Origin of the sequence: Methylopila capsulata (assembly GCF_016907975.1) — a bacterium.
Taxonomy (GTDB): Bacteria; Pseudomonadota; Alphaproteobacteria; order Rhizobiales; family Methylopilaceae; genus Methylopila; species Methylopila capsulata.
The window spans coordinates 225,446-1,120,426 of sequence record NZ_JAFBCY010000001.1 but is presented as its reverse complement, the minus strand read 5'-3'; the positions used below and the strand labels follow the sequence as shown (position 1 = coordinate 1,120,426).

Below are 894,981 nucleotides of genomic sequence, written 5' to 3'. Positions count from 1 at the left end.
CCCAAGGCCCCCTTCAGCCCCACTTCGCCGGAGCCTCTCCGGAACTCCCTGGCGGCCTGTTGCGCCCACGGGCACACACTTCACCTGCCGGCCCCGGAACGCCGCGTACGGGCTCCCCTGAGTCACCGCGGGGCCTTCCTGCAAATCATCATCCCCACAGAAGTCCGCGACGCCCGCGAAGAGCGCCTTCACGCGCCTTTAGGGCCACCTCGCCGCACACAGAGAAAGCCATGAGCACCGCTCCGCCCCGACGTTACGTTGGCTCCTACGTGGACGCCGCAGGCCGCGACATCACCGAAGTCGAACTCGCCAACGGCCCGCGCTGTCGCCTCCTGACGGAGGACTTTCGCCGGCTCGAAGAGCTTGGCATCCGTCCCCACTGGACCCTGAACGACAACGGCGGGGGGCGGGGCTACGTCACGGCCACGAAGCGCAGGGTCCGGTCCGGTCATGGCCTTGTCCGCATCGCCCGTATAATCGCTCGGGCTGAAGCGGGGCAGATCGTCCGATACCGCGACCGCAGCCCGCTCAACCTGATCAGCGACAACCTTATCGTGGCCCGCGGCGACGCGAACGGCCGCGAGGCTGTCCTGTGGTCCGAGCCACGAGCCTGATCCAGCCTAAACGGATCACATGAAGGTCTCGACCTTCCTCGTCTTCCCCGAATTCCGCCCGCGGTGAGCCGCGCCGGATGACCTGAACCCAACCCAACAACCGAGCCGGCCTGACCTCGTGGACCTCCACGGGGATCGCCGACGCATGTCTGAGGACATCCCGAAATGACCGACACCACCACGCCCCGCTTCTACCGGGACAGCCAAAGCCGCGAGATCGCCGTCGTTCCTGTAGGCCACGGCAAGCACTGCACGCTGCTCAAGCCCGATTATGAGCGCCTCCGCGCCCTCGGCGTTTCCGAGACCTGGGGCCTGAGCGGCGACGGCAAGGGCCGCTTCTACGTTTCGGCCTACCACACGCGAGCATATTCCTCGGCCGGCCGAGTGAGCGTCGCGCGTCTCATCCTCGACCTGCGGGGCGGCGAGCGCTGCTTCTATCGCTCCCGCGACCGGCTGGACCTTCGGCCTGAGAATCTTGCGGCCGACAGCGGCTTTGCGAAGGGCCGTGGCGAAGCCGCCGTCTTCCAGGTCGCCGCCTGAACCACTGCTCACGACGACCCTGCGGCCGGCTCACGTCGGCTGTGGGGGCGCGTTCGCTCCCACCTCACGCCACATAAGGTCCGCCATGAACACGACGTCCACGCCTTCCGAGGGCTCACCCGAGACGCCCGCCGAACTCCTCTCCCGCCTCGCGTGGGACCGCTTCCCGAACTGTCCCGGCCTCACGAACGCCTCCGAGCGGCGCGACGAGATCAGGCGTCGAGCCGCCGCCCTGATCGAAGGTGGCGCGGACGCAGAAGACGCGCTCGACGAGGCGCAGACGGCCTACGATCGTGAGCATGTCGTCGTGAACGGCTGGCATGTGCCGACCTACGGACGCGCTCTCCCGTCCGACTTCGGCGTCCTGGCCCTCCGGGCGATCGAAGAGCACTGCGCGGGGCCGCAAGCGTGGGGCCTTTCGCCGGACGAAGTCACTCTCGCCCCTCTTGCCAGCCCTGCGCATGACCGTTGGATGATGGTGAAGAAGCGCGACGGGTTGCCCGCGGACGTCTGGCCGCGCGGTCACGTGACGCTTGCGGGGCTCCTGAAGCTGCGCGTTCGGAAGCGTGAGAACGCGCTCGTTAGGCCCGCGTAGAACGGCATTCACGCTGATCCTGATCACATTGCGGGGCATTTCGGCGCGTGCTTTGAAAGCGTAGCCGAGCCAAATCTGAGAGAAACTGATGCGCACAGAGATCGTTGAAATATTCTCGGACCAGACGAACGCTGCCATTATGCGCCATCCTGGTCGAGCGTTTCCCGGTGTTCTCGTGCAAGGTGATAGTCTTCACGCGCTCTGCCATCGTGCAGATTTGGCCTGTGAACAATTATCTCGCAAATCGCCCGGCTACGAAGAGCTCAATGAACTTCGGAATGCGCTGTGGTCATACCTGAATCATTACAAAGCCACGCTGCAGGCGCATGGCATCGCATTGCCATTCTCCGAAAACAGGTCGTTCTAAGCGGCGACTTGTAACAAGTCGGAAGCGTCCGCCCCAAGGTGCTCTGAAAGTTTCTGCCAACGCCAGCCCGCGTCTCGGATCACCTCCGGGCGCGGGTTTTTCTTTGTCTCGGAGCCATCGGGCTCCTTCACCACCACATCGGAGCGCCGAATGGCCCTCGTTCCTGGCCTCAGGCCGATCACTGAAGACCGCCCCGACGTCGAGCGCAGCCGGCGTAACGCCCGCGTCGAGTCCCCTGAACTCCGCCGTGAAGCCCAGCTTCGGCCCACCGCGAACCCCGTGGACACCTTCGTCCGCGCCCCAGCGCCCCCGCAGGACAACCAATTCCTCGCCCTGGCGCGGGGCCTCGGCGCGCTGAACCCGGCGCTCAACCGCTTCCTCGACAGCTACGCCGACTCGGCGCGCCCTGAGGCGGAGGCTGCGGCCACCCGCAAGCTCGGGGGCATGACCTTCGAGGAAGCCCGCGACGCCATGAAGAAGGGCGAGATCACGGAGCTGCAAAACCCGTGGTTCCGCGCGGGGTGGATGAAGCAGTTCGGCCAGCGTATGGCCTCGTGGCGCGCTGAGCAGAACGCGACCGCCTACGAGAACGACTTCGACAAGGACAACGACAGCGCCGATCGCCTCGCGGCGGACGGCATGAAGGAAGACCTGGAGGCGTTCGGAGACGACAAGCACTTCGTCGCCGGCTACACGCCCACGGCCTCGGCCGCCGCCGGCAAGCTCCGCTCCGCGCAGGCACAATACAAGTCCGAGCGGCTGAACTCGGACACCCGAGACAACGTCTATTCCGACTTCCTCACGACCGTGAAGGCGGCCAAGGAGGACGGCAAGTCCCCCGAGGAAATCCAGGCGCTCATCCGGGGCAAGTACAAGGGCAACCGCGAGCTTCTGAACGTCCCGAACAAGGACCAGGACCGCGAGGTGCTCCGCGTCGCCTCGTCGCTAGCCGATGAAGGCGACTTCGCGACCGCCAAGGCGCTCCTTGAGAGCGACCGAACGGGGGATGACGGGACCAAGCTCGGGGCTCTGAAGGACAACCGGGAGTTCGCTGCGGATGCCCTGAGGGTGCTCGCTCTGGCGGAGCGCGAGCGGGACAAGCGCGCCCATGACGGTGGCTTGGACACCCGCATGAGCTTTCTCGATCAGGCGAAGGCCGGCAAGCTCGACGCCAAGAAGCTCGTCGAGTTCCACAAGGCGAACCCCGGCGTGCTGGAGGAAAGCGACGTCACCGGCTACATCACCCGGAATGAAATGACGCTCGAACACCTCCGAAAGGAGCGCGAGAAGGCCCGTCTGGAAGGCAGGGCGGCAGTGTCCACGAGCCGCCTCCTCTCGAACGATCTCATCCTCGGTGAGGACGGCCGCCTCCCGTTCCTTGGGGACGGCTATGTCCTGAACAAGCAGGGTGAGAGGGTCGCCGTGTCGGGCGAAAAACGCCGCGAACAGGCCATTTCGACGAAGATGGAGCTGGAGGACGCAGAAGCCGCACGGCAGATGAAGGCGGCCGAGAAGGCCCCCGACGCGGACGCCAAGCGGGGCCAGATCGCCCTACAGACGTTCAACCGCAAGGTGGATTGGCTCAGCCGCAACGGCGCGGTGAACCCGCAATGGAAGAACGTCATGGAAGCGGGAGCAGCTGGCGCGTCGATCGTGACGACATCTGGGGCCGACCTCCCGCCCTCCGTGGCCTCGGGTTTCGAGACCTACAAGCAGCTCCACGCGAAGAGCCCGCGGCTCCTGGGCGCTCACCTGAAGGACGGCAAGGCGATCGAGTTCTACGAAGCCGCGCGGGTGGCTGAGCAGTACCTTGGGCAGGACCAGAAGGAGGCCCTTCAGACGGCGGTGACAGCCACCCGAGGGGACTTTACGGGGGACCAGTCTCAGGCGCTCCGTCTGCGCCAAGACGATCTCCGATCGAAGGCGCGGGGCACCTCGGAGTGGTTCGGCCGGAACAAGCCGGCCAATGAGAGCTACGCAATGGCCGAGATCGAGAAGCTCGGCGGGCTTTACCTCCGCCTCGGCCTCTCGACCGACAACGCCCTCACGGAAGCCGCGAAGGTCTACAAGTCCCGCACCGTGCAGGTGAACGGGACCGACCTCTATCTCGGCGACCGCAACGCACCGCCGGACTTCGCCGCGGTCGTGGAGCAATCCATCCGGGACTTCGTCGAAGACAACCCTGACGAGGGGCTGGAGGCGGATGATATCGTGGTCGCGCCGGGGACCGGAACGGGCGTCTGGAGCCTGATCGACAGGACGAACGGGCGACCGATCCGGCTTAACGGCAAGGCGGCGTTCACCTTCGAGGACCTTACGAGAGCTAGCGCCGAGCGGCTGGCGAAGAAAGCTGCCGCAGAGGCCGAGCGGCCCGCCATGGTGGCAGGTCGGCGCGCCGCCGCAGCGAAGACCGCGAGAGACTTCACGGGCAAACTCGGGGCGAAAGAGATGTTCCGCGAAGGCTCGCCGACCCGGTGGCTGCTCGACCAATTCGACGCCACGGCCGAGCCGACGATCCCCAACCAAGCGCCGTAAGGGCTGGACAGGGGCGGGACCTTCCGAGGCGTTGGGACTAGAATTGCAGACGGGCAGGGCGGCTACGGCTGCTCTGTCTGTTTTTTTCGGTTGAGAGGAGGGAGCAATTTGGCCGAATGCGATCCAGGCCCCTGTACAATCCTGCTGCGGCTGAGCCGATCAGAGGGGTTGGTCCTCTTTGAGACACTTACGCGCTGGCAAGAAGCGGGAGCCCTGCATGGACTGCCCCCAAGCCCAGCTCGCGCCTTTGAATGCGCTGCTGAAGCGGTCGTCTTCCAAGGCGTGCTAGCCCTGCTGGAAAAGGAACTCGCGGAGCCATTCACGGCCAGCTATGCCCAGCGGCTTGCTGAAGCGAGGCGCGATATCGGCGGAGAAGACGCTTAAACGGCCTATCATTGACAAGCGCTGCGGCTGAGCATCAGCGATGCCCATTACCCTGTAAGCTTTCCGTTCAATGGTGCACCTCGAACAGGATCAGGCGTTCGCCATCTCTCCCCGCCCATTGGGATGCGACGAGCGCTCTGCCATCCGCGAAGTCGTCTAGCGAAAATCCTTCAGGATCGGCGATATGGTCCTGCACGCTCCGCCAGAGGGCGAAGCATCCGGCCTGTTCGGTCCACCTCAGCGCCGCCCCTATTTCCGCCTCTACGAAGCGCATCGGACCGGCTTTGAGTAGCCCGCGGATTTCCGTTGCCTTCAAATGGCGTTCGCGGGTCCCGAACGTACCGTGATCGTCCCATAGCTCTTCTAAAGGGATGAACGCGACGATCATCTCTTATCCGATTGCCCCCGATCTTGGATTAAGAGCGCCACGGCCCGTGAAGAACCGTGGCGCTCGCTCTTGCTCCCCTCTAGCAGGACGGCCTTGCGGGGTCCGGGGAGCCGTTAGGTTATCCCGCCGCCTTAGGTCTGCAAGCTTGGGCTTAAACGGGAAGGAAAATGTGCGCGAAACCGGTCCCACTGGCGTGTACGATAAACGTGTACGACAGATAGTTTCTCACTCAGACTAAGTTATTGAGAAGACTGGATTTTACAGAATTGGCTGGGGCGGGAGGATTCGAACCTCCGCATGGGGGAATCAAAATCCCCTGCCTTACCGCTTGGCGACGCCCCACCGTTCGCGTTAAGCGCCGGGATGGGCGATGGATAGCCGGGGCGCGCGCGGTCCGCAACCGCCGTCGGCGCCCGCGGTTCGTCGGCGGAGGAGCACCATGAGCGACGATCTGGCGTTCGACCGTTCCGCCGACGCGCCGGCCGGCGTCGTGCGCGAGGCGGCGCCGCTGGTGCGCCGGGTGATCGCGCCGAACCCCTCCGCCTTCACCTTCACCGGCACCGCGACCTACCTCGTCGGCCGCGGCCGCGTCGCCGTGATCGATCCGGGACCGGACGACCCCGTCCATACGGCGGCCCTGCTCGCGGCGCTTGACGGCGAGACGGTCGAGGCGATCGTCGTGACCCACAGCCATCGCGATCACTCCGCCGGCGTCGCGGCGCTGAAGGCCGCGACCGGGGCGCCCGTCGTGGGGGCCGGGCCGCACCGCGCCTTCCGCGCGCTCCACGCCGGGGAGGCGCGGGGGCTGGAGGCGGGCGTCGACGGCTCCTACGCGCCGGACCGCGCGCTCGCCGAGGGGGAGGGGATCACGGGCCCCGGCTGGTCGCTGGTCGCGGTGGAGACGCCCGGCCACACCGCGAACCACCTCGCCTTCGCGTTGCCTGAGAGCGCGCTTCTGTTCTCCGGCGACCACGTGATGGCCTGGTCGACCTCGATCGTCGCGCCTCCGGACGGCGCGATGGGCGCCTATGTCGCCTCGCTCCGCAAGCTGATCGAACGACCGGAGGAGCTCTACCTTCCCGGACACGGCCCGGCGGTGCGGGGGGCGCGGCGGTTCTCCCGCCAGCTGCTCGGCCACCGGCTCATGCGGGAGACCGCGATCCGCGCCCGGCTGGCGGAGGGGCCGCGGACGATCCCGCAGCTGGTCACGGAGCTCTACCGCGGGCTCGATCCGAAGCTCGTGTTCGCGGCGGGCCTGTCGGTCTTCGCCCATCTCGAGGACCTGGTGGCGCAAGGCGAGGCCGCGACCGACGGGCCGCCGACCCTCGACGGCCTCTACCGCGCGCCGTGATCAGGCCCGGCGCGACAGCAGCGCCTTGGCGTCCGCGAGGTCCGGCGCGTCGATCCGGCGGTAGCGGGCCTGGACCAGGCCGAAGAAGCCGAAGGCGAACAGCCCGGCGGCGGTCACGAACAGCAGCGCCCAGCCGTAGGGCTGGCCGCGCAGCGCCTGCAGCGCGCCGCCGAGGCCGCGCACCTCGTCGCTGTCGGCGTGCAGCGCCGCCGTCACCACGAAGCCGCCGATGATCACGAAGGTCAGCGCGCGCGCCGCGTAGCCGGCGCGGCCGACGTGGCGCACCCAGTCGGTCGCGCCGGGCGGCGGGGCAAGACGGCGCATGACGTCGCCCTTCCAGGCCTTCCAGCCGTAGGCGAGGCCGCCCGCGATGAGGCCGAGGCCGATCGCCCCCACGAGCCAGGCGCCGGCCGGCTGCGTCATCAGCCATTCCGTCCAGTCCTGCGCGGCCTGGTCCTCCGCGCCGCCGCCGCCGCGGCCGAGGGCGAGATTGGCGGCGGTGGCGGCGAGGCCGAGATAGACGACGCCGCTCGCCGCCTGCAGGGCGCGGGTGGCGCGCGCCTTGGCCGAACGGCCCCGACCGTCGGCGTCGAACGCCGCGCCGATCACGCGCCATGCGGCGAAGCACACGAGGCCGGCTGCGATCGCGAGCAGGAGGACGGCGCCGAAGGGCTGCTCCAGAAGGCTCCGCAGCGCGCTTTTGCTGCCGCCGACCCCGCCTCCCGAGCCGATGGCCGCAAGGGCGGCCAAGGCGCCGACGAGGCAATAGACGACGCCCCGCGCGGCGAAGCCGATGCGGGCGAGAAGTTCCAGGCGGCGAACGGGGGGATGCGTCATCACCCGATCATCGGGCGCGGCGGGGCGTCTTCAAGGATCTCTCAGAAAAGGATCTTTAGCGCTTGCAGCGACTCAGAACCGTCCCCATCCTTTGACCTGTCGTTAACAACCGAAAGGAGGTGATCCGGTGTCTCATCGTCTTGATCAGCGCTCGGAGAGCGCCGCGACCTCGATTCCGGCTTCGGCTGGGCATCGCGCCTGACGTTCGGGTGGTCGCGGGTCTCTCGACCGCGATTGGAGATGGGAGGGGTCGTCCTGCGAGGGACGGCCCCTCCGCTCGTTCAGGCCGCTCTTTGCTTGGCGGGCGGCGCGGGCAGCCGGACCTCGGGCAGGCGTTCGAAGCCGGGCTTGGCGAGCAGATAGCCCTGCACCAGCCGTATCCCGATCGTCCGCACCACGGCGAGCTCCGCCTCCGTCTCGACGCCTTCGGCGACGACCGCCATTCCGAGCGTGTCGGCGAGGCGCGCGACGCTCGCGACGATCGCCTGCCGCGGCTGGCTGACGTCGATCCCGCGGATCAGGTCCATGTCCAGCTTGATCACGTCGGGCTGGAACTCGGCCAGAAGGTTGAGGCCGGAATGCCCGGCGCCGAAATCGTCGATTGCCGTCGCCATGCCCTGCCGGCGGTACTCCGCCATGATGTGGGTGAGGTGGACGCGGTCGTCGACGCGCTCGCCCTCCGTCACCTCGAACATGATGCGCTCGACCGGAAAACCGTGCCGCTTCGCTGCGGCCAGCGTCGTGCCGAGGCAGACGTCGGGCTTATAGACGGCGTTCGGCATGAAGTTGATCGACAGCCGGGCCTCGATCCGCAGCCGCGCGGCGAACTCCACAGCGGTGCGCCGGCACAACTGGTCGAAAGCGAACCTGTTGTCCGGGGTCACGTCCGCGAGCACCGAGGCGGCGCCCGCGCCGTCCACGCCTCGGACGAGCGCCTCGAAGGCGAAGATCGAGCCGTCCGTCACGTCGACGATCGGTTGGAACGCCATGGTGATCGCACGGGGGAACGGCGTGCGGCAGCCGGCGCAGCCGGCCGCCTGCAGCAGATCGCGGGATTCTTGGCCGGCGCCCATGCGGTCTCCAGATTTTAGGCGAGCGTAACTTCGAAAGTCTGGCGGTAAAATATTACATTTTGGTTAGGGCCCGAGCGGCGCCGATGGCGCCAGGCCTGACGTCGATCACGACGGCGACGGGGTCCGGGATCGGCGGGCGCGTGACGCTCGAGGCGTCCGGACTCGTGGCGATGAGCCGGAGAAGCGGGTAACTCTTAATCCCAGCACAAGCGGCCGCGAAGCGCCGCGTACGGAGGGCTCCCATGTCGGCATCGTATCGCGACCTCTACGCCGCGTCGCTCGACGATCGCGAGGCGTTCTGGCTGGACGCCGCCGGGGCGATCGACTGGTTCGAGCGGCCGACCCGCGCCTTCGATCCCGCGCTCGGCGCCTATGGACGCTGGTTCCCGGACGGGGTCGTCAACGCCTGCCACAACGCGCTCGACCGGCATGTGGCCGCGGGCCGGGGCGAGCAGGCGGCGCTGATCTACGACAGCCCCGTCACGGGGGCCAAACGCACGTACACCTACGCCGAGCTTCTGGCCGAGGTGGCGCGCTTCGCCGCGGTGCTGCAGGACTTCGGCGTCGGGCCGGGCGACCGCGTCGTCGTCTACATGCCGATGATCCCGGAAGCGGTGATCGCGACCTACGCCTGCGCGCGGCTCGGGGCGATCCATTCCGTGGTGTTCGGCGGCTTCGCGGCGAACGAACTCGCCAAGCGCATCGACGACGCCACGCCGAAGGTGGTGCTGGCGGCGTCCTGCGGGATCGAGCCGACCCGCGTCGTGCCCTACAAACCGCTGCTCGACGCGGCGCTGGCGGGCGCGGCGCATGCGCCGGAGGCGGTCGTCCTGCTGCAGCGCCCGCAGCTGGACGCCGAGATGGTCGCCGGCCGCGACCACGACTGGGCTGATCTGGTCGCGGCCGCCGAGGGCCGCACGACCGCCTGCGCCCGCATGAGGGCGACCGACCCGCTCTACATCCTCTACACCTCCGGCACGACGGGCACGCCGAAGGGCGTGGTGCGCGACACCGGCGGCTATCTCGTCGCCCTCGCCTGGACCATGAAGGGGCTCTATGGGATCGCGCCCGGCGAGGTGTTCTGGTGCGCCTCCGACATCGGCTGGGTGGTCGGGCACTCCTACATCGTCTATGGCCCGCTGCTCCATGGCGCGACCACGGTGCTCTACGAGGGCAAGCCGGTGGGCACGCCCGACGCCGGCGCCTTCTGGCGGGTGATCGCCGAGCACAAGGCGGTCGCGCTGTTCACCGCGCCGACCGCGCTGCGGGCCATCAAGAAGGAAGACTCAAAGGGCGATCTGTTCCGCCAGCACCACCTTGGCGGTTTCCGCGCGCTGTTCCTCGCGGGCGAGCGGGCGGATCCGCCGACGGTGCAATGGGCGGAGGACCTGCTGAAGGTTCCCGTGATCGACCATTGCTGGCAGACCGAGACCGGCTGGGCGATCGTCGGCAACCCGCTCGGGATCGAGCCGCTGCCCGTGAAGCACGGCTCGCCGACCGTGCCGATGCCCGGCTACGACGTGAAGGTGCTGGACGACGCCGGCCATGAGGCGGCGCCGGGGACGCTCGGCAACATCGTCATCAAGCTGCCGCTGCCGCCGGGATGCCTGCCGACGCTGTGGAACGCCGACGACCGTTTCCGCTCGGCCTACCTCGAGGGCTTTCCCGGCTACTACCAGACCTCGGACGCCGGCTTCATCGACGAGGACGGCTACGTCTTCTTCATGGCCCGCACCGACGACATCATCAACGTCGCGGGCCACCGGCTCTCCACCGGCGGCATGGAGGAGGTGATCGCGAGCCACCCCGACGTCGCGGAATGCGCCGTGGTCGGCGTGGCCGACGCTCTCAAGGGCCAGTCCCCGACCGGCTTCGTGGTGCTGAAGGCCGGCGTGTCGCGGCCGTTCGCGGACATCGAGCGCGAGATCGTGGCGCTGGTGCGCGACCGCATCGGCCCGGTGGCGGCCTTCAAGACCGCGCTGACGGTGCAGCGCCTGCCAAAGACCCGCTCCGGCAAGATCCTGCGCGGCACCATCCAGAAGATCGCCGACGGCGAGGACTGGACCATGCCCGCGACCATCGAGGACCCGGCGACGCTCGACGAGATCGGCGCGGCGCTGGCGGGCCGGCGGTGAGCGTGGAGAGCCCCGGCGACGGGCTGTCCCCGGAGCTGACGCTGTGGGGCCGGCGGAACTCGTTGAACGTGCAGAAGGCGCTCTGGCTGCTGGGCGAGCTCGGGCTGCCCCATCGCCACGTTCCGGCCGGCGGCTCCTTCGGCCGGCTCGATGAGCTGAGGGCGCGCGGGCTGAACCCCCATGGCCGGGTCCCCGTGCTGGAGGACGGCGACGGCGTGGCGGTCTGGGAGTCGCATGCGATCCTGCGCTATCTCGCGGCCCGCTACGGCGGCGGGGCGTTCTGGCCGGCGGCCCCGGAAGCGCGGGCGCAGATCGACGGCTGGATGGACTGGGCGCAGACCGCCCTGCAGCCGGCCTTCCTGGGGGGCGTGTTCTGGGGCTTCTACCGGACCCCGGACGAGCGCCGCGACTGGGCCGCGATCAACGCCAGTCTGGCGAGATGCGCGGCCCTGTTCGGTCTCCTCGACGAGGTGCTGGCCGACCGGCCGTTTCTGGCGGGCGATCGGCTGTCCCTCGCCGACATCGCGGCCGGGACCACGCTCTACCGGTACTTCAGCCTGGAGATCGAGCGGCCGCCGCTGCCCCGCGTCGAAGCCTGGCGCGACCGGCTCTACCAGCGCCCGGCCTACCGCGAGCACGTGATGCTGCCGTTCGACGAACTGCGCGGCCGTCTGGAGTATTAAGCGCGGCGCCGTGAGCGGGCCGCGCCGCCCGTGTGGCGGAACCCGTTGTCCGACAGTCATGTCGGAGCCCGCGGGGGAGGCGGCGCGGTGTCCTTCAGATGATCGTGCTCCTCCCCGAGCTGCCGCGCGATCAGCAGCCAGATCTGGCGGAGCCGGTGCACATGCAGGTCGTCGACCATGATCCGGACGTGGTGCGCGACCGCGTTCGCGGGCCATGCCGTCGACGCCGCCGGGCTCGGCAGCCCGAAGGCCTTGCGGCACGCCTGGTCGCGCGCGCAGTCCTCCGCCAGGATGACGCCGACGGCGTTCTTCAGCTCGTCGACGCCGAATTCCGAGAGCGTCGCGCGCTCGAGGTCGAAGATCGTGCGGATGTTCAGCATCTTCAGATGCAGGAAGCGCTCCGGCCCCACCACCGTGCAGAGCTGCGCCTGCGCGACCCAGTCGATCGTCTGGTAGATGCCGAATGGCGACTCGATGTGCAGCATGATGGGATTGAGCGTCGCGAGGTTCTGCACCTCGAAGACGTTGGATTCCTCGAGCCGGAACGCGGTCGGCGAGTCGACGCCGTCGAGGATCGTGACCGGGATCGTCCGGGCGTGGGTCTCGACCTCGTCGTAACGCGCCTTGAACCGGAAACCCGCCTTCTGCAGCGCGTACTGGATCGCGGCCTCGGGAACGAAGCCGAGCGCGAACGACAGGATGAGCCAGAACGACTTGACGCCGCCGGCGGCGTCCGGGACGGCCGTCGCCGCGTCGACGGTCCCGCCCGAGAGCGCCTGGTAGAACTCCCGGGCGGTCGCCGTCACGCCCTCCGCGGAGGGAAACACGCGGTAGATCACGACCGCGAGCGTCGTCGCCATCACCATGTGCGCGAAGGCGCGCAGGAAGGTCACCGGCGACAGGTCGAACGACGCCACCGCCCGGAGCAGCAGGCGGAGGCAGTAGAAATAGGCGCCGGCGAAGGCGACCGACGCCACCGTCAGGACGTTGAGGTGCTGCGCGGCGGCGCCCGCGGCGTTCGCGATCGTGGCGCTCGGGAGGCCGCCCAGCGCCAGCATGCTCGGCCAGAGCCACGCGTTTATGGAGCCGCCCGGCGTCAGGATGGCCGCCGCGGGGGCGAACAGGATGAACACCCCGAACGCCGAAAAGCCCATGAACGGCAACGCGCACAGCAACAGCATCCAGTCCGCGTGCAGCATCATCGGGAAGCGCGGCAGGTCCTCAAGCTTCGGCTCCTCGCCGCCCTTCAGGTCGAGGTCGACGTAGTACTTCCCTTTGACGAACTCGAAGGAGACGTTGGTCTTCGGATCGGTCAGGTCCGGAGCCGCGGCGCCGTCCAGGGGAAGCAGCGGCCTGGTGCTGAGGCCGAAGGTCTTCGCGAAGATGTCGATCAGCTTGATCCGGGACAGCCGGACCTGATGCCGGACCGCGATCACCGTCATCGGCGTCACCACCGCCAGGAACAGGCTGGCGCAGATCGGGAAGATCAGCGGCGTGTTCGACCCGAGGCCCCAGAAGGCCGCCACCCCCAGCACGACGGCGAAGCCGACGAACACGCAGACGCCGACGACGCCGACGACCGAACCTCTCAGTTTCTCCGAAAAAGCGCCCATGGCCTCGTCCCCCAAGGTCGACCGACGCCTGCACCCCCGTGCGCGCGAGCGACCTCATGGAGCATTACCATAGGTTGTAATATTGGGCAGAGATATTTGTAGGGTTGCGGCGCGCCGCGGCCGTCACGCGGTCCGCAGAGCCCTGAAACCGCGAAGGCCGCGCACCCCTCGTGGGATGCGCGGCCTTCGGCGGAGACGATCGGCGACGGCGGCTGCGCGCCGCCGGGCGAAGGTCAGCGGCGGTCGTCGTCGTCCTCGTCGGCGTCGTCGCGCTTGAGCTGCTTGAGCTTGGCGAAGACGCTCTCCACGTCGAGCTCGCGCTCGGGCGCGTCTTCGGCGGTAGTGACATCGGCGGAGAGCAGGGTCTCCGGCTCCTCCTCCTTGCGCAGCACCGCGTCCGGGTTCGCCTTGGCGGCCTTGGCCACCTCGAAGTCCAGGTCGATCTGCGAGCAGAGGCCGAGCGTCACGGGATCGGCCGGCGTCAGGTTCTGCGCGTTCCAGTGCGTCCGGTCGCGGATCGCCGCGATCGTGGTCTTCGTCGTGCCGACGAGACGCATGATCTGGCTGTCCTTCAGCTCGGGATGGTTGCGCACCAGCCAGAGAATGGCGTTCGGGCGGTCCTGGCGGCGGGAGACCGGCGTGTAGCGCGGCCCCTTGCGCGGCTTCACCGGCGGCAGGCGGACCTTGGAGACCGCAAGCTGCAGCTGGTGGTTCGGGTTCTTCTGGGCGCGCTCGATCTCTTCGCGGGTCAGCTGGCCCGAGGTGATCGGGTCCTGGCCCTTGATGCCCTGGGCGGCCTCGCCGTCGGCGACCGCCTTCACCTCGAGTTCGTGCAGCTTGCAGAAGTCGGCGATCTGGGAAAACGACAGCGAGGTGTTCTCGACAAGCCAGACAGCCGTAGCCTTCGGCATCAGCGGCGCGTTTGACATGGGTGCAATGCTCCTCTCGCTCCGGCCGCCGGGGTGCGGCGGAGCCCTGATCGAGTTCTCGATGACGGGGGTTTCGCCGTGTATAAGCCGTCACGAGGACGCAGGCAACGCGTCTCGCAGATCCGGAGAGCTCAGATCGCGGCGGCGCCGAGGCCGCGCAGCAGCGCGACGATCTCGCGATCGAGCGCGGTCGCGACGTCGTTCGCCTCCACCGCGACCGCAAGATCGAACGCGAGGTTTTCGAGCGCGCGGGCGCGGGCGTAGGCGTTGTCGTCTATGCTGTTGAGCATGCGATGGATTTCGGTCTGGCCGATCTCGATGGCGGCGGCGTGGCCCGAGCGCGCAAGGGCGCAGCAGATCGAGAAGCACTGCTCCATCGGCGTCATGCCGGCCTCCCTCGCGTGGACCGTCTTACGAGCGGATGTTAAGTGACGCTCGACCGCACAGTCCGAAGGGCTATCCCGTTTGACGTGCGCCGGCACCTTCGTGCGACTGCTTAGGTGAGTCTCTCTGCGGCACGCTGTGTCGATCTGGAACGAACCGAGGGAGGTCTGGATGTCTCTTTTCGACGACGGCGCCGCGGCGCGGCCGCAGACGGGCCACGTGATCGGGCAGGACCTGGGGGCGGTGTCGATCGACGAGCTTCAGCTGCGGATCGCGACGCTGCAGGCGGAGATCGCGCGGCTCGAGGCCGAGGTCGCGGCGAAAACCGCGCAGCGCAGCGCCGCCGACCAGCTGTTCCGGCGCTGATCGGGTTCGCCGATCGGTTGAATCCTCACGGGCCCGCTCGGATTAACCGCCGGTTAACCTTCTTCGTTCATTAATGGCTGCGTCCAGTTTTCTGGATCGCGAGTGGTTCCTGTCCACTCTGTTTTACGCCTCCCTGTCATCACACTTTCAGGCCGCCGTCTTGGCGGCCTTTTTTTCGCGTCATGTTTCGTTAACCTCTTCGGGACGAGGGCGAGGGACAACTCGCCGTCTGGTCCACGATTTGCGGAGCGCTCTGCGTTGATGCTGCGGGCCTTGGGCGGTATGCCCTTAGCCTGTCGGCGGGCGTTTGAGAGAGGGTGCGAAATGATCGACCGAGAGCGTTCCGATGCCGAGGCCGGCGCCGTGTCCTTCGGCATGCGTCTGGTCGGCTCCGCCTCCTTCATGTCCCTGTTCCGCGAAGGCATGGGCCTCGTCGAGGAGACGGCGGCCTATCTCGACGGCGAGGGCCGGGGCGAGTCGCGGGAGCTCGGCCGGACCGAGTCGATCGCCTACGCCACCGAGAGCATGCGCCTGACCACGCGCCTGATGCAGATCGCCTCCTGGCTGCTGGTGCAGCGCGCGGTGAACGAGGGCGAGATGTCCTACGATCAGGCGCGCGAGGAGAAGCAGAAGGTGCGGCTGTCGCCGATCGGCTCCACGCTGCCGGGCGACGTGCTGGCGCGCCTGCCGGAGCGCCTGCGCGATCTTGTGGACCGCACCTCCCGCCTGCAGGAGCGGGTCCAGCTGCTCGATCGCCAGCTCGCCTCGCCCGCGGAGGCCGACGAACAGGCTCCCCACCCGCTGCACGGCCAGATGGAGCGGCTGCGCCAGGCGTTCGGCGGCTAAGGCCTCCGGCCGAGCGGGCGGGCGGCTCAGGCGCCGCCGATCAGCACCCCCGCCGCGAACACCAGCGCGCCGCCGACCACCACCTGCACGATCGCCCGCATCATCGGCGTCTCCATGAAGCGGTTCTGGATCCAAGCGATCGCCCACAGCTCCACGACGACGACCAGCGCTGCGATCGCGGTCGCGGTCCAGAAATCGCCGATCAGATAGGGCAGGGCGTGGCCGAGGCCTCCGACGGCGGTCATGACGCCGGACGCGAGGCCGCGCTTCAACGGCGAGCCGCGGCCGGAGATCACCCCGTCGTCGTGCGCGGCCTCCGTGAACCCCATCGAAATGCCGGCGCCGATCGCGGCGGCGAGGCCCACGAGCAGGGTGGTGTGCGAATTCTGAGTGGCGAAGGCGGTGGCGAAGATCGGCGCCAGCGTCGAGACCGAACCGTCCATCAGGCCGGCGAGGCCCGGCTGAACCCAGGTCAGGATCAGCTTCCGGCGCGCGGTGTCGGCCTCCGCGGTCCGGGCGGCCGAGCCGAGATTGGCGTCCGCCAGATGATCGGCGGTCGCCTGGTGGCCGCGTTCCTGCTGGGCGAGGTCGCCGAGCAGCTTCCGCGTGTCGGCGTCGCTCGTGCGCTTGGCGGCCAGTTCGTAGAACCGAGCCGCGTCCTCCTCCATGCGCTCCGCCTCGGCGCGGATGCGCTCGATGCCGAGCTGGTCGACGAGCCACGTCGGGCGACGCGCGTAATAGCCCGCGACATGCTCGCGGCGGATCAGGGGCACGTGCGGGCCGAACCGCCGCACGAACAGGTCGAGCAGGCGGCTGCGGTGGCGGTCCTCCTCCTCCGCCATGCCGCGGAAGACGGTCGCGGAGGCGGGGTAGTCGGCGTCGAGCCGCGCGGCGTAGTCCGCATAGATCCGCGCGTCGTCCTCTTCAGAGGAGATCGCGAGCGCGAGAATCTCGCGCTCGGACAGGTCGTCGAAGCGTCTTCGACCGCCCAGCAGGGACAACATGCGCCAATCCTTGTTTAGATGTCTTCTAAACTAAGAACGCGGAGGCCCCCGATCAAGCGCCCCGGGCGCGACAAACGAAAAACCCCGGCCGCGCTGGGCGCGGCCGGGGTTTTTCATTGGCCCGTGAAGAGCGGGCGAATCAGTTGGTCTTCGAGATGCCGAAGTTGGCGAAGCGCTTGTTGAAGCGCGACAGACGGCCGCCGCGGTCGGTCAGCTGCGCCGAGCCGCCGGTCCACGCCGGATGGGTCCGGGGGTCGATGTCGAGCTGCAGCGTGTCGCCGGACTTGCCGTAGGTCGAACGGGTCTCGTACTCGGTCCCGTCGGTCATCAGGACCTTGATCGCGTGGTAGTCGGGGTGGATATCGGCCTTCATGACGCGTCTCTGTTCAGCTGCTCGGGCGCGCTCGAAAGGCGCCTCGTCGGAAGCGGGTGATCTCTTAAGGCGGCAGCCTATAACCCAAGACGCGACCGGGAACAACCGCGGCCGTGCGATTGCGCCGCGCCAAGGTGGGGTTGGCGCCGGGGCCCAAGAAACGGCATAACCCTCGGCCATGTCGTCTGGAACGATCCCAAAGAAGGTCCGTCATGGCGCGCAGATCTCGCTCAGCTGACGTCGGGGAGGCGTCGGCGTCCGCGGCGCGGTCCCGCTCCCTCAGGCCCCTCGCAGCCCTCAGCCCGTTTGCGCTCCGTCACAAGGGGCGCATCGCCGGCGCCTTCGTGGCCCTGGTCGCGGCCTCGGCCGCCACGCTCGCGATTCCCGTCGCGGTGCGGCGGCTGATCGACTTCGGCTTCTCGAACGACCATCCCGGCATGGTCGACCAGTATTTCGGCACCATGCTGATCGTGGTCGGCGTGCTCGCGCTGGCCAGCGCCTCGCGCTACTGGTTCGTGACGACGCTCGGCGAGCGCGTGGTGGCGGACTTGCGCTCGGCCGTCTTCGCCCATCTGACCAAGCTCTCGCCCTCCTTCTACGACAGCGCCCGCTCCGGCGAGATCGTGTCGCGGCTCACCGCCGACACCACGCAGATCAAGGCCGCCTTCGGCGCCTCGGCGTCCGTCGCGCTGCGCAACCTGTTCCTGTTCTTCGGCGCGGCCGCGATGATGGTGGTGACGAGCCCGAAGCTCTCCGCCCTCGTGCTCGGCGCCATCCCGCTGATCGTGCTGCCGCTGGTCGCCTTCGGCCGCTCCGTGCGCCGCCGCTCCCGCGCGGCGCAGGACACGCTGGCCGACGCCTCGGCCGTCGCGGGCGAGGCGGTCGGCGCGATGCGCACCGTCCAGGCCTACAACGCCGAAGCCCGCGTCGCCGGCCGCTTCTCCTTCGCGGTGGAAGAGGCCTATTCCGCCGCCCAGTCCTCCATCACGGCGCGGGCGATCCTGACCGCGATCGCGATCTTCCTGATCTTCGCGAGCGTGGTCGGCGTGCTGTGGTACGGCGCGACCGACGTGCTGTCGGGCGCGATGTCGCCCGGCACGCTCGGCCAGTTCGTGCTCTACGCCGTGTTCGCGGCCGGCGCGATTGGCGAGCTCTCCAACGTCTGGGGGGAGATTTCGCAGGCGGCCGGATCCGCGGAGCGGCTTGGCGAGATCCTCGCGACCCGCCTGGGCATCGAGAACCCGGCGGCGCCCACGCCGCTGCCGGCGCCCGCGCGCGGGGCGCTCGCCTTCGAGTCCGTGCGCTTCGCCTACGCCGCGGCGGCCGAGGGTGGCGTGCTCGACGGCGTGTCCTTCGCCGCGAAGCCCGGCGAGACGCTGGCGATCGTCGGCCCCTCGGGCGCCGGCAAGAGCACGCTGTTCCACCTCGCGCTGCGCTTCTACGACCCGCTTGCCGGCCGCGTCACGCTCGACGGCGTCGACTTGCGCGACGCCGACCTCGCGGACCTGCGCGCCCGAATCGCGCTCGTGCCGCAGGATCCCGTCGTGTTCGCGCTGTCGGCGCGCGAGAACATCCGGCTCGGCCGGGCCGACGCGACCGACGCCGAGGTCGAGCAGGCGGCCCGGCTCGCGGGCGCGGACCGCTTCCTGACCGCACTGCCGCAGGGCTACGACACGCCGCTCGGCGAGCGCGGAGTGACGCTCTCCGGCGGCCAGCGCCAGCGGGTCGCGCTCGCCCGCGCCTTCCTCAAGGACGCCTCGCTGCTGCTGCTGGACGAGGCGACCTCCGCGCTCGACAGCGAAAGCGAGACGCTGGTGCAGGAGGCGCTCGCCGCGAGCCGCAAGGACCGCACCACGCTGGTCATCGCCCATCGCCTCGCCACCGTGCTCGCCGCCGACCGCATCCTCGTGCTCGACGGCGGCCGCGTGGTGGAGGAGGGGACCCACGCCGAGCTGGTCGCCCGCCGCGGCCTCTACGCCCGCCTCGCCGACCTGCAGTTCGGCCAGATGGACGTGGACGCCAACGCCCGTCGCGCCGTCGCGGGATGACGCCGGACGTCGTCGTCACGGACGCAGGCCAGCCGTCCGACCGCGATGTCATCCTCCGGGAGCTGGTCGCCTACAACGACGCGGTCGTCGGCCCCTCCGGCGCGCGGCCGCTCGCGGTTCTGCTGCGCGATCCGGAGACGGCCGAGACCCTCGGCGGCCTCTGGGGCCGCACCACCTTCGACTGGCTTTATGTGGAGCTGCTGGTGGTTCCCGAGGCCCTGCGCGGCCAGGGGCTGGGCGGCGCGGTGCTGGCGCAAGCCGAAACCGAAGCCCGCGCGCGCGGCTGCGCCGGGATCTGGCTCGACACCTTCGACTTCCAGGCCCGCGGCTTCTACGAGACGCGCGGCTTCGAGGTCTTCGGCTCGATCCCCGGCCATCCGCGGGGCCGCGAGCGATTCTTTCTCAGGAAGACGTTCTGAGGGCAGGGCGCCTCTGCCCTTCTCCCCTTGCGGGAGAAGGTGGCGCGTAAGCGCCGGATGAGGGGTCGTCCGGGGCATCCTGAACGCTGACGAGGGCGTCCCGGACGACCCCTCACCCCAACCCTCTCCCGCAAGGGGAGAGGGGGACCCTGACGTCGAGCTTCGAGCGCCAACCACTGCGGCTCGCCAAACGCGCACCCGGTCAGCGCTCGGATCCAGGCCGTCATGGTCCGGCTTGACCGGACCATCCGTGTCAGGCGTAGAGCTCGACGTCGAAGATGGGTCCTCCGGTCAAGCCGGAGGACGACGGCGTGCTTGGGAGTTCGCGGGAGCGCGTTCAGCGACGCTCCTAAACGCCCTACCGCTCCGTCAGCTTGAGCTCGATCCGGCGGTTGCGGCGGTAGGCGTCTTCGGTCTGGGCCGTGTCGAGCGGCTGGAACTCGCCGAAGCCGGCGGCGAGCAGGCGCTGGGGCGGCACGCCCTTCGAGACGAGATACTCCACGACGGCGATGGCGCGCGCGGCCGACAGCGACCAGTTCGACGGAAACGCGCCGCGGGTCGGGCGGATGTCGGTGTGGCCGTCGACGCGCATGACCCAGTTGATGTCGGACGGGATCTCGCCGTTCAGCTGCACCAGCGCCTGGGCGATCTTGTCGAGCTCGGGCTTCGCCGCCTCGCTGAGCTGGCCCTGGCCGACGTCGAACAGCACCTCGGACTGGAACACGAACCGGTCGCCCACCACCCGCACGTCCGGCCGGTCGGCGAGGATCTGGCGCAGCCGCCCGAAGAAGTCCGAGCGGTAGCGGTTGAGCTCCTGCACGCGCTGGGCGAGCGCCACGTTCAGCCGGGAGCCGAGATCGGCGAGCTTCGCCTGGCTCTCGCGGTCGCGGTTCTCGGAGGCGTTCAGCGCGTCCTCGAGCGCGGCCATCTGCCGGCGGAGCGCGGCGATCTGCTGGTTCAGCAGCTCGATCTGGCTCTGGGCGCGGGCGGAGAGGTCGCGCTCGCGGTCGAGCTGGCCCTGCAGCGCGGAGGCCTGGCCGCCGGCGGCGTCGGCCCGGCTCGCGCCGGCCTCGGCCGCCGCCTTCAGCCGGTCGCGCTCGCTCTGGACCGCCTGCAGGCTCGCGCTCAGCGAGGAGATGTCGTCCTTGGCGGAGCGCACGCTCGACCGCTCGAGCGCCAGCAGGTCGGTCAGCTCCGCGATCTGCGCGTTGAGGCGCTGCAGCGCGGTGTCCTTGCCCGAGACCTCGCGGCCGAGCAGGAACTGCGCGACCATGAACACGGTGAGCAGGAAGATGATGACCAGCAGCAGGGTCGACAGCGCGTCGACGAAGCCGGGCCAGTAGTCGACCGGCTGGTAGCGCCGCCGCGAGCTCAGCGCCATGGGGCCGCCCTCCGGGGCGCAAGGTCCCCCTCCCCGCAAGGGGGAGGGGGGAAGAGCGCGGCGCGCAGCGTTGAAGCGGAGGGGATCACGACGTCCGCTCGGTCTCGTTCGCGAGCTTCTCCAGCAGGCCGCGGATGGCCTCCTGCTGGCGGGCCTGCGCCTCCACCCAGTCGCGGATCAGCTGCTGCTCCGAGCGCATGTGCTTGACGAGGCCCTGGATGCCTTCCGCGAGATGCGCGGTGGCCTGGGCCGCGGCCTTGCCGGAGGTCTGCTCGGACATGGTCTTGCCCAGCCGGTCGAGCGCGGCCGCGACGTCCGGGGATCCGACGTGCGGCGCGACGCCGGCGTTGGTCACGAGCGGTGCGTCGGAGGCGCCGGCGTCGTTGGCGGCGACCGCAGCCGCCAGCCAGTCCTCGAGCTCGTTGTGGAACCGGTTCTGGGCCTGGCCGGCCTGCAGGTCGAGGAAGCCGAGCACCAGCGAGCCAGCGAGGCCGAACAGCGAGGCGGAGAACGAGGTGCCCATGCCGGCGAGCGGCCCGGCGAGGCCGTTCTTCAGCTCCTCGAACAGCACGGTGGTGTCCTGCGTGCCGCCGCCGCCGAGCGAGGAGATCACGCCGGAGATCGAGCCGACGGTCTCGAGCAGGCCCCAGAAGGTGCCGAGCAGGCCGAGGAAGACCAGCAGGCCGGTGAGGTAGCGGCCGATCTCGCGGGCCTCGTCGAGCCGGGTGCCGATCGAATCGAGGATCGAGCGCATCAGCGTGGTGCCGATCGGCGCATGGCCGAAGCGGTCGCCGAGCAGCGAGGCCATCGGCGCCAGCAGCTTCGGCTGCTCGCGCAGCGCGAGGCCCGGATCCGACATGCGGAAGGCGTTCACCCAGCGCACCTCGGGGAACAGCCGCACCACCTGCCGGAAGGCGAGCAGGATGCCGATCACCAGCACCGCGAAGATCAGGGCGTTGAGGCCCGCGTTGGCGAGGAAGGCGCGGGCGATCTGTTCGTGCAGGATCAGGCCGACGAAGCCGACCAGCGCGAGAAAGATCACCATGCGCAGCAGGAACACCCGCGGCGAGGAGAGCTTGTAAGGGTCGAGTTCGGTCAGGGACATCGACAAACCGCAGGTTCGCGTGCGTTCGGACCCGACCGTTACATCACGCTTCCTCGCCCGGAGAAAGGGCGCGGAAAGCTCAATTGCGCCGGATCTTTGCTTGGCGCCGGAGAGGGAAAGAGACGCCTGCCCCGGCGGGGCGGGCGTTCGGCGCTAAGACGAGGCGCGACGTCGTGGTCCCGCCTCTCTCCTTGCGGAGAGGGTAGATGCGAGGGGTCGTCCGGGACGACCTCCGTCAATGTTCAGGATGTCCCGGACGACCCCAGCGCTGCGCGCCGCCTTCTCCGCAAGGGGAAAAGGGAAGGGCGCCGTCACGCCAGTTCGGCGTCGATCTCGTCGCGGCTCGGCACCATCACCTGGGCCTCGCCGTCCAGCACCACCTTGTCGCCCACCGAGCAGGTGCAGAAGAAGGTCGCCCGCTGCCGGCCGGGATCGAGCGCGGTGATCTCGACCTGCGCGACCACCTCGTCGCCGATGCGCACGGGCGCGCGGAACTTGATGGTCTGCGAGAGATAGACCGCGCCGGGCCCGGGCAGGCGCGTGCCGAGCACCGCCGAAATCAGGCTCGCGGTGTAGAGCCCGTGGGCGATGCGGCCCCCGAAGCGGGTGTTGGCGGCGTAGGCTTCCGAGAGATGGATCGGGTTGGTGTCGCCGGTGAGCGCCGCGAAGGTCTTGACGCCGTCCTCCGACACCTCGTGCCGGATTTCGGCGGTCTGGCCGATGACGAGATCCTCGAACGCGATCTGGTCGACCGGCTCGGCGGGCGAAGCGTCCCTGGGCTGCAGCACGGCGGTCATGGCGTCACGGTCGGTCGTTGCAAAAAGGCCCGGGACCCCGAGCGGCCGGCACTGTGCGTCCCGTCTCGCTGCGGTGCAACGCGCCTTTCGGATGACGGAACGGCCGCAATCGTCACGACGCAGCTAAACCGAAAATCAACCAGCGTGCCGCACCATCGTCGTCTCAGGCGCGCCAGGCCGCGCCGGCCGCAGACGTCGCTCAAGGGGCTCAGGACGACGCCCCTCTCGAAAAAGGATTTTTCGGATGGCCATCGACCACACGATGCCGGTGCTCATCGTCGACGATTACAAGACGATGCTCCGGATCATTCGCAATCTTCTGAAGCAGATCGGCTTCGAAGACGTGGACGAGGCGGCCGACGGGTCGGAAGCGCTCGGCAAGATGCGCGACAAGCGCTACGGCCTGGTCATCTCCGACTGGAACATGGAGCCCATGACCGGCATCGAGCTGCTGCGCGAGGTCCGCGCCGACGACAAGCTCAACCGCACGCCGTTCATCATGGTCACCGCGGAATCGAAGACCGAAAACGTCATCGCGGCCAAGAAGGCCGGCGTCAACAACTACATCGTGAAGCCGTTCAACGCCCAGACCTTGAAGGCGAAGATCGACGCGGTGTTTGGAGAATAGGCATGCCCGCCAAACGCGTTGATCGCGCTCTGACCGAACCGTTCGACCGTGTGAGAGCCTACGTCGACGCCAAGAGCGCCACCGAGGCCTCTTTCAGCGACGTGGTCTCTCTCGCCGAGATCACCGCGGATTCGATGCAGGCGTTCTTCGCCTCGATCGACCGCTCGATCTACCGCGAACTGCGCGACATCGCGGACTACATCACCCGCATGCGCGACGAGATCGCGGCCCTGCGGGCCGGGGAGCTCAAGTCGGGCAAGATCGCGACCGCGGGCGAGCATCTCGGCGCGATCGTGACCGCGACCGAGCAGGCCACGAACACGATCATGGAATGCGCCGAGGCGATGATGAACGCCGAAGGCGAGGACGAGGCGACCTTCAAGGCGCTGGTCAACGAGAAGGTCATGGAGATCTTCGAGGCGTGCTCGTTCCAGGATCTCACGGGCCAGCGCATCGCCCGCGTGATCGAGACGCTTGAGAACATCGAGCAGCGCGTCGGCCGCTTCGCCGCCGCGGTGAAGACCGACGGCGACGACCAGGCCGGGCCGGAGACGGACCGGGAAAAGCGCGCCCGCGAGCTGCTGCTTCACGGGCCGCAGGACGCCAACGTCGCGATCGCCCAGGACGACATCGACGCCTTGATGCGCGGCTGAGATTCCGCCGCCATTTGCCCGGCGGCTCCGGCTCGCCTATATCCCCGGCTGCACCCTGAGCCGGGGATCCCGATGAACCGCTACGAACGCCCGCCGTCGTCCGGCGAAGCCGAGGTCCGTTACCTCGACGCCGATTTTCGCGTGCTGAAGCCCGGCGCCTATGTGCTGTGCGCCGTCACGGGCGAAAAGATCGCGCTGGACGAGCTGCGCTACTGGAGCGTCGCCCGCCAGGAGCCCTACGCCGGCCCTGGCGAAGCGCTCGCGCGGGAGCTGGGCAAGGCCTGACGCCCTGATCCCTTTGAAGTGACGACCCCGGCCGGCGCGCGCCTTCGCGCGCGATCCGACAGGCAAACTCCCGCTCGTGTACCGGACTTGATCCAGGACCAGAGCCGCGGAGGTGTCCGCGCAAAACGCGACGGCGCGCCTCATGTCTCGGGCCTGAGGGCGTCTGGGTCGCGGATCAAGTCCGGGACACGAGCGCGGCCCTCGCGTTCCGAGAGTTGGCCGTCGCCCCATCTCATCCTCCCGCCGTCGAGCTGGTTCTGAACCGGCGGAGGTATGGGTTCCGGGTCAAGGCCGGAACGACGGCGGAGCGTGAGGCGCCGTCGCGTTCGCCTGACGCGAAGCCTCTCTAGCTCCCGCGCGCCTCTGCGATCGCGGCGCGGAGGCGCGCCAGAAGGCCATCCTCGTCCTCGACGACCAGCCGCACCGGCAGGGCGACGGCGATCTCCGCCAGCTCCGGCCGACGCTCCCGCCACTTCACGAAGTCCTTCTCCGTCGTGACGACCAGCGCGTCGGCGGCGCGGGCGGCGTCGGCGATGGCGCGCGCCTGCGGCTCGCTCGGAAGCGCGTGGTCGCCGAGCGCGACGAAGCGCTCCGTTTGCGCGCCGATGGCGGCCAAGGTGTCGAGCAGCTTTTCCGGCCGGCCGAGCCCCGCGACCGCGATCACGCGACGTCCGCGCAGACGTTCGGCGTCCTGCGGAGTAGGGACCAGAGCGCCGTGATGGACGGTGACGCCGCGGCGCCGCGCCTCGACGGCCAGCGCCGCGCCCGGCGCGCCGGGGCCGATGACGAGCGCCATGTCCGTCCGGGCGAACTGCGCCGCCAGCGGCGCGCGCAACGGGCCTGCCGGCAGGCAGCGGCCGTTGCCGACGCCACGCGCGCCGTCCACGACGGCGAGCGTGACGGTCTTGGCGAGCGCGGGATTCTGGAGACCGTCGTCGAGGATGATCACGCCGGCCCCGCGATCGGCCGCGAAGCGGGCGCCGGCGGGTCGGTCCCGCGCAACGACCGTCGGAGCGACGGCTGCGAGCAGCAGGGGCTCGTCGCCGACCTCGGAGGCGAGGTGCGTCCGGCTGTCGACCAGCGCCGGGCCGTCGAGGCTGCCGCCATAGCCGCGCGAGAGCAGGAACGGGCGCTCCCCGGCGGCCGCGAGCCGTTCGGCGAGGAAGATCGCGGTCGGGGTCTTGCCGGCGCCGCCGGCGACGAAGTTGCCGACGCAGACAACGGGCGCGGAGACGGTCTCGCCGGCCCGCGCCATGCGCCGCGCCGCACCCGCGCCGTAGAGCGCGCCCAGCGGCGCGAGGGCCGCCGCGGCGAGGCCCGGCTCCCGCCACCAGAAACCGGGCGCGCGCATCAGCCCACGCCGAGCCGGAGCTGGATGAGATAGGGCTCGATCGCCTGGAGCGTGCGGTTCAGCGCGCCGCCGAGCCGGGCGCAGGTCGCCTCCGCCGCGGCGCCCATGGCCGCGCGGGCGTGCGGATCGGCGAGCATGTCGCCCGCTGCGGCCCCGAGGGCGTCGGGGCCGTCGATCTCCGCCGCGCCGTGGGCGGCGTCGAGCGCGCCATAGATGTCGGCGAAGTTGCGCACGTGCGGCCCGTGCAGGACCGGCGCGCCGAGCTTGGCGGGCTCGATCGGGTTCTGCCCGCCATGGGGCGCCAGCGACCCGCCCATGAAGACGACGTCGGCGATCCGGTAGAACAGGCCGAGCTCGCCGATGGTGTCGGCGATGTAGAACTCGCTCTCGCGGTCCGGCTCCGCTCCCGAGGACCGGATCTGCGCCACGACGCCCTGCAGGCTCGCGGCCTCGACCGCCGCGGCGCCCGCGGCGGGATGGCGCGGGGCGAGGATCGTGAGCAGGTCCGGCGCGCGCACCCGGGCCACGGCGTGGGCGCGGGCGACGGCCGCGTCCTCGCCGGGATGGGTGCTCGCCGCCACGAAGACCGGGCGGCCGCGGACGAGGCGGCGGAGCGCCGTCAGCGTCGCCGGATCGGCGGGCGGCGGCGGGGAATCGAACTTCAGGTTGCCGACGTCGACCACATGGCGCGCGCCAAGCTCGGCGAAGCGGGCGGCGTCGCCGGCGGACTGGGCGAGGCAGAGGTCGAAATGCCCGAGCAGCGCGCCGATGGTCCGGGGCGCCCGCCGCCAGCGCGCGAACGAGCGCTGCGACATCCGCGCGTTGACGAGGCCGATCGGAGCGCCGAGCCGGCGGGCGCGGCGGAGCAGGTTCGGCCAGAGCTCGCTCTCCGCGATCAGCACGAGATCGGGCTTCCAGTGATCGAGGAAGCGGTCGGCGTAGGCCGGCACGTCGAGCGGCAGGAACTGGTGGATGGCGCCCTCGGGCAGCCGTTCCGCCGCCACCGCCGCCGAGGTCACGGTGCCGGTGGTGACCAGCGCCCAGAAGCCGCGCCGCGTCAGGCTCTCGATCAGCGGCAGCAGCGACACCAGCTCGCCGACGCTCGCGCCGTGCAGCCATACGAGCGGACCATCGGGCCGCGCGACGCCGGCGCGCCCGCGCCGCTCGCCGAGCCGTTCGACGCTCTCCTTGCCCGCGCCGGCCCGGCGGCGCAGCAGCGCGCCGGCGAACGGCCGCGCGACCTTGAGGCCCTCGCGGTAGAGCGCGAGCGGCGCGGTGACGCGGAGGCGGATGCGGTCGGCCATGGAACGCTGCCGGGACGAGAGGACGTCGGTCATGTCGGCGGCCAGACATGGGCGCCGTTTGTGTCCGCCTCAGGGCCGGCGTGCGGCCGTCCCCAGCGGCGTCCGACGAGAGCGTAGGCGCGCGCGTGGGCGCGGTCGAGACCGTCGCCGACGGCCCGCCGCGCGGCCTCCAGCGCCTCGGCGTCGGCGTCGGGCGCGACATGGATCGGCTCGCCCAGCACCACCGCGCCGCGGCCGAACGGCAGGTTGAGTTCCGCCTTGTCCCACGTGGACAGCGTCTTCGACCGGCTGGTCGCGACCGCGAAGGGGAAGATCGGCCGCCCCGAGAGCTTGGCGAGCAGCGCCACGCCTTCGCCCGCGACGCCTGCGACCTTCGGCACGTCGGCGGTGAACACCATGCTGTCGCCGGCCTTGAGCGCCTCCAGCATCTCGCGCAGCGCCCGCGCGCCGCCGCGCTTCAGCGCCTTGCGGCCTTCGCCGCCGGAGCCGCGCACCGCGCCGATGCCGAAGGCGGCGCAGGCGATGGCATTGATCCCGCCGTCGACGTGCCGCGAGGCCAGCGTCCGCGCCGGCATGTCGTCGCGCTTCATGGCGGGCACCATGAGGTGCTGGCCGTGCCAGAGCGCGACGATCGCGGGAAGATGCGGGACGAGCTGGTCCTGGAAGTCGGCGGGCTCGAAGGTCCAGCGGTTCGTGGCGCGCACCAGCCGGATGTAGCCCGCGAGCAGCCGGCCCGCCGCTCCCTGCGCGGCGGCGGAGCGTCCCAGCGACTTCAGCATGGCGACGACGTCGGCATCGGGGGACGCGCCGGGGCGTCGTCGCCTACTTCGGCGCGTCCGGCTCGAGCAGCCTGTGGAGATGCACGACGAAGTAGCGCATGTGCGCGTCGTCGACGGTCGCCTGCGCCTTGGCCTTCCAGGCGGCCCGGGCGCTCTCGTAGTCCGGGAACACGCCGACGATGTCGAGCTTGGACAGGTCGCTGAACTTGACGCCGGACACGTCCTCGAGCTCCCCGCCGAACACGAGGTGGAGGAGCTGCTTGGGCTGCACGGCGTCGGTCATCGGGTCCATTCCTTGGCGGCGGTGAGGGTCGGGTCGTTCGCGATCGCGGCGAGCAGCACGCCGTGTCGCTCCGGCGCGGCGGCGACGAGCGCGCCGTGGCGGGTGGTTTCGCGGTTGTAGGAGGGCAGGGCGCCGTCGAAGTCGGTGAGCTTCGCGCCGGCCTCCTCCAGGATCAGGTGCGCGGCCGCGATGTCCCAGTCGTGGGCGGCGGGGCGGGCGAGCGCCGCGTCCAGCGCGCCGTCGGCGACCTTCACCAGCCGGTTCGCGAGGGCGTAGATCCACGCCCCTTCCTGCACGCCGCGGGGGCGCAGGGGGGCGATCAGCGACTTCGTCCCGCCGACGCGCGCGCCGTCGAGCGAGGCCGCGTCGACGACGCCGAGCACGCGCCCGTTCAGGGTCGCGCCGCCGCCGCGGATCGCCGCGTGGGTGACGTTCTTGACCGGGTTGTGGACGATGCCGACGATCGGCTTGCCGTCTTCCACCAGCGCGACCGAGACCACCCACTCGGGCACGCCGTCCACGAAGGCGCGGGTGCCGTCGATCGGGTCGACCACCCAGACGTGGCGGCGGCCAAGGCGGTCGGGGGTGTCGGCGGTCTCCTCGGAGAGCCAGCCGGAGCCGGGCGCGAGCGGCGGCAGCCGTTCGGCGAGGTAGCGGTCGACGGCGAGGTCGGCCTCGGTGACCGGGCTGTCGTCGGCCTTGGTCCATTTCTGGGCGCCGCCCTTGGCGAACAGCGCCGCCGCGATCGCGCCTGCGGCCGTGACCACCTCCGCGAGACGGCCGGCGAGGCGTTCGAGATCGATCGGCGCGGCGGAGGACTGCACGGTCGGGGGACGCCTTCTAAGTCGGGGTGAGCCAGGGACGGCGCCGGAGACGCGACCGGTTTCGATCGGCTGCGCCATCGGAAACGAGCGCGCCTTAAGCGCCCCCGCAAAGTGTCGGGATGAAGGCGCGCGCGCAAGTCCGCGGGCGGTCGCAGGGCGGGTCGCATTCGCGCCTTTTCGTTTAAGGCGCGCTTACCCTGTCCGGAAAGCTCCTCTTCAGCATGGCGACAAGGTCAGAAAGGATTCACCAGCTCCGTTAAGCCGATGTGGGTCGGTCCCAAGTCATCGTCAGTAACAGACGAAGAGCTCGAACAAATGAGCCTTCAGGGAGACTGAACAGTGGGACGTCAAACCGAGGCCGGCGCGCAGGCGCGCGTCGGAACGGGGTCGGCCGACCGGCTCGATCCCTTCGCGCTTCCTGTCCGTTTCGCGGCGCCCGACGCCGCGGCGGATGGGGGCGAACGGCGCGTGACGCTCGAAGCCGGGCGCGTCGTGGTGGACAGGATGGTTCGGAGCGTATCGATGCGGATCGCGGTGCCCCTCAATTGCTTCTCCGGCGTCGCCGTGCGCGTGGCGCCGGGCGAGAAGCCGGAGTGCGACCGGGTCGAGGTGGTCCTCGCCCACCGCGACCGCGCGCTCGACGTGCCGCTCCACGAGAGCGCGCCGGGCGGCGACGGACTGGCGGAGTGGAAGAGCTGGGGGCGGGCGCTCAGGCTGCCCCTGCTGGTCGAGGAGCTCGACGGCCGCCGCTCGACCCCGGCGAAGCTGCTCGGGCTGGTCGAAGTCGGCCGCCCGCGTCCGCGACGCCGCCACAGCCTGCTCGCCGGCCGCCGCCCGCGCTTCCTCGTGAAGCGCCGGACCGGCAAGCTCACGGCCGAGACGAAGGTCAACCGCGGCGAACGCGAGATCATCGCGCGGAACTGAAGGCTCGGACCTCGGAGAATAGGGCGCTTCCCCCTCCCCCATGCGGGGAGGGGGACCGACGCCGTCGCGTTATGGACAGCGGCGGCGGGTCATGAAAAAGCGGCGGGGCGCCATGCGCTCCGCCGCTTTTCGTTCGAGGGGTCGTCGACGGCCTCAGGCGCCGTTGGCCTTCCGCACGCAGGCGTTCTCGTGGCGGATCATCGCGGCGATGGTGCCGACGCAGACGGCGAGCGCCAGCGCGCTGATGACCATCAGCACGCCTGGCTGGTCGGCGAAGGTGAAGTAGGCCTTGGCCCCTTCCCAGGTTGTGATCGGAGCGGAGTTCATCGCGTATCTCCTGGAACGATGGATGGGATGCGCGGGCGGGCCGCCCGCGCGCGGGGATCAGGACGTTACTCGGCGGGGCTCAGCGCCTCGCCGGTGAAGGCCGGGATGGTGGAGGCTTCCGGATAGGCCTTGACCGGCACTTCCGAGATGTCGAGGCCGGCGAGCTCGATCTTGGGGTCCGTGCGCAGCAGGCCGAGCATCTTCAGCACGTAGGACGCCGCGAAACCGGGCGCGAAGCCGAGGATCGCGAACACCACGACGCTCATCAGCTGGCCGCTGAAGGAGACGGCGGGGCCGCTGACGTTGGGGTAGCCGGAGGCGAAGATGCCGGCGGCCAGCAGGCCCCAGACGCCGCCGAAGCCGTGGACGGCGACCGCACCCACCGCGTCGTCGATCTTGAAGCGCACCAGCAGCATGTCCGCGAGCTTCGGGATGACGCAGCCGCCGACGAAGCTGATCAGGAAGGCGAGCGCCGGGAAGTAGACGTCGAGGCCGGGCGCCGAGGAGATCACGCCGATCAGCGCGCCGGACATCATCCAGAACGGATCGCGGGTGACGAGGTAGGAGCCGATCATGCCGCCGGCGACGCCCATCAGGGTGTTGAAGGCGAAGGCGGAGAGGGTGGTCGGCGTGTTGTAGATCGTCATCCACGTGCCGCCGTTGTAGATGATGCAGCCGCCGAGGAAGCCGAAGAAGCCCATCACGATGATCATCAGGCCGATGAGCGACATCGGCATGTTGTGGCCGGCGATGTGGTTGACCGTGCCGTCGGCGTTGAAGCGCCCGATCCGCGGTCCGAGGTTGATCAGCACGCCGAGGGTGAAGAAGCCCGCGATCATGTGCACGCAGCCGGCGGCGCCGATGTCGTGCAGGCCCCAGCTGGTGGTGAGCCAGCCTTCCGGGTGCCAGCCCCACGAGGCTCCCAGGATCCAGACGAAGCCGCCGAGCAGGATGGCGAGGATGGTGAAGGCCGACATGCGGATGCGCTCGATCACGGCGCCCGACATGATGGAGGCGGTGGTGGCGGCGAACAGCGTGAAGGCCGCCCAGAAGATGCCGGAGGCGTTGTCGCCGAGGTTCGGCCCCATGGACTCGCCCCAGGCGACGCCGGCGGAGGACGCCTCGGACACGGTGAAGCCCGTGGGGAAGGCGAGATAGATCCACCAGCCGAAGAAGTAGAAGGTCGGCACCAGGAAGGCGAAGGCCAGGAGGTTCTTGAGGCCCGAGGCCAGCGCGTTCTTCGCGCGCGAGGCGCCCATCTCGTAGGCGAGGAAGCCTGCGTGGATGGCGATCATCAGGGCGGTGCACCACCAGTAGAACACCTCGGCGTTGACCGTCTTGGTCAAGGCCACGGAGGCCTCGAGCGCCTCTATTTTCGCGAGCAGTGCGGCGTTTTCCATGTCTGGCCCCCATTGGACAGGTCGCGCGCCGCCGGATGGCGGCCGAGCCTCCAGAGGCAGCGGCCGTGCCAGACGGACGCTTGGCAAGATCAAGAAATGGTGAAGCGTGCGAACGCTTTGGCGGTTCCGCGTCTTGCGGCGCTCGGCCTAGGGGCAGCGAGGTCCGAAGCCTCAGGCTTTCGGCCGGTACTCCAGCCGTCCGGAGCGCCGGGGCCGGCTCGACAGGTCGCGCTTCGCCGCGCGCAGCTCGGCGTTCGCCTGGCGCAGGACGACCGCCGCGCCCTGCAGCGCGAGCGCCGCCATGATCCCGGCGACGATGACGTCGGGCCAGCCGGTGCCCGTGCCGAACACGCCGAGGGCTGCGAGCATCACCGCGACGTTGCCGACCACGTCGTTGCGGGTGCAGATCCAGGCCGACCGCATGTTGGCGTCGCCGTCGCGATAGGCCCAGAGCAGGGCGAAGGAGGCGGCGTTCGCGGCGAGGGCGAGCGCGCCGACGACGCCCATCGTTCCGGCGGCCGGCAGCGTGCCGTGAAGCCCGTGCCACGCCGCGGCGCCGATGACCCACAGCCCGAAGGCGGCCATCGTGAGGCCCTTGAGCTGCGCGGCGCGGGCGCGGAGCCCGATCGCGAGGCCGACGACCGCGAGGCTCACGCCGTAGTTCGCGGCGTCTCCCAGGAAGTCCAGAGCGTCGGCCTGCAGCGAGGCGGATCCCGCCGCGAGCCCGGCCGCGACCTCGACCACGAACATGGCGGCGTTGATCGCCAGCGCCGCCCAAAGGACGCGGCGCTGCGCGGGTCCGCCGGGGCCGGCGTCTGGCGAAGGGCAATGGCTGCAGCAGCTCATGCCGCGACCGTACTGAAGACGGCCGACGTTACGCTAGAACGCCGCCGCCGCCGCTTGGGTCGAGGCCACGGAGGCCTCGAGCGCCTCCATTTTCGAAAGCAGCGCGGCGTTCCGCCCCGCAAACGCCTGAGCTGATGACTGCGTGTCCTGGTCGTCAGGACGTCTCGCGAAGCGTTCGCGCCATGCGGCTGGAGTCGCCCCAGGTCGATAGCCAGATCAGGCTTTCGGTCACCATGCGGACGCCGGCGCGGAGGCTTCGCTCGAAGGCGTCCGGCGTTGCACCCTCAAGATGCGCCTCCGCATGCCGAAGGTGCTCCAGCTCTTCGGCGCGAATGCCGAGAATGACGGCGTGCAACTCGGGGTCGCGACCCTCCAGGAACCGCAGTTGGTCATCGAGATGGCGATGGACTGTTTCCTCCACGGCCGCCGTGCAGATCCAGATCGTGCGTCGGCCCGCCAAGGCCGTGGCGACGCCAAGAACGACGCCGCCCAGGCTCCAGAGCTGCATGATGCGGCAGGGCCGCGAATTCCGGGCGGGCATTGCGGCGAAGAACTTCGCGCAGTGGTCGATCTCGTCGGCGCGCATCTGTCGAAGCGCTGGCGCAATATCGGGGAACAGCTGTCGCGCCACGGCGATCTGCGCCGCATAGATGCGGATCGCGCCGTACTCGCCCGCATGGTTCACCCGCACGATCCGCTTGATGGCGAGCGCGTCCCGCAGGCTGAGGTCAGTCATCGCGGCGAGCGCCGACGCGCGGACATGATCAGAGGCGGGTGAACAGCCAGACGCCGAGGGCGACGACGACCGCCGCCGCGATCCAAAGGCGCAGGCCGGCCTGCCGCAGAACGAAGCGCTTGTGCTCCGGGGGGAGGGGGTCCTTCACGACGGGATCGGTCATGTGGTCCTCACGTCCTGAGAAGGGCGTCGACCAGAAGCCCCAGAAAGATCAGGGCGCCGGCGTCGCGGTTCGACTTGAAGAGTTTGAGGCACAGCGTCGGGTCGGCGATGTCGAGCGCCTTCACCTGCCAGCCGCAGTGCGCGGCGAAGGCTGCGACGCCGAGGTAGGCGACGGCGCCGCCCCCCGCGGCGTGGACTGCGAGGGCCAGGAGGGCGACCGCGCCGGCGTAGAGGCCGGCGAGGATGGGCCGGGTGCGGTCGCCGAACAGCAGGGCCGTGGAGCCGACGCCGACGAGGGCGTCGTCCTCCTTGTCCTGGTGGGCGTAGATCGTGTCGTAGCCGATGATCCAGACGAACGCCGCGCCATGCAGCAGCAGCGGAGCGGCGCCGAGGCTTTCAAAGGCGGCGGCCCAGCCCATCAGCGCGCCCCAGCCGAAGCACACCCCCAGCATCGCCTGCGGCCACCAGGTGATGCGCTTCATGAAGGGGTAGAGCGCGACCGGCAGCACCGAGCAGACGCCGACGAGGATCGCGAACGGCGGCAGCGCGACCAGCACGAGCAGGCCGACGAGGAGCTGGGCCGCGAGGAACAGCGCGGCGCCCTTCGCCGTCACTTGGCCGGAGGGCAGGGGCCGGGAGCGGGTGCGGGCGACCTTGGCGTCGATGTCGCGGTCCACGAGGTCGTTGTAGGTGCAGCCGGCGCCGCGCATCGCCACCGAGCCGACGGCGAACAGCGCGAGGTGCAGAAGGTTCGACGCGCTCCAGCCTGCGGCTGCGGCGGCGAGCCCGACCGACCAGGCGCAGGGCCAGAACAGCAGCCAGGCCCCGATCGGCCGATCGGCCCGCGCGAGCCGCAGGAACGGCCGCCAGCTCGCGGGGGCGGTCGTGTCCACCCAGTTCGCGGGCGCGGCGTCGGCGACGGCGCCGGATGAGGTCCGATCGATCATGGCGGGAAGCGTCACGACATCGGCGCGGTTCGGTCAAGCGGCTTGAAGGCGACAACGGGGCGCGTCAGAACGGCGCTTCCCCCGCGCGCCGGCCGAGCGCGCCAGCCCGCGGAACGCAGCAAAGCCATGGCCGACTATGATTTCTCCACCACGCGGCTCCATGTCGAGGCGGATCTGGCCGAGGGCGCCGAGGTCGCGCTCGAGGGCGCGCAGGCGAACTACCTCCGCAACGTGCTGCGGATGGCGGCGGGCGACGGGCTGCTGCTGTTCAACGGCCGCGACGGCGAATGGGGCGGGCGGATCGCGGCGGCCGAGAAGAAGCGCGTCACGGTCGCCTGCGAGCGGCTGCTGCGGCCCCAGACGCCCGCGAACGATCTTGTCTACCTGTTCGCCCCGCTGAAGCACGCCCGGCTCGACTACATGGTGCAGAAGGCGGTGGAGATGGGGGCGGGGCGGCTCACCCCAGTCATCACCCGCCGCACCGAGGCGCGCCGGGTCAATCTGGAGCGCATGCGCGCCAACGTCGTCGAAGCCGCGGAACAGTGCGGCGTGCTCTCCGTCCCCAAGATCGACGACCCCGTGGGTTTCGATCCGCTGCTCGACGGCTGGGACGCCGGCCGGACGCTGGTGTTCTGCGACGAGGCGGCGGAGATCGCCGATCCGGTGGCGGCGCTGGCGCCCCATGCGGGACGGCCGCTCGCCGTCCTGATCGGCCCGGAGGGCGGCTTCGATCCGGTTGAGCGGGAGCGGCTGGTCCGTCTCGCCGCGACCGTCCGGATCTCGCTCGGGCCGCGGATCTTGCGCGCCGACACCGCGGCGGTCGCCGCGCTTGCGCTGGTGCAGGCGGCGGCGGGGGACGGGCGGGGGTGAACGCGTCCGATCGCGATTGCGGCCGGAGGCGAGCGGTCCGTTACCCCGGGCGCACCCCAATGTTGACCTCGCGTTAACCATAGTCGTCGAGAGTTCACCTCGCGCTCGGAGGGCGGCGAGAGAGCGGCGCGGATCGCGTTGCCGAAAAGCCGCAGTCCGGAGCCATCGCGGCTGGGTCGCGAACTCGGCATGCCGTCCGTGCGTAGACGGGCGTATAGGCGTCATGGAGCCGTCGGCTTGCGACGGCATGGTCAGCTTTGAGTCGCGCGAAGAACACCGCCCATGTCCACTGCTTCTAAATCGACTTCGGCTTCGGCCGCGCGCTGGACACGGCGCGGGGCGCTCGCCCTGCTGCCGCTGGCGCTGGCCGCTTGCGCCCAGTCGCGTCCGCTTCCGGCCGTCGACCCGATGCCGTTCGCGGCGACCCCGGCGCCGGTCGCGCCGGTGACGATGTCGCCGCTGCCGAACTTCGGCTCCGGCCCGTCGAACGAGGCGCGCTACGGCGCGAACGGCGTCGCCGACGAGCCGTTCCCGGTGAAGCCGGTGAGCCTCAACCGGCTTGACCAGAAGTTCCTCAAGCAGACCGTTCCGAACGATACGGGCGAGGGTCCGGGCACGATCGTGATCGATCCGCACGCCCGGTTCCTCTACCTCGTCCAGGATGACGGCACCGCGATCCGCTACGGCGTCGGCGTCGGACGCGAGGGCTTCGCCTGGAACGGCCAGGCGTACATCCGCCGCAAGCTCGAGTGGCCCGACTGGCATCCGCCGGCAGAGATGGTGGCGCGCGATCCGCACGCCCGTCCCTACAAGGACGGCATGCCGGGCGGCCCCGGCAACCCGCTCGGCGCCCGCTCCATGGCGCTGTGGCAGGGCGACAAGGACACGCTGTTCCGCATCCACGGCACGGTGGAGCCCTACTCGATCGGCAAGGCCGTCTCGTCGGGCTGCATCCGGATGCTCAATCAGGACGTGATCGATCTCTACTCGCGCGTGCCGCTCGGCACCAAGGTCGTGGTCCGCTCTTGATCTCCTGGCGCGCGGGCTCGGCGTCGCGCGCCGCACCGTCTGACTTCTCCCCCGCTCAGGGCGGCGCCTCCGGCTGAAGGCGCGGCCTATGCTTCACGAACGGACTGCATGCCATGTCGCGTAACGACGTCCTCGCCGCGCCCGGAAAACTGACCCGCCGCGGCTTCGTCGCTCTGCTGCCGCTGGGCCTCGCCGCCTGCGCCAGCAACCCGCTCAGCGACGTGCGCGCGTTCATCGATCCCGAAGGCGCGAACTACGACGAAGTCTACGGCGCGAAGCCGGACGAGAAGTTCCCGCTGCCGGCGATCAACTGGCGCATGCTGCATCCGGCCGTGCTTCGCCGGAACATCTCCGATCCGACGGGCGAAGCGCCGGGCACCATCGTCGTCGACCCCGAAGCGCGCCTGCTCTACCTGGTGCTCGAGAACGGCCGCGCGATGCGCTACGGCGTCGGCGTCGGCAAGCAGGGCATGGAGTGGAACGGCCGCGCCACGATCCAGCGCAAGGGCGTGTGGCCGACCTGGACGCCGACCTCCGACATGATCTCGCGCGATCCCGAGCTCAATTCGCGCTGGGCCGGCGGCATGCCGGGCGGCCTCGACAACCCGCTCGGCGCGCGCGCGCTCTACCTCTACCAGGGCGGCCGCGACACCATGTACCGCATCCACGGCACCAACGCGCCGCGCTCGATCGGCCGCGCCATGTCGTCGGGCTGCGTGCGCATGCTGAACCAGGACATCATCGACCTCTATGAGCGCGTGCCCACCGGCACGCAGGTCGTCGTGCTCCCGGCGAGCCGCACGCTCGGCGTCTCCTGACGCCGCGGCGTCCGGCCTTTACGCCCGAACCGTGACGCCTTACCTGTCTGCGGCCTTCCTCCGCTGAAAGCCGCACATGGCACGCGACCAGATCGATCCGACCTTCATCACGTCGCGAGACGAGCTCGTCGCGTGGTTCGAGGCGGGCTCCAAGCCCGCCGAGAGCTTCCGGATCGGCACCGAGCACGAGAAGTTTCCGTTCCGCCGCGCAGATCTCTCGCCTGTTCCCTATGAGGGGACGGACGGCATCCGCGCGCTGCTCGAAGGCATGCAGCTTCTGCTCGGCTGGGAGCCGATCATGGAGGACGGCCGTATCATCGGCCTGTTCGACGTCACCGGCGGCGGCGCCATCAGCCTGGAGCCGGGTGGCCAGTTCGAGCTGTCGGGCGCGCCGCTCGAGACCATCCACCAGACCTGTTCGGAGCTCCACGCGCATCTCGCGCAGGTGAGGCAGGTGGCGGAGCCGCTGGGCCTCGGCTTCCTCGGCCTCGGGATGAGCCCGAAGTGGACGCTGGCGGAGACGCCGGTCATGCCCAAGGGCCGCTACGACATCATGACCCGCTACATGCCGAAGGTCGGTTCGCGCGGCCTCGACATGATGTACCGGACCTCGACGGTGCAAGTGAACCTCGACTTCTCCAGCGAAGCCGACATGGTCCACAAGCTCCGGGTGAGCCTAGCGCTGCAGCCGATCGCGACCGCGCTGTTCGCGAACTCGCCCTTCACCGAAGGCAAGCCGAACGGCTTCGTCTCGGCCCGCTCCGAGATCTGGCGCGACACCGACAACGACCGCGCTGGCATGCTGCCGTGGGCGTTCGACGCCGGCATGGGCTTCGAGCGCTACGTCGACTACGCGCTCGACGTGCCGATGTACTTCGTGAAGCGCGGCGACCATTACCACGACGTGGCGGGCGCTTCCTTCCGCGACCTGCTGGCGGGAACCCTGCCGCAACTTCCGGGCGAGCGCGCGACCGTCGCTGATTGGTCGAACCACCTCACCACCATTTTCCCCGAGGTGCGGCTCAAGCGGTACCTCGAGATGCGCGGCGCGGACTCCGGCCCCACCGGCCGCATCTGCGCGCTGCCGTCGTTCTGGGTCGGCCTGCTCTACGACCAGCAGAGCCTCGACGCCGCCTGGGAGCTCGTGAAAGACTGGACCGCCGAGGAGCGGCAGAGCCTGCGCGACGACGTTCCGCGCGAGGGGCTGAAGGCGCGGATCCGCAATCGTTCGGCGCTCGACGTCGCCCGCGACGCGTTGGCGCTCGCCGACGACGGGCTTGCCCGGCGCGCGAAGGTGAACCTGTTCGGCGACGACGAGCGCATCCATCTCGCGCCGCTGCTGCGGGTCGTCGAGGACGAGGCCACCCTCGCCGACGCGCTGCTCGCGAAGTTCCACGGCCCCTGGGGCGGCCGCGTGGATCCGGTGTTCTCCGAGTTCGCCTACTGACGCCTCACGCCGCGACCCTCGGATGGTCGCGGCACAGGTTCACCTCGATGGTGACGTGGCTCAGCGCCGCGAGGTCGGCGAGCCGGGCCTTGTAGGAGGCGGGCTCCTCGGGGCGGTGCGTGACCACAGCGACGATCGCCGCCATGTGGCCCGGCCCCACGCGCCAGAGGTGGAGGTCCGACACGCGGACGTCCCCCGTCTCGAGCCTTTCGCGGATCGTCTCCGCCAGATCGTCGTTCGAGGTCGCGTCCAGCAGGACCCGCCCGCTGTCGCGCGCGAGGCCGATCGACCAGGCGGCGATCACCACGGCGCCCACGACGCCGATCGCCGGATCGACCCAGCTCCATCCGAAGCTCCAGCCGGCGAGCAGGCCCGCGATCGCGAGCACCGAGGTCAGCGCGTCCGCCAGCACATGCAGGTAGGCGCCGCGCATGTTGTGGTCGGCGTGTCCGTGGTGCGCGTGGTCATGCCCATGGTCGTGACGCCGACGATCGCGGTGGTCGTGGCTGTGGCCGTGATCGTGGCCATGACCGAGCAGCAGCGCGCACACAACGTTCACGGCGAGCCCGATCACCGCCACCACGCTCGCCTCGAGATAGGCGACGGGCTGGGGCGAGGCCAGGCGAAGCAGCGATTCGTACCCGATCCCGAGGGCGACGACGCCCAGGATGATGGCGCTCGCAAAGCCCGCGAGATCGCCGACCTTGCCCGCGCCGAAGGCGAACCGCGGATCCGCCGCGTGGCTCGAGGCGAAGCGGTAGGCCAGCGCCGCCACGCCGATCGCGCCCGCGTGGGTCGCCATGTGCCAGCCGTCGGCGGTCAGGGCCATCGATCCGTAGGCCCAGCCGGCGACAATCTCGACCACCATCATCGTCGCGGTGACCGCGACCACCGCGACGGTTCGGCGCTCGTTGCGCGCATGGTCCTGGCCCAGGAAGAGATGCTCGTGAACATGGACCGGGGCGATGCGGCCGTTTTCGGCGACGTGCATGGCGGTTCTCCTCAGACGCGGGGCGCGATGGTCGGAGGTTGGCCTGACCTTCGTCTCCGTCAAGCCGGCCATCACGCATCGCGATGGCGAACATCACGGATCCGCGCTGTCGCCGTCACGCGTTCCGGTCTAACCGGGACGCTCAGCGACCGCCGCCGGACGGATGCATGTCGAAAGTCCTACCCGCCCAGACCGCTACGCCGACCTCGCCAGACGCGCTGGGGCGTACGGACCTTGGCCTCTACGTGGTGCTCGTCACCGTGTGGGGCACGAGCTGGATCGCGCTCCATCACCAGCTCGGCGTCGTGGCGCCCGTCGTGTCGCTGGTCTGGCGCTTCGGGCTCTCCGCCGCGATCTGCGTCGTGATCGCCTTGGCGCGTCGGGAGCGGCTGCGGTTCCCGCTGCGGACGCACGTCAGGTTCGCGCTCGCGGGCGTGCTCATGTATTCCACGAACTTCCTCTTGTTCTATCATGCCGGCGCCCACGTGCCCTCGGGTCTGCTCGCGGTCGTGTTCGCGCTCGCCTCGCCGATCAACCTCGCGCTCGGCGCCCTGTTTTTCGGACGGGCCATCGAAATCCGCGTGCTTGTGGGCGCGGCGTTGGGCGTCGCGGGCGTGGGCCTGCTCTACCTGCCGCAGATCGCTTCAACCGGCTTCAACGCGGCGGCCCTCGGCGGGCTCGCGCTGTGCGTCGCCGGCACGCTCTGCTTCTGCCTCGGCAACATGATCTCGAGCGTGATCCAGCGCGATGTCCCGGATCTCGCGGCGACCGCCTGGGGCATGATCTACGGAACGCTCTGGTTGCTGATTGCGGCGCTTGCCTCCGGCGCCGCGTTCGATTTCGAGCCGAGCTGGTCCTACGGCCTGTCGCTGCTGTGGCTCGCCGCCGGCTCGTCGGTCGCGGCGTTCCTGGCCTATCTCGCGCTGATCAAGCGCATCGGTCCGGCGCGCGCCGGGTTCGCGACGGTGCTGTTCCCGGTGGTCGCCCTCGCGATCTCCAGCGTGTTCGAAAGCTATGCCTGGACCGCGTCCGCCCTCGTCGGCGTGGCGCTCGTGGCGCTTGGAAACGTCGTCGTGCTTGGGCTTGCGCGTCGCCGAACCTGATCGATCGATTACTCAGGCGCGCGTGCAACCTGCAACCATCCGTTATGCTTTTTGCACCACACTCTTTGATGTACCGAGAAGCGCCTGTTCGTTGCGTCTCCGGGGGAGGGGTGAATGGACGAGCTGCTGCGCGACTTTCTGACCGAAACTGCGGAAAACCTTGATTTCGTCGATGTCGAGCTTGTTCGTTTCGAGCAGGAGCCGACAAACGCCAGCATTCTCGGAAACATCTTCCGGCTGGTCCACACGGTTAAGGGCACCTGCGGATTCCTCGGATTGTCACGGCTCGAAGCGCTGGCCCACGCCGCCGAGACCCTGATGGGCGAATTTCGGAACGGCGCCATGCCGACCCCGGACGCGGTCACGCTGATCCTCGCGGCGATCGACAGAATCAAGGAGATCCTGGCCGACCTCGAGCGCACCGGCGCCGAACCCGCCGGTGACGACCACGACATCATCCACGAGCTGGAGCGGAAGGCGCTCGAGGCGGCGAGCACGCCGGCGCCCAAGATCGACCCCACGCTCGGCCGCGAACTGCGCGTCGGCGAGGTTTCGCTCGACGAACTGGAGCGCGCTTTCCGCGAGACCCCGGGTCCCGAGCTCACTGCACAGCCGGTTCCGGTCGCCGAGGCGCCGGTGAAGACCACGCCGGTTCTGAAGGCGATCGACGGCGGCGGCGACGACGCCCGCGCCGAGAGCGCGCTCGCCGGCCAGACCATCCGCGTCGGCGTCGACACGCTCGACCGCCTGATGACCATGGTCTCCGAGCTGGTGCTCACCCGCAACCAGCTGACCGACATCGTCCGCCGCCACGGGGAGAAGGATTTCGGCGCTTCGCTGCAGCGCCTGAGCCACGTCACCGCCCAGCTGCAGGAAGGGGTCATGAAGACCCGCATGCAGCCGATCGGCGCGGCCTGGCGCGCCATGCCGCGCATCGTGCGCGACCTCTCGTCCGATCTCGGGAAGAAGATCGAGCTCGTCACCGAAGGCGCCGAGACCGAACTCGACCGTCAGGTGCTGGACCTCATCAAGGATCCGCTGACGCACATGGTCCGCAACTGCGCGGACCATGGGCTCGAGACGCCCGCCGAGCGCGTGGCTGCAGGCAAGCCCGAAACGGGGACGATCAAACTCGCGGCCTACCATCAGGGCGGCCACATCATCGTGGAGATCGGCGACGACGGCCGCGGCCTCGACACCGACCGCATCCGGAAGAAGGCCATCGCGAACGGCCTCGCGACCGAAGCCGACGTCGAGAAGATGTCGGACGCCCAGATCCACCGCTTCATCTTCGCGCCGGGCTTCTCGACCGCGGCGGCGATCACCAGCGTCTCCGGCCGCGGCGTCGGCATGGACGTGGTGCGCTCCAACATCGAGCTGATCGGCGGCGCAGTCGACCTGCGCTCGACCCAGGGCAAGGGCTCCGCGGTCATCATCCGCATCCCGCTGACCCTCGCCATCGTCTCCGCGCTGATGGTCACCTCCGCCGGCGAGACCTTCGCGATCCCGCAGGTCGCGGTCACCGAACTGGTGCGCGCGCGCCCCGGCAGCGAGCACCGCATCGAGCGGATCGGCGACGCCTCGCTGCTGCGCCTGCGCGACCGCCTGCTGCCGCTGGTGCGCCTGCGCGGCCTGCTCGGCCTCGCGACGGCCGTCGAAGAGACCGCCGACGACGCCTTCGTCGTGATCTCGCAGGTGGGCGAGAACGTCTTCGGCATCGTGGTCGACGACGTGCTTCACACCGAGGAGATCGTCGTCAAGCCGATGGCCTCGCGGCTGAACCACATCGGCCTGTTCTCGGGCACCACCATCCTGGGGGACGGGTCGGTGATCCTGATCCTCGACCCGAACGGCCTCGCCTCGGCGGTCGGCCCTACGGACGCGCACGAGAGTCTGCAGGCGAAGGAGCCCGCGGCCGCAGTCGACCAGGGCCTCGTCATGTCGCTGCTGCTGTTCCGGGCCGGCGGCATGGCGCCCAAGGCGGTGCCGCTCGCTCTCGTGACCCGCCTCGAGATGATCGACGCGGCCACCATCGAAGTCACCGACGGTCGACCGATCGTGCAGTACCGCGGCGGCCTGATGCCGCTGATCCCGGTCGGCGACGGCATGATGTCGGGCGAGGGCCAGCAGGCGCTGCTGGTCTTCACCGACGAGGATCGCTCGGTCGGCCTCATGGTCGACGAGATCCTCGACATCGTCGAGCAGGCAGTCGAAATCAGCGCGGCGTCGATCGTGCCCGGCATCCTCGGCACCTCGGTGCTGGCGGGCAAGGCCACCGAGATCATCGACATCGCGCACTACCTGACGCTCGCCTTCGAGGACTGGATGACCCGCAAGGAGCGTCCGCACGAGCGCAGGACCCAGCCGAGCGTGCTGCTGGTCGACGACAGCGCGTTCTTCCTCAACATGCTGACGCCGGTCCTGTCGGCGGCGGGCTACCGCGTCGCCGCGGCGGGGAGCGGGGCGGACGCTCTCGCGCTCGTGCAGCGCGGCCGGAGCTTCGACGCCGTGATCGCCGATCTCGACATGCCCGAGATGGACGGCTTCGCGCTCGCCGCGGCTCTCCGCGCCGAGCCTCACGCCGCCCACGCGCCGCTGCTCGCGCTGACCTCGACCGGCTCCGCCGCCGAGTACGAGAAGGCCGCGGCCGCCGGCTTCAGCGACTGCGTGTCGAAGTTCGACCGGCCGACGCTGCTCGCCATACTCGAAACCCTTGCTCCCCGCTGGAGGATCGCCGCGTGAGCGCCGCCATGGATGACGCCACCACCTATGTCACGGTGTCGATCGCCGACCAGATCTTCGGGATCGAGATCGGCCGCGTCCGCGAGGTGTTCACGCTCGAGAAGCTGACCACCGTGCCGCTGTCGCCCCCCGAGGTCGCGGGCGTGCTCAACCTGCGCGGCCGCATCGTGACTGCGATCGACATGCGCACGCGCCTCGGCCTGCCGCCGTGTGCGGATCTCTCGCAGGCGATGGCGGTCGGCATCGAGCACAAGGGCGAGGCTCTCGCGCTGATCGTCGACCGCGTCGGCGACGTTATGCCGCTCGCCGACGCCAAGCGCGAGACCAAGCCGGTGACCCTCGACCCCCGCTGGGCGAGCGTCGCGGAGGGCGTCCACCGCCTCGACGGGGGGCTGCTCCTGATCCTCGACGTGGACCACGCGCTCGAACCGTCCATCTCGGCGCTCGCCGCCTGAGCAAACCGCAGGACACGATCCCATGAAACACTGCCTCGTCGTCGACGACTCGAGCGTGATCCGCAAGGTCGCCCGGCGCATTCTCGAGGGCTTCGACCTCAAGATCTCCGAGGCCGAGAACGGCCAGAGCGCGCTCGCGCTCTGCAAGCAGGCGATGCCGGACGGCATCCTGCTCGACTGGAACATGCCCGTCATGGACGGCTACGAGTTTCTGGTCGAGCTGCGCTCGCTGCCCGGCGGGGACGCGCCGAAGGTGGTGTTCTGCACCACCGAGAACGACGTCTCCTACATCACCCGGGCCCTGCGCGCGGGCGCGGACGAGTACGTCATGAAGCCGTTCGACAAGGACATCATCGGCTCCAAATTCGCCGAAGTCGGCCTGCTGTAACCCGACATTCCAGCATAGCAGGCCCAGCATGATGACCGCCGCCGTCACGCCCGTCGAGAAGGTGCGCGTCATGATCGTCGACGACAGCGCGGTGGTCCGCGGACTCGTCACGCGCTGGCTCGGCGAACAGCCGGGCTTCGAGGTTGTGGCGTCCTGCCGGACCGGACGCTCGGCGCTCGCCGAGCTGGCGACAGCGGAGCCGCACGTCGTCGTGCTCGACATCGAAATGCCCGACATGGACGGCCTCACGGCGCTGCCGCTGATGCTGAAGGCGAAGCCGGACCTGGCCGTCGTGATGGCGTCCACGCTGACCCGCCGCAACGCCGACGTCTCGCTGCGCTGCCTCGCCCTCGGCGCCGCCGATTTTCTGGCGAAGCCCGGCGCCGCGATCGCGCAGGACGACTACCGCCGCGACCTCGTCGCGAAGATCAAGGTGCTCGGCGAGATCGCCCGCCGCCGTTCGGCGCCCCGGGCGGCCGACCCCCGCGCCGCCGCGCTCCACACCATCGCCCAGGCCGCCAGCGGCCGGTTCCTGCGGCCCGGGCCGACGCCGCCCGGCGCGCCCGCGCCCGGCTTCGCGCTGAAACCCTTCTCCTCGGCGCCCGTGCGCGCCTTGGCGATCGGCTCCTCCACCGGCGGCCCGACGGCGCTCGCCGCGGTGCTGAAGGCGATCGGCGTCGACGCGCTCTCGCGGGTGCCGATTCTCGTCACCCAGCACATGCCGGCGACGTTCACGGCGGCGCTCGCCGAGCATCTCGGCGCCGTCTCCGGTCGCCCTGCGCGCGAAGCGACCCACGGCGAGCCGATCGAGCGCGGCGTGATCTACGTGGCGCCCGGCGGAAAGCACTTCTCCGTGGTCCAGTCGGGCGCGGCGCTGCAGGCCTCCATCGACAACGGGCCGCCGGAGAACTTCTGCAAGCCGTCGGTCGAGCCGATGTTCCGCAGCGCCAGCAAGGTCTACGGCTCCTCGCTTCTCGCGGTGGTGCTCACCGGGATGGGCGCCGACGGCGCGGCGGGCGTGCGGATGATCTCAGGCGCCGGCGGCTCCGTGATGGCCCAGGACGAAGCCACAAGCGTCGTCTGGGGCATGCCGGGCGCCGCCGCGGCCACCGGGTGCTGCTCGGCGGTGCTCCCTCTGCCCCAGATCGGTCCAAAGATCGTTCGCCTGCTTTCAGGAGACCGCGCGTGACGCCGGCCGATCTCTCGTTCCTCGCCCGCTTCCTGAAGGAGCGTTCCGGTCTGATCATCGGGGAGGACAAGCGTTACCTCGTCGACAGCCGGCTCGGGCCTGTCGCCCGCAAGGCGGGCATCGCGTCGATCGGCGAGCTCATCGGCAAGCTGATGCGCGGCGGCGACACCGCTCTCGCCCAGTCGGTCGTCGAAGCCATGACGACGAACGAATCGTTCTTCTTCCGGGACGGAACGCCGTTCACGCAGTTCACGGACGTGGTGCTGCCGCAGCTCATCGCCGCCCGCGCGATCCAGCGGAAGATCCGGATCTGGTGCGCCGCGTGCTCGACGGGCCAGGAGCCGTACTCGCTCGCCATGCTGCTCGAACAGAAGGCAGCTCTGCTCGCGGGTTGGACGGTGGAGATCGTCGCGACCGACCTTGCGTCCGACGTCCTCGAGCGCGCCCGCAACGGCCTCTTCACGCAGTTCGAGGTCCAGCGCGGTCTGCCCGTCCGGATGCTCGTCGAGCATTTCACGCAGGAGGGCGACCAGTGGCGGATCTCGCCGAAGCTGCGGAACCGGGTCCAGTTCCGCACGCTGAACCTGCTGCGCGATTTCTCGCCGATGGGCGCGTTCGACGTCGTCTTCTGTCGCAACGTGCTGATCTATTTCGACGAAGCGACCAAGGGCGATGTGGTTCGCCGCATCGCGAAGCAGATGCCCGCGGACGGCTACCTCGTGCTGGGGGCGGCCGAGACGGTGATGGGGGCGACCGCGCCGGTCCGGAGCCATCCGAACCACCGCGGCCTGTTCATGCGGACCGACGCTCCCGCACCCGCCGCAGCGCGTCCGGCCCTGGGGACCGGCGCCGCCCACGGCGCGACGTTGGCGACGCCGCCAGCCACGTCGCTGCAGTCCAAGATCGCCGCGTTCCGCCGTTGAGGCTGAAGGCTCTCTGGACCTGCGTCAAAGCCCGCTTCGCGCGGGCTTTTTCATGTCGCGTCGACATCGCCAGCGCCTGAAGGCGCAGCCCTCAGCGGCGTGCGACCCCGCTTGAGACGAGGAAAGCCCCGCGCTTGCGGCGCGGGGCTTTCGACGGATCAATGCGACCAGGTTCAGAAGCGTCAGGCGATCGCGCGGGCTTCGTCTTCGTTCGGCTCGCGCAGCACGTAGCCGCGGCCCCAAACCGTCTCGATGTAGTTCTTGCCGCTGGTGGCGTTCGCGAGCTTTTTCCGGAGCTTGCAGATGAATACGTCGATGATCTTCAGCTCCGGCTCGTCCATGCCGCCGTAGAGATGGTTCAGGAACATCTCCTTGGTGAGCGTCGAGCCCTTACGCAGGCTCAAGAGCTCCAGCATCTGGTATTCCTTGCCCGTCAGATGGACCCGGGCGCCGCCGACTTCGACCGTCTTGGTGTCGAGGTTGACGATGAGATCCCCGGTCGTGATGACCGACTGAGCGTGCCCCTTCGAGCGACGGACGATCGCGTGAATGCGCGCGACCATTTCGTCCTTGTGGAAGGGCTTCGTCATGTAGTCGTCGGCGCCGACGCCAAGGCCGCGGACCTTGTCCTCGATCCCGGCGAGGCCGGAAAGGATCAGGATCGGCGTCTTGATCTTCGCGACCCGGAGCGCCCGGAGAACCTCATATCCCGACATGTCGGGCAGGTTCAGGTCGAGAAGAATGATATCGTAATCGTAGAGCTTGCCGAGGTCGATACCCTCTTCGCCAAGCTCCGTCGTGTAGACGTTAAAGTTCTCTGACTTGAGCATCAACTCGATGCTCTGCGCCGTGGCGCTATCGTCTTCAATCAGAAGAACGCGCATGCGACTCCTCCACCGATGCCCGCATGGCCTGCCCCGGAGTACCCGGCGCCCGGCACGGTGAACCGATCGTTTCCAGTCCGATTCAAGCTTAACGACCAATAGTTAACAGATGGTGATTCTCGGCCGCAAGCTCGTTCTCAAAACTCTCTTGAATCGCCTTAAATTCCTCAGAAACCTGAGGAAAAATCGACAATGAGAGTTCAACTTAAACCTTAAGGAAGAGGGCTAACCGACTCTTGCGACTCAGACATTCGAGCCGCCGTTACGGTTTCCCGCTCCTTAAGCGTTGGGGCCATGATTGGGCGTGGCGGTAAACGAAGCGTTACGCTTGGGCGTCGGCGGTCATGATTCGCTAGGAATGTTTGGAGACGGGCGAATGCGTGGGCTCGTGGAGGCGGTCGAGGCGGTGCCGGACCGCGAGGTCTATGGCCGCGTCGTGGGCGTTCGGGGGCTGCTGGTCGAGGTCGCCGGGCCGCTCGGCGCGATGGCGATCGGCGGCCGCGTTTCGATCGAGGCCGCCGGCGGGCGCGAGACGCCGTGCGAGGTCGTGGGGTTTCAGGGCGATCGCGCCTTGCTGATGCCCTTCGCGCCGCTCGAGGGCGTGCGGCGCGGCTGCCGGGCGATCGTCGGCGCGGCGGAGCCGGGCGTGCGGCCGAGCCGCGCCTGGCTCGGCCGGGTGGTCGACGCCATGGGCGACCCGATCGACGGCAAGGGGCCGCCGAAGGAGGGGCCGCTGCTCTATCCCTTCCGCCGCTCGCCGCCGCCGGCCCACGCCCGCAAGCGGCTCGGCGCGCCGCTCGATCTCGGCGTGCGCGCGCTGAACACCTTCGTGACCTGCTGCGCAGGCCAGCGCATCGGCATCTTCGCCGGCTCGGGCGTCGGCAAGTCGGTGCTGCTCGCCATGCTCGCCCGCAACACCGCCTGCGACGTCGCCGTGATCGGCCTCGTCGGCGAACGCGGCCGCGAGGTGCAGGAGTTCCTGCAGGACGACCTCGGCGAGGCGGGCCTCGCCCGCTCCGTGGTCGTGGTCGCGACCTCCGACGAGCCCGCCCTCAAGCGCCGGCAGGCCGCCTATCTCACGCTCGCGCTGGCCGAGGCCTTCAGGGACGAGGGCGCCTCGGTGCTCTGCATGATGGATTCGGTCACGCGGTTCGCCATGGCGCAGCGCGAGATCGGCCTGTCCACAGGCGAGCCCCCGACGGCGAAGGGCTACACGCCGACCGTGTTCGCGGAGCTTCCCCGATTGCTGGAGCGGGCGGGCCCGGGCGTCGGCGCCGGAACGGTCACCGGCATCTTCACGGTGCTGGTCGACGGCGACGACCACAACGAGCCGGTGGCGGACGCCGTGCGCGGCATTCTGGACGGGCACATCGTGATGGAGCGTTCGATCGCGGAACGGGGGCGCTACCCCGCGATCAACATTCTGAAGTCCGTCTCGCGGACCATGCCGAAATCCACGCCGGAAGAGCGCCGGCCGCTGATCTCGAAGGCGCGCCGGACGATGGCCACCTACGCCGACATGGAGGAACTGATCCGGCTCGGGGCCTATCGTCCCGGTTCGAGCCCAGAGGTGGACGAAGCCATCGCTTTAAACGGGCCGTTCGAGCGCTTTTTGGGTCAGGGTAAGGAAGAAGCAACGCGTCTCGGAGAAGGCTACGCTCAACTCGCTTCGATCTTAGGCGTTTCGGAAACCTGACGCTAACCCGCGTGTGCGTTCATGGCTGACATGAAATCCAGAGACACCCTGCTGAAACTCAAGCGCTTCCAGGTCGACGACAAACGTCGGCAGGTCGCGCAGATCGAGACCATGATCGCCGAGTTCGAGCGCATGGCCGTCGATCTCGATCGTGAAATCCTGGCGGAACAGGAGAAGGCGGGCATCCACGACGTCGCCCACTACGCCTATCCGACCTACGCCAAGGCCGCGAAGGTGCGTCGCGACAATCTCGCGCGCTCCGCCGACGAACTCCGGGGGCAGCTCGCCGACGCGCAGGCCGCGCTGGCGGAGGCGTTCGAGGAGCTCAAGAAGATCGAGATTCTCGAGGAGCGCGACGGCGCGCGGGAGCGTCTCGCCGAAGCTGCGCGCGATCAGGCCGAGATGGACCGCATCGGTCTTGGTCGGAGCGAACTCCGCGCGGGCTGACGCTCGCGCCTCAGCGCGTGTTCAACGCGTCCCTGAGGCGGGAGATCTCGTCGCGTAGCCGGGCGATGTCGTCCGGATCCGCTCCCGCGAACGCGCCCGAGATCGCTTGGGGGACGCCCTTGGCGCGCACTTTCAGCGCGCGCCCTGCGTCGGTCAGCTGAATGCGCACCTGGCGCTCGTCCGCCGGGTCGCGCCGGCGTGTGACGAGGCCCGCGCTTTCCAGGCGCTTGAGCAGCGGCGTCAGCGTGTTCGACTCCAGGAACAGCCGATCGCCGAGCGCTCCCACCGTGACGTCGTCCTGCGTCCACAGGGCGACCATCGTCACATACTGAGGGTAGGTCAGCCCCAGGGCGTCCAGCGCCGGCTTGTAGGCGCGGTTAAACGCGCCGTTCGCGGAATAGATCGCGAAACAGACAAAAGCGTCGAGATCGAGCGGGACGTCGGCCATCTCTCAAAGATGGCGTAAGCTAATCGATCGCGCACGATTTAATTGCCTGCGATTTTGCAAATCAGCCGCCACGCAAAATCATATCGCCATCGATTGTATCGTGTGCGAGATAAATGGCGTCGGCGATTTCGGTCGAGCCGGCGACAGCGAGAGGAGCGAGATATGAAGACGATCTATTCCACCCAGGCCCAGGCCACCGGCGGAGGCCGCGAGGGCAAGTCCGCGACGCTCGACGGCAATCTGGCGGTCACGCTCAGCACGCCGAAGCAGATGGGCGGCGCCGGAGGCGAGGGCACAAACCCCGAGCAGCTCTTCGCGGTGGGCTACGCCGCCTGCTTTCTGGGCGCGGTTCGTTTTGTCGGCGGGCGCGAGAAGGTGGCGGTGCCTGCGGACGCGTCTGTGACCTCGACTGTTGGTTTCGGCCCACGCGACGACGGGAAGGGGTTTGGAATCGAGGTCGCGCTGGAGATCGCGCTGCCGGGTCTGGAGCAGGCCGCAGCAGAAGACCTCGTCCAGAAGGCGCACGTGGTCTGCCCCTATTCCGAGGCGACGCGCGGCAATCTCGACGTCAAGCTGACCGTGAAGGTCTGAGGCGAGTGGCTACTTCGGCCCGCGGTAGCGGCGCGGCTCCGGCCGCGCTGCGGCCGCAGCAGGGGCGGGCTCGATCGAACCGGTGGCGATCGAAGGCTCGCGCATCGGCGGCAAAGGCACGCCGGGCTGCGCCAGAGCGGCCGTCTTCACGACGGGCGCTGCGGCGGCGCTCGCCGCCGGCGCTTTCGCCGAAGCTGCGGCCGCCGTGGCGACCGCGGGGCCGGGGCGGCCAACGGGCGGAAGCGGGATGACGGCCGGCATGGGCCGCGAAGGCCCGCGCATCTCAACCAGCGCGGCGGGAGCGCCGATCGCACGGGCTTCGGCGAAGGCCTGCGCGTCCCGCACAGGCGCCGCGGGAGCGGCCGACGCCACGCGACCGAAGCCGCCGACCGCGTCTCCCGCTGCGGCGATGCGGGCGTTAACGGCGGCGCCGTCCGCCTGCGGCCTTGTCGGAGCCGCCGCTGGCGCCGCGGCCGTCGCGGCGACCGGCGTCATGGCGGCGAGAACGGGCTGCGTGTTGGTCGCGATCACGCGCGTCGGAGCGGCGGGCGCGCTTGCCGCAGACGGTGCGGTCGAGGCGACGGTCGGGAAGGGCTTCGCGTTTCGGCCGAGACCGACCTGCGCGAGCAGTCCCTGGCGCTTGGCGTCGTAGTAGTAGCCGCTGGCGTAAAAGCGCACGGCGCGGTTGTGGTCGCCGCGGGCCACCTTGTAGGCGCCGGCCAGGTAGCGGACGCCGTAGGTCAGGTTGGTCTCGGCGTCGAGCAGCCCCTGGGGCGAGCCGTGGTAGCCCATCGCCCGGGCCGTCTGATGCTTGATCTGCATCAGGCCGTAGTGGCCGCGGTTGTAGGCGGCGGGATTGTACTTGCTTTCGCGGACGACCACCCGGCGTACGAGCGCCTCGGGCACACCGTTCGCCGCGGCGTGGCGCGCGATCATCGCGTCGAAGGCGACCGGCGCGGCGCGCTCGGCGGCGATCGCGCTCGGCGCGCACAGAGCGACCAGCGCCAGTCCCGCAATAGCCGATTTCACATTCCTGTCCCCGCGCCGTCGCAGAAGGGTCTTTGGTGACCCTCAAATGCGGCCGAACCGTGACTCGCCCAAATTTACGCCATATTCGGAGGCCGCTCAGACACTTAGGAAATCGTCCTCGCGGTTCAGCCACAGATTGAGGCTGGGGGGATGAACATCCATCAGCTTCCGGACCGTGCTCCGAAGCCAGAGGTGGCCGGGATCGCGGTCGAACGACGAGTGCCACAGCATCGACACCTGGACGTCCGGAAGGATCACCGGCGCGGGGCTGACGGCGAGCTCGAGCGCCTCGGCGAAGAACCGAGCGACCTTGGAATGCATGGTCGCGATGACCGGCGCCTGCTTCACCACGAAGGGCACCGCGGTGAAGCGCGGCGAGGTCAGCGCGATGGTGCGCGCGCGGCCGATCTTGGCGAGCGCGTCGTCGACCACGCCGTGGGCGCTCTCGACCAGACTGGTGAGCACGTGCGGCAGGCGGACGTAATCCTCGATCGTGATCGGCGGCTCGACGCCGACGAGCGCGGCGTTGAAGATGCAGAGATAGCTTTCCTTGTGGAGCAGCCGCCGTTTGTGGTGGGTCTGGCCTTCCTCGAACAGCCCGATCCCGAGTTCGATGCGGCCGTCGTCGACGTCCTGGAGGATGCGAAGGCGGTCGATCGACCGCAACAGCAGCTTCACTCCGGGGGCGGTCGCCTGCAGATGCGCCATCAGGGCGGGAACCAGCAGCACCTCGGTGCTGTCCGGCATGCCGATGACGAAGGTGCGGTCCGAGGTGGCGGGGTCGAAGGCGTCGTCCCGCAGCGTCAGTTCGGCGATCTGCGCGAGGGCGCCCCGTACCGGCAGGATCAGCGCCGTCGCCCGCGGCGTCGGCCGCATGCCGTCGGGGCCGCGCGTCAGGAGTTCGTCGCCGAACATGGTTCGGAGCCGTGCGAGCGCGTGGCTCATCGCCGACTGGCCGAGCCCGACGCGCGTCGCCGCCCGCGTGACGCTGCGCTCCGTCATCAGGGCGTCGAACGCCACGAGAAGGTTCAGATCGAGTTTCGACAGATTGACGTGGTCGAGGCTCAACGGCGGACCCGATCGGCTGGCGTCACGACGCCGCGACCATAAGGCAGCGGCGGCCGGCTCGCCATTGCGCCGGATGGGAAGAAACGGACGCCCCGCCGGGGGCGGACGGGGCGCCCGCCGTCACGACGGCCTCGTCAGCCGTCGACCGCCCCGCGCAAAGCCGCGAGACGGCCGACATACGCGACGGTCGCGGGAGCGGTTCACGCGCCGATCGGCGAACGACCAGACTCACCCGCGAAGCGGCACATGCGGCGCGGCGTGGCGCGGAAGCAGGCCGGTGAGCCGGGGGTCGTCGCTGATCTCGATCTTCTGGGCGTAGGCGCGAAACCCCATGCGATCGTAGAAGGCGAGGGCGCCGGGGGCGTCGAAGTTGCAGGTGTGCAGCCAGACGCGGCCGACGCCTGGCCGGAACGCCGCGACGAGCGCCGCGCGCATCAGCGCCCGACCGAGCCCGGCGCCGCCGGCCTCTTTCACCAGGCCGAAATAGACGATCTCGACCGACGCCTCGGACGGCGGCTCGAGCTCGGCGAAACCGATCTCTTCTTCCCCGCGCGTCATCAGCAGCAGCCGGCGCTCCGGCTGGTCGAGAAGCTCCTGAAGCGCCGCGTCCGTGAGCCGGAGGCGGTCGAACCACAGCCAGTCGTCGCCCACGCAGCGGAAGAGAGCGCGGTACCAGTCCGCTCGCGGACGTTCGACCGCGGAGATCGCTACTCCCGCCGGCAGCGCCGCCGGCGGCTCGTCGAGAGGGGCGGTCCGCTCGAGATAGGTGATGATGGCGGGGAGCCGATCGAAGGGGATGTCGTAGAGGCCGTTCGTGAGCGCGTTCATGCGGCTCGCCTTGAACGCTGGCGCGCAGGGCGTCAAGAGCCGCGCGGTCGCGTCAGGCTGACGGAGGCCGGAGCGCCGAACGTGGCGCGGAAATCGTGGGCGAAGTGCGCCTGGTCGGCGAAGCCCGCGGCGTGGGCGGCGGTGGTGAAGTTCGCGCCCGTCACGATCTCGGCGATCGCTCGCCGCATGCGCGTCCAGCTGCGGTAGCGGCGGAGCGGCACGCCGATCTCCGCCTTGAACAGATGCTGAAGCCGCGACGGCGACAGCCGGGCGGCGCGCGCGACCGCTCCAAGCGTGGGCGCCTCCTCCGCAGCGAGCGCGGCGACCGCCGCGGCGACGCGGGGATCGACCTCCCGGCGCGCACGGCCGCGGCCAAAGCCCAGCAGATCGTCGAGCGCCTCGGCCGCCCAGGCGACGCTGTCGGCGCGCTCGTAGAGCGCGCGGGCGAGCGATGTCGCCGTGGAGCGCCCCACGACCGCGCCGTCGCGCTCCTCGGCGTCGGTCACGAGGCTCGCGAGAGCGGTCGGGCCGCCTGCGTCCGGTTCGGCGTAGAGCACCATCACCGGTTCGCCGTCGAGCCGCAGCTCGTGGCTGAGCCCGGCGGGGACCATGGCGGAGCCGCAGGCGAGCCAGTCGCCGCCCTTGAGGCGCAGGCCGAAGGGGCCGCCGAGGCTCGACAGGAACACCGGCGCGCCGTGCTGGTGGGGGGCGTTGTAGACCAGCGGCCCGACGAACAGCGTCCGCCCGGCGTCGAGCCGCCACAGCGGCCCGAGGCGGCGGCTCGGAGGCGCGCCCGCAGCAGGTTCGTACAAGCGCGATCCCTCCCGACGGCCGTATCACTCGGCCTTGTCCGCAATCACCATCGAACCGGGGCGCGCCATGTTCAAGCCAGTCGAAGGCATCACCCGCCGCCGCGCCCTCGGGGCGGCCGGCGGCCTCGTCGCCATGCCCGCCCTGCTGCGCGCCGCGCCGGCGGAGGCGGCGCGGCCGCGCCTCGGATCGAGCGAGCCGCCGTTCCGCCGCTTCCAGCTCGGCGAGTTCGAGATCACGGTCGTCTCCGACGGCGCCGCCATGGTCGACGGCCCCTGGCCGATCGTCGGCGAGGACCGTCCGCGGGAGGAGGTCGAAGCGCTGATGCGCGCCAACCTCCTACCCCCAAGCCGGTTCCAGCCGGGCTTCAGCCCGATCGTCGTCAACACCGGCCGCGAGCTGGTGCTGATCGATACGGGCAACGGCTCCGAGGGCTTCATCCCGCGCCCTGCCGGCGGCCGCCTGGTCGAAAACCTCAAGGCGGCCGGTTTCGCGCCGGAGGACATCGACGTGGTGGCGCTGACCCACTGCCACGTGGACCACATCGGCGGGCTGATGGACGGCGGCGGCCCGACGTTTCCGAAGGCGCGCTATGTCGTCGGCGCGCTCGAGTACGATTTCTGGACCAAGGACGACCGCCTGAAGGCGCCGGAAGGCGGAAACGAGCTCAAGTCGGCGAAGCTGTTCCGCAAGACGATGCCGCCGCTCGCCGCGCGTACGACCTTCCTCAAGCCCGGCGAGGACGTCGTCGGCGGCGTCACCGCGCTCCCGGCCTACGGCCACACCCCCGGCCACTTCGCCTACCATCTCGAAAGCGCCGGCAAGCGCCTGCTCGCCTGGGGCGACTGCGCCCATCACGAGGTCGCTTCGCTCGCCCATCCGGAGTGGAGCGCGCTGTTCGACATGGACAAGGAGCAGGGGAAGGCGACCCGGGCGCGGGTCTACGACATGGCCGCGACGGAGAAGCTGCCCGTGCTCGGCTACCACACCTCTTTCCCTTCGCTCGGCTTTGTCGAACGCGCAGGGACGGCGTACCGCTGGCTTCCCGTCACCTACCAGTTCGCGGAGTGATTGCGCCCGGCGGTTGACGGGACGGCGGCGGCGTCGCCTGATCGCGGGATGCGCTACGTCCTGTTGGTTCTCCTCAGCTTCAACGCCGGCTATGTGGACGCCGCGGGCTTCCTAGCGCTGCACGGCTTGTTCACGACGCACGTCACTGGCAACTTCGTCACGCTCGGCGCCTCCGTCGCGATGGGCGCGACCGGGGTGCTCGCGAAGCTGCTCGCGCTGCCGCTGTTCTGCGTGGTGGTTCTGGTCGCGCGCCTCGCCGGTATCGGCATGGAGCGGCGCGGGTGGCCCGTGACGCGGGCCATGCTCGCGCTTCAGGCGCTGCTTCTCGCCGGCGCCGCAGCGCTCGCCGCGCGGCTCGGGCCCTTCCCGGACGGCGACGCCTGGCCGGCGCTCGCCACCGGAGGCGCGCTGGTCGCCGCCATGGCGATCCAGAACGCGGTGCACCGGGTCCGGCTCGCCAGCCTGCCGCCGTCGACGATCATGACCGGCACGACGACGCAGGTCATGGTCGACCTCGGCGACCTGATGCGGCCGATCCGCCCCGAGGCCCGCGCCGCCGCAAAGAAGCGCCTGGGACCCATGGCGCTCAGCCTTCTCGCGTTCGCGGTCGGCTGCGGCGCCGGTGCGCTGGTCTATGTCGCGATTCCGATCTGGTGCTTCGTTCCGCCGCCAATCGTCGCTCTGTTGACCATTGGATTTGCGGGCGAGAGCGCGACGGAGGCTCGATCCGCGGCAGCAAAGCCGTAGAGCGACAAGGCATGCGCCTTTGGTCGAATAAATAATTATCCGTGTCGATATTGAGTATGAATGCAACCGGTTTGTTTCATGCTGCGGTGCACCGCATATTGCGCTCCAGAGACGGCGGGGTTGGTCCCGCCGACACATTCATCAGGACGCAAGCCATGACCCGCATCGCCTCCGTCGCCGCCGTTCTGGCGACCCTCATCTCCACCTCCGCCTTCGCCGGCGAGCTCTCCTCGATCGTCGACGCTCCCAAGGCGCCGGTCCGCGCGAGCGCGGCCAACGCCGCGGCCGTCCAGAGCCCCGGCACCGTGGGCGCCATGCACCTCGCTGCCGACGGCGTCGCCACCAGCGGCGCGGACGTTCGCCGCGACAGCCGCGGCCTCCTGACGGCCGCCAACGCCTCGTGGCGCGCCGTTCCGGTCGTGACCGTCGACGCTCTGGTCACGAAGCCCGGCACGTAAGTTTCCGGATCTAGGACGAACTGAAAACGGCGGCGCGTCCTTGGACGCGCCGCCGTTTCTTTTTGCGCCGCGCCGTGACGCTCAGATGCTTGCGATGGTCTTCAGCCGCGCCCGCGGGTGGATCTCGTTCTGCGACATCACCGAGGTCTGGTTGCGGAAGCGCTCGACGATCGAGCGCACGAACGGCCGCACCGCCGCCGAGGTCAGCAGGACGGGGGACTCGCCGAGCTTGGCGGCGTCCTCGAAACGGTCGCGCACGAGGCCGATGAACTCCTGCAGCTTCGACGGCGCCATCGCGAGCGTCTTCTCCTCGCCCGTGCCCACGATCGATTCCGCGAAGGCCTGCTCCCAGACGGGCGACAGCGTGACGAGGGGCACGTAGCCGCCGTAGGACTGGTGCTGGGCGCAGAGCTGACGCCCGAGCCGCATGCGCACGTGCTCCACGATCTGCGCCGGGGCGCGGGTGAACGACACCGCTTCGGCGATGCCCTCGAGGATGGTTCCGAGGTCGCGGATCGAGACCCGCTCGTTGAGCAGCAACTGCAGCACGCGCTGAATGCCTGTGGTCGAGATCTGGCTCGGGACGATGTCGTCGACCAGCTTGCCCTGCTCCTTCGGCAGGTCCTTCAAAAGCTTGCTGACCTCGCCGTAGGACAGCAGGTCCGGCATGTTGCCCTTGATGATCTCGTTGAGATGGGTCGAGAGCACCGTGGTGGCGTCGACCACCGTGTAGCCGAGGATGGTCGCCTCCTCGCGGAGCGACGCGTCCACCCAGGTCGCGGGCAGGCCGAAGGTGGGCTCCACCGTGTGCACGCCCGGCAGGCTCACTTGGCGGCCGTTCGGGTCCATCACCATGAACTGGCTGGGATAGACGGAGCCGGTCCCGGCCTCGACCTCCTTCACCTTCATCGAGTAGGCGTTTGGCTGGAGCTGCATGTTGTCGAGCAGGCGCACCTGCGGCATCAGGAAGCCCATCTCGCCGGCGATCGAGCGGCGGAGCGCCTTGATCTGCTCGGTGAGCTTGTCGGGCGCGCCGTCCTTGGATTCGACAAGCGGCAGCAGCGCGAAGCCGAGCTCGATCTTGACCTCGTCCATCTTGAGCGCGGCCGAGACCGGCTCCTCCTCGGCGCCCGCGGTCGAGCCCGCCCCCGAGCCCGGCTTGCCCTCGTTCGCCATCGTCGCGATGCGCTTCAACTCCTCCACGGCGTTGCTCTTGGAGGCGCGATACGCCAGCCATCCGGCGCCGCCGGCGAGGCCCATGAAGGGAATGAGGGGGATGCCCGGCAGCAGCGCCATGACCGCCATGACGGCGGCCGCGATGCCGAGCGCCTTCGGATAGCCGGACAGCTGCTTGACCAGCGCGCGGTCGGCGGAGCCCGAGACGCCGGCCTTGGAGACGAGCATGCCGGCGGCGGTCGAGACGATCAGCGCCGGAATCTGGCTGACGAGGCCGTCGCCGACGGAGAGCAGCGTGTAGGAATGCGCGGCGTCCGCGAAGCCGAGGCCGTTCTGGCCGACGCCGATGATGATGCCGCCGATCACGTTGATGAAGGTGATCAGCAGGGCTGCGATCGCGTCGCCGCGCACGAACTTCGACGCGCCGTCCATGGCGCCGAAGAAGGTCGATTCGTCCTCGAGCTCCTTGCGGCGGGTCTTGGCGGTCGCTTCGTCGATCAGGCCGGCGGAGAGGTCGGCGTCGATCGCCATCTGCTTGCCGGGCATGGCGTCGAGGGTGAAGCGCGCGGCGACCTCGGCGATGCGGCCCGAACCCTTTGTGATGACGACGAAGTTCACGATGATCAGGATCGCGAACACGATGATGCCGATGACGAAATTGCCGCCCATCACGAAGTTGCCAAAGGCTTCGATGACGTGGCCGGCGGCGTCCGTGCCCTCGTGTCCGTGGCCGAGGATCAGCCGCGTCGAGGCGAGGTTGAGCGCCAGCCGCAGCATGGTCGCGACCAGCAGAATCGTGGGGAACGCCGAGAATTCCAGCGGCTTCTCGATGAACAGCGCGGTCATCAGGATCAGCACCGACAGGATGATCGAGACCGCAAGCAGCAGGTCGAGGATCAGCGGCGGCAGCGGGACGATCAGCACGCACAGGATGACGAGGACGCCGAGCGCGAGCCCCATGTCTCCGGTGCGCAGGAATCCCCAGGCTTTCGAAAGGCTTGGGGGCAGGGCGAAGCCGTTTCCGACGGCGACCGGGGGCGCCCCCCGATCCGCCGCCACCGTCACGTCCGACATGCTTCGCCCCGCAATTCTCGCATTCCGCTCGGCAGAAAATGCCGCCCCTATGGTTGACGAGAGGTTAACGCGGGGTTGCCGCGCGGGTTACAGCATTCCGGACACGACCCCGACGCTGATCGCGATGATGACGGTGTTGAAAACGAAGGACACGATCCCGTGGACCAGCGTCAGCCGTCGCATCGCGGTCGAGCGGGTCGCGCAGTCCGAGACCTGGAAGGTCATGCCGATGACGAAGGCGTAATAGGCGAAGTCGTCGAACACCGGAGGCTCGTCTCCGGGGAAGTCGATCGCCGGCGCGTCGGGCCCGGCGGCGTAGCAGGCGTGGGCGTAGTGCGCGGCGAACACGGTGTGCACCAGCCCCCAGGAGCAGAGGATGGTGACCGCGGCGAGCGCCAGCACCGCGCCCGAGCTCTTGTCCGTCACCATATCGAAGATCGAGAGCACGCTGACGGCCGACGCCGCGGTGAGGATCAGCGTGATCGCCGTCCGGCCCTCGTCCTCCTCGGCGGACCACGCCTTGAAGGTCTCCGCCGGGACCGCCCGAAGCCGCAGCCAGACGCCGGCCGCGTAGGCGAGCGCGCCCGCGTCCCAGCCGAGCGCGGTGGCGATCGCCGGCGGCGCGAGGAGCGCCGCGGTAAGGCCGACGACGAGCCCGACCGCGCAGGCGGTCGCGATCCGCAGTCCGTGTCCGCGCCAGCCTGTCATGTCCGCCGTCTCCGCCCGCGTCGCTCAAAGCCCAAGATGGCGCGGCCGGGCCGGATGTCGCTAGCGACGGCCGATGGAGGACCTCAAGGTATGGGGCGCCGAGCCCTTACGCCGCCGCGACGCCGCCCTGGGGCGGCGGGATGGCGAAGCCCTCGTCGTCGTACTGGTTGAGCTTGTTGCGCAGGGTCCGGATCGAGATGCCGAGGATGTTGGCCGCGTGCGTGCGGTTGCCCTGGGTGTGGCCGAGCGTGTCGATGATGAGCTCGCGCTCCATGTCCGCCACCGTGCGGCCGACGAAGCTGCGCGTCACGCTCTCCGCCGTCTCCAGCGCGCGCGCCGCGAGGCCGGTCTCGCGGCCGGGGGCCGGCGCGCCGTCGGGGCTCAGGATCGCCTCCGCGCCGATCTCCGGTCCGGTCGCGAGCAGCACCGCGCGGTGGATGGTGTTCTCGAGTTCGCGCACGTTGCCGGGGAAGCGCGAGCGCATCAGGCTCACCCGCGCCTCCGCCGAGATCGGCCGCAGCGGCAGGCCGTTCGCCGCGGCGTACTTCTTGGCGAAGTGCGTCGCGAGCGCGGCGACGTCGGTCGGGCGCTCCCGCAGCGGCGGGATCTTCAGCGTGACCACGTTCAGCCGGTAGAGCAGGTCCTCGCGGAACGTGCCTTTGCGCACCTCGTCGGCGAGGTTGCGGTTCGAGGTCGCGATCACGCGAATGTCGACCGGCACCGGCTTCGCGCCGCCAACGCGGTCGATCACCCGCTCCTGCAGCGCGCGCAGCAGCTTGGCCTGCAGGCGGATGTCCATCTCGGAGATCTCGTCCAGCAGCAGCGTGCCGCCCGAGGCCTCCTCGAACTTGCCGATGCGGCGCGCGGAGGCGCCGGTGAAGGCGCCCTTCTCATGGCCGAACAGCTCGCTCTCGAGCAACTGCTCCGGGATCGCAGCGCAGTTGACCGAGACGAAGGCCTTGCCGGCGCGCGGCGACTTCTGGTGGACGTGGCGGGCGAGCATCTCCTTGCCCGAGCCGCTTTCGCCGGCGATCAGCACGCTGGCCGAGGAGGCCGCGATCTGGGTCGCAAGCTGGACCACGGCGACCATGGCCGGGTCGCGGAACACGAAGTCGCGGTTGTCGTCGGAGACCGCCGCCAGCACCGCCGCGATCAGCTCCGGATCGGGGGGGAGGGGGATGTACTCCTTCGCGCCCGCCCGGATCGCGGCGACGGCGGCGCTCGCGTCGTTGTCCACGCCGCAGGCGACCACGGGCACGTGGAAGCGCTCGGCTTCGAGCTGGGTCATCAGGTCGCGCACGTCGAGCGCGACGTCGACCATGATCAGGTCGGCGCCGCGGCCGGCGCGCAGCGTCCGCATCGCCTGGTCGACGCTTTCGGCGTGGGTGACGGCGGCGCCGCGGTTCATGGCGATCCGCGTGGCGGCGGTGAGTTGGCCCTTCAGTTGGCCGACGATGGTGAGGCGCATGGCGTGTCCTCCGCTCAGGTCCGGTCGGGCTTGATGATTTCGGTCATGGTCACGCCGAGCCGCTCGTCGACCAGCACCACCTCGCCGCGAGCGACCAGGCGGTCGTTGACGAAGATGTCGATGGCCTCGCCGACCTTGCGGTCGAGCTCCAGCACGGCGCCGGGCTTCAGGCGCAGCATCGAGCCGACGTCGATCCGTGCGCGTCCGAGCACGGCGGAGACCGAGACCGGCACGTCGAACACCGCCTCGAGGTCGGCGGCGCCGCGGGTCTCGTGCGATTCGTCGTCCTTGCGCTTGGCCGGCGTCGAGAAGTCGACATCGTTGTCGAGCTCGGGCAGCGGGATGTCCTTGCCGGCGCTCATGGCGTCGCTCCTTCGATGTCGTCGGCGCCGCCCTCGGCGGCGAAGTGCTGCGCGATCGCGTCGTCGATCGCGCGGGCGACCGCCTCGGAATCGCGCACGACGCCGCCGTCCGCCCATTCCAGGCGCACGTCGCCCTTAGCGACCTCGGGGTCGCCGAGGACGATCAGCCGGCCGGCGAAGCCGCGCTCATGCGCCATGGACGCAAGCTGCTCGCGCACCTGCTCGACGACGTCGGGCGTAACGCGCACGGCGACGTGGGGCGCCTGGCGAAGCTCCAGGAAGCACGCCTCGGCGGCGGCCTCGATCTCGGCCATCGGCGCGCGGGCGACAGCGGCGCCGGCGATCTTCCGGGCGAGGGCGAGCGCGAGCGCCACCCCCTCGCGCTCGGCGACGCGCGCGCGCGCGTCCGCCTGGGCCAGGGCCTCCGCGAGCCGCGCCCCGAGGCTCTCCACCGCGGCGGTCAGGCGGGCGGAATCGGCGTCGCGCGCCGCCTTGCGGCCGTCGGCCTCGCCGCGGCGGAACGCCGAGGTCTCGGCCTTCTTGAGAGCCGCCTCGTGGTCCTCCAGCGAGACCATCGCAGGGCCCTGGGGGGCGGCCGGCGCTTTCGGGGCCGGCGGCGCGCCGAAGTCCTGGTTGAACAGGAAGCGCGCCGGGCGCGGGCGCCCGTCGTCGCGCGGGGAGGGGAGGTCAGTAGACAAAGTCGTCCTCCTCCTTGTTCTTCGAGATCACGATCTCGCCCGAGGCCGCCAGATCCTTGGCGACGCCGACCAGGATCGCCTGGGCCTCGTCGACGTCCTTCAGGCGAACGGGGCCGAGCGCCTCCATGTCGTCCGACATCATCTTCGCGGCCCGGCTCGACATGTTCCCCATGAAGAAGTCGCGCATGGCCTGGCTCGCGCCCTTGAGCGCGACGGCGAGCTTGTCGCGCGGGGCGTCGCGCAGCAGGGTCTGGACGCCGGCCGCGTTCAGCTTGGCGAGGTCGTCGAAGGTGAACATCAACTGCTTGATGCGGTCCGCGCTCTCCTTCGCCTCCTCGTCGAGCTTCGTCAGGAAGCGCGTCTCGGTCTGGCGGTCGAAGGAGTTGAAGATCTCGGCGACCTGCTCATGCGGGTCGCGCCGCGAGGTCTGGGACAGGTTCGACATCAGCTCGGAGCGGAGCGTCTGCTCGACGCGCTCGAGGATGTCCTTCTGCACGTTCTCCATGGCGAGCATGCGCTTGACCACGTCGAGCGCGAAGTCTTCCGGCAGGATCGACAGCACGCGGCCGGCCTGTTCGGCGCGGATCTTCGACAGCACCACGGCGACGGTCTGCGGATACTCGTTCTTGAGGTAATTCGCGAGCACCGCCTCCTGCATGTTGGAGAGCTTCTCCCACATGGTGCGCCCCGCCGGACCCCGGATCTCCTCCATGATGGTGCCGACGCGGTCCTTCGGCAGGAAGCGCGCGAGCAGGCGCTCGGTCGAGTCGAAGTTGCCCATCAGCGCGCCCGCGGCCGAGAGCTGCCCGACGAAATCCACCAGCAGGGTCTCGACCTTCGCCATCTCGATCGACCCGAGGCTCGCCATGGCCGAGGAGACCTCGCGGATCTCGTCGTCCTCGAGCAGCTTCCAGATCGGCGCGCCGTGCTCGTCGCCGAGCGCGAGCATCAGCACCGCCGCGCGCTCGACGCCCGTCAGCGAACGGTCGGTCGTGGCGACCGCGGTGGAGCGGGCGGGAACGCGGGCCATCTCAGGCGGGCTCCTGCAGCCACTGGCGGATGATGGCGACCGTCTCGTTCGGATTGTTCTGCACCAGCTCGCCGATGCGCTGGACCGACTGCGACTGCACGCGGCCGGACAGCTCGGCGATCGCGATCCGCTGGGCCGCCTCCGCGTCCGTCCCGGCGGGGAGCCCCGCGACCGAGCCGTCGGGCGAGGCGAGGGCGGGGGTCCCGCCGGCCGTCAGCTGGACGACGCCGCCCGCGCCGCCGGCGTCGCCGGCGCCAACAATGCTGACGCCGCCGGCGCCGTTGGCGACGAGCATGACCCGGTCGGGCGACAGCGCCTTGCGCACCAGCGGGCGGACCACGACGAGAAGGACCAGCACGGTGAGCAGCGCGAGCACCCCGAGCTCGGCCCAGCGCATCAGGTCGTCGCGGCTGAAATCGAACATGCCCGGCGCGTCGCCCGCGCTCTGCGAGGCGGGCATGGTGGCGAAGCGGAGGTTGACCACCTCGAGCACGTCGCCGCGGGCCTGGTCGAAGCCGACGGCGGAGCGCACCAGCGCGCCGATGCGGTCGAGCTCCTCCTGGCTGCGGGGGGCGTAGGCGGCGTCGCCGTTGGCGCTTTGCGTGTAGACGCCATCGACGAGCACCGCGACCGAGATCCGCTTCAACCGGCCCGCGTCCTTCACCTCGGTGCGGGTGGTGCGGGAGATCTCGTAGTTCACAACCTCTTCGGTCTTGTTGGAGGCGTCCTTCGGCCCGGTCGCGGCCGGAGCCTGGGCCTGAGCGGCGGCGCCGTTCGGGATCTGGTTCCCGACCGACACCGTCTGGTCGACGGGCTGGCTCGACTGCGAGCTCTCCTCCCGCGTCTGCGTAGAACGCACCACGCGGCTTTCGGGATCGAAGGTGTCGGCGGTGACGGTGGACTTTGTATTGTCCATCTCGGCCCGCACCTCGACGCGGGCGCGGTCCGGTCCGACGATGCGGCCGAGAATCGCCTCCGCGCGCTCGCGCAGGCGGCGCTCGAGCGTCACGGTGCGCTCCTCCGCCGCCGCCGTCCCGCCGTCCTCGCCCTCGGCGCCGTCCGCGAGCAGGCGTCCGCCCTCGTCGACCAGCGAGATCTTCTCCGGCTTCAGGCCCTGCACGGCCGAGGCGACCAGATGGCGGATGGCGCGCACCTCGCCGCCGTCGAGATCGCCGCGGACCCGCACCACGATCGAGGCGGAGGGCTGCGGCGCGTCGCGCGTGAACAGCGGCTTCTCGGGAATCACCAGATGGACGCGCGCGGCGTCCACCCGGTTGAGCGAGCTGATGGAGCGGGCGAGCTCGCCTTCGAGCGCGCGCAGGTGATTGACGTTCTGAACGAAGCTCGTCGCGGAGAAGCCGTCGCCCTTGTCGAAGATCTCCCAGCCGACGCCGCCGCCGGAGGGCAGGCGCTTTTCGGCGAGGCCCATCCGGAGCTTCGCCGCGTTCTCCTTCGGCACCAGGATGCCCGCGCCCTCGTTGCGGAGCTCGTAGGGCACGTTCTGCTGCTCGAGCTCCTTGATGATGGCCGCCGAGTCGGTCATCGACAGATCGGTGAACAACGCCACCATCTGCGGCTGGGAGAAGCGCACGATCGTAAAGGCGAAGAAGCCGACGAGCGCGAGGGCGACGGCGAGCATCGCGGCGATGCGGCCGGCCCCAAAGGAACGCAAGAATCCGACGAACCCGTTCACTGCCGTCTCCCGGCGCGCCGCCGCTGGTCGGTCACGCGCCACCCGGCAAGATTTGCCTGCCGTATGGTAAACGGGTCGTTAACGGCCGCCCGCCGGGGCGGGGCGCAAACGAAAACGCCGGCGCGAGGCGCCGGCGTTGGTCACGTTCTGATCTTGAGGAGATCAGGCCCGATACTGCTGGATCCGCGTGGTGCGCAGGCCCGCAAGGCCGTGTCGGTCGATCGAGGCCTGCCATGACAGGAACTCCTCGACCGTGAGGGTGTAGCGCTGGCAGGCCTCCTCCAGGCTCAGAAGCCCGCCGCGCACTGCGGCGACGACTTCGGCCTTGCGGCGGATGACCCAGCGTTTCGTGTCGGAAGGGGGCAAATCGGCGATCGTCAGCGGACTACCGTCCGGTCCGATCACATATTTGGTCCGCCCGCGATGCAATTCCGTCATCGGTACTCTCACACGCGACTTTCCCGTCTTCGATGACGTTACGTCGGTGGATTTAACATTTACCTAAGCGGAAAAGCCGATTTCGACCGGTCTCCAAAGGTTAAAAACTAGTAATTCAAACTTTAACGAATTATGATCTTTGCGTTCTGCTAGTCGACGGCCGGCGGAGGCAAAATTTTCCTACCCCGGCAGAAATCGCCGGGCGTGAGGTCGGCCAAAGCCCTCATTTTCCAAGCGCTTTCGATGGCATGCCGATTGCGACCTGTGGGGCGTCCGCGTCCTGGTCCCGCTCATGCCGCATCCCGTCTCGTCCAGCTCAAGCGTCCAGGCACCGGTTCCGCCGGCCCCGTCGGCGCGCGCCGCGCAGGCCGACGACGACTTCGCGCGGGCGCTCGATGCAGCGAATTCCGCCGCGACGGACGAATTTGGAGCCGGCGATTCTTTCGCAAGCCCGCGAGCCCCGTCCAACCCGCGCACGCGCGCCGTGGACGACAGGGAATCCGCGGAGCAGGACATAAGCGAGACCGAACGGCGCTCGGCGCGCCGCGGCGAAGCCTCGCCGGACGTGGTGCTCGCCCTGGCGCTTCCGCCTCTCGCAATCCCCGCGACGCCGGCGGAAGGCGCGGCCGTTGCGGCGTCGACCGGCGATGTCCCCGCGACGCCGACCGCGACGGACCCGCACGCGCCCGCTCGCGCGCAACAGAAGATCGTCGCGAATCCGACCGCGCAGGCCTCCGGCGAGCCAAACGCGACGGGGGAGGGGATCGTGTCGCTGGTCGGGACGACCGATCCGGACCCCGCGGGCGAGACAGACTCCGCAAATCCATCCAAGGCCTCGGCCGACGCCGGTGATACGGCGGCCAAGCCTGCCGTCGGTCCGTCGGTGGCGACCGCGCATCAGGCCGCGGTCGCGGCGGGCGTCGCCGCGACGCCTGCGACGCAGGGCGCCTCCTCGGACCCGCTGGCGCCGACCGCCTCCGACCCCGCCGTCGCGGCCCCGGACCCGACCGCGCCGTCCCTCGGCGACGGCGCCTCAACGGATGCGGGCGGCGGCGACGGCCAGCAGGGCGCCGGCGGCCAGACCCACGGCTCCAAGGCGACCGAGGCTCAGGCCCCTGCGACGCTCCAGAACAACGGCGCCGCGACGTTCTCCTCTTCTTCTTCCGCCGTCCCGTCGATCGATCCCGGGGCGGCGCGGCCGACGCAAAGCGTTGCGGCAGCCGCCCAGACCGCGCCGCAGGCGACGGCCGCGCTGGCGTCAGCCGTCGTGTCGAACGCTGTCGCGGCGGCCAGCGCCGGCCTGCGGCGCACCCGCTTCGAGGTGCAGCTTGATGGCGCCGACCTCGGCCGCATCGACGTCCGGCTCGACATCGGCCGCGGCGGCCGCGTCGGCGCGAAGCTCACCGTCGACAGCGCCGAAGCGCGCGACCTTCTGCAGAACGACGCCCGCGCGCTCCAGCGCACGCTCGAGCAGGCCGGCTTCCGGCTGCCCGAGGGAGGCTTCACCGTCGAGGTGCGCTCGGGCGGCGCGGACGCCGGCGACCGGCAGGCGCGGCGCGAGCCGGCCGGCGGCCTCCCGGACGGGAACGAGACCGACACCCCCATCGGGCGCGACGCCGCCCCCATCGCCTATCGCCCGCTCCGCGCCGCGGCGTCGGCGCTGGACGTCCGCGTCTGAGCCGAAGGATCTCCTGATGTCGATCACCGCGACCTCCACCTCGACCTCCGCTTCCGCGAGCACCTCGGTCGCAAGCTCGACGCTCGCGAGCAACTTCGACACCTTCCTGACGCTGCTGACCACGCAGTTGCAGAACCAGAACCCGCTGGACCCGCTGGACACCAACCAGTTCACCCAGCAGCTTGTGCAGTTCGCCGGCGTCGAGCAGCAGCTGCAGTCGAACACGACCCTCAGCGCGATCCTGAGCGCCACGCAGACGGCGGGCTCCGACACCGCCGTGGGCCTCGTCGGCAAGACCGTGACGGCCGCCGGCGACACCGCGACGCTCACGAACAACAAGGCGAGCTGGAGCCTGACCTCGGCCGAGGACGACGTCACGGCGACGGTGAAGATCCGGAACGCCGACGGCGACCTGGTGGCCACCAAGACGGTGGCGCTCGACAAGGGCACGGCGACCTTCACCTGGGACGGCAAGCAGACCGACGGCTCCGCCGCCAAGGCCGGCGACTACACCGTCACCGTCAGCGGCGTGGACAGCGCCGGAAACGGCTCCGAGGTCAGCACCGAAGTGACGGGGGTCGTCGACGGCGTCGACTTCAGCGGCGACATCCCGGTCCTGCTGATCGGCAGCCTCACCGTGCCGCTGAGCGCGGTCACCAAGGTGAAGGCGACGACCGCGTCCAGCTCCTGAGCGACCGCGCCACGACCATCTCAAACGACGGCTCCGCTCGCCGCGACGCCCGCTCGAGGCGGTGACGCCCCGGGACGCGTTCGCGCCCGCGCTTTCGCTCCTGCATGCGCGATCCAGAAAACGCTGATTGATCGGGACGAAAGTATCGATAGGTCGTAGATGCCCTCTCGCTGTTACTGTGCACGCACAAGATCTGAAACGTCGCAGATGTAGCATTCAGGGGGCTGTGATGCTTGATGTTTTTGGCGGCCTGTTGCGCAGGCGAACGCCCGCGGTCGTGCTCGGCGTGGTCGCATCGGTCGCGGTCGGAGGGCTGGCGGTCGCCGTGACCAGTGACAGTTTTGTCGACGCGGACGTGCAGACGGGCTTTTTTTCGATCGCGCCGCATGCCTTAGCGCCGGTCGTCACCAGCGGTTTTGGGCAATACGGCTGGTTCCCGAGCTTGGTTCGCGTGAATCCCAACTACGCTCAGGGAAACGTGTGCGTGTCGGCAGGCGTTCATCTGCCCGACGAAGCGGTCATGACGAGCATGAACGTCTTTTACTCGTCGCCATCCACGCTTGGAGCAATGAGCGTCGTGCTGCAGAGGGTCAACTTGCAGATTGGTGAGGTCACGACGATTTTCGACCTCGCTCGGATGCCCACGACGGCCGACGCGCGGACGGCGATCGTCATACCCATCAAAGAACGGTACCGGCTCGTGAAGAACAATCTATACGCCTATGGCTTGGTGAGCTGTATGGGCCCACGCGACGCCTTCAGCGCGGCGCGGATCGCCTACCGATCTCGAAAAGCCGGTAGCTGACGCTACGGATCGAGCGCTGGGACGCGGCAGGCGCAGGACCGACGACGACCGATGGCGAACAAGCTGAAGGGGGCGGCGCTCGCCTTCTATCACTCGACCTACGAACCGGCGCTCGCGTTGGCGCTCGGCCGGCGGCGCGTCGCCGGCTTCGAGTGCGCGGCGGTCGGCGGCCCGCCCGAGATCGCGATCCACCCCCATCGCGTCGCGGGCTGCGGCCCGGACTGCGGCTTCGATGGGGGCGAGCGCCGCCGCGTGGTCGCGCGCTATGCGGTGAAGGCGCGCGGGGAGGGCGCCTGGGACCAGACGCTCGGGCGCATCGCGCGGCGTCTGTCGCTGACGCCAATGGCGATCGACCTCGACCGGTTCGTCTCCGCCGCCGCTTTCGACGCGGCGGTGAAGCGCCGCTCGTCGCGCACCCTTCCGAAGATCCGCAAGGCGGCGAAGATGGGCTACGTGGCCGAGCGCTTCTCCGTGCACGCCCATGTCTACGACATCCACGCCGTGCGCACGTCGATGCGCTCCCGCGCCGCGGGCCCCGTGCTCGACTACTGGTTCCTGAAGCCGGAGGACGTCGCGAAGCCGGCAGGCCGGCCCGCGACCTGGCGCATGCCGAAGTGCCCGCGGCACTGGACGCTGTGGTGGGGCGTGTTCCTGCCCGAGCCCGGACACGTTCAGGGCGCGGTGAAGGTCGATCGCCGGCTCGTCGCCTACATGAAGCTGATGCGCATCGGCGACGTGCTGCACTACACCGACCTGATGGGCCACGGCGAGCATCTCGGCCACGGCGTCATGAACCTGCTGCACGACGCCGTTATCCGCTGGCTGATCGAGAGCGGGGAGCCGCTCGCCGAAGGCGTGCGCGTCGTGCTCTACGGCGCGGCCGAGCATGGCGGGGAGGGGCTTCTGACATGGAAGAAGCGGGCCGGTTTCGAGCCGATCCGACTGATCCTCGCGCCGGCGCCGGACAGATAAGCGGCCGCCCCGCTTTCGCGAGGCCGCCGCGCGCGGTAAAGACCTGCCGCAACGCATCATGGCTGGACACGCCTTGACCCCGACCGTCGATCTCGATCTGCCCGGCGCGCCCGCCGACACGCGCGTCGTGGTCGCCATGTCCGGCGGCGTCGATTCCTCCGTCGTGGCGGGGCTGCTGGCGCGCGCGGGCTATGACGTCGTCGGCGTCACGCTGCAGCTCTACGACCATGGCGCCGCGACCGCCCGCAAGGGCGCCTGCTGCGCCGGCCAGGACATCCACGACGCCCGGCGCGTCGGGGAGACGCTCGGCATCCCGCATTACGTGCTCGACTACGAGCAGCGGTTTCGCGAGGCGGTGATCGACCCCTTCGCCGCGAGCTACCTCGCCGGCGAGACGCCGATTCCCTGCGTCGCCTGCAACCAGACCGTCAAGTTCGTCGACCTGCTGCAGACCGCTCGGGATCTCGGCGCCGCAGCCCTCGCCACCGGCCATTACGTCGCGTCGCGCGCGCTGCCGGGCGGCGGCCGCGGACTCTACCGCCCCGTCGACGCCGACCGCGACCAGACCTACTTTCTCTACGGCACGACGCCGGACCAGCTGTCGCTGCTGCGTTTCCCGCTCGGCGGCCTGCCGAAGCCCGCGGTGCGCGAGGTCGCGCGCGAACTGGGGCTGATCGTGGCTGACAAGCCCGACAGCCAGGACATCTGCTTCGTGCCGAACGGCCGCTACGCCGACATGATCGAGAAGCTGAAGCCCGGCGCCGCCGAGCCGGGGCCGGTCGTGCACATCGACGGCCGCCGGCTCGGGACCCACGACGGCGTGCTGCGCTACACCGTCGGCCAGCGTCGCGGCCTGAACCTCTCTGTCGGCGAGCCGCTCTATGTCGTGCGCATCGACGCCGGCGCGAAGACGCTGGTCGTCGGCCCGCGCGAGGCGCTGGAGACGCGGACGATCCGCCTGCGCAACATGAACTGGCTCGGCGACGGCGCCTTCGAGGACGTCGCGGGGCTCGCCGTGCGCGCCCGCGTGCGCTCGACGCGGCCGGCGGTTCCCGCGCGGCTCACGGCGCTCGGGCCGGCCGAGGCCGAGGTGGAGCTGCTCGACGGCGAGAGCGGCGTCGCGCCGGGGCAGGCGTGCGTGGTCTACGACGAGGCGACAGGCGAGCGGGTGCTCGGCGGCGGGATCGTTCGGCCTCAGCCGCGCGTTCCCGCGGCAAATGAAGCGGCGAGCGAGGCCATGCGGTGAGCGTCCAGTACGATCTGGAAGGACAGAAGAAGGCCTACGAGATCTGGGCCAAGTTCTACGACAAGGTCTATGTGCGGTTTCTGGCCGACGGCCAGAAGAAGGCCGCGGCCGCCGCCGCCGCCTGTGGTCCGGACATCCTCGAGGTCGGCGTCGGCACCGGCCTCGTGCTGCGCTACTACCCGTCGACCTCGCGCGTCGTCGGCGTCGATCTCTCCGAGCACATGCTGGCGAAGGCGCGCGAGAAGGTGGTGGCGCAGGGCCTCACCCAGGTCCGCGGGCTCTCCGTCATGGACGCCTGCAACCTCGGCCTGCCCGACGCCGCGTTCGACGCCGTCACCGTGCCCTTCGTCATCACGCTGGTGCCGAACCCGGAAGCCGCTCTCTCCGAGATGCGCCGGGTGCTGAAACCCGGCGGCGAGATCATCGTGGCGTCCAAGATGGGCGCCGAGGACGGGCTGCTCATGAAGGTCGAAGCGGCGCTCGCGCCTGTGGTGAAGACCGTCGGCTGGTCCACCGACTTCAAGGTCTCGCGCCTCGCCGCCTGGGCCGCCACCACGCCCGACATGAGCGTCGTCGAGGTCGTCTCGATCTTCCCCGCGCCGTTCTTCAAGATGATCCGGATCAAGCGGGCGGGGTGACCGCGGGCCGCGGTCATTCGCGCTGGCGGCTCCAGATCTCCTTGTCGATCCTGCCCTCGAGCTCGGGCATCGAACTTGCGAGGAAGGTTGGGGTCTTTCCCGCGCGCCGCTGCGCGAAATAGTCCTTGGTCAGCCTCGACACGAGGCCGGACAGCAGGCAGATCGCGATCAGGTTCACTGTCGCCATGAGGCCCATGGAGGCGTCCGCTGCATTGAAGACCGTCGCGACCGACTCGTAGGCGCCCCAGACCACCATCAGCATCACCGCGATCCGCAGGATCGTCTTGCCGGCTTTACTGTCGATCCCGAGAAACACGAGCGCATTCTCGGCGTAGGAGTAATTGCCGATGATCGACGTGAACGCGAAGAAGAAGATCGCGATGGCGACGAAGTAGGGGCCCGCCCAGCCGATGTGGTGCTCCATGGCGGTCTGCGTCAGCTGCGTGCCGGTGAGGCCGGAGCCCGGAGCGAGCGCGCCGGACAGCAGGATCAGCAGCGCGGTCGCGGTGCAGATGAGGATCGTGTCGATGTACACGCCGAGCGCCTGCACGAAACCCTGGCTGACGGGGTGGTGCGGGTCCGGCGTCGCGACGGCTGCGATGTTGGGCGCCGAACCCATGCCGGCTTCGTTCGAGAACAGCCCGCGTTTGACGCCGTTCAGCATCGCGGCGGCGACCGAACCTGCGACGCCGCCCGCTGCAGGACCGAAGCCGAACGCGCTTTTGACGATGAGGGCGATCAGCGCCGGAACCTCGGAAATGTTCACGGCGACGGCGTAGAGCGCGACGCCGAGGTAGCCGACGGCCATGAACGGCACCACGATTTCCGCCACGCGCGCGATCATCGGGATGCCGCCGAAGATGATGAGGGCGGACAGAAGCGCCAGCACGACGCCGGTCGTGAGCTTGGGCGCGCCGAAGGCGCCCTCCATGGCGTCGGCGATCGAGTTCGCCTGCACCGCGTTGAACACCAGGCCGAAGGACAGGATCAGGCAGATCGAGAACACCGCGCCGGCCCAAGGCGCCTTCAGGCCCTTGGCGATGTAGAACGCGGGGCCGCCGCGGTATCGGCCTTCCGAGTCCTTGACCTTGTAGAGCTGGGCGAGAGTGCTTTCGGCGAAGGCTGTGGCCATGCCGAGCGTCGCGACCACCCACATCCAGAAAATCGCGCCGGGGCCGCCGAGATAGAGCGCCACCGCGACGCCCGCGATGTTGCCGGTGCCGACCCGAGAGGCGAGGCTTGTGCAGAGCGCCTGGAACGGCGTGATGCCTGCATGGTCCGAAGCGCTCGATCCGGTGACCGCGCGGATCATCTCGGGAAAGTGGACGATCTGCAGCGCTTTCAGGCGCACCGTGAAATACACGCCGACGGCGAGCAGGCCGTAGATCAGCACGTAGCCCCAGAAGATCGTGTTCAGAAAATCGATGACCGAGTCCATGGTCGCCCTTCGCCCGCTCCGCCGCCGACGTCCACGCCCAAATTTCGGCGTGTTTCCGCCTCGATCTCGCCCTCGAGTTTAACGCGTGTTGATAAACGGACAACCTTGTTGCGGGAGCGCCCCGCAGGGCCGCCGGCGTTGCGCGGACGGCCATGGTTTTGCGGCGCATTCGCGCTAGAACCACCGTCATGGCACCCAGCGACATCGATCACGAACGCAACCGTTTCACGGCCCGCGCCTCGCGCTATGCGCGGGTCGGCGTCAACGTCGGCGGGGTGGCGGCGCGGATCGCGGGCTCGCAGCTTCTTGGACGCGCGACCGGCCGGGCCGACCGGGCCGCGGACCTGCGCGCCGCGCTCGGCGGGCTTAAGGGCCCGATCATGAAGGTGGCGCAGTTGCTCGCCACCATCCCCGACGCGCTGCCCCCGGAGTACGCCGAGGAGCTGTCGCAGCTCCAGTCCGACGCCCCGCCGATGGGCTACGCCTTCGTGAAACGCCGGATGGCGGCGGAGCTCGGGCCGGACTGGCAGGCGAAGTTTGGATCGTTTGAGAAGGAGCCGGCGGCGGCGGCCTCGCTTGGCCAGGTCCATCGCGCGACGGCGCAGGACGGCGCGCTGCTGGCGGTGAAGCTGCAGTATCCCGACATGGCGTCGGCGGTCGAGGCGGACCTCGGGCAGCTGTCGCTGCTGTTCGACCTGCGCCGCCGCTTCGACAGCGCGATCGACACCTCCGAAATCGTCGAGGAGATCGGCGCGCGCATCCGCGAGGAGCTCGACTACCGCCGCGAGGCCAAGCACGCCGCGCTCTACGGCGTCATGCTGAGAGACACGCCCGAGGTGCGCGTGCCCGGCGTCTGGAACGAGCTTTCGACGGGGCGCCTCCTGACGCTCGACTGGCTGGAGGGCCGGCGGTTGCTGGTCCACAAGGAGGCCCCGCTCGAGATCCGCAACCGGCTGGCCGTCGCCATGTTCAAGGCGTGGTGGCGTCCGTTCTCGCGCCACGGCGTGATCCACGGCGACCCGCACCTCGGCAACTACGCGGCCTTCGACGAGGGCGGCGAGCCGCAGGGCGTGAACCTGCTGGACTACGGCTGCATCCGCATCTTCCCGCCCGCTTTCGTCGGCGGCGTGGTCGACCTCTACGAGGGTCTGCGCGACGGCGACGACGCGCGGGTGGTGCACGCCTACGAGACCTGGGGGTTCCGCGGCCTGAAGCGCGAGCTGATCGACGTCCTCAACATCTGGGCGCGCTTCATCTACGGCCCGCTGCTCGACGACCGGGTGCGGACCATCGCCGACGGGGTGTCGCCCGGCGCCTATGGCCGCGCCGAGGCCTTCCGCGTCCATCAGGAACTGAAGCGCAAGGGCCCGATCCGCATCCCGCGCGAGTTCGTCTTCATGGACCGCGCCGCGATCGGGCTCGGCGGCGTGTTCCTGCACCTGCAGGCCGAGCTGAACTTCCGCCGCCTGTTCGAGGAGGCGATCGCGGATTTCACCGTCGAGCGCGTCGGAGCCCGGCAAGCCGAAGCCATGGCGACGGCGGGCCTCAACGCCTGAGCCGGCCATCGTGGGCGCCCCGTTCAGACGGTTCAGCGCGCGGTTTTCGGACCGCGCCCATCCTCGCCGTCGACGCCCTGTCCGGAGCCCCTGCGACGCTGCGGGCAGCCGCGCGTCCTACGAGGGAGGCCGATCGCGCGCCTCGCTGCGATGTCGTCGCACCGCCTGCGTTCTCAGGGATTTAGCTGGGCTGAAAGTTACTGGTATTTGGCATGCCAGAAGCTGAAAGGGAATTGCCTCCCCCCCGCGTTTCCGCTAAAGCCGAAAGTCCAAGCGCCGATTAGAACGCACAAAGGGACTTTATCATGGCCGGAACCACGGAATTCGCGACCGCGACGGGCAACGACTACGCGGAGCACGAGCGGACTTACGCCGCGGTCATGAAAATGTCCAAGGTCGGCACGGCGATGATCGTGCTGGTCGTGATCTCGCTGGCGATCGGCGGCGTCACCGGTCCGTGGTGGCTGTGCGGTCTCGGCATCGTGCTCTCGATCATCGGCGGCGTGATCGGGGCGGTATCGGAGAAGGGCACCATCATCCCGATGGCGGTCGCGGCCCTCGCGGTCGTCGCGCTCTGGTACGTCGTCTGAACCGATGAAAATCGCAGTCGCGAAAGAAACCGACGCGGCGGAGCCGCGGGTCGCGCTGACGCCTGACGTCGTCAAGAAGCTGAAGGGCCTCGGGGCCGACATCAGCGTTGAGACCGGCGCGGGCGTCGCCTCCGGCGTCACCGACGCCGCCTACGAAGAGGCCGGCGCCACAATCGCCGCCTCGCGCGCCGACGCCCTCGCCGGCGCCGACGTGCTGCTCACCGTCCGTCGGCCGTCCCCCGAGAGCCTGGCGGGGCTGAAGCCCGGCGCGCTCGTCATCGGCACCATGGATCCTTATGGCCAGGCCGACGCGATCGCGGCGCTCGCCACCGCCAACGTCTCCGCCTTCGCGATGGAGCTGATGCCCCGCATCACCCGCGCGCAGGTGATGGACGTGCTGTCCTCCCAGGCAAACCTCGCGGGCTACCGCGCGGTGATCGACGCCGCGGCTGAGTTCGGCCGCGCCATGCCGCAGATGATGACCGCGGCCGGCACCGTTCCGCCGGCGCGAGCCTTCGTCATGGGCGCGGGCGTCGCGGGCCTGCAGGCCATCGCCACCGCGCGCCGCCTCGGCGCCGTGGTCTCGGCGACCGACGTCCGTCCCGCCGCCAAGGAGCAGGTCGCCTCGCTCGGCGCCAAGTTCGTCGCCGTCGAGGACGATGAGTTCAAGCAGGCCGAGACGGCTGCGGGCTACGCCAAGCCGATGTCGGCCGAGTACCAGGCCAAGCAGGCCGAGCTGGTGGCGGCCCACATCGCCAAGCAGGACATCGTCATCACCACCGCGCTGATCCCGGGCCGTCCGGCGCCGCGCCTGGTGACGGCGGCGATGGTCAAGTCGATGAAGCCGGGCTCGGTGATCGTCGACCTCGCGGTCGAGCGCGGCGGCAACGTCGAAGGCGCGATTCCGGGCGAGGTCGTCGAGATCGACGGCGTCAAGATCGTCGGCCACCTCAACGTGGCCGGCCGTCTCGCGGCATCCTCCTCGGCGCTCTACGCCAAGAACCTGTCGTCCTTCCTCGAGACCATGATCTCCAAGGAGACCAAGGAGCTCGCCGTCAACTGGGACGATGAGCTCGTCAAGGCGACCGCGCTCACCCGCGACGGCGCCGTCATCCACCCGATCGCCAAGCCGGCGGAGGCGAACTGATGGCCGTGCTTTCCCCTGAAGAGGCGGCGGAACGCGCCCAGGCCTCGGCGGACCTCGCCCGCGAGGCGGCCGCCAACGCCCAAGCCTACGCCGACCAGATCGCGGACACGGCGGGCGCAGCCCTCCACGGCGTGTCCGGCGGGGTCATCGACCCCTTCGTGTTCCGGCTCGCGATCTTCGTGCTGGCGGTGTTCGTCGGCTACTACGTGGTGTGGAGCGTGACGCCCGCGCTGCACACGCCGCTGATGGCGGTCACCAACGCCATCTCGTCCGTGATCGTCGTCGGCGCGCTGCTCGCGGTCGGCGTCGATCTCGCCGGCGGCTCCGGCCCGTGGTGGGCTCGAGGCTTCGGCTTCGTCGCCCTCGTGCTCGCCTCGATCAACATCTTCGGCGGGTTCCTCGTCACCCAGCGCATGCTCGGCATGTACAAGAAGAAGGGCTGACGGGACCGATGACCGACCTCGTCCAGATCCTCTACCTCATCGCCGGCGTCCTCTTCATTCTGTCGCTGCAGGGGCTTTCGAGCCCGGCGACCTCGCGCCGCGGCAACGCCATGGGCATCGCGGGCATGACGCTCGCGATCCTGACCACCCTGTTCGTCTCGCCGCCCCACGGCCTCGGCGGCTGGGTCCTCGTGATCGCGGGCCTCGGCGTCGGCGGCGCGATCGGCGCGGTGACCGCGAAGCGCATCGCCATGACCGCGATGCCGCAGCTCGTGGCGGCGTTCCACTCGCTCGTCGGCCTCGCCGCCGTGCTGGTGGCGGCCGCCGCGCTTTATGCTCCTGACGCCTTCGGAATCGGCGCGCCCAACCAGATCCACGGCCAGTCGCTGGTGGAGATGGCGCTCGGCGTCGCGATCGGCGCGATCACCTTCACGGGCTCGCTGATCGCCTTCGCCAAGCTCGACGGACGCATGTCCGGCAAGCCGATCATGCTGCCCATGCGGCACCTGATCAACGGCGGCCTCGCCGCCCTGATCATCGTCCTGGCGATCATCTTCGTCATGACCGAGAGCCACTTCGTGTTCTGGCTCATCGTGCTGGCCTCGCTCGCCTTCGGCTTCCTGATCATCATCCCGATCGGCGGCGCGGACATGCCCGTCGTCGTCTCGATGCTGAACAGCTACTCCGGCTGGGCCGCGGCCGGCATCGGCTTCACGCTCGGCAACCTCGCGCTGATCATCACCGGCGCGCTGGTGGGCTCTAGCGGAGCGATCCTGTCCTACATCATGTGCAAGGGCATGAACCGGAGCTTCATCTCCGTCATCCTCGGCGGCTTCGGCGGCGATGCCGCGGTCGGCGGGGGAGCGGCCGGCGGGGCCGAACAGCGCCCCGTGAAGCAGGGCGCGGCCGAGGACGCCGCCTACATCATGAAGAACGCGTCCAAGGTCATCATCGTGCCGGGTTACGGCATGGCGGTGGCCCAGGCCCAGCACGCGCTGCGCGAGATGTGCGAAAAGCTCAAGGAGGAGGGCGTCGAGGTCAAGTACGCCATCCATCCCGTGGCGGGCCGCATGCCGGGCCACATGAACGTGCTGCTGGCGGAAGCCCAGGTGCCCTACGACGAGGTGTTCGAGCTTGACGAGATCAACTCGGAGTTCTCGGGCGCGGACGTCGCCTTCGTCATCGGCGCGAACGACGTCACCAACCCGGCGGCCAAGACCGACAAGACCTCGGCGATCTACGGCATGCCGATCCTCGACGTCGAGAAGGCCGGCACCGTGCTGTTCATCAAGCGCGGCATGGCGGCGGGCTACGCCGGCGTGGAGAACGAGCTGTTCTTCCGCGACAACACCATGATGCTGTTCGGCGACGCCAAGAAGATGACCGAGAGCATCGTCAAGAGCCTCTGAGCCGCGACGACGATACGACCACGTGGGAAGGCCGGGCCATGCGCCCGGCCTTTTCGTTTGTGCGACACTGTCGCCGACACCTCCGAAACGGCATGACGCCCCGATGATCACCGATCTCTCCCGCAGTCTCGTCCTCATCCGGCACGGACAGAGCGAGGACAACGAACAGGACCTGTTTTCGGGTCTTCGCGATCCCGCGCTCACCGCCCGCGGCGAGGACGAGGCGCGCGCCGCGGGGCGGGAGCTCGCGCGGCTGGGCTTCCGCTTCACGCACGCCTTCACCAGCGTGCTGAAACGCGCGGGCCACACGATGGAGCTGATCCTCGAAGAGCTCGGCCAGTCCGACCTGCCGGTGGTTCGGAATCCGGCGCTTAACGAGCGCGACTACGGGGCGCTCGCGGGCCTCAACAAGACCCAGGCGCGCGAGCGTTTCGGGCCTGAGCGGGTCAGGATCTGGCGCAAGTCCTACGACGCCGTTCCGCAAGGCGGGGAGAGCCTGGCCATGACGGCCGCGCGCGTCTGGCCGTTCTACGGGCGCGCGATCGCCCCGGCCGTCCGCGCCGGAGGCTGCGTGCTGCTGGTGGGCCACGGCAACGCGCTGCGCTCCATGCTCATGCGGCTCGACGGCATCGATCCGGAGACGATCGAGGACGTGAACATCGGGACCGCGCAGATCCTCGTCTACACGCTGGCCGAGGAGGGCGAGCGGCTGGTCAAGGCGGAGCTGCCGTCAGGCGATCGCGCTGGAGATCGGCCCGTCGTCTGACAGGACGCCGGCTGTCGCGGGTCTTGAGCGCTCGTCCTCACCGTCGGATGTGCGCCAGCGCCGTCTCCATCGCCGTCGGCGGCACGCGGATCGAGCCGGTGAACGGCGAGTCCATGTCGAGGATGAGAAACAAGGCGCTGGAGATCAGCGCGGCGCCGACCACCAGCGTGGTGATCACGACGGCGTTCGCCGGGGCGCGGTAGCTGAAGCTTGCGAAGATCAGCGTCAGCCACGCTGTCAGCACCGCGAGCAGCGGGGCCGGCACCGTCCCGTCCCAATGCTCGATCAGGGCCCAGCGCAGCTCGATGATCTTCTGGAAGCGCTGCCGCCATTCGATCTTCAACTCGGCGCGCTCGTCGTCGGCCGGGTGGAGATCGCGCAGCGCAGCGCCGACGTCGTCCAGCAGCTTCTCGGCCGCAACGTCCTCGACCACCGGCGCCTCGCCGGTTGTGGGCCAGGTGCCTTCGATGGCGCGGTCGACGTAGACGGCGAGCCTGGCGCGGGCCTCCGCCGTGTCCGGCCCATAGGCCCGCAGGGTACGGTCGAGCAGGATGAGCTCGGTCGCGAAGGCGTGGACGTTGTGGTCGATGGCGTCGAACGCCGTCTTCGACGAGTTGATGAGCAGGCCGAGCACCAGCGACGTCATCACCACGAAGATGTTCGCGGTGAGCCGCACCACGTTGTGCGTCTCCTCGTTCCGGTGGCGTTCCGGCAGACGCGGGTGCAGGACGAGGCAGCCGAACGAGGCGAGGACGAGGCCAAGAAAGGTCGCCAAAGCGACGAGGTGCTCGATCATTTGCTACGCCACGTTGCTGAGCCGCGCTGGCGGACCCCTTGTCACAGTCACGCTAGCAGCGGCGCGACGTCTCGACATCCCCTTCGACCGCTTCTAACCTCGCGTCATTCCGAGGGGCGTCCCGCTGCGATGCGGGGCTGAGATGGCCAGAGGCCGATCCCTTTGAACCTGATCCGGGTCATGCCGGCGAAGGGACGGGAACCGATAAGCCAAGGGGCGTCCGCGCCTGAGGCTCTCCCTGACAGTTCGTCAGAATCCGGATCTCCCAACGAGAAACGCTCGAGGAGATTCCCCATGAACGTGCACATCCCCCCGAAAGACGCGAAAGCCGCGCCGACCAGCGTCACCACCGGGCCAATCTTCGGCTCGCGCAAGGTCTACGCCGCGCCGAAATCGCATCCCGAGCTCCGGGTCCCGTTCCGCGAGATCGGCTTGAGCGATCCGAACGAGCCGCCGGTGCGGGTCTACGATCCGTCCGGCCCCTACACCGAGACCGACGTCGCGGTCGATCTCGCCGCCGGCCTGCCGCCGGCGCGCGAACGCTGGATCGCCGCCCGCGGCTACCCTGTTGTGGCCGGCCGCGCGGTGAAGCCCGAAGACAACGGCAACGTCTCCGCCGACCGGCTGGTGGCGCCCTGTCCCGCGACGCGCGCAATCCGCGAGGCGTCCGCCGGGCAGTTGGTCACCCAGTACGAGTTCGCGAAGGCCGGGATCGTCACGGAGGAGATGGTCTACGTCGCCTTCCGCGAGAACCTCGCACGCGAGCAGGAGCTGGAGGGCGCGGACCTGCGGCGGGGGGACGGCGAGGATTTCGGCGCGGAGATTCCGGCCTTCGTGACGCCGGAGTTCGTGCGTTCCGAGATCGCGCGGGGCAGGGCGATCATCCCCGCCAACATCAACCACGTCGAACTGGAGCCGATGGCGATCGGCCGGAACTTCCTGGTCAAGGTCAACGCCAACATCGGCAACTCCGCGGTCACCTCGGGCGCGGCCGAGGAGGTGGAGAAGCTGGTCTGGGCGATCCGCTGGGGCGCGGACACGGTGATGGACCTCTCCACCGGCCGCAACATCCACAACATCCGCTCCTGGATCCTGCGCAACGCGCCGGTGCCAATCGGCACGGTGCCGATCTACCAGGCGCTGGAGAAGGTCGACGGCGACCCGCTGAAGCTCGACTGGGAGGTGTTCAAGGACACGCTGATCGAGCAGGCGGAGCAGGGCGTCGACTACTTCACCATCCACGCTGGCGTGCGCCTCGCACATGTGCCGCTGACGGCGGATCGCGTGACCGGCATCGTCTCCCGCGGAGGATCGATCATGGCGCGCTGGTGCCTGGCCGGGCACCGCGAGAGCTTCCTCTACGAGCGCTTCGGCGACATCTGCGACATCATGCGGAAGTACGACGTGTCGTTCTCGCTCGGCGACGGCCTGCGGCCGGGCTCGATCGCCGACGCCAACGACGCCGCCCAGTTCGCGGAGTTGGAGACGCTGGGCGAGCTCACGCAGATCGCGTGGGGCAAGGGCTGCCAGGTCATGATCGAGGGCCCCGGCCATGTGCCGATGCACAAGATCAAGGCCAACATGGACAAGCAGCTCAAGGTCTGCGGCGAGGCGCCGTTCTACACGCTCGGACCGCTCACCACCGACATCGCGCCGGGTTACGACCACATCACCTCCGGGATCGGCGCCGCGATGATCGGCTGGTTCGGCACGGCCATGCTCTGCTACGTCACGCCGAAGGAGCATCTGGGGCTTCCGAACCGCGACGACGTCAAGACCGGCGTCATCACCTACCGGATCGCGGCCCACGCGGCGGACCTCGCCAAGGGCCACCCCGCGGCGAAGATCCGGGACGACGCGGTCTCCCGCGCGCGGTTCGACTTCCGCTGGGACGACCAGTTCAACCTCTCGCTCGACCCGGACACCGCGCGCGCCTTCCACGACGAGACCTTGCCCAAGGACGCGCACAAGGTGGCGCACTTCTGCTCGATGTGCGGGCCGAAATTCTGCTCGATGAAGATCACGCAGGACCTGCGCGCGGAGGTGAGGGCGCAGAACGTCACGTTCGAGGCGGAGGCCGGGATGAAGGCCAAGTCCGAGGAGTTCCTGGCCCAGGGCGGCGCGCTTTACGTGACGGCGTCCCCGGACGCCTGACTTTCCTGAGGGGAAAGCTTTTCGCCTGACGCATAGCCGGCGCCTGCCTGCCGAGGGGCTCGCCCTCTGGCGCGCAGGCGCCGTCATCCTGCAGGATGAGGGATGGTCTTCGCGAGCTTTTTCCGGTCGTCAGGCTTGGACTTTGCTCTCCACGAGCCGTCGCCTTCTGTGTGCGGGAGCATCCTTATGGAGTCGTTGCTTGCTGGCATCCTGAAACGCATCGTCAGTCACGGCCGACTGACAGTCGTCATGGCTTCGGGCGCGCGCCACGTCTTCGGCGACGGCTCCGGCCCGCCGATCGGCCTCCGCTTCGCCGACCGCCGAGCGCAGTGGGCCTTCGTGCTCGATCCCTATCTGAAGATGGGCGAGCTCTTCATGGAGGGCCGGCTGCTCGTCGAACAGGGCGACATCTACCAGGCGCTGGATCTGCTGCTGGGCGAGCTCAGGGGCAAGCCCGAGCCGCTCCCGGCGCGGCTGCTGCACAAGCTGCGGTTCGCGCTCCGCTGCTTCGCGCAGCGCAACGGCCTGACGCGCTCCCGCCGCAACGTGGCGCATCACTACGACCTCGACGGCCGGCTCTACGACCTGTTCCTCGACCACGACCGCCAGTACTCCTGCGCCTACTACGACCGCGAGGATCTGACGCTCGAGGAGGCGCAGGCGGCCAAGCGCCGCCATATCGCCGCGAAGCTCGCTCTGCGGGGCGGGGAGCGCGTGCTCGACATCGGTTCGGGCTGGGGCGGGCTCGGGCTCTATCTCGCGGGCGTCGCCGGCGCGCGCGAGGTTCTGGGCGTCACACTGTCGGAGGAGCAGCTCGCGCTCGCCCGCAGGCGGGCGGCGCAGGGCGGGCTGGCCGACCGGGTGACTTTCGAGCTGCGCGACTACCGCACGCTGGACGGCGCCTTCGACCGCATCGTCTCGGTCGGCATGTTCGAGCACGTCGGCGTGACGCAGTACCGGACCTTCTTCGAGAAGGCGCGCGACCTGCTCGCCCCGGACGGCGTGATGCTGCTCCACACCATCGGTCTCTCGGACGGCCCGTGGTTCACCAACCCCTGGATCGACAAATACATCTTCCCCGGCGGCGCGCTGCCGGCGCTGTCGGAGATGCTGCCGCTGATAGAGAAGGCGGGGCTGGTCGTCACCGACGTCGAGGTGCTCCGGCTGCACTACGCCTTCACGCTGCGCGACTGGCGCGCGCGGTTCCTCGCCCGGCGCGAGGAGGCGGCTCGGCTCTACGACGAGCGCTTCTGCCGGATGTGGGAGTTCTATCTCGCAGCCAGCGAGGCCGCGTTCCGCCACCAGGGCGCGGTGGTGTTCCAGCTGCAGCTCGCCCGGCGGCAGGACGCGGTCCCGCTCACGCGCGGCTACATCGAGATGGCGGAGGCCGCGCTCGAACGGAAGGAACGCTGCGGCGGCCTCGCGGCCGCCGCAGAGTGAGCCGCGCTCAGCGTTCGGAGTAGGTGACGCCGGCCTGGCCGCCGACGCGGCGGAAGCCCTCGGTGGCGCGCTTGTCGTTGCGGTCGATCTGCAGCGCCTGGGCGAAGGAGGCGCGGGCGCGGGGCAGGTCGTTCTTGCGCTCGAAGGCCAGCGCGCGGCCGATCCAGGCGTCGATGTACTTGGGGTTCAGCGTGCGCGCGGTGTCGAAATCGTCGAGCGCCGCGTCCGGGTCGTTGGTCGCGAGATAGCTCATGCCGCGACCGACGTAAGGCTCGGCGGCGGTCACCGCAATCGCCGTCGCCTTGGTGAAGTCGTCGATCGCGCCGTCGTGGTTGCCCTGCGCCTGATGGATCAGGCCACGGTTGTGCCAGGCCTGGGCGTTGTTCGGATCGAGTTCGATTGCGCGCTGGAAGTCGCCGAGCGCCTGCTCCATGCGGCCGGAGGAGCGGTAGAGGTTGCCGCGGCCGACATAGGCCGGGCTGTAGTTCGGATCGGCCTGAATCGCGCGGTCGTAGTCGGCCAGCGCCTCGCCGGTCTTGTTCAGCGAGCGGTAGGCCAGCGCGCGGTTGGCGTAGGCCTTGGCGAAGCCGGGGTTGATACGGACGGCCTGGCTGAAGTCGCCGATGGCGTTGTCGTACTGGGCGAGGCGGGCGTAAGCCGAGCCGCGCATGTTCCAGGCTTCGGGGTCGCTCGGGTTCTGCTGTACGACTTGGCTGAGCGAGCCGAGGTCGGACTGGCGAGCCGCATAGGCGTCCGGATCGAGCGACGCGCCCGAGCCCACCGTATCGCAGGCGGCAAGCGACAGAGCGAGCAGGCTCGCCGCCCCCGCGCGAAGAAGAAAGCCCGACTCGACCCGAAGCCGCATACCCCACCACCTTACCGCTGGACGCCCTGACGCTCGCCAATCACAGGCGGATTGCGGCGAGATTGCGGAGCGTACGCCGCAGTGTCGCCGCTTGTGGCCGAGTGTTGCGGCCAAAGCGCAAAAACGCCCGCCGGTCTTGGATCCCGCGGGCGTTTCACGCTCATTCCGTTGATCAGCGCGCCCTCATCAGGCGCACGGGATCACCGAATCACTTCTTCTTCATCGGCAGCAGGCCTTCACGCTGAGCGCGCTTGCGGGCCAGCTTGCGGCCGCGGCGCACGGCCTCGGCCTTTTCGCGCGCCTTCTTCTCGGAAGGCTTCTCGTAATGTCCGCGGAGCTTCATTTCACGGAAGATGCCTTCGCGCTGCATCTTCTTCTTCAGGGCCTTGAGGGCCTGGTCGACATTGTTGTCGCGAACGAGAACCTGCACGTCGTGCCTCGGGTAGCGTTTGTCTCAGGGCGGATCGCCCTGCCAGCGACAGAGCGTGAACTAAAAAACAAAAAGACGTCGCGCGCCTTGGGCGCACACGTCTCATCACCGAAAGATGCTTAGCAGAGGGCTTGACCCTTGTCCATGCGTGCGAAGTCCCTACGCGCGCGAGGTTTCGGCGGCCTCACGTGACGCGGGTGACATGGCCCATCTTTCGGCCGGGCTTGGGCTCGCCCTTGCCGTAGAGGTGCACGGCGACGCCGGGCTCGGCGAGCAGCTCGCGCCAGCCGTTCGCCTCCGCGCCGAGCAGGTTCGTCATGACCACCGCGCCGCGGGTGCGGGTCGAGCCCAGCGGCCAGCCGGCGATGGCGCGCACGTGCTGCTCGAACTGGCTGGTCTCGGCGCCCTCGATCGTCCAGTGGCCGGAGTTGTGCACCCGCGGGGCGATCTCGTTGACGATCACCTTCTCGCCGGTGGGCCCGTCGACCAGGAACATCTCGACCGCGAACACACCGACGTAGGCGAAGGCGTCGGCGATCTTGCGGGCGATCGCGACCGCCGCGGCCGCCGTCTCCGGCTTGATCGCGGCCGGCACGTGCGAGGTGCGCAGGATGTGGTTCTCGTGCCGGTTCTCGACCACGTCGTAGGCGGCGAAGTCGCCGTCGCGGCCGCGCGCGGCGATCACCGAGACCTCGGCGCGGAACGGCACGAAGGCTTCGAGAATGGCGGGCTGGCCGTTCATCATGCCGAGCGCGGCGTCGAGGCCGAGCCCCTCGCGCACCAGCACCTGGCCCTTGCCGTCGTAGCCGAAGCGGCGCGTCTTCAGCACCGCCGGGCGGCTTATCGCGCCGACCGCCGCCGCAAGGCTCGCGCGGTCGTCGACCGCCGCGAAGGCCGGCGTCGGCAGGCCGAGGTCGCGCAGGAAGCTCTTCTCGCTCAGGCGGTCCTGGGTCGTCGCCAAGGCGTGGGCGTCGGGAAACAGCGGGCGGTGGGCGGAGACGAGCCGCGCGGTCTCCGCCGGAACGTTCTCGAACTCATAGGTGACGACGTCGACGCTCTCCGCGAACAGCGCGAGCGCGGTCTCGTCGTCGTAGGCCGCGATCGTGCGCTCGGCGGCGACGTCGAACGCCGGGCTCTGCGGATCGGGCGAGTAGACGTGGACCTTCAGGCCGAGCGGGGCGGCGGCGAGCGCGATCATGCGCCCTAGCTGGCCGCCGCCGAGGATGCCGATCGTTCCGCCGGGGCTGAGGGGCGCGCTCGTCATGGTCAGCTGTCTCCGACGGGGATCTCTGCGACGTTGTCCGTCTGGGCGGCGCGCCAGGCGTCGAGCCGCTGCGCGAGTCCGGGATCGTTGAGCGCGAGCACGGAGACGGCGAGCAGGGCCGCGTTGATCGCGCCGGCGCGGCCGATCGCTACCGTGCCCACGGGGACCCCGGCCGGCATCTGGACGATCGAGAGCAGGCTGTCGAGGCCCGACAGCGTGTGCGACTGGACGGGCACGCCGAACACCGGCAGCGGCGTCATGGAGGCGACCATGCCGGGCAAGTGGGCCGCGCCGCCGGCGCCTGCGATCACCACCTTGAATCCGTCCTCCCGCGCGCTCTTGGCGAAGGCGACGAGCCGGTCGGGCGTCCGATGCGCCGAGACGATCCGCGCGACATGGGCGACGCCGAGCTGCGTCAGCGTGTTGGCGGCGTGGACCAGGGTCGTCCAGTCGGACTGGCTGCCCATGACGATCGCGACAGGCGCGGGCTCGGCGCGGCGTTCCGCGACCATCTCGAAGGCTCCAGGTCAGTGGGAGGAACGGCGACGATAGGCGCCGGCCGGGACGGGCGCAAGCGCGCCGTCAGGCGATGATGTCGGGCGTCAGCTGATCGTGCAGGAAGGACATGCGGTCCTTCAGGCCCAACTTGCGCTTCTTGAGGCGCTGGACCTGCAGCCGATCGCCCGCGCCGACGCGCTCCAGCGCCTCGATCGCGGTGTCGAGGTCGCGATGCTCTTCGCGCAGGCGGGCGAGTTCCTCCCGGGCCGCCTGTTCCTCGGCCCGCTCCTCGTCGTCCCGTCTCGCCATGTCATCCTGTCCGCCTCGACGCCACGCTCATGCGCGGCGGAGTATCGCCGCGGCCCCTGCGGGCGGCAAGGGCGCGGGGCCGGTCGCGCATCTGTGATGCCCCGGCAGCCCCTCTGACCGTTCGACAGACGAAAAGTCTCGTGACATGCTGATGACGTCAAACCAGACGAGGGAGACGTTATTAATGTCCATCGAGTCGCATCTGGTCCAGCTTGAGAAGAAGCATCGCGCTATCGAGCGTGAAATTGAACTTGAGCTGACCCATCCGAATATGGATGAGGTCAAGGTTTCTGCGCTGAAGCGCAAAAAACTCCGCATTAAAGACGAGATGATCAAGCTGACAGGTCCGCAGCTTACGCTGCACTGAGGCCGTCAGAGCTGTTTTTTTAGTGCCGATGAAGCGCCGCCGATCGAAAAGGTCGGCGGCGTTTTTATGTGTGCATCATTTCAGACACACCCTTGCGCCGCAGCTTTCCAGCCTCTTGCGCGCCGAATCGACTACGGGTAAACGCTTAGCCTCGGATTTGGCCGCGAGAACGGAGGAGCCTGCATGACAGCGATCATCGCATTCGTGTCCTCCGGCCGGTCGCGCCGCCGCTAGGCCCGACCCGCGCGCGGTCCGCCGCCCGCGTCCGCCGACATTTTCCCATCGTCGTTAATCCTTCGTTCCGCGCGCCCCCCGCGTCCGCGAGGTCGACCCGCGACCCGCGACCACGCCTGGCGCAGCCTTATCTGGAGCTGGCCGTCGCCTTGGCGCGGCTGGAAGCCGTCATGTCTCATCCCCGCACTTCGCTCCGCGACGCGCCGTTCGCGAAGGTCGTCCGTTTCGTCTTCAGTCACTGGGCGCGGCAGCCCGCGCGCGTCGCGCTGGTCGCGGGCGCCATGGCCGCGGCGACCCTCGCCGACGTGGCGATCCCCCTGTTCGCCGGCCAGCTGGTGGACGCTTTCGCCGCCGCCGACCGCGACGCGGCCCTGCCGGGCGCGCTTTGGGCCTTCGCCGCCATCGTCGGCCTCTCCGGCGCCATCGCGCTCGCCCGCTGCGTCGCCTTCATGACCGTGATCCCGATGACCCAGGCGATCATGAAGGACGCCGCGGCCGAGGCCTTCGCCCGGGTGCAGCGGCTGTCGACCGATTGGCACGCGAACAGCTTCGCGGGCTCGACCGTGCGCAAGATCACGCGCGGCATCTGGGCGGTCGACCAGTTCGACGACCTCGTTCTGATCGCGCTGACGCCGTCGTTGCTCGTGCTGGTGGGCGCGACGGCGATCCTCGCCGCGCACTGGCCGCTCATGGGCCTCGTCACCTTCATCGGCGCGGTCGCCTATGTGGCGACGACCGTCGCGATCTCGCTGCTGTGGGTCGCGCCGGCCGCGCGCCTGTCCAACGCCTGGGACACGCGGCTCGGCGGCGTGCTGGCGGACGCCGTCACCTGCAACGGGGTCGTCAAGGCCTTCGGCGCCGAGGCGCGGGAGGAGGGCCGGCTCGCCAAGGTGATGGAGAAGTGGAGCCGGCGCACCACCCGCACCTGGCGGCGCGGCACCTGGAACGGCGTGGTGCAGAACCTCATCCTGATGGCCCTGCGCGCCGCGACGCTTGGCGTCGCGCTGTGGCTGTGGTGGAGCGGCCAGGCGAGCGCCGGCGACGCCGCTTTCGTGCTCACCATGTTCGCGGTGATCCACGGTTATCTGCGGGATGTCGGGATGCATGTCGCCGACCTGCAGCGGTCGGTGAACGACCTGCAGGAGCTCGTCGAACTGCACGACGTTCCGATCGGCGTCGAGGACCTGCCGGACGCCCGGCCCATCGTCATCGGCGAAGGACGCATCGCGTTCGAGAGCGTCGCCTTCCACTACGCCGGCCACGACACGCCGCTCTACCGCGACTTCTCGGTGGTGATCCGCGGCGGCGAGCGCGTCGGTCTCGTGGGGCGGTCGGGCTCGGGCAAGACCACCTTCGTCAAGCTGGTGCAGCGCCTCTACGACGCGACCGGAGGCCGGGTGACGATCGACGGCCAGGACGTGACGCACGCCACCCAGACCTCGCTTCGCGCGCAGATCGCGATCGTGCCGCAGGAGCCCGTCCTGTTCCACCGCTCGCTGTCGGAGAACATCGCCTACGCCCGGCCGAGCGCGAGCCTGGCCGAGATCGAGCGCGCCGCAGCGCTCGCCAACGCCGACGGCTTCATCGCCCGCCTGCCGAAGGGCTACGCCACCCTCGTCGGCGAGCGGGGCGTGAAGCTCTCGGGCGGCGAGCGCCAGCGGATCGCGCTCGCGCGCGCCTTCCTCGCGGACGCGCCGGTGCTGATCCTGGACGAGGCCACCTCGAGCCTCGACTCTGAATCGGAGGCCGCGATCCAGGAGGCGATCGAACGGCTGATGGTCGGCCGCACCACGATCGTGGTCGCGCACCGGCTGTCCACCGTGCGCGCGATGGACCGCATCCTGGTGTTCGAGCGCGGTCGGGTGGTGGAGCAGGGCGACCACGCGGCGCTCGTGGCGCGGCCGGAGGGCGTCTACCGTCGGCTGTTCGAGCGGCAGTCGTCGGATCTCGTGGAGGGCGCGGTGACGTAAGAATTATGGCGCAATTGCGCCCGGGGCGCATCTGCGACATGCTGCACTGCGAGATCGACGCCACCCCCGGGGCCGCCGTGAAAATCACGACCGACATCCTGCACGCCGCGCAACTGGCGCGCGCCGCGTCGTTGCCCGAGCGCGCCGGCGCCGCGCCGGTCCGCACCGCCATTCTCGAGGGCGTCCAGCAACGCAACGCGGTGCTCGACGCGCTGTTCTACGACATCAAGGTGGTGAGCGAAGCCGAGGCGCAGGCGATCAGCCCGGGGATCGCCGGCGAAGGCGCGATCCTCATCGTGCCGCCGCCGGGCGCCGGCGACATCACGCTCTGCCCGGGGCCGGAGCATTTCATCCGGTCCGGCGGCAAGGGCGTCACCACGCTGACCGTCGCAGGCGTCGGGAGCTGCGCGCTGGGCTCGGCCGCCTTCGCCCGCAACGTTGCGGCGGCCGTCGGCGCGCCGGTCGCGGCGGTGGTCTCGGGCTACGGGCTCGCCGACCTCGCCACGGAAGCCTTCGGTGGTTTCTTCTGGTTCGGCGGCCTCAGCGGCCTGCGGGGCATGTTCGAGGCGTTCGACGCGGCGAGCCGCCCTGCGGCCCAGGGCGCGACCGGCGGCGCCGGGGGCGAGGACGTGCTGATCCGTCGGAGCCTCGACACCCAGACCGTGCTCGCCCTGCTCGAGCGCAAGGACATTGCGTTCGACCTTCTGGTCGGCCACTCCAAAGGCAACCTGGTGATCTCGGAGGCGCTGAACGCGCTTCGCCGCAAGGACGAGGCGCGCCTCCGGCGGCTCGCCGCCGCGGCCAAGGTCGTCACCATCAGCGCACGCGTCGCCCTGCCGCCGGCGTTCCAGAACGTGGTCGACGTCATGGGAGAGTGGGACTGGTTCGGCCGGCTCAACTCGCGTCCCGGAGGGCCGGCCGGCATCGTCGCGCCGCGGGCCTGGCACCACACCAACACCGACCTGACGGCGCATCTCGACGTCGCCGCCGTCGTGCGCCAGGCGCTGGCTCGGTAGCTCGATCGGACCCGGCCGGAACGCCTGCGCGGACGTCCCGGCTTCGCGCGGGAGATCCTCGCGTTTGTCCGACTGTCGACCTCTACCGCACCACGACTTTCGCGCCGAGCGGCACCCGCTGGTACAGGTCCTCGACGTCGAAATTGACCATGCGGATGCATCCGGACGACATCGCCTGGCCGATGGTCTTCGGCTCGTTGGTGCCGTGGATGCGGAACAGGGTGTCCTTGCCGTCGCGGTGGAGGTAGAGCGCCCGCGCGCCAAGCGGGTTCTCCGGCCCGCCGGCCATGCGCAGCGGCAGCTCCGGGCGACGCTGCAGCATCTCGGCGGGCGGCACCCAGTCCGGCCACTCCTGCTTGGCGCCGACCTTGGCTTCGCCGGTCCAGCCGAAGCCTTCGCGGCCGACGCCGACGCCGTAGCGCATCGCCTTGCCGTCGGGCTCGACCAGATAGAGGAACTTGTCGCTGGTGTTGATGACGATGGTGCCGGGCGCTTCTCCCGTGGGGTCCGTCACCTCCTGCCGGCGGTACTGCACCGGCAGCGTGTCGGGGTAGCTCGTCGCCATCGCCGCCGCGACGTAGCCGCCGGAGGAGGACGTCCCCGTTCCTGCGGCCCCGCCGCACCCCGCCAGCGCGCCGGCCGCAAGACAGACAGCGAGCGTCGAAAAGGACTGAGAGCGAACCGAACGCAACGTCATGATGTCCCCCGACGCCACCACGGCGTGCGGGTCGCACAGCCGGACAGGCCGCAAGAATAGAGCGCTCGTCGGTCCGCAGGAGAGCGACCTTGGGCGCGCCTCGCGGATTCCGCAGTGCGATGTCGCCCGGACGCCACAGTCGGGCCTAGCGGGCGAGCGAAGCGTAGAGCTCCGCATAGGCCTTGGCCGAGGCGTCCCACGAGACGTCGGCGCGCATGGCGTTGGCCTGACACTGCGCCCAGGCTCGCCCGTCCGCGTAGAGCAGCGCGGTGCGGCGAAGAGCCGTCTCCAGCGCGCTCCGGCTTACGGGATTGAACTGGACGCCGGTCGCCACGCCCGCCGCGAGCGCCATGGGGTTGGCGTCGATCACCGTGTCGGCGAGGCCGCCCACGCGCGACACGACCGGCAGCGCGCCGTAGCGCAGCGCGCAGAGCTGGGTCAGCCCGCAAGGCTCGAACCGCGACGGCACCAGGATCGCGTCGGAGCCCGCCTGGACGAGATGGGCGAGCCGCTCGTCGTAGCCGATGAAGACGCCGATGCGTCCGGCGTGCCGCGCGGCCAGATCCCGGAACCGGGCTTCAAGCGCAGGTTCGCCGGAGCCCACCAGCGCCAGAGAGCCGCCGAGATCGAGCAGGGTCGGGATGGCGTCCGCCAGAAGGTCGAGACCCTTCTGGCTCGACAGGCGGCTGATCACGCCGAAGATCAGACCCGCGGCGGGCGCCAGGCCGAAGCGCGCCAGCAGCGCGCCGCGGCTAGCGGCCCGGCCGCCGGGGGTCTGGGCGGAAAAGGGCGCCGGCAGGTCGACGTCGGTCTCCGGGTTCCAGACCTCCACGTCGATGCCGTTGAGAATGCCGACGACGTCGGCGGCGCGCGCGGACAGCAGGCCCTCCAGTCCGACGCCGCCCTCCGGCTCGAGGATTTCGGCGGCGTAGGTGGGGGAGACGGTGGTGATGCGGTCCGCGAACTTCAGCGCGGCCTTGAGGAAGCCGATCCCTCCGAAATACTCGACGCCGTCGATCGTCAGGGCGTGGTCGGGCAGGCCGAGGGCGCCCAGAAGCGTCGATGGGAACCAGCCCTGGAAGGCGATGTTGTGGATCGTCGCCACCGTCTTCGGCCGCGGTCCCGGACCGTAGGCGAGATAGGCCGGCGCAAGGCCTGCCTGCCAGTCGTGCAGATGCACGACGTCAGGAGCCGGCAAGCCCGCCGCGCCGCGCCCGATCTCCGCCGCGACCTTGCCGAGGGCGGCGAAGCGGAAGCCGTTGTCGGGCCAGTCCCGTCCGTCCGGTCCGACATAGGGGCTCCCCGGACGGGCGTAGAGGTGCGGCGCGTCGATCGCGATGACGTCGAGCCCCTTGGCCTCGCCGGCGATCAGGGTCGCAGGGCCGCCGAAGAGATCGTCGAACCGGAAGAACGCTTCGCCGTCGTGGAGCGCCGCCATCACGGCGGGATAGCCCGGCAGCAGCGTGCGCACGGCGACGCCCTGCCGTGCGAGCGCCGCCGGCAGCGCGCCCACCACGTCGGCGAGACCTCCGGTCTTGATCAGCGGAAAGGCTTCCGACGCGACGGCGAGAACGGCGGTCATCAGGGCTCACGAAACGGTTCAGGGGAGGAGCGAGAACGTAGCCTCGATCCTAGAGCGTCTGCGAGCCGTGCGACACCGCCGCAACCGTCATGCCTGCGCCGCCCGCGCGGGTCGCGGCGCCTCACGCGCGGCCAAATCGTGACGTCTACAGCCGGTCGATCATCGACTGCGTGATGAGGCACACGCCCTTCTTCGTGCGGCGGAAGCGCTTGGCGTCGGCCTCGGGATCTTCGCCCACCACCAATCGCTCCGGAATCTTCACGCCGCGGTCGATGACGACGTTCTTCAGGCGCGCATGGCGTCCGATGTCGACGTAGGGCAGCACCACCGCCCGCTCGACTTCGGAGAAGGAGTTGGCGCGAACGCCGGTGAACAGCAGCGACTCCCGCACCCCGGCGCCCGAGACGATGCAGCCGCCCGACACCAGCGACGAGACCGCGCGGCCGCGGCGCTCTTCGGTGTCGTGGATGAACTTCGCCGGGGGCGTGATCTCGGCGAAGGTCCAGATCGGCCACTCGTGGTCGTAGAGGTCGAGCGCGGGGACAAAGTCCGTGAGGTCGATGTTGGCCTCGAAATAGGCGTCCACCGTGCCGACGTCGCGCCAGTAGGGCTCCTCCTCGGTCGCGGAGCGCACGCAGGAGCGCGAGAAGTGGTGGGCGACGGCTTTGCCGCCCTTCACGATCTGCGGGATGATGTCCTTGCCGAAGTCGTGGCTCGAGTTCGGATCCGCCGCGTCCTTGCGCAGCAGGTCGAACAGGAAGGGCGTGTCGAAGACATAGATGCCCATGCTGGCGAGCGAGACGTCCGGCTTGCCCGGCATCGCCGGCGGGTCCTTCGGCTTCTCGAGGAAGTCGACGATGCGGTCCGTCGCGTCGACGTGCATCACGCCGAAGCCGGAGGCCTCCGCCCGCGACACCTCGAGGCAGCCGACGGTGACGTCGGCGCCGCTCTCGACGTGCTGGGCGAGCATGAGCTCGTAGTCCATCTTGTAGATGTGGTCGCCCGCGAGGATCACCATGTGCCGCGGGGCATAGTCTTCGATGATGTCGATGTTCTGATAGACGGCGTCCGCCGTGCCGAGATACCAGGCCTCTTCCGAGACGCGCTGGCTCGCCGGCAGAACGTCGAAGCTTTCGTTGCGCTCGGTGCGGAAGAAGTTCCAGCCGCGCTGCAGATGGCGGATCAGGCTGTGCGCCTTGTACTGTGTGGCGACGCCGATGCGGCGGATGCCGGAGTTCAGCGCGTTCGACAGCGCGAAGTCGATGATGCGGGTCTTGCCTCCGAAGTAGACCGCGGGCTTCGCCCTCCGGTCGGTGAGCTCCATCAGCCGCGAACCCCGCCCGCCGGCGAGGACGTAGGCCATGGCTCCGCGAGCGTAGGGCGGGCCGAGCGGCGATTTGGGCGGCATGGCGGGCGTGTCTCCGGGTATGTCGTTGTGTCGGCCGTCCTCGGCGCGCCGGATCGGCGCGACGGGCGGCCGTTGAAGTGTCGGATGTCCGAAACGCGCGTCAGCCGAGCGACGGGCGCACGTTCCAGATGTCCTCGGCGTATTCACCTATCGTCCGGTCGGACGAGAACCAGCCCACCTGGGCTGTGTTCGCGATGCTCGATCGCATCCAGGCGTCGCGGTCGCGCCACAGCTTGTAGACCTTGCGCTGCGCGGCGAAGTAGGCGTCGAAGTCCGCGGTGACCAGGAAGGTGTCGTGGTCCAGCAGGCCGTCGATGAAGCCGCGGTAGCGCGCGGGGTCGCCGGGCGAGAACACGCCGTTGCGGATGGCGTCCAGCACCTCGCGCAGCACCGCGGAGTTTTCGACAGCCGCGCGCGCGTCATGGCCGCGCCGCTTGCGGGCCTCGACCTCCTGGGCGGTGAGACCGAAGATGAAGATGTTGTCGTCGCCGACCCGCTCCTTGATCTCGACGTTGGCGCCGTCGAGCGTGCCGATGGTCAGCGCGCCGTTGAGCGCGAGCTTCATGTTGCCGGTGCCCGAGGCCTCCATGCCCGCGGTCGAGATCTGCTCGGAGAGGTCCGCCGCCGGGATGATCGCCTCGGCGAGGCTCACGTTGTAGTTCGGCAGGAAAGCGACCTTCAGCAGGCCCCGGACCGTCGGATCCTGGTTCACCACTCGCGCGACGTCGTTCGCGAGCTTGATGGTGAGCTTGGCCTGGTGGTAGCTCGCCGCCGCCTTGCCCGCGAAGATCTTCACCCGCGGCATCCAGGCCCGCATCGGCTGGGCGCGCATCGCGTTGTAGATCGCGACCGTCTCCAGGATGTTGAGCAGCTGGCGCTTGTACTCGTGGATGCGCTTGATCTGCACGTCGAACAGGGCGTCGGGGTCGACGTGGACGTCGAGCCGGTCGGAGATGATCTTGGCGAGCGCGACCTTGTTGGCCCGCTTCGACTCCGAGATCTTTTCCTGCAGCGCCGAGTCTCCCGCCATCGGCAGGAGCTTCATCAGCTCGTTCGGATCGTCGAGCAGCCCCGGCCCGATGGCGTCGATCAGGATCGAGGTCAGCCCCGGGTTGGCCTGACTGAGCCAGCGGCGGAAGGTGATGCCGTTGGTCTTGTTGACGATGCGCGTGGGGTGCAGCGCGTGCAGGTCGCGGAACACCGTCTGCTTCATCAGCTCGGTGTGCAGCGCCGAGACGCCGTTGATCTTGTGCGAGCCGACGAAGGCGAGCTGGCCCATGCGCACGCGCCGGCCGCTGTTCTCGTCGATGAGGGAGATGGAGGCCAGCATCGCGTCGTCTGCGGCGCGCTTCTTCTTGGCGGCCTCGAGCTCCAGCGCGTTGATCAGGTAGATGATCTGCATGTGCCGCGGCAGCAGCCGGTCGATCAGCGGCACCGGCCAGCTCTCGAGAGCCTCCGGCAGCAGGGTGTGGTTGGTGTAGGAGAAAGTCGCGACGGTGATCTTCCAGGCGTCCGCCCATTCGAAGCCGTGCAGATCGAGCAGGATCCGCATCAGCTCCGGCACCGCGATCGCGGGGTGGGTGTCGTTGAGCTGGATCGCCACGTGGTCGGGGAGCGAGCGCAGGTCGCCGTGCTCCTCCAGATGGCGGCGGATGAGGTCCTGCAGCGAGGCGGAGGCGAAGAAGAACTCCTGCCGCAGCCGGAGCTCCTGGCCGTTCGGCGTCTCGTCGGAGGGGTAGAGCACCTTCGAGATCGACTCGACGCGCACCCGGTCGGCGAGCGCGCCGATGTAGTCGCCGCGGTTGAAGGCGTCGAGCTTCAGCGGGTCGGCCGCGCGCGCGGACCACAGCCGCAGCGTGTTCACGTGACGCCCGCGCCAGCCGACGACGGGAATGTCGAAGGCGACCGCCTCGACGACCTCGCCCGGCCGCCAGACGTGGCGCACCGCGCCCTGCTCGTAGACCTGCTCGACGTAGCCGCCGAATCCGATGGGATAGTCGATCTCCGGATGGGCGAACTCCCAGGGGTTGCCGAAGGAGAGCCAGTCTTCCGGATACTCCTGCTGCCAGCCGTCTCGCATGCCCTGGCGGAACAGTCCGTGGTCGTAGCGGATGCCGTAGCCGAAGGCCGGCACGCCGATCGAGGCCATCGAATCCATGAAGCAGGCGGCGAGACGGCCGAGGCCGCCGTTGCCGAGCGCCGCGTCCGGCTCCGCGGTGCGGATCACGTCGAGGTCGACGCCCAGCCCCGCGAGCGCCTCGCGGGCCGCCTCCGTGAGATTGAGGTTGTTCAGCGCGTCGAACAGCAGCCGGCCGATCAGGAACTCGAGCGAGAGGTAATACACCCGCTTTTCGGGCCGCTTGTCCTTGGAGGCGTGGTCGACGACCCAGCGGTCGACGATCCGGTCGCGCACCGCGTAGGCGGTCGCCACGAACCAGTCGCGCGGGCTCGCGGTTTCGGGCGAGCGGCCGACGGAGTAGGTCAGTTCGGCCAGAATCTCCTTGCGCAGCTTGGCGACGTCGACGCCCCCTTCAGGGGCGCCGGCCGGCGCGGCGTCGCGCTTCGGTCGGGCGATCTCGTTCGTGGCCGGGCTGACGACATCGTCCATGATCGGGCTCCCTCAGATGGCGCGCCGATGACGACGCTGGGAGCCGCAGTCAAACACGCACGCCGCGCGATGGCGATTGCTGCGTCGCGAAGACGGCAAAAAAAGTGAGCGGAACCGTCGCGTTAGGGTTCAGCCGCGCGCGAAGCGCAGGACATTGCCGTCCGGCGCGCCCGCGGCGTCCCGGACTACGTCGTCTTGCGCCACGGTCTCCTCGAGCCTGGCGCGGAGATCGCGGACCGAGACCAGAAGGTCCATGCCGAGCCCAAGCGGCGCGCACATCAGCGTGGTCGCATAGACGTCGAGCGCTTGGATCGCCAGATCCGCCTCCTGGCGGGACATCGTGAACTTGACCGCATCCATCTTTGCTTCACCCCGATCAGCGACGTTTCGCAGGCCCTCGCATCCGCAGGCGCGCGAAACAAGGCGCGGCCCCCCCAGGCCGCCGGCGTCTTGCTGCGCCGATCAACGATTGAAGCACGAAGCTGAGAGATTGAAATCGGTCCCTAAGACTAGCGTTCGCTTGGGGCCGGGACGAGGAAAGCGACGGGAAGTCGTAGAAGATCAGAGAGTTCGATCGCCGCGGAGCGGGTGACGCCGCGTCCCGACAATCGATCGATCATGTCGATCGTCGCGAGGTGTGACGGCAAGGCCACGCGCGTGCCTGCGACATCTTGCGCCGTGAGACCGAAATCAGGGTCTGCGCCGAGCAGACGGGCCGTGCGGCGCAGCGCGACCACGACCGCCGACTCGTCGCCCAGCCGTCGCGCGAAGGCGACCACGTCCGCCGCCAGCGGGCCGTCGACCGCCAATGGCTCGTAGGCGCCCTTCGAGAACAGGTCGGGGCGGCGGGCGCGTTCGCCGAGCACGGCGGCGATCAGCGCCTGCTTGGTCGCGCCGTCCCGCCAGTGGCCCGCCGCGGCCTCGGCCGTCTCCGCCCGGGCGAGCGCGGTCTCCCGTGCGGCGTAATCGACGGGGCGGCGGTTGTCCGGATCGACCAGCGTGAGGTCCCAGAACTCCGTGCCCTGATACGTGTCGGGCACGCCGGGCGAGGTCAGCTTGAGCAGGGTCTGGACGAGCCCGTTCGCGGCGCCTGCCGGGCCGATCCGGTCCGCGAAGGCCGCGATGTCGGCGCGCAGTCCGGCGTCCGGACCCGTGAGGATCCCCATCAGCAGATCACGGGCGGCTGTCTCGTAGGCCTCGTTCGGCGTCGTCCAGTCGGTCGCGAGCTTCGCTTCGCGAAGCGCCTTCTCCTGCCAGCCGGCGACGCGGTTCGCGAAGGTCCGGCAGCCCTCGGCGTCGCCGGGGTCGAGATCGTGCGGCCAGGCCCCGACGAGCGTCTGGTAGAGAATCTGCTCGTCCCCGGCCGAGGGCGCGGTCTCCGTGCGCAAGGGGGCCGCGGCCTCGCGCCAGCGCGTCACGGCGGCGATCCACTCGTCGGGAATCTCGCTCAGCGCGGCGAGACGCGCGCGCACGTCCTCGCCGCGCTTGTGGTCGTGCGTCGCGCCGGTGAGCATCGCGTTCGGGAAGGTGCGGGCGCGGGCGGCCGCCTTTTCGTGGAACGTCGCGACGTCGATCGCGAAGGTCGCGACGTCGAAGCCGACGTCCGTGCGCGAGAGCAGCTTGCCGTGGCGATAGAACGCGGTGTCCTCGACCGCCTTCGCAGCCACCGGCGCCGAGAGCTGCTGGAAGCGGCGGATGGCCTTGTCGCGAAGAAGCGGCTGCTCCTCGACCGCCGGCTTGCCGCCGAGCCATCCGTCGAGAAGCTCGAGCACGGGCAGGTCCGCCGGCAGGATCGATTGCCGGGCCTTCTCCATGGCGCGCGCGAAGATCGGCTTGTCGGCCTCGGTCCGCCCTTCGGTGGCGTTGGCGTAGGTGCGGTAGGCCGGGAAATGCGCCAGCAACTCCACGAGGCCGCGCCGGATCGCCGCCCGCGCGGTGTCGCGGGTGTCGAAATCGAGCCGCGCCACGCGGTGCAGGGCGTCGGTCGCCTGGTCGAGCTGGGACGAGAAGGAGCGGTCCAGGATCTCGCGGCGCGCGATCTCCTCCTCGGCGTGGAAGTCTGCCGGCCGTCCGCTGATCTCGGCCCAGAATGCGGAGAGCTTCTCCTCGCCGCTCGCGTCGTGCAGCAGCAGGCTGACCTCGTCCATGAAGTCGTAGCCGCTCGCGCCGTCGACGTTCCAGTCCTGCGGCAGCTCCTCGCCCGGCCCGAGGATCTTCTCGACGACGAGATAGGCCTTCTGCCCCGCGAGCGCGCCGGGACGGCTGCTCTGGGCGGCGTCGAGGTGCTCGCGAAGCCGGCGGGCGTAGCCGCCGGGATCCATCAGCCCGTCGATGTGATCGACGCGGAAGCCGTCGACCAGTCCTTCGGCGTAGAGGTTCAGCAGCAGCTCATGGGTGGCGTCGAACACCGCGGGGTCGGCGATGCGCAGGCCCGCGAGTTCGTTGACGTCGAAGAACCGCCGCCAGTTGATCTCGTCGCCCGCCACCATCCAGTGCGCGAGCCGCCAGTTCTGCTTCTCGAGCAGCGCGTGGAAGCGGGCCAGGCCCTCCTCGGTCGAGGGGTCGTAGGCCTCGAGCCCGGCCGCCTCGATCTCGTAGCGGTCCTCGGGCCTGAGCGGGAACATGTGATCGGCGTAGCGCACCACCAGCCCGCCGCGCTTGCCCTCGCGCGTGATCTGCAGGTCGCCGTTGCGGAGCGTCTCGCCGTAGGTCGAGCCGAGCGTCGGCAGTAGGATCTTGCCGTTGAGCGCCGGGTCCGCCGGCTCCCAGTCGATGTCGAAGAAATGCGCGAAGCGGCTGCCGCGACCGTAGGTCAGCACGTCGAGCCACCAGGCGTTGTCGTCCTTGCCGACCGCCATGTGGTTGGGAACGATGTCGACGATCAGGCCGAGACCTTCGGCGCGCAGCGCCCCGACGAGCGCGCGCAGTCCGTCCTCTCCGCCGAGCTCGGGGTTGACCGTCGTCGGGTCGACCACGTCGTAGCCGTGCATCGAGCCTGCGCGGGCTGTGAGTATCGGCGAGGAGTAGAGATGGCTGATCCCGAGTTTCCGGAGATAGGGCGCGAGCGGGATCGCCTTTTCGAACGGAAAATCCTTGTGAAATTGCAGGCGCATCGTCGCGCGGGGCGGGGCGGCGGGCGTCTGCGGGTCGGTCACGTGTGGCGTCTCCGGTTGAGGCTGCGGAGCCGCCCGAGGGCGGCCTCGTCGTTCAGCAGATCTGAGGCGGGTGCCGGCAGGCGTCGACGCCAATTGGGATGTTCGTCGAGCGTGCCCGGCAGGTTCGGCTGATCGGTGACGCCCAGCGCGTCCTCGAGCGGCAGCAGCACGAGCTTCGACGGCGTCTCGCTGAGAAAGCGCACGGCGGCGTCGACCGCGAGGGCGGGGCGCTCCGGGGCCGGAGGCTCGCCGTCGGCCGCGCCGGCCTCCGTGAAGGCGCGCCAGAGATCGATCCGGTCCTGAGCGCGCGAGCCGAGGTCGTTTTCCGACGTCTCGCCGGATTGTTCGCCGGCGATCTCCGCGCGCAACGCGATGTCGGCGCCGGTCCACCAGCCCGCCATGGTCGGCAGGTCGTGGGTCGTGGTCATCGCGAGAGCGTCGGAGGGGTAGTAGTATGGCGGGAAGAAGTGCGCGTCGTCCTTCTCGAACTGGAGCACGCGCATGCCCGCCACGCCGGCGTCCGCCAACCGCTCGCGGAAGCCGTCCGGCACGGTGCCGAGGTCCTCGCCCACGACGACGGCGTTGTTGCGCAGCGACTCCAGCGCGATCAGACGCAGCATGTCGTCGACGGGGTAGGAGAGGTAGGCGCCTTCCCTGGCGCTCGCGCCCTCGGGGACCATCCAGAGCCGCGCGAGGCCCATCGCGTGGTCGATGCGGACGCCGCCCGCGTTCTTCATGCAGGCGCGCAGCGTCGCGAGGAACGGCGCGTAGGCGCGGGCCTTGAGCGCCATCGGCGAGAAGGTCGCGAGGCCCCAGGCCTGACCATTCGGGTTGAACAGGTCGGGCGGCGAACCCACGGAGAGACCGACCAGCACGTCGTTCTGCCGGCTCCAGGCGTGGCTGCCGCCGGCGTCCATGCCCACGGCAAGGTCCGAGATCAGGCCGATCGCCATGCCGGCGTCGCGCGCGAGCTTCTGCGCCGCGCCGAAGGACCGATCGGCGAGCCACTGCAGGAAGACGTGGAAGCCGACCTCGTCGGCGTGCTCGGCCGCGAAGGCCGCGACCTCCGCGCTGTTCGGATCCCTCAGCGCCTCCGGCCAGCTGCGCCAGCTCCACTGCTGATGGTCAGCCCCGAAGCGGGCGCCGTGCAGCGTCTCGAACCGCGCATGCTCTTCCAGCAGGGCCCCTCCATCCGCACGGAAGGCCGCGAAGTCGGCGGCGAGGCGGCCCGGCGAGGCCTCCTGCAGCTCGACGGCCCGGAAGCTGTCGTACAGCGTTCGAAGGCTGGAAAGCTTGGCGCGCGCGGCGGCGGGCCAGTCGATGAGGGAGGCGCGTTCCGCCTCGGCCCGCGCGTCCTCGGCGTCGGAGACCCTGATCGCCTCCCGCACGCGCTCCTCGCCGAACAGGAAATCGGGGTCGGCGTGCAGCGGATTCAGGAACAGGCGGCTCGAGGGCGAGTAGGGTCCGAAATGGTGGGGGTCGGCGGAAAAGCCGGCGTGAAGCGGCGAGAGCGCCACCGCGTCGGCTCCGGAGTGCGCGGCGGCGAGGGCAAGCGCCGCGACGCCGCCCATGTCGCCGACGCCGCCGTCGCCCGAGCGCGTGAGGCCATAGACCTGGGCGGCGAGGCCCCACATCCGGCGGGCGCCCGCGACGTCGACGATGCTGACGCCCCGCCGCGGCGCGACGGCGACGGTGATCACGCGGTCGCCGACCTCAAGCCGATGGTAGCCTGGCTCGAGGATCGGCCGCATCTGAGCGCGGCCGCGCTCGCCCACCCCGAGCGACACGTCGAAACTCTCGCCATCCTCGCGGACGAGAAGGGCCTGGCTCATCGGCCGGGCGTCGACGGTGAAGGGCTCGCCAAGCCGCGCGGTCACGAAGTCCGACGGCGCGCGCACGTGGGCGTCGAGGGTCTCGCGCGAGGCGCGGATGTCGCCCTCGGTCTCCGCCGGCAGGCCGATCGACTTCAGCAGCCGCCGCAGCGTGTCGGGCTGCACCGTTTGGGCTTTGCCGGACTGGTCGGTCCACTCGACCGAGAAGCCCGCCCGTCCGGCGAGGTCGCGAACGTCGTCGTCAGCGCTCACGCGGCGGTCTCCAGCAGGGCGATGGTCGTGAAGGCGGGGAGTTCGCCGGCGCGAGCGGAATCCGACGCGCCGAGGTCGCTTTCGAACAGCAGCGGGCCGGCCAGTCCGGCGATCTTCACCGCCTTGTCGTCGAGATTGAGCGCGAGCGTCAGCCGCGCGCCGTCGCCGAGCGTCCAGCGCGCGACTGCAGCCTTCGGTCCGACGGCCTCCGCGCCGTCCGAGCGCGCGCCAGGAATGCGCGGCGCAATCTCGGCCGCCCGCAGCGTCAGCAGCGTCTTGAACAGCGCGGAGCGCGCCTCGGCGCGCTCGGGATGCGGCTTGGGGATGGAGGCCTCGAAGGTCTTCGGCGCGTTCGGGTCCGGCACCTCGGCGCCGGCGAAGGCGGCGAACTTCGAGAACTCCTTCCGTCGACCTTCGCGCACCGCATCGGCCAGCTCCCCCTGATGATCGGTGAAGAACAGGAACGGCGTCTCGCTCGCGACCTCCTCGCCCATAAAGATCATGGGGACGTGCGGGATCAGCAGCAGCGCCGCCGTCGCCGCCTCGACGCCCTTGGCCGGCGCGAGCGTCGTCAGCCGGTCGCCGAAGGCGCGGTTGCCGATCTGGTCGTGGTTCTGCAGGAAGCTGACGAAGGAGGTCGTGGCGAGGTGGCCGCTCGGGGTGCCGCGGCGCTTGCCGTCGAGATGGGGCGAGGGCTCGCCCTGGTAGACGAAGCCTTCCGCCAGCGTGCGCGCGAGCTTGCCCGCAGTGTCTTCGGCGTAGTCCTCGTAGTAGCCCTCGCGCTCGCCGGTGAGCAGCACGTGGATGACGTGGTGGAAGTCGTCGTTCCACTGCGCGTCGACGTCGCCGGCGAGGTGGCTCTGCTCGTTGTGCTCGTTCTCGAGCACGAGGTGGACGTGGCGTCCGGGCTCGACGGCGGCATGGACGGTCGCCGCCATCTCGTCGATCCAGTCGCTCTCGGAGATCGCGTGCACCGCGTCGAAGCGGAGGCCGTCGAACCGGTACTCCATCAGCCAGTACAGCGCGTTTTCCGTGAAGAACGCGCGCACCTCCGGCAACCGGAAGTCGATCGCCCCGCCCCAGGGCGTGTGCAGATCCTCCCGGAAGAAGGTGGGAGCATAGGAGCCGATGTAGTTCCCGTCCGGTCCGAAGTGGTTGTAGACGACGTCGAGCATCATCATCAGGCCGAGCTCGTGCGCCCGGTCGATGAGCGCCTTGAGCTCCTCGGGCGTCCCGAAGGCCTCGTCGGGGGCGTAGGGCAGCACGCCGTCGTAGCCCCAGTTGCGGGCGCCGGGAACATCGTTGATCGGCATCAGCTGGACGGCGGTGATCCCGAGCTCGGCCAGGCGCGGCAGCGCCTCCGCCACGCCCTTGAAGCCGCCGAACGCCCCGACGTGCAGCTCGTAGACCACGGCCTCATGCCAGGGCCGGCCCTTCCATGCGGCCGCCCGCCAGCGATAGGCCCTGGGGTCGACCACGACGCTCCAGCCGTGGATGTCGCCGTCCTGGAAGCGGGAGGCGGGGTCGGGCACGGTCAGGCCGTCGGGAAGCTGGAACCGGTAGCGCGCGCCGGCGGGAACGGGCAGGGTCGTCGTGAACCAGCCGTCGGCGGAGCGCTCCATCGCGACCGGCTCGCCGTCGCGGATATCGAGCCGCACCTGCTGATGGGCGGGCGCCCAGAACCGGAACGTCGTCCCCGCCTCGCCGCAGGCCGCGCCGAAGGTCAGATCCAGGCCGAAGGCGTCGCTCACCGTTTGGTTCCGTTCGCGTGGCGCCCGGCGGGGCGCGTGGGGGCTGGACGCACCGCCATCACAAGGACGGCGCTGCGGGCGGCGACGATGACGACATCGGTCTCGAGCGTCCGCTCCGGCGCTTCCGGGGCGGCCGTGTCGACCAGCAAGGTCGTCGGCAGGGCCGGAGGCGGCAGCTTGAACGAGCGGTCGTCGGAGGTTGGATTGAGCATCAAAGTCAGGATGGGAACGGCGCCGTCCTCCCGGCGGGCGGCGCGTCGGAGCGATAACGTCCGTTCGTCGGGGTTGTTCCAGGCGTCGGAGCTGATCGCCTCGCCGCCCTCGTCGAACCAGGCGATGTCGAGCACGCCCGGCGCGGGCTCTTCGCGGCCGTGGAGGAAGTGCTTGCACCGCAGGATCGAGTGCTCCGCCCGCAGGCGCGCGAGACGGCCGACGAAGGCGGTGAGCGCGCGGCCTTCGTCGCCGTCCGCCAGCCGCCAGTCGACCCAGGAGACCCCGTTGTCCTGGGCGTAGGCGTTGTTGTTGCCGCCCTGCGTTCGGCCGAACTCGTCGCCGGCCAGCAGCATGGGGGTGCCGTGGGCGAAGAACACGCTGGCGAGCAGCGCCCGGACGACGCGCGCCCGCGTCTCGAGGATGTCGGGATCGTCGGTCGGACCCTCGACGCCCCAGTTCGACGAGTAATTCTCGCCGTGCCCGTCCCGGTTGTCCTCGCCGTTGGCGTGGTTGTGCTTCTGCACGTAGGCGGCGGCGTCGGCGAGCGTGTAGCCGTCGTGGCTCGCGACGAAGTTCACCGAGGCCCAGGGCTTGCGCGAGCGGCGGTCGAACAGGTCGCTGGAGCCGGCAAGCCGCGCGGCCACCTCGGGGCGTTGGCCGGGGTCGCCGCGCCACAGCCGTCGCATGCTGTCGCGGTACTTGTCGTTCCACTCCGCGAAGCCCGGCGGGTGATGGCCGAGCTGGTAGCCGCCGGGCCCGATGTCCCAAGGCTCCGAGATCAGTTTCACCCGCTGCAGCACGGGGTCCTGGCGGATCGCGTCGAAGAAGCCGGAGCCCGGATCGAAGCCGTGCTCCTCGCGCCCCAGCGTGACGCCGAGATCGAAGCGGAATCCGTCGATGTGGTAGGCCTCGACCCAGTAGCGCAGCGAATCCATGACCATCTGCAGCACCCGCGGGTGGCTGAGGTTCACGGTGTTGCCGGTGCCGGTGTCGTTGACGCAGAGCCGCCAGTCGTCGCGGACGTGACGGTAGTAGCTGGCGTTGTCGAGGCCGCGGAACGACAGCGTCGGCCCTTCCTCGCTGCCCTCGGCGGTGTGGTTGTAGACCACGTCGAGGAAGACCTCGAGACCGGCGGCGTGCAGGCGGCGGACCGCGACCTTGATCTCGTTCAGCGAACCGTCCGAGAGGTAGCGCTGCTCGGGCGCGAAAAAGGCCAGCGTGTTGTAGCCCCAGTAGTTGCGCAGGCCGAGCTCGATGAGCCTGCGGTCCTGCACGAAGGCATGGATCGGCAGCAGCTCGACCGCGGTGATCCCGATCCTCTTGTAGTGCTCGATCATCTGAGGGCTTGCGAGCGCCGCGAAGGTCCCGCGCTCGTGCGGCCGGATGTCGTCGCGCTGCATCGTGAGGCCGCGCACATGGGCCTCGTAGATCACGGTCTCCTGCCACGGCGTGTTCGGCGGCCGGTCGTCGCCCCAGTTGAACGCGTCGTCGACCACGACCCCCTTCGGCATGCCCGGCGCGCTGTCGCGCCGGTCGTAGGAGAGGTCGCCGCGCGGGCTGTGCAGCCGGTAGCCATAGAGGGCGTCGGACCAGCGCACCTCGCCCGCGACCTGCTTGGCGTAGGGGTCGAGCAGCAGCTTGTTCGGATTGAAGCGGTGACCGTGCTGCGGCTCGTAGACGCCGTGGGCGCGGAAGCCGTAGAGCAGCCCGGCGCGCGCCTCGGGTAGATAGCCGTGGAACACCTCGTCCGTCTTCTCGGGCAGCGGCAGGCGACCGATCTCGCGGCGGCCGGACGGATCGAACAGGCAGAGGTCGATCTGGTCGGCGTTGGCGGAGAACACCGCGAAGTTCACGCCGAGCCCATCCCACGTCGCGCCGAGCGGATAGGGCGAGCCGGGTTCGAGGGTCTGGCTCATGGGCGCGCCGCCGCCGTGAGACAGCCGCGTGCGTGGGGGAGGCCTGCGTGGTGTCGAGCGTGATGCAATGGTTCGTCCCGAAACGGCGTGGTCGGCGAGCGGCGCGCGTCTAGCGCCCCGAAGCGCAGGCGTTCGGCATGCGCGCGACGAGGGCTGCGAGGCCGTCGGCTGAGTGTAGCGACCTTTGCCCAGTATCGCCGATCTGCACCCAGATCGCTCCCGTCGCGGCGACGATGCGGTTTAGGACGACGCGCGCCCCGTCTCCGGCGGCGACGAGGCGGGCGCCGTCCGCTGTCCAGGCCTCGGAGAAATTCGCGCCGTCGATCTCATAGCGCACGCGAACGAGACCCTTCGCGCCGCGTGGCGCAGGTGAGACGACCGCCTTCAGTTGGCCGCCGGCGCATGAGAACCCGAGGGCCTCGTTCGTCGCCGCGTCTACGGAGAACGCCAGCGCGGACCCTGCGGCGGCGTCCTCCCGGTAGCTCCAGGCGGCGGACGCCGGAGATGACGCGGCCGACGCCGCCATGAGCACGGCGCCGCAAAGGGCGGCGCCGTAACGCGTCGACCGCGACGCCTCCGTCATTCCGCGCGCAGGAACACGACGCCAAGCGGCGGCAAGGTCAGATCCAGCGCCTGCCGCTCCCCATGACTTTCGACGTCCGTCGTCGGAAGTCCGCCGCCGTTGCCGACGTTCGAACCGCCGTAGATCCCTGCGTCCGTGTTCATGATCTCGCTCCACGTTCCGGCTATCGGAACGCCGATGCGATATCCGTGCCGCGGCACGGGCGTCAGGTTCGCCACCACGAGGATGGGCGCGTCGCCGTCGTCGCCGACGCGCAGGAAGGCGAAGACGGAGTTCGCGTTGTCGTCGCCGACGACCCAGCGGAAGCCCGCGGGATCCGCGTCGCGGCGGTGAAGCGCGGGATTGGCGCGGTACAGATGGTTGAGGTCGCGCATCAGCCGCTGGATCCCGGCGTGGTTCGGGTCGTCGAGCGCCGGCCAGTCGACCTGGTCGTCATGGTTCCACTCGCGCCACTGCGCGGTGTCGGCGCCCATGAACACCAGCTTCTTGCCGGGATGGCTCCACATCATGCCGTAGAGCGCGCGCAGGTTGGCGAACTTCTGCCAGAGGTCGCCCGGCATCTTCTGGATCAGCGAGCCCTTGCCGTGCACGACCTCGTCGTGGCTGAGCGGGAGCACGAACTTCTCCGAGAACGCGTAGACCAGACCGAAGGTTATGCCGTCGTGGTTGTGCTGACGGTAGATCGGATCCTGCTCCATGTAATGGAGCGTGTCGTGCATCCAGCCCATGTTCCACTTGTAGTGGAATCCGAGGCCGCCCTCCGTCGTCGGCCGCGTCACGCCGGGCCAGGCCGTGGATTCCTCGGCGATCATGATCGCGCCCGGCGCGCGCTCGCGCACCACCGCGTTCAGGTGCTGGATGAACCCGACCGCTTCGAGGTTTTCGCGGCCGCCGTACTGGTTCGGCACCCATTCGCCCGCCTTGCGGCTGTAGTCGCGGTAGAGCATCGAGGCGACGGCGTCGACGCGCAGGCCGTCGACGTGGAAGGTCTCGAGCCAGTGCAGCGCGCTCGCGATCAGGAAGCCCTGAACCTCGCGCCGTCCGAAGTTGTAGATCGCGGTGTTCCAGTCGATGTGGAACCCCTCGCGCGGGTCGGCGTGCTCGTAGAGGGCGGTGCCGTCGAACCGGCCGAGGCCGTGCGCGTCGGTCGGGAAGTGGGCGGGAACCCAATCCAGCACCACGCCGACGCCAGCGGCGTGGGCCGCGTCGACGAAGCGCGCAAAGTCTTCCGGCGCGCCGTAACGCGCGGTCGGCGCAAACAGGCCAAGCGGCTGGTACCCCCACGAGCCGCCGAAGGGATGCTCCGTGATCGGCAGCAGCTCGATGTGGGTGAATCCCATGTCGACGGCGTAGGGGATCAGCTTTTCGATGGCGAAGGCCCAATCGACCTCGCCGCCGTCCGCCTTCATCCAGGAGCCGAGGTGGGCTTCGTAGAACGACAGCGGCTGGTCGGGCTCCTGCGCTTTCGTGCGGCGCTCGATCCAGTCGGCGTCGGTCCAGACGTAGGGCTCGGGCGAGGCCACCACGGAGCCCGTCGCCGGCGACATCTCGTAAGCGCGGGCGACCGGATCGGCCTTGTCGGGAAGCCGGCCCCCGTCCGGTCCGTGGATCGCGAACTTGTAGCGCTCGCCGGGGCCGATGCGCGGCACGAACAGCTCCCAGACGCCGGCCGGCTGGCGCAGGCGCATCGGGTTGCGACGCGAATCCCAGGCGTTGAAGTCGCCGATGACGGCGACCGAGCGCGCGTTCGGCGCCCAGACTGCGAAGCGGACGCCCGCGACCCCGTCGACGGTCATGGCGTTGGCGCCGAGCGCCGACGCCAGCTGGAAGTGACGCGCTTCGGCGATGAGGTGCAGGTCGAGGTCGCCCAGCAGCAGGCCGAAGGCATAGGGGTCCTCGATCTCCTGAACCGCGCCGGGCCATGTGATCCGGAAGAGATAGGGATCCACGCCGCGCACGCGGCCCTCCCACACCCCGGTGGCCTCGATCTCGGCCAGTTCGCCCACGGTCGCGCCGCTGTCGCGCGACACCACCTCGACCTCGAGCGCGCCCGGCAGGATGGCGCGGACGTAAGGGCCGTCGCCGTCGTCATGGCGGCCGAGCACGGCGAAGGGATCGCCGTGGCGGCCCTGGGCGAGGGCGTCGAGCGCGCCTCGATCGAGCGCGATGGCTGTCGCGGTCATGAGGAAGCTCCGTCGTCTGGCGCCAGCCGGGCGGCGAGGGCGTGGAGGCCTCCCAGCGGGACGTCGATCCAAGCCGGCCGGTTGGCCGCCTCGTAGGCGATTTCGTAAGCCGCCTTCTCGATCAGGAACATGTCGAGCAGGGGGGCGGGCACGCCGCCGCCGGACGCTTCGACATGGGTGCGATAGGCGCCGAGGAAGGCTTCCGCTGCGTCCATGCGGAACCGTTCGATGAAGGCCTCGCGACGCGGCCCGGCCACATGAGCCGAGGCCTGTTCGTTTCGGCCGACCATGGCGGCGGCGTAGTCGAACGAGCGCAGCACGCCGGCGACGTCGCGAAGCGGGCTCGCCTTGCCGCGCCGCTCCTCCAGCGGCCGGGCGGGCTCGCCTTCGAAGTCGATGAACACGATGTCGGCTCCCGACACCAGGATCTGCCCCAGGTGCAGGTCTCCGTGAATGCGGCTCATCGTCGAGCCCACGCCGTCGCCGGCCAGCCGGCCGATGACGGCGGAGAGCGCCTCCCTGCGGCGAACGATCGACGCCGCGCGCTGGGCGAGCGCCTCGGTCTCCCAGGACGACTTCGCCTGCAGGGCGTGGATTGCGCCGTCGAGCAGCGACAGCGCGCGCTCCTTCCAGCTCTCCACATCCTTGGTCGCGGCGGCCAGAGGCGCGAAGTCGGGATCGTCGCTCGGGCGCGCAAGCGTCGTGTGCAACTCGCCGAGCCGTGTGCCGAGGGTCGCCGCAAAGGCGGTGAATTCGGCGAAGCGGTGGTCGTCCGCCATCTCGCCGCCGCCGGTGGCGCCGAATTCGTCGAGCGCGCGGGTGAGATGGTCGAGCGTCCAGGTCCAGGCGTCGCCCTGATTGCGCACGAAGCCCTGGATGATCGCGAGCGTTGCCCGGGCGCCGTCGGCATCGACGCGCACCATCTCGCCGAGGAACGGCGCCGCGTTGGCGAAGCCCTGCTCGGTCAGGTAGCGGCCCATCTCCGCTTCCGGATGGCGGCCCGGAGCGATCCTGCGCAGAAGCTTGATCATCATCAGGTCGCCGGCGATCAGCGACGAGTTCGACTGTTCCGCCGACAGCCACAGGATCTCGGCGTCGTCCGGCAGCGCCGGCACTTCGACGCCCGCCGCGGCCTCGAAGCGGATCTCGCCGCTCGGCCCCGCGATCGTGCGGCCCTCGCGCAGCGCGTTGGCGATAGCGAAGGCGAAGCTCGGGATCGCAAAGGCGTCGGTCAGCAGATGCACCTCGCGGCCCTTGCGGACGCGGGCGAGCGCGAGGCGGCCGGGCAGCGCCGACAGCGTCTCGTCTTCGGAGACGACCGCGAGCGGAAGCAGCCACCGGGTCGGCTCCGACCCGCCCGTGACTTCGACTTCGACCAGGCCGATGTCCTGTCCGCGGGCGGACAGACGGGTCAGCGATTTGATGCGCGGCAGGATCTGCTTCTGGTCCTTGCCCGAAAACCAGCGACGCTTGGCGAGGTAGGTCGGCAGCACCGCCGTCTCGAGCGTCTTGCGCGCCTCAGTCTGCATCGCGTCGTCGACGCCGGCGCGCAGCACCAGCGTCTCATAGTCCGGCAGCGGCTCCGGGGCAGGGCTGTGCCAAGCCGGGGCCGCCTGCGCGGTCGTCAGAACGAACGAGTAGAAGCCATAGGGCGGCAGCGTGAGCAGGTAGGTGAGCTGGCCGATCGGCGGGAACACGGAACCGGCCGTCAGCTCGACCGGCACGCGACCCTCAAACTCCGACAGCTCCAGTTCGACCGCCTGAGGGCTCCGGCCCATGTTGGCGACGCACAGGATGGCCTCGCCCTCGTGTTCGCGAAGGTAAGCCAGGATGCGCCGGTTCTGGGGGAACAGGAAGCGGATCGTGCCGCGCCCGAACGCCGGGTGCTGCCGGCGCGTGGCCAGCATGCGCCGCGTCCAGTTCAGCAGCGAGTGTGGGTCGCGGGCCTGCGCCTCGACATTGACGGCGTAGTAGCCGTAGAGCGGGTCCATTACCGGCGGCAGCACGAGCGAGGCCGGGTCGGCGCGCGAGAAGCCGCCGTTCCGGTCGATCGACCACTGCATCGGCGTGCGCACGCCGTCGCGGTCGCCGAGGTGGATGTTGTCGCCCATGCCGATCTCGTCGCCGTAGTAGATCACCGGCGTGCCTGGCATCGACAGCAGCAGCGCGTTCATCAGCTCGATGCGGCGTCGGTCACGCTCCATCAGCGGAGCGAGACGGCGGCGAATGCCGAGGTTGATGCGGGCGCGCTTGTCGGAGGCGTAGGTGTTCCAGAGGTAGTCGCGCTCCTTGTCGGTCACCATCTCGAGCGTCAGCTCGTCGTGGTTCCGCAGGAAGATCGCCCACTGGCAGTTGTCCGGGATCGCCGGCGTCTGGCGCATGATGTCGGTGATCGGGAAACGGTCCTCCCGCGCGATCGCCATGTACATTCGCGGCATCAGCGGGAAGTGAAACGCCATGTGGCATTCGTCACCGTCGCCGAAGTAGTCCTTGGTGTCCTCGGGCCACATGTTGGCCTCGGCGATCAGGAACCGGTCGGGATAGGTGCGGTCGAGCTCGGCCCGGATCTTCTTCAGGATGTCGTGGGTCTCGGGCAGGTTCTCGTTCGAGGTGCCGTCGCGCTCGATCAGGTAGGGCACGGCGTCGAGGCGCAGGCCGTCGATGCCGAGGTCGAGCCAGAACTTCATCACGCCGAACACGGCCTTCAGCACCGCCGGGTTCTCGAAGTTCAGGTCGGGCTGGTGGCTGTAGAACCGGTGCCAGAAGTACTGGCCGGCGACCGGGTCCCAGGTCCAGTTCGAGCGCTCGGTGTCGAGGAAGATGATCCGCGTTCCGGAGTACAGCGTGTCGTCGTCCGACCAGACGTAGAAGTTGCGGTGCGCCGAGCCCTTCTTGGCCGTGCGCGCCCGCTGGAACCACGGGTGCTGGTCGGAGGTGTGGTTGATGACGAGCTCGGAGATCACTTTCAGGCCGCGCTTGTGCGCCTCGGCGATGAAGCGCTTGACGTCGGCGAGAGTCCCGTAGTCCGGCGAGACGCCCTTGTACTCCGAGATGTCGTAGCCGTCGTCGAGCCGCGGGCTGGGGTAGAACGGCAGCAGCCAGATCACGCTGACGCCGAGGCCCGCGATGTAGTCGAGCTTCGAGATCAGTCCCGGGAAATCACCGATGCCGTCGTCGTTCGAGTCGAAGAACGACTTCACGTGCACCTGGTAGATGATCGCGTCCTTGTACCACAACGGGTCGACGCCCTCGCGCGACACCACGGTCCCGCTGGGCTCAGTCAGTTCGGCGTGTGCCACAGGCGCGTTCATGCCGATGCTCCAGGTAGGTTCGTGAGGCGCCAGACGTGAAACGGCATTTCCGCCGGGTTCACATAGATCCACTGCGACTTGCCGGTCAGGGTGAAGCGGTTGCCGCGCATCAGGTCCTCGACCGCGACCGTTCCGTCGTCCGGCAGGCCGAACTCCCAGAGCGGGATCTCATAGGCCGCATGCTTCTCCCCGTGCGGGTCGAGGCTGACGAAGGTGAGGATCATGTCCTCGACGCCCGTGCCGTCCGCCTTCGGCCGCGACTTGCCGTAGAGCAGGATCTGGTCGTCGAAGCAGTTGTAGAACGTCACGCCGAGATGCGTCTGCAGCGCGGGGTTCTGCTTGCGGATGCGGTTCAGCCGGGTGATTTCGGAGATGATGTTGCCGGGCTGGTTCCAGTTGCGGATGCGGATCTCGTACTTCTCGCTGTCGAGATACTCCTCCTTGCCGGGCAGGGGCGCGCTCTCGCAGATCTCGAAGCCGTTGTACATGCCCCACAGACCCGACAACGTGGTCGCGAGCGCCGCGCGGATCAGGAAGCCGGGACGGCCCGACGTCTGCAGGAAATAGGGGTTGATGTCCGGCGTGTTGACGAAAAAATGCGGGCGGAAGAAGTCCTTCGGCGCCGTCGTCGTCAGCTCCGTCAGATACTCCGCCATCTCATGCTTGGTGTTCCGCCAGGTGAAGTAGGTGTAGGACTGCGAGTATCCCACCTTGGCGAGGCGGTACATCACCTTCGGGCGGGTGAAGGCTTCCGAGAGGAAGATCGCGTCGGGATGCTTCGCCTTCACCTCGGCGATCATCCACTCCCAGAACGGGAACGGCTTGGTGTGGGGGTTGTCGACCCGGAAGGTCTTGACGCCCTCGGACGCCCAGAACAGCACGACGTCGCGCAGTCCGATCCACAGGCCGGGCACGGCGTCCGGTCCGTAGAAATCGACGTTGACGATGTCCTGGTACTTCTTCGGCGGGTTCTCCGCGTATTTCATGGAGCCGTCCGGCCGCCACTTGAACCAGCCGGGATGCTCCTTCAGCCAGGGGTGGTCCGGAGAGCACTGGATCGCGAAGTCGAGCGCGATCTCGAGCCCATGCTCTTTCGCCGCCTGCACCAGAGCGCGGAAATCCTCGATCGAGCCGAGTTCCGGATGCAGCGCGTCGTGGCCGCCCTCGGGCGAGCCGATCGCGTAAGGGCTGCCGACGTCGGTCGGGCCGGGAGTCAGCGTGTTGTTCGGGCCCTTGCGATTGCTCGTCCCGATCGGGTGGATCGGAGGAAAATAAAGCACGTCGAAGCCCATGTCCCGGATCATCGGCAGTCGCTTGACGACGTCGCGGAAGGCGCCGTGCTTCGTCGGGTCGCCGCTCTCGGAGCGCGGAAACAGCTCGTACCAGCTCGCGAACTCGGCCTGCACCCGCTCGACCTCGACCCCGAAGATCTCGGAGCGCGAGGCGAAGGCGCGCGGATCGGCGGCGACTGCTGCGGCGTGGGCTTCCGGCGAGAGCAGTTCGGCCACCCGCGTGGGCACGTCGGCCGCGCGGGCGGCCAGGATGAAGTCGGCGAGGGTTCGGGCGGCGTCGGCGGGGGCCTGGGCGGCGATGCCCTCCAGCAGGAGCAGACCCTCGTCGGTCTCCAGCCGCACGTCCAAACCGGCTTCCCGCTTCTTCGTCAGATCGCGCCGGAAGGTGCCGAAGTCGTCCCACCAGGCCTCGACCACGAACTCATGGCGCCCGATCGCGTCGGGCGTGAGGATCCCTCGCCAGCGGTCGTTGATGACGTACGCCATCGGGCTGCGCCGCCACTCTCCGCCCAGTGGACGCCAAAGGACGTCGGCCTTCAGGACCTCGTGGCCGTCGGCGAAGACGTCGGCCTCCACCACCAGATCGCGTCCGACGATCGTCTTCACGGGAAACCGCCCCCCGTCCACCGTCGGCGTCACCGCCTCGATCGCAATGCGTGGGCGTTTCACGCCCTCGATGGCGTCGATTGAGGCGAGGGTCATGCGGCGGTCTCCCTTGAATTGAAGGCTACGGCGATCGAATCGGCGTGGGACGCGACGTCCAGCGGGAGGTCGTGCGGAACCCCACAGATCGGTCAGCGGTTCAGTCCGACAACCCCTTGCCTGATGCGAAAGGAGCCCGGACATGACCGATCGAGAGCGGCGGGTGCGCGATCTCGCCTACCAGATCTGGGAAGAGGATGGCCGCCCGGAGGGCGCGGGCGCGCGCCACTGGAGCGAGGCTGAAAGACGCTATGCCGCAGAGCTGGGCTCGGCGCCGCCGCCCAACGGCGGGGCGGTCGCGGGCGCCAAGGCGAAGCCGGTGAAAGCTCCGAAGGCGAAGGCCGTGGCCGCAGCCGCCGGCACGCCTCCTAAAGCCGGGGGCGAGCCCGGCAAGATCGCCGCGGCTGCGGCCGAACCGAAGAGGGGTAAAGCCGGCGGCGGCAAGCCCTCCGACGCCAAGCGCGCGGCCGACGCGCCAAAGGCGGACAAGTCCGCCGGGGCGAAGCCGTCGAAGAAATCGAAGGGCTGAGCGCGGCCGCGCCGCGCGCCCTTGGTTCAAGTTAGCGTTCGATTGCTCGGAACGTCGCGCGGATGCATTCGTTGTGATGCGGTGACGGGATCGCGGGCCGCTTCGGCCCGCTTGAGGCGAGGCGACATTTTCCATGGGCGATATTAAGACCGACCGTCGGGCTGAGGCTGGGCGGCCGCAACCGCTCGGCGCGACTTTCGACGGCCAGGGGACGAACTTTGCGATCTTCTCGGCCTACGCCGAGCGCGTGGAACTGTGCCTTTTCGACGAGAACCAGAACGAAATCGAGCGCGTCACCCTTCCCGAGTACACCGACGAGATCTGGCACGGCTATCTCCCGGGGATCGCGCCCGGCCAGATCTACGGCTACCGCGTTCACGGGCCCTTCAAGCCCGAGGAAGGCCACCGCTTCAATCCGAACAAGCTGGTGCTCGACCCCTACGCAAAGAGCCTCGTCGGCTCGATCGCGTGGAATGACGCTCATTTCGCCTATGACATGAACGCCGAGGACAAGGACCTCACCTTCGACGAGCGCGACAGCGCGCCGTTCATGCCGAAGTGCGAGGTGGCCGACACCGCCTTCGACTGGACCGGGGACGTCAGGCCGAACGTGCCGTGGGACAAGACGGTGTTCTACGAGACCCACGTCCGCGGCTACACCATGCTGCATCCGAACGTGCCGGAAGAGATCCGCGGCACCTTCGACGGGCTGAGCCAGAAAGAGGTCATCGCCCACATCAAGTCGCTGGGCGTCACGTCGGTCGAACTGCTGCCGATCCACGCCTTCCTCGACGACCAGCACTTGGAGTCGAAGGGCCTGAAGAACTTCTGGGGCTACAACACCATCGGATTCTTCGCGCCGATGGGCCGCTACGCTGGCGGCGAGAACAAGTCCGGCCGGGCGCGGCTCGCGAGCTTCAAGAACATGGTGCGGGCGTTCCACAACGCCGGCCTCGAGGTGATCCTCGACGTCGTCTACAACCACACCGCGGAAGGCAACGAACTCGGGCCGACGCTGTCGTTCAAGGGCATCGACAACCTGAGCTACTACCGGACGATGCCGGACAATCACCGCTACTACATCAACGACACCGGCACCGGGAACACCGTCAATCTCAGCCACCCCCGCGTGCTGCAGATGGTGATGGACAGCCTGCGGTACTGGGTGGAGGAGATGCACGTCGACGGTTTCCGCTTCGACCTCGGCACCATCCTCGGCCGCGAGACCTACGGCTTCGACGCCCGCTCCGGCTTCTTCGACGCGATCGGACAGGACCCTGTTCTGCGGCAGGTGAAGCTGGTCGGCGAGCCTTGGGACATCGGCCCCGGCGGCTACCAGGTCGGCGGTTTCCCCCCCGGCTGGGCCGAGTGGAACGACAAGTACCGCGACAATGTGCGGGACTATTGGAAGCAGGGCGCGGGCCATCTCGGCGACTTCGCCGCGCGCGTCACCGGCTCGGGCGACATCTACGACCGTCAGGGCCGCCGCCCGTGGGCCGGCGTGAACTTCGTCACCGCCCATGACGGTTTCACCCTGCACGACACGGTGACCTACAACGAGAAGCACAACGAGGCGAACGGCGAAGACGGCAAGGACGGCCACGGCGACAACCGCAGTTACAACTACGGCGTCGAGGGAGAGACCGACGACGCGGGCATCGTCGCCGTCCGCGAACGCCAGAAGCGCAACTTCCTGGCGACGCTGCTGTTCAGCCACGGCACGCCGATGATCCTGGCGGGCGACGAGTTCGGCCGCACCCAGGGGGGCAACAACAACGGCTACTGCCAGGACAGTGAGATCTCGTGGGTCCACTGGGACCTCAACGAGAACAACCAGAAGCTCCTGGCTTTCACCAAGCGGCTGGTGAAGCTGCGCGCGGAGCACGCGATCCTGCGGCGCGCGAGCTTCCGCGATGGAATGGGCGTCACCTGGCTCAACCCGGGTGGCGGCGAGCAGACGGCGGAGCAGTGGGGCGACGCCGGCGCCGACTGCATCGGCCTGCAGCTCACGACCAATGAGGAGCAGGCGATCCTGATCTTCAACAGCCACGACGGCGTGGTGCCCTTCACCCTGCCAGAGCGCGACGGCGGAGCCCCTTGGAGCGTCGCGATCGACACGGAGCGGCCGGAGGCGGAGGAGGGAGCCGTCGCCCTCGACGGCGGCGCCGTCTTCGAGGTTCAGCCCCGCTCCCTGCTGCTGTTGAAGTAGCTTCCGGCTTCCGCGACGGCGGGGCTTGTCCGAAGCCGCTCCGCCGTCGCGCCCCCGTCGGTCAGGTCGTCGCGGCCCGCGCCAGGAGCGGCCGCCAGTTCGGCTCCACCGTCAGCTTGAACGTATCCGAAAGCACGCGCTCGAGATCCGCGGCGCCGAGCATGTGACGCTCCGGAGCCGCGCCCCGTCTGCGGATCGTCAGCCGACGGTCCATGAGAGCGAAGCGGGCGTCGGGGGCGATCCTCGCGGCCACCAGAAACCGGCGGAAGAACGACGAGGGGTGGGTGCAGGTGAACCAGTTCGCGATCACGTAGTCCGCCGTCGTGTGCGCTTCGTCCGAGAACTCGTACATCGGCGACCACCCCTCTTCGGTCAGAGCGAGGACCCGGGTGAGTCCGCCGGACGACGCGATCCGCCAGGGCTCATGCGCCGTCTCCTGCGGCCGGGGATCGTCGAGCCGAAGCGGTTCGGGGGGAACCATAGCGCCGAACCCCACGTCCACGAGATAGGCCGCGCCCTCGACCGTGACGCGCAGCGTCCTGTGGGTGCGACCGGCGAGGTCGTCGTCGGCCCGACCGAGAAGCACGCGGGCCAACAGTCCGTGAACCTCGAATCCGAGCGCGCTTAACACCCGGTGGAACAGCCCGTTCTGCTCGTAGCAGAAGCCGCCGCGTCGGGCGGCAAGCAGTTTCCGATCGATCGCCACGGGCGCGATGTCGACGACGTGGCCGAGCGCGACGTCAATCGCCTCGAACGGGATCGCGGCGAGATGCGCGCGCTGGAGGGCGGCGAGCGTCTCATGCGAGGGCGCGCGGGGACCCCGATAGCCGATCCGCGCGAAATAGGCGTCGAGATCGACCTCGCCTGGCGAGAGGATCTCAGCCCTGGGCGCGGGCGGGGCGAGGAAGGGGGCGGTCATGAGCGGGGCTCCCAGCTTGTCGATGCGCAGGAGCAAGGCTATAGAACCTCAAGTAAAGTTGAGGTCAAGGGGCGACGATGGTCGCGGTGCGGGACATGAGCGTGGGCGAGGTCGCCCGCCGCAGCGGCGTCGCGGTGTCGACGCTGCATTTCTACGAAGCCCAGGGGTTGATCCGGAGCCGTAGAAGCGAGGGCAATCAGCGGCGGTTCGCGCGCGAGATCCTGCGCCGGGTCGCGATCATCAAGGTCGCCCAGCGGCTCGGCGTCCCGCTCGCGAAGATCGGCGAGGCCATGCAGGCGCTGCCGCGGGACGGCGCGCCGACCGCCGCGGACTGGCGCGCGCTGTCCGCCGCTTGGCGGGGGGAGCTCGACGACCGCATCGCCCGGCTGACCCGGCTGCGCGACGAACTTGACGGCTGCATCGGGTGCGGTTGCCTGACGGCGCCCGATTGCCCGCTGCGCAATCCCGACGACGTCCGTTTTCGCGAAGGTCCCGGCCCGCGGCTGCTGGACCCCCTCTGAGCGCGATGGCTCCGCCGCTGCGGCCGTCGTTGTGCTCGCCCCCCTGATCGGCTAGGGTCCGGCCGCGCGCATGGCGTCTCCGTTCCACCGGAGGCGACCGATTCTTGTGCGCCGCCGGACCGACGACCATCCGGTCAGACACGACAAACCGGCAGGTGTTATGGATTTCCTCAAGCCACGGTATACGCCGATGAACCGCCGTCGCCGCATCTATGAAGGCAAGGCGAAAGTCCTCTATGAAGGACCCGAGCCCGGCACGCTGATCCAGCATTTCAAGGACGACGCCACCGCCTTCAACGCCAAGAAGCACGAGGTGATTGACGGCAAGGGCGTCCTGAACAACCGGATCTCGGAGTTCGTCTTCCAGCACCTCAACGACATCGGGGTGCCGACGCATTTCATCCGTCGGCTGAACATGCGCGAGCAGCTGATCCGCGAAGTCGAGATCATTCCGCTCGAAGTCGTGGTGCGCAATGTCGCCGCCGGCTCGCTTGCGACCAAGCTCGGCATCGAGGAGGGCACCCAGCTGCCCCGTTCGATCATCGAGTTCTATTACAAGAACGACGCCCTGAACGACCCGATGGTCTCTGAGGAGCACGTCACGGCCTTTGGCTGGGCGAGCCCGCAGGAGATCGACGACATCATGGCGCTGGCGATCCGCGTCAACGACTTCCTGTCCGGCCTGTTCCTCGGCGTCGGCATCCGCCTCGTCGACTTCAAGATGGAGACCGGCCGTCTCTGGGAGAACGACACGGTGCGCATCGTCGTCGCCGACGAGATCAGCCCCGACTCGTGCCGTCTCTGGGACATCAAGTCGAACGACAAGCTCGACAAGGACCGCTTCCGCCGCGACATGGGCGGCCTCGTCGAGGCCTATTCCGAGGTCGCGCGCCGGCTTGGCATCCTGCCCGAGTCGGAGGTTCCGAACGGCCGCGGCCCGGTGCTGGTGACGTCGAAGGACGCATAGCGCGCCTCAGCCTCACGGTTCATAAGACTGCCGACGCCCCGCTCCCACCCGAGCGGGGCGTCGTCGTTTCGGAAGGGAGGATAATAATATGCCCATAAACATCAGGGCCTTGATCGTCGCCGCGGGTTGCCTCGCGGTCTTCCCGGCCGCCGCCCAGACGGCGGCGCCGCCCGCCGCCGCCCCCACGACCACGGCTGACGACGCGCCCCAGCTCGACATCGAGAAGACCCTCGGCGACGTCGGCGCCGGCTGGACCAAGCAGAACGCGACCGGCGAGAGCGTCACCTACGTCTGCGACAAGGACAGCTGCGGCGGCCGAGGCGTGCTGGGGATCAGCGCGGCGAAGCCGAGCGGCGAGTATCTTAAAAAAGTCGTCGCGGATCCCCAGGGCGCGCTGACCGCCTTCAAATACGGCAACGAGGAATCGATGAAGGCGACGGGCTGCGCCTTCAAGAGCTATGACATCAAGAAGATCAACGACGCCCGCGTGCAGATCGACAGCGCCGGCGGGTGCCCGGACGGGTCTTCGGCGGTGATGTCCACGATCTTCGACTCCAAGTCCGAGCGCCTGATGGCGGTTCAGGTGTTGACGAAGGGCGAGAGCGCGGCTCTTAAGCTGCGGGACGACAGCGCCGCGAAGATCAACAAGGCGCTCGACGCCACCCTGTAGCCACCGTCGCTCGAGAGGATCCCGATCATGAAGGCGCGCGTCACCGTCACCCTCAAGACCGGCGTCCTCGATCCGCAGGGCAAGGCGATCGAGGGAGCGCTCGGCTCCCTCGGCGTGCCCGGCGTCGAAAGCGTCCGCCAGGGCAAGCTGTTCGACGTCGAGCTCGCCACCGACGATCGCGCCGAGGCGGAGGCGACCCTCAAGTCCATGTGCGAAAAGCTGCTCGCGAACACCGTCATCGAGAGCTATCGCTACGACATCGCGGGGTGATCCCGACTATGACGACCCGTCTTACCGGCATGGCGCTCGGCGCCGTGACGCTCGCTCTGTCTGCAGGCGCAGCCCTCGCGCAGGGCGCGCCGAAACCCGCGGCCATTCCGGACATCCGCGGCCCGAACGGCGTGTTCTCGCTGCTGCCGGACGGCGCCAACTGGACCAAGTTCCAGACCGTGCGGCAGATCGGCGTGCGCTGCACCGACAAGGCCTGCGGCGGCGAGCGCGTGTTCTGCACGATCCAGACCCGCGCCGACGAACAGGCGCGTCCCGGCGTCGCTCTGGCCGACGAGACCGCGGCGAAGTTCGGCGAGGGCGTCATCGCCAGCGCGCCGAAGGACTTCGCGGCCTCCTACGTCGCGCCCTTCGCGCCGAAGCGCTTCGGGCCGAACGCTGGACACTGGGCGGAGCTGAAGGCCGAGGGCGAGCCCGGCAAGCTGCGCTTCGGGCTGTTCCTCGTCGCCGCGAAAGGCTACGACGTGGCCTTCAACTGCGTGACGCCGTCCGAGAGCTGGGCGACCCACCAGCCGAAGATCGAGGCGCTGCTCGCCTCGCTCAAGATCGAGCAGTAACGCTTCGAGGACCGAGAGCCATGAACGCCGCCGTCATCGTCTTTCCCGGGTCCAACCGCGAGCGCGACGTTGCAGCGGCGTTGCGGGCCGGGACCGGCTCGGCGCCCGCCATGGTGTGGCACGCCGACACCGACCTGCCGGCGGGCACGGACCTCGTGGTGCTGCCGGGCGGCTTCTCCTACGGCGACTACCTGCGTTGCGGCGCGATCGCGGCGCGGGCGCCGATCATGGACGCGGTGCGGGCGCATGCCGCCCGCGGCGGGCTGGTGCTCGGCATCTGCAACGGCTTCCAGATCCTGGTCGAGAGCGGCCTGCTTCCGGGCATCCTCACCCGCAACAAGAACCTGCGCTTCATCTGCAAGACGCAGCACCTCAAGGTCGAGCGCGTCGACACCCGGTTCACGAGCGGGTACCAGCCCGGCCAGGTGATCGAGGTCGCCTGCGCCCACGGCGAGGGCAACTACTTCGCCGACCCCGAGACCATCGAGCGACTCGAAGGCGACGGCCGGGTGGCGTTCCGCTACTGCGACGCGGCCGGCAACGTCGGGGGCCTCGCCAACGCCAACGGCTCGATCAACGACATCGCCGGGGTCTACTCCGAGAAGCTGAACGTGCTCGGCATGATGCCGCATCCCGAGAACCTGATCGACGGCGCGGTCGGCGGGACGGACGGCCTCGTGCTGTTCGCAGGGCTCGCGAAGGCCGCGTGATGGCGGCCGGGGCGATCCGGGTCGGGATCGGCGGCTGGACCTTCGAGCCGTGGCGCGGGACGTTCTACCCCGACGACCTGACGCAGAAGCGCGAGCTGGCCTACGCCGCCGAACGCCTCACCGCGATCGAGATCAACGCGACGTTCTACGGCTCCCAGAAGCCGGAGAGCTTCCGGAAATGGGCGTCGGAGACGCCGGAGGGCTTCCTGTTCTCCGTGAAGGGTCCGCGCTTCGCCACCAACCGCAAGGTGCTCAGCGAGGGCGCCGAGTCGGTGACGCGCTTCCTCGACAGCGGCGTGACGGAGCTCGGCCCCAAGCTCGGCCCGATCCTGTGGCAGCTCGCGGCGACCAAGCGGTTCGATCCGGACGATCTCGCGGGCTTCCTCAAGCTGCTGCCGGCGAAGCGCAACGGCGTGGCGCTGCGCCACGTCATCGAGGCGCGGCACGAGAGCTTCGCCGACCCGCGGTTCGTGGAGATGCTGCGGGACGCGAAGGTCGCGCAGGTCATCCTCGACGACCCCGACCATCCGATGATCGCCGACCCGACCGCGGACTTCGTCTACCTCAGGCTGGAGCGCGCGCAGGAGGAGATCGAGACCGGCTACGCCGAGGACGAGCTCGACGCCTGGGCGAAGCGGCTTGCGGCCTACGCCAGGGGCGAGACGCCGAAGGACCTGCCGGCGCTTTCCGCCGCGCCTGCCCCGAAGACGCCGCGCGAGGTCTTCGCCTTCTTCATCTCGGGCGCGAAGGTGCGCAACCCGGCGGCCGCGCAGGCGATGATCGGGCGCCTCAAGGGCTAGGCGGCGTCTCGGCCGCCCTTCGGCGCTCGATCCGCCGGGCGATGAACCGCGCCACGCTCGGCCCGCCGGGCGATGAACCGCGCCACGCTCGGCCCGGTGAGCAGCACGATCACCAGTCGCGCCGTCTGCATGGTCATCACGAACTGCAGGTCGACGTCGCTCGACGCCGCGATGATCGCGACCGAGTCGGCGCCGCCGGGACTGGTGGCGAGGAAGGCGGTCAGCGGGTCGAGGCCTGCGAAGTGCACCAGCGCCGCGGCGAAGGCGCCGCAGAGCGCGATCAGCGTCAGCACCGAGAGCGCGAGGATCGGCAGCGCCCGCGCCGCGTGCAGGATGATCGGCCGGGTGAAGCGCAGGCCGATGCTCCAGCCGACGAGTGCGTAGCTCGCCGCCAGCAGCCACGGCGGGAGCTCGATCTTCAGAAGCCCGAAATCGTGCAGCAGCACGCCGAGCGCGAGCGGCAGCAGCAGTTGCCCGGCCGGCAGCCGGGAACGCCGGCCGGCCCAGGCGCCCGCCGCGGCCAGCGCGAGGGTGGCGGCGAGGCTCGGCCAGTCCACCGGCGGGAACCAGTCGACGCTTGCGGCGCCGCGGTCCGGCGAGACCCAGATCAGCGCGACGATCGAGGCGGAAACGGCGACGAGGACGACCCGCAGGTACTGCATGACCGCGACCAGACGCACGTCCGCGCCATAGGCTTCCGCGAGGAAGGTCATCGCGGAGGCCGCGCCGGGGGAGGAGCCCCAGATCGCGGTCGTGCCCGGCAGCACCTGCCGGCGCGCGAGCAGATAGCCGAGCGCGTTGCTTGCGATGGTGGTCGAGACGATGCCGCCGATGAAGATCGGCCAGTCCTTGGCGATCTCGGCGAGAAAGCTCGCGGGGATGCTGCGGGCGATCATCAGCCCGACCAGCGCCTGCGCCAGATGGAACGGGCTGCGCGGCACGCTGAGCGCGCCGCCGAGCCCCGCGATGACGATGCCGGCCACCATCGGGCCGAGCAGCAGCGCGGCTGGCAGGCCCAGGACTTCGAGCGCCACCACGATCGCGGCGGACAACGCGAGCGTCGCGGCCCATTGGACCGGCGGGCGCCAGGCGGAAATCAAGGGGAGGGACCGCATCACGCGGACGGTATACCGCATGCGCGCGCCGCGCGCCGCAGGCTTCGCGCAGGGGCGGCATGCGCCGGCGGGCGGTCCCGCAGGTCAGGCCGCGTCGAAGGTAACGTCCTCGTAGATCTCAGCAAGCGTCATGGACACGTCGAGCCCGTCGAACGCCACGCGGTCCGTGGGCGAGGAGAGATCCTGTCGCAGCCAACCGTCATTCGTTTTCCGGTGAACGATGACGGCGCGCTTTTTCTGCTCCACGAACAGACAGGTTCGCAGTGAGTCCAAGGTGAGATACGCGTCAAGCTTCGCTCCGAGATCCACGAACGCGGTTGAAGGCGAAAGGACCTCGACGATCGCGGCGGCGTCGGAGATCGAGGTCGGACTTCCCGCCCAAGGCGAGCAACTGACCACGACATCGGGAAGGGTCGACGCGAGAGAGGGATCGATGTCGAGGCGGACGTTCTCGGAGAAGGCCCGGCACGGCGACCCTTTGCGCCTGAGGGCGTTCATCAGGGCCGACTGGATATTGAAGACGATAAGATTGTGGATCTTGGTGCCGCCGGCCATCGACTTCACGATGTAACCATCAAGCAGCTCCCAACGCTCCTCCTCAGGAGCGTTGAGTTCGATCTCGCGAAACTCAGCCACCGTGAGGCGGCGCGGTTTAACCAGTGGGTAACTCATCGGCGGCCTCGGATCAGCGCCGCACTCTAGCATGCCGCGCCGCATTGGCGTAGCAAGGCCCGGCCTCCTCCGAAACGTCCGCGCCCGCGAGATCGATGACCGCACACGAGCCCGCCATCACGCCCGACCTTGTCGCCGCCCACGGCCTCAAGCCCGACGAGTACGAGCGCATCCTGTCCCTCATCGGCCGCGAGCCGAGCTTCACGGAGCTCGGGATCTTCTCGGCGATGTGGAACGAGCACTGCTCCTACAAGTCGTCGAAGCTCTGGCTGAAGACGCTGCCGATCGACGGCCCTCATGTCATCCAGGGCCCCGGCGAGAACGCCGGCGTGGTCGACATCGGCGACGGCGACGCGGTCGTCTTCAAGATGGAGAGCCACAACCACCCCAGCTTCATCGAGCCCTATCAGGGGGCTGCGACCGGCGTCGGCGGCATCCTGCGCGACGTCTTCACCATGGGCGCGCGGCCTGTCGCGGCGCTGAACGCGCTGCGCTTCGGCGCGCCGGAGCATCCGCGCACGCGCCATCTCGTGTCGGGCGTCGTCGCTGGCGTCGGCGGTTACGGCAACTCCTTCGGCGTGCCGACCGTCGGCGGCCTCGTGGGTTTCCACACCCGCTACGACGGCAACATCCTCGTCAACGCCATGGCGGTCGGCCTCGCGAAGGCCGACGCGATCTTCTACGCCAAGGCGAGCGGCGTCGGCCTGCCCGTGGTCTATCTCGGCTCCAAGACAGGGCGCGACGGCATTCACGGCGCGACCATGGCCTCCGCCGAGTTCGACGAAGGGTCGGAGGAGAAGCGGCCGACCGTGCAGGTGGGCGATCCCTTCGCCGAAAAGCTGCTGCTGGAGGCGTGCCTTGAGCTGATGGCGTCCGGCTCCGTCGTCGCCATCCAGGACATGGGCGCCGCGGGCCTCACCTGCTCGGCGGTCGAGATGGGCGCCAAGGGCGACCTCGGCATCCGGCTCGACCTCGAGAACGTGCCGGTGCGCGAAGACGGCATGACGGCCTACGAGATGATGCTCTCGGAGAGCCAGGAGCGCATGCTCATGGTGCTGCACCCCGAGAAGGAGGACGTGGCACGCGCGATCTTCGTGAAGTGGGGGCTCGATTTCGCGGTGGTCGGCCACACGACGGACGACCTGCGCTTCAAGGTCTACCTCAACGGCGAGCTGAAGGCCGACCTTCCGATCAAGGAGCTTGGCGACGAGGCGCCGGAGTACGACCGCCCCTGGGTCGAGACGCCGAAGGCGCAGGCTGTCGCCGCCGCCAACGTCGATGCGAAAGTCGGGACGCGCGAGGCGCTGCTGACGCTGATCGGCTCCGCTGAGCTCTCCTCCCGCCGCTGGGTGTGGGAGCAGTACGACCACATCATCCTCGGCGACACCGTGCAGAAGCCCGGCGGCGACTCGGCCGTGATCCGCGTCAACGGCGGCCCCAAGGGCCTCGCCATGACCGCCGACGTGACGCCGCGCTACTGCGAGGCCGACCCGTTCGAGGGCGGCAAGCAGGCGGTGGCGGAAGCCTGGCGCAACCTGACCGCCGTCGGCGCCCGCCCGCTCGCCGTCACCGACAACCTCAACTTCGGCAACCCCGAGAAGCCCGAGATCATGGGCCAGCTCGTGGGCTGCATCAAAGGCATCGGCGAGGCCTGCCGGGCGCTCGACTTCCCGGTCGTGTCCGGCAACGTCTCGCTCTACAACGAGACCCAAGGCCGCGCGATCCTGCCGACGCCGACCATCGGTGCGGTCGGCGTGCTCGACGACATCTCGAAGAGCGCCACCATCGCCTTCAAGCGCGAGGGCGAGGCCATCCTGCTGATCGGCGACGGCATCGGCTGGCTCGGCCGATCGTGCTGGCTCTGGCTGGTCGCGGGACGCGAGGAAGGCGCGCCGCCGCCGGTCGATCTCGCGGCGGAGCTCCGCAACGGCGACTTCGTGCGCAGCCTGATCCTGAGCGGCGCCGCGACTGCGGTCCATGACGTCTCCGACGGCGGGCTGCTGCTCAGCGTCGCCGAGATGGCGCTGGCCGGCCGAATCGGCGCGTCGCTCGACGACGCCCCGGCGAATGCGGCGCCCCACGCCTGGTTCTTCGGCGAGGATCAGGCCCGCTACGTGGTGACGGTCGACGAATCCAAGGCGGGTCTCGTCATCTCCGCTGCGAGCGAAGCCGGCGTCACGGCGACGCGGATCGGCCTGACGGGCGGCGACCGATTGATTCCGGGCCGCGAAGCCCCCATCCTTCTGAACGAACTGCGCGAGGCCCACGAAGGCTGGTTCCCGCGCTTCATGGCGGGTACGGCGGCGGACGCCGCCCCCGACGCCTGACGGAGACAGAGCCGATGCCGATGGACGCCCGCGAGATCGAAGAGCTGATCCGCGACGCCCTGCCAGACGCGACGGTGACCATCCGCGACCTCGCCGGCGACGGCGATCATTACGCGGCGGTCGTCGTCTCCGAATCCTTCCGCGGCAAGAGCCGCGTCCAGCAGCACCAGATCGTGTATCAGGCGCTGAAAGGGCAGATGGGCGGCGCGCTGCACGCGCTCGCGCTGCAGACCAGCGCCCCGCCGCAGGCCTGACCCGTTTTCACATTCGAAAAGGCGAAAGACATCATGAGCGCCAAGGATGACATCGCGAAGGCGATCGCCGACAACGACGTCGTGCTGTTCCTCAAGGGCACGCCGCAGTTTCCGCAGTGCGGGTTCTCTGGCCAGGTCGTCCAGATCCTCGACTATCTGGGCGTGCCCTATCAGGGCGTGAACGTGCTGCAGAGCGACGAGATGCGCCAGGGCATCAAGGAGTTCTCGAGCTGGCCGACGATCCCCCAGCTCTACGTCAAGGGCGAGTTCGTCGGCGGCTGCGACATCGTCCGCGAGATGTTCCAGGCGGGCGAGCTTCAGACGCACCTGAAGGACGCCGGCGTCGCGGTGAAGCAGCCGGCGTAAGGCGGAGCGAGCTTCCGTTGGAGGCTTTTGGGGTACCGGCGCCACGCTCCGCCGTCGCCCCGGGCTCCGTCCCGGGGCCCATAAGCCCGCCGTTTGAGAGGGTTCTGAGCCGGCGGGGCGATGGATTTCCGGGACTTCGCGCGGAATGACGTCGTGGTTCGTCGCGTCAGCGAAGGCCAATTGGCATTCGCTTCGCGCGGTTTTCATCGCGCGCTCGAACCGCCTTTTAAGCCTCTTGAGCTTTTGATCGCGGCGCGCCTCGACGCCGCCGCGATCCCGCGGCAGATGTCCGGCGGCGCCGCATCTCGCGTCGTCGCTCGAGCCCTGGGCCGCCTATGCCGCTGATCACCCGCCGCGCGCTGCTCGCCTCCGCCGGCGCCGGCTTTTTCGTGGCGGCTTCGGGCGGGGCCTATGCCGGGTTGATCGAGCCCGGGCTGATGCTCAACGTCACCGAGTACCGGCTGACGCCGCCGGGCTGGCCCGAGGACCTGCCGCTCTCGATCGCGGTCATCGCCGACGTCCACGTCTGCGAGCCCTTCGTGCCGATGTCGCGGGTGAAGCGCATCGTCGAGACGGTCAACGCGCTGAAGCCCGACCTGATCGTGCATCTCGGCGACCACGAGGCGACCTACCGCTTCGTCTCCGCCCGCGTGCCGCCGAACGAATGGGCGGCCGCCTACGCCGACCTGTCGGCGCCGCTCGGGCTCTACACCATCCTCGGCAACCACGACTGGTGGCACAACGCGGACACGATCCGCGGCGCGCTCGACGGCGCGCGCATCCGCATCATGGAGAACGAGGCCGAACTGATCGAGCACCGCGGCCGGCGCTTCTGGCTCGGCGGCCTCGGCGACCAGCTCGCCCACCTGTTCGACCGCCGCCGCCGCATGGGCGAGGACGACCTGCCGGCGACGCTGGCGCAGATCCGCACCAAGGACCCGATGGTGATGCTGGTGCACGAGCCGGACATCTTCGACGAGATGCCCGCGCGCGTGTCGCTCACGCTCGCCGGCCACACACACGGCGGCCAGATCTACGTGCCGGGCGTGCCGAACCCCTTCATTCCCCGCGACTACCGCGGCCGCTTCCGCTACGGCCACGTGGTGGAGGAGGGGCGCCACATGATCATCTCGGGCGGCATCGGCATGAGCGGCCTGCCCGTACGCTTCGGCGTGCCGCCGGAGATCGTGATGGTGCGGCTGGGGAACGAGCCGGCGGTGGCGTGAGGGGATCTCCCCGCTTTGCCCGAACGCATCTTCGAGTCACACTGAAGCTATGACCAAGCTTCTCGACCGCGCAATTCAACGCGTGCGCGCTCTTCCTGCAGAGGCGCAGGACGACGTCGCCCGCGTCCTGCTTAGACTCGCCGGCGACGACGAGCCGGTGCATCTGCTGACGGCTGAAGAGGCGACCTCGCTTGCGGCCTCGCTCGCCGAGGCGGAGCGGGACGAGTTCTCGTCTGACCACGAGATCCAGGCCATTTGGGCGAAGCACGAACTCTGAGGCTCCGCTTCACGCGGATTGCGGCGCGCGAGCTGGACGAGGTGCTCTCCAACGTCGCCGAGCGTTCGCCGCAGGGCGCGCGAGCGGTCCGGGCACGTATTCAAACCGTGGTCGAATTGCTCCGCGAGCATCCGCATAGCGGCCAGCTCACGAGCCGGCCCAGGCTACGCCGTATCGTGGTTGTCCCTTATCCCTATCTGGTCTTCTACGAGGTGCGGGGCGTCGAGGTGATCGTCGTCGCCGTTCGGCACGCGGCCCGTGACCCGGCGGGCATGCCTGGCTGACCGCTTGCCACGAGGACCGCCAGCAAAAACAAAAAGGCCGCCCCGAAGGGCGGCCTTTCGCATTCCAAACGGCCCGCAGGGGACCCGATCAGCGCGAGTAGAACTCGACGACCAGGTTTGGCTCCATGTGGACGGGGTAGGGCACCTCGGTCAGGGCCGGGATGCGGATGAATTTGGCGACCATCTTGTCGTGGTCGACTTCGAGGAAGTCCGGCACGTCGCGTTCGCCGGAGGCGGCGGCCTCAATGACGATGGCGAGCTGCTTGGAGGACTGCTTGACCTCGATCACGTCGCCGACCTTCACGAGGTAGGACGGGATGTTGACGCGGCGGCCGTTCACGGTGACGTGGCCGTGGTTCACGAACTGGCGCGCGGCGAACACGGTCGGCACGAACTTGGCGCGGTAGACGACCGCGTCGAGACGGCGCTCGAGCAGGCCGATCAGGTTCGCCGAGGTGTCGCCCTTGAGGCGGGTCGCTTCCGCGTAGACGCGGCGGAACTGCTTCTCGGAGATCGAGCCGTAATAGCCCTTGAGCTTCTGCTTGGCGCGCAGCTGCACGCCGAAGTCGGAGAGCTTGCCCTTGCGGCGCTGGCCGTGCTGGCCCGGACCGTACTCGCGGCGGTTCACCGGGGACTTCGGACGACCCCAGATGTTCTCGCCCATGCGGCGATCGATTTTGTACTTCGAGGCGTGTCGCTTCGACATCGCGTCCTCCTTCGAGAGGTTGAGGAACGCGCCCTCCTGCTGCTTCTCCTGATGGAGAGGCCGACAGGTCCGGTCGTCGCGAAACGCCGAACCACGGGTGCGCATAAACGCACGCGCGGGGCTTTCGGCCCCGCGCGACGTGGCGGTTCTCTAGAGGGGGGCGGCGGGCATGTCAATTCCGTGGGCGGCCGTAGGCAGGGGGAGGCGGCTCTCAGGTGATGTGCGCGCCGCGGGTTTCGACGTAGAGCGCGTAGATCGACTGGCTGGCCGCCATGAACAGGCGGTTCCGCTTCTGGCCGCCGAAGCACAGGTTGGCGCAGATCTCAGGCAGCTTGATCAGGCCGATGCGCGCGCCGTCCGGCGCGAAGACGTGGACGCCGTCGTAGCCTTCGCCCGCCCAGCCCGCGCCGGCCCAGACGTTGCCGTCCTCGTCGCAGCGGATCCCGTCCGCGAAGCCCGCGCGGCCGTCCATCTCCATGCCCGCGAAGGTTCTTGGGTTCTTCAGCGCTGCGCCGTCGAGGTCGTAGACCCAGATCTGGCTCTTGGCGTCGGGGTAGTGCGAGACCCCGGTGTCGGCGACATAGAGCTTGGCGTAGTCGGCGCTGAAGCAGAGGCCGTTGGGCTTCAGCGGTTCGTCGGCGACCTTGGCCACGGCCCCGGTCTGGCCGTCGATGCGGTAGACCGCCTCCTTCCGCAGCGGCTGCGGGCTCGAGGCGCTCTCCACCGTGCGATGGCCCTCATACTCCATCAGCGCGCCGTATCCCGGGTCGGTGAACCAGATCGAGCCGTCGAGCGGGTGCACGACCACGTCGTTCGGCGCGTTGAACTCGCCGCCGTCGACGCCTGCGGCCAGCACCGTCATGCGGCCGTCGTGCTCGTAGCGCACCACGTCGCGATGTCCGTGACGGCACGAGACCTGCCGGCCCTGGTAATCGAAGGTGTTGCCGTTGGAGTTGCCCGACGGCGCGCGGAACCGGCGCGAGACGTGGCCGTCCTCCTCCGTGTAGCGCAACTGCTCGTCGTTGGGGATGTCGCTCCAGAGCAGGTAGCGGCCGACGGCGTTCCAGGCGGGGCCTTCCGCCCAGCGCAGGCCGGTGTGGATGCGCTCGATCGCGGCGTTGCCGAGCTTGTACTTCTTGAAGCGGGGGTCGAGCGCGACGACGTCGGGGTCGGGATACCGCAGCGGCTCCGCGCCGGGCCGGAAGTCGCGCGCCTGCGCCAGGGGCGCGAAAGCGGCGCCTGCGGCGAGCGCCGCGCCGCCGGCGAGAACCTCCCGGCGGCCGAGGGTCGGGCTGTCGGTCATGAACGTCCTCCCTGTCGGCGCTCCGTCCGTCAGCGCGGCGGAGCGATCTCTCTTGGTCAGGGAGTTATGGGGGAGGGCGCGAGCAGGGACAGGGGCGGAGCCGCGCCCTGTGATTAACGGGGGCGGGCCGATCCGGCGCGCGCGCGACGGCTCGCGCGCCTATATAAAGATCGATCGCTCCCCGAAACCCGGCCTCCGCCCCCTGAGTCGCCCGCGCCCATGCGCTTCACCCCCAATTTCCTCGACGATCTCCGCGACCGGATCCCCGTGTCCGAGGTGGTCGGCCGCAGCGTGAAGCTGAAGCGGCAGGGGCGGGAGTACGCGGGCCTGTCGCCGTTCAACGCCGAGAAGACGCCGTCGTTCTTCGTCAACGACCAGAAGGGCTTCTACCACTGCTTCTCGTCCGGCAAGCACGGCGACGTGTTCAAGTTCCTGATGGAGACCGAGGGCGTCTCGTTCCCTGAGGCGGTGGAGCGTGTGGCGGAGATTGCCGGCGTGCCGATGCCGAAGGAGACGCCGGAGGAGCAGCAGCGGCAACAGGCGCGCGCGGGTCTCGTCGAGATCATGGAGATGGCGGCGAAGTTCTTCGAGAGCGAGCTGCAGGGCCGCGCCGGCGCCGCCGCCCGCGGCTATCTCGGCGGCCGGGGCCTGAGCCCCGCGACCCAGGCCGCGTTCCGCATGGGCTACGCGCCCAACGACCGCTCGGCGCTCAAGAGCCATCTCCGCAAGGCGGGCGTGCCGATCGGCGACATGGTCGAGGCCGGGCTGCTGGTCTCGGGCGACGACGTGCCGGAGCCCTTCGACCGGTTTCGCGACCGCATCATCTTTCCGATCCAGGACGGCCGCGGCCGGGTCATCGCCTTCGGCGGCCGCGCCATGCAGTCGGACGCTCCCGCGAAGTACCTGAACTCGCCCGAGACGCCGCTGTTCCACAAGGGCGCGACCCTGTTCAACCATCACCGCGCCCGCGCCGCCGCCCATCCCGCGGGGACCGTCGTCGCCGTCGAGGGCTATGTCGACGTCATCGCGCTGGCGGCGGCGGGCATCGCCCATGTGGTCGCCCCGCTCGGCACCGCGCTCACCGCGGAGCAGATGGAGCTGCTCTGGAAGATGGCGCCCGAGCCGATCCTCTGCTTCGACGGCGACAAGGCCGGCCGCCGCGCCGGCTTCCGCGCGATCGAGACGGCGCTGCCGCTGCTGGCGCCCGGCCGCTCGCTCCGCTTCGCCTTCCTCCCCGAAGGGCAGGACCCGGACGATCTCGTGCGCGCGGAGGGCCGCGAGGCGGTCGAGGCGGTGCTTGGCCGCGCCGCGCCGCTGGTCGAGGTGCTGTGGTCGAAGGAGCTCGAGGCGAGCCCCACCGACACGCCGGAGCGCGCCGCCGCGTTCGAGACGCGCCTGAAGGCGGCGCTCGCCGCGATCCGCGACGAGACTGTGCGCCGGCATTACCAGACCGCGATCGAGGGCCGTCTGGCCGGCTTCGGCCGGGCCGGCGGCGACGCGCGCCGCGGCGGCGGCGGCGGGAACCGCGGCCCGGGCGCCGGCCGGTTCATCCCGAACGCGCGCGGCGGCAGGGGCGGTGGCAACGGCCGCCGGCCGGGCGCGCCGTTCGACGCCCTTCCGATCACCGCCTCCGCCACCCTGCGGCAGAGCCCGCTCGTCGGGCCCGGCGCCGGGCGTCTGCCGGGGCGGGAGGTCGCGCTGGTGCTCGCCGTCGTCAACCACCCGCAGATGCTGGGCGACCTCGCCGAACCCTTCGCGGAGCTCGACCTGTCGACCCGCGACCTCGACCGGCTGCGCCGCGCCGCGCTCGACGCCTACGCCCATGGGGCGACCACGCGCGAGGCCATGCGCGACGCCTTGAGCGCGACGGACGGCGGCGCGTTGCTGGCGCGGGCCGACGCCGCGCTGCTCTCCAGCAACTGGTGGGTCGGCCCGGACGCGGACCCGCGCGACGCCGAGACCGCATGGCGGCACGCTGCGGCCTTGCATATCAAGGTGCGCGCGTTACATAGGGAACTTCGCTCGGCTGAGCAGGACTTTGGCCGTGATTTCACGGACGACAATTTCCGTCGGATCGTCGAAATTCAGAGGCAGCTGTCCGCGGCGGAGGGTTCCGAGGCTTCGATCGAAAACTTCGGCGGCGCATCCGGGCGCACGGTTCGATCGATGTAGCGCGTCCCCAGGGGGACGCAGGCGTTTCGGGTGCGGGTGACAGCCCCACGTGCTGGGGGCTCGTGTTGGTAAACTGGGCGTAAGCGACTTGGCTTTAGCTTAGTGACGTGCGATTCGCGGCGGCCGCCGGGTTGACGGCGGCCGATGCGGGACGACATCGATCGCGTGGCCGGCGGACGCGCCGGCTCGGAGACTGGAACATATGGCTACCAAATTGCAGGCGAAGGACGAAGCCGAGACCGCAGCTCCGGAGACCGAAGCCGGTCCCCTGCTCGATCTCAGCGATCAGGCCGTACGCCGCATGATCAAAGCCGCGAAGAAGCGCGGCTATGTGACCTACGACGAGCTGAACGAGGTTCTCCCCTCCGAACAGAACACATCCGACCAGATCGAAGACATCTACGCGATGCTCAACGAGATGGGCATCAATGTGGTCGAGTCCGAGGAGGCCGAGAGCGGCGAGCGCGAGGAGGGGGCGACCGCCGCCGCCGACGACGACGAGCCCGAGGGCGGCGATCTGGTCGAGACCGCGCGCTCCGCGCCGGTCGCCGTTGTCCAGAAGACCGAGCCCACCGACCGCACCGACGATCCCGTCCGCATGTACCTGCGCGAGATGGGCTCGGTCGAGCTGCTGTCGCGCGAGGGCGAGATCGCGATCGCGAAGCGCATCGAGGCCGGCCGCGAGGCGATGATCGCCGGGCTGTGCGAGAGCCCGCTGACGTTCCAGGCGATCATCATCTGGCGTGACGAGCTCAACGAGGGCAAGATTCTGCTGCGCGAGGTCATCGACCTCGAGGCGACCTACGCCGGTCCAGACGCCAAGAACGGCGCCGCCGCGCCCGCCGAGGGCGAAGAGACCGAGGCCGCCGAAGCCGAGACGCCGCCCGAAGGCGATCTCGAAGACGACGACATGGAGAACAACGTCTCGCTCTCCGCGATGGAGGCCGAGCTCAAGCCCCGCGTGCTCGAGACCTTCGACGCCGTCGCCGACGACTACAAGAAGCTGCGCCGCCTGCAGGACCAGAACGTCGAGAACCGGCTGCAGAACCGCACCCTCTCGCCGGCTCAGGACCGCAAGTACAAGAAGCTCAAGGACGACATCGTCCTCAACGTGAAGTCGCTGTCGCTCAACCAGCACCGCATCGACGCGCTGGTGGAGCAGCTCTACGACATCAACAAGCGGCTGGTCGCGCTCGAGGGCCGGCTGATGCGGCTTGCGGAGTCGTTCGGCGTCGACCGCATCGACTTTCTGAAGCAGTACCAGGGCTACGAGCTCGACCCGAACTGGATCCGTCGCGTCGCCATGCTCGGCACGCGCGGCTGGAAGGGCTTCGTCGCGGCTGAGAAGGACCTCGTCAAGGACATCCGCGGCGACATCCATAACCTCGCGACCGAGACCGGCCTGGAGATCCAGGAGTTCCGCCGCATCGTCCAGATGGTGCAGAAGGGCGAACGCGAGGCCCGGCAGGCCAAGAAGGAGATGGTCGAGGCGAACCTTCGTCTCGTGATCTCGATCGCCAAGAAGTACACCAACCGCGGCCTGCAGTTCCTGGACCTGATCCAGGAGGGCAACATCGGCCTGATGAAGGCGGTGGACAAGTTCGAGTACCGCCGCGGCTACAAGTTCTCGACCTACGCCACGTGGTGGATCCGGCAGGCGATCACCCGCTCGATCGCCGACCAGGCGCGCACCATCCGCATCCCGGTGCACATGATCGAGACGATCAACAAGATCGTCCGCACGAGCCGGCAGATGCTGCACGAGATCGGCCGCGAGCCGACTCCGGAGGAGCTGGCCGAGAAGCTCGCCATGCCGCTCGAAAAGGTCCGCAAGGTCCTCAAGATCGCCAAGGAGCCGATCTCGCTCGAAACCCCGATCGGCGACGAGGAGGATTCTCACCTCGGCGACTTCATCGAGGACAAGAACGCGATCCTGCCGATCGATGCGGCGATCCAGAGCAACCTGCGCGAGACCACCACGCGGGTGCTGGCCTCGCTCACGCCGCGCGAGGAGCGCGTGCTGCGCATGCGCTTCGGCATCGGCATGAACACCGACCACACCCTTGAGGAGGTCGGCCAGCAGTTCTCGGTGACCCGCGAGCGCATCCGCCAGATCGAGGCCAAGGCGCTCCGCAAGCTGAAGCATCCGAGCCGGAGCCGGAAGCTCCGGAGCTTTCTCGACAACTGAGACGGCGGTTCTCTCTCAAGACAGAAATTTGATCGAACGGCGGGCTTAGGCCCGCCGTTCGTCGTTTAGGGCGGCCGAACCGATGCGCTCGACCGACTGTCAGGTTTCCGGCGACGATCCTGCAGCCGCGCTCTTTTTCGGATGTCGAAATCGGACTAAGCTCCCCGCATGGAAGGCAGGCGCCGCACGATCGAACTCGACGAGGACGTGGCCGATGCGCTTGAGAGGCGCGCGGCCGAACGGGGCGTCTCGCTGGACGTGCACGTCGTCGATCTCGCGTCGCTCGAAGTCGTCGAGCTTGATCCGGCGGACCTAGCGGACCTCGACGCCCGCTCCGCGGAATGGCGGCGGACCGGCGAGGGCGCGCCGCTCGAGGAGGTCGTCGAGTGGATGAGGAGCTGGGGAGGCACCGCCGAGCTTCCTGCTCCACGCGTTAGGCGCTTGTGGAAACGGAGCTTTCTGCGCGCGCGATCGTAGATCTCGACCGTCTCCGCGGCTTCCTTGCCGAAAAGAATCCGGCCGCCGCCAGCCGGGCGGTTCAAGCGATCGTCGACAGTTTCGGCTTGATCTCGGCGTTTCCGCAATCGGGCGCGCGTTTCACTGGAAGCGGTTATCGAAGGCGTGCCGTCCGCTTCGGCTCGGCGGCGTGTGTTATCGACTACGAAGTCGCGGAGCAGGACGCCGTTGTCACGATCCTCCGCATCCGCCACAGCCGCGAACGGCGCTGAACGGGCGTTTTCGCACACGCGTCTTTGAGCGGGAGCGCCTTCACGGCGGCGCCGCGGTCGGCCATGGATCGGGGCTTCCGTCCCCGCGCGAGGATCGCCGCCCATGAAACATCTGTCGTTCGCTCTCGCCGCCGCGCTGCTCGCGGCCGCGCCCGTCGCCTCGCACGCGCAGGACATGCCCGGCGTGAAGGACGCCGCGCGCGTCGCGGCCGGGACCTACAAGGTCGATCCGAACCACACCCAGGTGGTCTGGTCGGTGGACCACATGGGCTTCTCCACGCTCTACGGCGCCTTCGGCCAGCCGAGCGGCAGCTTGACGCTGGACCCGAAGGCGCCCAGCGACGCGAAGCTCTCGATCGAGTTCCCGATGAGCGGACTGACCGTCACCTCCGAGAAGTTCGCGACGCACCTCAAGACCGCCGAACTGCTCGACGCCGCGAAGTTCCCGAAGGCGACCTTCGTCTCCACCAAGGTGGAGGCCTCCGGCGAGACCGCGAAGATCACCGGCGACCTGACCCTCCACGGCGTGACCAAGCCGGTGACGCTCGACGCCACGTTCCACGGCGCGGGGGCGAACCCGATGTCGAAGGCCGAGACGGTGGGCTTCTCCGCGACCGCCAAGCTGAAGCGCAGCGAGTTCGGCCTCGGCGCCTTCGTGCCCGTGGTCTCCGACGAGGTCGATCTCAAGCTGACGGCGGCCTTCGAGAAGTAAATGCGACGCCGTCGGCCGTGAACGAAAAACGCCGGCGCATGGGCCGGCGTTGTCATGTGCCCCGGAGCGGCGGCCTCGCCGCGCCTCCGTCGCGCTCAGCGCTGCGCGCTGAGCTTCTCCAGTTGCTTCAGGCCGGTCTCGCAGGCTTCGAAGCTTGCGGTGGCGGCGGTCCAGTCCTGGGCCTTCACGGCGGCCATCATGCGGGTCGCGTCGCGGCGGAAGCCGTCGCGCAGGCGGATGACCTCGTCGGAGGCCACGCCGTCGAGGCCGGCGGCGAAGCTGTCGGCGTCGAAGGTCGGGCCGGAGAGCCCGACGAGGGCGGCCGCAAGCTTGCGGTGGGCGACGCCGGCGTCCGCGGGCAGGCGGGCGAGGGCGTAGTTCTCGACGCCCTTGGCCGCGCCGGCCTCGACGCCGGCCATGGCGGCCTCTTCGGCCAGCACCAGCTTGCCGAGCGCGGCGTCGATCTCGCCGCGGGTCTTGCGCGCGGTCTCGGCGATGCGCGTGACGTTCTCCGAGATTTCGTTGGTGGCGGCGCGCTGCTGGCCGAGCACTTCGGCGAGCGCGTTGAGATTGTTCGAGATCAGCGTCACCTGCTCGCCGACGGAGCCGACCTTGGCGCCGGTGGTGCGGATGATGGTCTCGCCGGACGCGACGACCTGCGCGCTCTCGGCCGTCGCCGCCTTGATGGCGTTGGTCTCTTCGGTCAGCGTCGCGATGCGGCCGCGGATCTGCTCCGTCGCCTTCGCGGTCTGGCCGGACAGCGACTTGACCTCGTTCGCGACCACCGCGAAGCCGCGGCCCGCCTCGCCGGCGCGCGCCGCCTCGATCGTGGCGTTGAGCGCGAGCAGGTTGGTCTGGCTGGAGATCGCCTCGATCATCCCGGCCATGTCGGCGATCTGGCGGACGGCGTCCTCGAGCACGCCGATGCGGGCGGCGATGGCGGCGACCCGCTCGCGGATCGCGTCCATCGATTCGGCGGCATGCCGCATCTCGTCGACGCAAGCAGCGGTCTCGGCCTGGGCGGAGACGGCGTCGTCCGCGCCGGTGCGGCTGGTGGCGGAGAGTTCGGAGATCGAGTTCGCGAGTTCCTCGACGGCGCTCGCGATGGCCGAGGTGCTCTCGGCGACCTGGCGCACGTCATGCGTCACCCAGCCCACGCCCGTCCCCGTGGCGGCGGCGTTCGCGGCGAAGCCGACGACGGAGTTCAGGTCGGCGCGCTGGCGGCGCTCGAGCTCCTCGGCGAACGCCCTCAGGGCCGCGCCCACGTCGCCCGCGGGCCAATGCGCGACCGGGGCGCCGCGCTTCAGCGCATCGAGCGCGGCGATCAGCGCGGTGTGGTCGACGATCGCGGCGGCGCTCTCCGGCGCGCGCTCCACGGCGACGGCGGCTTTCGCTGAGCGGCCAAAACCGAAGGTCATCTGCGTTCCCCCAAGATCTCACGGGCGCGGCGCCGACTTCGCGGCGCGCGCTTTTCTCCCATGCCGCAACTTAGGGGATCGCCGTTAACGCATCGTCAGCGCCCGGCTCAGCGGGCGATCGACCACCGGACCTGAACCTCCACGCGAAGCTCCTGCTCGCCGGCGGCGACGGGCGTCGGCGCGGCGTCCATAGCCTTCGCGCGCATCGCCTGTGGACGGATCGGCGCTTCGGCCCCGCCGCCGCTTTCGTCGATCGACAGCACTTCGCCGAGCTTCGCGCCGGCGGCCTCCGCATAGAGCTCCGCCTTGCGGCGGGCGTCGGCGATCGCCGCCTTACGGGCTTCGTCCAGGCGCTTGTCGGCGTCCGACACGTCGAAGACGAGGCTTTCGAGCTGGTTGGAGCCGGCCTGCACCAGCTGGTCGAGCAGGGCGCCCAGGCGGTCGAGCTCGCGCACTCGAATCGTGACGGCGTTGCGGGCCTCATAGGCCACGAGCTTCGGCGCGCGGCCGTCGCCGTAGTCGTACTGCGGCTGGAGGCCGAGCGCGGAGGTCGCGACGTCGCGGTCCTCGATCTTGGCGGCCTTGAGCGCCGCGAAGACCTTGGTCATCGCCGTCGCGTTGGCGGAGAGCGCCGCGCCGGCCGTCGGCGCCCGGGTCACGACGCCGCTCGTCACCACCGCCCGGTCCGGCGTCGCCGCGACCACGCCTTCGCCCGTGACGCTGACGGCCGGCGGCTGGCGCGTCTCCTGCGCGAAGGCGGCGTTCGGGAGGAGCGAGAGCGCGAGAAGGGCGGCGGCGCAGGCGCGCATGAGCGGATCCTCTTGAGTTGCCGGCGGCCCGCTGGCCGCCGCTGGCGAGTCTGACCCCGTCATTGCGTCGGCGGTGGGGCCCTGCGCAAGAGAGCGGTCGACAAATTCCTGTGCGGGGGTCGGAACGACCCGCCGCCTGAGGTGTTGATTCCGAGACGGCGCCGCGAAGACATCAGCGGCCGGCCAAAAAGAAACAACTCTCAGGAGGCAAGCTATGGGTCTTTTTTCAAAAGACATTAAGACGATGGACGATCTGTTCGTGCATCAGCTCCAGGATGTGTACTACGCCGAGAAGCAGATCTTGTCGGCTCTGCCCAAGATGATCGAAAAGGCGACAAATCCGTCGCTCAAGCAAGGACTGCAGAGCCATCTCGGCGAAACCGAGACTCACGTCCAGAGGCTTGAACAGGTGTTCGAGATGCACGGAGCCGAAATCAAGACCACCAAGTGCCCCGCGATCAACGGCATCATCGAAGAGGCCAACGAGGTGGCCGGCGACGTGGAGGACAAGCAGGTCCTCGACGCGGCTATCATCGCGTCGGCGCAGGCCGTCGAGCATTATGAGATCACACGATACGGCACGCTCGTCGCCTGGGCGAAGCAGCTCGGCCGGGCCGATTGCGCCGCCGTGCTGGAGCAGACGCTCCGCGAGGAGAAGGCGGCCGACACCAAGCTTACGGCGCTTGCGACCGGCGGCGTCAACCGCGCCGCCGCCTGATCGCTGAATGCAAGAAGCCCGGCCGCCGCCAAGGCGCCCGGGCTTCCCTCAGATCATTGAAAAAGCCCGCCAGGTCGACCAAGCGGGCTTTTTGGCGTCAGCCCGCCCGACGCGCCTTGCGCGCGGGATAGGCAGAATCGGCTCCGCCGCTCATCCGCATGATGTCGGCTGCGAGAGCGCGGGCGGCGAGGGTCGTCGCGGTGATCTTCTTGTTGGCCTCGGCGGCCTTCTTCGCGGCCTCGGCGGCGACGCGCTTCTCCTCCTCGGCGAGGCGGGCGGCCTCGGCGGCCTCCTCCTTGGCGCGGCGCTTCGCTTCGATCATCTCGGCGATGCGGCGCTCCTCGGCGAGCTTCTCCTCCATCACGCGACGGCGCTCTTCTTCCTTGGCCCGCTCACGGGCTTCGCGGGCGGCTGCGATCGCCGCGCGCTCGGCCATCCGCTTCTTCGCGGCCGGATCTTCGGCGGCGGTGCGGAAACGGGCAAGCAAATCCTTCTTGGCCTCGAGCGATGCGTTGCGACGGGACTCGAAGCTGTCGTCTTTCAGCATGTGTGACGCTGACCTTCCGATGGTTTGATAAGAGCGCGCCTGACATAAGTGGCGCACGGGCAAATGACAATTGCAATTGGCGCAACCGAGGGATCTTGAGCACGCAGGCGTGGTGCGCCGGGCACAGATGCGGGGTGCTGGGGACACCCTAACAGAAAAACGGGCCGGACGCGACGTCTGTCGCGACCGGCCCGTCTTGAGGCGTCGAACAAAGCAGGTTTAGAAGCCGAAAGCGGCCTCGAGCGGACCCTTCGGCAGCGGCACCAGGAACCACACCTCGAACATCAGGAAACTGACGATCGAAACGCCGCCGGCGACCGCGATCGCCTTCCACAGCGCGAACTTGCCGACGAACAGCATGAACGTTGCGATGTAGAGCGCCGACGCCACGTAGATGCCGATGAAGGCGATCGCCGCGACGTAGACGACGGCCGGCACGAAGATCGCCGACATGCGGCCGAAGCCCTGCACGCTGGTCATCGGCGCCGCGCCGTCTTCGGAGGCGGGGAGGGCGCGGATCAGGTTCACGACGCTTGCGAGCGCCATGACCACGGCCACGTAGAAAGGGAAGTATCCCGGGGCCGGCCCCTCGTTCTCCCGCCACTCGAAGCCGAGGCGGATGCTGTCGGCGATCACGATCCCGCTCGCGGCGAGGAACAGCAGCGCGACGCCGATGTCCGCGACGCGCATGCTGACAAGAGGCTTTTCGGCCTCGACGTCGTGGATCTGGTCCGGATTGATGGCGCTCATTCGCGTGGGTCCTCGGCCGCGTCGTCGGGGGTTACTGCGCGCCGGCGGCCAGGAAGCCCGCGCCCTGCATCAGCGTGCGATGCTTGGCCTCGGCGTCCGTCAACCAGGCTTCGAAGTCGGCGCCGGTCATGGTCGTCTGGTTGAAGGCGCCCTTCTCCATGAACTCCTTCCAGTCCGGGGTCTCCATCACCTTCTTGAGGAGGTCGGAGTAGAAGGCGACCTGCTCGGGGGTCGCGTTCTTGGTGGTGAAGATGCCGCGCAGCATCTGGTAGTGCGTCGGCAGCCCGCTTTCCTCGCAGGTCGGGATGTCGGCCCACGACTGCGTCTCGGTCACCTTTTGCGTGTAGGTGGAGCGCTTGGTGTCGAAGATGCAGAGCGGCCGCAGCTGGCCGCCGCGCCACTGCGCCACCGCCTCGATCGGGTTGTTGACCGAGGAGTCGATGTGTCCGCCGACGAGCTGGACCGCGACCTTGCCGCCGCCGTCATAGGGCACGTAGGTGAACTTCTTGCCGCCGGTCTCGTGCTCGATCGCGGTGGTGATGATCTGGTCTTCCTGCTTGGAGCCGGTGCCGCCCATCTTGAACTGCCGGTCCGTGCCGGCCTTCACCGCGTCGACGTACTCCTTGGCGGTCTTGTAGGGCTTCTCGGCGTTCACCCACAGGATGAACTGGTCGAGCGCCATCATCCGGACCGGCTTCATCTCCTTCCAGTTGAAGGGCGTGCCGGTGCCGAGCGGGGTGGTGAACAGGTTCGAGAGCGTGATGATGATCTTGTGCGGATCGCTCGCGCTCGCCTTCATCTCGAGGAAGCCCTCGGCGCCCGCGCCGCCGCCCTTGTTGACGACGATGACGGGCTTCGAGAGCAGCTCGTGCTTCTGGATGACGCCCTGGATGAAGCGGGCCATCTGGTCCGCGCCGCCGCCGGTGCCGGCGGGGATGATCAGCGTGACGGCCTTGGTCGGCTCCCAGGCCCAGGCCGGGGCGACCGCCGCGGCGGCGATGCCGACGGCGAGGCCGAGGCGCTTGATGCCGAGGCGGCTGGCGCCAAGGCGCTTGGCCGCGCTCTTGAATGACGTTTTCATGCTCACCCTCCTGATGCGCCGCGTGTCGCGCGGCGTCTGTCGTCCGTTCCTCACGCCACCTTGGCGACGCGGTCCGGTCCCCTGAATTTCGCGATGACGCCCGAGACGATCGGCCAGAAGGCCATGACCACGCCGAGCGTCATGATCGCGCCGCACAGCCAGTTCGACCAAAACACCGTGACGTCGCCCTGGCTGATCAGCATGGCCTGGCGGAACGAGCTCTCGGCCTGGTCGCCCAGCACGAGGGCCAGCACCAGCGGCGGCAGCGGGTAGCCGAGCTTGGTGAAGAGGTAGCCGAGGACGCCGAACACCAGCATCATCCACACGTCGAACATGGCGTTGTTCACGGTGAAGGCGCCGATCGCGCAGACCACGACGATCGCGGGCGCGATGATCGAGAACGGCACCCGCAGGATGGCGGCGAACAGCGGCACGCAGGTCAGCACGATCACCAGGCCGACGACGTTGCCCATGTACATCGAGGCGATCAGGCCCCAGACGAAGTCCTTCTGCTCGACGAACAGCAGCGGGCCGGGCTGGAGGCCCCAGATCAGCAGGCCGCCGAGCAGCACGGCCGCCGTGGGCGAGCCGGGGATGCCGAGCGTCAGCATCGGCAGCATGGCGGCGGTGCCGGCGGCGTGGGCCGCGGTCTCCGGCGCCACGACGCCTTCGAGCTCGCCCTTGCCGAAGTTCTTGCCGTTCTTGGAGAACCGCTTGGCGAGGCCGTAGCCCATGAAGGAGGCCGGCGTCGCGCCGCCCGGGGTGATGCCCATCCAGCAGCCGACGATGCAGCTGCGGATGAAGGTGCCGGTCATCTTCGGCAGCTGGCGCCAGGTGCGGATGACGGCGTCCATCTTGAGCTTGGCGTCGGCGCCCGAGAACTTCAGCCCGTCCTCCATCGAGGTCAGGATCTCGCCGATGCCGAACAGGCCGATGACGGCGACCAGGAACTTGAAGCCGTTCAGCAGCTCCTCGTGCCCGAAGGTCATCCGCAGCGAGCCGGTGACGCCGTCGAGGCCGACGCAGGCGAGCGCGAAGCCGAGGCACATCGAGGCGATGGTCTTGGCCGGCGAGCCGCGGCCCATGCCGATGAAGCTCGCGAAGGTCAGGAACTGGACCGCGAAGAACTCCGCCGGGCCGAACTTCAGCGCGAACTTGGCGACGGCCGGGGCGAGGAAGGTGATGAGGGCGACCGCGAAGATCGCGCCCACGAAGGAGGAGGTGAAGGCGCCCACCAGCGCCTCGTCCGCCTTGCCCTTCTGCGCCATTGGGTGGCCGTCGAAGGTCGTGGCGACGGACCACGGCTCGCCCGGTATGTTGAACAGGATCGCGGTGATCGCCCCCCCGAACAACGCGCCCCAGTAGATCGACGTCAGCATGATGATCGCCGACGTCGGCTCCATGGAGAACGTCAGCGGAAGGAGGATGGCGACGCCGTTGGCGCCCCCGAGACCGGGAAGAACGCCGATCACCACGCCCAGCACGATGCCGAGCACCATCAGCGCGATGTTGTACGGCGTCACGGCGACGGCGAACCCGCCTGCGAGCGCGGCTAACTCTTCCATGCGGGTCCCCCCCAAGAGCGTCCGAAAACGGCCGCCCGGCGACCGCTTCCCGCGCCCCCAGGACGCGTCTTCAGCGACGCTAAGCAAACCGGGGGTGGCATGCAATATTCCATTTATGCGCCGTTAGACGAACTAATCACAATGTTTATATCTACTTTAGGATATATTCTTGCGTAACTGGTGGCATTACGCAGGCCAGTCATGCAATTATGCCCGATCGGCGGGGGCCGTCGGGAGGCTCGGGGGGAGCGTGTGGACGGACTTGATCTGAGGCCCATCGCGGGCGCGCAGAGCCTCAAGACGCGGGCCTACGAGGCGATCAAGGCAGCGATCTTCGAGATGAACATCTACGACGAGCGCGCCCAGCTTCGGCTCGACGAGCGCGCGCTCGCGCTGTCGATCGGCGTCAGCCGCACCCCGCTGCGGGAGGCGCTGGCGCAGCTCGAGCAGGAGGGCCTGGTGCGCGCCGAACCCCGCCGCGGGGTCTACATACAGCGCCGCACCAAAGCGGAAATTCTCGAGATGATCACGGTGTGGGCGGCTCTCGAGAGCATGGCCGCCCGCCTCGTCACGGAGGTCGCCGCCGACGACGAGATCGCGGCCTTGCACGACCTCGTCGACACCTTCTCGGGGGACGACGTCGACTCGCACATGGGCGAGTACTCCGAAGCCAACATCCGGTTTCACGCCGCGATCATCGCGCTGTCGCGCTGCAAGCTGATCGGCGACATCACCAATGGCCTGTTCATGCACGTCCGCGCGATCCGTCGTCGGACGATCTTCGAGCAGGACCGCGCCCGCCGCTCGATTCTCGACCACCGCGAGATCGTCGAGGCGCTGGAGGCCCGCAACGGCGAGCGCGCGGAGCGGCTGGTGCGGGAGCACACCCTGAAGCTGCGCCGCCATGTGGACGAGTTCGTCACGATAGAGTGATCGGCGCGCGTCGCGTTCGCGCGGCCCGGCGGAATGGCGCGGGCGTCCCTCCCCTGGGACAGGGGAGGGTGGACGGGCGAAGCCCGGCCGGGTGGGGTGGGGCGCAGAACGAGGCCCGCCGCCGTCACGCCCGACGCCCAAGGCCCCACCCGACCTCGGCTGCGCCGAGGCCACCCTCCCCAAGCTCCGCTTGAGGAGGGATCCCCGCGCCCGATCCGGCGAGGTCGGGCCGCACCGCCGTTGTCCTGGAGCGGCGAACCTAGCCGCTCACTCCAGGGTCACGACCCCGCAGCGGCCGTCCGCGGCCAGCGTCTCCGCCATCGCCCGCACGCTGTCGTGGTGGGTGAACAGCAACGTCTGCGCCGTGGCGCCGAAGTCCGCCAAAAGATCCAGCGTCGCCCGGCTGCGGGCGTCGTCGAAGTGCACCAGCACGTCGTCGGCCACGAAGGGCAGGGGCTCGGTTTCGCGGGCGTAGGCCTCGAGGCTCGCCAGCCGGAAGGCGAGGTAGAGCTGGTCGCGCGCGCCGTCGCTCATGGCCCGGACCTCGACCGAGGAGCCGTCGCCGCGCAACCCCACCACCGCGGGCGCGCCTGAGGCGTCGACCTCCGCGCCGAGGCCGGCGTAGGCGCCGCGGGTGGCGCATTGGAACAGCGCTGCGGCCCGCGCCACCAGCGGGTCCTGCCGCTCGGCCCGCACCTTGGCGATCGCGCCCTCCACCAGGTCGCGGGCGAGCGACAGCTCGACGTAGCGCTCGACGACGTCGTGCAGCTCCGCCGTCGCGCTCTCGCGCGCGACGACCGCGCGGTTGACCCCCGCCGCCTCGTGATGGCCGGCGACCGCCGCGCGCGCCGCATGCTCGGCGAGGCTGGCGGCCTCGACGTCGGCGTCGAGCTGCCGTTCCCGGTCCTCCAGCGCGGCGAGGTCGCCCGCGAGCGCGTCGGGATCGCGCTCCGCGGCGGCTGCCTTGAGCGCGTCCAGCGGCAGCCCGTCGCCGGCGGTCGCGAGGCCGTCCTCGGCGCGGGCGATTTCGTCCTTAAGGGCCAGTCGGCCCGCGTGGCGTTCGGCCAGCGCGGCGAGGCCCGTCCAGTCGTCGTCCAGCAGCCCCGCGATCTCGCACAGGCGGGCCGCGGCGGCTTCCCGCTCCGCGAGCGCGAGCCGGCGGGCGGCGGCCGTGCGCGCCGCCTCCTCGGCGTCGGGCGCAAGCGTTTCCCGGCGGGCGCGCGCGGCGTCGTTCTCGATGAAGCGCGCTTGGAGCATGCGGGCGGCGGCGACGGCGTCCTCCGGCAGCGCGAGCCCGGCCGCCCGGCCGATCGTCTCGACGCGCGCCTTGAGGTCCGCCTCGTCCTCGTCCATGCGGAACACCCGTCGGCGCACCTGCCCCAGCGCGTCCAGCACGCCACGGGCGCCGGCCCACTCGTGCGCGGCGGAGGCCGCGTCTTCCGGCGATGTGGAGGCGGGCAGCGCGAGCCGCGCGAGCGCCGGCCCCCAGGCCTCGGCCCAGCTCGCCTCCTCGCGGTCGAGCGCGGCGAGGCCTGTGCGCGCCCGCTCGGTCGCGGCGTCGGCGTCCTCGCGGGCTTTCAGGTCGCGGCGGTGCTCGGCGTGGGCCTCGTCGTGGGCCGCGACGCCCGCAAGCGCCCGGCGCGCCCGCTCCGCGACGGCCGAGCCCTCCGCAGGCGCCAGCCCGCAGCCGCGCTCCGCGAAGGCGAGCGCCGCGAGCGGGCCTTCGAGCGCGCGGCGGGCGACCTCGGCGTCGGCCTGCGCCGTCTCCGCGGCGGTCGCGGCGGCGAGCAGGGCGTCGCGGGCGTCGGCGAGGGCCTTGAGCGCGGCGGGAGAGGGCGCGCGCCGGGCAACCTCGGGGAAGGCGGAGGCGAGGTCGGCCGCGGCCGCCGCGGTCTCGCGGTCGATCGCGGCGAGACTGGCCTCGGCGGCGGCGATCTCGGCCGCCGCGTCGTCGCGCTGCGCTTCGGCCTGGGCCAGCGCTGCGGCGCGCTGGGCCTCGCGGGCGCGCCGGTCGGCGAGCTCGTCTGCCTGCGCCAGCGCCCGGTCGACGGTCTCGACCTCCGCCGCCCGCACGGCGGAGTCCGGGTCCGCTGCGCCTGCACGATGCGCCGCGCGGACCTGCGCCCAGGCGGTCTCGCGCGCGGCCCGGGCGGCGCCGAGCGCGGCGTCGGTCGCGATCTCGCCGCCGGCCTGCAACCGTATGATGGCGGCGAGGGCCGCAGCGCGCTTCGCCTGCGCGGCGACCCCGGCCTCCGCGTGGCGCGAGCGCCGCTCGGCGCGGGCCTCGGCGGCGGCCAGCAGGCGCCCGGCGCTCTCCGCCGAGGGGCAGGGGAGATCGCGCACAGCCGCAGCGGTGGGAAAGCCCAGCGCCGCCGCGCGGGCGGCCACGTCGGCAGCGGCGGTTCGCGCGCGGGCCACGCGGGCGTCCGCCTCCGCCGCCAGGGAGGGCAGGCCGGCAAGTTCGCTCGAGGCGACGCCCGAGGGCTTGTGACGGCCGGCGTCGCGCGCCGCGGCGATGCGGGCGTCGAGACGGCGAAGCGCGAGGACGCCGTCGCTGACCTGCGCGTCCAGCGCCGCGCGCCTTGGGGCGCGAGCCGCGGCCGCGGTCGCGAGCCGGCGCACGGCCTCCACCGCCTCCGGCGGCGGCAGGCGCAGCATCAGGTCCTCGTCCTCGCGCGCCCCGATCATGCGGCGCAGCCGCGCGAGGTTGGCTTCGGCCTGCGCAAGCTCGCGCTGCCGGTTGGGCCGGTCCTCGCGCGCCTTCGCCACATGCACGAAGTCCTCGACGACGTCGCGGATCGCGGCCTCCGCCGCCACCAGCGCGTCGTCGACGGCGATGGCGGCGAGGCGCTGGCCCAGCGTCTCCGCCACGGCGTCGCTCTCCGCCAGCGCCTTCTCGGCCTCGGCGCAGGCGGTCAGCGCCGCCCGCGCCTCGTGCGCGAAGCCGTCCGGCAGACGGGCGAGGTCCGGGTCGGCCGCGAGCCGCTCCGACAGAAGTTCGAGCCACTGCAGCAGCGGCGAGACGCGGGCGATGCGCTCGAGCCCCGAACGTTCGCGGGCGAGCGCCCGGCGCGCCTCCCGCAGCCGCGCGGTCTCGGTCTCCGCATCCGTGAGGGCGGCGCGCGCGCGGTCGTAGGCCTCCTTGGTAAGGAGGCCCGCCTTGGCGTCGCGGTCGGCCTCCTCGAAGGCGGTCAGCGCCTTGTAGAAGGCGCGCTCGCCCGAGCGCCGCGGCGCGAACAGGCCGTCGAGCGTGCGGTCGATCGCCTCCAGCCGCGCGACGAGGCTCCGGAGGCCGCCGCCGGCCTCCACGATCAGCCGGCCGATCTCGCCGTCGGCGGTCAGCATGCGCTCGCCGCCGTCGCGCAGGCGCGCATGGTCGAGGCCGAACAGGTTTTCGAAGCGCTCGCGGGTGGTCGCGCCCAGCAGCGCCGCGAGCAGGCCTTCGTCCGCCGGCGCGCCGTCCCAGTCGGTCAACGTGCGCCCCGCGCGGCCCTTGCGGCGGCGAAGCGCAAGCTCGCTCCCGTCCGCCCGGACGAGCCGCGCGCCGATCCGCATGGCGTCGTAGCCGAACACGCTTCCGCGCGAAGTCTGCGTCGGCACGCCGAACAGGAAGTCGCCGACCGCCGCGAGCGAGGTGCTCTTGCCGGCCTCGTTCGGCCCATAGACCACGGTGAGGCCGGGGTGCGGGAAGGCGATCGTGCGGGCCTTCACCGCGCCGTAGCTGTCGAGCGCGAGTTCAGCGAAGCGCATCGTCGCGTCCTTCGCCGACGAGCGCGAGCGCCAGCGCGCGGGCCCGCGCCGGAGCCTCCGCCCGCAGCGCCTCCACCAGCGCCTCCGCCCGCGCCGAGGCCGGCAGGCGGGTGCGGATCTCGGCGATCCGCGCTTCGAGCCGTTCGGCGAGCGCCTCCACAGGCAGCGCCGCGATCTCGGCCTGGATGCGGCCGGCGACCGTCGGGTCCGCCGCGGCCTCGCCTGCCTTTGGCGCGCGGGTGGCGAGGCTGAGCTTCTCCAGCCAGACGTCGGCGGAGAGGCCCGCCGCGATGGTCTCGGCCTCCTCGCGCAGCTCCGCCCGGCGCAGCGCTAGCTCGCCGTGCAGCGGCGTCTCGCCGGTCAGCGTCAGCCGCAGCGCGAGCGGGCGGCCTTCGGCGGCCTCGCCCGCGCGCTCCATCGCCTCGCGCAGCCGGTCGAGCACGTCGGACGTGGCCGCGGCCCCGCCGACGTCCACGCGCTCGTGCGCCCAGCGCACGGCGTCGAGCGTCCGGTGCTCCAGGCTCTCCACCACGCCGTCGCGGACGCGAACCAGCGTCGCGCCCTTCGGCCCGGTCTCGCGGGCGCTGCGGCCCTGCAGGTTGCCGGGATAGAGCACGTAGGGTCGCTCGTTCAGCAGCCCGCGGTCGTGGATGTGGCCGAGCGCCCAGTAGTCGTAGCCGTGGTTGACGAGCTGCTGGACGGAGCAGGGCGCATAGGCCGCGTGCTCGCCCTCGTGGCCGATGCAGGCGGTGTGCAACATGCCGATGTTGAACGCGCCGGCGACCGGCGGCGGATAGCTCTGGGCGAGGTTCTCGGTCACGTCGCGCTGGGGAAAGCTGCGGCCGTGGATCGCGACATCGAGCTCTGGAAGGGTCGCGGTGTGGGCGGCGCGGGCCGAAAACAGCGTGACGTTGTCGGAGAAGTCGAGCTTCGCCATGAACCGGTTCTCGGCGTCGTGGTTGCCGAGGATCATGTAGACGCCGACGCCCGCCTCCCGCAGCCGGGCGAGCCGGGAAACCAGGAACAGGCCGGCGCGGACGTTGCGCAGGTCGCCGTCGAACACGTCGCCCGCGAGCAGGACGAAGCGGCAGCCTTCGTCGATCGCAAGCTGCACGAGCGCGTCGAGCGCCGTGCGCGAGGCGTCCTCGACCCGCGCCGCGAAGTCCGGCGAGCGGCCGGAGAGGCCGATCAGCGGGCTGTCGAGATGAAGGTCCGCCGCGTGGAGGAAGCTGAAACTCGCCATGGACCGGCGACGCTACACCGAAGCGCGGGCGAGGGGAGGGGCGGGGACGCGATGGGCTGTGGGGAACCGCCTGACGGCGGATCGTTTCCCGCGTCCCCCAAAGATGCGCTTCGTCATGCCCCGGCTTGTCCGGGGCATCCACCGGGCCGCCGCGCACCAGCTTGCGGATGCCTGGATCCCCCGGACAAGCCGGGGGATGACGGCGCGGGCGGGGCGAGGGGGAAGCGGCCCGGACGGACTCCCTTCGACGCTCCACTCGCCGTTCACGCCACCCTCCGCCGTCGTCCTCCGGCTCGACCGGAGGACCCACCGGGGACGTGGCGCTCGACGTCGGGGATGGATGGTCCGGTCAAGCCGGACCATGACGGCGTGGGTGTGGGAGGTGCTTCGCGCTTTAGGATGCGTGGCGTTCCCGCAGAACCGCTCAGTCCTCGCTCCGTCCCGCGAGCCGCTTTCCCCACCGCGTGGCCAGCAGCTCGCCCACCACGCCGCGGCGGAAGGCGAGCACGCAGAGCATGAACGCGAGGCCGATGACGATCGTCGGCGGGAAGTCCGAGGTCGCGAGGTAGTTCTCCAACGCGGTGACGATCGCGGCGCCGACCACCGGCCCGATCATGGTGCCGATGCCGCCGAGCAGGGTCATCAGGATGACCTCGCCCGACATCTGCCAGCCGACGTCGGTCAGCGTCGCGAACTGGAACACCAGCGCCTTGGTCGCGCCGGCAAGTCCCGCCAGCGCCGCCGACATCACGAAGGCCGCGAGCTTGTAGGAGCCGACCGAGATGCCGAGCGAGGTCGCACGGCGCTCGTTTTCGCGGATCGACTTCAGGATCATCCCGAAGGGCGATTCCGTGATCCGGTGGATCGCGACCATGCCCGCCAGGAACACGACGGCCACGAAGCCGTACATGGCGAGCGGCTGGTTGAGGTCGATCAGGCCGAACAGGTGGCCGCGGGGCACGCCCTGGATGCCGTCCTCGCCATGGGTGAAGCGCGCCTGCAGGCAGAAGAAGAAGAACATCTGGGCGAGCGCCAGCGTGATCATGGCGAAGTAGATGCCCTGCCGGCGGATGGCGAGGAAGCCGACCACCAGCCCCAGCGCCGCAGCCCCCGCGACGCCGACAAGCACGCCCAGCTCCGGCGTCAGGCCCCACTCCTTGACCGCATGGGCGGTGAAGTACGCCGCGCCGCCGAAGAACGCGGCATGGCCGAAGGACAGCAGGCCGGCATAGCCGAGCAGCAGGTTGAAGGCGGCGGCGAACAGCGCGAAGCACAGCAGCTTCATCACGAAGATCGGGTAGACCACGAAGGGCGCGACCGCGAGCAGCACGAGGCCCACGGCGATCAGCGCGATGCCGCGCGCCTTCGAGCGCTTGGCGGGCGGAGCGAGGACGACGTCGGTCACGCCGTCCTCCCGAACAGGCCGGCGGGGCGGATCAGCAGCACGATCGCCATGATGACGAAGATCACGATGTTGGAGGCCTCCGGGTAGAACACCTTGGTGAGGCCTTCGCAGAGGCCGAGCATGTAGCCGGTGACCACCGCGCCGAGGATCGAGCCCATGCCGCCGACCACCACCACCGCGAACACCACGATGATGATGTTGGAGCCCATCAGCGGGCTGACCTGGTAGATCGGCGCGGCCATCACGCCGGCGAGCCCCGCCAGCGCCGCGCCGAGGCCGTAGGTGAAGGTGAGCAGCAGCGGCACGTTCACGCCGAAAGCGCGCACCAGCGTCGGGTTCTCGGTCGCGGCGCGGAGATAGGCGCCGAACTTGGTCTTCTCGATCGCGAGCCAGGTCGCGATGCAGACCGCGAGCGAGGCGACCACCACCCAGCCGCGGTAGTTCGGCAGCACCATGAAGCCGAGGTTGCGCGCGCCGGTGAGCGCCTGCGGCACCGCGTAGGGCTGGCCGGCCGAGCCGTAGACGTAGCGGAACGAGCCCTCGATCGCGAGCGCGAGGCCGAAGGTGAATAAGAGCCCGTAGAGCGGGTCAAGATCGTAGAGCCGCGACAGCGCCAGCCGCTCGATCGCGGCGCCCGCGAGGCCTACGATCAGCGGCGCGAGGATCAACGCGCCCCAGTAGCCGATCCCGGCGTAGGCCAGCAGCAGGTAGGCGACGAAGGCGCCGAGCATGTACTGCGCGCCATGGGCGAAGTTGATGATGCGCAGCAGCCCGAAGATGATCGCGAGGCCAAGGCTCAGCAGCGCGTAGAACGAGCCGTTGATCAGACCGACCAACAGCTGCCCCAAGAGCGCCTGAACCGGAACGCCGAACACCATGGTCATGGGGCGCGCTCCGGCGCGACGGCGAAAGGCGCCGTCATGCCCGGCCGCAGGCCGGGTATCCACGACTTTGGCGTGGCGCTCGACGTCGAAGTCGTGGATGCCCGCAAGGGCGGGCATGACGGTCGAGGATGTCCCATCACGCGCATCACACCCCCAGCGCCTCTTTCAGCCGGTCCATGCGGCCGGGGAGCTCCGCCGCTGCGAAGCCGTCGACGATCTGGCCGTGGTCCATCACGTAGAACCGGTCCGCCACGCGGCTTGCGAAGCGGAAGTTCTGCTCGACCAGCAGCACGGTCATGCCGCGGCGCTTCATCTCCAGGATGATCTCGCCGATGCGGTCGACGATGACCGGCGCGAGGCCCTCGGTCGGCTCGTCCAGCAGCAGCAGCGTCACGCCGGTGCGGAGCACGCGGGCGATGGCGAGCATCTGCTGCTCGCCGCCCGAGAGCTGCGTGCCGGCGCTGCGCCGGCGCTCCTTCAGGTTCGGGAACAGCGCGTAGAGCTCCTCCACCGTGAAGCCGCCCTTGGCGACCACCGGAGGCAGCGTCAGGTTCTCCTCGACGGTGAGCGAGGCGAAGATGCCGCGCTCCTCCGGCACGAAGCCGAGACCGGCGGCGGCCACCTTGTGCAGCGGCGTGCCGATCATCTCGCGGCCGTTGAGGCGGACGGAGCCCGTGCGCTTCGGCAGGATTCCCATGATGGCGCGCAGCGTCGTGGTCTTGCCCACGCCGTTGCGGCCGAGCAGCGTCACGGTCTCGCCGGCGGCGATGTCGAGGTCGACGCCGTGCAGCGCGTGGCTCTCGCCGTACCAGGCGTTCAGCCCGCGCACCTTCAGCAGGGATTGGACGATCGGCTGCGTTCCGCGGGACGAGGGCTCATGCCGGAAGTCCGAGGGCGGCTGCGCCAGCGGGGCTTCAGTCATGGCCCGCTCCGAGATAGGCGGTGCGTACGCGCTCGTCGCGGGAGACCGTGGCGTAGTCGCCGGAGATCAGGATCTCGCCGCGCTGGAGCACGGTGACGCGGTCGCAGAGGTCGGCGACGACCTTCAGGTTGTGCTCCACCATCAGCACCGCGCGGGTCTTCGCCACGTCACGAACGATCGCGGAGACGACGGCCACGTCCTCGTGGCCCATGCCGGCCATGGGCTCGTCGAGCAGCAACGCCTTGGGGTCGAGCGCGAGCGTGGTCGCGATCTCGAGCGCGCGCTTGCGGCCGTAGGAGAGGTCGGCGGCGGGCCGGTTGCGAGCGTCCTTGAGGCCGACAAGCTCGATCAGCTCCAGCGCCCGCTCGTTCAGCCGGTCGAGCGCGCTCATGGGCCGCCAGAACTGGTGGGCGAGCCCGTTCGGCCGCTGCAGCGCCACGCGCACGTTTTCCAGCACGGTGAGGTGCGGGAAGGTGGCCGAGATCTGGAACGAGCGCGCCAGCCCCATCCGCGCGACCTTGGACGGCGAGGTCCTGGTGATGTCCTGGCCGAGCAGGGTGATCCGCCCCTTGGTCGGCTGCAGGAACTTGGTCAGCAGGTTGAACACGGTGGTCTTGCCGGCGCCGTTCGGCCCGATCATGGCGTGGATCTCGCCATGGCGCAGGTCGAGGTCGACGTCGTTCACGGCCGTGAACCCGGCAAAGTCCTTCCGCAGCCCGCGGCAGGAGAGCACGATTTCGGGGGCGGTCATGGGCGGCGTCCGCGTCTTTGCGCCGGGCGCCCCCGGAGGGCTTCGCCCTCCGAACTCTCCCCGCCGGGGAGAGGTGAAGACCCGCGCCTCCTTGTGCCAGGACGCGCGACGGCGGCGCCTCGCACCTCTCCCCAGCGGGGAGAGGTCGGCCCGCAGGGCCGGGTGAGGGGGCTGATCGCCGTGGGAACAGCGCCTGACGCGCGCATGGCCGTCACTGCGCCAGCGGGCAGCCGCTCTCCGACGGCTTGATGTAGGCTTGGTCGCCGGGAACGGTCGCGAGCACCTTGAAGTAGTCCCAGGGCTGCTTGCTCTCCTCCGGCTTCTTGACCTCCATCAGGTACATGTCGTGGATCATGCGGCCGTTCTTGGCGACAACGCCGCCTTTGGCGAAGACGTCGTCCACGGGCATGGCGCGCATGGCTTCCGCCACCTTCTCGGTGTCGTCGGCGCCGGCCTTGGCGATGGCCTTGAGGTAATGCAGCACGCCGGAGTAGGTGCCGGCCTGGATCATGTTCGGCATCCGCTTGGTGCGCGCGAAGAAGCGCTTGCCGAACTCACGCGAGGCGTCGTCGCGGTCCCAGTAGAAGCCTTCGGTGAGCGACAGCCCCTGCGCGGCCTCGAGGCCCAGGCCGTGCACCTCCGCCAGGGTGAACAGCAGCGCTGCGAGCCGCTGGCCGCCCGCGACGATGCCGAACTCCGAGGCCTGCTTGATGGCGTTGGCGGTGTCGAGGCCGGCGTTGGCGAGGCCGATCACCTTGGCGCCGGAGGACTGCGCCTGCAGCAGGAACGAGGAGAAGTCCGCGTTCGAGAGCGGATGGCGGACCGAGCCCACCACCTTGCCGCCGTTCGACGTCAGGAACTTGGTGGTCTGCGCCTCGAGCGAATAGCCGAAGGCGTAGTCGGCGGTGAGGAAGAACCAGCTGTCGCCGCCCGCCTTCACGAGCGCGCCGCCGGTGCCGACGGCGAGCGCGTTGGTGTCGTAGGCCCAGTGAAAGCCGTAAGGCGAACACTGCTTGCCGGTGAGCTCCGTGGTCGCTGCGCCGGTGACGAGGGTGATTTTCTTCTTTTCCTTCGAGAGCCCCTGCACAGCGAGCGCGACCGAGGAGGTGGTGAGCTCCATGATCGCGTCCACCTGGCCGGTGTCGTACCACTGGCGCGCGATGTTGGAGGCGATATCGGGCTTGTTCTGGTGATCGGCGGTCACGACCTCGATCGGCATGTCGAGCACTTTGCCGCCGAAGTCCTCCACCGCCATCTTGGCGGCCTCGTAGGACCACTTGCCGCCGAAGTCGGCGTAGACGCCGGACTGATCGTTCAGGATGCCGATCTTGACCTTGTTGTCCGACACCTGAGCCGCCGCGGGCAGCGCGCTCGCCACGAGCAGCGCCGCGGCCATCGCCGCCGAAAGCTTCATGCCTCATCTCCTCCCAGAGATACGCCGGCCTGTCTCGCCCGTTTTCGGGTCATGCGGCGGCGTTGAAGACGTTCTTGGCGCGCGGCTTCGCGTTTCTTCGTATTGTGACGAAGCGCGCACGTTTTTGTTCAATGTTGGAAAGTCGCCCGAGGTCCGGGCGTCGCCGCGTTTCCTCTAACAGCCCCTGAACTCGGCGACGTTGCCCGTCGCTCTCTGCCGGAAGCGAGCCTAGCATCGGGGCGAAGGCCATCAAGCGCTAAATTTCGTTTTAGGCGGGGAAGCGAAATCGGGCGGGCGGGGGTCCACCCCGTCGTCCTCCTCCGGCTTGACCGGAGGACCCATCGGCGAGGTCGAGCTCGACGTCGGGGTGGATGGTCCGGTCAAGCCGGACCATGACGGCGAGGGTGTGGGACGGGTGGAGTGCGTTTGGGCCACGGACGCGTCGCTCCCGACGCCCGCGACCTCACGCCACGTCGAAGCGCACCCCCTGCGCCAGCGGCAGCGAGCGGCTCCAGTTCACGGTGTTGGTGGCGCGCCGCATGTAGGCCTTCCACGCGTCGGAGCCGCTCTCGCGGCCGCCGCCGGTCTCCTTCTCGCCGCCGAAGGCCCCGCCGATCTCGGCGCCGGAGGGGCCGATGTTGACGTTGGCGATGCCGCAGTCGGAGCCGCGGTCGGACAGGAACAGCTCCGCCTCGCGCAGGTCGTTGGTGAAGATCGAGGAGGACAGGCCCTGCGCCGCCGCGTTGTTGAGCGCGATCGCGGCGTCGAGGTCGGCGATGCGCACGACATAGAGAATCGGCGCGAAGGTTTCCTCCAGCATCGGCCCCTCCTGCCGCGGCAGCTCGACCAGCGCCGGCCGCACATAGACGCCGGGGCCGGGCAGCCGTTCGCCGCCGGTCACGCGCCCGCCGAGGCCTGAGGCGGCGTCGAGCGCGCGGGCCATGCCGCCGGCGGCGGCCTCGTCGATCAGCGGGCCGACCAGCGTTTTCGGGTCGCGCGGGTCGCCGATCGCGACCGAGCCATAGGCCTTGGCGAGGCGGGATACGAAGGCGTCGTAGACGGCGTCGTGCACGAACAGGCGCCGCAGCGTGGTGCAGCGCTGGCCCGCCGTGCCCATGGCGGCGAAGGCCACGGCGCGCAGCGTCAGGTCGAGGTCGGCGGAGGGGCAGACGATCGCGGCGTTGTTGCCGCCAAGCTCCAGCAGGGCCTTGGCGAAGCGGGCGGCGAGACGGGGCGCGACCGCGCGGCCCATGGCGGTCGACCCGGTGGCGGAGATCAGCGCCACGCGCGCGTCGTCGACCAGAGCCTCGCCTGCGGCGCGGCCGCCGATGAGCGTCGCGGCCAGCCCCTCGGGCGCGTCGCCGCCGGCGGCGCGGAAGCGGGCGAGGGCGCGCGCCAGCAGCGCGTCGACGGCAAGCGCGGTCAGCGGCGTCTTCTCCGACGGCTTCCAGACGACCGCGTTGCCGCAGACGAGCGCGAGCGCCGCGTTCCAGGCCCAGACCGCGACGGGGAAGTTGAACGCCGAGATGACGCCGACGACGCCGAGCGGCCGCCAGCTCTCCGACATCCTGTGATCCGGCCGTTCGGTCGCGATGGTGAGCCCGTAGAGCTGGCGGGAGAGGCCGACCGCGAAGTCGCAGACGTCGATCATCTCCTGCACCTCGCCGAGGCCCTCGGAGAGGATCTTGCCGACCTCGAGCGTGACCAGCCGGCCGAGCGGCTCCTTGGCCGCGCGCAGCTCCTCGCCGAACAGCCGCACCAGCTCGCCGCGTTTCGGAGCGGGCACGTCGCGCCACGCGCGGGCGGCCTCCGCGGCGCGCCCGACGGCGCGGTCGACGGCGCGCGCGTCGCTGTCCGCGAGATGGCCGATCACGGCGCCGTCGATCGGCGAGCGCGCGGGAAGGCCGGTCGCGCCGAGGCGGCCGAGGTCGACCCCGAGCGCGCCGAGGATCTGTCGCGCCTCCTCGGCGGGGCTTTGAAGCGTGGTCATCGTTCGCCTCCTTCAGGCCGCCGAAGCGCGCTCAGCGCCCGTGCAACAGACGCTCGTCGTTCCGGGCGAAGTCCCGGAACCCATCACCCCGCCGTTTGTCGGCGAACAGCGGCGCGTTCGCCAAGAACGATCACGCAAGCAAGTCCTGCCGGGTTCGTTTCGCGTCACCCTCCGCCCGCCGCCGCCTTCAGGTCGGCGAGAAAGCTGCGGATGCGCTCGGCGTTGGCGCCGAAATCGCCCCGGCCGAGGCGGGAGGCGGAGCGCATGTCGACGCGCGATCCCGTTCCGTCTTCGCGCACGCGGATCACGACATCGTCCTCGAAGCCCAGCACGGGGCTGCGCGCCACCGCCTCCACGCGGCCGAGCGGAGGCCCGCCGCGCGGGTAGGCGGTGGGGCCGAGCGTGCGCCAGCCGCGCTCCTCGACCAGCGCGATCACGAGGTTCGAGACCTCGTCGGGCGGCTGCGACAGCTTCAGCGGTTGAAGGTCGGCGTAGGCCGCGCGCAGCCGCTCGGCCTGCTCGGCCGGGATTGCGCCGGGAACCGGCAGATCGCCGGGCGTGCGGTCGCGGCCGGCGCGGGTGAAGGCCGGCGGGTCGGCGAGGTCGGTCGCGACGTCGTTCAGCACGGGCGCCCGGAACCCGCGGCCCGCCACATAGGCGGGACCTGCGAGCACGGCGAGCGAGATCGCGATCGCCGCGGCCGCGCGCACGCCGCCCCGCAGGCCCGTGGTCCAGACGACGACGAGGGCGAGGGCCCCGAGCAGGATCGCGATCACGGCGATCCCGAGACCCGAGGCGAAGGCGGCGAAGGCGGCGAACGGCTCCACCAGCCGCAGGCGCAGCAGCGCGAAGGCGTAGAGCGCGACCAGCACGGAGAACCACGCGAGCGCCAGCGCGAGGCCCGCAAGGCGGGAGCGGCGGCGCCGCGGTTCTCTCAGGTCGAACGTCACGCGGTCAGGATCCCTCGTCGGACTTCGCAGGTCCGCAGATCGTCTTCAGCGCCGCGAAGGCGGCGGCGTCCAGCGCGGGCCTCGCGGGCGCGTCGCCCGCCGCGGCGTCGATCGCGCGGCGGCGCTCGGCCACCGCCGGATGAGACGAGAGATAGTCGAGCGCGGAACGGGCGTCGCGGTCTTTCTCGAGGTCGGCCCCGTCCTCCGACTTCGACTCGGCGACGAGCCGGTCCAGCATCGTGCCGAGCGCGCGCGGGTCCGCGCCGATCCTGCGCATCAGGCGGACCGCGTAGAGGTCGGCGTCGCTTTCCGCCGCGCGCGAATAGGACGCCTCGCTCAGCACCCGCGCCACGAAGATCGTCGCCGCGCCGCCGCTGAAGTCGCCGAGCACGAAGCCGAACAGGAACGACAGTCCGCTCGCCTGCAGCACGCGACGGGAGCCGTCGCGGTGCGCCACATGCGCGATCTCGTGCGCGAGCACGCCGGCGATCTCGTCCGGCGTCTCGGCTTCGCGGATCAGCCCGTCGAACAGGTAGATGTAGCCGCCCGGCAGGGCGAAGGCGTTGGGGATCGAACTGCGGACCGCCACGATCTTCAGGGGCACGGGCAGCGCCGCGGCGTCCGAGAGCGTCTTGGACAGCGCGTCGAGCGCCGCCTTGCCCGGCGCCTCGCCATCGCCGTCGCCGCATTCGAAGTCGCCGTCGCCGGTCGGCAGCAGGAAGCGGATCTGCGTGTCGAAGCCCGCGCCCATGCGCTGGTCGACGCTCCAGGGCAGCAGCGGCGCGATCCGGTCGGCCAGCGCCGGCAGGCCGTAGACCGCGAACAGGCCGGCGGAGACGGCGGCCGCGCAGCCCCAGAGCGCGACGCGCCGCCTGAGGCCGCGCTCGGCGCGCTCGCCGGCGGCGAGGCTCGGCGCGCGCGCCCGGATCGCGGCGGCTAAGCCTGCGTCCCGCACGTCCAGCCGGGCGAGGGCGTGCGCGGACTGCGACGACAGCCGCAGCGCGCCGGGCGGCCCCGCGATCTCGCGCAGCAGCGAGTACGGCCAAAGCTGCGGCGCGGCGCCGTCGCTCTCGCTCAGGCGAAGCCCTGTGTCCTCGAGCGCGACGAGCACCGACCGGCGTCGGCTGGTGGCGCCGTCGAAGTAGGAGGCGGGACCGCTGACCCCCATTCAGAAGCCGCCGAAGTCGAGCGCGTCGGCCACGCCCTCGCCGAAGGCGTTGGCGGGCGGCGCCGCGGACTGGGCGGCGGCGAGGTCCGCGAGCCCCAGGATCGCGACGCTCTCGAACGACTTCCGCCACAGCCCGCGCGCGCCGATGAGCTGCCAGAGCGCCGAGGCGCCCAGCGCGGCGCCGAGATAGAGCGCGAGCCCCAGCACGATGACGATGGGGCTCGGGGCGCGCTCGAAGTCGATGAGGTCGGCGAAGGCGCCGCTCGCGAACAGGGCGCCGCCCACGGCCGCGACGCCGAGGCCCAGAAGCAGCAGCGCGCCGAAGAAGACGATGTAGGTCTTCAGGAAGGCGAACAGGCCGAGATCGCACCGCGCCTGCGCCGCGCCTATTCGACAGGCGGTCGCCCACCAGCGGAACTCGATGGCGTTCAGCAGGGGGAAGGTGACGAAGAGCGTGAGGTAGAAGGTGATGGTGAAGAAGCCGGCCGCGGCGGCGGTCCGGCCCGCGGCCAGATCCTCCTGGGAGGCGGCGTAGTGCACGCCGAGGAAGGCCGCCGCCGAGCCGAGACCGACGACGACCGCGAACAGCCACAGCAGCACGCCCTTGCGGAACAGTTGGCCGCCCGTGCCGTCGAACGCGCCCTGCTGGTCGCCGTACCAGGTGTTGCGCATCTTGAAGCGCTCGAGGCTGGCGCGCATCCAGGGGTAGGCCAGTCCGAGCGTGACGACGGCTACGATCAGCCAGCCGAGGCTCCGTCCGGCGTAGGCCCAGCCCGAGCCGGTCTGCTGCAGCCGCACGCCGCGCCAGATCGTGCGCGTCAGCCGGTACCGCCGCGCCCGGTAGAGCGCGTACTGCGCCAGGATGACCACGAGGAGCGACACGCCCACCTGCACCAGCGGCCCGAAGGCGCCCGCCGCGATCCCGAGCAGCGCCGCCGCGCCGTAGAGCGGGATCAGCACGCCGAGCGCGATCAGAAACCCGACGAACAGCTCGAGCCCGCGTCCGGTGTATTCGAGCGCGTCGCCGTCGATCTCGACGTTGTTCCAGAGAAACCGGCGGATGTCGGTCTGGTACCAGAACCGGTAAACGCCGAGGGTGACGACGCTGAGGGCGAGACCCTTCAGGACGATCGGCGCCATCGCGCGCTTCGCGCCGTGAAACCGCGGGCGGACCGCGCCCCATTCGCCGTTCGCCCCGCCGTCCATGCCCGCTCTCCGCTTAGCCGACTCACAGTTCGGCGCATCCTTACCTTAGCCCGAACGCGGGCCCGCTCCGCCATCAGTCCATCGTCGGCCGGCCGCGCAGCGCCTTGACGTCGCCGCGCTTGGTCTTGCCTTCGATCCGGCGGACCTTGGAGGCCTTGGTCGGCCGCGTGGGACGCCGGGGCTTCGGTTTTTCCGCCGCCTCCCGCAGCAGCGCGGTCAGGCGTTCGATCGCTTCGGCGCGGTTGTCGCCCTGCGTGCGGTGCGACTGCGCCGTCAGCACGAGCACGCCGTCGTTGGTCAGCCGCGACCCCGCGAGCTTCATGAGGCGGATCGCCACGTCGTTCGGCAGCGAGCGCGAGCGGCGCACGTCGAAGCGCAGCTGCACCGCGGTCGAGACCTTGTTGACGTTCTGCCCGCCCGGGCCGGACGACCGCACGAAACTGAGTTCGACCTCGTTGTCGTCGATCGACAAATTTGATGTGATGGCGATCATGACTTTGAGAGCCGCTTCAGTTTTGGCGTGCGTCGTCCAGGAGGCGAACCCATGCGCGAGGGCGAAACCTGCGCCTCTCGCCGGGCGTCGGTCACGCTCCCCGACGCGCGGCGCCGACCGAAAGGCCAGCCTATGACCGAGCCGTACGCCTTGCGCAACGAGGACGAGCGTATCGCCGCGCTCGAGCGGCTGCGGATTCTGGATGCGCCGTCGCCGCCCGGCTTCGATCGCATCGTCGCGCTGGCCCGCGATCTGCTGCGCGCGCCCGTCGCGATCCTGACGATGATCGACCGCCAGCGCGCGTGGTTCAAGGCGAAGCGCGGCGTCGAGGGCGAGGGCGCGCCGCGGGAGCTCGCCTTCTGCAACCGCACCATCGAGGGCGCGGGGCTGCTCGTGGTCGAGGACCTCGCGAAGGACTCCCGCTTCTCCGACAACATCCTTGTGACGCGGCAGCCCTCGTTCCGGTTTTACGCCGGGGCCCCGCTGTCGCTGACGCCGAACGTCAATCTCGGCACGCTGTGCGTCATCGACGACAAGCCGCGCTCGCTCGACGCCGGCCAGCGCGAGACCCTGGCGCGCCTCGCGGAGCTCGCCTGCGACCAGCTGCGGCTGCACGAGATCAACGAGACGCTGAAGCAGGAGATCGCCGCGCGCCAGCGCCTGCAGGCGGAGCTGGAGGAGCAGGGCCGGGAGCTCGAGCGCCAGCGCGACGCGCTCCGCCACCTCGCCGAGCACGACACGCTGACCGGCGTCGCGAACCGCGCGCTGCTGCAGGGGCGGCTCGATCGGGCGGTCGCCACCGCAGAGGGGCGGATCGGCCTGCTGCTGATCGACCTCGACGACTTCAAGCGCCACAACGACCTTTACGGCCACGGCGTGGGCGACGCGCTGCTGCGGGCGGTGGCCCGGCGGTTGGAAAGCTGCACCCGGCCGGGCGATCTCGTGGCCCGCGTCGGCGGCGACGAGTTCGTGCTGCTCGCGCCGGGGATCGCGGACCGGGGCGACCTGCAGGCTCTCGGCGACCGGGTCGTCGCGGCGCTGTCGCGCGAGCCCGTGGTCGTCGGCGAGCTCGCGCTCGTCTGCCGCGCGAGCGTCGGCGCGTCGTTGTTCCCGGACGACGAAAGCGACGCCGACCGGCTGCTCGCGGTCGCCGACACCGCCATGTACCGCGCGAAGGCGGCCGGCAAGGGCCGCGCCGTCGCCCGTCCGGGGTGAGGCGGACGCTTCCGCGCCCGCCTCACCCCGTGCTCAGACCGGAGCGAACGAGATGAAGTCGCCGTAGCCCAGCTCGGGCGCTCCCTTGAGCGTGGCGAGCAGCACCGCCTGCCCGGAGCCGGACCCGTCGGCGTCGTAGAACAGCCGGCCAGTCTTGGTGCTGTAGATCAGGCGGTCGTCCGCCTCGGTCGCCACGCCCTTCAGGTTCGAGGCGAACTGGCCGGGATCGCTCAGCAGGTCGGCGTCGAAGGAGGCGCCGAACCCGATCTTGTCCTCGCCGACGACGAAGTCCGTGATCACGTCGCCCGCGTCCGACAGGGTCTCGAAGAGGAACACGTCGGCCCCGGCGCCGCCCGCCAGCCGGTCCTTGCCTTCGCCGCCCGAGAGGGTGTCGTCGCCGGCCTTGCCGCTGATGAGGTCCGCTCCGGCGCCGCCGACGAGCCGGTCGCCGCCGGCCCCGCCCGTGAGCGAATTGTCGAGGTCGTTGCCGATCACCTCCAGGCCGGAAGCCGACTGCACGACCGCCTTCTCGACGTTGTCCGCGAGCTCCAGGCTCACCGTCGTGTAGACGGCGTCGTAACCCTCGCCGTCGAGCTCGGTGACGACGTCGCTCGCGCTGTCGACGTAATAGACGTCGTCGCCCTCGCCCCCGACCATGGTGTCGCTTCCGCCGCGACCCTTGAGGATGTCGTTCCCGGCGAGGCCATAGAGCGTGTCGTCGCCCGCGCCGCCGATCAGCGTGTTGTCGAACGCGTTGCCGGTGGCGGTGCGGCCCGTCGCGCCCTCGATCACGATGCGCTCGACGTTGGCGGGAAGCGTGAAGTCGACGGTGGTCCGGATCGTGTCGAAGCCCTCGCCGCCCATCTCGGTCACGACGTCGCCGACGTTGTCGACGTAGTAGGTGTCGTCGCCGTCGCCGCCGATCATCTCGTGGACGCCGTCCCCGAACGCGCCGAGGGTGTCCGTGCCCCCGTCGACGATCTGCGGCAGCACGCCGGCAGGGCCGGAGCTCTGGATCAGCGTGTAGTCGCCGTTGCTGTAGCCGTAACTCGCGAACCGGATGTAGTAGGTCTCCCCCGCGACGACGCTGAATTCTTCGTAAAACTCGCTTGAGCCGAAGCTGGCGCCGGACTTGAACTCCTGGAGAGAGGCGAACGACGACGAGCCGTCCGGGGAGAGGAAGAGGTTATAGCCGAACGATGAGTTGAAACCTTCGGTCTCGAGAACGACCGTGCCCGTCGTAGACGCCGTGTAGACGAACCAGACGCTGTCGTCGGCGTCGTTATCCGCGTATTCGTCGCCGTCATAGGCGGACGGTTCGCCGACCTGGAGCGTCGCGTCGGCCGTCGTCCCGGTGAAGGAAAATCCGTCGCCGGCGATGACGATGGCATTCTCGATGTTGTCGTTGACAGGCTGCGCCATCGTCGTCCGCTCCTAGAGGCGTTTTCGTGCGCGCTATAAGACGGAGCTTCTCTGTACGAAAGTTTAACTGTGTAATGTTCGATCGAAAATCAAAGTTCGCCTGAACGCGCCAAGCAACGTGTGCCGGGGCGGGACGAACGGCGCGCCGTTCGCGAGCGTCGCGCCGGCGATTGCGCCGGGGCCGCCGCGCGGCTATCGCTCGCGACGCGGTCGGCTCTGCGCCGCCGGACTCCGCCTCAAGCCTCCGAGCGCCGCGCGTGACCGATTCTCCCGCCGAACCCTTCGCCGTCTCCACATCGCCCGGTTTCGCCGCCTGGCTCGCGCGCGCGAAGGTCAGCCTCGCGTTCTCCACCTACCAGGCGGGTAAGCTGCTGCTGCTGGGCGTGCGGCCGGACGGGCGGCTGTCGGTGTTCGAGCGGTCGTTCAAGCGCTCCATGGGAATCGCGGTGGCGCCCGGCGGCCGCAGTTTCGCGCTCGCGACCCACAATCAGATCCTGCGGTTCGACGACGTGCTGCCGCGCGGCCAGCGGAAGGACGGCCACGACGCCGTCTATGCGCCGCACGCCGGATGGATCACCGGCGCGTCCGACTCCCACGACGTCGGCTTCGGACCGCGGCTGCGGCCGATCTTCGTGAACACGCGCTTCTCCTGCCTCGCCGCGGTCTCGGATGGCCATTCGTTCAAGCCGGTGTGGCGGCCGCCCTTCGTCACGGCGCTGCAGCCGGAGGATCGCTGCCACCTGAACGGCCTCGCCATGCGCGGCGAAACGCCGGCCTACGTCACCATCGTCGGCCGCTCCGATGCGCCGCACGGCTGGCGCGAGATGCGCGGCGACGGCGGACTGGTGATGGACGTCGCGACCAGCAAGACGGTGGTCGAAGGGCTCTCGATGCCCCATTCGCCCCGGCTGGTCGACGGCAGGCTCTGGTTGCTGAATTCAGGCCGCGGCGAATTCGGCTTCGTGGACGTCGCCGCCCGCCGGTTCGAGCCGCTCGCCTTCTGTCCCGGCTACGCGCGCGGCTTGGCGATCGTCGGCCGTCACGCCGTGGTCGGCCTGTCGCTCGCCCGCGAGAACAAGACCTTCGGCGGGCTCGCGCTGGAGCAGGAGCTGGCGCAGCGGGGCGAGGAGCCCCGCTGCGGGTTGCTGGTGATCGACGTGAAGACCGGCGAGACGGTCGAATGGGTCCGCCTCGCCGGCCCGGTGCGGGAGCTCTACGACGTCGCCGCGCTGCCCGCCGTCGCGAACCCGTCGCTGGTCGGACTGTTCGGCGACGACGTCGATCACGTCGTCTCGATCGAAGGACGGTGAGGAGCTTCCAGCCCCTTCGCGCCGCCGCCCGCGGCGTCCTTTTTTAACGAGCAGGCTTGTTTAGACGAGCAGGCTCGTGTCCGTGATGTGGTCCGCCGTCAGTTCCGGCGCGCCGCGGAGCGTTGCGATCAGCACGCCCTTGCCGGCCCCCGAGCCGTCGGCGTCGAAGAACAGCCGGCCGTTGATCTCGCTGTAGACGAAGCGAGTGTCGGCGCCTGTCGCGATCCCGCTCGCGTTCGACTCGAACATGCTGGCGTCGAAGCCGGTGAGGCCGAAGCCCGCGAGGTCGATACCGATCTGATCCACGTCCGCCTGGAAGTCGGTGATGGTGTCGCGGGCGTCGTCGACCCCCGTGAACGCGAAGATGTCGCCGCCGGCGCCGCCGGTGAGCACGTCCTTGCCGGCGCCGCCGATCAGGATGTCGTCGCCGCCGCCGCCGTTGAGCCGGTCAGCGCCGCCGCCGCCCGAGAGCGTGTCCGCGCCGACGTCGCCGATCATGGCGTTGTCGGAGTCGTTGCCGGTGATCGCGAGGCCCGCGGAGCCGCGCGCGACGATCTTCTCGACATTGGCGCTCAGCGTGTAGTCCACGGACGTGTAGACCGAGTCGTAGCCTTCATCCGCCGCTTCGGTGACGACGTCGCCGGCGTCGTCGACGTAGTAGGCGTCGTCGCCGGCGCCGCCGACCATGGTGTCGTCGCCGCCGCGGCCCTTGAGGAGGTCATCGCCGTCGAGGCCATAGAGCGTGTCGCCGCCCTCGTCGCCGATCACGTTGTTGTCGAGCGCGTTGCCGGTGAGCGTGAGGCCGGTCGACCCGAGCGCCACAAGCCGCTCGACATTGGCGCCCAGCGTGTAGTCCATGGTCGTGTAGACCGAGTCGTAGCCTTCGTCCGCCGCTTCGGTGACAACGTCGCCGGCTTCCGAGACGTAGTAGGCGTCGTCGCCGGCGCCGCCGACCATGGTGTCGTCGCCGCCGCGGCCCTTGAGAATGTCGGCGCCGTCGAGCCCGTAGAGGGTGTCGCCGCCTGCGTCGCCGATCACGTTGTTGTCGAGCGCGTTGCCGGTGAGCGTGAGGCCGGTCGACCCGATCGCCACGATCCGCTCGACGTTGTCGGCCAGCGTGTAGTCGACCTCGGTCAGGACGCTGTCGAAGCCTTCGCCGTCGAGCTCGGTGATCACGTCGCTAGCGGTGTCGACGTAATAGGTGTCGTCGCCGAGCTCGCCGATCATGGTGTAGCCGCCGTCGAAATGCACGCCGAGGACGTCGGAGTCGGGGGTCCCGACCATCGAAGTCGCCACGCCCGCGGGGCCGGACGTTTGGTTCAACCAATAATCCCCAACGGCGAGATCAAAGCCCCAGACGCGCAGCCAGTAGGTTTCACCGGCGACGACGTCGAACGTGATCTCAGACGCTGAAGTAGTACCATCTATGTCATCGTTGACCACGATCCGAGCGAGCGACGCGAGCGACCCGCTGCCATCGGAGGAGCTGTTCGCGTTCAGTATGGTGTCCAACTGGTTTCCGGGCTCGGGGCTTTTAGTATCGAACGTTACCGTCCCGTCAGCCGATGCCGTGTAGACGAACCAGACGCTGGATACGCTGCCGTTACTTGTGGCCTCGTCCGGCTGCGTCGTGGAGTCGACGTTGGACCCGGAGACGGTGAAACCGTCGCCGGCAATGACGTAGGCGTTTTCGATGTTGTCGTTGACAGGCTGAGCCATGGGGGCGCTCGCTTATGGAGACGGAGAAAGCAGCGAAACGCTAGCTGAACGCCCAGGCCGGCGCCAGCCGAAACAGATCCAAGGTGTTCAAAAGATGAATTTCGGCGTCAGGCCGTCGGTCCAGCGGCCGGATCTCCCGCCTGACGACGCCGGGAGACCCGGCCGTCCCAGGTCCAAAGGCATGCCACATGTCAGCGCCGCTTCGGCCCCTGCCGCCGTCCGCCCGGCCGGTAGTTCGTCGTCATGTTGTCGGGCTTCACCGGCTTGAACTCGGTCTGTCCCAGCGGCGTCACGCGGTCCGTGCCCGGCCCCATGTCGTCGAGGCTGGGTCTCGCCACCCGAGACGACGGAGCCGGAAGGTTTTCGTCGAGGCTCGGCTTCGCCGCGCGGGATTTCGGCGGTTCGTTGCCGCTGCGGCCGTACTTGCGCTCGCCGGCGTAGCCGCCGGTCTGGCGGTCGATGTCCTGCTGGCGGGCGAGCGGGTCGTCAGCGAGCAGCAGCTCGGTCGCCTGCAGGCGCTTGATTTCGTCGCGCAGACGGGCTGCGGTCTCGAACTCCAGGTCGCCGGCGGCCTTGCGCATGCGCGCCTCGAGGTCGGCCAGCGTGGCCTTCATGTTGTGGCCGGCCTTGGGCGCGTCCTCGGCGAAGCCCTTGTCGACGGTGACGCGGTCGCGCTCGTACATCGAGTTCATGACATCGGAGATGTCGCGCTTGATGCTCTCCGGCGTGATGCCGTGCTCGGCGTTGTAGGCGAGCTGTTTCTCGCGGCGCCGGCCGGTCTCGGCCATGGCGCGCTGCATCGAGCCGGTCTCCTTGTCGGCGTAGAGGATCACCTTGCCGTCAACGTTGCGGGCGGCGCGGCCGATGGTCTGGATCAGCGAGGTCTCGGAGCGCAGGAAGCCCTCCTTGTCCGCGTCGAGGATCGCGACCAGCGCGCACTCGGGAATGTCCAGACCTTCGCGCAACAGGTTGATGCCGACGAGCGCGTCGAAGGCGCCGAGCCGCAGGTCGCGGATGATCTCGATGCGCTCCAGCGTGTCGATGTCGGAGTGCATGTAGCGCACCCGCACCCCGTGCTCGTGCAGGTACTCCGTCAGGTCCTCGGCCATCCGCTTGGTGAGCACCGTGATCAGCGAGCGGTAGCCCTTGGCCGCGACCTCCTTGACCTCGCCCAGCAGGTCGTCGACCTGGGAGCGGGCGGGGCGCACGTCGATCAGCGGGTCGACGAGGCCCGTGGGGCGGATGACCTGCTCGGAGAACACGCCGCCGGTCGCCTCCATCTCCCAGGCGCCGGGCGTCGCGGAGACGTGCACCGTCTGCGGGCGCATGGCGTCCCACTCCTCGAACCGCATGGGGCGGTTGTCCATGCAGGAGGGCAGCCGGAAGCCGTATTCGGCCAGCGTCGCCTTGCGACGGAAGTCGCCGCGGTACATGCCGCCGATCTGCGGGATGGTGACGTGGCTCTCGTCGGTGAAGACCAGCGCGTTGTCGGGCAGGTACTCGAACAGCGTGGGCGGCGGCTCGCCGGGCTTCCGCCCCGTCAGCCAGCGAGAGTAGTTCTCGATGCCGGCGCAGCTTCCCGTCGCTTCCATCATCTCGATGTCGAAGGTGCAGCGCTGCTCCAGCCGCTGCGCCTCCAGCAGCCGGCCCATCTTGGTGAGCTCGACCAGCCGGCCCTTCAGCTCGTCCTTGATGCCCTTGATCGCCTGGTTCAGCGTCGGCCGCGGCGTGACGTAATGCGAGTTCGCGTAGACCTTCACCGCCGCGAGGTCCTGGATCTTCGCGCCCGTCAGCGGGTCGAACTCCTGGATGCTCTCGATCTCGTCGCCGAACAGGCCGATGCGCCAGGCCCGGTCCTCGTAATGCGCGGGAAACACCTCGATCGTGTCGCCGCGCACCCGGAAGGTGCCGCGCACGAAGTTCACGTCGGCGCGCTTGTACTGCAGCGCCACCAGATCGGCCATCAGCTGCCGCTGGGAGACGGTCTCGCCCACCTTCAGCACGAAGGTCATCGAGGTGTAGGTCTCGACCGAGCCGATGCCGTAGATGCACGACACCGAGGCCACGATGATGACGTCGTCGCGCTCCAGCAGAGACCGCGTCGCGGAGTGCCGCATGCGGTCGATCTGCTCGTTGATCGACGATTCCTTCTCGATGTAGGTGTCCGAGCGCGGAACGTAGGCCTCCGGCTGGTAGTAGTCGTAGTAGGAGACGAAGTACTCCACGGCGTTGTCGGGGAAGAACGACTTGAACTCGCCGTAGAGCTGCGCCGCCAGCGTCTTGTTGGGCGCGAGGATCAGCGCCGGCCGCTGGGTCTCCTGAATGACCTGCGCCATCGTGAAGGTCTTGCCCGACCCCGTGACGCCCAGCAGCACCTGGTCGCGCTCCTGCCGGCGGATCCCGTCCACCAGCTCCGCGATCGCGGTCGGCTGGTCGCCCTTGGGCTCGAACGGGCTCGACAGCCGGAAGGTCTGGCCGCTCTCCAGCTTGTCCGGCCGGGGCGGGCGGTGCGGAACCCAGGGCTTGCCCTGCAGCTCGGGCCGCCCGTGCTGGATCAGGTTCTCGAGCGCCTGCACCGTGGCGGAGACCGAGCTCGCCGGGTCGAAGTCCGCCGGCAGCGCCGCGAGGTCCGTCTCCGGCGTCGCGCCGAAGCCGCGCGGGGCCTTCTGCGGGTCGGGCGTCCCCGCGGGGGTCGCGTCGCGCTTCTGCTTGCGCTTGCCCTTTTCGGGCGCGGCGCCGCTCCCTCTCCCCTTGCGGGGGCGGGTCGGGGAGGGGGGTGGTTCAGAACCGGGCTCGGCAACGCCTTCTGCGACGCTGCCCCCGCCCCTAGCCCCTCCCCGCACGGGGGAGGGGGACCGCATCTCCGCCGCCGGCCCCTCGCTCGCCGCCTGCTTCGTCGCCTCGTCCGCCGCGGCCCGCGCGGCGTCGGCGGCCTGGGGGCCGCGTCCGAGCGCGCGCAGCAGCGCGGCGTCGCCGGAGACGTCGGTCAGGTCGACGGGCGCCCCGGCGTCGAACTCAGCCTGAGGCTGCTCCGAAAAGCCGGGGGAGGGGCGGCGCGTGGGCTTTGGCATGGGGGCAATATGGAACGTCCTCCGCGGCATTGCGAGGGGAGAACGTGGCGAGAACGCCGCGCCCCCCGCAAACGCCGCGCCCCCGCCCCAGCTCGACCATTGGCGATCTGTTCAACAGACCACGCGTGGATAACCCTGAGACGCCCATCCCCTGAGGGTGGACGCAGGAGAAGCTCTCATGACGGACATGGCGCGGCGCGTGGTCGCCGAATTCTTCGGCACCTTCTGGCTCACCTTCGGCGGCTGCGGGGCGGCGGTGCTGGCCGCGGCTTACCCGGAACTCGGCATCGGCTTCCTCGGCGTCGCCTTCGCCTTCGGCCTCACGGTGCTCTCCATGGCCTACGCCGTCGGCCACATCTCGGGCGGGCACTTCAATCCGGCCGTGACGCTCGGCCTCTGGGCCGCGGGCCGCTGCGCCCCGAAGCACGTCGCGCCCTACATCGTGGCGCAGGTCGCGGGCGCGGTGATCGGCGCCGGCGCGCTCTACCTCATCGCCTCGGGCAAGGCCGGCTGGGTCCCCGGCGGCTTCGCCTCCAACGGCTACGGCGCCCAGAGCCCCGGCGGCTACGCGCTCGGCGCCTGCCTGGTGACGGAGCTGCTCGCCACCTTCTTCTTCCTGTTCATCATCCTCGGCGCGACCTCCAAGGGCGCAGCCACCGGCTTCGCCGGCATCCCGATCGGCCTCGGGCTGACGCTGATCCACCTCATCACCATCCCCGTCACCAACACCTCGGTGAACCCGGCCCGCAGCACCGGCCCGGCGCTGTTCGCCGGCGGGGAGCACATCGCCCAGCTCTGGCTGTTCTGGCTCGCCCCGATCGCCGGCGCGATCATCGCCGGCGTCCTCGCCCGCTGGCTCTACGCCGACGGCGGGATCGTGGACACCACGGTGGTGGAGGAACGCGGGGTGGCGTGAGCCCCCCGCGCTTCCGCCTGCGCGGAGGACATCCGCGCAGGCCTGTGGTCCCCGACGCGGGCCGCCGACTCAGGCCTCGAGGAAAAGCGGCATGACGCGTGAGAACCTGCGACGGGCGGTCCGCCTCGGCGTGGCGGCGGGCGGGCTGGCGGCCCTGGGCCTCTCCGGCTGCGCCACGCGGCCAGAGCGCACGCCGGAGAACAGCGGCATGGCCACATGCCGCGCGGAAGACATGGTCTACTGCAAGGAGCTGGCGGGCTACACGCACCGCAGCCTCGGCCCGGCCCAGATCGAGTACATCGCGCCCGACGGTAAGCTTTATCTTTGGGTCAACGACCGGATCACCAAGGGCTATTGGGAGATCGGCCACGGCCTCGGCACCTTCATGTGCTACAACTACGGCGGCCCCAGCAATTGCAAGCTACTCAGCGTGGAGCGTCGCAAGAAGGACGAGAGCGTCCCCGGCGATCCGCTCCGGCTCGCCGAACGTCCAACCGCGCCGCTGGCGTTGGAGTTTTTCGACAGCCGCACAATCGTGCAACTGGTCGCGGAGGTTGACGGGGCGAAGCCGACGGCGGCTGGACGGTGACGGCTGGAACTGTTTGGGCCGCACATTTCGCCGGCGTTTCACCAGACACTGGCCGTGCGCCGGGCCCTTGCTGGGTGGGGCGTAGGCCCTCGCCCCGCTCTGGCTGTTCTGGCTCGTCCCGATCGCCGGCGCGACAATCGCCAGCGTGCTCGCCCGCTAACTCTACGCCGACGGTGCGATCGTGGACAACACGGCGGTGGACGAGCGCGGGGTGGCGTGAGGAGAACGAGTGAGGCAGCGTAGCATGTACCGCTCTTTGCGCAAACGCAGGAGGGACATGCACCTGATCTTGATGACCATTCATAAGCGGTCCAACAAACGTCTTATCTCGGCGATCAAGAAATCGACGTCTGGATTTGATTTGCGCTTTGCCCTTTTCCAGTCGATTGCTTTCTCTCTGATCGTTCTGCACATCAAGATAAATTCCGCCTTTTGTGAATGGCTCCATATGTCAAAGTATTTCCGAGCTATTTCGCTAAAGGCGCGTCCTGTTTTAAATGGGTAATGGCGGTTGTTGTCGAACCAAATCTGGCGGTTGAGGGCATCTCCGGCAGACTTAAATATGTCGAATGCAAGATCGGAGTTCGTTGCCTCAAGGGCTTTCTTCATCTGATATCGAGCGAAGTAGTTGTCGATGCGTATGAGGTTCGGGCGGTCACGGACCCGCTCGCGAGCGTACGCATTTTGGAACGCAGTTTCGGCGCGGTCTAGGCTGCCATGTATAGTGCATGCGATTCCGTACTGAAGCCAGTAATCGGGATTGTTTTGTGAATTGCCAAAGGGCCGAATAAGTTCATAGTAATTAACTATTGTCGCAAATTTGTTTTCGCCCTGGAAAAGTGGCTCAACGGATCCATATCGTGTGACATCTATCGCCACTTGCTTGAAGTTATCACTTCCGATCGAGTTGTTAGATGCAGATCGATATATATCCGCTAGGATGTTTGCTACGGTTGCGTCACTAGCGAACATGCTGAGCAAGGCGGCACTAGCCAGACCAGATCTGAGTTTGATTTGAGTGGCATCTGTAGTAACGAAGTGTTCGATCGCCTCACGGTATGTTGCAAGCAGAGACCTGACATTTGTGATGCCATGGAAACTTTGCCAGTCGTTTATTACAAAGTCATGCCCAAGGACATTCATAATAAAAGCGGTGGCGAAAAACCGAGTTGCATTCACATCCTGGCTGATTGGCTCCAGCAGGCGTTTGATTTCGGCTCTCACATGCTGTGATAAGACCAATTCCAACAAAAGTTTATACAATGAAGAACTAAAATTCGTATGAATCTTTCTTCGTCTATTTTTCGGGGATTCGCCAGCATCGTCACCCCAAAGACCAGCAAAGTTTATTAGATTGTCAAACTCCGCAATCTCAGCCTCGTCGAGGCGCTCTAGTACAATTTCTCCATAGTCTCCTTCGGGAAATATATCGGTGATTAATCTCTCCATATACTCATGGACGACCAATCTTTCAGTCAAAATGGCGCGGTGGTTAGCCGGCCTTTGGGAGACGTAAAATTTAATTTCATCAATGTATCTTCTGTAACCGTCAAATACTACACAGACGGGGTCCGTATTGCGGCACAGTTCCCCCAACTCTTGGCGTAAGTCGCGTCCTGATCGCGCAACGTAGACGGTGTATCGGCCTTTTATCAGGTTTTTGGCGAGCTGTAGCGCCGCGAAGGTCTTGCCAGACGCTATCTCTCCGACGATAAACACGTCCCGCGCCGGATGTGTCCGGCTCCTCTCAATGAAGTCGGACACTTGTGTTCGATTGATTAGATAACTAAGACTTTCATTGATCTGAACGTCTTGAATTAAGCTGTATAAAGGAACTTGCCCGAATATAAGCTGGTTGTACACCTCAGTTGCAGCGCTGGGGTGTGAGCGATTTTTTGCTTCTGACAAGTTCGAAAGAAAGTTAAATGCACTAATCATTGATCGAGGCTGATACGTTGTCACAATATCCGTAAGGGACGTCCATATACCCTCGACTCCCACACTAAGTACAGTCCCATACTGCGACATCGAGCCAACCTCGATCTCGTCGGCGTTTGGTGCAACGACAAAAGTCGTTTTCGCCTTGATGGCGGGATCTTCAATCAGAATACGAGCGATATCCAGATCGTAAAGACTATAGCCAATAAATACCACGGATCGCGCGTTGCTAATGTCTGATCGAAAGTGGTGCGCCCACGCGCTGCTCGAAAAATTTGAGGTAGAGTAGCTCGCATCCGTCAGCAAAAGCTCGCCGGCGATATTATGTGGAGAGACATGATTGATGTATCCATTAAGGTGTACAATTGCCCCGTGGGGGACATTCTTTACCGATCGTCTTAAGTCATATACGTTATGTTCGTTCTTAAAATTCTTTGCGACCTCTATCGCATTATCATAATTCGTCGTGTATATACGAGTCCAATTAAGTTGGAGGAGATCGCGATATATTTTGTCTACACGCGAAGTGCTCAATAATCTGTGCAGAAAATTATAGAGCTCGTCGGATCCTTCGGTTCTTACATAGTGGCCAGTAAGCTGTGCTAAAGAATGACGATCATTCGTAGTCTTAATCTTCCAGCGGAGGAGCTTGGTGAGGTCAGCTCCGTTCGGTAGGGGCTGCCCATCTTTGTTTTCAGCGAGATGCGAAGCCCCTGCACCCACAAACAAAATGGCGTTGCCATCGATAGCATTTCTAAACGCATCTTCAAGCGATGTGAAATCAGCAGTGACGGGCATGCAACCCTCCAAGAACACCATCCGGAAGATACGGTGAGTTTGGTCATGGCAGTCAAGTGGAGGTGAGGAACTAGGCGCCGTAAATCCACCGTGCGATCGCCAACTCAAAGTGACGTGGGAAAAAATCCTTGATCGCGCCCTCTTCCCTCGTGCTCTCCTCCCACCACTCTTCGCCGTCGGGAGGCGTGTCTGGGCCGGCCGGCCATGCGGGGAGGGCGGCGCCTGCGGCGGGATGACCGGATGTCGCCGCCCCGGGACGCCTGAGTTGTTGGGCGCTTCCGCGGGCGGTCATTCCTGCGCCTTCGCGCAGACATTCATGTCTTGGACATCCGCCGCGGCGGACGGAAAGTGAGGCGTGGATGCCCGCGAAGGCGGGCATGACCATGCGGGTGGCCCTTCGGAGCGCGCCCGAGGTGTGACGAGGCGGGCGGCCGAGGCCTGCCCAAGGGGCCTGACGGGGAGGGCGGTCCGCCCGGCGGTCAGACCTGCCGGCACGGTCCGCGCAAAAAATCTACTTCAACCGCACCAGCACACTGCCCTTGCCGGTCGAACTGCGTTCGACCTCGAACAAGCCGGTGGCCTCCACCAGATCGCTGAGGCGGGCGAAGCCGTAGTTGCGGGAGTCGAACTCCGGCGAGCGCTTGGCGATGTGGCTGCCGATCGCGCCGAGGCTGGCCCAGCCGGAGTCTTCGGCGACCGCGGCGAGGGCCGAGGTGAGCAGGGCGCGCGCGGGCGCGTCGACGGCGTCGCCGCGCCGCGGCTGCGGCTTCGCCGCGGGGCTCGCGACCGCGGCAGCCGGGACGGCCGGCTTCGAAGCGCCCTTGGCGGGCGCCGGCGCGGCGGCCTTTGCGGCTTCCTTGTCCGAGGCCTTGGCCCCTGTTTTGGCCGCCGGTTTGCCGGCCGGCGGCGTCGCCGCGGCGGGGTCCGGCGCGGTGGGCGCCTTCGGGGCCGGGACGGCGAGCCCGCCCGGCTGCGCCAGCACGTCGAAAAAGACGAACTTGTCGCAGGCGGTGATGAACGGGCGCGGCGTCTTGCGCTCCCCGAAGCCGTAGACCAGCACGCCCTGCTCCCGCAGCCGCGAGGCGAGGCGCGCGAAGTCGCTGTCGCTCGACACCAGGCAGAAGCCGTCGAACCGGCCGGTGTAGAGCAGGTCCATGCCGTCGATGATCATCGCCCCGTCGGTGGCGTTCTTGCCCGTGGTGTAGGCGAACTGCTGGATCGGCTGGATCGAGTGCTCCAGCAGGCACTGCTTCCAGCCGCCGAGGTTGGGCTTGGTCCAGTCGCCGTAGATGCGCTTCACGCTGGCGGTGCCGTAGGTCGCGATCTCGGCGAGCAGGCCCTCGACGATCTTCGGAGAGGCGTTGTCGCCGTCGATCAGCAGGGCGAGGGTCGCCGAGCGGTCGGCGGGGTCGGCGGGGCGCGGCGGGGTGCGGAGGGTCATGCGCGGACCATGCGTCGCCGCGCGCGCGGCGGCAACCGGAGAGCTGGGGGAAGGCGGCCTCCAAGACGCCGCAGGGCGCGCCGCCGCTTCGCCGTCATGCCGGCGCGGAGGCGGCGGGCGGACGGCCGTCGTCACCTTTCCTTCATCGTTCCGGCCTTTCTGCGGCGCGTCCGAGGAACGGCGGGGGCTCAGACGCGTTCTGGCATGCAAGGGCGAACGGCGCGGGCATCCGCGCCAGGGGGCGAACGAACGTCATGGCGGAGACTTCCGACACGCAGGGGCGGGGCTTCGCTCCGGCGAACCCGCTGGTCACGGCGGCCTGCGCGGCCGTCATCGGCTGCATCGTCGTGGGCGTGCTCTACGTGGGGCGCGATCTGCTGATCCCGCTCGCGCTCGCGCTGCTGCTGAGCTTCGTGCTGTCGCCGCTGGTAGGCCGCGCGAAGAAGCTCGGCGCGCCGCGCACGCCGGCCGTGATCGTGGTCGCGCTGTCGGCGTTCCTGCTGCTGTTCGGCCTGTCGGCGATCATCGCGGGGCAGGTGGGGCAGCTCGCGGCGGACCTGCCGCAGTACCAGTCCACCATGCGGCAGAAGGCGCAGTCGGTCCGCGAGATCACCGGCGGCAGCCGCACGCTGGAGCGCGCGGGCGAGCTGCTGCAGAGCCTCGGCCAGGAGCTGAACGCCCCCGCGGCGGGCGGCCGCACGCTCGGGCCGGACGGCCGGCCGATCGAGGCCGAGCGCAAGCCGGACCAGCCGCTGCCGGTCGAGATCCACTCGCCGCCGCCGACGCCGCTGCAGAACCTGCAGGCAATCCTGGAGCCGCTGGTCCACCCGCTCGCGACCACCGGCATCGTGCTGATCTTCGTGATCTTCATCCTGCTGCAGCGCGAGGACCTGCGGAACCGGCTGATGAGCCTCGCCGGCGCCCACGACATCCAGCGCACCACAGCCGCGCTCGACGACGCCGCGAAGCGGCTGAGCCGGCTGCTGCTGACCCAGCTCGCGATCAACATCGCCTTCGGCGTCGGCATCGGCTGCGGGCTGGCGCTGATCGGCGTGCCGAGCGCGGCGCTGTGGGGCATCCTCGCCGCGGTGCTGCGCTTCGTGCCCTACATCGGCGCGATCATCTCGGCGATCTTCCCGCTGGCGCTCGCCGCCGCGGTCGATCCGGGCTGGAGCATGCTGATCTGGACCGCCGTGCTGTTCGCCGTGGTCGAGCCCATCGTCGGCCACGTCGTCGAGCCGCTGGCCTACGGCCGCAGCACGGGCTTGTCGCCGGTCGCGGTGGTGGTCGCCGCCACGTTCTGGACGGCGCTGTGGGGCCCGATCGGCCTGGTGCTCGCGACGCCGCTGACGGTCTGCCTCGTCGTGCTCGGCCGCCACGTGCAGGCGCTGCGCTTCCTCGACGTGATGTTCGGCGACCGGCCGTCGCTGTCGCCGCCCGAGCTGTTCTACCAGCGCATGCTGGTGGGCGACCCGGCCGAGGCGGCCGAGAAGGCCGAGGAGTTCCTGCGCGAGCGTTCGCTCTCGGCCTATTACGAGGAGGTCGCGCTGCCGGGCCTGATGCTGGCGAGCCGCGACGCGCTGAGCGGCGCGCTCGACGAGCGCCGCATCGCGACGGTGCGGGCGGCGGCGGACGAGCTGGTCGAGGATCTCGACGAGTGGGACGACGCGGACCCGCAGCCGCCGGTCGATCCCACACAGGACATGGAGTCGGTCGACGCGGTGGAACGCGCCGACGCCGACGCCTCCGCCGCGGCTCTGCCGGACGCGAGCCCGGCCCGCCCGCTTAGGGTGCGGTGCGTCGGCGCCCGCGGGGCGATCGACCAGGCGGCCGCGGGCGTCGTGCGGCAGGTGCTCGAGAAGCACGGCATGGCCGCCGCCCTCGAGGCCGACGACTTTCTGTCGACGACCAGCGTGGTCGAGCTCGACGGTCCGGAGCGCACGGTGATCTTCCTCGCCTCGCTCGCGCCGAGCGAGGCGCATCTGCGGCTCGCGGTGCGCCGCATCCGCCGGCGCGCGCCGGGCGCGACGGTCGTGCTCGGCTGCTGGAGCATCGAGGGCGAGGCGGGCGAGACCGCCATGCGCCGAGCCGGCGCCGACGCCGTCGGCCGCAGCCTGCCCGAGGTGGTCGCGCTCTGCCTCGCCGCCGGCGAGCCCCAGCCGGAGACGGGCCTCGCGGAAGGGCCGGTTCTCGCCGCCGTAACGTGACGTCGGGCCGGCGCGTACCTACATCCCCACCCGACGACACCCCTGATGGAGGCGCCCGAGATGCTGGACGAGGTCTACGAGGTCACCCGCACCGACGAGGAATGGCGCGCGCTGCTCAGCCCGGAGCAGTACCAGGTGATGCGCCGCCACGGCACGGAGCGGCCCGGCAGCTGTTCGCTGCTGCGCGAGAAGCGGCCGGGCGTCTTCGCCTGCGTGGGCTGTGGCCAGCCGCTGTTCCGCTCGGGCGAGAAGTTCGAGAGCGGCACAGGCTGGCCGAGCTTCGACGCGCCGATCGACGGCGCGCTGGGCGAGACCGTCGATCGCAGCCACGGCATGACGCGCACCGAGGTGCACTGCGGCCGGTGCGGCAGCCACATGGGCCACGTCTTCCCCGACGGCCCGCCGCCGACCGGCCTGCGCTACTGCATCAACGGGGTGGCGCTGGCGTTCGAGCCGGATTGACGGACTTGGGCGGCGCGTTGCGTCCCGGCCCCGCATCGGTCGTCTAGGGCTCGGTCTTCATGGATCTGCTGCCGATCCTGCCGATCGTCGTCGGCCTGTGGTGCGTGGCCTATCTCGTCCGCGCCGTCGACTTCGCCCGCCGCGGCGGCCCCTTCGCGACGGGCTGGGCGGCGAAGGCGACGCTCGTGCTGCTCGGCGTCGGCGCGGCGGCGGCTCTGGACTCCGACACGGCGCTCTATGGCGTCTCGGCGGCCTGGGCGCTGCTGCTGGTCGTTCCGGCGCTCGCCGCGCAGGGGCAGGCGCGGGAGCTTGCGCGCCTGCGGTTCGAGCGCGCGGGCGTCTACGCGCAGATCGTCCGGCTGCTGCATCCCGTCGACGGCTGGCGCGGCGCGCCGGGCCTGATGCGCGCCCTCGCACAAGCGCAGGCGGGCGACGCCTCCGTCGTCCCCGACCTGCGGCGCCGGCTCGAGGCGGACGACCTTCCCGTCGGCGCCCGGCCCTATGTCTGGGGCGAGATCGCGCGGCTGACGGGGGATTGGGACGGGCTGCTCGCCGTTCGCGGGCCGAAACTCCCGGCGACGGAAGGTCTTCGGCTGCGGGCGCTCGGCGAGACCGGCCGCCTTGCGGAGCTGGCGGCGGAGCACGCTCGGCTGGAGGAGCCGGATCCCTTCGCCGATCTCATGCTGTTCGCGTTTTCCGGCCGCACGCGCGGCGTCGCGGCCCTGATCGACGGCGAGCCCTTTGCGGTGTTGAACCCGGGCGCGAAGGCCTTCTGGCGCGCGACGGCGGCGCTCGTCGCCGACGCCGGCGACGCCGCCGCGCGCGCCCAGGTCGAGGCGACCGCGTCGGGCCCGCAACGGGACGTCTTGATCGCCCGCAGGCTCGGCGGCCGGCTCGGCGCGCGCGCGGCGCTCGACCCCGAGACCTCGGCCGCGATCGACCGTCTCGAGGACGCCGTCGTCTCGGCGATGGCCGCGACGGTTCCCGCCGTCCGGCGTCGGCCGATCGTCACCGCGGCGCTGATCGCGGCCAACGTCGCGGCCTTCGGCGCCGAGATGGCGGTCGGCGGATGGGGCGGGCCGACCGATCTCGACACGCTGTACCAGCTCGGCGCGCTGTGGCCGCCCTCCGTGCTGGAGGACGGCGAGTGGTGGCGGCTCGGCTCCGCCATGTTCCTGCATTTCGGCGCTCTGCATCTCGCCCTGAACATGCTGGCGCTCGCCGCCTTCGGGAGCCGGGTGGAGCTGAGGGCCGGGCCCTGGCGCATGGCGGCGCTCTATGCGCTCGCGGGCCTGGGCTCCATGGCGGGCGTGGTCGCGCTGGGCGCGATCCGCGGCGCGGAGCCGGATCTGCTCATCGGCGCGTCGGGCGCGATCTTCGGCGTGGTCGGCGCCTTCGGCGCGCTGCTGGTCGCGGACGTCCGGGAGGGCCGGCGCGGCGCGCGCCGGAGGCTGATCGAACTCGGCGCCATCGTCGCGCTTCAGATCGTGTTCGACGCGCTGACGCCCGAGATCAGCATGTCCGCCCACGCCTTCGGCTTTGTCCTCGGCCTCGTCGCCGGGCTGGCGCTTTTCGGCGTCACTCGCCGACGTAGCTGACGCGGTAGACCGCGCCGTTGTGGTCGTCGGAGACCAGCAGCGATCCGTCCGACAGCGGCTGAACGTCGACGGGGCGGCCCACGTACTCGTCGTTCTGCACGAAACCGCTGAGGAACGACTCGACCCCGGTCACGCGGCCCATGCCGTCGCGCAGCACGGCCACCACGTCGGCCTGCTTGCGCGCCCGATTCCAGGGGCCGTGGCGGGCGACGAAGATGGCGTTGTGGTATTTTTCCGGAAATGCCGTCCCCCGGTAGAAGCGCATGCCGAGCGGCGCGGCGTGCGGACCGAGCAGCGCCTCCGGCGGCGTGAACTCGGCGCAGGAGCGCCCCGCGCCGAAGGCCGGATCCGGCAGCAGGCCGGAGTGGCAGTAGGGGAAGCCGAAGTCCTGACCGGGCTTCGCGACGCGGTTCAGTTCGTCCGAAGGCTCGGGATTGGTCAGGCCGTCGCGCTGGTTGTCGGTGAACCAGAGATCGCCGGTCGTCGGGTCGAAGTCGAACCCTACGGAAAACCGTATGCCGCGGGCGACCGTCTCGACCCCGGTCCCGTCGAGGTTCATGCGGAGGATCCGGCCGTGGGCGTCGTCGGGCCGGCACACGTTGCAGGGCGATCCGACCGTCACGTAGAGCTTGCCGTCCGGGCCGACCTTCACCGCCTTCCAGCTGTTCGGCGCCTCGGCCGGAAACGCGTCGTAGACCACCGTCGGTTCGCCGGGCCGGTCGATCCGGTCCTCGATCGCGTCGAAGCGGAGGATCTTGCGCGGCGTCGCGACGTAAAGCGCGCCGCCGGAGACCTCTATCCCGTTCGGCAGCGGCGTGTCGTCGAGCACGACATGGACGGCCCGCCCGCCCGCCGGCGTCTTCACCAGCGCGTAGACGCGGTTCGCCACGAACAGCGAGGAGACGAAGACCGTGCCGCGCGGACCCTCGCGCAGCATGCGCGCGTCCAGCACGTCGCTCGCGAAGGTCTCGACCTTGAAGCCGGGCGGCGCCCTGAGCTTCGGGGTCGGCAGCTCGTCCGCGGGGGTCGCGGCCGGGAACACCGAGGGCGGCGCGAGCCGGCGCGAGCTTTCGGACGGCGGCCGGCCGATCGCCCAGAAGTCCTCCGCGGCGGCGGCCGGCGACAGGGCGGCGACCAGCAGCAGGGCGGCCGCGGCGAGGCGGCGGATGGGTTCGAGCGTCGCTATGGCGGTCCGTCTCCAGCGGCCGCCGCGTCCGAAGCGGCGGCCTGTCGCGCGCGACGCTAGCTTCGCCGAGGCCCATCGCCAAGCACAACTGCTGACGGTTGCGCGGCCCCGGAGGTGAGCGCAGGATCGCCGCGCACGGGCCGCCATAAGGCCCGGCTCAGGGAGTGAAACAGACATGCGAAAATCGCGTCTTTGCGCCGCGACGGCGCTCGCCCTTTCGTTTTCGATCCCCGCGCTGGCGGCCGACGACGCCCTCGACAAGCTCGGCGGTTTCCGCACGACCGGAACGAGCCTCGACATCCCTCAGGTCGAGCAGGGCGGCAAGAAGGCCGAGAACCTCAAGGCGATCGCGCAGAAGATCAGGGTTCCCGACGGCTTCAAGGTGGAGCTCTACGCCATCGTGCCGGACGCGCGCCACATGGCGGTCGGGACCAACGTCGGCGTCGTCTTCGTCGGCACCCGCAAGACCAAGGCCTACGCCGTCACCGACCGCGACGGCGACCACGTGGCCGACGAGGTGAAGGAGTTCGCGCCGTCGCTGAAGAAGAACGTGCCGAACGGCATGTGCTTCACCAAGGACGGCTTCCTCTACGTCATCGAGCACAACCGCGCGCTGCTCTTCCCGGCGGCGGAGTTCTTCTACGAGAGCCCGGACGTCGCGGTCGCGGTGATCGCGGAGCAGCTGGTCCCGAAGGAGGACGAGAGCTTCAACCACGGCGCGCGCACCTGCGCGATCGGCCCAGACAACAAGCTCTACATAACGCTCGGCCAGCCGTTCAACGTGCCGGCCAAGGAGAAGCTCAAGGGCTTCGCGGAGGCCGGGATCGGCGGGATCATCCGCATGGACCGCGACGGCAAGAACCGCGAGGTCTTCGCGCGCGGGATCCGCAACTCCGTCGGGCTCGACTTCAACCCGGCGAACGGCGAACTCTGGTTCACCGACAACCAGGTGGACGGCATGGGCGACGACATCCCGCCCGGCGAGCTCAACCGCGCGCCGAAGCCCGGCATGAACTTCGGCTTCCCCTGGTACGGCGGCGGCAAGATCCGCACGGTCGAGTACAAGGACGACGAACCGCCGGCGGACGTGACCTTCCCGGAGGTGGAGTACGCCGCGCACGCGGCCGATCTCGGCATGCGGTTCTATGCGGCGGAGCAGTTCCCGGAGAAGTGGCGCGGCGGGATCTTCGCCGCCGAGCACGGCTCCTGGAACCGGACCAAGCCGGTCGGGGGACGGATCATGTTCACCTCGGTGAAGGCGGACGGCTCGGCGGACAAGACCGAGGTCTTCGCCGAGGGCTGGCTCGATCCGAAGACCGGGCGCTATCTCGGCCGCCCCGTGGACGTCGCCATCGCGCTGGACGGGTCTATGCTCGTCTCCGACGATCTGTCGGGCGCGATCTGGCGCATCTCCTACGGCGAGTGATGCGCGCGCGGAAACTCCTCGCGGGCCTCGCCGTCCTGTCGCTCACAGCGGCGCCGGCGTTCGCCGACGCCGCTGCGGGCAAGGACAAGGCGCAGGCCTGCGCGGCCTGCCACGGGCTCGACGGTCTGTCGCAGATGCCGAACGCGCCGCACATCGCGGGGCAGCCGGAGATCTACCTCAAGGCGCAGCTCGAGGCGTTCCGGTCCGGCGCGCGGGTGAACGAGATGATGTCGGTGGTCGCCAAGGGCCTGACCGACGAGGACATCGACGACCTCGTCGCCTGGTATTCGGCGATCGAGGTGACGGCGAAGCCGCCGGAGTGAGGCGTCCGCGCCTCGCGCCTCCGCGAAACGTTAAGCGGTTGCCGGCATAGAGACGGTGGCGCCCCAGATTCGCCTCATGGCGGGCGGATCGGGGCGCGATCGTTTCCGGAGACCTCCATGCGCCTGGTCCGCCTGCTCGCCGTCGCCGTCGCCCTCGGCCTCGCGCCCTTCGCCGTGCAGGCGGCGGACGTGGAGCCGCGCCTGACGATCGTCGCGCCGGACCCCTCGGCGCGCACCGTCGCCCTGACGCTCGACGCCTGCTCCGGCGCAACCGACCACCGGGTGCTCGACATGCTGGTGGCGGACGCCATCCCCGCGACGGTGTTCGTCACCCACCGCTGGATCCGTTCGAACCCGGCCGGCCTCGCGACCCTGAAGGCGCATCCCGAGCTGTTCGAGATCGAGAACCACGGCGAGAACCATGTGCCGGCGGTGACCGACGTCGCGCAGGTGTTCGGCCTCAAGACCGCGGGATCGCTGGAGGCGGTCCGCGCCGAGGTCGCCGGCGGCGCCGCGGCGGTCGAGGCCGCGACGGGCGTGCGCCCGCGCTGGTACCGCGACGCGACCGCCCGCTACAGCCGCGACGCGGTCGCCGAGATCAAGGCGCAGGGGTTCGCGATCGCGGGCTACTCGCTGAACGCCGACATGGGCGCCTCGCTGATGGCGCCGACCGTCGCGCGACGGGTGGCGGCCGCGAAGTCCGGCGACGTCATCATCGCCCACATGAACCAGCCCGGCCGGGCGGCGGGGGAGGGGCTCGCGGCGGGCCTCAGGGCGCTGAAGGCCGCCGGCGCGCGGTTCGTGCTGCTGAAGGACGTCGAGACGCGGTCGGAGGACGGCCCGGAGACGACGATCGCCGGGCGGAAGGCGGCGCCCGCCCTGCCGGGCGCGGCGCCGAAGAGGGCCAAGACGTCGTAGCGCTTCGAAAGACGTCCTGAAGTTCAGAGGCCGTTCGCGAAGTCGTAGAGCAGCTTCATGTTGAGCGCGACGATGATCGCAGCGGTGACGCCCGCCGCGACGCTCATCCAGCGCGGCGCGACGAAGGCGCCCATCTTCGAGCGGCTGGCGGTGAACCATACCAGCGGGATGACCGCGAAGGGCAGCTGCAGGCTCAGCACCACCTGGCTCATCACCAGCAGCTGCGACGTGCCGCTCTCGCCGTAGAGCAGCACCACGACGATTGCCGGCGTGATCGCGATGGCGCGGGTGATCAGCCGGCGCAGCCAGGGCGCGAGCCGGATGCGCAGGAAGCCCTCCATCACCACCTGGCCCGCGAGCGTCGCGGTGATGGTCGAGTTCAGGCCGCAACAGAGCAGGGCGACGCCAAAGGCGGTCGCGGCCACGGCGCCGCCGAGCAGAGGCCCGAGCAGCGTGTGCGCCTCCCCGAGCTCCGCCACTTCGGTGCGGCCGTTGGCGTGGAAGGCGGCGGCGGCGAGGATCAGGATCGAGGCGTTGATGACGAAGGCGAAGACCAGCGCGATGGTCGAGTCCGTCGTCGCGTAGCGGATCGCCTCGCGCTTGCCGGCGTCGGTGCGCTCGTAGCCGCGGGTCTGCACCACGGAGGAGTGCAGGTAGAGATTGTGCGGCATCACCGTCGCCCCGACGATGCCGAGGGCGATGTAGAGCATCGCCGGGTTCTTCACGAGCTCTGTGGTCGGCGCGAGGCCGCGGATGATCGCGCCGAAGTCCGGATCGGCCATCGCGAGCTGCACCGCGAAACAGGCGGCGATCACGAACAGCAGGCCGATGACGAAGGCCTCGATCCAGCGGAAGCCGACCCGCTGCAGCAGCAGCACGAGGAACACGTCGAGCGCGGTGAGCACCACGCCGATCTCGAGCGGGATGCCGAACAGCAGGTTGAGGCCGATCGCGGTGCCGATGACCTCGGCGAGGTCGGTGGCGCAGATCGCGGCCTCCGCCAGGATCCACAGCGCGAAGGCCACGGGCTTCGGAAAGGCGTCGCGGCAGGCCTGGGCGAGGTCGCGGCCCGCGCCGACGCCAAGCCTGGCGCACAGCGCCTGCAGCAGCATCGCCATCAGGCTCGACAGCACGACCACCGCCATCAGCGCGTAGCCGAACTGGGAGCCGCCCGCGAGCGAGGTCGCCCAATTGCCGGGGTCCATGTAGCCGACCGCCACGAGGTAGCCCGGCCCCACGAAGGCGAGGAAGCGCCGCAGCGGGGTGCGCCCGCGCACGCCGACCGAGCCGTTGACCTCCGCAAGCGACGCCTCGCCCGGGCGGCCGCGCCATCCGGAGAAGGGAGAGTCGGGCAGACGCTCGGTCAGTTCGGTCATCGGGACGGACTCGCTGGCAGGGAACTACGGCAGCCAAGAACGATAATCGTTTGCAACAACCTCCTGTGCAAGTGGTTCGCAAAAGCAATTCCGCATCTGCGAAGGAGCGCTGGCGTCTGGCATGCAAGAAAGAGAGCGTTCCAGGGGGCTTTAGGTTCCGCCGCCGCCGCGTCGCAGCATCGCTCTGCGACAACTTGCCATTGAACGAAAGGCGTGCAAGGTCCCTAATGCCGGGCGGACAGGGGCCCTAAATGGCCCTCGGGGGACCCGGCGGATACGCGGAGAACGACGCATGACGAAGTGGGTGCTGACCTTCGGCGACGGACGTGCGGAAGGCCGCGCCGAGCTGCGTGAGCTGCTCGGCGGCAAGGGAGCGAACCTCGCCGAGATGGCGAACCTCGGGCTCCCTGTGCCGCCTGGATTCACCGTCACCACCGAAGTCTGCACCCATTATTACGCCAATGGGCGGAGCTATCCCACCGAGCTGCAGGCGCAGGTCGACGCAGGCCTCGACCACATCCAGGCGATCACCGGCCGCGTCTTCGGCGACGCCGTGAACCCGCTGCTGGTCTCCGTCCGCTCCGGCTCGCGCGCCTCGATGCCGGGCATGATGGACACGATCCTCAACCTCGGCCTCAACGACCAGACGGTCGCGGGCCTGGCCGAGGGCTCGGGCAATCCGCGCTTCGCCTACGACAGCTACCGCCGCTTCATCCAGATGTATTCGAACGTCGTGCTCGGCGTCGGCCATCACTCCTTCGAGGACATCCTCGAGACCGCGAAGGAGAAGAAGGGCGTCGTCGAGGACACCGACCTCACCGCCGACGATCTCCTCGCCCTGGTCGCCTCCTACAAGGCGAAGGTGCTGAAGGAGACCGGCGAGCCCTTCCCGCAGGACCCGCGCGACCAGCTCTGGGGCGCGATCGGCGCCGTGTTCTCGTCGTGGATGAACGCCCGCGCCATCACCTACCGCAGGCTCAACGACATTCCCGAGAGCTGGGGCACGGCGGTCAACGTCCAGGCCATGGTGTTCGGCAACATGGGCGACACCTCGGCCACCGGCGTCGCCTTCACCCGCAACCCTTCCACCGGCGAGAACCGCCTCTACGGCGAGTTCCTGGTGAACGCGCAGGGCGAGGACGTCGTCGCCGGCATCCGCACCCCGCAGCCGATCACCGAGGCCTCGCGCATCGAGGGCAATGTCGCGGCGCCGTCGCTCGAAAAGCGGCTGCCGGAGGTCTTCACCGAGTTCGTCCGCGTGTCCAACGTGCTCGAGAAGCACTACCGCGACATGCAGGACCTCGAGTTCACGGTCGAGCGCGGCAAGCTGTGGATGCTGCAGGCCCGCAACGGCAAGCGCACCGCCAAGGCCGCCCTCAAGATCGCAGTCGATCTGGCGAGCGAAGGCTTGATCACCCGCGACGAGGCCGTGGCGCGCATCGATCCGCCGTCGCTCGACCAGCTGCTCCATCCGACAATCGATCCCAAGGCCGAGCGCAAGGTGATCGCGACCGGCCTGCCGGCCTCGCCCGGCGCCGCGCAGGGCGAGCTGGTGTTCTCGTCCGAAGACGCCGAGGTCGCGGTCGCGGCCGGCAAGAAAGTCATCCTCGCCCGCACCGAGACCTCGCCGGAAGACATCCACGGCATGCACGTCTCGGAGGGCATCCTCACCACCCGCGGCGGCATGACGAGCCACGCGGCGGTGGTCGCCCGCGGCATGGGCAAGCCCTGCGTTTCGGGCGCGGGCATGCTCCGCATCGACGAGAAGTCCGGCACACTCACCGTCACCGGCCGCGTGTTCAAGGCCGGCGACGTCGTCACCATCGACGGCTCCACGGGCCAGGTGCTCGAGGGCGCCGTCGCCATGGTGCAGCCGGAGCTTTCCGGCGATTTCGCGACGCTGATGCGCTGGGCCGACGAGGTGCGCCGCATGGGCGTGCGCGCCAACGCCGAGACGCCGGACGACGCGCGCGCCGCGCGCCGCTTCGGGGCCGAGGGCATCGGCCTCTCCCGCACCGAGCACATGTTCTTCGACGAGAGCCGCATCGTCTCGGTGCGCGAGATGATCCTCGCCGACGACGAGGCCGGCCGCCGCAAGGCGCTCGGCCAGCTGCTGCCGTTCCAGCGCGCCGACTTCGTCGCGCTGTTCGAGATCATGAAGGGCCTGCCCGTCACGATCCGCCTGCTCGACCCGCCGCTGCACGAGTTCCTGCCGCACACCGAGAAGGACATGGCGGAGGTCTCCGCCGCCATGGGGGTCGACGTCGAGAAGCTGCGCGCCCGGGCCGCCGAGCTGTCGGAGTTCAACCCGATGCTCGGCTTCCGTGGCTGCCGTCTGGCGATCGCCTACCCCGAGATCGCCGAGATGCAGGCGCGCGCCATCTTTGAGGCCGCCATCGAGGCCGCCAAGTCCACCGGCGCGCCCGTGACGCCCGAGGTGATGGTGCCGCTCGTCATGGGCCGCCCGGACTTCGACTTCGTGAAGGCGCGCATCGACGCCGTCGCGAAGCTGGTCGAAGAGGAGACCGGCGAAAAGCTCGTCTACCAGGTCGGCACCATGATCGAGCTGCCGCGCGCCTGCCTGAAGGCGGACGAGATCGCCGAGACCGCGGAGTTCTTCTCCTTCGGCACCAACGACCTGACGCAGACCGCGCTCGGCATCAGCCGCGACGACGCGGCGACCTTCCTGAAGCACTACACCGACAAGCACCTGCTGCCGTCCGACCCGTTCGTGACGATCGACCGCGAGGGCGTCGGCGAACTCGTGGTTCTCGGCGTCGAGCGCGGCCGCGCCGTGCGGCCCAAGATCAAGCTCGGCATCTGTGGCGAGCACGGCGGCGATCCCGCCTCCATCGCCTTCTGCGAGGAGATCGGGCTCGATTACGTCTCCTGCTCTCCCTACCGCGTGCCGATCGCCCGCCTCGCCGCGGCCCAGGCCGCACTGAAGGCGAAGAAGGCCGCGACCAAAAAGGCCGCCGTGGCGTAACTGCCCCTGCGGGCGGCTCCGCCCGGTACGGCCCGCGGCGCACGTCTCCGCCGGTCGTGTCCCGGCCTGCACAGGCCCGCCCTCGTGTCCCGGCCTTGAGCCGGGACCCAGAAGCCCGACGTCGCCGACCTGATCCCTCGGCGTCGTTGGGCCTTGGTCTAAAACCGCAGGGGGTCTGGGTCCCGGCTCAGGGCCGGGACACGAAGGCTGAGGTCGTATCCGGGTCGCGTCCTGGCGGTTTCGTCCCGGAGCGCTCGTCCGGGTGCGGACGGACGCTGATCAGTCTCTCGTTACAATGGAAACCTCGCTTGCCAGCGTAATCCGCCGGGCTTTCCATCCGTAGACGAAGGAACGACACGGCGGGCGGAGTCGTTCTGACGGAAACGCGGCGACGATCGCGATCGGCGAGGATCGAGAGGACTTCATGGCTTTGAGCGAGGCGCGGGCCCAAGCGGCCCGCTCGGCCGTGCACGAGCGCTATGCGAGCGTTCGCGACCACAGCCGCCGGCTGGCGTCTCCGTTGAGCGACGCGGACGCGACCGTCCAGTCGATGGCGGACGCGAGCCCGGCCAAATGGCACCTGGCGCACACCACCTGGTTCTTCGAGACCATGGTGCTGAAGCGTTTCGCAGCGGACTACGCCGTCTTCGACGCGCGCTTCAACTTCCTGTTCAACTCGTACTACGAGACCATCGGCGCCCGGCAGCCCCGCCCCAAGCGCGGCATGATCACGCGCCCGTCGCTCGACGAGATCATGGCCTACCGGGCGCATGTGGACGCCGCGATCGAGGGGCTCCTCGACGGCGACGCCGACCCCGCGGCGGAAGAACTCGTCGAGTTGGGCTGCCATCATGAGCAGCAGCATCAGGAGCTTCTGCTCACCGACATCCTGCACCTGTTCGCCCAGAGCCCCGTGCGCCCCGCCTACCGCGACGGCTCGGCGCCGGAGGCGGTTCAGGAGGCGGCGCCGGCGGACTGGATCTCGTTCGACGGCGGGATCGTCGAGATCGGCCATGACGGCCGCGGCTTCTCCTTCGACTGCGAGGGGCCGCGCCACCGCGCGCTGCTGGAGCCGTTCCGGCTGGCGGACCGGCTGGTCACGAACGGCGAATGGCTGGAGTTCATGGCGGAAGGCGGCTACCGCGATCCGCTGCTGTGGCTCGCCGACGGCTGGGCGCAGATTCTCGAACATGGCTGGGCCGCGCCGTTCTACTGGGAGGAGGGCGACAGCGGCTGGCGGTCGATGACCCTGCGCGGCATTCAGCCGATCGACCCCGCCGCCCCCGTGACCCACGTCAGCTACTTCGAGGCCGACGCCTTCGCGACCTGGGCCGGCAAGCGCCTGCCGAGCGAAGCGGAATGGGAGCATGCCGCCGCGTCGCTTTCGATCGCGCCCTCGTCCGACCCGCGACGGCTCCGGCCGCGGCCGGCGTCGGGCGAGCCGGGACTCAAGCAGATGTTCGGCGAGGTCTGGCAATGGACCCGCAGCCCCTTCACGCCCTATCCCCGCTTCAAGCCGGCCGAGGGCGCGGTGGGCGAGTACAACGGCAAGTTCATGTGCGGGCAGTTCGTGCTGCGCGGCTCGTCGGTCGCGACGCCGCCGGAGCATGCGCGGGCGACCTACCGCAACTTCTTCCCACCCGACAAACGCTGGCAGTTCTCGGGTCTTCGCCTGGCTGAGGACATCTGATGCTGGATCGCGCGCCGCTGCAGGCCGCCCAGCGCGAGGCGTTTCGCGCCGACGTGCTGGAGGGGCTGTCCAAACCCGCCAAGACGCTGCCGAGCCGGTGGCTCTACGACGACCGCGGCTCCGAGCTGTTCGAGGAGATCACGCAGCTTCCCGAGTACTATCCGACGCGGACCGAGACCGCGATCCTCCGGGCCGAGGCGGAGGCCATCGCGGCCTTCTGCGGGCCGCGCGCGACGCTGATCGAGTATGGCGCGGGCGCGGGCGTGAAGACGGAGATCGTCCTGGCGGCGCTCGACAACCCGGCGAGCTACGTGCCCGTCGACATCGCCGGCGATTTTCTCGCGCTCTCCGCCGAGCGGCTCGAGCAGCGGTTTCCGTGGCTCGAAATCCGCCCGGTGGTCGCCGATTTCACCGACGATTTCGACCTGCCGTCGGACCTGCCACGGCTCAACCGCCGCATCGGCTTCTTCCCGGGCTCCACCATCGGCAACCTCTCGCCGGCCCAGGCGGTGGCCTTCCTCGCCCAGGTCGGCGCCCATGTCGGCGACGCCGGCCGCGCGGTCGTGGGCGTCGATCTGGTGAAGCCGCTCGACCGGCTGGTTCCGGCTTATGACGACGCCGCCGGCGTGACGGCGGCGTTCAACCTGAACCTGCTCGTCCGCATCAACCGCGAACTCGACGGAACCTTCGACCCCGCGCGCTTCGCCCACGAGGCGCGCTGGAACGCGGAGGAGCAGGCGATCGAGATGCACATCAGGAGCCTCGCGCCGCAGGTCGTGGCGGTCGCCGGACGCGAGATCGCTTTTGCGGAGGGTGAGACGATCCACACCGAAAGCTCGCGCAAGTATGGCGTCGACGCCTTCGTGGCGCTCGCCGCGGAGGCGGGCTGGCGCGCGGGCGAGGTGTGGCGCGACGCGGACGGGCTGTTCGCCGTCGTTGGGCTGAAGCGGGCGGCCTAGAACCGGTAGTTCAGGCCGACCCGCACCTGGCCGCCCGAGGGGTCGACGCCGACGTCGCCGCCTGCGTTGAAGGTTTTCCGGTCGAGATCGACGTAGACGTACTCCGCGGTGGCGGAGAGCCGGTCGAACAGCCGCACCTCGACGCCGGCTCCGACGAGCCAGCCCGCCTGCAACGCGCTGTCGCGGCGTCCGGCCCGGACGTAGTCGGTCGCGGCGAAGGCGGCGCCCACCGTTCCGTAGGCCATGAATCGGTCGAAGGCGTAGCCGATGCGCGCGCGAATCTCGCCGGCCGCCTCGACCTCGTAGCGCCCGCCGTCGCGGCGCGTGTCCATGTCGCTCGCGAGCAGGCCGCCATCGACGCCGACGACCACGTCGTCGAAGCGCCAGTCGTAGCCGACCGATGCGCCTGTGAGCGCGCCGCGGCCGCCGAGCGATCCGTAGCCTGCGAAGATCCCCGCCCGCGGCCCGCTCCAATCGAACGCCGGGGGACCCGCAGCCGCCGTCGCAGCGTCCGCCGCCAGGGCGTGGGACGCGCCGGCGAGAACGATCAGCGCGGGCAGGGGCAGCAGGCGGAGCAGCATCGGCGGGGGATCCGGGTGCGACAGCGACGTCGTCAGGATACCTCCGCGAGGCGACCTTTCGGTTAACGCAAGCTTGCTGCGGCCGCTAAAGTTTCCCTGAGTCAACGGAACCTTAACACAGGCGCGCGGCGTAAAAAGAAACCCCCGCGCGAGGGAATCGCGCGGGGGTTCGGAGATCCGTCGAGCTGCGGGAGCGGCGCAGGATCACCACATGTTGTTGAACTTGTACGCCACGCCGCCCATCAGGCGGTTCTCGGTGGTGGAGCTCTTCACCTTCGTGCCGGCGATGTTGAACTTGTCGCTGCCGTAGTCGGTGTAGCGGTACTCGACGCGCGCCGTGACGTTGTCCGTCACCGCGCTCTCGGCGCCGACGCCCACGGTGTAGCCGACGGCGGTCTTGCTGTCGTGACCGGCCACGGCGCCGCTCGAGGCGGAGACCTTCTGGTCGGCGTAGGCGACGCCGCCCGCGCCGTAGGCGAGGAACTTGTCGAAGGCGTAGCCGACGCGGGCGCGGGTCGCGCCGTTCCACTTCTTGTCGGTGCGGATGGTCGTGCGCACGCCGCTCTTGCGGTCGTCGCCGCCATCGTAGTTGAAGTCGGTCTCGACGCCGACGACGACGGGCGAACCGTCGAACTGGTAGTTGTAGCCGGCGTAGGCGCCGACGATCCCGCCGTTCGGCTTGGTGTCGGGCGTGTTCTTGTTCTTCGACTTCGACCAGCCGTAGCCGGCCTGGGCGCCGAGATAGGCGCCGGACCAGCTGTAGCCCTGCGCCGGCGCGGCGTAGTCGGCTGGGGCGCTCTCGTAGGGCAGGTCGGCCGCGAAAGCGGCGGGAGCCACGAGCGCGACGGCTGCGGCGGCGATGACGGTGCGGATCATTGGGGGGCCTCGATACTCAACAACCGGACGGGATGAGGGGCGCGTCCGTACGCGAAACGACACGGTTCAGGCGCCAGCGTTTCTGCCGGCGTTGACCGGACCGTAGCGGCCATTCGTTAGCGATGCGTGAAGGTTATCGCGGGGTGAAAGGATATCGCTGTTGCGGCCGAGCATGGCTTTCATGCATTTGCGAAGCAACGCGCGCACGAAAAAAGCCCGCGGCGAGGCCGCGGGCTTTTCAGGAACGATCCGGGCGACCGAAGTCGCCCGGGCGTTATCAGAACGGGCTGGTGAACTTGTAGGCCACGCCGCCCATGACGCGGTGCTCGGTGTACTTCGACTTGGTGTCGAAGCCATTGAAGTTGAACTTGTCCTTGCCGTAGTCCGCATAGCGGTAGTCGGCGCGGATCGAGACCTCGTCGGTCGCAGCGTACTCGACGCCGCCGCCGACGGTCCAACCGAAGGCCGTGGTGTCGTCCTTGCCGGCGCCACGCACCTTGATCTCACGGTCGGCGTAAGCGACGCCGGCGGTGCCGTACGCGAGGAACCGGTCGAACGCGTAGCCGAGGCGAGCGCGGGTCGCGCCGTTCCAGTCCGTCGTGGCGCGGGAGAAGGTGCGCTTGGCGTCGATGTCGGCGTAGTTGAAGTCGGTCTCGATGCCGATCACGACCGGCGAACCGTCGAACTGATAGTTGTAGCCGGCGTAGCCGCCGACGACGAGGCCATCAGCCTTGCGGTTGATGGTGCGGCCCCAGCTGTAGCCAGCCTGAGCGCCGATGTACGGGCCGGTCCAGGTGAAGGACGGCACGGCGACGGCGGCCATCGGAGCTTCGTAGGCCGGGAGATCCGCAGCCATAGCGGCGGGAACCACGGCGACGACCGCTGCAGCCGAGGCAGCGCCGAGAAGGAAGCGACGGATCATTTTGAGTACCCTCTTACTGATGTTCAGCCTGAACGCATCCAGGCTCGGTGTCTGCCATTTAAGGGGAAAGGCCGCCGAAGTGCAGTGCCTAAACTGCAACAGTGATCAATCTTCGGGCCAAAGCCTCTACTCGAAACGGACAGCTACGCGTGGTGACAACCGACAACGATTTACATCAATCGCCAGTGATTTTACCTGCTAAACGAAATCGCAGGTCAGGCCCAACCGAATGACCGATAAACCTTACCAGCCGGTTGAGAATTTATATCCGACACCGAGCATCACCCGGTTCTCGGAAAGATCAGATTTCACACGGCTCCCAGCCACGCTGAACGTGTCTGTCCCGTAATCGGAGTAGCGATACTCGACGCGGGCGGTGACGTTATCGGTCACCGCAGCCTCGACGCCGCCGCCGATGGTCCAGCCGATCGCGATGGTGTCGTCGGACCCGCCCGCGGCGCCCTGCGCCTTTATCTCGTGGTCGGCGAAAGCGAGGCCGCCAGCGCCATACACGAGAAAGCGATCAAATGCATACCCGATTCGACCGCGCACCGCGCCGGTGTATCCAATGTCGTTCCGGATCCGCGCATCAGGCGCGCCGGTGAAGCCGGCGGTGGCCCGCCGAGCGTCCGCGTCGCTCCAATTGATGTCGGCCTCGAGGCCGACCACGATCGGGGAGCTGTCGAACTGGTAGCTGTAGCCGGCATAGCCGCCGAGGCTGACGCCGTCAGGCTTGGAGCCGGGCGACACGCCGTTCACGCGGTTGTCAGCGTCGAACCAGCCATATCCAGCCTGCAGACCAATGTAGGGTCCGGTCCAGCTGAACGACGGAACGGGGGCGACCGCCGTCGTCGGCTCGTAGCTCGGCATATCGGCCGCCATGGCGAAACCGCCGGACGCCAGCACGATTGCGATGCTTCCGAGACTGGAAGAGATCTTCATTTCCACCCGACTCCTGCGGCGCAGGCCCATTTCACGGACTGCAGCCAGGACCCCCAAACGCCGATTACGACGAGAACGCGGGGCATGCCCAAAAGTTCCGGACGCATCCCGTCCGGTTCGAGGTTTTTTGTGACGCCGCTTTGAGGCCCTTTCGAAACCCGAATGTGGCCGGCGGTGGACGGAAATAAGACGGCGGCCGTCGTGACGTTCCTGCCACACCGGCCTTGGCGCCCTGAGTCTCTCGCGGTGGGCGGCTTTCCTGAGGGAGTCGGACACGAGTCCACGCCCGTGGCGGGAGAGGATCGGCGGCGAGCTGCGCGTCGTAAAACGATGGGCAAAGCGAGCGAGCCGAAACCGGGTTCGCGGATTTGAGGATGGTGCGGCATGGCGAACGGCGTCGGGGCGGCGTTGATCACGGGGGCGGGCAGGCGGATCGGCGCCGCGATCGCCGAAGCCATGGCGCGGGAGGGGCGCCCCGTCGCGATCCACTGCCATGGGTCGGCCGAGGAGGCCGAGGCGACGGCGCGGCGGATCGCCGGGCGGGGCGGCCGGGCGGCCGTCGTCGCCGGGGATCTCGCCGATCCGGCCACCCTGGAGCGTCTCGTGCCGCAGACCGCAGAAGCCCTCGGCGGCCCCCTTGAGGTCCTGGTCAACAACGCGTCGATCTTCGAGGAGGATGGAATCGGCGCGCTCGAGGTCGCCGCGTGGGACCGGCAGATGGCGATCAACCTCCGCGCTCCGGTGTTTCTCGCCCAGGCCTTCGCGGCGCAACTGCCCGCGAACGTCGGCGGCTGCGTGGTCAATGTGATCGACCAGCGCGTGCTCAAGGCCACCGGCCGCTTCGTATCCTACACGCTGTCGAAAAGCGCGCTGCTGACCGCCACCGAGACGCTTGCGCTTGCGCTCGCGCCGCGCGTCCGGGTCGTCGGCGTGGCGCCGGGACCCACGCTCGCGAACGCGCGGCAGTCCGCGGAGGCCTTCGCCCGGCAGGCGGAGGCGACCCCGCTGGGCCGGGGTCCGACGCCCGCCGAGATCGCTCGGGCCGTACTGTTTCTGCTCGAGGCGGAGAGCGTCACGGGGGTCATGCTGCCGGTCGACGGCGGCCAGCATCTCGCGCCGGATCGCGACGACGACTGAGGCGCCTCGCGGAATCGCCTCCCGTCGCTTAAATTGGCGGCTCCATGACCGATGACGACCGCCCCCAGATCGAGCCTGACGCGCTCGACGACGACGAGCTTTTCCCTGTCGAGGAGCGCGCGACCGCGGAAGCGGCGCTCGAGGCCGCGCCGGAGAACCTGCGCCGCGGCGTCGAGGTCATCCGCTCCCATCTGAAGCACCTGCCGAACGGGCCGGGCGTCTACCGCATGTTCGCGGCCGAGGGCGACGTGCTCTACGTCGGCAAGGCGCGCAGCCTCAAGAAGCGGGTCGCGAACTACGCCCGCGGCATCGGCCACAACACCCGCATCGCCCGCATGATCGCCGAGACGGCGGCGATGGAGTTCGTCTCGACCGAGACCGAAACCGAGGCGCTGCTGCTCGAGGCGAACCTGATCAAGCGGCTGCGCCCCCGCTTCAACGTGCTGATGCGGGACGACAAGTCGTTCCCCTACATCCTGATCTCGTCCGAGCACCCGGCGCCGCAGATCGCGAAGCACCGCGGCGCGCGCACCCGCAAGGGCGACTACTACGGACCCTTCGCTTCGGCCGGCGCGGTCGGGCGCACCATCGACGCGCTGGAGCGCGCCTTCCTGCTGCGCTCCTGCGCGGACAGCTATTACGAGCGGCGCACGCGGCCCTGCCTGCTGCACCAGATCAAGCGCTGCTCCGGCCCCTGCACCGGCGAGATCGCGCTCGAGGATTACGCCGTGCTGGTCGAGGAAGCGCGCGACTTCCTCTCCGGCAAGAGCGACCGGGTGAAGACCGAGCTGGCGCGCGCCATGGACCAGGCCTCGGAGACGCTCGATTTCGAGCGCGCCGCCGTCTACCGCGACCGGCTGGCCGCGCTCGCCGCCATCCAGTCCAACCAGGGCGTCAACCCGCGCTCGGTGGAGGAGGCCGACGTCTTCGCGATCCACGCCGAGGGCGGGCAGCACTGCATCGAGGCGTTCTTCTTCCGCGCCTACCAGAACTGGGGCGCGCGGGCCTATTTCCCCAAGGCCGACAAGTCGCTGGAGACCGGCGAGGTGCTGGGGTCGTTTTTGTCTCAGTTCTACGACGCCGAGGAGCCGCCGCGGCTTGTGCTGCTGAGCGAGGATATGGAAGACCGGGCGCTGCTGGCCGAGGCGCTGACGATCCGCTCCGGCCGCAAGGTCGAGGTCGCGGTGCCCGCCCGCGGCGAGAAGAAGGAGCTGGTCGACCGGGCTCTTTCGAACGCCAGGGAGGCGCTCGGCCGCAGGCTGGCGGAGACCTCGACGCAGGCGCGGCTGCTCGCCGGCGTCCAGGCCGCGTTCGAGCTCCCGGTCCTGCCCCAGCGAATCGAGGTCTACGACAACAGCCACATCATGGGGACGGCCGCGGTCGGCGGCATGATCGTGGCCGGGCCCGAAGGCTTTCTGAAGAACCAGTACCGCAAGTTCAACATCAAGCCGGAGGACCTGACGCCCGGCGACGACACCGGTATGATGCGGCAGGTGCTGCGCCGGCGCTTCTCCCGCTTGCAGAAGGAATCGCCGCGCGACGCCGAGGGCAGAAAGCCCGAGGGCGCGCCGCCGTGGCCGGACCTGGTGCTGATCGACGGCGGGCAGGGCCAGCTCAAGGCGGCGCGTGAAACGCTGAAGGAGCTCGAGCTCGAGGGCGTGCCGCTGGTCGGCATCGCGAAGGGCGTCGACCGCGAGGCGGGGCGCGAGACCTTCTTTCTCGAAGGCAAGCAGCCGTTCCGCATGCCGCCGCGGGACCCCGTGCTCTATTACGTCCAGCGCCTGCGCGACGAGGCCCACCGCTTTGCGATCGGCACGCACCGGGCGCGGCGCTCCAAGGAGTTCGTTGCGAATCCGCTCGACGAAGTGCCGGGCATCGGCCCCACCCGCAAGCGCGCGCTGCTGCGCCACTTCGGCACCGCAAAGGCGGTGGCCCGGGCGGGCCTGTCCGACCTCGAGAAGGCGCCGGGCGTCAGCAAGGCCATGGCGAAGACGATCTACGATTTCTTCCACGCTCGGGGCGACGCGGGCTGACCATTCTCGCAAAGCCCCGCGCGCTCAATGAAAGGACCGTTCCATGACCCTCGGGCTCCGTCTGGCCGCCGCCTTCCTCGTCGCCTGCGCGGTCGGGGCGGGCGCGATGATCTACGACCAGACCCGCGGCGCCGACTGGGCGGTCTCGCCCCAGCAGATCGCCGCGGCGAAGGCCGCCGGCCAGGCCGGCGTCGAGACCCGTCCCGGCTCCGTCGCCGTGCTCCCGATCCGGTCCGAAACCGCCGATCTCCTGCCGTTCAAGTGGGCGCTGCTGGGCCTGGCCGCGGGCGCGCTGACCCTGGTCGGCCTGCGTCGGCGGAACCGCGCGTGACCGGCGACGTCCGCCGACGCTCCCGTGTTGACGCCCGCGGACGCGCGTGGTCGTGTCGCCGCCTGACCCGTCAGCATGCCGGCGCCGATCTATGAGTTCCGAAAGCCATCTCGAACCCGTCGGTCCCGCCGCTGTGCGCCGCGGCGACAACGCGTCGCGGCGGCATGCGCTCAGCCTGCCGAACATCCTCACCTACGGCCGCATCGCAGCGGTGCCGGCGGTCGTCGGATGCCTCTTCGTCGGCGGCGACGCCTGGCGTTGGACGGCGCTCGCGCTGTTCGCCCTGGCGGCGATCACCGATTTCCTCGACGGCTACCTCGCGCGCGCCTGGCAGCAGCAGTCGCCGCTCGGGCGGATGCTCGACCCGATCGCGGACAAGCTGCTCGTCTCGGCTTGCCTGCTGATGCTGGCCGCCGACGGCACGGTCCACGGCTGGACGTTGTGGGCGGCGATGGTGATCCTGTGCCGCGAGGTGCTGGTCTCCGGACTGCGGGAGTTCCTGGCCGAGCTGCGGGTCAGCGTGCCCGTCACCAACCTCGCGAAGTACAAGACCACGGCGCAGCTCGTCGCGGTCGGCTTCCTGCTCGCCGGCGCCGCGGGCGACAAGGTGATTCCCGGCGTGACGGCGGTCGGCCTTGGGCTGCTGTGGTTCTCCGCGGTCCTTACGCTCTACACCGGCTATGACTACTTCAAGGCCGGGCTGCGTTACGTGCTGGAGGACCCCGTCGAGTGAAGCTGAAGTATTTCGCCTGGGTGCGGGAGCGGGTCGGGCTGGCCGAAGAGGACGTCGACGCGCCGGCCGGCGTCGCGACCGTCGCCGAGCTGGTCGACTGGCTCCGCGGGCGCGGCCCGGACTACGAGCGCGCCTTCGCGGCCGGCCCCGCGATCCGCGCCGCGATCGACAAGCGCCACGCCAAGCCCGACGCGTCGATCGCCGGCGCCGGGGAGATCGCGTTCTTTCCGCCGATGACCGGCGGCTGAGCCGTCATGACGGTCCGTCTTCAGAGCGAGCCCTTCGACTCCGGCGCGGAGGTCGCGCGGCTGAGCGAGGGCCGCGCCGGAGTCGGCGCGGTCGTCACCTTCACCGGACTCTGCCGCGACCGCGCCGACAACGGGGCGCCGCTCGAGGCGCTGATCCTCGAGCACTATCCCGAGATGGCGCAGGCGGAGCTCGAGCGGATCGAGGCGGAGGCGCGCGCCCGCTGGCCGCTGGTCGACGCCCTGTTGGTCCATCGCTACGGGCGGATCCGTCCGGGCGAGCCCATCGTGCTGGTCGCGACGCTGTCGGCCCACAGGGCGACGGCCTTCGCGGCGGCCGAGTTCCTGATGGACTACCTCAAGACCTCCGCGCCGTTCTGGAAACAGGAGGAGACGGCGGCCGGGACGGGATGGGTCGCGGCCAAGGACGCCGACGACGCGGCGGCCGAGCGCTGGAGCCGCGGCTGAGAGGCTCGAACCCCGCTTGCCGGGCGTTCGAACCGCGTTAGAGTTAACCGGATGTTAACCGCGCTGTCGCGCGGCGCGCCTTTCGGGTTAACCCTGCGATGACCGGCAAGCTCTCGTTTCGCGCCAGCGCGACCCTGATCGTCTGCGGCTACGCGGTGATCGCGGCCCTGCTCGTCCTCGCCGCCGGCCAGAACCTGGGGCAGGGGCTGTCGAACTACGCACAGCAGGTGTCCTGGCTCATGCCGGAGACCACCACCGCCCGTCTGGCCGCGCTGCGGCAGGCCGGACGGCCGGAGACCGCGGCGCTCTATGCGCTCGTGGCCGCCGCCTCCTGGGGCCTGATCGCGGCCATGAGCGCCGCCGGCTTCGCCTGGGGCGTGCTGCACAAGGGCGAGAGCCTGCTCGGCCTCGACAAGGCGTTGACCTATCTCGCCGCGCTCTCCGGCCTCTACGCGCTCTCGACCTGCCTCACGATGGGCCTGAGCGCCGCGCACCTGACGCTGCCCCGCGAGGGGCTGCATGCGATCCCGGGGCTGTGGTTCGCGACGATGATCCCGAGCGCCGCCGTGCTGGCGCGCTGCGCAGCCCTGATCGCCCACGACGCCGGATCCCTGCTCGCCATCGTCATCGCCGCGGAGCCGGGGCGGATCGCCCAGCTCGTGGAGGCGACCGAGGCCGCCCGTGGCGTCGACAGCGTCGAGGCGAAGCTCGCCCGCCGCGTCGCCGCCGCGCGCGTTCGCGCGTAAGGCTCTGGATTTTCGAACGAAAAAGCCCGCGAACCGGCCGGTCCGCGGGCTTTTTCGCGTGTCGCGACAGCTCAGGCTGCGGCGACGGCCTTGGGTGCGGACGGCTGCACTGCGGCCATGTAGTCGTTCATCAGCGTGCTGGTGATGTCGCCCACCGTGAAGCGCCAGTCGGCGATCTCGGCGACCGGCGTGACCTCGGCGGCGGTGCCGCAGATGAAGCACTGCTCGAAGCCCGACAGCTCCTCCGGCAGGATCGCGCGCTCGACCACCTCGATGCCGCGCGCCTTGGCGAGGCCGATGACGGTGCGGCGGGTGATGCCGTCGAGGAAGCAGTCCGGCGTCGGGGTGTGGATGACGCCGTCCTTGACGAAGAAGATGTTCGCGCCGGTGCACTCCGCCACCTGGCCGCGCCAGTCGAGCATCAGCGCGTCGGCGTATCCCTTACGCTCGGCGGCGTGCTTCGACATGGTGCAGATCATGTAGAGGCCGGTCGCCTTGGCCTTGGACGGCGCGGTCAGCGGGTCCGGGCGGCGCCACTGGGCGAGGTCGAGCCGGATGCCCTTCAGACGCTGGGCCGGGTCGAAGTAGCTCGGCCACTGCCACACGGCGATCGCAAGGTGGATTTTGTTGTGCTGGGCGGAGACGCCCATCATCTCGCTGCCGCGCCAGGCGATGGGGCGGATGTAGGCGTCCGAGAAGCCCTGCCGCGCGAGCGTCTCCTCGCAGGCCCGGTCGATCTCCTCGACGGTGTAGGGGATCTCGAAATCCAGCAGCCGCGCGCTTTCGACCAGGCGCTGGTTGTGCTCGCGCATTTTGAAGATCACGCCGCCATAGGCCCGCTCGCCTTCGAACACCGCGCTCGCGTAGTGCAGCGCATGCGTCAGAACGTGAACCTTGGCGTCGGCCCACGGGACGAAGGCCCCGTCGTACCAAATGACGCCGTCGCGCATGTCGAAAGGTTGTGCGTCGGCCATGACAATCGCTCCTTGGCAATCGCTCGCCGGCTCGAAACCGGCGCAATAAAGGCTGTTCAATCTCTGCCGTTCGAGGTGCGCCCGAACGCTGCGACGGTCAAGTCGAGCGTTCAAGCCTTCCGCATTTTGCGCCCTGCGAGCGGACTGGCTATCCTCAGGGAACGCCCGGCCCGATGTACGGTCGCGCAATGATCCGCGTTCAGGGGATTGGTTACGGTAATTTCCTTTCGCGGATTGGGCAGGGTGTGTAACGAACTGATCGGGATAAGTCAATATGACTGACGTAACGACCGAGGCGTCCGGCGCGACTCAGCGCCCCGCCGCCGCGCGCGCCATCGGCCCGGAGGGCGCGCCGGCTTACGACCTGATCGAGCTTCTGTTTTTCGCGTATCGCGACTTCGTGCGCGACGCCGACGAGGCTCTGGCGGCCTATGGGTTCGGGCGCGCGCATCATCGCGTCCTGCACTTCGTGGACCGCAACCCAGGCCTGCGCGTCACGGAGCTGCTCGATATTCTCAAGATCACCAAGCAGAGCCTCGGCCGGGTGCTGCGCGAGCTGATTGATCAGGGCTTCGTCATCCAGCGCGAGGGCGCGTCCGACCGCCGCCAACGGCTGCTGTTCGTGACGGAGCGGGGCGACGCGCTCGCCTTGAAGCTCGCGCATCTTCAGACCGAGCGGATCTCGCGGGCGCTCGATGGGTGCGACGCCGACGTCGGCGCCGCCGCGCGCCGCTTCCTGTTCGCGATGGTCGATCCCGAGGAGCGGAACGCCGTGGCGCGGCTCGCGACGCCCGGGCGGCCCCGCGGAGGGCGGGCCTGACCGTGGCGTCCTCCTCCGAGACGGCCGTCAACGACGACGCCGCGCACCTGCTCGTCGTCGATGACGACGCCCGAATCCGCACGCTTCTCCAGAAGTTCCTCACCGGCAAGGGCTACCGCGTAAGCACCGCCTGCGACGCCGCCGAGGCGCGCGCGAAACTCGACGCTCTGGCCTTCGACCTGCTGGTGCTCGATGTGATGATGCCGGGCGAGAATGGGCTGGACCTCGCGCGCGCGGTGCGCGCTCGCTCGCCCGTGCCGATCCTCATGCTCACGGCGCGGTCGGACGCCGACGACCGCATCGCGGGGCTCGAGACCGGGGCCGACGACTATCTGGCGAAGCCGTTCGATCCGCGGGAACTGCTGCTGCGCGTGGGCGGCATCCTGCGGCGGGCCGGCGCGATGGCCGCGACGTCCGCGCCGGAAGTCGTGTTCGGGGAGTTCTCCTTCCATCGCGGCCGCGGCGAGCTGAAGCGCGGCGACGAGGTCGTCCGCCTCACCGATCGCGAGCGCGACCTGCTCGCGACGCTCGCCGAGCGGCCCGGCCAGACCGTGCCGCGCTCGGCGCTCGCCACCGACGATGCGGCCCCGGGCGACCGGGCGGTCGATGTCGTGGTCACCCGCCTGCGCCGCAAGATCGAGGCCGATCCGGCGAATCCGCTGTTGCTCCAGACGGTGCGGGGTCTCGGCTACCGCCTCCTCGCCGACGGATGAGCGAGGCCGCTGCGACGGGGACCTTCCTGCGTCGGCTGATGCCGAAGGGGCTCTACACCCGCTCTCTGCTCATCATCATCGTGCCGATGGTGCTGCTGCAGGGCGTGCTCGCCTTCGTGTTCCTGGAACGGCACTACCAACTCGTGACCGAAAGGCTGTCCTCGGCGGTGGCGCAGGACATCGCCGCCCTGGCGAGGCTTCACGATCTCCAGCCGACCCCGGAGAACGACGAGCGGCTCGCCCGCATCGCGCGCGACGAGTTGTCGTTGCAGGTGGAGTTCCTGCCGTCGCAGCCGCTGCCGCAGGAACGCCCGCGGCCGTTTTTCTCGATCATCGACGAGGCGCTCTCCAGCCAGCTCGCGGACAGCCTGAAGCGCCCGTTCTGGATCGACACCGTCGGCCGGTCGAACTTCGTGGAAATCCGGGTGACGCTGGCCGACGCCACCATGAAGGTCCTGGCCCGGCGCAATCTCGCCTACGCCTCCAATAGCCACATCTTCCTGGTCTGGATGGTCGGAGCCTCGGTGGTGCTGATCACCGTCGCGATCCTGTTCCTGCGCAACCAGATCCGCCCGATCCTCGCGCTCGCCGCCGCCGCCGAGAGCTTCGGCAAAGGCCGGGCGGGACCGGACTTCAAGGTGCGCGGCGCCCGCGAGGTGCGGGAGGCCGGCCGCGCGTTCCTGGACATGCGCGACCGCATCGAACGTCAGATCGAGCAGCGCACCACCATGCTGGCGGGCGTCAGCCACGACCTGCGGACCATGCTCACCCGCTTCCGCCTTCAACTGGCGCTGCTCGACGAGACGCCCGAAATCGAGGATCTCAACCGCGACGTCGATGAGATGTCGCGGATGCTGGAGGCCTACCTCGCCTTCGTGCGCGGGGACGCAGGCGAGGCGCCGTCGCCCACCGACGTGCCGGGATTGCTGGACGAACTGAAGCGGGCGGTGGAGACCTCCGGCGTGCGGGCGAGCGTGGAGAGCCACGGCCCAGACACCGCCGTGGTGCGGCCCGACGCCTTCCGGCGCTGCCTCGGCAACCTCGTCTCCAACGCGGCGCGCTTTTCCACGCGGATCGCGATCCAGGCGATCAACGACGGCCGAACGCTCGAGATCCGGATCGACGACGACGGCCCGGGCATCCCGCTCGAGAAGCGCGAGGAGGTGTTTCGGCCGTTCCTCAGGCTTGATCAGGCGCGCAACCAGGACCACGGCGGCACCGGACTCGGCCTCGCCATCACCCGCGACATCGCCCGCAGCCATGGCGGCGACGTCACGCTCGAGTCGAGCCCGCTCGGCGGCTTGAGGGCGGTGGTGCGGGTGCCGGCCTAAAGCGCTGGCCGCGCTTCGAAGACATCGTGTGCCGGTTCAAGGCCGGGACACGAGGTCACGCCGTCTTCGCTCACTCCGGCGCGGCCGCCTGACGGGGCTTACGCCGCCGTGCGGAGCTTCTCCTCGCCGGCCCAGGCCTCGGCGCGGTCGAGCGCTCTCGCGAGCTTGTCGAACAGTTCGTCGACCTGCGCTTCGGTGATCACGAGCGGCGGGCACACCGCGATGGCGTCGCCGATGGCGCGGACGATCAGCCCTTCCTGCTCCGCAAGAGCGACGACCTTCGGCGCGACGCCTTGCTTCGGGCCGAAGGCCCGCTTGGTCGCCTTGTCGGCGACGACCTCGACCGCGCCCACGAGCCCCTTGCCGCGGGCCTCGCCCACCAGCGGATGATCGGCCAGCGCCTGAAGTCGCGCCTGGAAGTGCGGGATCAACCCGCGGACATGCCCGATGATGTTCTCGCGCTCGTAGATCTCCAGCGTGCGCAGCGCCACCGCCGCCGCGACCGGGTGTCCGGAATAGGTGAAGCCGTGGCCGAACACGCCGATCTTTTCGCTCTGGCGGATGAGCGCCTCGTCTATCCACTCCGGGATCATCACGCCCGCGATCGGCAGGTAGGCGGAGGACAGCGCCTTCGCGACCGAGATCGTGTCGGGGCTCATCTCCATGGCGGTCGAGCCGAACCATTCGCCGAGCCGCCCGAAGCCGCAGATCACCTCGTCGGCGATCAGCATGACGTCGTGCTTCTCGAGAACCTCCTGGATCTTCGGGTAGTAGGTCTCCGGCGGCACGATGACCCCGCCGGCGCCCATGACCGGTTCCGCGATGAACGCCGCGACCGTGTCCGGCCCCTCCGCTTCGATCTGGGCGTCGAGTTCGGCCGCGAGCCGGGTCGCGAAGTCGACCTCGCTCTCGCCAGGATGGGCGAAGCGGTAGTGATGCGGGCAGGCCGCGTGCCTTACGCCTGCGATCGGCAGGTCGAAGTCGATGTGGTTGTTCGGCAGGCCGGTCAGGCTCGCGCTCGCGATCGTGACCCCGTGGTAGGCCTTGATCCGCGAGATGATCTTCTTCTTCTGCGGCCGGCCCAGCGCGTTGTTGACGTACCAGACGAGCTTCATCTGGGTGTCGTTGGCCTCGGAGCCCGAGTTGCAGAAGAACACCTTGGAAATCGGCGTCGGCGCAAGCTCCTTGAGCTTTTCGGCGAGCGCGATCGCCGGGTCGTGGCTCTTGCCGGAGAACAGGTGCGCGAAGGGCAGCTTCGACATCTGCTCGGCCGCGACTTCGACCAATTCCTGCCGGCCGTGTCCGAGCGCCGTGCACCAGAGGCCGGCCATGCCTTCGAGATAGGGTTTGCCATCGGTGTCGTAGACGTGGACCCCGTCGCCCCGCTCCAGGATGAGGGTGCCCTGTCGCGGCAATGTCGCCAGGTTCGAATAGGGATGGAGAACGGTCGCGACGTCGCGGGCCTGAAGGTTCGTCAGCATGGCGCGTCTCTCCCAATCGGCGATTTCCGACGCCTCACGCATAGGAAATTCGAGCGTCGCGTGGAAGCGCGGCGAGCGCATGCCGCGGCGCCGAAAAAATGTGCTCGCGTTCGGCGAAATTAACTGGAACGATAGTCGAAGTCCGGCGTTTTACCGCTCGATCGCACTCCGTCATTTCGGTCTCAAAACGATGCGGCTCGCACTCGTTGGCGCTGCCCTTGCGTTCGCAGGCTATGCGGCGCTCAGCCATGTGACCTACCTCGCCGATGGCGGGTACTCGGGCGGATTCCCGGAACACAAACGGATCGACGTGCGCTCCCCGCAGGAGTGCGCCGAGGTGATCGCGCGGGCGGACCGGACGCTCGGTCCCGATCATGGCCTCGTCTGCGATCGTGTTCCGTTGGCGCGCCACTGGTTCAATCTCGCGCAGGACGCGTTCGAGCGCCGGCAGGTCCTGGCGACGGTGGCCAACGCGGTCCGCACCGACGCTGTGGCGAGCACCGCAGGACTGCGCTGACGGGTCGCCGTCAGCCGCCGCGCCAGCTGCAGAGCCGGCCGCCGCGGTTCTTCCGCTTCCTCAGGTCGAGATGCAGGTGATCCTCGTGGAACCCGTCGGAGCCGGGGCCCAGCACCGTCATGAACCGCGCGCAGGCGGAGCCACGCACCGCGGCCGCGAACGGTGCCGGCAGCGCCTCGTCATAGACGTCGCGCTCCTGGCCGTCCGCGAAGCCGAAGCCTGATACGTCCACGGCGTTGGCGAGACCATGCTCGCTCATCTTGGCGTTCCGGCGGTTGTTTCGGCCCCGGCAGACGAACGACGACGCGGTGCGCATCTCCGTCAGCTTCGGTCCGGCCTTTTCCGCGGCGGGCGCAAGGTCGTCGCGGACATAGGCCGTAACGGCGCGCGCCGTCTCGCAGCGCAGGATCGCCGCCGGCTTGATCGCGACGGTGCTCCCGTCCTTCAGCTTCACCCCTGACAGCTCCACCGGCAGCGGGGCGCCGCAGGACATGGGGCCGAGGATCGGCGGCAGCGGCTTGGAAATCGCGCCTTCCCGCTCCAGCGCCGCGCAGTCGGCGTCTTTCGCGCGAGCATCCGATGAGGGAGCGGCGACAGGCGGCGGGGTGTCGGCGTCGGGTGGCGCGGGCAGAGGCGGACCGTCGAGCGGCGCGCGGGGGATCATCGCGACCACGGTCGGCTCAGGCGCGCGCTCGGGCGGCAACGGAACGCCCGGCGCCGGCCGGCCCGTGGGAAGCGCGACCTCCGTCACCTCCGCGCGCGCGTGCGCTTCGGGATCGGGCAAAGGGGAGAGCGGGGGCGCCTCGGGGGTCGGCGCGAGACGGATCGCCACGAAGTCCGCAACCCGCGACGCGCTCTCGGTCGCCTCGGCGTCGGAGGGTGAGGCGGCGGCGACGAGCGGCGCGATCACCGGCGCGGCCGCCACAGCTGCGGCGGGCGGTGGCGATCGTTCCGGTTCCGGGGCGCGACCCGGCGCGGGCTTCGGAACCGGCGTGGCGGTCCGGGCCCGCGCAGGCGCCGCCGCGGGCTTTTCGCGCTTGGCGCGGCGAACAGGCTTGCGCTGTTGTGACCACGGCAGGCGGAATTCCGAGAACACCGAACCGCTGTTGCGCGGAGCGGCGAACGCCTGGGGGGCGGCCGGGAGCGTCGAAAGCGCAATCACGGCGCCGGCGACGAGGAGGCAGCTTCGGCCGAAGCTCTTCATCATGCGACGATAACCGCCCGGCGGCGCGTTGGGCAAGACGCTTGGCACAATCCCTGGAGAACGGCCGGCCGCGTGCTGTCGCGGAGGTTGCAAAGCGAGGCCCATGCGGCGGGCTCCCTCCTCCCTTGGTCGGAGCCGACCGCTGTTTGCGCGCATTCTGACGGTGGTGTAACGCTCGAAGCTCAATCTCGAGGTTAACGCACGCTGTGACCGAGCCGACCGCGACGCCCCTGCTCGACGCCGTCCATGTTCCGTCGGACCTGCGGCGGATCCCCGAAGACCGCCTCCCGCAGCTCGCCGACGAACTGCGCCGCGAGACGATCGACGCCGTGTCCGTCACCGGCGGCCATCTCGGAGCCGGTCTCGGCGTTGTCGAACTGACCGTCGCGCTGCACCACGTGTTCGACACGCCGACCGATCGGCTGATCTGGGACGTCGGCCACCAGGTCTATCCGCACAAGATCCTGACCGGTCGCCGCGATCGCATCCGCACCCTGCGCAAGGGCGGGGGGCTCTCCGGCTTCACCAAACGCGCCGAGAGCGAATACGACCCGTTCGGCGCGGGGCATTCCTCCACATCGATCTCGGCCGGCCTCGGCATGGCCGTGGCGCGCGACCTGAAGGGCGCGGACAACCGCGTCGTCTGCGTGATCGGCGACGGCGCGATGTCCGCGGGCATGGCCTACGAGGCGATGAACAACGCTGGGGCCGCAGGCTCGCGCCTGATCGTCATCCTGAACGACAACGACATGTCGATCGCCCCGCCGACGGGCGCCATGTCGGCCTATCTCGCGCGACTGGTCTCCGGCCGCACCTATCTCTCGCTGCGGGAGATCGGGCGTGGGCTCGCGAAGCGCCTGCCGAAGTTCGTCGAGCGCGGCGCCGCGCGGGCGGAGGAGTACGCCCGCGGCCTCGCCATGGGCGGCACGCTGTTCGAGGAGTTGGGCTTCTACTACGTGGGCCCGATCGACGGGCACAATCTCGAGCACCTGCTGCCCGTGCTGAAGAACGTGCGCGACGCGGACCAGGGACCGATCCTCGTCCATGTCGTGACCCAGAAGGGCAAGGGCTACGCACCGGCGGAAGCCTCGGCCGACAAGTACCATGGCGTCTCGGCCTTCGACGTGGTCTCCGGCGCCCAGGCCAAGGCCGTCGCAAACGCCCCGAGCTACACCAAGGTCTTCGCCCAGAGCCTGATCGCGGAGGCGCGCGACGACGACCGGATCGTCGCGATCACCGCGGCCATGCCGGGCGGCACGGGGCTCGACCTGTTCGCGCAGGCGTTTCCCGCCCGCACCTTCGACGTCGGCATCGCGGAGCAGCACGCGGTCACTTTTGCGGCGGGCCTCGCCACCGAAGGCCTCAAGCCCTTCTGCGCGCTCTATTCGACTTTCCTGCAGCGCGCCTACGACCAAGTCGTCCACGACGTCGCGATCCAGAAGCTGCCGGTGCGCTTCGCAATCGACCGCGCCGGCCTCGTCGGCGCCGACGGCGCGACCCACGCCGGGGCCTACGACATCGCCTATCTCGGCTGCCTGCCGGACATCGTTCTGATGGCGCCGGCGGACGAGGCCGAACTCGTCCACATGGTCGCGACCGCCGCCGACTACGACGAGGGCCCGAGCGCCTTTCGCTACCCGCGCGGCGAAGGCGTCGGCGTCGAGATGCCGACGCGCGGCCACCCCCTGCCGATCGGACGCGGACGCGTGGTGCGCGAGGGCACGACCGTGGCGCTGCTGTCGCTTGGGCCGCGGCTCGCCGCGGCGCGCGAGGCGGCCGAGGAGCTCGGCCTGCGCGGCGTGTCCACAACCGTCGCCGACGCCCGTTTCGCGAAGCCGCTCGACCGCGATCTCATTCTCCGTCTCGCCCGCGAGCATGAGGTGCTCGTGACGGTGGAGGAGGGGTCCACCGGCGGCTTCGGCGCCATGGTGCTGCAACTGCTCGCGACCGAGGGCGCGCTCGACCGCGGTCTGAAGATCCGGACGCTCACTCTGCCGGATCGTTTCCAGGACCACGACAAGCCCGAGCTTCAGCTCGCCGAAGCCGGCCTCGACGCCAAGACGATCGCCGCGACCGCGCTGCTGGCGCTCGGCCGCGAAGCGCGGGCGGCGCTGAGGGCGTAGAGTCCGGCCTCTGCGGTCTCCAAGACGTTCAACGGCGGGATCTTCCGACCCGGCTCATCCGATGATGGCGTGCGGCACGAAGCGCGACATGTTCATCGTGACAGGTGAAGCGTCCTCCCGAACGCCCAGCCCGCATGGGGCGTCGCCCACCACCCAGCTCCCAAGCACGGCGTAGCCTCCAGGCGACGAGAACAGCCGCGCAGCCTGCTGAACCACAAACCCCTCGGCTCCGTAGGGACCCTCGATCGCGACCGTTTCGCCGTCCTGAACCAGCGTGACGTTCGCGCCCTCGCGCGAGAACAGAGGCTTGTGGACGTAAGCGTCGAGAGCGGCTGCGCGGGGATCGTCCGCGAAGAAAGCGGGGAGCAGATTGGGATGGCCGGGATGGGCCTCCCAGAGCAGCGGCAGGATCGCCTTGGTGGAGAGCATCGCCTTCCACGGAGGTTCGACGAAGCGGCAGCCCGAGATTGGAAGATGTGATGCGAACGGAGCCTCGAAGATCCACTCCCAGGGGTGGAGCTTGAACATTTGGTCGATCACGAGGTCGTCCTCGTCCGTGAACCGGCCCCGCGCGTCGAGCCCGACGCGGTCGATATGAAGCTTGCGACCCACATGGCCCGCCTGCGCGGCGCAGTCGAGGAGGTAATCGATCGTGCCGCCGTCCTCGACGTCGTCGATGGCGCCGACGAAGTGGAACAACGACCGGTTGGAAAACGCCTTGAAACGTTCGACCAGCGCCTCGTGGGCCGAGTTAAATTGGTCGGCGTCTAGGGGAAGCGCGCCGCTTCGCCGGAGCTCCTCGAGCCAGGCCCATTGGAACACGGCGGTCTCGTAGAGTCCGGTCGGGGTGTCGGCGTTGTACTCCAACATCTTGGCAGGCCCCGTCCCGTCGTAGGCGAGATCGAAGCGGCCGTAGAGCGAGGGTTCGAGATCGCGGTTCCGCCAGGACCGCGCGACGTAGTCGTGGAACGCCGCCGTAACGCCGAGCCGCGTCAGCAGTCTGCCGTCGCGCGCGGCGCGGTCCGCAAGGTCGAGACACAGCGCGTGCAGTTCGCGTGTCGAGTCCTCGATGTCGTGCTCGATCTCCCTCAGCGTGAAGGCGAAGCAGGCGGTCTCGTCCCAATAGGGCGCGCCGTACATCTCGGCGAACCGGAAGCCCAGGCGATCGGCGGTCTTGCGCCAGTCCGGCCGGGGAGGGATCGCGAGGCGACGCATCAGGAGCCGGCGCGGAAGCCGCCGAACGCAGGGCCGAAGCCGCCGCGCGATATCGTCTCGGTCTTGAGCGAAGCTCGCCCCCGCTCCCCCGAGGCGCCAGGTTCGACGAACGCCCAAACCGGTCGGTAAGACCCCCGCCAGCGCCTTGATTCGTAGACCGGCTGTCCCGTATTTCGGAATGTGCGCATGCCGGTGGCGAACCCTCCGCCTCCGCCGCTGGTGCCGCTCTCCGAAGCGGCGCAACCCACACTGTAGTAGTCGCAGTCCTTCGACAGAGTGAAACCGCCCATGGCGGGGGAGTACGTCTCGCCGCCTGCTCCGGCCGAGGTTCCTGCCGGAGAGGCCTCGCAGACCGTGTCGGCCTCGGTCTCGCACGTCGCGCGGTTGGCGTAACGCGGGGCTCGCGCCCGGTGGGCTATCGACGCCGTGCGTTGCGCGCTGTCGCAGTCCTCGGCGGGGATCCCCGCGCGCGTGCATTGGGCGGCGTCGGTGAAGACGCCTCCAACAACCTCCGACGGCCCGCGATAGACGCTAAGCGCCACGGCGCCCGCGCCCATCAACCCCAGCGCAATTCCGTTCGAGCGCTTCATCGCCCTGCGTCCGCTCAGTAGGTCATCGCGGCGGCGTTGAGCACGCCGACGACGACTGAGACGCCGCCAAGCCATGCGCCCGCCGCCATCTCGCCGTTGGAGATGCGGATCGACACGTCGGGCATGACCGCTCGCGCCGCGCCATAGGCGCCGATCTGCACGACGGCCGCGATCACGGACCAGAGCGCAAAATCCGCCAGCGAGGCTGCGCCGCCCATCGCGGCCTTCATCGGCAGCGCGAACCCAAGGAGCGCCCCGAGCAGGGCGGGCACGGCCGCCATATTGCCCGCGCGCACGAGACGAAACTCGTGATGCGGGGTGATGCGGGAATAGGCCATGAGAAAGAGCCCGGCGAGCACGATCGCAAGCGCGAAGTAGGCGGCGAATTCGGGAAAGCCGGAGAGGTAGTGGCGAGCGACGACTAGCGCGTTCGGCCGGTCGATGAGAGTGGCGTCATCCACGGCGGGTGGGCCTCTTGAGGCGTGTCGTATCATCCGCGCTGGGGCGCGCGTCCTTGATACGATCGCGCCGCGCCAATCGCCAGAGGCGAGGCGGGGAAACTCGAGGGGCGAACGCGGCCTTCTGGCGCGTCGCTGAGCCCGCCGCTGCGGCTGTTGGACGTGGTAAGCCCGCCCCCCAAGATGTCAGCCCCGAGGAGATCGACGCGCATGCCCGGAAAGCTTCAGGACAAGGTCGCGATCGTTTCCGGCGGGGCGACGGGGATGGGCGGGGCCTCCTCGCGCCTGTTCGCGGCGGAGGGGGCGAAGGTCGCGATCGTCGATCTCAACGGCGAGGCCGCGGAGGAGACCGCGGCGGCCATCCGCGCCGAAGGCGGCGTGGCGGAGGCCTTCGTCGCCGACGTGTCGGACGAGGCTGCGGTCGGCGCCGCCGTGGCGGCGGTGACGCAGCGCTTCGGGCCTGCGACCGTGCTGTTCAACCATGCCGGGACCATCGTCATAAAGCCGTTCCTGGAGACGACGGTCGCGGAGTGGGACTGGCTGCACGCGGTCAACGTGCGGTCGATGTTTCTCATGACGAAGGCCGTGCTGCCGGGGATGATCGCGGCCGGCGGCGGCTCGATCGTCTGCACCTCGTCGATCTCCGCGGTGGCGGCGACGCCGATGGAAGTGCTCTACGACACCACCAAGGGCGCGTGCCACATGTTCGCCCGCGCGATCGCGGTGGAGTTCCGCGACCGGAACATCCGATGCAACGCGGTGTGTCCCGGCTTCATCCGCACGCCCCACGGCCTGCGCGAGGTCGCTGACCTGCAGGCGCTGGGCGTCGACACGTCCGATGCGGCGATCGCCGCGGCTCAGGGCCGCATCGGCGAAGCAGAGGAGGTGGCGAAGGCCGCGCTGTTCCTCGCAAGCGACGACGCGAGCTTCGTCAACGGCGCGCATCTCTTCGTGGACAACGGCTTTACCGCGATCTGAGCAAGGCTCAGAAGCCGAGCATCGTCGCGATCTCGTCCGCGGCCAGCGTCGGGGCGAGCTCGCCGCCCGCGACCGCGGTCTCGAGCGCGGGCACCCGTTCGGCGAGCCGCGGATCGTCGGCGAGGCGTTCGCGGAAGCGGGCCTCGACCATCGTCCACATCCAGCGCACCTGCTGGCCCTCGCGGCGCTTCGCGAGTTCGCCGGCCTTCGCGCGCAGGTCGCGGCAGGCGACCACGCGGGCCCAAAGCGCGTCGAGGCCCTGGTCCTCGCGGCCGGAGACGGTGAGCACTTCCGGCGTCCAGGCGCCGCCCTGAGCGTTCAGGATGCGCAGCGCAGCCGTGTAATCGGCGGCGGCGGCCTTCGCAGGGCCGGCGCCAGCGCCGTCCGCCTTGTTGACGGCGATGATATCGGCGATCTCCAGCACGCCCTTCTTTATGCCCTGAAGTTCGTCGCCGGCGCCGGGCAGCATCAGCACCAGGAAGACGTCCGTCATATCGGCGACGGTCGTCTCCGACTGGCCGATCCCGACCGTCTCGACCAGGATCACGTCGAAGCCCGCGGCCTCCATCAGCAGCATGCTTTCCCGCGTCTTGGCCGCGACGCCGCCGAGCGTCCCCGCCGAGGGGGACGGACGCACATAGGCGGCCCGGTCCATGGCGAGCCGCTGCATCCGTGTCTTGTCGCCGAGGATCGACCCGCCGGTGCGCGTCGAGGACGGGTCGACCGCCAGCACGCCCACCTTGTGGCCCGAGGCGGTGAGCCGGCTTCCGAGCGTGTCGATGGTCGTCGACTTGCCGACGCCGGGCACGCCCGTGACGCCGACCCGGATGGCCTTGCCGGTGTCCGGCAGCAGTTCCTGCACCAGCGCGCGCGCCGCGGCCTGATGATCGGGACGGCGCGATTCCGCAAACGTGATCGCCCGGGCGAGGGCGGCGCGGTCGCCGGCGCGGATGCGGGCCGCGAAAGCGGGAACGTCAGCGATCTGAAGGGGTGAGGAGGGCGGCACGAGGATCCTTGGAGGCGTGGGACGAAGCGGGGTGGACGCTAACAGCCCGTCCCCCCGCCTGCGACCGGGCGAAAAGTCGTGCCGAAGTCCGAAATCGTCGTGGCGGGCGTGAACTGTCATCGGCCCGTCGGCGTTCACCTATCAAATCAATGTTTCAAACCATTTCGGCGGCGGAGATACCCTGATGAACGCGGATCGGATCGAAGGTCACGGGAAGCAGATCAAGGGCAAGCTGATGCAGCTTTGGGCCGGCTTGACGGGCGATGCGGCGCTCTCGCGCCGCGGCCACGCCATTGAGCTCGTCGGCTCCGCGCAGGCCGGTTTCGGCCGCGCGATGGGCATGGCCCGCGCTCATCTCGGCTTCCGTCGCCGCCTCGGCGTGTAACAGCACGCCTAGGCCACGTCAGGCGTCGAGCACCGCTTTCGCCACGAGCAGCGCGTCGCGGTTTTCGCGAATGTCGTGGACACGGAACAGCGTCGCGCCCGCGGCCCAGCCAAGCACCGAGGTCGCGACCGTGCCGTGGACGCGTTCCTCCGGCGTGCGCTGGATGATGTGGCCGATCAGGGATTTCCGCGAGGTTCCGAGCAGCACTGCGAAGCCCATCCTGGCGAGCGCGCCGACCTGCTGAATGGCGATCAGATTCTGCGTGACGGTCTTGCCGAAGCCGACGCCGGGGTCGAGGGCGATGGCGTGGTCAGGGACGCCGGCCCTGAGCGCGATCTCGATCGAACGCCCGAGAAAACCCTTCATGTCCTCGACGATGTCGAGCGCGGGATCAACCTCGGTACGGTGATGCATCACCACCACGGGCGCGCCGTGCTCCGCCGCGACCCGCGCGATGTCGGGATCGCGCTGCAGCCCCCAGACGTCGTTGAGGATGTCGGCTCCGGCCTCGAGCGCCGCGGCCGCGACCGACGCCTTCATCGTGTCGATCGAGATCGGCAGATCGAGCGCTTCACGCACGGCGCGGATCGCCGGGACCACGCGGCGGATCTCTTCTTCGGCGTCCACCGGCTGATAGCCCGGCCGGGTCGATTCGCCGCCGATGTCGACGATGTCGGCGCCGTCGCCGGCCATCCTGGCGGCGTGCGCGACCGCGCCTTCAACCGCCGCGAAGCGTCCCCCGTCGGAGAATGAATCCGGAGTGACGTTCAGGATGCCCATCACCCGTGGACCGCCGGCGCGATCGAACAGGCGGGCCGCCGCGAACGGCGCTCGTGAGAGGGTCATGGACGGAAGCCTCCAAAGGGCGGAACGGACCATGTCTAGGACGCGCGCCCCCGATTCTGAAGCGCTGCTCGGTCAGTAGGTCATCACGGGCGGCAGTGCCTTCGCCTGCTCGATCCATTTCGCGACGACCTTTTCGGACGGGGCGAGCCGCACAAGGCTGCGCTGGGCGTTGGCGTGGCGAATGGCCTTCGAAAGGTTCCCGAGGTTGCGATTTCTCAGGTCCTTCACCGTGTCGACGCCGACGGCGGCCAGCAGATCCGCGTATTCGCCGCCGACGCCCCTGAGCCGCATGAGGTCCGCCCTGTTGGCGAAGCTCAGGATCAGGCTCGCGGGAATGCCCGTGGCGGCGGCGAGCGTCTTCCGGCCTTTGGGATCCTTGGCCCGGTCAAGCAAGGTCGCGGAGGTTCGCACCCCGGCCTTCTTGAGTCGCTCCGCGCTCTCGGGGCCGACGCCCTCGATCTGCAGAATAGGATAGGGCATGGACCCTCCGCGCGTCGTTCGGCGCCGGTCGACAGGCTTGTTCCAAGCTACGCGGGGAACGCCACTCAACGCAGGACCAAACGCCAGCGACGGGCTTCCGAGGCCCTAGATGAAGGCCTCGAGGCCGGGGATAGAGCCGACGATGCGGCCGACAGTCTCCTCGCCGGCCTTTTCGCGGGCGTGGGCGAGCAACTCCTTGGTCACGACCTGGACCTCCGAGCCGGAAAGTCCGACCGCGGTGAGGGCGTGGTACGCGGCCATCGCGCCGAAGCCGGCGAAGCCCTCGGGCTCGCCGTTCTCGGCCTTGGCGTCGGACAGAGCCTGTCGCGAACCGGGCAGCGCGTCCATCAGATCGCCGACGGCGTCCGCGGGCGCCTCCTTGTCGAGGAACACGAGGATGGCCTTCACGGCCGCCGTCGCCGTCGCGGCGTCGATGTGGGCCGCCGTCGACAGCCGGGTCACGAGTTCGTCCATGGGGCCCCGCGAGGATGTGTTTTTGTCGGCGGGATAGAGACCACCTGTCGGTAGCGATGACAAGCGGACCTATCGACGGAGGCCGCCCTTGGTGGCGCCGCGCCGCCATGGCACCTTCCGCCCGATGCGCCGGCCGAACCGGCGAGAAGGAGTGTGACGCGATGCTTGACGAGGGCAAGATCTTCATCGGCGCGAGTTTTGACGCCAACCACAAGCGGGTGAAGGCGGAAAGCCTCGAGCTGAAGCTCGCGAACCGCCACGGCCTCGTCACCGGCGCGACGGGCACCGGCAAGACGGTCACGCTGCAGGCTCTGGCCGAAGGCTTTTCGGCCGCGGGCGTGCCGGTCTTCGCCTCCGACATCAAAGGCGACCTGTCGGGCGTCGCGGCCAAAGGCGAGCCGAAGGACTTCCTCCTCAAGCGCGCCCAGGAAGTCGGGCTGGAGCCCTACGTCAACGACCAGTTCCCGGTGGTGTTCTGGGATCTGTTCGGCGCGCAGGGGCACCCGATCCGCGCCACCGTCTCGGAGATGGGGCCGTTGCTGCTGGCGCGGCTGATGAATCTCAACGACACCCAGGAAGGCGTGCTCAACATCGTCTTCCGGGTGGCGGACGAACAGGGCCTCCTGCTCCTCGACCTGAAAGACCTGCAGGCGCTGCTGTCGCACGTGGCTGAAAACGCGGCGACGCTCACGACCAAGTACGGCAACGTCGCCAAGGCGACGGTCGGCGCGGTGCAGCGTCAGTTGCTGGTGCTCGAGACGCAGGGCGGCGACGCCTTCTTCGGCGAGCCCGCGCTGGAGCTGGGCGATCTCATGCGCACCAGCCACGACGGCCGGGGCGTCATCAACATTCTCGCCGCCGACAAGCTGATGTCGAGCCCGCGGCTCTACGCGACCTTTCTGCTGTGGCTCCTTTCGGAGCTGTTCGAGCAGATGCCGGAGGTCGGCGACGTCGAAAAGCCGAAGCTCGTGTTCTTCTTCGACGAGGCGCACCTGCTGTTCGACGAGGCGCCGAAGGTGCTGATCGAGAAGGTCGAGCAGGTCGTCCGCCTCATCCGCTCCAAGGGCGTCGGCGTCTACTTCGTGACGCAGAACCCCATCGACGTTCCGGAGGAGGTGGCGGGCCAGCTCGGCAACCGCGTCCAGCACGCGCTCCGCGCCTTCACGCCTCGCGAGCAGAAGGCGGTGAAGGCGGCGGCCGAGACGTTCCGTCCGAACCCGGAGCTGAAGACGGCCCAGGTCATCACCGAGCTTGGCGTGGGCGAAGCTCTGGTCTCGATGCTCGAGGGGAAGGGCGTCCCGTCGATCGTGCAAAGGACCTTGATCCGCCCGCCGGCGGCCCGCATCGGGCCGGTGACGGCGGAGGAGCGGCGCGGCCTGATCCAGAACTCTCCGCTCGCCGGCAAGTACGACACGGCGGTCGACCGCGAGTCGGCCTATGAGATGCTGGCGAAGAAGGCGCAGGAGACGGTCGCCGCCGACCAGGTGGCGGTTGAGGCCGATGCGGGCGGCATTGGCGGCATCTTCAAGAGCATCTTCGGAACGGGCGGCGGGACGCGCAAGACGCTGTCGCCGGGGCAGTCGATCGCCCGCGACGTGACGCGCACCATCGTCAACCAGACCGCCGGCAACATCGCGGCTCAGATCGGCAAGTCGGTGGCGGGCTCGGTCGGAAGCTCCGTCGGCCGCGCGGTCGTGCGCGGCGTGCTGGGCAGCCTGCTGCGGCGATGAGTTGAAAGACCGGCGCCTGCGTGCGATCTACACAGAGGTGCGAGGAGTGTAGACGCCATGGCTTTTCATGTCAGGGATCCCGAGACCGACCGGGTGGTGCGCAAACTGGCCGCCGCCAACGGGACGAGTTTGACGGAAACGATCCGACAGGCTTGCGAAAAAGCGCTCGCCGAAGCGTCAGCAAGCGCCGAGAGAGAGCGGCGATTGACGGCAATCGCAGCGATCCAGCAGCGGGTGGCGGCCTATCCGGACAATCCGAGCGTCGTCCTCGACAAGACGTTTTGGGATTCGCTGAACGATGAGTGAGGGCGTCTTCGTCGACGCATCCGCGCTTACGGCCATCCTGTTGCGGGAGCCCGAAGCCAACGACCTGAGTTCGCGACTCGTAGGGAGCCAGCGGCGCTTAACGTCGGCGATCGCGCTCTACGAGACGGCTCTGGCTGTCGCCTCGCGCAAACGCGTTGCGGTGACTGAAAGCCGAAGCTACGCGTTGGACCTCGTGCATGAGACGGCGATCGATGTAATCGACGTGACCGCCGAGGTCGGCCGGCTCGCGATTGACGCGCATCTTCGCTACGGCAAGGGCACGGGCCACCCGGCGCAACTCAACATGGGCGACTGCTTCGCCTACGCCTGCGCCAAGGCGCATGGCGTCGGCCTGCTCTACAAGGGCGACGACTTCGCCCATACCGACCTCGCCTGACCGGCGCCTCGCGCCGAAGCTGAAGGATATCGCATGTCCGATCTCGACCGCGCCCTCGCGGCGGCCGACGACAGCCTGGAGAAAAGCCTCGAACGGCTGTTCGGGCTGCTCCGCATCCCGTCGATTTCGACCGATCCCGCCTACAAGAACGGATGCCGCGAGACCGCGGATTGGTTGAAGCGCGAGCTTGCGACGCTCGGATTCGAAGCCGCGTTGCGCGAGACGCCGGGCCACCCCGTGGTGCTCGCGAAGCAGCCGAAGGCGGGCGCGCCGCACGTGCTGTTCTACGGCCACTACGACGTGCAGCCGGTCGATCCGATCGAGAAGTGGGAGACGCCGCCGTTCGAGCCGCGGATCGCGACGACGAAGGAGGGCAAGAAGGTCATCGTCGCCCGCGGGTCGAGCGACGACAAGGGTCAGGTCATGACCTTCGTCGAGGCCTGCCGCGCCTGGAAGGCCGCGACCGGCGAACTGCCTGTCGGCGTCACCATCCTGCTCGAAGGCGAGGAGGAATGCGGGTCGATCAATCTCCCAGGCTTCCTCGACGAGGCGAAGGAGGAGTTGGCCGCAGACGTCGCGCTGGTCTGCGACACCACCATGTGGGGGGAGGGCGCGCCCGCCATCACCTCCTCGCTGCGCGGCCTGGTCTACGAGGAGATCACCGTCCGCGCCGCCGACCGCGACCTGCACTCCGGCATGTACGGCGGCGCCGCGCGGAACCCCCTTCACGTGTTGTCGAAGATCGTCGCCGATCTCCACGACGCCGACGGCCGCGTGACCTTGCCCGGGTTCTACGACGGCGTGCCCGTGGTGCCGGACACCCTGCGCGAGGAGTGGCGCGCCCTCGGTCTCGACGCCGCAAAGTTCCTTGGACCCATCGGGCTGTCGATTCCTGCGGGCGAAAGCGACCGCATGGTGATCGAGCAGATCCAGTCCCGTCCGACGTGCGACGTGAACGGCATGTGGGGCGGCTACACGGGAGCCGGCGCGAAGACGGTCATCGCCTCCGAGGCGCGCGCCAAGGTGTCGTTCCGCCTTGTCGGCGACCAGGACCCCTCGAAGGTGAAGCAGGCCTTCCGCGCCTTCGTGCGGGAGCGGTTGCCGGCCGATTGCTCGGTGGAGTTCGAAGGCCACAAGGGGTCGAAGGCGATCCAGCTTCCCTTCGACAGTCCGTCGCTCGCCAAGGCCCGCGCGGCGCTCGCCGACGAGTGGGGCGTCGCGCCGGTGACCATCGGGTCGGGCGGATCGATTCCGGTGGTGGGCGACTTCAAACGCACGCTCGGCCTCGACACCCTCCTGATCGGGTTCGCCCTCGACGACGACCGCATCCACTCGCCGAACGAGAAGTACGACCTCGAAAGTTTTCGCAAGGGCGTGCGCTCGTGGATCCGGATACTGGCCGCGCTCGCAGGTTGAGGCGATCTGGGCGTCTGAGTCTTTTGGATCACAGGAAGCTGTCTCCGAATACCGCCTAACAGGTTCGTGACCCCGACGGGGTCGCGATTTCTGAACGTTCGTTCATACTGCAGTTGCGAAAAGGACATGCGTCGGCGCGCCGTGCGGGCCGCCCGAAGCATGCGTTTCGGAGCAAACGGATATGAACGGACATCGCCTCGCCGGGCTCGCGCTCGGCGTCATCGCCGGGCTGTTCGCCCCGCGAGCGAGCTTCGCCGACGACCTGCGCACCAACCAGTCACTGGTCGAGGCCGGGATCTTCCTCGGCCATGCGGAGACCGAGGCGGCCTTCACCCGTCTCGACGCCGATCGGAAGGAGCAGACCGCCGTGCTCCCGGCGGTCAAGACCTTCGTGGACGTCGGCGCCGCCTCCTATGGCCAGGCGGAGCAGGGCGCTCGCATGGGCTACGGCGGATCGTCCTCTCAACTGCGGCTCGGCCTCGACCGGGAAATCTCGAACGGCGTCGTGGTCGGCGTCATGGCCGGCGGCGGCGCCGGCGACGTCTCGTCCGGCGACCTCAGCGGCGGCACTCTCTCCCAGCATGTCGACGTCTACGGACGTGTGAAGCGGGGCTCGTTGTTCGCAAAGCTTCTGTTCGGCGGATCGATCGTCGGCTTTCGCGCGATCGACCGCGGACCCGACGAGTCCCGCACCTTCGGCCGTTCGGTGAGCCGAAACGTCCGGAGCGCCGCTCAGGTCGGCGGCGACGTCTCGGTGCGAGGCGTCAAGGTCTCGCCCACGCTCGGGGTGGCGCTCTACGCCAACGCTCTCTCAGGTTACCGCGAAAGCGGGGGAGACAACGCCTTCTCCTACAAGTCGCGGCATGCGCAGGCCGCCATCGGCTCGTTCCGGCTGAAGGCCACGCGCGCGTTCCGGATCGACCGGTCGCACAAAGTGGAGTTGCAAGCCTTCGTCGGTGCGGACGAGATGCTCGGCTTCAGCACGGACGCGCTGCGCGCGACATCGCGGTCGACAGGAGCCGTCCGGCAGTCGTGGAAGGGCCACCCCACCGGCCGCGGGGTCGTCGGAGGGGTAGGTCTCGGCACGGCGCTCGCGAAGGGCGTCGAGATGAGCCTCAGCTACGACTACGGCGCGCGCGACGGGTTTGCGACGCATGCCGGCAGGGCGCGTCTCGGCATCTCATTCTGATCACCTGGCCAACAGGCCCGAGAGATCTGCGATCCGACGCGCGGGCGGAAAGTCGGCGTATTCGTCGGGCGCTTCCGTGCGGTTGACCCAGACGGCGCGAAACCCGAACGCCGCGGCGCCTGCGACGTCCCAGCGGTTCGACGACTGGAATGAAATCTCGTGCGGCGCGACGGCGAACCGCTCCTGGGCCAGACGATAGGCGCGAGGGTCGGTCTTGTAGGTCATCAGCCCGTCGACCGAGAGCGTCGCGTCGAGCAGATCGGCCAGCCCAGCCGCCGCAACGGCGGAGGTCAGCATGTCGGGCGAGCCATTGGACAGGATCGCCGTCTTGGCGCCTTGCGCCTTCAGCTTGCGCAGGACGTCCTTCGCCTCGGGATAGGTCGACAGTTCGAGGTAGGCGGCGAGCAGCGCCCGTCGCGCCTCGGCCGACAGTCCGCCGATCCGCGCCCCCGCGACGTCGAGCGCGGCCTCCGTCAGACTCCAGAAGTCCCGGTAGGCGCCCATCAACGCGTAGACCCAGGCGTACTCGAGCTGCTTCGTTCGCCAGAGATCCGACAGGCGCTGCGCGTCGGGGCCGATGAGCTCGCGATGCCGCATCGTGGCCGAATGCACGTCGAACAGCGTCCCATACGCGTCGAACACGTAGACCGGAAAGTCGCGAGGCTCTGAAGCGCCGATCATGCCGTCCTCCATTGCGGCTTCATATGCGAGTGCTGCGGCGCAGCGTATCATCCGATTGTCCATCATGGCGCGGAGGCGGCGCTATGGCACGGTCCGGCCGTCCCCCTAAGTTGAGACAGGCATGACGAACCAAACGACCGAGGCCGCGATGACGCGCGTCGCCACATCTTTCGCCGCAGACTTCGCGACTGCGACCGAAGACGACTGGCGCGCGGCGGCCGAGGCGGCCCTGAAGGGGCGCCCGCTCGAGTCCGTGATCCGCCACCGCACGATGGACGGCGTGGCCGTCGCGGCCATTCGACCCCGAAGCGCGCCGTCTCCGATCCCCGGCCGTGCGCCGGGCTCGCGCTGGATCGCTCTCAGCCGCATCGACATCGCCGACCCTGCGGCCGCGAACGAGCAGGCGCTCGAGGACCTGAACAACGGCGCGTCCGGGCTGGCGCTCGCCTTCCTGACGCCGGGCGACGGCCATGGCGTCGCGGCGGATACGCTGGATCGGCTCGACCAGGCGCTCGACGGCGTGTTGCTGGACCTGGCGCCGCTCTATCTCGAGGTGGTGCCCTTCGAGGGGCGCGCCGCCGCCGCGCTCGTCGCGGCGCTGATCGAACGGCGCGGAATCGCTCCGTCCGACACCTACATCTGTTTCGGCCTCGACCTGCTGCGCGATCTCGCGCGAACGGGCACGCTGCCGCGCTCCTGGAGCGACATGGGCGGCAGAGCGGCCGGCGTCGTCCAAGGTCTGAGGGCGCGGGGCTTTACGGGGCCGGTGTTTTCGATCGACGCCCGCGTCTCCCATGGCGCCGGCGCGACCGACGTGCAGGAGCTTGCGGGGGCGATAGCCTCCGCCACCGAACATGTGCGCGCGTTGGTCGCCAACGGCGTCGACCTCGAAACCGCGGCGGACGCCATGTCCTTCGCGTTCTCCTGCGACGCCGACCAGTTCGCCACCATCGCGAAGCTCCGCGCCGCGCGCCTCCTCTGGGCCGCCTGGCGGAGGGAGAGCGGTCTTCCCGAACGGACTGTGCACATCCATGCCGAGACGTCGCGGCGCATGATGAGCGAGCGCGCGGCGCACACGAACCTCGTCCGCACCACCATCGCGGCCTTCGCCGCAGGCGTCGGCGGGGCGGACTCGATCACGGTGCGACCCTTCACCGACGCTCTCGGAGCCGCGGACGCCGACGCGCGTCGATTGGCGCGAAACGCCCAAGCGATCATTCTGGAGGAGAGCAACGCGCACCGCGTCGCGGATCCCGCTGCGGGCGCGGGCGCGATCGACGGCCTGACCGACGCTCTCGCCGAGACCGCCTGGATGCTGTTCCAGCAGATCGAACGCGACGGCGGCCTGCTTCAGGCGCTGACGTCCGGCTCCTGGCAGGCCCGGATCGCGGACGCCCGCGCCCGCCGCCGCTCCGCCGCCGCAACCCGACGCAGCCCGGTGGTCGGCGTCAGCGAGTTCCCGGAGGCCGGCGAAACGCTTCACGTTCCGCCATCGCCTCCCCACGTGTCGCGGCTGCCGCAGGTGGTTCCGATCGCAGGCGAGATCGGCGAGGACGTCGCCGGCTTCGACGCTCTTGTCGCGGCCTTCCTGAACGGGTCTTCGTTCGCCGACGTCCGCGCGGCGTCCGCGTCGAATCCCAGCGTCTCAGCGACCCCGCTCGACCTCGAGCGCGTCGCGGCGCCGTTCGAGCGCCTGCGCGCCACCAACGAGGCCGCGACGCCGCGCCCGGCGGTTTATCTCGCGCTCGTCGGCCCCATCGCCAGACATTCCGCGCGGGCGGGCTTCGTCCGCAACCTCCTGGTCGCGGGCGGCCTCACGGCGATCGACGGTCCTGCCGGCGCGACGACCGAAGCGAACGTCGCGGCCTGGACGGAGAGCGGCGCGACGCTCGCGATCGTCTGCGGCGCAGACGACGGCTACGCCGAGACCGGACCGGACCTCGTCGCGGCGCTCGCTGCGGCCGGGGCCACCGTCTGGCTCGCCGGTCGCCCCAAGGAGGGGGCCGAGGCTCTTTCCTCGGCGGGCGTCAGCCGTTTCGTCGCGGCGGGCGACGACGCCCTTGCCGTTCTTCATGACGCGACGACGCTTGCATCCGCTCAAAACGCGCCGGCCCTGGGAGGCGTCTCGTGACCGCTCGTCTGCCGGACTTCGCCGCGATTGATTGGCGCCGCCCCGAGACCTCGGCGCCTTCCGCTGTCGCCGCGCCCTGGACCACGCCGGAAGGGATCGTCGTGCCGCCGGTCTATGGGGCGAGCGATCTGGAGGGACTTGAGGGCCTCGACACGTGGCCGGGCCTGCCGCCGTTCATCCGCGGCCCCTATCCGACGATGTACGCGTCCCAGCCCTGGACGATCCGCCAGTACGCCGGCTTCTCCACCGCCGAGGATTCGAACGCGTTCTACCGCGCGAACCTCGCCGCCGGTCAGACCGGCGTGTCCGTCGCGTTCGATCTCGCGACCCACCGCGGCTACGACAGCGACCACCCCCGCGTCGCCGGCGACGTGGGCATGGCTGGCGTCGCGATCGACTCGATCTACGACATGCGGACGTTGTTCGACCGCATCCCGCTCGACAAGATGACCGTCTCGATGACGATGAACGGCGCGGTGCTGCCCGTGCTGGCGCTCTTCATCGTCGCGGGCGAAGAGCAGGGCGTGCCGCAGGAGAAGCTGGCCGGGACCATTCAGAACGACATTCTGAAGGAGTTCATGGTCCGCAACACCTACATCTATCCGCCGGCGCCCTCGATGCGGATCGTCGCCGACATCTTCGCGCACACCTCGCAGCGCATGCCGAAGTTCAATTCGATCTCGATCTCCGGCTACCATATGCAGGAGGCCGGAGCGACGGCCGACCTCGAGCTGGCCTACACCCTGGCCGACGGCGCGGAGTACGTGAAGGCGGGCCTGTCGGCCGGCCTCGACGTGGATCGCTTCGCGCCCCGCCTGTCGTTCTTCTGGGCGATCGGCATGAACGTCTTCATGGAGATCGCCAAGATGCGGGCCGCGCGCCTGATCTGGACGAAACTCATGACGGATCTCGGCGCCAAGAACCCCAAGTCTCTTCCCCTGCGCACCCACAGCCAGACCAGCGGCTGGTCGCTCACCGCGCAGGACGTCTACAACAACGTCATCCGCACCACGCTGGAGGCGATCGCGGCGACGCAAGGGGGAACCCAGTCGCTGCACACCAACTCCTTCGACGAAGCCTTGGCGCTGCCGACCGACTTCTCCGCCCGCATCGCGCGCAACACGCAGCTCGTGCTGCAGATGGAAAGCGGCACGACGCGCTTCATCGATCCCTGGGGCGGCTCGGCCTACGTCGAGAAGCTGACCCATGACCTCGCGACGAAGGCGCTCGCTCACATCGCGGAGATCGACCGGCTCGGCGGCATGGCCAAGGCGATCGAGGCCGGCGTGCCGAAGCTTCGGATCGAGGAGGCGGCCGCGACCACGCAGGCGCGCATCGACTCGGGGGACCAGACCGTCGTCGGCGTCAACGCGTACAAGGTCTTGAAGAACGAGACGCTCGACGTCCGCCAGATCAAGAACGCCGAGGTGCGCGCCGCACAGTTCGCCAAGCTTGAGCGGCTCCGCGCCGAGCGCGATCCGCAACGCGTGGAGGCGGCGCTCACCGCGCTCGAGAACGGCGCGCGCGGCGACGGCAATCTGCTGGCCCTGTCGATCGAGGCGGCCCGCGCGATGGCCACCGTCGGCGAGATCACCACTGCGATGGAGAACGTGTTCGGCCGCCATCGCGCCGAGATCAAGTCGATCTCCGGCGTCTACAAGCGGGAGGCCCGCAACATGGGCGCGATTGAAGAGGTGCAGAAGCTTGTCGCCGCCTTCGAGCGGGCGGACGGCCGTCGGCCGCGTATCCTCGTCGCGAAGGTCGGGCAGGACGGCCACGACCGCGGCCAGAAGATCATCGCCTCGGCCTTCGCGGATCTCGGCTTCGACGTCGACATCGGCCCGCTGTTCGCGACCCCGGAGGAGGCCGCCCGGCAGGCGATCGAGAACGACGTCCACATCGTCGGCATCTCGTCGATGACGGCGGGCCACCTGACGCTGGTTCCGGCGCTGCGCGACGCGCTGAAGAACGAAGGCCGCGAGGACATCATGATCGTGGTCGGCGGCGTCATCCCGCCGGTCGACTATCCCGCCCTGCGCGAGGGCGGCGCCTCCGCGATCTTCCCGCCCGGCACGGTCGTGGCGGACGCCGCGCGTGGGCTGATCGACCAGCTCAACGAACGCCTCGGCTACGCCGGCGCGCAGGCGGCGGAATGATGGGCGAGGGGCGGCCGCGGCGGCGCGCCCCTCGCCCGTTTCAGAGCTTGGCCTTCAGCGCGTCGAGGCCGCTGGAGTAGATGCCGTCGATGGCCTTCTTGGCGTCGGCTTCGCTCGCGCCTTTCGGCGTGAAGGTCGACGTCCAGAGCACCGTCGAGCCCTTCTTGCCGTCGGCCTTCACCGTGAACGTCGACGTGTAGTCGGCGACGGGCAGCGGGCTCTCCACGATCGCGTAGCTGTAGCTGCGCGTCTTGGCGCTCCAGGACAGACGTTTCTCCACGATCGTCCCGCCGCCTTTCAACGACAGCGTGCGGGTCTTCCCGCCGTCGGCGAGGACGCATTTTTCAATCGCGGGGTGGAACGTGCCGATGCCGCAGAAGTCTGGCGAGGCCGTGGTCCAGACCTTCTTCGCGGGGGCGGCGATGTCGATGCTGCGGGTGACCTCGGCGGCGTTGGCGGAACCGTAGGCCAAAGCTGCGGCGACGCCTGCGCCAAAGAGAGTAGCGGTGCGCATGAGACGTTTCTCCAGCGCCGGCGTTCGATGCGCCGGCTGTCGTTGGGATGCGCCCGGCGTTCGCCGGGCGATTCACCCTACGTCAAATCACAATTTCTGGATGGTGCGTCTTTCGCCGAACGACCGACGCTTAGGGCCGAGCGAGGATCGTCGTCTTGCTTGGGGTCTTGGGCTGGACGACCGGCGCGCCGGGCATGGCGGGGCCGCCCACGCGCTCGACCTTCGCGGCGGCCTCGACGCGATCGGCGACGCGTTTCGCGGGGTTCGCCGTCGCGACCGGGGTCGCCTCCTCGAGGCGGTCCCCGATGAACGAGAGCATCGGCGCCAGCTCGGACGACCAGAGCTTCCAGTTATGCTGGCCCGGAACCACGTGATAGGTCACCGGAATCTTGGCCGTGGCGAGCGCCCGGTCGAAGGCGTTGTTGCCGGCCAGCAGGATTTTGATGTCGTCGTCGCCGACGCTCATGTAGAGCGCGGGCGCATCGGCGGCTGCGGCGTCGGTCGAGAGGCTCCGCCACGGGCTTGCGGCGTTGAACGCCTTGGGATCGAAGCTCGCGCCGAAGGCGCGGCCGAACAGCCCGAGCTGAAACGCCGGGAAGTCGCTCGCCGATTTCACGTCCGGGAACAGCGCGCCGGAGAGGCTGCCGGCGGCGACGAAGCGGTCGGGCTCCAGCAACGCGAAGCGCAGCGCTCCGTAGCCGCCCATGGAGTAGCCTGCGATCGCGCGGCCTTCGCGCGAAACGATGGTCCGGTACTTGGCGTCGACGCCGTCGATGAGGTCGTCGAGCAGAGCCGTTTGCCAGCGTCCGGTGACGTCGTTGTCGACGTACCAGCCCTTCTTTCCCGACGGCGTGACGATGATCGAGGGCGGCAGCTTGGCGGTGGCGATCAATTCGTCGGCGACATCCTGCAGGTCGCCGTCGTCAAAAAAGGAGCGTTCGTCGCCGCCGAAACCGTGCAGAAGGTAAACAACAGGGTAACGTCGGGTTTCTCCGGAGTAGCCTGCGGGCAGGTAGACCGAGTAGCGCACGGGCTGGCCGAGAGCCGCGCTCGGCATCTCGAGGCCTCGCTCGACGATCGATCCGTCGGCGTGAAGCGCGCCGCTGCTCCCGAGCCCGAGCGCAAGGATCGTGAAAGCGAGCAGGCGCTTGATCATCCGGGTCTCTCTGGCGGGTGTGGAATTACCTCTCGCCATGACGCATAGCAAAAGCGCCGGACCGCGCGCAACCCATCGAACTCCGGATGTGAGCGAACGAAAAAGGGCGGCCCGAAGGCCGCCCCGCATGTCGTTTGTCCGGCTCACTTCGCCTCGGAGTAGAGCTTCTCGACGTACTCCCAGTTCACCAGGTTCTCGATGAACGCCTTGAGGTAGTCGGGACGGCGGTTGCGGTAGTCGATGTAGTAGGAGTGCTCCCACACGTCGACGCCGAGCAGCGGGACCGCGCCGTGGATCAGTGGGTTCTCGCCGTTCGGGGTCTTCATGATCTCGAGCTTGCCGCCCTTCAGCGCCAGCCACGCCCAGCCGGAGCCGAACTGGCCCTTGCCGGCGTCCTGGAAGTCGGTCTTGAACTTCTCGACGCCGCCGAGGTCCTCGGTGATCTGCTTCTCGAGCGCGCCGGGGATCGCTCCGCCGCCGTTCGGCTTCATCCACTGCCAGAAATGGACGTGGTTGTAATGCTGGGCGGCGTTGTTGAAGAGCGGGGCGTTCTTGCCGTGGCTCTGCTTCACCACCTCCTCGAGGGTCGCGCCTTCGAGGCCGGAGCCTTCGAGCAGCTTGTTGCCCGTCTCGACATAGGCGTTGTGGTGCTTGTCGTGATGAAACTCCAAGGTTTCCTTGGACATGTAGGGCTGCAGCGCGTCGTAGGCGTAGGGCAGCTCGGGCAGCTTGAACGACATCGAGCAATCTCCAGGATGAAAGGTCTCTGGGCTCTCGCGTCCGGCCGCGACGACGGCGTTCGCGGGAGCGTGCCGGCGGTACATAGGCGGCGGCTCCGGCGCCGGCAACGTGGAACGCCGATTTCCGATGTAAAATGCGGTTAGGTCCTGCATTTTACCTCGCGATAACCATGGCGGCCTGAGAGTCGCGAGAGAATCAATCGGAGGACGGAGGTCCCGCGCATGTCCGTCGTTCTCTATGTTTTCGGAGCCGCTCTGCTGGTGTGGAGCGCCTTCCTCATGCTGACCGGCGGCATGGTGGCGACCCTCGACATCGCCGCCGGCCTTGCGGGTTCCGGCGTGTTCGCGCTGGGCCTCGGGGCGGTCGTGGCCGCTCTCGAACGGCTGACGCGGGCGGTCTCCACGACGGCCCAGCTGCGCGCCCTTCCGGGCGTCGTGCAGGCCGCGGCGCACCATGAGGAGCCGCCGGCGGACGCGCCGCGCGCTCCCGAACCGCGCCCGTTCACGCCGCCGCCCTCGCGCCCTGTGGTGAAGGCTCAGAAGCCGCGGCGCGAACCGACGCTGGAGAAGACGCCCGCCGCCCGGTCCCCCGAAGTTGCGCCGCCGGTCGTGGTGGCGCCGATCCTTGGCGGCGGCCTTTCCCGGACCGCGTGGGACGAGGAGCCCACGGCGCCGGCGCCCGAGCGGAACGAGCCGCCCGCAGAGGTCCTCGAGCCGGCTGGGTCGGACCTCGCCGCGGCGCCCGAACCCGAACCCCAGTCGGCGCCGATCGCCGAACAGGCGCCGGAGCCGGTCAAGAAGGAGGCGCGCGTTCCGGAGTGGCTGGCCCGGGCCCGCGCCCGGCGCGAGGCCAAGACGGTCGAGGACGGCGGAGCCTCGTCCTCGGCGCCCGATCTGGGCGCGCCGGTCGCGCCGATCGCCGTGGCGGCCGCCGCCGTGGCCGTGGTCGACACGGCGGAGGCGTTCGAGCCGTCGCCGGAGCCCCATTCTTTTGCGGAAGACGTTGTCGACGAGCCCGCGCCCCCGGCGCCCGAGGAGGCTGAGCCGGCGGCATATGATCCCTCGGAGGTCGTCGTCCGGGAGGGCGAGCACAACGGCGTCATGTACCGCTTCTTCGAGGACGGCTCGATCGAGGCCCAGACGGACCACGGCGCCCGCCGCTTCGCCTCGATCGAAGATCTGCGCACCACCATCCTGGCCGCGCGGGGTCGCCTCGACGACGAGCTCGATGGCGCGAGGGACGTCGATGTGACGGACCCTGTCGCCAACGAGGACGTCTCCGAGCCCGTGGAGCCTGCCGCCGCAGAGGCCGCTGAGACCGACCCGCTACCGGAACCGAAGATCGAGAGCGAGGCCGGCGAGACGCCTGAGGCCGCCGCCGAGACCCCGCCAGCGCCGGAACCCGAAGACCCATTCGAGGCGGCGCTCGCCGCGCTCGAGGGTGGCCCGCGCGATACGGCGCGGTCGCTGCGCGGCGACCGCGCCACGTGAGGCCAAAACGCCGAAGGGACGAGCGTGGTGACGCCGTCCCTTCGGGCCTTCCGCTTCGGTCAGTTCGCCGTCGTCATTCGGCGTAGACGCCCGCCGCCTTGATGACGGGGCTCCAGCGGTTGATCTCCGCGGTCACATGGGCGCGCAGCGCGTCCGGATTGGCGCGTTCGGGCGCGGCAGGGACGGCGCCCAGGCCCGCGAGCTTCGACGTCACCTCCGGGTCCTTGAGGGCGGCGTTCAGCGCGGCGACCAGCTTGTCGACCACCGGCTTCGGCGTGCCCTTGGGCGCGAACATCCCGTACCAGATGCTGAGCTGGAACCCCTTCAGGCCCGCCTCTTCGGCCGTCGGCAGGTCGGGCAGGATCGCGGCCCGCTCCGGGCTCGTCACGGCGTAGGGCTTGATCGAGCCGGACTTGATCGGCGAGACGACGTTGATGGTCTGGTCGCAGATGAAGTCGAACTGGCCGCCGATCAGATCGTTCATCGCCGGTCCCGAGCCCTTGTAGGGCACGGTCGTCACCTTGGTCTGGATCGCGCTGAAGAACATCAGTCCGCACAGATGCGAGGCCGAGCCGATGCCGGCGTGGCCGTAGGTGACGTCCTCCTTGTGAGCTTTGACGTAGGCCACGAACTCGCCGAAGTCCTTCGCCGGGAAGTCCTTCTTGGCCACGAACGCCATCGGCAGGTCCGCCACCACGCCGATCGGCTGGAAATCCGTCTCGGTGTCGTAGCGGAGCTTGCGGTAAAGGGACGGGTTGGTGGCGTGGCTGACGTGGTTCATCAGCAGCGTGTAGCCGTCGGGGTCCGAGCCCGCGACGCGCGCGGAGCCGATGGTGCCGCCCGCGCCGGCGGTGTTCTCGATCACGACCGGCTTGCCGAGCACCTTGCCCATGCCCTGGCCGACGATGCGCGCCAGCGTGTCGCCGGGGCCGCCGGCCGAGTAGGGCATGACCAGGGTGACGAAGCGGTTGGGGTAGTCTTCCGCGGCCGCGCCGGTGGCGAGGCAGGCGAGGGCGAGAGCGGTCAGCGTGCGGCGTATCATCGGGCGTCCTCCAGCTTTTTGTTGATTATCGAGCGGTCTCAAGGCGAGGGCCGACGCGGCCCGAGCGCTCCAGCGCGCGGTCGACCATCTGCGGCGCTAGGCCGAGATAGTTGGCCGGGTCCGTCAGCCGATCGATCGCGGGGCGGTCGAAATGGCGGGTGACCTCGTCCTCCCGGGCGAGCGCCTCGGCGAGCGTTCCCCCGCCTTCGTTCACGGCGCGGCAGGCGGCGTAGACGACGTCGTGCGCCTGCTGGCGGCCAATGTGCGGGGCAAGCGCCATCATGGCGGCTTCGGCGACGATCAGGCCGCGGCTGATCCCGAGGTTCTTGCGCATCTGCGCGTCGTCGACGATCAGGCCGCCCAGCGCGAACTTCGCCTGGTTGAGGGCCCCCGCCGTCAGCACGAAGCTCTCCGGCAACGCGATCCATTCGGCGTGCCACGGGCCGGTGGCGCGCTCGAAATCCTGCACCATGGCGTCCAGCATCAGGCCGGCGTGCTGCCGCACGGCCTTCGAGGCCGCGAGCATCAGCTCGGAGGAGATCGGGTTGCGCTTCTGCGGCATCGTCGAGGAGGCGCCGCGCCCGGTGACAAAGGGTTCGTAGAGCTCGGCGAACTCGGTCGAGGCCATGATCATGACGTCGAGCGCGATCTTGCCGAGCGAGCCGGTGATGAGGGCCAAAAGGTTCAGCGTCTCCGCCAGCCCGTCGCGCGCCACGTGCCAGGTCGAGGCGGGAACGTCGAGGCCAAGCTCCGCGCAGAGCGCCTCCTGCACCTCGAGACCCTTGGTCCCGAGCGAAGCCAGCGTGCCGGCGGCGCCCGCGAACTGCCCGACGAGCACGCGCGGCTTCAGCTGTTCGAGGCGCTCGGCGTGCCGATCGAACATGGCGAGCCAGATCGCCGCCTTGTAGCCGAAGGTGACGGGGAGGGCCTGCTGGAGGTGGGTGCGGCCCGCCATCGGCGTGTCGCGGTGCTTGCGGGCGAGGTCGGCGAGGATGGCCCGCAGCTCCGCGACGTCCTCGGCGACGATCTTTAGCCCCTCGCGCACCTGCAGCACGACGGCGGTGTCCATGATGTCCTGGGTGGTCGCGCCCCAGTGCACATAGCGCCCGGCGTCGCCGCACTGCTTCACCAGCTGATGCACCAGCGGCAGGATCGGGTAGCCGACGATGTCGGTTTCTTCGCGCAGCAGGTCGAGGTCGAGCGCCTCGGCGCTGCAGCGGGCCGCGATTTCGGCGGCGGCGTCCGCCGGGATCACCCCGCAGCGCGCTTCCGCCTTGGCCAGCGCCACCTCGACCTCGACGTAGCGGCCGATCAGGGCGTGGTCCGAAAACACGCCGCGCATGCGCGGCGTGCCGAAGGCGTCGCGGAACAGGATGGAGTCGATCGCCGTGGTGGCTGAGGGGCGAGGCGAGACGGACACGGGCGCACTCCAGATCTGCAAATCGTCGCCATTGATATGTCCGGACAAATATGCCGTCAATATGTCCGGACATAATAAGCGGGTGGCGTCGGTCGCGGCCCGCGTGGCAAGAACCGAGGATGAGCGGGACCCGATACGCCGAGATCGCCGACGACCTGACGCAGCAGATCGCCGCCGGGCGGTTCGCCGTGGGCTCGCTGCTGCCCACGGAGCTCGAGCTCAGCGCGCGCTACGGCGCAAGCCGGCACACGGTGCGCTCGGCGCTCGATGCGCTGCAGGGGCTCGGGCTGGTGTCGCGACGCAAGAAGGTCGGCACGCGCGTCGAAGCCGCCCGGCCGCCGGACCGGTTCCGGCAGTCGCTGACCTCGGTCGAAGACCTCGTGCAGTTCGGCGAGGCGCATCGGCGCGACGTGCAGGACATCGCGGAGGTGGTCGCGGACCGCGCGCTGGCCGACGAGCTCGGCTGCGAGGTCGGACGCCGCTGGCTGCGGATCTCGAGCCTCAGGTGGGGCGACGCGGCGAAGCCCGATCCGGTCGGCTGGACGGACGTCTATGTCGACGCGTCCTACGCGGATCTGGGCGAGGCCGTCCGCGCCTCGCCGGGCGTCCTGATCAGCCATCTTGTCGAGGAACGCTACGGGCGACGCGTGGCCGAGATCCAGCAGGACGTCCAGGCCGCGACGCTGCCGGAGGCCGTCGCCAGGGCGCTTGGGGCAGAGCCCGGCGCGCCGGCGCTGCGGATCATCCGCCGCTACGCGGACGCGGCTAGGGCGGTGTTCGAGATCTCCTCGACCCTTCACCCGGCCGGCCGCTTCACGCTGTCCAGCCGCCTGAAGCGCCAGGCAGGCTGACAGCCGCCCTCAGTCGGTCGGGAAGCGGTCCGCGACGACCCCGGCGTCGGGATGACCGACGGCGGCGAGCGCGAAGGCGTAGGCCAGCGCCACCTCCTCCAGCCGGTCGAAGCGGCCGGACGCGCCCCCGTGGCCCGCGTCCATGTTGGTGCGGAGCGCGATCGGCCGGCGCGAGGTGGTCGCCTCCCGCAGACGGGCGATCCATTTCGCGGGCTCCCAGTAGGTGACGCGCGGATCGGTGAGGCCCGCGAGCGCGAGGACGGCGGGGTATGGGCGCGGCGCGACGTTGTCGACCGGGCTGTAGCTCATGATCCGTTCGAAGGCCTCCCTGTCGCGGATCGGGTCGCCCCATTCCGGCCATTCCGGCGGCGTGAGAGGCAGCGTGTCGTCCAGCATCGTCGTCAGCACGTCGACGAAGGCGACCTCCGCCATCACGGCCGCGAACAGGTCCGGTCGGAGATTTGCGACCGCGCCCATCAGCATGCCGCCGGCCGAGCCGCCGTGGGCGACAATGCGGGCTTTGGCGGTGAAGCCCTGCGCGACCAGCGCCTCGCCGGCGGCGATGAAGTCGGTGAAGGTGTTGGTCTTCTTCGCGAGCTTGCCGTCGAGGTACCAGCCCCAGCCCTTCTCCGTGCCGCCGCGGATGTGGGCGATGGCGTAGACGAAGCCGCGGTCCACCAGCGACAGCCGCCCGCCCGAAAACGACGCGGGGATCGAGATGCCGTAGGCGCCGTAGCCGTAGAGCAGGCATGGCGCGGAGCCGTCGAGCGCGAGGCCCTTGCGGTGCGCCACCGTGACCGGAACCAGCTCGCCGTCCGGCGCCGGCGCCAGGATGCGCCGGACGACGTAGGCGTCCGGATCGTGGCCGGAGGGCACCTCCTGCCGCTTGCGCAGGGTGCGTTCGCGGGTCGCCATGTCGTAGTCCCAGGTCTCCGCCGGAGTCGCGGGCGACGAATAGGAGAACCGGGTGAGGTCGACGTCGAAGGTCGGGCCGGCGGCGACGCCGAGCGAATAGGCCTCCTCGTCGAAGGCGATGGCGTGCTCCTCCCCGTCCGTCAGCGCGCGCACGACGATCCGGGGCAGGCCGTCCTCGCGCTCCAGCCGCACGAGATGCCGCGCGGTCACGGCGTGGTCGAGCACGTAGACGCCCGGCCGGTGCGGCACGAGGTCGACGGCCGGAGCCGCCTCCGGCGCGACCGCCGGCAGCACCGAGAGCTTGAAGTCGACGGCGCCGTCCGCGTTGGTCCGGAGGATCAGCGCGGACTTCCCGTCGAGGTCGGGGTGATGGTCGAGCTCGTAGCGCACGCCGGTCTCGCGCTTCAGAACCAGGCGCGGGGCGTTGTCGAGCGACGCGCGGTCGATGAGATGGGCTTCGGTGGTGTCGTGGTCGGAGATCGTGACGACGCAGAAGGCGCCGGACCGCGTCTCCTCGACGCCGACGAACCAGCCCGGCTCCGGCTCGCGGAAGACGAGCTCGTCGGCCGCGACCTCGGTCCCGAGCCGGTGGCGCCAGACCTCGAGCGCGCGGTGCTGCGCGTCCAGCCGGACGTACCAGAACCCGGCGCCGTCCGCCGACCACACCGCCGCCCCGGTGGCGTCAGGGACGACGTCGGCGAGGTCCTGGCCCGTCGCGAGGTCGCGCACGCGGATGGTCAGGAACTCGGAGCCCGCGTCGTCGGCGCTCCAGGCGAGCAGGGCGTGATCGGGCGAGGCGCTCCAGCTTCCGAACTGGAAGAAGGCGCGGCCCTCCGCGAGGGCGTCGCCGTCGAGCAGGATCGCCTCGGCGTCGTTCCCGCCCGCGGGGGTCCGCACGATCAGCGGATGCTGGCCGCCGGTCCGGTAGCGCACCGCGTAGTCGAACGGGCCGTCGCGCACGGGAACGGACGAATCGTCTTCCTTGATTCGGCCGCGCATCTCGGCGACCAGCGCCTCCTTCAGCGGGTCGAGCGGCCCGAGCAGCGCCTTGGCGTAGGCGTTCTCCGCCTCGAGATAGGCGCGGATGTCCGCCGGCAGCGTCTCCGGCCGGCGCATGACCTCCTGCCAGTTGTCCGCGCGCAGCCAGGCGTAGGGGTCGTCCAGCGCGAGGCCGTGGAACGCGCGGGAGGTCGGGCGACGCTCCGCGCGCGGCGGCGTGAGCCCTTCGACGGAGGTCATGGCGACTGCCTCTCAAAGCCAGGAACGCCCGGAAGGCGGGCGGCGCACGCTAGCGGCAGCCGGCAAGAGCGGCAAGGAGAAGCGCGCGACGTATTGAAATGCGGCGTAATGTTGGCAGCGGCGACATGACGAGCCGCAGTCATCATAAGCGTTCACAAACAAAACATGCCGATTGGCGCGAGAGAACTTGCCTGTTAGCCGCAGATTGTCTATCTAGCGAGAAGTCTTGCGGGGACGGTCCGATCAGCGCCTGAGTCGAAGCGTTCGCCAACGGAAGCAAGCACGTCATCAAAAGCGCGGCGACTGGCCGGTGCGCCTCTCAAGGCCCGCGCAAAACGCATGGATGCGGGATTACATGAGCGACGACGTCATCTCTGACAGCTACATCGAACTGGCCGCTGAAATCGTGTCGGCTTACGTCAGCAACAATTCGGTCGCTCCGGCCGATCTTCCCGTGCTCATCAACGAGATCCACGGCGCGCTGGCGCGCATCTCGACCGGCGTGGCCGAGCCGATCGCCGAGGCGCTCAAGCCGGCCGTGCCGGTGAAGAAGTCCGTGACGTCGGATTTCATCATCTGCCTGGAGGACGGCAAGAAGTTCAAGTCGCTGAAGCGTCATCTGCGCACGCAGTACGACATGAGCCCGGAAGAGTATCGCGAGAAGTGGGGCCTGCCGTCGGACTACCCGATGGTGGCGCCGAACTACGCCGCGGCGCGTTCCGAGCTCGCGAAGAAGATGGGCCTCGGCCAGCAGCGCGGCAAGCGCGGCTAAGCCCCAGGTTCGACTGATCTTACGCCGACGCCGCCCGGTCCCGCCGGGCGGCGTTTTCGTTTGCGCGATCTCACGCGAGGCCGTCCGCGGACGTCTCGGCCGCATAGGCCTGCGCCAGCGCGATGTGACGGTTGAGGTCGTAGGTCCAGCAGCGGTCGCGGCCCCGGCGGCGCTCCGCCTCCAGCGCCGCGGCGAGCCTGTCGACGATGGCCTGTCGGGTCTCGCGCGACGGCGTCTCGAGGTCGCCCGGCGCGCAGGGGATCAGCCGCGGCAGATGGCGCCTCCGGTCGTAGGCTTCGGCGCCGGCGCGGACGACGGCCTCCAGGCCTTTGTGCGCCGCCGCCTGCAGCGCCGTCGCCCGCCGTCCGTGATCCACGCCCCGTCCCGCATCTTTCCAGCCGCCTTCGCTCATCGCTTCGTCTCCCATGCCCGGTCCGAAACCCAGGGTCGGCGAAACGCATCCGCTGGACAAGAAAAAAATCCTATATCAAACTCAAAATCCTAATCTGGGAGAGAGACGATGGCGGATGGACACACTGGACGGCGCGGCGCTGGCAAGGCGAAGGCAGCGGCCGCCAAGCGGGCGGGGGACACGCCGACCTCGACGCTGCGGGCGCTCGCGCGCGTGGTCGCCGCCGCGCCGCCCGGCGCCGGGGAGGGGAGCGGCGTCGAGGGCCTGATCGCGGAAGGCTGGGCCGTTCGAGACGACGAAGGCCGCCCCGTCGCAACGGCGGCGGGACGCGCCCGGCTGGCGCGCGAGACCGGCGGGGCCGACGGCTTCCGGGCCCAGCACCTGACGCTTGGCCGCCGCACCGTGGAGGTCGACGGGGTGGCCCGCGAGGTCGACGTCGATCTCGATGAGAGCCCGCTCGCCTGGCTCGCGCGGCGCAAGGGTCGTGACGGCCGCCCGTTGATCTCCGCCAGCGAGACCCTCGCGGGCGAGCGTCTGCGGGCCGACTTCACGCGCGGCCAGATGACGCCGCGCGTGACGGCGAACTGGGAGGCCTCGATCGCGAGCGGCCGCCGCGGCGGCGCGGGCGCCGGGGTCGATCTCGCCGAATCGGTTGTCGCCGCACGCGGAAGGGTCTCCAAGGCGCTGGCGGGAGTCGGGCCCGAGCTCAGCGGCGTGCTCGTCGACGTCTGCTGCCTGCTGAAGGGTCTCGAGGCGGTGGAGCGGGAGCGGAGCTGGCCGGCGCGGGGCGGAAAGCTCGTGCTCGGGTTCGCGCTCAAGGCGCTGGCGCGGCACTACGGCTACGCGGAAGCGGCCGAAGGTCCCGCCCGCGACGGGACGCTCGCGGCGTGGCGGGGCGAAGGCGCGCGTCCGACCCTCGACGGCGCGCCCGAGGGCTCATGACGCCGCGTGCGAGGCTCCGACGCCGCTCGCCGCGGCAGCCTCGCGCTTGATGCGCTCGACCATGGAGCGAAGCCCGTTCGAGCGTTGCGGCGTCAGGTGCTCGCGGAGCTTGATGCGCTCCATCACCTCGCCGGCGTCGGTCGCGAGGATCTCGCGCGCCCGCTTGCCGGAGTAGAGCGCGACCATCACGGCGACGAGGCCCCGCACGAGATGGGCGTCGCTGTCGCCGCGGAAGGTGAGGACGGGGTTGTCGCCCTCGCCGACGTCGGTTGCGAGCCAGACCTGGCTGGCGCAGCCCTGGACTTTGGTGTCGGGCGTCCGGTCGGCGTCGGCCAAGGGCGCGAGTTCGCGGCCGAGCTCGATGAGGTAGCGGATCCGCTCCTCCCAATCGTCGATGAACTCGAAGCCCTCGATGATCTCGTCGATGTTCTGCGCCACGGCCGCGTCCTCGTCAGTCCCCCGCGAGGTAGTCGCTTCCCGCACCGTCTGCAAAGGAAAACGGGCGCTCGCGGCCGCCTTCGCCACAAGCCAAGGCGGCGCGACTCAGGCGGACGGGGAGGCGGGGCCGCGCCAGGAGGGCTTGCGGTCGGCGGGGGTGAGCGTGTCGCGCCCGCTCGCTGCCGTCGAAGCGGCTTTCGCCGGCGTCGCCGGCGCGCCCTCGCTTCCAAGGTAGTCCTGGATCATCGCGGCGCCGTTCCGGGCGCGGTCGCTCATGACCTGCAGCGCCTTGGAGCCGACGTCGCAGGCGTCGGGCTGACGCTCGCAGAAGCTGCGCATGTCGGAAATCGTCGCTCCCGCCGCCGCGAGGGCCGCCATCGCGTCGATCGACGCGCGCTCCTCCGCGTTCGGGCCGTCGCCCTTCATCGCGCCGCCGAGCGGGAGCACCAGCAGCAGCACCGAAATCCAGAACGCTGTGCGGATGAGAAACATCATGAGGCTCCTGCCTGCCGTGGATCCCTGCGGTCTTGCGCGCTTGCGGAGATAAGGGTCCGCGCGTCTTCGCCGTCGATGTCAGGACGATAGCAGGATCGTTCTAAACCTCGTTCAACGAGGTCTTTCAACTTGCGACGCCTGCGTTCACGTTTCAGCAAGTTTTCATCAAGGTTTCGGAAAGTCATGAGGCGTTGCTGCGACCATCGCGCCATCGTCAACGCTTTACAGCCGGGATCGGGCTGGTTTTAGCGTTCCGTTTAAACCTCGGGAGCCAATCTGTTCGTCGAAACGAGGCCCGGGACCAGCGTCGCGCCGGGCCGCCCGTCGCTTCTGCGACGGCAGTCGGAGTACGAGTCTTTGCGACACATCGGCGCCATGAAAGCGGTCCTGGAGCACGTCGCCGGTTGGGTTCACCCCTCCGTCGCCGACGATGCGCTTGCGTCCGCCCGGCACCGCGCCTTCCTGCTGTCGCACATCCTGGGCGGCGTCGCGCCGTTCGCGGCGCTTCCCGGCCTGCTCGCGTCCGGCCACGCCGCGTCGCCGCTGGAGCTGGCGGCGTTCTGCTGGCTGCTCGCGCCCATCCTGATCGCGCTCAACCTCTCCCGCTCCGGCGATCTGGTGCGCGCCCACACGCTGTCCGCCCTCTCGATCGTCGTTCTGGTGGTCGCCGTGTCGCTGTCGACGGGAGGGCTCGCGTCGATCGCTCTGCCCTGGCTCGTCCTTGCGCCGCTCGAAGCCGGACTGTCCGGCTCCCGCCGCGCCGTGGGCGTCGCCATCGTGGCGGCCGCGGGAGCGGTGGCGCTGCTGCTCGGTCTCAACGTCGCCGGGCTGACGCCGACGGCGGAGCCGGTGGGGCCCGTCCTGACGGCGCTCGGCGTGTTCGGGGCGAGCGTCTGCGCGCTCGCGCTTGCGCTCCGCGCGGCGGAAAGCGTCGGCGAGGGTGACGCGCTGAGCCGCGCCGGCCGGGCGCGGTTCGAACTCTTCGCCGGCGCCGTCAGCGATCTCGTGACCCGCCACGCGCCGGACGGAACGGTGACCTTCGCGTCCCCCGCCGCTGCGGGCCTGCTTGGGGTCGCTCCGCGGGAGCTCGTCGGGCGCGGCCTGTTCGACCGCATCCACATCGGCGACCGCCCCGCCTTCCTGCATGCGCTCGCCGCCGCCACGCGGGGCGCCGAAACGACCATCGAAATCCGCGCGCGCCGCGCCGCATCGGGCGAGGGCGCCCGGAGCCCGGAACCCTTCGTGTGGCTGGAGATGCGCGCGCGCCCCGCGCCGGCCGATCTCGGCGACGCGCCTGTGCTCGCGGCCTTCCGCGACGTGTCCGACCGCAAGGCGCATGAGGAGGCCTTGCTCGCCGCGCGACAGGACGCGGACCGCGCCAGCCTCGCAAAGACCCGCTTTCTCGCGACCATGAGCCACGAGCTGCGCACGCCGCTCAACGCCATCATCGGATTCTCAGAGATTCTGACCGACGAGCGCCTCTGCCGGCTGGAGCCGGCGCGCCGGTCGGATTACGCAGCGCTGATCCATCAGTCCGGCCTTCACCTGCTCGACGTGGTCAACGGCATCCTCGACATGTCGAAGATCGAGACCGGCTGCTTCGCGGTGTTCCCGGAGCCCTGCGAGGTCGGGCCTGTCGTCGAGCATTGCCTTGGCATGGTGGCGCTGAAAGCGGAGGCGGCCGGGGTGCGGCTCGCCGCGGAGGTCGCGCCCGGACTGCCGCCGGTGGTGGCGGACCCGCGCGCGCTGACCCAGATGGCGCTGAACCTGCTCTCCAACGCCATCAAGTTCACCCCCCGCGGCGGTGCGGTGACGCTCGAGGCCCAGGCCAGCGGACGCGTGTTCACCCTGGCTGTGCGCGACACCGGCTGCGGCATCGCGCCCGAGCACATCAACCGCCTGGGCGAGGCGTTCTTCCAGGCGAGCGGCGCGCTGGATCGCCCGCACGAGGGCTCGGGTCTGGGCCTTTCGGTGGTGCGGGGGCTCGTCGAGCTTCACGGCGGCCGGCTGGCGATCGAAAGCGTGGTCGATCGCGGCACCAAGGTCAGCGTTCACCTGCCGCTTGGCGCGGCCTCCGCGCCGCGAGGCGGCCGCGCCACGCTCGACGCACAGGAGATGAGACAGAGTGCCTAAGCCCTCCGCACGCTCCTTCGCTCACGACAGCTTCGGCGACCGCCCCGCCCGCGCAGGGATCGCCGACCTCGTCCGCCGCCGTCCGGTCGACGTCCTCGCCGGGCTCGTCGCGGGGGCGGGCGTCGCCACCATTCTGGTCAACGCGCTGCTGCTGCAGGAGGGCCGCCACCCGGCGCCGTTCTTCGGCGAGCACCCGGCCGTAACGCCGGCCGCGGCGCCGGCGCGGCCGACCCCCCAACGGAGCGAACTGGTCGCGCAGATCCAGGAGGCGCTGCGCGCGCGGGGCGAGTACGACGGTCCTGTCGACGGCCTGATGGGCGCGCGCACCGCGGCGGCGATCGCGTCGTTCGAGCGTGGCGCGGACCTGCCCGTGCACGGGGAGCCGAACGATCGCGTGCTCGCGGCGCTGCTGATCGCCCCGGCGAAGCCCGCGCCGGCCCCCGCGGCGAAGCCTTCGGCCGCGCTTCGGACGCCTGTGCCTGCGCCTGCGCCGTCGCCCACTGTCACGGGCTCCACCAGCGTCGCCTCGCCAAAGCTGATGGCGGTGCAGCGGGCCCTGTCCAAGCTCGGTTACGGACCGGTCGCCAGCGACGGCAAGATGGGCGCCGCCACCCGCAACGCGCTGCAGGAGTTCGAGCGCGACCGGAAGCTGCCAGTGACGGGCGAGCCCAACCCGCAGACGCTGCGCCAGCTTCAGGCCGTGTTCGGCGCGCCGCTGGAGTGAGCGCGCGCGAAAAGGCGTCGACATGAGCTCCCGGCTCACCTCGGACTTCTGGGTCGCGGCCTATGTCAGGCGCTGCCATCTGGCCGGGGCCTACGCGCTGGTGCGCCGGCGCGGCTCGCCCGAGGCGGGGGCGATCTTCCTCGTGATCGATCGTCTGGACGGTCGCAACGATCTCTATGCGCCCGCGCCCCAGGCCGAGGTGGAGAACGCCCGCGCGCGGACCTTCGAGCGGGTGGCGGAGGGCGTCGACGGCCTGGCGGTCGAGGAGCGCCTCGCCCGCGAGCTCCGGTTCGACTCGGACGTATGGATCATCGCAGTCGAAGACCGGGACGGCCGGGCTTTTCTTGACGACGGCCTTTGAGCGACCACTCAGCGCGAGCGGCCCGATTCCTTCGTGCGTGCGATGACGGGCCGGCGTAGGCGCGGCGCCGATCGGATCTGACCGGCGCGCTCGGGCGTTCCCGACGGATCGAACATCGGCTCGTGGCGAGGGGCGACAGTCGCGGATTCGACGCCCGTGATGGCCGCCACCAACTCGACCGCGGCGGCACGAGGCGTGGCGTCGGCGATCTCCACCAGATCGAAGAACCGGGGCACGGACTGCGCGATCTCGGGCTGGGCGACGAGCAGCGCGCGCGCGATCGCGTCGCGATCGAGGCCGACCGCCCGCAGCATGAGAACGAAGGGTTCGCCGCTTGGCTCGGCGGTCAGCTGCGCGGCGACAGCGGGCGTGAGGCCGAGAGCGTCGGCGATCGCTTCGGCCACGAGCCGCTGGCTGCCGCTCTGGGCGGCGGCTTCCAGGATGGCGGCGTCGACGAGATCGCTCGTGCGCAGGCTGCGCACGCCCAGCGGCGGACGGCTGGGCCGTTCGGAAAGCGCGGCGCGGATCGCGACGCGCTGTTCGGGATTGGCCATGAGGTAGAGCGGGGCGAGGGCGGCGCGATCGTAGTCCTCCCGCCGCAGCAGCGCCGCGGCCAGCGTCGGCGCGCCGAGGGCTCGCGCCACGAGGGCTGCGAGCGTGGCGTCCGACGGCGTCGCGGCGGGGTTCGCCACGAGCGTCTCCAGCACGAGGTCGTCCGGGTGGTGCGCAAGCAGCCGCACCATGTCTCCGTCGACGTCGGACCGGCGCGCCACCGCGCAAGCCTCCAGCACGCCGCCGTCGAGCGCGAGGCTGAGAAGCAGCGTGCGGGGAACGCGCGGGAACCGCGCGATGATGGGAGCTGCGACCTCCGGGGCGTCGTCGAGCAGCCGCGCGATCAGGCTCGCCGGCGCCCGGTCGTCCTCGGCGAGCTTGCGGGCCACGATGGTTCGGGTTTCGGCATCCACCACGTCGAGCAGCTGCAGCGCAAGCTCTTCGTAGCGCGCGGTCTCCTCGGGCGCGTGATGCGCCTTCTGCACGTAGAGGTCCGTCAGCACGCGGACCAGCGTCGGCCGGACGTCGACGCCCTCCTGCCGGGACAGGCGTTCGAGCGTTTCGATGGGCAGCAGGTCGTCGCTCATCGCATCCGTCCGTGGGGAGCCGCAGCCAAGGGAAAGGGCCGGCTGTCTCCTCCGGAACCTAGGATGGACATGGTTAGCGCTGCGTTAACCGTCCCGTCCCGGCACACGTCGCGATCGCGCGGTAAAGCCGGAAGTTGTGGTCTCGCGGCAACAGTTCGGGCCGCCCGCGTCAGACCGCTGCGTCGGTAACAACTCGTTAACCACGGTGATCGCTGAATGAGGACAGAAGGCCTGCGGACGGCCGGTCCGCCTCAAGGCCGCGATCGAACCGAACCCCCTCTTGGCAGGGAGCGTCCCTATGGGCCTCGTGCTCGCATTCCAGTCTCAGCCCCGGCAACCGTCGCGGTCCTCCGCCGCCGCCCGGCGTCGTTCCGAGCCGTCCAACGGCGCCGACATTCTGTTCTTCACCGGGGTCCGTTACGAGCGCCGGACCGAGGCGGGGTCCGCCTCGGCCGCCTCGCGCGCCCCGACCCTCGACATGGGCCAGCCCGCCTCGTGATCGACGCGCTTCGGACGGCGACGTCCGGAGCGCGGACGGCCGGCCTCGCGCTGTCGCTCGCGGCGCTCGGCGCCTGCGCGCAGACCGGCGACTTCGGCCGGCCGGCGCCTGGCGTGATCAACGACGCGCTGCTGCCCGCCGCGGGCGGAGTCGCGGCGCGCACGCGGGGCGAGCCGGTCTCCAGCTACCGGCTGACCGACGACGAGGTCGAGCTGCGCAACCTCGCCTGGGGCGTGGTGATGCCGCCGCTTCCCGAGCAGACGCTGGAGCGGACCCTCGTCGAGCTCGCGCGCACCCGCGTGCTGCCGGTCGACCGCGTCCGCGTCGAGAAAGAGTCCTACGTCCGGACGCTGATCGCGACCCCGTACCGGTCGAGCGGCGCGCGCTACGCCCGGCTGAAGGCCGACATCGAGGCCGACGTAGCGCGGATCGAGCCCTTCTTCTCGACCGCCGCCCGTGTCGCCGCGGGCGATCGGGCGCGCGACCGCGCCGCCGCTCGCGTGCCGGAGCTGCGTCCCGACGAACGCGCCAACGTCGACGCCCGGATCGACGAGAACGGCCTGCTCATCGCCTGGGTGCGGCTGTCGTTCGACGAGCGCGTCGTGACCTACCGCTACGCGCTGGACCGGCTGGTGCTGGAGACGCCCGATCCCGCCGCGGTGGCGGTGGAGGCTTCGCTGTCGACGCTCGAACGCGTGCTCGCCTCGTTGCGGCCGATCGGCAAGCCGCGCGGCGTGTTCAAGGGGTAGTCGGCGGGGGCGCCGACCGACCGCATGTCGCGCTCTCGGCGAGCGCCTTGAGCGCGGGACGCGCGCTCGGCGCCTGCGCGAACAGCCGCACCAGCACGAAGCCGGCGTCGCTCGGCGAGACGATCCGGATCGAAGGCCGCGCCTGCGCGGTTTCGTCCTCCTCGGCAGCGGCGACGTCGTTCTCCCGCAGGATCACCACCTCGACCGTTCCGTTGGTCGCCGCCTTGTCGGTGAGCGCATAGAACGGCGCGCCCCGCCGCTCATGGACCGCGACCGCGCCATAGGTCGAGGGCAGCGCGGCGCGCACCGTCACCGGGCCGTCGGCGAGGTCGTAGCGACAGGCGGCCACCACGAACGATGGGTCGGAGAAGGCGAGCAGGTCCGCATTCGCGCCGTCGTCCGGCAGCGCCACGAAGCGGCCATCGGCCGCAAGCGCGGCCAGCCGGTCGTAGGGCCCGCGCGGCGCGAGCGACGGAACCGCAAGCAGCGAGCCCACATGCACGACGCCGGCGAGGAACAGGCCGACCACCACGGCGTGGAACAGGCGCATCATCGGCAGGCGCCCCGCTTGATCGACAACAGCTGCGGCGGCGTCCGGCGCGCGAGCGGCGTGCCGAGGGCGGTGTCGTAGAGCGCGAGGCGCAGCGTGAAGGCGCCCTTCACGGGGAGCTGGATCCAATCGCCGGCCTTCGCGGTCTGCGACAGCTCGACCGCGATCGGTCGGCCGACGAGGCGCACCGTCTCGGCGCTCGACGTGCCGCGGCGCCCAAGCGCCGTCTCGAGCCGGCGGCCGTCAGGCGAGAAGGGCGCGAGCGTCCAGAGCCGGGCGGCGGGGAGGTCGCCCTCCAGCGTGTAGTCGCAGGCCGCGTCCAAGGCGCGGCCGGCGTCGTCCGTCCGCGCCTCGAATTCCACGCCGTCGCCATAGGCGAGGGGCGCTTCGCCGCGGCGGGCGACGCCCGCCCGAAGGTAGGGGTCCGCGCCCAGCCCGCCGATGTCGGGATCCGCCCGCCACGGCCCGATGGTCAGGCCGCTGAACGGCAGGCCATGGGTGACTGCGCGCAGCGTCGCGCCGAGGCCGAGCACCGCGGCGACCGCGAAGACGATCATGACCAGGAGGGTGAGGCGCATCCGGGGCGGCCGGCCTTAGCGCGCGGTCGTCGAGGGCTCTGCCCCCGCGAAGGACGGCCGGACGAGCTCCGCCCTCGGGCCGGCGGCGGGGCGTGCGGCCGCGACGTCGGCAATCAGGGCCTGCAGCACCTTCGCCGCCCCTTCCGACAGATTGCGCGCGCCGACGGGCCGCGTGTCGGCGCCATCCTCGGGCGCGGCCTGGGCGACCGCAGGCTTCGACGCAGCCGGAAGGGCGACTCCCGGGATCGCCTTCGGCGCGACGCCCTGGTGGGCGTAGGCCATGATCTCCTTCCAGGTCATCGCCGGCAGCGAGCCGCCGGTCATCTCCTTCGTCGTCGTGAAATCGTCGTTGCCGAACCAGACGCCCCCGACCAGCGATCCGGTGAAGCCGATGAACCAGGCGTCCCGGTAGGACTGCGAGGTGCCGGTCTTGCCGCCGGCCTGGACGCCGTCGAGGCGGGCGCGGCCGCCGGTGCCGTTCTCGACCACGGCCAGCATCATGCGGTTCATCTGGGCGACGACGGGATAGCCGAGGACCTGCTGCAGGGGCTTGGCGTCCCGCTCGCGCCGCCAGATCGCCGACCCCTTCGAGTCGTCGACCTCGAGCGCCGCGAACGGCGGCGCGCGCCGGCCGCCGTTCGCCAGCGTGCCATAGGCCGAGGTGTGGTCCAGCAGCGTGACCTCCTCGACGCCCAGCGCGAAGGCGCGGCCGACGTCCAGTTTCGACCGGAGGCCCATGCGGTGGGCCATGTCGATGACGTTCCTCTGCCCCACCGCGAGCGCGAGCCGAACCGGTATCGTATTAATACTTTTGGCGAAGGCGGTGATGAGGGGGACTTTGCCGGCGAAACGGCGGCCGTAGTTGCGCGGGCACCAGTTGCCGACGCAGATCGCCGCGTCGGACACCACGCTGTCCGGGCTGAACTTCCCGGACGCGAAGGCCGCCGTGTAGACATAGGTCTTGAACGACGAGCCCGGCTGCCTGAGCGCGTCGACCGCGCGGTTGAACTGGCTCTGGCCGTAATCCCTCCCGCCCACCATCGCCCGCACCCCGCCCTCCGGCTCCAGGATCACCGCCGCCGCCTGGTCGACGCGGTACGGGTCGCCGTACTGCCGGAGCATGCGCTCGACCACCTCCTCGGCGTGGCGCTGCAGCGCGGGGTCGAGCGCGGTCCGGACCCGGAGCACCCGCTGCCCCTTGAAGCTCCCGGCGTCCGCCATCCCGCGGATCTCGCCATAGGCCCAGTCGAGGAAATAGTCCGGGCTGGAGACCACCGCGGTCGGCTTCGGCGTCGCCGGCTGGAACCGCGCGGGCTGCACCTGGCCCTCGGTCATGAAGCCGGCGTCGACCAGATTGTCGAGCACGGTCGCAGCCCGCGCGCGGGCCGCCGCGAGGTTCACATGCGGCGCGTACTTCGTCGGCGCCTTGAACAGGCCCGCCAGCATCGCGCTCTCGGCGAGGTCCACGTCGCGCGCCGACTTGCCGAAGTAGAAATGCGCCGCCGCGTCCACCCCGAACGCCCCGCCGCCCATGTAGGCCCGGTCGAGATAGAGTTTGAGAATCTCGTCCTTCGAGAGGTGGAATTCCAGCCAGAACGCGAGGAACGCCTCCTTGATCTTGCGCTCCAGCGTGCGCTCGTTGGTGAGGAACACGTTCTTCGCGAGCTGCTGCGTGATCGACGAGCCGCCCTGCACCACGCCGTTCGCCCGCGCGTTCTGGACCAGCGCCCGCGCCGTGCCCGCCACGTCGATGCCGAAGTGGGTGTAGAACCGCCGGTCCTCGGTCGCGAGCGCCGCCTTGATCAGGTGGTCGGGATACTCGCTCAGAGGGATGCCGTCGTTCTGCATCACCCCGCGCTTGCCGATCTCGGAGCCGTGCCGGTCGAGGAAGGTGACGGAGAGATCGGCCCGGCTCAGCCAGTCCGGCCCGGTCTCGCGGAACGCCGGCAGCGCGAGCGCCAGCATCACCAGCGCGCCCGCGGTCCCGAGCGTCAGCCCCTCGCAGAGGATCTCCACCGTCCAGCGCCGCCAGCCGCGCACGCGGAAGGCGTCGAAGGCCGCGCACACGCCGTCCCACCAGCGCGAGAGCGCCGGCCCGATGGTCCAGAAGGTGTGGTCGAGCCACGAATCGAGCGCCAGCAGGCGTCGTTTCGTGTCGAGCGTCTTAGGCCGCGCGCCGAACCCGAACACCGAATGCCTCTCCCAATCCAGCGTCGTTCCGGCCCCGGAATGACTTGACCCGACGCCGCCCCGAGCGCAAGAGCCGAAGCGTCGCCGCTCTCCGCCCAGAAGGACATACCCCCCGTGGCCGCACCCGGAAGCCTAGCCGAACCGCCCTTCTGGAGGGTGAAGACGCTGGCCGAGATGTCGGCGCCGGAGTGGGAGAGCCTGTGCGACGGCTGCGGCCGCTGCTGCCTGCTGAAGCTGCAGGACGAGGACACCGACCGCATCGCCTACACCGACGTCGCCTGCCGCCTGTTCGACCTCGGCACCTGCCGCTGTTCGGACTACCCCAACCGCCAGACCCGCGTGCCGGACTGCGTCCGCCTGACGCCGGAGATCGTCGAGGACATCGGCTGGCTCCCCCCCACCTGCGCCTACCGCCTCGTCGACGAGGGCAAGGACCTCCCCGCGTGGCACCCCCTGGTCTCCGGCGATCCGGAGACGGTGGTGACGGCGGGGGTCTCGGTGCGCAGCCGCGTGGCGTCCGAGACCGGGGTTTCGGAGTGGGAGCTGATGGACCGGATGGTCAGCTGGCCGGCGAGGTGGCCGAAGGGGGCGAAGAAGTAAAACCTGACGATCTTTATTATAATATAGAACCCTTATAAAGTAAAAAATTGCACTATGCAAAATTTATCTGGTCATCTGCAGGTAGAAACATTACAGCAGATCTAGCCAGTTGAACTATCTGCTCACGATAAGAGTTTATCCTCATGTCTTTATGTATGCTGGCTATTAACTGACGGTGAAATCGCCCCGCTCGAGCACATGATGCGATCCAACTGATCGCAGAGCAAGGTACCGACAGCTGTGAAAGACCTGAGCTCCTGTGTCCCCCAGGATGAGCCCTCCCGCCGCGCTGACTGAAACCTTGTTCGATACTAATAGACGATTGATTTTCAACTTTGAAATTTACGGTCCACCATTCAGCCATATCGTCATCGGTTAAGTTAGGAAACTGAGGAAACAATTGGATGAATTTCTGGCGCATGTCGGCGGACTCTGGATTACATTCAAAAAAATAATTCAAGGTATGTGGGCCTATGTAATTCTCCAGTCCCCAGCCTGCTGTTTGGTGAAAAGCGAAGAATGGCTTCGTCGTTAGCGTTAGATGGCCTCCAGAAATAACTCCCAGACGCCCAAGTGCTTCTGCTACCTTACTTATCGTCGAATGTTTCACGTAGGGAGGGCTATCTCCACTGCAATCCCTGTCACATATACAAATTCCCTTGATGTCGGGTCCGATATTTTTTTCAATCAGTTCAGAGAGAGTACTTCCTCCGCCATGCACGGGTCGAATAGCTAATAATTCAGCGGTTCCCCCGACATATTTCGCGGCTTGTTTAATAAGTAAAGAATAAAACGCACCATCTGTTGTTGCATTTTCCACATAAAGATTCGGCTCATAAAGCATCTCGTGAGCGTTTTCCGCCGAGATGTAATGTTCGACGGAAGAGTTAAATCGGAGGATCGACCCTAGGGGGAGGATAACTAAATGAACAGAGGACGCGCGCAGAGACGAAAAATAATCCTGGCTTTTTCTTAGAATGATATTTAATGCATGCTCTGCTTGAGGTCCGAACTGGATCGAGCTCCTTAAGACAACTATTTCTTTAGGAGAAAGGCAGAAAAGATGGCGCTTGCTCAAGTGAAGATATAGCAAACGATCGATTAAAGCACCATGCGATCGCAGATCGACTTCCGAAAGGCTCAAAAATTCACTTGAAAGACGAATATGCATATCAGGATGCCGAAAAGAAGCCAATCGGCCATTCTGATATTATCCCGCTCTCATCAAACGCCATCTCTTTTATTCGAGAAATCCCGTCTGTTTCATTTTTACTCACGAAATAGACTGCAACATCGTTATTCGAAATTTCACCCTCGGCGATAAGGACACCTAGCTGAGATACGAGCGTCTCGCTATGAGTTTCTACTAAAATGGTTGTCTGGCGCTCGGAGTCGGATGCCGTCTTCACGGCACCTACAAACAAGTCCGCAAGATTAGATTGCATCGCCGGATGAAGGTGAAGTTCGGGCTGCTCGACTGCAAATAACACATTGGGGGACCCAAAATGGTCATACTCATTGCGTTCACGGACCGCGTGTAGCTGCGCTATAACAGGCACAAGCTGAGAAAATCCAAACCCTACGTCTGCTATATTTTCGAATTGTTCTTGGCCATGTCGAGCAATTTTTACGCTCACATGGCCTGGGCCTGACTCTTCTACAGCAAGGACGTGGCCACATGCTCTTATCAAAAGTTCATTAAAACTTGCCCGCTCACTCGCGTTGAGCGAATAAACGTACATTGCAGCATTCTCGCCACTCGAGTCTAGACGATTGACTGATAGTTCTTGGATGCGATCAAACCGTTTGCCGCTGGCGCGGGAAGGACCTATGTACGCAGAGCCTAGGAATAGAGGTGCAATGCGACTGCTCAAAAATCGAATAATGAATGGAAGATCATTGATCATCGAAAAATCGCTAAGTCGATTGATGTTCAGTTCGGTTAACTTCGCCGCAACCGTATTGGGGAAGCTTTTCAAAGTGTTTTTGGCAAGGCGGCGCGGTACGTATGAAAGACTTCGAGAAAGAAATTCAACTTTTTCTTTTGCAGTACGCCCGTGAACAATTGACGACACCGCATCTTTAATCGGATCGTAGAAAATAGGCGTGCGAGAAGCTCGGGCAACTTCCTCCTTCGCCACCATACGGACGATCTCTGGAAATAAGGATTTTGTGTCTACAAGATAGGAAACATTATGCAGTGGATAGCTCTTCCCGTCGATACGAATATCTGTCACGCGCCCCGCAATGTCCCAGTCGACAGAAAGTCTCTGAAGATCGTAATTAATCTCTATGCCGATAAAGCGCGTCCTGTAGCCGTCTGCAACAAGACGTATAATATACTCGATATCAATCGGGTCATTGCGGTCTGTAGATACGAAGTTCCGCTTAATTCGATTTAAAGTGTTCAAAAAGCTTAGATCGTCAATCTTGATGCCAATCCTAAGTTCCTCTCCCGTTTCGCCGTGCGTAATAACATCCGATATTGTACCCATATCAACAGCTTCAGCGCTCCATAAAATTGGAGACGAGCTTTCACGTTCAAGGCTTTGCTGTAAGAGTGGCACAAGCCTTGTTAGTGAGCTTTTACCCGAGCTATTTCGGCCTAAGAGAATTGTTAGGGGCCTAAAATTAAGTATAGTTTTTTCTTTGAATCCGCGGTAGTTTTCTACGGAAATTGACTTCAGCATTTTTCTCTAGCCACTATTCGGGCATATCCTCGTACTCGTAATCCGAGGGTGCCGTTTCTTACGAACCTAAAAACATCGTTTTCGGTCAAATCCCGGAATTTTCGACCGTGCAGTATATTATCTCAGACGAACAGTCAGATTACCAGTGCCTAGGAGAGACTTAGGCAGTAGGCACCGTCCTCCCATGGACTATCGAGGTGTGATGTGCCGAGTTTCGCGTGCGGTACGGCTTTGCCAGGCGTCACGTTCTGCAAAGGGTATCCACAACTCAGGTGTCGGGTGCCGCACAAGTCGTGGATGCCCGGCCGCGCCGGGCATGACGGAGAGGGCGGCCCAGACGTCGCCCTGCGTTCCCACCCGCGCGCCGTCATGGTCCGGCTTGACCGGACCATCCATGTCTGACGTGGCGCGCGACGCCCGAGATGGGTCCTCCGGTCAAGCCGGAGGACGACGCGGAGGGTGGCCCTGAACGATGCGCGCCGCGGGGGTCCCTTCTCCCCCTGCGGGAGAAGGTGGACGGCGGCGTCAGCCGCCGGCCGGATGAGGGGTCGTCTGGAGCGCCCTCGGCGGCGGGGAGGGTGGCCCAGACGATCCCTCACCCCAGCCCTCTCTCGCAAGGGGAGAGGGGGCCGCGGCGTCGCGGATTTTGGGGAGGAGCGGCGCGTGCGCCGGTCGTTACGGGTAGCCTCCGAGGAACGCAATGTAAGAAAAAAATCCTATGATTTGAAGCGGCTCCGTGGCAGTCTTTGGGATCGGGCAGTCTTCGGGATCAGGCGGGCGAGGGGAGGGGCGCGGCATGCCGGCGTTTCGGGCGCATTCCAGGGAGGAGATCCAGCGGGCGCGCACGCTCTACGAGGAGACCGAGGCCGCGCCCGCCGACATCGCGCGGCTGATGGGGCTCGGCGTCAACACCTTCTACCGCCGGGTGAAGCAGTGGGGCTGGCGGCGGCGCCGGCTCAGGGTGGAGGAGAGCGACGCGATTGCGGAGGAGGCCGTGCGCTCCGAGGCCGAGCGGCTGGAGGACGCGCGGCTCGCGGCCGAGGGGCGGGCCTGGCTCGACAGCCGGCGGACGGCCGCGGAGCGGGCGGAGGCCGCGATCCTCGGCCAGATCGCCGCGATCGAGGGGATGCAGCTGCGCGCGGCGCAGGCGGCGCTCGACCTGATCGACAGCGAGCGCGCCGCACGGACGCTGCTGCGGCTGGCCCAGGGGCTGAACGAGGTGCGCAAGCTGAAGGACGCCGACGCCCGCGCCGACGCGACGGCGGCGTCGCGGGGGCAACGGGCGCCCGAGACGGAGCCCGGGTTCGACGTGGAGGCGATGCGGAACGAGCTCCGGTGCCGGATCGAGGCCATGCGGGCCGCGCACGCGGCGGGCGAGGGCTGATCGGCGGCGGACGGCTTGGGCGGCGGACGGCTTGGGCGGCGCGCACACGAAAAAAGCCCCGGCGGGTCGCGCCGGGGCTTCGTCGTTCGTACGGAAGCGGGCGGCTTACTTGCCGGTGGTCGGGGTCTCGCTGTGGCCGCGCAGGCCCTCGGCCTTGTTGTCCTTGGTGCCGGCGGAGGTCGGCGTGTTGTCTTTCATCGGCGCCGGGCCGGGCGTTCCAGTCTGGCCCGACATGCCGGACTGGCCCTTCACCTCAGGCCCGGAGTTCGGGCCGACGCCGGGCTGCGAGCCCGAGGTGGCGTTGTTCTCCTTGCCCGTGGCCTGGGCCATGGCGACCGTGGAGGAGGCGGCGATGAGAAGGGAGGCGAAGCCGGCGGCGATCTTGGCGTTGGTCATGATATGTCCCACGTGTGCGCTGATGTGAGCGCGCGCAAGGCGCGCGACAGCCGGCCGTCGGAAGACGACAGGCGGAGGTTTCAAGTTGATGCGAGGGGAAGAGCCCGACGTGCGGCCGACGATGCTTCTGCGTCATGTGACATGTGCGAGCGGCGCATGGGGCAGGACGCGATCGTCGGTCGATCAACTCATAAACATCTGGCGCACGAAAAAGTTGCAGGCCGCCGTTGTTTTAACCAACGTGGGGGGAGAGACGCACATCGCCCACGAAAAAGCCCCGGCGCGAGGCGCCGGGGCTCGATCGTTTCGGACAGGCGTCCGGGCGTCAGCGACCGCCGCCGCCGCCGGCCCCGCCGCCGCCCTCGACCGGGGAGGGACGCTGGCCCTTGATGTCGGACGACTCGGTGGTCGAGGCGGAGGGCGTCTCCTTGGTCATGCCGGTCGAGCCCGTGGTCGAGGGCGTCTCGTGGGTCATGCCGGTGGTGTGGTCCTTCATCTGGTCCGCATTGCCCGGTCCGCCCGGCTGCGCGACGGTGCCGGCGCCCGCGCCGCCTCCGCCGCCCGCGCCCTGCGCCAGGGCGAGGTTGGAGGAACCGGCGATGAGAAGCGCGGCCGCGCCTGCGGCGATGATCCTGTTCATGATGTATGGTCCTTGCGTTGGTGGTCGCGCCGGCCGCGGCGACGCTGGAGCTTTGGGCTCCGGAGGCCGCGCGGCGCGCTCGATCGTTCCCACCACAAACGTCTCCCCCTCGGGAAGGTTGCACGGCCGTCCGTGCAGAGGCGCCGAGCAAGGCGTGCGGCTGCACGGGCGGCGGGCTCGGGGCGGGCCGTCTTGCCGCCGTGATCCGAGCGCTTACCTCAGGGGTTCGAACCCTGGAGGACTGTCCGATGATCCGAGCCGCCCTGGCCGCAAGCCTTCTCGTCGCAGGTCTCGCGGGCGCGCAGGCCGCGACCGTGCCTGAGGGCGTCTGGAGCCTGCCCAAGGGCAAGGCGACGGTGCGGATCGCCGCTTGCGGCGACGGCGTCTGCGCCACCCTCGTCGGGCTGCGCAAGCCGCTCGACAAGCAGGGCCGGCCCAAGGTCGACAAGCGCAACCCCGACCGCGCCAAGCGCGACCGGCCGGTGATCGGGCTCTCGCTGCTGCAGGGCATGGCGCCGTCGGGCGAGGGCTGGGCCGGCACGTTCTACAACCCCGACGACGGCAAGACCTACGCCGGCAGCCTCGCGCCCGCGGGCGACGGCACGCTCAAGCTGAAGGGCTGCGTGCTCGGCGGGCTGCTGTGCAAGACTCAGGTGCTCACCCGCGTGAGCTGACGCGCCAGAAAACGACCGTGGCGGGGACCGGTCGCGCCCGTCCCCGCCACGAAAAGCGCAGGCTTGAGGGCTGTGACGCCCGCAAGCCTGCGAAGGTGGGCCCGGCCGGGGTAAAGGGCCAAGCCAGGGGTCTCAGGGCCGGCGCGTCAGGCGCCGGCGAGCTTGGGCTGGCCTGCGCCAGTCGGGCCGTCGTCGAGGGTCGCGGGGTTCGCCACGCCCGACCGTTTGACGTGGGCCGCGAGCACCGGCCGGAGCGCGACGATCGCGAGGAAGGCGGCGAAGAGGTCCATCGCGGCGACGGTGTAGAGCACGGTCGCCCAGGTGCCGGTCCACTCCATCAGCAGGTTGCCGACCGGCACGAACAGCGCGCCGATGCCCTTGGCGCAGTAGAGCACGCCGTAGATCTTGCCGATGTGCTTGGTGCCGAAGGCGTCGCCGGCGAGCGCCGAGAACAGCGAGTAGACCTCGCCCCAGGCCAGGAACACGACGCCCGACAGGATCAGGAAGGCGTAGGGGTTCGAGCCGAAGTAGCCGAGCGCGATGATGCCGAGGCCCTCGAGCGTGAAGGCGATGACCATCGTCTTCTCGCGGCCGATGTTGTCCGAGATCCAGCCGAACAGCGGACGCGAGATGCCGTTCATGACGCGGTCGAGCATCAGAGCGAGCGGCAGGGCGGCCATGGTGAAGAAGTAGAGATTGACGCTGTAGTTCTTGACGCCGAGGTCCTGCGCGATGACGCCGAGCTGGGCGACCGCCATCATGCCGCCGGTGACGACGCAGATGAACATCAGGAACATGAGCCAGAACAGCTTGGTGTTCAGGGCTTCCTTGAGCGTGTAGTCCTTGCGGGTCTGGATCAGCTTGTTGGAGACCTTGACCTCTTCCTTGGTCGGCGAGCGCAGGAACCAGGCCGCGACGAAGGCGAGCGAGCCCTGCAGGATGCCGAAGAAGAAGAACGTCTCCTGGAAGCCGCTGGACTGGATCATCGCGGCGATCGGCAGGATGGTCGCAGCCGAGCCCGCGCCGTAGCCGCCGGCGGTGAGGCCGACCGCGAGGCCGCGGCGGTCCGGGAACCACTTCAGCGCGTTGTTGATGCAGGTGGCGTAGATGCAGCCCACGCCCACGCCGCCGATGGCCGCGCCCACGTAGAAGCCCATCAGGCTGGTCGCCTGCGAGTTCACGATCCAGGCGGCGCCGATGCAGACCGCGCCGACGGCGACCATGACCTTCGGGCCGTACTTGTCGATGAAGTAGCCTTCGATCGGCGTCAGCCAGGTCTGCACCAGCACGAAGATGGTGAAGGCGATCTGGATCGAGGCGCGGTCCCAGCCGTAGGTCGACTGGATCTCGGGGACGAAGAGCGTCCAAGCGTACTGGATGTTCGCGGTCGCGACCATGCAGACCACGCCGACGATGATCTGGATCCAGCGCGTGCGTTCGGAGACGTTCGGCCGGAGGGCCGGGTCGGAAGTCTGTGCCATTTTGGCGTTTCCTCGGTGTGTGTCGTTCGGCCCGAAGGCCGTGTGGACGCCCTCGCTTGTGCGGCGTGGTCGTTTTTCGACCTTGGCGCCGCGGCGTCGCAGGGATTGTCTGGCGTTCGGTCTCCTCTCGGACGAGACTGAGGGAAGCGGCGGATGAGCCGGTGAGTCCGGCTGTGCCACGCATGGCTGGTATGCAAAATATGGCATGCCAGTTTGTCGCAGCGATAGCCCATCGGGGCCCGGTTTGGTTCACGACTTCGTAATCCGCGCGTGATCGGGCGGCGCAGAGCGGCCATGGCGCGGCGGCTCTTGAGGCTGCGGCCGTATTGGCGTATCGGCGCCTGCGGCGGCGCGCTTCGGACGGGCGACGGCTCCGGCGCAAGGCCCTGCGGAACAGGCGATGACGTACTCGGTCAAGGAAATCTTCAAGACGCTGCAGGGCGAAGGCGCCCAGGCGGGTCGGGCCTCCGTGTTCTGTCGCTTCGCCGGCTGCAACCTGTGGACGGGCCGCGAGGTCGATCGCGCGCGGGCGGTCTGCCGGTTCTGCGACACGGATTTCATCGGCACCGACGGCGAGGGCGGCGGCAAGTTCGCGGGCGCCGAGGCGCTGGCCGCCGCGATCGAGGCCGCCTGGGGCGCGGCGCCGGGACCCCGCTACGTGGTGTTCACCGGGGGCGAGCCGCTGCTGCAGCTGGACGCGGCGCTGACGGCGGCCTGCCGCGCCCGGGGCTTCGAGTGCGCGGTGGAGACCAACGGCACCCAGGCGCGGCCCGCGGGCGTCGACTGGCTGTGCGTCAGCCCCAAGGCCGGCGCGCCGCTCGCCCTCGACGGCGGCGACGAACTGAAGCTGGTCTACCCGCAGCCGGGCGTCGACCCGGAGGCCTTCCTGGGGCTCGCCTTCCGGCATTTCTTCCTGCAGCCCATGGACGGGCCCGAGGGGCCGGCGAACGTGCAGGCGGCCATCGCCTACTGTCTGACCCACCCGCGCTGGCGCCTCAGCCTGCAGACCCACAAGATGATCGGCATTCCGTGAAAGGCGCTTCATGAGGATCGTTCAGGCCTTCACCTTCGAGGCCGCCCACCGGCTGCCCAATGTGCCGCCGACCCACCGCTGCCACCGCATGCACGGCCACTCCTACCGGGTGGAGCTGGCGCTCGAAGGGCCGATCGATCCCGTGACCGGCTTCGTCGTCGACTTCTTCGACGTCGAGGCGGCGTTCGGGCCGGTGCTGAAGCGGCTCGATCATCACACGCTGAACGAGATCGAGGGTCTTGAGAATCCGACGGCCGAGCTGATCGCGCTGTGGATCTGGGACAAGGTGAAGCCGGACCTGCCGCAGCTCGCGCAGGTGAAGGTGTTCGAGACGCCGTTCTGCTGGGCGGAGCACGACGGGGCATGACGGCGGCCGCCGAGGCGGAGGGCGGGGCGGCGGGCGAGGGCGACGGAGCGCTCGTGCTGTTCTCCGGCGGGCAGGATTCGACCACCTGCCTCGCCTGGGCTCTGGACCGTTTCGCGCGCGTCGAGACGCTCGGCTTCGACTACGGCCAGCGCCATCGGGTCGAGCTCGACCAGCGCGCGGCGCTGCGCGCCGGGCTCGCGCGGCTGAAGCCGGAATGGGCGGCGCGGCTGGGCGAGGACCACACGCTCGCGCTGCCGGTGCTCGGCGAGCTGTCCGACACCGCGCTGACCCGCGACGTCGCGATCGAGGCGGAGGCGGGCGGCCTGCCCAACACCTTCGTGCCGGGCCGAAACCTCGTCTTCCTCACCTTCGCCGCCGCGCTCGCCTGGCGGCGGGGGCTGCGCCGCATCGTCGGCGGCATGTGCGAGACCGACTTCTCCGGCTACCCCGACTGCCGCGACGACACGATCAAGGCGCTGCAGGTCGCGCTCAACCTCGGCATGGAGCGCCGCTTCGTGCTGGAGACGCCGCTGATGTGGCTCGACAAGGCCGACACCTGGGCGCTGGCGGAGGGGCTGGGCGGGGCCGCTCTGGTCGCGCTGATCGTCGAGGACAGCCACACCTGCTACCTCGGCGAGCGCGGCGCCCGCCATGCCTGGGGCTACGGCTGCGGCGCCTGCCCCGCCTGCGACCTGCGCGCGCGCGGGTTTGCGCGCTGGCGCGAGCGGGCCGGGTCGCTTCGGTCCGGCGCATAGCGCGCTACGCCGTCCGCCCCGCGCCAGCGCCGTCCCCCACCGCGCCGTCATGGTCCGGCTTGACCGGACCATCCATGTCCGGCGTGGCGCTCGACGTCGGAGATGGGTCCTCCGGTCGAGCCGGAGGACGACGAAGACGGTGGCCCAAGGGGCGCGAACTCACCAAGGGCGACGTCACGCCATCCACCCCACCCGCGCCGTCATGGTCCGGCTTGACCGGGCCATCCATGTCGGACGTGGCGCTCGACGTCGGAGATGGGTCCTCCGGTCAAGCCGGAGGACGACGGGGAGGGTGGCCCGAGGGGCGGTAAGTCACATGGTGGCGATGCGGTCGAACAGGTCGTCCCAGTGCGGGTTGCTTTGCTCGATCAGTTCGATCTTCCAGCTCCGAAGCCAGGTCTTCAGGCGTTTCTCGCGTTGGATTGCGCTCTCCGCGGACTCATGCGGCTCGAACCAGACGAGCCGGTGGACCCCGTAGGTTTTGGTGAACCCTCGGACCAGGCTCTCCCGATGCCGCCAGACCCGTTTCGGGAGATCGCTCGTCACGCCGACGTACAGCGTGCCCCGCGGCTGGCTCGCCAGGATGTAGACGAAGAACGATTTCACCGAGGCGCGTCCGGTTGCGATGCGCGTCAGTGAAGCGTCGCTCGCGTTCGAATCCAAGCGCCTATCGCCCTCGCGCCGTCATGGTCCGGCTTGACTGGACCATCCATTTCGGGCGTGGCGTTCGACGTCGAACTTGGGTCCTCCGGTCGAACCGGAGGACGACGGCGGAGGGTGGCCCGAGCAGGGCAGAGGACGGCGGCGAGGGTGATCTGCGGATGTCTGCGGCAACGCCCCCCAAACGCAAACGGGGCGTCCCCTGAGGGACGCCCCGTTCGTCAAACCCGAACCCGAAAGGGCTCGCTCCGATCACTCGGCGCGGAGGTTCGCGGCCTTGGTCTTGCCACGCTCCATGACGACTTCGAACGCGACCTTCTGGCCCTCGACGAGGGTGTGGAGGCCCGAACGCTCGACGTCGGAGATGTGAACGAAGACATCCTTCGAGCCGTCGGCCGGCTGGATGAAGCCATAACCCTTCTGGGTGTTGAAGAACTTGACGGTGCCGCTCGGCATGATCGCCTCCCTGGACAAGCGCATGTGCGCATTTGACCGCTTCCCCGTTCGGGTCCGCGGCCGGGCACAATCCGAATTTGGTGCGTGTCGTGAAGGCGGTAGCTTTCGGCGAAGTCGCCGCATGCAGGCCAGACAGGACGTCCAAAAATCTGATTGCTGATCGACAATGGCGCACAGCTAAAACGCGTCGTCAAGCGTCCGCGCGGCGGCCAAAAGGCGGAACCGCCACGCCGACGCGCCGTTTGTCATCCGTAGGCCAACTCTGGCCCCAGGGAGGCGACGGCGTTGAGTTCATCGCATGACAATCATACGACCGAACGCTTCGGTTTCGCCGACGACGGCGTGATTCCGAACCATCCCAGCTTCGAGCTGCTGGTGCACCGCGCGGCCTTCGCGCCGGAGCCGGGGGAGCCCGCCGTGAGCGCCGAACAGCTGTTCGGCGCCAACGGCTGGGGCGGGTTCTGGCGGGACGGGATCTACCCGTTCCACCACTACCACTCGACCTGCCACGAGGCGCTGGGCGTGGCGCAGGGCTGGGCGGAGGTGCGATTCGGCGGCGAGAGCGGCGGGCGCACCCTGCGGCTGGAGGCCGGCGACGTGGCCGTGGTGCCCGCCGGCACCGGACACTGCCGGGTCGCCGCCAGCGAGGATTTCCAGGTGGTCGGCGCCTATCCGCCGGACCAGCCCTTCGACCTCATCCGCGACGCCGGCGACCACGACGCCGCGGTGGAGCGCATCAAGGCCGTGCCGACGCCGGCCACCGATCCGGTGTTCGGGCCGGACGGCGGCCTGAGGACAGCGTGGACGGGATTGGCGCGCCCGGCGGCCTGAGCTGAGTCGTCAGGCGCCCGCCAGCCGGCATTTGCCCGGCAGGTTCTGGTAGTAGACGCTCTTCAGGCTCGCTTCGAACCAGCGCTGCCCCGGCGCCGCGGGGTCGAACCCATAGAGCTCGATCGCGATGTCCTCGACCGCCGTTCCCGTCTGGTTGGCGGCCGGCACCGTGACTTTGGACGCGATCCGCGCCGGCTCTGACCCGCGGTCGAGCGTCCAGCGCGGACGGCGCGCGCTCTCGCCGTCGTAGTCGCTGCGCTCGCCGTTCGCCTTCGCCACGTAGATCTGGGCGAAGACCGGCGGCTCGCCGCGATCGAGCTCGAACAGAAAGGCCACGAACGGCTGGCTCTCCACGAACACGTAGAACTGGCAGTAGAGCGTCGGCGCGGACGGTGCGGCGGCGGTCCGCGAGGCCGGGGCGGCGGGCGCAGGCGCGTCGGGGGGCGCGTGGGTCTTGCCGCTCGACGCCGAGAGGTCCGGCGTGGCGTCGAGATAGACGTAGAGCCCCGCCGTAATAAGAAGCGCAGTGAAGACACTTAAGGCGATCAAGGCGAAGCGCGTCATGCGTGGGTCCCGGCGTCGGTCGGCTCGAGGATAGCCGGCCCACGTCTGGGGATCGACAGCGGAGTCGCGTTCGACAGGCCTTCGGAAGGAGCGCTCCTTCCGAAAGGCGCTTTACGCCGGCTTGCGGTCCATCAGCTCCACGAAGCGCTGGAACAGGTAGTGGCTGTCCTGCGGGCCGGGAGAGGCCTCGGGGTGGTGCTGCACGGAGAAGGCCGGGCGGTCGGTCAGCTCGAGCCCGCAGTTGGTGCCGTCGAACAGCGAGACGTGGGTCTCGCGCGCGGTCGCGGGCAGGCTGTCGCGGGCGACCGCGAAGCCGTGGTTCATCGAGGTGATCTCGACCTTGCCGGTGGTGAGGTCCTTCACCGGGTGGTTCGCGCCGTGGTGACCCTGGTGCATCTTGGACGTGGTCGCGCCGACGGCGAGCGCCAGCATCTGGTGGCCGAGGCAGATGCCGAAGGTCGGAATCTTCTTCTCGAGCACCGCCTGGATCACGGGCACGGCGTACTTGCCCGTAGCGGCCGGGTCGCCGGGGCCGTTCGATAGGAACACGCCGTCCGGATTCAGCGCCAGGATGTCCTCGGCGCTCGCGGTCGCGGGCACCACGGTGACCTCGCAGCCGGCGGTGGTGAGCATGCGCAGGATGTTGCGCTTGAGGCCGTAGTCGATCGCGACCACGCGCTTCGTCGCCGTTCCTTCCGCGCGCGCGGAATAGGCGCCGGGCGCGGCCGCGCCCGGCCAGCTCCAGCCGGCCTCGTCCCAGCCGTAGCGCTGGGGGCTGCCGACCAGCGGCACCAGATCCTGGCCCTCGAGCCCTTCGAAGCCGTCGAGCGTCGCCTTCAGCGCCGCGTCGTCGAACTGGCCGTCCGGCGCGTGGGCGATGACGGCGTTGGGCATGCCCTTGTCGCGGATCAGCGCAGTCAGCGCGCGGGTGTCGACGCCGGCGATCGCGACGATGCCGCGGGCCTTCAGCCAGGCGTCGAGGTCGCGGGTGGCGCGCCAGTTCGAGGGCGAGGTGACGTCGGCGGCGAACACCGCGCCGCGCACGCCGGAGGCGCCCGCCATGTTCACCGTCTCGACGTCGTCGTCGTTCACGCCGACGTTGCCGATGTGCGGGAAGGTGAAGGTGATGATCTGCCCGGCGTAGGACGGATCCGTCAGGATCTCCTCGTAGCCGGTGATGGCGGTGTTGAAGCAGAGCTCGCCGGCCGCGGCGCCGATCGCGCCCAGGCCGTCGCCCTCGACCAGCGTGCCGTCGGCGAGCAGGAGCCGCGCCGTCGGGCGCGCCTCGTCCCAGCCGCCTTTGCCCGCGCCGACTTGGGCGGCGCCTTGTTCATGAGCCATGATTGTCTTAAGTCCCGTCGCGCGATCACGCGCCGACGCCTGACGCGCCGATGCGGCCGGAACCTAGGCGCCGCGACCCCCAGCGTCAACGTTTCGGTGACGGATCGACCCTCTCGCGCGGCGCGGCATGCGCGCGCGACCGCATGTTAAGGACACGACCGATGCGCGACGCGATCAACGCGGCCCTGAAGGACAGCATGAAGGCCCGGGACGCGGAGCGCACCGGCACGCTGCGCCTGGTTTCCGCCGCCATCAAGGATCGCGACATCGAAGCGCGCGGCGCGGGCCACGGGACCGCGACCGACGACGAGCTGAAGCAGCTGCTCGCCAAGATGATCAAGCAGCGCCAGGAGAGCGCCTCGATCTACGAGGAGAACGCGCGCCCCGAGCTCGCCGCCAAGGAGAAGGCGGAGATCGCCGTGATCCAGGAGTTCCTGCCGCAGCAGATGTCTGCGGCCGAGACCGAAGCGGCGATCGACGCCGCCATCGCCGAGACCGGCGCGGCCAGCATGAAGGACATGGGCAAGGTCATGGGCGTGCTGAAGGCCAAGCACACCGGCGCGCTGGACTTCGCCGCGGCGAACGGCGTGATCAAGGCGAAGCTCACCGGCGGGTGAGGCGTCACCTGCCCAGCGCCGACGCGTCCGGCGCCACAACCGCGAACAGGTCGGCCAGTCCCGCCAGGGCGCCGTCGTGGACCTCGGCGGCCGAGCGGGCCGGCTTGCCGGCGGCGCCGGGCAGGGCGCGGGTCGCGGTCGCGTTCTCCACGATCGTCACGCCGTAGCCGAGGTCGACCGCCGCGCGGGCGGTGGAGTCGACGCACATGTGCGTCATGAACCCGACGAGGATCAGGTTTTTGCGGCCGAGCGCCTTCAGCGCGGGGCCGAACTCCGGATTGGTGAAGCCGTTCGGCAGCCCCTTCGAAAACACCGGCTCGTCGCCCTGCGGGGCGGCCTGCGCCGCGATCTCGGCCCCCTTTGTGCCCTCGACGAAGATGCCCGCCGGCGCCCGGTGGACGAGGTGGACGACCGGCGTTCCCGCCGCGCGGGCCTGCGCGAGGAGATCTGAGATCGCGTCGAGCGCCGGCGCGGAGCCGGGCAGGGCGATCGGCCCTTCGACATACTCGTTCTGGGCGTCGATCACGACCAGCGTCGCGTCGGCGAGGGACGCCGGTTGGGGCGAAGCGCCGGACAGGTCGCGAAGGGTCTTGGGCGCGTCAGCCATGAAGCTCTCCGTGGAACGAAAAAGGGCCGCCGCGGACGGCAGCCCCTGTGGGTCGCATCGACGTCATGGCCGGAACGCCGCGTCGCCCGCCAGGAAACGCCGCGTCCAAACGCGTGGCGCGCGCCGTCAGAACACGCCCATGACGATGGCGCCGAGGAAGGCGAAGGCGGCCAGCGCCGCCATCAGGTCGACTCGTTTCACGACGCCCATGTGGGAAATCCCCAAATTCACTGTTGCGCCTAGATAAACTCGATTCATTCCCTCGACAATAGGGAGTCAGGATCGCTTCGTTAACGAAGCATCCACCTTTGAGGTTCGGCCGCCTAACGAATTCGTCGCTGCGGCGCGGCGCCGGGGGGCGTCCGTCAAGCGCGCCTTAACCAACTCCGTCGCATTTTAACGGCCATGCGCTTCAGGTTCGCCCATGGTTTCGTTCTCGGCTGCGTCGCTGCGGCGCTCAGTGGCTGCGGCTTTTTCGGCGGCGAGGAGCGCGAGCCCTGGCGCGGCAAGGTGGAGGCCGCGTGCCTCGCGGCGAAGCTCGTGACGCCGACGGACTTCACCCGGCCGATCGACGAGATCGACGGTCCCGGCGTCTGCGGGCTTGAACATCCGTTCCGCATCTACGCGGTGGCCGACGGCTCCGTCGGCGTGCAACCCGCGGCGCGGCTGGGTTGCCCGATGACGGCCGTGCTGAACGACTGGATGGTGCGCACGGTGCAGCCGGCGGCGCAGGCCCGTTTCGGCGTGGCCGTGGTGGAGATCAAGAACGCCGCCTCGTTCGGCTGCCGCACCCGCAACAACAAGCGCGGCGCGAAGCTCTCCGAGCACGGTTTCGGCAACGCGCTCGACATCTCCGCCTTCATCCTCGCCGACGGCCGCGAGATTTCGATCGCGCGCGACTGGCGCGGCGGAACGCCGGAGGCCCAGGCCTTCCTGCGCGAGGCGCACGCCGGCGCCTGCGGGGCCTTCAAGACCGTGCTCGGCCCCGGCAGCGACGCGCACCACGAAAACCACCTGCACCTCGATCTCGCCCGCCATGACCCCGAGGGCCGTCGCGCCTATTGCCGGCCCACCCCGGTGATGCCCGAGCTTCCGCCGGAGCCCCAGCTCGCCCCTCAGGTCGACGAGCCCGCCGTGAGCTATGCGCCGGAGACGAAGGGCTTCGACGGCCCGACCGGCTCGATCGCGCAGCGCCGCCGGGGGGACGTGTCCGAGCCGCCGGCGGACTGGCAGACGGACGAGTGACGGCGCTTCGGCGGCATTGACAAACTTTGCCAAGCCTCGACAGTTCTCCTCCGACCGAGAGGAGCTCCGCCATGCCCACGATGAACGTCAGCCTCACGTCGAAGATGGCCGATTTCGTCGCCCGCGAGGTGGCCAGCGGCGACTACGCGTCGGCCAGCGAACTGGTGCGGGACGCGCTGCGCCTGCTCCAGCGTGAGCGCGAGATCGAGCGTGAGAAGATCGAGGCGCTGAGGGCGGCGATCGACGTGGGCTGGCGCCAAGCGGACCGCGGCGAATTTTCGGAACTCGACCTCGACGCGATCGCGCAGGCCGTTCTTAAAGAGACTGCGGCTTGACGGTCAGGTTCGCGACGGAAGCGCAGGCGGACGTCGCAGCGATCCTGTCTGAGACGGCGCGCCGTTTCGGACAGGCGCAGTTCGAGGGTTATCTCGCCCTGTTTCGGCGGGCGATCGTTCTGTTGGAGGAAGACCCGTTTCGGCCGTCCTCGCGGGAGCGGTCCGACCTCAGACAGGGATTGAGGTCCTTGGCTCTCGGCGTCGCAGCGCGGCGACGGAGTTCAGCCGCGCACGTTCTGTATTACCGCCAGGTGGAAGACGACGCGGGGGCGAAAACCACGGTCGTTGTCCGCGTTCTGCACGAGCGTATGGACGCTTCGCGCCATCTTGCTGACGCCGTCGATGCAAGCGACCCGCCCGATGGCTGATCACCCCGCCGCGATCTTCGGCTTCGGCATCCCGTAGAGATGCTCCTCCGCCGGGAAACGGCGGGCGCGGACGTCGGCGGCGTAAGACTCGGCCGCCGCCTTCATGGTCGCGCCCACGTCCGCGTACTTCCGCACGAACTTCGGCACGTGGCCGAAGGTGACGCCCATCATGTCGTCGGTGACCAGGATCTGGCCGTCGCACTCGGCGGAGGCGCCGATGCCGATGGTCGGCACCCGGATGGTCTCGGTGATGCGGGCCGCAAGAGGAGCGACGACGCCCTCGACCACGACCGCGAAGGCGCCCGCGTCGGTCACCGCGCGGGCGTCGGCGAGGATGGTCTCCGCCTCGGCCGCGAGCTTGCCGCGGGCGGCGTAGCCGCCGAGGGCGTTCACGGACTGCGGCTGCAGGCCGATGTGCGCGAGCACGGGGATCCCGCGCTGGGTGAGGAAGGCGATGGTCTCGGCCATCACCGCGCCGCCCTCGAGCTTCACGGCGCCGCAGCCGGTCTCGGCCAGGATGCGGGCGGCGTTGCGGAAGGCCTGCGCCGGGCTTTCCTGATAGGCGCCGAAGGGCAGGTCGACCACGACGAGCGCATGCCGCGCGCCGCGCACGACGGCGGCGCCATGGGCGATCATCATGTCGAGCGTGACCGGGATCGTGCTGGGCAGGCCGTAGACCACCATGCCGAGGCTGTCGCCGACGAGCAGCAGGTCGGAGGCCTCGTCCAGCGCCTCGGCCACCGGCGTGGTGTAGGCGGTGAGGCAGACGAGCGGCGTCGCGCTCTTCGCCGCGCGGATGGCGGCGACGGTGACGGGCTTGGCGGCGGGCGCGGTGACGGGCGGTCGTGCGTGTGCGCTCATGGCGTTCGGTCCTCCGGGCGGCCCGGGCCGCCTGCGGCCGGCGGGTCCCCTGCGGGTCGCGGGCCGGCTGTGACGGAGATTTGGTCGCATCCGGCCGATTGTTCCAGTTCTTTATCATCCCCACGCACAAAATTGCGGCTCAAGCCCCCGCTGTGGGCGAGGTTCGCGTCGTCGGAGGCGGGCGGCTACAGTCGCGCCCCGAATCAGGAGCGGCGGCGATGTGGTTTTGGGGCAAGATCGGCGGAGCGGCGGCGGGGCTCGCGCTCGGCGGACCGCTCGGCGCCTTGGCGGGCGCGGTCGCCGGCCATTTTCTCATCGATCGCGAGACCGACCCGGAGGCGATCGCCGCCCGCGACCTCGAGAAGCGCGAGGTCGCCTTCACCGTGGGCGTGATCGCGCTCGCGGCCAAGATGGCGAAGGCGGACGGCGTGGTCGCCTGCGTGGAGGTGGAGGCGTTCCGCCGCGTGTTCTCCATCCAGGAGAGCGACCTGAAGCGCGTCGGCCAGCTGTTCGACCTCGCGAAGCAGGACGTCGCGGGCTTCGACGCCTACGCCGGCCAGCTCGCCGGTCTGTTCGCGGACGATCCGGCGACGCTCGAGGACGTGCTCTCGGGCCTCGCGCAGATCGCGGCCGCGGACGGGGCCGTGCACGAGGCGGAGGCCGCCTACCTGATCGAGGTCGGCGCGATCTTCAAGCTGGACGCGGCGCGGCTCCGGCGCGCGCTCGCCCGCCACATGAAGCTTCCGGTCGCCGATCCCTACGCCATCCTCGGAGCCGACCCCGCCGCGAGCGACGACGACCTCAAGCGCCGGCACCGGGCGCTGGTGGCCGAGACCCACCCCGACCGGGCGATCGCGCGCGGTCTTCCCGAAGAGGCGGTGCGGATCGCGACCGAGAAGCTCGCCGCCGCCAACGCCGCCTGGGACATGATCCGGCGCGAACGGGGGCTCGCATGACCGTCTTTCCGCCCGACAGCCCGCTGGTCGCTGAGGTGCGTCCGGCCGCGAACCACGACGAGCGCCGGGACGGGCGCGAGCCGGACATCCTGTTGCTGCACTACACCGGCATGGCCTCGACCGAGGCCGCCTGCGCGAAGCTGTGCGCGGCCGACAGCGGCGTGTCGTGCCACTACGTGGTGGTCGAGGACGGCCGCATCCTGCAGCTCGTGCCCGAGGAGCGGCGCGCCTGGCATGCCGGTCGGTCGTCGTGGGAGGACGAGACCGACGTCAATTCGCGGTCGATCGGCGTTGAAATCGCCAATCCCGGCCACGATCACGGCTATCCCGACTTTCCACCGGAACAGATCGCGGCCGTGATTGAACTCGCCCGCGACATTACCGCACGCCGGGGGATTCAACCGGAGCGCGTATTGGCGCATTCCGACGTCGCGCCGCTGCGCAAGGACGATCCGGGAGAGAAATTTCCGTGGGGCCGACTTGCGGCGGCGGGGGTCGGTCATTGGGTCACGCCGACGCCGATCGAGAACACCACGGCGCTGGGGCCCGGCGACGAGGGCGAGCCGGTCGAACAGCTCCAGACTCTGCTCAGTCTCTATGGCTATGGGCTCGAGATCGACGGGTTCTACGGCGAGACCATGCTGGCCGTCGTGCGCGCCTTCCAGCGGCATTTCCGACCCGCCCGCGTCGATGGAATCGCGGATTTTTCCACGTCCCGCACGCTGCGCAACCTGCTGCGGCGACTCCCGGCGCGCTGAGCTGCCCCGCCTCAGTCTCGTCACACCACCGTCAAGAAGCGAACGCGCCCCGGTCGAGCCGAGGTCATGTTCGCACTGCTTTAGGTTCCCCCATGCGAAACGCATAGGGGAGTAAGCATATGCGTAAGACGACGCTTGTCGCCGCCATCTTTGCGGCGACCGTCGCCTCGGCCAACGCTGCGCCGGTTTCTGAACGACTTGCCCGGGGGGCGAGCCAATCCACCAAGTCTCAAGACGTCCGTAATTCCACTTCCTCAACGATAACGACATCTAAACGTTCGGTTAACGCGAACGTTCCCGCAAAAGCCGCTCCTGCGCCCGTGGCGGCCGGCGCGGCCGCCTTCACCTCCGCCCGCTCGGCGGGCTCGCCCTCCAAGGGCGGCGGCCTTCCCATGCGGGTCGCGGCGCCCATTCCGGCCCAGGCCGCCGCGGCGCCTGCGGCGAACGAGACCCGCAAGGCCTCACGCAAAGCAGTCCGGCAGGCGCGGACCCGCGAGGTCGCCAAGACGCGTCAGGCCTTCAGGTCCCGCAAGGCCCGTCGCACGGCGGCGCTCGCCGCCAAGACCGACACCGTCGCTCTCCAGCGCGACGTCGAGCTTCCCGACGCGCCGAAGCCCGGCGCCGAGGCGTCGGCGGCGAACCTGCCGACCGGCTCGATCCCCTCCATGGTCACCGCCATGGCCCGCGCCCAGGGCGTCAGCCCCGCGCTCGCCCATGCGGTCGTCAAGGTGGAGTCGCGCTATCGCCCGAACGCCACCGGCCGGGGCGGCTACATCGGCCTGATGCAGCTGAGCTACCAGACCGCCAAGGGCATGGGCTTCCGCGGCAGCCGGCAGGCGCTCTACGAACCGCGCAACAACCTGACCTACGGCATGAAGTACCTTGCGGGCGCGGTCGCCAAGTCCGGCGGCAACACCTGCGCGGCGGTGTCGAAGTACCAGGGTGGCCACGGCGTCCGCGGCGTCACCCGCGCCGGCGCGGTCTACTGCGCCAAGGTCAAGCGCTTCATGGCCGAGGGCGTTCCGGCCTCGGGCCGCCAGACGGCGGATGCGGCGGCCGCTCAGCCGAAGTCCTGAGCCCGGCTGGCGTCGTTCCGACCCTCGGCTTGACCCCGGCGACGTCGCCGCCCACAAGGGCGGCGTCAGTCGGCCGGACGGCCGCTTCGGTTCACGCCGGAGAGGAAAGTCCGGGCTCCATGGAAAGCACGGCGCCGGATAACGTCCGGCGGGGGCGACCCCAGGGAAAGTGCCACAGAAAGCAAACCGCCTCCGGCCCTCGGGCCGGCGGTAAGGGTGAAAGGGTGCGGTAAGAGCGCACCGCGCTGCCGGTAACGGGAGCGGCACGGCAAACCCCGCCGGGAGCAAAACCGAATAGGGGCGACGCGTCTTCCGTCTTCGGGCGGAGGGCAGGCCCGCTTCCAGGCCGTCGCCCGGGTTGGTTGCTTGAGGCGTCCAGCGATGGGCGTCCCAGAGGAATGGCCGTCACGTGCGGCGGGAGGGGGCGACCCCTTGCGCCGCGCCATACAGAACCCGGCTTACAGGCCGACTGACGCTTCCGCCTCCCGCAGCGAGCGCTCGAGCGGCTCCGCTGGGCGATTCGCGCCCGCGGAGCCCCGCGCCCGCCGGCGATGTCCGCGTCCGCGCGTCGTCATCTTACATTTTCGTCTGATCAGAACGACCAACGGCGGCCGACGAACGACGGTGCGCAACGGGTTCTTAACCCTAAGGAAGTTCTACTGACGGCGTCGCGTACCGGCGCGACGCGGCCCTTGTCAGGTGATGCGTCCTGGGCCGCGTCGAGCGGGGCCGCGAACCCCGTTTCGTTGACGCCCATACGGCCCCATGATATCCCAAATCATCCCGTCGAAGCGACAGGCTGGAGGTTCTCTCGGGGGATCCCCGGCGATCGGCGTCGCAGCGTTCCGCGCTGCGCGCGCGGCTGGAGACGTGCGGCTTTCGCCTGAGGTTTCAGGCGAGGGCGGTCGGAGCGCCGCCTTCCGCGGCGATGTGGGGGGCTATGGACCGCTTCGTGTCCAATTTCACCAATCGCCTGGATGCGAAGGGCAGGGTGTCGATCCCCGCGCCGTTCCGGGCGGTGCTGGCGCGCGACGGCTTCGAAGGGCTTTACGTGCATCCCTCTCTGGACCTCGCGGCGCTCGACGCGGGCGGCAACGCGCTGTTGTCGGACATCGACCGCCTGCTGGAGACGCTGTCGCTCTATTCCGACGAGCGGGACAGCCTGGCGACGGCGCTGCTGGGCACGAGCGAGGTGCTGAAGGCGGACGGGGAGGGACGCGTCATCCTCACCGAGAGCCTGAAGACCTATGCCGGGATCAAGGATCAGGTGACCTTCGTGGGGCAGGGGCGGAAGTTTCAGATCTGGGAGCCGGAGAGCTTCCAGGCGCATCTCGCAAGCGCCCGGGAGACCGTGCGCGGCCTGAAGCGCCGGCTCGGCGCGCCGACGCCGCCGCTGGAGCCGGCGTCGTGATGGCCCGCCGCGACCGCCGCCCGGAGCGCGATCCTGCGGACGCCCGTCCGCACCTTCCCGTGATGCTGCCCGAGGTTCTGGCCTCGCTCGCGCCCAAGGACGGCGAAACCTATCTCGACGGCACCTTCGGCGCCGGCGGCTACACCCGCGCGATCCTCGAGGCCGCCGACTGCCGCGTGATCGCGACCGACCGCGACCCGACGGCGATCGCCGCCGGCTACGCCATGGTCTCCGAATTCAAGGGCCGGCTGACGCTGGTCGAGGACCGCTTCTCCAATCTGTCGCACGTGCTGGACCAGCTCGGCCTCGACGGGATCGACGGCGTGGTGCTCGACGTCGGCGTCTCCTCGATGCAGCTCGACCAGGCCGCGCGCGGCTTCTCCTTCCGCAACGACGGCCCGCTCGACATGCGCATGGGCGGCGAGGGCCCGAGCGCCGCCGACCTCGTGGCCGAACTCGACGACAAGGAGCTCGCCGCCGTGCTCCGGACGCTGGGCGAGGAGCGCCGCGCCGGCGCGGTCGCCCGCGGCATCTGCGCCGCGCGCGAGACCGAGCCGATCACGACGACGCTGCGTCTCGCCGACGTGGTCGAGGGCGTTCTGGGCAAATCCTACGACGGCATCCACGCCGCCACCCGCACCTTCCAGGCGCTGCGCATCGCGGTGAACGACGAACTCGGCGAACTCGGCCGCGCGCTGTTCGCGGCCGAGAGCCGGCTGAACCCTGGCGGCCGGCTGGTCGTCGTGGCGTTCCACTCGCTCGAGGACCGCATCGTCAAGACCTTCCTCGCCGACCGCACGCGCACGGTTCCCGGCGGCTCGCGTCACATGCCGGCCGCCACCGTCCCGCCCGCGACGTTCCAGGCGCTGTCGCGCGGGGTCGTGAAGCCCTCCGACGAGGAGGTCGAGACCAACCCGCGCGCGCGGTCCGCGCGGCTGCGCGCCGCCGTCCGCACCGAGGCGTCGGCGCGCGGGGGCGACGCCTTCGCCTTCGGCGTGCCGCGTCTGCCGCTCGGCGGACTTGAAGGAGCCGGCTCGTGAAGATCGCCCGCGTGCTCAACGTGGTCGCGGTGCTGGCGCTCGTCGGCGCGGCGGTCACCGTCTACCGCATCAAATACGACGCCACGATGCACTCCGAGCACGTCGCCAAGCTCAAGCGCCAGATCGCGCAGGAGAAGGACACGATCGCGGTGCTGAAGGCCGAGTGGTCCTTTCTCGCGCGCCCTGACCGCATCCAGGCCTTCGCCGAACGCCACCTCGAGCTGAAGCCGCTGCGCCAGGGCCAGACCCTCACCGTGGCGTCCCTGCCGGATCGCCCGGCGCCGGTCGACGAGATCGGACACAAGCTGGAGGCGCTCGGCCTCATGGGCGCCGACACGAGCCTCGCGACCGACGCGTCGGGCGAAGCCAAGAAGGCGGCGGCCGCGCCGGCGAAGAAGACCACGATCGCGGTCAAGCCGACCTCGCAGCTGAGGGCGCCCGTCAACCGCCCGGCGCCGCAGAAGCCGGCGACGCCGAAGGTCGGCCAGCCGTTGAACATCACCGACTTCCTGCGTCAGAACCCGGGGCTTCTGCGATGAACCGCGACGCCTTCCTGAGCGCCGTCGCACGCGGGGGCGGCGCCTCGGCCCGCGCCGTCGGCCGCGCCGCCGTCACTTCGGGCCGCTGGGCGGTCTTCGGCCTGCGCGGTCTGTTCCGCCTGCTGAAGAAGCTGTTCTTCCTGCTGGTCGGCCGCGGCGAGGGCCTCGGCCTCACCAACGGGCGGCTGCGCATCGCCATGCTCGCCTTCGGGATCGTCTACCTGACGATCGTCGGTCGGATGGTGCAATACGCGGTGGCGCCCGACGTCGGCGCGGTCGCGAAGGCGAGCCAGCAGGTCGCGGCGATCTCCCGCCCCGACATCGTGGACCGCAACGGCCAGGTGCTCGCGACCGACATCAAGGTGTCGTCGCTCTACGCCGAGCCGAAGAACATCATCGACGTGGACGAAGCGGTGGAGCTGCTTTCCGGCGCGCTGCCGGAACTGAACCGCGACGAGCTGCGCGCCCGGCTGTCGACGAAGAAGGGCTTCGTTTGGCTGAAGCGCGAGGTGACGCCGCGCGAGCAGGTGGCGGTGTTCCGCCTCGGCATCCCCGGCGTCGGCTTCATCCAGGAAAACAAGCGGATCTATCCGAACGGCGACATCGTCGCCCACATCCTCGGTTTCGCGGACGTCGACAACAAGGGCATCGCCGGCATCGAGAAGTATCTCGACACCAGCGGCATGACCGCGAAAGCCGCCGCGATCGCCGCCGACGGCGGGCGGATGGAGCCGATCCATCTCGCGCTCGACCTCAAGGTCCAGCACGCGGTGCGTGACGAGCTCTCGGCCGGCATGAAGAAGTTCAAGGCGATTGCGGGCTCCGCCGCCATCGCCGACGTCGAGACCGGCGAGATCGTCAGCCTCGTCTCGCTGCCGGACTACGACCCGAACAATCCTGTCGACGCGCTGAAGCCGGACCGGATCAACCGCGTCAACGTCGGCGTGTTCGAGATGGGCTCGACCATGAAGGCCCTCACCATCGCGATGGGCCTCGACAGCGGCAAGTTCAACCTGCAGAGCCGGATGGACGCCCGCGCGCCGCTGCAGTACGGCCGCTTCCGCATCCACGACTTCCACCCGACCAACCGGGTGCTGACGATCCCGGAAGTGTTCGTGCACTCCTCGAACATCGGCACCGCCCGCATCGCGCTCGGCATGGGCGTCGAGGCGCACAAGGCCTTCCTCGCCAAGATGCGGCAGCTCAACCGGCTGCAGACCGAGCTGCCGGAAAGCGCGCGGCCGATCCTGCCGCCGCGCTGGGGCGAGCTGAACACCATCACCATCTCCTTCGGCCACGGCCTCGCGATCGCGCCGATCCAGTCGGTGATGGCGGTGAGCGCGCTGGTGAACGGCGGCTATCTGATGACGCCGACCTTCATGCAGCGCACCGCCGCGGAGGCCCGCTCGGCCTCGGTGCAGGTGCTCAAGCCCTCGACCAGCGTCGCCATGCGCTACCTCATGCGCCTGAACGCGGAGAAGGGCTCGGCCAAGAAGGCCGACATCCCGGGCTACCGCGTCGGCGGCAAGACCGGCACCGCCGAGAAGGTGGTCAACGGCCGCTACGCGAAGAACAAGAACCTGACGGCCTTCACCGCCGTGTTCCCGATGGACAAGCCGAAGTACATGATGCTCGTCGTGCTCGACGAGCCGCAGGCGCTGCCCGAGACCCACGGCTTCGCCACCTCCGGCTGGAACGTCGTGCCGGTGGGCGGCAAGATGGTGGAGCGCATCGCGCCGCTGCTGGGCGTCGAGCCGATCTACGACGCGCCGCCGGCGCAGGACCTGCTCGCCTCGATCGGCGCGACCGTGGGCGCGGTGCGGTGACGACGCTCGGAGCGCTGTTTCCGGGCGTCGGCCTCGACGACGGGGCCGCCGCCACGCCCGTCACCGGACTGACCGCCGACAGCCGGGCCGTGACGCCCGGCGCGGTGTTCGCCGCGCTCGCCGGCGCGAAGACCGACGGCGCCCGCTTCGTCGCCCAGGCGCTGGAGAAGGGCGCGGCCGCGATCCTTTCCGAGCAACCGCTCGAGGCGCCGGTTCCCGTGGTGCGGGTCGACGACGCCCGGCTCGCGCTGGCGAAGGCCGCGGCGCGGCTCTACCCCCGGCAGCCCGCGACGATCGCGGCGGTGACGGGGACCAGCGGCAAGAGCTCGGTCGTCACCTTCCTCCGCCAGATCTGGAGCCACGCGGGGTTCAAGGCCGCGAGCCTCGGCACGCTCGGGGTCACGGGACCCTCGGGCGCGACCTACGGTTCCCTGACGACGCCGGACCCGGTCTCGCTGCACAGGACCCTGGACGCGCTGGCGGCCGAGGGCGTCAGCCACCTCGCGATGGAGGCCTCGTCCCACGGCCTCGATCAAAAAAGACTGCACGGCGTTAACCTTAACGCCGCCGGCTTCACCAATCTCTCACGCGACCACATGGACTACCATCCGACGGTCGAGCACTACCGCAACGCCAAGCTGCGGCTGTTCCGCGAGCTGCTCCCGGAGGATGGCACGGCGGTGGTCTGGGCCGACGCGCCGGACGGCGCGGCCTTCGCGGAGGCCGCGCTGGAGCGGGAACAGCGCTTGTTCACCGTCGGCGCCAGGGGTGAAACGTTAAGGCTAACAGACGTTAAGACAGACGGGCTGGATCAGATCCTCAGCGTCGAGGGGGCCGGCGGCGCGCGCGATGTGCGGCTTCCGCTCGCGGGCGTGTTCCAGGCCCAGAACGCCCTGACCGCAGCCGGCCTCGCCATCGCGACCGGCGTCGCGACCGAGGTCGCGCTCGACGCGCTGGAGCGGCTCGAGGGCGTGCCCGGGCGACTCGAACTCGTGGGCGAGCGCGACGGCGCGGCGGTCTTCGTCGATTACGCCCACAAGCCGGACGCGGTCGCGTCCGCGCTCGCGGCGTTGCGTCCCTTCGCGAAGGGGCGTCTCGTCGTGGTGTTCGGCGCCGGCGGCGACCGCGACCCGGGCAAGCGCCCGCTGATGGGCGAGGCCGCGACCGCGGCGGCCGACGCCGTCATCGTCACCGACGACAACCCGCGCAGCGAGGACCCCGCGACGATCCGCGCCGCGATCCTCGCGGCAGCGCCCGGCGCCCGCGAGATCGGCGACCGCCAGACGGCGATCGAGACCGCGGTGTCCGAGCTACAGCCAGGCGATGTTCTCGTCGTCGCCGGCAAAGGTCACGAAACGGGCCAGATCGTGGGAGATCGGACGCTGCCGTTCTCGGACCACGACGTCGTCCGGGACGCTCTCAAGCGGAAGGGGACCGCCGCATGACGACGTCCAGCATGTTCGCCGAGCCGTTGTGGACCACGCCGGAGCTCGCGCTCGCGACCGCCGGCCGCGTCGTCGGCCGAGCCGACGAGCCCGCGACCGGCGTCTCGATCGACAGCCGCACCGTGGCCCGCGGCGACGTGTTCTTCGCGATCAAGGGCGATGTGCACGACGGCCACAAGTTCGTCGCGGACGCGCTCGCCCGCGGGGCGGCGCTCGCCGTCATCGACGAGGCCCATGCGGCCGAACTGAAGGACGCCGGCGCGCTGCTGGTGGTGAAGGACGTGCTCGCCGCCCTGGTCGCGACCGGCGTCGCGGCGCGCGCGCGCTCGAAGGCGCGGATCGTCGCGGTGACCGGTTCGGTCGGCAAGACCTCGACCAAGGAGGCGCTGCGCCTGGTGCTGGCCGAGGACGGCCCGACCCACGCCTCCGCCGCGTCCCACAACAACCACTGGGGCGTCCCGCTGACGCTCGCCCGGCTGCCGCGCTCCGCCGCCTACGGCGTGTTCGAGATCGGCATGAACCACGCCGACGAAATCCGGCCGCTGGTGAAGATGGTCCGCCCGCACGTGGCGGCGATCACCAACGTCGAGCCGGTGCATCTCGCGGCCTTTCCCAACGTGGAGGCGATCGCCGACGCCAAGGCCGAGGTGTTCGAGGGCTTCGCCAACGGCGGCCACGCAGTGATCAACCGCGACAACCCCCATTACGAGCGCCTGAAGGCGGCGGCGACGGAGGCCGGGGCCGCGGTCTGGAGTTTCGGGGAGCACGTCTCGTCCGACGCCCGGCTCGACCGGCTCGCCATGAAGGAGCAGGGCTCCTGCGTCGCGGCGACGGTGCTGGGCGAAGGCGTGACCTTCAAGATCGGCGCGCCGGGCCGCCACGTCGTCCAGAACGCGCTCGCGGTGCTGCTCTCCGCCAAGCTCGCCGGCGCCGACCTCGCGCTGGCGGCGCTCGCGCTCGCCCGTTTCGCGCCCCCGGCCGGACGCGGCAAGCGGCTGGCGCTGAGCGCGCCCGGCGGCGTGCTGACCGTCATCGACGAGAGCTACAACGCGAACCCCGCCTCGATGCGCGCCGCGCTCGCGCTGCTCGGCCAGAGCCCGGTTCAGCCCGGCGGCCGGCGGATCGCCGTGCTCGGCGACATGCTGGAGCTCGGCCCGGAGTCGGAGGCGCTGCACGCCAAGGTGGCCGAAGCGGCGGCGAACGCGAAGATCGACCTCGTGTTCACGGCCGGACCGCTTATGAAGGCGCTGAACGACGCGCTGCCGCCCGCCCGGCGCGGCGGATGGGCCGCGACCGCGGCGGAGCTCGAGCCGAAGCTCTTCGAGCGGCTGCGAGGAAAGGACGTGGTGATGATCAAGGGATCGAACGGCTCCAGGATGGGCCCGTTGGTGACGGCGCTCAGGGACCGCTTCGCGCCCGCCGACGAGACCTTCGCGGCGGGGTCGCTCTGAGATGCTGTATTTCCTCGCCGATCTGTCCTGGGCCTTCCCGGGGCTGAACCTGTTCCGCTACATCACTTTCCGCACCGGCGGCGCGATCATGACCGCGGCGCTGTTCGTGTTCCTGTTCGGTCCCTGGATCATTGGCCAGCTCCGCCTCAAGCAGGGCAAGGGCCAGCCGATCCGCTCCGACGGACCCCAGACCCATCTCGCCAAGCGGGGCACGCCCACCATGGGCGGGCTGATGATCCTGTCGGGCCTCGTCGCCACCACGCTGCTGTGGGCGAACCTCGCGAACCCCTACGTCTGGATCGTGCTGTTCGTGACCATCGGCTTCGGCGCGATCGGCTTCTACGACGACTACCTCAAGGTCACGAAGCAGACCCACGCCGGCTACTCCGGCAAGATGCGGCTCGCGATCGAGTTCGCGATCGCGGGCGCCGCGGTCTACGCCATCACCCGCGTCGGCCAGCCCGGCTTCTCCACCTCGCTCGCCTTTCCGTTCCTCAAGAACTTCCTGCTCGACCTCGGCTGGTTCTTCCTGCTGTTCGGCGCGGTGGTGATCGTGGGCGCCGGCAACGCCGTGAATCTCACCGACGGCCTCGACGGCCTCGCCATCGTGCCCGTCATGATCGCGGCCGCGAGCTTCGGTTTCATCGCCTACCTCTCCGGCAACGCGGTGTTCGCGGATTACCTGCAGATCCACTTCACGCTCGGCACCGGCGAACTGGCGGTGGTCTGCGGCGCGGTGCTGGGCGCGGGCCTCGGCTTCCTGTGGTTCAACGCTCCCCCTGCGCAGATCTTCATGGGCGACACCGGCTCGCTCGCCATGGGCGGCATGCTGGGCGCGGTGGCCGTCGCCGCGAAGCACGAGATCGTGCTCGCCATCATCGGCGGCCTGTTCGTGCTGGAGGCGGTCTCGGTGATCGTCCAGGTCGCCTCGTTCAAGCTCACGGGCAAGCGCGTGTTCCGCATGGCGCCGATCCATCACCACTTCGAGCAGCTCGGCTGGTCGGAGCCGCAGGTGGTGGTGCGCTTCTGGATCGTGGCCGTGGTGCTGGCGCTGGTCGGCCTCGCCACCCTGAAGCTGCGGTGAGCGCGATGCGGGATGATCTGCGGTCGGCCTGGTCCGGTCGGGCTAGGCTCCGAAACGTCCAACCGGACGCCACGTCATGGTCCCCTTCTCCCCTTGCGGGAGAGGGTAAGGGTGAGGGGGCGTCCGGGACGACCTCCATCGCTTCAGGTTGCCCCGGACGACCCCTCATCCGTCCGTCGGCTGACGCCGCCGTCCACCTTCTCCCGCAAGGGGAGAAGGGAAGGGGCGCCGACCCTGACGCGCGCTCAACCTTCCTGTGGATCAACCTCGCCCAGCGGGGAGGCCGGGTCTCGTGACGCCCGCGACCTCCTTCCGGGCCAAGCGCGTCGCGGTGTTCGGCCTCGGCGGCTCGGGCCGCGCCACCGTGCGCAGTCTGGTCGCCGGCGGGGCCCAAGTGACCGCCTTCGACGACAGCGCCGAGGGCGTGGCGAGGGCCGCGGCCGAGGGGCTGCCGACCGGCGACCTGCGCGCCATGGATTTCGCCCGGTTCGACAGCCTCGTGCTCGCGCCCGGCGTGCCGCTGACCCATCCGACGCCGCACTGGACGGTGGAGAAGGCGAAGACCGCGGGCGTCGAGATCATCGGCGACATCGAGATCTTCTGCCGCGAGCGCCGGGCGATCGCGCCGGGCGCGCCCTTCGTCGCCATCACCGGCACCAACGGCAAGTCGACCACCACGGCGCTGATCGCCCATCTCGTCCGCCACGCCGGCCTCGACGCGCAGATGGGCGGCAACATCGGCGTCGCTATCCTCGATCTCGAACCGCCGTCGGCGAACCGCGTCCACGTCGTCGAGTGCTCGTCCTACCAGATCGACCTCGCGCCGAGCCTCGACCCGAGCGTCGGGGTGATGCTGAACCTCTCCGAGGACCACCTCGAGCGGCACGGCACGATGGAGAACTACGCCGCCATCAAGGAGCGGCTGGTCGCGGGCGCGGGCGTCGCCGTGATCGCCCGCGACGACGCGATCTCCGCGGCGATGGCGGAGCGGCTCAAGGCCGCCGGCCGCAGCGTCGTCGTCGTTTCCGAGACCGATCCGATCGACCTGTCGGCCGCCCGCGCCCTGCGCGGCGCCCACAACGCCCAGAACGCCAACGTCGCGCTGGCCGCCGTGCGGGCGCTCGGCGTCGCGGACGACGTCGCCTACGCCGGCCTCGCGACCTTCCCCGGCCTCGCCCATCGCATGGAGGAGGTGGCCGGCCCCGGCCGCGCGACCTTCATCAACGATTCGAAGGCGACCAACGCCGACAGCGCGGAGAAGGCGCTGGCGTCGTTCAAGAAGGTGTTCTGGATCCTGGGCGGCAAGCCCAAGACCGGCGGCATCGACGCTCTGGTTCCGCTGTTCTCGAAGGTGACGAAGGCCTACCTCATCGGCGAGGCCTCGCCCGGCTTCGCCGCGACGCTTCGGGCGCACGACGTGCCGCTGGCGGAGCTCGGCACGATCGACCGCGCGGTCGAGGCCGCCGCGGCCGACGCCGAGGCTTCCGACGAGGCGGAGCCCGTCGTGCTGTTTTCGCCGGCCTGCGCCTCGTTCGACCAGTTTCCGAATTTTGAGAAGCGCGGCGACGCGTTCCGCGCGGCGGTGCAGGGGCTTGAATCCGCGAAGGCCTGACGGCGCGCGCGGGCGTCCCTCCCCTGGGACAGGGGAGGGTGGACGGGCGAAGCCCGGCCGGGTGGGGTGGGCGGCAGGAGGAAACTCTGTCCCCGTCGCGCCCGACGCCCAAGGCCCCGACCCCGGCTCGCGCCGGCCCCACCCTCCCCACGCCTGCGGCGCGAGGAGGGATCCCCGCGCGCTTTCGACCCGCGGCGGATTCGCGCCCCTGAAACCCGGCGTTTACGTTTTGTCATCCCTAATCGGCGTTCATGAAGCGAAGTCCGCGCGGGCGTCATGTTCCGTGGGCCCGTCCGCCATCCGTCTCGCCTCCCGGAGCCAGCCGTCATGATCTCCCGCGCGGAACGCACCGTCTTCGGCGAATGGTGGTGGACGGTCGACAGGGCGCTGCTGTTCGCCGTCGGCGCGCTCATGGTGCTCGGCGTCGTGCTGTCGCTCGCGGCCTCGCCGCCGGTCGCCGAGCGCATCGGCGTCGACATGTTCCACTTCGTGAACCGGCAGGTGATGTTCCTGCCGCCGGCGCTGCTGATCATGGTCGGCGTGTCGTTCCTCAGTCCGCGTCAGGTGCGGCGCCTCGCCTGGGTCGTGTTCGCGTTCGGCATGGCGATGCTGGCGGCGACGCTGTTCGTCGGCATGGAGATCAAGGGCGCCCGGCGCTGGATCAGCTTCGGCGGGCTCGCGGTGCAGCCGTCGGAGTTCGTGAAGCCGGCCTTCGTGGTGCTCTCGGCCTGGCTGTTCGCCGAGGGCTCCGAGCGGCGCGACATGCCCGGCCATCTGCTCGCCATCGCGCTGCTGGGCTCGGTCGTCGGCCTGCTGGTGCTGCAGCCCGACCTCGGCCAGACCGTGCTCTCGACCGCGGTCTGGGGGGCACTGTTCTTTCTCGCGGGCCTGCCGTGGATCTGGGTCGTGGGCCTCGGCGGCGTCGGCGTCGTGGGACTGGTCGCGGCCTACGAGCTGCTGCCGCACGTGGCGCGCCGCATCGACCGCTTCATGAACCCGGAGACCGGCGACACCTTCCAGATCGACAAGGCGACCGAGGCCTTCGCCTCCGCCGGCTGGTTCGGCAAGGGCCCGGGCGAGGGCACCGTCAAGCGCATCATCCCGGACGGGCACACCGACTTCATCGCCGCCGTGACGGCCGAGGAGTTCGGCATCCTGTTCTGCATCGCGATCGTGTCGATCTACTGCTTCATCGTCATGCGCGGGCTGCAGCACGCCCGCCGCGAACAGGACGGCTTCACCCGCCTCGCCATCGCCGGCCTCACCATGCTGTTCGGCTTGCAGGCGGCGATCAACATGGCGGTGAACCTGCACCTGATGCCGGCGAAGGGCATGACGCTGCCGTTCATCTCCTACGGCGGCTCGTCGCTGTTCGCGCTGGCGCTCGGCGTCGGCATGCTGCTCGCGCTGACGCGCCGCCGCCCGCGCACCGACGCGCTCGCCTCCGAGATCGCGCGGCACGTCCGCGCCCATGGCGCGACGCCGGTCGCGGCGCGCGCATGACCGACTGGCCGCGACCCATCCTGCTGGCGGCCGGCGGCACCGGCGGCCACCTCTTCCCGGCGGAAGCGCTGGCGGTCGAGCTCGGCCGCCGCGAGGTGCCGGTGGAGCTCGTCACCGACGAGCGGGCGCTCGCCTACGCTTCCAAGTTCCCGGCCCGCGCGGTGCACGCCCTGCCGGCCGACACCCTGCGCGGCTCGGGCGCGCTCGCCTACGCCAAGCTCGGGCTGACGCTCGCCCGCGGGGTGGGGAAGGGCGTCGGCCTCATGCGCCGCGTTCGGCCCGCGGCCGTGGTCGGCTTCGGCGGCTACCCCTCGTTCCCGCCTCTGGTCGCGGGGCGGCTCGCCGGCGTGCCGGTCGTGCTGCACGAGCAGAACGCGGTGATGGGACGCGCCAACCGGATGCTGGCGAGGTTCGCCACCACCATCGCGACCGGCTTCCCCGACGTGTCCGGCGCGCCGTCCGGCGCCGCGACCGTCCATGTGGGCAATCCCGTGCGGCCGCAGGTGATCTCGGCCAGCGGCGTCGCCTACGAGGCGCCCGATGGCGATCGGCCGATCCGCCTGCTGGTGTTCGGCGGCAGCCAGGGCGCGCGAGTGATGTCCGAGGTGGTTCCGGCGGCGCTCGCTCTGCTGCCCGGCCAACTCAAGGCGCGGCTCCGCGTGACGCAGCAGGCGCGGCCCGAGGATCTCGAGGCCGCCCGCGCGGCCTATGCGGCGGCCGGCATCGAGGCGAACCTCACCAGTTTCTTCGACGACATGCCCGCCCGCATGGCGCTCGCCCATTTCGTCATCGCGCGCGCTGGCGCCTCGACGGTCGCGGAGCTCGCCGTGATCGGCCGGCCCTCGATCCTTGTGCCGCTGCCGCACGCGCTCGACAACGACCAGCTCGCCAACGCCAACGCGCTGGCGCTCTCGGGCGGCGCGGTGGTCTGGCCGCAGGCGCGCCTCACGCCCGAGGCGCTCTCCGACGACCTCGCGATGCGGCTCGCCGACGGCGCGGCGCTTTCGGCCTCGGCGGCCGCGGCGCGACGCGTCGGCAAGCCGGACGCCGCCGCGCGGCTCGCGGATGTGGTATTGGCCGCCGCCGGCCTCCACGCGCCTGCGCCCGCCTCGCTCACGTCCTGACAGGTTTTAGCCTCCGCCATGAAACTTCCCCGCGACATCGGCCCCGTCCACTTCGTCGGCATCGGCGGCATCGGCATGTCCGGCATCGCCGAGGTGCTGGCCAACCACGGCTACAAGGTCCAGGGCTCCGACGCGGCGGAGAGCGCCAACGTCAAGCGCCTGCGCGACAAGGGCATCGCCGTCACCATCGGCCACGCCGCTGAGAACCTGGGCGACGCCGAGGTCGTGGTGGTGTCCTCGGCCATCAAGCGCGGCAACCCTGAGCTCAACGCCGCCCGCGAGAAGCGGCTGCCGGTGGTGCGGCGCGCGGAGATGCTGGCCGAGCTGATGCGGCTGAAGACCTGCGTCGCCATCGCCGGCACCCACGGCAAGACCACGACCACCTCGCTCGTCGCGACGCTGCTCGACGCTGGCGCGATGGACCCGACCGTGATCAACGGCGGCATCATCAACGCCTACGGCACCAACGCCCGCATGGGCGAGGGCGACTGGATGGTGGTCGAGGCGGACGAGAGCGACGGCACCTTCCTGAAGCTGCCGACCGACGTCGCGGTCGTCACCAACATCGACCCCGAGCACCTCGATCACTTCGGCACCTTCGACGCGGTGAAGGCGGCGTTCCGCTCCTTCGTCGAGAACGTGCCGTTCTACGGCTTCGCGGTGATGTGCCTCGACCACCCGACCGTTCAGGACATGGTGGGCACGATCGAGGACCGCCGGGTCGTCACCTACGGCGAGAACCCGCAGGCCGACGTGCGGCTGACCGACCTCGACCTGAAAGGCGGCCAGGCCAGGTTCCGCGTCGCCATCCGCGACCGCAAGACGGGCTCCGAGACCCGGATCGACGACCTCGTGCTGCCTATGGCCGGCCGTCACAACGCGCTGAACGCGACCGCGGCGATCGCCGTCGCCCACGAGCTCGGCGTGTCCGCGGACCAGATCCGCGCCGGGCTCGCCAAGTTCGGCGGCGTGAAGCGGCGCTTCACCCACACCGGCGACTGGAACGGCGTCGCAATCTTCGACGACTACGGCCACCACCCTGTCGAGATCTCCGCGGTGCTGAAGGCGGCGCGCGCGTCCACCGACGCCCGCGTCATCGCCGTGGTCCAGCCGCACCGCTACTCCCGCCTGCACGCCCTGTTCGACGGCTTCTCAAGCTGCTTCAACGACGCCGACACCGTGATCGTGGCGGACGTCTACGCCGCCGGCGAGCAGCCGATCGAGGGCGCCTCCCGCGACGACCTCGTGGCGGGCCTGCGCGCCCGCGGCCATCGCCACGTCATCCCGCTCGAAGGCCCTCAGGCGCTCGCGGGCGTCGTGGCGAGCGTGGCGAAGCCCGGCGACTACGTCGTGCTGCTCGGCGCCGGCACCTCGACCTATTGGGCCGCGGCCCTGCCGGAGGAGCTCGCGGCGCTGAAGGGCGGCGCATGACGGCCACGCTCGCAGAACGCCTCGCCGCTCAATTGCCGAAGCTGCGCGGCAGGCTTCTCAGCGACCAGAGCCTCGCGGAAGTCGTGTGGTTCCGGGTCGGGGGCAGGGCCGAGGCGTTGTTCACCCCGGCGGACGAGGACGATCTCGCCTATTTTCTCAGCCGGCTCCCTGCGGAGGTTCCCTACGGCGTCATCGGCCTCGGTTCGAACCTGCTGGTCCGCGACGGCGGCCTCCCGGGGGTGACGATCCGGCTCGGAAAACCCTTCGCCACGATCGCGCCGGGGCGGGACGCGACGCTCTGGGCCGGAGCGGCGGCGGCCGACAAGCGCGTGGCGCTGGAGGCGATGGAAGCCGGGATCGGCGGGTTCGCCTTTTTCGCCGGCATCCCCGGCGCGCTCGGCGGCGCGCTCGCCATGAACGCGGGCGCGAACGGGACCGAGACCTCCGACCGTGTCGTCGAGGTGTTCGGCTTCGACCGGGCGGGCGACGCGGTGACGCTCTCGAACGCGGCGATGGGCTATTCCTACCGCCACTCCTCGGCGCCTGAGGGCGTGATCTTCACCGGCGCTCTGATGCGGGGCGAGCAGCGCGAGCGCGCGGCGATCAAGGCGGAGGTCGACGCCGTGATCGCGCACCGCGAGGCCAGCCAGCCGACCCGGAGCCGCACCGGCGGCTCGACCTTCAAGAATCCGCCCGGCCTGTCCGCGTGGCGGCTCGTGGACGAGGCCGGCTGCCGCGGCCTGACGATCGGAGGCGCGCAGGTGTCGGAACTGCACACCAATTTCCTGATCAACGTCGGCGGCGCCACCGCGGCCGACATCGAGGCGCTGGGCGAAGAGGTCCGCCGCCGCGTGAAGGAGACCTCGGGCGTCGAGCTCGAGTGGGAGATCAAGCGGATCGGGGTGGCGGCGTGAGACGGCCGCCATGTCCGTCGAACGCTGACCTGCGATCCTGAAGCGCGTCGTCGTCCTCCGGCTTGACCGGAGGACCCATCTCGGACGCTAAGCGCGACGCCCGAGATGGATGGTCCGCTCAAGCCGGACCATGACGAACCTAATCCTGACCACGATTCCGGATCGGCCCTCGGCCGTCCGGCCTGACGACCGCCTCCGGGGAAACGCCATGCCAAAACACGTCGCCGTCCTGATGGGAGGCTGGTCCTCGGAGCGGCAGGTGTCGCTCTGGTCGGGCGCGGCCTGCGCCAAGGCGTTGGAAGGCGAGGGCTACCGCGTGACGCCGATCGACGTCGGCCGCGATCTGGCCGAGGTCCTCGCGAAGGTGAAGCCGGACGTGTGCTTCAACGCGCTCCACGGCCGCTTCGGCGAGGACGGCACCGTCCAGGGCCTGCTGGAGATCATGGGGATCCCCTACACGCACTCCGGCGTGCTGGCCTCCTCGCTGGCCATGCACAAGGAGCGCGCGAAGACGGTGATGGCGGCCGCGGGGGTTTCCGTGCCCCGTGGCAAAGTGGTCACACGCTTAGAGGCCGCCGCGTCGCACGTCTTAACGCCTCCTTACGTCCTCAAGCCTGTCGACGGCGGATCGTCGGTCGGGGTCCTAATCGTTAACGAAGATCACGCCCATCCGCCGCAGGAGCTCACCCGCGGGGACTGGGAGCACGGCGAGCTGTTGCTCGCGGAAAATTTCGTGGCGGGCAAAGAACTTACCTGCGCCGTGCTGAACGGCGAGGCGCTGGAGGTGATCGAAATCGTGCCCGGCGACGCCTGGTACGACTTCGACGCCAAGTACGCCAAGGGCGGCTCGCAGCACGTCCTCCCGGCAAAAATTTCACCCTTTGTTTACCAAGAGGTCCGAAAACTGGCTCTCGCGGCGCACCACGCTCTCGGGTGCCGCGGAGTAAGCCGGGCCGATTTCCGTTTCGACGACCGCGAAGGCGGCACGGGAGAGCTCGTCTGCCTCGAAGTGAACACGCAGCCCGGCATGACGGAGACGTCGCTCGTGCCGGAACTCGCCGCTTATGCCGGCATAGGGTTTGGTGAGCTTGTTCGATGGCTAGTGGAGGACGCCTCCTTGGAACGCTAGACGGACGCCTCAGGGCGCCGGTCGGCGGCGGTCGCGAAGCGGCCGCACCCCGGACCCGGGTGTTCAAGACGGGCCCGAACATGCGGTCGGCGAGCGAGAACGCGCGCCAGCCGCGGCCGGACCTCGACGACGTCGACGAGGTGATCGGCGCGAGCCGCATGACCTCGCTGCGCTTCCGCCTCGAGCGGATCGCACGCCGGCGCCGTCTCGGCGTCGCCCTCACCGTGCTGTTCTTCGGCGCCACCGGCGTGACCGGCATGATCGACGGCGGCCATTGGCCGACCGTTCGCAGCGAGATCGAGAACCTCCACGTCACCGTCGCCAACGCCGTCGGATTCCGCGTTATCGCGGTCGCGACCGAAGGCCAGAGCGCGCTCACCGACGACGAAGTCCTGCTGGCGCTCGGCATCGGCGAGAACACCGCGCTTCCGTTCCTGGACGTGGGCGCGGCCCGCGACCGGCTGATGGCGAACCCGCTGGTGCAGGACGCGACCGTCCGCAAGCTCTATCCCGACCGGGTCACCGTGCACCTCGTGGAGCGTAAGCCGTTCGCGCTGTGGCAGCACGACGGCAAGGTGCAGATCCTCGCCGAGGACGGCACGCCGATCGACGAGTTCCGGGATTCCCGCTTCGCCCATCTGCCGCTCGTCGTCGGACCCTCCGCGAACCTCCGCGCGCGGCCGCTGCTCGACGCGCTGGACGGCGCGCCGAAGATCAAGACCGAGACCTACGCGGCGGTGCTCGTGGCCGAGCGGCGCTGGAATCTCAAGCTGCGGTCGGGCGTCGAGGTGAAGCTGCCGGAGACGGGCTTCCGCGAGGCGCTTGCCCGGCTCGAGTCGCTTCAGGCCACCCGCAATCTGTTCTCCAAGGACATTGCGATCGTCGATCTTCGATCGCCCATCCGCACCGTTGTGCGGGTGACGCCCGAGGCGGCGGACAAGCTGGCCGAGGCTGAAAAGGCCGCCGAGAAGGCGCGTAAGAAGGCCGGAGCGACATGAGTCAGGCGTTCCCCTACGGCGTTGTTCCGAAGATGAAGCCGCTGCCGCAGCGTCGCGCTGTGGTGGTCTCCGTCCTCGACGTCGGCACCTCCAAGATCGCGTGCCTGGTGGCGCGGCTGAAGCCGGTCGAGGCCGGCGACGCGCTGCCCGACCGCTCGCATCTCGTCGAGCTGATCGGCGTCGGCCACCAGCGCTCGCGCGGCGTCAAGGCCGGCCAGATCGTCGACATGGAGGCCGCCGAGCAGGCGATCCGGCTCGCGGTCGACGCCGCCGAACGCATGGCCGGCGTCCAGATCGAGAGCGTCATCGTGTCGGTGTCCGCCGGGCGGCTCGCCTCCGAGACTTTCCACGCCGAGGTGCCGATCGCCGGCCACCCGGTGGAGGACCGCGACATCCGCCGCGTGCTGCAGGCGGGCTGCGCCCATTCGGTGCGTCCCAACCGCGCGGTGGTGCATTCGATCCCGACCGGCTTCGGCCTGGACGCGACCCGCGGCGTGCGCGATCCGCGCGGCATGGTGGGCCAGCATCTCGGCGTCGACATGCACATCGTCACGGCCGAAGGCGCGCCGCTGCGCAACCTGATGCTGTGCGTCGAGCGCTGCCATCTGAACGTCGAGACCATCGTCGCCGCTCCTTACGCCTCCGGCCTCGCGGCGCTCGTCGACGACGAGTCCGAGATGGGCGTGACGCTCGTCGACATGGGCGGCGGCACCACCTCGGTCGCCGTGTTCAAGGGCGGGCAGTTCGTGCATTCGGACGCGGTGGCGCTCGGCGGGCATCACGTCACCCTCGACCTCGCCCGCGGGCTCTCGACGAGCCTCGACGAGGCGGAGCGGCTGAAGACGCTGCATGCCAGCGTGTTTCCGGCGCTCGCTGACGAGCGCGAGCAGATCGCGGTCACTCCGGTCGGCGAGAACGAGATCGACGGCGCGAGCTACCTGCCGAAGTCGATGATCGTGAAGATCGTCAAGCCGCGGGTGGAGGAGATCCTCGAGCTGGTCCGCGACCGCCTCAAGGCGTCGGGCTACGCGGCGGAAGCGCGCCGCGTGGTGCTCACCGGCGGCGCGTGCCAGCTGACAGGGCTGCCCGATCTGGCGCGGCGCATTCTCGACCGGCCCGTCCGCATCGGCCGCCCGCTGGGCGCCCGCGGACTGCCCGAGGCGGCCAAGGGGCCAGCCTTCGCGGGCCCGGTCGGACTTCTGGTTTTCCCGCAGGTTGCGGGTCTCGAACACGTCGATCCGCGGCGGATGCGCCGCGGCGGGTCGGCGCCAAAGGACACTTACATCCACCGCGTTGGGCGGTGGCTGAAGGAGAGCTTCTGACCGTCGGATCGGCGACCGACGGGCAGATGGGGCGAGCGCGCCCCCCGAACGCCGAACGTGAAGACAGGCAAACGCCGGGACGGCGCGACAACCTACGAGGCATGCGATGACGATCAACCTGAAGATGCCGGACATCCGGGAACTGAAGCCGCGGATCACCGTGTTCGGCGTCGGCGGCGCCGGCGGCAACGCCGTGAACAACATGATCGAGGCCGGCCTCGTGGGCGTCGACTTCGTGGTCGCGAACACCGACGCGCAGGCGCTGACCCTGTCGAAGGCCGAGCGCATCATCCAGATGGGCGTGCAGGTCACCGAGGGTCTCGGCGCCGGCTCCCAGCCTGAGGTGGGCCGCGCGGCCGCCGAGGAGGTGATCGACGAGATCCGCGATCACCTGTCGGGCGCGCACATGGCGTTCATCACCGCCGGCATGGGCGGCGGCACCGGCACGGGCTCCGCCCCGGTCGTGGCCCGCGCCGCCCGCGAGGCCGGCATCCTGACCGTCGGCGTCGTGACCAAGCCGTTCCACTTCGAAGGCCAGCGCCGGATGAAGACGGCGGAAGCCGGCATCGAGGAACTGCAGAAGGCGGTCGACACCCTCATCGTCATCCCCAACCAGAACCTGTTCCGGGTCGCGAACGAGCGCACCACCTTCGCCGACGCCTTCGCCATGGCGGACCAGGTGCTCTACTCGGGCGTCGCCTGCATCACCGACCTGATGGTCAAGGAAGGCCTGATCAACCTCGACTTCGCCGACGTCCGCGCGATCATGCGCGAGATGGGCAAGGCGATGATGGGCACGGGCGAGGCCTCGGGCGACAAGCGCGCGGTCCAGGCGGCGGAGGCGGCGATCGCCAACCCGCTGCTCGACGACGTCTCCATGAAGGGCGCCCGCGGCCTGCTGATCTCGATCACCGGCGGCAACGACCTGACGCTGTACGAAGTCGACGAGGCGGCCACCCGCATCCGCGAGGAGGTGGACTCGGAAGCCAACATCATCCTCGGCGCGACCTTCGACGAGAGCCTGGAAGGCATCATCCGCGTGTCGGTCGTCGCCACCGGCATCGACCACATCATGGAGGCGGGCCAGACCAGCCCGGCCGAGCAGCGCATCGCGGAGCTCACCAACCGTTTTAAGCAGCCGGCTCCGGCGACCCGTTCGCCCGAACCGCAGACGCTCCCGACCTTCCGCGCGCCGACCCAGCCGGTCCAGCACGCGGCCCCGGCGCCGGCTCCCGAACAGCATGAGCCGGCTTACGAGGCGCACTACGAGCAGCAGGCCATCGCCGCGATCGAGGACGTCACCATCCGTCCCGCCGCGCCGAAGGCTCCGCTGGCCGAGCCCCAGCACGCCGCCCCTGCGGCCTACGAGGACGACCAGCACGAGCACGCCTTCATCCCGCCGCAGGCCGAGCGCGCCGCCCGCGCCCCCCGCATGCCGCGGATCGAAGACCTCCCGCTGCCGGCCCAGGCGCAGATCCGCGCCAGCCGCGAGCAGGCTCCCGAGCCCGCTCCGGACCGCAAGCGCATGACCCTGCTGCAGCGCCTCGCGAACGGCCTCGGCCGCCACCACGAGGACGAGGACGCCCCGGCGCACCATCCGGCCCCCGTGCAGCCGGTCCAGGCGCAGCGTCCGGCGCCGGTCCAGCCGGACCAGCGCCGGCCCCAGGCTCCGGCCTACCGTCCCGCACAGGGCGGCCTCGACGCCCAGGGCCGCGCCCCCTCGCAGCAGCACCCCCGCGGCCTCGAGGACGACCAGCTCGAGATCCCGGCGTTCCTTCGCCGCCAGGCGAACTGACGCTCGGGCCTCAAGGCTCGACACGACTCGACGGCTCGGACCTCACGGTCCGGGCCGTCGGCTTTTCAAGCCCGCTCGAAGACCCATTTTCGTTAACAACTTCAGAAGTGTACGCCTGTTACAAAGCGTAAAGAACCTTGATTTGGGATCCCCCGGTCGCCGACCTAGTTTGCAGCGCATCAAGAAGGCCGGACAGCGTTCCGGTCGTTCGCGCGTGACGAACGCGCCGATACGACGGGCTCCGAGCCGAGCCGTCGGGATTTCGAGGTTCGAGTTGATGTTTGCGCACCAGACCACGCTTGCAGGAACGGCCGTCGTCGACGGCGTCGGCGTCCATTCCGGCGCGCCGGTCGTCATGACGCTGGAGCCAGGCGACGCCGGGACGGGCATCGTCTTCGTCCGCGCGACCGTGGACGGCGACGAGCACGAGATTCCCGCGCGCCACGATCTGGTGAAGGCGACGGAGCTGCAGACCGTGCTGGGCGACGCCGACGGCGCGAGCGTCTCGACCATCGAGCACCTGATGGCGGCATTGCGCGCGCTCGGCGTCGACAACGCCCGCGTCTGCCTCGACGGCCCGGAAGTGGCGATCGTCGACGGCTCGTCGCGCCCGTTCGTGGAGGCGATCGAGGCGGTCGGCCTGCGCAAGCTCTCGGCGCCGCGCCGGATGCTCAAGATTCTGAAGCCGGTCCGCGTCGAGCAGGGCCGCGGCTACGCCGAGCTCGCGCCCGCGCCGTCCGGTTTCCACATGGACGTCACCATCGATTTCGCGTCCGACCTGATCGGCCGCCAGCAGATCCGCTTCGAGCTCACGCCGCAGGTCTTCCGCGAGGAGATCGCGGCCGCGCGCACCTTCGGCTTCCTGAAGGACGTGGAGCGCCTGTGGGCGGCCGGCTTCGCCCGCGGCTCCTCGATGGAGAACACGGTCGTGCTGGGCGACGACCGGGTGCTGAACCCCGAGGGCCTGCGCTTCGTGGACGAGTTCGTGCGCCACAAGGCGCTGGACGCCGTCGGCGACCTGGCGCTGTCCGGCCTGCCGCTCGTCGGCCGCTTCACCTCGTTCTGCGGCGGCCACAAGCTGAACGGCGCCGTGCTCGGCGCTCTGCTGGCGGATCCCTCGGCCTATGCGATCGTCGAGGAGGCGCCCGTTCGCCGCGAGCAGCGCGAGCCGCGGCACGCCGCCGCTCCGCTCGCCAGCGCCGTTCCGGCGTTCGGCCCGCGGGTCGACTGACGGCGCGCCGGCGGCGGAAACGCGCGCCGGCCGCTTGCACGTTGGCGCGTCCGATCCCTTTCGGCTATAGACGGCGGCGGAGTCGCGTTCACCACGCGGCGCCGGCCGCGACGCTCAAGCGTCCGGTCATCGGGGAACCACCGTCGAATTCAGCGTTCACGAGGCTCGCGATGGTCATGCGTACGTCTTCCGCCACTCCGTTCGCGCGCCGTCGGGGCTTTCGATTCGCTCTGGTGCTCGCGCTTGCGGCGCCCGCCGTTCTGCCGATGGCGGGCTGCTCCTATTTTGCGTCGGACAAGGACGTGCTCGCGCCCGACGAACCGGCGGACAAGCTCTACAACGAGGGCCTGGCCAATCTGAACGCCGGCTCCTACGACGCCGCGAAGAAGAAGTTCGCCGAGGTCGACCGCCAGCACCCCTATACCGACTGGGGCCGCAAGGCGATCTTGATGACCACCTTCGCGAACTACCGCTCCGGCAACTATTCCGAAGCCATCACCAGCGGCACGCGCTACGTCCAGCTGCACCCGACCAGCCAGGACGCGGCCTATGCGCAGTACCTGGTGGCGATGTCCTATTACAACGAAGTGCCCGACGTCAGCCGCGACCAGGAGCGCACCCGCAAGGCGCTCGCGACCTTCGACGAGGTCGTGCGCCGCTGGCCGGAGAGCGAGTACGCGACCGAATCGAAGAAGCGCATCCTGATCGCCCGCGACCAGCTCGCCGGCAAGGAGATGCAGATCGGGCGCTTCTATCTCGCCCGCCGCGACTACACCGGCGCGATCAACCGCTTCCGCGTCGTCGTCAGCCAGTACCAGCAGACCCGCCACATCGAAGAGGCGCTGTTCCGCCTGACCGAGGCCTACATGGCGCTCGGCATCACCGGCGAGGCGCAGACCGCCGCCGCGATCCTGGGCCACAACTTCCCGGACAGCGAGTGGTACCAGAAGAGCTATGCGCTGGTGACGAACGGCGGGCTGACGCCGCAGGAGAACTCCGGCTCCTGGATCAGCCGCGCGTTCCGGGGCGTCGTGGGCTGACGCGGGCCGCCGCGCCCGCACGGGAGGGCCCGTGCTCGCACGGCTGTCTATTCGCGACATCGTCCTGATCGACCGGCTCGACGTCGACTTCGACGCCGGGCTTTCGGTCATGACCGGCGAGACCGGCGCGGGAAAGTCGATCGTGCTCGACGCGGTGTCGCTCGCGCTCGGTGGACGGGGCGACGGCGGGCTCGTGCGCGAGGGCGAGGCGCAGGGCCAGGTCACCGCCGTGTTCGACCTCGCGCTCGACCACCCCGCGCGCGCAATCCTCAAGGCGCAGGACATCGACGACGACGGCGACCTGATCCTGCGTCGGGTGCAGGCGCGCGACGGCCGCACGCGCGCCTTCGTCAACGACCAGCCGGTGAGCGCCCAGGCGCTGCGCACGCTGGGCGCGACGCTGGTCGAGATCCACGGCCAGCACGATGACCGCGCGCTGGTCGACACCGCCGCCCACCGCGCGCTGCTCGACGGCTACGGCGGCCTCGGGCCGGAGGCGGCCGCGGTCTCCCTCGCCTGGCGTCGTCGCCGGGAGGCGGAGAAGGCGCTGGCCGAACACGCCGCGCGCGTCGAAGCCGCCCGCCGTGAAGCCGATTACCTGCGCCACGCCAGCGAGGAGTTGCGGGCGCTCGGGGCCGAAGTCGGCGAAGAGCAGGACCTGGCCGGGCGTCGCTCCGCCATGATGCGGGCGGAGAAGGCGGCGGAGGACCTCAACGAGGCCTTCGACGCCGTCGCTGGCGGCTCGTCGCCCGTCACCACCATCGCCAACGCCATCCGCCGGCTGGAGCGGCGCGCAGCCTCGTCGCCCGAGCTGGTGGAGCCCGCCATCAAGGCGCTCGACGCCGCCCTGCTCGCGCTCGACGAGGGCGAGGCGCATCTGAAGGCCGCGATCGAGGCGACCGCCTTCGACCCCCGCGAGCTGGAGCGCATCGAGGAGCGGCTGTTCGCGCTGCGCGCCGCGTCCCGCAAGTACGACCGCCCGGCCGACGACCTCGCGGCGCTAGCCGCCAAGTTCTTTGCGGACCTCGCCGATCTCGACGCCGGCGAAGAGCGGTTGATCGCGCTCGACGCAGACGCCAGGGCCGCGGCCGAGGCCTATGCCGCCGCGGCGGGCGCGTTGAGCGCCGCCCGGCGCACCGCCGCGGGCCGTCTCGACGCGGCGGTGATGGCCGAACTGCCCGACCTGAAGCTCGAGCGGGCGCGCTTCATGACCGAGATCGTCTCCGACGGCGGCGGCGCGGGGCCGGACGGGATCGACCGCGTCGAGTTCTGGGTGCAGACCAACCCCGGCACCAGGGCGGGCCCGCTCGCCAAGATCGCGTCGGGCGGCGAGCTGTCGCGCTTCATGCTGGCGCTGAAGGTGGCGCTGGCCGACCGCGGCTCGGCCCCCACGCTGGTGTTCGACGAGATCGACACCGGCGTCGGCGGCGCGGTGGCGGACGCGATCGGCGCCCGGCTCGCCCGGCTCGCCCGGACGGTGCAGGTGCTGTCGGTCACCCATGCGCCGCAGGTGGCGGCGCGCGCCGGACGGCATTTCCTGATCTCGAAGGCGCAGCCCGAGGGCGAGACGCGGGTGGCGACCCGGGTCGAAGCGCTCGACGCGCCGGCCCGCCGGGAAGAGATCGCGCGCATGCTGGCCGGGGCGTCGGTGACCGAAGAGGCGCGCGCCGCGGCCGCGCGCCTGCTGGATGGAGCGGCGTGATGGCGAGGCCTCCTGCGACCCCTGCGACGGAGGGCGGCGAGCTTCCGCCCGCGCTGCCCGACGCCGCCGCGGAGCACGCGCGGCTGGCGGACGAGATCCGCGCGCACGACAAGCGCTACTATCAGGACGACGCGCCGACCGTCTCGGACGCCGAGTACGACGCGTTGCGCCGCCGTCTGGAAGCGCTCGAGGCGCAGTTCCCCGAGCTGAAGACGCCGGACAGCCCGACCGAGACGGTGGGCGTCGCGCCCTCCGAGGCCTTCGCCAAGGTCCGGCACGCCGTGCCGATGCTGTCGCTGTCAAACGCCTTCTCCGATGACGACGTGGCGGAGTTCATCGCCCGCGTGCGCCGCTTTCTCGACCTGAAGCCGGAGCAGGAGCTGCCGGTCTCGGCGGAGCCGAAGATCGACGGCCTTTCGGCCTCGCTGCGCTACGAGAAAGGCCGCTTCGTCCGCGGCGCGACGCGGGGCGACGGGGCGGTGGGCGAGGACGTCACCGCCAACCTCCGCACCCTGGACGACGTCCCGGAGCGCCTGACCGGCGACGACGTCCCCGAGGTGATCGAGGTGCGCGGCGAGGTCTACATGTCCCATGCACACTTCAAGGCCCTGAACGCGCGTCAGACCGAGGCCGGCAAGCCCGTCTTCGCCAACCCGCGCAATGCGGCCGCGGGGAGCCTGCGCCAGCTCGATCCGAAGATCACCTCCGAGCGGCCGCTCCGGTTCTTCGCCTACGCCTGGGGCGAGGCGAGCGCGGTTCCCGCCGAGACCCAGAAGGGCATGGTCGACAACCTCCGCCGCTGGGGCTTCGCCACCAACGACCTGATGCAGGTGTTCGGGACGGCCGAGGAACTGATCGCGCACTACCACGCGATCGAGGAGCGGCGGGCGAGTCTCGGCTACGACATCGACGGCGTCGTCTACAAGGTCGACAGCCTCGCCCTGCAGCGCCGCCTCGGCTTCGTCTCGCGAAGCCCACGCTGGGCGATCGCGCACAAGTTCCCAGCCGAACGCGCGACGACGGTTCTCGAGGCGATCGACATCCAGGTCGGCCGCACCGGCTCGCTGACGCCGGTCGCCAAGCTGAAGCCGGTCACGGTCGGCGGCGTCGTGGTGTCGAACGCGACGCTGCACAACGAGGACGAGATCGCCCGCAAGGACGTGCGCGTCGGCGACACCGTCGTCGTGCAGCGCGCCGGCGACGTCATTCCGCAGATCGTCGAGGTGGTGCTCGACCAGCGGCCTACGCCTGAGCCTGCGAAGTTCGAGTTTCCGCACACCTGCCCGGTCTGCGGCAGCCATGCCGCCCGCGACGAGGGCGAGGTGGTGTGGCGCTGCACCGGCGGCTTGATTTGCCGGGCGCAGGCGGTGGAGCGGCTGCGCCATTTCGTGTCGCGCGGCGCCATGGACATCGAGGGCCTCGGCGAGAAGCAGATCGAGGCTTTCTACAAGGCCGGCGACGTGCGCGAGCCCGCGGACATCTTCACGCTCAAGGTCCGGGACGAGCAGCCCGGCAAGCTCACGCGGCTGAAGAACCGGGAGGGGTGGGGCGAGACCTCGGCGGCGAACCTGTTCGCCGCGATCGAGGACGCGCGCACGCGGGAGGTGAACCGCGTGCTCTACGGGCTCGGCATCCGCCACGTGGGCGAGATCAACGCCAAGCGGCTGCTCCGTCATTATGTGACGATCGACGCCCTGCGGGAGGCCGCGAAGGCCGCCACGCCACCCGACCCGGCGGTGAAGGGCGACAAGGGCGACGACGCCTGGCGCGAGATGATCGACATCGACGGCGTCGGCGCCGTGGTGGCGCACGCCGTCGTCGACTTCTTCCAGGAGCCCAAGAACGCACCGCCGCTCGAGGCGCTGCTGAAGGAGCTGAGGCCGTCGCCGATGCCGGCCGCCGCCTCGAACACGCCGGTCACGGGCCTCACGGTGGTCTTCACCGGGGCGCTGGAGCGGATGACGAGGGATGAGGCGAAGGCCATGGCCGAGCGGCTCGGCGCCAAAGTGGCGGGTTCGGTGTCGAAGAAGACCGACCTCGTGGTCTCGGGACCCGGCGCCGGCTCCAAGCTCGCGAAGGCGAAGGAGCTCGGGATCGAGACCCTGACGGAAGACGAGTGGCTGGCGCGGGTGGGCGAGGGCGGATGACGGCCGGGCCGCGGGAGGTTCGCGACGGGCTGAGGGACATCGCTCCCGCGGCGATCGCGGCGATTCCCATCGGCCTGCTGTTCGGGGCGCTGATGGCGTCCAAGGGGCTCACGCCGGCCGAGGTGGCGCTGATGTCCGGCTTCGTCTGCGCCGGCGGCGCGCAGCTCGCGGCGGTCGAGCTCTGGGTCCATCCCGCGCCGATCCTCGCGCTGGCGGTTTCGACCGCGCTGATCGACGCCCGCCACGTGCTGATGAGCACCTCGCTCGCCCGTCGCACCGGGGCCTTCGCCTGGTGGCAGAAGATGCTCGGCTTCTATGTCATGTCGGACGAGAACTGGGCGCTCGGCGAACGCCGCGCGGCGGAGCGGACGCTGACGCCGGCCTATTTCATCACCATGGGCGCGACGCTCTGGATCAACTGGGTGACGACGACCACGCTCGGGGCGATCGGCGGCGCCATGCTCGGCGACCCCAGGCTCTACGGCGCGGACTTCGCGTTCACCGCGCTGTTCATCGGCCTCGCGGCCGCCTTCGTGCGCGGGCCGGGCGGCATGGCGGTGGTCGCCGCGAGCGGGCTCGCGTCCGCGGCGGCCTACCTCAGCGTCGGGGCGCCCTGGCACGTCGCGGCCGGAGCGGCGGCGGGCGTCGCCACGGCCTGGGGCGTGGCGGGCGAGGAGGAAGCGCTCGCATGAGCGTCGATCCCTGGACTCTGCTCGCCATCCTCGTGATGGCGTCGATCACCTACGCGACGCGGATCTCGGGCGTGCTGCTCGGCGGACGTCTCAAGCTCAGCCCTCGGGCGCAGGCGGCGTTCAACGCGGTGCCGCCGGCGGTGCTGGTCGCGCTGATCGCCCCCTCCGCGCTCGCGACCGGCGGGGCGGAGACCATCGCGGCGCTGGCCGCCGCTCTGGCCGCGACGCGGCTGCCGCTGCTCGGCGTCATCGCGGTCGGCGTCGTGACGGTCGTCGCGCTGCGAGCATTCGGACTCTAGGGAATGTGAACTTCCCTCGGACGCGCGGCGCCCCATGTCAGCGCAATGACCAGCCGCATCATCTCCATCGCCGCCGCCGCGCTCCTGATCGGCTCCCTCGCTCCAGCCGGCGCGCAGGAGAAGGCGCCGAACCCCGTCGCCCTGCCGGCCGAGGCGACGCAGCGGGAGACCGCCGTCACGGCGGACGGCACGCTCGCCTACAACGTGCGCGTCGAGGCGGTGCCGCTCTACGACCCCAAGGGCGAAAAGGTCGCCGAGGTCGTCGTGACCTCCTACCTGCTCGACCGGACGGACGCGAAGACGCGGCCCATCACCTACGCCTTCAACGGCGGACCGGGCGCGGCCTCCGCCTTCCTCAACTTCGGTGCGATCGGCCCGAAGCGCATGCCGTTCGGCGCCGAGGGGACGACGCCTTCCGACCTGCCGCACCTCGTCGACAACGCCGAGACCTGGCTCGGCTTCACCGATCTCGTGTTCGTGGACCCGGTCGGCACCGGCTACAGCCGGGCGGTTGGGAGCAACGACGCCAAGGATTTCTGGGGCGTCGAGAGCGACGTCGACACGCTGTCGCGGGTCGTCGCCAAGCACCTCGCCCGGCGCAACCGCCTGACGTCGCCAGTCTATCTCGTGGGCGAGAGCTACGGCGGCTTCCGCGTGCCGCGCATCGCTCGCCAGCTCCAGTCCCGCGACGGCGTCGGCGTGCGCGGGCTCGTCGCGATCTCGCCGGTGCTGGATTTCGCGATCCGCGACGGCGAGGGGTCGTCGCCGATGCCGTGGGTTTCGGCGCTGCCGTCGCTCGCCGCGAGCGTCCGCGCGCGCAAGGGGCCGGTGGAACGCGCAGACCTCGCCGACGTCGAGGCCTACGCCACCGGCGAATTCCTCGCCGATTTGATGAAGGGCCCGCGCGACGCCGAGGCCGTCGACCGACTGTCCGCCCGCGTCGCGGAGTTCACCGGCCTCGACCGCGCCTTCGTGAAGCGCCTCGGCGGGCGGGTCGACATCCAGACCTTCGCCCGCGAGTCGCGGCGGGACGAGGGCAGGGTCGGCTCGCTCTACGACGCCAACGTCACCGCGTTCGATCCCTTCCCGTCATCTGCGCGGGCGCAGTGGGAGGATCCGGTGCTCGACGGCGCGCTCGCCCCACTCACGCGCGCGGCGGTCGACTTCTACGCCCGCGACCTCGGCTTCCGGGTCGACCGCCGCTACGAGCTGCTCGCCTCCGACGTGAACAGAGGCTGGAAATGGGGCTCGGGCCAGTCGCTTCCGCAATCCACCAGCGCCCTGCGCGAGGCGCTCGCGCTCGATCCCAAGCTCAAGGTTCTGGTGGCGCACGGCGCGACGGATCTCGTCACGCCCTACATGGAATCCAAGATCGTGCTGGATCAGCTGCCGGCGTTCGGCGACCCCGAGCGCGTGAAGCTCGTGGTCTATGCCGGCGGCCACATGTTCTACGCGCGCGACGACTCCCGCGCGGCGCTGCTGAAGGACGCCAAGGCGCTGTTCGGGGCGAAGTAGGTCGACGCCGCCGGAGGCTCGTCGAGCGCCAGAGCCAGCGCCGCGACGCCGCGGATCACGACTCGCGTTCCGGCCGCGTGGGGCCGGGGGCGGTGACGGACGACCGCGGGTCGAGCTTCAGCGCGACGATGACGCCAAGCGACGTGAACACGAGGAAGACCCAGCCCGAGAGCGCGCCGACCGCGACGCCCGCGATCGCCTCGCCCGTCACCGCGCCCAGCGCCGTCATGGCTCCCCAGCCAATCATCACCCCGCCCAAAACCATCTCGACGCCGTCCCGGCGCGTGAAGCCTTCGATCGTGAAGCGGCCCGAGGCGACCGCGCAGGCGAAGGCGCCGAGTACGAAGCCGATCAGGATCAGGACGTGCTCGGTGAGCGCGAAGCCCTGCAGCAGGGGCGCCTTCAGGCCCGCGACGCCGGCGTCGAGCCCCGGCAGCTCCTGCGGGACGAGGCCGATCATGGTGGTGAGCCAGCGTGCGATCGTGGCGCATTCGGCGATCAGCCCGAGCGGCTCTCCGGCCGCGTAGCTCGCCGCGACCAGACACCCGAGCAACGCGCCGGCGGCGGTCGCGGGCCAGGGCTGCACAAACACGCGGTGGACGAGCCCATGCGCGCGGTCCGGGGCCGGCGGGCGAAAGCGCCAGAGCATCGCGGCGCAGCCCGCGAGCGCCGCGAGCTGGACGGCGAGCGTCCCCGCCGGTCCGAGCCAGGTCGGCAGCCACGGCGTCGGCGCATCGGCGATCGCGGTCGCCCAGGTCCAGGGCCAGTGGACGATCGCGACGACGAAGCCGAGGAACACGGCGGCCAGCGCCGGGATGGCGACGAGCGAGCCTTCGCTGAGGCGGCGCAGATGAACCATCACGCCGCCGCGGGCGATCACGGAGCCGACGCCGAAGACGAAGGCCGCGACCGGCAGCAGCCAGTCGACCGGTCCGATGCGGGCGTTCTCGGGCCGGCCTCCGCCCGTGACCGCGAGCGCGCCGAGCGTCAGAGTGGCCGCGACGGCGAGCGCCGCGAGGAAGCCGAGCAGCTGGCCCGCGTCCTTCAACGCCATCAGGTCGCGCCAGGCGCGTACGAGCGAAAGTTCGCCCCGCTGCAGCGCCACGCCGAAGATGGCGCCGGCGATGACCGCCCAGCTGCGGTCGCCAAAACCTCCGTCCAGAACGGCGAAGACCCAGGCGCCGAGCGGCGCGAGACACAAAAGCGCCGCGGCCGTCGCCGGCCGCGGCGTGGAGAGATGTTTGAGGAAGAGCGGCCGCGTCACGCCGCGGCGGCGTTTTCGATGCTGGCGCTCGCTTCCAGCCAAGTCTCTTCGGCTTCCGCCTTGGCGCGCTCCACCTCGGCGCGCTTCGCGCCCAGCGCGGCGGCCTTCTGCGGCTTGTCGGGGAAGCCGCCGTTGGCGGTCAGCTCCGCGTCGATCCGCGCCATCTCCTGATCGCAGGTCGCCATGAGCTCCTCGAGCGAGGCGATCTTCTTCTTCAGCGCGCCGACGTCGAGCCGCTTCGGCTCCGGCTCGGACCGCTTGCCGGTGCCCTTGCCGACCTTCTTCGATTTGCCCGAGCCCTCGGCCGAGAGGATGTACTTGCGGTAGTCGTCGAGGTCGCCCTCGAACGGCTCCACCCCGCCGCCGCCGACGATCCACAGCCGATCGGCGGTGGCGTCCAGCAGATGCCGGTCATGGCTGACCAGGATGACGGCGCCCGCGAACTCGTTCAGCGCCTGCGCGAGGCTCTCGCGGCTGTCGATGTCGAGATGGTTGGTCGGCTCGTCGAGGATCAGCAGGTGCGGCCCGTGGAACACGGCGAGGCCGAAGGCGAGGCGGGCCTTCTCGCCGCCCGACATCTTCGAGACCTTGGTGTTGGCCTTGTCGCCGGAGAAGCCGATCTGCGCGGTCTTGCCCCGCACGGCCGCGTCGGCCGCGTCGGGCATCTTGCGGCGGACGTGGTCGTAGGCGTTGCCGTCGAGATCGAGGTCCTCGACCTGGTGCTGGGCGAAGAAGCCGACCTGGATCTTCTCGGACTTGTTGGTGCGGCCCTCGCTCGCCTGCAGGCGACCCGCCAGCAGCTTGGCGAAGGTGGACTTGCCGTTGCCGTTCGAGCCGAGCAGCGCGATCCGGTCGTCGGGATCGATGCGCAGGTTCAGCTTGTGCAGGATGGTGCGGTCGCCGTAGCCGGCCGAGACGCCGTCGAGCGCGATCAACGGCGGCGCCAGCTCCTTCTCCGGGTCCGGGATCTTGAACTGCACCACGTGGCGCTCGATCACGGCGTTGATCGGCTGCATCTTGGCGAGCCGCTTGACGCGCGACTGGGCCTGGGTCGCCTTGGAGGCCTTGGCCTTGAAGCGCGCGATGAAGGCCTCGAGGCGGGCGCGCTCGTCGGCCTGGGCCTTGGCGGCCTTCAGGTCGAGGTTCAGCTTCTCGCGGCGCATCCGGTCGAAGGCGTCGTAGTTGCCCTTCCAGACGTTCAGCTTGCCGTTCTCGAAATGCAGGATGTGGTCGACGGAGGCGTTCAGCAGGTCGCGGTCATGGCTGATGACCAGCGTCGTCCGCGGGTACTTCGCCAGGTACTCCTGCAGCCAGAGCGTGCCTTCGAGGTCGAGGTGGTTCGTCGGCTCATCCAGCAGCAGCAGGTCGGGCTCGGAGAACAGCACCGCCGCGAGCGCGACGCGCATGCGCCAGCCGCCGGAGAAGTCCGAGCAGGGGCGCAGCTGCGCCTCGGCGTCGAAGCCGAGGCCGGAGAGGATGCGGGCGGCGCGGGCCGGCGCCTCGTAGGCGTCAATGTCGATCAGGCGCGTGACGATGTCGGAGATGCGCTCCGGGTCGGTGCAGGTCTCCGACTCGGCCATCAGCGCGGCGCGCTCCTTGTCGGCGGCGAGCACCACGTCGATCAGCGGCTCGGGGCCGGACGGCGCCTCCTGGGCGACGCGGCCGAGCTTCAGGTTCTTCGGGAGGCTGACCGAGCCGTCGTCGGGGCTCTGGTCGCCCGCGATCAGCTTGAACAGCGTGGTCTTGCCGGTGCCGTTGCGGCCGACGACGCCGACGCGGGCGCCCTCGGGCAGGAACGCGCTCGCGTTGTCGAGCAGCACACGTCCGGCGACGCGGCAGGTGAGGTCGGTGATCTGGATCATAACCGCTGCTTTTGGCGCCTGCGAAGGAAGTTGTCCACGGGCTCCCGCGTCGCGGCGGCGACGTCGCATCACTGTCGGCGATCCGTCAAACGACTGACATGGGCGCCGACGCAGTTAAGAGGCCTTCCAATCTGCCCACGGGGGACTTTCCATGACCATCGACGACACCGCCGGCCGCGGCGCCGCCGACACGCCCGAGATCCTGGACGACGAGGCGATCGGCATCGACCGCCCGGGCCTTCACGCCGAAGCCGGCGAGCTTCCGCTGAACGAGCCGTTCCAGTCCGTGCTCGCGCGCAACATCGAGCGGCGCTCGTTCCTGCTCGGCGCCGCGGCGGCGGTCCCGGTGCTGATGACCACGACGGCGACCTTCGCGCCGACCGAGGCGGAAGCCGCGCCGCGTCGCCTGACCTTCACGCCGATCGCGCCTTCCACCGCCGACGAGATCGTAGTGCCGGAAGGCTATGAGCACCAGGTGCTGATCAAGTGGGGCGACCCGCTTTTCGCCGACGCTCCCAACTTCGACAAGAACAACCAGACCGCCGAAGCCCAGAGCCGCCAGTTCGGCTACAACTGCGACTTCGTCGGCTACTTCCCGCTGGAAAGCTCGAACCGGGCGCTGCTCTGCGTCAATCACGAGTACACCACCGGCTCGGACATGGTGCGCGGCTACGTGCCGGGCGCCAGCAAGGCCTTCGCCGACGTCGAGATCGCCGCGCACGGCGGATCGGTCGTCGAGATCGAGCGCACCGGATCGGTGTGGCGCGTGGTGAAGAGCGACACATACAACCGGCGCATCACCGGCGAGACGCTGATGCGGATCAGCGGGCCTGCCTCCGGCGAGCCGCTGATGAAGACCTCGGCGGATCCCACGGGCACGAAGGTGCTCGGCATGCTGAACAACTGCTCGGGCGGCAAGACCCCGTGGGGCACCTGGCTGACCTGCGAGGAGAACTTCAACCAGTACTTCGCGAACAACGGCTCGACCGCCGACGCCGACATCAAGGCCGCGCACGCCCGCTACGGCGTCACCGAAGGCGCCACGGGGCGCAAATGGGAGGCGTTCTACGACCGCTTCGACGTGACCAAGGAGCCGAACGAGCCGTTCCGCTTCGGCTGGGTGGTCGAGATCGACCCTTACGACCCGACCTTCCGCCCGCGCAAGCGGACCGCGCTCGGCCGGGCCAAGCATGAGGCCGCCACCACCGCCCTGGCCGCCGACGGCCGCGTCGTGGTCTACACCGGCGACGACCAGCAGTTCGACTACGTCTACAAGTTCGTGTCGAACGGCAAATACGATCCGAACAACCGCCGGGCGAACTTCGATCTGCTCGACGACGGCGTGCTCTACGTCGCGAAGTTCCGCGACAACAACAAGGGCGTGTGGATCCCGCTGACGCTCGACCACCCGAAGCTGAAGGGCAAGTTCTCGAGCCAGGGCGAACTGCTGATCAAGACCCGCCTCGCGGCGGACATGGTGGGCGCGACCGCGATGGACCGCCCGGAGGACTGCCAGCCGAACCCGGTCAACGGCCGCGTCTACCTGACGATGACCAACAACAGCCGGCGCACATCGGTCGTCGCCGACACGGGCTCGGCATTGGCGAATCCGCGCGTGCCGAACTTCGGCGGGCATATCATCGAGCTCACCGAAAGCCACGGCGACCATGGCGCAGCGGATTTCCGCTGGGAGATCTTCCTGCTCTGCGGCAATCCCGAAATCGACCTGAAGACGGACGAAGCGGACCTCACCCCCGGCCTCGCCGCGAACGCGACCTTCTTCGCGGGCTACGCCGACGCGAGCAAGCTCGGAAAGATCGCGTCCCCGGACAACATCGCCTTCGACAACCGCGGCAACCTCTGGATCACCACCGACGGGCAGCCCGGCAACGCCGACATCGGCAATCCGAACGACGCCATGCACGTGGTGCCGACCTCCGGCGCCGAGCGCGGCTATCTCCGGCAGTTCCTGAGCGGCCCGAAGGGGTGCGAGATCTGCGGGCCGGAGTTCGCGGATGACGAGCGGACGGTGTTCTGCGCCGTGCAGCACCCCGGCGAAGACGGCGGCTATCCGAACACGATCAGCACCTGGCCGACCGGATCGCAGCTGCCGCGCCCCGCGGTCGTCGCGGTGCGGCGCAAGGACGGCGGCGAAATCGGCGTCTGACGCCACGCCGCTTGGCGTCTCGCCCTCTCCGCGGCTGCGGCCGCGGGGAGGGTTTTTCGTTGATCGGCCCCGCTCAGGCGCTGGCCTGGAACAGGCTCGACAGCGCCTGGTCGAGATAGGACGTCGCGCTGGTTTGCGCGTAGGCGCCGTTCGTCTGCATGAGCTCCGACAGCATGGACTCGAGGCTGGCGGCGGTCGTCTCGTCCTCGTCGTCCTCCTCCTCCGAGGACGCGCTCTCGCCCTCGCCGGCCGACGGCGGTCCCGGCGGGGGCGCCGGCGGGGCGGATTCGGCCTGCGCCGACTGGAACGCCTCGTCTTCGCTCTCGCTGATCTCGCCATCGCCATCGGAGTCGATGGTCGAGAACATCTCCTCGGCCTTGGTTTCGCCCGCCTCGTCCGGCCCCGCGGCCACGAATTCGTCGAGCGAGACCGTGCCGCTGTCGTCGGCGTCCGCCGTCTCGAATCCGCCTTCGCCCGGGCCTCCCTGCGGCGGGCGAGGGGGCGCGCTCTCCTGGGCCCCGAGCAGCGCCGAGGCGCTGTCGCTCGAGAACTTGGAAAGCCCGCTCTGGACCTCGCTCTGGGTCAGCGAGCCGTCGCCGTCCCCGTCCAGCGTCGAGAAAGCGCTCTCGATCGCGCTGTCGGAGGCGTCCACATTGCCCGCCGGCAGATTTTGCCCAACGGACTTGAACTCGTCGAGCGACGCGGCGCCGCTCGAATCCGCGTCCAGCTTCGACATCAGCATGCTCGCGATTTGCGAGCTGCTGGAGCCGCTTAGCGCTCCGATGCTCATCGTCTTGATCTCCGAAATCTGACCGCCGGCTCAGCGGCTGGCGGACGGCCTCGCCATGAAGCCGCAGCTTACGGTCGCAAGTAATGGGCCGTTTCCGTCTAATTATTAGTTAGTTTCTATTGTGATCAGATGTAAATATCGTTGATTTCATAGTATAGATTTACGTGTCTTTACGTTTCCAAATATTTCCCATCTGGAGACTCATGCGAGGCTGCCGTGCGCGACCCCGCTTCACGCCCCGCTGCCGCCCGGGTTTGTCCCGAGCCCAGCATCCCGCCGTTGAAGGGCGACGTCCGCTGGCGGGGCGGCCCAAGGCTCGCCAAGCGGGCGTCATAACGCCGACAGCGCCGAACGCGGGGCTGCGTTCGGCGCTGTCGGGAGGCGTGGGATAGGGGCTCTCGGCGCGGCGAGCGCCGCGGCGGGATCGTCAGCGGGAGGCGTTCAGCCGTTCCGCAACTTCGGGCGCGAAGTAGGTGAGGACGCCGTCGGCGCCCGCGCGCTTGAACGCCAGGAGGCTCTCCAGCATCGCGGCCTCGCCGTCGATCCAGCCGTTCTGGGCGGCGGCGCGGATCATCGAGTACTCGCCGGAGACCTGGTAGGCGAAGGTCGGCATCCGGAAGCGGTCCTTCAGGCGACGGACGACGTCGAGATAGGGCATGCCGGGCTTCACCATCAGCATGTCCGCGCCCTCGGCCACGTCGAGCTCCGCCTCGCGGATCGCCTCGTCGCCGTTCGCGGGGTCCATCTGGTAGGTCTTTTTGTCGCCGATCAGCGCCTTCTTGGTGCCGATCGCGTCGCGGAACGGGCCATAGAACGCCGAGGCGTACTTCGCCGCATAGGACATGATCTGCACGTCGGTGCGGCCGGCGTCGTCGAGTCCGGCCCGGATTGCGCCGATGCGGCCGTCCATCATGTCGGACGGCGCGATCACGTCCGCGCCGGCCTCGGCCTGCGTCAGCGCCTGGCGCACGAGCACGGCGACGGTGGCGTCGTTGAGGATGCGGTCGCCGGCCATCAGGCCGTCATGGCCGTGGCTGGTGTAGGGGTCGAGCGCGACGTCGGTGACGAGGCCGAGATCGGGGACCGCCGCCTTGATGGCGCGCAGCGCCCGGCAGGTGAGGTTGTCCGGGTTCAGCGCCTCGGAGCCCGTGGGATCGCGCAGGTCCGGATCGGTGTAGGGGAACAGCGCCAGCGCTGGAATGCCGAGCCGTGCGGCGCGCTCCGCGCCGCGGACCGCCTCGTCGACGCTGAGCCGTTCGACGCCGGGCATGGCCGACACCGCTTCGCGGCGCCCTTCGCCTTCGATCAGGAAGATCGGCCAGATCAGGTCGTCGACCGTCAGCACGTTCTCGCGCACCAGGCGGCGCGACCAGTCCGCGCGGCGGTTGCGGCGGGGACGCTTGGCGAGGTCGAGCGAACCGTCCTCGACGCGCGTCTCGCGCATCTCGATCTGGCGGTCGCGGAGTTTTCCGATCGTCTCGTGCATCAGGCGTCGCCTCCGACGTTTCGCATCGCGGCCGCATGTCTCTCGCGGGCGTCGGCCGTCCGTGCGCGACCGTCCTATAACACCTTGGAGCCTTTCCAGACAGGGGCGGCGCGCAGATCGAGCGCGGCGTTTCGTCATGCCCGCTGCGCGTGCGGCGACGATTTGCGCTCGCGGCGGGAGTCGGGGAAAGTCGCGCCGCGCTTGGGCCCCTCGGCTCGTCCGGCGCGCGTCCGCAGTAAGAAGAGGAGGGCGGGATGACCGATCGACCGCCCGAATCGCCGGAGCCGCGCCGGGAGCCGCGGGGCGACCCCGACGACCTGCCGCCGATCCAGCTCAGGGATTCGCGTCTCGGTCGCGGCGGCCCGTCGCGGCCCTGGAGCCGCCGGCTGCTGTACTTCGTCCGCGCCATCGCGGCTGTGGAGTGCCTGAAGGGCCTTTGGCACTGGGCGACCCTGCTCGGTCTCGGCGGCGATCCCTTCGCGGGCGCCTCGGTCACAGGAAGGGTCGCGACGGTGTTCTTCGCGGTGGCCGACCCCGTCGCCGCCGTCGGCCTGTGGCTGGGCGCATCCTGGGGCGTGGTCATCTGGCTGCTCGCCGCCTCGGCCCAACTGCTGGTCGAGGCGCTGGAGCCCCATGGCGCCGGGCTGCGCTGGCTGGTGATGCTGTCCATCGTGGCGGCGATGGGCGGCTACCTCGCGCTGTCGCTCAAGGCCAAGGCAGAAGAAGACTGATCCCCCTGCGACCGTCGCGTGCGCAGCATCGAAGATGCGCGTGTTCAGGTTTCGACAGGACAAATGAATCTTAATTCACATCCGCATGCGTAACGTCTCGTTGACGTAGCTGCGCAACCATTTGTTCAGTCTAAGAAATAAAGAGAAATTTCAGCAAGTCATTTAAACGCATTTTCACTTCCCGGACCTATCTTCGAGATCAACGAGGCGCGGAACAGGACGACGCCTTGAGCAGTCAAGACTACGGGAAGGCCTCACCATGAAGAACCTCGCGCGCAGCACGGAGAAGCCGGCCACCGATCAGGGTCAGGTCGAAGTCCGCCCGCTCTACCTCGAAGCTCTCACCCTGGTGGAGCGGCTGCACCGCCGCCTGCTGGACGTCATCAAGGACGAGTTCGACCGCCGCGGGCGTTCGGACATCAACAGCGTCCAGGCGCTGCTGCTCTATAACATCGGCGACGCCGAGCTGACCGCCGGCGAACTCCGCACCCGGGGCTACTATCTCGGCTCGAACGTCTCCTACAATCTGAAGAAGCTCGTCGAGATGGGCTTCCTGCACCACCAGCGCTCGCGCATGGACCGGCGCTCGGTGCGCATCAGCCTGACCCCGCTGGGCCAGGAGATCCACAACATCGTGGAAGAGCTCTACTCGAAGCACATCCGCACGATCGAGCAGGTCGGCGGCGTCAACGCCGACGACTTCAAGACGCTGAACGTCGCGCTCGGCCGGCTCGAGCGCTTCTGGACCGATCAGATCCGTTTCCGCCTCTGATCTCTTTCCGCTTATACCGTCGCTCTGCGCGCGGCCGCCGGACGCCCTCCGGCGGCCGTTCCGCGTCGCGGGCTGCGGCCTTGGCGCATCACGTCGGGTTGAGCGCGCCCCGGACGCTCGCTCCTGACATCGTTCCGCCTCAAACCAGTGGCTGATCAGGCGAAACGGAGGCGCGGGCTCTCGGGTCTAAGGCGGCGCAAGACGATCGGGTCGGTCCGATGCGCACGCGTTCTCCACTCGGTGCAGAATGGGTCGGTCGAGGTTCGTTAACCAAGATCCGCGCACTCTGCGTGTTGGCGCCGGGCGAGCATCCGCCCGCGCCGCATGTCCTCAGTGGGGAGCTATCGGTCGTGACGGAACGGTCCTCGATGTTTGGCGGCGTCTCGCGCCGTGACGCCCTCAGGCTCGGCGTCGGCGCGGCGGCGGGCGCTTTCGCGACGGCGGCTTCGGCGCAGGAGATGTCGCTCTCCTTCGACAGCCAGGCCGAGTGGAAGGACAGGTTCGACGCCTCGGCGCGCGTCAGCCGCACGTCCGGCTCCCGCACCCCGCTGCTCTCGCCCACGACCGTCCAGGAGACGGAACGGGCGATCCAGGATTACACGAGCATCGTCTCCCGCGGCGGCTGGGGCCGCGTCCCGGCCGGCGAACGCATGAAGCTCGGCTCGCGCGGCGAACGCGTGATGGCGCTCCGCCAGCGCCTCGCCGCCACCAACGATCTCGATCCCAATCTCGGCATGTCGCCGGTGTTCGACAGCTACGTCGAGGGCGCGGTGAAGCGTTTCCAGGCCCGCCACGGCCTGATCCCGGTCGGCGTCGTGGGCGACGACACCATGCAGTCGCTCAACATTCCGGCCGAGACCCGTCTGCGACAGCTTGAGACCAACGTCGTGCGCATCCGCACCATGGCGGGCGGGAACATCGGCGCGCGCTACGTGCTCTGCAACATCCCGGCGGCCGAGATCGAGGCGGTCGAGGACGGCCAGGTCGCGGCCCGCTACACGGCGGTGGTGGGCAAGGCGGACCGCGCCTCGCCCGTGATCGACGCCAGGATCCAGCAGGTGAACTTCAACCCGTTCTGGACGGTGCCGGCCTCGATCATCCGGAAAGATCTGATTCCGATGATGCAGAAGGATCCGCAGTACCTGACGAAGAAGCACATCCGGATCTACAGCCAGCAGGGTCAGGAGATTCAGCCCGACCAGATCAACTGGAACACGATGGAGGCGACGCAGTACATGTATCGCCAGGATCCGGGCGACGACAATTCGATGGGCGTGGTCCGCATCAACATGCCGAACAAGGACGGCGTCTACATGCACGACACGCCGTCGAAGAACCTGTTCGGCGAGAACGCCCGCTTCCACTCCTCGGGCTGCGTGCGCATTCAGAACGTCAAGGAACTGGTCGGCTGGCTGGCGAAGAACCAGGCCGGCTGGGACCGCCGCGCGATCGACGCCGCCGTCAAGTCCGGCGAGCGCATCGACATCAACCTCACGCCCTACGTGCCGGTCTACTGGCGCTACATCTCGGGCTGGGGCGCGCAGGACGGCACCGTGCAGTTCCGCGAAGACATCTACGGCATGGACGGCACCGGCGAACTTGCGATGGCGCGCTGAGCGCCTCGCCGCAGGACCCGCGACGATGACCGACGGCCGGCCCCGCACGCCTTCGAAAGGCGGCGGGCCGGCAGTCGGCGTTTCGGGGGAGGTGCTGTTCGAGTTCATCACCCGAGGCGGCTTCGTCCGTTGCGCCGCGATCGACGGCGCGACCGGGATCGAGGTGGTCGTCGTCGGCCCGACCAACGCCAGCCAGGAGCATCTCAAGCGGATCGCCCTGCGCAAGCTCCAGCTGCGGCTCGCGCGGGACTAGCGCGCGCTGCAGCCCGGACGGGGAGGGAATCTCGCGCCGGCCCGGCTCGTCGAACATGCAGGGACGGTGCTGTTCCCGTGACGGTGAAACGCGACTTTCGCGACGCCCTGCCGTCATTCCCAAGACCGAGCCGCGATGTCCGGGACGCCTCAGAAAGCCTGAATGCGACCCCGCTGAATCGCTGAAAGCCCCAGCGAATCTCGCAGGTATCTGGCATGCCAGTCCTTCGAAAGTCTGATGCGACCAAGTCGCAGGACCGGCTCGCGCGGCTTGGCTGGGCTTTCCGACATGTGGTAGCCGTTGGTCGAGAACACGCAGCCGCCCGCGCGTCGCACGCACGGGTTCAGCTGGGTTGATGTCCGCGACGGTTCGCGTACGGCGCGCCGGCGGACGCTCGCTCAATTCGAGGAGGAGCCGTCCATGTCCGTCACCGACGTCCAGGCCCGCGCGGCCGAAAGCCGCTTCTTCCAGGCCTCGCTCGCGGAGGTCGATCCCGAGCTGGCCGACGCCGTCAAGTCGGAGCTGGGCCGCCAGCGCGACGAGATCGAGCTGATCGCCTCCGAGAACATCGTCTCGCGGGCGGTGCTCGAGGCGCAGGGCTCCGTGCTCACCAACAAGTACGCGGAGGGCTATCCGGGCAAGCGCTACTACGGCGGTTGCCAGTTCGTCGACGTCGCCGAGCAGCTCGCGATCGACCGCGCCAAGAAGCTCTTCAACTGCGACTTCGCCAACGTGCAGCCCCACTCGGGCGCGCAGGCGAACGGCGCGGTGTTCCTCGCGCTCATGCAGCCGGGCGACACCTTCATGGGCCTCGACCTCGCCGCCGGCGGCCACCTGACGCACGGCGCCAAGGCGGCGATGTCGGGCAAGTGGTTCAACGCGGTGAACTACCACGTCGACCCCGAGACCCACCTCATCGACATGGAAGAGGTCGCGGCGCTCGCCGAGCAGCACAAGCCGAAGGTGATCATCACCGGCGGTTCGGCCTATCCCCGCCAGATCGACTTCGCGGCCTTCCGCAAGATCGCGGACTCGGTCGGCGCGTACTTCATGGTCGACATGGCGCACTTCTCGGGCCTCGTCGCCGGCGGCCAGCACCCGAACCCGCTCGACCATTGCCACGTCGCCACCACGACCACGCACAAGACGCTCCGCGGCCCCCGCGGCGGCATGATCCTTACGAACGACGAGGCGCTCGCCAAGAAGTTCAACTCGGCGGTGTTCCCTGGCCTGCAGGGCGGCCCGCTGATGCACGTGATCGCGGCGAAGGCGGTGGCCTTCGGCGAGGCGCTGAAGCCGGACTACAAGGTCTACGTCAAGAACGTCATCGCAAACGCCAAGGCGCTCGGCGAGAACATCAAGAGCCACGGCTTCGACCTCGTCTCCGGCGGCACCGACACGCACCTGATCCTCGTCGACCTGCGTCCGAAGAACCTGTCGGGCAAGGTCTCCGAGATCGCTCTCGGCCGCGCGCACATCACCTGCAACAAGAACGGCATCCCGTTCGACCCGGCGAAGCCGACCGTCACCTCCGGCATCCGCCTGGGCACCCCGGCCGGCACCACCCGCGGGTTCGGCGTTGCGGAGTTCCAGGAAATCGGCGACATGATCGCCCAGGTCCTCGACGTGCTCTCGCAGAACAACACGGAAGAGGACAGCGCGGTTGAGGCGAAGGTTCGCCAGCAGGTCTCGAACCTGGTGGCGCGCTTCCCCATCTACGCGGACTGAGGAGCAACCGCGGGAGTTCTGAATGCGTTGTCCGCACTGCGGCGCGCCTGACACGCAGGTCAAGGACTCCCGTCCGACCGAAGATGACGCCGCAATCCGTCGCCGACGGGTCTGCGGCGTCTGCGGCCAGCGCTTCACCACCTTCGAACGCGTGCAGCTGCGCGAGCTCGTGGTGGCGAAGCGCTCCGGTCGCCGCGTGCCGTTCGACCGCGACAAGCTGCACCGGTCTCTCGCCGTGGCCCTGCGCAAGCGCCCGGTCGATCCCGAGCGCATCGAGCAGATGGTCTCCGCGATCGTTCGCCAGCTCGAGGCGAGCGGCGAGACCGAGGTCACGACCGAGACCATCGGCCGCTTCGTGATGGAGGGGCTGAAGACCGTCGACGACGTCGCCTATGTGCGCTTCGCCTCGGTTTACAAGAATTTCCGGGAAGCCAAGGACTTCGAAACCCTGCTTGACGAGCTGGCGGGCGACGAGGCCGCGTCCGCCGCCGCGTCGGGCGAGACGCGATGATGGACGCCCTGGCGCTCCCCCGCCTCGACGGCCCGGACGGCTGTGCGGAGAGCGACGCGCGCTGGATGACGGTCGCTTTGGCGCTGGCCCGGCGCGGCCTGGGGCGCACCGCGCCGAACCCTTCCGTCGGCGCCGTCCTGGTCTCGCCGGACGGGCGCGTCGTGGGCCGCGGCTGGACCCAGCCCGGAGGGCGCCCGCACGCCGAGACCATGGCTCTCGCCCAGGCCGGCGACGCCGCGGCGGGGGCGACGCTCTACGTCACGCTCGAGCCCTGCAGCCACTATGGCCGAACCCCGCCGTGCGTCGACGGCCTGGTCGCGGCGGGGGTCGCGCGCGTCGTAGCCGCCCTGCGCGATCCCGACCCCAGAGTCGACGGCCGCGGCGTCGATCGTCTGCGCGCCGCAGGCGTCGCGGTCTCGATCGGCGGCTGCGGACGGGAGGCGCTCAGGCTTGCGGCGGGCCACGTCTCCCGCGTCACCCTGGGCCGGCCGCACGTCACGCTGAAGCTCGCGGTTTCCGCCGACGACAAGGTCGCCTTGGCGGGCCGCCGGCCGGTCGCCATCACCGGCGAGGCGTCGCGCGGACGCGTCCACATGATGCGCGCCGAAGCGGACGCCATCCTCGTCGGGATCGGCACCGCGCTCGCCGACGACCCATCGCTGACCTGCCGGCTGCCGGGCATGGCGGACCGCTCGCCGTCGCGCGTGGTGCTCGACTCCGGCCTGCGCCTGCCGTTGTCCTCCCGCCTGGTCGCGACCTGCGGCGAGGTGCCGACGTGGATCGTGGCGGCGGTGGACGCGCCCGTCGAGGCCGAGCTCGCGTTGCGCGCCGCAGGCTGCGACGTGATGCGCGTCGAGCGCGGGCCGGACGGACGGCTTTCGCTGCCGCGCGCGCTCAAGCTGCTCGCGCTGCGCGGCGTCACCCGGCTGATGGTGGAGGGCGGTCCCACCATCGCCGCCGGCCTGCTGGACGCCGACCTCGTGGACGCCGCCGTGGTGGCGCGGGGGCCCGCGACGCTGGGGCCCGACGCGATCGGCGCGCTCGAGGGCCGGCCGCTCGGCGCGTTGACCGAGGCGGCGCGCTTCGCCGAAATCAGTTGCGAGCGCGTCGGCGAGGACTGCTGGACGTTCTTCGAGCGCGCGTAGCCCGCGCGCCGTCACCCTGAGGCGCCCCAATGTTCACCGGCATCATCTCCGACATCGGCGAAGTCGTCGCCCGCGACGACGGCGACGAGATCACGAGCTTCATGATCGCGTCGCGCTACGACCCGCGCTCGATCGACCTCGGCGCCTCGATCGCCTGCGACGGCGTCTGCCTCACGGTCGTCTCCGTCGAGCCCGAAGGCCTCGGCGCGGCCTTCGCCGTGGAGGCGGGGCCGGAGACCCAGCGTCTGACCACGGTCGGCGAATGGGGCGTGGGACGGCGGCTCAATCTGGAGCGCGCCCTTAAGATCGGGGACGAGCTCGGCGGGCACCTGGTGCTAGGCCATGTCGACGGCGCGGCCGAGATCGTCGAACGTGACGACGGCGCCGACACCTCGCGTTTCGTGCTCGCCGCGCCGATCGATTTCGCGAAGTTCATCGCCGTGAAGGGCTCGGTCTGCCTCGATGGAATCTCGCTCACCGTGAACCAGGTGGACCGCGAGCTGTTCTCGGTGCATCTCATCCCGCACACCCTCGGGGCGACGACCTGGGCGGACCGTCAGGTCGGCGACCGCGTCAACCTCGAAGTGGACATGATGGCGCGCTACGCCGGACGGCTTGCCGAGGCGCGCAGCCTCGGCTACTGAGCCGTTCCGCTTGATCTTGAAGGCATTCGTCACCCCATGGCCGAACCGCAACGCCGCGTCGGCGGCGTCGAGAAGACGCCCGCCCGCGTGCTCGTCGTCGAAGCGCGTTTCTACGACGCCATTGCCGACGAACTGCTGAAGGGAGCGAAGGCCCGCCTCGAGGCGGCCGGCGCAGCCTTCGACGTCGTCAGCGTGCCCGGCGCGCTGGAAATCCCGCCCACGATCGCGATCCTCGCCGACGCCGCCTCGGCCTGCCACCAGCCCTATGATGCGGTCGTCGCGCTCGGCTGCGTGATCCGCGGCGAGACCACGCACTACGAGATCGTCACCGAACAGAGCGCCCGCGCGCTGATGGACCTGTCCATCGCCCGGAAGCTCCCGCTCGGCAACGGCATCCTGACGGTCGAGAACGAGGCGCAGGCGCTCGCCCGCGCCCGCGTGGCCGAGATGGACAAGGGCGGGGACGCCGCCGCCGCCGCGCTCGCCGTGCTGCGCCTGAAGCGCTGGGCGGGGTGCGTCTGAGATGGCCAAGGGCGAACAGCGCTCCGCGGCACGGCTCGCAGCCGTCCAAGCGCTCTACCAGATGGACATCGCCGGCACGTCGCTGCCGGACACGCTGGCCGAGTTCGAGTCCCACTGGATGGGCAAGGTGGTCGACGGCGACGAGTACAAGCCCGCCGAAGCCGCGTTCTTCCGCGACCTCGTCGGCGGCGTGCTGAAGCAGCAGCGCACGCTCGACCCGCTGATCGACCAGACCCTGCAGGCCGGCTGGCCGCTGAAGCGCGTCGAGGCGATCATGCGGGCGATCCTGCGCTCCGGCGCCTTCGAGCTCGGCAAGCGCAAGGACGTCCCGGTCAAGGTGGTGATCAGCGAGTACGTCGACATCGCCCACGCCTTCTTCGACCGCGACGAGGCCGGCATGGTCAACGCGGTGCTCGACGCCATCGCCCGCAACGTCCGCGCCGAGGATCTGGCGAAGGGTTGACGTCCGCAGCGGGGCCGGCGCGCGGACGTCGCGCGCCAACCCTGCTCCAGCTCAGGACGACAGGGGGATCGCCTCCCGCGATCCGAGCGGAACGCGGAAACGCTTGTTTTCGACTGTGTAGTCCGGCCCGAAGACGTTCGACACGAAGACATGGACCACGTCCGTGTAGCTCGGGCGGACGTCCACCAGCATGAAGCCGCGGCGGCTCTGTTCCGTGTAGATGAGCTTGTCGACGGGCGATTTGCGCGCGCTGCTGTCCACCTGAAGCGCCGCGGTGACCGTCGGCGGCACGCCGAGCAGATACTGCTCCATCCCCGGCGAACTCACCGACGTGCCGCCGAACTCCGGCGCGACGGGTTTGGAGCCGGTCTTGGCCGGCAGGACCAGGTTGGCCGTCCAGGCGTTGTGCGAGTCGCCCGTCAGCACGATCGGGCTCTTCGCCTTGGCGAGCGTCTTCAGCATCTTCACGCGGGCGGTCGGATAGCCGGTCCAGGCGTCGGCGGCGAGCGGCGTCGGGAGCCCCGCTGCGCCCAGCCGCGCGATCTGCTCGCTTTGCCCGGCGCCGAGCAAGTGGTCGAGAAGCGCGTTGTAGCTCGTCTTCTGAGCCGCGGTGAGCGCCGGCGACCCCGCGATGTCCGGCGCGTTTTGGTAGAACATCAGGACCTGATTGCCGATCAGCTGCCACGTCTGGGTCGACGTCACGATCTGCTCGCCGAACCAGGCCGCCTGCGCGTCTCCCATCAGCGTGCGACGTTTGCCGTCCTCGCGCACGTCTTTCGGGAAGGGGCCTTCCGGAGGCGCGCCGAGATAGGCGGCGACCAGCGCGTCGCTCGCAAGCTGTTGGTCGCGCGCGGCCTCGCGGGTGTCGATCATCACGAGGCGGGCGAGGTCGCCGAAGTCGAAGGTGCGGTAGAGCGCGTCGGGGTTGCCGGTCGCCGGATCGATGCGCAGGCGGTCTTCCGGCTCCCGGATCGGCAACCACTCGTAGAACGCGCGAATGCCCTGCTGCTTGCGGACGTTCCACGAGCCTTCGCCCGGGTTGTGATTTTCCGCGCCGCCCGTCCAGGCGTCGTTCGCCACCTCGTGGTCGTCCCAGATGTTGATGAAGGGCGCCAGCGCGTGGAGCTTCTGCAGGTGCGGATCGGTCTTGTAGAGCGCATGGCGGGCCCGGTACTGGTCGAGCCGGGTGATCTCCGCGCGCGGCTCGAGATCGGCGTCGCGCGGCTTGGGCGCGAGGCCGAGACCGGTCGCAGGCGTGGTGTAGCCGCCGGCGCCCGGACCGTACTCGTAGATGTAGTCGCCGAGATGCAGAACGGCGTCGAGGTCCCTCCGCTTCGCCGCCTCCTGATAGACGTTGAAGAAACCGAGTTCGTAGTTCGAGCAGGAGAGCACCGCGAACGTCAGTCGGTCGACGGCGCCCACGGGCAGCGTCTTCGTCCGTCCGACCGGAGACAGCGCGCGCTCCGCCCCGAAGCGATAGTAATAGACGACGCCCGGCGCGAGATTGGCGACGTCGACTTTCACCGTGTGGTCGCGGCTGACGCGCGCGACGGCCTTGCCCGACCGCACGACGCGGGTGAAGGCCGCATCCTCCGCCACGGTCCAGGTGACGGCGATGTCGGCGGTCACGCCCGGTTTGGTGACGCGCGTCCAGATGATGACGCGGTCGCTCTGCGGGTCGCCGCTGGCGACGCCATGTAGGAAGGGCGCTGCGGCCGCCTGAGCGCCCTCGACCGCAAGCGTGATGGAGGTCGCCGTGGCGCCTGCCGCAAGCGTCATGAGGAGCGCCTCGCGACGCGTCAGCCCGCCAGCGCCGATCCGCGGATCGGCTTCGTCGTTGTTGGACGTCATGTCTGAGAGCCCCGCTGGAAATCGAAGAATTCCATAGCCGGGCTGGCTGACCGCCTTGTGACGGCGTCCGAACGGGAAGAGGCCGGCTCTCCTCTCGGAGAACCGGCCTCTGATGTGCGTCCGGCCTGGACGGGAGGGTGGGGACAGGCGGCCGGCCGCGCAGATCTCCGGAACTCGGGGTCTTACGGGGCGGCGGCGACGCCGACCGGGTTCACGCCGTCGCCGAGCAGGACCCACTGGTTGGGATCGATCTGGGACTGACGCTTCACGTAGGTGTAGCCGGTCTCGAACCACGGCTTGACGTCGTCCGCCTGGTTGTCGAGGGCGTAGTCGCCGCGGTCGGTGACGACCGTGAGCACGGCGTGGCCGTCGCCCTTCAGGTCGCGAACCACGGTGATGAGCAGGGCCTGCCGGGGCCAGCCGGCCTCGATCAGCAGCTTGCGCTTCAGCAGGACGTAGTCCTCGCAGTCGCCCTTGTTGTCGGTCGGGTAGGTCCAGAACTCCTCGGTGCCGTAGAGTTCCTGATCGGTGACAGGCGACACCTGGGCGTTGACCTTGCGGTTGAGCTTGTCGAGTTCGACGAGCTTCGTCGCCGTCAGTTTGGCCTTCGTCGCCCGCATCGGCTTGACGTCGCATTCGATCGGATTGTCGGCGCAGAACTGCGTCCAGCCCATCGGGGCCTTCGCCCCGCCGATCACCTGCATCGGGCTCGCCGCCGCTACCTTCACGGTCTGCGCTTCGACCGGGCCCATGGTAAATCCGGTGGCAACAAGTCCAAACAAGATATAAACCGCGTTCTTCTTGATCTCAGTAAACATTGCCGTCTCCCGTCCTGTCCCGGGAAGCAACGTCTCATATTCCTTTTGCGGTCCGTCTAAATCAATACGTGGAGTTTTAGTGAGATGATTTGCAATTCAGAAAGAAGTTGAATACGAATTGTTCAGAGTTGCAGTGGGTATTTCGTTTACCAACTGCTTCAGTCGTTAGAGGATGAAGGAATGACTTGGTCATTCAAACCTTAACGAGGCCAGCTTTTGGAGGGGGGTCATTTACAAAGTCTTCACCATGCGGCGAAGACGGCGCCGGCCATCGGCGCTGGCGGGAGCCGGCGCGGCGGCGAGACGACACAAAAAAGCCGCCTCGAACGGCGGCTTCCTGTTCAGGTTCGGGGCGGTGACGTCAGCCGAACTGTTCCGCCAGGGTTTCGAGGTTCTGCGGCCGGCTGAACTCCACGGCCAGTCCGTTCTCGAGATAGCGGACGACGCGGGCCGTGGTCCGGCCGAGCGTCACCGGCGTGCCGATCGGCAGATCGAGGCCGATCTGGATCGCGGCGCCGGAGAGCGAGACGTCGATGATGCGGCAATCGTGCGAGACGCCGTCCTCGGTCTGAAGCACGGAGCGCGGGTTGCGCGGGATGACGCGCTCGTGGCGCCGGTCCTCCGGAAGGCCGAGAATGTTGCGGTTCGCGAGCCAGGTCAGCTGCGCGGCGAGCTTGTCGCGCTTGCGGATCGTCGCGGTCACGGTCATGGCGAAGCCGTTCGCGATCGGACGCACCATCACGCCCTCCACCCGGCCGATGTGGTCGAGATAGACGATCACGCGTTCGCCGGCCTGCGCCGGCACGGGCGCGATCAACGAGACGCCGCCGGGAGACATGTCGAGGGTCTGGCAGGGATACTCGCGCCGCGACGCCAGCATGTAACGTCCGAGAAGCGCGACCTTGACCCGCTGATGGCGACGTTGCTCGTCCGAGAGCGGCTTTTTCATCGCGAACATCAAGGCGTCCGTTCCGGAGAGCGTGGAGGGCGTCGGATTGCGCGCCGCGTGCCCAAAACCTAAACGAACGGCGTTAACGCCCCGTAACCTCGCTCCCTCGAACACCGGTCAGCGTCCCCCGTCGAAGACTAGAAAACGGCCGATCCGCCGGGCCGCGCCCGCGAGAGCGTGGGGAGACGGGGTCATGGGCGTCGGCTGCGGCGCCGAAGCCTCGCCGATGGCGCGCCGCCGGCCGCTCGGCCAGATCATCCGCAGCGAGGCGAGCTCGAACCGCGTCACCGGACAGGCGCCGAGCCAGTACGGCGTCTCGACCGGCGCAAGCGCGCCGAGGATGCGCGCGTGGGTGCGGCCGCGATGGCGAAGGGGCAGAAGAATGAGCTCGAGATCGACCTTGCGGCCGAGTTCGGTCCCGCCTGTTACGCCGAGCACCGCGACGGCGGCGTCGTCGGAGATCGTGGACAGCGCGCCGAGCACCGTCGCCCGGTCGGCGGCGGACCAGAGTTCAAGAAAGCGTTCGCCCTTCATCTCGTGGCCGGCGACGTCGCAGAGGCGAGACCCGGCCAGTCGGAACGGGAACTGCGCCTCTTCCGAGGCTTCCAGGATGAACGTGTCGCCGAGGATGCCCCGGATCTGGCCGGGATCGACGTCGGCGCGCTCGGGCGCCGCGCGCGCGCCGCGCAGGCGGTTCCAGTAAGCAAAAAGCTCGCGGGTGGCGGCGGCCTTCATGGAGGGACGGACCTTCCGTTTCGTTTTGGGTCGCCCATGTGTCGTCCCGGGACGTTTTCCGGCCGACGAGGGCGTTTAGCCCCCAGCGCAGCAGGCCGCATGCCAGCCGCGTGCACGACGTCGCGTGATCGGCGGATCGAACGAGCAGTGGGCGGTAGCGGGGACAGTCGCGTGACAGAGCATCAAGGCCGTCCGGACAATCGGCGGGAGCGGGCGTTCAACGCCCCCGCCGTCGTGATAGCGACGATCGCGCTGTTCGGGGCGATCCACCTCTGGCGCGTCTTTCTTTCCGAAGACGCGGACATCGCCGTTCTCCTGCGCTTCGCGTTCATACCGGCCCGCTACGACCCGGCGTCGCCCTATCTTCCGGGCATGCTCGGCGGGGAGGGCGCCAAGCTTTGGACGTTCCTCACCTACGCCTTGCTGCACGGCGACTGGACGCACCTCCTGGTCAACAGCGTCGCCATGCTGGCCTTCGGCAGCGCTGTGGCCTGGCGGTTTGGGCCGCTCCGGTTCCTCTTCTTCTCGGCGCTCTGCGCGATCGGGGGAGCCGCGGCTTACCTTGCGCTTCACCTCGACGAGCCCCAGCCGGTGAGCGGCGCGTCCGCGGCGATCTCGGGTCAGATGGCCGCCGCGATGCGCTTCATGTTCGAGGCCGGCGGCCCGCTCGGCGCGTTCCGCCGGCGGGGACGGTTGGCGTTCTCTGCGCCCGCGGTTCCTCTCGCGCCGGCGCTCCGAAACCCTCAGGTGCTGATCTTCCTTCTGGCCTGGTTCGGGACCAACATCGTGTTCGGCCTCGGCGGAATGGCGATCGCCGGAGAGACCGCGGCGATCGCCTGGGAGGCGCATATCGGCGGATTTCTGACGGGACTCGTGCTGTTTCCGCTGTTCGATCCGAAAGTCGCACGGTTCCGTGACCGGGCTGATGCCTCCGTAGCATTGCCCTCGCGCCCTCCCGCCCCCCATGATTGAGACAGAAGGCCGCGGGACGGCCTCGACCTAAGGACCGACGAGCCTCCCGCCGGCCCCTCGCGAACGAGGCCGCATTCGCTCGGCCTCAACACACAAGGGAGGCTCGCATGACGGTCGCACGCATTCTGGCGTTTAAAGGGCCCGAGGTCTTCACCGCCTCGCCGCACCGTACGATGGGCGAAATCGTCGCCCTGCTGGCCGAGAAGCGCATCGGCACGGTGGTGATCGCCGGCGCCGACGGCGGGATTACCGGCATCATCTCCGAGCGCGACGTCGTCCGGTCGCTCGCCGCCCGCGGCGCCGACGTTCTAGCCGATCCGGTCTCGATGCACATGACCCGGAAGGTCGTCACCGCGACCTCCGACGAGACGATCGAAGAGATCATGGACCGCATGACCGAGGGAAAGTTCCGCCACGTTCCCGTGGTGGAAGGCCGCCGGCTCGTTGGCATCGTCTCGATCGGCGACGTGGTGAAGCACCGCATGGCGACGGCCGAGGCCGAGGCGTCGGCCATGCGCGACTACATCGCGACCGCCTGACGGTTCAGGCGGTGGAGGGTCAGCGGCGGTCGCGCTCGATCGGGCGCGCCCGCCGCCACGTGTCCGCCGGCAGATCGCGGAGACGGAGGGCGTAGAGCGCGCCGAGGCGGCTCTCGCCGAGGCTTCGGCCGGACGCGAGTTGCAGGATGTCGGCGCCCGGGTTCCAGTTGCCCTCGATCAGCACAGGCCCCCGGTCGGACAGTCCGACGTCCCAGCCGATCACGAAGAAGCCCTCGCGAAACGCCTGGTGCGCGCGCGTTGCAAGGTCCGTCGCCTCGGCGACGTCCGGGGCGACGTGGCCGACGAGAGCGTCGCCTGTCGCCGGATGGCGCTCGACCCCGACAATCGCGCCGTCCACGCGCTGGAAACCGCGCCCGATCCGCGCCTCCGCGTCCACGCTCGCCACGATGTTTCCGGCGTTGAAGTTGTCGACCGGCCGCGGCCCGCCGGCCGACAGCCGGAGCACGCGGTCGCAGGCCTCGATGTCGCCGGCCTCGCTCACGGCGGTCATCACCCGCAGGGTCGGTAGCGCGCCGGGCGACAGCGACCGCAGCGCGGGGTGCGTGGCGCAGGCCTCCTGCACCACTCCCCCGGCCCGCAAGAGAGCGGTCAGGTCGGCGAGGACGCGGCGCTTGTCGACGGGCTCGGCGCCGGTCCGCCATCCGTCCGGGCCGCGGCGGAAACCGATCACGCCGACGCCCTTCGAGGCGAAGTTCGGTTTGCCGATGACGCCCGCCCGACCCTCGAGCCACGCGCGCAGCGCGGCCGGCTCGCCCTCGAAGGTGTCAGGGGTCGGCAGGCCGGCCTCCCGGCACCGCTCGGCGAACAGCCGCTTGTTCTTGAGCGGGTTCGCGGCAAGCGGGTAGGCGGCGGGATTGAGCAGCCGGTGCATGCCCTTGCGGGCGGCCATGGCGAGATGGGCGTCCGGATCGGCTGTCCGGGCGAGCAACGCCTGTTCCGTGGCGTCCCAGCCGTGCCGCCAGCCGGAGCGCGGCGCGCGGGCGGCGTTACCGAGAGCGGCGAGGCCCGAAAGCGCCAGCGCGCCAGCGCGGTCCGCAGGGCTCCAGTGGCGCCACAGGGCGTCGAAGTAGAGCCCGGCGAGGTCTGTCGGCCGCCGGTTCGAGGCGGAGGTCCGGCCGAAGAGGCGCGGAGGAACCGCCCGCAACGTCAGCATGGCGCGGCTATTCCGCGGCGAGACGCTGCGGTTCGACGTGGCGCCACGCGAGCACCTCTTCGGTGACCTTCAGGCTGCGTGCGTGGTCGACGTCGATCGCCGCGGCGCCGTCGCTGAGTTCGATCGGGACGATCCTCAGCCCGAACCGCTTCGACAGCCGCTTGAACGAGGCGTCGAGCGCGCTGAGGCCAAGGCGGAACCGGACGAGTTCGACGACGCCGCGGAGCCCGAGGGCGCCGACCACGCGCAGGGGATGCTTCACGAACTGGCCGCCGGAACGGAACAGCTCGGCCGCGCGCAGCGCCGAGTCTTCGCCGATCCAGTACATGTTGCAGTTCGAGAAGGCGCCGTCGGAGCACTTGTAGAACTTGCGCTGTCCGTCGGGGTGGGCGGCGAGCACGCTTTCCCGCCGGGCGAGCGCCACCGCGACCTCTGCGCCGCTCCGGCGCGCCGCGATGTCGAATTCGGCGATCTGCTCCGGCGTGATGAGCACGCTGTCCGCGGTCACGATCAGCACAGGAAAAGCCGCCCCCTTCACCGCGTCCAGCACGCTGTCGACGAGGTTCGGTTGGGAGCTGAACATCCTGAGCCGTCCGGCCGCGGCGAGCGAACGGACTTCCGGCAGGCGTTCCAGCCCGGAGCCGGCGTTGATCGAGATCCGCACCTCGTCCACCCGATGGCTGGCGGCGAGCGTGTCCAGCACATGCGCGACCATGGGCCGGCCCGCGACCGGCGAGAGCGCCTTCAGCGAGACGCCCGCGGCCTCCGCCAGCGGGTCGAGCCGGCCGTCGCGTTCGCCGGCGAGCACCAGGACCGTGAGAGCGCCGGTCATGCTGCGAGCTCCAGGCCGACGGACGTGATGACGCCCTGCCGGCGCAGGCTGTGGGCGAGGATCGACTCGACCAGCGAGGCGTGATCGACGCCGAGCGACGCCGCGGAGCGCGAGATGCTCTTCTGCGACCACAGATTGCAGGAGAGGTTCACCTCCATGAAGGCGACCGCCCCCGAGCCGGGGTCGTAGCGGAATTCGAAGCGGCCGTAGTCGAACGGCCAGAGTTCGTCGCACAGCGCGCGCGAGAACGCGTTCAGCCGGCCCGCCAGCTCCGGGTCGTCGACGACGAGCAGAGGGTCTGGCCGAACGTCGGCGGCGAGCGCGCGCTTCTCCTCGTAGGAGCGCAGATCGCCGGCGCGTTCGGGCGAATGCGCCATGGGCGGCAGCAGCCAGGGCGCGGCGCCCGCGCCGCCGACCACCGGCACGGCGACGTCGAGCAGCGGCAGCCACTCCTCCACGATCACGTCGTGCCCGAGGCCGTGCAGCTCCTGCACGTGGGCGCGCGCGTCGGTCCAGCTGTCGACGATCGCCACGCCCCACGAGGCGGACGAGGCGTTGGGCTTCACCACCAGCCGCTCGGCGCGGAAGTCCGGCTCCGCAATCGGGCGTCCCCGGCGGCATGAGATCCAGCGCGCCGTCGGCACGCCGTGGCGGCGGGCTATGACCTTCGAGAGGTGCTTGTCGTCGGCCAGTCCGCGCAGGATCGGGCTCGCCCCGAGAAACGGCGCGCCGCAGCGCGTCAGCAGCAGCGGGGCCAGCATCTCGCTGTTCTGGAAGCCGGCGCGGTTCAGCAGCGGGAAGACGAAGTCGACGTTCGGCCGCCGCTCGATCGCCTCGAAGCTGTTCGCGGCGACCACCTCGATCCCGAGGCTCTCGATCGTCGTCCGAAGCTCGTGATGGTAGACGGCGTGGTTGCCGTCCGCGGCGTCGGGAGAGCCGTCGCCGCAGGCGTGCTTGGCGAGGAACATCAGGCGCAGGCGCGCCTTGTCCGCGGAGGGGATACGGGCGCATCGGGGGTCGAGATTCGGCGTCATCAGCATGGCGTGACGCTAGCTGCGTCGGATGACGCGGCCGCGACGCCGCCCTGACGCTCCGATGACGATCAGGCGTGGTTGGCCTGCGCGAGGCGGCGCAGCCGGACGCCGACCTCGGCGAGTTCGGCCGCCGCGACCTCGGCGGCGCGCGGCCCGCCGTCGAGCAGGCCGTCGGTCGCCAGAGCCTGCACGAAAAGGCCGATGTCGCGGTTGCCCCGCACCAGCCCCCAGGCGATCGCCGCCCCGAGCGCGCGTCGTCCGATCTGGCTGCGGCGCGCGAGGGCCTCGACGGCGCCATAGGCGCGGAGGCCCACGCCCGGACGCCGCGGCAGGGGAAACAGCGCGACCGGCGCGCCCCGCAGCGCGGCCTCCGTGATCATCGAGGCGCTGTCGTCGGTCACCAGGAAGGCGTCGGCGGCCGCGAGGAAGGCGCGGTAGTCGTCCGCGCCTTCGCCGTAGATCTCGAGCCGCGTCGGGACCGGCGCGGACGCGAAGGTCTGTTTCAGCGCGAGGACCGCCGCCGGTGACGTGCGCGGCGAGGTGGCTGCGAGCACAGAGCCTCCGGCGGCTGTCGCGCGCGCCACGGCGTCCGCCGCGAACCGGCGGGCGGCGTCGGCGTCGAGCCGCTGGGGGTCCGCGTCGCCGCCGGCGATCGCCATCAGTCGCGGCCGGGGCAGGGCGGCGAGATCCGCCGGAACGGGCCGCAGAGCTTCAGGCGCTGTCGTCGGCGGAAAGCGCTGGACCAGCACGTTGGGACGCGCGGGCAATCCATACTGCGGCGTGGTCACCACGAGGTCGAACCAGCCGAGCGGCGCCGAGGGGCGGCCAAGATGGACGAGCCGCGTGCGGCCGCCGGACGCTGCGCGGATCCACAGCGCGAGCGGGACCGACCGCTTGCCGGCCGTCAGCACGACGTTGGGCCATGGCGGCGTCAGCTGCGCGCGGGCGGCCGCCGTCGCCGTGAACAGGGAGCCCCGGCTGCGGAGATTGAGCAGCCAGCCCAACGGGGTGAAAGCGAGGCGCTTGACGTCGACGCCCAGCCCGCTCGCCTCCGCCGCGGCCTCCACCATGCGCGCGTCGCCGCGATGCTTGGGGAGGAGCGCCCAGAGGCGGGGGGCGGAGGCGGGCATCGGCGCCGCTCGCGATCGACGGGTCGTCGCCGCCTCCGCCGTTTCGTCAGAGGTCGAGCAGCTGCCCGCCCGCGTCCGGCAGCTTGCCGATCGCGGGCGCGGACACGTCCGCCATGCCGGCGCGCTTCAGGTCCGGCGGCGTCGCCTCCTCGGCAAGCAACGCGACGGCCTCGCTGAGCGACATGCCCGTCTGGCCCTGGGAGCCGAGGCGGCGGATCGACACCGAACGGGTCTCCGCCTCCTTCTTTCCCACAACGACGAGCGCCGGCGTCTTGGTCAGGGAGTGCTCGCGGACCTTGTAGTTGATCTTCTCGTTACGCAGGTCGAGCTCGACCCGCAGCCCCGCGCGGCGCAGCTCCGCCGCGACCTCGGCCGCGTAGGGGTCGGCCTCGGAGGTGATGGTCGCGACCACCGCCTGCGTCGGCGCCAGCCAGAGCGGGAAGTGCCCGGCGTAGTGCTCGATCAGGATGCCGGTGAAGCGCTCCAGCGAGCCGAAGATCGCCCGGTGGATCATGACGGGGTGATGCTTCTCGCCGTCCGCGCCGATGAAGAACGCGCCGAACCGCTCCGGCAGGTTGAAGTCGACCTGGATGGTGCCGCACTGCCAGTCGCGGCCAATGGCGTCGCGCAGCACATACTCGAACTTCGGCCCGTAAAACGCGCCCTCGCCAGGATTAATCGCCGTCGTCACGCGGTCGCCGTAGCGCTGCGAGATCGTCTCCAGCGCGTCGCTCATCACCTGCTCGGCGCGGTCCCACAGCGCGTCGGAGCCGACCCGCTTCTCGGGCCGCGTCGAGAGCTTCAGCACGATCCTGTCGAAGCCGAAGTCGGCGTACATGTCGAGGATCAGCTCGTTGAGCATGAGCGTCTCGGCCATGAACTGCTCGTCGGTGCAGAACGTGTGGCTGTCGTCCTGCGTGAAGGCGCGGACCCGCATCATGCCGTGCAGCGCGCCGGACGGCTCATAGCGGTGCACCATGCCGAATTCGCCCATGCGGATAGGCAGTTCGCGGTAGCTCCTCAGGCCGTGCTTGAAGATCTGCACGTGGCCCGGGCAGTTCATCGGCTTGATCGCGAAGACGCGGTCGTCTTCGGTCTGCGTGACGAACATGTTCTCCCGGTACCAGTCCCAATGGCCGGAGGTCTGCCAGAGCGAGTGATCGAGGATCTGGGGCGTGTTGACCTCGACGAAGCCCTTCGCCTTCTGCTGGCGGCGGGAATAGTCGATCAGCGCCTGGAACAGCGTCCAGCCCTTGGGGTGCCAGAACACCGTGCCGGGGCCTTCCTCCTGGAAATGGAAGAGGTCCATCTCGCGCCCCAGCCGCCGGTGGTCGCGCTTCTCCGCCTCCTCCAGCATGTGGAGGTAGGCGTCGAGGGCGGCCTTGTCGGGGAAGGCGGTGCCGTAGATGCGCTGGAGCATCGGGTTGTTCGAGTCGCCGCGCCAATAGGCGCCCGCCACCTTCATCAGCTTGAAGGCGTCGCCAACCTTGCCCGTGGAGGTCATGTGCGGCCCGCGGCACAGGTCCTTCCACTCGCCCTGCGCATACATCTTGAGCGATTGGTCCTCGGGGATCGCGTCGACCAGCTCGACCTTGAAGGTCTCGCCCTTGCCGCGGAAGAACTCCTTCGCCTGGTCGCGCGACCAGATTTCCTTCGTGAACGGCCGGTCACGCGCGATGATCTTGCGCATCTCGGCTTCGATCGCGGCGAGGTCCTCGGTCGAGAACGGCTCGGCGCGCGCGAAGTCGTAATAGAAGCCGTTCTCGATCACCGGGCCGATCGTCACCTGCGTTTGCGGCCACAGCGTCTGCACCGCTTCGGCCAGCACGTGCGCGCAGTCGTGGCGGATCAGCTCCAGCGCGCGCGGGTCCTCGCGGCTCAGGAACTCGATCTTGGCGTCGCGCTCGATCGGGTCGGCGAGGTCCACGACCACGCCGTCGAGCGCCATGGCGACGGTGCGCTTCAGCAGCGACTTCGAGATCTGGCCCGCGATGTCGGCGCCGGTGACGCCGGCGTCATAGGACTTCTGGGCGCCGTCGGGGAAGGTGACGAGAGGCATGTCGGTCTCCGCTCAGTTCTGCCTACGAGTGCAGGTAAGCGTGTTGGGAAGGTCGCCCGCGCGCTGCGGTCAGGCCGCGTCGCCGGCGTCGGCTGCGCGCTCGCAGCGGATCTCCGCCCGGCGCGCGTAGCGCCACGGCCTAGACCACGCCGCGTCCGAAGGCAACGCGCGCGGCACGGGATCGAAGCCGTCTTGCCCCCAAGGATGGCAGCGGCAGATCCGCCCCGCCGCCATCCAGCCGCCGGCCCAGGCCCCATGGCGCGCCAGGGCCTCGTCGGCGAACTCCGAGCAGGTCGGCAGGTAGCGGCACTGCCGGCCGATCAGCAGGGACAACGAGTAGCGATAGGCGAGGATCGGCAGGCGAAGCGCGGAGGCGAGGGGGGAGCGCAGGGAGAGGCGGGGCGTCACCGGCCTCAAGCCTGCGTCAGAAATCGCGAAGGGACCGCGGGAGTAAGCCAGACGCCGCTCGACGATCGGTAGAACGCGAAGCCCTGGGCGGCCATATCGGAGGCGCTCACGGTCAGTACGGCAGGTCGTCCATGCCGGGCGCCGACCTCGCGCGCCATCTCTGCGGTCTCCGAGAGATGCACGAAGCGTCGCGCGCCCGACGTCAGCCCTTCCGTCAGGATGGCCGGAAGAAAGCGCTGGGCGGTTCCATGCCAGAGGATGTCGGGAGGCGTTTCCGCAGGCCCATGCGTCTCGACGTCGACGCTGTGTCCATGAACGGCGCGAATGCGTTCGCCATCGTCCGAAAGCTCGAACCGGGCCTTGTCGGACTCCGCCATGATGACCGCAAGCGCCGCACGATCCAATGCGACGCCTGCCTTCGCAGCGCCGTCGATCAGTGCGCTCAAAGACGCCCATCCTTGTGGATCCAATGTGATCCCCGCCGCTGCGGGATCGTGGCGAAGCACCAGACTGACGAACTTGCTGACACGAGTATGATGATTGTCGAGCGCCATTCGCTCACGCCGCCCGCTTCGACTCGATCTGGTCCAGCGCGTCGACCACGGCGTCGAAGGTGAGCAGCGTCGAAGCGTGCCGGGCCTTGTACTCGCGGACGGGCTCGAGAACCTTGAGGTCCTCCCAGACGCCCTCGGGCGCGGGCGCGCCCTCCTTCAGCATCCGGCGCATGGCCTCGCGCACCTCGCGGAGCTCCTGGGCGGTGCGGCCGACGACGGTGCGCGCCATGATCGAGGACGAAGCCTGGCCGAGCGCGCAGGCGCGCACCTCATGGGCGAAGTCGGTGACGCGCTCGCCGTCGTAGGCGAGGTCGATGGTGACGGTCGAGCCGCAGAGCTTCGAATGCGCGGTCGCGGTCGCGTCCGGCGCGGGCAGGCGGCCGATGCGGGGGATTTCAGCCGCGAGTTCGAGGATGCGGCGGTTGTAGATGTCGTCCAACATGGCAGACCAGCCTTCACGTCGACCAGGATGCGCGGATTAGCTCGATTGTCCCTGCGCGCCGATCGACTATATAGCGATCGAGGGAGACGCTCGCCATGCGAGCCGGCGAAAGAGACAGGAAGCTGTCGTTTCGTCGTGCTATGGTCTACGCATCTCCGCGCTGCGTATCGGGGCAGGCTTGTGGCCCCGGCAAGAGGAAGCTCATGGACGCTGTCGTTCAGCACCCGTTTGCCCGCGTTCCGATCCCCGCCCCCAAAGGTCACCAGACCACCCGCAAGCCGACGCGGGAAGAGGCCGAGGCTGCGGTGCGCACGCTCATCGCCTGGGCCGGCGACGACCCGGCGCGCGAAGGCCTTATCGACACGCCGAAGCGCGTGGTGAAGGCCTACGCCGAACTGTTCGGCGGCTACGCCGAGAAGGCGGCCGACAGTCTCGAGCGCGTGTTCGAGGACGTGCAGGGCTACGACGACATGGTCGTGCTGCGCGACATCCCGTACTTCTCGCACTGCGAGCACCACATGGTGCCGTTCTACGGCAAGGCGCATGTCGCCTATTACCCGTCGAACGGAGTCGTCGGCCTGTCGAAGATCGCGCGGGTGATCGACACCTACGCGCGCCGTCTCCAGACCCAGGAGGCGCTGACTGCGCAGATCACCGAGGCGATCGACGAGCACCTGAAGCCCCGCGGCGTCGCCGTGATGATCGAGGGCGAGCACATGTGCATGGCGATGCGCGGGATCCAGAAGCAGGGCGTGTCGACGGTGACGACGCAGTTCACCGGCGTGTTCCGCGACGATCCGGCGGAGCAGGTGCGCTTCATCACGCTGGTGCGCGCCGCTCACGCGCCGCGCTGACGACGGCCGTCCGCCGGCGGCCCTTAAAATCCCCAGCCTCGTCATCCCGCCCGGGCGCCAGTCGCCCGAAGCGCGTTTGGACCCTTGAACGTGACCGACGCTTCCGCTGCTTTCGCCGCCCGCGGCTCGCATCACGAGGTCGAGGAAGGCCTCGCCTTCGCGCCGAAGTTCGACCGTGACGGGCTGATCGCCGCGATCGTCACGGACGCGGAGGCCGGCGGCGTGCTGATGTTCGCCTACATGAACGCCGAGGCGCTGAAGGCGACGATCGAGACCGGCGTCGCGCACTTCTGGTCGCGGTCGCGGGGCGCGTTGTGGCGCAAGGGCGAGACCTCGGGCCACGAGATGTCGGTCGTCGAACTCCGGGTCGACTGCGACCAGGACGCGCTCTGGCTCCGCGTCCGCGTCGCCGGGACCGGCGCGGCCTGCCACACCGGCCGCAAGTCGTGCTTCTACCGCGCGGCGCCGACGGGCCCCGACGCGCTCGGGGCGGCCTTGACGCCCGTGGACGACGCCCGCCTGTTCGACCCGGCGGCGACGTACAAGACGAGCTGACCGGGCGACGCGAAGTCGTCGCACGGATGTCCTAAGGGGAGCCCCGCCGGCGGACGTCCGGCCGTTCGCCACGGAGTGCCCCGCCTGGTGTTTCCTAACCTTCCCTTCCGCCGCCACCCCTCGATCGCCGCGACGGAGCAGGCCGACGCGCGCGAGCCGGACTCACCGCGTCCGCCGTCGCTGGCGCTCGCGCTCGGCGGCGGCGCGGCGCGCGGCTGGTCGCACATCGGCGTTCTGCGCACGCTGGAGGCCGCCGGCATCCGGCCCGACATCATCGCCGGCACGTCCATCGGCGCCGTCGTCGGCGGGTGCTGGGCCGCGGGCCGGCTGGACGATCTCGAGGCCTGGGCGCGCTCGCTCACGCGGCGGCGGATGTTCGGCGTGCTGGACGTCAGTCTGGCCGGCGCCGGCCTCATCGGCGGCGGCAAGCTCCGCACGCAGCTCGAATCCCAGCTCGGCGAAACCCGGATCGAGGATCTCGCCGCCCGCTTCGTGGCGATCTCGACCGAGTACGGCACCGGCCACGAGGTCTGGCTCGGCCGCGGCGATCTCGCGCTCGCGCTGCGGGCGTCCTACGCGTTGCCGGGCGTGTTCGAGCCCGTGCGGGTCGGCGGCCGCTGGCTGATGGACGGCGCGCTGGTGAACCCCGTCCCGGTCTCCGCCGCCCGCGCGCTCGGCGGGCGCGTCGTGGTCGCCGTCGGGCTGCAGTCGGAGATCTCGCCCCATGGGGCCGTGATCCAGACCTATGAGGCGACCGAGGGCGACGACGCCGTGGCGGCCGGAGTGACGCGGGCGCGGCGGCGTCTGCGCCTGCGCCGCAACCGTCCGAAGGAAGGCGCGCCGCCGCCGGCCGCGGACCGCACGCCGGGCGCCCCCGGCATCGCGCGGGTGATGGTCCAGGCCTACAACATCACCCAGGATCGCATCTCGCGGTCGCGGCTCGCGGGCGACCCGCCGGACGTGATGATCGGCCCGCGGCTGAGCGGCATCGGCCTGTTCGAGTTCCATCGGGCGGACGAGGCGATCCGGCTCGGCGCGGAAGCCGCCGAACGCTCGCTCGACGCGATCCGCGACGCGCTGCGCGCCTTCGCCTGAACGACGCGTCAGTCCAGCGTAAGCTCGACCGTCGCGTCGAACCCTGCGCGCACCGAGAAGTTCTGCTGGAACATCCTGCCGTCGTGCCGGGCGATCGCGGTGTAGTCGCCCTCCGACAGCACGATCGGGGGCAGCTGGCCGATCGACTCGCGGATGACGTCGCCGCCGGGCGTCAGCACCGTCCAGGAGGTGTTCTTCACCTCCGCCCCGCCGGCGGCGCGCACGAGCCGCAGCGTCATCCGCGCGGCCTTGTGGTGCACCTGCGCCTCCACGAGCTTGCCGGCCGCCACGTCGAGGTCGACCTCGACGATGGCGTTGGCGTCGCCGTAGGCGGAGACCACGTGGTACTGGCCCGCCGGCACGCGCAGCAGGGCGCCGGGACGCACGTTCTCGGCGACCGTGCGCGTGACGCCGGCGTCGTTGCGGGTGAGCGTGAAGCCGACCCGGTCCGGCGCCACGCGGGCGTCGCCGACGAAGGCCGCGAGCCGGATCGCGCCGGCCGGCAGCGACATCGTGGTGTCGGTGGGATGGTCGGGCGCGACGGAGACGTAGCGCGCGGTGCTGACGAGGCCGTAGACCGCGTGCACCACGTAGCCGCCGGGATCGAGATCGAACCGCGGGGCGGCGTCGTTGGATTCGGCGACCAGCAGATGCTCGCCGTTCATGTCCGGTTGGTCGGTGAACACGCGCCACTTCACCCCGCTCGGCACCTTCGCGCCCTTGTCGCCGAAGGTCGCGGCGAGGTGGAGCGGCTGCTTGACGATCGGCGCGGCTATGGCGGGCGTCGGAGCGTCTTCGAGCGTGGGCGAGACGGGCGTCGGCTGCGCGCCCGGCCGCGGCGCCGGGGCCAGATGCGGGAGCTTCAGGCCCTTGAGCACGTCCTGTTCCGGCTTGCCGCGGGAGCCGATGTCCGGCCCGCCGAAGCCGGGCGGGGGCGAGGGCATGGGGGGAGGTCCGATCTCGCCGAGTTTCGGGGGCGCGAGGAGGTTCATGCGCCCCGTGATTTCGCCGCCGTAGCTGAAGCCGCCCTTGCCGCGCTCGGTCGGTCCGCGATCGCCGCCGGCCGAGGCCTTGCCGCCATCTTGAGCCAGAGCCGGCGCGACTGCTCCCGCAAGGCCGAGCGCCAGCACGAGACGCGCGACGACGGTGCAGGCGGAGGAGCGACGATCACCCATCCCATGGCGATGCCATCGCCAGGCGGCCATTGCAAGTCTGCTCCGCCGCGTCGCGCATGCGTTGCGCGGTGGGTCCGGGCGTGCGATGGCCGCGCGATAGTCCGAAGGAGACAGCGATCCCATGACTGGACCCGCCCACGACGCCCTCGATCTCCTGAGCGCGCGCCGCTCCGTGCCCGCCAACGCGCTCGCCGAGCCCGGCCCTTCGGCCGCAGAGCTCGAGCGCATCCTGACCATCGCCGCCCGCGTGCCGGACCACGGCAAGCTCGCGCCGTGGCGCTTCATCGTGATCGAGGGCGCGGCGCGCAAGGCGCTCGACCTGAAGCTCGCAGCCCTGCTCAAGGCGCAGCAGCCGGACCTGTCCCCGGCGCGCATCGCTGCGCAGGAGAACAATTTCTCAGCCTCGGCGGTCGTGGTGGCGGTGGTCAGCACAGCGGCGCCCCACGTCAAGATTCCGGAATGGGAGCAGGTGCTGTCCGCGGGCGCCGTCTGCATGAACCTGACGATCGCCGCCAACGCGCTCGGCTACGGCGCGCAGTGGCTGAGCGGCTGGGCCGCCTACGACGCGGAGGCTTGCGCGGCGATCGGCCTGACGCCCTCTGAGAAGGTCGCGGGCTTCCTGCACCTCGGCACGCCGAAGGAGCGGCTCCCCGACCGTCCGCGGCCGGATCTCACCGAGATCGTCACGCGCTGGTCGGCCTGAGCGGTGACCCATTTCTATGAGCCCTCGAAGGGCCACGGCCTGCCGCACGATCCGTTCAAGGCGATCGTCGCGCCGCGGCCGATCGGCTGGATCTCGACCGTGGACGCCGCCGGCGTCCCGAACCTCGCGCCCTACAGCTTCTTCAACGGCGTCTGCGATAGCCCGCCGATGGTGATGTTCTCGTCGGGCGGGCGGAAGCACTCGGTGGCCAACGTGGAGGCGACCGGCGAGTTCGTGTGCAACTTCGCGAGCCACGAGCTGCGGGAGGCGATGAACCTGAGCTCGGCGCTGGTCGGGCCCGAGGTGAACGAGTTCGAGCTGACGGGTCTCGAGGCTGCGCCGTCGCGGCTGGTCCGGGCGCCGCGGGTGAAGGCGAGCCCGGCCGCGCTCGAATGCAGGGCGCTCGGCGTGACGGAACTCAAGGACCTCGACGGCGCCTCGACCAACCGCTTCATGGTGATCGGGCAGGTGGTCGGCGTGCACATCGAGGAGGCGTTCCTCACCGACGGGCTGTTCGATCTCGCGAAGGCCGGCGCGCTGGCCCGCTGCGGCTACCTCGACTACGCCTCGGTGTTCGAGACCTTCGCGATGGAGCGGCCGAAGGGGTGAGGCCGAGCCGTCAGACCGCGGTCTCCCGCACGATCCGAAGCTGCTCTGCGGTCGTCACGAGCTTGGCCGTGAAGCCGTCCCGGAGCGCTTCGACGCACTCCTGACGAAAGCCCTCGCCGTCCTCGGCCGACGACGTGTCGACTGCGGGGACGCCGGCGGCGGCCGCCGCGATCAGAACGAGGCTGCGCGCCTGGGCGAGCGGCGGGATGAGCCGTCCGTCGGCGGCGCGCACGCTGGTCGCGCCGAGATCGGCTCGCAGCGCGTCGGCGTCCCAGGCGAGCCCGGCCAGCCGCGGCGTGGCGCAGGCGAGGCCGCGAAGCTCCAGCAGCCCGTGCGCCGTCGTAATCTCCGCCACGATCCGCGTCGCGCCGTCCGCACAGCCCAAGCGCGCCTCCGCGACCGCAAGGAGGGCTGCGAGATGGCCGACGTCGGCTCCGGTGCGTACGCCGCGCAGCAGGGCCGCCTGGGCTCCGGCCGCGACGCAGCGCTCGACGTCTGCGAAGGCGATTTCGCCGGCGACCAGCGGGATCGGGACCAGAGGAGTCGCGACGCATGCCTCAGACGGCATCGCCGCAGCCGCCACGACGCCGTCGGCCTCCGTCGTCGCAAAGGTCGCGATCGCGGCCAGACGAGGTTTCGGCGGCGTCGCGGACGACCTCGCGCTCTTGGGCTCGCCCGGCTCCGTTAAGGCGGGATTAACCATATCAGCGCGATCTTCGCCATGGCGCTCGGAGTGGGCGCCGGTTGCGTCGAGGGGGCGTACGAACGACATGGAGCTGCTGTCTCCGTCCGAGGCGGCCGGCCGTGTGAAGGCCGCGCTGAAAGGCGCCGCCGACGCGACGGGGGCGGGCTTTGATTATCTGCTCCGGACGGCGCAACGCGAGTCCTCGCTCAATCCCTCCGCCAAGGCGCCGACCTCGTCGGCGCGCGGGCTGTTCCAGTTCATCGACCAGACCTGGCTGCAGGTCCTGAAGGAGGACGGGCCGAGCCTCGGTCTTGGCGCGGAGGCCGCGGACGTGTCGAAGAGCGCGTCCGGCCGCTACGTCGTGGCGGATCCCACGCGCAAGGCCGAGCTGCTGGCGCTGCGCGACGATCCGAACGCCGCGGCCCTGCTCGCCGGCGCCTTCACCCGCCGCAACGCCCAGACGCTGACGTCCGAACTCGGCCGCGCGCCGACCGAAGGCGAACTCTACGTTGCGCATTTCCTCGGCGCGCGCGGCGCGGTCGATCTGGTCAAGCTCGCGACGGCGACCCCGAACGCGTCCGCCGCCGACGCCTTTCCCTTGCAGGCCGGCAGCAACCGCGCGATCTTCTACGATCGCGGGCGGGAGCGCACGGCCTCGGAGGTCTACGCACGCCTGACGACCGGCGGAAGCGCGACCGCCACGGTCGCCGCCGCGCCTGCGACCGCCACGGCGGCGCTCGCGCTGCAGCAAACGGCCGACCCGACCGACTACGGCCCCTTCCGAGCCGAGAACGACGGCAAGGCGTTCCACTCGCTGTTCCAGACCGGCCGGCGCTCGCCCGTCGCAGCCTATGTGTCCCAGACCTGGTCGTCGCTCGGGGCGGCGGGCCTCGCCTCCGACGCCGGAGGCCGGACGGCCGCGCCGTCCGCGGCGACCCAGCAGTCGGTCGCGCGCGCCTACGCGGCCCCGGCGCCAACCGCTGCGACGACCGCCGCCGCCGTGACGACCGACGTCCGACCGGCGGACGTCGTCGCGACCCAGGCCGCCACGAAGTCGCGCCGCCGCGCGGTGCGGGCCGCGCTCGCCGCCTCGGCGGCGGCTCCGCTCGATCTCGCCAGCTTCCGCACGGCGGTCGATTCCACGCCCGTCGGCCGCGCCGCCCGGAGCGCACGCAAATGATCGTCGAGCGGTTCGTCGAATGGGCGCAGGACGCGCCGGCCGAGATGCGGGCCGATGCGGTGGCCGCGCTCGCGCGCTCCTACCTTCATGGCGATCTCGAACATCATGTTCGCGCCGACGTCGAGCAAGCCCTGGTCTACGCCCTCGACGACCGCAGCCTCGCCGTCCGCGCCGCGCTCGCCGACGTGTTCGCAGGCTCGCCCGACGCCCCGCACGCCATCCTGCTGTCGCTGGCGAACGACGCGCCCGACGTCGCGACGCCGGTGCTGGAGCGCTCCCCGCTGCTGAGCGACGTCGAGCTGGTTGATCTCGTGGCCCAGGGCGGAGGCCGCGTGCAGGCGGCGATCGCCCGCCGCCGGCCGCTGTCGGCGCCGCTCTGCGCCGCGATCGCCGAGGTGGGCGAGCCCGAAGCCTGCGTCGCCCTGATCGCAAATCCCGACGCGCGGCTCATGCGCTCCTCCGCGGCCCGGATCGCGACCCGGCACGGCGCGAACGGCGCGGTGCGCGACGCCCTGTTCGCGCGCGACGACCTGGGCGCGGAGCTGCGGCTGATCCTGATGCGCGCGGTCGCCTCCGCGCTGCAGGGCTTCGTCTCCGGCTGCGGCTGGCTGGCTCCGGACCGCGCCCGCCGCGCGGCGGACGACGCCTGCGACCGCGGCGCGCTGGCGATCGCGGCAGGCGAGACGGACCGCCGCGCCTTCGTCGCCCAGCTTGCCGCGCGCGGCGAGTTCTCGCCGAGCCTCGCCCTGCGCGCGCTGCTCGGCGGCGACGTCATGCTGTTCGAGGCGGCTCTGTCGGCTCTGTCCGGCCAGTCGCCGGCCCGGGTCTCCGGCTTCGTCCGAGACTTTTCGGGCCGCGGCTTCGAGGCGGTGTACCGCGACAGCGGCTTGCCGCTGTCCGCGCTGCCCGTGTTCCGCGCCGCGCTGTCCGCGACGCGCGAGTTCGGACCCACCAGTGGCGCGAACGCGGAGCTGTCCCGGCGAATCGTCGAGAGGGCGCTCGCCGGCTGCCCGCCGTACGACCGCACGATCGAACCGCTGCGGGCGATGCTGCGGCGGTTTGCGGCGGAGGCGGCGCGCAGCGAAGCGCGGCGCCTCTTCGACGCGCCCATGCCGAGCGCGGCGGCGGCCTGACGGAGCGCGGCTCGAGCCGCCTGCCTTAACCGGTCGCCTCAGCCCTTCCTGGCGACGTCCGCTCGGAGCGCGGCGAGCCGCGCGGCGAGTTCGACCCCGACGGGATGATCGCGGTCGCGCACGTTCTCCCGCACGATCGCCCGGATGGCCTCGACGTGGCGGTCGATCACCGCCTGGCGCGGCAGCGTCTCCGGCGTCGCATATTCGACCAGATCGCAGAGCCCTTCCGCGATCTCGCCCGCAAGCGGATAGCCGAAGGTGGAGGACTGCCCGCGCAGGTCGTGGGCGGCGCGGAAGAGCGCGGCGATCGTCGGTTCGTCGCGCGCCAGCGCCAGCGCGGCCCGCGCCTCCTCGAGCGTCTCCATCTCAATCCGCATCCAGTCCTCGAACTCCAGCGAGAGGCGTTCGAGCGCGATCTCGGCGCGCATGATCGCGCCGGAATCGCCGGCGTCGCGGATCGGCGCCCTTCGGGTGGCGCGCTCCTTCAGCTTGTTCGGGGGCCTGAGGACCACGTGGTCCTTGAAGCTCTCCGCGGCCACCTCCGGATTGAGCTGGACGCCATCGAGATGCGAGGTTTCGGGCATGGAAGCCACCTTCATGACACCACGCTTTCGCGCAGGCGATTAGGAGCGGAATCCTCCACGACGTGGTCGTTGTTCGTCCGTCGTTCGGGGCCGTTGTAGTTCGTGGACATGCTGCGGCGTCGGTCCGGGCCGAAGTAGTCGCGCGTCTTGATGAACGGTCGCGGGTTGAGCACGCAGTTGAGCAGGCGCTGGTGCAGCGCCTTGGCCGAGATCGGCTTGCAGAGAAATTCGGTGACGCCGGCGTCGCGGGCCCGGAGCACGCGGCTCTTCTCGGAATGGCCGGTCAGCATGATGATCGGCACGTAGGGGTTGGTCGCGCTGTCCGGCTTGCGGATCATGTGAGTCAGCTCGACGCCGTCGAAGATCGGCATCGCCCAGTCGACGATGATGATGTCCGGCAGGTGGGTCGTGAACATTTCGAGGCCCGAGGCGCCGTCCTCGGCCTCGTAGACCTCGCGCGCGCCGAAGCCGTGCAGCAGGGTGCGGACGATGCGGCGCATGTGCGCGTTGTCGTCCACCACCAGGATGCGCAGCTTCGTGAAATCGACGCGGATCATCGCGCGGGACGCTCGGGGTTCGGAAACGCCTGCGAGCGTAAGGCCGACGCCCTTAACGCGGCGTCACCAACCGAACTGCTCCGCGAGGATGCGTTCCTCCAGCCCGTGGCCGGGGTCGTGGAGCATCACCAGGCTGGTCTTGCGATCGAGCGCGATCTCGACCCGGCGCACGTCGCGGAACTCGGTGTTGTCGGCGACCGCCGCCACCGGACGCTTCTCTGGCTCGAGCACGTCGATCGCGACGGCCGCCCGGTCCGGCAGCAGCGCGCCGCGCCACCGGCGCGGGCGGAACGGCGAGATCGGGGTGAGCGCCAGCAGCGGGCTCGCGAGCGGCAACAGGGGGCCATGGGCCGAGAGGTTGTAGGCGGTGGAGCCCGCTGGCGTTGCGACCAGCACGCCGTCGCAGATCAGCTCGGACAACCGCGTCTTGCCGTCGACGTCGATCCGGAACTTCGCCGCCTGATAGGTCTGCCGCCAGAGCGCGACCTCGTTGATGGCCTTGGAGACGTGGACGCCGCCCGCGGTGTCTTTCGCGCGCATCGTCAGCGGATGGATGACGGTGCGCTCGGCCGCCGCGATGCGCTCGGGCAGGTCGTCCTCGCGGTAGTCGTTCATCAGGAAGCCGACCGAGCCGCGGTTCATGCCGTAGATCGGCACCACGCGGCCCATGACGTCGTGCAGCGTGAGCAGCATCATGCCGTCGCCGCCGAGCGCGACGACCACGTCGGCCTGGTCGAGCGGGACGCCGCCGTAGCGCTCGCTCAGCTTTGCGCGGGCTTCGCGCGCATCGTCCGCGCCGCTCGCGACGAAGGCTATCCGGTCCAAGGTGCGTCCGTTCATGCCGCGTCGTCGGGGCGACCGCCCGCGCGCCATCTGCGCGGGCCGTCGAGATGTACACGGGCTGGGCCGCGGGCGTCCATGGGGGCGCGACCGAACGGCGGTTCGGGTCAGATCGCGGGGTTCCACATCGTCGGCACGAACATGAACTCCTTGTCCCGGCGGGCGATGTGGCCGACGGCGGGGAAGGGGAAGTGATAGCCGGCCACCAACAGGCGGTCCGTGGTCGCCATGTCGAGCATGCGCCGCCGCGTCGCCTCGGCCTGCCGCGGGTCCATGTCGAACACCGCGTGCCAGCCGGGATTGCGGACGAAGAGCGCGGGGTGGTTGGTCGTGTCGGACCAGATGATGAGCTGCTCGGACCCCGAGGAGACGCGGAACGCGGTGTGGCCGGGCGTGTGGCCGGGCGCCGGGATCGCCGTCAGGCCGTGGGCGGGCTCGTCGTCGGGCTGGAAGCGGCGGACGTCCTTGGCGATCGGCTCGAAGATCTTCCGGACCAGCTTGAAGGTGGCTTTCATTGCGTCCGGCGCCTGGCTCATCCGGCCGTCGTCCATCCAGAACGCCCATTCCGCCTCCGGCGCCACGATCTCGGCGTTGGGGAACGCGGGCGCGCCGTCCTTCAGCTGCAGCCCGGAGATGTGGTCGGCGTGGAAGTGCGAGATCACCACCGTGTCGATCGCCTTGGGATCGATGCCCGCCGCCGCCATGTTCTCCTGCAGCTGGCCGGCGGTGGGGGCCAGCTGGCCCCCCGTGCCGGCGTCGATCAGGATCAGCTTGCTCCCGGTGTTGACCACGACCGAGGTGAAGCTGATCGGCACCCGCTCGGTGTTCAGGAAGGCGTCGTGCAGCGCCGCGCGGACGTCCTCGATCGGGGCGTTCTTAACGAAGTTCTCGTCGAGCGGGCGCCGGGCGACGCCGTCGGTCAGGGCGGTGATCTCGAAATCCCCGACGCGGTAGCGGTAGACGCCGGGCGCCTGGCGGCCGGCTGCGGGGGCGGCGGCGTGAGCGGCGCCGCCGGAGGAGCCGATGGTCCCGGCCGCAGCCGCGGCGCCTGCGAGAATGGTGCGTCGGGTCAAGATCGTCATCTCTTCGACGTCTCCGCGGTGCTGAGCGGTCGCTCGGAACGGCGCGGGAGAGCGCGCGCCGTCCGTCGGCTCGGCCCTTACCCCTCGCAAGGACCATGGGCTTAGGCCAGCCGCCCGCTCCGGGCAATCGGCCCGGAGCGTCACTCTTGCGTGACGGCAAGGCGAAAGCGCGGCGGCCTCAGGCGACCTCGCGCTTGTCCTCCCAGAGCAGCGCGACGAGCGCTTCCTTCGCGACAGCCTCGCCGTGGCGCGCCACTTCGGGCAGGCCCATCAGTTCGCCGAAGGTCCCGCGGGCGAGGGGGCCGGCGATCAGCAGACCCGGCGTGGCGACGCCGTCGGGACCGAGCGCCCGGCTGCGGTCGTCGGTCCAGAGCCCGAGACCGACCTCGTCGGGCGCGACGAGCCCTGCGTCGGCGAGCGCCGAGACCAGCGGATCGGTCTCGACCAGCGAACGGTGCGCCGGTCCGGTGGCGAGCGCCACGACGTCGAACGCCCTGCGCTCCGCCGCGCCCCCGGCGGGCCGGAGCGTGACGACGATACCGCTCTCTCCGGCCTCGGCCGCGAGAGTCCCGCCGCGGATCACGACGAGCGAGCCCTCGGCCTGCCGCCGCGCCACGGCGGCCTCGACCTGCGGCGCGACGCGGAAGCGGTGGACGTCCCAGAACGGGCGCAGGCGGCGCACGATCCGTCGACGTTCGCCCAGCGGCAGGTTGGCCCAGATCGCGGGCGCCTGGTTGCGCACGGCGTCGAGCACGTGCTGCCACGGCCGGTCTTCGGCTGAGGCGGCGTCGACGGCTCGACGGATGCGGCGGACGAGCGTGGAGGCCCGGCGCTCAGGTGGGTCCGTGAAGGCGCCGAACTCGCCGGCGGGGCCGTGGGGATGGCCGCGCGAGAGAAGGCCGCGCCGGGAGGTCGCGACGATCGGGCCGCGGTGGCCGCGCCGGTCCAGCGCGGCGACGATGTCGGCCATGGTGAGCCCCGTGCCGACGATCAGCACGCGTGCGTCGAGGTCGACCTCGTTCAGCGCGTCGCCGCGCTGGGCGTCGACGATCAGGCGCGGGTCGCCGACGAGAGGCGCAAGCGCCGGCGGCGCGTCGGGGCGGGGGTGGGTGGTCGCGAGCACCACGGCGTCGGCCGTGAGCGCGCCGCCGTCGTCGAGCGTCACGCGCCAGCGGTCGCCGTCGCGGGCGAGGCCTTTGGCCCGCGCGACGACATGCTCGATCGCGCCGGAGAGCAGGTAGGGCTCGATCGTCTCTGACACGTAGCGGCCGAACACGGCGCGGGCCGGAAACGCGCGGCCATCCGCAAGCTCCGCCGCGACGTCCTCGTCCAGCACGCCGTCCCGGCGCAGCCAGCGGTCGAAATGGCAGGGGTCGGAGGGCACGAAGGTCATCCGGGAGGAGGGCACGTTGATGCGGTGCGCGGGCTCGGCCGTGGAGTAGGCGAGGCCGGAGCCCAGCCGCTCGCGCGGCTCGACCACCGAGATGCGCAGCTCGCCCGGCGCGCGGCGGGCGAGCTGATGCGCGACGACCGCGCCGGAAAAGCCGCCGCCGAGGATGACGACCGAGGGGACGCCGGAATCGGGACGGCTCATCTTCGAGGTCCTCAGGACTGCGAGACGCGCAACCGGGGGCGGGAGTCGTTCGCGATGGTTTCGCCGAACGGCCCCATGTTGACCGTGGTCGCCGCCTCGCGCCCCTTGGTCGCGGTCGGGAGCAGCGGCAGCACGAGCTCGGCGAAGCGGTAGGACTCCTCGAGGTGCGGATAGCCCGAGAGGATGAACGTGTCGATGCCGAGCGCCATGTACTCCTTCATGCGCGCCGCGACCGTCTCCGGATCGCCCACCAGCGCGGTGCCCGCGCCGCCGCGGACGAGGCCGACGCCCGCCCACAGGTTGGGGCTGACCTCCAGCTTGTCGCGGCGGCCGCCGTGGAGCGCCGCCATGCGCTGCTGCCCGACCGAGTCCATGCGCGCGTAGACCTTCTGCGCCGCCGCAATGGTCTCTTCGTCGAGGTGGCTGATCAGCTTGTCGGCGGCCGCCCAGGCCTCCTCGTTGGTCTCCCGCACGATCACGTGCAGGCGGATGCCATAGGTGACCTTGCGGCCGGCGGCCTCCGCCAGCGCGCGCACGCCGGCGATTTTCTCGGCGACGTTCGCCGGGGGCTCGCCCCAGGTGAGGTACTTGTCGATGGTGTTGGCCGCGACCTCGTTCGCCGCCGCCGACGAGCCGCCGAAATAGAGCGGGGGACCGCCTGCCTGATGGGAGGGGAACAGCAGCCGCCCGTCCTCGATCTGGATGTGCTCGCCCTTGTAATGCACAGTCTCGCCGGCGAGCAGCCGGCGGTAGACGTCGAGGAACTCGCGGGTCACCGCGTAGCGCTCGTCATGGTTCAGGAAGATGCCGTCGCCGGCGTTCTCCGCCGGATCGCCGCCGGTCACGACGTTGATCAGCAGCCGGCCGTCCGAGATCCGGTCGAGCGTCGCCGTCATGCGGGCCGCGAGCGTCGGCGACTGCAGGCCGGGCCGCACGGCGACGAGGAAGCGCAGCTTTTCGGTCAGCGGCGCGAGCGCCGAAGCGACCACCCACGAATCCTCGCAGGAGCGGCCGGTCGGCAGCAGCACGCCGTAGTAGCCGAGCTGGTCGGCCGCCTGCGCCACCTGGCGCAGATAGCCGAGGTCGACGTGGCGGCCGCCCTTCGACGTGCCGAGGTAACGTCCGTCGCCGTGGGTCGGCAGGAACCAGAGGACGTTTGCGGTGTCTGCGGCGTGTCCGGTCACTGCGCGGCCTCCGCGGTCTTGAGCTTCAGGACGGCGTCCTCGACGACGATCGGCTTCGGCAGGAGCTTGAGCTCGAGGAACGTGTCGGCGATGCGCTGCTGGGCGGCCACGACTTCGGGCGACAGCGGCCCGACGCCAAGTCCCAGCCGCGCGATCGCGGTGGCGAGCAGAGGCGCCGGGATGCCGACGAGCGGCGAGAGCTCGGCCGCGGCGGCCTTCGGGTCCTTGGCGACCCAGTCCTCGACCGCGCGCAGCTCGCTGATCACGACGCGCAGCACGTCCTCGTTGTCCTTGGCGTAGTCGCGCGAGGTCAGGAAGAACTGGTGGTTCTCGACGATGCCGTCGCCGGTCGTCAGCACCCGAGCGCCAGCGGCCTCGGCCGCCGCGAAGAACGGATCCCACACCGACCAGGCGTCGACCTTGCCGCTCTCGAACGCCGAGCGCGCGTCAGCCGGCGTCAGGAACGAGAGCTTCACGTCGGCGTAGGACACGCCGCCCTTCTCCAGCGCCTTCACCAGCAGGTAGTGGCTGTTCGAGCCCTTGGCGACGGCGATGTTCTTGCCCTTCAGCTCAGCCAGAGACTGGATCGGGCTGCCCTTCGGCACGAGGATCGCCTCGGCCTTCGGCGAGGGCGGATCGTTCGCCACATAGGCGAGCTTGGCGCTGGCGGCCTGGGCGAAGATCGGCGGCGCTTCGCCGGTGGTGCCGAAGTCGATCGCGCCGGCGTTCACCGCCTCGAGCAGCGGCGGGCCGAACTGGAACTCGGCCCACTTCACCGTCACGCCGAGCGGCTTGAGCTTCTCTTCGAGCGATCCCTTGCCCTTGAGCAGGATGAGGGTGCCGTACTTCTGGAACCCGATGCGAAACGTGCGCTCGGCGGCGTCGGCGGAGCTGGCTGCGCCGAGCGAGGCCAGGAGGAGAGCGGCGGCGAGCGTTCTGCCCGCGCGAAGACCGAAGGAGGACATTTCGAGGGTTCCTGAGGCGAGAGACCGGGACGGGCGTGCGGGGATCAGGCGGCGATCGCGGCCGGGCGGGCGAGGGCGCCCGCGGCCTCCGCGACCAGGTTGTCGACGCGGCGGGCGACGCCCTCGTTGACGACCCGGCCATCGACGATGTCGCGGTCGACGACGAAAACGGCGGTCGGCAGGGTGTGGGCGTCGAACGAGCCGAACAGCGGCCGGAGCTGGTGCTCGACCGAGAGCGCGTGGCGGTCGGAGCCGCCGGTCGCGAGCAGGGCGACAGGCACGCCGGCCAGCGCCTTGTAGTCGACGAGGTCGATCAGGTGCTTGAAGAAGCCGGTGTAGGAGCCTTTGTAGACAGGCGAACCGGCGACGATCAGGTCGGCGCTTTCGATCGCCTTGAGAGCGGCTTCGAGCGCCGGCGAGGCCGCGGCGCGGCTGAAGGCCTGGCCGAGGTCGGGGCCGATCTCGGCCACGTCGATCAGCGTGACGGCGCCGCCGGACCTGGACTGGATGCGGCCCGCGACGTCTTCCACGAGCCGGCGGGTGCGGGACGGCTGCGACAGGCTGCCGGTGATCGCGACGATGGACTTGCGGGTCATGCGTAGACCTCCTGGCGCGCGCGCTCCGGCGCGTCCTCGGCGTCGCCTGGGCGGGCGCCGGCGTTGAACAGCTGATCGAGGATGATCCCCTCGAGCCGCGCGAGCTCGGGCGAGCCGCGGCGGCGAGGGCGGGGCAGGTCGACGGCGAGGTCGAGCGCGATGGCGCCGTCCTCGACGAGCACCACGCGGTCGGCGAGCGCCAGCGCTTCCGAGACGTCATGGGTGACGAGCACGGCGGTGAAGCCCTGCTCGCGCCAGATGCGCTCGACCAGCGTCTGCATCTCGATCCGGGTCAGGGCGTCGAGCGCGCCGAGCGGCTCGTCCAGCGCCAGCAGGCGCGGATGGCTGACGAGCGCGCGGGCGAGCGCCACGCGCTGCTTCTGGCCGCCGGAGAGCGCGGAGGGCCATTCGCCCGCGCGGTCGGCGAGCCCGACCTCGGCGAGCGCGGCCTGCGCCGCCGCGCGGGCGGCGGCCTTGTCCGAGCGGTCGCCCACGCCGACGACGACGTTGTCGAGCACGCGGGCCCAGGGCAGCAGCCGCGGCTCCTGGAACATGATGCGCGCCGACCGCACGTTCGGCGCCGCGTCCGCCACCCGGACGTCGCCGGAGGTCGGCGCTTCGAGGCCGAGGATCGTGCGGAGCAGCGTGGACTTGCCGCAACCGCTCTTGCCGACGACGGCCACGAACTGTCCCGCCGGGATGTGCAGATCCACACCCTTCAGCACTGGCTTGGAGCCGAAGGCCTTGGACAGGCCGCGCAGGGTGACGGTCGCTCCCCTGCCGGCCACGCTGAGACGCGTCGGCTCGCCGGAGCGGCGGTCGGAGATCGGCGAGAAGGCTGCGGCGAGGCCGCGGGAGGCGAATGAACGCGAGGACAACGTGCGTGCGGTCATGCGGAACGTCCTTCAGCGGGCGAGGTAGGCGGGGTGCCAGGAGAGGGTCGCGCGCTCCAGCCAGCGGGCGACGCTGTCGGCGAGCTTTCCGAGCAGGGCGTAGATCACGATCGACAGCACAACGACGTCGACCAGCATGAACTCGCGGGCGTTCATCGCCATGTAGCCGAGGCCCGAGGAGGCCGAGATCGTCTCGGCGACGATCAGCGTCAGCCACATGATGCCGAGGGCGTAGCGCAGGCCGACGAAGATCGAGGGCAGGGCGCCCAGCAGCACCACGCGGAAGAACAGCTCGCGGCTCGTCATGCCGTAGGCGCGGCCCATCTCGACCAGCTGGGCGTCCACCGTGCGCACGCCGTGCAAGGTGTTGAGGTAGATCGGAAACGACACGCCGAGCGCCACGAGGAAGATCTTGGCGGTCTCGTCGATGCCGAACCACAGGATGACGAGCGGGATCATCGCGAGGTGCGGGATGGTCCGGATCATCTGCAGGGTCGGGTCGGTCAGCCGCTCGGAGAGCTTGGACAGGCCGTTGGCGAGACCGAAGGCGAAGCCTATGCCGCCGCCGATCAGGAAGCCGACGCCGGCGCGCCAGGCGCTGATGGCGATGTTGCTCCAGAGCTCGCCGGAGGCGCCGAGCCGCCAGCCGGCCGCCACCACGTCGGTCGGCGCCGGCAGCACTTCGGGCGGCACCTCGCCGAGTAGGGAGAGGCCCTGCCACACCACGATGAGCCCGACCGGAATGACGAAGGCCAGGAGGTTCTTGGCGTCGAAGCGCATGGTCAGGCTCCCGCGGTCCAGACCGCGTCGGCGACGACCACCGGCGTGGGGATCAGCCCCAGGCGGTGGAAGCGGTCGGCGTTGGCCTGCTGGGTCGCGACGATGTCGGGGGTGATCGGCCTCACGGCGTAGCCGGTGCGGGTCTGGGCGCGGCGCTGCGCCTCGACCGGGGTCTTGGTGGCGGCGGCGAAGAGATCGGCCACCTCGTCCTTGTGGGCGTCGGCCCAGGTCCCGACGCAGGCGAACTCCTCGATCACCGCCTTCAGCAGCGAGGGGTTCTCGGTCGCGAAGCCGCGGTTGGCGAGGGTGAAGCCGTTCTGGGGGCCGGCGTCGGCGCTGGAGGCGAGCACGCGGGCGCCGAGCGTCTGCTCGGCGATGGCGAAGAACGGGTCCCACACCGCCCAGGCGTCGACCGCCCCGCGGGAGAAGGCGGCCTGGCCGTCGGCGGGCGGCAGGTAGGCGGCCGTCACGTCGTCGAACGAAAGGCCAGCCTTTTCAATCAGCTGAACCGCGACGTTGTGGGCGCTGGAGCCCTTCGGGATCGCGATCCGCTTGCCCTTGAGCTCGGCGACGGAACGGAGCGGCGAGTCCTTCGGGACGAGGATCGCGGCGCCGGAGGCGGGATAGGTCGCGGCGTAGACGAAGCGCGCGCGGGCGGCCTGGGCGAAGATCGGGGGGGCGTCGCCGGTGGTTCCGACGTCGATCGAGCCGACGTTCAGCGCCTCCAGCAGCGGCGGGCCGAAGGTGAACTCGAGCCATTCGATCGTCACGCCCTCGGCCGCGAACCGCTCTTCCAGAGCGCGGCGGGTCTTGGCGATCAGGAAGACGCCGTTCTTCTGCAGGCCGATCCGGATCGTCTTCGCGTCGGCGCGCGCGGGGCGGGCGAAGGGGGCGGCGGATGCGGCGGCGAGCGCTCCGAGCGCGGTGCGGCGGGTTAACATGCGGTTAATCTCGGGTTTCATGTCCGGAGCGACGGAGCGCTCGATACGGACGGCGGCGTTTCAGGCGGGAACGTCGGTCAGCGCGAAGGTCGACAGCACATCGGATCGGGGCCTCGGCGTGGGTCGGTCGGCCGCGATCGTCGCCGCCACCGAGATATACCCATACATTCCATAGAACATGTCAACATTAAATCCGCGGACCACCTCCGCGGCCTGTGAACCGCGTGCGACGGATGGCGGGCGCGCGGGCGCGCAGGGATGGGTTAGGAAGGAGGCCACGCGCTCCCGGCCGCGAATCGCCGCCGGGAGCGCGCCCCGCGACATTGCTCGGCCAGGGAGGTCGTCCGTGCCCAATCCGCCGCCCGCCGTCCCTGCGCCGTCCCGGTCCGCCGGCTTCGGCCTGAAGCGCTTCTCGTCGGGCGTGCTCGGCTACGCCTCCGGCCTGCCGTTGCTGCTGGTCGGAAGCACCTTCGCGTTCTGGCTGCGGGAATCGGGCGTCAGCGTGCAGGTCATCGGCCTGCTGTCCTGGGCGAGCATCGCCTACAGCCTGAAGTTCCTGATCGCGCCGGCCATGGACGCCTACAGCCTCGGGCCGCTCGGCCGGGCGCTGGGGCGGCGGCGGGCGTGGATCTTCGCGGCGCAGGTCTGCGTCGCGGCCGGCCTCGCCGCCATGGCCTTCGGCGACCCCGCGGCCAACCTCGCGCTCGCCGCCGTCGGCTGCTTCGCGACCGCCGCCGCCTCCGCCACCCAGGACGCGGCCGTGGACGGCTGGCGCGTCGAGGCGGCGGGGCCGGACGAGCAGGGCCTGCTGGTCGCGGCCTACCAGCTCGGCTACCGAATGGCGATGCTCACCGCCGGCGCCGGCGCGCTCTACCTCGCCACCGGGTTCGGCTGGATCGGCGCCTATGGCGGGATGGCGGCGGTCATGGCGCTGGTCGCGTGCCTGACGCTGACCATCATTCCCTCGACCGACCGGGACGCCGCGCGGCCTGAGCCCACGAGCGCCGGCTCGGCGCTGGCCGCGCCGCTGCGCGACCTGGTCGCGCTGGTCGCGGCCACGCCGCTCACGACGCTCGCGCTGATCGGGCTCTACCGGGTGCCGGACCAGCTCGCCAACGTGATGTCGTCGCCGCTCTACAAGGACCTCGGCTTCACCAACCCCGAGATCGCCAACGTCACCAAGATCTTCGGCGTCATCCTCGGCATCGCGGGCGCCTTTCTCGGCGGCTTCCTGCTGAAGAGCTTCAGCGTGCGGACGGTGCTGATCGTCGGCATCGTCGCCTCGGCCGCGACCAACCTGTTCTACACGGCGCTCTCGGCCTCCGGGCACAGCATGGCGATGCTCACCGCCACCATCAGCTTCGACAACGTGGCCTCCGCGGTCGCGGGCACCGCGCTGATCGCCTTCATGTCGAAGCTTGCGGCCTCCGAGTTCTCCGCCACCCGCTACGCCGTGCTGAGCTCGATCTACGCGCTTCCGGGCCACCTGCTCGCCGGCGGCTCCGGCTTCGGGGTCGCGGCGCTCGGCTACGGACCCTACTTCGTCATCACCTTCCTCACGGGCCTGCCCGCGCTCTTGCTTTGCCTGTGGCTTCCGCGCGAAAGCAGGGCCCCGCGGACTGCGGCGGCCGACGCCGCGTCCTGATCGCGCCTGAAGGATCTAAAAGGAGACGTTCATGTCCAACCGCATCGTCCTGCGCGCCGGCGAGGCGCTCGTCGCCGGCGGGCCTCCCGGCACCGCGGCCGAGCCCGAAGTCGTCATCGGCGAACTCGACGGTCCGGTCGGCACGGCGCTCGCGACCCTGACGGGCGACCAGGTCGCCGGCCACACCCGCGTGTTCGCGCTGCTGAACACCGACATCATGGTGCGGCCCGTGACGCTCTGCGTCTCCAAGGTCACCGTCGACAACCCGCGCTACACCAACATCCTGATGGGCACGGTGCAGTTCGCGATCGCGAACGGCGTGCTCGACGCCGTGCGCGAGGGGCTGATCCCGAAGGAGAAGGCCAACGACCTCGGCATCATCTGCTCGGTCTGGCTCGCGCCCACCATCGTCGACGTCGAGAACCTCGACCACAAGGTCCTGTTCGACATCCACCGCAAGGGCATGACCCAGGCGATCCGGAAGGCCATGTCGAACGAGCCGACCATCGACTGGCTGCTGGAGAACCAGGAGCGGATCACTCACAAGTACTACCAGATGGGCCTCGACGGTAAGGTCTGAGTCCGAACCGCGCGGGAGGGGAGGCGCGTTCTTCCCTCCCGCGCCATCGTTGCGGTCCGAGTTGCAGGAGGTTCCGATGCGCGTCCTCGCCCGGGCGGCGCGGCGTCTCGCGACGGTCGCCGCCGTCTTCTGTCTTGGAAGCGCGAGCGCCGGCGCCGACGAGGACCCGCTCGCGCGCATTGTCGGCGACACCATCCGCGCGCTGATGGCCGAGCACGACGTGCCCGGCATGGCGGTCGGGATCGTCGTCCGCGGCGAGAGGCGCGTCTTCGCCTACGGCGTCGCGTCCAGGGCGGACGGCCGCAAGGTGACGGCCGACACGCTGTTCGAGGTCGGCTCCGTCAGCAAGACCTTCACCGCGACCCTTGGAGCCTACGCGCAGGCGCGCGGCGCGCTCGCGCTGTCGGACATGGCGAGCGATCGGCTGCCGGCGCTCGCCGGCACGGGCTTCGACCGGATCAGCCTGCTCGACCTCGCGACCTACGCGGCCGGCGGCCTCCCGCTGCAGTTTCCGGGCGCGGTCGACGCCCCCGAGGCGATGATCGCCTTCTACCGCGGCTGGCGTCCCGCGTTTCCGCCGGGCGCGCGGCGGCTCTACTCCAACCCGAGCATCGGCCTGTTCGGCCACATCGCGGCGCGCAGTCTCGGGCGTCCGTTCGAGGCGGTCATGCCGGAGGCGATCTTCGCGCCGCTCGGCCTGAAAAACACCTTCCTGCGGGTCCCCGCCGCGCGCATGGCCGACTACGCCTGGGGCTACGTCGGAGACGGCGCGGCGGTGCGGGTGAGGCCGGGCATGCTCGACGCCGAGACCTACGGGATCAAGACGACCGCCTCCGACCTGATCCGCTTCGTCGCCGCGAACATCAACGGCGCAGATCTGGACGACGCCCTGCGTCGGGCGATCGCCGACACCCATCTCGGCCACTTCGACGTCGGCCCCATGGTCCAGGGGCTCGGATGGGAGATGATCGCCCCTCCGGCGACGCTCGAGCGCCTGCAGGCGGCGAACGCGCGGGAGATCATTCTCGAGCCGCAGCCGGTGCGCCGGCTCGATCCGCCGCGGCCTCCCGAGCCGGGCGCCCTGTTCGACAAGACCGGCTCGACCAAAGGCTTCGGCGCCTATGTCGTCTTCGCGCCCTCGCAGGGGGTTGGCGTGGCGCTGCTGGCGAACCGGAACTACCCGATCCCCGCCCGCGTGGCCGCGGCCCACCGCATCCTGTCCGCGCTCGGCGCCGTCGCGCCCTGAGCGCGATCGGGCGCTCCTTGACGCCATGAATCCCGGAATCCCGCCGTCGTTCCGGGCTTGCCCCGGAACCCATCATCCCGCCAGCGCAGGACAACCTCGAGCGGCGTGGGTATGGGCCACGGGACAAGCCCGGGGCGACGGCGGAGCGTGAGGCGCGGTCCCCGAGGCCGCCGGCGGCGCAAGCCAAAGAACGGCGGGCCGGGAGAGACCCCGGTCCGCCGCCCGATCGTCAGCGCGCGGCCGTCAGCAGCAGCGCATCACCCCGGTCCGCCCGCCGCCGCCGTAGCGGCGGTCGGTGGCGTCCCGGAAGAAGGCGGAGCGGGTCATCGGCTCCGTCTCCGGATGGGTCGCCCGGATGTGGGCGACGTAGCGATCGTAGTCCGGCACCCCGACCATCAGATGCGCGGTCTCCCGCGCCGCCCGGCAGGCGCAGACCAGCGGGTCGAGCTTGAGGCGGACGGACTGCAGCGCCTGGCGCATCGGTTCACTCCGCCGGCGCGACGTGCGCGTCGTTGGCGGTGACGCCGTCGGACTTCAGGGCGATGAAGATCCACTTCAGCCCGAAGAACACCATGGCGATCACCACCGACATGAAGGCGATGGTGAGACCGGCGTTGACGTAGTCGTTGAACACGATGCGGCCCATCTGCTCCACCGTCTTCGCCGGGGCCAGAATCTGGCCCGCGGCCGCCGCGTCGCCGAACTTCCGGGCGTGCGCCAGGAAGCCGATGGCGGGCGAGGGGTGGAACAGCTTCTCGGCGCCCGCGGTGAGCGTGCAGATCAGCAGCCACACCGTCGGGGCGATCGTGACCCAGGCGTAGCGCTGCCGCTTCATCTTGAACAGCGCGACCGTGCACAGCATCAGGGCGATCGCCGCCAGCATCTGGTTGGAGATGCCGAACAGCGGCCACAGCGTGTTGATGCCGCCGAGCGGATCGATGACGCCCTGGTAGAGGAAGTAGCCCCAGGCCGTCACCGCGATCGCCGTGGCGATCACGTTCGCCGTCCACGACTTGGTGTCCCGGAAGGACGGCACGGCGTTGCCGACGAGGTCCTGGATCATGAAGCGGCAGACGCGCGTGCCGGCGTCGACCGTGGTCAGGATGAACAGGGCCTCGAACAGGATGGCGAAGTGGTACCAGAACGCCATCAGCGCCTCGCCGCCGATGAGCTGCGAGAGGATGTGCGACATGCCGACGGCGAGCGTCGGCGCGCCGCCGGCGCGCGACAGGATGGTGCTCTCGCCCACCTGCTGGGCGATCAGCGTCAGGTCGGCGGGCGTCACGACGAAGCCCCAGGCCGAGACGGCGGCGGCGGCGCTTTCCGGCGTCGTGCCGATCAGCGCGGCCGGGCTGTTCATGGCGAAGTAGATGCCGGGGTCGAGCACCGAGGCCGCGATCAGCGCCATGATGGCGACGAAGCTCTCGGTGAGCATCGCGCCGTAGCCGATGAAGCGGGCCTGGGTCTCGTTCTCGATCAGCTTCGGCGTCGTGCCGGAGGCGATCAGCGCGTGGAAGCCCGAGACGGCGCCGCAGGCGATGGTGATGAACAGGAAGGGGAACAGCGAGCCGGCGAACACCGGGCCGGTGCCGTCGATGAACTTGGTGACCGCCGGCATCTTCACGTCCGGCATCACCACGAGGATGCCGATGGCGAGACCCACGACCGCGCCGATCTTCAGGAAGGTCGAGAGGTAGTCGCGCGGCGCGAGCAGCAGCCACACCGGGATCACCGAGGCCACGAAGCCGTAGCCGATGATCATCAGGGCGATGGCCTCGCCCTTGAAGGTGAACAGCGGCGCGAGCGTCGGGCTTTCCGCCACGTGCTGGCCGTAGACGATCGAGGCCATCAGCAGCACGACGCCGATGACGGAGATCTCGCCGACGTGGCCGGGGCGCAGGTAGCGCCCGTAGAGCCCCATGAACAGCGCGATCGGGATCGTCGCCGCCACGGTGAACATGCCCCAGGGCGAGCCCACCAGCGCCTTCACGACCACGAGCGCGAGCACCGCCAGCAGGATCACCATGATCAGCAGGATGCCGATCTGCGCGATCATGCCCGCGGTCTGCCCCATCTCCTGGCGGATGATGTCGCCGAGCGAGCGGCCGTCCCGGCGGGTCGAGAGGAACAGGACGATGAAGTCCTGCACCGCGCCGGCGAACACGACGCCGACGATGATCCACAGCGTGCCGGGCAGGTAGCCCATCTGCGCCGCGAGCACGGGGCCGACCAGCGGGCCCGCGCCGGCGATGGCCGCGAAATGGTGGCCGAACAGCACGTATTTGTTGGTCGGAACGTAGTCGAGCCCGTCGTTCAGACGGGTCGCCGGCGTCGCGTATCGGGAATCGAGCCGCAGCACCTTGTTCGCGATGAACAGGCCGTAATAGCGGTAGGCGACGAGGTAGCTGCAGACCGCCGCGACGACGATCCAGAGCGCGCCGATCGATTCGCCGCGGTGGAGCGCGACGGTGCCGAGCGCAAAGGCGCCGATCAGGGCGAGCGCTATCCAGGGTGCATGGGAACGTATGGCTGTCATCGGGGCCCTCCCGGCCAAGCCGCGGGCGCCATCTTTTCAATTGTTCCGCCCGCTTACGTTCTTCCATAAGCCCATCCGTCGATGAAGGTAAACGGTCGACTGACAGGCGCGTGACGAAATATCCGATCGCGTTCAAGACGCGTGCGCGCTTCCCCGCGTAAGGCTATGATCCCGCTCGCGGACGCCGAGACGGCCGCGACGTGGACATGCGATGCTCGACAAGCTGGACTTTCTCCTCGCCCTCGCACAGGAGCGGCACTTCGGTCGCGCGGCCGAGACCTGCGGCGTGACTCAGCCCACGCTGTCGGCCGGGGTGAAACAGCTCGAGGACGCCCTCGGCGTGCGCCTGGTCGAGCGCGGCTCGCGCTTCCACGGCTTCACCCCCGAGGGCCAGCGCGCGCTGGAATGGGCGCGCCGGATCGTCGGCGACGCCCGCGCCATGCGCCAGGACATCGACGCGCTGAAGCGCGGGGTCGTCGGGCATCTGCGGATCGCGGTGATCCCGACCGCGCTGCCGATGGTGGCGCAGCTCACCACGCCCTACCGCGCGCAGCACCCCGACGTCCGCTTCACGATTTTGAGCAGCACCTCGCTCGACATCGGCGCCGCGCTCGACAATCTCGAGGTCGATGCCGGCATCACCTATCTCGACAACGAGCCGCTGGGCCGGGTGTCCGTCACGCCGATCTGGCGGGAGGGCTACCGCCTCATCACCGCCGCCGACGGCGAGTTCGGCGCGCAGGAGACGGTCACCTGGCGGGACGTCGGCCGGCTGCCGCTCTGCCTGCTGACGCCGGACATGCAGAACCGCCGGATCGTGGAGACGCTGCTGCGCGAGGCGGGCGCCTCGCCTTCGCCGACGCTCGAATCGAACGACACGGTCGTGCTGCTCAGCCATGTCCGCACCGGCGCCTGGTCGAGCGTGCTGCAGCAGAGCTTCACGGACGTCATGGGCCTGCCGCCGAACATCCGGTCGATCCCGATCGTCGACCCGGAGGTCGTGCACACGGTGGGGCTGGTGGTGCCGCATCGCGACCCGACCACGCCGGCCACCACCGCCTTGGTGGCCACGGCGAAAGCGCTCGCGGCGCGCCTCGCGTCAGTGTAGCCGAATACCCTCTTTTTGACGCGAAGATCCACCTGCACGATAGATATGTTCTATCGCGTAACGGAACACGCCCATTGATGCGGGAGGGAGAAGGACCCACTCTTTAGAACAACAAGAATTCAATATGGAGGATGCGCGGACCATGACGACGGGTCATATCGTCTCAGGATCGCGCCATGCGCACGAAGCGTGGTCGCCGACCCGAGGACGCGAGATCATCGCGGACCACCTGCCGCTCGAAGGAGCGACGCTGCCCATCCTGCACGCCCTGCAGGAGACCTTCGGCTACGTGCCGCAGGATGCGATCCCGCTGATCGCCGACGCGATGAACCTGTCGCGCGCCGAGGTGCACGGCACCTTCACCTTCTACCATGATTTCCGGCACGAGCCGGCCGGCAAGCACGTCGTCAAGATCTGCGTCGCCGAGGCCTGCCAGGCCGCCGGCGGCCACGTCACGTCCGCGAAGGTCGGCGAGGCGCTGGACTGCGCCTATGGCGAGACCCGCGCCGACGGGCAGGTCACGCTCGAACCCATCTATTGCCTGGGCCTCTGCGCCTGCGCGCCGGCGGCCATGGTGAACGGCCGCCTGATCGGCCGGCTGGACGACGAGGCGATCGACGAGATCGCCGCGGAGGTGCGCTCATGACGGCCCGCATTTACGTTCCCTGCGACGCCGCGGCTGTCGCGCTCGGCGCCGACAAGGTCGCGAAGGCCTTCGCCGACGCCTTCGCGGCGCGGGGCCTGGACGTACAGATCGTCCGCAACGGCTCGCGCGGCATGTTCTGGCTCGAGCCGCTGGTCGAGGTCGTGACCCCCTTCGGCCGCCGCGTCGGCTACGGCCCGGTCAAGCCGCGCGACGTCGACGCGCTGATCGACGGCGGGCTGCTCGAAGGGCGGGGCGGTCCGCTCTACCTCGACAACGTCGAGAAGATCCCGTTCTTCGCCAAGCAGGAGCGCTTCACCTTCAAGCGCGTCGGCCTCACCGACCCGGTCTCGCTCGACGACTATCTCGCCCACGGCGGCTACAAGGGCCTCGAGCGCGCCATCGCGATCGGCCCGTCCGAGACCGTCGAGCAGGTGTTCGAGAGCGGCCTGCGCGGCCGCGGCGGCGCGGGCTTCCCGACCGGCATCAAGTGGCGCACCGTCGCCGCCTGCGCGCCGGGCAAGAAGTACATCGTCTGCAACGCCGACGAGGGCGACAGCGGCACCTTCGCCGACCGGATGATCATGGAGGGCGACCCCTTCCAGCTGATCGAGGGCATGACCATCGCCGGCGTCGCGGTGGGCGCGGACAAGGGCTACGTCTACTGCCGCTCCGAGTATCCGCACGCCGTCGCCGCCATGAACAAGGCGGTCGCCGCGGCGCGCAAGGCCGGCTACCTCGGCTCCCGCATCGCGGGCTCCGAGTACGACTTCGACATGGAGATCCGCGTCGGGGCCGGGGCCTACGTCTGCGGCGAGGAGACCTCGCTGCTGGAAAGCCTCGAAGGCCGCCGCGGCCTCGTCCGCGCCAAGCCGCCGCTGCCGGCCCACAAGGGCCTGTTCGGCAAGCCGACGGTGATCAACAACGTCATCTCGCTGGCCTCCGTCCCCTTCATCATGGCCGAGGGCGCCAAGGCCTACGCCGACGTCGGCTTCGGCCGCTCGCGCGGCACCATGCCGATCCAGCTCGCCGGCAACGTCAAGCACGGCGGCCTCTACGAGATCGCGTTCGGCGTCACGCTGGGCGAACTGGTCGAGGAGGTCGGCGGCGGCACGTTCACCGGCCGCCCGGTGCGCGCGGTGCAGGTCGGCGGCCCGCTCGGCGCCTACTTCCCGCGCGAGCTGTTCGACACGCCGTTCGACTACGAGGCCTTCGCCAAGAAGGACGGCCTGATCGGCCACGGCGGGATCGTGATCTTCGACGACAGCGTCGACATGGCCAAGCAGGCCCGCTTCGCGATGGAGTTCTGCTCGGTCGAGAGCTGCGGCAAGTGCACGCCCTGCCGCATCGGCTCCACCCGCGGCGTCGAGGTGATGGACAAGATCATCGCCGGCGTCGAGCGCGAGAAGAACCTGACGATCCTGGAAGACCTGTCCAACACGATGAAGTTCGGCTCGCTGTGCGCTCTCGGCGGCTTCACTCCCTATCCCGTGATGAGCGCGCTCACCCATTTCCCCGAAGATTTCGGCCGCGGCTCCGTGCCGATGGCTGCCGAGTGAGGAGGAACTGATGTCCCTCGTCCATGAGACCGACTACGGCACGCCGCTCTCCAAGTCCGAGAAGATGGTGACTCTCACCATCGACGGCGAAAAGATCACGGTGCCCGAAGGCACCTCGATCATGCGCGCCGCGATGGAGGCCGGAAACGCCATTCCGAAGCTCTGCGCCACCGACAGCGTCGAGGCCTACGGCTCCTGCCGCCTGTGCCTCGTCGAGATCGAGGGCCGCGGCGGCACGCCCGCGTCCTGCACCACGCCCGCGATGGACGGCCTGGTGGTGAAGACCCAGACCCCGCGGCTGAAGCAGCTCCGCAAGGGCGTGATGGAGCTCTACATCTCCGATCACCCGCTCGACTGCCTCACCTGCGCCGCCAACGGCGACTGCGAACTGCAGGAGCAGGCGGGCGTCGTCGGCCTGCGCGAGGTGCGCTACGGCTACGAGGGCGACAACCACCTCGTCTCCAAGAAGGACGAGTCGAACCCCTACTTCACCTACGACCCGTCGAAGTGCATCGTCTGCTCGCGCTGCGTCCGGGCCTGCGAGGAGGTGCAGGGCACCTTCGCGCTGACGATCTCGGGCCGCGGCTTCGAGAGCCGCGTGTCGGCCGGCATGAACGAGCCGTTCCTGCAGTCGGAGTGCGTGTCCTGCGGCGCCTGCGTGCAGGCCTGCCCGACCGCGACCCTGCAGGAGAAGTCGGTCATCGAGATCGGCACGCCGGAGCACTCCGTCGTGACCACCTGCGCCTATTGCGGCGTCGGCTGCTCCTTCAAGGCCGAGATGCGCGGCGACGAGCTCGTGCGCATGGTCCCCTGGAAGGACGGCAAGGCGAACCACGGCCACTCCTGCGTCAAGGGCCGCTTCGCCTACGGCTACGCCAGCCACAAGGAGCGCATCCTCAAGCCGATGATCCGCGCCAAGATCACCGATCCGTGGCGTGAAGTGTCGTGGGAGGAGGCGATCGAATACACCGCCTCCGAGTTCAAGCGCATCCAGGGCAAGTACGGCCGCTCGTCGATCGGCGGCATCACCTCCTCGCGCTGCACCAACGAGGAGACCTACCTCGTCCAGAAGCTGGTCCGCGCCGGCTTCGGCAACAACAACGTCGACACCTGCGCCCGCGTCTGCCACTCGCCGACCGGCTACGGCCTGAAGACGACCTACGGCACCTCGGCCGGCACGCAGGACTTCGACTCGGTCGACGACAGCGACGTGATCTTCGTCATCGGCGCCAACCCGACCGACGGCCACCCGGTGTTCGCGAGCCGCATGAAGAAGCGGCTGCGCGACGGCGCCCGGCTGATCGTGGCGGACCCGCGCCGGATCGACCTGGTGAAGAGCCCGCACATCCGCGCGGACTACCACCTGCCGCTGAAGCCCGGCACCAACGTCGCGCTGGTCACGGCGATGGCCCACGTCATCGTCACCGAGGGCCTGATCGACGAGGCCTTCGTCCGCGAGCGCGGCGACCTGGAGACCTTCCAGGACTGGGCGGCGTTCGTGTCCGAGGAGCGGCATTCGCCCGAGGCCACCGAAAGCACCACCGGCGTGCCGGCGAACATGGTGCGCGGCGCGGCGCGGCTCTACGCCACCGGCGGCGACGCGGCGATCTACTACGGTCTCGGCGTCACCGAGCACAGCCAGGGCTCGACCACCGTCATGGCGATCGCGAACCTCGCGATGGCGACCGGCAACATCGGCCGGCGCGGCGTCGGCGTGAACCCGCTGCGCGGCCAGAACAACGTGCAGGGCTCGTGCGACATGGGCTCGTTCCCGCACGAGTACCCGGGCTATCGCCACGTCTCCGAGGACGGCGTGCGCGAGATGTTCGAGACGCTGTGGGGCGTGCCGCTGGACCCGGAGCCGGGCCTGCGCATCCCGAACATGCTGGACGCGGCCGTCGACGGCACGTTCAAGGGCCTCTACGTGCAGGGCGAGGACATCGCCCAGTCCGATCCGGACACCTATCACGTCACTTCCGGCCTCGCGGCCATGGAGTGCGTGGTGGTGCAGGACCTGTTCCTGAACGAGACCGCGAACTACGCCCACATCTTCCTGCCGGGCTCCTCGTTCCTCGAGAAGGACGGCACCTTCACCAACGCCGAGCGCCGCATCCAGCGGGTGCGCAAGGTGATGGCCCCCAAGGCGGTCTACGCCGACTGGGAGGTGACGCTGCTCATCGCCAAGGCGATGGGCTACGAGATGGACTACAGCCACCCGTCCGAGATCATGGACGAGATCGCGGCCTCGACCCCGAGCTTCGCGGGCGTCTCGTTCGCGGCGCTCGAGCAGAAGGGCTCGATCCAGTGGCCGTGCAACGAGGAGGCGCCGGACGGCACGCCGATCATGCACATCGGCCACTTCGTGCGCGGCAAGGGCAACTTCGTCATCACCGAGTACGTCGGTACCGACGAGAAGGTGGGGCCGCGGTTCCCGCTGCTCCTCACCACCGGCCGCATCCTCAGCCAGTACAACGTCGGCGCGCAGACCCGCCGCACGGAGAACTCGCGCTGGCACGAGGAGGACCGCCTGGAGATGCACCCGGTGGACGCCGAGGATCGCGGCGTGCGCGACGGCGACTGGGTGGCGCTGCGCAGCCGCGCCGGCGAGACGAGCCTCCGGGCTCTGATCACCGACCGCGTCGCGCCGGGCGTGGTCTACACCACGTTCCATCACCCGAACACGCAGGCGAACGTCATCACCACCGACTTCTCGGACTGGGCGACCAACTGCCCCGAGTACAAGGTGACGGCGGTGCAGGTGTCGCCTTCGAACGGCCCGAGCGCCTGGCAGGAGGGCTACGAAGAGCACTCCGACCTCAGCCGCCGGATCCTGCCGGTGGCGGCGGAGTAAGAGCGTCCGCCGGGCGGGCCGCCGCCCGACGACACACGTCATCCCGGACGACGGCGGAAGCCGTCGATCCGGGATCGTCTTCCGGAACCAGCACGCGTCGCTTGCGCGGTGAGGACTGAGGCGCGTCGTCCTCCGGCGTGACCGGAGGACCCATCGTCGGCGTCGAGCTCCACGTCGGACGTGGATGGTCCGGTCAAGCCGGACCATGACGCGCTTGATGTTTTGACCAGGAGCCCAATCCTCTCCGACATGACCACCGTTCCGCCCCCCATCGTCCGCCTCTCCCGCGCCGTCTGGCGCGACGGGACCGTGCGCGAGACGTCGGAGCGGGCGACGCCGGCGGAAACGCCGATCGCGCTGGTCTATGACGGCGGCACGCAGGCGGTGATGATGGCCTCGCCGACCGACGTCGAGGACTTCGCCGTCGGCTTCAGCCTGACCGAGGGCATCGTCGGGTCCGCCGCCGAGATCGAGAGCCTCGAGGTCGTGGACCAAGGCATCGGGCTGGAAGCGCGCATGTGGCTCGCGAAGGACCTGTCGCGCTCGCTCAGCGCCCGCCGCCGGAGCCTCGCGGGACCGACGGGCTGCGGCCTCTGCGGCATCGACAGCCTGGAACAGGCGGTGAAGCCCGCGCGCCGGGTCTCCGCCGAGGCGATCTTCACGGCGACAGACGTGCACGAGGCGCTCGAGGCGCTGTCGCGGGCGCAGACCCTGAACTTCGCCACCCGCGCGGTCCATGGCGCCGGCTTCTACCGGCCGGGACAGGGGCTCGTCGCCGCGCGCGAGGACGTCGGCCGCCACAACGCGCTCGACAAGCTCGCCGGCCATCTCGCCCGCACGGGCGAGGACGCCGCGAACGGCTTCATCGTGCTGACCAGCCGCGTCTCGGTCGAGATGATCCAGAAGGCCGCCGTGATCGGCGTCGGCCTCGTGGTGGCGGTCTCCGCCCCGACCGCTCTCGGCGTGCGCATGGCGGAGGAGGCCGGGATCACGCTGGCCGCCATCGCCCGCGGCGACGGCTTCGAAGTCTTCACCCACCCCCATCGCATCGTCGCGGACACGGCGCCGGAGAGCGCCGTCCGCCTGAGCTGAGGAAACCGCCATGGCCCACGCCCACGAAGCCCGTCCGGGCGTCCCCGAGATCGAGGGCCGCGAGCACAAGTCGACGCTCGACCGCCTGATCTACATGGCGAACCAGATCGGCTGGTTCTTCAACAGCCAGCCCGAAGCCAAGCGCGTTCCCGGACTCGTTGACCACATCCAGCACTTCTGGGACCCGCGGATGAAGAGCGAGATCTTCGAGCACGTGGGCAAGGGCGGGGCGGGCCTCGAGCCGGCGCCGCTGGAGGCGCTCAAGGTGCTGAAGGCTGCGCATGAGGGGAAGCAGGCCACCCGGGGCGAGGCCGAGCGCGTGCCGACGCCCGAGCCGCGCACGGGCGAGGCGCCGCTCGAAGTGACCGAGAACGGCCGCGGCTGATCCTGACGGGTCCCGACGCCCCGCGCCCGTGTCCCGGACCTGATCCGGGATCCGGGCTTGTGGCGCGCTCGCGGCAAGGCGCGAGGCCTGCGCCCGTCGCATAAGCGAGGATGGGCGTCGGGCGCCAGGCTCCCGTCCGGGACGCCGCGGGGCGAGCGACCTCCCGGGCCGCAGAAAGTGGCCATTTGGTCACAATCGTTTCCTCGCGCGTGTTTCTACGCATTTCCACGGAGTCCTTGCGGGGCCGGAGTCCGCGATAAGCGGCGATCTGGTCCCGGAGACTCACGATGCGACTCATGCCGCCTCTCGCCGCCGTCGTTCTCGCGAGCGGCCTCGCCGCCTGCGTGAATCATCCGCCGCTCGTCGAGCGCGCGTCCTATGTCGACAAGGTCGACGTCACGGTCCGTCCGGCGGTCAACTCGACGACGCTCGCGGAAGTGGTGCGCCAGCGCCTGCGCGGGCAGGCGGGCCGCTTCGGCCGCACGGGCGCGCCGAAGGACATCCAGGTCGCCGTCACCAACCTGCACTACAAGGACCCGGCGCTGTCGCTGCTGATCGGCGACGCCAACCACATCGCGGCGCACGTGAGCGTCCGCGACGCGCAGAGCGGCAAGTCGCACGGCGAGTTCGAAGTCACGGCGATGGACAACGCCGCCATCAACGGCGTGATCGGCGCGGCGATGGCGGCCACCCAGAACAAGGCCGAGGTCGACCGCGCCCTCGCCAACGGCCTCGCCCGCAACGTGCTCGAGCGGGTCTACGGCACCGACGTCTCGAAGCAGGTGTTCGCGCAGCCCTACGCCGAGCCGGTCGAGACCGCTCCGGCCGCCGGCCCCGCGGCGGTTCCCGCGGCTCCGAAGCCCGCGCCGAAGGCGGCTCCCGCAAAGCCCAAGGAGCCGAAGACGGCGATGGTCGAGGCGCCCGCCGCCCGCTGACGGCGGCGCCCGCCTCGATCCATTGTCGACGTTGCGGCGCAACAGACCGCGGGGTACGCCGTCCTGACGATCCTCAAGACGGCGGAGCCTCGGGCGGACATGAAGGACATCGTAGCGGAGCTCGAGCAGCGCCGGGCGACCGCCCGGCTCGGCGGCGGCCAGAAGCGGATCGACGCCCAGCACGCCCGGGGCAAGCTCACCGCGCGCGAACGGCTGGAGATCCTGCTCGATCCCGGCTCGTTCGAAGAATACGACATGTTCGTCCAGCACCGCTCCCATGACTTCGGCATGGAGAAGCAGACCATCCCGGGCGACGGCGTGGTCACCGGCTGGGGGACGGTCAACGGCCGCAAGGTCTTCGTGTTCGCCAAGGACTTCACGGTGTTCGGCGGCTCGCTCAGCGAGACCCACGCCCAGAAGATCCTGAAGATCCAGGACATGGCGATCCGCAACCGGGCGCCGATCATCGGCCTGTTCGACGCCGGCGGCGCGCGCATCCAGGAGGGCGTCGCGGCGCTCGGCGGCTACGGCGAGGTGTTCCAGCGCAACGTGCTGGCCTCGGGCGTCATCCCGCAGATTTCGCTGATCATGGGCCCCTGCGCCGGCGGCGACGTCTATTCGCCCGCGATGACCGACTTCATCTTCATGGTCCGCGACCGCTCCTACATGTTCGTCACCGGACCGGACGTGGTGAAGACCGTCACCAACGAGACGGTGACCTCGGAGGAGCTCGGCGGCGCCAAGGTCCACACCACCAAGTCCTCGATCGCCGACGGCGCCTACGACAACGACGTCGACGCGCTGATCGAGATGCGCCGGCTGATGGACTTCCTGCCAGGCAACAACAAGGAGGGCGCGCCGGAGTGGCCGTCCTTCGACGACCCCGAGCGCTACGATCCCTCGCTCGACACGCTGATCCCGGACAACCCGAACAAGCCCTACGACATCAAGGAGCTGATCCTGAAGACGGTCGACGAGGGCGACTTCTTCGAGATCCAGGCCGATTTCGCGAAGAACATCGTCACCGGCTTCGGCCGCATGGACGGCCGCACTGTGGGCTTCGTCGCGAACCAGCCGATGGTGCTGGCCGGCGTGCTGGACAGCGACGCCTCCCGCAAGGCGGCGCGGTTCGTCCGCTTCTGCGACTGCTTCGAGATCCCGATCGTGACCTTCGTCGACGTTCCCGGCTTCCTGCCGGGAACCGCGCAGGAGTACGGCGGCCTGATCAAGCACGGCGCCAAGCTTCTGTTCGCCTACGCCGAGGCGACCGTGCCGAAGGTGACGGTCATCACCCGCAAGGCCTTCGGCGGCGCCTACGACGTCATGGCGTCGAAGCATCTCCGCGGCGACGTGAACTACGCCTGGCCCTCGGCCCAGATCGCCGTGATGGGCGCCAAGGGCGCGGTCGAGATCATCTTCCGCGGCGCCGACGCCGAGGGCATCGCCGCCAGGACGAAGGAGTACGAGGACCATTTCCTCACGCCCTTCATCGCGGCCGAGCGCGGCTACATCGACGAGGTGATCAAGCCCCGCTCGACCCGCCGCCGGGTGGCGCGGGCGCTCGCGATGCTGCGCGGCAAGCGCCTTGAGAACCCGTGGAAGAAGCACGACAACATCCCGCTCTGAGCGGCGATCGAGCGTTTCGACGAGACGAAAAAAAGGCCCGCGCCGGGGTTCGGTCGCGGGCCTTTTCACGTTCCGGACCGCCCGCGGCCGGCCCTCGGCGTCCCACTTTGAAACGAGGGCGGGGGGGCTTGATCAACGCATTCTCGCCAATTTTAACGAATCGTTAACTTTCGACTCGATTCGCGCCCCCGTTAACGGCTCATTAGCCATGAGCGAGCGCGTGGACCTCTCCCGTCCGAGCCCTGCGCCCCCGAGGGGGCGCGCGGTCCCGTCTCTCGCTCGTGTGGCGGTAGAGGCGAGGTACGATCATGGTCGCATTGGACGCAGCGTCCGGCGGAGGCTCCCGCGAGGGCGCGCTGTCGCATCCGAAGGCGGGGATCAAGGTCGGCGGGCCCGACGCGCTCTGGAAGCGTCTGGAGTACGGCACGCTGATCGGCGGCATGGGCCTCGGCGCCATGTTCGGCGTGTGGTGGATGTTCACGCATGAGATGACCTGGATCGAGTGGACCTCGCTCGGCGTCGGCTACGTGATCATCAACGTCGGCGTCGGCATGGGCTACCACCGCTACTTCACCCACCGCAGCTTCGAGACCTCGACGCCGATGCGCTACGCGATCGGCATCCTGGCGCAGCTCTGCTGCCAGGGCTCGGTGCTGCGCTGGGTCGCCGACCACCGCCGCCACCACGCGCACGCCGACCAGTGCGGCGACGTGCACAGCCCCGTCGTCGACGGCCTGTGCAACAACGAGGGCACGCTGAAGGGCCTGTTCCACAGCCACATCGGTTGGCTGGCGGACTCCACTACGACCGACCTCGACGTCTTCGCGCGCGACCTGCAGCAGGACCCGGTGATCATGTGGTGCCACCGCACCCGCTGGTTCTGGGCCTTCGTCTCCATGGCCGGCGCGCCGTTCCTGTTCGGCTACGCCTTCGGCGGCCTCGAGCACGGCATCGGCTCCATGCTGGTCGGCGGCTTCCTGCGCACCTTCCTGTTCCTCAACATCGTGCTGGCGGTGAACTCGATCGGCCACACCTTCGGCTCCGAGCGGTTCGACAACCACAGCCACGCCAAGAACAACTGGATCCTTGCGCTGCTGACCTTCGGCGACGGCTGGCACAACAACCACCACAAGCACCCGCGCAACGCCTACGCCGGCCTCGCCTGGTACGAGATCGACGTCAACGGCTACATCATCTCCGGGCTCGAGAAGCTCGGGCTGGTGTGGAACGTGGTGCGCGTGCCCAACGCCCGGGCCGACTAAGGCGGTTTCGCGTCAGATGAACGCGACGGCGTTTCCCGCTCCGCCGTCGCCCCGGGCTTGTCCCGGGGCCTATAAGCCCGCCGGTCGAGATCAGTCTCCGCCGGCGGGCTTATGGCTTCCGGGACTTCGCCCGGAATGACGGCGGGATTCACTGCGTCAACGAGACCGAAGCGGCTCTAGGACCTGACCGGCTAGGGCTCCCCGTCATGCCCGCGCCTGTGCGCGGGCTCCACGACGTCCGCGCGGCGCGCGATGACCGGGTCATGGATCCCCGGCTTCGCCGGCATGACGGCCCGTCGGTCACCGGCAATCGCGCGCGGCGGTCCTGGCCGCCCGGCCGCGGCGACGGAGCGCGGGGCGCGCGGGGCTGCTTCCTGCGCGGCCGGCCTTCGCATCCCTTCGCGGTCGCGGTAGTGTGACGCCGTCACGACCGTCGGGTCGGCTGGGGCGTCACGCGTATGCTTGTTCTGATCGTCGCCATCGGCACCTATGGCGACGTGCTGCCCTTCATCGCCGCCGGCGCCGAGCTGGCGCGCCGTGGCCACGAGGTGGCGCTGTGCGCGCCGGCGCCGTTCGGCGACGCGGCGCGGCGCGCGGGCCTCGACTTCGCGCCCGCCATGAGCGCCGAGGAGTACGAGAAGCGCTTCGGCCATCCGACGTTCTGGACGCCGTGGCGCGGCGCGCGCCGGCTGTTCCGGCAGGCGGCGCGGTCGCTGCCCGAGACCTACCGCTTCGTCGCCGAACGCCGCCGGCCTGGCGACACCGTCGTGGTCGGCTCGACGCTGGCCATCGGCGCGCGGGTGGCCTTCGACGCCTTCGGCGACCCGCTGATCTCCGTGCACCTCTCGCCGCTCACGATCCAGACCCGGCACGACGCCCCCCGCACGCCCGGCCTTCCCATGCCGCGCTGGCTCCATGCCGGGCTGAAGTGGGAGCTGCAGCTCGGGTCCGACGCCTACTTCGTCAACCCGGTCGTCCTGCCGCGGCTCAACGCGTTTCGCGCCACGCTCGGGCTCGGGCCGGTGCAGCGGCTGCGCTACTGGTGGAACTCGCCGGTGCGGGTCGCCGCCATGTTTCCCTCCTGGTTCCACCCCGCCCAGCCCGACTGGCCGGCGCAGACCGTGCAGATCGGTTTCCCCGAGGCCGGCCGCGAAGGCGGCAAGGCGAGGGGGCTCGATCCCGCGCTGGAGGCCTTTCTCGCCGCCGGCGAGCCGCCGGTGCTGGTGACCTTCGGTTCGACCCGGCGCGACACCGAACGGCTCTACCGCGTCGCGATCGCCGCCTGCGCGCGCCTCGGCCGCCGCTGCCTCGCGCTGTCGCAGACGCCGATCGAGGACGGCGGGGAGGGGCGCGCGGACGTTCATGTCGCGCGCTACGCGCCCTTGCCGGAGGTGCTGCCGCGCTGCGCCGCAATCGTCCACCACGGCGGCGTCGGCACCATGGCGCAGGCCTTCGCGGCGGGCGTGCCCCAGCTCGTCGCGCCCCTGGCCTTCGACCAGGCCGACCACGCGATCCGCGTGGCGAAGCTCGGCTGCGGCGCGGCGTTCCGCACCGGCTGGTTCGACGAGCGCCGCGCGGCGCGGCTTCTCGGCGTGCTGCTGCGCTCGGAACGGGTGCGCGCCCGCTGCGCGGAGGTCGCCGCCGCCTGCGACGGGCCGGGCGCGCTCGGGCGGCTCTGCGACGAAATCGAGAGCCTCGCCCCCGCGCGCGCCGCGGGAAGGCAGGTCGACGTTCGCCCTTAGTGTGTGTGGACGCTCGATGCTGCGGCGCCTAAGAACGTGACGAGTTCTCGCCCGCCGGTCCTTCGGGAGTCCCGATCTCGATGTTCAAGAAAATCCTCATCGCCAACCGCGGCGAGATCGTCTGCCGCGTGATCAAGACGGCGCGCCGCATGGGGATCGCGACCGTCGCGGTCTATTCCGACGCGGACAAGGACGCGCTCCACGTCGAGATGGCGGATGAGGCGGTGCACATCGGGCCGGCCCCGGCGTCGCAGTCCTATCTCGTGATCGAGAAGATCATCGCGGCCTGCAAAGAGACCGGCGCCGAGGCGGTGCACCCCGGCTACGGCTTCCTGTCGGAGCGGGCCGCCTTCGCCGAGGCGCTCGCGGCGGAAGGCATTGTGTTCATCGGGCCGAACCCGCACGCGATCGAAGCCATGGGCGACAAGATCGAGTCGAAGAAGGCGGCGGCCGCGGCCAACGTCTCGACCGTGCCCGGCAACCTCGGCGTGATCGAGAGCACCGAGGAGGCGGTCCGGATCGCCGACGAGATCGGCTATCCCGTGATGATCAAGGCCTCGGCCGGCGGCGGCGGCAAGGGCATGCGGATCGCCTATTCCGCGGACGACGTGGCGGAGGGCTTCCGCGCGTCGAAGTCGGAGGCCAAGTCCTCGTTCGGCGACGACCGCGTTTTCATCGAGAAGTTCATCGTCAACCCGCGCCACATCGAGATCCAGGTGCTGGGCGACAAGCACGGCAACGTCGTCTACCTCGGCGAGCGCGAGTGCTCGATCCAGCGCCGCAACCAGAAGGTGGTCGAGGAGGCCCCGTCGCCGCTGCTCGACGAGGCCACCCGCCGCGCCATGGGCGAACAGTCGGTCGCGCTCGCGAAGGCCGTCGGCTACGACTCCGCCGGCACGGTGGAGTTCGTCGCGGGGCAGGACAAATCGTTCTACTTCCTCGAGATGAACACCCGCCTGCAGGTGGAGCACCCCGTGACGGAGCTCGTCACCGGCGTCGATCTCGTCGAGCAGATGATCCGCGTCGCGTACGGCGAGAAGCTCGCCATCACCCAGGACGACGTCAAACTCACCGGCTGGGCGGTGGAGAGCCGCATCTACGCCGAGGACCCCTACCGCAACTTCCTGCCGTCGATCGGCCGGCTGAAGACCTACCGGCCGCCGGTCGAGGAGAGCGCGGGCGGGATCACGGTGCGCAACGACACCGGCGTCACCGAGGGCGGCGAGATCTCGATCCACTACGATCCGATGATCGCGAAGCTCATCACCCATGGCCCGGACCGCCTGACCGCCATCAAGGCGCAGGCGGACGCGCTGGACGCCTTCGCGATCGACGGCATCCAGCACAACATTCCCTTCCTCACCGCCCTCATGGAGCATCCCCGCTGGCAGGAAGGCCGGCTCTCCACCGGCTTCATCGCCGAGGAGTTCCCGGACGGCTTCGCGCCGGCCAGGCCCGACGGCGAGATCGCCGCGACGCTGGTCGCCGTCGCCGCCCAGATCGACTGGCTGACCATGGAGCGCCGGCGCGCGATCTCGCACCAGCTGCGGCGCGGCGCGGCCACCAAGGAGATGCTCCGCACCATCCTGCTCGACGGCGCGCCCACCCGGGTGGAGACGCGGCCCGACGGCGACGCGGTCGCGGTGCGCCTGGTCGACGAGGACGACGGAGGCGAGGGCCGCGTTTACCGCGTGGCGACCGACTGGAAGCCGGGCGAGCCGGTGTGGCGCGGCGAGATCGACGGCAAGCCGGTCTCCGTGCAGGTGCGCAAGCACCCGCCCGCGGGCTGGGACCTCGCCCACCGCGGCGTCTCGGTCGTCGCCCGCATCCACGGCGCCCGCATCGCCGAGCTGCTGGCGATGATGCCGGAGAAACAGGTCGCCGACACCTCCAAGCTGCTGCTCTGCCCGATGCCGGGGCTCGTGGTCTCGATCGCGGTGGAGGAGGGCCAGGAGGTCAAGGCCGGCGAGATCCTCGCCGTCGTCGAGGCCATGAAGATGGAAAACGTCCTCCGCGCCGAGCGCGACGGCAAGATCGCCAAGATCAACGCCAAGCCGGGCGACAGCCTGGCGGTGGACGCGGTGATCCTCGAGCTGGAATGAGGCTCTCCTGGGGGTTCAGGAGCCGCCGCGACGCTCCTGCCCATCTGCGCAATCGGCTCCGTCTTCTCGATCGGCTGCCGGCGGTCCCGCCGCCCGCGCCCTGGGCTTCAGATCCTGTGTCGCATGTCGGCGGCCTTACAGAGGCCGGCTTCGCCGACTCGTCTGACGATCTGCTCGCCGTCTCTGCCGCCGGTCGCGGCCTGATCGACTGTCTCACCGGACGGCTGATCGCGCGCGATCGTTCGACCGATTACGCCTTTCATGCTGGAAATCTTACCGTGGCCGGCATTGGACCGTGGAACGGCGAACAGGTTCGGGTTGCGGGCCTGTGGGGCGGCGGTCTCGCTGCTGCGTCCCCGGACGGCTGGAGCTTGCGTCGCCGCCCCGACACAGGTTTCGACGATGAACTCGTTCTGATCCCGCCAAGTCGGGATCTGTTCGACGAGGCCGACGGCGTCGATGGCTTCACCGTCTTTCGAGATTTCATCACGGAGGTGCGTGCGTTCGGTTTTTCCCCAACGGGACGATCCTTCGTCATCGCGTGTGCGTCGGAGCTTCTCGTTTTCGCGCGAAGCTGACGTGTGACCGGTTCTGATAGCGCCGCTTCCGTGATGGCCGTCTTCGGCCATCCTGCGGCGCACTCTCTCCTTATGGCTCAAGGCGCTTCCGCCAACGCCTCGCGCGCCCTAAGCTCTCCCTATGCCTCACTATTTCGCTTACGGCGCGAACATGTGCCGGCGGTCGATGGCCCGCCGCTGCCCGACGGCGGAGCCGGTCGGCCCCGCGGTCCTCGACGGCTGGCGGTTCGCGATCTCCCGCGACGGCTACGCCACGGTCCTGCGCGACCCTGCGGCCGCCGCCCACGGCGTGCTGTGGCGGCTGACGGAGAAGGACCTCTGGGCGCTCGACGCCTTCGAGCGGGTCGCCATGGGGCTCTACCGCAAGGAGCGGCTGCGGGTGCGGTCGGGGCAGGGCGCGCGCAGCGCCATCGTCTACGTCTCGCGCCACGTCCAGCCCGGGATCGCCGTCTCCGGCTACATGAGCGAGATGGTGATCCCGGCGGCGGTCGAATGGGGGCTGCCCGAGCCCTATCTCGTCGAACTCAGGCGGTTTTCGTCAGGCGCGCGCGGCGGGCCGGCGGCGCAGGGAGGGTTTCGATGACGGAGGTCGCGGCGGAGATCGTGGTCACGGGGCGCGTGCAGGGCGTCGGCTACCGCGCCTGGGCGCGGAGCAACGCCAACGGGCTCGGGCTGCGGGGGCTGGTCCGGAACCGCGCAGACGGCTCGGTGCAGGCGCTGGTCGCGGGGCCGGAGGAGCGGATCGCGGCCTTCGCGCAGGCCTGCCGGGCGGGACCGACCGAGGCGAAGGTCGACCGCGTGGAGCGAAAGCCGGCGACGCTCGACGACATCCCCAATGGCGACCGCGTCGAAATCGCGCCCGACGCCTGAGCTTCCCTGCCTCTCGTCCCGGCGAAAGCCGGGACCCGGACACGCCGACGTTTCGGGAAAGGCCCCGGCTGTCGCGCGTGGTTCTGAGGCGGCGGCGGATCTGGGTCCCGGCTCAAGGCCGGGACAAGTGGGCGCGGAGGCTCGAGCCCAGGGTCAGGACAGCGCGATCGTCTCCGCCCGCCGGGTGGGGCCGAACACCTCCTCGAAGGTCTCCTGCAGCGCCATGTCGACCTCGGTCATGCTCACCACCCGGCCGAGGTCGGCGAGGCTCGTGACGCCGTGGTCGCGCACGCCGCAAGGGACGATGCCGGCGTAGTGGCCGAGGTCCGGCTCCACGTTCAGGCTGATCCCGTGGAAGGTCGTCCAGCGCCGCACGCGCACGCCGATCGCCGCGATCTTGTCCTCGGACTGCGCGCCGCGGTCGGGCCGGCGCACCCAGACGCCGACCCGGTCCTCGCGGCGCTCGCCGCGCACGCCGAATCGGTCGAGCGCCGCGATCAGCCAGGCCTCCAGCGCCGCGACGTAGCGGCGCACGTCGGGGCCGCGGCGGTGGAGGTCGAGCATCACATAGGCGATGCGCTGGCCGGGGCCGTGGTAGGTGTACTGCCCGCCGCGCCCCGTGGCGAACACCGGCAGGCGGTCGGGCTGCACCAGGTCGGCTGCGTCCGCGCCGGTGCCGGCGGTGTAGAGCGGCGGGTGCTCCAGCAGCCAGACGAGTTCGTTCGCGCTCCCCTCGGCGATCGCGGCGGCGCGCGCCTCCATGGCGGCGACGGCGGCGGGGTAGTCCACCAGCGCGTCGCTCACGAGCCAATCCACCGGGGCTGCGCCGTCCGGCGCGGGCAGCCGTGCGGCGAGGCCGTCGCGTAGGCCGGAGGGGGGACGCTCAACCATGCGTTAACCATGACTGTGTTGCACTTCAGGGGGCCCGGCCGGCGAACCGGCCGCATCCGCCCCCGGAGACGTTTCGTGCCGCGCATCGACGAGGTCAACCTCGAGCTCACCATCGTGCTCGGCGCGGCGAAGATGCCGATCCACCAGCTGCTGCGCATGGGCCGCGGCGCGGTGATCGAGCTGACCACCGAGGACGACGACGCGGTGACCATCCTCGCCAACGACCACCCGATCGCGCGGGGCTCGGTGTTCGTCAACGGCGACCGTATCGGCGTGGAGATCACCTCCATGATCACGCGCGACCAGAAGGGCCGGACCGACCGTCTCACGCCCGCGCCGGAGCCCGTCGCTGCGGCGGCGTGACGGCGCGGCGCCCGGACGGTTTGTCCACAGCCGCAAGCCAGACGCGAAACCCGGCCGATCGCCCTTGTGGAGCCGACATCGATTTGTTATCAGCACCGCCGTCGCGGTCGTGGCGGAACTGGTAGACGCGCAGCGTTGAGGTCGCTGTGGGGCAACCCGTGGAAGTTCGAGTCTTCTCGACCGCACCAGACATACTGGTCGCACAATCTACCTCATGCGATCGCAAAAGACCCCGGAAGCCCAGCTTCCGGGGTCTTTTGATTCGTGGACCGTCGAGCACCGGCCTCAGACGCGCGTCACCGTCAGGCGCACGCTGCCGCTGTTGTTGTCGTAGGTCTGCCAGGTGTCGTTGGCGAAGCAGTAGAGATAGCCGGAGGCGCGCGGCGTGAAGGTCGCCTTCGCGCCGATCAGGAAGGTCTCGTGCTGCGGGATCATCGGCTTCGCCTCCCGCCGCAGCGGGCGCCCGATCTCCTTGCCGCCTTCGTCGATCCACGCGCCGCTCGCGACGACGCCGACGAGCGCGAACCAGCCGAAGGCGTCCTCCCGCTTCGTCAGCCAGAAGTCGGCCTGCTGGTTGCCGGTCAGCGTCTTGTAGAGCCGCTCGGCCTTGCCCCAGCCGGCGAGCAGCGCGTGCGCCGCCTCGCCGAGATGAAATTCGCCGTCCTCAGAACCCGCCGGACCCGAGGGGATCGACTTGTCCAGCCACTGGCCAGCAGCGGCGAAGGCGTAACGCGCGCCCGCCTCGAGAAACAGCCCCGTGGCGTTCCAGGGCTCGCGCGCGAAGACGTCCACGGTCGCCGAGGGCTTCGCGGGGGTCTTCGCCTTGGACGCGGGCTTCGGAAGCCTGGTGGTCGGCCAATACGACAGCTGGGTCAGCGGCGGATTCTCATGGCGGTCCCGCGCGGAGGCGTGCAGCGGCGCGGCGGCGTCGGCGAAGCTCGGAACCTCGCGCGGCCGCGACTTCAGCGTCTTGAACACGCCGGTGCGCGAATCGTGCAGCACGCCGCGCGCGTCGGGCCTGAGCTGCGCCTCGGCTCCGGCCCGGAAGGCGAGGCCCTGGGCCTTGGCCTCCTCCATCATCCAGGCGAGCGCGCCGTCGGACAGCCCGGTCTGGCCGTAGCCGCCGCCGACGTCGGCGTGGACGCCGGGGAACCAGCGCTGCTTCAGGTTCTGCTTCGGCGGCGTGTCCGACCACAGCGTCGGCGTGAAGCTCTGGCGGCGCTCGTCGATCGCGATCGCGTGGCGGGCGTGGACGACGTTCGGGCTGAGGTCGGTGTCGTGGAACTCGTAGCGCGCCGGGTCGTCGATCAGGTTGAGCAGCGCCATGTCGTCGGGAATGCCGAGGGCGCCGACCGTGTCCCACACGCCGATGAAGTGGATCGGCGTCTTGCCCTTCGCGGGCTGACCCGAGGGGACGCCCTTCAAAGGCCGCGCCTTCGTGGAGCTCACGTCGTCCTTGCGCGCGCGGTAGTCGTCGAAGGCGCCGTCCACCGCGGCCCAGATCGCGTCGTCCGACAGCCCCTTGAGGTCGAGCAGGCCGCAGCGCGAGATCATCCCGCTGAGCGAGCGCACGGTGAAGGCGCCCCGGCTGAACCCGAACAGCCAGATCCGGTCGCCGGGCTCGTAGACCTGGGCGAGCCATTGGTAGGCGCTCTTCACGTTCTTGGTCAGGCCGACGCCCGCGGCGCCGCCAGCGACCCGGGTCCACCAGCCGCCGCCGGTTCCGACGCCCGGGTGGTAGTAGCGCTTGCGGGGGTCGGGATTGGCCAATGCGCTGTAGATCTTGTGGACGTTCGTGGCCGCCGGCAGGCCGTCGTCGAGGTCGTCCGGCGTGTTCCAGGTGCCGTCGCAGCACACCACACGATCGGTCATTTCGCGTCTCCCCCGAGAGTTGAATGATTGAGATCGTCAGGATGTACACGTTTTGCGTGTAAAGCAAGCCGGGCCGAACCCTCCGTTTCGCCTTGCGGTTGCCGCGCCGCGGCATAAACCCTAAACCCCGCGGGGATCTTCCAAATCCTGCAACCGGGTTCGAGGGCGCATGACCGCTGACGCCGAAACGCGCGACCCCGAAGAGGCGCCCGCCGAGACCGCGTTTCGCGACGAGGAGGGGCGGCTCTCCCACGCCTTCGTCGGAATGGTCGCCGCGGCGATCGCGGCCGGCGACGAGGCGCGGCTCAAGGAGCTCGTCGGCGATCTCCACGAGTCCGACGTCGGCGACCTGATCGAGGCGCTGGAGCACGACGACCGGCCGAAGCTGATCGGGCTGCTCGGCAAGGCCTTCGACTTCACGGCGCTGACCGAGGTCGACGAGACGGTCCGCGTCCAGCTGCTCGAGGAGCTGCCGCCGGAGACCGTCGCCGAAGGCGTCCGCCTCATCGACTCCGACGACGCGGTCTACATCCTGGAGGACCTCGACGAGGTCGACCGGACCCGCATCCTCGACCAGATGCCGGGGGCGGACCGGGTCGCGCTCACGCGCAGCCTGGACTTTCCCGAGGAGACCGCCGGCCGGCGCATGCAGACGGAGTTCGTCGCGGCGCCGCCGTTCTGGACCGTCGGCCACGTCATCGACTACCTCGCCGACACGCCGGGCCTGCCCGACACCTTCTACGAGATCTTCGTCGTCGACCCGGCCTACAAGCTGCTGGGCGCGGCGCCGCTCGACAAACTCCTCAGGGCGCGGCGGACCTCGCTGCTTTCCGACATCCTGGACGAGGACCCGCGCACGGTGCGCGCGACCGCCGACCAGGAGGAGGCGGCGCGCATGTTCGAGCGCTACAACCTCGTCTCCGCGGCGGTGCTCGACGACGCCGATCGCCTCGTCGGCGTGCTGATGGTCGACGACATCCTCGACGTCATCGAGGAGGAGGCGGACGAGGACCTGCGCGCGCTCGGCGGCGTGACCGGCGACGAAGAGATCTCGGACACCGTGCTCTACACCGCCCGCAGCCGCATCCCGTGGCTGGTGGTGAACCTCTGCACCGCGTTTCTCTCCGCGAGCGTGATCGGTCTGTTCGAAGCCACCATCGAGCACATGGTGGCGCTTGCGGTGCTGATGCCGATCGTCGCCTCCATGGGCGGCAACGCCGGCACCCAGGCCATGACGGTGGCGGTGCGCGCGCTCGCGACCCGCGAAATCGGCGGCCACAACGCCCGCCGGCTGGTGCGACGCGAGGCGCTGGTGGGCCTCGCCAACGGCTCCGTGCTGGCGGTGCTGCTGGGGCTCGCAGCCGGCGGCTGGTTCCTGAACCCGCAGCTCGGCGTGATCATCGCCACCGCGATGGTGGTCAACATGCTGTGCGCCGGCCTGTTCGGCATCCTCATTCCGCTCGCGCTCGACCGGCTGAAGGCGGACCCGGCGGTCGCCTCCGGCGTGTTCCTCACCACCGTCACCGACACGGTCGGCTTCTTCTCGTTTCTCGGCCTCGCGACCTGGTGGTTCGGCCTCGGCTGAGCTCCGCCGCACGGCATGGTGAGCGCGGGATTAACGCTTTCGCCACGTTCTTGGCCTTTGCTGGCGACGAAAGATTCACCAGACCCAGGGAGGACGAGATGAGCGACAGCCCACGAGGGCGCCTGACGGGCGCGGCGGTGTTCGCGACGCTTGTCCTTGTTCTCATGGCCGAAATCGACCGGGGGCCGGACGTCTCTCCGGAGGTCGCGGACGTCGTCGCGGCCGCCGCCCTGCAGGAGCACGCGGACCGCGTGGCCGCGCTCCGTCCCTGATCGACGGATCACGGTTTTCATCCTAGAGTTTGCAACACGTTCGGGACGAGGGTGAGCCGCATGGGCCGCATCGGGGGATCGTTGGCGGGCCGCGCCTTGCGCGCAGGCGTCGCCATCGCCGTGGCGTCGGCGTTGAGCGCCTGCTCGACCGTCGGACCGGAGATCGAGCGCACGGCGCTCCACACCGACGTCGGGCCGAACGTCGGGCTCGGATCGCCGCTCACCGGCGTCGTCACCACGCCCGACGACCACGCCATCCACGGCATCGACGTCGCGAAGTACCAGGGCGCGATCGACTGGTCGGGCGTCGCGGCCGCCGGGGCGCGTTTCGCCTACATCAAGGCGACCGAGGGCGGCGACCGGGTGGACGAGCGCTTCGCCGAGAACTGGGCGGGGGCGAGGGCCGCCGGCGTGCCGCGCGGCGCCTATCACTTCTATTATTTCTGCCGCACCGGCGCCGAGCAGGCCGCCTGGTTCAAGGCCAACGTGCCGGTCGATCCGAACGCGCTCCCGATGGTGCTCGACATGGAGTGGAACCCGGATTCGCCGAGCTGCAAGCGCCGCCCGCCGCGGGAGGAGATCCTCCGCGAGATGTCGGTGTTTCTCCGCATGATCGAGCGGCACTACGGCAAGCGGCCCGCGATCTACACCAGCGTCGACTTCCACCGCGACGTGCTCGTGGGCGCGTTCCCGGACTACCATTTCTGGCTGCGCAGCGTCGCCGGTCACCCGAGCATCCGCTATCACCTCTCCCGCAACTTCACGCTCTGGCAGCACACGGCGACGGGCCGCATCGGCGGCGTGACCGGCAACGTCGACCGCAACGTCTTCGTCGGCAACACCGCCGCCTGGCGCCGCTTCGCCGCGACGGGGCTCTGAGCCGTCGCCGCGCCTTGCGCCGCCGCATGGCGCGTCTGCGGCGTCCGGCCCTGATATCGGCCGGGGCCGCCCTAACTGTCGTCCTACATCGATCCTCGCCCGGGCCTGCGCCCGCGCCGCTCAGGCGACGGGGCCGGCACGCCGGGGCTGAACGGAAGGACGACCCCTATGCTCACCAAAACAGGCAAGGCGCCTCTCGTCGCCGCCAACGGCGCCTCGATTCCGGCCCTCGGCTTCGGGACCTGGCAGCTGAAAGGCGGCGTCGCGCGCCAGATGGTCGCCGAGGCGCTGAAGCTCGGTTACCGCCATGTCGACACTGCCCAGGCCTATGACAACGAGGCGGAGGTCGGGCAGGGGCTCAAGGCCGGCGGCGTGCCCCGCGACGAATACTTCCTGACCACGAAGGTCTGGACCGACCGTTTCCGCGCGGGCGATCTCGAGCGCTCGGCCGAGGAGAGCCTGAAGCGGCTGCACGTCGACCACCTCGACCTGCTGCTGCTGCACTGGCCGAACCCCGCGGTTCCGCTGGCGGAGACGATCAAGGCGCTGAACGCCGTGCGCGCCTCCGGCATGACGAAGCACATCGGCCTGTCCAACTTCACCATCGCGCAGGTGCGGGAGGCGGTCGCGCTTTCGGACGCGCCGCTCGTCACCAATCAGGTCGAGTTTCACCCGCTGATCGACCAGTCCAAGCTCAAGGCCGAACTCGACGCGCAGGGCATGGCGCTGACCGCCTACAGCCCGATCGCGCAGGGGCGGGTGAACGACACGCCGGCCATCAAGGCGATCGGGAAGGCGCACGGCAAGTCGCCGACGCAGGTGACCTTGCGCTGGGCGCTGCAGCTCGACGGCGTCATCGCCATCCCGCGCTCTTCCAAGATCGAGCGCGTGCGGGACAATTTCGACGTGTTCGACTTCACGCTCAGCGAGGAGGAGATGGCGACGATCTCGCTGCTCGGCGCGCGCGAAGGACGGATCACCTCTCCTTCGTGGGCGCCGGTCTGGGATTGACCCAGCCGTCGCCGGAGGGCGGACGGGCAGGGGGAGGGGCCACGCGCCGGTCCGCCCGCCCGCCCGGCGCCAGACGGCGGAGCTGCGCGGTGATCGGCCCGGTCCACCCGAGCGACGGTCGCTCCACGAAGCGCCATGACAGCCATCCCGCGGCGAGCGCCAGCGGCAAAACGATCAGAAACACCGGCCATCCGTCGAGCTGCGGCGCGGCATAGGCGAGCGTCTGCTCGATCAGGTAGCCCCAGACATAGAAGCCGTAGGACCAGACGCCGAGCGCGGCGAGCGGCCGGGCGAGCGGAAACGGCGTGAAGCCGATGCAGAGGATCGCGTAGGCGATCAGGACCATGCCCGCGATGGCTGCAAGCGGCGTGAAGGCGAGAGGCGCGCAGACCGCCGCGACGCCCAGCAGCACCCGGTTCGAGACCGGGATGCGGTCGGCGAAGACCGCCATGGCGACGCCGATCCCGAAGCTCGAGCCGAAGCGGACGAGGTGATGCGGCGAGCCGAGCGCGAGATGGGCGGCCTCGCCGTTCCAGAACCAGACGACGTTGACCGCGACGGTCAGGCCGAGGCCCGCCAGCACCAGCAGCTTCCGCTGGAGCAGGCCGAGCGCGCCGACCACGCCGAGCGCGACGGCGAAGACGAACTCGTAATGCACGGTCCAAAGCGGGATGTAGAGCAGGCTCGGGTTCGCGTTGCCGTCGAACACGCCGGGGAGCGTCGCGTTGACGTCGAGCAGCGTCGCGACCTTGAGCACGAACAGGACGGGCGCCGCCGCCCCGAAATAGTCCGCGAGGCTCAGCCGCGTGACGATCGGCCCGAGGACGAAGGCCGCGATGAGCGCCGAGATCAGAATCGCCGGCACGTAGCGCACGAGGCGCGCGACGACGAAGCGCAGGAGATCAGGGCGCGTCAGATAGCTGCGCGCGAGCAGCAGCCCGGAGAGCGTGAAGAACGCATGCACGCCGTGGAAATCCAGCGAGAACGCGAACACGTGGGCGTAGTCGCGCGTCGCGATTCCGGGCGTCGTCACGACCCAGGCATGCGCCCACAGCACCGCGGAGGCGCCCAACATGCGAACTGCCGCCAGCGTGTTGTCGCGGCGTGCGAGACAATCGGCGAGGGTGGGCATCGGGCGAGGAGTCCCTGGCGTCGGTCACGATCTCGCCGGGCGCGATGGCGCGCGGCTCCGCGCACTCTAGACTTCCCTCCGATGAAAAGAGAGTCGCCGCGGTCTCTCGATCGCGCGACGCCCCAGTGAGGCCCTGATGTTCTTCGTCGCGTCCAAGATCCTGGGCTTCATCGCCGCGCCGTCGAACGCCCTCGCCGTGATCGGCCTGTTCGGCGCTGCGCTCGCGGCCTTCGGCTTGCGCGGAGCGGGCGCGGCGTTGATGGCGGTCTCCGTGCTCGGGGTCGCGCTCGCCGGCCTGTCGCCGCTCGGCAATCTTCTTCTGCTGCCGCTCGAGGAGCGCTTCCCGCGCGTCGAGGAGGGCCCGGCGCCGGCGGGGATCGTCGTGCTCGGCGGATCGTTCGACACCATCGTCGCAGGCTCGCGTCAGGACGTCGCGCTGACGGAGGCGGCCGAGCGCATGACCGTCGTGGCGGAGCTCGCGCGGCGCTGGCCGGAGGCGCGCATCGTCTTCACCGGGGGCTCCGGCTCGATGCTGTTCGACGGCGCGACGGAGGCCGACCTCGCCGAGCGCATGTTCGTCAGCTTCGGAATCGCCCGCGAGCGCGTCACGCTGGAGGGTGCGGCGCGCAACACCGTGGAGAACGCGCGCTTCACCCGCGACCTGGTGACGCCGAAGGACGGGGAGCGCTGGCTGCTCGTCACCTCCGCCTACCACATGCCGCGGGCGATCGGCTGCTTCCGGACGGCGGGCTTCGCCGTCGAGGCCTGGCCGGTGGACTACCGCACCCGCGGCCTGGAGGACGCGTGGCGGCCGTTCTCGTCGGTCGGCGCGGGGCTGCGGCGGGTCGATATCGCGGTGCGGGAGTGGGTCGGGCTTGTGAGCTATTGGCTGCTGGGATATGTGAGCGCCCCGTTGCCCCGCCCTTAAAAGACCACACATACTGCGACGCAGCGTTTCGCCGTCCACAGGTCGCCCGCACCCCCGCAACGCGGCTCAAGGTTTTCCATGACTGACACTTCCAGCGCTGGCGCGGCCGGCCCGTCCGGGTCGCCCGAGGGGGCGGCCGGCTCGCTTACGCCCGGGGCGACGGGCACGCACGGCGCGAGCGTGGCGGAGGGCTCGGTCGTCCACGACAAGCGCCACGGCTTCTGGTCGCTGACCATCGGCAGCGTCGGCGTCGTCTACGGCGATATCGGCACCAGCCCGCTCTACGCCATGCGCGAGTCCCTGCTCCACCTCGGCCACGCGCCGAGCACGGAGGAGGTGATCGGCATCGTCTCGCTGCTCACCTGGGCGCTCGTCGTCGTCGTCACCTTCAAATACGTCTTCATCCTGCTGCGCGCGGACAACCACGGCGAGGGCGGCACGCTTTCGCTGATGGCGCTCGCGCAGCAGGCGCTCGGGCGCTCCAGCACTCCGCTCCTCGCGCTCGGCGTCGTGGGCGCCGCGCTGTTCTACGGCGACGCCATCCTGACGCCGGCGATCTCGGTGCTGTCGGCGGTCGAAGGCCTCAAGGTCGCGACCCCGGTGTTCGACCCCTACGTGCTGCCGATCACCATCGGCATCATCGTGGCGCTCTACGCCGTGCAGTCCTCCGGCACGGGAAAGGTCGCGGCCTGGTTCGGGCCGATCACGGTGATCTGGTTCATCACCCTCGCGGTGCTCGGCGCGATCCACATCTTCGACGCGCCGATCGTCCTCCACGCGCTGAACCCCTACCACGCGGTGCTGTTCCTGGTGCAGCATGGCTGGCTCGCCTTCATCGTGCTCGGCGCGACCTTCCTCGCCGTCACCGGCGCCGAGGCGCTCTACGCCGACATGGGCCACTTCGGCCGCGGGCCGATCCGCCTGGCGTGGCTCGGGCTCGTGCTGCCGTCGCTCGTGATCAACTATCTGGGCCAGGGCGCGCTCGCGATCTCGGATCCGAGCACGATCAAGGAGCTGTTCTTTCTTACCGCGCCGGAGTGGTTCCGGCTGCCGCTCGTCATCCTCGCCTGCGTCGCGACCGTGGTCGCGAGCCAGGCCGTGATCTCCGGCGCCTACTCGCTCACCCGCCAGGCCATGCAGCTCGGCCTGCTGCCGCATCTCGAGGTGCAGCACACCTCCGAGACCCAGGCCGGCCAGATCTACATGCCGAAGGTCAACTGGCTGATGCTGATCGGCGTGCTGGTGCTGGTGATCGTGTTCCAGACCTCGAGCGCGCTCGCCGCCGCCTACGGCATCGCCGTCACCGGCACGATGGTGGTGACCAGCATCCTCGCGGTCGTCGTCATCGCCAAGACCTGGGGCTACGGCTGGGCCACGGCGGCCGCGGTGATGACGCCGTTCCTGATCGTCGACTTCACCTTCCTCAGCGCCAACCTGCTGAAGCTGAAGGACGGCGGCTACATCCCGCTGATCCTCGGCGCCTTCGTCGTCGTGCTGATGTGGACCTGGATCCGCGGCGTGCGCTTCGTCGAGGGCCGCATCAAGCGCGAGAGCATCCCGCTCGCCGAGTTCGCGAAGTCCATGAGCACGAGCTCGGCGACGCGCGTGAAAGGCACGGCGATGTACCTGACGTCCTCGCCCGACGTCGCGCCGCCCGCGCTGCTGCACAACCTCAAGCACAACAAGGTGCTGCACGAGCGGAACGTCATCCTGACGGTGCGCACCGAGCCGCTGCCGATCGTGCCGGACAACGAACGGATCGAGCTTCACCGGGTGTCGGAGGAGTTCGCGACCCTCCACATCCGCTACGGCTTCATGGAGGATCCGAACCTGCCGCGGGCGCTCGCCCAGGCGAAGGAGTACGGCCTGCCGTTCGACATGATGAAGACGTCGTTCTTCGTCGGCCGCCGCTCGTTCCGCGCCTCCGCCAGCGTCGGCATGCCGCTGTGGCAGGACCACGTCTTCATCGGCCTGGTGCGCCAGTCCTACGACGCCACCGAATACTTCCGCATCCCCGCCGGCCGCGTGATCGAACTCGGCAACCAGATGGTGGTGTGAGATCGGGCGCGGCTCACTCGCCGCCGCCTGGTGAGCGAGGCCGTCGCTAGATCAGGGGCACCGGTTCACGTTGGCCGAACCGAGGAGCTTGTTGTCCCTGGACACGTAGAAGGTCTCGATCTGCAGTCCGGCGTTCACGACCGAGGTCATGGAGGCGATGCTGCAGACTTGGTTCCGAGCCTGCGCGGATAGGCTTTCGGCCGTCTCGGGCGTCGATTGGAACGCGTGCGTGGCGAGCCCTCGGACCTGACTACCTGCAACGTTGAACGTGTAGGTCAGCGTGAGCGCCTTGCCCTTGGCTTGCGCGCCCGTCAGCGACGACTGCGCATTGATTCTGATCGGAAGGCTTGTCGAGAGGCGAGCGGCCGTCGCGCGCGCGAGTTCGCATATGTCGGCTTTGGCCGGCCCGCCGCGGCAGTAAGCTTGCATCGACTTCTTGTTCGACCCCGCCCTGTGCGTCTCGAGGATGTTCTTGCACACAGGATCTTCCGGGCGGCCTTGGCGCTTGAGAGCGTCCGCTATCGACTGGCAAAGCGAAACTTGGAGGTCGTCGATCGAGGCGCGATTGTCCTTCGCCGGTTGCGCCGGACCCGACTTGAGCTCGGCTCCTAAGGCGGATCCAGACGTCAGCGGCGCAAGCGCCAACGTGAACGCGGTGACGCAAAAGCGTGAAGTTGAAGCAAAATCGCCCATTCGGTCTTCGTCGGTTTCGAGTTCGGGCCTGCGCGTAGCTTAAATCGTAGAGCGTCAAAAATGCTCGCACAAGGCGAGATCGTGCGCCGCGATGCGCCCGACTGCGCCCCGGCTCGCGCTGTTGCACAACCCCCAGCACAACAAGGTGCTGCACGAGCGCGACGTCGGAAGGACCCGCTGCGGCCCTGCGTGCTTCGAGACGCCCGCCGGAGGGCGGGCTCCTCAGCATAAGGAGGGGGCAAGTTCCAGAGACGCAAACCGCCTCATGCTGAGGAGCCGACCGGAGGTCGGCGTCTCGAAGCACGCGCTTCGGTCCCGCGCGACGCCGTGTCCCGGCTCAAGGCCGGGACACGATCTCAGCGCTTTCCGATCATCGGCGTTCGCGGTCAGACCTCCCGCCTCAGTCGTCGCCGCCGTCGGACCGTTCGGCGTCCGCGATCACGGCCTCCGCTTCCGGCTCGGTCTCGTCGGCCGCGTCCGGGGCCGGCAGCCCGATGCGGTAGATGCCCTTGAACGTGTTGGGATCGACCGGCTTGCCCTTGCGGTAGACGGCGAGCTTGCCCCGCCGCGACAGGCGGACGGCGGCGGCGCGGACGTCGGACAGGCGGCCGCGCCAATCCTCCTCGCCGCGCTGCTCGGCGACGGCCTTGGCGGCCTCGGTCGGGCAGATCGTCTTCGCCAGGCCCCGCTCGGTCGCGAGCCGCAGCACCAGATCCTCGATCGTCTCGCTCATGCCGCAGCCTCCGCCGAAACCTGTGATCCACCCATCCACGCGGCAAGATCGGCCCGCGCCCTGTCGGTCAGCATGCGCTTCTTCACCGCCGCCTTCTGCGCGCCGCGGGGGCGTGAGCCGTCGGGCAGGCGGAGCGCGCCCTCCACTGGGGGGAACAGGCCGAAGTTGACGTTCATCGGCTGGTAGCTCTTGGGGCCTTCGCCCTCGACGCTGAGGTGCCCGCCGGTGATGTGGCCGAGCAGCGCGCCGAGCGCGGTGGTGACGGGCGGCGGGGCGAAGGCGCGGCCGAGCCGCTCGCCGGCCGCGAACCGTCCGGCCATGAGGCCCACCGCCGCGCTCTCCACATAGCCCTCGCAGCCGGTGATCTGGCCGGCGAAGCGCAGCCGCGGCTGGGCCTTCAGGCGCAGCGTCGGGTCGAGCAGCTTCGGGCTGTGCAGATAGGTGTTGCGGTGCAGGCCGCCCAGCCGGGCGAACTCGGCGTTCTCAAGCCCCGGAATGGTGCGGAACAGCCGGACCTGCTCGGCGTGGCGCAGCTTCGTCTGGAAGCCGACCATGTTGTAGAGCGTGCCCAGCGCGTTGTCCTGGCGGAGCTGGACCACGGCGTAGGCCTTGATCTCGGGCTGGTGCGCGTTGGTGAGCCCCATCGGCTTCATCGGGCCGTGCCGCAGCGTCTCGGGCCCGCGCTCGGCCATCACCTCGACGGGCAGGCAGCCGTCGAAGTAGGGCGTCGTCGCCTCCCACTCCTTGAAAGAGACCTTGTCGCCGGCGACCAGCCCCGCGACGAAGGCTTCGTACTGCTCGCGCGTCATCGGGCAGTTGACGTAGTCGGCGCCGGTGCCGCCGGGGCCCACCTTGTCGTAGCGCGACTGCCGCCAGGCGACGGACATGTCGATCGAGTCGGCGTGGACGATCGGCGCGATGGCGTCGAAGAAGGCGAGCTCGCCTTCGCCGGTGACGGCGCGCACGGCCTCCGCCAGCGCCGGCGAGGTGAGCGGGCCGGTCGCCACAATCACGCTGTCCCAGGCCTCCGGCGGCAGGCCGGCGATCTCGGCGCGCTCGATCGTCACCAGGGGATGCGCCTCCAGCGCCGCCGTGACGGCGGCCGAGAAGGCGCCGCGATCGACCGCGAGAGCGCCGCCGGCCGGCACCTGGGCGCCGTCGGCCGCCTGCATCACCAACGAGTTCAGCCGCCGCATCTCTTGGTGCAGCAGGCCGACCGCGTTCTGCTCGGCGTCGTCGGAGCGGAACGAGTTCGAGCACACCAGTTCGGCGAGGCCGTCGGTCTGGTGCGCGTCGGTCGAGCGTTCGGGCCGCATCTCGTGCAGCGTCACGGGCACGCCGGCGTTGGCGATCTGCCACGCGGCCTCGGAACCGGCGAGGCCGCCGCCGACGACGTGGATGGGGGAGAAAGGGGCGTCTGTCATCGCGGGAACCTAGTCGCCGCGGCGGGGCGGAGCAATGGACGGCCGCGCCGGCTCAGCCCGCGATCACCGCCTTCACGCCGTCGATCGCGAACTGCACGGCGAGCGCCGCGAGGACGACGCCGAGCAGGCGGGTCAGGACCAGGTTGCCGGTGCGGCCCAGCAGCCGGTCGATCGGCTCGGCGAAGCGGAAGGCGAGGTAGCAGGCCGCGGTGACCAGCGCGACGGTCCCGATCAGCACGCCGAAGCGGAGGGGATCGCCGCCGGCGCGGCCGGAAAACAGCAGCACGGCGGCGATCGCGCCCGGGCCGGCCATCAGCGGGATCGCCAGCGGGAAGGCGGCGAGGTCGTTGTAGTGCTCCTGCAGCGCCTGCTCCGCGGTCGAGGCCTTCCGCTCCATGCGCAGCTGGAAGATCATCTCGAAGGCGATCCAGAACAGCAGGATGCCGCCTGCGATCCGGAAGGCCGGCAGGGTGATGCCGAGCTGACGCAGCAGCCAGTCGCCGACCAGCGCGAAGCCCGCGAGCACGCAGAACGCGATGACGACGGCGCGGAGCGCGATCCGCCGGCGCGCGCTCGCGCTCGCCCCCGGCGTGAGCGCCAGGAACACCGGCGCGAGGCCAACCGGATCCATCGTCACGAGCAGGGTGACGAAGGCGGACGAGAAGAAATCGAGGAGCACGCGTGGATCCCGAGACGGCGCGGCGGGAGAGCCTCGGAAGCCTATCCACAGTCGCGGCGGCGCGAAAGAGCGGTGGGCGCCTGTCGTGTTTCCGCCATGCGCTCCGGGTCGCGCCCGTAACATATTGGCGTATATGAGGTTTTAGCGTCGCCGAATCGGCGGGCGAAGTTGGCGTCGGCGCGCGGAATCGTCTAGTTTGCGGCCGCAAGCAACGATCGAAAGCATTTCAATCTTGGCCGATCCTACCGATCCGACGTCCGGCGGCCCGTCCGACATCAAGCCGGTCTCCATCGCCGACGAGATGCGCCGCTCCTACCTCGACTACGCCATGAGCGTGATCGTGGCGCGCGCGCTGCCCGACGTGCGCGACGGCTTGAAGCCGGTGCACCGGCGCATCCTGTTCTCGATGAACGAGAACGGCTACTTCCCCGATCGGCCCTACCGCAAGTCGGCCCGCGTGGTCGGCGACGTCATCGGTAAGTATCACCCGCACGGCGACCAATCGATCTACTTCGCGCTCGTCCGCATGGCGCAGGAATTCTCGATGCGGCTGATGCTGGCGGACGGCCAGGGCAACTTCGGCTCGATCGACGGCGATATGCCGGCCGCCATGCGGTACACCGAGGTGCGGCTGGCGAAGCCCGCCATGGCGCTGCTGGCCGACATCGACGAGGACACGGTCGACTTCCAGGACAATTACGACGGCTCCGAGAAGGAGCCTTCGGTCCTGCCGGCGCAGTTCCCGAACCTGCTGGTCAACGGCGCGGGCGGCATCGCCGTTGGCATGGCGACCAACATCCCTCCCCACAATCTCGGCGAAGTGGTCGACGCCTGCGTGGCGCTGATCGAGAAGCCCGAGATGGAGGTCGAGGAGCTGCTCGAGATCGTCCCAGGGCCGGACTTCCCGACTTCGGGTCTGATCCTCGGCCGCGGCGGCATCCGCTCCGCCTACACCACCGGCCGCGGCTCGGTGATCATGCGCGGACGGGTCGAGGTCGAGACCGTGCGCAAGGAGCGCGAGGCTCTCATCGTCTCCGAGCTGCCCTACCAGGTGAACAAGGCGACGCTGGTCGAGAAGATCGCCGAGCTCGTGCGCGACAAGCGCGTCGAGGGCGTATCCGACCTCCGCGACGAGAGCGACCGCCAGGGCATGCGGATCGTGGTCGAGCTGAAGCGCGACGCGGTCGCCGACGTGGTGCTGAACCAGCTCTACCGGTTCTCCCAGCTGCAGGCGACGTTCGGCGTCAACATGGTGGCGCTCAACGGCGGCAAGCCCGAGCTGATGAACCTGCGCGACGTGCTCGTCGCCTTCCTCGCCTTCCGCGAGGAGGTGATCAGCCGCCGCACCAAGTTCCGCCTCAACAAGGCCCGCGACCGGGCGCATGTCTTGGTCGGCCTCGCGATCGCGGTCGCTAACATCGACGAGGTCATCCAGACGATCCGCACCGCGCCGGACCCGGCGACGGCGCGCGACCGCCTGATGGACCGCGACTGGCCCGCGATGGACGTCGCGCCGCTGATCGAGCTGATCGACGACCCGCGCCACAAGCTGGCGGCGGACGGCACCTACCGCCTGTCGTTCGAGCAGGCCCGCGCCATCCTCGAGCTGCGGCTCGCCCGCCTCACGGCGCTTGGCCGCGACGAGATCGCGGAAGAACTCGACAAGATCGCGGTCGAGATCGCCGACTACCTCGAGATCCTGCGCTCGCGCGAGCGGGTGCAGGCGATCGTGCGCGAGGAGCTGCTGGCCGCGAAGGCCCAGTTCGCCACGCCGCGGCGCACCGAGATCCTCGAATCCGACGCCGACTTCGAGGATGAGGACCTGATCCAGCGCGAGGACATGGTCGTGACCGTGTCCCACGCCGGCTACGTCAAGCGCGTGCCGCTCGCGACCTACCGGGCGCAGCGCCGCGGCGGCAAGGGCCGCTCCGGCATGTCGTTCCGCGAGGAGGACTTCGTCGCCCGGCTGTTCGTGGCGAACACCCACACGCCGGTGCTGTTCTTCTCGTCGCGCGGCCAGGTCTACAAGGAGAAGGTGTGGCGTCTGCCGCTCGCGGCTCCCCAGGCGCGCGGCAAGGCGCTGGTCAACATGCTGCCGCTCGAGCAGAGCGAGCGCATCACGACCATCATGCCGCTCACCGAGAACGAGTCGGAGTGGGCGAAGTACGACGTGATGTTCGCGACCTCGGGCGGCACCGTCCGGCGCAACAAGCTGTCCGACTTCGTCAACGTCAACCGCTCCGGCAAGATCGCCATGAAGCTCGACGAGGGCGAGGCGATCGTCGACGTGCAGATCTGCACCGAGGACGACGACGTGCTGCTGACGACGGCCGGCGGCCAGTGCATCCGCTTCCGGGTCGACGATGTGCGCGTGTTCAAGGGCCGCGATTCGGTCGGCGTCCGCGGCGTGACGCTGGCGAAGGACGACAAGGTCATCTCGCTGTCGATCCTGCGCCACTTCGAGGCGGAGCCGGCCGAGCGCCTGGCCTATCTCAAGCTCGCGAACGCCGTGCGGCGCGGCCAGGGCGAGAGCGCCACGGAGGACGCCCCCGCCGAGATCGACGAGGACGGCGGGGACGAGGACGTCCGGATTTCGCCGGAGCGCTACGCCGCCATGAGCGCGGCCGAGCAGATGATCCTCACCCTGTCGGAGAACGGCTACGGCAAGCGCTCGTCGTCGTTCGAGTACCGGGTCACCGGCCGCGGCGGCAAGGGCATCGTCGCGATGGTCACCAACGACCGCAACGGGCCGCTGGTCGCCTCGTTCCCGGTGGAGCACGCCGACCAGATCATGCTGGTCACGGACGCCGGCCAGCTGATCCGCTGCCCGGTCGAGGGCATCCGCCTCGCGGGCCGCTCGACGCAGGGGGTGATCGTGTTCAACACCGCCGAGGGCGAGCGCGTGGTCTCCGTCGAGCACATCGGCGAGGAGGAGACCGCCGAGGCCGGCGACGAGGGCGACGCCGGCGCGTGAGCGACGGGGTAAGAAAGGTTTAAGCTTAACTTCCGGTCATCGTTGTTCGGCGCATTCGTCCGTGACATCGTCCGGACGTCGGCCCGGTGGGGGAATGGCTACTCTAGGAAGCGGGAACGCTTCTACATCCTGGTTCAAATCCAGGCTGGGCCTCCAAGATCCAAAACGGCGCGTCGCAGGCTCTGCGACGCGCCGTTTTGCGTTTTCAGGATGAAGCCGCCCGGCCGCTCCCCAGGGGCCGGGCGTCCTCGCGCGCGTTCGGGACGAAGAGGGGCGGGATTTCGTCCAGACGCCGTTTCGCGGCGGGGGTCACCGCGCGAGGGGTTGGCTTTCGAGAGAGGTCGCTGCGTTCGGCTTCCCGCCGCGCATTGGCGTCGACGCGGTGGCGAGCACCGCCAGCGACAGCAGCGCGTAGAGCAGGGCGACGCCCGCGAGCGCCGTGCGGAGCCTTTGCGAACGCATCGTCGGTTCGGCGTTCATCACGACCTCCTCGATGTTTCGCCGGCGAGAATGGCGGCGGTCGACTGAACGTTTTCTGGGCCGGGCGTTCATGTCGCGTTCACCGGTTCGAAGCCGGCCGGGCTTGCCGTCCGGACCGCCAGCGCGGTAAGCACGGCGCGCAATCCGCCCTCGGGTTCACGTCGCCGGTCGCCCATGCCCCGCACCGCCTTCTACGCCGGCTCCTTCGACCCGGTGACCAACGGACACCTCGACGTGGTCGCGCGCGCGCTCACGCTCGCGGATCGGCTCGTCGTCGGGGTGGGGGTCCATGCCGGCAAGCAACCGATCTTCTCGGCTGACGAGCGCCGCGAGCTGATCGCGGCGACCTGCGGCCCGCTGGCCGAAACGGCGGGCGTCGCCCTGGAGATCGTCGCGTTCTCGGGCCTTGTCGTCGAGGCCGCGCGCGCGGCCGGCGCGACGCTGCTCGTCCGCGGGTTGCGGGACGCGACCGACTTCGATTACGAGATGCAGATGGCGGGCATGAACGGCGAGCTGGCGCCGGAGGTGCAGACCGTCTTCCTGCCGGCCGGCCCCGCGTCCCGCTTCATCACCGCCACGCTCGTCCGCCAGATCGCGGCCATGGGCGGCGACGTCTCGGCCTTCGCGCCGCCCGAGGTCGCGCGCCGGCTCGCCGATCGGTTCCGTTCATGAGCGCGCCGTCGCGCCGCTCGATCCTTCCGAGGACGCTGTCCATGAAGCTGCTGCTCGCACTCGCCTTCGCGTTCGGCCTCGCCGCCGTCGCGCCCGCCGCGGCGCAGACCGCGGCGCCGGCCAAGGCCGGGCCGTCGATCGTGCTCGAGACCACCAAGGGCGCGGTGACCATCCGCCTGCGGCCGGACCTCGCGCCCAAGCACGTCGAGCGCATCGTCAGGCTCGTGAACGAGAAGTTCTACGACGGCGTTCCGTTCCACCGCGTGATCGCGGGCTTCATGGCCCAGACCGGCGACCCGACCGGCACCGGCTCCGGCGGCTCGAAGTACCCCGACGTCGCGGCGGAGTTCTCCAAGGAGAGCTTCAAGCGCGGCGTGGTGGGCATGGCGCGCGCGGGGTCGCCCGACAGCGCCAACAGCCAGTTCTTCATCTGCTTCGCCGCGTCCCCCTGGCTGGACGGGCAGTACACGATCGTGGGCGAGGTCACGCAGGGCATGGACGTCGTCGACAAGCTCAAGAAGGGCTCGGGCGAAGGCGGCATGGTGTCGAGCCCGGACAAGGTGACCTCCGCCCGCCTCGTCGGCGCAGCGGGCTGATCCCCGCGCTCCGACCTCAACGACAACGAGAGGAACTGACATGAGCGATCCCGAGAACACGCTGGTTCTGGAGACGACCAAGGGCCGCGTCGTGGTGGCGCTGCGCCCCGATCTTGCGCCGGGCCACGTCGCCCGCGTGAAGGAGCTCGTCCGTCAGAAGTTCTACGACGGCGTGGTCTTCCACCGCGTGATCGACGGCTTCATGGCCCAGACCGGCGATCCCGAAGGCACCGGCCGCGGCGGTTCGGGCGTGAAGCTCAAGGCGGAGTTCTCCAAGGAGAAGCACGTCCGCGGCACGGTGTCGGCGGCCCGCTCCATGGACCCGAACTCGGCCGACAGCCAGTTCTTCTTCTGCTTCGAGGACGCGCCGTGGCTCGACGGCCAGTACTCGGTGTGGGGCCAGGTCACCGAGGGCATGGAGAACATCGACAAGATCAAGCGCGGCGAGCCGGTGATCGATCCCGACAAGATCGTGTCGATCAAGGTCGCCGCGGACGCCTGAGGAGGCTTCCGACGATGCTCTCGAAACTCCTGCTCGGGCTGCCGGTCCTTTTGGTCGGCGCGGGCGTCGCGCTGCAGAGCATCGTCAACTCCGGCCTCGCCCAGCGCATCGGCTCGCCGGTGGCGGCGAGCATGGTGTCGTTCTGGGTGGGGACCATCGCCCTCACCACGGCGTCCGTCGCCATGGGCGTGGTCGGCCCGGCCATCGCGAGCGCCCGCGACGTGGCGTTCGGCTGGTGGATCGGCGGCGGCCTGCTGGGCGCGGCCTTCATCGTCGTCGTCACCCTGTCGGTGCCGAAGCTCGGCGTCGCTGCGACGATCGCCTTCGTGATCGCGGGACAGTTGCTCTGCGCGGCGCTGCTCGACCATTTCGGCGCGCTCGGCGTGCCGGTGCAGCCGCTCAGCCTGCTGCGCATGGTCGGGATCGTCACGCTGTTCGTCGGCGCGCTGCTCGTGCGCCTGTTCTGAGCGCGGACGCCGGACCGCGATGGACGTCTCCCTGTTCGATTTCGATCTGCCGGAGGAGCTGATTGCGCTTCGGCCGGCGAACCCCCGCGACAGCGCGCGCTTGCTCGTCGTGCGTCCCGGCGGGACGCCGGAGCTCGAAGACCGGCTGATCTCCGACCTGCCTGACCTGCTCGCGCCCGGCGACGCGCTGGTCGTCAACGCCACGCGGGTGATCCCGGCGCGCCTCAGGGCCGTGCGGCTGCGGGGCGACAGCGCGGCCCGGGTCGAACTGCTGCTGCATCAGCGCCTCGACGGCGCGCGCTGGAAGGCCTTCGCGCGCCCCGCCAAGAAGCTGCTTCCAGGCGAGCGGGTGGTCGTGGGGGCGGAGGGCGGCGCCTGCCTGCTCGGCGCGCTGGCCGCGACCGTGGAATCCCGCGGGGAGGGCGGCGAGGTCACGCTCGCCTTCGATCTGTCGGGGCCTGATCTCGACCTCGCGATCGCCCGCGCCGGCGAGATGCCGCTGCCGCCCTACATTGAGGGCAAGCGCGCCACCGACGCCCGCGACGGCGAGGACTACCAGACGCTGTTCGCGCGCGAGCCCGGCGCGGTCGCGGCGCCTACCGCCGGCCTGCACTTCACGCCGCGCCTCACGCAAGCGCTCGACCGCCGCGGGGTCTCCCGCCACGAGACCGTGCTGCACGTCGGCGCGGGCACCTTCCTTCCCGTGAAGGTCGACGACACCGACGACCACCGCATGCATTTCGAGAACGGCGTGCTGGAAGCCGGAACCGCCGAGGCGCTGAACGCGGCGCGCGCCGCCGGCGGCCGGCTGGTCGCGGTCGGCACCACCTCGACGCGGCTGCTGGAGAGCGCGGTCGACCCCGACGGACGGCTTTCGGCGTTCGACGGCGCGACCGACATCTTCATCACGCCGGGCGTGCCCTTCCGGGCGGTGGACGCGCTGCTGACCAACTTCCACCTGCCGCGCTCAACGTTGATGATGCTGATCGCGGCCTTCGCCGGCCTCGACGTCGTCAAGCGCGCCTACGCCCACGCCATCGCCGAGCGCTACCGGTTCTACTCCTACGGCGACGCGTGCCTGTTCCTGCCGGAGGGCTCGTCGCGTCGATGAGCTCGAGCGGGGAGAAAAGCGCGCGTCATGCCCGCTTTCGCGGGCATCCACGACTTGGCCGGGCGTAGCGCGCCGGGCGGAAGTCGTGGATACCCGGCTGCGCCGGGCATGACGGCGGGCAGGCGACGACGTCGAGCCGAACACGAGCGTTGAAACGAGAGATGAGCGCCATCCCCTTCACCGTCTCCGCGACCGACGGCGCCGCCCGCACCGGCGCGCTCGTCTTTCCGCGGGGGGCGATCCGCACCCCGGCCTTCATGCCGGTCGGCACCGCCGCCACCGTCAAGGCGATGTACGCCGATCAGGTGCGCGACACCGGCGCGGACGTGGTGCTCGGCAACGTCTACCACCTGATGCTGCGGCCGGGCGCCGAGCGGGTGGCGGCGCTCGGCGGGCTCCATAAGTTCATGGGCTGGCAAGGCCCGATCCTCACCGACAGCGGCGGCTTCCAGGTGATGTCGCTCTCGGCGCTGCGGAAGCTCGACCCGGACGGCGTCACCTTCCGCTCCCACATCGACGGGTCGCAGCACCGGCTGACGCCCGAGCGATCGATCGAGATCCAGCGGCTGCTTGGCGCCGACGTCTCCATGCAGTTCGACGAATGCGTGCGGCTGCCGGCGACGCCGGAGGAGGTCGAACGCGCCATGCGGCTCTCGATCGCCTGGGGCGAGCGCTCGAAGGCCGCCTTCGGCGCGCCGGAGGGCAGGGCGCTTTTCGGCATCGTGCAGGGCGGCGACGTGGCGGAGCTGCGGAAGCAGTCGGCGCGCGCCCTGGTCGACATCGGCTTCGACGGCTACGCGATCGGCGGCCTTGCGGTCGGCGAGCCGCAGGCGACCATGCTCGCCATGCTGGAGGAGACCACGCCCGAACTGCCGGCGGATCGCCCGCGCTATCTGATGGGCGTCGGCTCGCCCGACGACCTGCTGAAGTCGGTCGCGCGCGGCGTCGACATGTTCGACTGCGTGATGCCGACCCGCGCCGGGCGCCACGGCCTCGCCTACACCCGCTTCGGCCGGATCAACCTCAAGAACGCCCGCCACGCCGACGATCCGCGTCCGCTCGACCCGGAAAGCGACTGCCCGGCCGCGCGCGACTACTCCCGCGCCTACCTCCACCATCTCGTAAAGACCGGCGAGATCCTCGGCATGATGCTGCTGACCTGGGCCAATGTGGCGTATTACCAGAGCCTGATGGCCGGGGCGCGCGCCGCGATCGCCGACGGGCGTTTCGCCGACTACGCGGCGGAGACGTCCAAAGTCTGGGCGGACGGCGATCCGGGTTCGTAAAATCGCGCCGGGTTCGTTATTGCACTGATATCCAGTTCGTTACCTTCTCAGGCTAGGTTCATGGATCGTAAGGCGCCGGGAAACTACTAACTTGTCCCGAGGTGATCGTTTGGCCACAACGTGCCTCCGCGTCGGTTTGAGGGGACTTTGATGAAGCGGGTCGAAGGCAAGGGATCAGGCGCGGTCGCGTTGACGCGCGTGCGGACCGAAATCCGCGCCGCGCTCGGGCTGCTGGCGTTCTTCAGCGTCGCCATCAACCTGCTTCTGCTCGTCCCGTCGCTCTACATGATGCAGGTCTACGACCGCGTCCTGCGCAGCGGCGTGGTGGAGACGCTGATCTACATCACGCTGATCGCCGCGGCGTCGATCGCGGTCTACGCCGCGCTCGAATCGCTCCGTCTGCGCACGCTCGCCCGCATCGGCGAGTGGATCGAGGACACGCTGTTCGAGCCGGTGTTCGCGGCGGCCATGGGGGCGGAGCGGGGGCTCGTGAAGTCGTCCAGCGGCGCCTACGAAGGCACGCCGTTCAACGACCTGCGCGCGGTGCGCTCGTTCCTGTCCGGGCCGACGCTGCCTTCGCTGTGCGACACGCCGTGGATGCCGCTGTTCCTGCTCGGCTGCACCATCATCCACCCCTATCTCGGCCTGCTGGGCCTGGTGTTCTCGGTCCTCATCATCGCGCTCGCGCTCGTCAACGACCGGGTGACCAAGCCCGCGACCGAGAAGGTCGCGCAGGGGCATCAGGAAGCGCAACGCGTGCTGGCGGAAGCCGCGCGCAACGTCGACACCGTCGCCGCCATGGGCCTCGGCCGGCCGCTCGCGCAGCGCGCCAGCCGTGCGAACGGCGCCTCGACCGCGCTGCTGGCGGAAGCGACCGACACCGGCACGGTGATGATCGGCGCCGGCAAGTTCCTGCGCGTGGTCGCCCAGATCGCGACGCTCGCGCTCGGCGCCTGGCTCTCGCTCGGCGGCCACATCACGCCCGGCGGCATGATCGCGAGCTCGATCCTGCTGTCGCGGGCGCTCGCCCCGCTCGACCAGTCGATCGCCGCCTGGCGCGGCCTGCAGCAGGCGGGCGCGGCCTGGAAGCGCATCTCGGAGCTGCTCGACGCCTCCGAGGCCATCGTCGAGGAGCCGATCGCCCTGCCGGAGCCCGAGGGGCGGCTGACGCTCGCCGGCGTCACCGTGATGGCGCCCGGCAACGAGCGCGCGATCCTCGCCGGCGTCTCGCTCAACGTCACGCCGGGCGAGACGCTCGCCTTCATCGGGCCGTCCGGCTCCGGCAAGAGCACGCTCTGCCGCGCGATCGTCGGCTCGCGCGCGGCGCACCGCGGGTCGGTGCGGCTCGACGGCGGCGACATCATGCACTGGCGCGACGACCAGCGCCGCCGCTACGTGGGCTATCTCTCGCAGGGCACCGAGCTGTTCTCGGGCCGCGTGCGCGACATCATCGCCCGCTTCGACGAGCCCGACGACGCCAAGGTGGTGGACGCGGCGAAGCTCGCGGGGTGCCACGCCCTGATCCAGGCGCTGCCCCAGGGCTACGACACCGTGCTCGTCAACGGCGGCGCGCCGCTCTCCGGCGGCCAGCGCCAGCGCGTCGCGCTCGCCCGCGCCGTCTACGGCGACGTGCGCATCGTGGTGCTCGACGAACCCAACGCCAGCCTCGACGGAGAGGGCGAGCGGGCGCTCGTCACCTGCATGGCCACGCTGAAGCAACGCGGCGTCACCGTCGTGCTCGTCACCCACAAGCCGGCGCTCGCCCAGCTCGCGGACCGCGTCGCGGTCATGCAGAACGGCCAGATCTCGCGGCTCGGGCCGCCGACCGAGGTGCTGCGCGAACTGATGGCGCCGGTGCCGAACGAGCCGCGGACCGCCGCGGCGGGAGCGGGACGATGAGCGAGACGCGGTCGCCCAAGCTCTCCGCGCGGCTGCGCGGCGTCACCTTCGCCGGCTGCGTCGTGGTGTTCGGCTTCATGGGCGGCTTCGCCGTGTGGGCCACGACCGCGCCGCTCGCGGCCGGCGCCGTGGTGCGCGGCATCGTCGGCCCCGAGGCCAGCCGCAAGGTCGTGCAGCATCTCGAGGGCGGCATCGTCGCCGAGATCCTCGTCAAGGAAGGCGACCTCGTGACGCGCGGCCAGCCGCTGCTGACGCTGGAGCGCGCACAGGCGCAGGCGTCCTACGGGCAGTACCGCAACACGCTGTCGCGCCGGCAGGCCGAGGCCGCCCGGCTCGCCGCCCAGCTCGCCAACGCCGAGACCATCGACTTTTCCGCCGCCTTTCAGGCCGACCCACACGATCCGACGCTCCCGGTCTTCATCGAAGGCCAGCGCGCGCTGTTCGAGACCACCCGGCGCGACCAGGCGGAGCGGCTGGAGCTGCTGAAGGCGCAGATCGGCAAGCTGCAGGCCCAGATCGACGGCAACAAGGATCGGATCGGCGGCACGCTCGCCCAGCGCGACCTGATCGACGTGGAGATCGCCGACACGCAGGGGCTGTTCGACAAGGGCCTCGCCCGGAAGCCTCAGATGCTGGCGCTGCAGCGCCGGCGGTCCGAGCTCGACACCGACGTCGCGGCCTTCAACGCCGACATCCGCCGCGCCGAGGCCGAGATCGTCGAGAAGCAGGTGACGCTCCGCAACGTCGTCACCCAGCACCTTAACGAGACCTCGACCGACCTCGCCAAGGCGCGCTCCGAGATCGCCGGCCTCGAGGCCCGCGTGTCGGCCGCGGGCGACATCCTCACGCGCACCTCGGTGATCGCGCCCGAGACCGGCTTCGTGCTGAACCTGCAGGCCAAGACGGTCGGCGGCGTGGTGCGGCCGGGCACGGAGATCCTCGAGATCGTCCCGACCGAGGGCGACCTCGTGATCGAGGGCAAGGTCACCCCGCAGGAAATCCGCAACATCGAGGCCGGCATGCCGGCGCGGGTGTCGTTCCTCACCTTCGCCCAGCGCGACATGCCGATGATCCCCGGCCACGTGCTGCAGGTCGCGGCCGACATCATGACCGACCCCCAGACGCGCGAGACCTACTACACCGCGAAGGTCACCGTGGACCGCGCGGCCTTCCTGGCCTACGCCCGGCCCGAGGACCTCAAGCCCGGCACGCCGGTCGAGGCCTATGTCGAGGCGAAGAAGCGGGTTGCGGCGGAGTATTTCCTCGACCCCATCGTGCATTCGTTCCGCCGCAGCTTCCGCGAGCAGTGATCGCGCGCGGCGCGTGAAGGTCGCCATGCGGTCAGACCGAGGCGACCCCGTGTAACGCGCGCCGCCGCCTGCTGCGCGGCGGAGACCAGGTCTTTCGCGGACGCTGTCGCGGGCGGTCTTCGCTCGGCCGCCGTTGCTCTCTTTGCCGCCGCCGTCGCCCAGATCTTGGTTTCGCCCGCGCGCGGCGGAACCTCGGACAGGCCTCGGCGGTTTGCCCTGTCTGGGGCAATGAGCCTGTCTCCGGCAGGCGGAAGGTGACGACCGTTGGCCATCTCCGACGACTTTGCGCAGCCGCTGCAGGTCACGGCCGGCAGCGAGCGGCTGACGCTCGCGCAGCGGCGCGGCGCGTCCATCGGCCGCCTGCTCGATTCCGGCGCCAAGGTCAGCATGATCGGCCTGTTCGTGATCGTGCTGTCGACCGCGCTCAAGTTCGCCGCCGAAATCCTGATGCCGATGACGCTCGCGCTGATCCTCGGCCTGCTGCTCGGCCCCGGCATCGGCCGCATCGAGAAGAAGGGCGTCCCGTCGACGCTCGCCGCGCTGATCGTGGTGTTGCTGCTGATCGCGCTGATCTATCTCGCGGCCTACGCCTTCTCGCTGCCGCTGCAGTCCTGGATCGACCGCGCTCCAGAGCTGTGGCGTGCGCTTCAGCTCAAGGTCATCGAGCTCCGCGCCACCTTCCTCCAGATCCAGCAGGTCTCGGAGTCGCTGGAGAAGGTCGCCAACATGGGCGACAGGCAGACGCCCAAGGTTGTGCTGGAGCACGCAGGGCTGCTGTCGAGCGCCGCGCTGTCCGCTCCGGCCCTGATCGGCCAGGCCGCCCTGTTCCTGTGCACTCTGTTCTTCTACCTCGCGACCCGCACCTCGATCCGGCAGGGCCTGCTCGGCCTCTGCCTCGGCCGCAAGGCCCGACTGACGGCGGGCCGCGTGATGCGGGACGTCGAAGCCCGGGTCTCGGACTATCTCGTCACCATCACCGTCATCAACGTCGCGCTCGGCCTCGCCACCACGCTGCTGATGTGGGCGCTCGGCCTGCCCAGCCCCTCGCTCTGGGGCGCGCTCGCCTTCGTGCTGAACTACGCGCCGTTCCTCGGCCCCGCGCTGCTGACGCTGATCCTCGCGGGCGTCAGCCTGGTGAGCTTCGACACCACGCTCGCAGCCATGGCGCCGCCGCTCACGTTCGTCCTGCTCACCTTCCTCGAGGGCAACATCCTGACCCCGATGGTGCTCGGCCATCGCTTCACCATCAACCCGCTGCTGGTCCTGCTGGCGCTGGCGTTCTGGCTGTGGCTGTGGGGGCCCGTGGGCGCCTTCCTCGCCGTGCCGCTGCTGGTGATCGCCCTCGTGCTGATGAAGCACCTGCTGCTGCCGCAGGTCGCGCTGAAGGAGGAGGCCGACCGCCGCGCGGTGCGCCGCTACCGCATCGTGCGCCGCCGCTCCAAGCGCGGCGGCGGCGTGGTCGGACGCCCGGCGCCGGCGGAGTGAGCGGAACGAAGCCCCCGCACGGCGGGTTAGCCCTGAGACGACCGTTCACAGGAGGACATCATGCCCGCAGGCCCGAACGTCCCGAACCCGCCCATGCCCGGCGAGCCCGTGCGCCCGCCGATCCCGGACGAGGTCCCGGTGCAGGATCCGGACGTCGTTCCGAACCCCGAGCCCTCGATCGACCCCTCGATCGACGACGAGCCGATCTCGCCGCCCGAGCCGCCGATGATCGAACCGCCGATGTGAAGGGCGGCCATAAGGGCTGACTTGGTGAGCGCGCTGGGACTCGAACCCAGGACCTACAGATTAAAAGTCCGTTGCTCTACCAACTGAGCTACGCGCTCGCGACCGGCATGCGGCGCGGCGCGGACACTAGTTGGGGGGCGCGGCGCTTTCAAGCGGGTTTCGCGGGAGCGCGCTTCGCGCGCGTTCGGGCCCTCGGAACGCCGGGCTCCTGAAGGCGCTCGATCATCTCGCGGCGTTCGGCCTCGGAGGGAAAGGCGCGGGCCGGGGCGATCTGGAAGAGCTGGTCGGACTGATAGAGCAGAACCATGCCGTCGCGCTCCAGCCAGGCGCAGTAGTCGCCCCACGCGAAGTCCGACACGCCATGCGGGCCGCGCGACACAATCCGCGTCGCGTCCCATGACATCTCGTTCTCTCCGCCGAGGTTCTTCTGTTGCGCGAAGGTCCTGCGGGCGGCGAGCGGGATGGTCACGAAGTAGGCGAGGATTTGCGCGCCCACGACAACGGCCAGCAGAAGCAGGGGTAGGCGCCTGACGCTGAACCACGCGCCGGAGGCGTCCGGGTCCGGCGGGAGGATCAGCCCCATCAGGCTGAAAAACGCCAGCACGACGATCGACCAGAACAGCCAGGGGGAGGGACGGCGGATCGCGTTCATGAAATGAACGCGCATGGCCGCGGTCAGGTCCTGCTCGGTCAGGCGCATGCGAATCGAGGTCGTCAACCGGTCGTCTCCGTCTCATTTCCCCGCCGGACGACGAATCGGTGGCCGCTCCCGTCGGGCTCGCTCGAAAGCAGATCATCGCCGGTTTCGCGCAGGAAGTTGGGCACGTCGAGGGTCGCGAGCGGGTCGTCGGTCAGCGCCATCACCGTCGCGCCGGGGGGCATGCCGAGCAACGCCTTCCGCAGCCGAAGCACCGGAAGGGGGCAGCGCAGCCCCCGCAGATCGAGCGTCGTCGGGGCGCTCACCGGCGACCCCGCCCGACGGGACGGTTCCATGGTGCGGCGCGGCGCCGGACGGATTTCACTTCACGGCTTTGCAAGGGCTGCGCGCGGCCAAGGCAAGTTGTTAAAAACACTTGATTTTTCTTCTCGCGGTCGGTTGGGCGGCGTTTGACATTCGACCTATTCAAATCCTAAATTGACGTCATCGGCCGGCGGATGTCGGGCCTTTGATCTCGTCGGCGGCTGGAGAGCGGTCGGCTCATGAGGGAGGATGCTTCCCAGATGATCGGCGAATTTTCGCGGCGCCAGTTCCTACGGACGGCGGGCGCGGGCGTTGCCGGGACCACTCTCGGAGCCATGGGGTTCGGCGGCGCCGAACAGGCCATGGCGCAAGCGGTGCGGCCGTTCAAGCTGGCCCGCACCACCGAGACCCGCAACATCTGCCCCTACTGCTCCGTGGCCTGCGGCGTCATCCTGTACAGCCTCGGCGACAGGTCCAAGAACACCCACGCGTCGCTCCTGCATGTGGAGGGCGACCCGGACCATCCGACGAACCGCGGCACGCTCTGCCCCAAGGGAGCGGCGCTGCTGGACTTCGTGCATGCGGACACGCGGCTGAAGTACCCGATGCACCGCAAGCCCGGCTCGGAGACCTTCGAGCGGGTGACGTGGGACTTCGCGCTCGACCGCATCGCGCGCCTGATGAAGGACGACCGCGACAAGAACTTCCAGACCACCAGCAAGGACGGCGTCACCGTCAACCGCTGGACCTCGGTCGGGTTCCTGGCGGCCTCCGCCACCACCAACGAGACGGGAACGCTGACCTACAAGGTCATCCGCTCCCTCGGCGTCCTGCCCTTCGACAACCAGGCGCGCGTCTGACACGGACCGACGGTGGCGAGTCTCGCCCCAACATTCGGTCGCGGCGCCATGACGAACGCATGGGGCGACATCAAATACGCGGACCTCGTGGTCGTCATGGGCGGCAACGCCGCTGAGGCGCATCCGTGCGGCTTCAAATGGGTCACCGAGGCCAAGGCCAACCGCGGCGCCAAGCTGATCGTCGTCGACCCGCGCTTCACGCGGACCGCCTCGGTCGCCGACTTCTATTGCCCGATCCGGCCCGGCACCGACATCGCCTTCCTCGGCGGCGTCATCAACTACCTGCTGTCGAACGACAAGATCCAGCACGAGTACGTCAAGGCCTTCACCAACGCCTCCTACCTGGTGAAGCCGGAGTTCGGCTGGGCCGAGGGCCTGTTCACCGGCTACAACGAAGAGAAGCGCGACTACGACCGCTCGTCCTGGGACTACCAGATGGACGAGCAGGGCTACGCCAAGGTCGACCCGACCCTGCAGGACCCGCGCTGCGTGTTCCAGCTGATGAAGCAGCATTTCGCGGTCTACACGCCCGAGATGGTGGAGAAGATCTGCGGTTCGCCCAAGGACAAGTTCCTGAAGGTGGCCGAGATGATGTCCGAGTGCTCGACGCCGACGAAGACCATGACGTCGATGTACGCGCTCGGCTGGACCCAGCATTCGAAGGGCGCGCAGAACATCCGCGGCATGGCGATGATCCAGCTGCTGCTGGGCAACATCGGCGTGCGCGGCGGCGGCATGAACGCGCTCCGCGGCCACTCCAACATCCAGGGTCTCACTGACCTCGGCCTGCTGTCGAACTCGCTCCCCGGCTACATGAACCTGCCGACGGAGAAGGAGCCCGACTTCAACGCCTACATGTCGACCCGCGGCTTCAAGCCGCTGCGTCCCGGCCAGACCAGCTTCTGGCAGAACTACAAGAAGTTCTTCGTCTCGTTCCAAAAGTCCATGTGGGGCGACAAGGCCACGGCGGAGAACAACTGGGCCTTCGACTGGCTGCCAAAGCTCGACGTCACCTACGACGTGCTGCGCACGTTCGAGCTCATGAACCAGGGCAAGATCACCGGCTACTTCTGCCAGGGGTTCAACCCGCTGATGACCTTCCCCAACCGGGCGAAGATCACGGCCGGCCTCTCCAAGCTGAAGTTCCTGGTGACGATGGACCCGCTCGACACCGAGACCTCGCGGTTCTGGGAGAACCACGGCGAGTTCAACGACGTGAAAAGCGCGGACATCCAGACCGAGGTGTTCCAGCTGCCGACCAGCTGCTTCGCCGAGGACGAGGGTTCGATCGTGAACTCCGGCCGCTGGCTGCAGTGGCACAACGCGGCGGTCTCGCCTCCGGGCGAGGCCAAGGCCGACACCTGGATCATGGCCGGCCTGCACCTGCGGATAAAGGAGCTCTACCTCAAGGAGGGCGGCGCCTTCCCGGACCCGATCGTCAACCTGCGGTGGCCCTATGGCCAGCCGGAGGAGCCGGCGGCCGAGGAGCTCGCCAAGGAGATGAACGGCACGGCGCTCGCCGACGTGACCGATCCGAACGACCCGACCAAGGTGCTGGTGGCGAAGGGCAAGCTGCTCGACAGCTTCGGCCAGATGAAGGACGACGGCTCGACCGCCTCGTTCTGCTGGATCTACTCCGGCTGCTACACCGAGGCCGGCAACCAGATGTCGCGGCGCGACACCGCGGATCCGGCCGACACCGGGCTTGCGCCGAAATGGGCCTGGGCCTGGCCGCTCAACCGGCGGATCCTCTACAACCGCGCCTCGTCGGACGTGAACGGCAAGCCGTGGGATCCGTCGCGCAAGCTGGTCTGGTGGACCGGCGAGCGCTGGGGCGGCTACGACGTGCCGGACTACGGCCCGACGGTGAAGCCGGAAGCGTCGGTCGGGCCGTTCATCATGAACCCCGAGGGCGTGGCGCGGCTGTTCACCCGCGGCATGATGCGCGACGGGCCGTTCCCGTCGCACTACGAGCCGTTCGAGGCGCCGGTGGCGAACGCCATCGCGCCGAAGATCCGCGGCAATCCCGCCTCGCGCATCTTCAAGGCCGACCTCGAGGCGCTGGGGAACGCGGACGCGTTCCCGTACGTCGCGACCAGCTATCGCCTGACCGAGCACTTCCACCAGTGGACCAAGCACGTCTGGGTCAACGCGGTGCTGCAGCCCGAGTTCTTCGTCGAGATCTCGGAGCAGCTCGCCAAGGAGAAGGGCATCGAGAAGGGCGGCTGGGTGCGGGTGTGGTCGAACCGCGGGTCGATCAAGGCCAAGGCGGTCGTCACCAAGCGCATCAAGCCGCTGATGGTCGACGGGCGGCCGGTCCACGTGGTCGGCATCCCGCAGCACTGGGGCTTCATGGGCAAGACCAAGAAGGGCTACAACCCGAACTCGCTGACCCCCTTCGTCGGCGACGCCAACATCGAGACGCCTGAGTACAAGGCGTTCCTGGTCAACATCGAGCCGACCTCGGCTCCGGCGTCGGCATAAGGGAGGGCTGACACTATGGCTTCGTATCAGTCCCTCGACATCAAACGCCGCTCCGCCTCCACCTCGACCCCGCCGGCCGTTCGGTCGACGGGGCTCGAGGTGGCGAAGCTGATCGACGTGTCGAAATGCATCGGCTGCAAGGCCTGCCAGTCCGCCTGCCTCGAGTGGAACAACCTGCGCGAGGAGGTGGGCGTCAACACCGGCGTCTACGACAACCCGCACGACCTGACGGCGAACAGCTGGACGCTGATGCGCTTCAGCGAATGGGACAATCCGGACACCGGCAACTTCGAGTGGCTGATCCGCAAGGACGGCTGCATGCATTGCGCCGATCCCGGCTGCCTCAAAGCCTGCCCGTCGCCGGGGGCGATCGTCCAGTACACGAACGGCATCGTCGACTTCGTGTCGGAGAACTGCATCGGCTGCGCCTACTGCGTGAAGGGCTGCCCCTTCAACATCCCGCGCATCAGCCAGGTCGACCGCAAGGCCTACAAGTGCACCCTGTGCTCCGACCGCGTCGCGGTCGGCCAGGGCCCGGCCTGCGCCAAGGCCTGTCCGACGGCCGCCATCATGTTCGGCACCAAGGACGACATGAAGGAGCAGGCGGACCGCCGCATCACCGACCTCAAGTCCCGCGGCTTCGCCAACGCGGGTCTCTACGATCCGGCCGGCGTCGGCGGCACGCATGTGATGTACGTGCTGCACCACCTCGACAAGCCGGAGATCTACGCCGGCCTGCCGAAGGATCCGCAGATCAGCCCGCTGGTCTCGGCCTGGAAGGGGACGGGCAAGATCCTCGCGCTCGGCGCGCTGGCCTTCGCGGCCGTCGGCGCGTTCTTCCACCACACCGTTGTGGGGCCGAACCGGGTGTCTGAGACGGACGAGGAGAACGCCGCGGATCTTGCGGAGGAGGGCGCTCGGTCCGGCCCGACGCCTGAGACGAGGACGCTCTGATGGCCGTCGAGATCGAACGTCGTCCCATCATGGTCGAGCGGACGGAGGTCCGGCGCTACGGGGCCTCCGCCCGCGTCAACCACTGGATCACCGCCGCCACCTTCACCCTGCTCGCTCTGAGCGGGTTGGCGCTGTTCCATCCGAGCCTGTTCTTCCTCACCGACCTGTTCGGCGGCGGGGCGAACACCCGGGCGTTCCACCCCTGGCTCGGCGTGGTGCTGATCGCGAGCTTCGCGATCCTGTTCGTTCGATTCTGGAGCCACAACCTCTGGAACCGCGACGACACTCAATGGACTAAGCAGATCGGCGACGTGGTGAAGGGCGAGGAGGAGAAGCTCCCCGAACTCGGCAAATACAACGCCGGCCAGAAAATGGTGTTCTGGGGCACTGCGCTGCTCATCGTGGTGCTGTTCGCCACCGGCCTCGTGATCTGGGACGAGTACTTCCACGGGCTCGTCAGCATCGGCACGAACCGTCTTGCGGCGCTGGTGCACTCGCTCGCGGCGATCGCGGCGATCCTGCTGATCATCGTGCACGTCTACGCCGGCATCTGGGTCAAGGGGTCGATCCGCGGCATGACCGAAGGCCGCGTCACCGGCGGCTGGGCCTGGCGTCATCACCGCAAGTGGCTGCGGCAGGAAGCCAAGGGCGAAACCCACGACTGAGCTGGTCGCGCCATCGCTGAATGCAAAGCGGCCGGACCTCGACGAGGTCCGGCCGCTCAAGCCTCAGGGCCGCTCAACGATGAGCGGCGGACGTGACGTCCGGCTTAGAGACCGAACGGGTAGTCGCGATGGGCGTGATAGAGCGCGCGGCCCTGCTCTTCGAAGAAGGCCTCGAACTCGCTGACGAAGCGGGACAGGAAGCCGCCGAAGGCGGAGCCGGAGAACGTATCGACGAGAATGGCGGTCATGGTCTGCACCTCGGTTTGGGACGTTTGCCGCGTCCGGTGAACTCGATGCTTGGTATTTGGCATACCAGTGCGCCGTATTAAACCTTCGTCTAAGCATGGCTGATGCGTGCGCGGTGCACGTCGCGCCTGAGGCCCGGCGTCCTGGGCTCGGCCGCCTCGACGCGTCGACCGCGAGATCCGGCGCGGAAGCCTGCTCTCCGAGCACGATCGCCTCTTCCAATCCCCCTGCGTGATAGCATCCCCTGTCGCCTGCGTTTCGGAGTGTCCCATGGCCGGTCCCGCCTCCATCGAACCGACGCCGATCGACGTCGGCGCGGTCGCGAAGCCCGACTTCGCGGTCGCGCCCGATCTGGCGCGGCTGTTCGCCGACCGCGTCGCGCGTTTCGAGACGCTGGCGCCGGGCCATCCGCTCGACGCCTACCTGCGGTTCCTCGCCGGGATCGCGCGGGCGCAGCATGACGTCGCGGCCGATCTGCCGGAGCCGAAGCTGCCTGCGGGAGACGCGCTCGACCGCGCCTTCGAGTTCGGCATGCCGCCGATCGACCGCGCGCGCTTCGACGTGGACGAGGCGGCGCATGCGACGCTGGAGCGGCTGGTCGCTGCGGTCGCCACCCTGCCGATGCCGGAGCAGGCGGCCGCCGCCCGCCGGCGCATCGCCGACGGCGACCGGGCGTTCCGGGAGCGCCTGCTGGTGGACGTGATCGAGACCGCGACCTCGCTCGAGACGCTGGCCGAACATGTCTTCGCCGCCGCCGCGCTGCAGGTTCATTTCGCCCGGCTCGCGTCCCGTCTGGACGTCGCTCGGCTGCAGTCGGTCGGCGTCGGCGCCTGCCCCGCCTGTGGCGGCCCGCCGGTCGCGAGCCTCGTGGTCGGCTGGTCGAGCGCGCACGGTTCGCGCTACGTCGCCTGCAGCCTCTGCGGCACGCTCTGGAACCACGTCCGCATCAAATGCGTGGCCTGCGACGCGACCGACAAGATCTCGTACCACGCACTGTCCGAGGACGGCGAAACGCTGGCCGACGCGCAAGGCGAGGCCCCGACCGGACGGGCGCGCAAGGACGAAGCGACCGCCAAGGCCGAGTGTTGCGACGCGTGCGGGCTCTATCTGAAGATATTCCATCAACATCTTGATCCCGCGATGGATCCGGTGGCGGACGACGTCGCCACGTTGGGCCTTGACCTTAAGGTCCGGGAAGCGGGCTGGGCGCGGGCGGCGTTCAACCCCTATCTTCTGGGGTACTGATCGATTCCGTCAGGACGCGCCGACCGCATGGACGACAGCCCTTCCGCCCGCCCGCCGTTCCCCGCCGTCGACCGCGTCCTCGCGGCGCCGCAGGCGGCCGTCGCGATCGAGCGCTACGGGCGCGTGGCGACGGTCGCCGCGGTCCGCGCGAGCCTCGCCGCGGCGCGGTCCGCCTGGCTCGCGGGCGCGGCGGTGGACGTGTCCGTGGAGCGGATCGCGATTGTCGCGACGGCGCGGCTGGAGGCGGACGACGCGCCGAGCCAGCGGCGCGTGCTGAACCTGACGGGCACGGTGCTGCACACCAATCTCGGCCGCGCGCTGCTGAGCGAGGAGGCGATCGCCGCCGTCACCGCCGCCATGCGCTCCCCGACCGCGCTCGAGTTCGACGTCGCCACCGGCCAGCGCGGCGAGCGCGACGACCACGTGCGGGGGCTGCTGCGCGAGTTGACCGGAGCGGAGGACGCCGTCGCCGTCAACAACAACGCCGCCGCCGTGCTGCTGACGCTGAACTCGCTGAGCGAAGGCCGGGAGACGATCGTCTCGCGCGGCGAGCTGATCGAGATCGGCGGCTCCTTCCGCATGCCCTCCATCATGGCGCGCGCGGGCTGTCGGCTGGTCGAGGTGGGAACCACCAACCGCACCCATCTTGCCGACTATGCCGAGGCGATCGGTCCCGACACCGCCCTGCTGATGAAGGTCCACCCCTCGAACTACCGCGTGGAAGGCTTCACCAAGGAGGTCGCCGCGAAGGAGCTCGCGCCGCTGGCGCGCGAGCGCCAGCTGCCGCTGGTCGACGACCTCGGCTCGGGCGTGCTGGTGGACCTCTCGGCCTACGGCCTGCAGCGCGAGCGCACGGTTCAAGAGGCGGTGGCGGACGGCGGCGACCTCGTCACCTTCTCCGGCGACAAGCTGCTCGGCGGCCCTCAGGCCGGGCTCGTCGTCGGCCGGGCCGATCTCGTGAAGCGGCTCGCGAAGAACCACCTGAAGCGCGCGCTGCGGCTGGACAAGCTTCGGCTCGCCGCGCTCGAGGCCACGCTGAAGCTCTACCGCGATCCTGACCGTCTCGCGCGGCGGCTGCCCACGCTCGCGCTGCTGACGCGGCCCGCCGATGCGCTCAAGACCCTCGCCGCGCGGTTCGCGCCGGCGCTCGCGCGCGCGGTCGGCCCCGCGTTCGCGGTCGCGGTGGTCGACGCCGAGAGCCAGATCGGTTCGGGCGCGCTGCCGCTCGCGGCGATCCCGAGCGGCGGTCTCGCGGTGTCCGCGAGCGAGGGCAAGCGCGCCGGCTCGGCGCTGACCGAGCTCGCGGCGGCGTTTCGCGCGCTGTCGGTCCCTGTGATCGGCCGCATCGCCGACGATCGCCTGATCTTCGATCTGCGTGGCCTCGACGACGAGGCCGTGTTCGACGCCATGCTGGCGGAACTCGCCTCAGCGCGAGAAGGAGCCGCCGCGTGAGCTGGATCGATCGCATCAAGGCGCGTTTCGCGCCTCCGCCGCCGCCGAAGACCGTGGAGGAGCGCCTGTCGCAGGCGTTCGAGGCCGCGCAGGCCGACGACCATGGCGCGGCCGTCGCCCTCTGGCGCGTGCTGGCCGATGAGGGCGTGGCGCGGGCGCAGAGCAATCTCGGCGCCTGCTACGCGGAAGGGCTCGGCGTGGCGCGCGATCCTGCGGCGGCGGCGGAGTGGTTCGCGAAGGCGGCGCGCGCGGGCGACGCCGTCGGTCGGCGCAATCTCGCGGCCCTTCACTTCAAGGGCGAGGGCGTCCCCCAGGACGACGCCGCGGCGCTCGCGCTCTACGGCCAGGCCGCCGAGCAGGACGACCCCGCAGCCCAGGACATGCTGAGCTGGATGCTGCTGGAGGGGCAGGGCGCCCCGCAGGATCTCGCCGGAGCGCGCCACTGGGCGCTGGCCGCGGCGGAGAACGGCGTGGCGAGCGCCATGACGCGGCTCGGCCTGATGGCGAACAACGCGCTCGGGATGGAGCGCAACAAGACGGAGGCCGCCAGCTGGTGGGCCGAGGCCGCCCGACGGGGCGATGCGGACGGGCAGGCGATGCTGGGGGCCGCGCTGCATCTCGGCCAGGGTGTGGCGAAGGACGACGCGGCGGCGCTCGGCTGGCTGCTCAGGGCCGAAGCCGGCGGCAGCGGATTGGCGACGCCCTTCCTGGGCGCGGTCCGCGCCGCCCTGACCGACGACGAGGCCCGCCGGGCCGAGGCCTCCGCCCACGCGCCCATGGACGCGCCGTCGAGGTGATCGTCGGCGCGGCCGGGCACATCGACCACGGCAAGTCGGCCCTGGTGCGGGCGCTGACCGGCGTCGACACCGACCGGCTGAAGGAGGAGAAGGCCCGCGGCATCTCCATCGACCTCGGCTTCGCCTATCTGCCGCGGCCGGACGGCGCGACGCTCGGCTTCGTGGACGTTCCCGGCCATGAGCGCTTCGTCCGCAACATGCTGGCGGGCGCCAGCGGGATCGACTTCGTGCTGCTGGTGGTGGCGGCGGACGACGGACCGATGCCGCAGACCCGGGAGCACCTCGCCATCGTCGACATGCTCGGCGTCTCGCGCGGCGCCGTGGCCCTCACCAAGGTCGATCTCGTCGACGACGACCGCCGGCTCGAGGCCGAGATCGAGGTCGCCGCGCTGCTGTCGGGGACGAGGCTGGACGGCGCGGCCGTGGTCCCGGTCTCGACCGTGACGGGCGAGGGGATCGCGTCGCTGCTCGCGCTGTTGGACGCGGCCCGCGCGGAGACGCCCGAGCGGCCCGCGGCGGGCCGGTTCCGCATGTCGATCGACCGCAGCTTCACGCTGCCCGGCGCCGGCACGGTGGTGACCGGCGCCGTGCGCGACGGCGTGGTGCGGGTGGGCGACGCGGTGGTCGTCTCGCCCCAGGGGCTGGAGGCGCGCGTGCGCGCGATCCACGCGCAGAACCAGCCGGCGGAGGAGGGGCGGCCGGGCGAGCGCTGCGCGCTCAACCTTGTCGGTCCCGGCGTGACGAAGGACGCGATGTCTCGCGGCGACGTCGTCCAGGCGGCGGAGCTGCACGCGCCGACCGATCGGCTCGACGTGGAGCTGACCCTGCTGTCGACCGAGCCGCGTCCGCTCGTGGCCTGGAGCCCGGCGCGGCTGCACCACGGCGCGGCCGAGATCGCCGCCCGCGTGGTCCCGATCGACGGCGACGCCATTCCGCCGGGCGCGACGGCGCGCGCGCAGCTGGTCCTGGACCGGCCGCTTGCCGCGATCGCCCTCGACCGTTTCGTGCTGCGCGACGTCGGCGGCGCCCGCACCATCGCCGGCGGGCGCATCCTGGACCTGCGGGGGCCGTCGCGGCGGCGGCGGTCGCCGGAGCGGACGGCGCAGCTGGAGGCGCTCGCCCACGACGACCACGGCCATGCGCTCGCGGCCCTCCTCGCCGCGCCCCCGCAGGCCGTCGACCTCGACGCCTTCGCCCGCGACCGCAACGCGCCCGCCGGAGAGATGGCGGCCGTCGTCGCGCGGCTCGGCCTCGTGCGCCTGCCCGCGGGCAGGGGGCGAACCGTCGCCGTGGCGGGCGAGGCCTGGCGCGCCTTCGCGGCCTCCGTCGCCGAGACCCTTGCGGCCTATCACGCCGACAATCCGGATCTGCAGGGCATGGGGGCGGAGCGGCTGCGCCTCGCGGCCGAGCCGCGGCTGCCGGCGCCGGCGTTCCTCGCCGCGCTCGCCGCGCTTCAGCGCGCGGGCGCGGTGGCGGTGGAGGGCGCCTGGACGCGGCTGCCGGGCCACGTCGTCCGGCTCGCGCCCGTCGACGACGAGTTGTGGGAGGCGATCGCGCCGCGGCTCGCCGGCGACCTGCGGTTCCGCCCTCCGCGGGTGCGCGACCTCGGCGCGGAGCTTGGGGAGAGCGAGGCGGACGTCCGCCGCGTGCTCAAGCTCGTCGGCCGTCTCGGCCGCGTGGACGAGATCGCCCACGACCACTTCTTCCTGCGCGAGACGACCGCCGAGATGGTCGACGTGGCGGAGACTGCCGCGGCCGACGACCCGGCGGGCGTCCTCACCGCCGCACGTTTCCGCGACAGGCTCGACAACGGGCGCAAGGTCGCCATACAGATTCTCGAGTTCTTCGACCGCCACGGCGTCACCATCCGCCGCGGCGACGAACGGCGCATCAACCGCCGCCGCCGCGACCTGTTCCGCCGCAAGGACGTGACGGAGCAAAGCGAGGCGTGAACGCGTCACGGAGGAGAAGCGTCCCCGGTGGGGCGGCCGGCCTTCAAAGCCGGAGGGGGCCGTCAGCCGGTCTCCGGTGGGTTCGACTCCCACTCTCTTCCACCAGCAGCCCCTAGTCGCTGAGCCTTCAAGACGCCGGCCTTCGCCACCGGCGGCTCCGTCTCCGGTCCCGGCGGCCCCCGCTCCGACGAAATCATGGCCCGCCTGTCCAACGGCGAGTTCGTCGTAAACGCGCAGGCCACGAAAGAGCACCGGCCGATGCTCGACGCGATCAACTCGGGCATGGTCCCGAGGTTCGCGGACGGCGGCTACGTGGGCCGTGCGGATCGAAGGGCCTGATGGGCGGGAAGGCCGGCGGCAGCACCGTCAACATGGGGGATATCAACTTCACCATGCCGTCTTCGTCCGGCGACCCAAGAAGGACACCGCTTTCGGCAAGCAGACCGCACAGATGGTTCGCGACGCCTTGCGCTCGGAAATCGCCGATTGGTACATGCAGGAGCGACGCCCCGGCGGCATGATCGCCGACGATGCCTATTGATCATCAACAGCGTTCGATACTTTGACAATATTATTTAATCTTATAGCCCGACAGCCACCTATTCAAAAAATAGACGATAGATAAAAATGCGAAAATCATCGAAATTTGAATGTAGTCAATAGCTTCCGCTGGGCGGTAAAGCCATACGTAGACACTAGCAGCGCACAACATTACCAATATTAATGACAATAGGCCGCGCGCTGAAAATACGTGCTCGCTCCTTATGGTATCTGATTTAGACCATTTCGAGCGACCGATCAGAAACGAGCCTGCCAACCAAAGCAATATAAGGGCGATAAAAGGCACCCATTGCCAAAATATATCTATATAGATATTAGTGACCATACTATAATTCCCTAATAAAAATCAGTAAAAAGTAGAGCATGTTGATCCGCGTCATGATCTACTAGGGCCGATAAGTTAAGCGCGGGAGCGACCGGCGACGCCGCGAAATCAAATGCACGGCGCACCTCTCTCGCCAGTGTTGTCCGCGAACGACACCCCGAGCTTCGCGCGCAATTCCTCTATTCGGGAGCGCCGCTGCTCGGGCTCCTGGGGCTCGCTGGCTACGGGAGGATCGCGAGGCCGATCTTCGGCATCGGTCCTTCTCATCGCCTCGCGGCCGGCGTGCTCCCGCGCTTGGCGCTCTCGCCACTCTCTCTCCCCTTGGTCAACATTTGCGAACGATACGCCGAGCTTCGTGCGAAGTTCCTCTATTCGGGAGGGTCGCTCCCCTTGCTCCACGTGCTTCGTCACTGAGGAGCCCAGCTTGCGAAGCCGATCTTCAGCATCCTTGCGCGCCTTAGCGATCCGCTCAGCTAGTTCTCGGGCTTCGCGTTCTTTTTGCTCACGGATAATCTGCATGCGGGTCTGGTTCCCCGCCTCCCGCCACCGCTCAATTTCATCCTGCGCGCGCCGCGCCTTTAGCTCGCTCTCGGACAGCCGGCGATCCGCCATATCGCGTTGCAGCTTCGCAAGCTCTTTCGCCGTGTACCCGGTCACGCCCGTGGTGCTCGTCTGCGCGAGGCCGGCCGAATGCCGCGTGACGCCTCGGTTCTTCTGATGCCACGCGAGCCATGTCGCGTAGGCCTGATCCTCGCTGATGCCCTTCTTGCGCGCGTTGCGCCTGATCCAGCGCTGGGCATTGCTATACGGCATCGGAACGCCGGTGGCGTCCATGTGCTCTTTGTTGGCTTGCACCGCCACTGCAATGCCGATTACGGCGAACACGATCCCGATGATGGTTTCGATCATAATGCGCCCTTCGCCCTGTCCGCGAGGATTAGGGTAGTCTCAGACCGCGGCGCTCGCCAAGATTGTAGAAAGCGAAGAACGATGAAACTTCCCTACATTCGGCCGTCCACCGAGGAGGAGAAGATCAGGCGTCGCGAACTTGACGAGCACATGAAAAGCCGACCGCTCTCCCCTTGCATCGATCAGACACCAGAGGACATCGAACGCTACTACAGGACTGAGCCCGAGGGCTCACTGGCGGCCGTAAGACACACGCAGTACCACACCCTTCAGTACGTCCTCACCACGATCAGGGATCGCCGGCCGGGAGGTCGGATTGGGATCGAGGGTGCCGGTGATTTTTACATGAGAAGCGGCAAGAACTGCTTCCACCCCACCGGGCAGACCAAGCTCGTGGTCCCGACTGCGCCGTGAAGGCGTGGGCAGAAGCAAACCCGCGCGGGCTCCGGGGCGTGAGCATCTATCGGTGGGAGGATCGTCCCTTCCAGCCGAAGGAGTAGCGCTTGGCCGAGGGTGATAAACCGTGTATACCGCCGGTCACCGGGCAGGGCTGAAACGCTTGATTTTCTTGGAGTTGAGGGTGCAGTTTTTCGCGTCCCACTCTCTTCCACCAGCAGCCACGAGAGGCCCTAGTCGATGACCGGTCTGGACCGGCCTTACGCCCTCGCCGCGCTCGAGCGGACGGCGCTTGCGGCCGACGCGGAGGAGAAGCGGTTCCGCGCCAGCGTGGCGGAGGAGACCACGCGTCGCGAGACCGCGCGGCGCCGCGCGTTTCGCCGGTATGCCTTCCTCAAGGCGCTCGTCGACGCCGACGTCGCGGCGCCGGACCGCGAGGCGTCCCACCTCGCGCAGCGCGCGGCCGCGGCGGCCGAGCTTGAGTGGGAGGAGATCGACGAGGCCCGCAAGCCGGTGCTGGACGCGCTGACGGCGCTGGCGGACGCGATCCACGACGCCCGCACGGGCGCGCTGCCGCCGGAAGAGGCGGGGGCCGCCACGCTGCAGGCGCTCGAAGCCTTCGAAGGCTGGTACGAAGGCGCGCGGGGGCTCGCCTTCGCCGAACTGTTCGACCGCTACATGCCGGAGACGCCGCTTGTCGACTTCTGAGGCTCCCGCGCGGAATCGGGTTCCGGGACGTGGTCCGGAACGACGCGTTTTGGATCGGGGCGCCACGGTCGGGGTCCGCCATGGCCTTTGACGGCCTCGACTTCGACGCCTGGGTGAAGGCGGTCTTCGCCGAGACCGGCGCCTTCACCGCGCTGATCGTGCTGGTCGAGATCACCGACGACGACGCGAAGCCCGTCGCTTCGACCTTCCTGCACGTCATCGGCGACGAGGTGGCGTGGCGGGAGCTTCGCAAACTGTTCGCCTCCGCGCCGGGCGCCTGGGACGGGGTCGCGTTCTTCACGGCGACCTCGTCCGACGGCGGGCCGATCGAAGACCCGCTCGCCCGGATCGAACTGCGGCGCGTGGAGCAGATGATCGACGACGACCGGCTGGCGCTCAACGAGGGCGCCTTCTTCGACAGGCGGGGCCGGCGCATGCGGATCGACGAAGACGGGGCGGGGGCATGAAGACGACTGCGCAGGGGCCGATCACGACCGACATCGTGCTGGTGGGCGGCGGCCACGCCCACGTCCACGTGCTGCGCGCCTTCGCCATGCGGCCGGAAAAGGGCGTGCGGCTGACGCTGGTCGCCAAGGAGCTCACGACGCCCTATTCCGGCATGCTGCCGGGCCTGATCGCCGGGTTCTACCAGCCCGACGACATCATGATCGATCTGGCGCGCCTCGCCCGCGCCACCGGCGCGCGGCTGATCGGCGCCGCGGCGACGGGGCTCGACCGGGCGAACAACCGGCTGCTGCTCGAAGGGCGGCCGCCGATCGCCTACGATCTCGTGTCGTTCGACGTCGGCATCGCTCCCCGGCTCGAGGGCGTCGCCGGGGTCGAGCGCGCGATCGCCGTGAAGCCGATCGCGACCTTCCTCGCGCGGTTCGAGGCGTTCCGGCTGGCCGCCCTCCGGCCGGACGGTCCGCGGTCCGTGGTAGTGGCGGGCGGCGGGGCGGCGGGGACCGAGCTCGCATTGTCGATCGCCCGCCGCATCCGGCGCGACGCCGAGGCGGCGGGGCTTGACCCGCAAGCCTTCAGCTTCACGCTTCTCGCCGGCGGCGCGCTGCTGCAGGGCTATCCCGAGAAGGTCGCCGCGCTGTTCCGCGACGCGATGACCCGAGCGAACGTCACGCTCGACGAAACCGCGCGGCTCGCGGCGGTGGAGGAGGGCGAGGTCGTGCTGGACGACGGGCGGCGCCTCCCCGCGGAGGCGGTGTTCATGGCGACCGCCGCCGCGCCGCACCCGATCACGCCGGCTCTGGGGCTGCCTGAGGATGTGGGCGGCTTCATCGCGGTGACGCCGGCGCTGACGAGCCCCGCGGACGACCGCGTGTTCGCGGTCGGCGACTGCGCGGGCGTCCTCGGCCAGCCCAGGCCCAAGGCCGGCGTCTACGCCGTGCGACAGGGGCCGGCGCTGGCCGCGAACCTTCGACGCGCCGCGCGAGGAAAGCCGCTCAAGCCTCTGGCCGCGCAGGCCGATCACCTCTCCCTCATCGGCCGCGGGGACGGCACGGCGGTCGCGACCCGCAACGGCTACGCCGCCGCCGGCCGCTGGGCCTGGACGCTCAAGGACTGGATCGACCGCCGCTGGATCGCGATGTACCGCGACCCGCCGGCGATGGACGGCGTGCGGGGTCCCGCGCCCGTCTCCGAGGAGCCGGCGATGCGGTGCGGCGGCTGCGCGGCGAAGCTCGGGCCTGCGCCGCTGGCCGCGGCGCTGCGGCGGCTGGGGCCGGGTCTTGCGTCGGAGGAGGTCATCCTCGGCGTCGGCGACGACGCGGCGGTGATCCGGAGAAGCGACGGCGCGCTGGAGCTCCAGACGGTCGACGTCTTCAAGTCGCTGGTCGACGACCCCTACTTGTTTGGAAAGATCGCGGCGGTCCATGCGATCGGCGACGTCTTCGCCATGGGCGGGCGGCCCTCCTACGCGCTCGCCATCGCCGCCCTTCCGCCGGACGCCCCGGCCCAGCAGGCCGAGGCGCTCTACCAGATGATGGCGGGAGCGCGCGCGGCGCTCGATCCGCTCGGCGTCTCCATCATCGGCGGCCACACCGGCGAAGGCGCGGATCCCGCGTTCGGCCTCGCGGTGACCGGCGGGTTGGCGGAGGGCGACGGCCGCCGCAAGGGCGGTTTGACGCCGGGCGTCCGGCTCGTGCTCACCAAGCCCCTCGGCGTCGGCGTGCTGATCGCGGCCGACATGCGCGCCCAGGCGCCGGCCGCGGCGATGGCGGCGGCCTGGGCGGAGATGGCCCGCCCGCTGGCCGCGGACGTCGAGGTGCTGCGGACCCACCGCGGCCGCGCCATGACCGACGTGACCGGCTTCGGCCTCGTCGGCCACCTCGCCGAGATGCTCGACGCCAGCCGTGGGGTCGCGGCCGAGATCGACCCCGCGGCGCTGCCTCTGCTGCCGGAGGCGGCGGAGCTGGCCGCGCGCGGCTTCGCCTCCACCGCGCTGCCCCAGACGCTCGCGAACCTGCCGCGCATTGGCGGCGGGGAGGGCGTTCCCGCCTGGCTGAAGGCGCTGCTGTTCGACCCCCAGACCTCGGGCGGACTGCTGGCCGCCGTGGCCGAAGACCAGGCGGGGCCTTGCGTCGCCGCGCTCCACGCCGCCGGCGCGACCGGGGCCGCCGTCATCGGCCGGATCGTGGCGCGCGACGGCGGGCCGGACATCCGCCTCGTGTCGGGCGCCGCGGCGTGACCGTCACCACGCTCGATCTCTGCGCCGATCCCGGCCTGCTCTCAGTCGAGGCGGCGCGGGCGACGGTTGCGGCGCTCGTGGCCGGGCCGGTCGGGGCGGAGACGCTGCCCTTCGCGGAACTGCGCGGACGGGTGACCGCCGAGCCGACGATGAGCCCGACGCCGCTGCCGCCGTTCGACCACTCGGCCATGGACGGCTACGCGCTGGCCGATCTCGGCTTGCGTCACGTCCTGCGCGGCCGGCTCGCGGCGGGCTCGGCCGGCGCGCGCGAGACGCTCAAGCCCGGCGACGCGGTCCGCATCTTCACCGGCGCGCCCATGCCGCCGGGCGCGATCGCCGTGGTGATGCAGGAGCGCGTGACCCGCGAAGGCGACGTCGTGGCGCTCCGCACCGCGGTGGAGCAGGGCGCGAACATCCGCCGCCGCGGCGAGGACGTCAGCGCGGGCGATCTGCTGGTCCCCGCCGGCGCGCTGATCGACGCGCGCCACCTCGCCATCCTGGCGGCCTCCGGCGTCGAGCGTGTCGCCGTGCGGCGCAAGGTGGTGATCGGTTTGCTCTCCACCGGCGACGAGCTGATCGAGCACGGCCGCCCGCTCACGCCCGGTCGCATCCACGACGCCAACCGCCCGATGCTCCTCGGCATCCTGTCGACGCCGGCGCACGAGGTGATCGACTACGGCATCGCGCCGGACGACCCGGCGGAGCTGACGCAGTTGCTGATCGAGGCCGGCCGGCGCTGCGACGCGCTGGTGACCAGCGGCGCGACCTCGGTCGGGGAGGAGGACCACCTCGCCGCCGCCGTCGCGGCCGCGGGCGGTCAGCTCGGGCTGGCGAAAGTGGCGCTCAAACCCGGCAAGCCCATCGTCGCGGGCCGCGTCGGCGGCGCGGCGCTGGTCGGCCTTCCCGGAAACCCCTTCGCGGCGCTGGTCGGCCAGATGCTGATCGGCCGCGTGGTGCTGGAGCGGCTCGCGGGCCTGGAGCCGCGCCCTCTCGCGCCGCTGTCCGCGGTCGCCGCCTTCGGCCAGAAGGGTCCCGGCGGCCGCACCGAGTTTGCTCCCGCCGCGCTGGTCGGGACCGATCCGTCCGGGCTGCCGCGGGTGGAAAAGCTAGGCCGCGGCGGCTCCGCCCGCCTCGCCCCGCTGATCGCCGCCGACGGGCTGGCCGTCATCCCGGCCGGCCACGACGAGGTGAAGCCCGGCGACGCCATCGGGTTTTTGCCGTTCCGGGCCGCGCTGGAGGTGTGAGGGGGTCGCGTCCCGTCAGCCGCGCGACCTGCGTTCCACGCCCGCCGTCGCCCCGGGCTTGTCCCGGGGCCCATAACCCCGCCGTTTGTGGATTTCTCTGACACCGCGGGGTGATGGGTTCCGGCGCTACGGCCGGAACGACCCGGCGGGGATACCAGCTTCACCGTGCGGGCTTCAGCCTTGAGCGGTACCCGCCTCGCGATCCCGGATCGAGCTTGCGCACGTCCGGGATGACGGTTGCTCCTCACCGCACATCCACCGCGTAGGTCCCAACCGCCGGCGTTTCCTTGATCATGCCCCTGGCCTTCAGGAATTCGGCGAAGCGCGCGTAGCGGCGGGCGTCGAGCGCGCCGGGATTCTTGGCGAAACGCGCACGGGTGTCGGCCCAGGCGCGCGTGTTCAGCTCGTCGTTGAGGTCGGGGTGGCCCTTGAGGTAGAGCGCGAAGGTCTCCGCGTCGTGGTTCAGCAGGAAGGTCGTGGCCTCCTCGAGCGCGGCCACGAAGCGCTTCAGGCGGTCGTCGCCGATCGTGTCCTTGTGGGCGACGAACACCAGCTCGTCGTACATCGGCACGCCGTTCTCCTCGGGAAAGAACACCTTGGCCTCCCCGCCGGCGAGCCGGATCTGCGTCGCCTCGAAATTGCGGTAGCCGCCGACGACGGCGTCGACCTGCTTCGCCAGCAGCGACTGGGTGAGCGCGAAGTTGACGTTGATCAGCTCGACGTCGTCGCGCGTCAGGCCCGCGGTCTCCATCATGGCGAGCAGCAGCGTGTCCTCGAAGCCGGTGACGGAGTAGCCGACCTTCTTGCCCTTCAGGTCCTTGAGATCCTTCACCGGCCCGTCCTTCAGCGCGATGAGGGTGTTGAGCGGGGTGTCGATGAGCGTCGCGAAGCGCACGAGCGGCAGGCCCGCTGCCACCTGCTGGTGCAGTTCCGGCTGGTAGGTCACCGCGACGTCGCCCTGCTTGGCGGCGACGAGCCGCGGCGGCTGGCTGGGGTCGGCGGGGGCGATCAGCTCCACGTCGAGACCGTGGCGGGCGAAGAACCCGCCTTCCTTGGCGACGACCAGCGGCGCGTGATCGGGGTTCACGTACCAGTCGAGCAGCACGACCAGCTTCTCGGCGGCGGCCGAGGGGTTCGCGGCGATCAGAAGGGCGGCGAAGGCGAGGGCGAGGCGGATCATCGGGGACGGGCTCGGTGTCGGAGGTCAGGAGTCGCGGCGGCCGTGCTCCGGCGACCAGTGGATCAAGCGGGCGATCGCCCAGTCGACCGCGAACCAGAGGCTGGCGGCGACCACGGCGAGAATGATGAGGGCGGCGAACAGCAGATCGGTCTGCATCCGCGCGTTGGCGTGGATCATGACGAAGCCGAGGCCGGACGACGCGCCGACCCATTCGCCGACCACCGCCCCGATCGGGGCGGCCGCGGCGGCGAGCTTCAGCCCGGTGCCGAAGGCCGGCAGCGCCGAGGGCAGGCGGATCAGCAGCAGGGTCTTCAGCGGCGAGGCGCCGTAGAGACGGGCGAGGTCGACCAGGTTCGGGTCGGCCCGGCGCAGGCCGTCGTAGAAGGCCGAGGTGACGGGGAAGAACACGATCAGCGCCGCCATCGCGAGCTTCGACCCCAGGCCGAAGCCGAGCCACAGCACCAGCAGCGGCGCGATCGCGAACACCGGGACCGCTTGGGCCACGATCAGCGGCGGCAGCAGCCAGCGGCGGAGCGTGGGGAGCGCGGCGATGGCGAGCGCGGCGATCGCGCCGACGGCCACGCCGATCGCGAGCCCGCCGACGATCTCGGTCAGAGTGGTCAGCGTCTGGCGGGCGAGGAAGCCGGACTGTTCGATCAGCGCGACGCCGACGCGGGCCGGCGGCGGCAGCAGGAACGGCGGCGTGCCTGACAGGGTGACGAAGGCCTGCCAGGCGGCGATCAGGACGCCGAGCGTCGCCGCCAGCCGTCCGAACGCCATGAGGGCGCGCCGAGGCCTTGCGGTCGTGTCGGACAAGGGGGCGACGAGCCGATCTGCGGCGTCCGCCATCTCGCAATCCCTCCGCCGGTATGAGCCGGATCAGGTTCGATGGGTCCGGCGTCGCCGCCGTCTCAGCCCGGTGTGGGCGCCCCATGGAGATGAGACGACAGCGTTAGCCGAGCCCCCCGAGCCGCGCAACGGGAGCGAGGGCCAAAAAAAAACGCCGCCCGGGGCGCGGGCGGCGTTTCATGCGTTCGGCCGGGTTGGAGGCTCGGCCGTCGTAGAGGGTTCACAGGCGCAGAACGCCCCACGGCGGGGTTGGTTCCGCGGGCGCCGCGGAAATATCACGGGACCGCGAGACGCTGGTCTGGCGGGGCAGGCGCGACGGCCCATTCCCGTGAGCGGAGACCTTGACCGCCATGCGCCGCCGCGTCTTGCCTCCGGCCCGCGCCGCGGCCTAGGGTCCGCCGTCATTTTCGCCTGAAGACGGAGCCTTCCGATGGCCTTCCTCGCCGACACGCTTTCACGCGTAAAGCCTTCCGCCACCATCGCGGTGTCGCAGAAGGCGCGGGACCTGAAAGCCCAGGGGCGGGACGTGATCGGCCTCGGCGCCGGCGAGCCGGACTTCGACACGCCGCAGAACATCAAGGACGCCGCGATCGACGCGATCCGGCGCGGCGAGACCAAGTACCCGCCCGTCGCCGGCATCGCCCCCTTACGCGAGGCGATCGCGCAGAAGTTCAAGCGCGAGAACGGGCTCGACTACAAGCCGACGCAGACGCTGGTCGCGACCGGCGGCAAGCAGATCCTCTACAACGCCTTCGTCGCCACGCTGAACCCCGGCGACGAGGTCATCATCCCGACGCCCTATTGGGTGAGCTACCCCGAGATGGTGGCGATCAACGGCGGCACGCCGGTGTTCCTGCCGACCACGCTGGAGCAGGACTTCAAGGTCCGCCCGGAGGCGCTCGAAGCCGCCATCACCCCGAAGACCAAGTGGGTGCTGTTCAACTCGCCGTCGAACCCGTCGGGCGCCGCCTACACCCGGGCCGAGCTGAAGGCCATCACCGACGTGCTGCTCAGGCACGAGCATGTCTGGATTCTGACCGACGACATGTACGAGCACCTTGTGTTCGGCGGCTTCGAGTTCACCACGCCGGCGCAGGTGGAGCCCGCGCTTTACGAGCGCACGCTGACCATGAACGGCGTCTCGAAGGCCTATTGCATGACCGGCTGGCGCATCGGTTACGCCGCCGGCCCGGACAAGCTGATCAAGGCCATGGAGATGGTGCAGGGCCAGCAGACTTCGGGCGCCTGCACCATCGCGCAATGGGCGGCGCTGGAGGCCCTCAGCGGCCCGCAGGACTTCCTGCCCGGCTTCCGCACCGCCTTCGAGCGGCGGCGCGACCTCGTCGTCTCCATGCTGAACCAGGCGAACGGGCTGAACTGCCCGACGCCGGAAGGCGCGTTCTACGTCTATCCCTCTTGCGCCGGGACGATCGGCCGTACCGCACCGTCCGGAAAGGTCATCGCGACCGACGAGGACTTCGTCTCCGAGCTGCTGGAGAGCGAGGGCGTCGCCGTGGTGCACGGCTCGGCCTTCGGCTTGGGTCCGAACTTCCGGATCTCCTATGCGACGGCCGACGAAACGCTGGAGGAGGCCTGCAGCCGCATCCAGCGGTTCTGCGCGTCGCTGCGCTGAGACGCCGTCCCGCGCAGGGCGGCGTCGGGACCTGCGTAAAAGGCCGTGTCGCGGACAGAAACCATCGCCTGCGCTGCAGCGTTAGGCGGTGGGGACCGCAAGTTCTGGAGAACGTCATGTCGATCCGGCTCAAAACCACTCTCGCAGCCGCCGCGCTCGTCGCGACCGGCGCTGCGGCGTCCGCCGCCGACTTCGGCCATCCGTCCGTGGTCGTCAGCAAGCGTCCCGCCGAGTCCGGCGTGCAGGTGGGCACCCTGAGCTGCCGCTCGCCCGGCGGCATCGGCTGGATCCTCGGATCCGACACCGAACTCGCGTGCGACTACAAGCCGATCGGCGCCCGGCATCCCGTCGACGCTTACCTCGGCCACATCTCGACGGTCGGCGTCGATGTCGGCGCGACCGGCCCGAGCGTCATGAAGTGGGCGGTGATTTCGCACTCCAGCGACATCGGACCGGGCGACCTCGCGGGCAAGTACCGCGGCGCGACCGCAAGCGCGACGGCGCTGATCGGCGGCGGCGCGAACCTGCTGGTCGGCGGCTCCGGCACCACGGTGTCGCTGCAGCCGCTCAGTCTCGAAGGTCAGACCGGCATCGCCGTCTCGGCCGGCTACGCCGCGCTGACGCTCGACCCGGTGTGAGCCTGTTCGCGACGTCGTGAGACCATGCTGACGGTCGGGCGGTAACGCCCGGCCGTTTTTGTTCGTAGCCTGACCGACGCCACTGGACGAAGCCGAGGCCGCCATGTTGATCAAGCGCACGCCGAGTTGGGCCCTTCGCGAGAGCGAGGCGACGCCCGAGCATCTGGTTCTGAGCCGCCGGTCGCTTGTCGCAGGCGCCCTGGGCGGAGCGGCCGCGACTCTTGGCGCTGGCTCCGCGAAGGCCGGATGGCTGTTCGGCTCCGATGAAAAGCCGGCCCCGCCGGAGACGGACCCGACCGCCGGCCTCTACCCGTTCAAGCGCAACGACGCCTATGCGCTCGACCGTGCGGTGACGCCTGAGAACGTCAATCTCAACTACAACAACTTCTATGAGTTCGGGACGAGCAAATACATCGCCGACGAGGCGCAGAAGCTTCCGCTGCGGCCTTGGACGCTCAAGATCAGCGGCCTGGTCGAGCGGCCACGCGAGATCGGGATCGACGATCTGCTGAAGGCGCTTCCGCTGGACGATCGGCTCTACCGGCACCGGTGCGTCGAAGCCTGGGGCATGGCGCTGCCGTGGAGCGGGATTCCGATGAAGGATTTCGTCGCCTGGGCGAAGCCGCTCGGCTCCGCGAAATACGTGAAGATGACGACCTTCCTGAACCCGAAGGTCGCGAGCGGCCAGCGCTCGCCGCTGTACGAGTGGCCCTATGTGGAGGGCCTGACGATGGCGGAGGCGACCAACGAGCTCGCCTACCTCGCCACCGGCGCCTATGGCAAGCCACTCGCCAAACAGATGGGCGCGCCGATCCGCCTGGTGGTTCCTTGGAAGTACGGGTTCAAATCGGTGAAGTCGATCGTCAGCATCGAGTTCACGGAAACTCGCCCGAACACGCTGTGGGCGGCGGCGGGGCCGAGCGAATACGGCTTCTGGGCCAACGTAAACCCGCAGGTCGCGCATCCCCGCTGGAGCCAGGCGCGTGAGCGCGTGCTGGGCGGCGACGAAAGCCGTCCGACGCTGCTCTACAACGGCTACGCCGAGCAGGTGGCGGGGCTGTACAAAGGTCTGGAGCGCGAAAAGCTGTTCATGTGACGGCCTCTGCGGCGCCGCGGTCGCTTGCGTCTCCGCGCGTCACGCCGCACAGTCATGCCATGCGCGCATGGGTCCTGACCGACGGTAAGGCGGGCGACGAGCAGCCCTGCCTCGGCGTGGCGGAGGCGGTCGCCGATCGCATCGGACGCCGCCGCATCGCGCCGCGGCGTCCGTGGTCCTGGCTTGCGCCCTGGGGGCCGATCGACCCGCGGGACGCCCCGGACCGTATGGGCAGCCCGATCGCTCCCAAGCCTGGCGATGGTTGGCCCGACGTCGTGATCGCGGCGGGACGCCGGGCGGCGCCTTACCTCAGGCGCATCAAGGCGGCCTCGGGCGGCAAGGTGCTGACCGTGTTTCTGCGCGACGCGCGGGCGGGGGCGGGCGTCGCGGACGTCGTCTGGGTTCCCGAGCATGACCGGCTGCGCGGCCCGAACGTCGTCGTCTCGACCACGAGCCCGCACCGGGTGAACGCGGTCCGACTGGCCGCCGCCCGCGGCGCGCCGCCGCTGGTGGGCCCCGACGTCCCGGGCCCGCGCGTCGCCGTCCTGCTCGGCGGCGACACCCGCCACCATCGGTTTTCGCCCGAGGACGTCGACCGTCTGGTCGCGGGCCTGACCCGCCTCAAGAGCGACGGGGCCGTGCTGATGGCGACCGCTTCGCGCCGCACGCCGAAGCCGCTCGCTCTGGCGATTGAGCGGCTCGCCCACTACTTCTGGGATGGAACGGGGGATAACCCCTACATTTCGTTGCTGGCGCAGGCCGAAGCGCTCGTGGTGACCGCGGATTCCACCAATATGGTGGGAGAGGCGGCGGCCACGGGCCGTCCGGTGCTGGTGTTCGAGCCCTCAGGCGGACGACGGAAGACGCGCGTGTTCCTGGACCGGCTGACGGCGCTCGGAGTGATCCGGCCGTTCTCCGGCCGGCTGGAGCGCTACTCCTATCCGCCGCTGGACTCGACGCCCCAGATCGCCCGGGCGATCCAGGCGCTCGCCGCGACGCGCGACATCCTGCGGCGCGACGTCGACCGGAAGGCACCGGTCGCCGCGCGCGAAACGAACGGACGACCGAAATGAGCTCAGCGCCCTCCCGTCACCATCGCCTCGTCATTCTCGGCTCCGGCCCGGCCGGGTGGACCGCCGCGGTCTATGCAGCCCGCGCCATGCTGGAGCCTCTGGTGATCTCCGGCCTCCAGCCGGGCGGCCAGCTGACCATCACGACCGACGTCGAGAACTACCCCGGCTTCGCCGAGCCGATCCAGGGCCCGTGGCTGATGGAGCAGATGCAGACCCAGGCCGAGCGGATGGGGACCAATACCCTGTTCGACCATGTCGCGAAGGTCGACCTTTCGCGGCGGCCCTTCGTGCTGGAGACCGAGTCCGCGGGAACGATCACCTGCGACGCGCTGGTGATCGCGACGGGCGCCCAGGCCAAGTGGCTCGGCCTCGACAGCGAGGAGCATTTCAAGGGCTACGGCGTCTCCGCCTGCGCCACCTGCGACGGCTTCTTCTTCCGCAACAAGCAGGTGGTGGTGGTCGGCGGCGGCAACACCGCGGTCGAGGAGGCGCTGTTCCTGACCAACTTCGCCTCCAAGGTCACCGTCGTGCACCGCCGCGAAGGTTTTCGCGCCGAGCGCATCCTGCAGGACCGGCTGTTCGCGCACCCGAAGGTCGAGGTGGTGTGGAACGCGACCGTGGCGGAGATCCTCGGCGGCGGGACGCCTCCGAAGGTGCATGGCGTGAAGCTCGTCGACACGCGGACCGGCCAGCCGAGCGAACTCGCCTGCGACGGGGTGTTTGTGGCGATCGGCCACGCGCCGGCGACCGAGCTGTTCCGGGGACAGGTCGACACCCGGCCTTCCGGCTATCTCGCGGTGAAGCCGGGCACGTCCTTCACCAACATTCCTGGCGTGTTCGCCGCGGGCGACGTCGCCGACGAGACCTACCGGCAGGCCGTGACGGCGGCCGGCATGGGCTGCATGGCCGCGCTCGACGCCGAGCGCTTCCTTGCGGCCGAAGACGCCGCGCGGCACGCCGCGTGACACGACGATCGGACTGACGCGGCGGCGCGACGAACGCGGCGAGCCGAGAAGCCAAGGGGAGGGCGGCCGTCATGGTCGGGCCGGCCTATGAGGGGGAACGGATGGACTGGGACAAGCTGCGGATCTTCCACGCGGCCGCCGACGCAGGCAGCTTCACGCGCGCCGGCGAGGTCATGGGCCTCAGCCAGTCCGCCGTCAGCCGCCAGGTCTCCGCGCTCGAGCATGAGCTGAAGGTCCCGCTGTTCCATCGGCACGCGCGCGGCCTCATCCTGACGGAGCAGGGCGAGATGCTGTTCCGCACCACGCAGGACGTGTTCTCGAAGCTCGAAGCGGCGCGCTCGATCCTCACCGACAGCCGGGAACGGCCGAACGGGGTGCTGCGCGTCACCACCACGCTCGGCCTCGGAACCGGCTGGTTGAGCTCGAAGCTCGGCGAGTTCATGGAGCTCTATCCCGACATCCAGCTCCACCTGATCCTCACGGACGACGAGCTCGACCTGTCGATGCGCGAGGCGGACGTCGCGATCCGGCTGCGCCAGCCGACGCAGCCCGACCTGATCCAGCGGCGGCTGTTCACGGTGCACTACCACGTCTGCGCCTCGACCGATTACCTCAAGCGGCACGGCCGGCCGACGAGCGTCGCGGATCTCGACAGCCACCGGCTGATCGAGTTCGGCGGCCCGGTGCCGCCGTTCCTGCAGAGCATCAACTGGCTGATCACGGCCAACCGCAGCCCCAAGAGCCCGCGGCCCGCCGGCCTCGTCATCAACAGCGTGGCGGCGATCAAGCAGGCCTGCGAGCGCGGCATCGGTCTCGCGGTGCTGCCGGACTACTTCGTGGAGCCCGAATCGCAGCTGGTCCGCGTGCTCGGCGACGCCGAGATGCCGACGCTCGACGCCTACTTCGTCTATCCGGAGGAGCTGAAGAACGTGGCGCGCATCAACGTGTTCCGCGACTTCCTGCTCGCGAAGGCGCAGCGCTGGTCTTATTGACGCAGGCTCACGGCTTCAGGGCCGCCGCCTTGGGGCGCCAGCCAAAGCGCGCCGTCGCCCGCGCCGGCTGAGCCGCGAACTATGTCGTTGGATGGCCTGCCAAAACCACGCCAATAGGCGCTGCCTATCGCTCGACGTGCACAGTTATTGATCTATCTGCCCATTCTGGATGCCTAGTTTGGCGGCAAATGCATAGCGGTCATGCCGTTCGGCGGATTGATCGGCAGACCAGGACCGCGCATTTTCTTTCCATGCTAACTGCGATCTGGTCGCGCGACCTCCTCCTGCGCGGCCGCAATTGGCTGTTCCCCTCAGGACCTGGCGCGCGTCCCCTCGCGGCCGGTCCCAAACTTTCCAGCCGGATCTCATCGAGGTCCGGCTTTTTTTATCCCGCGCCACATCGGGTCGCCGCCCTGTTCGCACTTGCGTCGGACGAGGTCTTGAGTTCAGAAGGGCGCCCGACTACACCGGTGCATTGTTGCATCGCACCATTCGGATGCCCGCCGCATGCGTGGACGTTTCGACGCCATCGATCTCAAGATCATGAGCGAGTTGCAGGCGGATGGCCGGATGACCAACGTCGAGTTGGCCCGGCGCGTCGGCATTTCGGCCCCGCCGTGTCTCAGGCGGGTGCGCGCGCTCGAGGAGGCCGACGCCATCCGCGGCTACCGCGCGCTGCTCGACGAGCGCAAGCTCGGCTTCGAGGTGACGGCCTTCGCGATGGTCCAGCTTGCCGGCAACTCGGAACTCGACCGAGCCGAATTCGAGGCCCGGGTCCGGGACTGGTCGACGGTGCGCGAGTGCCACATGCTCTCGGGCGAGGTCGACTTCATGTTGAAGTGCGTCGCGCGCGACCTCACGAGCTTCCAGAACTTCGTGATCGAGCTGACCGCGGCGAAGAACGTGAAGTCGGTGAAGACCGCTCTGGCGCTCGGGCAGGTCAAGAACGAGGCCACCGCGCCGTTCGACGCCGCGAGGATCTGACCGGCGCGGCGGCGTCGCGAAAACGTCTGACGGACATCATGCCCGAACAGCCGTCTGTCCTGCTCCGGCGGGATGCAGCGGGCGCCTCGCGATCTTTTTAGGGATCGGTTCGACGTCTCGACCGTTGTGATCGTGAAGGTCCGTTCCGCGGGCCGCGACCATCACCGGAGACATCGATCCATGACGACCGCCCAGACTCACACGCCGCCGCCGGGCGCCACGACTGAAAAGGTCACCCCCGTCGAAGCCAAGCAGGGGACCGACGCGCCGAAGGGCATGCCCGTCGTCCTCGTCGTGGGGACGCTTGGCGCGCTGGTGGCGATGGCCATCGCCTGGTTCGCTATTTTCTAAACGGCGCGACTCAGACCGCGCCGGCAAGGCGCGACTCAGCAAAACGGCCCGCTGCAACGCGGGCCGTTTTCTTTGGCGAGACCGGCGGCCGACGCTCGGTCAGGCGAAGCGGATCTTCAGGACTTCGTAGCTCTTGCCGCCGCCGGGGGTCACGACCTCGACCGTGTCGCCGACCTTCTTGCCGACGAGGGCGCGGGCGATCGGGGAGCCGATCGAGACCCGGCCGTTCTTCACGTCCGACTCCGGCTCGCCGACGATCTGATAGACCTTCTCCTCCTCGGTGTCCTCATCGATGAGGGTCACCGTGGCGCCGAAGGTGATCAGGTCGCCCTTCAGCTTGGTCAGGTCGATGATCTCGGCGCGCGCGATCATGCTCTCGAGCTCCGCGATGCGGCCCTCGTTGAGGCTCTGCTGTTCCTTGGCCGCGTGGTACTCGGCGTTCTCGGACAGGTCGCCGTGCGAGCGAGCCTCAGCGATCGCCGCGATGATCCGCGGGCGCTCGCTGGAGGCTCGGTGTTTGAGCTCCGCCTCAAGCGCGACGTGGCCTGCGGCGGTCATCGGGATCTTGTCCATTTCCGTCTCTCTCAAAACAAAGCGACGCCCCGCCCCGTGGAGAGGTCCAGGGGACGAGGCTTCGGACTTCGGGAGCGTCGCCGGCCGGCGCGACGTTCCGAGCGGAGGGCTCAACCGCCCTCTTCGCTCTCCCCGAAGTAGGATTGCAGGGCGCGGACCTCAAGGTCTCCGCCAAGATAGGCTTTGATGCCTTGAGCCGCAGCCACGGCGCCCGCAAGCGTCGTATAGTACGGCACTTTGTGCAAGAGGGCTGCGCGGCGCAGCGAGCGGCTGTCGGCCAGCGCCTGGGCGCCGTCGGTGGTGTTGAACACCAGCTGCACGCCGCCGTTCTTGATGGCGTCCACGACGTGCGGACGGCCCTCCAGGACCTTGTTGATCTTGCTGGCGTCGACGCCGTGGGCGGCGAGGTGGCGCTGGGTGCCCGAAGTCGCGATCACCTTGAAGCCGAGGTCGGCCAGCATCCGGACGGCCGGCAGCACGCGGTCCTTGTCGGCTTCCTTCACCGAGACGAACAGGGTTCCGGACTGCGGCACGCGGGTGCCGCCGCCGAGCTGGCTTTTCGCGAAGGCGACGCCGTAGTCGTAGTCGAGCCCCATCACCTCGCCGGTCGACCGCATCTCCGGCCCGAGCACCGTGTCGACGCCGGGGAAGCGGGCGAAGGGGAACACCGCCTCCTTCACCGCGATGTGGCCGAGCGGCTCGGCCTTCAGGTTGAAGGAGGCGAGGCTCTCGCCGGCCATCACCCGCGCCGCGATCTTCGCGAACGGCTTGCCGACGACCTTCGCCACGAAGGGCACGGTGCGCGACGCCCGCGGGTTGACCTCGAGCACGTGGATGACGCCGTCCTTGATCGCGTACTGCACGTTCATCAGGCCGCCGACCTCGAGCGCGAGCGCGAGCGCCTTGGTCTGGTCCTCGAGCCGCTTGATCATCTCCGGCTCGAGCGAGTGCGGCGGCAGCGAGCAGGCCGAGTCGCCGGAGTGAATGCCCGCCTCCTCGATGTGCTCCATGATCCCGCAGATGAACACGTCCTTGCGGTCGCACAGCGCGTCGACGTCGATCTCGATCGCGTCGGAGAGGTAGCGGTCGAACAGCAGCGGGTTCTTCGACAACACCGTGTTGATCTGGCCGGTCTTGTCGTTGGGGTAGCGCTGCTTGATGTCCTCCGGCACCAGGTCGGGCAGGGTGCCGAGCAGGTAGTCCGAGAAGGCGCGGTCGTCGTGCAGGATCGCCATGGCGCGGCCGCCGAGCACGTAGGACGGGCGCACCACCAGCGGGAAGCCGAGGCCTTCCGCCACGACGCGGGACTGCTCCACCGAATAGGCGATGCCGTTCTTCGGCTGCACGAGCTTCAGCTTGTCGAGCAGGCGCTTGAAGCGGTCGCGGTCCTCGGCGAGGTCGATCGCGTCCGGCGTCGTGCCGAGGATCGGCACGCCGGCGGCCTCCAGGGCGTTCGCGAGCTTCAGCGGGGTCTGGCCGCCGAACTGCACGATCACGCCGTGCAGCGTGCCGTTCGAGGTCTCCGTCGCGATGATCTCGAGCACGTCCTCTTCCGTCAACGGCTCGAAGTAGAGCCGGTCGGAGGTGTCGTAGTCGGTCGAGACGGTCTCGGGGTTGCAGTTGACCATGATGGTCTCGTAGCCGGCCTCCGACAGCGCGAAGCAGGCGTGGCAGCAGCAGTAGTCGAACTCAATGCCCTGGCCGATGCGGTTCGGGCCGCCGCCGAGGATGATGACCTTCTTCCGGTCCGAAGGCGCCGCCTCGTCGACTGCGACGCCGGCGAACACGGGCGCGTAGGTCGAGTACATGTAGGCCGTGGGCGAGGCGAACTCCGCCGCGCAGGTGTCGATGCGCTTGTAGACCGGCCGGACGCCGAGCGCCCGGCGGCGGGCGGAGACCTCAGCCGTCTCGAGGCCCGCGAGCGTCGCGAGGCGCTTGTCGGCGAAGCCCTGCGCCTTCAGCTTGCGGAACGCGCGCTCGTTGGTCGGCAGGCCAAAGCGCCGGACCTTCTGCTCGGTCGCCACGATGTCGGCGAGCTGCTCCAGGAACCACGGGTCGATCTTGCAGGCCTCGTGGATCTCCTCGACCGTGAAGCCCAGCCGCAGCGCCTGTGCGCACTTCACGAAGCGGTCCGGCGTGGGCTTGCCCAGCGCCGCGCGGATCGCGTTGCGGTCGTCGCCCTGGCCGAGGCCGTCGATCTCGATCTCGTCGAGGCCGCTGAGACCGGTCTCCAGCGAGCGCAGCGCCTTCTGCAGGCTCTCCTGGAAGGTCCGCCCGATCGCCATGGCCTCGCCGACCGACTTCATCGACGTGGTCAGCGTGGGCTCGGCGCCCGGGAACTTCTCGAAGGCGAAACGGGGGATCTTGGTGACGACGTAGTCGATCGTCGGCTCGAACGAGGCCGGGGTCGCGCCGCCGGTGATGTCGTTGTCGATCTCGTCCAGCGTGTAGCCGACCGCGAGTTTGGCCGCGACCTTGGCGATCGGGAAGCCGGTGGCCTTGGAGGCGAGCGCGGAGGAGCGCGACACGCGCGGGTTCATCTCGATCACGATCATGCGGCCGGTGGCCGGGTCGATCGCGAACTGGACGTTGGAGCCGCCGGTCTCGACGCCGATCTCGCGCAGCGTCGCGAGCGAGGCGTCGCGCATGCGCTGGTATTCCTTGTCGGTCAGCGTGAGCGCCGGCGCGACCGTGATCGAATCGCCGGTGTGGATGCCCATGGGATCGATGTTCTCGATCGAGCACACGATGATGCAGTTGTCCGCCTTGTCGCGGACGACCTCCATCTCGTACTCCTTCCAGCCGAGCACGCTCTCCTCGATCAGCACCTCGTCGGTGGGCGAGGCGTCGACGCCGCGCTCGACGATCTCGAGGAACTCCTCGCGGTTGTAGGCGATGCCGCCGCCCGTGCCGCCCATGGTGAAGCTCGGGCGGATGATCGCCGGCAGGCCGATGTCCTCGAGCGCGACCAGCGCCTCGGAGAGGTTGTGGGCGAGGCGCGAGCGCGGCGTCTCAAGCCCGATCTTGGTCATGGCCTCGCGGAACAGCTCGCGGTCCTCGGCCTTGTCGATCGCCTCGGCCGTCGCGCCGATCATCTCGACGTCGTACTTCTCGAGCGCGCCCATCTTCTTGAGCGACAGCGCGCAGTTGAGCGCGGTCTGCCCGCCCATGGTGGGCAGCAGCGCGAAGCCGCCGGGGACGGCGTAGCGCTCCTTCGCGATGATCTTCTCGACGATCTCAGGCGTGATCGGCTCGATGTAGGTCGCGTCCGCCATGTCCGGGTCGGTCATGATCGTCGCGGGGTTCGAGTTGACCAGGACGATTCGGTAGCCTTCCTCGCGCAGCGCCTTGCAGGCCTGGGTGCCTGAGTAGTCGAACTCGCACGCCTGACCGATGACGATCGGACCGGCGCCGATGATCAGGATCGTGGCGATGTCTGTGCGTTTGGGCATGGGGCAGGCTTTCCGGGTCCGCGTTGAACGCGCGTGGGGACGGTGTCCCCGCGTTTTCGGCGCGTGGCTCGTGGGGATCGATTGCGTGGCTGAGCGCGTCCAATACACAGTCCCGGCGGGGCAGGGAAGGCGTCATGTCGCTGGACGGCCCCTCGCGCGCCGCATCATCCCGGAGAAACGGCCCAATGACCACGCCCTCGACCGCCCGCCGCACCGTCCTCGTCACCGGCGCCTCGTCAGGGATAGGCGTGGAGCTGGCGCGGCTGTTCGCCGCCAACGGCGACGATCTGGTGCTGGTCGCCCGGCGTGAGGACCGGCTGAAGGCGCTGGCGGGCGAACTCTCCGCCCGCCATGGAATCAACGCGCACGCGGTCGCGGCCGATCTCGCCGCCCCCGACGGCCCCAAGGAGCTCGCGCTCGCCATCGGCCGCGCTGGCCACGTGGTGGACGTTCTCGTGAACAACGCGGGGTTCGGCCTGCGCGGGACCTTCGCGAAGCTGCCGCTCGATCGGCAGCTGGAGATGATCGCGGTCAACGTCACCGCCCCCACCGCGTTGGCGGGCCTTTTTCTCCGGGGCATGCTGGCGAGGGGGCGCGGCGGCGTTCTCAACGTCGCCTCGCTCGCGGCGTTTCAGGCCGGCCCCAATATGGCGGTCTACTACGCCACCAAGGCCTATCTGCTGTCGCTGTCGGAGGCGCTGCACGAGGAGGCGCGGGCGAAGGGCGTCACGGTGACCGCGCTCTGCCCCGGCCCGGTGCCGACCGAATTCTCCTCCGTCGCCGATCTCGGCGGCACGCGGCTGTTCAAGGTCGGCGTCGTCTCGGCCGAGGCCGTGGCCAAGGCGGGCTTCGACGGCTTCCAGAAACGCCAGGCCATCGTCATCCCCGGCGGCATGTCGAAGGTGAGCGCCCTGATGACGCGCGTCATGCCCCGCGGCGTCACCCGCCGCATCGCCGAGGCGCTTCAGGACGTGAAGGAGTGAAGGCGGGGACGGTTTCGGGGTCGTAGAGCGAGGCGCGTTCCCCTCCCCGCAAGGGGGAGGGGGATCAAGGTCGCGCTCTTTCCAATCCAAACAAAAAGGGCGGCCGAAGCCGCCCTTTTCCATTGTCGCGCTCGTGCGCTCAGAAGCCTGCGCCGCGCTCGCGCATGAAGCGGTCGAACTCCTCGCGCTGGCGGACGTCGTCGACGCCGCCGCGCTCGGCGCGCAGGTGCGCCTCGAACGCCGCGGTGGTCTCTTCAAGCTTGCGGCGTTCGTCCTCGATGCGCTTCAGCTCGGCCGCGCGCCAGGCGTCGAAGGCGGCGTTGCCGGTCTCGCGCTGCTTACGGCCGAAGCCGAACTCGCTGCGCATGTTGCGGGTGAAGTCCTCCGCCGCGCGCGAAAACGTGTCGTTCGCACCGGTGAAGCCGGCGTTCGAGCGGAACGGGTTCTTGGGGCCGCGGGCGAAGGCGGCGATCTTCTCGCCCCAGATCACGTAGACGACCATCGCGAGGCCGAGCGGCCAGAACACGATGAAGCCGATCGCGGTCAGCGCGATCGTGAGGGCGTTCCAGCGGTGGGGCACGCCGGGGATCGCGGCGTAGGCGTCGTCCGCATAGGGGTTCGAAGTCATGCAGGCGGTCTCCGGCAGGGCCGCGGGGGAAAGCCGTCGCGGCGGTATCAGGCTGAGGATCTACGTGGAGATCGCCGCGTCCGGCTTCAAGATCGGGACGCGTCGCCCCCGCCATTCTGGTCGCCGCGCGTGATCGCCCCATTTTACCGGGCTGCGTGGGATGTTGGCCGCAACGCCCACGCGAGCGTGATCGCGTCACATGCGTGAGACGAATCGCGACTAGAACGAGGATTAGGCAACGGCGCGGAGGGCCGCTCAGTGTCGGAATCTGAAGAAGGTCGGCGCTTCAGGGCGTTGTTCATCTCCGACGTCCATCTCGGAACCAAAGGATGCCAGGCCGAGCTGCTGCTCGACTTCCTGCGGGACCACGACGCCGACGTGATCTACCTTGTCGGCGACATCATCGACGGGTGGCGGCTGAAGCAGAACTGGTACTGGCCGCAGGCGCACAACGACGTGGTGCAGAAGCTGCTGCGCAAGGGCCGCAAGGGCGCGCGCATCATCTACATTCCCGGCAACCACGACGAGTTTCTGCGCAGCTACTACGGCTCCCATTTCGGCGGCATCGACGTGGTGGAGACCGCGATCCACGAAAGCGCGACAGGCAAGCGCTACCTCGTGATCCATGGCGATTTCTTCGACGTTGTGGTGCGGCACGCCAAATGGCTCGCCTATCTCGGCGACTGGGCCTACGAGACCGCGCTCACCGTCAACACCTACGTCAACATGGCGCGGCGGAAGCTGGGCTTCCCGTACTGGTCGCTGTCCGCCTGGGCGAAGCTGAAGGTGAAGAACGCGGTCAACTTCATCGGCCAGTTCGAGGAGACGCTGTCGGCCGAGGCGCACAAGCAGGAGGTGGACGGCGTCATCTGCGGGCACATCCACCACGCCGCCATGCGCGACATCAACGGCGTCGCCTACGTCAACACCGGCGACTGGGTTGAAAGCTGCACCGCCGTGGCGGAGAATTACGACGGCAGCTTCGAACTGATCCGCTGGACCGAGAGCCGGCCCGAGGTTCAGGCGCCGGTCGCCGAAACCGCCGCGCGCGGCATCCGCGCCGCCGCCTGAAACCTTCCACGCGCGCAGGAGCGCTGCTTCGTTCATGCGCGTTCTCGTCGTCACCGACGCATGGCGGCCCCAGGTCAACGGGGTCGTGCGGACCATCGAGCACCTGATCGAACAGGCGCCGGCCTTCGGCGTCGAAATCGAGCTTCTGACGCCCGAGCGCTTCCGCACGCTGCCGATGCCGACCTATCCGGAAATCCGGCTGTCGCTCGCCCGCGCCGGGGCCGTCGCGAAGATGATCGCCGCGGCGAACGTCGACCACGTCCACATCTCGACCGAGGGGCCGCTCGGCATCGCCGCCCGGCGGGCTTGCCTGAAGGTCGGCCGCCCCTTCACCACGAGCTATCACACCCGTTTCCCGGAGTACGTCCGCAGCCGCGCGCCGATCCCGGAGCGCTGGACCTACGCCTGGCTCCGCCGCTTCCACAACGCCGGCGACGGCGTCATGGTGGCCACCGCTTCGCTCCGGCGCGAACTCGCCGCGCGCGGGTTCGAGCGCCTGATGCACTGGACGCGCGGCGTCGACGCCGACCGCTTCCGCCCGAACCCCGAGGCGCGCGCCTTCGACCTGCCGCGGCCGATCTTCCTCTATGTCGGGCGCGTCGCGACGGAGAAGAACATCGAGGGCTTCCTGTCGCTCGACTTGCCGGGCTCGAAGGTGGTGGTCGGCGACGGGCCGTCCCGCGCCGAGCTCGAAGCGACGTTCCCGGACGCGCACTTCACCGGCACGCTGGAAGGCGACGCGCTCGCGGAAGCCTACGCCTCGTCGGACGTGTTCGTGTTTCCGAGCCTGACCGACACCTTCGGCATCGTGGTGCTGGAGGCGCTGGCGTCCGGCGTGCCGGTCGCGGCCTTCCCCGTCACCGGCCCGCTCGACATCCTGGAAGGCTCCGGCGCCGGGGCTCTGGACGAGGACCTGCGGGCGGCGGCGCTGGCGGCGCTCGAGATCCCGCCCGAGAGGGCGCGCGCCTTCGCGCTGACGCAGGGCTGGAAGGAAGCGACGGCGCTGTTCGTCGCCAACGTCCGCGAGGTCATCGCGCGGACGACGCCGGATCGGGCGGCTTAAGCTTCACGGATTCCGAAATCTGGGCCTATCGCGCGTCATACAGCGGGCTGACGGTGACGCCCTCAGGCGAACAGCAGCGCCTTCTCGACGTCCGACAGGCTTTCCAGCAGCGCGCGCGACAGCGGGCCGGGAGCGAGCGGGCGGGGCGGGCTCATGCGCTCCTCGGCGGCGCGCGCCCACGCCGGCGGGATCGCAGCCTGAGGCGCGCGTGGCGGAAGCGGCGGCCCTGCGCGCTGCGCTCGCTCCTGCATGCGGGCCTGCGCGGCGCGGATGCGCGCCTCGCGCTTCGCTTCCCGCGTCGCCGCCGCGTCGTCGGCGGGCGGCGTCCGGACGGGCTCGGGAGCGGGCTCGTCGGCCGGGCGCGGAGCCCGAGCGAAGGTCAGCTCCGGCTGCGGCAGGGGGGCAGGCTCGGGGACCACCTCCGGGGCGGCGAGGGCGGGCGCATCAGGCGCGGTCTCGGAGGTCTGCGCCACGCCGGCCGCGACGTTCCGGACGGCGGCGATGGCGCGCTCGAGCGTCGCGATGCGGCTGACCGCCAGTTCGACGCGCTCCTCCGCCTCGGCCGGCGCGTCGAGGGCCGACCTCAGCCGCGAGGCGGCGTCCGCGAGCTTCGCGAGCGTCGGCGCGATGCGCTCGATCCGCGGTTCGGGCTCCGGCGGCGGCGCCGGCAGGACGCGCGTTTCGGCGAGACGGCCTTCGAGCCGGCCGAGCGCCTCGAGGATCTCGCCGGTGTCGGCGGCCCGGTTGCGCCGGGCGAACTCCGCCAGGAACCAGCGGCCGCGCTCCGTCTCCATGACCGCCTGCTCGATCGACTCGTAGTCGTCGAGGGTGAGCGGGGAGGGAGGGTTCATCGCACTGGGCTCCGCTGCGCCGGGCGGGAGGGGTCCCGAACGCCGCGCAACGCTTGAGCCTTACAGGGATTCGCCCGATTTGTGAGCCGCCTGCGAGTGTCTCTTCCGCGTCATCCCCAGAGCGCGGGCGAGGGGGGCAGCAGCAGGCTGCCTTCATAGACCAGACCGTGCTCACGGTCGCGGGCGAGCAGCAGCGGACCGTCGAGGTCGACGACCGCCGCCCCCTGCGCGACCAGCACCGCCGGGGCCATGGCGAGCGAGGACGCCAGCATGCAGCCGACCATGAGCGTGAGCCCCGCGTCCTGCGCGTCCGCGGCCAGCGCCAGCGCCTCGGTGAGGCCGCCGGTCTTGTCGAGCTTGACGTTGATCGCGTCGTAGCGGCCGAGCAGATGCGCCAGGCCCGCGCGGTCGTGGCCGCTCTCGTCGGCGCAGACCGGGATCGGTCGGTCGATCGTCGCGAGCAGGGCGTCGTCCGCGGCTGGAAGCGGTTGCTCCACCAGCGTCACGCGGGCCTCGGCGCAGGCCGCGAGGTTGCGGGCGAGCGCGGCGCCGGTCCAGCCTTCGTTGGCGTCCACGATCAGCTCCGCGTCCGGCGCGCCGTCGCGCACGGCGGCGATGCGGGCGGGGTCGAGATCGTCGGCGCCGCCGAGCTTCACCTTCAGCAGCGGACGGGCGGCCGCCGTCTCGGCCGCGGCGCGCATGCTCTCGGGCGTCCCGAGGCTCAGCGTGTAGGCGGTGACGAGCGGCGCGGGCTCCGGCAGTCCCGCGAGCGCCGCCACCGTCGCTCCCGCGCGCTTCGCCTCGAGGTCCCAGAAAGCGCAGTCGAGCGCGTTGCGCGCGGCGCCGGCGGGAAGCCGCGCCTGCAGGGCGGCGCGATCGAGACCGGCCGCGATCTCCGGGCCGAGGCCGTCGATCTCGACCTTCACGCCGTCGGGCGTCTCGCCGTAGCGGGAATAGGGGCGGCACTCGCCGCGGCCGCGATGGCGGCCGTCGGTCAGTTCGACGACGACGGTGACCACCTCGGTCACCGCGCCGCGCGCGATCGCGAAGGAGCCGGCGATCGGCCAGCGTTCGATGCGGGCCTCGAGCGTCACGGGCATCTGGCGAACCTTCGGGCGGAGCGGGGGGAGGCGAACGTGGCCCAGCCGCCGCCCGAGCTCAAGCCCGGGCCGGCCCCCTCGCCCTCACTCCGCCGCCGCGCGCGCCGCTTCGATCTCGATCGACGCCTGGACGCGCTTGTCCTGCGCGGTCGTCAGCCGCTCCATCTTGCGCAGGTCCGAGTCCGTCAGGTTGAGCGCGGTCTCGACCCAGAGCTCCGTCACGTCGCGCAACTCCTCGTAGGGCACCGGCGTCACGCGGCGGCCGGCGCGGTAGATCGCCGAGAGGCCGTTGTGACGGCGCAGGTTGCGCGCGAGCAGCTTCTGGGTCTCCGCGACGCCGTCGCCGGGCTCCGCCAGCACCTGCACGACGCCGAGGCCGTGGAGCTCGTCGGCGGTGTAGAGCTTTCCGCTCATGATCATGCGCTCGGCCTGGGCCGCGCCGATGCGGCGGGCGAGCAGGCTGTAGGCGCCCATGCCGGGAAAGAGATTGAACAGGATTTCCGGCAGGCCGAACTTGACCCCCCGCTCGGCGACGATCACGTCGCAGGACAGCGCGGCCTCGAACCCGCCGCCGAGCGCGTCGCCCTGCACAAGCGCGACCGTCACGACCGGCTTGTCGAAGGCCACGGCGTTCTCGTGCAGCACGTCGATGCAGGCGTGGGCGTAGGCCGTCAGCGCTTCACGGTCGCGGGCGCGGATCCAGGCGGCGAACCGCTCCAGATCGCCGCCGAGGTTGAAGATCCCGGACAGGCGGGACGCGAGCACCCACTGCTTCAGCGGGGCCGGGGCGTCCGGCCGCCGCGTCGCGAAGGCCTCGCGGATCGAGCGCTGGTGGGCGGAAATGTCCCGCAGCAGGCCGGGCGTGAAGCTGGGCGCTTCGGCGGGGTTCATCCAGCACCAGCACGTCGACAGCGAGGCGTCGTACTCCAGCTCGATCTCGTCGTAGCTCCGGGAGCCGAACCCCGCAGCCGCCGCCTGCTGCCCCTTCGCGGCGGACGCCATGGCGTTAAGCCGAGCCCGCGCAACCTCGAGGCCGAAGAACGGCCTGTAGCCGGGAACGCCGATCGATGTCGCCATCGTCAAACTCCACGCTGCGCAACCCCAAGATGTACTATCGCGCCTGCTAGCGATATTAACGGTCTGTTTACCTATTTGAAGGGGGCGATCGCCGCACGACATGAGCGGGCCTCGACGTTAACCACGATGTCTTGGCTGCACTGTCCGCGCTATTTGGCTATAATGTGTGCCGTTGTGGGACGATTGCGTCGTTCCAAAATGGATCGCGCCGTCGATCGACTAAAGCACGGCGTTCCTCCGGCGCCGGACTTCGCTGGCGAAGCGTCTGACCGGGGATCATCAAAGACTGAGGGGCGGCCCGTCGTGATTCGACTATCCGGGTCTTCCGGCCGCCGGCGCCGCCTCATCAAATACGGCGAACTTTGGGCGTTGACGGCTTCGCACGATTGCGGTTCACCACTTCGTCAACCCGACACTGCGTCATAATGACGCGTTTCGCTAAATGGGTGGTCGCGGATTGCCTCCATTGGAGAATGACGCTTTGGTCCGCGCGGGGACTGCGACGAGGCGAAGGCGACGACGATGGCTGTGACGGGCGTTCGGTGGCTCTTGGTGCCGCTGTGGGCGGCGCAGATTTTCACCTCTGCCAAGTCTTTCTGCGACAACGGTATTCTGGGAAGCGAGCGGCTGAACCGCAAAGGCCTGCACGCCTGGCGTTGCGCGCTCGCCCAGCGGATGGCGGATCGCCGTCGCCTGCGGCTACAGGATCGGGTGGCGCCCGAGGACCGCGCCGCCTTCGCCCGCGACGGGTTCGTCCTGAAACGTGATTTCCTGCCGCCGTCGCTGTTCCGCCGGGTGCGCGCGGAGGTGGAGGCCTACGTCGCCCCGGCCCGCGAGATGAAACAGGGCGACGCCGTCACGCGCCGCATCGCGCTCGATCCGGACGCACTGGCCGCCATGCCCGCCTGCGCCGAGATGGTCCGCCTTCCGGAGTTCCAGGGCCTCATCCGCTACGTCGCAAGCTTCGACGTGGAGCCGATCGTCTATGTCCAGACGGTGTTCGCGCAGGTCGACGACGCCGCGACCGACCCGCAGACCTCGCTGCACGCCGACTGCTTCCACCCCAGCCTCAAGGCCTGGCTGTTCCTGCAGGACGTGGCCGAGGACGCCGGACCCTTCGTCTACGTGCCCGGCTCGCACCGCCACACCACGCGCCGCCTCGCCTGGGAGAAGCGCATGAGCGTGGAGGCCTCGCGGCTCGACCGCCTCTCCGCGCGGGGCTCGTTTCGTCTCAAGGCCGGCGATCTCAAGCGCATGCGGCTGCCGGAGCCGCAGAAGTTCGCGGTCTCCGCCAACACGCTGGTCGCGGCCGACACCAGCGGCTTCCACGCCCGCGGGGCGAGCGCGCGTCCGTCTGTCCGCATCGAGATCTGGGCCTATGCCCGCCGCAACCCGTTCCTGCCGTTCGTCGGCGTCGACCCTTGGGCGCTGGCGCCGCTGAAGCACCGCCAGGCGCCGCTGTTCTGGGGCGCGCTGGACGTGCTGGAGCGCTTCGGCCTCGGCCGCAGCCCGTGGCGCAAGGCCGGCCGGATCACCGCCGCGACGCCGGTCGCGACGGGCGAGGGCTGACCGGGGCGCTCAGCGCAGGGGCGCGGCCTTGAGCCGGGACCGGAGGCGTCACCACTTCCCGGTGTTCGGCATCGAGGCCCACGGCTCGGCCGGCTCCAGCGCGCCGCCCTTCTGAAGAAGTTCGATCGAGATGTTGTCGGGGGAGCGGACAAAGGCCATGCGGCCGTCGCGGGGCGGGCGGTTGATGGTGACGCCGCCTGCCTGCAGCTTCGCGCAGAGCGCGTAGATGTCGTCGACCTCGTAGGCGAGGTGGCCGAAGTTGCGGCCTTCCCCGTATGCTTCCGGGTCCCAGTTGTAGGTGAGTTCGACCTGGGCCTCGGGCTGGCCGGGAGGCGCGAGGAAGACCAGCGTGTAGCGGCCCTTCTCGTCGTCCTTGCGCCGCACCTCCTCCAGCCCGAGCTTGGCGCAATAGAAGTCCAGCGAGGCGTCGATGTCGGTCACGCGGACCATGGTGTGCAGGTATTTCATGCAGCGTCTCCTCGATCCGGCCGTGCGCGGCCGCGTCGGCGCGTAAGCTATGGGGCGCGACGACGTCCGCAAGGCCGATCGGCTGCGGGAGCTCATCGAAAGCGCGCGGGCGGCGGTGGCCTTCACCGGCGCCGGCGTCTCGACCGCTTCCGGCATTCCTGACTTCCGCAGCCCCGGCGGACTGTGGTCCCAGAACAGACCGATCGACTTCGGAGCCTTCGTGGCTTCGCCCGAGATGCGGCGCGAGGCCTGGCGGCGGAAGTTCGTGACGGACGACGCGACCCGCGGCGCGGCGCCGAACCCGGTCCACCACGCCATCGCCCGCCTCGTGGCGCAGGGGACGATCGCCTGCGTGGTGACCCAGAACATCGACGACCTGCACCGCGTCTCCGGCGTGCCCGACGACAGGCTGATCGAACTTCACGGCAACGGGACCTACGCCACGTGCCTCGACTGCGGGCTGCGGCGCGAGCTCGCCGACATCCGGCCGGCGTTCGAGGCGACGGGGCGGGCGCCGCGCTGCCCGGCCTGCGACGGGCTGGTGAAATCGGCCACGGTCTCGTTCGGCCAGGCCATGCCGCAGGAGGCGATGCGCGCCGCCGAACGCGCGACCGCCGGCTGCGATCTGTTCCTCGCGCTCGGCTCGTCGCTGGTGGTCTATCCCGCCGCGCTTCTGCCCCGCATGGCGAAGCGCGCGGGAGCGCCGCTGGTGATCGCGAACCGCGAGCCGACCGACCTCGACGCCTACGCCGATCTCGTGCTGCGGGACGACCTTGTGGAGATCTTCGCGCCCTACGCCGAAGCGCAAACTGTTAGGCACGGTCACGATCCGGCGACGCCCGCGCCTTGATTGGGCCATTTTTCGCTTTGCCCCGTCGATCGCGGTGCTATCGTGGCCAAGGGATGCGACTCGGCAGCGGGTCGTAAAGTGTCGCGTTGGGTTCCTAGCGGGCGGGTCGTATGAGTGCTGACAGGCCGCGGGGCGAAGCTCCGGACGATCAAGACATCTCGGGCGTCGTCGAGCAGGCGCCGATCGACCTGTACGAAGTGTCCGGCGTCATCAAGTGGTTCGATGTCGGCAAAGGCTACGGCTTCATCGTGCCGGACGACGGCGGGCCGGACGTTCTGCTCCACGTCACCTCCATGCGCCGCGACGGTTTTCAGACCGCCAACGAAGGCGCGCGCGTGGTGTGCGAGGCGCACCGCCGCGCCAAGGGCGTGCAGGCGTTCCGCGTCCTGTCGATCGACGACAGCACCGCCGTTCACCCCGGCGAACTTCCGGCCGCCCGCACGCACGTGAACGTCACGCCGACCAGCGGGCTCGAGCTGGTCGAGGTGAAATGGTTCAATCGTCTGCGCGGCTTCGGCTTCCTCACCCGCAACGATGGTTCGCCGGACATCTTCGTCCACATGGAGACGCTCCGCCGCTACGGCCTGATGGAGCTTCGCCCGGGCCAGAAGGTGTATGTCCGCTTCGGCCCCGGCCCCAAGGGCATGATGGCCGCGGAAGTTCGTCCGGAGGGCCCCGAAGGCCCCGGCGGTCCCGCCTCGCACTGAGCGCGGCCTGACGCCCCGTTCCGGCGGCGCTTTTCCTGTTCGATCGTGCGCGCCGCGTCGCCTTTGCCGCCCGCGGGCGCGTCCCGTCGCCCGCGATGCCCTCGCCGTCGCATCCCATTGACGGCGGCCGGGCGCGGCCCGACAACCGGGCCATGACCCTCGCCCGCACATTCTTCGCCGCCCTCGGTCTCCTTCTCGTCGCGCTGGTCGCCGCGCCGCCCGTTCATGCGACGGCGACGCTCGAGCCGCTTACGATCGAGACGGCGAGCGGCGCTCATGGCTTCCAGGTCGAGGTCGCGCGCTCCGAGCAGGAGCGCGAGGTCGGGCTGATGTACCGGCGCTCGCTGGCGCCCGACCGCGGCATGATCTTCGACTTCGTCCGCCCCCAAAGCGTCAGCATGTGGATGCAGAACACCTACGTCTCGCTCGACATGGTGTTCGTGCGATCCGACGGGACGGTCCTGCGCGTAGAAGCCGATACGGAGCCGCTCTCGACCCGCATCATCGAGTCGGGCGGCGACGTGCGCTACGTCGTGGAGCTTCTCGCAGGCTCCGCGGCGCGGATCGGGCTCAAGCCCGGGGACCAGGTGTCGAGCGCGTCCATGGCGCGGTGACGCCGCGCCATGGAGCGGACCGCTGACCTTTTCCGCCACCACCTACGTCGCCGCCTACATTGGCGCGGCGCTTCTGTTCTTCGCTGCCGATTTTCTCTGGCTCGGCTATGTGGCCAGCGGGTTCTACCGCTCGCAGATCGGCGCGATGCTGGCGCCCGAGCCGAACATGGTCGCGGCCGCGGGCTTCTACGCGCTCTATGTCATCGGCATCGTGCTGTTCGCGGTGACGCCGGGCCTCGTCGCGGGCTCCTGGACCACCGCGCTGCTCTGGGGGGCGCTGTTCGGCTTCTTCTGCTACGCGACCTACGACTTCACCAACCTCGCGACGCTGAAGGACTGGCCGGCGACGGTGACGATCGTCGACCTGTCCTGGGGCACGACGCTGACAGGCGCGGCCGCGGTCGCGGGCTTCTTCGCCGCCCGCCTGGTCGGCGGCGAGGGCTGAGCGCCGCCTTGCGCCCTTAGCGGCCGCGGGTCGGCCGCATCGATCGATTTGGCGGACGCGGCCCCCCTTGGCATGGTGCGGCCATGTCCCGAACCGATTCCGACACCCTTGTCTTCCACAGCGCGGTCGACGTCTTCGAGCCCTGGCGCGCGGCGCTCGCGACCGCGCTGCCCAATCTCGACGTGCGCCGCGCCGATGACGTCGCGGACCCGGCGAGCGTTCGCTACGCCCTGGTCTGGAACCCGCCGCAGGGCTTCTTCGCGCGTTTCCCGAACCTCGCGCTCGTGATCAATCTCGGCGCCGGGGTCGACGCTCTGACGGCGCGCGATGATCTGCCGGACGCGCCCGTCACCCGGCTGTCGGACCCGCTGATGGCCCGGATGATGGCGGGCTACGTACTGTTCGCGGTGCTGCGCCACGCGCGCGACATTCCGGTGTTCGAGCGCGCCCAGCGCGAGGGCCGCTGGGCCTATGTGCATCCGCGTGCCGCCGAGGAGATTCGGGTCGGCGTGATGGGCCTCGGCGAACTCGGGGCCGCGGCGGCGAAAGAGATCGCCCGCCAGGGCTTCGACGTGCGCGGCTGGTCGCGCTCGCCGAAGACCATCGAGGGCGTCGCCTGTTCTGCCGGGATGGCGGCGCTTTCCGCGTTTCTCGGCGGCTGCGAGATCCTCGTCGTGATGCTGCCGCTGACGCCCGAGACGCGCGGGTTGCTGAGCGCGGAGCGGCTGGCGCTGCTGCCGGAGGGCGCGAAGTTCGTCAACGTCTCGCGCGGCCCGGTGGTGGACGAAGCGGCGCTGGTCGACGCGCTGACGCGGCGCTCGATTTCGGACGCAACGCTCGACGTGTTCGAGACCGAGCCGCTGCCCGAGACCAGCCCGCTCTGGCGGCTCGACAACGTGCTCATCACCCCGCACCTCGCCTCGATCGCGCTGCCGACGTCGGCCGCGACGCAGATCGCGGAGAACGTCAGGCGCATCCGTTCGGGCCAGCCGCCGCTCCACGCGGTCGACCGTCGGCGGGGATACTGAAACGGCGCAAAGCGCGGCGGCGCGTCACGACAGCGCGTGTCTTCCGTTAGGCCGGGTATGCGCTACTTAAGGCCGCTGGGCGATTCATGGGGACTTCTCAATTGACGCTGACACGCCGAGACGCCGTCGTTCTGCTGGGCGCGGGGACCGCGCTCGTCCCGACCGGGCTCGCCGCGCAAACGGCGGACGCGCCGCCTGCGCCTCCGCCGGGACCGGCGGCGTTCGACCATGGCGTGATCATCGAACGGGCGCGCAAGCTCGCCGCGGCGCCGTTCGATGCGCTCAAGGCGGAGCTGCCCAAGGCCCTCGCCGAGATGAGCTTCGACGCCTACCGCGACATCCGTTTCCGCCGGGAGAAGGCGTTCTTCGGCAAGTCGTCCAGCGGCTTCCGCATGGAGCTGTTTCACCTCGGCTTCCTCTACAAGGACCCGGTGATCGTGAACCTCGTGCGCGAGGGCGTCCCGGCCCCGATCCCGTACGACGCCTCGCTGTTCGACTTCGGCCAGACCAAGCTGTCCCAGAGGCTCTCGATCGACACCGGCTTCGCCGGGTTCCGGCTGCTCTATCCGCTGAACCGCCCGACCGTGATGGACGAACTCGGCGTGTTTCTCGGCGCGAGCTACTTCCGCGTTCTGGGCGCGGGCCAGCATTACGGCATCTCGGCGCGCGGGCTTGCGCTCGGCACCGGCGAGCCCGAGCCGGAAGAGTTCCCGCTGTTCCGCGAGTTCTGGGTGGAGGAGCCGAAAGCGGATGCGACGTCGCTCGTCGTGCACGCGCTGCTCGACAGCCCGTCCATCGCCGGCGCCTATCGCATGGTGCTGACGCCGGGCGATGAAACCACCGTCGACGTCGGCTCGACCCTGTTCCCGCGCACCGACGTGAAGAAGCTCGGCGTCGCGCCGCTCACCTCGATGTATTTCTACGGCGAGAACGACCGCCGGCATTACCGCGGCTACCGCCCCGAGGTGCACGATTCCGACGGGTTGCTGGTGAAGGCCGCCTCCGGCCAGGCGATCTGGCGGCCGCTGATGAACCCTGAGAGGCTGCAGAAGACGGCGTTCGGCGACGGCAACCTGCGCGGCTTCGGTCTTCTCCAGCGCGACCGGCTTTTCGAGCACTACCAGGATCTCGAGGTGCGCTACGACCTGCGCCCGAGCTACATGATCGAGCCGAGCGGCGACTGGGGGCCGGGGCGGGCGGAGCTCGTGGAGATCCCGACCGACAACGAGACCGCCGACAACATCGTCGCCTACTGGGTGCCGGACGCGCCGGCGGCCGCCGGGTCCACGCTGCGCTACTCCTACCGCATCCGGGCGCTGAAGCTCGCCGAGCGGGTGTCGCCGCAGGCGCGCGCGATCCACACCTTCGTCGCCGAGGCGCGGGCCTCGGGCGATCCCAATCCCGGGCCGGACCACGTCCGCCGCTTCATCGTCGATTTCGCCGGGGGCGACCTCGACTACTGGCTGGACGATCCGACCAAGGTGGTCACCGAGACCGGCGCGAGCCTCGGCAAGATCAACGCCGCCTTTGTGATGCCGAACAGGGAGATCGGCGGTTTCCGGCTGTTCCTCGATCACGAGCTCACCGAGCCGGGGACCAGCGCCGAGATCCGCGGCGTGCTCAAGGCCGGCGGCAAGACCTTGACCGAGACCTGGGTGTTCCAGTGGACCCGGCCCGCCTGAGCCGTTTTATTCCAAGGACCGCGGGCGCCTGATCGCGGTCGAGCTTCCGGGGGAGGGCCGTTGGACGTCCTGTTCATTCACAACAACTTCCCCGGCCAGTTCGTGCACATGGCGCAGGCCTTCGCACAGCGGCCGGGCGTGCGCGTCTTCGCGGTCGGCAGTCCCACGGCGCGCCCCCGCCAGGGCGTGATGCTCGCGCGCTACCCGATGCCGAAGGCCCCGCCGAAGCCCGGCCACCCCCTGGTCGAGCGCTTCACCTCGGACGTGGTGAGGGGCGAACTCGCCGGCGCTGCGATGCAGCGTCTCCGGCGCGAAGCGGGCTGCGATCCTGCGCTGGTCGTCGGCCATTCCGGCTGGGGCGAAACGCTGTTCGCGCGCGACATCTTTCCGGCGGCGAAGCAGGTCGTCTACAGCGAGTTCTTCTACAACTATCGGAACTCCGACGTCGGTTTCGATCCGGAGTTTCCGGACGGCGGGCTGCGGACCGCGGCCCGTATCCGCACCAAGAACGCCGGCATGCTGACGGCGCTCGCCGCCGCCGACATGGGCCTGTCGCCGACCGAGTGGCAGAAGCGCCAGCATCCCGACTTCCTGTGGGACAGGATTCAGGTCGCCCACGACGGGGTGGACGTGAACGCCGCCGCGCCGCACCCGGACGCGCAGTTCCGCCCGGCCGGCGTCGACCGGACGTTCACCCGGCACGACGAGATCATCACCTTCGTCAACCGGCAGCTCGAACCCTACCGCGGCTATCACGTCTTCATGCGGGCTCTGCCCGAGATCATGGCGAAGCGGCCGAACGCCCAGGTGCTGATCGTGGGCGGCGACGGCGTCGCCTACGGTCGGGCCGCGCCGGCCGGGACGACGTGGAAGGAGACTTATCTCGACGAGGTCAGGGGCCGGATCGATATGAGCCGGGTGCATTTTCTCGGGCAGGTTCCGAAGCCCGATTTCCTCGCGCTGCTGCAGATCTCGTCCTGCCACGTCTATCTGACCTATCCCTTCGTGCTGTCGTGGTCGCTGCTCGAGGCGATGGCGGCGGGATGCCTGATCGTCGGCTCCGACACCGCGCCGGTGCGCGAGGCCATCGTCGACGGCGTGAACGGCCGCCTGGTCGACTTCTTCGACGTCGTCGCCCTCGCCGAGACCGTGGCGCGGACGCTCGCGGAAAGGGACGCTCTCGGCGCCATGCGCCGGGCCGCCCGCCAGACCGCGCTCGCGACCTACGATCTACGCGTCTGCCTGACGCGTCAGATGGCGCTGCTCGACGGCCTTCTGGGCGCTCAATCCGCCCTTGAGGCGGCTCGGCCTGCGCTGGTCCCTGTCACCTGAAAGACACTGAGTCCCGGTCAGGCGCCCGGGCTGCGCGCGGCGGCGAAGCTTTCGCCGCCATTTAGCCGCAAAGCGCCGCCACCCCTGAACTTAACCTGCTGATCAGATTACGGTCTTTAAAGTAGAGCCGATCGGGGGATCGGGGCGTTCCGTCAGCAGGCCGCGTGCGTTCGGGTGTCGTTAAGCGTCGAGTGTTCGTCGACGCGGCGTGGTCGGATCCGCTTCCTCGGAACGTCGATGCGCGCGCCATATTCAGGACGCGCGACGGGGGCATAAGCGGGACCTATGGACGCCAAAGTCTTCGACAAATCGAGATTGCCGAGCCGGCATGTCACGGAAGGCCCGTCGCGGGCCCCGCACCGGTCGTATCTCTATGCGATGGGCCTGACCAAGGCGCAGATCCACCAGCCGCTGGTCGGCGTGGCGTCGTGCTGGAACGAGGCGGCGCCCTGCAATATTTCACTGATGCGCCAGGCGCAGGCGGTGAAGAAGGGCGTGGCGTCCGCCAACGGCACCCCCCGCGAGTTCTGCACCATCACCGTCACCGACGGCATCGCCATGGGCCACGAGGGCATGAAGTCCTCGCTCGCCTCCCGCGAGGTGATCGCGGACTCCGTCGAGCTTACCATGCGCGGGCACTGCTACGACGCGCTGGTCGGGCTCGCGGGCTGCGACAAGTCGCTTCCGGGCATGATGATGGCGATGGTGCGCCTCAACGTGCCGTCGATCTTCATCTACGGCGGCTCGATCCTGCCGGGCTCGTTCCGCGGCCAGCCGATCACCATCCAGGACGTGTTCGAAGCGGTCGGCAAGCACTCGGTCAACGCGATGTCGGACGCGGACCTCGACGAGATCGAGCAGGTCGCGTGCCCCTCCGCCGGCGCCTGCGGCGCGCAGTTCACCGCCAACACCATGGCGACGGTGTCCGAGGCCATCGGCCTCGCGCTGCCCTATTCGGCGGGCGCGCCGGCTCCCTACGAGATCCGCGACCGGTTCTGCATGACGGCCGGCGAGATGATCATGGAGCTGATCGCCCGCAACATCCGGCCGCGCGACATCGTCACCCGCAAGGCGCTCGAGAACGCGGCGACCGTGGTCGCGGCCTCCGGCGGCTCCACCAACGCGGCCCTGCATCTCCCGGCGATCGCCCATGAGGCGGGCATCGAGTTCGACCTGTTCGACGTCGCCGAGATCTTCAAGCGCACGCCTTACGTCGCGGACCTCAAGCCCGGCGGCCGGTACGTCGCCAAGGACCTGTTCGAGGTCGGCGGCGTGCCGCTGCTGATGAAGACGCTGCTCGACCACGGCTTCCTGCACGGCGACTGCCTCACCGTCACCGGCCGCACCATCGCCGAGAACATGGCGTCGGTGCGCTGGAACCCGGACCAGGACGTCATCCTCCCGGCGGACAAGCCGCTGACGAAGACCGGCGGCGTGGTCGGCCTCCGCGGCAACCTCGCCCCGGACGGCGCGATCGTGAAGGTCGCGGGCATGACCAACCAGACCTTCTCCGGACCGGCGCGCTGCTTCGACAGCGAGGAGGAGTGCTACGAGGCGGTCACGAACAAGAGCTACAAGGAAGGCGAAGTCCTCGTCATCCGCTACGAGGGTCCGCGCGGCGGGCCCGGCATGCGCGAGATGCTGTCGACCACCGCAGCCCTCTACGGTCAGGGCATGGGCGACAAGGTCGCGCTGATCACCGACGGCCGGTTTTCCGGCGCCACCCGCGGCTTCTGCATCGGCCACGTCGGCCCCGAAGCCGCCGTCGGGGGGCCGATCGGCCTGCTGCGCGACGGCGACGTGATCACGATCGACGCCGTCGCCGGCACGCTCGACGTCGCGCTCACCGACGCCGAACTCGACGCCCGCCGGCAGGACTGGACGCCGCGCGACCACGGCTTCGGGTCGGGCGCGCTCTGGAAATACGCGCAGGGCGTGGGCCCGGCGCGCGAGGGGGCGGTGACCCATCCGGGCGCCAAGTTCGAGCGGCGCGCCTATGCGGACGTGTAAGCGCCTTCCCTGCCTCGCCTTCGCGGTGTTGGCGCTGTTCGGCGGCTCCACCGCCGCGCGCGCTTTCGAGGGCACGAGCTCCAAGAAGCAGCCGTCGCCGTTCGAGCAGTTCCGGACCGGCGCGCAGGCCTACCTCGCCGGCGACAAGGCTGGCGCCCTGACCTCGCTGATCGACGCCGCAAACCGCGGCCACGCGATGGCGCAGTGGAAGCTCGGCCGCATGTACGCCGAGGGCGACGGCGTCGAGCGCGACGACGTCAAGGCGTTCGACTATTTCAGCCAGATCGCCAACGCCCACGCCGACGACGCGCCGGACACGGTGCAGGCGCGGTTCGTGGCGAACTCCTTCGTGGCGCTCGGCAACTACTATCTCGACGGCATCGCGAACAGCCCGATCACGGCCGACGCCGAACGGGCGCGCGAGATGTTCTCCTACGCCGCCTCCTACTTCGGCGACCCCGACGCGCAGTACAATCTGGCCCGCATGTACCTCGACGGGCAGAGCGTGAAGAAGGACGTGCGGCAGGCGGCCCGCTGGCTTGGCCTCGCCGCCAACAAGGGCCAGCGCGACGCGCAGGCCGTGCTCGGCCACCTGCTGTTCAACGGCGGGGAGGTGCCCCGGCAGGCCGCGCGCGGGCTGATGTGGCTGACGCTCGCCAAGGAAGCGGCGGGCGATCAGGACCGGTGGATCGTCGAGCTCTACGACAAGGCCATGGACGCCGCGACCGAGGACGAGCGCGCCTCGTCCGCGAGCTACGTCAACGCCTGGCTGAAGGACCGCGGCTGACATCCGGCGGCCGGTCGTCCGCGCCGCGGACTGCGCTTCCTACCGCTCCGCCTGCAGCCCTCGGCCCCACGACCGTCGAGCTTTCTGGCGCGGTCGCGCGTCGGGCGAGGCGAGAGGGGCGGGGTCGGTCGCTGTCACGGCGAGGCTCCGAAGGACGGGCGGGCTGAGCGCGTCCTTCAGGTGTCGCGCAGCGGCGGGGCGCTCCGAAGGCGCCGACGCGTCGTTTCGTATCGCTACGCGGCCCGTACGTTGCTGAGGAACTGCCGCACCTCGCGGCTGAGGTTGTCCGACTGACGCGACAGGTCGTCGGCGGCCTGGGCCACGTCGCCGGCGGCCGCGCCGGCCTCGCCCGCCGTGCGGGCGACCTGGGCGATGTCCGAGGTCATCGCCTGCGATCCGGCCGAGGCCTGGTCCATGCTGCGGACGATCTCCTGCGTCGTGACGTTCTGCTCCTCGACCGCCGAGGCGATCGTCGTCGACACCTCGTTCATGGCCTGGATCTGGTGGGCGATCTCCTGGATCGCGCGCGACGCGTCGCCGGTCGTCTGGCGGATCAGGGCGACGTGCTGGCCGATCTCGGCGGTCGCGCGGGTGGTCTGGTTCGCGAGCTCCTTGACCTCCGAGGCCACGACCGCGAAGCCGCGCCCCGCTTCGCCGGCGCGCGCCGCCTCGATGGTGGCGTTGAGCGCCAGCAGGTTGGTCTGGCTCGCGATCTGGGCCACGAGGTCGACGACGTCGCCGATCCTCATCGCCGCGGTCGAGAGCTCGGAGATCGTGCGCTCGGCCGTCGAGGCCCCATCGACGGCGCGCGAGGACATCACCGCCGCCTGCTCCACGCGGCCTGCGATCTCATGGATGGTCTTGGCGAGCTCTTCGGCGGCCGAGGCGACGACGTTGACGTTGCCCGCCGTCTGCTCGGCCGTGGAGGCGACCGAGGCGGAGCGCTGCGAGGTTCCGTCCACGGTGGCGCGCATGGTCCGCGCGGCCGATTGCAGGCCGCCGATCGACAGCGTCACGTCCGACACGATGCCGCCGACGGACTGCTCGAAGCGGTCGGCGAGCTCCCGCAGCATCGTCCGGCGGGCCTCCTCCTCGCGCAGGCGTCCGGCCTCGGTGGTCTTGAGCTGCTGGGCCGCCTCTTCGAGCGACATGTCGCGGATCGTCACGACAGCGCGGGCGATGTCGCCGATCTCGTCGGAGCGGCGGCTGCCGGGCACCTCGGCGAGGTCCTTGCGGGCGGCGAGGGCCTTCAGCGCCGTCGTCAGCGCGCCGAGCGGGCCTACGATGGAGCGGGCCAGGATCATACCGAGCAGAGCGGTGAGGGCCAGCACGGCGGCGGCGGTGATCGCCAGCGTCCGGGTCAGCGTGGTCGCCGCGGCGACGGCTTCGTCGGTCGTCTGAGCGGCGACGATCGTCCAGGGCGCGCCCAGCACGTCCATGGGGGTGGCGACCGCCATCCGCGCCACGCCGTCGCGCTCGAAGGTGAAGGGCTCCGCGTCCTTCGTCGCCTCAGCGGACAGGCCGAGCCGGGCGGCGGGGTCGCCCGCGTGCGCCTCGATCGCGAGCGGCGGGTCGCTGCGGAGAGCGCCGTCGGCGCCGATCGCGAGCGCCTCGCCGGTCGCGCCGAGGCCGGCGCGCTTCGACAGCGTCTGGTCGAACAGCGCCGGCGACAGCCGCATCAGCACGTAGCCGGTGCGCTCGGAGGCCTGGGCGGAGCCCATCGCGACGTTCGCGCGCTTGGTCATGGGACGGCCGATGAAGGCGGAGGGACCCTCGCCGGCGGGGTAGGCCGCGAAGTCCTGGAAGACGACGGCGTCGTCGGGGCCGGCCTTCAGCGTGTCGTAGAGCCGCGCGAGGCCGGTGCCGGCGAGCGCGGCGTCCGACAGCGCCGCGCCGAAGTCGGCGCCCTTGGTGGTGGTGTAGACGACGCGCCCGTCGGCGTTCAGGAAGACCAGGTCGGCGTAGCCGGGCTGGGCGATCAGCTTGCGGGCGACCTCCTGCACCTTGGCGTGGCGGCGGCCGTAGGTCGTGTTGGTCTCGGCGCCGTCGACGGCGACCCGCCCGGCGACATCCGGCGCGCTCTGGAAGGCGGCTTTCAACTGGTCGAAGTCCGGGCGGCTCGGGTCGAGATTTTCCGCGATGTCGCCGAAGTTCTGCTGCACGAGCGGATGCGCCGCGACGGCGACGAAGTCCGCCTTTGCCCGCTCCGCCAGCAGCCCGACGCTTTCGCTGCGGGCGACGGCGGCCGAGCGCAGCCGCTGGTTCGCCTCGTCGACCAGGCCCTGCTTCGCGGCGTGCCAACTGAGCACGCCCATCAGGCCGGCGCTGAGCAGCGCGAGGCCGATGGTGGTGGCGGGCAGGCGCACTTTCAGCGTCGAGAGGATAGACACGGGACCACCGGGACAGCGTTGAGGGGCAGGCCGCGATTCTGCCCCGCCGGCGCTTAATCAACGCTTATGATCTGCAACCCGAGCGCGTCCCGGAACGTGCGGCGCCGCTATCCGAACGCGAATTCCGCGACTACCGGGACATGGTCCGACGGCCGTTCCCACGCTCGTACGTGCTTGTCGATCCGCGTCGTGACCAGCCGGTCGGCGGCCTGCGGCGAGAGCAGCAGGTGGTCGATGCGGATGCCGTCGTTCTTCTGCCAGGCGCCGGCCTGATAGTCCCAGAAACTGTAGAGCCCCTCGGCGTCGTCGCAGGCGCGGACGGCCTCCGTGAGGCCGAGCGCGAGCAGCTTGCGCCAGGAGGCGCGGGTGTCGGGACGGAACAGGGCGTCCTCCACCCAGGCGTCGGGACGCCTGGCGTCGGCGCGGGCGGGAATCACGTTGTAGTCGCCGGCGATGATCAGCGGCTCCTCGAGCCGGAGCCGATCTGCGGCGTAGGCGCGCAGGCGCTCCATCCAGGCGAGCTTGTAGTCGTATTTCGGCCCCGGCGCGGGGTTGCCGTTCGGAAGATAGATGCCGGCGACGCGCACCGCCCCCGACGGCGCCGAGACCACCGCCTCGATGAAGCGGGCGTGGTCGTCGCCGTCGTCGCCGGGCAGGCGGGGCGTCACGTCCTCGAGCGGCAGGCGCGAGAGGATGGCGACGCCGTTGTAGGTCTTCTGGCCATGGACGGCGACGTGGTAGCCGGCGTCCTCGATGGCGGCGCGCGGGAACGCCTCGTCCACGCACTTGATTTCCTGCAGGCACACGACGTCTGGCTTCGCCTCGGCGAGCCAGCGCAGCAGCAGGTCGAGCCGGGACTTGACCGAGTTGACGTTCCAGGTGGCGATCTGCACGGGGCGGTCCTCCGGAGCGGGCGGCGCGTGCGCCAGACCTAACGGTCTTGGCGACGGCCCGCGAGGGCGCAGGCAGAAAAAAAGGCCGCCCGACAAGCGAGCGGCCCAAGTCTAGGGAGGAAACGCCCAAAGGAGGGCTGCAAGACGGCTCGCGAAAGCGCTCGCCGTCGTACGAACCCTAAGTGGCCCGCCGCCGCCGAAATGCCAAGGCCAAAAGGCGCGCTTTGGGTGCGCTATTGTTTCGCAGCGAAAATGAACGGTTGACCGCCCGTTGGAAACTCACGGTTCGCGGTGACGAGGCGCACGTCGCCGCTGATCGCTGCGGGACGGTTTCGCCGCCTTGCAGCATCGTCATTCCCAAGTTTACTCGAGGCATGACGCTCGACTCCTCTAGGCGAGGGCCGACGTTCCGAACGATCTCAGATCGCGAAGCTGGTGCCGCAGCCGCAGGAGGCGGTCGCGTTGGGGTTGCGGATCTGGAACGAGGCGCCGATCAACTCGTCGACGAAGTCGATCTCGGACCCCGCGAGATAGGGCAATGACACCGGGTCGATCAGCACGGTGGCGCCGTCGCGGCTGATGACGAGGTCGTCCGCCTGGGCGGTGACGTCAAAGCCGAAGTCGTAGCTGAAGCCGGAGCAGCCGCCGCCGAGGACGCTGACGCGGAGCTTCGAGCCCGGCGCCTCGTCGGCGAGGATCTCCTTGATGCGGCCGGCCGCGCGCTCCGTCATCGAGACGGGAGCGACGGGGGCGTCGAGGGTTGCGGTGGTCATGGACCGGGTGCCTGCCTTGGTCGCGCCGGCGGGGCGTCGGGATCGGGCTGGACCCGATCGAGCGCCAACGTCGCGCGACGTGTTGCGCATGGTTTCATGCAAGAGGTAAGCACGCGCGGCGGGACGGTCAACGCGGAGGCTGCGTGCGAGCCGCATGAAGGAGCAGGGCATGGACGTCCCGGCGATCGACGTGACGGCGTGGATCCTGCGCCCGCGCGCCTCTTACGCCGCCGATCCCACCCGCGGCCGCGGCCGGCTGACCCACGAACCCGCAAGCCCGACCCGCACCGATTTCCAGCGCGACCGGGACCGGGTGCTGCATTCGACCTCGTTCCGGCGGCTGAAGCACAAGACGCAGGTCTTCGTCTACCACGAGGGCGACCACTTCCGGACGCGCCTCACCCACACGCTCGAAGTCGCACAGATCGCGCGCTCGATCGCCCGCGCGCTCGGCCTCGACGAGGACCTCGCGGAGACGATCGCTCTCAGCCACGACATCGGCCACCCGCCGTTCGGCCACGCCGGCGAAAAGGCCCTCGACGCCTGCATGGCGGGGCATGGCGGCTTCGACCACAACGCCCAGTCGCTGCGCGCGCTGACCAAGCTCGAGAAGCGCTACGCCGACTACGACGGCCTGAACCTCACCTTCGAGTCGCTTGAAGGCGTGGTGAAGCACAACGGGCCGCTGCTGGACGCGGAGGGTCGGACCGTCGGCGCCTACGCCGGGCGTCCGCTGCCCGCGGCGCTCGTCGAATACGCGGCTGTCCATGATCTCGGCCTCGACACGCATGCGACGGCGGAGGCGCAGGCCGCCGCCATCGCCGACGACATCGCCTACGACGCCCACGACATCGACGACGGCCTGCGGGCGGGACTGATCACCCTCGACGACCTGTCGGGCTCGCAATTGCTGGCCGACATCATGGCGGAGGTGCGCGATCGCCATCCCGGCCTCGACCACGCCCGCACGGTGCACGAGATCGTTCGCCGCGTGATCACTCGGCTGGTGGAGAACGCGATCGGGGAGGGCGCCCGGCGGCTCGCGCCGTTCGTCGGGCGCGACGTCGACGCGGTGCGCGCCGCAGGCCGGCCGCTGATCGCGTTCTCGCCCGCCATGGCGGAGGCCGAGCGCGAGCTGAAGCGGCTGATGTTCGCGAAGCTCTACCGCCACCCCTACCTGAACCGCGTGATGGCGGACGCCCGTCAGGTGGTGACCGATCTCTACGGCGCCTACGCCGCCGACCCGAAGGCCCTGCCGCCGGAGTGGGCGCGGGCCGAAGCCTCCGACGCGCCCGCCCGCCGCCCGCGGCTCGTGGCGGACTTCATCGCCGGCATGACCGATCGTTACGCGTTGTCCGAACACGCCCGGCTGTTTGACGCGACCCCGGAATTGCGTTAGCCGCCGACCTCTCCGACGAGGCCCCGCATCCCCATGAACGTTTTCGCCGACTTCGCCGCGCGCCTGCGCTCGATCCTCGAAGCGCTCGCCGCCGAAGGCGCGATCGGGCGCGTGCCCGACCTCGCCAGGGTGGTGGTCGAGCCGCCGCGCGATCCGAGCCACGGCGATCTCGCCACCAACGCGGCGCTTGCGCTGTCGAAGGAGCTCGGGGTCAAGCCGCGCGACCTCGCGGAGAAGATCGCGGCGAAGCTCGCCGAGCAGCCGGACGTGGCCGCGACCAGCGTCGCGGGCCCCGGCTTCGTCAATCTCACGCTGACGCCCGCTTACCTCCACGGCGTCCTCGGCGCCGCGCTCGCCGCCGGCCTCGACTACGGCAAGCCGGATGCGGCGAGCGGGACCAGGGTCAACGTCGAGTATGTCTCGGCGAACCCCACCGGGCCGATGCACGTCGGGCACTGCCGTGGCGCGGTGTTCGGGGATTCGCTCGCGAGCCTGCTCGCCTTCGCCGGCGAGGACGTGACGCGCGAGTACTACATCAACGACGCCGGCGCGCAGGTCGACGTGCTGGCCCGCTCCGCCTTCCTCCGCTACCGCGAGGCGCTGGGCGAGGAGATCGGCGCCGTGCCGGAAGGGCTCTATCCCGGCGACTACCTCAAGCCGGTCGGCCAGACGCTGGCGCAGCGGTTCGGCCCGTCGCTGCTCGACACGCCGGAGGCGGACTGGCTGCCGACGGTCAAGAACATCACGATCGACGCCATGATGGCGATGATCCGCGACGACCTCGCGGCGTTGAACATCCGCCACGACGTGTTCTTCTCCGAGCGCACGCTGCATGGGCCGGACGGCCCGATCGTGCGCACGGTCGAGGAGCTGAAGCGGCAAGGGCTCGTCTACGAAGGCGTGCTGGCGCCGCCGAAGGGCGAGCTGCCGGACGACTGGGAGGAGCGCGAGCAGACGCTGTTCCGCGCGACCGAGTTCGGCGACGACGTCGACCGCCCGCTGATGAAGTCGGACCGCTCCTACACCTACTTCGCCGCCGACGTGGCCTACTTCCGTTCGAAGTTCGAACGCGGCTTCCGCGAGATGGTGTTCGTGCTGGGCGCGGACCACGGCGGCTACGTCAAGCGCCTCGAGGCGGTAGGGCGCGCGCTCTCCGGCGGGACCGCGAAGGTCTCCGTGGAGCTCTGCCAGCTCGTGCGCCTGTTCCGGGCGGGCGAGCCGGTGCGCATGTCGAAGCGCGCGGGCGACTTCGTCACGCTGCGCGACGTGGTCGACGAGGTCGGCCGCGACGCGGTGCGCTTCATGATGCTGTTCCGCTCGAACGACGCGGTGCTCGACTTCGACTTCGCGAAGGTCACCGAGCAGTCGCGCGACAACCCGGTGTTCTACGTGCAGTACGCCCACGCCCGGGCTCAATCGATCCTGCGCAAGGGCGCGGAGGTCGCCGGACACGACGGCGCGCCGGACCTCGCGCTACTGACCGACCCCGGCGAACTCGATCTGATCAAGCGGCTCGCGCAGTGGCCGCGCATCGTCGAGCAGGCCGCCCAGGCGCGGCAGCCGCACCGGGTCGCGTTCTATCTGCACGATCTCGCGAGCGACCTGCACGCCCACTGGAACCGCGGCAAAGACTCGCCTGATTTACGGTTCATTATGGAAAACAATCCATTATTGACCTGCGCTCGTCTGGCGCTGGTCCGCGCGCTGGCCTTGGTGCTCGCGGCGGGTCTTGGTATTCTCGGCGTGGCGGCCCCCGACGAGATGAGGTGAGGGTCCGAAGGTTGGGACTCTGAGAAGGGGCCGTCTGGGGCGTCGTTCCTTGCGGCTTGCGGAGACCGACAAATGCAGAAGCAGGCAGTTCGGCGCGGCGTCGATCATGACGACCGCGGCCAGGCTTACGTCGATGATCGGACGGGCGTCATGAACGAGTACGACGGCCAGCGCCGCGCCACCTCCGACCTCGGCCTCCGGCCGGGCGATCACTACCCCGCGGCCGACGATCAGCGCGATCTCTACGCCGACGCCGAGCCGCAGGAGTACGACCCGCGCGCCTACGCGCCGAACCCGGACGAGCCCTACGGCTACGACGCCGACGGCAACCCGCTCTATTACGAATCCTACGACGAGCGCCGCGTGCGCTCCGGCCGCAGCGGCATGGTGCTCGTCGCGGCCGTGCTGGGCGTCGCGCTGCTCGGCGGCGGCGGGGTCTACGCCTACCGGATGATGAGCCACGGCGGTTTCGGCGGCGAGCCGCCGCTGATCAAGGCCGAGACCGATCCGGTCAAGACCGTGCCCGATGCGCCCGCCGCCACGGACACGCACCAGAACAAGCAGATCTACGACCGCGTCGAGGCCACCGCGCCGGCGAAGTCGAAGGTTGTGTCGCGCGAAGAGCAGCCGGTCGAGCTGCCGGCCTCGCCGACCTCCACGCCCCGCGCCGACGGCGCCCGGGTGATCCTGCCCGGCGGTCCGGCTGCGGCCGAACCGACCGCGCCCTCGACGATGGGCAGCGAGCCGCGCCGCGTGAAGACGGTCGAAATCCGTCCCGACGGCGGCTTCGGCGGCGCCCCGGCGCCGGCTCAGCCGCAGGCCGCAGCGCCCGCGAACGACCCGATCGGCCAGGCGGCCGCGACCGGCCAGGCCCCGGCCGGCGAATTCGACAACGGCATCATGAACGACGGATCGGCCGCCGCGCCGGCCCGCGAGCAGACCGCCGCGGTTCCGGTGCCGCGGCCCCGCCCGGCGGCGCCCGCGCAGGCCGCCGCGCCCCGTCCCGCGGCTCCGGCGCAGACTGCGGCGCGTCCGGCGGCGCCTGCGCAGACGCAGCAGCCTGTCGCGCCTCCCCAGCAGCAGGTCGCCGCCGTCGCGCCGCGCGCCCAGGTTCCGGCGACGGCGCCGCGCCCCTCGGCCTCCGGCGGCTTCGTGGTGCAGGTCACCTCGCAGCGCTCCGAAGCCGACGCCCGCGCCGCCTACGCCGCGCTCCAGCGCAAGTTCCCCGGCGTGCTGGGCCAGTACGGCGCCAACATCCAGTCGGCGAACGTCGGCGATCGCGGCACCTACTACCGCGTCCGCGTCGGACCTTTCGCGGACGGCGGCCAGGCCTCGACCCTCTGCAACAACCTCCGCTCCGCCGGCGGCGACTGCGTCGTCTCCCGCAACTGACGCCTCCCGTCCGGAGGCCTTTGGAGGCCGCGCCCGGCGCGCGGCCTGAGAAGCGGAACCGCTGATGCCTGCGCGCGCCTTCATCGTCGGATGCTCCGGACTGGCCCTCACCGCCGACGAGCGCGCCTTCCTGCGCGACGCCGAGCCATGGGGGCTGATCCTGTTCGGCCGCAACGTCGGCGACGCCGAACAGATCCGCGCCCTCGTCGACGACTTCCGCGACGCGGTCGGCCACGCCGACGCGCCGGTGCTGATCGACCAGGAGGGCGGCCGCGTCCAGCGCATCCGCCCGCCGCTCGCGCGGTCCCACCCGCCCGCCGCGCGCTACGGCGAGCTCTACGCCCGCGACCCGGAGGCCGGCGTCGCCGCCGCCCGCATCGGGGCCGAACTGATGGCGGGGGAGCTCGTCGCCATGGGGATCACCGTCGACTGCCTGCCCGTGCTCGACCTGCCGGTCGACGGCATGACCCAGGCGATCGGCGACCGCGCCTACGCCGACGCGCCCGAGGCGGTCGCGGCGCTCGGCCAGGCGGTGATCGAGGGGATGCTCGCCGGCGGCGTCCTGCCGGTGATCAAGCACATGCCCGGCCACGGCCGGGCCACCGTCGACAGCCACTATCACCTGCCGCGCGTGACCGCCGACCGGGCGACGCTGGAGGCCCGCGACTTCGCGCCGTTCCGCGCGCTGAACCGCGCGCCGGTGGGGATGACCGGCCACCTCGTGTTCGAGGCCATCGACCCGGATCGCCCGGCGACGCTGTCCCCGATCGTGCTGTCCGAGATCGTCCGCGGCTGCATCGGCTTCGACGGGCTGCTGATGAGCGACGACCTCTCCATGAAGGCGCTGTCCGGCCCGGTGGGCGCGAGCGCCGTGGGCGCGCTTGCGGCGGGCTGCGACCTCGCCTTGCATTGCAACGGCGACATGGGCGAAATGCGGGAGGTCGCGGCTGCGGCGCCGCGGCTCGCAGGCCGCTCGGCCGAACGGGCGGCGGCGGCGCTCGCTTTGATCGCGACCCCGGCCGGCGCCGACCTCGTGGCGCTCGCGGACCAGCGCGACCGCCTGCTCGAGCGCGCCACGGCCTGACGCCGCCGGAGACCGAGACCCATGGCCGTTCCCGGCGTGGAAGGGCCTGACCCCGTGTTCGAGGCCGATGAGCGGCCCGAAGAGGCGCGCGCGGCCTTCGTGGTCGATCTCGACGGCTTCGAAGGCCCGCTCGACCTGCTGCTCGATCTCGCGCGCCGGCAGAAGGTCGACCTCGCGCGCCTCTCGATCCTGGACCTCGCCGACCAGTACCTCGCCTTCGTGGAGGCGGCGCGCGCGGAGCGGCTCGACCTCGCGGCCGACTACCTCGTGATGGCGGCGTGGCTCGCCTATCTGAAATCCCGGCTGCTGCTGCCCGATCCGCCGGCGGACGACGACGAGCCCCCCGCCGAGATCGTCGCCGCGGCGCTCGCCTTTCGCCTGCGCCGTCTGGAGGCGATGCGCGCGGCGGGCGCGGCGCTGGTCGACCGGCCTCTGCTCGGCCGCGACGTCTTCCCGCGCGGCGAGGAGCCGGAGGAGGGCGAGGGGCGCCGACCGCACTGGACCGCGAGTCTCTACGACCTGCTGTCGGCCTACGCCCGCCAGCGCACCCGCACCTTCTCCGCGCCCGTCACCATCGCGCGGCGGCCGCACTGGACGCTCGCGGAAGCCCGCGCCGCGCTGGAGCGCCTCGTCGGCCCCGCGGCGGACTGGGCGCGGCTCGACGGTCTGCTGCTCGGCTTCATGACGCCGGAGCTGCGCGCCTCGGTGCTGGCGTCCGGCCTCGGCGCGTCGCTTGAGCTGGCGCGCGAGGGACGCATGGACCTCCGGCAGGAGCGCGCCTTCGGGCCGCTGTTCGTGCGCTCCGCCGCTCCGCTCGCTCCCACGCCTTCGGAACGGTCGTGACCGAGCGCGACACGCCCAGCCGCTTCGCGCCGAGGGGCGCGAACGAGCCGCCGCTGCCGCTCGAGGGGTTCGGCGGCACGCTGAGCCCCGACGACGTCGCCCGCGCGCCGGAGCTGCACCTGCGGATCCTCGAAGCCGTGCTGTTCGCGGCGCGCGCGCCGGTGGAGGAGGCGGCGCTCGCCGCGCGGCTGCCCGACGGCGCGGACGTTCGCGCGGCGCTGCGGGTGCTGGCCCACCGCTATGCCGGCCGCGGCGTGAACCTCAGGCGGATCGAGCGCGCCTGGGCCTTCCGCACCGCCCCCGATGTGGCGGCGTCGCTGTCGGAGGCGATCGTCGAGCCGAAGAAGCTGTCGCGCGCCGCGATCGAGACGCTCGCGATCATCGCCTACCACCAGCCGACGACGCGGGCCGAGATCGAGGAGATTCGCGGCGTCGCGACCTCCAAGGGCACGCTCGACGCGCTGCTGGAGGCCGGCTTCGTGCGCCTGCGCGGGCGCCGCCGCTCCCCCGGACGGCCGGTCACCTTCGGCACGACGCCCGCCTTCCTCGACCATTTCGGCCTCGAACAGGTCTCCGACCTTCCCGGCCTTGACGAACTGAAGGCGGCGGGGCTTCTCGACGCCCGGCTCCCGCCGGGGCTCGCCATGCCGCAGCCGTCCGACGATCCGGGGCTCGCCCCGGACGAGGAGCCGCTGGGCGCGGACGATCCCTTCGCCGCGCTCGAGATCGGCGACGGGGAGGAGTGACGGATGCAGACCCCAGACGACCGACCGGCGGCCACCGACCGGCGGCGACCGAGGCCGGGCCGCCGATGAATGCCGCCGCGTCCGCCGCGCGTCCCCTCGTTCCCCGCGCTGACCCCGCCGCGCTCGCCTTCGACGACGTCTCCCACGCCTATGGCCGCACCGTCGCGGTCGACCACGTGTCGCTCGAGGTGCGCCCCGGCGCGGTGGTGGCGCTGCTGGGGGAATCCGGCTGCGGCAAGACCACGCTGCTGCGCATCGCGGCGGGGGTCGAGCGGCCGGGCGGCGGCGCGGTGCGGCTGGACGGACGCGTGGTCTCGGCCGGACCCGGCTACCTGCCGCCGGAGAGGCGCGGCGTCGGCCTGATGTTCCAGGACTACGCGCTGTTTCCGCACATGACCGTGCTCGCCAATGTGCTGTTCGGGCTCAAGGCCCTGCCGCGCGCCGAGGCCGACGCGCGGGCGAGGGCGGCGCTCGCCCGCGTCGGGATGTCGGCCCATGTCGGTCGCTACCCCACCGAACTCTCCGGCGGGCAGCAGCAGCGGGTGGCGCTCGCCCGCGCCATCGCGCCGCGGCCCCGCGTGCTGTTGATGGACGAGCCGTTCTCCGGCCTCGACAAGCGCCTGCGCGACGCGGTGCGCGACGAGACCGTCGCCGTGCTGCGCGAGACCGGCGCGACGGCGGTGATCGTCACCCACGATCCGGAGGAGGCGATGCGCATGGCCGACGAGATCGTGCTGATGCGGGGAGGGCGCGTGGCGCAGGCGGGCGCCCCCGAGGCGCTCTACCGGGCTCCAGTCGATCTCTTCGTCGCGCGCTTCTTCTCGGAGCTCAACGAACTGCCCGCGGTCGTGCGCGCCGGCCGCGCGCACTGCGCGCTCGGCGAACTTCCTGCGAAGGGCGTCCCGGACGGCGCGGCGGTGGTCGCGGTGCGGCCGCAGGGGCTGCGCATCGGCGCGAGGGGAACGGGAGAGCCTGCGCGAATCGTCGCGCGGCGATTCCTGGGCGACGCGGAGCAGATCGAGCTCTTAGTCGATGGTCTAACGGCGCGGCTCAGGGCGCGAGTGCGGCCCGGCGGCGACGCATCGCCCGGGACTGACGTCGCCGTGACGCTGGACGCATCGGAAACCCTTGTGTTCATGGCGGGCGGCGCCTAGTTTCCGGAGCGACAGGCGGCGCGCCGCCGGACGCTCGCGCGCGGGCGAGGTCCTGACTGCCGCTTCGAAAGGGAATGTCATGAGTCTCACGCATTGGTTGGTCGTCGCCGTGCTGGTGATGCTGCTGTTCGGCCGCGGGAAGATTTCCGAGCTCATGGGCGACATGGCCAAGGGCATCAAGAGCTTCAAGAAAGGCCTCGCCGAGGACGACGACGTCGCGGAGGGCATGTCCCAGAACAACCGGCCGGCGCAGCCGATCGAGCACCGCGCCGACGCGCAGGTCCGCCCCGGCGTCGGCAGCGTCGACGGCAGCAAGTCCTGACGTCGGAGTCCTGACGTTCAAGTCCTGACGTCGAGGTCTCCTGCTGCGGGCGTCGTCCCGCTGGCGGCGCCTCGGCTGAGCGCCCCTGACGGGGGCTGAGCCTCATGTTCGACATCGCCTGGTCTGAGTTTCTGGTCGTCGCGGTCGTGGCGCTTGTCGTCGTGGGCCCGAAGGACCTGCCTGCGCTGCTGCGCAACGTCGGGCGCATGGTTGCGACCGTCCGGCGGATGGCCGGCGAGTTCCAGACCCAGTTCAACGACGCCATGCGCGAAGCCGAACTGGACGACCTCAAGCGCGAGGTGACCGGCCTCAAGGACATCGCGTCCAAGGCCGCCTCCTCGCCGAACCCGTTCCAGATCGCCCGCGACGAGATCCGCAAGGCGGTCGACTCCAAGCCGGCTGCGCCGTCCGCGCTGGCGGGCGAGGCGGCCTCGTCGTCCTCGGTCGACGACCTGCCGATCCCCTCGGCGCTCGCGCCGTCGCCGAGCGCGGAGGACGGCGCGACCGACGCGGACGTCGTCGCGTCCGCCATGTCGGGCATCGAGACCCCCGCCGCGCCGAACGGCGCTACGCCCCCCGTCGCAGGACCCGACGTCGCAGGACCCATGGACGCCGAGCCCGCTCACGCGCCGTCCCCCGCGCCCGCCGAACCTCCTCAGTCTTCGAGCCCCGCTTCGTGAGCCAAGCCGACATCGACTCCACCAAGGCGCCGCTGATCGAGCACCTGATCGAGCTGCGTTCGCGGCTCATCCGGTCGATCCTCGCCTTCGCGATCGCCTTCGGCCTCTGCTTCGCCGTCGCCGGGCACATCTTCAACCTGCTGCTCGTGCCCTACGAGATCGCCGCCGGCTCGGCCGAGGCAATCCGGCTGCAGTACACCGCGCCGCAGGAGTATTTCATCACGCAGATCAAGCTCGCCATGTTCGGCGCGGGCTTCATCTCGTTCCCGATCGTCGCGAACCAGATCTACAAGTTCGTGGCCCCCGGCCTCTACAAGAACGAGCGCTCGGCCTTCCTGCCGTATCTGGTGGCGACGCCGGTGCTGTTCCTGATGGGCGCGGCCTTCGTCTATTTCGCCGCGATGCCGCTCGCGATGCGGTTCTTCCTGTCGATGCAGCAGGCGGGCGGCGACGGCCACGCCTCGATCGAGCTGATCGCACGCACCAGCGAGTACCTCTCGCTGGTCATGACGCTGATCTTCGCCTTCGGCATCTGCTTCCAGACGCCGGTGATCCTGACGCTGCTCGCCCGGGCCGGCTTCATCGACTCGCAGTGGCTCAAGGACAAGCGGCGCTACGCCATCGTGGTGGTGTTCGCGATCGCCGCGGTGCTGACGCCGCCCGACGTGATCAGCCAGGTCGCGCTTGCCGTGCCGACGATCCTTTTGTACGAGGCCTCGATCGTCGTCGTGAAAATGGTCGAGAAGAAGCGCGCCGAGGCTGAGAAGGCCGAAGGTTCGCCGGACTAGGCCGTGGGCGTTCTCGCCTCCGACGCGACGACGCCGGTTGGTTGAGATTTCAAACCCTTAGGTCCGTTTCTCCATGCACGACATCCGCCTGATCCGCGACGATCCCGAGAGCTTCGACCGTGGGCTCGCGCGGCGCGGACTGACGCCGCTGAGCGGTCGGCTGGTCGCGCTCGACGAACGCCGGCGCGAGGTCATCGGCCGCCTGCAGGCGATCCAGGAGCGCCGCAACGCCGCCTCAAAGGAGGTCGGCCAGGCCAAGGCGCAGAAGGACGAGGCCCGCGCCGCCGCCCTGATCGAGGAGGTGGCGAAGCTCAAGCTGGACGCGCCCGCGGCCGAGGCCGAGCAGAAGGCGATCGAGCAGGAGCTCGAGGCGACGCTCGCCGAGATCCCGAACATTCCACTCGACGAGGTGCCGGACGGCCCGGACGAGACCGCGAACGTCGAGCGTCACCGCATCGGCACGCCGCGCGAGATCGACGCCCCCAAGGCGCACTACGACCTCGGCGAGGCGCTCGGCCTGATCGACTTCGAGGCCGCCTCGCGCATGTCGGGCGCGCGCTTCGCGGTGCTCAAGGGCCAGGTGGCGCGGCTCGAGCGCGCGCTCGCGGGCTTCATGCTCGACCTTCACACCACCGAGCACGGCTACACCGAAATTGCGCCCCCGCTGCTTGTGCGCGACGAGGCCATGTTCGGCACCGGTCAGCTCCCGAAGTTCCAAGAGGACCTTTTCTCGACACGTCCTGAAGTGCAGGGAACGCTGCCGGATGGAGGCATTTTCACGAGTCCTCTTGGAGAGGAGGGGAAAGCCTATGGGCGCCGGCTTTGGTTGATCCCGACGGCCGAAGTCTCGCTCACAAATCTCGTCCGCGATCAGATTGTTTCTGAGGATGCGCTTCCTCTCCGTCTAACCGCTGCAACACCGTCGTTCCGCGCCGAAGCCGGCGCCGCGGGCCGGGACACGCGTGGGCTGATCCGCCAGCACCAGTTCACCAAGGTCGAGCTGGTCTCGGTCACCACGCCGGAGAAGAGCCTCGAGGAGCACGAGCGCATGCTGGCTTGCGCCGAGGAGGTGCTGAAGCGTCTGGAGCTGCCGTTCCGCACCATGACGCTCTGCACCGGCGACATGGGCTTCGCCTCGCGCAAGACCTACGACATCGAGGTCTGGCTGCCGGCGCAGAAGACCTACCGCGAGATTTCGAGCTGCTCGGTCTGCGGCGACTTCCAGGCGCGGCGCATGAACGCGCGCTACCGCCCGGCGGAGGCCAAGGGTCCGCGCTTCGTCCACACGCTGAACGGCTCCGGCGTCGCGGTCGGCCGCGCGCTGGTCGCGGTGCTGGAGAACTACCAGCAGCCGGACGGCTCGATCGCCGTGCCCGCCGCGCTGCAGCCCTATATGGGCGGGCTGACGACGATCGGGCGGGCGTGAGGACGCTCGCCGAAGCACGCACCGACCGGAGAGCCGCCTGCGCATGAGAATTCTCCTCACCAACGACGACGGAATCCACGCCGAGGGCCTCGAGGCGCTGGAGCAGATCGCGCTGCAGCTGTCGGACGACGTCTGGGTGGTCGCGCCCGAGACCGACCAGTCCGGCGCCTCGCATTCGATCTCGCTGAGCGACCCGCTCCGGCTGCGCCAGATCGGCGAGAAGCGCTTCGCCGTCCGCGGCACGCCGAGCGACTGCGTGATCATGGGCGTGCGGCACGTGCTCTACGACGCGCGGCCGGACCTGATCCTGTCGGGCGTCAACCGCGGCCAGAACGTCGCCGAGGACGTCACCTATTCCGGCACCATCGCGGGCGCGATCGAGGGCACGCTGCTCGGCGTGCCGTCGATCGCGCTGTCGCAGAACTACGACCGCACGCGCGGCCTCGAGGACATGTACGCCTCCGCGCGGGTCCACGGCGCCGACGTCGTCCGCCGCGTCATCAAGGCGGGCTTCGCCCCCGACCGGCTGGTCAACGTCAACTTCCCCGGCTGCGCGCCGGAGGAGGTGCAAGGGGTGGCGGTCAGCTCGCAGGGCAAGCGCAACCAGGAGCTGCTGCGGATCGAGCAGCGCGAGGACGGCCGCGGGCAGGCCTATTTCTGGATCGCCTTCGGCCGCGCGCCGGTCGAGGCCGGGGAGGGCACCGACCTCGCCGCGATCCGCGACCGGCAGATCTCGGTCACCCCGCTGAAGATCGACCTGACCGACCACGACACCTTCGACGGCCTGCGCGCCGCCTTCGCCGACGCCTGAGGGGCCGATGACCGAGGCGCGCGACGAGGCCGAACGCACCCGCCGCGCCGAGCTCGTGCTCAAGCTGCGCTCGCGCGGCGTCCGCGACATGCGGCTCCTGCGCGCGATCGAGATGATCCCGCGGACGCTGTTCGTGCGCGCCGAGCACGCCGACGTCGCCTACGCCGACCGCGCGCTGCCCATCGCCTGCGGGCAGACGCTCGAATCGCCGTTCCAGATCGCGGCGACGACGGAGGCCTTGGGCGTCGGGGAAGCCGACGTGGTGCTCGAGATCGGCTGCGGCACCGGCTACCAGACCGCGATCCTCGCCAGCCTCGCGAATCGCGTCGTCGCGATCGACCGCTGGCGCGGGCTCGTCGAGGCGGCGGAGAAGCGCCTCGAGCGGCTCGGAGGCGCGCCGAACGTGGCCTTCGTCGCCGCCGACGGCCTCCAGGGCCGCGCGCCCGAGGCACCGTTCGACCGCATCCTGATCTCGGGCGCCGTGATCGCCCCGCCGTCGGCGCTGCTCAACCAGCTGAAGCCGGGCGGTGTGATGCTGGCGCCGATCGGGCAGGGCGCGCGCCTGCGCCTCACCCGCTTCCGCAAGGGCGCGAACGGCGAGGTCGACGACAGCCTGGTCGCCTTCGTCCGGGCCTCCCCGATGACGCCGGGGATGGCCGCGGCTCTCTGAGGGCGATCCGTCAGCTCGGGCGAAACCGGAGCGGGTTCTTCCCTTCTCCCCACGCGTGAGGGGGTGGCGGAGCGCCGGATGAGGGGTCGTCCGGGGGCATCCTGAACGGTGACGAGGATGTCCCAGGCGACCCCTCACCCTTACCCTCTCCCGCAAGGGGAGAGGGGGGACCACGACGTGGCGCGTGGTCTTGAACTGGCCAGCCTAGCTCCGCCGCGGACGACACGCGCTCTTTCCCTTCTCCCCTTGCGGGAGAAGGTGGCGCGGAGCGCCGGATGAGGGGTCGTCTGGGACATCCGCGGGCGCGGAGAGGGGGCCCCGCCGACACCTTATCCTTACCCTCTTCCGCGAGGGGCGAGGGGTCCCCGGCGCCGCGCATGGTCTCGATCGCCCGCCTCCGCCGCTCCCCCCTTCGTGAAAAGACTTGCGGCGCCTTCGTGGCTTTTCGCTCCGAAGCTAACCGTATGTTTACCTCAACGCCTCTTTACTACGTTCATGTTGGTCGAAGTCGTTGCGAGTGTCCCACATGCGTAATGTCGTTCCGTGCCTCCGCGCCAAGCTGCTGGCGCGGGCCGCTCTCATCGCCTTCGCCGCGAGCGGCGTGGCCGCCTGCAGCTCGGACTCCAGCCGCTTCGGCGAGTCCCCGTTCTCCAACCCGTTCGCGTCGTCCTCGTCGTCGGAGCCGAGCTACCGGGCCCCGGCCGAGCCGCGCTACACCGGCACGGTCCGTGCGGCGCCCACCAGCCGCATCGAGCGCGCTCCGCTCGGCGCGCCGAGCCCCGCCCAGGCGGCGCCCATGCGCGGCTTCGGCGGCCAGCAGAGCTACAACCAGCCGCGCTCGGGCTCCTATGAGCCGCAGAGCACCGGCTCCATCCCGTCGGTCTCCCGCACGGCGATCGCCCGTCCGGCGCCGTCCGTCTCTTCGGCCTCGTCCAACTGGAGCGCGGAGGGCGGATCGACCGTCACGCTCGCCCAGGGCGAGAGCGTCCACACCCTGTCGCAGCGCTACGGCGTGCCGGCGAGCGCCATCATGCAGGCGAACGGCCTGTCGAGCGCCAACGCCGTCGGCCCCGGCTCGCGCGTCGTGATCCCGGTCTACTCCAGCGCCGGCTCCCGCATGGGCGCCGCGGCCCCGGTCGTCGAGGCTCCCGCCCGCGTCGCCGCCGCGCCGCTCCAGGCTCCGGTGCGCGCTCCCACGGCGGTCCCCGCCCGCACGGCCTCCGCCCGGACGAGCGTCCACACCGTCGCCCCGGGCGAGACCCTGTCGTCGCTCTCCCGTCAGTACGGCGTGAGCCGGACCGCGCTCGCCGACGCGAACGGCATCGCGCCGGACACGATGGTCCGCATCGGCCAGAAGATCAGCGTGCCGGGCGGCGGCCAGCAGATGGCGGCCGCGCCGGTCGCGGCGCCCGCCAACGGCCGCGAGCCCAAGATGCAGTTCGTCCAGGGCGCGCAAGCCAAGGGCATGGCTCCGGTCGCGGCGCCGGCCGAGCCGGTCCGCACCGCGCAGGCCCCGGCGCTCAAGCCGAGCGTGCCCGGCGCCGACCCGCAGGCCCGCGCCTTCGCCGGCGCGCCGACCAAGCCGAGCGCCGCGCCTGAGCCGTCCGAGCAGGTCAAGACCGCGTCGATCAAGGTCGACGCGACCCCTGAAGCGGCGCCCTCCGGCCCGTCCTTCCGCTGGCCGGTCCGCGGCCGCGTGATCTCCGGCTACGGCTCGAAGGCCAGCGGCGCGACCAATGACGGCATCAACCTCGCGGTGCCGGAAGGCACCGACGTGAAGGCCTCCGACGACGGCGTCGTGGCCTACGCCGGCAGCGAGCTGAAGGGCTTCGGCAACCTCGTGCTGATCCGCCACTCGAACGGCTGGGTCACGGCCTACGCCCACAACAGCGCGCTGGAAGTGAAGCGCGGCGAAACCATCCGCCGCGGCCAGATCATCGCGAAGTCCGGCTCCACCGGCAACGTGACCTCGCCGCAGCTGCACTTCGAAGTCCGCAAGGGCGCCCAGGCGGTCGACCCGATGCAGCACCTCGCCGGCATCTGACGCCGCGCTCCAGATCGACATGCGAACCCGGGCGGCCGAGAGGCCGTCCGGGTTTTCGCGTTTTTAAGGCCTGGGCCCCCGCGGATTGATTCAGATCGGGCGCGTCGTCATGCCCGCGCCTTCGCGCGGGTATCCACGACTTGCGCGCGGCCCGCTCGACGGCTTTGTCGTGGATACCCGCGCGAAGGAGCGGCATGACGGCCTCGCCACCGGCGGCGGTTCATCTCCCGATGACTTCCGCGTCAGTCTCCCAGACGCCCCGCGAGGTCCTGCACGAACTGCCACGCCACGCGGCCCGAGCGGGAGCCGCGGGTGGTGGACCATTCCAGCGCATCGCGGCGGAGCTGCTCCGGATCGGCGGTGAGCCCGAGGTGGTCGACGTAGCCGGCGACCATCGAGAGATACTCGTCCTGGCTGCAGCGGTGGAAGCCGAGCCAGAGGCCGAAGCGGTCCGACAGCGAGACCTTCTCCTCCACCGCCTCGCCGGGGTTGATCGCGGTCGAGCGCTCGTTCTCGATCATCTCGCGCGCCAGCAGGTGGCGGCGGTTCGAGGTGGCGTAGAGCAGCACGTTCGCCGGCCGGCCCTCGACGCCGCCGTCCAGCACCGCCTTCAGCGACTTGTAGGAGGTGTCCTCGGCGTCGAACGACAGGTCGTCGCAGAACAGCAGGAAGGGGTAGGGGGCCGGCCGCAGCAGGCCCATCAGGATGGGCAGCGATTCGATGTCCTCGCGGTGGATCTCGACGAGCTTCAGCGGCGGCTTGCCCTCGGCGACCAGCGTGGCGGAAACGGTGGCGTGGGCGGCCTTCACAAGCGAGCTCTTGCCCATGCCGCGCGCGCCCCAGAGCAGCGCGTTGTTCGCCGGCCGCCCGCGCGCGAAGCGCAGGGTGTTGTCGAGCAGCTGGTCGCGGACCCGGTCAATGCCCTTCAGCAGCACGAGGTCGACGCGCGAGACCGCCGGCACCGGCTGCAGCCGCGTCTCGCCTGCGTTCCACACGAAGGCGTCGGCCGCGTCGAAGTCCGGCGTCTGCGTCTTCGGCGGCGACAGCCGGTCGAGCGCCTCGGCGATGCGCAGCAGCAGCGCGTCGCGGGTGTCGGTCGCGGGCATGGAGTAGAACGGGTCGGACACGGGGCTTGCCTCCGGGTTGCGCGGCGCGTGGGCGCGCGAGCTTGAGGCCGTCGTTATCGCGGGGCGGAAGACGCGTCCACAACGCGCCGGGCATGGCGGCTCCCCTGTCGCCGCCTGTTCGACGAAGGGCGCGGTCGCCTTCCATCCGAGCCGTGATTTGATTTCGTTAGGCCCGTGGCTATAGTCCGCGCGCTTTCGCCGGGGCGCGCGCTCCGGCTTTTCCGCGAAGGTTGAAGCCGGCTCCCCTGAGCGAGGCGCAAAACCCCGCCACCGGAGCCTAAGATGTTCAGCACTCCCGCTTTTGCCCAGGCCGCCTCGGGGGCTCCCGGCGGCACGGACTTCCTGATCCAGATCCTGCCGTTCCTGCTGATCTTCGTGATCATGTACTTCCTGATTCTGCGTCCGCAGCAGAAGCGGGTGAAGGCGCACCAGGAGATGATCAAGAACGTTCGCCGCGGCGACACGATCGTGACCTCCGGCGGGCTGATCGGAAAAGTGATCAAGGTCACCGACGATTCCGAGGTGCAGGTCGAGATCGCCGACAACGTGCGCGTGCGCCTGTCCCGCGCGATGATCGCCGAAGTCCGCGCCAAGGGCGAACCCGTAAAGACCGACGCGGCTTGATCGCCATCGATCAGGCTTGAGACGGCGAGGCCGCGCGACAGCATGCTCCATTTCTCCACCTGGAAAACGGCCGCCATCGGCGCGCTCTGCCTGCTCGGCGTCATCTTCGCGCTGCCGAACGTGCTGCCGCAGTCCGTCCGCGACAGCTACCCCAGCTGGTTCCCGGCCCGCACCATCGTGCTGGGCCTCGACCTGCAGGGCGGCTCGCAACTGCTTCTCGAAGTTGACGGCGAGGCCCTGAGGAAGAGCCGCGCGATCGGCCTCCAGGAGGAGGCGCGGCGCGTGATGCGAGAGGCCCGCATCGGCACCACCGGGATCGACCTCAACGGCATGACGGTCTCCGTCACGCTGCGCGATCCGAGCGACCTCGCCAAGGCGCAGGAGCGCCTGCGCGCGCTGGCGCAACCGATCGGAAGCTCGGCCTTCGCGCAAGGGACCGGCCAGCTCGACCTCGAGGTCGGCCAGCGCAACGCGAACGTCGCCACCGCGACGCTGACCGACCAGGGCCTCCAGGCCCGCGTCCGCCAGGCCGTCGACCAGTCGCTCGAAGTCATCCGCCGCCGCGTCGACCAGCTCGGCACGGTCGAGCCCTCGATCCAGCGCCAGGGCGCCGACCGGGTGCTCGTGCAGGTGCCGGGCCTCGCCGATCCGCAGCGGCTGAAGGACATCCTCGGCCAGACGGCGAAGCTCGAGTTCCGGCTCGTCGATCCGAACTTCCCCATCGGCCAGCCGCCCTCCGGCCCGCTGCCGGCGGGCTCGGAGCTGATGTTCGAGGGTGCGAGCAACGACAATCCGGGCATCCCGGTGGTCGTCGAACGCCGCGTGATCGTCTCGGGCGAGGACCTGACCGACGCCCAGCCGGGCTTCGACCAGAACAACCGCCAGCCGATCGTCTCCTTCAAGTTCAACACCCGCGGCGCCCAGGCCTTCGCCCAGGTGACGCGCGAGAACGTCGGCCGGCCCTTCGCCATCGTGCTCGACGACAAGGTGATCTCCGCGCCGCGGATCAACGAGCCGATCACCGGCGGCTCCGGCCAGATCTCCGGCAACTTCACCGTCGAGAGCGCGAACGACCTCGCCGTGCTGCTGCGCGCCGGCGCGCTGCCGGCCCCGCTCAACGTGGTCGAGGAGCGCACGGTCGGCCCCGGTCTCGGGCAGGATTCGATCACGGCCGGCACCCGCGCCACCTGGGTCGCCGCGATCTTCGTGATCGTGTTCATGTTCGCGACCTACGGCGTGTTCGGCTTCTTCGCGAACATCGCGCTCGTCGTCCACGTGGTGTTCATCTTCGCGCTGATGTCGCTGCTCGGGGCCACGCTGACCCTGCCCGGCATCGCGGGCATCGTGCTGACGATCGGCACCGCGGTCGATTCGAACGTGCTGATCTACGAGCGCATCCGCGAGGAGTTCCGCGCCGGCCGCACCATGGTCTCGGCGATCGAGAGCGGCTTCAAGCACGCCTTCGCGGTCATCGTGGACTCGAACTCCACCATGGCGATCGCGGCCATCATCCTGTTCCTGCTGGGATCGGGCCCCGTCCGCGGCTTCGCGGTGGTGTTCCTGCTCGGTATCCTCACGACCGTGATCACCGCCGTCACCATGACGCGCATGATGATCGCACTGTGGTACCGCCGCACCCGTCCCACCACGATGCCGTTCTGAGGGACGCCCGGTCATGCGTTTGATCCGACTGTTCCCCGACGACAGCAAGTTCCGCTTCGTCCGCTGGCGCGTGCTGAGCTTCCCGTTCTCGGCCTTCATCACCGTCACGACGGTCGTTCTGTTCCTGACCGTCGGCCTCAACTTCGGCATCGACTTCACCGGCGGCACGCTGATGGAGATGCAGGCGAAGTCCGGCCAGGCCGACCTCGCGACCGTCCGCTCGACCGCGCATTCGTTCGAGGTCGGCGAGGTCGAGGTGCAGGAGTTCGGCCAGGGCGGCCAGGTCTCCGTTCGCTTCCGCACCCAGCCCGGCGGCGAGGGCGCGCAGAGCGCGCTCGTCCAGAAGGCGCGCGCCGCCTTCGAGTCGAACTACGAGATCCGTCGCGTGGAGACCGTCGGTCCCCGCGTCTCGGGCGAGCTGGTGCAGTCCGGCACGCTCGGCGTGGTGCTCTCGATCGTGTCGGTGCTGGTCTATCTGTGGTTCCGGTTTGAGTTCAATCTCGCGCTCGGCGCCGTCATCGGCACGCTGCACGACATCGTGCTCACGGTGGGCTTCTTCCTGATCACGCGGGAGGAGTTCAACATGACCTCGATCGCGGCGATCCTGACCATCGTCGGCTACTCGCTGAACGAGACCGTGGTGGTGTTCGACCGCACGCGCGAGCTGCTGCGGAAGTACAAGAACATTCCGACCGAGGAGCTGCTCGACCTGTCGATCAACTCCACCATGTCGCGCACCGTGATGACCGCCACGACCACGGCGCTGTCGCTGCTGGCGCTGGTGCTGTTCGGCGGCCAGGCGATCCAGGGCTTCGCCAACGTGATGCTGTTCGGCGTGGTGATCTGCACCTATTCGGCGATCTTCGTCTCGACGCCGATGCTGATCTACCTCGGCGTCAAGACCTCCGCCCGCGCCGCCGCCGACGCCAAGGCGGAGGCCGACGCCAAAGCGGCGCAGGTCGGCGCCTGAGCCGATGGCGGCCCCCGACGACGGCCGCCACCTGCCGGGCGCGCATCTGATCGACGCCTACGGCGCCGGCGGCTTTCGCCTCGCCGACCTGTCGCATCGGGGATCGCTGCTGGCGCTGCCGTCCGGCATGTGGGCCTGGGGCGTGGCCCATCCGTCCGAGCTCGACGAGGCGGCCTTCGCGCGGGTGATCGCGGAGGCCAACGCGATCGACACGCTGCTGGTCGGAACCGGCGGCGACATCGCGCCGTTGCGTAAGCCGGTGCGCGAGGCGCTGCGGGCCGCGGGCCTCGTGGTCGAGACCATGGCGACCGGCGCCGCGGCGCGGACCTGGAACATCCTGATCGCGGAGAAACGCCGCGTGGCCGCGGCGCTGATCGCCGTCGCCTGACGCGGGCGTGGCCGGAGAGCCGCCTTTGACCGAGCCGTCCCAAGACCTGTCGAAGGACCCGGTGGGCAGCCTCGTCCGCGACCTCGACTTCGACCGCTACGCGGCGAGCCTGTTCGCCCCGGCGGCCGCCCGGCCGCATCTGGTCGCGCTCGCCGCCTACGATCTCGAACTCGCCCGCGTGCGCGACGTGGTCTCCGATCCCATGCCCGGCGAAATCCGGCTGCAGTGGCGGCGCGACGTGCTGGCGGAGCCCGAGCGGGCCGACGCGATGGCCGACCCCGTGATGCGCGCGCTCGAAGCCGCCATCCGCCACGGCGCCCTGCCGCGGCCGGCGCTGGACGGGCTGGCCGAGGCCCGCATCGCCGACCTCTACGACGATCCCATCGCCTCGGTCGACGAGCTGACCGCCCGGCTTGGCGAGACCCACTCCGTCCCGCTGCGCCTCGCGACGCTGATCCTCGCGGGCGGCAAGGACCCCGGCGGCGCCGACGTCGCAGGGCACGGCGGCGTCGCGCTCGGCCTCACGCGGCTGCTGGCGGCGCTGCCGGCGCAGGCCGCGCGCGGACAGCTGCTGCTGCCGACCGACCGCATGGCGGCGCATGGCGTGCGGCGGGAGGATGTGATCGCCTGGAAGGCGAGCCCGGGCCTCGCCGCTCTGCTTCGGGAGCTTTCGGGCCTCGCGCGCGGCCACCTCGCGAGCGCCCGTGCGGCCTTCGACGCGCTGGAGCCGGTCGCGGCGCCGGCGTTCCTCCCGCTCGCGGTGGTCGAAGGCGATCTGAAGGCGCTCGACCGCCGGGCCGACCAGCCGTTCGCGCCCCGCGCGCGGCCGGCGATCTGGCTCAGGCTGCTGCGCCTGTGGCGGGCGAGCAAACGCGCGCGGCCGTTCTGACGAGCCGTCTTACAGCCGCTCCAGCGCTTCCTCGTCCTCGTCCGGACCGAACGCCTCGAGCACAGGGACCGCGGCCTCGAGCATCGGCAGGATGTCGTCGATCTTGCTGGCGACGATGTAGGGCACGTCGAGGCCCTGGCGGATGAAGCCCTCGGCCTGCATGTGCTCGATGAGCGTCAGGAGCGGCGACCAAAAACCGTCGAGGTCGGCGATCAGGATCGGCTTGTCGTGGCGGCCGAGCTGCGCCCAGGTGAGCTGCTCGACCAGCTCCTCGAGCGTGCCGACGCCGCCGGGCAGCGCCACGAAGGCGTCGGAGCGCTCGAACATCAGGCGCTTCCGCTCGTGCATGTCGGCGGTAACCACGAGCTCCTGCACGTCGCCCAGCATCACCTCGCGATCGACGAGGAACTGCGGGATGATTCCCGTGACATGGCCGCCGTTGGCGAGGGTGGCGCGCGCGACGGCGCCCATCAGGCCGATGTTGCCGCCGCCGTAGACCAGCCGGACGCCGGCCTTGGCCAGCGCAACGCCCAGCGCCGTGGCGTTTTCAATGTGTTCGGGACGGGCGCCGGGGCTGGAGCCGCAATAGACGCAGACAGTCTGGATTCGGTTCATGCTTTGGATTTGGGGGTTGGACCATGGCGGGGTCAAGACGATCCGGCGAGGATCGGGCCGCTGCTTCGTCGCTCGATCAGCGAGACCAAAGAGTCGTGCACGCAGAACTAAGCCGTTGTAGGACAGTGCGATTGAAGTCTGTGTGACGGTCCGGCGGCGTGTCTCGGGCGGCGCGCGGAACGTTCGGGGACATGTGGGGACGATGGATCAGGCGGTGAAACGGGGCTTTGCGGCCGGCTTCGTGTTGGTCGCGGCGGCGGTCGGCGTCTATGGCTGCCAGCGCGCCTCGTCCCCGACCGCTCCGAACCGCCAGGCCGAGGCTCCCGCCGCTCCCGACGCCGCGCCCGCGCCGGGCGCCCCCTCCGCGGCGCTGAAGCCGCAGCCAGGCTCGCCGTCCGCCGCGCCGAAGGACACGGACGTTCCGACGCTCGCGGCGCCGTCCGGCGGGACCGCCGCCGCTCCGTCGCCGGCCGCCCCTGCGACCCGTGCGCCGGCCGATCCCGCCAAGCCCTCGTTCGACGTGGTCCGCGTGGAGCCCTCGGGCGAGATGGTGGTGGCCGGCCGCTGCGTCGCGAACTGCGCGGTGGCGCTGACCGCGAACGGCAGGACGCACGAGAGCGCCAAGGCCGACGCGCAGGGGCAATTCACGATGACGCCGGCGCCGCTGGCGCCCGGCGACTACCAGATCGGCCTCGCGGTGACGCAGCCGGACGGGAAGACCATCGTCTCCGACCAGACCCTCACCGTCTCGGTTCCGAAGCCGCCGTCGAAGGACGTCGTGGTGGTGCTGAACAAGCCCGGCGCGCCGTCGCAGATCCTGCAGCGCCCGGAGGGGACCCCGACCGACCCGAAGGTGGCGGGCGCGGCCGACGCCGCCGGTCAGTCGGCCTTCGCGCCGGCCGCCGCCTCGTCCGCGGCGGCGCCGGAGAGTGCCCGCGCGGCGGCCGGAGGCAAGCTCGCGATCGTGGCGGTCGAGACCGAGAACGGGCGGTTCTTCGCCCAGGGCTCCGGCCCGGCGGACGGGCGGCTGCGGCTCTACCTCAACAACGCGCCGGTCGCGTCCGCCACCATCGGCGGCGACGGGCGCTGGTCGCTCCGCGTCGAGCGCGGACTTGCGCCGGGCTCCTACGTCGTCCGCGCCGACCAGCTCGATCCGAAGAGCGCTGAGGTCGTCGCGCGCGCCGAAGCGACCTTCACCTACGCCGTCGCGCCCCTCGCGAGCGCCGCGACGGCCGACGAGTCCTCGGGAGCCCAGGCGCCGGCGGGCGCGGCCGCCGGCGCCGCGGCCTCGGATGCGCCCCGGACGGCCGCGGCGACGCCGGCTCCCGCCGCCTCCGACGCCGCGAACCCGGTGGTCGGCGCGATCGGCGCGGTGAAGGTCGAGCGTGGCGACAGCCTGTGGCGCATTTCGCGCTCGAACTACGGCGCCGGCGCCCGCTACACCGTCATCTACCAGGCGAACGACGGCCAGATCCGCAATCCGAACCTGATCTATCCCGGCCAAGTCTTCGTACTTCCGAACGAATCCGCTGACGGACAGACGCCGCCGGCGCGCCCCTGACGGCGGGAGGCCGCTGACCGCGAGACGGACCGCCCGCTTGCGGTTCGGCGTCGCGCTCCCTAACTGCGGCCTCACATGACCTTCGTGACCACCTCTTTCCCCCGGCCGCCGTCGCGCTCCGGCCGCCGCGCATGAGCGGCCTGGATCCGGCCGGCACGAAGGTGCGCGCGGAAGGCTTCGCCTTCTTCCGGACCATGCGCGCGCTGCAGCCCTTCATGTGGCCCGGCGACCGGCCCGACCTGAAGCGACGCATCGCAGTCGCGGTCGTGCTGCTGGTGCTGACGAAGCTCGTCACGGTCATCGTGCCCTACGGCTTCAAGTGGGCGACCGACGCGCTGACGCGGATCGCGAACGGCGAGGCGGCGCCGGCCGGCGAGGGCTTCGCGGCCTTCGCGCTCGGCGCGCCGATCGTGATGGTGGTCGCCTACGGGCTCGGCCGGGTGTCGATGGTCGGCCTCGCGCAGCTTCGCGACGGCATCACCGGCGCGGTCGTCATGCACGCCGTCCGCCGACTCGCGTTGCTGGTGTTCCGGCACATCCACCGGCTGTCGCTGCGGTTTCATCTCGGCCGGCGCACCGGCGCGATCAGCCGCATCGTCGACCGCGGCCGCAACGCGATCGAGACGCTGACGCGCACCGCGCTGCTGACCGTCATCCCGACGATCCTCGAGCTCGCGCTGGTGCTCGGCGTGCTCGCCTACCAGTTCGACTGGGTCTACGCGGCGGTCGTGGGCGCCATGGTCGTCGTCTACATCGGCTTCACCTACATGGCTACCGAGTGGCGGCTCGGCATCCGCCGCGCGCTGAACGAGAACGACACCGACGCCAGCGCCAAGGCGATCGACAGCCTGCTCAACTACGAGACGGTGAAGTACTTCGGCAACGAGGAGCGCGAGGCCGCCCGCTACGACCGGGCGATGGGCCGCTACGAGGCGGCCTCGATCCGCGCCTACACCTCGCTCGCCTGGCTGAACACCGGACAGGCGCTGATCTTCACTGCGGGCCTGACGGCGTGCATGGTGATGGCGGTCGGCGACATCCGCGCGGGCCGCAACACGGTCGGCGACTTCGCGCTGATCAACGCCATGATGATCCAGCTCTACGTGCCGCTGAACTTCATGGGGTTCATCTACCGCGAGATCAAACAGTCGGTCACCGACCTCGAGCAAATGTTTCGCGTTCTCGGCGAAGACCCTGAGATCGCGGACGATCCTGACGCCCGCCCGCTCGCCGTCTCCGGCGGCACGATCCGTTTCGAGAACGTGTCCTTCGCCTACGATCCCGAGCGGCCGATCCTGAAGGGCGTGTCGTTCGAGGCGCCGGCGGGCAAGACCATCGCGATCGTCGGCCCTTCCGGCGCGGGCAAGTCCACCATCTCGCGGCTGCTCTACCGCTTCTACGACGTCGGCTCCGGCCGCATTACCATCGACGGCCAGGACATCCGCCGCGTGACGCAGGAGAGCCTGCGCGGCGCGATCGGCATGGTTCCGCAGGACACGGTGCTGTTCAACGACACGGTCCGCTACAACGTGCGCTACGGCCGCTGGGACGCGAGCGACGCCGAGGTGGAGGAGGCGGCGCGGCTCGCCCAGATCGACGGCTTCATCCGCACCATGCCCAAGGGCTACGAGACGGAGGTCGGCGAGCGCGGCCTGAAGCTCTCGGGCGGCGAGAAGCAGCGCGTGGCGATCGCCCGCACGATCCTCAAGGCGCCGCCGATCCTGATCCTCGACGAGGCCACCTCCGCGCTCGACAGCGCGACCGAGATGGAGATCCAGGACGCGCTGGAGAGCGTCGCCCGCGGGCGCACCACGCTGGTGATCGCGCACCGGCTGTCGACCGTGGTCGCCGCCGACGAGATCCTGGTGCTGGAAGCCGGGCGCGTCGCCGAGCGCGGGACCCACGCGGAGCTGCTGGAGAAGGGCGGGCTCTACGCCAGCCTGTGGAACCGCCAGCGCGAGGCCGACCAGGCGCGCGAGCTGCTGGCGCGCATGGGCGAAGACGGGCCGTCGCGCGGCGGAGATGCGCCCGACGAGGAGCCCGCGCCGCGCCGCCCGGCGGCGGACGCGCTCGACGAAGACCTTCGGCCCGACGCGGCGGAATAGCCCGCCGGTTGCGGCGTCGCGGCCTTCCCGCCACTCTGCCCGGCGCTGCGCCGACGAGCGATTCCAAACCGCCAAGCCCGACCGAGCCCTTCCATGACCGCATCCGCCCGTAGCTGCCTCACGATCGTCCTCGCCGCGGGCGAGGGCACGCGGATGCGCTCCGACATTCCGAAGGTGCTCCACAAGGTCGCTGGCCGCTCGCTGGTGGGCCATGCGCTCGCAGGCGCGCTCGAAGCCGGCTCCGACGCGCTCGCGGTCGTCGTCGGACCCGGCCGCGAGGATGTGGCGGCCGAGGTCGCGGCGCTTGCGCCCGGCGCTCCGGTGTTCGTCCAGACCGAGCGGCGCGGCACGGCGCATGCGGTGCTCGCGGCGCGCGAGGCGCTGGCGGGCGGCTTCGACGACGTGCTGATCGTCTACGGCGACACGCCGCTCGTGCGGGCGGAGACGCTGAAGCGGCTGCGCGCACCGCTCGCCCGCGGCGCGGGCGTCGTGGTGCTCGGCTTCGAGGCCGGAGACCCGACCGGCTACGGCCGCCTGATCTCGGAGGGCTCCAGTCTGGTCGCGATCCGCGAGGAGAAGGACGCGAGCGACGCGGAGCGCGCGATCAAGCTCTCCAACGGGGGGCTGATGGCGATCTCCGGCGCCCATGCGCTGGCGCTGCTCGAGGGCGTCGGAAACGCCAACGCCAAGGGCGAGTTCTACCTGACCGACGTGGTGGAGGGCGCCGTCCGCTCCGGGCTCGCGGTCGCCGTCGAGGCGGCGCCGGAGGCCGAGGTGCAGGGCGTCAACGACCGCGCCCAGCTCGCGACCGTCGAGGCCGAACTGCAGCGCCGGCTCCGCGCGGCGGCGCTGGCCGGCGGCGCCACCCTGATCGCGCCCGAGACCGTGTTCTTCGCCCACGACACCCGGCTCGGCCGCGACGTGGTGGTGGAGCCCAACGTGGTGTTCGGCCCCGGCGTCACGGTCGGCGACGGCGCGGTCATCCACGCCTTCAGCCATCTGGAGGGCGCCGAGGTCGGCGCGGGCGTCTCCGTCGGGCCCTTCGCGCGGCTCCGGCCCGGCGCGCGGCTCGCGGCGAAGTCCCGCGTCGGCAACTTCGTCGAGGTGAAGAACGCCCGGATCGGCGAGGGCGCCAAACTCAACCACCTCACGTACGTAGGTGACGCCGAGGTCGGCCCGCGCGCTAACCTCGGCGCCGGCACGATCACCTGCAACTACGACGGCGTGTCCAAGTTCCGGACCGTGATCGGCGCCGACGCCTTCGTCGGCTCGAACTCCACGCTGGTCGCGCCGGTGACGGTGGGCGAGGGCGCCTATGTGGGCGCCGGCAGCGTCATCGTGGAGGAGGTGCCGGCCGACGCCCTCGCCATCGGCCGCGGACGCCAGGTCACCAAGGAAGGTCGCGCGGCGAAGCTCAGGGCGATGCAGAAGGCGAAGAAGGCGGGCGCGTAAAGGCGTCATCCCGGCGCGGCCTGCGGCCGTCCGGGATGACGCATACGCCGCCACATCCCGAAATCAGCCGTGATTTCGCGCGGCCTTCAGCCGCCGCTAACGAGAAGCTGTTAGAAGCGAGGCGCGGGACGGCTTCAAGGAGCGTGCGGACGGCATGTGCGGCATCGTCGGAATTCTGGGCAAGGGCGACGTCGCCCCGCTTCTGGTCGACAGTCTGAAGCGGCTCGAGTACCGCGGCTACGACAGCGCGGGCGTGGCCACGCTGACAGAGGGCCGCGTCGTGCGGGAGCGGGCCGAGGGCAAGCTCCGGAACCTCGAGGCCAAGCTGACGGCGACGCCGCTTCCCGGCCGCGTCGGCATCGGCCACACCCGCTGGGCGACGCACGGAGCGCCGACGGAAGCGAACGCACATCCGCACGCCACCGATCGCGTCGCCGTGGTCCACAACGGCATCATCGAGAACTTCCGCGAGCTGCGCGCCGAGCTGGAGGCGGACGGCGCCGTGTTCCAGAGCCAGACCGACACCGAGGTCGTCGCCCATCTCGCCTCCCGCGAGCTCGCGAACGGCGCGGCGCCCCGCGCCGCGGTGCAGACGACGCTGAAGCGCCTGCGCGGCGCCTTCGCGCTCGCCTTCATCTTCGCCGGCGAGGACGACCTGATCATCGGCGCCCGCCGCGGCAGCCCGCTCGCGATCGGCCACGGCGAGGGCGAGAACTACCTCGGCTCCGACGCCATCGCGCTCGCCCCCTTCACCGACAGCGTGACCTATCTCGAGGACGGCGACTGGGTGGCGTTGACGCGCAACGCCATCGAGATCTTCGACGAGACCGGCGCGACCGTGGTCCGGGCCGGGACGCGCGCGTCGGCCGCCGCGGTCATGGTCGACAAGGGCGCCCACCGGCACTTCATGGCGAAGGAGATCGCCGAGCAGCCGGAGGTCGTGGGCCACACGCTCGCCCGCTACGTCGACATGGCGAACGGCCGCATCCGGCTTCCCGAAGGCGGCGACGTCGACTTCTCCAAGCTCGATCGTCTCGCGATCTCCGCCTGCGGCACCGCCTATTACGCCGGCCTTGTCGCGCGCTACTGGTTCGAGAAGTTCGCGCGGCTGCCGGTCGACATCGACATCGCGTCGGAGTTCCGCTACCGCGAGCCGCCGATGTCGCCGGGCGGCCTCGCCCTCCTGATCTCCCAGTCCGGCGAGACCGCCGACACGCTCGCCACGCTCCGCCACTGCCGGGCGCAGGGCATGCGCATCGGCGCGGTCGTCAACGTGCCGACCTCGACCATCGCCCGCGAGGCGGATCTGGTGTTCCCGACCGTCGCCGGCGTCGAGGTCGGCGTGGCCTCGACCAAGGCCTTCACCTGCCAGCTCAGCGTGCTGGCCGCGCTTGTCGTCAAGGCGGGGCGCGACCGCGGCGTGCTGTCGGAGCTGGACGAGAGCAAGCTCGTGGCCTCCCTCGTCGAGCTGCCGCGGCTGATGGCCGAGGCGCTCAGGCTGGAGCCCGAGATCGAGCGGCTCGCGCCCGCCTTCGCCAAGGCCCAGGACGTGCTCTACCTCGGCCGCGGCACCAGCTTTCCGATCGCGCTCGAAGGCGCGCTGAAGCTGAAGGAGATCTCCTACATCCACGCCGAGGGCTACGCCGCGGGAGAGCTGAAGCACGGGCCGATCGCGCTGGTCGACGAGAATATGCCGGTCGTGGTGCTGGCGCCGTTCGACCACCTGTTCGAGAAGACCGCCTCCAATATGCAGGAGGTCGCGGCGCGCGGCGGCAAGATCGTGCTGATCACCGACGAGGAGGGCGCGGCGCACGCCGGCGAGACCTTCGCCACGCTGGTCTGTCCCAAGGCCTACGCCTTCGTCAGCCCAATGCTCTACGCCGTGCCGATCCAGCTGCTCGCCTACCACACCGCGACCTTCATGGGCACGGACGTCGACCAGCCGCGCAACCTCGCGAAATCCGTCACGGTGGAGTGACGCGAGGGGCGCACGCGACCGGTCGAGCGCCGGCGCGCTGGCCGCGGCGGCAGTGACAATTGTCCTATGGCGCGGCAGATCGCACAAATGTGACCTAGTCCGTGGCCAATGCATCAACGAAGCGGCAACCAATCTGTCCCAGGAGCCGCCTTGGATCGCCCGCTTAGGCCGCTACCGGCGGCGCGCGCCGACCCGCGCCCCACTCTGACGGAGCCGCTCGATGATGAACCTGACCATACGCCAGCGGATTTTGACGAGTTTCCTCGCCATGCTCGCGATCCTCACCTGCGTGGCGGCCGTCGGCTATTTCGGCCTGGAGGAGACGAAGCGGCAGGCGACCGCGGTCGAGCAGCACACGGTTCCGGCGCTGACGTCGAGCCTTCGCATGATGGCCGCATGGTCGGAGGCGCGAGGGCTGCTGCGTGATCTGGCGTCGCAGCCGACGCCGGCGGACCGGAGCCGCGTCGTCGACGCCATCCTCGCGAACCGGGCCGTCGTCGAGCGTCTGATGTCGGCCTACCAGGCGACCGTGGACAGCGACGAAGACCGCCGCAACTACGAAGCCCTGCGGGATCTCACAGGCCGGTTCTTCCAGCTCGAGGACGCGACGCTCGCCCGGGTGGCGGACGCCGGTCCGGAGGTCGATCTCCGCGCCATGATCGGACGGGATCTGGAGCCGCCGCTCGCGAACATCCGCGCCGCGCTCGAGACCACCAACAGCTTCAACCAGAGCGAGGCCGACCACGAGACGCGAACGATCGTGTCCGTCGTGTCCACCGCGGAACTCGGTCTCGTCATCGGCTTCGTCGTCGCGCTCGTCCTGTCGATCCTCTGCGGCTATACGCTTTTCCGGTCGATCACGGTTCCGCTCGGCAAGCTGTTGCGCATGGTCCGGGTCATGCGCGAGGGCGACTTCAGCGAACGGCTGACGCTCTCCCGCGCGGATGAGTTCACCACCCTGGCCGACGGCTTCAACGCCATGGCGGACGAACTCGCCACGCTGATCGGCCAGGTCCAACGGTCGAGCATCCAGGTCAACACGTCGATCACCGAGGTCGCGGCCACGTCCAAGGAGCAGCAGGCCACGGCGAGCGAGATCGCGGCGACCACCACCGAGATCGGCGCGACTGCGAAGGAGATCTCGGCCACGTCGAACGAACTGGTGCGGACCATGGACGAGGTCTCGGCGGTCGCCGAGCAGACGGCGAGCCTCGCAGGCGGCGGCCAGGCCGGGCTGTCGCGCATGGAGAGCACCATGCGCCACGTCATGGAGGCGGCCGGCGCGATCAACGCCAAGCTCGCGGCGCTGAGCGAGAAAGCCAGCAACATCAACCAGGTCGTGACGACCATCACAAAGGTCGCCGACCAGACCAATCTCCTGTCGCTGAACGCTGCGATCGAGGCCGAGAAGGCTGGCCAGCACGGCCGCGGCTTCTCGGTCGTCGCGACCGAGATCCGCCGGCTGGCGGATCAGACAGCGGCCTCGACCTACGACATCGAGCAGATCGTGAAGGACATCCAGTCCGCCGTCGCCGGCGGCGTGATGGGCATGGACAAGTTCTCGGAGGAGGTGCGGCGCGGCATGCTCGACGTGCAGCAGGTCGGCGGCCAGCTTTCCGAGATCATCCAGCAGGTGCAGGGGCTCGTGCCGCGCTTCGAAATCGCCAACGAAGGCATGCAGGCCCAGGCGGTCGGCGCGGGCCAGATCAGCGATGCGCTGTCGCAGCTCGGGGAGGCGGCGCAGCAGACGGTCGAGTCGCTGCAGCAGTCCACGCTCGCCATCGACGAGCTCAATCACGTGTCGACCGGGCTGCGCAGCTCGATCGTCCGCTTCAAGCTGCGCGCCTGAGAGCCCGGGGTCAGCCCATGCTGTTCCTGATGTTCCACATCGGCAGCGATCGCTTCGTCCTCGACGCGGAGCAGGTCGAGCGGGTGCTGCCGCTGATGGAGGCGAAGAGCCTGCCGGGCGCGCCCCCGGAGGTCGTCGGGGTCATCAACTACCGTGGCGCGCCGACGCCTCTGATCGACCTCAGCCGCGTCGCGTTGGGGCGGCCCTCAAAGCGGCTGATGAGCACGCGGATCATCCTGGCGCGCTACCCCGGGGAGCGGGAGAGCCATGACCGGCTGGCGCTCTGCGCGGAACGGGTGATCAAGACGATCCACCGCGACCCCGCCGATTTCGTCGCCACCGGCGTCGAGGCCGGCTCGCCCGCCCATCTCGGGCCGGTCGCCTCCGACGCGGACGGCTTCATCCAATGGGTCCGGGTCGAAGCGCTGCTCGCCGACGAGGTCCGCGACCTGCTTTTCCAGCGGGCGGAGGCGTCCGCATGATCCTGGACGAGGTCGGCAGGCTGCTTCGCGAGGAGATCGGCCTGCATGTCGCGAGCGTCGGCGGGGCGGTGGTCCAGTACGCGGTGAAGACGCGTATGGCCGCCTGCGGTTTTCCGGAGCCGCTCGACTATCTCCAGCGGCTTTCGAGTTCTCGGCAGGAAATGCAGGAGCTGATCAACGCGGTCGTCATTCCCGAGACCTGGTTCTTCCGCGACCGCGAAGCCTTCGTCGCCATGGTCCGGCACGCCCGGGCGCACCGCAGGCCTGGAGCGCCTCTCCGCATGCTGAGCCTTCCCTGCTCGACCGGCGAGGAACCCTATTCGCTCGCGATGGCGATGTTCGACGCGGGCTTCGCGGCGTCGGATTTCACGATCGACGGCGTCGACATCTCGACGCGGAACATCGCCGCGGCGACCCGCGCGGTCTATGGCCGAAACTCGTTTCGCGGGGCCGACATCGCCTTCCGCAGCCGCCATTTCGAGGCCGTCGAGGGCGGCCACAGGCCAAGCGCCGCCGTGCTCGACCAAGTGACGTTCAAGGCCGGGAACCTGTTCGACCCGGCCGTGACGCCTCCGGTCGAGGCCTACGACGTCATATTCTGTCGGAACCTCCTGATCTATTTCGACCGCGAGCTGCAGCAGCGCTCGATCGGGCGGCTTCGGCAGATGCTGGTTCCAGGCGGGCTCCTGCTGGTCGGGCCGGCGGAGTCGAGCCTGCCGACGCTCCACGGCTTCGTGTCCGCCCGCACCCCGCTCGCCTTCGCCTTCTACAAGCAGGACGCGGCGCCCCCCGCGGAGCCGCGCCCGGGTCCGTCGAGGCCGCGGCGCGCGTCTCCGCCGGCCGTCGCCCGCGCCGGCGGCGTCCGGGCAGCGGCGAGCCGACCTGAGGCGGGTCCGAAGCCCGCCGCCCGCTCGGCGGCGCCCGTCGAGGCGCCGGGCGCCGCCGAGCTGAGCCTGACGGCGATCCAGCGCGCGGCCGACGCCGGGCGGCTGGACGAGGCGAAGCGGGAGGCGCTCGCGCATCTGGCGGCTTTCGGACCATCCGCCGACGCCTACTACCTGCTCGGGCTCGCCCACGACGCCAGCCAGGCGATCTCCGAGGCGATCGAGAACTACCGCAAGGCGCTCTATCTTTCGCCGGACCACCGCGAGACGCTGGCTCACCTCGCGCTGGCTCTGGAACGCCGGGGCGACGGGGCGGGCGCGAAGGTGCTTTCCGATCGCCTCGGGCGCATCGCGGATAGGAGCAGGAGCCAATGACCGGCGCGGGCGGAGGCGGCGGGCCGGGCGGATCGTCCAAAGCCGCCAGCGCTGAGATCGCGGGCGGGCTGCTCGAGCGCCCGCTGCCGGCGGGGTACTGTGAGGACTGGGCGCGCCATTTCGCCGGGCTCGAAAGCGAGGGCGCCGCGGAGGACGAGGGCGCCGACCGCGCGGCGCTGCTGTTCCGCATCGGCGACGAGTGGCTGGCGCTGCCGACGGACCACCTTCACGAGGTCGCGCAGCCGCGCCGCACGCACTCGCTTCCGCACCGTCGGGACGAACTGGTGCTCGGCATCGTCAACGTGCGCGGGGAACTGCTCGTCTGCGTGTCCTTGGCGGCCCTGCTCGGGATCTCCGCCGCCGGGACCGCGGAGGCCGGCGAGCGCTCCAGGGCGGGGCCGAGGCTCGTCGTGATCGGCCGCGACGGCCGCCGCGCGGCCTTTCCGGTCGACGAGGTCCACGGCGTCCACCGCTACGCCGCGCGCGACGTGCTCGCCTTGCCGGCGACGATCGGCAAGGCGGCCTCCTCCTACGCGGTCGAGATGATCGCGTGGAGCGGGCGCGCGATCGGCCGGCTGGACGATGCGTTGATCCTGGAAACGCTCGATCGGAGCATGTCGTGAGCGGCGAGGACCTCAGCCAGTTTTCGATGCTGGACCTCTTCCGCGCCGAGCTCGACGCGCAGTCGCAGGCGCTGACGGCCGGGCTTCTCGCGCTCGAGCGCGACCCGGTCGCCCCCGATCATCTCGAAAGCTGCATGCGGGCCGCCCATTCGCTGAAGGGCGCCGCGCGCATCATCGACCTCGATCCGGCCGTCCGCGTCGCCCACGCCATGGAGGAGTGCCTGGTTGCGGCGCAGCATGGCCGGCTGCGCCTCACGCACGACCACATCGACACCCTGCTGAAGGGCGTCGATCTGCTCGCGGTCGCCGCCTCCGAGCCGCCGGCCGGAGGCGCCGGCGCGGAGCCGCAGATCGTCCAGTTTCTGCAGGCTCTGGAGCGGGCCTCGAACGGCGGGGCGGCGGCGGACGCCGCGCCTGCGGGCGAGCCCCGCGACCCGGGACCGCCGGCGCCGCTCGTTCCGCCCGCCCTGGAGCCTCCGCCGCAGGGCGCAGCGGGATCGGACCGCATGGTCCGCATCACCGCGCAGGCCATGAACAGGCTGCTCGGTCTGGCGGGCGAATCGTTGATGGAGGCGCGTCGCCTGCGCCCCTTCGCCGACCGCCTGGTGCGCCAGAAACGGCGTCACCACGACCTCGCCAAGGCGGTGGACGGACTGCGCGCGGCGCTGGGGCCGATCGATCCGGATGATCGGACCGCCCGCGCGCTGGCCGAGGTGCAGGACAAGCTCGCCCAGAGCGAGGACTTCCTCGTCGAACGCCTCGCGGAGCTCGACTCGATCGACCAGCGCGCGACCGACCTCGCCAACCGGCTCTACACCGAGACCCTGTCGAGCCGCATGCGGCCGTTCGAAGACGGCGTGCGGCACTTCTCCCGCGCCGTGCGCGACCTCGCCAGGTCGCTGGGCAAGGAGGCGCGGCTGGAGATCGTCGGGGGCGGCGCCGGCATCGACCGCGACATCCTCGACCAGCTCGACGCCCCCCTCGGCCACCTGCTGCGCAACGCCGTCGACCACGGCCTCGAAACCCCCGACGAGCGCGTCGCGGCGGGCAAGCCCCGCGAGGGGGTGATCCGGCTCGAGGCCCGGCACCACGCCGGGCTGCTTCAGGTGATCGTCGCCGACGACGGCCAGGGCGTCGACGTCGAGCGGCTCCGGCACGCGGTGCTGGCCAACGGCCTCGTGACGCAGGAGACGGTCGGCGACCTCGGCGAGGCGGAGCTGCTCGAGTTCCTGTTCCTGCCGGGCTTCTCCATGAAGACGATGGTGAGCGACGTCTCCGGCCGCGGCGTGGGGCTCGACGCCGTGCAGAGCATGGTCAAGCAGGTCCGCGGGCTGACGACGGTGTCCTCGACCGCAGGCGAGGGGACCCAGTTCCAGCTGCAGCTTCCGCTGACGCTCTCGGTGATCCGGACCCTGCTGGTGGAGATCGCCGACGAGCCCTACGCCCTCCCGCTCACGGGGATCACCCGCACGCTGAAGCTGCCGCGGGCGGACATCGAGGTGCTGGAGGGCCGGCCGCATTTCCGGTTCGGCGAGCGGCAGGTCGGGCTGATCACGGCCCACGAGATCCTCGGCCGCGGCGACGCGCGGTCGGACGCCGCGGAGCTGTCCGTGGTGGTCCTCGGCGAGGGCGAGACGGCCTACGGCCTGATCGTGGACCGTTTCCTCGGCGAGCGGGAGCTGGTCGTGCGGCCGCTCGACCCGCGCCTCGCCAAGGTCAAGGACATCAGCGCCGCCGCGCTGATCGAAGACGGGTCTCCGGTGCTGATCATCGACGTCGACGATCTGCTCCGCTCGGCCGAGAAGATCGCCTCGTCCGGCCGGCTGCGCACGCTGCAGCGCGCGTCGGCCACGGCGGACCGCGCGCGCCGCAAGCGGGTGCTGGTCGTGGACGACTCGCTCACGGTCCGAGAGCTCGAACGCAAGATCCTCGACCATCACGGCTATGAGGTGGAGGTGGCGGTCGACGGCATGGACGGCTGGAACGTCGTGCGGTCCGAGCCGTTCGATCTGGTGGTGACCGATATCGACATGCCCCGCATGGACGGCATCGAACTCGTCACGCTGATCAAGCGCGACGCCCGGCTGCGGGGCGTGCCCGTGATGATCGTCTCCTACAAGGACCGCGAGGAGGACCGCCGGCGCGGTCTGGACGCGGGCGCGGACTACTACCTCACGAAGGGCAGCTTCCACGACGACACGCTGATCCACGCCGTGGTCGACCTCGTCGGGCCGGCGTCGGGGTGAGCGGCCGCCGGGGGGAGGGGCCCGTGGCGGCCTCAGGGGACACGGCATGAGAATCGGCGTCGTCAACGACCTGCCGATGGCGGTCGAGCTGCTCCGCCGGATCGTCGCTTCGGCGCCCAGCCATCAGCTCGCCTGGACCGCGGCCAACGGCCGCGAGGCGGTGGAGGCCTGCCGGCGCGATCGACCGGACCTCGTGCTGATGGATCTGACGATGCCGGAGATGGGCGGCGTCGAGGCGACGCGCCAGATCATGGCGGAGACGCCGTGCCCGATCCTGCTGGTCACGGCGAGCATCGACGCCAACGTCCCCGGCGTGTTCGAAGCCATGGGCCACGGCGCTCTCGACGCGGTCGACCTGCCGTCGGTCGGCCCGACCGAGACCTTCGCGTCGCAGGTCTCCCTGCTGCTGACGAAGATCACGATGATCGGCAAGCTGACGGGCGAGCCTCCTCGACCGCGGCGCCGGACCGACGCCGGGGGCTCCGCCGCGCGGTCGGCGCGCAAGCTCGTGGTGATCGGCGCCTCCGCCGGCGGCCCCGCCGCCGTCGCGACGCTTCTGGGAGGATTGCCTGAAGATTTTCCTGCGGCTGTGGTGCTGGTCCAGCACGTCGACGAGAAATTCGCTTCGGGGCTGGCCGACTGGCTGGGGCTGCACACCAAACTGCCGGTCCGGCTGGCGCGGGAAGGCGACTGCCCGGAGACGGGTGTCGTCCTCGTCGCATGCACCAGCGACCATCTTGTGTTCAAGTCATCTTCCGAACTAAGCTACGTAGCGGAGCCGCGTGATTATCCATATCGGCCGTCCGTAGATGTGTTCTTCGAGAGCGCTGCGGCCAAATGGCAAGGTCAAGTGTTCGGCGTTTTGCTTACCGGGATGGGCCGGGACGGAGCTCACGGACTCAAATCACTTCGAGACAAGAATCATCTCACTATTTCGCAGGACCAGGCTACCAGCGCGGTCTACGGCATGCCGAAGGCCGCCGCCGCGCTTGGGGCCGCCGTCGATATCCTGCCGCTGAGCGCGATCGCGCCGCGGCTCGTCGTGGCCTGCGCGCTGAAAGCCTGAAAGGCGGCGTATGACCCAGGAACAAGATCCCATCGCGATGGTCGTGCCGCCGTTGGCGGACAACTACCTCTCGATGGTTCTTCTGGTGGACGACCAGGTGCTGATCTGCGAGGCGGTGCGGCGGGCGCTGGCCGACGAGCCGGACATCGATCTCCACTACTGCACCAATTCCGGCGACGCCGTCCGCACCGCGCAGGAGCTGAAGCCGACGGTGATCCTGCAGGACCTCGTCATGCCGGGCATCGACGGGCTCGATCTGCTGCGCACCTACCGCGCGACGCCGTTGCTGCAGGCGGTGCCGGTCATCGTCCTGTCCGCGAAGGACGAGGCGAGCACCAAGAGCGACGCGTTCCGCGCCGGCGCGAACGATTACCTCGTCAAGCTCCCGGACCGGATCGAGCTGATCGCCCGCATCCGTCACCAGACCCGCGCCTATCTCGACCACGTCCAGCGCGACGCGGCCTACAACGCGCTGCGCGAGAGCCAGCGCCAGCTGATGAACGCCAATCTGGAGCTCCAGAGGCTGACGCAGATCGACGGCCTGACCAACCTCGGCAACCGTCGCTACTTCAACGAATACATGCAGGCGGAATGGCGCCGCGCTTTGCGGAGCGAGGCGTCGATCGCGGTGCTGATGATCGATGTCGACCGCTTCAAGGGCTACAACGACGCCTATGGCCATCTGGAGGGCGACGAGGTGCTGAAGCGGCTCGCCGCGATCATCAACACCGGCGCGAGCCGCGCCAGCGATCTCGCGGCGCGCTTCGGCGGCGAGGAGTTCATCGTGGTCCTGCCCGGGGCGACGATCGAGGGGGCCAGCGCGGTGGCGGATCGCCTGGTCCGAAGCGTGCGCGAGCTGAGCATTTCGCACGGCGACGGCTTCGTCACGATCAGCGTCGGCGTCGCCGCCATGGTTCCGAGCGTCGGCACATCCGCGCGGGACCTCGTGAACGCGGCCGACGTCGCGCTGTTCCGCGCCAAGGAGGCCGGTCGGGACAGGGTGGAGCCGTACGACGGGAACTGAGGCGCCGGCCGCAAGGCTGTCCGCGACGCGGTTCCGCCCATAGCCCGAAGCGGCTTGCCTTTTGCGTCGCCGCACGGTCGTGCTAGGGCTGGATTGCGGCCGACAGGGGGCGAAGTCGTGGTTATGTGGCGGAGAACGGGGGGCGCGTTGCGCGGGCTGCTGCTCGCGTATCTGCTCGTCCTCCAGGCTGCGCTCGGCGGTCTCGCCCTCGGCTCTCAGCCCATCTCCGCCGCCGCGGCGGACGTCCATTGCGGATCCTGGAGCGGACCGGCCGAAGGGTCGGGGAAGGGCCACGCGGCGCTTCCCGGATGCTGCGTCGCCGGCTGCCTGATGCTGGGCGCCGTCATGGCGCCGCCGCCGTCGTTCCCTGCGACGCCCGTCGCGGGCGACGACCACATCGTCCGCGCGTCCGCCGAGGCTCAGGCCGCAGCGCCCGCCCTCTTCGAACGTTCCCCACGCAGCACGCGAGGCCCGCCGGCCGAGGCCTGACGCGCGCGGCCTCGGGCCGCCCGTCTCCTGCCAGCCGCCAGTCCTGCCGCGCGACACGACCGTCCGCGGCCCCGTGTTCGCGTGGAGCTTCCCGTGCCTCGTCTTCTGTCCGCGTCGGCGCCTTTCGGCGCGCGGCGACCCATTCTCATGTCGTCCACCGCCTGCCGCGCGGTCGTGCTCGCAACCCTCGGCGCGGCCTCGATCTCCGCCGCCTCCGCCGAGGACAGCGGGGCGATCGCCCTCGAGGAGATCAGCGTCCAGGGCGAAGGCTCCGCCGTGAACGACGGCTCGCCGGGCCAGATCCTCAAACGCAGCACGGAGGCCGCGAGCCGGCTGGGCCTGACCGTGCGCGAGACGCCCGCGATGGTCGACGTCATCACCCAGGACCGCCTGCAGGAGCAGGGCAGCCGCTCGTTGATCGAGGCCTACATGTCGGCGCCCGGCGTCGTCGCGGGCAACCTGCCGGGCGAGCCCGGCGTCACCGCGATCCGCGGCTTCTCGCGCGGCGCGGTGGGCTACTCCGTCGATGGCGTCCGGGCGATCGACCCGCTGATCGCCTCGCGCAACTACGACAGCTACAGCTTCGATCGCATCGAAATCCTGAAAGGGCCGGCCTCGGTGGTCAGCGGCTCCGGCGCGCTGGCGGGCACGATCAACCTCGTCACCCGCAAGCCCGAGCTGGGCGTGACCAAGGCCGACGCGCTGCTGAGCTACGGCTCGTTCGACACCGTCCGCGCCGGCGCCTCGTTCAACGCTCCGATCTCCGAGAACGCGGCGGCGAGCGCCAGCGTGCTCTACGGCCGCTCCGGCGGCTATGTGAACGACACCGACAGCGAGAACGTGCAGGTCACCACCGGCCTCACGCTGAAGCCGACCGACCGCCTGACGATCACCGCGGCCTTCGACTACTTTCGCGACGATTTCTCGACCGCCTACTTCGGGACGCCGCTTATTCCCCGCGACGCCGCACGCAATCCGAGCGGCGCGGTCTCGGCGGGCGATCTCGTGCTCGATAAGTCGATCTGGAAGAAGAACTACAACGTCGACGACGGCGTGATGAAGTCCGACGCGATCTGGGCCCGGACCGGCGCCGCGTTCCAGCTCACCGACCAATGGACGCTGAAGAACGATTTCGCCTTCTACAGCGCCGACCGGCTGTGGCGGAATTCTGAGGACTACACGTACGATCCTGAGGCGCCCGATCCTGAGAAGCCTCTCAGACGGGGATTGACGCTGATCAGCCACGATCAGCAGTCCTGGACCAACCGGACCTCTGCGAACTTCGATGGGGACATCGGCGGGCGCCGCAACCGGTTCGTCGCGGGTTTCGAGTACATGCGGACCGAGTTCGGCTCCAAGCGACGCTTTGGTTCGACGACCTTCGTCGATCCGTTCAATCCGGATCGCGGCGACTTTCCTGACGCCACGGCCGGCTTCGACACGCGCCAGAACTTCGACAGCACCGTCGACAACTCCGCGGTGTTTCTCGAGAACGCGCTGAACATTACGCCGGAATGGATCGTGGTCGCGGGCCTGCGGCATGACTGGATCGACCTCGACCGGAAAGTCCGCGATCTGAACGCCGGAACGACGACGACGTTCGGCAACGACTATTCGTCCACCACATGGCGGCTCGGCACGGTCTACGACCTGACGCCGGAGGTCAGCCTGTTCGCGCAGTACACCACCGCGATCAGCCCCGTTTCCGGCCTGCTGCTCAGCAACTCGACCCGGGCGGGACTGGACCTGACGACGGGGAAGTCGATCGAGGCCGGCGTGAAGACCTCGCTGCTCGGCGGCCGGCTGCTCGCGACCGCCTCGGTCTATCAGATCGAGCAGCACGACATCATCCGCACCTATACCGGCGGCGTCACCGAGCAGGGCGGCGACCAGCGCTCCCGCGGCGTCGAGTTCGACGTCTCCCTTGCCGTGACCGAGCAGTGGAAGATCAACGCCAACGCAGCGATCCTGAAGGCGGAGTTCACCAAGCTCGACGAGACGGAAATAATCAACGGGAAGCTCGAGTCCGTCAGCCGCAAGGGCAACCGCCCGCTCAACGTGCCGGAGCAGACCTTCAACCTCTGGACGACCTACCGGCTGGCCTCGGTGCCGGTCACCTTCGGCGCCGGCGTGCGGCATGTCGGCGATTTCTACACCGACAACGCCAACACCATCCGCGTGGACGGCCGCACGCTGCTGGACGCCTCGATCGCCTACGACGTCCCCGTCGGCGGCACGCTCACCCTGCGCGGCCGCAACCTGACCAACAGGTTCTACGCGGAGTGGTCGGGCTACAGCTCCACGCAGGTCTATGTCGGCGCGCCGCGCAGCTTCGACCTCACCTACAGCGTGAAGTTCTGAGGGAGGCGACGATGGGCTGGCTCTCGCACCCCGCGACCTACCGCGCCGTCTGGCGCTGGCATTTCTACGCCGGGCTCATCGTCGCGCCCTTCCTGCTGATCCTCAGCGTGACGGGCGCGATCTACCTCTTCAACGACGAGATCAACGACGTCCTGCATGCCGAAAAGCGCATCGTCGCGCCCCATGCGGAGACCCTGCCGCTGAGCCGCCTGATCGCCGCCGCAGAGGCGAGCGTCCCGGGCGGGAAGGCGACGCGCATCGACACCTGGGGCGCGCCGGACCGGAGCGCCGAGGTGTTCGTCACCGCCGGCGACGGAACGGCGCTCCGGGCCTTCGTCGATCCCGGGACCGGCGCCCCGCTCGGCGCCTACGTCTACGAGCGCACGCTGGTGGGCTTCGCCGACCGCTTCCATGGCTCGCTGATGCTGGGGACCTTCGGAGACGGCGTGGTGGAGCTGGCCGCCTGCTGGGGTGTCGTGCTGATCGTCACCGGGCTCTACCTCTGGCGGCCGCGCGGCGTCCGCGGCGTCGCGGAGGCGCTGACGCCGCGGCTCCGCGCGCGGGGGCGGCCGTTCTGGAAGAGCCTGCATGCGGTGATCGGGGTCTGGACCGCAGGGCTGATCCTGTTCCTGATCCTCACGGGCCTGCCCTGGGCCAACGTCTGGGGCACGCTGCTCAGGGCCGGCGCCGACGTCGCGGAGGTGGGCTATCCGACCAGCCACCGCAACCACGGCTCCGTCCCGGCCTCCGGCCAGACCCTGCAGCAGGCGACCGGCGAGGCGCCCTGGACGCTCGAGAATGCGCCGATGCCGTCCTCCGGCGACCACGCCGCGCATCACGGCGCCGCCCACGCCCCGCCGGCGGACCCTGAGGCGCGGCCGATCGGCGTCGACCGCGCCGCCGAGGTTCTGGCCGCGGCCGGCATGGCCCATCCCTACCGGCTCTCGCTGCCGAACGGCCCGGCCGGCGTGTTCTCCGCCTACACCTATCCCGATCAGCCGCAGGGGCAGCGCACGATCCAGATCGACCAGTACTCCGGCCGCATCCTCAACGACGTCGGCTTCCAGGATTACGGGCCCGCGGCGAAGGCGGTAGAGCTCGGGGTGCAGCTGCACATGGGGAACTACTTCGGCCGGGCGAACCAGATCGTGATGCTGTTCGCCTGCCTCGGCGCGGCGGCGCTGTCGATCTCCGGACCGGTCATGTGGTGGCGCCGGCGGCCCAAGGGCGGGCTCGCCGCGCCGCGTCCGCTGGCGCCCGCCCGCGCGCGAACGGTCGCGCTGATCACGCTCGGGCTTGGCGTCGCCTTCCCGCTGGCGGGCGCCTCGCTGCTGGCGGCGCTGGCGATCGACCATTGGGCGGGCCGCCGCCGCGCGGAAGGGTAATCCCGCCCGGCGGCGTTGCCCGGCGGTTACCCCCGCGTTAACCCGGCGGCCCGGTTTGGCGTCAGAACTGGACGCCACGCGTCAGTGCGCCGTCGACCACGAGGTTCGAGCCGGTGATGAAGCTCGCGGCGGGGCTCGCGAGGAAGACGGCGGCGTTCGCCATCTCCTGCGGGGTGCCCATACGGCCGGTCGGGTTCAGCGCCAGCGCGGTCGCGAACAGCTCCGGGTTGCCGGTTTCGATCTGCTCCCAGACGCCGCCCTTGAAGTAGGTGTTGCCCGGCGAGACGCTGTTCGCCCTGATGTTCTTGGCCGCGAGCTGGTAGGCGAGGCCTTGCGTGTAGTGGATCAGCGCCGCCTTGAACGTCCCGTAGGGGCCCGCCGCGAAGTCGATCTCGCGGCCCGAGACGCTGGAAATCGTGACGATCGCCGCCGCCGAGCTCGCCTCCAGATGGGGCAGGGCGGCGTCGACCAGCCGCACCGTCCCCATCATGTCGGTCGCGAACGACGCCTGCCAGCTCGCCTCGTCGTTCCCGATCGCCAGTGCGCTGACGTTCGCGACCACGATGTCGACCCCGCCGAATTCCGCCGCCGTCGCCTCCACCCAGGCGGCCACGGCCGCGCCGTCGGCGACGTCGAGCGCCCGTCCGAGCGTCTTCACGCCGGTCCGTGCGAGCTCCGCCGCTGCCGTCTCGACCTCGGCGGCGTTGCGCGCGCAGATCGAGACGTTGGCGCCCTCGGCGGCGAGCGTCTCGGCGATGGCGCGGCCGATGCCCTTGGTTCCGCCGGAGACCAAGGCGTTGAGGCCCTTGAGCTTCAGGTCCATGGCCGCGCCCTCAGATCACCGATTTCGGGAGCATCATGTGGATGCCCTTGTTGCCGTCGACGAGCTGCGTCACCCGCAGGTTTCCGGCCAGCGAACACAGCATGTAGGCCTGGTTGCGGGACAGGTTCGAGCGCAGGCAGACGTGGTGCACCATCTCGCGCACCGCCTGCTTCGCGGCGTCGTCCAGGTCCTCGTCGAGGCCGATCGACATCAGGTGGGTCTCGGTCTCGGCGAAGGGGAAGTCGATCGCCATGTCCTTGCGGACGGTGAGGCGGAAGGTGCCCTCGATGCCCATTTCGAGCGCCGTGATGCAGACCTCGCCGTCGCCCTGCACGCCGTGGCCGTCGCCGGCGAAGAACAGCGCGCCCTCGTTGAAGACCGGCAGGTAGAGCGTCGTGCCCTCCTTCAGCTCCTTGTTGTCCATGTTGCCGCCGAAGGCGCGCGGCACGGGCGAGCCGCAGCGGCCCCAGGCCGGCGGCGGGGCGACGCCCAGTATCCCGAAGAACGGATCGAGCGGCACGTCCACGCCCCAGGGCAGGGTGCAGACGTTCTTCGCCGTGTCGATCGCCGGGTGGATGGTCTCGTAGTCGGTGAACTCGTCCGGCAGCGTGCCGAGCAGCGGCAGGATGGCGACAAAGCCCCAGTCCATCGTGGGCTTGGCTGCGAGGATCTCGACCTGCAGCGTGTCGCCGGGCTGCGCGCCCTCGACATAGACCGGGCCGGTGATGAAGTGCGGTCCGCCGCCCTGGGTCAGCGTGTCGAGCGCCGCCATGTAGTCGGCCGGCACGCGCGAGGCGTCGGGCGGGAGGCACTCCTTGCCGCCCGCCGGGAACGACGTCAGCGTCACCGTGTCGCCGGACGCGATCTTCACGACGGGCTTCAGCGCCGAGTCGAGATAGCCCCAGACCATGTTTTCGGGCGCGGACGAGATGACGTGGTGCTTGGACATGCGTGCCTCGGATGCTGGAAAATCAGACGGACATGAAGCGGGAGAGCCGCTCGCGGCTCATCGCGGACTGGGGGCCTTCGTCGACGACCTGGCCGCGCGACAGCACGACGAAGCCGTCGGCGACGGCGGCGGCGAAATCGAGATACTGCTCGACCAGCAGGATCGAGAGCGCGCCCTTGAGGCGCTTCAGCACGTCCTCGATGAGCTGGACGATCGAGGGCTGGATGCCTTCGGTCGGCTCGTCGAGGATGAGGAGCTTCGGCTTCGTCACGAGCGCTCGGGCGAGCGCCAGCTGCTGTTGCTGACCGCCGGACAGGGCGCCTCCGCGCCGCTCGGCCATCTCGCCGAGCACGGGGAACAGCGCGACCATCTCGTCGAAGGCGGCCTGCGTCGGCTGGCCATGGGCGCGGGCGGCGACGAGGACGTTCTCGCGCACCGTGAGCTCGGCGAAGATCTCGCGGCCTTGCGGCACATAGGCGACGCCCGCGAGCGAGCGGCGGTGGTTCGCGGCGCGCGTCACGTCCACGCCGTCGAGCGCGATCCGCCCGCGCGTGACCGGCAGCACGCCCGCGAGGCACTTGAGGAGCGTCGACTTGCCCGCGCCGTTGCGGCCGAGCACCGCGAGGCACTGGCCCGGCTCCACCTCGAAGGAGATGCCCCGCAACGCCTGGGCGCTGCCGTAATGCTGGTCGAGGCCGGCGACGGTGAGCTTCATGGCCCTCTAGCGCCCCAGATAGACGTCGACGACGGCGGCGTCGGCGCGCGCCCGGGCCATGGAGCCCTCGAACAGCGTGCGGCCCTCGTGCAGCACCGTCACCCGGTCCGAGATGCGCTCGACGAAGTCCATGTCGTGCTCGACCACGATGATGGCGCGCCCGGGGCTTCGCAGCGCCTTCACCAGCGCCGCGGTGCGCTCGGTCTCCTCGTCGGTCAGGCCGGCCACCGGCTCGTCCAGCATCAGCACCTTCGGCTCGGCGACGACCACCATCGCGATCTCCAGCCACTGCTTCTGGCCATGGGCGAGTTCGCCGGCGAGCCGGTCGGCCTCGGAAGTGAGCCCCACCGTCTCCAGCATGCGGGCGACCTTCTCCGGCCCGTCGGCGCCGGGCTTGGCGCCGAGGCCGATCGCGACGTTGTCGCGAACGGTCAGCGCCTCGAACACGCTGGGCTTCTGGAATTTTCGCCGGACGCCGGAGCGGGCGATCTCCGCCTCGCTCGCGCGCGTCAGCTCCATGGTCTCGTCGAACAGGACGCGGCCGGCCTTGGCGCGGCTGACCCCCGAGATCACGTCGAGCAGCGTGGTCTTGCCCGCGCCGTTCGGCCCCACGACGCCGCGCACCTCGCCGTAGTCGATCGCGAGCGACAGGTCGTTCAGCGCGCGGAAACGGCCGAACTCGACGGTGAGCCCCTCGACCAACACCGCGACGGTCATGGCGGTACGCTCATGGCGTCGCGTCCCGCGGTTCGAGCGCCCGCGCGCGGGAGAGCAGCGTCGGCTTCCATTTGCCGAGGTCGAGCAGCCCGTTCGGGAAGATCAGCGCGACCACGATGACGAGCGCCGCGAGCACGAAGGGCCAGAGCTCCGGCAGGCTCGCCGACAGCGCGAACTTGACCGCGTTGACCAGCACGGCGCCGATGATCGCGCCGGCGAGGCGCCCGCGGCCGCCGATGGCGCACCACACCGCGATTTCGATCGAGAGCTCCGGCGACAGCACACGCGGGTTGATGATTCCGACCTGCGGCACGTAGAGCAGGCCCGCGAGCGCCGCGAGCACCGCGGACAGGCACCACACCTTGAGCTTCAGCCGCAACGTCTCGTAGCCGAGCGAGCGCAGCCGCACCTCGTCGTCGCGCGTCGCGACCAGCAGGCGGCCGAACCGGCCGATCATCAACAGCCGGCAGCCGACCAGCGCCGCGAGGAGCACGAGGACGGAGGCGAGCGCGAGGCCCTTTGTCACCGCCGGGTCCTGGATCGGAACCCCGAACGCGACCTGGAAGCCGGTCATGCCGTTGTTGCCGCCGAAGCCGGTGTCGTTGCGGAACATCAGCAGCATGGCGACGTAGACCAGCGCCTGCGTGATGATCGCGAAGTAGACCCCGCTGACCCGCGACCGGAACGAGGCCCAGCCGAACACGAAGGCGACCGCGAAGCTGACGCCCATCGCGGCGACCAGCGCGACAGGAAAGCTCTCGAGCGGCCCCCACCAGCCGGGGAGCGCCTTCCAGCCCATGAACTGCACGATGTCGGGCGTAATCCCGGTCTCCGCGACCGAGCGCTCCAACAGGTGCATGCCGACGACGTAGCCGCCGATCGCGAAGAACAGCCCGTGCCCGAGGCTCAGGATGCCGGCGTAGCCCCAGATCAGGTCGAGCGCGAGCGCGAGCAGCGCGAAGCAGGCGAGCTGGCCGATGGTGTTGACGCGGTAGCCGGACAGGCCGCCCACGACCACCACGGCGGCGGTCGCCGCCAGCGCCAGCGCCACGGCGACGACCATCCGGTCGTCGGCCGCGCGCGCGAGGAGGCTGCGCTTGAGCGCGATCATGGGCGGCGCTCCGGCTGAAGGATGAAGCGCTGACGCACAGGCGCCGTTTGGCGCACCGCCGCTTCGCCATGTTCTGCGCCGCCCCCACCCCGACCCTCCCCGCAAGGGGGAGGGGGAAGGGCGCCGCCTGACATCACTCGTACCCTGCTCACTTGCGGCGTCCCTTGACGGCGTAGAGTCCCTCGGGACGCCACTGCAGGAAGCCGACGATCATCAGCAGCACGATCACCTTGGCGGCGACGGCGCCGTAGAGCGGCTCGATCAGGACGTTGATCTGGCCGACGCCGAGCGCGGCCACCACAGTGCCGGCGAGCGTGCCGACGCCGCCGAGCACCACGACCATGAAGCTGTCGATGACGAAGTTCGATCCCATCTGCGGATTCACGTTGTAGATCGGGCAGAGCGCGAGCCCGGCGAGGCCGGCGAGCCCCGAGCCGAGGCCGAAGGCCATCATATCGACCCGCCGCGTCGGCACGCCGATGCAGCCCGCCATGGCGCGGTTTTGGGTGACGGCGCGGATGTTGAGGCCGAGCGGCGTGCGCTTCAGCACGGCCCAGGTGGCGACCAGCGTGACGCCCGCGAAGACGATTGCGAACAGCCGGTTCCAGGTGACGATGAAGTCGCCGACGAGCAGCTTGCCGCCGGCGAGCCAGCTCGGCGTGACGAACTGCAGGTTCTGCGTGCCGACGCCGACCCGCACGAGGTTCACGATCAGCAGGCTGACCGCCCAAGTCGCGAGCAGCGTCATCAGCGGCCGCGTGTAGAGCCGCCGCACGAGCGTCGCCTCCAGCGCCACGCCGACTGCGGCGACCACGAGGAACACGACCGGGATCGCGAGGATCAGGTACCAGTCGAGCAGGCCGGGGGCGACGGCGCGCAAGGTCTCCTGCACGGCGTAGGTGACGTAAGCGCCGAGCATGATGAACTCGCCCTGGGCGAGGTTGATGACGCCCATGAGCCCGAAGATGATGGCGAGGCCGACCGCCGCCATGAACAGGATCGAGGCGAAGGACAGCCCGTTGTAGAGCGTGTTGGCGACAGACGAGACGCGCAGCCAGCGGTCGATCGAGGCGAGGCCGGCGTCGACCGCCGCGGCGAACGCAGGTTGCTTCGCGTAGGCCGGATCGCTCTTGAGCGCTGCGATCTGCGTCTCGGCGCGCCGGCTCGGCTGGGCGGCGATGCGCTCGATCGCGGCGATCCGCTTCGCGACGTCTGGAGAATTGAGAAGGGCGCTCTGGCCGACGCCGAGGATCTGCTCCTTCAGGCCAGCGTCGGGTTCGCGGGCGGCCGCGGTCTCGAACAGCTCCGGCGGCAGGCTCGCGGCGCGGCGCTCGAGGGCGCGCAGCGCGGTCGCCCGGTCGCCCGCCGTCGCGCCGGCGAACAAGGTCGCCGCCGCGCGGGCGGTCTCGACCAGTGGGCGGTTCTTCAGGCTCAGCACCGGCGCTGGGCCCTCGGCGGGCGCGGCCTTGGCGAGCGTGGCGGCGTCCACGGAGCCGGAGGGGCTTTCGATCGTGGAGGCGCCTGCGCCGCACCGGATCGTCTTGTCGAGCAGGGCGCCCGTCAGCCTCGCCGCCCAGGCGGCGTCCTCAGGCGTCGCCGAGGAAGCGCCGGCGGTCAGGGTCGCCGCCGCCTCGCTCAAGCCCGCCGCGCCGGAGCACGCCTGGGTCGCGATCTGCGCCCGGTCGTAGGCGAGGGCGGGGGAGCCCCACCCCGCGCCGAACGCCAGGAGCAGCAGACCGAGACGCCGGCCCATGCGCATGCGGACGGCCTCGCTCAGCCGAAGGGGCTCATCGGCACGGGCTTCGGCGCGTCCTTGGACTGCCAGAGCACGTCGAACCCCTGGGACTCGTTGACCGACCCGATGAACACGCCGCGCGAGACATAATTGTTCTCGGCGGTCATCGCGATCTTGTAGCCCGAGGGGCAATCGAAGCTCAGCCCTGCGAAGGCCTTGCGCACCTCCGGCACGTCAAAGGACCCGGCCTTCTTGGCGGCCATCGCCCAGAGGTGGACGGCGTCGTAGGTCGAGACCATCGGGTCGATGGCGACGTCGGCGGAGAAGGGCACCTTCTCCTTGGCGACGAAGTCCTTCCAGCCGGACAGGAACTTCGTGTTGGCCTCGCCCTTCGCCTGCTGCAGGTAGGCCCAGCAGTTGAGGTGGCCGACGAGCTTCTTGGTGTCGAGGCCTTCAAGGTCGGCCTCCACCATGTCGAGGCCGAGGATCGGCACGTCGGTCGCGGTGATGCCCTGGTTCGCGAACTCGCGCAGGAAGTCCGGGATCGACGAGCCGACCACGGTCAGCACCACGACGCACTTGCCGCCCGGCGCGTCCGCGAAGGCGCGCACCTGGTTCACCAGCGTCTGGAAGTTCGAGAAGGAGAAGGGAACGTACTCCTCCTTCCAGGCGGTCTCCTCGATGCCCTTGGACTTCCAGTAGCCCTTGAGCTGCTTGTTGATGGTGCGCGGCCAGACGTAGTCCGAGCCGATCATGAAGAAGCGCTTCGCCTCCACGCCGTCCGGGCTCATGAGGTAGTCGACGGCCGGCAGCACCGAGCTCGCGGGCGGGGAGTTCACGTAGACGACGTTCTTGGAGTTCTCGTCGCCCTCGAAGTGGAGCGGGTAGAACAAGAGGCCGTCGTTCTGCTCGACGACCGGCAGCACGGTCTTGCGCGACACGCTGGTCCAGCAGCCGAACAGCGCGGCGACCTTGGTCTCCGTCAGCATCTGGCGTCCGACCTGCGCGTAGAGCGGCCAGTCGGAGGCGGGGTCCGACGCCACGACTTCGACCGTCTTGCCGTTCACGCCGCCGGCGGCGTTGATCTCGGCGGCCGCCATCTTGGCCACGTAGTTCAGCCGGCCCTCGAGGTTCGCCATCGTGCCGGAGGACGAGAACAGGCAGCCGAGCTTGACGGTGTCGGCGGCGTTGGCGGAGCGGATGAACGCCGGGGCGCCGAGCGGCAGCGCCGCGCCCGCGGCGACCGCGCCGGAGGTCTGGAGGAAGGTGCGGCGGGTGAAGATGCTCATCGGACGGGCCTCGCGACGACGGGATGGATCCGGTCGCCGTGGATTTGGCGACGTCCGGCAAGCGTCGACAAGATCAAATAAAAACGGCCTTCGCCGCGGAAATGAGCATTGGCGGGGCTCACCGCGGCCGATGTCAAAAGTGACATGCCGCGGCGCGTCCCGGTCTCGCTGCGACCTTGGTCGCGATGCACGGCGAGGCCTCAGTCTTCCCCGCCCGCGTGGCGGTGGGAGGGCGTCCCGAAAGGCGCGTCACGCCCGTGATCCGGGATTGCGCAACGCGGCCTCGGGGATCATGCTGCCTCTCAGTTGAGCAGGCCTAAGGGCTGCGCATGACCATCGCCGCCGCCCCTTGAGAGCTGGACCGGAGGCTTGAGACCATGAGCCGTTCGCGTTTGACCGACGAAGAGATCGCGGGCCTGCTGCAGGAGGTCGAGAACGGCGCTCCGCTCGAGGCCGTCTGCGCGAGCGCTCACGTCTCGGTCCGCACGTTCTACCGCTGGAAGCAGAAGTTCGCCGGCCTTGCGCCTGCGGGCGTGCGACAGCTGAAGGCGCTCAGCGTGGAGAACCGTGAGTTGCGGCGGCTGCTGGCGCAGAAGTCGTCGGTCATCGGCGGCGCCCAGGAGACCGATCTCCGCACCCGCGGACCGGCGAGGCCGAACGGCGGCCAGGCCGATCTGCGGTCGCGCGAGATGCATGGCCTCGCGCTCGGCCGCTTCGCGACCGTCCGGGTATCAGGGTCCGGCGCGCTCAAGACCGCGCGCTGACGACCGTCCGCTTGGCCGCGGTCAGGCCATCGCCGCGATCTCGGGCGTCGCGGCGGCGGAAAGCCGTCCCTTCTCCATGTGCAGCACGCGATCGGCGAGGTCGCCCATGAACTTGACGTTCTGCTCGACGAGCAGGATCGACAGCCCCAGCGACCGCCGCAGCCGCAGCAGCGTCTCCACGATCTCGTCGCGGATCGACGGCTGGATGCCCTCGGTCGGCTCGTCCAGCAGGACCAGAGACGGCCGTCCGCACAGGCAGCGGGCGAGCGCGAGGATCTGCTGCTCGCCGCCCGAGAGCACGCCGCCGGCGCGGTCGAGGATCGGTGTCAGGCGCGGAAACCGCGCGATCATGTCGTCGACGATCTCGAGCGGCTGGGCGGCGGCGCGGGCGGCGTACTCCATGTTCTCGCGCACCGTCAGCGCCGGGAAGATCTGCCGGCCCTGGGGCACGTAGCCGAGGCCGCGCCGGGCCCGGCGGAACGGCGGCTCGCGGGCGACGTCGAGCCCCTCGAACACGATCGCCCCCCGTGTCACGGGGATCGCGCCGCTCAGCGCCTTGAGCAGCGTGCTCTTGCCCATGCCGTTGTGCCCGAGCACGCCGAGGATCTCGCCCTTGTCGACGGTGAGGGCGACGTCGCGGAGGATGCCGATCTGGCCGTAGCCGGCGGCGAGGTCGGAGACGGTCAGCAGGCTCATGCTGCGTCCTTCCCGAGGTAGACGTCGCGCACGCGGCTGTCGGCCAGCACCTCGGCCGCCGGCCCCTGCGCCAGCACGCGGCCCTGATTGAACACCGTCACGGTGCGGGCGATGCGGCGGATGAAGGCCATGTCGTGCTCCACCACGATGACCGAGCTCGAGCGCGCGAGCTCGACGATCAGGTCGCCCAGCCGGTCGACCTCGGCGCCGGTCATGCCCGCCGCCGGCTCGTCGAGCAGGATCAGGTCCGGCTTCTGGGCGATCACCATGGCGAGCTCGACGAGCTGGCGCTGACCGTGCGCAAGGCGACCCACGACGTGGCCGGCGAGCCGGGACACGCCCATGCGCTCCAGCGCTTCCTCCGCGCGCCTCTTCGACAACGTCGGCGGCAGCACGGCGTCGGTCGCGACGCGGACGCTCGCCATCGCCGTCAGCCCGTCGAACAGGCTCGGCACCTGCGTCTTCACGCCCACGCCGAGCCGGGCGATGCGCGAGGCCGGCAGGCCTGCGATGCTGCGCCCGCGCAGCCGCACGTCGCCGGCGGTGGGCTTCAGCTGGCCGCAGAGCATCTTGAAGAAGGTGCTCTTGCCGGCGCCGTTGGGGCCGACGAGGCAATGCAGTTCGCCCTCGCCGAGCGAGAAATCGACGCCGGCGACGGCCGTCACGCCGCCGAAACGCATGACGAGGCCTTCCGCCTCGAGCAGGGGAGCGTCGGTCATGGCCGTTCCTCCGCCGGCTGGCCAAGCTCCGCCGCGCCGCGCCCGCGCGTCCCGCGCGCCTTTGCGAGCAGGCGCTCTCCAAGCGCGAGCGCCGTCGGCAGGAGGCCCTGCCGCAGACCGAGCACGCAGAGCGTGAGCACGACGCCCATGACGAGGTTCGGGTCGAGGACGGCGAAGCCCGGCCCTGCGTCGAGCGAGCCGAGCCAGGTCGAAAGCGCCATCAGCAGGAAGCAGCCGATCACGGGGCCGGCGAAGGTGCCGAGCCCGCCGACGATCACCCAGATGATCACCTGCCCGTTGGTCTGGAGGCTGAACATGTTGGGGCTGACGAAGACGCTGTTGGCGAACAGCACGCCACCGACGCCCGCGATGGCGCCGCCGAGGGTGAAGATCCCGAGCTTGTAGCGGCGGGTGTCGTAGCCGAGCAGCTCGGCGCGCCCCTCGTTCTCGCGGATCGCGACCACCGCCCGGCCGAAGCGCGTCGCCATCGCGAGTTTGCAGATCACGTAGCAGGCGAGCAGTGCGCCGACCGCGAGCACGTAGATCTGCTCCGGCAGGAAGGGCTCGTCCGGGTGGCCCGGCGGCGCGAGGATGGGGGTGGAGGGGATGCCGTTGAAGCCGCCGAGCGGGGCTGCGCCGATCGTCCACTCCTCGCCCGCGGTCTGGTTGATGAAGCGGTAGAGGATCAGCGAGACCGTGAGGGTGATCACGCCGAGATAGACGTCCGAGATCCGTCCCCAGAACATGAAGTAGCCGAGCAGGGCTGCGAAGCCGGCGGCGGCCGCGACGGCGATCACGGCCGCAAGCGGGGTGCTTTCGAGGTTGAGGCCGGCGACCGCGTAGACGTAGCCCGCGAGGCCGAAGAACGCGGCTTGCCCGAAGCTGAGGATGCCGGCGTAGCCCCAGATCAGCGCGAGCGAGAGCGCGAGGATCGCGTAGCTCGCGTAGATCGAGCCGTTGATCATGGTCGTCAGCTCGCCCCCCGTGGGAACGGCCACGAGGGCGTAGAGGGCGGCGGCTCCGACGAGCAGCCAGCCGAGAGCGTCGCGAAGGGTCACAGCGACCTCCGGAAGAAGCGGCCGGTGATCCCCCGCGGCAGCACGCGCAGCAGCAGCACGGCGGCCGCGAGCAGGGCGACCTCGCCGAGCACCGGCGTCATGACGAAGGAGAAGGCGGTGTTGACCGATCCCAGCAGCGCCGACGCGCTGAGGGCCCCCGTCAGGATCGCGGTTCCGCCGGAGATCACGGTGATGAAGGCCTTGGCGATGTAGACCGAGCCGATGGAGGGCGCGACGCCCGTGATCGGCGCGATCAGCGCGCCAGCGAGCCCTGAGATCGCGGCGCCGGTCACGAAGGTCGTGGCGTAGACCCTGGCGGGATCGACGCCGAGCGCCGCCGCCATTTCGCGGTTCTGCATGGCGCCGCGGGCGATGAGGCCGACCGGGGTTCGCCTCAGCACGATCCATCCGCCGAGGAAGAGCAGCGCGGTCACGCCGGCGGTGAGCAGTTCATAGAGGCCGATGGCGTAGCCGCCGATCGGAACGCTGCCGAGCGGCGGCGAGATGCCGGAGACGCGGTTGCCGAAGATCACCGTGACGACGCCGACGAGCGCGAGGCTGACGCCCCAGGTCGCAAGCATGGTGTCGATCATCCGCCCGTAGAGCCGCCGGATGACGAGGCGTTCCAGCACGGCGCCGATGAGGCCGACCGTGACCGGCGCCGCCACGAAGATCGCGAGCCAGAGATTGAGCCCCGCCTGGTGCGAGACCAGCGCTGCGTAGCCCCCGAGCATCAGGAATTCGCCGTGGGCCATGTTGATGATCCGCATCATGCCGAAGATCACCGCCAGCCCCGCGCTGATGAGCGCGAGGTTGGCGATGGTCACGACGAGCTGCAGGATGACGATGAGCGCATAGTCCAAGGTTCGTCTCCAGAATGCGGCGGAGCTTCGGCGCAAGCGACAGGGGGCCGCGTCAGATGAGTGCGTGCTTCGAGACGTCTCACTGTTCGCGAGGCTCCTCAGCATGAGGAGGGGGAGCGCCGCTTCACCCCCAAAGGGTCCTCAGGCTGAGGAGGCCCGTAGGGCCGTCTCGAAGTACGCAGCCAGTCGCGGCCGCCCCAGCCTCGCCTCAGCTCTTCACGTCTATGACGAACTGCTTGGTCTCGTTCGGGCTCGCCGCGAGATCGCATACGGCCGCGGTGTCGGCCGGCGGCTGCTGCGGGAAGCTTTCCAGCACGTGGTAGGCGCGGTCCCGCACCTCGGCGATGTAGGTGTCCAGCGTGTCGTGATGGGTCTTGGGATCGATCGTGGTCTTGCCCGCGGGTCCCGTGAACGACAGGCCGCTCTCGAGCGCGAGGATGACCTTGTCGCGGTCTACGCTGCCGGCCTTGGCGGCCGCCGCGGCCCAGAGGTTGACCGCGTGGTAGGTCATCGCCGAGGCCTCGGTCACCGCGTCCGCCTTTTCGCCGAAGCGGGCCGTGTACTTCTTCAGGAAGGCTTCGTTCTCGGGCGTCTTGAGGCCGTCGAAGTAGGCGTAGGACACCACGATGCCGTTGTGCTCGTCGGGCGAGGTCAGGACCTGCTCGTTGCCGATGCCGAAGGTGGTCGAGGCCATCGGGATCTTGTCCTTCATGCCGGCCGCGACCCACTGGCGGTAGAACGAGTTGTGCGCGGCGCCGACCAGCACGGACATGATCATGTCGGGCTTCTCCGCCTGGATCTTGCGGATCGTCGGGCCGAAGTCGTTGACGTCGAGCGGGAAGAAGTCCGCCTGCGCGACCGCGCCGCCGTTCTCGGAGGCGAACTTGCGGATCCACTTGGTGGTGATCTGGCCGTAGTTGTAGTCGGCCGCCAGCACATAGATCGTCTTCGCGTTGAAGCGCTTCATCACGAAGGGCGTGAACTTCTGAAGCGTCTGCGCCGGCGTCGAGCCCATGCAGAACACATTGCGGTCGCAGACGCCGCCCTCGTAGAGCATGTTGTAGAAATAGGGCGTGCGGAACCGCCGGAGCGTCGGGCGCATCGCCTCCCGCGAGGCCGAGATGATGCCGCCGAACACCACCGAGGCTTTCTGCTTCGTGGCCGCTTCCGTCGCGTACTGCGTGTAGAGCTGCATGTTCGACTGCGGGTCGTAGTTCTTCAGCGCGATCGGGCGGCCCAGCACGCCGCCGGCCGCGTTGATCTCCTCGACCGCCAGCGCCAGGCTGTTGATCATCGGCCGGCCGTAGATGTCGATGCCGCCCGAGGCGTCGTGGATGCCGGCCACCTGGATCGGCTCCGCGGCCGAGGCGTGGCGGAGATAGGCGGGCGCGAGGCCCAGCGCCGCCCCCGCGGCGGCGGTCTTGAGAAGCGTCCTGCGGCTGAAATCGGTCATGGTCGTCCCCTGAGCCCGTCGTGCGACGCGACGTGACGTTTTCGTTCGCCGGGATCGGCCGGCGCCGTACCGCGTTGGCGTGGAGGCGTTCCTCTCGGGGGTCCGGGCGGTCTTCGCCGCCTCGGACGCAAAACAGCGGAGAGGAGGGGCGCTCAAGGCCGCTCCTCCCCGCTCGGGTCAGGCCACCTTGAGGGAGACCGTCGCGTCCTGGCCGGGCTGCATGCGCTGGCTCCAGTACGGGGAGGTGCGGCGCTTCAGCATGGCGCGGAACTGCTGGGTGGTCTTTTCGAGCAGCTCGCCCGAGCCCCAGTTCACGATCACGCCGTACTGGCGGATGAGGTCGAGCGTGCCGAGCTCGCCCGCCCGGTACTTCGCGGCGATCGCGCCGGCGTCCTCGTCCAGCCACTTGCCGCGGTTGGCGCGGATGTAGGCGCGCTTGGCGAGCGTGCTCTCGCGGTCGACGACGTAGTCGGCGAGGTCGGCGTCGACCTCCTTGACCACCACGCCGTAGTCGATCGCGGCCCGCTCGATCGAGACGTAGCCGTCGGCCACGTCCTCGCAGACGAGCTGAGGGTCGCGCTCAAGCGGGTCGCCGAGGCCGCCGCCGCCGGCCGAGGGACGGCTGACGACGTCGCCGGGCGACAGCGACTCGTTCGAGAACATCGAGCCGAGATAGCGCTCGTTCTCCAGCCCTTCGTTGACCCACACGCCGTGCGGGATCGAGGGCAGGCCGCCCCAGAGGCCCCAGGTGATGGAGCGTTCGCGGTCGCAGCAGTAGGAGACGACGGTGCGGTCGACCTTGGTGAGGATGACGCCCTTGTCGACGCCCATGCCGCCGCGGGATTCGCCGGGGCCGCCGCTATCCACGCGCAGCTCGTGGCAGGTGGTGAGAACCGGCGCGAGCCGCTCCTGGCCCTCGAAGGGCTGGGTGCCGAGCTGCACGCCGAACACCGGGCCGGTCGCCGCCCAGCCGTCGCGGCCGTTGCGAGCGCCCCAGCCGCCGACCATCCAGTCGTACCACATGAAGTACTTGTGGCCGCCGGAGGCGTCGCGCTTGTCCTGGCCGCCGATCAGCAGGTAGTCGAGGTTGAAGGTGCAGGCCATCGCCCGCTCCGGCATCACTTCGGCCCAGAGCTCGAAGATCGAGTTCATGATCTTCTCGAACGGGCCGGAGCAGAAGCCCGCGACCGGCGTCGGCCAGGCGGCGTTCACGACCGACCCTGCCGGCCCGAGATCCACCGTGACGACCCGGTAGAAGCCGGAGTTCAGCGGGATCTCCGGGAACTGCATCTTGGTGCCGGCGACGATCGCGGCGAACGAGCCGCCGAAGCAGGCGTTGAGGAAGCAGCGGATGCTCGTCGGGTGCGACTTCGACAGGTCGTAGTGGACGGTGTCGTCCTTGATCGTCATCCGCACGCGGATCGGGATCAGGCCTTCGCCGACGCCGGGATCGAGGTCGATGTAGTCCTCGGTCTCCCAGACGCCGTCCGGCAGCGCCGACACGCGCTGGCGGGTCAGCGTCTCCACGTAGTCCTGCACCGCCCCGAAGGAGGTCTTGATGACGTCGAGGCCGTACTTCTCGATCAGGCGGCAGACCTCCTGCTCGGCGACCTTGGTCGCCTCGGCCTGGGCCTCCATGTCGCCGATGATGTCGGCCGGCGCGCGGGTGTTGGAGGCGATCAGGTTGCAGACGTCGTGCAGGCACTGGCCCTTGCTCCACACCCGGACGGGCGTGATGCGCAGCCCTTCGGCCATGTGGTCGATGGCGTTGACGTTGAACGAGCCCGGCGTCGCGCCGCCGACGTCCGCCCAGTGGCCGTTCGCCTGGGCGAAGCCGAGCAGCTCGCCCTGGTAGAACATCGGCCGCACGATGCGGGTGTCATTGAAGTGGGTGCCGCCCTGGTAGACGTCGTTCACGACGAACACGTCGCCGGGGTGGATGTCGCCCTTGAAGGCGTTGATCACGGCCTTGGCGGTGTAGTGCAGCGTGCCGACATGGGCCGCGATGTCGCCCGAGCCCTGCATGATGGTGTCGCCGTTGGCGTCGCAGAGCGCGGAGGAGAAGTCGCGCGACCAGATGACGAAGGAGTAGCAGGTTCGGAAGATCTGCTCCGCCATCTGGTCGACGATGTTGACGTAGGCGTTCTTGAGGACCTCGAAGGTGACCGGATCGAGGCCGTGGTCCATGTTAGCGGACATGGGGGCAGCTCCTGTTCGAATGAGTGGCCGGGGGCCGGTCAGGCCAGCGGGATGCGCATGACGAGGGTGAGGGAGCGGTCGACTTCCGCCGTGACGCCGGGCGGCACGATCACCGTCGAGTCGAGCTGGTCGATCACGGCGGGGCCGGCGACCTTCATCCCGGACTGGAGCGCCGCCCGGTCATAGACCGGCGCGTCGATCGTCTCCGGCAGCTCGTCGAAGCGGACGCGGCGCGTGCCGACGGGCGTCGCTTCGGCGTCGACGGGATCGAAGTCGGCGAACTTCGCCTTCGAGGTGACGCCGGTCGCGATCACGCTGACGCGGTAGATCTCGACGGGCGCGCCGGGACGCGAGTAGTTGTGCTCGCGGCCGTGCTCCTCGTGGAAGTAGGCGATCGACTCGTCGAGCGAGACGACGGGCGAGGCGATGTTGATCGACAGCGCGCGCCACTGGCCGTGGTAACGCATGTCGATCTTGCGCTGGAACACCATGTTCTCCGGCGTCACGCCCTCGGTGACGAGCCGCTCGCGGCCTTCGATCTCCAGCTCGCGGAAGGTCGTCTCGAGGTCGGAGACGTTCACCTCCTCGGCCTTCGCGAGGTACATCCGCGAGATGTCGTGCTGGATGTCGACCAGCAGGCAGCCGAGCGCCGAGGTCACGCCCGGGTTCGGCGGCACCAGCACGACGGGGATCGCCAGATCCTTGGCGAGCGCCGCGCCGTGGAGAGGCCCCGCGCCGCCGAAGGCGACCAGCGCGAAGTCGCGCGGGTCGTAGCCGCGACGGATCGAGAGCAGGCGGACGGCGTCCGCCATGTTGGCGTTCGCGACCTTCAGGATCGCGAGCGCGGCGTCCTCGACCGACATGCCGAGCGGCTCGGCGACGCCCTTGCGGATCGCCTCGGTCGCGAGGCCCTTCTCGAGCGAGACCTTGCCGCCGGCGAGCTGGTCGCTGAGGCGGCCGAGCACGACGTTGGCGTCGCAGTTGGTCGGGTTCTCGCCGCCGCGGCCGTAGCAGGCGGGTCCAGGCGTGGAGCCCGCCGACTGCGGGCCGTTGCGCAACGAGTTGGCGGCGTCCATCCAGGCCAGCGAGCCGCCGCCGGCGCCGATCGTCAGCACCTCGATCGAGGGAAAGCAGATCGGGTAGCCGTACTCGACGAACCACTCCTTGGTGACGTTGATCTCGCCGTTGTCGCACAGCGAGACGTCGGTGGAGGTGCCGCCCATGTCGAGGCCGATCGAGTTCTTGAACCCGGCCTGCTCGGCGACGAAGCGGCTGGCGATCGCGCCGGCCGCGATGCCGGAGGCCGACAAGCGCGCCGCGTAGCGCTCGGCCATCTTCGCGGTCATGACGCCGCCGCCGGAATGCAGCAGCAGCACGTCCTCCTTGTAGCCGCCGGCCTTCATGCGGCTCTCGAGACGGCTGGCGTACTGGCCGACGACCGGCGCCAGCACCGCGTTCGCGACCGTCGTCGAGAACCGCTCGTGCTCGAAAATCTCCGGCATGATGTCGCTGGAGATCGAGATCGTCGCGTCGGGGATCGCCTCGGCCAGGATGTCGCGCATCCGCTGTTCGTTGGCCGGGTTGATGAACGAGTTCGCGAAGCAGACCGCGATGGTCTTCACGCCGCGCTTCTTGATCACGCGGGCGAGCTCGGCCGCCTCCGTCTCGTCCAGCGGCGCGACGATGGCGCCGGAGTAGTCGGTGCGCTCGGTCACCACCAGGCGATCGCGACGCCGGATGTAGGGCTTCGCCATCTCCTTGTAGGTGTCCCAGAGGTCGTCGCGGTTGCCGCGGCGGATCTCGATGGTGTCGCGAAAGCCCTTGGTGGTGACCATCACGGCCGGCGGGAAGCGGCGGGTGATCAGCGCGTTGGTGGCGAGCGTGGTGCCGTGCTTGAACAGCAGCAGATCGTTCAGGTTCACGCCGCCGGCGTCGATGCCGGCCAGCACGCCGTCGATCGGGTCCGGCGTGGTCGGCACCTTCGCGACGTGCATCAGGCCGGTGGCCTCGCTCAGCACGCAGATGTCGGTGAACGTGCCGCCCACGTCGCAGGCGACGCGGACCCTGCGGTCCTCCACGTCAATCGCTTGAGTCATCTCTGGCTCCTCATGGCGGGCCGCGGGCGCCGTGCGTCGCGCAGGCCGTGAAAACGAAAAAAGCCGCCGCCAGCGATGATGCTGGCGACGGCTCCCTTGGCCGGTGTCCGCTGGCGACGATCTCTGGCGCGCGCGGACTTATGTGGACGTGGCGTTTCCGGTCGGCGCGCTCTGCGCCGGACGGGTCAGAAACCCACGAATTCCTCAGCGTTAATGATCGTCTCGCAGACGATCTCCATAGTAATTCGCGCAGTCATTGCGCGAGAGCGTATGGTCTCATACGCCTCTTGTTCAGATAATCCCTTGCGGGACATCAGTATTTGCTTCGCTTTCTCAAGCTTCCTGAAGCCTTCCAACCGTGCCTCAAGCTTGCGAACTCTGTCAAGAAGGATTTTCTCTTTAGAGGAAATTGTGTGGGCGATGACGATGCTGGTCAGAAGGCCGAAGGCGCGGATCGGCTTCGTCACGATTGCGGCGGCGCCGGCGCGGGCGACCGCCTCGATCACGGCCGGGCTTTCGAACTCCACGATCGCGACCAGGGTCACGCGCGCGTCACGCTCGGCCAGCGCCTTCAGCAGGACGTGCGTGAATCCGTCCTGCCGGAACAGCATGAACACGATGTCGGCGTCCGAGGGGATCGCGTCCCGCGGCGGCCACACGGCCTCGACGTTGCAGCCGATGCGGCGGATCTGGTCGACCAGTTCGTCGCGCTCGCGGTCCTTCGGGTGATAGACCACCACGCGGACGTTCCGAAGGTCGCGGAGGGCCTTCAGCATGCCGGTCAGCCCCCCGTCGCGCGCGCGGGGGCGGGCGCGGGGGCCCAGTCCTCGAGGCTGTGGTGGATCAGGTAGGGGTCGGGCTTGATCGCCTGCACGCTCTGCTCGAGCACCGTGAACTGGCCGTCCGCCTCGACGCGCCCGATCCGCGGCCAGAGGTAGGAGTGGCCGTTCTCGGCGTCGATCCGGATTTCGCCCTGCGGCGCGAGGAAGCTCGTTTCGCCGAGCGCCGACCGGATGTCCCGGGGTTCGACGGACCGGGCGCGACCGACGGCGTCGAGCGTCATGCGCGTCACGCTGTAGGCGGTCTCGGCCATGGCGTTCAGGCGCTCGTGCACGCCGAAGCGGGACTGGTAGGCGCGCACGAAGCGCCGGTTCTCGGGGCTGTCGATCGACTGGAAATAGGTGGCGCCGGTGAGGTGGCCGACGGCGAGGCCGGCGGGCATCGCCGCGATTTCCGCTTCGGTGACGGTCAGGCTCGCGATCGTCAGGGAGCCGGTCAGCCCGGCTTCGGCGCAGAGCTCGTAGAACCGCACAGCGGCTTCGCCGACGACGGTGCAGAACACGACGTCCGGCTTCTTCTTCTTGATGTCCTGGACGATCTGGTCGAGCTCCCGGCGGGAGGCGTCGAGCGGCACGTAGCGCTCGGCCAGCGTCTGCCCCTTCTGCTCCGCGACCAGGGTCATCATCACCCGGTTGGATTCGACCGGGAAGGTGTAGCGGGTGCCGACGAGATAGAAGCTCTTGCCGGCGTTGAGGATCAGATGCCGCGCCAGCAGCAGGATGTGCTGGTTCGGCACCGCCCCGCCGTAGATCACGTTCGGCGAGTATTCAAAGCCCTCGTAGGGCGCGGCGTAGGCCAGCACCGCGCCGCGTCGCTCGACGATCGGCACCACCGCCTGCCGCGTGTTGGTCATGTAGCAGCCGACCAGCAGGCCGGCGCCGTCCTCGTCCAGCATGCGCTCGGCGAGGCTCGCGAACCGCGCCGGGTCGGACTGGGCGTCGTAGGTCACGGGAACGACCTCGCGGCCGGCCACGCCGCCGGTGGCGTTGACCTCCTCGATCGCGAGCAGCGTCGCGTTGAGCTGGGTGCGCTCGAGATAGGCCGTCGGGCCGGTCGCCGAATACAGCGCGCCAACGATCAACGGCTTGGTGGTGTCGAACGCCATGCTCTTCCGCCTCAAGCACAAAAAAAAGGAGCTCCCGCCGGGCAGAACCGGCGAGAGCTCCCTTTGCTCCTGAGGCAGACGCTAGGCGCCGAGCCGCGCGCCGTCAACGCCAAAGTTGGCGGGGCGATGCTCGCCGTCAGCGGCGCGGCGCCGGGCGGGCGGGCATGGCGTTCGCATGCGCGCGCGCCCACCGCAGCGCTTCGTTGCGCGGCATCGGCCGGGCTATCAGGTAGCCCTGGAAGGCTTTGCAGCCCAGCTCCCGCATCGTCTCGAGGTCGTCCTCATGCTCGATGCCTTCGGCCACAACCTCGAAGCCGAGAGGGCCGGCGAGGCTGAGGATCGCCAGCACCAGGCTGCGGTTCTCGGTGGACCGGGACACGCCTTCGACGAAGATGCGGTCGATCTTCACCCGGTCCACCCGAAGCCGCCGAAGCGCTCCAAGCGAGGAGTACCCCACGCCGAAGTCGTCGATCGCCACGCTGACGCCCGCTTCCGACAAGGCGGCGAGCTTGCCGCGCACCGCCTGGATGTCGAGCGCGGTCTCCTCCGTGATCTCGATCTCGAGCATGGACGGCGGAACGCCGCGCGCCTTCAGGTCCTTCAGCACCAGTTCGTCCACGGCGATCTGCGACATCTCGCGGGGCGAGACGTTCATCGCGACGCGGGCGCCGCCGAGGCCGATCTCCCGCATGGCGAGGATGGTGACGCAGACGTCGCTCAGGATGAAGCGCAACAGTTGCTCGCCGAAGCCTGCGAGCGAGGCCGAGGCGATCAGGTCCGGAGGCGCGATCCAGCCGTGTCGCGGGTGGCGCCAGCGCGCGAGCGCTTCGAAGCCGCCGAAGCGCGCCCCGCCGTCGACCATGACCGGCTGATACCAGACCTCGAGGCCGCCCTCCGCCAAAGCCTTGCCGAGATCGCGCTCGATGTCGCGGCGCATCGCGATATGGTGCGCGAGCTCCGCGTCGAACACGTAGCACCGGTTTCGGCCGGCGACCTTGGCCGCATAGAGCGCCGCGTCGGCCGAGATCAGCATCTCGTCGATCGCCGGCGCCGTCGACACGTGAACGCCGATGCTGACGCCGATGCGGCCGGCGTCGAAGGCCGCGAAGGGGATCGTGATGGCGGCGATCAACTCGTGCGCGAGGAGCGTCGGGTTGACGTCGACGAGGCCCATTTCGAACAGCACGGCGAATTCGTCTCCGCCGAGCCGCGCCACCGCGAAGGAACTGGGCAGCGTGAGCCGCAGGCGACGCGCGACCTCGATCAGCACGTTGTCGCCGGCCTTATGGCCGTAGGTGTCGTTGACCGCCTTGAAGCCGTCGAGGTCGAGCAACAGCAGGCTCAGCGGCGATTGCGCGATCGCCGCCCGCCGTTCCGCCTCCTCCAGGAAGCCGCTGCGGTTGAGCAGGCCGGTCAGCGCGTCGCGCGAGGCCCGGCGGGTCATCTCCTCGGCGATCTCCGTCGCCGCGTCGTGCGCGCCCTCGAGCGACGTCGCGAGAAAGGTCGCCTCGTTCTTCAGCCGGCTGGTCTCTCGCATGAGGCCTTCGCCTTCCCGGCAGGCCCGGATCAGGGCCGCGAGATAGAGAACGACGGTCGCGCCGAGACACACGCGGTCGAAGCCGCCCGCGTAGAACAGGCAACCCGCCGCGGACAGAAGCGGCGGCGTGATGAAGCCGGTCGGGATGCGCGCATAGGCGAAACCGTGCGTGACGGCGCCCGCGGTGATCCCGCTCACCACGATCAGGTAGAACAGCGTCTGGGGCGACGTGTAGCCGGCGCAGAGCGTCGGGATGAACGCCCAGACCAGACCCGACGACAGCGCGGCCGCCGAGTGCAGTCGCAAGCGTCGATCGACGGCTGCCGGATCCGTCGTCTCCGGCAGTCGGCAGAGCATCATGCGGAAGCTGTTGGGAACGCAGGATGCGGCGAACCACAGCAGCCCGGCCGTGGTCGCGCCGGAGTTCCAGGCCACCAAAGCGGACATGATCCCCAACGCCACGTTGACGGGGATCGACAGAAGCACGCTGCGTCGCACGGCGGTGAGCTGATCGGCTCGGATCAGATGCGGAAGGGCCGTCGCGGCGCCCTTCGCTCCGCGCGATAAAGGTCGTCCCGCACCGACCATGTGCTGATCCTCAACGACGAAAGCCGGGCCCGTCCGCCCACGACTCATTCGTCAAGACCATCCTGCGCCCGAGTTAACAGCCCCGCAACGCCGCGGAAAGAACACTATGTCATCGTGGCGACAGGGGAAATCACCCTCCGCGCGCGCGAGGTCGGGACGGGCGCGTGCCGACGTAGAGCGCTCCGGCCGCGACCAGAGCGAGCGTCGATCCGATCGCGATCGGCGGCGCGCCCGACACGCTCACGAGCACGACCGAGAGCGCCATGCCGGCGAAGGCGAAAAGCTTGGCCTTGAGGGGAATCGCGCGGTCGCGGCGCCAGGCCACCACGGTCGGGCCAAGTTTGGGATGCGCCAGCAGCCAGGCTTCGAGGCGCGGCGAGCCGCGCGCGAAGCACGCCGCTGCAAGGATGAGGAAGACCGTTCCGGGCATCACCGGCAGGATGAGCCCTGCGACCCCAAGTCCCAGCAGTCCGAACCCGAGCGCGAGCCAGAGGAACCGCACCGCGCGGCTTCCTGCCGCCGCCCCTCCCTCGTTTCGCCCCATCGTCGCTCCACATGCTATGAAACTGTTTGTGCGTTGCGAAAGCGCCGGCCGCAAGCCGGCGCGCGCGCGGATCACGGAGCGCCTGAGCGCATGAAGGAAAAGCCCGACGCGACGCTCGCCGCACTGGCCGAGCCGCAGCCGGCGCCGAAGCCGAAGGGGGCGGCGCGCATCCGCACCTACTTCCTGACCGGACTGGTGGTCGCCGGGCCGGTGGCGATCACGATCTGGATCACGCTCTGGCTGATCGGCCTGATCGACGGCTGGGTGAAGCCGCTGATCCCGCTGGCCTACAATCCCGACAGCTACCTGCCGGTGGCGGTGCCCGGCTTCGGCGTGCTGGCGGCATTCCTGGGACTTACGATTCTCGGTTTCCTCACCGCGAATCTCGTCGGGCGCACCGTGGTGCAGTCCGGCGAGCAGGTGCTGAACCGGATGCCGATCGTGCGCTCGCTCTACAAGGGCGTGAAGCAGATCTTCGAGACCGTGTTCAAGCAGGACGGCACCAGCTTCCGCCGCGTGGGCCTGATCGAATGGCCGGGGCCGGGCATGTGGTCGCTCTGCTTCATCACCGAGCCCGCGCGCGGCGCGCTGGCGGAGGGGCTTCCGGGACCGGAGCACCTCTGCCTGTTCGTGCCCTGCACGCCGAACCCGACCACCGGCTATCTGGTGATGATGGAAGCCTCGAAGGTGACCGAGATCGACGTCTCCACCGACGACGCCTTCAAGCTCATCATGTCCATGGGCATCATCCAGCCCAACGCCGCGCCTCCCGCGACGCCGCCGATGATCGCGCCGAACCTGCCGGGCGGGGAAAAGCCGGAGATCGCGGCGCCCGCGGCGGGGTGATCACCCCGCCCGGAGGAGCCGCACCGCGGCGTCGCGTTCGAACAGGTGCAGCAGCAGCCGAAGCGCCTCGCCGCGCTCGGAGGTGAGATTCGGATCCTTCGCCAGCACCAGCCCGGCGTCGTCGTGGGCGATGCGGACCAGCTCGGCGTGGCGCTCCATGCGGGCGAAGCGGAACACGGCCATGCCGGACTGCCGCGCCCCCAGCACCTCGCCTTCGCCGCGCAGCTCCAGGTCCTTCTCGGCGATGACGAAGCCGTCGTCGGTGGCCTTCATGGTCTCCAGCCGCTGCTTCGCCGTCTCGCCTAGCGGCTCCTTCCACAGCAGCAGGCACATGGACCTGTCAGCTCCGCGGCCGACGCGCCCGCGGAGCTGGTGGAGCTGGGAAAGGCCGAAGCGCTCGGCGTGCTCGATCACCATGATCGTCGCCTCCGGCACGTTGACGCCGACCTCGATCACCGTGGTCGCGACTAGGATCGAGGTGCGGCCCTCCACGAAGGCTGCGACGGCGGCATCCTTCTCCGCGCCCTTCATCTTGCCGTGCACGAGGCCGACCCGGCCGGGGAAGACTTCCGCGAGGCTCGCGAACCGGTCTTCCGCCGCGGCGACGTCCAGCGTCTCGGACTGCTCGACCAGCGGGCACACCCAGTAGACCCGCGCGCCCTTGTCGATGGCCCGACCGACGCCGGCGACGATCTCCTCCAGGCGGTCGAGGTTGAACAGCCGGGTTTCGATCGGCGTCCGCCCCGGCGGCTTCTCGTCGAGGATCGAATGGTCCATGTCGCCGAAGGTGGTGAGCACCAGCGTGCGCGGGATCGGCGTCGCGGTCATCACCAGAACGTCGACGGCGTTTCCCTTGGAGGCCAGCGCCAGCCGCTGGCGGACGCCGAACTTGTGCTGCTCGTCGACGATCGCGAGCGCGAGGTCGCGGAAGACCACCTCGTCCTGGAACAGCGCGTGGGTGCCGACCAGCAGGTCGATCTCGCCCGCCGCCAGACGCTCGAGCAACTTCGCCCGCTCGCGGCCCTTCTCGCGTCCTGTCAGCAGCGCCACCGTCATGCCGCCGGCGGCCGCCAGCGGCTCCAGCGTCGCGAGGTGCTGGCGGGCGAGGATTTCCGTCGGGGCCATCAGCGCCGCCTGCCGGCCGGCCTCGACCGCGACGGCCGCCGCGAGCAGCGCCACCACGGTCTTGCCGGAGCCGACGTCGCCCTGCAGCAGGCGCAGCATGCGCATGGGAGCGGCCAGATCCGCGCGGATGGCCTCGAGCGCGCGGGCTTGCGCGCCCGTGAGCTGGAAGGGCAGGGCGGCCGTGATCTTCGCCGCGATCCGGCCGTCGCCGGCGGTGGCGCGGCCGCTCGCCCGCTTCATGTGCGCGCGCACCATCTGCAGCGCGAGCTGATTGGCGAACACCTCGTCGTAGGCGAGGCGCGTCAGCGCCGGTCCGTCGGCGGAGACGTCGCCGGGGGTCGTCGGGCGGTGAAGAGCGTTCAGGCTGGCGGCGAAGCCTGCGAAGCCGCTGCGGGCGAGAAACGCCGCGTCCTGCCACTCGGGCAGCGCCGGCAGCCGGTCGAAGGCCGCGCGGGCGATACGGGCGACGAGGTTGTGGTTCAGCCCCTCAACCAGCGGATAGGTGGGCTCCACCGGCGGCAGCCTGGCGAGGCCTTCGGCGTCGAGCACATGGGCGGGGTGCACCATCTGCACCATGCCGTCGAACAGCTCGGGATTGCCGGACACCCAGCGGGTTTCGCCCAAGGGCAGCAGGCGCTCGATGTAGGCTTCCTGCGCCTTGAAGAACACGAGCGTCATGGCGCCCGTTGCGTCCGCCACCACCACGCGGTGGGGCGCGCGGGGGGAACGTCCCGGCTGGTGGCGCTCCACCACCACCTCGACGGTCGCGATCTCGCCGGGGATGAGCTCCGCGATCGTCGGCCGCGCCCGGCGGTCGATCGCGCCGGTCGGCGCATGGAACAGGGCGTCGACCACGCGCGGCGCCCCGCCGCCGGCCGAGCTTCCAAGCAGGCGAGTCAGCGCCTTCGCCACCTTCGGCCCGACGCCGGGCAGCGAGGTCACGTCGGCGAACAGGGGATCGAGCCGGGAATCGCGCATGCGGCTTCAGGGAAAGCCGAGCCCGGCGGGGAAGGCAAGGGATGACCCTAAGTGGTGGCGAAAGCTCCGCGGTTTGCTTTCTTCTGACGACGATCCCGGATCGGCCTAAGGCCGTCCGGGATGACGGCGGCCCTTCTCAAAGCTGACATGCGGCGCCGCGGCTGCTAGGACCTCGGCCGCGCGGACATATATCGAACGCTCGTCCAGCAACCCGCGAGGCCGCGATGACAGGCACGACACGCACCGGAGAGGGTCTCGACCCCCGCCGCCGCCGTGCGCTCTACCGCTCCTGGCGGCGGGGCACGCGCGAGATGGACCTGCTGATGGGCCGCTTCGCCGACGCCGAGATCGACCTGCTGACCGAGGGCGAGCTCGACGTCTACGAGGAGCTGATCGAGGTTCCGGACCGCGACCTGTTCGCCTGGATCTCGAACAACGAACCTGTTCCTGAAAACTACGACACGACCGTCTACCGCCGCCTGCTGGCGTTTCACCTAGCCTTCCCGACGACCGAGCACATCGGGTGACGGCCGCTCCCTTGTCCCGGCCCCGAGCCGGGACCCAGAAACGCTGTTGTTTCAGGTCGGATTCCGCCGTCGTCGCTTTTTCTTGCGAGTTGTCGCGGTTATGGGTCCCGGCTCAAGGCCGGGACCCAGCGTTGCGTCTCCGCGCCAGCCTGTCTGAAGCCATATGACCCTGAAGCCCGACGCACTCCTCACCCTCGCCCCCGCCACCGTCACCAACGTGCCGGACGGGTTCGACGCGCTGATCCTGGCCGACCTCGCCCGCGCGGCGCGGGGCAGCCGGCACGACGCGCCCGGCGTGGTGCATGTGGCGCGCGACGGGGCGCGGCTTGCGGCGCTGGAACGGGCGCTGGCTTTCATGGCTCCGGACGTGGAGCTGCTGGTGTTCCCCGCCTGGGACTGCCAGCCCTACGACCGGGTGTCGCCCAACGCGGCGGTGGTCGCCCAGCGCACGACGACTCTCGCCCGCCTCGCGCGGACCCGCGGCGGCGACGCGCCGCGGCTCGTGCTGACCACCGTCAACGCCGCGCTCCAGCGCATCGCGACCCCGGAAAGCGTCGCGCGCCAGAGCTTTTCGGCCGCGCCCGGCAACATGGTGGACCTTAAGGCTCTCGCCGAATGGCTTGAGATCAATGGCTTTTTGCGATCCTCGACCGTCCGCGACTACGGTGAGTACGCCATCCGCGGCGGCATCGTGGATCTATTCCCCGCCGGCCACGCCGAGCCGATCCGGCTCGACTTCTTCGGCGACACGCTGGAGTCGATCCGCCCGTTCGACCCGGAGACCCAACGCTCCACCGGCCAGCTGCGCGCGCTTGACCTCGTGCCCATGTCCGAGGTGCAGCTGACCTCCGACACCATCCGGCGGTTCCGCCAGTCCTACGCCGCGACCTTCGGCGCGCCGGGCCGCGACGACCAGCTCTACGCCGCGATCAGCGAAGGCCGGCGCTACGCGGGGCTGGAGCACTGGTCGCCGTTGTTCCACGACGGCATGGCGACGCTGTTCGATCACCTCGCCGACGCCCGGTTCGTGCTGGATCCTCTGGCCGAGGACGCCGCGGGCGAGCGCCTCGCGCTGATCGCGGACTATTACGACGCCCGCGTCACGCAGGCGAAGCAGGACAAGGGCGGCGGCTCCTACAAGCCGCTGAAGCCCGACGCGCTCTATCTCGCCCCCGCGGAGTGGCGCGCGCGCCTCGACGAGACGGCGCCGCTGAAGCTGACGCCGTTCTCGCTGCCGGAGGGGCAGGGCGGCCGCGTGTTCGACGCCGGGGCCCGCGCCGGCCGCAGCTTCGCCGCCGAGCGCGCCGACGAGAACGCCAACGTCTTCGACGCCGTCGCAGCCCACATCCGCGAGCTGAAAGAGGACGGCAAGCGGGTCGTCGTCGCCGCCTGGAGCGAAGGCGCGCGCGATCGGCTGGGCACGGTGCTCGGCGACCACGGGCTGAAGGCGACCCGCAACGTCGCGAGCTGGCGCGACGCCATGGCGCTGCCGAAGGACGCAGTGGCGCTCGGCGTGCTCGGGCTGGAGCAGGGCTTCGAGACCGACGAGGTCGTGGTCGTCGCCGAGCAGGACATTCTCGGCGACCGGCTGGTGCGCGCCAAGACCAAGCGTCGCCGTCCGCAGGACTACCTGACCGAGGCGGCCGGCCTCGCCGCGGGCGACCTCGTGGTGCACGTCGACCACGGCATCGGCCGCTTCGTGGGGCTGAAGACCATCGAGGCCGCGGGGGCGCCGCACGACTGCGTCGAGCTGCATTACGCCAACAACGACAAGCTGTTTCTGCCTGTCGAGAACATCGAGCTGCTGACGCGCTACGGCTCCGAGGAGACCGAGGCCGTGCTCGACCGGCTCGGCGGCGCGGGCTGGCAGTCGCGCAAGGCGCGGCTGAAGAATCGCATCCGCGAGATGGCGGGCGAGCTGATCAAGATCGCCGCCGCGCGCATGACCAAGGAGGCGCCCCGCGCGGTGCCGCCGGAGGGGCTCTACGACGAGTTCTGCGCGCGCTTCCCCTACGACGAGACCGAGGACCAGCAGGCCGCGATCGACGCGGTGCTGGACGATCTCGCCGCCGGCCGTCCGATGGATCGGCTGATCTGCGGCGACGTCGGCTTCGGCAAGACCGAGGTGGCGCTGCGAGCCGCCTTCGTGGTGGCGATGAGCGGCCGTCAGGTCGCGGTCATCGTGCCCACCACGCTGCTCGCTCGCCAGCACTTCAAGACCTTCGCGGAGCGCTTCAGGGGGCTGCCGCTGAAGGTGCGGCAGGCCTCGCGCTTCGTGTCCCAGAAGGACATGACCGAGACCAAGAAGGGGCTCGCCTCCGGCGACGTCGACATCGTGGTCGGCACCCACGCCCTGCTCGGCAAGGGCATCGGCTTCCGCGACCTCGGCCTCGTGATCGTCGACGAGGAGCAGCACTTCGGCGTCGGCCACAAGGAGAAGATGAAGACGCTGCGCGCCGAGGTGCACGTGCTGACGCTCTCCGCCACCCCGATTCCACGCACCCTGCAACTGGCGCTGACCGGCGTCCGCGAACTGTCGATGATCGCGACGCCGCCGGTCGACCGCCTGACGGTGCGCAGCTTCGTGGCGCCGTTCGACCCGCTGATCGTGCGCGAGGCGCTGTTGCGCGAGCGCTACCGCGGCGGCCAGTCGTTCTTCGTCTGCCCGCACATCGAGGACCTCGCCGCCGCCCGCACCTTCCTGGAATCACAGGTGCCGGAAGTGAAGTTTGTGGTCGCGAACGGCCAGATGGCAGCGGGCGACCTCGAGCAGGCGATGACCGATTTCTACGAGGGCCGCTACGACGTGCTGCTTTCGACCGCGATCGTGGAGTCTGGCCTCGACATCCCGAACGCCAACACGCTGGTGGTCTACCGCGCCGACATGTTCGGCCTCGCCGCGCTCTACCAGCTCCGCGGCCGCGTGGGACGCGCCAAGACGCGCGCCTACGCGCTGTTCACGGTGCCGGCCAACAAGGCCCCGACTGTGAACGCCGAGCGGCGGCTGAAGGTGCTGCAGTCGCTTGAGGGTCTCGGCGCCGGCTTCCAGCTCGCGAGCCACGACCTTGACATCCGCGGAGCGGGCAATCTGCTGGGCGAGGAGCAGTCCGGCCACATCCGCGAGGTCGGCTACGAGCTCTACCAGCAGATGCTGGAGGACGCGGTCGAGAGCCTCAAGGAGGGCGGGGCCGAGGTCGTCGCCGACCAGTGGTCGCCGCAGATCACGCTCGGCGCGCCGGTCATGATCCCGGAGGAGTTCGTCGGCGATCTCGCGATCCGGCTGTCGCTCTACCGGCGCCTCGCGGAGATCGATACTGACGAGGGGCTCGATTCCTTCGCCGCCGAACTGGTCGACCGCTTCGGCCCGCTGCCGAGCGAGGTCAAGCAGTTGCTCGAGATCGCCGCTATCAAGGCGCTCTGCCGCCGCGCCAACGTGGAGAAGATCGACGCCGGCCCGAAGGGCGTGGTGCTGGCCTTCCGCGAGAACTCGTTCGCGAACCCGGACGGCCTCGTCCGCCATATCGCGATCGAGGAAGGCCCGAACGCCAAGGTCCGGCCGGACATGAAGATCGTGTTCAAGCGCGAGTGGCCGACGGTGGAGAAACGCCTCAAGGGCGCCGCCAAGCTGCTGCGCGATCTGGTGAAAATCGCCGAGGCTGGAAAGAAGGCGGCGTAAGCGCGCGGGCTTGAGGCCAGCCGTGCAAACCGTCCCGCAGGCGGCTTCTTTCCCCGTGTCCCGGCTCAAGGCCGGGACACGGGCGCGGCGATTCCTGCGCCTTCCAGCGGTGATCGCCGGCTCTTAGAACCAGCGCTCCTCCACCGTGATCGTGTCGCCGGGGCGCACGGGGTAGGTGAGCGGCACCTCGGCCTTGAACACCCGGTCGCCGTGGCGGCGGGTCAGCTCGACCGTCTTTTTCTGGGCGCGCGGCGAGAAGCCGCTGGCGATCGCGACCGCATTCTCCGCCGTCATGCCGACGACGTAGGGGTACTGGCCAGCGCTGTTGACTTCGCCCAGTATGTAGAACGGCCGGTAGCCCTCGATCTCCACGGAGACGTTGGGGTCCCGCAGGAATCCGCTCTTGAGCCTGGCCTCGAGGCCGGTGCGGACCTGGTCAGGCGTCTTGTTCACGACCGCGTAGCGGCCGACCAGCGGCATGGCGATCTGGCCGTCGGCCTCCACCGTGTAGCTGTTCGAGAGGTTGGGCTGGCCGAAGACGCTGACGCGCAACCGGTCGCCGGTCGCGAGCACGTAGGGTTCGTCGAAGGCCGCTGCGAGCGGCGGGGGCACCGCGCGCGGGCCGGAGCACGCTCCGAGGAGCGCGGCGGCGAACGACAGGGTGAGCGTGAGGCGGGTCGACATCGGCTAAGCGAACCTCGCGTTGAAGGTTTACGCTTCGTTACCCCAACAGGGTTAACAATCGGTTGTCTTCCGGTGAACGAGATCGCTCCAGGTTAACCATGCGGCAACCATAACGATGGTTTTCTAACCGTAGGAAATGCGTTCGATCAGGAATCGGGAACGGACATGTCCAACCGAACGAGCACCGCGGCAGAGGACGATCGCCCCATCGGCGGCGAGATCGATCTGCGCGCGCTTGGCCGTGGGCTGTGGCGCCGCAGGTTTTGGATCCTCGGCCCGGCGCTCGTCGTCGCCGTGCTCGCCTTCCTCTTCGTTGAGCTCACCAGCCCCTACTACCGGGCGACCGCGCTCGTCCTGATCGAGAACCGCGACCAGCTCGCGCCAGGCGGCGGAGGGCAGGCGCCCCAGCTTCCCGACGAGCAGGCCGTCGCCACCCAGGTCCAGCTGATCCAGTCGCGCGATCTCGTGCGCCAGGTCGCGGCCAAGCTCGATCTCGGCCGGGACAACGAGTTCTCCGTCGGCAGCGGTTCGTTCCTGCAGAAACTCGTCGGGCTGGTCGGGCTCGGCGACGTGGATGGCGATCAGCCGGTGCGCGAGCAGGTGGTCGACAAGGTCGCCAGGAACCTGTCCGTCTATCCCGTGTCGGGCGCCCGCGTGATCGGGATCGAGTTCGTCTCCACCAATCCGGACCGGGCCGCCAACGTCGCGAACGGCTTCGTGGAGGCCTACTTCGATATCCAGCGCGGCGCGAAGCGCGACCAGAACCGCCAGGCCGTCCAGTATCTCTCCGAAGAGATCGAGCGGATGCGCGACCGCGTCAGCGAAGCCGAGGGCAAGGTCGAGGCGTTCCGCGCCAAAGCCGGACTGCTCGTCGGCAGCGGCGGCGCGACGGTCACCGCCCAGCAGCTCGGCGAGATCAACACCCAGCTCGGCGCGGCGCGCACCCTGCAGGGCGAGGCCCGCGCGAAGGCCGACCTCATCCGCGACCTCATGCGTCAGGGCCGGCCGGCGGAAGCGCTCGACATCGCGAACTCGGACGTCGTCCGCGCGCTGGTGCAGCAGCGCTCCCAGCTCGCCGCCCAGATCGCGAGCGAGGCCCGCACGCTGCTCTCGCAGCACCCGCGGATGCGCGAACTCACGGCGCAGCTCTCCGGCCTCGACGTCTCGATCCGCACGGAGGCGGAGAAGCTCGCCCGCGCCTTCGAAAACGACGCCAAGTCCGCCAGCGCGCGCGTGGCGGCGCTCGAAGGCAGGCTCGAAGACCAGAAGTCGGTCGCCGCGACCGCGAACGACCAGGACGTCCAGCTTCGCGCGCTCGACCGCGAGGCGCGCACCCAGCGCGACCTTCTGGAGCAGATGCTGACCCGCTACCGCGAGACCTCCGCGCGCGAGAACCCCGATGCGCTGCTGGCCGACGCCCGCATCATCACGAAGGCCGCCGCGCCGAGCGAAGCCTACTTCCCCAAGAAGATTCCGACCATCGTGCTCGCGACGCTCGGCGCCTTCGTGCTGGCGCTGTTCGCGGCGGCGACCGCCGAGGTCTTCAGCGCTGCGGGCCGTCGGCCGGAAGACGAGGACACGGCCCCGCCCCCGCCCGCGGTGGGCGAGACGCCCGTGTTCGGACGGCTTCAGGGCGCCGCCTACCAGACGCCGCCGGAGACGGCTCCCGCGGCGGCCGCGCCGCCGCCGGGCGCCACGCCCTCGCGCGCCGAATCGATCGAGGTCGCGGACGCGGCCCTCGTGTCGGCGCTCGCCCGCCAGCTTGCCGCCATGCCGACCTCCGGCGGCGCGCTGCGCATCCTCGCGACCGGCGCCAGGCCCGACGTGTCCGTGGACGACGTCGCGACCAATCTCGCGCGCATCATGTCGGAGTCCGGGCGCCGTGTGGTCGCCATCGACGCGGGAGGCGGCGCGCCTCGCCTCGGCGACGAGGCGGCAGGGCCGGGGCTCGCCGAACTGCTCGAAGGCTCCGCGACCTTCGCCCAGGCGATTCATCGCGACCGGGGCTCGCGGGTGCACATCGTGCCGCGGGGAGGAGCAGCTTACGCGTCGCTCGACGCGGCCGCCCAGGGACGCCTCGGCGTGGTGCTCGAAGCGCTTGCGCTCACCTACGATTTCGTCCTGCTGTCCGCGCCCGGCGGAGTCGGCGCCGCCGACGCCTTCACGCCGCATTGCGAGGCGGCCATCCTGGTCTCCAACACCGGCGCGGGCGACGTCGCGACGGTCGACGCCCACGATCGGCTGAAGGCGACGGGGATCGAGGACGTCGTCGTTCTCCTCAAGCGCGACATGGGCCCGGACGACGGCTCGCGTCTCGCGGCCTGAGCGCGCTGCGGCCGCCCGGCGAGCTTGCTCCGCGAACGGGGATCTTGCAGTCCGACGTTCGCAGATTCCGTCGGACGGTGCGGGTTGCGCGACGTCGGCGAAGGAGCCTGTCGCGGTCAGTCGGCGGGCTCTTTGGCCTCGGCGGCGTCCGTCGCGGACCTGGGCCTCGCCCGGAGTTTGCGGAGCCTCTCGATCAGGCCATAGGCGGTCGGATTCGCCTTGATGCGCGCCTTGGCGGCCGTCTTCGCCGCCGCGCCCGCCGCGATCGCGCGGCCCAGAGCGCTGACGCCGAAGATCGAGTCGAACAGCGGTTCGCTGTCGGGGCAGTACATCTGCTTGTAGGCTGCGGCGCCGACGCCGAGGTCGAAACGCGCCATGCCGCGCGAGATCGCATCTTCGACCATGACGTTCAGCAGCAGCTCGCCGGGGCTGTACCGGGCCGGGTCGCCGCTCGTGATCGAGTTGAACATCCCGCACATCCGGTCGGCGTCGCAGATCACCGCGAAAGTGGCGATGACCTGTCCGTCGAGGTCGAATCCGTAGAGGTCGACCGTGCGCACGCCGCCGTCCAGCCCGGCGGCCGCTCGGATGAAGCGATCGACGCCCGGCAGCGCGAAGGGGTTGTCGACGCCTCGGGCGCCGAGACGCTGGGCCTTCTGGCGGAAGTAGGCCTCGAGCACGCGTTCGCGGTCGTCCGCGCTCTCGGCGCGGTAGAGCCGCACGGCGCCCTGCTCTTCGAACCGGCGCATCTTCCGCCGCTGCGCGGAGCGCGTCTTGGCGGAGACGAAGCGCTTGAGGTGGGCTTCGAGGCTGTCGGCCAGGGGGCCGCTGTAGCCTTCGTCCGGCGCGGCCTGACGCGGCAACGCCGCGAAGGGGTTCGGAACGCCGTTCCACGCCATGGGCTGGTTGCGCAGGACGAACAGGTCCACCCCGCCGGCCTGGGCGGTCTCCCGGATCAGACGCGCGACCTCGCCGGCGTCGAAGGCGGCGAGCCGGTCGCGGCGGATGACGGGCATGTTGTAGTTGACGTGGGTGCCGCCGAGGAACGCCGCGGTCGCGACGCCGAACGACCGGCGCAGGCCGAACGGCAGCAGCGCGACCGCCGCCCCGTCCCCGTCGCGCGCGACCGCGATCAGCGGCGCCGTCCGCTCATGAGCGGCGGCGTGATCGCTCCAGGCCCGGAGAAATGCGGGGGTCTGGTAGGGCGTGACGAAGGCTCGGCCGAGCAGGTCGCTCCAGAGCGGCTCGACGGCCGCGACGTCGCGATGGATCTCGATCGACGCGAAAGCTGGGCCGGCGCTGCGTCCGCGGCCGTCGATGGTGTCGAGGCTCGTCATGGTGCCCATCCGTCCCTGAGCGTCCGGCCGACCGTGGCATGCTCCCGTTAAGGCGACGCTACCGGATTCCCGACAGCTCACTTACTGACGCGGAGGTTCGAGAGCGAGTCGCCGATCTTCTGAAACGACGCTTTAAGAGCCGCCTGATCGGTGGCGTCGAAATAATACGATGTCGAGCTGGCGCAGTTTTGAAGAAGCGTCTTAACGCCCACTTCTTCCGGGCTGATGTTAAACGCGACCGTGTAAACCAGGATGCCTGCTGCTTTGATTTTGCCGCAGACCGTCGTGAGCCGCTTGTTGAGTTCGCTGCTGGCAGTGCTGAAGCCGGTATAGCCTATCCGGCCTTGCGACCGAACGCCGTAGGCTGTGTATGTCGTATCCGAAGACGTATTCGCGCCGAAGCGGTTTTCGCCGTCAGTCATCAAGACTACGGCCTTTTGCATATTCTTCGTGCCATAATCGAGCGGCAGTGAGTTCGTCAGCATCACGCCGTCCCAGAAGCCCCGCCACCGCGGCGACAGCATGCGCCATCCCCAGACAGCCCCGAGGTTGATCATCGTCGACCCTTGCGCCTTCATGGCCGAAATGCCGGTCTTGATGTCCTGCTTGACGTTGGTCATGCTGGTCATCGGCGTCGGGCAGAACCGACCCGGCCCACTCTGCAGCGTCCAGCTGGTATAGTAGATATTGAGCTTCGTCGGTCGGCTTGACGTGTCTATCCAATTGTTTCCGGATGTATCCGGGGCGTAATAGGCTTTGAATACGCTGTTCGCGGTCCTGGATTGCGGCGGATCGTCCGTCTGATCGAGTCCGCCTGCACGCGCCTCGACGCAGCCTGTCCAGTAGTCAGGATAATAGGGGTTTGTGCTGTTTTCGCGCGACGTGGCCGTGACCCACGCATCCGCTCGTGTCTTATTGGTGCCTATGTTGACTGCTTGAGAAAACGGCACTAGGCCGACGTAAAGATTCCTTGCGGTCGTCTGGTTGCCGAACAGTTGGTCGACCAGCAGATTGGCGGCGTCCTTCAATGCCGGCATGCTGCCGCTCTGTTCCATGGAGCCGGTGTTGTCGAGCACCATGACAACCTCGAGGCCGGTCAGCTTGCGCGTGACCTCGGACGTGGCGCCCACAGTGACGAAGTCCTGCCCGAACAGCCTCATGAATGAGGTGGGCATAATGGCTGTAGCGGTGAGCGTGACGACCGACTTGTCGGCGTTGGGCGTGGCGGTGACGGCCGTGACGGTCGCGCCGGCGAAATTGTCGACGAAGTTTGCTTTGACGAACTTCGTCGCCTCTGCGGTGGGCGTGACCGTGCTGATGCGGTTCGCAACCGCGAGGCCGGCGGCGTCGAGCGCGTCATAGAGGCGAGCGCGGACGATGACCGAGCGCCCGATGTCGATAGCGATCCCCATGCAGCCGATGAGGACAAGGCCGATTAGGCCAAGCAGCGGCGCGGTTGCGCCGCTGTCGGACTGCGTGAAGCGACGGAGGGGGCGAAACGTGTGCGACAAGGGCGTCATGCCTTAGCTGCAGGGCTTTGTGGTGAGGCCGCCAAGGCGCGGGCGGAACATTGCTTTGCTGTAAATGTCGATCGTAGATGTTGAGAATAACTTGAATAATGGCGTGTATTTATAATACACTTCTGAAATTATAATGTTGTCGTTCTCATCAAGAAGCATGTTCTTGTCGACGGATGCCGCGCCGCCGGGCGAGCCGATCTTGCTCGACCAACCAGAGACCGTTGCGCTCTTACACTGCCATCGTACTTTCACGGCGCCGTTGCTGGCGAGGTACACCGAAGTCAGCATTGTCACGCCGGTTGAGCCGGATACGTAGGACGACAAGTTCTCGCTGCTGATCCGATAAATCTGATCGAGGGCTTTGTCGCTCAACTCGTCGGCCTTGTATTGCGAGGCGACGTCGGAGACCGCGAAACCGATGCCCATGACCTTGTGGACGGCGAGCGTGTAGCGCGCGAGGTCCGTGCCGCCGAGCAACAGGAGGGATAGGAGGGGCGCCGCCAAAGCAAGCTCCACGGCTGCGACGCCGGAGTCCGAGCGGTTTAGCCGGCGAAACTGCTGGCCTAGGGAACGGAGCGTCCGCCGCCTCATGGCATCGTCCCATAAGGTTCGTTGCGGACGACCGCGCGCGCGCTCAGCGTACGGACGCCCTTGGTCGCGATAAGGTCGGCGATCATCGGAGTGTGCACCGGCCAGTTGTAGGTGGCGGTGAAAACCACGATCTGGCCGCCGGTTCCATAGCCGGCGGAGCCCTTACCGTCGTCGTAGGATCCGTTTCCGTTAACATCGGTGTAAGCTTCGCCGGCGTCCCGCACGCCGTTCTTGTTGGTGTCGGTAAAGGGTTCCGGATTGATTGAGCTGTAGTCGGCGTAGGACGTCGAGGTGACGATGATTTTGGTCGGATCAAGGTACGCCTGAGCGGCTTTCCTGATAGCGGCCGCGACCGTCGCGGTCTGCGTCGAGGTCGACGCGACGTAGCCGGTCTTCGAGGTGCGCGAGCCCATAAAAACGGCGTCGTCCAGCACGTGCTGGGCCGCCATCATCAGCCCAACCTCGATCGTTCCGAAGACGAACAGCAACAGGACCGGAGCGATCATAGCGAACTCCACGGCCGCCAGGCCGCGCGAGTCCCGTCGCAATGCGACGATCGATGTCTTAAGTCTGCGCGTTCGCATGAATGAACGGATCCGGCTAATCTCGTTAGTGGAGCCGTTATCTCACGCACATCTCTACGTTGATTAAATGGGGCTGCATAAAAAGAGATGTATTCACGACAGAAGTATTTAATGTGTCATTAACTGTACAAATGAGGGAGTTCGCCTTAGTTCTGCGGGCGTTGGCTGGAGGAGGGTACATGGCGCGCTGCGTCCGGTGCACGGTTCGTTCACCAGATCAGCTGATAGTACGGGTTGGTGAGAATGAAGCGGGGGCGTAGCCGCATGGCGGGCGTGCGGACGACGGCCTTTCGCGCGGCGTTCGCCGGGCTTCACGCGAGCGGCGCCAACAGCTGGCTGGCGCGGCGCGCGCGGGGGCTGGGCGTCGTGCTGACGCTGCATCACGTGCGCCCGTGGCGGGAGCGCGCCTTCGCGCCCAACCGGCTGCTCGAAGTCACGCCCGAGTTCCTCGACGCAACGCTTGCCCGCGCGCGTGAGCTCGGTTTCGATTTCGTCTCGCTCGACGAGGCGTGGCGGAGGGTCTCGGTCGGAGTCTCGCTGCGCCCCTTCCTGCATGTGACCTTCGACGACGGCTACCGCGACGTGCGCGATTTCGCGCTGCCGGTGCTCGAGCGGCATGGCGCGCCCGCCACGCTCTACGTCGCCTCGGCCTTCGCCGACGGCGAAGCCGAGATCTGGTGGCTGGCGCTCGAGGAGGCCCTGGTCCGCGCGCGCCGCGTCGTCGTCGATCTCGGGCGCGGCGAGGCGGTGCTGTCCACCGTCTCCGCGCAGGAGAAGGCGGCGGCGTGGGACGCGATCTACTGGCGGCTGCGCTCCGGTCCGGAGGAGCGGCTGCGGTCGGAGGTTCGCCGGCTGGCGGAGGAGCAGGGCGTCGACGTGTTCGCCTTCGCGCGCGATCTCTGCATGCGCTGGGACGAGCTAAAGGAGGTCGCGAAGAACCCCCTGGTCACGATCGGCGCCCACACCGTCACGCATCCGATGCTGGCGAAGCATCCGGAGGACGCGACGCGGGCCGAGATGGCGGAGAGCCGCGAGGCGATCCGGCTCAAGCTCGGCGAGGCGCCGGCGCATTTCGCCTATCCCGTCGGAGATCTCTCGGCGGCGGGGCCGCGGGAGTACGACATCGCGCGCGACCTCGGCTTCGTCACCGCCGTCACGACGCGGCCGGGGCATCTGTTCAAGCGCCACGCCGCGACGCCGACGGCGCTGCCGCGGGTCTCGCTGAACGGCCATTTCCAGACGCCCGCCGCGGTCGACGCGCTGCTCGCCGGCACGCCGTTTCTCGGCCTGCGGGCGCTCGGGCGCGGCTGAGCGGGCAGGGCGCGCGCGACGGCGCGACGTCCCGCGGCGAAAACAAAAAAGGCGGGCCTGAGCCCGCCTTTTCCATATGCAGAGACCGTAGGTCTGCGATCAGCGCTTCGAGAACTGGAAGCTCCGACGCGCCTTGGCGCGGCCGTACTTCTTGCGCTCGACCACGCGGCTGTCGCGGGTCAGGAAGCCACCCTTCTTGAGGGCGCCGCGCAGCTCCGGCTCGAAGTAGGTGAGGGCCTTCGACAGGCCGTGGCGCACCGCGCCGGCCTGGCCGGAGAGGCCGCCGCCGGCGACCGTGACGGTCACGTCGTACTGGCCCTTGCGGTTCACCACGTCGAGCGGCTGCTGCAGGATCATGCGCAGAACCGGACGGGCGAAGTAGACCTCGAGCGAGCGCTTGTTGATCTCGATGCGGCCCGAACCGGGGCGGATCCAGACGCGGGCGACCGCGTCCTTGCGCTTGCCGGTGGCGTAGGCGCGGCCGAACTGGTCGACCTTCTTCTCGTACTTCGGCGCGTCGGGGGCGGACGCAGTGAGCGCGCCGCCGAGGTCGCTGAGCGACTGGATGTTCTCGGCCATGATCAGGCGCTCCGGCTGTTCTTGCTGTTCAGGGCCGCGACGTCGAGCGGCGCCGGCTGCTGGGCTTCATGCGGATGGGTCTCGCCGCCGTAGACGCGGAGATTGCCGAGCTGCTTGCGGCCGAGGGGACCACGCGGGAGCATGCGCTCGACCGCCTTCTCCACCACGCGCTCCGGGAAGCGGCCGTCGAGGATCTGGTGCGCCTTGCGCTCCTTGATGCCGCCGGGATAGCCGGTGTGCCAGTAGTAGGGCTTGTCCTGACGCTTCTTGCCCGTGAACACCACCTGGGCGGCGTTGATGACGATGACGTTGTCGCCGTCGTCCACATGGGGGGTGAAGGTCGGCTTGTGCTTGCCGCGAAGACGCATCGCGATCACGGACGCAAGACGGCCCACGACCAGGCCCTTCGCGTCGATCACGACCCACTTCTTCTCGACCTCGGCCGGTTTGGCCACATAGGAGCGGGCCAGCTGGGGGCGCATGGGGTGAACCTCGATTGAAAACGAAAGCGCGCCGGACGGGGTCTGGCGCGACGGGCTGGTGATACCCAACGCAGCGGAAAAAATCAACTCACACGCATGTGGCAAAACCAAGCAAAATCAGATACTTGAAAAATGGTATCATATAACCTCCTCTGTAGCCGTACAGGGAGAGCGGTTCCAGCCGTCGTGCGGCGGTCATCCGCGAGGCGGGATGGAGTAGGTGGCGACCACATGCGCCACCGCCTCGTCCCCGCCGTCGGAGCGCAGTTCGGCCTCGCCCACCGCGAGGCTGCGGCCGATCTTGAGGTAGCGGCAGTGCGCGATCAGGTCGCGAGGGTCCGGCCGCTTAAGGAAGTTGACGGCGAAATTGGTGGTGACGGCGAGCTTCACCGGGCCGATCGCGCCGAGCAGCGCGACGTAGAGCGCGACGTCCGCCAGCGCCATCATCGCGGGCCCCGAAATCGTGCCGCCGGGCCGCAGATGCCGTTCGGCGTAGATCAGCCGCATGCGCGCGGAGCCATGGCCCACCGCCTCGACGGCGTAGTCCACGCCGAGCCGGATCTGCGGAAACTCCGCGCCCAGGAACGCCTGCATGTCGGCGATTGTCATGCGGGGCGCGAGATCAGACGTCGGGCGTGGCATTTCCGTCATGGTGGCGTCCCCATTGTCCCGTCATAGTCCCGAATCGAAAAAGCCTGCCCGCATGTCGGGCGCGTCGAGATTCTGCCGGCGAGGCTTTCGCCGGTCGGGCCTCGGCGCGCAAGACCCCAAGGGGGCGCCCGCGTCTTCCGGAGGACGTCCGAAATGAACATCGTCGCTGCGAGCCGCCTGCTGCGGGCCGCCGTTTTCGCCGGCATGGCGCTTGGCGCCTCCGTGGCCCCGGCCTGGGCCCAGGAGCAGCCGAGCGCCGCCGTCGAACAGACCGGCGACGTCGAGCCGAAGCAGGTGCCGCTCAACGGCAAGCTGGTCGAGAGCTTCCTCGCGGCCTGGCCCGAGTTCGACAAGCTGCGCGAGAAGCTGGCGGCGCAGAACCCCCAGACCAAGGCGCAGGAAAACAGCACCGACCAGCCGGAGAGCGACGAAGCCGAGGTGGGCGAGGCCGAGGACCCGATCGGCGCGCTCGCGAGCTATCTCGACAAGCCCGAGGCCAAGGCCGAGATCGACGCGATCCTCAAGAAGCACCAGTTCGCGACCTATTCCGACTGGGCGGACGTGGCGCAGTCGGTGCTGCTCGCCTTCGGCGCAAGCGACCCGGAAGGCGGCGACACCGACCTCGCCGAAGAGAAGAAGAAGGTTCAGGCCGAGATCCAGAACGACGCGGCGCTCTCCGAAGACGAGAAGCAGGCGGCGTTGAAGGACCTCGACGAGCAGTTCGCGGCGCTCGAGAGCTTCCAGCCTCTGCCGGGCAACGTCGAGGCGGTGAAGCCCTACGTCGCCAAGATCAAGGCGCTGTTCGGCGAAGACGAGAACTGAGCGACGGGGAGCCGCGACGCCTCTCGAGGCGGCCTCGCGGCTCCCCGTAAGCGCGCGCCGGCGCTGCCGACTGCGACTGCGAGGGCGGCGGGCTTCGGCACAAGCAAGCTTTGCTTTCGCGCATCGCCAGTGTGCGCCCTCACTCTGGATGCGCCTGTTCGAGAAGCCTAGATCGCTCGTCTTGAAGAGGAGCGATCATGACGAACACAGCCCTGGTGGTCGGCGCGAGCGGCGTCGTCGGCGCAGCGACAGCCGAGGTCCTGTCTCAGGCGGGATGGCCGGTGCTGGGCCTCGCCCGGCGCCCCGCCACGCAATCGGGCGTCACCGCTTTGTCCGGCGACCTTCTCGATCCGCCGTCGCTGCGTAAGGCGCTGGCCGGCGCCTCTCCCACCCATGTCTTCATCGCCACATGGCTCCGGCAGGAGACCGAGGCGGAGAACATCCGCGTCAACGCGGCGATGGTGCGGAACCTGCTCGACGCTCTGCGTCCGTCGGGATCGGTGCGCCACGTGGCGCTGGTCACGGGTCTGAAGCACTACCTCGGGCCGTTCGAGAGCTACGGCAAAGGAACGCTCCCGGAGACGCCGTTCCGCGAGGAGCAGGGGCGGCTCGACGTCGAGAACTTCTACTACGCCCAGGAGGACGAGGTCTTCGCCGCCGCGGCCCGCGACGGGTTCGCCTGGAGCGTCCACCGCCCGCACACGATCATCGGCAAGGCGGTCGGCAACGCCATGAACATGGGGACGACGCTCGCGGTCTACGCCTCGATCTGCAAGGCCACCGGGCGTCCGTTCCGGTTTCCGGGAAGCGAGGCGCAGTGGCGCAGCCTCACCGACATGACCGACGCGCGTCTGCTCGCCCGCCACATGCTGTGGGCGACCGAGACGCCCGCCGCCGCGAACGAGGACTTCAACGTCGTGAACGGCGACGTCTTCCGCTGGAGCTGGATGTGGAAGCGCATCGCGGCGTGGTTCGAGCTCGACGCCGCGCCGTTCGACGGCGTCGTGCGCCCGCTGGAGGAGCAGATGGCGGACGACGCGACCGTCTGGCGCGACATCGCCGCGCGGCGCGGCCTCGCCGAGCCCGACCTCGGCCGGCTGGCGTCGCCCTGGCACACCGACGCCGACCTCGGCCGGCCCATCGAGGTCGTCACCGACATGTCGAAGAGCCGACGCATGGGTTTTGCGCTCTATCAGCCGACCGACGACGCGTTCTACGCGCTGTTCGAGCGGCTGCGGAGCGACCGGCTCATTCCGTGAGACGGCGCGAGGGCGATGATCAGCGCGGCGCCGCGCTGATCATCCGGCACATGGCGTCGCGGGTCGCGCCTTCCGGAGCGACCTGGCCGGGCTTCACCGCGAACACGGCGTCCACCCGAGACCCGGCCGCCTCCTTGCGCACGACCACACGCAGGGTCTGCTCCCGACCCGAGCCGGTGACCTCCTGGGTGGCCGAGATCGCCCCGAGCGCGCGGTCCACGCGGATGTTGTCGAAGCCCTCCACGGCGACGGCGCGAGCGAGATTGTCCAGCGCGCGTTTGGGCGTGGTTTTCGGGAAGGCCTGCCAGGCCCGATAGGTGAGGGCGGTCAGGAGCGGAACGCCCTGGCTCGTGAAGTTGCGCTCGCAACTCTGCGCCGCAGCGCCGCCCGACGCCAAGCCTGCGCACGCGACCCCAAGAATAATCGCCTTCAGCCTCATGTCGCCCTACACGCGATGTTACAGGAGAGCGCGCTTATAGGACGCGGCCGAGTGGGTGTCACCGCAGGCTGACGCCGCAGGGATGAGGAAGGGGCTGCGCCAGGCGTGCGGACGCCTTAAGTCTGTGGACATGACCCAGACCTCATCCGACGCCATTCGCCAGATCCTCGGCTCCGTCCGCACCATCGCCGTGGTCGGTGCAAGCCCCAATCCCGCCCGCGACAGCCACATCGTCGCCGCCTTCCTGGCCGCCCGCGGCTACCGCGTGTTCCCGGTCAACCCGGGCCATGGCGGCAAGGAGATCGCGGGCCTCATGACCTACGGCTCGCTCGCCGAGGTGCCGGAGCCGATCGACATGGTCGACGTGTTCCGCGCCTGCGAGCATGTGGCCGGCGTGCTGGACGAGGCGCTGGCGCTCGCGACGCCGCCGAAGGTGTTCTGGACGCAGCTCGGCGTGCGCGACGACGCTTCCGCCGCGCGCGCCGAGGCCGCCGGCCTACAGGTGGTTCAGGACCGCTGCCCGAAGATCGACATGATGGAGCTTGGGCTGCCCGCCCGCGCCGGCGGAGCCGGTTGACGGCAGGACTTTCTATAATACAGATAGATTGACGAATACGTCAGCAATCCACGGGAGAGAAACGTATGTCTGAAGACGCTCCTGGCGCGCGCGCGCCCGGTTTCGCGACGCTCTCCGTCCACGCCGGCGCGCAGCCCGACCCGGCGACCAAGGCCCGCGCAACGCCGATCTACCAGACGACCTCCTTCACCTTCGACGACGTCGACCACGCGGCGGCGCTGTTCGGCCTGGAGGCCTTCGGCAACATTTACACCCGCATCGGCAACCCGACGAACGCGGTGCTGGAGGAGCGGATCGCGGCGCTCGAAGGCGGAACAGCTGCGCTCGCCGTCGCCTCCGGCCACGCGGCGCAGCTTCTGGTATTTCATGCGCTGCTGACGCCGGGCGACGAATTCGTGGCCGCCACAAAGCTCTACGGCGGGTCCATCAATCAGTTCGGCCACGCCTTCAAGAGCTTCGGCTGGAATGTCGCCTGGGCCGATCCGGACGATCTGGAGGCCTTCGAGCGCGCTGTGACGCCGAAGACCAAGGCAATCTTCGTGGAGTCGATCGCGAACCCGGGAGGAAGCGTCACCGACATCGCGGCGATCTCGGAGATCGCGAAGCGCGCGGACGTCCCGCTGATCGTCGACAACACGCTGGCCACGCCGTACCTCGTGAAGCCGTTCGAGCACGGCGCGGACATCGTGGTGCATTCCGCCACCAAGTTCCTCGGCGGCCACGGCAACTCCATCGGCGGGCTGATCGTCGACGGCGGTTCGTTCGACTGGCTCGCGAGCGGGCGCTATCCCTTCCTCAGCGAGCCGCGGCCGGAGTACGGCGGCGTGGTGCTGGGCCAGACCTTCGGCAACTTCGCCTTCGCGATCGCCACGCGCGTGCTGTCGCTGCGCGACCTCGGGCCGGCGCTGTCGCCGTTCAACGCCTTCCTGCTGCTGACCGGCGTCGAGACGCTGCCGCTGCGCATGCGCGCCCATTGCGACAACGCGCTGAAGGTCGCGAGTTACCTCGAGAGCAACCCCAAGGTCGCCTGGGTGAACTACCCCGGCCTCGCCTCGAACCCCCACCACGCCCGCGCGCAGAAATATGCGCCCAAGGGCGCCGGCGCGGTGTTCACCTTCGGCCTGGCCGGAGGCTATGAGGCGGGCGTGGCGCTGGTCTCGAAGGTGAAGCTGTTCTCTCATCTCGCGAACGTCGGCGACACCCGCTCGCTGATCATCCACCCCGCCTCGACAACCCATCGCCAGCTCGACGAAGCCAAGCTCGCTGCGGCCGGCGCCGGGCCTGAGGTGGTGCGGCTCTCGGTCGGCATCGAGGACGCCGAGGACATCATCGCCGATCTGGAGCAGGCGCTGGCGGCGGTGTGAGGAGGCGGGGAGGCGACCGATGCGTTGGGCCGTCCTCAGCCGTCGTCCTCCGGCTTGACCGGAGGACCCATCGTCGGCGTCGAGCGCCACGTCGGATATGGATGGTCCGGTCGAGCCGGACCATGACGTCTGCGGATGGAACGACAGCAGGGGACCGCAGTAGGGCGGGGCCGACCGCCCAACTCACCCCGCCGGCTGCGTCAGCCCCTGCGGCGCCTGCGCCTTCGCCCGTTCGCGCGCCGCGCGCTCGTGCAGCAGGCCGGCGTTCATCACTGCGAGGCCCAGCACCACGACGGCGCCGAACTGGTGCAGGAGGCCGAGCTCCAGCGGCACGACGTGGATCAGCGTCAGCACGCCCAGCGCGGCCTGCAGCGTCATCAGGAAGGCGAGGGCGACCGCGCGGTTCGACGCGCGGCGGCAGAGCTTGGCGTTGGTGACGGCGAGGGCGTAGGCGATCGTCGCAGCGAACAGCACGTAGGCGCCGATGCGGTGGTTGAGCTGCACCAGGGCGACGTTGTCGACGAAGTTCTCCCACCACGGCGTCGTCGCGAACAGCGTCGCGGAAGAGGGCGCGAACCCGCCGTCCATCAGCGGCCAGGTGTTGAACGAGAAGCCCGCCTTCGAGCCCGCCACCAGCCCGCCAAGCAGGATCTGCACGAACGACAGCGCCAGCACGGCGTAGGCGCCGGCGCGAAGGCCCGGCCGCAGCAGGCCGCCGTCGCGGCCGAACTGCCTGAGATGCACGAGAAACAGCACCAGCGTCGCGAAGAAGGCGAGGGCGAGCCCGAGGTGCAGCGTGAGCTTCACCGGGGCGACGGCGGTCATGCCCTCCTCCAGCCCGGACGCCACCATGATCCAGCCGACCGCGCCCTGCAGGCCGAGCAGCAGGCCCATGGCGAACAGCGTGAGGCCCTCGTTCCGGCTCACGCGCCGCGTGGCTGCGGCAAAGCCGAGGCCGAGCAGGAAGACGACGCCGATGGAGCGCCCGAGCTGCCGGTGGCCCCACTCCCACCAGAAGATGAACTTGAACTCGCCGAGCGACATGCCCTCGTTCAGCAGCTTGTACTGCGAACTCGCCCGGTACTTCTCGAACGCCTCGGCCCAGGGCGCCTCGCCGAGCGGCGGGATCGCGCCCGTGATCGGGTTCCACTCGGTGATCGAGAGGCCGGAGCCCGTCAGGCGCGTGGCGCCGCCGACGACGACCATCAGCGCCACAAGCGCCAGGGTGAGCAACAGCCAGCCGCGCAGGAAGCGGCGCGGACGCGCGGGCGAGGGGACGGGGGATGCGGACATGCGGACCTCGCGGCCTCCTCGGGCGCCGGTTGAGCTTGATCAGGGGCGTCGTGAGGGCTTTAAGTCCGCCTCGCGCCGCGGACAAGCAGGCGTTTCGCCCACCCTCGACGGAGCCCCCGATGACCCCGCGCGTCAGGAAGTTGATCGGGACGCCCGTGCTGGTCGTCGGCGTGTCCGTCTACGCGCTGATCGTCATGTTCGTGGGCCAGCTCAAGCTCGCGGACTCGCACCCTGCGGCCCAACTCGCGTTCTTCGCGGTCTTCGGGCTGCTGTGGATCATTCCCGCGGGCCTTCTGATCCGCTGGATGGAGGGGGGCTGACGCGGAGCCGGGTCACGCCGACTCGACCAACATGACCACCCGCGAGACGTCCCCGCGCGCGAGGTCGTCGCGGTGCGCCATGAAGACCACGCCGCCATGATCCCAGAATTCGAACCCTGCGCCTCCGCCTGAGCGCAGGGCGAGCAGCGTGAACCAGCCGTCCGGCGCCGCCAGTTCGGTCCAACCAGCCGTCCGCGCATGGGCGACGGCGCGCCCGACCGGCGAGGCGGCGCCCATGTCGAACGCCTGCAAGCCGAACATCTGGTGCTGCGGTCCGTCGCCAACCGCCATGCCGTCTTCGATCGCCCGCCACAGGGCGAACGGGTCGTCGACGCCTGCGGCCGCGTAGCGCTCGTCCTCTGCGGGCACGCAAAGCGTCGGCTCGATCCGCAGACGCTGCGGCGTCGCGCAGATCTCATATTCCGACGCAAGCGCGATCACGGGCGCGCCGTCGCGCAGGAAGCGGACGCGGCCGTCGGGCTCGGTTTCGCCGGTCAGCCCGTCGGCCTCCGTGGCGGTCAGGCGAAACCGTCCGAGGTCGGAGCTCCACACGCGCATCCTCGCGGCGGAGACCGCGATCTCCTCGGCGTCGTCGGGGAGATCGTGGCGCCGAAGTCTCGTGCCCGCCGGCGTGAGCAGCACGAGCCCATCGTGCAGATCCGCGCCGGAAAAGAACGACAGCAGGCCGTCCGCCGGAAGCGCCGGAAACCCCGCGTCGTCGCGGGGGAGGGCGGCGAGGTCGAGCTGGGCGAGGAAGTTCAGGTGAAGTCCGCTCTCGTCCCGCGGCCAGATCGCGTCTTCGGCGAGGTCCGGGCCGCCGCCGACGCGCGTCAGGCCGGTCGCGCCCGGATCGTCCGGGCCGTCTTCGATCAACAGAAGGGCGGGCGTGGCGAGCGGGCGGACGCGGCCGTGGAGCGCTGCGAGCCCCGCGCTACGCAGGGCGGCGGCGAAACGGGTCTCGACGTCCGCTGCCGGCGGGGCGACGCCGGCGTCCGTGCTCGCCTTGGCCTCGGCGCTGACGGCCTTCGCCGCGGCGTCGAGCCGCGCCATGGCCGCCTGAAGCATCGCGTCCACCTCCTCGTCTCCGGCCTGCCGCGCGGCGGTCGCCGCGGTCCCGGTCGCGGTGACGACGAAGCTCTCCAGCATGCGGAGGAACGCGGCCGCCACTTCGGGGAGATCGTCGTTCGTGCACATCGCGGTGGCGTGCAGTCTCCCGCCGGCGCTCAGGCCGGCGGCCATGACCCGCATGCGGCGCCAGGGGATCTTGGCGTTCGTCTCCCAGTCCTTGAGCTCGTCCAGGCAATGAACGAACTCGCCTTCGAGACCCGCGATCGCGATCGGGCGCCGCTCCACGATCTCCCCGAGGTCCTGTGTGATGTCGGTCAGGGCCTTGGCGATAGAACCTGTGTCCGCCGGGTCGGTCCATATGCTCATTTGGGGCGATGTGTCGGTCTCCGGCGCGCAGCGCGCGCCGATGGACGTGCCGATGACCCGAACCACCTGAAAGCGATCGGAAATCTCGACCGTGAACTCCGGGCATGCGGCCGTCGCCATGGGCTCCCCTTCAGCCGTTTCGCTTCGGAAAAGCTAACGCGTGGGGCGGCGCGCGCAACGGCGTCGTCATCCGTCCGCCATGCTGCTAAACGATGACGTCACCGCCCGCCAAACGCTGGCGTCGGATCCGACGCGCCGGCCGAACCCGAACGAGCGCCCATGGCCGAGCTGAACGCCGATCCGCTGCGTCCCCGCCCCGTCGACGACGCGCTGAACCCCACGCGCCGCTATGGCGAGTCCACCGAGGCGAACTACGCCGGCGCGACCTCGTTCCTGCGGCGACCCTACGCCCGGTTGGCCGAGGGCTTCGACGTCGCCGTCTGGGGCGTGCCGCTGGACACCTCGGTCTCCAACCGGCCGGGGACCCGTTTCGGGCCGCGCGCGATCCGCGAGGCCTCGACCGTCAACGTCGGAGACCCGGCCTATCCCTTCGGCTTCGACATCTTCGCGGATATGGCGGTGGCGGACACCGGCGACTGCTCGCTGGACTACGGCCGGGTGGAGCTGATGCCCGCCGCGATCGAAGCGCAGGCGGCGGAGCGGATCGCGACCGGCGCTCATCTCGTCACGCTGGGCGGCGACCACTTCCTCACCTATCCCGTGCTGAAGGCGCTGGTGGCGCGGCTCGGTCGGCCGGTGGCGCTGGTGCAATTCGACGCCCACCAGGACACCTGGGACGACGACGGCTCCCGCATCGACCACGGCACGATGATCACGCGCGCCGTGCGCGACGGGCTCATCATCCCCGAGCGCTCGATCCAGATCGGCATCCGCACCCACGCGCCGCAGGACTACGGGATCGCCATCGTCGACGGCCTGCTCGCCGGCGAGATGGGGCCGATGGCTGTGGCGAGCCGCATCCTCGGCCACGTGGAGGACACGCCGGTCTACGTCAGCTTCGACATCGACTGCCTCGACCCCGCCTTCGCGCCGGGGACGGGCACGCCGGTGCCGGGCGGCGTCTCCTCCGCCTGGGCGATCTCGTGCCTCCGCCGCCTCGGCGCGCTTGACCTCAAGGGTTTTGATATCGTCGAGGTCTCGCCGCCCTACGACCACGCCGGGATCACGGCGCTCGCCGGCTGCTCGATGGCGCAGATCTATCTCGGGCTGCTCGCCGAGCGGAAACGGGCGGGCTTGTCGATCGGGTTGTGACGGGGCGGCGTTCCGATGATATACATAAGGTAACGTGTATCATCGGAGGTGCGCCATGCAGGTCGCGAAATGGGGAAATGGCCTCGCGGTCCGGCTGCCGTCAGCCGTCGTCGAGGCGCTGGAGCTGAAGGCGGGCGATCAGATCGACATCCAGGTGATGGGATCACGCGCCTTCGAGGTCACGCGGGCTCCCTCTCGTGAGGAGCTGCTCGCCCGGCTGGACAAGTACCGCGGACGGTTGCCCGACGGCTTTCGTTTCGATCGCCTTGAAGCGAATGAGCGTTAACGCGTTCGTCGACACCAACGTTCTCGTCTATCTCCTCGGCCAGGACAGTCGAAAAGCGGAGATCGCCAAGGCGCGCCTCGCCGAGGGTGCAACGGTGAGCGTGCAAGTGCTGAACGAGTTCGCAAATGTCGCCCGCCGCAAAATGGCGCTGTCGTGGGACGAGCTTGACGATGTCCTCTCGGTCCTCAGGTCCGTCTGCGAAATCGTGCCGATCACGGTCGAAACGCACGAGCGGGGCGTCGCGCTTGCGCGCCGTCACCAGCTCTCGGTCTACGATGCGATGATCGTTGCGGCTGCGAGGCTCGCCGGCTGCGCCAACCTGTGGTCGGAGGACATGCAGGACGGCGCGACGCTCGACGGCGTCACGATCCTCGATCCCTTCAAGGGCTGATCCGAAGCTGCATCGCCTGCCCGCAGGTCAGGATGCGCAGACACATTCACCCCACCGCCACGTCCAGCCCGAGGTCCAGCGTCGGCGCGGAGTGGGTGATGCGGCCGACGGAGATCAGGTCGACGCCGGTCTCCGCGATCGCCGCCACCGTCTCCAGCGAGACGTTGCCCGAGGCCTCCGCCGCCATCCGACCGCCGATGCGCGCGACCGCCTCGCGCAAGGTGTCCGGCCCCATGTTGTCGAGCAGCACGACGTCGGCGCCGCCGTGGGCGATGACCCGGTCGAGCTGGTCGAGCGTGTCGACCTCGATCTCGATCTTCACGAGATGGCCGATGTAGGCCTTGGCGCCGTCGAGCGCGGCCTCGATCGAGCCGGCGACCGCGATGTGGTTGTCCTTGATCAGGATCGCGTCGTCGAGGCCGAAGCGGTGGTTCGCGCCGCCGCCGCAACGCACCGCGTACTTCTCGAACACGCGCAAGCCCGGCGTCGTCTTCCGCGTGCAGCAGATCTTCGCCTTGGTGTGGGCGATGAGGTCGGCGTAGACCGCGGTCGCGGTGGCGACGCCGGACAGCCGCCCGAGAAAGTTGAGCGCGGTCCGCTCCGCCGACAGCGCGGGCCGGGCGGGACCTTCGATGCGGGCGATGACCATGCCGGGCGAGAGCGCTGCGCCGTCCACGAGCTCGGCCGCGAACGCGATCGACGGGTCGAGCGCCGCGAAGGCCGCCTGCGCCAGCTGGAGCCCGGCGAGCCGGCCGGGTTGGCGCGCGGCGATCACGAGCCGCGCGGTCGCTGAGGCGGGAATGGTCGCCGCGGTGGTGATGTCGCCTGCGCGGCCGAGGTCCTCGGCGAGCGTCGCTTCGACGGCGCGGCGGACGGCGATCGGGTCCAGCCCGCCGAGCGGAGGCCGCGCGTTCACGATGCGGCCTGCGCCAGCGGCGCCTCGGCGCGCCCCAGCGCGTCGTCGAGCGTCAGGAGGGAGCGACGGGCGAGCGCGGGGACAGCGTCGGGCGCGTCGGAGCGGAAATGGCCGCCGCGGCTCTCGCGCCGACGTTCCGCGGCGACCGCGATCAACAGGGCGGTGGTCGCCATGTTGCGGGTGTCGGCGTCGTTCGCCGCCCGGCGGATGCGGGCGAAGGTCTCGACCGCGCGGCCGAGGCCCACTGCGTTCCGCACCACGCCGACATGATCGGCCATGGTCCGGCGCAGCTCGGCGACCGCGGCGCCGTCGGCGGGCGTCGCGGCCGGCGCCGCGCGGGACGGCGCGACGCGCGGGGCCGCGGGCGGGGCGGGAAGGAGGCCCAGAATGTCCTCGGCGATGCGGGCGCCGAAGACGACGGCCTCCAGCAGCGAGTTCGACGCCAGGCGGTTCGCGCCGTGGGCGCCGGTGGAGGCGGTCTCGCCGCAGACCCAGAGGCCATCGAGCGAGGAGCGGCCGTTCGCATCCACCAGCACGCCGCCCATGTGGTAGTGCGCGGCGGGCGCGACCGGGATCGGCTGCGTGACCGGGTCGACGCTCGCGGCCATGCACGCGGCGTAGACGGTCGGGAACCGGCTCGGGAAGCGCTCGCCCACCTTGTGGCGCGCGTCGAGGAAGGCGCCGCCGTTGCGCACGGCCTCGAACACCGCGCGGGCCACGATGTCGCGCGGCGCGAGGTCGAGGTCGGGGTGGACGCCCTCCATGATGCGCCGGCCGGCATGGTCGACCAGCACCGCGCCTTCTCCGCGCAGAGCCTCGGTCGCAAGCGGCGCCGGGTCGCGGCCGACGGCGATCGCGGTCGGGTGGAACTGCACGAACTCGAGGTCCGCCAGCGTCGCGCCGGCCTCCGCCGCCATGGCGAGCCCCGCGCCCCGCGCCTCGACCGGGTTGGTCGTGACGGCATAGAGATGGCCGACGCCGCCGGAGGCCAGCACCACGGCGCGGCCGATGATGCGCACCGGCTTCGCGCCGCCGACCGGGCGCGCGACCACGCCGACAACGAAGCGGCCCTCGGTGACGAGCTCCTCAGCGGCGAGGCCCTCCAGCACGCGGATCGACGGCGTGCGCCGGACGGCGGCGACCAGCGCGCCCATGATGGCCCGGCCGGCGAGATCGCCGTTGACCCGGACGATGCGGCGCTCGGAGTGGGCGGCCTCGCGCGAGAGCTGCAGCTTGCCTTCGAGATCGCGATCGAACGGCACGCCGTAGGCGAGCAGGTCGGCGATGCGGGCGGGCGCCTCGCTGGTCATCAGCCGTGCGACGGCTTCGTCGACGATGCCGGCGCCGGCCGCCACCGTGTCGGCGGCATGCGACTCCGCGCTGTCGCCGAGGCCCACCGCCGCGGCGATGCCGCCCTGCGCCCAGGCGGACGACGCGCCGTCGCCGAGCGGGGCGGCGGTGACGATGGTGACGGGTCGGGGCGCGAGCTTCAGCGCGGTGAACAGACCCGCCAGCCCACCGCCGACGATGACGACGTCATCGACGCCGGCCCAAGAGAGGGGCGCGAGCGCGTCGGGATCGAGAGGGTCGGGGGCGTCGGTCATGGGACGATCACCTGTCGCCGGCCAAAAACGACCGGACCTTTTTCCGGAATTGCGCGTCATGGTCCGGCTTGACCGGACCATCCACGTCAGGCGTGGAACTCCACGTCCGAGGTGGGTCTTCCGGTCAAGCCGGAGGACGACGGCTCGCAGGGATTTCGAAGGTCGCGAACGTCCGCCGCTCAGATCTTCAGGTTGACCATGCGCTCGACGCTGGCGCGGGCGCGGTCGGCGATCACCGGGTCGACCACGATCTCCTCGCGCATGTGCACCAGGCTCTCGAGGATCTTCGGCAGCGTGATGCGCTTCATGTGCGGGCAGAGGTTGCAGGGCTTCACGAACTCGGTGTTCGGGGACAAGCTCATGATGTTGTCCGCCATCGAGCACTCGGTGATCAGCACCACCTTCTTCGGCGACCGGTTCTTCACGTAGTCCGCGAGCTTCGCGGTCGAGCCGGTGAAGTCGGCCTCGGCCAGCACCTCCGGTGGGCATTCGGGGTGCGCGAGGATCGTCACGTCCGGGTCGGCCTCGCGGTAGGCGCGCAGCTCCTCAGCCGTGAAGCGCTCGTGCACCTCGCAGGCGCCGTTCCAGGTGATGATCTTCACCTTGGTCTGGGTCGCAATCCAGGCGGCGAGATACTGGTCGGGCAGCACCATCACTTCCGGGGTCCCGAGCGACTCCACCACGGCGACGGCGTTGCCGGAGGTCAGGCAGATGTCGGCTTCGGCCTTCACCTCGGCCGTGGTGTTGACATACACGGCCACCGGAACGCCAGGGTGCCTGCGGCGCAGTTCGCGCACGTCGGCCGCGGTGATCGAGGTCGCGAGCGAGCAGCCGGCGCGGGCGTCCGGGATCAGCACCGTCTTGTCGGGGTTCAGGATTTTCGAGGTCTCGGCCATGAAGTGCACGCCGCACTGGACGATGACGTCGGCGTTGGTCTTCGTCGCCTCGCGCGCCAGCTGGAAGCTGTCTCCGACCACATCCGCCACGCAGTTGTAGATCTCCGGCGTCTGGTAGTTGTGCGCCAGGATGACCGCGTTGCGGACCGTCTTGAGCTCGTTGATCGCCTTCACGTAGGGCGCGAAGAACGGCCACTCGACCGGCGGGATGACGGCTTTCACCCGCTCGTAGAGATGCGCCGTCGCGGCCTCCACCTCGGGAGTCCATTCGAGCGACGGCATGGCGACCGGCGGAAAACGCCGCGGCTCCACGCTAAGGCGCGGGCGGATGACGTCGGCGGTGAGGGCGGCGAGCGGGGACATGGCGTCCTCCCAGGATCGAACCGTTCCAATATGCTCATTTCGAGCATAACTATGATAATGCGTCGCAGGCCGGAATAAAAGAGGGCGGCGCCACGAAAACGTCACGTGGCATGCCAGCGGCTTAGCCTGAGAACGGGCGGCGCCCGTCCCCTGCTCAAGCTAGCCAGGAGCCGATCCGTCACGCGTGATCAAGCTGAGCCGACTTGTCAGGACGCCTTCGAGAGATATTCTCCGCGAATGCTGGCGGCCCTCGACAAACCCTCGGAAACTCTCGACGGGCCGGAGACGGCGTTCGTTGCCGCTGTCCGGAATTACGGCTGGTTCCGGACTCAGGTCTTGGCCGACGGCGAGGGCCCTAGTTTTGCGTTCAGCACTGGTTTTTGGCTAAGCGTCAAGCAACCGGAGATCCTCATTTTCAGCATGAGGAGCGACCTTGCCCACGATGTTTTGTGGGACCTTTTCCGGCGGGCAGAGCGGGGCGAAGCCCTTCCGGTCGGTCGTCGTACGGATCAGGTTTTTGCAAACGTTCCCGCCTGTCTCTTTCCAATAGATCGGCGGCGCTACGCTGAATACCTTGGCTGGAGCCGCTGGTTCTACTGCGGGGACGACTTTCCTTGCCTCCAACTCGTGTGGCCAGATCGGGCCGGCCTGTTTCCCTGGGAGCAAGGGTTCGACGCGGCGTTTGAGGGCGATCAGATCGATCTGACGGAGTTCGGCTGGAAAGCCGAGCTCAGGCAGTGATGATTGCGAGGCGCGCACCTGCGCCGCTCGCAATCAATTCCTGCAATGCCGCGGATCATGGAGTTTCATGAGCCGCCGCCGCAGCGCGCCGCTAAGCTTCGCAGCGGGACTCTCGTTCAGGACGCCGCCATGACCGCCGCCGCCCGCGCCGTGCGCTCGCCCCTCGTCATCATCCTCTGCGGCTGCGCCATCGCGGCGCTGACCTTCGGGCCGCGATCCGCGGCGGGGCTGCTGCTCACGCCGATCTCGGAAAGCCACGGCTGGGGCCGCGACGTGTTCGCGATGTCGTTCGCGATCCAGAACCTGCTGTGGGGCGTGGGCCAGCCCTTCGCGGGCGCCATCGCCGATCGCTTCGGCGCGGTGCGCGTGCTCATGCTGGGCGGACTGCTCTACGCGGCGGGCCTCGCGCTGATGCCGTTCTCGAGCGACCCGCTCGGCATGCATCTGTCCGCCGGCGTGCTGATCGGCTTCGGCCTGTCCGGAGCCTCGTTCTCGCTGGTGATCGGCGCCTTCGGAAAGCTGCTGCCGGCGGAGTGGCGGACGCTCGGCTTCGGCTTCGGCACGGCGGCCGGGTCCTTCGGCCAGTTCATCTTCACGCCCTTCGCCTCCGCGCTCGTCACCGCCTACGGCTGGCAGACGACGGTGATGATCTTCGCCGCGCTGATGCTGCTGGTGGTTCCGCTGTCGCTGGCGCTCGCCGCGCCGAAGGCGGCCCCCGGCGACGGCCCGAAGGTGGTCGACCAGACCATCCGCGAGGCGATCGCCGAGGCCGCGCGCACGCCGAGCTACTGGCTGCTGGTCGTGGGCTTCTTCACCTGCGGCTTCCACCTCGCCTTCATCACCGCGCATCTGCCGCCGTACCTGATCGACCACGGCGTCTCGCCGACGATCGGCGGCTGGACGCTCGCTCTGATCGGCCTGTTCAACATCGCGGGCTCGCTGTCGTCCGGCGTGCTGGCGGGGCGGATGCCGAAGCGGGTGCTGCTCGCCGCGATCTACTTCGCCCGCGGCGTGCTGATCGTCGGCTTCATCACGCTGCCGGTGACGCCGGCCACCTCGCTCGCCTTCGGCGCCGGGATCGGCCTGCTCTGGCTCTCCACGATCCCGCCGACGTCCGGCATCGTCGCGACGCTGTTCGGCACGCGCTATCTCACGATGCTCTACGGCTTCGTGTTCTTCTCGCACCAGGTCGGCTCGTTTTTCGGGGTGTGGCTCGGCGGTCTGCTCTACGAGCGCACGGGCAGCTACGACGTGGTGTGGTGGATCGCGATCGCGCTCAGCGTGATGTCGGGCCTGATCAACCTGCCGATCCGCGAGGTCCCCGTCGCGCGGTTGGCGCCTGCGACCTGAGGGCGTTCTTGAGCGCGAGATCCAAGTCGCACACCCGTCATCCCCGGCTGCGCCGGGCATGACGGCGTTGCTGGTCCCCAACGACCGACTGAAATCGCGTCAGCGACTCGCCAGCGCGTCGTCCAGCGCCTCGACCAGCATGTCGGCATGGGCGCGCTCGAAGATCAGCGGCGGGCGGATCTTCAGCACGTTGCCGTAGCGGCCGGCGGCGCCGATCAGGATGCGGCGCCCGCGCAGGGCGTTGATGACGTAGCTCGCGATCTCCGGGGCCGGGGCGCCGTCGGCGACGAACTCGACGCCGAGGTAGAGGCCTGCGCCGCGCGCCTCGCCGATCTCCCCGTGGCGCTGTCCCAGCGCCTTCAGCCGCGCCAGCATGTAGCCGCCGACGTCCGCCGCGTTCGCGACGAGCCCGCGCTCCTCGATCTCCTGAAGCACCGCGAGCGCCGCGGCGGAGGCGACGGGGTTGCCGCCGAAGGTGTTGAAATAGCCGACGCTCGCCGCGAAGCGCTGCATGAGGTCGAGCCGCGCCACCACGCCGCCGATCGGGATGCCGTTGCCCATGGGCTTGCCCATGGTGACGACGTCGGGCGTGACGCTGTGGCGTTGGAACCCCCACATCGCGGCGCCGGTGCGGCCGAAGCCGGGCTGCACCTCGTCGGCGATGAACAGGCCGCCGGCGCGGCGCGTCGCCTCGACCGCGGGCGCCAGGAAGCCCGCCGGGTCGGCGGCGACCCCGTCGCTGGAGAAGATCGTGTCGACCAGCAGCCCCGCGAAGCCGTGCCCGCTCGCCTCCAGATCCGCGATCGCCGCTTCGAGATCAGCGGCGAAGCGGCCCGCCACGTCGCCCGGGCCGAACGGCGCGGGGATGGCGCGCACGTGCGGGGCGAGCGGCTGGCCCGGGCGGGAGGAGGGCGAGACGTCCGTCACGGCGGTCGTGTTGCCGTGGTAGGCCATCTCCGTCACCACGAAGCCACGCTTGCCCGTCGCCGCCGTCGCGATCCGGAGCGCGAGGTCGTTGCTTTCGCTGCCGGTGCAGGTGAAGGCGACCTTGTCGAGCCCTTCGGGGAAGGTCGCGAGCAGCCGCTCCGCATAGGTGTGGACGACGTCGTAGAGGTAGCGGGTGTGGATGTTGAGCGTCGCGACCTGCTTCGCCACAGCGGCCGCCACACGCGGGTTGCAGTGCCCGACCGAGGGGACGTTGTTGTAGACGTCGAGGTAGCGCTTCCCGTCCGCCTCCTGCAGCCAGACGCCGTCGGCTGAGACCACGTGCAAGGGGCGGTCGTAGAACAGCACAGAGGTCGGGCCGAACGAACGCTGCCGCCGGGCGACGAGCGCCGCCGTCTCCGGGGGCAGGTCCGACGGGCGCGCGGCGTCGAAGGCGTTGAGCGCCAGGATCTGGCGGCTCGCCGCCGGCGCGGCGTCGGCCGTCCGGCTGTTCGCGGGCGTGGTCATGACGTCTCCTCGGGCCTCAGCCGCGCTGGACCAGGTGTCGCTCCGCGAGTTCGAGCGTGCCGTGGGTGAAGGGGACGCCCATCGACTGGGCGGTCGGCGTCTCGGCGTGCGACGCGACCCAGGCGGTGAGCAGGATCCGCCGCAGCAGCAGGAAGGTCGGCATGATCGCGCGCTCCTCGCGCGAGACCGGCGCGATCGCGGCGTAGCCCTCGAGCCAGGCGTCCTGCAGCTCCGGAATGAACGGTTCGTGCTCCATGAAGCTCACGGCCGCGGCGAAGTCGTACATGAACCAGGAGAAGCCGCAGTCGTCGAAGTCGATGACGCCGAGGCGGTCGCCGTCGACCAGCAAATTCGCCGGCCGGAGGTCGGCGTGGATCAGCCCGAAGCGCTCCGGCGCCGCGCCATAGGCCTCGACCTCGCGGCGCAGGACCGCCGAGGCGCGCTCGATCAACGCCCGGCCCTCAGGCTCGAGGCCGAGCCCGTCGCGCCAGTCGCCCCACAACGGGCGGTCGCCCAGCATGGCGTCGAAGTCCCATAGCTTGCGGCGGAAGCGCGCTGGCGTCCGCCAGCCGCGGACATGGCCATGGAGTCCGGCGGTGATGGTCCCGAGCGTGCGGTACCAGTGCGGCATGTCCGCTCCCGGTTCCGGCTCCCCGCCGCTCATGTGCTCGAAGGCGACGACGTGGCGCAGGCTGCCCTCGTCCTCGAAGGCGCCCAGCAGTTCGCCGTCGCGCATACGCAGCGGCTCCGGCGTGGCGGCGACGCCGTCGGCGCGCAGCGCCTCGATCCAGGCGAGCTCGGAGCGGATCTCCTCGAGCGTATGATAGTCCGGCCGGTGGACGCGGAAGACGATGCGCCGCCCGTCGTCGTCAGCGAGGAACGTGGCGTTCTCGGAGATGGTCAGAAGCCTGAGCCCGGCGTCCGGCCCGACGCCCCAGCGCGGCAGCGCTTCCCGCAGTCGCGCGGTGAGCCGCGCCAGAAAGTCGTCGTCGTACATCCGTCGCCTCGTGGAGTCTCCCGACAGACATTCCACGGAAATGTGGCGAACGCAACAAATGCTGACTGAATCGCCACAGGACGGAGGTTACGCCACCGTCACCTCGACGCCGTGCCGGCGCAGCGTTTCCGCCAACGGTCCCTCGGGCGTCTGATCGCAGACGAGGGCGCCGAGCTCGCGCCAGCTCGCGTAGCGGGCGGGGAACACCTTGTCGAACTTCGAGCGGTCCGCCACCACCAAGGTCTCGGCGGCCCGGGAGGCGAGCACGCTGAAGATCGCGGCCGGCTCCAGCCGCGCGTCGGTCGCGCCTTCCGAGGTCAGTCCGCTCGCCCCGAGGATGGCGAGGTCGGCGGAAAAATCGTGGAGGAAGCGCGCGGCGTGGACCCCCACCGTCGCGCCTTCGCTGGCGAGGTAGTTGCCCGGCGCCATGAGCACCGTGATCGTCGGATTGAGCGACAGCACGGTCGCCACGCTGAAGGAGTGGGTGACGACGGTCAGCCCCTTGTGCTCGACCGCGATGCGGCGGGCGACGTGCGTCGTCGTCGCGCCCGAGCCGATCATCACAAGAGCGCCCGGCTTGATGCGGGCCGAGGCCGCCCGCGCGATGCGCTCGCGCTCCGCCACGAACAGGCCGTGGCGCTCGCCGACCGAGGGCTCGGCCCCGCGCATCGGCACCGCTCCGCCGTAGGTGCGGTTGACGAGGCCCTGGTCGGTCAATTCGTCGAGATCGCGTCGGATCGTCTCCGTCGAGACTCGCAGCCGGCCCGCGAGATCGGCGACCCGAAGGCTGGGTTGCTGGGTGATCTGGGCGAGGATCTCTTCGTGCCGGGCGGCCTTGGTGAGTTTCATTCGCGTGATACGATCGCCTCATACATACTTCGTCGCGTAGGATTCCGGCGCGGTTCGCGGACTTGTCCGGTCAATCGCCGCCTCGCAAAATCTTACATGCCCTTATTCGACGATAAACTGTGATTTAAAGACGGTCATGATAGCTCTTCTCAAACGCTTCGGCGCGCTCAGGTCCGGACGAGGTTCTGCCAGCCCGACGGGGACCGCGGCCGGAGAGACGCGGGAAGCGCGTCTGCGGGCCGAGGCGGAGGCGAGCCTCGCCGCCGGCGACTGGACGAAGGTTCTCGACCTCACCAGCTCGAAGCGCGACCTCGCCGCCGACGTTCGGCTGCTCGTCTTTCGGCTGTCCGCCGCGCGCGCGCTCAAGGCCACGGCGGTCATCCAGGAGGTCGGTCTCGCGGCGGCGTGGCTGGCGATGACCGTGGTGATGAGGCGGCGGATCGCGCACGATCTCGCGGCCGCCGACATGCCCGAGCAGGCGTGGCGGGTGTTGACGGCGGATCCCGCGACGGTCGCCGATCCCCGCTTCCTGCAGTCGGCGCGCGCCATCAAGCAGAAGCTCACGGACCCGCGCCTGCTGGCCGAGGTCGACGCGGCGATCCAGAAAGCAGGCGGCGAGACGGTGGCGCTCGCCGATTACGAGCACGGTTACCGCGAGGCCGCCGGCCTGACGGCGCCGGGAACGGCGGCGTTACATGCCGCTCCGGGCGTCCCGACGGTTCATGTCCAGCGTCTCGAAGCCGATCTCGCTAGGTTTCGCGAGGGGCAGGCGAAGCCCTTCAAGCCGCGCGTCGGCTTCTACGAGAACGTCTTCGTCGACGGGATCGGGCAGGTCTGGAGCGAAGAAGGCTCGATCCTGCTCAGCCAGGGCGCGGCCGTTCCCAAGGTCTCGAAAGCCGACGTCGCGCACATCGAGCTGGCGCTCCACGTCTCCGGGCGGGCGAAGGGCCTCTATCCCTGGCTCGTCGAGCAGTCGCCGAAGCTGTCATGGCTGCTCGAGGGCGGCGCCCCGAAGCCCCGGCTTCTGCTCGGCGAGAAGGGGCAGGGATACGAGCTCGAGACCCTGCGGCTCGCGGGCCTCGACGTGGCGGACGTCGTCCGCGGCAGCCGGCCGGTCTTCGTCGAAAAGCTCCTCGTCGCGAAGGTGGGGCTGCGGTCGTTCCCGCGCTGGAACCGCATTGCGCCGATCTACGACCGCATCGTCGCCCGCGCCCTGACGGAAGCCTCGGCCGACGCGTCCGACCGCATCTATGTCTCGCGCAGCGACGCCAGCCGACGCAGGATGGAGAACGAGGCCGCCGTCGAGGCCGCCTTGGCCGCCCGCGGCTTCCGGATCTGCGTGCTGTCGGAGATGTCGCTGGCGGAGCAGATCGCGGTGATGAGCCGGGCGAAGGTGATCGTGGGCGCGCATGGCTCCGGGCTGTCGCACATCGTGGTCGCGCAGCCGGGCGCTAAGGTGATCGAACTCCTGCCGATCTGCGAAGGCGCCGACACGCAGCGGCTGAACTACGCGCATCTCGCCGTCGCGCGCGGGCTCGAGTACCACGCCTGGGCCGAAGCGCAGGCGGCCGCCAAAGCGCCCTGGAGCGTTCATCTCGACGGCTTCCTGGCTGCGCTCGACCCGATTCTGGGCGACGCGCGGCGCGCCACGGCGTGACGGCGCGGGCTCTCGGCGGAAGAGCGCGAGGGGCGCCGTCGCATGGTGTTGCCGTCGACCCTCGAAACGGGCATAACCCGGTGAAATTCGAGACTTCGGGGCGTAGCTCAGCCTGGTAGAGCGCCTGCTTTGGGAGCAGGAAGTCGCATGTTCGAATCATGTCGCCCCGACCAGTCGTTTTTCGCGCACGACGACCGCTAAGGACCCGCTCGAGGACCCCCGCCATGACCGCACGCATCTACAAGCCGGCGCGCAACGCGATGCAGTCGGGCGTCGGAAAGACCAAGCGCTGGTTGCTGGAGCATGATGCGGCGGAAGCGCGGCGGATCGAGCCTCTGATGGGCTGGACCTCGTCCGGCGACACCCGCGCGCAGGTGAAGCTCTGGTTCGACACCAAGGAAGAGGCGATCGCCTACGCCGAGCGCGAGGGTCTCGCCTTCCGCGTTCAGGAGCCGAAGCCGGCCGCGCCGCGCACCTTCTCCTACTCCGACAACTTCCGCGCCGGCCGTCCCGAGCCCTGGACGCACTGACCGGGCGCCTGGGCCGGCGAGCGAGTCGACGCGCGCGATCTCGTTAGAGACCCGCTGCGCGGTTTCCGAGATGAGCTGGCCGCGCTCGTCGCGCAGACAAGCCTCCTCGCAACGCAGGTTGGCGATGCGGGTGAGCGGCGCGAGCCTGCTGCATCCCCTCGAAAAGCCGACGACACGCTCGGTCGGATCTCGAAGATCGCTGAGATGTCCTCTTCGGAGGCATCGCGGATGAGGGTCATCAAGGGCAATCATCGTCATGGATGACCGCTTCGATCACGAAATGATGGGTTACGCGCTCGAAGAGGCACGGCAGGCCTTGGCCAAGGCGCATTTCCCTGTCGGCGCGGTGCTGACCATAGGGGAACGGGTCGTCGCAACTGGCCACAAGGCTATGGGGTCAAACCATCTCGATCATGCGGAGATGGTTGTGTTTCGCGCAGTATTCCAAGGTGATTACGACTACTCGCGGCAGGATAGCCTGGGCCTCTATACGACGCTTGAACCATGCATCATGTGTTGGGGCGCGCTTCGACACCTGCCGATCACGCGTTTGGTCTACGCGATGGAGGATGCCTATGGGGGCTGCGCCGAGGTTCCAGACGACGTCCTCCCGCCTCGACATCGAGGCCGCCCAGTGGCGATCCGCCGGGGGGTGCGCAGGGGGGAGGCTCGCGCGCTCTTCAGTCAGTTCCTCGATTCGACACAGGAGCCTTTCTGGTTGACGGGAGGCGCTCCTGAATTCGCCGCGGCGGTTCGCTCAAGCGGCGGCTGACCCCCGTACGGTCCTCCCGAAGGGGCCCGTCGGGAGTCATCGCGAGAGATCCAGAGCGCGCGGAATCCCGAGAGGTTGTTGGCGACCCCGGGTGGATTCGAACCACCGACCATCAGCTTAGAAGGCTGGTGCTCTATCCGGCTGAGCTACGGGGCCGCGTGACGTTCTCGCATGCGAGGCTCGGCCGACGACCGTCGTGGACTGCCCGTCAACCGTCCGGCATTCATAGCGGCGTGGATGGCGTCGTCAACGATGGCGATGGCCGCAGGACGGCGCCGTCAGCCGGCGCCGTCGTCGTTGGCGCCCGAGAGCTGGTCGACCGGGATCGACCGATCGCCGCCGCCGAAGCCGCCGTGGGTCTGGACGTAGTCCCGCAGCGCCGCGTTGATGCGGTCCTGCCAGCCGGCGCCGTCATCCTGGAAATAGAGCAGCACGTCCTGGTCCAGCCGGAGCGTGACCTGCTCGCGGGCGCCGGGGATGGCGGCGGGTTTGGGCGCCGGCGGGGCCGTGGGCGTCTTCGGCTTGAACGCCGCCTCGGCGGCGTCGCGGGGGTCTGTCGGCCGGCGGGCCATGGCGGTCTCCTCGGACGGCGGAATCGCGCCTCGGACGGCGCATCTCCACTCTATGTGGCCGTCTTCGGCGGCGATTGCGAGCGCTCAGCCCGCGCTGCAGGCGGCTCCGCCCAACACGCAGAAGGTTGCGCAGTGCGGATGATTGAGCGCGACGGGCCGGCTGGCCTCCGCGAGCGTCGCGCCGAGCTCGAAGCGCTCGTCGTAGGCGAGCAGGGTGCAGGCGAGCACGGCGGGGCGCTCCGCGCCTTTGCGCTTCACCACCATGCGGGAGGAGGCGCACATGAGGCTCCGCGGATCGACGCCCAGGAGGCCCCAGCAGGCGGTGGTGATCTCGGGCATGTCGGCGCCCGCGTCCATCTCCGGGAACAGCGTCAGCGCAACGGGGTCGGCGGCGTCGACGGGGACGCCGTGCTCGCCGAACAGCCGGGCGAAGCCCGCCCGCACCACGCCTTCCGCCTCGCCGGAGAACAGGCGCCCGGCGACGGAGAGCGCAAAGCCCTGATCCGCCAGCCATTTCAAGCCGTCGAGCGTGGGCTGGAAGCTGCGCGGCCCGCGCTCCAGCTCGTGCAGCGCCGGGTCGTAATGGTCGAGCGAGACCCGCAGCGCCAGCTGCGCGCCATAGCGCTCCTTCAGCGCCAGCAGGGGCGCTTTCAGCCGCTGCATCGGCCGCATGGCGTTCGTCAGCACCAGCGCCCGATGACCACGGGCGAGGGCGTCCTCGACCATCGCCAGAAGGTCGGGGTTCATGAAGGGCTCGCCGCCGGTGAAACCGATCTCGGCGAGTTCGGGATGGTCGCGCGCGGCCTCGTCGAGAAAGGCGCCGGCCTCCGCCGCCGTGATGTAGACGAGCCGGTCATTGCGGGGGGTCGACTCGATGTAGCAGTTCGCGCAGGCGAGATTGCAGAGCGTGCCCGTATTGATCCAGAGGGTGCGTAGGCTTGAGAGTCCGACCGTGGCGCGAGGCTCCCCGAGCGCGGTCGATGCGCCGTCCTGAAACTTTTCGGGCGCCAGTCGCGGCGCCGCGGTCGAGATCGGCCAAGCCGGCGCGTCGTCCGCGTCTCGGCGCCAGACGAAGCCGCCGGGCTCGACCGTGCGGCCCGTGCGCTTGGCCTCGGGCGGAGGTAGCACGTCGCAGCTCGGCCAAAGGCCGCTTCCGAGCGCCGAGGCGTAGCCCTCGGGCAAGCCGGCCGCGCGCATCTTCGCCGCCGCCGCCGCCCAGCCGTACTCCAGCCGCCGGTGCTCGACGACGACGCTCCGTGGGTCGGGGCCGGGGGTGAGGAGGCTGCACCAGACGTCCGCGCGGCCGTCGTTCGCCGGCATCCCGACCGCGCCGGGATTGTGCCAGAGCCGGCCGTCGATCACCTGGCTGAAGGGGAGGCCGGAGTGGCCCGCGACGATCCCGTCGACCCCGGACGCCGCGAGATCCAACGCTTTCACCCGCGCAGGCGTCGAGGGGAAGACGAAGCGCGCGATGTGGTCGAGCGACCCGTGGACCACCGCGAGGGTCAGGCCGCCGACCGCGACGTCGAGCCGGCGGGGCAGGGCGGCCATCCACGCACGGTCGTCCGGCCCGAGCTCGCGCGAGGCGTGCGCGAACCAGGCGGCGGAGAGCCGGTCGCAGGCGCTTCCGGGCGCGAAGCCGCAGCCGCAGTCCTCCTCGCCGGCCGCGAGCTGCTCCTCGCAATTGCCCATGACAACGTGGACGCCTGCGCCGCGAACGAGCTCCACGCAGGCCTTCGCGTCGGCGCCATAGGCCACGATGTCGCCGGTGCAGACCACGCGATGCGGCGGAACGCCGAGCCGCGCGGCCTCCCGCAGCGCGGCGGCGGTCGCCTCGAGGTTCGAATAAGGGCCCCCGAACAGAAACAGCGGGCCGTCCGGCGTCGTATCGGGAGGGATCGTCATGTCGTGAGATACGAAAGCCATGGGAGGGATGCTACACGTGTTCGAACGATTTGCCCGCAACCCGAGGGAGCCGCTTGTGCGCGCCGCATTCCGAGGCCTCGCCGCAGCTCTTCTCCTTGCCGCCGGCGGCGCTCCGGCCGGCGCGGAGACCCTGCGCTTCGCGGTCGGTCCGTTCCAGCCCACCCCGGGAGATACGCGAAAGGCCTACGAGCCGTTCTTCGCCTATCTCGCGAAGACGCTCGGGGTGGACTACGAGCTGGTGGTCACCACGGATTGGGCCGGCATCGCGACCGCGCTCGCGACCGGGCAGGCCGACGTCGCCTGGATGGGTCCCTGGGGCTACGTGCTCGCGAACCGCGAGGGCGACGCCCAGGCGATCGCGACGGTGAAGTACGACGGCAAGCCGACGTACCACGCCATCGTCGTCGGTCGTCCTGACCTCCAGATCGCGAACTGGCCGGAGGACGCCAGGGGCCTGAGCATCTCGTTCGCCGACGTCGGCTCCACCTCCGGCTGGCTGATCCCGACCTGGTGGTTCAAGACGAAGGGGATCGACCCCAGGACCTTCTTCAAATACCGCGACGGCGCCTCGCATCCGGCGAACGAGATCGCTGTCGCGAACGGGCAGGTCGACCTCGCCACCGACTACGACCGGAACCTCAAGGCCATGCAGGAGCGCGGGCTGCTGAAGCCGGATCAGGTCAGGGTGATCTGGACCTCGGAGCCGCTGCCGAACGACCCTCTGGTGGTGCGTAAGGGATTTGACCCTTCGCGCGTCGAGGCGCTGCGCAAGGCGGTGGTCGCGATCGACGAGGAAGAGGCGAAGGCGGTGATGCCGCCCCATTACACCGGCTGGGTTCCCGCCGCCCACGCCGACTACAAGCTGATCGAAGACGCCGGCGTCGCCGTCGGCAAGCTGAAGCCGCGGGCGCCTGAGTGAGCCGTGCCGTCTGACCTGAGGCGCGCGCTCGGCCGGCTGCTCGCGGCGATGATCGCGGTGGCCGTGCTTGCGCTCATGTGGCAGGTCGCCGAGGTCGATCTCGCCCGTCTGTGGCAGGGGCTGCCTCGGCTCGCCGCCTGGGGCGCCCGGGCCTGGCCGCCCGACTTCGAGGACGGCGTCACGCTTCTGCGCCGCGCCGGCGAGACGCTCGCCATGGCGACGCTCGGCACGCTTCTCGGCGCGCTCGTAGCCGCCCCGCTCTGCCTGCTCGCCGCCCGCACCACGGCGCCAGGCGTTCTTGTCTATGCGCCGGCCCGTGCGTTGCTGAACGTGCTGCGCGGGGTCGACAGCTTCGTCTTCGCCCTGCTGTTCGTGGCGGCCGTCGGTCTCGGGCCGTTTGCGGGTCTGCTGGGCATCGCGATGCATTCCGCAGGCTCGATCGCGAAGCTCTGGTCTGAGACGATCGAGCAGGCGGCTCCCGGCCCGGTCGAGGCCGCGACGCTCACCGGCGCCTCGCGCCTCAAGATCGCGCTGCATGCGCTCCTGCCGGACGTCGCCCCGGGGCTCGCCTCCACCGCGCTCTACATCCTCGAGTTCAACGTTCGAGCTTCGACCGTGCTCGGCGTCGTGGGTGCCGGCGGCTTGGGGCAGGAGTTGAAGAACGCCGTGGACCTGCTCGACTCGCCACGCGTGTTCGCGATCATCCTGATCATCCTCGTCATGGTGACCGCGATCGACGCCTTCAGCGCCTTCGCGCGCCGGAGGCTGGCATGAGCGGCGGCGTCGTCGTGCGCGGGCTCTCGAAGGCCTACGACGGCCGCGCAGCGCTTCGGAACGCCTCGCTCACCGCGCCGCGCGGCAGCTTCGTCGCGCTGCTGGGGCCGAGCGGCGCGGGCAAGACCACGCTGCTGCGGTGCCTCGCCCGCCTTGCCGATCCGGACGGAGGAGAAGCCTTCGTCGACGGCCGGCCGATGCATGCGCTGTCGGGCCGGGCTTTGAAGGAGGCGCGGGCGCGCATCGGCTTCGTGTTCCAGGACTTTAACCTCGTTCGGCGCCGCTCGGCCTTGGAAAACGCGCTCGGCGGCGTGCTGGCAAGCACGCCGCTGTGGCGCGTGGCGCTCGGGCGTCCGCGGCCGGACGACGCCCGCTCGGCGATGGCGGCGCTTGACCGTGTCGGGCTCGGCGACCGGGCCGACGCCCGTGCGGACGAACTCTCCGGCGGACAGCGCCAGCGGGTGGCGATCGCGCGCGCGCTGGTTCAGGACACCGCCGTGCTGCTGGCGGACGAGCCGGTGGCGAGCCTCGATCCCGACTCCGCCGCGGGCGTGCTCTCGCTGCTCAAGGACCTCACGCGGGAACGCGGACTTACGGTGCTCTGCAGTCTGCACCAGCATCACCTCGCGCGCGCCTACGCCGATGAGATCGTCGTCCTCGCGGCGCCGGAGGGCGACCTGTGAGGCTTTCGGTGGTCATCCCGGCCTTGAACGCCGAGCGCGAACTGCCGGCCACGCTCGCGTGCCTGGAGGAGGCGCGGCATGCGATCGCCGAGATCGTCGTCAGCGACGGCGGCTCGTCGGACGGCGCGCGCGACGTGGCGAAAGCGGTCGGCTGCCGGGTGATCGTCGGGTCGCGGGGCCGCGGCTCGCAACTCCGGCGGGGGGCAGAACTCGCGACCGGCGAGTGGTTGCTGTTCCTTCACGCCGACACGCGGCTGGACGCCGGCTGGAGCGCGGCCGCCGGGCGGTTCGCGATCGACGCCGGCGACAACCGAGCCGCGGCGTTCGCCTTTGCGCTGGACGATGACGCGCCTGCCGCCCGGAGGCTGGAGCGCATGGTGCGCTGGCGCGGCCGGCTGCTTGCCTTGCCCTACGGTGATCAGGGGCTGCTGATTTCGCGAGCGCTCTACGATCGCCTTGGCGGCTACGCCGATGCGCCCCTGATGGAGGACGTCGACCTCGTTCGCCGCATCGGCCGGCGTCGGCTGACGATCTTGCCCGTCCGCGCGGTGACGAGCGCCGCGCGCTACCGCCGGGACGGCTATCTCCGCCGCATGGTGCGGAACGCCCTCTGTCTCACGCTCTATCTCGGCGGGGTGTCGCCTGCGCGGATAGCGAGGCTCTATGGCTGAGCGCCGTCCGAGTCCGACGCTGTTCGTGATGGTGAAGGCGCCGGTCGCGGGCCGTGTGAAAACCCGGCTCGCGCGCACCATCGGCGCGCCGGAAGCGCTGCGCTTCTACCGCACGGCGACGGCGGCGCTGCTCCGGCGGGTCGGCCGGGACCCGCGTTGGCGCACGGTCCTGGCGGTCGCCCCCGACGTCGCGGCGGGGCATCGGTTCTGGCCGGCGGACATCGCGCGCATCGGGCAGGGGTCCGGCGACCTCGGCGCCCGGATGCAGCGGCTGATCGATCTCAACCGAAGCGCTCCGACCGTTATCGTCGGGTCCGACATTCCCGGCGTCCGGCGCAGCCATGTCGCGCAGGCGTTCCGGGCCCTGGGGACGCACGAGATCGTGTTCGGTCCGGCGGACGACGGCGGCTACTGGCTGATCGGCGCGCGCGGACGACCGCGTGTTCCGCGCCTGTTCGGAAACGTCCGGTGGTCGACGGAGCACGCCCTCGCCGACACGCGCGCGAACGCAGGAGACTCCGTGGGATTTCTGGAACGGCTCTCGGACGTCGACGAAGAGGTCGATTGGCGCGCGTGGCGTCGCGGGTAATATCGGAGCGTCCGAGGGCTTACGATATTGCACGCTCAAAGAATGAGTTTTGCGGAGGCGCCGGATCCATCCGCGAAAATTCCAGTTACCATTGCGCTCATACACGTCAAAGGAGCCTGAACGATGAACGCTTTGTCCGCCTGGGAACCTCGCGTCCTCAGCATCCTCCGCATCATGACCGGCCTGCTGTTTCTGGCGCACGGCACGATGAAGCACCTCGGCTTCCCCGCGTCCGCGCAGCTGCCGGCCGCGGGGTCGATGCCCTGGATCGCCGGCTGGTTCGAGCTCATAGGCGGCGCATTGATCGTTATCGGCCTGTTCACCCGACCGACCGCCTTCGTTCTCTCGGGCGTGATGGCCTTCGCCTACTTCCTGGCGCATGCGCCGAAGAGCTTCTTCCCCGTCCTCAACGGCGGCGACGCGGCGATCCTCTACTCCTTCGTGTTCCTGTACTTCGTGTTCGCGGGCGCAGGTGTCTGGAGCGTGGACGCGATGCGGTCGAAGTCCTCGCGGATCTGACGTCACTCGACGGCGGCGACCGCAATGTTGTCGATCAGCCGGACGCCGCCGATCCGCGCCGCGGCCAGCAGCCGCCGCGGCTTGCCCGGCCGCGTCGAGGCCGAGAGCGTCTCGGCGTCGCGGAGCTCGACGTAGTCGATCGTGAAGCCGGCGGCCTCGATCGCCCGGCGCGCGGAGATCAGGGCGGCGTCCGCCGGGGCGCCGTCCTCGATCGCCTCTCCCGCCGCGGCGAGCGCTGCGGACAGCGCGGTCGCCCGCCTGCGATCCTCCTTGCCGAGGTAGAGGTTGCGCGAGGACATCGCGAGGCCGTCCGGCTCCCGCATGGTCGCGCCCGCGACGATTTCGGTCGGCAAAGCGAGATCGCGGGTTAACGTCCGGATAACGGCGAGTTGCTGAAAGTCCTTTTCGCCGAAGATCGCGACGTCCGGCGCGCACTGGATCAGCAGCTTCGTCACGACGGTCGCGACGCCGGCGAAGAAATGCGGGCGCGCGTCGCTCTCAAGGCCGGCCGAGGGCCCGCCGACCGTCACCACGGTGGCCTCGCCCTCCGGATACATCTCGCCCGCCTCCGGCGCGAAGACCAGGTCGACGCCGGCCGCGGCGAGCTTCTCGAGGTCGCCGTCGAAATCGCGGGGGTAGGTGGCGAGGTCCTCGGTCGGGGCGAACTGCTTCGGGTTCACGAAGATCGACGTCACGACCCGCTCGGCGCGGGCGTGGCCGATCTGCACGAGCGAGATGTGCCCCGCATGAAGCGCGCCCATGGTCGGGACCAGCGCGATCCGTTCGCCGGCCTGCCGCCAGGGCTTCAGATGCGCGCGCAGATCGGCGACGGTGGTGACGACGGCGGGTCGGGACATCGGGCTCCTCGCGGGCTTCTCCGGGTCTCAGGCCCGGTTCGCGGGGAGCGGGTTAGCAGGATGCGGCGCGGCGCGCCACGGCGCCTGCGCGATGGCGGTGCGCGGCCCGGTCATGCTTTGGTGGCGCCGGGCGACGCGGGCGCCGCAGCTATGGAAGTCGTGAGTCGATGATCTGGGTTCTTGTGGGAGCGATGGCGCTCGCCGCGCTCGTGGCGCTCGGCCGCCTGTTCGTCGCGGCCGACGTGCAGCGCCTTCGGAAGACGCTGCGGTTTCTCGCCGGGGCCGCCTGGGCGATCGGCTTCGCCATGACGGTGTCCGGCAAGCCCGTGCTCGGCCTGACGCTGCTCGGACTCGGCGCCGTCGGGCTTGGCGCCGTCGCGCTGCCCGGCGCCCGCCGTCGCTCAGCCGCGTCCGAAGGTGATCGTCACCGCGGGGCGGCCGGCGGGAGTGAGGGCGCTCAGCGCGACGCGGACGGGCGGCGCGGCGGGGGAGGGTTCCGTCGGTCGGGCGTAATGACGGAACAGGAGGCGTATCAGATCCTTGGCCTGCAGCCGGGGGCGCGGGCGGAAGAAATCGTCCGTGCGCATCGGGCGCTGATGAAGAAAATCCATCCCGACCAGGGGGGGACGACGGAGCTCGCCGCCCGCGTCAACGCCGCGAAGGATATGCTGATGGGGCCGCGACATCGCTGACCTCCCCGCTCAGTTCTTGACAGCGAAGCAGCTGACGGAGCTGCGCTTGAGAGCCTTGCAGGCGGCGCCGGCGGAGCGTTCGTTGAAGCCGGCGAACCGCGCCCGGTAATAGGTGGTGTCGCCCTTTGCGTAGACCTCGGTGAACGGCTCGGCCGAGGACAGCACGCGGCCGCCCTTGGACTTGGCGTCCGACAGTAGGGCCTGGGCGGAGTCCGGGGCCGTGGTCGCGCCGATCTGGATGAACCAGCCCTTGCGCAGCGGCTGCCGCTCGGCGGTCGGGGCGACCTGCGGAGCGCCTTCGATGTCGTTGGAGGCGGAAGCGACGCGGACGGGGCGCGGGGAGGGCGTCGGGAGCGCGGACGCCTCGGTCTCGGCGTAGGCGCTCGCTTCCTGCGGGAGGTCGCGGTTGCGCACGACGCTGCCGGTGGTGGCGGGGGCGCCGACGACCCAGCGCAGGGTCTGCGGCGTGGTGGTGGCGCCGGCCGAGCTGGCGACCACCGGCTCCGCATCGGCGGCGACGACGCGTTCCGTCTGCACGATGCGGGCGGCTGAGGGCGTCGTGGTGGCGGCGACGGCCGCGACGCGCGGCGCAGGCGCGGCGGCGGGAATGGCGGGCGCGGCGACAGGCACGGGCACCGGCGCCGGGGTGGCCTCGACGGCCGGGGCCGGGATCGGCATCGGGATGGCGGCGATGACAGCCGGCCGCGTGCGGGCGGGGGCGCGCTCGCCGACTTCGGCGACAAGCGGCGCAGTGCGCGAACCGGGGGCCGCCTTCGGCATGTTGAGCGCGATCAGCTCGCGCATGTGGGCGTCGCGGGAGGCGCCGGAGCGTCCGCCCATCACGACCGCCACGATCGAGCGACCGTTGCTCTTCACCGAGGACAGCAGGTTGAAGCCGGAGGCGTTGGTGTAGCCGGTCTTGATGCCGTCCACGCCCTCGACGCGTCCGAGAAGCTGATTGTGGTTCGGCATCGAACGGCCGGCGAAATTGAACACCCGCGTTCCGAAGTAGCCGTAATAGCGCGGGAACCGATCCTGGATCGCGCGGCCCAGGGTGACAAGGTCGCGGGCGGTGGTCACGTGCGAGGGGTTCGGCAGGCCGGAGGCGTTGCGGAAGGTGCTCCGGCTCATGCCCAGCGCGCGCGCCTTGCGGGTCATCCGTTCCGCGAACGCCGCCTCCGAACCTTCGAGGTTCTCCGCGAAGGCGCAGGCGACGTCGTTCGCCGACTTGGTGACGAGGGCCTTGATGCCGTCCTCGACGCGCACGGCGCCGCCGGTGCGGACGCCGAGCTTGGTCGGGGGCATCATGGAGCAGCGGGACGACATGGTGATGCGCCCGTCGAGCTCGATCCGCCCGCGCTCGAGATCCTCGAACACGAGGTAGAGCGTCATGACCTTGGTGATGGAGGCGGGAAAGCGCAGCGAGTCCGAGTTCTTTTCGAACAGCGTGCGGCCGGTTTTGGCGTCCACGACCAGCGCGGCGTAGTTGGCCCGCGCGGAGATCGACTGGGCGATGGCGGGACGGGAGGACGTGGCCCGCACCTTCCGCTTCGATCGCGCGTCGGCGTCCGCGACGCCGGCGAAGGTGGCTCCCGCGAAAACCGTCGCGGCAAGAAGTCCGGTGACGATGCGGCCGCCACGGCCGGTTACGCAACTCGCAATCATAACGCCCTGTCCTCGTCGTCTCCGGCCGATGGTCGGAAGTCGCCGCACCTACCGCGCGGCGCTCGGAGCGTCACAAAGCCCGGCCGCAAGGGCGGCGCGTCTTCGCAAGCGTCTTCCGAGAGGCGCCGGACGAATCCAGGCCTGCGCGGCGCACCGTCCTCTGAACGGCACAGTCAACGACGCTAAGCAGACGCGGTTACGGGAGGGTTAAATCGATTGATAATTGTGCATCGCAAACATGTTCGTTGACAAAAATGTTGCAGTGCATATATCTCCGTCACGGCTTGTGGGGCTGACCCTGCCGCCGAGGGAGGCCCCAGGGGCCGATCGATTGCTGAACGGAGACGGGCGCGCTCGCCCGGAGGGAGCAACCACAATGAACGCCAATTTTGACGACGTGCAGAAGATTAGCAAAGAAAACGTTGATGTCGCGCTCAAGAGCTTCGGCGCTGTGAGCAAGGGTTTCCAGGCCATTGCGGTCGAGGTCGCCGACTACTCCAAGAAGTCGTTCGAGGACAGCACCGGTTTCGTCGAGAAGTTTTTCGGCGTGAAGACGCTGGACAAGGCGATCGAGCTGCAGACCGACTACGTAAAGTCCAGCTATGAGACCTACGTCTCGCGGATGACGAAGATCGGCGAGCTCTACGCCGACCTCGCGAAGGAAAGCTACAAGCCGATCGAGACCGCGATCTCCAAGGCCAAGTGACTGGCGTGATGCGTTGGCGGCGGGCGTAACGTCGCAGCCGCCGCGTCACAAGAGTCGACAGTCCGTGGGGCTCGCGCCCCCGGCATGATCCATCCGCATGAAAGCCCGGCTCGCGCCGGGCTTTTTTTTGGCCGCGGCGTTCATACCTGACGACAGGTCGGGTCGGCGTCCGATCTGGCGCACCCGGAAAATTGGGTTAGGATCGACGAAGCGGCCCGGCGCCGCGCCGCGCGGCGCGCCGGACGCAAGCGACGAGCCGAAGGCGAAACGGCGGTGAAATGAACGACGGCGCGACGACGCTTCTCTCTTCTGTCCGCGCAGATCTGGACGGACATGACGGCCCTTGGGCCGCGAACGGGCCGCGGCGGCCTGACGACGGCGGCCCTGGCGCCGCGGTCGTCACCAAGACGCGGCCGAAGACCAAGCGCCCGAGCCTTTATCGCGTGCTGATCTTGAACGACGACTACACCCCGATGGAGTTCGTCGTTCATGTGCTGGAGCAGTTCTTTTCGAAAGACCGTGAAGCGGCGACGCGCATCATGTTGCACGTCCATAATCACGGCGCGGGGGAGTGCGGCGTCTACACCTATGAGGTGGCCGAAACCAAAGTGACGCAGGTGATGGATTTTGCGCGAAAGCATCAGCATCCTCTGCAGTGCGTCATGGAAAAGAAGTGAGGTGATCCGTTGCCGTCTTTCTCGCGCAGCCTCGAACAGTCCCTCCACCGGGCGCTCGCCTTCGCCAATGAGCGCCATCACGAATATGCGACGCTGGAGCACCTCCTGCTGTCGCTCGTCGACGACCAGGACGCCGCTGCGGTCATGCGGGCCTGCAACGTCGACCTCGAGATCCTGCGCCGCAACCTTGTGGAGTATGTGGACGCCGAACTCGACAATCTCGTCGGCGACACCTCCGAGGACTCCAAGCCCACGGCCGGTTTCCAGCGCGTCATCCAGCGCGCGGTGATCCACGTCACCTCGTCGGGACGCGAGGAGGTGACGGGCGCGAACGTGCTCGTCGCGATCTTCGCGGAGCGCGAGAGCCACGCCGCGTTCTTCCTGCAGGAGCAGGACATGACGCGCTACGACGCGGTCAACTACATCAGCCACGGCATCGCGAAGCGGCCGGGCCTCAGCGAGGCGCGCCCCGTGCGCGGCTCCGAGGAGGAGGCGTCCGGGCCGGGCGAAGAGCAGGGCGGTCAGAAGAAAAAGGCCGACGCGCTCGACGCTTATTGCGTGAACCTCAACAAGAAGGCGCGCGAGGGCAAGGTCGACCCGCTGATCGGCCGCGACGCCGAGGTGACGCGGACCATCCAGATCCTCTGCCGCCGCACCAAAAACAATCCGCTGCTGGTGGGCGACCCCGGCGTCGGCAAGACGGCGATCGCGGAAGGCCTCGCGCTGCGGATCGTGCGCGACGAGGTGCCCGAGGTCCTGCAGGACGCGACGGTGTTCTCGCTCGACATGGGGGCGCTGCTCGCCGGCACCCGCTACCGCGGCGACTTCGAGGAGCGGCTGAAGCAGGTCGTGAAGGAGCTCGAGCAGACGCCCGGCGCGATCCTGTTCATCGACGAGATCCACACGGTCATCGGCGCCGGCGCGACGTCGGGCGGGGCGATGGACGCCTCCAACCTGCTGAAGCCGGCGCTCGCCTCCGGCACCCTACGCTGCGTGGGCTCGACCACCTACAAGGAGTACCGCCAGTACTTCGAGAAGGACCGGGCGCTCGTCCGCCGCTTCCAGAAGATCGACGTGGCCGAGCCGTCGATCCCGGACACGATCGAGATCCTCAAGGGTCTCAAGCCCTACTACGAGACCTTCCACCAGGTCCGCTACACCAACGAGGCGATCAAGGCCGCGGTGGAGCTGTCGGCCCGCTACATCAACGACCGCAAGCTGCCGGACAAGGCGATCGACGTGATCGACGAGACCGGCGCGAGCCAGATGATCCTGCCGGAGGCCAAGCGCCGGAAGACGATCGGCGTGAAGGAGATCGAGACCACGATCGCCACCATGGCGCGCATTCCGCCGAAGTCCGTCTCCAAGGACGACGCCGAGGTGCTGCGCGGACTGACCACCAGCCTCAAGCGGGTGGTCTACGGCCAGGACGCCGCGATCGAGGCGCTGTCCTCGACGATCAAGCTCGCGCGCGCCGGTCTCAGGGACCCGGAGAAGCCGATCGGCTGCTACCTGTTCTCGGGGCCGACGGGCGTCGGCAAGACCGAGGTCGCGAAGCAGCTCGCGTCGCTGCTCGGCGTGCGGCTGCTGCGCTTCGACATGTCGGAGTACATGGAGCGGCACACCGTCAGCCGCCTGATCGGCGCGCCTCCCGGCTATGTCGGCTTCGACCAGGGCGGCCTGCTGACCGACGGCATCGACCAGACGCCTCACTGCGTGCTGCTGCTGGACGAGATCGAGAAGGCCCACCCCGACCTGTTCAACATCCTGCTGCAGGTGATGGACCACGGGAAGCTGACCGACCACAACGGCAAGCAGGTCGATTTCCGCAACGTCATCCTGATCATGACGACCAACGCGGGCGCGTCCGATCTCGCGAAGGAGCCGATCGGGTTCGGCCGGCCGAAGCGCTCGGGCGAGGACACGGAGGCGATCAACCGCCTGTTCGCCCCGGAGTTCCGCAACCGGCTCGACTCGATCATCGCCTTCGGCAACCTGCCGATGGAGGTGGTGCGCCACGTCGTCGAGAAGTTCGTGCTTCAGCTCGAGGCGCAGCTCGCCGACCGCAACATCACGATCGAGCTGACGCCGGAGGCGACGGACTGGCTGGCCGAGCGCGGCTACGACCCGCAGATGGGCGCGCGTCCGCTGGCGCGGCTGATCCAGGAGACGATCAAGACGCCGCTCGCCGAGGAGGTTCTGTTCGGCAAGCTGAAGGGCGGCGGCGCCGTCCGCGTGGTGCTGGGGACGAAGGAGGGCGGCGAGACCGGCCTCGCCTTCGAGTTCCCCGACGGGCCGGTGACGCCGAAGCCAGAGTCGATCGCCCGCGAGGAGGAGCCCGGCCCGAAGGCGCCGCGCAAGCGCCGGACGGCCGACGGCGAGGGCAAGGCTCCCGCCGCCAAGACCCCGCCTCTCGTGCGGACCTGATACCCGCGGATGGCGCGCCAAAGCGTCGCGGAGCGTGCTAGAAGCGGCCGCGGATCGAAAGGTCCGCGGCCGCTTCGTTTCTGCGACGGCGCGGCCCTCCCCAGTTCAGAGCCTTGCCGATGCCCCTTGCGCCTGACGTTTTCCTCAGCCCCGGACGCTCCGGCGCCTGGGCGCGCCCCGCGTGAGCGCCGAAGGCGATCTCGACGTCGTCGACAGTGCGGGCCGCAGCGATCTCGACTGGGCGCTGAAGGGCGCGGTCGCGGCGGTGAACACGCCCGGCGTCGTGCTGTTCCTCAGCTTTCTCGGCTTCGGCGCGATGACGCACGACTTCGGCTGGCCGCTCTGGATCGCGGTGCTGTCGACGGCGCTGATCTGGGCCGCGCCGGCGCAGGTCGTGCTCGCCGGCGCGCTCGCGAACGGGGCGGGGCTCCTGGGCGCCGCGCTCGCGGTCACCGTCTCCGGCGTGCGCCTGCTGCCGATGGTCGTCGCGCTGCTGCCGGTGCTCAGGAGCGAGCGCACCTCCCTCGGCGCCCGGCTGCTCGCGGCGCACTACGTCGCCGTCACGGCCTGGTTCGAGGGCCTCAGGCTGACGCCGACCCTTCCGCGCACCGCGCGGATGCCGTTCTTCTTCGGGCTGGCGAACGCGCTCGTGCTCGGCTCGTCGATCACGACCGCGATCGGCCACGCCGCCGCGGGCGTGCTGCCGAGCGCGCTCTCGATCGGCCTGCTCGGCCTGACCCCGCTCTACTTCCTGCTGTCGCTGGAGCGCGGCGCGAAGTCGCTGGGCGAGCGGGTGGCGCTCGGGCTTGGGCTGGCGCTCGCGCCTGTGATCGGCCTCGTCGCGCCGGCGTCCGACATCCTGTGGACCGGCGTGATCGGGGGCACCGCGGGCTTCCTTGTCCAGCGCGTCGCCGACAAGAGGCGGCGGCCGTGAGCCCGGCGCTCGATCCCGGCTACCTGCTGCTCGCCGTCGTGCTCTCGTTCGTCGGCAACGACCTGTGGCGCGTCCTGGGCGTCGTGCTCTCGGCGCGGCTCGACGAGGACAGCGGCCTGTTCGCCTGGGTGCGGATGGTCGCGACCGCGCTCGTCGCGGGGCTGGTCGCCAAGCTCATTCTGGCCCCCGCCGGCGGCCTGGCGCTCGCGCCGCTGTGGCTGCGCCTCGCGGCGGTCGGGTGCGGGCTCGCCGCCTACGGCGTTTCCCGCCGCTCGCTCACCCTGGGCGTCGCGGTGGGCGAAGCCGCCCTGATCGCAGGCGTCGCCGCGCTCGGCATCTGAGCGCGGCGGAAGGTTTCAGCCCTCGAGCGCGGCGCGGATGCGCTCGGCGTGGGCGGCGAGCACCTCGGGCTTCTCCATCTGGCCGGTGTGCGGCTTCAGCGGAATGTCGGTCCAGCGCGGCAGGATATGGACATGGGTGTGGAACACCACCTGTCCGCCGGCGGTCTCGTTAAACTGCTGGATGGTGACGCCCTCGGCGCCCAGCCCCGCCTTCACGCCCAGCGCGACCTTCTGCACGGCGGCGAACAGCGGGCCGAGATCGGCCGCGTCCATCTCCAGCACATTGCGCGACGGCGCCTTGGGGATCACCAGCACATGGCCGTCCGCGCGGGGCATGACGTCCATGATCGCGATCGTGGCGTCGTCCTCGTAGACCTTCTGGGACGGCATCTCGTCCCTGAGGATCTTCGCGAAGACGTTATCCGGATCGTAGTCAGCCATGCCGGTTCTCCGTGTGATCAGCGCCGGCACAGGATCGCAGCCCGGAGGCGAGGTCAAGCCGAGGACGCGTCCCCGCGACGGAAGGGCGCTTGTTCGGCCAGATCCTCCTGCATCGCCATGACGGCGGCCCGCTCGCGCACGAGGTACTCCGCGACCGCGCGCTGCAGTCCCCGGTCGGCGAAGGCGTGGGCGGAATAGGTCGTCACCGGGCGATAGCCGCGGGCGAGCTTGTGCTCGCCCTGCGCGCCGGCCTCGACGCGCGAGAGCCCCATGGCGATCGCGGCGTCGATCGCCTGATGGTAGCAGAGCTCGAAGTGCAGGAACGGCCGCTCTTCGAGCGCGCCCCAGTAGCGCCCGTAGAGCGCGTCGCCGCCGATGAAGTTGAGCGCGCCGGCGATCGGCCGCCCGTCGACCTCGGCCAGCACCAGCAGGATCTTCTCCGGCATGGCCTGGCCGACAAGGCTGAAGAAGCGGCGGTTGAGATAGGGCCGGCCCCATTTGCGGGACCCCGTGTCGATGTAGAAGGCAAAGAAGGCGTCCCAGTGCGCCTCCGTGAGATCCGCGCCGGTGACGTGCCGCACCACGACGCCGTCGGCCAGCGCGTCCCGGCGCTCGCGCTTCAGCTGCTTGCGCTTGCGGGAGGCGAGGTCGCCGAGGAAGTCGTCGTAGGAGACGTAGCCCTCGTTCCGCCAATGGAACTGCTTGTCGACCCGGGGAAGAAAACCCTCCGCGACGAGACCGGCTTGCTCCTCCGGAGTCGTGAAGGTGACGTGGATCGAAGAGGCCTCCGTCTGGCGCATCAGTCCGCGCAGCGCCGCCGCGAGGCCCGCCCGCGCCATCGCGGGATCGCGCCCCGGCGCCGGCATGAGCCGCGGCCCGGTGGCGGGGGTGAAGGGAACCGAGATCTGCAGCTTGGGATAATAGCTGCCGCCCGCCCGTTCGTAGGCGTCGGCGAAGGCGTGGTCGAAGACGTACTCGCCCTGGCTGTCGCTCTTCAGGTAGCAGGGCGCGAGGCCCGCCACCCCGTCGCCGTCCTCCAGCACCACATGGGCCGGCGCCCAGCCGGAGCGGTCGCCGACCGAGCCGGACTCCTCGAGCGCCTTCAGGAAGCGGTGGTCGACGAACGGATTGTAGGGGCCGCTCGCCAACGCCGCGGCGTTCCAGAGCGCGGGGTCGATCTCGTCGATGCGCGTGGCGACGCGCGCGCTGAGGGTCGTGTCCATCGGCATCGGGGAGGCTCCGTCTTGGACGAAGCTAGGCCGGCGAGCCGCCCGTTCCAAGGGTGCGGTCCGGCACAAAGCCCTCGAACACCATCTGGTCAGCCCCGAGCGCCGCGCGGGCCTGGTCCTCGGGCGTGCGCACCGTCCAGGCCATCACCGGCACGCCGGAGCTGCGGGAGAGCCGCACTGACCGCCGCGTCAGGTCGCGCACGTTCCACGAGACGAAGTCGGGCCGGGTCGCGCGCCAGTGCAGCATGTTCCGGGCGACGAAGCGCTGCGCGCCCGACAGGTGCGCCCAGCCGGCGTCGGCCGCATCGAAGGCGTCGCCCACGACGCCGCGCGGGGTGCGCGGCGCGAGGCTCCGCAGCAGCACGAGCACGCGTGGATCGAACGACTTCGCCGCCACCGGCCCGCCGCGCTCCGACAGCAGCTCGGCCACCCGGCGCGCCAGCCGGGTGTCGCCGCCGCGCGAGGCCTTGACCTCGACCACCAGCGGAACCTTGCCGTCGACCAGATCGAGGCAGTCCGCCAGCGTCCAGATGCGGTCCGCGCCGCCGCCGACGTTCAGCGTCACGAGGTCGCGGAGCGGCCGGTCGGCCACGAGGCCGGCGGCCTCCGTCAACCGGTCGAGCTTGGAGTCGTGAAACACCACCGCCTCGCCGTCCGCGGTCACCTGGACGTCGATCTCGACGCCGAAGCCATGGTCGATCGCGGCCTGGACCGCGCTCGACGTGTTCTCGATCACCCCGGCCGCCCTGTCGTGCAGACCGCGATGGGCGATCGGCCGGGCGACCAGCCAGGAAAGCCGCGACGCCACGGGCGGCCGCTCAGGCGATTTCGATGATCGCTTCGACCTCGACGGCCGCGCCGAACGGCAGCGCGGCGACGCCGACGGCGGAGCGGGCGTGGCGGCCCTTGTCGCCCAGCGCCGCGACCATGAAGTCCGAGGCGCCGTTGACGACCTTCGGCTGGTCGCCGAAGTCCGCCGTGGAGGCGACGAAGCCGACGAGCTTCACCACGCGGACCACGCGGTCGAGATCGCCCAGCACGGCGCGGGCCTGGGCCAGGATGTTGATCGCGCAGAGCTTCGCGGCCTCCTGGGCGTCTTCGATCGAGACGCCGGCGCCGAGCGTGCCCTTCAGGGTGAGGCCGTTCGCGTCGATCGGAAGCTGGCCGGAGACGTAGAGGTAGGAGCCGGACAGGACCGCGGGCACGTAGTTCGCCGCGGGCGGATTGGGCGAGGGGAGCGTGACGCCGAGTTCGGCGAGCTTGGCTTCGATCTGTCCGGCCATGGGGCGAAATCTCCGTATTCAGGCGAGGTTCGCGCCGGTGTGGCCCAAGGCGCGCCGCGCTGCAAGCGGACATAAGACCCATTTCCGCCACGCTGGCCCGCGATGACGATGATGGCGGCGCATATCGCGAACCTCCCGTTGCGTTCGCGCCGCGGCGCCGCATGATGACGATGACTTATCGAGCGAGGCTGTCCTCACGTGATCCACCCCATCCGCCCCGTGATTCTCGCCGCCGCCGCCGCTGCGACCTTCGCGACCGCCGCGCCGGCCCGAGCCGAACCGACGCTCGCGCCCCATCGGGCGGTCTACGAGCTGAAGCTGCGCGAGACCCGAGGCTCCTCCAGCGTCGACCAGATCCGCGGCCGGATCGTCTACGAGTTCACCGGCGCCCCGTGCGAGGGCTACGCGCTGTCGTTCCGGCAGGTGACCGAGATCGGCAACAGCGAAGGGGAGACCAACGTCTCCGACCTGCGCTCCGCCACCTGGGAGGACGGGGCGGCCAAGAGCTTCCGCTTCACGGCCCAGAACTATCTCAACCAGCAGCTCGAGAAGGACACCGACGGGCGCGCCGAGCGCGGCGCCGACGCGGTCAAGGTGACGATCTCGAAGCCCGAGAAATCCGACAAGGGCTTCGGCGAGGAGACGCTGTTCCCGACCGAGCACCTGCGCAAGATCCTCGAGGCGGCCGAACGCGGCGACAAGCTGCTGTCGGCCGCGGTCTACGACGGCTCCGAAGACGGCGACAAGGTCTACGACACGCTGACCGTGATCGGAAAGCCGGAGACGGCGGAGCCCGCGAACCTTGAGGCCGCCGCCAAGACGCCGGAGCTGGCGAAGGCGACGCGCTGGCCGGTGTCGGTGAGCTACTTCGAGCGCGGCAAGGCGCCCGACCGCGACAAGAAGGACAGCGGCGGCGAGCAGACGCCGATCTACGCTATGAGCTTCGACCTCTACGACAACGGCGTCAGCCGGGCGATGAAGATCGATTACGGCGACTTCGTCCTCGACGGCGAGCTCAAGGAGTTGAAGTTCCTGAAGGCGACAGTCTGCAAGTAGGAAACGCTGCGGGGACCCGAGCGCTTGCCCTTCGCGTCCCGGCTCAAGGCCGGGACGCGAGCGTGGGATTCATCCTCGCGGCGGGCGCTTGGCGAAGGCGCGTTCGACCGATTCGCGGCCGAAGCGCGCGCGCAGGCTCGCGACCGCGGCCTCGACCGCCGCGAGCTTCTCCGTGCGGTCGTCGACGAGATCGCGCGGGTCGGCCAGCGCTTCCGGCGCGAGCTCCGACACCGCGACGCCGATCAGACGGAACGCCGTGCCGTCGGCCTCGCGCGTCAGAAGCGCTTGGGCCGTCTCGAAGATGCGGCCGGCGAGCCGCGTCGGGGCGGGCAGGGCGTGGGCGCGGGTGCGCAGCCGAAAGTCGGCGGTCTTGAGCTTCAAGGTCACGGTCTGCCCGGCGATGCCGTCCGCGCGCAGGCGGTCGGCCACCTTCTCGCTCAGGCGGAAGAGGTGAGGCGTGAGGTCGTCGAGCCGCGCGACGTCGCTGTCGAAGGTCGTCTCCGCGCCGACGCTCTTGCGCTCGCGGTCCGGGGAGACCTTGCGGTCGTCGCGGCCGAAGGCGAGGCGCGAGAGGCGCAGGCCGCCGTCGCCGTAGCGGCGCGCGAGGTCCCGCGGCTCCGCGCGCTGCAGATCGCCGATCGTGCGCAGGCCGTCGCGCGTCAGCGTCTCGGCGAAGGCCGGGCCGACGCCCCAGAGGAAGCTCACCGGCCGCGGCGCGAGGAAGGCCGGCGCCTCGTCGATCGAGAGCGTCGCGAAGCCGCGCGGCTTGTCGAGGTCGGAGGCGATCTTGGCGAGGAACTTGTTGGAGGCTAGCCCCACCGACACCGAGATTCCGACGTCGCGCTCCACCTCCCGCGCGAAGCGCGCCAGCACGAGCGCCGCGGGAGCGCCGTGCAACGCCTCGGTGCCGGAGAGGTCGAGGAAGGCCTCGTCGATCGACAGCGGCTCGACCAGCGGCGTTAGCGCCAGCATCTTGGCGCGGACTGCGCGGCTGGCCTCGACGTATTTCGCGAAGTTCGGCTTGATGACGACTGCGTCCGGGCAGAGCTTCAGCGCCTTGAACATCGGCATCGCGGACTTCACGCCGCGGATGCGCGCGACGTAGCAAGCGGTTGAGACCACGCCGCGTTTTCCGCCGCCGATGATCACCGGACGGTCGGCGAGGCTGGGGTCGTCGCGCTTCTCCACGGTCGCGAAGAAGGCGTCGCAGTCCACATGCGCGATGGTCATACGCCCAAGATCGGGGTGTCGCGCGATTCGCGGACTGCCGCAGGCGCGGCACCGCGGCGCCGGCCCTGCGAGCGTGAGGCAGTCCCGGCAGAAGGCGAAGGCGGCGGGAGGCGCGCCCATCGGTTTGGTCCTCAGGTCGATCGATCGTAGCCTACGCCGCCGAGGGCCGCGCGGGCGCGGGACACGCGCTCGGGCGGGACGCCGTGCGACTCGGCGAAGGCCACGAGCAGCGTCTCGTCGGCGAGCACGTAGTCGAGCACGGCAGGCAGGAAGCCGGGATCGGCCGCGGCGGCGCGCACGTCGCTCGGATCGAGGCCCGACAGCGCGAGGAACCGGCCGAGGCGCTCGGGGTCGGACGCAAGAAAGCCGAGCGCCGCGGCCGCGAGGTCGAGCGCGGCGTCCGCCGTCGGGTGCTGAGGCTGTTTCATGCTGAGCGTTCGCGTTTTCTCAAGGAATCTTCGGTAGCATTTTGCGAAATATGAAGAGGTCGCCGCCGTTTCGCGAGAACATCGTTCCGCCCGAAACGACAGCCGGCCCGGACGGCGTCGAACCCGCGCAATGTCGCGCGGGCGGGGAGTACAGGGGCACCATGCCGAAGACCGTCCTGATCGTGGAGGACAACGAGCTCAATATGAAGCTCTTCCACGATCTTCTCGAAGCGCACGGCTACGCGACGCTCGAGACCCGCAACGGAATCGAGGCGCTCGAACTGGCGCGCGAGCACCATCCCGACCTCATCCTCATGGACATCCAGCTGCCGGAGGTCTCGGGCCTCGACGTGACGCGCTGGCTGAAGGAGGACGAGCGCACGCGGGCGATCCCCGTGATCGCGGTCACCGCCTTCGCCATGAAGGGCGACGAGGAGCGCATCCGCGGCGGCGGCTGCGAGGCCTATCTGTCGAAGCCGATCTCCGTCGCGAAGTTCCTCGAGACCGTCCGCCATTACCTCGGCGATTCCTAAGGAGCCTGAGGTCGTGACCGCTCGGATCCTCGTCGTCGACGACGTGCCTGCAAACCTGAAGCTGCTCTCGGCGCGCCTGACCGCCGAGTACTTCGAGGTGATGACCGCCACGAACGGGACCGAGGCGCTGGAGATCTGCGCGCGGGCGCAGTGCGACGTCGTGCTGCTCGACGTCGTCATGCCGGGCCTCGACGGCTTCGAGGTCTGCCGCCGGCTCAAGGCCGACCCGAAGACGCACCACATCCCCGTGGTCATGGTGACGGCGCTCGACCAGCCGGCGGACCGGGTCCGCGGCCTCGAGGCCGGCGCCGACGATTTCCTGACGAAGCCTGTGGCCGACGTCGCGCTGCTCGCGCGGATCCGCTCGCTGGCGCGGCTCAAGATGCTCGGAGACGAGCTCCGCCTGCGCGCCCAGACGACCCGCGAGATCGGGATGACCGACGCGCTGGTCGAGGCCATGGCGGACGACGGCCTCCACGGCCGCGTGCTGCTCGTCGACGACCGCGACGTCTCGCAGTCCCGCATCGCCGCGGCCCTCGCGACCGGGCAGTCGGTCTCGTCGGAGCCCTCGCCGTACGAGGCGCTGTTCCGGGCGGCGGAGGGCGAGTTCGACCTGATGATCGTCGCGCTGGAGCTGCGCGACTTCGACGCGCTGAGGCTCTGCGCGCAGGTCCGCTCGCTGGAGCGCACCCGCATGTTGCCGATCCTGCTGGTCGCCGACCACGACCAGACGGCCCGGGTGATCCGCGGGCTCGAGGTCGGCGTGAACGACTATCTGCTGCGCCCGCTCGACGCCAACGAGCTCGTGGCGCGCGTGCGCACCCAGATCCGCCGCAAGCGCTACAACGAGCGCCTGCGCTCGAACCTGCTGGAGAGCATGGCGCTCGCCATCACCGACGGCCTGACGGGCCTGCACAACCGGCGCTACATGGAGATGCATCTCCAGAGCCTGCTCGATCAGGCGACCGCCCGCGACCGGCCGCTGTCGGCGCTGGTCGTGGACATCGACTTCTTCAAGCGGGTGAACGACACCCACGGCCACGACGCCGGCGACGAGGTGCTGCGCGAGTTCGCGGCGCGCCTCAAGGCCAGCGTCCGCGGCATCGATCTCGCCTGCCGTCTCGGCGGCGAGGAGTTCGTCGTGGTCATGCCGGAGACCGACGCCAAGGTCGCGCAGCTGGTTGCGGAGCGCATCCGGCGCCGCATGGCGGGCGACCCGTTCCGGATCGCGCGGGGCGCGCGCACGATCGACGTCACCGCCTCGATCGGCGTCGCGAGCTTCGACGTCGCGGTCGACGACGCGGCGTCGCTGCTGAAGCGGGCCGACGTCGCGCTCTACCGGGCGAAGAGCGAAGGCCGCAACCGCGTGGCCGCCGACGCGGCCTGAGGCTGTCCAGGCGGCCCGGGTCTGCTAACGATCGCGCATGGATCTGATCCGGCTCTTCACCCGACTCGCGCTCATGGCGCGCCGTCGCCAATCGACCCAGCGCCTCATCATGATCGGCGTCGTGCTCGCGCTCTGTCTCGCGGTCGCGGGCCTGCAGTGGCTCGGCCTCGCGCCCGACTGGATGACCGCCACGCGCCCCGGTCGGCTGCTGCACGGGCTCTGAAACGCAAAAGGCGCCCCGGAGGGCGCCTTGTCGCGAAGCCTCGAAGCGGCTTCAGGCCAAGATCACTTGATCTTGGTCTCCTTGAAGTCGACGTGCTTCTTCGCGACCGGATCGTACTTCTTGAGCACCATCTTCTCGGTCTTGGTGCGGGAGTTCTTGCTGGTCACATAGAACACGCCGGTGTCGGCGGTGCTCAGCAGCTTGATCTTGATGTTGGCGGCTTTCGCCATGGCGTTGACCTCGTGCGGGCGGGCGCGCGAAACGCCAGCGTCTGAATGTGAGGGCGCAACCTACTCAGGCGCGGCCTTGTGTCAAGACGGCGCGCGCACGCGCCAGGCCGCGACGAGGGCGAAAACGCCCATCAGCACCGCGATCGCCGCCGGCGCGCCGTAGGGCGGCCACAGGTCGAAGCCGACGCCCAGCACCGGCGGGCCCGCGATCAGACCGAACGAGTACATCACCACGAAGGCCGCGTTGGCGGTCGCGAGGTCCGTGCCCGAGAACCGCGCGCCGAGGTGGGCGAGGGCGACGGTGTAGAGTCCGCACACGACCCCGCCCCAGAGCGCGACCACGGTGTAGAGCAGCGGGGCCGAGGCGCCGGCCAGCGGAATCGCCAGCGCGCCGAAGAAACCGATGACGCCGATCGCGAGCAGCAGCTTGCGGCGGTCCATCCGGTCGCTCAGCAGGCCGAGCGGGATCTGCAGCAGCACGTTGCCGACCTCCATTGCGGTCACCAGCAGGGCGGCGGTGGTGGCCCCGAAGCCCAGCTGGACGCCGTAGAGCGGCAGAAAAGCGAAAGCGCCGGTCTCGACCGCGCCGAAGATGAAGGCCGAGAGCGTGGCGACCGGCGCGAGCGCCAGGAAGAACAGGACGCCCCGGCCCTTCTCGGCGCGCTCCAGCGGCGGGGCGGAGCAGCCCGCGAACAGCAGCGGCCCGGCCGCGACCACGAACAGCCCGGCGCAGGTCAGGTAGGGCGCGAGCGAATCCATGCCGACGCCGGCCAAGATCAAGGGGCCCGCGCCGAGGCCGACCGAGAGCGCGGTGACGTAGACGCCCATCACCAGCCCGCGCGAGCGCGCCGGCGCGAGCGCGTTGATCCAGAACTCCGACAGCACGAACATGATGGCGAGCGACACGCCGAAGGCGAACCGCAGTGGGAACCACGCCCAGAACGGCTGGATGAACGCGAAGCCCAGGATGGCGGCGGCGCCGATGGCGAGAGCCAGGAACAACGTCGGCCGCACGCCGAGCCCCGCGGCGAGTCGTGGAATGAAGGGCGCGACCGCGACCGTCGCGACGCCGCCCATGGCGGTGTTCAGCCCGATCATGGCCCCGCTCGCGCCGCGGCTTTCCATCGCGAAGGACAGCAACGGGATCGACAGGCTCAACCCGACGCCCACGAGCGACACGCAGGCGATCGCGACCGTGATGCCGATCCTGCGGTCGCGGGGCGTAAAGTCGGCGAGGGGATCTGAAAGCGCGGTCATGGCGAGGCGGAGAAAGCACAGGCGGGTGTGACGCGCCACCGACAAGTCCCGGCGGCTGGGGTGCGCCTGACGCGCGCCGGTCAAAAATAGCGATTGACCATCGGCGTTGTTTTGGACCTAGATTGGACTTGCCACATGGAGGGCGGCGTCGGGGGACGTCGCGTCGGAGGCCGCGCCGCGCCGATCCGTGCGAGAGACGCGGTCTCGCTCTGTGGAACGGCGCCACAAGGGGGACTAAGATCATGACACTCATCCGCATCGCCGGGGCGAGCGCTCTGGCGCTCGCCTGCGGCCTGGCGACGGCGCCTGCGAACGCTAACATTCTGGTCCAGCAGACGACCGTCAACGGTTTCAAGGTCGACCGCTACAGCTGGCTCGATTCCAAAGGCCGCAAGCGCTCCGTGTCGCTGAAGCGCGAGGGCGAGGGCAACGCCGGGCATGGCGGCTACGCCGTGCAGTTCACCTACCAATATCTGTCGAACGGGGTCTGGAAGACGATGCGGGCCAATCCGCCGTCGTCGGCCGAGGGCTTTGGATACTTCGTATCGCACGAGCGGTACCGGGACTTCTCCGACAACACGCAGGACACCATCGCGGGCAAGATCTTCAACAAGGACGATTCGCCGCTCGGACGCGGCTTCGCGGCGACGCGGGTCCCGCTCTCGACCTCGACGCCGAAGAAGGCGGCGATCCAGTATCAGGTGAGCTATCCCCGCTACGGCACGGTCAACGCCACGACCCTCAATCCCAACACCGGCGGCGATTCGCCCAAGCTGCCGCTGACGGCCGCCTCCTACGCGCTGTATCAGCTGCCGGTGCGGATCACCTGGTACTTCGAGGAGGGCAAGGATCATCCGCGGATCCGCACGCAGGTGATGCTGGACAACCTTCCCGGCGTGAACCGCGCGAGCTTCGACCTGCGCGGACCCTATGGCGTGCTGAACTTCGACGGCGCGACGCCCGGCCCGATCAAGCAGGCGCTCTGGGGCGACCGCTTCCAGTTCCGAACGCTCACGCTGCCGCTGACTCGAAACTCCACCTGGACCTGGGAGACCGCGAACAACGGCTCGCGCTACTCGGCGCTGACGGCGGGCTCGTTCGAGATGGGGCTGGTGGAGCCGCGGGCCTACAGCAGCACGCGCACCCGCCAGGGCTACAGCGACGGCCGGGGCAAGACCTCAGTGACCTACAACGGAGGCAACGGCTGCCCCTTCCAGGCGCAGAAGATCCCCTGCGACTACGAGTGGCCCTACCAGTCGGCCCAGTACGAGCTGCCCTACAACAACGCCAACGCTACCACGACGAGCAAGAAGATGGCCTGGGGCTCGACGGCCTACTACGGCATGTCGATCAGCCAGGTGTACGACACCTCGACGACCTCGCAGCCGTTCGACGGCTTTCCGGCGGGCGGCACGCTCAGCTACGACGTGTGCCTGGTGCTGGACAAGACGGTCTCCGGCACGGTGACCAAAGCGCTCGCCAACGCCAAGGGCGACTACAACTGCGCCGACGGCGTCCGCTGACGCCGGGAGCGGTTTCGGTCTCGCTAAGGCGGTGAACCCCGCCGTCATTCCGGGCGTCCCGGGGGGACGGCGGAGCGTGAGGCGGAGCCGCGTTCAACTGACGCGGAACGGCCCGAAACATACAGCTCCGCTCTCGTGTCCCGGCCTTGAGCCGGGACCCAGAACCACCGGGCTTTCCGAAGAAGACGGTCGGCGGCCGCAGCGTCTTTCTGCTCGCCGGCTTAGAGATGCTCGCGCTCGGACTTGGAGCCCTGCCGGTAGAACGGCACCGGCAGGTCGCGCTCGAGCCCCTCGTCGAGTCGTCGCGCGAGATCGTCGATCACGATGCGGGTGATCGCCGGCAGATCCAGCTCGTGGGCCTCGGGCAGAGAGACCCAGACCAGCTCCACCAGCTCCGCCTCCGCGGTCACGATCCCGTCCACCTTCGCCGTCACCAGGCTGGCGTCGCCCGCGAAGAAGCGGGTGTCGAAGCGCTTGGGCCGGCCGGGCGGCGTGATGGCGCGGGCGACGAAGTGCAGGCCCTCGAGCGAGGGGAACACGTCGGCGTCGGCGAAGGGCTTCCAGGCGTCGCCGCGGGGCTCGAAGGCGCCGGTCTCGGTCTCGCCGATCAGCAGGCCGGTCTCCTCCGCGAGTTCGCGGATGGCGGCCAGTCCATAGGCGCGGGCGCGGGTGATCGACGGGCGCTGCACGCCCGCCTGCAGGCGACGCTCCACATGCGGCGCGTAGGCGCCGGCGATGTTGACGCGGCCGTCTTCGGGCTCCACGCGGCCGCCGGGAAACACGTACTTGCCGGGCATGAAGCGCACGCCCTCGTGGCGCTTGCCCATCAGAAGCTTCGGCTCGGACGCCTGCCGGTCCACCAGGATGATGGTGGCCGCGTCCTTCGGCACGAGGCGGGGCGCGGAGGCCTTCGCCGGCGCGGCTTCGGCGATCTGCTCGGCGCCGCCGTCGCTCACGGGCGGCTCTCCGGCTTGAGCCCGCCATCCGCGAGATGGGCGCTGTCGTCCTCGCCGCCGAAGCCGTGCATGCGGAGTGCCCACTGCAGCCCCACCAGCGCGCCCTTCACGGGCGGCAGCAGGGCGAGCGACAGGATGATCGTGAGAGGCATCCAGAGCGCGAGATGCACCCAGATCTCGGGCTTGTAGGCCACCTCCACCGCGAGCAGCCCCGCGACGACGACATGGGCGACGATGGTGATGACGACATAGGGCGGCGCATCGTCGGCGCGCTGGTGGTGCAGCTCCTCGCCGCAGTGGTCGCAGGCGTCCACGACCTTGAGATAGGCGCGGAAGATCCGGCCTTCGCCGCAGGCGGGGCAGCGGAGCATCAGGCCGCGGCCCATGGAGCGGGCGACCGGCCGGGCCTGCTCGGCCCCACCGCCCGCGATCGTGACCTGTGCGCTCATGAACGGCGTCCCTTGCCCGATTTTGACGGCGGCTTCTTCGGTCCTGACTTAGGCCCTTTCGGACCGGGTTTCGAGGGCCGCGCCGTCGCAGAGGCGCGGCGCAAGCCCCGCTTGCCGCGGCCGACCGGGCGCGCCGCGCGCCCCTCGGACAGCATCTCGAACCTGAGCGCGCCGGCGACCGGCGCCGCCTCGACCAGCTTCACCTCGACCGTGTCGCCCAGGCGGAAGCTCTCGCCCGTGGCGCTGCCGGTGAGCGCCCGCGCCGCCTCGTCGTGCACGAAGTAGTCGTTGCCGAGCGAGCCGATCGGCACGAAGCCGTCCGCGCCGGTCTCGGCCAGCTTCACGAACAGGCCGGAGCGGGTGACGCCTGCGATGCGCCCGGTGAAGGTCGCGCCGACGCGGTCGGCAAGGAAGTGCGCGATCAGCCGATCCACCGTCTCGCGCTCGGCCGCCATGGCGCGGCGCTCCGCCGCCGAGATGCGCGCGCCGATCTCGCCCAGCGTCTCGGGGGTCGCGGTCTCCGGGAGGCCGTCGGAGCCGAGCTCGAGCGCCCGGATCAGCGCCCGGTGCACGATCAGGTCGGCGTAACGGCGGATCGGCGAGGTGAAGTGCGCGTAGCGGCGCAGGTTCAGGCCGAAATGGCCGTAGTTCTCGGAGGCGTACTCCGCCTGGGCCTGGGTGCGCAGCACCACCTCGTTCACGAGGCTCGCGTTTTCGGAGTCCTCGACCCGGACGAGGATCTTGTTGAATGCGGCGGGCCTGAGGTTGCCGGACTGGGGAAACTCGATGTCCAGCGTGGCCAGCAGCTCGCGCAACGCCGTCAGCTTCTCGATCGAGGGCGCGTCGTGCACGCGGTAGACCAGCGGCGTGCGCTTGGTCTCCAGCGTCTCGGCCGCGGCCACGTTCGCCTGGATCATGAACTCCTCGATCAGCCGGTGGGCGTCGAGGCGCGGCGGCACGATCACGCGGTCGACCGTCCCGTCCGGCTTCAGCACCAGCTTCCGCTCGGGGAGGTCGAGGTCGAGCGGCCCGCGGGCGTCTCGGGCGATCTTGAGCGCCGCATAGGCCGCCCAGAGCGGCTTCAGAACCGGCTCCAGCAGCGGGCCGGTGGCGTCGTCGGGCGCGCCGTCGATCGCGGCCTGCGCCTGGCTGTAGGACAGCTTCGCCGCCGACTTCATCATGATGCGGTGGAAGGAGTGGCGGAGCTTGCGCCCGTCCTTGCCGACAACCATCCGCACCGCCAGCGCCGGCCGGTTCTCCTTCTCCCGCAGCGAGCAGAGGTCGTTGGAGATGCGCTCGGGCAGCATCGGGACGACCCGGTCGGGAAAGTAGACCGAGTTGCCGCGGTCGAGCGCCTGGAGGTCGAGCGCCGAGCCGGGACGGACGTAGGCCGCGACGTCCGCGATCGCGACGGTGACGATGTGGCCGCCGGCGTTGTTGGGGTCCGTGTCCGGCTCGGCGTGGACCGCGTCGTCGTGGTCCTTGGCGTCGGCGGGATCGATGGTGAGGAGCGGCAGCCGGCGCCAGTCCTCGCGCCCCTTCATCGTCGCCTCGCGCGCGGCCTCGGCTTCGGCGAGCGCCTCGCGGGGGAACACGTGCGGGATGGCGTGGGTGTGGATCGCGATCAGGCTCACCGCCTTCTCGCTGGTGAGCGAGCCGAGGCGCTCGCGCACGCGGGCCGCGGGCAGGCCGTAGCGGCCCTGCTTGACGATCTCGGCGGCGATCAGGTCGCCGTCTTTGGCGCCGTCGGTCGCGTCGGCGGCGATCGCGAGCTCCTTGCCCGCGTCGCGCTTGGAGACCGGAACCAGCCGGCCGGAGCCGTCCGGCAGCGCGCGGAAGATGCCGAGCACGCGCGCGGAAGGCTTCGACAGGATCTTGATGACGCGGCCCTGGTGGGTCGGGCCGCTGGGATCGATGTCGCCCAGCGGCTCGGCGCGCATCAGGATGCGGTCGCCGACGCCCGGCGCGAGCCCCGGCTTGCGCCCGCGGGTCGGCACGTCGACGAGGATCACGGGGGCGGGGCCGAACTCGTCCTCGTCCCAGTCGGCCGGCTTGGCGAGCAGGTCGCCGTCGCGGTCGCGGCCGGTGACGTCGGCGAGCACGACCGACGGCAGGTGCCCCGCCGTGCCGATCTGCTTGCCGCGCCGGTCGAGCACCCGCTCCGATTCGAGCTCGGCCAGCATCTGCTTCAGCTCGATCCGGCCCTCGCCGGTGATGCGGAAGGCGCGGGCGATCTCGCGCTTGCCGACTTTGCCGCCCTGCGCCTTGATGAAGGCGACAAGTTCGTCGCGCGAGGGCAGGCCGCGCGGCAGGGCGGGCTTCGGGGCTTTCGGGGGAGCGGGAATCTTACGGGCCAAGGCGGTCCCTTGCGGCGTGGAGGATCGACGGACCCTATACGATTTCCGACGCGGCGCGCAGGTTCAGCCCCGCGTCGCCTCAAAGGCCCGCGCCAGCGCCACGAAGCCCTCCACGGGGATCTCCTCCGCCCGGCGTGTGGGCTCCACGCCGGCGGCGGCCAGCAGCGCCGCGGCGTCGCCCAGGCTCTTGAGGCTCTGGCGCAGCATCTTGCGGCGCTGGCCGAAGGCGGCCTGCGTCACCGCCTCCAGCGCGCGGATGGGGCAGGGCAGCGGCGTTTCGCGCGGGGTGAGCCGCACCACCGAAGACGTAACTTTGGGCGGCGGCGTGAAGGCCTGCGGGCCGACGTCGAACGCGATCCGCGCCTCGCAGCGCCAGCCGCAGAGCACGCCGAGGCGGCCGTAGGCGTCGTCGCCGGCCTGCGCCACGATGCGCTCCGCCACCTCGCGCTGGAACATCAGCGTCAGCCCGTCCCACCACGGCGGCCAGCGGTCGGAGGCGACCCAGCCGATCAGCAGCGGGGTCGCGACGTTGTAGGGGAGGTTCGCGACCACCCGCGCCGGCCCGTCGCCGACCAGCGCCGCCATGTCGACCTCCAGCGCGTCGCCGGAGATGACGTCGAGCCGGCCGGGGTAGCGCGCGGCGATCTCGGCCAGGGCGCCCAGCGCACGGGTGTCCTTCTCGATCGCGATGACGCGCTTCGCGCCTTCCGCCAGCAGGCTACGCGTAAGGCCCCCGGGACCGGGGCCGACCTCGACCACGGTCACGCCCTCCAGCCGTCCGCCGGTGCGGGCGATGCGGGCCGTGAGGTTGAGGTCGAGCAGGAAGTTCTGGCCGAGCGACTTCTTGGCGGCGAGGTCGTGCCGGGCGATGACGTCGCGGAGCGGCGGGAGGTCGTCGATCGCGCTCACGCGAGCGCGGGCTCGCGGGCGAGGCGCCGGGCCAGCGTCAGCGCGCTCGCCAGGCTCTCGGGGTTCGCCGTGCCCGTGCCGGCGATGTCGAAGGCCGTGCCGTGGTCGGGCGAGGTGCGCACGAAGGGCAGGCCGAGGGTGACGTTCACCGCGCGGTCGAAGGCGAGCGTCTTCACCGGGATCAGCGCCTGGTCGTGGTACATGCAGATCGCGACGTCGTAGCGGGCGCGGGCGGCGGCGTGGAACAGGGTGTCCGCGGGGTGCGGCCCGGTGGCCATGACGCCCTCGGCCTTCAGCCGCCGCACGGCGGGCGCGATGATCGCATCGTCCTCGAGGCCCAGCACGCCGTTTTCGCCGGCGTGCGGATTGAGCCCGGAGACGGCGAGCCGCGGCTCCTCGATGCGGAACCGGCGCCGCATGTCGCGCGCGACGATCCGAGCGGTCTCCACGATCTCCTCCTCGGTGAGGCGCTTGGGCGCTTCGCTCAAGGGGATGTGCACCGTGACGGGGACGACCGCGATCTCCTCCGCCCACAGCAGCATGACGGCGCGGCAGGGCGCGCCCCAGAGGCTCTCGGCCAGCGCGCCGAGATACTCGGTGTGGCCGGGGTGAGGGAAGCCGGCTTCGACCAGCGGGGCCTTCGCGATCGGCGCGGTGACCAGCGCGGCGCAGCGGCCGGCGTGCACCAGCTCCACTCCGTGGCGGATGGCGGCGATGACCGTGGGCGCGTCGCGCACGTCGGGGTGACCGGGCTTCGCCACGCAGCGGTCGCCGATCGGCGCGACGGGAAAACGGTCGGCGAACAGCGCGGGGGCGGCCTCGGGCTCCGCCTCGACCACGGGCGCGTCGAGCCCGATCAGCTTCGCGCGCGCCGCGAACAGCGCGGGATCGCCGATCGCGACGAAGGCGGGCACGTCGCGCGTCTTGCGCGCGGCCCACAGCATGAGAGCGATCTCGGGGCCGACGCCCGCGGGCTCGCCCTGGCTGAGGGCGAGCGGGACGTCGACGAGACCGGTCATGCTACCCGCGGACTTCGATGATCGCGCGGCTCTTGAGCTGCTCGAGGTACTTCTTGGACTGCTCCTCGGCCTGCTTGCTGCCGAGCTCCTCGGCCGCCTGGCGCCGGATCATGCTGTCGTCGGCGATGTCCTTGCGCTCGCAGATCGCGATCATCTCGACGCCCTGCTCGCTGCGCTCCGGGGAGGTCAATCCGCCGACCTTCACCTTGGCGAGGTTGTCCGAAATCGGCTTGCCGAGCTGCGCGGTGGACCGCGTGATCGGCTCCTTCACCGCGACGTCGCGCAGGCTCGAGGCGAACTGAACCGCCTGCGCGCAGCCGGGGAAGCGTCCGCGGGCGGCGTTGGCCTCGGCCCGACGCTGGTTGACCTGCGCGTCGGAGGCGTTCTTCGGCAGCACGAACACGACCTGACGCAGGGTGTACTGCGTCGCGCGGTTGTCCGCCTTGCCGGCCGCCCCGACGCTCGAGACGACGTCCTTCTCGCGCGCCGCGATCTGGGACGCGAACTTGCGGCGAACCAGCTGCGCCCAGGAAATCTCGGCCTTGAGCCGGTCCTTCAGCGTGCGCGCGGGAACGCCGCGCTGGCCGATCGCCTGGGTGAACTGGGCGGGCGACAGCTTGGTGCGCTGGGCGATCGAGGCGAAGGCGGCCTCGACCTGCTCGTCGCTCACGACCATGTTGTAGCGCTTGGCCTCGGTGAGCTTCAGCTTCTCGTCGATCAGCTCCTGGCGGGCGGCCGCCACGGAGCCGCCCTTGCCGCCGCCGGCGAGGTTCATCAGCGCGACGCGTCCCGTCACTTCGCTCGATAGGATCGGCTGGCCGTTCACGACGACCGCGATCGACTGGGCGGCGGCGGGCAGGGCGGCGCCTGCGAGCGCCGCGCCGACGAAGGCGGGAAGGACGAGCCGGCGAAGGCGGGAGCGCAGGGGACGAGGATGCGAAAGCATGGACGTCGGGTTCCGTTTCGTCGGGCGGACGCTTGGAGTCGCGGCCGCGGCTATCATGCGGCGGTCTTTTTCTCCGCCGCCGGGCGGCCCGTCAACCGTCGTGAGAGGCCGGATCAGTTCTCGCCGTCGAACACGTCGTTCGAGCGGCTGGTCGAGACGCTGGCCGAACCCAGCGTCCGGAAGTCGACGCGCAGCAGGAACTTGTGATCGATGCTGTCGAGCCGCCTCGCGCTGGTGTCGATGTCGTATTCGCGGATGTAGTCGAACGCGAGATTGATGCAGTCTTCGATGTTGTTGACGCCGAAGCCGATCTGGCTCTTGTCGAACTCGTTCCGGTCGAAGTTGTAGCGGGCGCCGCCGCCGACATAGACATCCTTGGTCACGAACACGCGTGCGCCGGCGAGCACGCCCTCGCGGATGTCGTCGTAGCCGAGCTCCGGCTGCTTGTCGTAGCGGCCATAAGACAGGTTGCCCTGGAAGCGGCCGAGCGTCGCGCGACCTTCGACTTCGGCCGAGCGCACCGCGAAACTCTTCTCGTCGAACCGGAAGTGCGTGGCCATTGCGAAATTCTTGACCGGCACGAAGGTCGCGCCGGCGACGTAGTCGGAGCGCGACGTCTCCAGCCCGGACTGCAAGCCGGTGCGGGCGGCGTCCTGATCGCCGTTCGCGTAGGAGTTCTTGCCGAACAGGTGGTACGACTGGCCGCCCATCACGTTGAACGATGCGCCGCCGGCCGTGGTCAGCGTGTAGGACAGGCCGACGTTCGCGCGGCTACCGCCTTCGATGCGGTCGAAGCCGGAGAACTTGTTCCACGAGAACAACGTGGTGTCGTCGAACATCAGGCTCTGGGCGTCTTCGTTGGCGAAGTCGCCGATGTGGGTTTCGTTCGGGCGCAGGATGATCTGCGCGATCGGCTCGATCTGATGCGTGCCGAGGCTGTTCATCGCGATGAACGGATAGCGATACTCGAGGCCGACGCCGCCCATGCCGCGGAGGAAAGCCTCCTGGCCGTCGTCGAGGAACGGCCCGACGCGGGCGGAGGAGTCCGGGTTCGAATAGATCAGGTCGCCGCGCAGGAAGGCGAAGGGCGTCCACACCTGACCGATCGGGTCGACGTAGCGCTTGCGCCATTGGGTGTCGACGGAGAGGCGGCTGTAGGTTCCGGCCGCGCCGATCAGCGCCACGTCGCTGAACGAGCCGACGCCGAGCCGCCCGCGGCGGAACTCGTTGTCCTCGCGGTAGAGGCTGGTGGCGTTGACGTTGAACGCCAGCTCGCCGCCGTAGACCGGGTTTTCGAACACGTAGTTGTAGTCGAGCACCGGCGCGACGTTCGGCAGGCGGTCCTGCTGGTCGTACCGCGTCATGCCGTAGAAGTGGTAGCCGCGAAGGTCGAAGTAGCTACGGTCGCCCTGACCCGTCAGGTAGAGCGTCGACACGGCTTCGCGGCTCTTGCCCCAGAGGTCGTAATCCCCGCGCACCCACTTGTCGGAATAGAGCGCGACGTCCCAGCCCCACTTCCACTTGTCGTTGATGGCGAACTCGCCATCGGACTGGAAGGTCCAGCGGTTGTCCTTGTCGCCGGGTCCGATCGTCAGGCTGTTGGGGTTCGCCTCGTCGAGCTTGTCGTCGAACTGATCGCTGTCGAGCTGGTGAATGCCGGCCGCACGGATCTTGTAGGCGCCGTCGATGAGGCGGTGACGAAACTCGCCCTTCAGCATCACGCCCTGCTTGGACGTGACGATCGGGGCGATCGTCGCGTCCATGTTCGGCGCGATCGCCCAGAAGTAGGGCGTCTCGATCGAGTAGCCGATATCGCCGGAATGCCCGTAGGTCGGCGCAAGGAAGCCCGACTTCCGCTTCACCGACGGATCGGGGTGCGAGAAGAACGGCAGCCAGGCGATCGGGTAGCCGTAGAGCTCGAAGGTGGCGTCTTCGTAATAGACCATCTTCTCGTCTTCACGGAAGATGATGCGCTTCGCCTTGATCTGCCAGAGCGGCGGCTTCTCGGGATTGTCCCGGCACAGCTCGCAGGCGGTGTAGACGGCGCGGTCGAACACCGACAGCTTGCCGCCTTCGCGACGGCCGCGAGCGGCGGCGAGCCGCGCGTTGTCGGTGGTCTGGACGCGGATCGACTCAATGAATCCGTCGCGCAGATCGTCGCTCAGATCCGCGGAGTCCGTGTAGACGATGGTGCCGTCGCGCTCCGTGAGCTTGACGTTGCCGGTGGCGCGGACGCGGTTCGCCTTCTGGTCGTAGGCGACCCGGTCGGCCTGCACGGCCCGGCCTTCATAATAGATGTCGACGGAGCCGACCGCCGTCACGACCTCGTTGTTGAAGTCGTAGACGAGCTCCTTCGCCTCCATCAGCATCCGCGCGTTCGGATCGCGGCGGGTGGCGGTGGAGCGGTCGACGACGGCGCCGTTCGCGGACGGGCGGGACGACATGAAGTTCGGAATGCCGCCCTTGCTCGACTTTTTCGCTTTGGGCGGAGCCGGAATGAACTCGTTCGCGTTCTGCGCAAGCGACGGCGTCGCGACGGCGAGAGCGGTCGAGCTGAGAAGCGCGGCGACAAGGAGACGGCCGAGAAGCTGCATCGGTCGGAATGAACTGCCAGATAAGGGAAGGGCGGGGCGCGTCGCCGGCGTCATCCGTCCTCCTGATGCAACAACACGGTGGCGCCCACGAGACATCCAACGACGGCTGGAAGCCAAGCCGCCGCAACTGGATTCACAAGGCCCGCCGCCCCCAAATCGTCGGCGAATTCGGTGACGACATAAAGCACGAAGCCCGCACCCACGCCACCGAGAATCGTCCGGGCCACGCCCCCGAACCGGAAGAACCGGAGCGCGACGGTGGCCGCGATCAGCACCATGGCGGTCAGGAGCGCCGGACGGGCAAGAAGCTCTTGGAGTTCAAGCCTGTGGCGCAGAGGCGACAGTCCCGCGCGTTCTGCAAGCGCGATGGCGCCCGGAAGGTCCCAGAAGCCCACCATGGACTTCGCGCCGAGCGTCTCGCGGACCTGCGCCGCGGAGAGATTCGTCGGCAGCCGGTAGCGCGCCAAGGACTGCGGTTCCCGCCCCACGGCGATCACCCGCACGTCGTCGAGATCCCAGGCGCCGTCGACCAGCTTGGCGTTGCGCGCCTCGAGGCGTTCGCGGAACTGGCCCTCGGGGGTGAAGCTGAAGACGGTGACGCCGTTCAGGGACACGCCGGAGCTGGCCGCGCTGTTGGCGCGGATCACCGCCTGTCCGTCGATGCTGCGCTGCCGAATCCAGCGAGCCTGCTCCGAGGACCGTCCGGTGGATGAGAACAGGCGCGCCTCCATCCGCTCGGCGCGGTCCTGCATGCGCGCGGCGACCGGGTTGAACGCAAGCGTCGAAACCACGCCGACGCCGATGGCGACCGCGACGGCCGGCGCCAGGAACTGCCAGGCCGAGACCCCGCTCGCCCGCGCCACCACGAGTTCGAGCCGGCGGCTGAGCATGACGAAGGCCCCCATCGCGCCGAACAGCGTCGCGAACGGCAGCACGCGCTCGATGATTGCAGGGGTCCGGTGCAGCGACAGATTGGCGATCGCCGTGATCGAGGCGCCGCCGCCGCGGGCGTCGCCCGCCCGGCGCAGAAGCTCGACGAAATCGACGACGAACACGAGCAGGATCGTGGCGAGGATGACGCCGAGGATCGAGAGCGCGACCTTGCGGGCGAAGTAGCGCGAGAGCGTCCCGGTGAGCGCTCCGACGGGAATGGCGAGCGAGCCGGTCACGCGCTGGCCGCGGCGGCGAGGGGGGAGGAGACGGGCGGCGCCGGAGAGCGCGGCCTGCGCCCGAAGGCGAGCCACAGCGCCGCGGCGCCGGCGCCGATCGGGAGCCCGTACACGGCGAGCGCGGCGTAGGGGGTGGCGACCAGCAGGTTGGTGGCTCCGAGACCCGCGATCCGCAGCGCCGCCATGGCCGCGATCGCGCCCAGCACGCCATAGGCCCGCGTCTGGCGCGTGGTCCTTGGGCGGCCGATGGCGGCGAAGGCGATCAACATGAACGCGAGCGGGTACAAGGGATTGACGAGCCGTTCGTGCAGTTCGGCGCGGAACCGGCCGGGCTGGGCCTTGTAGGCCGCGTCGTTCACGTCCGGCGCCGCGAGTTCCGAAGTGTAGCGCTCGCGTGGTTTATAGGATGTGACCTCGCTCAGGCCGGTGAAGGGCGAGAGATCGAAGGCGTAACGCTGGAACACGACGATCGCCGGGTCCTTGTCGGGCGCCTCCCGCCGCTGGACCGAGCCGTTCTCCAGCACGAGGAAGGTCGAGCCCTGCTCCTCGACGATCTGGCCGCGCTCGGCGAGGTAGGTCACCTCCTGGGGCGCGTCGCGCGTGTCCTGCACGAAGATCCCGAGCAGCGCGCCGCCGCGGCGCTCCCGGACGTGGACGACGAGCCCCTGTTCGATCGGCGTGAACTGGCCCTCGCGCAGGATGTTGGCGACCACGTCGGCGCGCACCTGCGTCAGCTGGAAGCGGAGCGCCCTGAGCGATTCCGGGATGGCCCAGACGCTCATCATCCCGACGACGACCGAGACCATCAGCGTCAGCGCCATCAAAGGCCGCAGCAGCCGGGCCGGGCCGACGCCGGCGCCGGACATCACCACCAGTTCGGAATCGGCGTTCAGACGGTTCAGCGACCAGACGGCCGCGCCGAACAGCGCGATCGGCGCGAGGATCACGGACAGCGAGGGAATGGTGAGGCCGGTGATCAGCAGGAAGATCCAGATCGTCTGGCCCTGCGCCGTCACCACGTCCAGCTCGCGCAGCGCCTGCGTCGTCCAGATCACCGCCGTCAGGATGATGAGGCTCGCGACGAAGGCCTTCGCCGTCAGGCCGAAAATGTAGCGTTCCAGAACCGGCATGCGCTCACGATCGACCGCGCGGCCGCACCTGCTGCGGTCACGAACGCGTCCCGCCGCCACTTCAAAGCCGGTTCGAAGCGAAACGCAAGCGGGCCCCCTGCGCGACGCGGTCGCGGGCGCTTTCATGCGGCGGTCGCCTCGTATAGATGAGGACAACCCGGCGTAGCGCGCGATCTTCGAGCGCGCGAACGCAGTCAAGGAGTGTCGCTTCCGATGTCCAAGAGCTCCGACCAGTCCCGCGGGCCGATCAAGATCGGCTTCCAGAAGCTGAGCGCGGGGGCGAGCGGCGTCGTCGTGGCGCTGGCCGGGCCGGACCTCGCCTTCGGCGACGCGACCGCGGAGTTCCTGGCGCCGATCCTCGGAACGCTGAGCGCGGCCGCCGGCGCGGAGCGCTTTAAGGCCCGCCAGGGCGCCGCTTTCGAGCTGCTCTCCCCGGCGCTGCCCGGCGTGGAGCGCCTGATCGTCGTCGGCCTCGGTGACGGCAAGGAGCCGACCGACTGGGTCAAGCTCGGCGGCCAGATCCGCGGTAAGCTACCGACCTTCGCGGAGAGCGTCACCGTCCTGCTCGACGCCGTCGCCGGGATCGAGGCCGAAGCCGTCTCCGACGTCGCTCTCGGCTTCCGCCTGCGCGGCTACGCCTTCGACCAGTACAAGACCAAGAAGAAGGACGACGACGCGGCCGGCCTCGCCAAGGCGACGTTCGCCGTCGCCGACGAATCGGCGGCCAAGAAGGCCTGGAAGCTGAAGGAAGGCCTCGCCGAGGGCGTGGAGACCGCCCGCACGCTCGTGAACGAGCCGCCGAACGTGCTGACCCCGAGCGAGTTCGCCCGGCGCGCGCAAGGCTTGGAGAAGCTCGGCGTCGAGGTCGAGATTCTCGGCGAGAAGGAGCTGAAGAAGGCGGGCTTCGGCGCGCTGCTTGCGGTGGGGCAGGGCTCCAGCCAGGAGAGCCGCGTCGCCATCATGCGCTGGAACGGCGCGAAGGATAAGGACGCCCGGCCCGTCGCCTTCGTCGGCAAGGGCGTGATCTTCGACACCGGCGGCATCTCCATCAAGCCTTCGGCCGGCATGGAGGACATGAAGGGCGACATGGCGGGCGCCGCCTGCGTCGTCGGCCTCATGCACGCGCTCGCCTCGCGCAAGGCCAAGGTCAACGTCATCGGCGCGATCGGCTGCGTCGAGAACATGCCGGACGGAAACGCCTACCGCCCCGGGGACATCATCACCGGCCTCTCCGGCCAGACCATCGAGATCATCAACACCGACGCGGAAGGGCGGCTCGTGCTGGCCGACGTGCTGTGGCACGTTCAGGATCGCTTCAAGCCGAAGTTCATGGTCGACCTCGCGACGCTGACCGGCGCGATCCTGGTCGCGCTCGGCGTCGACAACGCCGGCCTGTTCTCGAACGACGACGATCTGTCGGAGCGGCTCTACAAGACCGGCCTCGCCACCGGCGAGAAGGTGTGGCGCATGCCGATGGGTCCCGAGTTCGACAAGCTGATCGACTCGAAGTTCGCCGACATGAAGCAGACCGGCGGCCGCCATGGCGGCTCGATCACCGCGGCCCAGTTCCTCAAGCGGCACGTCAACGACACGCCCTGGGCGCATCTCGACATCGCCGGCACCGGAATGGGCTCGCCCGCGAGCGACATCAACCGCAGCTGGGGCTCCGGCTGGGGCGTGCGGCTGCTCGATCGGCTGGTGAAGGACTATTACGAGGAGTGACGCGACGGTGCGCGTCCCGATCAGGCGTCATCGTCCGGCTTGACCGGACCATCCATGTCCGACGTCGCGCTCGACGTTCGGCATGGGTCCTCCGGTCAAGCCGGAGGACCCGTCTCGTTCGGGACCGGTTCGTAGGGGGAGAGCGCCTATGACCGAGATCTTCTTTTACCACCTCACGCGCCAGCCCCTGGACAAGGCGCTGCCGGCGCTGCTTGAGAAGTGCCTCGAGCGGAAGTGGAAGGTCGTCGTCCAAGCCTCCGCGCCGGAACGGGTTTCCGCGCTCGACGACGCCTTGTGGACCTACTCCGACGAGAGCTTCCTGCCCCACGGCGCCGACGCCGAGGGAGCGGAGGAGCCGATCTGGCTGACGACCTCGGACGGCAACCCCAACGGCGCCGCGGTGCGCGTGCTGGTCGACGGCGCCGAGCCTCCCGACCTCGCGCCTTACGAGCGCGCGCTGGTGCTGTTCGACGGGCATGACCCCGACGCGCTCGACGCCGCCCGCGCGCAATGGAAGACGCTGAAGGCCGGCGGCCACGCCCTGACCTATTGGCAGCAGGACGATGACGGCCGCTGGCGCAAGAAGGCCTGAGCGGCGGAGACGGGCTTAAGGCGGAGCCGGGTCCTAGGGATGCGGTGAGAACAAGCGCCGCGCTTCTACCCCGGCCGCATCCAGGCGGCGGCTCCCTCGGCGGCGGCGCGGCCGGTCGCGAAACAGGCCTGGAGCAGGTAGCCCCCGGTCGGCGCCTCCCAGTCCAGCATCTCGCCGGCGACGAACACGCCGGGCCGTCGCGTCAACATGAACCGCTCGTCGAGCTCGTCGAACCGCACCCCTCCGGCGGTCGAGATCGCGCGGGCGAGGCCCTGCGGGGCGACCAGCTGGAGCGGCGTCGCCTTGATCCGCCGCGCGAGCGCATCCGGCTCACGGGGGAGATCGCCACCCTCCCGCAGAAGCGCGACGCAGACCGGGGGCAGGCCCGCGGCCTTGCGGAGATGCGTTGACAGCGACCGGTCCCCGCGGCCGGCGCCGATGCGGGCGGCGAGGTCGGCTTCAGCGAGGTCCGGCCGCAGGTCGAGGGCCGCCGTCGCGGAGCCGTCGCGCGCGATCGCGTCCCGAAGCGGGGCGGAGAACGCATAGACCAGCCCGCCTTCGATCCCGTCGCCGGTGACCAGCGCCTCGCCGCGGCGGGTCTCGCCGTCGAACGTCAGGGCGATGCGCTTCAGCGGCTGCCCCGCGAAGCGTTCGGCGAAGAAGCTCGACCAGCCGACGCGAAAGCCGCAGTTCGCGGGCGCGAGCGGAGCGACGGCGACCCCGGCCGCCTCGAGCGCGCCGGTCCAGGCGCCGTCCGCGCCAAGCCGCGGCCAGCTCGCGCCGCCGAGCGCGAGCACAACGACGTCCGGCCGCGCGGTCTCGCCGCCCTCAGGCCCTTCGAACGTCAGCGCGCCGTCATCGGACCAGCCCGTCCAGCGCCGCCGCAGGGCGAACGACGCGCCCTGCGCCTCAAGCCGGCGCAACCAGGCCCGAAGCAGAGGCGAGGCCTTCAGGGTCTTAGGAAACACGCGTCCGCTCGACCCGACGAAGGTCTCGAGCTCGAGGTCCTCGCACCAGCGCACGAGCCGGTCCGGCGGAAAGTCGCGGAGGGCGCGCTCCAGCCGCGGACGCGCCGGTCCGTACCGCTCGAGCAGGCGCTCCAGCGGCTCGGAGTGCGTGAGGTTCAGTCCGCCCCGCCCGGCGAGCAGGAACTTTCGCGCAAGCGACGGCATTCGGTCGATGACTCGGACGTGCAGTCCGGAGGCGACGAGCGTTTCCGCCGCCATCAGGCCAGAGGGGCCGCCGCCGATGACGAGTGCTTGCGCTGTCATGGAACTTCAGCGAACGCTAAAGAGGAATAGACTTCCGAACGGTTCGGAAGATAGAAATTCGACTTCGATCCACGTCCGCGCTCGCATCGTGATTCTCGTTTCCTTAAGCTGAGGTCGACTACTTATCTCGATCACTCGGCCCGCGCGACCGTCCCGGCGGGCGGCCCGGTGCGAAAGGAAGGCATGGGACGTCATCCATGGCGCTCGTTGTCATCGTCGACGATCGTATTACGAACCGGAACATCTTCGCGAAGCTGGCCGCTTCGATTGAAGGCGGGGTGGTCGTTCGATCGTTCGGCGCCCCTGTCGAAGCCCTGGCCTGGCTCGCGGGCAACACGCCCGATCTCGTCATCACCGACTACAAGATGCCGGAACTGGACGGCGCCGAGTTTACCCGCCGCTTTCGCGCCCTGGACGGCTGCGCGGACGTGCCCGTCGTGGTCCTCACGGTCTACGAGGAGCGCAGTTTCCGGCTGAACGCGCTGGAGGCCGGCGCGACCGACTTCCTGCAGAGCCCGGTCGATCACCACGAGTTTCTCACGCGCGCGCGCAATCTCCTCAAGATGCGTCGCCAGCAGCTGCTGATCGCCAGCCGCGCCCTGTCGCTCGAGCGCGAGCTTCGGTCGAGCGAGCGCGATCATGAGAAGGCCTTGCGGGACAGCTCCGAGCGGCTGGCGCAGGTCATCGACACCGTGCCGGCGCTGATTAGCGCGACCGACCGTTCCGGGCGCTGCATCTTCGTCAACGCCTACCAGGCCGCCATGAAGGGCGTGGAGCCGCAGGAGCTGCTCGGGCGCACGGCGGTCGAGATGTTCGGACCGGAGCAGGGCGGCCGCAGCGCCTCGCTCGACCGTTTGATCTGCGAGAGCGGTGCGGCTCTGCCGAGCTACGAGGAGGAGTTCGTCGCCCGCTCCGGCGAACGGCGACATTTCCTGACCACGAAATCGCCGCTGCGCGACGGCGGCGGCGAGATCGTCGCCGTGCTGACGACCGCGCTCGACATCACCGACCGCAAGCGCGCCGAAGGGCACCTTCGCCACCTCGCGCACCACGACGCGCTGACCGACCTGCCCAACCGCGCGCTGCTGCAGGACCGCGTGCGGCACGAGATCGCCCACGCGCGGCGCAACGACACCAAGTTCGCGCTGCATCTTTTCGATCTCGACCGGTTCAAGGCGATCAACGACGTGCTGGGCCATCACGTCGGCGACCGGCTGCTGAAAGCGGTGTCCGACCGTCTGCGCGGAACCGTGCGCGAGACCGACGCCGTCGCGCGGCTCGGCGGGGACGAGTTCGCGATTCTGCAGACCAACGTCGTCCATGTGGACCACGCCAAGGAACTCGCACGCCGCGTCCGCGCTGCGCTGTCAGCGCCCTTCGTCTTCGACGGCGAGGAGGTGACGACGTCCGTCAGCATCGGCATCGCGCTGTTTCCCGACAGCGCCTTCGACTTCGAGGAACTGCTGAAGCGCGCCGACATCGCGATGTACCGCGCCAAGGCCGACGGCCGCGACGGCTTCCGCGTGTTCGAAGTCGATATGGACACGACGGCCCGGGCGATCACCGTCCTTGAGAGCGACCTGCGCCGGGCGTTGGCGCGCGACGAATTCGTGCTGCATTTCCAGCCGCAGGTCGATCTCGAATCCGGACGCATCCTCGGCGCCGAGGCGTTGATCCGCTGGCGGCGCGAGGACGGGGACTTGGTGCCGCCGGGCGACTTCCTGCCCAGCGCGGAGGAGACCGGCCTGATCATCCCCATCAACGAATGGGTGCTGAATAACGCGTGCCAGCAGGCCGCGGCCTGGCGGAAGGCCGGCCTGCCGCCGCTCCGCGTCGCCGTGAACCTCTCGGCGGTGCAGTTCCGCAAGCAGGACGTCCAGAAGGTCGTGATGGACGCCATCGCCGCCTCCGGGCTCGAACCCTCCCTGCTCGAACTGGAGCTGACCGAGACCATCCTGCTGCAGGACACCGACCTCGTGGTCGCGCAGATCAAGGCGCTGCAGCAGCAAGGCGTGACGTTCTCGATCGACGACTTCGGAACCGGGTACTCCTCGCTCGCCTACGTGAAGAACTTCCCCGTGAACCGACTGAAGATCGACAAGTCGTTCGTTCACAACCTGAAGGCCGACGTCAACGACGCCGCGATCGTGAGGGCCATCATCAACCTCGGCCACAGCCTCGGGCTGGACGTGGTCGCGGAGGGCGTGGAGACGGCGGCGCAGGTCGCGCATCTTCGCGCGGAGGGCTGCGACGAGGTGCAGGGCTACTACTTCGGCCGGCCCATGCCCGCCGAGGACTTCGTCGCCCTTGTGCGGCGCGAGACCCTTCTCGCGCGGACGGCATGACCGCCGGACCGGCGAAACGCGCGGCCTGGGACGGCGCGTCGGCCGGACCGCTCGCCTCGGTGATGCGCCGCCTTCGCGCAAGCGAGGCCGGCGAGCACGAAATCGCGCTGAACCGCGTCGCGCTGGCGGCCTGCGTGCTGTTCTACCTTTTGACGGAGACCGCGCTCTACGGCGATCCGCTGGGCGAGGCCTTCCTGATCACCGCGGCTTTCTTCCTCGGCGGCCTCGGCTTCGTGGCGCATCTGGCGTGGCGCCCGGCGGCTTCGCTGCCGCGTCGCGTCCTCGCCATCGCCTTCGATCTGACCGGCATATCTTACTGCATGCATGTCGGCGGAGAGACCACCGCGATTCTCTATCCGATCTACCTCTGGGTGATCTTCGGCAACGGTTTCCGGTTCGGCCTGGGCATGCTGGCGATCGGAGCTGCGATCGCCATCGCCGGTTTCTCGGTGGTGATCGCGACGACGCCATACTGGGGCGATCATCTTCGGCTTTCGCTCGGTCTTCTTGCCGGCCTGCTCGTCCTGCCGGCCTACGCCGCGACGCTGATCCGCAAACTCTCCAACGCGAAGTCGGCGGCCGAGGACGCCAGCCGCGCGAAGAGCCTGTTTCTCGCCAGCGTCAGCCACGAACTCCGCACGCCGCTCAACGCCGTCATCGGCATGACCGACCTGCTCGACGGCACGACGCTGGACGACGAGCAGCGCGACATGACGCGCACGGCCGGAGACGCGGGACGCACGCTGCTGCGGCTGATCGACGATCTGCTCAACTTCAGCCGGCTCGAAGCCGGCCGCATGCCGAGCCGGGCGGTGGACTTCGACCTCCACCGTGTGCTCGCCGAGGTGCGCGGCATGCTGACGGCGCAGGCGCGCGACAAGCGTCTGCGCCTCGCGCTGCACGTCACCCCGCGCACGCCCTACCGGCTGTCGGGCGAGGAGCGCCAGCTCAAGGACGTTCTCGTCAATCTGGTCGGCAACGCCGTGAAGTTCACCGACGTGGGCGGCGTCACGGTCGCGGTCGACGCGATCTCGCGCGACGAGCGCGTCGTCCGCCTGCGCTTCGAGGTCGCGGACACCGGCATCGGCATCGCTCCGGAGGCCCGCGGGCGGATCTTCGAGACCTTCACGCAGGCCGACGCCAGCATCATCAATTCGTACGGCGGCACGGGCCTCGGTCTCGCCATCTCCAAGCAGATGATCGAGCTGCAGGGCGGATCGATCGGCGTCGAAAGCGAGGTCGGCGCCGGCAGCGTGTTCTGGTTCGAGATCGATCTCGCCATCGCTTCCGGCGCGGGGGCGGACGTCGCGCCGCGGTCGGCCCACGTCGTCGCGGTGGCGCCCAATCAGGGCCGGGCCGCCAAGCTCGCCGCCGCGCTGGCGCAGGCCGGGGTCATCGCCGACGCCTGCGGCGGCGTGCGCGAAGCGGTGCGCAACCTGCGGGAGCACGAGCGCGCCGGGCAGCGCCGCGCCGTGGTGATCGACGGTCGCGGCGACGACGGCGAGGCGATCGCGACCGCGCTGCGAGCCGGCCTGGACGGGGTGGATCTGGAGGCGGTCATCATCGATGGGCGCTTTGGCGAGGGGCTGCCCGAACTCGACCTGCGCTTCGCCTGCGCGTCCGCCGCGCGCGACCTGCCGACACCGGCCGAACTGGCCGCCATGGTGCGGATCGCGACCATCGGCGTCGCGGGCGATCCGCGGCCGCGCAGCGCCAAGCCCGTCGTCGCCCCGTCCCGCCGGCTGTCCGTGCTCGTGGCGGAGGACAACCGGGTCAACCAGAAGGTCATCCACAAGGTGCTGGAGCGCGCCGGCCACGACGTGCGCATCGTCGACAACGGCGAGCTGGCGCTCGACGCGCTCGCGGAGCGGACCTTCGACATCGTGCTGATGGACGTGAACATGCCGGTGCTCGACGGCGTCGAGTGCACGAAGCTCTACCGCTTCGCCTCGATCGGAAAGCCGCGCACTCCCATTGTCGCCTTGACCGCCGACGCGACCCCCGAGGCGCGGCGGCGCTGCGAGGAGGCGGGCATGGACGCCTGCGTCACCAAACCGATCGAGCCCGCCCAGTTGCTGGCGCTGATCGCCGAGATGGCGGGCGAGGGGCCCGGCGAAGCCGTCGCCGAGGTGGAGGCTCTGACGGATGCGCCCCACGACGACGAAACCATCGCTCGGCTCGCCCGGCATCCGGGCTTCCGGCCCGCGCGACGGACCATCGTGGACCGCAGGACGCTGACCGAACTCGAACAGCTCGGGGGGCGGCCTTTCGTCGGCGACTTGGTGGACGAGTTCCTTGTGGACGCTGAGATCGTGCTGGAGGCGCTGCGTCAGGCGGTGGAGGACGGCGACACGGCGGCCTTCCGCGAACAGGCTCATGCCTTGCGCAGCGGCGCGGCCAACATCGGCGCGCGCGGCATGTACGAGCTTTGCCTGTCATGGCGGAACATCGAAGCGCGGGACCTCGCCGTGCGCGGCCGCACCCACATCCAGCGACTGGAAGCGGAGTTCAGGCTGGTCGGCAAGGCGCTGCGCGAACTGTTTCCCAAACGCGGTCGCGCGAACGGCGGCTGATCTCAGGGCGTCCAGCCGCAGGCGGACGCGACCCGCGCGCGAACCTCGCCGAAGCCCTCGAGCGAAAACGCGTTGGCGTGAACGCCCCCGATGCGATCCCGCACCTCGATCGTCAGCCGTCCGTCGTCCGGCAAGCGGCGCAGGAAATCCTCGACCCCCTCGGACCGAAACACCGCCTTGCCGTTCGTGGAGACGTCCCAGCGCGACGTCTCCTGCGCCCCGGAGCCCGACTGCGTCACGACCTCCAACGACGAGCGCGGCAGGCCCCAGTCTCCCGCGGTCCCGACGAGCGCTTCGGTGCGCCCGCCGAGGCAGCGCACGATGAGGAAGGACGGGTCGTCCTGAGAGGCGCCGCGCGCGGCGGCGAGCGCCGTCACCAGCGTGGCCCGTCCGTCGTCCGGCTCCGACGTGGTGGTCCAGCCGCCCAGCGTCTCCGTGCCGGCGGCGGCTGCGGTCGCAAGAAGACACGACGCCACGACGATAGCCTTGCGCATGGAACGCCTCCTCGGGTCAGCACTTGACGCACCGGGATACGCCGGGCGTCCGGTCTTGGACCGTCGGCGCGAGTTCTTCTTAAGAGAGCGCCGAAGCGTCACGCGCGAATGCTGCTTTGCAGCATAAGAAAACTATGAGACGCTTGGCGTCGTACGTTGCGTCACGGCGTCGTCGTACGACATCCTTGGGGCGTCGCCCCGCAAGGATTGGCGGAGAGGGATCGTATGGCTTCCAAGCCGCGTCTCCGATCGGCAGGCCTTCTGAGCGTCGCAATCGCGGCGATGCTCGGGCTCGCGGGCGGCGTGGTCGGCGGCGAGCGGTTCGGGTCCTACCGCGACGCGCGGACGGCGGAAAGCGCCCAGCCGCCGGCCTGGCGCGGGCCGAGCTTCGACCCCCGGCGCTACGCCGACGCGGCGGTGGAGGCGGTGGTGCGCAGCGCCTGCGCCTCGCCGGCGCCCTTCGTCGTGCTGGATAGTTTCAGCTTCGGGCGCCCCGCCAACCTGGACGACGACCTCGGCGATCCGTCCGACGACGCCGACGCGCACATCAGCCACGGAGACGTGGTGGCCGCCATCGCCGCGCTCGGCCACGGCGCGGTGACCACCTATCAGATCGATCCGGTCTTCAACGCCTTCACGCTCGCAAGAGATATCGCCGCGCTCGCGCGCGACGTGGCGAGCGGCAAAGTCGCGAGGCCCGCCGCGGTCGTCACCTCCATCGTGCTGCCGGTCCATCTCGACGACGTCAATCGCGCCCTGCCGGCCGAGAAGGCGGTCTCCGCGGCGGATCTCCGCGCCCGGCGGGGAGACGTGATGGCGGCGCTCGTCGGCGACGGCGATCCGCGCAACCCCTACCGCATCGTGCGCGACGCGCTGGAGACGCTGGCGCGCTTCGACGTGCCGGTGTTCGCAGCCTCCGGCAACACCGGGCCAGATGGGCTGGTCAACGTGCTTGCGCTCAATGACGGCGTCTACGCCGTGGGCGCCCTCGACTCCGCAGGCCGCCAGACCGCCTACACCAGCGCGCCCGAGATGACCGCGATCTGGGCGCCGGGGCAGTTCGTCCTGAGCGAAACGACGGGCGGGCTGAGCCTCACCGGCGGTCGCGACGTCGCCTTCGCCGGGGCGACCGCGCCGGGGCGGAAGGCGCTGATCGCCTCGCTCGTCGGGCGTGATCCGGCCGCGCTCGTGCGCCGCGTGCCGGCGTCTCTCGCGGGTCCGGACCCAGCCGGGCCGGGGTATCGCCAGCGGGCGCTGCGGCGCTACCTCGAGCCTGGGCTCTACCGCACGGTCGATCTGCTTGCGGCCTATGGTTACGAGATGAGCTCCGCCAACGTCGCGCGGTCGCTGGAGCAGGGCCCCTACATGCACTATCCGTCGGACGCGATCTTCCGGCTCGACGCGCAAGGTCGGCTCGCCTTCGATCCGCAGGGCGACGGCTCCGAGGGTCAGCTCATGGCGTACGACGCGACGTCGTTCGCCACGCCCAATGTCTGCCCTGCGCCGCAACGCGTGGCCCAGAGGGCGGCCCCGCGCTGACGGCGGCCGGGCCAAAAAGCGACGCCCGAGGGATCGATCCCCGAGGCCCGGACGTTCCAGTTCGCGCAACGCGAAACCGCGGCGCGGCTCAGCCGGAACGAGGACCTGAATGTCAGATCGGACCTACAAGATCATCGAGATCGTCGGATCGTCCGCCACCTCGATCGAAGAGGCCATCAGCGGCGCCATCGCGGACGCTGCGAAGACCGTCCACCACATCCGCTGGTTCGAGGTCGTCGAGACCCGCGGCCACGTCGAGGACGGCAAGGTCGCGCACTATCAGGTGACGCTGAAAATCGGGTTCACCATCGAAGGAACTTGATCTCCTCAACCGCGTTTGACGGAGCGGCCGAGCTCGCGCGACGCGCGACAGCCGGCGTCGTGAAAGAGGCGGAGATGGGCAACGCATTTGTGGTCGAGGTGCGTGGTCGCCACGCGGGACTGCTCATTCGTCTCGATGACGGGTTCCGCTTCCTGGCGTCGCTTCCCGAAGTGTACGACCTCGACGAGCAGGTGTTTCCCGACAAGGCGGCGGCCTGCGCCGCCGTCGAGGCGCGTTTCGACGCTCTCCAGGCCGGGCATCTGCCGGCCTACGCGGCTTTCAGCCTTGGACGGGTCGACGACGGGCTGCGTCTCGCGAGCTGAGCGCCCTCGGTCTGGGGTGCGGCGTCACGCGATCCCCGCAAGCTTGCAGACGACGCCCGCAGCGGCCGTCAGGGCCAGCAACGTCACGACGCCGACCCTCAGCCGGAACGCCAGCACGAGCGCTCCGGCCGTAAGCGCCAGCGCGACCGGGTCGAGGCTCGCGGGCGCGGGGTAGGACAGGTCGAGCCCGTAAGCGGTCGTCCGCCCCGTCTCCCGAAAGAGGGCGTGCAGGGCGAACCAGAGCGCCAGGTTCAAAATCACGCCCACCACCGCGGCCGAGACGCCGGCGAGGGCGCCCGACAGCAAACGGTTGCCCCGCAGGCGCTCGACGAAGGGCGCGCCGAGGAAGATCCAGAAGAAGCTCGGGGCGAAGGTGACCCAGGTCGCGAGCAGCCCTCCGAGCGCGCCGGCCAGCAGCGGATCGAGACCGCCCGGCGTCCTGTGCGCGGCGAGGAAGCCCACGAACTGGAGCACGAGGATCAGCGGCCCCGGCGTCGTTTCGGCGAGGCCAAGTCCGTCCAGCATTTCGCCGGGCCGTAGCCAGCCGTAGCCCTCGACCGCCTGCTGGGCGACGTAGGTCAGCGCCGCATAGGCACCGCCGAAGGTCACCACCGCCATCTTGCTGAAAAACGAGGCGATGTCCGCGAATACGTTTCCGGGCCCGAGAGCGAGCGTCAGGGCGGCGACCGGCGCGAGCCACAGCGCGAGCGCCGCGAGGGCGGGCGGGATCGCTTCCCGGAAGGGCGCGCCGCCGAACCGCGCCGCGCTCGTGTCCAGCAAACCGCCGTACTCCGCGTCGAGAGCGGCCGCTGCCGCTCCGGCGCGGAAACCCGGAGCGCCGAAACGCGCGGCGGCGAAGCCGATCAGCGCCGCCGTCGCGATCACGGCGGGAAACGGCGCGCCGAAGACGAAGATCGCCAGGAAGGCGAGGGCGGCGAGCCCGACCTGCGCCCGGCCCGCCAGCGCCTTTCGGCCGACGCGCAGCAGCGCCTGCAGCACGATGGCGATGACCGCGGCCTTCAGCCCGTAGAACGCACCGGCGATCAGCGGCGTCGTTCCGGCCGTGACGTAGAGCAGGCTGAGGCCCAGCATGGCGAGCGCGCCGGGCAGGACGAACAGCAGGCCCGCGATCGCGCCGCCGCGGGCGCCGTGCATCAGCCAGCCGAGATAGGTCGCAAGCTGTTGCGCTTCGGGCCCGGGAAGCAGCATGCAGTAGTTCAGCGCGTGCAGGAACCTCGCGTCCGACACCCAACGGCGCTCCTCGACGACGATGCGGTGCATGGTCGCGATCTGGCCGGCAGGTCCCCCGAAGCTGAGCAGGGCGACCTTCAGCCAGACGCGCAGCGCCTCGCCGAGGGTCGGAAGCCGTCGCGCGTCCGGCGCCGGAGAGGGCGAGACCTGAACCGTGTCGGACATGCGCATCCCCTCAGACCGCCGGCGCGGGCCGCGATGCTTGGGCCGGAACGGCGGGCCTGACAAGCGCGTCGCCCGACGCCCGCGCTCGACCTGTCGGCCGGTGAGCGTTCCGCCCGCGAGGCGAAGACGGCTTAGCCAGCTTTCGAACCGTATAGGCCATCACCACGTAACCGAGCCGTGATCGGTCCTGGCGGTCGCGAGCCGAGTGAGGCGCTATGACGACGCATCCTGCAAAGTTGCTTTCGGTCGCAAGCGCGACCGCGCCGCACAACCTCGGCCAGGACGACGTGGTCGCCGCGGCGCGACGTGTGTTCGTTGGCGCCGGTCGCCGCGACTTCGACCGCATCGCGCCAGTCTACGCCAACGCCGGGGTTCTGCGCCGGCAGTCCGTCCGGCCGCTCGACTGGTACGTCGAGCCGCACGGCTGGGAGGACCGCACCGCGGCCTACCTCGAAGGGGCGGGCGCCCTGTTCGTGCAAGCCGCCCAGCGCGCGATCGCCGCCGCGGGATTGAAGCCCGGAGACATCGACGTGGTGGTCACCGTGTCCTCCACCGGCGTCGCCACGCCGAGCCTGGAGGCGCGCTTCGGCGACGCGCTCGGCCTGCGCGCCGACGTCATGCGTGTTCCCGTCTTCGGCCTCGGCTGCGCCGGCGGCGTGTCGGGCCTCGGGGTCGCGGCGCGGCTCGCCCGCGGGACGCCGGGGACCCGCGTGCTGCTCGTCGCCGTGGAGACCTGCACGCTGGCGTTCCGGCTCGGCCGGCTCGACATGGCGAGCGTGGTCTCCACCGCCCTGTTCGGCGACGGCGCGGCGGCCTGCGTGCTTGCGACGGGGCCGGGCGGCCTCGCCGAGGTGGCGTATGTTGGCGAGCATCGCTGGCCGGACACGCTCGACGTCATGGGCTGGCGGTTCGACGACGTCGGTTTCGACGTGGTGCTGGACCGCGCGGTCCCGGCGTTCGCGGCGGAACGCGTGCCGACCGCTGCGCGGGCGATCCTCGCGGGCGGCGGCGTCGCGCTGGAGGATGTCCGCCGCTTCGTCTGCCATCCCGGCGGCGCGAAGGTCGCCGTGGCGCTCGAAGGGGCGCTCGGCCTCGCCGACGGCGCCCTGGCAGACGAGCGCGCCGTGCTGGCCGCGCACGGCAACATGTCGGCGCCGACCGTGCTGTTCGTGCTGGAGCGGGCGCTCGCCGGCGGTCTCGGCGACCCCACGGCTATGCTGGCCCTAGGGCCAGGCTTCACCGCCAGTATGGCGCTGCTGAGGCCCGCGGCGTGAGCGGCGCGATCCTTCTGCTGATTTTCGTCACCGCCTCCCGGCTTGGCGAACTCGTCCTATCCGCCCGGAACGTCGCCGGGCTGAAGGCGCGCGGCGCGATCGAAGCGGGGGCGAGCCACTACCCGGCGATGGTCGCGCTCCACACGTCGTGGCTCGCCGGCATGTGGTGGCTCGGGCATGACGCGACCGTGTCGCCCGGCTGGCTGGCGGCCTTCGGGGCGCTGCAGGCCCTGAGGGTCTGGACGCTCGCCACGCTCGGCCGGCGCTGGACGACGCGCATTCTGGTGGTTCCCGGCGAGACGCTCGTACGGCGCGGGCCGTATCGCTTCGTGGCCCACCCGAACTACGTGGTCGTCGCGGGCGAGATCGCCGTCTTGCCGCTCGTCTTCGGGCTGCCGGTCCTCGCCTTCGTGTTCTCGTTGCTGAACGCAGGCATGCTCGCCGTCCGCATTCGCGCCGAGGAGGCCGCCCTGGCGCGTCACGCCGCGCCTTGAGCCGCAGGCGGGGCGGGGCCAAGATCGCCGCTCCCGGCTTCAGGAGACGCCATGACCGTCGAAGCAACGACCCCCGACGCCATCGCCCGCCGCATCGCGCAGGGGCGGGGGCTCGCGCCCGCCGACATCGTCATCAAGGGCGCGCGGGTGCTCGACGTGGTCACCGCGACGCTGTTCGAGAGCGACGTCGCGATCGCGGGCGACAGGATCGTCGGCACCTTCGGGGAGTACGAGGGGCGGGAGGTCATCGACGGACGCGGTCTGACCGTCGTGCCGGGCTTCATCGACACTCACCTCCACATCGAGTCCTCGCTGCTGACGCCGCTCGAATTCGACCGTTGCGTGCTGCCGCACGGCGTCACGACGATCGTCTGGGACCCGCACGAGATCGCCAACGTGCTGGGGGCGGAGGGGATCGACTACGCGCTGCGGGCGGCCGAGGCGACGGTGATGGACATCCGCGTCAACCTGTCGTCGTGCGTGCCCGCCTCGCCGCTCGAGACCTCGGGCGCTGAGCTCGACGTCGACGATCTCACGCCGTTCCGCGGCCGGGCCAAGGCGCTCGGCCTCGCCGAGTTCATGAACTTCCCCGGCGTGCTGAACGCCGATCCCGGCTGTCTCGCCAAGCTCGCCGCCTTCCAGGACGGCCACATCGACGGCCACGCGCCGCTGGTGCGCGGCAAGGACCTCAACGGCTATCTCGCGGCCGGCATCCGCACCGACCACGAGGCGACGAGCTACGAGGAAGGGCTGGAGAAGCTTCGCAAGGGCATGACGGTGCTGATCCGAGAAAGCTCGATCGCCAAGGATCTGCATGCGCTGTGGCCGCTGCTGACGCCCGAGACCTCAGCCTTCGTCGCCTTCTGCACGGATGACCGCAACCCGGTCGAGATCGCGGCGGAGGGCCATCTCGACCACATGATCCGGTGGACGATCGCGCAGGGCGTCCCCGCCGCCCACGTCTACCGCGCGGCGAGCTGGTCGGGCGCCAACGCCTTCGGGCTGCGCGACCGCGGGATCGTGGCGCCGGGCAAGCGCGCGGACCTCGTGCTATTGTCCGACTACGAAGGCTGCCGGGTGCAGATGGTGATCGCCGGCGGTCGCGTGGTGACGGACGCGCTGTTCGCCGCCCGCGCGGTTCCCGACCCCGTCGGCCTCGACAGCATGAAGGCGGAGCCGGTGACGGCGGACGACCTGACGCTCAAGGGCGAAGGCGGGCCGCGGCCGGTGATCGGCGTCGTGCCCGGCAAGATCGTCACCGACCATCTGACGCTGGAGCTCGCGGCCGAGGGCGGCGCGGTGCGGTCCGATCTCGCCCAGGACGCGCTCGCCGTCGCGGTGATCGCCCGGCACGGGATCAACCGCAACATCGGCCGCGGCTTCGTGAAAGGCTTCGAGCTGAAGGCCGGCGCCATCGCCTCGTCGGTCGGGCATGACAGCCACAACATCTGCGTCGTCGGCGTCACGGCTGAAGACATGGCGCTCGCGGCCAACCGGGTGATCGCGCTCGGCGGCGGCTTCGTCGTGGCGGCCGAAGGCGAGGTGAAGGCCGAACTCGCGCTGCCGGTCGCGGGGCTGATGAGCCTCGAGCCGCACGAGGCGGTGCACGACCGGCTGGTCGCGCTGCGCGCCGCGGCCGTCGCGCTCGGCTGCACGCTGTCCGAGCCGTTCCTGCAGGTGGCCTTCCTGCCGCTCACCGTCATTCCGCATCTCAAGATCAGCGACTTCGGCATGGTCGACGTGAACCGCTTCGAGGTCATCGCGGCATGAGCGGCCGCTTCGAAGGGCGGCGCGTGCTGGCGCTCGGCGACACGGACGCGACGCTCGGCCTCGCGCAGGAGGCCGCGGCGGCCTTCGGGGCGGAAGGCGCGGACCTGCGCGTCGCGTCGCTCGCGCTGGAGGGCGAGCCGGAGCCGCCGGTCTTCCTGCCCGAATCGCTCGCGGCGTCGCGGCTGTTCCGCGGCTCCCACCTGGTGCTCGCGGCGCTGTCGGATGCGGGGTTCCGGGCGCTCTTCGCCGCCTATCTCGAGGCCGACCTCGTCCGGGAATCATCGCGGCCGCTCGTGCTCGCCGTCGACGCGGCTCCGGCTGGCTCCGGCGCCGTGGACTGGATGGCGGCCCGCGCGCCCGCCGACGTCTTGCGGCTGCGCAGCCATCCCGATCTCGCGCTCTACGGCCGGGTGGCGGCGGCGCTCGGCGTGGACGCCACCAACGCGGCTCTGGCGCCCTCCGCCGACGGACTTTTCGGGCTGAGCGAAGCGCTGCTGATGGGACAGGACCTGCGGGAATCGGCGCTTCCGCTCCGCCACTCGCTCGCGGGACGGATCATTCCCGAGGCTCCGGAGCCGCCGAAACCGTCATCCGGCCTTGCCGCCGGCCTCATGAGGCGGTTAGTTCGCAAAGGTCGTTCGGCGCCGCAGCATTAACGGGGTGCGCCGGTCGTCGATCGGTCACCCTTTGAATGCTTTTTGACATGCCGCATTGGGGCGCAATTTTCAGGAGACTGACATGGCCAATCGCTACGAGGTCGGGGAGAAGGACACCCGGCCCTGGGGGACGTGGGAGGTCATCGCCGGGGGCGAGAACTACGCGGTGAAGCGGATCGTGGTGTCGCCCGGCGCGCGCCTGTCGCTGCAGAAGCACCAGCACCGCGAGGAGCACTGGATCGTCGTCGAAGGCGAGGGCGTCGTCACGCGCGACGACGAGCGCATTCCGGTGAAGACCGGCGTCGCCGTGCATCTCCCGCTGCACTGCGTGCACCGCGTCGAGAACCCGGGCAAGGTCGACCTGGTGTTCATCGAGGTCCAGCGCGGCGATCCGCTCGACGAGGACGACATCGAGCGCCTGGAGGATGATTACGGCCGCGCGCCTGCGGGCGAGGGCTCGTCCGCCCCGGCCGGCGCGCCGAGCGGGTTCGCCGGCGTCACAGCGCTGGTGATGGACTTCGACGGCGTCTTCACGGACGACCGCGTGCTGGTGGATCAGGACGGCCGCGAGGCCGTCTTCGCCAGCCGCTCCGACGGCATGGGCCTGGAGCGGCTGCGCAAGCTGACCTCGATCCGGACGCTGATCCTGTCGAAGGAGCCGAACCCGGTGGTCTCCGCGCGCGGGGCCAAGCTCAAGATCGAGGTGCTTCAGGGCATTGACGACAAGCTGCCGGAGCTCGACCGCTGGCTCGCCGCCAACGGCCTGACCCGCGAGCAGACCGTCTACATCGGCAACGACGTCAATGACCTCGAGTGCCTGAGGGCCGTCGGCTTCCCCGTGGCTCCCGCCGACGCGCGCACGGAGGCCAAGGCGGCGGCGCGTTTCGTCACTACGGCGCTGGGCGGCCGGGGCGCGCTGCGCGAGCTGTGCGAACGACTGATCGCGGACCACGTTCCCACCGTTTCGGATCAGGCGCCGACCCGTTACGCGGCGGCCAGCTGATCGTCGCGAATTCCAACGCTGCAGCGCAACGAATGGGCGTGTTGCGGCGTTGGCTCGCGCGACCTGCCGCGATTTGGCAGGCGAGCGCCTTCGGCTGAGAGGGATTGCGCGGTGAAGATCAACGTCGGCTTCGAGATCACCCATAACTTTCCTCAGCCCACCCCGATGATGGTGATGCTGAACGTGCATCCGAGCCGCGAGCTCGATCTGGTCAAGCCGGACCAGGTGGCCTCCTATCCCTACACGCCGATCTCGGTCTATCTCGACGGCTTCGGCAACGTCTGCGGCAGGCTGGTCGCGCCGGCGGGCGACTTCACGCTGACGACCGACGCGGTTGTGCTCGACAGCGGCGAGCCCGACGTCGCCTCGTGGGACGCCTACCAGCACGCCGTCGAGGATCTCCCGGACGACACGCTCGTCTTCCTGCTGGGCAGCCGCTACTGCGAAACCGACCGCCTCGTGAACGACGCCTGGGCGCTGTTCGGCAATACGCCGCTGGGCTGGGGCCGGGTGCAGGCCATCGTCGACTTCGTCCACAATCACATCATGTTCGGCTATCACCATGCGCGCGCGACGAAATCTGCGTTCGACGCCTGGAACGAGCGCCAGGGCGTGTGCCGGGACTTCGCCCATCTCGCGATCACGCTCTGCCGCTGCATGAACATTCCCGCGCGCTACGCCACCGGCTACCTCGGCGACATCGGCGTGCCGAAGGACCCGGCGCCGATGGATTTCAGCGCCTGGTTCGAGGTCTATCTCGGCGGCCGCTGGCACACTTTCGACGCCCGGCACAACAAGCCCCGCGTCGGCCGCATCGTCATGGCGCGCGGACGCGACGCGGCCGACGCGGCGCTTACCAACGCTTTCGGACCCAACACTCTCAAGAACTTCCGGGTCTGGACCGACGAGGTCTGGTGAGGGCGCCCAGCGCGCGCGATCTGCGCTATAAGCCCCCATCTTTTCCGAACGATCGAGCCTGACGCCGTGACGACCGCCGCAGCGCGCCGCTTTTCCGTGGCGCCCATGATGGACTGGACCGACCGCAATTGCCGGTTGTTCCACCGCGCGCTGACGCGCGAGGCCTTACTCTACACCGAGATGGTGACGACCGGCGCGGTTCGGTTCGGCCCGCGCGAGCGCCTCATCGGGTTTTCGCCGGCCGAGCAGCCGGTGGCGGTCCAGCTCGGCGGCTCGGAGCCCACGGAACTGGCAGAGGCCGCGCGCATCTGCGAGGACTTCGGCTACGTCGAGGTCAATCTCAACGTCGGTTGCCCGTCCGACCGGGTGCAGGACGGCCGCTTCGGCGCCTGCCTGATGGCGGAGCCTGCGCGGGTCGCCGACTGCGTCGCGGCGATGAAGGCCGCGGTGTCCGTCCCGGTCACGGTGAAGTGCCGCATCGGGATCGACGACCAGGACCCGGAACAGGCGCTTGACGCGCTGGCCGAAGCGGTGCTCGCGGCCGGCTGCGACGCGCTGATCGTCCATGCGCGCAAGGCCTGGCTGAAGGGCCTCAGCCCGAAGGAGAACCGCGACGTGCCGCCGCTCGATTACGGCCGCGTGCTGCGGCTGAAGGCGCGGCGGCCGGAGGCGTTCATCGCCATCAACGGCGGGATCGCGGACCTCGACGCGGCGCAGGCGCTGCTCGCCCCCCGCGACGGCGTCGCGCTCGACGGCGTCATGCTCGGTCGGGCGGCCTATCAGAACCCCGAACTGCTGCTGGGCGTGGACCCGCTGCTGTTCGGCCGCGCAGCGCCCTTCGCCAGCGCGAAAGAGGCGGCCGAGAGCCTGACGCCGGCGATCGAGGCGCATCTCGCCCGCGGCGGGCGGCTGTCGAACTTTACCCGCCACATGCTGGGGCTGTTCCCCGGCAAGCCAGGCGCGCGGGCGTTCCGCCGCCATCTCAGCGTGGAAGCGCCGAAGGCCGGCGCAGGCGTCGAGGTTCTGCGCGCCGCGCTTGACCTCGTGGACGAGAGCGGCTCCATGGCCCGGGCAAGCGAAGCCGCCTGACGTTCCGGCGGCGCCGCCGCGACCCCCTCCGGAGCCTAGCCCTTGAGCCTTCTCGCCTCGCTGCCGATCGGCGACATCATCGAGCTCGTCCTGGGCCTCGCGCTGGGCGGCGTCGTGACGGGGTTGCTGGCGGGCGTCTTCGGGGTGGGCGGCGGGGCGGTGATCGTCCCCGTGCTTGCGGTGCTGTTCGACCACCTCGGCGTTCCGGACGAGATCCAGATGCAGCTCGCCGTCGGCACCTCGCTCGCCATCATCATCCCGACGTCGATCCGCTCCTTCCGTGCGCACGCCGCCCGCGGGTCGGTGGATCGTCCGGCGTTGCGGGCCTGGCTGCTGCCCGTCACGCTCGGAGCGGTCAGCGGCGCCGTCGTCGCGGCCTTCGTCAGCTCCGACGCGCTCAAGCTGGTGTTCGCCCTGTTCGGCCTCGGCATGTCGGCCAATCTGCTGTTCGGCCGCGACGACTGGCGGCTGTCGGAGGATCTTCCCGGCTGGCGATCGACGTCGATCTGGGGGTTTTGCATCGCGCTGCTGTCCGCGCTGATCGGCATCGGCGGCGGGGCGCTCGGGGCGCTGTTCCTGAAGCTGCACAACCGTCCGATCCATGTGGCGATCGGCACCTCGTCGGGCCTCGGCGCGCTGATCGCGGTCCCCGGCGCGATCGGCTACGCGGTGGCCGGCCTGCCACACCTCGCCCAGCTGCCGCCGCTCTCGATCGGATACGTGTCGCTGATCGGGTTCGCGCTGATGGCGCCGATCTCGGTGCTCGTGGCGCCGCTCGGGGTGCGTCTGGCGCATGGGCTTTCGAAGCGCAGGCTGACCGTCGCCTTCGGTCTCTTCCTCGCGCTCGTCGCGGTCCGCTTCATCTACGATCTGGCGACCTGAACTGCGGCGGCCCTTAGACCCGCACGCCCATGTCGGCCAGGAAGCCGTGGCCGTAGACATAGGCGAGGGCGATCACCACCGCGATGGCGAGCCAGAGCGCGACGGCCCGGACGGCTCCGCTGGCGTTGCCGCGCCAGCGCGCCAGCGCGCCCGGCCCGATCCAGACCGCGATGCAGACCAGCGCCACCGCGGACGCCCAGCGCTCGTTCGGAAAATCACCGAAGCCGCCGGCCAGGTCGGCGATGACGAACACCATGATCGTCGCGAGAATCGCGACGACGAGGATCTCGCCGATGCTGCGGTCCCTCATTGACCGGCCTCCGTCGGGGCGCGTTTTTCGGCGAAGATCCTGCGGCGCGCCGGGAGGCCGCGCATCACCGCCTCCCGCGCGTCAGCCGACAGCCGCGACCATGCGCCGATCTCGGCCAGCGTGCGCAGGCAGCCCTCGCACCAGCCGGTCGCGGGATCCATGACGCAGACCGAGATGCAGGGGCTTTTGATCGGACGGCTGTCGAGCATGCTCTAACGGATGGCCGACCGCTCGGCCCGGCGCAAGACTGCGACGCGTTATTCCTTCGATGGGCGCGTCACATAAGGGTCAAGGCGAGCGCGGTGAGGGCGGCCGCGTCGCCGAGAGCGGCCGCCGCGCCGCAGACGTCGCCGGTGACGCCGCCGATCTGGCGCCGGGCGAGGGCGGACAGCGCTGAGGCCGCAAGCGCGGCGCACGCGGCCGCGGCGAGGCCGGGCCCTATGCCTGCGAGCAGCGCCGCCAACGCCGCGCCGAGCGCCCAGCCGAGGGCGACGGCGCTCGGAGACGGGCGCGCGGCGTGGCCGGCGCCGTCTGAGCGGGCGGGCGGCAGCAGCACGGTGGGCAGCACAGCCGCGGGTCGGGCGATCGTGGAGGCGGCGGCGACCGCGAGACCTGCGACGACGGGCCCCAGCCCCTCCGCGAGCGCGGCCACGAGCGAGACGCGGCCGAGCAGCGTCAGGATCAGCGCGGTCGCGCCGAAACTTCCCAGCCGGCTGTCGCGCATGATCGCGAGCTTGCGCTCGCGGTCGCGTCCTCCACCGAAGCCGTCGGCGACGTCGGCGAGCCCGTCCTCGTGGAGCGCGCCGCTGAGCGCGACGCCGGCCGCGACCGCGAGCGTCGCCGCGGGGAGGGGCGAGAGGCCGAGCGCCGTCAACGCGGCGAGAACGGCTCCTCCCACGGCGCCCACCACAAGCCCGGCCAGGGGCGCGGCGCGCGCCACCCCGTCGAAGATCGCGGCGGGATCCGGCGATCCCCAGCCTGGAGGGACGGGGATCCGGGTGAAGAAACGCAGCGCGTCTGCGGCGGCGTCGCGCGCGGCGCGGATGACGGAATTAGGACGGTCGGCGGTCATCGGGCGACAATAGGGTTGCGGTCGCGCCTCACTAGCATGGCCGTGCGCGGAGCGCGCTTGGCGCGCCCGGCGGGATCGGCTATCTGCGACGCTCCGATGACGGCGACCTCCCCCACGCCGGCGACGTGACGAGGACGTATTCCATGGCTCGCTCTCCGGACGCCGCGAGGCCCGCATCCGCGAGCGGCCTGCCGTTCGACGACATCCGGGCGCTTCTGAGCCGCCTGCCGGGACCGTCCGCCGAGGCGGTCGCGGCGGTTCGCGCACGGGAGGCGGAGCTGGTGAAGCCGACCGGCGCGCTCGGCCGGCTCGAGGACATCGCGGAGTGGCTGGCGGCCTGGCAGGGCAAGGCGCCGCCGCACGTCGCCCGTCCGCTGGTCGCGATCTTCGCCGGCGCCCACGGCGTGACGGCGAAGGGCGTCTCGGCCTACCCCGCCGAGGTCACAAGCCAGATGCTCGGCGCCTTCTCCGGCGGCGGGGCGGCGATCAACCAGATCTGCGCGAGCTTCGATATCGGCCTCAAGGTGTTCGACCTCGCCTCCGACCGGCCGACCCCGGACATCACCGAGCGGGCGGCCATGAGCGAGCAGGAATGCGCGGCGACCATGGCCTACGGCATGGAGGCGATCGCCGGCGGGATCGATCTGCTGGTCGTGGGCGAGATGGGGATCGGCAACACCACCGTCGCTGCGGCCATCGCCTGCGCGCTCTACGGCGGCGAGCCGGAGGATTGGGTCGGCCGCGGCACCGGGGTCGACAAGGCGGGGCTGAAGCGCAAGGCCGAGGCCGTGCGCGCCGCTCTCGAGACGCACAAGGGCCATCTCGGCGATCCGCTGGAGGCGCTGCGGCGGCTCGGCGGGCGGGAGCTCGCGGCGATCGCGGGGGCCATCGTCGCGGCGCGGATGGAGCGCGTGCCGGTCGTCATCGACGGCTATGTGGCGACGGCCGCCGCGAGCGTGCTGCACGCTCTCGACGCCAGCGCGCTCGACCACTGCGTCGCCGGCCATCGCTCGGCCGAGGCCGCCCATGGCCGGCTGCTGGAGCGCTTGGAGATGAAGCCGCTGCTCGACCTCGGCATGCGCCTCGGCGAGGGCTCCGGCGGCGCGCTCGCGGTCGCCGTGATCAAGGCCGCCGCCGCCTGCCACTCCGGCATGGCGACGTTCTCGGAGGCAGCGGTGGCGAACCGCGCCTGAGCTGAGCGAAGTGCGTGCTTCGTCGCCCGGATCCGCAGTCCCGGACGGGCCGCTCAGGCCTCCCGCGGCCGAAGATGCCGCGTGGCGCGGCGCTCCAGCAGGTTCCAGACCCGGCGGACGGTTTCGACCAGCACGAGATAGATCAGCGCGGCCCAGAGGTAGACCTCGAAGTCGTAGGAGCGGCTGAACGCGTATTTGGTCGCGCCCAGCACGTCGTAGACCGTCACGACGCTCGCGATCGAGCTCGCCTTGATCATCAGCACCAGCTCGTTGCCGAGCGGCCGAAGCCCCTGCGCCAGGGCCTGCGGCAGGATCACGGTGAGATAGGTCTGGCCGCGCCGGAGGCCGAGCGCCGCCGCCGCCTCGCCCTGGCCGCGCGCGACGGAGCGCACGCCGCCGCGGATGATTTCGGCCTGATAGGCCGCGGTGTTGAGCGTGAAGGTGATCGCGACGCACCACCAGGCGTCCCGGAACACGCCCCACAGCCCCACCGCGTCGAGCGCGTCACGGAACTGGCCGGCGCCGTAATAGACGAGGAAGACCTGCGCCAGCAGCGGCGTGCCGCGGAAGAAGGTCGAGAACGACAGGCACAGCGCCCGCGTGACGCGCCCGCCCTCGACCAGGGCGACGCCGAGCGGCAGGGCGAGCAGGAACCCCACGGAGCAGGAGACCGCGACGAGGCCGAGCGTCGTCCAGAGCCCGTCGACGACCCGCGGGCCGTAGCGCGCCATCAGCTCGGCGTCGAAGCCGAGCGCGCCCCAGACGGTCAGGATGGCGTGGCCGAGAGCCGCTTCCATGGCCTTAGCGTCCCGCGGCGGCGAAGCCGCGGTCGGCGCGCGCCTCGAGCCGGCGGGCGATCGCCGTCGAGAGGCCGGAGAGCGCCAGATAGATCAGGCAGGCGACGAGATAGAAGAAGAACGGCTGCTTGGTCGCGTTGACTGCGAGGTTGGTCTGCCGGGTGAGGTCGGCGAGGGCGATGACGGAGACCAGCGAGGTGTCCTTCAGCAGCACCAGCCAGGTGTTGGAGAGGCCGGGAAGCGCGACCCGCCACAGCTGCGGAAACACCACGAGCCGGAAGGCGAGGCGTCGCGACAGGCCGAGCGCCGCGGCCGACTCGCTCTGCCCCTTCGGCACCGCGCGGATCGCGGCCAGCAGCACCTCGCTGGAGAAGGCCCCGAACACGAGGCCGAGCGCCACGACGCCCGCGACGAAGCTGTTGATCTCCACCGTCGCGCCGGTGAGCGAGGCGATCAGCCGCGGGGCGCCGAAGGCGACGATCAGGATCGTCAGCAGTTCGGGCAGACCGCGGAACACCGTGGTATAGAGTTCGCCCAGCGCGCGGGCGACGCGGCCCTTCGCGTTCTTGAGCAGCGCCACGCCGAGGCCCAGGGCGAGGCCGAGCGGCAGCGTGGCGACGGCGAGCGTGATCGTGACGACCACGCCGCGCGCGAGGTCGTCGCCCCAGCCTTCGGATCCGAACGAAAGAAGGCCGAAGAGGTCGGTCACGCGGCGGCGGTCAGTAGAGGCTGAACGGGAAGTACTTGGCGTTGATCTTCTCGTAGGTGCCGTCGGCGAGGATCTCGGCGATGCCCTTGTCGATCAGTTCCTTGAGCTCGATGTCCTCCTTGCGGAGGCCGGCGCCGATGCCCTCACCGAAGTACTTCTCGTCGCGGATGTCCTGGCCGATCACCTGGCAGCACTTGCCGGCGTCGGACTTCTCCAGCCAGGGCAGCATCACCGTCTTGTCGCCGAGCACCGCGTCGAGGCGGCCGGAGGCCAGGTCGAGGTTGGCCTCGTCCTGGGTGGCGTAGAGCTTCACGGTCGCCCCGGCCGGCTCGTACACGTCCTGCAGGAAGGTGCCGCTGACGGTGGAGGACTGCGCCCCGATCGTCTTGCCCTTCATCGCGTCGGTGGAGGTGCCCATCGAGGCGTTGCGCTTGTCGGTCACGAACAGCGCCGGCGTCTGGTAGTAGCGCTTGGAGAACGCGATGGTCTTCTTGCGCTCGTCGGTGATCGACATGGAGGCGAAGATCGCGTCGTACTTGTTGGCGAGCAGCGCGGGGATGATGCCGTCCCAGTCCTGCGCCACGAAGGTGCATTCCGCCTTGATCTTCTCGCAGATCGCCTTGGCGATATCGATGTCGAAGCCCTGAACCTGCCCGTCGGCGCCCACGACGTTGAACGGCGGGTAGGCGCCCTCGGTCCCGATCTTGATCTTCGACCAGTCCTTGGCCGCGGCCGGGACGGCGGTCAGGGCGCAGGCGAGCGCAAGCGCCACGGCGCCGGCGAATGCAAACCGGGATGACGACATGACGACGGTCTCCGACTCAGGCTGACGCTTCGGGCCGCTCGCAGAGCCCCGACGCGTCGCAGCATTCCACCGTTGCCCCGCACGCTCAAGTGGTGGGCGAGCCTATGTTTGCGGCATCGCCCGCAGCGAGACGCGCCAGATCGTCCGGCGTGTCGACGTCCCGAAACCCGCTTCCGTCGGCGAAGGCGACCTCGACAGCGCCAAGCTCCGCCAGCGCCCGGCGCGGCGAGGAGACGCCGTCCCGCACCAGCCGATCGAGCGCCTCCGCACACCCGAGCGGCCACAGCGCATGCAGCGGCTCGAGGCCCGAGGGCGAGACTGCGACCGCCGGGCCTTCGCCCGCCGCGGCCGCCAGGCGCGCGACGAGATCTACAGGCGGATACGGCGCGTCGCCCGGAAGGGTGGCGAGGTGGGCGACGCCCTCGAACGACCGCGCCCAGGCGAGGGCGGTCCGCACCCCGGCGAGCGGTCCCCCGGGACCATCGGCCGCGTCGGCGAGGACGGGCAGGGCGAAAGCCGCGAAACGCGCGGGGTCGCCATTGGCGGAGAGCGCGAGCGTCGCCACCTGAGGACGGAAGCGATCGAGCGCGTGGGCGAGGATCGGGCGGCCGTGCAGCGCGATCAGCGCCTTGTCCGCGCCCCCCATGCGACGGCCTTCGCCGCCCATCAGGACGACCCCCGCGATGCTCGCGAGGGAGGCTTCGACGTCTGGCATGCCATTCCTTTCCTCGACCGGCCGGACTTGATTGACCTTCGGGCGGCGAAAGGTCCATAGCCCAAGAAAACACGGATGGAGACGCGACATGGCGGTGACGGAAGACGACGTTCGGAGGGCTCTCGACGCGGCGCCTGCGCCGGACGGGGCGCCGAGCCTCGCGCAATCCCCCGCGCTGTCGCCGATCTCCATCTCCGGCGGCCGGGTGATCTTCTCGATCCAGACCACGCCGGACCGCGCCGCCGCGCTCGAGCCGGTCCGCAAGGCCGCCGAAGCTGCCGTGCGCGCCGTTCCCGGCGTCACCGACGTGCTGGTCGCGCTCACCGCCGATCGGCCGGCGGGGTCCGCGCCGCCGCCGCGGCCCGCAAGCCCGATGGCCGCGCGCGGCGGCCGCGACGCGCCCTCGGGCGCCGCGCCCGCGCCGCGACAGGCCTCCGGCGGCGCCGGCGTGCCGGGCGTCCGCCACATCATCGCGGTCGCCTCCGGCAAGGGCGGCGTCGGCAAGTCGACCACGGCCGCCAACCTGGCGCTCGCCTTCCGGGCGCAGGGCCTGCGCGTCGGGCTGATGGACGCCGACGTCTATGGTCCCTCGGTGCCCACCCTGTTCGGCCTGCATGAAAAGCCCGAGGTCGAGGGCAAGATGATGAAGCCGCTCGAGGCCCACGGCCTGAAGATCATGTCGATCGGCTTCCTGGTCGAGGCCGGGACGGCGATGATCTGGCGCGGCCCGATGGTGATGTCGGCGCTGACCCAGATGCTGACCGAGGTGTCCTGGGGCGAACTCGACGTGCTGGTGGTCGACATGCCGCCGGGCACCGGCGACGCCCAGCTCACCATGGCGCAGCGGGTGAAGCTCTCCGGCGCCGTCATCGTCTCCACGCCGCAGGACCTTGCGCTCGCCGACGCGCGTCGCGGCGTCGCGATGTTCGAGCGGGTCGACGTGCCGATCCTCGGGATCGTCGAGAACATGAGCTACTACTGCTGTCCGAACTGCGGCCACCGGGCGGAGCTGTTCGGCCACGGCGGCGCCCGCGCGGAGGCTGAGCGCATGAAGACGCCGTTCCTCGGCGAAATCCCGCTCTCTCTCGAGATCCGCACGACCTCCGACGCCGGCGCGCCCATTGTCGCCAAGGACCCCGGCTCGGAGCACTCCAAGGCCTACGGCCGCATCGCCGCCGCGGTGTGGAACCGCCTGACCTCCGGCGCTCCCGGCCGCGCGGCGCCGCGCATCGTCATCGAGCGCTGAGGGCTCGCCGGAGCCATCGCGGCCTCCGGCTTCCGGTGAAGGCGCTCGGTCCTCCGCAGAGGCGGGAGCGTCGCGATCGACGGCTCGGCTCAGGCCGCTTCGTCGGTCGCTGCGCCTGCGGCGACGGCGTGGCCGATGGCGCGGGCGCGATCGAGCGCAGAGGCGGGAAAGGACTCGCCTCCCGCCAGCAGAAACTCCGATGTCGCGACCTGCGCGCCGCAGAAGTCGAAGATGCCATGGTCGATCTGCGTGCGCATGGCGTTGGCGTAGCCGCGCCGCTCGTAGGTTCCCGCGTCCGACGCGCCGATGCCGACGAGATGAACCCGCAGCCGGCCGAGATGCTTGACGAGGCCGCCGTCCGGCGTCTCGTCATAGGCCCAGCCGTTGGTGAACACCCGGTCGATCCATCCCTTGAGCTGGCCCGGCATCGACCACCAATAGACGGGATAAACCAGCACGAGCGCGTCCGCGCGGTCGATCCGCGCCTGCTCGGCCAGCACGTCGGGCGGCGGCCCGGCCTGCCGGCGAAACAGCGCGAGGTCCGCCGCGGAGAAGCGCGGATCGAATCCCTCCGCCGACAGATCGGCCATCTCGACGACGTTTGCGGCGTCGGTCGAGACGACACCCTCGGCGATGCGCGCCGCCACGGCGTGGGTGAGGGAGGCGGGATCGGCGTGGGCGAAAACAATGAGCGAGCGCATGCGGCGGCCCCTCGGGTTGCGGCTTTGACGTCAGCCGGAATGGTTATATACTTTTAGTAAGTTACGTTTGGTATATAGCGATGTCAAGCCATCCTCCGGCGGAGCCCCGCCGTCGTCTGTCGCGGGAGCGCCGTCGGCTTCAGCTCATCGACGTCGCGTGGCGGCTCGCCCGGGAGGAGGGGGCCGACGCCCTGACGCTCGGACGGCTCGCCGAGCTGGCCGGGGTCGCGAAGCCGGTGGTCTACGACCATTTCGGCACGCGGAACGGCCTCCTCGCCGCGCTGTTCGAGGAGTTCGACCAACGTCAGACGGCTGCGATGGACGCGGCGCTCGCGGCGAGCGAACCGACGCTTGTCGATCGTGCGCGCGTCATCGCCGAGGCCTACGTCGGCTGCGCGCTGGCCCAGGGCCGGGAGCTCGCCGGCGTCGCCGCCGCGCTCGAGGGCTCGCCGGAGCTCGAAAGGGTCAAGCGGGCATGCGAGACCGCGTTCCTCGAGAAATGCCGCGTGGCCCTTGATCCCTTTGCGGACGGCGGCGTCTCCACGCCGGCTCTTGTCGGCGCGCTCGGCGCCGCGGACGCCCTATCCAGCGCCGCGGCGATCGGAGAGATCGACGCGGACTCGGCGCGGGCGGAACTGCTCGCCGTCATCCTCGCGGCGGTGGAGCGAAGCCGCGGGCGGCTGCGGCGGCCCGACTGATCGCGCGACCCCGCGAGCGCCGCGCCGCCGCCCAGATTGGATTTATTCCAAATCAAGCGGCGCGCGAAAAAAGTCGTTCATTCAAAACCTGTTAGGCGGAAGTTGACTTTCTCGTGAGCGAGGCGTTTCGGTTCTGCGGGGCGGCCCGGAGAGCTTTCGGATCGCATGGCGCGACGGCCGCGCGGCCGAGGAGACGGACCTATGACCAAGACCTGGATCGGGGCGCTGGCGGGCGTGGCGCTCGGGGCTTTGGCCGCCGGCGGGGCGCAGGCGCAGGCGCCCGCGGCGAAGGATGTGGTGAAGACCTATTCCGATGTCGCCGCCGCCATGTACGGCGATGCGGTCATCGCCGCCTCCGAGCTCAAGACCAAGATCGACGCCTTTCTGAAGGATCCCACGGACGCGACGCTGGCCGACGCCCGCAAGGCGTGGATCGCGGCGCGTGTTCCCTACCAGCAGACCGAGGGCTACCGCTTCGGCAACCCGTCCGTCGACGACCTCGAAGGCCGCGTCAACGCCTGGCCGCTGGACGAGGGGCTGATCGACTACGTTGCCCCCGCCTATGGCGAGACCTCGGACGAAAACCCCTATTACGCGCTCAATGCCATCGCGAACCCGAAGCTGAAGCTCGGCCGCAAGACGGTCGACGCCACCAAGATCACCGCGAAGCTGCTGAACTCGCTGCAGGAGGCGGGCGAGGTCGAGGCGAACGTCGCCATCGGCTATCACGCCATCGAGTTCCTGCTGTGGGGCCAGGACCTGAACGGCACGGGCCCCGGCGCCGGCGACCGCAAGGCGACCGACTACGTCCAGGGCGAGGGCTGCACCAACAAGAACTGCGACCGCCGGGCCCAGTACCTGAGCGTCGTCACCGACCTGCTGGTGGCCGACCTCAAGGACATGGCCGCGCTGTGGGGACCCAAGGGCAAGGCGCGCGTGGCGCTCGCCAAGAAGAAGCCGGGCGCGGCGATCGCCGCCATGTTCACCGGCCTCGGTAGCCTGTCCTACGGCGAACTCGCGGGCGAGCGCATGAAGCTCGGCCTCATCCTCCACGATCCGGAGGAGGAGCACGACTGCTTCTCCGACAACACCCACAACTCGCACTACTACGACATCAAGGGGATGACCGGGATCTGGGCCGGAACCTACGTGCGGCTCGATGGAACCAAGGTGGAGGGACCCTCGCTCAAGGCCTACGCCGAGGCCAAGGCGCCGGCGGAGGCCAAGACGCTCGACGACGACTTCGCCGCCACGCTCGCCAAGGCGCAGGTCCTGAAAGACCGGGCCGACAGCGGCAAGGAGGCCTACGACCAGATGATCGGCGAGGGCAACGCCGAGGGAAACAAGGTCGTGCAGGACGTGATCGACGGCCTGGTGCAGCAGACCCGCGGCGTGGAGGCGGTGGTCGCCAAGCTCGGCGTGAAGATCACGGTCGAGGGCTCCGACAGCCTCGACGCGCCGGAGAAGGTGTCGCAGTAATCGAAGCCGAGCGCGCCGTTCTCTTCCCTTCTCCCCTTGCGGGAGAAGGTGGCGCGCAAGCGCCGGATGAGGGGTCGTCCGGGACATCCTCGGGCGGCCCGGACGACCCCTCACCCTTGCCCTCTCCCGCGAGGGGCGAGGGCGCCACGACGTCGCGTCCTATGAGGAGCGACGAGCCTCGCTCAGCCGCGGCCCGCAGGCGATAGGATCAGCGTGATGTCATCGGCCGCAGGCTCGCGCCAGCTCACCCGCCGCGCGCTTCTCGGCGGCGGGCTCGCCGTCGCGGGCGTCGTCGCGTTGCGTGGGCGCAGCGACGCGAAGCCCGCGACGCTGCCGCTGCGCACCCGCGCGGAAACGCCCGGCGAACGAACGCTGTCGCTCGTCGCCGCCGAGCGCCGGGCGAAGCTGCTCGGCCCCGACGGACCGGACAGCGCGGTCTGGACCTATGGCGAACGCCTGTTCGACGTGGTGCGGATCGCTCAGGGCGAGACGCTTGCGGTGGAGCTGGAGAACCGGCTGCCGGAGCACACCGCGATCCACTGGCATGGCTTGAGAATTCCCAACGATCAGGACGGCGTGCCCTATATCACGCAGCCGCCGGTGCGGCCGGGCGAGCGCCATTCCTATCGCTTCACCCCGCCGGACACCGGCACCTTCTGGTTCCATCCCCATTGCGACACGATCGCCCAGCTCGGCCGCGGGCTTGCGGGCGTGCTGATCGTCGAGGGCGACGAGAGCGTTCCCTACGACGCCGACCTGACGCTGGTGCTGAAGGACTGGCGGCTCGACGCGGCGACCGGCGGCTACCTGCCGTTCATGACCCAGCGCGGCGCGCTGCGGGCGGGCACCTTCGGCACGGTGCGGACCGTCAACGGCGAGACGGCGCCGCTCATTGTGGTTCCAGCTGGGGGCGACGTGCGGCTGAGGCTCCTGAACCTCGACTCCACCCGCGTCGGCGACATCGGCGTGGACGGCGGAGAGGCGGCCGTGATCGCGATCGACGGCAACCCGATCGCGCCGTTCCCGCTGAAGGACTGGCGCCTCGGCCCCGCCATGCGGCTCGACCTCGTGGTGCGGGCGCCGGCGGCGGGCGGCGAGGTCCGGCTGATGGACTATTTCGCCGCCGAGCCGGTGGTGCTGGCGACGCTGGCAGGCGAGGGCGAACCCGCCAAGCGCAAGGCGTTCGATCCCGCGCCGCTGACGCGCTCCGCCATTCCGGAGCCGCGGATGAAGGGCGCGGAGCGGCTCACCTTCGCCTTCGCCACCGCCTCCAAGCAGAAGGCGGCGCTCGCGGTCTCGGCGGACGACGGCGACCCGCTCGCCGCCGCGATGCTGGACAGCCTCTGCGCGGCCTCCACCGTGAACTGGAGCATCAACCGCGAGGCCTGGCCCGTGGGCGACCATTCGCAGGTCCCGAAGCCGCTCGCCCTGCTTCGGGAGGGGCGGACCTACGTGGCGGAGCTTTCCAACGAGACGCCGCACGTGCACCCGATCCACCTGCACGGCTTCACCTTCAAGGTGCTCGGCTCCACTAAGCGCGACCTGCCCGTGCACTTCGCCGACACGGTGCTGCTGACGCCGAACGAGCGCATCACCATCGCCTTCGTCGCGGACCGGCCGGGCGACTGGATGATCCATTGCCACCTGATCGAGCATCAGGAAACGGGCATGATGGGCTACCTGAAGGTCGCGTGATGGGGCGAAGGATCGCCTGCGCGCTCGTGGTCGCAGGCCTGGTAATTCCTGGCGCGGCCTTCGCCGCCCGCGACGGGCTCGACGTCGCCATCGGCCGGGCGATCTTCGCGCGCCTGTGGGTCCCGGCGCCGGCCTCCACGCGCCACGCCGACGGGCTGGGTCCGCTGTTCGCGGCGCGCTCCTGCGCCAGCTGCCACTCGGCCGAGGCCGGCCGCACGCGCTTCCGCCTCGGCCGCGACGATCCCGGCCAGGACCCCGGCCTCGTGGTGCGCCTCGGATCAGCCGTGGGCGCGCCGGACCCGGTCTACGGCGCGGAATTGCAGCCCGAGGGGCTAGGCAAGGTCCCGGGCGAGGGGCGGGCGGCCGTGACCTTCGCCGCGTCCGGCAAGCCGTTCTGGCGGCTCGAGGCGCCGGGCTACGGCCCCCTCGCGCCGGACACCGCCATGTCGGCGCGGGTCGCGCCGTCGCTCGCCGGCCTCAGCCTGCTCCAACGGGTGCCGGAGGCCGCGATCCTCGCACGCGCGGCGACCGAGGCGCGCGACGGCGTTTCCGGCCGGCCGCACTGGATCGAGGGCCCGGAGGGCAGGGCGCTTGGCCGTTTCGGCTGGAAAGCTTCCGAGCCGACGCTCGCCGCCCAGGCGGCGGCCGCGTTCACGCTGGACCTCGGCCTCTCCACCGAGCGCCGCCCCGAAGGCGCCGGCGACTGCACGTCGTCCCAGGCCGCCTGCCGGGAGGCGCCGCATGGCGCCCGGCCCGGCGAGCCGGAGGTGGCGCCCGACCTGTTCGCGAGCCTCGTCGCCTTCCTCGAACATCGCCCCACCCCGCCGCCGCCTGCGCCGTCTCCACGCGGCGTGACGCTCTTCGCCTCCACCGGCTGCGCCGCATGCCACGCGCCGTCGCTGCCGCTTGGCGACGGCGCCGAGGTCGCGGCCTTCACCGACCTTCTGCTCCACGACATGGGGCCGGGTCTCGACGACGGCGTCGGCGAGCAGACGGCCGCGAGCGCCGAGTGGCGGACCGCCCCGCTGTGGGGACTGTCCCGCACGCTCGCGCAGGGGTCAGGCTTGCTCCACGACGGCCGCGCGGCCACGGTGGCGGACGCCGTGCGCTGGCACGAGGGCGAAGCCGCCCCCGCCCGCGCCCGCTTCGAGGCCTTGACCCCGGCGGAGCGCAAGACGCTCGTCGACTACGTCTCGGGACTTTAGAGATGACATCAAGGTTTCGGCACAACATGCGCAAGACCCTTATGATCGCCTGCGCCGTCCTCGCGTCTGGGGGCGCCGCACGGGCGGCGGCGCCAGAGCCCGGACCACTGGCGATTTCGGTGATCGAGCAGTGGCTCCTGCCGCGCAACGACGCCCTGGCGGAGGCCGCCGCCGTTCAGAGGGACGCATGGCGCGCGGCCTGCGCGGACGGCGACTACGCCGGCGACCTCGCTGCGTTGAGGGAGCGCTACCAGGCGGCGGCGGACGCCTGGGCGGCGGTCGAGCACGTCACCACCGGGCCGGTCAGCCTCTCGCTCCGGCCGGACCGCATCTTCTTCTTCCCCGACAAGCGCAACGCGGTGGCGAAGGCGCTCGCCGAACTCGAGGCCAAGGCGAAGGCTGGCGAGGTGCCGGACGATACCTTCCGAGCCTCGAGCGTGGCGGGGCAGGGCTTTCCCGCACTGGAGCGCCTGCTCTACGAGCCGCCGGACGGGGAGCCCGCCGCTCGCTGCCGGGTCGGCGTCGCGATCGCCGGCAACCTCGCGACGCTCACGGGCCAGATCCGCGACGAGTGGCGAAGCGACGTGGGGCCTTTGGCCAAGCTGAAGGCGGGGCAGGGCGACCCCGTGCACTTCGCCGATCCCGGTCAGGCGGCCGCGCGCCTGCTCACCGATCTCGCCGGCGGCATCCAGCGCGACGTGGACATGAAGCTGCTGCCGGTGCTCGGCGCGAACCTCGACACGGCGCGGCCGAAGGCGGCCGAGGGCTGGCGGTCGAACCGCTCGGCGCGCACGCTCAAGGCCTCGGTCGCGAGCTTGACCGCGATGGCCGCGATCTTCGCCAAGGCCGCGCCCGCGGAGATCGCGGCGAGCGACGGCAAGGCCTTCGCGGCGGCGCAGGCCGCGGTCGCGAAACTTCCCGACGACGTCGGCGAGGCCGCGGCGGACCCGAAGCGCCGCAAGGTCGTGGAGCAGGCGGTCGCCGCGCTCAAGGTCGCGCAGGCCAACATCGTGAAGGACGTGGCCCCAGCCATCGGCGTGCCGCTCGGCTTCAACGCGCTTGACGGGGACTGAGCCGATGCCGCTCTCCCGCCGCGCCGCGCTGGGCGGCCTCGGCGCCCTGGCGTTTGCTGGGCTCGGCCACGGCCGCGCCCACGCCTCCCCGGATGACCCGGCGTTCCTCTCCGCAGCGCGCGCCAGCGACGGCGGGTACCGCATCGGCGGGCTCGACGGCGCGCTCGAAACCAGCGAGGGAGTCGCAGCGCCCGTCCGCCTGCATGCGCTGAGCCTCCGGCCGGACGGCGCGGAGGCGGTCGCGGTGGGCCGCAGGCCCGGAGATATCGCGCTGGTGCTGGACGGGGCGGGCCGAGCGAGGCGATCGACGTTCGGCGCCAGCCCCGGCCGCCGCTTCGCCGGTCATGGCGCCTACGCCGCCCACGGCCGGACCTTCCTGACGTCCGAGATCAACGCCGAGACCGGCGAGGGCTGGATCGTGCTGCGCGACGTCGCCGGCGGCTACGCGCCGCGGGCGGAGTGGCGCTCGGGCGGGATCGGCCCCCACGACGTCGCCTCCCTCGGCGGCCGCGTCGTCGTCGCGAACGGCGCCAAGGAGCCGAAGACCGACCCCGGCATCAGGAGCCTCGGCCTCACGACCGCGCGCTCCAACGTGGCGCTGCTCGACCCCGCGACCGGCGCGGTCGAGGCGATCGCCGAGACCGAGGCCGATCTCGCCAGCCTGTCGCTGCGCCATGTGGTCGGGACGCCGGACGGCGGCCTTCTGGTCGCCGCGCAGGACACCGAGGCCGGCGCGCGCGACCGGCCGCTGGTGGCGCGGCTCGCGGGCGCGCGCCTGCGCTGGCTCGACGCCGATCCCGACCTGCTGGCCCGGCTCGGCGGCTCGGTGTGCTCGCTTGCGATCGACCGCTCGGGACGCTTCGTCGCCGCGTCAGGTCCGAAGGGCGGGGCGGTGGTCGCCTTCGATCTGCGAACCAACGACGCGGTCGGCGCGGTTGCGATCCCCGACGTCTGCGGACTGGCTTCCGTCGGCGACGGGCGTTTCGTTGCCACGTCGGGCCTTGGCGAGGTGGCGCTGATCGCGGTCCGCGAGGACGGCGCGGCGATCGTGCGGCGCCGCGCCAGCGCGCTCCGGTGGGACAATCATCTGGCGGGTCACGCGGCCTGATCGCCCGGCGTGACGCTCGCCGATGCGGCGCGGTTTCGAAGCGCCGGACGGTCGGTCTCGGCCCGCAGCGCTCGATCACCATTCGCCGCCCCGCCGTCGCACAGGGGTTGCCCTTCGCCTCCACGGCTTCTAGCTATCGGTCGCCTTTGTGAAATCCCGTGATCGGAGCGTCGACGATGGGCCTCGAAACTGCGGCGACGGCCGCGCGCGAGAACGATGCTTCGCGCCGTCCCGGTTCGCCGCCGTCGGCGCCCTCGGGTTTTCCGGACCGGGTCGCGCTGTTTCTCGATCTCGACGGCACGGTGCTCGACCTCGCCGCGACGCCGGACGGCGTCTCGATCACGCCTGAAGCGCTTGCCGCGATCGGCGTGCTGGCCCAGCGGCTGAACGGCGCCCTCGCAATCGTGACCGGCCGCGGGCTCGAGGACGTCGACCGTATCCTGTCGCCGCTTCGGCTTCCCGCCGCGGCCCTCCATGGCGCGGAGCTTCGCCGCAGCGGCGGCGGGCGGGTGTCCGAGGCCGGCGTCGGCGCGCCCCCGGACCGGCTCACGGCGGCGCTCGGCGCCTTCGTGGACGCGCGTCCCGGCCTTGCGCTCGAAGACAAGGGCGCGAGCGTCGCCGTCCATTTCCGCCAGGCTCCGCACCGCGAGGGCGAGGTGAAGGAGCGCATCGGCGAACTCGTCGCGCAGCTCGCGCCGACCCACGAGCTCCAGCCCGGCAAAATGGTCGTCGAAGTGCGCCCGCGCGGCTGCGACAAAGGCACGGCGCTCAAGCGCATGATGGCGGAGAAGCCCTTCGCGGGGCGCACCCCCTGGATGTTCGGCGACGATCTGACCGACGAGTTCGCCTTCGCCGCGGCGAACGATCTCGGCGGCGTCTCCGTGCTGATCGGCGCGGTCAGCCGTCCGAGCGTCGCCCAGCATGGGCTGGCCGATCCCGACGCCATGCGCGCCTGGCTCGTCGCGCTCGCGGCGGCGGCATGACGGTTCCGAACGGTCGCGCGTCGCTCGAACTCGGAGTCGTCGGAAACGCCGCCGCCGCCGCCCTCATCGATCGGCGCGCGCGCCTCGTGTGGATGTGCTTTCCGAGGTTCGACGGCGATCCCACGTTCTGCGGCCTGCTGGCCGGCGACGACGCCGACAAGGGCTTCTGGGACTTCCAGCTGGAGGGCCTGACGCGGGTCGAGCAGGAGTATCACCGCAACACCGCGATCCTGGAGACGCGCCTGTTCGGCCGCGACGGCGCGATCCGCGTGGTGGACTTCGCCCCTCGTTTCCGCCGTTCCGGACGCATGTTCCGGCCGAACATGATCGTCCGCCGGGTGGAGCCGATCTCCGGGTCGCCCCGCATCGCCGTGCGGATGCGGCCGTGTCGGGACTGGGGGGCCGCGGCGCCGGACACCACGCGCGGCTCGAACCACATCCGCTTTCTCCTCGGCGACAGCGTGCTGCGGCTGACGACGGACGCGCCGGTGGCTTTCGTCGCCGACGAAACGCCTTTCGTGCTCGACCGTCCGCTCGCGTTCCTGCTCGGCCCGGACGAGTCGCTGACCGACTCCCCGGCGCGCATCAGCCGGGAATTCTACGAGCGCACGCGCGACTACTGGATCGACTGGACGCGCTACCTCTCGCTGCCGTTCGAGTGGCAGGAGATCGTGATCCGCGCGGCCATCACGCTGAAGCTCTGCAGCCACGAGGAGACCGGCGGCATCGTCGCCGCGCTGACCACATCGATCCCGGAGTACGGCGACACCGGCCGGACCTGGGACTACCGCTTCTGCTGGCTGCGCGACAGCTACTTCACGGTCGAGGCGCTGAACCGGCTGGGCGCCACCAACACGATGGAGGGCTACCTCTCCTACGTGACGAACCTCGTCGCGGGGTCGCCCAACGGCTATCTGCAGCCGCTGTTCGGCCTCGGCTTCGAGACGACGCTCGACGAATCCCAGGCCGAGTCGCTGCCGGGCTACCAGGGCTTCGGCCCGGTGCGGAAGGGCAACGCCGCCTACACGCAGGTGCAGAATGACGGCTACGGGTCGGTGATCCTCGCGGTGGCCCAATGCTTCTTCGACGCGCGCCTGCCGACCCCCGGCGACGAGGCGCTGTTCGAACGGCTGGAGAAGCTCGGCCGGCAGGCCGTGGAGCGCTGGGACCAGCCGGACGCCGGGATCTGGGAGTACCGCACCCGCGAGGGGGTCCACACCCATTCCTCCGCCATGTGCTGGGCTGCCTGCGACCGGCTCTCGCGCATCGCCGACCGGCTCGGCCTGTCCGAGAAGGCCGGAGAGTGGGGCGGACGGGCGGCGGAGCTGAAGACCGACATCCTGCAGCGCGCCTGGAACGTCGAGATGAAGAGCTTCACCAGCGTCTTCGGCGGCGACACGGTGGACGCAAGCCTGCTGCTGCTGCCGGAGATCGGCATCGTCGCGCCCCACGATCCGCGCTTCCTCGGCACGCTGGCCGAGGTGGAGCGCCAGCTGCGCTACGGCAACCACATCTACCGCTACAAGGCGCCCGACGACTTCGGCGAGCCGGAGACCGCCTTCACGGCCTGCACCTTCTGGCTGATCAACGCGCTCGCCGCCGTCGGGCGGATGGATGAGGCCAGGGCGGCGTTCCAAGAGGTGCTCGACCACTGCAATCACCTCGGGCTGCTGTCCGAGGGTCTGCATGTCGGCACCGGCGAGCTGTGGGGCAACTTCCCGCAGACCTACTCGATGGTCGGCGTCGTCAAGGCCGCGATGCGGCTATCGCGCCCGTGGGAAGACGCCTTTTGAGGGCCGGCCGCCCCAAGCCGGCGGAACCTGCGGCCGCACGCGGCCGTTTTCACATGCGCGGGATGACTTCGCCGACGGTCATAGCCGCGGCCGGCGGCGGTGAGTTAGCCTGCATCGCCCTCGGCCCAACCAAGGGGGAGCATCCATGAGCCGTCTCGTCGTCGTCTCGAACCGCGTGCCCGTTCCGACGCCCGGCACGCCGCCGGCCGGCGGCCTCGCTGTGGCCCTCTCGGGCGCCATGAAGGCGCGCGGCGGACTGTGGTTCGGCTGGAGCGGCCGCACGTTGCCGCCGGACGCCGGGGAGCCGCGCGCCGCCGAGCTGACCGAGAGCGAGGGCGTGACCTACGCCGTCGTCGATCTGTCAGAACGCGACCTCGACGATTACTACGCGGGCTTCTCCAACCGGATGCTGTGGCCGCTGTTCCACTACCGGATGGACCTCACCGAGTTCACCCGGGTCAACCTCGCCGGTTACCATCGCGTTAACCGTCTGTTCTCCCGTCTGCTCGCTCCGCAGATCGCCGCCGACGACGCCATCTGGGTGCACGACTACCATCTGATCCCGCTTGCGGCCGAGCTCAGGAGCATCGGCTGCAAGAACCGGATGGGCTTCTTCCTGCACATCCCGTTTCCGCCCCCGGACATCCTCACTGTGCTGCCGAACCACGCCGATGTGGTGCGCTCGCTCGCCGCCTACGACGTCGTGGGCTTCCAGACGCCGATCGACGTCGAGAATTTCGAGACCTACGTCCGCCGCGAGAAGATCGGGCGCCGGCTTCCCGACGGGCGCTTCGTGGTGCACGGCCGGACGGTGCGCGTCGAGGCCTATCCCGTCGGCATCGAGACGCAGACCTTCGCCGACGTGGCCGCAGCCTCGGAACGCAACGCGCTGGTGCGCCGGACGAAGGAAAGCCTCGGCGACCGCAAGCTGATCATCGGCGTCGACCGTCTGGACTACTCGAAGGGTATCGCCGAACGCATCCAGGCGTTCGAGACCTTCCTGTTGCTGGACCCGGAGTGGCGGGGCCGCTGCACCTATCTTCAGATCACGCCCAAGTCCCGGGGCGAGGTCCCGGAATACGCCGCCATGGAGCGGGAGGTCGCCGGCCTCGCCGGCCGCATCAACGGCACCTTCTCGGAGCTGGACTGGACGCCGCTCCGCTATGTCAATCGCACCGTCGGCCGGAACGCCCTCGCCGGGCTCTACCGCTACGCCCGGGTCGGCCTCGTCACGCCTTTGCGGGACGGCATGAATCTGGTGGCGAAGGAGTTCGTGGCGGCGCAGGACCCGGAGAATCCGGGCGTTCTGCTGCTGTCGCGGTTCGCCGGCGCCGCCTCCGAACTGGACGGGGCGTTGCTCACGAATCCCTACGATGTCGACGGCACCGCAGGCTCGATCGCGCGGGCGCTGGACATGCCGCTCGAGGAGCGGAAGGATCGCTGGTCGTCGATGTTCGAGCGCATCTTGGAATACGACGTCGCCTGGTGGTGCCGCAGCTTCCTCGACGCGCTCGAAAACGAGGAGGCCGCGCCGCCGCAGGCGGGCCGGATCGCCGCGGTCAGCTGAACGGGCGGCCGTTTCCAGAACAGTCGAGGGCTGCCGTCGCTCGTGTCCCGGCCTCGAGCCGGGACTGACGCGCGGCTTGGAATACCGCGAGCGGCTTGAGCTCAGCCGCCCGTGGTCGACATGTGCCGGGCCACGGCGGGCTTTGCGTTGCGGCGGTCGATGATGAAGTCGTGGCCCTTGGGCTTCCGCCGGATGGCCTCGCGGATCGCCTCGACGAGCTTGCCGTCGTCCTCGCTCGCGCGCAGCGGCGTGCGCAGGTCCGCGGCGTCGTCCTGGCCGAGGCACATGTAGAGCGTGCCGGTGCAGGTGACGCGCACCCGGTTGCAGCTCTCGCAGAAATTGTGGGTCATCGGTGTGATGAAGCCGATGCGCCCGCCCGTTTCCGCCACCGAAACGTATCGCGCCGGACCGCCCGTGCGGTAGGCGCTCTCGTTCAGCGTCCAGCGCTGCGCCAGCCGGGCTTTCACCAAGCTGAGCGGCAGATACTGGTCGGTGCGGTCGCCGTCGATGTCGCCGAGCGGCATGGTCTCGATCAGCGAGAGGTCCATGCCCCTCGCATGGGACCATTCGGCGATCGAGGCGATCTCGTCCTCGTTCACGCCGCGCAGCGCCACGGTGTTGATCTTGATCTTGAGGCCCGCCGCCAGCGCGGCGTCGACGCCGCGGATCACCTGAGCGAGGTCGCCGCGGCGCGTGATCTCGCGGAATTTCTCCGGATCAAGCGTGTCGATCGACACGTTGATGCGCCGCACGCCGGCCGCAAACAAATCCCGCGCGTGAGTCTCCAGCTGGCTGCCGTTCGTCGTCAGCGTCAGCTCCTCGAGGGCGCCGCTGTCGAGGTGACGGCCGAGCGAACGGATGAGGGTCATCAGATCGCGCCGGACCAGCGGCTCGCCGCCGGTGAGCCTGAGCTTCTTGACGCCCAGCATGATGAACGAGCTGCACAGCCGATCGAGCTCTTCGAGCGTCAGAAGCTCGCGCTTCGGCAGGAACTGCATGTGCTCCGACATGCAGTAGACGCAGCGGAAATCGCAGCGGTCCGTAACCGACACGCGGAGGTAGCTGATGGCCCGCTGGAACGGATCGACGAGCGGAGCGGGCGCAACGGCGGCAAACGACATGGGATGCGTAACCTCTTTCGTCCCGACGCCACGGGTGGCTGGCCGGAACAGCGTCCAGAAGCTAGGAGTTGGAATGGCGCGCGTAAAGGTCTGCGCCCGACGAGGTGATGAAATGGCGGACGCGGACTGGCCGATCGAGATCAAGCTCTCGCGTGATGGGCGCGTGCTCACCTTAACCTGGGCGGACGGACGCAGCGACGCGCTTTCCGCGGAGCTGCTGCGCGTCGAGAGCCCCAGCGCGGAGGTTCAGGGCCATTCGGCGGAGCAGAAGACCATTGTCCCGGGAAAGCGCGACGTTGTGATCCGCGACGTGCAGGAGGTGGGCTCCTACGCCGTCCGCCTCGTGTTCAGCGACGGGCACGACACAGGCATCTTCACCTGGCCCGCGCTCCGACGCTTCGGCCAGGAGGGTGAGGAGCTGTTCGCCGCGTACGAAAAGGCCCTCGCGGAACGCAGCCTCAGCCGAGGCTGAGGCTGAGCCGAGCCCGGTCAGTGCGGAGGCGGAACGGTCGCGCTCTCCGTCGCGGGTGGCGAGACCCAGCCGCAGTCGCACATCTTCTGGAGAATCTCCGCCGGCGTTTCCACCACGGTGATCGAATGCGTCCGATCGAGCGCGCTCGTCAGCATGTCGATGACGGTCTTCTCGCCGAAGCGCCGCATGTGCACGGCGAGCGACATGTTCACGAAGACGTCGTGCGACCCGGCCGCCGTCAGTTGGAGCCACTGCATCGCGTTCCTCCTGTCGTAGTCGTTCAAGACGTATCGATGGGAAGATTAGCGCGAGAAAGCGCTTAAGACCAGCGCGCGGAATACTGCGCCGCAGCAAAACGTCTGCGGGAGACTGCTGCAGCGCAACCCTCGAGAGTTACATCGTCGATGGGGACGTCGCCCAGAGCGCGGCGAGACTGGGCTCGCGCTCGATCGCCCGAAGCCGCTCCAGCAGCGCTGCGGCGTCGCCGTCTGGAAGCGCCCGGGCGGCGCAGGACATGAACTTTGCGGCGTGGTCCTGCGCGCTCATGGGGCGTTCCGGATTGCCGACGGCGAGGTCGCGTTCGCCCACCGCCGTCCGGCCGTCGGCCAGCCGGACGATCATGGTGACCGGCGCCGTGCCGATGAAGCCAAGCGCGGCGAGCTCCGGATCGAGACTCATGTTCACAGCGCCCATGAGGCGCCGGACCTCGGGGTCGCGGAGCGTCTCCGCCGTGAACGATCCGAGCGTCAGCGGACCGGCGGCGAGGGTCGCCGCCAGCGCGAACTCCATGGAGAAGCGCGCCTCCTGCGGCGTCGTCGGCGCATGAGCGACCAGTTCGCGTTTGGCCAGCAGGCTCACGCCGACATCGATCGCGACGACGTCGGCCGCCCGAAAGCCGTGCTCGGCCGCAAGGTCCGCGATCAGGTCGCAGGCCGGATGCGATCCGCTGCAGCAGGGGTAGCGCTTGAACGCCAGTCCGCGCGCCGCGAGATCGAAGGGCGCGCCGAAGTGCAGGGGGCGGTCGCCAAGCCGCTCGAAGGCCTCCGCGCCCCCGAGGCAGCGCACGAAGCCGTCCGGCCCCTCGATCGAGGCGGGAGAGGCGGTGACGCCGGCCTGCGCCAGCGAGACGGCCTCCAAGCCGTTCCGGGCGGCGATCCCGGCGTGCCACGGCTTCGCCTGCGTGCCGAAGTTCGCGCGGACGCCGCCGGAGCGCGAGGCGGCGAGGCCGAGCGCGCTGACGGTCGTCGCGCGGTCGAGCCGGAGCAGCGCGCAGGCGGCGGCCGCGGCCCCGAGGGCGTAGAACGCGCCGGTCGTGTGCCAGCCGTTCTCCGACGCCTCGGGCATCGCCAGCTCGGCGATGCGGTGGGCGACCTCGACGCCCGCGACATAGGCGACAAGTGCGTCCGCGCCCGAGGCGCCGACGCATTCGGCGACGGCGAAGGCCGCGGGCGCGACGACGGTCGTCGGGTGGCCGATGGTTGTCCAGCTGGTGTCGTCGAAGTCGAGCGCGTGGCCGGCGACGGCGTTGCAGAGCGCTGCGTTCTCTCGGTCGAGCTTCAACCCGCCGGCGCCCAGCACCGCGGCGTCGGCGGCGTGGGAGCGGGTGGCGGCCCAGCCGCGGACGTTGCGGGCGACCGGCTCCTGCGCGCCGGCGAGGGCGACGCCGACATAGTCGACGATCGCCTCGCGCGCCGCCGCGACGACCGCCGCGTCAAGGGTCTCGAGCCGCAGGCCGAGCAGGAAGTCGGCGGCCTGCTCGGCGACGGTCGGCCGGGCGGCCGCCATCACAGCACCTGGGAGAGGAACTCCCGGGTGCGGGGGTCGCTTGCGGCGGTGAAGAAGGTCGCGGGCGGGCCGTGCTCGACGATGACCCCGCGATCGGTGAAGTAGATGTGGTCGGCGATGTCGCGGGCGAAGTTCATCTCGTGCGTCACGAGCAGGCAGGTCATGCCTTCCTCGGCGAGCTCGCGGATGGTGACGAGCACCTCCTTCACCGTCTCCGGGTCCAGCGCTGCCGTCACCTCGTCGAACAGCATCACGTCGGGCCGCATGGCGAGTGAGCGGGCGATCGCGACGCGCTGCTGCTGGCCGCCGGAAAGCTCGCCGGGATAGCTGCCTTCCTTGCCGGAGAGGCGCACCTTCTTGAGAAGGTCGCGGGCGCGCTCCTCGACCTCGCGCTTGTCCTGACCGAGCACGTGGATTGGCGCCATCATCACGTTCTGCAGCGCCGTCTTGTGCGGGAACAGGTTGTACTGCTGGAACACCATGCCGACCTTCCGGCGCAGCGCCAGCTTGTCGAGCTTTGGGTCGGCGACCTCGATGTTCTCCACCCGGATCGTGCCGGAACTCACCGGCACCAGCGCGTTGATGCAGCGGATCAGCGTCGACTTGCCGGAGCCGGAGGGGCCGATGATGCAGATCACCTCGCCCTTCTTCACGTCGAAGCTGACGCCCTTCAGCACCTCGAATGAGCCGAAGGACTTGTGAACGTCGATCAGCTGGACGATCGGCTGATCGGGCGTCCAGACGGGGGGAGAGACGGTCGGAGCGGCCATGGGGACTGAGGCTTTCAGCGGATCTGGAACCGACGCTCGAGCCGGGCGGTGAACCGGTCGATCGGGTAGCAGTAGAGGAAGAAACAGAGCAGGGCGAAGCCGTAGAGCGGCGCGAACAGCTCGGGCCGGCCGCCCTCTGCGGTGTGAACTTGCGCGGTCAGCGTCAGCATCTCGGACACGCCGACGATCGAGGCCTGCACCGTGGCCATGGCCACCAGCGCGTAGAGGTTCATCCACGGCGGCAGCATGCGCTTCACGCATTGCGGCAGGATGATCCGCCACATGATCTGCCGCGGCGTGAAGGCGAGCGATTCCGCCGCCTCCCACTGCGTCGAGGGCACGGAGCGGACGGCTCCGCGGACGATCTCCGCGACGTTCGCCATGACGGGAAGCGAGAAGCCCACCGTCGCCTTGGCCCAGTCGGGCAGGGGGATGCGCACGCCGAAGATCGTGACCTGGAACGGCACGAGGAACATCACGAAGAACAGTAGCACCAGCCACGGCGCGTTGCGGAAGAACTGGGTCAGCGCCCAGGCGACGCGGGCGAGAAGCGGGTTCTGCGCCAGCATGGCGAGGCCGAGCCCAAGCCCCGCCGCGGTGCCGAGCGCCATGGCGACCATCGAGATCAGGATGTTGAACACGAAGCCGCTGAGCAGCAGCGGCGCCCACTTCACGATGACCTCGAGCGGGGAGAGCTGCGCGGCCCCCGACTGCGCCCAGGCCGTCCCCGCCAGAAGCGCGAGCCCCACGCCGAACAGCGCGGCGTGGACAGGCGCCAGCCGCGGCGCCGACAGGCGGGTGGTCTCGACCTTGAACGGCAGCAGCACGGCCAGGGGCGCGCCCGTCTTCGGCTCGGCGCTCATCGGCCGTATCCCGGGATGCGCAGCGCCTTCTCCCAGCGATGCATGATCCAGACGAGCAGGCCGACCAGCACGCCGTAGGTGACGAACAGCACCAGCATCATCTCCAGCACGTTCTGCGATTCCGACCAGATCTGCTTCACCGCATAGAGCGTCTCGGGCACAGCGATCGCGTAGGCGAGGGTCGTGGTCTTCAGCAGATTGACGAGGTTGTTGTTGAGCGCCGGCAGGCACACCCGCAGCGCGAGCGGCAGGATGACGAAGAGGTAGGCCCGGATCCGCGTGTAGCCGAGGGCTTCCGCCGCCTCCACCGTCGTCTTCGGCACCGCCTCGATGCCGGACCGGAAGATCTCGACGTTGAAGGCGCCCGCGAACAGCGACAGGGCGATGATCGCCCATTGCAGGTTGTCGATGATCGGCTGGCGCAGGCCGAACTGGTCCTGTCCGGCGGGCAGCACGGCGCCCACGCCGAAGTAGAAGAAGAAAATCTGGACCAGCGGCGGCGTGTTGCGGAAGACGACCACGAAGGCGTTGACCGCCCCCCGGACGACGCGCGACGGAGCGCTCTGCAGCAAGGCGCCGACCGCGCCGATCACGAGGCTGACGAGGATGGTGACCACGGCCAGCACCAGCGTGGTCTTCAGCCCATTGACGTAGCGGTTCCAGTCGTAGGCGTCGTAGAAAACCGTGAAGTTGAGGCCCGTCGTCTCGTAGAGGTTCTGGAACCAGGCCGGTATGACGTCCATTGCGCGATCCGGTTGCGGGCTCGCCGTGGCGCGCCGCGTTCGTTACATCAGGAACGGAGCGCGGCCGGGCTCTCGCGAGAACCCGGCCGCGCAGCCGATCAGTTGGTCGCGCTCTTCATCTTCTCGTGCATCGCCTTGGAGTATTCGGTCGGCTCGATGCCGTACTTCTTCTCCTCGGCGACGATGAAGCCGGTCTTCATCCAGTCCTTGGTGGTCTCTTCAAGAAGGGTCTTGAGGCTGTCGTTGCCGAGCGCCACCGCCATGATCCACGGCGCGTCGAGCACGCCCTTCAGCGGCATCTCGAAGTCCGTGCTCCACTCGGCGTCCAGCAGGCGGCCCTGGATGAAGGTCTGGTCGTAGACGTAGCCGACGCAGTTGCCCTGCTTCAGCGCGAACAGGGGCTTCTCCGAGCCGTCGAACGCGACGATCTCGGGGCCGTAGGTGCGCGCGATGTCCTTGTTGTACCAGGCGCCCGAGGTGGCGCAGAGCGGCTTGCCCTTGAGCTCGTTCCAGTCCTTCACGCCGGCTTTCTTCGGCAGCAGCACGTTGACGAAGTCCGAGTAGTACTGCGGGTCGATCGCCTGCACGACCTTCCGACGCTCCGGCTTGTCGGACATGGTCGCGATCAGCATGTCGACCTTGCCCTGCTGCAGGAACTCGATCCGGTTCGACGAGACCACCGGCACCAGCTCCAGCTTGACGCCGAGGCGCTTCGCGACGTCCGCCGCCAGATCCGGCTCGATGCCGATGACTGCGCCGCTCGGATCGCGGAAACCGAAGGGCTTGTAGTCCGCCTTCACGCCGACGATGAGCGTGCCGCGCTGCTTGATGGCGTCGACGCCGTCAGCGGCCTGCGCGGCGAACGGCGCGATCGCCGCGGCGATGATGAGAGCGAGGGTCTTGCGCATGGAAGCGGGCCTTTGTGCGGAAGCTTGGGCGAGGGGCCCCGGGGAATACGGTCGTTGCGAAGGAACGATCGTGCGGGGGATGAGCAATTGGCATGCCATGCTGCGGTTAGGCGCCGAAGCGGGCAAGCGAAAACGGCGTGAGGTCGAAGCCGCTGGGCGCTCCGACCACAGATTCGGCCACGGCCTGGCCGATCCCGGCGGAATGCTTGAAGCCGTGCCCGGAGCAGGCGGAGACCACCATGACGCGATCTTGCCGCGGATGGCGGTCGATGATGAAACCGTTGTCAGGCGTGACCGTGTAGAGGCACGCCGCGGCGTTCGCGACCTCGGTTGTCACGCCGGCAAGACGGCCGGCGACATGGGTCCGATGCATCGCCGCCGACTCCGACGCGGCGACCGTGCGGTCGATCGCCTCCGCCGTCGTGGCGACGCCGTACTGTTCGGTCGCGACCTTCAGGCGATCGTCGCCGGGCAGGGGCGGGAAGCCGTAGAGGTATTCCTCGTCTCCCGACCCGTGCATCCAGATGAACACCGGCGCGCCGGGTCCGTAATCGGTCGGCCGAATGAGGCGGAACCAGTGCAGCGCCTGACGGTTGACGGTCAGCAGACGATCGAACGGCGCGCCGAGCAGCGGAGCGGTCCAGGCCCCGGCCGAAACCACCACCTGGTCGGCAAGCACGTCGCCGCCGGCCGTGGTGATGCGGACCACGTCGCCCTCCTGCCGGATCGAGGTGACCTCCGTGTCGAGACGGGTCCGCGCCCCAAGCGCGACGGCGCGCGCCAGCTGCGCGGCGATGCAGCGCTCCGGGCGCACATAGCCGCCGCCGGGCTCGTAATAGACCTTCTCGTCGCCCGCGAGGCCCTCGAACTGCGGAAACCGCCGCCGCGCCGCTGCCCCGTCCAACACCTCGTGCGGGATGCCGAACTCTTCCGCCGTCGCGATCGAACGCGCGACGAAGTCCGGTTTGCCGTGGTGCGAGGAGCCCCCGGAGCCGGGAGCGATCACCAGCACGCCGCAGGCCTCGAGCAGGCTCTCGCCGGTTTCCGTTTCCAGCTCGCGCCAGATGCGATGGGAGGCCAGCACGAGCGGCGCGTAGGCCGCGCCTTCGCCGACAGCCTGCCGGGTGATGCGGGTCTCGCCATGGCTCGAACCCAGCGTATGGGGCGGCGCGAAGCGGTCGATGCCGATCACGTCGGTCCCGAGTTTCGCGAGCTGGTAAAGCGCCGCCGCGCCCATCGCGCCGAGGCCGACGACGGCCACCTGCACGCGTTCGGGCGTTCCGGGAGGGGGAGATGCATAAATATCGGTCATGCCCTCAGACGACCATGATGGTGGCCTATCGGCAATCGTAAACGATTATATGAAGTCAAACTACCGAACAGCATGCATGCAGCTTATGATACGGCATGCTGGATCTGGACTTGAAAACCCTGCAGCTCGTCGCGGCGATCGCCGAAACCGGGAGCGTCACCTCCGCCGCCGAACGGGCGGGCGTCACCCAGTCCGCCGCCTCGCAGGCGCTGAGGCGCGCCGAGGCGCTGATAGGGGCGCCGCTGTTCGACCGCGGCCGGCGGCCGCTCACGCCGACTGCCGTGGGCCGCATGGTTGCGAGCCGCGCCCACGATCTTGCGCGAGACGCCGCGTCGCTGCTGGCGGACGCCCGCGCCGCGGCCGAATTGCCCGGTCGGATCGATCTTCGGATCGGGCTGGTGGATTCGCTCGCCGGCACCATCGGCGCGCGCATTGTGAAGGAGCTCGCGGACGGTGCCCTGGCGCTCAGCGTCACCGCGTGGTCGGGCCTCGCGCATTCGCACGCGGAGGCGCTGATGCGGCGGGAGATCGACGCCGCGCTGACCTGCGACCCGATGGAGGGGCTCGCGGACATGGAGCGGATTCTGCTGTTCCGGGAGCCTTATGTGCTCATCGCCCCCCGAGGCGCTGCGGACGAGCTTCGCACGCTGACCCTGCGTGAGGTGCTGGAGAGCCGCCGGCTGGTGCGGCACAGCGCCCGCTCCCACGCCGGGCGGCAGGTGGAGCGCCACCTCGAGCGCATGGGACTGAGGCCGCCGCGCGCCTTCGAGTTCGACACGTCCGACGCGCTGGTCGCCATGGTCGCGACCGGCATGGGCGTCGCCATCACCACGCCGCTCTGCCTGCTGCAAGGGCTGGCGCACGCCGCGGCGGTCGTCGCCCTGCCGCTGCCGGGCCCCGGCTTCTCGCGCGACCTGCTGCTGACGATGCGGCGCGGCGATCTGGAGACTCTGGCGCCGCGGATCGCCGACGTCGCCCGAGCGGTGGCGCGCTCCCATGCGCTGCCGCAGATCAGCGTCATGGTCCCATGGCTCACGTCAGAGAGCCTGGCGCTTGCCTGACGTTTCGGGAGGCCGCGGAGCGGCGTCGCGCGCCACGGCCTCCTGAAGGTCTATTGCTGCATGTAGGCTAGGCCGCCGATCACGCCGCCGACGATCGCTCCGGCCGCGCCGCCGATCGCTGCGCCCGCCGCGAAGCCGGCGGGTCCGCCGAGCGCCGTGCCGATGATCGCGCCCATCTCGCCGGCGCCCATGCCGGCGGAGAAGCCGCCGGCGGCGATCGCGACGCCAAGGCCGGTGGCGCTCTGGCCGCCGGCGACAGCGTCGAGTTCGGTCATGTCCAGTTCACGCATGGATCATCACTCCGACAGGTAGTGGGCCGCGACGAAGCCGCCGACCGCGCCGATCCCGAAGCCGACGAGGCCGCCGGCCACCGCACCCACCGGGCCTCCGACCGCGCCGACCATCGCGCCGATCTCCGCGCCGGCGCCGGCGCCGACGCCGAAGCCTGCAAGCGCGCCGCCGATCCCTCCTGCTGCGTATTCCATCGTCGTGGCGCCGCCGGACACGGCGTCCAGCTCGTTGACATTAAGCTCTCGCATCTTGTCTCCTATCGCTGTGACTGTGGAAAGTTCAGCACATAATTCGACTTAAGCGCGAGGATCAGAATTATATACTGAATATACTGAGGGTTAAAAACGAAATTGGGCGACAATGCGGCGGGAAGACGTCGGTTGCATCCGGACGCCCCGTAAGCGTCAGCGAGCTGACGCTTAACCTGACGTGGGAAGGGCGATCCGGCGGACGTGCGTCGCGGGTCGTCAGATCGACAAAAAAAGACGGCGCCGAAAGGGCGCCGTCTTTTCAGTGTGGACGCCGGCGAAGGCTCGCGGGCGTCAGGGTCCGTCGTTCAGCCGAGCATTTCGGCGACGATCACGCGCATTTCGGCGCGCGACAGGCCGCAGGGCTCGGGAGCCCAAGCCGCTGTGGAGGTCGTAGGAGTGGGAGCCGCATGGACGCGGCGATGGCTGCGCTCGCTGGCGCGAAGAGTTTTCGTAGTCTTTTTCATTGTTTTCCCTTGGCCGCTGAAGCTTTTGAGTCAGCGGGCCGAAACTGCCGGACAGCGCACGAAGCTGCGAGGAGCAGCGCCTGTCCGATGTATGAGAGTGTCGGGCGACCGGCGTATGACAAACGCTTCCGCGTTCGAAGCCTGGACCATCCGATAACGCTCATATGACATGCGGCCAAGGCGAATTCAAGTCGTTGACGGCGCCGTTGGCCAGTACGTCAACTGGTCGGCGATGATCGCGCCCCGCGCCTGCATCACATAAAGCCCGATGTGCTGGGTTTCCGCCTGGGGATGCGTGGCCGTCGGCGGCAGCCCGAGGGCCTGGGCCGTGGCCGCGGGGAGATCGTAGGTCGCCGAGCCCGGCGTGTAGGCCACGACGTCTCGAAGCGCGCCCAGCATCGGGGCGTCGCCGTGATGGTGGTTGCGGGCGGACAGCAGCGTCACGACGAGGTCCAGGTTGCAGATGTCGGTGCAGATGCCGACGACGACCACCGCCTCGAGGTCGTTGGCGAGGATCCAGTCCGCCAGCGCGTTCGAGCCGTCCTTCGCCATCGCGCCGACGAAGCCGTTGATGACGTCCTTCTCCAGCAGCGTCGCGCGCGGCGCGCTTTCGAGGAAGCCAAGCTCCGGGACGAGCCGTTCCTGGCCGCTGCCGCGCTCGCAGTGGGGCGGGTAGGGCGGCTCCGGCCGGCCGGGCTCGTGGGTGTCGAGCAGCGCGAAAACGGGACGTCCGGCGTCGAGAAAGCGCCGCGCCGTCTCGGCGACCGCCGCGACCATGCCGCCGATCTGCGCGTCCGGCGCGACGGGCGCGAGCGGCCCCGCGCCCACGGAGCAAAACCCGGCGACGACGTCCACGATGATGAGGCCGGCGCGCTCCGGAAGCGGATAGGCTGTGGCTGAAACCGGGAGGCGCTCGCGGAGTTCGAACAGGAAATCGCTCATGGCGCCACGGTCGACCGACGGCGCGCCCCGGTCAATCCCAAGCGGGGCGGCGCCCGTGAGGGCTGGCGCCATGCGTCCCGCCGCAGGAAGGCGGCTCCCAGAGACCGGCGACGAGCGACGCTTCGACATGGCTCCGCGCCGATCGCGCGGACTTCGCGCGCGACAGCGATTGAAATCTCATTCGATCCGGCGTAAACGACGGCCGTTCCGCTTCGGCGCCCGAATAGCTCAGCGGGAGAGCACACCCTTCACACGGGTGGGGTCACAGGTTCGATCCCTGTTTCGGGCACCACTTTCTCTTCGAGCTTTAACGGCATAACGAGCGCGGCTAAGAGATGGGCATGATCACGCCCATCGCGCTCACCATCGCTGGCTCCGATTCGTCGGGCGGCGCAGGGGTACAAGCCGACCTCAAGACCTTCTCGGCGCTCGGCGTCTACGGCGCGTCGGTGATCGTGGCGCTCACCGCGCAGAACACCCGGGGCGTGACGGCCATCCACGATGCGCCGGCGGCCTTCGTGACCGCGCAGATCGACGCGGTGTTCGACGACCTCGCGGTCGGCGCCGTGAAGATCGGGATGGTGTCGCAGAGCGCGACGATCGAGGCGATCGCCGCCGCTCTCGAAGCGCGCGCCGTCGTCGAGGTGATCGCCGATCCCGTCATGGTCGCGGCCTCAGGCGCCCGGCTGCTGCAGCAGGACGCGGTCGAGACGCTGAAGCGCCGGCTGATTCCCCGCGCTCGTCTCCTGACGCCGAACCTGCCGGAGGCCGCCGCCTTGCTGGGCGGCGCGGTGGCCCGTGACGAGACTGAGATGGCCGAGCAGGGGCGGGCGCTGCAGGCGCTGGGCGCGCGGGCGGTGCTCGTGAAGGGCGGCCACGCGGACGGCGCCGACAGCGTCGATGTCCTCGTGGACGAAGACGGCGGCGTGACGCGCTTCGTGGCGGAGCGCCATGTCACACGCAACACCCATGGCACCGGCTGCACCCTGTCCTCCGCCATCGCGGCGGAGATCGCGAAAGGCCGCAGCCTCATCGAGGCCGTCGCGAGCGCGAAGGCCTATGTCAGCGCGGCGATCGCCGCGGCCGACGAACTCACGATCGGCGCCGGCCACGGGCCGGTGCATCATTTCCACGCCTGGTGGCCCCAGCGCCGCTGACCTCGCCGTCGCAGGCTCGAACGGTCAGCGCCCTGTTGGTGCGATGGCGGCCGTCGCGCGACGGCCGCCGCCTGGGCGTTGGCGTCACACCACCAGGATGTCGGAGGCGTCGACCGTCGGCTTGCCGGTGAGCGTGGCGATCAGCACCGCGGCCTGCGCCTCGTCGGAGCCGTCCGCGTCGTAGAAAAGACGCCCCGTGCGCGCGTCGTAGACGATCCGCTGGTCCAGGGTCGTCGCTTCGGACCCGAGCGTGAATGCGTCCTCGGTCAGCGCGCCGGCGGACAAGGCCGTGAAGACGCTGGAGTCGAAGGCGACGACGTCTTCGCCATGGGTGAAATCGACGACGCGGTCTTGTTCGTCGACGAGGGGAAGAACGTCGAAGGCGAAGGTGTCCGCGCCGCCGTCGCCCCGGAGGACATCGGCGCCGTCTCCGCCGATGATCGTGTCGTCGCCGGCGCCGCCGAACAGACGATCGTTTCCGTTCTGGCCGAACAGCGTGTTCGCCGTTGCGTCGCCGGTGATGGAATCGCCGAAGTCGGACCCCACGACCGTCTCAAAAGCGGTGACGCCGCCGGTCCCGACGGCGCGGCCGGTCTCCAGATTGACGCGGGCCCCGGCGCCATAGAGCGAGTAGTCGAGCGCGTCGTCGCCGGCGCCGCCGTCGCTCAGGCCGCGAATGGCGGACCCGGCGTCGATCGCAAGCACGTTGTCGCCGGACCCGAACAGGATGGCGTTTCCGCCGCCGCCGATGATGCGTCCGCTGTTGATGACGACGTCGTCGAGGTTGCTGACGATCTTGATGGCGTAGCTCGATCCGCCCTGGATCGTGCCGGCGTTTTCGATCGTGGTCTCGAACGGCGCGTCGCCTTGGGAGCTGTCGTCGATGAGAATCCCGAGGCCTGCGCCGTAGATCTTTCCTCCGGCGAAGTTCGTGATGTCGCCGCCGCCCGCGGCGATCCCCTCCGCGGTGTTGGGGAGGCCGTCGGACCCGGTTCCGCCGGCGCCGAGGCCGCGGATGAGGCCGTAGTTCTGGATCGTCGCCTCGCCGTCGATATCGATCCCGTCGCCATCGCCGTCGTTGACGCCGTCCGGGCCGCTGTCGGGCGTCGTTCCGTTGACGTCCGAGCCCGCGGCGTCGGCGAAGAACCCGGTGATCATGCCATAGTTGACGACAAGGCCCGCGCCGTCGGACCCTATGCCCGAGCCGTTCCGGCCCACGATCGATCCGCCGGCCTCGTTGATCGCTCCGAGGGAGCTGTCCTCGCCCGCGTTGATCCCGTGACGGTCGCCGACGATGACGCCGCCCGAGGCGTTGAAGACGAGCCCGCCCGCTCCGTCCTCGATCTGCACGCCGTCCGCGCCCTGAACGTAGCCCGCCGCGGCGCCGCCGCGGATCGCGCCGCTGTTGACGAGCTGTGTGCCGCCGGCGATCCGGACGCCGTCGGAGATCCGCGACGCCAGCGAGCCGGCGTTGTCGATGTCGGCGAGGAACTCCCCGCTGGCGGACGCCAGATCGAGGGCCTGACCTTCCGCGGAAATGATCTTTCCGTGGACGCCGTTTGTGATCGTCAGCGTGCCGGCGCTCACCGTTCCCGCCTGGATCTGGATCGCGTCGTCAACGGCGAGGATGCGGCCTTCGTTGTCGATGAGAGCGGTCAGATCCGAGCCGACGGCCGTCTCGAATCGGATGGCGCGGCCGCCCGAGGCCGTGTTCTCGATCAGGCCGTCGTTGTGGATCTCGGCGCCGTCCGGCGCGGTCGAGAACCGCACGGTCTGGGCGTTGGTCGCGACCGAAAAGGTTCCGTCGACCTGCAGCGTGTCGCCGCCCGCCATGGTGAGGCGCGCGGCGAGCGTGTCGCCGGTCGCGACCGAATAGGCCGTCATGATGTGTCCCCATGCGCTCGCGCCCGTCTGAGCGACGGGCGTCGATTCATTCAAGCGCCGTGGAAACTAGTGCTCACGCATGACGCGCCGGCGACACAGCAGATACCGCTGTCGCCGACGTCGCCGGGGTCAGCCGCCGTAGGGGACGACGGTCTGGCGCTGCTCGCCCAGAAGATCGATGCCGAGGCTCACGACGTCGCCGGCCTTGAGGTACTGCGGCGGCTTCATGCCCATGCCGACGCCGGGAGGCGTGCCGGTGGTGACGACGTCGCCGGGGTCCAGCGTGACGAAGTCGCTGATGTAGCTGACGAGATGTTGGATGTCGAAGATCATCGTCGACGTCGAGCCGGTCTGCTTCCGCTTGCCGTTCACGTCCAGCCACATGCCGAGGTTCTGAAGATCCGGGATCTCGTCGAGCGTGACGAGCCAGGGTCCGAGCGGGCCGAAGGTCGGGCAACCCTTGCCCTTCATCCACTGGCCGCCGCGCTCCACCTGGAAGTGGCGCTCCGAGACGTCGTTGCAGATGCAAACGCCGGCGACGTGGGAGAGCGCGCCGTCCTTCGCGACGTTTTCCGCCCTGTCGCCGATGACGAAGGCGATCTCGACCTCCCAGTCCACCTTCTGGTGGGTCTTGGGCAGGACGACGTCGTCGTTGGGGCCGACGATGCAGTTCGGAGCCTTGTTGAACAGGATCGGCTCCTCCGGAATGGGAAGGCCGGTTTCGTGGGCGTGGTCGACGTAGTTCAGGCCGACCGCGACGAAATGGCGAACGCCGCCGACGCACGGCCCGAGCCGAGCGCCTGCGGGCGCGAGCGGAAGAGAGGCGGGATCGACCGCGCGGATCTTGTCGAGCCCGGCGACGGTCAGCGCCTCGCCGGCGATGTCGGGAACGATCCCGCTCAGGTCGCGGATCGCGCCGTCCTTGTCGATGATGCCGGGCTTCTCAGCGCCTGCGGGACCGAATCGCACAAGCTTCATGACGTCTCCTCATTTCATCAGCGCGCGTTGTGCGTCGCCTGAACTTTTGCGCGCGGATCATGCGGCTGGAGCCGCGCGGCGGCAAGCAATAGCGCCGCAGCCTTAGACTTTCGACAGCGAAACGTTCGAGGCGGGCGAAATGTGGTGCTCGCTTGCCACTCCTGCGGCGAAACCGCGGCGAAAATAGAGCGCGATAGTTGTCCGTTGGAATCGACCGCGTCACGCTCGACCAACACCGTCCAGCGAGACGGAATCAACGACCGGCTCTTTCGCAGGGTCGGCCCTACGTCGAGGAAATGCTCATGGTCGTGACCCCTATCCGCCACAGGCGCATCGTCATGGCGAGCGTCGCCGCAGCGCTCCTTGCGGGCGCCTCGTCGAGCGCAATGGCTGGCGCGTTCGGCCTCCGCGAGCAGAGCGCGACCGGGCAGGGCATGTCCTTCGCCGGCATGGCGGCGGGCGGCGGCGACTCGATTTCGGGCATGTTCTGGAACCCGGCGGTCGTGAACCAGGTCACGACCTTCCAAAGCGAGCAGCACGTCACCGGCGTGTTCCCGTCGTCGAAGATCGACGTCAGCGACGCGACCAGGAGGAACATCGGCGCCGTGACCGGCGGAACCGGCGCCACGGGCGACTCAGGCGACATCGGGCAGGGCGCGCTCCTGGCCGCCGGCTACAACGCCTATCGCATCAGCGACAAGGTCGCCGTCGGTCTGGCCGTCACGTCCCCCTTCGGTTTGGTGACGGACCCGCACGGGGCGTGGGGCGGGCAGGTTCTGGCCCGCTCGTCGAAGGTCATGTCCGTCAATGTTTCGCCGACGCTGGGCGTGACGCTCACCGATTGGCTGTCGATCGCCGGCGGCGTGCAGATCCAGTACTTCGACATCCGGCTGCGGCGCGCGACCGGCCTGCTGCCGACGTCGCCGTCCGCCACGCTGACCGGGGACGACGTGGGCTTCGGCTTCACCGCAGGCTTCACGGTGACGCCCGCGGAGGGAACGTCGATCGGCGTCGGCTTCCGTTCGGCGATCAAGCACAAGCTCGAAGGCAAGCTCAAGACGCCGGAGGGCGATTCGAAGATCGACGCCGACGTCACCCTGCCGGAGACGGTCTCCGTCGGCGTGCGGCAGGCGATCACGCCGGACCTCACGATCCTGGGCGGCGTCGAATGGACCAACTGGAGCCGTCTGGGCACGATCAACGTCAAGGCGCGTAACGGCGGCGCGACGTTGACCTCGCTCCCGTTCGAGTACGAGGACGGATGGTTCTTCTCGGCCGGCGCGGAGTACGCCTTCTCGCCGCAGTTCACGGGGCGGGCCGGCGTCGGCTACGAACTCTCGCCGATCACCAACAAAAACCGCGACGTCCGCTTGCCGGACGACGACCGGTGGTGGCTGTCGGCGGGCGGCGCCTACAACTATTCCGACCGGCTGTCGTTCGACCTCGGCTACTCCTACGTGTTCGTGCCCGGCCGGTCCAAGATCGACGTCGAACTGCCGGCCCCGCTGCCGTTCAATTTTGAGGCGACCTCGAAGTCCAACGTCCACATCGTCTCCGCCTCCGTGCGCTACAAGTTCGGCGGCGAAGCCGCTCCCGTGCTCGTCACGAAGTACTGAGACGGATCAGACGCCCGAGACTAAAAAAGGCCCCCGGCGAAACGTCGGGGGCCTTTTTCGTGGAACCGCCGGGACGCGTCAGCGCCGCGGCGAGCGTCAGAAGAAGGAAACGGCCCGAAGCTTGCGCTTCGAGCCGTCGCCGTCAGTCTTACTTATTTACCAAATAAGATCGCGGCCAACCGCTGGAGCAGGCCTGGAGGCTTTGCTGCAGGCGGAGTCTGTCCAGGGTGGTTTCCGCTCTACGCGTTCGAAGCGAAGGGGTGCTTCGCAGTCGCCGACTGGGCGACGACGTCCTTGGCCTTCGGCTCGCCGGCGACGGCGCGCTTGAGGGCTTCCTTGGTCGCTTCGTAGTTGTACTGCTGAATCTTGGCGTCGTCAGCAGCTTCCCAGTGGATGAACACGCCGACCGAAATGAACAGGTCGTCGGCTTCGTCCTCGGGGATCGTGCCGTCGGCGACGCAGTCGACGACAGCCTTGGCGACGCCGTACTGCGCCGGGCCAAACATCTGGACGGCCTGACGGGCGTCCTTGATGGTGACCTTGTTGAACAGGATCGTGTTCGGCTTGGCCAGCAGGTTGGGGGTCACCACCGCGAGGAGCGAGGTGAAGCCGTCCTTGTTGTTGGTCAGAGCGTTCACGAACGCCGACTCGGCGGTCGAGCCGCGCGGTCCAATGATCAGGTCGATGTGAGCGACCTCGTTGCCGTCGCCGACGAGCGACTCGCCGATCAGGGTCTTGGTGATCTTCGCCATAAGCATCCTCCCAGGTTAAGCCATGGTGTAGCCGGCGCCCCCAATGGGCGCGCCGACCGATGCCCTAGGCTATCTTTGCGTCTGCGTTCGGTGGGAGCCGAACCGGTTGACCCGATAGCGCCATGCAGGGGCATGCGGCGCGCACACTAGTCGGGACTTCCCGGCGACCGCAAGCGCTTCTTAGGGAGCGCCCCATATGCCGCACGCGACGACCTGCCGCTTCGACGGAGCCGGAAATCGCCCGCCAACTGTCATCGCGTTGCAGCATGTCGTTGTTGCAACGCAAAATAATAAGCGTAGACTGAGGTTTCCGAGGGGGACCCTCTTGGGTTTCCCGCGCGTAGGGCGGCGCTGTGGCGCGCCGCCCCCAAAGGGAGCCTGAGCGATGGATCTCGTCCTTATGGTGTGCCTTCTTGCGTCCCCGGACACCTGCCGCGAAGAGCATGTCGCGGTCGGTTATGAACTGACCGATCCCCGCATGTGCATGGCCGGCGCCGTTCCCGTGATCGCGGAATGGTCCGAGACCAACCCCGACTGGCGCGTCGCGCGGTGGCAGTGCGGCCGTGCGTCGCGCGCGGCGGCGCTCGACCGCAAGATCGGCGCAAACTGAGCCGTAAGCTCTTCATCATAAGAAAAGAATAATACTTAGAAGAGTGGACGACGTTATTTCTCGTGGTTAGTCTTGTAGTCCAAGACTGGGACGGGACACGCTCGATGCTGCGCCCCGCCGTTATGGCGTCTTGGTCTTTCGACCGACGACGTCGTGGCGTGGGATGCAGCTATCCGGGCGGCGCGGCGCGTCGGGCCTCCGTGGAAGGGTGACGTTTCGTCTCCGGTCTTGGCGACGGATCTTGGATCCCAACGACATGTCCGCGTCTCAAGCGGACCAACGCGGAGAGAACGATGCTCAAGAGATTGGCCGCTGCGGCGGCTGCGATCGCCTTCGGCCTCGCGGCTGCGCCGGCGGGCGCGGTGGACCTCGCCAAGGGCCGGACGACGCTTCCGGATCTTGTCCTCGGCGAGGAGAACGGCAGCGACTACGCCGTAAGCCAGAAAGACTACGAACTCGAGTCGGGCAAAGCGTACCAGCTCGACATCGTCTCCAAGGGCGGCAAGGAGTACAAGTTCTTCTCGCCGGAGTTGTTTCGCCACATCTGGATCAACCAGATCGTGATCAACCACCTCGAGATCCACGGACCCGGCGCGCCGCACCATCTGGAGTGGGACGACGCCGGCGCGATCCGCATCGAATTCGTCGTGATTCGTCCCGGCGACTTCAAATGGTGGATCGACGGCCTCGAATCCCGCGGCATGACGGGAACCTTCAAGGTCAAGCCGTGAGGGCGCTCAGAACAAGGCGCGCCAAGCGCCGATTTGCGAGAGGGAAGGAACCACTGGCATGACGAGAATGACGGCTCTGGCCGCGACGATCGCGGCGATGACGCTCGGCGCGGGCGCCGCCTACGCCGACGACGCTTCCAAGTGCGACGAGGGGATTGTGATGATCGAGGCCGAGCAGGCCAAGACCCATCCGGCCCCCGTCGCCGACGCGCTCAAGACCGCTCTGCGGGTCGCGAAGCGCGAGAAGGGCGAAAAGGAATACGACGAGTGCCTCGACGCCGTCGCCGACGCCAAGAAGGCGCTCGGAGCCAAGTAAAGTGACGCGTTCCACAGGGACGGAGGCGTCCGCGCCCCGTCCCATCGCTCCCCCGGACCGCCGGCGGCCCCGCGCCGACGGCTCTCCAGAAGGCGTCCGCCGGATGTGGCGCTCGATCTTCAGATCGCTTCGGGTCCGCATGGCCCTGCTGCTCGCGACGGCGGTGCTGACGACCGCGGCGGCTGGGCTGGCGGTCGCCCTCACGTTCAAAGTGGCGGACGATCATGTGGAGGAGCTCGCCTCCGCGCAGCGCCGGCTCGAGCTTCTGTCGGCGATCTCAGGGCGGGTGGGCGACTACGCGCTCGTCGCGCTTCAGACCACGGAATCGCAAGGCCAGCCCGACCGGCTGTCGTTGCCGCGCAAGCGGGTGCAGGAGACCTTCGTCCGGCTCGACGAGGAACTCGCGCGCGCAGTGGCGAGGGCGAGGGACGAGCAGGGCGCGACGATGGTCGCGGCCCGCAGCCGCGTGTTCGCGCAGATGCGCGGCCGATTCGACTTTCTCGATCGTCAGGCCCTGCAGTCGATCCGCGACGCGCGGGACGGGCAGGGCGGCAACGTGGAGCGTCTGCGCGTCGCCCTCGACAGTTTCGCCGCGAGCTTCGGCCCGGGACTGTCCCAGGCGATCGGCGAGGAGCGCGCCACCGCCCGCGAGGCGGAGGCCGCGATGGCGGGCTTGCGCTCCGCGCTGGTGCCGGGCGCGGCGATCGCCGCCGGGCTCGCGGCCTTGCTCGCCTTCGTGCTCTACCGCGCCATCGCGCGACCGCTGGTCTCGCGCATCTCCGACGTCGCCGCCGCGGCCGGAGAGATCGCCCGCGGCGAAAGCGGCATCCGGCTGAAGGTGCGGGGTCACGACGAGCTCAGTCTCGCCATGATGCGCTTCAACCGCATGGCCGCGCAGCTCGCCCGGCGCGAACGCCGGCTGATCGAGGCGCAGGCGCGGCTTCAGGAGATCGTGGACGAGCGCACGGCGGAACTGCGGGGCGCGAACGAGCGGCTGACGGACGCCGACCGTGCGCGCCGCCGCTTCTTCACGGACGTCAGCCACGAGCTTCGCACGCCGTTGACGGTCATCCTGGGCGAGGCGGATGTGACGCTGCGCACCAAGGGCGGGGTCGAAGACCTGACCGCGGCGCTGACCAAGATCAGGGGGCGCGCCAAGGGCCTGCACCGGCGGGTCGAGGACCTGCTGAGGGTCGCGCGTTCGGAAAGCGGACAGCTCGAACTTGAGCTTGAGCCGCTCTCGGTGAACGACCTGATCACCACCGCCCGCGCCAGCCTTGAGCCCAGCGCCCGCGCCCGGGGCGTGGCGCTCGCCGCCGAGCTGCCGCTCTTCGATCTGCAGGTCGAGGCCGACGCCGACTGGCTGCGCCAGGTGGTGGAGGCGCTGATCGCCAACGCGTTGCGCCACACCGCCTATGGCGGCACGGTCCGCCTCATCGGCGGGATCGATTCGGACGGGGCCGTCACCATCGCGGTCTCGGACGACGGCGAGGGGATTCCCGCGGACGATCTTCCTCACGTGTTCGAGCGGTTCTACCGCGGCGGGTCCGAGCGGGAGGGATCCGGCTTCGGCATCGGTCTCGCGCTGGCGCGCTGGGTGGTCGAGCGCCACCAGGGGACCATCACAATCGACAGCCGCACGGCTTCGCCGGGCCGCGCCTCGGGCACCACCGTTCTCATCCGCCTTCCTGCATTGACGCATCGCCTCGTGATCGGAGCACGCTCATGACCATTCTGATCGTTGAAGACGACGCCGACATCGGCTCGGTGCTGCGGCGGGGCTTCGCGGCCGAGAGCTATGACGTCGAGCTGGTGGCCGACGGCGACTCCGCGCTGGCGGCGGCCTCCGGCAAGCCGCTCGCCGCGATCATCCTCGACGTGATGCTTCCCGGACGGTCGGGCATCGAGGTGTGCAAGGCGCTCCGCGCCGCGGGCCAGACCGCGCCGATCATCATGCTGTCCGCGCGCTCCAGCGTCTCCGAGCGCACCGAAGGCCTGCTCGCCGGCGCCGACGACTACATGGTGAAGCCGTTCGATTTCGAAGAGCTGCTCGCGCGCGTGAAGGTCCAGGAGCTGCGCCGCGAGAACGACGGCGCCGACCAGCGCCATCTGGTCGTCGGCCCGCTCGATCTCGATCTCGAAACCCGGGTCGCGACCAGCGCCGAGGGCTCCACCCGTCTCACCGAGCGCGAGGTCGACCTGCTCGCCCTGCTCATGCGCCACGCCGGCGAGCCGCTGGCCCGCGCCGACATCTTCGCCGCGTTGTGGGCGGGGCATGGCGGCGCCTCGCTCAACGTGGTCGACGTCTACATCGGGTACCTCCGCCACAAGCTCGCCGACGCCACGACCGACGGCGCCCGGCTGATCGTCACGGTGCGCGGCCGCGGCTTCATGTACGCCCCGAACTGACCGCGCCCCTCCCATCTGCCGAGCGTCCCCGGCATGGCGCCGGAGCATCCAACGGGCCATAATGAGCGTATTCTGAGAACACGGAGCCCGCTCGATCGACCGTGCGAGAAGCTCCTGGCAAGGGAAGCGTTCAAGATGTCGAAGTCAGTACGCCGGCGTTTCGCCGGCGCCGGCGCGTTGGCCCTGATGCTCGCGGGGGCGTTCGGGTCCGCGGCGCAGGCCGCGCCGACCCCTGAGCAGTTGGTGTTCGAGCAGCCCTTCCTCGAGACGTTCGAGCCAGGCGCGTCGATCTCCTACCGGTTTTCCCGCGTCGCCGCCGACACCAACCTCGCGCCGTCGTTCGAGGACGTCGTGACGCTCAACGTCGTGAAGCCGGATGACGCGCGCGACGGCGGCAAGGCGGCCGTGGTCCAGCTTTTCTCAGGCCTGAAGGCGCGCTCGTTCGGGCCTATGCCCGCCACCTACAATCCGGTCGTGCTGGTCCTGCTCGAGCAGGACGTGGTCGAGATGCAGAAGGTGCTCGGCGGCAGCCCCTATTACATCCGCGCCCGCATCCGCGACGCGCTGACGTCGGCCGAAAAGGTCGAAGAGGTGAAGGTCGACTACAAAGGCCAGTCGATCGACGCCTGGTCGATCAAGGTGACGCCGTTCGTGAATGACCCGAACCGCGCGAAGCTCAAGGACTTCGCCGACCGGACCTACGAGATCACCTACTCGGACAAGGTGCCGGGCGGCCTCTACGCCATCCACACGGTCACGCCGAAGGCCGGCGCGACGACGCCGCTGCTCGTGGAGACCCTGACGGTCACCGGAGAGGACGCATCGGGAGCCAAGCCATGACGTTCAAGGTTTCGCTGATCGCGGCCGCGCTGTTTTGCGCGGCCGGAGCTGGCGCCGCGCAGGCGGGCGTCGGCGAGGACTACCCGACGGCCGAAAAGGCCGACTACATCTTCGGCTGCATGGCGGCGAACGGGCAGACCCGCGAGTCGCTCGACCGCTGCTCCTGCTCGATCGACACGATCGCGACCATCCTGCCCTTCGCCGAATACGAGCAGGCCGAGACCGTTCTGCGGATGAACAAGGTCGCCGGTCAGTCGTCCGAGGTGTTCCGCTCGACCGGGCAGCTTCGCGACGTCGTCTCCACCATGCGCCGCGCGCAGGCGGAAGCCGAGGTGAAGTGTTTCCCGTAAGCCTCGGACGGGATCGGCCGGGTCGGCGGGCGCCCCTGACGCTCGTTCCCTTGCAGCGCTTCCAACCGGGCGCTCTCGCCGAGATCACTGGCGCAGGTCGCGGGGTGATCGCCCCCGCGCCTGACGAGGCGTCTTACGCCTCGATTACGAGCCCGGTTTCTTCTGATCGAGCGCGCCGGTGAACTGGACGCCTTCGGTGTCGCTGGCGGCCACCGTCACGCCGCCCTTGCCGGTCGGGTAGGTGAACGAGATGGCGGGGTCCTCGCTCAGCGAGATCCCTCCGTCCATCGTGAACACCGTCTCCTCGCCCTGCTTGACCACGATGTGGTTCACGAAGCGGGCGGGAACATAGCTCCGGCTGATCGGGTCCATCTGCAGCCCGGAGAAGTTCGGGTGGCGGATCATGAGCTGAGCCTGCGACATGCCGGCGTTCGCCTCCGACGGCTTTTCCGAGGCCTTCTCGGTCACGCGCCGGAACTTCATCTCGCCGAGATGCGCCAGCGCCTGATCCTCGTCCTTGAGGGCGGGAGCGGAGCAGCCCCCGCTCGCCTTCACGAAGCGCGCGGCCATGTGCAGCTTGCCGTCGTCGGTCTCCACCACCGCCCGAACCGAGGAGTAGGCGTTCACGCGCAGCCGCGTCGACAGGCCGAACTCCTGCCGCTTCTGTCCAAGCGCGAAGGTGGCGGCGACGGGCGAAGGGTTCTCGTCGACGATCAAGGTCACCTTCGCGATGCTGCGCGGATCGTTGTCGGGCAGCCTCACCTGCACGTCGATCGGAACCACCGCGGCGTCTTCGGCGCGCTTGGGCGCATCGAGGATGACGAGCGGGCTGTCCGCCTCGATCGGACGGGCGCCGAAAGCGTCGTCCTTGAAGGTGGCGAAGGTCTTGTCGGTGTCCTCCGCGCGCGCCGGCGCGCCGGCGAGCGTGGCGACGCAGCCGAGCGCCGCGAGCGCGTAAGCGCCGCGACGGAAGCGGCGAGCAGAGGACGAGGAGGGCGACAGGCGCGTGGACATCGTAATCTCCCGGAGCGAACGCACGCCTTGCGCGTGTCTTGGTCTGTTTCCTACCGCACGATACTACGAAACGATGCGCCTGTCGGATGACTGGCCGAAGTGCTTAAACGCTTCTCAGCGCACCACCGTGACCCGCTTCGCGGCGCGCGTCAGGCCGGTGTAGAGCCACCGGGCGCGGTGCTCGCGGAAGGCGTAGCTCTCGTCGAACAGCACCACGTCGTCCCATTGCGAGCCCTGCGCCTTGTGCACGGTGAGCGCGTAGCCGTAGTCGAACTCGTCCGATTTCCGACGCTGGGCGAAGGGGATCGCCTCCGCGTCGCCTTCGAAGAACGCCTTGAGCACGCTCACCGAGACGGATTTGCGGCCGAGATCGTCCTCCGGGCTGAGGTCCATCTTCACCCGCGTCGCGTCCGACGACTTCAGCCGCTGCACCTGGAACACGCCGCCGTTCAGCAGGCCCTTGGTCTTGTCGTTTCGGAGGCAGACCAGCTTGTCGCCGACGGCGGGCAGGGGGTCGAGCAGCCCCTTCAGCTCCCGCAGGCGGCCATTGTAGAGCTTTCGCGTCTTGTTCAGGCCCACTAGCACCTGGTCGGCCGAGGTCACGTCTTCGGTCGTGATCTCCCGTCGCGTCACCACGCGGCTTTCGCCGTAGGGGCCGTAATCCAGCGTCCCGCCTTCGCGGATCGCGAGCGACATGCGGATGATCGGGTCGTCGACCGCCTGGCGATGAACCTCGGTGAGCATCGCGTCGGGCTCGGCCTCGGTGAAGAAGCCGCCGCCCTTCACGGGCGGCAGCTGCGCAGGATCGCCCAGCACCAGCACCTTGGTGCCGAACGACAGCAGGTCGCGGCCCAACTCCTCGTCCACCATCGAGCACTCGTCCACGACGATCAGGTCGGCCTTGGCGGCGGCGCCGTCGCGGTTGATCGCGAAGGAGGGGCCTTCCTCGTCGCCGCCGCGCGGGCGGTAGATCATGGCGTGGATCGTGGTCGCGCCTTCGCACCCCTTCGAGCGCATGACGAGGGCGGCCTTGCCGGTGTAGGCGCCGAAGGCGACGTCTCCGTCGAGATCCTCCGCCAGATGCCGGGCGAGCGTGGTCTTGCCCGTGCCGGCGTAGCCGAACAGGCGGAAGACCTGCTGCCGCGGCCGCTTCAGCCAATCGGCCACGGAGGCGAGCGCCTCATCCTGCTGGGGGGACCACCGCACGAACCTTGCGCCTCCTCGGGGGCAGTGACGATCGACGCGTTGTAGCAGAGTCGGCCGCGCCGGCGAGCGCAGCCGTTACGGGCTCTGGCCCGCGCCGGCCGAACCGGGATATGGCTGGATCCGCGAACAGACGAGCCGCCCGTAGAAGGCGTCCGAGCGGGAGATCTGCATGCCGATTCCGAACGTGCTCGAAGGGCGCCTCGCCCTGCCGGTGGTCGCGGCGCCGATGTTCATCGTCTCGGGGCCGGAGCTCGTCGTCGCGCAGTGCAAGGCGGGGGTGGTCGGCTCTTTTCCGGCTTTGAACGCCCGGCCGCAGGGCCAGCTCGATCTCTGGCTCACGCGCATCCGCGCCGAGCTCGACGCCCATGCGGATGCGCATCCGGATCAGCCGGTCGCGCCTTTCGCCGTGAACCAGATCGTCCACGCGTCCAACGCCCGTCTTCAACAGGATATGGAAACCTGCGCCGAGCATCGCGTCCCCATCGTCATCACTTCGCTGCGGCCTCCGAACGAAGTCGTCGAGGCCGTCCACGGCTGGGGCGGCGTCGTCTGGCACGATGTGATCTCGGTTCGGCACGCGAAGAAGGCCCTGGAGGCAGGCGTCGACGGGCTGATCCTTGTCTGCGCAGGCGCTGGGGGGCACGCCGGCGCCCTCAGCCCGTTCGCGTTGCTGCAGGAGGTGCGGGCCTTCTACGACGGGCCGCTGTTGCTGTCCGGCGCGCTCGCGACAGGTCGCGCGGTGCTGGCGGCCCAGGCGGCGGGCGCCGACCTCGCCTACGTCGGCACCCGGTTCATCGCGACCGCGGAGGCCAATGCGCTCGAGGCTTACAAGCGGATGCTGGTCGACGGCGCCGCGAGCGACATCGTCACCTCGTCGCTCTTCACCGGCGTGAGCGGCAACTACCTCAAGCCTTCGATCGCCGCCGCCGGCCTTGATCCCGACGCGCTGCCGGAGGTGGACAAGACCGCCATGAACTTCGGAGCGACCGGCGCAAAGGCCTGGCGGGACGTCTGGGGCGCAGGCCAAGGCCTCGGCGCCATCACAGACGCGCCCTCGGTCGAAACGGTCGTCGGCCGTATGCGCGCAGAGTATGCAGCAGCGCGGGCGGATCTCGCGGCGCGCGCCTTTGAGTGATGCGGTTTCGCCACACTGCTGAATTTCGCGTCGTACGATGCTCGACTTTTCATCGTCCGTCGCTCATTTCAGTGGCCAAGCGCGGGGGTCACCTGCGTTCCACTCGTTTTTGGGGGGAAGCTATGCTTCGTCACCGTCTCGCCGTCGCCGTCTCGGCTGCGGCTCTCTCCGCACTCGCCACCGGCGCCTTCGCCGCTGACCTCCCGGCTTATGAGCCGGCTCCGTCGATCGCCGTTCCGTCCTTCACCTGGACCGGCGCTTACGTCGGCGTTCAGGCCGGCTACGGCTGGGGCGACAGCAAGTCCCGGACCCCGTTCGGCAACATCAAGACCAGCCCGGACGGCTTCGTCGTCGGCGGCTACGCCGGCTACAACTACCAGTTCGACGGCTCGCCGGTCGTGATCGGCATCGAGACCGATTTCAACTACTCCGACGCGGACGACAAGCGGACCGTCTTCGGCGGCCTGCTGCGCGCTCGCAACGAGGTCAACTGGACCGGCGCAACCCGCGCTCGTCTGGGCTACGCGTTCGACCGTTTCCTCGTCTACGGCGCGGCCGGTGTGGCCTACGCCGACCGCGAGCTGCGCGTCGCGGGTATCGGCAAGGACAGCAAGACCGCTGTCGGCTGGACTGTCGGCGGCGGCGTCGAATCGGCCGTCACGGATAATGTCGTTGTCCGCGCCGAGTATCGTTACTCCGACTTCGGTAAGGACAAGTTCAATATCGGCGGCGTTCGCGTCAAGAGCGACTACACCGAGCACCGCGTGATGGCTGGCGTCGCTTACAAGTTCGGCTGGTAAGCTCTTAGTCGGCTGAATTGAAAAGGCCCCGCAGTTCGCTGCGGGGCCTTTTCGTATTCAAGCCCGGAATCGGTAGGGCGCCGTTTTCAGGCCCGTCCGGCCTTGCGCGGGCCGCGCTGTGAAAGGGCGGACTTGATGACGCGCGACGCAGCGTCGACCTCGCGGGTGAACGCGGACTGAAGTCCCGCCAGCCAGGCGTCGATCACCGCCTCGGACTCGCCGGCGATCTTGAGGCTCGCGGCGCCCGCCTTGACGCGGCGGTTGATGCCGGCCCGGAGCTGGGCGCGCTGGTCCTCGGTCGGGTTCTCCCGGCTCTGGCGGATCGCGGCGCGCGCGAGCTCGAGCCCGACCGTCGCGCCTTCGGCGCGCGCCTCCGTCTCGCGATCTGTCGTCACCACGCATCTCCCGAAGCCCGAATCGGGCAGACGCAGTCTTCGCTGATTCCCTCCGGGATCGCACGCGAGGGAGCGTGGTTCTCGCCGTCCAAGTCGGCAGTCGGATCGATCTGGGAAGCGAGGCTTCGTCGTCAGAAGTTGCCGGCGTCGCGAAGCCGATACCAGGATTCGACCACCGGGACCGCCGGCTTCGCAAGCTTCTGGAACCGGTGGCTCGGGAAGGCGATGTCGCTGAAGGCGCTGGCGCCTTCGGGGCGTCCGAGCATCTGGAGTGCGATCTTCCGTCCGAAATGGGTGGAGCGCGACACGCCGGTTCCGCAGTAGCCCATGGCGTAGTGCACGCCCTCGTCGGTCCGGCCAAGATGGGGAAACTCGTCGAAGGTGTAGCCGATCCGCCCGCTCCACGCATGACTGACGGCGACGTTCTCGAGCGCCGGGAAGGTGCGCAGCAGATCGCGAGCGAGATGCGCGTAGGCCGCGGCCGAGGTCTTCGACGCCAGATGGTTCGACCGGCCGCCCCAGATCAGGCGGGTCTCGCCGGGCGCGGGGCGGAAGTAGAAGAACACGCGGTTCGAGTTTCCGAACATGCGCTTCCTTGGCAGGATCGCGTCGAACAGCTCCTGCGGCATCGGCTCGGTCGCGATCTGGGCCGACACGATCGGCACGATGCGCTTCGCGAAGAACGGGCCGACGTTCCTGGTGTAGCCGTTGGTCGCGACCAGAACGTCGCGGGCGTCGATCGTCAGGTCGTTGAGGCGGACGGAGCGCCGCCCGTTTTCGGAGACGATGTCCCGGACCGCGGCGCGCCCGCAGACCACGCCTCCGGCCTCGATCACCCGCTGCATCAGCCCCACGTGATAGCGGCCGGGGTGAAGCCCCGCGTCCTGGGGCAGTACGGCGCCGCCGTGAAACAGGTCGGAGCCGATCTCGCTCGCCTGCTCAGGCCTCGGGACCATGGCCGCCTCGACCCCCGCCCACCGGGTGAGATCGGCCATGTCGCGGGCCATGCTCTCGTAATGCTCCGGGCGCATCGCGCCGCGGAAGCGACCGCAGCGCGCGAAGTTGCAATCGATCTTTTCCTGAGCGATTAGGGCCTCGACGCCGTCCAGCATCTCGACGCCTTCGCGCAGCAGCGCGACGGCCGTTCGTTCGCCCATCATCGCGATCAGCGTGCGGACGCGAAACTTCTGGTTTCCGCTGCCGACCTGGCCGCCGTTCCGGGTGCTCGCCCCGAAGCCCGGAACCCCGGCGTCGAGGACGACCACCTGGCGGCCGGCCCGCGCGAGAACCAGCGCGGCCGAAAGACCGGTGAAGCCGGAGCCGATGACGACGACGTCGGCTTTTGCGGGCGGCCGCGGGAATCCGGACGACATCGGCGGGGCTGCGTCCCACCAGTAGGGCGTGGCGCCGAGGTCGCCCTTGGCGCGCCCGCGCGCGAGATCGCCTAACGACGGGCCGCGCGCGCCGGGCGTTGCGCTCACCTCGGTCTCAGAGTTCGACATGCCCGCTCTCCCGCGCCATTCCGCGGCCTTCATACACTGAAGAGGCGTAAATATCCGCTCGGCCGGCGCGGACTGCGGGGCTCTATCCTGCTTCGGTAAGCCGCTTCTCGAACCGTTCGGCCAGTCCGATGATCCGGCCGTCGGCGGCCGCCAGCCCGACCACGCTGATCGCGGAGGGCAACCCGTCCGCCCGGCGCGCGCCGGGGACGGACGCGGCGCAGAGGTTCATCGGGTTCACGTAGTAGGTGTAGGTCCCCATCACCGTGTTGCGCGCCATCGGCTCGGCGAGCAGCTCGTCGATCGTGAAGATCGTCGGCACGGTCGGCGTCACCAGCGCCGCGAAGCCGGCGAGCGCGATCTCGGCGGCGCGCGCCAGTTCGCGCATGCGGTAGATCGCCTCGAAGGCGTCGCGCGCGGAGTAGGCGAGACCGGGCTCGATCGAGGCGCGCACCGCGGGGTGGACGCCCTCCGGTCGGTTCGCGAACACCTCGCCGTAGTCGACCAGGCGCTCGGCCACCAAGGCCGATTGGAAGACGAGCCGCCCCGCCTCCTCGAACGTCGCAAAGTCGATCTCGACCAGGTCGAAGCCCAGCGCCCGCAGCGTGCCCAGATTGGCGTCGTGGGCGGCCTCCGCGGCGGCGTCGCCGAAGAAGCGAAGCTGGTCGCGGCGGGGAACGGCGATCCGCGCGCCCGCGTCCGGAGGCGTCGACGTCAGGTCGATGGCGTCGGCGTCGCGCCGGCTCCAGGGATCGACGGGATCGAAGCCCGCGATCGCGCGCAGGATCTCCGCGGCGTCGGCCACGCGCTTCGTGAACACCGGCACGCAGTCGAGGAACCGGCTGTTGTAGACAAGTCCCTGCGTGCTCACGAGGCCGAGCGTCGGCTTCAGGCCGACGACGCCGTTGCAGGCGGCGGGCACGCGGCCGGAGCCGCCGGTGTCGCTGCCGAGCGAGAACGACACCACGTCGCGCGCGACCGCCACCGCCGAGCCGGAGCTTGAGCCGCCCGGGATGTAGGCGGGGTTCACGGCGTTGCGGCAGAGCGGCTCCGGCGAGCGCGTGCCGTTCAGGCCGGTCGCGAACTGGTCCATGGTGTTCTTGCCGATCAGCACCGCGCCGGCCCGCTCCAGCACGCCGATCAGCGGCGAGCCCGCGCCGGGGTCGAGCGCCAGCACCGGACAGTTCGACGTCGTCGTCATGCCCGCGACGTGGATGTTGTCCTTGACCGCGAAGGTCAGGCCCAGCAGCGGCAACGCGTCGCCGGCGCGCGCGCGGGCGGCGGCCTCCTCGGCGCGGGCGCGCACGGTCCCTTCCGGGACGAGGGCGGTGAAAACGCTATCGCCCGCCACCGCCGCGGCGCGCCGGTGGGCTTCGAGCGCGAGCGCGACGGGATCGGCGCCGTCCGCTAGAGCGGCGCGGACGGAGGCGAAGTCGAACGGCAGCGCGTCGAGATCGGTCAGCGCGGGGCGCGCCTGCGGCGAGGCGAGGATCATCGCCGTCCCTCCCAGTGAACGATGCGGCGGCCCGCCCAGGCGAGCCCGCGGTCGGTGGCGAGGCCGATCAGGCCGATCACCGCGACGCCGGCGAAGACATAGGTGGTGCGGAAGAAGCTGGAGGCGTCGAGGATGAGGAAGCCCAGGCCGCGGTCGCCGCCGAGCAGTTCGGAGGCGACGAGAATGGTGAGCGCCGTCCCCATCGCGACTCGCAGGCCGGTCATGATCTGCGGCAGCGCCGACGGCAGCACCACGAAGCGGAACACCTGCCAGCGATTGGCCCCCATGGACTGGGCGGCGCGCAGCGAGTCCAGTGAGCAGGCGCGGACGCCGGCCTGGGCGTTGACCATCATGATGAGCAGCACCGACAGGAAGATCAGCAGGACCTTCGAGGTCTCGCCCACGCCGAACCACAGGATGAACAGCGGGATCAGCCCGAGCGGCGGGATCGGACGCAGCAGCTCGGAGGGGGCCAGCAGCAGGGCGTCGATCAGGCGGGAGCGGCCGCGCAGCAGGCCAAGCCCGACGCCGAGCGCCGCGCCGGCGACGTAGGCCACGGAGACGCGCGCGAGGCTCGCGCCGACATGCGTCCAGAGCGATATGCCGGAGTAGCCGTTCGTCGCCATGTCGAGAAAGCTCGCCCAGATCGCGGAGGGCGGCGGCAGGATGATCGGCGAGGCCCAGCCGCGCGCGGCCGCGAAGGCCCAGAGGGCCAGGATCGCGAGCGGCGACAGCGTCGCGACCAGAACGTAGCGCAGGCGCTCGCGGCGCTCGTCCGTTCGGCTCAATGCCGCATCCTCCGGTAGATCGTCTCCCGCAGGCGCAGGAACGAGGGGTGAAGCCTGTTCTCCGGCAAGGCGCGCGGCGTCGGCAGATCGACGTCGAAGGTGTCGTAGGCCCCGGACTTGAGGTCGTTCAGCAGGAAGATGCGGTCGCCGAGGAACGCCGCCTCGTCGATCGCGTGGGTGACAAACAGGATGGTGCAGCCGGTGCGGTCGCGGATGCGCAGCACCTCCTCCTGGAGGCTCTCCCGGGTCTGCACGTCGAGCGCGGAGAACGGCTCGTCCATCAGCATGACCTTGGGCTTCGCGGCCAGCACCCGCGCGAGGCCGACGCGCTGCCGCATGCCGCCGGAGAGCTGGTAGGGGTAGGCGTCCTCGAAGCCGGTGAGGCCGACGAGCGCCGCCATCTCTTCGGCGACCGCTCGCCGCTCGCTCTTGCGGGCGCCTGCGCAGCGAAGCGAGAAGGCGATGTTCTCGGCCACCGTCATCCAGTCGAACAGTGCGGCCGCCTGGAACACGACGCCGCGGTCTGGCCCGGGACCCACGATCTCGCGGCCGTCCACGACCGCGACGCCGTCCGTCGGCCTGAGGAAGCCCGCGACCATGTTGAGGATCGTCGTCTTGCCGCAGCCGGACGGCCCGAGCAGCGCGACCAGTTCGCCCGGCCCGACCGCGAAGGAGACGTCGCGCATGATGGTGCGGCCGTCGTAGGCGAAGCCGACCTTCTCGAACTTGAGCACCGGCGGCGCGTCCGCGGCCTTGGCCTTGGCCTGAAGCGGGGCGGCGCCAGGTTCGAGCGGGGACAGAGGACGCGCCGCGACCGTCACTGCGACGCGCTCGCGAGGTAGGCCTGGATCGGCTTGGTGTCGAACAGGCCCGGCCAGTCCTTGGGTTCGGCCTGGATCCGCTTCTGCTCCAGAAGGAAGCCGCCGATGCCCTGCAGGTGCTTCATCAGGCGGGAGTCGAGCTCCTGGCCCGGCGCGCCGAGGAAGTCGGCGGTCAGGGTCTCCCGGAAGGTCGGGTGCGCGACGCTCTGGCCTTCGACGAGAGCGTCGAACTGCTCCGCCGTCATGCCCACGCGTTTCGCGTCGTAGGCGCGCACCGCGGCCGGGTTCGCCTTGTAGTCCTGCTGAGCCTGGTCCCAGGCCTTCAGGAAGCGGCGCATGGTCTCCGGCTCGCCGTCCATGAAGGCCCGCCGTCCGACCCAGACGCCGCCGGTGATCATGCCGAGGCTCTTGGTGTTCGCGATCGGCTTCGCGCCCTCGCGCTCCATGGCGCCGACGTTCGGCTCCCACACGAAAGCGGCGTCGATCTGGCCGGCGACATAGGCCGGCGGCATGTTGGACGGCGTGAGGTTCACCAGGGTCACGTCTTCCGCCTTGAGGCCCGCCTGCGCCAGCGCGCGGAGCGTATGGTAGTGGCTGGTCGACCCGAGCGCGACGCCGATCCGCTTGCCCCTGAGGTCCTGGAGCGTCGCGATGCCCGCCTTGGGGTTGGCCACCAGCCTGACGTTGGTGGCGTCGATCCGCTCCATGAACAGGATCGCGATCGGCAGGCCGTTGGCGTAGCCGGTGACGGAGGGGAACTCGCCCATCCAGGCGAGGTCGATCTCTTCGCCCGCGAGCGCCGGCAGCATCGCGGGACCGGCCGGGAACGGCTTGGTCGAGACGTCGAGCCCTTCCTTCTTGAAAAGGCCGGAGCCGAGCGCGTAGCTCAGCAGCACGTTGATCTCGCCGGTCTGAAAGCCGATGCGGATCGGTTTCGCGTCCTGCGCTGCGGCGGGGGCGGCGAGGCCGAGCGCAAGGCCGGCCAGAAGCACGAGACGGCGGCTCACGCCGAAGGCTGCGCGGATCATCGAACGTCTCCTCGAGGGGCGGGGCAGGGGGCGGCGCTCATTCGGCGACGCCGAGGATGTCCAGCATGGCGAGCGCGAGCACCTTGGTGGCCGCGACCGCCTTGCCGATGTGGATGCTTTCGTTGATCGGAGCCCAGCCGTCGTCGCCGGGACCGAAGGTCACCGCCGCCTTGCCGCGCTCGGCAAAGCGGATCGTGTCGTTGAAGGCGTTCTTGCGGTAGAGCTTCGGTTCGGCTCCCAGCACGCGGGCGTAGGCTCTCCGCAGCGCCGCAGTCGGCTCGACGTCGCCGTCCTGCTCCAGCGTGCCGTCGACGAAAAGCGCGCCGGGATAGGGCCGCGCGGAGGCGTCAAGCTCCGGATCGGCCTTCATGGCGTCCGCGATCACGGCGTCGATGTCGGCCATCACGCTGTCGGCCGTCATCCCGGGCAGGATCCCGACCACGCCCAGCACGACGCGGCAGACGTCCGGCGTGAACTGCATCTCGCGGGGAACGCCGCCGCCGATGCGCAGGATGGTGGTGCGGGGCGGCGTGCCGCCCTCAAGCTTCGCCGGCGTGTGGGCGAAGGCCATGGTCTCGAGCGCCGGCAGCAGCCGCGCCATCTTGGCGACCGCGTTGACGCCGGTGTCGGGGCGCCAGAGGTGGGTCTTGGTCCCCCGCGCCTCGACCTCGACCAGATAATTGCCGCCGTTCGCGACGGCGACGCCCATGCCCCAACTCTCGTCGGGGGCGGTCCACGCGGTGGGCTCGCAGACGATGACGCAATCCGCGTCGAGCCCCATCTCGTCGAGCAGGAAGATCGAGCCGTCCGGTCCGTTCTTCTCCTCGTCGGCGGTGTAGACGCATTGCAAGTCGCCCTTGAGCCGCGCGCCGGCGGCGAGCACCGCACGAGCCGCGAGCAGCGTGCAGGCAAGGTTGCCGCGGGTGTCGGAGGTGCCGCGGGCGTAGAGACGGTCGCCGTGCCGCGTCGGGCGGAACGGATGGCCGCCGGTCATGGTCCAGGCGGCCCAGTCGCCCGCGGGATAGGTGTCGAGGTGGTCGTTCAGGATGAGCGACTTGCCGCCGCCTTCGCCGGCCAGCGACGCCACGACGTTGGGCCGGCCCTCGCGCTTGGTTGGCAACTCCACGGAAAAGCCCAGGTCCGACAGGATGCCGGCGATGAACAGCGCCGCGCCCTCCTCGCGCCCCGCCGGCTGATCGGGGTCGAGCGGGTTCTCGGCCTCCGGCTGACCTGCGGGGATGAGGGCGCAGGCGAGGCTGAGCCAGGCCTGTTCGGTGACGCCGTCGAGCACGCGGCGCTCGAGGTCGGTCATGGCGGCGGGGGCGATGGTCATGCTGAGGCGATCTACCAGATTAAATCGATCACTTGAGTCGATTAGTTTCCTTATTCGGCGATCAAGCCCGATCGCCGCGTCGGGCTCTCAAGCGCAAGCTCCGTGCCACGCCCTCGCAACCTCTCGTCGGTGGGCCTGTCGGCGCATCGCCGCAGGAAAACCAACGGATTCCCGCGACGGGGGCCGGACTGTCAGAAAATTTCCTCAGGGGGCTGAATGGCGCCGAGGCGGGCGCCCGACGGGGCGCACTCCGCCGTCTTCTGCGCCGTGGCCTCAGGCTGCGCGGTCGCCGCCGGCGAGCGCAATGATCGCGTCCGGCTTCAGGATCCGAAGCACACCCCGCTTTTGGCTCAGCGCGCCGTCCTTCTGAAGCCGGTTGAGGCTGATCGTGACCCATTGCCGGGTAGCCCCGATCAGCGCCGCGATCTCCGCGTGGGTGAACGAGGCCGCGATGGCGACGCCCTTCGCCTGGTCGTCGTCCGGCACCCCATGGATCTGCATCATATGCAGCAGCACATGCGCCAGCCGCTCGCCGAGCGAGCGGGTCCCGAGCATCTGCGCCAGCGAGGAGTAGCAGCGGGCCTTGTAGGCGAGCGCGTCGATGATGCCGAGGGCGAGGTCAGGCACCTCGCGCGCCAGTGCCCGTAGGCCCGCGCCGGGCAGGTGCAGCGCTTCGGTGGGACGGGCCGCCTCGGCCGCCCAGATGTGCCGCCCGCCGCCGAAGACGTCAGGCCCGCCCACGAAGGCGCCCGGCCGCCAGTAGGCCAGCGTGATCTCACGGCCCTGCGGCGCGGCGTAGAAGCTGCGGACCAGACCGCGCTGGATCAGCACCACGCCGTCATGTGCGTCGCCCTGCCGGAAGATGGTCTGGCCGCGCTCATACGCGATCCGCCGCCCATGCGCTTCGACGCGCGCGCGATCCTCCGGCGCGAGCGGCCCCAGCATGCCCGGCGCGGGCGCCGCGTCCGCCTGCTCCTCCGAGAGAAGCATGTCGCCGGAGCTGTGCTCGGTGCCGTTCATGCGAACCTGTCCTGGCCGTCGGCGATCTGCGCGGGCGCCTGCCAACTATCGGCGCGGCCGCGGGGCTCATCAAGGTCCAGGGTCGTCAGCCGCGCGCGTCGATCCAGGGCGGCAGGACGAAGCGGTCGGTGTTGAACGGCTCCGGCGCGATCAGGGCGAGCGGCTTGCGGTAGTCCTGGATCTGGAAGAACAGGTGCGGGAGGCCCAACGAAGGGTCCTGGGAGACCACGGGGTAGGGCGCGGCGGCCTGCCATTGCTCGTCGTAGCGGATCGTGCCGGAAACGCTTCGGTAGATCACCGATTTCAGCGCCTTCGCCACCTTCCGGTTCTGCTCGAAGCCGCCGGGCCCGGCCGAGCCGCCGGCGAGCGAGGCGGCGAGGACGTAGTGGTGCAGCGCGCTGTAGGACTGGCAGCCGATGTGCGGCGTCGAGCCCTCGCCGAAGCGGGCCACGTAGCGCGAAGCGAAGCTCTTGCCCATCTCGTCGCGCAGCAGGCCGATGACCGTGCTCGTCAGCACGCCGACGCCTTTGCCCTGCGCGATGTCCGAGAACGACTGGTGCATGGCGCCGTACTGGAGATAGACGAGGCTGTCGGTCGGGCGCTCCATGAACTGCAGCTGAAAGCTCGCAAGATCGCCCGAATAGAAATGGGTGTTGGCGATCACCGCGGGCTCCGTCGCGCGGATCGCGTCGAGCGCCTCGCGCCATTCGGAGGTCGGCGTCTGCACGATCTCGGGACCGAAGCACACGCGCCAGCCGAACTTGGCGGCGGACGACGCCATCGCCTGAGCGATGACGATGCTGTAGGGCTTCGAGCCGGACACGATGGCGATGCGGTTCGACGACGGCTTCCACTGGCCGGTGTCCCGCAGCCACGAGATGAACTTCAGGAAGCCCGGCCCGTACCAGTAGTCGGCGGGGTCGGTCATGAAGCAGCCGAAGTAGCGATCGGGATCGCTCATCACCGTGTCGTGGTGCTGCAGCAGCGTGTTGGCGTGGATGTAGATCACGCCGGCCTCCGCCACCGGTTCGTACTCGGAGTTCTGCGGGCCGATGTTGTAGCCGTTGACGATGGCGTGGACCTTGTGCGTCCCGATCAGCGTGCGGGCCGCCGCGACCACGTCTTCGGCGCCCTGGCGGCCGGTGTCGGCGAAGATCGGCCTGATCGGGCGGCCCAGGAGGCCGCCACGGGCGTTCACCTCCTCGGCCGCCAGGATGACGCCCTTGCGAAACTCGGCGCCGTCGGCCGCGGACGGGCCGGTCAGAGGCACCATGCTGCCAATGGGGATGAAGGCGTCGACCACGGCGTTCGTCCTTCCGGCGTTTCGGTTCAGGCGGGGTCTCGTTCGAACAGCAGGTGGTGCATCATCACCCTGAGCCGGGGCGGGCTGACGGGCTTCACCATCAAGGGCACGCCCGCGGCGCGGACCCGCTCGACGACGCCGGGCTCCGCGTCGGCGGTGATGATGCAGGCGGGGATCTCCGCTCCCGACACGGCCCGGACGTGGGCGATCACGTCGAGGCCGGTGCTCATGCGGATGCTGTAGTCGGCGATGATCAGCCGCGGCCGGAACCCGCCGGCGACGATCGCCGCGGCCTCCTCGGCCCCCGCCGCGGAGCGCCGATCGACGCCCCAACGGTCGAGCAGTTGGCCCATGGCCTCCCGGAGCGCGTCGTCGTCTTCGACGAGCAGGATGGGCGCGCCGACGAACTCTCCGGCGACCGCCTCGTTCACCTCGGTCTCCACGACCTCGCTGTGCCAGACGTTGCCGAGCGGCACGAACACCGAGAAGCGCGACCCGACGCCCGGCGCGGACTGCAGCTGGATCCGATGGCCGAGCAGGTCCGACAGGCGCTTGACGATGTTGAGGCCGAGGCCGAGGCCGGTCTTCTCGAGCCGTCGATCGTCCGCCGCGCGATAGAACTCGTCGAAGATCCTCTCCTGATCCTCGGCCGCGACGCCCCGCCCGGTGTCGACGACGTCGATGCGGAGCCCGTCGCCGCGTCGCCGGCAGCCGACCAGCACGCCGCCGACGTCGGTGAAGCGGAGCGCGTTGGCGACGATGTTGCTGAGGATCCGTTCGAGCAGCGCGCGGTCGCTGGACACCGCGGCGCGGGCGCCGACGATCCGCAGGCTCAAGCCCTTGTCCGTGGCCTGATGGCGGAACTGGATCTCGAGACGCTCGAACAGCGTCGACAGCTGGAACGTCGCGACCCGTGGCTTGATCCGGCCGGCGTCGAGCTGTCCGATCTGCAGCAGCGCGCCGAGCAGATCCTCCATCACGGACGCCGACACGTCCATGCCGTGCAGCAGTTCGCGCCGGCGCGCCTCGTCTGTCTCGCGCACGCAGTTGAAGATCATGATCTTCAACGCCGCGAGGGGTTGCCTGAGGTCGTGGTTGGCGGCCCGCAGAAAGCGCGACTTCGCCTCGTCGATGGCCTCGGCTTTCTCCTTGGCGGCCAGCAGCGTCGCTTCCCGGCGCTCCGCGGCCGTCACGTCCGAGAGCATGGTGATGGCGCCGCCGCCGTCGACGGGGGCGACCGACATCCGGACAACGCGTCCGTCCGCCGATTTGTAGTCGGCTTCGCTTTCGTCTCCGAAGGCCGCGGCCTGGTCCGCGATCCACATCTCCGGAGGATCTGGCAGCCGCCACTCCCGAGAGGCCACGACGGCTGTCAGGAAGCGCGCGTAGAGCAGGCCGACAGGAAGCGCGAAGTCGAAGCTCCGGCGGAATGCGCGGTTCGCGAAGAGCAGTGCGCCCGTCTCATCCCAGACCGCGGCCCCGTTCGGCAAAGCGTCGAAACCGGCGAACACGCGACCGGCGTTCGCCTCCGACGCGGAGTCTCCGTCAGCCACGGCCGGCGTTGGCGCCGCCGAACAGGCTCATGGCGTAGTGCAGGGCCGCGGATCTGTCGGGGAGGTTTAGCTTCTTCATGGCGTTGCGCAGGTGGACGCGAACGGTCTGCTCCGCGACGCCGCAGGCTTCCGCGATCTTCCGCACCGAGGCGCCGCGTCCCAGCAGCTCCATCACCTCGCGCTCCCGGTCTGTCAGCGCCGGCGCGTCCGGCGCCGGCTCGGGCGTCGGGGCGGCCGGCGTTCCGGGGGCGGACCGCTCGATGATGCGGCGAGGGAATGACACCTCGCCGGCGAGGACGCGCTCCAGCGCGCGCTCCACTTCGGGCGCGCCCGCCGACTTCGGGATGTAGCCGATGACGCCGTGTTCGACCGAGCGCATGACGTGCTCGACGTCCTCGTGCACCGAGACGACCACGAGCGGGACGGTCGGGAACTCCTTGCGCAGCCGCCGCAGCCCCGCGAAGGCCTCGAACCCCGGCATCACCAGATCGACCAGCATGAGATCGACGTCGGGATGGCGCGCCAGCGTCTCCGCGGCCTCGGCGAAGCTCTCCGCTTCGTAGATCTCGATCGTCTGCTCCAGCCGCTGCATCACCTGTTTGAGCGACTGCCGGACCATCCAGTGGTCGTCGGCGATGACGACCTTCAGCCGCGCTCCCGCAGGCGCGTCGCGCGAGGCGTCGGGGCGCGGCGCGCGGTCGGCGTCCTCCGCGCGGCCGCGGCGCCTCGGCTTGGGAGCGATGCTCTCGAAGGAGTTCAGCATGGGTTCCGATCTAAACGAATTGGCTAGCTTACTCAATAGCCACTTTGGAGAGGCGTCTGCCTCATACATAGGCGGATCGAAGGCCAAATGCAGAAGATCGCGAAGCGGATACCAAAAGAAAATTCGTTTCGTGGGACGAAATGCAGTTGACACTCCAAAAGCCCGCCGCCTAGCCTCTAGCCCAGAGAGCTAGACGTAATGCGTAGTGATCTCGCGATCGTTTAACGCGACCCTGGGGGCGGCACGATGAAAGACATCACGCGGCGGACACTTGTGAAGGCGACGGCGGCGGGCGGCGCCGCGGCGGCGCTCTCGACCCCCTTCATCTCGCGGGCCTGGGCGGCGGAGCCCATCCTGCTCGGCGTTCCGACGTCGCAGACCGCGGCCGCAGGCGTCGCCGACGACCTCGACCACCTCAACGGCACGACCCTCGCCATGGAGGAGATCAACGCCGCCGGCGGCATCCTCGGCCGGCCGCTGAAGCTCTACGTCACCGACGTCGACAAGCTCTCGCCCGAAAGCTGCCAGCAGGCGATCGCCGCCTGCGTCGACGCCAAGGTGCACGCGATCTCGAACGCCTTCGTGTTCGTGCCGATCCCTGCGATGGACGCCTCCGCCAAGTACAAGTGCCCCTATCTCGAGGGCAACACCCAGCGCGCTGCGACCGAGGCGGTGAAGAAGAACCCCGAGAAGTACAGCCACGTCTTCCAAACCGACCCGTCGGAAGTGCACTACGGCTACACCTACCCGATCTGGCTGAAGGCGATGGAGAGCTCCGGCGCCTGGAAGCCGAAGAACCGCAAGGTGCACATCGTCCAGGAGCAGGTCGCCTACTGCCAGACGATCTCGCGCGCGGCCCAGGAGGCGCTGAAGAAGAGCGACTTCGAGGTGGCCAAGATCACCGACATCCAGTTCCCGGTGCAGGACTGGGGTCCGGTGATCCAGGAGCTGAAGGAGGTCGACGCCGGCGCGATCATGATCGACCACTGGGTCGCCGCTGAATACGCCGCCTTCTGCAAGCAGTTCCAGGCCGATCCGGTGCCGAACTCGCTGGTCTATCTCCAGTACGGCCCGTCGCAGCCCGAGTTCCTGACGCTCGCGGGCGAGGCGGCCAACGGCTTCTGCTGGTCGACGGTGCTCGGCGTCTACGCCGACGAGAAGGGCAACGCCTTCCGCGCCAAGTACAAGAAGCGTTTCCCCGGCATCATGGGCCTCGTCTACACCGGCAACGGCTACGACATCGCCTACTACCTGAAGGCCGCGTGGGAGGCCGTAGGAGACCCCTCGAAGTTCAAGGAGGTCTGTGACTGGATCCGCACCAACCCCTACCGGGGGGTCTGCGGATACATGAACATGAACAACGAATATCAGGAGTCCGGGCACTTCCCCGACAACGGGTTCGCGGTCACGGCGACCGAGCTCGAGAAGGGCATGAGCCAGCTCTACGTCCAGGTCCAGGACGTCGAGCACAAGATCATCTATCCCTACGAGATCAAGGAATCCGCGCTCAAGCCCGCGCCGTGGTGGAGCTGATGGCGGCGCCTGCGAGGGCGGCGCGCGTTTCGGACGCGCCGCTCTTCGCGTGCGAGGACATCAAGCTCGATCTCGGCGGCCGCTCGATCCTGCACGGGATCAGCCTGGACGTCCGGCCCGGCGAAGTGCTCGGGATCATCGGCCCGAACGGCGCCGGCAAGACCAGCCTGTTCGAGGTGCTGTCTGGCCGCATGCGGCCGAAGAGCGGGCGGGTGACCTTCAAGGGCGAGGACATCACCCGGCTGCCGCTGCACGCGCGGGCGCGCCTCGGCGTCGGGCGCACCTACCAGACCCCCGTGGTGCCCGATGAACTGACGGTCGGCCAGACCTTCAAGGCCGCCCGTCAGGCCTACCGCCCCTACCTGACGCGGCTCGACGCGGAGTATGGCGCGGAGCTCGTGCATCTGCACGTCGACCACGACGACGCGACCGCGCAGCTCGAGACCATGAACCGGAGGAAGCTGCTGCTGGCCTGCCTGCTCATGCGGCGTCCGGCGATCCTGCTGATGGACGAGCCCGCGGCCGGCCTCATCAACTCGGAGGTCGACGAGATCGACCACCTCATCCGCATGCTCTCGAAGGAGATGAACGTGGCGATCGTCATCGTGGAGCATCGGATCGAGCTGCTGGAGACCATCGCCGACCGGGTGATGGTGATGGACGCAGGGTCCGTCATCGCCTCCGGATCGCTCGCCGACATCCTGACGGACCCCAAGGTCCACGCCGCCTACTTCGAGGGACCCGGCGAAGGGGACGGCGCGTGAGCGCCCCCGTCGCGGCGCAGCCCGCCGCCCCCGCGGAGCGGCGCGAGATCCTGAAGGTGAAGGGCCTGTCCGCCGGCTACGGTCCGATGCGGGTCATCCACGACCTCGACCTGTCGGTCTATTCCGGCGAGCGCGTCGGCATCGTCGGCCTGAACGGCCACGGCAAGTCGACCCTGTTCTATGCCATCGCCGGCCTCACGGGCTGGCAGCGCGGCTCGATCCTGCTGAACGGCGTCGAGGTCGGGCGCACGCGCAGCCAGGGCCCGGGCCGCTACACCCACCTCGTGGTCCGCCAGGGCCTCGCGCTCATCCCGCAGGGCGACGAGATCTTCCACGGGCTCACCGTCGAGGAGCACCTCGACTCCGGCGCCTTCACGCCCCGCGCCTGGAAGGAGCGCAAGGAGCGCAAGGAGAAGATCCTCAAGATCTTCCCGCCGCTGGTGAAGCTGCTGAAGACCCCTGTCGGCCGCTTGTCCGGCGGCGAGCGGCGCATGGTCTCGATCGGCCGCGGGCTGATGGCGGACGCCTCGCTGTTCCTCGTCGACGAGCCCTCGCTCGGCCTCGCGCCCAAGATCGGCAAGGGCGTGATGGAGGCGCTGTTCGATGTCGAGCTCGGCCAGTCCGCGATGATCATCGCCGAGCAGAACGTCGCGCTGCTCGAGGGCCGCGTCGACCGCGTCATCGGCATGCATGTCGGCAAGCTCAAGGGCGAGGCCTCGGCGTCGCTGTCCTTCCAGACCCGCCGGGAGCTCTGATCCCATGGACGTCGGCTTCATCCTGACCAACGCGATCGTGCTCGCCTGCATCTACGGCACGCTCGCGATCGGGCTCTCCATTACCTGGTCGAGCGTCGGCCTGATCAACCTCGGCTACGGCTTCATCTTCGCGCTGTCGGGCTACGGCGCCTGGCTCGCCTCGCAGTACATTTCGACCAACGGCGTGGTGGTGCTCACCGCGGGCGTGCTCACGGGCGCCCTCGGCGGGCTGCTGGTCTGCGCGCTCGCCTTCATCCCGATCCACGACAAGCCGAATTTCACCGTCCGCGGCCTGATCGCGACGCTCGCCATCAGCCTCATCGGTACGCAGGCGCTGCTCTACGTCTTCGGCCCGCGGTCCAAGAATCTGCCGGACATCTTCGGCTTCTGGAAGATCAACCTCGCGGGGATCGTCCTGACGTCCGACAAGATCGGCAACGTCGTCGTCTCCATCGTGGTGGTGACCGCGGTGCTGCTCTGGATGCGGTCGAGCCGGCGGGGGCTCGAGATCCGGGCGATGATGATGAACCCGCACGCCGCCTCGATCGTCGGCATCGGGGTGCGCAAGACCGGCTTCTACGTGATGGCGATCACCGGCGGGCTCGCGGGCCTCGCGGCGGTGCTGCTGTCGCAGACCTACTACATCTCGCCCTTCGGCGGCCTCGCGCCGATGATCAAGGGCGTCAGCATCGCGCTCTGCGGCGGGCTCGGCAGCGTCCGGGGCGCGGTGATCGCGGCGATCATCCTCGGCCTCAACGAGGCGCTCACCGCCCGCCTGCTCGGCGGCCAGTACGTGCTGATCACCCAGTTCATCCTGATCATCCTGATCCTGCTCGTCCGTCCCCGCGGCATCGCGGGTATCCTCGACCGCGCTCGGGAAGCTTGAGCATGACCGGCCACATCTGGCGCAATCCGCTTTACTTCTGGGGCGTCGAAGGCGCGGAGAAGGAGGTCCCCTCCATCCCGCACAAAAGCCCGCAGGACGTGTGGGACGAGACCACCACGTCCAAGGCGCCGATGCTGCCGGTCGGGCGGCTGCGCTACTACTACAAGTGGCCGGGCCACGGCGGCCTGACCTGGCCGCGCTTCCGCTACTGGGGGACGCGCCGGCGGGCGCTGAACATCCGCAGCGTCTACAATCCGAAGACGATGCGTCTCGAGAAGACCATCGTCGACAAGCGGCCGATCTGGTGGGTGCTGGGCCTGCTGGCCTTCATGCTGGCGCCGCTGGTGATGCCGACGTCGTTCCAGAACACGCTGCTGACGGCCGGCGCGACCTTCTCGATCTACGCCGCGATCAACCTTTGCTGGATGCTGATCATCGGCACCGCGGGCATCTATTCGCTGGCGAGCTACGCCGTGGTGGGGGCCGCGGCGTTCGGGACCTCGTGGCTGTCGATCAACCTCGGGCTGCCCTGGTGGGCGCTGCCGCTGGTCGGCGCCGGCATCGGCCTGGTGTTCGGCATGATCATCGCCGTGCCCGCGATCCGGCTCGACGGGTTCTACTACGCGCTGCTGACCATCGGCCTGAACGAGCTCTGCCGCGTCTACACGCTGCAGTCGAAGCAGTTCGGGTCGTCGACCGGCGGTCTCTACGGCGCCGACACCTACATCCCGCAGGGGTGGGACCAGTACGACCAGTCGCTGCTCGCCTACTACGCCTGCTTCGGCGTGATGCTGGCGGGGCTTGCGCTCTACCGCTTCATCGACGGCCGCAGGCTCGGCCGCATCCTGAAGATGGCGCCCGAGAAGCGCGAGGCCTTCGCGGAGGCGACCGGCGTCGACTTCCGGCGCGCCCGCATCTGGGTGTTCGTGATCTCGTCGATCGGGCTCGGCTTCATCGGCGGCTTCTACGCCGCGCACTACCGCGGCGTGTCGTTCTCGATCTTCAGCTTCGACACGGTGCTGCTCGGGCTCGCCATGCTGGTCATCGGCGGCATCGGCCGGGCCGAGGGCGCGGTGGTCGGCACCGCGATCGTGATCCTGCTCGACAAGGTGCTGCTCTCCACCGGTCCGCTCCGGCTGATCCTCATCGGCCTGATCATGCTCGGGGTGGTGCTGTTCCTGAAGGGCGGGCTGTTCGGCATCAAGGCTCAGTTCCGGGCCTGGCGCGACAAGAAGAAGAGCGAACGCCGGTCCATGCGGGCCGAGAAAGGAGGCGAGATGTTGCCTGAGGAAGCCACCGAGACCAAGGACAAGGACCTGCTGTACTGGCGCCGCTACGACAAGATGCAGCGCGAGTTCCTGAAGACGGTGATCTCGCCGGAGCTGATCGAGGAGCACCGCAAGAAGCCGCTCGGCCAGCACAGCGAGCCGCTGGAGCGCCTTCTGCTCTACTTCCGCCGCGCTCCGCAGAACGACAAATACGCGATCGTGGCCGTCGAGCCGTTCAAGGCCTACCGCATCGTCGCCCTCTCGGGGCAGCGCGGCGTCGCTCCGCGCATCGTCGAGGACAAGATCTACACGTCGACGGACGAGGCCTATCACGGCGTCTTCCTCCGCCGCGTCCAGGATCTCCTCGAGTCCTGAGATCTCCTCGAGTCCTGATCATCGCCGCCGACGGCGCTCGGCGATCGCGTTTCGGAGCATGATATGGCCCAGGTGAAACTGTTCGGCTACGCCGACAAGATCTCGGTGAAGCCGGGCGAGACCGTCGACATCCACGTCTCGGCCGACGGCGTGGAGACGGCGGACGCCAAGCTCGTGCGCCTGATCCACGGCGACGAGCATCCGGACGGACCGGGCTTCATCGAGGAGGAGGTGGCCTGCGAGGCGGATGGTCCCTGGGCCGTGCGGAAGCAGTACACCCAGGTCGGCTCCTACCTGAAGGTGGACGATCCGACCAACGTGCTCGCGCTCGACGGGCCGATCACGCTGTTCGCCTTCATCTTTCCCGGCATCCCGGACGCGGGCCTGCGGCAGTGCCTGCTGGCGCGCTGGAACAACGACCGCAACTTCGGCTACTCGCTCGGCATCAACCAGCGCGGCCATCTGGAATTCTGGGTGGGGCAGGGGAGCGAGGTCGACTACATCCAGGCGGAGGCCCCGCTGCTGGTGAAGATGTGGTACTTCGTCGCCGTCAGCTACGATCCGAAGACCGGCCGGACGGAGATCTATCAGGAAAGCGTCGCCAACCGGTACAACAGCCTGCTCGGCAAGGTCTGCCCGATCGAGTACCGCAGCCACGTCACCGAGACCTTCCGTTTCCGGCCGAAACATCTCGCCGAAACGCCGTTCCTGATCGCCGGTTCGCAGGACTTCCACGAGACCCGCGGCGCCTTCGTCTCCGAGACCTACTGCGGCAAGATCGACCGTCCCGGCGTCTACGGCCGCGCCCTGACCCGCGCCGAGCTGGACGAGATCCGCGACGGCAAGCCGCCGAAGCCGGACGGCCTCGTCGCCTATTGGGACACGACCGCGGGCTACACCGACCAGGGGATCGGCGACGTCGTGATCGACGCCGGCCCGCACAGGCTGAACGCGCTCGGCTTCAACCGCCCAGTGCGCGCCCAGACCGGCTGGAACTGGAACGGCCGCAACGACTGCTTCCGTCTGGCCCCCGAGGAGTACGGCGGGGTCGAGTTCCACTACGACCAGGTGGTGGACTCGAACTGGGAGAAGACGCGCACCATCCGCCTGCCGGACGATCTCAAGAGCGGTTGCTACGCGATCCGCCTGAGGGCGGGGCCGGGCACGGGCCTCGCGGAAGAGTACGTCGTGTTCTTCGTCCGGCCGAAGACGCCGAAGGGCAAGGTCGCGCTGCTGTTCCCGACCGCGACCTATCTCGCCTACGCCAACGAGCATCTGAGCTTCGACGCCCAGATCATTCAGCCGATGACGGGGCAGCCGCCGATCGTCACCGAAATCGACATCGAGATGTACAAGAACTGGGAGTTCGGCTTCTCGACCTACGACAGCTGGGCCGACGGCAACGGCGTCTGCTACACCTCCTACCGCCGTCCGATCCTGAACATGCGGCCCAAGGCGCGCATGTCGAGCATGGGCGTCACCTGGGCGTTTCCCGCAGACCTGTCGATCCTCGCCTGGCTGGAGACCAAGGGCTACGACTACGACGTCGTCACCGACGAGGACCTGCACCGCGAGGGTCTGGCCGCGATCGAGCCCTACGCCTGCGTGCTGACCGGCTCGCACCCCGAATACACCTCCGAGCCCATGCTGGACGCGATGGAGGACTACGTCGCCGGCGGCGGGCGCTTCATCTACATGGGCGGCAACGGCTTCTATTGGAACGTGGCGTTCCGGAATGAGGAGCCGTGGGTGATGGAGGTGCGCAAGCTCGACTCTGGCATGCGCGCCTGGCAGGCGCGGCCGGGCGAGCACTATCTCGCGACCACCGGCCAGAAGAGCGGCCTCTGGAAGAACCTCGGCCGTCCGCCGCAGAAGACCTTCGGCGTCGGCTTCATCGGCGAAGGCTTCGAGACCAGCCGGCCGTTCCGCCGGATGCCGGACAGCTACCACCGCACGGTCGACTGGATGTTCAACGGCATCGAGGGCGAGATCATCGGCGACTTCGGCCTCGCCTACGGCGGCGCAGCAGGCCTTGAGCTCGACCGCTACGACCTCACTCTCGGCACGCCGCCGCACGCCAAGATCATCGCCTCCTCGGGCGGCCACAGCGACAACTACATGCTGTCGATCGAGGAGATCCTCTATCCCTACCCGGGCCTCGCCGGCTCGCAGGACTACCGGCTGCGCGCCGACCTCGTGTATTTCCCGACGCCCAACAACGGCGCCGTGTTCAGCACCGGCTCGATCGCCTTCTGCCAGGCGCTGCCGATCAACGGCTTCGACAACAACATCTCGAAGCTGCTGGGCAATCTGGTCGACGCCTTCATCAAGCCGGGACTGCTGCCGGGATCGTTCTGGGTGAACGAGGAGAAACAGTGGAAGTGAGGGCGGGCGCCGCGGAGCGGATGCGATCGCACGATCGGCTCAGGCTCCCTGCTTTTTCGCGTCAGGTGAACGCGACAGGCGTCCACGCTCCGCGGTCGCCCCGGGCGTGTCCCGGGGCCCATAAGCCCGCCGTTCGAGATTGTCCTGCGCCGGCGGCGTTATGGATTCCGGGACTTCGCCCGGAATGACGGCGGGGGGCATCGCGTCAACGCAGAACGCCGGCGTCGTTCTGCGTCCCCGGTTCAGACCTTAAAACTCGACCCCCGCCTGCGCTTTCACGCCATCCCGGAAGGGGTGCTTGATCTGGGTCATCTCGGTGACGAGGTCGGCGATCTCGATCATCTCGTCCTTGGCGTTGCGGCCGGTGACCACCACATGGCAGCCCTCGGGCCGCGCGGCGATGGCGGCGAGCACCTCCCTCAAGTCGAGGTAGTCGTAGCGCAGCACGATGTTGAGCTCGTCGAGGATGACCATCTTGATCGACGGGTCTTCGATGAAGCGCTTCGACATCTCCCACGCCTCCTGCGCGGCGCGGATGTCACGCTCCCGGTCCTGCGTTTCCCAGGTGAAGCCTTCGCCCATGGCGTGGACCTCGACCTGATCCGGGAACTTGCGCAGCAGGTCGCGCTCCCCGCTCTCCCACGGGCCCTTGATGAACTGCACCACGCCGACCTTCTGGCCGTGGGCGATGGCGCGCATCGCCATGCCGAAGGCGGCGGTGGACTTGCCCTTGCCCTTGCCGGTGTGGACGATCAGCAGCCCTTTTTCGACCTGCCGCTCGGAGACGATCTTGTCCTGATGCTCCTTGCGCTTCTTCATCTTCTCGGCGTGGCGGGCGAGATCTTCGGTCATCGGGCTCTCCTTTATCCCTCCTCGCGCGCCAGCGCGGGGAGGGTGGTCTCGGCCGTCAGGCCGAGGTCGGGTGGGGTCTTCGACGTGGGGCGCTGTCCGGCGGAGGATCCTACCCGGCCGGCTTCGCCGTCCCCCGTCTCCCGTCCCAGGGGAGGGATCGCCAGCGTCTCCAGCTGCGCCATCGCGCTGTTGCGGGTCGGCCGCCAGAAGCCTCGGCGCTCCGCCTCCAGGAAAGCGCGGGCCATGGCGGCGAGCGCCGCGGGGTTCGCGTCCGCGATGAAGCCGCGCACCGCCTCGTCGCCGAGATAGGCGCCGTAGAGGGCGTCGAACTGGTGCGAGCCGACGGCGTCGGTGGTGGCGGCGAAGCCTGAGAGGTTCGTCACGGTCGCGAGCATCTCGGCCGCGCCTTTGTGGCCGTGCTCGCGCATGGCGTCGATCCACTTCGGGTTCGTCGCCCGCGCCCGCACCACCAGCGCGATCTCCTCCTTCAGCGAGCGGACGACCGGCGTCTCGGTGCGGGATGTGTCGAGGTGGTAGATCGCAGGCGCTGCGCCCTTCAGCGTCTCCACCGCCGCGGACAGGCCGCCGGCGAACTCGTGGACGTCGTCGCTGTCGAGCAGGTCGAACTCGCGGGCGTCCTGCGTCTGCACCACGCCGTCGACCCCCAGCGCGATCGCGTTGAGCTCCGCCCGGGCCGCGGTTCCCTCGACGCCCTGGGCGTAGGCGAAGCCGCTCGATGTGAGATAGGCCTCGGCGAGGTCCGCGCGGGTCTCCCAGGCGCCGGCGTCGAGCAGCGGCGCGAGGCCCGTTCCATAGGCGCCGGGCGCCGCGCCGAACACGCTGTGGCCGGCCCGGCCGGCCTCGGTCTCGGCGCGCAGGCGGGCGCCGATCGGATTGGCCTCGTCGTCCTCGTCCAGCGCGCCGACGAGGCGCACGGCCTCGTCGATCAGGTCGATCTGGAACGGGAAAGCGTCGCGAAAGAAGCCGGAGATGCGGAACAGCACGTCCACGCGCGGGCGTTGAAGCTCGGCCAGGGGGAGAGGAACCAGCCCCACCACGCGCGACGAGCCCGCCTCCCACTGCGGCGCTACGCCCATCAGCGCAAGCGCCTGGGCGATGTCGTCGCCGCCGGTGCGCATGTTGGCGGTGCCCCAGGCGGAGATCGCAAGCCGCCGCGGCCACTCGCCATGGTCCTGGAAATGCCGGCGGCACAGCACGTCGGCCGCCGTCCGCCCCAGCCGCCACGCGGCTTCGGTCGGCGCCGAGCGCGGATCGAGCGCGAAGAAGTTGCGGCCCGTGGGGAGAGCGTCGAGCCGCGCGCGCGTCGGCGCGCCGGACGGCCCGGGCGCCACGAAACGCCCGTCGAGCGCGCGCAACAGGCCGTCGATCTCGGCCGCGCCGGAGACGTCCACCCGCGGGGCGACGACGGTCGCGAGTTCGCGAAGGACGGCGCGTGATCCCTCCCCTGGGACAGGGGAGGGTGGCCCGGCGAAGCCGGGTCGGGTGGGGTCGGCATCGGGATGGCCCTCTACGTCGCGGACCCCACCCGACGCCGCCTCCGGCGGCGCCACCCTCCCCACGCCTTCGGCGCGAGGAGGGATCCCCGCGCCCGTCTCCGCCAGCCGCAACGCCAGGCGCTCGAGCCGCTCCACCGTGTCGCCCGCGGTGCGCCAGGGCTCGTCGGACACTTCAGCCAGCGCCGCGGGCCGGGGGCCGGTCCAGGGCGCGGCGAAATCGGGTTTGAGCGGGTCGAAGCCGTCGAGCCCGAGATCGCCGGCGAGCGCCCGCGTCAGCGAGGCGTCCTCCGGCCGCGCACCGCGGGGGGAGCGCACCAGCGCCACCAGCAGCTCCGCGCGCTTCGCGCCTGTCGGCGAGCGGCCGAACACGTGCAGGCCGTTGCGGACCTGAAGCTCCTTCACCTCGCACAGGAAGGCGTCGAGCTTGGTCAGGGCGTCATCGGGGTCGTCGGCGATCGAGAAGCCGCAATCGCGGTCGAGCCCGAGGCTCGCCGCGCGGGTCAGGATCTCCCTGGCGAGGCTCGCCGCCCGGCGCGGGTCTAGCCCCTGCGCCTCGGCGTACTCGTCCACCAGCGTCTCGACCTCGCGCAGATCAGCGGTTCCCTCCGCGCGCGCCAGCGGCGGCGTGAGGTGGTCGACGATGACGGCCGCCGCCCGGCGCTTGGCGGCGGCGCCCTCGCCGGGGTCGTTGACGATGAAGGGGTAGACGTGGGGCAGGGGGCCGAGCGCGATCTCGGGGTAGCAGGTATCGCTCAGCGCCAGCGATTTTCCCGGAAGCCACTCCAGATTGCCGTGCTTGCCGACGTGAACGATGGCGTGAACGCCGAAGACCTCGCGCAGCCAGACATAGAACGCGAGATGGCCGTGCGGCGGCGGCAGGTCGGGATCGTGGTGTGCGGCCTTCGGATCGACGTCGAAGCCGCGCGAGGGCTGCACGCCGAGGACGAGGGCGCCATAGGTGCGAACCGCGAGACGGAAGCCGCCGGCTTGCGCGTCGAAGGTCGGGTCGCTCTCGGGCAGGCCCCAGCGGTCGAGCATCTTGCCCTGGGCCGCTGCGGGGAGGGCCTCAAGGAAGCGCGTGTAGGCGGCGAGGGAGAGGTGCGCGGCGGCGGCCGGCGCGATCGAGGTCGTCAGCGCCGCCGTCATCGCCTCCACAACCGCGGCGCCGGTCTCCGGCGCGCCGTCTGCAGCGTAGCCGGCGGAGCGCAGGGCGTCGAGCATCACGGCCGTGCTCTGGGGCGTGTCGAGGCCGACGCCGTTGGCGAGGCGCGCCGCGCCTGTGGGATAATTGGCGAGGATCAGCGCGACCCGGCGGTCAGCCCGCGGCGTGGTCCGCAGCCGCGCCCAGTTGGCAGCAAGGTCCGCCACGAAGGCCACGCGGTCCTCCGCGGCCTCGAAGGCGACGATCTCGGTCTCGGTCGCGGCGTCGACGCGGCCTGCGGTCTTGAAGGCGATGGCGCGGGTGAAGATTCGGCCGTCGATCTCCGGCAGCGCCACGCCCATGGCGAGGTCGCGCGCGCTCAAGCCTCGGGGGGAGGCCTCCCAGGTCGCGCGGTCCATGGCGGCGAGCGCGACCTGCAGCACGGGCGCGTCCGCCGAGTCGAGCGGCGTCGCGGCCCAGACCGCGCCGGGCTTCGACACCGCGAACACCGTCGTGTTCAGCACCACGGCGGGGCGGACCGCCGCGAAGGTCTCGCGCACGAAGGCGGCGGCCGCGGCCTCCTTCAGCGAGGAAACGAAGATCGGCAGGGGACCGAGGCCACGGCTGACGAGCGCCGCGATGAGCGCGTCGATCGCGGCGACGTCGCCTGCCTGGTACTGCGCGCGGTAGAACACGATCGGCGCCGCAGGCGCGCCGTCGGCCCACCGCGCGACTATGGCGTCTAGGTCCGGCGCGGCCAGGCCCGGCCAATAGAGGCCCGCGGCGGGCGTCGCGATCGCCTCGGCGCCGACATGCGCTCCGTCGACCCAGGCGCGGCAGGCGTCGAGCGCTGTCGCGAGGTTCGCCGGACCGCCCTCCACCAGCAGCCGCCACAGCCGGTCGGCTTCGTCCGCGGGCACGGTGGAGCGCGCCACGAGGTCGGGGTCGGCGTTGTGGCAACCCGGCATGACGGCGAGCTTGACGCCATGGCGCCGCGCCATGCGGACCGCCTCCTCGACCCCGTAGGGCCAGTAGGCGGCGCCGCCGAGCAGCCGCAGCACGAGCAGCTTGGAGCGCGCGACCGTCTTCTCGAGGAAGAGGTCGACCGACATGTTGTGGCGCAGCTTCTGCAGGCTCGCGAGCCGCAGCGACGGCGCGCCCGCCCCGAACGCAGCATGCGCGCGGGCGAGGCCTGCGATCTCCGTGTCGGCCGCGGAGACGATCACGACGTCGGCCGGCGTCAGGTCGAGATCGACCGCCTCCGTCCCGTCGCCGATCGGCTGTCCCTGGGCCTTCAGAAGGTGCATGCGCTTTGATGTCCTTGGTGCAAAGCACCGGTCGGGCAGGGTCTGGAACGGTAGACGCTCGTCATGCCCCGGTTTATCCGGGGCATCCAGGCCCGACGATTGCAAACCGTCGCCGGAGGGGTCCGAAGCCGACGGTGGATCCCCCGGACAAGCCGGGGGATGACGCCAGAGCCTTTCCGCGGAGAGGCTGTCTTAGTTCACCCCGCGAGCGCCTGCGCGATCGCGGCCTGGTCCACGCCCTTCTCGCCGATCACCACGAGCCGGCCCCGCCGCGCCTCGCCGGGCTTCCAGGCGCGGTCGAAATAGGTGTCGACCCTTGTTCCGACCGCCTGCACCACGAGCCGCGCGGTCTTGCCAGCCACCGGCACGAAGCCCTTGAGCCGCAGCACCTCGTGCGCCTCGAGCACGCGGCGCACCCGCGCCTCGAGCTCGCCCGCGTCCGCGGCCTCCGGCGTCTCGGCGATGAAGCTCTCGAAGTCGTCGTGGTCGTGCTGCACCTCGCCCTCGAGCTCATGGGTCGTGGGGCGGGCGTCGATCTTGTCCTCGACGCCCGACGCGAGGCCCAGCAGCACGTCGGCCTGCAGGTCGCCGTTGGCGGCGGACACCACCCGCACGCCGGCGCTGGAATGCGTCAGCACGTTGGTCTTCACGGCTTCGATCTCGGCCTCCGACAGGCGGTCGGCCTTGTGCACGATGATGAGGTCGGCCGAACGCACCTGGTCCTGGAACAGCTCCTCGATCGGGTCTTCGTGGTCGACGTTGGGGTCGGCGGCGCGCTGGGCCGCCACAGCCTCCTCGTCATGCGCGAAGCGGCCGTCGCGCACGGCGGGGCCGTCGACTACGGTCACCACGCCGTCCACCGTCACGCGGGTCGCGATCTCCGGCCAGCGGAAGGCGCGCACCAGCGGCTGGGGCAGGGCGAGGCCGGAGGTCTCGATCACGATGTGGTCCGGCGCCGGGTTGCGGGCGAGGATCTTCTCCATGGTCGGGATGAAGTCGTCGGCGACGGTGCAGCAGATGCAGCCGTTCGCGAGCTCGACGATGTCCTCCTCGCGGCAGGCCTCGCTTTCGCAGGCGCGCAGCACGTCGCCGTCGATCCCGACGTCGCCGAACTCGTTGACGATCAGCGCGATCTTCCGGCCCCCGGCGTTCTGCAGCAGGTGGCGGATCAGCGTGGTCTTGCCCGCGCCGAGGAAGCCGGTGACGACGGTGGCGGGGATCTTGTGGGATGCGGTCATGAGGTCGGCTCCTTCGGGAGCTTGAGATCGAGGGGGAGGCCCGCCGCCACCAGCGTCACGCGGTCCGCGATCGCGGCCACGCGCTGGTTCAGCCGGCCCTGATGGTCGCGGAACGCGCGGGCCAGCGCGTTCTCGGGGACGATGCCGTAGCCGACCTCGTTGGAGACCAGGACGACGGGACCTTGCGCGGCGCCGATCGCCGCGAGCAGGCCGTCGACTTCGCGCTCCACGTCGAGATCCGCCAGCATCACGTTGGTCAGCCACAGCGTCAGGCAGTCGACCAGCAGCGCCGTCTCGGGCGCTGATTCGGCGGCGACGACGCCCGCGAGCGCCAGCGGCGCCTCGACCGTGCGCCAGCCCTCGCCGGCGCGGTCGGCGCGGTGACGGGCGATCCGCTCCCGCATCTCGTCGTCGAAGGCCTGCGCGGTCGCGACATAGACGAGGTCGAGCCCGGTCGCCGTCGCGAGACCCTCGGCGAAGCGGCTCTTTCCGGAGCGCGCGCCGCCGAGGACGAGGGTGACGGTCCCGCGGCGCGCGGGGGTGGGCATCGGCCCGTCAGGCTGCCGCGAAGCGCCCGCGCAGGGCGCCGGCGAGGACGCCGATCGCCGCCCAGAACACGAAGCCGGTGACGGTCACCGCCACCACGAAGTCGTGCTCCAGGTCGCGCGGGATGGCCGGCGCCTCGGTCGCCTGCGGTGCGCCGATCACGTGCGGCGCAGCGATCAGCACGATCGCGCCGAGCGCAGCTAGGGCCGAGCGGCCGTAGGCGAGCAGGGCGAGGCCGGCCGCGGTCGCGACGGCTGTGCCGATCCACCAGACCTGGCGGTCCATCAGCGGCGCTCCTTCGACGCCGGGCGCCTCCGGCGGCAGGCCGATCGAGGGCGCGAGCGTGAACACGGCGAAGCCGGCGAGGCCCCAGAACAGGCCCTCGCGCCACGAGGTCAGGCCGCCCTTGAGCTCGCTCGCGGCCACCAGCAGAAGCGCGAAGCCGACGCCGCTGACGACGTTGGCGGCGAGCGTCCAGAGGAAGCGCTCGGCCCCGTCGGCGGGCGCCCATTCGTCGCCGCCGCCGTGCTCGTGGGCCTCCGCCGCCGCCACGTCCGCGGCGGAGGCCGCGAGGTGGTCATGGGCGCCCGAGGGTTCATGGTCGTGGGGCTTCGGCGCCGAGGCCTCGGAGCGGGCCTGCTCGAAGACTTCCGCCTTCACGATCAGCGGCTGGGTGCCGAACTGCTGGACCACGGTCAGGACGACGCCCGCGCCGAAGCCCACCAGCGCCGCGAGAAGGACGATGGTGCGAAAAAGGGTCATCTCGGTCATTCCCTCAGTGGCAGGGGAAGCCGATGGAATGCCTGTGGTCGTGCGCCGCGTTGTGGGCGGCGGCCATCTGGGCGAAGCCGGTCCCGCCGATCACGAACACGCCGAGCAGGAAGGCGCAGACGATCGGCAGCGCGCGGGCCGCGGAGAGGGCGCCGGCGCGGGTCGGGGAGCGGGTCAGGTCGGTCATCACAGGCCTCATGTGCCCTCCCACCGAGGGCGTTGGCGGTTGCTCGCGGTTCCGGCAGGTGTCCTGGCTCGCGGGTCGCGGCGGTCGCGCCGGCCTTCCCAGGTCGAAACCCAGTGGCCCTGGTCCTTGGCGCGCCGCTCGCCGCTCACAGTTGCGGGGGCAGCTCCGGATTCGAAGCGCCGAGGCGCGTCCCACCGGATTCCCTCAGAGGTCCCGAAGGACGCCGAAGCGAATGTCTGAGCCGTAGCAGACGGCGGGGGGCGGGACAACGGGAAGCGCAGCCGCCGTTCGTAGGATGCGCAGTACGGGCGTGCGTGCTTCGAGACGGCGCATTCCGCGCCTCCTCAGCATGAGGGGCCCTGAGAGGCCGGAAACCTCGTCATGCTGAGGAGGCCGCCGGAGGCGGGCGTCTCGAAGCACGCACGCCCTGTCAGCCGAACTTCCGGTCGTAGCGAAGGGCCGCGTCGAGCAGGACCTGGGCGCCGGCGGCGCATTGCTCCAGCGTGGAGCTTTCGGCCTCGTTGTGGCTGATCCCGTCCTTGCACGGCACGAAGATCATCGCGGTCGGCGCAACGCGGGCGATATAGGCGGCGTCGTGTCCGGCGCCGGACACCATGCGCCGGGAGCCCTGGCCGAAGGCCTCGGCCGCGGCCTCGACTGCCGCCACGCACGCGGCGTCGAAGATCGTCGCGGGCTGGTCCCAGATGCGCACCGGCGCGCCGTCGAGGCCGAGGTCCGACGTGATTTCCGCGACCGCCTCGATGAGGTCGGCCTCCATGGCGGCGACCTTGGCGTCGTCCGGCGAGCGGAAGTCGACGGTGAGGAAGACTTCGCCGGGCGAGACGTTGCGGGAGTTCGGCTTGACCTCCATCAGGCCGACGGTGCCGACGCAGTCCGGCCGCGCCCGGCCGATGCGATCGACCGCCGCCACCACCCGCGAGGCGCCCACCAGCGCGTCGCGGCGCAGCCGCATCGGCGTCGCGCCGGAATGGGCGTCCTGGCCGATGAGCGTGATCTCGTACCACCGGATGCCCTGCACGGCCTCGACCACGCCCACCATCTTGTCCTCGTCCTGGAGGATCGGCCCCTGCTCGATGTGGAGCTCGAAGAAGGCGGAGAACGCGCGCTCCCCGCAGGGCTCGTCGCCACGGTAGCCGATGCGGTCGAGTTCGGCCCCGAAGGTCGCGCCTTCGCGGTCGGTCTGATTGAGCGCGGTCTCCTTCGCGATCGCGCCTGCGAACACGCCGGAGGCGAGCATGGCGGGGGCGAAGCGCGAGCCCTCCTCGTTGGTCCAGTTGACCAGCTCCAGCGGCGCATTGGTCTCGTAGCCGGCGTCGTGGAGGGTGCGGAGGACCTCGAGGCCGGCCAGAACGCCGAGCACGCCGTCGAACTTGCCGCCGGTCGGCTGAGTGTCGAGATGCGAGCCGAAGGCGATCGGCGCGAGGTCGTCGCGGCGCCCCGGGCGGCGGGCGAACATGTTGCCCATGTCGTCCACCGTCACCGCGCAGCCGAGCGCCTCGCAGGCCGCGCGGAACCAGTTGCGCACCTGGCGGTCTTCGTCGGACAGGGTCAACCGCCGCACGCCGCCCTTTGGCGTCCCGCCGAAGGCGGCCGTCTCGTGGATCGCGTCCCAGAGCCGCCGGCCGTCGACGGCGAGGTTGTGGGTGGTGGGCGTCGCCATGGGTTGCGCCTCCGGAGGATCAGTAGCCGAGCAGGGCGGCGACGATGCCGACCGGCGAGGGCGACAGCCCCCGGCCGACCGCGATCGCCTCCCAGACGAAGAGGACGAGCGCCGCCGCGCCGAAGGCGACGCCGAGGCGGCGGAACCCCTCGCCCGTGCGGGTGGCGGAGGCGGAGCGGGCGAGCATGACGGTCGCGGCGCCAAGCGCGGCGGCCACGAGCACGACGACGATGGCGTAGCGCAGGTTCGCCGCGCCGCGGATCTGCGGGCTGTGGCCGAGGCCGACCACCGAGAGCGCGATCAGGCTGATGAAGCCGAGGCCCCAGCCGAAGAAGGCGGCGCGGCTCAGCGGACGGTCGTCGGAGGGGCGGGGGGCGGGGGCGCCGTTGGGAAGCGTCATCTCAGTCGAGCGTGCGCAGCACGTCGGCGAGCGTGCCGACCAGTTCGTCGATCTGCGCTTCCGAGATGATCAGCGGCGGCGACATCGCGATGATGTCGCCGGTGGTGCGGATCATGATCCCCTTCTCGTAGGCCTTCAGGAAGGCGGAGAAGGCGCGCTTGGTCGGCTGGCCGGGGATGGGCTCGAGCTCCACCGCGCCGACGAGGCCGATGTTGCGGATGTCGATGACGTGCGGCAGGCCCTTCAGCGAATGCAGCGCGTCGGCGAAGCGCGCGCCGGTCTCGCTCGCGCGGGTCAGCAGCCCCTCCTCGGCGTAGGTGTCGAGCGTCGCGAGACCCGCCGCGCAGGCGAGCGGGTGCGCCGAGTAGGTGTAGCCGTGGAACAGCTCGATCACGTGCTCCGGGCCGTTCATGAACGCTTCGTAGATCGCCGAGGACACGAACACCGCGCCCATCGGCACCACGCCGTTGGTGATGCCCTTGGCCGTCACCATGATGTCCGGCGTCACGCCGAACCAGTCGGCGGCGAAGGGCGCGCCGAGGCGGCCGAAGCCGGTGATGACCTCGTCGAAGATCAGCAGCAGGCCGTGCTTGTCGCAGAGCGCGCGCAGCCGCTCGAGATAGCCCTTGGGCGGCAGCACAACGCCGGTCGAGCCCGCGACCGGCTCGACGATGACGGCGGCGATGGTGGAGGCGTCGTGCAGCGCCACAAGGCGCTCGAGGTCGTCGGCGAGCTCGGCGCCGTGCTCCGGAATCCCGCGGGAGTAGGCGTTGCGCTCGCGGTCGTAGGTGTGGCGCAGGTGGTCTGTTCCGGGGAGGCCGGGACCGAAGGCCTTGCGGTTCGTGACGATGCCGCCGACCGAGATGCCGCCGAAGCCGACGCCGTGATAGCCGCGCTCGCGGCCGATCAGCCGGAAGCGGCCGCCTTCGCCCCGCACCTTCTGGTAGGCGAGGGCGATCTTCAGCGCGGTGTCGACCGACTCCGAGCCGGAGTTGGTGAAGAACACATGGTCGAGGCCCTTCGGGGCGAGCGCGGTGAGGCGGCTCGCAAACTCGAAGGCCTTGGGGTGACCCATCTGGAAGGCGGGGGCGTAGTCGAGCTCCGCCACCTGCCGCTGCACCGCCTCGACGATCTTCGGCCGGGCGTGGCCGGCGTTGACGCACCAGAGCCCGGCGGTGCCGTCGAGAACCTGCCGGCCGTCCGAGGTGGTGTAATGCATGTCCTTGGCGCCCACGAGCAGACGCGGCGCGTCCTTGAACTGCCGGTTCGCCGTGAACGGCATCCAGAAGGCGTCGAGATTGTTGGTCGCCGCGGGGGCGAATGCGGCGGCGGAACTCGGGGACATGACGGCTGATCCGGTCTCGAAGACAAGCGAGGGCGGCGGCAGGGTGGGCCGCCCGCGCCCGCCGGGTCAAGGCGCGGGACGGCATGGCTCCCGCGCCGGAGCCGGCAGGCGCGGTTCCCGTTCGCGTGATCGGCCGCACGGCGGCCGGAAAGTCTGCGTATGAGACGGGACCCGTGTCGATGGCGCCGCCGCCCGCGCTGGATTATGGTTCGTTGTCAGGAGATCGCATGCGCACGTCGTTCATCGCCCTTGCTGCGCTCGCCGCAATTGGAGCCGGCGCCTACGGCGGACTGAACGATCTGCTGCCCTCGCCCGTCCAAGGCGCTTTCGACAAGGTCGCGGCCGCTGCGGGGCGTTCCGGCTCCAGCGCCGTGGCGAAGCCGGTTCAAGCCGAGGCGACCGGCGTCGCCGTCGAGGCGGTCGCCGCCAAGCCCGAGACGGTTTCCGCCCGCTTCGCCGCCGTCGGCTCGCTGGTCTCGGAGGAATCGGTGCAGCTCGCCGCCGAGCAGCCGGGCCGGCTGGTGTCGATCAACTTCACGGACGGCGACCGGGTGGCGGCGAACGCGCCGGTCCTCAAATTCGACGACACGCTGCTGATGGCGGAGCTGCAGGACCTCGAAGCGCGGCTGGCGCTCGCAGAGGCCAACTACAAGCGCGCCCAGTCGCTCTCGAAATCGGGCTACGCCACCGACACCGCCCGCGACCAGGCGATCGCCGACCGCGCGATCGCCAAGGCGGCGGTGGAGCTCGTGAAGGTGCGGCTCGGCAAGACCGAGATTCGCGCGCCGTTCGAAGGCGTCGTCGGCTTCCGCCTCGCCTCGATCGGGGCCTATGTCCCGGCCGGCCAGCCAATCGTCAATCTCGAGAGCATCGACACCCTGAAGGTCGATTTCCGCGTGCCGGAGACCCGCCTCGCCGACGTGAAGATCGGCCTCGGCGTCTCGGTGTCGGTCGACGCCTATCCCGGCCGGACCTTCGAGGGGAAGATCTACGCAATCGATCCGCTGGTCGACGTCAACGGTCGCGCGTTGAAGGTCCGCGCCCGCCTCGACAACGGGGAGCGTCTGCTGCGGCCCGGCCTGTTCGCCCGCATCGACGTGACGGCGGACGAGACCCAATCCGTCGTGGTGATCCCTGAGAGCGCGCTGGTGCCGCGCGGCTCCGAAAACATCGTCTACCGGGTGCGTGACGGCAAGGCGGTCGAGACGCCCGTGAGGCTCGGCGAGCGCCGCGTGGGCGAGGTCGAGATCGTGGACGGCGTCGCGAGCGACGAGATGGTGGTCGTGGCCGGCCAGCAGCGCCTGAGGGACGGCTCAGCGGTGCGGGTCGTCGATCCCGCCCGGCAGGCCGCCGCGGCGCCCGTCAAAGCCGCCCGCTAAGGCGGGGCGCGACGCCATGAAGATCGCCGAAACCTGCATCCGCCGCCCCGTCTTCGCGACGGTGCTGAGCCTCGTCATCCTGCTGGTCGGTTTCGTGTCCTACCAGCGTCTGGCGGTGCGTGAGTATCCCAACGTCGATGAGCCGACGGTTTCGGTCACGACCGCCTATCCCGGCGCCGCCGCGCGGATCATCGAGAGCCAGGTCACCCAGGTGCTGGAGGACTCGATCTCCGGCATCGAGGGCATCGACGTCATCGAGAGCCAGAGCCGGCAGGAGTCCAGCCGCATCACCGTGCGGTTCAACCTGAACGTGAACCCGGACGTGGCGGCGAGCGACGTGCGCGACCGGGTGGCGCGGGTGCGGCAGAACCTGCCGGACGAGATCGACGAGCCGGTCATCGCCAAGGTGGAGGCCGACGCCCAGCCGGTGATGTACCTTGCGTTCCGCTCCGACCGGATGAACCAGCTGGAGCTGACCGACTACGTCAACCGCTATGTGCTCGACCGCTTCAAGATCCTGCCCGGCGTCGCCGACATCCAGATCTTCGGCGAGCGCAAATACGCGATGCGGATTTATGTCGACCGCAATCGCCTCGCGGCCTACGCGCTGACCGTCCAGGACGTCGAGACCGCGCTCTCCCAGCAGAACGTCGAGATCCCGTCCGGCCGGATCGAGAGCGCGGACCGGGAGTTCTCGGTGCTGTCGCGCACCGGGCTCCAGACCCCCGAGGAATTCGGGAACATCGTCGTCAAGGTCGCGGACGGCGCCCAGGTGCGCATGCGCGACGTCGCGAAGGTGGAACTCGGCGCGGCCGACGAGCGCAAGCAGTCGCGCTACGATTCCGGGCCCGCGGTCGCAGTCGGCGTCATCAAGCAGGCGACCGCCAATCCGCTCGAGGTGTCGCAAGGCGTCCGCAAGGCGCTTCCCGAGATCCAGCAGACGCTGCCGGAGGGCGTCACCGTTCTGCTGAACTACGACCAGGCGGTCTTCATCGACAAGTCGATCGAGGCGGTGTGGCACACGATCGCCGAAGCGATCGTGCTCGTGGTGCTGGTGATCTTCTTCTTCCTGCGCACCGTGCGGGCCTCGCTGATCCCGGTGGTGACGATCCCGGTCTCGCTGGTCGCGACCTTCGCGATGATGCTCGTCTTCGGCTTCACCGTGAACACGCTGACGCTGCTCGCGCTGGTGCTCGCGATCGGTCTCGTGGTCGACGACGCCATCGTGGTTCTGGAAAATATCTACCGCCACGTCGAAGAGGGCATGAAGCCGGTCGACGCCGCCATCAAGGGCTCGCGCGAGATCGGCTTCGCCGTCATCGCGATGACGGTGACGCTCGCCGCGGTCTACGCGCCCGTGGCGTTCTCGCCGGGCCGCACGGGGCGGCTCTTCACCGAGTTCGCGCTGACGCTCGCCGGCGCCGTCATCGTCTCAGGGTTCGTCGCGCTGACGCTGACGCCGATGATGTGCTCGCGCATGCTGAAGCACGACCCGAACCCCGGCCGCGTCTTCATGGCGATGGAGCGCGGATTCCGGGCGACCGAGCGCGGCTACAAGCGCCTGGTGGGCGCCGCGCTGAAGGCGCGCGTGCTCGTCGTGCTGCTGGCGCTCGGCGTCGCGGGCGGGGCGGGCGTGCTGTTCACGAGCCTCACTTCGGAGCTCTCCCCGGTCGAGGACCGCGGCATCCTGCAGATCCGCGGCCAGGCGCCGGAAGGCTCCACCATCGCCTACAGCACCCGCTACACCGAGCAGTTGGAGGCGATCCTGCGCGACACCCCGGAGGTCGACGGCTATCTCACCATCGTCGGCCATCCTCTGATCGCCAACGTGCTCGGCCGCGCGCCGCTGAAGGACTGGAGCGAGCGCGACCGCTCGCAGCAGGAGATCATGGCGGAGCTGTCGAAGAAGCTGCGCGACATTCCCGGCCTCGCGCTGTTCACCACCAACCCGCCGGCGCTGGGCCAGCGCGGCGGCTCCCGCCCGGTGCAGTTCGTGCTTCAGACCTCCGGCCCTTACGAGGAGCTGGACAAGATCGCCAAGGCCTTCGTCGCGAAGATCTCCGAAAATCCCAACCTAACCAACATCGAGAGCGATCTCGAGCTGAACGCGCCGGAGCTCAGGGTCGAGCTCGACCGCGCCAAGATCGCCGATCTCGGACTGGACGTCGCGATGGTGGGCCGAACGCTCGAGACCATGCTGGGCTCGCGGCAGGTCACCCGCTTCGAGCGCGACGGCGAGCAGTACGACGTCATCGTCCAGCTCGCGAACGCCGACCGCGCGACGCCGGAGACGCTGTCGACGATCTACGTCCGCACGCCGGACCGGGGCGGGCAGGGGACGCGGATGATCCAGCTCTCGAACCTGGTCAAGGTGGCGGATTCCGTCGCCCCCCGCGAACTCCGCCGTTTCAACCAGCTGCGCTCCGCGACCATCGAGATGAACCTCGCCGACGGCTACGCCATGGGCGAGGCGCTGGCCTATCTCGAGAGGATCGCGACCGAAACGCTGCCTGAGACCGTGCAGACCGACGTCAACGGCCAGAGCCGCGAGTACGTCGCCTCCAACCAGAGCCTCGGGCTGATCTTCGGGTTGGCGATCCTGTTCATCTACCTCGTGCTTGCGGCGCAGTTCGAGAGCTTCGTCGACCCCTTCATCATCCTGCTGACCGTGCCGCTGTCCATGACCGGCGCGCTCGGCGCGCTGTGGCTGACGGGCGGGTCGCTCAACGTCTACTCGCAGATCGGCCTCGTGACGCTGATCGGCCTGATCACCAAGCACGGCATCCTGATCGTGGAGTTCGCGAACCAGCTGCAGGAGCAGGGCAAGGACCGCCGAGAGGCGGTGGTGGAGGCGGCGGCGCTGCGCCTCAGGCCTATTCTGATGACGACGGGGGCGATGGTGCTGGGCGCCGTGCCGCTGGCGCTCGCCACCGGCGCGGGCGCCGAGAGCCGCGCTCAGATCGGCTGGGTGATCGTGGGCGGCATGACCTTCGGCACGCTGCTCACGCTGTTCGTGGTGCCGGCCGTCTACAGCTTCCTCGGCCGAAAGGCCCACGCTCCCGAGGCCGGGGGCGCGCCGGCGCTTCCCGCCGCGGCCCCCGCCGAGTAGGGCGCCGCGCTTGCGGCCATGGGCGGGGAGGGCTACAGGCTCGGCCCGAAACCTCGCCCGTCGGGGACTTTGGCCCGCCGAAGAGCTTGAAGGACAGCATGTCCGTCACCGCGCCGCAGACCGATCCCGATCGGATCAGCGATCTCTCGCGCAGCGAGACTCGAATCGACGAACCGTTCCGCGCCCGCGTCGGACGTCTGAAGCGCTTCGGCCGGGAATTCCTGCTCCCGCACGCCCGCGATCTCCTCGTCGCGGTGGCCGCGATGGGCGTATTCGCCGGCACGGTCGTGGCTTTGCCGTGGCTGTTCAAGTCGCTCGTGAACGACATCCTGGTGCGCCGCGACGCGGGCGCGCTCTACGAGATCGTCGGCGTCGTGCTCGTGCTGTTCGGACTGCGCGCAGGCGCCGGCTATCTGCAGCAATACATGCTGTCGCGGGTCTCCAACCACGTGACGACCTCGCTGCAGAACCGGATCTCGAACCACCTCCTCGGCCTCGACCTCGCGTTCTTCCAGAAGAACAGCGTCGGCCAGATCATCGCCCGCGCCACCGACGACGTGAACGTGCTCAACAACACGTCCACCAACATCGTCGTCACGCTCGGGCGCGACCTGGTCACCTTCCTGGGCCTGGTGATCTACGTGCTGTGGGCGAGCCCGCAGTGGTTCCTGCTGGCGCTCGCCGGCGGCCCGCTGATCGCCGTGCCGGCCATCATCGCCAACCGCAAGCTGCGCGCCCTGATGCGGCACGGGCAGCAGCTCGGCGGCGAGATCCTGCAAGCCTTCGAAGAGGCGCTCCACGGCATCCGCGGCATCAAGGCCGAGAACCACGAGGACGTGGAGCGGAAGCGCCTGCGCGACGTGATCGTCGGCCGGCGCAAGATCGGGCTCAAGGTGGCGCGCACCCGCGCGGCGCTGTCGCCGATCGTCGACGTCGTCACCGCCCTCGCCCTCGTCGGCGTGTTACTGGTGGGCGGCTCCCAGGTCATCGACGGGACCAGCGACGCCGGCGAACTGATGGCCTTCGTGAGCGCGCTGATGCTGCTCTACGAACCGCTGCGCCGCCTGCTTCAGGTCAACGCCCAGCTCCAGATCTGCGGCGTCTCGATCGCCCGGATCTACGAGATCCTCGACCGGCGGGCCCGCGTCGTCGATGCGGCCGGCGCCGTCGCCCTCGCCGATCCCTCCGGGGCGATCGCCTTCGAAGGCGTGACCTTCGCCTACGATCCAACGGCGAAGCCGGTGCTCGACGGCCTTTCGGTGACGATTCCCGCCGGCGCGTCCATCGCCTTCGTCGGCCCTTCCGGTTCGGGCAAGACGACGGTGCTCAATCTTGTCGCGCGCCTCTACGAGCCCTCGGGCGGCCGCGTCACGATCGGGGGACAAGACATCGCGGGCGTCACGCTCGCCTCGCTTCGCGAGTCGATCGCGCTCGTGAGCCAGGACGTGCTGCTGTTCGACGCCAGCGTGCGGGCGAACATCGCCTATGGACTCGCCCACGCGACCGACGCGGAAGTCGAGGCGGCGGCGCGCGCGGCCATGGCGCACGAGTTCATCGAGCGGTTGGACGGCGGCTACGGATTTCGCGTCGGGCCGCGCGGAACCCGCCTCTCCGGCGGACAGCGCCAGCGCGTGGCGATCGCCCGCGCCCTGCTTAGGAACGCGCCGATCCTGTTGCTGGACGAGGCGACATCGGCTCTCGACGGCGCGATCGAGGCTCAGGTTCAGGCCAACATCTTCGCGGCCCGAAAGAACCGAACCACGCTGATCATCGCCCACCGGCTCGCCACCGTCGTCGCCGCCGACCTCATCTGCGTCGTCCGCGACGGCCGCGTGATCGAGCAGGGCGACCACCGGACGCTCCTCGGGGGCGGCGGCGAGTACGCTGAGTCGCACCGTCTTCAACGCGGCTGAATCGCGGCGGCCCGCGCCCCAAAGCGGGCTTGCAGGCACGAACGAATCCCGCTCGGCGGCGGCGAAAAACGGCGTTCAAGGTCCGCCGCATCCCAGTTTCGTGTTCTTCCAGCCACAGCTTAAGTCAAAGGTCTGGCGGGGAAGCGTCACAATCGTGATCGCGCTTGCATGCCACCGGCCCGTGAATATGGTCGGAATGCGACGTCGGGGGGGCGCCCCGGCCGCATTTACGGATCGTCCGCAGCGGGCGATCGCTTCCGGGGCGACCGGCGAAGAGGCCAAACGGTTTCGACGCTTACGGGCCTTCCAGATCTGGGGTTGGAGGAACGACATGAAACTGGTCAAGAGCCTGGTGCTTGGCTCTGCCGCCGCCTTCGTCGGCGTGACGGGCGCTTCGGCGGCCGATCTGCCGCTCGCTGAGCCGGTCGAATACGTGAAGGTCTGCGACGCCTACGGCGCCGGCTTCTTCTACATTCCGGGCACGGAAACCTGCCTGAACATCGGCGGCTACGTCCGCGCCGAATACTCGGTCGGCGAAGTCTCCAAAAACAGGTTCACGGGCGCTCGTCCGAGCAACGCAAGCGGCTTCCGCGCTCGCGCCCGCTTCTGGTTCGACGCCCGCACCGAGACCGAGTACGGCACCGTCCGCACCTACATCCGCGCGCAGTTCCAGCGCGACTCGGGCGGCGTGAACAACGTCTCCACCACCGCGACCGGTTCGGACGACTCGATCTTCGACAAGGCCTTCGTGCAGTTCGCGGGCTTCACCGCGGGTCTCACGGACTCCTTCTGGGACTTCAAGCCGTACCCGACCTTCACGAACCCGTTCGTGTCGGACCGCACGCTGGCCCTTATCGGCTACACCTTCGACTTCGGCGGCGGCTTCTCGGCGAGCGCGGCGATCGAAGACGGCACGGCCCGTCGTTCGAACGGCGGCACGGTCTACCAGGAGCAGACCTACCCCGACTTCGTCGGCAACATCCGCCTTCAGCAGGGCTGGGGCGAGGCTCAGCTGTCCGGCTTCGCGCATCAGATCAACTCGTCTGAAGTCAACGACAGCGAGTGGGGCTACGGCGGCATGATCGGCGCCAAGGTCAATCTGCCGTTCCTCGCGAAGGGCGATTACCTCTGGGGTTCGGCGGCCTACACCGAAGGCGCTCTGTCCTACATCGGTCTCGGCAGCTCGGGCGACTCCGGCTTCTCCAGCGGCGCGACCCAGAACATCGTCGGCGGCAACTCTGCGCCGGACTTCGTCATCAATGGCGGCGACATCGACAAGACCAAGGCCTACGCGTTCAACCTCGGCATCCTGCACTACTGGTCGCCCAAGTGGCGCTCGGCCCTGCAGGGCACCTACGCTGACGTGAACGTCAAGACTGAGCGCGCGGACTTCACCGCTTACGCGGTCACCGGCAACCTGATCTGGACGCCGGTCAAGAAGCTCGACATTGGCGCCGAGCTGAACTACGTGAAGGTCAAGGATAAGGCCTCCAACTACACGCTGCGCGATGACGACGCCTTCATCGGCCGTCTCCGCGTGCAGCGCGACTTCTGATCCAACCGGATCTCAAGTGCGCTACGACGACCCCGCTTCGGCGGGGTCGTTTCGTTTGTGGGGTCGCCTGGGCCTGGGTCGAAGCGCAGCTATCTTTCGCCTCGCTCCGCTACGGCCCGTCGCGCCCCAGACCGCGCGTGCGCCAGCCTCGATGTTCGACGCGCCGCGACGCGCTCTGGCTCTGCTCCGGCGCTGCGTCGGCCAGGTCCGCGAAGACGGCGTCAAGCACCGGACATGCCCCTCTGTCTAAATTATTGATAAGTAGTATTATTCTAGGTTTCGTCGGCGTCGCGACTTTCGCATGATGCGATGGCGCAACGCGTTATAACATAACAATCAAATGCTCTCGTTTTCGTGTGCCGCGCGCTTGAGATCGGCCGCATCGTCGCGGACAACGATCGTCCGGCGGGGCTTTGATCCGCGCCGCGACAGCAGGACGGGAGATCGGGACATGGGGAAGACCGGGGGCGGTTGGACGCCTGCGCGCGCGGGGACGCGGGCCGGGGGACGGACTTCGGCGGCGGCGGCGTGCGGCGCCCTGCTGGCGCTCGCAGCGTCCGGCGTCTCGGCGCGGGCCGCGGATGCGACGGCGACCGAGGCGGCGTCGAGCTTCTGGGGCGACCTGTTCGAGCGCGAGAAGCTGACCGGGGACTGGGGCGGCGCGCGCACCAAGCTCGAAGACGCCGGCGTCACGCTCGAAGCGAACTACACCATCGACTATTCGCGCAACCTGTCCGGCGGCGTGTCCAAGGGCGAGGGCTACAGCAGCCTGTTTCAGATCAGCGTCGATCTCGATCTGGAGAAGCTCGCCGGCTGGCAGGGCGGGGCGTTCCACGCGGGCGGTTACGTCATCCGCGGCCCGGGCCTCACCGGGCATGAGGTCGGCAATCTGCTGACCATGTCGAACATCGAGTACGACCGCGCCGAGCGGCTCGCGGAGGTCTACTTCAAGCAGAGTCTGCTCGACGACCGGCTCGAGGTGAAGATCGGCCAGCTCGCCGCCGACGGGGATTTCGCCACCAGCGACACCGCCGGCCTGTTCGTGAACTCGACCTTCGGCTGGCCGGGTCTGAACGGCGTCGACCTCGCCGGCGGCGGACCGGCCTATCCGGTTCCGACGCCCGGCGTCCATGTCGCCTACAAGATCGACGACGCCTTCTCGGTGCAGGGCGGCGTCTACAACGGCGACCCGCTCGGCGGTCATGACGAAAACGAGCACGGCCTGAACTTCCCGGTGAAGGACGGCGTGTTCATGATCGGCGAGCTCGCCTACGCCTACGCCCCGGCGGACGGCTCGGGCGGGCTTCCCGGCGTCTACAAGATCGGCGGCTGGTACACCTCGGCGAATTTCGACGACCTGCGCCGCGCCTCGAACGGCCTGTCGCTCGCCGATCCGGCCGCCGACGGGCCGCGCCGGCGCGACGGCAACTACGCGCTCTACGGCGTCGTCGACCAGACCGTCTGGCAGTCGGGCGATCTGAAGAATCCGCAGCCGAGCAGCATCTCGGTCTTCGTCCGCGCGGTGATCGCCCCGGAGTCGGACCGCAGCCTGATCGACCGCTATTTCGACGCCGGCGTGAACTTCAAGGGCTTCGTGCCGAGCCGGCCGGACGACCTGTTCGGCGTGGCGGTGGGCTACGCCCATGTCAGCAACCACGTCCGGAAGCTCGACCGCGACGCCATCGCGCTTGGCGAGGCGACCCCGAAGCACTCCTCCGAGATCGCCATCGAGGCGTCGTATCAGGCGGCGATCGCGCCGTGGCTCAAGGTCCAGCCCTTCGTCCAGTACATCGTCCGGCCGGGCGGCGGCGATCCGGACTCCGACCGCCCCGCGAAGCGCCTGAAGAACGCCACGCTGATCGGTTTCCGGACCTCGGTGGATTTCTGACCCGATCCGAAATCCGACATCGAAGGGCCGCGGCGATCTCCGCCGCGGCCCTTTTGCGTAATAAGGAAGATATTCAGCCGGCTAGAGACAATTTGGCTGAGGTCTCGCTCGATGCGAGAAACGCTGTTATGGCCGACAGCGTCGCAGGGTCTCCGAGCTGCGGGGCGTGGCCTTGGCCGGGCACGTCGAGGACCACGAGATCCGGCCTCCGCGCCTTCATCGCCCGCAGGGTCTCCGCGCTCAGGATGTCGGAAGTCTCGCCGCGGATCGCCATCAGCGGCACGCCCGCCAGGCCGTCGAACAGCGGCCATAGGGTCGGCAGCGGCTTTTCGAGATCGAGCGATTCGAGCGACCGGGTCAGCGCCGGATCGGCCAGCGGAACGAGGCCGCCGCCGGATGTCTCGCGCCATGTCCGCCGCGCCATGCGACGAAACCCGTCGGGCCCGAGCGCGGGGAAGCGCGCGCCGAACAGGTCGACCACAGCCGTCTCCGCTTCGTCCCAGGTCCTGGGCGCAGTCGCCGCGGCGAGGTAGCGGCGGATGCGGAGCAGGCCTTGCAGTTCGATCACGGGTCCGACGTCGTTGAGGATGACCGCGCGGCCGAAGCCGGGGCGCAGGGCGCCAAGCGCCATGGCCTGCAGCCCGCCGCGGGAGGTTCCGATCAGCGCGGCGTGGGCGAGGCCGAGCGCGTCGGCGACGGCGAGCACGTCGCCCGCCTCGACGCGCACGTCGTAGCGCGCCGGGATTGGGTCGCGGTCGGAAAGGCCGCGTCCGCGCGCGGAGATCGCGACCACACGACGGTCTCCGCCGACGGGTGACACGAGGTGTTCGGCCAGTTCGGTAAAGTCCTCGAGGCCGCGCGCGAGACCTGGCAGGCACACGACGGGCAGGCCGCGCGGCTCCAGAGGCGACCATATCCGCACATGCAGCCGCAGGCCGTGCGTCGTCGCGATCCGTCGATCGACGACCTCGATCGTCATCGCGGGACGTTCGTCACTGCGTTCCGCCCGCCGCCATGTCGCGCTCGATCAGAAGCGCGGTGCGGCCGTTGAGGCGGGTGCGATAGACCTGCGTGTTCTCCATCACCCGCTGCACGTAGTTGCGGGTCTCGGTGAAGGGGATGCGCTCCACCCAGTCCACCGCGTCGACGTCGGCCTTGCGGGGGTCGCCGTAGCGCTGGACCCACTCCATCACGCGGCTCGCGCCGGCGTTGTAGGCGGCGAACACCATGACGTAGGAGCCGCGGAAGTCGCGGTTCAGCTCGCCGAGATGGGCGGCGCCGATCTGGGCGTTGAAGGCGGCGTCGGTCGTCAGCCGCCGCGCGTCGAAGGGCAGGCCGGCGTTCTTCGCCGTCTTCGCGGCGGTGGAGGGCAGCAGTTGAAGCAGGCCGCGGGCGTTGGCGTGGCTGACGGCCTTGGGGTTGAACGAACTCTCCTGCCGGGCGATCGCGTGGACCACCGGCGGCTCTATCGAGGGGCCGACCGGGCGGAAGCTCGGCACGCCGCCCGTGGGGTAGGCGAGGGCGTCCATGGGATAGCCGTTGTTGATGCCGGCTTTCCCGACCACCAGCGTGGTGCGCGGGTCCTTGTAGCGCTGGGTCATCTCGCCGAGCAGCGTCAGCTCGCCGGGGCTGCGGAGATCCGCGGCGAGGCCGGCGGCCATTGGCAACGCAAGCTCCGGCTCGCCCGCACGGTAGAGCAGGTCGATCGCGCGCACGGCGACGCGCGAGCCGAAGGTGGCGCGGTCGGTCGAGGTCGGGCTCGGCAGACCGCGGATCGGCAGGTTCTGCAAGCCGATCCGGGCGCGCGCGATCTGGCCGTAGTAGCTGGTGACGTGGCGGGCGGCCTTCTCATAGGCGGCGCGGGCGCCGCCCTGGTCGCCGGCGGCCTCGAGCGCCCGTCCCTGCCAATAGAGGGCGCGCGACAGCGTTCCGGGGATCGTCGCCTCCGCCTGCACGCGGGCGAAGTGGCGGTAGGCCGTCTTGGGGTCGCCCAGCGCGCGGAGCGCGATGAAGCCGGCGAGCATGTTGGTCTCGACGCGTTCGCTGTCGCTGGAGGCTTCCGCGCGGCGGATGACGTCGTAGGCGGCGCGCGCGTCGCCGACGTCGAGGAGGTCGCGCGCCACGACGCGGCGCTCCACCGACCAGGCGTCGGGATCGACGAGAGCGGCGGCGCTGGCGGGCGCCTTGGCGAGCGCCGCCGCCGCCTCGCGCGGGCGGTCCGCGCGGCGGTTGAACTTGGCGACGGCGAAGAGATAGCCGGGGTCGGAGCGCCCCGCGCTCGGCACGGCCGCGAGCGCCGCCGCGGCGTCGGGCCGCTTGCGGATGACGGCCGCGCGGGCCTTGGCGACGGCGGCGTAGGCGCCGCCGACGCGGGCCGCGGCGCGCAGACCCGCATCCACGTTGTCGTTCAGGAATTGCTGCTCGGCGCGGGCGCGGTGGTCGGACACGCTGAAGAACGAGCCGAAGGTCGACAGCGCCTGACCTTCGAGCGCGCCGTCGAGATCATCGCGACGCCAGGCCTCGCGGGCGAGCGCCGCCCCGGCGTCGCGCTGGCCGGCGGCGACGAGCGCGCGGGCGAGCGCGAGGCGGCCCTCGGGGCGCTGCGGTTTGCCGTTGGCGGCGAAGAAGCCGCGCACCGTCGGCGCGGCGACGTTTTCGAGCCAGAGCGCCTCTTCCGCCCGGCGGCGCACCATGGTCGCCTGCGGCCAGTCGCGGTGGGCGCGCAGGAAAGCTTCGATGCGGGGGTAGCCGATCTGGCGGGACGAGAACCGGATCGACAGCCAGTCCAGCAGCGCGATCGCCCCGGGGTCTCTCAACGAGCCGCGAACGCTCATGGCCCCGCCAAGGTCGCCTTTCTGGAACGCGGCGATCGCGGACTTGATGGCGGCGACGTCGCCCGCCTGCACGGTCGCGGTCGGGGCGGAGCGGCTGGCGGAGGGGATGGCGCCGGTGGTCGGCGGATCGTAGGCGACCAGGAACTCGCCCTGGATTTGTCCGGTGGAGGCTGCGGCCTCGTCCCCGCTGCCGACTTCGGCGAGCGCGGGCAGGGCGGCGAACAGGCTGACGGCGGCTGCGCCGCGAAGGAGGGCTCTCAACGCAAACATGGCTCTCGACTTCGGGTGTTCCGCAGGCGGCGGTCGCCGGCGGTCAGGTCTAACTCGCTTCAATTTCGCCGGATTAGGCTTTACGAAGACCTAACTTCGGCGCCGTCGGTGTGGCGAAGACGCGTCCCCGGCGCACGATCGCGCGAGCGACCACTTTGCGCGGAGCCCCGTCGCTTGTATCAAGAGCGCCTGACTGCGAGGCGCGCCCCGCCTCCCGCCCGCTTCGCGCGGGCTTTTCGCCTTGAGCCGTGAAAGCCGTCCCGCATGACTTCGACCCCGATTTTCCGCGGCTCCATGCCGGCCCTCGTCACTCCGATGACGGACGACGGCGGCCTCGACGAAGGCGCGTTCCGCGCGCTGGTGGACTGGCAGATCGCCGAAGGCACCCACGGCCTCGTGCCGGTGGGCACCACCGGCGAGAGCCCGACCCTGACCCATGACGAGCACAACAGGGTCGTGGAGTGGTGCGTGCAGGAGGCGCGCGGCCGGGTGCCCGTGATCGCCGGCGCCGGCTCGAACTCGACAGCCGAGGCCGTCGCCCTCGCGCGCCACGCCGAGAAGGCCGGAGCGGACGGCGTGCTGGTCGTCACGCCCTACTACAACAAGCCGACGCAGGAGGGGCTCTACGCCCACTTCAAGGCGGTGGCCGAGGCGACCGACCTGCCGCTGATCATCTACAACATCCCAGGCCGCTCGGTGGTCGACATGTCCGTCGAGACCATGGCGCGTCTCTACGAGATCAAGCAGGTCGTCGGGGTGAAGGACGCCACCGCCAACCTCGCCCGCGTCACCCAGCAGCGCGAGAAGCTCGGGCCGGACTTCATCCAGCTCTCGGGCGAGGATGTGACGGCGCTCGGCTTCATGGCGCACGGCGGCCACGGCTGCATCTCGGTGGTGGCGAACGTCGCGCCGGCGCAGTGCGCCGCGCTGCAGGAGGCCTGCATCAAGGGCGATTACGCCACCGCGCTCGCCTATCAGGACCGCCTCGGCCCGCTCCACAGCGGCCTGTTCTGCGAGACGAGCCCCGGTCCGGTGAAGGTCGGCCTCGCCATGCTAGGCCGCTGCTCGGAGGCCATGCGCCTGCCGATGGTGCCGGTCGCCGACAAGTCCCGCGCGATCGTGCGCGCCGCGATGGCGCATGCGGGCCTTATCGCGGGGAACGCGTGACCCCACATTCCCGCTCATGAACGCCAAGGCCCCCAATCCGCGCTACAAGATCGCCGCCGAGAACCGGAAGGCTCGCCACAACTATGAGATCGGCGAGGTCTTCGAGGCCGGCATCGCGCTCGCCGGCACCGAGGTGAAGTCGCTGCGCCTGGGCAAGGCGACGATCGCGGAGGCCTACGCCGCCGAGTACGGCGGCGAGCTGTTCCTCTACAATTCCTACATCCCGGAGTATTTGCAGGCGAACCGTTTCAACCATGAGACGCGCCGCCCGCGGAAGCTGCTGCTGCACAAGAAGCAGATCGACAAGCTCGCCGGCGCCGTGACCCGCGAAGGGCTTACGGTGGTTCCGCTCAAGATCTACTTCAACGAGCAGGGCCGGGCGAAGGTCGAGATCGCGCTGGCGCGCGGCAAGAAGCTCCACGACAAGCGCGAGGCCGACCGCGAGCGCAGCTGGAATCGCGACAAGGCCCGCATCATGCGGGCGCGGGGATGAACTCCGCGGCGGAACGCTGGGCGTTCCGCGCCGTCGTCGCTCTGGCCGGACTGGTGCCGGTCGGCGCGGGGTTCTACGGCGTTCTCGCCGGCGCCGCGGCCTTCGACGGCGCGCCGAGCCTCGGTCTCGACAGCCACGTCCGCTACCTCTCCGGCCTGCTGCTCGGGATCGGCGTCGCTTTCTGGACGACGCTTGGCCGCCCCGAGAGCTACGGACCGCGCTATCGCCTGCTCACCGCGGTCGTGGTCGCCGGCGGCCTCGCGCGGCTTTATGGCGCCGTCCTCGACGGACCGCCGCCCGCGCCGATGCTGTTCGGGCTTGCGATGGAGCTGGTCGTCACGCCGGCGGTGTGCTGGTGGCAGGCGCGGATCGCCGATCGGACGGAATAGGCGAACCTCGGGACGGCGCAGGCGGAGGCTCCCTGGCTCGCAGTTGGCTTCAAAATTGCTGGCCGTTTCCGTCGCGCCCCCTGACCCTGGCGCCTGGAGAACGGCCCGTGCCCATCGACTTCACGCTGACGGCGGCCCAACTCCGGCTTCGCGCGGTGGCCCGGGAGTTCGCGAACGACATCCTGGCGCCCGTCGTGCGTGCGGCCGACGAAGATCCCGACCCGCAGAGCGCGTTTGTGCGCGTGAAGGGCGCTTATGTGGAGGCTTACAAGCTCGGCTTCGCCACCGGCTTCATTCCCAAGCGCTACGGCGGCGGCGGCGCGAGCAATCTCGATCTGCAGGTGATCAGCGAGGAGATCTGCGCGGTCGATCCCGGGTTCGCCACGGTCCTGCTGGTCAACGGCCTCGCGCTGATGCCGTTGGTGTGGTTCGGCTCCGAGGAGCAGAAGCGCAAATGGCTGCCGCCCGCGAGCGCGGATCCGCGCGGCGAATATCTTGCGGGTTGGACGGTCAGCGAAGCGGCGGGGGCGCCCGGTGGCACGGCGAACTTCGACAGCCCCGCGCCGTATCCCGCCGGCGTCTCTCTGACCGCGACGCACGACGCCCGCAACGGTGAGTATGTGCTCAACGGGGAGAAGTACTGGCCCTGCAACTCCGGCGGTTGGGACCTCGAGGGCGCCAATGTGAACGTCTGCATCGTGCGCACGGCGCCGGAGCAGGGCGGGGCGAGCGGCCTCAGCGCCATCCTCGTTCCGCGCGGGACGGCCGGGGTGTCCTACGCCCAGCCGATCTCGAAAATCGGTCACCGCGTCTGCCAGAACAACCACATCAGGTTCGAGAATTGCCGGGTGCCGGAGGAGAACGCCTTTGCGGTCGGGCATGGCGATCTCTGCATCAACAGGGCGTTCACCTGGTCCGGGCCGGTCGCGGCCATCGCCGCCGTGGGCGTCGCCCGGTCGGCCTACGAATACGCGCTGGACTGGGCCAAGACCCACACCGCCGGCGGCGACGGCCCCATCATGCGACACCAGGCGGTGGGCTACGCGCTCGCGGACGTCGCAATGAGGATCGAGGCTTGCCGGGCCTTCTCGTGGAAGGCGGCGCACTATCAGGACCTCAACGATTCCGAAGGTCACGCCATCGGCGCGATGGCGAAGGTGTTCTGCGGCGAGACGCTGTTCGACGCTGTGTTCAAAACCATGAGGATCATGGGCGTCAACGCGCTCGACCGACGCCATCCGCTCGAGCGCTACCTGCGGGAGGCGGCGGTGTTTCCGCTCTACGACGCCGGGAATCTCGGGATGCAAATGCGGAAGATCTGGCAGGTCATGGCCAACCCGGACTTCGATCCGAGGGCGCTCATGGAGAGCCGCCTGACGCCGTTCGAGAAGGTCTGGCCGCCGAGGCCCTGACGGCGCGGTCGCCTCACGCCAGCGGCAGAAACTTGAAGCGGCACGCGGTTCCCCCGCGCTGCATGCACTCCTGGTGCTCGACCTGGGTCCCGCTGAGCCCGGTCAAAAACCCGATATCGAAGCGGCAAACCTCCTCATAGTCCTTCGACAGGTCGTGGTAGACGCAGTTCTTACACTCCACGCGCGGAAGCCCGCCGGGCTGCTCCGGCTCGACCACGCGGGCGACGAAGCCCGTCTCGTTCATGATCTGCACGATTTCGACGATGCGCTCGATGCGGGTCTTGCCCACGAGCCGGGGAATGGCGTCGGCCGACATGTCGACGCCCAGCTCGTGCATGTAGTCGCCGAGCCCCTCGGCCCCGATCCGGGCGCGCAGCGTTTCGAAAAGCACGCGCGAGAACCACGAGTAGTTCTTGGGAAAAAGATCGATGCCGGCGTCCGTGAGGACGTAGAGGTTCCCCGGTCGGCCTCCTGTCTTGCGGGCGGCGTGGCTCGCGACCTGGCCGCTGCTCTCGAGGCCGACGAGATGCTGCTTCACCGCGCTCCGGCTCACGGAGAGGCGCGCCGCCAACTCGTCGATCGTCAGGCCGCTTCGGCAATTCAGAAGCTCGGAAAGCAGTCGCTGCTGCGTATCTCGGCCGACCAGCACTCGCGGGTTCCTGTGTGTTTGTCGCAGTTTATCGGAGCGCCCGGCAATCGGCAATCGAGAGTTGAGCGGCTAAAAAAGATGCGGCATACGCTTAGATTATCAGCATAAAATACTTTTGACATTAAAAACTGCCAAAAGTACGATTTTCCTCGTCGGGAAGTGATCTCGAAGCAAATCTCGCATCGAGACGATGTTTATTTTGTCCCGAGACCTGATGGACGGCGGTAACGAGAATTCGTTTCCGTCATAGTGCTCGCTTTAACAGCACATCGATATCTCAAGGAGAGATCATGGCTATCGATTTCACGATGTCGCCCGAGCAACGCGCGATTCAAGGGATGGCGCGCGAGTTCGCCCAGAATGTCCTCGCGCCGGACATTCCTGCGGCGGACCGGGAGCCCGACCCGGTCAAAGCCCATGCGATGACGAAACCGGCTTACGTCAAGGCCTACAAGGCGGGCATCGCCATGGCGATGCTGCCCAGCGAGTACGGCGGCGGCGGACTGTCCTGTCTCGATTTCACGATTGCGGCCGAAGAGATCTGCGCCGTGGATCCCGGCTTCGCCTGCACCGTGCTGTGCAACGGCCTCGGTCTCATGCCGGTGTCCTGGTACGGCACCGAAGAACAGAAGCGGCGTTTCATCGGCGCGGCCACGTCGGATCCCACGGGCGAGTATCTGGGAGGCTGGACGGCGAGCGAGCCGCCTGGGCCCGCCAGCGGCACCGCGAACTTCGACGGCCCCTTTCCGCGGCCAGCGGGCGTCGGCCTGATCGCAACCCGCGAGGGCGATCACTTCGTGATCAACGGCCGCAAGCGGTGGCCGTCGTCCGGCGGCTGGGACGCGAAGGGCACCAACACCCAATGCGTGATCGTGCGCACGGACTCGACCGTCGGCGGCACAAAGGGCCTGTCGGCGATCATCGTCGAGCGAGGAACGCCGGGAATCTCCTACGCCTTCATCAACAAGGAGGGCCACCGCACGGCCTCGAACGCCGAGATCGTGTTCGACAACGCGCGGGTGCCGGTCGAGAATCTGTTGCCGGGGGCGGAAGGCAACGGCGACTTCGTGATCAACCGCAACTTCGCGTGGTCCGGGCCGGTCGCCGGCATCGCCGCGGTGGGCGTCGCGCGCGCGGCCTATGAGGAGGCCCTGAGCTGGGCCAAGACCAACACCTCCGGCTCCCTGACGCCGATCATCCGCTTCCAGAACGTGGGCTACGTCCTCGGCGACTGCGCGGCGAAGATCGAATCGGCGCGCTACTTCTGCTGGCGCGCCGCCGACTATCTCGACAAGCACGACCAGCACGCCGAACTCGTCGGAGCCATGTGCAAGATCAACACGACCGAAGCGATGTTCGACGTGGTGTTCAAGTGCATGCAAATCGTCGGCGTCAATAGCCTCGACGCGCAGTTCAAGTTCGGCAAGTACCTCCGCGAGGCGTCCGTGCTGCCGATCTACGACGGCGGCAACATGGGCATGCAGCGCCGACGGGTCCACGGCGTGCTGGCTGACGAGTCGTTCGATCCCCGCGCGATCATGGAGGACCGCTACGTGAAGTTCGAGAAGTCGATGGAGGGCATCGGCACCGTTGCGGACTGGGACAAGCGTTACGCCAACGCGGTCCCGGCTCCCGCCGCGGTGATGTAGTCGACGATCGCGCATGGGGGGAGGCGGCCGGGAGGAGGTCCCGGTCGCCTTCGTCGCAGGGTCAGCCGAGGTAGGCCAGCACCCGCGCGAACACCGCCTCGAACATCGCGGTCGTCAGCACGCCAGTGTTCGTGTTGTAGCGGGAGCAGTGGTAGCTGTCGAAGAGCGTCACGGGGCCGAGCGCATGCTCCGCGCCGTGCCGGAAGGGGGCCGCGGCGAGCCGGACGCCGAGCGCGCGGAGCGTGCTGTCGTGGGCGATCCGCCCCAGCGCGACCACAGCGCCGCCGTCCGCCACCGCCGCCAGTTCGCCGGAGAGATACGGCCGGCAGGTCGAGATCTCTGGCCCCGTCGGCTTGTTCTCCGGCGGCACGCAGCGGACGGCGTTGGTGATCCGCGCGTCCGAGAGCGTCAGGCCGTCGTCCGGCCGCTCGTCGTAGACGCCATCGGCGAAGCCGAATTTCAGCAGGGTCGCGTAGAGCAGGTCGCCCGCCCAGTCGCCGGTGAACGGACGCCCCGTGCGGTTCGCGCCTTGGAGGCCGGGCGCGAGGCCGACGATCAGCAGGCGCGGGCGCTCGGGCCCGAAGGAGGGCACCGGCGCGTTGTGCCAGTCCGGCCGCCGCGCGCGCTGCTCCTCCCGGAACGCGACGAGGCGCGGGCAAGCCGGGCAGTCGCGCGGCGGCTCGAGGGCGGAACTTTCGGGCATGGACTAAATCGCAGGTTGAGACCGGTCGCCGGCTTGGAGGCTTGCCGGCCTAGTTCAGTTTGGTCGTCTTGATGACGAGATTGGGCGACGAGATTGAAACATCCTCTCCCCATCCCCATAGCGTAATTTCGCCCGAAGCCAGCCGCCGGAAGGTGTCGGGAAGAACGCGACTCGAGCCAATTTGGGCCGCCGCCATATTGTGAATTTGACGTTGCAGCTTACCGAAAATAGAGGCGAGCATTTTCCAGTCGACGTCGTCGAGATAATCGTCAGAATATATCGACCGACTGCGGGCGCCTGCCGGATTCCAGGCGCTGAAGACGGTATTCTGAAGACAATTCGGAGAATTTCTCTGCCATCCATACCAGTTGAAGCCAATCAGCGCTGGGCCGACCAGTTTTTGCAGGTGTATGTTGCCAGGTTCTGGAGGGTAACGCTCGTCGCGAGGCGTTAGATCGAGAGTCGGAGCACCGCCGACCAACGACGGATGCAGCTTTAGAAAAATATGTGGCTCCGCTGCTCGAGCCTCGCAAACTTCCTCGGCCGTGAAGAACTCTCGAAGCGGCCTTTCTCCGTGACCCGCAGCTTCGTAAACGCGCATCCCGGGCAACGCGAACGCCAGCCTCCAGACCTCGACCTCATCGATCTCCGTCGCGAAAAAGCTGATCTGCATGCTGCGGGGCTCCGTCTGGATACAGTTCCCCTTACGGCTCGGGCGTGGTGTCGATTGGCGCGTGCCGCCGCGCCTCGCGCGCCACCCGCTCGCCGGGGTCGCGGCCGATCTTGGCGCCGAGATCGTTGAGGTCGAGGAAGTGGTCGGCGCGGCGGCGCAGGTCGTCGGCGATCATCGCCGGCTGGGTGGTCACGGTCGAGACCACCGTCACCCGCACGCCCCGGCGCTGCATCGCGGCCACCAGCGGCGTGAAGTCGCCGTCGCCGGAGAACAGCACCATGTGGTCGATGTGCTCGGCCATCTCGAGCGCGTCGATCGCAAGCTCGATGTCGAGGTTGCCCTTCACCTTGCGCCGGCCCTGGCTGTCGGTGAACTCCTTGGTCGGCTTGGTGACGACGGTGTAGCCGTTGTAGTCGAGCCAATCGATCAGCGGGCGGATGGTCGAGACCTCGAGGTCTTCGGCCATCGCGGTGTAGTAGTAGGCGCGAATCAGGTAGCCGCGGCCCTGGAACTCGCGCAGCAGGCGCCGGAAATCGATGTCGAAGCCGACGCCGCGCGCCGTCGCGTAGAGGTTGGCGCCGTCGATGAACAGGCCGAGACGCTCGTCGGAGTAGAACATTTTCGCGCAATCTTTCCAAAAAGGGGCATGCGAAGCCTGCGCCGGAAAACGTTCCGGGTTCGCGGTGACGGCGACGCAGCGCGGGGGATGCTGCGGAGCAAAACGCTCTGCGTTATGGTCCTTGCCACAGGAACGGGCTCACGGTAAAGACCGCGGTCAATCCAGAAGCACAGTCATCAAGAGGAGCGGACGCCCCATGGCCCGCGTCACCGTCGAGGATTGCATCGACAAGGTCGAGAACCGGTTCGAGCTCGTACTGCTCGCCGGCCATCGCGCCCGTCTGATTTCGTCCGGCTCGCAGATCACGATCGATCGCGACAACGACAAGAACCCGGTCGTCGCGCTGCGCGAGATCGCGGAGGAGACCGTCGCCCCGGTCGACCTCAAGGAAGACCTGATCCACTCGCTGCAGAAGTACGTCGAGGTCGACGAGCCCGAGGCCGAGACCGTGCCGGCGCTGACCAGCGCCGCCGGCGGTTCCGAGGACGACGGCAACGTCTCGTTCGACCGCATGACCGAGGAAGACCTGCTGCGCGGCCTCGAGGGTCTGGTTCCCCCGGCGGAGACCGACGACGAGGAGTGAGCCGGCCCGCGCCTGCTCCCCACTGTCGATTTTGCGCCGCAGCGTCCCCCGGACCTGCGGCGCTTTCGCGTTTTGAGCCATCCGAAACTTGTGCGCGGCGCGTAACCCGCCGATATCTCACGTGGTCGGCGCGGCTTAGCGTCTTATCAGTCCTGGCGTACGCTCCATGATGCGGCAATACGAGCTCGTCGAGCGCGTAAAGGCCTACAATCCCAACGCGAACGAGGCGATTCTCAACCGCGCCTACGTCTACGCGATGAAGGCGCACGGCTTGCAGAAGCGCGCGTCGGGCGATCCCTATTTTTCGCATCCGCTCGAAGTCGCGGCGATCCTGACGGAGCTCCGGCTGGACGACGCGACCATCGTCGCGGCGCTGCTGCACGACACGATCGAGGACACCGACGCCACGCGCGACGAGATCGACGCGCTGTTCGGCAAGCAGATCGGCGCGCTGGTCGAGGGCCTGACCAAGCTCAAGAAGCTCGACCTCGTCACCAAGGAGGCCGCGCAGGCCGAGAACCTGCGCCGGCTGCTGCTCGCGATCGCCGCGGACGTGCGCGTGCTGCTGGTGAAGCTCGCCGACCGGCTGCACAACATGCGCACGCTGCATTTCGTGCCGCCGTCGAAGCGCGCGCGCGTCGCGCAGGAGACGCTCGACCTCTATGCGCCGCTCGCCGGCCGCATGGGCATGCAGGGCATCCGCGACGAACTCGACGACATCTGCTTCCGCACCCTGTTCCCCGAGGCCTACGAGACCATCGTCGGGCGGCTCACCCGGCTGCGCGAGCGCAACGTCGACGCCATCGCGGACATCCAGAGCGGCTTCGAGGAGCGGTTCGCCGCGGCCAAGATCCCGGCCGCGATCACCGGCCGCGCCAAGAAGCCCTATTCGATCTGGCGCAAGATGGAGCGCAAGTCGGTGGCGTTCGAGCAGCTCTCCGACATCTTCGGCTTCCGCATCCTCGTCGCCGACGTGCCGACCTGCTACCGCGCGCTCGGCGTGGTGCACTCCGGCTGGCCCACCGTGCCCGGCCGCTTCAAGGACTACATCTCCACGCCCAAGGAGAACGACTACCGCTCGATCCACACGACGGTCGTGGGTCCCGGCCACCAGCGCGTCGAGCTGCAGATCCGCACCGAGGCGATGCAACGCTTCGCCGAATACGGCATCGCGGCCCATGCCCTCTATAAGGACGGGCTCGGCGGCAACAACGACGCGCTCGCCCGCGAGAGCCGCGCCTACGGCTGGCTGCGGCGCACCGTCGAGCTGCTGGCGGAGGGCGACAACCCCGAGGAGTTCCTCGAGCACACCAAGCTCGAGCTGTTCAACGACCAGGTGTTCTGCTTCACCCCCAAGGGCCGCCTCATCGCGCTGCCGCGGGGCGCGACGCCGATCGACTTCGCCTACGCGGTCCACACCAACGTCGGCAACGGCTGCGTCGGCGCCAAGATCAACGGCCATGTCGAGCCGCTGGTGACCGAGCTCAAGAACGGCGACGAGGTGGAGATCATCCGCTCCGACGCCCAGGCTCCGCCCGCGGCATGGGAGTCGGTCGTCGTCACCGGCAAGGCGCGGTCGGCGATCCGCCGGGCGACGCGGGCCGCGGTGCGCGCGCAGTACGCCGGCCTCGGCCGCCAGATCGTCACCCGCGCCTTCGAGCGCGCCGGCAAGACCTTCGCCGACGAGAAGCTGAAGGCGTTCCTCCATCGTCTGGCGCGCGCCTCGGTGGACGACGTGCTGGCGGCGGTCGGGCGCGGCGAGATGGCGTCGCTCGACGTGGTGCGCGCGGTGCATCCGGAGGTGAAGGACGACCGTCCGCCGCCGACCTCGCTCGGCATGCCGGCGCCGGCGAACGGCTGGTTCGGGCTGGAGCAGGCCGGCGCGCTGCGGTTCAAGGCGCCGGGCGTCGAGTCGGCCGACGCGCCGCAGCCCTCGATCCCGATCCGGGGCCTGCGTGGCGACCTGCCGGTGCGCTTCGCGCCGGACGGCGGCGCCGTGCCCGGAGACCGCATCGTCGGCATCCTGGATCCGGGGCAGGGCATCACGATCTACCCGATCCAGTCGCCCGCGCTGAAGGACTTCGACGACCATCCCGAGCGCTGGCTGGACGTCCGCTGGGACGTGGACCTCTCGCGCCGCGAGCGGTTCCCTGTGCGGATCAAGGTGACCTCGATCAACGAACCCGGCTCGTTCGCGCGGATCGCGACCGTGATCGGCGCCTATGAGGCCAACATCGACGACGTGCGGATGATCTCGCGCTCGCCGGACTTCCACGACATCCTGATGGATCTCGGGGTGTTCGACGTGAAGCATCTCGGCGCGATCATCGCCGACCTGCGCGAGGCGCCGTCGGTCAGCAACGTCGAGCGCGTGAACGGCTGAGCGGCTCGCGAACGAAGAAGAAGGCTGTCATGGCGGAAACGATCAGGCTCGGCGTCAACATCGACCATGTCGCGACGGTGCGGAACGCGCGCGGGGGCGCGCATCCCGATCCCGTGCGCTTCGCCAGGCTCGCGGTCGAGGCCGGCGCCGACGGGATCACCGCCCACCTGCGCGAAGATCGTCGCCACATCCGCGACGCCGACATGGACGCGATCCGCGCCGAGATCGCCGCGCCGCTGAATTTCGAGATGGCCGCGACGCCGGAGATGCTGGCGATCGCGCTCCGGGTGAAGCCGAACGCCGCCTGCCTCGTGCCGGAGAAGCGCGAGGAGCGCACCACCGAAGGCGGGCTGGACGTCATCGGCCAGAAGGCGACCGTCGCCCCGGTGGTGAAGGAGCTGACCGCTGCGGGCGTCCGCGTCTCGCTGTTCGTGGAGCCGGACGAGGGCGCGCTGGAGCAGGCGGCGCTGATGGGCGCCGCGATCGTCGAGCTGCACACCGGCTCGTGGTGCGACGCCCTCGCCGCCGGCGAGACCGAGCGCGCGGTCCGCGAGTTCGAGCGGCTGCGGGCCGGTGCGACGCTGGCCGCGAGCCTCGGGCTCGAGGTTCACGCCGGTCATGGGCTGGACTACGCCAGCGCCGAGCGCATCGCGGAGCTGCCCGAGATCGTCGAGCTGAACATCGGCCACTTCCTGATCGGCGAGGCGATCGCGGTCGGCCTGGGAGAGACGATCCGGGAGATGAAGGCCGCGATCGCGCGGGGCCAGGGGCGGAGGTCCGCGTGATCCTCGGAATCGGCGCCGACCTCTGCGACATCCGGCGGATCGAGCGCACGATCGAGCGTTTCGGCGAGCGGTTCCTCGCCCGCGTCTTCACCGACGAGGAGCGCGCGCGGGCGGACGCCGGCAAGACGCCGGCCGCGACCTACGCCAAGCGCTTCGCGGCCAAGGAGGCCTGCGCCAAGGCGCTCGGCGGCGGCATCGGCGACGGCGCGGCCTGGCGCGACATGGGCGTCGAGAACCTCGACGGCGGCCGTCCCACGCTCGTTCTCACGGGCCAGGCGAGGGCGACGCTCGCGCGGCTGACGCCCGCCGGCTGCGACCCGGTGATCCACCTCACCCTGACCGACGAACACCCCATGGCCCAGGCCTTCGTCGTCATCAGCGCGATCCCCCGGCCGGGCGCATGCCCGTCCGTCGGGGAGGCTTGATTGCCACCGGCCGCGCCGGGGGCTATCACCACCGCCGTCGCGGCCGTCGTGCGCCTGCGACTCTTCACGGAAAAGCGATGAGCGTGACGACCGACAAGAAGCAGAACGCCGAGGGCGGGTTCCTCGAGATCCTGAAGATCTGCGCGCAGGCGCTCCTCATCGCGATCGTCATCCGCACGCTGGCCTTCCAGCCGTTCAACATTCCGTCGGGCTCGATGGAGAAGACGCTGCTCGTCGGCGACTATCTCTTCGTGTCGAAATACGCCTACGGCTACAGCCGCTATTCGCTGCCGTTCGGGCCTCCCGTTGGATCGGGCCGGCTGTTCGGCTCGATGCCGCACCGCGGCGACATCGCGGTGTTCAAGCTGCCGACGGACAACTCGACCGACTACATCAAGCGCGTGATCGGCCTGCCCGGCGACCGGATCCAGATGCTGGACGGCGTGCTGCACATCAACGAGAAGCCGGTGCCCAAGGTCCGGATCGACGACTACGTCGTGACGGCGCCCGATGGGTCGCCGCAGCGCATCCCGCGCTACCGCGAGACGCTGGACAACGGTGTGTCCTATGAGGTCCTCGACATGGTCGAGAACGGCTTCCTGGACAACACGCCGGTCTACACCGTGCCCGAGGGGCACCTGTTCATGATGGGCGACAACCGCGACAACTCCACCGACAGCCGGGTTCAGTCGGCGGTGGGCTACGTGCCGTTCGAGAACCTGGTCGGCCGCGCCGAGCTGATCTTCTTCTCGGTCGAGCGTGGGGAAGCGGCCTGGGCGTTCTGGCGCTGGCCGTGGAGCGTGCGCTGGACGCGCCTCGGCACGTCGCTGAGATGACGAAGCGCGGCGTCGCGCACGCCGAGGTCGAGGACAACCTCGGTTACGTCTTCAGGGACAAGACGCTTCTGGACCGCGCGCTCACCCACATCAGCGGGGCGCGGTCGTCCGAAGGCCGGCTTGGAAGCTACCAGAGGCTCGAATTCCTCGGCGACCGCGTGCTCGGCCTCGCCGTATCCGCGATGCTGCTGAGGGGCTTCCCGAAGTCCGACGAGGGCGAGCTGTCGCGCCGGCTGGCGGAGCTGGTGCGGGCCGAGGCCTGCGCGGAGGTGGCCGCTGCGATGCAGCTCGGGCCGCACATCCGGCTCGGAGCCGGCGAGGCGAACTCGGGCGGGCGCAAGAAGAAGGCGATCCTGTCCGACGTGTGCGAAGCTGCGGTCGGCGCCGTGTTTCTCGACGGAGGCTACGAGCCGGCGGCCGCCCTGGTCGAACGCTATTGGGGACCGCGGATGCTGGCGCCGAGCCGCCCGCTGCGCGACCCGAAGACCGGGCTGCAGGAGTGGGCCCAGGGCCGCGGCCTGCCGACGCCGGTCTACCGCGAAGTTGGGCGCTCCGGCCCCGACCACAATCCGCATTTCCGGGTTCTGGTCGAAGTCGAGGGGCTTGGCGAAGCCGAAGGCGAGGGGCGCTCCAAGCGCGCCGCCGAACAGGCCGCCGCAGAAGCGCTGCTCGCCCGTGAGGGTCAGGGAACGACGGAGACGACGCATGGCTGAGGACGACCGGGCCAACGAACCGGGATTTGCGGGACCGGGCGCCGAAGGCGCCACCCGCTGCGGCTTCGTGGCCCTCGTCGGCGCGCCGAACGCCGGCAAGTCGACGCTGCTCAACTCGCTCGTGGGCGCCAAGGTCTCGATCGTCAGCCACAAGGTTCAGACCACCCGGGCGCTGATCCGCGGCCTCGTGATCGAGAGCGGGGCGCAGATCGTGTTCGTCGACACGCCCGGCATCTTCGCGCCCAAGCGCCGGCTGGACCGCGCCATGGTGACGACCGCCTGGGGCGGCGCGGGCGACGCCGACGTGATCGCGCTGCTGCTCGACGTCCGCAAGGGCCTCGACGACGACAACAGCGCGATCCTCGCGCGACTGGCCGACAGCGGCCGCCGCAAGATCCTGATCCTGAACAAGATCGACCTGATCCGCCGCGAGGCGCTGCTGGCGCTCGCCCAGGAGGCCGCCGCGCGGGTCTCGTTCGACCGCGTGTTCATGGTCTCCGCGCTGAAGGGCGACGGCGTCCGGGACATGGTCGCCTACCTCGCGGACGAGATGCCGGCCGGGCCCTGGCTCTACCCCGCCGACGACATCTCCGACCTGCCGCTGCGGGCGCTCGCGGCCGAGATCACCCGCGAAAAGCTGTTCCACCGCCTCCACGACGAGCTGCCCTACGCTTCGACCGTCGAGACGGAGAAGTGGGAGCAGAAGACGGACGGATCGGTGCGCGTCGAGCAGACGATCTACGTCGAGCGCGAGAGCCAGAAGCGGATCGTGATCGGCAAGGGCGGCCAGACCGTGAAGCAGATCTCGACCGAGGCCCGCAAGGAGATCTCCGAGATCGCCGAGACCACCGTGCACCTCTTCCTGTTCGTGAAGGTGCGCGAGAACTGGGGCGACGACCCCGAGCGCTACCGCGAGATGGGGTTGGAGTTTCCGAAGAGCTGATTGGGGCCGACCGGGGGCGCCTGATCAGACCCAAAAGGGAGCTCGTCATGCCCCGGTTTATCCGGGGAATGACGAGCCGCCCCGCCCGACCGACACTCGCGTCGTCCTCCGGCTCGACCGGAGGACCCACCATGGGCGTGGAGCTCGACGTGGGGCGTAGATGGTCCGGTCAAGCCGGACCCTGACAGGCTTGGGTCAGTCCGCTCACGCTGCGCGGGATGCTCGGCGCCGCAAACCGGTCGCTCCAAATAGGCTCAAAGGCCGGAGATGAGGGCTGCGTCCCTCAGGCCGCGCGGTCCCGCGCTCACCCCCGGTAGGGCGCGAACCAGCCGAGGCCGTCCTCGGTCACGGCCGCCGGGCGGTACTCGCAGCCCACGAAACCGTCGTAACCGAGACGGTCCAGCGCCGCGAAGATCGCCGTGTCGTTGAGCTCGCCGGTGTTCGGCTCGTTGCGCTTCGGCACCGACGCGATCTGGACGTGGCCCACGATCGGCATCATCGCCTCGAGCGAGACCAGCACGTCGCCGTGCAGGATCTGGCGGTGGTAGACGTCGTACTGGAGCTTCAGGTTCGGAAGCTTGAGCTCGGCGATCAGCGCCGCGGCCCTGTCGAAGTCGTTCAGGAAGTAGCCCGGCATGTCGCGGCCGTTGATCGGCTCCAGCACAAGGTCGAGGCCCTTGGCGCCGAGCTTCCCGGCGGCGAAGACCACCGCGCGGCGGTAGGCGGCGTTGGCTGCGGCGTCGTCGGCGGCGATCAGGCCGGCCATCATGTGCAGCCGTTTCACGCCTGTCGCCTCGGCGTAGGTGAGAGCGACGTCGACATTGGCGTCGAACTCCGCCTCGCGGCCCGGCAGCGCCGCGATCCCGCGCTCGCCCGCCGCCCAGTCGCCGGGCGGCATGTTGAACAGCGCCTGGGTGAGGCCCGCCGCCTCGAGCTTCGCGGCCACCACGTCGGGCGCGAAGTCGTAGGGGAACAGGAACTCGACCGCCGTGAATCCGGCGTCGGCGGCGGCGGCGAAGCGGTCGAGGAACGGCCGCTCGTTGAACATCATGGTCAGGTTGGCGGCGAAGCGGGGCATTGAGACCTCCCGAAAACGAACTGCGCGTGGGTTACCTCAGCGCGTCATCCCCCGGCTTGTCCGGGGGATCCAGGCTTGTATCGGCTCGCGGCCCGAGGGCTGGATGCCCCGGACACGCCGGGGGCATGACGAGGAGCTTGTCCCCGGGTCGCGCGACGGTCCGCTGACCCTCAGCGGTTCACGAGCTTCGCGGGCGTCAGGTAGATCGCGAGCGCGCCGATCGCGAGCGAGCCCGCGAGCATGTACATGCCGGCCGCCGTGCTCTGGGTGGCGTCGCGCAGCGCGCCGATGGCGTAGGGGCTGACGAAGCCCGCGAGGTTGCCGACCGAGTTGATGATCGCGATGCCGGCGGCGGCGGCCGCGCCGCTGATGAAGGCGGTGGGCAGCGACCAGAACAGCGGCGAGCAGGTCAGCACGCCGGCCGCGGCGGCCGAGAGCGCGATGATGCCGATGAGCGGGCTCCCCGTCGTGGCCGACACCACGAAGCCGGCAGAGGCGACCAGCGCCGGGATGATCAGGTGCCAGCGGCGCTCGCGCATCCGGTCGGCGCTGCGGCCGCACAGGATCATCACGACGACCGCGCAGAGGAACGGGATGGCGCTGACGGCGCCGATCATCAGGTTGCCCTGGATGCCTGCGCCCTTCACCAGCGTCGGCAGCCAGAAGGTCAGCCCGTACTGGCCCATCACGATGCAGAAGTAGATGAAGGCCATCGCCCAGATGCGCGGGTCCTTGACCACCGAGCCGAGCGAGGCCTCCTGCACCTTGCCCTTCTGGTCGGCGGCGATCTCGCGCTGGAGCAGCGCCTTCTCGTCGCCCGTCAGCCACTTCGCGTCCGAGATGCGGTCGTCGAGGTAGAAATAGACGACGACGCCGAGGATGACCGCCGGGATCGCCTCGATCACGAACATCCACTGCCAGCCCTGGTGGCCGGCGACGCCGTTGAAGGCGTCCATGATCCAGCCCGACAGCGGGTTGCCGAAGATGCCGGAGATCGGAATCGCGGCCATGAACACCGCGATGATGCGGGCGCGGCGGTGCGAGGGGAACCAGTAGGTGATGTAGAGGATGATGCCGGGGTAGAAGCCCGCTTCGGCCAGGCCCAGCAGGAAGCGCAGGGCGTAGAACTGCACCGGCGTCTCGACGAACCAGAAGCACGCCGAGACGAGGCCCCAGGTCACCATGATGCGGGCGATCCAGACGCGGGCGCCGAGCTTGTGCAGCAGGATGTTCGACGGCACCTCGAACAGGAAGTATCCGATGAAGAACAGGCCGGCGCCGAGGCCGAACACGGTCTCGCTGAAGCCGAGGTCGCCGGACATCTGCAGCTTGGCGAAGCCCACGTTGACGCGGTCGAGGTAGGCGATCACGTAGAGCAGCATGAGGAACGGCACGATCCTCATGAACACCTTCTTGTAGGTGCGGCTTTCGAAATCGGCCGTCGCCGCGGTCGCGCCGGGAAGGGTGGCGTCAGTCATTCGTCGTCGTCCTTGGGCGGGAGGCGTCGGCGCGTCTTTGGGCTGCGGCCGTTTGCGATCCGGTGGTCTGTCGGAAGGGCGTGAAGCTCGGAAATCAGTCCTTGGCGCCGGGCAGTTCTAGGCCGGCGATCTGCGCGAACAGGCGCGCCACCGAGGCGTCGTCGTCGCGGCCCATGCCGGCCGCGGCCGACATCAGGAACAGCTGGAGGCCGGCGCCGGCCATCGGCGTCGGGAACTTGGTCGCCCGGGACATGTCGGCCACGATGCCAAGATCCTTGACGAAAATGTCGATGGCGCTGCGGGGCGAGTAGTCGCCGTCGAGGACGTGCGGGATGCGGTTCTCGAACATCCAGGAGTTGCCGGCCGAGGCGGTGATGACCTCGTAGACCTTGGCGATGTCGAGATCGAAGCGCTTGGCGAAGGTGATGGCCTCGCAGGCGGCGGCGATGTGCACGCCGGCCAGCAGCTGGTTGACCATCTTGAACGCGGCGCCGACGCCGGTCTGGTCGCCGAGCTCGTAGAGCTTGGCGGCCATGGCGTCGAGCGCGGGGCGGGCGGCCGCGAAGGTCTCCGGAGAGCCGGAGGCGAGAATGGTGAGCGCGCCTTCGGCCGCGCGCTGGGCGCCGCCGGAGATCGGGGCGTCGAGGTAGAGCAGGCCGAGTGCCTCGGCGTCCCTGGCGAGCGCCTTGGCGTCGTCGGGCGACATGGTGGCGGAGGCGATGATCACGGCGCCGGGCTTCGCGGCCGTCGCCGCGCCGTTCTCGCCGAACAGGACCGTGCGGGTCTGGGCGGCGTTCACCACCACCACGACGATGATGTCGGCCTCAGTTGCGGCTTCGGCGGGGGAGGCGGCGCCGGCCCCGTGCTCGGCCGCAAAGCGCGCGACGGCGTCGGCGTTGACGTCGAACCCGGTGACGGCGTGGCCGGCGCGGGCGAGGGAGGCCGCCATGCCGAAACCCATCGACCCGAGGCCGATGAGACCGATCTTCTTCGCGGACGCAGACTGGGCGCTCACGTCGTTTCCTCCACGTTTTTGGTTGAAATCGTCTTATGACAGCGCTGTCATGTCTGCAACCGTGATAATGACAGCGCTGTCATTTCGCTGTAAGCGGATCTGAATGCTTCGCGCGTCCCGTTAAGGACCTGCCCATGTCCGACCACCGCCGCCGCGCACGACCGTCGTCAGCCGTCACGCTGGCCGATGTCGCGCGGGCGTCCGGCGTCAGCGAGATCACCGTGTCGCGGGTGGTGCGGGCGCACGGACCGATCGCGCCGGAGACCCGCGCCAAGGTCGAGGCGGCGATCGCGCGCGTCGGCTACGTGCCGAACCGTCTCGCGGGCGGGCTCGCCTCGGCGGGCTCCGATCTCGTCGGCGTCGTGCTGCCGTCGCTGTCGAACAGCGTCTTTCCCGACGTGCTGCGCGGCCTGACCTCCGCGCTCGGGACCGGGGGGCTGCGCGCCGTGATGGCCGTCACCGATTACGATCTCGACGCCGAGCGCGACGCCGTGGCGGCCTTGCTCGCCTGGCGGCCGGCGGCGCTGGTGGTGGCGGGCTTGGAGCACAGGCCCGAGACGGTCGAGATGGCGAAGGCCTCGGGCGTGACCGTGATCGAACTCATGGACATTGAGGGCGAGCCGATCGACCTCGCGGTCGGCATGTCCCACACCGCCGCCGGCGCAGCGACGGCGCGGAGGCTCGTCACGCGCGGCCGCACCCGCATCGGCTATGTCGGTCACGGCGCGCAGGACCTGCGGGCGGCCAAGCGCCGGGCGGGGCTGGAAGCCGCGCTCGCCGAAAGCGACCTGCGGCTCGAGGGCGTGACGGTCGTTCCCGGCCCCTCGTCGGTCGCTTCCGGCCGCGAGGCGCTCGCGGCGCTGCTGGCCGAGCGGCCGACCCTCGACGCCGTGGTGTTCTCCAACGACGACATGGCGCTCGGCGGCGCGTTCCACTGCATGGCGGCGGATGTTGCGGTGCCTGAGCGGCTCGCGCTGATCGGCTTCAACGGGCTCGATCTCGCCGCCGCTTTGCCGCGCCCGCTGACCACCGTCCGCACCGCGCGCGAGCGGATCGGCCGGATCGCGGGCGAGCACGTGCTGGCCCGCCGCCGCGGCGAGGAGCCGCCGCGGCTCACCGACACCGGCTTCGAACTCGTCGCCGGCGGGACCGACTGAACCCAGCACCGACAACAACAAACTCTGGAGGCCCAAAGAATGCTGCTCGGATGCATCGCCGACGACCTGACCGGCGCGACCGATCTCGCGCTCATGCTCGCCCGTGAAGGCCTGCGCACGGTCCAGACCACCGGCCTGCCGGCGGACGATCTGGCGCTCGACGAGGTGGACTGCGTGGTGGTGGCGCTGAAGTCGCGCACCATTCCGGCCGCCGAGGCGGTGGAGCTGTCGCTCGCCGCGGCGGACCGCCTGCTGGCGCTCGGCGCCAAGCGGCTGTTCTTCAAATACTGTTCGACCTTCGATTCGACCGACGCGGGCAACATCGGCCCGGTGGCCGACGCGCTGCTGGACAAGCTCGGCGCGAGCTTCACCATCGCCTGCCCGGCCTTCCCCGCGAACGGCCGCACCATCGAGCATGGGCTGCTCTATGTGAACGGCGCGCCGCTGGCCGAGAGCAGCATGAAGGACCATCCGCTGACCCCCATGCGCGACAGCGACCTCGTCGCGGTGCTCGGCCGCCAGACCGAGCGCAAGGTCGGGCTGGTGGATGCGACCGACGTCGCCAAGGGCGCTGACGCGATCCGCGCGGCCTACGCCCGCGAGGAGGCGGCCGGAAAATCCTACGCCATCGTCGACGCGGTAAAGGACGAGGACCTGCGCGCGATCGGCGCGGCCTCCGCCGACCTCCCGCTCATCACCGGCGGCTCGGGCGTCGCCATGGGCCTTCCGGCGGCCTGGGCGAAGGCCGGCCTCGTCGCCGAGCTTTCGACGCCCGCCGCGAAGCTCGACGCGCCTGAGGGCCGCCGGGTGATCCTTGCCGGCTCCTGCTCGACCGCGACGCGCGGCCAGGTGGCGGCTGCGCGCGAGGCCGGGGTGCCCGACTTCAAGGTCGACCCGCTCGCCATCGCCTCCGGCGCGATCGCGGCCGAGGACGTCGCGAAGTGGGTGATCAGCCAGAAGGCCGACGGTCTCGCGATGGTGTGGTCGAGCGCCGACCCGGAGGAGGTGAAGGCCGCGCAGGCGGAACTCGGCCGCGACGCGGCAGGCGCGCTCGTCGAGCACCTGCTGGGCGATGTCGCCGTCATCCTCGCCGACAGCGGCTTCACGCGATTCGTGGTCGCCGGGGGAGAGACCTCCGGCGCGGTGGTGCAGGCGCTGAAGGTCTCGGCGCTGGCCATCGGGCCCGAGATCGACCCCGGCGTGCCGTGGACGCTCGGCCTCGGCGGTCGGTCGGTGGCGCTGGCGCTCAAGTCCGGCAACTTCGGCGCGCCGGACTTCTTCCTCAAGGCCTGGGAGACACTCGCGTGAGCGAAGAGACCAAGCTCCGCGACAAGCTCTGCGCCTGCGGGGCCTCGCTGTTCCGCCGCGGCCTGACCTTCGGCTCCACCGGCAACCTCTCCGTCGCGCTGCCGGACGGCGGCTGGCTGATGACGCCGACCAACGCCTCGCTCGGCGATCTCGACCCGGCGCGGCTCTCCAAGATCGACGCGGCGGGGCGGCACGTCGGCGGCGACAAGCCGACCAAGGAGGCCTTCCTGCACCGCGTGATGTATGGCAAGCGGGAGGAGGCGAGGGCGGTTGTGCATCTGCACTCCACGCACTCCGTCGCCGTGTCCTGCCTCGACGGGCTCGACTGCGCCAACTGCCTGCCGCCGATCACCGCCTACTACGTCATGCGCGTCGGCCGGCTGCCGCTGGCGCCCTACCACGCGCCGGGCGACGAGGCCTTGGCTGCGGACGTCGAGAAGCTCGCGGGCGAGCACCACGCCATTCTGCTGGCGAACCACGGCCCCGTGGTCGCCGGAACCAGCCTCGACGCGGCGATGTACGCGACCGAGGAGCTGGAGGAGACGGCCAAGCTCTACCTGCTGCTCCGCGGCCAGCGCGTGCGCCCGCTCACCTGCGAGCAGGTCGAGGAGCTGCGCGAGAAGCACGCGCTCTGGTGAGAGCGGTCGGCCACGGTCCTGTTCGCGAACCCCGGCCGCGCCTGCCGTTCGACGGTCTGGCCGCGCCGGCGCTTTGCTGGTAGCCGGGCGTCCGTCGCGGCTTGTGATCGGTGGAGGAGAGACGATGACGATTTTCCGGGCGATGCTTGTGGCGGCGCTTCTCGGCTGCGCGCCTGCGGGCGCCCAGGAGCCTGCGACGCCGCCGGCCGACGTCGCCCAGATCCAGGCCGTCATCACCAAGCTCAACGCCTATGTCGCCCTGCTGAACCGCACCCTGCGCGCTTCCGAGTCGATCGCCCGCTACGAGAGCTGGGTGCGGGCGAAGTCCGGCCCGACCGGCAAGGAGCGGATCGTCTACGGGCTCTACTCGCTCTACGACGTGCGCGGCGAGATCGCGAAGGCGCAGGAGGCCGTGACGGCCGAGCCCGCGATGCCGGAGCTGGACGCGGCGATGCCGGCCTACGTCGCCGCCTACGAGGCGCTCGCGCCGATCGTCACCGAGGCGGACGGCTACTACGAGCGGCAGGACTACAAGGACGACAAGATGGCGGGCGGCAAGGCGCTGCACGCCAGGCTCGCGCCGGCGATCGCGGCCTTCAAGGCCGAGCGGGCCAAGGTCGACGCGCTGCTCGCCGTGGAGAAGGCCAAGGCCGACGTGGCGGAGCTCGCGATGATCGAGCAGGCCGAGGGCCGCAAGGCGCGCTGGCACGTGGCGAACGTCATGCTGCGGGCGCGGCAGGCCGTCGACCTGTTCCCGAGCGAGGAGAAGCCGGTCGTCGCGATGCCGGCGTTCGAGGCCGCCGTTCTGGCCTACGCCGGCGCGGTGAAGGAGATGGACGCCTATTCCGCGGCCAACCCCAACTCCTTCTTCGTGTTCGAATCCCGGCCGCGCTCCTTCCTCGGCAAGCTGCGCGAGTTCCGCGACAAGCTGCAGGCGGCGAAGGGCGACGCGCGCAAGGGCGCAGGCCGCGACCTGACGTGGCTGGTGAACGACTACAACACGATGGTCTCGACCTCCCAGAGCGCCACCCAGTTCGCAAAGTGACGCCGGAGCACTGAGGGCTCCCAAGATGTGATCACGCGCGCGTCAGACGAACGCGCGCGCTCTTCACGTTCGCGTAGACCAATTGTTCCCGGTCGCGTTTTCCTTAAGTCTAGTGTCAGCACAGATCGTACGACTGACTTAAGCGCTTCCTAAGAAGGAGCGCGCGCGACGGTCTGCGCCTGCCACGACGAGAGGAGGGACGACCCCATGAGCATCCGGAAGACCACCGCCCTGACCGCCATTGCCTTCGGCGCGCTGACGCTGGCCGCAGCGCCTGCGTTCGCGGTGACGGTCACCAACGGCGCCGAGAAGGCCCACAAAGTCACCGTCGATCTCGGAAACGACGAGCCGGTGACCGAGATCGCGCCGGGCAAGTCCGCCAAGCTCGCGTGCCCCGAGGGCTGCGAGCTGCGCATCGACGCCCTGAGCTACGGCTATCCCGCGTCCTCCGGCGACAAGCTGACCATCGGCAAGGACGGCACGCTGGCCTACGCCGGCCAGGAAGACGCCGAGGAAGCCCGCAACGAGACCGGCAAGGCGGGCAAGAAGGCCCAGTAAGCCTGATCCGATCTTCGGTCTGCTACCCCGACTTCGACGCCGGCCGCTCCCCGCGGTCGGCGTTTTTTTGTTTCAGGCGCGCCGTCGGATCAGCCAACGAGACGGCGGGCTGATAGGCTCCGGGACTTCGCCCGGAGCGACGGCCAATGTGTCGCCGGCGCCCTCAGCCCAGCAGGTCCGCCAGCGTGAGCGCCACGACCTTGGTCGCCTTGCGTAGGTGCTCCAGCACGAGCTTTTCGTCCGCGCGGTGGCCGTTGGCCTCCAGCAGCGTGCGGGGGCCGGCGCCGTAGAGCACGGTCGGAATCCCGGCCGAGCTGTAGAGCCGCGCGTCGGTGTAGATCGGCACGCCGTTCGCCGGGATGTCCTCGCCGATCACCGTCTTCGCATGCCGCTGCAGCAGCTCGACCAGCCGCTCGTGGCCGGGCTCCGGCGTCAGCGGGGTCGCGAGCAGGATGCGGCGGGTCTCCACGGTCACGCCCGGCAGATCCGCCGCCGCGGCCTCGATCGCGGCCACGAGGTCGCGCTCGACGGTCGCGGGCGTCTCGTCGGGGATCATGCGGCGGTCGATGCGGAAGCGCACCTCGTCCGGCACCACGTTGGTGTTGATGCCGCCTTCGATGAGGCCCACCACCAGCGTCGGGCTTTCGATGCCGGGCACGGTCGAGCGGGTGGCCGTGTAGCCCTCGCGCAGGGCGTAGATCGCCGTCAGCAGCCTGGTCGCGGCCTCCAGCGCGTCGACGCCGGTGTCGGGGCGGGCGGCGTGGGCGGAGCGGCCGCGCACGACGACCTCGAGGTGCAGGCAGCCGTTGTGGGCGATGACGACGTTGTAGGCGAAGCCCGCGCTCAGCGCGTAGTCCGGCTTCGACAGGCCCTGCTCGAGGATCCAGCCGGGGCCGACCGCGCCGCCGGTCTCCTCGTCGTAGGTCAGGTGCAGCTCGACCGTTCCTTTAAGCGGGGGGTTTTCCTCGATCAGCGCCTTCAACGCGAAGGCGTAGGTCGCGAAGTCCGACTTCGAGACCGCGACGCCGCGGCCGTACATCACGCCGTCCCGGATCTCCGCGCCGTAGGGGTCGGTCGTCCAGCCGGCGCCGGGCGGCACCACGTCGCCATGGGCGTTGAGCGCGACGGTCGGACCCTCACCGAAGACGTGGCGCACGATGAGGTTGGTCGCGGTGATCATGCCGGCGGCCTCGACGACCGCCTGCGGCACGGCATGCCGCTCCACCGTGAAGCCCAGGGCCTCCAGTTCGCGCGCCGCCATCTCCGCGTGCGGCGCGCAGTCGCCCGCCGGGTTGTCGGACGGCGTCTTCACCATGGCGGCGAGGAACGCGATCTGCGCGTCGTGAAGGGCGTCGACGCGGGCGACGAGAGCGTCTCGGGTCATGACGGGCTCCTCAGAGGGGACGGGAGGGCGCTCACAGCTCCTCCAGAGACAGGTGAAGGTGTTCGATGCGGGCCAGCCGGCGGCGGCCTTGCGCGCCGAGCCGGGCGATGACGGCCCCCGCGAGCGCGTGGCAGAGCGCGAGCACGCCGACGTAGTTGTCGAGCGGGCCATCGCTCCGCGTGGTGCAGCGGAAGGTCCAGGAGGCGAGCTCGTCGTCCGGCCCGACGCCGTGGTCGGCGATCAGCAGCACGCTCGCCCCGGCCTCGCGCGCGGCCCTGACGACAGGCCCGAGCGCCGGCGCGCGTCGGCGCAGGCCGAACACGGCGACGACGTCGTCCTCTCCGATCGAAGCGACCGTCTCGCCCAGCGTCTCGCCGGCCCCCGCGAGCAGATGCACGTCGGGGCGGAACTGGATGAGCTGCCAGCGCAGATGCGTCGCGAACGCGGCGCCGCTGCGGAAGCCCGCGATCCACACCCGCGGCGCGGCGGCCAGCGCCTCCGCCGCCGCGTTCAGCGCCGCCTCGTCCAGACGTTCGAAGGCGCCCCCGACATTGGCGAGGCTCGCCTCGCGGTGGCGCGCGGCGAGCGAGGGCGCGCCGGCCTCGTCCCGTGCGAGCAGGAACAGCGGCGAGCCCGCCTGCCGCTCCTCGCGGGCGATGCGGCGCATCTCCTCGTAACCGTCGAGGCCGAGCCTGCGCGCGAGCCGCGTGACGGCGGCGTTGGAGACGCCCGCGACCTTTGCGAGTTCGCTTGCGGTGTAGGCGGCGATCTCGCCGGGGAACTCGTTCAGCACGTCCGCGAGCTTGCGCTCCGCCGGCGACAGATCGGCGTAGCGGTCGCGGATCAGAGCTGCGAGGTGCGGGTGCGAGGTCATGGGAATTCGAGGAGGACGCCTGCGAGAAACGGGCTCCGGCGAGCCGCAACGACCCCGCTTAGCATCTGATCTCAGGTTTGCAAAAGATGGAAAACTGAAAATGCATAATCAATCGGCGCCCGCCTGCGGATTGACCAGCGTTTCGCTCGCGGCTTGGGCGACGCCCGCGTCCGGGGGCGGCGGCTCGTCTCCGAAATCAGGCGCTCGGCGGCGCACCGGCAACAACGACAACGGGACCCCTCACGGCCGAAGTCGGACCGTTCGAAAGAACCTGCGGGGGCCAAGGGCGAACGCCGACTGACCCTCGACGCCAACGCCACGCGCTGCGGACGACAGAGGGTCTTCCCCTCGGCGGGCTCAGCCGCCGCTGATCGCGGTCAGGATGAAGACGTCGGCGCCGGGCAGGAGGGCTGCGTCCAGACGGACCCGCCGGCCGTCCACGAACACGTTGATGTGCTTGCGGATTTGAGGCCGCGAGTCGCAGATCCGGTCCCGCATCCCGGGCCACCGCGCCTCGAGCGCGTCGACCAGCTCCGCGACCGTCGCGGCCTCGAGCTCCAGCCGCCGTTCGACGCCAGGGAACAGGGCGTCGAACAGCGCCGGCAGGCGGACGCAGACCGGCCGGGGGAAGGCGTCGCCCATCGCCAATCAGCCCCTCGCCACGAAGGTTTCGACCGAGGAGATGGTCGGCAGGTGCTCCGCGATCCGCGTCCAGGCGCCGCCTTCGTCGCGGCTGGCGTAGACCTCGCCGGACCCCGTCCCAAAGTAGACGCCGGCGGGCGCCAGTCGGTCGGTCGCCAGCGCCTGCCGGAGCACGTTGAAGAAGGCGTTCCGCTGCGGCAGCCCCTCCCGCGCCGCGGTCCAGGCCCCGCCGCCGTCTTCGGTGCGCCAGACCGCGGCCTGCGCGTCGGGCATGTAGCGCCCCGCCGTGTCGCCGTTGAGCGGCACGAGGAACAGCCGCTCGGGGTCGCGCGGGTGGACGGCGGCGGGAAAGCCGAAGCTCGACGGCAACCCCTTCTCGACGCTCGCCCAGGAGCGGCCGCCGTCGTCGCTGCGGTACATGCCGCAATGGTTCTGCTGGTAGAGCCGCTCGGGCTTGCCCGGCGCCATGACCAGGCAGTGCACGCACTGGCCATGCTCCGGGTAGTTCTGGCCCTCGGGCATGAAGTCCGCCCGCGTGCCGCGGTTGCGCGGCTCCCAGGTCTCGCCGCCGTCGGCGGTGTGGAACACGCCCGCGGCCGAGATCCCGACCCAGATCTGCTTCGGATCGTCGGGGTGCAGCACCAGCGAATGCAGGATCAACCCCGCGCCGCCCGGATTCCACTCCGGCCGCGAGGGCGTTCTTTGCAGCCCCTCCACATGCGTCCAGCTCTCGCCGGCGTCGTCGCTGACGAACAGCCCTGCAGGCTCCACCCCGGCGTAGAGCCGCCCGTGCCCCGCCGCGAGGCTCCAGACCGAGGCGACCGGCGCTTCGCCGGCGGCGTAGGCGAGGCCGCGGCTCGAATGCGTCCAGGTCGTCCCGCCATCGGTCGAGCGCCAGACGGCCGGCCCGAACCAGGCGTTGCCGCCCGCGCCGTAGAGCGCGCCCGTGGCGGGATCTGCGATGACGTGGTTGATCGGCCAGGTCTCGCAGTAGGGGCCGCGCAGGTCCCACGCCGTCCGCGCCGCGTCGCTTTCCAGGACGAACGCGCCCTTCTTGGTGCCGAGCAGCACCTGAACCGTCTCCCTCATCCAAGCCTCCTCATCCCTCGGGCTGCGCGTTGATTATCCACGCGACGCCGAAGCGGTCGGCGACCATGCCGAAGGCGGGCGAGAAGAAGGTGGGGCCGAGCGGCGTCCGCACCTCGCCGCCCGCGCTCAGCGCGGCGAAACGGCGTTCCGCGTCCGCCGGGGTCGGGACGGTCAGCGACAGCGCCACGCCCTCGAAGCGCGCGGCCTTGGCGCAATACCCGTCGGACATCATCACCACGCTGTCGCCGATCCTGAGGCAGGCGTGCATGACGTTCGCCTCCGCGCCGGCGGGGATCGCGCCGGGCGGCAAAGGCTCCGGGCTGTCGGAGAAACGCATCAGCGCCACCCGCTCGGCGCCCAGCGCCTCCTCGTAGCAGGTCATCGCCTCCTCGCAGCGGCCTTCGTAGAACAGGTAAGGCTGGATGTGCATCGCGCGTCCTCCCGAGACGTGGGCTCCGATGCCGCTAGGACGATTGGCCGCCGCCGCCGCCGACAGAGCGCGCGGGAATTTTCCGCGCCTGGCCCGCGCCGCCCACGGACAGGCGGCGGCGGCCGACGCTCAGTCCGCGCGGGGGATGAGGCTGCTGATCAGCCGCCAGACCTCCTGGTGCTCGGGTCCGTCCCGGCCCAACGTCAGAAACACCCCGAGCCCGACGTCCCTCACGCTGCCGCCGGAGGCCTTGTTCGCGAGATGGCGGACAAAGACTTCGCCGCTGTCGTTGTCGCGGACGAGATGCCAGCTGTCGCCGGTCGAGCTTTCGTACAACTGCCTGGTGTCCAAGCTCATGCGGCTCTCCTGTGCTGGGCGCGAGCATACAGGACCCGCAGCCGCCGGCGCGGACGTTCCGAGGAGAACGAACGCGAATGCGCAGACCGCGCCGCACGCGGGCGCCGACCACGTCGTTGATATCGTCGGATTGGGAGAAGAGTGGCTGGGGGACCTGGATTCGAACCAGGACTGACCGAGTCAGAGTCGGTAGTTCTACCGTTAAACTATCCCCCACCGTGCGGTCCGTCGCCGAGGCGCGGGCGCTGCGAGGCCCCTGGTAGGAGGGCGTCGCCGTGGTGCGCCCCCTTTAGCGGGTTCGGGCGGGGCGGGCAAGGGCTTCGGCGCGGGAAAGGACGTCGAACTGCGCGTCGTTCCGTTGGGCGAAACGAAAAGCCCCGGCGGGCGAACGCGCCGGCCGGGGCTTCGGGGGCGAAACGCCGTCGGCGCCGGCTCAGGGCGCGCCGATCACCATGTGCGTGAAGGGCGGGAGATAGGCCTGGGCCATGACCAGCAGACCCATCAGGCTCGCCAGCGCCAGCGAGTGCAGGAACACGTAGCGCAGGATGTCGCCCTCGTGGCCGTACCAGCGCGTCGCGGTCGAGGCGACGACGATCGACTGGGCGTCGATCATCTTGCCCATCACGCCGCCCGAGGAGTTCGCGGCCGCCATCAGCGTCGGCGACAGGCCGAGCTGCTCCGCCGAGATCTTCTGCAAAGATCCGAACAGCACGTTGGAGGAGGTGTCGGAGCCGGTCAGCGCCACGCCGAGCCAGCCCAGGAAGGTGCCGAAGAACGGGTAGAGCCAGCCGGTCTGCGCGAAGGCGAGGCCGAGCGTGGCGTCGACGCCGGAGTAGCGGGTGACGAAGCCGAGCGAGAGCATCGCCGCGATGGTCAGCAGCGAGAACCGCACCAGCACCAGCGTCTTCCAGTAGGTCTTCAGCATCGCGAGCGGCGAGAAGCCCATCACGAAGCCGGCGATGATCGACGACAGGAAGATGCCGCTGCCGGTCGCCGACAGCCAGTTCAGGCTATAGACGGCGGCTTCGGGCTTCGGCGCCGGCACCACCGGCGGCACGCGCTGGATCAGTTGGTCGACGTGGGCGACGGGGAACTTCAGGATCGAGATCCCGTCGAGGAACGCCTTCACCTGCGGGATGCCCCAGCAGAACACGACCACGGACAGAATCAGCCAGGGGATCCAGGCCTTGATGACGTCGCCGCGCGGGTGCGTGGGCGCCACATGAGCGCCCCCGGCGCCGCCGGCGCGGCCGACGGGACCGTTCGCGCCGGCGAGCGCGGGCGCCGCGCCGTCGGCCGAGGTCCAGATCTGCCGCGGCTTCCAGACCCGGAGGAACAGGGTGAGCGCGAGGATCGAGGCGATCGCCGCCACGACGTCCACGAGCCAAGGGCCATGATAGTTCGAGACGAGGTACTGCGGGACGGCGAAGGTCACGCCCGCGATCAGGATCGCCGGCCAGATCTGCGCCATGCCGCGGAACCCCGCGAAGGCGGCGATCAGCCAGAACGGCACGATCACGGAGAAGAACGGCAACTGCCGCCCGATCATCGCCGAGAGGTCGAGCAGCGGCAGTCCGGTGACGGCGGCGAGGGCGATCACCGGCGTGCCGAGCGCGCCGAAGGCCACCGGCGCGGTGTTCGCGATCAGCGACAGGCCCGAGGCGGCGAGCGGCGAGAAGCCGAGGCCGATCAGGATCGCGCCGGTCACCGCGACGGGGGTGCCGAAGCCCGCTGCGCCCTCGAAGAAGGCGCCGAAGGAGAAGGCGATCAGCAGGAGCTGCAATCGGCGGTCATCCGTGATGCCCGCGATCGAGTCCTGCAGGATCTTGAAATAGCCTTTCTCGTTCGTGAGTTGGTAGAGAAAGATGATGTTGAGGATGATCCAGCCGATCGGCAGCAGGCCGTAGGCGGCGCCGTAGAGCGCGGTCATGCCCGCCTTGTCGGCCGGCATGCCGTGCGCGAACACCGCGATCAGCAGCGCGGCGGCGAGGCCGGCGATCGCCGCGGTGTGGGCCTTCATATGGAAGACGCCGATGCCGGCCAGCAGCACGACGATCGGAATGGCGGCGACGATCGTCGAGATGACCGCGTTGCCGAACGGGTCGTAGACTTGAGACCACATAAGCGATGGCTCCCCCTAGGTTCGCGGCCGGTCGCGTCCCGCTGGCCGTCGTTCTTCACATTTGCGTGGAGAGGGTACCCGAGTCTGCTGGGCGGCTGATCAGGAACGCTCGCGAAGCGACCTAGACTTTCGGAGGATCGGCGCGCGCCGACGGCGGTCGCGGCGCTCGCCTTGCGGGGCGGCGATCGACTGCTATGCTTGGGATCAACGAGGGTGCTCAACAGCGGCCACGACTCGCCCGGGGCGTCGCTCCGGGCTGGAGGCGGCCCGAAGGACGGATTTGGTGGCCGAGCAGGTCGCGTCGCTCGGCGGCGCAGAACGAACGACCGGGCGGCCGGCGGCGATCGACGGCGCCGTCAGGCCCCCGACTCCGGTCTACGCCGCGCTCGATCTCGGCACGAACAACTGCCGCCTGCTGGTGGCCCGCCCCGATCGCGACGGCGGGTTTCGCGTGGTCGACAGCTTCTCGCGCATTGTCCGCCTGGGGGAGGGGCTCGCCCACACCGGCCGGCTCTGCGACGACGCGATCACCCGCGCCGTCTCCGCCCTCGGCGTCTGCCGGGACAAGATGGCGTCCCGCGGGGTTTCCCGCGCCCGTCTGATCACGACAGAGGCCTGCCGCCAGGCGGACAATGGCGAGACCTTCCTCAAGCGGGTCCACGACGAGACCGGGCTCGATCTCGAGATCATCGACCGGGCGACCGAGGCGCGCCTCGCGGCCGCCGGCTGCGCCTCGCTCGCCGACCCCGCCGCCGGCGGCGTCATCCTGTTCGACATCGGCGGCGGCTCGTCCGAGGTCGTCTGGCTCGAGCGCAAGCGCGGCGGCGGGCCGGGAGCGCTGACGATGCGGGCCTGGGTGTCGCTGCCGGTCGGCGTCGTCACGCTGGCCGAGCGCTACGGCGGCGTGAAGGTCACGACCGAGGTGTTCGAAAATATGGTGGGCGAGGTCGGACGCCTGCTCGAGGCCTTCCCCGAGCGCGAGACGCTGGCGGCCTCGCTCAGCGACGTGCACCTGCTCGGCACCTCCGGCACCGTCACCACCATCGCCGGCGTGCATCTCGGCCTGCCGCGCTACGAGCGCAGGCTGGTCGACGGGCAGTGGATGGCGTCGACCGACGTCACCCGCGTGGTCGAATCGCTGCGCGAGATGTCCTACGACCAGCGCTGCCAGAACCCCTGCATCGGACCGGACCGCGCGGACCTCGTGCTCGCGGGCTGCGCGGTGCTGGAAGGCATCCGGCGCGCCTTCCCCGTGGCGCGGCTGCGCGTCGCCGACCGGGGCTTGAGAGAAGGAATACTCGTGGAACTGATGCGCGAAGACGGCGTCTGGCGTCGTCGCGGCTCCCGCCGGCGGGGACGCCGCGGATGAGCGTGGCGGGCAAGGGCGGCGGCAAGGGCGGCGGCAAGGGCGGCAAGAGCGGTTCGGGCAAAAGCGGAAGCGGCGCCAAGGGCGGGGCCGGCAAGGCGGGTCCCGGCGCCGGGGGCGGCGGCGCCCGCAGCATGGGAGTCCGCGTCCACACCGCGCGCAAGCGCAGCCACGCCTCCACCCTGTGGCTCGACCGGCAGCTGAACGACCCCTACGTGCAGGCGGCGAAGCGCGACGGCTACCGCTCGCGCGCGGCCTTCAAGCTGCTCGAGATCGACGACCGCCACCGCCTGCTGAAGCCGGGGCAGAAGATCGTCGACCTCGGCGCGGCTCCGGGCGGCTGGAGCCAGATCGCCGCGACCCGGATCGGCGCGGCCGAAGGCAAGGGCAAGATCGTCGCCATCGACCTGCTCGAGATGGAGCCGGTCGCGGGCGTCGACTTCATGGTGCTGGATTTTCTCGACGACGCCGCCCCGGAGAGGCTGAAGGAGCGACTGGGCGGCAAGGCCGACGTGGTGCTGTCCGACATGGCCGCGAACACCGTCGGCCACCAGCGCACCGACCACCTGCGGATCATCGGCCTCGTCGAGGCGGCAGCCGCCTTCGCGAGCGAGATCCTGGCGCCCGGCGGCGCCTTTCTCGCCAAGGTGTTCCAGGGCGGCACCGAGGGTGAGCTGCTGGCCGCTCTGAAGCGCGACTTCACCAAGGTGCAGCACGTGAAGCCGCCGGCGAGCCGCAAGGACTCTTCGGAGCTCTACGTCATGGCCACCGGTTTTCGCGGCCGAAGCCAGGCGGAGACGTCTCCGGCGGAGGACTGAACGGCCCTCCGCCGCCGAGGCCTTCCTTGCCGCTTACTTCACCGCCGCGCAGGCGATCCGGCCGCCCGCGCCGCCGATCGGCTGGGACATGTGGTCGTCCTTCTCGGCGTGGATGATGAAGGCGCTGCCGTCGGCGTCCTTCAGCTCGTCGAGCTTGATCAGACCGGTGTAGAGCGCGGCCTGGGCGGAGCCGTCCGACAGCACGATCAGGTTCGGCAGGTCGCCGGGCTCAGGGCCGTTCGGGTTGAGCAGGCCGTGCTTGCCCTCGGCGTGGCCGGCGTGGGAGCCGGACTTCTTGTACTCGCCGACGTCGGAGCAATCGGCGGTGGCGTGGAAGTGCATGCCGTGCTTTCCCGCGGTGAGGCTGCCGGCGGCGATCTCGATGTCCATCAGCACGCCCTTGGGCGCGGCGGTCAGGCTGAGGTCGCCGATCTTCTTGCCGTCCTTGCCCTGGATCTCGTAGGTCTCGGCCTTCGGCGCCTCGGCCTTGGGCGTCTCTGGCGTCTGCGCGAGCGCGGCGAGCGGCGCGACGGCGAGCGCTCCGGCGAGCAGCATGGAGAGAGGACGGATCATCGGTGGCCTCCTGTCAGCGTAGAGCGTCATGGCGCCGAGGTCGGCGCCCGTCTCGCACGGCCAATCCCCCGGGCCCCGCATTGGTTCCGTCCCGAGCCGGGGTCGGCGTTCCCAGAGGCGTGAGCCGGTGACGGCGTCCGGCCTGCCGCGGCGCGCGGCGACGCTCGGCGCCGCGTTCGATTGCGCGGGCGAGGGCATCCACACCGGCGTCCGCTCCGAGGTGCGCGTCACGCCGGCCGTGGCCGGGCGGGGGATCGTCTTCCGCCGCGCCGTGGGATCGGGCGTCGCGGAGGTTCCCGCGCTCTGGACGCACCGGCGCTCCCGGCCGCTGTGCACCGCGCTGCAGGTGGGCGAGGGGCCCCTGGTCCGCACCGTGGAGCATCTGCTCGCGGCGCTGACCGCGATGCGGATCGACGACGCGGTCGTCGAGATCGTCGGCGAGGAGCTGCCGATCTTCGACGGCAGCGCGGCGCCGTGGTGCGCGATGATCCGCACGGCTGGCCGCGTCGAGCACGACGCGCCCCGGCGCTATCTGCGGGTGCTGAAGCCGGTCGAACACGTCAACGGCATGCGGCGGCTCACGATCGAACCGGCCGACGCCCATCTCCTGTCCGTCCATATCGAGCTCAACCACTTCGGCCCGCTGGACTGGTCCGGGCCGGTGACGCCGGAGACCTTCGAGCGCGAGCTTGCGCCGTCCCGCAGCTTCGGCCGGGTCACCTGGACGATCCCGGGGAAGATCCGCGGGCTGTGGCCGTTCGGCGAGCCGCTGCTGCGCGGCGCCACGACGAAGAACACCGCGGCGCTCTGGAAGAACACCGCGATCGGCGGACTGCGCATGCCGGACGAACCGGTGCGCCACCGCGCGCTCGATCTCGTCGGCGACCTCGCGCTCGCGGGCCTCCCCCTGCTCGGGCGCGTGACGGCAGCCCACCCCGGCCACGAGCACAACTACGCGCTGCTGGCGGCGCTGATGCGCGACCCGACGGCCTGGGACGTGGCGACGCTGGACGCGGACGGGCCGCCGCGCGCGGCGGCCTGAGCCTTCAGCCGCGGTCGCGCGCCGCGGAGACGGGATCGGGCGCGGGCGGGCGGTGGCCGGAGACCTCGTCGCCGGCGTCGCGCGACAGCCTGGCGAAGACGAGCGCCGCCGTCGCCGAGACGAGGCCGATCAGCAGGAACGCCGCGGGGAAGTCGGCCGCCGCGAGCTCGTGGCCGCCCCGCCACGCCATCGCGCCTTCGAGCGCCATGGCGCCGGAGGTCACGCCGAAGGACAGCGACACCTGCTGCGCGACGCTGGTCAGGCTGGTGGCCCGGCTCATGCGCGCCTGGTCGATGTCGGCGTAGCCCAGCGCGTTGACGCCGGTGAACTCCAGCGACCGGAAGAAGCCGCCGACCAGCAGCGCGGCGAGCATCACCAGCGTCGGCGTCGTCGGCGTGAACAGCGCGGGCGCCGTCATGAAGGTCGCGGCGATGAGCGCGTTCGCGGTCAGCGTCGCCCGGAAGCCGAAGCGCTGCAGGATCGGCTTCGCCGCGAACTTCATGAACAGCGCGCCGAGCGCCGAGGCGAAGGTCAGGAGCCCGGATTCGAACGCGGTGAGGCCGAAGCCGATCTGCAGCATCAGCGGCAGCAGGAAGGGCGCCGCGCCGATGCCGATGCGGAACAGCGAGCCCCCGAGGATCGCGATCCGGAACGTGGGGATGCGGAACAGTTCGAGGTCGAGGATCGGGTGCTCGGTCCGCCGGGCGTGGAACACGTAGGCCGTCAGCGAGGCGCAGCCGGCGAGGAAGATCGCGATCACCAGCGGCTTCGGCAGCACGTCGAGGCCGAGCGTGGTCGAGCCGGTCACGAAGGCGGCGAGCCCGAAGCCCGACAGCACGAAGCCTGGCGCGTCGAACGGCGTGCGCTCCTCGGCCTTCACGTCGGGGATGTAGAGCGTGGCGAGCACCAGGCCGATCGCGGCGATCGGCAGGTTGATCCAGAAGATCCAGCGCCATGAGAAATAGGTGGTGATGAAGCCGCCGACGGGCGGGCCGACGACCGGGCCGATCAGCGCGGGGATGGTCAGCCAGGCGAGCGAGCCGACGAGTTCGGACTTCGGAACGGTGCGCAGGATCACCAGCCGCCCCACCGGCACCATCATCGCGCCGCCGAGCCCCTGCACGATCCGCGAGCCCACGATCTCGGCCATCGAACTCGAGAGCCCCGCCAGCGCCGAGCCGAGCGCGAACACCGCGATGGCGGTCCGGAACACGAGCCGCGCGCCGAGCCGGTCCGCGAGCCAGCCCGAGACCGGGATGAACACTGCGAGGCTCAGCAGGTAGGAGGTGAGGGCGAGCTTCAGGTCGATGGGGCTTTCGTTCAGTTCGCGCGCGATCACGGGCAGCGCGGTCGCGAGCACCGTCGAGTCGAGGTTCTCCATGAACAGCGCGCAGGCCACGATCAGGGGCACGAGGATGCGGCTGGGAATGGCGGCGGGGGCGCGGGGCTGCATGACATCGCTCTGGACGCGGCCGCAGGACGGCGGCCGCGCGCCCTTGAAGCGCGAAGCGATCAAACGTTCAACCCGTCCGCGCGTCGGGTCTGCCGCGCGCGCCCCTCGCCCCGCGACGCTCCGCCCTGCGCCGCCGTCATTTGCGCGCGGCATGCGTCGTGCTAAACGTCCGCGCCACTTCCCCCAACCCGCGTCCTCATGGACGCGACGCAGCGGGGCCGGGCGCCGACGGACGGCTCCCGGGCGCTTCGGCGCACACGAGGAGGTTTGGCATGGCGCGCATCGAAGACGTACTCGCCCGTGAGGCGCTCACCTTCGACGACGTGCTGTTGCGGCCGGGCCTCTCCGAGGTCATGCCCGGCGAGGTCGACCTCCGCTCGCGCGTCACCAAGACCATCAGCCTCAATATCCCGATCATGTCGTCCGCCATGGACACGGTGACCGAGGCGCGGCTCGCGATCGCCATGGCCCAGGCCGGCGGCATCGGCGTGATCCACCGCAACCTCGAGCCCGAGGAGCAGGCGGCGCACGTCCGCCAGGTGAAGAAGTTCGAGAGCGGCATGGTCGTGAACCCGGTCACGATCGCCCCGACCGCGACCCTCGCCGACGCGTTCGAGCTGATGGCCCGCAACGGCATCTCCGGCATCCCGGTCGTCGAAGGCTCCGGCCGCTCCGGCAAGCTCGTCGGCATCCTGACGAACCGCGACGTGCGCTTCGCCACCAACATGCGCCAGCCGATCTCCGAGCTGATGACGAAGGAGAACCTCGTCACGGTGCGCGACGGCGTCAGCCAGGACGAGGCCAAGCGGCTGCTGCACCACCACCGCATCGAGAAGCTGCTGGTCGTCGACGACGCCTACCACTGCGTCGGACTGATCACGGTGAAGGACATCGAGAAGGCGGTCGCGAACCCCAACTCCAACAAGGACGAGCACGGGCGCCTGCGCGTGGCCGCGGCGACCACCGTCGGCGACAAGGGCTTCGCCCGGTCCGAGGCGCTGATCGACGCCGGCGTCGACCTCGTCGTGGTCGACACCGCCCACGGCCATTCCCAGCACGTTCTGAACGCGGTCGCCCGCATCAAGCGCCTGTCGAACCATGTCCAGGTGGTCGCGGGCAACGTCGCGACCGGCGAGGCCACCAAGGCGCTGATCGACGCCGGCGCGGACGCGATCAAGGTCGGCATCGGGCCGGGCTCGATCTGCACCACGCGCATCGTCGCCGGCGTCGGCGTGCCGCAGCTCACCGCGATCATGGAGTCGGTCGAGGCGGCCAAGGCGCAGGATATTCCGGTGATCGCCGACGGCGGCATCAAGTACTCGGGCGATCTCGCCAAGGCGATCGCCGCCGGCGCCGACGTCGCCATGGTCGGCTCGCTGCTGGCCGGCACCGACGAGGCCCCTGGTGAGGTGTTCCTCTGGCAGGGCCGCTCCTACAAGTCCTACCGCGGCATGGGCTCGGTCGGCGCGATGGCGCAGGGCTCGGCCGACCGCTACTTCCAGGCCGAGGTGAACGACCGCCTGAAGCTGGTGCCGGAGGGCATCGAGGGTCAGGTGCCGTACAAGGGCCCGGTCGGGGCCGTGCTTCATCAGCTCGCCGGCGGCCTGCGCGCCGCCATGGGCTACGTCGGCGCCGCCACCATTTCGGACCTGCACGAAAAGGCGCAGTTCGTCCGCATCTCCGGCGCCTCGCTCCGCGAGAGCCACGTCCACGACGTGACCATCACCCGCGAAAGCCCGAACTACCCGAGCATGGTGTAGTCTCAGGTCGTTCGAAGCGGGCCGGAGACGTGGCGATGGCTGACATCACGATCACGAACGTCGATGACGCGGCCGTTCAGAAGATGCTGGAGCACGCGGCGCGGACGGGTCGGACCCTTGATGCGGTCGCGCGGGATGTTCTGCTGAAGGCGTTGCACGCTGCGCCTTCCGAACGTCTGGCGGCCGCCGATCGCGTGCGGGCGATGACGCCCTCGACGCTTCTCACCGACGCCACCGAGATGGTGCGCGAGGATCGCGACAGGGGATGAGCCTCGTCGTCGACGCGAGCGTCGTGGTCAAATGGTATGTCGACGAGGTCCGAAGCGCAGAGGCGAGGCGTCTTCTGGCCGGCGACGATCTGCTAGCCGCCCCCGCGCATGTCGAAGCCGAGGTTGGTCAGGTGCTTCGCCGACGCGTCCAGTCGCGCGAGATATCCATCGCGCAGGCGCTCGCCGCCGTGGAGCTTCTGCAAGACACTCTCGTCCTCATCCCGATTTCCGGGCTGATGCCCGCAGCGATTGAGATGGCCTGCGGAGCCTGCGTTTCCGTCTATGACTCGCTCTATGTCGCAGCCGCGCTGGCGTGGGGCGCGCCGCTTGCGACCGACGACGGTAAGCTGATCGCTTCGATCGAGCGATCGCCGTTCGCGGGCCGTGTCGCCTTTCATCCGCTCAACGCCTTCGGGTGACGCATCCATGACCATTCAGGCCATCCTGGCTCCCCTGTTCGCGCAGGTGCTCCTTACCTTCGGGCTGCTGTTCTGGATGGGGCACGTGCGCTTCAAGGCCGCGCGCGCGGGGCTGGTCACGCCCACCAAAGGCTCCCCGCGCACCTTCGGCTGGCCGGAGAAGGCGCAGAAGGTCGCCGACAGCTACCACAACCAGCTCGAGCTGCCGGTCTTCTTCTACGTCCTGGTGATCCTCGCCCTGATCACGAAGGAAGCCGACCTTCTGTTCGTCGCCATGTCCTGGATATTCGTCGCCTCGCGCTATGCGCACGCTTTCGTCCACACCGGCGGCAATCGCATCAAGACGCGCTTTCGTTGCTACCTCGTCGGCGCGCTCGTCCTGCTCGCCATGTGGGCGATCTTCGCCCTCCGCATTCTGGCTTCCTGACCATGACCCCCGCCGCCCACGCCGCCGCCGCGATCGAAGTCCTCGCCGACATCGAGACGCGCCATCGCCCCGTCGCCTCCGCGCTGAAGGACTGGGGCTCGGCCCACCGCTTCGCGGGCTCCGGCGACCGGGCGCGCATCGCGAGCCTCGTCTACGACGCGCTGCGCCGCCGCTCGTCGCTCGCCTGGCGCATGGGCGCGGAGACGCCGCGGGCGCTGATCCTCGGCGCGCTCGCCTTCGTGCGTCAGACGCCCGTCGACGACCTCGCCGCGGCCTTCGCGGCGAGCCCCCACGCGCCGGAGCCGCCGACCGACGCCGAGCGCGCCGCGATCGCCGCCGCGACGCTCGACGGCGCGCCGGCCCATGTGCGCGGCGACTATCCCGAGTGGCTCGACGCCGGCTTCGCCCGCACCTTCGGCGACGAGCGGGCGGAGGAGGGGGCCGCTCTTGCCGAACGCGCCCCGCTCGACCTCCGCGTCAACGCCATCAAGGGCGACCGGCCCAAGGCCGAGCGCGCGCTCGCGCACTGGAAGGCCGCGCCTACGCCGCTGTCGCCCTTCGGCCTGCGCGTGCCGCTGACCGACGACGGTCGCGGCCCCCCGGTGCAGTCGGAGCCCGCGCATCTGAAGGGCCTCGTGGAGGTTCAGGACGAGGGCTCGCAGCTCGCGGCGCTGGTCGCGGGCGCGGCGCCGGGGATGCAGGTGGTCGATTTCTGCGCCGGCGCCGGCGGCAAGACGCTCGCGCTCGCCGCGACGATGGACAACCGCGGCCAGATCTACGCCCACGACAACGACGTTAGGCGCCTCAGCCCGTTGCACGACCGGGCGGAACGGGCGGGCGTGCGCAACATGCAGGTGCGCGCTCCGCGCGGTGAGGCCGACGTGCTGGCCGACCTCGTCGGCCGCGCCGACCTCGTGCTGATCGACGCGCCCTGCACCGGCGCCGGCACCTGGCGCCGCAATCCCGACGCCAAGTGGCGGCTGAAGCCCGCGGCGCTCGAGGCGCGAATCGCCGAACAGGACGCCGTGCTCGCCGCCGCCGCGCCGCTGGTGAAGCCGGGCGGTCGCCTCGTCTACGTCACCTGCTCGGTGCTTGCGGAAGAAAACGAGGACCGGCTCGCGGCCTTTCGGGCGCAGTTTCCGGCGTTCCGTCCGGTCCCCGCCGTCGAGGCCGCCGTCTCCGCCGGCCTGCCGGCGCTCGGCGCGTTTGCGACCAGCGGCGGCGACGCGCTGCTGCTCGGACCGCGGCGCTCCGGCACCGACGGCTTTTTCGTCGCCGTGCTGACGCGGGGTTGACCGGTTTACGCGTCGATCCATCTCCGCTAGACGACGCCGGCTTCGCCGGCGGTCGGCAGGGGCAGGTGGAGACCATGCGGACTATGAGCAACGTGCTGAAGATCTTCGCCCTGCTGATCCTTGCGGCGGGCGGGTATTTCGCGTGGTACGCCGCCTACGCGCCGAACCCCAACGACCAGATCGGCGTCGCCATCACGCGCTGGATGCCGGCTCCGATCCGCGAGTGGGGCTGCGGCAAGCTCAATGAGCGGTTCCCGAACCAGGCGCCGACCGAGTGCAGCCCGGCGGCGCAAAGCACGTCGATCTGACGAGCTGCGCGTAATTTTCGCGGGCGTCATGCCGCCTGCGCCGTTGCCGCCGTTGAGGCGGCGATGTAGGCAAGCGCATGATCGCAGACCCCTCCCACGACCGCATCCTCATCATCGACTTCGGGTCGCAGGTGACGCAGCTCATCGCGCGCCGCGTGCGCGAGACCGGCGTCTATTGCGAGATCGTCCCGTTCAACACCGCCGCCGAGGTCTTTCCGACCTTCGGCGCCAAGGGCGTCATCCTCTCCGGCGGCCCGGCGTCGGTCGCGGACATGGGCACGCCGCGCGCGCCGCAGGCGGTGTTCGAGAGCGGGCTGCCGGTGCTCGGCATCTGCTACGGGCAGATGACCATGGCCGAGCAGCTCGGCGGCGTCGTCGAGAGCGGGCACCATCGTGAGTTCGGCCGCGCCGATCTCAACGTCGTCGCGCCGTCCAAGCTCTTCACCGGCGTCTGGGAGGCCCAGAGCCGCAACCAGGTGTGGATGAGCCACGGCGACCGCATCACGCAGATGCCGCAGGGCTTCCGGATCGTGGGCGTGTCCGAGAACGCGCCGTTCGCGGCGATCGCGGACGAGTCCCGGCACTACTACGGCCTGATGTTCCATCCCGAGGTGGTCCACACCCCCGAGGGCGGCAAGCTGCTCGCGAACTTCGTGCGCGACATCTGCGGCTGCGTCGGCGACTGGTCGATGGCGGCCTATCGCGAGGAGGCGATCGCCAAGATCCGCGAGCAGGTCGGCGAGGGCCGCGTGATCTGCGGCCTCTCCGGCGGCGTCGACTCGGCGGTCGCGGCCGTCCTGATCCACGAGGCGATCGGCGACCAGCTCACCTGCGTGTTCGTCGACCACGGCCTGATGCGGAAGGCCGAGGCGGAGGAGGTCGTGAACCTGTTCCGCGGGCACTACAACATCCCGCTCGTGCATGTGGACGCAGGCGACACCTTCCTGTCGGCGCTCGAGGGCGAGCACGATCCCGAGACCAAGCGCAAGACCATCGGCCGGCTGTTCGTCGAGGTGTTCGAGGCGGAGGCCAAGAAGATCGGCGGCGCCGAGTTCCTGGCCCAGGGCACGCTCTACCCCGACGTCATCGAGAGCGTCTCGTTCTCCGGCGGCCCCTCTGTCACGATCAAGTCGCACCACAACGTGGGCGGGCTGCCCGAGCGCATGAACATGCAGCTCGTGGAGCCGCTGCGTGAGCTGTTCAAGGACGAGGTCCGCTCGCTCGGCCGCGAGCTCGGCCTCCCCGACGCCTTCGTCGGCCGCCACCCGTTCCCGGGTCCGGGCCTCGCCATCCGCTGCCCCGGCGACATCACCCGCGAGAAGCTCGACATCCTGCGCGAGGCGGACGCGATCTATCTCGACGAGATCCGCAAGGCCGGGCTCTACGACAAGATCTGGCAGGCCTTCGCCGTGCTGCTGCCGGTGAAGACCGTCGGCGTGATGGGCGACGGCCGCACCTACGAATACGTGCTGGCGCTGCGGGCTGTGACCTCCGTCGACGGCATGACGGCGGATTTCTACCCCTACGACATGAACTTCCTCGGCCGCGCCGCGACCCGGATCATCAACGAGGTCCGCGGCGTCAACCGCGTCGTCTACGACGTCACGTCGAAGCCGCCGGGGACGATCGAGTGGGAATGACGCCGACGGCGGAGCGCCCAAGCGTTTCAGGCGTCTTCCGGAACCATCCCGCCGTCGCGTGCGTTCACGCAGTGGTGAGGGGTTAGAAGGGCCGAGCGTTCCAGCGGCGGCCCCGCTCAGGGAGGCGCCCGCTATGCTTTGGACAATCATCGCCGTTCTCGTCGTTCTCTGGATCCTCGGCTTCGGCGTGTTCCACGTCGCGGGTGGGCTGATCCATCTTCTGCTCGTGGTCGCAGCCGTCGTTCTGGTGCTGCAGCTGATCAACGGGCGCCGCACGATCTGACGGGCGGTCGCCGGGCCGTCCTCTTGATGGGGGAAGGCTATGGCGACGGCGGTCACGATCTACGGCATCAAGGCCTGTGACACGATGAAGAAGGCGCGCGCTTGGCTGGAGGCCGAGGGCGCGCCTTTTCAGTTTCACGACTACAAGACCGCCGGCGCGCCCCGCGCGAAGCTCGAAGCCTGGGCCGCCGAGGTCGGCTGGGAGACGCTGCTCAACCGGGCCGGCACGACGTTCCGCGGGCTGCCGGACGCGGACAAGCAGGGGCTGGACGAGACCAAGGCCCTCGCGTTGATGGAGGCGAAGCCCTCGCTCATCAAGCGCCCGGTGCTCGAGGGCGCGGGCAAGCTGCTGGTCGGCTTCAAGCCGGAGACCTACGCCGCGGCGTTCAGGCGCTGACGGGCGGCTCCGACACGTCGACCCACTCCGCGCCGACGATCTCCGCCATGCGCTCCGGCGCGATGGCGAGCGAGCTCCGCGGCGAACCCGCGGCGGGGATCACCGTATCATAGACCTTCAGCGAGACGTCGCAGTAGACCGGCAGCGGCGTGGCGAGCCCGAACGGGCAGACGCCCCCGACGGGATGGCCCGTCAGCGCCGCGACCTCCTCGAGGCCCAACATCCGCGGCTTCCCGCCGAACGCCGCCTTGGCCTTCCTGTTGTCGAGCCGGACGTCGCCGCGCGTCACGACCAGCAGCACGCGCTCGCCGACCCGCAGCGACAGCGTCTTCGCGATCTGTCCCGGCGCGCAGCCGTGCGCGGCCGCCGCCTCCGGCACGGTCGCCGTGCTGACGTCGTGCTCGACGACCGCGATGTCGGGCGCATGTTCGGCGATGAACGCGCGGACGCTGTCGAGGCTCACGGGGGACGCTCCGGACGACGGGGGAGGGGCGACCCTAGCCGATCCCGCGCCCCGCGCCACCCGTCAGCGGACGATGACCACCCTTGCGTTTCCGAGTCCCCGGGCGCGCACCAGCGCGTAGAAAATCGCCGCGTTCTTCGGATGCAGGCGGACGCAGCCGTGGCTTGCGGGCCGTCCGAGCGAGCGCACGTAGCCGGTCGCGTGGATGGCGTAGCCGCCATAGAAGAACACCGAGTGCGGCATCGGGGACATGTCGTACTTGCGCGAGTACCACATCCGCTCGGTCCGGATCGGCCGCCAGCTTCCGGTCGGGGTGACGAAGCCACGGCGGGCGGTCGAGACCGGCCAGGAATAGGCGAGGGTCCCGTCGACGGTCACGTCCACGCGCTGCTGCGAGAGGCTGACCCTGGCGACCACGGAGGCCTGCGCCGGCGCGCACATGAGAGCGGCCGCGACGGCGACCGCGGCGAACAACGTCCTGACCATGACAGCACACCCCAAAAATGCGCCGCAACCTGCGGTTTTCAGACTGTGGCGTAAATGAGGCGGCCTGTCGAATCGGGTTGGTGGCGTGGGAGGGGCGCCGCCGCTAGGTTCGACCCGTTCCAAACAGGTGGGCGGCGATGGCGATTCTGGTGCTCGGGCTGGCGCTCTTTCTCGGAACGCACCTCTTCACGCGGGCGCGGGGGCCGCGTGCGGCGCTCGTCGCCCGGTTCGGCGAGACCGGATACAAGGGCCTCTACTCGCTGGCGGCCGCCGTGGGGCTCGCGGCGATCATCTACGGCTACGGCCATGCGCCCAACGTCGCGCTCTGGACCCCGCCGGGCTGGACGCGTCACATCCCGATCACGCTGATGTGGCCGGCGTTCGTTCTGCTGGTCGCGGCCTATCTGCCGGGCAAGATCCGGGCGCGGGCCAGGCACCCCATGCTCGCGGCGGTCAAGCTCTGGGCCTTCTCGCATCTCTGCGCCAACGGCGATCTCGCCAGCGTCCTGCTGTTCGGGAGCTTTCTCGCCTATGGCGTGATCGCCCGCATCCTGCTGAAGCGCTACGAGCGCGCCCATGGCGCCCCGGCGCGGGCGGGGTCGTGGCAGAACGACGTGGTGGCGCTCGCGCTCGGCACGGCGCTTTACGCGCTGTTCGGGGCGTTTCTCCACGCCATCCTGATCGGCGTCCCCGCGTTCAACCTGTAAGGCGTCCCCGCGCAAAGCGTTTGCCGCCGCGAGGACGCGCCGCTATGGTGCGCGCCGCGCCGGGGGCGGCTTCGCCCCGCGGCTGCGCGTGCGTTCCCCCGTCAGGATTGCGTAAGGCCAGATGACCGACATTTTCCATGAGGTCCAGGACGACCTCCGCCGCGAGCGCATGAAGGCGCTGTGGGATCGGTTCGGATGGCTGATCGTCTCCGTCGCGGTGCTGATCGTCCTCGGGGTCGGCGGGTGGCGCGGCTACGAATATTACCAGGGCCAGCAGGCCCAGGCCGCCGGAGACCGCTATCAGGCGGCGAGCCGGCTGGCGGCCGAGGGCAAGACCGACGAGGCGCGCGCCGCCTTCGCGAGCCTCGCGGCCGATGGCCCCAAGGGATACCAGGCGCTCGGCCGGCTGCGTGAGGCCGACGTCGCGACGTCCAAGGATCCGGCTGGCGCCCTCAAGATCTATGAGAGCGTGGCGAACGACGGCGGGATCGATTCGCTGCTGCGCGACGCCGCCCGCGTGCGCGGCGCCTACATCGCCGTCGATCACGCCGCGGCCGCGGACGTGCGCCGGCTGGTGGAGCCGCTTGCGGTCGACGCCAGCCCGTGGCGCCATACCGCGCGGGAGCTCATCGGACTCGCGGCCTACAAGGCGAACGACGCCGCCGAGGCCCGCCGCCAGTTCGAGGCGATCGTGGCCGACGCCGAGGCGCCGGCCGGCGCGCGGCAGCGCGCCGACCTGATGCTCGCGGTGCTGCCGCCGGCCCCGCCGGCGCCCGCCGCCAAGTAAGTAAGTTCGTCGAGTGATGCTCCGGCCGGGGGACCACCGCCGGCCAGTTCAAGGGGGATGCCGCTTCGTGACCGACCGTTCGAAACTCGCTCTGCGCCTCGCCGTCGTGGCGGCCCTCGCCGGCTCCGCCGCCGGTTGCGACACGCTCTCCAACATGAACCCCTTCGGCGAGAAGAAGGCTCCGCTGGCGGGCGAGCGTCGCCCCGTCCCCAAGGTCGCGCCGAGCCCGCCGGACACCGTTCCGCAGCCGCTCTCGGCGTTGCCGCTGCCCCCCGTCGCCTCGCTCGCCTGACCGCCTGACGGCCGCCTCCAGGCCGCCGGCGCGGACCAGGCGCCGGATCTGGGGTCTCCACCCAAGAAGGCCGCCGTCACGTGACAGATGCCCCACTGCCCCTGCGTCCCCTGCCGGTCGTCGCCGTCGTCGGCCGGCCGAACGTCGGCAAGTCCACGCTGTTCAACCGGCTCGTCGGCAAGCGCCTCGCGCTCGTCGACGACCGGCCGGGGGTCACGCGCGACCGCCGCGAGGGCGAAGGCCGCCTCGGCGACCTGACGTTCCGCATCGTCGACACCGCGGGCCTCGAGAACGCCGCCGAGGGGTCGCTCGAGGCGCGCATGCGGGCGCAGACGGAAGCGGCGATCGCGGAAGCCGACATCATCCTGTTCATGGTGGACGCCCGCGCGGGCGTGACGGCGGACGACGAGCGCTTCGCCGACGTCGTGCGCCGCGCCATGCGTCCCGTCATCCTGCTCGCCAACAAGGCCGAAGGCCGGGCGGGCGTGGACGGCGCCTACGACTCCTACCGCCTTGGTCTCGGCGACCCGCTGCCGGTCTCGGCCGAACACGCGGAAGGCCTCGGCGACCTCTACGACGCGCTCGCGGCCCTCATGCCCGAGCCGGACGAAGAGGTCGACGAGGCGGAAGGCGAGGGCGCGCCGCTGCGCATCGCCATCGTCGGCCGCCCCAACGCCGGCAAGTCCACGCTGGTGAACCGCCTCGTCGGCTCCGAGCGCATGCTGACCGGCCCGGAGGCCGGCATCACCCGCGACTCCGTCTCGATCGACTGGGAATGGCGCGGCCGTCGCGTGCGGCTCGTCGACACCGCGGGCCTGCGCCGGAAGGCGCGGGTGATCGACAAGCTCGAGAAGCTCTCGGTCGCGGACGCGATCCGCTCGATCAAGTTCGCCGAGGTCGTCGTCGTGCTGCTCGACGCCACGATCCCGTTCGAGAAGCAGGACCTGTCGATCGCCGACCTGGTCACGCGCGAGGGGCGGGCGCTCGTCATCGGCCTGAACAAGTGGGACCTCGTCGAGAACCGCAACGAGCAGCTGAAGGCCCATGGCGAGTCGCTCGAGCGCCTGCTGCCGCAGGTGAAGGGCGTGCCGCTCGTGCCGCTCGCGGGCCAGACCGGCGAGGGCGTGGACCGGCTGATGACGGCGATCATCAAGACCCACGAGGTCTGGAACCGTCGCGTCTCGACCGCCGCGCTCAACCGCTGGCTCGAAGAGGTGCTCGAACGGCATCCGCCGCCCGCGGTCGCCGGCAAGCGCATCAAGCTGCGCTACGCCACCCAGCCCAAGGCGCGGCCGCCGTACTTCGTGATCTTCGGCACCCGCACGGAAGAGCTGCCGGACTCCTACGTCCGCTACCTCACCAATGGCCTGCGGGAAACCTTCGACCTGCCGGGCGTGCCCATCCGCGTCACGTTCCGCCAGCCGGACAATCCGTACGACAAGAAGTGAGCCGTCGGTGTCGAAGCGCACGCGTTCGGAACAGTTTCAGCGCGCGCTGCGGCCGATAACGGAGTTCGTCGAGCGGCGCCGCGTGGCGGCGCCGTCACGGGCCAGCGTCGATCGTCCGGGCCTTCGCGCCGCGGCGTTCGGCTTCTCCACCTACAACATCGGCGACGACATCCAGTCCTACGCCGCGCTCGCCCGCCTGCCGCGGCTCGACGCGCTGATCGCGCGCGACCGGATGGCGATCGAGGAGCTCGACGGTCCCCACCTCGCGATCTTCAACTCGTGGTTCAAGCAGGGGCAGGACTACCGCCTGCCGCATCGCTCCATCGAGCCGGAGCTGTTCGGGTTCGCCCTGGGCGCGGACAAGCTGCTCGCGAGCGAGTGGCGGGGGTGGCTCGCGGCGCGGGGACCGGTGGGCGCGCGGGACGTGGACAGCGTCGGGCTGCTGCGGTCCGCCGGCGTCGCGGCGGACTGGGCCGGCTGCCTCACCCTGTTCATCGGAAAGGGGCTCGCGCCGGTTCCGGCGTCGGAGCGGCGGGGCGTGATGATCGTCGACCTGCCGCAGGAGGCGATCGACGCCCATGTGCCCGCGGGGCTGCGCGACGGCGCAGAGATCATCAGCAACTTCCTTCCCGCCTTGACCCAACCCGATCCGTTGATGCGGTTCGCGACGCTGGCGCGTCTGCTCGAACGGCTGCGGACGGCGGAGCTCGTCATCACCCGCCGGCTGCACGTCGCGTTGCCGTGCGTCGGCTTCGGAACGCCGGTCGTGGCGCTGCCCCACAGCGGCATCAGCAACGCCCGCCGCCGGTTTTCCGGCTTCGACGGCTTCCTGCCGACGGTGTTTCTCGACGACGCGCCGGAGCTCGCGGCGTTCGACTGGTCAGCTCTTCGGCCGTCACGCATTCCAGCCTCGCTCGCGCAGTCCGAAGACGCCCTGGAGGACCGCCTCGCCGCCCGTTTCGGCGCGCGGGCGGCGGCTCTGGTCGCGCCGCTCTACGACGGCGCGCCGTTGACGCTCCGTAATCCCGGGCTCGGCGCCGAGCCCATGACGGTGACCTTGTCCATGCGCGGCCTGCGCCGCGACTGCCGTCCGACGTGGTGGTCCACCGAGAGGATCGAGCTGGACCTGTCGTGGTTCTCCGGCGTCGAACGCTTCATGCTCGACGTGTCCGTGACGGCGCGACGCACCCGCGCCACAGCGCGCGTCGGCGCGCTTCCGGACCTTCTCCTGCGCTGACCGCGCCGCGCCGTTCAGATCAGCCCGGCGTCGCGATAGAGCGCGGCGACGCGGTCGCGCTCCTTCCCGAGGAACGTGGCGTAGGCCTCGCGCTTCAGGTGCAGCGGCAGCCAATGGCGGCGGCCCAGGGCGTTGGCCCAGGCCGGCGTCTCCATCAGCAGGGCGACGGCCTCGGCGATCTGGCCGACGAGGCTCGGATCCATGGTGTTCGGGGCGGCCAGGCCGCGCCAGTCCACCAGCTCGAGGTCGACGCCGCTGTCCCGGAAGGTCGGCGCGTCGAAGCCGTCGACGCGGGCGCCCGCCGAGATCGCGAGCGCGCGCACCGAACCGCCCTTGAGCTGCTGGGCGTAGGCCGGGACCCCGCCTGCGACCACGTCGATCTTGCCCGACATCAGCGCGCGGAACATCTCGCCGGGCTCGTCGATCGCGATGTAGCGCATCGCCTTCGGGTCGAGCTGGTAGGCGCGCGCGAGCGACAGGCAGAGCATATGGCTCGCGCTGCCGAGCTCCCGGCCGGCGAGCAGGACCTTGGAGGGGTCCTGGCGCAGCTTGGCGGAGAGGTCGCCGAGCGTCTGCAGCGGCGACCGCTCCGGCACCAGCAGCACGAGGTGCTCGCCGCAGATCCGCTGCACGGGGACGGTGTCGTCGAGGGTCAGCGCCCGCTTGGCGAGGATGGTGGCCCCAAGCGTGCCGAGGCTCGTGGCGAGCAGCAGCGGCTTCGTCTTGGGCGCGTTGACGAAGCGTTCGAGCCCGGTGAAGCCGCCCTGGCCCGGCGCGTTGGTGACCGCGGCGGTGACGGCGCCGTTCATCTGGTTCAGGCCCTCGGCGAGCGCGCGGGCGACCTGGTCGAGGCTGTCGCCGAGCGCCGCCGGGGCGATGATCTCGAGGTTGAGGGCCGCGCGGGCGGCGCGGGGCAACGCCCCCGCCGCAAGGAGCGCCGCGATGGCGCGGCAGGCCGTCCGGCGGTCGGGAGCAAGCATGGGACGGCCTTGTTGCGCATGCGGCCCCGCGCGACGGCGCGGGGAGGGGCTTTGGTTCTCGCGTCCAGGCGCGCCGCGTCAAGGGCGCGCGGCCGAGATCAGTCCATCCGCGCCTGGATCTCGCGGCCGAGCGTGAAGGCGAGCTGCTCGAGGATCACCGGGCTTTCGCAGACATAGGTCAGGGCCTGCGAGCGCTCGTCGTAGATCCGGGTGTCCCAGTCGCGCTCCTGCTCCTTCTGCTGGAACTCGGGCGAGTTCTGCGTCGCCATGTCCTTGCGCTCGGAGGCGAGCTTGAGGCTCTCCTGCTTGATCTTCTCCGACAGGGTGCGCTGCTTGCGGGCGTAGCGCTCGATGCCGGTCAGGATCGCGGAGCGGGTCGTGTTCAACTCCTCGAAGGCGCCGGCGAACAGCAGCGTCAGCTTGGCGTTCTTCTCCGCCCCGGCCGCCTTCGCGAAGGTGTCGAGCTCGGCGGCGAGCTCCTCGGGCTTGGTGCGGCGGGCGACGATCACCGGGACGAGATCCGCCACGGCCTCGTCCTGCCGCCAGGTCTCGAGCGCCTGCTCGAGCGGAGCGCCGCTCCACATCTGGCCGTAGCTGAGCGCGCCGACCTTCGGCTGGATGCAGGGCCAGTCCGGGTCGGGCGCGGCGCGGCGGTCGCCGCCGGGCTGCGGGGCGCGCGGCGTCGGCGCGGGCAGCGGCGTCTTGGGGCCGTCGGACGCGGGGGCGGCGGACGGGGCCTGCGCGCCCTGGGCGAAGGCCTGCGGGGCGAGGCTCGCGCCCGCGAGCAGCGCCGCGAGCGTCGCGGCGGTCAGGCGGCGAAGCGGAATGGTCATCGGTCGTCTCCCGAAGCGTCCGGCGGTTCGGGGAGCGCGCGACGCGCCCCCTCCGCCTTCTCGTTCTGTGCGGAACTTAAGCGCGAAACCGCGCGCCGCCAGCCTCATTTGGCCGCATCCGGCCCGCCGCGCCGGCCGGTCAGGCCGGCGGAGGGGTCGTAGGCGTAGATTGCGGCGAGCAGGCAGGCGGCGCCGAAGCCCGAGACCACCGCGAGCGAGGTCCACTCCACCTGACCGTAGAGCGCGAAGCGGATCAGCTCGACGGCGTGAGTGAAGGGGTTGTAGCTGCAGATGTGCCAGAGCAGCACGTTCGCCTGCTGGATCCGCCACAGCGGATAGAGCGCGGAGGAGGCGAAGAACATCGGGAAGATCACGAAGTTCATCACGCTCGCGAAGTTCTCGAGCTGCTTGAAGATCGAGGACATCGCGAGCCCCATCGCGCCGAGCATCAGCCCGCTGAGGATCAGCGCCGGCAGCACGGTGAGGTAGCCCCACAGGCTGTCCGGCTGCACCTCCCAGAAATAGGCGACCGCGAGGAAGGCGTAGGCCTGCAGCAGCGACACCGCGACGCCGGCGACAAGCTTGGAGACCAGCAGGAACCAGCGCGGGTAGGGGCTCACCAGCAGGATGCGCATGGCGCCGACCTCGCGGTCGTAGACCATGGACAGCGACGACTGCAGCCCGTTGAACAGCTGGATCATCGCGATCAGCCCGGGCGCGATGTAGACCTCGTAGAGCACGTAGGTCTCGTAGGGCGGAATGATCGACACGCCCAGAGTGGCGCGGAAGCCCGCGGCGAAGATGAACAGCCACACCAGCGGCCGCACCAGCGCCGAGAGGAAACGGCCGCGCTGGTGGACGAAGCGCAGGCTCTCGCGCCAGACGATGCCGCCCATGCAGACGAGGTAGCCGCCGAAGGTCACGTCCCGGGCGGGCAGAGGCTCGCTCAGGGGGGCGGGGGCGCGGTCGACGAGGCTCATGCCGCTGTGTCCGTCTTGTGTTCGGCGGCCTTGTCCCGCCGGTCGGTCTCGGCGACGGCGGCCATGAAGGCGGTCCCGACATCCTCGCTGCCGCCGCGGGCGCGCAGGTCGTCGACCCGGCCCTCCAGCAGCACGCGACCCTTGTGCACCACCACCACGCGGTCGGCGGCCTCGATCTCGTCCACGAGATGGGTCGCCCACAGCACGCCGATGCCGTCGTCGTCGATCAGCCGCCGCACCTCGTCGAGGATCGCCCGCCGCGAGCCGATGTCGAGGCCGACCGTGGGCTCGTCGAGCAGCAGCAGGCCGGGCCCGTGCAGCAGCGCGCGGGCGATCTCGACCCGGCGCATCTGGCCGCCGGAGAGCGCCCGGACCTTCTCCTTCGCGCGCGCCGCGAGCCCCACCCGCTCGAGAACGGCGAGGCTGCGCCGCCGCGCCTCAGACCGGCCGATGCCGTGCAGCGCCGCATGGTAGAGCAGGTTCTGCAGGACGCTCAGCTCCAGGTCGAGCGTGCGCGACTGAAACACGACGCCGAGCCGCGACAGCGCGCGGGTCGGCTGCTGGCGGACGTCATGACCCAGCACCGAGATCGCGCCGCTGCGGTTCTCGTAGAGCCGGGTGATGAGCGAGAACAGCGTGGTCTTGCCAGCGCCGTTCAGCCCCAGCAGGGCGGTGAAGGCGCCGGAGGGCGCCGTGAGGCTGACGTCGTCCAGCGCCTTTTTCGCGCCGAAGGCGTGGGTGACCCCGGAGACGCGCAGCGCTGGCGCGCGCGTCTCGACTGCGATTTCGCTCATGCCGTGTCCGCTTAGCCGTTCGGGTGTTCAGGCCGTCGGTCCGGCGGGCTCGGGGCCCGCGGGCTGGCGGAGGTTAGGGCGCCCGGTTCTCGCAGGAAAACCGGGCGAAGGGATGATAGGTCTCGAAGACGTCGCCGCCCGCCACGTGCGCTCGCCCAGCGTACGGCAGAACTTTGCTGGAAAAGGTGCGTGCTTCGCCGCGGCCCCTCAGGGAACCGCGACCGCGCCCCAGGGCGAACGGCCGACGGTGACCGACTTCGTCACCTTGTCCGACGCCACGTCGACGATCGAAATGTCGTTCGAATTGCCGTTGGTGGTGTAGAGCCGCGACTCGTCGGGCGAGAAGGCGAGCTGCCACACGCGCTGGCCGACCAGCAGGTACTTCTTGATCGCAAAGGTCTCGGTGTCGACCACCGCGACGCGGTTCGCGGGCCCGAGCGCGACGAAAGCGGTCTTGCCGTCCTTCGTGATCTTGACGCCCACCGGCTGGATCGCCTCGGCGGTCACGCCGGGAATCTCGAAGGTGAGCTTCTTGACGATCTGGTGCGTGGCCGGATCGATCACGGACACGGTGCCGCCCACCTCGGCCGAGACCCAGACCTGCTTGTTGTCGGACCGGAACTCGGCGACGCGCGGCCGGCTGTCGACCACGACGTTCTCGACGATCTGGTTGGTCGCCGTGTCGATGAAATGCGCCATGCTCGTCGTCTCGGACGTGTTCACGAGCGTCTTGCCGTCCGGGCTGATGCCCATGCCCTCCGGCTCCACGCCGACGGGCACCTCGGCGAGCTTCTGCCCGGTGTTCACGTCGACGATCGTGACCATGTTGTCGTCTTCGTTGGCGATGTAGAGCGGGTTGCCCGAGGGGTGCAGCACGAAAAGCTCCGGATCGGGGCCGGAGGGCAGGGTCTTCACCAGCTTGTGGGTCGCGCTGTCGTAGACCTCGACGCGGTTGTCGTCGCTCGTGCAGACATAGATCAGCTTGCCGTCCGGGCTCGCGGTGATGCCGCGCGGCCGGCGGCCGGTCTTGATGGTCTCCACCACCTTCAGCGTCGCGCCGTCGACCACCGACATGGTGTGGTCGCGCTCGTTGCTGACGAAGATCTTCTCGGCCGAGGCCGGGCCTGCGAAGGCGAGAAGCGCCGCGGCTGCGGCGCTGGCGGACAGGAGCCGGGCGGTTCGGGAAGGCCTGCGGGGCGGCGCGTCGGTCGTCATGAGGTCTCTCCGGGCGAGGGCGCGAGGTCCGTGCGGCCTGCGCTTCGTGTTCTGGGGCGTGTCGGTCAGGGCTTCAGGCGGTCAGGGCTTGGGCATGCGGCAGGTCGTTTCCGGCCGGTCGTAGCCCATGGTGTCGAGCAGGTTGGTCTGGTGCAGGAAGCCTTCCTGCGGCGAGACCGAGACGAGGGCCGCCGGCTGGGCCAGCAGGATGGGCTGCCGCAGCTGGTTGTCCCAGTCGCGGTAGCTGAAGGACTGCCCCTTGAAGCCGGCGAGCTCGAAGGTCGGTCCGAAGATGAACTCGCGGAGCTTCTTCGGATCGTTGGTCTTGGTGCGGGTCGCGGACTCGCCGATGGTGCGCATGGCGAGCCACATCTGGAAATCGAGCGGGCGCATCACGCGCTTCGACTGCTTGTAGAACCGGTTCTGGAGCTGCGAGGCGCCCCAGTTCTCCAGCGTCGCATGCCAGGTGGTCGGCGTCAGGCCGGCGGTGCCCGCGGTCGGCCGCGGGTCCCAGGTGCGCCAGCCGATCAGCTCGCCGAACTCGCCGAGCTCGTCGGCGATCATCGCGACGTCGTAGGAGACGTTCTGGGTGAACACCGGCACGTCGTTCTGGGCGCTCACGCGGGCGTCGGGCCCGAAGTTCCAGGTCCGCTCCTCGACGATCTTCGCGCCGAACTTCTTCGCGGAGCGCCGGATGTCGTCGGCGTATTTCCGGTCCTCCTCGCGCCGTCCGGTGAGGAGCAGCCAGTTGGTCCAGCGCTTCCAGACCAGATACTGGGCGAGGGCGTCGGTCAGCATCGCGCGGTTCGGCGCGGTATGAAGGACGTTCGCCCGGCAGTCCTTGCCCCGGAGCTCGTCGTCCTGGGCGCCGGCGTTGAACAGGATGACGTCCTTGTCCTTCACCGCGTCGGACATCTTGAGAAGCTGATCGGCCGGCACCGCGAGCACGATGAAGGTCGCGCCCTGGTCCAACAGCCGATTGAACGCAGGCATCGGGTCCTCGCCGAAGGGGACGAGCTCCTCTGCGAGCTGGAAGTCCTGCTTCAGGAAGCGGCCGGTGGTGTTGTTGTCGACGATGCCGAGACGCGCGCCCGCAATGCCGTCGTCCTCGGGCGGAAGCGTCGCGATCGTGTCCCACCACGGGGGCGGCGTCGGAAACTGCCGAAGCACGCCAAACTTGAAGGGCATGGGCGCGGCGGCGGGCTTCGCGGCGGGGGCGGGGGCCGACGGAGCGGGCGTCTCGGCGGGAGCCTGGGCGGAGGCGGAGGGCGCGACGAGGCTCAGCCCGAGCGCGACGACGAGCGCGCGCGCAGCGACGCTCCGCAGGCGGGCGACCGCGGCCTTCGACAGGACCATGCACGAACCTCCCTGCGGGCGGTTGATCCGCCGCATTGTTAGACCGACCATATCGCGCCGCGGTACGCGTTCGGCGCCTGAGCTAGATCGCAACCGGGAACATTTCCACCTGTCCATCCGTAGAAACGCAATATATAAGAAAATAATAAGCTATGACGTTTGCTTGATTAACCTGCATGACGTTGCAACTCTATCCTAAGCTCCAATACCCAGCGTCGGCCGGCTCTGTCGTAATCCGGCGAATGCTGAAGAAACAGAACAGCGCCGCCGCAGCGGCGGCATAGGGAATCCGACCATGCGATTCGTGTCCTCGACGGTTCCGGCCGTCGCCTGCGCAGGGGTCGCGGCGTGACGAACGGCCACATGCCTGCGCTCAGCAGGCGCAGCGCCTTGATCGGCGCCGGCGCTCTCGGCGTCGCGCTCGGGGCGGGGCTCGGGCCCGTTCTGGCTGCCCGGCCGCTGCGTCTCGTCACCTTGAAGTTCGGCACCGTCAACTGGCTGCTCGACACGGTCGCCGCCGAAGGGCTCGACGTCCGCGAGGGCGTGACGCTGCAGCGGACGCAGCTCGCCTCCACCCAGGCGCTCACCGTGGCGCTGCAGGCGAACGACGCCGACCTCGTGGTCAGCGACTGGACCTGGGCGATGCGCCGCCGGGCGGACGGCGAGAAGGTGCAGTTCGCGCCCTACTCCAGCGCGCTCGGGGCGCTCGTCGTCGGCAAGGACTCCACGATCAACGCGCTCGCCGATCTCAAGGGCAAGAAGCTCGGCGTCGCCGGCGGGCCGCTCGACAAGAGCTGGCTGCTGCTGCGCGCCCGGGCCCACGATCTCGTCGGCGGCGACATCGCGACCATGCTGGAGCCGGTGTTCGGCGCGCCGCCGCTGCTCTCCGAACAGCTGCGGCTCGGCCGGATCGACGCCGTGCTGACCTACTGGCAGTTCGCCGCCCGGCTCGACGCGGAGGGCTTCCGCAAGCTGACGGACGTCACCCAGCTGATGGGCGAGCTCGGCGTCACGCCGCCGCCGCCGCTCGTGGGCTTCGTCTGGCGCGAGGAGCTGGCGAACACCGAGCCCAAGGCGCTCTCCGGCTTCTTCCGGGCGGTCGACGCCGCGAACCAGATCCTGAAATCCTCGGACGCCGCCTGGGACCGGCTGAAACCCGCCATGCAGGTGAGTTCCGACGCCGAGTTCACGCGCCTGCGGGAGTACTTCCGCGCCGGCGTGCCCGGCCCCTGGACCGAGGCGCAGCTCGCCTCGTCGAAGAAACTCTACGAACTGCTGGCGGATCTCGGCGGCGCGGACGTGGTCGGCGCCAATCCGCGCTTCGACCCCGCGCTGTTCTGGTCGCCGAAAGCGTAAGGGGCGGTCCTTGGCCTTTGCAGGACGGCTTGGGTGGTCGGCGCTGTCGCTCGGCGTCTTCGTCGCGCTCTGGTGGATCGTGGCGCTCGTCGTCGACAGCCGCCTGCTGCCGGACCCGCCGACGGTGGTCCGGGCGCTGGTCGTCGCGGCGGAAACCGGCGAGCTCATCTTCAACCTGCTGATCACGCTCGCCCGCGTCGCGGCGAGCTTCGCGATCGCCATGCTGATCGGCTCGGCGCTGGGCATCCTGCTCGGCCTGTCGCGCACCGCCGACCGGCTGCTCAGCCCCTGGGTGGTGCTGTTCCTGAACCTGCCGGCGCTGGTCATCATCATCCTGGCCTACGTCTGGTTCGGCCTGAACGAATCCGCCGCCATCCTCGCGGTCGCGATCAACAAGATCCCGAACGTCGCCGTGACCCTCCGGGAGGGGGCGGTGGCGCTGAGCCGGGACCTCGCCGAGATGGCCCGGATCTACCGCTTCGGCCGCTGGAAGACGCTCCGCCACGTCATCCTCCCGCAGCTCGCGCCGTTCTTCGCCGCGGCCGCGCGGTCCGGCCTCGCGCTGGTCTGGAAGATCGTGCTGGTGGTGGAGCTGCTGGGGCGCCCGAACGGCGTCGGCTTCGAACTGCAGAGTTCGTTCCAGCTGTTCGACGTCGCGACCATCCTCGCCTACGCGCTCGCCTTCGGGATGATCGTCCAGGCGATCGAGCTGGGGCTGATCCAGCCCTGGGAGCGGGCCGCCAACAGGTGGCGCCGATGACCGCTGTCTCGATCGAGATCCGCGCCAAGACCTTTCCGGCCGCCGGCGGCGCCCCCGCGCGGCCGCTCTACGCGGACTTCAAACTCGATGTGGCGGATCGCTCGTTTACGGCGCTGCTCGGCCCCTCCGGCCTCGGCAAGACGACCCTGCTGAACCTGATCGCTGGCGTCGACCGCGATTTCGAGGGACGGGTGTCCTTCTCCCGGGAGCAGCCCCGGATCGGGTACGCGTTCCAGAGCCCGCGGCTGCTGCCGTGGCGGACAGTGCTCGAGAACGTTACCCTGCCGTTACCCAAAACAGCCGGAACGTTAACCCGCGCGCGCGGTCTGTTAACCGAGATGGGCCTCGGCGACGCCGCCGACGTCTACCCCGAACGCCTGTCGCTCGGCATGCAGCGCCGCGTCGCGCTCGCCCGCGCCTTCGCGGTGGAGCCCGACCTGCTGCTGATGGACGAGCCCTTCGTCTCCCTCGACGAGGCCAACGCCGACCGCCTGCGCGACCTGCTCGCGGAGCTGATCGCGCGGCGTCCGACCACCGTGGTGTTCGTCACCCACGACAGCCGCGAGGCGGTGCGGCTGGCCGACCGGCTGGTGGTGCTGGCCGGTCCGCCGGTCCGGATCGAGCAGGACGTCGCGGTGACGCTGACGCCCGAGCAGCGCGCCATGCCCGGCGAGATCGACCGGTTTCGTCAGACGGCGCTGGGACTTACGCGCGGCGCGGTGGCTTGAGGCTCGTCAGAACGCCCCCGGAAATCCGCCGCCGTCGATCAGGATGTTCTGCCCCGTGACATAGCCGGCCTGGGCCGAGCAGAGGTAGGCGCAGAGCTGGCCGAACTCCTCCGGCTGGCCGAAGCGCTTGGCCGGATTGCCGCCGCGGCGCTTGTCCGCGACCTCCTCCGGCGTGACCCCCAGCAGCTTCGCCTCCGCCGGAAAGCCCCCGCGCAGGCGGTCGGTGTCGAACATCCCGGGCAGGATGCCGTTGATCGTCACGTTGCGGTGCGCGACCGTCCGCGCCACGCCGGCGAGGAAGGCGGTGAGGCCCGCGCGCGCGCCGCTCGACAGGTCGAGGCCTACAATCGGAGCCTTCACCGAGGCCGAGGTGATGTTGACGATGCGGCCGAAGCCGCGCTCCGCCATGCCGTCGATCACCTGCTGGATCAGCTCGATCGGCGTCACCATGTTGGCGACCACGCCCTTCAGCATGGCCTCGCGGTCGAGCTCGCGGAAATCCTTGCGGGGCGGGCCGGCGTTGTTGTTCACAAGGATGTCCGGGTTCGGCGCGGCGGCGAGCAGCGCGGCCTGGCCTTCCGGGGTCGCCACGTCGCCGACCACCGGGATCACCTGCGCGCCGGTCGCTTCGCGGATTTCGGCCGCGGTCTTTTCGAGCGACGCGCCGTCGCGGCCGTTGATGATCACGGTGCAGCCTTCGGCGGCGAGCGCCGTCGCGCAGGCGCGGCCGAGGCCCTTGCTCGACGCGCAGACAATGGCGGTGCGGCCGGCGATGCCGAGGTCCATGGGGGGCTCCTTTGCGTGGGTGTCCGGCTACGCCCCAAGGCGCGCTCGACGTGGCTCCGGACCTAGGTCACTGTGCGCCTTGCGTAAAGCGTGGGGGCGGTTGAGCGCCCCGTCAGGCGGCGGGCGCCGGCCTTGTCTGGAAATTTTCGCACATTTGATCGATTTGCTGTAAGCGAGTGCGCCGAACGCTGCGGCCGCATGGCTTTGCCTCTCGTGCGCCATGCGTTTCGCGCCCGCTTCCTATTCGAAAGGCCCGCATCCGTGTCGATCGACCGTCAGTCCCATCTCAAGCGGCTCGAGGACGAGAGCATCCACATCATGCGCGAGGTGGCGGCCGAGTTCCACAACCCGGTGATGCTGTATTCCATCGGCAAGGACTCGTCGGTGATGCTCCATCTCGCGATGAAGGCGTTCTACCCGTCGAAGCCGCCGTTTCCGCTGATGCACGTGGACACGACCTGGAAATTCCGGGAGATGATCGCGTTCCGGGACGAGACCGCGCGGCGGCTCGGGCTCGAGCTGATCACCTGGACGAACGCCGAGGGAAAGGCGGCGGGCGTCAACCCGTTCGACCACGGCTCCTCCTACTACACCCACGTCATGAAGACCGAGGCGCTGAAGCAGGCGCTGACCCACTACGGTTTCGACGCGGCCTTCGGCGGCGCCCGACGCGACGAGGAGAAGTCGCGCGCCAAGGAGCGCGTGTTTTCCTTCCGCACCGAGACCCACGCCTGGGACCCGAAGAACCAGCGGCCGGAGCTCTGGCGGCTCTACAACGCCCGCATCCACAAGGGCGAGTCGATCCGGGTGTTTCCGCTCTCCAATTGGACCGAACTCGACATCTGGCAGTACATCCTCGCCGAGGAGATCCCGATCGTTCCGCTCTACTTCGCGGCGAAGCGGCCGGTGGTCGAGCGCGACGGCATGCTGATCATGAAGGACGACGACCGGCTCGTGCTCAAAGACGGCGAGACCGTGCAGGAGCGCCTCGTGCGGTTCCGGACGCTCGGCTGCTACCCGCTGACCGGCGCTCTGGAGTCCGACGCCGCGACGCTTCCGGAGATCGTGCGCGAGATGCTGATCGCGCGCACGTCGGAGCGCTCGGGACGGCTGATCGACCACGACGAGTCCGCCTCGATGGAGAAGAAGAAGAGGGAAGGGTACTTCTGATGGCCGAGCTCGCGATCGCCGAGAAGGCCGAGGCCTTCGTCGATTACCTCGCCGCGCAGGAGCGCAAGGGCCTGCTGCGCTTCCTCACCTGCGGCAGCGTCGACGACGGCAAGTCCACCCTGATCGGACGTCTGCTCTACGACACCAAGCTGATCTTCGAAGACCAGCTCGCGGCGCTCGAACGCGACAGCCGGCGCCACGGCACGACCGGCGAGGACATCGATCTCGCGCTGCTCGTCGACGGGCTCGAGGCCGAACGCGAGCAGGGCATCACGATCGACGTCGCCTACCGCTTCTTCACCACCGACAAGCGCAAGTTCATCGTCGCCGACACGCCCGGCCACGAGCAGTACACCCGCAACATGGCGACCGGCGCCTCGACGGCCGACGTCGCCGTGCTGCTGGTCGACGCCCGCCACGGCGTCGCGGTGCAGACCCGCCGACATGCCTTCATCGCCTCGCTGCTCGGCATCCGCCACGCCGTGCTGGCGGTGAACAAGATCGACCTCGTCGACTTCGATCAGGATCGTTTCGAGGAGATCCGGGCCGACTTCGAGTGCTTCGCCGAGGGGCTGAAGTTCGACACGCTGGTCTCGATCCCGCTGTCGGCGCGTTACGGCCACAACGTGCTCGGCCGCTCGGACAGCATGCCCTGGTACGAGGGGCCGACGCTGGTCGAGCACCTCGAGACTGTCCAGATCGAGGATCGCGTCGGCGACCAGCCGTTCCGGATGCCGGTGCAGTGGGTCAACCGGCCCGACCTGAACTTCCGAGGCTTTTCCGGCACGATCGCGAGCGGCGCCGTTCACGTCGGCGACAGCGTGGCCTCGGCGGTCTCCGGCCGGACCTCGACGGTCGCGCGGATCGTGACGATGGACGGCGACCTGCCCGAAGCCGGGGCGGGCGACGCGGTGACGCTGACGCTCGCCGACGAGATCGACGTCTCGCGCGGCGACCTGCTTGCGGCCGCCGACGCCCGGCCGGACGTGGCGGATCAGTTTTCGGCGCATCTGGTCTGGATGAGCGACGTTCCGCTGTTTCCTGGCCGCCCCTATCTCATCAAGATCGGCGCGAAGTCGATCACGGCGAGCGTCACGGAGATCAAGCACAAGATCGACGTGAACAGCTTCGAGCAGCTCGCAGCGAAGGAGCTTCACCTCAACGAGATCGGCGTCGTCAACGTCTCGCTGTCGGCGCCCGTCGCCTTCGACCCTTACGAGCGGAACCGCGACACCGGCGCCTTCATCATCATCGACCGGCAGACCAACGCGACGGTCGGCGCCGGCATGATCGATTTCGCCCTGCGGCGGGCGACCAACATCCATTGGCAGGCGCTCGACGTCGACAAGGCGTCGCGTTCGGCGCTGAAGGGTCAGAAGCCCGCGATCCTGTGGTTCACAGGCCTGTCCGGCGCGGGCAAGTCGACCGTGGCCAACCTGGTGGAGAAGCGGCTCCACGCCATGGGGCGGCACACCTATGTGCTCGACGGCGACAACGTCCGCCACGGTCTCAACCGCGACCTGGGCTTCACCGACGCGGACCGGGTGGAGAACATCCGCCGCGTGGCGGAAGCCGCCAAGCTGTTCGTCGACGCGGGCCTCATCGTGCTCGTGTCGTTCATCTCGCCGTTCCGCGCCGAGCGCCGGATGGCCCGGGATCTGGTCGGGGCCGACGAGTTCCTGGAGGTCTTCGTCGACACGCCGATCGACGTCTGCCGCACGCGCGATCCCAAGGGCCTTTATGCCAAGGCCGACGCCGGCCAGATCAAGAACTTCACCGGCGTCGACAGCGCCTATGAGACGCCGGAGCACGCGGAGATCCGCCTCGACACGGTCGCGGCGACCCCGGAGCAGATGGCGGACGAGGTGATCGCGGAACTGAGGACGAGAGGACTGATCGAGGTCTGATTACGCGCTCGTCGGACGATCCTCGCGCCTTATGTGGTTTGTGAGGATCGCCGGAAACGACGGACAGCGCGATGCGCGAGCTTACGGACCCCTACTTTCTCGACGCGTGCCTGCGGCTCGCCGCCGCCGCGGGCTGCGGGATCGCGATCGGCCTCAATCGCGATCTCAAAAGCAAGCCGGTCGGCATGCGCACGCTCGGACTGGTGTCCGTCGGGGCGGCGCTCATCTCGTTGTCGGCTCTGCAGGCTCCGGAACTGCGAGCCAACCCGGACGCCTACAGCCGGGTTGTGCAGGGAATCCTGCAGGGCGTGCTCACCGGGATCGGATTTCTGGGCGCCGGCGCCATTCTCAAGCGCGCGGACGGGCCGGAGATCAAAGGCCTCACGACAGCGGCCGCGGTCTGGGCGACCGCCGCGCTTGGCGTCGCCTGCGCGCTCGCCGAGTGGCCCCTCGTCGCCGTGGGCCTTGCCGTTACGCTGGCGGTGCTGATCGTTCCCAAACGCGTCGCGGGGTGGTTCGGTCGCGACGATGCGGACTGAGAGCGTCCAGCGTAAACAATCATGGCGCCGCTTGAGTGGGCGGCGCCATGATCAGTTGATTCGAGATCAGCGCGAAGCTGACGAACTTTCGGTCCGTTCTTCTTTTTGGAGCGCGTCGGCGATCAACGATCTGAGAGTGATGATCCGATCGCTCGGACGTTCGTGGTTCGGCCTAGTCTCTTTGTCGTGGGTCGTTCGTTTCATCTGCCCGCCCTTATTTCTCTCCGTTGCTATAACAACGCGTGTCGAGCGTTAAGGTTTCAAGCGAAGATCAGGCGCGCAACATCACCATTGGTCGTCCCTGTCGGCTTCCTTGCAGGTGTAGCCGATGAAGCAGTCGGGATCGTCGGACGCGCGGACCCAGGCGGCTTCCGTGACTTCAGTCGACTGGCAGAAACGGCCGTCGCGAACGAAGCGGTCGTAGGTGCGCGGCCCCGTGCTGAGGACCGCGGCGCCCGAACGCTCGAGCAGCGCCTGCAGGCGCGCGCAGGACAGCGAGGGCGCATAGGGGCGGCTCTGCGCCGCTGCGGGCAGCGCGGCGCCCAGGACCGTCAGCAGGACGACGGCTCGGGAGAGGCGATGGGGTACGCGATGGGTCATTGATGCTGAACGCCGCAAACGCGTGGGGGTTTCAGGGGGCCAGTTCAGCTTTTTGGTTCGTCCCGGCGCAGAAGATAGGAATCCATGATCCAGCCGTTGGCCTCGCGCGCCTCGGCGCGGCGACGCACGATCTCCCCCGCGACGTCCTTCAACCGGCCGGAGATCAGAATCTCGTCCGGCGTGCCGACATAGGCGCCCCAGAAAATCTCGAAGGCGTCGCTTTCGGCGAGCGCCTCGTAGGCGTTCTCGGCGTCGAGCATCACCACCACGCTGTCGACGTCGGCGGACAGTCCCGCGGCGAGCCGGCGGCCCGTGGTGATCTCCACGGGCGAGCCGATCCGGTTCAGCGTGGTGCGGTGCTTCGCCACCAGCGCCTGGATGCTGCTGATCCCGGGGATGACCTCCCACGTGATGTCGTGTCGCCCGCTGTCGGCGATCGCGCCGACGATCCGGATCGTGCTGTCGTAGAGCGAGGGATCGCCCCACACGAGGAAGCCGCCGCATTCGCCGTCCGCGAGTTCGCCGATCAGTCGCTCGAACACGTCCTGTTTGCGGGCGTTGAGGTCCTGCACCTGCCCGGCGTAATCGCCATCGCGGTCGCGCTCGGGACTAGCGGCCTCGACGAAGCGGTAGGGCCGCTCGGTGAGGTGGCGCCGGCAGATTTCCCTGCGCAGCGCGATGAGCTTGTCCTTGGCCGGACCCTTATCCATCAGGAAGACCGCGTCGACCTGGTTCAGCGCCTTCACCGCCTGCAGGGTGAGATGGTCGGGGTCGCCCGCGCCGATTCCGATGATCTTGATCGTCTTCGCCACGGCGTCCTCCAGTCCTCGTCGACGCCGCCTCTTAGCAGCCCTGGAGGCTCGGGAGAACGCGACGTCTCGCCGATCGGCGGGCGCTGACCCCGCTCAGGTCAGATCTGGTAGACGAAGCTCGTCATGCCGTCGCCGCCGAGGTCACGCATCTCGGCGAGGCTGCGATGGTCGAGCACGCCGGCGATCGCCTCGCGCACCTCGAGCATCATCATCCTCACCTCGCAGCGTCCGATGTCTTCGCAGTCCTGGCATGGCGAAAAGGCGGAGCGGCTGGCGCAGGGCAGCGGCGCGAGCGGCCCGTCGAGCACGCGGAGGATCTCGCCGACGGTGATGCCCTCTGCATGCTGCGCAAGCATGTAGCCGCCGGATTTCCCCTTCTTGCTGCTGAGCAGCCCGGCGTTGCGCAACTCGCCGAGAATGGCGTCGAGAAACTTCTTGGGAATGCCGTTCCGTTCGGCGATCTCCGCGACGAAGGTCGAGCGTCCCGGCGGCAGGCCCGCCAAGTCCACCATCGCCTTGAGACCATACTTGGCCTTCTTGGTCAGCATGGGAGCGCGCTCACACGGTCGGGCAGGGCACAGGACGCATCGGACATAATCACTCTATGGAATAAATAGACATTGGCGGCAAGTGAGCGGGATGACCCGCGCCGCATGGCCCCGCTTGGGGCGCTGGCCTTTCGGCCGACGCGCGCTAGCTCGACCCGTCCGTCCACGATCCCGACCGGAGCGATCGATGAAGCCGCACGTCACCTGCCTGATGCTCACCTCGCTCGACGGACGGCTCGGCTCCGGGCGCTCCGGCGAGGGCGCCGAGGCGGAGATCAAGGCGCGCGGCCGCGCCTTCGAGGCGGCGCACGACGAACTTGGCGGCGACGGATGGATCATCGGCCGCGTCACCGCGCAAGAGATGTCGAAGGCCTTACCGCACCCGCCGGCGAAGCCGGGACGGCCCGCGCGCCCGGTGCACGTCGCCCGCCGTGACGCCGGGGCCTACGGGATCATCCTCGATCCCGCCGGCAAGGTGCACTTCGCGACCGGCGACCTCGGCGGCGACCATGTGGTCGTGCTGCTCGCCCGCGACGTCGACGACGCCCATCTCGCGGAGCTCTCGGCGGACGGCGTGTCCTACGTCGTCTCGGACGGCCCTGAGATCGATCCCGCCGCCGCGCTCGACGTGCTGGCCCGCGCGTTCGGCGTGAAGCGTTTGCTGCTGGAGGGCGGCGGGGGGATGAACGGCGCCTTCCTCAAGGCCGGCGTCGTCGACGAGGTGGTCGTGCTGGTGTGGCCCTCGATCAATGGCGTCACCGGCGAGCGGGCGATCTTCGAGGCGGGCGAGGAAGGGCTCGCCAACAGCCTCTCGCTCGAACTGACCAGCTTCGAGGCGCGCAACGGCGTGGTCTGGCTGCGCTACGCGGTCTCGCCCCGGACGCGCTGAGGGCGGCGCTCAGCCGTAGATCGGGAAGGCGCGGCAGAGCGTGCGCACCTCGTCCCGGATCGCGGCGAGCGCCGCTGCGTCGGATGGGGCGGTGACGGCGGCGGCGATCCAGTCGCCGATGCGGCGGAACTCGTCGACGCCGAAGCCGCGCGTCGTTCCTGCGTTGCTCGACAGCCGAAGGCCCGACGGCGCCTCGGCCGGCCGCGGATCGAACGGGATCAGGTTCTTGTTGGCGGCGAGGCCGGCGCTCTCCAGCGCCTTTGCGGCCACGTCGCCGTCGATGCCTTGGTTCACGAGATCGACCAAGACCATGCTGGTGTCGGTCCCGCCGCCGACGAGGCGCACGCCGGCTGCGGCCAGCGTGTCGGCCAGCGCGCGGGCGTTGGCAACGGCCGCCACGTTGTAGGCCTTGAACTCGGGACGCAGCGCCTCGCCGAAACAGGCGGCTTTGCCGGCGACGACGTGGAGCATCACCGAGCCCTGCACGCCGGGGAAGATGCCGTAGTTGATGCGGTCCGACAGCGTCTCGTCGTTCCAGAGCGCCATCGCCCCACGGGCCCCGCGCAGCGACTTGTTGGTGGTCGATGTGACCACATGGGCGTGCGGGAACGGGTCGGGGTAGACGCCCGCCGCGACCAGCCCCGCGAAATGGGCCATGTCGACCATGAGCCAGGCCCCGACCTCGTCGGCGATCGCGCGGAAGCCGGCGAAGTCCAGCGTCCAGGCGTAGGCGGAACCGCCGGCGACGATGATTTTCGGCCGATGCTCAAGCGCGAGCGCGCGGACCTCGGCCAGATCCACCCGCTCGGTCTCGCGGCTCACGCCGTAATGGACGATGCGGTAATCGCGCCCCGTCAGCGTCGCGGGATGGCCGTGGCTGATGTGGCCGCCGGCGGAGGTCTTCATCGACAGGACGACGTCGCCGATCGCGAGGAGGCCGAGAAACACGCCGTTGTTGGCGTTGGAGCCGGAATGCGCCTGCACGTTGGCGTAGCGGCAGCCGAACAGGCGCTTCACCCGGTCCAGCGCCAGCGCCTCGACGGCGTCCGCGAACTCCGCGCCGCCGTAGTAGCGGGCGTAGGCGAAGCCCTCGACGGTCTTGTTGGTCATGACCGAACCCTGCGCCTCCAGCACCAGCCGGGACACGAGGTTCTCGGAGGCGATCAGCTCGATGCCGTCCTGCTGGCGTTCGAGCTCGCCGCGCAGCGCCGCGGCAAGCTCGGGATCGGCGTCGAGCCCTTCGGTGAAATAGCCGTCGTGAAGCACGGACATGACGATCGAACCTCCGAAGCCGTAGCGTCGCGGCGAGTCGTTCGCCGCAACTGATCAGCCCAAGTCATCGGGGCTTCGGAGGTCTGTCGCAACCGTCCGTGACGCCGTTATGGATCGTTGGACCCTTGAGGACCTCACCGCCTCCGCAGGCGATGCATCCGCAGCGGCTGGCGCAGGGTGGAGCCGAGAGGCGTGGGCTCCGAGAGTTCAGCGAACAGCCGCTCGACCTCGCCGCGGGCGGCGGGAAGGGCGCTTCGGCGCGCCGAATCGACCGCGACCAGACGCTCCAGGAACTGCTCGACGTCGCGAAACGGCTCCACGCGCTCGAACTCCTCGACGGATCCCAAGACCAACGGCCCGCCGCCGGCGCAGGCTTCGTCCAGCGCCGCCTGCGCGGCGGCGCGGATCGCGGTCTCGTCCTCCAGCGGCCGCATGGCGTCGAAGAACGTGCCTTCGGCGAGCGGCTCCACGATCACGATCGGCGCGTCTGGCGCGGCGACGCGGGCGATCTCGGCGAGGGCGGCGGCGAGGCTCCCGCGCGGCACGTGGTGCAGGCTGTTCAGCATCACCACGCCATCGAAGCTGGCGTCGGCGAAGGGCAGGGCCTCGGCGCCCGCCTGCTCGACGCGGAGGTCCGGCGCGGCCCGGCGCGCGGCGGCGACTGCGGCGCCGTCGGGATCGACGGCCGTCATGCGCGCGCCCTGTCGCGCGAGCGCCGCCGACAGCCGGCCGTGCCCGCAGCCGACGTCGAGGATCGCTCGGCCCTCGACGGGGCCCAGCGCGGCGAAGATTTCCGTCACCGTGTCAGCCGCGCGGCGCGCCACGGGTCAGACTTCCGCCGGCGCAAGCGCCGCCGCGACTTCCGCGCGGATGGCCGCGGTGTGCTCGCCAAGCTCCGGCGGGCGGGCGCAGGTGGTGGCGGCGGTGAGCGGCGAGGTCGGCAGGTCGAAGGTCTCGCCGGATGCCAAGGTCGCCGTCATCCGGGTGAGGGCGGGATGGGAAGCCATGTCCCGCACGTCGGAGACCTTGGCCCAGGCGAGCTGGTGCGCCTCGAGCCGCTCGATCATCGCGGCGCGGGTGGCGGGGCCGAAGGTCTCCTGGATGATGGCCGCGAGCGCCTCGCGGTTCTCGACCCTGAGAGGATTGTCGGCGAAACGCGGATCGGCCACGAGGTCGGGGCGGCCCAGCGCGCCTTCGCAGAATCGCACCCATTCCGCCGGGCTCTGCACCACGATCACGACGCCGCCGTCGACGCAGTCGGCGACGTGATAGGGGAAGATCGACGCGTGGCTGAGGCCCGTGCGGGGCGTGATGCGGCCCTGGTGCTCGTAGTGCAGGAACGGCACCGCCATCCACTCGGCCATGGAGTCGAACATCGCGATCTCGATCGCCTTGCCGCGACCGGTGCGCTCGCGCTCGTAGAGCGCCTGCAGGACGGCGGCGTGCGCGTTCATGCCAGTGCCGATGTCGGCGATCGAGACGCCGACCTTGACCGCCTCGTCGGGCGTCCCCGTCACGCTGCAGATGCCGCTCTCGGCCTGCACCAGCATGTCGTAGGCGCGAAGGCCCCGCGCGGGCGTCGACTGGCGGTAACCGACGATGTCGAGCGCGATCAGCCGGGGATGGCGCGCCACGAGGTCCCTGGCGCCGAGGCCGAGCCGCACGCTGGCCCCCGGCGCGAGATTCTGCACGAACACGTCGGCCTTCGCGACCAGCGCATGGGCCAGCGCGAGGTCCTCCTCGGACTTCAGGTCGAGCGCGGCGCTCTCCTTGCCGCGGTTGAGCCAGGCGAAATAGGCGCTGATCCCCTTCACGCTGCGGTCGTAGTGCCGCGCGGTGTCGCCCTCGATCCGCTCGAGCTTGATCACCCGGGCGCCGGCGTCGGCGAGCCGCATCGTGCATGTCGGGGCGGCGACCGCCTGCTCCAGGCTGACGACGAGGAGGCCTTCGAGCGGACGGGTCATAGGGAATCCTTCAGTACGAGCGGGGCAGGCCAAGGACGTGCTCGGCGATGTAAGACAGCACGAGGTTCGTCGAGATAGGCGCCACTTGGTAGAGGCGCGTCTCCCGGAACTTGCGCTCCACGTCGTACTCCTCGGCAAAGGCGAAGCCGCCATGGGTCTGGACGCAGGCGTTGGCGGCCTCCCATGAGGCGTCGGCGGCCAGCATCTTCGCCATGTTCGCCTCAGGCCCGCAGTCGAGGCCGGCCTCGAACTTCTCGGCGGCTTCGCGCACCATCAACTCGGCCGCCCGCATCGCGGCGTAGGCCTTGGCGATCGGAAACTGGACGCCCTGGTTCTGGCCGATCGGCCGCCCGAACACGCTGCGCTCGCGGGCGTAGGCCGTCGCCTTGGCGATGAACCACTTGGCGTCGCCGACGCACTCGGAGGCGATCAGGATGCGCTCGGCGTTCATGCCGGAGAGGATGTAGCGGAAGCCCTTGCCCTCCTCGCCGACGAGGTTTTCGGCCGGCACGCGGACGTCGTCGAAGAACACCTCGGTGGTGGCGTGGTTCATCATCGTGCGGATCGGCCGGATGGACATGCCGGCCTGCTTCGCCGCCGCCATGTCCACCACGAACACCGACAGCCCGTCCGTGCGCTTCGCCGCCTGCTCCTTCGGCGTGGTGCGGGCGAGCAGCAGCATCAGGTCGGAGTGCTCGGCGCGGCTGGTCCAGATCTTCTGGCCGTTGACGACGTAGTGCTCGCCGTCGCGGCGGGCGAAGGTCTTGATCGAGGAGGTGTCGGTGCCGCTGGTCGGCTCCGTCACGCCGAACGCCTGCAGGCGAAGCGCGCCGGAGGCGATGCCGGGCAGGTACCTCGCCTTCTGCGCGTCGCTCCCGTGCCGGAGCAGCGCGCCCATGATGTACATCTGGGCGTGGCAGGCCGCGCCGTTGCAGCCCTGCAGCTGGATTTCCTCCAGCACCGCTGCCGCGGCCGAGAGCGGCAACCCGACGCCGCCATACGCCTCGGGGATGAGCACGGAGAGATAGCCGGCCTCGGTCAGCGCCTCGACGAAGGCGGAGGGGTAGGCCATCTCGCGATCGAGCCCGCGCCAGTACTCGCCCGGAAACTGCGCGCAGAGCTTGGCGACGCTGTCACGGATTTCCGCATAGGTTTCGCGCGCGGCTGTCGTCATGGCGTGTCGTGCTCCCTGGTGACGGGAAGCGTTAGCGGCGTCGAGCCATGCCCACAAATAGCAATCGTGGCTTTGAGGTATCGCGTTCTGATCTAGCTCGCGTCACGCCCGGTCCGGCGCAAGCTTGTGGCCGAGCCAGACGCCGCGCCCGACGAGGTCGGCCGCGATCTCCATGAAGGCGTCGCCGACGAAGCGGGCGGCGGGGCTGACGGGACGGTCCGCGGGAAACGCCAGCACGACGCGCCGGGTGGGGGCGGGATCCACCAGCGGAGCGGCGGAAAGCTCGCCACGCTCGACCTGCGCGTAGATCGGCGCGAGCGGCAGGATGGTCGGCCCGAACCCGCCGCGCACCAGCGCGATCATGCCGCCGAAGGAATCCGCCTCGACGCTGGCCGCGAGCGTGATCCCGGCCTTGCGGGCGCAGTCTTCGACGATCGCCCGCAGGCCGTGGCGTGGACTCGGCAGCACCAGGTCACGCCCGGCCAGGCTCGCGAAGGCGACCGCCTCGCTCCGCTCCAGCCCTTCCGCGCCCGCGCCGACCAGGAGGAGGCTTTCGGTCATCACCGGGCGGATGCGCAGCGAGCGCATCGGCTGCGGGTCGTAGGAGATGCCGATGTCGACCTCGCCTCGTTGGAGCCAATCCAGCACGTGGCCGGAGAAGGCCGACGCGAACCGGATGGCGAGCTGGGGATGCTCGCGCTTCACACGGGTCGCGAGCGGAACCGTCGCGATCTCGGCGACCGTGGACGTCATGCCGATGGTGACCGCGCCGCGGTAGGACGAGCCGCCTCCCGAGGTCGTGGCGCGGATGGCGTCGAGCTCGGCCATGATGCGGGTGGCGTGGGCCAGCACGTCGCGCCCGACGTCGGTGATCTGCATGCCGCGGCCGTGGCGTTCGAACAGAGGCTGGCCGATCTCCTGCTCAAGCATGCGGATCTGGCGGCTGAGCGCGGGTTGGGCGATGCGCAGCCGGTCTGCCGCCTTGCTCAGGCTGCCGAGCTCGGCCACGTGGATCAACGTCTTGAGCTGGTGGACGTCCATGCCGCGGGACCTATCGCCGAATGCTAAAGCTGAGTTCGCGATATAACATTTCTCGATGGTCACGCCCTCCGCTACCTCTTGAGGTCGAGGCGTCGCTCGACCGACGCCCGTGACAGGTCCGAAACAGGGCCGATGGGAGGATGGAATGGTGTTCAGGCGCCTGGCCGCGGCGGTGGCCTTCGCTTTCGTTTCGACGGTCGCGCCGGTGTCGGCGCAGGAGTTTCCCAAGGGACCGGTGACAATGCTGGTGCCGTTCGCGGCCGGCGGGCCCACGGACGTCGTCGCGCGGCTCGTCGCCCGCGTGATGGAGAAGGAGCTGGGGCAGCCGGTGCTGGTCGAGAACGCGACGGGGGCCGGCGGCACGCTGGCGTCCGGCCGGCTCGCCCGCGCCACGCCGGACGGGCAGACGATCCTGCTGCACCACATGGGGATCACGACCAGCGCCACGCTCTACCGCAAGCTCGCCTACGCCCCCAAGACCTCCTTCGGCTTCGTCGGCCAGGTCACGACCGTGCCGATGCTGCTTGTCAGCCGGCCGAATTTCGAGCCGGCCGACTTCAAGGCGCTGCTCGCCTATATCAAGGACAACAAGGACAAGGTCTCGCTCGCGAACGCCGGCCCCGGCGCCGTCAGCCACATCTGCGGCATGCTGTTCATGCAGCTGACCGGCGTGAAGCTGACGACCGTGCCCTACAAGGGGACCGGTCCCGCGATGACCGACACCATGGGCGGCCAGGTCGACCTGCTGTGCGACCAGACCACCGGCGCGACCGGCCCGGTGAAGACCCACAAGGTGAAGGCCTACGCCACCGCGACCGCCGAGCGCATCCCCGTGCTGCCGGACGTGCCGACCGCGGCCGAACTCGGCCTGAAGGGCTTCGAGGTCGGCGTCTGGCACGGCATGTACGTTCCCGCCGGGACGCCTGCGCCGGTGACCGACAAGCTCAACGCCGCATTGAAGGCGGCGCTGCACGATCCGGAGACGGTCAGGCGCTTCGCCGAACTCGGCACCGCGCCGGTGTCCGACGCAGAAGCGACGCCCGAGGGCCTGAAGGCCAAATACTTCGCCGAGATCGACCGCTGGGCCCCGATCATCAAGGCCGCCGGCGAGTACGCCGACTGATCGTCGCTGCAGGCGGCCCGCGCCCTGTCGCGGCGCGGGCGCGACACCCGGAGAGCCGACACCCATGACCGATAGCCTTCCCGCCTACAAGATCGTCGGCGAGCGCCGCTTCCGCGAGACCTCCGGTCTCTACTTCGAGGACTTCGAGCCCGGCGACGTCTACGAGCACCGGCCCGGCCGGACGCTGCTCGACGTTGACAACGTGTGGTTCACGCTGCTGACCATGAACACCCAGCAGGTCCACTTCGACGCGGCCTACGCCGACAAGACCGAGTGGAAGAAGCTGCTGGTGGACTCGACCTTCACGCTGGCGCTGCTGACCGGCATGAGCGTGCGCACGGTGAGCGCGAAGGTCGTCGCCAATCTCGGCTGGGACAAGGTCAAGGCGACCGCGCCGGTGTTCGCCGGCGACACGCTCTACGCCGAGAGCACGGTGCTCTCGAAGCGCGAATCCAAGTCCCGGCCGCATCAGGGCATCGTCACGGTGCTCACCCGCGGCGTGAACCAGGACGGCGCCGAAGTGATGAGCTTCGAGCGCACCATGCTGGTCTACCGTCGCGGCCAGTCGCCGGAAGAGGCCGCGAATTACTGACAGCCCGGACGCCGCACGGTTCATCCCAAGTCGCGCGCGGCGGTCGATCGTCTGGAACGAAGGACGCCGCGCCGCGAGCGAGGAGGCCCACATCGGCCGCCATGGGCGCGCGCAAACGCACGGCGCCTGTCGTCATCCGCCCGATCAGCTTGCCCGCCGAACCTCCTCGCGGGTCGGCAGGCGCCAGTTCGGCCGGATGTAGTGGCAGGTGTAGCCGTTGGGGAAACGCTCGAGGTAATCCTGATGCTCGGGCTCGGCCTCCCAGAACGGGCCGGCCGCCGCAACCTCGGTGACCACCTTGCCCGGCCACAGTCCGGACGCGTTCACGTCGGCGATCGTCTCCTCGGCGATCTCACGCTGGACGTCGTCGACGTAGAAGATCGCCGAACGATAGCCGGGGCCGCGGTCGTTGCCCTGGCGGTTCGGAGTCGTCGGGTCGTGGATCTGAAAGAAGAACTCCAGCATCCGCCGGAAGCTCGTGATCTCCGGATCGAAGGTGATCTCGATCGCTTCGGCGTGGGTGCCGTGGTTGCGGTATGTGGCGTTCGGCACGTCGCCGCCGCTGTAGCCCACCCGGGTCGAGACCACGCCCGGCTGTTTCCGGATCAGGTCCTGCATGCCCCAGAAGCACCCGCCGGCCAGAACCGCGCGTTCGGTGGTCGTGCTCATCGCCGTCTCCTTGGGTTGAGTCATAGAGAGAATATCGGGACGCGGAGGCGACTTTTCAAAGCGCGCCTCAGGCGCGCGACGGACCGGGCTTCTCCAGCATGATGCGCGAGCTCTTCTCGACGAAATCCCGGATCGCGCCGGACATCATCGACAGCATCAGCGGCACCTCGATCTCGCCCCGCACCAGCGCGTCCTCAACCTCGATCGCGACGCCGACGGACTGCCCCATGGCCGAGATCTGAAGCGCGAGCCTGTCTTCGGCCGTCCATGAGGACGCGACCGACCCGCCGCCCGGGATGTGCCTTTCCAGCGCGGGCAGGCCGTTCTCGATCCGGCGTTTGGCTTCCGCTCGGCCGAGGTTGTGGGGAATCTCGAATTTCAATGCTCTAGCTCCCGTCCGTTGGCGGGCGCTGCCTATCACAGTTCGAGCGTCCCTGGATCACCGCGGCGGGGCGCTCTTGCGCTCCGTCTTCCCCGATCGGCGATGATCCAGATCGCTTCGGGCAACCGTGAGCCGTCCGCCCCGCCGACGTCCGTCTAAGCCGGCGCGCCGTTGTTGCGGGTGATCTGCACCTTGGGGCGGCCATCGACGCCGCCGAAGCTGCGGTAGACGTAGTCGGTCTTGCCCGAGTCCGCCGCCTTCAGCGCCAGCGAGGTGATCTTGGCGTGGAACGGCGACAGCGAGCAGGCCGGATCGGCGTTCGCCGGGTCGCCGGTGATCGCCAGCGCCTGGCAGCGGCAGCCGCCGAAGTCGATCTCCTTGCGCGGGCAGGAGGTGCAGGGCTCCTTCATCCAGCTCGTGCCGCGGTAGGCCTCGAACGCAGATCCGTGCTCCCAGATCTCCGAGAGGCTCTTCTCGGTGACGTAGTCGAACACGAGGTGCGGGATGGTCTCAGCCGCGTGGCAGGGCAGCACCTTGCCCTGGGGCGTGACGTTCAGCGACTGCTTGCCCCACCCGCCGACGCAGGGCTTCGGCAGCCGCGCGTAATAGTCCGGCACCACGGCGTCGATGACGAGCTTGCCCTGCAGCTCCTCGCGGAGGCGCTCGACGGTGGCGGCGGCCGCCATCACCTGCTCACGCGTCGGCATCAGCATGTTCCGGTTCTCGAGCGCCCAGCCGTAATACTGCGAGTGGGCGATCTCGACGCGCCGCGCGCCGAACTCCAGCGCCATGTTCACCAGCGCCTCGATGTTCTCGATGTTGGCGCGGTGGATGACGGCGTTGATGGTCAGCGGCAGGCCGAGCTCGAGCACCTGCCCTGCGAGAACGCGCTTCTTCTCATGGGCGCCCTTGAGGCCCGCGATGCGGTCGGCGTTGTCGGGCAGGGCGTCCTGGATCGACAGCTGGACATGGTCGAGGCCCGCGTCCGCCAGCTCCTTGAGCTTGTCGTAGGTGACGCCGATGCCGGAGGTGATGAGGTTGGTGTAAAGCCCGACCTTCACCGCATGGGCCGTCAGCTCCACGATGTCCTTGCGCGCCGTCGGCTCGCCGCCGGACAGGTGGAGGTGCAGCACGCCCATGGCGGCGGCTTCCGAAAACACCCGCTTCCAGGTTTCGGTGTCGAGCTCCAGCGAGCGCTTCTCGAGGTCCACGGGATTAGAGCAGTAGGGGCAGGACAACGGGCAGCGGTGCGTGAGCTCCGCCAGCATGCCGAGCGGCGCCGGCGGCGGCACGCGGGTCGCCGTGGACGGGTTCGGAACGGTCATGTCGTTCATTGCGCGTTCCTTTCGTTCGTGCCGAGACCGCGTCCCTCAGGGCGCCGTCCCGGCAAAAGCGCGCGTCATGCCTGAAAGCGCTTCTGGCATGACGGCTCGACCCGTCGCCGTCGCCCTCACTCCAGATCCAGCACGCGCTTGGCCTGAAGATCGGCCAGCATCTTCTTCACGTCGGTCTCGATCGTTTCGCGCGGCGCCGCATAGGCGGTCGCGAGATCGTCGACGATCGCAGTCACGGTTCGAACGCCGTCGCAGCGCTCCAGCACGGCGACCGCGATCGGATCCGGCTTCAGCACGCGCTCGGGCGCGAGCAGGAGCCATTCATTGCGCACCTCGTCGCGGCGAAGACGCACGCCGCGCGGAAGTTTCGGGACCGCGTCCGAGGAGACCTCGATCATTCCGCGGCCTGGCGGGCGTCGCCGCGCTCGGCCTGGAATGCGTCCGGCCAGGGCTTGGCGTAGATGTAGCCGTGCTCCAGCGCGTCGAGCATGCTCCAGAGCATCGAGCACTTGAACTCCAGAGCCGCAATCGCCGCGTCCTGCTGCTCGCGGGTCTTGGCGTGCTCGAACACGTAGGCGAGGGCGAAGTCGCTGTCGCGCTTCGCCTGCACCGGGCGCTTGTTGAAGTAGGCGAGCGTCTCGGGCGTCACGTAGTCGTAGTGCGCCAGCATGCCCTCGGACCGCACCTTGATGACGGACGGCGAGAACAGCTCCGTTAGCGACGAGGCGATCGCCTCGAGCAGCGGGCGGTCGCGACAGAACGAGATGTAGGCCGTCACCGCAAATTTGGTGGCGGGGAGGGCGAGTCGGCCCGATATCACGGTCTCGCGGTCGAGGCCGAGGTCGTCGGTCAGCTTCAGCCACTTGGCGATGCCGCCTTCGCCCTCGCGCTCGCCGTCGTGGTCGATGATGCGCTGGCGCCATTCGCGCCGCATGCCGGCGTCCTCCAGCCGGGCGAGGACCTGCGAATCCTTCTGCGGAATGCAGGCTTGGTAGAGGTAGCGGTTGAGCGCCCAGGCCTCGACCTCGGTGCGGGTGCATTGGCCCGACTGCAGGCGGATCTGGAACGGATGCCGGCTGTGGTACCGACGGGCGCCGACGTCGCGGAGACGCGCCTCCAGTTCGGCGGGTGAGAGCAGGTCTGCCATCGCGAAGTCCTCCGCAGATCTCAAGCCGCGGTTGTTCCGCGGTCTTCGAACGTCCGTTCCGAGGCGAGGCCGCCCAGGGCGACCTCCAGCCCGTCTTCCGACACCCGCCACCCGGCCGACTCGACGGCCGCGCGCTCGGCGGAGCCTTCGATGAGGATGCGGTTGGTGTTGTTAATATGAATGTAGATCTTCTGACCCACCTGCACACCGTCGAAGGCGTGAAGCGATCCGCCTTCGCCTGAGATGGGCACGTGCCCCATCCGGCGCCCGGTCTTCACGCCGACGCCCGCCTGGCGCATTTCGTCGTCTTCGAACACCGTGCCGTCAAACAGCAGCGCGTCCGCGCCGTCGACGCGGGCGAGCACGCCGGCGTCGACGGTCGCGCAGCCCGGAATGTACACGAGGGTCATGCCGTCGCGCGTGATCTCCACCCCGACTGTGTCGCCGCCGGCGTCGCCGATGGTGAGGTTTTCGGTCTCGAGATAGAGCGGCACCTTGCCGGGGACGCCAAAGAACTCGATCGTCGAATCGTCGATCCGGAACGGCTGGTTCAGCGCCACGACCTCGCGCGCCACCATGTCCTTCGCCAGCACGCCGAAGATCGGGTTGACGTCGAGGATGCCGGAGATCTGCGAGGTGGCGTAGACGGACAGCGGCGAACGCTCGCGCAGCGTGATAAGGCCGTCGACATGGTCGACGTCGCCGTTGGTCAGCACGACGGAGCGAATGGGGGTCTCGCGCAGCCCGGTGGGCTGCAGCAGAGGGGTCGCCAGGATCTGGGAGCGCAGATCGGGCGACGCGTTGAACAGCGTCCAGCGCCCTTCACCGGTCTCGACCGCGATCGACGACTGGGTACGCCGTTTCACGCGTGGATCGTTCTTCCACGCGAGGTCGCACACCGGACAGCGGCAATTCCACTGGGGAAAGCCGCCGCCGGCGGCAGAACCGAGAACGACAAGGCGCAACGCCATGATGTTAATCCGCCGCTGCGCCTGTCATCCTCACTACAATCCAACTAAGCTCAGAGCTCAGCCGGGCTGTAGGACGTGACTTCGAGGCCCACCGGGGTCTCAGAGACGATCGGAGCGGTCCAAATGGCCATGGTAGCCTCCTTCGGGGTTTCCTAAGACTTCCGCGCCGACGGATAAGATCCGGTTCGATTTGGCGCACGATGGAATATAGCTTCCGAACCCCACCGCCGCCATAGAACGCCGCCTTAAATCTTGGTAATGCGGGAGCGGTTTTCTCAAGAAGTTCTTAGGTTTTCCGACGTCCATGCGGCTCCCGGCGACGCCGGATCGCCGCAATCCCGCCGCGCTCTTGGCGGCGTCCATTTTGCGGCGGTGAGCGGGCGTCGCGGCGCGCGTTCGACGGCGTCATACGTTCGTCGGGGGCTGGCCGCGCGGAAGCGCGCTCTCGAGCGGGGGACCACGGGCTGCAGAAGCGCTCGCTTGACGCCTCGCTTGAGCTTCACCATTGTCCCGCGCCATGGAAGCCGAGCAGTCGACCCGCCTCAACCGGATCGTCATTATCTGCGGTTAGCTGAAAAGCGGGCCGCGGCGGTTTTTTCTTGATCTTTGGATGAGAGAAGAACGACCTCCCGGCCGATGAGGAGGACGGCGCTTGTCTGCGCTCAAGATCTACAACTCGCTGACCCGCACGAAGGACGACTTCGCGCCGATCGATCCCGCGAACGTGCGGATGTATGTGTGCGGGCCGACGGTCTACGACCGCGCCCACATCGGCAACGCGCGCCCGGTCATCGTCTTCGATCTCGTGTACCGGCTGCTCCGGCATCTCTACGGCGCGGACCACGTGACCTACGTCCGCAACGTCACCGACGTGGACGACAAGATCAACGCGCGCGCGGCGGAGCGCGGGATCAGCATCGGTGAACTGACCGAAGACACCGCCCGCGGTTTCCGCGAGGACGTGGCGGAGCTCGGGACGCTGACGCCGAGCCATGAGCCGCGCGCGACGGAGTTCATCTGCCGCGGCGCGGACGAACTCGACATGGTGAAGCTGGTCGAGCGCCTGATCGCCCGCGGCCACGCCTATGAGGCGGACGGCCATGTGCTGTTCGACGTCGCCTCCATGCCCGCCTACGGCCGCCTCGCGCGCCGCTCGCTCGACGAGATGGAGGCTGGCGCCCGCGTCGAGGTCGCCTCCTACAAGAAGGGCCCGATGGACTTCGTGCTGTGGAAGCCCTCGAAGGCGGGCGAGCCGGCCTGGGAGAGCCCATGGGGCCAGGGCCGTCCGGGCTGGCATCTCGAGTGCTCGGCGATGTCGGCCGCGCTGCTCGGCGAGACCTTCGACATCCACGGCGGCGGCATCGACCTGATCTTTCCGCACCACGAGAACGAGATCGCCCAGTCGACCTGCTGCTTCGGCGGGGACACCATGGCGAACGTCTGGATGCACAACGGCTTCCTGCAGGTCGAAGGCGAGAAGATGTCGAAGTCGCTCGGCAACTTCGTCACCATCCGCGAGGTCCTGGCCGACTGGCCGGGCGACGTCGCCCGCCTCGCGATGCTCGCCGCGCATTACCGCCAGCCGATCAACTGGACGCTGAAGGGCCTGCAGGAGGCCGAACGGACGCTGTCGCAGTGGTTCGAGGCCGCGGCGGGCGAGGCCGATCCGCGGCCTGCGGAGAGCGTGGTCGAGGCGCTGTCGGACGACCTCAACACGCCGAAGATGATCGCGGAAATCCACCGCCTGAAATCCGAAGGCCGTCGCAAGCCGCTGGCCGGGACGCTCGCCTTTCTCGGGTTCCGGCCCGACGTCCTCAGCCAGTGGCACGCCGCCAAGGCTCCCGAACTCGGCGTGCCCCGGGAGGAGATCGAGCGCCTGGTCGACGCGCGTCTGGAGGCGCGCCGCGAGCGGAACTGGGCGGAGGCCGACCGGATCCGCGACGAGTTGCTCGCCAAGGGCGTCGTGCTGAAGGACGGCGCTGGCGGCACGACCTGGGAGGTGGCCCGGTGAGCGCCGCGCCGTGACCCGCGAGCGGATCTATCTGTTCGACACGACGCTGCGCGACGGCGCGCAGACGGCGGGGGTCGACTTCACGCTCGCGGACAAGATGGCGGTCGCGACGATGCTCGACCGTCTGGGCGTCGACTATGTCGAGGGCGGCTACCCCGGCGCGAACCCCACCGACACGGCGTTCTTCTCGGAGAACCGCACCACGCGGGCGACCTTCGTGGCCTTCGGCATGACCAAGCGGGCCGGGCGGTCGGTCGAGAACGACGCCGGCCTGCAGGGCGTGCTGCAGGCGAAGGCCGCAGCCTGCTGCTTCGTGGGCAAGAGCTGGGATTTCCACGTCGTCCACGCGTTGGGAATCACGCTCGAAGAGAACATCGAGCAGATCCGAGAGACCGTCGCCGCCGCGATCGCGGCAGGGCGCGAGGCGATGATCGACTGCGAGCACTTCTTCGACGGCTACAAGGCGAACCCGGACTACGCGTTGGCCTGCGCCAAGGCCGCCTACGACGCCGGCGCGCGCTGGGTGGTGCTGTGCGACACCAACGGCGGCACGACGCCGGACGAGGTCACGGCGATCGTGGCGAAGGCCAAGGCGGTCGTTCCGGGCGCGAACCTCGGCATCCACGCCCACGACGACATGGGCCTCGCGGTGGCGAACTCTCTCGCGGCCGTCGACGCCGGCGCCCGGCAGATCCAGGGCACGCTGAACGGCCTGGGCGAACGCTGCGGCAACGCCAACCTTGCGACGCTGATTCCTTCGCTGAAGCTGAAGCCGGACTACGCCGAACGGTTCGAGATCGGCGTGTCGGACGAGGGTCTCGCCACCCTGACGCAGCTGTCCCGCGCCTTCGATGAACTGCTGAACCGGCCGTCGAACCGCCACGCGCCCTACGTCGGCGCAAACGCTTTCGCGACCAAGGCGGGCATTCACGCCTCGGCGATTCTGAAGGACCCCCGCACCTACGAGCACGTCGCGCCGGAGTCCGTCGGCAACCACCGGCGGCTGCTGGTGTCCGACCAGGGCGGCAAGTCCAACCTCGTGTCGGAACTCGCCCGCATCGGGGTGGAGGTCGACAAGACGGACCCGCGGCTCGACCGCCTGCTCGCCGAGGTGAAGCGGCGCGAGGCGGAGGGCTACGCCTATGAGGGCGCGGACGCCTCCTTCGCGCTGCTCGCCAACCGCGCGCTCGGTCGGGTGCCGGATTTCTTCACGATCGAGAGCTTCCGCGTGATGGTCGAGCGTCGCCACAACGCCTTGGGCGAACTCGTCACCATGTCCGAGGCGGTGGTGAAGCTGACGGTCGACGGCGAGACCCTTATCACGGCGGCCGAGGGCAACGGTCCGATAAACGCGCTCGACGTGGCGCTTCGCAAGGATCTCGGCCGCTACCAGCCCTACATCGCCGACCTCAGGCTCACGGACTACAAGGTCCGCATCCTGAACGGCGGCACCGAAGCCGTGACCCGCGTGCTCATAGAGTCGACCGATGGCGGCGGCGTCGTCTGGACCACGGTCGGCGTGTCGCCCAACATCATCGACGCCTCGTTCGAGGCGCTGGTCGACAGCCTGACCTACAAGCTGCTGAAGGCGGGCGCGCCCGCTCCGTAACGCGCGACCCGACGGATCGCGTTTGCCGACCTCTGTCGTTTGGCGTCACCGCGCTCGCCTCGCCTCGACGCACCAAAAACGAACCGACTGCGGAGAGAGCGCAGCGCCTGCGCGTCGCTGCGACGCCGGCTCCGGTCAGCCTTCGTATCCCGCGGCCTTGAGCGGCTCGGACGAGAACTGTCGACGGTGCAGGATGACCGTGACGAGCGTCGTCGTCACGAGCAGCGCCCAGGGGCTGACGAACCAGCCGATGTAGGCCAGCGAGAAGAACAGACCGCGCAGGCCTCGGTTGAAGTGGCGTCCGGCTTCGATGTTCATCCGCGCGGCGCGCTCCAGCGCGACGGCCATCTCCGGCGTATCGATCTCCTCGTGCGGCGGGGCGCAGACCACGAGGATCGAGCCGTAGTTGAACAGCCGGTAGGCCCAGACGAACTTGAAGAAGGCGTAGACCAGGATCGCTGCGAGTCCGAGGATCTTGGCGTCGTAGACCTCGCGGGTGGTCACGAGGCCGAAGGGCAGGGCGGCGAACACTTCGACCGCCTCGCTGCTTGCGCCGAGGGCGGCCAGCGCGCCGCCGATGGCGATCAGGGAGGTCGAGGCGAAGAACGCCGAGCCGTTCTGAAGCCCCTGCATCGTGATCGAATCCGGCATGCGGTTCTCGCGCGCCGCCATCCGCCGCATCCAGTCCCGTCGCCGTTCGGCCATCACGGAGTTCAGGCTCCGCCGCGACCGCTCCGACCAAGTGTAATGGCCGAACCAGACGATGACGAAGTAGATCACGGCGGCGATGTCGAGCGGCGAGCCGGTCAAGGTCATGGCCGGGAGTTTAACCGCGGCGCCCGGCGTATGCGCAATGGCGCCGGGCTCACAGCAGGCCGAGGGAGCGGAGTTCCGCCACGAGATGCGGCGGAAGGCCGGGCGCCGCGGCTTCGTCCGTCGCGACGTCCTTCGGCGCATCAGCGTCCGGCAGGTAGCGCCAGCCCTGAAACGGACGCCGCGGCGCGGGACGCGTTGCGATCAGCTCTGGCGACAGCACCAGATCGCATCGTTCGATCCCATCGGCGCCCTTGGCGGAGCGGAGGTCGACGAGCGGCTGCCGGACGAGGATGACGCCCTTGATGACCCAGTAGAGCGAGCCGCCGTCGAGCAGTTCGGCGGCGCGTTTCGGCGCCATCCGGGTGGTGTGGATCTGCTCCTCGGGCAGCCCGCGACGCCGCTTCTCCGCCATGCGCTCGGCGATCCAGGACCGCAGATCCTCGACCGAGTCGCAGCCGACGCAGAGTTTCTGGAGATGGAGCGGCATCAGGTTCTCACCGGCGGCGACGTCGCCACCTTAGCCCTCCGCGTCCCCGGGCGAAGCGCCGACTTCGACGCGTCCACAGCAGGTAGCCGGAGAGGCGGGCTCAGATGCCTGGAGCGCGCTGCCAGCCGGACACGTCGAGCTTGTTTCGCAGACCCTTGCAGGGCCGCACCGTGACGCCGGGCACCACCGGCACGCGGCGCCGGTTCGCTTCCGACAGGCCGCGCATCGTCTCTGCGCAGGCGATGATCGCGAGGCCGGGGGCCCTCAGCCGGCCGATGTCGCGCTGGACGGTGGTCGTGCCGGGGATCACGGAGATGACGCCCCGGTTGGCGAGGATCAGGTTGAACTTCCGCCCGCGGCCGCCTTTGACGAAGTCCGAGCCGGCCCTGAGCGCGCGTTGAAACGCGGCGGGATCGTGGTTCTCGAGGATCGTGTACTGCTCGTCGCCCGGCGCAGCCGAGGCTGGCGCGGCGAAGTCGAGGATAAACGCCGCCGCGACCAGGCCGATGGGGGACAGGAAACGCAAAACTCGCATGGACGTCCTCCGGACCAAGGGGGCGATCTGCGTCGCCCTCCCGATCATTCCTCGTTCGAAAGCAGGCCCTTGAAGACATGCTCCAGGAAGTTGCGTTCCTGACCGGCGGTCGGCGTGACTTCGCCGATGAAGTCGAACAGGCGTCCGTCCTTGAGGCCGAAATTGGCGATTCGCTGGACGCGGCGATTCTGGTCGAAGTAGACCGCGACGACGCGTTGGTCGGTGATCGTCGGGTTCATGAAGGCGACCGGGCGCTTGGTCGTCTGGGAAATGTAATAGTAGACCTCGCCCTTGAGCGTCGCCGTCGTCGACGGCGTGCCGAGCACCACGAGCACCTGTTCCTGGCTCGAGCCGACAGGCACCTGCTGCAGCGAACTCTCGGAGAGGACGTAGCCTTTCTGCTGCGTCTCGGCGCAGCCCGAGAGCGTGACTGAGGCCAGTCCGAAAGCGAGCGTGGCCGCGGCGGCGCGCCCAGCGGCGGTCGTCTTCCCAAGCGAGATCGGCATGTCCTGGACTTCCTCCCGAAACGCGGCACGCGCAACTCATGACGGGTCGACGCGTCCGTCGCCGGACTTGTGCCTCCGTCGCACTTGGCGTAACCCGCGGAACGGCCCAGTTCAACAGGCGAAAGCGGCTGCCGGGCGCAGGCGCGCAGCAGTTCGAAGGCGACGACGGGCGATGGTGTTTGGTCTGTTCCAGCGGCGCGCCGCGTCGACGCCGTCCGCGACCGAGCGTGTCTACGGTCTGATCGTCGCCCAGGCGCGCGCGCCGTACTTCTATCGAGAGCTCGGCGTGCCCGACACGGTCATGGGACGGTACGAGATGATCGTGCTGCACGCCTTCTTGTATTTTCATCGGCTCAAGGCCGTTGAGCCCGCGGCGAAGGAGGCGGCGCAGGAGGTGTTCGACCTGATGTTCGCCGAGATGGACTCCGCGCTTCGCGAGATCGGCGTCGGCGACCTGACGGTCCCGAAGCGCATCAAAAGCATGGCCGGCGTGTTCTATGCGCGCGCGGCGGCCTACGAGGCCGCGCTGAAGTCGGCCGATGACGCGCAGCTGATCGGGGCGCTCGCGGCAGGCCCGTTCGAAGGCGCCGACGCGGCGGGCGCGCGGCAGCTCGCGCGTTACCTGCGCTCGGCGGTGGATGCGCTCGCGATTCAATCCGTGCCCGCGCTCGTTCAGTCCGGACCCATATTCCCGCAGGCGGAGGCCTCATCTTGACCGCATCGCCCTTGTCCCGCCCGATCGCCGTGGTCGACGTTGGCCCGAACGGCCTGACCGTTGACGTCATCGCCGACGAGGCCGAACGGGCCGCTCTGGCGGAGGCCAACGAGGCGGTCGCGGTCGAAGAGCTTCGGGCCGGCGTGACGGTGCGGCCGTTTGGCAAGGACGGAGTGGCCGTCACGGGGCAGGTCGACGCCAAGGTCCAGCGCATTTGCGTGGTGACGCTCGAGCCGTTCGTCGAGATCGTCAGCGAGCCGATCGACGTCCGTTTCGCCCCGGCGGCCGAGGTCGCCGCGGTCGAAGACGGCGGCGAGATCGAACTCGGACCGAACGACCCGCCGGATCCCTTCGTGGGGGGCGTGATCGACGTCGGAGCCGTCGTGTCGGAGTTCCTGACGCTCGGCCTCGATCCTTACCCGCGCAAGCCCGGGGCGACCTTCGAGCAGCCCTCGGGCCTGGACGGCGAAGGATCGGCGTTCGCCGAGCTCCGCAAGCTCAAGCGTCCCGATGACGGCGGCTGAGCTCGGCGTCCGCCGAGGGTTGCCACCCCGTCGCCAAACGTTATGGTCCGCGCGCGCCGCGCTCCCCCGGGCGTTTTGGCCGCGCCCGCTGAAAGATCTCGTCTTCTGCGCCCCATGACCGACACAGTCCGCCTCGCCCTCGACGCCATGGGCGGCGACCATGGCCCCTCCGTCGTCGTGCCGGGCGCCGCGCTCGCGCTCGCCCGCAAACCGGACATGACGTTCCTGTTCGTGGGCGACGAGGCGAAGATCCGTCCGCTTGTCGACGCCGAGCCGCGGCTCGCCGGGCGCTGCGAGATCCTGCACACCGACGTCGCCGTCCGCATGGACGACAAGCCGAGCGTCGCGCTTCGCAAGGGGCGCTGGAAATCCTCGATGTGGCTGGCGCTCGACGCGGTGAAGACGCATCGCTCCGACGCCGTGGTCTCGGCCGGCAACACCGGCGCGCTGATGGCCATGTCCCGATTCTGTCTCCGGATGATGGCGGACGTCGAACGCCCGGCCATCGCCGCGATCTGGCCGACGCTCCGAGGCGAGAGCATCGTGCTCGACGTCGGAGCGACCATCGGCGCCGACGCTCGCCAGCTCGTCGACTTCGCGGTGATGGGCTCCGCCATGGCGCGGATCCTGTTCGACCTCGATCGGCCGACCGTCGCGTTGCTCAACGTCGGCGTGGAGGAGATCAAGGGCGTCGAGCAGGTGAAGGAGGCCGCCCGCATCCTGCGCGAGGAGGATTTTCCCGCGCTCGACTTCCGCGGCTTCGTCGAGGGCGACGACCTCGGCAAGGGCACGGTCGACGTCGTGGTGACGGAGGGCTTTTCCGGCAACATCGCGCTCAAGACGGCCGAGGGGACGGCGCGGCAGATTGCGGAATATCTGCGCTCGGCCATGGGCCGCACATGGCTGTCCAAGCTGGGCTACCTGCTTGCGCGCGGGGCCTTCGACACGCTCAAGGAAAAGATGGATCCCCGGAAGGTGAACGGCGGCGTGTTTCTCGGACTCGACGGCGTGGTGATCAAGAGCCACGGCGGGACCGACGCCGAAGGTTTCGCCTCCGCGGTCGAGGTCGGGTACGAAATGGTGCGGTACGATTTGATGACGAAGATCCGGCAGGGACTGCTTCACGATCAGGGGGCCGACGCGCCGCCGCCGTCGCCGGCGTCTCTCGCGGGGGCGGAGTCGTGAGCCGCATTCGGTCCGTGGTGCGTGGTTGTGGGGCGTATCTGCCCTCGGATGTGCTCACGAACGCCGATCTGGCGAAGACGGTCGACACCTCGGACGAGTGGATCGTTCAGCGCACGGGCATCCGCCAACGTCACATCGCCGCGCATGGCGAAATGACGTCGGACCTCGCCGTTTTCGCCGCGCGCGCGGCGCTCGCGGATGGCGGCGTCGAGGCGTCGGAGATCGACCTCATCGTCCTCGCGACGGCGACTCCGGACAACACCTTTCCGGCGACCGCCACCACCGTGCAGGCGGCGCTCGGCATCACGCACGGCTTTGCGTTCGACGTGCAGGCGGTCTGTTCGGGGTTCCTCTATGCGCTCGCGACGGCCGACAAGTTCCTGATCTCGGGCCAGCACAAGCGCGCGCTGGTCATCGGCTCGGAAACGTTCTCGCGCATTCTCGATTGGACCGACCGCGGCACCTGCGTGCTGTTCGGCGACGGCGCGGGCGCCGTGGTTCTCGAAGCCCAGGAGCAGCCGGGCGAAAGCAGCGACCGCGGCGTGCTGACGACCCATCTGCGCTCGGACGGGCGCCACAAGAGCAAGCTGTTCGTCGACGGCGGTCCGTCGTCCACCGGCACGGTCGGCCATCTGCGGATGGAGGGCCGGGAGGTGTTCCGTCACGCCGTGGGCATGATCACCGACGTGATCGAGGACGCTTTCGCGGCGACCGGCGAAACCGCGGAAAGCATAGACTGGTTCGTTCCCCATCAGGCCAACCGCCGGATCATCGACGCCAGCGCTCAGAAGCTTCACATCGCGCCGGAGAAGGTGGTCCTGACCGTCGACCACCACGGAAACACCTCGGCCGCCTCGATCCCGCTGGCGCTCGCGGAGGCGCGGGCCGACGGCCGCATTAAGCAGGGCGACCTCGTACTGCTCGAGGCGATGGGAGGCGGTTTCACGTGGGGATCCGCCCTTGTGCGTTGGTGAGCGTGCGACGAACGAACGAGCTGCGCACGTTGACCATCGCTCCCGCGCTGAATAGCCTTTAGCCTCAATGGCCTCTCGCCGAAAGCGAGAGGGCGGGCGGCCATCCGGGGGAAGCGAGTGATGACAGGGCGCACTGTGACGCGCGCTGATCTGTGCGAGGCGGTCTACCAGAAGGTGGGACTGTCCCGGACCGAATCGGCGTCTCTGGTCGAAATGGTGCTGGCTGAGATCGGGGACTGCCTCGAGCGCGGCGAGACGGTGAAGCTGTCGTCGTTCGGCTCGTTCGTGGTGCGCGGCAAGGGGCAGCGCGTCGGACGGAACCCGAAAAGCGGCCAAGAGGTCCCGATCCCGCCCCGGCGGGTCATGGTGTTCAAGCCGTCGAACATTCTGAAGGATCGCATCAATGGCGGCGGCGACGCCGCCAAGCCCAAGTCGCGTTCGAAAGCCAAGGCGAACGGCGCGGCCTGACGAGAAAGAGGTGAGCTGTGGAGAAGGGCCCGGAAGCCTTCCGCACGATCAGTGAGGTCGCCGAAGAGCTTGGCGTTCCCCAGCACGTGCTTCGCTTCTGGGAGACGCGCTTCCCGCAGATCAAGCCGATCAAGCGCGGCGGCGGGCGTCGTTATTACCGTCCCAACGACGTGGACCTCCTCACCGGCATCAAGCACCTGCTCTACGGCGAGGGCTACACGATCCGGGGCGTCCAGCGGATCCTGAGAGAGCAGGGCGGCCGGAAGGTCGCGGCCTATGCGGACGGCGGCGCGCCCGCGCCGGAAGCCGCGGATCAGGATCTGGCCGAGGTTCGCGCCGATCGGGCCGCGGAGGCCGAAGCCTCAATCGGTCTGCTGGGTCTGCAATCCGGTCCGGAGCTTTGGGCGCCGCAGCGTCGGCCATCGTCGGAGCCTGCGCCTATCGCTCAGGCGACGCCGCCCGCGTCCGCCGCGGCTCCTGATCGATTAGAATCTCGAGGTGAGCCGTCTCCGGAGCGCCCGGCGTTCGCTCTGCCGGAGGACCACACGCAGCGGCTGCGGACGGCGCTCGCCGAACTCGAGGCCTGCCGGCGTCTGCTCGACGAGCGGCTTTAAAGCTCCACATAGGGTTGCGTACGTGTCGCCCCGCCCGTTAACGGAATATGAGTGGTATCCGAGGGGAGATGCGCAGGATGGTGTGGGATTCGAGCGTTGCGTAAACGAAAGCCCTCTGGCGTGCGTCGGTCGTTGTGGGTCGGCGCGGCTGCGGCCGCGCTGTGCGCGGGAGGAATGGCGCACGCCCAGCAGGATGCGCCGCCCGCCGCCACCTCCGGCGCGGCGTCCGCCGTCGCCGGCGTTTCCTACGTCACCACCGTGTCGGTCGTCGGCGACGACGCCGCAGTTCAGAAGATCGTTGACGACACGTCGACCCTCAAGTCGCTGCAGAAGGATTCCCCTCCGGGCGCCGCCGGCCTCGTCGGGCGCGCCAAGGTTGACATAGAGCGGCTCGCCGCCGCGCTGATGGCCACGGGCCGTTATGGCGCAATCGTCGACGTGACCATCGCGGGCGTGTCCGTGACGACGACCAGCGCGCCGGACGTGGCGCAGCGGTCGCGGCGACTGGTTCCGGTGGTGATCAAGGTCGATCCGGGTCCGGTGTTCACGATCGGTCGGGTCGCGATCCGCAATGCGGAACGCTCGACGACGCTGCCGCGCGTCGAGCCGGCCAAGGTCGGCCTGGCGCCGGGCGCGCCTGCGCCCTCGTCGGCGGTCTTCGGCGCCGAAGCCAAGATTGTCGACCAGTTGCGACGCGACGGCTATCCCTTCGCCAAGGTCGCGAACCGCGAGGTGACCGCCGACCACGCGGTCAAGAAGCTCGACGTGACCATCGACGTCGCCGCCGGGCCGCGCTCTCCGTTCGGCGAGGTCTCGGTGAACGGCACGAAGGACGTCGATCCGGCTGTCGTTCGCGGTCGCGTGCCGTTCGAGCCCGGCGATCGCTACGACCCGGAGAAAATGGTCGAGCTGAGGGACGAGCTCGCCAAGCTCGATGTGTTCTCCTCGATCCGGGTGAAAGAGGGAACGGAGCCGGACGCCCAGGGCCGCGTGCCGGTGATGATCGACGTCGAGGAGAAGAAGTTCCGCTACGTCGGCGCCGCAGCCAAATACAGCACCACCGACGGAGCGAGCGTCAGCGCCTACTGGGGACACCGCAACCTGTTCGGCGGCGCAGAGAAGCTGCGCGTCGAGGCGAGCGCCTCGCGCCTGATCAGCAACGACCCGCAGGACTACGAGTACGCGGTCAAGACCTCGTTCGAAAAACCCGGAATCTGGGGCGGATTCGACGATCTTCTGGCCGAGGTCGAGGCGATGCGCGAGCGTCCCGACGCCTATTGGCGCGACGGCGTCCGCGGGGCGGTCGCCATCCGCCGGCGGCTTTCGAGCGATCTGTCGATCCAGGCGGGCCTCGAGGTCGAAGCCTCCACGATCCGGGACACCTTCGGCGAGAAGGATTTTCTCCTCGTCGGCCTTCCTCTCGGGGCGACCTTCGACAACACCGACAGCAAGCTCGACCCGACCGAGGGCTTCCGGGCGACCCTGACGGCCGCGCCCTACTTCAACACGACCGGCGACGCGCCCTCGCTGAACATCATCAAGGGGCAGATCTCGGCCTACCAGAAGCTGGACGAGGATGCCCGGTTCATCGCGGCGGGCCGAATTGGCTTTGGTTCGGTCATCGGGCCGAGCGCGATCGAGGACGTGCCGGCGAACCGGCGCTTCTTCGCCGGTGGCGGCGGTTCGATCCGCGGCTTCGCCTACCAGAGCGCGAGCCCGCATTGCGACTCGTCGCAACCGACGCCGAAGCGGGCTCTCGACTGCAAGAAGGACACGCCGGTCGGCGGTCGGAGCCTGCTCGAGGCCTCCGCCGAGATGCGGATCAAGATCACGGACACCATCGGCGTGGTGCCCTTCGTCGACGCGGGCGCGGCCTTCGACAAGACCTATCCGGATTTCGGCGAGGACATCCGCGTCGGCGCGGGCGTCGGCCTGCGCTATTACACGGCGATCGGTCCCATTCGATTCGACGTGGCGACGCCGATCATGGGCAAGACGAAGAACGATCCGCTGGTCGCGTTCTACGTAAGCGTCGGACAGTCGTTCTGACGAACCGAAGCCTGGGCAGGCGGTATCCCTGTACATCAGGGATCAACGCAGGCTCAATGGACGAACAGTCCGCCCACCTTGCGCCGCGAGGCGATTCAGGGCGGCGGCATGCGAACGGAATCCAATGGCCATTCTGAAGCGCGCGCTGATCGTCCTCGTCGTTCTTTTGATGATCCCGGTGGTTCTCGTCGCAGGGCTGTTCCTGTTCGCCCGCACCGAGACCGGCCTCGCGACGATCGCGAACCTCGCCCAGACCTACGGAAGCTCGGCGGACTCGAAGATCGCGATCGGCAAGATCGAGGGATCGTTTCCCGACGACCTTACGGTCCGCGATCTCGCTCTGGCCGACCGCGACGGCGTGTGGCTGACGATAGACCGTGTCCGTCTGGCCTGGGCCCCGCTCGCGCTGTTTTCGCGCAAGGTGCAAGTCGAGGCGTTGGAGCTCGGTCGCGTGGATGTCGCGCGCGCGCCGAACCTGCCGGCCTCGACCGAGCCCGAGCCGGTTTCCGATCCCGACGCGCCGCTGATCCCCGACTTGCCCGTCGAGATCGAGCTGAAGCGCCTTGCGGTCGACGATCTCAATCTCGCGGAGGCGCTCATGGGCGTGCCCGCGCGGCTCGCGGCCGAGATGTCCGCCTCGCTGCGGGACCCCCGCGAGGGCGTCGACGCCCGCTTCGACGTGCGTCGCATCGACGGCGTTGCGGGTCGGATCAACGGCTCGGCCAGCTTCGCGCCGCAGACCGAGCGGTTCCAGATCTCGATCCGCGGCGGCGAGCCCGCCGGCGGCCTGATCGCGCGACTGGCCGACATGCCCGGCCAGCCCCCGATGGACATCGGGATTGAAGGCGGCGGCACGCTCGACGCGCTGCGCGTGCAGGCGGCGCTGACTGCGGGAGACCGCGGCCGGCTCGACGCCGTGGTGGAGCTCGCGGGCGAGGGCGACGGTCGGCGGGTCAAACTCTCGCTCGACGGCGATGTCGGACGCATCGCGCCGCCCGCCTACGCCGCGCTCGTGGATGGTCCGACAACGGCCAACATCGACGCGTTCGTGCCCGACCAGGGGCCTATCCGCATCGCCGACGCGGTGTTCGACCTGCCGGCCGCGCGCCTCGCCGCCAAGGGCGCTGTCGACCTGACCGCGAAAACCCTTGACGTCACCTATGACCTCAAGGCCGGAGACGCCTCGCGTTTCGCCGCTCTGCTGCCGCCGGGGATCGCCTGGGGCGCGCTTTCCGCCGTGGGGTCCGCGAACGGGCCGTTCACGCACCCTCATGTGGTCGCGACCGTGGACGGAACGGGCCTGAACGCGACCCAGGGCGGCGCGGCCACGGCGCACATCACGCTCGACGCGAAACCGAATGGGCCTCTGACGGACGAGGCGACCCGGATCGCGGCCAAGGCGACAGTCGACGCCAAGAGCGTCACCTTCGCCGACGACCGGTTGCTCGCAGGAGCGGGGCGGGACCTGACGGCCGCGTTCGATCTGGTCGCGACCGTCGCGGGCGCAGCCGACATCGCGAAGGCGGACGTCGCGCTGGGCGACATCAAGGCGTCCTACGTCGGCGCCGTCTCAGGCCAAATGGCGAAGGGAAAGGCCACTCTTGCGGCCGCCGATCTCTCCCCGCTGTCCGCGCTTGCGGGGCGCACATTGGCGGGCTCCGCCAACCTCGCCGCGGATGTGGACGTGGCCTTCGACCTGTCGCGTCTCGCGGTCGCGGCGAACGGCGGCGGCAAGGGCCTCAAAGTCGGCGTCGAGCAGGTCGACGCGCTGACCGGCGGCGATCTCGCGATCACCGGCGGCGTGACGCGCGCCGAGAACGGCTCGTTCGCGTTCAATGGGTTGAAGGTCACCGGCAAGCATGTCGCGCTCTCGGCCGACGGCTCCGCGACGCTGCAGGACGCGGACGTCACCTTCCGCGCCGAGGTCGAGGATCTCAACCTCGTCGATCCGCGCGCGGCCGGCCGCGCCACGCTCGACGGCAAGCTCACGGGCCGGCTCGACGATCTCGCCGTGACGGCGAAGCTCGCCGTTCCCGATGGACGGGCGATGGACCGGGTCATCAAGGATCTCACCGTCGACGTCGACGCGACGGACGTGACTGACGCGGTCGGCGGCGTGGTGCGTCTCGGCGGCTCGCTCGACGGCAAGCCGGTCCGGGGCCAGGCGCGGCTCGTGACCGAGGCCGACGGCGCACGCAGGCTCGAGGATGTGGACCTCGTCGTCGCGACGGCGAGCGTGAAGGGCGGCGTCTCCGTCACCCCTGCGGGTCTCGCGATCGGCCGGGTGACGATCGCCGCGCCCGACCTCGCGGAGGTCGGCGCGCTGGCGTTGACGGAACTCGGCGGCGGGCTGTCCGCGGACATCGGGCTTTCCGTTGAAAACGGCGTGCAGAAAGCCGTGGTGACGGCCAATGGCGCGGACATCGCCGCGCCGGGCGCTCGCGTCGGCAAGATCGACGTGGCGGCCACCGTGCTCGATCCCACCGGCAAGATCACCGTCGACGGCGTCATCAACGGATCCGGGATCGCCGCCGGTGGCCAGGTCATCGAGCGGCTCGCGGTCAAGGCGAACGGCGCGCCTGACGGCATGGACGTGACGGCCGACGTGACGGCGCTCGGCGCCGCGGCCTCCGCGGCCGGGCGCGTGGTCTATGCGCCGGCTGAGACCCGCATCGACCTGTCGAAGCTGAATCTGAAAGGCGGCGGCCAGGACGCGAGCCTCGCAGGCCCCGCCAAGGTGCGGCTTGTCGGGTCGGACGTGTTCATCGACGCCTTCGCGCTGAAGGCGGGGCAGGGCGGCGCCTTGGATCTCTCCGGAAAGGCGGGCCAGACGCTCGACCTCTCCGTCGCGATCCGCGACCTGCCGCTTGCCCTCGCCAACGCCTTCGCGCCGGACCTCGGCGTACGCGGCGCGCTGGGGGCGACCGCCAAGGTCACCGGCCCGGCGACGGCGCCGGTGGCCGACTTCGACGTGACGATGCGCGACCTCTCGGTGGCCCAGACTCGGGCGGCCGACGTCGGCGCGCTGACGGTCGCGACCAAGGGGCGTTACGCCGGCGACCGGGTGACGACCGACACCACTGTGACCGGCCCCGGCGGGCTGCGGCTCACCGCCGTTGGTTCCGCGCCGATCGCCGACGGCGATCTCGACATGGACGTCGCGATCCGCGCCCTGCCGCTGAAGCTCGCCAACGGCTTCGTCGAGGGTTTTGGTCTTGCCGGCCAGCTGAACGGCGACGCCAAGGTGACCGGTCCGGTCGCGGCGCCCCGCGGGACCTACGCCGCCAAGATCGACGGCTTCACCTCGTCGCGGGCGAAGGGCGTGCCTGCGGTCGTGATCGAGACGAAGGGCGAACTCCAGGGCGTTCGCGTCACCACCGACACGGTGATCACCGGCGGCGGCGGCGTTCGGGCGACGGCGAAGGGCTTCGCATCCATCGGCGCCGGGCCGCTCGACATGGACATCGCCATCGCCGAACTGCCGCTGTCGCTGGCGAACGCCTTCATGCCGGAGCTGGGTCTCGCCGGCCGGCTGCAGGGCGGCGCCAAGGTCACGGGCCCCGTCTCCGCGCCGCGCGGCGGCTATGACTTCAAGATCACTGGCCTCACGGCTGCTCAAGCCAAGGGCGTGCCGGCGCTGCAGATGGCGACCAAGGGCGAGCTCGAAGGCAACCGGGTCACCACCAACACCGAAGTGACCGGCGGCGGCGGGCTGCGGCTGACGGCTCGCGGCGCGGCTCCGGTCGGCGCAGGCGATCTCGACATGACGGTGGAGCTCCGCAGCGTTCCGCTGGCGCTCGCGAATGGCTTCTCGCCCGGCCTCGGCGCGCAGGGCACGCTGCAGGGCGACGCCAAGGTTTCGGGGCCCATTGCGGCGCCGCGCGGGACCTACACGCTGAAGGTCTCGAACCTCTCGACCGCCCAGACGCGCGGCGCCGGCGTGCCGGCCGCGCAGATCGACAGCAAGGGACGGCTCGAGGGCGTGCGCGTGGTCACGGACACGGTCGTCACCGGCGCCGGCGGGCTTCGGGTCACGGCGAACGGCTCGGCCCCGCTGGGCCAGGGCAACCTCGACCTCCGCGTCGTCGGGCGTGCGCCGCTCGCGTTCCTCAACGACACGCTGTCGGTGTCCGGCGACCGCGTCGATGGCGCCGCGAGCTTCGACGTCAAGGTCGGCGGCTCGACGTCGGCGCCCGCGATCGACGGCACGGCGCGGCTCGAGAACGCGTCCTACTCCAACCGGGCTTCGGGCCTTCAGCTCCGCGGCATCCAGGCTGTCGTCGCCGGCAACGGGACCAACGTCGAGGTTCGGAGCCTGCGCGCCACGACGCGCAACGGCGGCACGATCTCGGGTTCGGGCCGGGTGGCGGTCGACCCCGGCCGCGGCTTCCCCGGTGAAATCCGCATCCAGGCGCAGAACGCCGAGGTGGTGGGCACCGACATCGTCACGGCGGTGATCGACAGCAACCTCACGCTCCAGGGAGCGCTCGCCCGCAGGCCCGTGGTGTCCGGCAACATCCGGGCGCGGTCGGTGGAGATCCAGATCCCGGATCGGCTCCCGGCGCAGTACACGCCGCTCGAGGGCGTGAAGCACCGCGGCGCGCCCGCCCGCGTGACGTCGCAGCTCAAGGCGGTGAACGTCGGCCAGAAGACGGCGCGGTCGGAGGACGGTTTCCTCGCCACCCTCGACATCGACGTCCAGGCCAACGACCGCATCTTCATCCGCGGCATGGGCATCACGTCGGAAGCCGGCGGTTCGATTAAATTGGCCGGAACCTCCGCCAATCCGCAGCCGGTCGGCGCCTTCGAGCTGCGCTCGGGCCGTGGGCAGATCGTGGTCATCGGCCAGCGACTGACCTTCACCCGCGGTTCGGTGTCGTTCGCGGGCGACCTCGACCCGACCCTCGACTTCCTCGCAGAGACCAAGGCGCGGGACATCACCGCCCAGGTCGTGGTGACCGGAACGGCGTCGCGGCCGCAGATCGCCTTCACCTCCCAACCGGCGCTGCCGACCGACGAGGTGCTGGCGCGCCTGCTGTTCAAGAAATCGGCGGGCGAGCTGAACGCGAGCGAGGCGCTTCAGCTTGCGCAGGGGCTCGCCCAATACACCGGCGGCGGGGGCTCCGGCGCTCTCGACAGCGTGCGCAAAAGCCTCGGCGTGGATGTGCTCGACGTCACGGCGGGCGACGGGCAGGGCGGCGGGCCGGCTGTCGGCGTCGGCCGCTACATCTCCGACAACATCTATCTGGGCGTCCGGCAGGGCACGAGCCCGGACTCGAGCCGCGTCACCGTCGATATCGACGTGACGAAGAACGTGAAGGTCCAGGGCGAGACGGGCGCGAGCGGCGACGCCTCCGCCGGCGTCGCCGTGGAATGGGACTATTAGGCGCTGTGGCGGACGGCGAGGCCGAGCGCCGCGCGAAAATCACGGCCGCCGTCGAAGCGGTGAGGGCGCGGTTTCTCGTGAGTTTCGAAGACAAGTTGGCCGAGCTTGGTAACCTCGCCGCCGCCGCCGCTGCGGGCGACGACGAGGCCCGCATCGCACTTCAGCGCGGCCTCCACACCATCGCCGGAACGGCGGCGACGCTTGGCCTTCACGACCTTGGAGCCGAGGCTCGCGTCCTGGAAGCGTCGATCGAGCGGGGCGAATCGCCGACCGCAGAAGATCTGAGACAGAAGCTTCGAACGCCAGACGACTGACAGCTCCTGCGGCGTGCAACGCGAATCAGGTGTTGCGCGTTTAAGTCGTATTGCGGCAAAATCGTGGCCCTGCGGCGGGGGCGGCGATGACCTTGGCGGTGCGATGGGCTACGGCCGCTGCTGTGCTTGCGGCGACGCAGGGCGCGGCGTGCGCTGGCGCGTTTACCCTCGAGAAGGGCGAGACCAAGCTGTTCGCCACGGCCTATGTGACGTCCGGCGACCATTACTTCGACGGACGCGGGCGGCTCAAGGCGCGCGATCGGCTGAGGAAGCAGGACTTTCAGCTCTACGCCGAGCACGGCTTGGCGGACGGTCTCACCGTCTTCGGCGCCGGCGCCCTCGAGCGGATCACGGTTTCGGGCGCCGAACGCTCCCAGAGACGCGGTCTCGGCCGCACGGAGCTTGGCGCGCGCGTCCGGCTCGCCGAACCCGGCGCCTGGATCGTCTCTGCGCAGGGCGGGGTCGTGATCGCCGGCGCGAAGCGCTCGGAGGGCCTCGCCGCGATCGGCGAGACGGACGACCAGGTCGACATGCGTCTTCTCGTGGCCCGCAGTTTCGACGCTTTCGCGCGGCCGGCGTTCGTGGACGTGCAGGTGGGCTACCGCACCCGAAGCGGCGATCCCGCGAATGAGGTGCGGGTCGACGTGACGCTCGGCGTCCGCCCCGCGCCGCGCTGGTTGCTTCTGGCGCAGAGCTTCAACGTCTTCGGCCAAGGCCGTTGGGACGGGCCCTATGCGCTGAAGCAGCGCATCCACAAGGTTCAAGCGGCCGCGCTGCTTGAACTGACCGCGGCCCTGACGATCTACGCGGCTGTCTTCGCCACGCCTTCGGCGCGCGACGCGCTCGACGAGCGCGGCGCGCAGATCGGGATCGGCTACCGGTTCTAGCTCTGCCAGGGTGCGGCGAAGAGACGAGGCGTCAGGCCTTTATCCGGCCTCGCGCCTTTGGTTCACTGCCCCCGCTGGCCCTCGGGCCCAACAGGTCTCCGACGACGCTCCGCGCGGAAGACCGATCACCGGAAGGAAGCACACGCATGAAATTTCACTTGGTCGCCGCAGCGGCGGCGCTGTTGGTCGGCTTCGCCGGCGCAGCCGAGGCTCATGGCCCGACGCGGCAGAAGACCACCCAGTCGATCGAGATCAACGCGGCCCCGGACAAGGTCTGGACCGTCATCGGCAACTTTCAGGACATGAGCTGGCTCCCGCCGGTCGAGAAGACCGAGGGCGCGGGCGGCAACGACAAGGACGCGACCCGTACGCTGACGCTCAAGGGCGGCGCGACCGTCAAGGAGCAGCTGACGAAGTACGACGCCGACGCGAAGACCTACGCCTACCGGATCACCGAGGTGGACGTGAAAGTGCTGCCCGTCAGCAACTATTCCTCGCACATCTCGGTCAAGGGCGAGGGCGACAAGTCGACGGTGACGTGGCAGGGCGCGTTCTACCGCGGCTTCCCGAACAACGATCCGCCGCCGGAGCTCTCCGACGAGGCCGCGATCAAGGCCGTGAACGAGCTCTACCAGGCCGGTCTCGCATCGGTGAAGGAGAAGGTCGAGAAGGGAAGCTGATCCCTCCGATGCGCGCGGCGCTCGTCGCGCTCAGCCTCGTCGTCGCAGGCGCCGCCTGCGCCGACGAGGCCTTCGTCACGAACCAGACCGGCGACGACCTCACGGTGCTCGACCTTGCCGCCGGCAAGGCGGTCGCGACGATCCCGATCGGGGGGAAGCCGGCCGGCGTCGCCGTGAGCGCAGACGGCGCGCGCGTCTACGTCACCAGTCCTGAGGGCAAGTCGCTCACGGTGATCGACGCTGCGGCGAGGACGGTGATCGACCGCATTGCGCTTGAAGGCGGCCCGCTGGGCGTGTCGGTTCATCCCAGCGGCACGCCGGTCTATGTGGCGGACTGGTACGCCAAGCACGTTCTCGTCGTCGATCCCGCCGCGCGGGCTGTGACCGCGCGCGTCGAGGTCGGCGCGTCGCCCTCGGGTCTTGCCGTGACGCCGGACGGCGCGACGCTGCTGTCGGCGGACCGCGACTCCGATCAGGTGTCGCTCGTCGATCTGAGGACGCTGAAACGCGTCGCCACGATTCCCGTCGGTCAGCGACCGTTCGGCGTCACGATCGACCGGGACGGTCGACGCGCCTACACGGCGAACGTCGCAAGCAACGACGTGTCGGTGATCGACCTGGCGACGCAAAAGGTGGTGGGGGTCGTGAAGGTCGGCGAGCGGCCGTATGTCGTCGGCCTCGCCGCTGGCAAGGCGTTCGTGAGCAACCAGTACGACGAAAGCGTTTCCGTGTTCGACGTCTCCACCCTCAAGACGCTCGCCACGATTCCGGTCGGCGAATACCCCGAAGGGGTGGAGGCGTCAGCGGACGAGACGAAGATCTACGTGGCCAACTGGTTCTCGAACGCGGTGTCGGTGATCGACGTCGCGACCCTGAAGGTCGACAGATCGCTTGATGTGGGCGATGGGCCGCGCGCGTTCGGAGCGTTCATCCGCGCGACGCCCGCGCAAGCAGGGCCTTGAGGTCCGAAGCCAGAGTGATCGGGTCGAAGGGCTTGGCGATCACGCCAAGCGCTCCGAACGTCTTGAACCGTTCGATCTCATGCCCCTGCGTCCGCGCCGTCATGAAAATCACCGGAACGTCCCGCGAATCCTTGCGCTCCCTCAGCCGAAACAGCGTCGTCGGACCGTCCATATCGGGCATCATGACGTCGAGGAGGATCACGTCTGGAAGCTGCGCCTGCACGGCGGTCAATGCTTCCGCGCCGGATGACGCCGTCTCGACGGTGATGTCGGGATCGAGCGCGAGCGACATTCCCACGATGTCGCGTATATCGGCCTCGTCGTCGACGTAGAGAACCCTCAAGCTGCCCCCTCTGAGACCGCTCGCCGTCAGGCGATCGCACCCATGGCGCTCCAGATGATCGCGCCGGACATCAGCGCAAGACCAATCATGTCGCCTGTCAAAAGCTGACGTTCGATCGGATTGTGCGGCGCAGTGTTCAGCATCGAATCATCCACGAAATCGATGTCCGCCTCCGCATAGTCGACGATTTCATCTGGCCGCGCCGGGGTCATCGAGAACGTATCGACCGAACGAACTCCGACGTCTATCGAGCGCGCATTCGATGTCTTGGCGGTTTCGAGAACATAGAACATCGGCGGCGCTCAGCGTGATGTGTTGATTGCCGTCAGAACGTACGAAAGGGCCGCCGCGTTCCCGCGGGGCCCCAAATCTTCACGAAATCTTTAGATCGGGAGCGGCGCGCCTCCGAGGCGTTAAGCCTCGTCGTCCTCGTCGAGCAGGTGCTCCACCGCGCCGATGGCGACTTCGAGATCTGCGATCTTCCGCAGCGCGCCATCGGAAGGAAGCGTATTGGCCTTGGCGGCGGCGGTCAGGAGGTCGCGCTGCGCCGCCTTCATACGGTCGAGCAGAGCCTGGTAGTCATCCATCGGCGAAGCGGTCCTGGGAACTGAGGGGCGCGAAACGTTTTGGCTTCGCCGAGCGCCCGATCGACGTTTCGGAAAATAATGGTCGGAGCGAGAGGATTTGAACCTCCGACCCCTAGTCCCCCAGACTAGTGCGCTAACCGGGCTGCGCCACGCTCCGACACCCTCGCGGGTCGCGATGCTCTAGAGCCATTCGGCGTTCGGCGCAACCCGTCATCCGCTTCTCTGCGTTAGCAAAGGCGCGCTCGGGACCCTTCACGGGCGCCGGCTCTGCTGCGGGTCGGCGCGGGCGAAAATGAGATGATCGAGGGCGACTACCGACCCTTCGGCTCGGCGAGACGCTCGAGCGTCTTTTCGTCTCGCTCGCCGGCGCAGAACGCAACAAGCGCGCGTTCGAAGACTCCGCCGGCGAGGCTCGCCTGCGCGAAGAGCGTGGCCGACGAGCGGAACTTCATATCGTCCGGCGATTCGAAGATGTCGCGGAGGTCGCGGCCAGCATGATCCAACGTCGCTTCGAAGCTTTCCCCAAGGCGTGGTCCGAGCGTGGGGTGAGCAAGGTAGGCCTGCGCCTCCTCGATCGAGGCGACGCCGTAGAAGGTCGCCATTGGCGATGCCCCGAGACCTCTGACCTGAGGAAACACGAACCACATCCAGTGGCTGCGCTTACGGCCGGCGCGCAACTCCGCGAGCGCCGTTTCGTGGATTCGCTCCTGCGCGAGGAGAAAGCGATCGAGATTGAACGGATCAGCGCCCATGTTTTGCTCTCACGACGAGGAAGCGGACGTCGTATGCGGCGGTAAGATCTCTCTCCGTCTCGGGCGACCCGCTGAGAATCCGGGTCGGACATCGCTACGCGGTTCGAGCCTGGCTTCGGGAGGAGGCGCCCGGCGGCGACGCAGCGGGCTGCGCGAACCGCCTGAGGAGATCGGTCGTCGCGCCCCGATCCGAAGGGCGCGAGAACAGAAAACCTTGCCCGAGCGTGCACCCCAACGCTTGCAGGTGGGCCCGCTGATGCTCCGTCTCGACGCCCTCCGCGACGACACGCATCTTGAGCTTCTGTGCGATGCCGATCAGGCCTTCGACGATCGCGGAACTCGGACCGCCGCCGCTCAGGTCGGAGACAAACGACTTATCGATCTTGATGACGTCCACGGGAAACGTGAGCAGGTGGGTGAGGGAGGCGAAGCCCGTCCCGAAATCATCGAGCGCGACCCTCAGGCCGCGGTGTCGAAGGGCGCGCACGGCGTTGGCGACCATGGGGTCGTTGTCGCTCATGTAGACGGACTCTGTGACCTCGAGGATCACATGGCTCAGCGGAACGTCATGCTGGCCAAAAGCGCCCTCGATGCGTTCCACAAGATCGTTGCGCTGGAAATCGCCGGTCGTGACGTTGAGGCCCACATGCTGAAACGGGATGTCGGCGTCCAGCCAGCCACGGACGTCGCGGGCGACGGCCCGAAGCATGACCTCGGTGATCCGGGCCGACGTGGTGGCGTCCGTCACCGCCTGTTGGAACGCCGCGGCGGGCACGATTTCGCCGGTTCTCGTCCTGATGCGGCACAGAGCTTCCACGCCGACGATCTCGCGCGTGTCGAGGCGCACGATCGGCTGGTAATGCGGCTCCACGCGGCCTTCGTTCAGCGCCTCGCCGACGTCGCGAATGCAGCGGAAACGGGAGGTGATCTTGGTGACGAGCAGAGGATCGTACGCGACCAGACGCCCCCGGTCGTTTTCCTTCGCGTGGTAGAGCGCGAAGTCGGCGTTCTGCCGGACGGTGTCGGCGGTGTCGCCGGGAGCGTCCAAACTCGCGCTTCCGATCGTGACGGTGGCCTGGACGGTGTGCGCGCCACATGTCGCCGGCACGCTCATCGACTGAATAACGGCGTGCGCGACGGCCTGAAGCCTCGCTGAGGATTTGGGGCCGAAAGCGACGACCGCGAATTCGTCGCCTGAAAGTCTGTACCCTCCGCCTTCGGGAGACGCGGCTGCGATGCGCCGCGCGACTTCGCGCAGAAGCTCGTCCCCGCTGGAATGTCCCAGGGTGTCGTTTACGAGCTTCAGGCGATCGACGTCGATCAGCAGTAAGGCGAAATCACCAGGCGCAGCTCCCTTCGCCTGGTCCAGCGCGCGATCGAAGCTCGCCCGGTTCGCAAGTCCCGTCAGGGAGTCGAAGTAGGCGAGGCGCAGGCTCTCCTCCTCCACGTCGCTGCGCTCGATCGCGATAGCGCAGAGGTCGATGCACGCTCGGACGATCTGCTGCTCCGCAACGGTCGGTCCCCGCGGCGTTCGGGAATAGAACGCGAACGTTCCGACGACCTTTCCTGCGCTCCCGAAGATCGGGCTCGCCCAGCACGCGGCCAGATGATGCTCTTGCGCCAAGGCGCGAAAGTCGGCCCAGCGCGGGTCGGTTGCGACGTCCGTCGCGACGATCGGCCTTCCGAGGTAAGCGGCGGCTCCGCAGGAGCCGACATTTGGCCCGGTCGGCAGACCGTCGATCGCGGCCGAATAGGAGGGGAGAAGGCCGGGCGCCGCAAGGGTGCGAAGCTTGCCCTCGTGGTCGACGCGAAGGATCGAGCACAGGCATCCCGGAGCGAGCAGTTCGGCTTCCTGGCATAGCTTCATCGCTGTCTCGCGAACGGATCTGCCGCGCGCGATCATTTCCAGGATCTCGTTTTGAAGCTTGAGCGACATTCCGTTCGTGCCCCCCGGCAGACGACGTCCGATAACGCGCCGCGCGGACTAAATTCCGAGTGGAGCTTCTTTCTCGACTTTTAACGAATGGCGATCGATCGACCACATAGCGCGAAGGGCCGAGAAGGCTAGCGCTCAAAGCGGGCTGCTTCGTCGGCGCCGAGCTGGTGGAGCGATGCTTGACGGTCGAATGGTGCCGGTTGAGGGGATTGAACCCCCGACCTTCGGTTTACAAAACCGCTGCTCTACCGCTGAGCTAAACCGGCGCCGGCGTTGTTCGCCGTGTATTCTCAAGTGCTTTTGGGTGTCCGGCACGGCGCGGACCGATTGTCCGGCGCCGTCATCTGTGCCTACCCCTTCACCTTCGCAAGCGCACGCTCATCGCCTGAAGTCGCGGCGCGGTCAAGCATCGCCGAGCGGTCTTTGCATGATGACCGTGTCGAGCCAGCGCCCGAACTTGAAACCGACGTTCGTCATGGCGCCGACCATGCGGAAACCGGCGCGGGTATGGACCGCGATCGAACCGGCGTTCGCGCTGTCGCCGATCACGGCGATCATCTGGCGCAGGCGGCCCGTCGCTTCGCAGCGCCGGATCAGTTCGTCCAGCAGGGCGCGTCCGAGGCCGCGGCCTTGGGCCTCCGGCGCGAGGTAGATCGAGTCCTCGACCGTGTGCCGATAGGCGGCGCGGGGCCGGTGAGGCCCGGCGTAGGCGAAGCCGACGATCACGCCCTGCGCCTCCGCGACGATATAGGGCAGCCCGGCGTCGAGCACCGCGCGCAGGCGCCCGGTCATCTCGTCGACGCTCGGCGGAACCTCCTCGAACGAGGCCGTGCCGTGAAGGACATGGTCGCCGTAGATCGTCGCAATCGCCGGGACGTCCGCGAGATCGGCGGTCCTGATCAGGGGGCGCAAGGCGTCGGTCGGCATGCGGCGCACTCCCGGAGGGGATCCGGCGGGGCCAAATGGGCCCTGCCGGATCAGACGGCTCAGCCGCCGAAGGACTTCGCGATCAGCGACGGCTCATAGGCGCCGGCGGTGAAGCTCTTGCCGGTCGACAGCGCCGTCACGGTCACGACCGCCGGCGAGAACAGCCCGGCGTCGCAGGCGTAGAAGTCGTAATTGTAGCCCGCGAAGATCTCGCCGAACGGGCGGCCGTGGTCGCGCGAGGTGGAGGAGGGCAGGCCGTTGGCGAGTTGCTCGGCCTCGTCCTCGGGGCCTTCGACGTAGAGCGAGATCTCGCCGCCGTAGAGCACCGCGTCGTTGGTGCGGCCCATGCCGGACATGAAGTCGGCGGCCGGCGGCGGCACCGGCGCGACGCCTGCCCCGTCGACGATCCTCTCCAGCGGGAAGTGCAGCGAGTGCGCCTTGTGAAGCGCGACCTCGAGCACGCGGCCCACCACCTGCACCGAGCCCGCGAGGCTCGTGGTGGGGGTGAGGATCAGCGTGAGCTTGTCCTCGGCCACGCCGCACTCCTTGGCGATGTGGGCGATCAGCGAGTCCGGCGGGCGCTTGTCGGTTTCGAGCACCAGCGTGGCGGTCTCGGAGGCGTCCTTGTAGCCGAGCTCGCCGAACAGCTCTTCCTTGGCCCAAAGGGCGCGCGCGGGGCCGGAGCCGAGCGCGAAGAAGTCGCCGTCGGAGAGGCTCCAGCCGGCGTACTGGCTGCCGAGGCAGGCGATCACGGGATCGACGGTGGTGATCTGGATCGCCGTGTTCCAGCGCGGAAAGCGCGTGTCGGGGGCGAAGGTCGCTTTGCCCATGCCGCCGAGGCAGATCTCGGTGATGCGCCGCCCGGCCTCCAGGCCGCCGCGGACGGCGATGCCGGCGTCGACGATCGTCGCGCCGGTCGGGGTGCGTTCGACGCCGAGCCGCAGCGCCTGCGCGTCTGCGACGAGGGAGGCGACGTGCGGCGCGACGAGCGCGCCGACGCTGGGACGAGATTGGGTCATGCGGACACCGTTGTTCGTGTTGGCCGGGCGGCGGAAAGGCCCGCGCCGAGCGAGGTGAGGAGGCGCGAGCGTCGCTCAGCGACGAGCGCGCGCGCGGCCTCCGGAGTGGCGGCGGCGGCGAACGCCGTGCAGACCGGCGCGCCGCGGGGGATGACGTCGTCGTCCGCGGGCCAGTCGGCGGTCCATGACGGACGCGCGAGCGCGGCGACGGTGCAGTCGACGGGTGCGTAGATAACCGCCGCCGCCTGCGGCGCCAGGGCCGCGGGCGGCGTGGCGGGCAGCCGGCCGGCGCTGGCGTCGAGATGGGCGGCGAGCAGAGACGCTGGCCCCCGATCGAACACGTCGAGCGTCGCGCCGGGCCGAGGGTTGATCTCGAGCACGACGAAGGAGTCGCCGTCGACCAGCAGGTCGAGGCTCGCGAGTCCCCGCAGGCCGGTCTGCGCGACGATCCCGCCGAAGCAGGCATCGACGGCTGCGCGCAACGCGTCGGGAACCGGAATGGGGCCGACGGCGCCGCCGTATCGGAACGGCGCCTTGGCCGCGGAGTCCGTCCACTGGCGGGAGAAGCCGATGAGCGAGGCCTTACGACCGTCGGCGAGGAACAGCGCCGACAGCGGATCGCCGGCCATGGGCTGCTGGAAATAGCGGCCGCGCGCGGCCCGTCCGCCGAAACGGATATGGCCGCCGCCGGACGCGCCGGCGCGTTTGGAGAGCCATCCCGGCCGCGCGTCGGCGGCGACAGGCGGATGCGGCGCGCCGATCCGACGCAGCATCGCGGCGAGCGCGAATGGGTCCTTGAGCTGCGCCACGGTCTCGGCGGAGGCGCCGCTCACCGGCCAGCGGCGATCGATCGCGGCCATCAATTGGGGAGCGTGCTCGAAGCCGGCGCCGAAAACGACCGGAGTGCCGGGCGGCGCGTGCCGTTCGAGAGCCGCCAGCAGGCCGCGGCGGCGCATGAACCCGCGCGCGCCTCCATCGACGCGCACGGCGCGCGCCGCGTGCTCCCGGGTGTCGGCGTCGGCGAACAGGTCCAGGCTCAGAGCGCGCAAGCCGACGCGCTTCGCCGAGCGCGCGAGCGCGCGGGCGGAAAGCGCAACGACGACGACGTCGAGCGGTTCAGGCCGAGAGGGTGCGGGCGAGCTCATAGGCCTCGAGGACGCCGACTTTGAGCGCCACGTCGGAATTTCGGATGCGTTTCAGGATCTGGTGCTGCACCTGGTACTTCAGCTGGCCGATCACGAGCGCGCCGACGCCGACGCCGTGGGGGAGGGCGATCCCGTCGTCGTTGGCGCCGACGCCCGCGACGCCCGCCGGCGGGACGGCGTTGATGTCGGCGGCGACGAGCAGGCTGGTGGCCGCCTCGAGAACCTCGCGGGAGATGACCTCCACGCCGGCGGACGCCGCCGTCAGGATCACGTCCGCCTGAGGCACCAGCGCCTTCTTCTCGGCGTCGTCGGTCGCGACCGCGCAGTCCAGGATCACGCCGAAGCGCTTCTTGAAGTCGATCGCCTTGACCTCGACGTCTTCGATCACCCGGTGGCTGACGAGCGTGACCTCCGCGCCCTGCTGGGCGGCGATCACCGCCGCGATGCCGCCCACGATGCCGGTCGCGCCGTAGATCTGCACCTTGGCGCCCTTCAGGCCTTCAGGCCGCTTTCCCACCAGGTGCTTCTCCACCAGCGCGATCATCGCGGCCGCTGTGGTGAAGGAGCCGGCGGGATCGGCGAAGATCGAGATCTCGAACGGCGGGAACAGAGCGCCGCCCGCGGCCTTCATCTGGTCGAGCGCCAGACTCGCGTCCTTGCCGCCGATGAACAGCACGGTGCGCTTGGCGTCGTCCGGGGAGCGCGAGAACATCGCGTCCTGCGTGAGGCCGACGACGTCCTTGAGACCCACCTCGACGTTCGCCGAAATCACGTGGAAGCCCGCGTCCACCGCCATGTTCACGTCGAACGGGCTCGTGTGCTTGAGCGGCGTGATCATGTGGAAGATCGGTTCAGCGTCGGACATGCGTCTCTCCGGTAAGCAGAAGCCCTTCCGCGCCGGCGTCGCCGGGAAGGTCCTCGATGTCGGCGCCGCGGCGCGCGCCGCGGGTGATTTCAAAGGCGACGTTCGGCCGGCTAGCGAAGCGCGCGCGCAGTTCCGCCGCGAGCGCTTCGGCTTCCCGTGCGTCGCCGAGGACGGCGAACCCGGTCGGGCCCCATGAGCTCTGACCGACGCCCGGAACGCCGCGCGCCTCGATCACGGCCAGCGCCTCCGCCACGTCGGCGCTGGTGAAACGCCCGCCCTGGGCCTTGGCGAAATGATCGCCGAGGCGACGCTGCATCTCGCCGATCGCGCGTCCAAAGGCTTGCGCGTCGCCTTCGGCGGCGGCGGGCATCGCTCCCAGCACGGCGAGGCGGCACAGGCGATCGGCGAGCTCTTCGGGGAAGGGCGGCAGGCTCGCCATCGCGGCGGTCTCGCGCTGACCGCTCAGGCCGGCGAGAGCGTGATCGTAGATCAGGAGGATCCGCCAGGAGGAGGGGATCGCGGCGCGGGCCACGATCGGCGGCGGCTCGTCGCGGGTCCCGCGTCCGCCGTCGAGAATCACGCCTCCGGTCTCGAACGCGCCGAGGCCGATGCTGGAGCGCTGGCCACGTCCCAGAGACGCCGCAAGCGCGCGCGGGGCGACGTTCAACCCCTGCAATCGCACCAGCGCCGCTCCGACGGCGAGGCCAAGTTGAGTGCCCGATCCAAGCCCGGCGTGAGCCGGCAAGGCCTCCTCTACGTCCACCGAGACCTTGTCGGAGACGTTGAACGCCGTGGCGATCGTCCGGACCGCCGCCGCTGCGCGGTCCGAGTCGGGTCCCGTCGCGCTCAGCCGCGCGGCGCGGCGCAACGTCACGCGGGTGAGCGGGGTTTCGAGCGACAGGCCGAGCCCGCCATAACGACGTCCGAGGGCGCCGCCGAGATCGAGAAAGCCGACGTGCAGGCGCCCGGGCGCGCTCACCCTTACGGCGTGCGGCGCTTCCGAGCCGCGTCGGGGCGGCGTTGCTGGGGTGCTGGTTCGGTCCATGGCGTTTCCGCGCGCACCTTAGGGGCAGCAAACCGCCCGCGCCATCCTTGCGGGATGCGCCAAAAGCCTAGCCGGACGAAACGTCGCGCCGCGTTGCGCGGGCTGATCCGCCCATGTAACGGTCCCGATCAAATCAAAAACCCGAGGAGCGCCCAAGTGGCCGATCCGAAGACGACGATTCCGCCTGAGGAAGTCGAACGGCGTCTCGCCGCTGAACTTCCCAAATGGCGGTTCGAGGACGGCTGGATACGCCGGACCTACAAGACGACAGGCTGGAAGAGCACGCTGATGGTGATCAACACCGTCGGCCATCTTGCAGAGGCGGCTTGGCATCACCCTGACCTGACGGCGTCCTACGCCTGGGTCGAGGTGCGGCTGATGTCGCACGACGCCAAGGGGATCACCGCGCGCGACTTCGAACTCGCGGCGAAGATCGAGAGCGTCGTGCAGTGGAAGCCCGCCGAGGACGACGCCCTCGAAGGCACGCCCCAGGGCGATCTTCGCTTCTCCTACGTGAAGTATGACTGAGGGCCACATGGCGGAAACTACGAGCCACGACGTCGTCTGCCCGTTCTGCGGGATCGGCTGCGACGACGTCACGCTCACCGTCGACGGCGCCGCCGTCACGGCGGCGAAGGGAACCTGCGGCCGCGCGGCGCAGCTGTTTGCGCGCTCCGGCGCTCCGGCGCCTTCGGCGCGGATCGCGGGCAAGGATGTCTCTTTCGAGGAGGCCGTCGCCGAGGCGGCGAAGCGCCTCGACGCCTCCAGGACGATCGCCTACGCGGGTCTCGGGATCGATGTCGATGGCGTGCGCGCGGTGCTGAAGCTCGCCGCCAAGACCGGCGGCAGCGTCGACCACTACGCCTCCGAGGGCATGTTCCGGAACCTCGCGAGCTCCCAGCGCAAGGGCTGGGTCGCGACCACCTTCGCCGAGGTGCGCAACCGCTGCGACCTGTTCGTGGTCGTCGGCCCCGATCCTTCGAAGGCTTATCACCGCGTCTACGAGCGCGTGCTGCCGGCGACGGGCCGCTTTGTCGAGGGTCCGCGCCGTGTGGTCTTCCTCGGCGGCGCCCCTACCGAGGACGCCAAGAGCCAGCTTGATGGCCTGACCGTCGAGATCATCGCGACGCCCGAGGGCGGACTGGTCGACGCGCTGTCGCAGCTCTCGGCGCTCGTCGCGGGCTCGGTTCTTCCCGCCGCTTCGCCCGAGATCAAGGCGCTCGCGGAGTCGCTCAAGGCCGCCCGCTACGGCGTGCTGGCCTGGAGCGCGGCCTCGCTCGACAACGACGGCGACCTCGTGATCGAACGCGCGGTGTCGGTCGTCGACACGCTCAACGTCACGACCCGCGCCGCCTGCCTGCCGCTGTCGGGCAGGGACAACCTCACCGGCGCCTATCACGCCACGCTCTGGAACATCGGCTTCCCGCTGCGCGTCGGCTTCCGCGATGGCGTCTCGGACCATGACCAGACCGCCTACGCCACCGCGAACGCGGTGAAGGAGGCCGATCTCGTGGTCTGGACCTCGGCCTTCCGGCCCGAGCTTCCGCCGGCGTCTGCGGCCGCTGTCATCGCGCTGTCGCATCCCGACACCGTGTTCGACACGGAGCCGGACGTGTTCATCCCCGTCGGCCAGCCCGGCCTCGACCACCAGGGCCTGGCGTTCCGCGCCGACTCGGTGGTCGGCCTGCCGCTGCGCCGCCATCGCGACGCGGGGCTGAAAAGCGTCGCCGACGTCGTGACGCTCATTTCGGAGGCGCGCGCATGAGCGCCGTGCGGATCATCAACGGCCGGGTGCTGGACCCGGCGAACGGGGAGTCCGGCGTCGTCCGCGACGTCGTCATCGACGGCGGCCGCATCGTCGACGCCAAGGGCTTCTCCGGCCCGACGGAGACGATCGACGCCCGCGGCGGCGTCGTCATGGCCGGCGCGATCGACATCCACAGCCACATCGCCGGCGGCAAGTCGAACATCACCCGCCTGCTCATGGTCGAGGAGCAGCGCGCCAACCGCGAGCCCGCGGGCGACTTCTGCGGCTGCGGCGGCGGCCTCTCCACCATGACGGCGCACGCCACCGGCTGCCGCTACGCCGAGATGGGCTACACCGCGGTGTTCGAGCCCGCGATGGTGGCCGCGAACGCCCGCCACATGCACGCCGAGATGAAGGACATTCCCTTCCTCGACACCGGCGGCTACGTGGTGCTCGGCAACGACGACTTCCTGCTCGACCTGATCTCGAGCGGGGCCGGCCAGCAGGCCGTCAACGACTACGTCGCCTGGCAGCTCGCGGCCACCAAGGCGATGGCGGTCAAGATCGTCAATCCGGGCGGCATCAACGCCTTCAAGTTCAACCAGCGGAAGCTCGATCTCGACGAGGCGAACCCGCATTACGAGATCACGCCGCGGACGATCCTGACGACGCTGATCAAGGCGGTGACGGAGCTGGGCCTCGCCCATCCGATCCATCTCCACGGCTGCAACCTCGGCGTCCCCGGCAACGAGGACACCACGCTCGCGACCATCGCCGCGACCGAGGGTCTGCCGCTGCACATGACGCATGTGCAGTTCCACTCCTACGGAACCGAGGGCGACAAGAAGTTCTCCTCCGGCGCGGCCAAGATCGCCGAGGCGGTGAACGCCAACCCGAACATTTCGATCGACGTCGGGCAGGTCATGTTCGGCCAGACGGTGACGGCCTCCGCGGACCTGATGTCCCAGCATCGCAACCGCGGCATCGCTTCGCCGAAGCGGTGGATCGGCATGGACATGGAGATGGACGCCGCCTGTGGCATCGTCCCCTTCGTCTACAAGGAGAAGTCCTTCGTGAACGCCCTGCAGTGGGCGATCGGGCTGGAGCTGTTCCTGCTGGTCGAGGACCCCTGGCGGATCTTCCTGACGACCGACCATCCCAATGGCGCGCCGTTCACCACCTATCCGCACCTCATCCGCCTGCTGATGGACAAGGACTTCCGCGACGAGCACTTCGCCCGGCTGCCGAAGGCGGTGCGTAAGCACTCGATCGTCGGCGAGCTGAAGCGCGAGTACACGCTGGAGGAGATCGCGATCGTCACCCGCGCGGCGCCCGCCAAGATCCTCGGCTTCAAGGACCGCGGCCATCTCGGCGCGGGCGCGGTCGGCGACGTTGTGATCTACCGCGACGACCCGGACCGCGAGGCCATGTTCACCAAGGCCGACTACGTGCTGAAGAACGGCCAGGTCATCGTGAAGGACGGCGAGATCGTCAGCGTCGCCTACGGCCAGACCCACCAGGTCGCGCCGAACTACGACACAGGGATCGAGACCAAGCTCGACCGCTGGTTCGACGAGGCGATGGGCTTCAAGGCGAAGACGTTCAAGATCGCGGACGACGAGATCCGCGACGGGCAGGGCGCGGTCACCCACGCGACGACGAGGTCGGCATGATCCTGAACGGCGTCGAGATCCGCGATTCGTTCGCGGAGGCGTTTCCGATGGTCGGCACGCGCCTGATCATCACCGCCGACACGGCCAAGTGGGCGATGATCGCCGCGAAGACCATGACGGGCTTCGCGACCTCGGTCATCGGCTGTGGCTGCGAGGCCGGCGTCGAGCGCGAGCTGTCGCCCGAGGACACGCCGGACGGACGTCCGGGCGTGGCCGTGCTGATCTTCGCCATGGACATCAAGGGCCTGAAGGCCGTGGTGCCGCTGCGCATCGGCCAGTGCGTGCTGACCTCGCCGACCTCCGCCTGCTACGCCGGTATGGAGGGCGGCGACGTCGTCTCCATCGGCAAGGCGCTGCGCTACTTCGGCGACGGCTGGCAGATCGCCAAGAACGTCGACGGCCGCCGCATCTGGCGCGTGCCTGTCATGGAGGGCGAGTTCGTCTGCGACCACGAGAGCGGCACGGTCTCGGGCGTCGGCGGCGGCAACATCCTGATTCTCGGAACCTCGCGCGGCGAGGCCTTGGCTGCGGCGGAGGTCGCGGTCGAGGCGATGCAGAAGGTCGAGGGCTGCATCCTGCCGTTCCCCGGCGGCATCGTCCGCTCGGGCTCCAAGGTCGGCTCCAAATACAAGGGCATGTTCGCGTCCTCGAACAACGCCTACTGCCCGACGCTGCGCGCCCAGACCGAGACCAAGCTGCCCCCGGAGGTCGCCTCCGTGCAGGAGATCGTGATCGACGGCGTCAGCTTCGACGCGGTCTCGGCCTGCACCAAGGCCGGCATCGAGGCGCTGGTGGCGCTCGGGCGCGACAAGGGCGTGGTCGCGATCGACGCCGGCAACTACGGCGGAAATCTTGGCCCCTACCACTTCAAGCTGCGGGAGATCATGGCGTGACCGGCTTCGTCCTCACCCCCCGCGGCGCGTTCGACGCCCGTGTGGATCTCACCGGCGTCCTTCCCGGCGCGGCCGATCTCGAGCGCCTGTCGATCGGCTTCGGATTTCGGCGCGTGGCGCTGGGCGAGTTGTTCTCGGTCTCCGGCTCGGTCGGCGAGCGGCTGACGATCGCGGGCGGCTCGCCGTTGCTCGATCGGGTCGCCGCCGGGTTAACCTCGGGTGAACTCGTGGTTAACGGCGACGTCGGCGCGGATCTCGCCAAGGGCGCGACCGGCGGATCGGTGATCGTCAACGGCTCCGCCGGCGCCTATGCGGCGGGCGAACTCGCGGGCGCCAGGGTCGCGATCTCCGGCGACGTCGGCGAGCGGCTCGGCGCCGCCGGCGACGGCTCCCGGCGCGGGATGAGCGCGGGCTCGGTCGTGGTCGGAGGCTCCGCCGGCCCCCGGGCCGGCGAGCGCCTGCGCGGCGGCGTGATCGTCGTGAAGGGCGCCGTGGCCGAAGGCGCAGCGACCGACCTGATCGCCGGCACCTTCGCCATCGGCGGCGCGCTGACGGGACCGACGGGCCGCGGCATGAAGCGCGGCACCCTGCTGCTCCGCTCGGCCGAGGGACTCGCCTCCGGCTTCGGCGACGCCGGCGAGCACGATCTCGTCATGCTGCGGGTCCTGGTCCGCCGCTCTCCGGAGCTGGCCTCGTTCCTCGGAAAAGGCGTCACGCGCGCCCGCCGGTTCGCAGGCGACCTCAACGTCGCCGGCAAGGGCGAGGCTCTGATCGTCGGCTGACGCCGCCGCCTCGCGCGCCGCCGTCGCCCCGGGCTCGTCCCGGGGCCCATGAATGACCCCGCCGTTTTCGAACGATCCGAACCGGAACGGCTTTAGGTTCCGGGACTCCGCCCGGAACAACGGCGTGGTTCATCGCCACGCCGTAGAGACCGCTCTGGCGGAAGACGCGGTTCAGGCCGCGGCGCGGCGGCCTTTGAGCGCCTCGCGGACTCCGGCGACCGCGTCGGCGTCGAGCCGGCCGGTCCGGCCGCCGTCGCACAACGCGCCGCGGAAGCCGAGGTAGTCGGGCGCAAGCCGCGCGAGCGGGGCGACGTCCGCCAGCGCGAGAGAGCCCGCAAGCCCCGTCAGCAGATTCCGCCCGCGGGCGGCCGCCACGAAGCCGGCGAGCGCCGCGTCGTCCATATGGCGGCGCAGGCCGCCGGCCGCCTTGTCGGCGGTGTCCACCATCACGCCGGCGAAGCCTGCGTCGGCCGCCGCCTCGACCAGGGCGAGGTCCACGCCGCGGTCCGCGAAGAACACGGCGATTAGCCGGGTCCGCCGCGCCAGGGGGCGGAGCGCGTCGAGGCAGGCGGCGGCGCCATCGGCCAGAACGCCGAGCTTCACCAGCGGCACGCCCGTGGCGGCGACGCGCTCCGCCGCCGCGAGCACGATCTCCGGCCGCATGGGCTGGTCGCCGATCGTGGCGCTGAGCTCAGGCGCCTCCGGCCCCCAGCCGCGCCAGCGCGCGACGGCGGCCTCGAGCGCCGCCGTGTCCCAGGCGCCCAGCGCGCCCCTGGACGGGTCCTTCAGATCGACGATGTCGGCGCCGCCGATGCGGACGGCCTCCATCTCTTCCGGGGTGGCGACGCTCGCCAGAAAGCCGGTCACGACGTCGCCTTCGCGCGGTGCGCGTTCACGGCGTCAAGCAGCCAGCCCCAGGCCTCGCGCTCCGCCTCGCCCGCGGTCTTGTCGATCGCGATCTGGAGATAGGCGATCTCGGCGTCGATCTTCTCCGCCGGCAGCATGTGCAGGCGGCTCACCAGCACGGCGCCTTCGAGCACGGCGGCGATCGCCCGGTTGAGCCCAGGGAAGGGGCGCAGCGCGACCTGGCGCACGGTGCGGCAGGTCAGCTTCGGCCGCTGGCCGCGCTCGTCGTCGACCGTCATCACCTCGACCTCGTCGCAGGCCAGCGCCGCCATGAGCCGGACGGACGCCACCGCCTCGGCCGGCGCGGTCGGCCACTCCGGCCGGCGCTTGGTGACGCAGCCTGCGAAGACCCGCGCATCGTCGGTGAAGTTCACGACGCCGCAACGGGTTGAGAAAAAGTTCTCAAGCGTGCGCGAAGGCCGGAACGGCTGCAGCAGCCAGCCGCCGTCGATCGGGGTCGCCCCCATAGGGGCCACATGGGGGACGCCCTCGGGCGAGAGCGTCGTGACGATGGTCTCGCGGATCACGTCAGGTCTGGTCCTCGGGTTCATCCGGAGTCGCGGCGGCGTCGGGCGCGCGCTTGGCCCGCTCCGCGCGCTTTTCGGCGAAGGTCGCGCCAGCGTTCTTGAAGCTCAGCTTGTGGGCCTCTTCAAGGCTCTGCGCCGTCTCGCCCGCGACGCCGAACTTCAGCGCCTCGTCCTGGGCGTAACGCTTGCCCAGGCGGAAGGCGATCTCGGCGCGGGCGGTCTCGACGCCGAGATAGAACGCATGGCCGGCGTCGCCTTCGACCTCCAGGTGCGGAAAGTGGTCGAACGGATCGACCGCGATGCGGTGGCCGTCGCGGTTGAACACGTGGACGCCCTCCTCGCTGACCTCGATGCGGTAGTTCCGGTCACGGATCTCCTTGGCGAGATCGGCGATCTCGGCCGCGGTCGAGGCGACGGGCTTCCGGTCGCGCAGCGCCATCAGCCCGGAGCCGAACCCCTGCGGCAGGGAGCCGGCCTCGCGCGCCGCGAAGTACTCGCGCCGGGCGCGGTCGAATTCGCGCACCGCCGTCCGGCAGTGGGGGCTGACCTGGACCGCCAGCACCGCCTGGATCCGGAGCTCCGAGATCATGCCCATGAGGATGGCGTTGATCCCCGTGGTGTCGGCGTCGGTCAGCTCGGTGACGTTGCCGATGCCCATCAGGATCGGCGCCTCCGGCCGCAGCCGCCGCAGCTCGGCGTAGCGCACGACCGAGGCGGTGAAGCCGAAGTGGATCGGATCGAGGATCGGGTCGGCGAGATAGGGCAGGCCCTTCGCGTCCATCGCGTCCATGGCGCGCAGCAGCGAGTCGAGGTCGCCGGGGTTCGCCGGCACCAGCACCGGCACGGCGGCGCCCTCGTCGGCGATCGCGAGTGTGTGCTCGCTGAGGCTGAGCAGGTGGTGCGCGCCGGCCCGATTGGCGCGGGCGAGCTCGTCCGGGTTCGCCGAATCGACGCTGACCTTGCAGCCGTCCGCGATCAGAGCGGCGATGGTGGCTTCGAGATGCGGGAACTCGGTGTCCGGCATGCAGCCGAGGTCGACGACGTCCGCCCCCTCGGCCCGCAGCGCGCGCGCCCGCTCCACGATGCCGTCGACGTCGAGCGTGGTGGCGTCGACAATCTCGGCGAAGATCGCGCAGTCGTGGCGCGACAGGTCCGGCTCCACGCCGCCGCGGCCGAAGAAGGCCGGCAGGTCCGCGAGCTCTTCCGGGCCGCGCACGAAGGGCACGCCGAAGTGACGGGAGAGGCGCTCGAGATCGCCGCGGAAACGGCCGGGCATCACGGCGCGGTCGACGTTCTCCGGCAGCTTGAGGCGGCGCTCGATGATCTCGGCGGTCATCAGCGCCGCGACCTTGACGCCGACGTTGACCACCTGCGGCTGAAGCGCCTCGCTCGCGAGTTGCTCCGCGAGCTTGACGAGCCGGGCTTCCGCCAGCGAGCCGGTGACGAGAGCGACCTTCTCCCCGCTCATGCGGCGGCCCGTGCGGGACGAAGCGCCGCGGCGAGGCCGGCCGCCTCGACGCAGACGATCTCGCCGGAAAAACGTGCGGCGAGCGTCGGAAAGTAAGGGTCGACGAGACCGGCCTCGGCCCAGCCGCGGGGGCCGGCCTCCGCCGGAGCCGGCGCCGACTTCACCAGCACCAGGCGTTCGGCGCCGAGCCTCAGCGCGAGCCACAGCGCCAGGCTGTCGGAGGTCACGTCCCAGCTCGCCGGCACGTCGGCGGCGAGCGCGAGCCGCGACGGCGCCCACAGGCCGCCATGGCCGTCCCGCACGGCGCCCGCCACGTCGTCGGGCTCGGAGCTTAGGGGGAGGGCCGGGCAAAGGCTCGCGAGGGCGAACGCGGTCTGCTCCATGGCGAGGATCGCCATCCCGTGGGCGGCGCGGTCGTCGAAGCCGAACCCGGACTGGGCGCGGCGCACCGCGTCCGCGAACGGCCCGCCGCCGGGGACGACGAGCGCGCGCGCCGCGGCGCAGGCGTCGAGGGCCGCGCGCAGCGTAGGGGCGCCCAGCAGGCTGCCGCCGAGCTTCACGATCGGGGAGGGCGCTGAGGCGCGCTCGTGCATGAAAGTCTCGGCTCCTCGGCAAGCGCGGGATGGCTCGACGCTCTCCTACCCCCGCACGCGGCGCATTCCAAGGAGCGGACCGGAGGAGGACCTGAGCGGAGCGGATCCTGGACCCCGAACCCATACCAAAGACTGCGACATTTCGGCCTTCCAACGGCGGTTGCCCTGCCACATGTAACGCTTCTAATTCCAATCGGCGGCGCTCGCCGCCGTCACGACAAACAATCCGGAGGACGCCCACCTATGATCCGCCATGTGACTCTCGCCGCCGCGGCCATCGCTCTTTCCACGCTCGCCACCGGCGCCTTCGCGCAGGACGCGACCAAGGGCGAAGCCGTGTTCAAGCGGTGCGGCTCCTGTCACGCGGTCGGCGAAGGCGCCGCCGACAAGGCCGGCCCGGAACTGAACGGCATCGTCGGCCGCAAGATCGCCGCGACCGGCTTCGCCTATGACGACGCGCTGAAGACCTTCGGCGAGGGCAAGACCTGGGACGAGGCCACCCTCGACAAGTGGCTGGAGAACCCGAAGGCTCTCGTGCCCGGCAACAAGATGTCCTTCGCCGGACTCAAGAAGGAAGACGACCGCAAGAACGTGATCGCCTACCTCGCCCAGTTCGACGAGACCGGCAAGAAGAAGTAATCGGGGGTTCGTGAAGGCCGGCGCCGCCGGCCCCCGTGTCCAACGAAAGCTGACGCCATGAACGACCGCCTCCCGTCGCGCACGGGGCCGTCGGCCGCTCGCGAAGCCGCCCGAATCTTCGGGCGGCTTTTTGCGTTCTGGGCCGTTTTGACGCTCGCCGCGATCGCTCCCGCCGCGGCCGTGGAGCCGCTGCCGACCAAGGAGGTCGCGCCGGGCGTGTTCGTCTACGAGGCGCCGTTCCAGCTGATCGCGCCGTCGAACGAGGGCGCGATCGCCAACGTCGGCTTCGTGGTGGGGCGGGACGCGGTCGCCGTGATCGACACCGGCAATTCGCGGATCGCCGGCGAACGGCTGCTCGCCGCGGTGCGCGCCCGGACCGCGCTGCCGATCCGCTATGTCGTCAACACCCACATGCACCCCGACCACGTGCTCGGCGACGTCGCCTTCCGGGGGGAGGGCGCGACCGTGGTCGGCCACGCCAAGCTGGCGCGGGCGCTCCAGGCCCGGTCGCAAACCTACCTCGACGCGGGCAAGCGCCTGCTCGGCGCGAGCTTCGACGGGACGGAGGTCGTGCTGCCGCAGACGTCGATCACGGAGCCGACGACGCTGGACCTCGGCGGGCGCGCGCTGAAGCTCGAGCCCTGGCCGACCGCCCACACCGACAACGACCTCACCGTGCTGGACGAGGCGACCGGCACCTGGTTCCTCGGCGACCTGGTCTTCCTCGGTCATCTTCCGAGCATCGACGGCTCGCTCGAGGGCTGGGTGAAGGTGATGGGGACGCTCGCGACTCGGCCGGCGGCGCGAATCGTGCCCGGCCACGGCCCGGCCTTCGCGTCATGGCCCGAGGCGCTCGACCCGCAGCGGCGCTACTTCGACCGGCTGCGCACGGACGTCGAGGCGCTGATGGCGAGCGGCGCGACCCTCCGCGAGGCGTCGGAGAAGGCCGGCCTCGCCGAGCGCGACGCCTGGGCGCTGTTCGACGAGTTCAACAGCCGCAACGCGATCGAAGCCTACCGTGAGCAGGAGTGGCGCTGACGGCGGCTCCCAAAACGGGACGCTGCGCTCCAACGCGCCCGCCCATCTATAACTAAAGTCTTAAACTCTGGGGGCGGGGGTTGGAGTGGTCCAATCCGCAGACTGCGGAAGCTTTCCGCCCTTTCGCCCCGAGCCTGTCTACTGCGCCGCACTATAATAAGTTCGCAAACGCAGCAAAATCATAATAATGCTCTTATATCTTAAAGTCCTGTTGCGTGCCCTGGGGAAGCGTTCTAGGGTCCCCGCAGTCTTCAGCTTCAACGCTAGAGCCTCTAGGGGTGACGGCGGTTCGTAGGTCTAGTCCGGGGTGCGCCTCGAGACGACAATGTCGAGGATAAAATCCCGACGGACCGTGACACGATGAGGGAGGCGCAAGTCCAATAATAAAGATTACGCTGCAGTAAAAACTGCGGCTGCCTAAGGACTGCGTTTAAGAGGGAGAATACGAATGCGCAATGTCGCGATCGCGGCGGGCCTGCTGGGCACCGTCGCTATGGCACTGCCGGCGCTGGCCAACGACAGCGTCTCAACGATCCTCAAGGACCCCAAGCAGTGGGGCATCCAGACGGGCGACTACGCCAACACCCGCTATTCCAAGCTCGATCAGATCACCGCGAAGAACGTCGACAAGCTCCAGGTGGCCTGGACCTTCTCGACCGGCGTGCTCCGCGGCCACGAAGGTGGTCCGCTCGTGATCGGCGACATCATGTATGTCCACACGCCGTTCCCGAACAACGTGTTCGCGCTCGATCTGAACGACAACGGCCGCATCATCTGGAAGTACGAGCCGAAGCAGGATCCGAACGTCATCCCGGTGATGTGCTGCGACACGGTGAACCGTGGCCTGGCCTACGCTGACGGCAAGATCATCCTGCATCAGGCCGACACGACGGTCGTCGCGCTCGACGCGAAGTCCGGCAAGAAGGTCTGGTCGGTCGTCAACGGCGACCCGAAGAAGGGCGAGACCAACACCGCGACCGTTCTCCCGGTCAAGGACAAGGTGATCGTCGGCATCTCCGGCGGCGAGTTCGGCGTGCGCGGCTCGGTCACGGCCTACAACATCGCTGACGGCAAGCTCGCTTGGCGCGGTTACTCGATGGGTCCCGACGCCGACATGCTCGTCGACCCGGAGAAGACCACCGAGCACGGCAAGCCGATCGGCAAGGACAGCTCGCTGAAGACCTGGCAGGGCGACCAGTGGAAGATCGGCGGCGGCTCCACCTGGGGCTGGTACTCCTACGATCCGAAGCTGAACCTCGTGTACTACGGTTCGGGCAACCCCTCGACCTGGAACCCGAAGCAGCGCCCCGGCGACAACAAGTGGTCGATGACCGTGTTCGCTCGTGACGCCGACACCGGCGTGGCGAAGTGGGTCTACCAGATGACGCCCCACGACGAGTGGGACTTCGACGGCATCAATGAGATGATCCTCACGGATCAGAAGATCGACGGCAAGGAGCGCCCGCTCCTGACGCACTTCGACCGTAACGGCTTCGGCTACACGCTCGACCGCGCCACGGGCGAGCTGCTCGTCGCCGAGAAGTTCGATCCGGTCGTGAACTGGGCCACCAAGGTCGACATGGACAAGTCGTCCAAGACCTACGGTCGTCCGCTCGTCGTCGCCAAGTACTCGACCGAGCAGAACGGCGAAGACGTGAACTCGCAGGGCATCTGCCCGGCGGCTCTCGGCACCAAGGACCAGCAGCCTGCGGCGTATTCGCCGGAGACCGAGCTGTTCTACGTCCCGACCAACCACGTCTGCATGGACTACGAGCCCTTCCAGGTCTCGTACACCGCCGGACAGCCCTACGTCGGCGCGACCCTTTCGATGTACGCTGCCCCGAACAGCCATGGCGGCATGGGCAACTTCATCGCCTGGGACGGCAAGAAGGGTAAGATCGTTTGGTCCAACAAGGAGCAGTTCTCCGTGTGGTCCGGCGCTCTCGCCACCGCTGGCGGCGTGGTGTTCTACGGCACGCTCGAAGGCTACCTGAAGGCCGTCGACGCCAAGTCGGGTAAGGAACTGTACAAGTTCAAGACCCCGTCCGGCATCATCGGCAACGTCATGACCTACGAGCACAAGGGCCAGCAGTACGTGGCGGTGCTCTCGGGCGTCGGCGGCTGGGCCGGCATCGGCCTCGCGGCTGGCCTGACCAACTCGACGGACGGCCTCGGCGCGGTCGGCGGTTACGCCGCTCTCGCTCAGTACACCGCCCTCGGCGGCCAGCTGACGGTGTTCAAGCTGCCGAACTCGTAAGCTGACGGACGACCTCAGGTCGTACTAAAAATCGGGGGCCCGGCCATTGGTTGATCCAGTGGCCGGGCCCTTCCGTATTTGGAGCTGAACTTAAGAAGATCATAAAGACTGGCGCCGAATACGGCGCACAGCGGAAGGATGCGCCTCATGGAGTCTTTCGGTCGACGTCTCGTTTCGACGCCGTTTCTCAGCTTGAGCTTCGCGGCCGCGGCCCTCGCGGCCGGCCTCAGCGGGCCCGCCGCGGCCCAGACCTCCGACCTCGTCAACCGCGCGACGCTCCGCGTCTGCGCCGATCCGGCGGACATGCCGCTGTCGAACGAAAAGGGCGAAGGCTTCGAGAACAAGCTGGCCGATCTGCTCGCGAAGGACCTCGGCGTGCCGGTGGACTACACGTGGTTCCCGCAGGCGACCGGCTTCTACCGCATGACGCTCGGCAGCAAGCGCTGCGACGTGGTGATGGGCTTCGTCGCCGCCGGCGATCCTGTGCTCAACACCAACCCCTATTTCAAATCCGCCTGGGTGCTGATCTCCAAGAAAGGCGGCGCGCTCGACGGCGTCGACGCCCTGACCGATCCCAAGGTCAAGGACACCCGCCTCGGCGTCATCGCCGGCACGGCGCCGGCGAGCCACATGGTGCGCGACGGGCTGATCGTCCGCGCGCGGCCCTATTCGCTCATGGTGGACCGGCGCTTCGATTCGCCCGCCGAGCAGATGCTGCGGGACATCGACGCCGGAGAGATCGATGGCGGGATCCTCTGGGGCCCGATCGGCGGCTACTTCGCGACCGTGAAGGGCGAGGGCAAGTACAACGTGGTGCCGCTGGTCAAGGAGCCGGGACAGCCGCCGATGACCTATCGCATCACGATGGGCATCCGGCCGAACGAGCTGAACTGGAAGCACCGGCTGAACGAGTTCATCGCCAAGCACCAGGACGAGATCAACAAGATCCTGCTGGACTACGGCGTGCCGCTGCTCGACGAGCAGGACAAGCCGATCACCGCGGCGCGTTGAGGCGCGCCGGCATGGGAGGCGCGGTCGTGGAACTGGACGGCGGGGCGGGGCGCGCAGCGAGGCGCGCTGCTCTCGGTCTCGCCGTGGTCGGTTCCGCCCTGTTGTGCCTCGCGGGCCTGGGATGGCCGGAGCCCGCCGCTGCCGCTCCGGCGGCGGAGGACGCGATCACCGGTCCGACGCCGCCCGAGCCCTCGGACTACCGGATGGAGGGCTACCGCAGCCCGACGCCCGCGACTCTGGCGGGCGCCCGCGTCCTCGACACCGCGATGGCGGAGGCGGCCTGGCGCGACAAATCGATGCTTCTGATCGACGTCATGCCCCGGCCGGAGAAGCCCGCGAACCTGCCCGCCGGCACGATCTGGCGCGACCACGCGCGCGACCACATTCCGGGCACGCCGTGGCTGGTGAACGTGGGCTACGGCAAGCTCCCGCCCGACATGAACCGGTTTTTCGCCGACAGCCTGACGGCCCTCACCGGCGGCGACAAGGCGAAACCCATCGCTTTCTACTGCCGGGCCGCCTGCTGGATGTCATGGAACGCCGCCAAGCGGGCGATGGAGTGGGGCTATTCGGACGTCGGCTGGTATCCCGAAGGGACGGACGGCTGGGACGCCGCGAGGCTGCCGCTGGAGCCGGCCACGCCCTATCGGCTCGACGCGACCAGCCCGACCGCTCCGCAGTAGAGCAGTCGCTTCCGCCATATAAACGCGGGCCTGCGTTCTTGGAGACGAGGGCGCAAAGCCCGTTCGTCAAAAACGGGACATGGACCGTTTGAGCGGGGCACATGCTTCGAAACGCCCGCCGAGAGGCGGGCGTTTCGACCCCGCACGGCGTCACTCAGGCGCGCGGAAGCTCTGCAGCGCGTCCGTCGGGAAATCGTAGAGCTTGCCGGTCTCCGTGAAGCTCGGCAGGCAGAGCCCGACGATCTTGGGGGCGAGCTCCGCCGGCGTGCGCAGGGTCGCGGGGTCTTCGCTCGGCATGGCGCTCGCGCGCATCTTGGTGCGCAACGGCCCGGGGTTCACAAGCGTCACCTTCACCGGCGTGTTGGTGCGCGTCTCGGCCGCGTAGGAGCGGGCGAGAGCCTCGACGCCGGCCTTGGTGACCGCGTAGGGGCCCCAATAGGCGCGGTCCTTGTGCACCACGCCAGAGGTCAGGAACACGGCCCTCCCGGCGTCGGACGCCCGCAGCAGCGGATCGAGCGAGCGGATCAGCCGCCAGTTCGCGGTGAGGTTGACCGCGACGATCTTGTCCCAGTCCTTCGGCTCGACATGACCGAGCGGCGTCAGGGGGCCGAGCTGGCCCGCGTTCGCCACCAGCGCGTCGAGCTTCCCAAACCGCTGGTAGAGCGCGCCGCCCAGCCGGTCGATGGCGTCGAAGTCGTCGATCGGGAAGGGGGCCAGCGTCGCCTGGCCGCCGACGGCCTTGATCGCGTCGTCCAGCTCCTCGAGCCCGCCCTGCGTGCGCGCGGTCGCGACCACATGGGCGCCGGCCTCGGCCAGCGCGAGCGCCGTCGCGTAGCCGATGCCGCGGGAGGCGCCGGTGACCACAGCGACGCGGCCGGCGAGGGGTTTTTCGCTCATGAGCTGTCGGTCCGATCGGAGCTGGCGTCCGAGCCGGACGTTCGCGTCCGGCCCTGAGGTCGGTCACTTACCGCAGGTCGCCGGGGAAAAGAACCCGTGCGATCGCGCGCGGCAGACAGTTCACCGCCGCCGTCATGGTCCGGCTCGACCGGACCATCCACTGCCGACGTGAAGCTCTACGTCTGAGGTGGGTCCTCCGGTCAAGCCGGAGGACGACGGCGAGATCGAGTGAGGCGGCGAGCCGGCCTCAGCTCGCTTCGGCGATCAGCGACAGCTGGCGGGGATGCTCGCCGGTGCGGTCGGTGAGGGGCGTCGGGTAGTCGCCGGTGAAGCAATGGTCGGCGAACTGCGGGCGAAGGTCGTCGCGACCTTCGTAGCCCATGGCGCGGTAGAGGCCCTCGACCGACAGGAAGGCGAGCGAGTCGGCGCCGATCAGCTCGCGCATCTGCTCGAGGCTATGGGTCGCGGCCAGCAGCTTCTCGCGCTCCGGCGTGTCAATGCCGTAGTAGTCGGAGTAGAGGATCGGCGGGCAGGCGAGGCGGAAGTGCACCTCCTTGGCGCCGGCGTCGCGCATCATCTTGACGATCTTGCGCGAGGTGGTGCCGCGCACGAGGCTGTCGTCGACGAGCACGATGCGCTTGCCCTCGATCTGGCTGCGGTTCGCGCTGTGCTTCATGCGGACGCCGAGTTCGCGCACGCCCTGGGTCGGCTGGATAAAGGTGCGGCCGACGTAGTGGTTGCGGATGATGCCGAGCTCGAACGGCACGCCGCACTCCCGGCTGAAGCCGAGCGCCGAGGGCACGCCGGAGTCCGGGATCGGCACGATGACGTCGGCCTCGGGCGCCGATTCGCGCGCGAGCTCGATGCCCATGCGCTTGCGCACCTCGTAGACCGACTGGCCCTGCACGACCGAATCCGGCCGGGCGAAGTACACGAACTCGAAGATGCAGGGCTGCATGCGCTGCGGCGGGAACGGGCGGAGCGACTGCACGCCCTCGTCGGTGATCACCACCACTTCGCCGTTGTCGACGTCGCGGATGTATTTCGCGCCGATGATGTCGAGCGCGCAGGTCTCCGACGTCAGGATGTAGCAACCGTCGAGCTCGCCCAGGATCAGCGGGCGGATGCCGAGCGGGTCGCGCGCGCCGATCATCTTCTTGGTCGAGAGCGCGACCAGCGCGTAGGCGCCTTCGATCTCGCGCAGCGCGTTGACGAAACGGTCCATGATCCGCGGCCGCCGGCTCTGCGCGATCAGGTGGAGGATCACCTCGGTGTCCGAGGTCGACTGGCAGATGGCGCCGGCCTTCACCAGTTCGCGGCGCAGCGTCAGCGCGTTCGTCAGGTTGCCGTTGTGGGCGACCGCGAGCCCGCCCGCGTCGAGCTCCGCGAACAGCGGCTGGACGTTACGGAGGATGGTTTCGCCGGTCGTCGAATAGCGGTTGTGACCGATCGCGGCTCGACCGGGGAGGCGGCGGATGACCTCGGCGTCGGAGAAGTGGTCGCCCACCAGGCCGAGGCGCTTCTCCGCGTGGAAGCGCTTGTTGTCGTAGGAGACGATGCCCGCGGCCTCCTGGCCCCGGTGCTGCAGCGCGTGCAAGCCGAGCGCCGTGAGGGCTGCGGCTTCCGGATGTCCGAAGACGCCGAAGACGCCGCATTCCTCATGGAGACGGTCGGACTCGAGGTCGAACCAGTCTTCCACGACGTTCGGCGCCTGCGAAGGCTCAGAAACGGTCATGACGTTCGTCTCCCTGAGGCGCGACTGTCGCCTCTCGCATCCGGCCGCGCGAGCCGCGCGCGAGCGTCACTGGCTCGGACGGCCGTTCCTGTCGAGCAGGTTCTGCAGTCCCTGCCGATCCTGAGTGCTCGGCCCAGCCGGGCCGTCGTCCGCCGGCGGCGCCGAGTCCGGCGTCGCAGGCGCGGCGGGATTCGCCGCGTCGCCGCCTTCGCCGTCGCGCCGCTTGAGTTTCTGCAAGATGGTGCTCTCGGGATCGTCCGGCAACAGCGCGAGAAGCTGGTCTCCTGCGCTCTGCAGGATGGGCTTCGACCCCGCGGTGCGGAACCACTCCGGCTGACCCTTCTCGGGCACCAGCCAGGTGAAGAACAGGAACGCGATCACCACCAGCAGCAGCCCGCGGGCCGCGCCGAAGACGAAGCCGAGCGTGCGGTCGAGCGGACCGATCCGGCTGTCGAGGATCGCGTCGGAGATCTTCATCGTGATGAAGGACACGACGAGCAGGGTGACGACGAAGATTCCGCCGGCGGCGACCACGTCGGCGATCTGCGGCGGGTTGAACTTGATGTGCTCGCGGGCGAGCGTCCGCGCCGGCTCGAAGAAATAGATGGTGGCCGCGGTGGCCGCGACCCAGGAGGCGATCGCCAGCACTTCGCGGGTGACGCCGCGCACCATGGCGAGGCCCGCCGAGATCAGCATCACGGCGATCAGCACGACGTCGAGCAGGGTGATTGTCATCTACGCGATCGAGCCTGACTCGGGATCATGTGCGGGATACCACCTTCGGGCGGGGCGCGCGCCCTCTATACAGCGGGCGCCTTGCCGCGTCACGCGCCTTTGATGCGACCTTGCTGCGCATCAGCCCGCGCGGCCAAGCGGGCCACGAGCGCGTCGAGCGCGGGAACGGCGATCGGCGAGACGCCCGCGTCGGTCGCGGCGTCGGCGGCCGCGGCCGGCAGGACCGCGCGGGTGAAGCCGAGGCGCGCCGCCTCCCGCAGCCGCGGCCCCGGGTGGGACACCGGTCGCACCGCGCCGGTGAGGCCGATCTCTCCGAAGAACACCGCGTCGACCGGCAGCGCCGTCCCCATCAGCGAGGACACCAGGGCGGCCGCGACGGCGAGGTCGGCGGCCGGCTCCTGCACGCGCATGCCGCCCGCGACCGCGAGGTGCACGTCGTGGCTGCCGAGGCGGACGCCGCAGCGCGCCTCCAGCACCGCGAGCACCATGGCGAGGCGCGGCCCGTCCCAGCCGACGACGGCGCGCCGCGGCGTGCCGAGGCTGGTCGGCACCACCAGCGCCTGGATCTCGACGAGGATCGGGCGCGAGCCTTCGAGCCCCGCGAGCACCGCGGTGCCGGGCGCGTCGGGCTCCCGGTCGCCGAGGAACAGGGCCGAGGGGTTCGTCACCTCCTCCAGCCCGTCGCCGGTCATGGCGAAGACGCCGATCTCGTCGGTCGGGCCGAAGCGGTTCTTCTGGGCGCGGAGGATGCGGAAGTCGCGGCCCGAATCGCCCTCGAACGACAGCACCGCGTCGACCATGTGCTCGACGACGCGGGGGCCGGCGATCTGGCCGTCCTTGGTGACGTGGCCGACCAGGATGACGCAGGCGCCCGTGGTCTTGGCGTAGCGGATCATCGCCTGCGCCGCCGCGCGCACCTGGGTGACCGTGCCCGGCGCGGATTCGACCTGGCCGGTCCAGAGCGTCTGGATCGAATCGATGATGACGAGCTTCGGCGTCTCGCCGTTCTTCAGCGTAGCGAGGATGTCCTCGACGTTGGTCTCGGCCGCGAGCGCGACCGGCGCCTCGTGCAGGCCGAGCCTCTGGGCGCGCATTCGCACCTGCGCCGGCGCCTCTTCGCCCGAGACGTAGACGACGCGATGTCCGGCGTTCGCCAGCGCCGCGCTCGCCTGCAGCAGCAGCGTGGACTTGCCGATGCCGGGCTCGCCGCCGAGCAGCAGCACCGACCCGTGCACGAAGCCGCCGCCGGTGACGCGGTCCAGTTCGCCGAGGCCCGACACGAGGCGCGGCGCCTCATCGGTCGCGCCGGACAGGCCTTCGAGCACGACGATCCGCCCCTTGCCCAAAGCGCGTGCGGCCGTTGACGACCCGCCGCCCGGCAGCGGCGCGGCTGCGGCCTCCTCGACGATCGAGTTCCAGGCCCCGCAGGCCTCGCACTTCCCCTGCCACCGCGAAGACACCGCGCCGCAGGCCTGGCAGACGAAAGAGGGTTTTGATCGGGCCATCAGATGGACAGGATGCCTTTAAGCAAAGCGTTCGGGCTTCGTGCGCCGTTGCGTCACGCGATGGATTCGCACGGTGTCGCCGCGCACCGAGTAGATAACGAGATAACTGCCGTGAACGAGACGCCTGATTGCGACGCCGCGGCGATGGCCGACCACAGGCGCGCGCTCGACGTTGTCGCGAAGACTGAGGCACAGCTCGGTGGTCGCGATGACCCATCGTTCGGCCGCCAGCGCATCATCGCGTCCGATATGCGCTCCGATCGCCCGGATCTCCGCCTCGGCCTGTCCGGTGACAATGACCTTCATTCGGCAGAGGTAAAGCCGCGGCGTTCACGCACTTCGTGAAGGATCTCGTCAAACACCTCTTCCGCCGGGCGGACCCGTCCGGCCTCGATGTCATCGAAACTCTCGGCCAAGAACGCATCGAGTTCCGCCTGGTCCTTCGCCCGCACGAGTTCGCGGTCCTCAAGCGCCCGCAGGCCCTCGCGCACCACCTCGCTTGCGTTGTTGTAGCGGCCAGAGGCGACCATGGACCGGATGAAGCCTTCGAAATGCTCTCCAAGAGCGAAGCTGGACGGCATGTCGAACTCCCTGCGTTATCAACTGTTAATAATGGCGATCGCGCCAATCTCAGTCAACGCCAGTGAAGCTCAGCTCACGTACCGCCGCTCGTGCCGCCGCCCCGACCCTGTCAGCACCTCGTAGCCGATCGTTCCGCAGGCGCGGGCGAGGGCGTCGACGCCGATCGTGTCGCCGAGGATCTCGACCCACCCGCCGCGGGCGACCGTCTCTGGGGCGTCGGTGACGTCGATCGCGATGAGGTCCATCGATATGCGGCCCACATAGGGGCAGGGCACGCCGCCGACCGCCGCCGCGGCGCCGGGCGCGCCGTCCTCCGAGCCGCCGGCGCGAAGGACGCCGTCGGCGTAGCCGACCGACACGATCGCGAGCCTGGTGCGCCGGTGCAGGCGCTCGGCCCCGCCGTAGCCGACGACGGCGCCGGCGGGCGCCTCCCGCACCTGGGCCACGCGGGCCTCCAGCCGCACCACGGGTCGAAGCGCGGCGGGACGCCCGGCGATGGGATTGGCGCCATAGAGCGCGACGCCGGGCCGGCGGAGATGGAAACCCAGCCCCCCGCCGGATGTCTCCCGCAGAAGCGTGCCGGCCGAGTTCGCGAGGCTCGCCGGGACGCCGGGCGCCTGCGCGCAGAGGTCGGCGAACAGGGCGCGTTGGCGTTCGGTCTCGGGCCGCTCGGGTTCGTCGGCGCAGGCGAGGTGGCTCATGAGGAGCGACGGCGTGAAGGGCAGGCGGGGAAGGAGGTCGTGCGCCTGAGCCGGGTCGAGCCCGAGCCGCGTCATGCCCGTGTCGACATGCACCGCGGCCTGGCCGCGAGCGCCGCTCGCCGCGCGGAAGGCGGCCCATTCCAGAATCTCGTCGACGCAGCCCAGCACGGGGCGCGCGTCGATCGCGGCGAAAGCATCGCAGGCGCCGGGGGGCAGGCCGTTCAGCACGTAGACTGTCGCGTCGGGGACGGCGTCGCGCACCGCCCGCGCCTCGGACAGATGCGCGACGAAGAAGGTCTTGGCGCCCGCGCGCGCCAGCGCCGGCGCGGCCTTGGCGATGCCGATCCCATAGGCGTCGGCCTTCACCACGGCGGCGCATTCGGACGCGGGATCGAGCCGGGCGAGGAAGCTCCAGTTGGCGGCGAGCGCCCCCAGATCGATGGTCAGCCGGCCGCCGGCGAAGGATTCGCTCATCGCACGCGACCCGTGGGGTTCACATCTGGTCCGGCAGATGATCGAGCTGGGCGAGATTGCCGAAGCGCGTGAACTCGGCCTCGAACTGCAGCAGCACGGAGCCGGTCGGGCCGTGGCGCTGCTTGCCGATGATGACCTCGGCCTTGCCGGCGACGTTCTCCATCTCCGCCATCCACTGGTCGAACTCGGGCGTGCCTTCGCGGGGCTTCTTGTTCTTCACGTAATACTCTTCGCGGAACACGAACAGCACCACGTCGGCGTCCTGTTCGATCGAGCCGGATTCACGCAGGTCGGAAAGCTGCGGGCGCTTGTCCTCGCGGCTCTCGACCTGGCGGGAGAGCTGGGACAGCGCAATGATCGGCACGTTCAGCTCCTTGGCGAGCGCCTTCATGCCGGTCGTGATCTCGGTCATCTCCTGCACCCGGTTGTCGCCCTTCTTGGCGGAGCCCGAGAGCAGTTGGAGGTAGTCGACGACCATGAGGTCGAGGCCCTTGGAGCGCTTGAGCCTGCGGGCGCGGGCGGCGAGCTGGGCGATCGACAGGCCGCCGGTCTCGTCGATGAACAGCGGCACGCGCTGCATCTCGGCGACGGCTTCGGTCAGCTTGAAGAAGTCGCTCTCAAGAATGTCGCCGCGGCGGATCTTGGACGACGAGATCGAGGCCTGCTCGGCGATGATTCGGGTGGCGAGCTGCTCGGCCGACATTTCCAGCGAGAAGAAGCCGACGACGCCGCCGTTGATCGTCTTCATGCGCCCGTCGGGCTGCAGTTCGCCCTGGTAGGCGCTCGCCACGTTGTAGGCGATGTTCGTCACGAGCGAGGTTTTGCCCATCGCCGGGCGTCCGGCGAGGATGATCAGGTCGGAGGCCTGCAGGCCGCCCATCAGCCGGTCGAGGTCCGTCAGGCCGGTCGCGACGCCCGAAAGTCCGCCGTCGCGCTTGTAGGCGGCGGCCGCCATGTCGACGGCGGTCGCGAGCGCCTGCGCGAACGGCTGGAAGCCGCCGTCGTAACGGCCGGTCTCGGCGAGGGCGAACAGCCGGCGCTCGGCCTGCTCGATCTGGTCGCGCGGGGTGGCGTCGACGCCGGCGTCGAAGGCCTCGTTCACGAGCTCTTCGCCAATGCCGATCAGCGAGCGGCGGATGGCGAGGTCGTAGATCGAGCGTCCGTAGTCCTCGGCGTTGATGACGGTGGTCGCCTCGGCCGCCAGCCGGGCGAGGTACTGCGGCGTCGTCATGCCGCCGAGGTCGAGGTCCTGCGGCAGGAAGGTCTTGATGGTGACGGGGGTCGCGGACTTGCCGGCGCGGACGAGGCTGGTGACGATCTCGTAGATGCGCTGGTGCAGGCCCTCGTGGAAATGCCCCGGCTCCAGAAAGTCGGACACGCGCCAGAAGGCGTCGTTGTTCACGAGCAGCGCGCCCAGCAGCGCCTGCTCCGCCTCGACGTTCGACGGCGCCTGCCGGTAGGCGGGCTCGGGGTCCATCAGACGGCGGGCGAGAGAATCGGCTTGGGCCATGGCTGAGGTGTCTTCGGCTGCGACTGGTTTAACGGATCTTAACACGACGAGAACGAAGCGAGATCGCAGCCGCCGGAATCCCGCCGTCGTGCCCGATTCACACAAGCGGGAATATTGAGGCGCCCGAGTCGGTTGACTTAGGGGCAAGGCCGCGTCCCGGCCCGAAACGGAAAACGCCCGGCGCTGAGGCCGGGCGTCCGCAGATGAGTTCGACGTGGGAGAGCGCTCAGCGCGCCTCGTCTTCGTCGTCGCGCTCGCCGTCGTTGTCGTCGCGATTGCGACGGCCGCGACGGTCGTCGTCGTCCTCGGAGAAGGTCTCGAACGCCGGGCCTTCCTCACGGACCGACAGATCCTCGCCCGCGACCTGGCGCTCGGCTTCGGCCTCGGAACGGGCGACGTTGACCGAGACGGACACCTCGACCTCCGGGTGCAGGCGCACGGGGACGGTGTGGATGCCGATGGTCTTGATCGGGGTGTGGAGCACGACCTGGTTGCGCGCCACGCTGAAGCTCGCCTTGGTCAGCGCCTCGGCGACGTCGCGGGCCGACACCGACCCGTAGAGCTGGCCGGTCTCGCCGGCCTGGCGGACGAGCACCACCGTCGTGCCGTCGAGCTTCTCGCCGACCGCTTCGGCTTCCTGCTTGAGCTCGAGGTTGCGGGCCTCGAGCTGGGCGCGCTGGCCTTCGAACTTCTGCCGGTTGGCGTCGTTGGCGCGGAGCGCCTTGTGCGTCGGCAGCAGGAAGTTGCGGGCGTAGCCGTCCTTGACGCGGACTTCGTCGCCCATCTGGCCCAGACGGGCGATGCGCTCGAGCAGAATGACTTGCATGGTGGTCTCCTGAAGGTGTGAGGGGTTGGATCGGTCAGGGCAGGGGGGCGGTCGCCGTGGGCGGGGAGCCCGGCGGCGGACCGAAGCGCTTGCGGACGCCGATCGTCTGCTCCGCCACGCCGAGGACGGCGAGGAAGACGCCGACCCAGGGCTGGATCAGCAGCAGCGCGTAGACGCCGAAGAGGATGAGGCCGCGCGTCGGCATGGCGCGGGTGGTGACGTGGACCACCGCGAGGCCGAGCATGGCGAAAGCGACGAGGAAGGTCGCGGCGAAGAGCTCCGCGATCAACCCGACGAGGCCGGGGAGCAGCGAGGCGGCCGAAGCCCCGAGGAAGGCGAGGTCCGCCGTCCGGGGATAGGTCATCGCCGAGATCTGCGGCCAGGGCCGCACGAGACGGCCCGACGCACGGGTGATCCGCCCAGCGAGCCACAGGTTGAAGACCGACGACACCGTCCAGAGCGCCGCCGCCATGATCGGCAGGGCCGCGGTCAGGAGGTTGATCAGAGCCTCGCGGTTCTCCGGAGCCGGCAGCGCAGGCGCTCCGGGGCGGTCGCGGAAAAGCTCCTCGAACAGCGTCCTCAGCGCCGCGCGGTACTCCTCGAGCGAGGACGCGACGAGCGGGATCGACAGCGCGACGAGGGCGCCGCCGATGACGGCGCACCACAGCACGAGGCGGCCGATCGGATACCATTCGGTCGCGGCGCCGTCGGCGCCCGGACGGGCGAGCAGGGAGAGATAGGCGAGCCACCAGGCGGGGAGCCCGACGCCAACGGCGTGGAACGCGCCAGCCGACGCGCCGACCCCGAGGAACAGGGCGATCGCGGCGACGGCCGCGCCGATCAGTCCGGCGTGGTGGCGCCAGCCGAGCCCGGCCAGCAGGATGGGAAGCGGGGCGACGTAGAACAGGAAGACCGCCAGCGGCGATCCCGACGCGGCCGACGCGTAGAGCAACGCGGACGCAAGTCCGGCTCCGAGGCCTATCAGGAAAAGCGGGGCGTTGGTCATCGGTCGTCCTGCTGTCCCGCCCCGGCGTTCGGAGCGGTTAGGGCGAGGTCTCGAGCCCCGCCCAACGGCGCCGTCCGAAGACGTGCGCCTTGGGAATTGTCGTCATCCCGGACGGCGACGGAGCCGCCGAGCCGGGATGATCAGAAACAAACGCGCTTATCAGCGCGCGATCCCGGATCGCCGCTTTGCGGCGTCCGGGATGATGTAAAGGCGGGCGATCGCCCGCCCTTACTCACTTGATGACGTAGGGCAGCAGGCCGAGGAAGCGCGCGCGCTTGATGGCGCGGGCGAGCTCACGCTGCTTCTTGGCGGACACCGCCGTGATGCGCGAGGGCACGATCTTGCCGCGCTCGGAGATGTAGCGCTGCAGGAGACGCACGTCCTTGTGGTCGATCTTCGGCGCGCCGGCGCCGGAGAACGGGCAGGTCTTGCGACGGCGGAAGAACGGGCGGCGCTGCGTGCCGCCAGCCGAGGGAACGGTGGTCGCCATCACTCAGCCCCTTCGCTGCGCGGAGCGCGCTCTTCACGATCGCGGCGGAACCCGCCGCCGCCCGGACGCTCGCCGCCGCCTTCACGGTCGCGACGGAAGCCGCCGCGCTCGCCGTCACGGCCGCCGCCACGGGGGCGGTCGTCGCGGTCGTCGCGGTCGCGACGCTGCAGCATGGCCGACGGGCCTTCCTCGAGCTCCTCGACCTTCAGGGTCAGGATGCGGAGGATGTCTTCGCTGATGCCCTGCTGGCGCTCGAGCTCGGCCACCGCCGCGGCGGGCGCGTCGATGTTGAGCAGCGTGTAGTGGGCCTTGCGGTTCTTCTTGATGCGGTAGGCGAGCGGCTTCACGCCCCAGTACTCGGTCTTCTTGACCTGACCGCCGAGCCCTTCGAGCACGGCCTTGTACTGTTCGATGAGAGCCTCGACCTGCTGCGACGTCACGTCCTGGCGCGCCAGGAAAACGTGTTCGTAAAGCGGCATGAGGGTACGAACCTTCTTCCAGTGAACGACTGCCGTCCGGCGCGAAGCCCTCCGAGCCCGCGAAGGCTCGAACGAATTCTCGAAGGCGGAGACACGGGAGATCGGATCATGCGATCCTGGTCGGGCGGGTCCAAATGGCGGACACGCCCAAAACCTCTCCGTTCAGCCCCCAGCCGAACGACGCGAAGCGCGCCGTATAGGGGATTGGTCGTTTGGACGCAAGGATTAGCGGGCGCGAAGTCCATACAAGCGCCGCGGCGAGGCCTCCTCCTGAGGATTGAAGCCCTCGTCCTTGAAGCTTAGGCCAAGCCCGCCGCCTTGACACTTCCGCCCAAGGCCTGCTTTGCACGCCGCGACCAAGAAAAACACGACGAGGATCGCCCCCGTGAGCATCGCTTTGATCTTCCCCGGGCAGGGAAGCCAGCAGGTCGGCATGGGCCGGGCGCTGGCCGACAGCTTCGCGCCCGCCCGCGCGGTCTTCGAAGAGGTCGACGCGGCGCTGGGCCAGGCGCTTTCGACCGTCATCTTCGAAGGGCCGGACGACGCGCTCATGCTGACGGCCAACGCGCAGCCCGCGCTGATGGCGGTGAGCCTCGCGGCGATGCGGGTGCTGGAAGCCGAGGCCGGCCTCGACGTGTCGCGCCACGCCGCCTTCGTGGCGGGGCATTCGCTCGGCGAGTACTCCGCGCTCGCGGCCGCCGGCAGCCTGACGATCGCGGACGCGGCGCGGCTGCTGCGGATTCGCGGCGACGCCATGCAGAAGGCGGTTCCGGTCGGCGCCGGCGCCATGGCCGCGCTCCTCGGCCTCGACCTCGAGACGGCGCGCGCCGTCGCGTCCGAGGCCGCGGAGGGCGAGGTCTGCCAGGCGGCGAACGACAACGCGCCGGGACAGGTCGTCGTCTCCGGCGCGAAGGCCGCGGTCGAGCGCGCCATCGCAATCGCCAAGACGCGGGGCGCCAAGCGCGCGGTGCTGCTGCCGGTCTCGGCGCCGTTCCATTGCGCGCTGATGCAGCCCGCGGCCGACGCCATGGCGGAGGCTCTCGCCGGCGTGAAGATCGCTGCGCCGCGGGCGCCGCTGGTCGCGAACGTCACGGCGAGCCCGCTGACGGACCCGGAAGACATCCGCAAGCGCCTGATCGAGCAGGTTACCGGCGCCGTGCGCTGGCGCGAGTCGGTCGGCTTCATGGCCGGCGCCGGCGTCACCCGTTTCATCGAGATCGGCGCCGGCAAGGTGCTGGCCGGTCTCGTCAAGCGCAACGCGGACGGCGCGACCGGCGAATCCGTCGGCGCGCCCGACGACGTCGCGCGTCTCAAGAGCGACGGCGCGTTCGGGTGATTTCGGTTCGTCCGTCGGACGTTAAAGGATAAAGCTCATGTTCGATCTCACCGGGCGCACGGCGCTCGTCACGGGCGCGACCGGCGGCATCGGCGGCGCCATCGCCAAGGCGCTGCACGCGCAGGGCGCCGCCGTCGCGCTGTCGGGCACGCGCCGCGAAGCGCTGGAGGCCCTGGCCGCCGAACTCGGCGAGCGCGCGCACGTGCTGCCCGCCGACCTCAAGGACGGCGCCGCGGTCGACGCGCTTCCCGGCCAGGCGGAGGCCGCCCTCGGCGGCCTCGACGTGGTCGTCCACAACGCCGGCATCACCCGCGACAACCTGTTCCTGCGGATGAAGGACGACGAATGGGCGGACGTCATCGCGGTGAACCTCACCGCGGGATTCCGGCTCTACCGCGCCGCGGTCAAAGGCATGATGAAGCGCCGCCGCGGCCGGCTGATCGGCATCACCTCGGTGGTCGGCGTCACCGGCAATCCGGGGCAGGGCAACTACGCCGCCTCCAAGGCCGGCCTGATCGGCATGACCAAGTCGCTGGCGGCGGAGGTCGCGAGCCGCGGGATCACCGTGAACTGCATCGCGCCGGGCTTCATCGAGAGCCCGATGACCGACGCGCTGAACGACAAGCAGAAGGAAGCCTCGCTCGCCCACATCCCGCTCGGCCGCTTCGGCCAGGGCGCGGAGATCGCGGCGGCGGCGGTCTATCTCGCGAGCGACGAGGCGTCCTACGTCACCGGCCACACGCTGCAGGTCAACGGCGGCATAGCGATGATCTGACCGTCCCTCTTAGGGACGGCGGCCGCCCGGCGACTGGCGTGCGGCCGAGCGACATGATACCAGACGCCGGTCCTTTGTGGGGCGTCTGGTGCGACACGGAACTGCGGGATCCCCAACGCCGTTCGAGCCACGACGAAAAGGGATTGCCGGAACCGCCTTCCGCCTTCAAAAAGCCCTCTCGGAAGATTCGCGCCTCAAGACGAGATCGTCGGGCGCAATGTTCCGGCGAGACGATCTTCCGAACGAGAACCATCGAAGGATTACGTAGATGAGCGACATTGCCGAACGCGTGAAGAAGATCGTGATCGAGCATCTCGGCGTCGACGCCGACAAGGTCACCGAGAACGCGAGCTTCATCGACGACCTCGGCGCCGACAGCCTCGACACCGTCGAGCTCGTGATGGCCTTCGAGGAAGAGTTCGGCTGCGAGATCCCGGACGACGCCGCCGAGACCATCCTGACGGTCGGCGACGCTACCAAGTTCCTTGAGAAGAACGCCGCGCAGGCTTGATCCTGCTTGATGATCGGCGACCGGCGGGTGGCATGGTGAACGGAAAGCAGTTCCTGTGAGCGACGGCATGAGGCGCGTCGTCGTCACGGGCATGGGTCTGGTGACGCCGCTCGGGTCGGGCGTCGAAACGGTCTGGAAGCGTCTTCTGGCGGGCGAAAGCGGCGTCCGGAAGATCGACCAGTTCCAGGTCGACGACCTTCCCGCCCGGATTGCCGGCATCATCCCGCGCGGCGACGGGTCCGACGGGACCTTCAACGCCGACGACTGGATGGAGCCTAAGGAGCAGCGGAAGGTCGACGACTTCATCGTCTTCGCCGTCGCCGCCGCCGATCAGGCCCTCGCCGACAGCGGCTGGAAGCCCGAGACCGACGACGACCGCTATGCGACCGGCGTCCTGATCGGCTCCGGCATCGGCGGCCTTCAGGGCATCGAGGAGGCGTCCCACGTCCTCCGCGACAAAGGTCCGCGCCGCCTGTCGCCGTTCTTCATCCCCGGCCGTCTGATCAACCTGGCCTCCGGCCATGTGTCGATCAAGCATGGCCTCAAGGGTCCGAACCACGCGGTCGTCACGGCTTGCTCCACCGGCGCGCACGCCATCGGCGACGCCGCCCGGCTCATCGCGCTCGGCGACGCCGACGTGATGGTCGCGGGCGGCACGGAGTCGCCGGTCTGCCGCCTCGCGGTCGCCGGCTTCGCCGCGTGCCGGGCGCTCTCCACCGCCTTCAACGACGAGCCGGAACGCGGCTCCCGGCCTTACGACCGCGCCCGCGACGGCTTCGTCATGGGCGAGGGCGCCGGCGTCGTCGTGCTCGAGGAGTTCGAGCACGCCAAGGCGCGCGGAGCCAAAATCTACGGCGAAGTCATCGGCTACGGCCTGTCCGGCGACGCCTACCACATCACGTCCCCGTCGCTCGACGGCGACGGGGCCTATCGCTGCATGAAGGCCGCGCTCAAGCGCGCCGGCGTCTCGCCGGGCGAGATCGACTACATCAACGCCCACGGCACCTCGACGCCGCTCGGCGACGAGATCGAGCTCGGCGCCGTCACCCGGCTCGTCGGCAACGCCGCGGCCGAGATGACGATGTCGTCGACAAAGTCCGCGATCGGGCATCTGCTCGGCGCCGCAGGCTCGGTCGAGGCGATCTTCTCGCTGCTGGCGATCCGCGATCAGATCGCGCCGCCGACGCTCAATCTCGAAGACCCTTCGGTGGAAACCGCGATCGACCTCGTTCCGAAGACGGCGAAGCCGTTGCCGATCGAGGTGGCGCTCTCGAACTCGTTCGGGTTCGGCGGCACCAACGCGTCGCTGGTGTTCCGCCGCCATCACGCCTGAGCGACGGGGCGAGATTCGCCACAATGGCGCCTAGAGTGGGCGATCGACGGACGATTCACGGCGGCGCGCGAGCCGCCCGCAAGACTTGGAGACCGCGTTGACGGACGAGGGCACGGCTCCCGAAAACAAGCGTCCCGTCCCGGTCACGCCCGTGACCCCGACATCGCAGGCCACGACGCCGGCCCCGAAGCCGACGTTGTCCGGCGCGGGTCAGGCCGAACCGCCCCCGGCGGATCGTCGGATGGCGTCCAAGGGTCCCGAGACTCCGCCGCCTCCGCCGCCCGCGAAGAAGCGCCCGCGCCGGCGGCACGGCGCCGTCGTCGGCTACCTCAGCGGCATCTTCACCTTCCTCAGCCTCGTCGCGCTCGCGGCCGGCGGCGCGTTCTACTACGGCAAGCTGACCTTCGATCAGCCGGGGCCGCTGGCGCAGGAGACTTCGATCCTGATCCCGCGCAATCAGGGCGTCTCCGAGATCTCGGAGCAGCTCGCCCGCGCCGGCGTGATCGACCATCCCAAGGTGTTCGAGATCGGCGTCCGGCTCTACCGCAACAACGACAAGCTGCGGTACGGCGAGTACGGCTTTCCCGCCGGCGTCTCCATGCGCGAGGCGATGGAGATCCTGGTCTCCGGCAAGGCGATCGAGCACGCGCTGACGATCCCGGAAGGCCTCACCAGCCTGCAGATCGTCGAGCGCCTGCGCGAGGCGCCGCTGCTGACGGGCGACGTCAAGGAGACGCCGACCGAGGGCTCGCTGCTGCCCGAGACCTACCGCTACACCCGCGGCATGTCCCGCGCGCAGCTGATCTCCCGCATGCAGCAGGAGCAGAAGGACCTGCTGGAGCGCGTGTGGCGCGAGCGGGACCCCGCGGTGCCGGTCAAGACGCCCGCGGACCTCGTCACGCTCGCCTCGCTGGTCGAGCGGGAGACCGGAATAGCGGAGGAGCGCGCCCGGGTCGCGGCCGTGTTCGTCAACCGGCTGACGAAGGGCATGCGGCTCCAGTCCGACCCCACGATCGTCTATGGCCTGGTCGGCGGCCGCGCGACGCTCGGGCGCAGCCTCACGCGCGCCGACATCCAGTCGCGCACGCCGTACAACACCTATGTGATCACCGGCCTGCCCGCGGGTCCGATCGCGAACCCCGGACGCCAAGCGCTCGAAGCGGCGGCGCAGCCGGCCAAGACCGGCGAACTCTACTTCGTCGCTGACGGGTCCGGCGGCCACGCCTTCGCCAAAACGCTGGTCGAGCACAACCGCAACGTACAGAAGTGGCGCCAGATCGAGCGCACGCGCGGCGCGCCGGCCGACCGCGTGGCCCCCGACGACGCGGCGCCGGAGCCCGACGGCGCGGCGGCCGAGACCTCGCCGTCGAGCGCCGCCCCGGCGTCTTCGACGCCCCCCGCCAAACCCGAGCGGCGTCGCGGCGGCTGAGGCCGGCCCGGTCGCCGCCGCCTGTTCGACACCTGCCGCGCCGAGAACGGGTTCGACCGGGCGCCGCGAGCCTTAAGGACCGATCCATGCCCCTCGCCAGCATGACAGGCTTCGCGCGCCTCGCCGGAAGCCGCGGCGACCTGCGCTGGACCTGGGAGATCCGCAGCGTCAACGCCAAGGGGCTCGACCTGCGGCTGCGGACCCCGCCGGGCTTCGACGCGATCGAACCCGCCGCGCGGCAGGCGGCGGGCCTCCGCCTCCATCGCGGAACGGTGCATGCGACGCTGACGGTCGACAGGCCGGCGCGCACGGGCGTCGCGCGGGTGAACGAGGAGGCGCTGGCGGCCGTCGTCGCGGCGGCGCGGGCGATCGCGGAGCGGCTGCCCGATGCGGGGCCCGTCTCCATCGACGGGCTGCTCGCCCAGCGCGGCGTGGTGGAGTTCGTCGAACCGGAAGACGACCTCGCGGAGCGCGCCGCGCTGGAGGCGGCGGTGCTGGCGGATTTCTCGGCCGCGCTCGACGCCTTGGTCGTGGCGCGCGCCGGGGAGGGCGCGGCCCTGGAGGCGATCCTCACCGAGCGTCTCGCGACCATCGAGACGCTGACCGCCAACGCCGACGCCTGCCCGGCGCGGCGGCCCGAGGCGGTGGCGAAGAAGCTCGCCGATCAGGTCAGGGCGCTGGTCGGGACCGGCGTCGCGCTGGATCCGGACCGGCTGCACCAGGAAGCCGCGCTCATCGCGACCCGCGCCGACGTGCGGGAGGAGATCGACCGGCTCGTCGCCCACGTCGCGGCCGCCCGCCAGCTCCTGGGCGAAGGCGTCGCCGTCGGTCGCCGGCTGGATTTCCTGGCGCAGGAGTTCGGCCGCGAGTCGAACACGCTGTCGGCCAAGTCCAACGACCGCAGCCTCACGGCGATCGGCCTCGAGCTCAAGGCCGTCGTGGAGCAGTTCCGCGAGCAGGTCCAGAACGTGGAGTGACCGACATGGCGCCTTCGGAGACCGGCCCTGCGCGCCGCGGGGTCCTGCTGATCCTGTCGTCGCCCTCCGGGGCCGGCAAGTCGACGCTGACCCGCGCGCTGCTCGACACCGACAAGGAGATCACGCTGTCGATCTCCGCCACGACGCGGCCGAAGCGCGCGAGCGAGGCCGACGGCGTGCACTACCATTTCATCCGCCAGCGCGAGTTCGAGGCGATGCGCGACGAGGGCGAGCTTCTGGAGTGGGCGGAGGTCCACGGCAATTTCTACGGCACCCCGCGCGCGCCGGTGGAGGCCGCCCTGACCGTGGGGCGCGACGTGCTGTTCGACATCGACTGGCAGGGCGCGCAGCAGATCTGCGGCGCCATGCGCAGCGACGTCGCGACGGTGTTCGTGCTGCCGCCCTCCGCCAAGGAGCTGCGCTCGCGGCTCGAACGGCGCGCCGAGGACTCCGCCGAGGTGATCGACCGGCGCCTGCGCAACGCTGCCGTCGAGATCAACCATGTCGGCGAGTACGACTACGTCGTCGTCAACGCGGATTTCGAGGACTGCCTCAACCGCGTGCGCGCCATCCTCCAGGCCGAGCGCATCCGCCGCGTTCGCCAGCCGCGGCTGATGGCGGACGCGGCGCAGCTGGTGAAGGACCTCGACGCCGTCTGAGGGGAGCAACGGGCCGCCTGGGCGTCGCTGAAGATCGGGGCTCTCTAAAGTCTAAACACTTAGAGCTGCTGCATCTGCCTGAAATTCGGCCATAGTGCCCTCCGCATTACATGTCGGGGGACGTTAAATGTGCATTCGGGGACTTCTTCTGTTCGCGATCGTGGCCGCCGCCGCGGTCTTTCAGGCGCCGTCGGCCTTCGCGCAGGCGACGCGCACCTGGGTGTCGGGGGTCGGGGACGACGCCAATCCGTGCAGCCGCACGGCGCCCTGCAAGACCTTCGCGGGCGCGATCTCGAAGACGGCGGCGGGGGGCGAGATCAACACGCTCGATCCCGGCGGCTTCGGCGGCGTGACGATCACCAAATCGATCAGCATCATCTCGGTCCACAACGCGGGCGTGCTGGTGGCGGGCGCGAACGGGATCACGGTGAACGCTCCCACGGGGTCTGAGGTCTATCTCGAGGGGCTTTCGATCGAAGGGCTCGCGAACGGAACGATCCCGGGGCTGAACGGCGTGCGGATGATCGGAAGCGGCAAGCTGACGATCCGGAAGTGCGCGATCCGGAACTTCAGCGACAACGCCGTCTTCGCCGCGGGCCTCGACGGGGCGCGCGTGGTGATCGACGAGTCGTACCTGACGGGCAGCGCGGACGGCGTCCGGGTCGCCGCGGCGGCCGGGACAAATGAGGTCGCCGTGTCCCGAAGCCTGATCGAGGGCAACATACGAGGCGTCACAGCGGTCGGCGGCGGCAACGCCGTGACGCTGGCCGATAACATCCTGCGCAACGGGACCGACCTGGTCGTGAAGAGCGGCGCGACGGCCGTCTCTTTCGGCGGCAATGTCATCGCCAGCGGGGCTCCCACGCAGACCGTAGCGCGCAAATAGGGCCGCCCGAACGCTCTGAGCCGTCATCGGCGAGACGAAAAACGGCGGGCCGACGGCCCGCCGCATTCGTTTCAGCCTCGAAGACGCCGGGTCACGGGCGCCTGCGCGCCGCAGACCCTTCCGCCGCCGCCGCCGCCACGTTATAAGCCCGCGCGTTTTCCGCAGTTTCTCGCGCGGCGGGCGGCCGGTTCCCGGCCGGGCCTTGCGCGCATCCTTCCAGACCACGAGGCGATCCAATGGCTCTCGAGCGCACCTTCTCCATCATCAAGCCCGACGCGACCCGCCGGAACATCACCGGCAAGGTGCTGTCCTACATCGAGGCCGCCGGCCTGCGCGTGATCGCCCAGAAGCGCCTGCAGCTCACCAAGGAGCAGGCCGAAGGCTTCTACGCGGTCCACAAGGAGCGGCCGTTCTTCAACGACCTCGTCAGCTTCATGATCTCCGGTCCGGTGGTGGTGCAGGTCCTCGAGGGCGAGAACGCCGTCGCGAAGTACCGCGACGTCATGGGCGCGACCAACCCCGCGAACGCGGCCGAGGGCACGATCCGCAAGGACCTAGCCGAGTCGATCGAGGCCAACTCGGTGCACGGCTCCGACGCGCCGGAGACCGCGAAGGAGGAGATCGCCTACTTCTTCAAGGACGAAGAAATCGTCGGCTAAGCGGCCGCCAATCTTCCAGAATACGGCATGCCACGACTGGCGGCCGTGCGACCGGCGTGCGACAAAACGCGCCGGTCGTTTCTTTTGAGAGGCAGACGATGAATCTCGGCTCGGTGGACTGGCTCGCGCTGGGCGAGATCATCTGGATCAACGCTCTCCTGTCGGGCGACAACGCGGTCGTCATCGCCATGGCCTGCCGCGGGCTGCCGAGCGGCCAGCGCAAGATGGGGATGATCCTCGGCGCCGGCGTCGCGATCGCGCTTCGCATCCTGTTCACGGTCATCATCGTGGCGCTGCTCGGGGTGCCCTACCTCAAGATCGTCGGCGCGCTCGCTCTGCTGTACATCGCGGTGGACCTGCTGACGCCCAGCGGCGAGGGCGAGGGCGACGTGAAGACGTCGGAGAGCCTGCTGCGCGCGGTCGGCACGATCGCTGTCGCAGATGTGGTTATGAGTCTCGATAATGTGATCGCGATCGCGGGCGTCGCCGGCGATCACTTCGGGCTTCTCATCGCCGGTCTTGTTATCTCGGTGCCGATGATCGTCGCCGGCAGCGCCGTCATCCTCGCGGTCATGGACCGGTTCCCGCTCATCGTGTGGGCCGGCGCGGCGCTTCTCGGCTTCGTCGCCGGCGAGATGCTGGTGGACGACGTCGCGTTGGTCGACCGGTTCGGCGGCGAGTACGTCCACAGCTGGGAGACGACGGCGGCCGTCACCTTGGCGGTCGTGGTCGTGGCGGTCGGATGGCTCGTCCGGCGGGCGAAGACCCGCAACGGCCGTCACAGCGCTGCGTCCTGAGGGCCGCCGCGACAGGGACGTGACCCGGAGGGGCCGCGCTCCCGGCTCGCCTTGAACGTCAAACGTGCGCCGCGAACGGGCGGCTTAAGGGGATGCGCATGGAATTCAATTTCGCGTTCGATCAGCCGACGTTCTGGATCTCGCTGCTGCAGATCATCTGGATCGACCTGCTGCTGTCGGGCGACAACGCGGTCGTCATCGCTCTCGCCTGCCGCAAGCTTCCCGCCGACCAACGCAAGCTCGGCATCCTGCTCGGCGCCGGCGCCGCGGTCGCGCTGCGCATCATCTTCGCCTTCTTCATCACCTTCCTGCTGGGCGTGCCCTTCCTGAAGGTGGCCGGCGGCCTGCTGCTGTTCTGGATCGCGATCAAGCTCGCGACCGACGAGCAGGAGGACCACGCGGACGTCGAGGCGAGCGCCAACCTCTGGGGCGCGGTGCGCACCATCGCGATCGCCGACGCCGTGATGAGCCTCGACAACGTGGTCGCGATCGCCGCGGCGGCGAAGGGGCATCCCGAGCTCTTCATCTTCGGCCTGCTGCTGACGATTCCGCTGATCATCGCGGGCTCGACCCTGCTCAGCGCCATCCTGCAGAAGTTCCCGATCCTGGTGTGGATCGGCGCGGCCCTGCTCGGCTGGATCGCCGGCGAGATGATCCTGGGCGACGTCGTCGTCATCAACTGGCTGAAGGGCTTCGACCCGTCGCTGCTGATGCCCGATCCGGAGCAGGACATCGGCGTCACGGCGGTGAAGTGGCTGCACTACGCCGCGGCCGCGGCCGGCGCGATCCTCGTGCTCGCCGTCGCCTTCGTGATCAAGCGCCGCCGCCACGCGACGGTGGAAGGCACGATCAAGGACGCCTCGTAAGGCCGGCGCGAGGAGCCTTCGGGCTCCTCGTCGCTCCGCCAAGGCCAAGCCAGAGACGAAAACGGCCGGCGCTAATGCGCCGGCCGTTTTGCCTTGTAGGGATGTGTGGAGCCGCGCCGTTGAGGCGCCGCTCGCGATCTCCGAGATCGCGCGAAGGCCCTCAGGGCCAGATCAGGGCCGTCGCATGGGCGTCGTCGCCGGCGTCCACCTTCACGCGGTCGCCGTCCAGCCGAACGCGGCCCTGCGCCCAGAGCTTAAGCGCCCGGACGTAAAGCAGATGCTCCGCGGCGAGCACACGGGCCGCAAGCGCGTCCTCGTCGTCCCCCTCGAGCACGGGCACCGCCGCCTGGGCGATGATCGGGCCGGAGTCCATCTCCGGCGTCACCACGTGCACGGTGCAGCCGTGGAGCTTCACCCCGGCGGCGAGCGCGCGGGCGTGGGTGTCGAGCCCCTTGAAGCTCGGCAGCAGGGCCGGGTGGATGTTGATCAGCCGTCCCGCCCAGCCGGCGATGAAGCCGTCGGTCAGGATGCGCATGAAGCCGGCGAGGCAGACGAGGTCCGGCTCGACGTCGCGCAGGGCGGCGTCGAGCGCGGCGTCGAAGGTCGCGCGGTCGGCGTAGGCCTTGTGGTCGACGACCACGGTCGCGATCCCGGCGCGCGCGGCGACCGCCAGCGCTCCGGCGTTCGGCCGGTTCGAGATCACGGCCACGATCTCGGCCGGAAACGCCGGCTCCGCCGCGGCGTCGATCAGGGCCGCCATGTTGGAGCCGCGGCCGGAGACCAGGACCGCGACGCGCAGCCGGCTCATGGCGTGGGCGCGTCCAGCGCCAGCGCGCCGGTGAAGCGCACCGGATCGTCGGCGCGGGAAATGGTCACGATCTCGCCGATGCGGACCGGCGCTTCGCCTTCGGCCTTCAGCGCGGCCTCCACCGAAGCCGCCTCGCCGGCGCCGACCACGACGACCATGCCGACGCCGCAGTTGAACGTCCGCAGCATCTCGGGCTCGGCCACGCCGCCCGCGCTCGCGAGCCAGCCGAACACCGGCGGGACGGAGATGGCGGACAGGTCGATCTCTGCGCCAAGCCCGTCCGGGAGCACGCGCGGCAGGTTGTCGGGCAGTCCGCCGCCGGTGATGTGCGCCAGCGCCTTGATGGCGTGGCCGGCCTTCAGGGCGGCGATCAGCGGGCGGACATAGAGCTTGGTGGGCGCGAGCAGCGCGCGGCCGAGCGTCGTCTCCGGCGCGAAGGGCGCCGGCGCGTCGAGACCGAGCCCCGAACGCGCCACGATGCGGCGAACGAGGGAGTAGCCGTTGGAATGGACCCCGGAGGAGCCTAGGCCGAGCAGCACGTCGCCGGCCGTCACGTCGCGGCGCGGCAGCAGCTTGCCGCGCTCGGCGGCGCCCACGGCGAAGCCCGCGAGGTCGTAGTCGCCGTCGGCGTACATGCCCGGCATCTCGGCGGTCTCGCCGCCGACGAGCGCGCAGCCCGCCTCGATGCAGCCTGTGGCGATGCCCTTCACCACCTCGTAGGCGGTGTCGCCCGAGAGCTTGCCGCAGGCGAAGTAGTCCAGGAAGAACAGCGGCTCGGCGCCCTGCACCACCACGTCGTTGACCGACATGGCGACGAGGTCGATGCCGATGGTGTCGTGCAGGCCGGTCTCGATCGCGATCTTGAGCTTGGTGCCGACGCCGTCGTTGGCCGCGACCAGGATCGGGTCGACGTAGCCCGCGGCCTTCAGGTCGAACAGCCCGCCGAAGCCGCCGATCTCCGCGTCCGCTCCGGACCGCCGGGTCGCGCGCACGAGCGCCTTCAGCCGCTCCACCAGCGCGTTGCCGGCGTCGATGTCGACGCCCGCGTCGGCATAGGTCAGGCCGCCGCCGGTTTTCGTGCTCTCGGCCATGGATCTCAGCTCCGCGTCGCTTTGGGTCGACCCCTTAGACCGACGCCGGAAGACGCGCAACCGCGCGCCCGCGGCGACGCCGTCCATAGGGCGTCTTGACCCCCGACGCGGCGGGAGCATATCTCGCGACTGCGAAGGCGTTTCTGCGGGCGCGCAAACGCGAAGCTGGGCCGGACGCGGCCCCGGGCCCCGGGGCCGTCAGCGAAAGTCGACCAATGACGTTGCAACGGCAGCTTCTGTTCTGGCTGGGGGCGCTCGCCGTCCTGGCGATCTTCCTGCTTCTGTTCTCCGGCATCCTGCTGCCCTTCGTGGCCGGCCTCGCGCTGGCCTATCTGCTCGATCCGATCGCGGACCGCCTCGAGCGGCTCGGCCTGCCGCGCATCGCCGCGACGGTGGTGATCCTGGCTTCGGTGCTCGTGCTGTTCGTCGCGGTCATCATGCTCGTCGCGCCGCTGCTGGGGTCGCAGCTCGCGAGCTTCATCGAGCGCCTGCCGCAGACCGTGCAGAAGCTTCAGGAGCTGGTGTCGAGCCAGCCCTGGGTGGAGCGCATGGTGGGGCAGGGGATGGGGCAGCTCCGGTCCTCGTTCGGCTCCTTCGTCAGCCAGGGCGTCAACTGGGCGACGTCCTTCCTCGCGTCGCTCTGGACCGGCGGCCAGGCGCTGGTGTCGATCCTGAGCCTGCTCGTGGTCACGCCCGTCGTCGCCTTCTACATGCTGATCGACTGGGATCGCATGGTGGAGACGGTGGACAGCTGGACGCCGCTGCGGCACCGCGAGACCATCCGCCGGCTGGCGCGGGAGATCGACGGCGGCGTCGCCGGCTTCGTGCGCGGGCAGGCGCTGGTCTGCCTTTTGCTCGGGACGTTCTACGCGATCGCCCTCAGCATGATCGGGCTCAACTTCGGCCTGCTCATCGGCCTCGGCGCCGGGCTGATCGGCTTCATTCCCTATATCGGCTCGATCACCGGCCTCATCGTCTCGGTCACGGTCGCGATCGTCCAGTTCTGGCCGGACTGGGCCATGGTCGCGCTCGTGCTCGGTATTTTCGTCGTCGGGCAGTTCGTCGAGGGCAACATCCTGCAGCCGCGGCTGGTCGGTCGGTCGGTCGGCCTCCACCCGGTGTGGCTGATGTTCGCGCTGGTCGCCTTCGGGTACCTCTTCGGCTTCGTCGGCCTGCTGGTCGCGGTGCCGCTGGCCGCCGCCGTCGGGGTGCTCGTCCGGTTCGCGCTCGATCGCTATCTGGAGAGCCCGTTCTTCACGGGCGAGGAAGGACCCGCCGTGCTTCCGGGCGGCCCCTCAGGCGCGAGCCTGTTCGGGCCGAAGTTCACCCCGGCGCAGCCGGCCGAGGCGATCGCGGCGCCCCCGCCCGCGCCCTCCGCGGACGCCGTCTGAGCCGCCGCATGGTCCGCGACGCGCCGCGTCAGATCCCGCTGTCGCTGCCCCACGTGGCGCGCTTCGGCGACGAGGACTTCCTCGTCGCCGCGCCCAACGCCGAGGCTCACGCTCTCGTGGTCGGATGGCCGCGCTGGCCCGACCGGCTGCTGCTGCTCGTGGGTGGCCCCGGCGCCGGCAAAAGTCATCTCGGCGCGATCTGGGCGCGGGCGAGCGGCGCCGCGGTCACGACGACGCCGGACGCGGCGATCGCCGCGCTGCGCGCGACCGGCGAGGAGCCGCGGGTGCTGCTCGACGGCGCCGAGGGCGCCGACGAGAACGCGCTGTTCCACGCCCTCAACCTCGCGCGGGAGCGGCGGGCGCATCTTCTCGTCGCCGCGCGGAGCGTGCCGACCGCGCATTGGCCGGCGCTGCCGGACCTCGCCTCTCGCCTGCGGGCGCTCCCCGTCGCGCGGCTGGAGGCGCCGGACGACGCGACCATGAAGGCGGTCCTTGTGAAGCTGATCGCCGATCGGCAGCTTGTGGTGGAGGCGGATGTGGTCGAATACGTCGCGCGCCATGCCGAGCGGTCGCTCGGCGCGCTCAGGGATCTCGTCGACGCGCTCGACCGGGAATCGCTCGCGCGGGGCAGGCCGGTCGGCCGCGGTCTCGCCGCGGATGTCCTCGCCCGCATGAGGGACCAGGAAGACTGAAGATGGACGTCGCCAAACCGTCACCCGTTCGTCGTATGCAACCGCGCCGCGCCCGGAAGCCTGCGCCTCCGCCGGCTGCGCCGACACCGACGGAGACTGAGCCGATGGCCGAGATCGCAAGCGTGCCGCCCCGGGCCGCAATCGCCGAAGCCAAGCTGGAGTCGGCGCCCGAGCCTGCCGCCTCGCACCGCCATGGCGATCCCTCGCGCTTCGTGAACCGCGAGATCTCCTGGATCTGGTTCAACCGCCGCGTGCTGGAGGAGGCGTCGAACGCCTCGCATCCGCTGCTGGAGCAGCTCCGCTTCCTCTCGATCTCCGCGAACAATCTCGACGAGTTCTTCATGGTTCGCGTGGCCGGCCTGCGCGGCCAGCTGCGCTCGGGCCTTGTGGAGACCAGCCCCGACGGACTGTCGCCGGCCGAGCAGCTGGCGAAGATCGGCGAAGTCGTCTCCTCGCTCGCCCGCGACCAGCAGATCCGCTGGCTGGAGCTCCGGGCCCAGCTGGAGGCTTCCGGCATCTTCCTGGTCGAGGCGTCGGCGCTGTCGCGGACCGAGCGGCTCTGGATCGAGGACTACTTCCTCAACTACGTCTTCCCGGTGCTGACCCCGCTCGCGGTCGATCCGGCGCACCCGTTCCCGTTCATCCCCAACCTCGGCCTCACCATCGCGCTGCAGCTCGCCCGGCAGCGCGACGCCCGCCCGCTGAACGCGCTGATCCGCATCCCCGCGCGAATCGACCGCGCCATCCGCCTCCCGGAAAGCGAGCCCGGCGTCACCCGGTTCATCGGGCTGGAGCAGGTGATCGGCCTGTTCATCGGGCGGCTGTTCCCGGGCTACGAGGTCAAGGCGCAGGCCGGCTTCCGGGTGATCCGCGACAGCGACCTCGAAGTGGAGGAGGAGGCGGAAGACCTCGTCCGGCTGTTCGAGAGCGCGCTGAAGCAGCGCCGGCGCGGCTCGGTCATCCGGCTGGAGATCGAGAACACCATGCCGCCGGAGCTGCGGGCCTTCGTGGTGGCCGCGCTCGGCGTGTCCGACGACGAGGTCTTCGTGGTCGACGGCGTGCTCGCGCTGGGCGACCTCAGCCAGATCGTCTCGATCGATCGGCCGGACCTCAAGTTCAAGGCCTACAATCCGCGCTTCCCCGAGCGCGTCCGCGACGCCGGCGGCGATTGCTTCGCCGCGATCCGCGAGAAGGACATCGTCGTCCACCACCCCTACGAGAGCTTCGACGTGGTGGTGCAGTTCCTGAACCAGGCGGCACGCGACCCGAACGTGGTGGCGATCAAGCAGACGCTCTACCGCACCTCGTCCGACAGCCCGATCGTGAAGGCGCTCGCGGAAGCGGCGGAGGCCGGCAAGGTCGTCACGGCGCTGGTGGAGCTGAAGGCCCGCTTCGACGAGGAAGCCAACATCCGCTGGTCGCGCGACCTGGAGCGCGCCGGCGTCCAGGTGGTGTTCGGCTTCATCGAGCTGAAGACGCACTCCAAGCTGTCGCTGGTGGTGCGCCGCGAGGGCGGCGGGCTCACCACCTACTGCCACGTCGGCACGGGCAACTACCACCCGATCACTGCGCGCATCTACACCGACCTGTCGTTCTTCACGGCCGATCCCGTGATCGGGCGCGACGTCGGGCGGCTGTTCAACTTCATCACGGGCTACGCCGAGCCCGCCGAGCTCGAGCGCATGGCGGCCTCGCCGCACACCCTGCGCAAGCGCTTCCTCGGCCACGTCCAGGAGGAGATCGAACACGCGAAGGCCGGCCGTCCCGCCGCGATCTGGCTGAAGTGCAACAGCCTCGTCGACCCGGAGATCATAGACGCGCTGTACGACGCCAGCCGCGCCGGCGTGCAGGTCGACTGCGTGGTCCGCGGCATGTGCTCGCTGCGGCCCGGCGTGCCGGAGCTGTCCGAGAACATCCGGGTGAAGTCGATCGTCGGCCGGTTTCTCGAACACAGCCGCATCTACGCCTTCGGCAACGGCCACGGGTTGCCGTCGCCGCAGGCCCACGTCTACATCTCGTCGGCCGACCTGATGCAGCGCAACCTCGACCGCCGCGTCGAAGCCATGCTGCCGATCCTTAACCCGACGGTGCACGAGCAGGTGCTCGACCAGATCATGGTGGCGAACCTCAAGGACAACCAGCAGAGCTGGGCGCTGCTGCCGGACGGAACCTCGCGCCGCATCGTGCCCGTGGAGGGCGAGGAGCCCTTCAACGCGCACCAGTACTTCATGACCAATCCGAGCCTCTCGGGACGAGGGAAATCCGTGAAGACAAGCTCACCGAGACGGCTGGCCAAGCGTGGCTGAGGCCCCGATCGCGCCGGCGGACGCCGCCGAAGCCGGACGGGCGGCGGCGGCGTCCAAGCGCCACCTGCCGCCGGGTCGTCTGCCCTGCGGCGCGCCGGTGGCGATCATCGACATCGGATCGAACTCGGTCCGGCTCGTCGTCTACGAGGGCCTCACCCGCGCCCCGACGGCGCTGTTCAACGAGAAGGAGCTGTGCGCTCTCGGCCGCTCCGTCGCCGTCACCGGCAAGCTGTCGGACGCCAGCATGGCGAAGGCGCTGGCGGCGCTCCGGCGGTTCCGCGCGCTGAGCGACGGCATGGGCGTCGAACGGCTTCACGTTCTCGCCACCGCCGCCGCGCGCGACGCCGAGAACGGGGCCGCCTTCATCGCCGAAGCGGAGAGCATCTGCGGCGTCAGGGTCGGCCTGCTGTCGGGCAAGCGCGAAGCGGAGCTTTCTGCGCTCGGCGTCGTCTCCGGCGTCTACCGGCCGAACGGCGTCGTGGGCGACCTCGGCGGCGGCAGCCTCGAGCTCGTCAACATCTCGAAGACCAAGGTCGGCGAGGGGTCCACGCATCCGCTCGGCGGCCTCCGCTTGCAGGACGCGTCCGACCGCTCGATCAAGAAGGCGGACCGTCTGGTTCGCGACGCGCTCGACGAGGCCGCGGCGCTGGGCAAGCTCAAGGACCGGGTGTTCTACGCCGTCGGCGGCACCTGGCGCGCGCTCGCCCACATGCACATGGTGCAGAAGAACTACCCGCTCCACGTCCTCCACGGCTACACCATCCCCGCGAAGGAGGCGCTGGAGTTCTGCCGCCTCGTCCGCCGCGTCGATCCCGAGACGCTGCCGGGCGTGTCGACCGTGTCCTCCGAGCGTCGCCCGCTGCTCGCCTACGGCGCGCTGGTGCTCGAGCACATCATCCGGATCGGCAAGCCCAGCGAAGTCACCATGTCCGCGCTCGGCGTCCGCGAAGGGCTGCTGTTCGAGCTGCTGGACGACGACGGCCGGCGCCAGGACCCGCTGATCAGCACCGCGACCGATCTCGGCTACCTCCGCTCGCGCGCCCCCCGGCACGGCTTCGATCTGGTCGACTGGACCGACCGGCTGTTCCGCAGCGTCGATCTCGACGAGGAGGTCGAGGAAAAGCGCTGGCGCCACGCGGCCTGCCACCTCGCCGACATCGCCTGGCGCGCGCATCCCGACTACCGCGGCCAGCAGAGCCTCGAGACCATCGCCCATGCGGCGCTGACGGGGCTTGATCACCCCGGCCGAGCCTTCATCGCGCTCGCGGTCTACTACCGGCACATGGGCCTGCTCGACGACGAGTCGAGCCCGCGCATCCGCGAGATCGCCTCCACGCGCATCCTCGATCGCGCCCGCATCCTCGGCGGCGCGATGCGGGTGGGCTACCTCGTCTCGGCCTCGGTGCCGGGCGTGCTGGCCCGCACCCCGCTCACCATGCGCAAGGGCGTGCTCACGCTCCGGCTGCCGGCCGAACTCCGCGACCTCGCCAGCGACCGCCTGCGGAACCGCTTGACCAAGCTCGGCAAGATGCTGGCCCGGCCGACCGCGATCATCGAGATCTGAGCGTTTTCCGCTGGTGTCCCGGCTCGAGGCCGGTCAGTCGCCGGCGACGGGGGCGCTCGCAGGCTCGGCGAAGCGCTCGCCGCGGCCTCCGCGGCGGCGGCGGGGCTGCGGAGCGGGCAGGGGGCCGTCCTCCGCCGGATCGCGCGCCAGCGTCACCACGCGCCCGCGCTCGACCGCGAGCGCAAGCTCGCCGGCCTTCAGCTTGAGCGCCTTCTCGCCGAACAGCTCGCGCCGCCAGCCATGCATGGCCGGGACCTCCGCTGCGTCGTCGGCCGCGATACGCTCCAGGTCGTCGCTGTTGGCGATGATCTTGGCGGCGACCGCGTTCTGCTCCGCGATCATGCGAAGCAGAACCTTCAGCAGTTCGACGGTCGCAGGGTTCGCGCCGGCCGCGCCGCGATCGCGGTCGATCTCCGGCAGACCGGCGGGGTCGAGCGCGAGCCCGCGCGCGACCGCCTCCAGAATCTCCTGGCCCGCCCGCGAGCGTTCGTAGCCCCGCGGAAAGGTGCGCAGGCCGCCGAGCGCCTCGGCGGTCTTCGGGGCGCGGGTCGCGACCTCGAGCAGGGCGTCGTCCTTCAGGACCCGGGAGCGCGGGACGTCGCGGCCCTGCGCCTCGCGCTCGCGCCAGGCGGCCACCTCCATCAGCACGGCGAGATCGCGCTGTTTCTTCACGCGCGAGCGAAACCGCTGCCACGCCTCGTCCGGTTCGGCGCGGTAGGTCGCGGGGGAGGTAAGCACCTCCATCTCCTCGACCAGCCACTCGGCGCGGCCGCGCTTGACCAGATCGGCGGAGAGCTTGGCGTAGACCGTCCGGAGGTGCGTGACGTCGGCGATGGCGTAGGTCACCTGGTCGTCCGACAGCGGGCGCCGGCTCCAGTCGGTGAAGCGCGAGGATTTGTCGAGCGTCACGCCAGTCGTGCGCTGCACCAGCTGGTCGTAGGAGACGCTGTCGCCGAAGCCCAGCACCATGGCGGCGATCTGGGTGTCGAACACCGGGTGCGGCACCAGGCCGGCGAGATGATGGAAGATCTCGATGTCTTGCCGCCCGGCGTGGAACACCTTCAGCACGCCCTCGTTCGCCATCAGCTCGAACAGCGGCTGGAGGTCGATGTCCGGCGCCAGCGCGTCGACCACGACCGGGCCTTCCTCGTCGGCGAGCTGCACGACGCAGAGTTTCGGCCAGAAGGTGGTTTCGCGCAGGAACTCGGTGTCGACCGTCACGAAAGGGGAGCGGGCGAAGCGGGCGCAGGCGGCGGCAAGGTCGGCGGTCGAGGTGATCATCATGTCGTCTCCGCATATAGCGGAGTCGGTCGCCGGTGTCTCCGTGCTCGCGCCGACATCCTTGACAACATCGCCGCCTGCATGCCGTGGTCCCGCGGCCTTTTACGGCCTCGCAAGGCCGAACGATCCGGGACGACATCACGATGCACCGCTACCGCACCCACACCTGCGGCGAACTCCGCTCCGACCATGTCGGCGAGACCGTTCGCCTGTCCGGCTGGGTTCATCGCGTCCGCGACCACGGCGGCGTGCTGTTCATCGACCTGCGCGACCACTACGGCCTGACGCAGGTGGTCGCCGATCCCGACAGCCCTGCGTTCAAGCTGGCCGAGACGGTGCGCTCGGAATGGGTGATCCGCATCGACGGCGCGGTGCGCACCCGCCCCGCCGGCACCGAGAACGCCGAGCTCCCGACAGGTCAGGTCGAGATCTACGCGAAGGAGATCGAGGTTCTGGGCCCTGCGGCGGAGCTGCCGCTGCCGGTGTTCGGCGATCAGGACTATCCGGAGGAGACGCGTCTCCGGTACCGCTTCCTCGATCTGCGCCGCGAGAAGCTGCACAAGAACATCATGACCCGCGGCGCGATCATCGACGCCATGCGGTCGAAGATGAAGGGGCAGGGGTTCTTCGAGTTCCAGACCCCGATCCTGACGGCGTCGAGCCCCGAAGGCGCGCGCGACTTCCTGGTGCCGAGCCGCATCCATCCCGGCACGTTCTACGCGCTGCCGCAGGCGCCGCAGCAGTACAAGCAGCTGATCATGATGAGCGGCTTCGACCGCTACTTCCAGATTGCGCCCTGCTTCCGCGACGAGGATCCGCGCGCCGACCGCCTGCCCGGCGAGTTCTACCAGCTCGACCTCGAGATGAGCTTCGTCGAGCAGGAGGACGTGTTCGCCTCGGTCGAGCCCGTGATCACCGGCGTGTTCGAGGACTTCGCCAACGGCAAGCCGGTGACGAAGAACTGGCCGCGCATCCCCTACGCCGAATCCATGACGAAGTACGGCACCGACAAGCCGGACCTTCGCAACCCGCTCGTCATGCAGGACGTTTCCGAGCACTTCCGCGGGTCGGGCTTCAAGGTCTTCGCGCGCATGCTGGAGACCGAAACCAACCGCGTGTGGGCGATCCCCGGGCCGACCGGCGGCAGCCGCGCGTTCTGCGACCGCATGAACTCGTGGGCGCAGAGCGAGGGCCAGCCCGGCCTCGGCTACGTCATGTGGCGCGAGGGCGGCGAGGGCGCCGGTCCGATCGCGAACAACATCGGGCCGGAGCGCACCGCCGCGATCCGCGACCAGCTCGGCCTCAAGGACGGCGACGCCGCGTTCTTCGTGGCCGGCGACCCCGCGACCTTCGTGAAGTTCGCGGGCCTCGCCCGCACCAAGGTGGGCGAGGACCTGAAGCTCGTCGACCACGACCGGTTCGAGCTCGCCTGGATCGTCGACTTCCCGATGTACGAGTGGAACGAGGACGAGAAGAAGGTCGACTTTTCGCACAACCCCTTCTCCATGCCGCAGGGCGGCCTCGACGCGCTGAAGGGGCAGGACCCGCTCACCATCAAGGCGTTCCAGTACGACATCGCCTGCAACGGCTACGAGATCGCCTCCGGCGGCATCCGCAACCACCGCCCCGAGGCGATGGTGAAGGCGTTCGAGATCGCGGGCTACGGCGAGGAGACGGTGGTCGAGCGCTTCGGCGGCATGTACCGCGCGTTCCAGTACGGCGCGCCGCCCCATGGCGGTATGGCGGCGGGCGTGGACCGCATCGTGATGCTGCTCACGGGCTCGACCAACCTGCGCGAGATCTCGATCTTCCCGATGAACCAGCGCGCCGAGGACCTGCTCATGGGCGCGCCCTCGCCGGCGACGCCGCAGCAGCTCAAGGACCTGCACATCCGCCCGGCGCTGCCGAAGGCCTGACCCGCCGCGTCACCCGTCGCGGGTGACGATCGTCAGGTCGAGCGCCTGGGCGAGGCCGACGGGGCCGAGCCCGATCAGGCCCAGCACCCGAAGCAGGCGCGTGTCGGCGCCCTTCGGGGTGATCGCCACGTCGAGCGCCCCGCCCTTGCGGATGAACAGCGCCAGCGCGCGCCCCGAAGCGTCGGCCGAGGGTCCGAGGATGCCCACCACGGTCTGCTCGACCTGCTGCGCGAGATCCTCGCGGTAGACGTCGGGCGGGCGGCCGACGCGGTCGGCGGCGTAGGCGAGCGCGGCGGCGAGACCGCCATGGTCCACGACCTTCAGCGCGAAGGGGTCGACCGTCACGTCGGACAGCTTCTCGACCAGTTCGCCGCCGCGTTCCACGGCGACCTTGGGATCGACGTTGGCGAGCGAGCCGGTGAGGCTCACGTCGGCGACGCCTGGGGCGTCGTAGGCGAGCTGCTCCAGCTTGAGGATCTGCGTCGTGGCGTCGAGGGAGACGTCGGCGGCGAAGCTCAGGTTGATCTCCTCCACCCCGGCGTCCTGCAGATAGCGTCCGACGCGCCACCGCGGGGGCAACGGCGCCTGAAGTTGCTCCACGGCGACGCTGATGTGGTTGGGCAGGTCCGAGGCGACGTCGCCGCGCTGGCCGGTGCGCAGCTTGCCCACGCGCACGACGTCGCCGTTGCGGGTGATCTCGACGTTCGCGAGTTCGGCCGAGGCCGCGCGCGGGGTCAGCCCCATCATCCTGTCCGCCGGCGGCGTGCTCGTGAGCAGGATCTTGTCGTCGCCGACCTCCTGGGCGTAGGCGAGAAGCCCGGTGGCGTCGAAATCGGCGATCGCCCCGCTCCCGGCCGCCGCCGAGCCCTCCGTCGTCTCGGCGCGGAAGGCTTCGAACCGCAGGCCGCCGACCCGGCCGTCCGCGACCGCCGTCGCCTCGACAAGTCCGGCCGAAACGCTGCGGGGCCCTACGACGTCGAACGACAGCGTGGCGTCGTTGGCGGCGGCCCGGCCGATCGCGACCGCGCGCACGCCGTCTACGGCCATCAGCATCATCTGGCGGACGTCAGCGGGCGTCAGCGGCTTGCCCGACCGCGCCTTGTCGGCGAGCTGGTCAATGGCCTGGGTCGGAAACGCGAGGGGCCTGAGGGCGAGCGCTTCGAGCGTCAGCCGCCCGACGGTCGCGTTCACCACTCCATAGGAGGCCGTGGGCGCCCGCAGCGAGGCGCCTTGCACCTCGGCACGCGCCACGGCGATCTCGCGTTCGCCCTGGCCGTCGCCGGCCTGGAAGCGCATCAGGGTGGGCAGGCTGACGCCCTCGAGCGTGGCGGCGCCGAGGTGGAGCGCATTGGTCTCCTCCGCGCCGACGCCGGGCGGCGGGAGCATCGAGACCTCGACGCTCTCGATCGTGGCCCGGCTGACGACGCCGTCGGTCGCGGCGCCCAGCACGACGTTGCGGATCGTGCGGGTCGCCTTGAGGTCGGCGTTGACGCTCGTCATCTCGGGCGCGCGCGCGCCGCGGATCGACACCTGGGCGATCATGTCCGCCTGAGTCCGCGCGGCGCGACCGACGCGGGGCGGACTGACGAGGCCCTGTGCCGGACCCTCGTAGCCGTCGACCTCGATCGTCGGAATGGTGAGCGTCTCGTTCGCGAAGGCGACGGTGACGTTCTCGATCCGGATGGTGTCCGCCACCATGCGGTCTTCCCTGCCGCCCGGCCGATGGACCGTCACGCGGCCGATCTGGATCTTGGCGCCGCCGGCGCCCGGGGAATCGACCGCGACGTCCCTCACGACGAGCGACTGCTGGAACAGGTCGTAATCGACCTCGCCACGGCTCGCGACGGCCGTGTTCAGCCGCCGGATCCGCTCCAGCGCCCTGTCCACTTCCGAGGCGGCGAAGCGGTTCGCGACCGCAGGCGCCAAAGCGAGACCGACGAACGTCAGGCCAAGCGCGAGCGCCGCCCCGATGACTCCATGCCGCTTCTTCATACGCGCGGATGATCTCCCTTTCGACGACGCGCCCGGCGCGCCCGACACTTAGCGTTCACACGCACGGTCCAGTTCCGTCCTGCGCGCGACGACCGCTGCGCTTGAAAGCCGGCCGCGTTCGCAGGCATGGTGCCGCCGCTCCGACGTCGTCCCCATGCCCGAGGCTGCCTGCCATGACGCAAACATTCATCTGCATCCGCTGGGGCAGCATGTACGGCGCGGATTACGTCAACAAGCTCTACGCAATGATAGCTCGCAACACGCGGCGCCCGTTCCGACTGGTCTGCTACACCAACGACCCCGCCGGCTTCCGGCCGGAGGTGGAGAACTATCCGCTGCCGCCGATCTACATGCCGCAGAGCCACATGTGGAAGTCGTGGCGCAAGGTCTCGCTGTGGGCGCGCGAGCTCGAGGGTATTTCGGGCCGCGTGCTGTTCCTCGACCTCGACGTCGTCATCACCGGCGACCTCGATCCGTTCTTCGACCACGCCCCCGAGGCGGACTTCGTGGTGGCCGAGAACTGGACGCAGATGGGGAAGGGCATCGGCAACACCTCGGTCTATCGGTTCGACGTCGGCGCCTATCCCGAGATCTACGACGCCTTCATGAAAGATCCGGCGGGCACGATCGCCAGCCACCCGAACAGTCAGACCTACATCTCGCGCACGATCGGCGAGCGGAAGCGCTACTGGCCCGCGCCGTGGTGCGTCAGCTTCAAGCACAGCCTGTTGCCCGCCTGGCCGCTGAACTTCGTGAAAACGCCCGAGCTGCCCGTGGACGCCAAGGTCATCTGCTTCACCGGCCGCCCCAACCCCGACGAGGCGCGCGACGGCCGCTGGCCCGCCCCGCCGCTTAAGCGGATCTACAAGCACGTGCGCGCCACGCCGTGGATCGCGGCCAACTGGCGGGAGTGAGATGAGCAGGCCGCCCGGACGCCCGCTGCGGGCGCTCGCGCTGTCGGACGGCGTCGCGGGCCATGACCGCATCACGCTCGGCGTGCTGACGGCGATCGCGCGTCGGCAGGCGGTTGAGACGCGACGGCTCGCGCTCCGCGCGCGCGGCGGCGGTTCCCGCGGCTGGGAGCGGTTGCAGGCGCGCCTCATGCCGTTCGATCGGTTCTGGCCCGGCCGGTTCGACGCGCCCGCGGAGCGCGAGGGAACCGTCGCCCAGCTCGCGTCCGAGCGATTCGACCTCGTGGTCGCCACCGGTCCGTCGATCTCCGCCGCAACCATCGCGCTCGCGCGGGCGACGCGGGCGCGCTCGATCTATTTCGGTTTTCCCAAGCTTCCGATTCTGGCCGAGTTCGACGTGCTGCTGCGGCCGGACCCTGTCCGGCTCCGCCGCGGCGTCGTGGTGTTGCGGCCGAGCGAAATCGATCCCGACGGCCTTCCGCCGGCGCGCAGAGGGGCGGACCGGCGCAGAGTGGCGCTGCTGCTCGGCGGGACGACCAAGCACCACACGTTTTCGGAGCAGGACTTCGCGCAGCTGGGAGCCCTGGTCCGCGGGCTGGTCGACGAAGGCATGGAGGTCGTGGTCTCGAACTCGCGCCGTACGCCGGCGGCCGGTTTCGACCGCTTCGTCGCGGAGATGGAGCCCATTGGCGGTGCGGTGCGGGTCATCGATTTCCGCAGCGCGGGGCTGATGTCGAACCTGGAGGCCTACGCGGCCGACGCCGTCATCGTGACGGCGGACTCGATGTCGATGATCGCGGAGGCGATCGCGGCGCGGCGACCCACGGTCGTCGCGCGTCCGGACGGCTACCGCGTGCCCCGCCGCGACGCCGCGGAAATCGCGGTCCATGTCCGCCGGGGCCTCGCCTTCGAGGCCGACCTGTCCGACCTCGCCCGCATGGGCTGGGTGGGCCGCCTCGACCGGCTGTCCGTCCTGACCGAGCATCCGCTTGACCAGCTCGCCGAGGCGATCAAGCGCGCGCTTCCAGCCGGGCCATCATGAGATCGTCTCAGTCATGACGTCGAAGTGCGGGCCCGATGCGGCGCCCGAGGAACGGCGCGGCGTGCGCGGGGCGGCCTCCTTCAGTTGAGGGTGGCCATTTTCAAAAACTGTGCGAAAAGGCCGCATTAGACGTCCGACCAAGAGAGCGGCCGCGGAGGGGATCGATCAATGTCCAGCACTATGTCCGACGATCTGCGGAGCGGCGCGCTCGTTTATCATCGCGGCTCCGCGGCGACGGGCGCCCGTCCGGGCAAGATCGAGATCCAGGCGACCAAGCCGCTCGGCAATCAGCGCGACCTCGCGCTCGCCTATTCGCCGGGCGTCGCGGCGGCGTGCGACGCCATCGCCGAAGATCCGGACCAGGCCGCCGAACTGACGGTTCGGCAGAACCTCGTGGCGGTCCTGTCCAACGGCACCGCCGTGCTCGGCCTCGGCGACATCGGCCCGCTCGCCAGCAAGCCGGTCATGGAAGGCAAGGCGGTCCTCTTCAAGAAGTTCGCCGGCATCGACGTCTTCGACATCGAGGTGGCGGAGAAGGACGCGAGCCGGCTGATCGAGGTGATCTGCGCGCTCGAGCCCACCTTCGGCGGCATCAACCTCGAGGACATCAAGGCTCCGGAGTGTTTCGAGGTCGAAGAGGCCTGCAAGAAACGCATGGGCATCCCGGTCTTCCACGACGACCAGCACGGCACCGCCATCATCGTCGCGGCCGCGATCACCAACGGGCTCGAACTCGCCGGCAAGAACATCGCCGACGTGAAGATCGTGACCTCCGGCGCCGGCGCGGCGGCGCTCGCCTGCCTCAACCTGCTGGTGACGCTCGGCGCCAAGCGGGAGAACATCTGGGTCACCGACATCGACGGCGTGGCGTATCTCGGCCGCGAGACGCTGATGGACCGCTGGAAGGCGGTCTACGCGCAGGACACCGACAAGCGGACGCTCGGCGAGGTCATCGACGGCGCCGACGTGTTCCTAGGTCTCTCCGCCGGCGGCGTCTTGAAGCCCGAGATGGTCGCGCGGATGGCCGAGAAGCCGATGATCCTCGCGCTCGCGAACCCCAATCCCGAGATCATGCCGGACGTCGCCCGCGAGGCGAGCCCCGGCGCCATGATCTGCACCGGCCGCTCGGACTTCCCGAACCAGGTCAACAACGTCCTCTGCTTCCCCTACATCTTCCGCGGCGCGCTCGACGTGGCGGCGACGGAGATCAACGAGGAGATGAAGGCCGCCGCGGTCCGCGCCATCGCGGCGCTCGCGCGCGAACCGTCCTCCGACGTGGTGGCCAAGGCCTATGGCGGCGAGACGCGTCTGTTCGGCCCCGAGTCGCTGATCCCCAGCCCGTTCGACCCGCGCCTGATCCTCCGCATCGCGCCCGCGGTCGCCCGCGCGGCGATGGAGAGCGGCGTCGCGCGCCGGCCGATCGCGGATTTCCGGGCCTACGAAGACCAGCTCAACCGCTTCGTGTTCCGCTCCGGCTTCGTCATGAAGCCGGTGTTCGCGGCGGCGAAGGCGGCGCCCAAGCGGGTGATCTACGCCGACGGCGAGGACGAGCGGGCGCTGCGCGCCGCCGAGGTGTCGCTGGAGGAGGGCATCGCGACCCCGATTCTGATCGGCCGTCCCCACGTCATCGAGGTCCGCGCCAAGCGCTGGGGACTCACGCTGAAGCCGGGCGACGTCGAGGTGATCAACCCCGAGGACGATCCGCGCTACCGCGACTACGTCTCGCTCTATCTCGAGCGGGCGGGCCGCGCCGGAGTGACGCCGGACCTCGCGCGCACGGTGGTGCGGACGAACTCGACCGCGATCGCGGCCCTCGCGGTGATCCGCGGCGACGCCGACGCGATGATCTGCGGCCTGGAAGGGCGGTTTCACGATCATCTCGACCTGATCGACCAGGTGATCGGGCGCAAGCCCGGAGCGCCGGACTACTCCACCTTGTCGCTGCTCATCACCGCTCGCGGCGTCTACTTCCTTACCGACACCTACGTGACGGCGGAGCCGGACGCCCGCAGCATCGCGGAGAGCGCGATCCACGGCGCGAAGAGCGTCGAGCGCTTCGGCATCACGCCGAAGATCGCGCTGCTCTCGCATGCGAGCTTCGGCTCCCACGACACGCCCTCCGCCCGAAAGATGCGGGACGCGCTCGCCATCATCCGCGAGGCGGCGCCGCACCTGGAAGTCGACGGCGAGATGATGGCGGACGTCGCGCTCTCGCCCGTGCTCCGGGAACGGCTGCTGCCGAGTTCGACGCTGTCCGGAGAAGCCAATCTTCTGGTGTTCCCGAACCTCGACGCGGCCAACATCAGCGCCCAACTGATCAAGGCGGTGGCGGACGCGCTCCCGGTGGGGCCGATCCTGGTGGGCGCCGACCGGCCGGCGCACATCCTCACGCCGTCGGTCACGGCGCGCGGCGTGGTCAACATGACCGCGCTCGCGGTGGTTGAAGCGCAGGTCGGCGAAAACGCCCCGGATTAGCCTCGTATTAAGCCGAAAAGGCGCACTCTCGCCGGGCTTGCGCGCGTCGTCGTTCCCGGACGCAGAGGCAGGCCCTGAGGCGGGGTGTCGGTGCGAAACGGAGGGGCTTCCTGGCGGAACACGGTGCTGATCGGAATCGCCCTCGCCGCGATCCCGATCATCGGCATCAACGTCCTGCTCGGGGCCAATCTGATCACCGGCGCCCAGCGCGAGGTGGATTACGTCGCGAACGAAGTCCTCTCGCTCTCCGAGTCTCGGCTCGACGACGCCGCGACGGCGCTGATCGGCGTCGGACTCAAGACCGTCGGGGAATGCTCGCGCTCCGTCGTCGACCTGCTTCAGAAGGCCGAGCAGCGCGCGAGCTTCATCGCGGAGATCGCCCTCGTCGACAAATCCGGCGCGGCGATCTGCGCCGCGGACGGTCAGCCGCGCGTGGTGCGCCGCACTTCGCCGGAACACGACACGCTCAACCCGAACGTCACGCTCGCCACCGTCTCCATCGGAGAGCTGGGCGCCTCGCAGCTCGTGCGGCTGACCTGGGACGCCGATGGGCCGATCTCCGTCCGCGTGCTGATTCCCGGCGAGCGGCTGTTCCCGCATTTCCTGAAGAGCCAGCTGACCGCCGCGTTCATCGCCCAGCTCGCGACCGTCGACGGCACGCCCGTCGCCCGGCGCTCGCTCGTCGAGGACGTCGCCGAGGAGCGCTCCTCGCGCCTGCCGTCGGTGGTCTCGACCGCGGCGTCGCAGCGCTATCCCTTCAAGGTCGACATTGAGGTGCCGGGCAGCGCGTTGCTCCGCGCGAACGCCGGTCTGTTCTTCTACGCCAACATCGGCGGCGGCGTGTTCGCGATCGTGGTCGCGGTGGGCGTCTATCTCTTCTGTCGGCGGATGGGCGGCCCCGTGCGCGAGATCGCCGACGGCATCCGCGACGGCGAGTTCGTGCCGTACTACCAGCCGGTGATCGACATCACGACGGGCAAGCTCGCGGGCTGCGAGGTGCTGGTCCGCTGGCGCCGCCGGAACGGGGCGATGATCCCCCCAGGCCGGTTCATCGCGCTCGCGGAGGCGAGCGGCGAGATCTTCCCGATGACGCTCGCCCTGATGGAGGCCGCGCGCGACGAGCTCGCCGACGCCTACGCGCGCCTGCCGCAGCTCAAGGTCGGCTTCAACCTGTTCGCCGGGCATTTCGACGACTCCGACATCGTCGACGACGTCCAGCGCATCTTCGAGGGCTCGCCGATCCGCATGAACCAGCTGATGTTCGAGGTGACCGAACGCCAGCCCCTGAACGACATCCCGCGGGCGCGGCTCGTCATCGCCAAGCTGCAGGCGCTCGGCGTCCGGGTGGCGCTGGACGACGTCGGCACCGGCCATGGCGGCCTGTCCTACCTGCTGAAGCTCGGCGTCGACGTCATGAAGATGGACAAGATGTTCGTCGACGCCGTCGGCACCGACCGCTACTCGATCGCGATCGTCGACAGCATGGTGAAGCTCGCGAACGACATGAACCTCGAGCTTATCGCGGAGGGCGTGGAGAGCTTCGAGCAGCTCGAGTATCTGCGCGCCAAGGGCGTCCGCATGGCGCAGGGCTATGTGTTCGCGCCGCCGCTCCCGGGCGCCATGTTCCTGCAGCTTGTGGCGGCGATGAACCCCGAGGCGATGAAGAAGCCGGCCAAGGGCGCAGGCAGCTACGGCGTCGGGCCGCTGCGGATGATGAGCGCGCGTTGATCACCGGGCGCGGCTGATCCAGCGTGGCGTCGGGCGCGAATCTCGAAAGCCTGCCCACGCCGAGGATCGACCCATGCCGTCCATGATCGCGCGCTTCGCCGGAGCGCTTCTCGCCCTTGCCGTATGCCTGCCCGCCGCGGACGCCGCCGAACGCAGTGAAACCACCGCGGCGGCCTTCGCCTTCGACGGGCTCGAGGGCGGCAAGATCCGGCTCGCGAGCTACGTCGGCACGCCGATCCTCGTGGTCAACACCGCCTCCCGCTGCGGGTTCGCGGGCCAGCTGGGCGATCTCGGGGAGCTCTGGACGCGCTACCGCGACCGCGGCCTCGCCGTGATCGCCGTGCCGAGCGACGATTTCCGCCAGGAGCCCGGCGACGCGGCGACGATCCGCCAGTCCGCCGAGAGCCACCACGCGACGTTCCCCTTCGCCGCCAAGCAGCATGTGACGGGCGACGCCGCCCATCCGTTCTACCGCTGGGCGGCGCGCGCGGCGCCGGACGGCGCGCCGCGCTGGAACTTTCACAAGTATCTGATCGGGGCCGACGGCGGCCTCGTCGCGAGTTTTGGCCCGTCGACCCGGCCGACCGATCCGAAGGTCGTCGCCGCCATCGAGCGGGAGCTGAACGCCGCAGGCGCCGTCACCGTTCGCTGATCGCTCGCGGAGGAGCGAGGCGTGGCCGCCTGGAGCGATCCCGTGCTCGGCGTGTATTGCGAACGGCTCGACCCGTCGTTCTGGGCGGAGCCCGCAAACGCCGTGACCAACGTCGCGTTCATCATGGCCGCCGCAATCGCCGCCCGGCGGCATCGCGGCGACCGCGCGGCCCTGGTCCTGGCTGCGGTCGTCGCCGTCATCGGCGTCGGCAGCTTCCTGTTCCACACCTTCGCGACGCGATGGGCGCTGTTGGCGGACGTGGCGCCGATCCAGCTCTTCATCGCGGTTTACTTCTGCCTCGTGCTCCGCCGGATCGTGGGGATTGGCGCGCTCGGGGCGGTCGTCGGAACGGTCGCGTTCATCGCCGCCGCGGCGGCCTTGCCCGCGCTGGCGCCGGCCGGCGCGTTGGGGGGCTCGCCGGGCTACGCCGGAGCGCTGCTGGCCCTGATCGGCATGGGCGTCGGTCTTACGCTCGCCCAAGAGGCGCGACGGCGGAGCGCCGGCAAGGGCCTTCTGGCGGCCGCTGCGTTGTTTGCGACGTCCCTGACGTTCCGAACGCTCGACGGCGCGGCCTGCGCCTATTCGCCCGTCGGCGCGCATCCGCTGTGGCATGTGTTGAACGCCTGCGTTCTGTTCACGCTGATCGAGACCTTCGGACGCGCCCGTCCGTCCAAAATCCCGGCGAACGACCACTAGCCGCACAGGTCCGACGGCCTATTTTCCGCCGCACCATCAACGGGAGCCAGAACGCTCATGAAGAAGATCGCCACTCTCACGCTCGTCACGGCCATGGGCCTCGGCCTCGCGGCCTGCGGCGAGACCCGCAACGAGCGCGCGCTGTCGGGCGGCTTGATCGGCGCCGGCGCCGGCGCCGTCGTCGGCAGCGCCGTTTCCGGCGGCCGGGCCAGCGGCGCGCTGGTCGGCGGCGCCCTGGGCGCTGCGGGCGGCGCCGTGGTCGGAGCGAACACCCGTCCGGAGCGTCGCCGCGAGGTCTGCTACGGCACCAACCGCTACGGCGAGCGCTACCGCGTTCCCTGCCGCTACTGAGCGCAGCGGACGTTCGGCTTCTGGAACGGGCGCCCTCCGGGGCGCCCGTTTTTCTATGTGTGACGCAAGGCCCTTCAGGCCTCCGTATCCAGCCCGAGCCCCGTCAGGACCTCCGCCACCTTCGCGCGGGCGGCGCCGGCGAGGGGCAGGATCGGGCGGGGCGGTTCGGCGCTGGCAAGGCCGAGAAGGCTGGCGCTCGCGTAGATCACGCGGAGACTGGAAAACTCCCGGAACAGGCTCCAGAGCGGCTCGAGCCGCGCGTTCAACCGTCGGGCTTCCGCCACGTCGCCCTCCCGGATCGCCCGCACGATCGCCATGGCCGTGCGCGGGAACAGCCCGCCCACGACGCTGTACCAGGCCTCTCCGCCGGCGATCAGCGCCTCGACGGCGTTCCAGTCTCCGCTGTAGCCGATCGAGAAGCCGGCCGAGGTGACGCTCCGCAGCTCCGCCAGACGCCCTCCCACGTCGCCCTCGGCGGGAGACGGGGATTTCACCGCGACGACGCCCGGAACCCGGCTGAGGCGGCCGACGAGATCCGCGCCGAACCTGAAATGCGTGACGCCGGGATTGTCGTAGATGCAGAGCGGCAAGCCGCTTTCGCGCGCGACGACGGCGAAATGCTCGTAGACCTCGTCGTCGGTCAGCGGCGTGTAGGACACGGGCGCGAGCAGTCCCGCGGCCGCGCCCGCCGCCCGCGCGTCCTGCGCAAGGGCGACCGCCTCGTCGGTCCGGAGCGCGCCGACGCCGACGAGAACCGGCGTCCGGCCGTCGATCTCCTCCAGGGCGGCGTCGAGCGCGCGCCGGCGCTCGCCGCGCGTGAGGTAGGGATAGGAGCCGGTGCTGCCGAGCGCGCCGACCGAATCGACCTCCGCCGCGCACAGACGCGCAACGAGAGCCCGGAAGCCTGCGACGTCCACCTTCCCGGCGGGGGTGGCGGGGGTGATCGGAAAGGCGGAGAGGCCGTTCAGGCGCATCGCGAACCCCGTTTCGTCTGGCCAAGGCGCAACGCCGGCCATCCAACGCCGCGAGGGTCGAGCGTCAAGCCTATTGCGCGCGGCGCACGCCGCTCGCGAACCGGCGGGCTTCCTCGGCCGCGCGGAACAGCGCCTTGGCCTTATTGACGCACTCCGCCTGTTCGGCCGCGGGCACGCTGTCGGCGACGACCCCGGCGCCCGCCTGCACATGGATGCGGCCGTCCTTGACCACCGCCGTGCGCAGCACGATGCAGGTGTCCATCTCGCCGCTCGCCCCGAAGTAGCCGACGCAGCCGGCGTAGACGCCGCGCTTGTCCTTCTCCAGCTCGTCGATGACCTCCATCGCGCGCACCTTCGGCGCGCCGGAGACCGTGCCCGCGGGGAAGCCCGCGACCAGCGCGTCGAGCGCGTCGTGGCGGCGGTCGAGCCGGCCTTCGACGTTCGACACGATGTGCATCACCTGGCTGTAGTACTCGAGGAAGAACTGGTCGGTGACCTCGACCGAGCCGATTTCGGACACGCGGCCCACGTCGTTGCGGCCGAGGTCGAGCAGCATCAGGTGCTCGGCCCGCTCCTTGGGGTCGGCCAGCAGTTCCTCCGACAGGGCGCGATCGTCGGCGGGCGTCGCGCCGCGCGGGCGGGTGCCCGCGATCGGCCGGATCGTCACCTTGCCGTCGCGCACCCGCACCAGGATCTCGGGGCTCGACCCGACGATCTGGAAGCCGCCGAAATCGAGATGGACGAGGAAGGGCGCCGGGTTGGTGCGGCGGAGGGCGCGATACAGCGCGAAGGCCGGCAGGTCGAACGGCGCCTCGAACCGCTGCGACAGCACCACCTGGAAGATGTCGCCGGCCGCGATGTACTCCTTCGCTCGCAGCACCATCGCCTCGTATTCGGCCGGCGTGGTGTTCGAGGTGAGGGCGTAGTGCTCTTCCGGGTTGACCTGCGCCGGCTCCCGCGAGGGCGTGCGGTCGAGCCCCTCCACGATCTCCGTCAGCCGGTCGACCGCGCGCGCATGGGCGGCCTCGGCCGAGAGGCCGGGCTCCGGCCGCACGGGCGTGACGATGGTGATCTCGTCCTTCACCCCGTCGAACACCAGCATCACGGTCGGCCGCATCAGGATCGCGTCGGGGACCTGCAGCACGTCGGCGTTGGGGGAGGGCAGCTCCTCCATCTCCCGGACCATGTCGTAGCCGAGATAGCCGAACACGCCGGCCGCCATCGGGGGCAGGGCCTCCACGATCTCGATGCGCGATTCCGCGAGCAACGAGCGCAGCGCGTCGAGCGGGCGTTCGTCGCAGGGCTCGTAGGCCTCGAGATCGGTCGCGGCGCGGCGGTTGATCTCTGCCTTGCCGCCCACCGAACGCCACAGCAGGTCGGGCTTCAGCCCGATCATCGAGTAGCGGCCGCGCGTGGCGCCGCCCTCGACGGACTCGAGCAGGAACGCGTTCGCCCGGCCTTCGGCGAGCTTCAGGAAGGCCGAAACCGGCGTCTCGAGGTCTCCGACCAGGGTCGTGGAGACGACCTGCGGCCGGCCTGCGGCGTAGATCGGCGCGAAGGCCGCGAGCGCGGGCGAGATCAGCATGAGCGCGACTTTCGGGACCGGATCAGCCTTCGCCGCCGCCGAGGACCTGGGCGATGGCGGGCTCGTTGAACTTCACGCCGAGCTGATCGCGGATCTGGCGCACGAAGGCCGAAACGACCTCGGTGCTGAGGCTTTCCGAAATCTTGGCGACCTGACCGGTGCCGTCCGGCGCGTTGGGATCGAACGGCCGGGTGTTCTCCGCCGTGACCTTGAAGACGAGGCGCGCGCCCTGGTCGTTGGGCGCGGTCTTGCCGAAGCCGTCGAGCGGCGTCTGGAACACGGCGACCGCCTGCGGCTGGGTGATGTCAGGCGCGCCGCCGACGCGGGTGGTCTCGGCCTGGTCGATCTCGAGCTTCTCGGCGGCGGCCGTCTGGTCGAACGGCTTGCCGGCCTTGAGCTGGCCGAGCAGCGCGTCGGCCCGGGCGTCCAGCCGTTTGCGCGCCTCGTCCGCACGCCAGCGGCTTTCGACGTCGGCGCGGGCCTCTTCGAAGGTGCGGTCGCTCGCCGGCTTCACCTCGCGGACCTCGTACCAGACATATCCGCCGTCGACTGTGACGGGGTCGTTCTCGGCGCCTGCGGTCGCGGTGAAGATCGCCGTCATCAGCGGCTCCGACGCGGGGACGCCCGGCACGGGCTTGCCGTCCGGCCCGCGGCCCTGCGCGTCGATGGCCTCGACCAGCTTCAGCGGCGGCAGCTTCTGGGACTTGACGATCTCGTCGAGCGTCGAGCCGCCGAGGCGCGCCTCGTCGACCTTGTCATGCAGTCCCTGGAGATCGGCGCGCGCGGCGTCTTCGGCGATCAGCTTGCGGATCTCGCCCTTCACCTGCTCGAAGCTCTTCGTCTGTTCCTGCTGGACGCCGGTGACGCGCAGCAGAGCGGTCGTGTAGGCGCCCTGGATGGGCTGGCTGACGGTGTTCGGGGCGAGCGCGAAGGCCGCGTCAGCGATTTTCGCGTCGAACATCTCCGCCTTGGAGAGGTTGCCGAGGAACGCGTCCTGCGGCGAGATCTTCTGCCGCGCCATCTCCTGCTCGAACAGGCCGCCGGCCTGGATGCGGTCGTAGCCGGCCTTCGCCTCGTCGAGCGATGGGTAGGTCACCTGCTCGATCGAACGCCTCTCGGCGGTGGCGTACTTCGGCTTGTTGGCGTCGTAATAGGCGCGGATGTCCTGCTCCGGCACCGTGCGGCTGGCCGCGAGCTTCGCGGGATCGAGCTGGAGGAGCGCGACCTTGCGGAACTCCGGGGCGGCGAAGCTCGCCTTGCGCTCCTCGAAGTAGCTCTTGAGCGCCGCGTCCGACGGGGCGGGGACGGCCGAGGGCGCCTCGGGCGTCAGCGTGACATAGGAGATCGAGCGGCTGTCGCTCACGAAGCCGTGCAGCGCCTCGCGGAAGGCGAGCGGGGTCGGCACCTCGCCCGCCAGCGCGTCGGTGAGCTGCCGGCGCGCCGTGAACTGGCGCTGCATCGTGATGTAGGCGTTCTCATTCAGGTTGTTTTGGCGCAGGATCTCCTGGAAACCGGCCCGGTCGAAACGGCCGTCCGGCCCCTTGAACACGTCGTCCTCGGTGATCTCGCGGCCGACCTCTTCGTCGGAGACGGCGAGGCCGAGCGCCGCGACGCGCGTGTCGAGCGCGAGTTCGTTGACGAGGTTGCCGAGCGTCCGCTCGCCGAGGCCCGCCATGCGCGCCTGCTCCGGCGTGATCTGGCGCTTCGCCTGCTGGCTCACGCGCCGAATCTCATTGGCGTAGGCCTGCCGGAAGGTCTCAAGCGGGACCTCCTGGGTTCCCACCGTCGCCGCCGCCGTGCCCGTGCCGCCGACCCGGAAGATGTCCGCGATGCCCCACACAGCGAAGCTCAGAACGAGCACGCCCAGGAAGATCTTGGCGACCCAGCCTGCGGCGCCTTTGCGGAGGGTTTGAAGCATTGCGGTTCACATATCTTCGCGTTCGAGGACGGCGGGGGCTCCCGCGCGGGGCGCGCGACATTACAGGCACGCGTCCGAGCGCCGCAAATCGCAGTCGCCGGAGGAATTTGCAAGCGCGCCGCGTTCTGCTACCTCCGCGTTCCTAGAAAAGCGCAGACTTTTCGTCCCCAGGAGGAGCCTTCATGTCCGACGCCGCCCGCAAGCCGCTTGTCGCGGGTAACTGGAAGATGAACGGCCTCTCCGCCTCGGCGCCGGAGTTCGTCCGGATCGTCGGCGCCTATCAGGGCGCGCTGAAGGAGGTCGTCGACCTCGCCGTATTCCCCCCCGCGACGCTGCTGACCAGCTTCGCGACCGCGACCCGCGGGGTCGGCGTGCTGGTCGGCGCCCAGGATTGCCACCCGGAGGCGTCCGGGGCGCACACCGGCGACATCTCCCCGGAGATGATAGCGGACGTCGGCGGCAAGGCCGTCATCGTCGGCCATTCCGAGCGCCGCGCTGACCATGGTGAGACCGACGCCATCGTGCGCGCCAAGGCCGAGGGCGCGCTGCGCGCCAGGCTGCTGGCCGTGATCTGCGTCGGCGAGACGCGCGAGGAGCGCGACGGGGGCAAGGCGCTGGACGTCGTCGGGACGCAGCTCGCGGGCTCCCTGCCGGAGGCCGCGACGGCCGCCACGGTGGTGGTCGCCTACGAGCCCGTCTGGGCGATCGGTACCGGCCTGACGCCGACCGTTGACGACGTCGCGGAGATGCACGGCTTCATCCGCGCCCGGCTCAGCGCGCGGTTCGGCCCGGAGGGGGCGAAGATCCGCATTCTCTACGGCGGTTCGGTGAAGCCCTCGAACGCCGCGGAACTGCTCGCGGCAGCGGACGTCGACGGCGCGCTTGTGGGCGGAGCGAGCCTGAAGGCCGACGACTTTCTCGCCATCGCCCGCGCCGCGGCGCGCTGATCCCGCACAGGTGGCGTCCCGGCTGCGCGTGGTGTAAACAGCCGCCTTCGTCGCGCGCGCCGGTGGTGCGCGCGCCCAGACCGTTCCGTTTCAAGTCGCAGGCGTCATGCAGACCGTCCTCATCGTCCTCCACCTGATGATCGTGCTCGCGCTCGTCGTTGTCGTGCTGCTCCAGCGCTCGGAGGGCGGCGCCCTCGGGGTCGGCGGCGGCAGCAACTTCATGTCGGGCCGCGGTCAGGCCAACACGCTCACGCGGGTCACCGCCTATCTCGCGGCGGGCTTCTTCGTGACCAGCCTGACGCTGACGATTCTCGCGGGCTACGGCGGCGGCTCGGTGCTCGATCGCCTGCAGCCGACCGCGGCCACCATCAAGCCGGCCGCGGCGCCCGCCGGCGCCGCCGGACCGGAGGTGCCGCTCGGCTCCGGGCAGGGCGGCATCCTGCCCGCGCTGCGCAAGGCGACCGAGCAGCCCGGCGCGGCTCAGCCGCCGCAGCCGGCGGCGCCGTCCGCCCCGCAGCAGCCGACCGCGCCCATCACGCCGCAGGAGGCCGACCCCAAGGCCACCGGCCCGACCGACGAGCCGAAGCAGGCCCCGTCGCAGGAGACCTCGCCGCAGGGCTCCAACGCCGACGCCCCCAAGCCCGAGAGCGCGCCGCCCGCGGCCACGGAGCAGCCTGGCGAGCCGCAGGCGCCCGCCGCGACGGAGCCGCCGAAGCCGTAACCGGCGCTGGCGTCGAGGGACAAACGATCCAAGCGAAGGGCCGGGAAACCGGCCCTTTTTCGTGTCCGGCTGGCAGAGTGGGAGCGATCGCTTCCGCCGCCCCCGTGTCGCGCGTCGCCGGCGGTCGTCTGGACGAGGTGCTGCCCTCGGGCCGCTTGGGGCCGACGGCGCCGTTCGTCCGTGTGGGTTTGCCTTTAGTTTAGAGCGTGATCGGTTCGAATTGATCAGGCCGTCACGCGCGCGCTTGTGCGCGGGTATTCCACGACGTTGGGGCGGAGCTCGACGTGCAGCTCGTGGATACCCGGCTTTGCCGGCATGACGGCAAGTCCGTCAGAAGCGACCGCGCTCTGCCCCCGGGAGAGCTGAGCGGAAGGGATGGCGCAGCGGCGGCGCCAGCGCTTTTCTCGAAAGCGCTGGTGATCTGGGTCCCGGCTCAAGGCCGGCACGAGCAAGGCGGTTTCGCGAGCGTTGGGGCTGGAACGACAGCGCGCGATGGCGCTTCAACGACAGAAGGCCCGGACGTCGCCGTCCGGGCCTTCTGCGTCAAAGGAATGTTCGGCTGCGGTTCAGCCGCCGAAGACGCGCTTGCTCCACCAGCCGGTGCGCCGGGGACGATCGGGGTCCTCGACCGCTTCCGGAAGCTCCTGAACCACGGGCGCAGGCGCGGCGCGGGTCTCCTCGGCCGCCGGCTGCTCAACGTCGTCCGGCGTCGGCGCGGCGACAGCCGCCACAGCGTCCTCCGGCTGCGGGGCCGCCGGCGACACGGCGGTCAGTTCCCGCGCGGCCGGCTCCTCGGCGGGCTCCGCCACGTCCGAGGCGGCGACGTCCTCGACGATCAGCGCGTCGCTCGGAGCCTCCTCCGGGGCCGCCGCGATCTCCTCGGCGTCCTTCTTGGTGCTGCGACGACCGCCGCGACGGCCGCGACGGCGGCGCTTGCCGTCCTCCTCGTCGCTCGCTTCGGCAGCCTCAATCACAGGCGCTTCGGGTTCGGCCGCGGCGTCCACGGGCTGGGACACCTCCTCGACCGAAACCAGGACCGGCGCCAGCGGCTGGTCGCCGGCGACGTCGCTCACGATCGCGTCGTCCGGACCGTTCTCGGTCTCGTCCTCGTCGGAGCCTCCGGCCTCCGCGGAGGTCTCGCCCTGCGGCTCGCCGCCGAAGGACGACGCCTCGCCGGAGCCGCCGCCGCGCCGGCGCCTGCGCCTGCGCCGACGACGGCCGCCGCCCTCGGAGCCGTCCTGATCGCCGCCGCCGTTCTGGGCCTGCGGCTCGCGCGCCGCAGGCTGGGCCGCGACGGCCTCGACCTCCTCGTCCTCGACGATCGGATCTTCGTCCACGACCTCGTCCGGCGGAATGCTGTCGACGCGGACCTGCGTGATCGGAGCGCGGGGCTCGCCCGTCGCGAGCTCGGTGCGCTCGATCGTCAGATGCTGGCCGGTCGGCAGGTGCTCTTCCGCCGCGAACAGCACGGTGACGCCGAAGCGGCTCTCGATCTCGCCGAGATGGCCGCGCTTCTGGTTGAGGATGTAGAGCGCGACCTCGTTGCGGGTCTTCACCAGCAGATTGCGGGTCGCGTCCTTGCGCAGGTGCTCCTCGACCATGCGCAGCACGTGCAGCGCGACGGAGGGCACCGCCCGCACCGTGCCGACGCCGGCGCAGACCGGGCAGATCTCGCTCGAGCTCTCCAGCACGCCGGTGCGGATGCGCTGGCGCGACATCTCCATCAGGCCGAAGTGCGAGATACGGCCGAGCTGGATGCGCGCGCGATCGTCCTTCAGGCAGTCCTTGAGCTTCTTCTCGACCGCCTTGTTGTTCCGGCTCTCCTCCATGTCGATGAAGTCGATGACGATCAGACCGGCGAGGTCGCGCAGGCGCATCTGGCGCGCGACCTCTTCGGCCGCCTCCAGGTTCGTCTTGAGCGCGGTGTCCTCGATGTTGTGCTCGCGGGTCGAGCGGCCCGAGTTCACGTCGATCGCGACGAGCGCCTCGGTCTGGTTGATGACGATGTAGCCGCCGGACTTCATGGTCACGACGTTCGAGAACATCGCGTCGAGCTGGGCTTCGACGCCCGACTTCGAGAACAGCGGCTGGCTGTCGCGGTAGGGCTGCACGATCTTCGCATGGCTCGGCATGAGCATGCGCATGAAGTCCTTGGCCTCGCGGTAGCCGTCTTCGCCGGCGACCAGAACTTCGTCGATGTCCTTGTTGTAGAGGTCGCGGATCGACCGCTTGATCAGCGAGCCTTCCTCGTAGACGAGCGTGGGGGCCGCCGACTTCAGGGTCAGGTCGCGGACCGTCTCCCACAGGCGCATGAGGTATTCGAAGTCGCGCTTGATCTCGGGCTTGGTGCGGCTGGCGCCGGCCGTGCGCAGGATGACGCCCATGCCCTCCGGCACCTCGAGGTCGGAAGCGACCTCCTTGAGGCGCTTGCGGTCCTGGGCGGAGGTGATCTTGCGGGAGATGCCGCCGCCGCGGGCGGTGTTCGGCATCAGCACGGAGTAGCGGCCGGCGAGCGAGAGATAGGTGGTCAGCGCCGCGCCCTTGGTGCCGCGCTCTTCCTTGACCACCTGCACCAGCAAGACCTGGCGGCGCTTGATGACTTCCTGGATCTTGTAGGAGCGGATGTGCCGGGGGCGCCGCTCGGGCATCTCTTCGAGAGCGTCGCCCGCGCCGATCGACTCGACCGGATGCTCGTCGTCATTGTCGTCGTCGTGGTCGTCGTCGCCGGAGACTTTCTCTTCCTGCTCGGCGACATGGGCCTCGACGGCGCTCTCGGCTTCCGCGGAGGCCTCGGGGGCGGGGCCTTCCTCGCCGCCGACCTCTTCCGGGGCCGGCTCGAGCGAGACCGACTCGTCGCCGTTTGCGGGCGCCGCCTTCGGTCGGGCGCGGCCGCGCCGGCGCCGGCCGCCGGTCGGCTTCTCCTCGTGCTGCTCTTCCTCGGCCGCGTGCGCCTTTTCCTCTTCGGCCAGCAGGGCCTGACGGTCGGCGACGGGGATCTGGTAGTAGTCGGGATGGATCTCGCTGAAGGCGAGGAAGCCGTGGCGGTTGCCGCCGTATTCGACAAACGCCGCCTGCAGCGACGGTTCGACCCGCGTCACCTTCGCGAGATAGATGTTCCCGCGAAGCTGTCGGCGGCTCGCGCTTTCGAAGTCGAATTCCTCCACCCGGGAGCCGCGGACGACGACGACCCGCGTCTCCTCCGCGTGGGTGGAGTCGATGAGCATTTTGTTGGCCATTGGCGAAACTCTTGGATACGGCCGAGCGGGCGCGGAGCCGTCGTCGCCGACGGCGCCTGCGGGGCGCGGGACGCGCGCGAACGCTCGTATGAGGGGAGGAAGGGCGCGCCGTGAGCCGAAAGGGCGGCAAGGCGGCGCGAAAACGAGGCGAGCCGGAGCATCCGGCGAATCGAAGTCCGGGACGAAGCGGAGGCGGCGTTAGGCGCCGTGCGCATTCTCCGGCGAACCTCGCAAACTGGTCGCGGCGCGGCGTCGGACGCCGGCGCGAAAGGGACCCAAGGACGGACCCGAAGGCGAACCTTCGAGCGCTCACGCCGGCGATCCGGCGTTCCCAGACGGAACCGTCGAAAGCCGCCGCTTGACCATGACCGGAAACGGACCGACTTCGCCGCATCGGCGTCGCCCGTCCCGTTGGGGCGCGAGCGAGCCGCGCGCCGCAGTCGCGACGCCGTGACGGACGCTGGTTCGGCGGGTGTCTGGCAAGAGACTCGCGTCACCGGAGCGTGAGCGAAACATTTTTAGCGGACGAAACGGGCGCTTGACAAGCACGCTCGCCGGTCCGCCGTCACGCCCGCGCCACAGCGGATCGCGAAAGCGCGCGAACAGGTTTAAGAACGGGTTAACCGCGAGCCCGTAAATCCTTAGAACACGTTGGGCGCTTCCTCGTTTCAGCAGGTGTTTCGGGCCGCTATGATTCGCGTGTCGTTTGTCGCCGTCGTTCTGCTGACGCTGGTCGCGTGGGCGGTCCCCGCCTTGGCGGAGACCGCGCCGCAGCCTCCGGTCGCGACGGACTCACGACTGGCGGGCGACGAGCAGCGCACGCGTCTGGTGATCGACCTGACCGCGTCGACGCCCATCAAGGCTTTCACGCTGGCGGACCCCTACCGGGTGATCATCGATCTGCCCGAGGTGGCGTTCCGCCTGCCCGAAGCGGCCGGACGGCAGGGGCGGGGGCTCGTGAGCGCCTACCGCTTCGGCGTGTTCGCGCCCGGCCGCTCGCGCATCGTTGTCGACGTCACGCGGCCGGTCGCGATCGACAAGGCCTTCGTGCTCGACCCGGTCGACGGCCAGCCCGCCCGCATCGTGCTCGACCTGACGCCTAGCGACCGCAAGACCTTCCTGCAGTCGGTCGCGGCGCACGGGCCGGAAACCACCGGCGCGACGCCGTCCCAGGCGACGGTGGCCGAGAAGACCGACCTGCCCGTGGTGGTGATCGATCCCGGCCATGGCGGCGTCGATCCCGGCGCGGCGGGCCCGGACGGCGCGAGCGAGAAGGACATCGTCCTCGCCTTCGCGAAGCAGCTCAAAGCCAAGATCGAGGCCTCCGGGCGCAGGAAGGCCGTGCTGACGCGCGACGACGACACCTTCATCTCGCTGCCGGGCCGCGTGAAGGTCGCGCGCGACAACGCGGCGGCGCTGATGATCTCGATCCACGCCGACACCCTGACCGACCCGTTCGGCGTCCGGGGCGCCACGATCTACACGCTGTCGTCCAAGGCCTCCGACAAGGAGGCGGAGCGGCTCGCGGACAAGGAGAACAAGGCCGACCTGATCGCAGGCGTCGACCTGTCGGACGAGCCCGAGGAGGTGGCGGGCATCCTGTTCGATCTGACGCGCCGCGAGACCACGAGCTTCACCGCCCAGTTCGCGAAGATGCTGGTGCGCGACCTCAAGCAGGCCGCCAAGCTGAACAAGAATCCCCTGCGATCCGCCGGCTTCCGCGTGCTGAAGGCCCCGGACGTGCCCTCCGTCCTGCTCGAACTCGGGTACCTCTCGAGCAAGGAGGACGCCAAGCTGCTGATGTCCGACGCGTGGCGGGACCAGGCGACGGACGCGATCTCGACCGCCATCGATCGCTACTTCGAGACGCGTATCGCAGGAAGCACACCCGGCCGGGTGAATTGAGCGCAGGACGGATGCGCCGTACAATCTCCACAAAGCGCCACGATCCGGGTATCTGATAAGCGGGAGCAGGGCGGGGGGCCGTCCAGTACCGCTTAAGGCCGCTGTTCCGACCGCACCCGTACGACGTCGCGTCGTTCGTTCGTTCGCGTTCAAGGCCGTCGACACGGAACGAGGTGATATGCGCCTGCTTGTGCGGTTCTTGGGTTTCCTGTTCGCCACCGGAGCGATCGTGGCCGTGTTCGGCGCGGCCGTCGTCGGCGTCGTGGTCTGGAAATTCTCGCGCGAACTCCCGGACTACGAGCAGCTCGCCAACTACGAGCCTCCGATCATGACCCGGCTGCACGCCAACGACGGGCGGCTGATCGCGGAGTACGCCAAGGAGCGGCGGCTGTTCCTGCCGATCCAGGCTGTGCCGAAGCGCGTGATCAACGCCTTCGTGTCGGCCGAGGACAAGAACTTCTACGAGCACGGCGGCCTGGACTTCACCGGCATCGCCCGCGCGGCGCTGTCGAACCTGCAGAACGCCGACCGTCGGCCGCAGGGAGCTTCGACGATCACCCAGCAGGTGGCGAAGAACTTCCTGCTCACGAACCAGCAGAACTACGAGCGCAAGCTCAAGGAGGCGCTGCTCTCGCTCCGGATCGAGCAGACCTACTCCAAGGACCGGATCCTCGAGCTCTACCTCAACGAGATCTATTTCGGCATGGGCGCCTACGGCGTCGGCGCGGCGTCGCTGGTCTATTTCGACAAGTCGGTCACCGAGCTGACGCTGGCCGAGGTCGGCTACCTCGCCGCGCTGCCGAAGGCGCCCAACAACTACCACCCGTTCCGCTACCCGGAGCGCGCCATCGAGCGCCGCAACTGGGTGATCGACCGCATGGCGGAGAACGGCTACGTCACCGTCGAGGAGGCTGCGGCCGCCAAGAAGGAGCCTCTGGAGGTCAACCCGCGCCCGACGGGCTCGCAGCTGCCGTCGAGCGAGTATTTCGCCGAGGAGGTCCGGCGCGTCCTCTACGAGAAGTATGGCGAGAAGGGGCTCTATGAAGGCGGGCTGTCGGTCCGCACGACGCTCGACCCCAAGCTTCAGGCGCTCGCCCGCGCGGCGCTCAGCCACGGCCTCGTGGCCTACGACCAGCAGCGCGGCTGGCGCGGCCCGCTGCGCGAGATCGACCCCAAGGGCGACTGGGGCGTGGCGCTCGCCGACGTGCCGGCCTATGGCGACGTCGCGCCGTGGCGTCTCGCGGTCGTGCTCGAAACCGGCGCGACCCAGGCGACGATCGGGCTGCAGCCCGGGCGGGAGAAATCCGGCGCGGTGACGCACGAGCGCGTCACGGCCGTGCTGCCGCTGGAGGGCGTGCGCTGGGCGAAGTGGGCCAAGGGGCCGGAGCGCGGCCGCGCGGTGAAGACCGTCGCCCAGGTCGTGAAGCCCGGCGACGTGATCTATGTCGAGCCGCTGAAGGAGGGCTCCGAGCAGTTCCGCCTGCGGCAGCCGCCGGAGGTCTCGGGCGGCCTCGTCGCGATGGACCCCTACACCGGCAGCGTGCTCGCGCTGGCGGGCGGGTTCTCCTACGACGAAAGCCAGTTCAACCGCGCCACCCAGGCGCTGCGCCAGCCGGGCTCGTCGTTCAAGCCCTTCATCTACGCCGCCGCCCTCGACAACGGCTACACGCCGTCGTCCGTCGTGATGGACGCGCCGATCGAGATCGACCAGGGCCCGGGCATCGGCATCTGGCGCCCGGAAAACTACGGCAAGAAGTTCTACGGCCCCCAAACCCTGAGATTCGGAATCGAAAAGTCGCGCAACGTGATGACGGTGCGGCTGTCGCAGGACATGGGGATGCCGCTCATCTCCGAATACGCCAAGCGCTTCGGCGTGATGGACGACCTGCCGCCCTACCTGTCGATGGCGCTGGGCGCCGGCGAGACGACCGTGCTGCGGATGACGGCGGCCTATTCGATGTTCGCGAACGGCGGCAAGCGCATCACGCCGACCGTGATCGACCGCATCCAGGATCGCACCGGCAAGACCGTCTACCGCCACGACGACCGTGAGTGCCTGGGCTGCAACGCGGGCAGCTGGGCGAACCAGGACGAACCGAAGCTCGTCGACCGCCGCGAGCAGGTGCTCGACCCGATGACGGCGTACCAGATCACCTCCATGCTCGAAGGCGTCGTGCTGCGCGGCACGGCCACCGGGGTTAAGGCGGTGGGCCGGCCGATCGCCGGCAAGACCGGCACCACCAACGACTACCGCGACGCCTGGTTCGTCGGCTTCTCGCCCGACCTCGCGGTCGGCGTCTACCTCGGCTACGACAAGCCGCGCTCGATGGGCGACGGCGAGACCGGCGGCTCGCTGGCTGCGCCGGTGTTCACCGAATTCATGAAGAGCGCGCTCGCTGACAAGGCCGCGACCCCGTTCCGCGTGCCGCCCGGCATCAAGCTGATCCGCATCAACCCGTCGAGCGGGATGCGGGCCTCCGCGGGGGACTCGAAGGTCATCCTCGAAGCCTTCAAGCCCGGCACGGCGCCGCCGGACAGCTACTCTATCATCGGCTCGGCCGACCAGAGCGGCCGTCCGCAGACCGTCACTCCGGAAGCCGACCGCGCCGTGCGATCGGGCACCGGCGGGCTGTACTGAGCCGCTCGAGGTCGGCAAGGGACCGGGCACGCGACGTTTGAGCGACGAGATCGAACCGGCCGAACTCGCAGCCGACGATGGCCTGCGCCGCACGGTCGGCCTCGTGGCGGCGCTCAACCTCGGCTACTTCGGCGTCGAGTTCGCGGTCGCCGCCGCCATCGGCTCGGTCGCGCTGTTCGCCGACAGCGTCGACTTCCTCGAGGACGCCTCGGTCAACCTTCTGATCCTTCTGGCGCTGGGCTGGTCGGCGCGGGCGCGCTCACGCCTCGGGATGGCGCTGGCGGCTATCCTGCTCATTCCCGGGCTCGCGACCCTCTGGACCGCATGGAGCGCCTATGGTGCGCCGGTCGCGCCCTCGGCCGGGGCGCTGACGCTGGCGGGCGCAGGCGCGCTCGCCGTCAACGCGACCTGCGCCCTGCTGCTCGCGCGGTTCCGGGCGGCGCAGGGCAGCCTCACCAAGGCCGCCTTCCTCTCCGCCCGCAACGACGCGCTCGCCAACGTCGCGATCATCGGCGCAGGCCTTGCGACCGCGGCGACGCTATCGCCGTGGCCGGACCTGATCGTCGGCCTTGGGATCGCCGCGATGAACGCCGACGCCGCGCGCGAGGTGTTCGAGGCCGCGCGCGCCGAGGGGCGCGCCGCGGCCTGAGCGTCAGCCCTCGGTCGAATCGAGGTGCAGGATCGTCGGCCCCTCGGGCGAGTAGTTCGGAATGTCGGCGACGGCCGCCTGGCCTTCGGGCGAGCCCAGCGCGGCGTGGATCGCCTCGAGGCTGTCGAACGTGCCGACGAACATCCAGAAGAACGCGCCATCGGCGCCGTCGAGCGCGGTGGCCGGGCCGAAGCTGAAGCTCTTCAGCCCGGGCATCTTCTGGACGAGCGGCATATGCACGCTGCGGAAATGGCTGTCGAACTGGGCAGGATCGGCCGGCTTCGGGTACATCACGACAAGTTTGCTCATGCGGTTTTCTCCTGACGGCGCGGCGTGCGCCTCGGCAGCGCACATAAGGCGGCGCCGCGCCGTTTACAGCGCGAGACAGGGCCGCTAACAGTCGCCTCCCCAACGCACACACGAGAGCTCAGAGGCCATGCGCGCCGAAATCGAGACCCTCGTTCAGGACATCGAGCAGTCGGTCGGGCTGCTGAGGAGGCATCTTTGACTGGGATGCAGCCAAGGCCCGCCTCGAAGAACTGAACGACATCGCCGAAGACCCGACGCTCTGGGAGGACCCGGAGCGCGCGCAGAAGATCATGCGCGAACGCACCTCGATCGACGACGCCATGAGCGGCGTGCAGCGCATCGAGAGCGAAATGAAGGACAACCTCGAGCTGATCGAGCTCGGCGAGATGGAGGGCGACGAGTCGGTCGTCGCCGACGCCGAGACGGCGTTGCGTGGGCTTAAGGCCGAGGCCGCCCGCCGCCAGCTCGAGTCGCTGATCTCCGGCGAGGCGGACGGCTTCGACACCTTTCTTGAGGTTCACCCCGGCGCGGGCGGCACCGAAAGCCAGGACTGGGCCGAGATGCTGCTGCGGATGTACACCCGCTGGGCGGAGCGTCGCGGCTTCAAGATCGAGGTCGTCGACCACCAGAACGGCGAGCAGGCGGGCATCAAGTCCGCGACGCTGCAGATCAAGGGCCACAACGCCTATGGCTGGCTGAAGACGGAGGCGGGCGTGCACCGGCTGGTGCGCATCTCGCCGTTCGATTCGAACGCGCGACGCCAGACCAGCTTCGCCTCGATCATGGTCTACCCCGTGATCGACGACAGCATCAAAATCGAGATCAACGAGAGCGACGTCCGCACCGACGTGATGCGCTCCGGCGGCGCCGGCGGCCAGCACGTCAACAAGACCGAATCGGCGGTGCGCCTCGTGCACAACCCGACCGGCATCATGGTGGTGAGCCAGGGCGACCGCTCGCAGCACAAGAACCGGGCGACCGCCTGGGACATGCTGCGCGCCAAGCTCTACGAGCGCGAGCTGAAGATCCGCGAGGAGCAGGCGGCGGCGGACCAGGCGGCCAAGACCGACATCGGCTGGGGCCACCAGATCCGCTCCTACGTGCTGCAGCCGTACCAGCTGGTGAAGGACCTGCGGACCGGCCACACCTCGACCTCGCCTCAGGACGTGCTGGACGGCAAGCTCGACGACTTCATGGAGGCGACCCTCGCCCAGCGCGCCTATGGCGGCGCGCCCGAGGGCGTCGAGGACGTCGACTGATCTCCCGTCGTGTCCCGGCTTGAGCCGGGACACGAGGACCGGGCGTCAATCTTCAGCGCAGATCGTCTTCAGTTCGACAGCGTCGCCGCGTAGGCGGAGCCGGCGCGCAGGAAGCGCAGCGGATCGACCGCCTCGCCGTCGATCCGGGTCTCGTAGTGCAGGTGCGGCCCGGTCGAGCGGCCGGTGGAGCCGACGTGGCCAAGAACGGCGCCGGCCTTGACGGTCTGCCCGACCTGGACGGCGGCGGACGACATGTGGCCGAAGCGGGTGGTCAGCCCTCCGCCGTGGTCGATCTCGACCATCAGCCCGTAGCCGCCGCTGTAGCCCGACGTCGTGACCCGTCCCGGCGCCGTCGCGCGGATCGGGCGGCCTTGGGCGCTTTCAAAATCGAGGCCGGCGTGGAACGCGGGTTGGCCCAGGAACGGGTCGGTGCGCGCTCCGAAGCCGCTGCTGATCGATGCGCCCGGCGCGGGCGTCCGAATCGGAGCGTCCTCCAGGCGGTCGCGGAGTTCGGCGGTCGCGGCGCGCTGGGCCGCGACCCGGTCGGCGCGCGCCTCGAAGGTCCGCGCCCGTGCGGGGAGGGGTTCGAACGGGCCGCCGCGGCCGGCCTCCGCGCCTCGGGCGTTCGACTTCGGCAGGGCAAGCCCGTCGTAGATCCGCTGGAGCTTGCGGCGCTTGTCGTCGATCCGGGCCTCGATCGCGTCGAGCGCCGCGCCTTGTCCGGCCTCCAGCTTGTCGAGCCCCACGCTGATCTGGCGGGTGGGATCGACGGGGTCTGCCGATGCGACGAGTCCCTGCCGCGCGTCGTCCCGACGGTCGAGCGGCGTCGGCTTCGCGGCGTAGGATGCCGGCGCGGCGGCCGGCTGGTCGAGCGCCGGACCTGCGAGTTCGGCCAGGACCGTCTGCCGGCGTTCAAGCGATTCCTGCCGCCGGGCGAGTTCGGCCAGGCGCTGCTCCGAGCCGGTCTTTTCGACGAGGCGACGGGTCCGAACGCGCTCGAGCTCGGTCTTGAGCTCGTCGATCTGCGCTTCGTAAGCGCTCGCCGCCACCTTGGCGCCGCCACGGATCTCGGCGACGACGACGTCGTGGAACGCCACGTAGTACGCCGTCCCGAGAGACCAGCCGAACGACAGAGCGATCACGGCCGCGACGGCCGCGGCCCCGTAGCGCGGCAGGCGGATGGCGAACCGGCGGCCGCACTCGACGACGATGAGGTCTCCGCCGAACGGGGCGGCGCGATCGATCGTCATGCGGAGGGCCTTTCATCTGCGGGCCCGCCGACTGTTTCGCGTTAGGGTTAACCGCCGGCTAACGCGCCGCCTTCCGACCTCATAACGCCTGCGCGGCCCGCAGCACCTCGTCGGCGTGGCCGTCGACCTTGACCTTCGGCCACACCCGCGCGACTCGGCCATCGGCGTCGATCAGCACCGTGGTGCGCTCCACGCCGAAGTACTTGCGGCCGTACATGCTCTTCTCCTTCCATACCCCGTAAGCCTCGAGCATCGTCTTCTCTTCGTCGGCCGCGAGCGGGAAGGCGAGGTCGTACTTGGTGCGGAACCTGTCGTGGCTGGCGACGCTGTCCGGCGACACGCCGATGATCTCGGTCCCGGCGTCCGCGAAGGCCTTGCGCAGCCCGTTGAAGGCGATCGCCTCCTTGGTGCAGCCGCTGGTGTCGTCCTTCGGGTAGAAATAGAGCACAACTTTCCGCCCCTTCAGGCCGGCGAGGCTGATCGATTCGCCGCCGGCGCCCGGCAGCTCGAAAGGCGGGGCGGGATCGCCGATCGTGAGAGCTTCAGCCATGGAGGTCTCCTTCGTTGCGGAACGCGCAGACTACGTAAGGCGCCCGTTTCGGATCGTCACCGGTCCCCGACTCTTGAGCGCCCGGTCGGTTGCAGGTACGTCGATAGGGCGTCGCGCAAGCTGCGTCGCATCCTCGGAGACCTCTCACGCTTGATGACCGAGATGGAGAGCCCCTCGCGACGCGCCCGAGCGCTCGCCCTCGTCGCCGCGCGGCGACGTCGGGCCGGGCCGCTGATCTCGCCGCGTCGCGCGGTCCGCCTCGTCGCCTTCGGCCTCCTTGGGGTCGCGGCGGCGCTGTCGGCGATCTGGCTCGCCATCCTCTATCTGCCGCTGCCCGCGTCGCAGGTCATTCCCAGGGTGACGGCGGCGCTCGAATCGCGGCTCGGCCCGGAGTACGCGGTATCGATCGAGGACGCTGAACTGCACCGCGGCGCGGACGGCGTGGAGCTGCGGCTCGTCGACTTGGCGATCGCAAAGGCGGCCGGCGGCCCCACGATCGTGGCCGCGCCGAAGGTCGAGCTCAGGCTCGACGGACTGGCGCTGCTGCGGGGCGACGTGCGGGTGCGCTCGGTCCACGCCACGAACCCGCGCATCGACGCGCAGTTCGAACAGACCATGGGCGCGGCCTCGAAGCAGACGGACCTGCCGGACCGCATCCTCGCCGGCGTCGCCGACCTCGACCGGCTGCTCGGCCCGGGGGGCGCCGTCGGAGCGCTGGAAGAGGTCGAGGTCACCGGCGCCGCGCTCCTGATCGGGCGGGGCGGTCAGCCGGCCATGACACAGGACGACGTCTCGCTTCGGCTCTCCCGCGGGGAGCACGGCGCCATCGCCCTGACGACCTCGTCCGCGCGTCCCGAGGATCGTTGGACCATCGCGGTCACCATCGCCCCCGACGCCGCGACGAGCGAGCGCGTGATCGACCTCGGGCTCGAGAACGTGTCTCTCGCCCCGTACTCCGCGCCTTTCGCCCAGAAGGCCGGCGCCCCGCCGGCGACCGGGCGGCTGTCGGGCCATCTCAGCGCCCGTATCGGGCCGGACGGGCGCCTCGCGGCCGGCGACGGGCGAATCACCGCCCGAAGCCTCTCGATCGCCCTTCCCGGCGTGCCGGACGGCGCCGCGCGCAGCATCGACGTCGACGACCTCAAGCTCAAGTTCGCCTGGGACCCCGCGAAACGCGCGGTGGTCATCGAGCCGTCCCGCATCGTCGGGCGCACGGGCCAGATGTCGTTCACCGGCGCGCTGACGGCGCCTGTCGCCGGTCAGGCCATGTGGCTCGCCCACTTCGACGGGCGCGACGTGTTGCTCGCGGGCGAACAGGTGGGCGACACGCCGCTCCGGCTCGACCAGGTCGTTCTGGACGCGCGCTTCGACGCGGAGGCGGCGACCCTCGAGGTGACGCGCGCCCAGGTGCTGGGCCCCACCGCCAAGGCCGCGGCGACCGCGCTGATCCGCTTCGAAGGCGCCAGTCCTGCGATCCGGCTGGGCCTCGTCAGCGACCCGATGCCGGCCTCCGCCATCCTGCGGCTGTGGCCGCCCTTCCTCGGCCACGACGTGCGGAGCTGGGCCGTGGAGAACATCCGCTCCGGCCAGGTCGACGCGTTCTCGTTGACCCTCGACATTCCCGCCGGCGTTCTCGCCGGCATGGGGCCGAAGGATCCGCTGCCGCCGGGCTCGATGGCGATCGACGCGACGTTCTCGGACGCGGCCCTGCGCGGGGCGCCCACCTTGCCGTGGATCGACGGCGCGACGGGGACGATCGCGGCGACGGCGACCGACGCCCGCGTGTCGATCGGGAAGGCCTTCGTCCCCGGTTCAAGCGGCGGTCTGTCGATCACCGATCTCAGTTTCGTCACGGGCGGCTTCGGCGCGCCTTTCCCGAAGGCCACAGTCGCGTTCAAGGCCCAGGGCGCTCTCGATCCGGCGCTGGCGCTTCTGGCCTCCGGCGCGGTGGGGCCGAATCCGCTTCCGCCGCAGCTCGATCCGGGGAAGGTCTCGGGCAGGATCGCGGCGGACGTCGCGGCGGGCTTCGAGCTCGGCCATCCCGACGACAAGCCGGGACCGCCGGTCGCGGTCAAGGTCGCCGCCGACATCACGGATGTGGCGATCGCCGATCTTTTCGCCGGCCGCGCCTTCGACAAGGGCGCGTTCAAGCTCGCCGTGGACGGCGCGAGCAAGACGCTTGCGGGGAAGGGGCAGATCGCCGGCGCGCCGGCGACGATCAACGTGGTCGAAACGCCGGCGACGGCGAGTTCGCCCGCCAAGCGCCAACTGACGGCGACGCTTACGGCCGACGCCGCCGACCTGACGCGTCTTGGTCTCGACGTTCCCGGCTCGATGAAGGGCGTCCTGCCGCTGCAGATATCGCTCGCCCTCGACGAGCCCCACGCTCCGATGAGCCTGTCGGCGGACCTCACCGGCGTCGGGATCGACGGGCTCGTGCCGGGGTTCCGGAAGCCTGCCGGCCGGCCCGGCAAGCTCGCCCTGATCGTGGAGAAAACGCCGGAGAAGACGGTCGTGAGGGATTTCGCGATCGAGAGCGGCGATCGGTCGGTTCGTGGCGGCATCGAATTCGGCCCCAAGGGAGAGCTGCTCGCGGCCACCTTCCCGATCTACCGCCCTGCGCCCGGCGACGACGCGCGCGTGGAGATCGACAAGCTGCGCTCCGGCTCGACCAAGGTCGTGGTGCAGGGCGCGGCGCTGGACCTGAAGCCGTTGCTCGACTCGTTCCGCGGCAAAGCCGCCGCGGCGCGGGGGACCGACAAGCCCGGCTCCGGCGCCATCCCAAAGACGCTCGACGTCGTCGCCAAGCTCGGCACGGGCCTCGGCTACGGCGGCGAAGCGATCGCGGGGCTCGATCTCAAGCTCGCCATGCGCGACGGCCGGGTGACCGACGCGGACGGCTCGGGGCGCATCGGCGGGAGCGGCATACGGCTCGCCACCGCCGACGACGGCCGGCTGCGCCTCAGCGGCGGCGACGCCGGCGCCTTCTTTCGGTTCGCCGATCTCTACGGCCGGGTGGATGGCGGCCAGTTCGACCTGCAGGCCTCGCTCGCGGGCGGGCCGGGGGTCTTGAACGTGAAGGATTTCCTCGTCCGGAACGAGACCGCGCTCGACCGCGTGCGTCAGACGACGGGAGCGGACGCGAACGCCGCCGCCGACGCCCGGAAGGGCGCAACGCGGTTCGAGCGGCTGCGCGTGGCCTTCGTGCAGGGGCAGGGGCGGATCGAGGTCAAGGACGCCGTCGTCTACGGGCCGCAGCTCGGCGCCACGCTGGAGGGCGTGGTGGACTACGCCGCCGACAGCGTCTCGCTCGTCGGCACCTTCGTCCCGGCCTATTCGCTGAACAACCTCTTCAGCAAGGTTCCGATCATCGGCGCGCTTCTGACCGGCGGCAAGAACGGCGGCCTGCTGGGCGTGACCTTCCAGGTCACCGGCAAGACCGGGGCGCCGACAGTGACCATCAATCCGATGTCCGCGGTGGCGCCGGGCTTCCTGCGCAAGCTGTTCGAGTTCCGGCAGACCGCCCCGGACGCCGGGGCGGCGGGTAATGTCCCGGCGGGGGCGCAGTAGGAGACTCAGAGCGACGGCGGACGAAACCGTCCTCGTCTCCCGCGCAAGGCCGGGACGCTAAGGCGGAGCGCGGTCTACACCGAGATCCGCAACGCCTCCGTGGTTCAGCGCATCAGCGAACCTCTCACCCCCGCGGGCGGAGCAGCACGTGCTTCTTGCGGCCGAGCGAGAGCTTGATCACGCCCTCCGGCGTCAGGTCCGCCGTGGTCAAGGTCGCACGCTCGTCGGTCACCGCGGCGTCGTTGACCCGGAGGCCGCCGCCCTTCACCTGGCGGCGGGCCTCGCCGTTGGAGGCGACGAGCTTGGCGATCTCGGCGAAGGCGGTCAGCACGCCGAGGCCGGCCGTGAGCGCCGCGGCGTCGATCTCGACGGTCGGGAGCGACTGGCTGACGGCGCCTTCCTCGAAGGTGGTGCGGGCGGTCGCCTCAGCCTGCTCCGCCGCCGCGCGGCCGTGGACCAGCGCGGTCGCCTCCGTGGCGAGAACCTTCTTGGCCTCGTTGATCTCCGCGCCGCCGAGCGCGCCAAGACGCTCGATTTCTGACAGCGGAAGGTCCGTAAACAGCTTGAGGAAGCGCACGACGTCGGCGTCCTCGGTGTTCCGCCAGTACTGCCAGAACACGTAAGGCGAGGCCATGTCGGCGTTCAGCCACACCGCGCCGCCGGCGGTCTTGCCCATCTTGGCGCCCGAGGCCGTGGTGATCAGCGGGCAGGTGAGGGCGAACACGCCGGCGCCGTCCACGCGGCGCGACAGCTCGATGCCGTTGACGATGTTGCCCCACTGGTCCGAGCCGCCCATCTGCAGCCGGCAGCCGTAGCGGCGGCTGAGCTCCAGGAAGTCGTAGGCCTGCAGGATCATGTAGTTGAACTCGAGGAAGGAGAACGGCTGCTCCTGCTCGAGGCGGGTCTTCACGCTGTCGAACGACAGCATGCGGTTGATCGAGAAATGCCGGCCGATCTCGCGCAGGAACGGCACGTACTCAAGCTTGTCGAGCCACTCGGCGTTGTCGACCATGACGGCGTCGGTTGGGCCGTCGCCGAAGGTCATGAACTGCTGGAACACGGTCCTGATCGACTGCTTGTTCGCCGCGATCTGGGCGTCGTCGAGCAGCGGGCGCTGGGTGTCGCGGAACGAGGGGTCGCCGATCTTGGTGGTGCCGCCGCCCATCAGCACGATAGGCCGGTGGCCGGTCTGCTGCAGCCGCCGCAGCATCATGATGTTCGCCATGTGCCCGACGTGCAGGCTCGGCGCCGTCAGGTCGTAGCCGATGTAGGCCGTGACGATTCCGTCCTGCGCGAGCTGGTCCAGCGCCGTGGCGTCGGAAAGCTGGTGGATCTGGCCGCGCTCTTCGAGGAGGCGCAGGAAATCGGAGGCGTAGGCGGTCATTGGGCGTAACAGTCTTTCGGCAGATCGAACGTGGCGTCGGGGTTTAGCGCAGGATGTCCGATATCGGAAACGCCTCGTCACGCCCCGGTTTATCCCGGGCATCCAGACTTCCGTTTGCTGGCGCTTGATGATCAAAACTGATCCCCCGGACAAGCTGGCGGATGACGAGGCGCACGCTTTGCGGCGGCGTAACTAACCATTGAGGGGAGGCGACATGCGTGCGATCGGGCTGATGAGCGGCACCTCCTGCGACGGCGTCGACGTGGCGCTGGTGGAGACCAACGGCGAGCGCATCGAGGCTTTCGGGCCGTCCGGGTACCGGCCCTACACGACGGACGAACGCGCCGTGCTGGCCCAAGCCTTGGCGGACGCCGCCGCGATCTCCGACCGTACGGCCCGGCCCGGCGCGGTGGCCGAGGCCGAGGCGATCGTGACGGACGCCCACGCCGAGGCGGTCGAGCGCTTCTTCGCCGCGCATGGGCTCCGCGCCGACGACATCGACGTCATCGGGTTCCACGGGCAGACCGTGCTGCACCGTCCCGCCGACCGTCTCACGGTCCAGATCGGCGACGGCGAGGCGCTCGCACGACGGCTGGGCGTTCAGGTGGTCTACGATTTCCGCGCGGCCGACGTGGCGGCGGGCGGGCAGGGGGCGCCGCTCGCGCCCACCATCCACCCCGTGCTGGTGCGGGCGCTCGACCTGCCGCGCCCGCTCGCCGTGCTCAACCTCGGCGGGGTCGGCAACGTCACCTTCATCGGGGCGGACGGGGCGCTGGTCGCCTTCGACACTGGGCCCGCCAACGCGCTGATGGACGATCGGCTGCTCCGCGAGACCGGCGAGGCCTTCGACCGCGACGGCGCGATCGCGGCCTCCGGCGCCGTGGACCCGGCGGCGCTCGCGCGTCTGATGGACCATCCCTACTTCGACGTCGCGCCGCCCAAGTCGCTCGACCGCAACGCCTTCGACGCCGGCCCCACGGACGCCCTGCCGTTGGCGGACGCCCTGGCGACGCTCGCGGCCTTCACCGTCGAGTCCGTCGTCCGCGCCGCCGCCCATCTGCCGAAGCCGCCGGCGCTGTGGGTCGTCGCCGGCGGGGGCGCGCGCAATCCGACGCTGCTCGCGGGGCTTCGCGATCGTCTCGGGGCGGACGTGAAAACCGCTGACGCGGTCGGGCTTTCGGCCGACGCGCTGGAGGCGCAGGCCTTCGCGGTGCTCGCAGTGCGGAGCCTGAAGGGGCTGCCGCTGACCTATCCCGGCACCACCGGGGCGCCGCGCCCGCTGACCGGCGGCGCGCTCGCCCGGCCATAAGCCGCATAAGATGTTGTTCCGCCTTGATCTGGCGGCATTCGTCGGGGAAGTTCCAACCTCCTTCCTCTGACGCTTCGGCGCTCGGACCACGCCGGGTTCGCCCCAGGCGCGCCCGGCCGCCCGTGGCGTGCATGCGAACCGGCGGGCATGGACAACATCACGGTCGTCAATGCGGTCCTGCTGTTCGGGGCGGCCCTGGTGCTCGTCGGCATTCTGTCGTCGCTCGTCGCGTCCCGGTTCGGCGCGCCGCTGCTGCTCGTCTTCCTCATCATCGGCATGCTCACCGGAGCGGACGGGCCGGGCGGCGTCGCCTTCGACAACTACCGGCTGACCTACCTGATCGGCTCGCTCGCGCTCGCGATCATCCTGTTCGACGGCGGGCTGCGCACGCGCATCTCGCATCTCGCGGGCTCGCTCGCGCCGGCGATAGGGCTCGCCACCGTGGGGGTGGTGATCACCGCGGGGCTGATCGGCGCCTTCGCCTCCTACGTGCTGAACCTCAGGCTCTCGGAAGGCTTCCTGATCGGGGCCACAATCGCCTCGACCGACGCCGCGGCGGTGTTCTTCCTGATCCGCGCCAGCGGCCTGCAGCTCCAGCGGCGGGTCGGCGGCGTGCTGGAGATCGAATCCAGCACCAACGATCCGGTGGCGGTGTTCCTCACCGTCATGATGGTCGGCATCGTCAGCGCCTCCGGCGGTCACGACGGGCTGACGATCCTCGGCGAATTCCTGCAGGAGGCGATCATCGGCGGCGCGGCCGGCGTCGCGGGCGGGTTCGCGCTCGCCTTCGTGCTGAACAAGGTCGACCTGCCGTCCGGTCTGCACCCGCTGTTCGTGGTGGCGAGCGCCGTCGCGCTGTTCGCGCTCGCGGCGGTCATGCACGGCTCCGGCTTCCTGGCGGTCTATCTCGCCGGCATCGTGGTGGGAAACCGTCAGGTGCGCGCGCTGCCGAGCATCATCGCCTTCCACGACACCGTCACCTGGCTCTGCCAGATCGTGATGTTCATCGTGCTCGGCCTGCTCGTCACGCCGTCGAGCCTTCTGCCGTCGCTCGGCGCCTCGCTCGCCATCGCCTTCATGCTGATCTTCGTGGCGCGGCCGGCGGCGGTGGCGCTCTGCCTGCTGCCGTTCGGCTTCTCGCGCAAGGAGATCGGCTTCGTGGGCTGGGTCGGCCTGCGCGGGGCGGTGTCGATCTTCCTCGCCGCGATCCCGACCCTGGCCGGCGCCCCCAACGCGCAGATCTATTTCAACGTCGCCTTCGTGACGGTGATCGTCTCGCTGCTGGTGCAGGGCTGGACGATCACCGAACTCGCGAAACGGCTCGGTCTCGCCGTCCGCCAGACCGGCCGGCAGGTGCAGCGAATCGAGATCGACCTGCCGGGTCAGCTCGCGCAGGAGATGGTCGGCTACCCCGTGACGCCGAAGTGCCCGATTCTGGCCCGCGACGCAGTGCCGAAATGGGCGACGCCGGTTTTTGTGATCCGGGAGGACCGCATTCTCGATCCCCTCCAGGCCGGCGCGCTGAAGCCGGGCGACTACGGTTATTTTCTGGCGCCGCACAATCGTGTGGCGGAGCTCGACGGCCTGTTCGCCTCGACGGAGGCGGGGCGCGCCAAGCCCGCGCTCAGCGAGTTCGCGCTGCGCGGCGACGCGGCGCTCGCGACGCTCTCGGCTATGTACGGCCTCGCGGTTCCCGCCGAGGACGCCGGATCGACGGTCGCCGAAGTCTTCGCCCGGCGCTTTGAGAACGAGCCCGCGGTCGGCGACGCGGTTGAGTTCGGCGGGGCGACGCTCGTGGTGCGCGGCGTCGACGAGGGTAAGGTCGTGCGCGTCGGCCTTCGCATCGAGGACGAGCCCGACGCGACGGTTCCGATCGCCCCGGCGGGGGCGCGCGCGGCGTCGCGCAACGCTGCGGACAAGCTGTGGCGGAAAGTGCGGGGCACGCTGAAACGCGCGGCTTAAAGGATTTCGAAACCATGTCCGCGGCACTCTCGCGGGCATGATCATTCGTCACCGCTGGCGCACGGCCGCCGCCCAACTCGCGCTCTGGCTCGTCGCCACCGGGGCGGTCGTCTATTTCAGCCAGCAGGCCTACGTGGGCGCCCACGGCTTGGTCGCCAGCCGCGAGTTCGAGGCGGAGATCGCCACTCTGTCGGCGCAGCTCGCCTCGCTTAAAGAGACGCGCGAAAGCTACGAGCATCGGATCGATCTGCTGAGCTCCGACCAGCTCGACCCCGACCTCCTGGACGAGGAGGCGCGCGTCGATCTGGGCTGGCTGCACCCCAACGACCGCGTCGTCGAAACGCGCTGACGTCTTCGCAGGCGCAGCGCGGCGCGTTGGGTTGCTCTTCGCTATCGCACAATCAAAATACTCTATGACCCCCCTTGCGACTTTAGTTGCATCCGGGCACATACGTTCCAAGCGATCTGGGCGTCGGCTCGATTTGCCTTAAGGTCGCGTTAGGTTTCCGTCTCAAGGAAGCCCAGCTCAGGGGAACGTCCATGGCCGTATCCGCCGCAAAAGCCGCCCCGTCGACCCGCTCGGATAGCTCCGCGCCGAAGTCCGCCGCGCGCGGCGGCCGCAAGGCGACGGCCCCCAAGACCTCCGCAAAAACGGACGCGACCTCCTCGGACGGCGCGCTCGAGTTCACCAAGGAGCAGGAGCTTCACGCCCACCGCGAGATGCTCCTCATCCGCCGCTTCGAGGAGAAGGCCGGCCAGCTCTACGGCATGGGCCTCATCGGCGGCTTCTGCCACCTCTACATCGGCCAGGAAGCCGTGGTGATCGGCATGCAGATGGCGGTCGAGCCCGGCGACCAGGTCATCACCGGCTACCGCGACCACGGCCACATGCTCGCCTGCGAGATGGACCCGAAGGGCGTCATGGCCGAGCTCACGGGGCGCCGCGGCGGCTACTCCAAGGGCAAGGGCGGCTCGATGCACATGTTCAGCGTCGAGAAGCAGTTCTACGGCGGCCACGGCATCGTCGGCGCGCAGGTGTCTCTCGGGACGGGCCTCGCCTTCGCCAACCGCTACAAGAAGAACGGACGGGTCTCCCTGGTCTACTTCGGCGACGGCGCCTCGAACCAGGGCCAGGTCTACGAGAGCTTCAACATGGCGAAGCTCTGGAAGCTGCCGGTCGTCTACGTCATCGAGAACAACAAGTACGGCATGGGCACCTCGGTCGAGCGCGCCTCGTCGAACACGAACCTGTCCCAGCGCGGCGCGAGCTTCGACATCCCCGGCGAGCAGGTCGACGGCATGGACGTGCGCGCGGTGAAGGCCGCCGGCGCGCGGGCGATCGCTCACGCTCGCGGGGGCAAGGGCCCCTACATCCTCGAGATGGTCACCTACCGCTACCGCGGCCACTCGATGTCTGATCCGGCGAAGTACCGCTCGAAGGACGAAGTCCAGAAGATGCGCGAGACCCACGACCCGATCGAGCAGGTGCGCGCACGCCTGATCAAGGCGGGCCTTGCGACCGAGGACGAACTCAAGGCCGTCGACAAGGAGGTCCGCGAGATCGTTGCTGCGGCCGCCGAGTTCGCGACCAACGATCCCGAGCCCGATCCGTCGGAACTCTGGACCGACATTCTGCGCTGAGCGAGCCGTTCTGGCTGTAGCCGTGCCGCCGGCGGGCCGCCGCCGGCCAAGAAGCCTTCAAGGATAGAGGGACGCCCCCGATGCCGATCGAAGTCCTCATGCCGGCTCTGTCGCCGACCATGGAGGCGGGGAAGCTCGCCAAGTGGTTGAAGAAGGAAGGCGACGCCGTGAAGTCCGGCGACGTCATCGCGGAGATCGAGACCGACAAGGCGACCATGGAGGTCGAGGCGGTCGACGAGGGCGTGCTCGGCAAGATCCTGATCGCCGACGGGTCGGAGGACGTGAAGGTCAACACGCCGATCGCGCTGATCCTCACCGACGGCGAGGACGAGAGCGCGCTCGCGAACGGCGCCTCCACGTCCGCGCCCAAGGACGAGGCCCCGAAGACCGAGGCCAAAAACGAGGCGCTGGCCGAGACCGAGGCGAAGTCCGACGGCAAGCCGGCGTCCGGCGTGGGCAAGGTCGAGTCCGCCGCCGCGAACCCGCCGGCGCCCGAGGTCCTGCCGGAGCCCGACGTTCCGGAGGGCACCGAAATGGTGATGACCACCGTGCGCGACGCCCTCCGCGACGCCATGCTCGAGGAGATGCGCGCCGACGAGCGCGTGTTCCTGATGGGCGAGGAGGTCGCGGAGTATCAGGGCGCCTACAAGGTCAGCCAGGGGCTGCTGGAGGAGTTCGGGGCGGAGCGCGTGATCGACACGCCGATCACCGAGCACGGCTTCGCCGGCGTCGGCGTCGGCGCGGCGCTTGCGGGCCTCAAGCCCATCGTCGAGTTCATGACCTTCAACTTCGCCATGCAGGCGATCGACCAGATCATCAACTCCGCCGCCAAGACCCTTTATATGTCCGGCGGCCAGATGGGCTGCTCGATCGTGTTTCGCGGCGCGAACGGCGCGGCCGCCCGCGTCGGCGCGCAGCACAGCCAGGACTACGCGTCCTGGTACTCGAACGTCCCCGGCCTCACCGTGCTCGCGCCCTACACCGCGGCCGACGCCAAGGGGCTGCTTAAGGCCGCGATCCGCGACAACAACACCGTCATCTTCCTCGAGAACGAAATCCTCTACGGCCAGTCGTTCCCGGTGCCGAAACTCGACGACTACGTCGTGCCGATCGGCAAGGCCAAGATCGCCCGACCGGGCAAGGACGTGACGATCGTCGCCTGGTCGATCGGCATGACCTACGCGCTGAAGGCCGCGGAGGAGCTCGCCAAGGACGGCGTCGACGCGGAGGTGATCGACCTGCGCACCATCCGCCCCATGGACACGGACACCATCATCGAGTCGGTCAAGAAGACCGGCCGCCTGGTCACGGTGGAGGAGGGCTGGGCGCAGTCGGGCGTCGGCGCCGAGATCTCGGCGCGCGTGATGGAGCGCGCCTTCGACTGGCTCGACGCGCCGGTGACGCGCGTGTCGGGCAAGGACGTGCCGATGCCCTACGCTGCGAACCTCGAGAAGCTCGCTCTCCCGAGCGTGGCCGAGGTCGTCGAGGCGGCGAAGGCGGTGTGCTACCGCGACTGAGGAGACGCAGATGCTCGGACGTATCCTGAAGACGGTCGCGAACGAGTTCCTGCGCAACCGCGCCCAACGCACAGGCTCCGGCCCGCGGCGTCTGCCGCCGACCTCTGTCCGCGAGGCCCAGAGCCGGGCGGTCCATCACGTGGTCCGCACGGTGCTGAACAAGTTCATGAAACGCTGACGCCATGAACGCCGATCCCGCCCGCCGCCGCGCGACCTACGCCGACCTGGAAGCGGTCGATCCGCGCCTGGTCGCGGAGATCGTGGACGGGGCGCTGGAGACGCATCCCCGGCCTTCGCCGCGGCATGGGTTGGCGGCGAACGCGATGGGTTATGAGCTTACGGGGCCGTTTCAAAGCGGAAGGGGCGGTCCTGGGGGCTGGATGTTCATCGTCGAGCCTGAACTCCATCTCGGAGCCAACGTGGTCGTTCCAGATCTGGCGGGCTGGCGCCGGGAACGCCTGCCGCGGGAGCCCGAGACGGCCTACATCGAGATCCCGCCGGACTGGGCATGCGAAATCCTGTCCCCCTCGACCGAACGGCTCGATCGCGGACCGAAGCGCCGCATCTACGCGGACGCGGGCGTCGGCCACCTCTGGCTGCTCGATCCCACGGCCCGGCTGCTCGAAGTCTTCGCCAATGTCGCCGGCCAGTGGCTGCTGCTCGCCACTGTCGAGCCCGGCGAGGAGGTTCGCGCCGCGCCCTTCGACGCCGTCGGCTTCCCGCTCGACGCGCTGTTCCCGTTCGACGCGCCTTCGCCCGATACGAAGCCTTCCGAAGAGGCCTGAACCCGATGCCGACCAATATCCTGATGCCCGCGCTGTCGCCGACGATGGAGAAGGGCAACCTCGCCAAGTGGCTCGTGAAGGAGGGCGACGCGGTCAAGTCCGGCGACGTCCTCGCCGAGATCGAGACCGACAAGGCGACCATGGAGGTCGAAGCCGTCGACGAAGGCACGGTCGGCAGGATCGTGGTGCCCGAAGGCACATCCGACGTTCCGGTCAACGAGTTGATCGCGATCCTTCTGGAAGAGGGTGAGGACGCCAGCGCGCTGGACGGGGCCGCCAAGCCGCAGGCGAAGGCCGCGCCGGAGCCGGCCGAAGCCAAGTCCGAGGCTTCCAAATCCCAGGCTTCCAAGTCCGACGCGGCGACGTCCGAGGCCGCGCCGCGCCCGAGCGAGGCCGGCCACGGCGAGGCCCCGAAGTCGGAGACCAAGGCGGACGCGCCGAAGGCCGCCGCCAACGGTCACGACAAGGGCGAACGCGTGTTCGCCTCGCCGCTTGCGCGCCGGCTCGCCAAGGAAGCCGGAGTCGACTTGCAGGCGATCTCCGGCTCCGGCCCGCACGGTCGGGTGGTGAAGGCGGACGTGGAGGAGGCCAAGGCCTCCGGGAGCGCGAAGGCCGCCGGCGGCGCGAAAACGGCCCCGGCTGCGGACCCCAAGACGCCTGACGCGCCGCCCTCCGCCAAGGCGCCGGCGCCGGCCGGCGCCTCCGACGAGGCGATCAAGAAACTGTTCGCGCCGGGCTCCTACGAAGAGATCCCGCACGACGGCATGCGCCGGACCATCGCGCGCCGCATGACGGAGGCCCGCCAGACGGTCCCGACCTTCTATCTGACCGTCGATTGCGAGATCGACGCGCTGATGGCGCTGCGCGAGCAGGTCAACGCCTCGGCGCCGGAGAAGGACGGCAAGCCGGCGTGGAAGGTCTCGGTCAACGACATGGTGATCAAGGCGCTGGGCCAGGCTTTGGCGCAGGTGCCGGACGCCAACGTCAGCTGGACCGAGGGCGCGATGCTCCGCCACAAGCACGCGGACGTCGGCGTCGCCGTGGCGCTGCCGAACAACGGGCTGATCACGCCGATCATCCGCGCCGTCGAGACCAAGACGCTGTCGGTAATCGCGAAGGAGATGAAGGACTTCGCCGCCCGCGCCAAGGACCGCAAGCTGAAGCCCGAGGAGTACCAAGGCGGCACCACGGCGGTCTCGAATCTTGGGATGTTCGGCGTCAAGGACTTCACGGCGGTGATCAACCCGCCGCACTCGACCATTCTTGCGGTCGGCGGCGGCGAGAAGCGCGCTGTGGTGAAGGGCGGCGAGATCAAGATCGCGACCGTCATGAGCCTCACGCTCTCCTGCGACCACCGTTCCGTGGACGGCGCGCTGGGCGCCACGCTGATCTCCGCCATCAAGCGACTGATCGAGAAGCCGATGGGGCTGCTCGTCTAAGGGGCGCTCCGATGTGGACTGCGATCAGCAGCGTCATAGCGCTCGTGCTCGTCGCAGCCCTCAACATCGGGCTGCTGGCGGCGGCGGGCGGTGAGCTTTCGCCGATGGCGCAGGTCATGACCACGGCGCTCTGGGCCCTGCAGGCGCCGGTTGCCGCGATCCTGGTCAGCGCGCGTAAGAAACCCGAAGAGGGCGGCGTCGCGGTCGCTCCGCAGATCGTCACGGGCGAGAGCGTCGCGGCGCTGGTCACGGTGTTCTCAATCGGCTGCTTCGTCGCGATGCAACTCGGCACGTTCGTGTTCGGAGGGATCGTCTTCCTGAACGACTATTTGCTCGCAAGCCTCTGCGCGCTCGGCCACGCCGACCGTTGCGCGCAGATCGCGCCTGACGCCGCCGGCTCGACCTACGCTACGATCCTGATTGGCGGCGGCATGTTCTCGATCCTCGTCGGAATGATCGGGTTCGGCGTCGCCGGCTATCGGATCGGCTGGCGCGCCCGCAGGCTTGGATGGCTCGGGGCCATGCTCGTGCCGCCGATCGTGATCGTCTTGCTGTTCGCCGAAAATCTTGTGCTGCTGACCTTCACGTCCGCGCGTGACGACTCGATGCTCGCGCTGCTGGACCCGGTGACGCTGGCGCTCGCACGCGCGCCGTTGGCGCTCGCCGGCCTCGTGACGGCGGGGATCGGCTACGGCCTGTCGCGTCGCCTCAACGCCCCCGTACGCCGCTACGCGCGTTCGGTCGCGAAGGCGAGCGGGCGCAGGCCCGATCCGGGGGCGCTCAAGAGCGCGTTTCTCGCGGTGCTTGGATTCCGCCCGGCCGAACACGAACTTCTGGTGCGCCGTCGGCAAGCTCCCGAAGCGGCGCCGGCAAGCCTCTACAACAAGAGCTGAAGGGGAACCTCATGGCCGACACTTACGACATCCTCGTCATCGGCGGCGGCCCCGGCGGTTACGTGACGGCGATCCGCGCGGCCCAGCTCGGCTTCAAGACGGCCGTGGTCGAGCGTGAGCATCTCGGCGGCATCTGCCTGAACTGGGGCTGCATCCCCACCAAGGCGCTGCTGCGCTCGGCCGAGGTGTTCCACTACATGGAGCACGCCAAGGACTACGGCCTCTCGGCCGAGAAGGTCGGCTTCGACATGGCGGCCGTCGTGAAGCGCTCGCGCGGTGTGTCGGCCCAGCTCAACGGCGGCGTCGGCTACCTGCTGAAGAAGAACAAGGTCGACGTGATCTGGGGCGAGGCGACGCTGACCAAGCCCGGCGAGGTCAAGGTCGTCGCGCCGAAGAAGTCCGTGCAGGGCCCGCCCACGCCGGCGCCGAAGGGCGCGCTGGGGGAGGGGACGTATACGGCCAAGAACGTCATCGTCGCCACCGGCGCGCGGCCGCGGGTGCTGCCGGGTCTCGAGCCCGACAAGAAGCTCGTCTGGACCTACTTCGAGGCCATGGTTCCCGAAGCCATGCCGAAGTCCCTGCTGGTGGTCGGCTCCGGCGCGATCGGCATCGAGTTCGCGAGCTTCTACCGCACCATGGGCGCCGAGGTGACCGTGGTCGAGGTGCTGCCGCAGATCCTGCCCGTCGAGGACGAGGAGATCGCGGCTCACGCCCGCAAGCGGTTCGAGAAGCAGGGCGTCCGCATCCTCACCGGCGCCAAGGTGACCAAGCTCGACAAGGGCGCGAACGATGTGACCGCGACCGTCGAGCTCGGCGACGGCAAGACCGAGACGATCAAGGTCGACCGCGTCATCTCCGCGGTCGGCGTCGTCGGTAACATCGAAAACCTCGGGCTCGAGGCGCTCGGCGTGAAGACCGACCGCGGCTGCGTGGTGACGGACGGTCTCGGTCGCACCAACGTCAAGGGCGTCTACGCCATCGGCGACGTCGCCGGCCCGCCGATGCTGGCGCACAAGGCGGAGCACGAGGGCGTCATCTGCGTCGAGGGCATCAAGGGCCTGCACCCGCACGCGATGGACAAGGCCAAGATCCCCGGCTGCACCTATTGCCAGCCGCAGATCGCCTCGGTCGGCGTCACGGAGAAGAAGGCCAAGGAGCAGGGCCGCAAGGTCAGGGTCGGGCGCTTCCCCTTCAACGGCAACGGCAAGGCGATCGCGCTCGGCGAGCCGGAAGGGCTGGTCAAGACCATCTTCGACGCCGAGACCGGCGAGCTCATCGGCGCGCACATGGTAGGGGCGGAGGTGACGGAGCTGATCCAGGGCTTCGTCGTCGCCATGAACCTCGAGACCACCGAGGAGGAGCTGATGCATGCGGTGTTCCCGCATCCGACGCTCTCCGAGATGATGCACGAGAGCGTGCTCGACGCGTATGGCCGCGTCATTCACACGTGAGGATGGCGTGAATATTTTCCGAACGCCGGAACAAGGAGCCGCTTCCGCGGTTTATGTCCGGTCGGGACATAAAAGGAGTGCTGTCCATGGAAGGCGTCGGCTGGATTATGACGATCATCATCGGCGCTATCGCCGGATGGATCGCCGAGCAGATCATGAAGTCAGACATGGGTCTGATGATGAACATCATCCTCGGCATCGTCGGGGCGCTGGTGATGAACGGCATCCTCAAGGCGCTGGACGTCATCCCGCCGGGAGGCTGGATCTGGCAGTGCGTGGTGGCGGTCGCGGGCGCGTGCCTGCTGATCTTCCTGTGGCGCATGATTGCGGGCCGTCGCGCGGCCTAGGGCTGCAGCGCACGCTCCTCCGCCATGCGGAGCCGAGCGTGCGGATCGACGGCGAAGGCGTCTTCGCCTAAAGTTTGAGGAGAGCGGGCGCATGTCCGCTCTCCTTTTTGTTTGCTGCGATGACGCTCGCGGCGGAAACGGAAAGACGACAGGCTCCCATGGTCACGGTGCTCGATCGCACGAACGGCCCCGCCCGGCCGCGCCATCCCGAGAAGGCGCGCCGGCCCGAGACCGAGCAGTTAAAGAAGCCGGACTGGATCCGCGTGCGCGCGCCGGGGTCGCCGGTGTGGCGCGAGACGCAGGAGATCGTGCGCTCCAACAAGCTCGTCACCGTGTGCGAGGAGGCCGGCTGCCCGAACATCGGCGAGTGTTGGTCGAAGAAGCACGCGACCTTCATGATCCTGGGCGACACCTGCACCCGCGCCTGCGCCTTCTGCAACGTCCGCACCGGCATGCCCGAAGCGGTCGACCTTGGCGAGCCCGGCCGGGTGGCGGAGGCCGTCGCCAAGCTTGGCCTGCACCACGTGGTCATCACCTCGGTCGACCGCGACGACCTCGCGGACGGCGGCGCCAGTCACTTCGCCGACGTCATCCGCGCCATCCGGCGATCGAGCCCTGGCACCACGATCGAGGTGCTGACGCCCGACTTCCTGCGGAAGCCCGGCGCGCTGGAGATCGTCGTCGAGGCCCGGCCCGACGTGTTCAACCACAACCTCGAATGCGTGCCGTCGCTCTATCTCACCGTCCGACCCGGCGCACGGTACTTCCACTCCATCCGCCTGCTGCAGCGCGTGAAGGAGCTCGACCCGACGATGTTCACCAAGTCGGGCATCATGGTGGGGCTGGGCGAAGAGCGGAACGAGGTGCTACAGCTGATGGACGACCTGCGCACCGCCGAGGTCGATTTTCTGACGATCGGCCAATACCTGCAGCCCACCAAGCGCCACCACGCCATCGCCCGCTTCGTGACGCCGGACGAGTTCAAGTCCTACGAGACGATCGCCTACGCCAAGGGCTTTCTGATGGTGTCGTCGAGCCCGCTCACGCGGTCCTCGCACCACGCGGGAGAGGACTTCGCGAAGATGGTGGCGAACCGTGCGGCGAAGCTCGGCGCGAAGCCCGCAGCGGTTGCGGCGGAGTAAACCGGGTCCGGGGCCGGACGGCGCATGCTCAAGCGCGCCGTCGTTCCGGCTGCGACGCAGCGGAATGCCGGAACCCATAGCCGCGACAGCTTGAAATAGAGACCGCGACGCGTCGGGCTGCGCGTGTTCCCCCCGGGGACAATTCTAAGGCCGCGGGGGTCTGGGTCCCGGCTCAAGGCCGGGACAAAACGTCAGCGTAACGGCGCGGACTGAGGACTTTACGCCGCGTCTTCGCCGGTGTCGGCGGGCGCCTGGGGCGCGGCGACCTCGCCGATCGGGCCGAGGCGCTTGTCGAGGTAGGCGTTCACCTCGACCAGCAGCTCCTCGGTGCGGTTCTCGAAGAAGTGGTTCGCGCCGGGAATGATCGACTGGTCGATCACGATGCCCTTCTGCGTCTTCAGCTTCTCGATCAGCGTCTGGACGTCCTTCATCGGCGCCACGCGGTCCTGGTCGCCGTGCACGAACAGGCCGGAGGACGGGCAGGGCGCGAGAAACGAGAAGTCGAAGCGGTTGGCGGGCGGGGCGACCGAGATGAAGCCCTCGACCTCGGGCCGGCGCATCAGCAGCTGCATGCCGATCCACGCCCCGAACGAGACGCCGGCGATCCAGCACGCGCGCGCGTCGGGGTTCAGCGCCTGCGCCCAGTCAAGCGCGGAGGCGGCGTCCGAGAGCTCGCCCGAGCCGTGGTCGAAGTTGCCCTGGCTGCGGCCGACGCCGCGGAAGTTGAAGCGCAGGACGGAGAAGCCGCGGTTCAGGAAGGCGTAATAGAGGTTGTACACGATCTGATTGTTCATCGTGCCCCCGAACTGCGGGTGGGGGTGCAGGATGAGCGCGATCGGAGCCCGCCGCTTCTTGGCCGGGTGGTAGCGGCCTTCGATGCGGCCGGCCGGTCCGTTGAAGATCACCTCGGGCATGGATGTGTCCTTGAAAAACGGAGCGCGGCCGCTCCCTCATTCGCGAAACGCGGCGCAAGGCTGCGTCAGCGGCCATGGCCGCGCGGCCGCCTTGCATATAGGAAGCGCTGTCTCTAGCACGAATGATCCGGCGGAATGCAAGGCTTGCGCGTCCGTTCAGCCTCTGCGGCCCGGCGATGACGATCGGAGGCCCCGATGCGCGTCTATCTCGACCACAACGCCACCACCACGGTGCGCCCGGCCGTCATTTCAGCGATGACTGAGGCGTTGACCCTGACGGGCAACCCCTCCTCGGTCCATTCTGAGGGTCGCGCCAAGCGTGGCATGATCGAGGCTGCTCGAAGATCGATCGCTGTGCTCGTCGGCGCGGATGCTGATTGCATAACCTTCACGAGTGGCGGCACGGAAGCCTCAAACCTTGCGCTCAGCCCTTCGATCAAGGACGCAAGCGATCCGAGGCCCGTGACGCGATTGATCGTGTCCGCGATCGAGCACCCTGCCGTAATGAGGGGTTGGCGGTTCTCCCGCTCAGAGATTGAGAGCGTTCCCGTTGACAGCCAAGGCGTTGTGAATCTCGGGGCGGTGGAGTGGTTCTTTGCACGGCATCGTGAGGAGCGCCCCGGCGAGCGGATGATGATGGCGCTCATGCTCGCCAACAATGAGACCGGCGTAATCCAGCCTGTCGCCGAGGCCACTGCGATTGCCAAGCGCTACGGCGGTTTGGTCCATGTCGACGCTGTACAGGCCGCGGGAAAAATTCCGGTCGACATCGCCGAACTCGGTTGCGACTTCATCGCCATCTCCGCACACAAGTTCGGCGGACCTGCCGGCGTCGGCGCGCTCATCCGAGCCCATGACGCCCTGCTCGTCGAAGATGTGGTGCTGCGTGGCGGCGGGCAGGAGCGGGGATGGCGCAGCGGCACGGAGAACGCGCCAGGCATCATCGGTATGGGCGTCGCGGCGGAGGCCGCCGGCCGTGACCTAGAGGCC

General features: G+C 69.7%; 842 protein-coding genes, 11 tRNA genes, 1 other RNA gene, 1 pseudogene and 3 riboswitches (1 of these 858 running past the window's edge). Of the genes and pseudogenes, 475 read left to right on the top strand and 380 right to left on the bottom strand.

The features are described from left to right. Window positions 1-230: 230 nt before the first annotated feature. The 5 genes from JOD31_RS05305 (at window position 231) to JOD31_RS05285 (ending at window position 4,651) form a co-directional block, all read left to right on the top strand. The gene (locus JOD31_RS05305; protein WP_204949212.1) at window positions 231-614 is read left to right on the top strand and encodes a hypothetical protein; all 384 of its coding nucleotides are present in this window, start codon (window positions 231-233) and stop codon (window positions 612-614) included. A gap of 165 nt (window positions 615-779) precedes the next feature. After that, on the top strand, window positions 780-1,154 hold the full coding sequence (locus JOD31_RS05300; protein ID WP_204949211.1) for a hypothetical protein: 375 nt from the start codon (window positions 780-782) through the stop codon (window positions 1,152-1,154). A gap of 85 nt (window positions 1,155-1,239) precedes the next feature. Then, window positions 1,240-1,749 (top strand): hypothetical protein, encoded by a 510-nt coding sequence (locus JOD31_RS05295; protein ID WP_204949210.1) that lies wholly within the window; start codon window positions 1,240-1,242, stop codon window positions 1,747-1,749. Window positions 1,750-1,837: 88 nt separating this feature from the next. Continuing rightward, the gene (locus tag JOD31_RS05290; RefSeq protein ID WP_204949209.1) at window positions 1,838-2,116 is read left to right on the top strand and encodes a DUF6959 family protein; all 279 of its coding nucleotides are present in this window, start codon (window positions 1,838-1,840) and stop codon (window positions 2,114-2,116) included. A gap of 150 nt (window positions 2,117-2,266) precedes the next feature. Then, complete coding sequence (locus JOD31_RS05285) at window positions 2,267-4,651, top strand: hypothetical protein (RefSeq protein WP_204949208.1); 2,385 nt, start codon at window positions 2,267-2,269, stop codon at window positions 4,649-4,651. Window positions 4,652-5,102: 451 nt separating this feature from the next. Here the strand turns inward: JOD31_RS05285 and JOD31_RS05280 are convergent, their stop codons facing one another. Continuing rightward, window positions 5,103-5,423 carry a hypothetical protein gene (locus JOD31_RS05280; RefSeq protein WP_204949207.1) on the bottom strand — a complete coding sequence of 107 codons (321 nt, stop codon included), beginning with the start codon at window positions 5,421-5,423 and terminating at the stop codon, window positions 5,103-5,105. 267 nt (window positions 5,424-5,690) lie between these two features. Then, window positions 5,691-5,765, bottom strand: a tRNA-Gln gene (locus JOD31_RS05275). A gap of 97 nt (window positions 5,766-5,862) precedes the next feature. On the opposite strand from JOD31_RS05275, the gene JOD31_RS05270 reads away from it, so the two are divergent. After that, window positions 5,863-6,774: an MBL fold metallo-hydrolase gene (locus JOD31_RS05270; RefSeq protein WP_204949206.1), complete on the top strand. Its 912-nt coding sequence runs from the start codon at window positions 5,863-5,865 to the stop codon at window positions 6,772-6,774. On the opposite strand, the gene JOD31_RS05265 is transcribed toward JOD31_RS05270, so the two are convergent. Next, window positions 6,775-7,611: a DUF1206 domain-containing protein gene (locus JOD31_RS05265; RefSeq protein WP_204949205.1), complete on the bottom strand. Its 837-nt coding sequence runs from the start codon at window positions 7,609-7,611 to the stop codon at window positions 6,775-6,777. A gap of 281 nt (window positions 7,612-7,892) precedes the next feature. After that, window positions 7,893-8,684: an EAL domain-containing protein gene (locus JOD31_RS05260; protein WP_487345444.1), complete on the bottom strand. Its 792-nt coding sequence runs from the start codon at window positions 8,682-8,684 to the stop codon at window positions 7,893-7,895. A gap of 242 nt (window positions 8,685-8,926) precedes the next feature. On the opposite strand from JOD31_RS05260, the gene JOD31_RS05255 reads away from it, so the two are divergent. Both JOD31_RS05255 and JOD31_RS05250 read left to right on the top strand, forming a co-directional pair. Then, window positions 8,927-10,819 (top strand): propionyl-CoA synthetase, encoded by a 1,893-nt coding sequence (locus tag JOD31_RS05255; RefSeq protein WP_204949204.1) that lies wholly within the window; start codon window positions 8,927-8,929, stop codon window positions 10,817-10,819. After that, window positions 10,816-11,502, top strand: a complete 687-nt coding sequence (locus JOD31_RS05250; RefSeq protein ID WP_271206162.1) for a glutathione S-transferase family protein — start codon at window positions 10,816-10,818, stop codon at window positions 11,500-11,502. Before JOD31_RS05255 ends, JOD31_RS05250 begins: the two co-directional genes overlap by 4 nt. 56 nt (window positions 11,503-11,558) lie before the next feature. Here the strand turns inward: JOD31_RS05250 and JOD31_RS05245 are convergent, their stop codons facing one another. From JOD31_RS05245 to JOD31_RS05235, 3 genes are all read right to left on the bottom strand, one after another. Beyond that, window positions 11,559-13,115 (bottom strand): hypothetical protein, encoded by a 1,557-nt coding sequence (locus tag JOD31_RS05245; protein ID WP_204949203.1) that lies wholly within the window; start codon window positions 13,113-13,115, stop codon window positions 11,559-11,561. Between the two features lie 233 nt (window positions 13,116-13,348). Then, window positions 13,349-14,044: a DUF1013 domain-containing protein gene (locus tag JOD31_RS05240; RefSeq protein ID WP_204949202.1), complete on the bottom strand. Its 696-nt coding sequence runs from the start codon at window positions 14,042-14,044 to the stop codon at window positions 13,349-13,351. Window positions 14,045-14,175: 131 nt separating this feature from the next. Next, entirely contained in the window at window positions 14,176-14,430 is a 255-nt protein-coding gene (locus tag JOD31_RS05235) for a hypothetical protein (RefSeq protein ID WP_204949201.1), read from the bottom strand. A 169-nt stretch (window positions 14,431-14,599) separates the two neighbouring features. On the opposite strand from JOD31_RS05235, the gene JOD31_RS05230 reads away from it, so the two are divergent. Both JOD31_RS05230 and rcdA read left to right on the top strand, forming a co-directional pair. Continuing rightward, window positions 14,600-14,794: a DUF1192 domain-containing protein gene (locus JOD31_RS05230; protein WP_204949200.1), complete on the top strand. Its 195-nt coding sequence runs from the start codon at window positions 14,600-14,602 to the stop codon at window positions 14,792-14,794. 324 nt (window positions 14,795-15,118) lie between these two features. Beyond that, window positions 15,119-15,640, top strand: coding sequence for a protease adaptor protein RcdA (gene rcdA, locus JOD31_RS05225; RefSeq protein ID WP_204949199.1), 522 nt, complete (start codon window positions 15,119-15,121; stop codon window positions 15,638-15,640). A 26-nt stretch (window positions 15,641-15,666) separates the two neighbouring features. Here the strand turns inward: rcdA and mbfA are convergent, their stop codons facing one another. After that, a complete protein-coding gene (gene mbfA, locus JOD31_RS05220) occupies window positions 15,667-16,644 on the bottom strand; it encodes an iron exporter MbfA (protein WP_204949198.1) in 978 nt (325 codons plus the stop codon). 139 nt (window positions 16,645-16,783) lie between these two features. Next, a complete protein-coding gene (gene rpmE / locus JOD31_RS05215; protein WP_020184256.1) occupies window positions 16,784-17,017 on the bottom strand; it encodes a 50S ribosomal protein L31 in 234 nt (77 codons plus the stop codon). Window positions 17,018-17,229: 212 nt separating this feature from the next. Here rpmE and JOD31_RS05210 point away from each other — a divergent pair, with 212 nt between their 5' ends. Beyond that, window positions 17,230-19,065, top strand: coding sequence for an ABC transporter transmembrane domain-containing protein (locus JOD31_RS05210; protein ID WP_204949197.1), 1,836 nt, complete (start codon window positions 17,230-17,232; stop codon window positions 19,063-19,065). Continuing rightward, a complete protein-coding gene (locus JOD31_RS05205; RefSeq protein WP_204949196.1) occupies window positions 19,062-19,484 on the top strand; it encodes a GNAT family N-acetyltransferase in 423 nt (140 codons plus the stop codon). Before JOD31_RS05210 ends, JOD31_RS05205 begins: the two co-directional genes overlap by 4 nt. 358 nt (window positions 19,485-19,842) lie before the next feature. Here JOD31_RS05205 and JOD31_RS05200 read toward each other — a convergent pair whose 3' ends face one another. From JOD31_RS05200 to JOD31_RS05190, 3 genes are all read right to left on the bottom strand, one after another. Next, window positions 19,843-20,865, bottom strand: a complete 1,023-nt coding sequence (locus tag JOD31_RS05200; RefSeq protein ID WP_204949195.1) for a peptidoglycan -binding protein — start codon at window positions 20,863-20,865, stop codon at window positions 19,843-19,845. A gap of 85 nt (window positions 20,866-20,950) precedes the next feature. After that, on the bottom strand, window positions 20,951-21,970 hold the full coding sequence (locus JOD31_RS05195) for a flagellar motor protein MotA (RefSeq protein WP_204949194.1): 1,020 nt from the start codon (window positions 21,968-21,970) through the stop codon (window positions 20,951-20,953). Between the two features lie 311 nt (window positions 21,971-22,281). Beyond that, the gene (locus JOD31_RS05190) at window positions 22,282-22,767 is read right to left on the bottom strand and encodes a MaoC family dehydratase (protein WP_020184261.1); all 486 of its coding nucleotides are present in this window, start codon (window positions 22,765-22,767) and stop codon (window positions 22,282-22,284) included. Window positions 22,768-23,011: 244 nt separating this feature from the next. Here JOD31_RS05190 and JOD31_RS05185 point away from each other — a divergent pair, with 244 nt between their 5' ends. From JOD31_RS05185 to JOD31_RS05175, 3 genes are all read left to right on the top strand, one after another. After that, a complete protein-coding gene (locus tag JOD31_RS05185) occupies window positions 23,012-23,395 on the top strand; it encodes a response regulator (RefSeq protein ID WP_020184262.1) in 384 nt (127 codons plus the stop codon). 2 nt (window positions 23,396-23,397) lie between these two features. Continuing rightward, window positions 23,398-24,048: a protein phosphatase CheZ gene (locus JOD31_RS05180; RefSeq protein WP_204949193.1), complete on the top strand. Its 651-nt coding sequence runs from the start codon at window positions 23,398-23,400 to the stop codon at window positions 24,046-24,048. 72 nt (window positions 24,049-24,120) lie between these two features. Next, a complete protein-coding gene (locus JOD31_RS05175) occupies window positions 24,121-24,333 on the top strand; it encodes a DUF2093 domain-containing protein (protein ID WP_204949192.1) in 213 nt (70 codons plus the stop codon). Window positions 24,334-24,679: 346 nt separating this feature from the next. Here JOD31_RS05175 and lpxK read toward each other — a convergent pair whose 3' ends face one another. The 5 genes from lpxK to JOD31_RS05150 are packed head-to-tail and all read right to left on the bottom strand — an operon-like array spanning window position 24,680 to window position 28,874. Beyond that, window positions 24,680-25,684, bottom strand: a complete 1,005-nt coding sequence (lpxK, locus tag JOD31_RS05170; protein ID WP_204949191.1) for a tetraacyldisaccharide 4'-kinase — start codon at window positions 25,682-25,684, stop codon at window positions 24,680-24,682. After that, complete coding sequence (locus tag JOD31_RS05165) at window positions 25,684-27,021, bottom strand: 3-deoxy-D-manno-octulosonic acid transferase (RefSeq protein ID WP_204949190.1); 1,338 nt, start codon at window positions 27,019-27,021, stop codon at window positions 25,684-25,686. The genes lpxK and JOD31_RS05165 overlap by 1 nt, the downstream gene beginning before the upstream one ends. Next, on the bottom strand, window positions 27,018-27,767 hold the full coding sequence (locus JOD31_RS05160) for a lysophospholipid acyltransferase family protein (protein WP_204949189.1): 750 nt from the start codon (window positions 27,765-27,767) through the stop codon (window positions 27,018-27,020). The genes JOD31_RS05165 and JOD31_RS05160 overlap by 4 nt, the downstream gene beginning before the upstream one ends. A 43-nt stretch (window positions 27,768-27,810) precedes the next feature. Continuing rightward, window positions 27,811-28,050, bottom strand: a complete 240-nt coding sequence (locus tag JOD31_RS05155) for a DUF4170 domain-containing protein (protein ID WP_204949188.1) — start codon at window positions 28,048-28,050, stop codon at window positions 27,811-27,813. Next, window positions 28,047-28,874, bottom strand: coding sequence for a 3'(2'),5'-bisphosphate nucleotidase CysQ (locus JOD31_RS05150; RefSeq protein WP_204949187.1), 828 nt, complete (start codon window positions 28,872-28,874; stop codon window positions 28,047-28,049). The genes JOD31_RS05155 and JOD31_RS05150 overlap by 4 nt, the downstream gene beginning before the upstream one ends. A gap of 339 nt (window positions 28,875-29,213) precedes the next feature. Between JOD31_RS05150 and JOD31_RS05145 the strand changes: the two genes are divergently transcribed. Then, complete coding sequence (locus JOD31_RS05145; RefSeq protein ID WP_204949186.1) at window positions 29,214-29,798, top strand: DUF6101 family protein; 585 nt, start codon at window positions 29,214-29,216, stop codon at window positions 29,796-29,798. Window positions 29,799-29,951: 153 nt separating this feature from the next. Here JOD31_RS05145 and JOD31_RS05140 read toward each other — a convergent pair whose 3' ends face one another. From JOD31_RS05140 to ubiA, 6 genes are all read right to left on the bottom strand, one after another. Then, entirely contained in the window at window positions 29,952-30,125 is a 174-nt protein-coding gene (locus tag JOD31_RS05140; RefSeq protein WP_204949185.1) for a hypothetical protein, read from the bottom strand. A gap of 65 nt (window positions 30,126-30,190) precedes the next feature. Then, window positions 30,191-31,525, bottom strand: coding sequence for an ammonium transporter (locus tag JOD31_RS05135; RefSeq protein ID WP_204949184.1), 1,335 nt, complete (start codon window positions 31,523-31,525; stop codon window positions 30,191-30,193). 171 nt (window positions 31,526-31,696) lie between these two features. Further along, on the bottom strand, window positions 31,697-32,371 hold the full coding sequence (locus tag JOD31_RS05130) for a cation efflux transmembrane domain-containing protein (protein ID WP_204949183.1): 675 nt from the start codon (window positions 32,369-32,371) through the stop codon (window positions 31,697-31,699). A gap of 154 nt (window positions 32,372-32,525) precedes the next feature. Further along, entirely contained in the window at window positions 32,526-33,107 is a 582-nt protein-coding gene (locus tag JOD31_RS05125) for a demethoxyubiquinone hydroxylase family protein (protein ID WP_204949182.1), read from the bottom strand. Window positions 33,108-33,135: 28 nt separating this feature from the next. Continuing rightward, on the bottom strand, window positions 33,136-33,270 hold the full coding sequence (locus JOD31_RS19610; protein WP_271206161.1) for a hypothetical protein: 135 nt from the start codon (window positions 33,268-33,270) through the stop codon (window positions 33,136-33,138). Between the two features lie 7 nt (window positions 33,271-33,277). Next, entirely contained in the window at window positions 33,278-34,216 is a 939-nt protein-coding gene (gene ubiA, locus JOD31_RS05120) for a 4-hydroxybenzoate octaprenyltransferase (RefSeq protein WP_204949181.1), read from the bottom strand. Window positions 34,217-34,342: 126 nt separating this feature from the next. Between ubiA and JOD31_RS05115 the strand changes: the two genes are divergently transcribed. From JOD31_RS05115 to JOD31_RS05100, 4 genes are all read left to right on the top strand, one after another. Then, window positions 34,343-35,086, top strand: coding sequence for a 16S rRNA (uracil(1498)-N(3))-methyltransferase (locus tag JOD31_RS05115; RefSeq protein WP_204949180.1), 744 nt, complete (start codon window positions 34,343-34,345; stop codon window positions 35,084-35,086). 282 nt (window positions 35,087-35,368) lie between these two features. Beyond that, entirely contained in the window at window positions 35,369-36,115 is a 747-nt protein-coding gene (locus tag JOD31_RS05110; RefSeq protein ID WP_246482329.1) for a L,D-transpeptidase, read from the top strand. 113 nt (window positions 36,116-36,228) lie between these two features. Continuing rightward, on the top strand, window positions 36,229-36,933 hold the full coding sequence (locus JOD31_RS05105) for a L,D-transpeptidase (RefSeq protein WP_204949179.1): 705 nt from the start codon (window positions 36,229-36,231) through the stop codon (window positions 36,931-36,933). Window positions 36,934-37,009: 76 nt separating this feature from the next. Continuing rightward, a complete protein-coding gene (locus JOD31_RS05100; protein ID WP_204949178.1) occupies window positions 37,010-38,380 on the top strand; it encodes a glutamate--cysteine ligase in 1,371 nt (456 codons plus the stop codon). A 4-nt stretch (window positions 38,381-38,384) separates the two neighbouring features. Here JOD31_RS05100 and dmeF read toward each other — a convergent pair whose 3' ends face one another. Next, entirely contained in the window at window positions 38,385-39,371 is a 987-nt protein-coding gene (gene dmeF / locus JOD31_RS05095; protein WP_204949177.1) for a CDF family Co(II)/Ni(II) efflux transporter DmeF, read from the bottom strand. A 167-nt stretch (window positions 39,372-39,538) separates the two neighbouring features. On the opposite strand from dmeF, the gene JOD31_RS05090 reads away from it, so the two are divergent. From JOD31_RS05090 to JOD31_RS05065, 6 genes are all read left to right on the top strand, one after another. Then, on the top strand, window positions 39,539-40,474 hold the full coding sequence (locus tag JOD31_RS05090) for a DMT family transporter (RefSeq protein ID WP_204949176.1): 936 nt from the start codon (window positions 39,539-39,541) through the stop codon (window positions 40,472-40,474). Window positions 40,475-40,588: 114 nt separating this feature from the next. After that, window positions 40,589-43,216 carry a hybrid sensor histidine kinase/response regulator gene (locus JOD31_RS05085; RefSeq protein ID WP_204949175.1) on the top strand — a complete coding sequence of 876 codons (2,628 nt, stop codon included), beginning with the start codon at window positions 40,589-40,591 and terminating at the stop codon, window positions 43,214-43,216. Next, complete coding sequence (locus JOD31_RS05080) at window positions 43,213-43,671, top strand: chemotaxis protein CheW (RefSeq protein ID WP_271206160.1); 459 nt, start codon at window positions 43,213-43,215, stop codon at window positions 43,669-43,671. The genes JOD31_RS05085 and JOD31_RS05080 overlap by 4 nt, the downstream gene beginning before the upstream one ends. A gap of 22 nt (window positions 43,672-43,693) precedes the next feature. After that, entirely contained in the window at window positions 43,694-44,059 is a 366-nt protein-coding gene (locus tag JOD31_RS05075; RefSeq protein ID WP_020184286.1) for a response regulator, read from the top strand. A gap of 28 nt (window positions 44,060-44,087) precedes the next feature. Next, the gene (locus JOD31_RS05070; protein WP_204949174.1) at window positions 44,088-45,248 is read left to right on the top strand and encodes a protein-glutamate methylesterase/protein-glutamine glutaminase; all 1,161 of its coding nucleotides are present in this window, start codon (window positions 44,088-44,090) and stop codon (window positions 45,246-45,248) included. Next, complete coding sequence (locus JOD31_RS05065) at window positions 45,245-46,171, top strand: CheR family methyltransferase (protein ID WP_204949173.1); 927 nt, start codon at window positions 45,245-45,247, stop codon at window positions 46,169-46,171. Before JOD31_RS05070 ends, JOD31_RS05065 begins: the two co-directional genes overlap by 4 nt. Window positions 46,172-46,353: 182 nt before the next feature. Here JOD31_RS05065 and ctrA read toward each other — a convergent pair whose 3' ends face one another. Beyond that, window positions 46,354-47,055: a response regulator transcription factor CtrA gene (gene ctrA / locus JOD31_RS05060; RefSeq protein WP_204949172.1), complete on the bottom strand. Its 702-nt coding sequence runs from the start codon at window positions 47,053-47,055 to the stop codon at window positions 46,354-46,356. Window positions 47,056-47,431: 376 nt separating this feature from the next. On the opposite strand from ctrA, the gene fliI reads away from it, so the two are divergent. Further along, the gene (fliI, locus tag JOD31_RS05055) at window positions 47,432-48,751 is read left to right on the top strand and encodes a flagellar protein export ATPase FliI (protein WP_204949171.1); all 1,320 of its coding nucleotides are present in this window, start codon (window positions 47,432-47,434) and stop codon (window positions 48,749-48,751) included. Window positions 48,752-48,781: 30 nt separating this feature from the next. Continuing rightward, the gene (gene fliJ, locus JOD31_RS05050; protein WP_204949170.1) at window positions 48,782-49,198 is read left to right on the top strand and encodes a flagellar export protein FliJ; all 417 of its coding nucleotides are present in this window, start codon (window positions 48,782-48,784) and stop codon (window positions 49,196-49,198) included. A 10-nt stretch (window positions 49,199-49,208) separates the two neighbouring features. Here fliJ and JOD31_RS05045 read toward each other — a convergent pair whose 3' ends face one another. After that, entirely contained in the window at window positions 49,209-49,646 is a 438-nt protein-coding gene (locus JOD31_RS05045) for a MarR family winged helix-turn-helix transcriptional regulator (protein ID WP_204949169.1), read from the bottom strand. A gap of 162 nt (window positions 49,647-49,808) precedes the next feature. On the opposite strand from JOD31_RS05045, the gene JOD31_RS05040 reads away from it, so the two are divergent. Then, window positions 49,809-50,237, top strand: a complete 429-nt coding sequence (locus JOD31_RS05040) for an organic hydroperoxide resistance protein (RefSeq protein ID WP_020184293.1) — start codon at window positions 49,809-49,811, stop codon at window positions 50,235-50,237. A 9-nt stretch (window positions 50,238-50,246) separates the two neighbouring features. On the opposite strand, the gene JOD31_RS19805 is transcribed toward JOD31_RS05040, so the two are convergent. From JOD31_RS19805 to JOD31_RS05020, 4 genes are all read right to left on the bottom strand, one after another. Beyond that, window positions 50,247-51,266: a lytic transglycosylase domain-containing protein gene (locus tag JOD31_RS19805; protein WP_271206159.1), complete on the bottom strand. Its 1,020-nt coding sequence runs from the start codon at window positions 51,264-51,266 to the stop codon at window positions 50,247-50,249. A 96-nt stretch (window positions 51,267-51,362) separates the two neighbouring features. After that, on the bottom strand, window positions 51,363-52,334 hold the full coding sequence (locus tag JOD31_RS05030; protein WP_204949168.1) for a LysR family transcriptional regulator: 972 nt from the start codon (window positions 52,332-52,334) through the stop codon (window positions 51,363-51,365). Between the two features lie 228 nt (window positions 52,335-52,562). Continuing rightward, window positions 52,563-53,162, bottom strand: coding sequence for a GNAT family N-acetyltransferase (locus tag JOD31_RS05025; protein ID WP_204949167.1), 600 nt, complete (start codon window positions 53,160-53,162; stop codon window positions 52,563-52,565). A gap of 32 nt (window positions 53,163-53,194) precedes the next feature. Then, complete coding sequence (locus JOD31_RS05020) at window positions 53,195-53,974, bottom strand: helix-turn-helix transcriptional regulator (RefSeq protein WP_204949166.1); 780 nt, start codon at window positions 53,972-53,974, stop codon at window positions 53,195-53,197. A 67-nt stretch (window positions 53,975-54,041) separates the two neighbouring features. Between JOD31_RS05020 and JOD31_RS05015 the strand changes: the two genes are divergently transcribed. The 3 genes from JOD31_RS05015 (at window position 54,042) to JOD31_RS05005 (ending at window position 56,248) form a co-directional block, all read left to right on the top strand. Then, window positions 54,042-55,043 (top strand): MBL fold metallo-hydrolase, encoded by a 1,002-nt coding sequence (locus JOD31_RS05015; RefSeq protein WP_204949165.1) that lies wholly within the window; start codon window positions 54,042-54,044, stop codon window positions 55,041-55,043. 48 nt (window positions 55,044-55,091) lie between these two features. Beyond that, a complete protein-coding gene (locus tag JOD31_RS05010; protein ID WP_204949164.1) occupies window positions 55,092-55,790 on the top strand; it encodes a YoaK family protein in 699 nt (232 codons plus the stop codon). 155 nt (window positions 55,791-55,945) lie between these two features. Continuing rightward, on the top strand, window positions 55,946-56,248 hold the full coding sequence (locus JOD31_RS05005) for a hypothetical protein (RefSeq protein ID WP_204949163.1): 303 nt from the start codon (window positions 55,946-55,948) through the stop codon (window positions 56,246-56,248). 81 nt (window positions 56,249-56,329) lie between these two features. Here the strand turns inward: JOD31_RS05005 and flhA are convergent, their stop codons facing one another. From flhA to sciP, 8 genes are all read right to left on the bottom strand, one after another. Then, window positions 56,330-58,498 (bottom strand): flagellar biosynthesis protein FlhA, encoded by a 2,169-nt coding sequence (flhA, locus tag JOD31_RS05000; RefSeq protein WP_204949162.1) that lies wholly within the window; start codon window positions 58,496-58,498, stop codon window positions 56,330-56,332. Window positions 58,499-58,585: 87 nt separating this feature from the next. Continuing rightward, on the bottom strand, window positions 58,586-59,206 hold the full coding sequence (locus JOD31_RS04995; RefSeq protein ID WP_204949161.1) for a DUF1345 domain-containing protein: 621 nt from the start codon (window positions 59,204-59,206) through the stop codon (window positions 58,586-58,588). Between the two features lie 106 nt (window positions 59,207-59,312). Beyond that, the gene (gene flbD / locus JOD31_RS04990; protein WP_204949160.1) at window positions 59,313-60,674 is read right to left on the bottom strand and encodes a sigma-54-dependent transcriptional regulator FlbD; all 1,362 of its coding nucleotides are present in this window, start codon (window positions 60,672-60,674) and stop codon (window positions 59,313-59,315) included. 14 nt (window positions 60,675-60,688) lie between these two features. Further along, complete coding sequence (gene fliN, locus JOD31_RS04985) at window positions 60,689-61,036, bottom strand: flagellar motor switch protein FliN (protein ID WP_103120747.1); 348 nt, start codon at window positions 61,034-61,036, stop codon at window positions 60,689-60,691. After that, on the bottom strand, window positions 61,033-61,734 hold the full coding sequence (locus JOD31_RS04980) for a FliH/SctL family protein (protein WP_204949159.1): 702 nt from the start codon (window positions 61,732-61,734) through the stop codon (window positions 61,033-61,035). The genes fliN and JOD31_RS04980 overlap by 4 nt, the downstream gene beginning before the upstream one ends. Further along, a complete protein-coding gene (fliG, locus tag JOD31_RS04975; protein WP_204949158.1) occupies window positions 61,724-62,764 on the bottom strand; it encodes a flagellar motor switch protein FliG in 1,041 nt (346 codons plus the stop codon). The genes JOD31_RS04980 and fliG overlap by 11 nt, the downstream gene beginning before the upstream one ends. 1 nt (window position 62,765) lies before the next feature. After that, window positions 62,766-64,457, bottom strand: coding sequence for a flagellar basal-body MS-ring/collar protein FliF (fliF, locus tag JOD31_RS04970; protein ID WP_204949157.1), 1,692 nt, complete (start codon window positions 64,455-64,457; stop codon window positions 62,766-62,768). Between the two features lie 162 nt (window positions 64,458-64,619). Further along, entirely contained in the window at window positions 64,620-64,895 is a 276-nt protein-coding gene (sciP, locus tag JOD31_RS04965; RefSeq protein WP_020184309.1) for a CtrA inhibitor SciP, read from the bottom strand. A 484-nt stretch (window positions 64,896-65,379) separates the two neighbouring features. On the opposite strand from sciP, the gene JOD31_RS04960 reads away from it, so the two are divergent. The 6 genes from JOD31_RS04960 (at window position 65,380) to JOD31_RS04935 (ending at window position 70,925) form a co-directional block, all read left to right on the top strand. Then, window positions 65,380-66,573 carry a flagellar hook-length control protein FliK gene (locus JOD31_RS04960; protein WP_204949156.1) on the top strand — a complete coding sequence of 398 codons (1,194 nt, stop codon included), beginning with the start codon at window positions 65,380-65,382 and terminating at the stop codon, window positions 66,571-66,573. Window positions 66,574-66,589: 16 nt separating this feature from the next. Then, the gene (locus JOD31_RS04955) at window positions 66,590-67,264 is read left to right on the top strand and encodes a flagellar hook assembly protein FlgD (RefSeq protein ID WP_204949155.1); all 675 of its coding nucleotides are present in this window, start codon (window positions 66,590-66,592) and stop codon (window positions 67,262-67,264) included. A gap of 229 nt (window positions 67,265-67,493) precedes the next feature. Beyond that, on the top strand, window positions 67,494-68,069 hold the full coding sequence (locus JOD31_RS04950) for a hypothetical protein (RefSeq protein WP_204949154.1): 576 nt from the start codon (window positions 67,494-67,496) through the stop codon (window positions 68,067-68,069). Window positions 68,070-68,120: 51 nt separating this feature from the next. Next, a complete protein-coding gene (locus JOD31_RS04945) occupies window positions 68,121-69,041 on the top strand; it encodes a hypothetical protein (protein WP_204949153.1) in 921 nt (306 codons plus the stop codon). Between the two features lie 58 nt (window positions 69,042-69,099). Then, window positions 69,100-70,287, top strand: a complete 1,188-nt coding sequence (gene mnmA / locus JOD31_RS04940; protein ID WP_204949152.1) for a tRNA 2-thiouridine(34) synthase MnmA — start codon at window positions 69,100-69,102, stop codon at window positions 70,285-70,287. Then, window positions 70,284-70,925, top strand: a complete 642-nt coding sequence (locus tag JOD31_RS04935; RefSeq protein ID WP_204949151.1) for a class I SAM-dependent methyltransferase — start codon at window positions 70,284-70,286, stop codon at window positions 70,923-70,925. The genes mnmA and JOD31_RS04935 overlap by 4 nt, the downstream gene beginning before the upstream one ends. Before the next feature lie 13 nt (window positions 70,926-70,938). Here the strand turns inward: JOD31_RS04935 and JOD31_RS04930 are convergent, their stop codons facing one another. Further along, window positions 70,939-72,363, bottom strand: a complete 1,425-nt coding sequence (locus JOD31_RS04930) for an alanine/glycine:cation symporter family protein (protein WP_204949150.1) — start codon at window positions 72,361-72,363, stop codon at window positions 70,939-70,941. 188 nt (window positions 72,364-72,551) lie between these two features. On the opposite strand from JOD31_RS04930, the gene JOD31_RS04925 reads away from it, so the two are divergent. The 6 genes from JOD31_RS04925 (at window position 72,552) to JOD31_RS04900 (ending at window position 78,274) form a co-directional block, all read left to right on the top strand. Next, window positions 72,552-73,919 (top strand): ABC1 kinase family protein, encoded by a 1,368-nt coding sequence (locus JOD31_RS04925; RefSeq protein WP_204949149.1) that lies wholly within the window; start codon window positions 72,552-72,554, stop codon window positions 73,917-73,919. Between the two features lie 305 nt (window positions 73,920-74,224). After that, a complete protein-coding gene (locus JOD31_RS04920) occupies window positions 74,225-74,509 on the top strand; it encodes an aa3-type cytochrome c oxidase subunit IV (RefSeq protein WP_204949148.1) in 285 nt (94 codons plus the stop codon). A gap of 4 nt (window positions 74,510-74,513) precedes the next feature. After that, a complete protein-coding gene (locus JOD31_RS04915) occupies window positions 74,514-75,656 on the top strand; it encodes a Re/Si-specific NAD(P)(+) transhydrogenase subunit alpha (RefSeq protein WP_204949147.1) in 1,143 nt (380 codons plus the stop codon). After that, window positions 75,656-76,099, top strand: a complete 444-nt coding sequence (locus JOD31_RS04910) for an NAD(P) transhydrogenase subunit alpha part 2 (protein ID WP_204949146.1) — start codon at window positions 75,656-75,658, stop codon at window positions 76,097-76,099. Before JOD31_RS04915 ends, JOD31_RS04910 begins: the two co-directional genes overlap by 1 nt. A gap of 8 nt (window positions 76,100-76,107) precedes the next feature. Next, complete coding sequence (locus JOD31_RS04905; RefSeq protein ID WP_204949145.1) at window positions 76,108-77,508, top strand: NAD(P)(+) transhydrogenase (Re/Si-specific) subunit beta; 1,401 nt, start codon at window positions 76,108-76,110, stop codon at window positions 77,506-77,508. Between the two features lie 106 nt (window positions 77,509-77,614). Beyond that, window positions 77,615-78,274, top strand: coding sequence for a 2,3-bisphosphoglycerate-dependent phosphoglycerate mutase (locus JOD31_RS04900; protein ID WP_428980898.1), 660 nt, complete (start codon window positions 77,615-77,617; stop codon window positions 78,272-78,274). 37 nt (window positions 78,275-78,311) lie between these two features. On the opposite strand, the gene JOD31_RS04895 is transcribed toward JOD31_RS04900, so the two are convergent. Next, on the bottom strand, window positions 78,312-79,070 hold the full coding sequence (locus tag JOD31_RS04895; RefSeq protein WP_204949143.1) for a bestrophin-like domain: 759 nt from the start codon (window positions 79,068-79,070) through the stop codon (window positions 78,312-78,314). Between the two features lie 102 nt (window positions 79,071-79,172). Then, a riboswitch (TPP riboswitch) is annotated at window positions 79,173-79,282 on the top strand. Between the two features lie 82 nt (window positions 79,283-79,364). Here JOD31_RS04895 and thiC point away from each other — a divergent pair. Together thiC and JOD31_RS04885 are read left to right on the top strand one after the other, a co-directional pair. Next, window positions 79,365-81,224, top strand: a complete 1,860-nt coding sequence (gene thiC, locus JOD31_RS04890; protein WP_210341300.1) for a phosphomethylpyrimidine synthase ThiC — start codon at window positions 79,365-79,367, stop codon at window positions 81,222-81,224. A gap of 186 nt (window positions 81,225-81,410) precedes the next feature. Then, window positions 81,411-82,664, top strand: a complete 1,254-nt coding sequence (locus tag JOD31_RS04885; RefSeq protein WP_204949142.1) for a cyclopropane fatty acid synthase — start codon at window positions 81,411-81,413, stop codon at window positions 82,662-82,664. Window positions 82,665-82,671: 7 nt separating this feature from the next. Here the strand turns inward: JOD31_RS04885 and JOD31_RS04880 are convergent, their stop codons facing one another. From JOD31_RS04880 to JOD31_RS04860, 5 genes and pseudogenes are all read right to left on the bottom strand, one after another. Beyond that, on the bottom strand, window positions 82,672-83,529 hold the full coding sequence (locus JOD31_RS04880) for a tetratricopeptide repeat protein (protein WP_204949141.1): 858 nt from the start codon (window positions 83,527-83,529) through the stop codon (window positions 82,672-82,674). Window positions 83,530-83,740: 211 nt separating this feature from the next. After that, window positions 83,741-83,959, bottom strand: a pseudogene (rpsU, locus tag JOD31_RS04875) (30S ribosomal protein S21); the annotation flags it as partial. Window positions 83,960-84,143: 184 nt separating this feature from the next. Continuing rightward, complete coding sequence (locus JOD31_RS04870; protein ID WP_204949140.1) at window positions 84,144-85,223, bottom strand: 5-(carboxyamino)imidazole ribonucleotide synthase; 1,080 nt, start codon at window positions 85,221-85,223, stop codon at window positions 84,144-84,146. Window positions 85,224-85,225: 2 nt separating this feature from the next. Then, the gene (purE, locus tag JOD31_RS04865; RefSeq protein WP_204949139.1) at window positions 85,226-85,735 is read right to left on the bottom strand and encodes a 5-(carboxyamino)imidazole ribonucleotide mutase; all 510 of its coding nucleotides are present in this window, start codon (window positions 85,733-85,735) and stop codon (window positions 85,226-85,228) included. Window positions 85,736-85,805: 70 nt separating this feature from the next. Next, entirely contained in the window at window positions 85,806-86,030 is a 225-nt protein-coding gene (locus JOD31_RS04860; protein ID WP_204949138.1) for a YdcH family protein, read from the bottom strand. Between the two features lie 184 nt (window positions 86,031-86,214). Here JOD31_RS04860 and JOD31_RS04855 point away from each other — a divergent pair, with 184 nt between their 5' ends. The 3 genes from JOD31_RS04855 to JOD31_RS04845 all read left to right on the top strand — a co-directional run bounded on the left by JOD31_RS04855 (window position 86,215) and on the right by JOD31_RS04845 (window position 89,617). Beyond that, complete coding sequence (locus tag JOD31_RS04855) at window positions 86,215-86,397, top strand: YdcH family protein (RefSeq protein WP_024816232.1); 183 nt, start codon at window positions 86,215-86,217, stop codon at window positions 86,395-86,397. Between the two features lie 404 nt (window positions 86,398-86,801). Beyond that, entirely contained in the window at window positions 86,802-88,601 is a 1,800-nt protein-coding gene (locus JOD31_RS04850; RefSeq protein WP_204949137.1) for an ABC transporter ATP-binding protein, read from the top strand. 5 nt (window positions 88,602-88,606) lie between these two features. Next, window positions 88,607-89,617, top strand: coding sequence for a hypothetical protein (locus JOD31_RS04845; RefSeq protein ID WP_204949136.1), 1,011 nt, complete (start codon window positions 88,607-88,609; stop codon window positions 89,615-89,617). Between the two features lie 82 nt (window positions 89,618-89,699). On the opposite strand, the gene JOD31_RS04840 is transcribed toward JOD31_RS04845, so the two are convergent. The 13 genes from JOD31_RS04840 to JOD31_RS04780 all read right to left on the bottom strand — a co-directional run bounded on the left by JOD31_RS04840 (window position 89,700) and on the right by JOD31_RS04780 (window position 113,102). Beyond that, window positions 89,700-90,314, bottom strand: a complete 615-nt coding sequence (locus JOD31_RS04840) for a L,D-transpeptidase (RefSeq protein WP_204949135.1) — start codon at window positions 90,312-90,314, stop codon at window positions 89,700-89,702. Between the two features lie 145 nt (window positions 90,315-90,459). Continuing rightward, complete coding sequence (glgA, locus tag JOD31_RS04835; RefSeq protein WP_204949134.1) at window positions 90,460-91,896, bottom strand: glycogen synthase GlgA; 1,437 nt, start codon at window positions 91,894-91,896, stop codon at window positions 90,460-90,462. A 145-nt stretch (window positions 91,897-92,041) separates the two neighbouring features. Further along, window positions 92,042-93,304: a glucose-1-phosphate adenylyltransferase gene (glgC, locus tag JOD31_RS04830; protein ID WP_204949133.1), complete on the bottom strand. Its 1,263-nt coding sequence runs from the start codon at window positions 93,302-93,304 to the stop codon at window positions 92,042-92,044. 100 nt (window positions 93,305-93,404) lie between these two features. Further along, window positions 93,405-95,912: a glycogen/starch/alpha-glucan phosphorylase gene (locus JOD31_RS04825; RefSeq protein WP_204949132.1), complete on the bottom strand. Its 2,508-nt coding sequence runs from the start codon at window positions 95,910-95,912 to the stop codon at window positions 93,405-93,407. A gap of 129 nt (window positions 95,913-96,041) precedes the next feature. Then, a complete protein-coding gene (locus JOD31_RS04820; protein WP_204949131.1) occupies window positions 96,042-96,272 on the bottom strand; it encodes a hypothetical protein in 231 nt (76 codons plus the stop codon). A 149-nt stretch (window positions 96,273-96,421) separates the two neighbouring features. Continuing rightward, the gene (gene treY / locus JOD31_RS04815; RefSeq protein ID WP_204949130.1) at window positions 96,422-99,067 is read right to left on the bottom strand and encodes a malto-oligosyltrehalose synthase; all 2,646 of its coding nucleotides are present in this window, start codon (window positions 99,065-99,067) and stop codon (window positions 96,422-96,424) included. Next, on the bottom strand, window positions 99,064-101,151 hold the full coding sequence (gene malQ / locus JOD31_RS04810; RefSeq protein WP_204949129.1) for a 4-alpha-glucanotransferase: 2,088 nt from the start codon (window positions 101,149-101,151) through the stop codon (window positions 99,064-99,066). The genes treY and malQ overlap by 4 nt, the downstream gene beginning before the upstream one ends. Beyond that, window positions 101,148-102,902 carry a malto-oligosyltrehalose trehalohydrolase gene (treZ, locus tag JOD31_RS04805; protein ID WP_204949128.1) on the bottom strand — a complete coding sequence of 585 codons (1,755 nt, stop codon included), beginning with the start codon at window positions 102,900-102,902 and terminating at the stop codon, window positions 101,148-101,150. Before treZ ends, malQ begins: the two co-directional genes overlap by 4 nt. Further along, the gene (glgX, locus tag JOD31_RS04800) at window positions 102,899-105,031 is read right to left on the bottom strand and encodes a glycogen debranching protein GlgX (RefSeq protein ID WP_204949127.1); all 2,133 of its coding nucleotides are present in this window, start codon (window positions 105,029-105,031) and stop codon (window positions 102,899-102,901) included. Before glgX (JOD31_RS04800) ends, treZ begins: the two co-directional genes overlap by 4 nt. A gap of 109 nt (window positions 105,032-105,140) precedes the next feature. Beyond that, window positions 105,141-105,557: a hypothetical protein gene (locus tag JOD31_RS04795; protein ID WP_204949126.1), complete on the bottom strand. Its 417-nt coding sequence runs from the start codon at window positions 105,555-105,557 to the stop codon at window positions 105,141-105,143. A 53-nt stretch (window positions 105,558-105,610) separates the two neighbouring features. After that, entirely contained in the window at window positions 105,611-107,797 is a 2,187-nt protein-coding gene (gene glgB, locus JOD31_RS04790; RefSeq protein WP_204949125.1) for a 1,4-alpha-glucan branching protein GlgB, read from the bottom strand. Next, window positions 107,794-111,108, bottom strand: a complete 3,315-nt coding sequence (gene treS, locus JOD31_RS04785) for a maltose alpha-D-glucosyltransferase (protein WP_246482327.1) — start codon at window positions 111,106-111,108, stop codon at window positions 107,794-107,796. The genes glgB and treS overlap by 4 nt, the downstream gene beginning before the upstream one ends. Then, a complete protein-coding gene (locus JOD31_RS04780) occupies window positions 111,105-113,102 on the bottom strand; it encodes an alpha-1,4-glucan--maltose-1-phosphate maltosyltransferase (protein WP_204949124.1) in 1,998 nt (665 codons plus the stop codon). Before JOD31_RS04780 ends, treS begins: the two co-directional genes overlap by 4 nt. A gap of 142 nt (window positions 113,103-113,244) precedes the next feature. On the opposite strand from JOD31_RS04780, the gene JOD31_RS04775 reads away from it, so the two are divergent. After that, a complete protein-coding gene (locus JOD31_RS04775; protein WP_204949123.1) occupies window positions 113,245-113,631 on the top strand; it encodes a DUF2934 domain-containing protein in 387 nt (128 codons plus the stop codon). Window positions 113,632-113,764: 133 nt separating this feature from the next. After that, the gene (gene glgX, locus JOD31_RS04770) at window positions 113,765-115,840 is read left to right on the top strand and encodes a glycogen debranching protein GlgX (RefSeq protein WP_204949122.1); all 2,076 of its coding nucleotides are present in this window, start codon (window positions 113,765-113,767) and stop codon (window positions 115,838-115,840) included. Between the two features lie 61 nt (window positions 115,841-115,901). On the opposite strand, the gene JOD31_RS04765 is transcribed toward glgX (JOD31_RS04770), so the two are convergent. Then, entirely contained in the window at window positions 115,902-116,759 is an 858-nt protein-coding gene (locus tag JOD31_RS04765; protein ID WP_204949121.1) for an arylamine N-acetyltransferase family protein, read from the bottom strand. A 77-nt stretch (window positions 116,760-116,836) separates the two neighbouring features. On the opposite strand from JOD31_RS04765, the gene soxR reads away from it, so the two are divergent. The 7 genes from soxR to JOD31_RS04730 all read left to right on the top strand — a co-directional run bounded on the left by soxR (window position 116,837) and on the right by JOD31_RS04730 (window position 121,272). Then, on the top strand, window positions 116,837-117,280 hold the full coding sequence (gene soxR, locus JOD31_RS04760; RefSeq protein WP_204949120.1) for a redox-sensitive transcriptional activator SoxR: 444 nt from the start codon (window positions 116,837-116,839) through the stop codon (window positions 117,278-117,280). Window positions 117,281-117,440: 160 nt separating this feature from the next. Next, complete coding sequence (gene purC, locus JOD31_RS04755) at window positions 117,441-118,247, top strand: phosphoribosylaminoimidazolesuccinocarboxamide synthase (RefSeq protein ID WP_020184348.1); 807 nt, start codon at window positions 117,441-117,443, stop codon at window positions 118,245-118,247. Window positions 118,248-118,335: 88 nt separating this feature from the next. Continuing rightward, on the top strand, window positions 118,336-118,917 hold the full coding sequence (locus JOD31_RS04750) for a hypothetical protein (protein ID WP_204949119.1): 582 nt from the start codon (window positions 118,336-118,338) through the stop codon (window positions 118,915-118,917). A gap of 27 nt (window positions 118,918-118,944) precedes the next feature. After that, entirely contained in the window at window positions 118,945-119,187 is a 243-nt protein-coding gene (gene purS / locus JOD31_RS04745) for a phosphoribosylformylglycinamidine synthase subunit PurS (RefSeq protein ID WP_204949118.1), read from the top strand. An 8-nt stretch (window positions 119,188-119,195) separates the two neighbouring features. Continuing rightward, window positions 119,196-119,762, top strand: coding sequence for a hypothetical protein (locus JOD31_RS04740; RefSeq protein WP_246482326.1), 567 nt, complete (start codon window positions 119,196-119,198; stop codon window positions 119,760-119,762). Window positions 119,763-119,782: 20 nt separating this feature from the next. Further along, window positions 119,783-120,472 (top strand): phosphoribosylformylglycinamidine synthase subunit PurQ, encoded by a 690-nt coding sequence (gene purQ, locus JOD31_RS04735; protein ID WP_204949117.1) that lies wholly within the window; start codon window positions 119,783-119,785, stop codon window positions 120,470-120,472. Then, on the top strand, window positions 120,472-121,272 hold the full coding sequence (locus tag JOD31_RS04730; RefSeq protein ID WP_204949116.1) for a DUF72 domain-containing protein: 801 nt from the start codon (window positions 120,472-120,474) through the stop codon (window positions 121,270-121,272). The genes purQ and JOD31_RS04730 overlap by 1 nt, the downstream gene beginning before the upstream one ends. Here JOD31_RS04730 and JOD31_RS04725 read toward each other — a convergent pair. Both JOD31_RS04725 and JOD31_RS04720 read right to left on the bottom strand, forming a co-directional pair. Next, complete coding sequence (locus JOD31_RS04725; RefSeq protein ID WP_204949347.1) at window positions 121,269-122,387, bottom strand: AbrB family transcriptional regulator; 1,119 nt, start codon at window positions 122,385-122,387, stop codon at window positions 121,269-121,271. The genes JOD31_RS04730 and JOD31_RS04725 overlap by 4 nt on opposite strands. A gap of 84 nt (window positions 122,388-122,471) precedes the next feature. After that, entirely contained in the window at window positions 122,472-123,059 is a 588-nt protein-coding gene (locus tag JOD31_RS04720) for a Uma2 family endonuclease (protein WP_204949115.1), read from the bottom strand. 95 nt (window positions 123,060-123,154) lie between these two features. On the opposite strand from JOD31_RS04720, the gene purL reads away from it, so the two are divergent. From purL to JOD31_RS04685, 7 genes are all read left to right on the top strand, one after another. After that, window positions 123,155-125,386: a phosphoribosylformylglycinamidine synthase subunit PurL gene (gene purL, locus JOD31_RS04715; protein ID WP_204949114.1), complete on the top strand. Its 2,232-nt coding sequence runs from the start codon at window positions 123,155-123,157 to the stop codon at window positions 125,384-125,386. Window positions 125,387-125,400: 14 nt separating this feature from the next. After that, entirely contained in the window at window positions 125,401-125,640 is a 240-nt protein-coding gene (locus JOD31_RS04710; protein WP_020184357.1) for a BolA family protein, read from the top strand. A gap of 33 nt (window positions 125,641-125,673) precedes the next feature. Beyond that, window positions 125,674-126,006, top strand: coding sequence for a Grx4 family monothiol glutaredoxin (gene grxD / locus JOD31_RS04705; protein WP_204949113.1), 333 nt, complete (start codon window positions 125,674-125,676; stop codon window positions 126,004-126,006). Window positions 126,007-126,126: 120 nt separating this feature from the next. Then, window positions 126,127-126,351 carry a hypothetical protein gene (locus JOD31_RS04700; protein WP_204949112.1) on the top strand — a complete coding sequence of 75 codons (225 nt, stop codon included), beginning with the start codon at window positions 126,127-126,129 and terminating at the stop codon, window positions 126,349-126,351. Further along, window positions 126,342-127,232, top strand: a complete 891-nt coding sequence (locus tag JOD31_RS04695) for a metallophosphoesterase (RefSeq protein ID WP_204949111.1) — start codon at window positions 126,342-126,344, stop codon at window positions 127,230-127,232. The genes JOD31_RS04700 and JOD31_RS04695 overlap by 10 nt, the downstream gene beginning before the upstream one ends. A gap of 49 nt (window positions 127,233-127,281) precedes the next feature. Next, the gene (locus tag JOD31_RS04690) at window positions 127,282-127,509 is read left to right on the top strand and encodes a hypothetical protein (protein WP_204949110.1); all 228 of its coding nucleotides are present in this window, start codon (window positions 127,282-127,284) and stop codon (window positions 127,507-127,509) included. Then, the gene (locus tag JOD31_RS04685; RefSeq protein WP_246482325.1) at window positions 127,488-127,793 is read left to right on the top strand and encodes a type II toxin-antitoxin system RelE/ParE family toxin; all 306 of its coding nucleotides are present in this window, start codon (window positions 127,488-127,490) and stop codon (window positions 127,791-127,793) included. The genes JOD31_RS04690 and JOD31_RS04685 overlap by 22 nt, the downstream gene beginning before the upstream one ends. 88 nt (window positions 127,794-127,881) lie before the next feature. Here the strand turns inward: JOD31_RS04685 and rpsD are convergent, their stop codons facing one another. Both rpsD and JOD31_RS04675 read right to left on the bottom strand, forming a co-directional pair. Beyond that, entirely contained in the window at window positions 127,882-128,499 is a 618-nt protein-coding gene (gene rpsD / locus JOD31_RS04680; RefSeq protein WP_204949109.1) for a 30S ribosomal protein S4, read from the bottom strand. Window positions 128,500-128,710: 211 nt separating this feature from the next. Continuing rightward, window positions 128,711-129,802, bottom strand: coding sequence for an SMP-30/gluconolactonase/LRE family protein (locus JOD31_RS04675; protein ID WP_204949108.1), 1,092 nt, complete (start codon window positions 129,800-129,802; stop codon window positions 128,711-128,713). Between the two features lie 219 nt (window positions 129,803-130,021). Between JOD31_RS04675 and dnaG the strand changes: the two genes are divergently transcribed. The 5 genes from dnaG to JOD31_RS04650 all read left to right on the top strand — a co-directional run bounded on the left by dnaG (window position 130,022) and on the right by JOD31_RS04650 (window position 135,602). Then, window positions 130,022-131,974: a DNA primase gene (gene dnaG, locus JOD31_RS04670; protein WP_204949107.1), complete on the top strand. Its 1,953-nt coding sequence runs from the start codon at window positions 130,022-130,024 to the stop codon at window positions 131,972-131,974. A 202-nt stretch (window positions 131,975-132,176) separates the two neighbouring features. Beyond that, window positions 132,177-134,162, top strand: coding sequence for an RNA polymerase sigma factor RpoD (rpoD, locus tag JOD31_RS04665; protein WP_020184365.1), 1,986 nt, complete (start codon window positions 132,177-132,179; stop codon window positions 134,160-134,162). A 207-nt stretch (window positions 134,163-134,369) separates the two neighbouring features. Further along, window positions 134,370-134,639, top strand: a complete 270-nt coding sequence (locus tag JOD31_RS04660) for a hypothetical protein (RefSeq protein ID WP_204949106.1) — start codon at window positions 134,370-134,372, stop codon at window positions 134,637-134,639. After that, window positions 134,606-134,890, top strand: coding sequence for a type II toxin-antitoxin system RelE/ParE family toxin (locus JOD31_RS04655; RefSeq protein ID WP_204949105.1), 285 nt, complete (start codon window positions 134,606-134,608; stop codon window positions 134,888-134,890). The genes JOD31_RS04660 and JOD31_RS04655 overlap by 34 nt, the downstream gene beginning before the upstream one ends. A gap of 103 nt (window positions 134,891-134,993) precedes the next feature. Continuing rightward, entirely contained in the window at window positions 134,994-135,602 is a 609-nt protein-coding gene (locus JOD31_RS04650) for a YceI family protein (protein ID WP_204949104.1), read from the top strand. Window positions 135,603-135,697: 95 nt separating this feature from the next. On the opposite strand, the gene JOD31_RS04645 is transcribed toward JOD31_RS04650, so the two are convergent. Beyond that, entirely contained in the window at window positions 135,698-137,020 is a 1,323-nt protein-coding gene (locus tag JOD31_RS04645) for a methyl-accepting chemotaxis protein (protein WP_204949103.1), read from the bottom strand. 107 nt (window positions 137,021-137,127) lie between these two features. Further along, a complete protein-coding gene (locus tag JOD31_RS04640; protein WP_204949102.1) occupies window positions 137,128-137,829 on the bottom strand; it encodes an SIMPL domain-containing protein in 702 nt (233 codons plus the stop codon). A 214-nt stretch (window positions 137,830-138,043) separates the two neighbouring features. On the opposite strand from JOD31_RS04640, the gene JOD31_RS04635 reads away from it, so the two are divergent. After that, a complete protein-coding gene (locus JOD31_RS04635; RefSeq protein ID WP_204949101.1) occupies window positions 138,044-138,547 on the top strand; it encodes a YciE/YciF ferroxidase family protein in 504 nt (167 codons plus the stop codon). 97 nt (window positions 138,548-138,644) lie between these two features. On the opposite strand, the gene JOD31_RS04630 is transcribed toward JOD31_RS04635, so the two are convergent. From JOD31_RS04630 to JOD31_RS04615, 4 genes are all read right to left on the bottom strand, one after another. Then, window positions 138,645-139,094 carry a DUF6481 family protein gene (locus tag JOD31_RS04630; protein ID WP_204949100.1) on the bottom strand — a complete coding sequence of 150 codons (450 nt, stop codon included), beginning with the start codon at window positions 139,092-139,094 and terminating at the stop codon, window positions 138,645-138,647. 219 nt (window positions 139,095-139,313) lie between these two features. Continuing rightward, on the bottom strand, window positions 139,314-139,844 hold the full coding sequence (locus JOD31_RS04625; RefSeq protein WP_204949099.1) for a tripartite tricarboxylate transporter TctB family protein: 531 nt from the start codon (window positions 139,842-139,844) through the stop codon (window positions 139,314-139,316). Window positions 139,845-139,875: 31 nt separating this feature from the next. After that, entirely contained in the window at window positions 139,876-140,925 is a 1,050-nt protein-coding gene (locus tag JOD31_RS04620) for a tripartite tricarboxylate transporter substrate binding protein (RefSeq protein WP_204949098.1), read from the bottom strand. A gap of 50 nt (window positions 140,926-140,975) precedes the next feature. Further along, window positions 140,976-142,490, bottom strand: coding sequence for a tripartite tricarboxylate transporter permease (locus JOD31_RS04615; RefSeq protein ID WP_204949097.1), 1,515 nt, complete (start codon window positions 142,488-142,490; stop codon window positions 140,976-140,978). Between the two features lie 252 nt (window positions 142,491-142,742). On the opposite strand from JOD31_RS04615, the gene JOD31_RS04610 reads away from it, so the two are divergent. Next, window positions 142,743-143,423 (top strand): GntR family transcriptional regulator, encoded by a 681-nt coding sequence (locus tag JOD31_RS04610; protein WP_204949096.1) that lies wholly within the window; start codon window positions 142,743-142,745, stop codon window positions 143,421-143,423. Window positions 143,424-143,690: 267 nt separating this feature from the next. Here JOD31_RS04610 and JOD31_RS04605 read toward each other — a convergent pair whose 3' ends face one another. The 12 genes from JOD31_RS04605 to arfB form a co-directional block, all read right to left on the bottom strand. After that, window positions 143,691-147,173, bottom strand: coding sequence for an ATP-binding protein (locus JOD31_RS04605; RefSeq protein WP_204949095.1), 3,483 nt, complete (start codon window positions 147,171-147,173; stop codon window positions 143,691-143,693). Then, a complete protein-coding gene (locus tag JOD31_RS04600; protein ID WP_204949094.1) occupies window positions 147,160-148,416 on the bottom strand; it encodes a metallophosphoesterase family protein in 1,257 nt (418 codons plus the stop codon). The genes JOD31_RS04605 and JOD31_RS04600 overlap by 14 nt, the downstream gene beginning before the upstream one ends. Window positions 148,417-148,840: 424 nt before the next feature. Further along, entirely contained in the window at window positions 148,841-149,770 is a 930-nt protein-coding gene (locus tag JOD31_RS04595) for a branched-chain amino acid ABC transporter permease (protein WP_271206170.1), read from the bottom strand. Between the two features lie 47 nt (window positions 149,771-149,817). Then, window positions 149,818-150,705 (bottom strand): branched-chain amino acid ABC transporter permease, encoded by an 888-nt coding sequence (locus JOD31_RS04590; RefSeq protein ID WP_204949092.1) that lies wholly within the window; start codon window positions 150,703-150,705, stop codon window positions 149,818-149,820. A 145-nt stretch (window positions 150,706-150,850) separates the two neighbouring features. Then, window positions 150,851-151,627, bottom strand: a complete 777-nt coding sequence (locus tag JOD31_RS04585; RefSeq protein WP_246482324.1) for an ABC transporter ATP-binding protein — start codon at window positions 151,625-151,627, stop codon at window positions 150,851-150,853. Next, window positions 151,620-152,378, bottom strand: a complete 759-nt coding sequence (locus JOD31_RS04580) for an ABC transporter ATP-binding protein (protein ID WP_204949091.1) — start codon at window positions 152,376-152,378, stop codon at window positions 151,620-151,622. Before JOD31_RS04580 ends, JOD31_RS04585 begins: the two co-directional genes overlap by 8 nt. A 211-nt stretch (window positions 152,379-152,589) precedes the next feature. Beyond that, window positions 152,590-153,792 carry an ABC transporter substrate-binding protein gene (locus tag JOD31_RS04575; protein WP_204949090.1) on the bottom strand — a complete coding sequence of 401 codons (1,203 nt, stop codon included), beginning with the start codon at window positions 153,790-153,792 and terminating at the stop codon, window positions 152,590-152,592. A gap of 463 nt (window positions 153,793-154,255) precedes the next feature. After that, window positions 154,256-155,782, bottom strand: coding sequence for an L-piperidine-6-carboxylate dehydrogenase (amaB, locus tag JOD31_RS04570; RefSeq protein ID WP_204949089.1), 1,527 nt, complete (start codon window positions 155,780-155,782; stop codon window positions 154,256-154,258). Window positions 155,783-155,946: 164 nt separating this feature from the next. Then, window positions 155,947-156,732, bottom strand: coding sequence for a DUF1499 domain-containing protein (locus tag JOD31_RS04565; RefSeq protein ID WP_204949088.1), 786 nt, complete (start codon window positions 156,730-156,732; stop codon window positions 155,947-155,949). Window positions 156,733-156,736: 4 nt separating this feature from the next. After that, the gene (locus JOD31_RS04560; RefSeq protein ID WP_204949087.1) at window positions 156,737-157,900 is read right to left on the bottom strand and encodes a M48 family metallopeptidase; all 1,164 of its coding nucleotides are present in this window, start codon (window positions 157,898-157,900) and stop codon (window positions 156,737-156,739) included. Beyond that, window positions 157,901-159,106, bottom strand: a complete 1,206-nt coding sequence (locus tag JOD31_RS04555; protein ID WP_204949086.1) for a DUF898 family protein — start codon at window positions 159,104-159,106, stop codon at window positions 157,901-157,903. It lies immediately after the preceding gene. A 73-nt stretch (window positions 159,107-159,179) separates the two neighbouring features. After that, entirely contained in the window at window positions 159,180-159,599 is a 420-nt protein-coding gene (arfB, locus tag JOD31_RS04550) for an alternative ribosome rescue aminoacyl-tRNA hydrolase ArfB (RefSeq protein ID WP_204949085.1), read from the bottom strand. A gap of 132 nt (window positions 159,600-159,731) precedes the next feature. Here arfB and JOD31_RS04545 point away from each other — a divergent pair, with 132 nt between their 5' ends. Continuing rightward, window positions 159,732-160,814, top strand: coding sequence for a sensor domain-containing diguanylate cyclase (locus JOD31_RS04545; protein WP_204949084.1), 1,083 nt, complete (start codon window positions 159,732-159,734; stop codon window positions 160,812-160,814). 33 nt (window positions 160,815-160,847) lie between these two features. Here the strand turns inward: JOD31_RS04545 and JOD31_RS04540 are convergent, their stop codons facing one another. Continuing rightward, window positions 160,848-162,236, bottom strand: coding sequence for a calcium-binding protein (locus JOD31_RS04540; protein WP_204949083.1), 1,389 nt, complete (start codon window positions 162,234-162,236; stop codon window positions 160,848-160,850). 257 nt (window positions 162,237-162,493) lie between these two features. Between JOD31_RS04540 and JOD31_RS04535 the strand changes: the two genes are divergently transcribed. Continuing rightward, a complete protein-coding gene (locus JOD31_RS04535) occupies window positions 162,494-163,546 on the top strand; it encodes a TIGR03032 family protein (protein WP_204949082.1) in 1,053 nt (350 codons plus the stop codon). Between the two features lie 60 nt (window positions 163,547-163,606). On the opposite strand, the gene JOD31_RS04530 is transcribed toward JOD31_RS04535, so the two are convergent. Both JOD31_RS04530 and uvrB read right to left on the bottom strand, forming a co-directional pair. After that, window positions 163,607-165,265 (bottom strand): calcium-binding protein, encoded by a 1,659-nt coding sequence (locus tag JOD31_RS04530; protein ID WP_204949081.1) that lies wholly within the window; start codon window positions 165,263-165,265, stop codon window positions 163,607-163,609. A 191-nt stretch (window positions 165,266-165,456) separates the two neighbouring features. After that, a complete protein-coding gene (gene uvrB / locus JOD31_RS04525) occupies window positions 165,457-168,336 on the bottom strand; it encodes an excinuclease ABC subunit UvrB (protein WP_204949080.1) in 2,880 nt (959 codons plus the stop codon). A gap of 187 nt (window positions 168,337-168,523) precedes the next feature. On the opposite strand from uvrB, the gene aqpZ reads away from it, so the two are divergent. Both aqpZ and JOD31_RS04515 read left to right on the top strand, forming a co-directional pair. Further along, a complete protein-coding gene (gene aqpZ, locus JOD31_RS04520) occupies window positions 168,524-169,252 on the top strand; it encodes an aquaporin Z (RefSeq protein WP_204949345.1) in 729 nt (242 codons plus the stop codon). A gap of 91 nt (window positions 169,253-169,343) precedes the next feature. Continuing rightward, window positions 169,344-169,841, top strand: coding sequence for a hypothetical protein (locus JOD31_RS04515; protein ID WP_204949079.1), 498 nt, complete (start codon window positions 169,344-169,346; stop codon window positions 169,839-169,841). Window positions 169,842-170,141: 300 nt separating this feature from the next. On the opposite strand, the gene JOD31_RS04510 is transcribed toward JOD31_RS04515, so the two are convergent. Both JOD31_RS04510 and JOD31_RS04505 read right to left on the bottom strand, forming a co-directional pair. Further along, window positions 170,142-172,577 carry an SIR2 family protein gene (locus JOD31_RS04510; RefSeq protein WP_204949078.1) on the bottom strand — a complete coding sequence of 812 codons (2,436 nt, stop codon included), beginning with the start codon at window positions 172,575-172,577 and terminating at the stop codon, window positions 170,142-170,144. Window positions 172,578-173,088: 511 nt separating this feature from the next. Beyond that, entirely contained in the window at window positions 173,089-174,018 is a 930-nt protein-coding gene (locus JOD31_RS04505; protein ID WP_204949077.1) for an NYN domain-containing protein, read from the bottom strand. A gap of 254 nt (window positions 174,019-174,272) precedes the next feature. On the opposite strand from JOD31_RS04505, the gene JOD31_RS04500 reads away from it, so the two are divergent. From JOD31_RS04500 to JOD31_RS04490, 3 genes are read left to right on the top strand one after another with little or no spacing between them, the layout of a single operon-like run. Then, window positions 174,273-176,225 carry an AI-2E family transporter gene (locus JOD31_RS04500; RefSeq protein ID WP_204949076.1) on the top strand — a complete coding sequence of 651 codons (1,953 nt, stop codon included), beginning with the start codon at window positions 174,273-174,275 and terminating at the stop codon, window positions 176,223-176,225. A 45-nt stretch (window positions 176,226-176,270) separates the two neighbouring features. Further along, complete coding sequence (gene msrB / locus JOD31_RS04495; protein ID WP_276512602.1) at window positions 176,271-176,687, top strand: peptide-methionine (R)-S-oxide reductase MsrB; 417 nt, start codon at window positions 176,271-176,273, stop codon at window positions 176,685-176,687. Between the two features lie 59 nt (window positions 176,688-176,746). Then, window positions 176,747-178,285, top strand: coding sequence for a rhomboid family intramembrane serine protease (locus JOD31_RS04490; protein ID WP_204949075.1), 1,539 nt, complete (start codon window positions 176,747-176,749; stop codon window positions 178,283-178,285). Here JOD31_RS04490 and JOD31_RS04485 read toward each other — a convergent pair. Next, window positions 178,266-179,648: a PQQ-dependent sugar dehydrogenase gene (locus tag JOD31_RS04485; protein ID WP_246482322.1), complete on the bottom strand. Its 1,383-nt coding sequence runs from the start codon at window positions 179,646-179,648 to the stop codon at window positions 178,266-178,268. The two genes, JOD31_RS04490 and JOD31_RS04485, sit on opposite strands and share 20 nt — an antisense overlap. Between JOD31_RS04485 and JOD31_RS04480 the strand changes: the two genes are divergently transcribed. The 3 genes from JOD31_RS04480 to JOD31_RS04470 all read left to right on the top strand — a co-directional run bounded on the left by JOD31_RS04480 (window position 179,647) and on the right by JOD31_RS04470 (window position 182,138). Next, window positions 179,647-180,897: a PQQ-dependent sugar dehydrogenase gene (locus JOD31_RS04480; RefSeq protein WP_204949074.1), complete on the top strand. Its 1,251-nt coding sequence runs from the start codon at window positions 179,647-179,649 to the stop codon at window positions 180,895-180,897. The genes JOD31_RS04485 and JOD31_RS04480 overlap by 2 nt on opposite strands. Continuing rightward, complete coding sequence (locus tag JOD31_RS04475) at window positions 180,897-181,220, top strand: c-type cytochrome (RefSeq protein WP_204949073.1); 324 nt, start codon at window positions 180,897-180,899, stop codon at window positions 181,218-181,220. The genes JOD31_RS04480 and JOD31_RS04475 overlap by 1 nt, the downstream gene beginning before the upstream one ends. A gap of 117 nt (window positions 181,221-181,337) precedes the next feature. Further along, window positions 181,338-182,138, top strand: coding sequence for a polysaccharide deacetylase family protein (locus JOD31_RS04470; protein WP_204949072.1), 801 nt, complete (start codon window positions 181,338-181,340; stop codon window positions 182,136-182,138). A gap of 23 nt (window positions 182,139-182,161) precedes the next feature. Here the strand turns inward: JOD31_RS04470 and JOD31_RS04465 are convergent, their stop codons facing one another. Continuing rightward, on the bottom strand, window positions 182,162-183,514 hold the full coding sequence (locus tag JOD31_RS04465; RefSeq protein WP_204949071.1) for an Nramp family divalent metal transporter: 1,353 nt from the start codon (window positions 183,512-183,514) through the stop codon (window positions 182,162-182,164). A gap of 292 nt (window positions 183,515-183,806) precedes the next feature. Here JOD31_RS04465 and ppdK point away from each other — a divergent pair, with 292 nt between their 5' ends. The 3 genes from ppdK (at window position 183,807) to egtD (ending at window position 189,149) form a co-directional block, all read left to right on the top strand. Next, window positions 183,807-186,500, top strand: coding sequence for a pyruvate, phosphate dikinase (gene ppdK / locus JOD31_RS04460; RefSeq protein WP_204949070.1), 2,694 nt, complete (start codon window positions 183,807-183,809; stop codon window positions 186,498-186,500). A gap of 424 nt (window positions 186,501-186,924) precedes the next feature. Further along, on the top strand, window positions 186,925-188,190 hold the full coding sequence (egtB, locus tag JOD31_RS04455) for an ergothioneine biosynthesis protein EgtB (protein ID WP_204949069.1): 1,266 nt from the start codon (window positions 186,925-186,927) through the stop codon (window positions 188,188-188,190). After that, window positions 188,190-189,149 carry an L-histidine N(alpha)-methyltransferase gene (gene egtD, locus JOD31_RS04450; RefSeq protein WP_204949068.1) on the top strand — a complete coding sequence of 320 codons (960 nt, stop codon included), beginning with the start codon at window positions 188,190-188,192 and terminating at the stop codon, window positions 189,147-189,149. Before egtB ends, egtD begins: the two co-directional genes overlap by 1 nt. Here egtD and JOD31_RS04445 read toward each other — a convergent pair. The 4 genes from JOD31_RS04445 to JOD31_RS04430 form a co-directional block, all read right to left on the bottom strand. Next, window positions 189,146-189,730 (bottom strand): outer membrane protein, encoded by a 585-nt coding sequence (locus tag JOD31_RS04445; RefSeq protein WP_204949067.1) that lies wholly within the window; start codon window positions 189,728-189,730, stop codon window positions 189,146-189,148. The genes egtD and JOD31_RS04445 overlap by 4 nt on opposite strands. Before the next feature lie 204 nt (window positions 189,731-189,934). Continuing rightward, a complete protein-coding gene (locus JOD31_RS04440; protein WP_204949066.1) occupies window positions 189,935-190,606 on the bottom strand; it encodes an outer membrane protein in 672 nt (223 codons plus the stop codon). Window positions 190,607-190,883: 277 nt separating this feature from the next. Beyond that, on the bottom strand, window positions 190,884-191,528 hold the full coding sequence (locus tag JOD31_RS04435) for an outer membrane protein (protein ID WP_204949065.1): 645 nt from the start codon (window positions 191,526-191,528) through the stop codon (window positions 190,884-190,886). 243 nt (window positions 191,529-191,771) lie between these two features. Then, window positions 191,772-192,470: an outer membrane protein gene (locus tag JOD31_RS04430; RefSeq protein WP_246482321.1), complete on the bottom strand. Its 699-nt coding sequence runs from the start codon at window positions 192,468-192,470 to the stop codon at window positions 191,772-191,774. A 384-nt stretch (window positions 192,471-192,854) separates the two neighbouring features. Between JOD31_RS04430 and JOD31_RS04425 the strand changes: the two genes are divergently transcribed. From JOD31_RS04425 to JOD31_RS04395, 7 genes are all read left to right on the top strand, one after another. Further along, window positions 192,855-193,607: an SDR family oxidoreductase gene (locus tag JOD31_RS04425; RefSeq protein ID WP_204949064.1), complete on the top strand. Its 753-nt coding sequence runs from the start codon at window positions 192,855-192,857 to the stop codon at window positions 193,605-193,607. A 44-nt stretch (window positions 193,608-193,651) separates the two neighbouring features. Beyond that, window positions 193,652-195,640, top strand: coding sequence for an excinuclease ABC subunit UvrC (uvrC, locus tag JOD31_RS04420; RefSeq protein WP_204949063.1), 1,989 nt, complete (start codon window positions 193,652-193,654; stop codon window positions 195,638-195,640). A gap of 43 nt (window positions 195,641-195,683) precedes the next feature. Further along, window positions 195,684-195,971, top strand: a complete 288-nt coding sequence (locus tag JOD31_RS04415) for a hypothetical protein (protein ID WP_204949062.1) — start codon at window positions 195,684-195,686, stop codon at window positions 195,969-195,971. 91 nt (window positions 195,972-196,062) lie between these two features. Then, entirely contained in the window at window positions 196,063-196,704 is a 642-nt protein-coding gene (gene pgsA / locus JOD31_RS04410; RefSeq protein WP_246482320.1) for a CDP-diacylglycerol--glycerol-3-phosphate 3-phosphatidyltransferase, read from the top strand. Next, window positions 196,701-196,952 carry a molybdopterin converting factor subunit 1 gene (gene moaD / locus JOD31_RS04405; protein ID WP_020184419.1) on the top strand — a complete coding sequence of 84 codons (252 nt, stop codon included), beginning with the start codon at window positions 196,701-196,703 and terminating at the stop codon, window positions 196,950-196,952. The genes pgsA and moaD overlap by 4 nt, the downstream gene beginning before the upstream one ends. A gap of 6 nt (window positions 196,953-196,958) precedes the next feature. Beyond that, a complete protein-coding gene (locus JOD31_RS04400; RefSeq protein ID WP_204949061.1) occupies window positions 196,959-197,417 on the top strand; it encodes a molybdenum cofactor biosynthesis protein MoaE in 459 nt (152 codons plus the stop codon). A 98-nt stretch (window positions 197,418-197,515) separates the two neighbouring features. Next, entirely contained in the window at window positions 197,516-198,163 is a 648-nt protein-coding gene (locus JOD31_RS04395) for a hypothetical protein (RefSeq protein ID WP_204949060.1), read from the top strand. Window positions 198,164-198,234: 71 nt separating this feature from the next. On the opposite strand, the gene JOD31_RS04390 is transcribed toward JOD31_RS04395, so the two are convergent. Beyond that, entirely contained in the window at window positions 198,235-199,137 is a 903-nt protein-coding gene (locus JOD31_RS04390) for a branched-chain amino acid aminotransferase (protein ID WP_204949059.1), read from the bottom strand. Window positions 199,138-199,411: 274 nt separating this feature from the next. Between JOD31_RS04390 and JOD31_RS04385 the strand changes: the two genes are divergently transcribed. From JOD31_RS04385 to JOD31_RS04375, 3 genes are read left to right on the top strand one after another with little or no spacing between them, the layout of a single operon-like run. Next, window positions 199,412-199,957: a MarR family winged helix-turn-helix transcriptional regulator gene (locus JOD31_RS04385; protein WP_204949058.1), complete on the top strand. Its 546-nt coding sequence runs from the start codon at window positions 199,412-199,414 to the stop codon at window positions 199,955-199,957. 2 nt (window positions 199,958-199,959) lie between these two features. Beyond that, window positions 199,960-200,670 (top strand): response regulator, encoded by a 711-nt coding sequence (locus JOD31_RS04380; RefSeq protein WP_204949057.1) that lies wholly within the window; start codon window positions 199,960-199,962, stop codon window positions 200,668-200,670. Beyond that, on the top strand, window positions 200,667-202,001 hold the full coding sequence (locus JOD31_RS04375; protein ID WP_204949056.1) for an ATP-binding protein: 1,335 nt from the start codon (window positions 200,667-200,669) through the stop codon (window positions 201,999-202,001). Before JOD31_RS04380 ends, JOD31_RS04375 begins: the two co-directional genes overlap by 4 nt. Before the next feature lie 98 nt (window positions 202,002-202,099). Here JOD31_RS04375 and JOD31_RS04370 read toward each other — a convergent pair whose 3' ends face one another. Beyond that, window positions 202,100-203,482 (bottom strand): aminotransferase, encoded by a 1,383-nt coding sequence (locus JOD31_RS04370; RefSeq protein ID WP_204949055.1) that lies wholly within the window; start codon window positions 203,480-203,482, stop codon window positions 202,100-202,102. Between JOD31_RS04370 and JOD31_RS04365 the strand changes: the two genes are divergently transcribed. Next, window positions 203,481-203,999, top strand: a complete 519-nt coding sequence (locus JOD31_RS04365; protein WP_204949054.1) for a hypothetical protein — start codon at window positions 203,481-203,483, stop codon at window positions 203,997-203,999. The genes JOD31_RS04370 and JOD31_RS04365 overlap by 2 nt on opposite strands. A 10-nt stretch (window positions 204,000-204,009) precedes the next feature. Here JOD31_RS04365 and JOD31_RS04360 read toward each other — a convergent pair whose 3' ends face one another. Next, complete coding sequence (locus JOD31_RS04360; protein WP_204949053.1) at window positions 204,010-205,206, bottom strand: extensin family protein; 1,197 nt, start codon at window positions 205,204-205,206, stop codon at window positions 204,010-204,012. A gap of 203 nt (window positions 205,207-205,409) precedes the next feature. On the opposite strand from JOD31_RS04360, the gene dxs reads away from it, so the two are divergent. Further along, window positions 205,410-207,326 (top strand): 1-deoxy-D-xylulose-5-phosphate synthase, encoded by a 1,917-nt coding sequence (dxs, locus tag JOD31_RS04355; protein ID WP_204949052.1) that lies wholly within the window; start codon window positions 205,410-205,412, stop codon window positions 207,324-207,326. 54 nt (window positions 207,327-207,380) lie between these two features. On the opposite strand, the gene JOD31_RS04350 is transcribed toward dxs, so the two are convergent. From JOD31_RS04350 to JOD31_RS04340, 3 genes are read right to left on the bottom strand one after another with little or no spacing between them, the layout of a single operon-like run. After that, window positions 207,381-208,541, bottom strand: coding sequence for a glutathionylspermidine synthase family protein (locus tag JOD31_RS04350; RefSeq protein ID WP_204949051.1), 1,161 nt, complete (start codon window positions 208,539-208,541; stop codon window positions 207,381-207,383). Further along, window positions 208,541-209,131, bottom strand: coding sequence for a DUF1190 domain-containing protein (locus JOD31_RS04345; RefSeq protein ID WP_204949050.1), 591 nt, complete (start codon window positions 209,129-209,131; stop codon window positions 208,541-208,543). The genes JOD31_RS04350 and JOD31_RS04345 overlap by 1 nt, the downstream gene beginning before the upstream one ends. 14 nt (window positions 209,132-209,145) lie before the next feature. Beyond that, window positions 209,146-209,592, bottom strand: a complete 447-nt coding sequence (locus JOD31_RS04340) for a DUF350 domain-containing protein (protein WP_204949049.1) — start codon at window positions 209,590-209,592, stop codon at window positions 209,146-209,148. A 207-nt stretch (window positions 209,593-209,799) separates the two neighbouring features. On the opposite strand from JOD31_RS04340, the gene JOD31_RS04335 reads away from it, so the two are divergent. Then, window positions 209,800-210,567 (top strand): SDR family NAD(P)-dependent oxidoreductase, encoded by a 768-nt coding sequence (locus JOD31_RS04335; RefSeq protein ID WP_204949048.1) that lies wholly within the window; start codon window positions 209,800-209,802, stop codon window positions 210,565-210,567. 7 nt (window positions 210,568-210,574) lie between these two features. On the opposite strand, the gene meaB is transcribed toward JOD31_RS04335, so the two are convergent. The 5 genes from meaB to JOD31_RS04310 all read right to left on the bottom strand — a co-directional run bounded on the left by meaB (window position 210,575) and on the right by JOD31_RS04310 (window position 213,758). Continuing rightward, entirely contained in the window at window positions 210,575-211,573 is a 999-nt protein-coding gene (gene meaB / locus JOD31_RS04330; protein WP_204949047.1) for a methylmalonyl Co-A mutase-associated GTPase MeaB, read from the bottom strand. A gap of 154 nt (window positions 211,574-211,727) precedes the next feature. Beyond that, window positions 211,728-211,964 carry a hypothetical protein gene (locus JOD31_RS04325; protein WP_204949046.1) on the bottom strand — a complete coding sequence of 79 codons (237 nt, stop codon included), beginning with the start codon at window positions 211,962-211,964 and terminating at the stop codon, window positions 211,728-211,730. Window positions 211,965-211,976: 12 nt separating this feature from the next. Beyond that, complete coding sequence (gene folP / locus JOD31_RS04320) at window positions 211,977-212,804, bottom strand: dihydropteroate synthase (RefSeq protein ID WP_204949045.1); 828 nt, start codon at window positions 212,802-212,804, stop codon at window positions 211,977-211,979. A 72-nt stretch (window positions 212,805-212,876) separates the two neighbouring features. Continuing rightward, complete coding sequence (locus JOD31_RS04315; RefSeq protein WP_204949044.1) at window positions 212,877-213,284, bottom strand: DUF4332 domain-containing protein; 408 nt, start codon at window positions 213,282-213,284, stop codon at window positions 212,877-212,879. Between the two features lie 105 nt (window positions 213,285-213,389). After that, window positions 213,390-213,758, bottom strand: coding sequence for a hypothetical protein (locus JOD31_RS04310; protein ID WP_204949043.1), 369 nt, complete (start codon window positions 213,756-213,758; stop codon window positions 213,390-213,392). Between the two features lie 161 nt (window positions 213,759-213,919). On the opposite strand from JOD31_RS04310, the gene JOD31_RS04305 reads away from it, so the two are divergent. The 5 genes from JOD31_RS04305 to JOD31_RS04285 all read left to right on the top strand — a co-directional run bounded on the left by JOD31_RS04305 (window position 213,920) and on the right by JOD31_RS04285 (window position 218,796). After that, the gene (locus JOD31_RS04305; RefSeq protein WP_204949042.1) at window positions 213,920-215,488 is read left to right on the top strand and encodes a helicase HerA-like C-terminal domain-containing protein; all 1,569 of its coding nucleotides are present in this window, start codon (window positions 213,920-213,922) and stop codon (window positions 215,486-215,488) included. Between the two features lie 57 nt (window positions 215,489-215,545). Beyond that, window positions 215,546-215,794, top strand: a complete 249-nt coding sequence (locus tag JOD31_RS04300; RefSeq protein WP_204949041.1) for a type II toxin-antitoxin system VapB family antitoxin — start codon at window positions 215,546-215,548, stop codon at window positions 215,792-215,794. After that, window positions 215,787-216,191 (top strand): type II toxin-antitoxin system VapC family toxin, encoded by a 405-nt coding sequence (locus JOD31_RS04295; protein WP_204949040.1) that lies wholly within the window; start codon window positions 215,787-215,789, stop codon window positions 216,189-216,191. The genes JOD31_RS04300 and JOD31_RS04295 overlap by 8 nt, the downstream gene beginning before the upstream one ends. 33 nt (window positions 216,192-216,224) lie before the next feature. After that, on the top strand, window positions 216,225-217,607 hold the full coding sequence (locus JOD31_RS04290; RefSeq protein ID WP_204949039.1) for a M20/M25/M40 family metallo-hydrolase: 1,383 nt from the start codon (window positions 216,225-216,227) through the stop codon (window positions 217,605-217,607). 181 nt (window positions 217,608-217,788) lie between these two features. Further along, on the top strand, window positions 217,789-218,796 hold the full coding sequence (locus JOD31_RS04285) for an autotransporter domain-containing protein (RefSeq protein WP_204949038.1): 1,008 nt from the start codon (window positions 217,789-217,791) through the stop codon (window positions 218,794-218,796). Here JOD31_RS04285 and JOD31_RS04280 read toward each other — a convergent pair whose 3' ends face one another. Then, the gene (locus JOD31_RS04280) at window positions 218,797-219,477 is read right to left on the bottom strand and encodes a haloacid dehalogenase type II (protein WP_204949037.1); all 681 of its coding nucleotides are present in this window, start codon (window positions 219,475-219,477) and stop codon (window positions 218,797-218,799) included. It lies immediately after the preceding gene. A 121-nt stretch (window positions 219,478-219,598) separates the two neighbouring features. Here JOD31_RS04280 and JOD31_RS04275 point away from each other — a divergent pair, with 121 nt between their 5' ends. Further along, complete coding sequence (locus JOD31_RS04275) at window positions 219,599-221,608, top strand: methylmalonyl-CoA mutase family protein (RefSeq protein ID WP_204949036.1); 2,010 nt, start codon at window positions 219,599-219,601, stop codon at window positions 221,606-221,608. Continuing rightward, window positions 221,605-223,764, top strand: a complete 2,160-nt coding sequence (gene scpA, locus JOD31_RS04270) for a methylmalonyl-CoA mutase (RefSeq protein ID WP_204949035.1) — start codon at window positions 221,605-221,607, stop codon at window positions 223,762-223,764. The genes JOD31_RS04275 and scpA overlap by 4 nt, the downstream gene beginning before the upstream one ends. 40 nt (window positions 223,765-223,804) lie before the next feature. Here scpA and JOD31_RS04265 read toward each other — a convergent pair whose 3' ends face one another. From JOD31_RS04265 to JOD31_RS04255, 3 genes are all read right to left on the bottom strand, one after another. After that, window positions 223,805-224,278, bottom strand: coding sequence for an SRPBCC family protein (locus tag JOD31_RS04265; protein WP_204949034.1), 474 nt, complete (start codon window positions 224,276-224,278; stop codon window positions 223,805-223,807). A gap of 130 nt (window positions 224,279-224,408) precedes the next feature. After that, window positions 224,409-225,434, bottom strand: coding sequence for an alpha/beta hydrolase (locus tag JOD31_RS04260; protein WP_204949033.1), 1,026 nt, complete (start codon window positions 225,432-225,434; stop codon window positions 224,409-224,411). Window positions 225,435-225,577: 143 nt separating this feature from the next. After that, the gene (locus tag JOD31_RS04255; RefSeq protein ID WP_024816247.1) at window positions 225,578-226,174 is read right to left on the bottom strand and encodes a superoxide dismutase; all 597 of its coding nucleotides are present in this window, start codon (window positions 226,172-226,174) and stop codon (window positions 225,578-225,580) included. Between the two features lie 222 nt (window positions 226,175-226,396). Here JOD31_RS04255 and JOD31_RS04250 point away from each other — a divergent pair, with 222 nt between their 5' ends. Then, a complete protein-coding gene (locus JOD31_RS04250) occupies window positions 226,397-227,665 on the top strand; it encodes a hypothetical protein (protein WP_204949032.1) in 1,269 nt (422 codons plus the stop codon). Window positions 227,666-227,738: 73 nt separating this feature from the next. Here the strand turns inward: JOD31_RS04250 and JOD31_RS04245 are convergent, their stop codons facing one another. Both JOD31_RS04245 and pcaB read right to left on the bottom strand, forming a co-directional pair. Beyond that, window positions 227,739-228,707, bottom strand: a complete 969-nt coding sequence (locus tag JOD31_RS04245) for a tripartite tricarboxylate transporter substrate binding protein BugD (RefSeq protein ID WP_204949031.1) — start codon at window positions 228,705-228,707, stop codon at window positions 227,739-227,741. A 25-nt stretch (window positions 228,708-228,732) separates the two neighbouring features. Beyond that, window positions 228,733-230,127: a 3-carboxy-cis,cis-muconate cycloisomerase gene (gene pcaB / locus JOD31_RS04240; protein WP_204949030.1), complete on the bottom strand. Its 1,395-nt coding sequence runs from the start codon at window positions 230,125-230,127 to the stop codon at window positions 228,733-228,735. Window positions 230,128-230,246: 119 nt separating this feature from the next. On the opposite strand from pcaB, the gene JOD31_RS04235 reads away from it, so the two are divergent. Next, window positions 230,247-230,978, top strand: coding sequence for a GntR family transcriptional regulator (locus tag JOD31_RS04235; protein WP_204949029.1), 732 nt, complete (start codon window positions 230,247-230,249; stop codon window positions 230,976-230,978). Between the two features lie 9 nt (window positions 230,979-230,987). Here JOD31_RS04235 and JOD31_RS04230 read toward each other — a convergent pair whose 3' ends face one another. After that, window positions 230,988-233,132, bottom strand: a complete 2,145-nt coding sequence (locus tag JOD31_RS04230) for a S9 family peptidase (RefSeq protein ID WP_204949028.1) — start codon at window positions 233,130-233,132, stop codon at window positions 230,988-230,990. 355 nt (window positions 233,133-233,487) lie between these two features. Between JOD31_RS04230 and JOD31_RS04225 the strand changes: the two genes are divergently transcribed. Next, window positions 233,488-233,904: a Ros/MucR family transcriptional regulator gene (locus JOD31_RS04225; RefSeq protein WP_204949027.1), complete on the top strand. Its 417-nt coding sequence runs from the start codon at window positions 233,488-233,490 to the stop codon at window positions 233,902-233,904. Between the two features lie 70 nt (window positions 233,905-233,974). On the opposite strand, the gene JOD31_RS04220 is transcribed toward JOD31_RS04225, so the two are convergent. Continuing rightward, window positions 233,975-234,280 carry a DUF6477 family protein gene (locus JOD31_RS04220; RefSeq protein ID WP_338100597.1) on the bottom strand — a complete coding sequence of 102 codons (306 nt, stop codon included), beginning with the start codon at window positions 234,278-234,280 and terminating at the stop codon, window positions 233,975-233,977. 144 nt (window positions 234,281-234,424) lie between these two features. On the opposite strand from JOD31_RS04220, the gene JOD31_RS04215 reads away from it, so the two are divergent. Then, the gene (locus JOD31_RS04215) at window positions 234,425-235,258 is read left to right on the top strand and encodes a DUF6456 domain-containing protein (RefSeq protein ID WP_309299047.1); all 834 of its coding nucleotides are present in this window, start codon (window positions 234,425-234,427) and stop codon (window positions 235,256-235,258) included. Here JOD31_RS04215 and JOD31_RS04210 read toward each other — a convergent pair. Continuing rightward, window positions 235,253-235,696 (bottom strand): SufE family protein, encoded by a 444-nt coding sequence (locus tag JOD31_RS04210; RefSeq protein ID WP_204949026.1) that lies wholly within the window; start codon window positions 235,694-235,696, stop codon window positions 235,253-235,255. The two genes, JOD31_RS04215 and JOD31_RS04210, sit on opposite strands and share 6 nt — an antisense overlap. Before the next feature lie 105 nt (window positions 235,697-235,801). Next, window positions 235,802-236,191, bottom strand: coding sequence for a DUF5330 domain-containing protein (locus tag JOD31_RS04205; protein WP_204949025.1), 390 nt, complete (start codon window positions 236,189-236,191; stop codon window positions 235,802-235,804). 375 nt (window positions 236,192-236,566) lie between these two features. Between JOD31_RS04205 and JOD31_RS04200 the strand changes: the two genes are divergently transcribed. From JOD31_RS04200 to JOD31_RS04190, 3 genes are read left to right on the top strand one after another with little or no spacing between them, the layout of a single operon-like run. Next, window positions 236,567-238,324 (top strand): sensor histidine kinase, encoded by a 1,758-nt coding sequence (locus JOD31_RS04200; RefSeq protein WP_204949024.1) that lies wholly within the window; start codon window positions 236,567-236,569, stop codon window positions 238,322-238,324. After that, window positions 238,317-239,048, top strand: a complete 732-nt coding sequence (locus JOD31_RS19440; protein WP_204949023.1) for a peptidoglycan-binding domain-containing protein — start codon at window positions 238,317-238,319, stop codon at window positions 239,046-239,048. The genes JOD31_RS04200 and JOD31_RS19440 overlap by 8 nt, the downstream gene beginning before the upstream one ends. Before the next feature lie 22 nt (window positions 239,049-239,070). Continuing rightward, window positions 239,071-239,409, top strand: a complete 339-nt coding sequence (locus tag JOD31_RS04190) for a DUF1491 family protein (protein ID WP_204949022.1) — start codon at window positions 239,071-239,073, stop codon at window positions 239,407-239,409. 8 nt (window positions 239,410-239,417) lie between these two features. On the opposite strand, the gene JOD31_RS04185 is transcribed toward JOD31_RS04190, so the two are convergent. After that, window positions 239,418-240,548 carry a DUF2336 domain-containing protein gene (locus tag JOD31_RS04185; RefSeq protein ID WP_204949021.1) on the bottom strand — a complete coding sequence of 377 codons (1,131 nt, stop codon included), beginning with the start codon at window positions 240,546-240,548 and terminating at the stop codon, window positions 239,418-239,420. Window positions 240,549-240,846: 298 nt separating this feature from the next. On the opposite strand from JOD31_RS04185, the gene JOD31_RS04180 reads away from it, so the two are divergent. Then, window positions 240,847-241,047 carry a hypothetical protein gene (locus JOD31_RS04180; protein ID WP_204949020.1) on the top strand — a complete coding sequence of 67 codons (201 nt, stop codon included), beginning with the start codon at window positions 240,847-240,849 and terminating at the stop codon, window positions 241,045-241,047. Then, the gene (locus tag JOD31_RS04175) at window positions 241,044-241,796 is read left to right on the top strand and encodes a hypothetical protein (protein ID WP_204949019.1); all 753 of its coding nucleotides are present in this window, start codon (window positions 241,044-241,046) and stop codon (window positions 241,794-241,796) included. The genes JOD31_RS04180 and JOD31_RS04175 overlap by 4 nt, the downstream gene beginning before the upstream one ends. On the opposite strand, the gene JOD31_RS04170 is transcribed toward JOD31_RS04175, so the two are convergent. From JOD31_RS04170 to JOD31_RS04160, 3 genes are read right to left on the bottom strand one after another with little or no spacing between them, the layout of a single operon-like run. Next, on the bottom strand, window positions 241,786-242,349 hold the full coding sequence (locus JOD31_RS04170) for a DUF1254 domain-containing protein (RefSeq protein WP_204949018.1): 564 nt from the start codon (window positions 242,347-242,349) through the stop codon (window positions 241,786-241,788). The genes JOD31_RS04175 and JOD31_RS04170 overlap by 11 nt on opposite strands. Then, complete coding sequence (locus JOD31_RS04165; protein WP_204949017.1) at window positions 242,346-242,924, bottom strand: DUF1214 domain-containing protein; 579 nt, start codon at window positions 242,922-242,924, stop codon at window positions 242,346-242,348. Before JOD31_RS04165 ends, JOD31_RS04170 begins: the two co-directional genes overlap by 4 nt. A gap of 15 nt (window positions 242,925-242,939) precedes the next feature. Then, a complete protein-coding gene (locus JOD31_RS04160; RefSeq protein WP_204949016.1) occupies window positions 242,940-245,114 on the bottom strand; it encodes a transglycosylase domain-containing protein in 2,175 nt (724 codons plus the stop codon). Between the two features lie 105 nt (window positions 245,115-245,219). Between JOD31_RS04160 and JOD31_RS04155 the strand changes: the two genes are divergently transcribed. Next, a complete protein-coding gene (locus JOD31_RS04155) occupies window positions 245,220-245,714 on the top strand; it encodes a YcgN family cysteine cluster protein (protein WP_204949339.1) in 495 nt (164 codons plus the stop codon). A gap of 52 nt (window positions 245,715-245,766) precedes the next feature. Here JOD31_RS04155 and JOD31_RS04150 read toward each other — a convergent pair whose 3' ends face one another. Next, window positions 245,767-246,909 carry a hypothetical protein gene (locus JOD31_RS04150; protein WP_204949015.1) on the bottom strand — a complete coding sequence of 381 codons (1,143 nt, stop codon included), beginning with the start codon at window positions 246,907-246,909 and terminating at the stop codon, window positions 245,767-245,769. Beyond that, window positions 246,887-248,404, bottom strand: coding sequence for a DUF3696 domain-containing protein (locus tag JOD31_RS04145; protein WP_204949014.1), 1,518 nt, complete (start codon window positions 248,402-248,404; stop codon window positions 246,887-246,889). Before JOD31_RS04145 ends, JOD31_RS04150 begins: the two co-directional genes overlap by 23 nt. Window positions 248,405-249,200: 796 nt before the next feature. Between JOD31_RS04145 and JOD31_RS04140 the strand changes: the two genes are divergently transcribed. Continuing rightward, window positions 249,201-249,788, top strand: coding sequence for a hypothetical protein (locus tag JOD31_RS04140; protein WP_204949013.1), 588 nt, complete (start codon window positions 249,201-249,203; stop codon window positions 249,786-249,788). Between the two features lie 105 nt (window positions 249,789-249,893). Here the strand turns inward: JOD31_RS04140 and JOD31_RS04135 are convergent, their stop codons facing one another. Both JOD31_RS04135 and JOD31_RS04130 read right to left on the bottom strand, forming a co-directional pair. Beyond that, complete coding sequence (locus JOD31_RS04135; protein ID WP_204949012.1) at window positions 249,894-250,184, bottom strand: hypothetical protein; 291 nt, start codon at window positions 250,182-250,184, stop codon at window positions 249,894-249,896. A gap of 325 nt (window positions 250,185-250,509) precedes the next feature. After that, on the bottom strand, window positions 250,510-250,824 hold the full coding sequence (locus JOD31_RS04130) for a hypothetical protein (RefSeq protein WP_204949011.1): 315 nt from the start codon (window positions 250,822-250,824) through the stop codon (window positions 250,510-250,512). A 248-nt stretch (window positions 250,825-251,072) separates the two neighbouring features. On the opposite strand from JOD31_RS04130, the gene JOD31_RS04125 reads away from it, so the two are divergent. Then, the gene (locus JOD31_RS04125) at window positions 251,073-251,498 is read left to right on the top strand and encodes a DUF2147 domain-containing protein (RefSeq protein ID WP_204949010.1); all 426 of its coding nucleotides are present in this window, start codon (window positions 251,073-251,075) and stop codon (window positions 251,496-251,498) included. Between the two features lie 146 nt (window positions 251,499-251,644). Here the strand turns inward: JOD31_RS04125 and oxlT are convergent, their stop codons facing one another. After that, window positions 251,645-252,979, bottom strand: coding sequence for an oxalate/formate MFS antiporter (gene oxlT, locus JOD31_RS04120; protein WP_204949009.1), 1,335 nt, complete (start codon window positions 252,977-252,979; stop codon window positions 251,645-251,647). A gap of 400 nt (window positions 252,980-253,379) precedes the next feature. On the opposite strand from oxlT, the gene queE reads away from it, so the two are divergent. From queE to queC, 3 genes are read left to right on the top strand one after another with little or no spacing between them, the layout of a single operon-like run. After that, a complete protein-coding gene (gene queE, locus JOD31_RS04115) occupies window positions 253,380-254,012 on the top strand; it encodes a 7-carboxy-7-deazaguanine synthase (RefSeq protein WP_204949008.1) in 633 nt (210 codons plus the stop codon). 10 nt (window positions 254,013-254,022) lie between these two features. Continuing rightward, a complete protein-coding gene (gene queD / locus JOD31_RS04110; protein ID WP_204949007.1) occupies window positions 254,023-254,379 on the top strand; it encodes a 6-carboxytetrahydropterin synthase QueD in 357 nt (118 codons plus the stop codon). Further along, entirely contained in the window at window positions 254,376-255,134 is a 759-nt protein-coding gene (queC, locus tag JOD31_RS04105) for a 7-cyano-7-deazaguanine synthase QueC (protein ID WP_204949006.1), read from the top strand. Before queD ends, queC begins: the two co-directional genes overlap by 4 nt. A 312-nt stretch (window positions 255,135-255,446) precedes the next feature. On the opposite strand, the gene JOD31_RS04100 is transcribed toward queC, so the two are convergent. After that, the gene (locus tag JOD31_RS04100; RefSeq protein WP_204949005.1) at window positions 255,447-255,740 is read right to left on the bottom strand and encodes a GIY-YIG nuclease family protein; all 294 of its coding nucleotides are present in this window, start codon (window positions 255,738-255,740) and stop codon (window positions 255,447-255,449) included. 306 nt (window positions 255,741-256,046) lie between these two features. Beyond that, window positions 256,047-256,250: a cold-shock protein gene (locus JOD31_RS04095; RefSeq protein ID WP_020184475.1), complete on the bottom strand. Its 204-nt coding sequence runs from the start codon at window positions 256,248-256,250 to the stop codon at window positions 256,047-256,049. A 285-nt stretch (window positions 256,251-256,535) separates the two neighbouring features. On the opposite strand from JOD31_RS04095, the gene JOD31_RS04090 reads away from it, so the two are divergent. Beyond that, on the top strand, window positions 256,536-257,081 hold the full coding sequence (locus tag JOD31_RS04090) for a cupin domain-containing protein (protein ID WP_204949004.1): 546 nt from the start codon (window positions 256,536-256,538) through the stop codon (window positions 257,079-257,081). A 9-nt stretch (window positions 257,082-257,090) separates the two neighbouring features. Here JOD31_RS04090 and JOD31_RS04085 read toward each other — a convergent pair whose 3' ends face one another. Beyond that, on the bottom strand, window positions 257,091-257,645 hold the full coding sequence (locus JOD31_RS04085; protein WP_204949003.1) for a hypothetical protein: 555 nt from the start codon (window positions 257,643-257,645) through the stop codon (window positions 257,091-257,093). Window positions 257,646-257,756: 111 nt separating this feature from the next. After that, window positions 257,757-258,986 (bottom strand): glutamine-hydrolyzing carbamoyl-phosphate synthase small subunit, encoded by a 1,230-nt coding sequence (carA, locus tag JOD31_RS04080; RefSeq protein ID WP_204949002.1) that lies wholly within the window; start codon window positions 258,984-258,986, stop codon window positions 257,757-257,759. Between the two features lie 161 nt (window positions 258,987-259,147). Between carA and JOD31_RS04075 the strand changes: the two genes are divergently transcribed. Continuing rightward, window positions 259,148-259,603, top strand: a complete 456-nt coding sequence (locus tag JOD31_RS04075; protein WP_204949001.1) for a GatB/YqeY domain-containing protein — start codon at window positions 259,148-259,150, stop codon at window positions 259,601-259,603. 4 nt (window positions 259,604-259,607) lie between these two features. Here JOD31_RS04075 and JOD31_RS04070 read toward each other — a convergent pair whose 3' ends face one another. Further along, the gene (locus JOD31_RS04070; protein WP_204949000.1) at window positions 259,608-260,210 is read right to left on the bottom strand and encodes a cysteine hydrolase family protein; all 603 of its coding nucleotides are present in this window, start codon (window positions 260,208-260,210) and stop codon (window positions 259,608-259,610) included. Between the two features lie 405 nt (window positions 260,211-260,615). On the opposite strand from JOD31_RS04070, the gene JOD31_RS04065 reads away from it, so the two are divergent. From JOD31_RS04065 to JOD31_RS04055, 3 genes are all read left to right on the top strand, one after another. Continuing rightward, window positions 260,616-261,455 (top strand): extensin-like domain-containing protein, encoded by an 840-nt coding sequence (locus JOD31_RS04065; protein ID WP_204948999.1) that lies wholly within the window; start codon window positions 260,616-260,618, stop codon window positions 261,453-261,455. Window positions 261,456-261,526: 71 nt separating this feature from the next. After that, window positions 261,527-261,790, top strand: coding sequence for a type II toxin-antitoxin system ParD family antitoxin (locus JOD31_RS04060; protein WP_204948998.1), 264 nt, complete (start codon window positions 261,527-261,529; stop codon window positions 261,788-261,790). Beyond that, window positions 261,787-262,158 carry a type II toxin-antitoxin system RelE/ParE family toxin gene (locus JOD31_RS04055; protein ID WP_204948997.1) on the top strand — a complete coding sequence of 124 codons (372 nt, stop codon included), beginning with the start codon at window positions 261,787-261,789 and terminating at the stop codon, window positions 262,156-262,158. The genes JOD31_RS04060 and JOD31_RS04055 overlap by 4 nt, the downstream gene beginning before the upstream one ends. On the opposite strand, the gene panB is transcribed toward JOD31_RS04055, so the two are convergent. Further along, window positions 262,159-263,019, bottom strand: a complete 861-nt coding sequence (gene panB, locus JOD31_RS04050; protein WP_204948996.1) for a 3-methyl-2-oxobutanoate hydroxymethyltransferase — start codon at window positions 263,017-263,019, stop codon at window positions 262,159-262,161. It abuts the gene before it with no gap. Between the two features lie 218 nt (window positions 263,020-263,237). On the opposite strand from panB, the gene JOD31_RS04045 reads away from it, so the two are divergent. From JOD31_RS04045 to JOD31_RS03915, 27 genes are all read left to right on the top strand, one after another. Continuing rightward, window positions 263,238-263,975, top strand: coding sequence for a TerB family tellurite resistance protein (locus JOD31_RS04045; protein ID WP_204948995.1), 738 nt, complete (start codon window positions 263,238-263,240; stop codon window positions 263,973-263,975). After that, window positions 263,972-264,733, top strand: a complete 762-nt coding sequence (locus JOD31_RS04040; protein WP_204948994.1) for a peptidoglycan recognition protein family protein — start codon at window positions 263,972-263,974, stop codon at window positions 264,731-264,733. The genes JOD31_RS04045 and JOD31_RS04040 overlap by 4 nt, the downstream gene beginning before the upstream one ends. 320 nt (window positions 264,734-265,053) lie before the next feature. Further along, a complete protein-coding gene (locus tag JOD31_RS19715; protein ID WP_204948993.1) occupies window positions 265,054-265,809 on the top strand; it encodes a lytic transglycosylase domain-containing protein in 756 nt (251 codons plus the stop codon). 65 nt (window positions 265,810-265,874) lie between these two features. Beyond that, window positions 265,875-266,286, top strand: an RNA gene (rnpB, locus tag JOD31_RS04030) — RNase P RNA component class A. Window positions 266,287-266,749: 463 nt separating this feature from the next. Further along, window positions 266,750-267,220 (top strand): division/cell wall cluster transcriptional repressor MraZ, encoded by a 471-nt coding sequence (gene mraZ, locus JOD31_RS04025; RefSeq protein ID WP_204948992.1) that lies wholly within the window; start codon window positions 266,750-266,752, stop codon window positions 267,218-267,220. Next, window positions 267,220-268,260 carry a 16S rRNA (cytosine(1402)-N(4))-methyltransferase RsmH gene (gene rsmH, locus JOD31_RS04020; protein ID WP_204948991.1) on the top strand — a complete coding sequence of 347 codons (1,041 nt, stop codon included), beginning with the start codon at window positions 267,220-267,222 and terminating at the stop codon, window positions 268,258-268,260. The genes mraZ and rsmH overlap by 1 nt, the downstream gene beginning before the upstream one ends. Further along, complete coding sequence (ftsL, locus tag JOD31_RS04015) at window positions 268,257-268,799, top strand: cell division protein FtsL (protein ID WP_204948990.1); 543 nt, start codon at window positions 268,257-268,259, stop codon at window positions 268,797-268,799. The genes rsmH and ftsL overlap by 4 nt, the downstream gene beginning before the upstream one ends. Beyond that, window positions 268,796-270,625 carry a peptidoglycan D,D-transpeptidase FtsI family protein gene (locus tag JOD31_RS04010; RefSeq protein WP_246482319.1) on the top strand — a complete coding sequence of 610 codons (1,830 nt, stop codon included), beginning with the start codon at window positions 268,796-268,798 and terminating at the stop codon, window positions 270,623-270,625. Before ftsL ends, JOD31_RS04010 begins: the two co-directional genes overlap by 4 nt. After that, window positions 270,622-272,070 carry a UDP-N-acetylmuramoyl-L-alanyl-D-glutamate--2,6-diaminopimelate ligase gene (locus JOD31_RS04005; protein WP_204948989.1) on the top strand — a complete coding sequence of 483 codons (1,449 nt, stop codon included), beginning with the start codon at window positions 270,622-270,624 and terminating at the stop codon, window positions 272,068-272,070. The genes JOD31_RS04010 and JOD31_RS04005 overlap by 4 nt, the downstream gene beginning before the upstream one ends. Next, on the top strand, window positions 272,067-273,521 hold the full coding sequence (locus JOD31_RS04000) for a UDP-N-acetylmuramoylalanyl-D-glutamyl-2,6-diaminopimelate--D-alanyl-D-alanine ligase (RefSeq protein ID WP_204948988.1): 1,455 nt from the start codon (window positions 272,067-272,069) through the stop codon (window positions 273,519-273,521). Before JOD31_RS04005 ends, JOD31_RS04000 begins: the two co-directional genes overlap by 4 nt. A gap of 1 nt (window position 273,522) precedes the next feature. Beyond that, a complete protein-coding gene (gene mraY / locus JOD31_RS03995; protein WP_204948987.1) occupies window positions 273,523-274,605 on the top strand; it encodes a phospho-N-acetylmuramoyl-pentapeptide-transferase in 1,083 nt (360 codons plus the stop codon). Between the two features lie 292 nt (window positions 274,606-274,897). Next, window positions 274,898-276,217 carry a UDP-N-acetylmuramoyl-L-alanine--D-glutamate ligase gene (murD, locus tag JOD31_RS03990; RefSeq protein ID WP_204948986.1) on the top strand — a complete coding sequence of 440 codons (1,320 nt, stop codon included), beginning with the start codon at window positions 274,898-274,900 and terminating at the stop codon, window positions 276,215-276,217. 327 nt (window positions 276,218-276,544) lie between these two features. After that, window positions 276,545-277,720: a putative lipid II flippase FtsW gene (gene ftsW / locus JOD31_RS03985; protein ID WP_204948985.1), complete on the top strand. Its 1,176-nt coding sequence runs from the start codon at window positions 276,545-276,547 to the stop codon at window positions 277,718-277,720. Further along, entirely contained in the window at window positions 277,717-278,844 is a 1,128-nt protein-coding gene (murG, locus tag JOD31_RS03980) for an undecaprenyldiphospho-muramoylpentapeptide beta-N-acetylglucosaminyltransferase (RefSeq protein WP_204948984.1), read from the top strand. The genes ftsW and murG overlap by 4 nt, the downstream gene beginning before the upstream one ends. A gap of 18 nt (window positions 278,845-278,862) precedes the next feature. Continuing rightward, window positions 278,863-280,275 carry a UDP-N-acetylmuramate--L-alanine ligase gene (gene murC, locus JOD31_RS03975; RefSeq protein ID WP_204948983.1) on the top strand — a complete coding sequence of 471 codons (1,413 nt, stop codon included), beginning with the start codon at window positions 278,863-278,865 and terminating at the stop codon, window positions 280,273-280,275. Then, window positions 280,272-281,189: a UDP-N-acetylmuramate dehydrogenase gene (murB, locus tag JOD31_RS03970; protein ID WP_204948982.1), complete on the top strand. Its 918-nt coding sequence runs from the start codon at window positions 280,272-280,274 to the stop codon at window positions 281,187-281,189. The genes murC and murB overlap by 4 nt, the downstream gene beginning before the upstream one ends. A gap of 208 nt (window positions 281,190-281,397) precedes the next feature. Beyond that, entirely contained in the window at window positions 281,398-282,318 is a 921-nt protein-coding gene (locus tag JOD31_RS03965; protein WP_204948981.1) for a D-alanine--D-alanine ligase, read from the top strand. Between the two features lie 80 nt (window positions 282,319-282,398). Then, a complete protein-coding gene (locus tag JOD31_RS03960) occupies window positions 282,399-283,316 on the top strand; it encodes a cell division protein FtsQ/DivIB (RefSeq protein WP_204948980.1) in 918 nt (305 codons plus the stop codon). Then, the gene (gene ftsA / locus JOD31_RS03955; protein ID WP_204948979.1) at window positions 283,313-284,638 is read left to right on the top strand and encodes a cell division protein FtsA; all 1,326 of its coding nucleotides are present in this window, start codon (window positions 283,313-283,315) and stop codon (window positions 284,636-284,638) included. Before JOD31_RS03960 ends, ftsA begins: the two co-directional genes overlap by 4 nt. Before the next feature lie 106 nt (window positions 284,639-284,744). Next, the gene (ftsZ, locus tag JOD31_RS03950) at window positions 284,745-286,433 is read left to right on the top strand and encodes a cell division protein FtsZ (RefSeq protein WP_204948978.1); all 1,689 of its coding nucleotides are present in this window, start codon (window positions 284,745-284,747) and stop codon (window positions 286,431-286,433) included. A 274-nt stretch (window positions 286,434-286,707) separates the two neighbouring features. After that, window positions 286,708-287,664 carry a UDP-3-O-acyl-N-acetylglucosamine deacetylase gene (lpxC, locus tag JOD31_RS03945; protein WP_428980897.1) on the top strand — a complete coding sequence of 319 codons (957 nt, stop codon included), beginning with the start codon at window positions 286,708-286,710 and terminating at the stop codon, window positions 287,662-287,664. Window positions 287,665-287,834: 170 nt separating this feature from the next. Further along, window positions 287,835-288,704 carry an outer membrane protein assembly factor BamD gene (locus JOD31_RS03940; protein WP_204948976.1) on the top strand — a complete coding sequence of 290 codons (870 nt, stop codon included), beginning with the start codon at window positions 287,835-287,837 and terminating at the stop codon, window positions 288,702-288,704. 31 nt (window positions 288,705-288,735) lie between these two features. Further along, the gene (gene recN / locus JOD31_RS03935; RefSeq protein WP_204948975.1) at window positions 288,736-290,406 is read left to right on the top strand and encodes a DNA repair protein RecN; all 1,671 of its coding nucleotides are present in this window, start codon (window positions 288,736-288,738) and stop codon (window positions 290,404-290,406) included. Next, window positions 290,406-292,553, top strand: a complete 2,148-nt coding sequence (gene ligA, locus JOD31_RS03930; protein ID WP_204948974.1) for an NAD-dependent DNA ligase LigA — start codon at window positions 290,406-290,408, stop codon at window positions 292,551-292,553. The genes recN and ligA overlap by 1 nt, the downstream gene beginning before the upstream one ends. Then, complete coding sequence (locus JOD31_RS03925) at window positions 292,550-293,245, top strand: AzlC family ABC transporter permease (RefSeq protein WP_204948973.1); 696 nt, start codon at window positions 292,550-292,552, stop codon at window positions 293,243-293,245. Before ligA ends, JOD31_RS03925 begins: the two co-directional genes overlap by 4 nt. Continuing rightward, complete coding sequence (locus JOD31_RS03920) at window positions 293,242-293,544, top strand: AzlD family protein (RefSeq protein WP_204948972.1); 303 nt, start codon at window positions 293,242-293,244, stop codon at window positions 293,542-293,544. The genes JOD31_RS03925 and JOD31_RS03920 overlap by 4 nt, the downstream gene beginning before the upstream one ends. Window positions 293,545-293,589: 45 nt before the next feature. Continuing rightward, entirely contained in the window at window positions 293,590-295,059 is a 1,470-nt protein-coding gene (locus tag JOD31_RS03915; protein ID WP_204948971.1) for a S10 family peptidase, read from the top strand. A 55-nt stretch (window positions 295,060-295,114) separates the two neighbouring features. Here the strand turns inward: JOD31_RS03915 and JOD31_RS03910 are convergent, their stop codons facing one another. Both JOD31_RS03910 and JOD31_RS03905 read right to left on the bottom strand, forming a co-directional pair. Next, window positions 295,115-296,323, bottom strand: a complete 1,209-nt coding sequence (locus JOD31_RS03910) for a YeeE/YedE thiosulfate transporter family protein (RefSeq protein ID WP_204948970.1) — start codon at window positions 296,321-296,323, stop codon at window positions 295,115-295,117. Continuing rightward, window positions 296,320-298,185 carry an ABC-F family ATP-binding cassette domain-containing protein gene (locus JOD31_RS03905; protein WP_204948969.1) on the bottom strand — a complete coding sequence of 622 codons (1,866 nt, stop codon included), beginning with the start codon at window positions 298,183-298,185 and terminating at the stop codon, window positions 296,320-296,322. Before JOD31_RS03905 ends, JOD31_RS03910 begins: the two co-directional genes overlap by 4 nt. A gap of 151 nt (window positions 298,186-298,336) precedes the next feature. Here JOD31_RS03905 and JOD31_RS03900 point away from each other — a divergent pair, with 151 nt between their 5' ends. Then, window positions 298,337-300,352, top strand: a complete 2,016-nt coding sequence (locus JOD31_RS03900) for a PhoX family protein (protein ID WP_204948968.1) — start codon at window positions 298,337-298,339, stop codon at window positions 300,350-300,352. Window positions 300,353-300,425: 73 nt separating this feature from the next. On the opposite strand, the gene JOD31_RS03895 is transcribed toward JOD31_RS03900, so the two are convergent. Then, a complete protein-coding gene (locus JOD31_RS03895) occupies window positions 300,426-301,088 on the bottom strand; it encodes an EF-hand domain-containing protein (protein WP_204948967.1) in 663 nt (220 codons plus the stop codon). Between the two features lie 481 nt (window positions 301,089-301,569). Beyond that, on the bottom strand, window positions 301,570-302,586 hold the full coding sequence (hemB, locus tag JOD31_RS03890) for a porphobilinogen synthase (protein ID WP_204949337.1): 1,017 nt from the start codon (window positions 302,584-302,586) through the stop codon (window positions 301,570-301,572). Between the two features lie 296 nt (window positions 302,587-302,882). Between hemB and JOD31_RS03885 the strand changes: the two genes are divergently transcribed. The 10 genes from JOD31_RS03885 to nusB all read left to right on the top strand — a co-directional run bounded on the left by JOD31_RS03885 (window position 302,883) and on the right by nusB (window position 311,013). Then, on the top strand, window positions 302,883-303,359 hold the full coding sequence (locus tag JOD31_RS03885) for a DUF6163 family protein (protein WP_204948966.1): 477 nt from the start codon (window positions 302,883-302,885) through the stop codon (window positions 303,357-303,359). A 259-nt stretch (window positions 303,360-303,618) separates the two neighbouring features. Continuing rightward, window positions 303,619-304,131 (top strand): transcriptional regulator LdtR, encoded by a 513-nt coding sequence (ldtR, locus tag JOD31_RS03880; RefSeq protein ID WP_204948965.1) that lies wholly within the window; start codon window positions 303,619-303,621, stop codon window positions 304,129-304,131. Between the two features lie 350 nt (window positions 304,132-304,481). Further along, window positions 304,482-305,747 (top strand): L,D-transpeptidase family protein, encoded by a 1,266-nt coding sequence (locus JOD31_RS03875; RefSeq protein ID WP_204948964.1) that lies wholly within the window; start codon window positions 304,482-304,484, stop codon window positions 305,745-305,747. A 25-nt stretch (window positions 305,748-305,772) separates the two neighbouring features. Further along, window positions 305,773-306,000: a DUF6898 family protein gene (locus JOD31_RS03870; RefSeq protein ID WP_204948963.1), complete on the top strand. Its 228-nt coding sequence runs from the start codon at window positions 305,773-305,775 to the stop codon at window positions 305,998-306,000. Between the two features lie 420 nt (window positions 306,001-306,420). Beyond that, on the top strand, window positions 306,421-307,728 hold the full coding sequence (glyA, locus tag JOD31_RS03865) for a serine hydroxymethyltransferase (RefSeq protein WP_204948962.1): 1,308 nt from the start codon (window positions 306,421-306,423) through the stop codon (window positions 307,726-307,728). A 22-nt stretch (window positions 307,729-307,750) separates the two neighbouring features. Continuing rightward, window positions 307,751-308,239, top strand: coding sequence for a transcriptional regulator NrdR (gene nrdR, locus JOD31_RS03860; RefSeq protein ID WP_204948961.1), 489 nt, complete (start codon window positions 307,751-307,753; stop codon window positions 308,237-308,239). After that, window positions 308,239-309,384: a bifunctional diaminohydroxyphosphoribosylaminopyrimidine deaminase/5-amino-6-(5-phosphoribosylamino)uracil reductase RibD gene (gene ribD, locus JOD31_RS03855; RefSeq protein WP_204949336.1), complete on the top strand. Its 1,146-nt coding sequence runs from the start codon at window positions 308,239-308,241 to the stop codon at window positions 309,382-309,384. Before nrdR ends, ribD begins: the two co-directional genes overlap by 1 nt. A gap of 29 nt (window positions 309,385-309,413) precedes the next feature. Then, window positions 309,414-310,028, top strand: coding sequence for a riboflavin synthase (locus JOD31_RS03850; protein ID WP_204948960.1), 615 nt, complete (start codon window positions 309,414-309,416; stop codon window positions 310,026-310,028). A gap of 36 nt (window positions 310,029-310,064) precedes the next feature. Continuing rightward, complete coding sequence (gene ribH / locus JOD31_RS03845; protein ID WP_204948959.1) at window positions 310,065-310,550, top strand: 6,7-dimethyl-8-ribityllumazine synthase; 486 nt, start codon at window positions 310,065-310,067, stop codon at window positions 310,548-310,550. 1 nt (window position 310,551) lies between these two features. After that, window positions 310,552-311,013 (top strand): transcription antitermination factor NusB, encoded by a 462-nt coding sequence (nusB, locus tag JOD31_RS03840; protein WP_020184572.1) that lies wholly within the window; start codon window positions 310,552-310,554, stop codon window positions 311,011-311,013. Window positions 311,014-311,064: 51 nt separating this feature from the next. Here the strand turns inward: nusB and JOD31_RS03835 are convergent, their stop codons facing one another. From JOD31_RS03835 to JOD31_RS03820, 4 genes are all read right to left on the bottom strand, one after another. Beyond that, entirely contained in the window at window positions 311,065-312,864 is a 1,800-nt protein-coding gene (locus JOD31_RS03835) for an alkaline phosphatase D family protein (protein ID WP_204948958.1), read from the bottom strand. Between the two features lie 182 nt (window positions 312,865-313,046). Continuing rightward, entirely contained in the window at window positions 313,047-313,616 is a 570-nt protein-coding gene (locus JOD31_RS03830; protein WP_246482318.1) for a transglutaminase-like cysteine peptidase, read from the bottom strand. A 427-nt stretch (window positions 313,617-314,043) separates the two neighbouring features. After that, entirely contained in the window at window positions 314,044-314,640 is a 597-nt protein-coding gene (locus JOD31_RS03825) for a PilZ domain-containing protein (RefSeq protein ID WP_204948956.1), read from the bottom strand. 108 nt (window positions 314,641-314,748) lie between these two features. Next, the gene (locus tag JOD31_RS03820) at window positions 314,749-315,366 is read right to left on the bottom strand and encodes a PAS domain-containing protein (protein WP_204948955.1); all 618 of its coding nucleotides are present in this window, start codon (window positions 315,364-315,366) and stop codon (window positions 314,749-314,751) included. A 171-nt stretch (window positions 315,367-315,537) separates the two neighbouring features. On the opposite strand from JOD31_RS03820, the gene JOD31_RS03815 reads away from it, so the two are divergent. Both JOD31_RS03815 and JOD31_RS03810 read left to right on the top strand, forming a co-directional pair. Further along, entirely contained in the window at window positions 315,538-316,338 is an 801-nt protein-coding gene (locus JOD31_RS03815; RefSeq protein ID WP_204948954.1) for a rhomboid family intramembrane serine protease, read from the top strand. A 107-nt stretch (window positions 316,339-316,445) separates the two neighbouring features. Then, window positions 316,446-316,877 (top strand): CBS domain-containing protein, encoded by a 432-nt coding sequence (locus JOD31_RS03810; RefSeq protein ID WP_204948953.1) that lies wholly within the window; start codon window positions 316,446-316,448, stop codon window positions 316,875-316,877. 19 nt (window positions 316,878-316,896) lie between these two features. On the opposite strand, the gene JOD31_RS03805 is transcribed toward JOD31_RS03810, so the two are convergent. From JOD31_RS03805 to JOD31_RS03770, 8 genes are all read right to left on the bottom strand, one after another. After that, window positions 316,897-318,051, bottom strand: coding sequence for a sugar-transfer associated ATP-grasp domain-containing protein (locus JOD31_RS03805; RefSeq protein WP_204948952.1), 1,155 nt, complete (start codon window positions 318,049-318,051; stop codon window positions 316,897-316,899). A gap of 7 nt (window positions 318,052-318,058) precedes the next feature. Next, window positions 318,059-318,883, bottom strand: a complete 825-nt coding sequence (locus tag JOD31_RS03800) for a nucleotidyltransferase family protein (protein WP_204948951.1) — start codon at window positions 318,881-318,883, stop codon at window positions 318,059-318,061. Then, a complete protein-coding gene (locus JOD31_RS03795) occupies window positions 318,880-319,923 on the bottom strand; it encodes a D-alanine--D-alanine ligase family protein (protein ID WP_246482317.1) in 1,044 nt (347 codons plus the stop codon). The genes JOD31_RS03800 and JOD31_RS03795 overlap by 4 nt, the downstream gene beginning before the upstream one ends. 62 nt (window positions 319,924-319,985) lie before the next feature. Beyond that, complete coding sequence (locus tag JOD31_RS03790; RefSeq protein ID WP_204948950.1) at window positions 319,986-321,047, bottom strand: ELM1/GtrOC1 family putative glycosyltransferase; 1,062 nt, start codon at window positions 321,045-321,047, stop codon at window positions 319,986-319,988. 46 nt (window positions 321,048-321,093) lie between these two features. Then, complete coding sequence (gene thrS / locus JOD31_RS03785; RefSeq protein WP_204948949.1) at window positions 321,094-323,106, bottom strand: threonine--tRNA ligase; 2,013 nt, start codon at window positions 323,104-323,106, stop codon at window positions 321,094-321,096. Between the two features lie 69 nt (window positions 323,107-323,175). Next, window positions 323,176-323,514, bottom strand: coding sequence for a membrane protein insertion efficiency factor YidD (gene yidD / locus JOD31_RS03780; protein ID WP_204948948.1), 339 nt, complete (start codon window positions 323,512-323,514; stop codon window positions 323,176-323,178). Window positions 323,515-323,519: 5 nt separating this feature from the next. Continuing rightward, window positions 323,520-324,068: an RNA 2'-phosphotransferase gene (locus JOD31_RS03775; RefSeq protein ID WP_204948947.1), complete on the bottom strand. Its 549-nt coding sequence runs from the start codon at window positions 324,066-324,068 to the stop codon at window positions 323,520-323,522. Between the two features lie 4 nt (window positions 324,069-324,072). Further along, the gene (locus tag JOD31_RS03770; protein ID WP_103121468.1) at window positions 324,073-324,510 is read right to left on the bottom strand and encodes an iron-sulfur cluster assembly scaffold protein; all 438 of its coding nucleotides are present in this window, start codon (window positions 324,508-324,510) and stop codon (window positions 324,073-324,075) included. 203 nt (window positions 324,511-324,713) lie between these two features. Here JOD31_RS03770 and folE point away from each other — a divergent pair, with 203 nt between their 5' ends. The 3 genes from folE (at window position 324,714) to JOD31_RS03755 (ending at window position 327,014) form a co-directional block, all read left to right on the top strand. Next, a complete protein-coding gene (folE, locus tag JOD31_RS03765) occupies window positions 324,714-325,364 on the top strand; it encodes a GTP cyclohydrolase I FolE (RefSeq protein ID WP_204948946.1) in 651 nt (216 codons plus the stop codon). A gap of 90 nt (window positions 325,365-325,454) precedes the next feature. Then, window positions 325,455-325,919 (top strand): phosphoribosyl-AMP cyclohydrolase, encoded by a 465-nt coding sequence (gene hisI / locus JOD31_RS03760; RefSeq protein ID WP_204948945.1) that lies wholly within the window; start codon window positions 325,455-325,457, stop codon window positions 325,917-325,919. An 84-nt stretch (window positions 325,920-326,003) separates the two neighbouring features. Next, a complete protein-coding gene (locus JOD31_RS03755) occupies window positions 326,004-327,014 on the top strand; it encodes a patatin-like phospholipase family protein (protein WP_210341359.1) in 1,011 nt (336 codons plus the stop codon). 8 nt (window positions 327,015-327,022) lie between these two features. Here JOD31_RS03755 and JOD31_RS03750 read toward each other — a convergent pair whose 3' ends face one another. Next, complete coding sequence (locus tag JOD31_RS03750) at window positions 327,023-328,189, bottom strand: hypothetical protein (protein ID WP_204948943.1); 1,167 nt, start codon at window positions 328,187-328,189, stop codon at window positions 327,023-327,025. A 121-nt stretch (window positions 328,190-328,310) separates the two neighbouring features. Here JOD31_RS03750 and JOD31_RS03745 point away from each other — a divergent pair, with 121 nt between their 5' ends. Further along, window positions 328,311-328,892, top strand: a complete 582-nt coding sequence (locus tag JOD31_RS03745; RefSeq protein ID WP_204948942.1) for a nitroreductase family protein — start codon at window positions 328,311-328,313, stop codon at window positions 328,890-328,892. Between the two features lie 3 nt (window positions 328,893-328,895). Next, complete coding sequence (locus JOD31_RS03740) at window positions 328,896-329,501, top strand: flavin reductase family protein (protein WP_204948941.1); 606 nt, start codon at window positions 328,896-328,898, stop codon at window positions 329,499-329,501. A gap of 10 nt (window positions 329,502-329,511) precedes the next feature. Here the strand turns inward: JOD31_RS03740 and JOD31_RS03735 are convergent, their stop codons facing one another. Continuing rightward, a complete protein-coding gene (locus JOD31_RS03735; protein ID WP_204948940.1) occupies window positions 329,512-330,204 on the bottom strand; it encodes an aldolase/citrate lyase family protein in 693 nt (230 codons plus the stop codon). Between the two features lie 67 nt (window positions 330,205-330,271). Between JOD31_RS03735 and JOD31_RS03730 the strand changes: the two genes are divergently transcribed. Both JOD31_RS03730 and JOD31_RS03725 read left to right on the top strand, forming a co-directional pair. Continuing rightward, complete coding sequence (locus JOD31_RS03730) at window positions 330,272-331,366, top strand: lysozyme family protein (protein ID WP_204948939.1); 1,095 nt, start codon at window positions 330,272-330,274, stop codon at window positions 331,364-331,366. Next, window positions 331,363-332,499, top strand: coding sequence for a DUF2336 domain-containing protein (locus JOD31_RS03725; protein WP_204948938.1), 1,137 nt, complete (start codon window positions 331,363-331,365; stop codon window positions 332,497-332,499). Before JOD31_RS03730 ends, JOD31_RS03725 begins: the two co-directional genes overlap by 4 nt. A gap of 38 nt (window positions 332,500-332,537) precedes the next feature. Here JOD31_RS03725 and JOD31_RS03720 read toward each other — a convergent pair whose 3' ends face one another. The 11 genes from JOD31_RS03720 to JOD31_RS03670 form a co-directional block, all read right to left on the bottom strand. Further along, window positions 332,538-333,083 carry an Hpt domain-containing protein gene (locus JOD31_RS03720; RefSeq protein ID WP_204948937.1) on the bottom strand — a complete coding sequence of 182 codons (546 nt, stop codon included), beginning with the start codon at window positions 333,081-333,083 and terminating at the stop codon, window positions 332,538-332,540. A gap of 11 nt (window positions 333,084-333,094) precedes the next feature. Further along, complete coding sequence (locus JOD31_RS03715; RefSeq protein WP_204948936.1) at window positions 333,095-333,640, bottom strand: response regulator; 546 nt, start codon at window positions 333,638-333,640, stop codon at window positions 333,095-333,097. Between the two features lie 63 nt (window positions 333,641-333,703). Beyond that, window positions 333,704-334,480, bottom strand: coding sequence for an NAD kinase (locus tag JOD31_RS03710; protein WP_204948935.1), 777 nt, complete (start codon window positions 334,478-334,480; stop codon window positions 333,704-333,706). A gap of 107 nt (window positions 334,481-334,587) precedes the next feature. Then, window positions 334,588-335,562 (bottom strand): MBL fold metallo-hydrolase, encoded by a 975-nt coding sequence (locus JOD31_RS03705; protein ID WP_204948934.1) that lies wholly within the window; start codon window positions 335,560-335,562, stop codon window positions 334,588-334,590. Between the two features lie 178 nt (window positions 335,563-335,740). Then, complete coding sequence (locus tag JOD31_RS03700; protein WP_204948933.1) at window positions 335,741-337,156, bottom strand: FAD/NAD(P)-binding protein; 1,416 nt, start codon at window positions 337,154-337,156, stop codon at window positions 335,741-335,743. Between the two features lie 11 nt (window positions 337,157-337,167). After that, the gene (gene ssuD / locus JOD31_RS03695; protein ID WP_204948932.1) at window positions 337,168-338,340 is read right to left on the bottom strand and encodes an FMNH2-dependent alkanesulfonate monooxygenase; all 1,173 of its coding nucleotides are present in this window, start codon (window positions 338,338-338,340) and stop codon (window positions 337,168-337,170) included. Next, entirely contained in the window at window positions 338,337-339,305 is a 969-nt protein-coding gene (locus tag JOD31_RS03690; protein ID WP_204948931.1) for a sulfonate ABC transporter substrate-binding protein, read from the bottom strand. The genes ssuD and JOD31_RS03690 overlap by 4 nt, the downstream gene beginning before the upstream one ends. Before the next feature lie 44 nt (window positions 339,306-339,349). After that, entirely contained in the window at window positions 339,350-339,901 is a 552-nt protein-coding gene (gene msuE, locus JOD31_RS03685; RefSeq protein WP_204948930.1) for an FMN reductase, read from the bottom strand. Then, entirely contained in the window at window positions 339,898-340,794 is an 897-nt protein-coding gene (locus tag JOD31_RS03680) for an ATP-binding cassette domain-containing protein (protein WP_204948929.1), read from the bottom strand. The genes msuE and JOD31_RS03680 overlap by 4 nt, the downstream gene beginning before the upstream one ends. A 12-nt stretch (window positions 340,795-340,806) precedes the next feature. Then, window positions 340,807-341,574: an aliphatic sulfonate ABC transporter permease SsuC gene (gene ssuC, locus JOD31_RS03675; RefSeq protein ID WP_204948928.1), complete on the bottom strand. Its 768-nt coding sequence runs from the start codon at window positions 341,572-341,574 to the stop codon at window positions 340,807-340,809. A gap of 2 nt (window positions 341,575-341,576) precedes the next feature. Further along, window positions 341,577-342,515, bottom strand: coding sequence for an aliphatic sulfonate ABC transporter substrate-binding protein (locus tag JOD31_RS03670; protein ID WP_204949334.1), 939 nt, complete (start codon window positions 342,513-342,515; stop codon window positions 341,577-341,579). Between the two features lie 346 nt (window positions 342,516-342,861). Between JOD31_RS03670 and JOD31_RS03665 the strand changes: the two genes are divergently transcribed. From JOD31_RS03665 to ampC, 3 genes are all read left to right on the top strand, one after another. Beyond that, window positions 342,862-344,160 carry an AmpG family muropeptide MFS transporter gene (locus tag JOD31_RS03665; RefSeq protein ID WP_204948927.1) on the top strand — a complete coding sequence of 433 codons (1,299 nt, stop codon included), beginning with the start codon at window positions 342,862-342,864 and terminating at the stop codon, window positions 344,158-344,160. Window positions 344,161-344,191: 31 nt separating this feature from the next. Then, the gene (locus JOD31_RS03660) at window positions 344,192-344,740 is read left to right on the top strand and encodes a formaldehyde-activating enzyme (RefSeq protein ID WP_020184602.1); all 549 of its coding nucleotides are present in this window, start codon (window positions 344,192-344,194) and stop codon (window positions 344,738-344,740) included. A gap of 76 nt (window positions 344,741-344,816) precedes the next feature. After that, entirely contained in the window at window positions 344,817-345,986 is a 1,170-nt protein-coding gene (gene ampC / locus JOD31_RS03655) for a class C beta-lactamase (protein ID WP_204948926.1), read from the top strand. Window positions 345,987-346,229: 243 nt separating this feature from the next. On the opposite strand, the gene JOD31_RS03650 is transcribed toward ampC, so the two are convergent. Both JOD31_RS03650 and JOD31_RS03645 read right to left on the bottom strand, forming a co-directional pair. Beyond that, complete coding sequence (locus JOD31_RS03650) at window positions 346,230-346,466, bottom strand: YbdD/YjiX family protein (RefSeq protein ID WP_020184605.1); 237 nt, start codon at window positions 346,464-346,466, stop codon at window positions 346,230-346,232. Window positions 346,467-346,470: 4 nt separating this feature from the next. Then, window positions 346,471-348,522: a carbon starvation CstA family protein gene (locus JOD31_RS03645; RefSeq protein WP_204948925.1), complete on the bottom strand. Its 2,052-nt coding sequence runs from the start codon at window positions 348,520-348,522 to the stop codon at window positions 346,471-346,473. Window positions 348,523-348,733: 211 nt separating this feature from the next. Here JOD31_RS03645 and JOD31_RS03640 point away from each other — a divergent pair, with 211 nt between their 5' ends. The 11 genes from JOD31_RS03640 to JOD31_RS03590 all read left to right on the top strand — a co-directional run bounded on the left by JOD31_RS03640 (window position 348,734) and on the right by JOD31_RS03590 (window position 363,827). Continuing rightward, on the top strand, window positions 348,734-349,630 hold the full coding sequence (locus JOD31_RS03640) for a LysR family transcriptional regulator (RefSeq protein ID WP_204948924.1): 897 nt from the start codon (window positions 348,734-348,736) through the stop codon (window positions 349,628-349,630). A 142-nt stretch (window positions 349,631-349,772) separates the two neighbouring features. Then, entirely contained in the window at window positions 349,773-350,276 is a 504-nt protein-coding gene (locus JOD31_RS03635; RefSeq protein ID WP_024816265.1) for a formate dehydrogenase subunit gamma, read from the top strand. Further along, entirely contained in the window at window positions 350,273-351,832 is a 1,560-nt protein-coding gene (locus JOD31_RS03630) for a formate dehydrogenase beta subunit (RefSeq protein ID WP_204948923.1), read from the top strand. Before JOD31_RS03635 ends, JOD31_RS03630 begins: the two co-directional genes overlap by 4 nt. A gap of 10 nt (window positions 351,833-351,842) precedes the next feature. Continuing rightward, a complete protein-coding gene (fdhF, locus tag JOD31_RS03625) occupies window positions 351,843-354,683 on the top strand; it encodes a formate dehydrogenase subunit alpha (RefSeq protein ID WP_204948922.1) in 2,841 nt (946 codons plus the stop codon). A 249-nt stretch (window positions 354,684-354,932) separates the two neighbouring features. Then, window positions 354,933-355,775, top strand: coding sequence for a formate dehydrogenase accessory sulfurtransferase FdhD (gene fdhD, locus JOD31_RS03620; protein ID WP_204948921.1), 843 nt, complete (start codon window positions 354,933-354,935; stop codon window positions 355,773-355,775). A 10-nt stretch (window positions 355,776-355,785) separates the two neighbouring features. Further along, window positions 355,786-356,160, top strand: coding sequence for a formate dehydrogenase subunit delta (locus tag JOD31_RS19710; RefSeq protein ID WP_204948920.1), 375 nt, complete (start codon window positions 355,786-355,788; stop codon window positions 356,158-356,160). Window positions 356,161-356,456: 296 nt separating this feature from the next. Then, window positions 356,457-357,095 (top strand): hypothetical protein, encoded by a 639-nt coding sequence (locus JOD31_RS03610; RefSeq protein ID WP_204948919.1) that lies wholly within the window; start codon window positions 356,457-356,459, stop codon window positions 357,093-357,095. 99 nt (window positions 357,096-357,194) lie between these two features. Further along, complete coding sequence (locus JOD31_RS03605; protein ID WP_204948918.1) at window positions 357,195-358,721, top strand: acyl-CoA carboxylase subunit beta; 1,527 nt, start codon at window positions 357,195-357,197, stop codon at window positions 358,719-358,721. A gap of 308 nt (window positions 358,722-359,029) precedes the next feature. After that, a complete protein-coding gene (locus tag JOD31_RS03600) occupies window positions 359,030-359,983 on the top strand; it encodes an acyl-CoA desaturase (protein WP_204948917.1) in 954 nt (317 codons plus the stop codon). 458 nt (window positions 359,984-360,441) lie between these two features. Next, the gene (locus JOD31_RS03595) at window positions 360,442-361,725 is read left to right on the top strand and encodes a glycosyltransferase (RefSeq protein WP_204948916.1); all 1,284 of its coding nucleotides are present in this window, start codon (window positions 360,442-360,444) and stop codon (window positions 361,723-361,725) included. An 80-nt stretch (window positions 361,726-361,805) separates the two neighbouring features. After that, window positions 361,806-363,827 carry an acetyl-CoA carboxylase biotin carboxylase subunit gene (locus JOD31_RS03590; protein WP_204948915.1) on the top strand — a complete coding sequence of 674 codons (2,022 nt, stop codon included), beginning with the start codon at window positions 361,806-361,808 and terminating at the stop codon, window positions 363,825-363,827. Between the two features lie 107 nt (window positions 363,828-363,934). Here JOD31_RS03590 and JOD31_RS03585 read toward each other — a convergent pair whose 3' ends face one another. Continuing rightward, complete coding sequence (locus JOD31_RS03585) at window positions 363,935-364,456, bottom strand: hypothetical protein (RefSeq protein WP_204948914.1); 522 nt, start codon at window positions 364,454-364,456, stop codon at window positions 363,935-363,937. 70 nt (window positions 364,457-364,526) lie between these two features. Here JOD31_RS03585 and JOD31_RS03580 point away from each other — a divergent pair, with 70 nt between their 5' ends. Together JOD31_RS03580 and JOD31_RS03575 are read left to right on the top strand one after the other, a co-directional pair. Further along, window positions 364,527-364,988: a gamma-glutamylcyclotransferase family protein gene (locus JOD31_RS03580; RefSeq protein ID WP_204948913.1), complete on the top strand. Its 462-nt coding sequence runs from the start codon at window positions 364,527-364,529 to the stop codon at window positions 364,986-364,988. Then, on the top strand, window positions 364,985-365,275 hold the full coding sequence (locus tag JOD31_RS03575) for an acylphosphatase (RefSeq protein ID WP_204948912.1): 291 nt from the start codon (window positions 364,985-364,987) through the stop codon (window positions 365,273-365,275). The genes JOD31_RS03580 and JOD31_RS03575 overlap by 4 nt, the downstream gene beginning before the upstream one ends. Before the next feature lie 153 nt (window positions 365,276-365,428). Here JOD31_RS03575 and lipB read toward each other — a convergent pair whose 3' ends face one another. After that, window positions 365,429-366,166, bottom strand: a complete 738-nt coding sequence (gene lipB, locus JOD31_RS03570) for a lipoyl(octanoyl) transferase LipB (protein ID WP_204948911.1) — start codon at window positions 366,164-366,166, stop codon at window positions 365,429-365,431. 75 nt (window positions 366,167-366,241) lie between these two features. Between lipB and JOD31_RS03565 the strand changes: the two genes are divergently transcribed. Next, window positions 366,242-366,529 carry a FliM/FliN family flagellar motor switch protein gene (locus JOD31_RS03565; protein ID WP_204948910.1) on the top strand — a complete coding sequence of 96 codons (288 nt, stop codon included), beginning with the start codon at window positions 366,242-366,244 and terminating at the stop codon, window positions 366,527-366,529. A gap of 103 nt (window positions 366,530-366,632) precedes the next feature. Then, window positions 366,633-366,717: transfer RNA gene (locus tag JOD31_RS03560), tRNA-Leu, on the top strand. A 97-nt stretch (window positions 366,718-366,814) separates the two neighbouring features. Here JOD31_RS03560 and JOD31_RS03555 read toward each other — a convergent pair. Next, window positions 366,815-368,401, bottom strand: coding sequence for a T6SS phospholipase effector Tle1-like catalytic domain-containing protein (locus tag JOD31_RS03555; protein WP_204948909.1), 1,587 nt, complete (start codon window positions 368,399-368,401; stop codon window positions 366,815-366,817). A gap of 169 nt (window positions 368,402-368,570) precedes the next feature. Between JOD31_RS03555 and mgtE the strand changes: the two genes are divergently transcribed. The 4 genes from mgtE (at window position 368,571) to JOD31_RS03535 (ending at window position 372,148) form a co-directional block, all read left to right on the top strand. Then, window positions 368,571-369,986, top strand: a complete 1,416-nt coding sequence (mgtE, locus tag JOD31_RS03550; RefSeq protein WP_204948908.1) for a magnesium transporter — start codon at window positions 368,571-368,573, stop codon at window positions 369,984-369,986. Window positions 369,987-370,084: 98 nt separating this feature from the next. Further along, entirely contained in the window at window positions 370,085-370,258 is a 174-nt protein-coding gene (locus JOD31_RS03545) for a hypothetical protein (protein ID WP_204948907.1), read from the top strand. Window positions 370,259-370,318: 60 nt separating this feature from the next. Beyond that, window positions 370,319-371,137 carry a glycoside hydrolase family 25 protein gene (locus JOD31_RS03540; protein WP_204948906.1) on the top strand — a complete coding sequence of 273 codons (819 nt, stop codon included), beginning with the start codon at window positions 370,319-370,321 and terminating at the stop codon, window positions 371,135-371,137. 168 nt (window positions 371,138-371,305) lie between these two features. After that, on the top strand, window positions 371,306-372,148 hold the full coding sequence (locus tag JOD31_RS03535; protein WP_204948905.1) for an aldo/keto reductase: 843 nt from the start codon (window positions 371,306-371,308) through the stop codon (window positions 372,146-372,148). Here JOD31_RS03535 and JOD31_RS03530 read toward each other — a convergent pair. Further along, complete coding sequence (locus tag JOD31_RS03530) at window positions 372,114-373,280, bottom strand: acyltransferase family protein (protein WP_246482316.1); 1,167 nt, start codon at window positions 373,278-373,280, stop codon at window positions 372,114-372,116. The two genes, JOD31_RS03535 and JOD31_RS03530, sit on opposite strands and share 35 nt — an antisense overlap. Window positions 373,281-373,416: 136 nt before the next feature. On the opposite strand from JOD31_RS03530, the gene JOD31_RS03525 reads away from it, so the two are divergent. Both JOD31_RS03525 and JOD31_RS03520 read left to right on the top strand, forming a co-directional pair. Next, complete coding sequence (locus JOD31_RS03525) at window positions 373,417-374,208, top strand: YdcF family protein (protein WP_204948904.1); 792 nt, start codon at window positions 373,417-373,419, stop codon at window positions 374,206-374,208. Between the two features lie 78 nt (window positions 374,209-374,286). Then, a complete protein-coding gene (locus JOD31_RS03520; RefSeq protein WP_246482315.1) occupies window positions 374,287-376,266 on the top strand; it encodes a potassium transporter Kup in 1,980 nt (659 codons plus the stop codon). Between the two features lie 51 nt (window positions 376,267-376,317). On the opposite strand, the gene JOD31_RS03515 is transcribed toward JOD31_RS03520, so the two are convergent. From JOD31_RS03515 to JOD31_RS03500, 4 genes are all read right to left on the bottom strand, one after another. Continuing rightward, window positions 376,318-376,959: a hypothetical protein gene (locus JOD31_RS03515; protein WP_204948903.1), complete on the bottom strand. Its 642-nt coding sequence runs from the start codon at window positions 376,957-376,959 to the stop codon at window positions 376,318-376,320. A gap of 400 nt (window positions 376,960-377,359) precedes the next feature. After that, window positions 377,360-377,692 carry a DUF3253 domain-containing protein gene (locus JOD31_RS03510; RefSeq protein ID WP_204948902.1) on the bottom strand — a complete coding sequence of 111 codons (333 nt, stop codon included), beginning with the start codon at window positions 377,690-377,692 and terminating at the stop codon, window positions 377,360-377,362. Beyond that, window positions 377,689-379,116, bottom strand: a complete 1,428-nt coding sequence (gene trmFO, locus JOD31_RS03505; RefSeq protein ID WP_204948901.1) for a methylenetetrahydrofolate--tRNA-(uracil(54)-C(5))-methyltransferase (FADH(2)-oxidizing) TrmFO — start codon at window positions 379,114-379,116, stop codon at window positions 377,689-377,691. Before trmFO ends, JOD31_RS03510 begins: the two co-directional genes overlap by 4 nt. Window positions 379,117-379,168: 52 nt before the next feature. Then, on the bottom strand, window positions 379,169-379,795 hold the full coding sequence (locus JOD31_RS03500) for a MarC family protein (protein WP_204948900.1): 627 nt from the start codon (window positions 379,793-379,795) through the stop codon (window positions 379,169-379,171). A gap of 232 nt (window positions 379,796-380,027) precedes the next feature. Between JOD31_RS03500 and gyrA the strand changes: the two genes are divergently transcribed. Both gyrA and JOD31_RS03490 read left to right on the top strand, forming a co-directional pair. Beyond that, window positions 380,028-382,769 carry a DNA gyrase subunit A gene (gyrA, locus tag JOD31_RS03495; RefSeq protein ID WP_204948899.1) on the top strand — a complete coding sequence of 914 codons (2,742 nt, stop codon included), beginning with the start codon at window positions 380,028-380,030 and terminating at the stop codon, window positions 382,767-382,769. Window positions 382,770-382,849: 80 nt separating this feature from the next. Then, window positions 382,850-382,925 (top strand) — tRNA-OTHER (locus tag JOD31_RS03490). A 153-nt stretch (window positions 382,926-383,078) separates the two neighbouring features. Here the strand turns inward: JOD31_RS03490 and JOD31_RS03485 are convergent. Next, window positions 383,079-383,249, bottom strand: a complete 171-nt coding sequence (locus tag JOD31_RS03485; protein WP_204948898.1) for a hypothetical protein — start codon at window positions 383,247-383,249, stop codon at window positions 383,079-383,081. 174 nt (window positions 383,250-383,423) lie between these two features. On the opposite strand from JOD31_RS03485, the gene coaD reads away from it, so the two are divergent. The 10 genes from coaD to JOD31_RS03435 all read left to right on the top strand — a co-directional run bounded on the left by coaD (window position 383,424) and on the right by JOD31_RS03435 (window position 392,823). Beyond that, the gene (gene coaD / locus JOD31_RS03480) at window positions 383,424-383,921 is read left to right on the top strand and encodes a pantetheine-phosphate adenylyltransferase (protein WP_204948897.1); all 498 of its coding nucleotides are present in this window, start codon (window positions 383,424-383,426) and stop codon (window positions 383,919-383,921) included. 41 nt (window positions 383,922-383,962) lie between these two features. Continuing rightward, the gene (locus JOD31_RS03475; protein ID WP_204948896.1) at window positions 383,963-384,517 is read left to right on the top strand and encodes a peptidylprolyl isomerase; all 555 of its coding nucleotides are present in this window, start codon (window positions 383,963-383,965) and stop codon (window positions 384,515-384,517) included. Window positions 384,518-384,557: 40 nt separating this feature from the next. Next, the gene (locus tag JOD31_RS03470) at window positions 384,558-385,019 is read left to right on the top strand and encodes a peptidylprolyl isomerase (protein ID WP_020184637.1); all 462 of its coding nucleotides are present in this window, start codon (window positions 384,558-384,560) and stop codon (window positions 385,017-385,019) included. A 14-nt stretch (window positions 385,020-385,033) separates the two neighbouring features. After that, on the top strand, window positions 385,034-385,486 hold the full coding sequence (locus JOD31_RS03465; RefSeq protein WP_204948895.1) for a DMT family transporter: 453 nt from the start codon (window positions 385,034-385,036) through the stop codon (window positions 385,484-385,486). Window positions 385,487-385,505: 19 nt separating this feature from the next. Beyond that, the gene (gene queA, locus JOD31_RS03460; protein ID WP_204948894.1) at window positions 385,506-386,597 is read left to right on the top strand and encodes a tRNA preQ1(34) S-adenosylmethionine ribosyltransferase-isomerase QueA; all 1,092 of its coding nucleotides are present in this window, start codon (window positions 385,506-385,508) and stop codon (window positions 386,595-386,597) included. A gap of 161 nt (window positions 386,598-386,758) precedes the next feature. Beyond that, complete coding sequence (gene tgt / locus JOD31_RS03455; RefSeq protein WP_204948893.1) at window positions 386,759-387,883, top strand: tRNA guanosine(34) transglycosylase Tgt; 1,125 nt, start codon at window positions 386,759-386,761, stop codon at window positions 387,881-387,883. Window positions 387,884-388,033: 150 nt separating this feature from the next. Continuing rightward, window positions 388,034-389,782, top strand: a complete 1,749-nt coding sequence (locus JOD31_RS03450; RefSeq protein WP_204948892.1) for a type I secretion system permease/ATPase — start codon at window positions 388,034-388,036, stop codon at window positions 389,780-389,782. Continuing rightward, the gene (locus JOD31_RS03445; RefSeq protein ID WP_204948891.1) at window positions 389,779-391,092 is read left to right on the top strand and encodes an HlyD family type I secretion periplasmic adaptor subunit; all 1,314 of its coding nucleotides are present in this window, start codon (window positions 389,779-389,781) and stop codon (window positions 391,090-391,092) included. Before JOD31_RS03450 ends, JOD31_RS03445 begins: the two co-directional genes overlap by 4 nt. Window positions 391,093-391,356: 264 nt before the next feature. Next, on the top strand, window positions 391,357-392,577 hold the full coding sequence (locus JOD31_RS03440; RefSeq protein ID WP_204948890.1) for an AI-2E family transporter: 1,221 nt from the start codon (window positions 391,357-391,359) through the stop codon (window positions 392,575-392,577). A gap of 60 nt (window positions 392,578-392,637) precedes the next feature. After that, complete coding sequence (locus tag JOD31_RS03435; RefSeq protein WP_204948889.1) at window positions 392,638-392,823, top strand: hypothetical protein; 186 nt, start codon at window positions 392,638-392,640, stop codon at window positions 392,821-392,823. Window positions 392,824-392,845: 22 nt separating this feature from the next. On the opposite strand, the gene JOD31_RS03430 is transcribed toward JOD31_RS03435, so the two are convergent. From JOD31_RS03430 to JOD31_RS03420, 3 genes are all read right to left on the bottom strand, one after another. Beyond that, a tRNA-Lys gene (locus tag JOD31_RS03430) sits at window positions 392,846-392,921 on the bottom strand. A 50-nt stretch (window positions 392,922-392,971) separates the two neighbouring features. Further along, the gene (locus JOD31_RS03425) at window positions 392,972-393,541 is read right to left on the bottom strand and encodes a YcxB family protein (protein ID WP_204948888.1); all 570 of its coding nucleotides are present in this window, start codon (window positions 393,539-393,541) and stop codon (window positions 392,972-392,974) included. Then, window positions 393,538-393,786, bottom strand: a complete 249-nt coding sequence (locus JOD31_RS03420) for a sulfurtransferase TusA family protein (RefSeq protein ID WP_271206153.1) — start codon at window positions 393,784-393,786, stop codon at window positions 393,538-393,540. The genes JOD31_RS03425 and JOD31_RS03420 overlap by 4 nt, the downstream gene beginning before the upstream one ends. A gap of 258 nt (window positions 393,787-394,044) precedes the next feature. Here JOD31_RS03420 and fdnG point away from each other — a divergent pair, with 258 nt between their 5' ends. The 3 genes from fdnG to JOD31_RS03405 are packed head-to-tail and all read left to right on the top strand — an operon-like array spanning window position 394,045 to window position 398,747. Further along, entirely contained in the window at window positions 394,045-397,128 is a 3,084-nt protein-coding gene (fdnG, locus tag JOD31_RS03415; RefSeq protein WP_204948886.1) for a formate dehydrogenase-N subunit alpha, read from the top strand. Window positions 397,129-397,143: 15 nt separating this feature from the next. Further along, window positions 397,144-398,082 carry a formate dehydrogenase subunit beta gene (gene fdxH, locus JOD31_RS03410; protein ID WP_204948885.1) on the top strand — a complete coding sequence of 313 codons (939 nt, stop codon included), beginning with the start codon at window positions 397,144-397,146 and terminating at the stop codon, window positions 398,080-398,082. Next, on the top strand, window positions 398,082-398,747 hold the full coding sequence (locus tag JOD31_RS03405) for a formate dehydrogenase subunit gamma (protein ID WP_204948884.1): 666 nt from the start codon (window positions 398,082-398,084) through the stop codon (window positions 398,745-398,747). The genes fdxH and JOD31_RS03405 overlap by 1 nt, the downstream gene beginning before the upstream one ends. Before the next feature lie 104 nt (window positions 398,748-398,851). Here the strand turns inward: JOD31_RS03405 and JOD31_RS03400 are convergent, their stop codons facing one another. Further along, the gene (locus JOD31_RS03400; RefSeq protein ID WP_204948883.1) at window positions 398,852-398,995 is read right to left on the bottom strand and encodes a hypothetical protein; all 144 of its coding nucleotides are present in this window, start codon (window positions 398,993-398,995) and stop codon (window positions 398,852-398,854) included. A 268-nt stretch (window positions 398,996-399,263) separates the two neighbouring features. Here JOD31_RS03400 and fdhE point away from each other — a divergent pair, with 268 nt between their 5' ends. The 7 genes from fdhE to JOD31_RS03365 all read left to right on the top strand — a co-directional run bounded on the left by fdhE (window position 399,264) and on the right by JOD31_RS03365 (window position 404,980). Then, entirely contained in the window at window positions 399,264-400,238 is a 975-nt protein-coding gene (fdhE, locus tag JOD31_RS03395) for a formate dehydrogenase accessory protein FdhE (RefSeq protein ID WP_204948882.1), read from the top strand. A gap of 27 nt (window positions 400,239-400,265) precedes the next feature. After that, window positions 400,266-401,690 (top strand): L-seryl-tRNA(Sec) selenium transferase, encoded by a 1,425-nt coding sequence (gene selA, locus JOD31_RS03390; RefSeq protein WP_204948881.1) that lies wholly within the window; start codon window positions 400,266-400,268, stop codon window positions 401,688-401,690. After that, window positions 401,687-402,487, top strand: coding sequence for a tetratricopeptide repeat protein (locus tag JOD31_RS03385; protein ID WP_204948880.1), 801 nt, complete (start codon window positions 401,687-401,689; stop codon window positions 402,485-402,487). The genes selA and JOD31_RS03385 overlap by 4 nt, the downstream gene beginning before the upstream one ends. After that, a complete protein-coding gene (selB, locus tag JOD31_RS03380) occupies window positions 402,484-404,439 on the top strand; it encodes a selenocysteine-specific translation elongation factor (protein WP_204948879.1) in 1,956 nt (651 codons plus the stop codon). Before JOD31_RS03385 ends, selB begins: the two co-directional genes overlap by 4 nt. Before the next feature lie 9 nt (window positions 404,440-404,448). Continuing rightward, window positions 404,449-404,544: transfer RNA gene (locus JOD31_RS03375), tRNA-Sec, on the top strand. 90 nt (window positions 404,545-404,634) lie between these two features. Beyond that, window positions 404,635-404,778 (top strand): hypothetical protein, encoded by a 144-nt coding sequence (locus JOD31_RS03370; protein ID WP_204948878.1) that lies wholly within the window; start codon window positions 404,635-404,637, stop codon window positions 404,776-404,778. Then, window positions 404,759-404,980, top strand: coding sequence for a hypothetical protein (locus JOD31_RS03365; protein WP_204948877.1), 222 nt, complete (start codon window positions 404,759-404,761; stop codon window positions 404,978-404,980). Before JOD31_RS03370 ends, JOD31_RS03365 begins: the two co-directional genes overlap by 20 nt. 453 nt (window positions 404,981-405,433) lie before the next feature. On the opposite strand, the gene JOD31_RS03360 is transcribed toward JOD31_RS03365, so the two are convergent. Next, window positions 405,434-406,234, bottom strand: a complete 801-nt coding sequence (locus JOD31_RS03360; RefSeq protein ID WP_204948876.1) for a hypothetical protein — start codon at window positions 406,232-406,234, stop codon at window positions 405,434-405,436. A gap of 81 nt (window positions 406,235-406,315) precedes the next feature. On the opposite strand from JOD31_RS03360, the gene JOD31_RS03355 reads away from it, so the two are divergent. The 5 genes from JOD31_RS03355 (at window position 406,316) to JOD31_RS03335 (ending at window position 411,283) form a co-directional block, all read left to right on the top strand. Then, complete coding sequence (locus JOD31_RS03355) at window positions 406,316-406,648, top strand: hypothetical protein (RefSeq protein WP_204948875.1); 333 nt, start codon at window positions 406,316-406,318, stop codon at window positions 406,646-406,648. 222 nt (window positions 406,649-406,870) lie between these two features. Then, entirely contained in the window at window positions 406,871-407,338 is a 468-nt protein-coding gene (locus JOD31_RS03350) for a hypothetical protein (RefSeq protein ID WP_204948874.1), read from the top strand. An 80-nt stretch (window positions 407,339-407,418) separates the two neighbouring features. Continuing rightward, window positions 407,419-407,805: a hypothetical protein gene (locus tag JOD31_RS03345; RefSeq protein WP_204948873.1), complete on the top strand. Its 387-nt coding sequence runs from the start codon at window positions 407,419-407,421 to the stop codon at window positions 407,803-407,805. After that, complete coding sequence (gene selD, locus JOD31_RS03340) at window positions 407,802-410,039, top strand: selenide, water dikinase SelD (protein WP_204948872.1); 2,238 nt, start codon at window positions 407,802-407,804, stop codon at window positions 410,037-410,039. Before JOD31_RS03345 ends, selD begins: the two co-directional genes overlap by 4 nt. After that, window positions 410,036-411,283 carry a molybdopterin molybdotransferase MoeA gene (locus JOD31_RS03335; RefSeq protein ID WP_204948871.1) on the top strand — a complete coding sequence of 416 codons (1,248 nt, stop codon included), beginning with the start codon at window positions 410,036-410,038 and terminating at the stop codon, window positions 411,281-411,283. Before selD ends, JOD31_RS03335 begins: the two co-directional genes overlap by 4 nt. Window positions 411,284-411,527: 244 nt before the next feature. Here the strand turns inward: JOD31_RS03335 and JOD31_RS03330 are convergent, their stop codons facing one another. Beyond that, complete coding sequence (locus JOD31_RS03330; RefSeq protein WP_204948870.1) at window positions 411,528-412,463, bottom strand: ABC transporter substrate-binding protein; 936 nt, start codon at window positions 412,461-412,463, stop codon at window positions 411,528-411,530. A 24-nt stretch (window positions 412,464-412,487) separates the two neighbouring features. Continuing rightward, window positions 412,488-413,312 (bottom strand): ABC transporter permease, encoded by an 825-nt coding sequence (locus JOD31_RS03325; RefSeq protein ID WP_204948869.1) that lies wholly within the window; start codon window positions 413,310-413,312, stop codon window positions 412,488-412,490. Then, window positions 413,303-413,406, bottom strand: a riboswitch (TPP riboswitch). Its footprint overlaps the gene before it by 10 nt. A gap of 336 nt (window positions 413,407-413,742) precedes the next feature. Here JOD31_RS03325 and JOD31_RS03320 point away from each other — a divergent pair. The 8 genes from JOD31_RS03320 (at window position 413,743) to JOD31_RS03285 (ending at window position 421,044) form a co-directional block, all read left to right on the top strand. Further along, window positions 413,743-414,945 carry a pyridoxal phosphate-dependent aminotransferase gene (locus tag JOD31_RS03320; RefSeq protein ID WP_204948868.1) on the top strand — a complete coding sequence of 401 codons (1,203 nt, stop codon included), beginning with the start codon at window positions 413,743-413,745 and terminating at the stop codon, window positions 414,943-414,945. Between the two features lie 116 nt (window positions 414,946-415,061). Further along, complete coding sequence (locus JOD31_RS03315) at window positions 415,062-415,583, top strand: DUF992 domain-containing protein (RefSeq protein ID WP_204948867.1); 522 nt, start codon at window positions 415,062-415,064, stop codon at window positions 415,581-415,583. A 103-nt stretch (window positions 415,584-415,686) separates the two neighbouring features. Continuing rightward, entirely contained in the window at window positions 415,687-416,679 is a 993-nt protein-coding gene (gene msrP, locus JOD31_RS03310; RefSeq protein ID WP_204948866.1) for a protein-methionine-sulfoxide reductase catalytic subunit MsrP, read from the top strand. Window positions 416,680-416,738: 59 nt separating this feature from the next. Next, complete coding sequence (locus JOD31_RS03305; RefSeq protein ID WP_204948865.1) at window positions 416,739-417,752, top strand: mitochondrial fission ELM1 family protein; 1,014 nt, start codon at window positions 416,739-416,741, stop codon at window positions 417,750-417,752. Next, the gene (gene trxB / locus JOD31_RS03300) at window positions 417,749-418,717 is read left to right on the top strand and encodes a thioredoxin-disulfide reductase (RefSeq protein WP_204948864.1); all 969 of its coding nucleotides are present in this window, start codon (window positions 417,749-417,751) and stop codon (window positions 418,715-418,717) included. Before JOD31_RS03305 ends, trxB begins: the two co-directional genes overlap by 4 nt. 101 nt (window positions 418,718-418,818) lie before the next feature. Continuing rightward, window positions 418,819-419,709, top strand: coding sequence for a LysR family transcriptional regulator (locus JOD31_RS03295; protein ID WP_024816270.1), 891 nt, complete (start codon window positions 418,819-418,821; stop codon window positions 419,707-419,709). A 507-nt stretch (window positions 419,710-420,216) separates the two neighbouring features. After that, window positions 420,217-420,693 carry an Lrp/AsnC family transcriptional regulator gene (locus JOD31_RS03290; protein WP_204948863.1) on the top strand — a complete coding sequence of 159 codons (477 nt, stop codon included), beginning with the start codon at window positions 420,217-420,219 and terminating at the stop codon, window positions 420,691-420,693. Window positions 420,694-420,873: 180 nt separating this feature from the next. Continuing rightward, the gene (locus JOD31_RS03285) at window positions 420,874-421,044 is read left to right on the top strand and encodes a hypothetical protein (RefSeq protein ID WP_204948862.1); all 171 of its coding nucleotides are present in this window, start codon (window positions 420,874-420,876) and stop codon (window positions 421,042-421,044) included. 99 nt (window positions 421,045-421,143) lie between these two features. Here JOD31_RS03285 and greA read toward each other — a convergent pair whose 3' ends face one another. Further along, entirely contained in the window at window positions 421,144-421,617 is a 474-nt protein-coding gene (gene greA / locus JOD31_RS03280; protein ID WP_020184671.1) for a transcription elongation factor GreA, read from the bottom strand. Window positions 421,618-421,727: 110 nt separating this feature from the next. Continuing rightward, entirely contained in the window at window positions 421,728-425,069 is a 3,342-nt protein-coding gene (carB, locus tag JOD31_RS03275) for a carbamoyl-phosphate synthase large subunit (RefSeq protein WP_204948861.1), read from the bottom strand. A 185-nt stretch (window positions 425,070-425,254) separates the two neighbouring features. Between carB and JOD31_RS03270 the strand changes: the two genes are divergently transcribed. After that, complete coding sequence (locus tag JOD31_RS03270) at window positions 425,255-426,052, top strand: SDR family NAD(P)-dependent oxidoreductase (RefSeq protein ID WP_204948860.1); 798 nt, start codon at window positions 425,255-425,257, stop codon at window positions 426,050-426,052. A 139-nt stretch (window positions 426,053-426,191) separates the two neighbouring features. On the opposite strand, the gene JOD31_RS03265 is transcribed toward JOD31_RS03270, so the two are convergent. After that, complete coding sequence (locus JOD31_RS03265) at window positions 426,192-426,680, bottom strand: DUF2852 domain-containing protein (RefSeq protein WP_210341294.1); 489 nt, start codon at window positions 426,678-426,680, stop codon at window positions 426,192-426,194. A 258-nt stretch (window positions 426,681-426,938) separates the two neighbouring features. On the opposite strand from JOD31_RS03265, the gene JOD31_RS03260 reads away from it, so the two are divergent. After that, window positions 426,939-427,751: a UDP-2,3-diacylglucosamine diphosphatase gene (locus JOD31_RS03260; protein WP_204948859.1), complete on the top strand. Its 813-nt coding sequence runs from the start codon at window positions 426,939-426,941 to the stop codon at window positions 427,749-427,751. Between the two features lie 34 nt (window positions 427,752-427,785). Next, window positions 427,786-428,814, top strand: coding sequence for a glycosyltransferase family 4 protein (locus tag JOD31_RS19705; RefSeq protein ID WP_204948858.1), 1,029 nt, complete (start codon window positions 427,786-427,788; stop codon window positions 428,812-428,814). 62 nt (window positions 428,815-428,876) lie between these two features. Here the strand turns inward: JOD31_RS19705 and JOD31_RS03250 are convergent, their stop codons facing one another. From JOD31_RS03250 to JOD31_RS03240, 3 genes are all read right to left on the bottom strand, one after another. Continuing rightward, window positions 428,877-429,665: a hypothetical protein gene (locus tag JOD31_RS03250; RefSeq protein ID WP_204948857.1), complete on the bottom strand. Its 789-nt coding sequence runs from the start codon at window positions 429,663-429,665 to the stop codon at window positions 428,877-428,879. Window positions 429,666-429,775: 110 nt separating this feature from the next. Next, window positions 429,776-430,765: an N-acetyl-D-Glu racemase DgcA gene (dgcA, locus tag JOD31_RS03245; RefSeq protein ID WP_204948856.1), complete on the bottom strand. Its 990-nt coding sequence runs from the start codon at window positions 430,763-430,765 to the stop codon at window positions 429,776-429,778. A gap of 84 nt (window positions 430,766-430,849) precedes the next feature. Beyond that, the gene (locus JOD31_RS03240) at window positions 430,850-431,842 is read right to left on the bottom strand and encodes a crotonase/enoyl-CoA hydratase family protein (RefSeq protein ID WP_204948855.1); all 993 of its coding nucleotides are present in this window, start codon (window positions 431,840-431,842) and stop codon (window positions 430,850-430,852) included. A gap of 522 nt (window positions 431,843-432,364) precedes the next feature. On the opposite strand from JOD31_RS03240, the gene JOD31_RS03235 reads away from it, so the two are divergent. After that, entirely contained in the window at window positions 432,365-433,411 is a 1,047-nt protein-coding gene (locus JOD31_RS03235) for a phytanoyl-CoA dioxygenase family protein (RefSeq protein ID WP_204948854.1), read from the top strand. A gap of 48 nt (window positions 433,412-433,459) precedes the next feature. On the opposite strand, the gene JOD31_RS03230 is transcribed toward JOD31_RS03235, so the two are convergent. Beyond that, a complete protein-coding gene (locus JOD31_RS03230; RefSeq protein ID WP_204948853.1) occupies window positions 433,460-433,879 on the bottom strand; it encodes a VOC family protein in 420 nt (139 codons plus the stop codon). Between the two features lie 49 nt (window positions 433,880-433,928). Between JOD31_RS03230 and JOD31_RS03225 the strand changes: the two genes are divergently transcribed. The 9 genes from JOD31_RS03225 (at window position 433,929) to JOD31_RS03185 (ending at window position 443,334) form a co-directional block, all read left to right on the top strand. Beyond that, window positions 433,929-434,729, top strand: a complete 801-nt coding sequence (locus tag JOD31_RS03225; protein ID WP_204948852.1) for an SIR2 family NAD-dependent protein deacylase — start codon at window positions 433,929-433,931, stop codon at window positions 434,727-434,729. A gap of 110 nt (window positions 434,730-434,839) precedes the next feature. Then, complete coding sequence (locus JOD31_RS03220; RefSeq protein ID WP_246482314.1) at window positions 434,840-435,436, top strand: cold-shock protein; 597 nt, start codon at window positions 434,840-434,842, stop codon at window positions 435,434-435,436. Window positions 435,437-435,588: 152 nt separating this feature from the next. Then, window positions 435,589-436,050, top strand: coding sequence for a DUF192 domain-containing protein (locus tag JOD31_RS03215; protein WP_204948851.1), 462 nt, complete (start codon window positions 435,589-435,591; stop codon window positions 436,048-436,050). Window positions 436,051-436,072: 22 nt separating this feature from the next. Continuing rightward, the gene (locus JOD31_RS03210) at window positions 436,073-436,495 is read left to right on the top strand and encodes a DUF2177 family protein (protein ID WP_210341347.1); all 423 of its coding nucleotides are present in this window, start codon (window positions 436,073-436,075) and stop codon (window positions 436,493-436,495) included. A gap of 83 nt (window positions 436,496-436,578) precedes the next feature. Continuing rightward, window positions 436,579-437,523 carry a 2-hydroxyacid dehydrogenase gene (locus JOD31_RS03205; RefSeq protein ID WP_204948850.1) on the top strand — a complete coding sequence of 315 codons (945 nt, stop codon included), beginning with the start codon at window positions 436,579-436,581 and terminating at the stop codon, window positions 437,521-437,523. Between the two features lie 101 nt (window positions 437,524-437,624). Continuing rightward, on the top strand, window positions 437,625-439,205 hold the full coding sequence (locus JOD31_RS03200; protein ID WP_204948849.1) for an OpgD/OpgG family glucan biosynthesis protein: 1,581 nt from the start codon (window positions 437,625-437,627) through the stop codon (window positions 439,203-439,205). Between the two features lie 60 nt (window positions 439,206-439,265). Further along, the gene (locus JOD31_RS03195) at window positions 439,266-440,537 is read left to right on the top strand and encodes a glycosyltransferase (RefSeq protein ID WP_204948848.1); all 1,272 of its coding nucleotides are present in this window, start codon (window positions 439,266-439,268) and stop codon (window positions 440,535-440,537) included. A 285-nt stretch (window positions 440,538-440,822) separates the two neighbouring features. Beyond that, window positions 440,823-442,547 (top strand): dihydroxy-acid dehydratase, encoded by a 1,725-nt coding sequence (ilvD, locus tag JOD31_RS03190; RefSeq protein ID WP_204948847.1) that lies wholly within the window; start codon window positions 440,823-440,825, stop codon window positions 442,545-442,547. Beyond that, the gene (locus JOD31_RS03185) at window positions 442,534-443,334 is read left to right on the top strand and encodes a tetratricopeptide repeat protein (protein WP_204948846.1); all 801 of its coding nucleotides are present in this window, start codon (window positions 442,534-442,536) and stop codon (window positions 443,332-443,334) included. Before ilvD ends, JOD31_RS03185 begins: the two co-directional genes overlap by 14 nt. Before the next feature lie 233 nt (window positions 443,335-443,567). Here JOD31_RS03185 and JOD31_RS03180 read toward each other — a convergent pair whose 3' ends face one another. From JOD31_RS03180 to erpA, 3 genes are all read right to left on the bottom strand, one after another. Next, a complete protein-coding gene (locus JOD31_RS03180; protein WP_271206152.1) occupies window positions 443,568-445,724 on the bottom strand; it encodes a methyl-accepting chemotaxis protein in 2,157 nt (718 codons plus the stop codon). A gap of 107 nt (window positions 445,725-445,831) precedes the next feature. Then, window positions 445,832-446,617: an exodeoxyribonuclease III gene (xth, locus tag JOD31_RS03175; protein ID WP_204948845.1), complete on the bottom strand. Its 786-nt coding sequence runs from the start codon at window positions 446,615-446,617 to the stop codon at window positions 445,832-445,834. A 419-nt stretch (window positions 446,618-447,036) separates the two neighbouring features. Next, complete coding sequence (gene erpA / locus JOD31_RS03170) at window positions 447,037-447,390, bottom strand: iron-sulfur cluster insertion protein ErpA (RefSeq protein ID WP_204948844.1); 354 nt, start codon at window positions 447,388-447,390, stop codon at window positions 447,037-447,039. A 169-nt stretch (window positions 447,391-447,559) separates the two neighbouring features. On the opposite strand from erpA, the gene JOD31_RS03165 reads away from it, so the two are divergent. The 14 genes from JOD31_RS03165 to JOD31_RS03100 all read left to right on the top strand — a co-directional run bounded on the left by JOD31_RS03165 (window position 447,560) and on the right by JOD31_RS03100 (window position 462,519). Next, on the top strand, window positions 447,560-448,789 hold the full coding sequence (locus JOD31_RS03165) for a deoxyguanosinetriphosphate triphosphohydrolase (protein WP_246482313.1): 1,230 nt from the start codon (window positions 447,560-447,562) through the stop codon (window positions 448,787-448,789). 33 nt (window positions 448,790-448,822) lie between these two features. Next, window positions 448,823-450,559 carry an arginine--tRNA ligase gene (gene argS, locus JOD31_RS03160; RefSeq protein ID WP_204948842.1) on the top strand — a complete coding sequence of 579 codons (1,737 nt, stop codon included), beginning with the start codon at window positions 448,823-448,825 and terminating at the stop codon, window positions 450,557-450,559. 72 nt (window positions 450,560-450,631) lie between these two features. Further along, a complete protein-coding gene (locus JOD31_RS03155) occupies window positions 450,632-451,951 on the top strand; it encodes an SPOR domain-containing protein (RefSeq protein ID WP_204948841.1) in 1,320 nt (439 codons plus the stop codon). Between the two features lie 64 nt (window positions 451,952-452,015). Then, window positions 452,016-453,035: a beta-N-acetylhexosaminidase gene (gene nagZ, locus JOD31_RS03150; RefSeq protein WP_204948840.1), complete on the top strand. Its 1,020-nt coding sequence runs from the start codon at window positions 452,016-452,018 to the stop codon at window positions 453,033-453,035. A 21-nt stretch (window positions 453,036-453,056) separates the two neighbouring features. Beyond that, complete coding sequence (locus tag JOD31_RS03145) at window positions 453,057-453,878, top strand: segregation and condensation protein A (RefSeq protein ID WP_210341293.1); 822 nt, start codon at window positions 453,057-453,059, stop codon at window positions 453,876-453,878. Then, window positions 453,875-454,624: an SMC-Scp complex subunit ScpB gene (gene scpB / locus JOD31_RS03140; RefSeq protein WP_204948839.1), complete on the top strand. Its 750-nt coding sequence runs from the start codon at window positions 453,875-453,877 to the stop codon at window positions 454,622-454,624. The genes JOD31_RS03145 and scpB overlap by 4 nt, the downstream gene beginning before the upstream one ends. A gap of 65 nt (window positions 454,625-454,689) precedes the next feature. Further along, a complete protein-coding gene (locus tag JOD31_RS03135; RefSeq protein WP_204948838.1) occupies window positions 454,690-455,778 on the top strand; it encodes an ABC transporter ATP-binding protein in 1,089 nt (362 codons plus the stop codon). A 79-nt stretch (window positions 455,779-455,857) separates the two neighbouring features. Next, window positions 455,858-456,100 (top strand): twin-arginine translocase TatA/TatE family subunit, encoded by a 243-nt coding sequence (locus JOD31_RS03130; RefSeq protein ID WP_204948837.1) that lies wholly within the window; start codon window positions 455,858-455,860, stop codon window positions 456,098-456,100. A gap of 104 nt (window positions 456,101-456,204) precedes the next feature. Further along, on the top strand, window positions 456,205-456,780 hold the full coding sequence (gene tatB / locus JOD31_RS03125; RefSeq protein WP_204948836.1) for a Sec-independent protein translocase protein TatB: 576 nt from the start codon (window positions 456,205-456,207) through the stop codon (window positions 456,778-456,780). Then, a complete protein-coding gene (gene tatC / locus JOD31_RS03120; protein WP_020184704.1) occupies window positions 456,777-457,568 on the top strand; it encodes a twin-arginine translocase subunit TatC in 792 nt (263 codons plus the stop codon). Before tatB ends, tatC begins: the two co-directional genes overlap by 4 nt. 73 nt (window positions 457,569-457,641) lie before the next feature. Beyond that, window positions 457,642-458,994: a serine--tRNA ligase gene (gene serS, locus JOD31_RS03115; protein WP_204948835.1), complete on the top strand. Its 1,353-nt coding sequence runs from the start codon at window positions 457,642-457,644 to the stop codon at window positions 458,992-458,994. Window positions 458,995-459,037: 43 nt separating this feature from the next. Further along, a complete protein-coding gene (gene surE, locus JOD31_RS03110) occupies window positions 459,038-459,805 on the top strand; it encodes a 5'/3'-nucleotidase SurE (RefSeq protein ID WP_204948834.1) in 768 nt (255 codons plus the stop codon). 7 nt (window positions 459,806-459,812) lie between these two features. Further along, window positions 459,813-460,475 carry a protein-L-isoaspartate(D-aspartate) O-methyltransferase gene (locus JOD31_RS03105; RefSeq protein WP_204948833.1) on the top strand — a complete coding sequence of 221 codons (663 nt, stop codon included), beginning with the start codon at window positions 459,813-459,815 and terminating at the stop codon, window positions 460,473-460,475. A 526-nt stretch (window positions 460,476-461,001) separates the two neighbouring features. After that, window positions 461,002-462,519, top strand: a complete 1,518-nt coding sequence (locus JOD31_RS03100) for a peptidoglycan DD-metalloendopeptidase family protein (protein ID WP_210341292.1) — start codon at window positions 461,002-461,004, stop codon at window positions 462,517-462,519. 242 nt (window positions 462,520-462,761) lie between these two features. Here JOD31_RS03100 and JOD31_RS03095 read toward each other — a convergent pair whose 3' ends face one another. Further along, window positions 462,762-463,625 (bottom strand): ATP-binding protein, encoded by an 864-nt coding sequence (locus tag JOD31_RS03095; RefSeq protein ID WP_204949325.1) that lies wholly within the window; start codon window positions 463,623-463,625, stop codon window positions 462,762-462,764. A 303-nt stretch (window positions 463,626-463,928) separates the two neighbouring features. Between JOD31_RS03095 and yajC the strand changes: the two genes are divergently transcribed. Genes yajC through JOD31_RS03070 form a run of 5 tightly spaced genes read left to right on the top strand, consistent with a single transcriptional unit; the run spans window position 463,929 to window position 468,179 of the window. After that, window positions 463,929-464,270: a preprotein translocase subunit YajC gene (yajC, locus tag JOD31_RS03090; RefSeq protein WP_020184710.1), complete on the top strand. Its 342-nt coding sequence runs from the start codon at window positions 463,929-463,931 to the stop codon at window positions 464,268-464,270. 42 nt (window positions 464,271-464,312) lie between these two features. Beyond that, the gene (gene secD, locus JOD31_RS03085; RefSeq protein WP_204948832.1) at window positions 464,313-465,932 is read left to right on the top strand and encodes a protein translocase subunit SecD; all 1,620 of its coding nucleotides are present in this window, start codon (window positions 464,313-464,315) and stop codon (window positions 465,930-465,932) included. 13 nt (window positions 465,933-465,945) lie between these two features. Continuing rightward, window positions 465,946-466,902 (top strand): protein translocase subunit SecF, encoded by a 957-nt coding sequence (gene secF, locus JOD31_RS03080; RefSeq protein WP_204948831.1) that lies wholly within the window; start codon window positions 465,946-465,948, stop codon window positions 466,900-466,902. Window positions 466,903-466,906: 4 nt separating this feature from the next. Next, a complete protein-coding gene (locus JOD31_RS03075) occupies window positions 466,907-467,290 on the top strand; it encodes an Mth938-like domain-containing protein (RefSeq protein ID WP_204948830.1) in 384 nt (127 codons plus the stop codon). A 25-nt stretch (window positions 467,291-467,315) separates the two neighbouring features. Beyond that, the gene (locus tag JOD31_RS03070; protein ID WP_204948829.1) at window positions 467,316-468,179 is read left to right on the top strand and encodes a phytoene/squalene synthase family protein; all 864 of its coding nucleotides are present in this window, start codon (window positions 467,316-467,318) and stop codon (window positions 468,177-468,179) included. Window positions 468,180-468,188: 9 nt separating this feature from the next. Here the strand turns inward: JOD31_RS03070 and JOD31_RS03065 are convergent, their stop codons facing one another. Further along, window positions 468,189-468,794 (bottom strand): LOG family protein, encoded by a 606-nt coding sequence (locus tag JOD31_RS03065; protein WP_204948828.1) that lies wholly within the window; start codon window positions 468,792-468,794, stop codon window positions 468,189-468,191. Between the two features lie 214 nt (window positions 468,795-469,008). Between JOD31_RS03065 and JOD31_RS03060 the strand changes: the two genes are divergently transcribed. The 14 genes from JOD31_RS03060 to JOD31_RS02995 all read left to right on the top strand — a co-directional run bounded on the left by JOD31_RS03060 (window position 469,009) and on the right by JOD31_RS02995 (window position 488,674). After that, on the top strand, window positions 469,009-470,355 hold the full coding sequence (locus tag JOD31_RS03060; protein WP_204948827.1) for a LysM peptidoglycan-binding domain-containing protein: 1,347 nt from the start codon (window positions 469,009-469,011) through the stop codon (window positions 470,353-470,355). Between the two features lie 131 nt (window positions 470,356-470,486). After that, window positions 470,487-472,460: an ABCB family ABC transporter ATP-binding protein/permease gene (locus tag JOD31_RS03055; protein WP_204948826.1), complete on the top strand. Its 1,974-nt coding sequence runs from the start codon at window positions 470,487-470,489 to the stop codon at window positions 472,458-472,460. 93 nt (window positions 472,461-472,553) lie between these two features. Next, on the top strand, window positions 472,554-473,912 hold the full coding sequence (gene glmU / locus JOD31_RS03050) for a bifunctional UDP-N-acetylglucosamine diphosphorylase/glucosamine-1-phosphate N-acetyltransferase GlmU (protein ID WP_204948825.1): 1,359 nt from the start codon (window positions 472,554-472,556) through the stop codon (window positions 473,910-473,912). A 154-nt stretch (window positions 473,913-474,066) separates the two neighbouring features. Further along, entirely contained in the window at window positions 474,067-475,890 is a 1,824-nt protein-coding gene (gene glmS, locus JOD31_RS03045; RefSeq protein ID WP_204948824.1) for a glutamine--fructose-6-phosphate transaminase (isomerizing), read from the top strand. Window positions 475,891-476,110: 220 nt separating this feature from the next. Beyond that, the gene (locus JOD31_RS03040) at window positions 476,111-477,739 is read left to right on the top strand and encodes a methyl-accepting chemotaxis protein (protein WP_204948823.1); all 1,629 of its coding nucleotides are present in this window, start codon (window positions 476,111-476,113) and stop codon (window positions 477,737-477,739) included. Between the two features lie 17 nt (window positions 477,740-477,756). Continuing rightward, the gene (locus tag JOD31_RS03035) at window positions 477,757-478,221 is read left to right on the top strand and encodes a chemotaxis protein CheW (RefSeq protein ID WP_204948822.1); all 465 of its coding nucleotides are present in this window, start codon (window positions 477,757-477,759) and stop codon (window positions 478,219-478,221) included. Beyond that, a complete protein-coding gene (locus JOD31_RS03030; protein ID WP_204948821.1) occupies window positions 478,218-479,480 on the top strand; it encodes a CheR family methyltransferase in 1,263 nt (420 codons plus the stop codon). The genes JOD31_RS03035 and JOD31_RS03030 overlap by 4 nt, the downstream gene beginning before the upstream one ends. Next, complete coding sequence (locus JOD31_RS03025) at window positions 479,477-480,103, top strand: chemotaxis protein CheW (protein WP_204948820.1); 627 nt, start codon at window positions 479,477-479,479, stop codon at window positions 480,101-480,103. Before JOD31_RS03030 ends, JOD31_RS03025 begins: the two co-directional genes overlap by 4 nt. Then, entirely contained in the window at window positions 480,100-482,349 is a 2,250-nt protein-coding gene (locus JOD31_RS03020; RefSeq protein ID WP_271206151.1) for a hybrid sensor histidine kinase/response regulator, read from the top strand. The genes JOD31_RS03025 and JOD31_RS03020 overlap by 4 nt, the downstream gene beginning before the upstream one ends. A gap of 46 nt (window positions 482,350-482,395) precedes the next feature. Then, window positions 482,396-483,415, top strand: a complete 1,020-nt coding sequence (gene cheB / locus JOD31_RS03015) for a chemotaxis response regulator protein-glutamate methylesterase (protein ID WP_204948819.1) — start codon at window positions 482,396-482,398, stop codon at window positions 483,413-483,415. Window positions 483,416-483,425: 10 nt separating this feature from the next. Beyond that, window positions 483,426-484,439 (top strand): diguanylate cyclase, encoded by a 1,014-nt coding sequence (locus JOD31_RS03010; RefSeq protein WP_271206150.1) that lies wholly within the window; start codon window positions 483,426-483,428, stop codon window positions 484,437-484,439. A gap of 147 nt (window positions 484,440-484,586) precedes the next feature. Beyond that, entirely contained in the window at window positions 484,587-484,928 is a 342-nt protein-coding gene (locus JOD31_RS03005) for a hypothetical protein (protein WP_204948818.1), read from the top strand. A gap of 147 nt (window positions 484,929-485,075) precedes the next feature. Then, window positions 485,076-487,289 carry a TonB-dependent receptor gene (locus JOD31_RS03000; RefSeq protein ID WP_204948817.1) on the top strand — a complete coding sequence of 738 codons (2,214 nt, stop codon included), beginning with the start codon at window positions 485,076-485,078 and terminating at the stop codon, window positions 487,287-487,289. Window positions 487,290-487,300: 11 nt separating this feature from the next. Beyond that, window positions 487,301-488,674: a PepSY-associated TM helix domain-containing protein gene (locus JOD31_RS02995; protein WP_204948816.1), complete on the top strand. Its 1,374-nt coding sequence runs from the start codon at window positions 487,301-487,303 to the stop codon at window positions 488,672-488,674. 61 nt (window positions 488,675-488,735) lie between these two features. Here the strand turns inward: JOD31_RS02995 and JOD31_RS02990 are convergent, their stop codons facing one another. The 7 genes from JOD31_RS02990 to JOD31_RS02960 all read right to left on the bottom strand — a co-directional run bounded on the left by JOD31_RS02990 (window position 488,736) and on the right by JOD31_RS02960 (window position 496,013). Then, the gene (locus tag JOD31_RS02990; RefSeq protein WP_204948815.1) at window positions 488,736-489,497 is read right to left on the bottom strand and encodes an SDR family NAD(P)-dependent oxidoreductase; all 762 of its coding nucleotides are present in this window, start codon (window positions 489,495-489,497) and stop codon (window positions 488,736-488,738) included. A 10-nt stretch (window positions 489,498-489,507) separates the two neighbouring features. Then, on the bottom strand, window positions 489,508-490,446 hold the full coding sequence (locus tag JOD31_RS02985; protein WP_204948814.1) for an acetamidase/formamidase family protein: 939 nt from the start codon (window positions 490,444-490,446) through the stop codon (window positions 489,508-489,510). 22 nt (window positions 490,447-490,468) lie between these two features. Then, window positions 490,469-491,161, bottom strand: coding sequence for an urea ABC transporter ATP-binding subunit UrtE (urtE, locus tag JOD31_RS02980; RefSeq protein WP_204948813.1), 693 nt, complete (start codon window positions 491,159-491,161; stop codon window positions 490,469-490,471). Window positions 491,162-491,167: 6 nt separating this feature from the next. Beyond that, window positions 491,168-491,878 (bottom strand): ATP-binding cassette domain-containing protein, encoded by a 711-nt coding sequence (locus JOD31_RS02975; RefSeq protein WP_204948812.1) that lies wholly within the window; start codon window positions 491,876-491,878, stop codon window positions 491,168-491,170. Between the two features lie 10 nt (window positions 491,879-491,888). Further along, window positions 491,889-492,989: an urea ABC transporter permease subunit UrtC gene (gene urtC, locus JOD31_RS02970; RefSeq protein ID WP_204948811.1), complete on the bottom strand. Its 1,101-nt coding sequence runs from the start codon at window positions 492,987-492,989 to the stop codon at window positions 491,889-491,891. Window positions 492,990-493,137: 148 nt separating this feature from the next. Continuing rightward, window positions 493,138-494,748 (bottom strand): urea ABC transporter permease subunit UrtB, encoded by a 1,611-nt coding sequence (urtB, locus tag JOD31_RS02965; RefSeq protein ID WP_204948810.1) that lies wholly within the window; start codon window positions 494,746-494,748, stop codon window positions 493,138-493,140. Between the two features lie 14 nt (window positions 494,749-494,762). Continuing rightward, window positions 494,763-496,013: a transporter substrate-binding protein gene (locus tag JOD31_RS02960; RefSeq protein WP_204948809.1), complete on the bottom strand. Its 1,251-nt coding sequence runs from the start codon at window positions 496,011-496,013 to the stop codon at window positions 494,763-494,765. Between the two features lie 377 nt (window positions 496,014-496,390). Between JOD31_RS02960 and JOD31_RS02955 the strand changes: the two genes are divergently transcribed. After that, window positions 496,391-496,777 (top strand): transposase, encoded by a 387-nt coding sequence (locus tag JOD31_RS02955; RefSeq protein ID WP_204948808.1) that lies wholly within the window; start codon window positions 496,391-496,393, stop codon window positions 496,775-496,777. 21 nt (window positions 496,778-496,798) lie between these two features. On the opposite strand, the gene JOD31_RS02950 is transcribed toward JOD31_RS02955, so the two are convergent. The 11 genes from JOD31_RS02950 to JOD31_RS02900 form a co-directional block, all read right to left on the bottom strand. Further along, window positions 496,799-497,473, bottom strand: coding sequence for an ABC transporter ATP-binding protein (locus tag JOD31_RS02950; RefSeq protein ID WP_204948807.1), 675 nt, complete (start codon window positions 497,471-497,473; stop codon window positions 496,799-496,801). Beyond that, window positions 497,470-498,192 (bottom strand): ABC transporter ATP-binding protein, encoded by a 723-nt coding sequence (locus JOD31_RS02945; RefSeq protein ID WP_204948806.1) that lies wholly within the window; start codon window positions 498,190-498,192, stop codon window positions 497,470-497,472. Before JOD31_RS02945 ends, JOD31_RS02950 begins: the two co-directional genes overlap by 4 nt. After that, window positions 498,189-499,250 carry a branched-chain amino acid ABC transporter permease gene (locus JOD31_RS02940; RefSeq protein ID WP_204948805.1) on the bottom strand — a complete coding sequence of 354 codons (1,062 nt, stop codon included), beginning with the start codon at window positions 499,248-499,250 and terminating at the stop codon, window positions 498,189-498,191. The genes JOD31_RS02945 and JOD31_RS02940 overlap by 4 nt, the downstream gene beginning before the upstream one ends. Beyond that, the gene (locus tag JOD31_RS02935; protein ID WP_204948804.1) at window positions 499,247-500,113 is read right to left on the bottom strand and encodes a branched-chain amino acid ABC transporter permease; all 867 of its coding nucleotides are present in this window, start codon (window positions 500,111-500,113) and stop codon (window positions 499,247-499,249) included. Before JOD31_RS02935 ends, JOD31_RS02940 begins: the two co-directional genes overlap by 4 nt. A 208-nt stretch (window positions 500,114-500,321) precedes the next feature. After that, complete coding sequence (locus tag JOD31_RS02930; RefSeq protein ID WP_204948803.1) at window positions 500,322-501,566, bottom strand: ABC transporter substrate-binding protein; 1,245 nt, start codon at window positions 501,564-501,566, stop codon at window positions 500,322-500,324. A gap of 177 nt (window positions 501,567-501,743) precedes the next feature. After that, window positions 501,744-503,765 (bottom strand): hydantoinase B/oxoprolinase family protein, encoded by a 2,022-nt coding sequence (locus tag JOD31_RS02925; protein WP_246482312.1) that lies wholly within the window; start codon window positions 503,763-503,765, stop codon window positions 501,744-501,746. 38 nt (window positions 503,766-503,803) lie between these two features. Continuing rightward, window positions 503,804-505,861: a hydantoinase/oxoprolinase family protein gene (locus JOD31_RS02920; protein ID WP_204948802.1), complete on the bottom strand. Its 2,058-nt coding sequence runs from the start codon at window positions 505,859-505,861 to the stop codon at window positions 503,804-503,806. Window positions 505,862-506,046: 185 nt separating this feature from the next. Further along, window positions 506,047-506,637, bottom strand: coding sequence for an ANTAR domain-containing response regulator (locus JOD31_RS02915; protein WP_204948801.1), 591 nt, complete (start codon window positions 506,635-506,637; stop codon window positions 506,047-506,049). 5 nt (window positions 506,638-506,642) lie between these two features. Continuing rightward, window positions 506,643-507,806, bottom strand: a complete 1,164-nt coding sequence (locus tag JOD31_RS02910) for a transporter substrate-binding domain-containing protein (protein ID WP_204948800.1) — start codon at window positions 507,804-507,806, stop codon at window positions 506,643-506,645. A gap of 136 nt (window positions 507,807-507,942) precedes the next feature. Beyond that, window positions 507,943-509,790, bottom strand: a complete 1,848-nt coding sequence (locus JOD31_RS02905) for a putative bifunctional diguanylate cyclase/phosphodiesterase (protein WP_246482311.1) — start codon at window positions 509,788-509,790, stop codon at window positions 507,943-507,945. A gap of 271 nt (window positions 509,791-510,061) precedes the next feature. Further along, window positions 510,062-510,475, bottom strand: coding sequence for a YbaN family protein (locus JOD31_RS02900; RefSeq protein ID WP_204948799.1), 414 nt, complete (start codon window positions 510,473-510,475; stop codon window positions 510,062-510,064). A 90-nt stretch (window positions 510,476-510,565) separates the two neighbouring features. On the opposite strand from JOD31_RS02900, the gene JOD31_RS02895 reads away from it, so the two are divergent. Further along, window positions 510,566-511,321, top strand: coding sequence for a DUF502 domain-containing protein (locus JOD31_RS02895; RefSeq protein ID WP_204948798.1), 756 nt, complete (start codon window positions 510,566-510,568; stop codon window positions 511,319-511,321). Here JOD31_RS02895 and recG read toward each other — a convergent pair whose 3' ends face one another. Then, window positions 511,322-513,424: an ATP-dependent DNA helicase RecG gene (gene recG / locus JOD31_RS02890; RefSeq protein ID WP_204948797.1), complete on the bottom strand. Its 2,103-nt coding sequence runs from the start codon at window positions 513,422-513,424 to the stop codon at window positions 511,322-511,324. 224 nt (window positions 513,425-513,648) lie between these two features. Here recG and JOD31_RS02885 point away from each other — a divergent pair, with 224 nt between their 5' ends. Both JOD31_RS02885 and mfd read left to right on the top strand, forming a co-directional pair. Continuing rightward, window positions 513,649-513,951 (top strand): FAD assembly factor SdhE, encoded by a 303-nt coding sequence (locus JOD31_RS02885; RefSeq protein ID WP_204948796.1) that lies wholly within the window; start codon window positions 513,649-513,651, stop codon window positions 513,949-513,951. Between the two features lie 163 nt (window positions 513,952-514,114). Beyond that, complete coding sequence (gene mfd / locus JOD31_RS02880; RefSeq protein WP_204948795.1) at window positions 514,115-517,627, top strand: transcription-repair coupling factor; 3,513 nt, start codon at window positions 514,115-514,117, stop codon at window positions 517,625-517,627. A 123-nt stretch (window positions 517,628-517,750) separates the two neighbouring features. On the opposite strand, the gene JOD31_RS02875 is transcribed toward mfd, so the two are convergent. Continuing rightward, on the bottom strand, window positions 517,751-518,311 hold the full coding sequence (locus JOD31_RS02875; protein WP_204948794.1) for a polysaccharide biosynthesis/export family protein: 561 nt from the start codon (window positions 518,309-518,311) through the stop codon (window positions 517,751-517,753). 165 nt (window positions 518,312-518,476) lie between these two features. Here JOD31_RS02875 and JOD31_RS02870 point away from each other — a divergent pair, with 165 nt between their 5' ends. Then, on the top strand, window positions 518,477-520,636 hold the full coding sequence (locus JOD31_RS02870) for a GumC family protein (protein ID WP_204948793.1): 2,160 nt from the start codon (window positions 518,477-518,479) through the stop codon (window positions 520,634-520,636). A 116-nt stretch (window positions 520,637-520,752) separates the two neighbouring features. Here the strand turns inward: JOD31_RS02870 and JOD31_RS02865 are convergent, their stop codons facing one another. The 4 genes from JOD31_RS02865 to JOD31_RS02850 all read right to left on the bottom strand — a co-directional run bounded on the left by JOD31_RS02865 (window position 520,753) and on the right by JOD31_RS02850 (window position 524,668). Next, window positions 520,753-521,973: a GNAT family N-acetyltransferase gene (locus JOD31_RS02865; protein WP_204948792.1), complete on the bottom strand. Its 1,221-nt coding sequence runs from the start codon at window positions 521,971-521,973 to the stop codon at window positions 520,753-520,755. Between the two features lie 77 nt (window positions 521,974-522,050). Next, window positions 522,051-523,484: a pilus assembly protein TadG-related protein gene (locus JOD31_RS02860; protein WP_428980896.1), complete on the bottom strand. Its 1,434-nt coding sequence runs from the start codon at window positions 523,482-523,484 to the stop codon at window positions 522,051-522,053. Window positions 523,485-523,496: 12 nt separating this feature from the next. Further along, window positions 523,497-524,084: a TadE/TadG family type IV pilus assembly protein gene (locus JOD31_RS02855; protein WP_204948790.1), complete on the bottom strand. Its 588-nt coding sequence runs from the start codon at window positions 524,082-524,084 to the stop codon at window positions 523,497-523,499. After that, a complete protein-coding gene (locus JOD31_RS02850) occupies window positions 524,081-524,668 on the bottom strand; it encodes a TadE/TadG family type IV pilus assembly protein (protein WP_271206149.1) in 588 nt (195 codons plus the stop codon). Before JOD31_RS02850 ends, JOD31_RS02855 begins: the two co-directional genes overlap by 4 nt. 264 nt (window positions 524,669-524,932) lie before the next feature. On the opposite strand from JOD31_RS02850, the gene JOD31_RS02845 reads away from it, so the two are divergent. Further along, window positions 524,933-525,979 carry a polysaccharide deacetylase family protein gene (locus tag JOD31_RS02845; RefSeq protein WP_204948789.1) on the top strand — a complete coding sequence of 349 codons (1,047 nt, stop codon included), beginning with the start codon at window positions 524,933-524,935 and terminating at the stop codon, window positions 525,977-525,979. A gap of 99 nt (window positions 525,980-526,078) precedes the next feature. Here JOD31_RS02845 and rpsI read toward each other — a convergent pair whose 3' ends face one another. The 3 genes from rpsI to JOD31_RS02830 all read right to left on the bottom strand — a co-directional run bounded on the left by rpsI (window position 526,079) and on the right by JOD31_RS02830 (window position 527,649). Continuing rightward, window positions 526,079-526,558 (bottom strand): 30S ribosomal protein S9, encoded by a 480-nt coding sequence (gene rpsI, locus JOD31_RS02840; protein ID WP_020184761.1) that lies wholly within the window; start codon window positions 526,556-526,558, stop codon window positions 526,079-526,081. Between the two features lie 2 nt (window positions 526,559-526,560). Continuing rightward, entirely contained in the window at window positions 526,561-527,040 is a 480-nt protein-coding gene (gene rplM, locus JOD31_RS02835) for a 50S ribosomal protein L13 (protein WP_020184762.1), read from the bottom strand. A gap of 195 nt (window positions 527,041-527,235) precedes the next feature. Beyond that, window positions 527,236-527,649 (bottom strand): PaaI family thioesterase, encoded by a 414-nt coding sequence (locus JOD31_RS02830; RefSeq protein ID WP_204948788.1) that lies wholly within the window; start codon window positions 527,647-527,649, stop codon window positions 527,236-527,238. Window positions 527,650-527,844: 195 nt separating this feature from the next. Here JOD31_RS02830 and JOD31_RS02825 point away from each other — a divergent pair, with 195 nt between their 5' ends. Both JOD31_RS02825 and JOD31_RS02820 read left to right on the top strand, forming a co-directional pair. Then, window positions 527,845-528,513, top strand: coding sequence for a hypothetical protein (locus JOD31_RS02825; protein ID WP_204948787.1), 669 nt, complete (start codon window positions 527,845-527,847; stop codon window positions 528,511-528,513). Window positions 528,514-528,710: 197 nt separating this feature from the next. Continuing rightward, window positions 528,711-529,772, top strand: coding sequence for an SDR family oxidoreductase (locus tag JOD31_RS02820; RefSeq protein WP_204948786.1), 1,062 nt, complete (start codon window positions 528,711-528,713; stop codon window positions 529,770-529,772). A 19-nt stretch (window positions 529,773-529,791) separates the two neighbouring features. On the opposite strand, the gene JOD31_RS02815 is transcribed toward JOD31_RS02820, so the two are convergent. Beyond that, a complete protein-coding gene (locus JOD31_RS02815) occupies window positions 529,792-530,169 on the bottom strand; it encodes a hypothetical protein (protein ID WP_246482308.1) in 378 nt (125 codons plus the stop codon). Between the two features lie 172 nt (window positions 530,170-530,341). On the opposite strand from JOD31_RS02815, the gene JOD31_RS02810 reads away from it, so the two are divergent. Continuing rightward, entirely contained in the window at window positions 530,342-530,788 is a 447-nt protein-coding gene (locus tag JOD31_RS02810) for a CoA-binding protein (RefSeq protein WP_204948784.1), read from the top strand. 65 nt (window positions 530,789-530,853) lie between these two features. Then, the gene (locus JOD31_RS02805) at window positions 530,854-532,152 is read left to right on the top strand and encodes an O-acetylhomoserine aminocarboxypropyltransferase (RefSeq protein WP_204948783.1); all 1,299 of its coding nucleotides are present in this window, start codon (window positions 530,854-530,856) and stop codon (window positions 532,150-532,152) included. A gap of 183 nt (window positions 532,153-532,335) precedes the next feature. Here the strand turns inward: JOD31_RS02805 and JOD31_RS02800 are convergent, their stop codons facing one another. Next, complete coding sequence (locus JOD31_RS02800; RefSeq protein ID WP_204948782.1) at window positions 532,336-533,445, bottom strand: COX15/CtaA family protein; 1,110 nt, start codon at window positions 533,443-533,445, stop codon at window positions 532,336-532,338. Window positions 533,446-533,564: 119 nt separating this feature from the next. Between JOD31_RS02800 and JOD31_RS02795 the strand changes: the two genes are divergently transcribed. Further along, on the top strand, window positions 533,565-533,765 hold the full coding sequence (locus JOD31_RS02795; protein ID WP_204948781.1) for a DUF2842 domain-containing protein: 201 nt from the start codon (window positions 533,565-533,567) through the stop codon (window positions 533,763-533,765). A 12-nt stretch (window positions 533,766-533,777) separates the two neighbouring features. Here the strand turns inward: JOD31_RS02795 and JOD31_RS02790 are convergent, their stop codons facing one another. Further along, complete coding sequence (locus JOD31_RS02790) at window positions 533,778-535,319, bottom strand: DUF1963 domain-containing protein (RefSeq protein ID WP_204948780.1); 1,542 nt, start codon at window positions 535,317-535,319, stop codon at window positions 533,778-533,780. Window positions 535,320-535,478: 159 nt separating this feature from the next. Between JOD31_RS02790 and speB the strand changes: the two genes are divergently transcribed. Genes speB through JOD31_RS02775 form a run of 3 tightly spaced genes read left to right on the top strand, consistent with a single transcriptional unit; the run spans window position 535,479 to window position 537,148 of the window. After that, window positions 535,479-536,471, top strand: a complete 993-nt coding sequence (speB, locus tag JOD31_RS02785; RefSeq protein WP_204948779.1) for an agmatinase — start codon at window positions 535,479-535,481, stop codon at window positions 536,469-536,471. A gap of 55 nt (window positions 536,472-536,526) precedes the next feature. Beyond that, entirely contained in the window at window positions 536,527-536,757 is a 231-nt protein-coding gene (locus JOD31_RS02780) for an AbrB/MazE/SpoVT family DNA-binding domain-containing protein (protein ID WP_204948778.1), read from the top strand. After that, on the top strand, window positions 536,747-537,148 hold the full coding sequence (locus JOD31_RS02775) for a PIN domain-containing protein (RefSeq protein ID WP_204948777.1): 402 nt from the start codon (window positions 536,747-536,749) through the stop codon (window positions 537,146-537,148). Before JOD31_RS02780 ends, JOD31_RS02775 begins: the two co-directional genes overlap by 11 nt. 46 nt (window positions 537,149-537,194) lie before the next feature. Here JOD31_RS02775 and nadC read toward each other — a convergent pair whose 3' ends face one another. From nadC to nadA, 3 genes are all read right to left on the bottom strand, one after another. Then, window positions 537,195-538,064 (bottom strand): carboxylating nicotinate-nucleotide diphosphorylase, encoded by an 870-nt coding sequence (nadC, locus tag JOD31_RS02770; protein ID WP_204948776.1) that lies wholly within the window; start codon window positions 538,062-538,064, stop codon window positions 537,195-537,197. Next, a complete protein-coding gene (locus tag JOD31_RS02765; RefSeq protein ID WP_204948775.1) occupies window positions 538,061-539,668 on the bottom strand; it encodes an L-aspartate oxidase in 1,608 nt (535 codons plus the stop codon). Before JOD31_RS02765 ends, nadC begins: the two co-directional genes overlap by 4 nt. Before the next feature lie 179 nt (window positions 539,669-539,847). Beyond that, window positions 539,848-540,927 (bottom strand): quinolinate synthase NadA, encoded by a 1,080-nt coding sequence (gene nadA, locus JOD31_RS02760; protein ID WP_204948774.1) that lies wholly within the window; start codon window positions 540,925-540,927, stop codon window positions 539,848-539,850. Window positions 540,928-541,164: 237 nt separating this feature from the next. Here nadA and JOD31_RS02755 point away from each other — a divergent pair, with 237 nt between their 5' ends. Further along, window positions 541,165-541,668 carry a DUF4262 domain-containing protein gene (locus JOD31_RS02755; protein WP_204948773.1) on the top strand — a complete coding sequence of 168 codons (504 nt, stop codon included), beginning with the start codon at window positions 541,165-541,167 and terminating at the stop codon, window positions 541,666-541,668. A gap of 129 nt (window positions 541,669-541,797) precedes the next feature. Continuing rightward, on the top strand, window positions 541,798-543,018 hold the full coding sequence (locus tag JOD31_RS02750; protein WP_204948772.1) for an MFS transporter: 1,221 nt from the start codon (window positions 541,798-541,800) through the stop codon (window positions 543,016-543,018). A gap of 99 nt (window positions 543,019-543,117) precedes the next feature. On the opposite strand, the gene JOD31_RS02745 is transcribed toward JOD31_RS02750, so the two are convergent. From JOD31_RS02745 to JOD31_RS02735, 3 genes are all read right to left on the bottom strand, one after another. Continuing rightward, entirely contained in the window at window positions 543,118-544,470 is a 1,353-nt protein-coding gene (locus tag JOD31_RS02745; RefSeq protein WP_204948771.1) for an aspartate aminotransferase family protein, read from the bottom strand. 16 nt (window positions 544,471-544,486) lie between these two features. Then, window positions 544,487-545,467, bottom strand: a complete 981-nt coding sequence (locus tag JOD31_RS02740; protein ID WP_204948770.1) for a phosphotransferase enzyme family protein — start codon at window positions 545,465-545,467, stop codon at window positions 544,487-544,489. A gap of 87 nt (window positions 545,468-545,554) precedes the next feature. Beyond that, a complete protein-coding gene (locus JOD31_RS02735) occupies window positions 545,555-546,316 on the bottom strand; it encodes a DeoR/GlpR family DNA-binding transcription regulator (RefSeq protein WP_204948769.1) in 762 nt (253 codons plus the stop codon). Window positions 546,317-546,452: 136 nt separating this feature from the next. Between JOD31_RS02735 and JOD31_RS02730 the strand changes: the two genes are divergently transcribed. From JOD31_RS02730 to JOD31_RS02715, 4 genes are all read left to right on the top strand, one after another. Next, on the top strand, window positions 546,453-547,973 hold the full coding sequence (locus JOD31_RS02730; protein ID WP_204948768.1) for a glycosyltransferase family 61 protein: 1,521 nt from the start codon (window positions 546,453-546,455) through the stop codon (window positions 547,971-547,973). A 96-nt stretch (window positions 547,974-548,069) separates the two neighbouring features. Next, window positions 548,070-548,146, top strand: a tRNA-Pro gene (locus tag JOD31_RS02725). 51 nt (window positions 548,147-548,197) lie between these two features. After that, window positions 548,198-548,503, top strand: coding sequence for an ETC complex I subunit (locus JOD31_RS02720; RefSeq protein WP_204948767.1), 306 nt, complete (start codon window positions 548,198-548,200; stop codon window positions 548,501-548,503). A 256-nt stretch (window positions 548,504-548,759) separates the two neighbouring features. Next, entirely contained in the window at window positions 548,760-549,275 is a 516-nt protein-coding gene (locus tag JOD31_RS02715; RefSeq protein ID WP_204948766.1) for a nucleoside deaminase, read from the top strand. 79 nt (window positions 549,276-549,354) lie between these two features. On the opposite strand, the gene JOD31_RS02710 is transcribed toward JOD31_RS02715, so the two are convergent. From JOD31_RS02710 to JOD31_RS02700, 3 genes are all read right to left on the bottom strand, one after another. Then, window positions 549,355-549,431, bottom strand: a tRNA-Arg gene (locus tag JOD31_RS02710). 122 nt (window positions 549,432-549,553) lie between these two features. Next, window positions 549,554-549,847, bottom strand: coding sequence for a BrnA antitoxin family protein (locus JOD31_RS02705; RefSeq protein ID WP_204948765.1), 294 nt, complete (start codon window positions 549,845-549,847; stop codon window positions 549,554-549,556). A gap of 84 nt (window positions 549,848-549,931) precedes the next feature. After that, window positions 549,932-551,752, bottom strand: coding sequence for a radical SAM protein (locus JOD31_RS02700; protein WP_246482307.1), 1,821 nt, complete (start codon window positions 551,750-551,752; stop codon window positions 549,932-549,934). Between the two features lie 37 nt (window positions 551,753-551,789). Here JOD31_RS02700 and JOD31_RS02695 point away from each other — a divergent pair, with 37 nt between their 5' ends. The 6 genes from JOD31_RS02695 to JOD31_RS02670 all read left to right on the top strand — a co-directional run bounded on the left by JOD31_RS02695 (window position 551,790) and on the right by JOD31_RS02670 (window position 555,928). Next, on the top strand, window positions 551,790-552,692 hold the full coding sequence (locus JOD31_RS02695) for a phosphate/phosphite/phosphonate ABC transporter substrate-binding protein (protein ID WP_271206148.1): 903 nt from the start codon (window positions 551,790-551,792) through the stop codon (window positions 552,690-552,692). Window positions 552,693-552,695: 3 nt separating this feature from the next. After that, window positions 552,696-553,466: a phosphonate ABC transporter, permease protein PhnE gene (gene phnE / locus JOD31_RS02690; protein WP_204948763.1), complete on the top strand. Its 771-nt coding sequence runs from the start codon at window positions 552,696-552,698 to the stop codon at window positions 553,464-553,466. Next, a complete protein-coding gene (locus tag JOD31_RS02685; protein WP_204948762.1) occupies window positions 553,463-554,149 on the top strand; it encodes a phosphonate ABC transporter ATP-binding protein in 687 nt (228 codons plus the stop codon). The genes phnE and JOD31_RS02685 overlap by 4 nt, the downstream gene beginning before the upstream one ends. After that, on the top strand, window positions 554,146-554,820 hold the full coding sequence (locus tag JOD31_RS02680; protein ID WP_204948761.1) for a TIGR04283 family arsenosugar biosynthesis glycosyltransferase: 675 nt from the start codon (window positions 554,146-554,148) through the stop codon (window positions 554,818-554,820). The genes JOD31_RS02685 and JOD31_RS02680 overlap by 4 nt, the downstream gene beginning before the upstream one ends. Continuing rightward, entirely contained in the window at window positions 554,813-555,409 is a 597-nt protein-coding gene (locus JOD31_RS02675) for a TIGR04282 family arsenosugar biosynthesis glycosyltransferase (protein ID WP_204948760.1), read from the top strand. The genes JOD31_RS02680 and JOD31_RS02675 overlap by 8 nt, the downstream gene beginning before the upstream one ends. Before the next feature lie 123 nt (window positions 555,410-555,532). Beyond that, window positions 555,533-555,928: a DoxX family protein gene (locus JOD31_RS02670; protein WP_204948759.1), complete on the top strand. Its 396-nt coding sequence runs from the start codon at window positions 555,533-555,535 to the stop codon at window positions 555,926-555,928. A 2-nt stretch (window positions 555,929-555,930) separates the two neighbouring features. On the opposite strand, the gene panC is transcribed toward JOD31_RS02670, so the two are convergent. Beyond that, window positions 555,931-556,785, bottom strand: a complete 855-nt coding sequence (gene panC / locus JOD31_RS02665) for a pantoate--beta-alanine ligase (protein ID WP_204948758.1) — start codon at window positions 556,783-556,785, stop codon at window positions 555,931-555,933. Between the two features lie 167 nt (window positions 556,786-556,952). Here panC and JOD31_RS19800 point away from each other — a divergent pair, with 167 nt between their 5' ends. Beyond that, entirely contained in the window at window positions 556,953-557,477 is a 525-nt protein-coding gene (locus tag JOD31_RS19800) for a DnaJ domain-containing protein (RefSeq protein WP_024816294.1), read from the top strand. A 9-nt stretch (window positions 557,478-557,486) separates the two neighbouring features. Here JOD31_RS19800 and JOD31_RS02655 read toward each other — a convergent pair whose 3' ends face one another. After that, window positions 557,487-559,142, bottom strand: coding sequence for a D-alanyl-D-alanine carboxypeptidase (locus tag JOD31_RS02655; RefSeq protein ID WP_204948757.1), 1,656 nt, complete (start codon window positions 559,140-559,142; stop codon window positions 557,487-557,489). Between the two features lie 376 nt (window positions 559,143-559,518). Here JOD31_RS02655 and JOD31_RS02650 point away from each other — a divergent pair, with 376 nt between their 5' ends. From JOD31_RS02650 to JOD31_RS02630, 5 genes are all read left to right on the top strand, one after another. Continuing rightward, a complete protein-coding gene (locus JOD31_RS02650; protein ID WP_020184900.1) occupies window positions 559,519-559,848 on the top strand; it encodes a phasin family protein in 330 nt (109 codons plus the stop codon). 278 nt (window positions 559,849-560,126) lie between these two features. Continuing rightward, entirely contained in the window at window positions 560,127-560,525 is a 399-nt protein-coding gene (gene clpS / locus JOD31_RS02645; RefSeq protein ID WP_204948756.1) for an ATP-dependent Clp protease adapter ClpS, read from the top strand. Between the two features lie 9 nt (window positions 560,526-560,534). Next, window positions 560,535-562,952 carry an ATP-dependent Clp protease ATP-binding subunit ClpA gene (gene clpA / locus JOD31_RS02640; protein WP_204948755.1) on the top strand — a complete coding sequence of 806 codons (2,418 nt, stop codon included), beginning with the start codon at window positions 560,535-560,537 and terminating at the stop codon, window positions 562,950-562,952. Window positions 562,953-563,133: 181 nt separating this feature from the next. After that, complete coding sequence (locus JOD31_RS02635; RefSeq protein ID WP_204948754.1) at window positions 563,134-563,886, top strand: AzlC family ABC transporter permease; 753 nt, start codon at window positions 563,134-563,136, stop codon at window positions 563,884-563,886. Then, complete coding sequence (locus JOD31_RS02630; protein ID WP_204948753.1) at window positions 563,883-564,227, top strand: AzlD domain-containing protein; 345 nt, start codon at window positions 563,883-563,885, stop codon at window positions 564,225-564,227. Before JOD31_RS02635 ends, JOD31_RS02630 begins: the two co-directional genes overlap by 4 nt. A 15-nt stretch (window positions 564,228-564,242) precedes the next feature. On the opposite strand, the gene JOD31_RS02625 is transcribed toward JOD31_RS02630, so the two are convergent. The 4 genes from JOD31_RS02625 to JOD31_RS02610 are packed head-to-tail and all read right to left on the bottom strand — an operon-like array spanning window position 564,243 to window position 567,180. Then, the gene (locus JOD31_RS02625; protein WP_020184905.1) at window positions 564,243-564,668 is read right to left on the bottom strand and encodes an HIT family protein; all 426 of its coding nucleotides are present in this window, start codon (window positions 564,666-564,668) and stop codon (window positions 564,243-564,245) included. Between the two features lie 53 nt (window positions 564,669-564,721). Further along, window positions 564,722-565,897 carry a GNAT family N-acetyltransferase gene (locus JOD31_RS02620; RefSeq protein ID WP_204948752.1) on the bottom strand — a complete coding sequence of 392 codons (1,176 nt, stop codon included), beginning with the start codon at window positions 565,895-565,897 and terminating at the stop codon, window positions 564,722-564,724. A 25-nt stretch (window positions 565,898-565,922) separates the two neighbouring features. Beyond that, window positions 565,923-566,705: a glycerophosphodiester phosphodiesterase family protein gene (locus tag JOD31_RS02615; RefSeq protein WP_204948751.1), complete on the bottom strand. Its 783-nt coding sequence runs from the start codon at window positions 566,703-566,705 to the stop codon at window positions 565,923-565,925. A gap of 10 nt (window positions 566,706-566,715) precedes the next feature. After that, window positions 566,716-567,180: a RidA family protein gene (locus tag JOD31_RS02610; protein WP_204948750.1), complete on the bottom strand. Its 465-nt coding sequence runs from the start codon at window positions 567,178-567,180 to the stop codon at window positions 566,716-566,718. Between the two features lie 198 nt (window positions 567,181-567,378). Between JOD31_RS02610 and JOD31_RS02605 the strand changes: the two genes are divergently transcribed. Then, entirely contained in the window at window positions 567,379-568,236 is an 858-nt protein-coding gene (locus tag JOD31_RS02605) for a cell envelope integrity EipB family protein (protein ID WP_204948749.1), read from the top strand. A 69-nt stretch (window positions 568,237-568,305) separates the two neighbouring features. On the opposite strand, the gene JOD31_RS02600 is transcribed toward JOD31_RS02605, so the two are convergent. Both JOD31_RS02600 and JOD31_RS02595 read right to left on the bottom strand, forming a co-directional pair. Continuing rightward, the gene (locus tag JOD31_RS02600) at window positions 568,306-569,586 is read right to left on the bottom strand and encodes a DNA polymerase IV (RefSeq protein ID WP_204948748.1); all 1,281 of its coding nucleotides are present in this window, start codon (window positions 569,584-569,586) and stop codon (window positions 568,306-568,308) included. A gap of 11 nt (window positions 569,587-569,597) precedes the next feature. Further along, window positions 569,598-569,894 (bottom strand): DUF3572 domain-containing protein, encoded by a 297-nt coding sequence (locus JOD31_RS02595; protein WP_204948747.1) that lies wholly within the window; start codon window positions 569,892-569,894, stop codon window positions 569,598-569,600. Window positions 569,895-570,055: 161 nt separating this feature from the next. Here JOD31_RS02595 and JOD31_RS02590 point away from each other — a divergent pair, with 161 nt between their 5' ends. From JOD31_RS02590 to JOD31_RS02580, 3 genes are read left to right on the top strand one after another with little or no spacing between them, the layout of a single operon-like run. Beyond that, window positions 570,056-570,427 (top strand): response regulator, encoded by a 372-nt coding sequence (locus tag JOD31_RS02590; protein WP_024816295.1) that lies wholly within the window; start codon window positions 570,056-570,058, stop codon window positions 570,425-570,427. A gap of 13 nt (window positions 570,428-570,440) precedes the next feature. After that, window positions 570,441-571,814: a PleD family two-component system response regulator gene (locus JOD31_RS02585; RefSeq protein WP_204948746.1), complete on the top strand. Its 1,374-nt coding sequence runs from the start codon at window positions 570,441-570,443 to the stop codon at window positions 571,812-571,814. Window positions 571,815-571,851: 37 nt separating this feature from the next. Further along, on the top strand, window positions 571,852-572,037 hold the full coding sequence (locus JOD31_RS02580) for a hypothetical protein (RefSeq protein ID WP_204948745.1): 186 nt from the start codon (window positions 571,852-571,854) through the stop codon (window positions 572,035-572,037). A 62-nt stretch (window positions 572,038-572,099) separates the two neighbouring features. Here the strand turns inward: JOD31_RS02580 and rpmG are convergent, their stop codons facing one another. Beyond that, the gene (rpmG, locus tag JOD31_RS02575; protein WP_020184915.1) at window positions 572,100-572,267 is read right to left on the bottom strand and encodes a 50S ribosomal protein L33; all 168 of its coding nucleotides are present in this window, start codon (window positions 572,265-572,267) and stop codon (window positions 572,100-572,102) included. Window positions 572,268-572,348: 81 nt separating this feature from the next. After that, complete coding sequence (locus JOD31_RS02570; RefSeq protein ID WP_309299046.1) at window positions 572,349-573,563, bottom strand: MFS transporter; 1,215 nt, start codon at window positions 573,561-573,563, stop codon at window positions 572,349-572,351. Between the two features lie 203 nt (window positions 573,564-573,766). Here JOD31_RS02570 and JOD31_RS02565 point away from each other — a divergent pair, with 203 nt between their 5' ends. Further along, window positions 573,767-575,047 carry a hypothetical protein gene (locus tag JOD31_RS02565; RefSeq protein ID WP_204948744.1) on the top strand — a complete coding sequence of 427 codons (1,281 nt, stop codon included), beginning with the start codon at window positions 573,767-573,769 and terminating at the stop codon, window positions 575,045-575,047. Between the two features lie 221 nt (window positions 575,048-575,268). On the opposite strand, the gene JOD31_RS02560 is transcribed toward JOD31_RS02565, so the two are convergent. The 9 genes from JOD31_RS02560 to lptF form a co-directional block, all read right to left on the bottom strand. Continuing rightward, complete coding sequence (locus JOD31_RS02560; RefSeq protein WP_204948743.1) at window positions 575,269-576,003, bottom strand: NUDIX hydrolase; 735 nt, start codon at window positions 576,001-576,003, stop codon at window positions 575,269-575,271. Beyond that, window positions 576,000-576,452 carry a DUF983 domain-containing protein gene (locus tag JOD31_RS02555; RefSeq protein WP_204948742.1) on the bottom strand — a complete coding sequence of 151 codons (453 nt, stop codon included), beginning with the start codon at window positions 576,450-576,452 and terminating at the stop codon, window positions 576,000-576,002. Before JOD31_RS02555 ends, JOD31_RS02560 begins: the two co-directional genes overlap by 4 nt. Then, window positions 576,449-578,809 carry a ribonuclease R gene (gene rnr, locus JOD31_RS02550; RefSeq protein ID WP_204948741.1) on the bottom strand — a complete coding sequence of 787 codons (2,361 nt, stop codon included), beginning with the start codon at window positions 578,807-578,809 and terminating at the stop codon, window positions 576,449-576,451. Before rnr ends, JOD31_RS02555 begins: the two co-directional genes overlap by 4 nt. A 63-nt stretch (window positions 578,810-578,872) precedes the next feature. Further along, entirely contained in the window at window positions 578,873-579,718 is an 846-nt protein-coding gene (gene rsmA / locus JOD31_RS02545) for a 16S rRNA (adenine(1518)-N(6)/adenine(1519)-N(6))-dimethyltransferase RsmA (protein ID WP_204948740.1), read from the bottom strand. Next, window positions 579,715-580,737, bottom strand: a complete 1,023-nt coding sequence (gene pdxA / locus JOD31_RS02540) for a 4-hydroxythreonine-4-phosphate dehydrogenase PdxA (RefSeq protein ID WP_204948739.1) — start codon at window positions 580,735-580,737, stop codon at window positions 579,715-579,717. Before pdxA ends, rsmA begins: the two co-directional genes overlap by 4 nt. 1 nt (window position 580,738) lies before the next feature. Continuing rightward, on the bottom strand, window positions 580,739-581,683 hold the full coding sequence (locus JOD31_RS02535) for a SurA N-terminal domain-containing protein (RefSeq protein WP_204948738.1): 945 nt from the start codon (window positions 581,681-581,683) through the stop codon (window positions 580,739-580,741). 113 nt (window positions 581,684-581,796) lie between these two features. Next, window positions 581,797-584,277: an LPS-assembly protein LptD gene (locus JOD31_RS02530; RefSeq protein ID WP_204948737.1), complete on the bottom strand. Its 2,481-nt coding sequence runs from the start codon at window positions 584,275-584,277 to the stop codon at window positions 581,797-581,799. A gap of 50 nt (window positions 584,278-584,327) precedes the next feature. Further along, complete coding sequence (gene lptG / locus JOD31_RS02525; RefSeq protein ID WP_271206147.1) at window positions 584,328-585,446, bottom strand: LPS export ABC transporter permease LptG; 1,119 nt, start codon at window positions 585,444-585,446, stop codon at window positions 584,328-584,330. Further along, complete coding sequence (gene lptF / locus JOD31_RS02520; RefSeq protein WP_204948736.1) at window positions 585,443-586,576, bottom strand: LPS export ABC transporter permease LptF; 1,134 nt, start codon at window positions 586,574-586,576, stop codon at window positions 585,443-585,445. Before lptF ends, lptG begins: the two co-directional genes overlap by 4 nt. Before the next feature lie 213 nt (window positions 586,577-586,789). Here lptF and JOD31_RS02515 point away from each other — a divergent pair, with 213 nt between their 5' ends. After that, the gene (locus JOD31_RS02515) at window positions 586,790-588,298 is read left to right on the top strand and encodes a leucyl aminopeptidase (RefSeq protein WP_204948735.1); all 1,509 of its coding nucleotides are present in this window, start codon (window positions 586,790-586,792) and stop codon (window positions 588,296-588,298) included. Window positions 588,299-588,446: 148 nt separating this feature from the next. Then, window positions 588,447-588,890, top strand: coding sequence for a DNA polymerase III subunit chi (locus JOD31_RS02510; protein ID WP_204948734.1), 444 nt, complete (start codon window positions 588,447-588,449; stop codon window positions 588,888-588,890). Between the two features lie 65 nt (window positions 588,891-588,955). On the opposite strand, the gene JOD31_RS02505 is transcribed toward JOD31_RS02510, so the two are convergent. Beyond that, window positions 588,956-590,161, bottom strand: coding sequence for a TIGR03862 family flavoprotein (locus tag JOD31_RS02505; protein ID WP_204948733.1), 1,206 nt, complete (start codon window positions 590,159-590,161; stop codon window positions 588,956-588,958). Window positions 590,162-590,358: 197 nt separating this feature from the next. Between JOD31_RS02505 and JOD31_RS02500 the strand changes: the two genes are divergently transcribed. Then, on the top strand, window positions 590,359-592,506 hold the full coding sequence (locus JOD31_RS02500) for a putative bifunctional diguanylate cyclase/phosphodiesterase (protein ID WP_204948732.1): 2,148 nt from the start codon (window positions 590,359-590,361) through the stop codon (window positions 592,504-592,506). After that, window positions 592,503-595,079: an ATP-binding protein gene (locus JOD31_RS02495; RefSeq protein ID WP_204948731.1), complete on the top strand. Its 2,577-nt coding sequence runs from the start codon at window positions 592,503-592,505 to the stop codon at window positions 595,077-595,079. Before JOD31_RS02500 ends, JOD31_RS02495 begins: the two co-directional genes overlap by 4 nt. A gap of 2 nt (window positions 595,080-595,081) precedes the next feature. On the opposite strand, the gene JOD31_RS02490 is transcribed toward JOD31_RS02495, so the two are convergent. Beyond that, complete coding sequence (locus JOD31_RS02490; protein WP_204948730.1) at window positions 595,082-595,573, bottom strand: hypothetical protein; 492 nt, start codon at window positions 595,571-595,573, stop codon at window positions 595,082-595,084. Between the two features lie 225 nt (window positions 595,574-595,798). On the opposite strand from JOD31_RS02490, the gene JOD31_RS02485 reads away from it, so the two are divergent. The 3 genes from JOD31_RS02485 (at window position 595,799) to JOD31_RS02475 (ending at window position 597,757) form a co-directional block, all read left to right on the top strand. Beyond that, entirely contained in the window at window positions 595,799-597,112 is a 1,314-nt protein-coding gene (locus tag JOD31_RS02485) for a S8/S53 family peptidase (protein ID WP_204948729.1), read from the top strand. A gap of 109 nt (window positions 597,113-597,221) precedes the next feature. Next, entirely contained in the window at window positions 597,222-597,434 is a 213-nt protein-coding gene (locus tag JOD31_RS02480) for a dodecin (RefSeq protein ID WP_204948728.1), read from the top strand. Between the two features lie 74 nt (window positions 597,435-597,508). Beyond that, complete coding sequence (locus tag JOD31_RS02475) at window positions 597,509-597,757, top strand: hypothetical protein (RefSeq protein WP_204948727.1); 249 nt, start codon at window positions 597,509-597,511, stop codon at window positions 597,755-597,757. A gap of 24 nt (window positions 597,758-597,781) precedes the next feature. On the opposite strand, the gene chrA is transcribed toward JOD31_RS02475, so the two are convergent. Then, window positions 597,782-599,179 (bottom strand): chromate efflux transporter, encoded by a 1,398-nt coding sequence (gene chrA / locus JOD31_RS02470; protein ID WP_428980895.1) that lies wholly within the window; start codon window positions 599,177-599,179, stop codon window positions 597,782-597,784. 209 nt (window positions 599,180-599,388) lie between these two features. On the opposite strand from chrA, the gene JOD31_RS02465 reads away from it, so the two are divergent. From JOD31_RS02465 to JOD31_RS02430, 8 genes are all read left to right on the top strand, one after another. Further along, window positions 599,389-600,447 (top strand): type III polyketide synthase, encoded by a 1,059-nt coding sequence (locus JOD31_RS02465; RefSeq protein WP_204948725.1) that lies wholly within the window; start codon window positions 599,389-599,391, stop codon window positions 600,445-600,447. Beyond that, a complete protein-coding gene (locus tag JOD31_RS02460) occupies window positions 600,444-600,941 on the top strand; it encodes an isoprenylcysteine carboxyl methyltransferase family protein (protein ID WP_204948724.1) in 498 nt (165 codons plus the stop codon). Before JOD31_RS02465 ends, JOD31_RS02460 begins: the two co-directional genes overlap by 4 nt. 51 nt (window positions 600,942-600,992) lie before the next feature. Then, a complete protein-coding gene (gene ade, locus JOD31_RS02455; RefSeq protein ID WP_204948723.1) occupies window positions 600,993-602,711 on the top strand; it encodes an adenine deaminase in 1,719 nt (572 codons plus the stop codon). Further along, window positions 602,708-603,367 (top strand): hypothetical protein, encoded by a 660-nt coding sequence (locus tag JOD31_RS02450; protein WP_204948722.1) that lies wholly within the window; start codon window positions 602,708-602,710, stop codon window positions 603,365-603,367. Before ade ends, JOD31_RS02450 begins: the two co-directional genes overlap by 4 nt. A gap of 82 nt (window positions 603,368-603,449) precedes the next feature. Continuing rightward, window positions 603,450-604,370, top strand: a complete 921-nt coding sequence (locus JOD31_RS02445; protein ID WP_204948721.1) for a cupin domain-containing protein — start codon at window positions 603,450-603,452, stop codon at window positions 604,368-604,370. Between the two features lie 111 nt (window positions 604,371-604,481). Then, window positions 604,482-605,288 carry a transglutaminase-like domain-containing protein gene (locus JOD31_RS02440; RefSeq protein ID WP_204948720.1) on the top strand — a complete coding sequence of 269 codons (807 nt, stop codon included), beginning with the start codon at window positions 604,482-604,484 and terminating at the stop codon, window positions 605,286-605,288. A 66-nt stretch (window positions 605,289-605,354) separates the two neighbouring features. Then, a complete protein-coding gene (gene dusA / locus JOD31_RS02435) occupies window positions 605,355-606,377 on the top strand; it encodes a tRNA dihydrouridine(20/20a) synthase DusA (protein WP_204948719.1) in 1,023 nt (340 codons plus the stop codon). Between the two features lie 42 nt (window positions 606,378-606,419). Beyond that, complete coding sequence (locus JOD31_RS02430) at window positions 606,420-607,259, top strand: sulfite exporter TauE/SafE family protein (RefSeq protein ID WP_204948718.1); 840 nt, start codon at window positions 606,420-606,422, stop codon at window positions 607,257-607,259. A 13-nt stretch (window positions 607,260-607,272) separates the two neighbouring features. Here JOD31_RS02430 and JOD31_RS02425 read toward each other — a convergent pair whose 3' ends face one another. The 3 genes from JOD31_RS02425 to cobS form a co-directional block, all read right to left on the bottom strand. Further along, complete coding sequence (locus JOD31_RS02425; RefSeq protein ID WP_204948717.1) at window positions 607,273-607,569, bottom strand: hypothetical protein; 297 nt, start codon at window positions 607,567-607,569, stop codon at window positions 607,273-607,275. Then, complete coding sequence (locus JOD31_RS02420; protein WP_204948716.1) at window positions 607,566-607,778, bottom strand: DUF1289 domain-containing protein; 213 nt, start codon at window positions 607,776-607,778, stop codon at window positions 607,566-607,568. The genes JOD31_RS02425 and JOD31_RS02420 overlap by 4 nt, the downstream gene beginning before the upstream one ends. 68 nt (window positions 607,779-607,846) lie before the next feature. Continuing rightward, window positions 607,847-608,641 (bottom strand): adenosylcobinamide-GDP ribazoletransferase, encoded by a 795-nt coding sequence (cobS, locus tag JOD31_RS02415; RefSeq protein ID WP_204948715.1) that lies wholly within the window; start codon window positions 608,639-608,641, stop codon window positions 607,847-607,849. Between the two features lie 143 nt (window positions 608,642-608,784). Here cobS and cobT point away from each other — a divergent pair, with 143 nt between their 5' ends. Continuing rightward, on the top strand, window positions 608,785-609,834 hold the full coding sequence (cobT, locus tag JOD31_RS02410; RefSeq protein ID WP_204948714.1) for a nicotinate-nucleotide--dimethylbenzimidazole phosphoribosyltransferase: 1,050 nt from the start codon (window positions 608,785-608,787) through the stop codon (window positions 609,832-609,834). Window positions 609,835-609,887: 53 nt separating this feature from the next. Here cobT and JOD31_RS02405 read toward each other — a convergent pair whose 3' ends face one another. The 4 genes from JOD31_RS02405 to JOD31_RS02390 form a co-directional block, all read right to left on the bottom strand. Beyond that, on the bottom strand, window positions 609,888-610,631 hold the full coding sequence (locus JOD31_RS02405) for an ABC transporter permease (RefSeq protein ID WP_204948713.1): 744 nt from the start codon (window positions 610,629-610,631) through the stop codon (window positions 609,888-609,890). A 4-nt stretch (window positions 610,632-610,635) separates the two neighbouring features. Next, window positions 610,636-611,340, bottom strand: a complete 705-nt coding sequence (locus tag JOD31_RS02400; RefSeq protein ID WP_204948712.1) for an ABC transporter permease — start codon at window positions 611,338-611,340, stop codon at window positions 610,636-610,638. Window positions 611,341-611,350: 10 nt separating this feature from the next. Then, a complete protein-coding gene (locus JOD31_RS02395) occupies window positions 611,351-612,145 on the bottom strand; it encodes a lysine/arginine/ornithine ABC transporter substrate-binding protein (RefSeq protein ID WP_204948711.1) in 795 nt (264 codons plus the stop codon). A gap of 85 nt (window positions 612,146-612,230) precedes the next feature. After that, window positions 612,231-612,860: an NTP transferase domain-containing protein gene (locus tag JOD31_RS02390; protein ID WP_204948710.1), complete on the bottom strand. Its 630-nt coding sequence runs from the start codon at window positions 612,858-612,860 to the stop codon at window positions 612,231-612,233. 88 nt (window positions 612,861-612,948) lie between these two features. Here JOD31_RS02390 and JOD31_RS02385 point away from each other — a divergent pair, with 88 nt between their 5' ends. Further along, complete coding sequence (locus JOD31_RS02385; protein ID WP_204948709.1) at window positions 612,949-614,106, top strand: Mrp/NBP35 family ATP-binding protein; 1,158 nt, start codon at window positions 612,949-612,951, stop codon at window positions 614,104-614,106. Window positions 614,107-614,195: 89 nt separating this feature from the next. Here JOD31_RS02385 and JOD31_RS02380 read toward each other — a convergent pair whose 3' ends face one another. Further along, the gene (locus JOD31_RS02380) at window positions 614,196-614,807 is read right to left on the bottom strand and encodes an NAD(P)H-dependent oxidoreductase (protein WP_204948708.1); all 612 of its coding nucleotides are present in this window, start codon (window positions 614,805-614,807) and stop codon (window positions 614,196-614,198) included. An 80-nt stretch (window positions 614,808-614,887) separates the two neighbouring features. Here JOD31_RS02380 and JOD31_RS02375 point away from each other — a divergent pair, with 80 nt between their 5' ends. From JOD31_RS02375 to otsA, 9 genes are all read left to right on the top strand, one after another. Next, window positions 614,888-615,505: a TetR/AcrR family transcriptional regulator gene (locus JOD31_RS02375; RefSeq protein ID WP_204948707.1), complete on the top strand. Its 618-nt coding sequence runs from the start codon at window positions 614,888-614,890 to the stop codon at window positions 615,503-615,505. Window positions 615,506-615,706: 201 nt separating this feature from the next. Continuing rightward, entirely contained in the window at window positions 615,707-616,984 is a 1,278-nt protein-coding gene (locus JOD31_RS02370; protein WP_204948706.1) for an imelysin family protein, read from the top strand. 216 nt (window positions 616,985-617,200) lie between these two features. After that, a complete protein-coding gene (locus JOD31_RS02365) occupies window positions 617,201-618,679 on the top strand; it encodes a multicopper oxidase family protein (protein WP_204948705.1) in 1,479 nt (492 codons plus the stop codon). Then, window positions 618,679-619,884: a di-heme oxidoredictase family protein gene (locus JOD31_RS02360; RefSeq protein WP_204948704.1), complete on the top strand. Its 1,206-nt coding sequence runs from the start codon at window positions 618,679-618,681 to the stop codon at window positions 619,882-619,884. The genes JOD31_RS02365 and JOD31_RS02360 overlap by 1 nt, the downstream gene beginning before the upstream one ends. A 26-nt stretch (window positions 619,885-619,910) precedes the next feature. Continuing rightward, on the top strand, window positions 619,911-620,957 hold the full coding sequence (locus JOD31_RS02355) for an imelysin family protein (RefSeq protein ID WP_204948703.1): 1,047 nt from the start codon (window positions 619,911-619,913) through the stop codon (window positions 620,955-620,957). A gap of 4 nt (window positions 620,958-620,961) precedes the next feature. Next, complete coding sequence (locus JOD31_RS02350) at window positions 620,962-622,065, top strand: DUF1513 domain-containing protein (RefSeq protein ID WP_204948702.1); 1,104 nt, start codon at window positions 620,962-620,964, stop codon at window positions 622,063-622,065. A gap of 176 nt (window positions 622,066-622,241) precedes the next feature. Next, window positions 622,242-623,048 carry a trehalose-phosphatase gene (gene otsB / locus JOD31_RS02345; RefSeq protein WP_204948701.1) on the top strand — a complete coding sequence of 269 codons (807 nt, stop codon included), beginning with the start codon at window positions 622,242-622,244 and terminating at the stop codon, window positions 623,046-623,048. After that, window positions 623,045-624,841 carry a glycoside hydrolase family 15 protein gene (locus JOD31_RS02340; RefSeq protein WP_204948700.1) on the top strand — a complete coding sequence of 599 codons (1,797 nt, stop codon included), beginning with the start codon at window positions 623,045-623,047 and terminating at the stop codon, window positions 624,839-624,841. The genes otsB and JOD31_RS02340 overlap by 4 nt, the downstream gene beginning before the upstream one ends. A 145-nt stretch (window positions 624,842-624,986) precedes the next feature. Next, entirely contained in the window at window positions 624,987-626,408 is a 1,422-nt protein-coding gene (gene otsA / locus JOD31_RS02335; RefSeq protein ID WP_204948699.1) for an alpha,alpha-trehalose-phosphate synthase (UDP-forming), read from the top strand. Window positions 626,409-626,509: 101 nt separating this feature from the next. Here the strand turns inward: otsA and moaA are convergent, their stop codons facing one another. Next, on the bottom strand, window positions 626,510-627,529 hold the full coding sequence (gene moaA / locus JOD31_RS02330) for a GTP 3',8-cyclase MoaA (protein ID WP_204948698.1): 1,020 nt from the start codon (window positions 627,527-627,529) through the stop codon (window positions 626,510-626,512). Window positions 627,530-627,641: 112 nt separating this feature from the next. Between moaA and JOD31_RS02325 the strand changes: the two genes are divergently transcribed. Beyond that, window positions 627,642-628,001: a gamma-butyrobetaine hydroxylase family protein gene (locus JOD31_RS02325; protein WP_204948697.1), complete on the top strand. Its 360-nt coding sequence runs from the start codon at window positions 627,642-627,644 to the stop codon at window positions 627,999-628,001. Window positions 628,002-628,018: 17 nt separating this feature from the next. On the opposite strand, the gene JOD31_RS02320 is transcribed toward JOD31_RS02325, so the two are convergent. The 7 genes from JOD31_RS02320 to solA form a co-directional block, all read right to left on the bottom strand. Further along, window positions 628,019-628,258 (bottom strand): hypothetical protein, encoded by a 240-nt coding sequence (locus JOD31_RS02320; protein ID WP_204948696.1) that lies wholly within the window; start codon window positions 628,256-628,258, stop codon window positions 628,019-628,021. A gap of 136 nt (window positions 628,259-628,394) precedes the next feature. Continuing rightward, complete coding sequence (locus JOD31_RS02315) at window positions 628,395-629,786, bottom strand: MmgE/PrpD family protein (RefSeq protein WP_204948695.1); 1,392 nt, start codon at window positions 629,784-629,786, stop codon at window positions 628,395-628,397. Beyond that, window positions 629,786-630,556: an amino acid ABC transporter ATP-binding protein gene (locus JOD31_RS02310; protein WP_210341290.1), complete on the bottom strand. Its 771-nt coding sequence runs from the start codon at window positions 630,554-630,556 to the stop codon at window positions 629,786-629,788. Before JOD31_RS02310 ends, JOD31_RS02315 begins: the two co-directional genes overlap by 1 nt. Before the next feature lie 14 nt (window positions 630,557-630,570). Then, on the bottom strand, window positions 630,571-631,419 hold the full coding sequence (locus tag JOD31_RS02305; RefSeq protein WP_204948694.1) for an amino acid ABC transporter permease: 849 nt from the start codon (window positions 631,417-631,419) through the stop codon (window positions 630,571-630,573). Then, window positions 631,416-632,162: an amino acid ABC transporter permease gene (locus JOD31_RS02300; RefSeq protein WP_204948693.1), complete on the bottom strand. Its 747-nt coding sequence runs from the start codon at window positions 632,160-632,162 to the stop codon at window positions 631,416-631,418. Before JOD31_RS02300 ends, JOD31_RS02305 begins: the two co-directional genes overlap by 4 nt. Window positions 632,163-632,260: 98 nt before the next feature. Beyond that, a complete protein-coding gene (locus JOD31_RS02295; RefSeq protein ID WP_204948692.1) occupies window positions 632,261-633,070 on the bottom strand; it encodes a transporter substrate-binding domain-containing protein in 810 nt (269 codons plus the stop codon). A gap of 106 nt (window positions 633,071-633,176) precedes the next feature. Further along, on the bottom strand, window positions 633,177-634,382 hold the full coding sequence (gene solA, locus JOD31_RS02290; RefSeq protein ID WP_204948691.1) for an N-methyl-L-tryptophan oxidase: 1,206 nt from the start codon (window positions 634,380-634,382) through the stop codon (window positions 633,177-633,179). A 95-nt stretch (window positions 634,383-634,477) separates the two neighbouring features. On the opposite strand from solA, the gene JOD31_RS02285 reads away from it, so the two are divergent. Continuing rightward, a complete protein-coding gene (locus JOD31_RS02285) occupies window positions 634,478-635,443 on the top strand; it encodes a LysR family transcriptional regulator (RefSeq protein ID WP_204948690.1) in 966 nt (321 codons plus the stop codon). Window positions 635,444-635,493: 50 nt separating this feature from the next. Here JOD31_RS02285 and JOD31_RS02280 read toward each other — a convergent pair whose 3' ends face one another. From JOD31_RS02280 to JOD31_RS02270, 3 genes are all read right to left on the bottom strand, one after another. Continuing rightward, on the bottom strand, window positions 635,494-635,733 hold the full coding sequence (locus JOD31_RS02280; RefSeq protein WP_204948689.1) for a hypothetical protein: 240 nt from the start codon (window positions 635,731-635,733) through the stop codon (window positions 635,494-635,496). Between the two features lie 6 nt (window positions 635,734-635,739). Continuing rightward, window positions 635,740-635,982 (bottom strand): hypothetical protein, encoded by a 243-nt coding sequence (locus tag JOD31_RS02275; protein WP_204948688.1) that lies wholly within the window; start codon window positions 635,980-635,982, stop codon window positions 635,740-635,742. A gap of 653 nt (window positions 635,983-636,635) precedes the next feature. Beyond that, entirely contained in the window at window positions 636,636-637,463 is an 828-nt protein-coding gene (locus JOD31_RS02270; protein ID WP_246482306.1) for an isochorismatase family protein, read from the bottom strand. A 145-nt stretch (window positions 637,464-637,608) separates the two neighbouring features. Here JOD31_RS02270 and JOD31_RS02265 point away from each other — a divergent pair. Both JOD31_RS02265 and thiD read left to right on the top strand, forming a co-directional pair. Beyond that, a tRNA-Val gene (locus JOD31_RS02265) sits at window positions 637,609-637,683 on the top strand. Between the two features lie 49 nt (window positions 637,684-637,732). Next, the gene (thiD, locus tag JOD31_RS02260) at window positions 637,733-638,548 is read left to right on the top strand and encodes a bifunctional hydroxymethylpyrimidine kinase/phosphomethylpyrimidine kinase (RefSeq protein ID WP_204948687.1); all 816 of its coding nucleotides are present in this window, start codon (window positions 637,733-637,735) and stop codon (window positions 638,546-638,548) included. A gap of 84 nt (window positions 638,549-638,632) precedes the next feature. Here thiD and JOD31_RS02255 read toward each other — a convergent pair whose 3' ends face one another. Both JOD31_RS02255 and JOD31_RS02250 read right to left on the bottom strand, forming a co-directional pair. Further along, complete coding sequence (locus JOD31_RS02255; protein ID WP_204948686.1) at window positions 638,633-640,432, bottom strand: calcium-binding protein; 1,800 nt, start codon at window positions 640,430-640,432, stop codon at window positions 638,633-638,635. A 129-nt stretch (window positions 640,433-640,561) separates the two neighbouring features. Further along, complete coding sequence (locus JOD31_RS02250) at window positions 640,562-641,410, bottom strand: fumarylacetoacetate hydrolase family protein (RefSeq protein ID WP_204948685.1); 849 nt, start codon at window positions 641,408-641,410, stop codon at window positions 640,562-640,564. 302 nt (window positions 641,411-641,712) lie between these two features. On the opposite strand from JOD31_RS02250, the gene JOD31_RS02245 reads away from it, so the two are divergent. After that, window positions 641,713-643,026, top strand: a complete 1,314-nt coding sequence (locus JOD31_RS02245; RefSeq protein WP_204948684.1) for an OmpP1/FadL family transporter — start codon at window positions 641,713-641,715, stop codon at window positions 643,024-643,026. Window positions 643,027-643,265: 239 nt separating this feature from the next. On the opposite strand, the gene fae is transcribed toward JOD31_RS02245, so the two are convergent. Next, window positions 643,266-643,778: a formaldehyde-activating enzyme gene (gene fae / locus JOD31_RS02240; RefSeq protein WP_020184978.1), complete on the bottom strand. Its 513-nt coding sequence runs from the start codon at window positions 643,776-643,778 to the stop codon at window positions 643,266-643,268. 385 nt (window positions 643,779-644,163) lie between these two features. Between fae and JOD31_RS02235 the strand changes: the two genes are divergently transcribed. The 7 genes from JOD31_RS02235 (at window position 644,164) to JOD31_RS02205 (ending at window position 649,034) form a co-directional block, all read left to right on the top strand. After that, window positions 644,164-644,388: a hypothetical protein gene (locus JOD31_RS02235; RefSeq protein ID WP_204948683.1), complete on the top strand. Its 225-nt coding sequence runs from the start codon at window positions 644,164-644,166 to the stop codon at window positions 644,386-644,388. A 293-nt stretch (window positions 644,389-644,681) separates the two neighbouring features. Further along, window positions 644,682-645,119: a cupredoxin domain-containing protein gene (locus JOD31_RS02230; protein ID WP_204948682.1), complete on the top strand. Its 438-nt coding sequence runs from the start codon at window positions 644,682-644,684 to the stop codon at window positions 645,117-645,119. Between the two features lie 58 nt (window positions 645,120-645,177). After that, on the top strand, window positions 645,178-645,435 hold the full coding sequence (locus tag JOD31_RS02225; protein ID WP_204948681.1) for a histidine kinase: 258 nt from the start codon (window positions 645,178-645,180) through the stop codon (window positions 645,433-645,435). A gap of 103 nt (window positions 645,436-645,538) precedes the next feature. Then, window positions 645,539-647,164, top strand: a complete 1,626-nt coding sequence (locus JOD31_RS02220) for a sensor histidine kinase (protein WP_204948680.1) — start codon at window positions 645,539-645,541, stop codon at window positions 647,162-647,164. Beyond that, on the top strand, window positions 647,161-647,844 hold the full coding sequence (locus tag JOD31_RS02215; protein ID WP_204948679.1) for a response regulator transcription factor: 684 nt from the start codon (window positions 647,161-647,163) through the stop codon (window positions 647,842-647,844). Before JOD31_RS02220 ends, JOD31_RS02215 begins: the two co-directional genes overlap by 4 nt. A 135-nt stretch (window positions 647,845-647,979) precedes the next feature. Beyond that, window positions 647,980-648,684, top strand: a complete 705-nt coding sequence (locus JOD31_RS02210; RefSeq protein ID WP_204948678.1) for a hypothetical protein — start codon at window positions 647,980-647,982, stop codon at window positions 648,682-648,684. After that, the gene (locus tag JOD31_RS02205) at window positions 648,681-649,034 is read left to right on the top strand and encodes a hypothetical protein (RefSeq protein WP_204948677.1); all 354 of its coding nucleotides are present in this window, start codon (window positions 648,681-648,683) and stop codon (window positions 649,032-649,034) included. Before JOD31_RS02210 ends, JOD31_RS02205 begins: the two co-directional genes overlap by 4 nt. Before the next feature lie 144 nt (window positions 649,035-649,178). Here the strand turns inward: JOD31_RS02205 and JOD31_RS02200 are convergent, their stop codons facing one another. After that, a complete protein-coding gene (locus tag JOD31_RS02200) occupies window positions 649,179-650,048 on the bottom strand; it encodes a quinoprotein dehydrogenase-associated SoxYZ-like carrier (RefSeq protein ID WP_204948676.1) in 870 nt (289 codons plus the stop codon). A gap of 114 nt (window positions 650,049-650,162) precedes the next feature. Further along, window positions 650,163-651,254 carry an ATP-dependent DNA helicase gene (locus tag JOD31_RS02195; RefSeq protein WP_204948675.1) on the bottom strand — a complete coding sequence of 364 codons (1,092 nt, stop codon included), beginning with the start codon at window positions 651,252-651,254 and terminating at the stop codon, window positions 650,163-650,165. Window positions 651,255-651,423: 169 nt separating this feature from the next. On the opposite strand from JOD31_RS02195, the gene JOD31_RS02190 reads away from it, so the two are divergent. Together JOD31_RS02190 and JOD31_RS02185 are read left to right on the top strand one after the other, a co-directional pair. Next, window positions 651,424-652,389, top strand: a complete 966-nt coding sequence (locus tag JOD31_RS02190) for an NAD(P)H-dependent flavin oxidoreductase (protein ID WP_204948674.1) — start codon at window positions 651,424-651,426, stop codon at window positions 652,387-652,389. A gap of 122 nt (window positions 652,390-652,511) precedes the next feature. After that, window positions 652,512-653,189 carry an outer membrane protein gene (locus tag JOD31_RS02185; protein ID WP_204948673.1) on the top strand — a complete coding sequence of 226 codons (678 nt, stop codon included), beginning with the start codon at window positions 652,512-652,514 and terminating at the stop codon, window positions 653,187-653,189. An 86-nt stretch (window positions 653,190-653,275) separates the two neighbouring features. On the opposite strand, the gene JOD31_RS02180 is transcribed toward JOD31_RS02185, so the two are convergent. From JOD31_RS02180 to JOD31_RS02130, 11 genes are all read right to left on the bottom strand, one after another. Beyond that, complete coding sequence (locus JOD31_RS02180) at window positions 653,276-653,584, bottom strand: hypothetical protein (RefSeq protein ID WP_204948672.1); 309 nt, start codon at window positions 653,582-653,584, stop codon at window positions 653,276-653,278. A 131-nt stretch (window positions 653,585-653,715) separates the two neighbouring features. Beyond that, entirely contained in the window at window positions 653,716-655,086 is a 1,371-nt protein-coding gene (locus JOD31_RS02175) for an NAD(P)/FAD-dependent oxidoreductase (protein ID WP_204948671.1), read from the bottom strand. An 82-nt stretch (window positions 655,087-655,168) separates the two neighbouring features. Next, a complete protein-coding gene (locus JOD31_RS02170; RefSeq protein WP_204948670.1) occupies window positions 655,169-656,578 on the bottom strand; it encodes an amidase family protein in 1,410 nt (469 codons plus the stop codon). Continuing rightward, window positions 656,575-657,366, bottom strand: coding sequence for an ABC transporter permease (locus JOD31_RS02165; RefSeq protein ID WP_204948669.1), 792 nt, complete (start codon window positions 657,364-657,366; stop codon window positions 656,575-656,577). Before JOD31_RS02165 ends, JOD31_RS02170 begins: the two co-directional genes overlap by 4 nt. After that, on the bottom strand, window positions 657,363-658,187 hold the full coding sequence (locus JOD31_RS02160; protein WP_204948668.1) for an ABC transporter ATP-binding protein: 825 nt from the start codon (window positions 658,185-658,187) through the stop codon (window positions 657,363-657,365). Before JOD31_RS02160 ends, JOD31_RS02165 begins: the two co-directional genes overlap by 4 nt. Then, window positions 658,184-659,215 (bottom strand): taurine ABC transporter substrate-binding protein, encoded by a 1,032-nt coding sequence (locus JOD31_RS02155; protein ID WP_204948667.1) that lies wholly within the window; start codon window positions 659,213-659,215, stop codon window positions 658,184-658,186. Before JOD31_RS02155 ends, JOD31_RS02160 begins: the two co-directional genes overlap by 4 nt. Before the next feature lie 37 nt (window positions 659,216-659,252). Further along, window positions 659,253-660,548: a M20 family metallopeptidase gene (locus JOD31_RS02150; RefSeq protein WP_246482305.1), complete on the bottom strand. Its 1,296-nt coding sequence runs from the start codon at window positions 660,546-660,548 to the stop codon at window positions 659,253-659,255. Between the two features lie 273 nt (window positions 660,549-660,821). Further along, complete coding sequence (locus tag JOD31_RS02145) at window positions 660,822-661,568, bottom strand: Crp/Fnr family transcriptional regulator (RefSeq protein ID WP_204948666.1); 747 nt, start codon at window positions 661,566-661,568, stop codon at window positions 660,822-660,824. A gap of 85 nt (window positions 661,569-661,653) precedes the next feature. Then, window positions 661,654-662,871, bottom strand: coding sequence for an ABC transporter substrate-binding protein (locus JOD31_RS02140; RefSeq protein WP_204948665.1), 1,218 nt, complete (start codon window positions 662,869-662,871; stop codon window positions 661,654-661,656). A 26-nt stretch (window positions 662,872-662,897) separates the two neighbouring features. After that, window positions 662,898-664,424 carry an ATP-binding response regulator gene (locus JOD31_RS02135; protein ID WP_204948664.1) on the bottom strand — a complete coding sequence of 509 codons (1,527 nt, stop codon included), beginning with the start codon at window positions 664,422-664,424 and terminating at the stop codon, window positions 662,898-662,900. Next, window positions 664,417-665,187, bottom strand: coding sequence for a response regulator transcription factor (locus JOD31_RS02130; protein ID WP_204948663.1), 771 nt, complete (start codon window positions 665,185-665,187; stop codon window positions 664,417-664,419). The genes JOD31_RS02135 and JOD31_RS02130 overlap by 8 nt, the downstream gene beginning before the upstream one ends. Window positions 665,188-665,433: 246 nt before the next feature. Between JOD31_RS02130 and JOD31_RS02125 the strand changes: the two genes are divergently transcribed. The 6 genes from JOD31_RS02125 to JOD31_RS02100 all read left to right on the top strand — a co-directional run bounded on the left by JOD31_RS02125 (window position 665,434) and on the right by JOD31_RS02100 (window position 673,153). Then, window positions 665,434-666,720, top strand: coding sequence for an ABC transporter substrate-binding protein (locus tag JOD31_RS02125; protein WP_204948662.1), 1,287 nt, complete (start codon window positions 665,434-665,436; stop codon window positions 666,718-666,720). Further along, a complete protein-coding gene (locus JOD31_RS02120) occupies window positions 666,720-667,484 on the top strand; it encodes an ABC transporter ATP-binding protein (RefSeq protein ID WP_210341289.1) in 765 nt (254 codons plus the stop codon). The genes JOD31_RS02125 and JOD31_RS02120 overlap by 1 nt, the downstream gene beginning before the upstream one ends. Beyond that, on the top strand, window positions 667,481-668,239 hold the full coding sequence (locus tag JOD31_RS02115; RefSeq protein WP_204948660.1) for an ABC transporter ATP-binding protein: 759 nt from the start codon (window positions 667,481-667,483) through the stop codon (window positions 668,237-668,239). Before JOD31_RS02120 ends, JOD31_RS02115 begins: the two co-directional genes overlap by 4 nt. A 4-nt stretch (window positions 668,240-668,243) precedes the next feature. Then, the gene (locus tag JOD31_RS02110; RefSeq protein ID WP_204948659.1) at window positions 668,244-669,125 is read left to right on the top strand and encodes a branched-chain amino acid ABC transporter permease; all 882 of its coding nucleotides are present in this window, start codon (window positions 668,244-668,246) and stop codon (window positions 669,123-669,125) included. A gap of 2 nt (window positions 669,126-669,127) precedes the next feature. Next, window positions 669,128-670,768 (top strand): branched-chain amino acid ABC transporter permease, encoded by a 1,641-nt coding sequence (locus JOD31_RS02105; protein ID WP_204948658.1) that lies wholly within the window; start codon window positions 669,128-669,130, stop codon window positions 670,766-670,768. Between the two features lie 63 nt (window positions 670,769-670,831). Beyond that, on the top strand, window positions 670,832-673,153 hold the full coding sequence (locus JOD31_RS02100; RefSeq protein ID WP_204948657.1) for a N,N-dimethylformamidase beta subunit family domain-containing protein: 2,322 nt from the start codon (window positions 670,832-670,834) through the stop codon (window positions 673,151-673,153). Between the two features lie 249 nt (window positions 673,154-673,402). Here the strand turns inward: JOD31_RS02100 and cobO are convergent, their stop codons facing one another. From cobO to aptA, 9 genes are all read right to left on the bottom strand, one after another. After that, window positions 673,403-674,005: a cob(I)yrinic acid a,c-diamide adenosyltransferase gene (gene cobO / locus JOD31_RS02095; RefSeq protein ID WP_204948656.1), complete on the bottom strand. Its 603-nt coding sequence runs from the start codon at window positions 674,003-674,005 to the stop codon at window positions 673,403-673,405. 11 nt (window positions 674,006-674,016) lie between these two features. Beyond that, on the bottom strand, window positions 674,017-677,970 hold the full coding sequence (gene cobN, locus JOD31_RS02090; protein WP_204948655.1) for a cobaltochelatase subunit CobN: 3,954 nt from the start codon (window positions 677,968-677,970) through the stop codon (window positions 674,017-674,019). A 197-nt stretch (window positions 677,971-678,167) separates the two neighbouring features. Then, window positions 678,168-679,208, bottom strand: a complete 1,041-nt coding sequence (gene cobW, locus JOD31_RS02085; protein WP_204948654.1) for a cobalamin biosynthesis protein CobW — start codon at window positions 679,206-679,208, stop codon at window positions 678,168-678,170. Then, entirely contained in the window at window positions 679,205-679,756 is a 552-nt protein-coding gene (gene cobU / locus JOD31_RS02080) for a bifunctional adenosylcobinamide kinase/adenosylcobinamide-phosphate guanylyltransferase (RefSeq protein ID WP_204948653.1), read from the bottom strand. Before cobU ends, cobW begins: the two co-directional genes overlap by 4 nt. A 7-nt stretch (window positions 679,757-679,763) precedes the next feature. Then, complete coding sequence (locus JOD31_RS02075) at window positions 679,764-680,516, bottom strand: CbtA family protein (RefSeq protein ID WP_204948652.1); 753 nt, start codon at window positions 680,514-680,516, stop codon at window positions 679,764-679,766. Between the two features lie 13 nt (window positions 680,517-680,529). After that, window positions 680,530-680,712 (bottom strand): CbtB domain-containing protein, encoded by a 183-nt coding sequence (locus JOD31_RS02070; protein ID WP_204948651.1) that lies wholly within the window; start codon window positions 680,710-680,712, stop codon window positions 680,530-680,532. A gap of 36 nt (window positions 680,713-680,748) precedes the next feature. Continuing rightward, a riboswitch (cobalamin riboswitch) is annotated at window positions 680,749-680,952 on the bottom strand. Window positions 680,953-681,142: 190 nt separating this feature from the next. Next, window positions 681,143-682,393 (bottom strand): Zn-dependent hydrolase, encoded by a 1,251-nt coding sequence (locus JOD31_RS02065; RefSeq protein WP_204948650.1) that lies wholly within the window; start codon window positions 682,391-682,393, stop codon window positions 681,143-681,145. Window positions 682,394-682,412: 19 nt separating this feature from the next. Next, window positions 682,413-682,793, bottom strand: a complete 381-nt coding sequence (locus JOD31_RS02060) for a hypothetical protein (RefSeq protein ID WP_204948649.1) — start codon at window positions 682,791-682,793, stop codon at window positions 682,413-682,415. A gap of 1 nt (window position 682,794) precedes the next feature. Further along, complete coding sequence (gene aptA, locus JOD31_RS02055) at window positions 682,795-684,138, bottom strand: omega-aminotransferase AptA (RefSeq protein WP_204948648.1); 1,344 nt, start codon at window positions 684,136-684,138, stop codon at window positions 682,795-682,797. Between the two features lie 227 nt (window positions 684,139-684,365). Between aptA and JOD31_RS02050 the strand changes: the two genes are divergently transcribed. The 5 genes from JOD31_RS02050 (at window position 684,366) to JOD31_RS02030 (ending at window position 693,982) form a co-directional block, all read left to right on the top strand. After that, complete coding sequence (locus tag JOD31_RS02050) at window positions 684,366-685,517, top strand: efflux RND transporter periplasmic adaptor subunit (RefSeq protein ID WP_204948647.1); 1,152 nt, start codon at window positions 684,366-684,368, stop codon at window positions 685,515-685,517. 16 nt (window positions 685,518-685,533) lie between these two features. Then, complete coding sequence (locus JOD31_RS02045) at window positions 685,534-688,626, top strand: efflux RND transporter permease subunit (protein ID WP_204948646.1); 3,093 nt, start codon at window positions 685,534-685,536, stop codon at window positions 688,624-688,626. Between the two features lie 98 nt (window positions 688,627-688,724). Continuing rightward, window positions 688,725-690,539: an ABC transporter ATP-binding protein gene (locus JOD31_RS02040; protein ID WP_204948645.1), complete on the top strand. Its 1,815-nt coding sequence runs from the start codon at window positions 688,725-688,727 to the stop codon at window positions 690,537-690,539. A 331-nt stretch (window positions 690,540-690,870) separates the two neighbouring features. Then, complete coding sequence (locus tag JOD31_RS02035; RefSeq protein WP_204948644.1) at window positions 690,871-692,094, top strand: porin; 1,224 nt, start codon at window positions 690,871-690,873, stop codon at window positions 692,092-692,094. A gap of 451 nt (window positions 692,095-692,545) precedes the next feature. Further along, complete coding sequence (locus JOD31_RS02030; RefSeq protein WP_204948643.1) at window positions 692,546-693,982, top strand: carbohydrate porin; 1,437 nt, start codon at window positions 692,546-692,548, stop codon at window positions 693,980-693,982. A 73-nt stretch (window positions 693,983-694,055) separates the two neighbouring features. On the opposite strand, the gene JOD31_RS02025 is transcribed toward JOD31_RS02030, so the two are convergent. Both JOD31_RS02025 and JOD31_RS02020 read right to left on the bottom strand, forming a co-directional pair. Next, window positions 694,056-694,961 carry an alpha/beta fold hydrolase gene (locus tag JOD31_RS02025; protein ID WP_204948642.1) on the bottom strand — a complete coding sequence of 302 codons (906 nt, stop codon included), beginning with the start codon at window positions 694,959-694,961 and terminating at the stop codon, window positions 694,056-694,058. Between the two features lie 13 nt (window positions 694,962-694,974). After that, on the bottom strand, window positions 694,975-697,086 hold the full coding sequence (locus JOD31_RS02020; protein WP_204948641.1) for a lytic transglycosylase domain-containing protein: 2,112 nt from the start codon (window positions 697,084-697,086) through the stop codon (window positions 694,975-694,977). A 264-nt stretch (window positions 697,087-697,350) separates the two neighbouring features. On the opposite strand from JOD31_RS02020, the gene dapA reads away from it, so the two are divergent. The 4 genes from dapA (at window position 697,351) to JOD31_RS02000 (ending at window position 700,547) form a co-directional block, all read left to right on the top strand. Beyond that, window positions 697,351-698,253, top strand: coding sequence for a 4-hydroxy-tetrahydrodipicolinate synthase (gene dapA / locus JOD31_RS02015; protein ID WP_204948640.1), 903 nt, complete (start codon window positions 697,351-697,353; stop codon window positions 698,251-698,253). A gap of 16 nt (window positions 698,254-698,269) precedes the next feature. Continuing rightward, window positions 698,270-698,746, top strand: a complete 477-nt coding sequence (smpB, locus tag JOD31_RS02010) for an SsrA-binding protein SmpB (protein ID WP_020185024.1) — start codon at window positions 698,270-698,272, stop codon at window positions 698,744-698,746. Continuing rightward, window positions 698,743-699,135: a DUF4345 domain-containing protein gene (locus tag JOD31_RS02005; RefSeq protein WP_204948639.1), complete on the top strand. Its 393-nt coding sequence runs from the start codon at window positions 698,743-698,745 to the stop codon at window positions 699,133-699,135. Before smpB ends, JOD31_RS02005 begins: the two co-directional genes overlap by 4 nt. Before the next feature lie 107 nt (window positions 699,136-699,242). Continuing rightward, on the top strand, window positions 699,243-700,547 hold the full coding sequence (locus JOD31_RS02000) for an acyl-CoA dehydrogenase family protein (protein ID WP_204948638.1): 1,305 nt from the start codon (window positions 699,243-699,245) through the stop codon (window positions 700,545-700,547). A 13-nt stretch (window positions 700,548-700,560) separates the two neighbouring features. Here the strand turns inward: JOD31_RS02000 and JOD31_RS01995 are convergent, their stop codons facing one another. After that, the gene (locus tag JOD31_RS01995; RefSeq protein ID WP_204948637.1) at window positions 700,561-701,196 is read right to left on the bottom strand and encodes a helix-turn-helix transcriptional regulator; all 636 of its coding nucleotides are present in this window, start codon (window positions 701,194-701,196) and stop codon (window positions 700,561-700,563) included. 290 nt (window positions 701,197-701,486) lie between these two features. On the opposite strand from JOD31_RS01995, the gene JOD31_RS01990 reads away from it, so the two are divergent. After that, window positions 701,487-702,845: an acyl-CoA dehydrogenase family protein gene (locus JOD31_RS01990; RefSeq protein ID WP_204948636.1), complete on the top strand. Its 1,359-nt coding sequence runs from the start codon at window positions 701,487-701,489 to the stop codon at window positions 702,843-702,845. A gap of 61 nt (window positions 702,846-702,906) precedes the next feature. On the opposite strand, the gene JOD31_RS01985 is transcribed toward JOD31_RS01990, so the two are convergent. Genes JOD31_RS01985 through JOD31_RS01975 form a run of 3 tightly spaced genes read right to left on the bottom strand, consistent with a single transcriptional unit; the run spans window position 702,907 to window position 704,840 of the window. After that, window positions 702,907-703,548, bottom strand: a complete 642-nt coding sequence (locus JOD31_RS01985) for a uracil-DNA glycosylase (RefSeq protein ID WP_204948635.1) — start codon at window positions 703,546-703,548, stop codon at window positions 702,907-702,909. 49 nt (window positions 703,549-703,597) lie between these two features. Beyond that, the gene (locus JOD31_RS01980; RefSeq protein WP_204948634.1) at window positions 703,598-704,221 is read right to left on the bottom strand and encodes a hypothetical protein; all 624 of its coding nucleotides are present in this window, start codon (window positions 704,219-704,221) and stop codon (window positions 703,598-703,600) included. A 31-nt stretch (window positions 704,222-704,252) separates the two neighbouring features. After that, window positions 704,253-704,840, bottom strand: a complete 588-nt coding sequence (locus tag JOD31_RS01975) for a LabA-like NYN domain-containing protein (protein ID WP_204948633.1) — start codon at window positions 704,838-704,840, stop codon at window positions 704,253-704,255. A 196-nt stretch (window positions 704,841-705,036) separates the two neighbouring features. On the opposite strand from JOD31_RS01975, the gene rpoZ reads away from it, so the two are divergent. From rpoZ to era, 7 genes are all read left to right on the top strand, one after another. Next, complete coding sequence (gene rpoZ / locus JOD31_RS01970; RefSeq protein WP_020185029.1) at window positions 705,037-705,423, top strand: DNA-directed RNA polymerase subunit omega; 387 nt, start codon at window positions 705,037-705,039, stop codon at window positions 705,421-705,423. A 166-nt stretch (window positions 705,424-705,589) separates the two neighbouring features. Beyond that, window positions 705,590-707,806 (top strand): RelA/SpoT family protein, encoded by a 2,217-nt coding sequence (locus JOD31_RS01965; protein WP_204948632.1) that lies wholly within the window; start codon window positions 705,590-705,592, stop codon window positions 707,804-707,806. Window positions 707,807-707,835: 29 nt separating this feature from the next. Beyond that, window positions 707,836-708,591: a pyridoxine 5'-phosphate synthase gene (locus JOD31_RS01960; RefSeq protein ID WP_204948631.1), complete on the top strand. Its 756-nt coding sequence runs from the start codon at window positions 707,836-707,838 to the stop codon at window positions 708,589-708,591. Continuing rightward, window positions 708,588-709,016 carry a holo-ACP synthase gene (acpS, locus tag JOD31_RS01955; RefSeq protein WP_204948630.1) on the top strand — a complete coding sequence of 143 codons (429 nt, stop codon included), beginning with the start codon at window positions 708,588-708,590 and terminating at the stop codon, window positions 709,014-709,016. The genes JOD31_RS01960 and acpS overlap by 4 nt, the downstream gene beginning before the upstream one ends. Before the next feature lie 77 nt (window positions 709,017-709,093). Continuing rightward, a complete protein-coding gene (gene lepB / locus JOD31_RS01950) occupies window positions 709,094-709,852 on the top strand; it encodes a signal peptidase I (RefSeq protein WP_204948629.1) in 759 nt (252 codons plus the stop codon). Continuing rightward, window positions 709,849-710,565: a ribonuclease III gene (gene rnc, locus JOD31_RS01945; protein ID WP_204948628.1), complete on the top strand. Its 717-nt coding sequence runs from the start codon at window positions 709,849-709,851 to the stop codon at window positions 710,563-710,565. Before lepB ends, rnc begins: the two co-directional genes overlap by 4 nt. Next, complete coding sequence (gene era, locus JOD31_RS01940) at window positions 710,558-711,508, top strand: GTPase Era (RefSeq protein WP_204948627.1); 951 nt, start codon at window positions 710,558-710,560, stop codon at window positions 711,506-711,508. The genes rnc and era overlap by 8 nt, the downstream gene beginning before the upstream one ends. 304 nt (window positions 711,509-711,812) lie before the next feature. Here the strand turns inward: era and otnI are convergent, their stop codons facing one another. The 3 genes from otnI to ltnD all read right to left on the bottom strand — a co-directional run bounded on the left by otnI (window position 711,813) and on the right by ltnD (window position 715,079). Continuing rightward, the gene (otnI, locus tag JOD31_RS01935) at window positions 711,813-712,586 is read right to left on the bottom strand and encodes a 2-oxo-tetronate isomerase (RefSeq protein ID WP_204948626.1); all 774 of its coding nucleotides are present in this window, start codon (window positions 712,584-712,586) and stop codon (window positions 711,813-711,815) included. A gap of 170 nt (window positions 712,587-712,756) precedes the next feature. Beyond that, a complete protein-coding gene (locus JOD31_RS01930) occupies window positions 712,757-714,064 on the bottom strand; it encodes an MFS transporter (RefSeq protein ID WP_204948625.1) in 1,308 nt (435 codons plus the stop codon). 94 nt (window positions 714,065-714,158) lie between these two features. Further along, window positions 714,159-715,079, bottom strand: coding sequence for an L-threonate dehydrogenase (gene ltnD, locus JOD31_RS01925; RefSeq protein ID WP_204948624.1), 921 nt, complete (start codon window positions 715,077-715,079; stop codon window positions 714,159-714,161). A gap of 134 nt (window positions 715,080-715,213) precedes the next feature. Here ltnD and JOD31_RS01920 point away from each other — a divergent pair, with 134 nt between their 5' ends. The 5 genes from JOD31_RS01920 to JOD31_RS01900 all read left to right on the top strand — a co-directional run bounded on the left by JOD31_RS01920 (window position 715,214) and on the right by JOD31_RS01900 (window position 719,785). Further along, on the top strand, window positions 715,214-716,236 hold the full coding sequence (locus JOD31_RS01920; RefSeq protein ID WP_204948623.1) for a LacI family DNA-binding transcriptional regulator: 1,023 nt from the start codon (window positions 715,214-715,216) through the stop codon (window positions 716,234-716,236). Between the two features lie 39 nt (window positions 716,237-716,275). After that, a complete protein-coding gene (gene otnK / locus JOD31_RS01915; RefSeq protein ID WP_204948622.1) occupies window positions 716,276-717,544 on the top strand; it encodes a 3-oxo-tetronate kinase in 1,269 nt (422 codons plus the stop codon). Continuing rightward, window positions 717,541-718,182, top strand: a complete 642-nt coding sequence (gene otnC / locus JOD31_RS01910; RefSeq protein WP_204948621.1) for a 3-oxo-tetronate 4-phosphate decarboxylase — start codon at window positions 717,541-717,543, stop codon at window positions 718,180-718,182. The genes otnK and otnC overlap by 4 nt, the downstream gene beginning before the upstream one ends. A gap of 124 nt (window positions 718,183-718,306) precedes the next feature. Then, a complete protein-coding gene (locus tag JOD31_RS01905; protein ID WP_246482303.1) occupies window positions 718,307-719,227 on the top strand; it encodes a YiiG family protein in 921 nt (306 codons plus the stop codon). 207 nt (window positions 719,228-719,434) lie between these two features. Continuing rightward, entirely contained in the window at window positions 719,435-719,785 is a 351-nt protein-coding gene (locus JOD31_RS01900; RefSeq protein WP_204948620.1) for a hypothetical protein, read from the top strand. A gap of 163 nt (window positions 719,786-719,948) precedes the next feature. On the opposite strand, the gene JOD31_RS01895 is transcribed toward JOD31_RS01900, so the two are convergent. From JOD31_RS01895 to JOD31_RS01860, 8 genes are all read right to left on the bottom strand, one after another. Then, the gene (locus tag JOD31_RS01895; protein WP_204948619.1) at window positions 719,949-721,169 is read right to left on the bottom strand and encodes a M20/M25/M40 family metallo-hydrolase; all 1,221 of its coding nucleotides are present in this window, start codon (window positions 721,167-721,169) and stop codon (window positions 719,949-719,951) included. Between the two features lie 31 nt (window positions 721,170-721,200). Next, a complete protein-coding gene (locus tag JOD31_RS01890) occupies window positions 721,201-722,043 on the bottom strand; it encodes a MurR/RpiR family transcriptional regulator (protein ID WP_204948618.1) in 843 nt (280 codons plus the stop codon). A 357-nt stretch (window positions 722,044-722,400) separates the two neighbouring features. Continuing rightward, window positions 722,401-722,685 (bottom strand): MoaD/ThiS family protein, encoded by a 285-nt coding sequence (locus tag JOD31_RS01885; RefSeq protein ID WP_204948617.1) that lies wholly within the window; start codon window positions 722,683-722,685, stop codon window positions 722,401-722,403. A 6-nt stretch (window positions 722,686-722,691) separates the two neighbouring features. Next, entirely contained in the window at window positions 722,692-723,774 is a 1,083-nt protein-coding gene (locus JOD31_RS01880) for a WD40/YVTN/BNR-like repeat-containing protein (protein WP_204948616.1), read from the bottom strand. 10 nt (window positions 723,775-723,784) lie between these two features. Further along, window positions 723,785-724,204 carry a VOC family protein gene (locus JOD31_RS01875; RefSeq protein WP_204948615.1) on the bottom strand — a complete coding sequence of 140 codons (420 nt, stop codon included), beginning with the start codon at window positions 724,202-724,204 and terminating at the stop codon, window positions 723,785-723,787. Between the two features lie 129 nt (window positions 724,205-724,333). Then, entirely contained in the window at window positions 724,334-724,561 is a 228-nt protein-coding gene (locus JOD31_RS01870) for a hypothetical protein (RefSeq protein ID WP_024816303.1), read from the bottom strand. Between the two features lie 142 nt (window positions 724,562-724,703). Continuing rightward, window positions 724,704-724,777: transfer RNA gene (locus tag JOD31_RS01865), tRNA-Gln, on the bottom strand. A 217-nt stretch (window positions 724,778-724,994) separates the two neighbouring features. Next, window positions 724,995-726,683: an L-lactate permease gene (locus JOD31_RS01860; RefSeq protein ID WP_204948614.1), complete on the bottom strand. Its 1,689-nt coding sequence runs from the start codon at window positions 726,681-726,683 to the stop codon at window positions 724,995-724,997. 283 nt (window positions 726,684-726,966) lie between these two features. On the opposite strand from JOD31_RS01860, the gene JOD31_RS01855 reads away from it, so the two are divergent. Together JOD31_RS01855 and JOD31_RS01850 are read left to right on the top strand one after the other, a co-directional pair. Next, window positions 726,967-728,052 (top strand): Ppx/GppA phosphatase family protein, encoded by a 1,086-nt coding sequence (locus tag JOD31_RS01855; protein WP_309299045.1) that lies wholly within the window; start codon window positions 726,967-726,969, stop codon window positions 728,050-728,052. Beyond that, window positions 728,049-728,867 carry an RlmE family RNA methyltransferase gene (locus tag JOD31_RS01850; protein ID WP_204948613.1) on the top strand — a complete coding sequence of 273 codons (819 nt, stop codon included), beginning with the start codon at window positions 728,049-728,051 and terminating at the stop codon, window positions 728,865-728,867. Before JOD31_RS01855 ends, JOD31_RS01850 begins: the two co-directional genes overlap by 4 nt. A gap of 33 nt (window positions 728,868-728,900) precedes the next feature. Here JOD31_RS01850 and JOD31_RS01845 read toward each other — a convergent pair whose 3' ends face one another. Further along, window positions 728,901-729,440 (bottom strand): superoxide dismutase family protein, encoded by a 540-nt coding sequence (locus JOD31_RS01845; RefSeq protein WP_204948612.1) that lies wholly within the window; start codon window positions 729,438-729,440, stop codon window positions 728,901-728,903. A 127-nt stretch (window positions 729,441-729,567) separates the two neighbouring features. On the opposite strand from JOD31_RS01845, the gene JOD31_RS01840 reads away from it, so the two are divergent. Next, the gene (locus tag JOD31_RS01840; RefSeq protein WP_204948611.1) at window positions 729,568-730,482 is read left to right on the top strand and encodes a UDP-3-O-acyl-N-acetylglucosamine deacetylase; all 915 of its coding nucleotides are present in this window, start codon (window positions 729,568-729,570) and stop codon (window positions 730,480-730,482) included. A gap of 4 nt (window positions 730,483-730,486) precedes the next feature. Here JOD31_RS01840 and JOD31_RS01835 read toward each other — a convergent pair whose 3' ends face one another. Further along, entirely contained in the window at window positions 730,487-731,935 is a 1,449-nt protein-coding gene (locus JOD31_RS01835) for an MFS transporter (protein ID WP_204948610.1), read from the bottom strand. Between the two features lie 272 nt (window positions 731,936-732,207). On the opposite strand from JOD31_RS01835, the gene guaB reads away from it, so the two are divergent. The 9 genes from guaB (at window position 732,208) to JOD31_RS01790 (ending at window position 738,732) form a co-directional block, all read left to right on the top strand. Beyond that, a complete protein-coding gene (gene guaB / locus JOD31_RS01830) occupies window positions 732,208-733,695 on the top strand; it encodes an IMP dehydrogenase (protein WP_204948609.1) in 1,488 nt (495 codons plus the stop codon). A gap of 35 nt (window positions 733,696-733,730) precedes the next feature. Next, complete coding sequence (locus JOD31_RS01825) at window positions 733,731-733,964, top strand: hypothetical protein (protein ID WP_204948608.1); 234 nt, start codon at window positions 733,731-733,733, stop codon at window positions 733,962-733,964. Beyond that, the gene (locus JOD31_RS01820) at window positions 733,961-734,383 is read left to right on the top strand and encodes a type II toxin-antitoxin system VapC family toxin (RefSeq protein ID WP_204948607.1); all 423 of its coding nucleotides are present in this window, start codon (window positions 733,961-733,963) and stop codon (window positions 734,381-734,383) included. Before JOD31_RS01825 ends, JOD31_RS01820 begins: the two co-directional genes overlap by 4 nt. Before the next feature lie 7 nt (window positions 734,384-734,390). Continuing rightward, window positions 734,391-734,810, top strand: coding sequence for an MAPEG family protein (locus JOD31_RS01815; RefSeq protein ID WP_204948606.1), 420 nt, complete (start codon window positions 734,391-734,393; stop codon window positions 734,808-734,810). A gap of 2 nt (window positions 734,811-734,812) precedes the next feature. Next, on the top strand, window positions 734,813-736,105 hold the full coding sequence (locus JOD31_RS01810; protein ID WP_204948605.1) for an RsmB/NOP family class I SAM-dependent RNA methyltransferase: 1,293 nt from the start codon (window positions 734,813-734,815) through the stop codon (window positions 736,103-736,105). An 83-nt stretch (window positions 736,106-736,188) separates the two neighbouring features. Next, window positions 736,189-736,413, top strand: coding sequence for a hypothetical protein (locus tag JOD31_RS01805; RefSeq protein WP_204948604.1), 225 nt, complete (start codon window positions 736,189-736,191; stop codon window positions 736,411-736,413). A gap of 77 nt (window positions 736,414-736,490) precedes the next feature. Continuing rightward, the gene (guaA, locus tag JOD31_RS01800) at window positions 736,491-738,053 is read left to right on the top strand and encodes a glutamine-hydrolyzing GMP synthase (protein WP_204948603.1); all 1,563 of its coding nucleotides are present in this window, start codon (window positions 736,491-736,493) and stop codon (window positions 738,051-738,053) included. Window positions 738,054-738,186: 133 nt separating this feature from the next. Continuing rightward, on the top strand, window positions 738,187-738,336 hold the full coding sequence (locus JOD31_RS01795; protein WP_204948602.1) for a lmo0937 family membrane protein: 150 nt from the start codon (window positions 738,187-738,189) through the stop codon (window positions 738,334-738,336). A gap of 39 nt (window positions 738,337-738,375) precedes the next feature. Beyond that, on the top strand, window positions 738,376-738,732 hold the full coding sequence (locus tag JOD31_RS01790) for an arsenate reductase (protein ID WP_204948601.1): 357 nt from the start codon (window positions 738,376-738,378) through the stop codon (window positions 738,730-738,732). Here the strand turns inward: JOD31_RS01790 and JOD31_RS01785 are convergent. Beyond that, the gene (locus JOD31_RS01785) at window positions 738,722-739,195 is read right to left on the bottom strand and encodes a YbaK/EbsC family protein (protein ID WP_204948600.1); all 474 of its coding nucleotides are present in this window, start codon (window positions 739,193-739,195) and stop codon (window positions 738,722-738,724) included. The genes JOD31_RS01790 and JOD31_RS01785 overlap by 11 nt on opposite strands. Before the next feature lie 63 nt (window positions 739,196-739,258). Next, entirely contained in the window at window positions 739,259-739,681 is a 423-nt protein-coding gene (locus JOD31_RS01780; RefSeq protein WP_204948599.1) for a L,D-transpeptidase, read from the bottom strand. A 137-nt stretch (window positions 739,682-739,818) separates the two neighbouring features. Here JOD31_RS01780 and JOD31_RS01775 point away from each other — a divergent pair, with 137 nt between their 5' ends. From JOD31_RS01775 to JOD31_RS01755, 5 genes are all read left to right on the top strand, one after another. Continuing rightward, entirely contained in the window at window positions 739,819-740,388 is a 570-nt protein-coding gene (locus JOD31_RS01775) for an NnrU family protein (RefSeq protein WP_204948598.1), read from the top strand. A gap of 121 nt (window positions 740,389-740,509) precedes the next feature. After that, on the top strand, window positions 740,510-741,175 hold the full coding sequence (locus tag JOD31_RS01770; RefSeq protein WP_204948597.1) for a tetratricopeptide repeat protein: 666 nt from the start codon (window positions 740,510-740,512) through the stop codon (window positions 741,173-741,175). 67 nt (window positions 741,176-741,242) lie between these two features. Further along, window positions 741,243-741,467, top strand: a complete 225-nt coding sequence (locus JOD31_RS01765; protein WP_204948596.1) for a hypothetical protein — start codon at window positions 741,243-741,245, stop codon at window positions 741,465-741,467. An 80-nt stretch (window positions 741,468-741,547) separates the two neighbouring features. Then, complete coding sequence (gene der, locus JOD31_RS01760; RefSeq protein WP_204948595.1) at window positions 741,548-742,915, top strand: ribosome biogenesis GTPase Der; 1,368 nt, start codon at window positions 741,548-741,550, stop codon at window positions 742,913-742,915. A 7-nt stretch (window positions 742,916-742,922) separates the two neighbouring features. After that, the gene (locus tag JOD31_RS01755) at window positions 742,923-744,152 is read left to right on the top strand and encodes a polysaccharide pyruvyl transferase family protein (RefSeq protein WP_204948594.1); all 1,230 of its coding nucleotides are present in this window, start codon (window positions 742,923-742,925) and stop codon (window positions 744,150-744,152) included. A gap of 14 nt (window positions 744,153-744,166) precedes the next feature. Here the strand turns inward: JOD31_RS01755 and JOD31_RS01750 are convergent, their stop codons facing one another. The 6 genes from JOD31_RS01750 to JOD31_RS01725 all read right to left on the bottom strand — a co-directional run bounded on the left by JOD31_RS01750 (window position 744,167) and on the right by JOD31_RS01725 (window position 750,310). Beyond that, entirely contained in the window at window positions 744,167-745,132 is a 966-nt protein-coding gene (locus JOD31_RS01750; RefSeq protein WP_204948593.1) for a Bug family tripartite tricarboxylate transporter substrate binding protein, read from the bottom strand. 98 nt (window positions 745,133-745,230) lie between these two features. Beyond that, the gene (locus JOD31_RS01745; protein ID WP_204948592.1) at window positions 745,231-745,965 is read right to left on the bottom strand and encodes a hypothetical protein; all 735 of its coding nucleotides are present in this window, start codon (window positions 745,963-745,965) and stop codon (window positions 745,231-745,233) included. A gap of 104 nt (window positions 745,966-746,069) precedes the next feature. Further along, window positions 746,070-746,945: an ABC transporter permease gene (locus JOD31_RS01740; protein ID WP_428980894.1), complete on the bottom strand. Its 876-nt coding sequence runs from the start codon at window positions 746,943-746,945 to the stop codon at window positions 746,070-746,072. Then, on the bottom strand, window positions 746,942-747,739 hold the full coding sequence (locus JOD31_RS01735) for an ABC transporter ATP-binding protein (protein WP_204948591.1): 798 nt from the start codon (window positions 747,737-747,739) through the stop codon (window positions 746,942-746,944). The genes JOD31_RS01740 and JOD31_RS01735 overlap by 4 nt, the downstream gene beginning before the upstream one ends. A gap of 207 nt (window positions 747,740-747,946) precedes the next feature. Continuing rightward, on the bottom strand, window positions 747,947-748,954 hold the full coding sequence (locus tag JOD31_RS01730; protein ID WP_204948590.1) for a PQQ-dependent catabolism-associated beta-propeller protein: 1,008 nt from the start codon (window positions 748,952-748,954) through the stop codon (window positions 747,947-747,949). Between the two features lie 81 nt (window positions 748,955-749,035). After that, entirely contained in the window at window positions 749,036-750,310 is a 1,275-nt protein-coding gene (locus tag JOD31_RS01725; protein WP_204948589.1) for an ABC transporter substrate-binding protein, read from the bottom strand. Window positions 750,311-750,673: 363 nt separating this feature from the next. On the opposite strand from JOD31_RS01725, the gene JOD31_RS01720 reads away from it, so the two are divergent. The 3 genes from JOD31_RS01720 to JOD31_RS01710 are packed head-to-tail and all read left to right on the top strand — an operon-like array spanning window position 750,674 to window position 753,154. Further along, entirely contained in the window at window positions 750,674-751,666 is a 993-nt protein-coding gene (locus tag JOD31_RS01720; protein ID WP_204948588.1) for an ABC transporter substrate-binding protein, read from the top strand. Between the two features lie 10 nt (window positions 751,667-751,676). Further along, window positions 751,677-752,426 (top strand): ABC transporter permease, encoded by a 750-nt coding sequence (locus tag JOD31_RS01715; protein ID WP_020185103.1) that lies wholly within the window; start codon window positions 751,677-751,679, stop codon window positions 752,424-752,426. Beyond that, the gene (locus JOD31_RS01710; protein ID WP_204948587.1) at window positions 752,414-753,154 is read left to right on the top strand and encodes an ABC transporter ATP-binding protein; all 741 of its coding nucleotides are present in this window, start codon (window positions 752,414-752,416) and stop codon (window positions 753,152-753,154) included. Before JOD31_RS01715 ends, JOD31_RS01710 begins: the two co-directional genes overlap by 13 nt. Window positions 753,155-753,160: 6 nt before the next feature. Here JOD31_RS01710 and JOD31_RS01705 read toward each other — a convergent pair whose 3' ends face one another. Beyond that, complete coding sequence (locus JOD31_RS01705; RefSeq protein WP_204948586.1) at window positions 753,161-753,940, bottom strand: SDR family oxidoreductase; 780 nt, start codon at window positions 753,938-753,940, stop codon at window positions 753,161-753,163. Window positions 753,941-754,258: 318 nt separating this feature from the next. Here JOD31_RS01705 and cysD point away from each other — a divergent pair, with 318 nt between their 5' ends. The 3 genes from cysD (at window position 754,259) to JOD31_RS01690 (ending at window position 757,556) form a co-directional block, all read left to right on the top strand. Continuing rightward, on the top strand, window positions 754,259-755,110 hold the full coding sequence (gene cysD / locus JOD31_RS01700; RefSeq protein WP_246482346.1) for a sulfate adenylyltransferase subunit CysD: 852 nt from the start codon (window positions 754,259-754,261) through the stop codon (window positions 755,108-755,110). Continuing rightward, window positions 755,110-757,017, top strand: coding sequence for a sulfate adenylyltransferase subunit CysN (cysN, locus tag JOD31_RS01695; protein ID WP_204948584.1), 1,908 nt, complete (start codon window positions 755,110-755,112; stop codon window positions 757,015-757,017). Before cysD ends, cysN begins: the two co-directional genes overlap by 1 nt. 71 nt (window positions 757,018-757,088) lie before the next feature. After that, the gene (locus JOD31_RS01690; protein ID WP_204948583.1) at window positions 757,089-757,556 is read left to right on the top strand and encodes an MgtC/SapB family protein; all 468 of its coding nucleotides are present in this window, start codon (window positions 757,089-757,091) and stop codon (window positions 757,554-757,556) included. Between the two features lie 285 nt (window positions 757,557-757,841). Here the strand turns inward: JOD31_RS01690 and JOD31_RS01685 are convergent, their stop codons facing one another. From JOD31_RS01685 to JOD31_RS01675, 3 genes are all read right to left on the bottom strand, one after another. Continuing rightward, window positions 757,842-758,156 carry a hypothetical protein gene (locus JOD31_RS01685; RefSeq protein ID WP_246482301.1) on the bottom strand — a complete coding sequence of 105 codons (315 nt, stop codon included), beginning with the start codon at window positions 758,154-758,156 and terminating at the stop codon, window positions 757,842-757,844. A gap of 44 nt (window positions 758,157-758,200) precedes the next feature. Beyond that, window positions 758,201-758,968, bottom strand: coding sequence for a precorrin-6A synthase (deacetylating) (cobF, locus tag JOD31_RS01680; RefSeq protein WP_204948582.1), 768 nt, complete (start codon window positions 758,966-758,968; stop codon window positions 758,201-758,203). 98 nt (window positions 758,969-759,066) lie between these two features. Further along, a complete protein-coding gene (locus JOD31_RS01675; RefSeq protein WP_204948581.1) occupies window positions 759,067-759,516 on the bottom strand; it encodes an RrF2 family transcriptional regulator in 450 nt (149 codons plus the stop codon). Window positions 759,517-759,703: 187 nt separating this feature from the next. Between JOD31_RS01675 and JOD31_RS01670 the strand changes: the two genes are divergently transcribed. Further along, the gene (locus tag JOD31_RS01670; RefSeq protein ID WP_204948580.1) at window positions 759,704-760,405 is read left to right on the top strand and encodes a dihydrofolate reductase family protein; all 702 of its coding nucleotides are present in this window, start codon (window positions 759,704-759,706) and stop codon (window positions 760,403-760,405) included. A gap of 9 nt (window positions 760,406-760,414) precedes the next feature. Here the strand turns inward: JOD31_RS01670 and JOD31_RS01665 are convergent, their stop codons facing one another. The 5 genes from JOD31_RS01665 to JOD31_RS01645 all read right to left on the bottom strand — a co-directional run bounded on the left by JOD31_RS01665 (window position 760,415) and on the right by JOD31_RS01645 (window position 765,856). Continuing rightward, on the bottom strand, window positions 760,415-761,677 hold the full coding sequence (locus tag JOD31_RS01665; protein WP_204948579.1) for a serine hydroxymethyltransferase: 1,263 nt from the start codon (window positions 761,675-761,677) through the stop codon (window positions 760,415-760,417). A gap of 134 nt (window positions 761,678-761,811) precedes the next feature. Further along, complete coding sequence (locus tag JOD31_RS01660) at window positions 761,812-762,501, bottom strand: class I SAM-dependent methyltransferase (RefSeq protein WP_204948578.1); 690 nt, start codon at window positions 762,499-762,501, stop codon at window positions 761,812-761,814. 3 nt (window positions 762,502-762,504) lie between these two features. After that, window positions 762,505-763,641: a CaiB/BaiF CoA transferase family protein gene (locus JOD31_RS01655; RefSeq protein ID WP_204948577.1), complete on the bottom strand. Its 1,137-nt coding sequence runs from the start codon at window positions 763,639-763,641 to the stop codon at window positions 762,505-762,507. A gap of 10 nt (window positions 763,642-763,651) precedes the next feature. Continuing rightward, on the bottom strand, window positions 763,652-764,815 hold the full coding sequence (locus JOD31_RS01650; RefSeq protein WP_204948576.1) for an acyl-CoA dehydrogenase family protein: 1,164 nt from the start codon (window positions 764,813-764,815) through the stop codon (window positions 763,652-763,654). A 102-nt stretch (window positions 764,816-764,917) separates the two neighbouring features. Next, window positions 764,918-765,856: a LysR family transcriptional regulator gene (locus JOD31_RS01645; protein WP_204948575.1), complete on the bottom strand. Its 939-nt coding sequence runs from the start codon at window positions 765,854-765,856 to the stop codon at window positions 764,918-764,920. Window positions 765,857-766,001: 145 nt separating this feature from the next. Here JOD31_RS01645 and JOD31_RS01640 point away from each other — a divergent pair, with 145 nt between their 5' ends. Both JOD31_RS01640 and ripB read left to right on the top strand, forming a co-directional pair. After that, the gene (locus JOD31_RS01640; protein ID WP_204948574.1) at window positions 766,002-766,979 is read left to right on the top strand and encodes a tripartite tricarboxylate transporter substrate-binding protein; all 978 of its coding nucleotides are present in this window, start codon (window positions 766,002-766,004) and stop codon (window positions 766,977-766,979) included. Window positions 766,980-767,043: 64 nt separating this feature from the next. Continuing rightward, the gene (gene ripB / locus JOD31_RS01635) at window positions 767,044-767,571 is read left to right on the top strand and encodes a (R)-specific enoyl-CoA hydratase RipB/Ich (RefSeq protein WP_204948573.1); all 528 of its coding nucleotides are present in this window, start codon (window positions 767,044-767,046) and stop codon (window positions 767,569-767,571) included. Between the two features lie 144 nt (window positions 767,572-767,715). Here the strand turns inward: ripB and msrA are convergent, their stop codons facing one another. The 7 genes from msrA to pqqA form a co-directional block, all read right to left on the bottom strand. Continuing rightward, on the bottom strand, window positions 767,716-768,240 hold the full coding sequence (msrA, locus tag JOD31_RS01630) for a peptide-methionine (S)-S-oxide reductase MsrA (RefSeq protein ID WP_204948572.1): 525 nt from the start codon (window positions 768,238-768,240) through the stop codon (window positions 767,716-767,718). Window positions 768,241-768,307: 67 nt separating this feature from the next. Further along, window positions 768,308-768,622 (bottom strand): polyhydroxyalkanoic acid system family protein, encoded by a 315-nt coding sequence (locus tag JOD31_RS01625; RefSeq protein ID WP_204948571.1) that lies wholly within the window; start codon window positions 768,620-768,622, stop codon window positions 768,308-768,310. A gap of 155 nt (window positions 768,623-768,777) precedes the next feature. Next, window positions 768,778-769,947 (bottom strand): pyrroloquinoline quinone biosynthesis protein PqqE, encoded by a 1,170-nt coding sequence (gene pqqE / locus JOD31_RS01620; RefSeq protein WP_204949309.1) that lies wholly within the window; start codon window positions 769,945-769,947, stop codon window positions 768,778-768,780. A gap of 125 nt (window positions 769,948-770,072) precedes the next feature. Continuing rightward, entirely contained in the window at window positions 770,073-770,354 is a 282-nt protein-coding gene (pqqD, locus tag JOD31_RS01615) for a pyrroloquinoline quinone biosynthesis peptide chaperone PqqD (RefSeq protein ID WP_204948570.1), read from the bottom strand. Beyond that, window positions 770,351-771,103, bottom strand: a complete 753-nt coding sequence (pqqC, locus tag JOD31_RS01610; RefSeq protein WP_204948569.1) for a pyrroloquinoline-quinone synthase PqqC — start codon at window positions 771,101-771,103, stop codon at window positions 770,351-770,353. Before pqqC ends, pqqD begins: the two co-directional genes overlap by 4 nt. 20 nt (window positions 771,104-771,123) lie before the next feature. After that, window positions 771,124-772,068 (bottom strand): pyrroloquinoline quinone biosynthesis protein PqqB, encoded by a 945-nt coding sequence (pqqB, locus tag JOD31_RS01605; protein WP_204949308.1) that lies wholly within the window; start codon window positions 772,066-772,068, stop codon window positions 771,124-771,126. Window positions 772,069-772,124: 56 nt separating this feature from the next. Next, window positions 772,125-772,205, bottom strand: coding sequence for a pyrroloquinoline quinone precursor peptide PqqA (gene pqqA, locus JOD31_RS19795; RefSeq protein ID WP_081761428.1), 81 nt, complete (start codon window positions 772,203-772,205; stop codon window positions 772,125-772,127). Window positions 772,206-772,726: 521 nt separating this feature from the next. Here pqqA and cysS point away from each other — a divergent pair. Next, complete coding sequence (gene cysS / locus JOD31_RS01595; RefSeq protein ID WP_204948568.1) at window positions 772,727-774,085, top strand: cysteine--tRNA ligase; 1,359 nt, start codon at window positions 772,727-772,729, stop codon at window positions 774,083-774,085. A 10-nt stretch (window positions 774,086-774,095) separates the two neighbouring features. Beyond that, window positions 774,096-775,694 carry a citramalate synthase gene (gene cimA / locus JOD31_RS01590; protein ID WP_204948567.1) on the top strand — a complete coding sequence of 533 codons (1,599 nt, stop codon included), beginning with the start codon at window positions 774,096-774,098 and terminating at the stop codon, window positions 775,692-775,694. A gap of 135 nt (window positions 775,695-775,829) precedes the next feature. Here cimA and JOD31_RS01585 read toward each other — a convergent pair whose 3' ends face one another. From JOD31_RS01585 to JOD31_RS01570, 4 genes are all read right to left on the bottom strand, one after another. Beyond that, entirely contained in the window at window positions 775,830-776,510 is a 681-nt protein-coding gene (locus JOD31_RS01585) for a DUF599 domain-containing protein (RefSeq protein WP_204948566.1), read from the bottom strand. 49 nt (window positions 776,511-776,559) lie between these two features. After that, entirely contained in the window at window positions 776,560-776,997 is a 438-nt protein-coding gene (locus JOD31_RS01580; protein WP_204948565.1) for a DUF1489 family protein, read from the bottom strand. A 100-nt stretch (window positions 776,998-777,097) separates the two neighbouring features. Beyond that, on the bottom strand, window positions 777,098-777,532 hold the full coding sequence (locus tag JOD31_RS01575; protein WP_246482300.1) for a hypothetical protein: 435 nt from the start codon (window positions 777,530-777,532) through the stop codon (window positions 777,098-777,100). A 44-nt stretch (window positions 777,533-777,576) separates the two neighbouring features. Next, a complete protein-coding gene (locus tag JOD31_RS01570; RefSeq protein WP_204948564.1) occupies window positions 777,577-778,038 on the bottom strand; it encodes an outer membrane protein assembly factor BamE in 462 nt (153 codons plus the stop codon). On the opposite strand from JOD31_RS01570, the gene JOD31_RS01565 reads away from it, so the two are divergent. The 12 genes from JOD31_RS01565 (at window position 778,037) to JOD31_RS01510 (ending at window position 792,796) form a co-directional block, all read left to right on the top strand. Beyond that, on the top strand, window positions 778,037-778,753 hold the full coding sequence (locus JOD31_RS01565; RefSeq protein WP_204948563.1) for a ubiquinol-cytochrome C chaperone family protein: 717 nt from the start codon (window positions 778,037-778,039) through the stop codon (window positions 778,751-778,753). The genes JOD31_RS01570 and JOD31_RS01565 overlap by 2 nt on opposite strands. Next, window positions 778,750-779,277 carry a DUF177 domain-containing protein gene (locus tag JOD31_RS01560; protein WP_246482299.1) on the top strand — a complete coding sequence of 176 codons (528 nt, stop codon included), beginning with the start codon at window positions 778,750-778,752 and terminating at the stop codon, window positions 779,275-779,277. Before JOD31_RS01565 ends, JOD31_RS01560 begins: the two co-directional genes overlap by 4 nt. 114 nt (window positions 779,278-779,391) lie before the next feature. Then, complete coding sequence (gene plsX / locus JOD31_RS01555) at window positions 779,392-780,462, top strand: phosphate acyltransferase PlsX (RefSeq protein WP_204948562.1); 1,071 nt, start codon at window positions 779,392-779,394, stop codon at window positions 780,460-780,462. Further along, window positions 780,459-781,436: a beta-ketoacyl-ACP synthase III gene (locus JOD31_RS01550; RefSeq protein ID WP_271206145.1), complete on the top strand. Its 978-nt coding sequence runs from the start codon at window positions 780,459-780,461 to the stop codon at window positions 781,434-781,436. Before plsX ends, JOD31_RS01550 begins: the two co-directional genes overlap by 4 nt. A gap of 120 nt (window positions 781,437-781,556) precedes the next feature. After that, a complete protein-coding gene (locus JOD31_RS01545) occupies window positions 781,557-781,904 on the top strand; it encodes an integration host factor subunit alpha (RefSeq protein WP_204948561.1) in 348 nt (115 codons plus the stop codon). Between the two features lie 17 nt (window positions 781,905-781,921). Continuing rightward, window positions 781,922-782,518 (top strand): MerR family transcriptional regulator, encoded by a 597-nt coding sequence (locus tag JOD31_RS01540; protein ID WP_204948560.1) that lies wholly within the window; start codon window positions 781,922-781,924, stop codon window positions 782,516-782,518. Window positions 782,519-782,692: 174 nt separating this feature from the next. Next, complete coding sequence (locus tag JOD31_RS01535; RefSeq protein ID WP_204948559.1) at window positions 782,693-784,567, top strand: autotransporter assembly complex protein TamA; 1,875 nt, start codon at window positions 782,693-782,695, stop codon at window positions 784,565-784,567. Between the two features lie 124 nt (window positions 784,568-784,691). Continuing rightward, window positions 784,692-789,953: a translocation/assembly module TamB domain-containing protein gene (locus tag JOD31_RS01530; protein ID WP_204948558.1), complete on the top strand. Its 5,262-nt coding sequence runs from the start codon at window positions 784,692-784,694 to the stop codon at window positions 789,951-789,953. Between the two features lie 5 nt (window positions 789,954-789,958). Continuing rightward, complete coding sequence (locus JOD31_RS01525; RefSeq protein ID WP_204948557.1) at window positions 789,959-790,267, top strand: Hpt domain-containing protein; 309 nt, start codon at window positions 789,959-789,961, stop codon at window positions 790,265-790,267. A gap of 98 nt (window positions 790,268-790,365) precedes the next feature. Continuing rightward, the gene (locus JOD31_RS01520) at window positions 790,366-791,154 is read left to right on the top strand and encodes a hypothetical protein (RefSeq protein WP_246482297.1); all 789 of its coding nucleotides are present in this window, start codon (window positions 790,366-790,368) and stop codon (window positions 791,152-791,154) included. Between the two features lie 146 nt (window positions 791,155-791,300). After that, window positions 791,301-791,834: an SRPBCC family protein gene (locus JOD31_RS01515; RefSeq protein WP_204948556.1), complete on the top strand. Its 534-nt coding sequence runs from the start codon at window positions 791,301-791,303 to the stop codon at window positions 791,832-791,834. 8 nt (window positions 791,835-791,842) lie between these two features. After that, a complete protein-coding gene (locus tag JOD31_RS01510; protein WP_204948555.1) occupies window positions 791,843-792,796 on the top strand; it encodes a YVTN family beta-propeller repeat protein in 954 nt (317 codons plus the stop codon). Here JOD31_RS01510 and JOD31_RS01505 read toward each other — a convergent pair. From JOD31_RS01505 to JOD31_RS01450, 12 genes are all read right to left on the bottom strand, one after another. After that, window positions 792,762-793,139, bottom strand: a complete 378-nt coding sequence (locus JOD31_RS01505) for a response regulator (protein ID WP_204948554.1) — start codon at window positions 793,137-793,139, stop codon at window positions 792,762-792,764. The two genes, JOD31_RS01510 and JOD31_RS01505, sit on opposite strands and share 35 nt — an antisense overlap. A 26-nt stretch (window positions 793,140-793,165) precedes the next feature. Then, complete coding sequence (locus JOD31_RS01500; RefSeq protein ID WP_204948553.1) at window positions 793,166-793,432, bottom strand: hypothetical protein; 267 nt, start codon at window positions 793,430-793,432, stop codon at window positions 793,166-793,168. 120 nt (window positions 793,433-793,552) lie between these two features. Next, window positions 793,553-793,726 (bottom strand): hypothetical protein, encoded by a 174-nt coding sequence (locus tag JOD31_RS01495; protein WP_204948552.1) that lies wholly within the window; start codon window positions 793,724-793,726, stop codon window positions 793,553-793,555. Window positions 793,727-793,805: 79 nt separating this feature from the next. After that, window positions 793,806-793,883: transfer RNA gene (locus JOD31_RS01490), tRNA-Pro, on the bottom strand. Window positions 793,884-794,037: 154 nt separating this feature from the next. Next, on the bottom strand, window positions 794,038-794,478 hold the full coding sequence (locus JOD31_RS01485) for a DUF1810 domain-containing protein (RefSeq protein ID WP_204948551.1): 441 nt from the start codon (window positions 794,476-794,478) through the stop codon (window positions 794,038-794,040). 94 nt (window positions 794,479-794,572) lie between these two features. After that, complete coding sequence (locus JOD31_RS01480; protein WP_204948550.1) at window positions 794,573-796,414, bottom strand: putative bifunctional diguanylate cyclase/phosphodiesterase; 1,842 nt, start codon at window positions 796,412-796,414, stop codon at window positions 794,573-794,575. A 191-nt stretch (window positions 796,415-796,605) separates the two neighbouring features. Next, window positions 796,606-796,680: transfer RNA gene (locus JOD31_RS01475), tRNA-Thr, on the bottom strand. 136 nt (window positions 796,681-796,816) lie between these two features. After that, window positions 796,817-797,341: a GNAT family N-acetyltransferase gene (locus JOD31_RS01470; protein WP_204948549.1), complete on the bottom strand. Its 525-nt coding sequence runs from the start codon at window positions 797,339-797,341 to the stop codon at window positions 796,817-796,819. 59 nt (window positions 797,342-797,400) lie between these two features. Continuing rightward, window positions 797,401-798,360 (bottom strand): methenyltetrahydromethanopterin cyclohydrolase, encoded by a 960-nt coding sequence (gene mch / locus JOD31_RS01465; protein WP_204948548.1) that lies wholly within the window; start codon window positions 798,358-798,360, stop codon window positions 797,401-797,403. Continuing rightward, on the bottom strand, window positions 798,357-799,505 hold the full coding sequence (locus tag JOD31_RS01460; protein ID WP_204948547.1) for an ATP-grasp domain-containing protein: 1,149 nt from the start codon (window positions 799,503-799,505) through the stop codon (window positions 798,357-798,359). The genes mch and JOD31_RS01460 overlap by 4 nt, the downstream gene beginning before the upstream one ends. Continuing rightward, a complete protein-coding gene (locus tag JOD31_RS01455) occupies window positions 799,477-800,370 on the bottom strand; it encodes an NAD(P)-dependent methylenetetrahydromethanopterin dehydrogenase (protein WP_204948546.1) in 894 nt (297 codons plus the stop codon). Before JOD31_RS01455 ends, JOD31_RS01460 begins: the two co-directional genes overlap by 29 nt. After that, window positions 800,357-801,349, bottom strand: coding sequence for a beta-ribofuranosylaminobenzene 5'-phosphate synthase family protein (locus JOD31_RS01450; protein WP_204948545.1), 993 nt, complete (start codon window positions 801,347-801,349; stop codon window positions 800,357-800,359). The genes JOD31_RS01455 and JOD31_RS01450 overlap by 14 nt, the downstream gene beginning before the upstream one ends. Window positions 801,350-801,571: 222 nt before the next feature. Here JOD31_RS01450 and JOD31_RS01445 point away from each other — a divergent pair, with 222 nt between their 5' ends. The 5 genes from JOD31_RS01445 to JOD31_RS01425 are packed head-to-tail and all read left to right on the top strand — an operon-like array spanning window position 801,572 to window position 806,510. After that, window positions 801,572-801,943: a 4a-hydroxytetrahydrobiopterin dehydratase gene (locus JOD31_RS01445; RefSeq protein ID WP_204948544.1), complete on the top strand. Its 372-nt coding sequence runs from the start codon at window positions 801,572-801,574 to the stop codon at window positions 801,941-801,943. A 7-nt stretch (window positions 801,944-801,950) separates the two neighbouring features. Beyond that, a complete protein-coding gene (locus tag JOD31_RS01440) occupies window positions 801,951-803,180 on the top strand; it encodes a hypothetical protein (protein WP_204948543.1) in 1,230 nt (409 codons plus the stop codon). Next, window positions 803,177-804,835 (top strand): formylmethanofuran dehydrogenase subunit A, encoded by a 1,659-nt coding sequence (locus JOD31_RS01435; RefSeq protein ID WP_204948542.1) that lies wholly within the window; start codon window positions 803,177-803,179, stop codon window positions 804,833-804,835. Before JOD31_RS01440 ends, JOD31_RS01435 begins: the two co-directional genes overlap by 4 nt. Then, on the top strand, window positions 804,832-805,728 hold the full coding sequence (fhcD, locus tag JOD31_RS01430; protein ID WP_204948541.1) for a formylmethanofuran--tetrahydromethanopterin N-formyltransferase: 897 nt from the start codon (window positions 804,832-804,834) through the stop codon (window positions 805,726-805,728). The genes JOD31_RS01435 and fhcD overlap by 4 nt, the downstream gene beginning before the upstream one ends. Beyond that, a complete protein-coding gene (locus JOD31_RS01425; RefSeq protein ID WP_204948540.1) occupies window positions 805,725-806,510 on the top strand; it encodes a formylmethanofuran dehydrogenase subunit C in 786 nt (261 codons plus the stop codon). The genes fhcD and JOD31_RS01425 overlap by 4 nt, the downstream gene beginning before the upstream one ends. Before the next feature lie 171 nt (window positions 806,511-806,681). On the opposite strand, the gene JOD31_RS01420 is transcribed toward JOD31_RS01425, so the two are convergent. From JOD31_RS01420 to JOD31_RS01405, 4 genes are read right to left on the bottom strand one after another with little or no spacing between them, the layout of a single operon-like run. Further along, entirely contained in the window at window positions 806,682-807,377 is a 696-nt protein-coding gene (locus JOD31_RS01420) for a (5-formylfuran-3-yl)methyl phosphate synthase (protein ID WP_204948539.1), read from the bottom strand. Next, window positions 807,374-807,943, bottom strand: a complete 570-nt coding sequence (locus JOD31_RS01415; RefSeq protein ID WP_204948538.1) for a DUF447 domain-containing protein — start codon at window positions 807,941-807,943, stop codon at window positions 807,374-807,376. Before JOD31_RS01415 ends, JOD31_RS01420 begins: the two co-directional genes overlap by 4 nt. 1 nt (window position 807,944) lies before the next feature. Then, window positions 807,945-809,411 carry a DUF6513 domain-containing protein gene (locus JOD31_RS01410; protein ID WP_204948537.1) on the bottom strand — a complete coding sequence of 489 codons (1,467 nt, stop codon included), beginning with the start codon at window positions 809,409-809,411 and terminating at the stop codon, window positions 807,945-807,947. Beyond that, window positions 809,408-810,004 carry an amino acid kinase family protein gene (locus JOD31_RS01405; RefSeq protein WP_204948536.1) on the bottom strand — a complete coding sequence of 199 codons (597 nt, stop codon included), beginning with the start codon at window positions 810,002-810,004 and terminating at the stop codon, window positions 809,408-809,410. Before JOD31_RS01405 ends, JOD31_RS01410 begins: the two co-directional genes overlap by 4 nt. Window positions 810,005-810,247: 243 nt before the next feature. On the opposite strand from JOD31_RS01405, the gene JOD31_RS01400 reads away from it, so the two are divergent. From JOD31_RS01400 to JOD31_RS01380, 5 genes are all read left to right on the top strand, one after another. After that, window positions 810,248-810,643 (top strand): c-type cytochrome, encoded by a 396-nt coding sequence (locus tag JOD31_RS01400; RefSeq protein WP_204948535.1) that lies wholly within the window; start codon window positions 810,248-810,250, stop codon window positions 810,641-810,643. 57 nt (window positions 810,644-810,700) lie between these two features. Further along, window positions 810,701-811,681 carry a quinoprotein relay system zinc metallohydrolase 2 gene (locus JOD31_RS01395; protein ID WP_204948534.1) on the top strand — a complete coding sequence of 327 codons (981 nt, stop codon included), beginning with the start codon at window positions 810,701-810,703 and terminating at the stop codon, window positions 811,679-811,681. 448 nt (window positions 811,682-812,129) lie between these two features. Continuing rightward, window positions 812,130-813,938: a lanthanide-dependent methanol dehydrogenase XoxF5 gene (gene xoxF5 / locus JOD31_RS01390; protein ID WP_204948533.1), complete on the top strand. Its 1,809-nt coding sequence runs from the start codon at window positions 812,130-812,132 to the stop codon at window positions 813,936-813,938. A gap of 147 nt (window positions 813,939-814,085) precedes the next feature. After that, window positions 814,086-814,949, top strand: a complete 864-nt coding sequence (locus JOD31_RS01385; protein WP_428980893.1) for a substrate-binding domain-containing protein — start codon at window positions 814,086-814,088, stop codon at window positions 814,947-814,949. 11 nt (window positions 814,950-814,960) lie between these two features. After that, entirely contained in the window at window positions 814,961-815,632 is a 672-nt protein-coding gene (locus JOD31_RS01380) for a PQQ-dependent catabolism-associated CXXCW motif protein (protein WP_204948531.1), read from the top strand. Window positions 815,633-815,782: 150 nt separating this feature from the next. On the opposite strand, the gene JOD31_RS01375 is transcribed toward JOD31_RS01380, so the two are convergent. The 12 genes from JOD31_RS01375 to rpsF all read right to left on the bottom strand — a co-directional run bounded on the left by JOD31_RS01375 (window position 815,783) and on the right by rpsF (window position 826,572). Then, window positions 815,783-816,529 (bottom strand): SDR family NAD(P)-dependent oxidoreductase, encoded by a 747-nt coding sequence (locus JOD31_RS01375; protein ID WP_204948530.1) that lies wholly within the window; start codon window positions 816,527-816,529, stop codon window positions 815,783-815,785. Window positions 816,530-816,776: 247 nt separating this feature from the next. Continuing rightward, on the bottom strand, window positions 816,777-818,264 hold the full coding sequence (gene purF, locus JOD31_RS01370) for an amidophosphoribosyltransferase (RefSeq protein WP_204948529.1): 1,488 nt from the start codon (window positions 818,262-818,264) through the stop codon (window positions 816,777-816,779). 66 nt (window positions 818,265-818,330) lie between these two features. After that, window positions 818,331-818,999, bottom strand: coding sequence for a CvpA family protein (locus JOD31_RS01365; RefSeq protein ID WP_204948528.1), 669 nt, complete (start codon window positions 818,997-818,999; stop codon window positions 818,331-818,333). An 89-nt stretch (window positions 819,000-819,088) separates the two neighbouring features. Beyond that, on the bottom strand, window positions 819,089-820,504 hold the full coding sequence (gene radA / locus JOD31_RS01360) for a DNA repair protein RadA (RefSeq protein WP_204948527.1): 1,416 nt from the start codon (window positions 820,502-820,504) through the stop codon (window positions 819,089-819,091). An 18-nt stretch (window positions 820,505-820,522) separates the two neighbouring features. Beyond that, window positions 820,523-820,810: a type II toxin-antitoxin system RelE/ParE family toxin gene (locus JOD31_RS01355; protein WP_204948526.1), complete on the bottom strand. Its 288-nt coding sequence runs from the start codon at window positions 820,808-820,810 to the stop codon at window positions 820,523-820,525. Then, entirely contained in the window at window positions 820,807-821,085 is a 279-nt protein-coding gene (locus JOD31_RS01350) for a type II toxin-antitoxin system ParD family antitoxin (protein ID WP_204948525.1), read from the bottom strand. The genes JOD31_RS01355 and JOD31_RS01350 overlap by 4 nt, the downstream gene beginning before the upstream one ends. 69 nt (window positions 821,086-821,154) lie before the next feature. After that, window positions 821,155-822,261, bottom strand: coding sequence for an alanine racemase (alr, locus tag JOD31_RS01345; RefSeq protein WP_204948524.1), 1,107 nt, complete (start codon window positions 822,259-822,261; stop codon window positions 821,155-821,157). A gap of 19 nt (window positions 822,262-822,280) precedes the next feature. After that, on the bottom strand, window positions 822,281-823,771 hold the full coding sequence (locus JOD31_RS01340; RefSeq protein WP_204948523.1) for a replicative DNA helicase: 1,491 nt from the start codon (window positions 823,769-823,771) through the stop codon (window positions 822,281-822,283). Window positions 823,772-823,997: 226 nt separating this feature from the next. Continuing rightward, entirely contained in the window at window positions 823,998-824,597 is a 600-nt protein-coding gene (rplI, locus tag JOD31_RS01335; protein ID WP_204948522.1) for a 50S ribosomal protein L9, read from the bottom strand. A gap of 34 nt (window positions 824,598-824,631) precedes the next feature. Next, a complete protein-coding gene (locus JOD31_RS01330; protein ID WP_204948521.1) occupies window positions 824,632-825,603 on the bottom strand; it encodes a DUF2232 domain-containing protein in 972 nt (323 codons plus the stop codon). Window positions 825,604-825,835: 232 nt separating this feature from the next. Next, window positions 825,836-826,093 (bottom strand): 30S ribosomal protein S18, encoded by a 258-nt coding sequence (rpsR, locus tag JOD31_RS01325; protein WP_020185184.1) that lies wholly within the window; start codon window positions 826,091-826,093, stop codon window positions 825,836-825,838. Continuing rightward, window positions 826,093-826,572 (bottom strand): 30S ribosomal protein S6, encoded by a 480-nt coding sequence (rpsF, locus tag JOD31_RS01320; RefSeq protein WP_020185185.1) that lies wholly within the window; start codon window positions 826,570-826,572, stop codon window positions 826,093-826,095. Before rpsF ends, rpsR begins: the two co-directional genes overlap by 1 nt. Before the next feature lie 385 nt (window positions 826,573-826,957). Between rpsF and fabD the strand changes: the two genes are divergently transcribed. From fabD to JOD31_RS01265, 11 genes are all read left to right on the top strand, one after another. After that, window positions 826,958-827,908 (top strand): ACP S-malonyltransferase, encoded by a 951-nt coding sequence (gene fabD, locus JOD31_RS01315; protein WP_204948520.1) that lies wholly within the window; start codon window positions 826,958-826,960, stop codon window positions 827,906-827,908. 37 nt (window positions 827,909-827,945) lie between these two features. Then, complete coding sequence (fabG, locus tag JOD31_RS01310) at window positions 827,946-828,683, top strand: 3-oxoacyl-[acyl-carrier-protein] reductase (RefSeq protein WP_204948519.1); 738 nt, start codon at window positions 827,946-827,948, stop codon at window positions 828,681-828,683. Window positions 828,684-828,951: 268 nt separating this feature from the next. Beyond that, window positions 828,952-829,194 carry an acyl carrier protein gene (locus tag JOD31_RS01305; protein ID WP_020185188.1) on the top strand — a complete coding sequence of 81 codons (243 nt, stop codon included), beginning with the start codon at window positions 828,952-828,954 and terminating at the stop codon, window positions 829,192-829,194. Window positions 829,195-829,261: 67 nt separating this feature from the next. Further along, window positions 829,262-830,527: a beta-ketoacyl-ACP synthase II gene (gene fabF, locus JOD31_RS01300; RefSeq protein WP_204948518.1), complete on the top strand. Its 1,266-nt coding sequence runs from the start codon at window positions 829,262-829,264 to the stop codon at window positions 830,525-830,527. Between the two features lie 241 nt (window positions 830,528-830,768). Further along, complete coding sequence (gene mltG / locus JOD31_RS01295) at window positions 830,769-831,956, top strand: endolytic transglycosylase MltG (protein ID WP_246482295.1); 1,188 nt, start codon at window positions 830,769-830,771, stop codon at window positions 831,954-831,956. Between the two features lie 86 nt (window positions 831,957-832,042). Further along, a complete protein-coding gene (locus JOD31_RS01290) occupies window positions 832,043-832,933 on the top strand; it encodes a YicC/YloC family endoribonuclease (protein WP_204948516.1) in 891 nt (296 codons plus the stop codon). A 5-nt stretch (window positions 832,934-832,938) separates the two neighbouring features. Further along, window positions 832,939-833,592, top strand: coding sequence for a guanylate kinase (gene gmk / locus JOD31_RS01285; protein ID WP_204948515.1), 654 nt, complete (start codon window positions 832,939-832,941; stop codon window positions 833,590-833,592). A 127-nt stretch (window positions 833,593-833,719) separates the two neighbouring features. Continuing rightward, window positions 833,720-834,478, top strand: coding sequence for a right-handed parallel beta-helix repeat-containing protein (locus JOD31_RS01280; protein ID WP_204948514.1), 759 nt, complete (start codon window positions 833,720-833,722; stop codon window positions 834,476-834,478). 236 nt (window positions 834,479-834,714) lie between these two features. Further along, window positions 834,715-835,137 carry a nucleoside-diphosphate kinase gene (gene ndk / locus JOD31_RS01275; RefSeq protein ID WP_204948513.1) on the top strand — a complete coding sequence of 141 codons (423 nt, stop codon included), beginning with the start codon at window positions 834,715-834,717 and terminating at the stop codon, window positions 835,135-835,137. 98 nt (window positions 835,138-835,235) lie between these two features. Beyond that, window positions 835,236-835,934, top strand: coding sequence for a TerC family protein (locus tag JOD31_RS01270; protein WP_204948512.1), 699 nt, complete (start codon window positions 835,236-835,238; stop codon window positions 835,932-835,934). A gap of 98 nt (window positions 835,935-836,032) precedes the next feature. Continuing rightward, the gene (locus JOD31_RS01265) at window positions 836,033-836,800 is read left to right on the top strand and encodes a TerC family protein (RefSeq protein ID WP_204948511.1); all 768 of its coding nucleotides are present in this window, start codon (window positions 836,033-836,035) and stop codon (window positions 836,798-836,800) included. A 160-nt stretch (window positions 836,801-836,960) separates the two neighbouring features. On the opposite strand, the gene purN is transcribed toward JOD31_RS01265, so the two are convergent. Together purN and purM are read right to left on the bottom strand one after the other, a co-directional pair. Continuing rightward, entirely contained in the window at window positions 836,961-837,608 is a 648-nt protein-coding gene (gene purN, locus JOD31_RS01260; protein WP_204948510.1) for a phosphoribosylglycinamide formyltransferase, read from the bottom strand. Further along, window positions 837,605-838,699 carry a phosphoribosylformylglycinamidine cyclo-ligase gene (gene purM, locus JOD31_RS01255; RefSeq protein WP_204948509.1) on the bottom strand — a complete coding sequence of 365 codons (1,095 nt, stop codon included), beginning with the start codon at window positions 838,697-838,699 and terminating at the stop codon, window positions 837,605-837,607. Before purM ends, purN begins: the two co-directional genes overlap by 4 nt. Before the next feature lie 215 nt (window positions 838,700-838,914). On the opposite strand from purM, the gene JOD31_RS01250 reads away from it, so the two are divergent. The 4 genes from JOD31_RS01250 to ppx all read left to right on the top strand — a co-directional run bounded on the left by JOD31_RS01250 (window position 838,915) and on the right by ppx (window position 844,652). Further along, window positions 838,915-840,090 (top strand): AI-2E family transporter, encoded by a 1,176-nt coding sequence (locus JOD31_RS01250; RefSeq protein WP_204948508.1) that lies wholly within the window; start codon window positions 838,915-838,917, stop codon window positions 840,088-840,090. Between the two features lie 8 nt (window positions 840,091-840,098). Next, window positions 840,099-840,782, top strand: coding sequence for an HdaA/DnaA family protein (locus JOD31_RS01245; RefSeq protein ID WP_204948507.1), 684 nt, complete (start codon window positions 840,099-840,101; stop codon window positions 840,780-840,782). Window positions 840,783-840,886: 104 nt separating this feature from the next. Then, the gene (locus JOD31_RS01240; RefSeq protein ID WP_204948506.1) at window positions 840,887-843,088 is read left to right on the top strand and encodes an RNA degradosome polyphosphate kinase; all 2,202 of its coding nucleotides are present in this window, start codon (window positions 840,887-840,889) and stop codon (window positions 843,086-843,088) included. After that, window positions 843,081-844,652 carry an exopolyphosphatase gene (gene ppx, locus JOD31_RS01235; RefSeq protein WP_271206142.1) on the top strand — a complete coding sequence of 524 codons (1,572 nt, stop codon included), beginning with the start codon at window positions 843,081-843,083 and terminating at the stop codon, window positions 844,650-844,652. The genes JOD31_RS01240 and ppx overlap by 8 nt, the downstream gene beginning before the upstream one ends. A 33-nt stretch (window positions 844,653-844,685) precedes the next feature. Here ppx and rnd read toward each other — a convergent pair whose 3' ends face one another. Beyond that, window positions 844,686-845,936 carry a ribonuclease D gene (gene rnd / locus JOD31_RS01230; protein ID WP_204948505.1) on the bottom strand — a complete coding sequence of 417 codons (1,251 nt, stop codon included), beginning with the start codon at window positions 845,934-845,936 and terminating at the stop codon, window positions 844,686-844,688. 140 nt (window positions 845,937-846,076) lie between these two features. Here rnd and aspS point away from each other — a divergent pair, with 140 nt between their 5' ends. Continuing rightward, window positions 846,077-847,849, top strand: coding sequence for an aspartate--tRNA ligase (gene aspS, locus JOD31_RS01225; protein ID WP_204948504.1), 1,773 nt, complete (start codon window positions 846,077-846,079; stop codon window positions 847,847-847,849). Window positions 847,850-847,858: 9 nt separating this feature from the next. Here aspS and JOD31_RS01220 read toward each other — a convergent pair whose 3' ends face one another. Beyond that, on the bottom strand, window positions 847,859-849,841 hold the full coding sequence (locus tag JOD31_RS01220; RefSeq protein WP_204948503.1) for a hypothetical protein: 1,983 nt from the start codon (window positions 849,839-849,841) through the stop codon (window positions 847,859-847,861). Window positions 849,842-850,014: 173 nt separating this feature from the next. Here JOD31_RS01220 and JOD31_RS01215 point away from each other — a divergent pair, with 173 nt between their 5' ends. The 7 genes from JOD31_RS01215 (at window position 850,015) to JOD31_RS01185 (ending at window position 857,696) form a co-directional block, all read left to right on the top strand. After that, a complete protein-coding gene (locus JOD31_RS01215) occupies window positions 850,015-850,755 on the top strand; it encodes a hypothetical protein (protein WP_204948502.1) in 741 nt (246 codons plus the stop codon). Window position 850,756: 1 nt separating this feature from the next. Then, window positions 850,757-851,794, top strand: a complete 1,038-nt coding sequence (locus JOD31_RS01210) for an ELM1/GtrOC1 family putative glycosyltransferase (protein WP_204948501.1) — start codon at window positions 850,757-850,759, stop codon at window positions 851,792-851,794. A gap of 168 nt (window positions 851,795-851,962) precedes the next feature. After that, a complete protein-coding gene (locus tag JOD31_RS01205; RefSeq protein ID WP_271206141.1) occupies window positions 851,963-854,269 on the top strand; it encodes an NADP-dependent malic enzyme in 2,307 nt (768 codons plus the stop codon). A 123-nt stretch (window positions 854,270-854,392) separates the two neighbouring features. After that, window positions 854,393-855,997: an EAL domain-containing protein gene (locus JOD31_RS01200; protein ID WP_271206140.1), complete on the top strand. Its 1,605-nt coding sequence runs from the start codon at window positions 854,393-854,395 to the stop codon at window positions 855,995-855,997. Between the two features lie 73 nt (window positions 855,998-856,070). Continuing rightward, window positions 856,071-856,649 (top strand): glutathione peroxidase, encoded by a 579-nt coding sequence (locus JOD31_RS01195; RefSeq protein WP_204948499.1) that lies wholly within the window; start codon window positions 856,071-856,073, stop codon window positions 856,647-856,649. Window positions 856,650-856,670: 21 nt separating this feature from the next. After that, entirely contained in the window at window positions 856,671-857,345 is a 675-nt protein-coding gene (locus JOD31_RS01190; RefSeq protein WP_204948498.1) for a ceramidase domain-containing protein, read from the top strand. 57 nt (window positions 857,346-857,402) lie between these two features. Beyond that, complete coding sequence (locus JOD31_RS01185) at window positions 857,403-857,696, top strand: YMGG-like glycine zipper-containing protein (RefSeq protein WP_204948497.1); 294 nt, start codon at window positions 857,403-857,405, stop codon at window positions 857,694-857,696. A 74-nt stretch (window positions 857,697-857,770) separates the two neighbouring features. Here the strand turns inward: JOD31_RS01185 and JOD31_RS01180 are convergent, their stop codons facing one another. From JOD31_RS01180 to JOD31_RS01170, 3 genes are all read right to left on the bottom strand, one after another. Further along, window positions 857,771-858,670 (bottom strand): dihydrodipicolinate synthase family protein, encoded by a 900-nt coding sequence (locus JOD31_RS01180; RefSeq protein ID WP_204948496.1) that lies wholly within the window; start codon window positions 858,668-858,670, stop codon window positions 857,771-857,773. A 70-nt stretch (window positions 858,671-858,740) separates the two neighbouring features. Next, window positions 858,741-860,255, bottom strand: coding sequence for an anthranilate synthase component I (gene trpE / locus JOD31_RS01175; RefSeq protein WP_204948495.1), 1,515 nt, complete (start codon window positions 860,253-860,255; stop codon window positions 858,741-858,743). 22 nt (window positions 860,256-860,277) lie between these two features. Then, window positions 860,278-862,173 carry a SurA N-terminal domain-containing protein gene (locus JOD31_RS01170; protein WP_204948494.1) on the bottom strand — a complete coding sequence of 632 codons (1,896 nt, stop codon included), beginning with the start codon at window positions 862,171-862,173 and terminating at the stop codon, window positions 860,278-860,280. 182 nt (window positions 862,174-862,355) lie between these two features. On the opposite strand from JOD31_RS01170, the gene tpiA reads away from it, so the two are divergent. Both tpiA and secG read left to right on the top strand, forming a co-directional pair. Then, window positions 862,356-863,120, top strand: a complete 765-nt coding sequence (gene tpiA / locus JOD31_RS01165) for a triose-phosphate isomerase (RefSeq protein WP_204948493.1) — start codon at window positions 862,356-862,358, stop codon at window positions 863,118-863,120. A 106-nt stretch (window positions 863,121-863,226) separates the two neighbouring features. After that, entirely contained in the window at window positions 863,227-863,841 is a 615-nt protein-coding gene (gene secG / locus JOD31_RS01160; protein WP_204948492.1) for a preprotein translocase subunit SecG, read from the top strand. A gap of 566 nt (window positions 863,842-864,407) precedes the next feature. On the opposite strand, the gene JOD31_RS01155 is transcribed toward secG, so the two are convergent. Then, entirely contained in the window at window positions 864,408-867,077 is a 2,670-nt protein-coding gene (locus JOD31_RS01155; protein ID WP_204948491.1) for a ribonuclease E/G, read from the bottom strand. Between the two features lie 690 nt (window positions 867,078-867,767). Between JOD31_RS01155 and JOD31_RS01150 the strand changes: the two genes are divergently transcribed. The 3 genes from JOD31_RS01150 to JOD31_RS01140 all read left to right on the top strand — a co-directional run bounded on the left by JOD31_RS01150 (window position 867,768) and on the right by JOD31_RS01140 (window position 872,269). Beyond that, window positions 867,768-868,982 (top strand): N-acetylmuramoyl-L-alanine amidase, encoded by a 1,215-nt coding sequence (locus JOD31_RS01150; protein WP_204948490.1) that lies wholly within the window; start codon window positions 867,768-867,770, stop codon window positions 868,980-868,982. Between the two features lie 178 nt (window positions 868,983-869,160). Continuing rightward, window positions 869,161-871,620 carry a penicillin-binding protein 1A gene (locus JOD31_RS01145; RefSeq protein ID WP_204948489.1) on the top strand — a complete coding sequence of 820 codons (2,460 nt, stop codon included), beginning with the start codon at window positions 869,161-869,163 and terminating at the stop codon, window positions 871,618-871,620. 37 nt (window positions 871,621-871,657) lie between these two features. Next, window positions 871,658-872,269: a cation efflux transmembrane domain-containing protein gene (locus JOD31_RS01140; RefSeq protein WP_246482294.1), complete on the top strand. Its 612-nt coding sequence runs from the start codon at window positions 871,658-871,660 to the stop codon at window positions 872,267-872,269. A 3-nt stretch (window positions 872,270-872,272) separates the two neighbouring features. Here the strand turns inward: JOD31_RS01140 and JOD31_RS01135 are convergent, their stop codons facing one another. Beyond that, the gene (locus tag JOD31_RS01135; RefSeq protein ID WP_204948488.1) at window positions 872,273-872,578 is read right to left on the bottom strand and encodes an EthD family reductase; all 306 of its coding nucleotides are present in this window, start codon (window positions 872,576-872,578) and stop codon (window positions 872,273-872,275) included. A gap of 127 nt (window positions 872,579-872,705) precedes the next feature. On the opposite strand from JOD31_RS01135, the gene prfB reads away from it, so the two are divergent. Further along, a protein-coding gene (prfB, locus tag JOD31_RS01130; RefSeq protein WP_204948487.1) for a peptide chain release factor 2 occupies window positions 872,706-873,837 on the top strand; the annotation gives its coding sequence in 2 pieces (ribosomal slippage) (window positions 872,706-872,774 and window positions 872,776-873,837; 1,131 coding nt in all). 68 nt (window positions 873,838-873,905) lie between these two features. Here the strand turns inward: prfB and JOD31_RS01125 are convergent. Both JOD31_RS01125 and JOD31_RS01120 read right to left on the bottom strand, forming a co-directional pair. Further along, on the bottom strand, window positions 873,906-875,087 hold the full coding sequence (locus JOD31_RS01125) for a M23 family metallopeptidase (RefSeq protein WP_204948486.1): 1,182 nt from the start codon (window positions 875,085-875,087) through the stop codon (window positions 873,906-873,908). 79 nt (window positions 875,088-875,166) lie between these two features. Next, window positions 875,167-875,637, bottom strand: a complete 471-nt coding sequence (locus JOD31_RS01120; RefSeq protein ID WP_204948485.1) for a peroxiredoxin — start codon at window positions 875,635-875,637, stop codon at window positions 875,167-875,169. A 153-nt stretch (window positions 875,638-875,790) separates the two neighbouring features. Here JOD31_RS01120 and JOD31_RS01115 point away from each other — a divergent pair, with 153 nt between their 5' ends. Further along, the gene (locus JOD31_RS01115; RefSeq protein WP_204948484.1) at window positions 875,791-879,207 is read left to right on the top strand and encodes an AsmA-like C-terminal region-containing protein; all 3,417 of its coding nucleotides are present in this window, start codon (window positions 875,791-875,793) and stop codon (window positions 879,205-879,207) included. A 124-nt stretch (window positions 879,208-879,331) separates the two neighbouring features. Here the strand turns inward: JOD31_RS01115 and tyrS are convergent, their stop codons facing one another. Then, entirely contained in the window at window positions 879,332-880,591 is a 1,260-nt protein-coding gene (gene tyrS, locus JOD31_RS01110; RefSeq protein WP_204948483.1) for a tyrosine--tRNA ligase, read from the bottom strand. 214 nt (window positions 880,592-880,805) lie between these two features. Here tyrS and JOD31_RS01105 point away from each other — a divergent pair, with 214 nt between their 5' ends. The 12 genes from JOD31_RS01105 to lipA all read left to right on the top strand — a co-directional run bounded on the left by JOD31_RS01105 (window position 880,806) and on the right by lipA (window position 893,077). Continuing rightward, the gene (locus JOD31_RS01105) at window positions 880,806-881,900 is read left to right on the top strand and encodes an anhydro-N-acetylmuramic acid kinase (protein ID WP_204948482.1); all 1,095 of its coding nucleotides are present in this window, start codon (window positions 880,806-880,808) and stop codon (window positions 881,898-881,900) included. 147 nt (window positions 881,901-882,047) lie between these two features. Beyond that, a complete protein-coding gene (locus JOD31_RS01100) occupies window positions 882,048-883,862 on the top strand; it encodes a potassium/proton antiporter (RefSeq protein WP_204948481.1) in 1,815 nt (604 codons plus the stop codon). 37 nt (window positions 883,863-883,899) lie between these two features. Beyond that, on the top strand, window positions 883,900-884,211 hold the full coding sequence (locus JOD31_RS01095) for an FtsB family cell division protein (protein WP_020185228.1): 312 nt from the start codon (window positions 883,900-883,902) through the stop codon (window positions 884,209-884,211). 191 nt (window positions 884,212-884,402) lie between these two features. After that, on the top strand, window positions 884,403-885,503 hold the full coding sequence (gene pdhA, locus JOD31_RS01090) for a pyruvate dehydrogenase (acetyl-transferring) E1 component subunit alpha (protein WP_204948480.1): 1,101 nt from the start codon (window positions 884,403-884,405) through the stop codon (window positions 885,501-885,503). Window positions 885,504-885,583: 80 nt separating this feature from the next. After that, entirely contained in the window at window positions 885,584-887,020 is a 1,437-nt protein-coding gene (locus JOD31_RS01085; RefSeq protein WP_204948479.1) for a pyruvate dehydrogenase complex E1 component subunit beta, read from the top strand. A 10-nt stretch (window positions 887,021-887,030) separates the two neighbouring features. Continuing rightward, window positions 887,031-887,198, top strand: coding sequence for a hypothetical protein (locus JOD31_RS01080; RefSeq protein WP_204948478.1), 168 nt, complete (start codon window positions 887,031-887,033; stop codon window positions 887,196-887,198). A 4-nt stretch (window positions 887,199-887,202) separates the two neighbouring features. After that, window positions 887,203-887,805, top strand: a complete 603-nt coding sequence (locus JOD31_RS01075; protein ID WP_204948477.1) for a Uma2 family endonuclease — start codon at window positions 887,203-887,205, stop codon at window positions 887,803-887,805. Between the two features lie 5 nt (window positions 887,806-887,810). Further along, window positions 887,811-889,244: a pyruvate dehydrogenase complex dihydrolipoamide acetyltransferase gene (locus tag JOD31_RS01070; RefSeq protein ID WP_204948476.1), complete on the top strand. Its 1,434-nt coding sequence runs from the start codon at window positions 887,811-887,813 to the stop codon at window positions 889,242-889,244. A gap of 11 nt (window positions 889,245-889,255) precedes the next feature. After that, window positions 889,256-890,137, top strand: a complete 882-nt coding sequence (locus JOD31_RS01065; protein ID WP_204948475.1) for a hypothetical protein — start codon at window positions 889,256-889,258, stop codon at window positions 890,135-890,137. Between the two features lie 11 nt (window positions 890,138-890,148). Beyond that, window positions 890,149-891,588, top strand: a complete 1,440-nt coding sequence (lpdA, locus tag JOD31_RS01060) for a dihydrolipoyl dehydrogenase (RefSeq protein WP_204948474.1) — start codon at window positions 890,149-890,151, stop codon at window positions 891,586-891,588. 86 nt (window positions 891,589-891,674) lie between these two features. Continuing rightward, a complete protein-coding gene (locus tag JOD31_RS01055) occupies window positions 891,675-891,935 on the top strand; it encodes a GlsB/YeaQ/YmgE family stress response membrane protein (RefSeq protein ID WP_428980892.1) in 261 nt (86 codons plus the stop codon). A 158-nt stretch (window positions 891,936-892,093) separates the two neighbouring features. Next, window positions 892,094-893,077 (top strand): lipoyl synthase, encoded by a 984-nt coding sequence (lipA, locus tag JOD31_RS01050; RefSeq protein WP_204948473.1) that lies wholly within the window; start codon window positions 892,094-892,096, stop codon window positions 893,075-893,077. 218 nt (window positions 893,078-893,295) lie between these two features. On the opposite strand, the gene JOD31_RS01045 is transcribed toward lipA, so the two are convergent. Continuing rightward, window positions 893,296-893,991: an alpha/beta hydrolase gene (locus tag JOD31_RS01045; RefSeq protein ID WP_204948472.1), complete on the bottom strand. Its 696-nt coding sequence runs from the start codon at window positions 893,989-893,991 to the stop codon at window positions 893,296-893,298. Window positions 893,992-894,186: 195 nt separating this feature from the next. On the opposite strand from JOD31_RS01045, the gene JOD31_RS01040 reads away from it, so the two are divergent. After that, window positions 894,187-894,981 carry the 5' portion of a cysteine desulfurase family protein gene (locus tag JOD31_RS01040; protein WP_204948471.1) on the top strand. It continues 372 nt past the right edge of the window, so the window shows 795 of its 1,167 coding nt (coding positions 1-795); the start codon lies at window positions 894,187-894,189; its stop codon lies off the right edge, out of view.

What these genes read in the sequence shown, in the direction of transcription:
- ampC (WP_204948926.1), top strand. Translation starts at nt 344,817, where the DNA reads ATGCGCGTCCTCGCCCGGGCGGCGCGGCGTCTCGCGACGGTCGCCGCC.
- JOD31_RS04555 (WP_204949086.1), bottom strand. Translation starts at nt 159,106, where the DNA reads ATGGACGGCGGGGCGAACGGCGAATGGGGCGCGGTCCGCCCGCGGTTT.
- JOD31_RS01375 (WP_204948530.1), bottom strand. Translation starts at nt 816,529, where the DNA reads ATGAGCGAAAAACCCCTCGCCGGCCGCGTCGCTGTGGTCACCGGCGCC.
- JOD31_RS01820 (WP_204948607.1), top strand. Translation starts at nt 733,961, where the DNA reads ATGAGCCTCGTCGTCGACGCGAGCGTCGTGGTCAAATGGTATGTCGAC.
- JOD31_RS04300 (WP_204949041.1), top strand. Translation starts at nt 215,546, where the DNA reads ATGGCTTTTCATGTCAGGGATCCCGAGACCGACCGGGTGGTGCGCAAA.
- JOD31_RS04335 (WP_204949048.1), top strand. Translation starts at nt 209,800, where the DNA reads ATGCCCGGAAAGCTTCAGGACAAGGTCGCGATCGTTTCCGGCGGGGCG.
- JOD31_RS03055 (WP_204948826.1), top strand. Translation starts at nt 470,487, where the DNA reads ATGAGCGGCCTGGATCCGGCCGGCACGAAGGTGCGCGCGGAAGGCTTC.
- JOD31_RS03590 (WP_204948915.1), top strand. Translation starts at nt 361,806, where the DNA reads ATGTTCAAGAAAATCCTCATCGCCAACCGCGGCGAGATCGTCTGCCGC.
- murG (WP_204948984.1), top strand. Translation starts at nt 277,717, where the DNA reads ATGACCGACTGGCCGCGACCCATCCTGCTGGCGGCCGGCGGCACCGGC.
- JOD31_RS02930 (WP_204948803.1), bottom strand. Translation starts at nt 501,566, where the DNA reads ATGACCGATTTCAGCCGCAGGACGCTTCTCAAGACCGCCGCCGCGGGG.
- JOD31_RS02425 (WP_204948717.1), bottom strand. Translation starts at nt 607,569, where the DNA reads ATGAGGGACCGCAGCATCGGCGAGATCCTCGTCGTCGCGATTCTCGCG.
- queC (WP_204949006.1), top strand. Translation starts at nt 254,376, where the DNA reads ATGACGGCGGCCGCCGAGGCGGAGGGCGGGGCGGCGGGCGAGGGCGAC.
- trmFO (WP_204948901.1), bottom strand. Translation starts at nt 379,116, where the DNA reads ATGACAGACGCCCCTTTCTCCCCCATCCACGTCGTCGGCGGCGGCCTC.
- JOD31_RS01435 (WP_204948542.1), top strand. Translation starts at nt 803,177, where the DNA reads ATGAGCGCCGTGCGGATCATCAACGGCCGGGTGCTGGACCCGGCGAAC.
- JOD31_RS03010 (WP_271206150.1), top strand. Translation starts at nt 483,426, where the DNA reads ATGACCCAGGAACAAGATCCCATCGCGATGGTCGTGCCGCCGTTGGCG.
- JOD31_RS02555 (WP_204948742.1), bottom strand. Translation starts at nt 576,452, where the DNA reads ATGAGCGCACAGGTCACGATCGCGGGCGGTGGGGCCGAGCAGGCCCGG.
- mch (WP_204948548.1), bottom strand. Translation starts at nt 798,360, where the DNA reads ATGACCCAATCTCGTCCCAGCGTCGGCGCGCTCGTCGCGCCGCACGTC.
- ribD (WP_204949336.1), top strand. Translation starts at nt 308,239, where the DNA reads ATGGACGCCCTGGCGCTCCCCCGCCTCGACGGCCCGGACGGCTGTGCG.
- era (WP_204948627.1), top strand. Translation starts at nt 710,558, where the DNA reads ATGGCTGAGGACGACCGGGCCAACGAACCGGGATTTGCGGGACCGGGC.
- rpmE (WP_020184256.1), bottom strand. Translation starts at nt 17,017, where the DNA reads ATGAAGGCCGATATCCACCCCGACTACCACGCGATCAAGGTCCTGATG.
- JOD31_RS02820 (WP_204948786.1), top strand. Translation starts at nt 528,711, where the DNA reads ATGACGAACACAGCCCTGGTGGTCGGCGCGAGCGGCGTCGTCGGCGCA.
- JOD31_RS02170 (WP_204948670.1), bottom strand. Translation starts at nt 656,578, where the DNA reads ATGATCCTCGCCTCGCCGCAGGCGCGCCCCGCGCTGACCGATCTCGAC.
- JOD31_RS02790 (WP_204948780.1), bottom strand. Translation starts at nt 535,319, where the DNA reads ATGGCGACGGCCGCATGCCCGGAGTTCACGGTCGAGATTTCCGATCGC.
- JOD31_RS02035 (WP_204948644.1), top strand. Translation starts at nt 690,871, where the DNA reads ATGAAACTGGTCAAGAGCCTGGTGCTTGGCTCTGCCGCCGCCTTCGTC.
- urtE (WP_204948813.1), bottom strand. Translation starts at nt 491,161, where the DNA reads ATGAAGCTCACCGTCGCCGGCCTCGACCAGCATTACGGCAGCGCCCAG.
- lepB (WP_204948629.1), top strand. Translation starts at nt 709,094, where the DNA reads ATGAGCGTGACGACCGACAAGAAGCAGAACGCCGAGGGCGGGTTCCTC.
- JOD31_RS02800 (WP_204948782.1), bottom strand. Translation starts at nt 533,445, where the DNA reads ATGTCCGCATCCCCCGTCCCCTCGCCCGCGCGTCCGCGCCGCTTCCTG.
- pqqD (WP_204948570.1), bottom strand. Translation starts at nt 770,354, where the DNA reads ATGATCGAGGTCTCCTCGGACGCGGTCCCGAAACTTCCGCGCGGCGTG.
- JOD31_RS02780 (WP_204948778.1), top strand. Translation starts at nt 536,527, where the DNA reads ATGCAGGTCGCGAAATGGGGAAATGGCCTCGCGGTCCGGCTGCCGTCA.
- JOD31_RS02755 (WP_204948773.1), top strand. Translation starts at nt 541,165, where the DNA reads ATGCTGGCGGCCCTCGACAAACCCTCGGAAACTCTCGACGGGCCGGAG.
- JOD31_RS04315 (WP_204949044.1), bottom strand. Translation starts at nt 213,284, where the DNA reads ATGCCCTATCCTATTCTGCAGATCGAGGGCGTCGGCCCCGAGAGCGCG.
- JOD31_RS02125 (WP_204948662.1), top strand. Translation starts at nt 665,434, where the DNA reads ATGAAAGACATCACGCGGCGGACACTTGTGAAGGCGACGGCGGCGGGC.
- JOD31_RS02590 (WP_024816295.1), top strand. Translation starts at nt 570,056, where the DNA reads ATGCCGAAGACCGTCCTGATCGTGGAGGACAACGAGCTCAATATGAAG.
- JOD31_RS04255 (WP_024816247.1), bottom strand. Translation starts at nt 226,174, where the DNA reads ATGTCGTTCAAGCTGCCCGAGCTGCCCTACGCCTACGACGCGCTGCAG.
- dmeF (WP_204949177.1), bottom strand. Translation starts at nt 39,371, where the DNA reads ATGCACGTCGCCGAAAACGGCCGCATCGCCCCGGTCCATGTTCACGAG.
- JOD31_RS02370 (WP_204948706.1), top strand. Translation starts at nt 615,707, where the DNA reads ATGACCAAGACCTGGATCGGGGCGCTGGCGGGCGTGGCGCTCGGGGCT.
- JOD31_RS03295 (WP_024816270.1), top strand. Translation starts at nt 418,819, where the DNA reads ATGGACTGGGACAAGCTGCGGATCTTCCACGCGGCCGCCGACGCAGGC.
- JOD31_RS01870 (WP_024816303.1), bottom strand. Translation starts at nt 724,561, where the DNA reads ATGAGCTTGGACACCAGGCAGTTGTACGAAAGCTCGACCGGCGACAGC.
- erpA (WP_204948844.1), bottom strand. Translation starts at nt 447,390, where the DNA reads ATGACCACCGCAACCCTCGACGCCCCCGTCGCTCCCGTCTCGATGACG.
- JOD31_RS03485 (WP_204948898.1), bottom strand. Translation starts at nt 383,249, where the DNA reads ATGAACGCCGAACCGACGATGCGTTCGCAAAGGCTCCGCACGGCGCTC.
- JOD31_RS01775 (WP_204948598.1), top strand. Translation starts at nt 739,819, where the DNA reads ATGGCGATTCTGGTGCTCGGGCTGGCGCTCTTTCTCGGAACGCACCTC.
- JOD31_RS04140 (WP_204949013.1), top strand. Translation starts at nt 249,201, where the DNA reads ATGCCGGCGTTTCGGGCGCATTCCAGGGAGGAGATCCAGCGGGCGCGC.
- JOD31_RS02030 (WP_204948643.1), top strand. Translation starts at nt 692,546, where the DNA reads ATGGGGAAGACCGGGGGCGGTTGGACGCCTGCGCGCGCGGGGACGCGG.
- JOD31_RS01985 (WP_204948635.1), bottom strand. Translation starts at nt 703,548, where the DNA reads ATGCCCGAAAGTTCCGCCCTCGAGCCGCCGCGCGACTGCCCGGCTTGC.
- JOD31_RS19610 (WP_271206161.1), bottom strand. Translation starts at nt 33,270, where the DNA reads ATGACCGATCCCGTCGTGAAGGACCCCCTCCCCCCGGAGCACAAGCGC.
- JOD31_RS02565 (WP_204948744.1), top strand. Translation starts at nt 573,767, where the DNA reads ATGACACTCATCCGCATCGCCGGGGCGAGCGCTCTGGCGCTCGCCTGC.
- cobN (WP_204948655.1), bottom strand. Translation starts at nt 677,970, where the DNA reads ATGCACCTTCTGAAGGCCCAGGGACAGCCGATCGGCGACGGGACGGAG.
- dapA (WP_204948640.1), top strand. Translation starts at nt 697,351, where the DNA reads ATGACTTCGACCCCGATTTTCCGCGGCTCCATGCCGGCCCTCGTCACT.
- JOD31_RS01455 (WP_204948546.1), bottom strand. Translation starts at nt 800,370, where the DNA reads ATGTCCGACGCTGAACCGATCTTCCACATGATCACGCCGCTCAAGCAC.
- JOD31_RS01330 (WP_204948521.1), bottom strand. Translation starts at nt 825,603, where the DNA reads ATGACCAACGCCCCGCTTTTCCTGATAGGCCTCGGAGCCGGACTTGCG.
- JOD31_RS03795 (WP_246482317.1), bottom strand. Translation starts at nt 319,923, where the DNA reads ATGCTGATGACGCCGAATCTCGACCCCCGATGCGCCCGTATCCCCTCC.
- mbfA (WP_204949198.1), bottom strand. Translation starts at nt 16,644, where the DNA reads ATGTTGTCCCTGCTGGGCGGTCGAAGACGCTTCGACGACCTGTCCGAG.
- JOD31_RS03775 (WP_204948947.1), bottom strand. Translation starts at nt 324,068, where the DNA reads ATGGCGCTCGACAATCATCATACTCGTGTCAGCAAGTTCGTCAGTCTG.
- soxR (WP_204949120.1), top strand. Translation starts at nt 116,837, where the DNA reads ATGGTCGCGGTGCGGGACATGAGCGTGGGCGAGGTCGCCCGCCGCAGC.
- glgX (WP_204949127.1), bottom strand. Translation starts at nt 105,031, where the DNA reads ATGAGCCAGACCCTCGAACCCGGCTCGCCCTATCCGCTCGGCGCGACG.
- JOD31_RS01470 (WP_204948549.1), bottom strand. Translation starts at nt 797,341, where the DNA reads ATGCCGACCGACGCCTTGCGCCCCCTGATCAGGACCGCCGATCTCGCG.
- egtD (WP_204949068.1), top strand. Translation starts at nt 188,190, where the DNA reads ATGCTGGATCGCGCGCCGCTGCAGGCCGCCCAGCGCGAGGCGTTTCGC.
- rpsD (WP_204949109.1), bottom strand. Translation starts at nt 128,499, where the DNA reads ATGTCGAAGCGACACGCCTCGAAGTACAAAATCGATCGCCGCATGGGC.
- JOD31_RS02740 (WP_204948770.1), bottom strand. Translation starts at nt 545,467, where the DNA reads ATGTACGACGACGACTTTCTGGCGCGGCTCACCGCGCGACTGCGGGAA.
- JOD31_RS01180 (WP_204948496.1), bottom strand. Translation starts at nt 858,670, where the DNA reads ATGCGCCTGAACGGCCTCTCCGCCTTTCCGATCACCCCCGCCACCCCC.
- JOD31_RS04465 (WP_204949071.1), bottom strand. Translation starts at nt 183,514, where the DNA reads ATGACCGAACTGACCGAGCGTCTGCCCGACTCTCCCTTCTCCGGATGG.
- JOD31_RS04440 (WP_204949066.1), bottom strand. Translation starts at nt 190,606, where the DNA reads ATGATCCGCACCGTCATCGCCGCCGCAGCCGTCGCGCTCGTGGCTCCC.
- rpmG (WP_020184915.1), bottom strand. Translation starts at nt 572,267, where the DNA reads ATGGCGAAAGCCGCCAACATCAAGATCAAGCTGCTGAGCACCGCCGAC.
- JOD31_RS01690 (WP_204948583.1), top strand. Translation starts at nt 757,089, where the DNA reads ATGCGCGAGCTTACGGACCCCTACTTTCTCGACGCGTGCCTGCGGCTC.
- JOD31_RS03670 (WP_204949334.1), bottom strand. Translation starts at nt 342,515, where the DNA reads ATGTTAACCCGCCGCACCGCGCTCGGAGCGCTCGCCGCCGCATCCGCC.
- cysD (WP_246482346.1), top strand. Translation starts at nt 754,259, where the DNA reads ATGCGCGAGGTGGCGGCCGAGTTCCACAACCCGGTGATGCTGTATTCC.
- msrB (WP_276512602.1), top strand. Translation starts at nt 176,271, where the DNA reads ATGGAGGCGCCCGAGATGCTGGACGAGGTCTACGAGGTCACCCGCACC.
- JOD31_RS04285 (WP_204949038.1), top strand. Translation starts at nt 217,789, where the DNA reads ATGAACGGACATCGCCTCGCCGGGCTCGCGCTCGGCGTCATCGCCGGG.
- JOD31_RS05300 (WP_204949211.1), top strand. Translation starts at nt 780, where the DNA reads ATGACCGACACCACCACGCCCCGCTTCTACCGGGACAGCCAAAGCCGC.
- rnd (WP_204948505.1), bottom strand. Translation starts at nt 845,936, where the DNA reads ATGATGATCACCTCGACCGCCGACCTTGCCGCCGCCTGCGCCCGCTTC.
- JOD31_RS01350 (WP_204948525.1), bottom strand. Translation starts at nt 821,085, where the DNA reads ATGCCGTCCAGCTTCGCTCTTGGAGAGCATTTCGAAGGCTTCATCCGG.
- JOD31_RS04280 (WP_204949037.1), bottom strand. Translation starts at nt 219,477, where the DNA reads ATGATCGGCGCTTCAGAGCCTCGCGACTTTCCGGTCTACGTGTTCGAC.
- JOD31_RS01780 (WP_204948599.1), bottom strand. Translation starts at nt 739,681, where the DNA reads ATGGTCAGGACGTTGTTCGCCGCGGTCGCCGTCGCGGCCGCTCTCATG.
- JOD31_RS04635 (WP_204949101.1), top strand. Translation starts at nt 138,044, where the DNA reads ATGGGTCTTTTTTCAAAAGACATTAAGACGATGGACGATCTGTTCGTG.
- folP (WP_204949045.1), bottom strand. Translation starts at nt 212,804, where the DNA reads ATGACCCTCTCACGAGCGCCGTTCGCGGCGGCCCGCCTGTTCGATCGC.
- JOD31_RS01150 (WP_204948490.1), top strand. Translation starts at nt 867,768, where the DNA reads ATGATTCGCGTGTCGTTTGTCGCCGTCGTTCTGCTGACGCTGGTCGCG.
- JOD31_RS02325 (WP_204948697.1), top strand. Translation starts at nt 627,642, where the DNA reads ATGGCGGACGCGGACTGGCCGATCGAGATCAAGCTCTCGCGTGATGGG.
- JOD31_RS02060 (WP_204948649.1), bottom strand. Translation starts at nt 682,793, where the DNA reads ATGACGCTTCCCAACGGCGCCCCCGCCCCCCGCCCCTCCGACGACCGT.
- ade (WP_204948723.1), top strand. Translation starts at nt 600,993, where the DNA reads ATGACCGTCGAAGCAACGACCCCCGACGCCATCGCCCGCCGCATCGCG.
- JOD31_RS04920 (WP_204949148.1), top strand. Translation starts at nt 74,225, where the DNA reads ATGGCCGGAACCACGGAATTCGCGACCGCGACGGGCAACGACTACGCG.
- JOD31_RS02925 (WP_246482312.1), bottom strand. Translation starts at nt 503,765, where the DNA reads ATGTCCGCTAACATGGACCACGGCCTCGATCCGGTCACCTTCGAGGTC.
- JOD31_RS03355 (WP_204948875.1), top strand. Translation starts at nt 406,316, where the DNA reads ATGAAACTTCCCTACATTCGGCCGTCCACCGAGGAGGAGAAGATCAGG.
- carB (WP_204948861.1), bottom strand. Translation starts at nt 425,069, where the DNA reads ATGCCCAAACGCACAGACATCGCCACGATCCTGATCATCGGCGCCGGT.
- JOD31_RS05155 (WP_204949188.1), bottom strand. Translation starts at nt 28,050, where the DNA reads ATGACCGACGCCGTGCAGCCCAAGCAGCTCCTCCACCTCGTGTTCGGC.
- purQ (WP_204949117.1), top strand. Translation starts at nt 119,783, where the DNA reads ATGAACGCCGCCGTCATCGTCTTTCCCGGGTCCAACCGCGAGCGCGAC.
- flhA (WP_204949162.1), bottom strand. Translation starts at nt 58,498, where the DNA reads ATGTCGGACGTGACGGTGGCGGCGGATCGGGGGGCGCCCCCGGTCGCC.
- JOD31_RS02485 (WP_204948729.1), top strand. Translation starts at nt 595,799, where the DNA reads ATGGCTTCCAAGCCGCGTCTCCGATCGGCAGGCCTTCTGAGCGTCGCA.
- secF (WP_204948831.1), top strand. Translation starts at nt 465,946, where the DNA reads ATGCGTTTGATCCGACTGTTCCCCGACGACAGCAAGTTCCGCTTCGTC.
- JOD31_RS04860 (WP_204949138.1), bottom strand. Translation starts at nt 86,030, where the DNA reads ATGGCGAGACGGGACGACGAGGAGCGGGCCGAGGAACAGGCGGCCCGG.
- JOD31_RS02065 (WP_204948650.1), bottom strand. Translation starts at nt 682,393, where the DNA reads ATGGCGACGCCCACCACCCACAACCTCGCCGTCGACGGCCGGCGGCTC.
- JOD31_RS03965 (WP_204948981.1), top strand. Translation starts at nt 281,398, where the DNA reads ATGCCAAAACACGTCGCCGTCCTGATGGGAGGCTGGTCCTCGGAGCGG.
- JOD31_RS03535 (WP_204948905.1), top strand. Translation starts at nt 371,306, where the DNA reads ATGCTCACCAAAACAGGCAAGGCGCCTCTCGTCGCCGCCAACGGCGCC.
- JOD31_RS05235 (WP_204949201.1), bottom strand. Translation starts at nt 14,430, where the DNA reads ATGACGCCGATGGAGCAGTGCTTCTCGATCTGCTGCGCCCTTGCGCGC.
- JOD31_RS04995 (WP_204949161.1), bottom strand. Translation starts at nt 59,206, where the DNA reads ATGACAGGCTGGCGCGGACACGGACTGCGGATCGCGACCGCCTGCGCG.
- JOD31_RS02975 (WP_204948812.1), bottom strand. Translation starts at nt 491,878, where the DNA reads ATGACCGTCGCGGTGTTGGTCGAGGGGCTCACCGTCGAGTTCGGCCGT.
- JOD31_RS02120 (WP_210341289.1), top strand. Translation starts at nt 666,720, where the DNA reads ATGGCGGCGCCTGCGAGGGCGGCGCGCGTTTCGGACGCGCCGCTCTTC.
- JOD31_RS01850 (WP_204948613.1), top strand. Translation starts at nt 728,049, where the DNA reads ATGAGCGTGGCGGGCAAGGGCGGCGGCAAGGGCGGCGGCAAGGGCGGC.
- alr (WP_204948524.1), bottom strand. Translation starts at nt 822,261, where the DNA reads ATGAGCGAATCCTTCGCCGGCGGCCGGCTGACCATCGATCTGGGGGCG.
- JOD31_RS01975 (WP_204948633.1), bottom strand. Translation starts at nt 704,840, where the DNA reads ATGTTCTACTCCGACGAGCGTCTCGGCCTGTTCATCGACGGCGCCAAC.
- JOD31_RS02950 (WP_204948807.1), bottom strand. Translation starts at nt 497,473, where the DNA reads ATGAGCCTGCTGACCGTCTCCGACCTCGCCGCCGGCTACGGCCAGATC.
- JOD31_RS04345 (WP_204949050.1), bottom strand. Translation starts at nt 209,131, where the DNA reads ATGAAGCGCTCGAACGGAATTGCGCTGGGGTTGATGGGCGCGGGCGCC.
- JOD31_RS01745 (WP_204948592.1), bottom strand. Translation starts at nt 745,965, where the DNA reads ATGACCATTCCGCTTCGCCGCCTGACCGCCGCGACGCTCGCGGCGCTG.
- JOD31_RS02225 (WP_204948681.1), top strand. Translation starts at nt 645,178, where the DNA reads ATGACGAGAATGACGGCTCTGGCCGCGACGATCGCGGCGATGACGCTC.
- JOD31_RS03400 (WP_204948883.1), bottom strand. Translation starts at nt 398,995, where the DNA reads ATGACCGCCATTCTCGTCGATACGTTCTCCGGCTCCGCCTTCGGCGGC.
- JOD31_RS03800 (WP_204948951.1), bottom strand. Translation starts at nt 318,883, where the DNA reads ATGACCGGCGCTCTCACGGTCCTGGTGCTCGCCGGCGAACGCGACGGC.
- mraZ (WP_204948992.1), top strand. Translation starts at nt 266,750, where the DNA reads ATGGACCGCTTCGTGTCCAATTTCACCAATCGCCTGGATGCGAAGGGC.
- JOD31_RS05295 (WP_204949210.1), top strand. Translation starts at nt 1,240, where the DNA reads ATGAACACGACGTCCACGCCTTCCGAGGGCTCACCCGAGACGCCCGCC.
- JOD31_RS01500 (WP_204948553.1), bottom strand. Translation starts at nt 793,432, where the DNA reads ATGTTCTATGTTCTCGAAACCGCCAAGACATCGAATGCGCGCTCGATA.
- JOD31_RS02595 (WP_204948747.1), bottom strand. Translation starts at nt 569,894, where the DNA reads ATGAAACAGCCTCAGCACCCGACGGCGGACGCCGCGCTCGACCTCGCG.
- trxB (WP_204948864.1), top strand. Translation starts at nt 417,749, where the DNA reads ATGAGCTCAGCGCCCTCCCGTCACCATCGCCTCGTCATTCTCGGCTCC.
- JOD31_RS05085 (WP_204949175.1), top strand. Translation starts at nt 40,589, where the DNA reads ATGGACGAGCTGCTGCGCGACTTTCTGACCGAAACTGCGGAAAACCTT.
- JOD31_RS03100 (WP_210341292.1), top strand. Translation starts at nt 461,002, where the DNA reads ATGCGTAATGTCGTTCCGTGCCTCCGCGCCAAGCTGCTGGCGCGGGCC.
- JOD31_RS02720 (WP_204948767.1), top strand. Translation starts at nt 548,198, where the DNA reads ATGACCGCACGCATCTACAAGCCGGCGCGCAACGCGATGCAGTCGGGC.
- JOD31_RS04585 (WP_246482324.1), bottom strand. Translation starts at nt 151,627, where the DNA reads ATGACTGAAGCCCCGCTGGCGCAGCCGCCCTCGGACTTCCGGCATGAG.
- JOD31_RS01385 (WP_428980893.1), top strand. Translation starts at nt 814,086, where the DNA reads ATGGAGTCTTTCGGTCGACGTCTCGTTTCGACGCCGTTTCTCAGCTTG.
- JOD31_RS04650 (WP_204949104.1), top strand. Translation starts at nt 134,994, where the DNA reads ATGAAACATCTGTCGTTCGCTCTCGCCGCCGCGCTGCTCGCGGCCGCG.
- JOD31_RS03830 (WP_246482318.1), bottom strand. Translation starts at nt 313,616, where the DNA reads ATGGGCCCGGTCGAAGCGCAGACCGTGAAGGTAGCGGCGGCGAGCCCG.
- JOD31_RS03450 (WP_204948892.1), top strand. Translation starts at nt 388,034, where the DNA reads ATGAAGCGGGTCGAAGGCAAGGGATCAGGCGCGGTCGCGTTGACGCGC.
- JOD31_RS01665 (WP_204948579.1), bottom strand. Translation starts at nt 761,677, where the DNA reads ATGTCCGTGCTTCACGACGGCTATTTCACCGAAGGGCTCGACGCCGAT.
- JOD31_RS03220 (WP_246482314.1), top strand. Translation starts at nt 434,840, where the DNA reads ATGAGTGCTGACAGGCCGCGGGGCGAAGCTCCGGACGATCAAGACATC.
- JOD31_RS05090 (WP_204949176.1), top strand. Translation starts at nt 39,539, where the DNA reads ATGTCGAAAGTCCTACCCGCCCAGACCGCTACGCCGACCTCGCCAGAC.
- JOD31_RS03825 (WP_204948956.1), bottom strand. Translation starts at nt 314,640, where the DNA reads ATGTTCGCGATGAAAAAGCCGCTCTCGGACGAGCAACGTCGCCATCAG.
- cheB (WP_204948819.1), top strand. Translation starts at nt 482,396, where the DNA reads ATGAGAATCGGCGTCGTCAACGACCTGCCGATGGCGGTCGAGCTGCTC.
- JOD31_RS01585 (WP_204948566.1), bottom strand. Translation starts at nt 776,510, where the DNA reads ATGACCTTGACCGGCTCGCCGCTCGACATCGCCGCCGTGATCTACTTC.
- JOD31_RS02295 (WP_204948692.1), bottom strand. Translation starts at nt 633,070, where the DNA reads ATGCGCAAGACCCTCGCTCTCATCATCGCCGCGGCGATCGCGCCGTTC.
- JOD31_RS01575 (WP_246482300.1), bottom strand. Translation starts at nt 777,532, where the DNA reads ATGCGAGTTTTGCGTTTCCTGTCCCCCATCGGCCTGGTCGCGGCGGCG.
- chrA (WP_428980895.1), bottom strand. Translation starts at nt 599,179, where the DNA reads ATGCGCATGTCCGACACGGTTCAGGTCTCGCCCTCTCCGGCGCCGGAC.
- JOD31_RS03720 (WP_204948937.1), bottom strand. Translation starts at nt 333,083, where the DNA reads ATGCCCGAAACCTCGCATCTCGATGGCGTCCAGCTCAATCCGGAGGTG.
- rcdA (WP_204949199.1), top strand. Translation starts at nt 15,119, where the DNA reads ATGATCGACCGAGAGCGTTCCGATGCCGAGGCCGGCGCCGTGTCCTTC.
- JOD31_RS03320 (WP_204948868.1), top strand. Translation starts at nt 413,743, where the DNA reads ATGGCCTTCCTCGCCGACACGCTTTCACGCGTAAAGCCTTCCGCCACC.
- JOD31_RS04625 (WP_204949099.1), bottom strand. Translation starts at nt 139,844, where the DNA reads ATGAGCGCCATCAATCCGGACCAGATCCACGACGTCGAGGCCGAAAAG.
- JOD31_RS03680 (WP_204948929.1), bottom strand. Translation starts at nt 340,794, where the DNA reads ATGACCGCACGCACGTTGTCCTCGCGTTCATTCGCCTCCCGCGGCCTC.
- JOD31_RS04425 (WP_204949064.1), top strand. Translation starts at nt 192,855, where the DNA reads ATGGCGAACGGCGTCGGGGCGGCGTTGATCACGGGGGCGGGCAGGCGG.
- JOD31_RS01220 (WP_204948503.1), bottom strand. Translation starts at nt 849,841, where the DNA reads ATGAAGAAGCGGCATGGAGTCATCGGGGCGGCGCTCGCGCTTGGCCTG.
- JOD31_RS03025 (WP_204948820.1), top strand. Translation starts at nt 479,477, where the DNA reads ATGACCGGCGCGGGCGGAGGCGGCGGGCCGGGCGGATCGTCCAAAGCC.
- JOD31_RS02685 (WP_204948762.1), top strand. Translation starts at nt 553,463, where the DNA reads ATGAGCGGCGGCGTCGTCGTGCGCGGGCTCTCGAAGGCCTACGACGGC.
- JOD31_RS04855 (WP_024816232.1), top strand. Translation starts at nt 86,215, where the DNA reads ATGTCCATCGAGTCGCATCTGGTCCAGCTTGAGAAGAAGCATCGCGCT.
- glgC (WP_204949133.1), bottom strand. Translation starts at nt 93,304, where the DNA reads ATGCCGCCCAAATCGCCGCTCGGCCCGCCCTACGCTCGCGGAGCCATG.
- urtB (WP_204948810.1), bottom strand. Translation starts at nt 494,748, where the DNA reads ATGCGCATGGGCCGGCGTCTCGGTCTGCTGCTCCTGGCGTTCGGCGCG.
- rsmH (WP_204948991.1), top strand. Translation starts at nt 267,220, where the DNA reads ATGGCCCGCCGCGACCGCCGCCCGGAGCGCGATCCTGCGGACGCCCGT.
- murC (WP_204948983.1), top strand. Translation starts at nt 278,863, where the DNA reads ATGAAACTTCCCCGCGACATCGGCCCCGTCCACTTCGTCGGCATCGGC.
- rpoZ (WP_020185029.1), top strand. Translation starts at nt 705,037, where the DNA reads ATGGCCCGCGTCACCGTCGAGGATTGCATCGACAAGGTCGAGAACCGG.
- JOD31_RS04470 (WP_204949072.1), top strand. Translation starts at nt 181,338, where the DNA reads ATGCGCCTGGTCCGCCTGCTCGCCGTCGCCGTCGCCCTCGGCCTCGCG.
- greA (WP_020184671.1), bottom strand. Translation starts at nt 421,617, where the DNA reads ATGGACAAGATCCCGATGACCGCCGCAGGCCACGTCGCGCTTGAGGCG.
- JOD31_RS03580 (WP_204948913.1), top strand. Translation starts at nt 364,527, where the DNA reads ATGCCTCACTATTTCGCTTACGGCGCGAACATGTGCCGGCGGTCGATG.
- ftsW (WP_204948985.1), top strand. Translation starts at nt 276,545, where the DNA reads ATGATCTCCCGCGCGGAACGCACCGTCTTCGGCGAATGGTGGTGGACG.
- JOD31_RS03510 (WP_204948902.1), bottom strand. Translation starts at nt 377,692, where the DNA reads ATGAGCGAGACGATCGAGGATCTGGTGCTGCGGCTCGCGACCGAGCGG.
- ligA (WP_204948974.1), top strand. Translation starts at nt 290,406, where the DNA reads ATGGCGAGGCCTCCTGCGACCCCTGCGACGGAGGGCGGCGAGCTTCCG.
- cobW (WP_204948654.1), bottom strand. Translation starts at nt 679,208, where the DNA reads ATGACCGCATCCCACAAGATCCCCGCCACCGTCGTCACCGGCTTCCTC.
- JOD31_RS02480 (WP_204948728.1), top strand. Translation starts at nt 597,222, where the DNA reads ATGTCAGATCGGACCTACAAGATCATCGAGATCGTCGGATCGTCCGCC.
- oxlT (WP_204949009.1), bottom strand. Translation starts at nt 252,979, where the DNA reads ATGGCACAGACTTCCGACCCGGCCCTCCGGCCGAACGTCTCCGAACGC.
- pqqE (WP_204949309.1), bottom strand. Translation starts at nt 769,947, where the DNA reads ATGACCGTTCCGAACCCGTCCACGGCGACCCGCGTGCCGCCGCCGGCG.
- JOD31_RS01120 (WP_204948485.1), bottom strand. Translation starts at nt 875,637, where the DNA reads ATGGCTGAAGCTCTCACGATCGGCGATCCCGCCCCGCCTTTCGAGCTG.
- JOD31_RS04820 (WP_204949131.1), bottom strand. Translation starts at nt 96,272, where the DNA reads ATGGATGCGGTCAAGTTCACGATGTCCCGCCAGGAGGCGGATCTGGCG.
- JOD31_RS04060 (WP_204948998.1), top strand. Translation starts at nt 261,527, where the DNA reads ATGCCCACGATGAACGTCAGCCTCACGTCGAAGATGGCCGATTTCGTC.
- JOD31_RS04350 (WP_204949051.1), bottom strand. Translation starts at nt 208,541, where the DNA reads ATGCGTCGCCTCGCGATCCCTCCCCGGCCGGACTGGCGCAAGACCGCC.
- JOD31_RS04925 (WP_204949149.1), top strand. Translation starts at nt 72,552, where the DNA reads ATGGCACCCAGCGACATCGATCACGAACGCAACCGTTTCACGGCCCGC.
- JOD31_RS02750 (WP_204948772.1), top strand. Translation starts at nt 541,798, where the DNA reads ATGACCGCCGCCGCCCGCGCCGTGCGCTCGCCCCTCGTCATCATCCTC.
- JOD31_RS03555 (WP_204948909.1), bottom strand. Translation starts at nt 368,401, where the DNA reads ATGACCGATCGTGTGGTGTGCTGCGACGGCACCTGGAACACGCCGGAC.
- JOD31_RS05195 (WP_204949194.1), bottom strand. Translation starts at nt 21,970, where the DNA reads ATGTCCCTGACCGAACTCGACCCTTACAAGCTCTCCTCGCCGCGGGTG.
- ribH (WP_204948959.1), top strand. Translation starts at nt 310,065, where the DNA reads ATGGCCGAACCGCAACGCCGCGTCGGCGGCGTCGAGAAGACGCCCGCC.
- JOD31_RS05025 (WP_204949167.1), bottom strand. Translation starts at nt 53,162, where the DNA reads ATGAACGCGCTCACGAACGGCCTCTACGACATCCCCTTCGATCGGCTC.
- JOD31_RS03240 (WP_204948855.1), bottom strand. Translation starts at nt 431,842, where the DNA reads ATGGCGACATCGATCGGCGTTCCCGGCTACAGGCCGTTCTTCGGCCTC.
- JOD31_RS02870 (WP_204948793.1), top strand. Translation starts at nt 518,477, where the DNA reads ATGTCCAACCGAACGAGCACCGCGGCAGAGGACGATCGCCCCATCGGC.
- JOD31_RS02050 (WP_204948647.1), top strand. Translation starts at nt 684,366, where the DNA reads ATGCGCACGTCGTTCATCGCCCTTGCTGCGCTCGCCGCAATTGGAGCC.
- JOD31_RS02865 (WP_204948792.1), bottom strand. Translation starts at nt 521,973, where the DNA reads ATGACGAGCCTCGACACCATCGACGGCCGCGGACGCAGCGCCGGCCCA.
- JOD31_RS03470 (WP_020184637.1), top strand. Translation starts at nt 384,558, where the DNA reads ATGAGCGATCCCGAGAACACGCTGGTTCTGGAGACGACCAAGGGCCGC.
- JOD31_RS05075 (WP_020184286.1), top strand. Translation starts at nt 43,694, where the DNA reads ATGAAACACTGCCTCGTCGTCGACGACTCGAGCGTGATCCGCAAGGTC.
- JOD31_RS02895 (WP_204948798.1), top strand. Translation starts at nt 510,566, where the DNA reads ATGAAGGAAAAGCCCGACGCGACGCTCGCCGCACTGGCCGAGCCGCAG.
- JOD31_RS03725 (WP_204948938.1), top strand. Translation starts at nt 331,363, where the DNA reads ATGATCGTCGAGCGGTTCGTCGAATGGGCGCAGGACGCGCCGGCCGAG.
- JOD31_RS01125 (WP_204948486.1), bottom strand. Translation starts at nt 875,087, where the DNA reads ATGACGATCGATCGCGCCGCCCCGTTCGGCGGAGACCTCATCGTCGTC.
- tpiA (WP_204948493.1), top strand. Translation starts at nt 862,356, where the DNA reads ATGTCCGACGCCGCCCGCAAGCCGCTTGTCGCGGGTAACTGGAAGATG.
- folE (WP_204948946.1), top strand. Translation starts at nt 324,714, where the DNA reads ATGGACGCTGTCGTTCAGCACCCGTTTGCCCGCGTTCCGATCCCCGCC.
- JOD31_RS02580 (WP_204948745.1), top strand. Translation starts at nt 571,852, where the DNA reads ATGGATCTGATCCGGCTCTTCACCCGACTCGCGCTCATGGCGCGCCGT.
- JOD31_RS03095 (WP_204949325.1), bottom strand. Translation starts at nt 463,625, where the DNA reads ATGCCCGCGACCGACACCCGCGACGCGCTGCTGCTGCGCATCGCCGAG.
- xoxF5 (WP_204948533.1), top strand. Translation starts at nt 812,130, where the DNA reads ATGCGCAATGTCGCGATCGCGGCGGGCCTGCTGGGCACCGTCGCTATG.
- ppdK (WP_204949070.1), top strand. Translation starts at nt 183,807, where the DNA reads ATGACGAAGTGGGTGCTGACCTTCGGCGACGGACGTGCGGAAGGCCGC.
- JOD31_RS05230 (WP_204949200.1), top strand. Translation starts at nt 14,600, where the DNA reads ATGTCTCTTTTCGACGACGGCGCCGCGGCGCGGCCGCAGACGGGCCAC.
- JOD31_RS03135 (WP_204948838.1), top strand. Translation starts at nt 454,690, where the DNA reads ATGAATGCCGCCGCGTCCGCCGCGCGTCCCCTCGTTCCCCGCGCTGAC.
- JOD31_RS01990 (WP_204948636.1), top strand. Translation starts at nt 701,487, where the DNA reads ATGGCTATCGATTTCACGATGTCGCCCGAGCAACGCGCGATTCAAGGG.
- otnI (WP_204948626.1), bottom strand. Translation starts at nt 712,586, where the DNA reads ATGCCCCGCTTCGCCGCCAACCTGACCATGATGTTCAACGAGCGGCCG.
- JOD31_RS02905 (WP_246482311.1), bottom strand. Translation starts at nt 509,790, where the DNA reads ATGTCCGCTTTGGTGGCCTGGAACTCCGGCGCGACCACGGCCGGGCTG.
- JOD31_RS19705 (WP_204948858.1), top strand. Translation starts at nt 427,786, where the DNA reads ATGCGCGTTCTCGTCGTCACCGACGCATGGCGGCCCCAGGTCAACGGG.
- JOD31_RS04915 (WP_204949147.1), top strand. Translation starts at nt 74,514, where the DNA reads ATGAAAATCGCAGTCGCGAAAGAAACCGACGCGGCGGAGCCGCGGGTC.
- JOD31_RS03850 (WP_204948960.1), top strand. Translation starts at nt 309,414, where the DNA reads ATGTTCACCGGCATCATCTCCGACATCGGCGAAGTCGTCGCCCGCGAC.
- nadA (WP_204948774.1), bottom strand. Translation starts at nt 540,927, where the DNA reads ATGTCCCCGCTCGCCGCCCTCACCGCCGACGTCATCCGCCCGCGCCTT.
- fae (WP_020184978.1), bottom strand. Translation starts at nt 643,778, where the DNA reads ATGGCGAAGATCACCAAGACCCTGATCGGCGAGTCGCTCGTCGGCGAC.
- JOD31_RS01655 (WP_204948577.1), bottom strand. Translation starts at nt 763,641, where the DNA reads ATGACCCGTCCGCTCGAAGGCCTCCTCGTCGTCAGCCTGGAGCAGGCG.
- JOD31_RS03900 (WP_204948968.1), top strand. Translation starts at nt 298,337, where the DNA reads ATGACCATCGACGACACCGCCGGCCGCGGCGCCGCCGACACGCCCGAG.
- panC (WP_204948758.1), bottom strand. Translation starts at nt 556,785, where the DNA reads ATGTCCCGACCCGCCGTCGTCACCACCGTCGCCGATCTGCGCGCGCAT.
- glgX (WP_204949122.1), top strand. Translation starts at nt 113,765, where the DNA reads ATGGGCGATATTAAGACCGACCGTCGGGCTGAGGCTGGGCGGCCGCAA.
- JOD31_RS04070 (WP_204949000.1), bottom strand. Translation starts at nt 260,210, where the DNA reads ATGGCTGACGCGCCCAAGACCCTTCGCGACCTGTCCGGCGCTTCGCCC.
- JOD31_RS01730 (WP_204948590.1), bottom strand. Translation starts at nt 748,954, where the DNA reads ATGACGACCGACGCGCCGCCCCGCAGGCCTTCCCGAACCGCCCGGCTC.
- rplI (WP_204948522.1), bottom strand. Translation starts at nt 824,597, where the DNA reads ATGCAAGTCATTCTGCTCGAGCGCATCGCCCGTCTGGGCCAGATGGGC.
- JOD31_RS03315 (WP_204948867.1), top strand. Translation starts at nt 415,062, where the DNA reads ATGTCGATCCGGCTCAAAACCACTCTCGCAGCCGCCGCGCTCGTCGCG.
- JOD31_RS04310 (WP_204949043.1), bottom strand. Translation starts at nt 213,758, where the DNA reads ATGGACGAACTCGTGACCCGGCTGTCGACGGCGGCCCACATCGACGCC.
- JOD31_RS04775 (WP_204949123.1), top strand. Translation starts at nt 113,245, where the DNA reads ATGACCGATCGAGAGCGGCGGGTGCGCGATCTCGCCTACCAGATCTGG.
- JOD31_RS01825 (WP_204948608.1), top strand. Translation starts at nt 733,731, where the DNA reads ATGGCTGACATCACGATCACGAACGTCGATGACGCGGCCGTTCAGAAG.
- JOD31_RS04265 (WP_204949034.1), bottom strand. Translation starts at nt 224,278, where the DNA reads ATGCGCACCGCTACTCTCTTTGGCGCAGGCGTCGCCGCAGCTTTGGCC.
- JOD31_RS04400 (WP_204949061.1), top strand. Translation starts at nt 196,959, where the DNA reads ATGACGGTCCGTCTTCAGAGCGAGCCCTTCGACTCCGGCGCGGAGGTC.
- JOD31_RS03595 (WP_204948916.1), top strand. Translation starts at nt 360,442, where the DNA reads ATGCTTGTTCTGATCGTCGCCATCGGCACCTATGGCGACGTGCTGCCC.
- JOD31_RS03030 (WP_204948821.1), top strand. Translation starts at nt 478,218, where the DNA reads ATGATCCTGGACGAGGTCGGCAGGCTGCTTCGCGAGGAGATCGGCCTG.
- JOD31_RS02340 (WP_204948700.1), top strand. Translation starts at nt 623,045, where the DNA reads ATGACGGTTCCGAACGGTCGCGCGTCGCTCGAACTCGGAGTCGTCGGA.
- lpdA (WP_204948474.1), top strand. Translation starts at nt 890,149, where the DNA reads ATGGCCGACACTTACGACATCCTCGTCATCGGCGGCGGCCCCGGCGGT.
- JOD31_RS03465 (WP_204948895.1), top strand. Translation starts at nt 385,034, where the DNA reads ATGCTCTCGAAACTCCTGCTCGGGCTGCCGGTCCTTTTGGTCGGCGCG.
- JOD31_RS03185 (WP_204948846.1), top strand. Translation starts at nt 442,534, where the DNA reads ATGCGGACGTGTAAGCGCCTTCCCTGCCTCGCCTTCGCGGTGTTGGCG.
- JOD31_RS01960 (WP_204948631.1), top strand. Translation starts at nt 707,836, where the DNA reads ATGGCGGAAACGATCAGGCTCGGCGTCAACATCGACCATGTCGCGACG.
- secD (WP_204948832.1), top strand. Translation starts at nt 464,313, where the DNA reads ATGCTCCATTTCTCCACCTGGAAAACGGCCGCCATCGGCGCGCTCTGC.
- JOD31_RS01210 (WP_204948501.1), top strand. Translation starts at nt 850,757, where the DNA reads ATGAGCAGGCCGCCCGGACGCCCGCTGCGGGCGCTCGCGCTGTCGGAC.
- coaD (WP_204948897.1), top strand. Translation starts at nt 383,424, where the DNA reads ATGCCCCGCACCGCCTTCTACGCCGGCTCCTTCGACCCGGTGACCAAC.
- JOD31_RS05070 (WP_204949174.1), top strand. Translation starts at nt 44,088, where the DNA reads ATGATGACCGCCGCCGTCACGCCCGTCGAGAAGGTGCGCGTCATGATC.
- JOD31_RS03000 (WP_204948817.1), top strand. Translation starts at nt 485,076, where the DNA reads ATGTCGTCCACCGCCTGCCGCGCGGTCGTGCTCGCAACCCTCGGCGCG.
- JOD31_RS01075 (WP_204948477.1), top strand. Translation starts at nt 887,203, where the DNA reads ATGAACGCCGATCCCGCCCGCCGCCGCGCGACCTACGCCGACCTGGAA.
- JOD31_RS04215 (WP_309299047.1), top strand. Translation starts at nt 234,425, where the DNA reads ATGGCGGATGGACACACTGGACGGCGCGGCGCTGGCAAGGCGAAGGCA.
- JOD31_RS02850 (WP_271206149.1), bottom strand. Translation starts at nt 524,668, where the DNA reads ATGCGAACGCGCAGACTTAAGACATCGATCGTCGCATTGCGACGGGAC.
- JOD31_RS03870 (WP_204948963.1), top strand. Translation starts at nt 305,773, where the DNA reads ATGACCGACGGCCGGCCCCGCACGCCTTCGAAAGGCGGCGGGCCGGCA.
- rpsF (WP_020185185.1), bottom strand. Translation starts at nt 826,572, where the DNA reads ATGCCGCTTTACGAACACGTTTTCCTGGCGCGCCAGGACGTGACGTCG.
- JOD31_RS05045 (WP_204949169.1), bottom strand. Translation starts at nt 49,646, where the DNA reads ATGGCCGACGTCCCGCTCGATCTCGACGCTTTTGTCTGTTTCGCGATC.
- carA (WP_204949002.1), bottom strand. Translation starts at nt 258,986, where the DNA reads ATGGCTCATGAACAAGGCGCCGCCCAAGTCGGCGCGGGCAAAGGCGGC.
- recG (WP_204948797.1), bottom strand. Translation starts at nt 513,424, where the DNA reads ATGCGCGATTCCCGGCTCGATCCCCTGTTCGCCGACGTGACCTCGCTG.
- JOD31_RS03330 (WP_204948870.1), bottom strand. Translation starts at nt 412,463, where the DNA reads ATGATCCGCCTCGCCCTCGCCTTCGCCGCCCTTCTGATCGCCGCGAAC.
- JOD31_RS04560 (WP_204949087.1), bottom strand. Translation starts at nt 157,900, where the DNA reads ATGGGGGTCAGCGGTCCCGCCTCCTACTTCGACGGCGCCACCAGCCGA.
- JOD31_RS03650 (WP_020184605.1), bottom strand. Translation starts at nt 346,466, where the DNA reads ATGCGCCAGGCGCTGCAGTCCGTCCGCCTCAAGCTCGACCCGCTGGTC.
- JOD31_RS03525 (WP_204948904.1), top strand. Translation starts at nt 373,417, where the DNA reads ATGTTCTTCGTCGCGTCCAAGATCCTGGGCTTCATCGCCGCGCCGTCG.
- JOD31_RS03660 (WP_020184602.1), top strand. Translation starts at nt 344,192, where the DNA reads ATGTCCAACCGCATCGTCCTGCGCGCCGGCGAGGCGCTCGTCGCCGGC.
- JOD31_RS01705 (WP_204948586.1), bottom strand. Translation starts at nt 753,940, where the DNA reads ATGGACCTCGGCATCGCCGGCCGCACCGCCATTGTCTGCGCGTCGAGC.
- JOD31_RS02875 (WP_204948794.1), bottom strand. Translation starts at nt 518,311, where the DNA reads ATGTCGACCCGCCTCACGCTCACCCTGTCGTTCGCCGCCGCGCTCCTC.
- JOD31_RS05015 (WP_204949165.1), top strand. Translation starts at nt 54,042, where the DNA reads ATGTTCAAGCCAGTCGAAGGCATCACCCGCCGCCGCGCCCTCGGGGCG.
- JOD31_RS02420 (WP_204948716.1), bottom strand. Translation starts at nt 607,778, where the DNA reads ATGCTCGACAGCCGTCCGATCAAAAGCCCCTGCATCTCGGTCTGCGTC.
- JOD31_RS01835 (WP_204948610.1), bottom strand. Translation starts at nt 731,935, where the DNA reads ATGCAGCCCCGCGCCCCCGCCGCCATTCCCAGCCGCATCCTCGTGCCC.
- JOD31_RS04905 (WP_204949145.1), top strand. Translation starts at nt 76,108, where the DNA reads ATGACCGACCTCGTCCAGATCCTCTACCTCATCGCCGGCGTCCTCTTC.
- purE (WP_204949139.1), bottom strand. Translation starts at nt 85,735, where the DNA reads ATGGTCGCGGAACGCCGCGCCGAGCCCGCGCCTGTCGCGATCGTCATG.
- JOD31_RS02450 (WP_204948722.1), top strand. Translation starts at nt 602,708, where the DNA reads ATGAGCGGCCGCTTCGAAGGGCGGCGCGTGCTGGCGCTCGGCGACACG.
- JOD31_RS03250 (WP_204948857.1), bottom strand. Translation starts at nt 429,665, where the DNA reads ATGAACCCTCCCTCCCCGCTCACCCTCGACGACTACGAGTCGATCGAG.
- fliI (WP_204949171.1), top strand. Translation starts at nt 47,432, where the DNA reads ATGCGTGGGCTCGTGGAGGCGGTCGAGGCGGTGCCGGACCGCGAGGTC.
- JOD31_RS02205 (WP_204948677.1), top strand. Translation starts at nt 648,681, where the DNA reads ATGACGTTCAAGGTTTCGCTGATCGCGGCCGCGCTGTTTTGCGCGGCC.
- fabF (WP_204948518.1), top strand. Translation starts at nt 829,262, where the DNA reads ATGAGGCGCGTCGTCGTCACGGGCATGGGTCTGGTGACGCCGCTCGGG.
- JOD31_RS04730 (WP_204949116.1), top strand. Translation starts at nt 120,472, where the DNA reads ATGGCGGCCGGGGCGATCCGGGTCGGGATCGGCGGCTGGACCTTCGAG.
- JOD31_RS05130 (WP_204949183.1), bottom strand. Translation starts at nt 32,371, where the DNA reads ATGAGCTGCTGCAGCCATTGCCCTTCGCCAGACGCCGGCCCCGGCGGA.
- JOD31_RS04475 (WP_204949073.1), top strand. Translation starts at nt 180,897, where the DNA reads ATGCGCGCGCGGAAACTCCTCGCGGGCCTCGCCGTCCTGTCGCTCACA.
- JOD31_RS01530 (WP_204948558.1), top strand. Translation starts at nt 784,692, where the DNA reads ATGGCCATTCTGAAGCGCGCGCTGATCGTCCTCGTCGTTCTTTTGATG.
- JOD31_RS01845 (WP_204948612.1), bottom strand. Translation starts at nt 729,440, where the DNA reads ATGATCCGTCCTCTCTCCATGCTGCTCGCCGGAGCGCTCGCCGTCGCG.
- JOD31_RS03575 (WP_204948912.1), top strand. Translation starts at nt 364,985, where the DNA reads ATGACGGAGGTCGCGGCGGAGATCGTGGTCACGGGGCGCGTGCAGGGC.
- JOD31_RS04245 (WP_204949031.1), bottom strand. Translation starts at nt 228,707, where the DNA reads ATGATACGCCGCACGCTGACCGCTCTCGCCCTCGCCTGCCTCGCCACC.
- JOD31_RS02775 (WP_204948777.1), top strand. Translation starts at nt 536,747, where the DNA reads ATGAGCGTTAACGCGTTCGTCGACACCAACGTTCTCGTCTATCTCCTC.
- ilvD (WP_204948847.1), top strand. Translation starts at nt 440,823, where the DNA reads ATGGACGCCAAAGTCTTCGACAAATCGAGATTGCCGAGCCGGCATGTC.
- JOD31_RS01365 (WP_204948528.1), bottom strand. Translation starts at nt 818,999, where the DNA reads ATGACAATCACCCTGCTCGACGTCGTGCTGATCGCCGTGATGCTGATC.
- JOD31_RS02620 (WP_204948752.1), bottom strand. Translation starts at nt 565,897, where the DNA reads ATGCCGATGGACACGACCCTCAGCGCGCGCGTCGCCACGCGCATCGAC.
- fliN (WP_103120747.1), bottom strand. Translation starts at nt 61,036, where the DNA reads ATGAGCGCCGGCAAGGACATCCCGCTGCCCGAGCTCGACAACGATGTC.
- JOD31_RS02270 (WP_246482306.1), bottom strand. Translation starts at nt 637,463, where the DNA reads ATGGCGCCAGCCCTCACGGGCGCCGCCCCGCTTGGGATTGACCGGGGC.
- JOD31_RS04590 (WP_204949092.1), bottom strand. Translation starts at nt 150,705, where the DNA reads ATGACCATGGTGTTCGGCGTTCCGGTTCAGGCGCTCTTGGGGCAGCTG.
- JOD31_RS02250 (WP_204948685.1), bottom strand. Translation starts at nt 641,410, where the DNA reads ATGAAGCTTGTGCGATTCGGTCCCGCAGGCGCTGAGAAGCCCGGCATC.
- glyA (WP_204948962.1), top strand. Translation starts at nt 306,421, where the DNA reads ATGTCCGTCACCGACGTCCAGGCCCGCGCGGCCGAAAGCCGCTTCTTC.
- JOD31_RS05190 (WP_020184261.1), bottom strand. Translation starts at nt 22,767, where the DNA reads ATGACCGCCGTGCTGCAGCCCAGGGACGCTTCGCCCGCCGAGCCGGTC.
- JOD31_RS02745 (WP_204948771.1), bottom strand. Translation starts at nt 544,470, where the DNA reads ATGACCACGCCCGCGAACAGCCGGACGGCCGACGCCGCGCCGGCGGCG.
- JOD31_RS02220 (WP_204948680.1), top strand. Translation starts at nt 645,539, where the DNA reads ATGTGGCGCTCGATCTTCAGATCGCTTCGGGTCCGCATGGCCCTGCTG.
- JOD31_RS02245 (WP_204948684.1), top strand. Translation starts at nt 641,713, where the DNA reads ATGGTCGTGACCCCTATCCGCCACAGGCGCATCGTCATGGCGAGCGTC.
- JOD31_RS03805 (WP_204948952.1), bottom strand. Translation starts at nt 318,051, where the DNA reads ATGCTGACGTTGCGGGCGGTTCCTCCGCGCCTCTTCGGCCGGACCTCC.
- JOD31_RS02355 (WP_204948703.1), top strand. Translation starts at nt 619,911, where the DNA reads ATGCGCAAGACCCTTATGATCGCCTGCGCCGTCCTCGCGTCTGGGGGC.
- JOD31_RS02320 (WP_204948696.1), bottom strand. Translation starts at nt 628,258, where the DNA reads ATGCAGTGGCTCCAACTGACGGCGGCCGGGTCGCACGACGTCTTCGTG.
- otsB (WP_204948701.1), top strand. Translation starts at nt 622,242, where the DNA reads ATGGGCCTCGAAACTGCGGCGACGGCCGCGCGCGAGAACGATGCTTCG.
- nusB (WP_020184572.1), top strand. Translation starts at nt 310,552, where the DNA reads ATGGCCAAGGGCGAACAGCGCTCCGCGGCACGGCTCGCAGCCGTCCAA.
- JOD31_RS04720 (WP_204949115.1), bottom strand. Translation starts at nt 123,059, where the DNA reads ATGAGTTACCCACTGGTTAAACCGCGCCGCCTCACGGTGGCTGAGTTT.
- JOD31_RS04615 (WP_204949097.1), bottom strand. Translation starts at nt 142,490, where the DNA reads ATGGAAGAGTTAGCCGCGCTCGCAGGCGGGTTCGCCGTCGCCGTGACG.
- fliJ (WP_204949170.1), top strand. Translation starts at nt 48,782, where the DNA reads ATGAAATCCAGAGACACCCTGCTGAAACTCAAGCGCTTCCAGGTCGAC.
- JOD31_RS03225 (WP_204948852.1), top strand. Translation starts at nt 433,929, where the DNA reads ATGGGGCGCGACGACGTCCGCAAGGCCGATCGGCTGCGGGAGCTCATC.
- JOD31_RS03605 (WP_204948918.1), top strand. Translation starts at nt 357,195, where the DNA reads ATGAAGGACATCGTAGCGGAGCTCGAGCAGCGCCGGGCGACCGCCCGG.
- JOD31_RS04190 (WP_204949022.1), top strand. Translation starts at nt 239,071, where the DNA reads ATGAGCTCCCGGCTCACCTCGGACTTCTGGGTCGCGGCCTATGTCAGG.
- JOD31_RS03065 (WP_204948828.1), bottom strand. Translation starts at nt 468,794, where the DNA reads ATGAACCGAATCCAGACTGTCTGCGTCTATTGCGGCTCCAGCCCCGGC.
- fdhF (WP_204948922.1), top strand. Translation starts at nt 351,843, where the DNA reads ATGTCCCTCGTCCATGAGACCGACTACGGCACGCCGCTCTCCAAGTCC.
- pqqC (WP_204948569.1), bottom strand. Translation starts at nt 771,103, where the DNA reads ATGGCAGACCTGCTCTCACCCGCCGAACTGGAGGCGCGTCTCCGCGAC.
- secG (WP_204948492.1), top strand. Translation starts at nt 863,227, where the DNA reads ATGCAGACCGTCCTCATCGTCCTCCACCTGATGATCGTGCTCGCGCTC.
- egtB (WP_204949069.1), top strand. Translation starts at nt 186,925, where the DNA reads ATGGCTTTGAGCGAGGCGCGGGCCCAAGCGGCCCGCTCGGCCGTGCAC.
- JOD31_RS01250 (WP_204948508.1), top strand. Translation starts at nt 838,915, where the DNA reads ATGACGTTGCAACGGCAGCTTCTGTTCTGGCTGGGGGCGCTCGCCGTC.
- JOD31_RS02210 (WP_204948678.1), top strand. Translation starts at nt 647,980, where the DNA reads ATGTCGAAGTCAGTACGCCGGCGTTTCGCCGGCGCCGGCGCGTTGGCC.
- JOD31_RS02995 (WP_204948816.1), top strand. Translation starts at nt 487,301, where the DNA reads ATGGGCTGGCTCTCGCACCCCGCGACCTACCGCGCCGTCTGGCGCTGG.
- pgsA (WP_246482320.1), top strand. Translation starts at nt 196,063, where the DNA reads ATGAGTTCCGAAAGCCATCTCGAACCCGTCGGTCCCGCCGCTGTGCGC.
- JOD31_RS01860 (WP_204948614.1), bottom strand. Translation starts at nt 726,683, where the DNA reads ATGTGGTCTCAAGTCTACGACCCGTTCGGCAACGCGGTCATCTCGACG.
- JOD31_RS02650 (WP_020184900.1), top strand. Translation starts at nt 559,519, where the DNA reads ATGAACGCCAATTTTGACGACGTGCAGAAGATTAGCAAAGAAAACGTT.
- JOD31_RS02735 (WP_204948769.1), bottom strand. Translation starts at nt 546,316, where the DNA reads ATGAAACTCACCAAGGCCGCCCGGCACGAAGAGATCCTCGCCCAGATC.
- cobO (WP_204948656.1), bottom strand. Translation starts at nt 674,005, where the DNA reads ATGACCGAAGATCTCGCCCGCCACGCCGAGAAGATGAAGAAGCGCAAG.
- JOD31_RS02705 (WP_204948765.1), bottom strand. Translation starts at nt 549,847, where the DNA reads ATGGCCCGCCGGCCGACAGACCCCCGCGACGCCGCCGAGGCGGCGTTC.
- JOD31_RS02005 (WP_204948639.1), top strand. Translation starts at nt 698,743, where the DNA reads ATGAACTCCGCGGCGGAACGCTGGGCGTTCCGCGCCGTCGTCGCTCTG.
- JOD31_RS01400 (WP_204948535.1), top strand. Translation starts at nt 810,248, where the DNA reads ATGATCCGCCATGTGACTCTCGCCGCCGCGGCCATCGCTCTTTCCACG.
- JOD31_RS04630 (WP_204949100.1), bottom strand. Translation starts at nt 139,094, where the DNA reads ATGCTGAAAGACGACAGCTTCGAGTCCCGTCGCAACGCATCGCTCGAG.
- ndk (WP_204948513.1), top strand. Translation starts at nt 834,715, where the DNA reads ATGGCTCTCGAGCGCACCTTCTCCATCATCAAGCCCGACGCGACCCGC.
- lipB (WP_204948911.1), bottom strand. Translation starts at nt 366,166, where the DNA reads ATGGTTGAGCGTCCCCCCTCCGGCCTACGCGACGGCCTCGCCGCACGG.
- JOD31_RS04385 (WP_204949058.1), top strand. Translation starts at nt 199,412, where the DNA reads ATGACTGACGTAACGACCGAGGCGTCCGGCGCGACTCAGCGCCCCGCC.
- JOD31_RS03895 (WP_204948967.1), bottom strand. Translation starts at nt 301,088, where the DNA reads ATGTCGAAGCTGGACGCGGATTCGAGCGGCGCCGCGTCGCTCGACGAG.
- JOD31_RS02960 (WP_204948809.1), bottom strand. Translation starts at nt 496,013, where the DNA reads ATGAGCATCTTCACCCGCCGCACCTTCCTCCAGACCTCCGGCGCGGTC.
- JOD31_RS04165 (WP_204949017.1), bottom strand. Translation starts at nt 242,924, where the DNA reads ATGCGCCTCACCCTCCTGGTCATGATCGTCTTCGCGGTCGCCGCGGTG.
- JOD31_RS02230 (WP_204948682.1), top strand. Translation starts at nt 644,682, where the DNA reads ATGCTCAAGAGATTGGCCGCTGCGGCGGCTGCGATCGCCTTCGGCCTC.
- ctrA (WP_204949172.1), bottom strand. Translation starts at nt 47,055, where the DNA reads ATGCGCGTTCTTCTGATTGAAGACGATAGCGCCACGGCGCAGAGCATC.
- selA (WP_204948881.1), top strand. Translation starts at nt 400,266, where the DNA reads ATGGACGACAGCCCTTCCGCCCGCCCGCCGTTCCCCGCCGTCGACCGC.
- JOD31_RS02655 (WP_204948757.1), bottom strand. Translation starts at nt 559,142, where the DNA reads ATGATTGCGAGTTGCGTAACCGGCCGTGGCGGCCGCATCGTCACCGGA.
- JOD31_RS04225 (WP_204949027.1), top strand. Translation starts at nt 233,488, where the DNA reads ATGAGCGACGACGTCATCTCTGACAGCTACATCGAACTGGCCGCTGAA.
- JOD31_RS03405 (WP_204948884.1), top strand. Translation starts at nt 398,082, where the DNA reads ATGGCCGTCGAGATCGAACGTCGTCCCATCATGGTCGAGCGGACGGAG.
- JOD31_RS02200 (WP_204948676.1), bottom strand. Translation starts at nt 650,048, where the DNA reads ATGTCCACGCGCCTGTCGCCCTCCTCGTCCTCTGCTCGCCGCTTCCGT.
- JOD31_RS02405 (WP_204948713.1), bottom strand. Translation starts at nt 610,631, where the DNA reads ATGGAAGCGGCTCTCGGCCACGCCATCCTGACCGTCTGGGGCGCGCTC.
- JOD31_RS01460 (WP_204948547.1), bottom strand. Translation starts at nt 799,505, where the DNA reads ATGAGCTCGCCCGCACCCTCTCGGCCTGAACCGCTCGACGTCGTCGTC.
- trpE (WP_204948495.1), bottom strand. Translation starts at nt 860,255, where the DNA reads ATGCTGATCTCGCCCGCGCTCGCGGCCTTCGCGCCGATCTACGCCGCA.
- JOD31_RS01670 (WP_204948580.1), top strand. Translation starts at nt 759,704, where the DNA reads ATGAAGCCGCACGTCACCTGCCTGATGCTCACCTCGCTCGACGGACGG.
- dgcA (WP_204948856.1), bottom strand. Translation starts at nt 430,765, where the DNA reads ATGCCCGTGACGCTCGAGGCCCGCATCGAACGCTGGCCGATCGCCGGC.
- JOD31_RS01740 (WP_428980894.1), bottom strand. Translation starts at nt 746,945, where the DNA reads ATGAGCCTCGTCGACCGCGCCCCCGCCCCCCTGAGCGAGCCTCTGCCC.
- JOD31_RS01095 (WP_020185228.1), top strand. Translation starts at nt 883,900, where the DNA reads ATGATCATTCGTCACCGCTGGCGCACGGCCGCCGCCCAACTCGCGCTC.
- ubiA (WP_204949181.1), bottom strand. Translation starts at nt 34,216, where the DNA reads ATGATCGATCGGACCTCATCCGGCGCCGTCGCCGACGCCGCGCCCGCG.
- JOD31_RS02280 (WP_204948689.1), bottom strand. Translation starts at nt 635,733, where the DNA reads ATGCGTGAACTGGACATGACCGAACTCGACGCTGTCGCCGGCGGCCAG.
- JOD31_RS02530 (WP_204948737.1), bottom strand. Translation starts at nt 584,277, where the DNA reads ATGCAGCTTCTCGGCCGTCTCCTTGTCGCCGCGCTTCTCAGCTCGACC.
- JOD31_RS04370 (WP_204949055.1), bottom strand. Translation starts at nt 203,482, where the DNA reads ATGCTGACGAACCTTCAGGCCCGCGACGTCGCGACCGTTCTCCATCCC.
- JOD31_RS04290 (WP_204949039.1), top strand. Translation starts at nt 216,225, where the DNA reads ATGTCCGATCTCGACCGCGCCCTCGCGGCGGCCGACGACAGCCTGGAG.
- JOD31_RS04945 (WP_204949153.1), top strand. Translation starts at nt 68,121, where the DNA reads ATGGCGAACAAGCTGAAGGGGGCGGCGCTCGCCTTCTATCACTCGACC.
- uvrC (WP_204949063.1), top strand. Translation starts at nt 193,652, where the DNA reads ATGACCGATGACGACCGCCCCCAGATCGAGCCTGACGCGCTCGACGAC.
- JOD31_RS04375 (WP_204949056.1), top strand. Translation starts at nt 200,667, where the DNA reads ATGAGCGAGGCCGCTGCGACGGGGACCTTCCTGCGTCGGCTGATGCCG.
- mgtE (WP_204948908.1), top strand. Translation starts at nt 368,571, where the DNA reads ATGACCGCTGACGCCGAAACGCGCGACCCCGAAGAGGCGCCCGCCGAG.
- JOD31_RS03835 (WP_204948958.1), bottom strand. Translation starts at nt 312,864, where the DNA reads ATGACGTCCAACAACGACGAAGCCGATCCGCGGATCGGCGCTGGCGGG.
- JOD31_RS04600 (WP_204949094.1), bottom strand. Translation starts at nt 148,416, where the DNA reads ATGGCGAGTTTCAGCTTCCTCCACGCGGCGGACCTTCATCTCGACAGC.
- JOD31_RS03325 (WP_204948869.1), bottom strand. Translation starts at nt 413,312, where the DNA reads ATGGCGGACGCCGCAGATCGGCTCGTCGCCCCCTTGTCCGACACGACC.
- thiC (WP_210341300.1), top strand. Translation starts at nt 79,365, where the DNA reads ATGAACGTGCACATCCCCCCGAAAGACGCGAAAGCCGCGCCGACCAGC.
- JOD31_RS04700 (WP_204949112.1), top strand. Translation starts at nt 126,127, where the DNA reads ATGGATTTCCGGGACTTCGCGCGGAATGACGTCGTGGTTCGTCGCGTC.
- msrP (WP_204948866.1), top strand. Translation starts at nt 415,687, where the DNA reads ATGTTGATCAAGCGCACGCCGAGTTGGGCCCTTCGCGAGAGCGAGGCG.
- JOD31_RS01930 (WP_204948625.1), bottom strand. Translation starts at nt 714,064, where the DNA reads ATGACTGACGCCACCCTTCCCGGCGCGACCGCGGCGACGGCCGATTTC.
- JOD31_RS03645 (WP_204948925.1), bottom strand. Translation starts at nt 348,522, where the DNA reads ATGACAGCCATACGTTCCCATGCACCCTGGATAGCGCTCGCCCTGATC.
- JOD31_RS04485 (WP_246482322.1), bottom strand. Translation starts at nt 179,648, where the DNA reads ATGTCTGTTTCACTCCCTGAGCCGGGCCTTATGGCGGCCCGTGCGCGG.
- JOD31_RS04500 (WP_204949076.1), top strand. Translation starts at nt 174,273, where the DNA reads ATGGCGGAGACTTCCGACACGCAGGGGCGGGGCTTCGCTCCGGCGAAC.
- JOD31_RS03165 (WP_246482313.1), top strand. Translation starts at nt 447,560, where the DNA reads ATGGACGTCCCGGCGATCGACGTGACGGCGTGGATCCTGCGCCCGCGC.
- JOD31_RS03940 (WP_204948976.1), top strand. Translation starts at nt 287,835, where the DNA reads ATGGTCATGCGTACGTCTTCCGCCACTCCGTTCGCGCGCCGTCGGGGC.
- JOD31_RS01725 (WP_204948589.1), bottom strand. Translation starts at nt 750,310, where the DNA reads ATGGTCCTGTCGAAGGCCGCGGTCGCCCGCCTGCGGAGCGTCGCTGCG.
- JOD31_RS01185 (WP_204948497.1), top strand. Translation starts at nt 857,403, where the DNA reads ATGAAGAAGATCGCCACTCTCACGCTCGTCACGGCCATGGGCCTCGGC.
- JOD31_RS02825 (WP_204948787.1), top strand. Translation starts at nt 527,845, where the DNA reads ATGAACATCGTCGCTGCGAGCCGCCTGCTGCGGGCCGCCGTTTTCGCC.
- JOD31_RS02955 (WP_204948808.1), top strand. Translation starts at nt 496,391, where the DNA reads ATGAGCCGTTCGCGTTTGACCGACGAAGAGATCGCGGGCCTGCTGCAG.
- JOD31_RS04620 (WP_204949098.1), bottom strand. Translation starts at nt 140,925, where the DNA reads ATGAAAACGTCATTCAAGAGCGCGGCCAAGCGCCTTGGCGCCAGCCGC.
- msrA (WP_204948572.1), bottom strand. Translation starts at nt 768,240, where the DNA reads ATGAGCACGACCACCGAACGCGCGGTTCTGGCCGGCGGGTGCTTCTGG.
- JOD31_RS01580 (WP_204948565.1), bottom strand. Translation starts at nt 776,997, where the DNA reads ATGCCGCTCCATCTCCAGAAACTCTGCGTCGGCTGCGACTCGGTCGAG.
- JOD31_RS03960 (WP_204948980.1), top strand. Translation starts at nt 282,399, where the DNA reads ATGCGGTCGGCGAGCGAGAACGCGCGCCAGCCGCGGCCGGACCTCGAC.
- smpB (WP_020185024.1), top strand. Translation starts at nt 698,270, where the DNA reads ATGAACGCCAAGGCCCCCAATCCGCGCTACAAGATCGCCGCCGAGAAC.
- JOD31_RS02385 (WP_204948709.1), top strand. Translation starts at nt 612,949, where the DNA reads ATGGCGGTGACGGAAGACGACGTTCGGAGGGCTCTCGACGCGGCGCCT.
- JOD31_RS03885 (WP_204948966.1), top strand. Translation starts at nt 302,883, where the DNA reads ATGACCGATCGACCGCCCGAATCGCCGGAGCCGCGCCGGGAGCCGCGG.
- JOD31_RS04530 (WP_204949081.1), bottom strand. Translation starts at nt 165,265, where the DNA reads ATGGCTCAGCCTGTCAACGACAACATCGAAAACGCCTACGTCATTGCC.
- rpoD (WP_020184365.1), top strand. Translation starts at nt 132,177, where the DNA reads ATGGCTACCAAATTGCAGGCGAAGGACGAAGCCGAGACCGCAGCTCCG.
- JOD31_RS03230 (WP_204948853.1), bottom strand. Translation starts at nt 433,879, where the DNA reads ATGAAATACCTGCACACCATGGTCCGCGTGACCGACATCGACGCCTCG.
- JOD31_RS01880 (WP_204948616.1), bottom strand. Translation starts at nt 723,774, where the DNA reads ATGAGGGAGACGGTTCAGGTGCTGCTCGGCACCAAGAAGGGCGCGTTC.
- JOD31_RS03770 (WP_103121468.1), bottom strand. Translation starts at nt 324,510, where the DNA reads ATGTTGGACGACATCTACAACCGCCGCATCCTCGAACTCGCGGCTGAA.
- otnK (WP_204948622.1), top strand. Translation starts at nt 716,276, where the DNA reads ATGCTGCTCGGATGCATCGCCGACGACCTGACCGGCGCGACCGATCTC.
- JOD31_RS04395 (WP_204949060.1), top strand. Translation starts at nt 197,516, where the DNA reads ATGACCGGCAAGCTCTCGTTTCGCGCCAGCGCGACCCTGATCGTCTGC.
- JOD31_RS04145 (WP_204949014.1), bottom strand. Translation starts at nt 248,404, where the DNA reads ATGCTGAAGTCAATTTCCGTAGAAAACTACCGCGGATTCAAAGAAAAA.
- JOD31_RS02255 (WP_204948686.1), bottom strand. Translation starts at nt 640,432, where the DNA reads ATGACGGCCTATTCGGTCGCGACCGGCGACACGCTCGCCGCGCGCCTC.
- JOD31_RS04540 (WP_204949083.1), bottom strand. Translation starts at nt 162,236, where the DNA reads ATGGCGCAGCCTGTCAACGACAACATCGAGAATGCCATCGTCATCGCC.
- JOD31_RS04710 (WP_020184357.1), top strand. Translation starts at nt 125,401, where the DNA reads ATGCCGATGGACGCCCGCGAGATCGAAGAGCTGATCCGCGACGCCCTG.
- JOD31_RS03745 (WP_204948942.1), top strand. Translation starts at nt 328,311, where the DNA reads ATGACTGGACCCGCCCACGACGCCCTCGATCTCCTGAGCGCGCGCCGC.
- glmS (WP_204948824.1), top strand. Translation starts at nt 474,067, where the DNA reads ATGTGCGGCATCGTCGGAATTCTGGGCAAGGGCGACGTCGCCCCGCTT.
- mnmA (WP_204949152.1), top strand. Translation starts at nt 69,100, where the DNA reads ATGGCTGGACACGCCTTGACCCCGACCGTCGATCTCGATCTGCCCGGC.
- JOD31_RS01055 (WP_428980892.1), top strand. Translation starts at nt 891,675, where the DNA reads ATGGAAGGCGTCGGCTGGATTATGACGATCATCATCGGCGCTATCGCC.
- treS (WP_246482327.1), bottom strand. Translation starts at nt 111,108, where the DNA reads ATGAACGCGCCTGTGGCACACGCCGAACTGACTGAGCCCAGCGGGACC.
- JOD31_RS05180 (WP_204949193.1), top strand. Translation starts at nt 23,398, where the DNA reads ATGCCCGCCAAACGCGTTGATCGCGCTCTGACCGAACCGTTCGACCGT.
- JOD31_RS02040 (WP_204948645.1), top strand. Translation starts at nt 688,725, where the DNA reads ATGTCCGTCACCGCGCCGCAGACCGATCCCGATCGGATCAGCGATCTC.
- JOD31_RS04505 (WP_204949077.1), bottom strand. Translation starts at nt 174,018, where the DNA reads ATGACCCTCCGCACCCCGCCGCGCCCCGCCGACCCCGCCGACCGCTCG.
- JOD31_RS03350 (WP_204948874.1), top strand. Translation starts at nt 406,871, where the DNA reads ATGACCGGTCTGGACCGGCCTTACGCCCTCGCCGCGCTCGAGCGGACG.
- JOD31_RS05200 (WP_204949195.1), bottom strand. Translation starts at nt 20,865, where the DNA reads ATGGCGCTGAGCTCGCGGCGGCGCTACCAGCCGGTCGACTACTGGCCC.
- mfd (WP_204948795.1), top strand. Translation starts at nt 514,115, where the DNA reads ATGACCCTGAAGCCCGACGCACTCCTCACCCTCGCCCCCGCCACCGTC.
- JOD31_RS01205 (WP_271206141.1), top strand. Translation starts at nt 851,963, where the DNA reads ATGTCCAGCACTATGTCCGACGATCTGCGGAGCGGCGCGCTCGTTTAT.
- JOD31_RS04895 (WP_204949143.1), bottom strand. Translation starts at nt 79,070, where the DNA reads ATGATCGAGCACCTCGTCGCTTTGGCGACCTTTCTTGGCCTCGTCCTC.
- lptF (WP_204948736.1), bottom strand. Translation starts at nt 586,576, where the DNA reads ATGCCGGTTCTGGAACGCTACATTTTCGGCCTGACGGCGAAGGCCTTC.
- argS (WP_204948842.1), top strand. Translation starts at nt 448,823, where the DNA reads ATGAACGTTTTCGCCGACTTCGCCGCGCGCCTGCGCTCGATCCTCGAA.
- JOD31_RS04695 (WP_204949111.1), top strand. Translation starts at nt 126,342, where the DNA reads ATGCCGCTGATCACCCGCCGCGCGCTGCTCGCCTCCGCCGGCGCCGGC.
- JOD31_RS02185 (WP_204948673.1), top strand. Translation starts at nt 652,512, where the DNA reads ATGCTTCGTCACCGTCTCGCCGTCGCCGTCTCGGCTGCGGCTCTCTCC.
- JOD31_RS02360 (WP_204948704.1), top strand. Translation starts at nt 618,679, where the DNA reads ATGGGGCGAAGGATCGCCTGCGCGCTCGTGGTCGCAGGCCTGGTAATT.
- cysN (WP_204948584.1), top strand. Translation starts at nt 755,110, where the DNA reads ATGGCCGAGCTCGCGATCGCCGAGAAGGCCGAGGCCTTCGTCGATTAC.
- JOD31_RS04795 (WP_204949126.1), bottom strand. Translation starts at nt 105,557, where the DNA reads ATGGCGGCGTCGGCCGCGTCATCTCCGGCGTCCGCCGCCTGGAGCTAC.
- JOD31_RS03715 (WP_204948936.1), bottom strand. Translation starts at nt 333,640, where the DNA reads ATGATCCGCGTCGATTTCACGAAGCTGCGCATCCTGGTGGTGGACGAC.
- JOD31_RS01535 (WP_204948559.1), top strand. Translation starts at nt 782,693, where the DNA reads ATGGCGCACGCCCAGCAGGATGCGCCGCCCGCCGCCACCTCCGGCGCG.
- JOD31_RS02855 (WP_204948790.1), bottom strand. Translation starts at nt 524,084, where the DNA reads ATGAGGCGGCGGACGCTCCGTTCCCTAGGCCAGCAGTTTCGCCGGCTA.
- JOD31_RS02235 (WP_204948683.1), top strand. Translation starts at nt 644,164, where the DNA reads ATGGATCTCGTCCTTATGGTGTGCCTTCTTGCGTCCCCGGACACCTGC.
- fabG (WP_204948519.1), top strand. Translation starts at nt 827,946, where the DNA reads ATGTTCGATCTCACCGGGCGCACGGCGCTCGTCACGGGCGCGACCGGC.
- fdhE (WP_204948882.1), top strand. Translation starts at nt 399,264, where the DNA reads ATGGCCGGTCCCGCCTCCATCGAACCGACGCCGATCGACGTCGGCGCG.
- moaA (WP_204948698.1), bottom strand. Translation starts at nt 627,529, where the DNA reads ATGTCGTTTGCCGCCGTTGCGCCCGCTCCGCTCGTCGATCCGTTCCAG.
- JOD31_RS04825 (WP_204949132.1), bottom strand. Translation starts at nt 95,912, where the DNA reads ATGGACGATGTCGTCAGCCCGGCCACGAACGAGATCGCCCGACCGAAG.
- JOD31_RS01890 (WP_204948618.1), bottom strand. Translation starts at nt 722,043, where the DNA reads ATGACCTCGCACCCGCACCTCGCAGCTCTGATCCGCGACCGCTACGCC.
- JOD31_RS02490 (WP_204948730.1), bottom strand. Translation starts at nt 595,573, where the DNA reads ATGCGCAAGGCTATCGTCGTGGCGTCGTGTCTTCTTGCGACCGCAGCC.
- JOD31_RS03520 (WP_246482315.1), top strand. Translation starts at nt 374,287, where the DNA reads ATGACTGACACTTCCAGCGCTGGCGCGGCCGGCCCGTCCGGGTCGCCC.
- JOD31_RS03585 (WP_204948914.1), bottom strand. Translation starts at nt 364,456, where the DNA reads ATGGCCGAAGACGGCCATCACGGAAGCGGCGCTATCAGAACCGGTCAC.
- JOD31_RS02610 (WP_204948750.1), bottom strand. Translation starts at nt 567,180, where the DNA reads ATGGCCGGACAGATCGAAGCCAAGCTCGCCGAACTCGGCGTCACGCTC.
- flbD (WP_204949160.1), bottom strand. Translation starts at nt 60,674, where the DNA reads ATGCGCCTCACCATCGTCGGCCAACTGAAGGGCCAACTCACCGCCGCC.
- JOD31_RS03265 (WP_210341294.1), bottom strand. Translation starts at nt 426,680, where the DNA reads ATGACTTCGAACCCCTATGCGGACGACGCCTACGCCGCGATCCCCGGC.
- guaB (WP_204948609.1), top strand. Translation starts at nt 732,208, where the DNA reads ATGGCGCGCATCGAAGACGTACTCGCCCGTGAGGCGCTCACCTTCGAC.
- JOD31_RS02075 (WP_204948652.1), bottom strand. Translation starts at nt 680,516, where the DNA reads ATGACCCTTTTTCGCACCATCGTCCTTCTCGCGGCGCTGGTGGGCTTC.
- murB (WP_204948982.1), top strand. Translation starts at nt 280,272, where the DNA reads ATGACGGCCACGCTCGCAGAACGCCTCGCCGCTCAATTGCCGAAGCTG.
- JOD31_RS19800 (WP_024816294.1), top strand. Translation starts at nt 556,953, where the DNA reads ATGATCTGGGTTCTTGTGGGAGCGATGGCGCTCGCCGCGCTCGTGGCG.
- guaA (WP_204948603.1), top strand. Translation starts at nt 736,491, where the DNA reads ATGATCGCAGACCCCTCCCACGACCGCATCCTCATCATCGACTTCGGG.
- JOD31_RS05210 (WP_204949197.1), top strand. Translation starts at nt 17,230, where the DNA reads ATGGCGCGCAGATCTCGCTCAGCTGACGTCGGGGAGGCGTCGGCGTCC.
- aspS (WP_204948504.1), top strand. Translation starts at nt 846,077, where the DNA reads ATGCACCGCTACCGCACCCACACCTGCGGCGAACTCCGCTCCGACCAT.
- cobT (WP_204948714.1), top strand. Translation starts at nt 608,785, where the DNA reads ATGGCTCGCTCTCCGGACGCCGCGAGGCCCGCATCCGCGAGCGGCCTG.
- JOD31_RS04640 (WP_204949102.1), bottom strand. Translation starts at nt 137,829, where the DNA reads ATGCGCGCCTGCGCCGCCGCCCTTCTCGCGCTCTCGCTCCTCCCGAAC.
- JOD31_RS04645 (WP_204949103.1), bottom strand. Translation starts at nt 137,020, where the DNA reads ATGACCTTCGGTTTTGGCCGCTCAGCGAAAGCCGCCGTCGCCGTGGAG.
- ssuC (WP_204948928.1), bottom strand. Translation starts at nt 341,574, where the DNA reads ATGCGCTTCGACGCCAAGAACCTCCTGGCCTTCGTCATTCCGGTCGGG.
- JOD31_RS01920 (WP_204948623.1), top strand. Translation starts at nt 715,214, where the DNA reads ATGTCCGACCACCGCCGCCGCGCACGACCGTCGTCAGCCGTCACGCTG.
- JOD31_RS01510 (WP_204948555.1), top strand. Translation starts at nt 791,843, where the DNA reads ATGCGCGCGGCGCTCGTCGCGCTCAGCCTCGTCGTCGCAGGCGCCGCC.
- JOD31_RS04415 (WP_204949062.1), top strand. Translation starts at nt 195,684, where the DNA reads ATGACCCTCGGGCTCCGTCTGGCCGCCGCCTTCCTCGTCGCCTGCGCG.
- JOD31_RS02715 (WP_204948766.1), top strand. Translation starts at nt 548,760, where the DNA reads ATGGATGACCGCTTCGATCACGAAATGATGGGTTACGCGCTCGAAGAG.
- JOD31_RS05185 (WP_020184262.1), top strand. Translation starts at nt 23,012, where the DNA reads ATGGCCATCGACCACACGATGCCGGTGCTCATCGTCGACGATTACAAG.
- fdxH (WP_204948885.1), top strand. Translation starts at nt 397,144, where the DNA reads ATGGCTTCGTATCAGTCCCTCGACATCAAACGCCGCTCCGCCTCCACC.
- JOD31_RS01440 (WP_204948543.1), top strand. Translation starts at nt 801,951, where the DNA reads ATGGCGGAAACTACGAGCCACGACGTCGTCTGCCCGTTCTGCGGGATC.
- pqqA (WP_081761428.1), bottom strand. Translation starts at nt 772,205, where the DNA reads ATGGCCATTTGGACCGCTCCGATCGTCTCTGAGACCCCGGTGGGCCTC.
- JOD31_RS01720 (WP_204948588.1), top strand. Translation starts at nt 750,674, where the DNA reads ATGCCTGCGCTCAGCAGGCGCAGCGCCTTGATCGGCGCCGGCGCTCTC.
- JOD31_RS02495 (WP_204948731.1), top strand. Translation starts at nt 592,503, where the DNA reads ATGACCGCCGGACCGGCGAAACGCGCGGCCTGGGACGGCGCGTCGGCC.
- JOD31_RS01875 (WP_204948615.1), bottom strand. Translation starts at nt 724,204, where the DNA reads ATGCACATCCAGCCTTACCTGTTCTACGAAGGCCGCTGCGAGGAGGCG.
- JOD31_RS05115 (WP_204949180.1), top strand. Translation starts at nt 34,343, where the DNA reads ATGGCCGACTATGATTTCTCCACCACGCGGCTCCATGTCGAGGCGGAT.
- JOD31_RS02020 (WP_204948641.1), bottom strand. Translation starts at nt 697,086, where the DNA reads ATGTTTGCGTTGAGAGCCCTCCTTCGCGGCGCAGCCGCCGTCAGCCTG.
- arfB (WP_204949085.1), bottom strand. Translation starts at nt 159,599, where the DNA reads ATGATCGCCATCACATCAAATTTGTCGATCGACGACAACGAGGTCGAA.
- JOD31_RS01645 (WP_204948575.1), bottom strand. Translation starts at nt 765,856, where the DNA reads ATGGACGTCCACCAGCTCAAGACGTTGATCCACGTGGCCGAGCTCGGC.
- JOD31_RS05205 (WP_204949196.1), top strand. Translation starts at nt 19,062, where the DNA reads ATGACGCCGGACGTCGTCGTCACGGACGCAGGCCAGCCGTCCGACCGC.
- JOD31_RS04870 (WP_204949140.1), bottom strand. Translation starts at nt 85,223, where the DNA reads ATGACGAGCGCGCCCCTCAGCCCCGGCGGAACGATCGGCATCCTCGGC.
- JOD31_RS02910 (WP_204948800.1), bottom strand. Translation starts at nt 507,806, where the DNA reads ATGGCGTTCGACACCACCAAGCCGTTGATCGTTGGCGCGCTGTATTCG.
- JOD31_RS02315 (WP_204948695.1), bottom strand. Translation starts at nt 629,786, where the DNA reads ATGGCGGCCGCCCGGCCGACCGTCGCCGAGCAGGCCGCCGACTTCCTG.
- JOD31_RS01270 (WP_204948512.1), top strand. Translation starts at nt 835,236, where the DNA reads ATGAATCTCGGCTCGGTGGACTGGCTCGCGCTGGGCGAGATCATCTGG.
- JOD31_RS04180 (WP_204949020.1), top strand. Translation starts at nt 240,847, where the DNA reads ATGGGCCTCGTGCTCGCATTCCAGTCTCAGCCCCGGCAACCGTCGCGG.
- JOD31_RS03370 (WP_204948878.1), top strand. Translation starts at nt 404,635, where the DNA reads ATGGCCCGCCTGTCCAACGGCGAGTTCGTCGTAAACGCGCAGGCCACG.
- purF (WP_204948529.1), bottom strand. Translation starts at nt 818,264, where the DNA reads ATGACCGTTTCTGAGCCTTCGCAGGCGCCGAACGTCGTGGAAGACTGG.
- JOD31_RS02275 (WP_204948688.1), bottom strand. Translation starts at nt 635,982, where the DNA reads ATGCGAGAGCTTAATGTCAACGAGCTGGACGCCGTGTCCGGCGGCGCC.
- JOD31_RS05110 (WP_246482329.1), top strand. Translation starts at nt 35,369, where the DNA reads ATGTCCACTGCTTCTAAATCGACTTCGGCTTCGGCCGCGCGCTGGACA.
- JOD31_RS04910 (WP_204949146.1), top strand. Translation starts at nt 75,656, where the DNA reads ATGGCCGTGCTTTCCCCTGAAGAGGCGGCGGAACGCGCCCAGGCCTCG.
- JOD31_RS03145 (WP_210341293.1), top strand. Translation starts at nt 453,057, where the DNA reads ATGGCCGTTCCCGGCGTGGAAGGGCCTGACCCCGTGTTCGAGGCCGAT.
- plsX (WP_204948562.1), top strand. Translation starts at nt 779,392, where the DNA reads ATGACCGACACAGTCCGCCTCGCCCTCGACGCCATGGGCGGCGACCAT.
- JOD31_RS01735 (WP_204948591.1), bottom strand. Translation starts at nt 747,739, where the DNA reads ATGAGCGAAATCGCAGTCGAGACGCGCGCGCCAGCGCTGCGCGTCTCC.
- JOD31_RS01565 (WP_204948563.1), top strand. Translation starts at nt 778,037, where the DNA reads ATGTCCTGGACTTCCTCCCGAAACGCGGCACGCGCAACTCATGACGGG.
- JOD31_RS02300 (WP_204948693.1), bottom strand. Translation starts at nt 632,162, where the DNA reads ATGGACGTCATACCGGCCTGGTTCCAGAACCTCTACGAGACGACGGGC.
- JOD31_RS02150 (WP_246482305.1), bottom strand. Translation starts at nt 660,548, where the DNA reads ATGACCATCGCCCCCGCCGCCATGACCGACCTCGAGCGCCGCGTGCTC.
- nagZ (WP_204948840.1), top strand. Translation starts at nt 452,016, where the DNA reads ATGCCTGCGCGCGCCTTCATCGTCGGATGCTCCGGACTGGCCCTCACC.
- JOD31_RS04170 (WP_204949018.1), bottom strand. Translation starts at nt 242,349, where the DNA reads ATGATGCGCCTGTTCCACGCCGTGGTGGTCGGCCTGTTCCTCGCCGGC.
- mraY (WP_204948987.1), top strand. Translation starts at nt 273,523, where the DNA reads ATGCTGTATTTCCTCGCCGATCTGTCCTGGGCCTTCCCGGGGCTGAAC.
- JOD31_RS02945 (WP_204948806.1), bottom strand. Translation starts at nt 498,192, where the DNA reads ATGACCGACGCTCCCCTGCTCGAGGCGGAAGGCCTCGTCATGCGTTTC.
- JOD31_RS04235 (WP_204949029.1), top strand. Translation starts at nt 230,247, where the DNA reads ATGAGCGGGACCCGATACGCCGAGATCGCCGACGACCTGACGCAGCAG.
- JOD31_RS01545 (WP_204948561.1), top strand. Translation starts at nt 781,557, where the DNA reads ATGACAGGGCGCACTGTGACGCGCGCTGATCTGTGCGAGGCGGTCTAC.
- JOD31_RS02730 (WP_204948768.1), top strand. Translation starts at nt 546,453, where the DNA reads ATGATAGCTCTTCTCAAACGCTTCGGCGCGCTCAGGTCCGGACGAGGT.
- JOD31_RS01885 (WP_204948617.1), bottom strand. Translation starts at nt 722,685, where the DNA reads ATGGGCGACGCCTTCCCCCGGCCGGTCTGCGTCCGCCTGCCGGCGCTG.
- JOD31_RS03345 (WP_204948873.1), top strand. Translation starts at nt 407,419, where the DNA reads ATGGCCTTTGACGGCCTCGACTTCGACGCCTGGGTGAAGGCGGTCTTC.
- uvrB (WP_204949080.1), bottom strand. Translation starts at nt 168,336, where the DNA reads ATGCCAAAGCCCACGCGCCGCCCCTCCCCCGGCTTTTCGGAGCAGCCT.
- JOD31_RS02045 (WP_204948646.1), top strand. Translation starts at nt 685,534, where the DNA reads ATGAAGATCGCCGAAACCTGCATCCGCCGCCCCGTCTTCGCGACGGTG.
- JOD31_RS02100 (WP_204948657.1), top strand. Translation starts at nt 670,832, where the DNA reads ATGGCCCAGGTGAAACTGTTCGGCTACGCCGACAAGATCTCGGTGAAG.
- JOD31_RS05165 (WP_204949190.1), bottom strand. Translation starts at nt 27,021, where the DNA reads ATGACCGACGTCCTCTCGTCCCGGCAGCGTTCCATGGCCGACCGCATC.
- JOD31_RS01685 (WP_246482301.1), bottom strand. Translation starts at nt 758,156, where the DNA reads ATGACCCATCGCGTACCCCATCGCCTCTCCCGAGCCGTCGTCCTGCTG.
- aptA (WP_204948648.1), bottom strand. Translation starts at nt 684,138, where the DNA reads ATGTCCCCGAGTTCCGCCGCCGCATTCGCCCCCGCGGCGACCAACAAT.
- JOD31_RS05305 (WP_204949212.1), top strand. Translation starts at nt 231, where the DNA reads ATGAGCACCGCTCCGCCCCGACGTTACGTTGGCTCCTACGTGGACGCC.
- JOD31_RS03305 (WP_204948865.1), top strand. Translation starts at nt 416,739, where the DNA reads ATGCGCGCATGGGTCCTGACCGACGGTAAGGCGGGCGACGAGCAGCCC.
- JOD31_RS02390 (WP_204948710.1), bottom strand. Translation starts at nt 612,860, where the DNA reads ATGCCAGACGTCGAAGCCTCCCTCGCGAGCATCGCGGGGGTCGTCCTG.
- JOD31_RS02380 (WP_204948708.1), bottom strand. Translation starts at nt 614,807, where the DNA reads ATGCGCTCGCTCATTGTTTTCGCCCACGCCGATCCCGCCTCCCTCACC.
- glgA (WP_204949134.1), bottom strand. Translation starts at nt 91,896, where the DNA reads ATGACCGCCGTTCTCGCCGTCGCGTCGGAAGCCTTTCCGCTGATCAAG.
- JOD31_RS05140 (WP_204949185.1), bottom strand. Translation starts at nt 30,125, where the DNA reads ATGAACTCCGCTCCGATCACAACCTGGGAAGGGGCCAAGGCCTACTTC.
- JOD31_RS04305 (WP_204949042.1), top strand. Translation starts at nt 213,920, where the DNA reads ATGCTTGACGAGGGCAAGATCTTCATCGGCGCGAGTTTTGACGCCAAC.
- JOD31_RS04130 (WP_204949011.1), bottom strand. Translation starts at nt 250,824, where the DNA reads ATGAACAGGATCATCGCCGCAGGCGCGGCCGCGCTTCTCATCGCCGGT.
- JOD31_RS02145 (WP_204948666.1), bottom strand. Translation starts at nt 661,568, where the DNA reads ATGAACGGCACCGAGCACAGCTCCGGCGACATGCTTCTCTCGGAGGAG.
- JOD31_RS04260 (WP_204949033.1), bottom strand. Translation starts at nt 225,434, where the DNA reads ATGATCAAGCGCCTGCTCGCTTTCACGATCCTTGCGCTCGGGCTCGGG.
- JOD31_RS04205 (WP_204949025.1), bottom strand. Translation starts at nt 236,191, where the DNA reads ATGATGTTTCTCATCCGCACAGCGTTCTGGATTTCGGTGCTGCTGCTG.
- selD (WP_204948872.1), top strand. Translation starts at nt 407,802, where the DNA reads ATGAAGACGACTGCGCAGGGGCCGATCACGACCGACATCGTGCTGGTG.
- JOD31_RS01265 (WP_204948511.1), top strand. Translation starts at nt 836,033, where the DNA reads ATGGAATTCAATTTCGCGTTCGATCAGCCGACGTTCTGGATCTCGCTG.
- msuE (WP_204948930.1), bottom strand. Translation starts at nt 339,901, where the DNA reads ATGACCCGCAAGTCCATCGTCGCGATCACCGGCAGCCTGTCGCAGCCG.
- JOD31_RS01770 (WP_204948597.1), top strand. Translation starts at nt 740,510, where the DNA reads ATGACCGACATTTTCCATGAGGTCCAGGACGACCTCCGCCGCGAGCGC.
- JOD31_RS01085 (WP_204948479.1), top strand. Translation starts at nt 885,584, where the DNA reads ATGCCGATCGAAGTCCTCATGCCGGCTCTGTCGCCGACCATGGAGGCG.
- JOD31_RS02985 (WP_204948814.1), bottom strand. Translation starts at nt 490,446, where the DNA reads ATGTCCAAGCACCACGTCATCTCGTCCGCGCCCGAAAACATGGTCTGG.
- ftsA (WP_204948979.1), top strand. Translation starts at nt 283,313, where the DNA reads ATGAGTCAGGCGTTCCCCTACGGCGTTGTTCCGAAGATGAAGCCGCTG.
- JOD31_RS02475 (WP_204948727.1), top strand. Translation starts at nt 597,509, where the DNA reads ATGGGCAACGCATTTGTGGTCGAGGTGCGTGGTCGCCACGCGGGACTG.
- JOD31_RS04545 (WP_204949084.1), top strand. Translation starts at nt 159,732, where the DNA reads ATGACCGAGCCGTACGCCTTGCGCAACGAGGACGAGCGTATCGCCGCG.
- JOD31_RS02130 (WP_204948663.1), bottom strand. Translation starts at nt 665,187, where the DNA reads ATGCTGAACTCCTTCGAGAGCATCGCTCCCAAGCCGAGGCGCCGCGGC.
- JOD31_RS02625 (WP_020184905.1), bottom strand. Translation starts at nt 564,668, where the DNA reads ATGGCTGACTACGATCCGGATAACGTCTTCGCGAAGATCCTCAGGGAC.
- queD (WP_204949007.1), top strand. Translation starts at nt 254,023, where the DNA reads ATGAGGATCGTTCAGGCCTTCACCTTCGAGGCCGCCCACCGGCTGCCC.
- JOD31_RS02365 (WP_204948705.1), top strand. Translation starts at nt 617,201, where the DNA reads ATGTCATCGGCCGCAGGCTCGCGCCAGCTCACCCGCCGCGCGCTTCTC.
- JOD31_RS01965 (WP_204948632.1), top strand. Translation starts at nt 705,590, where the DNA reads ATGATGCGGCAATACGAGCTCGTCGAGCGCGTAAAGGCCTACAATCCC.
- JOD31_RS01215 (WP_204948502.1), top strand. Translation starts at nt 850,015, where the DNA reads ATGACGCAAACATTCATCTGCATCCGCTGGGGCAGCATGTACGGCGCG.
- JOD31_RS03790 (WP_204948950.1), bottom strand. Translation starts at nt 321,047, where the DNA reads ATGCCCGCCTCCGCCCCCCGCCTCTGGGCGCTCCTCCCCAAGCATCGC.
- JOD31_RS04275 (WP_204949036.1), top strand. Translation starts at nt 219,599, where the DNA reads ATGACGAACCAAACGACCGAGGCCGCGATGACGCGCGTCGCCACATCT.
- yajC (WP_020184710.1), top strand. Translation starts at nt 463,929, where the DNA reads ATGTTCAGCACTCCCGCTTTTGCCCAGGCCGCCTCGGGGGCTCCCGGC.
- rplM (WP_020184762.1), bottom strand. Translation starts at nt 527,040, where the DNA reads ATGCGCCCCCAGCTGGCCCGCTCCTATGTGGCCAAACCGGCCGAGGTC.
- fliG (WP_204949158.1), bottom strand. Translation starts at nt 62,764, where the DNA reads ATGGCCCGCGTTCCCGCCCGCTCCACCGCGGTCGCCACGACCGACCGT.
- pdhA (WP_204948480.1), top strand. Translation starts at nt 884,403, where the DNA reads ATGGCCGTATCCGCCGCAAAAGCCGCCCCGTCGACCCGCTCGGATAGC.
- JOD31_RS03270 (WP_204948860.1), top strand. Translation starts at nt 425,255, where the DNA reads ATGACCACGCCCTCGACCGCCCGCCGCACCGTCCTCGTCACCGGCGCC.
- queE (WP_204949008.1), top strand. Translation starts at nt 253,380, where the DNA reads ATGACGTACTCGGTCAAGGAAATCTTCAAGACGCTGCAGGGCGAAGGC.
- JOD31_RS03730 (WP_204948939.1), top strand. Translation starts at nt 330,272, where the DNA reads ATGGAGCTGCTGTCTCCGTCCGAGGCGGCCGGCCGTGTGAAGGCCGCG.
- JOD31_RS04075 (WP_204949001.1), top strand. Translation starts at nt 259,148, where the DNA reads ATGCGCGACGCGATCAACGCGGCCCTGAAGGACAGCATGAAGGCCCGG.
- JOD31_RS03915 (WP_204948971.1), top strand. Translation starts at nt 293,590, where the DNA reads ATGACCAGCCGCATCATCTCCATCGCCGCCGCCGCGCTCCTGATCGGC.
- JOD31_RS03630 (WP_204948923.1), top strand. Translation starts at nt 350,273, where the DNA reads ATGACGGCCCGCATTTACGTTCCCTGCGACGCCGCGGCTGTCGCGCTC.
- JOD31_RS04360 (WP_204949053.1), bottom strand. Translation starts at nt 205,206, where the DNA reads ATGATGAAGAGCTTCGGCCGAAGCTGCCTCCTCGTCGCCGGCGCCGTG.
- JOD31_RS04010 (WP_246482319.1), top strand. Translation starts at nt 268,796, where the DNA reads ATGAACCGCGACGCCTTCCTGAGCGCCGTCGCACGCGGGGGCGGCGCC.
- JOD31_RS01355 (WP_204948526.1), bottom strand. Translation starts at nt 820,810, where the DNA reads ATGAAGGTCATTGTCACCGGACAGGCCGAGGCGGAGATCCGGGCGATC.
- JOD31_RS05010 (WP_204949164.1), top strand. Translation starts at nt 55,092, where the DNA reads ATGCGCTACGTCCTGTTGGTTCTCCTCAGCTTCAACGCCGGCTATGTG.
- cobS (WP_204948715.1), bottom strand. Translation starts at nt 608,641, where the DNA reads ATGACCGCCGACCGTCCTAATTCCGTCATCCGCGCCGCGCGCGACGCC.
- JOD31_RS04065 (WP_204948999.1), top strand. Translation starts at nt 260,616, where the DNA reads ATGCGCTTCAGGTTCGCCCATGGTTTCGTTCTCGGCTGCGTCGCTGCG.
- JOD31_RS02025 (WP_204948642.1), bottom strand. Translation starts at nt 694,961, where the DNA reads ATGACGATCGAGGTCGTCGATCGACGGATCGCGACGACGCACGGCCTG.
- ftsZ (WP_204948978.1), top strand. Translation starts at nt 284,745, where the DNA reads ATGACGATCAACCTGAAGATGCCGGACATCCGGGAACTGAAGCCGCGG.
- clpS (WP_204948756.1), top strand. Translation starts at nt 560,127, where the DNA reads ATGAACGACGGCGCGACGACGCTTCTCTCTTCTGTCCGCGCAGATCTG.
- JOD31_RS04880 (WP_204949141.1), bottom strand. Translation starts at nt 83,529, where the DNA reads ATGCGGCTTCGGGTCGAGTCGGGCTTTCTTCTTCGCGCGGGGGCGGCG.
- JOD31_RS04515 (WP_204949079.1), top strand. Translation starts at nt 169,344, where the DNA reads ATGACGCGTGAGAACCTGCGACGGGCGGTCCGCCTCGGCGTGGCGGCG.
- solA (WP_204948691.1), bottom strand. Translation starts at nt 634,382, where the DNA reads ATGACCGATATTTATGCATCTCCCCCTCCCGGAACGCCCGAACGCGTG.
- JOD31_RS03445 (WP_204948891.1), top strand. Translation starts at nt 389,779, where the DNA reads ATGAGCGAGACGCGGTCGCCCAAGCTCTCCGCGCGGCTGCGCGGCGTC.
- JOD31_RS02830 (WP_204948788.1), bottom strand. Translation starts at nt 527,649, where the DNA reads ATGACAATCGCCGACATGCAGGCGTTCCTGGGCGCGGAGTTTCCGCAG.
- JOD31_RS02285 (WP_204948690.1), top strand. Translation starts at nt 634,478, where the DNA reads ATGCTGGATCTGGACTTGAAAACCCTGCAGCTCGTCGCGGCGATCGCC.
- JOD31_RS04095 (WP_020184475.1), bottom strand. Translation starts at nt 256,250, where the DNA reads ATGCCGAGCGGCACCGTCAAGTTCTTCAACACCCAGAAGGGTTATGGC.
- JOD31_RS03360 (WP_204948876.1), bottom strand. Translation starts at nt 406,234, where the DNA reads ATGATCGAAACCATCATCGGGATCGTGTTCGCCGTAATCGGCATTGCA.
- purC (WP_020184348.1), top strand. Translation starts at nt 117,441, where the DNA reads ATGGATTTCCTCAAGCCACGGTATACGCCGATGAACCGCCGTCGCCGC.
- JOD31_RS05270 (WP_204949206.1), top strand. Translation starts at nt 5,863, where the DNA reads ATGAGCGACGATCTGGCGTTCGACCGTTCCGCCGACGCGCCGGCCGGC.
- gmk (WP_204948515.1), top strand. Translation starts at nt 832,939, where the DNA reads ATGGCGCCTTCGGAGACCGGCCCTGCGCGCCGCGGGGTCCTGCTGATC.
- surE (WP_204948834.1), top strand. Translation starts at nt 459,038, where the DNA reads ATGAGAATTCTCCTCACCAACGACGACGGAATCCACGCCGAGGGCCTC.
- grxD (WP_204949113.1), top strand. Translation starts at nt 125,674, where the DNA reads ATGAGCGCCAAGGATGACATCGCGAAGGCGATCGCCGACAACGACGTC.
- JOD31_RS05290 (WP_204949209.1), top strand. Translation starts at nt 1,838, where the DNA reads ATGCGCACAGAGATCGTTGAAATATTCTCGGACCAGACGAACGCTGCC.
- JOD31_RS04780 (WP_204949124.1), bottom strand. Translation starts at nt 113,102, where the DNA reads ATGACCCTCGCCTCAATCGACGCCATCGAGGGCGTGAAACGCCCACGC.
- JOD31_RS03285 (WP_204948862.1), top strand. Translation starts at nt 420,874, where the DNA reads ATGACGACCGCCCAGACTCACACGCCGCCGCCGGGCGCCACGACTGAA.
- JOD31_RS03700 (WP_204948933.1), bottom strand. Translation starts at nt 337,156, where the DNA reads ATGAGCCGTCCCGATTCCGGCGTCCCCTCGGTCGTCATCCTCGGCGGC.
- JOD31_RS04230 (WP_204949028.1), bottom strand. Translation starts at nt 233,132, where the DNA reads ATGACCTCCGTCGAAGGGCTCACGCCGCCGCGCGCGGAGCGTCGCCCG.
- JOD31_RS01395 (WP_204948534.1), top strand. Translation starts at nt 810,701, where the DNA reads ATGAACGACCGCCTCCCGTCGCGCACGGGGCCGTCGGCCGCTCGCGAA.
- JOD31_RS04750 (WP_204949119.1), top strand. Translation starts at nt 118,336, where the DNA reads ATGCCCATAAACATCAGGGCCTTGATCGTCGCCGCGGGTTGCCTCGCG.
- JOD31_RS02155 (WP_204948667.1), bottom strand. Translation starts at nt 659,215, where the DNA reads ATGATCCGCGCAGCCTTCGGCGTGAGCCGCCGTCTCGTGCTTCTGGCC.
- JOD31_RS04580 (WP_204949091.1), bottom strand. Translation starts at nt 152,378, where the DNA reads ATGACCGCCCCCGAAATCGTGCTCTCCTGCCGCGGGCTGCGGAAGGAC.
- JOD31_RS04435 (WP_204949065.1), bottom strand. Translation starts at nt 191,528, where the DNA reads ATGATCCGTCGCTTCCTTCTCGGCGCTGCCTCGGCTGCAGCGGTCGTC.
- JOD31_RS01380 (WP_204948531.1), top strand. Translation starts at nt 814,961, where the DNA reads ATGGGAGGCGCGGTCGTGGAACTGGACGGCGGGGCGGGGCGCGCAGCG.
- JOD31_RS03075 (WP_204948830.1), top strand. Translation starts at nt 466,907, where the DNA reads ATGGCGGCCCCCGACGACGGCCGCCACCTGCCGGGCGCGCATCTGATC.
- JOD31_RS01795 (WP_204948602.1), top strand. Translation starts at nt 738,187, where the DNA reads ATGCTTTGGACAATCATCGCCGTTCTCGTCGTTCTCTGGATCCTCGGC.
- JOD31_RS01100 (WP_204948481.1), top strand. Translation starts at nt 882,048, where the DNA reads ATGGACAACATCACGGTCGTCAATGCGGTCCTGCTGTTCGGGGCGGCC.
- cobU (WP_204948653.1), bottom strand. Translation starts at nt 679,756, where the DNA reads ATGCCCACCCCCGCGCGCCGCGGGACCGTCACCCTCGTCCTCGGCGGC.
- JOD31_RS03215 (WP_204948851.1), top strand. Translation starts at nt 435,589, where the DNA reads ATGACCCTCGCCCGCACATTCTTCGCCGCCCTCGGTCTCCTTCTCGTC.
- JOD31_RS01170 (WP_204948494.1), bottom strand. Translation starts at nt 862,173, where the DNA reads ATGCTTCAAACCCTCCGCAAAGGCGCCGCAGGCTGGGTCGCCAAGATC.
- JOD31_RS03820 (WP_204948955.1), bottom strand. Translation starts at nt 315,366, where the DNA reads ATGAAGGCCGCCGCCACCCGCGAGCTTTTTGCTTACTGGAACCGCCTG.
- JOD31_RS05260 (WP_487345444.1), bottom strand. Translation starts at nt 8,684, where the DNA reads ATGGGCGCCGGCCAAGAATCCCGCGATCTGCTGCAGGCGGCCGGCTGC.
- JOD31_RS03235 (WP_204948854.1), top strand. Translation starts at nt 432,365, where the DNA reads ATGGCTGTGACGGGCGTTCGGTGGCTCTTGGTGCCGCTGTGGGCGGCG.
- JOD31_RS01905 (WP_246482303.1), top strand. Translation starts at nt 718,307, where the DNA reads ATGACGATTTTCCGGGCGATGCTTGTGGCGGCGCTTCTCGGCTGCGCG.
- JOD31_RS04840 (WP_204949135.1), bottom strand. Translation starts at nt 90,314, where the DNA reads ATGACGTTGCGTTCGGTTCGCTCTCAGTCCTTTTCGACGCTCGCTGTC.
- JOD31_RS01155 (WP_204948491.1), bottom strand. Translation starts at nt 867,077, where the DNA reads ATGGCCAACAAAATGCTCATCGACTCCACCCACGCGGAGGAGACGCGG.
- JOD31_RS01895 (WP_204948619.1), bottom strand. Translation starts at nt 721,169, where the DNA reads ATGACCCGAGACGCTCTCGTCGCCCGCGTCGACGCCCTTCACGACGCG.
- ldtR (WP_204948965.1), top strand. Translation starts at nt 303,619, where the DNA reads ATGAAGAACCTCGCGCGCAGCACGGAGAAGCCGGCCACCGATCAGGGT.
- JOD31_RS04690 (WP_204949110.1), top strand. Translation starts at nt 127,282, where the DNA reads ATGACCAAGCTTCTCGACCGCGCAATTCAACGCGTGCGCGCTCTTCCT.
- JOD31_RS04125 (WP_204949010.1), top strand. Translation starts at nt 251,073, where the DNA reads ATGATCCGAGCCGCCCTGGCCGCAAGCCTTCTCGTCGCAGGTCTCGCG.
- JOD31_RS02805 (WP_204948783.1), top strand. Translation starts at nt 530,854, where the DNA reads ATGTCTGAAGACGCTCCTGGCGCGCGCGCGCCCGGTTTCGCGACGCTC.
- JOD31_RS03475 (WP_204948896.1), top strand. Translation starts at nt 383,963, where the DNA reads ATGAAGCTGCTGCTCGCACTCGCCTTCGCGTTCGGCCTCGCCGCCGTC.
- purN (WP_204948510.1), bottom strand. Translation starts at nt 837,608, where the DNA reads ATGAGCCGGCTGCGCGTCGCGGTCCTGGTCTCCGGCCGCGGCTCCAAC.
- JOD31_RS01135 (WP_204948488.1), bottom strand. Translation starts at nt 872,578, where the DNA reads ATGAGCAAACTTGTCGTGATGTACCCGAAGCCGGCCGATCCTGCCCAG.
- JOD31_RS02810 (WP_204948784.1), top strand. Translation starts at nt 530,342, where the DNA reads ATGACCCAGACCTCATCCGACGCCATTCGCCAGATCCTCGGCTCCGTC.
- lpxK (WP_204949191.1), bottom strand. Translation starts at nt 25,684, where the DNA reads ATGCGCGCGCCCGGTTTCTGGTGGCGGGAGCCGGGCCTCGCCGCGGCG.
- JOD31_RS03905 (WP_204948969.1), bottom strand. Translation starts at nt 298,185, where the DNA reads ATGATCCAGATCACCGACCTCACCTGCCGCGTCGCCGGACGTGTGCTG.
- JOD31_RS01070 (WP_204948476.1), top strand. Translation starts at nt 887,811, where the DNA reads ATGCCGACCAATATCCTGATGCCCGCGCTGTCGCCGACGATGGAGAAG.
- JOD31_RS01115 (WP_204948484.1), top strand. Translation starts at nt 875,791, where the DNA reads ATGACCGAGATGGAGAGCCCCTCGCGACGCGCCCGAGCGCTCGCCCTC.
- amaB (WP_204949089.1), bottom strand. Translation starts at nt 155,782, where the DNA reads ATGACCACGCTTCAAAGCCCCGCCGAGGAGGCGCGACAGATCCTCGGC.
- rpsR (WP_020185184.1), bottom strand. Translation starts at nt 826,093, where the DNA reads ATGGCGACCACCGTTCCCTCGGCTGGCGGCACGCAGCGCCGCCCGTTC.
- purL (WP_204949114.1), top strand. Translation starts at nt 123,155, where the DNA reads ATGACCGCACACGAGCCCGCCATCACGCCCGACCTTGTCGCCGCCCAC.
- JOD31_RS01650 (WP_204948576.1), bottom strand. Translation starts at nt 764,815, where the DNA reads ATGACGACAGCCGCGCGCGAAACCTATGCGGAAATCCGTGACAGCGTC.
- JOD31_RS04510 (WP_204949078.1), bottom strand. Translation starts at nt 172,577, where the DNA reads ATGCCCGTCACTGCTGATTTCACATCGCTTGAAGATGCGTTTAGAAAT.
- JOD31_RS01805 (WP_204948604.1), top strand. Translation starts at nt 736,189, where the DNA reads ATGAGCAACGTGCTGAAGATCTTCGCCCTGCTGATCCTTGCGGCGGGC.
- JOD31_RS04135 (WP_204949012.1), bottom strand. Translation starts at nt 250,184, where the DNA reads ATGACCAACGCCAAGATCGCCGCCGGCTTCGCCTCCCTTCTCATCGCC.
- JOD31_RS04950 (WP_204949154.1), top strand. Translation starts at nt 67,494, where the DNA reads ATGCTTGATGTTTTTGGCGGCCTGTTGCGCAGGCGAACGCCCGCGGTC.
- JOD31_RS01305 (WP_020185188.1), top strand. Translation starts at nt 828,952, where the DNA reads ATGAGCGACATTGCCGAACGCGTGAAGAAGATCGTGATCGAGCATCTC.
- JOD31_RS03105 (WP_204948833.1), top strand. Translation starts at nt 459,813, where the DNA reads ATGACCGAGGCGCGCGACGAGGCCGAACGCACCCGCCGCGCCGAGCTC.
- JOD31_RS04390 (WP_204949059.1), bottom strand. Translation starts at nt 199,137, where the DNA reads ATGGCCGACGCACAACCTTTCGACATGCGCGACGGCGTCATTTGGTAC.
- tgt (WP_204948893.1), top strand. Translation starts at nt 386,759, where the DNA reads ATGAGCGCCATCCCCTTCACCGTCTCCGCGACCGACGGCGCCGCCCGC.
- JOD31_RS02190 (WP_204948674.1), top strand. Translation starts at nt 651,424, where the DNA reads ATGCCGATTCCGAACGTGCTCGAAGGGCGCCTCGCCCTGCCGGTGGTC.
- JOD31_RS01495 (WP_204948552.1), bottom strand. Translation starts at nt 793,726, where the DNA reads ATGGATGACTACCAGGCTCTGCTCGACCGTATGAAGGCGGCGCAGCGC.
- JOD31_RS03035 (WP_204948822.1), top strand. Translation starts at nt 477,757, where the DNA reads ATGCTGTTCCTGATGTTCCACATCGGCAGCGATCGCTTCGTCCTCGAC.
- rnc (WP_204948628.1), top strand. Translation starts at nt 709,849, where the DNA reads ATGACGAAGCGCGGCGTCGCGCACGCCGAGGTCGAGGACAACCTCGGT.
- JOD31_RS01105 (WP_204948482.1), top strand. Translation starts at nt 880,806, where the DNA reads ATGCGTGCGATCGGGCTGATGAGCGGCACCTCCTGCGACGGCGTCGAC.
- JOD31_RS04040 (WP_204948994.1), top strand. Translation starts at nt 263,972, where the DNA reads ATGACCGTCTTTCCGCCCGACAGCCCGCTGGTCGCTGAGGTGCGTCCG.
- JOD31_RS02845 (WP_204948789.1), top strand. Translation starts at nt 524,933, where the DNA reads ATGGCGGGCGTGCGGACGACGGCCTTTCGCGCGGCGTTCGCCGGGCTT.
- fhcD (WP_204948541.1), top strand. Translation starts at nt 804,832, where the DNA reads ATGATCCTGAACGGCGTCGAGATCCGCGATTCGTTCGCGGAGGCGTTT.
- JOD31_RS01280 (WP_204948514.1), top strand. Translation starts at nt 833,720, where the DNA reads ATGTGCATTCGGGGACTTCTTCTGTTCGCGATCGTGGCCGCCGCCGCG.
- JOD31_RS02675 (WP_204948760.1), top strand. Translation starts at nt 554,813, where the DNA reads ATGGCTGAGCGCCGTCCGAGTCCGACGCTGTTCGTGATGGTGAAGGCG.
- JOD31_RS01570 (WP_204948564.1), bottom strand. Translation starts at nt 778,038, where the DNA reads ATGCCGATCTCGCTTGGGAAGACGACCGCCGCTGGGCGCGCCGCCGCG.
- JOD31_RS02305 (WP_204948694.1), bottom strand. Translation starts at nt 631,419, where the DNA reads ATGAGCGCCGAGCCGAAGACGGGCGCGCCCCTGGCCGTGCTGCTGCCG.
- thrS (WP_204948949.1), bottom strand. Translation starts at nt 323,106, where the DNA reads ATGCCTCTCGTCACCTTCCCCGACGGCGCCCAGAAGTCCTATGACGCC.
- JOD31_RS01245 (WP_204948507.1), top strand. Translation starts at nt 840,099, where the DNA reads ATGGTCCGCGACGCGCCGCGTCAGATCCCGCTGTCGCTGCCCCACGTG.
- JOD31_RS02445 (WP_204948721.1), top strand. Translation starts at nt 603,450, where the DNA reads ATGGCCAATCGCTACGAGGTCGGGGAGAAGGACACCCGGCCCTGGGGG.
- JOD31_RS05175 (WP_204949192.1), top strand. Translation starts at nt 24,121, where the DNA reads ATGAACCGCTACGAACGCCCGCCGTCGTCCGGCGAAGCCGAGGTCCGT.
- JOD31_RS01145 (WP_204948489.1), top strand. Translation starts at nt 869,161, where the DNA reads ATGCGCCTGCTTGTGCGGTTCTTGGGTTTCCTGTTCGCCACCGGAGCG.
- JOD31_RS03925 (WP_204948973.1), top strand. Translation starts at nt 292,550, where the DNA reads ATGACGGCCGGGCCGCGGGAGGTTCGCGACGGGCTGAGGGACATCGCT.
- dnaG (WP_204949107.1), top strand. Translation starts at nt 130,022, where the DNA reads ATGCGCTTCACCCCCAATTTCCTCGACGATCTCCGCGACCGGATCCCC.
- JOD31_RS02465 (WP_204948725.1), top strand. Translation starts at nt 599,389, where the DNA reads ATGACGACGCATCCTGCAAAGTTGCTTTCGGTCGCAAGCGCGACCGCG.
- JOD31_RS04740 (WP_246482326.1), top strand. Translation starts at nt 119,196, where the DNA reads ATGACGACCCGTCTTACCGGCATGGCGCTCGGCGCCGTGACGCTCGCT.
- JOD31_RS01980 (WP_204948634.1), bottom strand. Translation starts at nt 704,221, where the DNA reads ATGCAGATCAGCTTTTTCGCGACGGAGATCGATGAGGTCGAGGTCTGG.
- JOD31_RS02175 (WP_204948671.1), bottom strand. Translation starts at nt 655,086, where the DNA reads ATGTCGAACTCTGAGACCGAGGTGAGCGCAACGCCCGGCGCGCGCGGC.
- JOD31_RS04725 (WP_204949347.1), bottom strand. Translation starts at nt 122,387, where the DNA reads ATGCGGTCCCTCCCCTTGATTTCCGCCTGGCGCCCGCCGGTCCAATGG.
- aqpZ (WP_204949345.1), top strand. Translation starts at nt 168,524, where the DNA reads ATGGCGCGGCGCGTGGTCGCCGAATTCTTCGGCACCTTCTGGCTCACC.
- JOD31_RS04365 (WP_204949054.1), top strand. Translation starts at nt 203,481, where the DNA reads ATGGCGCGTCTCTCCCAATCGGCGATTTCCGACGCCTCACGCATAGGA.
- JOD31_RS01750 (WP_204948593.1), bottom strand. Translation starts at nt 745,132, where the DNA reads ATGCTTGCTCCCGACCGCCGGACGGCCTGCCGCGCCATCGCGGCGCTC.
- JOD31_RS03515 (WP_204948903.1), bottom strand. Translation starts at nt 376,959, where the DNA reads ATGGGCGATTTTGCTTCAACTTCACGCTTTTGCGTCACCGCGTTCACG.
- sciP (WP_020184309.1), bottom strand. Translation starts at nt 64,895, where the DNA reads ATGACGGAATTGCATCGCGGGCGGACCAAATATGTGATCGGACCGGAC.
- JOD31_RS02215 (WP_204948679.1), top strand. Translation starts at nt 647,161, where the DNA reads ATGACCATTCTGATCGTTGAAGACGACGCCGACATCGGCTCGGTGCTG.
- JOD31_RS03530 (WP_246482316.1), bottom strand. Translation starts at nt 373,280, where the DNA reads ATGCCCACCCTCGCCGATTGTCTCGCACGCCGCGACAACACGCTGGCG.
- JOD31_RS01410 (WP_204948537.1), bottom strand. Translation starts at nt 809,411, where the DNA reads ATGAGCGGGGAGAAGGTCGCTCTCGTCACCGGCTCGCTGGCGGAAGCC.
- JOD31_RS01340 (WP_204948523.1), bottom strand. Translation starts at nt 823,771, where the DNA reads ATGGCCCAAGCCGATTCTCTCGCCCGCCGTCTGATGGACCCCGAGCCC.
- nrdR (WP_204948961.1), top strand. Translation starts at nt 307,751, where the DNA reads ATGCGTTGTCCGCACTGCGGCGCGCCTGACACGCAGGTCAAGGACTCC.
- JOD31_RS03290 (WP_204948863.1), top strand. Translation starts at nt 420,217, where the DNA reads ATGCGTGGACGTTTCGACGCCATCGATCTCAAGATCATGAGCGAGTTG.
- JOD31_RS05245 (WP_204949203.1), bottom strand. Translation starts at nt 13,115, where the DNA reads ATGGGCGCTTTTTCGGAGAAACTGAGAGGTTCGGTCGTCGGCGTCGTC.
- JOD31_RS01065 (WP_204948475.1), top strand. Translation starts at nt 889,256, where the DNA reads ATGTGGACTGCGATCAGCAGCGTCATAGCGCTCGTGCTCGTCGCAGCC.
- JOD31_RS03920 (WP_204948972.1), top strand. Translation starts at nt 293,242, where the DNA reads ATGAGCGTCGATCCCTGGACTCTGCTCGCCATCCTCGTGATGGCGTCG.
- speB (WP_204948779.1), top strand. Translation starts at nt 535,479, where the DNA reads ATGGCCGAGCTGAACGCCGATCCGCTGCGTCCCCGCCCCGTCGACGAC.
- JOD31_RS04480 (WP_204949074.1), top strand. Translation starts at nt 179,647, where the DNA reads ATGCGAAAATCGCGTCTTTGCGCCGCGACGGCGCTCGCCCTTTCGTTT.
- JOD31_RS05240 (WP_204949202.1), bottom strand. Translation starts at nt 14,044, where the DNA reads ATGTCAAACGCGCCGCTGATGCCGAAGGCTACGGCTGTCTGGCTTGTC.
- JOD31_RS02105 (WP_204948658.1), top strand. Translation starts at nt 669,128, where the DNA reads ATGACCGGCCACATCTGGCGCAATCCGCTTTACTTCTGGGGCGTCGAA.
- JOD31_RS02070 (WP_204948651.1), bottom strand. Translation starts at nt 680,712, where the DNA reads ATGACCGACCTGACCCGCTCCCCGACCCGCGCCGGCGCCCTCTCCGCG.
- queA (WP_204948894.1), top strand. Translation starts at nt 385,506, where the DNA reads ATGGACGTCTCCCTGTTCGATTTCGATCTGCCGGAGGAGCTGATTGCG.
- JOD31_RS01640 (WP_204948574.1), top strand. Translation starts at nt 766,002, where the DNA reads ATGGTGTTCAGGCGCCTGGCCGCGGCGGTGGCCTTCGCTTTCGTTTCG.
- JOD31_RS02350 (WP_204948702.1), top strand. Translation starts at nt 620,962, where the DNA reads ATGCCGCTCTCCCGCCGCGCCGCGCTGGGCGGCCTCGGCGCCCTGGCG.
- rpsI (WP_020184761.1), bottom strand. Translation starts at nt 526,558, where the DNA reads ATGGCCGAGAACATCCAGTCGCTCAGCGACCTCGGCGGCGCGCTCACT.
- fdhD (WP_204948921.1), top strand. Translation starts at nt 354,933, where the DNA reads ATGACCACCGTTCCGCCCCCCATCGTCCGCCTCTCCCGCGCCGTCTGG.
- JOD31_RS01515 (WP_204948556.1), top strand. Translation starts at nt 791,301, where the DNA reads ATGAAATTTCACTTGGTCGCCGCAGCGGCGGCGCTGTTGGTCGGCTTC.
- JOD31_RS03540 (WP_204948906.1), top strand. Translation starts at nt 370,319, where the DNA reads ATGGGCCGCATCGGGGGATCGTTGGCGGGCCGCGCCTTGCGCGCAGGC.
- radA (WP_204948527.1), bottom strand. Translation starts at nt 820,504, where the DNA reads ATGGCCCGATCAAAACCCTCTTTCGTCTGCCAGGCCTGCGGCGCGGTG.
- JOD31_RS03750 (WP_204948943.1), bottom strand. Translation starts at nt 328,189, where the DNA reads ATGGGTGATCGTCGCTCCTCCGCCTGCACCGTCGTCGCGCGTCTCGTG.
- JOD31_RS01815 (WP_204948606.1), top strand. Translation starts at nt 734,391, where the DNA reads ATGACCATTCAGGCCATCCTGGCTCCCCTGTTCGCGCAGGTGCTCCTT.
- JOD31_RS03705 (WP_204948934.1), bottom strand. Translation starts at nt 335,562, where the DNA reads ATGACGATCTTGACCCGACGCACCATTCTCGCAGGCGCCGCGGCTGCG.
- glgB (WP_204949125.1), bottom strand. Translation starts at nt 107,797, where the DNA reads ATGACCGCGACAGCCATCGCGCTCGATCGAGGCGCGCTCGACGCCCTC.
- JOD31_RS03635 (WP_024816265.1), top strand. Translation starts at nt 349,773, where the DNA reads ATGACGACGGGTCATATCGTCTCAGGATCGCGCCATGCGCACGAAGCG.
- JOD31_RS05280 (WP_204949207.1), bottom strand. Translation starts at nt 5,423, where the DNA reads ATGATCGTCGCGTTCATCCCTTTAGAAGAGCTATGGGACGATCACGGT.
- JOD31_RS05265 (WP_204949205.1), bottom strand. Translation starts at nt 7,611, where the DNA reads ATGACGCATCCCCCCGTTCGCCGCCTGGAACTTCTCGCCCGCATCGGC.
- JOD31_RS02500 (WP_204948732.1), top strand. Translation starts at nt 590,359, where the DNA reads ATGGCGCTCGTTGTCATCGTCGACGATCGTATTACGAACCGGAACATC.
- JOD31_RS04490 (WP_204949075.1), top strand. Translation starts at nt 176,747, where the DNA reads ATGGATCTGCTGCCGATCCTGCCGATCGTCGTCGGCCTGTGGTGCGTG.
- JOD31_RS02110 (WP_204948659.1), top strand. Translation starts at nt 668,244, where the DNA reads ATGGACGTCGGCTTCATCCTGACCAACGCGATCGTGCTCGCCTGCATC.
- JOD31_RS02600 (WP_204948748.1), bottom strand. Translation starts at nt 569,586, where the DNA reads ATGGGCGCGCCTCCCGCCGCCTTCGCCTTCTGCCGGGACTGCCTCACG.
- JOD31_RS04185 (WP_204949021.1), bottom strand. Translation starts at nt 240,548, where the DNA reads ATGAGCGACGACCTGCTGCCCATCGAAACGCTCGAACGCCTGTCCCGG.
- JOD31_RS03640 (WP_204948924.1), top strand. Translation starts at nt 348,734, where the DNA reads ATGCTCGACAAGCTGGACTTTCTCCTCGCCCTCGCACAGGAGCGGCAC.
- JOD31_RS01195 (WP_204948499.1), top strand. Translation starts at nt 856,071, where the DNA reads ATGCCGTCCATGATCGCGCGCTTCGCCGGAGCGCTTCTCGCCCTTGCC.
- JOD31_RS04250 (WP_204949032.1), top strand. Translation starts at nt 226,397, where the DNA reads ATGTCCGTCGTTCTCTATGTTTTCGGAGCCGCTCTGCTGGTGTGGAGC.
- JOD31_RS03155 (WP_204948841.1), top strand. Translation starts at nt 450,632, where the DNA reads ATGCAGAAGCAGGCAGTTCGGCGCGGCGTCGATCATGACGACCGCGGC.
- JOD31_RS03130 (WP_204948837.1), top strand. Translation starts at nt 455,858, where the DNA reads ATGAGTCTCACGCATTGGTTGGTCGTCGCCGTGCTGGTGATGCTGCTG.
- JOD31_RS03600 (WP_204948917.1), top strand. Translation starts at nt 359,030, where the DNA reads ATGGTCGCATTGGACGCAGCGTCCGGCGGAGGCTCCCGCGAGGGCGCG.
- JOD31_RS02920 (WP_204948802.1), bottom strand. Translation starts at nt 505,861, where the DNA reads ATGACTCAAGCGATTGACGTGGAGGACCGCAGGGTCCGCGTCGCCTGC.
- JOD31_RS02505 (WP_204948733.1), bottom strand. Translation starts at nt 590,161, where the DNA reads ATGACAGCGCAAGCACTCGTCATCGGCGGCGGCCCCTCTGGCCTGATG.
- JOD31_RS02765 (WP_204948775.1), bottom strand. Translation starts at nt 539,668, where the DNA reads ATGACCGACGCCCCCGACCCTCTCGATCCCGACGCGCTCGCGCCCCTC.
- JOD31_RS04930 (WP_204949150.1), bottom strand. Translation starts at nt 72,363, where the DNA reads ATGGACTCGGTCATCGATTTTCTGAACACGATCTTCTGGGGCTACGTG.
- JOD31_RS02375 (WP_204948707.1), top strand. Translation starts at nt 614,888, where the DNA reads ATGTCAAGCCATCCTCCGGCGGAGCCCCGCCGTCGTCTGTCGCGGGAG.
- JOD31_RS04445 (WP_204949067.1), bottom strand. Translation starts at nt 189,730, where the DNA reads ATGCTGCTCCGCCTGCTGCCCCTGCCCGCGCTGATCGTTCTCGCCGGC.
- JOD31_RS03735 (WP_204948940.1), bottom strand. Translation starts at nt 330,204, where the DNA reads ATGGTTAATCCCGCCTTAACGGAGCCGGGCGAGCCCAAGAGCGCGAGG.
- JOD31_RS05255 (WP_204949204.1), top strand. Translation starts at nt 8,927, where the DNA reads ATGTCGGCATCGTATCGCGACCTCTACGCCGCGTCGCTCGACGATCGC.
- JOD31_RS05160 (WP_204949189.1), bottom strand. Translation starts at nt 27,767, where the DNA reads ATGCTGAAGTCGCTGGGACGCTCCGCCGCCGCGCAGGGAGCGGCGGGC.
- JOD31_RS01810 (WP_204948605.1), top strand. Translation starts at nt 734,813, where the DNA reads ATGACCCCCGCCGCCCACGCCGCCGCCGCGATCGAAGTCCTCGCCGAC.
- JOD31_RS03810 (WP_204948953.1), top strand. Translation starts at nt 316,446, where the DNA reads ATGACGGTCGCACGCATTCTGGCGTTTAAAGGGCCCGAGGTCTTCACC.
- JOD31_RS03435 (WP_204948889.1), top strand. Translation starts at nt 392,638, where the DNA reads ATGCCCGCAGGCCCGAACGTCCCGAACCCGCCCATGCCCGGCGAGCCC.
- JOD31_RS05005 (WP_204949163.1), top strand. Translation starts at nt 55,946, where the DNA reads ATGACCCGCATCGCCTCCGTCGCCGCCGTTCTGGCGACCCTCATCTCC.
- tyrS (WP_204948483.1), bottom strand. Translation starts at nt 880,591, where the DNA reads ATGACCGCCTACGCCTCCGATTTCCTGCGCCTCCTCGAAGAGCGCGGC.
- JOD31_RS04850 (WP_204949137.1), top strand. Translation starts at nt 86,802, where the DNA reads ATGTCTCATCCCCGCACTTCGCTCCGCGACGCGCCGTTCGCGAAGGTC.
- JOD31_RS01485 (WP_204948551.1), bottom strand. Translation starts at nt 794,478, where the DNA reads ATGGGCGCTGATCCGTTCAATCTCGATCGCTTTCTCCTCGCGCAGGAG.
- JOD31_RS02670 (WP_204948759.1), top strand. Translation starts at nt 555,533, where the DNA reads ATGAACGCTTTGTCCGCCTGGGAACCTCGCGTCCTCAGCATCCTCCGC.
- thiD (WP_204948687.1), top strand. Translation starts at nt 637,733, where the DNA reads ATGATCACGCCCATCGCGCTCACCATCGCTGGCTCCGATTCGTCGGGC.
- glmU (WP_204948825.1), top strand. Translation starts at nt 472,554, where the DNA reads ATGACCGCATCCGCCCGTAGCTGCCTCACGATCGTCCTCGCCGCGGGC.
- lipA (WP_204948473.1), top strand. Translation starts at nt 892,094, where the DNA reads ATGGTCACGGTGCTCGATCGCACGAACGGCCCCGCCCGGCCGCGCCAT.
- JOD31_RS03545 (WP_204948907.1), top strand. Translation starts at nt 370,085, where the DNA reads ATGAGCGACAGCCCACGAGGGCGCCTGACGGGCGCGGCGGTGTTCGCG.
- JOD31_RS01405 (WP_204948536.1), bottom strand. Translation starts at nt 810,004, where the DNA reads ATGCACGAGCGCGCCTCAGCGCCCTCCCCGATCGTGAAGCTCGGCGGC.
- JOD31_RS02515 (WP_204948735.1), top strand. Translation starts at nt 586,790, where the DNA reads ATGTCCAAGAGCTCCGACCAGTCCCGCGGGCCGATCAAGATCGGCTTC.
- mltG (WP_246482295.1), top strand. Translation starts at nt 830,769, where the DNA reads ATGGCGTCCAAGGGTCCCGAGACTCCGCCGCCTCCGCCGCCCGCGAAG.
- JOD31_RS04885 (WP_204949142.1), top strand. Translation starts at nt 81,411, where the DNA reads ATGGAGTCGTTGCTTGCTGGCATCCTGAAACGCATCGTCAGTCACGGC.
- JOD31_RS03040 (WP_204948823.1), top strand. Translation starts at nt 476,111, where the DNA reads ATGATGAACCTGACCATACGCCAGCGGATTTTGACGAGTTTCCTCGCC.
- JOD31_RS01045 (WP_204948472.1), bottom strand. Translation starts at nt 893,991, where the DNA reads ATGCCCGAGGTGATCTTCAACGGACCGGCCGGCCGCATCGAAGGCCGC.
- JOD31_RS04955 (WP_204949155.1), top strand. Translation starts at nt 66,590, where the DNA reads ATGTCGATCACCGCGACCTCCACCTCGACCTCCGCTTCCGCGAGCACC.
- JOD31_RS05285 (WP_204949208.1), top strand. Translation starts at nt 2,267, where the DNA reads ATGGCCCTCGTTCCTGGCCTCAGGCCGATCACTGAAGACCGCCCCGAC.
- JOD31_RS04575 (WP_204949090.1), bottom strand. Translation starts at nt 153,792, where the DNA reads ATGAAGCTTTCGGCGGCGATGGCCGCGGCGCTGCTCGTGGCGAGCGCG.
- JOD31_RS05100 (WP_204949178.1), top strand. Translation starts at nt 37,010, where the DNA reads ATGGCACGCGACCAGATCGATCCGACCTTCATCACGTCGCGAGACGAG.
- JOD31_RS02990 (WP_204948815.1), bottom strand. Translation starts at nt 489,497, where the DNA reads ATGGACCTGAAGCTCAAGGGCCTCAACGCCTTGGTCTCCGGCGGAACC.
- hemB (WP_204949337.1), bottom strand. Translation starts at nt 302,586, where the DNA reads ATGCGCGAGACGCGCGTCGAGGACGGTTCGCTCGACCTCGCCAAGCGT.
- panB (WP_204948996.1), bottom strand. Translation starts at nt 263,019, where the DNA reads ATGAGCGCACACGCACGACCGCCCGTCACCGCGCCCGCCGCCAAGCCC.
- JOD31_RS04675 (WP_204949108.1), bottom strand. Translation starts at nt 129,802, where the DNA reads ATGACCGACAGCCCGACCCTCGGCCGCCGGGAGGTTCTCGCCGGCGGC.
- JOD31_RS04045 (WP_204948995.1), top strand. Translation starts at nt 263,238, where the DNA reads ATGTGGTTTTGGGGCAAGATCGGCGGAGCGGCGGCGGGGCTCGCGCTC.
- JOD31_RS02915 (WP_204948801.1), bottom strand. Translation starts at nt 506,637, where the DNA reads ATGCTGAAGGCCCTCCGCGACCTTCGGAACGTCCGCGTGGTGGTCTAT.
- JOD31_RS01240 (WP_204948506.1), top strand. Translation starts at nt 840,887, where the DNA reads ATGGCCGAGATCGCAAGCGTGCCGCCCCGGGCCGCAATCGCCGAAGCC.
- JOD31_RS03710 (WP_204948935.1), bottom strand. Translation starts at nt 334,480, where the DNA reads ATGAACGGACGCACCTTGGACCGGATAGCCTTCGTCGCGAGCGGCGCG.
- JOD31_RS05125 (WP_204949182.1), bottom strand. Translation starts at nt 33,107, where the DNA reads ATGACTGACCTCAGCCTGCGGGACGCGCTCGCCATCAAGCGGATCGTG.
- ripB (WP_204948573.1), top strand. Translation starts at nt 767,044, where the DNA reads ATGACCGATAGCCTTCCCGCCTACAAGATCGTCGGCGAGCGCCGCTTC.
- JOD31_RS04000 (WP_204948988.1), top strand. Translation starts at nt 272,067, where the DNA reads ATGACGACGTCCAGCATGTTCGCCGAGCCGTTGTGGACCACGCCGGAG.
- JOD31_RS02900 (WP_204948799.1), bottom strand. Translation starts at nt 510,475, where the DNA reads ATGGGGCGAAACGAGGGAGGGGCGGCGGCAGGAAGCCGCGCGGTGCGG.
- JOD31_RS04430 (WP_246482321.1), bottom strand. Translation starts at nt 192,470, where the DNA reads ATGAAGATCTCTTCCAGTCTCGGAAGCATCGCAATCGTGCTGGCGTCC.
- JOD31_RS04765 (WP_204949121.1), bottom strand. Translation starts at nt 116,759, where the DNA reads ATGACCGCCCCCTTCCTCGCCCCGCCCGCGCCCAGGGCTGAGATCCTC.
- JOD31_RS03690 (WP_204948931.1), bottom strand. Translation starts at nt 339,305, where the DNA reads ATGTCCTCCTTCGGTCTTCGCGCGGGCAGAACGCTCGCCGCCGCTCTC.
- JOD31_RS04845 (WP_204949136.1), top strand. Translation starts at nt 88,607, where the DNA reads ATGGCGCAATTGCGCCCGGGGCGCATCTGCGACATGCTGCACTGCGAG.
- JOD31_RS02700 (WP_246482307.1), bottom strand. Translation starts at nt 551,752, where the DNA reads ATGACGATCCCTCCCGATACGACGCCGGACGGCCCGCTGTTTCTGTTC.
- JOD31_RS04085 (WP_204949003.1), bottom strand. Translation starts at nt 257,645, where the DNA reads ATGACGCGCTTCGCCTTGATCGCCTTAAGTGTCTTCACTGCGCTTCTT.
- JOD31_RS01675 (WP_204948581.1), bottom strand. Translation starts at nt 759,516, where the DNA reads ATGCTGACCAAGAAGGCCAAGTATGGTCTCAAGGCGATGGTGGACTTG.
- serS (WP_204948835.1), top strand. Translation starts at nt 457,642, where the DNA reads ATGCACGACATCCGCCTGATCCGCGACGATCCCGAGAGCTTCGACCGT.
- JOD31_RS01790 (WP_204948601.1), top strand. Translation starts at nt 738,376, where the DNA reads ATGGCGACGGCGGTCACGATCTACGGCATCAAGGCCTGTGACACGATG.
- JOD31_RS02535 (WP_204948738.1), bottom strand. Translation starts at nt 581,683, where the DNA reads ATGCTTTCGCATCCTCGTCCCCTGCGCTCCCGCCTTCGCCGGCTCGTC.
- JOD31_RS04295 (WP_204949040.1), top strand. Translation starts at nt 215,787, where the DNA reads ATGAGTGAGGGCGTCTTCGTCGACGCATCCGCGCTTACGGCCATCCTG.
- JOD31_RS03205 (WP_204948850.1), top strand. Translation starts at nt 436,579, where the DNA reads ATGTCCCGAACCGATTCCGACACCCTTGTCTTCCACAGCGCGGTCGAC.
- JOD31_RS01480 (WP_204948550.1), bottom strand. Translation starts at nt 796,414, where the DNA reads ATGTCGCTCAAGCTTCAAAACGAGATCCTGGAAATGATCGCGCGCGGC.
- JOD31_RS19710 (WP_204948920.1), top strand. Translation starts at nt 355,786, where the DNA reads ATGGCCCACGCCCACGAAGCCCGTCCGGGCGTCCCCGAGATCGAGGGC.
- otsA (WP_204948699.1), top strand. Translation starts at nt 624,987, where the DNA reads ATGAGCCGTCTCGTCGTCGTCTCGAACCGCGTGCCCGTTCCGACGCCC.
- JOD31_RS04200 (WP_204949024.1), top strand. Translation starts at nt 236,567, where the DNA reads ATGAAAGCGGTCCTGGAGCACGTCGCCGGTTGGGTTCACCCCTCCGTC.
- JOD31_RS01900 (WP_204948620.1), top strand. Translation starts at nt 719,435, where the DNA reads ATGAGCATCCGGAAGACCACCGCCCTGACCGCCATTGCCTTCGGCGCG.
- JOD31_RS05040 (WP_020184293.1), top strand. Translation starts at nt 49,809, where the DNA reads ATGAAGACGATCTATTCCACCCAGGCCCAGGCCACCGGCGGAGGCCGC.
- JOD31_RS05105 (WP_204949179.1), top strand. Translation starts at nt 36,229, where the DNA reads ATGTCGCGTAACGACGTCCTCGCCGCGCCCGGAAAACTGACCCGCCGC.
- JOD31_RS01290 (WP_204948516.1), top strand. Translation starts at nt 832,043, where the DNA reads ATGCCCCTCGCCAGCATGACAGGCTTCGCGCGCCTCGCCGGAAGCCGC.
- pdxA (WP_204948739.1), bottom strand. Translation starts at nt 580,737, where the DNA reads ATGACCGGTCTCGTCGACGTCCCGCTCGCCCTCAGCCAGGGCGAGCCC.
- JOD31_RS04605 (WP_204949095.1), bottom strand. Translation starts at nt 147,173, where the DNA reads ATGCGCTTCGCTGAACTCGCGCTCGACAGCTACGGCGCGGTGAAGGCC.
- JOD31_RS05135 (WP_204949184.1), bottom strand. Translation starts at nt 31,525, where the DNA reads ATGGAAAACGCCGCACTGCTCGCGAAAATAGAGGCGCTCGAGGCCTCC.
- JOD31_RS01080 (WP_204948478.1), top strand. Translation starts at nt 887,031, where the DNA reads ATGCTCGGACGTATCCTGAAGACGGTCGCGAACGAGTTCCTGCGCAAC.
- tatB (WP_204948836.1), top strand. Translation starts at nt 456,205, where the DNA reads ATGTTCGACATCGCCTGGTCTGAGTTTCTGGTCGTCGCGGTCGTGGCG.
- JOD31_RS03610 (WP_204948919.1), top strand. Translation starts at nt 356,457, where the DNA reads ATGCCGCCTCTCGCCGCCGTCGTTCTCGCGAGCGGCCTCGCCGCCTGC.
- JOD31_RS02310 (WP_210341290.1), bottom strand. Translation starts at nt 630,556, where the DNA reads ATGGCCGCTCCGACCGTCTCTCCCCCCGTCTGGACGCCCGATCAGCCG.
- urtC (WP_204948811.1), bottom strand. Translation starts at nt 492,989, where the DNA reads ATGATCGCGCTCAAGCGCAGCCTCCTCGCGCGCGCGGCCGACGACCGG.
- JOD31_RS02795 (WP_204948781.1), top strand. Translation starts at nt 533,565, where the DNA reads ATGACCCCGCGCGTCAGGAAGTTGATCGGGACGCCCGTGCTGGTCGTC.
- JOD31_RS02510 (WP_204948734.1), top strand. Translation starts at nt 588,447, where the DNA reads ATGACCGAGATCTTCTTTTACCACCTCACGCGCCAGCCCCTGGACAAG.
- JOD31_RS02395 (WP_204948711.1), bottom strand. Translation starts at nt 612,145, where the DNA reads ATGTCGTCATCCCGGTTTGCATTCGCCGGCGCCGTGGCGCTTGCGCTC.
- JOD31_RS02885 (WP_204948796.1), top strand. Translation starts at nt 513,649, where the DNA reads ATGACAGGCACGACACGCACCGGAGAGGGTCTCGACCCCCGCCGCCGC.
- purM (WP_204948509.1), bottom strand. Translation starts at nt 838,699, where the DNA reads ATGGCCGAGAGCACGAAAACCGGCGGCGGCCTGACCTATGCCGACGCG.
- purS (WP_204949118.1), top strand. Translation starts at nt 118,945, where the DNA reads ATGAAGGCGCGCGTCACCGTCACCCTCAAGACCGGCGTCCTCGATCCG.